The sequence below is a fragment of the Cocleimonas flava genome, from assembly GCF_004339015.1.
GTDB classification, from domain to species: Bacteria; Pseudomonadota; Gammaproteobacteria; order Thiotrichales; family Thiotrichaceae; genus Cocleimonas; species Cocleimonas flava.
Map to the genome: position 1 here is coordinate 230,687 of NZ_SMFQ01000002.1, position 922,746 is coordinate 1,153,432.

The 922,746-nt window shown below is 40.8% G+C and carries 816 protein-coding genes, 14 tRNA genes, 1 other RNA gene, 2 pseudogenes and 2 riboswitches (2 of these 835 only partly in view); of the genes and pseudogenes, 411 read left to right on the top strand and 422 right to left on the bottom strand.

Translation table 11 applies throughout. The features are described from left to right. On the top strand, positions 1-134 hold the 3' end of the coding sequence (locus EV695_RS01080) for a YhbY family RNA-binding protein (RefSeq protein WP_131904074.1). It extends 157 nt beyond the left edge of the window; 134 of the gene's 291 nt are visible here — the last part of the coding sequence; its start codon lies off the left edge, out of view; the stop codon is at positions 132-134. 43 nt (positions 135-177) lie between these two features. Here EV695_RS01080 and EV695_RS01085 read toward each other — a convergent pair whose 3' ends face one another. From EV695_RS01085 to EV695_RS01115, 7 genes are all read right to left on the bottom strand, one after another. Next, entirely contained in the window at positions 178-426 is a 249-nt protein-coding gene (locus EV695_RS01085; protein ID WP_131904075.1) for a CDGSH iron-sulfur domain-containing protein, read from the bottom strand. An 82-nt stretch (positions 427-508) separates the two neighbouring features. Then, positions 509-2,719, bottom strand: coding sequence for a pentapeptide repeat-containing protein (locus tag EV695_RS01090; RefSeq protein WP_131904076.1), 2,211 nt, complete (start codon positions 2,717-2,719; stop codon positions 509-511). A gap of 362 nt (positions 2,720-3,081) precedes the next feature. Further along, the gene (locus tag EV695_RS01095) at positions 3,082-3,330 is read right to left on the bottom strand and encodes a hypothetical protein (protein ID WP_131904077.1); all 249 of its coding nucleotides are present in this window, start codon (positions 3,328-3,330) and stop codon (positions 3,082-3,084) included. Between the two features lie 121 nt (positions 3,331-3,451). Continuing rightward, positions 3,452-4,165 carry a Ni/Fe-hydrogenase, b-type cytochrome subunit gene (gene cybH / locus EV695_RS01100; RefSeq protein WP_131904078.1) on the bottom strand — a complete coding sequence of 238 codons (714 nt, stop codon included), beginning with the start codon at positions 4,163-4,165 and terminating at the stop codon, positions 3,452-3,454. Between the two features lie 13 nt (positions 4,166-4,178). After that, the gene (locus EV695_RS01105) at positions 4,179-4,436 is read right to left on the bottom strand and encodes a hypothetical protein (protein ID WP_131904079.1); all 258 of its coding nucleotides are present in this window, start codon (positions 4,434-4,436) and stop codon (positions 4,179-4,181) included. Between the two features lie 17 nt (positions 4,437-4,453). After that, the gene (locus tag EV695_RS01110; protein ID WP_131904080.1) at positions 4,454-6,268 is read right to left on the bottom strand and encodes a nickel-dependent hydrogenase large subunit; all 1,815 of its coding nucleotides are present in this window, start codon (positions 6,266-6,268) and stop codon (positions 4,454-4,456) included. Continuing rightward, on the bottom strand, positions 6,268-7,338 hold the full coding sequence (locus EV695_RS01115) for a hydrogenase small subunit (protein WP_131904081.1): 1,071 nt from the start codon (positions 7,336-7,338) through the stop codon (positions 6,268-6,270). The genes EV695_RS01110 and EV695_RS01115 overlap by 1 nt, the downstream gene beginning before the upstream one ends. A 329-nt stretch (positions 7,339-7,667) precedes the next feature. Here EV695_RS01115 and EV695_RS01120 point away from each other — a divergent pair, with 329 nt between their 5' ends. From EV695_RS01120 to hypE, 19 genes are all read left to right on the top strand, one after another. Further along, complete coding sequence (locus EV695_RS01120) at positions 7,668-7,985, top strand: DUF3144 domain-containing protein (RefSeq protein WP_131904082.1); 318 nt, start codon at positions 7,668-7,670, stop codon at positions 7,983-7,985. A gap of 512 nt (positions 7,986-8,497) precedes the next feature. Continuing rightward, positions 8,498-9,193: a HyaD/HybD family hydrogenase maturation endopeptidase gene (locus EV695_RS01125; protein ID WP_131904083.1), complete on the top strand. Its 696-nt coding sequence runs from the start codon at positions 8,498-8,500 to the stop codon at positions 9,191-9,193. Continuing rightward, entirely contained in the window at positions 9,193-9,528 is a 336-nt protein-coding gene (locus EV695_RS01130) for a HypC/HybG/HupF family hydrogenase formation chaperone (protein WP_131904084.1), read from the top strand. Before EV695_RS01125 ends, EV695_RS01130 begins: the two co-directional genes overlap by 1 nt. A 17-nt stretch (positions 9,529-9,545) precedes the next feature. Further along, complete coding sequence (locus EV695_RS01135; RefSeq protein ID WP_131904085.1) at positions 9,546-9,968, top strand: thioredoxin domain-containing protein; 423 nt, start codon at positions 9,546-9,548, stop codon at positions 9,966-9,968. An 11-nt stretch (positions 9,969-9,979) separates the two neighbouring features. Continuing rightward, complete coding sequence (locus EV695_RS01140) at positions 9,980-10,864, top strand: hydrogenase expression/formation protein (RefSeq protein WP_131904086.1); 885 nt, start codon at positions 9,980-9,982, stop codon at positions 10,862-10,864. Positions 10,865-10,868: 4 nt separating this feature from the next. Beyond that, complete coding sequence (locus EV695_RS01145) at positions 10,869-11,117, top strand: rubredoxin (RefSeq protein ID WP_131904087.1); 249 nt, start codon at positions 10,869-10,871, stop codon at positions 11,115-11,117. Next, on the top strand, positions 11,117-11,764 hold the full coding sequence (hybE, locus tag EV695_RS01150; protein ID WP_131904088.1) for a [NiFe]-hydrogenase assembly chaperone HybE: 648 nt from the start codon (positions 11,117-11,119) through the stop codon (positions 11,762-11,764). Before EV695_RS01145 ends, hybE begins: the two co-directional genes overlap by 1 nt. Next, the gene (locus EV695_RS01155; RefSeq protein ID WP_131904089.1) at positions 11,764-12,909 is read left to right on the top strand and encodes a nickel-dependent hydrogenase large subunit; all 1,146 of its coding nucleotides are present in this window, start codon (positions 11,764-11,766) and stop codon (positions 12,907-12,909) included. Before hybE ends, EV695_RS01155 begins: the two co-directional genes overlap by 1 nt. A gap of 8 nt (positions 12,910-12,917) precedes the next feature. Next, entirely contained in the window at positions 12,918-13,259 is a 342-nt protein-coding gene (gene hypA, locus EV695_RS01160; protein ID WP_131904090.1) for a hydrogenase maturation nickel metallochaperone HypA, read from the top strand. A 20-nt stretch (positions 13,260-13,279) separates the two neighbouring features. Further along, on the top strand, positions 13,280-14,203 hold the full coding sequence (gene hypB, locus EV695_RS01165; protein ID WP_131904091.1) for a hydrogenase nickel incorporation protein HypB: 924 nt from the start codon (positions 13,280-13,282) through the stop codon (positions 14,201-14,203). Beyond that, the gene (locus EV695_RS01170; protein ID WP_131904092.1) at positions 14,200-15,711 is read left to right on the top strand and encodes a sigma-54-dependent transcriptional regulator; all 1,512 of its coding nucleotides are present in this window, start codon (positions 14,200-14,202) and stop codon (positions 15,709-15,711) included. Before hypB ends, EV695_RS01170 begins: the two co-directional genes overlap by 4 nt. A gap of 62 nt (positions 15,712-15,773) precedes the next feature. Continuing rightward, on the top strand, positions 15,774-17,165 hold the full coding sequence (locus EV695_RS01175) for an ATP-binding protein (protein WP_131904093.1): 1,392 nt from the start codon (positions 15,774-15,776) through the stop codon (positions 17,163-17,165). Then, positions 17,158-18,147 carry an NADH-quinone oxidoreductase subunit B family protein gene (locus EV695_RS01180; protein WP_131904094.1) on the top strand — a complete coding sequence of 330 codons (990 nt, stop codon included), beginning with the start codon at positions 17,158-17,160 and terminating at the stop codon, positions 18,145-18,147. Before EV695_RS01175 ends, EV695_RS01180 begins: the two co-directional genes overlap by 8 nt. Continuing rightward, entirely contained in the window at positions 18,144-19,589 is a 1,446-nt protein-coding gene (locus EV695_RS01185; RefSeq protein WP_131904095.1) for a nickel-dependent hydrogenase large subunit, read from the top strand. Before EV695_RS01180 ends, EV695_RS01185 begins: the two co-directional genes overlap by 4 nt. A 131-nt stretch (positions 19,590-19,720) precedes the next feature. Then, complete coding sequence (gene hypF / locus EV695_RS01190; protein WP_131904096.1) at positions 19,721-22,243, top strand: carbamoyltransferase HypF; 2,523 nt, start codon at positions 19,721-19,723, stop codon at positions 22,241-22,243. Beyond that, positions 22,234-22,509: a HypC/HybG/HupF family hydrogenase formation chaperone gene (locus tag EV695_RS01195; RefSeq protein ID WP_131904097.1), complete on the top strand. Its 276-nt coding sequence runs from the start codon at positions 22,234-22,236 to the stop codon at positions 22,507-22,509. The genes hypF and EV695_RS01195 overlap by 10 nt, the downstream gene beginning before the upstream one ends. Before the next feature lie 116 nt (positions 22,510-22,625). After that, positions 22,626-23,327: a D-sedoheptulose-7-phosphate isomerase gene (locus EV695_RS01200; protein ID WP_131904098.1), complete on the top strand. Its 702-nt coding sequence runs from the start codon at positions 22,626-22,628 to the stop codon at positions 23,325-23,327. Next, entirely contained in the window at positions 23,324-24,457 is a 1,134-nt protein-coding gene (gene hypD, locus EV695_RS01205) for a hydrogenase formation protein HypD (protein WP_131904099.1), read from the top strand. The genes EV695_RS01200 and hypD overlap by 4 nt, the downstream gene beginning before the upstream one ends. After that, the gene (gene hypE, locus EV695_RS01210) at positions 24,454-25,512 is read left to right on the top strand and encodes a hydrogenase expression/formation protein HypE (RefSeq protein ID WP_131904100.1); all 1,059 of its coding nucleotides are present in this window, start codon (positions 24,454-24,456) and stop codon (positions 25,510-25,512) included. Before hypD ends, hypE begins: the two co-directional genes overlap by 4 nt. 504 nt (positions 25,513-26,016) lie before the next feature. On the opposite strand, the gene EV695_RS01215 is transcribed toward hypE, so the two are convergent. Then, positions 26,017-26,093, bottom strand: a tRNA-Arg gene (locus EV695_RS01215). 113 nt (positions 26,094-26,206) lie between these two features. Further along, positions 26,207-26,298 (bottom strand) — tRNA-Ser (locus tag EV695_RS01220). Positions 26,299-26,615: 317 nt separating this feature from the next. Here EV695_RS01220 and EV695_RS01225 point away from each other — a divergent pair. Then, entirely contained in the window at positions 26,616-26,897 is a 282-nt protein-coding gene (locus tag EV695_RS01225) for a peptidylprolyl isomerase (protein ID WP_131904101.1), read from the top strand. 60 nt (positions 26,898-26,957) lie between these two features. On the opposite strand, the gene EV695_RS01230 is transcribed toward EV695_RS01225, so the two are convergent. The 6 genes from EV695_RS01230 to rpsU form a co-directional block, all read right to left on the bottom strand. Next, positions 26,958-27,968: a hypothetical protein gene (locus EV695_RS01230; RefSeq protein ID WP_131904102.1), complete on the bottom strand. Its 1,011-nt coding sequence runs from the start codon at positions 27,966-27,968 to the stop codon at positions 26,958-26,960. A gap of 185 nt (positions 27,969-28,153) precedes the next feature. After that, entirely contained in the window at positions 28,154-28,747 is a 594-nt protein-coding gene (locus tag EV695_RS01235; RefSeq protein ID WP_131904103.1) for a protein-methionine-sulfoxide reductase heme-binding subunit MsrQ, read from the bottom strand. An 80-nt stretch (positions 28,748-28,827) separates the two neighbouring features. Continuing rightward, positions 28,828-29,751 (bottom strand): protein-methionine-sulfoxide reductase catalytic subunit MsrP, encoded by a 924-nt coding sequence (gene msrP, locus EV695_RS01240; protein ID WP_131904104.1) that lies wholly within the window; start codon positions 29,749-29,751, stop codon positions 28,828-28,830. A gap of 307 nt (positions 29,752-30,058) precedes the next feature. Next, positions 30,059-31,114: a uroporphyrinogen decarboxylase gene (gene hemE / locus EV695_RS01245; protein WP_131904105.1), complete on the bottom strand. Its 1,056-nt coding sequence runs from the start codon at positions 31,112-31,114 to the stop codon at positions 30,059-30,061. A 151-nt stretch (positions 31,115-31,265) separates the two neighbouring features. Then, on the bottom strand, positions 31,266-31,715 hold the full coding sequence (locus EV695_RS01250) for a GatB/YqeY domain-containing protein (RefSeq protein ID WP_131904106.1): 450 nt from the start codon (positions 31,713-31,715) through the stop codon (positions 31,266-31,268). A 96-nt stretch (positions 31,716-31,811) separates the two neighbouring features. Next, the gene (gene rpsU, locus EV695_RS01255; RefSeq protein ID WP_131904107.1) at positions 31,812-32,027 is read right to left on the bottom strand and encodes a 30S ribosomal protein S21; all 216 of its coding nucleotides are present in this window, start codon (positions 32,025-32,027) and stop codon (positions 31,812-31,814) included. Positions 32,028-32,279: 252 nt separating this feature from the next. Between rpsU and EV695_RS01260 the strand changes: the two genes are divergently transcribed. Continuing rightward, a complete protein-coding gene (locus tag EV695_RS01260) occupies positions 32,280-32,597 on the top strand; it encodes an outer membrane protein assembly factor BamE (protein ID WP_131904108.1) in 318 nt (105 codons plus the stop codon). Positions 32,598-32,610: 13 nt separating this feature from the next. Here the strand turns inward: EV695_RS01260 and EV695_RS01265 are convergent, their stop codons facing one another. From EV695_RS01265 to EV695_RS01275, 3 genes are read right to left on the bottom strand one after another with little or no spacing between them, the layout of a single operon-like run. Then, positions 32,611-32,850, bottom strand: coding sequence for a hypothetical protein (locus EV695_RS01265; RefSeq protein ID WP_131904109.1), 240 nt, complete (start codon positions 32,848-32,850; stop codon positions 32,611-32,613). Further along, complete coding sequence (locus EV695_RS01270) at positions 32,851-33,183, bottom strand: RnfH family protein (protein ID WP_131904110.1); 333 nt, start codon at positions 33,181-33,183, stop codon at positions 32,851-32,853. It lies immediately after the preceding gene. Next, entirely contained in the window at positions 33,176-33,607 is a 432-nt protein-coding gene (locus EV695_RS01275; protein WP_131904111.1) for a type II toxin-antitoxin system RatA family toxin, read from the bottom strand. Before EV695_RS01275 ends, EV695_RS01270 begins: the two co-directional genes overlap by 8 nt. A 116-nt stretch (positions 33,608-33,723) precedes the next feature. Between EV695_RS01275 and smpB the strand changes: the two genes are divergently transcribed. After that, the gene (gene smpB, locus EV695_RS01280; protein ID WP_131904112.1) at positions 33,724-34,206 is read left to right on the top strand and encodes an SsrA-binding protein SmpB; all 483 of its coding nucleotides are present in this window, start codon (positions 33,724-33,726) and stop codon (positions 34,204-34,206) included. 110 nt (positions 34,207-34,316) lie between these two features. Here smpB and dnaQ read toward each other — a convergent pair whose 3' ends face one another. The 3 genes from dnaQ to EV695_RS01295 are packed head-to-tail and all read right to left on the bottom strand — an operon-like array spanning position 34,317 to position 36,333. Further along, positions 34,317-35,036 carry a DNA polymerase III subunit epsilon gene (gene dnaQ / locus EV695_RS01285; protein ID WP_207906917.1) on the bottom strand — a complete coding sequence of 240 codons (720 nt, stop codon included), beginning with the start codon at positions 35,034-35,036 and terminating at the stop codon, positions 34,317-34,319. Positions 35,037-35,050: 14 nt separating this feature from the next. Next, on the bottom strand, positions 35,051-35,500 hold the full coding sequence (gene rnhA / locus EV695_RS01290; RefSeq protein ID WP_131904113.1) for a ribonuclease HI: 450 nt from the start codon (positions 35,498-35,500) through the stop codon (positions 35,051-35,053). Further along, positions 35,497-36,333, bottom strand: coding sequence for a class I SAM-dependent methyltransferase (locus tag EV695_RS01295; protein WP_131904114.1), 837 nt, complete (start codon positions 36,331-36,333; stop codon positions 35,497-35,499). The genes rnhA and EV695_RS01295 overlap by 4 nt, the downstream gene beginning before the upstream one ends. Positions 36,334-36,545: 212 nt before the next feature. On the opposite strand from EV695_RS01295, the gene EV695_RS01300 reads away from it, so the two are divergent. Continuing rightward, on the top strand, positions 36,546-37,955 hold the full coding sequence (locus tag EV695_RS01300; protein ID WP_131904115.1) for a transglycosylase SLT domain-containing protein: 1,410 nt from the start codon (positions 36,546-36,548) through the stop codon (positions 37,953-37,955). Positions 37,956-38,026: 71 nt separating this feature from the next. Next, the gene (locus tag EV695_RS01305) at positions 38,027-38,611 is read left to right on the top strand and encodes a 5-formyltetrahydrofolate cyclo-ligase (RefSeq protein WP_131904116.1); all 585 of its coding nucleotides are present in this window, start codon (positions 38,027-38,029) and stop codon (positions 38,609-38,611) included. On the opposite strand, the gene EV695_RS01310 is transcribed toward EV695_RS01305, so the two are convergent. From EV695_RS01310 to EV695_RS01385, 16 genes are all read right to left on the bottom strand, one after another. Beyond that, on the bottom strand, positions 38,608-39,216 hold the full coding sequence (locus tag EV695_RS01310) for a hypothetical protein (protein WP_131904117.1): 609 nt from the start codon (positions 39,214-39,216) through the stop codon (positions 38,608-38,610). The two genes, EV695_RS01305 and EV695_RS01310, sit on opposite strands and share 4 nt — an antisense overlap. Positions 39,217-39,218: 2 nt before the next feature. Next, positions 39,219-40,508, bottom strand: coding sequence for a tRNA (N(6)-L-threonylcarbamoyladenosine(37)-C(2))-methylthiotransferase MtaB (gene mtaB / locus EV695_RS01315; RefSeq protein WP_131904118.1), 1,290 nt, complete (start codon positions 40,506-40,508; stop codon positions 39,219-39,221). A 191-nt stretch (positions 40,509-40,699) separates the two neighbouring features. Further along, positions 40,700-42,607, bottom strand: a complete 1,908-nt coding sequence (locus tag EV695_RS01320) for a SurA N-terminal domain-containing protein (RefSeq protein ID WP_131904119.1) — start codon at positions 42,605-42,607, stop codon at positions 40,700-40,702. 332 nt (positions 42,608-42,939) lie between these two features. Continuing rightward, a tRNA-Asp gene (locus EV695_RS01325) sits at positions 42,940-43,016 on the bottom strand. 30 nt (positions 43,017-43,046) lie between these two features. Then, positions 43,047-43,122 (bottom strand) — tRNA-Val (locus EV695_RS01330). 176 nt (positions 43,123-43,298) lie between these two features. Further along, a tRNA-Asp gene (locus tag EV695_RS01335) sits at positions 43,299-43,375 on the bottom strand. 35 nt (positions 43,376-43,410) lie between these two features. Beyond that, a tRNA-Val gene (locus EV695_RS01340) sits at positions 43,411-43,486 on the bottom strand. Positions 43,487-43,524: 38 nt separating this feature from the next. Continuing rightward, complete coding sequence (locus EV695_RS01345; protein ID WP_131904120.1) at positions 43,525-43,797, bottom strand: HU family DNA-binding protein; 273 nt, start codon at positions 43,795-43,797, stop codon at positions 43,525-43,527. Positions 43,798-44,099: 302 nt separating this feature from the next. Beyond that, entirely contained in the window at positions 44,100-46,550 is a 2,451-nt protein-coding gene (gene lon, locus EV695_RS01350; protein WP_131904121.1) for an endopeptidase La, read from the bottom strand. Between the two features lie 161 nt (positions 46,551-46,711). Then, positions 46,712-48,001, bottom strand: a complete 1,290-nt coding sequence (gene clpX / locus EV695_RS01355; protein WP_131904122.1) for an ATP-dependent Clp protease ATP-binding subunit ClpX — start codon at positions 47,999-48,001, stop codon at positions 46,712-46,714. Positions 48,002-48,187: 186 nt separating this feature from the next. After that, a complete protein-coding gene (gene clpP / locus EV695_RS01360) occupies positions 48,188-48,793 on the bottom strand; it encodes an ATP-dependent Clp endopeptidase proteolytic subunit ClpP (protein ID WP_424273794.1) in 606 nt (201 codons plus the stop codon). Between the two features lie 74 nt (positions 48,794-48,867). Then, a complete protein-coding gene (tig, locus tag EV695_RS01365) occupies positions 48,868-50,160 on the bottom strand; it encodes a trigger factor (RefSeq protein WP_131904124.1) in 1,293 nt (430 codons plus the stop codon). Between the two features lie 104 nt (positions 50,161-50,264). Continuing rightward, positions 50,265-50,349 (bottom strand) — tRNA-Leu (locus tag EV695_RS01370). A gap of 105 nt (positions 50,350-50,454) precedes the next feature. Further along, a tRNA-His gene (locus tag EV695_RS01375) sits at positions 50,455-50,530 on the bottom strand. Between the two features lie 25 nt (positions 50,531-50,555). Further along, a tRNA-Arg gene (locus EV695_RS01380) sits at positions 50,556-50,632 on the bottom strand. A gap of 42 nt (positions 50,633-50,674) precedes the next feature. After that, positions 50,675-50,751, bottom strand: a tRNA-Pro gene (locus EV695_RS01385). 422 nt (positions 50,752-51,173) lie between these two features. On the opposite strand from EV695_RS01385, the gene folD reads away from it, so the two are divergent. Then, positions 51,174-52,028, top strand: a complete 855-nt coding sequence (gene folD / locus EV695_RS01390) for a bifunctional methylenetetrahydrofolate dehydrogenase/methenyltetrahydrofolate cyclohydrolase FolD (RefSeq protein WP_131904125.1) — start codon at positions 51,174-51,176, stop codon at positions 52,026-52,028. A gap of 115 nt (positions 52,029-52,143) precedes the next feature. On the opposite strand, the gene EV695_RS01395 is transcribed toward folD, so the two are convergent. Beyond that, on the bottom strand, positions 52,144-53,496 hold the full coding sequence (locus EV695_RS01395) for an OmpP1/FadL family transporter (RefSeq protein WP_131904126.1): 1,353 nt from the start codon (positions 53,494-53,496) through the stop codon (positions 52,144-52,146). A 417-nt stretch (positions 53,497-53,913) separates the two neighbouring features. Between EV695_RS01395 and tgt the strand changes: the two genes are divergently transcribed. After that, complete coding sequence (tgt, locus tag EV695_RS01400) at positions 53,914-55,035, top strand: tRNA guanosine(34) transglycosylase Tgt (RefSeq protein ID WP_131904127.1); 1,122 nt, start codon at positions 53,914-53,916, stop codon at positions 55,033-55,035. Between the two features lie 133 nt (positions 55,036-55,168). On the opposite strand, the gene EV695_RS01405 is transcribed toward tgt, so the two are convergent. From EV695_RS01405 to EV695_RS01415, 3 genes are all read right to left on the bottom strand, one after another. Continuing rightward, positions 55,169-56,581 carry a peptidoglycan-binding domain-containing protein gene (locus EV695_RS01405; protein ID WP_131904128.1) on the bottom strand — a complete coding sequence of 471 codons (1,413 nt, stop codon included), beginning with the start codon at positions 56,579-56,581 and terminating at the stop codon, positions 55,169-55,171. Positions 56,582-57,306: 725 nt separating this feature from the next. After that, on the bottom strand, positions 57,307-59,769 hold the full coding sequence (locus tag EV695_RS01410) for an ABC transporter permease (protein ID WP_131904129.1): 2,463 nt from the start codon (positions 59,767-59,769) through the stop codon (positions 57,307-57,309). Between the two features lie 120 nt (positions 59,770-59,889). Continuing rightward, positions 59,890-60,585, bottom strand: a complete 696-nt coding sequence (locus tag EV695_RS01415; RefSeq protein ID WP_131904130.1) for an ABC transporter ATP-binding protein — start codon at positions 60,583-60,585, stop codon at positions 59,890-59,892. 39 nt (positions 60,586-60,624) lie between these two features. Between EV695_RS01415 and EV695_RS01420 the strand changes: the two genes are divergently transcribed. Beyond that, positions 60,625-61,269: an arylesterase gene (locus EV695_RS01420; protein ID WP_131904131.1), complete on the top strand. Its 645-nt coding sequence runs from the start codon at positions 60,625-60,627 to the stop codon at positions 61,267-61,269. Positions 61,270-61,395: 126 nt separating this feature from the next. Here the strand turns inward: EV695_RS01420 and EV695_RS01425 are convergent, their stop codons facing one another. The 3 genes from EV695_RS01425 to EV695_RS01435 form a co-directional block, all read right to left on the bottom strand. Beyond that, positions 61,396-62,073 (bottom strand): rhodanese-like domain-containing protein, encoded by a 678-nt coding sequence (locus EV695_RS01425; protein ID WP_131904132.1) that lies wholly within the window; start codon positions 62,071-62,073, stop codon positions 61,396-61,398. 171 nt (positions 62,074-62,244) lie between these two features. Beyond that, positions 62,245-63,132, bottom strand: a complete 888-nt coding sequence (locus EV695_RS01430; RefSeq protein WP_131904133.1) for an RluA family pseudouridine synthase — start codon at positions 63,130-63,132, stop codon at positions 62,245-62,247. Between the two features lie 183 nt (positions 63,133-63,315). Further along, entirely contained in the window at positions 63,316-63,627 is a 312-nt protein-coding gene (locus EV695_RS01435) for a putative signal transducing protein (RefSeq protein WP_165874589.1), read from the bottom strand. Positions 63,628-63,879: 252 nt separating this feature from the next. Between EV695_RS01435 and EV695_RS01440 the strand changes: the two genes are divergently transcribed. Next, positions 63,880-64,407: an ACT domain-containing protein gene (locus EV695_RS01440; RefSeq protein WP_131904135.1), complete on the top strand. Its 528-nt coding sequence runs from the start codon at positions 63,880-63,882 to the stop codon at positions 64,405-64,407. 144 nt (positions 64,408-64,551) lie between these two features. Here EV695_RS01440 and EV695_RS01445 read toward each other — a convergent pair whose 3' ends face one another. The 3 genes from EV695_RS01445 to EV695_RS01455 form a co-directional block, all read right to left on the bottom strand. Then, positions 64,552-65,136 carry a YceI family protein gene (locus tag EV695_RS01445; RefSeq protein ID WP_131904136.1) on the bottom strand — a complete coding sequence of 195 codons (585 nt, stop codon included), beginning with the start codon at positions 65,134-65,136 and terminating at the stop codon, positions 64,552-64,554. Between the two features lie 108 nt (positions 65,137-65,244). Further along, positions 65,245-65,799 carry a cytochrome b gene (locus tag EV695_RS01450; protein ID WP_131904137.1) on the bottom strand — a complete coding sequence of 185 codons (555 nt, stop codon included), beginning with the start codon at positions 65,797-65,799 and terminating at the stop codon, positions 65,245-65,247. Between the two features lie 46 nt (positions 65,800-65,845). After that, positions 65,846-66,739, bottom strand: a complete 894-nt coding sequence (locus tag EV695_RS01455) for a pirin family protein (RefSeq protein WP_243651421.1) — start codon at positions 66,737-66,739, stop codon at positions 65,846-65,848. 353 nt (positions 66,740-67,092) lie between these two features. Between EV695_RS01455 and tmpT the strand changes: the two genes are divergently transcribed. Beyond that, positions 67,093-67,740 (top strand): thiopurine S-methyltransferase, encoded by a 648-nt coding sequence (gene tmpT, locus EV695_RS01460; RefSeq protein WP_131904138.1) that lies wholly within the window; start codon positions 67,093-67,095, stop codon positions 67,738-67,740. 146 nt (positions 67,741-67,886) lie between these two features. Here tmpT and EV695_RS01465 read toward each other — a convergent pair whose 3' ends face one another. Continuing rightward, positions 67,887-69,020 carry a hypothetical protein gene (locus tag EV695_RS01465; protein WP_131904139.1) on the bottom strand — a complete coding sequence of 378 codons (1,134 nt, stop codon included), beginning with the start codon at positions 69,018-69,020 and terminating at the stop codon, positions 67,887-67,889. A 365-nt stretch (positions 69,021-69,385) separates the two neighbouring features. On the opposite strand from EV695_RS01465, the gene EV695_RS01470 reads away from it, so the two are divergent. The 5 genes from EV695_RS01470 to EV695_RS01490 all read left to right on the top strand — a co-directional run bounded on the left by EV695_RS01470 (position 69,386) and on the right by EV695_RS01490 (position 75,466). Next, the gene (locus EV695_RS01470) at positions 69,386-70,498 is read left to right on the top strand and encodes an acyltransferase family protein (RefSeq protein WP_131904140.1); all 1,113 of its coding nucleotides are present in this window, start codon (positions 69,386-69,388) and stop codon (positions 70,496-70,498) included. Positions 70,499-70,684: 186 nt separating this feature from the next. Further along, positions 70,685-71,182, top strand: coding sequence for a TspO/MBR family protein (locus tag EV695_RS01475; RefSeq protein ID WP_131904141.1), 498 nt, complete (start codon positions 70,685-70,687; stop codon positions 71,180-71,182). A gap of 123 nt (positions 71,183-71,305) precedes the next feature. Next, positions 71,306-73,273 carry an EAL domain-containing protein gene (locus EV695_RS01480; RefSeq protein ID WP_131904142.1) on the top strand — a complete coding sequence of 656 codons (1,968 nt, stop codon included), beginning with the start codon at positions 71,306-71,308 and terminating at the stop codon, positions 73,271-73,273. A 494-nt stretch (positions 73,274-73,767) separates the two neighbouring features. After that, complete coding sequence (locus EV695_RS01485; RefSeq protein WP_131904143.1) at positions 73,768-75,159, top strand: mechanosensitive ion channel family protein; 1,392 nt, start codon at positions 73,768-73,770, stop codon at positions 75,157-75,159. Positions 75,160-75,172: 13 nt separating this feature from the next. Next, positions 75,173-75,466, top strand: a complete 294-nt coding sequence (locus EV695_RS01490) for a putative quinol monooxygenase (protein WP_131904144.1) — start codon at positions 75,173-75,175, stop codon at positions 75,464-75,466. Between the two features lie 105 nt (positions 75,467-75,571). Here EV695_RS01490 and EV695_RS01495 read toward each other — a convergent pair whose 3' ends face one another. The 3 genes from EV695_RS01495 to EV695_RS01505 form a co-directional block, all read right to left on the bottom strand. Beyond that, complete coding sequence (locus EV695_RS01495) at positions 75,572-75,967, bottom strand: hypothetical protein (protein WP_131904145.1); 396 nt, start codon at positions 75,965-75,967, stop codon at positions 75,572-75,574. A gap of 47 nt (positions 75,968-76,014) precedes the next feature. After that, on the bottom strand, positions 76,015-77,049 hold the full coding sequence (locus EV695_RS01500; RefSeq protein WP_131904146.1) for a D-alanine--D-alanine ligase family protein: 1,035 nt from the start codon (positions 77,047-77,049) through the stop codon (positions 76,015-76,017). 438 nt (positions 77,050-77,487) lie between these two features. Continuing rightward, on the bottom strand, positions 77,488-78,732 hold the full coding sequence (locus tag EV695_RS01505) for a glycoside hydrolase family 26 protein (protein WP_131904147.1): 1,245 nt from the start codon (positions 78,730-78,732) through the stop codon (positions 77,488-77,490). A 528-nt stretch (positions 78,733-79,260) separates the two neighbouring features. Here EV695_RS01505 and EV695_RS01510 point away from each other — a divergent pair. Continuing rightward, entirely contained in the window at positions 79,261-79,791 is a 531-nt protein-coding gene (locus EV695_RS01510) for a hypothetical protein (RefSeq protein ID WP_131904148.1), read from the top strand. Between the two features lie 241 nt (positions 79,792-80,032). On the opposite strand, the gene EV695_RS01515 is transcribed toward EV695_RS01510, so the two are convergent. After that, complete coding sequence (locus EV695_RS01515; protein ID WP_131904149.1) at positions 80,033-81,814, bottom strand: N-acetylglutaminylglutamine amidotransferase; 1,782 nt, start codon at positions 81,812-81,814, stop codon at positions 80,033-80,035. Between the two features lie 415 nt (positions 81,815-82,229). Between EV695_RS01515 and EV695_RS01520 the strand changes: the two genes are divergently transcribed. The 4 genes from EV695_RS01520 to EV695_RS01535 all read left to right on the top strand — a co-directional run bounded on the left by EV695_RS01520 (position 82,230) and on the right by EV695_RS01535 (position 86,785). Further along, positions 82,230-82,808: a superoxide dismutase gene (locus EV695_RS01520; protein WP_131904150.1), complete on the top strand. Its 579-nt coding sequence runs from the start codon at positions 82,230-82,232 to the stop codon at positions 82,806-82,808. A 187-nt stretch (positions 82,809-82,995) separates the two neighbouring features. Continuing rightward, entirely contained in the window at positions 82,996-84,165 is a 1,170-nt protein-coding gene (locus tag EV695_RS01525; protein ID WP_131904151.1) for an aspartate aminotransferase family protein, read from the top strand. A 71-nt stretch (positions 84,166-84,236) separates the two neighbouring features. Continuing rightward, positions 84,237-85,169, top strand: coding sequence for an ornithine carbamoyltransferase (gene argF / locus EV695_RS01530; protein ID WP_131904152.1), 933 nt, complete (start codon positions 84,237-84,239; stop codon positions 85,167-85,169). After that, positions 85,169-86,785, top strand: a complete 1,617-nt coding sequence (locus tag EV695_RS01535) for a peptide chain release factor 3 (protein ID WP_131904153.1) — start codon at positions 85,169-85,171, stop codon at positions 86,783-86,785. The genes argF and EV695_RS01535 overlap by 1 nt, the downstream gene beginning before the upstream one ends. A gap of 104 nt (positions 86,786-86,889) precedes the next feature. Here EV695_RS01535 and EV695_RS01540 read toward each other — a convergent pair whose 3' ends face one another. The 4 genes from EV695_RS01540 to EV695_RS01555 all read right to left on the bottom strand — a co-directional run bounded on the left by EV695_RS01540 (position 86,890) and on the right by EV695_RS01555 (position 95,192). Further along, positions 86,890-89,691: an immunoglobulin-like domain-containing protein gene (locus EV695_RS01540; protein ID WP_131904154.1), complete on the bottom strand. Its 2,802-nt coding sequence runs from the start codon at positions 89,689-89,691 to the stop codon at positions 86,890-86,892. 240 nt (positions 89,692-89,931) lie between these two features. Beyond that, positions 89,932-90,363 carry a hypothetical protein gene (locus EV695_RS01545; RefSeq protein ID WP_131904155.1) on the bottom strand — a complete coding sequence of 144 codons (432 nt, stop codon included), beginning with the start codon at positions 90,361-90,363 and terminating at the stop codon, positions 89,932-89,934. Between the two features lie 75 nt (positions 90,364-90,438). After that, positions 90,439-92,619 (bottom strand): reprolysin-like metallopeptidase, encoded by a 2,181-nt coding sequence (locus tag EV695_RS01550; RefSeq protein WP_165874590.1) that lies wholly within the window; start codon positions 92,617-92,619, stop codon positions 90,439-90,441. Positions 92,620-92,918: 299 nt separating this feature from the next. Next, entirely contained in the window at positions 92,919-95,192 is a 2,274-nt protein-coding gene (locus EV695_RS01555; protein ID WP_131904157.1) for a reprolysin-like metallopeptidase, read from the bottom strand. Positions 95,193-95,418: 226 nt separating this feature from the next. On the opposite strand from EV695_RS01555, the gene EV695_RS01560 reads away from it, so the two are divergent. Beyond that, complete coding sequence (locus EV695_RS01560) at positions 95,419-95,982, top strand: hypothetical protein (RefSeq protein WP_131904158.1); 564 nt, start codon at positions 95,419-95,421, stop codon at positions 95,980-95,982. A gap of 33 nt (positions 95,983-96,015) precedes the next feature. On the opposite strand, the gene EV695_RS01565 is transcribed toward EV695_RS01560, so the two are convergent. From EV695_RS01565 to hfq, 4 genes are all read right to left on the bottom strand, one after another. Beyond that, the gene (locus EV695_RS01565; protein ID WP_131904159.1) at positions 96,016-96,450 is read right to left on the bottom strand and encodes an HIT family protein; all 435 of its coding nucleotides are present in this window, start codon (positions 96,448-96,450) and stop codon (positions 96,016-96,018) included. Between the two features lie 18 nt (positions 96,451-96,468). Continuing rightward, entirely contained in the window at positions 96,469-96,918 is a 450-nt protein-coding gene (locus EV695_RS01570; RefSeq protein WP_131904160.1) for a nuclear transport factor 2 family protein, read from the bottom strand. 156 nt (positions 96,919-97,074) lie between these two features. After that, positions 97,075-98,397: a ribosome rescue GTPase HflX gene (gene hflX, locus EV695_RS01575; RefSeq protein ID WP_131904161.1), complete on the bottom strand. Its 1,323-nt coding sequence runs from the start codon at positions 98,395-98,397 to the stop codon at positions 97,075-97,077. A 44-nt stretch (positions 98,398-98,441) separates the two neighbouring features. Then, on the bottom strand, positions 98,442-98,672 hold the full coding sequence (hfq, locus tag EV695_RS01580) for an RNA chaperone Hfq (protein ID WP_131904162.1): 231 nt from the start codon (positions 98,670-98,672) through the stop codon (positions 98,442-98,444). A 321-nt stretch (positions 98,673-98,993) separates the two neighbouring features. On the opposite strand from hfq, the gene EV695_RS01585 reads away from it, so the two are divergent. The 4 genes from EV695_RS01585 to EV695_RS01600 all read left to right on the top strand — a co-directional run bounded on the left by EV695_RS01585 (position 98,994) and on the right by EV695_RS01600 (position 102,862). Then, a complete protein-coding gene (locus tag EV695_RS01585) occupies positions 98,994-99,554 on the top strand; it encodes a thioredoxin family protein (RefSeq protein WP_131904163.1) in 561 nt (186 codons plus the stop codon). A gap of 84 nt (positions 99,555-99,638) precedes the next feature. Beyond that, positions 99,639-100,640, top strand: a complete 1,002-nt coding sequence (locus EV695_RS01590; protein WP_207906918.1) for a TolC family protein — start codon at positions 99,639-99,641, stop codon at positions 100,638-100,640. After that, a complete protein-coding gene (locus EV695_RS01595; RefSeq protein WP_131904165.1) occupies positions 100,637-101,437 on the top strand; it encodes an efflux RND transporter periplasmic adaptor subunit in 801 nt (266 codons plus the stop codon). Before EV695_RS01590 ends, EV695_RS01595 begins: the two co-directional genes overlap by 4 nt. 243 nt (positions 101,438-101,680) lie before the next feature. Beyond that, positions 101,681-102,862, top strand: a complete 1,182-nt coding sequence (locus EV695_RS01600) for a DUF481 domain-containing protein (protein ID WP_131904166.1) — start codon at positions 101,681-101,683, stop codon at positions 102,860-102,862. A 167-nt stretch (positions 102,863-103,029) separates the two neighbouring features. On the opposite strand, the gene miaA is transcribed toward EV695_RS01600, so the two are convergent. From miaA to EV695_RS01630, 6 genes are all read right to left on the bottom strand, one after another. Beyond that, on the bottom strand, positions 103,030-103,965 hold the full coding sequence (miaA, locus tag EV695_RS01605) for a tRNA (adenosine(37)-N6)-dimethylallyltransferase MiaA (RefSeq protein WP_131904167.1): 936 nt from the start codon (positions 103,963-103,965) through the stop codon (positions 103,030-103,032). Positions 103,966-104,183: 218 nt separating this feature from the next. Beyond that, on the bottom strand, positions 104,184-105,392 hold the full coding sequence (locus EV695_RS20450) for a GGDEF domain-containing protein (protein WP_131904168.1): 1,209 nt from the start codon (positions 105,390-105,392) through the stop codon (positions 104,184-104,186). 107 nt (positions 105,393-105,499) lie between these two features. After that, positions 105,500-107,464, bottom strand: coding sequence for a DNA mismatch repair endonuclease MutL (mutL, locus tag EV695_RS01615; RefSeq protein ID WP_131904169.1), 1,965 nt, complete (start codon positions 107,462-107,464; stop codon positions 105,500-105,502). Positions 107,465-107,602: 138 nt separating this feature from the next. Continuing rightward, entirely contained in the window at positions 107,603-107,896 is a 294-nt protein-coding gene (locus tag EV695_RS01620) for a type II toxin-antitoxin system RelE/ParE family toxin (protein ID WP_131904170.1), read from the bottom strand. Continuing rightward, entirely contained in the window at positions 107,893-108,114 is a 222-nt protein-coding gene (locus EV695_RS01625) for an addiction module protein (RefSeq protein ID WP_131904171.1), read from the bottom strand. Before EV695_RS01625 ends, EV695_RS01620 begins: the two co-directional genes overlap by 4 nt. A gap of 153 nt (positions 108,115-108,267) precedes the next feature. Next, the gene (locus tag EV695_RS01630; protein ID WP_131904172.1) at positions 108,268-108,648 is read right to left on the bottom strand and encodes a ComEA family DNA-binding protein; all 381 of its coding nucleotides are present in this window, start codon (positions 108,646-108,648) and stop codon (positions 108,268-108,270) included. Between the two features lie 370 nt (positions 108,649-109,018). On the opposite strand from EV695_RS01630, the gene EV695_RS01635 reads away from it, so the two are divergent. The 14 genes from EV695_RS01635 (at position 109,019) to EV695_RS01700 (ending at position 131,560) form a co-directional block, all read left to right on the top strand. Beyond that, entirely contained in the window at positions 109,019-109,645 is a 627-nt protein-coding gene (locus tag EV695_RS01635) for an OB-fold-containig protein (protein ID WP_131904173.1), read from the top strand. Between the two features lie 91 nt (positions 109,646-109,736). After that, positions 109,737-111,593: a flotillin family protein gene (locus EV695_RS01640; RefSeq protein ID WP_207906919.1), complete on the top strand. Its 1,857-nt coding sequence runs from the start codon at positions 109,737-109,739 to the stop codon at positions 111,591-111,593. Between the two features lie 33 nt (positions 111,594-111,626). Beyond that, the gene (locus tag EV695_RS01645; protein WP_131904174.1) at positions 111,627-117,083 is read left to right on the top strand and encodes a DNA repair ATPase; all 5,457 of its coding nucleotides are present in this window, start codon (positions 111,627-111,629) and stop codon (positions 117,081-117,083) included. A 269-nt stretch (positions 117,084-117,352) separates the two neighbouring features. Continuing rightward, positions 117,353-117,532, top strand: a complete 180-nt coding sequence (locus EV695_RS01650) for a hypothetical protein (protein WP_131904175.1) — start codon at positions 117,353-117,355, stop codon at positions 117,530-117,532. Positions 117,533-117,827: 295 nt separating this feature from the next. Continuing rightward, positions 117,828-118,382: a TFIIB-type zinc ribbon-containing protein gene (locus EV695_RS01655; protein WP_131904176.1), complete on the top strand. Its 555-nt coding sequence runs from the start codon at positions 117,828-117,830 to the stop codon at positions 118,380-118,382. 283 nt (positions 118,383-118,665) lie between these two features. Then, positions 118,666-118,736, top strand: a tRNA-Cys gene (locus tag EV695_RS01660). Between the two features lie 74 nt (positions 118,737-118,810). After that, a tRNA-Leu gene (locus EV695_RS01665) sits at positions 118,811-118,897 on the top strand. A 42-nt stretch (positions 118,898-118,939) separates the two neighbouring features. After that, positions 118,940-119,977 (top strand): DNA cytosine methyltransferase, encoded by a 1,038-nt coding sequence (locus tag EV695_RS01670; protein ID WP_243651423.1) that lies wholly within the window; start codon positions 118,940-118,942, stop codon positions 119,975-119,977. 4 nt (positions 119,978-119,981) lie between these two features. Beyond that, entirely contained in the window at positions 119,982-121,400 is a 1,419-nt protein-coding gene (locus EV695_RS01675) for a protein NO VEIN domain-containing protein (RefSeq protein WP_131904178.1), read from the top strand. Next, the gene (locus EV695_RS01680; RefSeq protein WP_131904179.1) at positions 121,400-122,449 is read left to right on the top strand and encodes a DNA cytosine methyltransferase; all 1,050 of its coding nucleotides are present in this window, start codon (positions 121,400-121,402) and stop codon (positions 122,447-122,449) included. Before EV695_RS01675 ends, EV695_RS01680 begins: the two co-directional genes overlap by 1 nt. Before the next feature lie 301 nt (positions 122,450-122,750). Continuing rightward, positions 122,751-124,616: a DEAD/DEAH box helicase gene (locus EV695_RS01685; protein WP_131904180.1), complete on the top strand. Its 1,866-nt coding sequence runs from the start codon at positions 122,751-122,753 to the stop codon at positions 124,614-124,616. A 554-nt stretch (positions 124,617-125,170) separates the two neighbouring features. Beyond that, positions 125,171-125,962: a phosphate/phosphite/phosphonate ABC transporter substrate-binding protein gene (locus EV695_RS01690; protein ID WP_131904181.1), complete on the top strand. Its 792-nt coding sequence runs from the start codon at positions 125,171-125,173 to the stop codon at positions 125,960-125,962. A gap of 21 nt (positions 125,963-125,983) precedes the next feature. Beyond that, positions 125,984-128,140 (top strand): diguanylate cyclase, encoded by a 2,157-nt coding sequence (locus EV695_RS01695; RefSeq protein ID WP_131904182.1) that lies wholly within the window; start codon positions 125,984-125,986, stop codon positions 128,138-128,140. A gap of 327 nt (positions 128,141-128,467) precedes the next feature. Beyond that, positions 128,468-131,560, top strand: a complete 3,093-nt coding sequence (locus EV695_RS01700) for an AsmA family protein (RefSeq protein WP_131904183.1) — start codon at positions 128,468-128,470, stop codon at positions 131,558-131,560. A 197-nt stretch (positions 131,561-131,757) separates the two neighbouring features. Here EV695_RS01700 and EV695_RS01705 read toward each other — a convergent pair whose 3' ends face one another. The 11 genes from EV695_RS01705 to tyrS form a co-directional block, all read right to left on the bottom strand. Then, positions 131,758-132,363 carry a hypothetical protein gene (locus EV695_RS01705; protein WP_131904184.1) on the bottom strand — a complete coding sequence of 202 codons (606 nt, stop codon included), beginning with the start codon at positions 132,361-132,363 and terminating at the stop codon, positions 131,758-131,760. Positions 132,364-132,406: 43 nt separating this feature from the next. Next, complete coding sequence (locus EV695_RS01710) at positions 132,407-132,895, bottom strand: Lcl C-terminal domain-containing protein (RefSeq protein WP_165874591.1); 489 nt, start codon at positions 132,893-132,895, stop codon at positions 132,407-132,409. Positions 132,896-133,572: 677 nt separating this feature from the next. Then, positions 133,573-133,977, bottom strand: a complete 405-nt coding sequence (locus tag EV695_RS01715) for a CBS domain-containing protein (RefSeq protein WP_131904186.1) — start codon at positions 133,975-133,977, stop codon at positions 133,573-133,575. Between the two features lie 78 nt (positions 133,978-134,055). Further along, complete coding sequence (gene nqrM, locus EV695_RS01720) at positions 134,056-134,349, bottom strand: (Na+)-NQR maturation NqrM (RefSeq protein WP_131904187.1); 294 nt, start codon at positions 134,347-134,349, stop codon at positions 134,056-134,058. Between the two features lie 89 nt (positions 134,350-134,438). After that, positions 134,439-135,662, bottom strand: a complete 1,224-nt coding sequence (gene nqrF / locus EV695_RS01725) for an NADH:ubiquinone reductase (Na(+)-transporting) subunit F (protein ID WP_131904188.1) — start codon at positions 135,660-135,662, stop codon at positions 134,439-134,441. Positions 135,663-135,700: 38 nt separating this feature from the next. Then, positions 135,701-136,297: an NADH:ubiquinone reductase (Na(+)-transporting) subunit E gene (gene nqrE, locus EV695_RS01730; RefSeq protein WP_131904189.1), complete on the bottom strand. Its 597-nt coding sequence runs from the start codon at positions 136,295-136,297 to the stop codon at positions 135,701-135,703. Further along, positions 136,297-136,968 carry an NADH:ubiquinone reductase (Na(+)-transporting) subunit D gene (locus EV695_RS01735; RefSeq protein ID WP_131904190.1) on the bottom strand — a complete coding sequence of 224 codons (672 nt, stop codon included), beginning with the start codon at positions 136,966-136,968 and terminating at the stop codon, positions 136,297-136,299. Before EV695_RS01735 ends, nqrE begins: the two co-directional genes overlap by 1 nt. Beyond that, the gene (locus EV695_RS01740; RefSeq protein ID WP_131904191.1) at positions 136,968-137,771 is read right to left on the bottom strand and encodes a Na(+)-translocating NADH-quinone reductase subunit C; all 804 of its coding nucleotides are present in this window, start codon (positions 137,769-137,771) and stop codon (positions 136,968-136,970) included. Before EV695_RS01740 ends, EV695_RS01735 begins: the two co-directional genes overlap by 1 nt. A 2-nt stretch (positions 137,772-137,773) precedes the next feature. After that, a complete protein-coding gene (locus EV695_RS01745) occupies positions 137,774-139,033 on the bottom strand; it encodes an NADH:ubiquinone reductase (Na(+)-transporting) subunit B (protein ID WP_131904192.1) in 1,260 nt (419 codons plus the stop codon). Positions 139,034-139,035: 2 nt separating this feature from the next. Further along, on the bottom strand, positions 139,036-140,397 hold the full coding sequence (locus EV695_RS01750; protein WP_131904193.1) for a Na(+)-translocating NADH-quinone reductase subunit A: 1,362 nt from the start codon (positions 140,395-140,397) through the stop codon (positions 139,036-139,038). Between the two features lie 330 nt (positions 140,398-140,727). Continuing rightward, the gene (tyrS, locus tag EV695_RS01755; RefSeq protein WP_131904194.1) at positions 140,728-142,035 is read right to left on the bottom strand and encodes a tyrosine--tRNA ligase; all 1,308 of its coding nucleotides are present in this window, start codon (positions 142,033-142,035) and stop codon (positions 140,728-140,730) included. 250 nt (positions 142,036-142,285) lie between these two features. Here tyrS and EV695_RS01760 point away from each other — a divergent pair, with 250 nt between their 5' ends. Both EV695_RS01760 and EV695_RS01765 read left to right on the top strand, forming a co-directional pair. After that, entirely contained in the window at positions 142,286-142,768 is a 483-nt protein-coding gene (locus EV695_RS01760; RefSeq protein ID WP_131904195.1) for a DUF2057 family protein, read from the top strand. Between the two features lie 43 nt (positions 142,769-142,811). Further along, positions 142,812-143,129 carry a YciI family protein gene (locus EV695_RS01765; protein ID WP_131904196.1) on the top strand — a complete coding sequence of 106 codons (318 nt, stop codon included), beginning with the start codon at positions 142,812-142,814 and terminating at the stop codon, positions 143,127-143,129. Positions 143,130-143,208: 79 nt separating this feature from the next. Here EV695_RS01765 and EV695_RS01770 read toward each other — a convergent pair whose 3' ends face one another. Continuing rightward, positions 143,209-147,066, bottom strand: a complete 3,858-nt coding sequence (locus EV695_RS01770; protein ID WP_131904197.1) for a DUF3683 domain-containing protein — start codon at positions 147,064-147,066, stop codon at positions 143,209-143,211. 117 nt (positions 147,067-147,183) lie between these two features. Between EV695_RS01770 and EV695_RS01775 the strand changes: the two genes are divergently transcribed. Beyond that, positions 147,184-147,918 (top strand): glycerophosphodiester phosphodiesterase family protein, encoded by a 735-nt coding sequence (locus tag EV695_RS01775; protein WP_131904198.1) that lies wholly within the window; start codon positions 147,184-147,186, stop codon positions 147,916-147,918. A gap of 83 nt (positions 147,919-148,001) precedes the next feature. Here EV695_RS01775 and mreD read toward each other — a convergent pair whose 3' ends face one another. The 3 genes from mreD to EV695_RS01790 form a co-directional block, all read right to left on the bottom strand. Next, a complete protein-coding gene (gene mreD / locus EV695_RS01780; RefSeq protein ID WP_131904199.1) occupies positions 148,002-148,490 on the bottom strand; it encodes a rod shape-determining protein MreD in 489 nt (162 codons plus the stop codon). 4 nt (positions 148,491-148,494) lie between these two features. Continuing rightward, positions 148,495-149,346, bottom strand: coding sequence for a rod shape-determining protein MreC (gene mreC, locus EV695_RS01785; protein WP_131904200.1), 852 nt, complete (start codon positions 149,344-149,346; stop codon positions 148,495-148,497). 82 nt (positions 149,347-149,428) lie between these two features. Then, positions 149,429-150,475, bottom strand: a complete 1,047-nt coding sequence (locus EV695_RS01790) for a rod shape-determining protein (protein WP_131904201.1) — start codon at positions 150,473-150,475, stop codon at positions 149,429-149,431. Positions 150,476-150,694: 219 nt separating this feature from the next. On the opposite strand from EV695_RS01790, the gene EV695_RS01795 reads away from it, so the two are divergent. From EV695_RS01795 to EV695_RS01810, 4 genes are all read left to right on the top strand, one after another. Next, entirely contained in the window at positions 150,695-151,273 is a 579-nt protein-coding gene (locus EV695_RS01795) for an NAD(P)H-dependent oxidoreductase (protein ID WP_131904202.1), read from the top strand. Positions 151,274-151,305: 32 nt separating this feature from the next. Beyond that, entirely contained in the window at positions 151,306-152,145 is an 840-nt protein-coding gene (locus tag EV695_RS01800) for an alpha/beta fold hydrolase (protein ID WP_131904203.1), read from the top strand. Between the two features lie 122 nt (positions 152,146-152,267). Then, positions 152,268-152,849 carry a hypothetical protein gene (locus tag EV695_RS20240; protein ID WP_207906920.1) on the top strand — a complete coding sequence of 194 codons (582 nt, stop codon included), beginning with the start codon at positions 152,268-152,270 and terminating at the stop codon, positions 152,847-152,849. Positions 152,850-152,995: 146 nt separating this feature from the next. Further along, a complete protein-coding gene (locus EV695_RS01810) occupies positions 152,996-153,397 on the top strand; it encodes an acyl-CoA thioesterase (protein WP_131904204.1) in 402 nt (133 codons plus the stop codon). Here EV695_RS01810 and EV695_RS01815 read toward each other — a convergent pair. The 6 genes from EV695_RS01815 to EV695_RS01840 all read right to left on the bottom strand — a co-directional run bounded on the left by EV695_RS01815 (position 153,394) and on the right by EV695_RS01840 (position 157,989). Beyond that, positions 153,394-154,608: a glycerate kinase type-2 family protein gene (locus tag EV695_RS01815; RefSeq protein ID WP_131904205.1), complete on the bottom strand. Its 1,215-nt coding sequence runs from the start codon at positions 154,606-154,608 to the stop codon at positions 153,394-153,396. The two genes, EV695_RS01810 and EV695_RS01815, sit on opposite strands and share 4 nt — an antisense overlap. 59 nt (positions 154,609-154,667) lie before the next feature. Then, positions 154,668-155,861 carry an O-succinylhomoserine sulfhydrylase gene (locus EV695_RS01820; protein ID WP_131904206.1) on the bottom strand — a complete coding sequence of 398 codons (1,194 nt, stop codon included), beginning with the start codon at positions 155,859-155,861 and terminating at the stop codon, positions 154,668-154,670. 182 nt (positions 155,862-156,043) lie between these two features. Next, a complete protein-coding gene (locus tag EV695_RS01825) occupies positions 156,044-156,415 on the bottom strand; it encodes a His/Gly/Thr/Pro-type tRNA ligase C-terminal domain-containing protein (RefSeq protein ID WP_131904207.1) in 372 nt (123 codons plus the stop codon). A 15-nt stretch (positions 156,416-156,430) separates the two neighbouring features. Next, on the bottom strand, positions 156,431-156,820 hold the full coding sequence (locus tag EV695_RS01830; protein ID WP_131904208.1) for an RNA-binding S4 domain-containing protein: 390 nt from the start codon (positions 156,818-156,820) through the stop codon (positions 156,431-156,433). Then, positions 156,805-157,272 carry a YcgN family cysteine cluster protein gene (locus EV695_RS01835; protein WP_131904209.1) on the bottom strand — a complete coding sequence of 156 codons (468 nt, stop codon included), beginning with the start codon at positions 157,270-157,272 and terminating at the stop codon, positions 156,805-156,807. The genes EV695_RS01830 and EV695_RS01835 overlap by 16 nt, the downstream gene beginning before the upstream one ends. A gap of 45 nt (positions 157,273-157,317) precedes the next feature. Next, a complete protein-coding gene (locus EV695_RS01840) occupies positions 157,318-157,989 on the bottom strand; it encodes a hypothetical protein (RefSeq protein WP_131904210.1) in 672 nt (223 codons plus the stop codon). Positions 157,990-158,129: 140 nt separating this feature from the next. Between EV695_RS01840 and EV695_RS01845 the strand changes: the two genes are divergently transcribed. The 4 genes from EV695_RS01845 to murU all read left to right on the top strand — a co-directional run bounded on the left by EV695_RS01845 (position 158,130) and on the right by murU (position 161,656). Then, the gene (locus EV695_RS01845; RefSeq protein WP_131904211.1) at positions 158,130-159,440 is read left to right on the top strand and encodes a citrate synthase; all 1,311 of its coding nucleotides are present in this window, start codon (positions 158,130-158,132) and stop codon (positions 159,438-159,440) included. Between the two features lie 165 nt (positions 159,441-159,605). Continuing rightward, positions 159,606-159,797, top strand: a complete 192-nt coding sequence (locus tag EV695_RS01850) for a YgaP family membrane protein (RefSeq protein WP_131904212.1) — start codon at positions 159,606-159,608, stop codon at positions 159,795-159,797. Positions 159,798-159,965: 168 nt separating this feature from the next. Continuing rightward, positions 159,966-160,976, top strand: coding sequence for an aminoglycoside phosphotransferase family protein (locus EV695_RS01855; protein WP_131904213.1), 1,011 nt, complete (start codon positions 159,966-159,968; stop codon positions 160,974-160,976). Continuing rightward, on the top strand, positions 160,976-161,656 hold the full coding sequence (gene murU, locus EV695_RS01860; RefSeq protein WP_131904214.1) for an N-acetylmuramate alpha-1-phosphate uridylyltransferase MurU: 681 nt from the start codon (positions 160,976-160,978) through the stop codon (positions 161,654-161,656). The genes EV695_RS01855 and murU overlap by 1 nt, the downstream gene beginning before the upstream one ends. 45 nt (positions 161,657-161,701) lie before the next feature. On the opposite strand, the gene EV695_RS01865 is transcribed toward murU, so the two are convergent. Then, entirely contained in the window at positions 161,702-162,238 is a 537-nt protein-coding gene (locus tag EV695_RS01865; protein ID WP_131904215.1) for an NADPH-dependent FMN reductase, read from the bottom strand. Between the two features lie 147 nt (positions 162,239-162,385). On the opposite strand from EV695_RS01865, the gene EV695_RS01870 reads away from it, so the two are divergent. The 4 genes from EV695_RS01870 (at position 162,386) to EV695_RS01885 (ending at position 169,470) form a co-directional block, all read left to right on the top strand. Next, a complete protein-coding gene (locus tag EV695_RS01870) occupies positions 162,386-163,258 on the top strand; it encodes a LysR family transcriptional regulator (RefSeq protein WP_131904216.1) in 873 nt (290 codons plus the stop codon). Positions 163,259-163,378: 120 nt separating this feature from the next. Next, positions 163,379-164,728, top strand: a complete 1,350-nt coding sequence (locus EV695_RS01875; RefSeq protein ID WP_131904217.1) for an MATE family efflux transporter — start codon at positions 163,379-163,381, stop codon at positions 164,726-164,728. A gap of 249 nt (positions 164,729-164,977) precedes the next feature. Continuing rightward, positions 164,978-166,345 (top strand): efflux RND transporter periplasmic adaptor subunit, encoded by a 1,368-nt coding sequence (locus EV695_RS01880; RefSeq protein ID WP_131904218.1) that lies wholly within the window; start codon positions 164,978-164,980, stop codon positions 166,343-166,345. After that, the gene (locus EV695_RS01885; RefSeq protein WP_131904219.1) at positions 166,342-169,470 is read left to right on the top strand and encodes an efflux RND transporter permease subunit; all 3,129 of its coding nucleotides are present in this window, start codon (positions 166,342-166,344) and stop codon (positions 169,468-169,470) included. Before EV695_RS01880 ends, EV695_RS01885 begins: the two co-directional genes overlap by 4 nt. Before the next feature lie 64 nt (positions 169,471-169,534). On the opposite strand, the gene EV695_RS01890 is transcribed toward EV695_RS01885, so the two are convergent. Continuing rightward, entirely contained in the window at positions 169,535-171,100 is a 1,566-nt protein-coding gene (locus EV695_RS01890) for an ATP-binding protein (RefSeq protein ID WP_131904220.1), read from the bottom strand. Between the two features lie 289 nt (positions 171,101-171,389). On the opposite strand from EV695_RS01890, the gene EV695_RS01895 reads away from it, so the two are divergent. Next, positions 171,390-172,133, top strand: coding sequence for a hypothetical protein (locus EV695_RS01895; protein ID WP_131904221.1), 744 nt, complete (start codon positions 171,390-171,392; stop codon positions 172,131-172,133). 113 nt (positions 172,134-172,246) lie between these two features. Here the strand turns inward: EV695_RS01895 and EV695_RS01900 are convergent, their stop codons facing one another. The 3 genes from EV695_RS01900 to EV695_RS01910 all read right to left on the bottom strand — a co-directional run bounded on the left by EV695_RS01900 (position 172,247) and on the right by EV695_RS01910 (position 177,676). After that, positions 172,247-175,366: an efflux RND transporter permease subunit gene (locus EV695_RS01900; protein WP_131904222.1), complete on the bottom strand. Its 3,120-nt coding sequence runs from the start codon at positions 175,364-175,366 to the stop codon at positions 172,247-172,249. 3 nt (positions 175,367-175,369) lie between these two features. Next, positions 175,370-176,866, bottom strand: coding sequence for an efflux RND transporter periplasmic adaptor subunit (locus EV695_RS01905; protein WP_131904223.1), 1,497 nt, complete (start codon positions 176,864-176,866; stop codon positions 175,370-175,372). 309 nt (positions 176,867-177,175) lie between these two features. After that, the gene (locus EV695_RS01910) at positions 177,176-177,676 is read right to left on the bottom strand and encodes a lactoylglutathione lyase family protein (RefSeq protein WP_131904224.1); all 501 of its coding nucleotides are present in this window, start codon (positions 177,674-177,676) and stop codon (positions 177,176-177,178) included. Between the two features lie 98 nt (positions 177,677-177,774). Here EV695_RS01910 and EV695_RS01915 point away from each other — a divergent pair, with 98 nt between their 5' ends. Then, on the top strand, positions 177,775-178,680 hold the full coding sequence (locus EV695_RS01915) for a LysR family transcriptional regulator (protein ID WP_131904225.1): 906 nt from the start codon (positions 177,775-177,777) through the stop codon (positions 178,678-178,680). Between the two features lie 137 nt (positions 178,681-178,817). On the opposite strand, the gene EV695_RS01920 is transcribed toward EV695_RS01915, so the two are convergent. From EV695_RS01920 to EV695_RS01930, 3 genes are read right to left on the bottom strand one after another with little or no spacing between them, the layout of a single operon-like run. Continuing rightward, positions 178,818-179,870 (bottom strand): NADP-dependent oxidoreductase, encoded by a 1,053-nt coding sequence (locus EV695_RS01920; protein ID WP_131905030.1) that lies wholly within the window; start codon positions 179,868-179,870, stop codon positions 178,818-178,820. 28 nt (positions 179,871-179,898) lie between these two features. Beyond that, on the bottom strand, positions 179,899-181,056 hold the full coding sequence (locus EV695_RS01925; RefSeq protein WP_131904226.1) for an iron-containing alcohol dehydrogenase: 1,158 nt from the start codon (positions 181,054-181,056) through the stop codon (positions 179,899-179,901). A gap of 30 nt (positions 181,057-181,086) precedes the next feature. Further along, positions 181,087-181,782 carry a type 1 glutamine amidotransferase domain-containing protein gene (locus EV695_RS01930; protein WP_131904227.1) on the bottom strand — a complete coding sequence of 232 codons (696 nt, stop codon included), beginning with the start codon at positions 181,780-181,782 and terminating at the stop codon, positions 181,087-181,089. Between the two features lie 154 nt (positions 181,783-181,936). Between EV695_RS01930 and EV695_RS01935 the strand changes: the two genes are divergently transcribed. Further along, the gene (locus tag EV695_RS01935) at positions 181,937-182,872 is read left to right on the top strand and encodes a LysR family transcriptional regulator (protein ID WP_131904228.1); all 936 of its coding nucleotides are present in this window, start codon (positions 181,937-181,939) and stop codon (positions 182,870-182,872) included. Between the two features lie 39 nt (positions 182,873-182,911). Here EV695_RS01935 and EV695_RS01940 read toward each other — a convergent pair whose 3' ends face one another. The 3 genes from EV695_RS01940 to EV695_RS01950 all read right to left on the bottom strand — a co-directional run bounded on the left by EV695_RS01940 (position 182,912) and on the right by EV695_RS01950 (position 186,875). Then, positions 182,912-183,889: a DMT family transporter gene (locus EV695_RS01940; RefSeq protein WP_131904229.1), complete on the bottom strand. Its 978-nt coding sequence runs from the start codon at positions 183,887-183,889 to the stop codon at positions 182,912-182,914. A 209-nt stretch (positions 183,890-184,098) separates the two neighbouring features. Continuing rightward, positions 184,099-185,391 (bottom strand): aminotransferase class V-fold PLP-dependent enzyme, encoded by a 1,293-nt coding sequence (locus EV695_RS01945; RefSeq protein ID WP_207906921.1) that lies wholly within the window; start codon positions 185,389-185,391, stop codon positions 184,099-184,101. A 239-nt stretch (positions 185,392-185,630) separates the two neighbouring features. Next, positions 185,631-186,875 carry a PDC sensor domain-containing protein gene (locus EV695_RS01950; protein ID WP_207906922.1) on the bottom strand — a complete coding sequence of 415 codons (1,245 nt, stop codon included), beginning with the start codon at positions 186,873-186,875 and terminating at the stop codon, positions 185,631-185,633. Positions 186,876-187,072: 197 nt separating this feature from the next. Between EV695_RS01950 and EV695_RS01955 the strand changes: the two genes are divergently transcribed. Next, positions 187,073-188,122: a S1C family serine protease gene (locus tag EV695_RS01955; RefSeq protein WP_131904230.1), complete on the top strand. Its 1,050-nt coding sequence runs from the start codon at positions 187,073-187,075 to the stop codon at positions 188,120-188,122. A 161-nt stretch (positions 188,123-188,283) separates the two neighbouring features. After that, a complete protein-coding gene (locus tag EV695_RS01960; RefSeq protein WP_131904231.1) occupies positions 188,284-188,712 on the top strand; it encodes a hypothetical protein in 429 nt (142 codons plus the stop codon). Here EV695_RS01960 and EV695_RS01965 read toward each other — a convergent pair whose 3' ends face one another. From EV695_RS01965 to EV695_RS01980, 4 genes are all read right to left on the bottom strand, one after another. Then, positions 188,713-189,234 (bottom strand): hypothetical protein, encoded by a 522-nt coding sequence (locus EV695_RS01965; RefSeq protein WP_131904232.1) that lies wholly within the window; start codon positions 189,232-189,234, stop codon positions 188,713-188,715. Between the two features lie 188 nt (positions 189,235-189,422). Beyond that, complete coding sequence (locus EV695_RS01970; protein WP_207906923.1) at positions 189,423-190,427, bottom strand: acyl-CoA desaturase; 1,005 nt, start codon at positions 190,425-190,427, stop codon at positions 189,423-189,425. Positions 190,428-190,440: 13 nt separating this feature from the next. After that, entirely contained in the window at positions 190,441-191,238 is a 798-nt protein-coding gene (locus EV695_RS01975) for a fatty acid desaturase (RefSeq protein ID WP_131904233.1), read from the bottom strand. Beyond that, positions 191,235-191,612: a thiol-disulfide oxidoreductase DCC family protein gene (locus EV695_RS01980; protein WP_131904234.1), complete on the bottom strand. Its 378-nt coding sequence runs from the start codon at positions 191,610-191,612 to the stop codon at positions 191,235-191,237. The genes EV695_RS01975 and EV695_RS01980 overlap by 4 nt, the downstream gene beginning before the upstream one ends. A 369-nt stretch (positions 191,613-191,981) precedes the next feature. On the opposite strand from EV695_RS01980, the gene EV695_RS01985 reads away from it, so the two are divergent. After that, the gene (locus EV695_RS01985) at positions 191,982-192,299 is read left to right on the top strand and encodes a DUF5665 domain-containing protein (protein WP_131904235.1); all 318 of its coding nucleotides are present in this window, start codon (positions 191,982-191,984) and stop codon (positions 192,297-192,299) included. Positions 192,300-192,313: 14 nt separating this feature from the next. Here EV695_RS01985 and EV695_RS01990 read toward each other — a convergent pair whose 3' ends face one another. Further along, positions 192,314-192,643, bottom strand: coding sequence for a DUF1127 domain-containing protein (locus EV695_RS01990; RefSeq protein WP_131904236.1), 330 nt, complete (start codon positions 192,641-192,643; stop codon positions 192,314-192,316). A 262-nt stretch (positions 192,644-192,905) separates the two neighbouring features. On the opposite strand from EV695_RS01990, the gene EV695_RS01995 reads away from it, so the two are divergent. Next, positions 192,906-194,321, top strand: a complete 1,416-nt coding sequence (locus tag EV695_RS01995) for an aminotransferase-like domain-containing protein (protein ID WP_131904237.1) — start codon at positions 192,906-192,908, stop codon at positions 194,319-194,321. A gap of 238 nt (positions 194,322-194,559) precedes the next feature. Next, on the top strand, positions 194,560-195,453 hold the full coding sequence (locus EV695_RS02000; protein WP_131904238.1) for an META domain-containing protein: 894 nt from the start codon (positions 194,560-194,562) through the stop codon (positions 195,451-195,453). Positions 195,454-195,696: 243 nt separating this feature from the next. Here EV695_RS02000 and EV695_RS02005 read toward each other — a convergent pair whose 3' ends face one another. From EV695_RS02005 to cobO, 19 genes are all read right to left on the bottom strand, one after another. Beyond that, the gene (locus EV695_RS02005; protein ID WP_131904239.1) at positions 195,697-196,050 is read right to left on the bottom strand and encodes a DUF1428 domain-containing protein; all 354 of its coding nucleotides are present in this window, start codon (positions 196,048-196,050) and stop codon (positions 195,697-195,699) included. Positions 196,051-196,078: 28 nt separating this feature from the next. After that, on the bottom strand, positions 196,079-196,465 hold the full coding sequence (locus EV695_RS02010; protein ID WP_131904240.1) for a VOC family protein: 387 nt from the start codon (positions 196,463-196,465) through the stop codon (positions 196,079-196,081). Between the two features lie 102 nt (positions 196,466-196,567). Further along, positions 196,568-197,575, bottom strand: coding sequence for a helix-turn-helix domain-containing protein (locus EV695_RS02015; RefSeq protein WP_165874592.1), 1,008 nt, complete (start codon positions 197,573-197,575; stop codon positions 196,568-196,570). A gap of 209 nt (positions 197,576-197,784) precedes the next feature. Continuing rightward, positions 197,785-199,149 (bottom strand): TRAP transporter large permease, encoded by a 1,365-nt coding sequence (locus EV695_RS02020; RefSeq protein ID WP_131904242.1) that lies wholly within the window; start codon positions 199,147-199,149, stop codon positions 197,785-197,787. Further along, positions 199,149-199,778 (bottom strand): TRAP transporter small permease, encoded by a 630-nt coding sequence (locus tag EV695_RS02025; RefSeq protein WP_131904243.1) that lies wholly within the window; start codon positions 199,776-199,778, stop codon positions 199,149-199,151. The genes EV695_RS02020 and EV695_RS02025 overlap by 1 nt, the downstream gene beginning before the upstream one ends. Before the next feature lie 137 nt (positions 199,779-199,915). Continuing rightward, positions 199,916-200,917, bottom strand: a complete 1,002-nt coding sequence (locus EV695_RS02030) for a TRAP transporter substrate-binding protein (RefSeq protein WP_131904244.1) — start codon at positions 200,915-200,917, stop codon at positions 199,916-199,918. Between the two features lie 290 nt (positions 200,918-201,207). Next, positions 201,208-202,563: a sigma-54-dependent transcriptional regulator gene (locus tag EV695_RS02035; protein WP_131904245.1), complete on the bottom strand. Its 1,356-nt coding sequence runs from the start codon at positions 202,561-202,563 to the stop codon at positions 201,208-201,210. A 2-nt stretch (positions 202,564-202,565) separates the two neighbouring features. Then, positions 202,566-204,347 carry a sensor histidine kinase gene (locus EV695_RS02040; protein ID WP_131904246.1) on the bottom strand — a complete coding sequence of 594 codons (1,782 nt, stop codon included), beginning with the start codon at positions 204,345-204,347 and terminating at the stop codon, positions 202,566-202,568. Positions 204,348-204,581: 234 nt separating this feature from the next. Next, on the bottom strand, positions 204,582-205,712 hold the full coding sequence (locus EV695_RS02045; protein WP_131904247.1) for a GGDEF domain-containing protein: 1,131 nt from the start codon (positions 205,710-205,712) through the stop codon (positions 204,582-204,584). A gap of 207 nt (positions 205,713-205,919) precedes the next feature. Further along, on the bottom strand, positions 205,920-207,005 hold the full coding sequence (dinB, locus tag EV695_RS02050; protein WP_243651424.1) for a DNA polymerase IV: 1,086 nt from the start codon (positions 207,003-207,005) through the stop codon (positions 205,920-205,922). Then, positions 206,995-207,894 carry an Hsp33 family molecular chaperone HslO gene (gene hslO, locus EV695_RS02055; protein WP_131904248.1) on the bottom strand — a complete coding sequence of 300 codons (900 nt, stop codon included), beginning with the start codon at positions 207,892-207,894 and terminating at the stop codon, positions 206,995-206,997. The genes dinB and hslO overlap by 11 nt, the downstream gene beginning before the upstream one ends. 138 nt (positions 207,895-208,032) lie before the next feature. Next, positions 208,033-209,214, bottom strand: a complete 1,182-nt coding sequence (locus EV695_RS02060) for a GGDEF domain-containing protein (RefSeq protein ID WP_131904249.1) — start codon at positions 209,212-209,214, stop codon at positions 208,033-208,035. A 129-nt stretch (positions 209,215-209,343) separates the two neighbouring features. Beyond that, positions 209,344-210,225 (bottom strand): class I SAM-dependent methyltransferase, encoded by an 882-nt coding sequence (locus EV695_RS02065; protein ID WP_131904250.1) that lies wholly within the window; start codon positions 210,223-210,225, stop codon positions 209,344-209,346. 257 nt (positions 210,226-210,482) lie between these two features. Continuing rightward, on the bottom strand, positions 210,483-211,928 hold the full coding sequence (gene gatB / locus EV695_RS02070) for an Asp-tRNA(Asn)/Glu-tRNA(Gln) amidotransferase subunit GatB (protein ID WP_131904251.1): 1,446 nt from the start codon (positions 211,926-211,928) through the stop codon (positions 210,483-210,485). Between the two features lies 1 nt (position 211,929). Then, positions 211,930-213,402 carry an Asp-tRNA(Asn)/Glu-tRNA(Gln) amidotransferase subunit GatA gene (gene gatA, locus EV695_RS02075; RefSeq protein ID WP_131904252.1) on the bottom strand — a complete coding sequence of 491 codons (1,473 nt, stop codon included), beginning with the start codon at positions 213,400-213,402 and terminating at the stop codon, positions 211,930-211,932. 25 nt (positions 213,403-213,427) lie between these two features. Then, positions 213,428-213,715 (bottom strand): Asp-tRNA(Asn)/Glu-tRNA(Gln) amidotransferase subunit GatC, encoded by a 288-nt coding sequence (gene gatC / locus EV695_RS02080; protein WP_131904253.1) that lies wholly within the window; start codon positions 213,713-213,715, stop codon positions 213,428-213,430. Between the two features lie 257 nt (positions 213,716-213,972). Next, positions 213,973-214,494 carry a SixA phosphatase family protein gene (locus EV695_RS02085; protein WP_131904254.1) on the bottom strand — a complete coding sequence of 174 codons (522 nt, stop codon included), beginning with the start codon at positions 214,492-214,494 and terminating at the stop codon, positions 213,973-213,975. Between the two features lie 163 nt (positions 214,495-214,657). Then, positions 214,658-215,248, bottom strand: a complete 591-nt coding sequence (locus EV695_RS02090) for a hypothetical protein (RefSeq protein ID WP_131904255.1) — start codon at positions 215,246-215,248, stop codon at positions 214,658-214,660. Positions 215,249-215,344: 96 nt separating this feature from the next. Beyond that, entirely contained in the window at positions 215,345-215,983 is a 639-nt protein-coding gene (gene cobO, locus EV695_RS02095) for a cob(I)yrinic acid a,c-diamide adenosyltransferase (RefSeq protein WP_131904256.1), read from the bottom strand. Positions 215,984-216,156: 173 nt separating this feature from the next. Between cobO and cobU the strand changes: the two genes are divergently transcribed. Genes cobU through cobD form a run of 6 tightly spaced genes read left to right on the top strand, consistent with a single transcriptional unit; the run spans position 216,157 to position 221,230 of the window. Further along, on the top strand, positions 216,157-216,735 hold the full coding sequence (gene cobU / locus EV695_RS02100; protein ID WP_243651427.1) for a bifunctional adenosylcobinamide kinase/adenosylcobinamide-phosphate guanylyltransferase: 579 nt from the start codon (positions 216,157-216,159) through the stop codon (positions 216,733-216,735). 21 nt (positions 216,736-216,756) lie between these two features. Further along, positions 216,757-217,803, top strand: coding sequence for a nicotinate-nucleotide--dimethylbenzimidazole phosphoribosyltransferase (gene cobT / locus EV695_RS02105; protein ID WP_131904257.1), 1,047 nt, complete (start codon positions 216,757-216,759; stop codon positions 217,801-217,803). Further along, entirely contained in the window at positions 217,803-218,429 is a 627-nt protein-coding gene (locus EV695_RS02110; protein WP_131904258.1) for a histidine phosphatase family protein, read from the top strand. The genes cobT and EV695_RS02110 overlap by 1 nt, the downstream gene beginning before the upstream one ends. Continuing rightward, entirely contained in the window at positions 218,429-219,169 is a 741-nt protein-coding gene (gene cobS, locus EV695_RS02115; RefSeq protein WP_131904259.1) for an adenosylcobinamide-GDP ribazoletransferase, read from the top strand. Before EV695_RS02110 ends, cobS begins: the two co-directional genes overlap by 1 nt. After that, entirely contained in the window at positions 219,166-220,092 is a 927-nt protein-coding gene (gene cbiB / locus EV695_RS02120; RefSeq protein WP_131904260.1) for an adenosylcobinamide-phosphate synthase CbiB, read from the top strand. Before cobS ends, cbiB begins: the two co-directional genes overlap by 4 nt. Then, positions 220,082-221,230: a threonine-phosphate decarboxylase CobD gene (gene cobD / locus EV695_RS02125; protein WP_207906924.1), complete on the top strand. Its 1,149-nt coding sequence runs from the start codon at positions 220,082-220,084 to the stop codon at positions 221,228-221,230. Before cbiB ends, cobD begins: the two co-directional genes overlap by 11 nt. A gap of 38 nt (positions 221,231-221,268) precedes the next feature. Here cobD and EV695_RS02130 read toward each other — a convergent pair whose 3' ends face one another. From EV695_RS02130 to EV695_RS02145, 4 genes are all read right to left on the bottom strand, one after another. Further along, positions 221,269-222,753, bottom strand: coding sequence for a cobyric acid synthase (locus EV695_RS02130; protein WP_207906925.1), 1,485 nt, complete (start codon positions 222,751-222,753; stop codon positions 221,269-221,271). Positions 222,754-222,812: 59 nt separating this feature from the next. After that, positions 222,813-223,394, bottom strand: coding sequence for a hypothetical protein (locus tag EV695_RS02135; protein WP_131904261.1), 582 nt, complete (start codon positions 223,392-223,394; stop codon positions 222,813-222,815). 115 nt (positions 223,395-223,509) lie between these two features. Continuing rightward, positions 223,510-225,363, bottom strand: a complete 1,854-nt coding sequence (locus EV695_RS02140; RefSeq protein WP_131904262.1) for a TonB-dependent receptor domain-containing protein — start codon at positions 225,361-225,363, stop codon at positions 223,510-223,512. 72 nt (positions 225,364-225,435) lie between these two features. Next, positions 225,436-225,742, bottom strand: a riboswitch (cobalamin riboswitch). Positions 225,743-225,803: 61 nt separating this feature from the next. Then, a complete protein-coding gene (locus tag EV695_RS02145) occupies positions 225,804-227,573 on the bottom strand; it encodes a chloride channel protein (RefSeq protein WP_207906926.1) in 1,770 nt (589 codons plus the stop codon). A 117-nt stretch (positions 227,574-227,690) separates the two neighbouring features. On the opposite strand from EV695_RS02145, the gene EV695_RS02150 reads away from it, so the two are divergent. From EV695_RS02150 to EV695_RS02175, 6 genes are all read left to right on the top strand, one after another. Further along, on the top strand, positions 227,691-228,326 hold the full coding sequence (locus EV695_RS02150; RefSeq protein ID WP_131904264.1) for a paraquat-inducible protein A: 636 nt from the start codon (positions 227,691-227,693) through the stop codon (positions 228,324-228,326). After that, a complete protein-coding gene (locus EV695_RS02155) occupies positions 228,323-229,045 on the top strand; it encodes a paraquat-inducible protein A (protein ID WP_131904265.1) in 723 nt (240 codons plus the stop codon). The genes EV695_RS02150 and EV695_RS02155 overlap by 4 nt, the downstream gene beginning before the upstream one ends. 2 nt (positions 229,046-229,047) lie before the next feature. Beyond that, positions 229,048-230,883 carry a PqiB family protein gene (locus EV695_RS02160; protein WP_131904266.1) on the top strand — a complete coding sequence of 612 codons (1,836 nt, stop codon included), beginning with the start codon at positions 229,048-229,050 and terminating at the stop codon, positions 230,881-230,883. A gap of 68 nt (positions 230,884-230,951) precedes the next feature. Next, positions 230,952-231,560: a PqiC family protein gene (locus EV695_RS02165; RefSeq protein ID WP_131904267.1), complete on the top strand. Its 609-nt coding sequence runs from the start codon at positions 230,952-230,954 to the stop codon at positions 231,558-231,560. A gap of 94 nt (positions 231,561-231,654) precedes the next feature. Next, on the top strand, positions 231,655-232,125 hold the full coding sequence (locus EV695_RS02170) for a 2-thiouracil desulfurase family protein (protein ID WP_279388028.1): 471 nt from the start codon (positions 231,655-231,657) through the stop codon (positions 232,123-232,125). Positions 232,126-232,239: 114 nt separating this feature from the next. Next, the gene (locus tag EV695_RS02175) at positions 232,240-233,367 is read left to right on the top strand and encodes a hypothetical protein (RefSeq protein ID WP_131904269.1); all 1,128 of its coding nucleotides are present in this window, start codon (positions 232,240-232,242) and stop codon (positions 233,365-233,367) included. Positions 233,368-233,491: 124 nt separating this feature from the next. Here the strand turns inward: EV695_RS02175 and EV695_RS02180 are convergent, their stop codons facing one another. From EV695_RS02180 to EV695_RS02190, 3 genes are read right to left on the bottom strand one after another with little or no spacing between them, the layout of a single operon-like run. Next, complete coding sequence (locus tag EV695_RS02180; protein ID WP_131904270.1) at positions 233,492-235,033, bottom strand: FecR family protein; 1,542 nt, start codon at positions 235,031-235,033, stop codon at positions 233,492-233,494. Next, positions 235,020-236,342 carry a tetratricopeptide repeat protein gene (locus EV695_RS02185; protein WP_131904271.1) on the bottom strand — a complete coding sequence of 441 codons (1,323 nt, stop codon included), beginning with the start codon at positions 236,340-236,342 and terminating at the stop codon, positions 235,020-235,022. The genes EV695_RS02180 and EV695_RS02185 overlap by 14 nt, the downstream gene beginning before the upstream one ends. A gap of 13 nt (positions 236,343-236,355) precedes the next feature. Beyond that, positions 236,356-240,285 (bottom strand): Ig-like domain-containing protein, encoded by a 3,930-nt coding sequence (locus EV695_RS02190; protein WP_131904272.1) that lies wholly within the window; start codon positions 240,283-240,285, stop codon positions 236,356-236,358. A 349-nt stretch (positions 240,286-240,634) separates the two neighbouring features. Here EV695_RS02190 and EV695_RS02195 point away from each other — a divergent pair, with 349 nt between their 5' ends. Further along, positions 240,635-242,764, top strand: a complete 2,130-nt coding sequence (locus EV695_RS02195; protein WP_131904273.1) for a CHASE2 domain-containing protein — start codon at positions 240,635-240,637, stop codon at positions 242,762-242,764. Between the two features lie 105 nt (positions 242,765-242,869). On the opposite strand, the gene EV695_RS02200 is transcribed toward EV695_RS02195, so the two are convergent. Next, positions 242,870-243,958 carry a PQQ-dependent sugar dehydrogenase gene (locus EV695_RS02200; RefSeq protein WP_131904274.1) on the bottom strand — a complete coding sequence of 363 codons (1,089 nt, stop codon included), beginning with the start codon at positions 243,956-243,958 and terminating at the stop codon, positions 242,870-242,872. 351 nt (positions 243,959-244,309) lie between these two features. On the opposite strand from EV695_RS02200, the gene hisB reads away from it, so the two are divergent. From hisB to EV695_RS02245, 9 genes are all read left to right on the top strand, one after another. Beyond that, positions 244,310-244,903, top strand: coding sequence for an imidazoleglycerol-phosphate dehydratase HisB (gene hisB, locus EV695_RS02205; protein WP_131904275.1), 594 nt, complete (start codon positions 244,310-244,312; stop codon positions 244,901-244,903). A gap of 157 nt (positions 244,904-245,060) precedes the next feature. Further along, positions 245,061-245,702: an imidazole glycerol phosphate synthase subunit HisH gene (hisH, locus tag EV695_RS02210; RefSeq protein WP_131904276.1), complete on the top strand. Its 642-nt coding sequence runs from the start codon at positions 245,061-245,063 to the stop codon at positions 245,700-245,702. Continuing rightward, complete coding sequence (hisA, locus tag EV695_RS02215; RefSeq protein WP_131904277.1) at positions 245,703-246,449, top strand: 1-(5-phosphoribosyl)-5-[(5-phosphoribosylamino)methylideneamino]imidazole-4-carboxamide isomerase; 747 nt, start codon at positions 245,703-245,705, stop codon at positions 246,447-246,449. Position 246,450: 1 nt separating this feature from the next. Continuing rightward, positions 246,451-247,224, top strand: a complete 774-nt coding sequence (gene hisF / locus EV695_RS02220; RefSeq protein WP_131904278.1) for an imidazole glycerol phosphate synthase subunit HisF — start codon at positions 246,451-246,453, stop codon at positions 247,222-247,224. A gap of 9 nt (positions 247,225-247,233) precedes the next feature. Beyond that, on the top strand, positions 247,234-247,575 hold the full coding sequence (locus EV695_RS02225) for a phosphoribosyl-ATP diphosphatase (RefSeq protein WP_243651430.1): 342 nt from the start codon (positions 247,234-247,236) through the stop codon (positions 247,573-247,575). A gap of 86 nt (positions 247,576-247,661) precedes the next feature. After that, a complete protein-coding gene (gene tatA / locus EV695_RS02230; protein ID WP_131904279.1) occupies positions 247,662-247,913 on the top strand; it encodes a Sec-independent protein translocase subunit TatA in 252 nt (83 codons plus the stop codon). Between the two features lie 42 nt (positions 247,914-247,955). Beyond that, positions 247,956-248,291, top strand: a complete 336-nt coding sequence (gene tatB, locus EV695_RS02235; protein ID WP_131904280.1) for a Sec-independent protein translocase protein TatB — start codon at positions 247,956-247,958, stop codon at positions 248,289-248,291. 5 nt (positions 248,292-248,296) lie between these two features. Next, positions 248,297-249,610, top strand: coding sequence for a twin-arginine translocase subunit TatC (gene tatC, locus EV695_RS02240; protein ID WP_131904281.1), 1,314 nt, complete (start codon positions 248,297-248,299; stop codon positions 249,608-249,610). A gap of 662 nt (positions 249,611-250,272) precedes the next feature. Then, the gene (locus EV695_RS02245) at positions 250,273-250,893 is read left to right on the top strand and encodes a LysE/ArgO family amino acid transporter (RefSeq protein ID WP_131904282.1); all 621 of its coding nucleotides are present in this window, start codon (positions 250,273-250,275) and stop codon (positions 250,891-250,893) included. Between the two features lie 118 nt (positions 250,894-251,011). Here the strand turns inward: EV695_RS02245 and EV695_RS02250 are convergent, their stop codons facing one another. The 10 genes from EV695_RS02250 to EV695_RS02295 form a co-directional block, all read right to left on the bottom strand. After that, positions 251,012-252,058, bottom strand: coding sequence for a substrate-binding domain-containing protein (locus tag EV695_RS02250; RefSeq protein ID WP_131904283.1), 1,047 nt, complete (start codon positions 252,056-252,058; stop codon positions 251,012-251,014). A gap of 204 nt (positions 252,059-252,262) precedes the next feature. Further along, positions 252,263-252,955 (bottom strand): phosphate regulon transcriptional regulator PhoB, encoded by a 693-nt coding sequence (gene phoB, locus EV695_RS02255; RefSeq protein WP_131904284.1) that lies wholly within the window; start codon positions 252,953-252,955, stop codon positions 252,263-252,265. Positions 252,956-253,142: 187 nt separating this feature from the next. After that, positions 253,143-255,158 carry a PhoX family protein gene (locus EV695_RS02260; RefSeq protein ID WP_131904285.1) on the bottom strand — a complete coding sequence of 672 codons (2,016 nt, stop codon included), beginning with the start codon at positions 255,156-255,158 and terminating at the stop codon, positions 253,143-253,145. Between the two features lie 285 nt (positions 255,159-255,443). After that, a complete protein-coding gene (gene phoR / locus EV695_RS02265) occupies positions 255,444-256,754 on the bottom strand; it encodes a phosphate regulon sensor histidine kinase PhoR (protein ID WP_131904286.1) in 1,311 nt (436 codons plus the stop codon). Then, complete coding sequence (locus EV695_RS02270; RefSeq protein ID WP_131904287.1) at positions 256,747-257,451, bottom strand: response regulator; 705 nt, start codon at positions 257,449-257,451, stop codon at positions 256,747-256,749. The genes phoR and EV695_RS02270 overlap by 8 nt, the downstream gene beginning before the upstream one ends. A 15-nt stretch (positions 257,452-257,466) precedes the next feature. Then, positions 257,467-258,195, bottom strand: a complete 729-nt coding sequence (gene phoU, locus EV695_RS02275) for a phosphate signaling complex protein PhoU (RefSeq protein WP_131904288.1) — start codon at positions 258,193-258,195, stop codon at positions 257,467-257,469. 76 nt (positions 258,196-258,271) lie between these two features. Further along, positions 258,272-259,183 (bottom strand): phosphate ABC transporter ATP-binding protein PstB, encoded by a 912-nt coding sequence (gene pstB, locus EV695_RS02280; protein ID WP_442784325.1) that lies wholly within the window; start codon positions 259,181-259,183, stop codon positions 258,272-258,274. 80 nt (positions 259,184-259,263) lie between these two features. Further along, positions 259,264-260,550 (bottom strand): phosphate ABC transporter permease PstA, encoded by a 1,287-nt coding sequence (gene pstA / locus EV695_RS02285; protein WP_131904289.1) that lies wholly within the window; start codon positions 260,548-260,550, stop codon positions 259,264-259,266. Next, a complete protein-coding gene (gene pstC / locus EV695_RS02290; protein ID WP_131904290.1) occupies positions 260,543-261,931 on the bottom strand; it encodes a phosphate ABC transporter permease subunit PstC in 1,389 nt (462 codons plus the stop codon). The genes pstA and pstC overlap by 8 nt, the downstream gene beginning before the upstream one ends. Positions 261,932-262,188: 257 nt before the next feature. Then, the gene (locus tag EV695_RS02295; RefSeq protein ID WP_131904291.1) at positions 262,189-263,235 is read right to left on the bottom strand and encodes a substrate-binding domain-containing protein; all 1,047 of its coding nucleotides are present in this window, start codon (positions 263,233-263,235) and stop codon (positions 262,189-262,191) included. A gap of 245 nt (positions 263,236-263,480) precedes the next feature. Here EV695_RS02295 and gpmI point away from each other — a divergent pair, with 245 nt between their 5' ends. The 3 genes from gpmI (at position 263,481) to EV695_RS02310 (ending at position 266,404) form a co-directional block, all read left to right on the top strand. Further along, positions 263,481-265,043, top strand: coding sequence for a 2,3-bisphosphoglycerate-independent phosphoglycerate mutase (gpmI, locus tag EV695_RS02300; RefSeq protein ID WP_243651432.1), 1,563 nt, complete (start codon positions 263,481-263,483; stop codon positions 265,041-265,043). 148 nt (positions 265,044-265,191) lie between these two features. After that, positions 265,192-265,740 (top strand): CAP domain-containing protein, encoded by a 549-nt coding sequence (locus EV695_RS02305; protein ID WP_131904292.1) that lies wholly within the window; start codon positions 265,192-265,194, stop codon positions 265,738-265,740. A 145-nt stretch (positions 265,741-265,885) separates the two neighbouring features. Further along, positions 265,886-266,404 (top strand): DUF5362 family protein, encoded by a 519-nt coding sequence (locus EV695_RS02310; RefSeq protein ID WP_131904293.1) that lies wholly within the window; start codon positions 265,886-265,888, stop codon positions 266,402-266,404. A 181-nt stretch (positions 266,405-266,585) separates the two neighbouring features. Here the strand turns inward: EV695_RS02310 and EV695_RS02315 are convergent, their stop codons facing one another. From EV695_RS02315 to EV695_RS02345, 7 genes are all read right to left on the bottom strand, one after another. Continuing rightward, positions 266,586-267,827, bottom strand: coding sequence for a cation:proton antiporter (locus tag EV695_RS02315; RefSeq protein WP_131904294.1), 1,242 nt, complete (start codon positions 267,825-267,827; stop codon positions 266,586-266,588). Positions 267,828-267,995: 168 nt separating this feature from the next. Beyond that, positions 267,996-269,183: a UbiH/UbiF/VisC/COQ6 family ubiquinone biosynthesis hydroxylase gene (locus EV695_RS02320; RefSeq protein ID WP_131904295.1), complete on the bottom strand. Its 1,188-nt coding sequence runs from the start codon at positions 269,181-269,183 to the stop codon at positions 267,996-267,998. Continuing rightward, a complete protein-coding gene (gene ubiH / locus EV695_RS02325; RefSeq protein ID WP_131904296.1) occupies positions 269,180-270,481 on the bottom strand; it encodes a 2-octaprenyl-6-methoxyphenyl hydroxylase in 1,302 nt (433 codons plus the stop codon). Before ubiH ends, EV695_RS02320 begins: the two co-directional genes overlap by 4 nt. 23 nt (positions 270,482-270,504) lie before the next feature. Next, the gene (pepP, locus tag EV695_RS02330; RefSeq protein WP_131904297.1) at positions 270,505-271,815 is read right to left on the bottom strand and encodes a Xaa-Pro aminopeptidase; all 1,311 of its coding nucleotides are present in this window, start codon (positions 271,813-271,815) and stop codon (positions 270,505-270,507) included. A gap of 66 nt (positions 271,816-271,881) precedes the next feature. Further along, a complete protein-coding gene (locus EV695_RS02335) occupies positions 271,882-272,427 on the bottom strand; it encodes a UPF0149 family protein (RefSeq protein WP_131904298.1) in 546 nt (181 codons plus the stop codon). Between the two features lie 95 nt (positions 272,428-272,522). Next, the gene (locus EV695_RS02340; RefSeq protein ID WP_131904299.1) at positions 272,523-273,596 is read right to left on the bottom strand and encodes a capsular polysaccharide export protein, LipB/KpsS family; all 1,074 of its coding nucleotides are present in this window, start codon (positions 273,594-273,596) and stop codon (positions 272,523-272,525) included. Further along, the gene (locus EV695_RS02345; protein WP_131904300.1) at positions 273,597-274,451 is read right to left on the bottom strand and encodes a glycosyltransferase family 2 protein; all 855 of its coding nucleotides are present in this window, start codon (positions 274,449-274,451) and stop codon (positions 273,597-273,599) included. Positions 274,452-274,744: 293 nt separating this feature from the next. Between EV695_RS02345 and EV695_RS02350 the strand changes: the two genes are divergently transcribed. Continuing rightward, the gene (locus tag EV695_RS02350; protein ID WP_131904301.1) at positions 274,745-275,746 is read left to right on the top strand and encodes a hypothetical protein; all 1,002 of its coding nucleotides are present in this window, start codon (positions 274,745-274,747) and stop codon (positions 275,744-275,746) included. 54 nt (positions 275,747-275,800) lie between these two features. Here EV695_RS02350 and EV695_RS02355 read toward each other — a convergent pair whose 3' ends face one another. The 3 genes from EV695_RS02355 to EV695_RS02365 are packed head-to-tail and all read right to left on the bottom strand — an operon-like array spanning position 275,801 to position 282,561. Beyond that, positions 275,801-277,456, bottom strand: a complete 1,656-nt coding sequence (locus tag EV695_RS02355) for a glycosyltransferase family protein (RefSeq protein WP_131904302.1) — start codon at positions 277,454-277,456, stop codon at positions 275,801-275,803. Between the two features lie 21 nt (positions 277,457-277,477). Next, complete coding sequence (locus EV695_RS02360) at positions 277,478-278,320, bottom strand: class I SAM-dependent methyltransferase (protein ID WP_131904303.1); 843 nt, start codon at positions 278,318-278,320, stop codon at positions 277,478-277,480. 50 nt (positions 278,321-278,370) lie between these two features. Next, the gene (locus EV695_RS02365) at positions 278,371-282,561 is read right to left on the bottom strand and encodes a hypothetical protein (protein ID WP_131904304.1); all 4,191 of its coding nucleotides are present in this window, start codon (positions 282,559-282,561) and stop codon (positions 278,371-278,373) included. 154 nt (positions 282,562-282,715) lie between these two features. On the opposite strand from EV695_RS02365, the gene EV695_RS02370 reads away from it, so the two are divergent. Together EV695_RS02370 and EV695_RS02375 are read left to right on the top strand one after the other, a co-directional pair. Continuing rightward, a complete protein-coding gene (locus EV695_RS02370) occupies positions 282,716-283,564 on the top strand; it encodes a sulfotransferase (protein WP_131904305.1) in 849 nt (282 codons plus the stop codon). A 7-nt stretch (positions 283,565-283,571) separates the two neighbouring features. Continuing rightward, entirely contained in the window at positions 283,572-284,252 is a 681-nt protein-coding gene (locus EV695_RS02375) for a hypothetical protein (RefSeq protein WP_131904306.1), read from the top strand. A 2-nt stretch (positions 284,253-284,254) separates the two neighbouring features. Here the strand turns inward: EV695_RS02375 and EV695_RS02380 are convergent, their stop codons facing one another. The 3 genes from EV695_RS02380 to EV695_RS02390 all read right to left on the bottom strand — a co-directional run bounded on the left by EV695_RS02380 (position 284,255) and on the right by EV695_RS02390 (position 287,377). Beyond that, positions 284,255-285,196, bottom strand: a complete 942-nt coding sequence (locus EV695_RS02380) for a foldase protein PrsA (protein WP_165874593.1) — start codon at positions 285,194-285,196, stop codon at positions 284,255-284,257. Between the two features lie 328 nt (positions 285,197-285,524). Then, on the bottom strand, positions 285,525-286,952 hold the full coding sequence (locus EV695_RS02385) for a hypothetical protein (RefSeq protein WP_131904308.1): 1,428 nt from the start codon (positions 286,950-286,952) through the stop codon (positions 285,525-285,527). A gap of 98 nt (positions 286,953-287,050) precedes the next feature. Beyond that, positions 287,051-287,377 carry a hypothetical protein gene (locus EV695_RS02390; RefSeq protein WP_131904309.1) on the bottom strand — a complete coding sequence of 109 codons (327 nt, stop codon included), beginning with the start codon at positions 287,375-287,377 and terminating at the stop codon, positions 287,051-287,053. A gap of 672 nt (positions 287,378-288,049) precedes the next feature. Between EV695_RS02390 and cysC (EV695_RS02395) the strand changes: the two genes are divergently transcribed. From cysC (EV695_RS02395) to EV695_RS02490, 20 genes are all read left to right on the top strand, one after another. Further along, positions 288,050-288,652 carry an adenylyl-sulfate kinase gene (gene cysC, locus EV695_RS02395; protein WP_131904310.1) on the top strand — a complete coding sequence of 201 codons (603 nt, stop codon included), beginning with the start codon at positions 288,050-288,052 and terminating at the stop codon, positions 288,650-288,652. Positions 288,653-288,787: 135 nt separating this feature from the next. After that, on the top strand, positions 288,788-289,972 hold the full coding sequence (locus EV695_RS02400; protein WP_131904311.1) for a nucleotide sugar dehydrogenase: 1,185 nt from the start codon (positions 288,788-288,790) through the stop codon (positions 289,970-289,972). Positions 289,973-290,009: 37 nt separating this feature from the next. Continuing rightward, on the top strand, positions 290,010-290,981 hold the full coding sequence (locus EV695_RS02405; protein WP_131904312.1) for a DHH family phosphoesterase: 972 nt from the start codon (positions 290,010-290,012) through the stop codon (positions 290,979-290,981). A 46-nt stretch (positions 290,982-291,027) separates the two neighbouring features. Next, positions 291,028-291,639, top strand: coding sequence for an adenylyl-sulfate kinase (cysC, locus tag EV695_RS02410; protein WP_131904313.1), 612 nt, complete (start codon positions 291,028-291,030; stop codon positions 291,637-291,639). Then, positions 291,632-292,729, top strand: a complete 1,098-nt coding sequence (locus EV695_RS02415) for a polysaccharide biosynthesis protein (RefSeq protein WP_131904314.1) — start codon at positions 291,632-291,634, stop codon at positions 292,727-292,729. The genes cysC (EV695_RS02410) and EV695_RS02415 overlap by 8 nt, the downstream gene beginning before the upstream one ends. Continuing rightward, on the top strand, positions 292,729-293,919 hold the full coding sequence (locus EV695_RS02420) for an NAD-dependent epimerase/dehydratase family protein (RefSeq protein ID WP_165874594.1): 1,191 nt from the start codon (positions 292,729-292,731) through the stop codon (positions 293,917-293,919). The genes EV695_RS02415 and EV695_RS02420 overlap by 1 nt, the downstream gene beginning before the upstream one ends. Continuing rightward, complete coding sequence (locus EV695_RS02425) at positions 293,916-294,893, top strand: NAD-dependent epimerase/dehydratase family protein (RefSeq protein WP_131904316.1); 978 nt, start codon at positions 293,916-293,918, stop codon at positions 294,891-294,893. The genes EV695_RS02420 and EV695_RS02425 overlap by 4 nt, the downstream gene beginning before the upstream one ends. Next, the gene (locus EV695_RS02430; RefSeq protein WP_131904317.1) at positions 294,890-296,032 is read left to right on the top strand and encodes a glycosyltransferase family 4 protein; all 1,143 of its coding nucleotides are present in this window, start codon (positions 294,890-294,892) and stop codon (positions 296,030-296,032) included. Before EV695_RS02425 ends, EV695_RS02430 begins: the two co-directional genes overlap by 4 nt. A 51-nt stretch (positions 296,033-296,083) precedes the next feature. After that, positions 296,084-297,328 carry an MATE family efflux transporter gene (locus EV695_RS02435; protein ID WP_131904318.1) on the top strand — a complete coding sequence of 415 codons (1,245 nt, stop codon included), beginning with the start codon at positions 296,084-296,086 and terminating at the stop codon, positions 297,326-297,328. A 180-nt stretch (positions 297,329-297,508) separates the two neighbouring features. Continuing rightward, complete coding sequence (locus EV695_RS02440) at positions 297,509-298,171, top strand: class I SAM-dependent methyltransferase (protein WP_131904319.1); 663 nt, start codon at positions 297,509-297,511, stop codon at positions 298,169-298,171. Between the two features lie 69 nt (positions 298,172-298,240). Continuing rightward, positions 298,241-299,401 carry a hypothetical protein gene (locus tag EV695_RS02445; RefSeq protein WP_131904320.1) on the top strand — a complete coding sequence of 387 codons (1,161 nt, stop codon included), beginning with the start codon at positions 298,241-298,243 and terminating at the stop codon, positions 299,399-299,401. Positions 299,402-299,704: 303 nt separating this feature from the next. Beyond that, the gene (locus tag EV695_RS02450) at positions 299,705-300,499 is read left to right on the top strand and encodes a sulfotransferase domain-containing protein (RefSeq protein WP_131904321.1); all 795 of its coding nucleotides are present in this window, start codon (positions 299,705-299,707) and stop codon (positions 300,497-300,499) included. After that, on the top strand, positions 300,496-301,455 hold the full coding sequence (locus EV695_RS02455) for a polysaccharide deacetylase family protein (RefSeq protein WP_131904322.1): 960 nt from the start codon (positions 300,496-300,498) through the stop codon (positions 301,453-301,455). Before EV695_RS02450 ends, EV695_RS02455 begins: the two co-directional genes overlap by 4 nt. A gap of 25 nt (positions 301,456-301,480) precedes the next feature. Beyond that, positions 301,481-302,746, top strand: coding sequence for a hypothetical protein (locus EV695_RS02460; RefSeq protein ID WP_131904323.1), 1,266 nt, complete (start codon positions 301,481-301,483; stop codon positions 302,744-302,746). A 120-nt stretch (positions 302,747-302,866) separates the two neighbouring features. Next, positions 302,867-303,739 (top strand): sulfotransferase family protein, encoded by an 873-nt coding sequence (locus EV695_RS02465; protein WP_131904324.1) that lies wholly within the window; start codon positions 302,867-302,869, stop codon positions 303,737-303,739. A 52-nt stretch (positions 303,740-303,791) separates the two neighbouring features. Beyond that, on the top strand, positions 303,792-304,946 hold the full coding sequence (locus tag EV695_RS02470; RefSeq protein WP_131904325.1) for a DegT/DnrJ/EryC1/StrS family aminotransferase: 1,155 nt from the start codon (positions 303,792-303,794) through the stop codon (positions 304,944-304,946). A gap of 458 nt (positions 304,947-305,404) precedes the next feature. Then, on the top strand, positions 305,405-307,135 hold the full coding sequence (locus tag EV695_RS02475) for a polysaccharide biosynthesis protein (protein ID WP_207906927.1): 1,731 nt from the start codon (positions 305,405-305,407) through the stop codon (positions 307,133-307,135). Between the two features lie 189 nt (positions 307,136-307,324). Beyond that, the gene (locus EV695_RS02480; RefSeq protein ID WP_131904327.1) at positions 307,325-308,686 is read left to right on the top strand and encodes a polysaccharide biosynthesis/export family protein; all 1,362 of its coding nucleotides are present in this window, start codon (positions 307,325-307,327) and stop codon (positions 308,684-308,686) included. Positions 308,687-308,712: 26 nt separating this feature from the next. Continuing rightward, positions 308,713-309,126 (top strand): low molecular weight protein-tyrosine-phosphatase, encoded by a 414-nt coding sequence (locus tag EV695_RS02485; RefSeq protein ID WP_279388029.1) that lies wholly within the window; start codon positions 308,713-308,715, stop codon positions 309,124-309,126. Between the two features lie 55 nt (positions 309,127-309,181). Next, positions 309,182-311,386, top strand: a complete 2,205-nt coding sequence (locus EV695_RS02490) for a polysaccharide biosynthesis tyrosine autokinase (protein ID WP_131904329.1) — start codon at positions 309,182-309,184, stop codon at positions 311,384-311,386. Between the two features lie 158 nt (positions 311,387-311,544). On the opposite strand, the gene EV695_RS02495 is transcribed toward EV695_RS02490, so the two are convergent. From EV695_RS02495 to zapB, 3 genes are read right to left on the bottom strand one after another with little or no spacing between them, the layout of a single operon-like run. Then, a complete protein-coding gene (locus EV695_RS02495; RefSeq protein WP_131904330.1) occupies positions 311,545-313,053 on the bottom strand; it encodes a capsule assembly Wzi family protein in 1,509 nt (502 codons plus the stop codon). Between the two features lie 57 nt (positions 313,054-313,110). After that, entirely contained in the window at positions 313,111-313,413 is a 303-nt protein-coding gene (locus EV695_RS02500) for a cell division protein ZapA (protein ID WP_131904331.1), read from the bottom strand. Between the two features lie 29 nt (positions 313,414-313,442). Further along, positions 313,443-313,682, bottom strand: a complete 240-nt coding sequence (gene zapB, locus EV695_RS02505; RefSeq protein WP_131904332.1) for a cell division protein ZapB — start codon at positions 313,680-313,682, stop codon at positions 313,443-313,445. A gap of 410 nt (positions 313,683-314,092) precedes the next feature. Between zapB and EV695_RS02510 the strand changes: the two genes are divergently transcribed. The 4 genes from EV695_RS02510 (at position 314,093) to EV695_RS02525 (ending at position 318,358) form a co-directional block, all read left to right on the top strand. Next, positions 314,093-315,103 carry an amino acid ABC transporter substrate-binding protein gene (locus EV695_RS02510; RefSeq protein ID WP_131904333.1) on the top strand — a complete coding sequence of 337 codons (1,011 nt, stop codon included), beginning with the start codon at positions 314,093-314,095 and terminating at the stop codon, positions 315,101-315,103. 123 nt (positions 315,104-315,226) lie between these two features. Next, positions 315,227-316,420, top strand: a complete 1,194-nt coding sequence (locus EV695_RS02515) for an amino acid ABC transporter permease (protein ID WP_131904334.1) — start codon at positions 315,227-315,229, stop codon at positions 316,418-316,420. 12 nt (positions 316,421-316,432) lie between these two features. Next, positions 316,433-317,536, top strand: a complete 1,104-nt coding sequence (locus EV695_RS02520) for an amino acid ABC transporter permease (RefSeq protein ID WP_131904335.1) — start codon at positions 316,433-316,435, stop codon at positions 317,534-317,536. 21 nt (positions 317,537-317,557) lie between these two features. Then, entirely contained in the window at positions 317,558-318,358 is an 801-nt protein-coding gene (locus EV695_RS02525; protein WP_131904336.1) for an amino acid ABC transporter ATP-binding protein, read from the top strand. A 204-nt stretch (positions 318,359-318,562) separates the two neighbouring features. Here the strand turns inward: EV695_RS02525 and EV695_RS02530 are convergent, their stop codons facing one another. From EV695_RS02530 to gspG, 17 genes are all read right to left on the bottom strand, one after another. Next, a complete protein-coding gene (locus EV695_RS02530) occupies positions 318,563-319,453 on the bottom strand; it encodes a DMT family transporter (RefSeq protein WP_131904337.1) in 891 nt (296 codons plus the stop codon). A gap of 149 nt (positions 319,454-319,602) precedes the next feature. Continuing rightward, positions 319,603-321,474: a 1-deoxy-D-xylulose-5-phosphate synthase gene (gene dxs, locus EV695_RS02535; RefSeq protein ID WP_131904338.1), complete on the bottom strand. Its 1,872-nt coding sequence runs from the start codon at positions 321,472-321,474 to the stop codon at positions 319,603-319,605. Positions 321,475-321,587: 113 nt separating this feature from the next. Continuing rightward, positions 321,588-322,490, bottom strand: coding sequence for a polyprenyl synthetase family protein (locus EV695_RS02540; protein WP_131904339.1), 903 nt, complete (start codon positions 322,488-322,490; stop codon positions 321,588-321,590). A gap of 40 nt (positions 322,491-322,530) precedes the next feature. Continuing rightward, the gene (locus EV695_RS02545) at positions 322,531-322,785 is read right to left on the bottom strand and encodes an exodeoxyribonuclease VII small subunit (RefSeq protein ID WP_131904340.1); all 255 of its coding nucleotides are present in this window, start codon (positions 322,783-322,785) and stop codon (positions 322,531-322,533) included. A gap of 358 nt (positions 322,786-323,143) precedes the next feature. Then, the gene (rpoH, locus tag EV695_RS02550; RefSeq protein ID WP_131904341.1) at positions 323,144-324,028 is read right to left on the bottom strand and encodes an RNA polymerase sigma factor RpoH; all 885 of its coding nucleotides are present in this window, start codon (positions 324,026-324,028) and stop codon (positions 323,144-323,146) included. A gap of 108 nt (positions 324,029-324,136) precedes the next feature. Further along, positions 324,137-325,417 carry a glutamate-1-semialdehyde 2,1-aminomutase gene (hemL, locus tag EV695_RS02555; protein ID WP_131904342.1) on the bottom strand — a complete coding sequence of 427 codons (1,281 nt, stop codon included), beginning with the start codon at positions 325,415-325,417 and terminating at the stop codon, positions 324,137-324,139. Between the two features lie 243 nt (positions 325,418-325,660). After that, positions 325,661-327,094 (bottom strand): dynamin family protein, encoded by a 1,434-nt coding sequence (locus EV695_RS02560; protein WP_131904343.1) that lies wholly within the window; start codon positions 327,092-327,094, stop codon positions 325,661-325,663. 71 nt (positions 327,095-327,165) lie between these two features. Continuing rightward, positions 327,166-327,897 (bottom strand): hypothetical protein, encoded by a 732-nt coding sequence (locus tag EV695_RS02565; protein ID WP_131904344.1) that lies wholly within the window; start codon positions 327,895-327,897, stop codon positions 327,166-327,168. 17 nt (positions 327,898-327,914) lie between these two features. Further along, the gene (locus tag EV695_RS02570) at positions 327,915-328,856 is read right to left on the bottom strand and encodes a hypothetical protein (protein WP_131904345.1); all 942 of its coding nucleotides are present in this window, start codon (positions 328,854-328,856) and stop codon (positions 327,915-327,917) included. A gap of 71 nt (positions 328,857-328,927) precedes the next feature. Beyond that, positions 328,928-329,548 (bottom strand): nucleotide-binding protein, encoded by a 621-nt coding sequence (locus EV695_RS02575; RefSeq protein WP_131904346.1) that lies wholly within the window; start codon positions 329,546-329,548, stop codon positions 328,928-328,930. Continuing rightward, positions 329,545-330,462, bottom strand: coding sequence for a hypothetical protein (locus EV695_RS02580; protein WP_131904347.1), 918 nt, complete (start codon positions 330,460-330,462; stop codon positions 329,545-329,547). The genes EV695_RS02575 and EV695_RS02580 overlap by 4 nt, the downstream gene beginning before the upstream one ends. 18 nt (positions 330,463-330,480) lie before the next feature. Next, on the bottom strand, positions 330,481-334,371 hold the full coding sequence (locus EV695_RS02585) for an efflux RND transporter permease subunit (protein ID WP_131904348.1): 3,891 nt from the start codon (positions 334,369-334,371) through the stop codon (positions 330,481-330,483). Between the two features lie 63 nt (positions 334,372-334,434). Continuing rightward, positions 334,435-335,610, bottom strand: a complete 1,176-nt coding sequence (locus EV695_RS02590; RefSeq protein WP_243651434.1) for an efflux RND transporter periplasmic adaptor subunit — start codon at positions 335,608-335,610, stop codon at positions 334,435-334,437. A gap of 385 nt (positions 335,611-335,995) precedes the next feature. After that, positions 335,996-336,589, bottom strand: a complete 594-nt coding sequence (gene gspJ, locus EV695_RS02595; protein WP_131904349.1) for a type II secretion system minor pseudopilin GspJ — start codon at positions 336,587-336,589, stop codon at positions 335,996-335,998. Then, the gene (gene gspI / locus EV695_RS02600) at positions 336,586-336,957 is read right to left on the bottom strand and encodes a type II secretion system minor pseudopilin GspI (protein WP_131904350.1); all 372 of its coding nucleotides are present in this window, start codon (positions 336,955-336,957) and stop codon (positions 336,586-336,588) included. Before gspI ends, gspJ begins: the two co-directional genes overlap by 4 nt. Next, positions 336,947-337,444 carry a type II secretion system minor pseudopilin GspH gene (gene gspH / locus EV695_RS02605; RefSeq protein WP_165874596.1) on the bottom strand — a complete coding sequence of 166 codons (498 nt, stop codon included), beginning with the start codon at positions 337,442-337,444 and terminating at the stop codon, positions 336,947-336,949. Before gspH ends, gspI begins: the two co-directional genes overlap by 11 nt. A gap of 18 nt (positions 337,445-337,462) precedes the next feature. Then, the gene (gene gspG / locus EV695_RS02610; protein WP_131904352.1) at positions 337,463-337,909 is read right to left on the bottom strand and encodes a type II secretion system major pseudopilin GspG; all 447 of its coding nucleotides are present in this window, start codon (positions 337,907-337,909) and stop codon (positions 337,463-337,465) included. 182 nt (positions 337,910-338,091) lie between these two features. On the opposite strand from gspG, the gene rrtA reads away from it, so the two are divergent. After that, positions 338,092-338,703, top strand: coding sequence for a rhombosortase (gene rrtA, locus EV695_RS02615; protein WP_131904353.1), 612 nt, complete (start codon positions 338,092-338,094; stop codon positions 338,701-338,703). A 21-nt stretch (positions 338,704-338,724) separates the two neighbouring features. Here rrtA and EV695_RS02620 read toward each other — a convergent pair whose 3' ends face one another. From EV695_RS02620 to purD, 4 genes are all read right to left on the bottom strand, one after another. Next, a complete protein-coding gene (locus EV695_RS02620) occupies positions 338,725-339,498 on the bottom strand; it encodes an HvfC/BufC N-terminal domain-containing protein (RefSeq protein WP_131904354.1) in 774 nt (257 codons plus the stop codon). After that, a complete protein-coding gene (bufB, locus tag EV695_RS02625) occupies positions 339,495-340,328 on the bottom strand; it encodes an MNIO family bufferin maturase (RefSeq protein ID WP_131904355.1) in 834 nt (277 codons plus the stop codon). The genes EV695_RS02620 and bufB overlap by 4 nt, the downstream gene beginning before the upstream one ends. A 78-nt stretch (positions 340,329-340,406) precedes the next feature. Beyond that, positions 340,407-340,697 carry a BufA2 family periplasmic bufferin-type metallophore gene (gene bufA2 / locus EV695_RS02630; RefSeq protein WP_131904356.1) on the bottom strand — a complete coding sequence of 97 codons (291 nt, stop codon included), beginning with the start codon at positions 340,695-340,697 and terminating at the stop codon, positions 340,407-340,409. 185 nt (positions 340,698-340,882) lie between these two features. Further along, positions 340,883-342,169, bottom strand: coding sequence for a phosphoribosylamine--glycine ligase (purD, locus tag EV695_RS02635; RefSeq protein ID WP_131904357.1), 1,287 nt, complete (start codon positions 342,167-342,169; stop codon positions 340,883-340,885). Positions 342,170-342,283: 114 nt separating this feature from the next. Here purD and ispH point away from each other — a divergent pair, with 114 nt between their 5' ends. Further along, the gene (gene ispH, locus EV695_RS02640; protein WP_131904358.1) at positions 342,284-343,228 is read left to right on the top strand and encodes a 4-hydroxy-3-methylbut-2-enyl diphosphate reductase; all 945 of its coding nucleotides are present in this window, start codon (positions 342,284-342,286) and stop codon (positions 343,226-343,228) included. 2 nt (positions 343,229-343,230) lie between these two features. Here the strand turns inward: ispH and EV695_RS20325 are convergent, their stop codons facing one another. From EV695_RS20325 to EV695_RS02660, 4 genes are all read right to left on the bottom strand, one after another. After that, a complete protein-coding gene (locus EV695_RS20325) occupies positions 343,231-343,779 on the bottom strand; it encodes a GspH/FimT family pseudopilin (RefSeq protein ID WP_131904359.1) in 549 nt (182 codons plus the stop codon). A gap of 301 nt (positions 343,780-344,080) precedes the next feature. Beyond that, positions 344,081-345,463 (bottom strand): TolC family outer membrane protein, encoded by a 1,383-nt coding sequence (locus EV695_RS02650; RefSeq protein ID WP_243651436.1) that lies wholly within the window; start codon positions 345,461-345,463, stop codon positions 344,081-344,083. A gap of 161 nt (positions 345,464-345,624) precedes the next feature. Further along, entirely contained in the window at positions 345,625-346,116 is a 492-nt protein-coding gene (locus EV695_RS02655) for a hypothetical protein (protein ID WP_131904360.1), read from the bottom strand. Continuing rightward, complete coding sequence (locus tag EV695_RS02660; RefSeq protein WP_131904361.1) at positions 346,113-346,940, bottom strand: symmetrical bis(5'-nucleosyl)-tetraphosphatase; 828 nt, start codon at positions 346,938-346,940, stop codon at positions 346,113-346,115. Before EV695_RS02660 ends, EV695_RS02655 begins: the two co-directional genes overlap by 4 nt. 161 nt (positions 346,941-347,101) lie before the next feature. On the opposite strand from EV695_RS02660, the gene EV695_RS02665 reads away from it, so the two are divergent. The 3 genes from EV695_RS02665 to EV695_RS02675 all read left to right on the top strand — a co-directional run bounded on the left by EV695_RS02665 (position 347,102) and on the right by EV695_RS02675 (position 349,938). Beyond that, positions 347,102-347,440: a P-II family nitrogen regulator gene (locus EV695_RS02665; RefSeq protein WP_131904362.1), complete on the top strand. Its 339-nt coding sequence runs from the start codon at positions 347,102-347,104 to the stop codon at positions 347,438-347,440. Positions 347,441-347,442: 2 nt separating this feature from the next. Continuing rightward, positions 347,443-348,777, top strand: coding sequence for an ammonium transporter (locus EV695_RS02670; RefSeq protein ID WP_131904363.1), 1,335 nt, complete (start codon positions 347,443-347,445; stop codon positions 348,775-348,777). A 129-nt stretch (positions 348,778-348,906) separates the two neighbouring features. Continuing rightward, complete coding sequence (locus tag EV695_RS02675) at positions 348,907-349,938, top strand: aminopeptidase (RefSeq protein ID WP_131904364.1); 1,032 nt, start codon at positions 348,907-348,909, stop codon at positions 349,936-349,938. A 76-nt stretch (positions 349,939-350,014) separates the two neighbouring features. On the opposite strand, the gene EV695_RS02680 is transcribed toward EV695_RS02675, so the two are convergent. Next, positions 350,015-350,833, bottom strand: coding sequence for an MOSC domain-containing protein (locus EV695_RS02680; RefSeq protein WP_131904365.1), 819 nt, complete (start codon positions 350,831-350,833; stop codon positions 350,015-350,017). A 149-nt stretch (positions 350,834-350,982) separates the two neighbouring features. On the opposite strand from EV695_RS02680, the gene EV695_RS02685 reads away from it, so the two are divergent. From EV695_RS02685 to EV695_RS02695, 3 genes are all read left to right on the top strand, one after another. Further along, the gene (locus EV695_RS02685; RefSeq protein ID WP_131904366.1) at positions 350,983-352,119 is read left to right on the top strand and encodes an NAD(P)/FAD-dependent oxidoreductase; all 1,137 of its coding nucleotides are present in this window, start codon (positions 350,983-350,985) and stop codon (positions 352,117-352,119) included. Between the two features lie 74 nt (positions 352,120-352,193). Beyond that, on the top strand, positions 352,194-352,976 hold the full coding sequence (locus tag EV695_RS02690; RefSeq protein WP_207906928.1) for a fatty acid desaturase family protein: 783 nt from the start codon (positions 352,194-352,196) through the stop codon (positions 352,974-352,976). A gap of 18 nt (positions 352,977-352,994) precedes the next feature. After that, positions 352,995-353,894 carry a radical SAM protein gene (locus EV695_RS02695; RefSeq protein ID WP_131904368.1) on the top strand — a complete coding sequence of 300 codons (900 nt, stop codon included), beginning with the start codon at positions 352,995-352,997 and terminating at the stop codon, positions 353,892-353,894. Here the strand turns inward: EV695_RS02695 and EV695_RS02700 are convergent. Beyond that, the gene (locus EV695_RS02700; RefSeq protein ID WP_131904369.1) at positions 353,884-354,873 is read right to left on the bottom strand and encodes a Rossmann-like and DUF2520 domain-containing protein; all 990 of its coding nucleotides are present in this window, start codon (positions 354,871-354,873) and stop codon (positions 353,884-353,886) included. The two genes, EV695_RS02695 and EV695_RS02700, sit on opposite strands and share 11 nt — an antisense overlap. A gap of 41 nt (positions 354,874-354,914) precedes the next feature. On the opposite strand from EV695_RS02700, the gene acuR reads away from it, so the two are divergent. Together acuR and acuI are read left to right on the top strand one after the other, a co-directional pair. Beyond that, a complete protein-coding gene (acuR, locus tag EV695_RS02705) occupies positions 354,915-355,556 on the top strand; it encodes an acrylate utilization transcriptional regulator AcuR (protein WP_131904370.1) in 642 nt (213 codons plus the stop codon). Between the two features lie 81 nt (positions 355,557-355,637). Then, complete coding sequence (gene acuI / locus EV695_RS02710) at positions 355,638-356,630, top strand: acrylyl-CoA reductase (NADPH) (protein ID WP_131904371.1); 993 nt, start codon at positions 355,638-355,640, stop codon at positions 356,628-356,630. 111 nt (positions 356,631-356,741) lie between these two features. On the opposite strand, the gene EV695_RS02715 is transcribed toward acuI, so the two are convergent. Further along, on the bottom strand, positions 356,742-358,865 hold the full coding sequence (locus tag EV695_RS02715) for a DUF5011 domain-containing protein (protein WP_165874597.1): 2,124 nt from the start codon (positions 358,863-358,865) through the stop codon (positions 356,742-356,744). A gap of 462 nt (positions 358,866-359,327) precedes the next feature. On the opposite strand from EV695_RS02715, the gene EV695_RS02720 reads away from it, so the two are divergent. Further along, on the top strand, positions 359,328-360,527 hold the full coding sequence (locus EV695_RS02720) for a zinc-binding metallopeptidase family protein (protein WP_131904373.1): 1,200 nt from the start codon (positions 359,328-359,330) through the stop codon (positions 360,525-360,527). 108 nt (positions 360,528-360,635) lie between these two features. On the opposite strand, the gene EV695_RS02725 is transcribed toward EV695_RS02720, so the two are convergent. The 4 genes from EV695_RS02725 to EV695_RS02740 form a co-directional block, all read right to left on the bottom strand. After that, positions 360,636-361,316, bottom strand: coding sequence for a Fe2+-dependent dioxygenase (locus EV695_RS02725; RefSeq protein ID WP_131904374.1), 681 nt, complete (start codon positions 361,314-361,316; stop codon positions 360,636-360,638). Positions 361,317-361,339: 23 nt separating this feature from the next. After that, positions 361,340-362,443 (bottom strand): alpha-hydroxy acid oxidase, encoded by a 1,104-nt coding sequence (locus EV695_RS02730; protein WP_243651440.1) that lies wholly within the window; start codon positions 362,441-362,443, stop codon positions 361,340-361,342. Between the two features lie 121 nt (positions 362,444-362,564). Next, positions 362,565-364,892, bottom strand: a complete 2,328-nt coding sequence (locus tag EV695_RS02735) for a TonB-dependent receptor (protein ID WP_131904376.1) — start codon at positions 364,890-364,892, stop codon at positions 362,565-362,567. 223 nt (positions 364,893-365,115) lie between these two features. Next, on the bottom strand, positions 365,116-366,129 hold the full coding sequence (locus EV695_RS02740; RefSeq protein WP_131904377.1) for a Fe(3+) ABC transporter substrate-binding protein: 1,014 nt from the start codon (positions 366,127-366,129) through the stop codon (positions 365,116-365,118). Positions 366,130-366,275: 146 nt separating this feature from the next. Between EV695_RS02740 and exbB the strand changes: the two genes are divergently transcribed. The 3 genes from exbB to EV695_RS02755 are packed head-to-tail and all read left to right on the top strand — an operon-like array spanning position 366,276 to position 368,195. After that, positions 366,276-366,767, top strand: coding sequence for a TonB-system energizer ExbB (gene exbB, locus EV695_RS02745; RefSeq protein ID WP_341539022.1), 492 nt, complete (start codon positions 366,276-366,278; stop codon positions 366,765-366,767). After that, positions 366,754-367,128: an ExbD/TolR family protein gene (locus tag EV695_RS02750; RefSeq protein WP_165874598.1), complete on the top strand. Its 375-nt coding sequence runs from the start codon at positions 366,754-366,756 to the stop codon at positions 367,126-367,128. Before exbB ends, EV695_RS02750 begins: the two co-directional genes overlap by 14 nt. A 38-nt stretch (positions 367,129-367,166) precedes the next feature. Beyond that, a complete protein-coding gene (locus EV695_RS02755; RefSeq protein ID WP_243651441.1) occupies positions 367,167-368,195 on the top strand; it encodes an energy transducer TonB in 1,029 nt (342 codons plus the stop codon). A 232-nt stretch (positions 368,196-368,427) separates the two neighbouring features. Here EV695_RS02755 and arsJ read toward each other — a convergent pair whose 3' ends face one another. After that, positions 368,428-369,654: an organoarsenical effux MFS transporter ArsJ gene (gene arsJ / locus EV695_RS02760; protein ID WP_131904380.1), complete on the bottom strand. Its 1,227-nt coding sequence runs from the start codon at positions 369,652-369,654 to the stop codon at positions 368,428-368,430. 26 nt (positions 369,655-369,680) lie between these two features. Then, positions 369,681-370,682, bottom strand: a complete 1,002-nt coding sequence (locus EV695_RS02765) for an ArsJ-associated glyceraldehyde-3-phosphate dehydrogenase (protein ID WP_131904381.1) — start codon at positions 370,680-370,682, stop codon at positions 369,681-369,683. Between the two features lie 188 nt (positions 370,683-370,870). On the opposite strand from EV695_RS02765, the gene EV695_RS02770 reads away from it, so the two are divergent. Both EV695_RS02770 and EV695_RS02775 read left to right on the top strand, forming a co-directional pair. Then, positions 370,871-371,245 carry a metalloregulator ArsR/SmtB family transcription factor gene (locus tag EV695_RS02770; protein WP_243651443.1) on the top strand — a complete coding sequence of 125 codons (375 nt, stop codon included), beginning with the start codon at positions 370,871-370,873 and terminating at the stop codon, positions 371,243-371,245. Positions 371,246-371,381: 136 nt separating this feature from the next. Further along, a complete protein-coding gene (locus tag EV695_RS02775) occupies positions 371,382-371,912 on the top strand; it encodes an autotransporter (RefSeq protein ID WP_131904382.1) in 531 nt (176 codons plus the stop codon). Positions 371,913-371,920: 8 nt separating this feature from the next. Here EV695_RS02775 and dnaE read toward each other — a convergent pair whose 3' ends face one another. Then, positions 371,921-375,412: a DNA polymerase III subunit alpha gene (gene dnaE, locus EV695_RS02780; RefSeq protein ID WP_131904383.1), complete on the bottom strand. Its 3,492-nt coding sequence runs from the start codon at positions 375,410-375,412 to the stop codon at positions 371,921-371,923. Between the two features lie 197 nt (positions 375,413-375,609). Between dnaE and EV695_RS02785 the strand changes: the two genes are divergently transcribed. After that, a complete protein-coding gene (locus EV695_RS02785; protein ID WP_131904384.1) occupies positions 375,610-376,476 on the top strand; it encodes a M90 family metallopeptidase in 867 nt (288 codons plus the stop codon). A gap of 517 nt (positions 376,477-376,993) precedes the next feature. Then, positions 376,994-378,712 carry a C4-dicarboxylic acid transporter DauA gene (dauA, locus tag EV695_RS02790; RefSeq protein ID WP_131904385.1) on the top strand — a complete coding sequence of 573 codons (1,719 nt, stop codon included), beginning with the start codon at positions 376,994-376,996 and terminating at the stop codon, positions 378,710-378,712. A 239-nt stretch (positions 378,713-378,951) separates the two neighbouring features. Here dauA and EV695_RS02795 read toward each other — a convergent pair whose 3' ends face one another. The 17 genes and pseudogenes from EV695_RS02795 to rpsB all read right to left on the bottom strand — a co-directional run. After that, positions 378,952-379,605 carry a glutathione S-transferase family protein gene (locus EV695_RS02795; protein WP_131904386.1) on the bottom strand — a complete coding sequence of 218 codons (654 nt, stop codon included), beginning with the start codon at positions 379,603-379,605 and terminating at the stop codon, positions 378,952-378,954. Positions 379,606-379,675: 70 nt separating this feature from the next. Further along, positions 379,676-380,257, bottom strand: coding sequence for a ribonuclease HII (gene rnhB, locus EV695_RS02800; protein ID WP_207906972.1), 582 nt, complete (start codon positions 380,255-380,257; stop codon positions 379,676-379,678). Positions 380,258-380,259: 2 nt separating this feature from the next. Further along, positions 380,260-381,426: a lipid-A-disaccharide synthase gene (gene lpxB, locus EV695_RS02805; protein WP_165874599.1), complete on the bottom strand. Its 1,167-nt coding sequence runs from the start codon at positions 381,424-381,426 to the stop codon at positions 380,260-380,262. A gap of 163 nt (positions 381,427-381,589) precedes the next feature. Then, positions 381,590-382,363, bottom strand: coding sequence for an acyl-ACP--UDP-N-acetylglucosamine O-acyltransferase (lpxA, locus tag EV695_RS02810; RefSeq protein ID WP_131904389.1), 774 nt, complete (start codon positions 382,361-382,363; stop codon positions 381,590-381,592). Then, complete coding sequence (gene fabZ / locus EV695_RS02815) at positions 382,363-382,839, bottom strand: 3-hydroxyacyl-ACP dehydratase FabZ (protein ID WP_243651445.1); 477 nt, start codon at positions 382,837-382,839, stop codon at positions 382,363-382,365. The genes lpxA and fabZ overlap by 1 nt, the downstream gene beginning before the upstream one ends. Before the next feature lie 8 nt (positions 382,840-382,847). Continuing rightward, the gene (gene lpxD / locus EV695_RS02820; protein WP_131904390.1) at positions 382,848-383,885 is read right to left on the bottom strand and encodes a UDP-3-O-(3-hydroxymyristoyl)glucosamine N-acyltransferase; all 1,038 of its coding nucleotides are present in this window, start codon (positions 383,883-383,885) and stop codon (positions 382,848-382,850) included. Then, entirely contained in the window at positions 383,882-384,475 is a 594-nt protein-coding gene (locus EV695_RS02825) for an OmpH/Skp family outer membrane protein (protein ID WP_131904391.1), read from the bottom strand. The genes lpxD and EV695_RS02825 overlap by 4 nt, the downstream gene beginning before the upstream one ends. A 119-nt stretch (positions 384,476-384,594) precedes the next feature. Then, positions 384,595-386,880: an outer membrane protein assembly factor BamA gene (gene bamA, locus EV695_RS02830; protein ID WP_131904392.1), complete on the bottom strand. Its 2,286-nt coding sequence runs from the start codon at positions 386,878-386,880 to the stop codon at positions 384,595-384,597. A 52-nt stretch (positions 386,881-386,932) separates the two neighbouring features. Next, positions 386,933-388,303: an RIP metalloprotease RseP gene (rseP, locus tag EV695_RS02835; protein ID WP_131904393.1), complete on the bottom strand. Its 1,371-nt coding sequence runs from the start codon at positions 388,301-388,303 to the stop codon at positions 386,933-386,935. A gap of 101 nt (positions 388,304-388,404) precedes the next feature. After that, on the bottom strand, positions 388,405-389,592 hold the full coding sequence (gene ispC, locus EV695_RS02840; RefSeq protein ID WP_131904394.1) for a 1-deoxy-D-xylulose-5-phosphate reductoisomerase: 1,188 nt from the start codon (positions 389,590-389,592) through the stop codon (positions 388,405-388,407). Then, entirely contained in the window at positions 389,589-390,407 is an 819-nt protein-coding gene (locus tag EV695_RS02845; protein ID WP_131904395.1) for a phosphatidate cytidylyltransferase, read from the bottom strand. Before EV695_RS02845 ends, ispC begins: the two co-directional genes overlap by 4 nt. A 17-nt stretch (positions 390,408-390,424) precedes the next feature. Further along, a complete protein-coding gene (locus EV695_RS02850) occupies positions 390,425-391,195 on the bottom strand; it encodes an isoprenyl transferase (RefSeq protein ID WP_131904396.1) in 771 nt (256 codons plus the stop codon). Between the two features lie 18 nt (positions 391,196-391,213). Continuing rightward, positions 391,214-391,771: a ribosome recycling factor gene (gene frr / locus EV695_RS02855; protein WP_131904397.1), complete on the bottom strand. Its 558-nt coding sequence runs from the start codon at positions 391,769-391,771 to the stop codon at positions 391,214-391,216. A gap of 66 nt (positions 391,772-391,837) precedes the next feature. After that, positions 391,838-392,557: a UMP kinase gene (pyrH, locus tag EV695_RS02860; protein WP_131904398.1), complete on the bottom strand. Its 720-nt coding sequence runs from the start codon at positions 392,555-392,557 to the stop codon at positions 391,838-391,840. Positions 392,558-392,899: 342 nt separating this feature from the next. Beyond that, entirely contained in the window at positions 392,900-393,781 is an 882-nt protein-coding gene (gene tsf, locus EV695_RS02865) for a translation elongation factor Ts (protein WP_131904399.1), read from the bottom strand. 97 nt (positions 393,782-393,878) lie between these two features. Continuing rightward, positions 393,879-394,268, bottom strand: coding sequence for a helix-hairpin-helix domain-containing protein (locus EV695_RS20455; protein ID WP_279388031.1), 390 nt, complete (start codon positions 394,266-394,268; stop codon positions 393,879-393,881). After that, positions 394,251-394,970 (bottom strand): annotated as a pseudogene (rpsB, locus tag EV695_RS20330) (30S ribosomal protein S2); the annotation flags it as partial. The pseudogene rpsB and the gene EV695_RS20455, both read right to left, overlap by 18 nt. Before the next feature lie 295 nt (positions 394,971-395,265). Here rpsB and map point away from each other — a divergent pair. Beyond that, positions 395,266-396,054: a type I methionyl aminopeptidase gene (map, locus tag EV695_RS02875; RefSeq protein WP_131904401.1), complete on the top strand. Its 789-nt coding sequence runs from the start codon at positions 395,266-395,268 to the stop codon at positions 396,052-396,054. A gap of 392 nt (positions 396,055-396,446) precedes the next feature. After that, complete coding sequence (locus EV695_RS02880; protein WP_131904402.1) at positions 396,447-398,192, top strand: DEAD/DEAH box helicase; 1,746 nt, start codon at positions 396,447-396,449, stop codon at positions 398,190-398,192. A 78-nt stretch (positions 398,193-398,270) separates the two neighbouring features. On the opposite strand, the gene EV695_RS02885 is transcribed toward EV695_RS02880, so the two are convergent. Further along, the gene (locus EV695_RS02885) at positions 398,271-399,401 is read right to left on the bottom strand and encodes a phospholipase D-like domain-containing protein (RefSeq protein WP_131904403.1); all 1,131 of its coding nucleotides are present in this window, start codon (positions 399,399-399,401) and stop codon (positions 398,271-398,273) included. Between the two features lie 209 nt (positions 399,402-399,610). On the opposite strand from EV695_RS02885, the gene EV695_RS02890 reads away from it, so the two are divergent. Beyond that, positions 399,611-400,387 (top strand): M90 family metallopeptidase, encoded by a 777-nt coding sequence (locus tag EV695_RS02890; RefSeq protein WP_131904404.1) that lies wholly within the window; start codon positions 399,611-399,613, stop codon positions 400,385-400,387. Between the two features lie 68 nt (positions 400,388-400,455). Here the strand turns inward: EV695_RS02890 and EV695_RS02895 are convergent, their stop codons facing one another. The 9 genes from EV695_RS02895 to EV695_RS02935 all read right to left on the bottom strand — a co-directional run bounded on the left by EV695_RS02895 (position 400,456) and on the right by EV695_RS02935 (position 410,860). After that, entirely contained in the window at positions 400,456-402,018 is a 1,563-nt protein-coding gene (locus EV695_RS02895) for a bifunctional aminoglycoside phosphotransferase/ATP-binding protein (protein ID WP_131904405.1), read from the bottom strand. Between the two features lie 11 nt (positions 402,019-402,029). After that, positions 402,030-402,953 (bottom strand): ribose-phosphate diphosphokinase, encoded by a 924-nt coding sequence (locus EV695_RS02900; RefSeq protein WP_131904406.1) that lies wholly within the window; start codon positions 402,951-402,953, stop codon positions 402,030-402,032. Then, positions 402,950-404,476: a thymidine phosphorylase family protein gene (locus EV695_RS02905; RefSeq protein ID WP_131904407.1), complete on the bottom strand. Its 1,527-nt coding sequence runs from the start codon at positions 404,474-404,476 to the stop codon at positions 402,950-402,952. Before EV695_RS02905 ends, EV695_RS02900 begins: the two co-directional genes overlap by 4 nt. Before the next feature lie 102 nt (positions 404,477-404,578). Then, positions 404,579-405,178 (bottom strand): flavodoxin family protein, encoded by a 600-nt coding sequence (locus EV695_RS02910; RefSeq protein ID WP_131904408.1) that lies wholly within the window; start codon positions 405,176-405,178, stop codon positions 404,579-404,581. 52 nt (positions 405,179-405,230) lie between these two features. Then, positions 405,231-406,622: an MBL fold metallo-hydrolase RNA specificity domain-containing protein gene (locus EV695_RS02915; protein ID WP_131904409.1), complete on the bottom strand. Its 1,392-nt coding sequence runs from the start codon at positions 406,620-406,622 to the stop codon at positions 405,231-405,233. 25 nt (positions 406,623-406,647) lie between these two features. After that, positions 406,648-407,085, bottom strand: coding sequence for a host attachment protein (locus tag EV695_RS02920; RefSeq protein ID WP_131904410.1), 438 nt, complete (start codon positions 407,083-407,085; stop codon positions 406,648-406,650). Between the two features lie 153 nt (positions 407,086-407,238). Beyond that, positions 407,239-408,045: a hypothetical protein gene (locus EV695_RS02925; protein ID WP_131904411.1), complete on the bottom strand. Its 807-nt coding sequence runs from the start codon at positions 408,043-408,045 to the stop codon at positions 407,239-407,241. A 9-nt stretch (positions 408,046-408,054) separates the two neighbouring features. Next, positions 408,055-410,454, bottom strand: a complete 2,400-nt coding sequence (locus EV695_RS02930) for an ATP-binding protein (protein WP_131904412.1) — start codon at positions 410,452-410,454, stop codon at positions 408,055-408,057. A 58-nt stretch (positions 410,455-410,512) separates the two neighbouring features. Continuing rightward, on the bottom strand, positions 410,513-410,860 hold the full coding sequence (locus EV695_RS02935) for a TraR/DksA family transcriptional regulator (RefSeq protein ID WP_131904413.1): 348 nt from the start codon (positions 410,858-410,860) through the stop codon (positions 410,513-410,515). A gap of 207 nt (positions 410,861-411,067) precedes the next feature. On the opposite strand from EV695_RS02935, the gene EV695_RS02940 reads away from it, so the two are divergent. From EV695_RS02940 to EV695_RS02950, 3 genes are all read left to right on the top strand, one after another. Continuing rightward, positions 411,068-411,823, top strand: coding sequence for an endonuclease/exonuclease/phosphatase family protein (locus EV695_RS02940; RefSeq protein WP_131904414.1), 756 nt, complete (start codon positions 411,068-411,070; stop codon positions 411,821-411,823). Between the two features lie 96 nt (positions 411,824-411,919). Then, on the top strand, positions 411,920-412,885 hold the full coding sequence (locus EV695_RS02945; RefSeq protein ID WP_131904415.1) for a DnaJ C-terminal domain-containing protein: 966 nt from the start codon (positions 411,920-411,922) through the stop codon (positions 412,883-412,885). An 87-nt stretch (positions 412,886-412,972) separates the two neighbouring features. After that, on the top strand, positions 412,973-413,317 hold the full coding sequence (locus EV695_RS02950; RefSeq protein WP_131904416.1) for a chaperone modulator CbpM: 345 nt from the start codon (positions 412,973-412,975) through the stop codon (positions 413,315-413,317). 326 nt (positions 413,318-413,643) lie between these two features. Here EV695_RS02950 and EV695_RS02955 read toward each other — a convergent pair whose 3' ends face one another. The 3 genes from EV695_RS02955 to EV695_RS02965 all read right to left on the bottom strand — a co-directional run bounded on the left by EV695_RS02955 (position 413,644) and on the right by EV695_RS02965 (position 417,061). Further along, entirely contained in the window at positions 413,644-414,210 is a 567-nt protein-coding gene (locus EV695_RS02955) for a hypothetical protein (protein WP_131904417.1), read from the bottom strand. Between the two features lie 74 nt (positions 414,211-414,284). Next, a complete protein-coding gene (locus tag EV695_RS02960; protein WP_131904418.1) occupies positions 414,285-414,896 on the bottom strand; it encodes a response regulator transcription factor in 612 nt (203 codons plus the stop codon). Then, on the bottom strand, positions 414,893-417,061 hold the full coding sequence (locus EV695_RS02965) for a PhnD/SsuA/transferrin family substrate-binding protein (RefSeq protein ID WP_243651493.1): 2,169 nt from the start codon (positions 417,059-417,061) through the stop codon (positions 414,893-414,895). Before EV695_RS02965 ends, EV695_RS02960 begins: the two co-directional genes overlap by 4 nt. 509 nt (positions 417,062-417,570) lie before the next feature. Between EV695_RS02965 and EV695_RS02970 the strand changes: the two genes are divergently transcribed. From EV695_RS02970 to EV695_RS02980, 3 genes are all read left to right on the top strand, one after another. Continuing rightward, positions 417,571-419,490, top strand: coding sequence for a 5'-nucleotidase C-terminal domain-containing protein (locus tag EV695_RS02970; RefSeq protein ID WP_131904419.1), 1,920 nt, complete (start codon positions 417,571-417,573; stop codon positions 419,488-419,490). A gap of 114 nt (positions 419,491-419,604) precedes the next feature. After that, a complete protein-coding gene (locus EV695_RS02975; RefSeq protein WP_131904420.1) occupies positions 419,605-420,330 on the top strand; it encodes a DUF3108 domain-containing protein in 726 nt (241 codons plus the stop codon). 274 nt (positions 420,331-420,604) lie between these two features. After that, positions 420,605-420,856 (top strand): hypothetical protein, encoded by a 252-nt coding sequence (locus tag EV695_RS02980; protein WP_131904421.1) that lies wholly within the window; start codon positions 420,605-420,607, stop codon positions 420,854-420,856. 113 nt (positions 420,857-420,969) lie between these two features. On the opposite strand, the gene dbpA is transcribed toward EV695_RS02980, so the two are convergent. The 4 genes from dbpA to EV695_RS03000 form a co-directional block, all read right to left on the bottom strand. After that, on the bottom strand, positions 420,970-422,352 hold the full coding sequence (gene dbpA / locus EV695_RS02985; protein WP_131904422.1) for an ATP-dependent RNA helicase DbpA: 1,383 nt from the start codon (positions 422,350-422,352) through the stop codon (positions 420,970-420,972). Positions 422,353-422,551: 199 nt separating this feature from the next. Further along, positions 422,552-423,478, bottom strand: a complete 927-nt coding sequence (locus tag EV695_RS02990; RefSeq protein ID WP_131904423.1) for a universal stress protein — start codon at positions 423,476-423,478, stop codon at positions 422,552-422,554. 213 nt (positions 423,479-423,691) lie between these two features. Beyond that, positions 423,692-424,561 (bottom strand): DMT family transporter, encoded by an 870-nt coding sequence (locus EV695_RS02995; RefSeq protein ID WP_131904424.1) that lies wholly within the window; start codon positions 424,559-424,561, stop codon positions 423,692-423,694. Between the two features lie 116 nt (positions 424,562-424,677). Then, positions 424,678-425,298: a DUF2058 domain-containing protein gene (locus EV695_RS03000; RefSeq protein WP_131904425.1), complete on the bottom strand. Its 621-nt coding sequence runs from the start codon at positions 425,296-425,298 to the stop codon at positions 424,678-424,680. A 309-nt stretch (positions 425,299-425,607) separates the two neighbouring features. On the opposite strand from EV695_RS03000, the gene EV695_RS03005 reads away from it, so the two are divergent. The 3 genes from EV695_RS03005 (at position 425,608) to EV695_RS03015 (ending at position 428,724) form a co-directional block, all read left to right on the top strand. Then, complete coding sequence (locus EV695_RS03005; RefSeq protein WP_131904426.1) at positions 425,608-426,672, top strand: TRAP transporter substrate-binding protein; 1,065 nt, start codon at positions 425,608-425,610, stop codon at positions 426,670-426,672. 118 nt (positions 426,673-426,790) lie between these two features. Continuing rightward, positions 426,791-427,354: a TRAP transporter small permease subunit gene (locus tag EV695_RS03010; protein ID WP_131904427.1), complete on the top strand. Its 564-nt coding sequence runs from the start codon at positions 426,791-426,793 to the stop codon at positions 427,352-427,354. Further along, positions 427,354-428,724 (top strand): TRAP transporter large permease, encoded by a 1,371-nt coding sequence (locus tag EV695_RS03015; protein ID WP_131904428.1) that lies wholly within the window; start codon positions 427,354-427,356, stop codon positions 428,722-428,724. Before EV695_RS03010 ends, EV695_RS03015 begins: the two co-directional genes overlap by 1 nt. 10 nt (positions 428,725-428,734) lie before the next feature. Here EV695_RS03015 and EV695_RS03020 read toward each other — a convergent pair whose 3' ends face one another. Next, positions 428,735-429,631 (bottom strand): LysR family transcriptional regulator, encoded by an 897-nt coding sequence (locus EV695_RS03020; protein ID WP_131904429.1) that lies wholly within the window; start codon positions 429,629-429,631, stop codon positions 428,735-428,737. 243 nt (positions 429,632-429,874) lie between these two features. On the opposite strand from EV695_RS03020, the gene EV695_RS03025 reads away from it, so the two are divergent. After that, complete coding sequence (locus EV695_RS03025) at positions 429,875-431,503, top strand: GMC family oxidoreductase (RefSeq protein WP_207906930.1); 1,629 nt, start codon at positions 429,875-429,877, stop codon at positions 431,501-431,503. Between the two features lie 94 nt (positions 431,504-431,597). On the opposite strand, the gene EV695_RS03030 is transcribed toward EV695_RS03025, so the two are convergent. The 4 genes from EV695_RS03030 to EV695_RS03045 all read right to left on the bottom strand — a co-directional run bounded on the left by EV695_RS03030 (position 431,598) and on the right by EV695_RS03045 (position 435,419). Then, positions 431,598-432,032, bottom strand: a complete 435-nt coding sequence (locus EV695_RS03030; RefSeq protein WP_131904430.1) for a VOC family protein — start codon at positions 432,030-432,032, stop codon at positions 431,598-431,600. A 381-nt stretch (positions 432,033-432,413) separates the two neighbouring features. Beyond that, entirely contained in the window at positions 432,414-433,343 is a 930-nt protein-coding gene (locus EV695_RS03035) for a DMT family transporter (protein WP_131904431.1), read from the bottom strand. 116 nt (positions 433,344-433,459) lie between these two features. Next, positions 433,460-434,380: a diacylglycerol kinase catalytic domain-containing protein gene (locus EV695_RS03040; RefSeq protein ID WP_131904432.1), complete on the bottom strand. Its 921-nt coding sequence runs from the start codon at positions 434,378-434,380 to the stop codon at positions 433,460-433,462. A 34-nt stretch (positions 434,381-434,414) separates the two neighbouring features. Beyond that, on the bottom strand, positions 434,415-435,419 hold the full coding sequence (locus tag EV695_RS03045) for an SPFH domain-containing protein (RefSeq protein ID WP_165874600.1): 1,005 nt from the start codon (positions 435,417-435,419) through the stop codon (positions 434,415-434,417). Positions 435,420-435,612: 193 nt separating this feature from the next. Between EV695_RS03045 and EV695_RS03050 the strand changes: the two genes are divergently transcribed. The 17 genes from EV695_RS03050 to EV695_RS03130 all read left to right on the top strand — a co-directional run bounded on the left by EV695_RS03050 (position 435,613) and on the right by EV695_RS03130 (position 453,690). Further along, positions 435,613-436,317 (top strand): NUDIX hydrolase, encoded by a 705-nt coding sequence (locus tag EV695_RS03050; RefSeq protein ID WP_131904434.1) that lies wholly within the window; start codon positions 435,613-435,615, stop codon positions 436,315-436,317. A 312-nt stretch (positions 436,318-436,629) separates the two neighbouring features. Further along, a complete protein-coding gene (locus EV695_RS03055; RefSeq protein ID WP_131904435.1) occupies positions 436,630-437,103 on the top strand; it encodes a Dps family protein in 474 nt (157 codons plus the stop codon). A 53-nt stretch (positions 437,104-437,156) separates the two neighbouring features. Next, positions 437,157-438,497, top strand: coding sequence for a ferredoxin reductase family protein (locus tag EV695_RS03060; protein ID WP_131904436.1), 1,341 nt, complete (start codon positions 437,157-437,159; stop codon positions 438,495-438,497). A 198-nt stretch (positions 438,498-438,695) separates the two neighbouring features. Beyond that, positions 438,696-439,712, top strand: coding sequence for a hypothetical protein (locus EV695_RS03065; RefSeq protein WP_207906931.1), 1,017 nt, complete (start codon positions 438,696-438,698; stop codon positions 439,710-439,712). Positions 439,713-439,735: 23 nt separating this feature from the next. Beyond that, complete coding sequence (locus tag EV695_RS03070; RefSeq protein ID WP_131904437.1) at positions 439,736-440,791, top strand: YHYH protein; 1,056 nt, start codon at positions 439,736-439,738, stop codon at positions 440,789-440,791. A 399-nt stretch (positions 440,792-441,190) separates the two neighbouring features. Beyond that, a complete protein-coding gene (locus EV695_RS03075) occupies positions 441,191-441,715 on the top strand; it encodes a hypothetical protein (RefSeq protein WP_131904438.1) in 525 nt (174 codons plus the stop codon). Between the two features lie 325 nt (positions 441,716-442,040). After that, a complete protein-coding gene (locus EV695_RS03080; RefSeq protein WP_131904439.1) occupies positions 442,041-442,628 on the top strand; it encodes an outer membrane beta-barrel protein in 588 nt (195 codons plus the stop codon). 491 nt (positions 442,629-443,119) lie between these two features. Next, positions 443,120-444,484: an efflux transporter outer membrane subunit gene (locus EV695_RS03085; RefSeq protein ID WP_131904440.1), complete on the top strand. Its 1,365-nt coding sequence runs from the start codon at positions 443,120-443,122 to the stop codon at positions 444,482-444,484. A 12-nt stretch (positions 444,485-444,496) separates the two neighbouring features. Continuing rightward, complete coding sequence (locus EV695_RS03090) at positions 444,497-446,041, top strand: efflux RND transporter periplasmic adaptor subunit (RefSeq protein WP_131904441.1); 1,545 nt, start codon at positions 444,497-444,499, stop codon at positions 446,039-446,041. Further along, positions 446,038-446,817: an ABC transporter ATP-binding protein gene (locus tag EV695_RS03095; protein ID WP_131904442.1), complete on the top strand. Its 780-nt coding sequence runs from the start codon at positions 446,038-446,040 to the stop codon at positions 446,815-446,817. The genes EV695_RS03090 and EV695_RS03095 overlap by 4 nt, the downstream gene beginning before the upstream one ends. Further along, positions 446,804-448,009: an ABC transporter permease gene (locus EV695_RS03100; protein WP_131904443.1), complete on the top strand. Its 1,206-nt coding sequence runs from the start codon at positions 446,804-446,806 to the stop codon at positions 448,007-448,009. Before EV695_RS03095 ends, EV695_RS03100 begins: the two co-directional genes overlap by 14 nt. Before the next feature lie 108 nt (positions 448,010-448,117). Then, complete coding sequence (locus EV695_RS03105) at positions 448,118-448,381, top strand: hypothetical protein (RefSeq protein ID WP_131904444.1); 264 nt, start codon at positions 448,118-448,120, stop codon at positions 448,379-448,381. Positions 448,382-448,535: 154 nt separating this feature from the next. Then, positions 448,536-449,060, top strand: coding sequence for a hypothetical protein (locus tag EV695_RS03110; RefSeq protein WP_131904445.1), 525 nt, complete (start codon positions 448,536-448,538; stop codon positions 449,058-449,060). A gap of 225 nt (positions 449,061-449,285) precedes the next feature. Beyond that, positions 449,286-450,806: a CotH kinase family protein gene (locus EV695_RS03115; protein ID WP_131904446.1), complete on the top strand. Its 1,521-nt coding sequence runs from the start codon at positions 449,286-449,288 to the stop codon at positions 450,804-450,806. A gap of 100 nt (positions 450,807-450,906) precedes the next feature. Further along, positions 450,907-452,205, top strand: coding sequence for a YHYH protein (locus EV695_RS03120; protein ID WP_131904447.1), 1,299 nt, complete (start codon positions 450,907-450,909; stop codon positions 452,203-452,205). Between the two features lie 26 nt (positions 452,206-452,231). Beyond that, positions 452,232-452,846 (top strand): hypothetical protein, encoded by a 615-nt coding sequence (locus EV695_RS03125; RefSeq protein ID WP_131904448.1) that lies wholly within the window; start codon positions 452,232-452,234, stop codon positions 452,844-452,846. Between the two features lie 175 nt (positions 452,847-453,021). After that, positions 453,022-453,690, top strand: coding sequence for a cytochrome b/b6 domain-containing protein (locus tag EV695_RS03130; RefSeq protein WP_131904449.1), 669 nt, complete (start codon positions 453,022-453,024; stop codon positions 453,688-453,690). Positions 453,691-453,814: 124 nt separating this feature from the next. On the opposite strand, the gene EV695_RS03135 is transcribed toward EV695_RS03130, so the two are convergent. Next, entirely contained in the window at positions 453,815-454,288 is a 474-nt protein-coding gene (locus tag EV695_RS03135; RefSeq protein ID WP_131904450.1) for a c-type cytochrome, read from the bottom strand. 370 nt (positions 454,289-454,658) lie between these two features. Between EV695_RS03135 and EV695_RS03140 the strand changes: the two genes are divergently transcribed. The 3 genes from EV695_RS03140 (at position 454,659) to EV695_RS03150 (ending at position 457,769) form a co-directional block, all read left to right on the top strand. Then, complete coding sequence (locus tag EV695_RS03140; RefSeq protein WP_131904451.1) at positions 454,659-455,159, top strand: hypothetical protein; 501 nt, start codon at positions 454,659-454,661, stop codon at positions 455,157-455,159. 332 nt (positions 455,160-455,491) lie between these two features. Beyond that, the gene (locus tag EV695_RS03145) at positions 455,492-457,069 is read left to right on the top strand and encodes an ATP-binding protein (RefSeq protein ID WP_131904452.1); all 1,578 of its coding nucleotides are present in this window, start codon (positions 455,492-455,494) and stop codon (positions 457,067-457,069) included. A gap of 19 nt (positions 457,070-457,088) precedes the next feature. After that, on the top strand, positions 457,089-457,769 hold the full coding sequence (locus EV695_RS03150) for a response regulator (RefSeq protein ID WP_131904453.1): 681 nt from the start codon (positions 457,089-457,091) through the stop codon (positions 457,767-457,769). A gap of 144 nt (positions 457,770-457,913) precedes the next feature. On the opposite strand, the gene katG is transcribed toward EV695_RS03150, so the two are convergent. Next, positions 457,914-460,070 carry a catalase/peroxidase HPI gene (gene katG / locus EV695_RS03155; protein ID WP_131904454.1) on the bottom strand — a complete coding sequence of 719 codons (2,157 nt, stop codon included), beginning with the start codon at positions 460,068-460,070 and terminating at the stop codon, positions 457,914-457,916. A gap of 618 nt (positions 460,071-460,688) precedes the next feature. On the opposite strand from katG, the gene EV695_RS03160 reads away from it, so the two are divergent. After that, complete coding sequence (locus tag EV695_RS03160) at positions 460,689-461,039, top strand: hypothetical protein (protein WP_131904455.1); 351 nt, start codon at positions 460,689-460,691, stop codon at positions 461,037-461,039. A 141-nt stretch (positions 461,040-461,180) separates the two neighbouring features. On the opposite strand, the gene msrB is transcribed toward EV695_RS03160, so the two are convergent. The 5 genes from msrB to EV695_RS03185 all read right to left on the bottom strand — a co-directional run bounded on the left by msrB (position 461,181) and on the right by EV695_RS03185 (position 466,113). Further along, complete coding sequence (gene msrB / locus EV695_RS03165; RefSeq protein WP_131904456.1) at positions 461,181-461,627, bottom strand: peptide-methionine (R)-S-oxide reductase MsrB; 447 nt, start codon at positions 461,625-461,627, stop codon at positions 461,181-461,183. A 102-nt stretch (positions 461,628-461,729) separates the two neighbouring features. Then, the gene (locus EV695_RS03170; RefSeq protein ID WP_131904457.1) at positions 461,730-463,451 is read right to left on the bottom strand and encodes a protein adenylyltransferase SelO; all 1,722 of its coding nucleotides are present in this window, start codon (positions 463,449-463,451) and stop codon (positions 461,730-461,732) included. 251 nt (positions 463,452-463,702) lie between these two features. Next, on the bottom strand, positions 463,703-464,251 hold the full coding sequence (locus EV695_RS03175) for a hypothetical protein (protein ID WP_131904458.1): 549 nt from the start codon (positions 464,249-464,251) through the stop codon (positions 463,703-463,705). Beyond that, positions 464,251-464,604, bottom strand: a complete 354-nt coding sequence (locus EV695_RS03180) for a RidA family protein (RefSeq protein ID WP_131904459.1) — start codon at positions 464,602-464,604, stop codon at positions 464,251-464,253. Before EV695_RS03180 ends, EV695_RS03175 begins: the two co-directional genes overlap by 1 nt. Positions 464,605-464,871: 267 nt before the next feature. Beyond that, on the bottom strand, positions 464,872-466,113 hold the full coding sequence (locus tag EV695_RS03185) for a bifunctional alpha/beta hydrolase/OsmC family protein (RefSeq protein ID WP_131904460.1): 1,242 nt from the start codon (positions 466,111-466,113) through the stop codon (positions 464,872-464,874). A gap of 592 nt (positions 466,114-466,705) precedes the next feature. On the opposite strand from EV695_RS03185, the gene EV695_RS03190 reads away from it, so the two are divergent. The 3 genes from EV695_RS03190 to EV695_RS03200 all read left to right on the top strand — a co-directional run bounded on the left by EV695_RS03190 (position 466,706) and on the right by EV695_RS03200 (position 468,632). After that, positions 466,706-467,101 carry a DoxX family protein gene (locus EV695_RS03190; protein WP_131904461.1) on the top strand — a complete coding sequence of 132 codons (396 nt, stop codon included), beginning with the start codon at positions 466,706-466,708 and terminating at the stop codon, positions 467,099-467,101. A 224-nt stretch (positions 467,102-467,325) separates the two neighbouring features. Beyond that, entirely contained in the window at positions 467,326-467,664 is a 339-nt protein-coding gene (locus EV695_RS03195) for an ArsR/SmtB family transcription factor (RefSeq protein ID WP_131904462.1), read from the top strand. Between the two features lie 107 nt (positions 467,665-467,771). After that, positions 467,772-468,632 (top strand): arsenite methyltransferase, encoded by an 861-nt coding sequence (locus EV695_RS03200; RefSeq protein ID WP_131904463.1) that lies wholly within the window; start codon positions 467,772-467,774, stop codon positions 468,630-468,632. A gap of 213 nt (positions 468,633-468,845) precedes the next feature. Here EV695_RS03200 and EV695_RS03205 read toward each other — a convergent pair whose 3' ends face one another. Continuing rightward, a complete protein-coding gene (locus EV695_RS03205; protein ID WP_131904464.1) occupies positions 468,846-469,637 on the bottom strand; it encodes a hypothetical protein in 792 nt (263 codons plus the stop codon). 293 nt (positions 469,638-469,930) lie between these two features. Here EV695_RS03205 and EV695_RS03210 point away from each other — a divergent pair, with 293 nt between their 5' ends. After that, positions 469,931-470,293 carry a hypothetical protein gene (locus EV695_RS03210; protein WP_131904465.1) on the top strand — a complete coding sequence of 121 codons (363 nt, stop codon included), beginning with the start codon at positions 469,931-469,933 and terminating at the stop codon, positions 470,291-470,293. Between the two features lie 11 nt (positions 470,294-470,304). Here EV695_RS03210 and EV695_RS03215 read toward each other — a convergent pair whose 3' ends face one another. After that, complete coding sequence (locus EV695_RS03215) at positions 470,305-470,643, bottom strand: hypothetical protein (protein ID WP_131904466.1); 339 nt, start codon at positions 470,641-470,643, stop codon at positions 470,305-470,307. 151 nt (positions 470,644-470,794) lie between these two features. Between EV695_RS03215 and gcvA the strand changes: the two genes are divergently transcribed. The 4 genes from gcvA (at position 470,795) to EV695_RS03235 (ending at position 475,176) form a co-directional block, all read left to right on the top strand. Then, the gene (gcvA, locus tag EV695_RS03220) at positions 470,795-471,715 is read left to right on the top strand and encodes a transcriptional regulator GcvA (protein WP_131904467.1); all 921 of its coding nucleotides are present in this window, start codon (positions 470,795-470,797) and stop codon (positions 471,713-471,715) included. A gap of 350 nt (positions 471,716-472,065) precedes the next feature. Beyond that, complete coding sequence (locus tag EV695_RS03225; RefSeq protein ID WP_131904468.1) at positions 472,066-473,616, top strand: alanine/glycine:cation symporter family protein; 1,551 nt, start codon at positions 472,066-472,068, stop codon at positions 473,614-473,616. A 161-nt stretch (positions 473,617-473,777) separates the two neighbouring features. After that, the gene (locus EV695_RS03230; protein WP_131904469.1) at positions 473,778-474,341 is read left to right on the top strand and encodes a hypothetical protein; all 564 of its coding nucleotides are present in this window, start codon (positions 473,778-473,780) and stop codon (positions 474,339-474,341) included. A 109-nt stretch (positions 474,342-474,450) separates the two neighbouring features. Continuing rightward, positions 474,451-475,176: a tetratricopeptide repeat protein gene (locus EV695_RS03235; RefSeq protein WP_131904470.1), complete on the top strand. Its 726-nt coding sequence runs from the start codon at positions 474,451-474,453 to the stop codon at positions 475,174-475,176. 139 nt (positions 475,177-475,315) lie between these two features. Here EV695_RS03235 and EV695_RS03240 read toward each other — a convergent pair whose 3' ends face one another. Together EV695_RS03240 and EV695_RS03245 are read right to left on the bottom strand one after the other, a co-directional pair. Beyond that, the gene (locus tag EV695_RS03240; protein ID WP_165874601.1) at positions 475,316-475,840 is read right to left on the bottom strand and encodes a LysM peptidoglycan-binding domain-containing protein; all 525 of its coding nucleotides are present in this window, start codon (positions 475,838-475,840) and stop codon (positions 475,316-475,318) included. Positions 475,841-476,150: 310 nt separating this feature from the next. Continuing rightward, a complete protein-coding gene (locus EV695_RS03245) occupies positions 476,151-476,510 on the bottom strand; it encodes a DUF7079 family protein (protein WP_131904472.1) in 360 nt (119 codons plus the stop codon). A 195-nt stretch (positions 476,511-476,705) separates the two neighbouring features. On the opposite strand from EV695_RS03245, the gene EV695_RS03250 reads away from it, so the two are divergent. The 4 genes from EV695_RS03250 (at position 476,706) to EV695_RS03265 (ending at position 480,796) form a co-directional block, all read left to right on the top strand. Beyond that, positions 476,706-477,785, top strand: coding sequence for an extracellular solute-binding protein (locus EV695_RS03250; protein ID WP_131904473.1), 1,080 nt, complete (start codon positions 476,706-476,708; stop codon positions 477,783-477,785). A gap of 109 nt (positions 477,786-477,894) precedes the next feature. Further along, complete coding sequence (locus EV695_RS03255; protein ID WP_131904474.1) at positions 477,895-479,055, top strand: ABC transporter ATP-binding protein; 1,161 nt, start codon at positions 477,895-477,897, stop codon at positions 479,053-479,055. Then, positions 479,052-479,909 carry an ABC transporter permease gene (locus EV695_RS03260; protein WP_207906932.1) on the top strand — a complete coding sequence of 286 codons (858 nt, stop codon included), beginning with the start codon at positions 479,052-479,054 and terminating at the stop codon, positions 479,907-479,909. Before EV695_RS03255 ends, EV695_RS03260 begins: the two co-directional genes overlap by 4 nt. A 242-nt stretch (positions 479,910-480,151) precedes the next feature. Next, positions 480,152-480,796 (top strand): ABC transporter permease, encoded by a 645-nt coding sequence (locus EV695_RS03265; protein WP_207906933.1) that lies wholly within the window; start codon positions 480,152-480,154, stop codon positions 480,794-480,796. 50 nt (positions 480,797-480,846) lie between these two features. On the opposite strand, the gene EV695_RS03270 is transcribed toward EV695_RS03265, so the two are convergent. The 4 genes from EV695_RS03270 to EV695_RS03285 all read right to left on the bottom strand — a co-directional run bounded on the left by EV695_RS03270 (position 480,847) and on the right by EV695_RS03285 (position 483,825). Next, the gene (locus EV695_RS03270; protein WP_131904476.1) at positions 480,847-481,497 is read right to left on the bottom strand and encodes an arylesterase; all 651 of its coding nucleotides are present in this window, start codon (positions 481,495-481,497) and stop codon (positions 480,847-480,849) included. A gap of 199 nt (positions 481,498-481,696) precedes the next feature. Next, positions 481,697-482,038: a hypothetical protein gene (locus EV695_RS03275; RefSeq protein WP_131904477.1), complete on the bottom strand. Its 342-nt coding sequence runs from the start codon at positions 482,036-482,038 to the stop codon at positions 481,697-481,699. Positions 482,039-482,249: 211 nt separating this feature from the next. Then, complete coding sequence (locus EV695_RS03280) at positions 482,250-482,765, bottom strand: LysM peptidoglycan-binding domain-containing protein (protein WP_165874602.1); 516 nt, start codon at positions 482,763-482,765, stop codon at positions 482,250-482,252. 436 nt (positions 482,766-483,201) lie between these two features. After that, a complete protein-coding gene (locus EV695_RS03285; protein ID WP_131904479.1) occupies positions 483,202-483,825 on the bottom strand; it encodes a hypothetical protein in 624 nt (207 codons plus the stop codon). 258 nt (positions 483,826-484,083) lie between these two features. Here EV695_RS03285 and EV695_RS03290 point away from each other — a divergent pair, with 258 nt between their 5' ends. Then, positions 484,084-484,932, top strand: coding sequence for a lipase family protein (locus tag EV695_RS03290; protein ID WP_131904480.1), 849 nt, complete (start codon positions 484,084-484,086; stop codon positions 484,930-484,932). Between the two features lie 42 nt (positions 484,933-484,974). Here the strand turns inward: EV695_RS03290 and EV695_RS03295 are convergent, their stop codons facing one another. Next, positions 484,975-485,385, bottom strand: coding sequence for a hypothetical protein (locus tag EV695_RS03295; RefSeq protein ID WP_131904481.1), 411 nt, complete (start codon positions 485,383-485,385; stop codon positions 484,975-484,977). Positions 485,386-485,564: 179 nt separating this feature from the next. Beyond that, positions 485,565-486,605, bottom strand: a complete 1,041-nt coding sequence (locus tag EV695_RS03300; RefSeq protein WP_131904482.1) for a porin — start codon at positions 486,603-486,605, stop codon at positions 485,565-485,567. A 263-nt stretch (positions 486,606-486,868) separates the two neighbouring features. Between EV695_RS03300 and EV695_RS03305 the strand changes: the two genes are divergently transcribed. From EV695_RS03305 to EV695_RS03315, 3 genes are all read left to right on the top strand, one after another. Beyond that, positions 486,869-487,783 carry a LysR family transcriptional regulator gene (locus EV695_RS03305; RefSeq protein WP_131904483.1) on the top strand — a complete coding sequence of 305 codons (915 nt, stop codon included), beginning with the start codon at positions 486,869-486,871 and terminating at the stop codon, positions 487,781-487,783. Positions 487,784-488,034: 251 nt separating this feature from the next. Continuing rightward, a complete protein-coding gene (locus tag EV695_RS03310; protein WP_131904484.1) occupies positions 488,035-488,763 on the top strand; it encodes a HipA family kinase in 729 nt (242 codons plus the stop codon). Beyond that, a complete protein-coding gene (locus tag EV695_RS03315; RefSeq protein ID WP_165874603.1) occupies positions 488,760-489,596 on the top strand; it encodes a DUF3037 domain-containing protein in 837 nt (278 codons plus the stop codon). The genes EV695_RS03310 and EV695_RS03315 overlap by 4 nt, the downstream gene beginning before the upstream one ends. 565 nt (positions 489,597-490,161) lie before the next feature. Here the strand turns inward: EV695_RS03315 and EV695_RS03320 are convergent. Both EV695_RS03320 and EV695_RS03325 read right to left on the bottom strand, forming a co-directional pair. Then, positions 490,162-490,416 carry an SGNH/GDSL hydrolase family protein gene (locus tag EV695_RS03320; RefSeq protein WP_131904486.1) on the bottom strand — a complete coding sequence of 85 codons (255 nt, stop codon included), beginning with the start codon at positions 490,414-490,416 and terminating at the stop codon, positions 490,162-490,164. Between the two features lie 363 nt (positions 490,417-490,779). Continuing rightward, complete coding sequence (locus EV695_RS03325) at positions 490,780-491,310, bottom strand: hypothetical protein (protein WP_131904487.1); 531 nt, start codon at positions 491,308-491,310, stop codon at positions 490,780-490,782. A 335-nt stretch (positions 491,311-491,645) separates the two neighbouring features. On the opposite strand from EV695_RS03325, the gene EV695_RS03330 reads away from it, so the two are divergent. Next, the gene (locus EV695_RS03330; RefSeq protein ID WP_131904488.1) at positions 491,646-491,891 is read left to right on the top strand and encodes a type II toxin-antitoxin system ParD family antitoxin; all 246 of its coding nucleotides are present in this window, start codon (positions 491,646-491,648) and stop codon (positions 491,889-491,891) included. Positions 491,892-491,893: 2 nt separating this feature from the next. Next, positions 491,894-492,190: a type II toxin-antitoxin system RelE/ParE family toxin gene (locus EV695_RS03335; protein WP_131904489.1), complete on the top strand. Its 297-nt coding sequence runs from the start codon at positions 491,894-491,896 to the stop codon at positions 492,188-492,190. A 122-nt stretch (positions 492,191-492,312) separates the two neighbouring features. On the opposite strand, the gene EV695_RS03340 is transcribed toward EV695_RS03335, so the two are convergent. From EV695_RS03340 to EV695_RS03350, 3 genes are all read right to left on the bottom strand, one after another. Continuing rightward, positions 492,313-493,248: a dienelactone hydrolase family protein gene (locus EV695_RS03340; RefSeq protein WP_131904490.1), complete on the bottom strand. Its 936-nt coding sequence runs from the start codon at positions 493,246-493,248 to the stop codon at positions 492,313-492,315. Positions 493,249-493,414: 166 nt separating this feature from the next. After that, positions 493,415-493,693, bottom strand: a complete 279-nt coding sequence (locus tag EV695_RS03345) for a hemerythrin family protein (protein ID WP_131904491.1) — start codon at positions 493,691-493,693, stop codon at positions 493,415-493,417. A gap of 72 nt (positions 493,694-493,765) precedes the next feature. Beyond that, positions 493,766-494,182: a VOC family protein gene (locus tag EV695_RS03350; protein WP_131904492.1), complete on the bottom strand. Its 417-nt coding sequence runs from the start codon at positions 494,180-494,182 to the stop codon at positions 493,766-493,768. A 311-nt stretch (positions 494,183-494,493) separates the two neighbouring features. On the opposite strand from EV695_RS03350, the gene EV695_RS03355 reads away from it, so the two are divergent. The 3 genes from EV695_RS03355 to EV695_RS03365 all read left to right on the top strand — a co-directional run bounded on the left by EV695_RS03355 (position 494,494) and on the right by EV695_RS03365 (position 497,971). Further along, complete coding sequence (locus tag EV695_RS03355; RefSeq protein ID WP_131904493.1) at positions 494,494-496,602, top strand: EAL domain-containing protein; 2,109 nt, start codon at positions 494,494-494,496, stop codon at positions 496,600-496,602. A 111-nt stretch (positions 496,603-496,713) separates the two neighbouring features. Next, on the top strand, positions 496,714-497,403 hold the full coding sequence (locus tag EV695_RS03360; RefSeq protein WP_131904494.1) for an ankyrin repeat domain-containing protein: 690 nt from the start codon (positions 496,714-496,716) through the stop codon (positions 497,401-497,403). Continuing rightward, entirely contained in the window at positions 497,393-497,971 is a 579-nt protein-coding gene (locus tag EV695_RS03365) for a DUF4124 domain-containing protein (protein ID WP_207906934.1), read from the top strand. Before EV695_RS03360 ends, EV695_RS03365 begins: the two co-directional genes overlap by 11 nt. A gap of 212 nt (positions 497,972-498,183) precedes the next feature. On the opposite strand, the gene gorA is transcribed toward EV695_RS03365, so the two are convergent. The 3 genes from gorA to EV695_RS03375 form a co-directional block, all read right to left on the bottom strand. Then, positions 498,184-499,599 (bottom strand): glutathione-disulfide reductase, encoded by a 1,416-nt coding sequence (gene gorA, locus EV695_RS03370; RefSeq protein WP_207906975.1) that lies wholly within the window; start codon positions 499,597-499,599, stop codon positions 498,184-498,186. A gap of 99 nt (positions 499,600-499,698) precedes the next feature. Beyond that, entirely contained in the window at positions 499,699-499,824 is a 126-nt protein-coding gene (locus tag EV695_RS20460; RefSeq protein ID WP_279388020.1) for a hypothetical protein, read from the bottom strand. 127 nt (positions 499,825-499,951) lie between these two features. Continuing rightward, positions 499,952-500,686: a glutathione peroxidase gene (locus EV695_RS03375; RefSeq protein WP_131904497.1), complete on the bottom strand. Its 735-nt coding sequence runs from the start codon at positions 500,684-500,686 to the stop codon at positions 499,952-499,954. A 231-nt stretch (positions 500,687-500,917) separates the two neighbouring features. Here EV695_RS03375 and EV695_RS03380 point away from each other — a divergent pair, with 231 nt between their 5' ends. From EV695_RS03380 to EV695_RS03410, 6 genes are all read left to right on the top strand, one after another. After that, the gene (locus EV695_RS03380) at positions 500,918-501,820 is read left to right on the top strand and encodes a hydrogen peroxide-inducible genes activator (protein WP_131904498.1); all 903 of its coding nucleotides are present in this window, start codon (positions 500,918-500,920) and stop codon (positions 501,818-501,820) included. Positions 501,821-502,002: 182 nt separating this feature from the next. Continuing rightward, positions 502,003-502,710 carry a hypothetical protein gene (locus EV695_RS03385; protein WP_131904499.1) on the top strand — a complete coding sequence of 236 codons (708 nt, stop codon included), beginning with the start codon at positions 502,003-502,005 and terminating at the stop codon, positions 502,708-502,710. 36 nt (positions 502,711-502,746) lie between these two features. Further along, complete coding sequence (locus EV695_RS03395) at positions 502,747-505,704, top strand: hypothetical protein (RefSeq protein ID WP_165874579.1); 2,958 nt, start codon at positions 502,747-502,749, stop codon at positions 505,702-505,704. Positions 505,705-505,720: 16 nt separating this feature from the next. Continuing rightward, the gene (locus EV695_RS03400) at positions 505,721-506,272 is read left to right on the top strand and encodes a GTP-binding protein (RefSeq protein ID WP_243651448.1); all 552 of its coding nucleotides are present in this window, start codon (positions 505,721-505,723) and stop codon (positions 506,270-506,272) included. Further along, entirely contained in the window at positions 506,272-506,910 is a 639-nt protein-coding gene (locus EV695_RS03405; RefSeq protein ID WP_131904502.1) for a hypothetical protein, read from the top strand. Before EV695_RS03400 ends, EV695_RS03405 begins: the two co-directional genes overlap by 1 nt. Before the next feature lie 150 nt (positions 506,911-507,060). After that, the gene (locus EV695_RS03410; protein WP_131904503.1) at positions 507,061-507,426 is read left to right on the top strand and encodes a roadblock/LC7 domain-containing protein; all 366 of its coding nucleotides are present in this window, start codon (positions 507,061-507,063) and stop codon (positions 507,424-507,426) included. A gap of 191 nt (positions 507,427-507,617) precedes the next feature. On the opposite strand, the gene hrpA is transcribed toward EV695_RS03410, so the two are convergent. From hrpA to EV695_RS03455, 9 genes are all read right to left on the bottom strand, one after another. Next, positions 507,618-511,784 (bottom strand): ATP-dependent RNA helicase HrpA, encoded by a 4,167-nt coding sequence (gene hrpA, locus EV695_RS03415; protein WP_131904504.1) that lies wholly within the window; start codon positions 511,782-511,784, stop codon positions 507,618-507,620. 191 nt (positions 511,785-511,975) lie between these two features. Continuing rightward, positions 511,976-513,226: a GGDEF domain-containing protein gene (locus EV695_RS03420; protein WP_131904505.1), complete on the bottom strand. Its 1,251-nt coding sequence runs from the start codon at positions 513,224-513,226 to the stop codon at positions 511,976-511,978. A gap of 14 nt (positions 513,227-513,240) precedes the next feature. After that, a complete protein-coding gene (locus EV695_RS03425) occupies positions 513,241-513,945 on the bottom strand; it encodes an SPOR domain-containing protein (RefSeq protein ID WP_131904506.1) in 705 nt (234 codons plus the stop codon). A gap of 175 nt (positions 513,946-514,120) precedes the next feature. Then, entirely contained in the window at positions 514,121-516,340 is a 2,220-nt protein-coding gene (locus EV695_RS03430) for a primosomal protein N' (RefSeq protein ID WP_131904507.1), read from the bottom strand. Positions 516,341-516,765: 425 nt separating this feature from the next. After that, positions 516,766-518,142 carry an NAD(P)(+) transhydrogenase (Re/Si-specific) subunit beta gene (locus EV695_RS03435; RefSeq protein WP_131904508.1) on the bottom strand — a complete coding sequence of 459 codons (1,377 nt, stop codon included), beginning with the start codon at positions 518,140-518,142 and terminating at the stop codon, positions 516,766-516,768. A gap of 3 nt (positions 518,143-518,145) precedes the next feature. After that, positions 518,146-518,454 (bottom strand): NAD(P) transhydrogenase subunit alpha part 2, encoded by a 309-nt coding sequence (locus tag EV695_RS03440; RefSeq protein ID WP_131904509.1) that lies wholly within the window; start codon positions 518,452-518,454, stop codon positions 518,146-518,148. Then, entirely contained in the window at positions 518,454-519,596 is a 1,143-nt protein-coding gene (locus tag EV695_RS03445; protein ID WP_131904510.1) for an NAD(P) transhydrogenase subunit alpha, read from the bottom strand. The genes EV695_RS03440 and EV695_RS03445 overlap by 1 nt, the downstream gene beginning before the upstream one ends. Positions 519,597-519,819: 223 nt before the next feature. After that, the gene (gene nadC, locus EV695_RS03450; protein ID WP_131904511.1) at positions 519,820-520,650 is read right to left on the bottom strand and encodes a carboxylating nicotinate-nucleotide diphosphorylase; all 831 of its coding nucleotides are present in this window, start codon (positions 520,648-520,650) and stop codon (positions 519,820-519,822) included. A 125-nt stretch (positions 520,651-520,775) separates the two neighbouring features. Beyond that, on the bottom strand, positions 520,776-522,047 hold the full coding sequence (locus EV695_RS03455) for an NAD(P)/FAD-dependent oxidoreductase (RefSeq protein ID WP_131904512.1): 1,272 nt from the start codon (positions 522,045-522,047) through the stop codon (positions 520,776-520,778). Positions 522,048-522,319: 272 nt separating this feature from the next. On the opposite strand from EV695_RS03455, the gene EV695_RS03460 reads away from it, so the two are divergent. The 3 genes from EV695_RS03460 (at position 522,320) to EV695_RS03470 (ending at position 524,851) form a co-directional block, all read left to right on the top strand. Further along, entirely contained in the window at positions 522,320-523,552 is a 1,233-nt protein-coding gene (locus EV695_RS03460; protein ID WP_131904513.1) for a multifunctional CCA addition/repair protein, read from the top strand. A 270-nt stretch (positions 523,553-523,822) separates the two neighbouring features. Then, the gene (hspQ, locus tag EV695_RS03465; RefSeq protein WP_131904514.1) at positions 523,823-524,143 is read left to right on the top strand and encodes a heat shock protein HspQ; all 321 of its coding nucleotides are present in this window, start codon (positions 523,823-523,825) and stop codon (positions 524,141-524,143) included. Between the two features lie 12 nt (positions 524,144-524,155). Then, complete coding sequence (locus EV695_RS03470; protein WP_131904515.1) at positions 524,156-524,851, top strand: sulfite exporter TauE/SafE family protein; 696 nt, start codon at positions 524,156-524,158, stop codon at positions 524,849-524,851. Between the two features lie 121 nt (positions 524,852-524,972). Here the strand turns inward: EV695_RS03470 and EV695_RS03475 are convergent, their stop codons facing one another. From EV695_RS03475 to EV695_RS03500, 6 genes are read right to left on the bottom strand one after another with little or no spacing between them, the layout of a single operon-like run. Then, positions 524,973-526,805: a BatD family protein gene (locus EV695_RS03475; protein ID WP_131904516.1), complete on the bottom strand. Its 1,833-nt coding sequence runs from the start codon at positions 526,803-526,805 to the stop codon at positions 524,973-524,975. After that, the gene (locus tag EV695_RS03480) at positions 526,805-528,838 is read right to left on the bottom strand and encodes a vWA domain-containing protein (protein WP_131904517.1); all 2,034 of its coding nucleotides are present in this window, start codon (positions 528,836-528,838) and stop codon (positions 526,805-526,807) included. Before EV695_RS03480 ends, EV695_RS03475 begins: the two co-directional genes overlap by 1 nt. Further along, positions 528,838-529,863: a vWA domain-containing protein gene (locus tag EV695_RS03485; protein ID WP_131904518.1), complete on the bottom strand. Its 1,026-nt coding sequence runs from the start codon at positions 529,861-529,863 to the stop codon at positions 528,838-528,840. The genes EV695_RS03480 and EV695_RS03485 overlap by 1 nt, the downstream gene beginning before the upstream one ends. A gap of 5 nt (positions 529,864-529,868) precedes the next feature. Beyond that, complete coding sequence (locus tag EV695_RS03490) at positions 529,869-530,363, bottom strand: DUF4381 domain-containing protein (protein ID WP_131904519.1); 495 nt, start codon at positions 530,361-530,363, stop codon at positions 529,869-529,871. Next, entirely contained in the window at positions 530,364-531,491 is a 1,128-nt protein-coding gene (locus tag EV695_RS03495) for a DUF58 domain-containing protein (RefSeq protein ID WP_131904520.1), read from the bottom strand. It lies immediately after the preceding gene. Between the two features lie 2 nt (positions 531,492-531,493). Further along, positions 531,494-532,498, bottom strand: coding sequence for an AAA family ATPase (locus tag EV695_RS03500; RefSeq protein WP_131904521.1), 1,005 nt, complete (start codon positions 532,496-532,498; stop codon positions 531,494-531,496). Between the two features lie 226 nt (positions 532,499-532,724). On the opposite strand from EV695_RS03500, the gene folE2 reads away from it, so the two are divergent. After that, a complete protein-coding gene (gene folE2 / locus EV695_RS03505) occupies positions 532,725-533,699 on the top strand; it encodes a GTP cyclohydrolase FolE2 (RefSeq protein ID WP_131904522.1) in 975 nt (324 codons plus the stop codon). Positions 533,700-533,722: 23 nt separating this feature from the next. On the opposite strand, the gene EV695_RS03510 is transcribed toward folE2, so the two are convergent. Together EV695_RS03510 and EV695_RS03515 are read right to left on the bottom strand one after the other, a co-directional pair. Continuing rightward, the gene (locus EV695_RS03510) at positions 533,723-534,157 is read right to left on the bottom strand and encodes a GFA family protein (protein WP_131904523.1); all 435 of its coding nucleotides are present in this window, start codon (positions 534,155-534,157) and stop codon (positions 533,723-533,725) included. A gap of 134 nt (positions 534,158-534,291) precedes the next feature. Next, positions 534,292-535,194 carry a LysR substrate-binding domain-containing protein gene (locus EV695_RS03515; protein WP_131904524.1) on the bottom strand — a complete coding sequence of 301 codons (903 nt, stop codon included), beginning with the start codon at positions 535,192-535,194 and terminating at the stop codon, positions 534,292-534,294. 156 nt (positions 535,195-535,350) lie between these two features. On the opposite strand from EV695_RS03515, the gene EV695_RS03520 reads away from it, so the two are divergent. The 6 genes from EV695_RS03520 (at position 535,351) to EV695_RS03545 (ending at position 541,475) form a co-directional block, all read left to right on the top strand. Beyond that, positions 535,351-536,703 carry an aspartate aminotransferase family protein gene (locus EV695_RS03520; protein WP_243651449.1) on the top strand — a complete coding sequence of 451 codons (1,353 nt, stop codon included), beginning with the start codon at positions 535,351-535,353 and terminating at the stop codon, positions 536,701-536,703. A gap of 52 nt (positions 536,704-536,755) precedes the next feature. Continuing rightward, positions 536,756-537,571 carry a beta-keto acid cleavage family enzyme gene (locus EV695_RS03525; protein ID WP_131904525.1) on the top strand — a complete coding sequence of 272 codons (816 nt, stop codon included), beginning with the start codon at positions 536,756-536,758 and terminating at the stop codon, positions 537,569-537,571. After that, positions 537,571-539,538, top strand: a complete 1,968-nt coding sequence (locus EV695_RS03530) for an acetoacetate--CoA ligase (RefSeq protein ID WP_131904526.1) — start codon at positions 537,571-537,573, stop codon at positions 539,536-539,538. Before EV695_RS03525 ends, EV695_RS03530 begins: the two co-directional genes overlap by 1 nt. Positions 539,539-539,632: 94 nt before the next feature. Next, positions 539,633-539,956 carry a DUF2853 family protein gene (locus EV695_RS03535; RefSeq protein WP_131904527.1) on the top strand — a complete coding sequence of 108 codons (324 nt, stop codon included), beginning with the start codon at positions 539,633-539,635 and terminating at the stop codon, positions 539,954-539,956. Between the two features lie 30 nt (positions 539,957-539,986). Continuing rightward, complete coding sequence (gene coaE, locus EV695_RS03540; RefSeq protein ID WP_131904528.1) at positions 539,987-540,601, top strand: dephospho-CoA kinase; 615 nt, start codon at positions 539,987-539,989, stop codon at positions 540,599-540,601. A gap of 112 nt (positions 540,602-540,713) precedes the next feature. Beyond that, positions 540,714-541,475, top strand: coding sequence for a cell division protein ZapD (locus tag EV695_RS03545; protein WP_131904529.1), 762 nt, complete (start codon positions 540,714-540,716; stop codon positions 541,473-541,475). Positions 541,476-541,634: 159 nt separating this feature from the next. On the opposite strand, the gene clpB is transcribed toward EV695_RS03545, so the two are convergent. From clpB to ftsE, 4 genes are all read right to left on the bottom strand, one after another. Further along, positions 541,635-544,238, bottom strand: coding sequence for an ATP-dependent chaperone ClpB (gene clpB / locus EV695_RS03550; protein ID WP_131904530.1), 2,604 nt, complete (start codon positions 544,236-544,238; stop codon positions 541,635-541,637). 359 nt (positions 544,239-544,597) lie between these two features. Continuing rightward, on the bottom strand, positions 544,598-545,350 hold the full coding sequence (locus tag EV695_RS03555) for a sulfite exporter TauE/SafE family protein (protein ID WP_131904531.1): 753 nt from the start codon (positions 545,348-545,350) through the stop codon (positions 544,598-544,600). A gap of 13 nt (positions 545,351-545,363) precedes the next feature. Next, positions 545,364-546,320 (bottom strand): permease-like cell division protein FtsX, encoded by a 957-nt coding sequence (gene ftsX, locus EV695_RS03560; protein WP_131904532.1) that lies wholly within the window; start codon positions 546,318-546,320, stop codon positions 545,364-545,366. Then, complete coding sequence (gene ftsE, locus EV695_RS03565; protein WP_131904533.1) at positions 546,310-546,990, bottom strand: cell division ATP-binding protein FtsE; 681 nt, start codon at positions 546,988-546,990, stop codon at positions 546,310-546,312. Before ftsE ends, ftsX begins: the two co-directional genes overlap by 11 nt. A 169-nt stretch (positions 546,991-547,159) precedes the next feature. Here ftsE and EV695_RS03570 point away from each other — a divergent pair, with 169 nt between their 5' ends. Further along, a complete protein-coding gene (locus tag EV695_RS03570) occupies positions 547,160-548,224 on the top strand; it encodes a thioredoxin family protein (protein WP_165874604.1) in 1,065 nt (354 codons plus the stop codon). 284 nt (positions 548,225-548,508) lie between these two features. Further along, positions 548,509-550,131 (top strand): tetratricopeptide repeat protein, encoded by a 1,623-nt coding sequence (locus tag EV695_RS03575; protein WP_131904535.1) that lies wholly within the window; start codon positions 548,509-548,511, stop codon positions 550,129-550,131. A 17-nt stretch (positions 550,132-550,148) separates the two neighbouring features. Here EV695_RS03575 and ftsY read toward each other — a convergent pair whose 3' ends face one another. Then, positions 550,149-551,228, bottom strand: coding sequence for a signal recognition particle-docking protein FtsY (gene ftsY / locus EV695_RS03580; RefSeq protein ID WP_243651494.1), 1,080 nt, complete (start codon positions 551,226-551,228; stop codon positions 550,149-550,151). 361 nt (positions 551,229-551,589) lie between these two features. Between ftsY and EV695_RS03585 the strand changes: the two genes are divergently transcribed. The 3 genes from EV695_RS03585 to rsmD are packed head-to-tail and all read left to right on the top strand — an operon-like array spanning position 551,590 to position 555,184. Next, positions 551,590-552,999 carry a M16 family metallopeptidase gene (locus tag EV695_RS03585; protein WP_131904537.1) on the top strand — a complete coding sequence of 470 codons (1,410 nt, stop codon included), beginning with the start codon at positions 551,590-551,592 and terminating at the stop codon, positions 552,997-552,999. Positions 553,000-553,032: 33 nt separating this feature from the next. After that, complete coding sequence (locus EV695_RS03590) at positions 553,033-554,568, top strand: M16 family metallopeptidase (protein WP_243651451.1); 1,536 nt, start codon at positions 553,033-553,035, stop codon at positions 554,566-554,568. Further along, a complete protein-coding gene (gene rsmD / locus EV695_RS03595) occupies positions 554,546-555,184 on the top strand; it encodes a 16S rRNA (guanine(966)-N(2))-methyltransferase RsmD (RefSeq protein WP_131904538.1) in 639 nt (212 codons plus the stop codon). Before EV695_RS03590 ends, rsmD begins: the two co-directional genes overlap by 23 nt. Before the next feature lie 65 nt (positions 555,185-555,249). Here rsmD and EV695_RS03600 read toward each other — a convergent pair whose 3' ends face one another. The 3 genes from EV695_RS03600 to EV695_RS03610 form a co-directional block, all read right to left on the bottom strand. Beyond that, on the bottom strand, positions 555,250-556,353 hold the full coding sequence (locus EV695_RS03600) for a hypothetical protein (protein WP_131904539.1): 1,104 nt from the start codon (positions 556,351-556,353) through the stop codon (positions 555,250-555,252). Between the two features lie 148 nt (positions 556,354-556,501). Continuing rightward, on the bottom strand, positions 556,502-557,551 hold the full coding sequence (locus EV695_RS03605; protein WP_131904540.1) for a tRNA (5-methylaminomethyl-2-thiouridylate)-methyltransferase: 1,050 nt from the start codon (positions 557,549-557,551) through the stop codon (positions 556,502-556,504). 63 nt (positions 557,552-557,614) lie between these two features. Further along, a complete protein-coding gene (locus EV695_RS03610) occupies positions 557,615-558,208 on the bottom strand; it encodes a YdcF family protein (protein ID WP_165874605.1) in 594 nt (197 codons plus the stop codon). Positions 558,209-558,416: 208 nt separating this feature from the next. Between EV695_RS03610 and EV695_RS03615 the strand changes: the two genes are divergently transcribed. Genes EV695_RS03615 through EV695_RS03625 form a run of 3 tightly spaced genes read left to right on the top strand, consistent with a single transcriptional unit; the run spans position 558,417 to position 559,927 of the window. Next, positions 558,417-558,758 carry an ArsR/SmtB family transcription factor gene (locus tag EV695_RS03615; protein WP_131904542.1) on the top strand — a complete coding sequence of 114 codons (342 nt, stop codon included), beginning with the start codon at positions 558,417-558,419 and terminating at the stop codon, positions 558,756-558,758. A 12-nt stretch (positions 558,759-558,770) separates the two neighbouring features. Then, on the top strand, positions 558,771-559,229 hold the full coding sequence (locus EV695_RS03620) for an SRPBCC family protein (RefSeq protein WP_131904543.1): 459 nt from the start codon (positions 558,771-558,773) through the stop codon (positions 559,227-559,229). 11 nt (positions 559,230-559,240) lie between these two features. After that, positions 559,241-559,927 carry a DUF899 domain-containing protein gene (locus EV695_RS03625; protein ID WP_131904544.1) on the top strand — a complete coding sequence of 229 codons (687 nt, stop codon included), beginning with the start codon at positions 559,241-559,243 and terminating at the stop codon, positions 559,925-559,927. A 98-nt stretch (positions 559,928-560,025) separates the two neighbouring features. Here the strand turns inward: EV695_RS03625 and fadA are convergent, their stop codons facing one another. Together fadA and fadB are read right to left on the bottom strand one after the other, a co-directional pair. Continuing rightward, the gene (fadA, locus tag EV695_RS03630; RefSeq protein WP_131904545.1) at positions 560,026-561,216 is read right to left on the bottom strand and encodes an acetyl-CoA C-acyltransferase FadA; all 1,191 of its coding nucleotides are present in this window, start codon (positions 561,214-561,216) and stop codon (positions 560,026-560,028) included. Further along, positions 561,213-563,381, bottom strand: a complete 2,169-nt coding sequence (gene fadB / locus EV695_RS03635) for a fatty acid oxidation complex subunit alpha FadB (RefSeq protein ID WP_131904546.1) — start codon at positions 563,379-563,381, stop codon at positions 561,213-561,215. The genes fadA and fadB overlap by 4 nt, the downstream gene beginning before the upstream one ends. A gap of 246 nt (positions 563,382-563,627) precedes the next feature. Between fadB and EV695_RS03640 the strand changes: the two genes are divergently transcribed. The 4 genes from EV695_RS03640 to EV695_RS03655 all read left to right on the top strand — a co-directional run bounded on the left by EV695_RS03640 (position 563,628) and on the right by EV695_RS03655 (position 568,245). Beyond that, the gene (locus tag EV695_RS03640; RefSeq protein WP_131904547.1) at positions 563,628-564,095 is read left to right on the top strand and encodes a PaaI family thioesterase; all 468 of its coding nucleotides are present in this window, start codon (positions 563,628-563,630) and stop codon (positions 564,093-564,095) included. A 135-nt stretch (positions 564,096-564,230) separates the two neighbouring features. Next, complete coding sequence (gene glyQ, locus EV695_RS03645; protein WP_131904548.1) at positions 564,231-565,184, top strand: glycine--tRNA ligase subunit alpha; 954 nt, start codon at positions 564,231-564,233, stop codon at positions 565,182-565,184. Further along, positions 565,184-567,259: a glycine--tRNA ligase subunit beta gene (gene glyS, locus EV695_RS03650; protein ID WP_131904549.1), complete on the top strand. Its 2,076-nt coding sequence runs from the start codon at positions 565,184-565,186 to the stop codon at positions 567,257-567,259. Before glyQ ends, glyS begins: the two co-directional genes overlap by 1 nt. An 836-nt stretch (positions 567,260-568,095) precedes the next feature. Continuing rightward, positions 568,096-568,245: an entericidin A/B family lipoprotein gene (locus tag EV695_RS03655; RefSeq protein WP_131904550.1), complete on the top strand. Its 150-nt coding sequence runs from the start codon at positions 568,096-568,098 to the stop codon at positions 568,243-568,245. A gap of 100 nt (positions 568,246-568,345) precedes the next feature. On the opposite strand, the gene EV695_RS03660 is transcribed toward EV695_RS03655, so the two are convergent. Beyond that, on the bottom strand, positions 568,346-569,116 hold the full coding sequence (locus EV695_RS03660) for an enhanced serine sensitivity protein SseB C-terminal domain-containing protein (RefSeq protein ID WP_131904551.1): 771 nt from the start codon (positions 569,114-569,116) through the stop codon (positions 568,346-568,348). Positions 569,117-569,450: 334 nt separating this feature from the next. On the opposite strand from EV695_RS03660, the gene EV695_RS03665 reads away from it, so the two are divergent. Beyond that, positions 569,451-570,332, top strand: a complete 882-nt coding sequence (locus EV695_RS03665) for a Dyp-type peroxidase (protein WP_131904552.1) — start codon at positions 569,451-569,453, stop codon at positions 570,330-570,332. Positions 570,333-570,419: 87 nt separating this feature from the next. On the opposite strand, the gene msrA is transcribed toward EV695_RS03665, so the two are convergent. Continuing rightward, complete coding sequence (gene msrA, locus EV695_RS03670) at positions 570,420-570,911, bottom strand: peptide-methionine (S)-S-oxide reductase MsrA (RefSeq protein ID WP_131904553.1); 492 nt, start codon at positions 570,909-570,911, stop codon at positions 570,420-570,422. A gap of 337 nt (positions 570,912-571,248) precedes the next feature. Between msrA and EV695_RS03675 the strand changes: the two genes are divergently transcribed. From EV695_RS03675 to EV695_RS03700, 6 genes are all read left to right on the top strand, one after another. Beyond that, complete coding sequence (locus EV695_RS03675; RefSeq protein WP_131904554.1) at positions 571,249-571,623, top strand: DUF302 domain-containing protein; 375 nt, start codon at positions 571,249-571,251, stop codon at positions 571,621-571,623. A 63-nt stretch (positions 571,624-571,686) separates the two neighbouring features. Next, the gene (locus tag EV695_RS03680; RefSeq protein WP_131904555.1) at positions 571,687-572,049 is read left to right on the top strand and encodes a TraR/DksA family transcriptional regulator; all 363 of its coding nucleotides are present in this window, start codon (positions 571,687-571,689) and stop codon (positions 572,047-572,049) included. 63 nt (positions 572,050-572,112) lie between these two features. Beyond that, positions 572,113-572,721 (top strand): rhodanese-like domain-containing protein, encoded by a 609-nt coding sequence (locus tag EV695_RS03685; RefSeq protein WP_131904556.1) that lies wholly within the window; start codon positions 572,113-572,115, stop codon positions 572,719-572,721. 299 nt (positions 572,722-573,020) lie between these two features. Then, complete coding sequence (locus tag EV695_RS03690; RefSeq protein WP_131904557.1) at positions 573,021-574,109, top strand: formate dehydrogenase subunit gamma; 1,089 nt, start codon at positions 573,021-573,023, stop codon at positions 574,107-574,109. After that, a complete protein-coding gene (locus EV695_RS03695) occupies positions 574,106-574,747 on the top strand; it encodes a hypothetical protein (protein ID WP_131904558.1) in 642 nt (213 codons plus the stop codon). The genes EV695_RS03690 and EV695_RS03695 overlap by 4 nt, the downstream gene beginning before the upstream one ends. Before the next feature lie 23 nt (positions 574,748-574,770). Beyond that, entirely contained in the window at positions 574,771-576,063 is a 1,293-nt protein-coding gene (locus EV695_RS03700; protein WP_243651453.1) for a (Fe-S)-binding protein, read from the top strand. A 172-nt stretch (positions 576,064-576,235) separates the two neighbouring features. On the opposite strand, the gene EV695_RS03705 is transcribed toward EV695_RS03700, so the two are convergent. The 6 genes from EV695_RS03705 to EV695_RS03730 form a co-directional block, all read right to left on the bottom strand. After that, the gene (locus tag EV695_RS03705) at positions 576,236-576,730 is read right to left on the bottom strand and encodes a Spy/CpxP family protein refolding chaperone (protein WP_165874606.1); all 495 of its coding nucleotides are present in this window, start codon (positions 576,728-576,730) and stop codon (positions 576,236-576,238) included. Positions 576,731-577,013: 283 nt separating this feature from the next. After that, complete coding sequence (locus EV695_RS03710) at positions 577,014-578,327, bottom strand: ATP-binding protein (protein ID WP_165874607.1); 1,314 nt, start codon at positions 578,325-578,327, stop codon at positions 577,014-577,016. Between the two features lie 34 nt (positions 578,328-578,361). Next, positions 578,362-579,039, bottom strand: a complete 678-nt coding sequence (locus EV695_RS03715; protein ID WP_131904561.1) for a response regulator transcription factor — start codon at positions 579,037-579,039, stop codon at positions 578,362-578,364. 223 nt (positions 579,040-579,262) lie between these two features. Next, positions 579,263-580,501: a class I SAM-dependent methyltransferase gene (locus EV695_RS03720; RefSeq protein ID WP_131904562.1), complete on the bottom strand. Its 1,239-nt coding sequence runs from the start codon at positions 580,499-580,501 to the stop codon at positions 579,263-579,265. A gap of 90 nt (positions 580,502-580,591) precedes the next feature. Beyond that, the gene (locus tag EV695_RS03725) at positions 580,592-581,185 is read right to left on the bottom strand and encodes an NUDIX hydrolase (protein WP_131904563.1); all 594 of its coding nucleotides are present in this window, start codon (positions 581,183-581,185) and stop codon (positions 580,592-580,594) included. 206 nt (positions 581,186-581,391) lie between these two features. Then, positions 581,392-582,006: a DUF4124 domain-containing protein gene (locus EV695_RS03730; protein ID WP_165874608.1), complete on the bottom strand. Its 615-nt coding sequence runs from the start codon at positions 582,004-582,006 to the stop codon at positions 581,392-581,394. A gap of 174 nt (positions 582,007-582,180) precedes the next feature. On the opposite strand from EV695_RS03730, the gene EV695_RS03735 reads away from it, so the two are divergent. From EV695_RS03735 to EV695_RS03750, 4 genes are all read left to right on the top strand, one after another. After that, on the top strand, positions 582,181-582,543 hold the full coding sequence (locus tag EV695_RS03735; RefSeq protein WP_131904565.1) for a DUF4870 domain-containing protein: 363 nt from the start codon (positions 582,181-582,183) through the stop codon (positions 582,541-582,543). A 26-nt stretch (positions 582,544-582,569) separates the two neighbouring features. Then, positions 582,570-582,818 (top strand): DUF2164 domain-containing protein, encoded by a 249-nt coding sequence (locus EV695_RS03740; RefSeq protein ID WP_131904566.1) that lies wholly within the window; start codon positions 582,570-582,572, stop codon positions 582,816-582,818. An 80-nt stretch (positions 582,819-582,898) separates the two neighbouring features. Beyond that, positions 582,899-583,294, top strand: coding sequence for a DUF2391 family protein (locus tag EV695_RS03745; protein ID WP_131904567.1), 396 nt, complete (start codon positions 582,899-582,901; stop codon positions 583,292-583,294). A 261-nt stretch (positions 583,295-583,555) separates the two neighbouring features. Further along, positions 583,556-584,044 (top strand): Lrp/AsnC ligand binding domain-containing protein, encoded by a 489-nt coding sequence (locus EV695_RS03750; protein ID WP_131904568.1) that lies wholly within the window; start codon positions 583,556-583,558, stop codon positions 584,042-584,044. Positions 584,045-584,059: 15 nt separating this feature from the next. Here the strand turns inward: EV695_RS03750 and EV695_RS03755 are convergent, their stop codons facing one another. Next, a complete protein-coding gene (locus EV695_RS03755) occupies positions 584,060-584,458 on the bottom strand; it encodes a hypothetical protein (RefSeq protein ID WP_131904569.1) in 399 nt (132 codons plus the stop codon). Between the two features lie 63 nt (positions 584,459-584,521). On the opposite strand from EV695_RS03755, the gene EV695_RS03760 reads away from it, so the two are divergent. Continuing rightward, the gene (locus tag EV695_RS03760; RefSeq protein ID WP_131904570.1) at positions 584,522-585,202 is read left to right on the top strand and encodes a M50 family metallopeptidase; all 681 of its coding nucleotides are present in this window, start codon (positions 584,522-584,524) and stop codon (positions 585,200-585,202) included. Between the two features lie 131 nt (positions 585,203-585,333). Here the strand turns inward: EV695_RS03760 and EV695_RS03765 are convergent, their stop codons facing one another. Then, positions 585,334-586,098, bottom strand: a complete 765-nt coding sequence (locus tag EV695_RS03765; protein WP_131904571.1) for an ATP-binding protein — start codon at positions 586,096-586,098, stop codon at positions 585,334-585,336. 388 nt (positions 586,099-586,486) lie between these two features. On the opposite strand from EV695_RS03765, the gene EV695_RS03770 reads away from it, so the two are divergent. Further along, complete coding sequence (locus tag EV695_RS03770; RefSeq protein WP_131904572.1) at positions 586,487-588,661, top strand: glutamine synthetase III family protein; 2,175 nt, start codon at positions 586,487-586,489, stop codon at positions 588,659-588,661. A 163-nt stretch (positions 588,662-588,824) separates the two neighbouring features. Here EV695_RS03770 and EV695_RS03775 read toward each other — a convergent pair whose 3' ends face one another. Then, entirely contained in the window at positions 588,825-590,966 is a 2,142-nt protein-coding gene (locus tag EV695_RS03775; protein WP_131904573.1) for an immunoglobulin-like domain-containing protein, read from the bottom strand. A 498-nt stretch (positions 590,967-591,464) separates the two neighbouring features. On the opposite strand from EV695_RS03775, the gene rapA reads away from it, so the two are divergent. Beyond that, a complete protein-coding gene (gene rapA / locus EV695_RS03780) occupies positions 591,465-594,326 on the top strand; it encodes an RNA polymerase-associated protein RapA (RefSeq protein WP_131904574.1) in 2,862 nt (953 codons plus the stop codon). Positions 594,327-594,390: 64 nt separating this feature from the next. Here rapA and queF read toward each other — a convergent pair whose 3' ends face one another. Continuing rightward, positions 594,391-594,858 (bottom strand): preQ(1) synthase, encoded by a 468-nt coding sequence (gene queF / locus EV695_RS03785; RefSeq protein WP_131904575.1) that lies wholly within the window; start codon positions 594,856-594,858, stop codon positions 594,391-594,393. Between the two features lie 109 nt (positions 594,859-594,967). Between queF and EV695_RS03790 the strand changes: the two genes are divergently transcribed. The 9 genes from EV695_RS03790 (at position 594,968) to EV695_RS03830 (ending at position 603,088) form a co-directional block, all read left to right on the top strand. Next, on the top strand, positions 594,968-596,350 hold the full coding sequence (locus tag EV695_RS03790; RefSeq protein WP_131904576.1) for a 1-acyl-sn-glycerol-3-phosphate acyltransferase: 1,383 nt from the start codon (positions 594,968-594,970) through the stop codon (positions 596,348-596,350). A gap of 82 nt (positions 596,351-596,432) precedes the next feature. Continuing rightward, positions 596,433-596,945 (top strand): tol-pal system-associated acyl-CoA thioesterase, encoded by a 513-nt coding sequence (locus EV695_RS03795; protein WP_131904577.1) that lies wholly within the window; start codon positions 596,433-596,435, stop codon positions 596,943-596,945. Then, on the top strand, positions 596,935-597,621 hold the full coding sequence (tolQ, locus tag EV695_RS03800; RefSeq protein ID WP_131904578.1) for a protein TolQ: 687 nt from the start codon (positions 596,935-596,937) through the stop codon (positions 597,619-597,621). The genes EV695_RS03795 and tolQ overlap by 11 nt, the downstream gene beginning before the upstream one ends. Continuing rightward, positions 597,621-598,043, top strand: a complete 423-nt coding sequence (locus tag EV695_RS03805) for an ExbD/TolR family protein (RefSeq protein WP_131904579.1) — start codon at positions 597,621-597,623, stop codon at positions 598,041-598,043. The genes tolQ and EV695_RS03805 overlap by 1 nt, the downstream gene beginning before the upstream one ends. Before the next feature lie 32 nt (positions 598,044-598,075). After that, positions 598,076-599,521: a cell envelope integrity protein TolA gene (gene tolA, locus EV695_RS03810; protein WP_131904580.1), complete on the top strand. Its 1,446-nt coding sequence runs from the start codon at positions 598,076-598,078 to the stop codon at positions 599,519-599,521. A gap of 6 nt (positions 599,522-599,527) precedes the next feature. Then, positions 599,528-600,814 (top strand): Tol-Pal system beta propeller repeat protein TolB, encoded by a 1,287-nt coding sequence (tolB, locus tag EV695_RS03815; protein ID WP_131904581.1) that lies wholly within the window; start codon positions 599,528-599,530, stop codon positions 600,812-600,814. Positions 600,815-600,906: 92 nt separating this feature from the next. Beyond that, on the top strand, positions 600,907-601,539 hold the full coding sequence (locus EV695_RS03820) for an OmpA family protein (protein ID WP_131904582.1): 633 nt from the start codon (positions 600,907-600,909) through the stop codon (positions 601,537-601,539). Positions 601,540-601,632: 93 nt separating this feature from the next. Beyond that, entirely contained in the window at positions 601,633-602,550 is a 918-nt protein-coding gene (gene ybgF, locus EV695_RS03825) for a tol-pal system protein YbgF (RefSeq protein WP_131904583.1), read from the top strand. Between the two features lie 76 nt (positions 602,551-602,626). Next, a complete protein-coding gene (locus EV695_RS03830; RefSeq protein ID WP_131904584.1) occupies positions 602,627-603,088 on the top strand; it encodes an OsmC family protein in 462 nt (153 codons plus the stop codon). A 20-nt stretch (positions 603,089-603,108) separates the two neighbouring features. Here the strand turns inward: EV695_RS03830 and EV695_RS03835 are convergent, their stop codons facing one another. Together EV695_RS03835 and EV695_RS03840 are read right to left on the bottom strand one after the other, a co-directional pair. Beyond that, positions 603,109-603,597: an SPOR domain-containing protein gene (locus EV695_RS03835; RefSeq protein ID WP_165874609.1), complete on the bottom strand. Its 489-nt coding sequence runs from the start codon at positions 603,595-603,597 to the stop codon at positions 603,109-603,111. A 129-nt stretch (positions 603,598-603,726) separates the two neighbouring features. Continuing rightward, a complete protein-coding gene (locus EV695_RS03840; RefSeq protein WP_131904586.1) occupies positions 603,727-604,065 on the bottom strand; it encodes a hypothetical protein in 339 nt (112 codons plus the stop codon). A 3-nt stretch (positions 604,066-604,068) separates the two neighbouring features. On the opposite strand from EV695_RS03840, the gene EV695_RS03845 reads away from it, so the two are divergent. Next, positions 604,069-604,704 (top strand): DsbA family protein, encoded by a 636-nt coding sequence (locus tag EV695_RS03845; RefSeq protein ID WP_131904587.1) that lies wholly within the window; start codon positions 604,069-604,071, stop codon positions 604,702-604,704. A gap of 108 nt (positions 604,705-604,812) precedes the next feature. On the opposite strand, the gene cysQ is transcribed toward EV695_RS03845, so the two are convergent. Together cysQ and nudE are read right to left on the bottom strand one after the other, a co-directional pair. Continuing rightward, a complete protein-coding gene (gene cysQ / locus EV695_RS03850; protein ID WP_131904588.1) occupies positions 604,813-605,649 on the bottom strand; it encodes a 3'(2'),5'-bisphosphate nucleotidase CysQ in 837 nt (278 codons plus the stop codon). 18 nt (positions 605,650-605,667) lie between these two features. Next, positions 605,668-606,246, bottom strand: coding sequence for an ADP compounds hydrolase NudE (gene nudE / locus EV695_RS03855; protein WP_131904589.1), 579 nt, complete (start codon positions 606,244-606,246; stop codon positions 605,668-605,670). A 21-nt stretch (positions 606,247-606,267) separates the two neighbouring features. Here nudE and yrfG point away from each other — a divergent pair, with 21 nt between their 5' ends. Then, the gene (yrfG, locus tag EV695_RS03860) at positions 606,268-606,939 is read left to right on the top strand and encodes a GMP/IMP nucleotidase (protein ID WP_131904590.1); all 672 of its coding nucleotides are present in this window, start codon (positions 606,268-606,270) and stop codon (positions 606,937-606,939) included. A 64-nt stretch (positions 606,940-607,003) separates the two neighbouring features. On the opposite strand, the gene ruvB is transcribed toward yrfG, so the two are convergent. The 4 genes from ruvB to EV695_RS03880 form a co-directional block, all read right to left on the bottom strand. Then, on the bottom strand, positions 607,004-608,062 hold the full coding sequence (ruvB, locus tag EV695_RS03865) for a Holliday junction branch migration DNA helicase RuvB (RefSeq protein WP_131904591.1): 1,059 nt from the start codon (positions 608,060-608,062) through the stop codon (positions 607,004-607,006). Then, positions 608,059-608,652, bottom strand: coding sequence for a Holliday junction branch migration protein RuvA (ruvA, locus tag EV695_RS03870; protein WP_131904592.1), 594 nt, complete (start codon positions 608,650-608,652; stop codon positions 608,059-608,061). Before ruvA ends, ruvB begins: the two co-directional genes overlap by 4 nt. Continuing rightward, a complete protein-coding gene (gene ruvC, locus EV695_RS03875) occupies positions 608,649-609,155 on the bottom strand; it encodes a crossover junction endodeoxyribonuclease RuvC (RefSeq protein WP_131904593.1) in 507 nt (168 codons plus the stop codon). The genes ruvA and ruvC overlap by 4 nt, the downstream gene beginning before the upstream one ends. Before the next feature lie 176 nt (positions 609,156-609,331). Next, positions 609,332-609,496, bottom strand: coding sequence for a rubredoxin (locus EV695_RS03880; protein ID WP_131905052.1), 165 nt, complete (start codon positions 609,494-609,496; stop codon positions 609,332-609,334). A gap of 247 nt (positions 609,497-609,743) precedes the next feature. Here EV695_RS03880 and pilB point away from each other — a divergent pair, with 247 nt between their 5' ends. The 6 genes from pilB to EV695_RS03910 all read left to right on the top strand — a co-directional run bounded on the left by pilB (position 609,744) and on the right by EV695_RS03910 (position 618,850). Further along, positions 609,744-611,453: a type IV-A pilus assembly ATPase PilB gene (gene pilB / locus EV695_RS03885; RefSeq protein WP_131904594.1), complete on the top strand. Its 1,710-nt coding sequence runs from the start codon at positions 609,744-609,746 to the stop codon at positions 611,451-611,453. 15 nt (positions 611,454-611,468) lie between these two features. Continuing rightward, positions 611,469-612,701, top strand: a complete 1,233-nt coding sequence (locus EV695_RS03890) for a type II secretion system F family protein (RefSeq protein WP_131904595.1) — start codon at positions 611,469-611,471, stop codon at positions 612,699-612,701. Positions 612,702-612,733: 32 nt separating this feature from the next. Beyond that, positions 612,734-613,618, top strand: a complete 885-nt coding sequence (locus EV695_RS03895) for a prepilin peptidase (protein ID WP_131904596.1) — start codon at positions 612,734-612,736, stop codon at positions 613,616-613,618. 111 nt (positions 613,619-613,729) lie between these two features. Beyond that, a complete protein-coding gene (locus EV695_RS03900; RefSeq protein ID WP_207906935.1) occupies positions 613,730-614,779 on the top strand; it encodes an efflux RND transporter periplasmic adaptor subunit in 1,050 nt (349 codons plus the stop codon). A gap of 25 nt (positions 614,780-614,804) precedes the next feature. Continuing rightward, positions 614,805-618,005: an efflux RND transporter permease subunit gene (locus EV695_RS03905; RefSeq protein WP_131904598.1), complete on the top strand. Its 3,201-nt coding sequence runs from the start codon at positions 614,805-614,807 to the stop codon at positions 618,003-618,005. 155 nt (positions 618,006-618,160) lie between these two features. Next, positions 618,161-618,850: a metal-dependent hydrolase gene (locus tag EV695_RS03910; RefSeq protein WP_131904599.1), complete on the top strand. Its 690-nt coding sequence runs from the start codon at positions 618,161-618,163 to the stop codon at positions 618,848-618,850. A gap of 70 nt (positions 618,851-618,920) precedes the next feature. Here the strand turns inward: EV695_RS03910 and EV695_RS03915 are convergent, their stop codons facing one another. The 5 genes from EV695_RS03915 to EV695_RS03935 all read right to left on the bottom strand — a co-directional run bounded on the left by EV695_RS03915 (position 618,921) and on the right by EV695_RS03935 (position 621,672). Next, positions 618,921-619,541: a DUF4202 domain-containing protein gene (locus EV695_RS03915; RefSeq protein WP_207906936.1), complete on the bottom strand. Its 621-nt coding sequence runs from the start codon at positions 619,539-619,541 to the stop codon at positions 618,921-618,923. 152 nt (positions 619,542-619,693) lie between these two features. After that, a complete protein-coding gene (locus EV695_RS03920; protein WP_131904600.1) occupies positions 619,694-620,149 on the bottom strand; it encodes a CZB domain-containing protein in 456 nt (151 codons plus the stop codon). 117 nt (positions 620,150-620,266) lie between these two features. Next, positions 620,267-620,956 (bottom strand): helix-turn-helix transcriptional regulator, encoded by a 690-nt coding sequence (locus tag EV695_RS03925; RefSeq protein ID WP_131904601.1) that lies wholly within the window; start codon positions 620,954-620,956, stop codon positions 620,267-620,269. Positions 620,957-620,996: 40 nt separating this feature from the next. Further along, the gene (locus EV695_RS03930) at positions 620,997-621,224 is read right to left on the bottom strand and encodes a DUF6500 family protein (RefSeq protein WP_207906937.1); all 228 of its coding nucleotides are present in this window, start codon (positions 621,222-621,224) and stop codon (positions 620,997-620,999) included. Positions 621,225-621,285: 61 nt separating this feature from the next. Next, entirely contained in the window at positions 621,286-621,672 is a 387-nt protein-coding gene (locus EV695_RS03935; protein WP_131904602.1) for a VOC family protein, read from the bottom strand. Between the two features lie 208 nt (positions 621,673-621,880). On the opposite strand from EV695_RS03935, the gene rph reads away from it, so the two are divergent. The 5 genes from rph (at position 621,881) to EV695_RS03960 (ending at position 625,533) form a co-directional block, all read left to right on the top strand. Beyond that, the gene (gene rph / locus EV695_RS03940) at positions 621,881-622,594 is read left to right on the top strand and encodes a ribonuclease PH (protein WP_131904603.1); all 714 of its coding nucleotides are present in this window, start codon (positions 621,881-621,883) and stop codon (positions 622,592-622,594) included. After that, a complete protein-coding gene (gene rdgB / locus EV695_RS03945) occupies positions 622,594-623,283 on the top strand; it encodes an RdgB/HAM1 family non-canonical purine NTP pyrophosphatase (RefSeq protein ID WP_131904604.1) in 690 nt (229 codons plus the stop codon). The genes rph and rdgB overlap by 1 nt, the downstream gene beginning before the upstream one ends. Before the next feature lie 4 nt (positions 623,284-623,287). Then, the gene (locus EV695_RS03950) at positions 623,288-624,022 is read left to right on the top strand and encodes a lysophospholipid acyltransferase family protein (protein WP_243651455.1); all 735 of its coding nucleotides are present in this window, start codon (positions 623,288-623,290) and stop codon (positions 624,020-624,022) included. Between the two features lie 120 nt (positions 624,023-624,142). Next, positions 624,143-624,838 carry a pathogenesis-related family 1 protein gene (locus EV695_RS03955; protein WP_131904605.1) on the top strand — a complete coding sequence of 232 codons (696 nt, stop codon included), beginning with the start codon at positions 624,143-624,145 and terminating at the stop codon, positions 624,836-624,838. A 59-nt stretch (positions 624,839-624,897) separates the two neighbouring features. After that, positions 624,898-625,533 carry a hypothetical protein gene (locus EV695_RS03960; protein ID WP_131904606.1) on the top strand — a complete coding sequence of 212 codons (636 nt, stop codon included), beginning with the start codon at positions 624,898-624,900 and terminating at the stop codon, positions 625,531-625,533. Between the two features lie 41 nt (positions 625,534-625,574). Here the strand turns inward: EV695_RS03960 and pbpC are convergent, their stop codons facing one another. From pbpC to EV695_RS03975, 3 genes are all read right to left on the bottom strand, one after another. Then, entirely contained in the window at positions 625,575-627,971 is a 2,397-nt protein-coding gene (gene pbpC, locus EV695_RS03965) for a penicillin-binding protein 1C (protein ID WP_207906938.1), read from the bottom strand. Positions 627,972-628,154: 183 nt separating this feature from the next. Next, the gene (locus EV695_RS03970) at positions 628,155-634,073 is read right to left on the bottom strand and encodes an alpha-2-macroglobulin family protein (protein ID WP_165874611.1); all 5,919 of its coding nucleotides are present in this window, start codon (positions 634,071-634,073) and stop codon (positions 628,155-628,157) included. A 269-nt stretch (positions 634,074-634,342) separates the two neighbouring features. After that, positions 634,343-635,050, bottom strand: coding sequence for a GNAT family N-acetyltransferase (locus EV695_RS03975; RefSeq protein WP_131904608.1), 708 nt, complete (start codon positions 635,048-635,050; stop codon positions 634,343-634,345). A 143-nt stretch (positions 635,051-635,193) separates the two neighbouring features. Between EV695_RS03975 and pdxR the strand changes: the two genes are divergently transcribed. The 8 genes from pdxR (at position 635,194) to EV695_RS04015 (ending at position 644,287) form a co-directional block, all read left to right on the top strand. After that, complete coding sequence (gene pdxR, locus EV695_RS03980; protein ID WP_131904609.1) at positions 635,194-636,663, top strand: MocR-like pyridoxine biosynthesis transcription factor PdxR; 1,470 nt, start codon at positions 635,194-635,196, stop codon at positions 636,661-636,663. 135 nt (positions 636,664-636,798) lie between these two features. After that, positions 636,799-637,746 carry a hypothetical protein gene (locus tag EV695_RS03985; RefSeq protein WP_131904610.1) on the top strand — a complete coding sequence of 316 codons (948 nt, stop codon included), beginning with the start codon at positions 636,799-636,801 and terminating at the stop codon, positions 637,744-637,746. A 404-nt stretch (positions 637,747-638,150) separates the two neighbouring features. After that, complete coding sequence (locus EV695_RS03990; protein WP_131904611.1) at positions 638,151-639,503, top strand: substrate-binding protein; 1,353 nt, start codon at positions 638,151-638,153, stop codon at positions 639,501-639,503. Between the two features lie 246 nt (positions 639,504-639,749). Beyond that, the gene (locus EV695_RS03995; RefSeq protein ID WP_131904612.1) at positions 639,750-640,766 is read left to right on the top strand and encodes a branched-chain amino acid ABC transporter permease; all 1,017 of its coding nucleotides are present in this window, start codon (positions 639,750-639,752) and stop codon (positions 640,764-640,766) included. Between the two features lie 2 nt (positions 640,767-640,768). After that, positions 640,769-641,917: a branched-chain amino acid ABC transporter permease gene (locus EV695_RS04000; RefSeq protein WP_207906939.1), complete on the top strand. Its 1,149-nt coding sequence runs from the start codon at positions 640,769-640,771 to the stop codon at positions 641,915-641,917. Continuing rightward, the gene (locus EV695_RS04005) at positions 641,914-642,675 is read left to right on the top strand and encodes an ABC transporter ATP-binding protein (RefSeq protein ID WP_131904614.1); all 762 of its coding nucleotides are present in this window, start codon (positions 641,914-641,916) and stop codon (positions 642,673-642,675) included. The genes EV695_RS04000 and EV695_RS04005 overlap by 4 nt, the downstream gene beginning before the upstream one ends. After that, entirely contained in the window at positions 642,668-643,444 is a 777-nt protein-coding gene (locus EV695_RS04010) for an ABC transporter ATP-binding protein (protein WP_131904615.1), read from the top strand. Before EV695_RS04005 ends, EV695_RS04010 begins: the two co-directional genes overlap by 8 nt. 15 nt (positions 643,445-643,459) lie before the next feature. Then, the gene (locus EV695_RS04015; RefSeq protein WP_131904616.1) at positions 643,460-644,287 is read left to right on the top strand and encodes a universal stress protein; all 828 of its coding nucleotides are present in this window, start codon (positions 643,460-643,462) and stop codon (positions 644,285-644,287) included. A gap of 531 nt (positions 644,288-644,818) precedes the next feature. Here EV695_RS04015 and EV695_RS04020 read toward each other — a convergent pair. After that, positions 644,819-644,894, bottom strand: a tRNA-Phe gene (locus EV695_RS04020). 101 nt (positions 644,895-644,995) lie between these two features. On the opposite strand from EV695_RS04020, the gene EV695_RS04025 reads away from it, so the two are divergent. Both EV695_RS04025 and ribF read left to right on the top strand, forming a co-directional pair. Beyond that, positions 644,996-645,460: a tRNA (cytidine(34)-2'-O)-methyltransferase gene (locus EV695_RS04025; protein WP_131904617.1), complete on the top strand. Its 465-nt coding sequence runs from the start codon at positions 644,996-644,998 to the stop codon at positions 645,458-645,460. A gap of 9 nt (positions 645,461-645,469) precedes the next feature. Then, the gene (ribF, locus tag EV695_RS04030) at positions 645,470-646,399 is read left to right on the top strand and encodes a bifunctional riboflavin kinase/FAD synthetase (RefSeq protein ID WP_131904618.1); all 930 of its coding nucleotides are present in this window, start codon (positions 645,470-645,472) and stop codon (positions 646,397-646,399) included. Between the two features lie 27 nt (positions 646,400-646,426). Here the strand turns inward: ribF and EV695_RS04035 are convergent, their stop codons facing one another. Continuing rightward, the gene (locus tag EV695_RS04035) at positions 646,427-646,852 is read right to left on the bottom strand and encodes a hypothetical protein (RefSeq protein WP_131904619.1); all 426 of its coding nucleotides are present in this window, start codon (positions 646,850-646,852) and stop codon (positions 646,427-646,429) included. Between the two features lie 360 nt (positions 646,853-647,212). Here EV695_RS04035 and EV695_RS04040 point away from each other — a divergent pair, with 360 nt between their 5' ends. From EV695_RS04040 to EV695_RS04060, 5 genes are all read left to right on the top strand, one after another. After that, the gene (locus EV695_RS04040) at positions 647,213-647,857 is read left to right on the top strand and encodes an ankyrin repeat domain-containing protein (RefSeq protein WP_131904620.1); all 645 of its coding nucleotides are present in this window, start codon (positions 647,213-647,215) and stop codon (positions 647,855-647,857) included. Between the two features lie 246 nt (positions 647,858-648,103). Further along, entirely contained in the window at positions 648,104-649,273 is a 1,170-nt protein-coding gene (locus tag EV695_RS04045) for an MFS transporter (RefSeq protein WP_131904621.1), read from the top strand. Further along, on the top strand, positions 649,257-650,081 hold the full coding sequence (locus EV695_RS04050; RefSeq protein WP_131904622.1) for a biotin--[acetyl-CoA-carboxylase] ligase: 825 nt from the start codon (positions 649,257-649,259) through the stop codon (positions 650,079-650,081). The genes EV695_RS04045 and EV695_RS04050 overlap by 17 nt, the downstream gene beginning before the upstream one ends. A 3-nt stretch (positions 650,082-650,084) precedes the next feature. After that, a complete protein-coding gene (locus tag EV695_RS04055) occupies positions 650,085-650,909 on the top strand; it encodes a type III pantothenate kinase (RefSeq protein ID WP_131904623.1) in 825 nt (274 codons plus the stop codon). Further along, entirely contained in the window at positions 650,902-651,561 is a 660-nt protein-coding gene (locus EV695_RS04060) for an SPOR domain-containing protein (protein ID WP_131904624.1), read from the top strand. The genes EV695_RS04055 and EV695_RS04060 overlap by 8 nt, the downstream gene beginning before the upstream one ends. Positions 651,562-651,631: 70 nt before the next feature. On the opposite strand, the gene ssrS is transcribed toward EV695_RS04060, so the two are convergent. After that, a non-coding RNA gene (ssrS, locus tag EV695_RS04065) (6S RNA) lies at positions 651,632-651,815 on the bottom strand. Positions 651,816-652,160: 345 nt separating this feature from the next. On the opposite strand from ssrS, the gene lexA reads away from it, so the two are divergent. Both lexA and EV695_RS04075 read left to right on the top strand, forming a co-directional pair. Then, the gene (lexA, locus tag EV695_RS04070) at positions 652,161-652,748 is read left to right on the top strand and encodes a transcriptional repressor LexA (protein ID WP_131904625.1); all 588 of its coding nucleotides are present in this window, start codon (positions 652,161-652,163) and stop codon (positions 652,746-652,748) included. 130 nt (positions 652,749-652,878) lie between these two features. After that, complete coding sequence (locus tag EV695_RS04075) at positions 652,879-653,709, top strand: ankyrin repeat domain-containing protein (RefSeq protein WP_131904626.1); 831 nt, start codon at positions 652,879-652,881, stop codon at positions 653,707-653,709. Between the two features lie 7 nt (positions 653,710-653,716). Here EV695_RS04075 and bioD read toward each other — a convergent pair whose 3' ends face one another. Both bioD and lepB (EV695_RS04085) read right to left on the bottom strand, forming a co-directional pair. Then, positions 653,717-654,373: a dethiobiotin synthase gene (gene bioD, locus EV695_RS04080; protein WP_131904627.1), complete on the bottom strand. Its 657-nt coding sequence runs from the start codon at positions 654,371-654,373 to the stop codon at positions 653,717-653,719. 3 nt (positions 654,374-654,376) lie between these two features. Further along, positions 654,377-654,997: a signal peptidase I gene (lepB, locus tag EV695_RS04085; RefSeq protein WP_131904628.1), complete on the bottom strand. Its 621-nt coding sequence runs from the start codon at positions 654,995-654,997 to the stop codon at positions 654,377-654,379. 50 nt (positions 654,998-655,047) lie between these two features. Between lepB (EV695_RS04085) and hemF the strand changes: the two genes are divergently transcribed. Beyond that, positions 655,048-655,983 (top strand): oxygen-dependent coproporphyrinogen oxidase, encoded by a 936-nt coding sequence (hemF, locus tag EV695_RS04090; protein WP_131904629.1) that lies wholly within the window; start codon positions 655,048-655,050, stop codon positions 655,981-655,983. A gap of 12 nt (positions 655,984-655,995) precedes the next feature. Here hemF and EV695_RS04095 read toward each other — a convergent pair whose 3' ends face one another. The 3 genes from EV695_RS04095 to EV695_RS04105 form a co-directional block, all read right to left on the bottom strand. Then, positions 655,996-657,153: a S8 family serine peptidase gene (locus EV695_RS04095; protein WP_131904630.1), complete on the bottom strand. Its 1,158-nt coding sequence runs from the start codon at positions 657,151-657,153 to the stop codon at positions 655,996-655,998. A gap of 70 nt (positions 657,154-657,223) precedes the next feature. Beyond that, positions 657,224-657,949, bottom strand: a complete 726-nt coding sequence (locus EV695_RS04100; RefSeq protein ID WP_131904631.1) for a hypothetical protein — start codon at positions 657,947-657,949, stop codon at positions 657,224-657,226. After that, positions 657,939-658,550 (bottom strand): RNA polymerase sigma factor, encoded by a 612-nt coding sequence (locus EV695_RS04105; protein WP_131904632.1) that lies wholly within the window; start codon positions 658,548-658,550, stop codon positions 657,939-657,941. Before EV695_RS04105 ends, EV695_RS04100 begins: the two co-directional genes overlap by 11 nt. Positions 658,551-658,878: 328 nt before the next feature. On the opposite strand from EV695_RS04105, the gene gshB reads away from it, so the two are divergent. The 3 genes from gshB to EV695_RS04120 all read left to right on the top strand — a co-directional run bounded on the left by gshB (position 658,879) and on the right by EV695_RS04120 (position 660,949). Further along, a complete protein-coding gene (gene gshB / locus EV695_RS04110; protein ID WP_131904633.1) occupies positions 658,879-659,844 on the top strand; it encodes a glutathione synthase in 966 nt (321 codons plus the stop codon). After that, on the top strand, positions 659,841-660,251 hold the full coding sequence (locus EV695_RS04115) for an OsmC family protein (protein ID WP_131904634.1): 411 nt from the start codon (positions 659,841-659,843) through the stop codon (positions 660,249-660,251). The genes gshB and EV695_RS04115 overlap by 4 nt, the downstream gene beginning before the upstream one ends. 128 nt (positions 660,252-660,379) lie before the next feature. Beyond that, a complete protein-coding gene (locus tag EV695_RS04120) occupies positions 660,380-660,949 on the top strand; it encodes a C40 family peptidase (protein ID WP_131904635.1) in 570 nt (189 codons plus the stop codon). Positions 660,950-660,952: 3 nt separating this feature from the next. Here the strand turns inward: EV695_RS04120 and EV695_RS04125 are convergent, their stop codons facing one another. Next, positions 660,953-661,402 (bottom strand): hypothetical protein, encoded by a 450-nt coding sequence (locus EV695_RS04125; protein WP_131904636.1) that lies wholly within the window; start codon positions 661,400-661,402, stop codon positions 660,953-660,955. 130 nt (positions 661,403-661,532) lie between these two features. Then, positions 661,533-662,513 carry an octaprenyl diphosphate synthase gene (gene ispB / locus EV695_RS04130; protein ID WP_131904637.1) on the bottom strand — a complete coding sequence of 327 codons (981 nt, stop codon included), beginning with the start codon at positions 662,511-662,513 and terminating at the stop codon, positions 661,533-661,535. A gap of 224 nt (positions 662,514-662,737) precedes the next feature. On the opposite strand from ispB, the gene rpmA reads away from it, so the two are divergent. From rpmA to EV695_RS04150, 4 genes are all read left to right on the top strand, one after another. Beyond that, entirely contained in the window at positions 662,738-662,995 is a 258-nt protein-coding gene (gene rpmA, locus EV695_RS04135; protein ID WP_131904638.1) for a 50S ribosomal protein L27, read from the top strand. A gap of 85 nt (positions 662,996-663,080) precedes the next feature. After that, a complete protein-coding gene (gene cgtA / locus EV695_RS04140; protein WP_131904639.1) occupies positions 663,081-664,127 on the top strand; it encodes an Obg family GTPase CgtA in 1,047 nt (348 codons plus the stop codon). Then, on the top strand, positions 664,114-665,238 hold the full coding sequence (gene proB, locus EV695_RS04145) for a glutamate 5-kinase (RefSeq protein ID WP_131904640.1): 1,125 nt from the start codon (positions 664,114-664,116) through the stop codon (positions 665,236-665,238). Before cgtA ends, proB begins: the two co-directional genes overlap by 14 nt. Before the next feature lie 268 nt (positions 665,239-665,506). Continuing rightward, on the top strand, positions 665,507-666,319 hold the full coding sequence (locus EV695_RS04150; RefSeq protein ID WP_131904641.1) for a hypothetical protein: 813 nt from the start codon (positions 665,507-665,509) through the stop codon (positions 666,317-666,319). Between the two features lie 94 nt (positions 666,320-666,413). Here the strand turns inward: EV695_RS04150 and EV695_RS04155 are convergent, their stop codons facing one another. Continuing rightward, positions 666,414-667,070 (bottom strand): precorrin-8X methylmutase, encoded by a 657-nt coding sequence (locus EV695_RS04155; RefSeq protein ID WP_131904642.1) that lies wholly within the window; start codon positions 667,068-667,070, stop codon positions 666,414-666,416. A 172-nt stretch (positions 667,071-667,242) separates the two neighbouring features. On the opposite strand from EV695_RS04155, the gene EV695_RS04160 reads away from it, so the two are divergent. The 3 genes from EV695_RS04160 (at position 667,243) to EV695_RS04170 (ending at position 670,127) form a co-directional block, all read left to right on the top strand. Beyond that, complete coding sequence (locus tag EV695_RS04160; RefSeq protein ID WP_131904643.1) at positions 667,243-668,130, top strand: phosphoribosylaminoimidazolesuccinocarboxamide synthase; 888 nt, start codon at positions 667,243-667,245, stop codon at positions 668,128-668,130. A gap of 83 nt (positions 668,131-668,213) precedes the next feature. Then, the gene (gspC, locus tag EV695_RS04165; protein ID WP_131904644.1) at positions 668,214-669,119 is read left to right on the top strand and encodes a type II secretion system protein GspC; all 906 of its coding nucleotides are present in this window, start codon (positions 668,214-668,216) and stop codon (positions 669,117-669,119) included. A gap of 105 nt (positions 669,120-669,224) precedes the next feature. Then, positions 669,225-670,127, top strand: a complete 903-nt coding sequence (locus EV695_RS04170) for an FAD:protein FMN transferase (RefSeq protein WP_165874613.1) — start codon at positions 669,225-669,227, stop codon at positions 670,125-670,127. Positions 670,128-670,167: 40 nt separating this feature from the next. On the opposite strand, the gene EV695_RS04175 is transcribed toward EV695_RS04170, so the two are convergent. From EV695_RS04175 to EV695_RS04215, 9 genes are all read right to left on the bottom strand, one after another. Continuing rightward, positions 670,168-670,755, bottom strand: coding sequence for a class I SAM-dependent methyltransferase (locus tag EV695_RS04175; RefSeq protein WP_131904646.1), 588 nt, complete (start codon positions 670,753-670,755; stop codon positions 670,168-670,170). A 72-nt stretch (positions 670,756-670,827) separates the two neighbouring features. Then, entirely contained in the window at positions 670,828-671,202 is a 375-nt protein-coding gene (locus EV695_RS04180) for a SirB2 family protein (RefSeq protein WP_131904647.1), read from the bottom strand. Between the two features lie 55 nt (positions 671,203-671,257). Continuing rightward, on the bottom strand, positions 671,258-672,394 hold the full coding sequence (locus EV695_RS04185) for a 5-(carboxyamino)imidazole ribonucleotide synthase (protein ID WP_131904648.1): 1,137 nt from the start codon (positions 672,392-672,394) through the stop codon (positions 671,258-671,260). Next, a complete protein-coding gene (purE, locus tag EV695_RS04190; RefSeq protein ID WP_131904649.1) occupies positions 672,394-672,891 on the bottom strand; it encodes a 5-(carboxyamino)imidazole ribonucleotide mutase in 498 nt (165 codons plus the stop codon). Before purE ends, EV695_RS04185 begins: the two co-directional genes overlap by 1 nt. A gap of 97 nt (positions 672,892-672,988) precedes the next feature. Next, positions 672,989-675,247: a hypothetical protein gene (locus EV695_RS04195; RefSeq protein ID WP_131904650.1), complete on the bottom strand. Its 2,259-nt coding sequence runs from the start codon at positions 675,245-675,247 to the stop codon at positions 672,989-672,991. Positions 675,248-675,457: 210 nt separating this feature from the next. Then, positions 675,458-677,041 carry an AmpG family muropeptide MFS transporter gene (locus EV695_RS04200; protein ID WP_207906940.1) on the bottom strand — a complete coding sequence of 528 codons (1,584 nt, stop codon included), beginning with the start codon at positions 677,039-677,041 and terminating at the stop codon, positions 675,458-675,460. A 98-nt stretch (positions 677,042-677,139) separates the two neighbouring features. Beyond that, positions 677,140-677,490, bottom strand: a complete 351-nt coding sequence (locus EV695_RS04205; RefSeq protein WP_131904651.1) for an MGMT family protein — start codon at positions 677,488-677,490, stop codon at positions 677,140-677,142. A gap of 90 nt (positions 677,491-677,580) precedes the next feature. Further along, complete coding sequence (locus EV695_RS04210; protein WP_131904652.1) at positions 677,581-678,156, bottom strand: thioredoxin family protein; 576 nt, start codon at positions 678,154-678,156, stop codon at positions 677,581-677,583. 152 nt (positions 678,157-678,308) lie between these two features. Beyond that, positions 678,309-679,376 carry a DUF1287 domain-containing protein gene (locus EV695_RS04215; protein WP_207906941.1) on the bottom strand — a complete coding sequence of 356 codons (1,068 nt, stop codon included), beginning with the start codon at positions 679,374-679,376 and terminating at the stop codon, positions 678,309-678,311. A 258-nt stretch (positions 679,377-679,634) separates the two neighbouring features. On the opposite strand from EV695_RS04215, the gene xrtH reads away from it, so the two are divergent. Next, the gene (xrtH, locus tag EV695_RS04220; protein WP_131904653.1) at positions 679,635-680,138 is read left to right on the top strand and encodes an exosortase H; all 504 of its coding nucleotides are present in this window, start codon (positions 679,635-679,637) and stop codon (positions 680,136-680,138) included. Positions 680,139-680,165: 27 nt separating this feature from the next. Next, on the top strand, positions 680,166-680,801 hold the full coding sequence (locus EV695_RS04225; protein ID WP_131904654.1) for an exosortase H-associated membrane protein: 636 nt from the start codon (positions 680,166-680,168) through the stop codon (positions 680,799-680,801). A gap of 9 nt (positions 680,802-680,810) precedes the next feature. Here the strand turns inward: EV695_RS04225 and tcdA are convergent, their stop codons facing one another. After that, the gene (tcdA, locus tag EV695_RS04230; RefSeq protein ID WP_243651463.1) at positions 680,811-681,611 is read right to left on the bottom strand and encodes a tRNA cyclic N6-threonylcarbamoyladenosine(37) synthase TcdA; all 801 of its coding nucleotides are present in this window, start codon (positions 681,609-681,611) and stop codon (positions 680,811-680,813) included. A gap of 197 nt (positions 681,612-681,808) precedes the next feature. Between tcdA and EV695_RS04235 the strand changes: the two genes are divergently transcribed. Then, entirely contained in the window at positions 681,809-682,315 is a 507-nt protein-coding gene (locus EV695_RS04235) for a hypothetical protein (protein WP_131904655.1), read from the top strand. Positions 682,316-682,391: 76 nt separating this feature from the next. Here the strand turns inward: EV695_RS04235 and EV695_RS04240 are convergent, their stop codons facing one another. The 3 genes from EV695_RS04240 to EV695_RS04250 all read right to left on the bottom strand — a co-directional run bounded on the left by EV695_RS04240 (position 682,392) and on the right by EV695_RS04250 (position 684,935). Next, a complete protein-coding gene (locus tag EV695_RS04240) occupies positions 682,392-683,156 on the bottom strand; it encodes a sulfite exporter TauE/SafE family protein (RefSeq protein WP_131904656.1) in 765 nt (254 codons plus the stop codon). Positions 683,157-683,365: 209 nt separating this feature from the next. Next, positions 683,366-684,196: a sterol desaturase family protein gene (locus EV695_RS04245; protein ID WP_131904657.1), complete on the bottom strand. Its 831-nt coding sequence runs from the start codon at positions 684,194-684,196 to the stop codon at positions 683,366-683,368. Positions 684,197-684,329: 133 nt separating this feature from the next. After that, complete coding sequence (locus EV695_RS04250; protein ID WP_131904658.1) at positions 684,330-684,935, bottom strand: midcut-by-XrtH protein; 606 nt, start codon at positions 684,933-684,935, stop codon at positions 684,330-684,332. Between the two features lie 168 nt (positions 684,936-685,103). Between EV695_RS04250 and EV695_RS04255 the strand changes: the two genes are divergently transcribed. The 4 genes from EV695_RS04255 to EV695_RS04270 all read left to right on the top strand — a co-directional run bounded on the left by EV695_RS04255 (position 685,104) and on the right by EV695_RS04270 (position 689,103). After that, a complete protein-coding gene (locus tag EV695_RS04255; RefSeq protein ID WP_131904659.1) occupies positions 685,104-685,922 on the top strand; it encodes an urea carboxylase-associated family protein in 819 nt (272 codons plus the stop codon). Positions 685,923-686,346: 424 nt separating this feature from the next. Further along, a complete protein-coding gene (locus EV695_RS04260) occupies positions 686,347-687,195 on the top strand; it encodes a midcut-by-XrtH protein (protein ID WP_131904660.1) in 849 nt (282 codons plus the stop codon). A gap of 33 nt (positions 687,196-687,228) precedes the next feature. Further along, complete coding sequence (locus EV695_RS04265; RefSeq protein WP_131904661.1) at positions 687,229-688,038, top strand: sterol desaturase family protein; 810 nt, start codon at positions 687,229-687,231, stop codon at positions 688,036-688,038. 171 nt (positions 688,039-688,209) lie between these two features. Beyond that, a complete protein-coding gene (locus EV695_RS04270) occupies positions 688,210-689,103 on the top strand; it encodes a recombination-associated protein RdgC (RefSeq protein WP_131904662.1) in 894 nt (297 codons plus the stop codon). Positions 689,104-689,227: 124 nt separating this feature from the next. Here the strand turns inward: EV695_RS04270 and EV695_RS04275 are convergent, their stop codons facing one another. After that, on the bottom strand, positions 689,228-690,451 hold the full coding sequence (locus EV695_RS04275; protein WP_165874614.1) for a ChaN family lipoprotein: 1,224 nt from the start codon (positions 690,449-690,451) through the stop codon (positions 689,228-689,230). A gap of 149 nt (positions 690,452-690,600) precedes the next feature. Here EV695_RS04275 and EV695_RS04280 point away from each other — a divergent pair, with 149 nt between their 5' ends. From EV695_RS04280 to EV695_RS04290, 3 genes are all read left to right on the top strand, one after another. After that, complete coding sequence (locus EV695_RS04280) at positions 690,601-691,956, top strand: vWA domain-containing protein (RefSeq protein ID WP_131905060.1); 1,356 nt, start codon at positions 690,601-690,603, stop codon at positions 691,954-691,956. 183 nt (positions 691,957-692,139) lie between these two features. Beyond that, positions 692,140-693,969: a sensor histidine kinase gene (locus tag EV695_RS04285; RefSeq protein ID WP_131904664.1), complete on the top strand. Its 1,830-nt coding sequence runs from the start codon at positions 692,140-692,142 to the stop codon at positions 693,967-693,969. A gap of 24 nt (positions 693,970-693,993) precedes the next feature. After that, on the top strand, positions 693,994-694,677 hold the full coding sequence (locus tag EV695_RS04290; RefSeq protein WP_131904665.1) for a response regulator transcription factor: 684 nt from the start codon (positions 693,994-693,996) through the stop codon (positions 694,675-694,677). 19 nt (positions 694,678-694,696) lie between these two features. On the opposite strand, the gene EV695_RS04295 is transcribed toward EV695_RS04290, so the two are convergent. Both EV695_RS04295 and typA read right to left on the bottom strand, forming a co-directional pair. After that, entirely contained in the window at positions 694,697-695,281 is a 585-nt protein-coding gene (locus EV695_RS04295; protein ID WP_131904666.1) for a DUF1007 family protein, read from the bottom strand. Between the two features lie 196 nt (positions 695,282-695,477). After that, positions 695,478-697,295 carry a translational GTPase TypA gene (gene typA, locus EV695_RS04300; RefSeq protein ID WP_131904667.1) on the bottom strand — a complete coding sequence of 606 codons (1,818 nt, stop codon included), beginning with the start codon at positions 697,293-697,295 and terminating at the stop codon, positions 695,478-695,480. Positions 697,296-697,624: 329 nt separating this feature from the next. Here typA and EV695_RS04305 point away from each other — a divergent pair, with 329 nt between their 5' ends. After that, complete coding sequence (locus EV695_RS04305) at positions 697,625-698,224, top strand: response regulator transcription factor (RefSeq protein ID WP_131904668.1); 600 nt, start codon at positions 697,625-697,627, stop codon at positions 698,222-698,224. Positions 698,225-698,236: 12 nt separating this feature from the next. Here the strand turns inward: EV695_RS04305 and EV695_RS04310 are convergent, their stop codons facing one another. Next, the gene (locus EV695_RS04310) at positions 698,237-698,566 is read right to left on the bottom strand and encodes a hypothetical protein (protein ID WP_131904669.1); all 330 of its coding nucleotides are present in this window, start codon (positions 698,564-698,566) and stop codon (positions 698,237-698,239) included. A 188-nt stretch (positions 698,567-698,754) separates the two neighbouring features. Between EV695_RS04310 and EV695_RS04315 the strand changes: the two genes are divergently transcribed. Next, positions 698,755-700,044 carry a DUF1800 domain-containing protein gene (locus EV695_RS04315; RefSeq protein ID WP_131904670.1) on the top strand — a complete coding sequence of 430 codons (1,290 nt, stop codon included), beginning with the start codon at positions 698,755-698,757 and terminating at the stop codon, positions 700,042-700,044. 37 nt (positions 700,045-700,081) lie between these two features. Further along, on the top strand, positions 700,082-701,221 hold the full coding sequence (locus EV695_RS04320; protein ID WP_131904671.1) for a DUF1501 domain-containing protein: 1,140 nt from the start codon (positions 700,082-700,084) through the stop codon (positions 701,219-701,221). Positions 701,222-701,345: 124 nt separating this feature from the next. Here the strand turns inward: EV695_RS04320 and metF are convergent, their stop codons facing one another. The 3 genes from metF to metK form a co-directional block, all read right to left on the bottom strand. Beyond that, positions 701,346-702,188, bottom strand: coding sequence for a methylenetetrahydrofolate reductase [NAD(P)H] (gene metF, locus EV695_RS04325; protein WP_131904672.1), 843 nt, complete (start codon positions 702,186-702,188; stop codon positions 701,346-701,348). Positions 702,189-702,463: 275 nt separating this feature from the next. Continuing rightward, positions 702,464-703,864, bottom strand: coding sequence for an adenosylhomocysteinase (ahcY, locus tag EV695_RS04330; protein WP_131904673.1), 1,401 nt, complete (start codon positions 703,862-703,864; stop codon positions 702,464-702,466). A gap of 130 nt (positions 703,865-703,994) precedes the next feature. Beyond that, positions 703,995-705,149 carry a methionine adenosyltransferase gene (metK, locus tag EV695_RS04335; protein WP_131904674.1) on the bottom strand — a complete coding sequence of 385 codons (1,155 nt, stop codon included), beginning with the start codon at positions 705,147-705,149 and terminating at the stop codon, positions 703,995-703,997. Between the two features lie 18 nt (positions 705,150-705,167). Next, positions 705,168-705,280, bottom strand: a riboswitch (S-adenosyl-L-homocysteine riboswitch). Between the two features lie 585 nt (positions 705,281-705,865). Between metK and tkt the strand changes: the two genes are divergently transcribed. The 6 genes from tkt to EV695_RS04365 all read left to right on the top strand — a co-directional run bounded on the left by tkt (position 705,866) and on the right by EV695_RS04365 (position 714,016). Continuing rightward, positions 705,866-707,866 (top strand): transketolase, encoded by a 2,001-nt coding sequence (gene tkt, locus EV695_RS04340; RefSeq protein WP_131904675.1) that lies wholly within the window; start codon positions 705,866-705,868, stop codon positions 707,864-707,866. A gap of 87 nt (positions 707,867-707,953) precedes the next feature. Continuing rightward, positions 707,954-708,952 carry a type I glyceraldehyde-3-phosphate dehydrogenase gene (gene gap / locus EV695_RS04345; protein WP_131904676.1) on the top strand — a complete coding sequence of 333 codons (999 nt, stop codon included), beginning with the start codon at positions 707,954-707,956 and terminating at the stop codon, positions 708,950-708,952. Positions 708,953-709,114: 162 nt separating this feature from the next. Further along, on the top strand, positions 709,115-710,296 hold the full coding sequence (locus EV695_RS04350) for a phosphoglycerate kinase (protein WP_131904677.1): 1,182 nt from the start codon (positions 709,115-709,117) through the stop codon (positions 710,294-710,296). A gap of 55 nt (positions 710,297-710,351) precedes the next feature. After that, positions 710,352-711,800 carry a pyruvate kinase gene (gene pyk / locus EV695_RS04355; RefSeq protein WP_131904678.1) on the top strand — a complete coding sequence of 483 codons (1,449 nt, stop codon included), beginning with the start codon at positions 710,352-710,354 and terminating at the stop codon, positions 711,798-711,800. 128 nt (positions 711,801-711,928) lie between these two features. Further along, on the top strand, positions 711,929-712,993 hold the full coding sequence (gene fba / locus EV695_RS04360) for a class II fructose-bisphosphate aldolase (protein WP_131904679.1): 1,065 nt from the start codon (positions 711,929-711,931) through the stop codon (positions 712,991-712,993). Positions 712,994-713,206: 213 nt separating this feature from the next. Beyond that, on the top strand, positions 713,207-714,016 hold the full coding sequence (locus EV695_RS04365; protein ID WP_131904680.1) for an ankyrin repeat domain-containing protein: 810 nt from the start codon (positions 713,207-713,209) through the stop codon (positions 714,014-714,016). A gap of 103 nt (positions 714,017-714,119) precedes the next feature. On the opposite strand, the gene EV695_RS04370 is transcribed toward EV695_RS04365, so the two are convergent. The 5 genes from EV695_RS04370 to EV695_RS04390 form a co-directional block, all read right to left on the bottom strand. Further along, the gene (locus EV695_RS04370; protein ID WP_131904681.1) at positions 714,120-715,694 is read right to left on the bottom strand and encodes a SpoVR family protein; all 1,575 of its coding nucleotides are present in this window, start codon (positions 715,692-715,694) and stop codon (positions 714,120-714,122) included. After that, the gene (locus EV695_RS04375) at positions 715,691-716,983 is read right to left on the bottom strand and encodes a YeaH/YhbH family protein (RefSeq protein ID WP_131904682.1); all 1,293 of its coding nucleotides are present in this window, start codon (positions 716,981-716,983) and stop codon (positions 715,691-715,693) included. The genes EV695_RS04370 and EV695_RS04375 overlap by 4 nt, the downstream gene beginning before the upstream one ends. A gap of 54 nt (positions 716,984-717,037) precedes the next feature. Further along, positions 717,038-718,960, bottom strand: coding sequence for a PrkA family serine protein kinase (locus EV695_RS04380; protein WP_131904683.1), 1,923 nt, complete (start codon positions 718,958-718,960; stop codon positions 717,038-717,040). 657 nt (positions 718,961-719,617) lie between these two features. Continuing rightward, the gene (locus EV695_RS04385; protein ID WP_131904684.1) at positions 719,618-720,880 is read right to left on the bottom strand and encodes an inorganic phosphate transporter; all 1,263 of its coding nucleotides are present in this window, start codon (positions 720,878-720,880) and stop codon (positions 719,618-719,620) included. Positions 720,881-720,891: 11 nt separating this feature from the next. Then, entirely contained in the window at positions 720,892-721,572 is a 681-nt protein-coding gene (locus EV695_RS04390) for a TIGR00153 family protein (RefSeq protein WP_131904685.1), read from the bottom strand. Between the two features lie 243 nt (positions 721,573-721,815). On the opposite strand from EV695_RS04390, the gene EV695_RS04395 reads away from it, so the two are divergent. The 7 genes from EV695_RS04395 (at position 721,816) to EV695_RS04425 (ending at position 731,716) form a co-directional block, all read left to right on the top strand. Next, on the top strand, positions 721,816-722,496 hold the full coding sequence (locus tag EV695_RS04395; RefSeq protein WP_131904686.1) for a hypothetical protein: 681 nt from the start codon (positions 721,816-721,818) through the stop codon (positions 722,494-722,496). Positions 722,497-722,498: 2 nt separating this feature from the next. Beyond that, complete coding sequence (locus tag EV695_RS04400; RefSeq protein WP_131904687.1) at positions 722,499-723,677, top strand: copper amine oxidase; 1,179 nt, start codon at positions 722,499-722,501, stop codon at positions 723,675-723,677. A 12-nt stretch (positions 723,678-723,689) separates the two neighbouring features. Further along, positions 723,690-728,042, top strand: coding sequence for an Ig-like domain-containing protein (locus EV695_RS04405; protein ID WP_131904688.1), 4,353 nt, complete (start codon positions 723,690-723,692; stop codon positions 728,040-728,042). Positions 728,043-728,056: 14 nt separating this feature from the next. Then, positions 728,057-729,586: a copper amine oxidase gene (locus tag EV695_RS04410; RefSeq protein ID WP_131904689.1), complete on the top strand. Its 1,530-nt coding sequence runs from the start codon at positions 728,057-728,059 to the stop codon at positions 729,584-729,586. Beyond that, entirely contained in the window at positions 729,579-729,986 is a 408-nt protein-coding gene (locus EV695_RS04415; RefSeq protein WP_165874615.1) for a FixH family protein, read from the top strand. The genes EV695_RS04410 and EV695_RS04415 overlap by 8 nt, the downstream gene beginning before the upstream one ends. A 15-nt stretch (positions 729,987-730,001) precedes the next feature. Beyond that, the gene (locus EV695_RS04420; protein ID WP_131904691.1) at positions 730,002-731,201 is read left to right on the top strand and encodes a cytochrome-c peroxidase; all 1,200 of its coding nucleotides are present in this window, start codon (positions 730,002-730,004) and stop codon (positions 731,199-731,201) included. A 95-nt stretch (positions 731,202-731,296) separates the two neighbouring features. Next, positions 731,297-731,716, top strand: a complete 420-nt coding sequence (locus EV695_RS04425; protein WP_131904692.1) for a hypothetical protein — start codon at positions 731,297-731,299, stop codon at positions 731,714-731,716. A gap of 17 nt (positions 731,717-731,733) precedes the next feature. On the opposite strand, the gene EV695_RS04430 is transcribed toward EV695_RS04425, so the two are convergent. The 6 genes from EV695_RS04430 to dnaA form a co-directional block, all read right to left on the bottom strand. Then, positions 731,734-732,045 carry a Kazal-type serine protease inhibitor family protein gene (locus EV695_RS04430; protein WP_131904693.1) on the bottom strand — a complete coding sequence of 104 codons (312 nt, stop codon included), beginning with the start codon at positions 732,043-732,045 and terminating at the stop codon, positions 731,734-731,736. A gap of 141 nt (positions 732,046-732,186) precedes the next feature. Then, the gene (locus EV695_RS04435) at positions 732,187-732,954 is read right to left on the bottom strand and encodes an exodeoxyribonuclease III (RefSeq protein ID WP_131904694.1); all 768 of its coding nucleotides are present in this window, start codon (positions 732,952-732,954) and stop codon (positions 732,187-732,189) included. Positions 732,955-732,966: 12 nt separating this feature from the next. Next, on the bottom strand, positions 732,967-735,384 hold the full coding sequence (gene gyrB, locus EV695_RS04440) for a DNA topoisomerase (ATP-hydrolyzing) subunit B (RefSeq protein ID WP_131904695.1): 2,418 nt from the start codon (positions 735,382-735,384) through the stop codon (positions 732,967-732,969). A gap of 129 nt (positions 735,385-735,513) precedes the next feature. Then, positions 735,514-736,599 (bottom strand): DNA replication/repair protein RecF, encoded by a 1,086-nt coding sequence (gene recF, locus EV695_RS04445; protein ID WP_131904696.1) that lies wholly within the window; start codon positions 736,597-736,599, stop codon positions 735,514-735,516. Between the two features lie 24 nt (positions 736,600-736,623). After that, entirely contained in the window at positions 736,624-737,730 is a 1,107-nt protein-coding gene (dnaN, locus tag EV695_RS04450) for a DNA polymerase III subunit beta (protein ID WP_131904697.1), read from the bottom strand. 252 nt (positions 737,731-737,982) lie between these two features. Further along, positions 737,983-739,374 (bottom strand): chromosomal replication initiator protein DnaA, encoded by a 1,392-nt coding sequence (dnaA, locus tag EV695_RS04455; RefSeq protein WP_131904698.1) that lies wholly within the window; start codon positions 739,372-739,374, stop codon positions 737,983-737,985. Between the two features lie 415 nt (positions 739,375-739,789). Between dnaA and rpmH the strand changes: the two genes are divergently transcribed. From rpmH to EV695_RS04485, 6 genes are all read left to right on the top strand, one after another. Further along, positions 739,790-739,924 (top strand): 50S ribosomal protein L34, encoded by a 135-nt coding sequence (rpmH, locus tag EV695_RS04460; RefSeq protein ID WP_131904699.1) that lies wholly within the window; start codon positions 739,790-739,792, stop codon positions 739,922-739,924. 39 nt (positions 739,925-739,963) lie between these two features. Continuing rightward, entirely contained in the window at positions 739,964-740,359 is a 396-nt protein-coding gene (rnpA, locus tag EV695_RS04465) for a ribonuclease P protein component (protein WP_243651466.1), read from the top strand. Between the two features lie 13 nt (positions 740,360-740,372). Beyond that, complete coding sequence (yidC, locus tag EV695_RS04470) at positions 740,373-742,079, top strand: membrane protein insertase YidC (RefSeq protein ID WP_131904700.1); 1,707 nt, start codon at positions 740,373-740,375, stop codon at positions 742,077-742,079. Positions 742,080-742,140: 61 nt separating this feature from the next. Continuing rightward, positions 742,141-743,478 (top strand): tRNA uridine-5-carboxymethylaminomethyl(34) synthesis GTPase MnmE, encoded by a 1,338-nt coding sequence (gene mnmE / locus EV695_RS04475; protein WP_131904701.1) that lies wholly within the window; start codon positions 742,141-742,143, stop codon positions 743,476-743,478. An 80-nt stretch (positions 743,479-743,558) separates the two neighbouring features. Beyond that, positions 743,559-744,182, top strand: a complete 624-nt coding sequence (locus EV695_RS04480; RefSeq protein ID WP_131904702.1) for a LysE family translocator — start codon at positions 743,559-743,561, stop codon at positions 744,180-744,182. A 38-nt stretch (positions 744,183-744,220) separates the two neighbouring features. Then, on the top strand, positions 744,221-744,835 hold the full coding sequence (locus tag EV695_RS04485; protein WP_131904703.1) for a LysE family translocator: 615 nt from the start codon (positions 744,221-744,223) through the stop codon (positions 744,833-744,835). A 4-nt stretch (positions 744,836-744,839) separates the two neighbouring features. Here the strand turns inward: EV695_RS04485 and EV695_RS04490 are convergent, their stop codons facing one another. From EV695_RS04490 to EV695_RS04510, 5 genes are all read right to left on the bottom strand, one after another. Then, entirely contained in the window at positions 744,840-745,949 is a 1,110-nt protein-coding gene (locus EV695_RS04490; RefSeq protein WP_165874616.1) for an extracellular solute-binding protein, read from the bottom strand. After that, complete coding sequence (locus EV695_RS04495) at positions 745,936-747,663, bottom strand: chloride channel protein (protein ID WP_131904705.1); 1,728 nt, start codon at positions 747,661-747,663, stop codon at positions 745,936-745,938. The genes EV695_RS04490 and EV695_RS04495 overlap by 14 nt, the downstream gene beginning before the upstream one ends. A gap of 70 nt (positions 747,664-747,733) precedes the next feature. Beyond that, positions 747,734-748,216: a HugZ family pyridoxamine 5'-phosphate oxidase gene (locus EV695_RS04500; protein ID WP_131904706.1), complete on the bottom strand. Its 483-nt coding sequence runs from the start codon at positions 748,214-748,216 to the stop codon at positions 747,734-747,736. Positions 748,217-748,278: 62 nt separating this feature from the next. Continuing rightward, positions 748,279-748,767, bottom strand: coding sequence for a hypothetical protein (locus EV695_RS04505; RefSeq protein WP_131904707.1), 489 nt, complete (start codon positions 748,765-748,767; stop codon positions 748,279-748,281). A 29-nt stretch (positions 748,768-748,796) separates the two neighbouring features. Further along, positions 748,797-749,573: a TatD family hydrolase gene (locus EV695_RS04510; RefSeq protein ID WP_131904708.1), complete on the bottom strand. Its 777-nt coding sequence runs from the start codon at positions 749,571-749,573 to the stop codon at positions 748,797-748,799. 126 nt (positions 749,574-749,699) lie between these two features. On the opposite strand from EV695_RS04510, the gene EV695_RS04515 reads away from it, so the two are divergent. Genes EV695_RS04515 through EV695_RS04525 form a run of 3 tightly spaced genes read left to right on the top strand, consistent with a single transcriptional unit; the run spans position 749,700 to position 752,576 of the window. After that, complete coding sequence (locus EV695_RS04515; protein WP_165874617.1) at positions 749,700-751,427, top strand: mucoidy inhibitor MuiA family protein; 1,728 nt, start codon at positions 749,700-749,702, stop codon at positions 751,425-751,427. 54 nt (positions 751,428-751,481) lie between these two features. Next, positions 751,482-752,198: an aspartate/glutamate racemase family protein gene (locus EV695_RS04520; RefSeq protein ID WP_131904710.1), complete on the top strand. Its 717-nt coding sequence runs from the start codon at positions 751,482-751,484 to the stop codon at positions 752,196-752,198. Positions 752,199-752,219: 21 nt separating this feature from the next. Then, positions 752,220-752,576 carry a DUF1304 domain-containing protein gene (locus EV695_RS04525; protein WP_131904711.1) on the top strand — a complete coding sequence of 119 codons (357 nt, stop codon included), beginning with the start codon at positions 752,220-752,222 and terminating at the stop codon, positions 752,574-752,576. Between the two features lie 36 nt (positions 752,577-752,612). On the opposite strand, the gene EV695_RS04530 is transcribed toward EV695_RS04525, so the two are convergent. After that, entirely contained in the window at positions 752,613-752,993 is a 381-nt protein-coding gene (locus EV695_RS04530; RefSeq protein ID WP_131904712.1) for a YbaN family protein, read from the bottom strand. Positions 752,994-753,043: 50 nt separating this feature from the next. Beyond that, the gene (locus EV695_RS04535) at positions 753,044-753,763 is read right to left on the bottom strand and encodes a glutamine amidotransferase-related protein (RefSeq protein ID WP_131904713.1); all 720 of its coding nucleotides are present in this window, start codon (positions 753,761-753,763) and stop codon (positions 753,044-753,046) included. A gap of 233 nt (positions 753,764-753,996) precedes the next feature. Between EV695_RS04535 and EV695_RS04540 the strand changes: the two genes are divergently transcribed. The 3 genes from EV695_RS04540 to EV695_RS04550 all read left to right on the top strand — a co-directional run bounded on the left by EV695_RS04540 (position 753,997) and on the right by EV695_RS04550 (position 758,738). Beyond that, positions 753,997-754,728, top strand: a complete 732-nt coding sequence (locus EV695_RS04540; RefSeq protein WP_131904714.1) for a fimbrial biogenesis chaperone — start codon at positions 753,997-753,999, stop codon at positions 754,726-754,728. A gap of 66 nt (positions 754,729-754,794) precedes the next feature. Next, a complete protein-coding gene (locus tag EV695_RS04545) occupies positions 754,795-758,052 on the top strand; it encodes a fimbria/pilus outer membrane usher protein (protein ID WP_131904715.1) in 3,258 nt (1,085 codons plus the stop codon). A gap of 197 nt (positions 758,053-758,249) precedes the next feature. Further along, positions 758,250-758,738 (top strand): hypothetical protein, encoded by a 489-nt coding sequence (locus EV695_RS04550; RefSeq protein WP_131904716.1) that lies wholly within the window; start codon positions 758,250-758,252, stop codon positions 758,736-758,738. Between the two features lie 96 nt (positions 758,739-758,834). Here the strand turns inward: EV695_RS04550 and EV695_RS04555 are convergent, their stop codons facing one another. Continuing rightward, a complete protein-coding gene (locus EV695_RS04555) occupies positions 758,835-759,101 on the bottom strand; it encodes a YcgL domain-containing protein (RefSeq protein WP_131904717.1) in 267 nt (88 codons plus the stop codon). Next, the gene (locus tag EV695_RS04560) at positions 759,098-759,733 is read right to left on the bottom strand and encodes a hypothetical protein (protein ID WP_131904718.1); all 636 of its coding nucleotides are present in this window, start codon (positions 759,731-759,733) and stop codon (positions 759,098-759,100) included. The genes EV695_RS04555 and EV695_RS04560 overlap by 4 nt, the downstream gene beginning before the upstream one ends. A gap of 439 nt (positions 759,734-760,172) precedes the next feature. Between EV695_RS04560 and EV695_RS04565 the strand changes: the two genes are divergently transcribed. From EV695_RS04565 to hglS, 12 genes are all read left to right on the top strand, one after another. Next, positions 760,173-760,940: a DeoR/GlpR family DNA-binding transcription regulator gene (locus tag EV695_RS04565; RefSeq protein WP_131904719.1), complete on the top strand. Its 768-nt coding sequence runs from the start codon at positions 760,173-760,175 to the stop codon at positions 760,938-760,940. Between the two features lie 140 nt (positions 760,941-761,080). Further along, entirely contained in the window at positions 761,081-762,577 is a 1,497-nt protein-coding gene (gene glpD, locus EV695_RS04570; RefSeq protein ID WP_131904720.1) for a glycerol-3-phosphate dehydrogenase, read from the top strand. 40 nt (positions 762,578-762,617) lie between these two features. Beyond that, the gene (locus EV695_RS04575) at positions 762,618-763,697 is read left to right on the top strand and encodes an ABC transporter ATP-binding protein (protein WP_131904721.1); all 1,080 of its coding nucleotides are present in this window, start codon (positions 762,618-762,620) and stop codon (positions 763,695-763,697) included. Further along, entirely contained in the window at positions 763,697-764,785 is a 1,089-nt protein-coding gene (locus tag EV695_RS04580) for an ABC transporter ATP-binding protein (protein WP_131904722.1), read from the top strand. The genes EV695_RS04575 and EV695_RS04580 overlap by 1 nt, the downstream gene beginning before the upstream one ends. Before the next feature lie 3 nt (positions 764,786-764,788). Next, positions 764,789-765,670, top strand: coding sequence for a carbohydrate ABC transporter permease (locus EV695_RS04585; protein WP_131904723.1), 882 nt, complete (start codon positions 764,789-764,791; stop codon positions 765,668-765,670). A gap of 2 nt (positions 765,671-765,672) precedes the next feature. Then, positions 765,673-766,545 carry a carbohydrate ABC transporter permease gene (locus tag EV695_RS04590; protein ID WP_279388021.1) on the top strand — a complete coding sequence of 291 codons (873 nt, stop codon included), beginning with the start codon at positions 765,673-765,675 and terminating at the stop codon, positions 766,543-766,545. Between the two features lie 23 nt (positions 766,546-766,568). Beyond that, complete coding sequence (locus EV695_RS04595; RefSeq protein WP_131904724.1) at positions 766,569-766,850, top strand: DUF2160 domain-containing protein; 282 nt, start codon at positions 766,569-766,571, stop codon at positions 766,848-766,850. A 71-nt stretch (positions 766,851-766,921) separates the two neighbouring features. After that, a complete protein-coding gene (locus tag EV695_RS04600) occupies positions 766,922-768,643 on the top strand; it encodes an ABC transporter substrate-binding protein (RefSeq protein ID WP_131904725.1) in 1,722 nt (573 codons plus the stop codon). Positions 768,644-768,772: 129 nt separating this feature from the next. Continuing rightward, positions 768,773-770,287 (top strand): glycerol kinase GlpK, encoded by a 1,515-nt coding sequence (glpK, locus tag EV695_RS04605; RefSeq protein ID WP_131904726.1) that lies wholly within the window; start codon positions 768,773-768,775, stop codon positions 770,285-770,287. A gap of 11 nt (positions 770,288-770,298) precedes the next feature. Continuing rightward, complete coding sequence (locus tag EV695_RS04610) at positions 770,299-771,060, top strand: SDR family NAD(P)-dependent oxidoreductase (RefSeq protein WP_131904727.1); 762 nt, start codon at positions 770,299-770,301, stop codon at positions 771,058-771,060. A 131-nt stretch (positions 771,061-771,191) separates the two neighbouring features. Beyond that, positions 771,192-772,700 carry a YifB family Mg chelatase-like AAA ATPase gene (locus tag EV695_RS04615; protein ID WP_131904728.1) on the top strand — a complete coding sequence of 503 codons (1,509 nt, stop codon included), beginning with the start codon at positions 771,192-771,194 and terminating at the stop codon, positions 772,698-772,700. A gap of 141 nt (positions 772,701-772,841) precedes the next feature. Further along, a complete protein-coding gene (hglS, locus tag EV695_RS04620) occupies positions 772,842-774,182 on the top strand; it encodes a 2-oxoadipate dioxygenase/decarboxylase HglS (RefSeq protein ID WP_131904729.1) in 1,341 nt (446 codons plus the stop codon). Between the two features lie 2 nt (positions 774,183-774,184). Here the strand turns inward: hglS and EV695_RS04625 are convergent, their stop codons facing one another. The 7 genes from EV695_RS04625 to EV695_RS04655 all read right to left on the bottom strand — a co-directional run bounded on the left by EV695_RS04625 (position 774,185) and on the right by EV695_RS04655 (position 786,385). Then, positions 774,185-777,184, bottom strand: coding sequence for a FimV/HubP family polar landmark protein (locus EV695_RS04625; RefSeq protein WP_131904730.1), 3,000 nt, complete (start codon positions 777,182-777,184; stop codon positions 774,185-774,187). 473 nt (positions 777,185-777,657) lie between these two features. Continuing rightward, positions 777,658-778,911, bottom strand: coding sequence for a diaminopimelate decarboxylase (gene lysA / locus EV695_RS04630; RefSeq protein ID WP_131904731.1), 1,254 nt, complete (start codon positions 778,909-778,911; stop codon positions 777,658-777,660). Between the two features lies 1 nt (position 778,912). After that, complete coding sequence (gene lptM, locus EV695_RS04635) at positions 778,913-779,098, bottom strand: LPS translocon maturation chaperone LptM (RefSeq protein ID WP_131904732.1); 186 nt, start codon at positions 779,096-779,098, stop codon at positions 778,913-778,915. Positions 779,099-779,470: 372 nt separating this feature from the next. Next, complete coding sequence (gene nirD, locus EV695_RS04640) at positions 779,471-779,788, bottom strand: nitrite reductase small subunit NirD (RefSeq protein WP_131904733.1); 318 nt, start codon at positions 779,786-779,788, stop codon at positions 779,471-779,473. Between the two features lie 23 nt (positions 779,789-779,811). Continuing rightward, positions 779,812-782,247 (bottom strand): nitrite reductase large subunit NirB, encoded by a 2,436-nt coding sequence (nirB, locus tag EV695_RS04645; RefSeq protein ID WP_131905063.1) that lies wholly within the window; start codon positions 782,245-782,247, stop codon positions 779,812-779,814. A 320-nt stretch (positions 782,248-782,567) separates the two neighbouring features. Continuing rightward, a complete protein-coding gene (locus EV695_RS04650) occupies positions 782,568-783,347 on the bottom strand; it encodes a PP2C family protein-serine/threonine phosphatase (protein WP_243651470.1) in 780 nt (259 codons plus the stop codon). A gap of 338 nt (positions 783,348-783,685) precedes the next feature. Continuing rightward, positions 783,686-786,385, bottom strand: coding sequence for a nitrate reductase (locus tag EV695_RS04655; RefSeq protein ID WP_131904734.1), 2,700 nt, complete (start codon positions 786,383-786,385; stop codon positions 783,686-783,688). A gap of 394 nt (positions 786,386-786,779) precedes the next feature. Between EV695_RS04655 and EV695_RS04660 the strand changes: the two genes are divergently transcribed. From EV695_RS04660 to EV695_RS04680, 5 genes are all read left to right on the top strand, one after another. Next, a complete protein-coding gene (locus tag EV695_RS04660; RefSeq protein ID WP_424273796.1) occupies positions 786,780-788,129 on the top strand; it encodes a CmpA/NrtA family ABC transporter substrate-binding protein in 1,350 nt (449 codons plus the stop codon). A 157-nt stretch (positions 788,130-788,286) separates the two neighbouring features. Continuing rightward, positions 788,287-789,189: an ABC transporter permease gene (locus EV695_RS04665; RefSeq protein WP_424273797.1), complete on the top strand. Its 903-nt coding sequence runs from the start codon at positions 788,287-788,289 to the stop codon at positions 789,187-789,189. Positions 789,190-789,246: 57 nt separating this feature from the next. Next, positions 789,247-790,146: an ABC transporter ATP-binding protein gene (locus EV695_RS04670; protein ID WP_131904735.1), complete on the top strand. Its 900-nt coding sequence runs from the start codon at positions 789,247-789,249 to the stop codon at positions 790,144-790,146. 281 nt (positions 790,147-790,427) lie between these two features. Continuing rightward, positions 790,428-791,372: a PDC sensor domain-containing protein gene (locus tag EV695_RS04675; RefSeq protein WP_131904736.1), complete on the top strand. Its 945-nt coding sequence runs from the start codon at positions 790,428-790,430 to the stop codon at positions 791,370-791,372. 68 nt (positions 791,373-791,440) lie between these two features. Then, the gene (locus EV695_RS04680) at positions 791,441-791,620 is read left to right on the top strand and encodes a hypothetical protein (protein WP_131904737.1); all 180 of its coding nucleotides are present in this window, start codon (positions 791,441-791,443) and stop codon (positions 791,618-791,620) included. A 449-nt stretch (positions 791,621-792,069) separates the two neighbouring features. Here EV695_RS04680 and EV695_RS04685 read toward each other — a convergent pair whose 3' ends face one another. Together EV695_RS04685 and glnK are read right to left on the bottom strand one after the other, a co-directional pair. Then, positions 792,070-793,353, bottom strand: coding sequence for an ammonium transporter (locus EV695_RS04685; RefSeq protein WP_131904738.1), 1,284 nt, complete (start codon positions 793,351-793,353; stop codon positions 792,070-792,072). Positions 793,354-793,421: 68 nt separating this feature from the next. Further along, a complete protein-coding gene (glnK, locus tag EV695_RS04690) occupies positions 793,422-793,760 on the bottom strand; it encodes a P-II family nitrogen regulator (protein WP_131904739.1) in 339 nt (112 codons plus the stop codon). A 332-nt stretch (positions 793,761-794,092) separates the two neighbouring features. On the opposite strand from glnK, the gene glnL reads away from it, so the two are divergent. The 3 genes from glnL to EV695_RS04705 all read left to right on the top strand — a co-directional run bounded on the left by glnL (position 794,093) and on the right by EV695_RS04705 (position 797,479). Continuing rightward, positions 794,093-795,169 carry a nitrogen regulation protein NR(II) gene (glnL, locus tag EV695_RS04695; protein ID WP_207906942.1) on the top strand — a complete coding sequence of 359 codons (1,077 nt, stop codon included), beginning with the start codon at positions 794,093-794,095 and terminating at the stop codon, positions 795,167-795,169. A gap of 64 nt (positions 795,170-795,233) precedes the next feature. After that, a complete protein-coding gene (gene ntrC, locus EV695_RS04700) occupies positions 795,234-796,646 on the top strand; it encodes a nitrogen regulation protein NR(I) (RefSeq protein WP_131904740.1) in 1,413 nt (470 codons plus the stop codon). Between the two features lie 56 nt (positions 796,647-796,702). Then, positions 796,703-797,479, top strand: coding sequence for an alpha/beta hydrolase (locus tag EV695_RS04705; protein WP_207906943.1), 777 nt, complete (start codon positions 796,703-796,705; stop codon positions 797,477-797,479). Positions 797,480-797,593: 114 nt separating this feature from the next. Here the strand turns inward: EV695_RS04705 and EV695_RS04710 are convergent, their stop codons facing one another. The 9 genes from EV695_RS04710 to urtA form a co-directional block, all read right to left on the bottom strand. Further along, a complete protein-coding gene (locus tag EV695_RS04710) occupies positions 797,594-798,742 on the bottom strand; it encodes an AAA family ATPase (RefSeq protein WP_207906944.1) in 1,149 nt (382 codons plus the stop codon). After that, on the bottom strand, positions 798,714-799,760 hold the full coding sequence (locus EV695_RS04715) for an aliphatic amidase (RefSeq protein WP_131904741.1): 1,047 nt from the start codon (positions 799,758-799,760) through the stop codon (positions 798,714-798,716). The genes EV695_RS04710 and EV695_RS04715 overlap by 29 nt, the downstream gene beginning before the upstream one ends. Before the next feature lie 116 nt (positions 799,761-799,876). After that, the gene (locus EV695_RS04720; protein ID WP_131904742.1) at positions 799,877-800,230 is read right to left on the bottom strand and encodes a zinc ribbon domain-containing protein; all 354 of its coding nucleotides are present in this window, start codon (positions 800,228-800,230) and stop codon (positions 799,877-799,879) included. A 19-nt stretch (positions 800,231-800,249) separates the two neighbouring features. Continuing rightward, complete coding sequence (gene fmdA, locus EV695_RS04725; protein ID WP_131904743.1) at positions 800,250-801,482, bottom strand: formamidase; 1,233 nt, start codon at positions 801,480-801,482, stop codon at positions 800,250-800,252. A 74-nt stretch (positions 801,483-801,556) separates the two neighbouring features. Continuing rightward, positions 801,557-802,246, bottom strand: a complete 690-nt coding sequence (gene urtE / locus EV695_RS04730) for an urea ABC transporter ATP-binding subunit UrtE (RefSeq protein WP_131904744.1) — start codon at positions 802,244-802,246, stop codon at positions 801,557-801,559. 54 nt (positions 802,247-802,300) lie between these two features. Further along, complete coding sequence (gene urtD / locus EV695_RS04735) at positions 802,301-803,047, bottom strand: urea ABC transporter ATP-binding protein UrtD (RefSeq protein WP_131904745.1); 747 nt, start codon at positions 803,045-803,047, stop codon at positions 802,301-802,303. Between the two features lie 57 nt (positions 803,048-803,104). Continuing rightward, positions 803,105-804,256 (bottom strand): urea ABC transporter permease subunit UrtC, encoded by a 1,152-nt coding sequence (urtC, locus tag EV695_RS04740; RefSeq protein ID WP_131904746.1) that lies wholly within the window; start codon positions 804,254-804,256, stop codon positions 803,105-803,107. Between the two features lie 50 nt (positions 804,257-804,306). Then, positions 804,307-805,230: an urea ABC transporter permease subunit UrtB gene (gene urtB, locus EV695_RS04745; protein WP_131904747.1), complete on the bottom strand. Its 924-nt coding sequence runs from the start codon at positions 805,228-805,230 to the stop codon at positions 804,307-804,309. Positions 805,231-805,359: 129 nt separating this feature from the next. Further along, complete coding sequence (urtA, locus tag EV695_RS04750; RefSeq protein WP_131904748.1) at positions 805,360-806,622, bottom strand: urea ABC transporter substrate-binding protein; 1,263 nt, start codon at positions 806,620-806,622, stop codon at positions 805,360-805,362. Between the two features lie 235 nt (positions 806,623-806,857). Between urtA and EV695_RS04755 the strand changes: the two genes are divergently transcribed. The 15 genes from EV695_RS04755 to EV695_RS04825 all read left to right on the top strand — a co-directional run bounded on the left by EV695_RS04755 (position 806,858) and on the right by EV695_RS04825 (position 822,707). Next, positions 806,858-810,268, top strand: coding sequence for a hybrid sensor histidine kinase/response regulator (locus tag EV695_RS04755; protein WP_131904749.1), 3,411 nt, complete (start codon positions 806,858-806,860; stop codon positions 810,266-810,268). Further along, positions 810,265-811,173 (top strand): response regulator transcription factor, encoded by a 909-nt coding sequence (locus EV695_RS04760; RefSeq protein WP_131904750.1) that lies wholly within the window; start codon positions 810,265-810,267, stop codon positions 811,171-811,173. The genes EV695_RS04755 and EV695_RS04760 overlap by 4 nt, the downstream gene beginning before the upstream one ends. Positions 811,174-811,437: 264 nt before the next feature. After that, positions 811,438-811,650 carry a hypothetical protein gene (locus EV695_RS04765; RefSeq protein ID WP_131904751.1) on the top strand — a complete coding sequence of 71 codons (213 nt, stop codon included), beginning with the start codon at positions 811,438-811,440 and terminating at the stop codon, positions 811,648-811,650. Positions 811,651-811,653: 3 nt separating this feature from the next. Continuing rightward, complete coding sequence (locus EV695_RS04770; protein ID WP_243651471.1) at positions 811,654-812,541, top strand: urease accessory protein UreD; 888 nt, start codon at positions 811,654-811,656, stop codon at positions 812,539-812,541. A gap of 125 nt (positions 812,542-812,666) precedes the next feature. After that, on the top strand, positions 812,667-812,969 hold the full coding sequence (gene ureA / locus EV695_RS04775) for an urease subunit gamma (protein WP_131904752.1): 303 nt from the start codon (positions 812,667-812,669) through the stop codon (positions 812,967-812,969). Between the two features lie 18 nt (positions 812,970-812,987). Then, the gene (locus EV695_RS04780; protein ID WP_131904753.1) at positions 812,988-813,293 is read left to right on the top strand and encodes an urease subunit beta; all 306 of its coding nucleotides are present in this window, start codon (positions 812,988-812,990) and stop codon (positions 813,291-813,293) included. A 42-nt stretch (positions 813,294-813,335) separates the two neighbouring features. After that, positions 813,336-815,039 (top strand): urease subunit alpha, encoded by a 1,704-nt coding sequence (gene ureC, locus EV695_RS04785; RefSeq protein ID WP_131904754.1) that lies wholly within the window; start codon positions 813,336-813,338, stop codon positions 815,037-815,039. Between the two features lie 25 nt (positions 815,040-815,064). Continuing rightward, positions 815,065-815,592 carry an urease accessory protein UreE gene (gene ureE / locus EV695_RS04790; protein WP_131904755.1) on the top strand — a complete coding sequence of 176 codons (528 nt, stop codon included), beginning with the start codon at positions 815,065-815,067 and terminating at the stop codon, positions 815,590-815,592. Then, positions 815,561-816,262, top strand: coding sequence for an urease accessory protein UreF (locus tag EV695_RS04795; protein ID WP_131904756.1), 702 nt, complete (start codon positions 815,561-815,563; stop codon positions 816,260-816,262). The genes ureE and EV695_RS04795 overlap by 32 nt, the downstream gene beginning before the upstream one ends. Positions 816,263-816,307: 45 nt before the next feature. Next, the gene (gene ureG, locus EV695_RS04800; RefSeq protein ID WP_131904757.1) at positions 816,308-816,931 is read left to right on the top strand and encodes an urease accessory protein UreG; all 624 of its coding nucleotides are present in this window, start codon (positions 816,308-816,310) and stop codon (positions 816,929-816,931) included. Between the two features lie 316 nt (positions 816,932-817,247). Next, a complete protein-coding gene (locus tag EV695_RS04805; protein ID WP_131904758.1) occupies positions 817,248-818,255 on the top strand; it encodes an ABC transporter substrate-binding protein in 1,008 nt (335 codons plus the stop codon). Positions 818,256-818,391: 136 nt separating this feature from the next. Beyond that, entirely contained in the window at positions 818,392-819,420 is a 1,029-nt protein-coding gene (locus tag EV695_RS04810) for an ABC transporter ATP-binding protein (RefSeq protein WP_131904759.1), read from the top strand. Next, positions 819,417-821,078, top strand: a complete 1,662-nt coding sequence (locus tag EV695_RS04815) for an ABC transporter permease subunit (protein WP_131904760.1) — start codon at positions 819,417-819,419, stop codon at positions 821,076-821,078. The genes EV695_RS04810 and EV695_RS04815 overlap by 4 nt, the downstream gene beginning before the upstream one ends. Then, a complete protein-coding gene (locus EV695_RS04820) occupies positions 821,078-821,854 on the top strand; it encodes a DeoR/GlpR family DNA-binding transcription regulator (protein ID WP_131904761.1) in 777 nt (258 codons plus the stop codon). The genes EV695_RS04815 and EV695_RS04820 overlap by 1 nt, the downstream gene beginning before the upstream one ends. A 46-nt stretch (positions 821,855-821,900) precedes the next feature. Further along, positions 821,901-822,707, top strand: a complete 807-nt coding sequence (locus EV695_RS04825) for an inositol monophosphatase family protein (RefSeq protein WP_131904762.1) — start codon at positions 821,901-821,903, stop codon at positions 822,705-822,707. Between the two features lie 16 nt (positions 822,708-822,723). On the opposite strand, the gene EV695_RS04830 is transcribed toward EV695_RS04825, so the two are convergent. The 5 genes from EV695_RS04830 to EV695_RS04850 form a co-directional block, all read right to left on the bottom strand. Beyond that, positions 822,724-822,984: a hypothetical protein gene (locus EV695_RS04830; RefSeq protein ID WP_165874619.1), complete on the bottom strand. Its 261-nt coding sequence runs from the start codon at positions 822,982-822,984 to the stop codon at positions 822,724-822,726. 197 nt (positions 822,985-823,181) lie between these two features. Further along, the gene (lepB, locus tag EV695_RS04835) at positions 823,182-823,868 is read right to left on the bottom strand and encodes a signal peptidase I (protein ID WP_131904764.1); all 687 of its coding nucleotides are present in this window, start codon (positions 823,866-823,868) and stop codon (positions 823,182-823,184) included. Positions 823,869-823,917: 49 nt separating this feature from the next. Beyond that, positions 823,918-825,507 carry a glutamate--cysteine ligase gene (gene gshA / locus EV695_RS04840; protein ID WP_131904765.1) on the bottom strand — a complete coding sequence of 530 codons (1,590 nt, stop codon included), beginning with the start codon at positions 825,505-825,507 and terminating at the stop codon, positions 823,918-823,920. Positions 825,508-825,631: 124 nt separating this feature from the next. Further along, positions 825,632-826,360, bottom strand: a complete 729-nt coding sequence (locus EV695_RS04845; protein WP_131904766.1) for a hypothetical protein — start codon at positions 826,358-826,360, stop codon at positions 825,632-825,634. A gap of 151 nt (positions 826,361-826,511) precedes the next feature. Continuing rightward, positions 826,512-827,084 carry a LemA family protein gene (locus tag EV695_RS04850; protein ID WP_131904767.1) on the bottom strand — a complete coding sequence of 191 codons (573 nt, stop codon included), beginning with the start codon at positions 827,082-827,084 and terminating at the stop codon, positions 826,512-826,514. Positions 827,085-827,381: 297 nt separating this feature from the next. On the opposite strand from EV695_RS04850, the gene EV695_RS04855 reads away from it, so the two are divergent. Continuing rightward, entirely contained in the window at positions 827,382-829,865 is a 2,484-nt protein-coding gene (locus EV695_RS04855) for an immunoglobulin-like domain-containing protein (protein WP_131904768.1), read from the top strand. A 51-nt stretch (positions 829,866-829,916) separates the two neighbouring features. On the opposite strand, the gene EV695_RS04860 is transcribed toward EV695_RS04855, so the two are convergent. After that, positions 829,917-831,701 (bottom strand): thioredoxin domain-containing protein, encoded by a 1,785-nt coding sequence (locus tag EV695_RS04860; protein ID WP_165874620.1) that lies wholly within the window; start codon positions 831,699-831,701, stop codon positions 829,917-829,919. Between the two features lie 156 nt (positions 831,702-831,857). On the opposite strand from EV695_RS04860, the gene aroC reads away from it, so the two are divergent. The 3 genes from aroC to EV695_RS04875 all read left to right on the top strand — a co-directional run bounded on the left by aroC (position 831,858) and on the right by EV695_RS04875 (position 836,121). Beyond that, positions 831,858-832,958, top strand: coding sequence for a chorismate synthase (gene aroC, locus EV695_RS04865; RefSeq protein WP_131904770.1), 1,101 nt, complete (start codon positions 831,858-831,860; stop codon positions 832,956-832,958). Between the two features lie 267 nt (positions 832,959-833,225). Then, positions 833,226-835,238: a sodium-translocating pyrophosphatase gene (locus tag EV695_RS04870; RefSeq protein WP_131904771.1), complete on the top strand. Its 2,013-nt coding sequence runs from the start codon at positions 833,226-833,228 to the stop codon at positions 835,236-835,238. A gap of 295 nt (positions 835,239-835,533) precedes the next feature. After that, positions 835,534-836,121 (top strand): DUF302 domain-containing protein, encoded by a 588-nt coding sequence (locus EV695_RS04875; RefSeq protein WP_131904772.1) that lies wholly within the window; start codon positions 835,534-835,536, stop codon positions 836,119-836,121. Positions 836,122-836,222: 101 nt separating this feature from the next. On the opposite strand, the gene EV695_RS04880 is transcribed toward EV695_RS04875, so the two are convergent. Then, entirely contained in the window at positions 836,223-836,699 is a 477-nt protein-coding gene (locus tag EV695_RS04880; RefSeq protein ID WP_131904773.1) for a hypothetical protein, read from the bottom strand. 174 nt (positions 836,700-836,873) lie between these two features. Between EV695_RS04880 and EV695_RS04885 the strand changes: the two genes are divergently transcribed. Continuing rightward, on the top strand, positions 836,874-838,766 hold the full coding sequence (locus EV695_RS04885) for a sensor domain-containing diguanylate cyclase (RefSeq protein ID WP_131904774.1): 1,893 nt from the start codon (positions 836,874-836,876) through the stop codon (positions 838,764-838,766). Between the two features lie 189 nt (positions 838,767-838,955). Next, on the top strand, positions 838,956-840,584 hold the full coding sequence (locus tag EV695_RS04890; RefSeq protein WP_131904775.1) for an FMN-binding glutamate synthase family protein: 1,629 nt from the start codon (positions 838,956-838,958) through the stop codon (positions 840,582-840,584). Positions 840,585-840,691: 107 nt separating this feature from the next. Here the strand turns inward: EV695_RS04890 and EV695_RS04895 are convergent, their stop codons facing one another. From EV695_RS04895 to EV695_RS04905, 3 genes are all read right to left on the bottom strand, one after another. After that, complete coding sequence (locus tag EV695_RS04895) at positions 840,692-841,576, bottom strand: DMT family transporter (RefSeq protein ID WP_131904776.1); 885 nt, start codon at positions 841,574-841,576, stop codon at positions 840,692-840,694. A gap of 86 nt (positions 841,577-841,662) precedes the next feature. Then, the gene (locus tag EV695_RS04900) at positions 841,663-842,193 is read right to left on the bottom strand and encodes an acyl-CoA thioesterase (RefSeq protein ID WP_131904777.1); all 531 of its coding nucleotides are present in this window, start codon (positions 842,191-842,193) and stop codon (positions 841,663-841,665) included. Between the two features lie 243 nt (positions 842,194-842,436). After that, entirely contained in the window at positions 842,437-844,473 is a 2,037-nt protein-coding gene (locus tag EV695_RS04905) for an NADH:flavin oxidoreductase (RefSeq protein WP_131904778.1), read from the bottom strand. Positions 844,474-844,652: 179 nt separating this feature from the next. On the opposite strand from EV695_RS04905, the gene EV695_RS04910 reads away from it, so the two are divergent. Further along, positions 844,653-845,555, top strand: a complete 903-nt coding sequence (locus EV695_RS04910; RefSeq protein WP_131904779.1) for a LysR substrate-binding domain-containing protein — start codon at positions 844,653-844,655, stop codon at positions 845,553-845,555. A 65-nt stretch (positions 845,556-845,620) separates the two neighbouring features. Here the strand turns inward: EV695_RS04910 and ybaK are convergent, their stop codons facing one another. After that, complete coding sequence (ybaK, locus tag EV695_RS04915; protein ID WP_131904780.1) at positions 845,621-846,091, bottom strand: Cys-tRNA(Pro) deacylase; 471 nt, start codon at positions 846,089-846,091, stop codon at positions 845,621-845,623. A 24-nt stretch (positions 846,092-846,115) separates the two neighbouring features. Beyond that, positions 846,116-847,825, bottom strand: coding sequence for a hypothetical protein (locus EV695_RS04920; RefSeq protein WP_131904781.1), 1,710 nt, complete (start codon positions 847,823-847,825; stop codon positions 846,116-846,118). Between the two features lie 111 nt (positions 847,826-847,936). Between EV695_RS04920 and EV695_RS04925 the strand changes: the two genes are divergently transcribed. From EV695_RS04925 to EV695_RS04950, 6 genes are all read left to right on the top strand, one after another. Continuing rightward, a complete protein-coding gene (locus tag EV695_RS04925; protein WP_207906945.1) occupies positions 847,937-850,345 on the top strand; it encodes a DNA polymerase II in 2,409 nt (802 codons plus the stop codon). A gap of 515 nt (positions 850,346-850,860) precedes the next feature. Next, entirely contained in the window at positions 850,861-852,420 is a 1,560-nt protein-coding gene (mmsA, locus tag EV695_RS04930) for a CoA-acylating methylmalonate-semialdehyde dehydrogenase (protein ID WP_207906946.1), read from the top strand. A 280-nt stretch (positions 852,421-852,700) separates the two neighbouring features. Next, complete coding sequence (locus tag EV695_RS04935; RefSeq protein WP_131904784.1) at positions 852,701-854,008, top strand: TRAP transporter large permease; 1,308 nt, start codon at positions 852,701-852,703, stop codon at positions 854,006-854,008. 57 nt (positions 854,009-854,065) lie between these two features. Then, on the top strand, positions 854,066-854,563 hold the full coding sequence (locus EV695_RS04940) for a TRAP transporter small permease subunit (RefSeq protein ID WP_131904785.1): 498 nt from the start codon (positions 854,066-854,068) through the stop codon (positions 854,561-854,563). Between the two features lie 153 nt (positions 854,564-854,716). Next, the gene (locus EV695_RS04945; protein ID WP_131904786.1) at positions 854,717-855,766 is read left to right on the top strand and encodes a TRAP transporter substrate-binding protein; all 1,050 of its coding nucleotides are present in this window, start codon (positions 854,717-854,719) and stop codon (positions 855,764-855,766) included. 103 nt (positions 855,767-855,869) lie between these two features. Next, the gene (locus tag EV695_RS04950) at positions 855,870-856,271 is read left to right on the top strand and encodes a universal stress protein (RefSeq protein WP_131904787.1); all 402 of its coding nucleotides are present in this window, start codon (positions 855,870-855,872) and stop codon (positions 856,269-856,271) included. A gap of 568 nt (positions 856,272-856,839) precedes the next feature. On the opposite strand, the gene EV695_RS04955 is transcribed toward EV695_RS04950, so the two are convergent. The 5 genes from EV695_RS04955 to EV695_RS04975 form a co-directional block, all read right to left on the bottom strand. Next, entirely contained in the window at positions 856,840-858,771 is a 1,932-nt protein-coding gene (locus tag EV695_RS04955) for an ABC transporter permease subunit (protein WP_131904788.1), read from the bottom strand. A gap of 2 nt (positions 858,772-858,773) precedes the next feature. After that, positions 858,774-859,568 carry an ATP-binding cassette domain-containing protein gene (locus EV695_RS04960; RefSeq protein WP_131904789.1) on the bottom strand — a complete coding sequence of 265 codons (795 nt, stop codon included), beginning with the start codon at positions 859,566-859,568 and terminating at the stop codon, positions 858,774-858,776. Between the two features lie 337 nt (positions 859,569-859,905). Continuing rightward, a complete protein-coding gene (locus EV695_RS04965) occupies positions 859,906-860,880 on the bottom strand; it encodes a taurine ABC transporter substrate-binding protein (RefSeq protein WP_207906947.1) in 975 nt (324 codons plus the stop codon). 480 nt (positions 860,881-861,360) lie between these two features. Continuing rightward, complete coding sequence (locus tag EV695_RS04970) at positions 861,361-861,624, bottom strand: cupin domain-containing protein (protein ID WP_131904790.1); 264 nt, start codon at positions 861,622-861,624, stop codon at positions 861,361-861,363. Positions 861,625-861,686: 62 nt separating this feature from the next. Beyond that, entirely contained in the window at positions 861,687-862,979 is a 1,293-nt protein-coding gene (locus EV695_RS04975; RefSeq protein ID WP_131904791.1) for an NAD(P)/FAD-dependent oxidoreductase, read from the bottom strand. Positions 862,980-863,227: 248 nt separating this feature from the next. On the opposite strand from EV695_RS04975, the gene EV695_RS04980 reads away from it, so the two are divergent. Further along, the gene (locus EV695_RS04980) at positions 863,228-864,067 is read left to right on the top strand and encodes a helix-turn-helix domain-containing protein (protein ID WP_131904792.1); all 840 of its coding nucleotides are present in this window, start codon (positions 863,228-863,230) and stop codon (positions 864,065-864,067) included. A gap of 214 nt (positions 864,068-864,281) precedes the next feature. Further along, positions 864,282-865,907, top strand: a complete 1,626-nt coding sequence (locus tag EV695_RS04985) for a dihydroxyacetone kinase subunit DhaK (RefSeq protein WP_131904793.1) — start codon at positions 864,282-864,284, stop codon at positions 865,905-865,907. Between the two features lie 110 nt (positions 865,908-866,017). On the opposite strand, the gene EV695_RS04990 is transcribed toward EV695_RS04985, so the two are convergent. The 3 genes from EV695_RS04990 to EV695_RS05000 form a co-directional block, all read right to left on the bottom strand. After that, positions 866,018-866,632: a 2-dehydro-3-deoxy-6-phosphogalactonate aldolase gene (locus tag EV695_RS04990; RefSeq protein WP_207906948.1), complete on the bottom strand. Its 615-nt coding sequence runs from the start codon at positions 866,630-866,632 to the stop codon at positions 866,018-866,020. Between the two features lie 8 nt (positions 866,633-866,640). Next, positions 866,641-867,543, bottom strand: coding sequence for a 2-dehydro-3-deoxygalactonokinase (locus EV695_RS04995; RefSeq protein ID WP_131904795.1), 903 nt, complete (start codon positions 867,541-867,543; stop codon positions 866,641-866,643). Between the two features lie 235 nt (positions 867,544-867,778). Further along, positions 867,779-870,217, bottom strand: a complete 2,439-nt coding sequence (locus tag EV695_RS05000) for an FAD-dependent oxidoreductase (RefSeq protein WP_131904796.1) — start codon at positions 870,215-870,217, stop codon at positions 867,779-867,781. Between the two features lie 159 nt (positions 870,218-870,376). Between EV695_RS05000 and EV695_RS05005 the strand changes: the two genes are divergently transcribed. Then, the gene (locus EV695_RS05005; protein WP_131904797.1) at positions 870,377-871,294 is read left to right on the top strand and encodes a LysR family transcriptional regulator; all 918 of its coding nucleotides are present in this window, start codon (positions 870,377-870,379) and stop codon (positions 871,292-871,294) included. Positions 871,295-871,361: 67 nt separating this feature from the next. Continuing rightward, positions 871,362-872,504 (top strand): alpha-hydroxy acid oxidase, encoded by a 1,143-nt coding sequence (locus EV695_RS05010; protein ID WP_131904798.1) that lies wholly within the window; start codon positions 871,362-871,364, stop codon positions 872,502-872,504. Positions 872,505-872,725: 221 nt separating this feature from the next. On the opposite strand, the gene EV695_RS05015 is transcribed toward EV695_RS05010, so the two are convergent. Then, complete coding sequence (locus EV695_RS05015; RefSeq protein ID WP_165874621.1) at positions 872,726-875,182, bottom strand: GcvT family protein; 2,457 nt, start codon at positions 875,180-875,182, stop codon at positions 872,726-872,728. 150 nt (positions 875,183-875,332) lie between these two features. Between EV695_RS05015 and EV695_RS05020 the strand changes: the two genes are divergently transcribed. Then, positions 875,333-876,214, top strand: coding sequence for a LysR family transcriptional regulator (locus EV695_RS05020; RefSeq protein WP_131904800.1), 882 nt, complete (start codon positions 875,333-875,335; stop codon positions 876,212-876,214). A gap of 67 nt (positions 876,215-876,281) precedes the next feature. Here EV695_RS05020 and EV695_RS05025 read toward each other — a convergent pair whose 3' ends face one another. The 4 genes from EV695_RS05025 to EV695_RS05040 all read right to left on the bottom strand — a co-directional run bounded on the left by EV695_RS05025 (position 876,282) and on the right by EV695_RS05040 (position 879,846). Continuing rightward, on the bottom strand, positions 876,282-876,869 hold the full coding sequence (locus EV695_RS05025) for a DUF3501 family protein (protein WP_131904801.1): 588 nt from the start codon (positions 876,867-876,869) through the stop codon (positions 876,282-876,284). 33 nt (positions 876,870-876,902) lie between these two features. Beyond that, on the bottom strand, positions 876,903-878,246 hold the full coding sequence (locus EV695_RS05030) for a heterodisulfide reductase-related iron-sulfur binding cluster (protein WP_131904802.1): 1,344 nt from the start codon (positions 878,244-878,246) through the stop codon (positions 876,903-876,905). 96 nt (positions 878,247-878,342) lie between these two features. Continuing rightward, positions 878,343-878,762 carry a rubrerythrin family protein gene (locus EV695_RS05035; protein ID WP_131904803.1) on the bottom strand — a complete coding sequence of 140 codons (420 nt, stop codon included), beginning with the start codon at positions 878,760-878,762 and terminating at the stop codon, positions 878,343-878,345. Positions 878,763-878,931: 169 nt separating this feature from the next. Beyond that, positions 878,932-879,846, bottom strand: coding sequence for an SDR family oxidoreductase (locus EV695_RS05040; protein WP_131904804.1), 915 nt, complete (start codon positions 879,844-879,846; stop codon positions 878,932-878,934). A gap of 158 nt (positions 879,847-880,004) precedes the next feature. Between EV695_RS05040 and EV695_RS05045 the strand changes: the two genes are divergently transcribed. Further along, positions 880,005-880,931, top strand: a complete 927-nt coding sequence (locus tag EV695_RS05045; RefSeq protein WP_131904805.1) for an SPFH domain-containing protein — start codon at positions 880,005-880,007, stop codon at positions 880,929-880,931. Next, positions 880,931-881,389 (top strand): NfeD family protein, encoded by a 459-nt coding sequence (locus EV695_RS05050; RefSeq protein ID WP_131904806.1) that lies wholly within the window; start codon positions 880,931-880,933, stop codon positions 881,387-881,389. Before EV695_RS05045 ends, EV695_RS05050 begins: the two co-directional genes overlap by 1 nt. Positions 881,390-881,553: 164 nt before the next feature. Here the strand turns inward: EV695_RS05050 and EV695_RS05055 are convergent, their stop codons facing one another. Next, on the bottom strand, positions 881,554-882,288 hold the full coding sequence (locus tag EV695_RS05055; protein ID WP_131904807.1) for an outer membrane protein: 735 nt from the start codon (positions 882,286-882,288) through the stop codon (positions 881,554-881,556). Positions 882,289-882,409: 121 nt separating this feature from the next. On the opposite strand from EV695_RS05055, the gene EV695_RS05060 reads away from it, so the two are divergent. Continuing rightward, entirely contained in the window at positions 882,410-883,342 is a 933-nt protein-coding gene (locus EV695_RS05060) for a LysR family transcriptional regulator (protein WP_207906949.1), read from the top strand. A 101-nt stretch (positions 883,343-883,443) separates the two neighbouring features. On the opposite strand, the gene EV695_RS05065 is transcribed toward EV695_RS05060, so the two are convergent. From EV695_RS05065 to EV695_RS05075, 3 genes are all read right to left on the bottom strand, one after another. Further along, positions 883,444-884,493, bottom strand: coding sequence for an ABC transporter ATP-binding protein (locus tag EV695_RS05065; protein WP_131904808.1), 1,050 nt, complete (start codon positions 884,491-884,493; stop codon positions 883,444-883,446). Further along, positions 884,490-886,175 carry an ABC transporter permease gene (locus EV695_RS05070; RefSeq protein WP_131904809.1) on the bottom strand — a complete coding sequence of 562 codons (1,686 nt, stop codon included), beginning with the start codon at positions 886,173-886,175 and terminating at the stop codon, positions 884,490-884,492. Before EV695_RS05070 ends, EV695_RS05065 begins: the two co-directional genes overlap by 4 nt. A 266-nt stretch (positions 886,176-886,441) precedes the next feature. Continuing rightward, positions 886,442-887,479 carry a DUF2333 family protein gene (locus tag EV695_RS05075; RefSeq protein ID WP_131904810.1) on the bottom strand — a complete coding sequence of 346 codons (1,038 nt, stop codon included), beginning with the start codon at positions 887,477-887,479 and terminating at the stop codon, positions 886,442-886,444. A gap of 109 nt (positions 887,480-887,588) precedes the next feature. On the opposite strand from EV695_RS05075, the gene EV695_RS05080 reads away from it, so the two are divergent. From EV695_RS05080 to EV695_RS05100, 5 genes are all read left to right on the top strand, one after another. Continuing rightward, positions 887,589-889,346: an ABC transporter ATP-binding protein gene (locus EV695_RS05080; protein WP_131904811.1), complete on the top strand. Its 1,758-nt coding sequence runs from the start codon at positions 887,589-887,591 to the stop codon at positions 889,344-889,346. A gap of 62 nt (positions 889,347-889,408) precedes the next feature. Further along, positions 889,409-889,888 carry a GNAT family N-acetyltransferase gene (locus EV695_RS05085; RefSeq protein WP_131904812.1) on the top strand — a complete coding sequence of 160 codons (480 nt, stop codon included), beginning with the start codon at positions 889,409-889,411 and terminating at the stop codon, positions 889,886-889,888. 27 nt (positions 889,889-889,915) lie between these two features. Then, positions 889,916-890,977: an A/G-specific adenine glycosylase gene (gene mutY / locus EV695_RS05090; RefSeq protein ID WP_131904813.1), complete on the top strand. Its 1,062-nt coding sequence runs from the start codon at positions 889,916-889,918 to the stop codon at positions 890,975-890,977. Positions 890,978-891,061: 84 nt separating this feature from the next. Continuing rightward, positions 891,062-891,328 carry an oxidative damage protection protein gene (locus tag EV695_RS05095; protein WP_131904814.1) on the top strand — a complete coding sequence of 89 codons (267 nt, stop codon included), beginning with the start codon at positions 891,062-891,064 and terminating at the stop codon, positions 891,326-891,328. A 97-nt stretch (positions 891,329-891,425) separates the two neighbouring features. Beyond that, a complete protein-coding gene (locus EV695_RS05100; RefSeq protein ID WP_131904815.1) occupies positions 891,426-892,187 on the top strand; it encodes a ferredoxin--NADP reductase in 762 nt (253 codons plus the stop codon). A 1-nt stretch (position 892,188) separates the two neighbouring features. Here the strand turns inward: EV695_RS05100 and EV695_RS05105 are convergent, their stop codons facing one another. The 3 genes from EV695_RS05105 to nadA all read right to left on the bottom strand — a co-directional run bounded on the left by EV695_RS05105 (position 892,189) and on the right by nadA (position 896,303). Continuing rightward, on the bottom strand, positions 892,189-893,871 hold the full coding sequence (locus EV695_RS05105) for an ABC transporter substrate-binding protein (RefSeq protein ID WP_131904816.1): 1,683 nt from the start codon (positions 893,869-893,871) through the stop codon (positions 892,189-892,191). Between the two features lie 331 nt (positions 893,872-894,202). Continuing rightward, on the bottom strand, positions 894,203-895,048 hold the full coding sequence (locus EV695_RS05110; RefSeq protein WP_207906950.1) for an alpha/beta fold hydrolase: 846 nt from the start codon (positions 895,046-895,048) through the stop codon (positions 894,203-894,205). 184 nt (positions 895,049-895,232) lie between these two features. After that, positions 895,233-896,303 carry a quinolinate synthase NadA gene (gene nadA / locus EV695_RS05115; protein ID WP_131904817.1) on the bottom strand — a complete coding sequence of 357 codons (1,071 nt, stop codon included), beginning with the start codon at positions 896,301-896,303 and terminating at the stop codon, positions 895,233-895,235. A gap of 49 nt (positions 896,304-896,352) precedes the next feature. On the opposite strand from nadA, the gene polA reads away from it, so the two are divergent. Further along, positions 896,353-899,166 (top strand): DNA polymerase I, encoded by a 2,814-nt coding sequence (gene polA / locus EV695_RS05120; RefSeq protein ID WP_131904818.1) that lies wholly within the window; start codon positions 896,353-896,355, stop codon positions 899,164-899,166. Positions 899,167-899,334: 168 nt separating this feature from the next. Next, positions 899,335-899,784 (top strand): DUF302 domain-containing protein, encoded by a 450-nt coding sequence (locus EV695_RS05125; protein ID WP_131904819.1) that lies wholly within the window; start codon positions 899,335-899,337, stop codon positions 899,782-899,784. Positions 899,785-899,884: 100 nt separating this feature from the next. Here EV695_RS05125 and EV695_RS05130 read toward each other — a convergent pair whose 3' ends face one another. The 3 genes from EV695_RS05130 to EV695_RS05140 form a co-directional block, all read right to left on the bottom strand. Then, positions 899,885-901,195 carry a citrate synthase gene (locus tag EV695_RS05130; RefSeq protein ID WP_131904820.1) on the bottom strand — a complete coding sequence of 437 codons (1,311 nt, stop codon included), beginning with the start codon at positions 901,193-901,195 and terminating at the stop codon, positions 899,885-899,887. Between the two features lie 334 nt (positions 901,196-901,529). Next, positions 901,530-903,257 carry a sodium:solute symporter family protein gene (locus tag EV695_RS05135; RefSeq protein WP_131904821.1) on the bottom strand — a complete coding sequence of 576 codons (1,728 nt, stop codon included), beginning with the start codon at positions 903,255-903,257 and terminating at the stop codon, positions 901,530-901,532. Between the two features lie 3 nt (positions 903,258-903,260). Further along, entirely contained in the window at positions 903,261-903,527 is a 267-nt protein-coding gene (locus tag EV695_RS05140) for a DUF4212 domain-containing protein (RefSeq protein WP_131904822.1), read from the bottom strand. A 382-nt stretch (positions 903,528-903,909) separates the two neighbouring features. Between EV695_RS05140 and EV695_RS05145 the strand changes: the two genes are divergently transcribed. Genes EV695_RS05145 through EV695_RS05155 form a run of 4 tightly spaced genes read left to right on the top strand, consistent with a single transcriptional unit; the run spans position 903,910 to position 907,419 of the window. Beyond that, positions 903,910-905,754, top strand: coding sequence for a carbamoyltransferase family protein (locus tag EV695_RS05145; RefSeq protein ID WP_131904823.1), 1,845 nt, complete (start codon positions 903,910-903,912; stop codon positions 905,752-905,754). A gap of 35 nt (positions 905,755-905,789) precedes the next feature. Next, positions 905,790-906,212, top strand: a complete 423-nt coding sequence (locus tag EV695_RS05150) for an SxtJ family membrane protein (protein ID WP_131904824.1) — start codon at positions 905,790-905,792, stop codon at positions 906,210-906,212. A 43-nt stretch (positions 906,213-906,255) separates the two neighbouring features. Next, positions 906,256-906,408, top strand: a complete 153-nt coding sequence (locus EV695_RS20120; protein WP_165874622.1) for a DUF5989 family protein — start codon at positions 906,256-906,258, stop codon at positions 906,406-906,408. A 45-nt stretch (positions 906,409-906,453) separates the two neighbouring features. Further along, positions 906,454-907,419, top strand: a complete 966-nt coding sequence (locus EV695_RS05155) for an SGNH/GDSL hydrolase family protein (protein ID WP_131904825.1) — start codon at positions 906,454-906,456, stop codon at positions 907,417-907,419. 75 nt (positions 907,420-907,494) lie between these two features. On the opposite strand, the gene queA is transcribed toward EV695_RS05155, so the two are convergent. The 3 genes from queA to EV695_RS05170 all read right to left on the bottom strand — a co-directional run bounded on the left by queA (position 907,495) and on the right by EV695_RS05170 (position 909,104). After that, positions 907,495-908,538, bottom strand: a complete 1,044-nt coding sequence (gene queA / locus EV695_RS05160; protein WP_131904826.1) for a tRNA preQ1(34) S-adenosylmethionine ribosyltransferase-isomerase QueA — start codon at positions 908,536-908,538, stop codon at positions 907,495-907,497. Between the two features lie 18 nt (positions 908,539-908,556). Then, positions 908,557-908,997 (bottom strand): MaoC family dehydratase, encoded by a 441-nt coding sequence (locus EV695_RS05165; RefSeq protein ID WP_131904827.1) that lies wholly within the window; start codon positions 908,995-908,997, stop codon positions 908,557-908,559. 21 nt (positions 908,998-909,018) lie between these two features. Further along, positions 909,019-909,104 (bottom strand) — tRNA-Leu (locus tag EV695_RS05170). A 127-nt stretch (positions 909,105-909,231) separates the two neighbouring features. Between EV695_RS05170 and EV695_RS05175 the strand changes: the two genes are divergently transcribed. Beyond that, complete coding sequence (locus EV695_RS05175; protein ID WP_131904828.1) at positions 909,232-909,474, top strand: HP1242/YdcH family protein; 243 nt, start codon at positions 909,232-909,234, stop codon at positions 909,472-909,474. A 102-nt stretch (positions 909,475-909,576) separates the two neighbouring features. Here the strand turns inward: EV695_RS05175 and sucD are convergent, their stop codons facing one another. Together sucD and sucC are read right to left on the bottom strand one after the other, a co-directional pair. After that, positions 909,577-910,461, bottom strand: coding sequence for a succinate--CoA ligase subunit alpha (gene sucD / locus EV695_RS05180; RefSeq protein ID WP_131904829.1), 885 nt, complete (start codon positions 910,459-910,461; stop codon positions 909,577-909,579). An 11-nt stretch (positions 910,462-910,472) separates the two neighbouring features. Next, positions 910,473-911,639: pseudogene (gene sucC, locus EV695_RS05185) on the bottom strand (ADP-forming succinate--CoA ligase subunit beta); the annotation flags it as partial. 283 nt (positions 911,640-911,922) lie between these two features. On the opposite strand from sucC, the gene EV695_RS05190 reads away from it, so the two are divergent. The 5 genes from EV695_RS05190 to EV695_RS05210 all read left to right on the top strand — a co-directional run bounded on the left by EV695_RS05190 (position 911,923) and on the right by EV695_RS05210 (position 918,742). Beyond that, positions 911,923-912,159, top strand: a complete 237-nt coding sequence (locus EV695_RS05190; protein ID WP_131904831.1) for a PP0621 family protein — start codon at positions 911,923-911,925, stop codon at positions 912,157-912,159. Further along, the gene (locus EV695_RS05195) at positions 912,126-913,784 is read left to right on the top strand and encodes a two-component system sensor histidine kinase NtrB (protein WP_131904832.1); all 1,659 of its coding nucleotides are present in this window, start codon (positions 912,126-912,128) and stop codon (positions 913,782-913,784) included. The genes EV695_RS05190 and EV695_RS05195 overlap by 34 nt, the downstream gene beginning before the upstream one ends. A 64-nt stretch (positions 913,785-913,848) precedes the next feature. Further along, complete coding sequence (locus EV695_RS05200) at positions 913,849-915,225, top strand: sigma-54-dependent transcriptional regulator (RefSeq protein WP_131904833.1); 1,377 nt, start codon at positions 913,849-913,851, stop codon at positions 915,223-915,225. A gap of 94 nt (positions 915,226-915,319) precedes the next feature. Then, positions 915,320-916,717 (top strand): OmpP1/FadL family transporter, encoded by a 1,398-nt coding sequence (locus tag EV695_RS05205; RefSeq protein WP_131904834.1) that lies wholly within the window; start codon positions 915,320-915,322, stop codon positions 916,715-916,717. 12 nt (positions 916,718-916,729) lie between these two features. After that, positions 916,730-918,742: a lipase gene (locus EV695_RS05210; protein WP_131904835.1), complete on the top strand. Its 2,013-nt coding sequence runs from the start codon at positions 916,730-916,732 to the stop codon at positions 918,740-918,742. A gap of 90 nt (positions 918,743-918,832) precedes the next feature. Here the strand turns inward: EV695_RS05210 and EV695_RS05215 are convergent, their stop codons facing one another. From EV695_RS05215 to EV695_RS05225, 3 genes are read right to left on the bottom strand one after another with little or no spacing between them, the layout of a single operon-like run. After that, a complete protein-coding gene (locus tag EV695_RS05215) occupies positions 918,833-919,522 on the bottom strand; it encodes an exonuclease domain-containing protein (protein ID WP_131904836.1) in 690 nt (229 codons plus the stop codon). Beyond that, on the bottom strand, positions 919,522-921,372 hold the full coding sequence (locus EV695_RS05220) for a DUF294 nucleotidyltransferase-like domain-containing protein (RefSeq protein ID WP_131904837.1): 1,851 nt from the start codon (positions 921,370-921,372) through the stop codon (positions 919,522-919,524). The genes EV695_RS05215 and EV695_RS05220 overlap by 1 nt, the downstream gene beginning before the upstream one ends. A 22-nt stretch (positions 921,373-921,394) precedes the next feature. After that, positions 921,395-921,847 (bottom strand): hypothetical protein, encoded by a 453-nt coding sequence (locus EV695_RS05225; protein ID WP_131904838.1) that lies wholly within the window; start codon positions 921,845-921,847, stop codon positions 921,395-921,397. A 592-nt stretch (positions 921,848-922,439) separates the two neighbouring features. Here EV695_RS05225 and rnd point away from each other — a divergent pair. Further along, positions 922,440-922,746 carry the beginning of a ribonuclease D gene (rnd, locus tag EV695_RS05230; RefSeq protein ID WP_131904839.1) on the top strand. Its footprint extends 833 nt past the window's final position, so the window shows 307 of its 1,140 coding nt (coding positions 1-307); it begins with the start codon at positions 922,440-922,442; its stop codon lies beyond the right edge, outside the window.

Sequence of the window (922,746 nt, forward strand, 5' to 3'; positions counted from 1 at the left end):
ATCGTGATGCCAGAGATGCTTTAGTTGAAGAATTAGCAACAAAGTACAAAGCGGAACTCGTACAGCGCATTGGGAATATTGCTGTCTACTACCGTAGAAACTTCGACAAAGAAAATCTACTTAAAAAATCCTAAGCAACATGCTTTCAAACTTTTAGCTTTATATTATTTAACAAGATTAAAGCTTACTATGCTCACGATCGCAAAAAGGGGCATTTTTAGTGTGCTTACAGCCGCATAAACCATATTTTTTCTGCTCATCAACCTCGAACTTTAACGGTTCGAGGTTTGTATCTTTATGAGAACCATCGCAAAAAGGCTGGTTTTCAGACCTTCCACAAGCACACCAGAAATAGGTCTTACCCTGCTCTAACTCAACAACATAAGGTCCTTTCTTTGCAATAACAGGATTAGATCGATGTGGCACAATAGTTTTCCTTTATATTTTCATAGATATTTATGTACAAGTAACACAAAAATTACTACAGACATAAATTTATTGGAAGCACTTACTTTTCTTTGCGTTTAAAAAATCTACTAAATATTTTTTTCGGAGCATCTTCTTTTTTCGACGCAGACGATTTATTGGCTCTATCCGCACCTGGATTAAACTCAATCAAGCCAAGACTTAATAATGCACTATAAACATCAGCCAGATTCGCTTGCTCAATCCCCAAGTGCTGCTGAATCCCCGACAAGCTATATGAACCCTCATCCAATAAATCAACAATTTCAATCATATTAGGCATAACGGCCAATTGAGTCAAAACAGGCTTATTTTTCAAGCCTATAATCCTAGCTAAATCAGTGCCTTCTGGCATTCTACCTTTAGATGTATATTTACTCGCAGCCCAGACAAACGCTTCTACCGAATGAGAAAGTTCAGGCTTTTCACGCCTAAAACTCTGATGGGTTTTAGCCTCATCATAATTTAACTCGGAGATTGAACAAACTTCTGATTCAATCAACATAGAGCAACGCTCTTCAAACTTTTCGGAATCCAAAGCAGTATTACAGTAAACCGTGTTCAACGTATGATCGATAATTATCAAGATACCTTTACACTTAATTTCAATGAGCTTATAAACCTGCTTCGCTATTTCTAATTGATGTAAAAAGGTAGATAAGAGATATTTTTCAGGAATAAAGTATTCCAGCTCCTCTGGCTCAACCTCTATCTCCCTATCAGCAAATAACTCCACCCCCCCACTTTCAGGGCTTTTTTCTAAATTCTCTTCAAAATCACTTATAACGTCATCATTATTTTGAGGCAACTGATCGAGACTAGAAGCCTTTTCAGTTTCAACAACTTCTAAAGTTTCGACTGCTTCTTCCTCTACGGTTAAAGCTTCAGACTCCTGATTCTTTTGTGCTTTTTTAGATTGCACTTCTAATGCCTGATTAAGCTTCGCCGCCAGATCATTAGGTTCCGAGACTTTATTATTACTATTCTGGTTCTGGGCTTGAATCTTCTGCTGCTTGAGTAGATATTTTTCGTGCTTTAATTTTTCCCGCTCCAATCTTAGCTTTTCTTGCTCGCGACCAATCCTCTCCATGGCGAGGCGTTCTTTTTCTAAAGCGGCATTCTCTCTTTTTTCTATTTCAAGCCTTTCTTGCTCTATTCTGGCTAACTCAAGATTTTCCCGAGCCTTCTGTTCTTTTTCGGTTTTCTCTTTCTCTAACCGCTCTGCTTCAAGACGTTCTGCCTCGAGTCGTTCCGCTTCAAGTCGTTCCGCTTCAATTCGTTCCGCTTCAATTCGTTCCGCTTCAATTCGTTCCGCTTCAATTCGTTCCGCTTCAATTCGTTCCGCTTCGATTCGTTCGGCTTCAATTCGTTCCGCTTCAATTCGTTCCGCTTCAATTCGTTCCGCTTTGAGTCGTTCTGCTTCGAGTCGTTCTGCTTCGATTCGTTCTGCTTCGAGTCGTTCTGCTTCGAGTCGTTCTGCTTCGAGACGTTCTGCTTCGAATCGTTCGGCCTCGATTCGTTCTTCTTCGAGTCGTTCTGCTTCGAGTCGTTCTGCTTCGAGTCGTTCTGCTTCGAGTCGTTCTGCTTCGAGTCGTTCTTCTTCGAGTCGTTCTGCTTCGAGACGTTCTCGCTCGAGTCTTATCTTTTCTAGCTTTGCTTGCTTGAGCCTTGCTTTCTCTAACTTTGCCTTCTCGAGCCTTGCTTTCTCAAGCTTTGCTTTTTCTAGTCTCGCTTTTTCGATCTTAGCTTTCTCAAGTTTTGCTTTCTCAAGTTTTGCTTTCTCGAGTCTCGCTTTTTCTAATTTCGCCTGTTCTAACTTAGCTTTCTCTAACTGTTCTTGTTTTATTCGTTCTTTTTCAAGCTTTTCTTGCTCCAGTCTTTGCTGATGAGAATGATCAACATCATCTTCCGTTGATTTATGAACATGCAGAGTTGAACGGAGTTTTTCAAAAACACTCGGCTTGGTTTTTACTGTTAAAGCAGGAGGCTTCGGAGGCACGACAGGCTGATCCTTATTTTTAGCTTGCTGTGGTTCTCGTTGCTTTTCGGGAGTTTCTGTTTTTTCAGGCGCTTGTACTTGATCTTCTTCAGCCAGAGAGGCCAAGATCATATCTAACTCATCCTCTGAACTAATGATTTCCATAGGATCGATAGCGCTATCATTCTGTTTTTCAGATGCACATAATTCTTCAGATACCAGCTTTTCACCCAGCTCTGATAAAGACGATTTTAATGGAGTCCTATCCACAGACATTTCAACAACCTATACATTCTTTTTTATTATTTTTGCCCAGTATATTCTGGAGACTTTATCTTTTAGCAACCAAAAGAGCGCATAAAGACATAACAATTATTTTTTTGTTTGTACTTTTTTACTATAAGTTATTTTATAAATTCAGTCACTCTCTACCAGATAGAGGGACTTACTTTTTGTAATTTTTCATAACTTTTATGATTATTTTTCCTTTGGAGAAACCTCTAATGAAAATAACAGACATAAAAAAACCAGCTAAAAACTGGCTTTAAATATTTGGCGTACTGAGGACAACTCGACCCCTGACACTCTAATTCATGGAAAAATAAAAACACCCACATTATAAAAAATTGAAGTATCAATTAATCAGATTTAGATTCAGTTGATTGCTGCCCTTCAATTACTCGTTCAACCTTTTCAACAGATACTTCTTTTTCTTTTTTCCACTCAGACAAAACAAAAGCCACACCTCCACCATACCAAGTTCTTGATGAAGAACCGGTATAAACATTCGCTGCAGACGTATAACCATTATTAGAGCCAGCAACAGAAAGACTGGAGCTTGCCAAAAAAAGTAGAGCGACTAATAACTTAATTAAACTATATTTCATAAAGCCTCCTTAATTTATCTTTAAAAAAAAAATCGACTATTTGATGCGTCATACCGCTAACTTAAAGGAAAAGAATCAGCATCAAACAGTCGAAATTATTAGGCATTGAAAACAAGGCTATTTAGCGCCCATCATCAATTTTTCCGTCGTCTTTAAAGTTACGCCAACCACTAATCATTGAACTAACAATAGATTGCCTGGACATAATATCTTCACGAATCGCCACGTAAATATGTACTATCGCAAAAATAATAATCCACCACATTCCAAAATGATGCCATGTATGAACATCCATACTTTGTCCCATCAGTGGAATAATCCATGAAGAAAACAAGTTATGCGACCATGAACCAGGCCCTGTGCCTTCTCCATACAGCGCAAAACCGGTAAAGATCATAAATATCATTCCCCATACAAACATGAAATGCATTGTAAGTAAGGCCAATGGATTATGACCAGTATATTTGCGTGGCTCTTTTGCCATGAATAAATACCATTTCAATTCATGCTTTACGCCACTCCAAAAACCCGGGCTAAAAAAAGGAGGAAAGAAAATTTCTCGTGAGTGAGAATTACCTACCAACATCCAATAAATACGACCTAGAAAACCAACTAATAAAATATATCCTGCCGCAAAGTGCGCAAATCGAATATATCCCATTAAATAATGGTCACTTGCCTCTCCAGACATTGTGGGCAAAGGGCTACCCACAAAATACCCTGAAATACCTAATACCAGAATGGCAAAGGCATTAACCCAATGCCATAATCTGATAGGAGCCTCATAGACATAAACGGAAGGTTCACTACGCGTAATGTGAGCTTCTGAACTCATAACTTCCTCCTTATTATTTGTTAGTATCCTTCGACTTAGCTCTTTTTATTGCTTTATGTTTAGCGCCTTTCTTGAGAAGAAGGGCGGTTATCAAAACCCCACTTGCAATAATTCCAACATGAAATGGGCTAGCAAATACGTGACTGATTATTTGAGACATCGAAAATTCCATATGACCACCGGGGTGGGCATTTGCTTCAAATACTACTAACAAAGCAGGTATAGCAAGCGATACACGTGTTAATGAATTTTTTAACTTAGTTTTAAACATTCTCATACTCCCTTTGATTAGCGTACTTTTACGTTTGCAAGCTCTTCACCATCTTCACTCATCACATGCGTGGAACACGCAAGACATGGATCGAAGCTATGAAGATTACGCAAAATCTCTACAGGCTCATCTGCACGCTCAACAGGTGTCCCCATCAAACTAGCTTCAAATGCACCAATATTACCTGCCGGGTCACGAGGCGAACCATTCCAGGTTGTTGGAACAACGCATTGATAATTTTCTATCTTCCCATCTTTGATTCGAATCCAGTGCCCCAATGCACCACGAGGCGCTGCAGTTGTTCCTACTCCTTTTGCTTCTTTAGGCCAGGTAGAAGGATCCCACTTATCCATATTTGCTGTAGAAGTATCGCCATTCTTGATATTACTGATTAACTCATTCCAATCATCAACCATCATGTCTCCACAATATTCCGACTCCAAAGCACGAGCCAAAGTACGGCCTATCGTTGAATTAAGCGCTGTTTTTGCATCAAGATTTGTACCTGCTAATTGATTAAATCCTGCAAGACTCCGGTTAACTTGCTCTACTACATAGTCAACTCCATGCGCATAAGCCAATGTATATCGAGATAATGGCCCGACTTCAACAGCATGACCTTTCCAGCGCGGCGCTTTGATCCACGAGTATTTCGCTTCTTCATCCAACTCTTCTATATTGGTGCTTGTGCCTTTGGCATTTGGGCCAAGCTTGTAGTTGGGTTCAGTAATTCCATCCCAGGGATGCAAACCTTTTGTTTCATCAGGGTAGCTATACCAGGCATGATCAACAAATTCCTGAACCTGCTCAGGATCACGTGGGTCTACGGGGTAAATCTCATCCCAATTTCCATTGAGTATCACGCCACCAGGAAGCTGATCAGTTGATTTGTCGTAATTAACCTTTGGATACGCACCGTAATCCATCACACTCAAGGCGCCCAGACCGCCACCCCACAGTTGCTTCTTGTAGAAACTTGCAATCGCTATAACATCAGGAACATATACATTCTTATTGAAATCCACCATCTCTTGAATACGGGCAAAAACAAAATTTAAGCGTTCCATATTAAGCGGAGCGCCAGCAGACATATCTCCATCCATGTTTATGGCACAAGGCACACCACCTACAAGATAATTCGGGTGTGGATTTTTACCGCCAAATACAGTGTGTAACTTTACAAATTCTTTTTGCAGATCTAGTGCTTCAAGGTAATGAGCGACCGCCATTAAATCCGCTTCTGGTGACAATTTATAAGCAGGATTATCCCAATAGCCATTCTTAAAGGGCCCTAATTGTCCGGACTCTATAAATCGTTTAATACGAGTTTGTACATCTCGAAAATATCCAGGACTAGACATTGGATGATGAGGAGAAACGACAGCTTGCAAGCTAGAAGTCGCTTTAGGGTCGGCTTTCAGCGCATTAACTGGATTAACCCAATCTAAAGCATGCAAATGATAAAAATGAACAACATGATCATGAACCTGAAGGGTTTTAGCCATCATTTCGCGAATCAAATGAGCATTGGGTGGAATTTTTATATCCAAAGCATCTTCTACAGCTCGAACCGAGGTCAGCGCATGACAACCCGTACACACACCACAAATACGCTCTACAAATGCCCAGGCATCCCGCGGGTCGCGCCCTCTTAATATTACCTCGAGGCCGCGCCACATTGTTCCTGTAGAAACTGCATTTACAATTACGTTATTTTCATCCAGATTAACTTCACACCGCATGTGACCTTCAATGCGTGTAACCGGATCTACAACAACTCGCTTACCAGAATTATCTAACCTATATCCATTGGGAGTATTTATAACACTCATTATGCATTCTCCTTCTTCTGTGCACGTTTAACAGCGGATATCGCCGCATGTGCTGCCACCGCTGTCCCAACTACAGCAGCTGCTGTGCCACCCACTTTATCTGCGTTACCTTCTATTCCAAACTGATGCACATCAGTAAGGCGGGCATACCAGGAACCTTTATCCCAGAAACCATCTTCTGAACAACCAATACAACCATGACCAGCCTGAATTGGAAAAGAGGTACCTTCATTCCAGCGAATCGTAGAACAGGCGTTATAGGTCGTAGGTCCTTTGCAACCTACCTTGTATAAGCAATAGCCTTTTCGCGCACCTTCATCGTCAAATTTCTCAACAAACTGCCCAGCATCAAAATGAGGACGGCGATAACATTTATCGTGAATACGCTGGCTATAAAACATTTTAGGGCGACCTTGACGATCAAGCTCCGGAAACCTCTCAAAGGTTAAAATATAAGTAACAACTGCGGTCATTACTTCTGCAATAGGTGGGCACCCCGGAACCTTTATAATTGGCTTATTTGTTTTTATCGCTTTATGTGTAGGTGTTGCTTTAGTTGGATTAGGGTGAGCTGCCTGAACACAGCCATACGAAGCACAAGACCCCCAAGATATTATCGCCTTACAGTGCTCTGCAACATGATTTAATTGCTCTAAAAAAGGCTTGCCAGCGATGATACAGGACATCCCTTCTTGATTTAGCGGTGCATTACCTTCAACCGCCAGTATGAAATTTCCGTCATACTTTTTGATAGTCTCTTCAATTATTGCCTCTGCCTGAGTACCCGCCGCTGCCATGATCGTATCATCGTAATCCAGAGATACCATTGATAAGACAACATCTTTAGCTAAAGGGTGAGCAGAACGAATAAACGATTCAGAGCAACAAGTACACTCTAATCCATGCAACCAGAGAATAGGTATTCGAGGTTTGGTTTCCATAGCATGTGCTATCTTTCCCGCAAACTCTGGGGCAAGCCCTAATGCCGCTGCGGTTAAACTGCAATATTTCAAGAAACTTCTACGAGATATTCCTTGCCTACGCATTACTTCATAAAATGTTTCGGTCATTTATGACTCCTCCTATTTAATCGATAGCCATGCTTTATCCAAAATGCACTTAGAATATTTAATTTATTTTTTCTAAATCGAAGCGGCTATATCGTGGAGATAGCAAAACCTGTGCCAACTTTGAGAAACGTTGCCACACCAAGCTCGAACACAAAATTCGATCACTTATACAAAAAAACCTAGACAGAAAACTCTCGACTTACCTTAGCTATCGGAAAGTAGCTTTCCACCAAAAGCAGATCCAGTTTCAGAATTATTTAAAATACAGGCTCGTAATTATTTTTTTTATTCCATAATATGCATGTAAAATACCTAAAAGGGATCCCCTAATGAGCCAAAATGAGAAAGACAAGCAGCTAGAAGCAGACAAAAAATTTATCAAAATAGCTGATCAATTTATCAATCACGCCAATCAGCAATGCAATGAAAATGATCATCAGCTAGTTAATGCATCTTTACTTTATGCATCAGCTAGATTCAGCGCATTCATCACTGCATCGTTATCAGAATCGAAAGAAGCATTTGAAGATGGAACCGATGAAGCGGTTGAATTCTACGTAGAAGAATTTGAGAAAATGCTGAGAGAGCACATGAAACAATACAAATCTACATTTGATAAAAAAGTTAGTCCCCCTTATCCTCATTAATGTTAAATAGATATATAATTCATTTAATTCAATTAGTTATAAATTTTATTATTTTTATAAATTGTTAATAACTTTTTACAATCTAGTTATTTTTTTCCAATACGACTCTTCGGACAGAACATTTAATTAAAAAAAAACCTCAAAAAAAACCATCTCAAACTTATTCACAATGTTTTTATTTAGACAAACCTTCCTGCCCTCCTTCGCACAATATTCTTCAATACATTTGGCAGACTTATCTTTTAACTCTATTTCCTGATGCTTAAATACCAGACACTAATCGAACATTTAAGAGATAAAAGTCTTAATCAATCGTGATTAAGATCTGCGTACCAGCTACAAAAAAAACAACTAAGTAAACTTCTCTGTATCAAAATGAGATCTACCCCTTGATGAGTGACATGAAAAAAGACATCAAACACAAGATCTTTTTAAAATATCGGAAAGTATTATTGCACTTTAATACAAAAATGTAATAGTATATTACAGCAAATAACTATTTAACCTACCTAATGACAAGCAAAAAAACCTTAATTCTAGGCATTGGAAATGTACTTTGGGCCGACGAGGGATTTGGAGTTCGATGCGTGGAAGCCATCAATCGAAAATATGAATTTTCGGAAAACGTTGAGTTAATGGATGGTGGAACTCAAGGCATTTACCTTGTTCAGCACGTACAAGCTTGCGACTACCTTATTGTCTTTGATGCGATTGATTACAACCTTGAAGGTGGCACCATGAAAATCATTCAAGATAAGGATGTACCAAATTTCATGGGCGCAAAAAAGATGAGCTTACATCAAACTGGGTTCCAAGAAGTTCTATCTACAGCGGAATTACTCGACGACTATCCTGAAAAAATCCTGCTCATTGGCGTTCAACCCGTTGAACTAGAAGACTTTGGAGGGAGTTTACGCCCAGCCGTCAAATCACAAATTGAACCAGCCATTAATATCGCCATTAATTATTTAAAAGATTTAGGTATTGAGTGTAAAAAACGCACTAAACCCTTAGCAGAAACCGAAGCATTATCTCCCTCTGAGTTAGCTTTAGAACAATACGAAAATGGACGACCTTCAGCCGAAAAAGCCTGCAGAACAGGCGATGAACGCATACTATCGAATAAAAAAATGAAGTTTGACCCTAAAGCCCCCACTCTTGAGAACCCTCTTGCTGTCGATGTAGATTACCGGGGCCAATACGACTAATGTGCATAGGAATCCCCATGCAAGTCATCGAAATGCGTGAATCTCACGCACTTTGCGAAGCCGACGGAAAGCAAGAACTCATAGACATGTTATTGGTAGGCGATCAACCAAAAGGCACATGGATTCTCAATTTTTTAGGTGCCGCACGTGAAGTTATGTCCAATGAATTTGCAGAGCAAACACGCCAGGCATTGAAAGCATTAGACAATGTGATTAATGGTGAAACAGATGATTGCCAACAGTTTGACCATCTGTTTCCTGACTTAATAAACCAAGAACCTAAATTACCAGAACACCTAAAAGCACTTGTGCCACCGAACACTATCAAGCAATAAATTATTAAGGATACAAAATGCAAAAAGAGACTACTCCTGCTCCATTAATCGATAGGCTCACTGCTGAGTTAAAATACCCTGTCCTTGATCTAACAAATATTGATGAGTTTTTAGAAAACAATGAGTTTTCAGTTTTATTCTTTACAGAAGATATAAAACGTTTTCCAGAAACAAATGATGTTGCGGTTGTATTACCCGAATTACTCAGCGTATTTCCAGATTTAAGTCCGGCAATAATTGCTCGCAATGATGAGAAAAAATTACAAAACCTGTATGGATTTCGCGCATGGCCAGCATTGGTTTTTATGCGCCGAGATCAATATCTGGATGCAATCACAGGAATACAAGATTGGGGGGACTACCTTACCCAAATCAAATCCATACTAACATCAGAACCCAAGCGCCCTCTTTCGATTGGCGTCCCTGTAGTTAGCAGCTAAAGGAAAATAATATGCCAGATAAACCCTATTACGGAAGACCAATAGATATTCCTGTCATTGGAGAAGGCTCACAACCAGGTATTGATGGAGACGAAAACTTTAACTTCACTCAGTCACCAGGGGCGATGCACACCTATGACATGCCGCTCATTCCTGAGCCAGAAGAGGTAAAAAACCTTACTATAGCAAAATCTATACTGGCCCAGCTTTTAAAGACAATCGACGCCCACAAAGCAGGCGATCCTGCAGTAGGGTTTGATATAAGTGATATAGATGCAGCCAATACCGATCTGATTAATCAGGTTTTTAACGAAGGTGAAGTTAGTGTCCTTTACCAATCTGATACCTCCGTACAAATACAGGAATCAGTACTAACAGGCATTTGGCGTATTCGAGTAACTAATGAATCAGGAGAGCCTATCAGCGATAAAATCGAGATAGGTGACATTCCTTCCATCGTCAGGGAAAAGACTTTTTTAAACTCAACACCTATTGACACCAACCTAGAAAAAACACCTGAAAATGTATTAAACGCTCCACCATTAGTGATCGAACTTTCCGAAAAAATGGAAGCATGGAAAAAAGGAGATATGCACCATGTGATTAATCTAACCTTGCTCCCACTTTCTACCGAAGATTTACATTTTCTTGGTGAGCGTCTAGGCGTAGGACCCATTACTATACTTTCACGAGGTTACGGCAATTGCCGTATTGGCAGCACCTCCAAGAAAAATATATGGTGGGTAAAATACTTTAATTCTGAAGACAAATTAATACTGAATACGATTGAAGTCATTGATATCCCAGAGGTAGCAACTGCCGCACCTGAAGACTTGCGAGATAGTGCTGAACGCCTCAGGGAAATTTTAGAAGTTTATGATGTTGATATTGGATAAAACCATGAAAGAAACAAACATAAAAAACGAATTTGGAAGCGGGTCATTTGAGGGTTCTTATGGCGGAGATGATGCTCGAATCTCTGATGATGACAAAATGGAGTGTAAAATTTGCTGGAAAGTATACGACCCCACTGAAGGCGATGATTACTGGCAAATTCCTGCCGGCACACCGTTTTCGCAATTACCCGATCATTGGCGATGCCCCGAGTGTGACGGCACAAAAGATCAGTTTATGGTAATACTGAGCTAATGCCCTTTTCTACCACAAACCTGGAAGAGACATTTCGCAAAATTCAAAACACGCGAATGAAGGGAGTGCCTGTTATCAATAAACATCTAAATGTTAAAACCGTTGATTTTCAAGAATGGAATAATTACCACCTAGGTATATTAATCACCCCATGGTTTATGAATTTAATGCTCTTTCAAAAAAGCGGCGATGCAAACACCACTTCTTTAAAAACAGGCTCTGTCACTCAGCACACTTTCCCCTCTGGGTCTTATGAATTTGTATCAGGTTTTGAAGAGGAAATTGGCCACTACCAAAGCTGTTCTCTATTTTCTCCTATGCTTGAATTTGAAAACCAGGAAGCAGCCGAAATAGTAGCAAGTGAAGCCTTAAAAGCGATTATGGATGAAGAAAATATAGACACTTCATCACAAAATCCTGCTGATGAAATTGAACAAATCTGGAAAGGTGAAAAGCCGCAACCCAAAATCACCCATAATTTTGATGGTTCAGAAATACCTAATGCGTCAAAAGAAGAAATTAGCAAACCAGGAAGCACAATATCAGAAAGATTAGCAGAGCCAACATCTAGAAGGGATTTTTTACGAGGAAAAGCATTCAAGAAGGAATCACTCAATAATAACAATTTGAGTGAGCATAAATCCTAATGACGAGCATAGCTGGCGAATTGAATATTTCAATATCCTATACAGATACAAACATTGATAGCCGAATTGAATCAAGCCGCCCTTTGCACGCGTCAAAAATTTTTACAGGAAAATCGATTACACATACACTAACTACAATTCCTTTATTATTTAATATCTGCGCTAAAGCACAAACTGTTACGGCAGTCCGCGCAATTGAAAGTGCCACAGAAAAACCTTCATACAAACAAACAGAATCTTTTCGAGAAGCATTAATAACTCTTGAAAACCTGCGAGAACAATCTTTACGTGTGGTAATGGATTGGCCGAAATACAGAAACGAACAAGCTGAAGTTGAATGCATATCTCATATATCCTTAGGCATAGCAAAGCTCATGCATGCCCTGGAACCTGTCAAAGTATTAGACTACCAAGGCCAACCTTCACCGAATTACTCTTTTAAAACCAGCGTAGAATTATGGATGATCTTTAGCGAAAAACTATCACAAACTATTTTCGGATCATCAGCGAATGATTGGCTCGAAAACACATACAAAAAAGAACAGCTGGACATCTGGGCAGGCAAAGAACAATCTCAAGCAGCAAAATTCATTCACTGGTTAAATCAGAAAAAATGGAAGCATTCGGGTAAATCAAACATTACACATATCCCCGATATAAATGACATTGAGGTGCGAGAACTACTAAAAACACAAGGACATGAGTTTACAGGACACCCTAAATGGGATGACCAATGCTATGAATTAAGCTGGTTTAGTCGCAAACAATGCCAACCACATCAGGATAATGGCATTTATAGCCGTATGATTGGTCGACTTAAGGAAATCGCCGATTTAATTTTAAAACTGGATACGTTTTATATTAAAGGCACCCAACTCGAATCAGGCAAAAGCTCTGTTAGCGGCATAGCACATAGTGAAGCTGCTCGTGGTCGTTTAACGCATTTTGTAGAAATTGAAAATGAAACGATTAAAAAACTAGTCATACTTGCGCCTACAGAATGGAATTTCCACCCAGAAGGGGTCGCCGTTAAAAGCCTAAATAATTTAGATGCAAAATCCCCCCATGAATTGCATCAACAAGCCGAACTATTGATTCATGCAATTGACCCTTGTGTGGGTTTTAACTTAAGCATCGAAGGATAAAATAGCACATGCATGAAATGTCTCTTTGCGAGGGTGTATTACAAATAATTGAAACAGAAGCCAGGAATCAGGATTTCGACAAGGTTAAACGAGTCATACTTGATGTTGGTGTATTATCAGGAGTAGAGATTCCCGCATTAGAATTTGCTTTTGAGGTAGTAATGCGGGGATCGATCGCAGAAAACGCTACACTTGAAATCAATGAATTAGAAGCACAGGCATGGTGTATGCAATGTGCTGAAACAGTTACGGTAAAACAGCGCTATGACGCTTGCCCGAAATGTGAAAGTTACCAACTACAGATCAGTAGTGGTGATGAAATGCGTATTAAAGAACTAGAAGTAGATTAAATTCAAAAGAGGATAAAAGAATGTGCACAGTATGCGGATGCGGTAGCGATGAAGTTAAGGTTGAAGGACATTCTCACAATCATAGCCACGATCATGATCACAGTCACAATAATCATAGCCATGAGCACTCTCATGCCAATGGTCACACGCATAGTCATGAACATCACAATCATGAACACAACCAAGACACCCACTATGGCTTAGGTCCAGCTCATGCTCACGTCCCAGGACTTAGCCAATCGAGAATGATAGAAATCGAACAAAATATTCTCGGAAAAAATCATGAATACGCAAATGAAAATCGACGCTTTTTTACCGAACAAGGCGTACTCAGTTTAAATCTAGTATCAAGCCCAGGCTCAGGCAAAACAACACTACTAACTCAAACGATAACTGACCTAAAAGATGATTTATCACTATCCGTTATCGAAGGGGATCAACAAACCGCAAATGATGCCGAACGCATCCGTGCGACAGGCGTTCCCGCATTACAAATCAACACAGGCAAAGGCTGCCATCTTGATGCGCACATGGTCGGACACGCAATGGAAAAAATGACACCAGAAGAAGGTGGAGTCTTATTTATTGAAAATGTTGGAAATCTGGTTTGCCCTGCTGCATTTGATTTAGGTGAAGCACATAAAGTGGCCATACTTTCGGTAACAGAAGGTGAGGATAAACCACTAAAATACCCTGATATGTTTAATGCTGCAGATATCATGCTTTTGAATAAAATTGATCTATTACCTTACCTACAATTTGATGTAGACAAATGTATCGAATATGCTCGACGAGTTAACCCAAGCATTCAAGTATTACAAGTTTCCGCCACATCAGGCGAAGGCATGGAAAACTGGTATCATTGGATTAAATCAACACGTCAAATGAAACTCATTGGACACCCTAGTTTTAATACGACTACAGCAACCGAAAACCATTTATGAGTGATACCTCTGCCAATTTATTACCCAGTATTCTAATCGTTGATGATGAGGCCCGCTCTATAGAAACGTTAGAGCGCATCCTTGATGAATACTTTGATGTTCACACCGCTAGCAATGCAAAAGAAGCGCTCGACATTCTCGAACAAGAGTGGATACAAGTAGTGCTATGCGACCAGAGAATGCCTGATGTTACAGGCGTAGAATTATGCGGACAGATTCGTGAAACCTGGCCTGAAGTTATACGCATGATTATCTCAGGCTACACTGACTCAGAAGATATTATAAACGCGATCAACGAAGGCGGAATTTACCAATACATTAGCAAACCCTGGCACCCGGAAGACGTAATTTTAAAACTTAAAAATGCCGTGGAGTTATCCGAACTCCATCGAAAAAATGAAAGACTAGCTATCGAATTAAAGCTACACCCTAAAACACTAAAAGAAGCGATAGAAGTACAACGAAAAGCCCTGCAATCACATTATAGCTGGGAAGGTATCGTAAGAAGCCCCGACAGCATCATGAACGCGACCTGCGACACAGTAAAGCAAGTCTCTCCTTTTGATGTCAGCGTGTTAATAACCGGCGAATCAGGAACTGGCAAGGAGCTTTGCTCTCGTGCTTTGCATTACAACAGCCTGCGCCAGAATGAGCCATTCGTTGCAGAAAATTGCGGCGCACTACCTGACGAATTATTAGAAAGTGAATTATTCGGCCACAAAAAAGGAGCTTTTACAGGTGCAGTTGAAGATCGGATAGGTCTCTTCGAATCAGCGAATGGCGGCACTATTTTTCTCGATGAAATCGGTGACATCTCCCCCGCTTTTCAACTGAAACTCTTACGAGTCTTGCAAGAAAAAGAAGTTCGCCCGCTGGGTAGCAACAAACGCCGCCCGGTAGATGTTCGCATTGTTGCAGCTACCAATAAAAACCTTGAAGATGAAGTACGAGAAGGTCGATTTCGCCAAGACCTATATTATCGCCTTGCGACATTTACCATCCAATTGCCTCCTCTGCGTGACAGACTCGAAGACATCCCTTACCTCACCACTTTCCTACTTGATGAAATAATGAATGAATTAGGAAAACGTGTAGACGGCATCACAACCGAGACCATGGATTGCTTTCAAAAATACCAATGGCCAGGCAATGTTCGCGAACTACAAAACGAACTAAAACGGATGCTGGTATTGACCCAAACAAACAAACTAGAAGCCAACACAATATCCCCACATATTTTACGCGCTACTCCCGATCATATGCGAAAAGACATGTCTCTTGTGACAGGTAACACAAACGGCACCTTAAAAGACCGGATCGAACAGCTAGAGTCGCGCGTTCTAAAAGAAACCCTAGTAAGGCACAGCTGGAACAAAACACGTGCAGCAGAAGAACTCGGACTATCCAGAGTCGGCCTGCGCAGCAAACTAGAACGCTACGGTTTAGAGCAAGCTGATCAGGATGTGGTACAGTTACCAAGCAAAAAGAAAATAAGTAATAGCAGTTAAATTTAAATACACCCCCCTACTTATAGGCACTTTTTAAGAGAATTAGGAACCATAAAACGACTATGGCATCACAAATAATTCCCCACCACTCTCTAACAGAACAGGTTCCTGATGCACAACAACTAAGCCCAGCGATGGCAGATGATGCATGGATAGAAGTCATCCAGCGAATGGATGCTATCTATGCCGACCTTGTAAATTCTCAAGTTGCACTAGAAGAAAAAAATTCAGAACTAGAACAAACCCAACAATTTATTGAAAGCGTTCTATCATCCATGCACGATGTATTAGTGGTTACTGATATCAATGGAAACATTCAACGCGCCAATCTTGCCCTTGAAAAACTGACAGGAAAAAATAGCCAACAGCTCTGCAATAAACCTTTGAATATTCTTTTCCCCGAATCTGCGATCACGCAAGTTGATGAATTCCCAGAAAAGATTCGTTCAGGTAATCTGGTTGATTGTGAAATCGACATGCTCAATGCCAATAAAAAATCTGTGCCAATGGCCGTCATCTGTAAAGCACATTATGACAACGAAGGTAGACTACTCGGCTCAGTATTAACCGGCAGGCCTTTATATGAAATTCGTAAAGCATACCGCGAACTGAAAGAGACCCATGAAGCTTTAAAAGCAACCCAGCAACAATTGATTCAGTCTGAAAAAATGGCATCCTTAGGTAGACTGGTTGCAGGCGTAGCACATGAACTAAACAACCCAATTAGTTTTGTATTTGGCAACATGTACGCCTTACAAAATTACGAAGTACGCTTTAGTAAATACCTCAAGGCGGTTCACAAAAACATCAGCATCGAGGAGCGCGACAAGTTACGAGCCGAACTTAAAATTGACCGCATTCTGGATGATGTAAAACCACTTTTAGAGGGCTCGCTCGAAGGCTCTACCAGAGTAAAAACAATTGTTCAGGAACTACGTCGCTTCTCAACACCTAAGCTAAACACCTTAGAACGTTTCGACCTGGTAGATCTTATAAAAAGTTCTATTCACTGGGTAACTCATTCCGCGCGCACCAAACCAAAACTCATTACAGAACTACCAGAAACCTTAGAAATCACCGCTAACGAAGGCTATATACATCAAATATTAATAAACCTTTTACAAAATGCATTAGATGCTCTCGAAGAATGCTCGAACCCGACTCTAGAAATCACTCTTATCGAGAAAAAGAATGAGGTAGACATTATCTGCCGAGACAATGGCAAAGGCATTTCTGATAAACACCTATTAAGTATTTTTGACCCTTTCTTCACTACCAAACCTGTTGGCAAAGGAACCGGGCTTGGTTTATATATTAGCTATGGACTTGCAACCGAACAGTGCAATGGAAGCTTAAAGGTCGACAACCACCCTGATGGAGGTGCCATGTTCACCTTATCTCTTCCGTTAAATCATGAACCTTTATCCACAACAACACATACTACCAATGTTTAATGTCTTATGGTTACAATCAGGAGGGTGCGGAGGCTGTAGCCTATCATTGCTCAACGCCGAATCACCCAACTTAATCACTCGATTTAAAAGCGCTCAAATCAATATGCTTTGGCATCCATCTTTAAGCGAAGCCTCGGCTGATGAGTTTATTAATATGCTTGACGATATACTTTCAGACAAAATCCAACTCGACGCACTCTGCCTTGAAGGTTCTGTCATGCAGGGTCCAAATGGCACCGGCAAATTCCACATGCTAGCCGGCACTGGCAAACCCATGATGACATGGCTGGAAGAGCTAGCAGAAAAAGCACATTACACATTAGCGATTGGCTCATGCGCTGCTTTTGGCGGTATCACGGCTGCCGGAAATAACCCTGGGGAAGCTTGCGGATTACAATATGACGGCAAAAAAGCCGGCGGTTTACTTGGAGCCGAATGGCGAACAGCAAGCCAGTTTCCTGTCATTAATGTGGCAGGTTGCCCCACTCACCCCGACTGGGTGACAGATGTTCTGAGCCAATTAGCTATGGGTGACTTAAAACTCAATCATCTCGATGAACTCAATCGTCCACGCGCTTACACCGATCACCTTGTACACCATGGTTGTGGTCGTAGCGAGTATTATGAATACAAAGCAAGCGCGGAAGAACTCGGTGACATAGGTTGCTTTATGGAACACAAGGGCTGCTTAGGCACGCAAGCTCGTGCCGATTGTAATATCCGTCCATGGAATGGAAAAGGCTCTTGCCTTAATGGTGGCTACCCATGCATCAATTGCACCGCCCCAGAATTTGAAGAACCAAGACTAAACTTTACCGAAACACCTAAAATCGCAGGCATCCCCATCGGCCTACCTACCGATATGCCAAAAGCATGGTTTGTTGCACTTTCTTCTCTTTCAAAAGCAGCCACTCCCAAACGCCTAAAAGATAATGCCACAGCCAGTAAAATTATTACCCCACCAGGAAATAAGACACCATGACGCGCAAAATCTTAGGACCTTTCAACCGTGTTGAAGGTGACCTTGAAGTCGAAGTAGAAATCGCTGATGGCATCGTGACCAAGGCATGGGTGAACTCTCCACTTTATCGTGGCTTCGAACAAATCCTGCAAGGCAAACCACCAATGGATGCGCTCACCTATACACCGCGCATCTGTGGCATCTGTTCTGTCTCGCAATCCATTGCTTGCGCAAGCGCCCTCGCACAAATACAAAACATCACACCACCTAGTAATGGCCAATTAGTTTCAAACCTTATTCTTGCCTGTGAAAATATTGCTGATCATTTGACGCACTTTTATCTGTTTTTTATGCCCGACTTCGCCAGAGACAGCTATCAAAATAAATCGTGGCATAAAAACATCTCTAACCGCTTTCGCGCTCAAACAGGCACCGCAACACCCACCATGCTAAAAGCCCGCGCTGAATTTATGCACATCACAGGAATACTTGCAGGCAAATGGCCGCACACACTTAGCATTCAACCCGGCGGAACAACCACCTCTGTCAGCGCATCAGATAAAATACAACTTTTGGGAATATTAACCAGTTTCCGTGAGTTTCTGGAAACTCAACTTTTTGCAGACACTCTAGAAAACATTATCCAACTTGAAACGGATGACTCACTCAAGTCATGGATGGAAAACCACCCACAAGCGGACTTTGCTGAGTTTTTACAGATAGCCGAAGATTTAGATCTGCACAAACTCGGAAAAATCGATGCAAAGTTTATGAGTTATGGCGTTTATACGCATGAAGACAACTCATTCTTACCACAGGGACTCTGGGCGAATGGTGAGCTCAGTGAGCTGGATACCAACCTAATCAAAGAAGATATATCCAGCAGCTGGATGCTCTCTCAAAATGGAGCTAAACACCCCTATCAAGGCAATACATTGCCTGACCCAGATCAAGCTGATGGCTATAGCTGGTGCAAAGCTCCAAGATACAATGAGCAAGTTATCGAAGTCGGCGCACACGCCCGACAAACTATCGCACAGAACCCGTTAGCACTCGACTTGGCAAAAAACAGTCAAAGCAATGTTCGAAACCGGGTTATTGCAAGGCTTCTAGAACTTGCGAGAATTGTCCCAGAAATGGAAAAATGGGTAAGACAAATTAACCCTGAAGAACCATTTCAAATTATTAGCAAACTGCCAGATGAAGCGGAAGGACAAGGCATCATCGAAGCCGCACGCGGAAGTTTAGGGCATTGGATAAGAGTTCGAAACGGCAGAATTTTAAATTATCAGATCATAGCCCCCACAACGTGGAATTTCTCACCAAGAGATAAAGATGATATTGCAGGAGCTTTAGAACAGGCTCTGATTGGAACAGAAGTTGATAATGAAGGAAATGGAAGCGTTGCCATTCAACACGTAGTCAGATCATTCGATCCCTGCATGGTATGCACGGTTCACTGATTGACTTGTATATTCACGACCTAATCCGCTTCTTATTTGCACAAAACTAAAATATCGGATAGTTTTATTACACTTTATAATTAAAACGTAATATTATATTACATAAATACAGATACGAGAAAAATGTAAAAGTGACTCTCCTCCCCAAAACCTCAACCAAACATGCTGAAACGATACGTGTTCGCGGCATTGTTCAGGGTGTAGGTTTTCGCCCTACGGTTTGGAAGATAGCACAGCAATTAGGGCTTTGCGGATGTGTCAGTAATGATGGTGATGGCGTACTAATTGAACTACAAGGTCAGTCTTTATCTATTGATGCATTTATTAATTGTTTAAGCAAAGAAAAGCCAACACTGGCTCGCATTGACAGCATTGAACGGGAACGCAATGAATATATTGACGATACTAGTCAAAATACGGCTTCTAGCTTTAAAATCATTGAGTCTAACCAGTCTAATGCGAACACAGGCATTACCGCAGATGCGGCGACTTGCGATGCTTGTCTGAGCGATATCTTTGATATCAATTTTAATAACACCCCTAATAACAAAACCAAAGAAAACCATCGCAAAGGATATCCTTTTACTAACTGCACTCATTGCGGCCCTAGACTAAGCATTATTCTCGGGATTCCTTATGATCGCGCTCAAACAAGTATGGATGAATTTGAGATGTGCCCATCCTGTTTGCACGAATATAACTCTCCTGCAGATCGCCGATTTCATGCCCAACCTAACGCCTGCCCAAATTGTGGCCCACACGTCTGGCTTGAAGACAATAATGGAAAGTTAGTTTCCGGCTCATACAAAAAAGAGCATTTCAAAGACCCCATCAATGACATACCTATCACCAAAGCAGCTTTATGCATAAGCAATAAAGCAATAGTTGCAATCAAAGGGATTGGAGGCATTCACTTAGCCGCTTGCGCCTGTGATGACGGAAATGGAGAAAGCGCAATACAAAAGCTCCGAATTAGAAAAAAACGCCCACACAAACCTTTCGCCATCATGGCAAAAGACATATCAATGATTGAGCAGTATTGCTACGTAAGTGAGAAAGAGAGAAATTTACTAACTAGCCCTGCTGCCCCTATTGTTATATTAAAGAGGCGCAGCGATAGCATAAAAAACACATCACAACTCTCTAATGATCTGGCGCCTGGACAAAAAACACTTGGCGTAATGTTGCCATACAGCCCTATACATCATTTATTGCTTAATGCATTGAACACACCGATTGTTTTAACCTCTGCTAATGCCAGTCACGAACCACAGTGCATTGATAACAACCACGCACACAAAACACTGAGCAATATTGCAGATTACTATTTACTGCATAACCGCAAGATTGAAAATCGGGTTGATGACTCAGTCGTTCGCATAATGGCAGGCAAGCCTCAATTTTATCGCCGCGCCAGAGGTTATGCCCCTGAATCTTTGCCGTTACCAAAAGATTTTGAAAAAGCTGATGACATTCTAGCGATGGGGGGCGAGTTAAAAAATACTTTCTGTCTGATTAAAAACGGACAGGCAATTTTATCCCAACACATGGGAGATTTAGAAAACTACAAAACTTATGAAGACTATCGCCACAATCTGTCTTTATATGAGAACCTATTCCAACACAATGCCAAACATATCGCGGTAGATTCACACCCTGAATACATCTCCAATAAAGCAGGACATGAGCTTGCTGAAGAGAGAAATCTGACACTCCATCGTATTCAGCATCACCATGCACATATCGCTTCTTGTCTTGCGGACAATCAATACCCACTAAATGGACCACCAGTTTTAGGCATTGTACTGGATGGATTAGGTTATGGCAGCGATGACAAAAATGGAGCACCACTCTGGGGTGGTGAATTCTTATTAGCTGATTACCAGCAAAGCCAGCGCCTTGCACACTTTAAACCCGTTGCTTTACTAGGCGGCTCAATCGCAATGAAACAACCTTGGCGGAATACCTATGCTCATTTACAAACTTGCCTAAATAATGGGAATGGCTGGGATTGGGTAGTAAAAAACCACCCTGATTTAGATCTGGTAAAAAACTTGTCAACCAAGCCACTTGCTACTTTTGATGCCATGATGAATCAAGGTATGAATTGCCCACAAGCTTCATCCGCAGGTCGTCTATTTGATGCCGTCGCTGGCGCAATAGGCATCTGTCAGGAGAAAATTCAATACGAAGGACAAGCCGCGATAGAGCTTGTAAGCTCTATTACAGAGAAGGCTTGGTTAGACTCTCAAACATCAGCTTACAGATTCGATACCAAAAACGAACTAGACCCAACACCCATGTGGAAAGGACTATTACACGACTTATCCTTATCAACTCCTACAGGATTAATATCTGCTCGATTCCACAAAGGCTTATCTAATGCGATTCAAAAAGTGGCAATTAGATTAGCCGCAGACAACAATATACAAACTATCGCTCTATCGGGTGGCGTTTTTCAAAATAAAACTCTGTTTGAAGATGTAAAACAGGGGTTAGAAAAACAAGGTTTTACTGTTTTAGTACACCGCCATGTGCCCGCCAATGATGGTGGCATTGCATTAGGACAGGCAGTAATCACCGCAGCAAGAATACTATCTGAAAAGAATACCAACAAACAAACAGGCAACGCGAGGTCAAATCTATGTGCTTAGGTATACCGGGCCAAATAACAGAAATTACCGATAGCGAAAAATTGCTCGCTAAAGTTGATGTTTCTGGCATCAAAAGAGAAATCAATATCGCCTGTATTATTGATGATGCACACCCACCTGAAAAATGTGTAGGAGACTGGGTACTGGTGCATGTGGGTTTTGCTATGAGCCGTATTGATGAAGACGAAGCAGCTCGAACCTTGCAAATATTAGAGGAGCTTGGTGAAGTTGAAGAAGAACTTAGCGCCATGAAAAACAGCGCTTAAAATGACCACAAGAAAACTCACAAACAAACAAAACGATAACGAAAGCGCCCAATATACACAAAAAAAGGCTCATAAGTGGGGGGGTGTACTTTTAAGTCTATCTCTAGGTACTTTCAATGCCTGAGAATGACAATAAACAACATTTAACGGACCTCTACCCTTTTTTACACAATAAAGAGAAAAATGCTGAACAAGATACTGCAGGCTTATTAGAATCCATCAAACAAAAATCAGAAGAAAGCATTGAAGCCAAACAGCAGTTTTTTTCAACAAATGCAGAGTCATTACTTGAAGCAGCGCGAGCCATAGCAACGGTATATCAAAATGGTGGTCGTATGTATGCAGCTGGCAATGGTGGCTCGAGCTGTGATGCGGCTCACTTTTGCGTTGAGTTTCAACACCCTGTAACAGCGGGTCGCCCTGCTTTGCCAGCAATGAATTTACTCGCCGATACTGCCATGAATTCTGCCGTGGCCAACGATGTGGGTTACTCACATATTTTTGTTCGTCAATTAGATGCCCATGCACGCGAAGGCGATGGTTTTATCGGGTTTTCTACCAGTGGCTGTTCTGAGAATTTACTGTCGGCCTATCATAAAGCGAAAGAAATGAAGCTAGTCACATTAGGCTTGGCAGGTGGCGATGGAGGCGACATGAAAAGCAGCGGTCAAGTCGATCATTGTCTAGTCGTGGAAAGTGACTCAATTCATCGCACCCAAGAAGTTCATGTCGCCTGTTATCACATTGTTTGGGATTTAGTGCACACCTTATTAGCAGATAGCCGCGGACTAGTTTCTCAAGAAGAGGATTTAAAATGAAATTTGTAGATGAATTCCGTGATACGGAAAAAGCAAAAACATTAACCAAAGAAATCCATCGACTAGCAAAAAAACTGGAAAATAAACAGGGAATAAACCAATCCAGACCACTGCAGATCATGGAGTTTTGCGGCGGTCACACCCATACCATTTTTCGTTATGGCATCGAACAAATGCTGCCAGATAATATCGAAATGGTGCATGGCCCAGGTTGCCCTGTATGCGTCCTCCCCATGGGACGTGTTGACGATTGTGTGACATTAGCCGAACGACCAGAGGTTATTTTTACCACCTTCGGTGATGCGATGCGCGTACCGGGATCAAAGAAAAGCTTACTACAAGCAAAGGCAGATGGCGCAGATATAAGGATGACATACTCACCTATGGATGCACTTAATCTTGCACGTACAAATCCTGATCGTGAGGTTATTTTCTTTGGACTAGGCTTCGAAACCACCATGCCAAGCACCGCACTCACAGTATTACAGGCAGAGCGTGAAGGTATTAATAACTTCTCATTATTCTGCAACCACATCACAACAGTTCCCACCATAAAAGCAGTGCTCGATTCACCAGACATGCAACTGGATGGTTTTTTAGCACCTGGTCATGTGGCGATGGTGATTGGCGAACGCCCCTTTGATTTCATTGCCAAGGATTATCACAAACCTCTAGTCATAACAGGTTTTGAGCCTTTGGATATTTTGCATTCAATGTGGATGCTACTCAAACAGATAAATGAAGATCGCAGTGAAGTTGAAAACCAATACACACGCATCGTACCAACAGAAGGCAACACCCCAGCACTTGAAGCGATAAGCAAAGTATTTGAAGTTCGCGAATTCTTTGAATGGCGCGGCTTAGGTTCGATCGATCATTCAGGGGTTCGAATGAAAAAAGAATATACCGCTTATGATGCAGAACAGAAATTCTCTGTGCCTAATTTAAAAATTGCTGATCCTAAATCGTGTCAATGCGGTGAAGTAGTCAAAGGGGTTATTAAACCTTGGGACTGTAAAATTTTCGGCACAAAGTGCAACCCTGAGAACCCTATGGGCGCATTGATGGTCTCATCCGAGGGAGCATGTGCGGCTTATTATAATAATGGCTACGAGAAGAAAATCGCATGATTGATTTAGAAAACTTACCTAAAACAAAGTTTAGAGGCAAAAATATAACACTGGCCCACGGCGCTGGCGGAAAAGCCATGCGCGATCTTATCGATGAAATATTTGTAGCAGGCTTTGATAGCCCAGAATTAACTCTATTAGAAGATCAGGCACGCTTTGATCTAAGCAATCTAAACAAACTCGGCAATCGTTTGGCAATGACCACTGACTGCTATGTAGTTGACCCACTATTTTTCCCCGGGGGAGACATTGGTAAGCTCGCGGTAACCGGTACGGTCAATGATCTAGCCGTTGGTGGAGCAACCCCGCTATACCTCACCTGTGGCATGATTATCGAAGAAGGCTTCCCTATAGATGACCTACAACGCATCGTGGCATCCATGAAATCTACCGCAGATTCTGCAGGTGTTCGCATCGTTACAGGCGACACAAAAGTCGTCCCCAGAGGTGCCGCAGATAAGTTATTCATCAATACTGCAGGTGTTGGTGTAATACCTGAAACCAGCAACATTCAGGCTAACCGTGCACAAGCCGGTGACGTCGTCGTCATAAACGGTTACGTCGGTGATCACGGTGCGGCTATCGTCGACGCACGTGGCGAGTTAGCTTTAGAAATTAGTACCGTAACCGACTGCCAGCCACTCAACGACCTAATCACCGAAATGTTAAAAGTGTGCCCCGACATCCACTGCATGCGTGATGCTACACGAGGCGGATTAGCCACCGTGCTCAATGAATTTGCCAGTAGCAGTGAGGTTGCGATACAACTAGATAACACCAAAATCCCTGTCAGAGAAGAAGTACGCGGTGTTTGTGAAATTTTAGGACTAGACCCACTCTATTTAGCCAACGAAGGAAAGCTTATTGCAATAGTCTCAAAAGAGGATTCGGAATCTTTATTAGCTGCCATGCAAAAACACCCTATTGGGAAAGACAGCTGTATTATTGGCGCTGTGGAAGAATCTCCTCAAGGGAAAGTCATTCTAGAAACAGGCTTTGGAGGAAATCGAATTATTGATATGTTAATTGGAGAACAATTGCCCAGAATTTGCTAGCTAATTACAGACAATTAATTAAAAAACTGGACAGACACCCAATCAGTTCAATCTAAAACGAAGATGAGAATCCGCAACAAACAAATATAATGCATTTGTTATACCTGATTCCACAATGAAAAGCCATAATAAGCCTAGATTAGCTTGAATAGCGTCTCTCAGAGTACTTTAGAGACGTTTACAATTTTACACCCCACATCTTTATCCTTTGACATAGAAAATCCCGTCAAGACCTTAATAATGCCGCACGAGGCAAAATCCAAAAACAAACAGAGCTTCCCATATTCGTCAAATTCACAAAACTAGAAGATAACTTTCTAAGCACAAAATAGAGTCATCGCTAATCACTTCTCTCAAAACGAGACAGAGGATAGCTAATGCATTTAAATTACTGGTGATCCAGAAGAAGCAAGCTCAGATCTAAAGCCTACAGGGAAAAATGTCGGACATAAAAAAGCAGCTAGAGGTTATGTAAACCTAAATAGCTGCTTTATATACGTAATATGGCGCGCTGGGGAGGATTCGAACCCCCGACCCTCTGGTTCGTAGCCAGATACTCTATCCAACTGAGCTACCAGCGCAGGTCTTGATAAATCAAGGATGCGTATTCTGCTTTTTTAAACTTTACAAGTCAAGCGATAGATAATCTCTTGTCATAAAGTTTGCAAATTAATACGACTTTACGCAATTAAAATGGCGGAGAAGGAGGGATTCGAACCCTCGATCCGGGATAAACCAGATACTCCCTTAGCAGGGGAGCGCCTTCGGCCACTCGGCCACTTCTCCAATTTCAATCGTGTTTTTTTACGAAGCGCAAGAATACCTGTGCTAGAGACTAAGGTAAAGTCTGAATTTCAAAAAAACACATACAATTTTAGGTTTATTCAAAAAACAGCCCCAAAGTCGGGAGGTGGCTTATTTTTTATATAAAAACAGACTAAATTTTTCTTCTTTTTCATTATTATTAATCACAATATCTAACGCTACTTTTCTCTCCAACGCTTCAAAAAATTGTGATAACCACACGAAAAGTAGATTTTTACCCTCAAGAAACCTTTTCTTATATATAATCCATTCCGAATTTATTCTATTAGGAGAATACCATGGCACAAGCCAGCGCTCGTCATTTACTCGTTGATACTGAAGAAAAGTGTAACGAATTGAAAAAACAAATTGAAGAAGGTGCCGATTTCGGTGCAATCGCTCAACAACATTCGAGCTGCCCTTCAAAAGCACAGGGTGGTGATTTAGGTTCTTTTGGCCCAGGCCAGATGGTTCCTGAGTTTGATAAAGTTGTATTCAGCGCGCCAGTTAACACGGTACAAGGCCCTGTTAAAACACAGTTTGGATATCATCTACTTGAAGTAACAAGTCGCACAGACTAATTACAAAAGCACATAAAAAAAGCCCTGATGATCAGGGCTTTTTTTATATCTAAATTTTGTCTAGATCGGATTGCGATATGTATTCGTTCTGTTTCTCCAACCAGGCAACCACTTCTTTTCATTTCTACTTGGATTAGAATTTCTTACTCTACGTTCTAACACTCTCATCGAGGCATCTGCAAATTCATTAAGCGCTTGCTGTCCTGGGTTAACTGGACGCATTTCTTCAAGCACTTGCAATAATCCCCAGTTTTGGCCTTTATAGCCGCCACTTCTGTTTAGGCCTTCACCTTTGAAATTTACATAATCAACAAGCACATACCTTCCACCTCTCGAATTTGCTACAGCGTTCAAGTTATTCGCAACTTGTCCTCGTAAATGTTGAGGTGTATTTTTAACGAGCTTAGGCATGGCACGCATAGCACGATCCATAATATATTTGGCTTGCAAGTGGCGCGTGTTGTATAAAAGTTGTGAAAATTGTTTGATTTCAGGACTGTTTTTAGCAGCCATTAATTGCTCTCTATTTCTCCAAGGAGCTCCTTCAAATCGTGCTCTTTGCACCCATGCCGGAAGTTGCACACCGTTTTTCTGCAAATAATCTAGCAATCCCGGAAATGTATTACCAAACCTTTGGCTTCGACCCGATGGATACCAGGTGAAATGACCTATCCCCATTGCGGCGAAATCTTCCCTTAAATTCCAATGCACGAGCTGATCGATACGTCCGCCTGTTTCATTCTTGAATATTTGGTCACCAATACCATAGAGTTCTGATAACTCTGCTTGCTGACGCGCATCTGGCGAAGGTTGAGCAGGTCTTACAACAACTCTTGGCTGTTGCACAACAGGACGCCTTACTTGTTGCTGAGATACGCTCTGCTTGTAGGTAGGCGCTCTTCTCTGTTGTTGAAAAACTACCTGTTGAGGTTTCGGTGTTTGTTTGGGGGTTTGGACATAATATGTCTTTGAAGAATTAGCTGTGTTCTGGGGTGCTGCAGATTGCTGACTACAAGCTGACAATCCCAATAGGGACGCCGCAGCTACTGCACTAAAGGCTTTAACTTTCATAGAGTTACCATGTTTTATTATTATTATTTTTGGAGCTACTTTTACAGCCAATGTAATTATGGCTAGTAAAGTGGTTCACTGGTCTAACTATGGTACATAATATACGAATGAAAAACCCAGTCGAGAAAGTCACGACGAATGGACATATTTATTTACAATATCAGATATAAAAACAATGACTTAGCTTATTTACTAAATTTATTGAATAGCCTTTCACCTAATAAAATAGCCAGTATGACTGCATAAATAACAGGCTCCGTAATATCCAGCTTTACCATCCACCAAAAATGCAGAACACCCAACATAGAAATAGGGTAAATCAGCATGTGCAACTTCTTCCATTTCTTCCCTAGTCGCTTAATCATTCCGTTAGTCGATGTAACCGCTAAAGGTGTAAGCAATATAACGGCAACCATACCCACCGTTATAAAAGGACGCTCCAGGATATCAAACCAGATCTCTTCCCAGTCAAAAAAATGATCAAACCAAAGATACCCAAATAAATGCAGTACCACATAGAAATAGGCGTATAAACCCACCATGCGGCGCAAACGGAGTAATTGAGGCCAATTGAATAAACGCCTTAGAGGAGATATCGCCAGCGTAAGCAACAGAACTCTTAAACCCCAGTCACCTAAACCTCTGATAACAGCCTCTAAGGGATTAGCACCTAGCGAATCCTGCCAGACTCCCCAAGCATAATAGATAGCTGGGAGTAACAATAATGCGAATAGTGATGGCCTAAGAATGCGCGAAAACTTATTTTCAGAGATTTTCATTATTTAGCAGCCCTCAATGAAATGACTTATTTTTATTAGATGAGTCAATCTTCAGATAATTAATGCGTGACGCTTCGCACTTAGAAATTTTTCTTTAAGTCCATTCCCGCATACAGTGATGCTACTTGTTCGCCATAGCCATTAAACAGCTGGGTTTTAATTTTACGGAATTCACCGATACGTCTCTCTCTGCGTTGACTCCACCGTGGATGCGAGACATCAGGATTCACATTTGAGAAAAAACCATATTCATTTTCATTCGCTTTTTGCCAGGAATTTACTGGCTGCGTTTCAGAAAATCGTATTTTAGCAATACTCTTAATGCTCTTAAATCCGTATTTCCAGGGAACGACCAATCGCAACGGCGCGCCATTTTGATTCAATAAATCTTTGCCGTAGATTCCCGTACCCATGAGGGTTAATGGATTCATTGCCTCATCCATTCTTAATCCTTCCACATAAGGCCAATCGAGCACTGCACGTCTCTGACCTGGCATTTGCTTAGGGTCATGCAATGTTTCAAAGTACACATATTTTGCTTTGGATGTTGGCTGCATACGCTTGATGAGATCCGCTAGGGGAAAGCCCATCCAGGGAATTACCATTGACCAGCCCTCTACACAACGAAAGCGATATATTCTTTCTTCTACAGAAACAGGTTTTAACAAATCTTCAAGGTTATATTTACCCGGCTTTTCGCATTCTCCTTCTACGATTACATCCCACGGAGAAGTGACTAAAGTATGCGCATTTTTCGCTGGGTCTTCTTTCCCCGTACCAAATTCATAAAAGTTACAGTAAGTGGTTATGTCTTTGTAGTCAGTCAGCTTTTCGTCGGTTGAATAAGGAGATACTGTTTTGGCTGAAGCCTCGATAATAGGCATACCACTGACCGCTGCAATACCGATTCCTGCAGCCGTCTTCATAAATTTACGTCGATTATGATAGACCGAAAAGTCTGTCACTTCATTTTCGCTAAGTTCGTTATTTTTTTTAATTAACATCTATAAGCTCCGTTATAACATTCAAAATCGAATATATCATAAGGCATACATGAAACCTTTTGACTGCACTCTAACAAAAGTAATACTCGATAGAGAATTCACACTTGGATTTTAATACGAAGTTAAATAGTTTTTGTACGCAAAATAAGAAAGGATTTTGCGAAAAAAGGAAGGCAATACTTAGGGCTAGCCTGATGACAGAAAGGAGGAATGCTTAGTACACCCCCCTACTTTGAGGCGTTTTTTTTAGATAAATATTAGATGGATGTTAGACCCATCTAATATTTAATTTATAACTTATTAAGAGTTACTGTTTACCGTATTCGTGAACAGCATCAACCAGAACAGTGACATTATCAGGGTCAATATGCTGATGTATTCCGTGGCCTAGGTTAAATACATGTCCTGTGCCTTTTCCAAAGCCAGTGATGACTTTTTTCACTTCATCTTTAATTGTATCAGCAGACGCATACAAAACACTAGGATCCATATTACCCTGCAAAGTCACCTTATCACCAACTCGTTGACGAGCACTTGCGATATCTTGTGTCCAATCCAGACCAAGCGCATCACAACCAGTCTCAGCCATGATTTCTAACCATTGACCTCCGCCTTTAGTAAATAACGTGACGGGTACTCGACGACCATCCGCTTCGTGCGTTAATCCAGATACGATTTTTTGCATATACGCCAAAGAAAATTCTTTGTATTTTTCTGGCGAAAGCACACCACCCCAGGTATCAAAAACCATCACCGCTTGAGCCCCAGCAGCAATCTGTGCATTTAGATAAGACGTTACACTGGAGGCTAACTTATCCAGCAAAAGATGCATTGCCTGAGGATTCTCAAACATCATTCCTTTTACTTTACCAAAATCTTTAGTCGTTCCACCTTCAACCATATAAGTTGCCAGTGTCCACGGACTGCCAGAGAAACCAATTAACGGCACTCGGCCATTTAACTCTCGTCGAATGGTACGAACGGCATTCATCACATACTGCAATTCATTCTCTGGATCAGGATCGGGAAGTTGCTGAATATCAGACAGAGTCTTTAAGGGACGTTCGAACTTCGGCCCTTCTCCTTCTGCAAAATATAGACCTAAGCCCATCGCATCTGGAATTGTTAAAATATCAGAGAAAAGTATCGCAGCATCAAGATCATAGCGCTCTAAAGGCTGAAGCGTCACTTCACAAGCTAAATCTGCATTCTCACACAAATCCATAAAACTTCCGGCTTTTGCACGAGTTGCCCGATACTCAGGTAAATAACGACCTGCTTGGCGCATAATCCATACTGGCGTTGTATCAACGGGCTGCTTGAGTAAAGCTCTTAGAAATCTATCGTTTTTCAATTCTGACATGGATGGAATTGTCCTGAACTAATTACATCAAAACAGAAAGTTTTAGATGTATTAAATTTATATAAAGAAGGTGTCATATTGTTATATGACAAATGATGACAGAATTTACTATGACATATCGTTGATGAACATACGATATGAAACAATTCTTTTAACCGGCTAAAGCGCTTTTGATGATACCGCTGATCTTACCCATATCAGCACGACCTTGCATCTGAGGCTTAAGAATAGCCATAACTTTTCCCATGTCCTTCATGCTTTCAGCACCAGAACTTGCGATTGCTTCTGTTACAAGACTCTGGACTTCATCATCGCTTAGCGGCTCAGGCAAATAGCGCTGAATGAAACCGAGTTCCATTTCTTCCTGCGCAACCAGATCGTCACGACCAGCATCTTTAAACTGACTGATAGATTCACGACGCTGTTTACTCAATTTGTCGAGTATAGCGAGTACATCAGTATCATTGAGATCTTCACGGGTATCGACTTCTTGCTGCTTGATAGCAGCTAAGATAGTACGAACTGTCATTAGGAGGTCTTTCTCTTTGGCGCGCATTGCCGCTTTCATATCATCGGAAAGGCGTTGTTTTAAGTCTGACATACTAGTGATCTTTGATTTGCTTGTAATAGTTAAATTGGATTAGCGTAAAACGCTAAGACACCCAATCAACTATAGTTAGCGATAAGAATGTATTGATTAATACATTCTTACGCGACGATTAATTTCGCGCTTTAAATTCTTGATGTTGCGCTTTACTGCAGCAGCCTTCTCTCTCTTACGGATTGAAGTTGGCTTTTCATAAAATTCGCGACTACGAACTTCAGCTACTACACCAGCTTTTTCACAGGTACGCTTGAAACGACGTAATGCAATTTCAAAAGGCTCGTTTTCTCTAACTTTTACACTTGGCATATTGTTGCTCTGTTTTATATTACTAATAGATAGTAAGTTAAATGAATATAGGTTTTAAAAGAACGGGATATTATACGCCTCACTAGAGCAAATGCAAAATCGAATTTACAATTATTTGTAATTAATACTCAATTGTTTCTTTGCCTAGCACCAAATAATCATAGTTATTCACCTTTTAACCTAAAAAACTAATAGCTCTCGATAAAATATTGTAGAATAATTAACCAATTACAAAATAAGCCTATAAAAATTATGTTTAAGACAACACCCAACTCAATGCTAAAAGTAATTCTTACTCTGACATTCACATTACTGGTATCAGGTTGCTCTATCTATAAAATGGAAGTTCAACAGGGTAATGCACTAAACAATGAGACCGTCTCTCAACTCCAAAAGGGTATGAGCAAGGCAGAAGTTGCTTCTTTACTGGGAAATCCATTACTTCAGGATAATTTCAGAAGTAACCGCTGGGACTATATCTACTTTAAGCGCAGTGGCAATAAATTAGGCAACAAACAGAACCTGACGTTATTTTTTGAGAACGACCAGCTGATTCAAGTTAGAAAGTAATTGAGCGATTAGCCTAGAGCCATTCGCTTAAGTAGTAAATATATTGTCCTTCCGATGATTTTGAAGGACCCACCACAATAGCAGCAAACTTTTTCTTTTCTTCGGCTGCGTTAGATACAGCTAATTCTTTAGTCTCAAAAATTTCAACGCAATTCGCAGGAAAGCGCTTTCTGTTTCTTTTAGGCACATACACGACAGCGAACCTTGGCAGTGAAACCTCAGTTTGAGGATCTGGCGGCACCATTCCTCTCATTTACTTTTCGACCTTATCAGCTTTAGCCTCACCACCACCTTTCTTAAGCGCTTTACCTTCAGCGGCGCGTTTTTTACGTACTTCTTTCGGGTCTGCAATTAACGGGCGATAAATCTCTATCCGGTCTTTATCCCTCACTTTTTGCTTCATGGTTGTTACTTTGCCAAAGAGTCCGACTTTCATCGTATCCAAATCGAGTTCTGGGTATTGCTCCAACACTCCCGACTGTTGAATAACCTGTCGCACCTCTTCGCCCTCTTCGACTTCTGTAACTAGCAGGTTTTGCTCTTCGGGTAACGCATAAATGACTTCTACATGGATTCGATTAGCCATAAACCACCTTAGCTTGCTTTACAAAAGAATCAACCATGGTGTTGGCAACTTGATTGAAGACCGGACCAACGACCACACTGAGAATCTTACTCGAAAACTCATACTCTAAATCAAGCGACACCTTACAAGCGCCAGGCTTTAATTCTTTAAAAGTCCAAAAACCATGCAGTTTTTTAAACGGACCATCCACCAGCGTCATTTCTATTTGTTGATTTTCAGTGAGTATATTTTTGGTAGTAAAGGATTTTTTAACCGAGCCTTTTGATATGGTAACCGAACCCACCACAGTATTTCCTTCTCGTGAAATTTCTTCTGAGGACCCGCACCAAGGCAGAAATTGCTGATACGATGACACATCATCAACGAGTTTATACATCTGTTCTGCACTATATGGTACTAATGCGCTTTTATTTACTTGAGACATAAAAAAAAACCACTACAATCCTTCTACCTAACTTACATGATATTCTAACAGCGAATATTTAGATTCGTCAGGTTATAATCCCTTTTTACTCAATATAGCAACAGGCTAGTATTTAGATGGCAAAGAAAAACAAAAAGAAAAAAGGTCATGGTGGCCAAACCATAGCGCGCAATAAGGTTGCGTTTCATGACTATTTTATTGAAGACACGTTTGAAGCTGGCATGGTTCTGGAAGGCTGGGAAGTTAAAAGTCTACGCGATGGTCGTGCCCAGCTAAAAGAAGGTTATGTGTTCATTAAGAATGGAGAAGCGTGGATATCTGGCGCTCAAATTACACCACTATTAACCGCATCTACTCACATTCATCCTAATGCAACTCGCGTAAGAAAACTTTTATTGCACGATTACGAAATTGTAAAACTAAAAGCAGAAGTTGATCGTAAAGGTTACTCAATATTGCCACTCTCTCTTTATTGGAAAAACAATCGAGTTAAGTTAGAAATTGGTGTTGGTAAAGGTAAAAAGCAACACGACAAACGTGCAACTGAAAAAGAAAAGGATTGGAACAGAGACAAACAGAGAGTGTTAAAAGGGAGATAAGACCAAAGAAACACTCATTTATAAGTTATTCATCAAATAGGCACCCCCCTACTTATAACGAGTTTTTTTTGTTTTATTACCTTACCGCACAGCCCCTGGATAGTTTCTAATTAGCTCTTCCAGAGGGTCTTACCAGCCTCTTCTTGAATTTTTTGCAAATATTCCTGATGACTATCTAATTCTGTAGCGTCGGCTTTTATTACTGCAAATGGCTTTCGTTCTGTATCCAGGCGAGTGAATGTCATTACACCAACCTCTGTCTCACTAGATCCTTCTGCTCCTAACGATAACGCTGTTTGCCCACCTGTCATCGCTAGATAAACATCAGCAAGTATCTCGGAGTCTAATAGCGCCCCATGTAATTGACGATGATCATTGCTGATCATATAGCGCTTACACAACGCATCCAGAGAATTACGCTGCCCTGGATGAAGTTCTCTAGCTTGTACCAAGCTGTCACTGATTTCGCAGATTGTGGCAAGGTCATTTATTCCGCCGGCAACATCGGCAGACAATAAAGAGAGCTCGTAATTTAGGAAACCAATATCAAAAGGTGCATTGTGAATGATTAACTCTGCACCTTTCACATAATCTAAAAAGTCGACAGCAATCTCATTAAACCTGGGCTTGTCTGCCAGAAATTCAGAAGTAATACCATGAACTGCCAAAGCCTCTTCATCACTTTCACGATCTGGCTTGATGTATTGATGATAGTTATTATTGGTCAACTTTCTATCGACCATCTCCACACAACCGATTTCAATGATTCGGTGTCCATCGCGCGTTTCTAAACCAGTGGTTTCAGTATCAAGAAAAATCTGTCTAATCATTTAAATATATTACCTTAGGTATTCCCTTTCTTTTCATCCATGGCGCGATTCGCCAAATCATCCGCCCGTTCATTACCCGGATGACCACTATGACCTTTAATCCAATGCCAATTAATATTGTGAGTTTGTACCGCAGCATCTAATCGCTGCCATAAATCTTTATTTTTTACAGGTTTCTTTGCGGCGGTTTTCCAGCCACGTTTTTTCCAGCCATCCATCCATTCCAGAATACCTTTTCGGACGTATTGAGAATCCGTAGTCAGTTCTATTTCACAAGAACGAGATAGCATCTCCAAAGCACTGATTGCAGCCATTAATTCCATGCGGTTATTCGTGGTTTCAGCCTCATAACCATAGATTTCTTTCTCGTGCTCACCAAACTTCAATACCGCACCCCAACCACCTGGACCAGGATTTCCCCTGCATCCACCGTCTGTATAGACGATTACTTTCTGTTCACTCATAAATTCGAATAATTATCTTGTCTTATTTTTTTTGCGGTTCTGTTTAATGCGACTTTACCGCCACTTAACACAGCCGGCGCCTGCCAGACCTTCTTATCTGGCCGCATTGCTATGACACGTTTTTTAGCGTGTATCACATACATATTTCCTAAAATAGGCCCTGTATATTCACCCCAACTTTCCAACCAACGTAAACTTTCGAAAAGTTTTTTATTTTTTACGCCAGGTCTATAACCCAGATAGTTAACATCCAGTACTTTAAATCCCAAGAGTGAAAACCAGTCTTTCACTCTATTGACGCTACGCATTTTATAGGGACTCTGGCGCTTTTGACGAAAGTGCCTCATTTGACGCCCAAGATTAGAAAGTGAATGAGGATTAAACCCAATTAAAATACAATGACCCTCGGGCACCAGTATTCTATCAATTTCTCGTAGCACCTGATGAGGATTTTTTGAAGACTCTAATATGTGGCTTGCAACAACAAGATCGACATTATCAGTAGATATCGGCAGCTGTTCGTTTGCCGCTATCAAAGAATAATTTTTATTCAGTTGCGACGCTAACGGCCCATTTTTTTCAATAGCATTCTTAGCTATACCTTCCCTAAACTTTAGCGCTTCGTCATTAACCAAAGAGAAGTCTGCGGTAATCCTGGAATGCTTTAATAAATCAGTCTGACCACTCAAAACACCCATTTGTATTGCATAATAACCAAATATTTCTGACATTAAATCAGAAAAAAAACCATCTAATTCGTCTAAGGTTGCGGCTCCAGAATGAGAGCTATACCAATTAGAACAATGCTTTAGTACTTCTTCGTTGTTTCTCATTTACTATTTAATCACCTCGTATAAGCGACACAGAACAAACCCAAAACCAATATATCCCTTGAGATTAAGCCCATATCATACTATATTTGATAGTAATATCGGGGGATACCATAGAGTTACCTTTAGATGAAAATATCTTAAATATATAATTATTTTTATCTCTAAAAGTATACTCTATTTTTTTATAGCATTTAAAATTTAAGGGCGCGGGGATGAAAACCAACCACTCACCAATCAGGGTGACTATTACTTTTATTATATCAATTTTATCGATATATGGACTTCCAACCTTAGTTTCTGCTCAAAATCCAACCGATGACCAAAGCATTCTAAATGCGGCTCGAGCGCTAGGAGTTGTAAACAACGCAGCGAGAACACCTCAACAACAAACATACATCCCCAGAACACAAGCTACGAATAACCCTGCTGCAAATAGAGTTAAACATGACCCTTATGCTGCTAAACGTCAGCAAATTCTTAGACAAAATGCAGCAAGAAGAAAGGCGCACCAACAACGCATACAACAACTTCAAAGACAGCAATACCAAAAAGCGAACCTACAGAGAACTCAACAACAGAATTCGCAACATAACCTTTGGAATCGCGTTTACCAAGGCTTTAGATTCCGTGATTACAGACACCAACCGCTGGTAAAAAAATATACGCGCGAATTTTCCCGTAGCCCTCAAAGAATTCAACAACTAGCTGATCGTTCTTCTGATTACCTGTTTATGGTAGTAAACGAATTAAACCGTCGCAGAATGCCAACTGAATTAGCTTTACTCCCTTTTGTAGAAAGCGCATACAAGAATGTTGCCTTTTCACACGCGGGTGCTGCTGGCATGTGGCAATTCATACCTGCTACAGGTCGTAGGTATGGCTTAAAACAAACACGAAGCTATGATGCTAGATTAGACTCTCATCAGGCAACACGCGCTGCCCTGGACTATTTACAGCAATTAAATCGCGAATTTAAAGGCGACTGGCTTCTATCTCTGGCTGCCTATAACTGTGGTGAATACAGAGTTCACAGAGAGATCGCGAAAAACAGAAGCAGAGGCAAAAGAACAGATTACTGGAGCCTTGACCTTCCAAGAGAAACAAAGCAATACGTACCGCGTTTACTTGCATTTAAAGAGATATATCGCAACCCGAGCGCTTACCAGGTTCGCCTTAGAGGTATTCCAAACAGCCCTGCTCTAGCACGCATCAATGTAAACAAACCCGTAAATCTCAGAAAAGCAGCTGCTCGCGCAGGTGTTCCTGCAGACAAATTACTGGCTCTTAATTCTGGCTATCTGCACGGCATTACTACACCAAGATACTCAAACAAAATAACACTTCCTCGCAGATACGCTGGTCGTTTACACAAAGCGATACAATCACTACCTCCTGCGAAAGATGTACATAATATTACTGCTAGAAAATATGCCAAATCGCGTGGGAAACGCAGTAAGTTTCGCTACCATAAGGTTAGACGAGGCGATAACTTATTCCGTATTGCACGTAAACATGGAACAACAGTTAAACGCATAAAACGCCTCAACAAAATGAGAGGCAATAAAATCTGGCCAGGCAAGCGACTCATCATTGCCAAGAGCTCACGAAGAAGCTACTCTTAGTTATCAAAACCACCTTTTAGGTGGTTTTTTTATGTCCTTTTAATCTTCATTATTTTTAGCAATTCTTAATTATGGAACATCAACTCAGAGACTCTTTAAAGATAAAAAGATCATCGCTATCAAAGCAATCTCAAGCTAAAAAATCCAGAAAGATAGTTGAAACCGTTATATCCTCTGATGCTTACCAACACGCTAAAAAAATTGGCACTTACTATTCTGTCAAAGGAGAGGCCGACCCTGCTGATCTCATCAAGCTAAGCCAAAAAGAGGCTACAAATAAAACTTTCTATCTACCCGTACTTTCCTCAGACAAACAGCAAGGTTTGTTATTTGGCGAGTTAACGCCTAATACAAAATTTGAGAACAATAGATTTTCTATCCCCGAACCCATATTTGAAGAAAGCGACTTAATCAGTGGAGAACAATTAGACTTTGTATTAGTTCCACTTCTTGGCTTTGACAAAAATGGAAACAGACTTGGGATGGGCGGTGGCTTTTATGATCGATGCTTTGCTTTTAAAAAAAGCACACAAAATAAAACACTGCTAATGGGTTTTGCCTATGACTTTCAGGAAATAGATGAGCTTACCCCAGAAAACTGGGATGTAAGGCTCGATTTAATCGCAACTGAAACCCAGCTGATAGATTTGCGCTAGATTTGTTTTCCAGAATGTTTCTTCTCATCCTGAGGGATTGGATCACTTGGCATCATCAACGGCTTAGAGAGCTCTCTCTTTAATTCTTGCGTACCTTCTTCAATAACACGACCCAATTCATTCATCGACTCAGATAATGACTCATCCAGTCCTTTTACGCCTTCCTGCATCAAGCCATTCAACTGATCAAAAATATTATTTGCTGTGTATTTGACTACCGATGTCATCGATTTTTTAACATTCACGCGCCAACCGTGATTTGTTTTCACAAGAACAGTGACACCAGGCATTTTAATCCCTGACTCGCCCATTTCACTTGTATAGAGGACAGTTGAAACTTCCGACCGTGTCTCCCCTATCATTTGCTCGCCCAGTTCAAATCTTTCTGGATGTAGCTTATCGGTGTTCAAATACTTCAAATAATCAACCGTATCCCACGTTGCCATGATCTTGGCCGATTCCATATCCCTATCTTGAATCGCTTGCCAAAAAGCCTGACTCACTTGTTTTGGTGACTCTGCTTTATTCGCATTGCATGCAACCAGAGAAAATATAATGACCAGCATAGGCAACACACATACAAATTTTTTGAATGTGTTTTTCATTGTTACAATACCTTTCCCATTAATACGCTTTTAGTCGATGAGTAATCCAGAATCTGAGTTCGTTTTACCCTACCTTCTAATAAGACATCATTTTGCCCAATAGATTCAACACGACAGAAGTTTGGTGCGTAACCACTATAGACTAACTTACCCTCTTCATTGTTTTTCTGACCTTCCCACAAGACATCCACTTGTTGATTAATCTGCTGTTGATGAAAGTCTTTCTTTAACTCATCTGCTAACAAGTGAAGCTCGTGACTTCTTTGTTTTTTTATTTCATCAGCAATCTGATTTTGCAAACCCGCTGCTTTAGTTCCTTCTCTGGGAGAAAAAGCAAATATATGCATGTGACCGAAACCTATCGACTCAACATTTTTCAATGTAGAAGCCCATTCTTCATCTGTCTCACCGGGGAACCCAACAATAATATCTGTTGTTACATTAAACTCAGGGATTGCAGTTCTTGCCTGTTGAATAAGCGTCGAAAAATCTTCAACCTTGCAACGTCTAGACATGCGGCGCAAAACCGAATTTGCGCCACTTTGCAAAGGCAAATGCATATGCGGCATCAAACGCTTATTTTCAAACAAAGTAAAAAAGTCTTCAGGTAAATCCCAAGGCTCAACAGATGCAAAACGAATTCTAGGTATATCAGTATCTATCAAGAGAACTTTCACCAAATCAGTCAGCGAGCTATCAATATCACTACCATAACCGCCCACATGCACGCCTGTCAGCACAATCTCTTGAATACCTTGCTGATGCAAATGATTAACCTCATCAACGATATCGGCCATTGTACGGCTTTTTTCTTCGCCTCTGGCTACCGTAACAATGCAATAGGTACAGCGATAACGACAACCATCCTGAATTTTTATAAATGCGCGATGCTTACCCCTTAAAAACAAAGAAGACTCATCTGGCTCCATTGCATTTAATGGCATAGTATTCGCTGAAAACTCATCCATTACTTTTCTAGGCAACAGATCTTTATCCTGATTATTGACGACTAAATCCACACCAATTCGTGTTGCAACTTCCTTTTCTTCAAGTGTCGCGTAACAACCACTCACCACCAATTTAGATTGAGGGTTTTCACGATGCAAACGATTCATGAGTTTACGAGATTTCTTCGTAGCTTCGGTTGTTACAGCACAGGTATTAACTACCACCACATCGGCAACTTCGGCATCCTTGACTATCCTATGCCCTTCTCCTGTGAACTCTCTGGACCACTGCTCAAGCTCTGCTTCGTTGAGTCTGCAACCTAGTGCTTTTAAATGTATTTTCATGGCAAGTTTTGATCTTGGAATTAAAATAAAAAAGGAATAAATTGTAATCAGATTAACATTACATCAAACACAGAATCAATTAAGCCAATGCTCTTGCGAGTCATTGGCTTAAAAACCCCATATAAGTAGGGGGGTGTATTTAGCTTTAAAGAGCGATGAAACCAACTCTTCAAACAGTAAAAAGTGTTAATTTACTGAATGTTTTCTGGAAATAGCTCAACTTCAGCACTTTCACGCAATGACTTTAAAACAGCAGCCTGTTCACGAGATGACACCATCTGAGTAAAGCTATTTTTAAGATTATCATCTAGCTCTGTTGCTCCGTCTTTAACGCCAGTCAAAGCAATTAACACATAATCACCATCAGGAAGAATCGTATTCCCAAAGGTTTTCTTACCTGACTCAGGCTTATCCATGCTAAACAGTTTATCGATAATCGTATTATTTAAGCGCGTATCCGTACGCTTAACATCAGCAGTATTCTCAACCTTATCAGCACCAGCGCCGATAGACTCAAGCGCAGACCAATCTCCTGTTTCTTTTAGAGAAGCCAGCACAGACTCACCTTTTTCAATCAGCAGCTTACGCAATTTTTGACCTAATAAACTAGCCTTAATTTGCTCTTCCACTTCTGCCAAAGGTTTTTGCTCTGGAACTTTATGCTCCTGCAAACGAAGTACTGCTACTTTGGTAGGGTCAATTTCTATTAACTCTGAATTTTTCCCTTCATTTAATACTTCATCACTGTATGCACTTTGAATAAATGCTGATGAAGAATATTTCTTTTCAGGATTCGGTGTTTCACCGCGCTGAATCCAGTCAGAGGTTTCAACTTTTGCACCGATTGCATCAGCTGCACCGTCTAGACTGCTGTCATTTTCGAAAGCAAGAGTTTGCAATTGATCTGATTGTTCCAGGAATAATTTTTCAGCCTGCTCTCTTCTGTAGAGCTCTTCCACTTCAGTCTTAACTTCGTCGAATGATTTTTGTTTTGTTTCAACAATTTCGTTAAGCTTCAATATTTCAAAACCAGCTTCGGTTTTCACAACGTCTGACATCGCACCTTTTTCCAAAGCAAATGTTGCAGCTTCGAACAAAGGACCCATCTCGCCTCTTGCGATCAAACCCAGGTCTCCGCTTTTTTCAGCGGCTAACTTATCATCAGAATCCGTCTTTGCCGCATCTTCAAAAGTTTTAGTTCCTGCCTTAATTTCTTCATACAATGCTTTCGCTTTTTCTTCAGCCTTTGCTTCTGCACCATCTTCTTCACCAACTTTAATGAGGATATGAGAGACTTGGCGCTGCTCTGGGTCTGTGTAGCGACTCAAATTATCATCGTAAAAAAGCTTTAACGCATCATCATCAACAGGTATTGTTTTTGCTATTTCAGATTGTTCTAACAACACATAACTTACTTTAACTTTATCATTTGTCATGTAATTTGATAGATTCGCATCGTAATGCGCTTTAATTTCATCAGCAGTTACATCAACCTGAGATTCAAAATCAGCTTTTTTCAAAGTGTATGTTTCTGCATTTCTTTGTTGATTCTGCAACGCCTGATAGCGTGCTACTTCCTCAACAGGAAGAAAAGCAGCTTTGCTAATCGCCTGAGAGAATTGTTGATTAGAAATACTCGTTCTTATTTCTGTCTCAAAGCTATTTTTACTACGTCTTTGTGACTCCAGTAAAAGCTCATAGGTTTTAGGGTCAAACTGACCTTCTTTTTGAAACGCAGGAATATTTGCGATTGTGTCGTAAACTTCCTGGTTACTTGCTCGGTATCCATTATTCGCAGCTTCTTGTCTTAACAGCGCCTGATTAACAACCTGATCTAAAGCTTGTTGCTTTATAACATCTTCATTGAAACCTGGTGGCAGCGTTCCACCAAAGATTTGAGCCATTCTTTGGCGTTGTTGCAATACAAGATTTTGAACTTCTTGGACCTGAATCTCTTCACCGTTTACTGTTGCAGCAACCAAAGACCCACTTCCACCCAAATATGAACTGATACCAAATAGCGCAAAAGGAACTGCAATAAATCCTACGATTAAATATGCAACCCAACCTTTAGCTTTGTCATGAATATTTTGTAACATAATTTCTCTTTTGTGTTATCAAGTTAGATTACTGAAAAGCCCTATCTCAGTAATATAGTGTTATAAATTAAGCGCGTAATGATACCTTATGCGCCCGTAGTTACCAAGAAAGACAAGCTTTGCAAACGATAATATTTACAGTTAAACACCTTAAGACCTCGATTAAGAATAATAGAAAGATCAATTCAGTAAAAAAAGGCCTGTAAGTGGGGAGGTGGCTATTAAAATACTCGATTTTATGCGCGATCCTTTCCATCAATAAAGCCCACCTCAAATCAAAATCACTTTATTTTAAACAAAAAAAAGGATGCCCTAAGGCATCCTTTCTAATATGGCGGAGCGGACGGGACTCGAACCCGCGACCCCCGGCGTGACAGGCCGGTATTCTAACCAGCTGAACTACCGCTCCGGATCACATTTTTCTAAAAAAATGTAAAAATGGTGGGTGATGAGAGATTCGAACTCCCGACATTCGCCTTGTAAGGGCGACGCTCTACCAACTGAGCTAATCACCCACTAATCTGAAATCTACTGATTTCAAAATTACTAAAAATTGTCACCTTTTTAGTAAGTGGGAAAAACTTTAAAACTATTTTAAAACCATGTTGAAAATACAATTCTAACGAATGATAAAAACAACAAGATACTACTTTTTATTAAAAAAGGATGCCCAAGGGCACCCTTCTTAATATGGCGGAGCGGACGGGACTCGAACCCGCGACCCCCGGCGTGACAGGCCGGTATTCTAACCAGCTGAACTACCGCTCCGCATTACATTTTTTCTAAAAAAATGTGAAAAAAAATGGTGGGTGATGAGAGATTCGAACTCCCGACATTCGCCTTGTAAGGGCGACGCTCTACCAACTGAGCTAATCACCCACTGGATCGAGACCAACCATCTGGCCTCAGAAAGCGCGCTAGTTTACTGCATCTTTTAGAGCTTTACCAGCCTTAAATGCAGGATTATTTGCAGCTTTAATTTGGATAGTTTCACCAGTGCGTGGGTTACGTCCAGTACGTGCTTTACGCTCACGAACTAGAAATGTTCCGAAACCAATCATAGTAACTTGGTCGCCCTTTTGAAGAGCTTCAGTGATACTTTCTACAAAGCCTTTAAATGCTCTTTCAGTATCAGCTTTAGTTAGCCCTGACTTAGCAGCAACAGCATCAATTAGTTCTGATTTGTTCATAAAATTCTTCCTTTATGTAAATAGTGGCAATATTAATTTCATATTATAATTATTTATGACAATAATTATAATCGATAATAACAATGTAAATTAAAATCTCAATGTATTTCTTGAGTTATTAGTATATAAGCTATGTGGCATAAGCTCTGCCACATCTCACAAGCCGCACATTTATACCAGCGCGCATAGCAAGTTTCAACTCAAACTATCAAAAAATATAAATTAAATAGATTGATTTACGAATACCTGCCCAAAAACACGATAATATGCTTTCAGACAGGTATAAAACAGTGATTTACACGCTAGTGAGCGCGCGACTCTTCTTCCTGATCAGGATTATTTTGAGACTGGGTAGACTGATCTACATCGTCTTCAAGATCATCTTCTTCGTCAATTTCTTCTGGCATCGACTCTAATGCGATCTCTAAAACTTCATCTATCCACTTTACTGGCTTAATGCTCAAACCTTTTTTGACATTATCCGGAACATCAGCCAAATCTTTTTCATTTTCAGCAGGGATTAAAACAGTCGTTATACCACCACGATGCGCAGCTAATAACTTCTCTTTTAAACCACCAATAGGAAGCACTTCTCCACGCAAAGTAATTTCACCTGTCATCGCTACTTCTGCTTTTACCGGAATTCCTGTCATAGAAGAAACAATGGCAGTTACCATACCGACACCAGCACTTGGACCATCCTTAGGTGTTGCCCCTTCCGGAACATGTATATGCACATTCTTTTTCTTCAAGAACTTTTGTGTAATACCTAAATGACGAGAGCGACTTTTTACAACTGTCTCAGCTGCCTGGATAGATTCCTGCATTACTTTACCAAGACTACCCGTGCTCTTGACATGACCATTACCCGAAACAACCACAGATTCAATAGTGAGTAACTCACCACCAACAGAAGTCCATGCAAGTCCAGTTACCTGACCCACCTGATTCTTCTTATCTGCTTTACCGTAATCGAAGCGTTGCACACCTAAGTATTTAGAGATATTTCTTCCCGTAACAGATGTTTTCGTTTTCTTACCAAGTAAATGCTCACGAATAACTTTGCGACAGATTTTAGATACTTCTCTTTCCAGGCTACGAACACCAGCCTCACGAGTATAATGACGAATGATAGATAAAATTGCTGAGTCACTTATTGTAACCTCACCTTTTTCAACACCATTATCTTTAAATTGCTTAGGCACAAGGTAATTCTTGGCAATATTCAATTTTTCGTCTTCCGTGTAACCTGGAATACGAATTATCTCCATTCTATCAAGCAACGGACCTGGAATATTCATACTGTTAGACGTAGCAACAAACATTACGTCAGAGAGATCAAAGTCCACTTCAAGATAATGATCGGCAAAAGAATTATTTTGCTCAGGATCAAGCACCTCTAACATGGCAGACGCAGGGTCACCACGAAAATCGGTAGCCATCTTGTCAATTTCATCCAATAAGAACAGTGGATTACGTGTTTTAACTCGCGATAAATTCTGAATGATTTTACCTGGCAACGCACCTATATAAGTACGTCTATGACCACGTATTTCAGCCTCATCTCTCACGCCACCTAACGCCATACGCGTATAGTTACGACCTGTAGCTTTAGCCAAAGACTTGCCAAGAGATGTTTTACCAACACCAGGAGGACCAACCAAACACATGATAGGACCTTTTAGCTTCTTAACTCTTTGCTGTACCGCAAGGTATTCAACGATTCTTTCTTTAACTTCGTCTAAACCATAGTGGTCTTCATCAAGCACTTTCTGCGCCTTAGCAAGGTCTTTACAAATTTTAGACTTTTTACTCCATGGCAAACCAACCATCCAATCGATATAGTTTCTTACCACTGTCGCTTCTGCTGACATTGGAGACATCATCTTCAATTTTTTCAGTTCTTCTTCAGCTTTTTCTTTAGCTTCTTTAGGCATCTTCGCTTTTTCAAGCTTTTCTGCCAACTGCTCTAGCTCATTTGATGGTGCATCATCCAAGTCACCCAATTCTTTCTGGATAGCTTTCATTTGCTCATTAAGATAATACTCGCGCTGACTGCGATCCATCTGTTGCTTTACGCGACCACGAATTCGCTTTTCAACCTGAAGAAGATCAATCTCCCCTTCTACCAAACTAACCAGATGCTCTAAACGTTCTTTAACTGACGTAATCTCAAGAATCTTCTGCTTATCTGTAACCTTTAATCCAAGATGCGCAGCAATAGCATCAGACAAGCGATCTGGCTCATCAATACCGGACAAAGATGACAATATTTCAGGCGGAACTTTCTTATTTAAATTTACGTATTTGTCGAACAAATTAACAAGAGCTCGACTTAATAATTCTGTTTTTCTTTTATCAAAACTATCGTCTACAGGAATAACATCAATATCTGCAGTAAAGTATTCACCTTCGATATCCATAGACGCAATTTTTACACGCTCCACACCCTCTACGAGAACCTTCAAAGTGCCATCAGGCAACTTTAGAAGCTGCAAGATTGTAGCCAAAGTTCCTACTTCGAAAATATCATCTGGGCCGGGCTCGTCTACTTCTGCACTTTTCTGCGCAACAAGTAAAATTTGTTTATTGTTTTCCATTGCCTCATCAAGAGAACGAATAGACTTCTCTCTTCCAACAAATAATGGAATAACCATATGTGGGTAAACAACTACGTCTCTTAGAGTGAGAACAGGTATACCCTTAATATTCTTTTCAGCATTCGCTGTATTATTTTCTTTTTCAGTAGCCATTTTAGCCTCTTTTTTAAGCACCTCTGTATAATCACAGAAGTCTAATAGTTAGATTGGGACGCTTTAGAAAAAAATCAATACTTATATAAAATAAAGCCCCGCTAGTTTTCACTGCGAGGCTTTATTGAACATCTAATAAACAACTAACAGCTGTTGCTACTTCATTTAGATGATGATGCTTTCTTTTTGACGTCTTTACTTTCGTAAATAAGATACGGCTGAGATTCCCCGTTTACAACCGATTCATCAATAACAACTTTTGTCACATCTTTTTCTGAAGGAAGATCATACATAGTATCCAATAATATTTTTTCCATTATTGAACGCAATCCACGAGCGCCTGTCTTTCTTTCCATTGCCTTTTTAGCAATAGCATGTAGCGCATCGTCACGGAAATCTATCTCTGCCCCTTCCATATCGAATAGCTTTGTATACTGCTTAGTTAAAGCATTTTTTGGCTCAGTCAATATTCTCACAAGAGCATCTTCATTTAGCTCTTCAAGAGTAGCAATTACTGGCAAACGACCAACAAACTCAGGTATCAAACCATAGCGAACCAAGTCTTCTGCTTCAATTTCCTTGATTACATCACCAAAAGCTCGATCATCATCAGGCGCTTTAACTTCAGCCGAGAAACCAATACCACCTTTAGATGTTCTATCAAGAACCACTTTATCCAAACCAGAGAAAGCACCACCACATATAAATAAAATATTCTTAGTATCTACCTGCAAAAATTCTTGCTGTGGATGCTTACGACCACCTTGCGGAGGAACAGAAGCAACAGTACCTTCAATAAGTTTCAAAAGCGCTTGCTGAACACCTTCACCCGAAACATCACGAGTAATCGATGGATTATCAGATTTACGTGAAATCTTATCAATTTCATCAATGTAGACTATGCCTGTTTCTGCTTTAGCCACATCATAATCACACTTCTGTAAAAGCTTCTGAATGATATTTTCAACATCTTCGCCCACATAACCCGCTTCGGTTAATGTAGTAGCATCAGCCATAGTAAATGGAACATTCAACATTCTAGCCAACGTTTCAGCTAATAATGTCTTACCACTACCTGTTGGGCCAATTAATAGGATATTACTTTTAGACAACTCGATATCATCTTTCGATGAATTACTTTCCAGTCGTTTATAGTGATTGTATACCGCAACAGACAATACGCGCTTTGCAGCATTTTGATCGATGACATAATCATTTAAGAAATCATTAATTTCTTTAGGGATTGGAAGACTTCTCTTCTCACCTTCATCTTTTTCTTGCAACTCTTCAGTGATAATGTCGTTACATAAATCTACACATTCATCACAGATAAATACTGAAGGACCAGCAATTAATTTTCTAACTTCATGCTGACTCTTTCCACAAAAAGAACAATAAAGTAACTTGCCGTCACCTTTGCCATTTTGCCCATCTTTCTTATCTTTGCTCATTGACGAAAAACCTCAATTTTACTTTTCCCCTAATACCAACCCTAAAGTTAATCCTTATCTACTCAAATGTACAGTAAGAACAGATAAAGTCGGTTAATTATTTTATAGGCGAATAGTTGATATTCAACAATAAAAAAAGCCTGATGATTCAGGCTTTTAATAAAATTCTAGTCTATTTGAATAGCTTTACTTGCTTCTGCTATCTAATACATCATCAATCAGACCGTAAGCTTTAGCCGCTTGCGAATCCATAAAATTATCTCGATCTGTATCTTTCTCAATAGTCTTCAAACTTTGACCTGTATGATGAGCCAAAACAGAATTTAACTCTTTACGGATCTTAAGAATTTCTTTTGCATGGATATCGATATCAGAAGCCTGACCTTGAAAACCACCTAAAGGCTGATGAATCATCACTCTAGAATGAGGCAAAGCAAAACGCTTACCTTTTGCGCCACCGGCTAACAATACAGCACCCATACTAGCAGCTTGACCAACACACAATGTACTCACATCAGGCTTGATAAATTGCATGGTATCGTAAATCGCCATTCCAGCAGTAACAACTCCGCCCGGCGAATTTATATACATATGGATGTCTTTTTCAGAATTATCAGCTTCAAGAAAAAGAAGCTGAGCCATTACTGAAGTTGACATGTAATCTTCAACCTGACCAACAACAAAAATCACTCTTTCTTTCAGCATGCGCGAAAGAATATCTGAACCTCTTTCCTGACCACGCACGGTTTCAGTAACACCCGGCATTGGCAAGATACCATTTACACCGAGCATTTCATCTTGAAAACGAGTATTTGACATATTATTTCCTTTAAACATTGATTATATTATTTTTAAAGTAAAAACAATTAAGCCTGAGCATTCATAAGATCTGTAAATTTAACAGTCTCTTCTTCTACCTTAGCCTTATCTAACACCCAATCTACGATCATTTCTTCCATAACCGCAGCTTCGATAGTTTGCATTGCCTGCTGATCACTTCGATAGTATTCGATTAATGCCTGTGGATCTTCATAGCTTGCAGCTAAAGAATTCAACATATCATCAACACGCGCCTGATCTTTTTCTAGTTTGTTCTTAGTGATAACTTCACCAACAATCAAACCTAGCTTTACACGGCGCGCAGCCTGATCTTTAAACATATCATCAGGTAAAGATGACATATCAGCACCTTGAGAATTCTGTTCCATCTCGCTACGTACTTGCTTGATTTCATCTTCAACTAAAGATGTAGGCAGATCAATTTCATGCAAGTCGTGCAAACCTTCCATTACGGACTGTTTGATTCGACTTTTAATACGCTGCTCAACTTCACGCTGCATATTAGATTTGATTTCAGCCTTGAAGCTCTTGCTTGTTCCATCTTCTACGCCAAACTTTTTGATGAAGTCCTCATCAACTTTTGGTAACGAAGGAGCACTTACTGTCTTAACGTTCAATGTAAACTGCGCAGTCTTGCCTTTAAGGTTTTCTGCTGGATACTCTTCAGGGAATGTAACATCAGCTTCTTTTTCAGAACCTGGCTTCATTCCGGTTAGTGCATCTTCAAAGTCTTGAAGCATACGGCCCGCGCCAAGCTCAACAGAGAAGTCTTGAGCAGCTCCGCCCTCAAACTCTTCACCATCAATTTTTCCGTTAAAGTCGACAACCAGAAGATCACCTTCTTTAGCAGCGCGTTTAACTTCTTTCCAGTCTTGCTGTTGTTTACGCAATGTTTCGATCATTTCATCAACATCAGCAGCAGCTAATTTTACAACTGGCTTAGTCACAGTCATTTTTGAAATATCGCCGATTTCGAATTCAGGATAGATATCAAAAGTTGCAGTGTACTCGAGGTCTTTACCAGGCTCTAAAGTAGTCGCATCAATTTTAGGCATTCCAGCTACTCTTAGCTTTTCCTGCTCTGCGGCTTCATAAAAAGTAGACTGAAAAATCTCACCAACAACTTCTTGATAAACAGAATCACCGTATTGTTGACTAACAACACTCATTGGCACTTTTCCAGGACGGAAGCCATCGATCTTGACTCTACCGCGCATAGACTTTAGACGCTTATCTACTTCCCCGTCAACGCGCTCTGCTGGCACAGTTATTGATAATTTACGTTCGATATTTCCGGTAGTCTCGACTGAAACCTGCATGCAATAAACCTCATCTCAAGCCACACGAAATGCCCTGAGTTCTTCTTATGGTTGAATAAAAGTTTAATAAAAGCCTGTTATAAAAACAGGCTTATTATAAATAATGGTGCGAAAGGAGAGACTCGAACTCTCACATCCTAAGATACTGGTACCTAAAACCAGCGCGTCTACCAATTCCGCCACTCTCGCAAAAAGAAAGCGATTATACAGTGCATTTCAATGCTTGTATAACCTGAATAAAGAAAAAAGCGTGATTAAAACAAAACTACTTCTTTTCTTTAATTTAAAAAAATCTGGGGTGGGTAATGGGACTCGAACCCACGACGACCGGCATCACAAGCCGGGGCTCTACCAACTGAGCTATACCCACCATAAATCCATGGCTAACCACTTAATGGCGCGCCTGGCAGGACTCGAACCTGCAACCTACGGCTTAGAAGGCTGTTGCTCTATCCAGTTGAGCTACAGGCGCAATATTAAAGTCCACCACGTACATCTATTCAATGCTGTAAATTGGTCGGGGTAGAGAGATTCGAACTCCCGACATCCTGCACCCAAAGCAGGCGCGCTACCAGACTGCGCTATACCCCGACACATCGCTATTAAACATAAATAATAGCTACTACCAAAACAGCAGAGCGCGAATGATACGCATCAATATAACCCTCGTCAACCCAATATTTGCAGATATTTTAAGTTTAAATCTTTCTGACATAATTTAATGAGAAAAAAACCTGTTTTCATTCTATTTTCTATTTTAAATATTTTACCTAGATCCCTGCAAACACTCGCTAGAAGCGGCCATCTTAAGATAAGCCTGACTTATTGGTTCATAAGCTATATATCATTTGTTTCATCCTGAATTTCTACATACGATACTTTCCAACAGCCAACAAGGTTTTATTATCGGCATTAAAGCTAATAAACTTCTCGTTTGGCTCTTGTAATGTCGTAAAAAAACACGCTTAATTTACAACTAATAGCAACGTTTAAACATTTATTGGATATCTAGTATGTCGGCTAAAATCATTGACGGAAAAAAAGTTTCTGCAGAAGTAAGAAACGAACTAAAAACAGCAATTGATGCGAGAAACGCTCAAGGTAAACGCCCACCAGGGCTTGCTGTAATTCTTGTAGGTAATGACCCTGCCTCTGAAGTATACGTAGGCCATAAACGCAGAGCATGTAACGAAGTTGGTATTTATTCTCGATCTTACGATTTACCAGAAGAAACCACTCACAACGAACTTGTTTCTCTGATCGACCAACTTAATAAAGACCATTTTATCGATGGCATACTGGTTCAACTCCCATTACCCGAACATTTAGACGCGTCGTTAATTATTGAACGCATTGACCCAAGCAAAGATGTTGATGGCTTTCACCCAGTAAATGTAGGGCGTTTAACCTTACGCATACCCGGCCTTCGACCATGCACCCCTTATGGAATAATGAGATTACTCGAATCTATCGACGTAAACCCCAAAGGATTAAATGCTGTTATTGTCGGCGCATCAAACATTGTTGGTAGACCAATGATGTTAGAGCTATTGCTTCAAGGTGCTACTGTCACCGTATGTCACCGCTTTACTAAAAATACACCAGAACTAGTATCTCAAGCTGATCTTGTTGTGGTTGCTGTCGGTAAAGCCGGCCTTGTAAAAGGCGATTGGATAAAACCAGGCGCTGTTGTTATTGATGTTGGTGTTAACCGACTAGAAGATGGAACATTAGCAGGAGACGTAGAATTTGACGTTGCGGCAGAGAAAGCCTCATGGATTACACCTGTTCCCGGTGGTGTTGGCCCTATGACTGTTGCCATGCTAATGAAAAACACATTAACAGCCTGTGAAAAGCACCAGTTTTAAGCATTAAACATAATTAAGTCACCCCCCTACTTTTAGGCACTTTTTTGCCAAAAGCAGGGGGAGTGTGAATCACTCAATCTCTATAAATTACTCAATACTTTTCCAAAACAAAAACCTAAAAGTTTTTAGTGTAAGCAATACCAAATGAATTCTGACTCATACTAATATCTGCCGCAGTAACATCAGTCATTGGATTTGGTCCGACCTGAATAACCGACCCCGGAGAAGCCGGCCCCTGAGCCGTTAAGGTACCATCTCCTTTGATTTTATTCTCAAAAGCATGCATATACTGGAACGTTAAATTAGATGTTTTTGATAACTTATAATCCATACCTAAGGTTATATGATCTTCAACGGTGGCAGGAGCTAAGACATTAAACGCTGTTTCTGTTTCAGGTATCGGAGATTTACCATGGTTATATCCCGCTAAAAGCGTCAATCGGTTATTCAACTGATGCTTAACACCCAATTTGATAATATTCTGATCTTTCCAACCAAAGCCCGCACCGTCGTCATCACCTAGTTTTGGACCTTGCAAATCAGCTGGAGCAACTCCTTGTAATAACTGCCCTTGTAACTGCGCGGTATTATTCTTATTAGAAATAGAAGCAACGTCGGTATAATTGATATGCGCAAAGTCTAAAGCTATCGTTGTTTTAGGTGTAGCTTTAAACGAAAGACCTGCGGTAATCATACTTGGTATATCAAAGCGACCTTGCTCTGCCAATAGACCACTGTAATTATCAAATTTACTCATCTTGGTCTTACCACGATAGGCCAAACCAAGGGTTAATTTATCGTTTACCTGACCTTGCCACCCAAGCGAAATACCTGCACCCGTAGAGCCATCGTAGCCATTATTGGAAAGATTATTTGCATCACTACTGAACGGCGCAAAAGAATCTACACCACCTATTTTGATTCGCTGATAAACAAGGTTAAGAGAAGCACCAATACTATTCTTTTCTCCCAGCTTCATTGACACACTAGGTGCGACAAATAACTGAGAAAAATCGATACCGGTATTATTAGTCTGACTAAAAATGGGACGATCATAAGTCGCATTCATACCACCATTTCCGTAAGCCGCAATTCCTACCGAAAACTTATCGTTTAAATGCTTTTGAAAAGCCACTTCCGGGATGGGGAAATTGCTATCATCATTACCATCGAGACTGGCACCTGAAATGGATGGATTAAACTCAGGCGAATCATAACTCGTACCTCTATCAGGAACAAAAATATCCAAACCAGCCGTCCAGTTATTCGCACCGAATGATAATGCTGCTGGATTTGTCGCCATATTCATCGCGTTATCACTACCTGCAACTGCGGTTCCACCCATCGCTTTTTGTATAATTCCGAAACCATGCGATGCATAACCATTAGTTGCATTCGCTGAGGTAGACAATAAACATGCCACAGCGACTGAGGTCGCTAGTATTGATTTTTTTAACTGATGCTCCATCGATTCTCTCCTGTTTGTTTTTTATATTTCATCTTTTTTCATTCCCTTACAAAGAGTGTCAGAATTAACCAATACCAACAATACACATTTGTGGATAGGTTTTTTATAGCTAGGCTATTGATTTAAATAATATTATTAAATAATAATATACTTCTATTCCACATATACATAGACGGTAGCCTTACCCAACCACCTTTTTTACTTTTTTTACACCCCCCTACTTTGGGGCACTTTTTTATAACAATTATTCTTTTTAATTATTTCAAGTATCAATGAGACCTCTGCCCTAGATGACCCATGAAGAATTATTTACGAATATTTAATCAATAAGCCAGCGATTGCCCAACAAAGTTGTGCATCTATACAAAAGAACAATTAACATACGCCATTTGTACAATTTAACCTAAAGTGCCACTCATGGATTTCACACTCAAACATTCAGATAAATCGAACAACAACCTTGCCAGAAGAGGAGAACTAAACTTCCCTAGAGGAACCGTTCAAACCCCTGCTTTTATGCCCGTAGGAACTTACGGCACAGTAAAATCAATGAAACCCGAAGAGATTAAAGACCTCGGCGCCGAGATAATACTTGGAAATACGTTTCACTTAATGCTTAGGCCAGGTACTGACATTATCGAAAAGCATGGAGATCTGCACGACTTCATGAACTGGGATAAACCCATCCTTACGGACTCGGGCGGATTTCAAGTATTTTCTCTGGCAAAAATGCGCAAGATTACTGAAGAAGGCGTTCACTTTAGATCACCTGTGAATGGCGACAAGGTATTACTGTCACCAGAAGTATCCATGGACATCCAACGCAAGCTGGGATCCGATATCGTGATGATATTTGACGAATGTACGCCTTATCCAGCGGGCTTGTCTGAAGCACGCGAATCTATGGAGTTATCCTTACGCTGGGCTAAACGCAGCAAAGAAGCGCACGCAGACAATCCTTCAGCGTTATTTGGCATAGTGCAAGGCGGCATGCACGCAGAACTCAGAACGACTTCTGCACAAGGTTTACAGGAAATAGGATTCGATGGTTACGCTATAGGAGGACTGTCTGTTGGCGAACCGAAAGATGAAAGAGACCACGTATTAGAGGTAACCACCCCCCTACTTCCAGCCGATAAACCCAGATATTTAATGGGCGTTGGCAAACCTGAGGATATTGTAGAATCAGTTAGGCGTGGTGTAGATATGTTTGATTGCGTGATTCCAACCAGAAATGCGAGAAATGGATTTTTGTTTACACGCTTTGGCGAATTAAAACTTCGCAATAGCAAACATCAAGCTGACACAGGGCCTATCGATCCTGAATGTGGTTGCTACACCTGTCAGAACTATTCTCGTTCTTACCTACGTCATCTGGACAAATGCAGCGAAATGCTCGGTGCGCACCTGAATACGGTTCACAACCTGTATTACTATCAGGAACTGATGAGAGGAATACGCGCCGCCATCGAAAACGATAGTTTTGATGCATTCGCTGATGATTTTTATGCACAAAGAGAAAATAAAGAGAACGTCTAATTCTCAGCAGCAACCTCTAATATCACCAAAGTCACCCCCCTACTTTGGGGGCTTTTTTTAATATAAAAAAAGCAGACACAAAAAAGCCGCGAATTTCGCGGCTTTTTTAATACTTACTAAAACGAAGTGTTGTTTACATTACACCAAGCTTTTCAAGTGTATCGATAGTCAAACCGCCAGTAGCAAGTCCGTTATCTTTCTGGAATCTTTCAACAGCAGACATTGTGCCACGTCCAACATTACCATCTACAGCACCGGTATAAACACCAGCGTCTTTAAGCGCTTGTTGGATTCTTTTGTTGATATCAGGACCCATGTTCGTCTTACAAAGAACACGACGCCATTCTAAACGCTCGCTAGAAACTTTCGCACGCTTTTCAACAGTGTTGTATTCCGCAGGAATAGTTGTACGAATTTCTTCTGCTTCTGTAGCAACATTACTTACTTTGATTAGCTTGGCAACTGGCTCAACTTTCTCTTCTTCAATTGCAGCAGGTGTATCGATCACTAACTTCTTAACTTTAGTGAACTGAGCTGGAATTTCTTTAAGACAAATCTGGTTTCCAGTATAAGTACCCTCACCATCAACTGCCGCGCCTCTCCATGTGAAGCTTGCATCAGATACTTTGTTCGTTAGAGTAATTTTCTTGTACTCAGCAGGTATCTTAACTTTATCGATGGTTGCATCGCTAACTAGCTTAGATACTTTAACGCCTTTAGCTTCTTCAGGTACTTCAACTAGATCAATTGTTGAAGGAGTCTTAAGAACAGTCTTCTTGATGATCTTGTATTTAGCAGGAACCTGGATCAAACACATGATCTCACCAGTAGAGTTATCAATCTTAGTGATTGGGCCGTCACCCTTCTTCCATACCGCTTTAGCTGGCTCGATTTCGATTTTTTCTTCGATAGTCTCGTATTCAGCAGGCTTGTAAACCTTCTTCTTGCTTGCTTGCTTAACAACTACAGTCTCTTCAGTTTCTTCGAACTGTGCTGCAGCTACTTTGATTTCTTCTGACTCTTCCTTAACAAGTACTTCTTTTTCAGTCTTTTCGTACTTTGCAGGAACATAGTATTCTTTGAAACACTCACCGATTGCTGCACTAGAAATATCAATACTGTTTGTTTTAGCTGCTGCTAGTAACGCAGGGCTTGCAGGAATACCTTTTTTACCAAGACTTGTAACCCACTCTGTGCTTGCTTTAGCCACTTCAACTTCTTCAAATTCTTCGCGGAATTTAGCAGGAATGACTTTAACTTTAGTGAAACCTTCTTTAGCAATGATTGATTTTTCTGCTTCATCAAAAACAGCTGGCTTAACTTCAACTTTTTCAGATTCTGGCTTGATTAGTACTTGTTCAGTTTTTGTTTCATATTCTGCTGGTACAATTACTTTCGCATAACACTCACCAGGTTTAGCGTCAGGTAAAGTATCTGTAGCATCAATTCTATCTTTTTCTTCTTCGCTATGAGAAGCAGCCATTGTCTGTGTAGCAGGTAGCAAAAGCGCCAATACGGCTGCTGAAGCAAAAGTTTTAGTGAACATTTGAAACTCCTTAATTTTTTTTAACTTTGATGGTTACAAGTTATTCTTGGCTTTAAGCCCACAATATTTTTTCCGAGCCGAATAACAGATTTTGCAAGGATAATCCATTAGTCACTAATGAGCAACCGTCTATCGCCTTATACGCAAAGGTATTGCTCTTAATTCAAGTCGATTTTACAGAGTGTTTTACTTGAAAATGACATTAACAAGATTAAAGCAATAATAAAAACAGACGACGCTTAACGATGAAAACTCAGTTTATTTTACGGACGTTATTATTCCGCTAGAATTTTAAAGGCAACACCAACAAGAATGTTGAAATTTACAATCGATAAGCTAAAGAATTTTTCCCCTAATGGATGAATCACATCTACAAAACTGTAGCTTTGGGCAATATTAAACCCTAAGAAGTTCCGTAAAAAAATAATTTTTTTACACTCCTTCTCTTTTTAAGATAAATCACAGCAACTGAAATATTTCACAGAGGTGTCACGCTTACTTTGATTAAATGCTCACTTCACGAATAAACCAAGAAAAATGCGTTAAGCATTATTTGATAACTTAAGAAAACAAAATATTTATTCCAGCTTCAATAATAGGACTAAATAAAGCCTTAAAAACCCAAGGTTATTTATTCTGTAATTTATACATCGCTAACCTAACAGGTGATTTCTGCTGATACTTCACAACAGAAATCTAAGCAAACGCATCTAATCCAGGATTAATTAACGAAACAAAGAAACCGGTACAACCGACAATAATCCTCTGACATTTAAATAGCCTGCAATACTTACAAGTACAGCCCCTAAAGCAGTCCCGAGAATGATCAATCCTAAATTGAACTGCGGCGTTAATTCAAATAATTGATAGGCCGCTACGTTACCAGCAATCAATGCTAGTACAGCAGCGAGAAAACCTGCCAAACCGCCAATCATGGCAAACTCAAGAATAAGGTTGCGACGTAAATACGCTCTATTAGCACCCAGTGATTTCAGTATTGCCAGCTCTTTTCTTCTTAGTGCTTTTTGTGACTGTAAGGCTGCGAATAAAACCACTACACCTGCGACTAACGTAAATAGAAATATTCCCTGCACAGCGAAAGCAGCTTTATTAATCAAATCACGAACCTGAGTAAGAATTGCGCTGATATCAATATCCGTCACACTAGGGAATTTCTTGATTAGATTCGGTAATACTTCAGGTTTACTTTCATCGAGGTAAATACTGGTGATAAATGTTTTCGGGTAATTATCAAAAGCCTGTGGAGCCGCTAATACGAAAAAATTCGGCTTCATGCTATCCCATTGAACGGTTCGCATACTGGTAATGGTTTCGACAATGCGCTGACCTGCGATATCAAAGGTCAGTTTATCCCCCATTTTCACACCTAGATTATCAGCGATACCTTGCTCCATAGAAAAACCGGACTGCGCGCCTTTCTCGAACCATTTACCCGCAGTTATCATATTACCCTCGGGCATTTCCGCGCTTGCCGATAAATTAAATTCACGGGTTAATAAACGTTGCGCACGTTGGTTCTCTGCATATTTTGCATCATATGGCGATATTGCTTTGTCGTTCACTTCCACTAAACGGCCGCGCACCATTGGATATATAGGTGCTTCGGTATTATCTTTAGCGAGCAATTCTTTTAAGGGCTGAACTTCATTCGGTTGAATATTAATCAGAAAATGATTAGGCGCACCCTCAGGAAGACTCGCTTGCCAACGATCAATCAGATCACTACGTAAGGTGGTTAATAATAATAAACTAAATAAACCCACACCAAAAACGACCACCATCAACGCCATGCGACGATTGGCTTTGGGCAGATGCCAGCGTTCACCTAGTTTACGAATCAGTTTTAGCAACAATAAAGCACACACCCAAAAAACGGCTAACGCAATCATCACTGCTACCAGCAAGTACAAACTCAATTTAATATCTGCCGTTTGTAACCACATCAAACCGAGCACTGATAAAGACAAGCTTATAAAAGGCAACAATAATGGCGCTTTTGACGCGCTACTCGCACGTTGAAGTATTTGCACAGGCGCTGTTTTAACCAGTTGTAAAAGATGAGGCGCAGAAAAACCAATAACCAACACTTGTGCGGTCAGCAACCCTACCCAAACCGGCATCCAGCCTGTACTGGGCAATTCCTGACCGATAAAGTCCTGTAAATAACTGGCAAGAAAGAACTGGATAAAGAAGCCCAGTATGGATCCAACAATTCCGGCAATGAGTGCCACAATCAATAACTGAGATAAATAGTGTTTTGTCACCTGCCAGCGAGATGCACCCATTGTTTTAAGCACCGCAACTGCTGATGTTTCGTGTCTGGTCAGGCTGTAACTGCTTAGCGCAATACCAGCACCGGCTAAAATCACAGCCAGTAATGCCGCCATTTTCAGAAAACGTTGCCCACGTTGTAGGGCTTGCTGGATGGCTGGCATGCCGTCTTCTAGTGTTCGAATTTTCTCACTTCGCGTTAATCGTGGTTTCAACCAACTACGAAAAGAATCTATTTGCGCTTCATTACCAGCAAATAAGAAACTGTAATTTGCACGACTTGCCGCGGTTAAAAGCCCTGTTTCAGGAAGTTGTGCCAAAGGCATGATCAATGTAGGTGCAAACTGAAAGGCATTACTCGCCTGATCCGGCATCTTATTAATGATTTTCGCCAGTACCTTCTGGCTTTTGCCTAGCTGTACTGAATCTCCTGCACCGGTTCCCAATGAAACAAACAATTTATTATCCGCAATGATTTCATTATCAGCCAAGGTATCAATGCGAGTTGCTTTAGTCACCCCCCCACTTACAGCGCTTGTTTCTATTTCTCCGTGTAACGGATATTTATCCGATACGGCTTTAACCTGGGCTAATTGAAATTTCTCACCGCGCGACACCATGCTACGAAAAGAAACCGTACTGGCTGTACTCAAGCCTCTTTTTTCGGCTTCTTCCATATAAGAATCATCAATCGGACGTGTCGATACGATCACCATGTCGCCACCCAGTAATTGCGTAGCCTGAACATTCATCGCACGATCTGCACGATCTGTAAAAAAACCGACAGATGTAACAGCAACAACCGCTACCAGTAATGCCAAAAATAATAAGCGAGTTTCTGCGAGACGCCAGAAACGTTTAGTCTGAATCAAAAACTGTTGAAGTAGAGAAATCATTTCTGTGTTGTTATCCGCTATTATTTTTTGTCATGACAGCTGTCATAACGATGTATTTTTGAGTGATGTTGTAATTGATAAGTGTTTAGTTGCAAATTTTCATTTTACAAAGATACAAGACTATAAAGCCAAAACACCGTTCACCAATTTGTAATGTGTCTGGCATTTTTCAGCCAAATCATCATCATGTGTAACCAGCACGAGTGTTGTATTGCTTTCTTTTTGCATCGCAAACAGCAGCTCGATAATTTCATCACCCGTATTGCTGTCTAGGTTCCCCGTTGGTTCATCGGCAAATAACACCGAAGGCTTGGTGACAAATGCTCTTGCAAGTGCGACGCGTTGTTGCTCACCACCCGATAACTGAGTAGGCAAATGGGTAAGACGCTCACCCAAACCAACTTGATTCAAAGCCTCGCTTGCACGTTGTCGAATCTCGGGGAGTTTCAAACCAGATTGTCTATCCAGCTCTAGTGGCAGCATGACATTTTCAAGCGCGGTTAAATTATCCATCAAGTGAAAGGATTGAAACACAAAGCCCACTTTACTTAAGCGCAACGCTGCTCGTTGATCTTCATCCAGCTCGGTTAATTCCTTTTTTAACAAACTCACCTTTCCTTCAGAAGGAACATCCAACCCTGCCAACAAGCCCAAAAGTGTCGTTTTTCCCGACCCGGAAGTTCCCGTAATCGCGACCGATTCGCCCTGTTCTACAACTAACGAAATGTTGTTTAAGATGTGTAATTTTTCACCCGTTGAAACCGGTAAGCTTTTACTTAAATTTTGTGATTCAATTACAATAGAATTATTTGACATTAATATGGTCATAAGGATTGGATAATAAGAGTATTAACTATGGGTTTCACATTGAAAGTTTTCAAGCTAGCACGACGTTCTTTTCTATTAATGACTATTATGCTTTTCAGCAGTGCCTTTAGCAGCACTGCTTTGGCTGATCAAAAAATTCTTGTTTGGGGGGATAGCCTCAGTGCGGCTTATGGAATACCTCGAGAACAAGGCTGGGTAAATCTCATGAGAAATGAGCTCGGCGAAAAAATAGAAGTCATCAATGGCAGTATTAGTGGTGAGACCACTCAGGGTGGAAGAACGCGATTACCCAAAGCGTTAGAAGATCATCAACCTAACTATGTGGTTCTCGAATTGGGGGCCAACGACGGTTTAAGGGGCATTCCTCCTGATGTCACTAAAACTAATTTAGACACAATGATTCAAGAAGCGCAAAAGGCGAATGCAAAGGTGATTTTATTCGGGATGAAGATTCCACCTAATTATGGTGTTGCCTATTCAGAAAAGTTTGAGGCGGTTTTTGCAGATTTAGCTGAAAAATATGATCTTCCCTTTATTCCCTTTTTTATGGAAGACATTGCGCAGAATTTTGATTATTTACAGGCAGATGAATTGCACCCTACCGCTTCAGCTCAACCTTTATTGCTGAAAAAAATACTACCGACCATCAAAAAAGAACTCTCCTCAAGTTAATAGCCTTAACACTTCAGAGCAACAACTAGAGCAACAAACTAAAGAAATAAGTAACACAAGTAAAAACGCTCAGGCATAAAAAAACCCACTCAAAAAATCTGAGTGGGTTTTGTACGCTTCAGATTTTTACTGAGGTGGTACAGTAGTTAAACCCAAAGTTACCCAGGATTGCATACCACCGCGATACCACTTAATTTTTTCCGCAGGGTAGCCTTTCTTAACCAGTGATCTGATGTTCACCGTTGATTGATGACACCATGAGCCGTTACAGAACATGACTAATGTTTTAGCATCACTGAAATCCAGTTTATCGTCATCACCTTTTACGCCAAAACGATCTCTCATCACATCATTTGCTGAAGGCGCATCTTCTGAATCTTCCCATGCGCCGTTGCCAGCAACACTTAACTTTGTCCATGGAATATTGACAGAACCGGGGATAGTGCCACGCGCTACCCAGTCGTTAGTTCTAGAATCAATAACAATAACTGAGTTATCGGTAGACGCTTGCTTTAAATAATCCAGCATTTCCAATTCAGCAATTGTTTCAACACCGGGCGCCGCAACACTTGGCTGAATGCAAAATGGAGGACAAGAACGTGAAGTTTTAGCATAAAGCTTAGGGATCGTATGTCCCTTGTCCTGATCTCTTTGAATGGTAATTCTATCGCCCATGTGAACTACATTTACTGAATCTAGTGTTGGCGAGATTTTTACATTCATAGAATCATCAGCTACTGCTGAAACTGAGATTAGAGAAGCCATGAGACCTCCCACTAATAGTGAAACTGCTTTGATTTTCATGTCGAACCACCTATGTATTTAATTAATTATATTACTATGTACTAATATATAATAACGAGAGCATGAAATAATTGATGGAGATCAAGTAACTAAATTTAATCTAGCTGATCAAATAAGTGAGAATGCAAGCCTTCATATTCAAGCAAAAATCATCTGTGATCAGAGGCAACATTAGAGTTCGAAAGTTTTCTCTGCTTGGCTAATGGGACAAATGAATGATAACCGAACTGCGCTCAACTGAAGATCTTCAGGCTCTTTGTCATTGCTATTGAGAATGTCAGTATCACTATCAGATTTAGACGCCGGATTGGTTGCCGATCCATATAATCTGTCTCCGACCACGGGAAATCCCAAACCTGAAAGGTGTTTTCTTATTTGATGTTTTCGTCCTGTTTCGATATTCACCGCTAATAAAGTTCGGTTAGCGTTTTCATCAAAGGACAAAACCGTGACATGAGAAATTGATTTTTTACCATCCAGCTCATTATCGATGGTGATAGAACCATTTTCAGCCATATCTGCAAAGCGTCCTTCAACCAATACCTGATACACCTTGGTAATTTGTCTTTGCTCGAACATACGGCCAAATTGAGCGGCTACTTTCTTTTTATGCGCGAGAATAATAAGGCCATTGGCGGCACGGTCGAGACGATGAACAACAAATGCGACACGCTCAGGAACCAGTGTCTTTTCTGCCCAGCGTTGAATCGTGCAGTGATCACCCCATTTGGAACCTTGTGAGAACATTCCAGACGGTTTATTCCAAACGCTGTAATCACCCTCATCACTTATCAGTGAGGCTGATTGAGGACTTTGTTGAAGAATAGTTTCATCGTAATAAAAATGCAGCACATTCCCTATCGTTACTCTTTTTTTGGCGCGGCGAAGTCGTGATACAGGTTGATTTTTTTGCTCTAACCATACACAGCCCTGTTGCATCACAGCCTTGATTTTTTGGCGAGAAAGACCTGATGCATCAGCAAGGTAATCCACTGCTGTTTTATCGTCAGTAGTAATCTCAATATGAAATTCTTGTTTTTGATTATCGGTTTGGGTCATTTGAGATCTAATCTGTATTTTATGAGTCTTTTATTAATCTTTATCTGAAGAGGGTCGCTTTCATAAGCATCATAATACACCCCCCTACTTTGGGGCGTTTTTTTATTGATAACTATTTATTAAAAACCCTTTTGTTGATTTCACTGTCTAAGCACATCAATTATCGCGACAAATAAGATCGAATTAAAAAGCTTTAATACTCTGACAATTCCAGCAATCAGTAAATTGTGAGCTATGTTGCTCGCCGCAATTTTCACAAACCCAATTTTCATCTGGATTTGCAGGTTTCAACGCTTCTTGAACGAGCTCTTTTGCCCAGTCTTCTTTTAGGGAATCTTTTACCCAGAGTTCAGGCCAACATACTGTTAAAGGCACTTCACCCGCGAGCGAAGAAAGACGATCATTTTTTATTACACAGTCTATTCCCGCTGCATCCAGTATGTTTTTTAGATGATACAGAAAAACCACATTTTCAGACGTATGTACAAGTTTCAAATCATTAACCTTTATAGATGCGTTTTTGTAATCATTTTAACGCATTGTTTCGGATATTATCGTAGATCTTTCTTATCTCTCTGACGATAAAATCTACGCACTTGATCGCAAAATTTTGTTTATTTAAATTTATTAATCTCACATTCAGACAAGCTGGCTTATAGTTTGCACATAAACTATTTAACAGTCACATAAGATAGTTTGATAAATGATAACTCTCATAATACTAACGATAAGGAGTAAAAATACATAATGGATGGCCAAAGGTATCGCATCGTCGCGATCGGTGATAAATCACCCAAAATGCTATCCGAATTCTGCAATGAGTTATTAGGATGCAACTGCGAAATCCAGAGTATTTCATCTCTGAGATTAGGGCACAGTTTTGTTGTCGTGGTTATGGTTGATGCGTATATCGGTGAATCTGAAATTGAAAAATGTCTCTTAGGCGTTGTCGAAAACTACGACCTTAAATTAAACATAGATACTTGCACACGCAAGACCTATAAATTTCAAAAATCAGATGTATTTATGCGCGTTAAAGGAATCAATACAACCGGTATTAAAGAAGCCGTTATTTCAAAACTAACAGCCGGTGGATTGGATATCCACGGATTAGAATCCGATATCTATCGAAAAGATGAAAAGAATATTTTTGTTATCAATGTTAAGGGTCACGCATCGTCTGAAGGCTTTGATAACTTAACGAAGCTTGCTGCAGAACTGCAGGAAGAAAATCTGGAAGTGGCCATTTCAAATGAATGGAAACTACTGATTTAAGATTTACAGCTCCCCTCCCCCGACGTAACGATTTCTAATCGTTATTTTTAGAAAGATAATAACTGCCAGGTTAACCTATTTCCCGGCAGTTATTATCAATCTTTAAACGCTTAAAAAAGCGCTTAAAAAATCGAATCAGTAACCTTATTTCTTAACGTCACCCTTCAATCTGATGCCTTCAACAGAAAGAATCATTTCTACATCCGCTGATTTAGGACCTAGATTTTTTTCGATACCAAAATCAGCCATTTTGAAAGTAGTACGACCTTCAAAACCAGCGCGGTAACCACCCCATGGATCTTCACCTTCGCCGATTTTCTCAACAGCAATTGAAACTGGCTTAGTCACACCGTGAAGGGTTAAATCACCTTTCAAAGTCTTGCCGTCAAAACTGGTGCTTTCAAACGTCGCTTCTGGAAATTTATCTACATCAAGGAAATCATCACCACGAAGGTGCTTATCACGCTCTGCATGATTAGTATCCACACTGCTGGTATCAATTTTAACAGACACTTTTGCTTTTTCTGGTTCTGCTGCATCGTAGCTAAACGTGCCATCAAAATCATTGAAACGACCGTATAACCAGCTATAACCTAAATGCTGCACTCTGAATTGTACAAACTGATGTGCGCCTTTTTTATCGAATGCATAATCAGCAGCTTGCCCAGATAGAGTGCCTGCCAGTAAACCCAGTGCTAAAAATGATGTTGCCATTGTTTTTAATTTCATACTTTCTTCCTTCCTTTCTTTGTAAATAAATAATGATTAAATTTTCTACTTCTGTCTCTAATAAAACGGAGGTAAATTAATTTGTTGTTTTTAGGTGTGTTTCAATTATTAAGCTTTGAGACCTAACATTCTCTTTAACGTTCGATCCTTCATAAAATAATGATGAACCAGTGCGGCGAAGGCATGAACCCCCACTAATATAATAAATGCTAAACCTAAGTATTCATGTACTGTGCCGGCCAATTCTCCACGATCTTTACTGTCTGCCAACAGTGCAGGCACATTAAATAGACCAAAAACTTCGACCCCCTGACCTTTAGCGGTTGAAATTAAATAGCCACTGACCACCAGCACAAATACCATTAAATAGAAAAAGTAATGTGTCAGCGAAGCCAGCATATTCATCATGGTACTTTTGACATCTAGATACCGTGGTTTGGCTTGAACCACATTCCAAAGCAAACGCGCCAACATTAATAGACCAATGATGACGCCAACACTTTTGTGAATATACGGTGCATCCTTATACCACTTGTCGTAATAGTCCAAATCGACCATCCAGTCTCCGACAAAATACATAGCGATAAGCGCTATAGCCATGAGCCAGTGAAGAGTGATCGATACCCAACCAAAACTTTCTTTGGTATTTGTTATTCCTGCCATTTATTTAATCGCCTGCTGTTTGTATACGTGTTTGTTTAGTGTTTATTTAAAATCGGTTATTTCTAAAGTCATCAAACGCTTGCCTGACTTCGTCCTGAGTATTCATTACAAAAGGACCACCTCGCGCGACTTTTTCATTCAACGGTCTGGCTGAAATAACAAGAAATCTGGCCGATTCAGTTTTGGCTTTGACCATAATCTTTTCACCTGGTTCTAATATTCCCAATGTTTTTGCAGGCAAAAGCTGTTGCTGCAAACCGACCTCGATTTCACCGTCGATAACATACACCAGGGTATTATCCTGCGTATCTACTATTTGCTGATAATTATCGTAATTTACTAACGACACATCCATAAATAGCGGACTGACATAATCGTTTTTAACCGGGCCTGTCGTACCTTTTTCTGTGGTACCTGCAACAACGCGAATGGTAGTGCCATCTTCCCAGGTTTCCAACGGTACTTCTGACGCTGTAAACTCCTGATAGGCAGGCGATGTCATTTTATCTTCTGCCGGCAAGTTCACCCAAAGCTGAAAGCCTTGCAGCATGCCGTTCTCCTGCTCTGGCATTTCTGAATGAACAATACCTTTGCCCGCAGTCATCCATTGCACACCACCAGATTCGATCACACCTTCATTACCGGCGTTATCTTTATGGCGCATTTTGCCTTCCAGTAAATACGTGACTGTTTCAAAACCACGATGTGGGTGCGGGGGAAATCCGCCGATATAATCATTCGGTTCATCAGAGCCAAAGGCATCCAGCAGTAAGAATGGATCAACCATATCAAGTTCAGCTGTGCCGACGAGTCTAACCATCGACACACCATCACCATCGGTTGTTTTGAATCCTGCACTAGAACTTACTAATTCTTTTACAGAATTTTTATTACTCACAATAGTCATATTCAATTCCTCAAAATATTCAGTTTTCGACATGCAGTGTTCCAACCACATAAACATCATATATATTCATTAAAAAAGAATAAATATCGAATACCGCAAAACATTGTTCACATTATTAGATCAATTGGGGTTTTTATGATTAATCTCTTCGATAATTAGAACTATGCCACCCCCCTACTTATAGCGACTTTTTAAAATGCTTATTGCATGCTTATTTATTGTTATCCAATTATCGCTTACCCATTTATCACTTATCCATTTATCGCTCAGCTGGTAATGAAAAAAGTCTTGACCTCAAGTTAACTTGAGCTTGTATCATAATCATATAAACACCAGATTAATCCAATAAAAGCGATGACAGCGTCATCTAACTGAAGGAGTTTCAAATGGAAGCAGATTTTTGGCACGAAAGATGGAGTAAGAACGAAATTGGATTTCATGAGAATGAAGTAAATCCACTCTTAGTGAAACACATCAAGGATTTGAATCTACCAGAAGGCAGTCGTATTTTTTTGCCATTGTGCGGAAAAACCAGAGACATCGCCTGGTTACACAGCAAAGGATACAAAGTAGTTGGCATCGAACTAAGCGAGCATGCCGTCAAACAACTGTTCACAGAATTATTAGGCGATGAAAAACTGCAACCTGAAGTGACACAAATAGATCAGCACACGTTATATACGTTTGAAAATATCGAAGTATACGTCGGTGACTTTTTCAAGTTAAGCAAACAGCAACTGGGAAAAATTGATGCTGTTTACGATCGCGCCTCTCTGGTTGCACTGCCCGACACTATGCGCACGCAATATGCTCAGCATCTATTAGAAATCACCCAAGGCGTGCCACAACTCTTGATTACCCTTGAATATGATCAAAGCGTGATTAAAGGTCCTCCGTTTTCCATCTCTGATGCGATGATTAAAAACTATTACCAGAATGATTTTAATATCACTGAATTAGAAAGGATCTCAGAGAAACTGAAAGGAAAAGTCGACGCCGACAATGTGGTTTGGCAATTGCTTCCTAAAAGATAACGATTGTAGAAACATTGTAGATACTATCGTTATTTCAGAAAAGCCCGGCATAGATTTGCCGGGCTTTTTGTTAATCATCTCAGCTAAAACTTAGCGTAAAGCCATCACGACCAATATTTCATTGCTTATAAACAACGTATCTATTTTTAAGGATTTTTCTTCTCATAAAAAACTTTCTGTTCTTCGTAGATCGGCTCCTTATTTAGCTGATAAAAACCCAAGCCTCCGTTACGTATTTCGAATTCTTTTATAGCCCCAACCTCAAACTGCGCCCAATATTCTGAGGATGCCAAATCAAACTTTAGTGTTGGAACTTGTTCATCACTGGGAAGATTTTTCCGTTGTGGCTGCCACATCACGGTATCTGCCTTGGTATAAGAAAACCGTTGCAATCCTTCTGTATCAGACCATTCATTGACTCTTAGCAATAAGGGATACATCACTGCCGCGGTTGAAAGCCCCATGAACACAGCAAAGATCACTTTTTCAGCCAGCGTGAACTTTGTTTTACTTAGCAGTAGATAACTCAAAATCACAGCTATGACACCAGCTACTATCATGTATAGATAAGGAGGAGCACCAGCGTAAAACTCAGATAAGGTAAAATAAACCTCTGTGATGAAATAAAATAAAGCGAAGAAAACAAAGCCTGCCATCGCTATGGAAACCGGACTCGAATTGATATCAGTTCCGAGCGAATTCTCCGTTAAACCGGATTGATATTTACCATCAGCAGATCTTTTTACTTTTAACAAACCCTTAGCTTCAAATACCTTAACTAAGGCGCTTTCTTCGTACATATCCGCAATATCATGACCGAATTTGAATAACGGCTTTTTGACTTGCTGTGTGGGATCTACCCATTGCGAAGGTAACACTTTGATTGTTTTATTTAGTAACTTTACATTCAATGGCAGTAGTATCGTATTTTTTGCGATGACCGATTGCACTGGCTCTACAACCTGAATTTCTGTCCATGAGATTCGCCAATCTGGATGAAAACGTTTCAACATATCAGGCAAACCGCTTTGATGTGATAAACCAAACTCGTCAATTTCGAGCGTTGATTTATTCATAAACTGTTGATGAAAATAAAAGAATATCGACCAAATGACAGGGATGTAGACGAATGAATGGGTAAAGAAGTCATCCGTTTTTATGAAAGTGTAAAGAACGCCAAGTGATACAAAGGTAGATAAAATAAGAAACAGTTGAAGCCAGAATTGCCAGCCCTGAAAAGCCTGAAATCCGCGACGCCTTAAGATAAGTAGATTATTCATTCTATCATTTTTATTTTTAATGATGCCTAAGCTTATATCAACTTATTTGTCTGATCACTCATAAGCCGATAATAGGAGTTCTCATTTAATCTTGTTTTATTGGCACCCCCCAACTTACAGGCACTTTTTTTACATAAAGTCGTCACTTACAAATCTCCAGATTCGAACTGACAAAGTCGCGTTATCCCTTGTCTTTCTCCCAAGCTTTGACCAAATGACAATTTTCACAGATCAACGCAAAAAATTTACAAAAATTGACAATAAGTTACATTTTTGTTCCCAAGTTGAGGCGTATCATATTTTCAACGACGTGCATCTATTGTGCTTTCGTCGTTAAAACCTCCGTCACCACACGTATTAAAACCATGAAATGGCACACTCTCAGTTCTAATGAAACGTTGATAATGAAGGGTATCGCGATCCTTATGATAGCGATGCATAACTTTATGCACTTGTTTCCTTTTCCCAAAGAAAACGAATTTGATTTTTCATTCGAGCGCACGTCCAGTATGTTGAATTTGTTATGGACAGAGCCTGAAAACAGCATACGCGTGTTGGCATCATTCTTCGGTCATTTTGGGGTTGAGGTTTTTGTCTTGCTCAGCGCTTATGGATTAACCAAAAAATACCTAAAACACCCACTGATCTACTGGCAGTTTATTGGCGAACGAATCTTCAAAATATTCCCTGCTTTTATTATCGCCATTGTTATCTGGTTGGCTCTGGAAGGTTTTTACTCGCATGGAATTTTCGGCCCTTTTAAAATGCTCTCGATGCATTATCAAGAGATTCTGTTAAAGCTCACATTACTGTCGAATTTCATTCCCGATAAAGCACTGGAACCGATTGGCCCATGGTGGTTCATCCCTTTTATATTTCAGTTTTACTTTGTCTTTCCATTTTTATTAAAACTTCATGAACGCTGGCAAGAGACAGGACTAATTGCGCTTTCAGCATTTTGTCTGGTGTTTACCGACACCGTTGAAGGGCATCTATACGGTGTTAACTTGTACTACACAATCGTGCCCTATATACCGGTATTCGCGCTGGGTCTCTGTCTGGCTAAAAAAGACACATTGATCAGCGAAATACACATTCCAAAATCATTTGTCGCTCTCGCTTTGGTCATTTTTATACTGGGAAATATCTATCAGCACTTATGGGTGTTGAGTAATATTAGTTTTATCCTGCTATTTCTGGTGTTGATGAATATTGTCATCCCTAAAATAAAAGGGAGTCTCCACCGCCTGTTAATTTTCACCGGCCAGATTTCTATGGGACTGTTTCTCGTCAACGGCTTTTTACGCTTTCCCATGGTGCGATGGGCAATTGAAAAGGATAACTGGTTGTATACCTTAGTCTTATGTTTTGTATTCCTCGCAATATCTTACATCATGGCAGTCGTAGTTATTCGTTTAGAACGCTTACTGACCTCTACATTAAAAGCAAACCAATATAAACAAAAGCACAGTATATAAATTGCCACCCCCCTACTTTGGGGGCTTTTTTTATTAACGTATATTTGAGAATTCTTTTTAACTTGTACACTCAGGGTTATAGTTAAACGCACTCTGTTTAAAACCATTTCATTCTGAAACAGTCTGTGTTTTTATTAAGCCTATTAAACATAATTATTTTAAATAAACACTTTAGAGAAAAATGTGATGAACGCACCAACAAAACAAAAACAAGTGATTGGATTGATCGGCTGGATACTTTTATCCTTTGCTGCCTCAGCCGCTGGCGCGATAGCATCGATACAGGCCAAAACATTCTACGGAAAACTCACCCAACCCGAATGGGCGCCACCAGGCTGGTTGTTTGGCCCCGTCTGGAGCGCACTATTCCTGATGATGGCAATTGCCGCGTGGCTAGTCTGGCGCGATGGTAGTTTTAGTAAACACCGGGGCGCACTCACCTTATTTATTTTACAGTTGATACCCAATGTACTCTGGAGTTGGTTATTCTTCGCCTGGAATCGCGGCGCAATGGCTTTCGCTGACATCATATTGTTGTGGATAATGATTGCCGCTACCGTCATCAGCTTCTGGAGAATCAATCGTATCGCGGGAGCATTGTTGATGCCGTATTTACTCTGGGTAAGTTTCGCGGCATTTCTTAACTATTCGGTTTGGCAGTTGAATCCGGCCATATTAGGCTAGCTTGTCACAAGCGTTTAATTTTAATAAAAAGAAGGAATACCACCTCTTATCGAAAAAAACATAAAACACCGACATCTCTGCTAGTATTAACAAGATAAATAGTTTGCACATAAAATAAAAATAATGACTTTAATATCCACGTTATTACATAGATATATTCTATCTTTGGGTTTTGCCGTTATCATTATCTTAATGATATGCACTACTTTATTTACTTCTTCGCTTATCGGAAAAACCCGCGCCACGATTTTACAAAACCAGAGTCAGATAAATGAAAGAAATAAAGTGCTTGATGTTATGGCAAGTGCAAATCTGGAACGTTCCCACACTATTTTTAAATTAGCGCAAAGTAGAGACCCTGCGGACATCAACGTTTATATCAAAGAACTCTATAAACAGTCTGTGAGATTCAATGAAGCGAGGAAAGAATATAACTCTCTAAAACCTTCTGAAGCAGAAAGAGAATTACTGTCCTTACAGGCGGTTATGACCATCCAGAATATTTTAAAAATCAATGAAGTTATCGATAACCTCATGATTAAAGACTTTAAAAAAGCAACCGATCTTGTTAATGAGGAGGTATTACCTAGAAACAAGCATGTAATATCACTGATTGAAAAATTACATACCGCTTCAAATAATAATGCGCACGCTAATTTAGAACAGTCCAAGTTTCTGACTAAAAGTACATACCAGAAAATTTTAGCCGTTCAATTTTTCAGTATTATCTTAATCTTTATATTTTTATTTTATCTAGGTAGAAAACAACGAAAAAGTGATGAGAATTTATCGACTTTAGCCAATACCGATACCTTAACGGCATTGCCTAATCGCGCCAGTTTTATAAAAAATATAAACCAGACAATCTCTGAATCTGACCATTTAGGCGCCACATTTTCAATTGTCTTTTTGGACATTGATTACTTTAAAAGCATCAATGATATTTACGGCCATGAAGTCGGCGATGAAGTCCTGAAACTATTCTCTGCGACGATTAAAAACCAGATTGCACCTGATGATGTTATAGCGCGTTTTGGTGGCGATGAATTCGTATTAATACTAAAAAATACAGCCAATGAGAATCATGCCAGTGATCTGATTAAAAACTTATCGAATGCGCTAGATACCTCTTTTCACATTAATAGCAATGAAGTGTTTATCAGTGCCAGTATTGGCGCCAGCGCTTACCCGAAAGATGGATCCAACGCCAAACAGCTGCTAAAAAATGCGGATATAGCGATGTATACGGCTAAAAATGCCGGACGCAACTGCTATCAATTCTACTCGCTAAAAAATAGCCAGAAACTAGAATACGAACATGCACTCAGCCATGCTTTACAAACGATCTTAAAAAACAACAACCGTGATAAAAATTTCCAGCTGGTTTACCAACCACTCGTGAACATTGATGATAATGACTTTAATGAGTGTGAAGCGTTGATTCGCTGGAAAGATAAAAACGGTAACAATGTTAACACCTCTGAATTCATTCAAATTGCAGAAAAAAGTAACCTGATTGAAAAAGTAAATTTATTTGTGATTGAAGAAGCCTGCCGACAACAAGCGGAATGGCAAAAACAAGGCATCAAAAATATTCGAATTAATATTAACCTTTCTGGCAATAAACGAATTTTTGAAAATCTCTTTGAAAGCCTTGCTGAAAATGTATCTCGTTACAATCTAGACCCTAAGCTTTTCGGTATAGAGTTAACAGAAAGAACCATGTACGAGATCTCAGAAAAAAGCATTGTGAATCTCACCCACTTCCGTGATCTTGGAATGAAAATAGCGATAGATGATTTTGGTACCGGATATTCATCCTTGAGTTATTTAAAAGATTTGCCCATAACCTCCTTAAAGATCGATCGCAAATTTACCGCTGGCTTACCGACAGAGAAGGTAGACATTGCACTGGTAAAATCGATTATTACTCTGGCGCACTCGCTAGACTATGATGTCATCGCCGAAGGTGTTGAAACACAAGCACAGTTTGATTTCTTGAAAAGCTATAAATGTAATATTGCCCAAGGCTATCTGTTACATCGCCCGCTGAGTTCCGAAGCAATATCAGAACTCAAATTAGCGGCTTAACCCAATTATTATCATCGTATTTAGCTATTTTAGTTACTGATAGATTCAAACAATCTTTAAAGCCACCCCCCTACTTTGGAGGCTTTTTTTAAATAGTGATTAAATGAATCATCACTCCCAAAATAAATCCATGTTCTAATCTTCCAGGCTTGCCTGGGTTTTACCTATTTCCTATGATCCCACAAACATCAGCATTCAAAGCGTCAACTTTTTCTTTCCTAGATGAAACCGATTTGATGCTAAGTCGCGTATACCAAAGTGACGTATAAGGCTTCTTTAGATGCTCCGTAATTTGATATATCGTCCAGCAATTAAACACAAATAAACAATGACCTTATGGGAGGGTTAGTAATATCAACATTCATACATTAGTCAGTAAGTGGCTACTTGCTTCTATTTTTTTCTTCATCGTTCTATCGACGAATACTCACGCCGCTGAGTGCGCTAAAGACATTAAAGCGGTCACCACAGAAGACCCTGCTATTCCTGTTGAAGTGTTGGCGCTGCGTGTTGACCCACTAACCAAATGTGAACTTGAAGTTGAGGCTAAAGAATGGGTTTCATTGCTTCGCGAAAAGATCAAAGAGATCAGTAATGCGAAAGTCGCTGCCTTTTATAAAAAGCAGGAAATAAAAAAGTCTAAAGTCGTTGATGCCAGTTTAGAAAAAATCAAAACCGCGAAAGAAGCCAATGACAGTGAAAAAATCAAAGCAGCTGACAAGGTTGTAGAAGAAGCCCAGAAAGAAGCTGAAGAGATTGAAAAAATCTCGACCGAAGATAGCTCCGTGCAAGAAGCAATTGCAGTAGCGACCGACAAAGCAATCGATGAAGGCAAAACAATCGCGCCAGAAGAAAACACCACAGCAGCGAAAACCGACACAAAAATCGCACTGGATAAATACGCCAGCAGCCTTACCACACAAAGAACCGCGCTATTAGATCGCTTAAAAGTGGTACTCACCGAATACGCAGCCAAAGGCGGCGACATCAAAGAATACAATACCTATATCGAGGCCGTTTCGGGCATTACGCTCGATGTTACTGATTTCAGCGCAACCTGGACAACCATCTCAGGCTGGCTCTCATCTGCTGAAGGCGGTTTACGCTGGTTGGTTAATTTCATCAAATTCATCGTTATTATTACCGTGTTCTACATACTCTCGCTACTTGCGGGTAAAGCCGCGAGGAGAGTACTTTCAAAATCTAGTCACACCACCACGTTACTGCGCAACTTTTTGATAATGACGGCGCGCCGCCTCACTCTGATTATTGGTTTCTTTATTGGCCTGTCAGCGTTAGAAATTAATATCGGTCCAGTGTTAGCGATTATTGGTGCCGCCGGATTTGTCATCGCCCTAGCCTTACAAAACTCATTGAGTAACTTCGCCAGCGGCATTCTGATGTTGATTTACCGACCGTTTGATATTGGTGACTTTGTGAATGTAGCCAGCACGCCGGGAACCGTAGAATCGATGAATCTACTGTCGACCCAGTTAAGAACCTCCGATAACCAACTCGTAGTCGTGCCAAACAACTCGGTTTGGGGTGATGTGATTATCAACGTGACCGGCATCACAGAACGTCGTATCGACCTTGTTTTCGGCATTGGTTACAGCGATGACGTCGATAAAGCGCATCAAATTCTAGAAGACATCGTCAATGAAAATGAGTTAGTACTAAAAGAGCCTGAAGCAAAAATTAGGCTACACGAACTGGCAGACTCGTCGGTTAACTTTATCTGTCGGCCCTGGGTGAAGCCCGAAGATTACTGGGATGTATACTGGGGAATTACACGGGAAGTGAAACGTCGATTTGATGCAGAAGGCATCTCGATACCTTTCCCACAACAAGATATCCATATCATTCAGGATCAGACTGAAAAATAAAAAGGAGAGATTTATGTCAGAAGAATTATCAGTGGTAGTACTCATCGAAGTCTTACCAGGAAAAAGAGAAGAGCAAATAAAAGCATTTAAAAAAGTAGAACCGCTGGTATTGGCTGAAGATGGCTGCTTACAATATGAAATGAAAGCAGATCAGGATAATGAGAACCGATTTATCATGATAGAACGATGGTCATCAGCAGCAGCGCTAGCTGCACACGCGGTATCACCACACATGGTAGAAGCAGGTAAAAGCAATCATTTATTTAGAGCCAAACCTGCGGAAATTATAAAACTCTCAGATATCTGATTTAACAGGTTTAGCGCAAACTTATTTGGCAGCCCTTTCTTTTAAATGACATTACGTTTTAGTTTTCAAAAACGTCAATAGAACTTATGCAGAGCTATGGCTTTTTTAAGTCAGTAAACTCGCGCCCAATTTACTCGCAATTGCATCAATCATGGGTTCGGGCGGGTATTCGACTGGGTTGCTCAAACGATAGCTTTGCCACTCATTAAATTCATTCGCCACACACGCGTTAGTTCCGTGACACGCCAATACCTTAATCACGTGCCCAGAAATTTTCCACGGACCTTCACCTTCTAACCAGCCTTTGATTAATTGTATGCCTGATTGATCGTCTTGCAGATGCCAGTACGGCTCGAAAAACAATAACCCTTTGGGGTGTTTGTAGAATTCAGCCATCAGCAATTCATCACCATTAGGTTTGGTGATAGTCAGTGGAGCGGTAACTGTAAATAAATCGGCCATTACAGCATTATAACGATAAGTCGTTATTAGAAAAGCCACCCCCCTACTTTAAGGGGGTTTTTTAGTAATCAGATTCTGATGTGCGCTTATAGAGAAGTAAGCAACTGATCATCTGATCCAGAAATACTATTAGGCGGCACTGTTGAAGAAGCCCTAGCCAAACCAGCTTCAATCATTAATCCAACCACCTTGTCATAAGCAAACTCATGCGCTAAGCCACACGCTTCTGGAAAGTAACTAGAACCGAAAGTCATTCCCGGCACCAGATTCGCTTCCATGAAATAGCAGTCACCGTTTTTATTGGATTTAATATCTATACGACCAAAGTCCCTGACATTAAGCGCATTAAATGCATCGAGTGCCAGATTGGTGACTCTAGCTCTTACTTCGTCATCCGTAATTTTCAGAAGGGTTTCCGAATCATCTTTTTTAGCCTGCGAACCTAAAATCTTAAGTCCATTGCTTGATGTTGGTGGTATCACCTCAACCGCAGAGACGAGTAACTTCTCGTCATTGGTTTTGATCACCGCAACTGTAAACTCGCTGCCATCCAGATATTCTTCTGCCAAAATGGGTTGTTCGAATGTGCTGTATAAGGATGCTACTTTGCTTTCGTAATCGGCAAAATTGGTGACAAATGATAAGTCATCGATGCCGTTGCCATTTGCCGCATCCAGAGGTTTTAAAAACAGTGGGAATTTAACGGGTAATTGATGATGATTTTTATACTGCCCCGGCGTTGCAATAAAATATTCAGCCGTCTTAATCCCTTTGTTAGTTAAGTGGATTTTGGCGCGTACTTTATTCGAATCAAATTTCAAGACTTCTCGTGATGAACCCGTGTAATTGATTTTATGTTGCGCGAAAAATTTAGACAGCCAGATATCACTCTGACCTTTTTCCAGACCATCACTAACCGGAATGTACTTTACTGCCAACACAACCAGTTCGGGCATTCTTGCGACTACTTCCAGTAAATCTTCTTTGGTTTCACAAACATTTAATGTGACGCTATGCCCCATTTCCTGAATGACTTGTAGAACACTGTTACATGCCTTTAAGCTACCAAAACCGCTTTCTTTTAAAGCCTCATTGGGTGTGGTAATTATTTCAATATGCATAGCGGGACTCCAGAGTCAGCTTAATTTAAGGGACAGTAAAACGCCTGATCATTAAGTTCAGGAGTGCGCTATATTCGAGAAAATGTGGAAATACGAAAAAGCCACACCGCGAAGAAGGTGTAGAAATATAGATGCTTTTTCTGAGATCGATTAGCCTGAAAAGCCTAGCTAAATTAACAAACAGTTAAGAGAAGGCTAAAGAGCGACTAAGAGATGGACTTATGAAAACAGCGATGCTCAGTTCGCTGACGCGCGCAGTTTAACATAAATCGAGCCATATTGATCTCTTTATAATTAATCACGCGATGAGATGTCGTTGGTTTCAAGTTGAGAATCTATCATTGATTTTATACACCCCCCTACTTTGGGGCTGTTTTTTTGAACAGCGAGATTACTTTATGAGATTTGCTTAAAGTCTTACTTCTAGCTGATAACTCGCTAGTAGAAATTGAGACGTTGTTGACGAAGTTTTGTTAAAATATCAGCAGGAAGATTTCTCATACCTTCTGCTTGTTTTTGACGAGACTCCAAACCGACGACGGCAGGCAACTTACTCGACGCAATTTCACAATATGAAGCAGTAGAACGTTTTGCTGACATGACTGGTGGAGGCGAATCAAGCGGAACAAATTCACTCAAAAAGTGCGAATCCAAAATGCTCTGGTTGTATGCACTCAACCCCGTATTGGCTAGACCATTTCTGGCGGTTTCATTCAAAGACCAACTCAGCTCTTTATTCACATTAAACCAGGAAACCGCGCGTATAGCCGGATAGCTTTCTTTGATTCTGATTAGCATATTACGAATCCAGACTTCTTTGCTTTCTACCGAATCTGAATCATCACCATATTGACCCCATGCAGGATCAGGCAGATCACTGGGTTCAGTGCTAGCCACTTCTGCAATTAAGATAGGTTTGTGTGGATAGTTTTCTACCAGCGTCACATAAGCCGCACTAAAAACCTCGTCGAAGGTTCTCCAACTAGACCATGTGTAATTACTCCCCCAGTTGTAGCCATCGAGACTGGTCCAGTCGACCACATCATCCCCAGGGTAATAAACGGTTATGTCGTTATAGTCATCAGTGTCCGTAGCACTTGCAGACCAAATCCACTCCACACTGTTATTCACCCCAGCGGTTTCGAACAAACCATGAATATGACGCCAAGCCGCCTTGTATGCCTCAGGCTGGTTTCCCCATGCATACCAATTCCCATTAAATTCGTGACCAAAACGCAGCAAAATCGTTGGTCGACTTTCTTCAGGATAACTATCGCGCCATGCTTTAAAATCTTCGATCCATCTATTGATATAACTGTCCTTCTCACCCGTTGCGATCATGCTTAACAAATCTTCATAACCTGAGTTAAAAGGCATTAAGGTAATCAAAGGTGTCGAACCACTGGCAACAATATTCGACGTTTGAGTCGTTAAAAAACTCCAATCCATTTCGAAGTTAGTATAGAGCGTAATAATGGACGTTTGTTTGTGGGTATCAGCCTTAAATTTCTCCAGAATATCTACCGACCAACCATCATTTTTCAGATAAGCACCCAGCATGATTTTAGAATTAGGCACATTAGGGCTTTTAGTCTCAGTAGAATCAGACGACGCCCCACAAGAGACGATAAATAGGCAGGTAATTAAAAAGAGAATGAGGTTTTTCTTATTGGATAAAGGCATAACTTTTCTAACTTTTCCGTTTTTATTAAAATTAATTATCAGAGCGAAACGAGCAACTCGAATAATCGATAGAGGTACTTAACAAGAATAAAATCGGGAAAAGAAAACCTTGTAGACAAAATAAATTAAATAGAAAATGAGTGCAAGTTTTAGGAAGCTAATTACGGTGTTTTTGGGAGGTATTCGATGAGTGGTAGAGGGATTATATGGTTAAGTAATAATTGGAAAGTCACCCCCCTACTTTAAGGTGCTTTTTTCAGTAGGTTTTAAAGAATAAAAACCTAAGTTAGATCGTATTCATTCGCACACAAATGTCAGATGGTTTTCCTATACAACCTATCGTTGAGATTGTTTTAACGATATATATTTATACCGTACATCCGACAAATTCGTAGTTAGTTCATCTTTGCGCTAATGTCTTACGACTATTTTAAGAAATCGTGCTGCATTTAAATATAAAAATTATAAATATGCACAACGAAAATATTAAAAAACCGATCCAGAAAAAATTTAATTTCCCTAAAAACAATGAAAAAGCAGTGGCTTAAAAAACTCAAAGTACTGTTGCTACTATCCTTTGCGATAACGGCACCTTTATCTTTGCATGCAGCAGAAGATTCTACAGAAATAGAGTTGAGTTATACATACGTTGAGTATTTGAACTTTGTAGGTACCGCAGCTGGGGCTACACGCTATTTTGGTCATGATGAAGTTATGCCCTTATCCAATAAGGGAAATCCTGCAAATAGAGTAGGCCAAACGGTTAATTTAGGAACGCTAGGCTTAAACTCAAACATAACGGGTGACTGTACTCTGGATTTTTCTACTCAAAATGATTTTCAGTTAGAACATACAACATCAGGAAAAGTACTAACATCTTATCGACTTGAATACAGAAATACTGAGATTACTAGCGGTAGTAACCTACAAATGTTACTACCTTGTAGTTCTCCTGTTAGTAACATTGATTTCACCACAACGGGAAAATACCAAAATAGCAATAAACCCAAAGCTGGGGTCTATCAAGATATCGTCAATATCACGGTTACTTCTCAATAAAGAACACTATTTGAAATAGAGTTATTTATTAAACGGAAATAGCATTAAGAAGCTCCACCCTATTTAATATCCTTTTCTCTTGACCAAGCCAAAGCCAAAACCAAAACCAAGCACTCAGATTTTGTTTCAGATCAAGGCGCACCGTCTTGCAGGGAAGGAGCATATAATTATATGTGACTGACTGACTGAGAAACGGAGCAACGCCGAGCTGGAGCAAAAGCTGAGTGCGAACTACGAAGCCCTAAATCCCGTTGTCTTGTAACCAGTATTCTAGCAACGCCATATGCCACAATTTATTGCCTTGTATACGCGTATGATGCTCATCCGGCGCAGCCAATAACTTCTCCACATAGGACCTTTGATAAATCCCACGATCCTTACATTTCTGTGAGTTCAACACATCTTGCATGAATTCTAAAAACTCTCCGCGTACGTATTTAAGCGCGGGTACAGGGAAGTAACCTTTTTTACGATCGATGACGCTATCCGGAATCATCCCGCGTGATATTTGCTGGAGCACGTGTTTGCCGCCGCTTTGAAGTTTCATGTGCGGTGGCATTTTCGCGGCAAGTTCAACCAGTTCGTGATCGAGGAATGGAACACGCGCTTCGAGTCCATGCGCCATGGTCATATTATCAACACGTTTGACCGGATCATCGACGATCAGCATGGTGGTGTCGGCTCTGAATACGGCATCGATAAAGGTGTCGGCATTCGGTGCTTCTAAAATGCTGGTCATGGTTTCAGCGGTGAAGTCTCTGTCGATAAAGTTTGGCGTGAGCATTTCTGCCATTTCATCGTGATCTCTATCGAAATAGAATTGGCGGAAGCGTTCTAAATGTGTGCCTTTCGCCTTGTTCATTTTGTCGTACCAGAAATAACCACCGAATACTTCGTCGGCGCCCTGTCCTGATTGCACTACTTTTACGTCTTTTGCGACTTGCTCTGATAGCAAGTAGAAACCAATCGCGTCCTGACCGAACATAGGCTCGGACATATTCGCAATTGCTTCGGGCAAACGGCTGAGTGTTTGTTCGTTTGGGATATGTATTTTGTGGTGATTGGTATTGAAACGTTCTACGACAGCATCGGAGAATTCAAACTCACTGCCTTTTTCTTCTGGCTGATCGTCAAAACCGATACTGTATGTTGGAATATCTTTGATGCCGATTTCATCGAGCAGGCCAACCAGTAGACTTGAGTCTAAGCCGCCTGAAAGCAATACGCCTACGGGTACGTCGGACACGTCGTTACGGCGTCTTACTGCGACACGCAAGGATTCGTGAATCGCTTCGGTCCATTCTTCGTCAGTTTTTTCTTCTTTCGGGCGGGTTGCATCTAGTGTCCAGTAACGGTTGAGTTGTTGCTCGCCATTTGCTTTGATCAATAAAGAATGTGCGGGCTCTAGTTTGCGAATGCCTTTGATGACGGTCATCGGTGCTGGCACAACCGCATGTAGAGTGAATTGGTGGTGCAATGCAACTGGGTCGATTGAAGTATCGATATCATTACCATCATTAGATGCAAGTAACGCCTGTGTGTTGGATGCGAAGCGAAAACCTTTGCCAGTGTTGGCGTAGTATAAAGGTTTGATGCCCATGCGATCACGCGCGAGAAATAAGGTTTTTTCCTTCAAGTCCCAGATGGCGATGGCGAACATACCAAGGAAATGTTTAACGCAATCAACACCCCATTCTGCATAGGCTTTTAAAATAACTTCGGTATCGCCGGTAGAGAAAAAGGTATGGCCTTTGGCGCCAAGCTCTTCGCGCAATTCCGGGTGATTATAGATGGTACCGTTAAAGACTAATGCGAGGCTGAGCTGTGAGTCAATCATCGGCTGATTGCCTTTCTCGGACAAATCGAGAATAGATAAACGTCTGTGACCAAACGCCAAAGCACCGTCGGAGAATGTACCCGCGTGATCTGGCCCACGCTTTTCTAACTTCTCCATCATCGATTGGATATGATCTAAATTTGGCAAAGAGCCATCTAATCGATATTCACCACAAATTCCGCACATATTTCTCTATTCCTGATTATTTAGGTATACGAATACGCATTATAGGTAAGATTGGATATTTAGAAAGCCCTGAATAATCAAGATAGATTCTGTTGTTGATTTTTATCCACCCCCCTACTTACGGGCACTTTTTTTAGTCGCTATTATTACGATCCATCAGTAACAAGCCATTGCGGGCACTAGCGCTCTTTGTATAGATATTTTTTAAGATTTAGTTAACATTAATAATACTAAGAGCTATTGCTTTTCAGGGGTGATTTACATAGTCTTACGCTGTTATAAGAAACCCCTGATCAAGTCCGCTAATTTACTTATTACACATAAGTTAAGTTGTAATCGACTTAAGGCAGGGCTTTCCTAAAAAAACGCGCTAGTTTTAACACAATCAATCTGATTACAATCAAAGGAATCTATCATGACACATGAATTACCAGATTTACCATACGAAAAGAATGCTCTTGAGCCATACATTTCTGCTGAGACTTTAGACTATCATCACGATAAGCATCACCAGGCTTATGTGACTAACCTAAACAATTTGATTGAAGGCACTGAGTTTGCTGATAAGTCATTAGAAGAGATCGTTACTTCTGCACCTGCTGGCGGCGTTTTTAACAATGCTGCTCAAGTTTGGAACCACACGTTCTACTTTAACTGCATGGGTCCTAATGCTGGTGGCGAGCCTACTGGTGCGGTTGCAGATGCAATCAACGCTGCATTCGGTTCTTTCGCAGACTTCAAAGAGAAGTTCTCTGCATCTGCTGTTGGTAACTTCGGTTCTGGCTGGACCTGGTTAGTAAAGAATGCTGACGGTTCTGTTGAAATCGTTAACACGACTGCTGCTGGCTGCCCACTAACTGATGGCAAGACACCTGTACTAACTATCGACGTTTGGGAACATGCTTACTACGTTGATAAGCGTAATGCACGTCCTGCTTATGTTGCTGATTTCTGGAACCTGGTTAACTGGGATTTCGTTAATAGCAATATGTAAGACAACTGTCATAAACCTATAACAAGCCATATCAGGCTTGATATATTGACAAAAAAGCGAAAAGCGAGCAATATTGCTCGTTTTTCTGCAAAAGGGCAGCTTTAAGCTGCCCTTTTTCATTCCCTTTGTAGCGCGCTTTAATAGAAATATTGAGTGCGTTTTTGGGTAGTAATATAGGAATATTATTGTGTCAGATTCATTAATGTCTACTTACGCACGTCTTCCGGTTTCTTTTGAGAAAGGCGAAGGTGTGTATCTTTATGATACAGAAGGTAATAAATACCTAGATGCGCTTGCGGGTATCGCAGTGTGCAGTCTTGGGCATGCGCATCCACGCGTTGCGGAAGCTATTGCTGATCAGGCACGAACCCTTATTCATACATCCAATGTTTATAATATTCCTCATCAGACTGAGCTAGGGGATAAGCTTTGCGGCTTATCTGGTATGAGTCGCGTGTTCTTTGGTAACTCAGGCGCTGAAGCGAATGAAGCGGCGATCAAAATCGCACGTCTATTTGGTAAAAAACAAGGCATCGACCGCCCTAAGATTATTGTCGCTAGCGGTAGTTTTCATGGCCGTACTTTAGCAACCCTTTCTGCAACTGGCAGCCGCAAGGTTCAAGCAGGCTTTTCACCATTGGTTGAAGGCTTTGTTCGCGTTGATTACAACGATCTCGAAGCGATTGAAAAAATTGCTGAGAACAGTTCCGAAGTTGCTGCAATTTTAGTTGAGCCTGTTCAGGGTGAAGGCGGAATTATAGTTCCTGACGAAGGTTACCTAAGCAGTATCAGAAAAATCTGTGATGACAATAACTGGTTGATGATGCTCGATGAGATTCAAACAGGCATGGGCAGAACAGGCAAGATGTTCGCTTTCCAACACGAAGGCATAACCCCTGATGTGATGACGTTAGCCAAAGCACTTGGTAATGGCGTTCCTATTGGTGCGTGTTTAGCAGCGGGCAAAGCTGAAGAAATCTTCACACCCGGAACGCATGGTTCTACCTTTGGTGGCAATCCATTAGTAACGCGTACTGCCTTAGAAGTACTCAGCATTATGGAAGAGCAGGATATCCCTGCTAAAGCCGCAGAAATGGGTAGCTATATGCTGACTCAATTCAAACAAGCATTAGCCGATGTGGATGGCGTTATTGAAATACGTGGCCACGGCTTGATGATCGGAATCAACCTCAATACTGATTGTGGTGAGCTGGTTTCGCAAGCCCTTGAAAAGAAACTCTTGATCAATGTCACTGCGGGTAAAACGGTTCGATTGTTACCACCATTGATCATTACTAAAGAGCAAGCAGACGAGGTAATTTCAACACTCGTTGCTCTGATCAAAGATTTTCTTTAGACGCTTTCACATATAGCCCTATATAACGCCACAGCAAATGCTCTGGCGTTCCCAATTAAAAGGTATTTACTATGTCTAAACCGAGACATTTTCTTACATTAATGGATTTTAGCCAGGAAGAGCTTCAGCAGTTAATCGCTAGAGCCTTAGAGCTAAAAAACATGCAAAAGAATGGCGAAATCTACGAGCCATTAAAAAACATGACACTGGCGATGATTTTTGAAAAGTCATCGACACGTACACGTGTTTCATTTGAAACAGGCATGGTCCAGTTAGGCGGTCATGGCATGTTTTTATCATCACGCGATACGCAGTTAGGCCGTGGTGAGCCAATCGAAGATAGCGCACGCGTTATTTCGAGCATGGTAGATATCGTTATGATCCGTACCTTTGGACACGATATAGTTGAAAACTTTGCGAAGTATTCTAGCGTACCCGTCATCAATGCATTGACTGATGATTTCCACCCTTGTCAGTTATTAGCTGACATGATGACGTATGTTGAACATCGTGGTTCTATCAAAGGGAAAACAGCAACGTATGTGGGGGATGGCAACAATATGTGTCACTCATGGATGAATGCTGCGAAACAGTTCGGCTTTCATCTAAATATTGCCAGCCCTAAAGGCTATGAGCCAAATGCTGAGCTTTTGGCGAAACTTTCTGATCATGTAACTTTGTTTAATGATATTGATAAGGCTGTGGCGAATAGCGACCTGATCACAACGGACGTTTGGGCCAGCATGGGACAGGAAGAAGAGCAAAAAATTCGCGAGAAATCTTTCAAGTCTTTCATGGTGAATTCTGCCGTTATGGCGAAAGCCAACGACGATGCGATATTTATGCATTGTTTGCCTGCACATCGTGAAGAAGAAGTCAGCACAAACGTCATCGATGGCCCGCAAAGTGTGGTTTGGGATGAGGCAGAAAATCGTCTTCATGCTCAAAAAGCCTTACTTGAAGCGTTAGTCATTGGTTTACCAAACTCAAAAGACCCGTCTTAATGTCTAAACACACAGAAGAAGTTTCTTTACGCCGCACCTTTGCGATTATTTCGCATCCGGATGCGGGTAAAACAACCATCACCGAAAAACTGTTGTTATTCGGGGGTGCGATTCAGCTTGCGGGATCGGTAAAAGGCAGAAAAGCTGCACGCCATGCGACATCTGACTGGATGGCGATGGAAAAGGAACGTGGAATCTCGGTGACTTCATCGGTGATGCAGTTTCCTTACAAATTGAACAAGAAACACCCTTCTGATCCTGATCCAATTATCAATCTATTGGATACACCGGGTCATGAGGACTTCTCGGAAGATACTTATCGTACCTTGACTGCTGTTGACTCTGCGTTAATGGTAATCGACGTCGCCAAAGGTGTTGAGGATAGAACCATTAAGTTGATGGAAGTGTGTCGTTTGCGTGATACACCGATAATGACCTTCATCAACAAGCTTGACCGTGAAGGTCGTGACCCGATTGATTTACTCGATGAAGTCGAAAGCGTTCTTAAAATTAAATGCGCGCCTGTTACCTGGCCGATTGGCATGGGTAAACGCTTAAAGGGTGTTTACCATATCCATAATGATGCGGTGCATTTATACGACCCGAATCATGACGGTAAAATCCTGGAAGGCGAAACCATTCAGGGGATAGATAATCCACGCCTCGATGAGCTATTAGGCACACAAGCCGAAGAGCTTCGTGATGAGATTGAATTGGTTCAAGGTGCAAGTAACGCGTTTGATAAAGAGGCTTACCTTGCAGGTAAACTCACTCCTGTATTCTTTGGCTCGGCAGTAAACAACTTTGGTGTGGCTGAACTTTTGGCTGACTTTGTTGAGTATGCTCCGGCGCCGCAACCGCGCGCGACCAATACCCGTGATGTATCGCCAAATGAAGAGAAATTCAGTGGCTTCATTTTTAAAATTCAGGCAAATATGGACCCACAACATCGTGACCGTATCGCCTTTATGCGTATTTGTTCGGGTAGCTTCAAGAAAGGCATGAAACTCAATCATGTTCGTATCAAGAAAGATGTGAAGATACCTGATGCATTGACGTTTCTGGCGGCTGATCGCGGCCATGTTGATGCGGCATACCCTGGTGATATCATCGGTATTCACAATCACGGTACGATTCGTATTGGTGATACTTTCTCGGAAGGCGAAGAGTTGTTTTTCACAGGCATTCCAAGCTTTGCACCGGAACTGTTCCGTCGTGCTCAGCTGAAAGATCCTCTGAAGATGAAGCAGCTACAAAAAGGCCTGGATCAGTTATGTGAAGAAGGCGCGACACAATTATTTCGCCCATTCAAAAACAATGATCTTATTCTTGGCGCGGTTGGTGTGCTGCAGTTTGATGTGGTTGCCCAACGACTCAAAGATGAATACAAGGTCGATTGTCAATTTGAAGGGGTTAGCGTTCAAACAGCACGCTGGATTCATTGTGAAGATGAGGCGATGTTGAACCAGTTTAAGATCAAAGCAGAATCTAATCTATCTTTGGATCATTCTGGTGAATTGGTTTATATCGCACCTACGCGAGTGAATTTACAAATGGCGATTGAGAAGTGGCCTGAAATTGAATTCTTATCTACCCGCGAACACGGTACGTATTAACTAAAACTGAGACTCATAAAAAACTCGCTGTAAGTAGGGGGGTGGCTTTAAGAAAGCCTATAAAACACACACCCCCCTGCTAATAACGAGTGATAACAGGTTTTTTATAACTTAAATCGACGTAATCTTACCAGCGCCAATAACGGAATCAGCAAGAACCCAAAACTACCACCACCGCTTGAACTTGACCCTGTCGCACTACTTGCATCTGTACTAGTCGCGTCATCATCATGAGCTTCCACCGCTTCTACAATAATGGTTCTACTTTCTACTACCGTATTGCCTGCTGTATCTACTGCAGTATAAGTAATCACATATTCACCCGCTTTCGATGTATCAACAGCACCAATGCCAGTCACTGTTACTGTCACCGTTCCATCAAGATTATCTATTGCTGACGCACCTGCATCTTCATAAATAGAACCTAGCTCGAGAATAACGGTACTTGATCCATTAAGCGTAATAACAGGAGCAGTGGTATCTGTGCTTCCCACTACTGGATCAGGAGTCTCCTCTGTTGTATCTGGTGTCGTTGTGTCAGGAGTAGAGGTATCAGGAGATGTTGTTTCGTCAGAACCAGCATCACCAGAAGAAGAAACCGCCGTGACATTCACTACACGTGTTTTGGACGTTGAATTTCCAGAGCTATCTTCTGCGTTATAGGTAATTGTATAGCTTCCCAAAACTGCTGTATTGACAGTGCCCGAAGTGGACACCGTCACAGCGCCATCGATATCATCGATAGCAGTTGCGCCTTCGTCAGCATAAACAGACCCCTGAGGAATACTGACGGGGCTAACACCATTCAAAGTAATTGCTGGCGGGGTCAAATCCCCTGCTCCACCAACACCTTTCTGAATTTCGATATTACCTTTTGATATATTAAAAAATGAATCATCACTACAAGATACCATTATTCTTGCACCTGACATCTCAGGTGTAGCTGCCGGAATGATTAACGCCTGGTTGCCATCGTTATCGGTATCAGACAATAATAAATTCTTCACTCCATTGGAACGAATCAGTTGAATATCAACCGTTGCGCAATTGACTGGCGCGACATTGGTACTCGCTGTGTTCCATAATACTTCTATGCTCTCTCCCGTTGAAAAAGTTTCAGCAGATGACTGTGACACCACGGAGAAAGTACTGCGGGTATCCGTTACATTGATTTTCTTATCATCCGTACCAATTCCGCCACTACCGTCGCGAACCACGTAGGTGAAATTTAACTCACGCGTTGTTTGCGGTAATTTTTCACCTAGAGTACTTGTGCCCGCAAATAAGTCGCTCAGGCTTGGGATATAACGATCTTCTTCCGAGCTTGGAAGATAACTACGAATTATCGCATTATTACCCATATCAACATCGACTGCAGATGCGCTACCGGTGTCTGTTTGATCCCATGTATAACTTGAACCGCCCGTTGACGAGCCATCCAAGAAGAATGGTGTGTTAGCCGGAATATTAAGATCATTTCCTGCATTGGCTGATGGATTTGTATTACCTGTAGATGTATTTGAGCCACAACTACTACCTAAATCACTTCGGGTGTAATCATTGATTTGAGTGATACTGGCAAAATGGAAGTAAGCTTCTGAATTGTATTGCAGGTCATCAGATCCACATAAACCACTGTAAGACATTACGGTGCTTCCACTTCCCGGCTCAACTGCTGTTTCCGCGGTTCTATTTCCACCACCACAGCCATTTTGTGTACTGTTAAACGTATGACTAGCACCTAATTGATGACCAACCTCATGCGCAACATATTCGACACTAAAGATTTCACCTTGTGGGTTAATGGTACCTGTCGCGCCTCCGGCTTTTATGCCAGAAGTTAATCCACTGGAGGTATTTGCCGTATCAATACAGGCTACTCCAATATAAGCAAGGCCGCCTAATGACCCTTGCGCGAAAACATGTCCTAAATCGAAATTAGAAAGCCCCAGGGTCGAGGACATATTTGCCATATTCTCATCCACGAGTGAGGCTGCATTATCATTTGTATAAGGATCTGTAGCTGCATTGGTGTAGAGCATCTCCTCACCACTGACCAACTGTAAACGGATACCCAAATCACTCTGATAAATTTGATTTACGCGATTAACCGTTGTCACCATAGAATCATACGCTAATGCCGTAGTTCCACCCTGACTTGCGGTGTATTCTGCTGTGCCTGCCACTGCAAAACGATAGGTTTTAAGATCTAAAGCTGGCGAACTGGCTAATACTTTCTGCGACAGTTTTTGTGCAGATTCTGATATTTTTGCGAATGAATTTACAGGGTGATGGTCATGAATCTGACAGTTAAATTCAGTATGAAAAAGACTCGCGTTTTCACGCTTGCTCAGCGTGTTATATACATTGCCAGAACTTTCTGTATCAGGATCGATGTAAACCGTATCTCCATCTCCCATGACTAACATGCCATGAAAGCCTTTACTGGTGAAATCTATTCGACCTGTAATCGAAGAGTCATCGACACCTACGACACGCCAGGTTTTTATGTCTGGGTATTTTTCAGAAAGCTCATCGGATAAAATCGAAGATTCAAAAGCATTTACCTTTACAAAACTTCCATCTGGCAATGGTAGGTCTATCTCGACAGAGGTTTCGCTAGCACTACCTTCAACTGGCTTGAGTGATAAAAACGTTTGAGAATTTAGTTTATTTTGTAACTGAACTTCATCGAGTAACAACGATTGTTTTTTTACCCAATTGTTTGATGAAATCTTATTCGCGAGTTCTTTTGTACTGGTTACATTATTGCCACTATTAGAGCTAGATAAAGACTGATTTTGAGATTCTGTAGCTGAATATGGTTGCCAAATGGAAGAGTATTGAGATTGTGCAAAAGCACCTGCAGTCGTTAATACACCTAGGGCAAAAATGATTTTTTTCATGTGATTATTTTTATAGTTTATTTGCCCTCATTTTAAAAATCACATCCGTATTTTCTACGTTTTAATCAATCAAAAGATGCGCGTAATAACGAGAACTTAATTATCAAAGGGAGTTTGATTATCACACGAGAAAGCTGAACCGCAGCTAAATGAAGCACGCAGTTCATCTGAATTAGCGGTTTTAACTGAACGAAAAGTACACAAAATTGGAGACCATTAAACGATCCCCCTAAAGAAGAATTAACGACAATAAGTCATCATGCTTGCATTGAAAGAACTGGCATATTCTCGAAGAGCAATTCGGTATTTAAGATGATTCTCGCCGTAAATTACGTCACCCATTCCATCCAGCTGTAACACTCTGCAATTTACCGAGACGGGTTGGGGCTCAAGTAATCCGGGAATTTTTCGCTCCCCTCCTCTACCAGAGTTATAAGCAAGCAAATAAATACTGTTATTTTTAACCGCTTTTGCAACTTCTTCTGCAGGATTCATTTTCTTTAAATCAGCATATTTCTTAGCATATTCTTCTTCTTTCTTTTTTTTGATATTTTCTATAGAAAAGCGTTTGCTAGGGTTTGAAGAAGCACTTTTTGAAGATGAGTCATTAGGAACAGCAACGCATGCCTGCATCAATAAACTGATTCCACTTATTAGTAACATCTTTTTCATTTGATCACCTCATTTCTGAATTTCAACGCTGGCGAGTGTCGCTAACAAACGTCATTAACAGCATACACAATAAACTTAACTGATAGATTGTCTACTTAAGAGTCTACGCGTCAATAATGGCAACAAAAGGAGAGCCATGTATCCGAAAGAACCTCCACCTCCGCTGCTACTTGAACTGCTCAACGTAGAAGTGTCATCTTCACCTGTACCTAGCGTATCAAGAATAGTTAGATTAGCTTGCGACACACTGAAGAACTGACTTGTTGCGCAAGAAACGATAAATCTCGCGTTAGTTAATGCGGGTGCATTTTCCGGTATCGTGATTGTTTCTGACCCATCATTAGCCGTTGTGGTGATATCTATCCCCGTTCCATCAAGGGTGATCAACCCGATATCAACAGACGTACAAGATATAGGTGATGAATTAGTACCTGCCACATCCCAGCTAACGGTTGTCTGGTCTGTCTGGGCATAAGTTCTGGAAGAGGTGTGCGAAGTTACTTCAAAGGTTGAGCCAGTATCATGTACAGTCATCGTTAGCGCATCATATTGAACGCCACCGTTTCCATCTCTTACCGTTACTCTTAGATCCATATCTCTATTGGTTACGGGTAAATGCTCACCTACGGCAGCTTCGTTATTGAAGATATCGCTTAGCTGGGGAATAAAACGTAAATTAGAAGTCGTTAATGATCGGCTTCTAAACAAAGCATTGTCACCAGCGTCTACATCAACATCAGTAGCGGTACCAGAGTCTGCTTGCTCCCAAGAATAACTGAGCTGATCTCCATCCGAGTCAAAACCATCTGCGATGAGAACGATTGGGGTTCTTGCTGGTACGGTAAAATCCTCTCCCGCACTAACGATCGGATTTTCATTGGTTACTGCAGTGCTACTGCCACAACTATTTCCATCACCATTTCGACTAAAATCTATGATTTCCTCAATGCTTACAACATGAAACTGTGCATCGACTTCATTTTGTATGTTATTGGTACCACACAATCCTGCATAAGACATGATTGTTGACCCACTACCTGGCTCTACCGCTGTGCCTACCCCGCGTTCGCCACATTCACTGTTAAAAGTATGCTGAGCTCCCATTTGATGACCGATTTCATGAGCGACGTAATCCAGTGCAAAAGCATCACCAATCGGGTTCGTTGCACCCGTAGCGCCACCCGCTTTAAAAGTAGAGTTACAGGTACTACCAACAAACGCCAAACCACCGACATTGCCGGAACCAAATACATGACCAATATCGTAATTTGCCGAACCTAGAACATTGGTATCATTCAAATTTGCGATATTTTGTTCAAGCAAGGCATTGATGTCCGTATTCGAATAAGGATCATTTGATGAGTCTGTGTACATCAAATCAAGTTGCTCTGGCACGAGTTGAAAAGTGATGCTCGAATCTCGCTCGTAGATTTCATTGACTCTATTGATTGTTGTGATGACAGCACTTAACGCTGATGTTTTGGTGCCACCGTGATACTGCGTGTATTCACCGGTCGTAGCTACCGCTAAACGATAGGTAATTAAATTGAATGCAGGTCTGGCTAAGACCTCTTTTGCGCTCGACTGGAGCACATTGCCCTCTGAAAAGCTTTTCACAACACTATTATGATCAACACCGCATTTAAACTCGGTTTGAAAGTGGTCGTGGTTTTCTTGCTTGCTGAAACTTATGTATTTTGCCGAGCTGGAAGTGACTCTATCTGCATCTTTATTATCATCTGGTTCGATAAAAACCGAATCACCATTTGGCATCACCAACATCGCATGAAAACCCAAAGTAGTGCTGTCTATTCGACCCGATATCTTCTGATTAACACCAGAAACTTTCCATGTTTTCAGCCCAGGAAATTGCGCGGCAAGTTCTGGAGCAAGCACAGAAGTTTCTGTTGCAACGACCTCTACTTCAGTCCCGTCTGGTAAAGGCAAAACTAGCGAAAGTCCTGCTGCTGAGTTGTCTTGTTGATCATCAGCTGGCTTGGATGAGGTGTTTTTTTGTAACAGCGATTTCCAGGCAAACTCATCAAGTTCGAGGCTACGGTATTTAAGCGATTCTAGCGACTGCGATTCTTCGCCTTGTGGTTTTGCTGACTGACTAAGTTGTGCCTGTGTTACAGAATCTGAAATAAAATCTGAATCTTTCCAGGGGGATGAAAATACGGAAGTGCTTAACAGCAATGAAGATAAAACAGTGATGACCAAACCTGATCTAGAAATACGTTGAGACTTTATCCTCATTATCATTACCCTTTATTATTTTATAAGCTAATTTCACATTTAAACGTTTTCGTAACTATCAAACGATAGCTCTAGCTAACAACAGCACTAGCTAAGAATAGTGTAAGCACTATGCATTCTATAACATTTATTTTTATAAACACATGAATACACTTTTAAATCAGCCAATTGTTTAAACCAACCCCTTAATACAATGCAACTAAGCCATTAAAAAAAAGCCCCTGTAAGTAGGGGGGTGTCATTTTTAATCTGCTTTAATCAGCTCAATTCTACAGAGCTTCTAGACTAATTCGACAGCATTATTGTAATAAGTTCAAACGCCTTTTCATTAACAATACGCAACTTAAGAGTAAAAACCAGTAATTTATTAGTCCACCACCAGATGAACCCTGGCTTGTGCTAGTGCTGTCATTTGAAGATACTGCACTTACTTCATTGTTTGTAACTACTGCGTTTAAATCAGTATCTTTCAGATTTGCTTCTGACTGATCTTCGTCAGCGTGTTTAAAGGTAACCTGCGTTGTTTTATCAGTAAGCACAAAGTTTCGCTGGGACACAGCAAAAAAAACGTTATCACTACACTTTAATTTAAACCTGGATTCATTCGTTTTCTGCACGGTTGCAGGAATCAGCACCCATGCATCACCCTTATTTGGTAGATTTTTTTCAATAACTGTCGGAAAGGTCTGACCACCATTAGTCGATAAATACAGATCTACATTTTGACAGCTAACGGGTGACTTATCGGTAGCCGCGACATTCCAGAAAATCTGGTAAGACTCGCCAAGCGTGTATTGAGACTTTGGCAGGTTTAAAGCAAATCGACTGCCTGTTCTGGCCACATTGATTTTCATTTCATCACTTTGTGCAACATTCATCCCATCCTGCGCAACAAAACTAAAATTCATCACTCGCTCATGCTCTGGAAGCTTTTCTCCTCGGCTGGTGCTGTTGCTTAGAATATCCTGCAATTGAGGGAACACTCTGACGCTACTAATATTCGGAACATTAACTCGAAATAATGCATTGTCACCCTTATCGTCATACTCAAGTGATGTTTCACCGGAATCTATTTGCTCCCAGGCATAGATAAGAGGATCTCCATCAACATCCTGAGCAGTACCTTTTAATTCAAAAGGGGTGCGAGATGGAATGGTAAAATCATTACCCGCATCCGCTATTGGTGGCTTGTTATCAAACGAACGCTGAGTCCCACACACATTACCTCGACCATTACTGGTGAAATCTGAAATCTGTTCGATGCTTCCGATGTGGTACATCGCATCAGCATTTGATTGTAAATTATCTAAACCACAATACCCTGCGTAGGACATTATTGAAGAGCCGCTACCTGGCTCAAATGCTGTTTGCGCTGATCGCGTATTTCCAGAGCATAATCCTTGCGAACTATTAAACGTATGCGTTGCGCCAAGCTGATGTCCAATTTCATGCGCCACGAAATCCAGATCAAAACTATCGTTTATAGGGTTGCTTGTGCCCGATACTCCCTGAGCTTTTCGATATTGATTACAAATACTGGCAACGGCAGCGATTCCACCACCACTACCCGCGAATAAATGCCCAATATCGTAATTATCTGTGCCAATCACGGAATCAATATATTCCTGATTCTGACTCAGCAGATCTGAGATATCATCTTTCGTAAAGGGGTCTGAATTTGCATCGGTATTAATAAGCAAATCATTATTCTCTACCAGATCAAGATGGATACCCAAATCACGTTCCAGTATTTGGTTGACTCTGCTTAGAGTTGTTGTAATCGCAGACATCACACCTGTCACGGTGCCACCATGCTTTGCTGCATATTCACCGGTAGTGGCAATAGCGATTCGATAATGCAATAAGCTTTCTGTAGTCCTTCCTGCGATTGCACGGGACGCGATACCATGGGAGATGTTTTCTCTTCCCGAAAACTTTTGCATTAATCTATTTTGTTGCTCGGTAACGCCACAAGAAAAAGATCGATCAGACGTCTGCTTTTGTGCGCTTTTCTTATAACTAATGTATTTCTCTGCCGCAAAATCTACCGGATCAATAAATATAATTTCACCATCGAGCATTTGTAGCATTGCGTGAAAGCCAGATGAAGTAAGATCAACTTTTCCCGAGAAAACGTTATCGTTTGCGATGACCTTGAAAGTTTGAATTTCAGGATACTTTTCGGCGAGGCTAGTTGTTAATACTTGATCTTCGATTAAATCAAGGTCGATGATTGAACCATCAGGTAAAGGAATGGATATTTGGCTGATATTAGATTCAGTGTTCTCTGCTGAAGGTTTCGCAGATTTCTTGCTACCAAGAATCGATCGCATTTTTTCTGTGTTCAAAACCAGACTTAGACCGTTCTCATAGTGTTTTGAATCCGAATGAGTCTCTGTAACTTTTTCTGCTGCGTCATTATCTATAGAAACTATTTTATTCGAAGAGTCTGTAATTTGGTCAACTGACCACAAGCCTAAAACATCCATGCTTTCTGCAGTAGCCGAAGATTGCACCACTAAGAAAGACAGTAAAAAACTCAGTAAAAACCCAAAGTGCATCCTGCTCTTCATACTTCACTTCCATCATTCCTTGATCGATGGTGACAGTGTATCCAGAAGGTTCATTGATTGAATTCTGAATGGAGTCAGTAGTAGTAATTTTAAGACAACAACACTAGATCAGGCGTTAGTCCTGTAATCTCAACCTTTAGTCATTCGTTAAATGAGCTTTATTTGGTTTTAATGTGTGTTGCTTAGTTATAATTAAGGCTGAACAATCAAGAATAGTAGGTTAGACGTGTGGCATTCACCTTATAAGTTATACCTTTATCCAGAAACCATAAAACAGAGCACAGATGAGAATGAAAAAGCTATCGGAGACTTTTCAAGCATTTCGAAAACACTAAAGGAACTGGATTTTATTGGGACAAAACAAGGAGAGAGAAGATATACAACCGGAAAAAACTTTGTTTCTCTGCTGACCTTTATGGGATGCTCTCCCAATATCGAGTTAGAACCACAAGAGAATAAACCATACTGCTACATCGAAATCATTATCGAAAAAGAAGCGAAATTCTTTTCAGGTATAAATATCAAAGCGGCTACCTGCCCGGAATGCAAGGCTAAAATCACCGATATTGCTAACCCTGCCGTTGAAAATTCGGTTTGTACTAATTGTAAAAAAACGTTTAAAACAAATAGATTAAACTGGCGAAAGACTGCTTTTATCGCGCAATATTGCATAGTCATTGGCAATATTTACGAATCAGAAGCGATTCCAAATGATCAACTCCTGGATGCTTTAAAAGCGACAAGCCTAACCGAGTGGAGATATGCCTACATTAGAGAAGATGGAAATTAATACGCTTGTAAAAACAAGGTTTAAAACTATTCCTTATTTGGTCTTATTTTTAGCCTGATATTGAGAGTTTTTTGGAATCACCCATCGCACTCCGCCTTTTGGATTCTCTACATCCCCGGTATAACGGGGAATAATATGAATATGCAGATGGAAAACACTCTGGCCCGCAGCAAGTTCGTTGTTACAACCGATATTGTAACCATCGGGCGAACCCGAGTTATCAATGTTTTGCGCTTCGGCGTACTGCTTACCTTTAAGAATTAATTCTCGAAAATCTCTATTTTCTTCTTCCGTGCATTCAAAGTACGTTTTGATATGACGCTTGGGTATAACCAAACAATGACCCACACTTACAGGATAGGTATCTGTAATTAATAAGGCGTGTTCATTTTCAGCAATAATTTCCTCAGCTTTGGGGTGACAAAACAGACAGGGATTATTGGGGTCAAAAGCATTTTCTTCAGTCATTAGCTTACTCGATCGATCTTATTTATCTTTATCCAACATAGAGACATCCACCACATTCATCAATCCGACATGGCGAATTTCATCGCCTGTCATTACTCTTTCTTGAATCACTCTCCAGACACCATCTTCCTCAAGCTCTAACAGAATTTCGACACCGTGTGTTTTTTTCGAACCATCATTAACGAATATTGTTTCAAGGGTTTTAAACATGATTTGAGTGTCGTTATGTGCCGACATTTTTAAGCCTTCATAACTCACACCTTGCAAGGTACCGTCTTTGAAATCTTTTTCCGCAGCTCGGGCCCAGTCATCATAGCTAATACTTTCAAATCCAGGAACACCGGTCACGCGGACCTTTTTAGAGATAAGATTAAAATGCGCATCAAAATCATTATTGCTCGCGGTCAATGCAGAAGCATCCATCCATTTTTGCGCAATTTCTTGATGTTTTTTAATAGCTTCCGACATAATTTAACCCGACTAATTTGAAAAATGCATTTGTTTGAACAGAATAAGGGAGCTTATTTTAACGATATAGAATCAAATTCTACAATAGTGATTGGTGGGCATTTAAACAAAGACTTAGGCACCCCCCTACTTTGGGGCACTTTTTTGAAGAGATTATTATTGCACTTGCTCTAGTGTCAATTCTTCTTTGCCTAGCATCGTATCAAACCTTCTTTGCTGGATCACAACATCAAGCAGGTATTCGCCTTTATCAGATATCGATTCACTCACAACCGCCTCATCCTCATACAACTGAGCACGTAAACGCGCCAGAGCAGGATGTAAACGTAGCTTGCCCCTGAAGGTATTCTTAGCGAATATGGCTGCTATTGTCTCACTTAGTGCTTCCAGTCCTTCGCCCGTCAGTGACGACAACCAGACCCTTGCAGGCAAGCCATTATGACCTTCTTCAACATGGGGTTCTTGTTCAGTCAGATCGATTTTATTCATAACCTCGACCTGTTGCACATCTTCAGCACCAAGTTCCTGAATCACGTTATTCACTTGCTCACGGAAGAAATCACGATTTTCGTCGCTGCTATCGATGACATGCAAAATCAAATCTGCTTCGATCGTTTCTTGAAGTGTCGCCCTGAAGGCTGCAACCAAATCATGCGGAAGATCACGAATGAAGCCTACCGTGTCGGCTAAAACAATCGATTGCTGATCGGGTAAATTTACTCTGCGTAAGGTGGGGTCTAAAGTCGCAAACAGCTGATCTGCCGCATAAACTCCAGAACCAGTAATTTTATTGAATAAAGTTGATTTACCCGCATTGGTATAGCCGACTAATGAAACCGTTGGTATTTCGGTTTTCTGCCTGAGTTGTCGACCTTGTTCGCGCTGTTTATTCACTTTATCCAAACGCTTATTGATCTGTTTGATACGAATACTCAGCAAGCGACGGTCAGTTTCTAACTGGGTTTCACCCGGGCCACGCATACCGATACCACCTTTTTGTCTCTCAAGGTGAGTCCAGCCGCGAACTAGTCGCGTCGACATGTGTTTTAACTGCGCCAGTTCAACCTGCAATTTACCTTCGTGTGATTGAGCACGTTGCGCAAATATATCGAGTATCAATGCGGTACGATCAAGCACCCGACATTCGAACAGGCGTTCCAGGTTACGTTCTTGCGCGGGAGAAAGAGAGTGGTCAAAAATAACGACATCCGCATCGTGCTGTTTAACGGCGGTTTTAATTTCGTCTGCTTTACCCGTACCCACAAAATAACGTGAATCAGGCGATGCGCGTGATCCAGTGATTAGCGTGGAAGTAATTGCTCCGGCAGAACGAACCAGTTCTTTGAACTCGTGTTCGTCTTGAGTTGAGCTTGCACCTGAAGAATGCTGGGAACGATTATTTGATCCAAAGTTAATCTGTACCAATATGGCACTCTCAATCAGAGCTTCACCCTGACTGAGCTTATCAAATAATTCCAACTTAATGCCCCCCTAAGATACTAGGGAAACAGAATTGTGTAATTTTATTCTTCGTCTTCAACCGTTAACTTAATAGGTCTAGAAGGCACGATTGTAGATACAGCGTGTTTGTACACAAGCTGGCTTACAGTACTGCCTAGTAATATAACAAATTGATCAAACGACTCTACGTGACCTTGTAATTTAATTCCATTTACAAGATAAATCGCAACGGGGATGCGCTCTTTTCTTAAAGCATTTAGGAAGGGTTCTTGTAGCATATGCCCTTTTGACATGGGTAACTCCTGATTTCTTATTAGGTTATGTTATTAATATTTTATTGTTTGCTGCTCAATATATAGCTTTTTATATTTAGCTTTAGAATACTCAAATTGTCGTTCTGTCTCTTTTTAAAGTACCTAAATCCGTTATTTTCAAAGTTTGGGGGTAACAGCACTCTGCATCCTTACAGATTCAAGCATAATAACAGGTTTAGATAAAAAGTAAAAAATCAATACCTATTTTTGATCATTTAACGACAGATGGCTCAAGTTGCTCGCTTGCAAGCCCGTGAAATTCGGAATAATATGAAATAAACCCGCTACCGGAGACACTTTATGAACTCCCTCAAAACGCTTATAGCCCTAGTGTTTATCACTATTTTACCAATCTCTACGTTTGCTGATGACACTTCGCAGGGCAGTCAAACAGAAATAAGAGATTACAGTACTTTTTTTGACGAAAGTCTTGGCGATATGCAGGAAGAAAAAGAAATTGCTGCCGAGGAAGGGAAAAAAGGGATTTTATTGATGTTCGAAATGGATGAATGTCCGTTTTGTGCGCGTATGAAAAAAACGGTATTGAATCGGAGCAAAGTACAAGACTATTATCGTAAGCATTTTCGAATCATAACGGTAGATATCGAGGGCGATTTAGAACTTACCGATTTTGCTGGCAAAGACACCACGCAAAAGGTCTTTTCATTAGAACAGTTTAGGGTAAGAGCCACACCCGTCTTTCAGTTTTTAGATTTAGAAGGCAAGCCAATCAAAAATGGCCGTCTAACGGGCGCATCAAAAGACGCTGATGAATTTATGATGCTAGGAAAATACATCGTTGAAGGTGCAAACGAAGAAATGCCTTTTATCCGTTACAAGCGCAAACAAAAGAAAGGATAACGTTGAACCTGAATTTTACCTATTACATGAGTGCTGCTATATGAGTGTTACGCCATAACTATGTGGAGTCTATTGAATCGAAAAGTGATACAAGTAATCTTGCACTCTGTTTGCCTGATCAGTTTGGTTTTCACTCATTCAGTTCTTTATGCAGATACTAATAAACTTCCACCCATACTGGATTTGAAAACAGCCCTGAGTTTTGCCAGTGACCACCCACGCACACGTTTAAACCCAGAACAACAATCGATAATACCACTCCAGCAACCGTTGTTTCTTGGTTGTCACAATCTCACATTTAATAACACAACGGTTAGTGATGCAAAACGCAATACCGCCTCAACCTTACTGGTAGAACCAGTAATCCAGCAAGAATTACTAATTCTAAACGCTTTTTTGGATGTTCTACTATCTGATTCCAGCCTTATCGGGATTAATGAGGATATGGCAGGAACGTTTATTTCGTGGGATAGAGCGAAAATTCGTCAAGAATTAAAACAGAATTCAGAACTCGTAGTGGCCAAGTTAGAAGCGGAATATCAGGAAGTTAGACAAAAATACTTTTCTGCCCAAGCTACTCAACGCCTCACCCGATCAATACTGGCGCAAGCTATCAATCGCCCTGACGAATTATCCAGTGATCTCGCCCCGCCGCTATTACTTACCTCTCCTAAAAAGCTACCTGAATTTTCAGATTTATATGCAGAGGCATTAAAAAATAACAGCTGGATAAAAACGCTCGCAGAAAAATACAATGATGATCAAATGTCGTTGATCAAGATGGATTTACGCCAGCAAATTCTTGAACTCCTCCTACGCATAACCGTTTTAAAATCAGCTGCCGATCGAGCAGAAGCTGAACTCTATAGCCGTGATCTCGATTTAGAAATGAGTAGAACCCTCTATGAGATGGAAGTACGCGCAAGAATCGGTAAATCCATGACATTACAAAGCATGGCGAGAATGGAGGAAGAGCGCGTTAAATACTGTACTACTCTGGCATGGGCTCAACTCAATGCATTAATAGGCAAACCAATCATGACTCAAGCAATTGAAACCAAAAAAGCCGAGGAAACGGCACAATGAATATCACTCTGAAATGTATAAACAATAATTTACTCATCAAACTTGCCTTAACTTTTTTTATTGTTATCACGAGTTTAGGGGCAAGCGCACAACAGCTTAGTGGCAGACTTGAATGGGTCGATAAAATTGAAATGAGGGTGCTTGAAGACGGCTTCATAGAAAAGATGAATATAAAAATTGGCCAATATGTAAAGAAAGGTTCGACCTTGCTAGTCATGGATCAACGCAAAGCCAAAGCAGAGTTATTAAAGGCAAAAGCCATGATTGCCCGCTCCAAAGTAGAAATGGATGATGCCGACGATGAACTAAAACGTGCAGAAGAACTTTATGATCGTGGATTAATTGCAGATGAAGAACTTAAAGATGCAAAAATTAAAGTCGCCGCAGTACAAGCTGAAAGCGAGTCTGCCAATGCGGCGTTGGCACTCGCAGAAGTGACACTGGAAAGAAATATTTTACGCGCACCTATTAACGGCATCATTATTACCAAAAACAACCACGAAGGTGGCGTCATATATAAAACTCAACAACGGGAACCTTTGTTTACAATAGCGCCCAGCGGCAAAATGCTCGCCAGAATACTTGTATCATCTCAGGTTTTAAAACGTTACAAGCCTGGACAAAAAGCACGCGTTACAGTGAATGGAAAACACTACAACGGTTTTGTTTATTCTCAAGGTGTCGAAGCCGTAAGAATCGAACCCAAAGGTGCAATTTATGAGCTGGATATTATTTTCAACCATAACCCTCAGGACTTATTAAGGCCTTCTGAGATTGCAAAAGTCACTATTCATTGAGCATTTTTCAACAACTCAAAAACCAATACATAGCATTGCTTTTCAATACAATTTAAAAATATAGCAAACATCTATTTTTCCAATGATTTCAATTGATTAAATAAAGAGATTTATTTGATTTTTCTTTGAACCAAAGCACTTTGTAAACACTCTCACCCCAGTCAAAATATTTTAATAAATATTTTAGTCACAACTTTTTTACCTATCTATTAGATAGGTTGTTTTTTGGGGTAAATTTTAAAAATGAATAAATTAAATATACTAGGCAGTGCAATTGCACTTGGTCTAACAGGCGCATTCACATCTGCTCATGCAGAACCATTAATTACAGACTACAAAGAAGCAACATCAGCTTATGAAGATGCTTATGTATCTGGTAACTTTAACTCGAACGATGGTAATCAGGATCAGGCTAGCTATAACCTGGACCTAACACTGGACTACGAGAAAGTATTCAGTTCACCAAACCGTAACACTAAAATCGACTTTTTAGGCACAGGCTCTTCTGCTAAAGGCGGAAATGAAGGTGATAAGAGTTCAAGTACTTACCAGGCACTTGGTTCAGCAACAGTAGATAACTACTTCACACCGAATAGCAATGCAGCATTCTGGTACGGCAAAGGTGAAGTTGGTATTCAGAAAGATCAGGAAGACCCATTCACAAAAGCTACAGCAGGTATCGGTTATGGCCGTGTTGTTAACGTAACACCAATGGCTTATGCAATCAGAATCATGCAAAAGCTTCGTGAAGAAGGCTTTTTGAAAGCTGATCCTAGCAATGATATTTACCAGCAAGTAGCAGTAATTGTAGATAAAGAGTCTGAGTACAAGTCTAAGTACGGACTTGATGACTACAAGCAATACTGGTTACAGGATATTCAGAAAGTTATTGAGACTTCTGGCATGGTACAGGGTGACTTCAACGCTAGAGCGGTTGTTCAAACTTATGACGTATTAGAAAACGAGCGTGTTTCTACACGTAAAAACGGTTGGTTAGTGCGTGCAGGTGTTGGTGCAGTATTAAGCAACTACGACGGTTCAGACGGTAAGCCAGCACTAGAAGTTGGAGCGGAATACCACAGACCAATCAATAACAAGACTCAGTTCTCTAACGAAGCGATTGCAACTGCTACATTAGACGATGATGACAATGGTTATAACTTCAATAACGCAATGAGTTTGACTTACGAATTGTCTGACCTGATTGACTGGGAAAACAAGTGGACTCTAGCGTATGCAACGTCTGACGATACAGATGATGTTACAACTAACACATTAAGTTCTGCGTTCTACTACAGCCTAACTAACCAGCTTGATTTTGGTGTTGAAGGCAAGTTAACTAAACTTGATGACAGCATTTCTAACAATGGTAATGACGAAGTTGATAAGAGCTTAACAATGGGCGTTAAATACCGTTTGAAGTAATCGAACCCCGAAAATAGAGCTTATTTTGTTAGATTCTGCTCTATATCTTAATACCAAATCTAACGACTAGAGGGGCTTTTAGCCCCTCTTTTTATTGGTATAAACCTTGTCCGATTTCTTAATTAGAATATTTGTTACTGTATATCTTTGCAGATAAATTTCTATTTCTATTCTTTAGCTAAAAAGCTTTCAATATCCGCTTTAACCTTTTCCAGCTTGTAGCCTTTTGCACCATACTCGGTAATGTTTTGCTCAGAGCGTAAATAGGTCATTTGGCGTTTGGCTAATTGACGGGTTGCGATTACCGCACGCTCTTTCATTTCTTCGAAATCCAGCTCACCCTCCAAATATTGCCATGCTTGACGATAACCCACACAGCGCATTGATGGAAAATTCAAATCCAGATCACCACGCTCACGTAACGCTTTCACCTCATCGATAAAACCAGCTTCTAACATTTGATCAAAACGAATAGCTGCCAATTCACGAATCCATTCACGCTCCTCCGGAATTAATGCAATTTTCATTAAGCGATAAGGAATCGGTTCTACAACCTGATCTTGTTGATGTTTCGTCAGCGTCTTTCCTGTTAGTTCAAAGACTTCAAGCGCACGCTGAATGCGCTGCTGATCATTAGGATGAATACGCTCGCCAGCGACTGGATCAACTTCCAACAAACGTTGATGCAAGCCATCCCAGCCAATTTGCTCTGCTTCTTTAGTCAGCTTTTCACGAACATCCTGGTCAGCTTGTGGCATTTCAGCGATACCGTTTTCTAGCGCACGGTAATACAGCATTGTTCCACCAACCAACACCGGAATTTTACCTTTAGCGGTAATTTCGGCCATTTCCCGTAAAGCGTCCGTTCTAAAATCAGCTGCAGAATAGGACTCAGACGGATCTAAAAAGTTAATTAACCGATGTGGAGCAGCTTCCAGTTCCTCTGCCGTTGGTTTTGCCGTACCAATATCCATATCTTTATAAACGAGTGCAGAATCCACACTGATTAACTCGATAGGAAAGTGTTCCATCAACTTAATCGCAAGGCCTGTTTTACCTGAAGCGGTTGGACCGATAATAAAAATGGCAGGAGGTAAACTCATAGTTGGCTAAGGTGTGAATTGGGAAGTAAATGATACATCAAAGCAATGAATATCTCATTGACGTATTATTATAGAGTATTGAATAAAGCGTATAGGCACCCCCCTACTTTGAATGATATTACGTTTTTGTTTTTTGAAAACGTAAATAGAATTTATGCAGAGCCGGGCACTTTCTCTTCAAACAGATCTTTCAACAGATGTGAAAGAAGCTAAAGAAACTAATGTCGAGCTAATGATTTAGCTGATGGCTTCACCGGAGAATTGGTAGGCAACTTCCTTTTAACAGCTCCCGCTTTGAAGGACTTATTCTTACGGGGATTATCTTTTAATAAACTAGAATGTGTATTCTTGTATGGGCATATAAGATAGTTTGCTTTTTTTCGCAGTGGTTTTATATTTTGATAATTGCTCAATGCCTTAAACGAAACCTTCGTATCATCGCCTGTTTCGGCTATACGTACAGTATCTCTGCCAGCTGATTTGGATTCGTATAATGCAAGATCTGCTCGGCGAAACCAGCTCTCCGCATCATCAAAGGGCATAATTTCAGAAACACCTACGGAAACAGTTACTTGATGTTTAGATAACTCAGCGCTTTCTTTTATAAATTTACGAATTGAATCTGCGAGATTCCCAGAATCTTCCAAGGAAGAGTTTTTAGCTAAAACAACAAATTCTTCACCACCAAAACGATAGATAAAATCCGTTGTGCGGATCTTCGATTTGACCAATTTTGCGAAATCAACCAAGACCTGATCGCCCGCATTATGACCCTTAGTGTCATTTATTTTTTTGAATTGATCCAAATCCAGCAACAACATCGACACAGGGGTTCGATAGCGCCTGTAATTTCTGATTATCTCATCGACTTTCTCATCAAAAGATCGTCTGTTTTTAATGCCCGTAAGCGTATCTTCAGAAACCAATTTCTGTAATTTATTATTATTGTACTCAGCACGCATACTTAGAATAAATCCAAATAATCCTACTAGAGCCAAGCTAGGATAAATGCTCATAGCCTCGGCATTTGTCAGCTTGCCATGAAATAATAACGTAGTTAAACCAATAAAGATGATGTTGGCAATCAATGCGGGGACTGACTTTAATAGAAAGTAGGTTGCGCCCATTGCAGGGAATGCCCAAAAAACAGTTTCTGCCCCTTTCAGGTACATAACACTTAAAATGCCAAGCATAAACATGAGGACTGAAAATCTATTCAGGTATTTAATTTTCTTTGATTGCCAGGCTTGCGTAAAGATCAAAACCATCAACAACGCCATTACCATGTCTATTGCGGCTAGCGTCAAATCGCCAGTGAAGAACCGGTATATGGAAAAGGGAACGAGAAAAATAAAAGTTAAGCCAGCGCCGTAAAGCACAAACTGCTCTTCTAAACTTCTTGATCCGCACTTGAATGATTTAAACATCGCTTGTTTTTATTATAAATAGTGCTTTACTTTAAAACATTGAGCCTTAACTTAGTCTTAACATAGTTGTTATCTAGTGCAGTTTTAGATAAATATTATGGGAGTTGTTATTGACCACGCATGAATAGCTTATCGAGCTGATCTACCGACATTTGCGTCCACGTTGGACGTCCGTGATTACACTGACCACTGCGCTCTGTGCGCTCCATATCACGCAACAAGGCATTCATCTCTGGAATCGTTAAACGGTGGTTCGCACGAACAGAACCATGACAAGCCATAGTTGAGAGTATTTCATTCATTTCCTGCTGAATGCGTTCACTGCTGCCATGCTCCAGTAAATCAGACAGTACATCGCGCACTAACTGTTCCACATTCGAATCTTTTAGCAAGCTAGGCACCGCACGAATGGCTAATTTTTCTGGCGCGAGTCTGTTCAACTCAAAACCCAGTTGCTCAAACGTTTCAGCAAATTCTTCGGCGCAATCACCTTCTTTTTTACTCACAGATAATGAGCTAGGAACCAGCATCGGTTGAGAGCGTACATTGTCTTCCGCCATACTTTTCTTTAAGTATTCGTAGGTGATACGTTCGTGTGCCGCATGCATATCAACCACAACTAAACCTTCGGCATTTTCTGCCAGAATATAAATACCATGCAATTGTGCCACGGCAAAACCTAACGGCGGCACTTCACCAGTATTTTGATTTTCGCTAACAGGCATTGATGATGTGACATGCGTCGAAAGTTTTTCAGAAAACTTGTCTGAAAGTGGGGGGGTGTAATTAGATGAGCCACTGCGTTGATTTACCGATGGAATAAAGCTCGTATTCAAGCTGCTAGTAACATTTTCAACATTATTTTCAGAGTTATCGCCGGCACTGTCATGCATGCGCTGATAAGCCGCCATTTGCTCTGCTACTTGCCCAGGCTGAATATTATTAACTGGTATATTCAACCGTTGCTGTGACCTAATCGCTTCGCGGTTGTACTCCGCCATACTCATTTTTTCTGTCCCATTATTTGGGATAGCAGGGGCAGACTCAGCAGCCTCATTAGGTCGTACATCTGCTAACGCCTGATGCAGTGTTCGATACAGAAAATCATGCACCAAACGTGCATCACGAAAACGCACTTCGTGTTTGGTTGGGTGTGCATTGACATCCACTTTTTCTGGTGCAAGCTCAAGAAATAATGCATACGCAGGGTGTCGGCCGTGGAATAACACATCGCTGTACGCTTGACGTACCGCGTGAGTGACGACGCGGTCTTTAATGATTCTACCATTTACATAAAAATATTGAAGATCAGCTTGTGATCGTGAAAACGTCGGCAACCCAACCCAACCCCAAAGCTTTAAACCAGCTGCTTCATAATCCAGATACAGTGACTGCTCCATAAAAGCAGGACCACAAATTTCTGATACGCGTCGATCTGCTCCGACTCGCTCTAATGCGGGCTGTAATGTCAGTAAATTGCGTTGACCGTGGCGTAAGGTGATCCCGATTTGAAAATTGCTTAGGGATATCTTCTTTACCACTTCCTGCAGGTGTTTGAATTCGGTATTTTCAGTTTTTAAAAACTTGCGTCGTGCAGGTACATTATAAAATAAATCACGCACTTCAATGGTTGTACCTTTAGCGTGTGCAGTGGGCTCTGGATCATCAAACGCTTCTGCACCATCATCGCGATGTTGCGGCGAAACCGTCCAGCCCTGTTCGTTATCTTCCGTACGCGAGCTAATCGTCATCCGCGATACAGAAGCGATACTCGGCAACGCCTCACCACGAAAACCCAAGGAAGCGACATGTTCCAAGTCATCCAGTGAAGCAATCTTACTGGTCGCATGACGACTCAACGCCAGCGCTAATTCTTCTTTGGGAATGCCCTTACCATCATCGCGGATACGAATGCGCTTTAAACCACCCTGCTCGATATCAATCTCGATTTTTTTCGAACCTGCATCAATGGAGTTTTCTAGCAATTCTTTAACCACAGATGCTGGGCGCTCTACCACCTCGCCTGCGGCAATCTGGTTAACTAAATGTGGGGGTAGTTGTTTGATGCTCATGGATTTATATTTTTACTTGATAAAGTATTTAGCAGGAAAAACAGAAGATCATATTGTAAAGCATATAAGAATGAATCGTAGGGCTGTTTTTGATATTACCTATCAACCGAAGCCCCAACTCTCTATAACCGTTATTTATTAACGAGTAACCCAATAATCAGGTTTTCTATGCAAATGAGAAACTGCCACAACTAAAATTTCTTTCTTATCTTCGATATATTGATAAATTAAAGAGTAAGGAAAACTTTGGATCAAACACCTTCGTGTGAATTGACCTATTTGGACATAGGATTTTGGAAACTTAATAATTCTAAGTTTTGAATTATTTAATTCATCCAGAAATCGAAAACCTAAGCCTTCTTGAATAGACTCGTAATACTCAAATGCCTCATCAAGTTCAGCCTGAGCAACTTCAAGAAACCTTACTTTCATTTCTTCATATATTTTGAAAACACCTGCTCATCTGATACTGACTTTAATTCACCTTTCTTATGGGCTTCTACTCGGGAATCAGCTTCCTTTGCCCATAATTCATCTATTCTAGGGTCAGGACTATCGAGGCTAGAAAGTAATTTTTCAGCCACATCTGCACGCTCATTCGCACTCAGTTCGAGTGCTTTATCTAATATAGAACTTGCTGAATTTGACATACATCGCTCTCTTATTAATTTTGAACTATTCAATATTATATCCACATTTTAATGGAATACCGAATAACATCATTTTAGTTCTGAAACTGTCGTAAAAAAACCAGGATAAACCTGGTTCTTTTATTCACATATTAATAAACCTGAACTACTGGCTTAATCGTCTTCCTTCTTTTTAAGCTTTGTTTTCTTTTTCGATTTAACTTTCTGCTCAGCCTTCTTCACGACTTTCTTTTTGGATTTGGCTTTTGCCTTACTTGGAGCAGAGACAACACCCTTAGTTAAAGATAGGCTCGACTTAATCTTTTTATACAGCTTTTCACCAATGCCTTTAACTTCCTTGATTTCTTCTATCTTCTCAAACTTCTTATGTTGTTTTCGGTATTTTACAATATTTAGCGCTTTTTTCTCTCCGACACCCTTTAGATAATGCTGTAACGCACTTGCATCGGCTTTATTCAAGTTAACAATTTCCGCTGATGCAGAAAACGAGACAAAAGAAAGAAATACAGCAAAGAAAAGTGATTTTAATTTCATATTAATTACCTGTTTTTATTGAAGTTATGTAAATGCTTTTTTTCAAAAGCACAACGATATAAACACAAGTTATATTTTGCATGCAATTATTTATTGATAAACGGCAGTAATAAGACCTAACAAATTAAATGATGTCAAAATCAAACATAAAAATCTATCAACCCCTTCTCATTCATACTTAGCATTAAGGTTGCGTTAAATTATTTGCTGATAAAATAATGTAATAAGAAATTTAAACTCAAATCATTTTTGTTGGTGAAATTTTGATCTGAATGGAGTCCAAAGAATTATCATGGAATGATGGGGCAAACAAAACCGCTATAACCGTCTATTCTTTTTTACTAAGACATACTAAAAAAAATAAACATTTATGACTGATTTTCTCAACAATGCATTCGCCTTCCCTACGCTTTTCTATACAGGCTTGCTGATTTTAACCGTACTTTACTGGCTTGCATCCAGCCTTGGTTTTGCAGACCTTGATCTTTCAGAAGGCGTAGAAATTGAAGTTCCAGATGTTGCCGATACTTCTGGCTGGTTAAGCAAATTCAAACTTGATGGGATTCCACTGACCATCAGTATTTCTTTAGTTATCTTTTTTTCATGGGTAATTTGTTTTATTGCCGTACATTACTATCAGGATCAAATATCAAATAATCTTGTCGAAATATTCGTAGGCATCTGGATCATTATTCTAGCGCCCTTTATCTCAGCACCCATTGTTGGAACATTACTTACACCACTAAAGCCATTCTTTCAAAAGCTAAAAGATAGTGCAGAAGGTCGACATGCAGATTCGCTGATTGGTCACCTCGCTATTGTAAGAACCAATAAAGTAACAATGAATTTCGGGGATGCAGAAATAAATGACGAAGGCGCAAACCTTATTTTAAAAATACGCGCTGAAGAACCGAATGACTTTAAACGTGGTGATAGCGTCATCATCACTGAATATATCGCAGACGAAAATACATACCGGGTTAGAGCAACGGCATAACCCATTGGTACAAAACAGCTTCAATAAAATTAATAAAAATAGATTTAAAAAACTTAAAAATAAACGCTAAAACAAAAAAGGGTACATAAAAATGGGTGGTTCACTGACTGTTTTCACAATGATCGCGATTGCAGTAATCGCACTACTGGTGCTGATTATATTAATCTCCTTCGCGCGCTTTTATATCAAAGTGCCTCAGGGTTGGGCATTAATTATTAATGATATGTCGAGTACACCTAAGGTTAAATTTACCGGTGGCATCGTGTGGCCTGTAATCAACAAAAAAGAATTGATGAAAATTTCATTAATTACCCTGGAAGTCGATAGAAAGAATAAAGACGGATTGATCTGTAAAGACAATATCCGTGCCGATATCGTCGTTGCCTTCTACATGCGCGTTAACGAAACGCAACAAGACGTGCTTAAAGTGGCAAAATCGATTGGCGTAGAAAGAGCCTCTGATAGAGATGCGGTACATGAGCTCTTCAATGCAAAATTCTCAGAAGCGTTGAAAACGGTTGGTAAGAATATGGATTTCGTTACCCTATTCGAAAATCGTATTGCATTTCGTGACAGCATCATCGAGGTTATTGGTAACGATCTAAATGGTTATGTTCTTGAAGACGTCGCGATTGATTACCTCGAACAAACACCAATGACGCATCTTGATCCACAAAATATTCTGGATGCTGAAGGTATTCGTAAAATCACTCAATTAACCGCTATTCAAAGCGTCAGCACCAATGAACTATCACGTAATGAAGAACTAGCAATTACCAAAAAGAATGTAGAAACAAAAGAAGCAATGCTGGAGCTAGAACGTCAGGAAGCCGACGCAACTGCCAGACAAAAGCGTGAAGTAGAAACGATTCAGGCACGCGAAGAAGCAGAAACCATCAAAGTTCAGGAGGAACAGCGCTTACTATCTGAACGCTCTCGTATAAAAACTGAAGAAGAACTTCAGGTGATGGAACAAAACAAAATGCGCGAAGTGGAAGTTTCTGAAAACAACCGTTTACGTGCTGTAGCGATTGAAGAAGAGAAAGTAGGACGCGCACGCGAACTAGAAATCGTCTCCAAAGAACGCGAAGTAGAACTACAAGTCATCGAGAAAGAAAAAGCACTCGAAGTCGAAAGAAAAGAAATTGCCAATGTCATTCGTGAACGTGTAATCGTTGATAAAAGCGTTGCCGAACAAGAAGAAAAAATCAAAGAAGTCCGTGTAGTTGCCGAAGCAGACAGACTCAAGCAAGCAACAATTATCGCCGCAGAAGCACAAGCGGAAGAAGAGCTAGTGAAGCAGGTTAAACAAGCGCAGGCAGATGAAGTACAAGCGACGCACAAAGCGAAAGAAATCAACATTCTTGCGCAAGCTAACCTAGAAGCAGCGGCCAAAGAAGCGGACTCGAAGAAGCAATTGGCCGAAGGTACACAAGCAGAACAAGCCGCACCAGGTCTTGCTGACGCTCAAGTAAAAGAAGTGATGGCAGAAGCATTGCAAAAAGAAGGACTTGCTGAAGCGAAAGTCATGGAAGAGAAAATGGATGTCGAAGCAACAGGTAATGAGAAAATTGGTCTCGCTGCTGCGCTCGTTCAGAAAGAAAAATTCAAAGCAGAAGCTGAAGGCTTAATCGAGAAATTCAAAGCGATGAATGATATGAGCCCTGATTCGCGCCAGCATGAAGAATTCCGCATGCAACTCGAAAAAGACTTCGAGCAAGCACTCGCTGAGATCGAAGCGAATAAAGAGATCTCAGACGATCAAGCCAAGGTACTCGCTACTGCACTAGAAAGTGCAAATATCGATATCGTTGGTGGCGGAGATTATCTGCAATCATTCACAAAAGGATTAGGCTTAGGTAAAACCGTAGAAGGTGTTCTTGAGAAAAGCCCTGCACTTGAATCAGTACTGGGAACATTACTCGCCTCAAAAGCTGCCTCTAAATAAAATCTGCTTTTAAATAATAGATAACCTTATCCTATGTCCGATAATATTAACAAAGGCAATAACGGCGAAAAATCGGCTGTAGATACTACAGTTGATACAAATAGCGACGCTGTAGATCAAGCTGTATCTGAAAGTAGCGCTTACGAGATTATTCGTAAGCGCCTCGAACAGCAAGCAAACGATCTAGAAGCCCACACTAAAACCTTAAACGAAGCGCGTTTAGAGGAATTTGGTAGCTCAGAAATGAGCGTGCTTGGGCGTTTGCGTGTTCGTACAGAAAACAATTGTGTCGCCAGAGATATTGCCCAAGTCGGCGATACCTTAATTTTTGGCTACAACGTTTTTATCGGGCTCAAAAAAGAAACGCATATTGAAGACGTTTTCATGCTCTACAAGCTTGTCGAAAAAGACGGGCAATATGAGTTTGAAACACTTCCCGTAAATGAAAGCTTTCTCGGTGAAGCATCGTTTGTCGCAGACTTTAACGAGCTTTATACCTATTACAAAAATGCGCGATTAATTCAGCTCCTTGTTAAAGATAATAAGCTCTTAGCCTCTTTCCAGATCGGCGCGCAAATCACCGATATCCGTGTTTTTCGCTGGAGCATAGATAACCAGAACAAACTCACCTACATTGATAATCGTGGTGAATACGATATTGCACTGCCCTCACCTTATGATTTCGAATGGGTAAACACCACGCGTGAAGATTCAGTAAACGGCAGACATCCACACATCAACATCCTTGATACGGTATTTGTCGAAACCATTGGTGGCGACCTTACCGTAAAAGTCGAAAACAATACAGAAACGGGCAAAGGTATTTACGCCGAACCGGTCGATGAAAAAAATCAATCGATTGACGATGCAGCGATTGCTTATGCCGATTTAGGCAAATTTGTACTGCTACAGATTACTCCCTACAAAGAACAAGTCACACGCTACTTGGTGTTTAACAAACAAAACAACCAGGTAAATCGTATTGATGAAATCGGACAATCCTGCCAACAGCTTCCAGAAGATCACGGCATTATTTTCCCCGGTGGTATTTACCTGCAAAACGGTGAGATAAAAACCTTCGCCGAAAAAACCAAAGGCATGCGCTTCAAACGTAGTATCCGCTCACCCAATGGTGAAGATATTCTGTATGTATTTTATGAAGCAGAAGAAGGCAGAATCGCGCTGTTCTCATACAATATGATCGAAAAAGATCTCGCCAATCCCTTATTCGGACATGGCTACAGTATTTATGATGACGGCAAAATGGTGATCTTCAGCTCAGAAAGCGAAGAACCTACGCGCATTCATCCGATGCAAGTGTGGCAAACCGCCTTCACCTCAGAAGAATTCGCCACTAGCAGCAACACTAACGCCTCCTTCTATACCAATATCGGTAATGCCGAACTGGTTCGTGGTATTTCAGAGCTGTACAGCATCTCTCGTACCATTGATAAACAATCCGCTTCTGCCAGTGTGTATAACGAACTATCACAAGCCTCAGAGCGTTTACAGAGCGCTTACTACTGGTTAGATAAACCCGAACTCTCTGATGTCAAAAGCACCTTACAAAAAATAAGTAAAACCTCAGAACTGGTTCTCGATGAGTTCGAAAAAGTAGAAAATATTCGCCAACGCGCTGATCAGGCAATGCAGGAAGCAGAGCAAACTCAGGCGGATATATTTTCAAAATTATTGTCTGATAGCTGGGATAAAGTTGAAGAATTTGTCGATGCTTTAGACAGTATCCGCAAACAACGCGGCCACTTACTCACAATCAAAGAATACCGTTATATCGACCAGGCCCGCATCAAAGATATGGATGTAGCGCTAGTTGAAAAGCAAGAAGCGCTGGGTGAAGAGACGCTTAAGTTTTTATCGGAAGAGAAATCCTTAATCCCCTATCAGCAAAAGCTCGATAAGCTGGATAAAGAAGCAGAACAAGCCAAAACTCGCGCCGAAATTAAAACCGTCATCGAAAACTATGAAAAGATGGCAGGCGACCTCGATCTAATCTCCGAATTAGTTTCCACGCTGCACGTTGAAGATGCCACGATTCGCACACGCATTATCGAAAGCATCTCCAGCATTTATGCCAAATTAAATCAGAGTAAAGCACGCGCACGCCATAAATATAAGGACTTAGGTTCAGCCGAAGCGGTTGCCCAGTTTAGCGTTCAATTCAAACTGTTTAGCCAAAGCATCGCCAACGCCGTCGGACTAGCAACATCGCCTGATAAAGCAGACGAACAACTCAACCGTTTACTGGTACAGCTGGAAGAACTGGAAGGTCAGTTCAGCGAACACGATGAATTCCTCGCAGACATAATTTCAAAACGCGATGAAGTTTATGAAACCTTTGAAACGCACAAACAATCACTAATAGCAGAACGCCAGAGGCGAGCGCAAAACCTGCTTGATGCGGCAGAACGCATCCTCACCTCATTAAACAGACGCACGCAAAAACTCAGCGATATTGATGCCTTAAACACCTTATTCGCCTCTGATCCGCTCGTTATTAAAATCCGCGATATTGCAGAAAAGCTACGTGAGATTGATGACAGCGTAAAAGCAGACGACATAGAAAGCCGACTCAAAAATAGCAAAGACCAGGCCTTACGCTCACAGCGTGACAAGTCAGAAATCTATGAAGAAGGCGGCAAGGTCATCAAATTAGGCCCACGCCATCGCTTTAGTGTGACAACGCAGGAACTTGATTTAAGCATTCTGTTTAAAGACGACCAGTTAAACCTACACTTGAATGGCACCGACTATGTAGAGCCGATTGACAACGCAGAACTGAATGCACAAAAAGCCTTTTGGCATGTGGATATCGAATCCGAATCAGCGGTGCTTTATCGCGCAGAATATTTGGCGGGATTGATTTTAGAAAAAGCCACATTAAAGCAAGATAATCTCGATTTAGTCATGCTTGAAATTGCAGCGAAGGACGAAGCCGAACTGGTTAAAATCGTACACGACTTTGCCACACCGCGTTATAAAGAAGCGTATGAGAAAGGTATTCACGATCACGACGCGAGCAAAATTCTACAACAATTATTGCCGATTCAAACAACCAGTGGCTTACTGCGTTTTCCACCGTTAGAAAGAGGCTTAGCCGCACTATTCTGGTCAGTCACACAAACACAAGCACCGCAAAATAGCTGGCAAAAACGTGCCTTAAGCGCTAAACAACTGGTCGATGTATTCAATCATCACGATGCCAGCACAAGATTACAGGAAGAAATCCAGCAGCAATTTAATCTCTTCCTTGAAAGCTATCCAATCACGATTGATGAAGCGACCGCACAACGCAGTTGCGAATACTTAAGTCAGGAACTGGCACAGGAAAAAATCAACTTTGTCTCCAGCCAATACGCGCAAAAATTACTCGATGAGTTACGTCGTAATCTGCAAGTTGCCAAAGCATGGAAAACCTTTGAAAGCAGTTTAGAACAGCTCAACAACCAACATCACGAGCGCTGGGCGCTCGCAAGCTCGTGGCTAACTGCGATGTTAGCGGCGCAACAAAACAAAGATGAAAACAGCCAGGCAAATCAAACACTGGCGCATTACGTACCAGAAGCGGTTGCTTTACTGTTATGTGAATCGATTACGTGGAAAGAAAATAATACTGCTCTGGAAATCACCATCAGCGATTTAATGGGCGACCATCCACGCATTCACAAACAACAATTACACCTGAGTTTAGATGACTTCTTAAGTCGCTATCATCAGCACAGAAATCACGTACTTCCCGGTTATCACGACTACTTGAGCATTCGCAGCCGTATCATGAAAGAATCGGCAGAATCTTTACGTCTGGATGAATTCAAACCCAGGCCGTTATCCTCGTTTGTTAGAAACCGTCTTATCAATGAGCTCTACCTGTCATTAATCGGCGACAACCTGGCAAAACAAATGGGAACCGTCGGTGAAGATAAACGCACCGACTTGATGGGCTTGTTGATGATGATTTCGCCGCCCGGTTACGGTAAAACCACTTTAATGGAATACGTAGCCAGCCGTCTGGGATTGATTTTCATGAAGATCAACTGTCCGTCATTAGGACACGATGTATTATCGCTCGATCCAGAACAAGCACCGAATGCGACCGCCGCTCAAGAGTTAAACAAACTCAATCTCGCCTTAGAGATGAGCAACAACGTGATGCTATATCTGGATGATATTCAACACACCCATCCAGAATTCTTACAGAAATTTATCTCATTAAGTGACGGCACCCGTCGCGTAGATGGCATCTGGAAAGGCAAAACCAAAACCTATGATATGCGCGGCAAACGCTTCTGCATCATCATGGCAGGTAACCCATACACCGAATCCGGCGATGTATTCCAGATACCCGACATGCTCGCCAACCGTGCCGATATTTACAACCTCGGCGACATGCTAGGCGATCACGAAGAAGCCTTCTCACTCAGTTATATCGAAAACAGCTTAACCGCCAATCCCGTGCTTGCACCATTGGCAACGCGTGAAATGTCAGACACTTATTTATTGATTGATATGGCAAAAGGCAAACAAGTCGCCTCCACCGATCTCAAACACAATTACAGCGGCGCAGAGCTAAACGAAATCGTCGAAGTGTTAAAGAAAATGTTCGTAATTCAGGAAGTCATCCTGAAAGTAAACCAGCAATACATCGCCTCTGCCGCGCAAAACGATGCCTACCGAAAAGAGCCACCGTTCAAGCTGCAAGGCAGTTACCGTAATATGAATAAAATGGCAGAAAAGCTATCAGCGGTAATGAATGAAGAAGAAATGATGCAAATGATCGAAGATCATTACCTGGGTGAAGCGCAACTACTCACCAACGGCGCAGAAGAAAACCTGTTAAAACTCGCCGAACTGCGCGGCAATATGACCAAAGAACAAAAAGCGCGCTGGACAGCAATCAAAAAAGATTTCATGAAAAACAAAATGACCGGCAATGAAGAAGCCACCATCGGCTTAGACATTAGTGAAAAACTCGGCTTCCTGGTCGACAATATCGAAGCAGTGAATCAATCACTCAAACAAAACGACAGCAGTGAAAAACTCGTTACGCAGTTATCTGATATTTCAAGCACCCTGAAAAGCTCGTTACAAGCGATGCAGCAGGCATCAGAAAAATCCGCTGAAAACGACACGGCAGACACCGAATTAAAAGCCGACAAAGCCTCGATTCTGCTCGCCACCTCACTCAGCAATATGTCTCACAGCATCGAGAATGTGCAGAAGTCACTGGCAGAACCAAAAGCCACAGACACCTTATTAGCCGAATCACTAAAAGCGCTATCGGAAAACCTAAGCAATAAAAACAGCTCACAAAAAACCACCAGCGAAGAAATCGTAGTACAGCTCTCTAAAATCGTAGAAGGCATGACAGCAATGAATCGCGAACTGGAAGAAGTCTCAGAAGCCTCGCAAGAAAAAGCGAAATGGTTTTCGAGATTGACTCGAAAAGAGAAAGAGAAGGAAAAAGGGTTGTAGGTTTTTATTTTATATAGTTTAAATAAATTCAGTGGTTTATCGCACAATGTACGTCGACGATTCCTTATTGAATCTACGACGGACTTTCTTGGCTCTTGGTGAGCCTAGGAAAGCCACCCCCCTACTTTGGGGCGTTTTTTATTAAAAAAAGCACTGGCTCGCCTTTGAGGCGATACTAGAACTTAGCGTGTAACGGGCACTTTTTCTTAATTTAAAAATACACAAGAACCTGATAAGTTAACAATAATTGTTGTTAAAGGAAAAGTCTCATGAATGTATCACTGCCACTTGAAGAATACATAAATGAAAAAGAGAACAGAAGAAACGAAAAGCTAGATGCTTTGCTCATAGAAAGGCTTGAAAGCTTAAACAATGGTAAAAAAACCATACCAGCAGAAGAAGTTAAAAACAGTATATTAAAGAGCCTCAAACAAAATAGTCAAAAATAATCATGGGCATCTCAATACTATTCACTGAGAGTACTCAAACCACTTGAAGCTCGAAATATAGAATTATAATTGATGCTGACGGCTGATCATTTAGGTTGTTTAAAGAGATTAAATAATAGAGTTTAGAGTCACCCCCTACTTTTATGTGTTTTTTGTCCATATTAAATGAAAAACACACCCTACGGGTCGTCGTCACTGTATTCCGACGTTGTCTTCGCTGCGCTTCGGCTAGGCACTTTTTTATTAAGTTAAGTCACCCCCCACCTTTGGGGCACTTTTTCAAAGGATATAAATCATGAATTGTACGAGTTGCAACAACGGTTTTTTAAAGCCCAGTAGTATTGAAGGACAGTTTCCCGCTCATACCTGCACAGACTGTGGTGGAAACTGGATTCTCATAGAAGATTACGCGGCATGGTTAACGCTCAATCCAGACTATCAATTTTCTGAAAATATAAAAATCGAACCAGAAGCCGAAGATACCAAGAAGGCATTAATCTGCCCTGCATCGGGTGCCATCATGAGAAAATTCCGTATCTCAGCATCTAATCAACATCGAGTAGATCACAGTTCCGCTGTCGGTGGAATTTGGTTAGATCGAGGGGAGTGGGAATTACTTAAAGCAGAAGGCTTGGCAGGTTCGTTAAATGCAATCGTAACAAACCAATGGCAAAGCAAAATCAGAGAAAACAGTGCAGAACAAACCTTTAGCAATCTCTATAAAGACAAATTTGGAATTGATAGCTACGAAAAAGTAAAAGAGTTCAGGGCTTGGCTAAATGAACAACCACAACAGGCAGAATTAAAAGCTTATTTACTTGCTGAAGATCCGTATTCGGCAGAGGTATAATTAAGGTCACCCCCCTGGTTTTGAATGACAACTCGTTTTTGTATTTTAAAAACGACCTTGGAATTTATGCAAAGCTAAGTACTAGTATCGCCTTTAAGGCGATACTAGTACTTAGCGTGTAGTGGCAGTTTTTAATTTGTTAAGCCCCCCCCATGTTTTTATAAAATAATTTTATGGTGAATAAATTGACAGTGAAAATTACTGAACGATTTTTTTCATTCAAAGTAAATATTGATGCTATCATATTTGATCGTTATCATATCCCATACATTATGATAATAATGGTTGAGTAGCAAAATGGTTATGCAGCGGTTTGCAAAACCGCCTATCCCGGTTCGATTCCGGGCTCAACCTTCATTCTCATAAAAGTCATATTTACAGTGTTAACCAAACACTAAAATAATAGATTAGTTATAGTAAGACCATCTGCCCAGGTGGCGAAATTGGTAGACGCAAGGGACTTAAAATCCCTCGATGGTAACATCGTGCCGGTTCGATTCCGGCCCTGGGCACCATTCTCTATAGACTAAAATGTATTAATTAAAATGGTGAAAAATTTGTCATATAAAGTATTAGATATTTTTTCTGGATGTGGTGGTTTATCTCTTGGCCTGGAGCAAGCTGGTTTTGAAATTGTATTAGGCATAGATAATTGGCAAGATGCTCTTAACACTTTTAAAAAAAATCATATAAATTCAGAAACCTATTGTCATGATCTATCTAAAATTGATTACAATCATATCGAAAAAAATTATTTAAAAGATGGTATAGATGTCATCGTAGGTGGCCCACCATGTCAAGGTTTCTCCATTTCTGGAAAAAGAGACCCAAGTGACCCAAGAAATAAACTATATACATCTTTTGTAAAATCCGTAAAACATTTCAAACCAAAAGCTTTTGTGATGGAAAACGTACCTAATTTAGCATCGATGCAACAAGGTAGAATCAAAGATATTATTACTTCCGAGTTTGAATCTCTAGGTTACTCAATAAAATCGGAGCGATTGCTTACTTCAGACTATGGCGTCCCACAAAATAGAAAAAGATTCATAATGGTTGGCTTATTAAATGACACTGAATTTTCATTTCCGGCCAAAACCCACTTTGAAAATAAAATTACTACAGAGCAAGCTATAAGCGACTTGCCTGAAAACTCAGTGGTTTGTGGCGCCGGATACCTTAGCAAACCTCTTTCGAACTATCAAAAACACATTAGAGGAAAGTCAAAAGGTATTTTCAATCATGTAATAACAAATCATACTGAAAAAACTACTTCCATAATATCCCTAGTACCTGATGGGGGAAATTATAAAGACCTTCCTAATAAATACAAAAACACTCGTAACGTGAACATAGCTTGGACCAGATTTAATAGCAAAAAACCTAGTCTTACTATAGATACCGGACACAGACATCACTTTCATTATAAATATAATAGGGTGCCAACAGTTAGAGAATCAGCACGCTTGCAGTCTTTTCCAGATGATTTCATATTTTTAGGTTCAAAAACAAGTCAATATAAACAAGTTGGTAATGCTGTCCCCCCCATCCTGTCAAAATCTTTAGGTTTAGCGTTATTGAACAACCTAGGTTAAACCTATGTATACAGTCCCAGAACAATACTCAGTAAGACTTCATCATTGCAGACCAAGATTTAAAAATGATAGGGAAGATGTGTTGCTTTATATGGCGAGTGAAATCTGCTTAATCGGAAAGAAAACTAAAAAGGAATTTGCATCTGAGCTTCTAATTGCAATTAAGAATTTTCGAGGCAATGGTACAAAAGCAGTTAAAACTTTAAACAATTGGCGTACTGAAATCACTACGTTATTAGGATTGGTAGAATTCACTAATGACGGATATTGCAAACCCAGCAGAATGGCTGAGTTGTTATCAGAAAAACAAGATTTAATAGAATTCTTTCGTTTTTTCTGTTTTAAATTCCAATATCCGGGGGGGCACCTAAAACCTGATCGAACTTTATATTTAATTGCAAAAGGAGTTAAATTCAAACCTGTTAAGTATATTTTGAAACTATTACTAGAAGGCAATAAAATTACAAAAAAGAATTTTGGTTTATCTAAAGCTGAAGCTACTCATTGCATTTTTAATGACCTAAGAGTAGTTAGAGATCAACAAGCCCCAACTAAAACGCTTGATTTAATTATGAAAAATAGAGCCCAGGGTGTTGAATATGACTGCAATGGTGACGTCATAAGATATGCTGGGGATATATTAGATTATATGGAGCTTGCAAATCTAGTCTCATACAAACTAAATGGAAGATATTACATCAAGACAAATGAAGTTGAAGTTATTAATTCATTTATAGATAGTAATGAGTACTTCCCCCTTTACGAACCTCTTTATAACTTAGATACAGTTTCACTTGAAGATATAAAACATACTCAAAATGAGTGGTTTACTTATGTAAATGAGAATCTAAATGAAACTTTATTTAAGAGTGACATAATGCAAGTACTACAAGAAGCAAATGACTCTGTAGATCAAGCTGATTCAGAGTTCATTGAAAGCTTATTGATTAGTATTAGAAAAAAGCAAGAAATAAAAGGAAAAGTTAAAACTAAAGAAATAGGTGACGTTGGAGAATCTATTGCAATATTGCATGAGCAAATCAGACTCACAAATTTAAACAGGGAAGATTTAGCTAAAAAAGTAGTAAAGTTACCTGAAATGTTTTCAGCTGGATACGATATAAATTCTTTTGAGGGTATAAGTGAAATAAAAAGATTAATTGAAGTTAAAACAACAATAAGTAAAAATAAAATAAATATTAATAGATTTCACATGACCCCTAATGAATGGGGTGCGGCCGAAACTTTTAAAGACGCATATTATATTTATCGTTTAATGATTTCCTCTAGTGGTGTGAATTTATTCGTAATTAAAAACCCGGTGGGACAGTATAAGACTGATAATCTATCAATGACTCCTAGAAATGGGGTCGATATTACTTACTCTAATGACTCAGGAAAATTAAAGGAATTATTAATCTAATGAAATTAAAAGTAGCATCCTTATTTACTGGTCTAGGAGGCATGGACCTTGGTATCACTGGAGGTTTTAAATATTTAGATAAAGAATACCAAAAATACAACTTTGAAATCGCTTATGCTATGGATTTTGATAAACCAACATGTAAAATCTACAACGATAATTTCAATCACACTTGCTACCACCAAGACATTACAAAGTTATCAGCAAACGATGTTCCAGAACATGATATTTTATTAGGAGGATTTCCTTGTCAGTCTTTTTCCGTATTGGCACAAAATCCTCCTCGACTTGGATATAAAGATATTAAAGGCCAACTTTTTTTTGAGATGTGCCGTATCTTACAGCACCACAGACCACGTTTTTTTGTCGCAGAAAACGTAAAAGGAATCTTGTCCGCAAACAAAAAAAAAGCATTTCCTCTAATTGTAAAAGAATTTGAAAAGTCTGGTTATTTTGTAAAATATCAAGTACTAAATTCCGCACATTATGGAGTGCCACAGAAAAGAGAACGTGTATTTATAGTCGGCTTTAAATACATTCAAGACTATAATAACTTTGAATTTCCAAAGCCTATAATGACTGAGAACTTTACTCCTTTGAATAAGGTTTTAGAACCTGAAAATACAATTGATGATAAATATTACTTTAGTGAAAAAGCAGTTGCTGGTTTAAAAGCAACAAAAAATTTAAAAACCATGAATAAAGGCAGAGCGCAGGACATTAATGGACCTAGCAATACTGTAAGTGCACATCTAGCAAAGGTAAGTTTGAATAGCACTGATCCAGTATTAAGAATTAATAACAAATACAGAATGTACACGCCTCGCGAAGTGGCACGAATACAGTCATTCCCAGAAAGCTTTCAACTAACAGGCTCTAAAACACTAAATTACAAGGCACTTGGCAACGCTGTAGCTCCTGTAATGATGTGGTACTTAACACAAGAAATACAAAAGACAATTGAAAAAAGCATCTTCGAAAAGTCGAAGTCGCAAGGGTCCATAGCAAACAATTATATAAGCCACGAACAACTTAATTTATCGCTTTAATACCCCCTTAATCTTTTGTCGTCATTAAAAGTATATATATTAAAATTGACCTTATTCGATACTTGATACTCAGTGTTAACCAAAATAACAAAAGTTTACTGAAGACCATATTTCAAAATAACTTTCACATTATTATCAATCAAAACCTCAATTAATTTAAATCATACTCTAACATCTATTTTTAGTGTGGTAAGAAAAATGATTATTTATGAATAAACAAATACTCGTTTATCTGAAATATTTTTTACCTTATTAAGAATAAAGTAGTATTGCCTTAATACAACTAATAACAAGAATGACAATGGCTAAGCTGATTCCATCCCTGAATAGCTGCCTTCGTAGAATGCAGGCGGGCGAAAAACGATTCGCAAGGCGTATCGAACAATTACTTGAAGATGACTATTTGTGCTGGTTTGAAATGCCGGTTGGCAAAAGACAGCGCTACACTGATTTTATAATTCTTCATCCATTAAGAGGCCTGCTTTTATTGGAAGTTAAAGATTGGAAAATTGACACCATCCAGTCAATCAATAAAAAAACATTCACAATTAATACTAACTCGGGACAAAAAACTGTCACAAATCCATTGGAGCAAGCTAGACAGTGCTCTTATCAACTCGTAAATGAATTAGCCAAAGATCCTCAATTAATCAATAAAGATGGTGATAATAAAGGCAAGTTAATTACACCTTATGGTTATGGCGTAGTTCTGAGTAATATTACTCTCAAACAATTTAATGATACTAATCTAGGTGATGTTCTTCCATCTCACCAAGTCATTTGTAAGGATGAAATGACAGAAAACAGTGATGCTGAAGAATTCCAAAAACTGCTTTGGAACATGTTTATCTATCAATTCAAAAAACCATTAACAGTACCCCAAATTGATAGAATTCGTTGGCATATATTCCCAGAAATTAGAATCAATACTGGAATTCAAGATGACTTATTTGCGAATACAATTTCCAATAAACCTTCTAAAAAAGAAAAAATCATTCCTGAAATAATTAAAGTTATGGATATGCAGCAAGAACAGCTTGCTCGTAGTATTGGCAACGGTCATCGCGTTATCCATGGTGTGGCTGGTTCTGGCAAAACACTTATCCTTGGGTATCGAAGTTTATATTTAGCACAAACGATCGAAAAACCAATTTTGGTGCTGTGCTTTAACATCACTTTATCTGCACAACTCAGGCAAATAATGGTTTCACATGATATTGCTGATAAAGTGAATGTTTATCATTTTCATGATTGGTGTGGTGAGCAATTAACCAGATATCATATTGATAAACCATCTGTAGGACCTAATTACGTAAATGGCTTAGTAGAAAAGGTTATTCAAGCAACAGAAGCAGGTAGTATTCCAAAAGATCAGTATGGCGCGATAATGATTGATGAGGGTCACGACTTTCAGCCAGAGTGGCTAAAGCTGATATCAAGCATGGTAAATCCAGATACTGATTCATTACTACTTTTATATGATGATGCTCAATCAATTTATAAAAAGAAAAATTTAGATTTCAGCCTTTCTAGTGTTGATATTCAAGCTCGTGGAAGAACCACAATTCTTCGAGTTAATTATCGAAATACAGACGAGATCATCAAATTTGCATATCGATTTGCAAGCTACCATTTTAAGGCTGAAGAAAGTGATGAGGATCATGTTCCATTAATTGAGCCAACGTCTGCGGGACGTAAAGGCAAAGAACCTGCAGTCATGGTTCTTGAGGATCACGATCAAGAAATTAGATATATCATCCATGCTTTCAAAATACTTAATAGCAAATATTCAATTCCTTGGATGGATATGTGTGTAACTTGCCATAGTAAATGGATAGGGCAAAAATTGCAGTTAGCTTTTGTTAATGCTGGTATTCCTAGTAAATGGCTGGGAACTAAAAAGATGAAGAAAGCATATAATCCGAATGATGATAGCGTCACAATCATGACAATTTATAGTAGCAAAGGATTAGAATTCCCTGTTGTCGCCGTATCTGGTGTTGGGTTTATGCCAAGAAAGAATCACAATAAAATTTCTGAGGCAAAATTACTGTACGTGGCGCTAACACGCTCTACAGAAAAGCTATTGGTTACAAGTCATGTCGAAAATGAATTTACTAAAGAACTCGGCTATAAATCCAAAGAAGTTGAAAATACAGAAATATAATCAAACACACCCCCCTACTTTGAGGCACTTTTTTATTATTTCTAATAAAGCTTCCCCTGATTCAAAATCAACCCCTATCTCAAGAAATAATGGGCTAGGATGAAGGGTGTTTGAGCAAAGAATGAGCGAGTTTCCTTCAGCCCCATTGTTTCCCCTCTGAATTTAAAACTATGATGTCGTAAAATAAACGGCATTTATTATTCGACTGCGTCTCACCCTAAAGGGTCGTCGTCACTGCGTTCCAACGTTGTCTCGGCTATCGCCTCGGCTGGGTTACGTTTTTTTTGCTGTAGACAAAAAGGTAACTCGTAGCTTCGCTACGAAATAATAAAAGCCACCTCCCCACTTTGGGGCACTTTTTTAAATCCCAATTCCCCCCAAATGCCGTATATCGGATCGATTACGCAAAATTATATTTATGGGTTAATCTGGCTGATAACAGCAAATATCAATTATAAAAATAATTTGCATAATAAATTTTGCCTTAAAGAGGCAAATTGAAAGGTAAATAAATGAATAAAAATAACCTTCTCACCATTTTTATGATGGTCATTATGAGCGTCGGCTTACTACCCACTCAGTCATTTGCCGAATCCAGTTACACCGTTGGCGTGGTTCCGCAGTTTGATGCGCGTCGCACTCAACAGGTTTGGACACCTATTCTTAAGCGCCTTGAAGCTGAAACAGGTAAAACATTTAAGCTAGTGGGTTCGCCGGATATTCCTGAATTTGAGAAGGCTTTTAATGCGGGTGAGTACGATTTCGCTTATATGAATCCGTATCATTTGATTGTGGCTAACAAGAGTCAGGGCTATCAGCCGATTGTGCGTGATATTGGGCGTAAATTGTATGGCGTTATCGTGGTGAAGAAGGACAGCCCGATTACTGATGTGAAGCAACTGGATGGTAAAGTTGTAGCGCTTCCTGCGCCGAATGCATTGGGTGCCGCGCTTATTCCGCGTACTGAATTTGCGACCAAGTTTATGATTAAGCCCGAATACAAATATGTGAAGAGTCATTCTTCTGTGTACCTGAATGTGTTGCTGGGTCAGGCTGAAGCTGGCGGCGGCGTGCAGAAAACGTTTTCTCAACAAAAACCTGAGGTTAAGGATAATTTACGCATTTTGTATGAGACGACTAAGGTTGCTCCGCATCCGGTTGCAGTCCATCCGCGAGTATCTGCTGAGGTGAGTCAACAGGTTCAGGATGCGTTTTTGAAAATGGCAGCATCTGAAAAGGACACGAAGCTATTGCAGAAGATTCCGATGAAGCAACTTGGTGTTGCTGAGCTCAAGGATTATGACGAGTTACTTGAGATGGGGTTGGAGTCCTTTTACGTTAAGTAATCTGCGGATTACTTTTATTTTATGAAATTCCTTAAATACTACTTCCCCTTTTTATTTGTGATGATCGGTTTGGCCGCCATCTTGCATTTTGTGTGGCTGCCTTATTACGTTGATACAGAAATAGAAAGCATTCTGACTCATGAGAAAGAGAAGACTCGTCTGTTATCAGATACTGTCATCCCTGCGATGTTGTCGGGCGATTTGGCGGAAATTCATACCACGCTTGATAATGTGGTAGAAAAGAACCCGGCCTGGAGTGCTGTGGTTTTGCAAAAGCTGGATGGCACGCAGTTATATCCATTATCTAAAATAGAATTATCACAATCTGACGCCTCTAATATCGTCAAACATTCTCTGATCTATCAAGAACAGGAGTTGGGCAATATTCAAGTACAGACAGACCTTGAGTCACTGATTGCGCCCAAAGTGGAGAAGCTGCAACATCTGGAACTGTTGGTGCTGGTTTCGAGTTTCCTGATCGTTATGGTCGGTGTGTTTCTACAGAACAGATTTATCCATCTGCCCTTGAAAAAATTGAGTATCGCTACCTCGCGCATTGCCGAGGGGGATTTTCTTACGCCCCTGCCGCAATCATCGAATACGGTGCTTTCAAAGTTTGTTGAAAACTTTAACCACATGCGCAATGACCTGGAAAGCCGTGATGTTCAGCTGATGCGGCAACAGACCATTCAAGATGCTGTGCATAATATGCAGTCAAAATTTCTGACGGTACAAGATACTGGCGCGGTTTACTGTGACATGCTGGATACCCTGTTAGAGTTGAGCCAGAGTGAGTTTGGTCTTATCGGTGAAGTGAAATACGATGTTGATAATCAACTCTGCATGAAAGTGCTGGTTGTAACGAATATCGCCTGGGATTTACCGAGCCGCAATATGTTTGAAGCGGTGATTAAAGGCGACTTGACGTTTACTGATATTGATAATCTATTTTGTCGGGCGCTGATAACGGGCAAAGTTGAAATTAATAATAACCCTGAGTCTGAATTATTGAAAATGGACCTGCCTGCGGGCCATCCTGAAATTAGAAATTATGTTGGAATCCCCCAGTACAATGGTAAGCAACAGCTAACAGGCATGGTGGCACTGGCCAATACGAAAAAAGCGTATTCAGATGCCTCTATCAGCGAGCTCAATATTATCTGGAATGCGATCGGCAATTTGATTGATGCGTTTCACCGCAAGGAATTGTTAAGCGAAAGCGAAGCGCATTTAAGAGCCATTGTGGATAACGCGGTTGATGGCATTATCGTGATAGACAGCAATGGCACGGTGCTGACTTTCAACCCCGCTGCCGAAGATATTTTCGGTTATAACGAAAACGAAGTCATCAATGAAAGCATCAAGATTTTGATGCCGCCCATGTACGCCGAACATTATGGTGCGAATCTTTCGAGTTATTTAAGCACGGTTAAATCCCAACTGATTGGCAGCAGCAGAGAGATGGTTGGACAGCGCAAAAATGGCGAAGAGTTCTTTATGGAAGTGTCAGTGGCCGAGGTAAGAACCGGCACTATTCGTCACTTCACAGGAATTGTCAGAGACATTACAGAACGCAAAGAGCAAGAATCTCAACTGATTGCGGTGCAGGAAATACTGTCTGAAAACAACGAACAGTTGCTTGGCTTATCGATTAAGGATGGTTTAACTGGAATCGCTAATCGCCGTTGTTTCGATGAGACCTTGGAAGCTGAGATTAAACGCGCTATTCGTCATCAGTCTTCTATTTCATTAATTCTTTTTGATATTGATCACTTCAAACTCTATAACGACCATTATGGCCACGTGGAAGGTGACGAATGCTTGACCAAACTGGCGAACCTTGTGTCTGAGATTTTTAATCGCGACGGTGATCTGGTTGCGCGTTATGGTGGCGAAGAGTTTGCCGTCATTCTGCCATTAACCAATGAAAGCATCGCGATTAAGTTTGCTGAAGTCATTCGGGAAAAAATCGTGGAAGCGGCAATCCCCCACGAGAAATCACCAACAGCGTCGTATGTCTCTGTTAGTCTGGGTGTGGCGACTCTTGACGTAGGCGAGTTTTCAACCGGATCGGAGCTGGTTGATTTAGCGGATAAGGCCTTATACCGGGCGAAATCAGAAGGTCGCAATCAGGTTTATTCGAAAGAAATGTCGCTGATGACGGCGAAACTTCATTAGTTATAACATCACAGGGATAGCAAAACACTAGCGTTACATCGCCATAACTTTGCATAAATCTTAAACGCGTCATATCTAGCTTTTCATCCAAAATAACGTTGATTCAAGCTTATAGCTAAACCTCTAAAATAAGTCGTGCTGGTTAACGGCTTTTATACGTTCCCCTCTATCTTTTCAGTCTTTATCCATTACAGACAAATTTACCATTCATTCCAATAAATTAACAAAAAACAATGACCCGTAGTTTATGAACTATTAGACTAAGAACCAGTCCCAACTAGGGATACTGCGATACTTTAATAATCTTTCAAAGCGGAACTCTCTTTTATGTTTAAAAAACTCATTTTAGCCTTTTTTATTCTCATTGCCGTTGTGATTGGCGCGCTGGTTATATTTGTTGCCACGTTTGATGCCAATAACTACAAAGATCAAATTACTGGTCTGGTAAAGAAACAAACAGGACGAGATTTGCAGATAGATGGCGAGTTGAATCTTGCGGTTTATCCTGATCTGGCGATTGAAATGGGCAAGACTTCTCTGGCGAATGCAGAAGGGTTTGCTGGCGAACAGTTTGCGACGATTGATTCGGGCAAAGTTTCTGTGAAGTTAATGCCGCTGATTAGCAAAAAAATTGAAGCAGATGCTGTGATGCTGGATGGACTGAAGTTAAATCTTCACCGTAAAGCAGATGGTTCGAGTAACTGGGATAGCCTTGTAAAATCTGGCGCCAAAGATGAAAGCACCGAACAGGTAGAAAAAGAGCCGTCAAAAGCAGTTGAAGAAATGTTGCAGAACCTTTCGATTGCAGGCGTTAGCCTTAATGATGCGGTAATCCGCTGGCGTGATGATCTGGCGAAGCAGGATATAACACTTTCTCCACTTAATCTGAAAACGGGTAAATTCAGTCCGGGTAAACCCTTACCTGTCGAACTGTCTGTCGTGATGACGCAAAAGAACCCGGCAATGACAGTAACTGCTGATGGCAGTACTACGATTAACCTAACCAATAACAACAAAGACTTCAGCCTGAGCAAGCTTAAATTAAAAACCAAGGTAACGGGTGCGCAAATACCTAATGGCGCCTTAGAAGCGAATATCAGCGGTAGCATTCAGGGCAATCCACAGAAAATTAGCGTGTCTGATTTGGTTCTGCAATCGACGTTAACGGGTGATTTGGTTCAGCAAGGTACGGCAAAAGCGGACGTATCTGGCAATGTGGATTTTGATGTTAACGCACAGCAATTAACGATTGCCGGAATGAAGCTTAATGGTAATGTGAATGGCAAGCCTTTGGCTGGCGGCACTTTGCAGGCGTTGGTTACAGGCGATACAAAATTCAATCTGAAATCACAGCAGTTATTGATTCCTAATCTTGCGTTAGATGCAAAACTTGCTGACGGCTACGTTAAAGGCGGCGCGGCAAACGCCAAAATTAACGGTAATATGCAGCTAGATCTGGCGAAGCAACTACTCAACATCACTGGTATGAAAGCCGTTACTGATGCCAGTGGCGAAGTTTTGCAGGGCGGTAAAGCGAATGCCAACGTAAATGGCGATTTGCAACTTAACCTTGGTACGCAAAAGCTATCTATACCTAATCTTTCATTAACCACCCAGTTAACGGGCGGTTATGTCAAAGGTGGCGTGGCGAATGCACAGGTAAACGGCAATACACAGTTTGATCTGGCTAAGCAATTGTTATCAATGACCGGATTAAAACTGACGGCGGATGCGAATGGCGAGTTGTTAAAAGGCGGCAAGGCGAACACTAATATTGCAGGCGATCTTCAACTTGATCTTAAGAACTCGCAAGTTACCTCACCCAAAATCACGCTTAACAGTCAGGTAGAAGGTGGTTTGGTACCTGGTGGTAAATTGACACAAACAGGTAGCGGCAACCTTGACCTGAACTGGGCAAACAACAAAGGCGCGGTGAATTTATCCAATCTACTGGTTAATCTGGCGGGTCTTGAGGTAAAAGGCAGTGGCGTGCAGTTACAACCTTTGGCGGCGAAACCGGGCGTTTCTGGTCAATTCAGCACCAATACCTTTAACCTAAAAACGGTGATGAAAACCTTTGGTATCGAACCACCGGTGACGAAGAACCCGACTGCACTTTCACAAGTACAGGCTCAGTTTGCACTTAAGGCAGATACCGATAGCGTAGACTTACAAAGCCTAAAGGCAACGCTTGATAAGAGTCAGCTTTCGGGCAATCTGGCAATCGCGAATTTCGCATCGCCGAGTATACGTACCAAGTTAACCATTAACACGATCAACCTCGACGATTATTTAGCGCCTGAAGCAAAAGGTGCAACTACTGCTGCGCCAGCGAGTGCTGGAGGCAATAAAGAATTATTACCGCTGGATACCTTGCGCAAATTGAATATTGATGGTGATTTTAATATCGGCAAGATGCTGGTGAATAAAATCAATATGAGTAACATCAGAGCGAAAGTAAATGCAAAACAGGGGCTGATTATTATCGACCCTGCGAATGCGCAATTGTACTCGGGTAATTACAAAGGCCGCATCACACTGGATGCGAAACAGGCTGTACCAACCATGAAAATGCGCCACGAGCTAACAGGCGTTCGTTCGGAAGGTTTGTTGTTTGATTTATTCCAGGATAAGTATGTATCTGGTGGCACCAAGTTGATTACCGACTTGAGTTCGCGCGGTAATAGCATCGATGCTTTGTTAAAGAACCTTAATGGTACAACTACTCTGGGGCTTAGCGACGGTACGATTCGTGATTCGAACCTTGCAGAAAAAGTATCTTTAGCAGTTAAAGCGTTTGAAAAGAAGGAAGTAGAAGACGGCAAATCGGTAGTGAAATTCACCGGATTGAGTGGCGACTTCAAAGCTACAAATGGCGAATTCAAGACCGATAATTTGAGTCTGGAATCACCCTATTTCAATATCAAAGGTTCTGGTACGGCGAATGTCGCCAGTCAGGAATTGAATATGAGTTTGCGTATTGGTCCAAACAATCAAGACCCGAAACGACCTTTGTTTGCTCCGTTGAGAGTGACGGGTACTTTTTCTAATCCTAAATTTTCTCTGGATTTAGCAGACTTACTCAAAGCTGTTGCCGCGCAAGATGTGGAAAAGCTCAAACTTCAGGCAAAAGAAAAGCTCGAGGAAGAAAAGAAGGCGCTTAAACTCAAATTCGAAAAAGAAAAGGCGGAGCAAGAACAAAAAATCAAACAGAAACTTGAAGATGCCAAAGCCGACGCTGTTCAAAAACTGAAGAAACAAACAGGCGATAAACTGGGTGATGCGATTATCAATCAGTTAGGCGGTAAAAAATCTGAGACTCCTGCTAATCAAGATCCAAATGCACCTGCGGAGAAACCAAAGAGTGTTGAAGATCAGGTTAAAGATAAGTTAAAGGATAAACTGAAAGGACTGTTCTAAAGCTGTCATTAGAACTTCTGTTACTGGGGACTTAGAAATAAGTAACCGGGATACTGTGACCGAGATGCTGTTATCACAGTTATCTCTATCACAGATTTAGTCACCCCCCTACTTTGGAGCCATTTTTTAGTACTTAAATAAAGACCTCAAAAAAAGGCTTATAAGTAGGGGGGTGGCTTATCAATTATTCAAAGAGATTACTCAGCCGCTAATTTCTTTTCTATTTGAGATAAGGTCACACAGGCCTGATTGACATTCGTTGTCGACTGCTGACCAAACCTTGTCATCAAGGACATATAAGCGCCATTTTCCTGTTTGGTTATTCTTCCCTGTTTCGACAGTGCACTTTGTTTTTTAATAGCTACGCCGTAACGATCCCAGATATTTTTTGCGTTACATCCAGAAGCGTTCGATTTCTGACCTTTTGTTGTTAGCATTCCCGCACGATTGATCGGTGCCTTCTTATAACCAGCTGGCGCATATTTTTTCATTATCCCATCGTATTTGGCACAAATAGCAGGGTTTACTTTCGTCCCGTATTGAATATTTGGATTCTTCTCGCTCTCTTTGCTCAGCAGGATTCCCGCGGCAGCTGATTCGGTTGCCAATCCTTGTCGAACACGCTCATCTGCCGGATTTGGCTCTTGTCCTTTCTGGATGGATGCCGCAAATTTCCGGTTATGAATCTGCATCATATTGTTTACTTCCATCATCTTGGTTTGTGCTTGTTTATAATTACAAGCACTCGCTGGGACTGAAATAGCCGAAAGTGCTACTGCTGTGATTAAAAGGAGTTTTTTCATTTAAGATTCCATAGTGATTTTAAAAAAGTGTAATGCGTTGATGCTATTTCGATCTGACACAGCGGATGTGATAGCCATCAGAGGTATATAAAGCGACATCTAGACTATTACCGTGATAGAAGTCTACCGTCCAATGTGATTCGGGATCGTCTTCATATTCTGTGGTTGTGTGATAGGTATCTTCGGTGGCGACTACTTTAAATGCGCTTTGAATAGCAGGCTGATTTTTAGCGACTCGAGTTGTATCGACGATACTTAGTAGCTCTACTCTTGTGGGTAGACGCCAGTCTTGCTTGGCCGCTAACGCGAGGCTTGAACAGTATTTCATGGCTTGAATAAAACTACCGGATTTTACTTTACCGTTATTATTTTTATAGGAATCCTGCCATTGCAGTTTTGTCGTTGAGTCAGTGATTGTTCCCTGATCATGACTGAACCTTGGGGCAGCGTTTACTGTTTGAATTGAGAAGATAAATAGACTGAGACTTAAACCCAGAGCTATATTTTTACAAGTTAACGCATTGATTTCCAAAATACTTTCCACACCCAATTAATTTAAATGATAGAAAGTATAAAGTATTTATAGTGAGACAAACTATTTTTATAACATATATTAATAGTCAGATTAGAATATAAAAAACGCCCTGTAAGGTGGGGGGGGTGGCTTTTCCAGGCTTACCAAAAGCCAGAAAAGTCCGTCGTAGATTCCGCAAGGAATCGTCGACGTACAATGATCGATAAACCACTGAACCCATTAAGTCTCAAATTGTTTGAAATTAATCGCTTACCAAAAGCCGGAAATGGCAAGCCAAATAATTATTCGGCTGAAGCCTCACCCTAAAGGGCCAGCTAAAGCTGTTGTCTCGCTTTGCTCGGCTGAATTAGTCGTTTCAACAAAACGTAACGGTAAGTTCGCTAAAGTCCGTCATAGATTCCGCAAGGAATCGTTGACGTACAATGATCGACAAACCACTGAACCCATTAAGTCTCAAATTGTTTGAAACTAATCGCTTATCAAAAGCTATCTACGACAAGCAAAATACTTATTCAGCTAAGTTATTTTTAGAAACTCAATGTTAAAAAACATGAGAGTGCCATAACTTCTGACGGAAGCTACGACATTAAGAAAGGGATTTTAAGTTGTTTAGCTAGATCGTGATGATCTAAGCTCAGACAAAAGCAAAGTAGCGTGTTAAGCACACTAAGTACTTAGCAGAGGTACATTTCCAAAGCTTTAAGAACATCTGTACGACCGATCATGCCAATGACGTTGCCATTTTCAACAACTGGGTAACGTCTGTAATGATCTTTCAGAAACATTTCAGCAACATACAAACAACTGTAATCAGCTTCTACCGTTCTTACGTCAGGTGTCATGAAGTCTTGAACCTGACCTCTGAAAGAGGAGTCGAAATTAGATTTAAGCGCAGCTTTAATACAATCAGTACCAGATATCATACCGACCAGGTTGCCAAGATCATCAACTACAGGTGCGCCGAAAATACGGTGTTTATTGAAAAGCTTAATTGCTTCGCCTATTTCCTGATCAGGTTTGAACTTGATAAAATTAGGATTTAGGTGATAACGCACATGAAGTTCATCAGACTTTGACATATATAAAACTCCTATTTGTAACCTTAAGGTTAAGGTTTAATTAGCGGGGTAGTACTAGCGGGCAAGCCTAGCATACTATTACTTTATGCCTGTTCTCAACTGATCAATGTTAATCTGGGCGTAGTCTTTTGTTATATTTTGTTGTTCGTTACTGTTTGTATCGCAGTTTTCCGCACTATCTTTTTCTTCTTGAGCCATACGTGCTTTACGTTTTTCACATGGGTTAGAACAACTACAATCCCCTTTAACACCGGGAATATTAGATAAACCACCGCAGCTACCTTTAAGCTCACGGTTGTTCAGCAACACACCTGCAGCCATTCCTAAGAATGCTAATAACAATACCATAAATGTGAATAAAAATATTTGCATAAAAATTTCCTGAAATACTAGTAAACGACTTTGTTTACTATGCGTTGCCTACTAGTATTTCTATATTATCAAGTGAGCTAAAAATCTGCTTAGCCACCAAAGTCATCCAGCATAATGTTCTCTTCTTCAACGCCCATTTCTTCAAGCATATCGATAACAGCTGTGTTCATCATTGGTGGACCACACATGTAAAACTCACAGTCTTCAGGAGCAGCATGCTCTTTCAGATAGTTGTTGTAAAGAATGTCATGGATGTAGCCTGTATAGCCTTCCCAGTTATCTTCTGGCTGTGGTTCTGATAGACCTAGGTGCCATTCAAAGTTATCGTGTTCTTTGGCTAGCTTATCAAACTCTTCTACGTAAAAAGCTTCGCGCAAACTTCTTGCTCCATACCAGAAACTGATTTTACGTTTACTTGCCAATCTACCAAGTTGATCGAATATATGAGAGCGCATTGGAGCCATTCCAGCACCACCACCGACAAATACCATTTCAGCATCGGTATCTTTCGCGAAGAATTCTCCAAATGGTCCAGAGATAGTGACTTCATCTCCGGGCTTAAGATCAAAAATGTACGACGACATAACGCCTGCAGGGATATTATTTTCACCTGGAGGAGGTGTAGCAATACGAACATTCAGCATTATCAACCCTTTTTCTTCAGGGTAGTTTGCCATCGAGTATGCACGGAGCGCTGGTTCTGGCACGTGAGATTCGATATCCCAAAGTTTGAAGTGATCCCAATCTGCGCGGTATTCTTCCTGAATATCAAATTCAGAATACTTCAGATCATACGGTGGACATTCGATTTGAATATAACCACCTGCACGGAAGTTAACATCTTCGCCTTCAGGTAATTCAAGCACTAATTCTTTGATAAAAGTCGCTACGTTTTCATTAGACTTAACTTTACATTGCCACTTCTTAACACCAAATACCTCTTCAGGTACTTCGATTACCATGTCTTGCTTTACGTTTACCTGACAGGCTAAACGATCACCATGTCGAGCTTCGCGCTTATTGATGTGAGATTCTTCAGCAGGGAGCAAACTTCCGCCACCGTCAAAGATTCTTACTTTACATTGAGCGCAAGTTCCACCGCCACCACAAGCCGACGCGATAAATAAACCGCTGTCTGCCAGTGAGTTTAATAGTTTTCCGCCTACGGGTACTTCTATATCACGTTCTTTATTGATATGTAACGTTACATTACCGCTAGCCACTAATTTTGAGCGCGCAAAAAGAATTATGAACACAAGACTGATTACGATGCTTGTGAATAGGAGTATTCCTAATAGAATTTGAATAGTCATATTATTGTATCTTCACCTAAATACTTAAACTGAGAGTTCTAAAGTTGAATGCCAGAGAAGGCCATAAAGCCCATAGACATTAAACCTACGGTGATAAAGGTAATACCTAAACCCTGTAGTCCTTTTGGAACATCGCTATATTTCAACTTCTCACGCACTCCAGCCAAAGCAACTATCGCAAGCGCCCAGCCTAGTCCACTAGAAATACCGTATACCGCACTTTCGGCAAATGAGTAATCACGTTCAACCATGAACAATGAACCACCCAGAATTGCGCAGTTAACCGTAATCAATGGCAAGAAAACACCCAATGCGTTGTATAGGCTTGGTAAATATTTATCCAATACCATTTCTAGTATCTGTACCATCGCCGCGATAACGCCGATATAACTGATTAAGCCTAAAAAGGTAAGATCAACACCTTGTAGTAAGGCGTTTTCTTTAAGCAAATAGTTAAGAATCAAGTTATTAACTGGAACTGTGATTGCCTGTACAACTGCTACTGCAATACCTAGACCTATGGCTGTTTCAATTTTTTTCGAAAGAGCAAGGAAGGTACACATTCCCAGGAAGAATGCGAGTGCCAGGTTTTCAACAAATATCGCCTTTATAGCAAGACTTAGTAGATCTTCCATTAGTGAACCTCCGCCGAGCCGTGCACATGTGACTCATGTATTTTAAAATCAGGCTCTTCATTCTGTTCGGGCTTCCATGTTCTAACTGCCCAGATTAGCAAGCCAATAATGAAGAAAGCACTAGGAGGAAGAAGCATCATGCCATTAGATTGATACCAGCCGCCATCAGTAGTTAATGGGAAAATCTTGTAACCTAACAATGAACCAGCACCAAGAAGCTCCCTGAAGACCGCAACGATGATAAGAATTAAGCTGTAACCCATACCATTGCCTAGACCATCAATAAAGCTGTCTTTAACGCCGTTTTTCATGGCGTATGCTTCTGCACGTCCCATTACGATACAGTTGGTGATAATCAATCCAACAAATACCGATAGTTGCTTAGACGTATCATAAGCAAATGCTTTCAATAACTGATCTACCACAATTACCAAAGAAGCGATAATCGTCATTTGCACGATGATACGAATGCTGCCCGGAATATGATGACGAACCGAACTGATTGAAGCACTTGAAAAAGCGGTTACAACCGTTAAAGCCACAGACATCAATAATGCAGTTTTAACCGAAGTTGTTACAGCAAGTGCCGAACAGATACCTAATATCTGTAACGTAATCGGGTTTTGGTCTACTAACGGTTCGACCAGTGTTTTTTTAGTTTCAGGGTTCATTATTTAGCTCCCTCTTTACGAATGTTTTCCAAGTATTTGTCATAGCCTTGTTTGCCCAGCCAGTAATGCAGCATGTTTTCTACACCACGAGAAGTTAGGGTTGCGCCTGATAAGCCATCAACCTTATATTCCGCATCTGGTGTACCGCTGTTCACGCTTCCTTTAATGACCTGAATCATGACTTCTCCAGAATCGTTATAAACCTGTTTGCCAATCCACTTTTTACGCCACTCCGGATTATCAACTTCACCACCCAGACCTGGTGTTTCAGCGTGCTCGTAAAAGCCTAAACCAACGACGGTTTTCGCATCATTTTTCAAAGCCAAAAAGCCATATAAGGTAGACCACAAGCCGTAACCATGAACGGGCAAGATGATGGATTTAATCTTCTCGCCATCTTTAACCAGATAAACAGACGTATATTTAGCACGACGTTTGATTCCAGCAATATCGTTTTCTTTCTTTAACTGGATATTCTGCTTGGGATCGTTAGAAGCTTTACGCTGATCGTAAGTTACCGGATCAACATCTGTTACATATTCACCAGTTGTCATATCAATAACGCGAGGTTCAATTTGAGAGAACAACTCATCGATAGACTTGCCTTCTTCCATCAAACCAGCGATTTCAAGAATGTTCTTCTTCTTATCTAGCGCTTTGTTTTGATCTTGCATAGGTTTTAATACAACCGCTGCACCTGATACCAAAACCGAACACACTAAACAAAGTGCTACCGCAACTGCGAGCGTTTTTTTAACGCTATCGTTTGGTAAATCTAGAATTTTTTGAATTGGAGCAAACATGATTATTCTCCCCCCTTTTCGTCAAACGAAGAAAAAGCAGCTTCGCGCTTGAGGCGACGCTTCACGTTTGCCTGAACTACGAAATGATCTATTAATGGAGCGAAGATATTAGAGAACAGAATAGCTAACATGATGCCTTCCGGGAAAGCCGGGTTTACAACACGTATTAACACCGTCATAAAACCAATCAACGCACCGTAATACCAACGACCAAGATTAGTCATCGATGCTGATACTGGATCAGTCGCCATGAAGATCATACCGAAAGCGAAACCACCCGTTACCATGTGCCAGTACCAAGGCATAGAGAACATCGGATTGCTGTCACTACCAATAAGGTTGAACAATATACTTGTTGCAACCATGCCGATCATTACACCAGCAACAATGCGCCACGATGCGATCTTGGTGAATAATAAAATTGCACCACCGATAAAGATTGCAAGTGTTGAGGTTTCACCCAGCGACCCAGGAACCATTCCGAGGAATGAGTCGAACCAGGTAATCTGACTTTTAACGATCAGATCAACACCACCTTCTGCTGCCATACCAAGTGCTGTTGCACCAGTATAACCATCAACCGCTGTCCAGACTGCATTACCTGACATCGCTGCCGGATAAGCAAAGTATAGGAACGCACGACCTACCAAAGCAGGATTCAAGAAGTTTTTACCCGTACCACCAAATACTTCCTTACCGACAATGATGCCGAAAAGTATACCTAAACCAACCATCCACAACGGTGTATCAGGCGGTAGTGTTAATGTGTAAAGAATAGATGTAACGAAGAAGCCTTCGTTGATTTCATGCCCACGTACGAGTGCAAACGCTGCCTCAGCAATACCACCCACGATAAACGTGGTCATATAGATAGGCAGGAAGTATGTCAGTCCATGTAAGAAATTGGCAAAGAAACTACCAGGATCATACCCAAAAGGATTCAGGAACCAGCCACGAAGACCATCGATAGTTTCCAGACCCAAGCTAGCCATAGCAACATTGGCTTGATAACCCGTGTTGAAACAAGCCATAAACATAACAGGGAAAGTAGCCATCCACACATAACCCATAACGCGTTTTAAATCTAACGCATCGCGGATATGAGGAGCACCAACCGTGGTGTTTGGTGGGCTATAAAACAGTGTATCCACCATTTCATAAAGCACATAAAGTCTTTCTAGTTTGCCACCACGGGTAAAATGCGGTTCAGCATCATCTAGTACTTTTCTTAGTAAACCAGTTTTTTTCTTTTCAGAAGTCATGACTAGCCCTCCCTTTCAATAATTTCAAGACAAGCGCGTAGTGCAGGACCGTATTCGTATTTGCTGTGACAAACAAACGTACACAAGGCGAGATCTTCTTCATCTAGCTCAAGACAACCTAGTTTTTGTGCAGTTTCAGTATCGCGTACCAATAACGCACGTAATAATTGTGTAGGCAAAATATCTAACGGCATTACTCTTTCATAACTTCCGAGAGGCACCATTGCTCTGGCACTACCATTTTGCGAACTACTAAATGAAAATTCCTGTTTATCCTTATTCAATGCATTGGTAAATACATTCATCACAGAGAATTGTTTTAAGAAAGGATTCACCCAGTGTAGGAATTGTCGTTTTTGTCCTTCAGGCACAACACTTACCTGAAGATTAAAGCGACCCACATAAGATCGATTGCCTACTGCGTGTAAACCACTCAGTACAGAACCAGAAATTACACGCGCATTGCCTTCTTTTAATTGTCCAGCAACCAATTCATTAGTTGATGCACCCATGCGAGAAGAAATTAAACGCGGTTCTTTAACCATTGGGCCTGCAAGAGAGAAGATACGATCTACATTGCGCTTTCCAGTGGTTAGCAATTTACCAATTGCAATCACATCCTGATAATGCAAATGCCAAACAGTACGTTTATCGCTCGCCGGTAAAATATTATGTATGTGTGTACCTACCAGACCAGCTGGGTGCTTACCCGAGAACTTTTTAGTAACTACGTTGCTTTCAGGAGACTCAGGCAGCGTTGCATTATCATGCTGACAAACATAAACCTCGCCTTTTGTGAGTTTTGAAATTGCTTTCAAACCGTCTAGATAGGCTTCCGACTTATAATTAATGATGAGCTCAGGATTCGCGCTTAATGGATCAGTATCTATAGAACGCACAAAAATCCCAGCAGGCACGCTATCTACCTGAGGTGTTTTGCTGTAAGGACGGGTTCGAAACGCAGTCCAGGAACCACTGTCTTGTAGTATTTTGCGAATATCTTCAGCGGAGGCTGTATCTAGCTCTTCAGAAGAAAACTTAGGGAATTCAATGAATTCCTCTTCTTCATCGAGTTTAATGATTACCGATTGTAAAGCACGCTTCGCACCACGCGGAATCGCAGTAATCACACCCGCACCTGGCGATGTATAATTAAACCCTGGATTACGCTTATCGGTGAAGAGTGCTTGACCACCCTTTACGTGATCACCCACTGCGACCAGCATAGATGGTCTTAGTAAATGGTAATCGGTACCGATAACTGCGACTGTTGTGATAGTCGGGGAGTTAGTCTCAATATCTTCGCTAATAGCTTGTACTGGCTCACCTGTTATGGAGATGTCCAGACCTTTCAAAATTTTCATTTAGGTTGCAGTTCCGACTCTTAATTAGCTAGAGCCTATCAATAGTTAAAATTAAGATAATATAGCGGTGCAAATTAACATCATCAGCATTAAAATTCATGTACTTAAATGTATAAACACTATTTAAATTTTTATACTTTACATAAAAAGGCTTAAATATCCTTATGGGGCATAGTTTTGATCAATCGAAATTATTTATACCTATATTATTATCTAATTGCGAAATATCAAAAGGCTTACATTTTGTATGAAAATATCCCCTGTTTTAGAGGATTTTTGTACCGATTCATTCCAGTAAACTACGCTATACCCTTTTCAAGAAGACCCGCCTTACTCTGCACACAACACAAAGTAATTCTTTTTGCCACGCTGCAATAACACGAACTTGTCATTAATCAGATCAGCATTGGTGATTTGATAGCCATCTTCCACCTTCTCTTTATTAACAGAGATAGAATTTTCTTTAAGTGCTCGACGCGCTTCGCCATTTGACTTTAAGAAACCTGTATCCGTGGCTAATGCAGCAACAATATCCAAACCATCCACGATCGCAGAAGCTGGCACTGTGGCTTTAGGCACGCCATCAAACACATCAAGGAAGGTTTGCTCATCAAGCTTTTTCAAATCTTCACTGGTCGACTTCCCAAACAAGATACCACTCGCCTGAATTGCTTTTTCCAGCTCTTCTTCGGAATGCACCATTGCTGTAATTTCATTCGCCAGACGCTTTTGCAGCAAACGCAAATGCGGTGCTTCATTATGCTCTGCAATAAGGGCTTCAATCTCATCTTTACCCAAAAAAGTAAAAATACGAATAAAGTTTTCACTATCGACATCTGTTGAATTCAACCAGTACTGGTAGAACTTATAAGGAGAGGTATATTTAGCAGATAACCAGACATTACCACCTTCACTCTTACCAAACTTGGAACCATCGGCTTTCGTAATTAATGGCGTGGTAATAGCGTATGCTTTGCCTCGTCCCATTCTGCGAACAAGCTCAGTACCCGTAGTAATATTACCCCACTGGTCGCTGCCACCCATTTGCAATGTGCAGTTTTTTTCTTGAAATAGATGAAAGAAATCATAACCTTGCACAAGCTGGTAAGTGAATTCGGTAAAACTCATTCCTTCAGTACCACCGGCATCTTCGGTTTCTGGCTTGATACGGTTTTTTACTGAATCCTTAGCCATCATATAATTGACGGTTATGTGTTTTCCCACATCACGAATGAAGTCTAAAAACGAAAACTCTTTCATCCAGTCGTAGTTATTGACTAATTCTGCACCATTTTCGGTATCCGAATTAAAATCAAGAAAATGCGCAAGCTGCTTTTTAATTGATTCTTGATTATGACGCAGCGTTTTTTCATCCAGCAAATTGCGTTCTGCAGATTTCCCCGAAGGGTCACCTATCATACCTGTAGCGCCTCCCACCAATGCAATAGGCTTGTGCCCACAACGCTGGAAATGCGCAAGCAGCATGATCGGAACCAAATTTCCTATATGTAAAGAATCTGCTGTAGGATCAAAGCCAACGTAGGCACTGCGAACCGCTTCCATCAAATGTTCTTCAGCTCCTGGCATCACATCATGAATCATGTTGCGCCAGCGTAATTCTTCAATAAAATTTTTCATATTAGATTCTTAATTTTTAGTCTGATATCTCGAGGTGCGTATTATAGGCGAGATTCGAGATAAGAAAAGACACCCCCCTACTTTTATAGCTTTTTCCAGCATATTTAAATTTAAAAGCATCAGCTTCCGCAGATTGAAGTATTCATACATACTTATCATAGATAGTAATTTATTGAATTTAATAGATATGACTTATTGATTAATTTAGAATCCTTGCTTCTATTTATTAAGGTTTGAAGATCAAAGAAGCATGATAAGAAAATATACAAAACTATTGAGTGTAATAGCAATCATTACTATCTTTCTGACTAACATATCAGGCTGCTCTTCTCCATTGAAAGAAAAAAGAAACTTCGGAGAAGGAGAAGTCACTCTTATAGCTCCTGCTGAGTTAATGATTAGAATAATCGATAATAAAAAGATCAAAATGGCTGACTTCAGAGACGGGACTTACACGATCAGGCTCCCTAAAGGACAACATTCGATTGTTTTTGAATACATTGATAACTGGAATAGAAAAACAGATATGGCAAACATCATGCGATCCCCTCCAGTTGTGCTAACTTATAATTATAATTCCTCTCACTCTTATATACTTAATTATAAGAGACCCGAGAGCGCCGAAGAAGCAAGAAAATTAGCTAAACGCCCCAAGTTCTGGCTCGAACAAAAAGGAAAAATTCTCAAAGAAGGCGTTGTAAATAAATCAATCTTTCTGCGCAATCAATATTGAGAATATTTTTAACCGATATCAATAACAAACTACAGGAATTCAAATGGCTAAATTTATGTTGGTGTATTTAGGTGGCAACCAACCTTCTAATCCAGAAGAAGGAAAAAAACATTTCGAGGAATACCGTAACTGGCTAGTTGGCTTAGGCGATGCGATCGTTAGCGCTGCGAACCCTTTAAAAGACACGCACGTGATTCACCCTGACGGACAAACTGAAGCTGGAAGCACAACAGCAATGTCAGGTTTCACTGTGATTGAAGCAGAATCAATCGAAGAAGCAGTGAAAATTTCTCAGACTTGCCCGTTTCAGAAAATTGGTGGAACGCTTGAGGTTTCTGAGTTAGTACAAATGAATGGCTAGAAATACGCCTACAAGGTGGGGGATGTCATATTAAATGACACCCCCCACCTTTTAGGCCTTTTTTCTATATTTTTAGATATTAAAGAAGAACTTTTTCAATCCCGCCTTTAGTTACTCTCTCGACAAACTGATTCTGCCACGTTTCACCGTGCATATGCTTCATCATTTCAACGACAATATAGTCCGTATCCATTCCCGTATCATCTGCATAGCGTGATAAACCTTGTTGACATGCTGGGCAGTTGGTAAGAATTTTCACATTGCCGTTTTTAGCCGTATCTTCACCCGTTTGTTTGACGATACCTTCACGCAGACTTTCTTCTTTTCTAAAACGTAACTGACTTGCGATATCAGGACGACTTACCGCAAAGGTTCCTGCTTCACCACAACAACGATCAGACAATGCGACTTCTTGCCCCATAAGTTCAGAGGTTAGCTTGGTTGGATCGTAATTCTTAATCGGCGTATGACATGGATCATGATAAACATACTTGATACCATCAACGGCTTCTAACTTAACGTCTTTTTCCAGCAGATACTCATGGATATCTAGCAAGCGGCAACCTGGGAAAATTCGCTCAAATTCATATTTGAGCAACTGATCCATGCAGGTACCACAAGAAACGATGACTGTATTGATTTCCAGATAAGTTAGCGCCTGCGCAATACGATGAAATAACACGCGATTCTCTGTAGATATCTGAGTACCTTTATCGATATCGCCACTTGAGGTTTGCGGATAACCACAACACAAATACCCTGGAGGCAGCACAGTGGTTGCACCCGTATCATAGAGCATCGCTATTGTAGCCATACCAATCTGCGAGAACAGACGCTCCGACCCACAACCAGGGAAATAGAATACAGAATCCCCACGCTCAGCTTTACTCAAAGCGGGGTTACGGATGATTGGTACCGTTTTATCATCCTCTAAGCCCAACACTGCTCGAGTGGTTCGCATCGGCACATGCGCTGGCATCGGTTTTTTAACGAACTGAATAACATGCTCTGTTAAACCTGCATTACCAGTGGTCCCAGAAGGCCTTTGATTAGACTTTAACAGACCCAAACGCTTGAAAATCGTATGTCCGAAGCGTTGAGATTTATACCCAAGCTGAACTAAACCGGCACGCATTAACTTAATGGTCGTTGGATCTTTGACGTTAAGGAATGCCATTGACGCCCAAGTCACAATATTGGTTTTCTTTTGCTTACGTTCGCGCAAGATATGGCGCATACGAACAGTAACATCACCGAAATCGATATTAACCGGACACGGACTCAAACATTTGTGACAAATCGTACAATGGTCAGCCACATCGTTCATTTCCTCAAAGTGGCGCATTGAAATACCACGGCGAGTTTGCTCTTCATACAAAAACGCTTCGAGCATCAAACCTGTAGCCAGAATTTTATTTCGCGGCGAATAAAGCAAATTCGCTCGTGGCACATGAGTCGTACACACTGGCTTACATTTACCGCAACGCAAACAATCCTTGATATCATCATTCAACGCGCCAAGTTCGTTATGCTCAAGCAATAACGCTTCTCTTTCTACCAAACGCAATGAAGGCGTATAAGCATCCTGCAAACCCGAACCCGGCATTAATTTACCACGGTTAAAATGACCATTAGGATCTACTTCATTTTTATAAGTAGCAAACTCATTGATGACCGCATCTGGCAGATAATGCATTTTTGTCAGACCGATACCGTGCTCACCAGAAATAACACCGTCCAGAGACAGCGCTAATTCCATTACCTGATCAACGATATGATCTGCTTCTTGCATCATTTCGTAATCATTTGAGTTTACTGGAATGTTACTGTGCACATTACCGTCACCAGCATGCATGTGAAGCGCAACGAATAATCGCTTGGAAAGCACTTGTTCGTGTACTTTATGCACCTCATCACGCAATGGTTTTAAATCCTGACCGACGAAAATATCTTCTAGTGGTCTTTTGATTTCTCGCTTATAAGAAATACGCAGATCACGCCTTAAAAGCAGATTAATGATCTTATCATCGTCCTTACATTTCTCCTGCGCTTGAACAGAGAGCAACTCAGGGTGCGCCTTAGCACTTTCTTCAGACTTATCTAAAATTGCCTGCCAGCGCTTGCGGACACTCGACAAATGATTGATCGCCAGATCTTTCTTGGCCTGCAAGATCGCCAGATTATCTTCGCTATCGGTTGCCTGGCTTAATTTTTTATCCAGCTCTGGATTTTCGCCAGTAAAAACATCTAATGCAGTATCAATCAACTCAAGCTTATTTGAAATTGATTGATGCACATTGATGCGCTCGATACCTTCGCTGTATTTATCAAGATTATGGAGCGGTATTACCACGTCTTCGTTGATCTTAAAGGCATTCGTATGCGCAGCAATCGCTGCCGTTCGAGAACGATCTGCCCAGAACTTTTTACGTGCTTCAGGACTTATTGCAACAAAACCTTCAGCATTTCGCGCATTAGCTAGTTCTACAACTCGTGAAGCGGCTTTTGCCACTTGCTGTTCATCATCACCAACGATATCGGCAATCAAAACCATTTTAGGAAATGAACCACGCGCTGCTTTTGGCGTATATTTAACAGCTTTTACATAGCGTTCATCAAGATGCTCCAAACCAGCCAATAATACGTGCTCGTTGCCATCCAGATAATCTTTTACTTCTACAATGGCGGGAACAGCTTCTTGTAAATCAGTGCCATAAAATTCCATACACACGGTTCGTGTGTGATCAGGCATACGATGCAAGATAAATTCAGCGGAGGTAATTAAACCATCACAGCCTTCTTTTTGAATTCCTGGTAATCCACCCAGAAATTTATTGGTAACATCCTTACCCAAACCCACTTTACGGAAGAACTGACCAGGCAAGGTAAGAATTTCAACATCGCCTTTTTGCGTTTTTGCATCTTGCTCGAATCGGGTAATTTGAAAACTAACTTCTTGCTGATCGTGAATTTTACCCAGATTATGATTGAGTCGAACGACTTCAAGCCATTCCGCATCCGGTGTTACCATTCTCCAGGATAATAAGTTATCCAGCGCAGTTCCCCACATGACAGCTTTTTTACCGCCCGCATTCATGGAAACATTGCCACCAATCGTAGATGCATCTTGTGACGTTGGATCTACTGCAAACACCAAACCAGTACTTGCCGCCAAGTCGGACACACGACGTGTAACAACACCCGCATCCGCTCTGACAACCGCTACTTCCTGATCAACACCCGGTAAATCCGTGCGTTTTCTCACTTCACTTAAAGTTTCAAGCTTTTCTGTGTTGATCACAGCACTCATTGCATCCAGAGGAATTGCACCGCCGGTATACCCTGTTCCACCACCTCTTGGGATTACGGTGAGACCAAGCTTAATGCTTGTTTGAACCAGTTGAGCAATTTCTTCTTCAGTATCTGGCGTCAAAACCACAAAGGGGTATTCAACACGCCAGTCAGTCGCATCAGTTACATGAGAGACACGCGCCAACCCATCAAACTGGATATTGTCTTTGCGAGTAATCGCACGGAATTTACGTTTTGCTCGCTTACGCAGCGCAAAATAATCAGCAAACCAGATTGCAAATTCATCCACTGCTTTATCAGCAATATCAATTAGCTCTAAAGTAAGTTCATTACCTTCCGCTCTGTCTCTAATTCGCTTTAAACGTGAACGCTTGGTCTCAATTAAAGAAAAACGACGCTTCTCATTTTCTAGTAAATCATCCTGGATATAGGGGTTACGCTTTACTATCCACATATCCCCCAGCACTTCCAGCAACATGTGCGCAGAAAGCCCTGTCGTTCTTCTTTCACGAAGTGTTTCCAGAATTTCCCAGGCACGCTTACCGAGTAAGCGTAAAATAATCTCTTTATCTGAGAAAGACGTATAATTGTAGGGGATTTCCCTATATGGCTTTTTAGTATTCATGTGGGTGCGAATTCTAACGCGTATAACTATGAGTGTGAACAAACCCTAAAAAAATACCGTAAAAAATATCAATATTGACTATAACTAGAGCATTAACCTTAGGTCTCGAAGAAAACCATGAATCACATTTTAGATAAAAACAAGCTTATTGCGCATCGCGGCGATAACACTAACCACCCAGAAAACAGCTACGCAGCGATAGAATCAGCGTTATTAGCTGGCGCGCAATTCATTGAGTTCGATATACAAATGAACGCTGACAAGACCATCATTGTTTTTCATGATGAAGACTTCAAAAGAATGTCGGACAAAGATATATCCGTTTTTGATGTTACTAACGAGACATTGAAAAGTCTGAGCATCCACGAACCCAATCAATTCTCAGATAAACACTACCCGACCTACACATCGTCTCTGGATGAAATTTTAGCTTTGCTGAAAAGCTACCCCAACGTGACTTATTTAATAGAAGTAAAACTCAAAAGCCTAAAACACTGGGGATTAAAAACCGTTATGAAAAAACTTTTAACTCAACTAAAACCTTATAGTCATAATATTACGGTGATTAGTTACAGCGTGGCCGCGCTTGAATACATCAGACAATTTAGCGATATAAAAATTGGCCTCGTTTTTAATAATTACATTGCCAAACACAAAGACATCGCAAATAAACTAAAGCCCGATTACATGCTTTGCCCTTATGAATCATTTCCTGAATCCGGATATTGGCAAGGAACATGGGAATGGATGGTGTATTCCATCAATGACATTGAAACTGCGAAGATATGGCTAGAAAAAGATGGCATAGACTACATCGAAACCGATGACATCACTCTTTTACTCAATAAATAATGACTCTGTAGATTACAATCAAGAAGACAGAAACAGCATTAACATGAAAGTCACCCCCCTACTTTGGGGCGTTTATTTCTCAATTAAAATGACTTCTTTTGCGCATGATATAAACGCATATAGTAGTGATACAAAGGCCAGATCAATAGACTACTGAATACGGTATACCAGTAACCCCAACCTTCTGGCGTATTTCCTGTAATCCCCAGAATCCAGAGATTGATCAGCAAATAAGTACCCAACACCAAAAACAATAGGAAGAGTTGCTGAAAAAAACTATCCATCAAAAGACGCGAACGCATTCTCAACGTTAAAAACAAGACAATGGTAAAGCCCAAAGCATGCTGTCCCATAATAGTGCCGTACAGAGAATCAATCAGTAAACCAACAAACCAGGCAAATACCAGACTAGATTTATTTGGCGAAACCAAGCCCCAATGAATAAAGGTCAGTGCCAACCATTCTGGTCTAAACAAAATCCATTCGTCATTAACAGGCAGAATGGTCAAAGCAAATGCAACAACGACAGACAATAAAATCGCACCCGTAAATCTTGGACTTATCTCTTCCATTAATTTATTTACTTGCCCCGTTTGTTTGCTCTGGCATGTTATTAGTAGACTCTAATTCAGAAGAATAGTCAGCACGCCAGATCATTAAAATCTCGCGGGTTTTACTAAAATCAGTGAATGGTGTGGCATGTACTTTCATGAACGAATCACCCGGGTTATAAGCAACACTATCAACTATAGCAACAGGAAAGTCTGGTGGAAACAACTGACCTAAACCAGAACTAACAAATTTATCTCCTGTCTGGATATCCATACTCGTTTCAACATGCTTTAGTTCTAAACGATTTATCTTACCCGTACCAACAGCCAACGCTCCTTGACCCGTTCTTACATTGCGCACATGAATCGCATGTTTTGCATCAGTAAGCTGCATAATGACAGCCGAATTAGGTGTAACACTCTCGGTCTGACCGTAAATATTATTTCCCGCCAAGGCTACTTGCCCAACGAAAATTCCATCATCCGTACCTTTATTGATCACCACATTTTTACTAAATGGATTTGAAGATACAGAGAGGATTTCGGTTAAGGTAAATTTTTCGCGAACAGCTGGGGTTGCACTCAATTGACTTCTTAAGCGCTGATTTTCTCGAGCGATTGAATGGTACTTTTGGTCTCTTGCTGCATAAACACCCACCAAAGCGCGCAACTCACGATTCGCTTTAGACAGTTCATCATGATCAGAGAAAAACTCTCGAGTAAAACTTGCTAAACGATAAGGCAAATCAACCGTATATTGAACGGGATAGATAAGAAACTTGGTTAATCCGGTACGAACAGGCAAAAGCCTATTTTTTCGGTAATCCAAAGTCATAAAGGCCATAGAGATCAAAGCCAAAATCACGAACTTAATCATGTAGCCTTGCTGCTTACTATCGTCTCTGTCTAGATTATAAATAACAGACTCCCTCGGAATCCCTGATTTTTATAGATATTTATTATTCAGAAGCCCAAAAATCAAAACCATCATCATCAAGCATATCCAGAATGCGTCCACCGCCTCTAGCTACACACGTTAATGGATCATCGGCAACAACTACTGGTATACCGGTTTCTTCCATAAGCAGGCGATCTAAATCGCGCAACAATGCACCACCACCGGTTAACACAATTCCTCTGTCCGCAACATCAGCACCTAATTCTGGCGGCGTTTGTTCCAAAGCTGTTTTAACTGCACTTACGATACCGAATAAAGGCTCTTGCAAGGCTTCTAAAATTTCATTACTGGTTAATGTAAAGCTTCGTGGAACACCTTCAGAAAGGTTACGACCTTTTACTTCAAGCTCCATTAATTCTTTACCCGGGTAGGCAGAACCAATTTTGCATTTGATATTTTCTGCGGTTGCTTCACCAATAAGCATGCCGTAGTTTCTACGAACATAACTGATAATGGCATCATCAAGACGGTCACCACCAATACGCACAGAAGCTGAATACACAATGCCACGTAATGACATGATCGCAACTTCTGAAGTACCACCACCTATATCCAAAACCATTGAACCGACAGCTTCATCGATTGGGATACCTGCGCCGATTGCAGCAGCCATTGGCTCTTCAACCAAATAGACTTTACGGGCACCTGCGCCCATTGCAGAATCTTTGATTGCGCGTCGTTCAACCTGAGTTGCACCACAAGGCACACAGATAACCACACGAGGACGAGGGCCAAATATTCTTCTTGGTGCTACTTTTCCAATAAAATGCTGTAACATTTTCTCGGTATAAGTGAAATCTGCAATCACTCCGTCCTTCATCGGACGGATAGCCTGAATATTTTCCGGGGTTCTACCCAGCATCTTTTTTGCTTCAACACCGACAGCTTCAATTTTTTTCGGGCCACCTGGGCCGCGCTCTTGTCGAATAGCTACGACCGAAGGTTCATCAAGGACGATACCCTTACCACGCATATAAATCAGTGTATTCGCTGTTCCTAAATCGATAGATATATCGTTAGAGAACATGCTAAAGAATGCTTTAAACATAGAAAATTTTTCCAATTCTTGAGAGTATCAAGACCCCAATATGAAGGACGTGGATCGCCCGTATTTATTTGTGTATAAGCTTATACTATTTTACTTCTAAAAAAGAGCATAAAATACAAACCGCGTAATGTATCAATCACAGCTAAATAGAGCAAGAATTTGCTCAATTAAGTACACTGATTTAGAATGCGCCACCCTATTAGACTATACCTTATTATAATGAATGTACTGATTGTTTTCACCCATCCAAATCCAGCAAGCTTTAATCACGCGTTATTGGATAAAGTTTCTGCCGGCCTAAAAGAAGCCGGACACTCAATTAAAGTAAAGGATTTGTACCAGGAAAACTTCGATCCTATTCTTAGTGCTAGTGATCTTGATCAGCTACATAAAGGAGAAATACCGTCCAAAATAGCGAAAGAACAAGAGCAGCTATTATGGGCAGATTCTTTAATATTCATATATCCCCTTTGGTGGTTTGGCCGTCCAGCCATGCTAAAAGGCTGGTTTGATCTGGTTTTAACTAATGGCTTAGCGTTTGAATACTCAAGCGATGGTGTGAAAGGTCTATTAAAGCATAAACGTGCTCTGGTACTGATTACGGCAGGTGGATCAAGAAAATATTTTGAAGATACTGACGCATTGCAATTAATACACAGACCAACCACTGATGGAACGTTATCATTCTGTGGCATCAAGGATGTTTCACACGAGATCTACTACGATATCGCCAACATCAGTAATGAAGAGCGCCTTGAAATACTCGATAACGTCGAAGAAATGGGAAGAACGTTTTAACTTTTTAGTCAAAACAAATATTACAAAAGATTATGCAAACTCCAGAAACCGAAATTCTCAATTATAAAATCTATCCAGGAGAAACTCCTCAAGCGGAAAAGCAATTCCCTTTGATTATTCTTCATGGCTTATTCGGCTCCATGGACAACTGGCGCTCTCAGGCTCAACGCCTCTCCGCTAAAAGACCTGTGATTATTCTTGATTTGCGTAACCATGGTAATTCCCCTCATATAAAAGGAATGAGTTATCGTGAGATGTATGAAGATGTCATCAAACTCGCAAAACACCTTAATATTCCCAAGTTCGATCTACTCGGGCATTCAATGGGCGGCAAAGTTGCGATGCAAATGGCATTAGCTCAGGATGAATTGGGATTAGACCTGATTAATCGACTCATTGTGGTCGACATCGCTCCACGTCCCTACCCTTTATGGCATCAAACAACCTTAAAAGCAGTCTTAGGTGCTCCTGTAGAAACGTTTAATTCTCGTCAGGAAATCGACGATCATCTTAAATTATCCATTGATGATGCAGTTGAACGTGCCTTTATGATTAAAAATCTGAGGCGTGCAAAACAGGATGTCGATGGATCGGATAACGGTTTCCGCTGGAAAAGTGATGTACAGGAGATTGCTAAAGGCTATCTGAAAATTGCAGGATTCACGACTTCTGGGCAAACATTTTCTCATGAAACACTCTTTATAGATGGTGACGATTCACGTTATATGCGCGAACAAGACCACACAATTATCAAAGCATTATTCCCAAAATCTACTATTTCTACTGTAAAAAACAGCGATCATTTACCCCATATTCAGCAAGCTGACGAATTTTTCTCACTCTGCGACACCTTCTTAACCCCTGCACAATAGGCATTTAAACAAGGTTTGAAAATTACTTGTAAAAAAAGTTGCACGACTCTAAAGAAGTATATTAGTATATACTCATATTCGAACTTAGTTGAATACTTAATTACTCACACAAGGAGATCGTCATGAAATTACAAGCTATCACATTAACAACATTATTAGCATTAGCTGGAACTGCATCAGCTGACTGGTTTGATGGATTCAATAACGGCAACGGTGCTGGAAACGGATACGGTAACGCTGCGGGTAATGGCTCGACTGCAGGAAATGCTGCTGGTAACGGCACTGCAAACGGAAATGGTTGGGGCACAGCTAAAGGCGACGCTGATGGCGAAGTAGATTTCTCTATCACTTTTAAAGGCAAAGGCCGTACAGATATGGACACAGCAGGTAACCTAAGTGGAAATGGCGAGGGTTCTGGAAACACAGCAGCAAACGGCAATGGTTACGGCAACATGGCAGGAAACGGTTACGGCAACGGCTACAACTCATCTAACACTAACGGCTATGGCAACGGTTTTAACAACTATGGTTACGCTCCTGCGGGATCATTCGCACCAGCGGGTTACAACCCTGCTATGGCAACAGCACCTGCGCAAACTCAAGACTACACACAGCTTAAAGCAATGTGGGAAGCACAAGCTAAGCAAGCTGAAGAAATGCTTAAGCGCATTGAAGCTGCACAACAAAACGCTGCTAAATCATAATCAACTGATATAAATAAAACGTTAGAAGGCTCGCATTTGCGGGCCTTTTTTTATGATTTTTTATACCTTAAATTTCTGTATATTTGAATGCGCAACAATCCAATATAAAGTAAAGTGCGTAACTCCTAGATTTAGCAGAAATAAAGATGATCACAAAAAACCCGTATCAAGACAATAGACATACCTCGCTAAGAACCTTGGCAATGCCTGCGGACTCTAATCCGAGCGGTGATATTTTTGGTGGCTGGTTAATGTCACAAATGGATATTGCTGGAGGCTTTTACGCACGCCAACTTTCAAAATCCCGTGTTGTGACCGTAGCTGTAGAAGCCATGACTTTCCATTTACCCGTATTTGTCGGCGATGAAGTAAGCTGTTATTGCGAAACCGAAAGACTCGGCAGAACTTCAATTGCAGTGCATGTCGAAACATGGGTAAGACGCGATCAATTATCAGATGACAGCATTAAAGTCACTGAAGCGGTTTACACTTATGTTGCAATCGATGAAGACCGAAAGCCTATCCCTATCAAGAAACCAGAGTCTTAAACAGGGCAGATTCCAATAACTAAATCCATCACATTCGTACCACTTGCTCCCGTTGTTATGAGTCCTTCGGTTTGTTTGAAGTACGAGTGAGAATCTGCTCTGTCGAGATAATCTGCGACATCAAGGTTCTTCGACAAGCCTAATTCTGTAGTGTGATTATCGACTATCGCTCCAGTGGCAGTGGTCAAACCGTCAGTTCCATCGGTACCTGCCGCGAGTAGGTAGCATTCATCGGGCCCCGCCATGTACTTTGCGGCCGTCAGTGCAAGGTGCTGATTTCTTCCGCCTAAACCTGGATTGCTGGGTAAATTGACCGTTGTCTCGCCGCCCCAGATTAACAACTTACCCGCTTCATTTTTTAAAGCATCTACGCAGTTAATCGCAGCCACTGAAGCATCATCTTCAAGAAATTCAGGAATTACCTGGCACGAATAACCTAGTGACTTTGCTTTTACCGCCGCTGCTTCTTTGGCAATCTCTAAAGAAGCTATTATCTTCCAATTAAAGTCACCCCCCCACATTGGGGCCTTTATTTTATTCAACTTATCTTTCCACCGCTCAGGAAGATCAGGCAATTCTTTCTCATCTACAAGAAATAGCAAACCAGAACCTATAACTTCAGGGTTATCTTCTGGCACATCAGAAATCATCAGGCAATTTACTGGCCTTCCGTTAAGGTAGCGCCAAAGTCCGCCCCCTTTAATTGCAGATAAACGACGTCGAATCGAATTAATTTGATCGATAGGATAGGCATTAGCCAGCAAGTAATCCGTCAGCTCCTGCAGTTGAGATAAATCCCAGCCTTCGTTTAAAACCTCAACTAATGCAGATGCACCACCTGATATTAAAAATAAACAAGGTTCTCCTTCTGGTAATTCACGAAGATAATCCAATAAGACTTCTCCGGCTTTAATACTATTTTCTTTTGGTACAGGGTGATCAGATTCAACGCAAATTACTTTCTCATTCTGTTCGACTTCTGCGCTGATATGTCCATGTTTAGAAATAACTAAAGCAGATTTAACCCGATCATCAGGCACTCCCTGATACATTGAATCTGCGGCTTTCCCAATAGCGATTACATGAAACTCATCAGGGTATGGATAAGGGTCATTGTCAGCTTCCAGCTCTTTACTCACCACAGCCTTACCTTCAACAGAGGATAAAGCGGCGTGAAATATAGCTAATAGATTTTCTTTGTGGTTATTCATACCAAATGACTTCCTTAAAAAGTGCCTATAAGTAGGGGGGGGTGTCTTTACGAAGAAAACTAAATCAGGCCTCTAGCCAAATCATTCTGTATATCCTGAATATCTTCAAGACCTACAGAGACTCTTATCAAACCATCTGATATTTGCGTTTCATCGCGTAATTCTTGAGACAAACGTCCATGTGTCGTCGATGCAGGATGCGTAATAGTACTTTTAGTATCGCCCAAATTAGCCGTTATCGACAATAGCTGAGTATTATTAATGACCTTCCACGCATTTTCTTTACCGCCTTTTACAACAAAAGAAACAATACCACCAAAACCAGATTGTTGTTTCTTTGCTAGCTCATGCTGAGGATGATCTTTCAGCCCCGGATAATAAACATGCTCTACGGCATCTTGCTCGTTTAACCACTCAGCCAGCTTTATCGCATTTTCACAATGTGCTTTCATCCGAAGGTTGAGCGTTTCCAAACCTTTGGTAAATACCCAGGCATTGAATGGACTCATCGCCACTCCGCCAGTGCGTAAAACACCCGCAATGTCTTCACCAACGATTTTACTATTCCCGACAACCGCACCACCTAAACATCGCCCTTGGCCATCGAGGTATTTAGTCGCCGAATGAATAACAATATCAGCCCCCATTTTTAATGGTTTTTGCAGCGCTGGCGTGCAAAAACAGTTATCAATGACCAATAAACAATTATTACTGTGGGCGATATTCGCCAGCTCAGGAATATCAACTAACTCAGTAATTGGATTGGAAGGCGTTTCAGCAAAAAGAATACGTGTATTAGGCTTTATCGCTTGTTTCCATGCATTTAAATCAGACAGTTCGACAAAGTCAAAACCGATACCAAATTTTTCCATGTATTTGGTGAATAAAACCGTGCTGGTACCAAATATAGAACGTGAGCTAACCACATGATCACCTGCTTTAAGCACACCAAGCATAGTCGCTAAAATTGCCGCCATACCCGAAGCGGTAGCCACACAAGCCTCGCCCTCTTCTAGCGCTGCTAATCGATCCTGAAAACATTTGATGGTTGGGTTTGAAACGCGAGAATAGAAAAAGCCATCTTCATCACCACCAAAACGCGCTGCGGCTTCTTCTGCACTTTTAAATACAAAACTTGATGTGGTAAAAATCGCCTCAGTGTTTTCCTGATAATCGCTGCGGTGATGACCTGCTCTAATCGCTAAAGTATCAAATTCAAATTCATTATTTTGTTTATCTATTTTCTTGTCCATCTGCTCATCTAATCCATTTATTATTTATCAGCTTTAGCAAAATTCGAATTTACAACAGGCACAAAAAAACCTGCGTAGAAATCACTAAAGCAGGTTCTTAATATTCATTGACCGCGCTTTAGCAAAATTTATTATGCGCCTGCAAGCTGATAATCAAATCGGCGCTTTTAAATACTATAAACCTAATTATTATGAGCGTCAAACACCCTTTTTTTTAGAAATTCAACTACAGAAGTTTGCGGTATTTTCTCAAACTCATCAGTTTTCAAATCTTTATATTCGTAAACTTTAGCAGAAATACTTCGACTGGAAATAACCACGCGATGATGTATTTTCAAAAATGCTATTACCTCAAACTTATTCTGCGGTTTTTGCTTTCGATCATCGACAAGAACAGTGAGACCTTCATTGATCAAATCCTGATAAAGCTGATCTGTCGCCAACTTTACATTCAGAAAGGTTTCTGATTGCATCGGCACAAGCGCTATTTGAAACCCGCCACCATGTTCTACTTTCTCTCGCAATTCATCGATATTGGATTGGCTAAGGTACACTTTAGAAAGTCTTGATTACTGGCTGCGCCACTTATCCATTTGACGGCGTTCTTTTTTATTTGGTTTCTTATCAGGCCTGGTCACACTGGCATTATTCAAACGACGTATTTCTCGTTCACTTTCTCTGGCTTTGATGCTTGCTTCACCTTCTTCATAAAGCAGTTGCGCTTCTTTCGCAGGACGGCGTTTATCATTCAGCCCTAAAACAGTCACCTGATACTTTTCATTGTTACGGGTAATCTCTAAGGTATCGTTGATTTGTACATTACGAGATGGCTTAACCCGCGCACCATTCAGGTGTACTTTTCCGCCACTAATGGCTTCTACTGCATCTTTGCGTGTTTTAAAAAAACGCGATGCCCACAGCCATTTATCCAGTCTTACAGAAGTTAATTCAGCGGCCATTCGACTATATGCTCCTCTAATTCATCCTCATCCACATCCTTTTCAAAAACAACTCGACCAATGGCAGAGTTGCCCGTTTCATGAATGGTGTTTTTATCGCCAGAAATCAAGTGGTGCCAATCTTCCAGACCACGACCTTCCAATATTCGTCGATAGGCACAGCTCGGGGGCAACCATTCAATATCATCAAGATTGTCCTGAGTAAGCTTGATACAGGTCGGCACCAGTACTTCACGGTTCCAGTAATCTGTACAGTGACCATCATTTTTATCGAACAGGTCGCACACAACATCAGTGTAATAAACCGATTCCGCTTCATCATTCTCGTCATCTTCATCTTGAAGTTTTAACAGACAGCACTTACCACAATGATCGCAGAGGCTTTCCCACTCATCGCGATTCATTTCTGTTAACGTCTTTTCTTCCCAGAATGGATTCTGTTGTTTAGTCATTTAATGCTGCTCAGAGAATTTATTTTGATTAATGGTACTCGCAACTTAGTAACGCTGTACTTGCGCTTCCATAGGCAGTGATTTCTTTAACCTATCAAAGTCTTTATTGGCGACATAATAGAAGATTTCTTTACCATCAGTATCCCACAACAACACCATACCGCGATTTGGATATAACCAGTATTGCGCCGTCTCACTTACCTGAATCTTTTCATCGGGCTCACCAAAAAACTTCATTTGAGCTGGCTCGTAGTCGGTGATGGGTAAGTAGATTAATCGCCAAACACGCAGATCATTAGCCAGTTTAGTATTTTCTACGCTTAAACCATATTTCCAGTGATTACTTGGCGTAGAGTCTTTGTCTATTTGCTCTTTCAGCATCTTCTTCAACAAAACTTCATCGGCGTCCAATTCAACCACTAAACGTGCTTCTAATACCCCAAATTTCTTCTTTCCAAAATAAGCTTCGAGCGTTAAGTCGCCATCTGGGCCTTCAAACAGCGCTGGCTCTGCTAAAAGTTTAAGCTTAAACATTAATTCTTTGAATGTTGTATCACCAATATCGACACCCAGAATGTGCGTTGTGCCATCTGCTTTGGTGCTTACTTGCCACGGCAATGCCGCCTTATACTTGACTTCAACCCCGCTAAACATGAGTTTCAGAGCACCAAAACCCAAAAGCGCAAAAAACAAGCTTCCTATTATTAACCGTTTCATATCCACATCATTTAACATCCTAATCGTTAATGATAACGTATATATCTTATGATGAGACCACCTACATCAATATTTTCAGCTATAATTCATCCGAAAAAATAATCATTCTATTAACTCAATTAAGGCCAATTTGTAAACACATGGACAAAAAAGAAACAGTTACCGTTACAGATAATTCAACTGGCAAGACAATCGAATTACCGATTCTTAGACCTAGTAATGGCACCCCGACTATTGATGTTAGAGGCCTTTACAGTAATCTAGGCTATTTCACTTATGACCCTGGTTTCCTATCTACTGCCAGCTGTCGTAGCTCTATCACTTTCCTCGATGGAGAGAAAGGCATCCTGCAATACGGCGGATACCCTATTGAAGAGCTTGCTGATAAGAGTACGTTCTTGGAAACATGTTATCTATTAATGCATGGTGAGCTTCCAAACACTGAAGAGTTAATGGAATTTACCCACGTAATTACTTACCACACGATGTTGAACGAGGCTGTAAAACGCTTCTACAGTGGCTTTAGACGCCGTTCTCATCCTATGGCGATCATGGTAGGCGTGGTTGGTGCTTTATCTTCTTTCTATCATGAAGGAATAGATATCCGTAATGCAAAAAGTCGTATGATTGCGGCACACCAGCTTATTGCGAAAATGCCAACAATTGCAGCCTGGAGTTATCGTTACGCGAGTGGTTTACCATTCACCTACCCTCAAAATCATTTAGGCTATGCAGAAAACTTCTTATACATGATGTTTAGTATGCCGACTGAGGAGTATACCCCAGACCCATATTTCGCTAAAGCGCTTGATTTAATTATGATTCTGCATGCAGATCACGAGCAAAACGCATCGACATCTACCGTAAGACTTACAGGTAGTTCTGAAGCGAATCCATTCGCAGCAGTTTGTGCCGGTATTGCTTCACTTTGGGGGCCTGCTCATGGTGGTGCAAACGAAGCTGTAATTAAAATGCTACTTGATATTGTCGAATCTGATAACGATGTTGCATATTATATTGACCGTGCGAAAGATAAGGATGATCAATTCCGTTTAATGGGATTTGGCCATCGTGTGTACAAAAACCATGATCCTCGTGCAACTATTATCCGTGAAACGTGCCATGAACTAATCGAACACCTTGGCGAAGGCAATGAATACGAAGAGCTCTTCGAAACAGCCATGGAACTTGAGCGTATAGCTCTTGAGGATGACTACTTTGTATCTCGAAATCTATATCCCAATGTAGACTTCTATTCGGGTATTATATTGCTCGCAATGGGTATTCCTTTAAACATGTTCACTGTTATCTTTGCTATGTCGCGTACAGTTGGCTGGATATCACACTGGAATGAAATGATTCAAGACCCTGAGTCTAGAATTGGACGCCCAAGACAGCTTTATGATGGTGCATTGCCGCGTGAATACATTGACGTGGAAAAACGTACTTAATATCAAACAAATGTAGATACTGATCTAATTGGTCCTGTATTTTTAGTAAATCATTTACACCGTATTTACACCATAAAAGCTGTTTAGACACTTATATTTAGCGAGACCTTCAACGAAAAAGGTCTCGCTATTGATTTATCATCTAAATAGTTCTGGAGAGATACGATGACTATTAATAATGCAGTTACCGCTTTTGCTGGTGTTATGGTTTTAATCAGCGTTGCATTGACTTATTTTGTTCACCCTAACTTCATTTGGTTTACCGTATTTATTGGTGCCAATATGATCCAGTCAGCATTTACAGGGTTTTGTCCTCCCGCAATCGTTTTCAAAAAGCTTGGCATGAAGCAATCTTAAATTCGATGTAATGCAGGGTATTGATACAGGGTTTCGTAGAACAATCTTTCTCTATTTTTTTACTGTATTCATGCGAAAATAGAAACAGGGAAAGTGACTTTTTAAGCCAAAGCCACCCCCCTACTTATAGCCCTTTTTTTTAACGTTCTTTAGGTAATCACCTTATTCATGAATACCGATACACGCCTGCAACTACTCACTGACTGGATCAAGAAAGACTGGCCAAATGCCACGATTGAAGTTGCGTCTGCTGATGCCAGCTTCCGTAGATATTTTAGAGTCTCTAACATTGATGCAATGGAGAATGGAACAACCTACATTGCAATGGATGCGCCTCCTGAACAGGAAGATTGCACCCCGTTTATTGATGTTACAACGCGTCTTCGCAATGCCGCAGTTCACGCACCAGAAATTATCAAACAGGATCTAGAACAAGGCTTTTTATTACTCGAAGATTTTGGCAATACCCCTTATCTCGATAAGTTAAATGATGACACGGCCGATCAGCTTTATGGCGATGCGCTCAAGTGTCTGATCAACATTCAGCAAGCGAATACAGATGGCTTACCCGAGTACGATGACGCGCTATTACTTCAAGAAATGCAGTTAATGCCAGAATGGTTTTTAAGCAGACATTTAGACATTACGCCGACAGACGAACAACAAAAAATCATCGACAGAACACTCCACTCGATCACCGCTGTCGTGTTACAGCAACCGCAGGTATTCGTACACCGTGATTACCACTCGCGGAATCTGATGATTACCGAAAACGATAACCCTGGAGTGATTGATTATCAGGATGCGGTGCTCGGCCCTATCACTTACGACCTCGTTTCTATTTTGCGTGATTGCTACATAAAATGGCCAATAGAGAAAGTCAGCAAATGGGCATTAGCATTCAAAAAAGATGCGATTAACATTGGTTTGAGTCACGATGTGAGTGATGAGACATTCAGCCAATGGTTCGATTACATGGGCATGCAACGTCATATAAAAGTGTTGGGTATTTTCGCCAGATTGAATCATCGTGATGGTAAAGCTAATTACCTCAATGATTTACCGCTGACGCTTGAGTACTTTATGAATGTCGCGAATAAATACCCTATGACGCGTCCACTCGCTAATCTATTTACGGAATGGAAGATTCCCGAAAAAATTGGGACTGCAAAAAAATAATGAGAGCGATGATACTAGCGGCTGGCCATGGAACCCGCATGCGCCCTTTGACTGATCACACGCCAAAACCGTTGCTACACGTTGGCGGCAAACCTCTGATTGTTTGGCACATTGAAAATCTGCAACGTGCCGGATTTAAAGATATCGTCATCAATATCGCTTGGCTTGGTGACTTAATTCCAGAAGCTCTTGGTGATGGTGCTGAATATGGTGTGTCTTTGCATTATTCAGACGAGCAACAAGAAGGCGCTCTGGAAACCGCTGGCGGTATTCTAAAAGCATTACCGTTACTCGGTGATGAGACTTTTCTGGTAGTGAATGGCGATGTCTGGTGTGACTTTCCTTATTCAACTGAAAATCCACTTAAAGATGACACACTTGCTCATCTCGTTTTAGTCAATAATCCGCCACAACATCCCGAAGGAGACTTCTCTCTTACAGAAAATATCGTTGCGGATGGCGGTGACAATGCTTTTACCTTTAGTGGCATCGGATATTATCACCCTGATTTATTTAAAGATTTAGTGCCAGGCAAACATCCGCTTGCGCCTTTGTTACGCAACGCGATGACAACTCAGCAAGTGACTGGCGAACACTTTGATGGTGATTGGCAAGATATTGGAACGCCTGAAAGACTCGACCGATTAAACCAACAATTAATAAAATCTGCTCTTAGCTAACGGCGTTGCCTGATCTTAATCAGTTAGTCATTCATAAAAGCCAAACTAAAGCTTGGCTAGTGATTCACGTAATGTGTTACTCAACTCCGCATCAGCCAACTGCCCTGTCTCACTATCAAACACATCGTAGTAAGAAGCGACTGAAAAACTCGCTTTGATATCTGCGCCAAAAAACGGAGCAGACTCTTTCGCTGTTTTCAAAACACTTGCAGCGCCACCAGGCCCAGGAGATGCAGACATTATTACCATCGGCTTGCCTTGGAAGACTTTAGAATCTATGCGCGAAGCCCAATCAAAAATATTTTTATAAGCGGCTGTGTAGGTGCCGTTGTGCTCAGCGAATGAAATGATTAATGCCTCAGCCTCACCAATTTTAGTAAAGAATTGTTTAGCTAACTCGGGAATACCACCTTCATTCTCGCGGTCGATACTGTAGATCGGCATTTCAAAATCATTCAGATCAAGTAATTCACTTTCGATATTTTCCTTGATCTCCTTTTCTAAAACAGTGACAGCATGAGTCACCAATTGTTTATTGATTGATTGGCGACTGCTTGATGCAGCAAAAGCTAAAACTTTCATTGGGTTTTCCTATTCGGTAATAAAATGTATTTTAATAAAAACAACCTTAATATGTTGCACAAATATGCTCAATGAGCAATATTGCTCCCAATCTGCGCATTTTTGCAACTTATTAAATTATCGAAGAGCTTTTACAATAGTGGTGAAATGAATAAATGGAATGAAATAAAAACAGCCTATCAAGTGGCGCGTTTAGGGACCATCAGTGCCGCGGCCGAAGCACTGGGTGTTCACAGAGCAACCGTGCTGCGACATATTGATGCGCTTGAAGAAGAGTTAGGTGAAAAGCTTTTTCAAAGACACACACGTGGTTATATTCCAACAGAATCTGGTTTAGATTTAATGCGAGTGGCACAAGCAACTGATGACCAGTTCAATCAATTTGTAGGTCGGAGTAAAGGACGTTCAACAGAGCTCACCGGAGAATTAATCGTCACCTCGTTAAACATTGTCGCACCGTTATTGATGCCAGCTATTGGCATTTTTCAGGCACAAAATCCTAAAACAACTGTGCGCTATTTAACCAGTGACAAACTATTTAAACTCGAATATGGCGAAGCCCACATTGCGGTTAGAACAGGCCCTGAGCCCAATCAGCCAGATAATGTTGTTCAAGCCTTTGCCACACATCCTGTCGGCATGTATGCGCATGCAGATTATGTCTCGCGAAAAGGTAAACCTAACTCAATCGAGGATATTGCAGGGCACTCCTTTCTTGGTTTTGAAAATATAGACAGCAAAAAAGGTAAACCGCAATTTCAGGTATGGATAGAAAACAATGTTCCAAGTAAGAATATTGTGTTTCGCTGTACTGATACAAATCTACTCGAGCTTGCTCTAGCATCAGGGATTGGAATAGGCTTCATGACAGAACAAAGAGCGAAACTGAACCCAGATCTGGTAGAAATATTTCCTCCCAATGATGAATGGAGTGTCAGGCATTGGCTTGTTACACATGGTGATTTACACCGATCTGCAAAAGTGCAGGCATTTCTAAAGATATTGAAAAGCAAAGACTAATTACAAATACGATTAGTCACCCCCCTACTTATGAGCGTTTTTTTAAACTATAACGCCTGAGAACACAGGTTATACTCAAATTGTATCAACCTACACTACAATCAGGAAAAACCACTGCTTATGCAAACTTCTGACCTCACCGAAGGTAATGTACCCCGACTTTTATTAGGTCAGGCATTGCCCATGATTTGGGGCATTTTTGCTGTGATCAGCATGAATCTTGCAGATACCTATTTCGTCGGCCAACTCGGCACCGACGAATTAGCAGCGATGGGTTTTACTTTTCCCATCGTGATGATTATGAGTAGCGTTGCCTTCGGCATCGGCATTGGCGCGTCGTCACTGGTTTCGCGAGCGATAGGTAGCAAAAAGCTCGACGAAGTTCGCGGATACACCACCTCATCTATTTTGATCGCACTAGGTATAGCGATTATTCTCGCTATCATTGGAATTTCGACGATCGACCCAGTGTTTCGTTTGCTTGGGGCACCTGATTCTGTTTTGCCGTTAATTCATGATTATATGAATATCTGGTATCTGGGCAGCTTCCTGATAGTTGTTCCGATGGTAGGCAATTCAGCGATACGTGCCGCCGGTAACACCAAATTACCGAGTTACATTATGATTGGTATCGCAATCGTCAATGTAATCCTAGACCCCATTCTTATCTTTGGCTGGTTTGGATTTCCAGCAATGGCATTGAAAGGTGCAGCGCTAGCGACGATTATCTCGTTTTCCGTGGCGTTTATGGCCAGCATCTATGTATTACGCTTTAAACTGGACTTTCTTGCCTTGGAGCATTGCTACCATCGCATCTGGCCTCGGTGGAAAGCGATTCTACGCTTAGCAATCCCTGCCGCCGCGAGTAATATTATTTCTCCACTATCGATTGCGGTTACCACCTGGCTGGTTGCAAGCTATAGCAGTGATGCGGTCGCAGGCTATGGTATTGCTGCACGGGTAGAAAGTTTTATGCTAATTATGCTTATGGCGTTATCTGCCGTACTCGCCCCTTTTTCAGGTCAAAACTGGGGCGCAAATAAGCTTGATCGCCTACAAGAAGCCATCAAGTTTGGTTATCGTTTTTCCTGGGTATGGGGAATTGGCGTGGCCGCTTTACTCTGGCTCACCTCTGATTATTTATTGAGTGCATTTACGGATAACGAAGCTGCGATAAACTCAGCGAAAAGCTATTTAATGATCGTATCGTTAACCTTCTGCTTTCTGGGCATGGTGATGATGACGAACAGCGTCGCGAACGGCATTGGCAACCCAATTCCTGCCTTGGTATTCACCTTTTCAAGACTGCTGGTGCTTTATTTGCCGCTGGTTTATGTGTTGTCGAACGCCTTTGGTTTGCGGGGTATTTATGTGGCAACTGCTGCGTCTAATATGTTGGTTGGTATTGCTGCCTGGTACTGGTCATCCAAGAAATGTCGTGCAGAAGCTATCTCGGAAAGTGTCTCATGATTCGTTTATAGATAACTTTATTGGTAACTATATTGATAACTTAATTAATAGTTTTATAAACACAGCATTTAAAACACTTCTATGCCACCCCCCACCTTTGGGGCATTTTTTAATTGCCATTTATACTTATAATGAATTTAACTTATTTACATGATATTACGATTTGATCAATTTAATGGTTACAATTGTAAGTTATCATCCGACGCAACAAGCTTTACACCCCTATTAAACCATTGCAGACAATGAACAATGAAAAAAATACTAAAGAACTTCATCTTCCTCCCTCTTATCATTGCTGCTGCAGTTGCCTTTGTGGTGATGCAGGTTAAATCCAAGCAGGCAGTCGAACATCAGGAAGTGCAATTCCCGGTTAAAACCGTTGAAGTACTCACTGTTGAAAAGATCCCATTTCGGACTCGCGCTGTCGGCTACGGCAATGTAGAACCTGCAACCGTTCTACAGGCCAAGTCTGAAGTGAATGGTAAAATTAGTTATATACATCCCGATCTTAAACAAGGCGGTAGTTTGCCCAAAGGCACAACAGTCCTGCGCATAGAAACAACTACGTTTGAAATTTCGCTAGATTCCAGTAAAGCAGGTTTAGCCAGCAGCAAATCTTCTTTAAAACAGATCGAGGCAGAAGAGCAAAGTGCAAAACGCTCATTAGCCATTGCGCAAAAGAATTTGAATCTGGGATTAGCAGAACTCAAAAGAGTTCAGGTGTTGGTAAACAAACGCACGCTTGCGCGTAATCAACTGGATATAGAAGAGCAAAAAGTGCTGCAGCTTCGTTCTGCCGTGCAGGATTTACAAGGTAATCTGGATACTTATGCCAGCAGAAAAGCATCGATACGCGCTCAAATAAAGCAATCTGAAAGTCAGGTAGACCAAAGCCAGGACACTTTAGTCCGCACAGAAATAGTCTTACCGTTTGACGCCAGAATTGGCGAAGTATCAGTCGACACGGGTGAATTCATCTCTGCCGGAGGGCAATTATTTGAAGCCCTCGGGGTAGAAGCGATAGAAATAAATGCGCAACTACCGGTTAATCATCTTCGCCCGTTGGCCAGCACGATGAGCGCCGTACCGAACCCTGATAATTTAAAACAGTTAGGAAATCTACAAAAAATAATTACGGACTGGGACCTTGATGCAAAAGTACGCATCGTCGGCAGCGAATCAAATTCAATATGGGAAGGGAAATTAATTCGCCTGAGTGAATCTGTCGACCCAACCAGAGATACTGTAGGCATGGTGGTATCTGTGGAGAAACCTTATGAAGGCGTAATTCCGGGGCAACGCCCACCGCTGCTTAAAGGCATGTATACCTCGGTGGAATTTCTATCAAAACCCAAAAATATGTTGGTGATTCCACGTAAGGCACTGCACCAAAATCGAGTATATGTCGTCAGCGAAGAGAACACGCTGTCAATACGCCCGATTAAGCTTGATTTTTCACAAGGTCAATTAGTCGTGATAAAAGATGGACTTAAAGAAGGCGATAAAATCATTACCAGTGATCTGGTGCCGGTTATCGAAGGCATTAAACTAGAGCTGATTGAATCTGAAGATATCCAGAATGAGATCAAAGCAATGGCTTTGGGTAACGAGTCATGATTCGTTATTTCGCGACTCACCCGACCGCTGCCAATATTTTAATGTTGGCAATTATTGCGATTGGCCTGGTTGCTCTTCCCGGATTAAACAAAGAGACTTTTCCTAAAATAGAACTAAATCAGGTACAAGTGTCTGTGGCTTATCCTGGCGCTTCTCCTTCTGATGTTGAAGAAGGTATCTGTAATCCTCTGGAAGACGCTACAGATGGCATTAGTTTCACCAAAGAGCAACGTTGTGAAGCGCGTGACAATATCGGCATGCTCACTATGGAAATGCAGGAAAGCGGCGAAATCCGCCAGTTCATTGATGACATCAAATCTGCCGTCGATGGTATTACTGACTTCCCTGATAACACCGAAGACCCAGTCATTACCGAACTTGGCCGTACCGAGCCTGTTGTAACCGTGGCGATTACTGCAGATAAACTGTCTTCACCCGAACTCAAAACATTGGCAGAATATTACCGCGATAAACTGTTATCAATCCCTCAGGTACCGATTGTTACTGTATCGGGGTTTTCTACCCATCAATTGAATGTACTGGTTAAACCAGAGGCGATGCTTAAATACGATCTAAGCATTCAAAACATTGCCGATTTAATTAAATCACAATCATTAGAGTTACCGGCAGGGGTTCTCGAAGCTAAGCACACTTCTTATCAGATTCGTTTTGATAATGCGCGCAAGACAGCGGCTGAGCTGGCTTCTCTGGTCATCATAAATACCAGTAAAGGCGGAGAAATACGCTTAGGTGATATTGCCACCATCGAAGACCAATTTGAAAACCAGGAAGAGCGCGTAGAACTGGACGGTAAACAGGCAGCATTGCTCAAGATCAACAAAAACTCCAGCGATGACACCATCACCATTTACGACGCTATTAAAGGTTTTGTTGATGAAGAAAACCAGCGTCTCCCCGAAGGCACCAAACTTACCCTCACACAAGATGCCGCGAGCATTGTAAAAGACCGTTTACAGCTATTATTAAAAAATGGTTGGCAAGGTCTGTTGCTGGCGACACTAGCTCTATTCCTATTCTTCAATTTTCGATATACCTTCTGGGTAGCGCTGGGGTTACCCATCTCGTTCCTCGGTGGTTTAGCGGTGATGAGCACCTTGGGCGTGAGCATCAATATGATTTCGATGGTTGCCCTATTAATGGCAATCGGTATTTTGATGGACGATGCCATCGTGCTCTCTGAGAGTATTTCTCACGAATACAATCACGGCAAAAGCCCCAAAGATGCCGCAATTATAGGCACGCAAAAAGTCGCTCGCGGGGTATTTTCATCCTTCATAACATCGGCATTACTATTTGGTAGTTTGTTATTTATGAAAGGAGATATCGGTCAGGTGATGGGGGTTCTGCCTGTGGTGTTACTCTCGGTGCTGACCTTTAGCTTGCTCGAAGCCTTTCTCGTATTGCCCCATCATTTGAAACATTCCCTAGAGCACAGCCATAACAAAGAGAAACCGAGATGGCGTCAGGTTTTTGAGGCAAACTTCTTAAAACTTCGTGACCTTTTCACCTCACTTGCGAAAACAGCTATTACTTATCGTTATATTACCGTTGGTATTGCTTTTGCAATGTTGATTTTATCGATTGGCATGCTCGTGACAGGCACCATTAAATTTAAATCTTTTCCGGATTTAGAAGGCAATAGATTAGAAGCCAGAATTTTATATCCGCAAGGAACACCTTTAGCTAAGACCGAAGCGCTGGTTGAAAAAATCATATCTGCTGCGCGAAAAACACAGGATCAATTCCAGCAAAATGAGTCTGCGCCATTAATCAAAAATATTCAGGTCGCTTACAGCGAAAACAGCGACTCCAGTGAATCGGGTGCACATTTAGCCACGGTCAATCTGGACATTCTTGATACCGAATCACGCAATACCTCATTAAAAGATTTTGAGCCCGCGTGGCGTAAGAATACTGGTCATATACCCGGAATCATTAGTCTACAGTTTAAAGAACCTTCTCTAGGTCCTGCTGGTAGAGCGATTGAAATACAATTGAGTGGAAACGATCTTGATGAATTATCCAAAGCCTCTTACGAAATTCAAAACTGGTTAATTGGTTATGACGGCGTATCCAATATCCTTGATGATTTGCGCCCTGGAAAACCACAGTACAAAGTAAAACTGTTACCCGGAGCCTTAGCCGCTGGAGTGGATGCACAAACCATTTCCTCGCAATTACGTGCGGCTTATCAAGGCGCAAAAGTGAATGACATTTACAAGGGGCGAGAAGCGTATGAAATTAACGTCAAACTCGACAGCAGTCTGGACCAGGCATTAGCCGATTTTGACGATTTATATATCTTCTCAAAAACGGGCGAAAGCATTCCGCTGGTGAGTGTTGCGACGATTGAAGAGTATCGTGATTATGCGCGTATCGGGCATGTTAATCACAAACGTGTGGTCAATATCTTCGGCACGATCGACTCGGCCAAAGCAAATACCTCTGAAGTGTTGAATGATACCAAAGCGCGTCTATTTCCCGATTTACGAAAACGCTACCCTGATTTAAACATTGCCCTAAAAGGGGAAGTTGAGAGTGGCGCGGAAACGAATAATTCGATCCTTTCCGGGTTCTTCCTTGCACTTACGGGCGTATTCTTACTCCTTAGTTTGCAATTCAAGAATTATCGCGAGCCATTGGTTGTTATGCTGAATATCCCTCTCGCCTTAATTGGTGCGATCTGGGGACACTACATTATGGGAATCGATTTCACCATGCCGAGCATGATTGGCTTCGTCTCACTTGCCGGTGTCGTGGTGAATGATTCCATCCTACTGGTTGAGTTTGTAAAATATCGCGTCAAAGAAGGCATGGTCTTACACGATGCAGCGAGTCAGGCGGTACACGATCGCTTCAGAGCCATTTTCCTCACGTCGATAACCACCGTTGCCGGAATGGCACCACTGTTGTTAGAAACCAGCCTACAAGCGCAGATATTGATCCCTCTGGTCACCAGTATTGTGTTTGGTATGCTGACCTCGACTTTACTCGTTTTACTGGTATTGCCAGCGGCTTACGGCATTATGGAAGACATTGGTTTTATCGAATTAACCGACGAGGATGATGTTAACGAACGCGATGCTGTTGCACACTTAGGATAAGTAAACCTAACCGGCTATTAGAAATACCCCCTGTAAGTAGGGGGTGGCTTTTAATATTTTCTGATCAGCTCAATACGCTCTGTAATACCCTTTTCAACCTATCCACGGAATACGGCTTCTCTAATACGCCTTTAAAACCATACTTCAGTGGGTCAGACATTACTGGGTCGTTGGAATAGCCACTGGATACAATAGCTACAACATCAGGATCTATTTCTTTTATTTTTTGTACCGTTTCAATGCCATCCATACTGTCAGGAATAGTGAGATCGCTAATCACCACATCAAAAGGCCTGCCTTCTTTAGCACCTCTCAAATAGCTTTCCACAGCTTTATCACCATCGACTACGGTTTCCACTTCGAAATTAATCGTTCTTAACAGCAAGGTAATGGCACGTAGAATTTGTTCATTGTCATCTAAGACAAGAACACGTCCACCACTCACCTTAGGCTCAGGTGCCGTTTTCGGTACATCTTTAACTGCCGAACATGAGCCAGGCAGACTAATATTGACGGTAGTGCCTTTGTCTAATTCAGAATCTACGCGCACACGACCTGAGTGCCTTTCAATAATGGAATGCACCAAGGCCAGACCTAAGCCACTTCCGCGTTTTTTCGTTGAATAATAGGGGTCGAACAAATGTTCCAGCGTTTCTTCACTCATGCCGATCCCCGAATCGCTAATCTTTATTAGCACTTCACCTTCAGAGGATGACTCAGGTTTTACACGTTTATTCTTATTAAATAAAATCTCTACTTTTACTTCACCGTCTGTGGCCATTGCCTCAACAGCATTCAATACGACATTATGAACCGCTTGTGATATTTGCCCAGCATCAACCTCTATCTGAGGTATGTTTTCTGCCACCTCGAAAAAAGTAGAAACTTCCGTTCCAGAAACACCCAGCGCAACAGCATCTTTTACCGTTTCAATAATATTAGTGAGCTCACAGATAGGCGCTCCACCCTTAGCAAAGGTAAGCAGTTGTTGAGTTAGATCTTTTGCCCGTGTGCCTGCTTTCTGAGCATCCATAACGCAGCCATCCAACTCTCCATCGTTTTGTATGATTGGTTTACTGCCCATATAGGACAAATTGCTTAATACAACAGTGAGCAGATTATTAAAATCATGGGCAATACCAGCTGCCAATAAACCGACAGATTCCAGACGTTGTGTTCTTCTGATTTCATCATCCAGCAATCGCTTAGTGGTGACATCAGTCAGTGTCCCTGTAATCCCCGTCACTTCACCTTTTTCATCATAGGTACGACCGGCATACACTTCTATCCAGACAATTTCACCAGACTTTTTTGTATAACGAACTTCATGCGTACACGAATCTTTGTCTTGATTTATGAGAGGGATAAATTTGCTATGGTTATCAGCCCGGTCATTGATATGAACAAAATTCAAATATTTCTTACCCAGGCTTTCCGCAACTGAAAACCCGGTAATAGTCTCCCAGGCTGGGTTTAAAAATGTCCAACGACCCTCGATATCAGCCTGAAAAACAACTTCTTTTAAATTGTTTATTACGCCTTCGTACTGTCTGGCTAAAAGTTCCAACTCATTGCTAGTTTCACTTATAGTTTTGTTTTCTGAAAGATTCTGATCAAGACTACTGATCATGATTACTCCTAGTTAATTGAGTGAGATTTAACGCTTAATAGTAGACTAATTTTTGATTAAATACCGACATATTACAAAGCATGCAAATATTGCTTGCGTAAACTAAAAAACAGATCTTATTTAAGTACCTATTTTTACTCAAATAAACGGCAAGATACCAAGCAATGACCATTGGAATATACAGTCAGAAAGTTTGCGCAATCGTACATTTGGGTAATTGTTCGCTTTAGATTATTCAGCTATACAGAACTATTGCGTGAGAGAAGTAACGCTTTCAGGAGAGTCGGAGATGCACGGAATAATAAAATTCCCGGGGAATCCATGGCCCGAAGGTCATCCGTTGAAAGACTTCCGACTGGGTGTTTTACTACATGGATCAAGAGGCGACATACCCGCCAAAGCCACCTTAGATTTAAGATTTCGCTCAGAAGATTATTGTCCTCCCGATCATTTCGAAAAGATGCTAGCCGTATCAGAGGCGCAGCGAGAAGAAACGTCTAATTGGGAATCCATTAGTTCATGGCTCAATTATGGTGCTGCCTACGCAACCTCAATTGCCAGCCACGAAGACATGGTTATCGCCGACGAAGAGACAGGATTTGATATCGAATGTTTAAATGATTTTGCGCGGGTTATTGATCCAATACCTGAAACCATCTCTGACGACGATAATAACTATGAAATTCCGGCATTTCATTCGCACATCCTTTCTTGGGATGACATGGCAGATCACCACATGCATATTAAACGCAACCCGAAATCCGGATTGTATGATATTTACTGGAAAGGCAAATGTGGTAGAAGCGATATCGGCAATTACAGATATCAACACGAATTTGAGTTAGAAGTTTCAGATGTGCCCTTCGGAGGCTACTCCGGTCATAAACTAAGCTGGCAGAAACAAGCAAAAGTATCACTGGAAGAACGCGATTTAGAATTACGTTCACTGCTTAAATCACTGGTCAACAATCCCGGGAAAATGCAATTTAAGACAGGGCATTTTCCCGGGAGAGATCAATTATTACCAGATTAAAAAATCTGACACCCAGCAAACAAAACAAAGTCACCCCCCTACTTTAAGCGACTTTTTCATTTTGCTGTTTAAATGACTTAAGGAATTTATGCAAAGCTAAGCCTTTTTTTAAGCTAGTCTTCCTTTTTTTCAAAATCAGCAGGATTGGTTTTTAAATTACGATCCATCAGTAACTTAAAGAAAAAAGGCAAAAAGAATACCGCAAGGAAAGTCGCTGCCAGCATTCCGCCCATTACACCTGTACCTACTGATTGACGCGCTCCCGCACCCGCACCACTAGAGAATGCCAAAGGCACTACGCCTAAAATAAACGCCAGCGATGTCATGATAATCGGACGGAACCGCAAACGTGCTGCTTCCATCGCACCAGCCGTGGCACTCATTCCATCTTCAACCTTGTATAAGGCATATTCAACGATCAAAATGGCGTTCTTGGCAGCTAGTCCTAACAATGTCACCAGTCCAATCTGGAAATAAACATCGTTGGTGAAATCACGCAGATAAACTGCCGCTAACGCGCCGAAAGTACCAAATGGTAATGCCAGCAATACAGACAACGGCAATGACCAACGCTCGTAAAGTGCGGCTAGAATCAAGAACACCATGATTACCGCTAAGCCTAATGCCATTGCAGAGCTACCACTGGATTGTTTTTCCTGAAAAGATGAGCCGGTCCAATCGTAGGTAAAATCAGACGATAATGACTTCTTGGCAATATCTTCAACCGCATCCAAGGCCTGCCCCGAACTGACACCCGGAGCACCTTCACCCATCAATTTAACCGCGGGTAAGTTGTTAAAACGATCGATCGTATCAGGGCCCGAACTATATTCCACTTTTGCGAAGGCCGATAAAGGCACCATTTCACCTTTATTGCTGCGAACATACATGCGACCAACATCATCTGGTGTCTTTCGATATTCTGCATCGGCCGACAGCAATACTTGCCATGCGCGCCCAAATTTATTGAAGTCATTCACATAGTAAGAACCTAAACCTGCCGCCAGTGTATTAAACGCACTATCCAGTGAGATACCTAAAGACTTGGCACGCTCACGATCTACATTGATAAAAAGCTGAGGCGTTGCAGGACGCCATAAACTATTTACCCTGCCTAGACGTGGATCTTGTTGTGCCGCGCCTTTGAATTTATCCATGGCAGCGGCAAGCGCTTTCGAACCGCCCTCGCCTTTATTCTGTAAATAAAACTCAAAGCCACCGGTGCTACCTAAACCAAAAATGGCAGGGGGATTAAATGCCAGAACCAAGGCCTCTTTAATATGAGCCGTTTTTGCAAAGAGCTCACCCACCAACGCTTTGGTCGGAACATCTCTATCGTCCCAATGTTTTTGTGTAACAAACATCGTTGCAGCACTGTTTTTATAACCACCACCGAGGAAATCAAAACCGGTAAATGCCACAACATTTTCGTTATTGGGATTGGATTTGATCGCTTTTAATACTTCAGAAACCACCTTGTCAGTACGATCCAGTGAAGCGCCATCAGGCAAGAAAACAGCAGCGATGTAGTACCCCTGATCTTCATCTGGCACTAAGGAATTCGGTGTGATTTTCCACAAACCAACTGTTGCGGCAACCATCACCATGAATAACAGAATAGTGATAAACGAATGACGAATCATAAACCCTACTGTGCCCACATAACGGCGAGTCACCCAGGTAAAAAAGGTGTTAAAACCACGGAAGAAAAAGTTCGTTCCTTTGTGTTCATGTTTAAGAATCAACACACATAAGGCGGGCGTCATCGTCAATGCGACCACTCCAGACAAGGTCACCGATATCGAAATGGTAATCGCAAACTGGCGATATAATTCACCGGAAAGCCCACCTAAAAAGGCAATTGGCACAAATACCGAAACCAGTACCAGCACGATTGCTACAATAGGCCCGCTCACTTCCTTCATTGCTTTGAATGCGGCTTCGCGTGCTTTAAGCCCTTCTTCGTGCATGATTCGTTCGACATTTTCCAGCACCACGATGGCATCATCGACCACGATACCTATGGAAAGCACCATGCCAAATAGGGTTAGGGTATTGATTGAGTAGCCAAGCAATTGTAAACCAGCAAATGTACCCAGCAATGAAACAGGAACCGCCAGCGTCGGTATCAAGGTAGCGCGCCAGTTTTGTAGGAATAGATACACAACGAGAAACACCAGCAACATCGCTTCGCCAAGGGTTTTCAGTACCTCTCGAATAGAAACTTCAACAAAGCGCGTGGTGTCGTAGGGTGTTGAATAAACCAAACCATCCGGAAAACTTTCAGCCAGTGTTTTGACTGTGCCTTGTACTTCATCTGCGACACTCAATGCATTGGCACCGGGCTGTAAGAACACACCTATCAAAGTAGAAGGATTGCCGTTAATTCGCCCTCGAAATTCATAATCTTTAGCGCCCAATTGGACTCTTGCGACATCTTTTAAGCGCAGCAAACTGCCGTCATCATTGGCTCGCAGAATAATATCTTCAAATTCTTCAACGGTTGAAAGTCGACCTTTGGTAGTAATACTGTAAACCATTTCCTGATTGGTTTTGGTTGGCGACTGACCAATTTTACCCGCAGCAAATTGCGCATTCTGTTCGGTTAGCGCAACACCCACATCAGTAATGGTTAAGCCTAGTTTTGTCAGTTGATCGGGCTTTACCCAGATTCTCATGGCGTAATCTTTTGCACCAAAAATCTGCACATTAGTGGTACCGGGAATACGCTTGAGCTTATCCAGTACATTCAAGGTGATGTAGTTGGAGATAAACAAATCATCATAGCGTTCTTCGGGAGAATAAAACGCCAGTACCTGCAAGAATGCCGATGAGCCTTTGGAAACGGTAACGCCATTACGCCTCACTTCCAGCGGTAAGCGAGCATCTACCTGTTTTACGCGGTTATTTACATTCAGTGCTGCCTTATCAACATCAGCACCGATTTGAAAGGTAATAGTGATCGTACTTACGCCATTCGATGTTGAGGTTGAAGACATATACAACATATCTTCAACACCATTTATGGCATTTTCTAACGGTGTGGCAACGGTTTGCGCGGCTATTTCAGCGGAGGCTCCAGGGTATACAGCAACCACCTGAACAGTCGGCGGTGCGATTTCCGGATATTGCGCCACAGGCAAGGTTCGCATCGCGGCAAGACCGGCAATCATGATGAAGATCGAAATTACGAAGGCAAATATCGGCCGATTTATAAAGTATTGAGAAAACATCGATTATTGCTCTGAAGATTTTTTATTATTGTTCATTTGGGCAGTCTCGTTACTGGTAGATTTCTTGGTGCCATTTTCTACCGAGTTCTGCATTTCATTTTCTAATTCACTCTTTAATTCAGAGCTCATTAGATTTGAAGAATCAGTGCTTTTTTCCTTCTTTTGCACATCAGCTTGTTGCTGATTCGCTTCTGAATTATTCTTAGTCACCCCCCCACTTTGGGGCGTTTTTTCTGTAGCATCTTCGGTTTTTACTGGCGCAGATGGTTTAGATTTAGATGCCGCTTTTTCCGCTGCCGCAGCAGTCATAATCGGCATACCCGGGAAGAAGATACGCGCGCTTCCTTCCGTAACAACTTCATCACTTGCATTCAGACCAGATTTAATAATCCAGCCGTTTTCCAAATCACCATCGAGTTGCACCCATTCACCGACTTCAACCGGTCGCTGTTGAGCAACGGTCATTTCGTTACCGTCTTTACCCTTCATCTTGCCAACGACATACACATACTTGCCTTGTGGATTATCCAGCACGGCACGTTGTGGCACTACAATCGCTTGTGGGCGAATAGCACCGAGCAGGTTAACTCGAACAAATTGTCCTGGCGATAAAAGTCTTTGTGGATTATCAACCGTTGCTCGCACAGCAAAGTTACCGGTATTAGGATCGGTTTTATAATCTTCAAAACTCACCATCCCTGTTTGCGGGAGCTGTTGCCCATTACTGGAAGTTAGCGCCACCTTGAAACCCGACGCAGGGATTTTCAGTAAACCCGAGCTAATCTCTTGTTGCTGACTGATCTGTTTTGGTTCAGGAATACCGAAGTTCACATAAGCAGGATTGGTTTGAGAGATCGTCGTTAATAAACTGTCGCTTCCTGCTTGAACCAAACTGCCTTGTAATTTCATCGCGCGTCCGGCAATACCAGAAATCGATGCTTTTACATTGGTGTAATCAAGACTGATTTGAACGGTCTTTATCGCTGTCTCCGCCTGCAAAATGGTTGCTTCGGTTTGTAAGATTGCTGCTTTTGCAATTTCCAGCGCTGATTCCGCATCGTCTTTATCACTTTGGCTTAATAATTTTTTATTTGCCAAAGGAATCACGCGCGCATAATCACGTTGTGCTTTCTTTAACTGTGCCTGAGCACTACTTTTAGCCGCTTTAGCACTCACTAACGCTGCTTTGGCTTCCGCCATGGCTGCATTCAGCGGTGCGCGATCGATCGTAAATAACAGGTCGCCTTCTTTGACAAAACGACCTTCTTCATACAATCTTTTTTCGATGATTCCAGATGTTCTGGCGCGTACTTCTACCTCATGCGAAGCAGCTACCTGCCCCGTATAAGAAAAGCTCACAGGCACATCCATTGGCTTAACCACGGTGCTAATCACCTGGGCTGGAGGCATTCCACCAGGGGCAGCATTAGCCTCTGGTTTTTCACAAGCAGCTAGCGTAACTGCCAAACATATAATTAATAGTCTATTTAGTGTTTTCATGATTCTTAAGTATTTTGTACCGATCGGTATGATCGCGCATTCTTTAACGTTTGATATAGATAGTCAAGACTTATCTGGAAATAAGCGATGAAGAGGGGACTTTATCGAGCTTAAACAGCCTTTTCTAACAAGACCATGAGTATAGTAATAAACTAGTATTAATTTATGATGAAATTAGCAGAAACACAGCGCTATAAATAACGACATTGAATAATGGCTTCATTTTTCTCCTTAGGCGGATGAAATTCATTCGGGATTCAAGAATGAATTTCATCCGTTTTCAGCGGTATTGTCTCTATTGAAAAGAGCTTAATAAGCGCCTTCGCTGTAAACCAGTTCGTAGCTATGGCTGTAAATTTCCAGAATGTTTCCAAACGGGTCTTCCATGTAAATCATGCGATAAGGCTTTTTACCCGGGTAGTAATAACGCGGTTTTTCCATGCGTTTTTTACCGCCAGCAGCAACAATGCGTTCTGCCAATTCTTCGACATTCGGATCCTGTACGCAGAAATGAAACACGCCTGTTTTCCAGTATTCAAAGTTATCTTCGGGATTTTTCTGGTTTTCAAATTGAAACAACTCAACCCCGATACGATCACCTGTCGAAAGATGGGCTATTCTAAAACTCCCCCAATCTGCACCAAATACATCCGTGCACATTTCACCAATGGGACTGTCGTCCTCGACAATATCGGTTGGCTTCATGATTAAATACCAGCCCATCACTTCCGTATAAAATTTAACAGCTTCTTCCAAATTTGGTACTGAAATACCAATGTGAGAAAAGTTTCTCGGATATACGTTTTCCATCTTTTTTTCCTCTGTTTATGTTTAAGATGGCGTGATAGTACAAAGCAAAAATGATTATGTATAATTATCATTAATTATAATTTTAAGTATATATCGTAATGATAAATCCAGTTTACCTACGTAGTTTTTGTACGCTTGTGGAAGTAGAGCATTTCACGCGTACCGCCGAACGTCTGCACATGACACAGTCGGGCGTCAGCCAGCATATACATAAACTTGAAGAGCAATTAGGTCGACCACTTCTGATTCGACAAGGTAAACGGTTCACCCTCACCGATGCCGGCGAACTTTTGTATAAAGAGGCTAGGGAAATTATTTTATCGCTCTCCAACCTTGAGCAACGAGTCAAAGAAGACCACGCCTTTGAAGGAGTTGTCAGGATAATGTTGCCGGGAAGCGTGGGGCTCAAACTGTACCCTCACCTACTCTATTTACAACAGCAGCACCCTAAACTGGTGATTGATTATCGCTTTGCTCCCAATTCCGATATTGAAAAAGCCATATCCAATAATGACATTGATATCGGTTTTATGACGAGCCCTTCAAACCATGCTGACGTCAATATCAATGCGGTTGCTGAAGAAGAATTGTTGCTGGTAACACCGGGGAATTTTTTAACGCCAGACTGGGAACAGTTACTCGAACTGGGCTTTATTGATCACCCTGATGGCGCATATCATGCTGGCTTGCTGTTGGGTGCAAACTATCCGGAATTTCAACACAGCAACCAGTTTAAAAAGAAAGGGTTTTCTAATCAGATCAGCCTGATTCTGGAGCCCGTGAGCAGAGGGTTTGGCTTTACCGTATTACCGGCATTTGCGGTAGAAAATTTTCAAAACACATTACAAAATTCATTAAAAAATACGATACAGAAATCACAACTGATTAAAACCCACCGCCTTTCCAACCCGATCAGTGAGACCTTATATCTCGGTACCAATCGCAGTAAGTCTTTGCCTAACAGAGTGAATACGGTTATTGAAGAAGCAAAAAAGTGGCTATAAGTAGGGGGGTGTCAATTTAATGAAGGCATTACGTTTTAAAAGAGCCATAAAAAAGCCCGAAGACGATGCTTCGGGCTTTGTACTATCCTAAACGGATAGTGATAAAAATAGCGATAAAATAGTCTACTACCGAACAGTTAAAGCGCTTCTGGCCCAACCTGCATTACTAACTTGCCGAAGTTTTTGCCTTCTAACAAACCAATAAATGACTCTACGGTATTTTCTAAGCCGTCAATTAGATGCTCGCGGTAGTTAATTTTACCTTCTTGCAACCACTTAGACATGGCTTGGCTAAATTCATCATAACGGTCGCCATAATCATCAAATACGATGAAGCCTTGCATTTTGATTCGTTTGGTTAACAAGGTACCCATAAGCATTGATAAACGATCAGGACCTTCTGGCAAGCTAGTCGCATTGTATTGTGAAATCAAACCACATAATGGCACACGAGCTTTAGGGTTTAATAACGGTAGAACTGCATCAAATACTTTGCCACCGACATTTTCATAATACACATCGATACCAGCATCACAGGCTTTGGCTAATTGCTCAGCAAAATCTGGTGCTTTGTGATCGATACACGCATCAAAACCGAGATCTTCAACTGCTGAGCGACATTTCTTTTCGCCACCAGCAATACCAATTACATTACAGCCTTGTATTTTGGCGATTTGACCAACCATGCTGCCTACGGCTCCAGTTGCAGCGGCTACGACTACGGTTTCACCCGCTTTAGGTTGTCCGATATCCAGCAAGCCCATATAAGCAGTCATGCCCGGCATACCCATTACGCCTAAAGCGTAAGAAGGTTTTGTAGGCTCTTTGCCTAATTTCAATAAGCCAGCGCCATTAGAAATCGAATAATCCTGCCAGCCAGAATACGAAAGTATCCATTCACCGACTTCATAATCCGGGTGATTAGATTCTGCTACGCGACATACTGTTCCGCCTACCATCACTTCATCAATTGCTACCGGTTCTGCGTATGATTTCGCATCATTCATACGGCCACGCATATAAGGGTCTAGGGATAAGTACACGGTACGCAGTAGCATTTCGCCTTCTTTTGGCGTTGGTATATCTGTTTCTACAAAATTAAAATCGCTTAATTTTGGCGCCCCTTGTGGGCGAGCTGCCAATAGCCATTGACGGTTATTTTCAGCGTTTTGTTTATTTGAAATTGTCATCATTCTTTCCTCTTTTAAAGACTGCTGTTTATAGTGCAGTCACTAAGATTTTACGGCTAACTTCAGGCGTAATATCGCCGTGTTCACCTAATTTCACCATGCCGTGTTGTGTTAGCTTCTCAATCAAGCCATCAATGTCGGCTTCGCCTAAATCAACATCAGACAAACGCGTTGGCACTTGCATGGTTTTAAAGAATTCTTCAGTCAATTCAATCGCACGACTCACGCGTGAATCTTCATCACCTTCAGTAAGGTTCCAGACACGATCAGCATACTGTAATAGTTTCTCTCGCTTAGCTTCGGTACATACTTTCATTACCGCAGGTAATACGATCGACAGAGTACGCGCGTGGTCAATGCCATAAGCACCGGTTAATTCATGTCCGATCATGTGAGTCGACCAATCTTGTGGAACGCCTGCACCAATTAGGCCATTCAATGCCATGGTTGCCGCCCACATAATGTTGCCGCGAACTTCTAAATCATTCTTAGTTTCAGCGACTAATGCTTTCGGCCCTTCTTCGATAAGTGTTTGCAATAAACCTTCTGCAAAACGATCTTGTACTTTGCCATTAACGCTGTAAGTCAGGTATTGCTCCATGGTATGTACGAACGCATCGACGACTCCATTGCTGATTTGACGATCAGATAACGACAGTGTTACTGAAGGATCAAGTACCGCAAATTGAGGCTGCACAAAAGGACTCATAAATGGCAGTTTGTTGCCATCACGAGTAACTACCGAACCACTATTTGACTCAGAACCCGTTGCTGGCAGTGTTAGTACACATGCAAGTGGCAACGCCTTGGTTACCGCTGCGCCTTTAGCGACGAAGTCCCACGGATCATCACCTTCAAATAGTGCTGCAGCTGCAATGAACTTAGTGCCATCGATAACTGAACCACCACCAACTGCTAATAAAAAGTCGATATCATGTTCTTTGATTAAATCCTGCGCTTTCATCAAAATGTCGTATTTCGGGTTTGGCTCGATGCCAGAAAACTCGAACCAGGTATGCTCACTTAATGCAGCAGCAACCTGATCGTAAACACCGTTCCCTTTGATAGAACCGCCACCATAGGTCACTAATACTTTTGATGTTTTTGGAATTGCGTCGCTCAGTACTTTAATCTGGCCTTCGCCAAAATGAATTTGAGTGGTATTTTGAAAACTAAAATTTAACATTTTTTTCTCCGTATCTTTTTATGGCTATACTTAAGAAAGTGCAGCTAATAATTTTTCTGCTGCGAGCTCTGAGCTTGCAGGGTTTTGGCCACTAATCAGTAAACCGTCCTGAATTGCAAAAGCATTCCAGTCAGACACTTTTTGATAATCGCCACCACGTTTCACAAGTTCATCTTCTAATAAGAAAGGCACAACATCAGTCAATTCCACGGCTTCTTCTTCGGTATTTGTGAAACCAGTAACTGCTTTGCCTTTAACAAAAAATTCGCCATCAGCATCTTTAATATTCAGGAAGGCAGCTGGCGCATGACATACCGCAGCGATCGGCTTATTGTCGGCGAGGAAACTTTCGATGAGTGCAATAGAATCAGCATTTTCCGTTAAATCCCATAATGGACCGTGACCGCCCGGGTAGAACACAGCGTCAAAATCTGAAGATTTCATTTCTGCTAGTTTGTGCGTATTTGCCACTAATGCTTGTGCTTCTTTATCTTCATCAAAGCGTTTAGTCGAAGCTGTTTGAAAATCTTCCATTTCACTTTTTGGATCGATTGGAGGTTGTCCACCTGCTGGTGACGCTAGGGTTATCTGAACACCAGCATCTACAAATGTGTAATAAGGTGCAGCAAATTCCTCAACCCAAAAACCTGTCTTTTCTCCGGTGTCTCCTAGCTCTGCATGAGAGGTAAGTACCATTAATATTTTTTTACTTTTTAAATCAGTCATTGTTCTATCTCTTCTTTTATTTGTTAAAACTACTTTCAAAGTTAATAAGGTTCGTCTGTTATTTCGACGTTGAGTGCATTCTATTCCTCACTGATGTATTGAACAATACGGAGAAATTCAACAACACTGTTAGAATTATTGATACAATCCATGCATGGATGTGCAATTTGAACAACTTAAAAGCATGGTTGTGTTTGCTCAGGTGGTGGAGCAAGGCAACCTGACCGCTGCTGCCAAACATATTGGCTTATCCCGAGCCGTTGTGAGTTACCACATAAAAAAGCTGGAATCACAGCTTGGCGTAAAACTACTGAATCGTTCCACACGATCGATCGCATTAACCGAAGCGGGAATGGAGTATTACCAATCCTGCCGGATCATTTCTGAACAAGCTGCTACAGCGAATCAGCAAATGGAAAACCTTAAAAACGAACCCGTCGGCTTATTAAAAATCACTTGCCCGGTTAACGTCGGTTTACAGATTCTAGTGCCAGCACTCAACGACTTTCGTCGCCTCTATCCAAAAATAGAATTAGACGTGATGCTCACAGACGAGGTGGTGAATATCATGCAGGAAGGTATTGATCTGGCTATTCGTGGGGCGCCGTTAATTGATTCAGGCTTACAGGCGAGCAAGCTATCTACCTTACCTACCTGCTTATGTGGTTCACCGGCCTATTTAAAAAAGCACGGTCGCCCATCGACACCTTCAGAATTATCACAACATGCATGGGTAATTTATAAGCTCACCTCGGGGGCGATTACCTTAAGCAAAGGCGGACGCTCATACAGTGTTGCTGTCAAAGGTAGCATTAGCACCAATAATGCGGCGGCTCGTACCGCCTTTGTTGAAGGCGGGCATGGTTTAGGGCGAATACCTCTTTACGATGCCTGGCCCAAAATTAAAGCCGGTTTATTAGAAAGGGTATTAGAAGATTATCATCTCGATAATATCGATGTTTACGGTGTGTTTCCGCCGGGCAGTGCCGGATCAAAAAAGCTTCGCTTGCTGATCGATTATCTTAAAGATTACTTTATCAAAACCGACAAGCAATCCTCGCAAAATACACTGTTATCCAGTAACGGATAGGTCTATCTCATAGATAAAACGACGTTGTTAAAAAAACGCCTATAAGTGGGGGGGTGACTTTTTTATCCAGCTGATTAATTTACCGGGGCTTTTTTTAGCCCTGAGTAAGCCCACACCTATCATTACCATCAATAAACCGATTGCATGAGTCCAGCCGAACGCTTCGTCCAGCAACCATACCGCCAACAGAATAGTTACCACCGGACCGATGCTGCCAGTAATACTCATGCGGGTGGCACCAATACGACTGATCGCCTCGCTAGTAAAAAAGCTGGGAATCAGGGTACAAAAAATGGCCAATAAAAAACCTAATAGCCAAAGTTTAGGGGAAACATTTAAATCACTTAAGTCGCGGGTGCTGAAGAATTGAATCACAATCCAGATGGTTGCAGTGGACATCGCGATACTGGTAAAAATAAGACTACCTAGGCGCGTAATAAACGATTTGCTGAATATCACATATAGGGAAAAACTCAACGCAGCGCCACCGACTAAAAGCGTTCCAAGCCCAGTATTACTATTCTCCCCTGATGATTCGTTCATAAACAGAAAAGTAACGCCGAGATAACTAATAATCAGCGATGCAAACACCCGACCGGTGATTTTCTCGCCAAAGAATATCCAGCTCAGCAAAGCCACCATCACCGGATAGGTGAATAAGGTTAAGCGTTCCAGTTGAGCGGTTATGTATTCAAGCCCGAGAAAATCGAGATAAGACGCGAGGTAATAGCCCATAAAGCCCAAACCGACGATTAGAAAGAAATCGCTGGTTCTTAATTCGGCGGCTTTTTGAGGACGGGTTTTGATCGCATAAGCGAGAACCATCAAATAAAACGGCATGGCGATCATCATTCGGATCATTAAAAGCGTGGTGGCATCGATACCTTCGTTAAAGGCCATTTTTATCAATACCGACTTTAATGAAAATAAGGTGGTGCCCGCGATAGCAAAAGCTAAACCGGTTGCTATATTCCTTTTTTCAATTTGATCTAGAGTATTTTCCTGAACCTGTTCCATGTGACACCTTGTTGCTTTGCATTGATTGCAATGTACTTTCTGGATAGCTGAAATAAGCCTGAGCAAATGGAACTTGTAGGGAGAACCCGAGCATTTACACTCTGATAATTGCTGTTTTATGAAGTCTAGCAGTCACCCCCCTACTTATAGGGGGTTTTTCTAATCCTTATTTTTATATGGCATATAACCATATAGCGCGTTCAAAACGCTTATGCGTTTGCCATTTTCTGAGTAATCGCTAAAAACTTATCAACATCTTCGATTGAATGACAATGCAAAGGCGAAACTCTGATTGCGCCTTCGAGATCAAATGATTCGAGCATACGTTTTGAATACAGGCTGGTGTTCACTCTTTCAAACACTGTCACGCCTTGTTTATCGTATTCTTTAACGGCAGATGCTGGGTCTATCTTTTTAAAGTTAATCGCTAGAATCAAATCGCGTTTTGTTAGATCATCGTGATCTAAATAGACGTCGAGATTCTCCATCTCGCGCAAACCTGTAACGCCTTCTGCACCGTTCAACATTCTTGATAATAAGGCTCGCTCGTGCAGTGCAATCATTTGCATGCCTGCTGTAAATTGATTGCGTCTTGTTGCTTCTTTATGCTCTTGATCTTCTCTGGTTGCAAGACTGCAAACATAATCAATGACTTCAGTGAACATGCCGTACTGCGCTGGATCAGAACTGCCTAAGTCCCAGATATGGCTTTTCTTGCCGCTGAGTTTGTCATGTGGCAATTCTGCTGCTCGCTCAGATAGCCATGCTAACCCCATGCCGCGACAACCAAAGAATTTATACGGTGCGATATTGATGCCATCGATTGGAATATTTTTCAAATCGATGATTTCATGCGGTGCATGCTGGACAGCATCAACAATGATATACAAATCGGGTTTGATTGCTCTGGCAGCAGCTACAATGGATTCGATATCGAGTTTAGCGCCCGAAATATTCGAGGCGTAGATCACGCTTAAAAGTGCAGTATTTTCATCGACTAAACTTATGATCTCATCAACATCAACACCGCCAGTCACTGGGTTGCTTTTCGCGACACGCAGCTCTCGATTGGTACGGCTAGCGTTTAACTCCATCGCATCAAAGGACGAAGGATGCTCCAGAATAGTAGTCACTATATTTGTACCAGCAACATTTTCTGTAATGACTCGCACCATATCGAACATCACTTTGGATGCGGTGAGTGCTGTATAAACCGTGCCGCCTTCGACATTTAGCAACATCCGGAAGTCTTTCTGACCTTTATTCTGTATCCCCTGAAGGTGGACTGCCGTGTCATGCATTCGATCGAGACAATCTGGGCTAGCCGAAATTTCTGCGTATCGTTCTACCGCTTTTTTCAAACGGAAAGAGCCGCCAGCATTATCAAAAAACAAACGGCTACGACCGTTTAAATCGACATCAACATGATAAAAAGAATCTTTTACATATTGCATCGTCTCATCTGAAAACAACTCACCCGAATTTTTATTTGAATTTCCCACCAAAACACCCTCTAAACCGTTACTTTAATCATGAATACATTATTTAACACACCCCCCTACTTTTAGCCGTTTTTTTGAAAAAGGCAAATAATTAAATATTGTGTATAGATGAAGTAATCATTGTTTTGATGGTTATCTGGATATTTATATTCATTTTGAACAACCAAACAGAGAAATAGATAGGAAATATTTCAGAATAGAACGAGCTATTTCAGCAAGCGTTTAACCAAGGATAATTTCTAGATAGAGCAGACTTCACCTTCGTAGATATCCATCACCGACTTGAGTTCATCGTAGATATACTGGCGTTCCTGATCATTTAATTCAGCCAGAAACTCTGGGGGTGTTTCTGATGAAAGTTGCATTAGAATCTGATTTATTTCGAGGCAACCACGAAGTGCAATCTCTTCGATTAATTTATCCATATCAGCTTTGATAACTTCACTGCCAGACTCACTGTCTGCATTTTTTTCGTCAGCGATTTCTTTCGTCTTTGCTTCAATATGCGCATCGATACCAAATATCTCATCTGTCGAGCCGAACCAGAATTCCAGTCCTTTCTCTAAAAAGTCATCGAAGGTTAGATAATGCGTGCCATCACAAGAGAAATTCAGTCCGACAAAACCATTAACCAGATTCAAAGAACCAGAGCGCAAATACACCGTATCATCTGCAAATCGCAAGGCGAAAAACTGCTTAAAGGTATTACACACATCGGGCTTGGGAACGATATTGCGTTCAAAATAAGGGCGTTTAGGATAGGCCAGACACACTTCAGAATCGGATAGCTCATCCATGGTCAATATGCGGTAGGTATAGGGGTCATCAACGTGCCAGATTGTTACTCGACTGCTGGAATAATGAATCTGACAATGGTAAACCCCGTGCTCGGTCATTAACTCTTCGAGTATTGTCATTACTTCCTCGAGGCGTTTATCCATCTGGCTTTCGACACGGGATTGCATGAACAAACCGCCGCGAATCGCAGGATCACCCTTGATCTGACGCCATTTACGTGGCTCTTCGTAAATTTTGTCGTTGCGTGGCAATTCGCGCAGGTCGTAATCTACGCCAAGAAAACCAAGACGTTCGCCTTCCTCATTACGAATGATTTGTACGGCGGTCAATGAGGGGCGTTTCTGGTTTTTACTGATATAAGCACTGGAGAGTTCAAAATCGTCGCCGTCTCTGACAGAGAACAGGTTTACCAGATAAGGTCGTTGTGATCTATCGCGCCCTAGGTGCTCTGTAATTTCACCTTCGTGTTTAACGGTGTTACTTATCTGAATCCCATCTTTATCGAGGACATAGATGTATTTACAATAAGGCAGACTTTTCTTTGCCAAGGTCAAAAAGTCATTCAATCGCTCTGGCTTACCCATGTAAGGCACAAGATCACTCGCAAGATCAGATAGCAATCCCCCGATTAATTTACTCAGATGTTTACGCTGTTCTTTTACTGATTTCTGAACGATAGAATCCATCTAGTTGAGTCCTATTTTGCTTATTCTTGTTAGTGAGAATAGCACTTCATAGTCACTCCTCATAATTTCCTGTTAAAGATTCCTGCTAAAGATTCCTGTTACAAACTCCCATTAAAAAATTCTGATAAAAATCAGGGAACAATTTGTGAATTCAATGTGTCTTAATTCCACATTATTAATCTATTTGGGAGAAAGTCATGAATCAATCCATGAGTAAAAATATTTCACTCATATTATTAAGTAGCATCAGTATTCTTGCTGCCACGTCATTAACCGCCAAAGGCAATGAAACTGCTCAGGGCAATCAACTTTCATACAATCAGCCAAACACGGTAACGAATCCCGCTCAGATAAAATGGCTGGGCGTTTCATTAGGGCAGTTATCCCCAGCGATGCAAAGCCAGTTAGCAACACAACTTAAAAATGGCGCGGGTGTCATGATAACCGGTGTACAAGCACACTCCCCTGCGGAGAAAGCAGGACTTAGAGCGTTTGATGTTCTGACGCGTTTTAATAAAACACCTGTGACAAATAGTCAGCAAGTTTATAGTCTGGTACAGCAGAGCAATACTGGAGATGCTATCAACATTGAATATATCCGTGCGGGAAAAAAACACACCACCAATGCAAAAATAGGATCGCGCGAGATTAGTCCACAACAAAACTGGAGCCAACCATTTATGGGCTGGCCGAATGGCAATCAATTTGGTGGCTGGCCTAACTTTGGCAATGATCCATTCTGGAATTCACCACCCCGTTGGAATCATCCATTTTTTCAAAACTTTGACAGAAGCTTTGACAGAGGTTTTAACAGAGACTTCTACTCTGGTTTTGACAGGAATTTTGCAACACCGTTTTATAACTTCCCTGCTATGCCGAGCTTCCCTGATTTCCCTAAAGATTTCGGGAAACAGTTTACTGACAAAAACGACAACAACGTCCAGAGCTTTTCTCAGTCAGAATCGTTGAGCATGGAAACACTCAAAGATGGAAAAATTCATATCGAATTAAAGTCTAAAGATACGAATAACGATGAGAAAAAGTTCGTGTTTGAGGGCAAACGCGACCAAATCATCAAAGACATTCAACAACAGAAGGACCTTCCTGAAGTGCAAAAACAGAAGTTGATAAGTGCCATTCAGGGAAGTTTCTCAACGTTCTTTAATAGTTCTGATTTCACCTCTAGCCTTGATCCCGACCTGCAAAATAGTACGCAGAACAAGGAAAAGAAAAGGTTGAGCTACTGAAATATGAGCATTTAGGCTACTATTTAACGCAAGTTTATTCGAGTTAGATTTAAGTGAATAAAATCGAAAGAAAATAGCCGTCGGAGAAAATAGCTGTTCTATTTCTCCGACGGTTATTCAGTTGAAATGTAAAAACACGAGTATTTAACGAAAAGGAAATCATGAAAATAAAACAGTTAATCAAAACACTTATCTTGCCCGTATTATTGGTTTCAACTGCAGTAACGCATGCTAATGAAGTAGAAATTGTCGATGTAAAAGTCCATCAGGCAGCAAATAAAACATGGACCTTTGCGGTAACGCTTAAACATGAAGATGCAGGTTGGGATCATTACGCCAACGAATGGCAAGTGATTGCACCTGACGATAAAATTTTAGCAACCCGCACGCTCTATCACCCACATGTGAATGAACAGCCATTTACACGTAACACCTCTGGCGTAGAAATCCCCGCAGATATAACAACAGTGCGCATTATTGCCCGCGATACTGTCCATGGGCATTCTAAAACAGCGATGCAGGTAAACCTGAAAACCAAAGAAGTTAAACCAGTGATGCTGGCGCTTAAAAAGACCAAAAAGAAGAGCTGATTACAGCTTTTCTGAAGACGTTTTAATCACAGCTTCTGGCAGCATGACATCTACAAATTTATTAGTTTGATAATCAACATAGACCTTCCTCACCAGCAAATAGAGTTGGAACGCAACGACCGCAAGGCTTATCGCAATATAAAAGCTATGTAACAGCCATGGCGAATTCCAGTTTGTTCCAAATGACAAAATGAGTACTGCAACAAACGTATAAGACACGGCACCGTGCAGAAACAACAATAGGCTAGTTAGATTGATGCGATTTATCAAAATCATTATTCCTCCTAGCAAGCCCGATGCGCCGCCAGAGAACAATAGAAACTGAACCACCACTTGACTGAATGTTGTATGCTGAAAGCCACTCGTGACCAACGAGCCAAATCCATAAAATAATAAGACCGTTGCGAACAGGCCCAGCGGCAAAATAGGGTAAATAAACACAATAATCATTAGAGTCTTAAAAGACTTAATGTTGATGTTTTTTATCATAATTTTTTCGGGTATCTTTAATTTTTCAGACATTTCTAATTCCTCATTTCTGATCAAAATTTTGTGATTCGGTGACCGCATCATAAAGAACAAAAATGCAGTCAAACTGATACTTATGTGGCGATACTGTGCCGTTGACTTACTTTACAAACCAAATATGGAAGCTAAGTATTTAGCTATGTGTTTAACGATGTGTTTAAGCTAACTACTTACAAAAAACGCTAACTCGATGCCTGTTGAAAATGACTGAGTAATGGGCATTTCTGTGGAAGTTTCACTGCTCCTCTTACCTGGCTTCTCTGATCAATAGGCATTAATTCTTCTCTATAATCTAAATCAGCAGGAAGCTTCACATTCCACACTAATCCTAAATTCATGAGCCTATTCAAAACCCACCAGCCAGGGTCAGATTGGTTTTGATAAAGACCCAGCATCGCAGACCCGGGAAACGCGTGGTGATTGTTGTGCCATGACTCACCCATCGTAAGTAAACCAGCAAAGCGAACATTGTGACCTTGAACAGCGGCACCATTGACATGCCAATCTCTTTCGCCTTCATTGTGCGCGAAATAGCCGACTAGCCAGTGACCTGTTATGGAAACGACGATACGTGCTGAAATCCCCCACACGACCCAAGACACGCCACCAAAGTAGAATAAGACGATTGCCCAAGGGAGTTGCTGGAGCATCCAGGTGCTTTCCATGAAGCGATAAATACGATCTTGCTTTAAATCATCTTCTGGCAAAAACTCAGGTGCATGATCCAATTTCAAATCGCAATGCAATTGCCACCACGCATCTTTGATGATGCCGCTGCCATGACGTAAATAAGCATGACAACGCGGTTTACGTTGCGCCCAATCTCTGAGATCATGCTGATGAGTCATTCCCAACGGGCCTGCCATACCCACCAACACGCCGAGATGAACAAAGAAATACTCGAGCCATTTCGGGCATTCGTAGCTGCTGTGAATGAGGCGACGATGCATCCCTAATGAATGACCTAGGCAAACTGTGGTAGCCGTGAATACTATAAAAACAGCTAAAGCGGAGAGGGAAAAAAAGTATGCGCCACCCACAACCGCTATGAACAAATGCGAGGTATACCAGAGTGATTTTGCAGGCGCCCAAAGTACTTGCCCAAACTCGCCATTCGTCAATCTGTTTTCAGCCATGCGTGGGCTTTCTTTATGCGTTTTCATTTGTAGTTTTGTTTGATCTTTCATTGGTTTTCCTCAGTTAAATGACCGTTTTGTAATTGATTAAACCCGCGTCATCTAAACGCTCGGCAAGCTGGGGTAAATGACAAGTAGGTATCGCGGGGTAGTTGTGATGCTCAAGATGAAACAACATGTTGTAAGCAAGTGGGCTCAACCAGCGTGATCGAAGTGTTCTTGAGTCGTAATCAGAAGTGTTATCTTCGCAATCATGGTGCACACTCCATACGGTAAACATCGGTGATATCGCATGCGATAACAGCATCAACACGGTATGAATTTTTAGCGCATCAATGTCCCACCAAAACCACACGGCAGTCATCCAGAAAACGTTTAGTGCAATTTCAAATTTGATCCAGAAGTTTTGTTTAAGGCTTTTTTTAGCGCTTCGGCTTAATGCTTCTTTATGCAATTTAAGGGTAAATAAAGGCGCTTGTAACAACATGTTCCAAAAGCCTAATTTAGCGATATAACCTTCTACATCGTTTTCTTCCAAACAATGGCGATGGTGTTGCATGTGTGTGACTTGCGTGGCGCGCATTGATGTCATCATGAAAACACTCAGCAATAACATCACGACATCTGTCGCGGTTCTGGAAAGCCCCAGACAATAATGAAACGCATTATGCGAAACGCGTAAACAGGTCAGAAAAAAATAGGCGGCAGCAAATAACATCAACACCTTGTGCTGGTTAGCCGCTGCCCACATTTCTAAAATAAACCAGGGCAATGGCAATGAAATTTCTTTGGCAACTTCCCAAGGCTTGTATTTGACGAGATCTTGCCACTCATTCGTTTTTAATATTCTGTTAGTGCTCATTTGCGCCTCCCAGAAAAAGTCATGCGATGCTTGGCGAGAAACTCATAGAATTTTGCTAATAGTGGGTGCGTCTTGGGCAACTTACTAATCAATCCCGAAACTACTCGGTAATACGGTATTTTGTCCCACAGGGTGAGCATCGCTTCCAACCCGACTTGATGCACACCGCTGCCGTCTTTAATGTGGATGAGCCGCATCGCATCGTCATAATTGATGCATTCTTCCTTAAGTGCATCCGCATCATTACTGATATCAACCCAGTCGATCTCTTCGTTTTGCGGAGACATCAGCATTTGATAGCGCTGTACTTCGCGCTGGCATAATGGACATGCGCCATCGTAAAAAACACGAATGGTTGAACTGCTTATTGTCATCTCTATCACCTGTTTTATTTCGCTTAATCGTTGAATGACTCAAACAATAATCAAAAGGTTAAGGCGATACTTCTGTTCGGATAATTCAGGAACACAAAATTATATTTACATTTAAAAATCAGCCAGTTAGAAAATTCCAGAATGATAATATGGGATAAGTAAAACGAGGAGATCAGAGAAAAAAGAAAGGAAAAGACGACGAAGATAACAACAAAATAAGCTATGCAAGGTTCTTAATATTTTATCAGTGCATACAGCCTCTAGTTTTAACCATCAGCTCAGAAATTTTGGCGAACAAGCTAATGGAAAGGTAAACTACTGAAAAATGAAAGCTCTGATCAAAGCATTCGACATTTATAAGGAAAGAAAATGGATAAAAACGAAGAACGCGCCAATCATGCACTCAAGGAATTTATTCGCTATTCATCTAGCCCCTGGCGCATTGTCTGGACCAATTTTGTCGCGGGTGTTTTTAGAGGCTTAGGCGCAATCATTGGCGCGTCGGTATTTATCGCATTTTTAATTTGGTTGCTGACGTTATTTGTCGACGCGCCATTGATTGGGGAATACGCACAGAACGTAAAAGATGCCGTGATGGGTTATGTAAACGATACTAATTACAATGACGAGTTTAGTCGTCTTGGAGATACCCTAGATAGAATAGAGGGTGAACTTAAAGATAAATAAAGGCACCCCCCTACTTATAGCGAGTTTTTTATAACTTTATTACTGCACTCGTTTAATGAGAAATGACTATGCGTTTCTACGTTATTCTGCTCCAGGTTTTTCTCTAGGCTATTCTGCTGTTTGTTGTTCATATCACGACCTCTCCAGAAAGGTTTATTAGCTTCTTCCTCTGCCTGCTGTTTGCTGATGCCGATATCTCTCAAGCGGTTTTCATCGAGTTTGAGCAATGCTTTCCTACTGCTGTAGCGATCTTTATATAGAGCTAGTTGCTTTAAGTACTGATCCAAACATTCATTTAAGTTCCGCAGGCTTAAATGGTTAAGTAAGCCTAATTGTGTCTTCATGCTGTGCTCCTTTACTAATTACGTTATTACTGTCTTCATTTAGACAGTTGCTGCTATCTGTGTATTGCTACTGTTTAGATACAATAAGCGTAAGTCGAAGAGCCTTACAGATTCAAAAATCACAAAATTAATACAAGACAGATGAAAAAAACCTGATCTGTCATGTTGTTTAAAAAACAATCTGTACTGCTTAAAATCTTATAATTGTAAATCTGTCATGCTTATGTAATATTTTAGAATCAGTAAAACCAGACCATTTTCCATGAAGCTATACGAACAGTTTTCGACAGAAATTAAAGATCAAATTGAGCATGGCTATTATCAGCCAGGACAAAAGCTGCCATCGATCCGCGACATGAGCACAACCCGCGGCGTGAGCATTTCAACTGTTCAAGAGGCTTATCACTTGCTTGAAGATACGGGTATGGTGATTAGCAAACCGAAATCTGGCTATTATGTTCAGCAGCAACAGAATACCGATTTACTCCCAGATATTAGTCGCCCTGAACAAAAGCCTGTTGATGTTGCGCATTGGGATGAGGTGCTCACCCTGACGACCACCGAAAGTCATCATAACTTTGTTGCATTTGGTGGTGGCGCACCTGATATCACATTAAAAACACTCAAACCCTTGCAACGTATTCATGCTGAGCTGTCTCGTCAGCAACCCCGCTGTTTATTTGAGAATGCCAAAGGCAATGGGCTCGAAGAATTGAGAGAACAGATAGTTCGGTTGATGCAAAATTCGGGCTGCTTTCTTCACCCTGATGACATTGTTATTACCACTGGTTGCCAGGAAGCGTTGTCGCTGAGTTTAAAAGCGATTAGCAAACCCGGTGACATTATTGCGATTGATTCACCGAGTTTTTATGGCTCGATGCAAGCAATTCAGTCAAACGGTTTAAAAGTCATAGAAATACCGACGCATCCTGAAACGGGTATTAGTATGACGGCCTTAGAGTTGGCGTTAGAGCAATGGCCAATTAAAGCCATTCAACTGATACCCACGTCTAATAACCCGCTGGGTTACATCATGCCGGAAAAGAACAAACGAAAATTATTAGCGTTAGCAGAACGTTATGATTTTGCCATTATCGAAGATGATATTTTTGGCGACCTTGTTTATCAAACGCCGCGACCTAAATCGATAAAGTCTTTCGACACCGAAGGTCGTGTATTGATGTGCTCCTCTTTTTCGAAAACCGTTGCGCCAGGTTTACGCATTGGCTGGGTGGCTGCTGGGCGTTATGGCGAATTGCTTACCCATTTGAAATTTATAACCTCGTTGGGTTCTACTGCTTTACCACAGCTTGCACTCGCGAAATTTATTCAACAAGGTTATTTCGAAAAGCATTTGAGAACAGCCAGAACTCAATACCAGCGCGGTCGAGATTGCATGATCCATTGGGTCCAGCAGTATTTTCCTGAAGGCACTAAAATGACTTACCCTCAAGGCGGTGTGGGCTTATGGGTAGAATTACCGGGTGATATTGATACCTTGGAACTGAATAAGGAATTATTAAAATATGATACCGCTATCGCGCCCGGCACCTTATTTTCAGCATCGGATAAATACCGAAACTGCTTGCGATTGAATTATGCAACCGTACCTAACGATAGAATAAAAGCAGCAGTTAAAACGATTGGAGAGCAAGCAAGCTTAATGCTAAAAAAGTAGAGTCCGTTTTTCCCACGCATAAGCGCATAAGCCGGCTGATTACTAATTAGCTAAGACCCCCCCCCCTACTTTGGGGGCTTTTTTTTGCATTTACCTTAGTGCAATTTATCCAAACTTTATCCAAAATTTAATCGAACGAAAAAAATATTAAAAAATGTTTTCGATTTATTGAAACTATTTTAAGCTCGCATTGTTATATAAAGGTCAATACATAAAATCATTTCAAAGGATTGAATGAATGAATCAAGCTAAAAACTCACTGTTACTTTCACTTCTATTTATAGCGGCATTGCTGATCAGCGCTTGTTCGGATAACGATAAGAAGTCAGATGAAAGCGCGACGCCAAAAGAAAGCGCAATGCCAAAAGAAGACTCGACGCAAAATGAAAGTGCGACACAAAAAGAAAGCACTCCGAAAAAAGAAAGCGTAGCCAAAGTAGAAAACGCCACCATTAGCGGCAGCGTCAATTACAGTGAAAGTGCGACACCACCGGCAGAATCTAAACTGTATGTGCGGTTAAATAATGTCTCACTTGCCGATGCTTCTTCAGTCAATATGGAAGAGCTTGTTTTCGATCTTTCGGATCTTAGCATTCCCGTTAACTATGAATTTAGTTTGCCAAAAGACCAATTGAAGGCGAATGAGCAATATGCCGTTCGTGCTGAAATTCGTGGAAAAGATGATGGCTTGCTGTGGACAACCGATACCAATAACCCAGTTGATGCAGCAAAGACCTCACAAACCCTTGATGAAATCATGATGATAGAAGTAAAACCAGTCACTGCAGGAGATAGCATTCTGGACCTCATCAGTGTCGTCTGGGAAGTCAACAACATCAACGGCACAGGCGTCATTGCCAACTCGAAAACTAATCTAACGTTTGCTGCGGACGGCAAAATAAGTGGGCTTTCTGGCTGTAATAACTACTCGGGAGATTACAAAATACACAATGGAAAGTTAAGCATAGGCAAATTAGCGGTAACCAAAAAAGCCTGTCAGCCAGAAGTAAACGGTCAGGAAATACAGTTCTTGAATGCGATCGCTTCAGTGGATGATTTTTCTTTCAACTCAGAAGGCTTTTTAGTATTGAAAGGCAACAACGACAAAACGATAACGGCACAACGCCCTTGATATCGCGTTTATTAATTTGGTGTAGCTTAATTGATGTGACTGAATTGATGTAACTGAATTTGATAGAACAAAAAACGAATCGATAGATCAATAAAGAAAAAAGTGCCTCAAAGGGGGGGGGTGTAAATAATTTGACACCCCCTGGCTTGGCTTTGGGGCACTTTTTTATTCCAATGAAATGCACTGGTCTTTAAGCTTATCTCACAGCGGTTAAACAACTGCTACTTCGCGGCTATACCAGAACTATTCGTTAACCACCCGTTGAAACCCACCAAAGATAAGGCGGCTACCATCAAACGGTATTGAGCCTTCCTGCATATCCATACGTGGGTCTTTCATGACTTTTTCCATACCTGCATCCCTGACGTCTTTGGATGGCCAGACAATCCAGGAAAAGACCACGGTCTCGTCTTCTTTACATTGAACCGCCATCGGAAAAGAGGTGAGTTCACCAGAAGAAACGTCGTCACCCCAGCATTCCACGACGTTTAACGCGCCATATTCTCTAAATAGAGCCGCTGCTTCGGTGGCGTGTTGTATATAGGCGTCTTTATTTTTATTCGGGACTGCCACGACAAATCCATCTACATAGTCCATATCACTATCCTCAAATCAATCATCGAAATTAACTCATCGAATGCAAACCTATGATATTACCTTCGGTATCCACAATCAGTGAAATAAACCCAAATTCTCCAATAGACATTTTCGGCTGTTGGATTTTTCCACCAGCACCAACCACGCGTGACTCTTCGACACTGCAATCATCACAGGCAAAATACACGATGGTGCTATTGCCACCAGCAGGGAAGCCATCCATTTTCACCAACGCACCCGACGCACCATAACTTTCCATATCAGCCGGAAAGGCCATCATTTGCATATCGTCTTCAGAATTTGTTGGGTCTTCAAGATTCTCGAGCTTTACCGCGAAGACTGTCTGATAAAACTGTGTTGCTCTGGCGATATCATCGACATAAATCTCAAACCAGCTAATTGGATTCATCGGCATAGTTATTTTCTCCTTAATATAGAATGCATTACGGTGTGTTTTTTAAAAGCTACCCCCCTACTTATAGCAGGTTTTTTAACACTACTTAGGATTGAGCAAAGATCAATGATGCTTTTTTTGCGTCTTGCGATAGTTACCAGGCGCCATTCCTGTGATCTCTTTGAAGGCGGTATAGAAATTTGATTGTGAAGTGAAGCCCGTTGATAAGCCGATGGATAACACCGACGCGTTAGGCTCATCAATGAGTAATCGCTTTGCTTCAGTAATTCGATATTCCCTCAACAGTTGAGAAAAACTCTTTTTGAATCGTGTGTTAATTAATTCGGACAATTGATGGTTGCTGATACCCATTTTTTCAGCAAGCGAAGCTAGACTCAAACCATCTTCTACGTAGAGCTTTTCTACTTCTAGCAGTTGGCGTAATTTAAGCACCAGCGCTTCGCTATCCAGATTATTCAGCGTACTGGTAGCGTATGCCGCTTCCGCTGCTTCGGCGACTTCCTGGGTAATGTCGGGAAAACGTAATAAGGTGAAAATAATCACCACAAAACTCAGGCCAAGCAAACATGCATAACTCGTGTAGAAAACGTAATCGCTGATAAGGGGCATTAACACACCAATGATTAATACCAGAATAGCGAGCAAGCCAATTGCGAATAGCGCCAGTAATTCTAATTTAAAGCGTGAGCGTTGTGCTCTTAAAGAATAAATACTGTAAGCCAGCCACAACACATAACCTGTACCAAATACAAAGGCGAAAAGTTGGGCAGTACTTGAAGGTATCAATAGCGAAATGAGCGCGGGCAACAAATGCAATAACTGTATCGGTTGGTAGCTGTTTTCTACCCGTAAAACATCTCGGATAAAAAAGTAAAAAGCGGGCGACACGATAAACAGTAAAAAGACATAAAACCGGGAATTCACCATATTCCCCTGATTCGCCAGAAAATCATAATGAATCAATTGCATCGACGCTAAACCCAATAGCAACACAACGCCTGCAGCTTTGGATAGCCACTTACCTTGATAGTGATTGGTGTTGGTATCCAAATGCGTGAATATCAACACCAGCGCGCTGATTACTGAGAAACCGCAAAGTAGAAAGGTCATTGTATTGATCATGGTAAACATGAGGATAGTTTACAGTAAAAGCTTCTGCAAACTCAGTGAGTTAGCCTAACGGTTATTAATCGTTTAGTGCAAAAACTCTTCTCATAAACGTATGGATAAAAAAAGGGGCGTGACTAATAAAAATCACACCCCCCTACTTTTAAGCACTTTTTTTATCTTTATTTAGATCATCAAATAAAGATATCAACCTACTTGGTAATGATTTCAGGCCCCATAAACATCGTTGGCAACCATGTTGAAACAGATGGAACGTAAGTTACGATGATCAGGAAGATGAACATAATCAACAACCAAGGTGCTGCCGCTTTAACCACGTTGAGCATCGACATGCCTGCAACTCCGGCGGTTACGAATAGATTAAGCCCCACTGGCGGCGTGATCATACCGATTTCCATATTCACCACCATGATAATTCCGAGGTGAATCGGGTCTATACCCAACTCTATCGCAATCGGGAAAACCAACGGAGCAACAATGATAAGAAGCCCTGATGGCTCCATGAACTGACCACCGATAAGCAATAAGATATTTACAATAACCAAAAACATAATCGGACCGAAACCGGCAGATAACATGGCTTCGGTAATCATTTGTGGAACACGTTCTTCGGTAAGTACGTGCTTTAATATCAATGCATTCGCAATGATAAACAGCAACATGATCGTCAATTTGCCCGCTTCTAACAGACTCGTCTTGGTATCTTTATGCCAGAAAACCGAAAGACCACGCCATAACAACATGACTCCGCCTTTACCTTTAGATTTAAAAGGTCCCATGTCTTTATAGACAAAGTTAGCAATCAAGAATGCATAAATAGCTGCAACTGCTGCAGCTTCTGTCGGCGTAAAGATGCCTCCGTAGATACCACCAAGGATGATAACGATCAGCATTAATCCCCAGATTGCATCTTTCGCGGCAGAAACTATTTCGCCCCAACCAGCCCATGGCTGTGAAGGTAGGTTTTTCCAGCGAGCGACAATATAAATACCAATCATCAACATTCCGCCAGCCATCAAGCCGGGAATAACACCAGCGAGGAACATTCTTCCCACCGATACGTCAGTCGCAGCGGCGTATACCACCATCACGATTGAAGGCGGAATAAGAATACCCAAAGTACCCGCATTACAGATAACGCCCGCAGCGAATTCTTTGGTGTAGCCTACCTGCACCATGCCTGCGATAACAATAGAACCTATTGCCACAACCGTCGCTGGTGAGGATCCTGAAAGTGCAGCAAACATCATACAGGCAAAAACAGATGCCATTGCCAAACCACCGCGGAAGTGACCCACCACAGCAATCGCAAAACGAATAATTCTATGCGCCACACCACCGGTGGACATAAACACCGAGGCTAAGATAAAGAAAGGTATCGCGAGCAACGTATAGTGCCCTTCGAAAGCCGAAAATAAGGTCTGCGCAACCGATCCTAAAGATGCATCGGAATGAATGAGTAAAAATATGATACTGGAGAGACCCAGTGAAATAGCAATCGGTACACCGATTAGCATGAAGCCGATTACCATCAGGAAAAGTATTAAAATATCCATTAGTCTTTTCCTCCAGCTGCTTCGTTCTCAAGTTCTTTTATATCGTCTTCAACTTCGTGAGCGGCTATCAATTTATTGACATCTCCCTGATAAATTTTCCAACCCACCTGCAAATAGCGGAAGGTAATTAAAGCCATGCCCAAAGGCAGAGCCATATAAGGAATAAAGCGAGGTATCTTCTCGTACTTCTCTCCTTCATTAAGCCAATCAGCCAAAAACATAAACATTTCCGGCATCGGAATGTCCTGGGTTTCTAACCAGGCTCGTTCAGTAATAAATGGATACCAATAATCCCAGGAGCCAATTAATAACAAAATGGAAAATGCCATACAAGAAGCCCAAGCCAGTAATGCCAGTACTTTACGAGCACCCGGTGAAACCGCATTGATGACGACATCTACGCCTATATGTATATGTTTTTTAACGGCGTATGAAGCGCCCATAAGGACCAACCAGGCAAATAAGAATACGGTTATTTCCAAGGCCCATAAAATATTGCCATTAAAAATATACCGCGCGATAACATTCGCAAAAGTGATTAGTGTCATCAAACCCAAACATATTGCTATGCTGGTTTCTTCGATACTATCCACTATTTGTCCGATCTTTGAAGTCGGCTCAGGAGTCATAATTGGACCTATGATTTTGAGAGTGAGAGAAACTAACTTTTTATAAATAGTTTTATAAAAAGGTTGATTAAAATTTGATAAAACAACGGCCAGATATACTGACCGTTGAGTAACTACATTTATCTACAAAACAAACCTTACTTTTGGTTTGCTTTTAAAGCAGCGTTCATTAAGTCTTCGCCTATGTCGCCTTCAAACTTCTTCCATACTGGCTTCATTGCATCAACCCAAGCCTGACGTTGCTCAGGGGTTAAAGTACGAACTTCACCACCTGCTTTGATCACGTTAGCTTTATTTTCGTTATTCACTTTCGTTGATTCAGCGTTACGTGCTTCTGTTACTTCTTTTATGATAGTTGCCAGTTGAGTACGTACATCATCAGGAAGTCCATCCCACCACTTGCTTGAAGTTACTAATAAATAATCAAGAATACCGTGATTGGTTTCGGTTGTACCATCTTGTACTTCGAAGAATTTCTTACCGTAAATATTCGACCAGGTATTTGATTGTCCATCGATTACTTTGGTTTGTAGTCCACCGTACACCTCTTTAAAAGACATTTTTTGTGGTGATGCGCCTAGCTGCTCAATCTGTGCAACTAATACATCAGAAGCCTGTACACGGAACTTTAGACCTTTCGCATCTTCCGGCTTAATTAAAGGCTTATTAGCAGAAAACTGCTTCATACCGTTATGCCAAAAAGCCAAACCTTTAAGACCACGACGAGTCATTGAATTCTTTAGCTTCTCACCATCTTCAGAGTTTTGAAAACGATCAACTGCATCAACATCTTCAAATACAAACGGTAAATCAAAAATACGGAATTTCTTCGTGAATTTTTCAAATTTTGATAATGACGGCGCTGCTAATTGAACATCACCATTGAGCATCGCTTCTAATACTTTATTATCATCATAAAGCGTTGAGTTTGGGAAAACCTCCATACATGCTTTGCCATTCATCTCTTCATTGACGCGTTTTTCAAGAAGGGTTGCTGCTATGCCTTTAGGGTGCTTATCAGTATTGGTAACGTGACTGAATTTGATTACCATCTCGCCTGGATCACATTTTGCCTGTGCTACTGAAGTTGTAAGCACCATCGCTGATGCAACGGCTAAACCTAATAATGCTTTTTGCATGTTTTTCTCCTATTGAATAAAATTATTTTTCTCTGAACAAAAAAATGAGTTCAGGTTTTATATAGCACAGAGTGTGCCAACTTTCGCTACTGGAAAGTGCTACTTGTGTTTGATAGATAACTGCCTGATTCGTAAGAATTTAGTTTTTACGAAATCTCAATTTATCCCTATGTGGTATAAATTATAGTAGTAAAACTGGCGAATGTTCGCCATCCACAGAAAAAAATAGGCGGAAAACCGCCTATTTCAACCTGTATATCAGAATGATTATTTTGTGATAGCGCTTTTAGTTAATTTAAATAACTTTTTCGCTCTAAATCGAACTTTACTAATTTATCGGACAAAGTTCTTCTGGGTAGCTGCAGCGCTTCCATGACTTTAGCAAGGTTACCTTTATGCTCTATGAGCGTTTGCTCAATCACACTTTTCTCAAACCCAGCCACCTGTTCTGCGAGGCTTAAACCTTCCTCTGAAGCATTCGATTGCATGATTTCCTGAAGCTCAAACCCAACACTCTCACCCAATAACACATAGCGCTCGGCAATATTTCTTAATTCTCTGATATTACCCGGCCAGTCATGCTCTAACAGTACTTTCACCGCTTTAGAGTCGAGTATAGGCATTTCTCTTTTGGTTCTCGCCGTTGCCACTAATACAAAGTGTTGAAATAGCATCGGTATATCTTCGCGTCTTTCGCGTAACGGTGGCAGCTCTAGTGTGACCACATTCAAACGGTAATAAAGATCTTGTCGAAATTCATTTTTTTCGGCGGCAGTTTTCAAATCAACTTTTGTGGCTGCTAACACACGAATATCCAGAGGTAAGGATTTGTTTGAACCTAAGCGCTCGATACTTCTTTCTTGCAATACTCTGAGTAAGGGCACCTGAGTTGTAAGCGCCATGCTTTCAATCTCATCCAGAAATAAGGTTCCGCCATTTGAATGCTCAAATTTACCAATGCGTTTCTGTTTTGCGTCGGTAAACGCCCCTGCTTCGTGGCCAAATAATTCACTGTTGAGCAATTGCTCCTGAATCGCACCACAATTAATGGCGACAAAGTGATTATCACGACGCTTACTTTGCTCGTGCAATGAACGGGCCACTAATTCTTTGCCGGTTCCGGTTTCACCCATGATCAATACATCGGTATCTGCATCGGCAATTCTTGTAATCATTTTGCGCAGTTTTAGTATCTTGGGTGCTTTGCCAATAATTCTAGGTCCAAGATGGTTCTGACTGGCTAACTCTTCTTTTAACAAGCGGTTTTCTAAGCTTAATTCGCGTTGATTAAGCGCTCGATTGATCTTATCCACCAATAAAATATTAGAGAAAGGCTTCTCAATTAAATCATACGCACCTTTACGAATAGCATTTACCGCGGTGGAAACATCGGCATGACCGCTGATGAGGATAACGGGAAGTTTGGGGTCTATCGCCAAACTATGGTCTAAAAACTCCAAACCATCCATTTCGGGCATACGGATATCACTTAAGACCACCCCGTTAAAACTTGTCGATAACAACGGCAAGACCTCTTTAGCAGAACTAAAGGCTTCCACTTTTATATCAGCAAGCTGTAATGTCTGCGAGATTGACTGCCTGACAGTCTCTTCGTCATCGATAAGTAATACGGTAGGTGAATTCATAGTTAAAAATCGCTTTCAGTCTGCGTATCAACCGCAGGTAAACAAAGTGTAAATAATGCACCACCACCTTTACGATTACGAGCATCAAGTGAACCATTCATATCTTTTACCAGATTAAATGATATAGACAAACCAAGACCCAGCCCCTTGGAGGTGTGCTTTGTGGTGAAAAAGGGTTCGAATATTCGAGATAAATTACTTTCTTCTATACCAGTGCCGTTATCACTAATTTCAATACAATATTCGTGATTACATGCCTCACCGTTGTCTTTCAAAACCTTATCCGCTGAGCCCTTTTCTGTCACATCAATCCATACATTTCTCTCGGATTTCTCGCTGGTGGCAGAAATAGCATTACTGATGAGATTAACCAATATCTGGCTCAACCAAACCTCATCCGCCAACACCATTTTCTTGGGGTCATGAGTGTTGATTTTGTAATTTATATTGGTGCCACTGCTGACAATTTTAGAGTTTACGATAGCGATCGCTCTGTCAATTGAGGCATCTATATTCACTGGCTTTAATTGGCCTTTGCTTTTACGCGCAAACGATTTTAGCTGACCTGTAATCGCCGCCATATTCTCAGTAAGTTTGGTGATTTCAGTGAGATTTTGACCGACCATATCCAGTCGATCTTTTTGTAGAAACTGACTGGCATTATCAGCATAAGCCCTTATCGCAGAGAGCGGATTATTGATCTCATGCGTAATGCCTGTAGAAAGCTCTCCTAGTGCAGCCATTTTTGCGGCCTGGATTAAATCTTCCTGAGACTTTTTTAACGCCTGCGTTCTCTCTGCCACTTTGTTTTCTAATTCTTCAGTCGCCCGCTGTTGAAAATCTTTTCGCTGGTTTTGTATTTTCATTAGCAGGCCAGCAAGTGCTGTTACCAATAAAATCAAAATGGCACTGATCAGCATTTTTCTGGAAATTGCTTTTTCCGCTATCGAATAATCTGACAACACCCTGACATCCCAGCCAGCCATATCCATGTTTTTAGTTAACATTTGGTATTTTTTATCGAGCAGTTTTACGATTTGAAAGCCTTCGTCTTTCAAATCGAAACTCTCTTTATTCAGCGTTTTGATATCTTTTTTATACTGGTAGCGTTTATTTCTTTTAACGACACTCAAGTTAACATCGGATATCGCATTTAAATCCCATTCACTTTTGCTGCTTAAAAATATGATGCCGTTATTGTCTGTCACAACAAAGTCGACATTAGCCGCGGTCCAGTTAAAAGCAAGGTCACTCAGCGGCACTTGCACAACCACAATTCCAATTACTTTTTTATTCACTTGAATAGACCGGGCGAAGAAATAATAACGCTCGTTATTTTCAGTCTGCGAGGTAAAGTAACGCCCTAGAATATTGTGCTTTGCCTGAGCAAAATAAGGCCAATCTGAATAATCTTTATCGATGAGTGAATTTTTATCAGCCCAATTACTTGACGACACCACCTTACCCACAGAATTCATCAAAAATATCGTCGTTGTCCCTGATATATTATTGATATGCTCCAATGAGAGATTGATGCTTTCCTGACCACGTTTAAATGGTTCAGTAGACTCAGTGGTTTTCAAAAAATCTATTATTTCATTATTACTAGAAAGCAAAGAAGGCAGATATAAATGTCTTCCAAGCGTAATTTGAAGTTTATTAACGATCAGCAGAAGTTGTCTTTGAAGCGTTGTTTGCAGTTCCGTCTCAGCGCTTTTTTTGGCGTAACTATAGGCTGTCATCAACGCCAAAGAGGCGAGGATAATTCCAAATAATATAAGCAATCGGGGAGATTTAACGGACGATGATTTAATGTTTGATTAATCCTAAAATACTATTAGTCGATATCTGCAATAAAAATCAAGCATACAATAGCATATATAATGATGCTTATTTAACCGAGTAACAAACCCCAATAATAAAAAAAACGCCTCAAAGTGGGGGGGTGTATTTTAGCCTTTAAAAATAGTGTTTATAGATGCTGAAGATTACAAACCTGCTTAAGCAACTTTTCCTAATCAGGCTTTATAGGAATTCAAGCTAACTATTTTTTCATCCTTATTTTCAAGTGACGATTCAAGATTGAAATACTTTGCGTATTCCTGATAGCTATCCGTATGGCTAGTCTCATCGTGTAATGCTAGATATACTTTATTTCTTCCGCGTTTTTTCGACAGATACAGCGCTTCGTCTGCCCTGTCTAACCAGCTCGTTGCGTTTTCATCTTTTGCGGGAATTTCAGTCACACCGATGGATACCGTCAAATCGTATTTTGCCAGAGATGGAAAAGCAGCTACCTTCTCTCGAATAGACTCAGCCAGTTTTGCAGCACTGTCTAAATTTGAGTTGTACGCAAGAACGACAAACTCTTCGCCACCATAACGGTACACAGAATCAGAGCTTCGAATACTCGCTTTAATCAGCTTGGCAAAGACGGCTAATACTTCGTCACCTTCTGCATGGCCAAAGGTATCGTTGATTTTTTTGAAGTGATCAATATCCAGAATCATAATAGAAACCGTTTGATTACTTCTGCTGAGACTGGCACTTAAATCATCTAATTTTTCATTAAATGCCAAGCGGTTTTTAACCCGCGTTAAGCTATCAATAGTTGCCAATTCAAACAATAGACTCTGCTGGTTTTCTGATTTAGACGCACCAAGATATAGCAAGATATTCAACAAGATAAGCGCCGGGTAATAACTAACAAGAAACTCGGTCGTTATCTGGTCTATGACAATCAGCGTAGAAGCTAAAGACAATAAGATACTAGAGGCTAATGCGACGGTTTTATTTATGGTGTAGTAACCTATTCCCACAAACGCAAAAATCCACATAAAACTATTGATGCCTTTTACCGAAACGATAATCAACATAAAAATGGAGCTAATACCAAACACGACATAGTTTACATACTGAACTTTTTTACGGCGCCAAATGCTAATACTTAAAGAAAGCAGTAATAAAGATATAGCGAGGTCAAACATACCTATGACGAAATCATTCGTATAAAACCGATACATCGACATTGGGAATATAATGAAAAAAGCAACCGAAATACCATAGAAATAGTATCGCGAGTCTAGATTTTGTATCTGGTTTTGACCCAGAAACATCTCTAGATTTGTTTTTTTTGTTTCTAATGGCATAGCATTCAATTATTTTTAAAATAGTTATCTATTAAATACAATGCAATTTTTGTGCCATGCAATATATTGGCGATAAAAGCACATCTAGCTATGCATTTGAGACACACGTGACAACTTTATGTGGACATTTTTTGACATTGTAGAAAATAAGCAATTTATGTACACATCGTTAGATTGGCCAATCTAATGATACAAATAACTCAAAATCTAAATTAAACGCAATTGTTCTGGCATATCAGGGGGATTAAATTGCAAACCCAACCCGATCAAACGAACGGGTCGTTGACCTCTTCGCCACGCATCTGCACACAACCTCATATAGGCGTGTTTATCGGGCTTATTTCCAACCATCTGAATCGTAGTTGTTTCAAAATCATCAAATCGCAATTTAACAAAAAGTGCTTTGGGGATAAGTCGCTGTTTTTTTTGAGCCCTTTCTAGCCTAACCAACAATTCAGCATAGATTTTAGCAAGCTCTAGCAAACAACTTTCCAGATCAGGTAAATCCTGGGCAAAGGTATCTTCAACACTTAAAGATTTACGCACCCAGTGGGTTTGCACAGGACGAGTATCGATACCCTGACTGTATTTATAAAGTTGTTCGCCAAAACTTCCAAAGTATTGATTAAGCTTATCCAGCCCCATCTTGTTTAAATCTTCGCAGGTTTCGATATTCAATTCCGACATCCGTTTTGCAGTGACTTTACCGACGCCGGAAATGGCTTTAACAGGTAACGCTTTAACAAACTCTTGAACATCATCCGGTGTTATCACTTTTTGACCGTTGGGCTTATTCCAGTCACTCGCTACTTTTGCCAAAAATTTATTTGGAGCAACTCCGGCTGATGCGGTTAAGCGTTGAGTATCGAAAATACGCTCGCGAATCTGTTGCGCAATCAAGGTAGCGCTGCCGCCACAATGGCTTGATTCACTGACATCAAGATAAGCTTCATCTAACGATAATGGTTCGATTTGATCAGTGTAATCTTGAAATATCTGATGTATTTCGCCGGAGATCTGTTTATAAAGATCCATGTGCACAGGGGTGGTAATCAAATTCGGGCATTGTTGAAATGCCCGCGACATCGGCATCGCTGAATGTACCCCGAACTTTCGTGCCTCGTAATTACAGGCTGCAACCACCCCCCTACTTTGAGGGCTTCCCCCAACAGCGACCGGTTTTCCCTGTAACTGAGGATTTTCACGGACCTCTACCGCTGCGTAAAAACAATCCATATCAACATGAATGATTTTACGCATCATAGAACGATTTAAACCGTCTTCAGTGGACACTTCCTGTTCCAGAAATATCGGTGACGTCAGCATCCACAAATAAACGCTTAACATCGATGCTATCGAGTGTGTATTGCGTATTACAGAATTCGCAATCAATCGTTATTTGCCCTTGCTCCTCAATGATTGAGTTTGCTTCCTGCTCACCTATAGAGCGAATTGTATTATCAATTTTTTCATTAGAGCAGGTGCATTCGAAGCGTAGAATCTTATCTTCGTAAATCCTAAGATCTTCCTCGTGATAAAGCCTATGCAGCAAGGTTTGTGAGCTTAAATTTAGCAACTCTTCCTTGGTAATCGTATCTGCTAAAATAGTGGCGTGATTCCAGCCTTCGTCTTGAATTTCTGATGACTCTGAAGGCAAACATTGCAACATCAAACCCGCTGCACGGGTGTCATCGACAGCTAGCCACAAACGGGTTTTAAGCTGTTCCGATTGAGCAAAATATTCACTAAAAGACTCGGCAAGAGACTCACCTTCCAACGCGACAAGACTTTGATAGCGCTCGCCTTGTGACGCATTAGGCTCAACACTAATAACCATCGTCGCCAAGCCCTGATCTTCTGCTACAAATAAATCCTGAAATTTAGCATCATCGGCAATCTCACCATGCCAGTTTGCCATGCCACGGATTGCACCATCGGATGTGGCTTGTACGACAAGCGTGGAAACAGGCATCGCTCCCCGAATTTGTAATATCAGTGAACCATCAAATTTCAACGATTCTGCCAATAAGCTGATAGCAACAAGTGCCTCGCCTAATACCTGTTTTACAGGTTCGGGGTATTCAGCATTATTTAAGATTTCTCGCCAGGAAGAATCAAGTGATACCCACTCGCCGCGAACGTGTAAATTTTCTAATTGAAAACGATGAAGTGAATCCGACATGAATCCGTACCTTTTTTGCAAAGGACAATTCTAACGCAGATAGAAGAAATGGAGAACAATAATGATACAAAAAATAATAAAAACGAAATATAGGCTTCGAAACTCAACGCCCAAAAATCTTAGATAGATTTGATTAAATTAAACTTTTTTACCTGGGAAAACCGCTACTTTATTATCTTTTTGTTGATAACTTGATCCGACAGAAATTGGAGGTCTGCCTTTCTTCGCGGCATACATTCTCTTATCAGCAATATCCAGTAGCACACTGATTTGATTACCATGAATAGGATATGCCGATAGACCGATACTAGAACCCACTCGCACGCGGATGCCTTCAATATTCATCGGTTGAGCAATAATGGCTGCAAATTTTTCAGTCATATTTTCCGCTTCACCAAGGTGATCTTTATCCATCATCAAACCGATAAGGTATTCATCACCACCTAAACGGGCAATGTGATCTCCTCTTCGGATAGCCAACTCTAAGCGCTTTGCTACAACCTTTAAAACCTTATCTCCAGCGGCATGACCATAAATATCATTCACTTGTTTAAAGCCATTAAGGTCCAGGAACATAATCACTAGAACTTTGTCTTTCTCTTCGGCCTCTTTCATTGATGCTTCAAGCAACTCAGTCATATAACGACGGTTGGGTAGGCCCGTCAAAGGGTCATGATTTGCTAGATATTCATTGTCTTTTGCTTCTTCGGTTTTCTTTTCTAAGGCATGAGTCAATGCTTCTTGTAAGAGATAATTTTCTCTTATAAATTTGTCTCTCATTAACCTCGCTACAATACCAATAACTACAGCTGAAGTTACAAAAAAGAGGTTAGTTATTAACTCGAATATTGTTAATGAAAACTCTGGTGCACGAGTATAATTTTCAATATAGAAATAACCACCCATTACAATAAAAGTTACAACTAAAGAAGCACTAAATTTTATATAGGTCCAAGAATAAAGAGTCATGATGATTAAAACTAAACCAACAAAATATACAGAATAAGCATGCTCATGGGGCAATGCTTTATAGACCATGTACTCAATCCCTAATGAAGTAGTCAGAAATATAAAAGAAAGAACGTAATCTTTATACTTATAAAACGAAGGATGATATGTAGAAAAGTAAGTAAACACTAAAGCTACCAGAACTAATAATCTGGTACTCACTACTTCATTGAAGGCAGAAGGTATCGCCCAAATATCGACAAAAACAAACACAATAAAAAGCAATGCGCTTAATATTGATAGAGTCTTTGTTGAATCAATTACTTCATTTTCAGAGTAAAACTGAAACTGAGTTTTGGGTTTCTTAAACATTGAATGCTCGTATTTTTATTATTTTATAGCTTTATATTAAAAACTATTGTTTATATTTAGTCCCAAGAATAATTGAAAACCCATACAAATCATAACTTTTCTGACTAACGGCTTTTCAATAAAGCTATTTTATTTTCTTAAATGTAAAAACAAATTAACTCCTGTTGCTTCACTGTTTACAGAAATCTTATCCCTATCTATCATCGCTTTTAGTGCAAGCTCAATTAACATCTCTTCATTTCTATGATTGAGATACCAATTTCCATAGACTTCCATTTCATTTTTTCCAGGATTGCTAGTAGAGAAATTTCCAATAACCATTTCACCACCTTCCTCTATAAATTCATACATTCTGTGAATTAATCGTACAAACAATTTATCAGAAAAGTAATCAAAAAGGCCTGAAGACCAGATTAAACTATATTGCCTGTCTGGCTTTAATCTAAACGCATTACGATTTATAAAGTTAATGTTTTGATAGAAATTGTCGCAAACAGCAGAAGCATAATCTATCGCTGCGGCATCCATATCAACACAATCTATATAAACACCTGTTTTATCGTTATTCAGGAAAAACTCATTAACATCTCTACAAGGACCACTGCCAAGGTTTAAAATATGTGTGTTTTTACTAGGTTTATTTAGATTTCTTTTTTCGTTTATTAGGTCAATGAAGTAATCTTTTCTATTTCTAACAGCAGTAGACGAATCTGCTTCGTGATAATAGCAGTCCCATTTCTGAAGAAATGGGTCATCAGAAACATGCTTTAGGTGAATTTTATCTATTAGTTCATAGTCCCCAGCATACCCGTGGGGCTTCATAAAGGTGTGACCAATAATTGAATTTAAATCTAATATTGGTTTAAAAATATTATAAAGCTTAGCTTCTTCAACTAATGTAATGTTTTTTAAATTAGAGGCGATCGTCTTTAATTTTTGATAATCGTTTTTTTCAGGACCACCTTTTTTAACAATACACTCTAACTCACTTATGTATTTCGCAACTTCCATGTTCCAACCTTAATTATAAATCTATTATGGTCTGAATGTATCCAAGTCAGACGCTGATTAAATTTACACAACGATAAAGGGTATGCCTGAATCGATGATTAGCAATTAAGCTAGTTAGAAACACCTTGGTTATTGTTGTTGTAAAATCCTTTTACGAACAAGGCATTTGCTACCTATATAGTGGCAACAATGCACGAGTTTGTTCAAACCTTTAAAATCATTATTTTTATAGGTCTGATCAAGGATTTTAACCGTTGCTAAGCACTCAACTTATCTTTCAACATTTGATTCACTTGTGCAGGGTTTGCTTTGCCTTGTGAAGCTTTCATTACCTGCCCTACAAAGAAGCCAAAGACTTTATCTTTACCGCTCTGGAATTGCTCAACCTGAGCAGGATTATTGGCGATAATCTCATCAATGATAGATTCGATCGCTCCCGAGTCAGTGATCTGCTTAAGACCTTTTGCATCGATGACTTTATCAGCGGTAGATTCGTCTTTACCGCCTTCATCATTCCACATCGCTTCGAAAACTTGTTTGGCTATTTTGCCAGAGATTGTTTTGTCTTCGATGCGTTTGATTAATCCCGTTAGCATTGCTGCGTTCACTGGAGAATCATTAATACTAAGGTCTTCTTTATTTAAATGGCTAGATAGTTCGCCAGTAATCCAGTTAGCCGCGAGTTTGGCATCCGCACTTTTTGCGACAGATTCAAAATAGTCTGCCGTTGCAATATTGGCTGTTAAAACACCCGCGTCGTATTCACTGAGATCGTATTCTTCTACGAAACGCTTGAATTTAACATCGGGTAATTCTGGTAGTGTTTTTCTCACTTCTTCTAAAAACTCATCCGTGATTTCTATTGGCAATAAATCAGGATCAGGGAAGTAGCGATAATCGTTCGCTTCTTCTTTAGAACGCATTGAGCGTGTTTCGTTTTTATCAGGATCGTATAAACGTGTTTCCTGTACGACTTCACCACCCTCTTCGATTAGATCGATTTGGCGCTCTACTTCGATATTAATCGCACGTTCAACAAACTTGAACGAGTTGATGTTTTTAAGCTCGGCACGTGTTCCAAATTCTTCCTGACCTTTTGGGCGTACTGATACATTAGCATCGCAACGGAAAGAACCTTCCTGCAAGTTACCGTCGTTAATACCCAGATATTGCACAAGCTCATGAATCTTCTTCATGTAGGCAACGGCTTCTTTTGCAGAACGCATATCCGGCTCGGATACGATTTCCAGTAATGGCGTACCCGAACGGTTTAAATCGATACCTGTCATGCCTGCAAAATCTTCGTGCAACGATTTACCCGCGTCTTGCTCTAAATGTGCACGCGTAACGCCCACACGTTTAGTTTCACCGTCTTCTAAGGTGATATCGATATGACCGAGTTCTACGATTGGCTTGTCGAACTGGCTGATTTGATAGCCTTGTGGCAAATCCGGGTAGAAATAGTTTTTACGCGCAAAGACATTGCCTCTACCGATTGGCGCACCAATTGCCAGACCAAACATTGCAGCCATACGCACTGCTTCTGCATTCAAAACTGGCAACACACCCGGCATGGCGAGATCGACGACATTCGCTTGTGTGTTTGGCTCTTGTCCGTATTCTATGGATGAACCAGAGAATAATTTGGATTTAGTCGAAAGTTGGGCGTGTATTTCCAGCCCGATTACTGTTTCCCATTCCATGTTATTTCTCCCCTTCACTAACAGCGTATTTTGAAGGCGTTTGCTTGTGCCAATCTGTTGCTTGTTGGTATTGATGTGCGACGTTTAACATTTTGCCTTCAGTGAAAGCATTACCGATAATTTGTAAACCTACCGGCATATTGTTAGCAAAACCAGCCGGTACTGACATACCCGGTAAGCCTGCTAGATTAAGCGCAATGGTGTAAATATCAGATAAGTACATGCTAATTGGATCATCCGATTTTTCACCAATTTTGAATGCTGTTTCTGGTGCCACTGGCCCCATAATTACATCCACTTTTTCAAAGACTTTTTGGAAATCTTCGCTGATTAAACGACGAATTTTCTGTGCTTTTAAGTAGTAAGCATCGTAATAACCGGCTGAAAGTGCATAGGTGCCCGTCATGATTCTACGTTTTACTTCGCGACCGAATGCATCACCACGCGAACGCATATACATATCCGTAAGATCAACAGGATCTTCACAGCGATAGCCGTAACGCACGCCATCAAAACGTGAAAGGTTTGATGATGCTTCTGCTGGTGCAATCACGTAGTAAGCAGGAATAGCTAAATGCGTATTCGGCAAGCTAACTTCGACGATTTCAGCGCCAAGTTTCTTGTATTCTTCGATAGCCGCCTCGATCACTTTTGCGACTTCGCTGTTTAAGCCTTCTTCGAAGTATTCTTTAGGTAAACCAATCTTTAAGCCCTTTAACGAATCATTCAGCGTCGTTGAAAAATCTGGCACGGGAATATCAACCGAGGTTGAATCTTTCGCATCGAAACCTGACATGGCTTCTAATAACAATGCACTGTCTGCAGCCGATGATGCAAATACGCCACCTTGATCAAGACTTGATGCATAAGCGATCATGCCGAAACGAGATACACGACCGTAGGTCGGCTTAATGCCTGTAATGCCTGTGAGTGATGCGGGCTGGCGAATAGAACCGCCTGTATCTGTACCTGTCGCGATAGGTGCAAGTTTTGCGGCAACCGCAGCGGCACTTCCACCTGATGATCCACCAGGAACACGATCTAAATCCCACGGATTTTTGACTGCACCGTAGTAGGAGTTTTCATTAGATGAACCCATCGCGAATTCATCCATATTGGTTTTACCCAACATAGGCATGCTGATTGATTTAAGCTTTTCTACCACTGTCGCGTTATAAGGTGCGATGAAGTTATCCAGCATTTTAGAACCTGCAGAGGTTTTGACACCATCGGTACAGAAAATATCTTTATGCGCTAGCGGTATACCTGTTAAACCAGACGCAGAGCCGCTGGCAATTTTTTCATCTGCGGTTTTTGCTGTCGCTAGTGCTTGTTCTGCAGTCACTGTGATAAATGCATTAAGTTCGCTATCGTGGCTCGCAATACGATCAAGATAGAATTGCGTTAATTCAACACTTGAAAATTTGCCGCTTTGTAAACCGACACTGAGTTCAGCTAGAGATTTATTAATCATTTGATTATCCATACTAATGTGTCCCTCAATCCAGTACTTTCGGTACTAAAAACAAACCGTTTTCAGTCGCTGGTGCATTTTCCATGAGCTTTTCACGTTGATTGATTTCAGTCACTTCATCTTTACGCAAACGCTGCATCGCATCCTGAGGATGAGCCATTGGCTCGATATCTTCGACATTGGCCGCGTCCATCTGATCCACTAGATGAAGGATTCCGGATAGATCTTCAGAGTATTGTTCGATGCTTTCTTCTTTGATGGCGAGTCGCGCCAGAAAGGCTATTTTTTTGACTTCTTCAGGTGTCAGAGACATGTTATTACCGTGTAAATGTTGTAAGGATTCTGCTGGATTGCAGAAGCACTATTTAGTGTGGAGAAATTTAACATATAGATACGCGAATAGAAACGCGCTAAGAAAGGTTTTCTAGCTTGTTAACTGTTTAAATCAATTATGTTGATTTCCATACCACTGAAATACAAACCCTTTCCTAAGCTGAAGTTCATAGGCTGTTAATACCTATTAAAAAAAACGACCTGTAAGTAGGGGGGTGCCTTTTTGAATATCTGCAATTAGCTATCTAATTCTTTGGGTCTTAGCATCGCTGTCAGATCAGCATGGTGCATCATCAAATTCTTCCAGCTTACATCGGCATTTATTTTTACCACATTTGCGGTAGTAAATAACTTACCGTTACTTTGTTTGTATTGATGCGTTTCTGCAAAGCCACAAAGGTGTACCAATAAATCTTCCATCGCGGGGTTATGCCCCAGCAACATAACGCTGTCTATTGTCTCGTCTATATTCGTCAGAACATGCAATAGGGTTACGGTGTAGGCAGAGTAGATTTCAGAATTCCATTGTATGGATTCAATCGGGTAATTCAGCTCACTACAGAGTATTTTACTGGTCTGCTTTGCTCTGATTGCTGGCGATGAAATGGCCTTTTGTGGCAACCAACCGCGGTTAAGCATTTCTTCGCCGACACGCTTCGCATCGGCTTCACCTCGTGAACTCAACGGACGATCGAAGTCCGTTTCGGCATTACTATTCCAGGATGATTTTGCGTGCCTTGCGAGGTAGATTGTTTTCATAGTTAAATTATAGGTGGTTTACTTCTAATCTAAAAAAAAGCCCTATAAGTAGGGGGGTGTGTTTTTGACAAAAAAAATCCAGACACAGAGTCTGGATTTTTCTTTATTTGATTCGGATACTCAAAAACTATCGCATAGTCGTTAAGAATATCTTTAGCCAATATTATGAATGCGCTTCTTCTTTATTCGCAGCAGGGCTGTGAGTAATAAGCAAGTGAACTAATGCGACAAAACCAAGGTAGATTGAAGTAGTTTTCAAATAACCCGGTAAGTATTGCGCCACACTTGAAGCATATTGTGCAACACTCATCTCTTCGAACTTACCTGCGAACAGGTAAAAACCAGCATTAGAGATTAAGAAACATACCGCAACGCCTGCTACAGCTGAGGCGACAAAAGTCGCTAGGCCACGTGCATTTTCCTGATATTTATTCGCAAACCAACGACCTGCGAACCACATTGCTGCGTAAGCAGGAATCAAGAATGGATATGCTGGAGTGAAGCAATAATGTACGCCACCTTGCGCATCAATCACGATTAAATCGATCACAAACGCTGCCAGGAAGAATAAAGGAAACGCTAATTTTTTGAGTGAATCACCACGTAGATAAAAACCTACCATGAAGAAGATCGCCCAGGATGCATCAGCCATGTGACTGAATAAATTTCCGCGAGTTGCAATCATCAGCGCGAGTAAAGCACCACCAATGATTAATTGTGTTTTGGTCGTAATGTTATTTTTTACTGTATTCATATTTATTCTCAAATAAACGGACATATTTTTTCGTATCTATCATTGTAGTATAACTGATTAGCCTCAAACAATGCTAGATACGACCAAAATAGTGTTTTAAAGATCAATCCCGGACTGTGCTTTAAAACCGGCACGATACGCATGTTTTACATCTGCGATTTCCGAAACAGTATCGGCCAAATCAACCAGATATTCGTCTGCGCCTCTACCAGTGACCACAACATGCTGATCAAAGGGTCTATTCTGGATATCATCTAACACGCTATCCTGATCTAAATAGTTATAGTTTAAAAGATAAGTCAGCTCATCCAGCACTACCAAATCATAGCTTGGATCTTGCAACATGCTTTGTGCGACCTTCCAGCCATTTTCCGAGGTTTCTATATCCTGTGTTCTGTCTTGCGTATTCCAGGTAAACCCATCTCCCAACACATGCCAGTCCATTTTTTCATGCGATGAGAAGAACGCCTCTTCGCCGGTATCGGTTCGGCTCTTAATAAACTGACACACGCCTACTTTCATACCATGTCCCAATGAACGCGCCACCATGCCAAATGCCGAGCTGGATTTTCCTTTGCCATTTCCTGTTAAAACAAGCATGAGGCCTTTTGATTTATCAGACTTCTCAATTGCGCTATCGATGATTTTTTTCTTACGCTCCATACGAACTTTATGGCGTTTATTCCTCTCTGCTTCTTTTTGTACAGATTCTTTTGTTACCTTATCTTGTGCCATGTTTGTTCCTTAGAATTTAAATTTTGGGGCAGATTACGGGAGTATAATTCATCTTTGTGTATAACAAAGATAGAAACGAGACATATTCTTTAGCCTACCTGCCTACAGATCACTTTTACAAATGACTTTTACCGCTATACTACTGACGACTTACTTTTTCTTGCGATAATGTTGTGACTCAAAAAATACCCTCCACCCCATCTAGCAGCTTAATACTTGGCGGCGCACGCTCTGGCAAAAGCAGTTTCGCGGAGAATCTTGCCAAAGAATCTGGGCTGGACGTTATTTATCTGGCGACAGCAAATGCGTGGGATGAAGAGACCAAACAACGTGTTGAAAAACACAAATCTGATCGACCAAGTTCATGGAAAACCATTGAAGAGCCGATTCATTTAGCATCGTGTTTATTGCGGCATTCCAGACCTGAGAAAATCATCATCGTTGACTGCCTGACGATGTGGCTTAACAATTTATTGATGTTAGAGAATCCTGCGCAATTAAGACAAGAGCTTGATGATTTCCTCGACTGTGTTTCTAAACTTCAAGGCAGGGTCATCTTTGTTAGCAACGAAGTTGGCATGGGCATAATCCCCTTAGGCGAACTGACCAGAAATTTTGTTGATGAATCTGGTCGCCTACATCAAAAATTAGGCCATTTGGTGGAGAATGTCACCCTGATTGTGGCGGGCATCCCTTTAGTTGTTAAACCTCAACGTCATCAAACCACAACAATAATTAACGATAATTACTAAGATATTCAAATAGAGACACTTATGAACTGGATAACCACTCCCTGCCTTAATCGTGATTCACAATACAAAGAATATGCGATCGAAAGACAGTCGCAGCTCACCAAGCCACCAGGATCATTAGGGGAGTTAGAAAATATTGCAATTCGCTTAGCTGATTTACAGCAAACCAAAATCCCTTCAGCCAGCGATATTAGTATTGCAGTATTTGCCGCGGACCATGGTATTGCCAAGGAAGGAGTTTCTGCTTTCCCACAGGAAGTGACTGCACAAATGGTGATGAACTTCCTCAGTGGCGGTGCTGCAATCAGTGTATTGGCCAAACAATTAAATGCTAATCTGGAAATTGTTGATGTGGGTATTTTGACACCACTCCCAGAACAATCAGGTCTGATTATTGAACGCGCTGGCGCTGGTACAGAAAACGCTATCAATGGACCCGCGATGACAGAAGATCAGCTGGAAATAGCACTAACAGCGGGACATCATGTTATCGAAAGAGCCACCGAACGCGATGCGAAAATATTTATTGGTGGCGAAATGGGTATCGCCAATACCACCAGTGCTTCTGCATTGTATTGTGCGTTATTAGGGTTAACGCCCGAGGAAACAACAGGTGCAGGCACAGGGCTGGATGACGCGGGCATCCAACACAAAACCAAAGTCGTGGAGCAAATAATAAAAACCCATCATAAGTGGGGGGGTGACACTAAAGCCTTATTGCAACACATGGGTGGATTTGAGATAGCTGCTCTCACGGGCGCTTATATTCATGCCGCTCAAAATGGTTTAGCAATTATCGTAGATGGATTTATCAGTTCAGTTGCTGCTTTATGCTCAGTCAAAATCAATCCTTCTGTGAATGATTACTTATTCTTCTCGCACCTCTCGGCAGAGCACGGTCATCAAATAGTTTTAGAATCATTAAAGCAGAAACCTTTACTGGATTTGGGCATGCGTCTTGGTGAAGGAAGTGGCGCTGCGGTTGCTGCTAATTTGCTGATATCAGCCTGCACATTGCACAATCAAATGGCGACGTTTGCTGAAGCTGCGGTTGCAACTCAAATATAATGGCTCATTCATCAACGACTAAATCAACCGTGACATCGAACATCACAACACTGGATTTGTTACGCCATGGCAAGTTAGACACGCCTGGCATATTTTGCGCAGAGGCTTCTACGCCGGTAAGCGCTGAAGGCATGCAGGATTTAATCAATACGACCAAGGATGGCAGTTGGGATATCATTATTAGCTCACCCCAGCAACGCTGTGTCGTGTTTGCACAGAAACTTTCAAAAGACAAAAACTGTCCATTAGTGATTGATGATCGCTTCAAAGAGATGAACTTCGGTGACTGGGTGGGTAAAAAGTCGGATGAGTTATGGCAGCAATATCCTGAACAATACCAGCAACTATGGCAAACTCCAGACGACTTTGTCGCGATCAACGGCGAATCAATGCAGCAGTTTGCTGAGCGTATTCACTCGGGTTTACAAGACATTTTAAGCAGCTATCAAAATCAATCGATTCTGGTGATCACTCATGGTGGCGTTATTCGTCAGGTGCTATCTAAAGCCTTAGACCTTGATACCCTAGCGATGTTGAAGTTTTCAATTCATTACGCGCAACTCAATCGCCTTTTTTGTTATGAAGATGGCAATTTCTCTTTAGAGTTTTTAGGCAGAAAAAACTAATGAAACTTCAGGATTACAAAACACCCTTCCTGCTGGCTTTATCGTTGTTAACACGAATCCCGGCAGGTTCATTTACTGAAATCACGGATAAAGACTCTGGAAAATCAGCCCTGTTATACCCCTTGGTTGGTTTGATTATAGGGGCAATCATCTATTTACCTGTTTTGTTATTCCCCAATGCTCCTTCCTTGGTGCTCGCTGCAATCATTGTCACTATATGGGCGATAATCACAGGCGGTCTTCACTTGGATGGTTTGACAGACAGCGCCGATGGTTGGCTAGGCGGTTTGGGTGATCAGGAAAGAACCTTAAAAATAATGAAAGATCCTGTGGTAGGTGCGGCAGGTGCTATCGCCCTAGTCTGTTTTCTCCTACTAAAATTTGTATCCGTTACAGCGCTGATTGAAAGTGATTTAGCCTGGTTGATCATGGTTGCCCCTTTACTAGGCAGAACAATGATCTTGCTGACGTTTAAAACGACGCCTTACGCAAACAAGCAAGGCATGGCAAATACTGTTGTGGAAAACCTGCCTGAAAACACAAGCTGGGCGGTTCTGATCGCAGGTGCTGTGATCGGGTTTTTCGTTTCATTCTGGGGTGTTTTACTGGTTCTTATTGGCTTCTATTTTCTACGTCGATTAATGCTCAAACGCTTGGGCGGTTGCACAGGTGATACGGTAGGAGCAACCGTTGAAATCAGTGAAATGCTATTCATGCTGGGCGCTGTTTTAGTCGTATGATGTATTGCCTTTTTGTTGCTCCTTTAGCGTTATTATTAGATTTTCTATTAGGCGAGCCCTCAAGGTTTCATCCACTAATAGGATTTGGTCACCTTGCCAATTGGCTCGAGCAAAAGCTGAATCGAAAAAACGCGGGGTCTCAATTGCTCTGGGGAATACTTGCCTGGGGCCTAGCTGTGATACCGCTCGTGCTAATTACAGCGTTTATAAGCAATTCATTAGACTTGATTTTTCAAATACTGTTTGCAGCAATTTACGGCTGGCTAGCAATAGGCTGGAAAAGTTTGCTTCAACATGGTCAGGCCGTTTTTGATGCCTTATCGCAAAATGATTTAGCGCAGGCACGTATCAAAACCTCTTATATAGTAAGCCGGGATACCAGTGAATCTGACGAAACAGCCTTGAGCAAAGCAAGCATCGAATCACTTCTGGAAAATGGCTCTGATGCGATTTTTGCGCCACTCTTTTGGCTGGTCATTTTAGGCGCACCGGGCGTTATTCTTTATCGGTTAAGCAATACGCTAGATGCCATGTGGGGTTACCACAATGAGCGATTTGAATATTTTGGCAAATTCACAGCACGCATTGATGATGTAATGAATTATATTCCTGCACGTCTCTGCGCCCTACTCTATAGCATTTGTGGAGATACGAAACAGGCTCTTCATGCATGGAAAACACAAGCCAGTTCCTGGTATAGCCCAAATGCTGGAGTAGTGATGGCAACAGGTGCGGGAGCATTGAATATCAGCTTGGGAGGTTCGGCAATTTATCACGGACATTACAAAGAACGCCCTACTCTAGGCACGGCTACAGAACCATCATTTACAGATATTCAACGTGCAATGTCACTGATTGATAACGGCGTTTATTTGATCGCTACTGTTTTGGTTTTTATGGGAGTTCTTTACTATGCCTTCTAAAAAAGAACCTTCTAAAAAAATGCCTTCTGACAACTTTTCTAAAAACTCTACTAGTAACACACCTGTTAACACTCCCATTTACCAAGCAGCAAAAAACAACCACGGCGGCCAGTTAAAGCAAGCCAGTGAACAATACAAGATCCCCGAAGATCAATGGCTAGACCTATCTACTGGTATTAGCCCCTTTGTATACCCTCTGCCCGAGGTGCCGAATGAATGCTGGCAACGCTTACCAGAAACCAACGATGGTTTAGAAGAAGCTGCAAGCAATTATTATGGCAGCCCTTTTTTACTGCCAGTTGCAGGTTCGCAAGAAGCGATCCAAGGCTTACCCAAACTATTTAAGCAAAAATTGAGCGTAGGCATTATCAAACCTGCTTACCACAGTCACCAAAAAGCATGGGAAGATGCCGGGCATGAGATTGTGCTAATTGATCACGAGATGATTACATCAAGTCCAGATTCGGCTTCAAACAAAGACGTAATAGCATCAATCGATATATTGATTATCGTTAATCCAACGAATCCAGCAACACACCTCTACACCAAAGAAACACTTTCGAGCTTGCATCAACAGTTAAGCAAAAAAGGGGGCTGCCTAATCATTGACGAAGCCTTCATCGATGCCACACCCGAGTACAGTTTAATAGAACAAACCCCGTTACAAGGACTGATTGTGTTGCGCTCAATCGGAAAATTCTTTGGCCTTGCAGGAATTAGGTTGGGATTTGTCTGGGCTGAGGAGAATATTTTACAAGCGCTTGCTAAACAGCAAGACGATTGGTCTGTTAGCCACCCTGCGCGCTGGGCAGGCAAAGTGGCGCTTGCAGATAAAACTTGGCAACAACTACAAAGAGAGCGATTAATACCTGCCGCATTACGTTTAAAGGAATTGCTGTCTAAATCATTTAGCAAAAAAGTCCCTGTAAGTAGGGGGGTGGCTTTAAATACAGCGTTATTTGCTTATTTAGAAATAGAAACCGCCGCAGAGATTTATCAACTCCTTGCAGCACAAGGCGTGCTGGTGAGGTTGTTTAACGAATCAAATTATCAAAACAATGCGCTTCGTTTTGGGTTACCGGCCACTGAATTCGAGTGGACTCATTTGGAACAAGCCCTTGCAACGTTAAACAGCTAATAACGAATAAATTTAAGCACTGAATAAACCAGCGAATATCACTGTTTTTGCGTGATGCTGATGATATCGTCCATTGCTAAGCTGTCTTCAATCGCATCTGCCAAACGCTCTAATTGAGATTCTCGCTGAGTATTGATGTCGAACTGTTCGATGGTTGTAGCCCCCGCCCAATCCAGTATTGCTTGCAGACTATCCGGCGTATCGAAAAATCCATGCAAATAGGTACAAAGGATTTGATCATCTGTAGATATCGCGCCGTCAGGCTTAGCATCCTCATGATTGCTATCCAGTAAAACTGCTGGATTTTCCAATGCCTTGCCGTGCGTAATACCTGCGTGGATTTCATAGCCTGTAATTGGCGCGTCAGTAAAAGCGAGTTTTCCACCGACGTTTGTCAGTTGTTTTTCTGCCTGAAGCGTTGTGTGGAAATCCATCAAGGCCAGACCTATGTGGTCAGTGATTTCACCCTCTATACCCAGTGGGTCAGATATTGTTTTGCCTAGCATCTGGAGTCCACCACAAATACCGATAAGCTTACCGCCATATCGTAGGTGTTTATTAATCGCTTCTTCCCAGCCTTGAGATTTTAGCCATTGCAGATCAAAACCGACATTTTTACTGCCGGGTAAAATAATTAAGTCGGCGGGCGGTATCGTTTCTAGATGAGAAATATATTCAACGTCTAATTCGGGATGCAATCGTAACGGCTCAAAATCGGTGTGATTGCTGATATGCGGCAATCGCGGAATGATGATTTTAAATTGCTGATTATCGTCAGCTTTTACATTCTCGGGGACGGCATCTTCCGCATCCAAATGTAAACCATGCAAATAAGGCAATACGCCTAAAACAGGTTTACCGGTCTTTTCTTCTAGCCAATCCAGACCGCCTTGTAATAAAGCAATATCGCCACGAAAACGATTGATGACAAAGCCTTTGACCAAGGCTTGCTCTTCTTCACTCAGTAATTCTAATGTGCCTACCAAATGTGCAAACACACCACCTTTATCAATATCCGCAATTATAATGACAGGACAATTAGCTTTCAGAGCAAACCCCATATTAGCAATATCACCTTTACGCAGATTAATTTCTGCTGGGCTTCCTGCGCCTTCTACAAGGATATGTTGGTATTGCTCACTGAGCATATTGAACGAGTCAAACACAGCTTCCGCTGCTTTAGGCTTATATTCGTGGTAATCCAGCGCTTCCAGATTACCAATCGAGTGGCCTTGCAGGATAACCTGCGCTCCCGTATCGGTATTCGGCTTTAACAACACAGGATTCATATGCACGCTAAGTGGCACATTAGCGGCTTGCGCCTGTAGTGCTTGGGCACGCCCTATTTCGCCACCATCGGGAGTAACCGCGCTATTTAGCGCCATGTTTTGGGGTTTAAACGGCGCGACAGACATGCCACGCCGATAAAAGACTCGACACAAGCCAGCAACCAGAATGCTCTTTCCAGCATCGGAGGTTGTGCCTTGCACCATTAGTGCACCAGTGAGTTCTTGTTTAGCCATTTTCGGGATAGCTTCTAAAACTCTAATATCGGAATAAGAATATTAAGTACAAAAATGACTTATGAAGTACGAGCTTCTTGACTAAATTTGCTAGCTTGAATAAATGCCCAATGAACGACTGCAGCCATTGCCAGGTACATCACGGTTGTCTTCATAAACATCGGTAAGAATCTGGCAATACGACCGGCAAACTCAGCCATGCTTGTTTCTGCAAAGCGACCCGAGAAGAAGTAGAAGCCGCCGCTCGAAATAATATTACAGACCGTTATTCCAACAACTGCAGCACCGATAAAGTAAAGCAATCCACGTAGATTTTCGCTGTAATGATTAGAGAACCATCGCCCAGCCAACCATAAAGAGCCATAAGCTGGCGCTAAGAATGGATATGATATGGTAAAGCAGAAACTTTCTCCGCCCTTTGATTCAATCACAATCAGATCGACAATAAACGCAGCGAGTAAAAAAATCGGTAAACCTATCGCAGAGCGCAGATAAAAACCAAGGATAAAGAAAATTGCCCAGGAAGCATCTTGAATATGGTGAAAAAAATGACTGCGGGTAGTGATCAAAATCAGCATTAACAAACCACCAATCAAAAACGTTTGGTTTTTAGTTAAGGAACTCGCTTTAAATTCAGACATGTTGGACTCCACTTTAATAGGGTTGTACATACAACACCTCTCTGCTTTCTTTGGTACTTATAAAAGCCCTGATTAAATCAGGCAGAGAGGTTATCAACTAACAAATTTGAGACGCTTATTTAGGTGCGTATTTAACAGTGACCAATCCGTTTATGCCGTCCTGGTTATAACCAGAAGCCAGAGAGTAGTCTTTGTCTAGGGCATTAGCAATCTTTGCACCTACGCTCCAGTCTTTAGAAACTGCGTAGTTAGTACGAAGATCTAACGTTGTAAAGCCGCCTAATTTTACTGAATTATCCACATTTGCGTATCGTTCAGACTCGGCATGCACAGTTGCACCAATAGTGAATTTACCAAACTTACGATCCACATCGATATTTAAGATTTGCTCAGAACGATTTCTTAGTATTTTGCCTTTATTGTCCCCAGTGCGATTTTCTGGCTTTTGCAAAGTCACATTAGCAGCCACATCAAAACCCGCAAGTTTTGTTGCAAAAACGGCTTCTATTCCACGAATACGCGCTTCATCAATATTACTAACAGGGAAACCAGCGATTAAATTATCGATATCATTCTGGAACACGTTAACTTCCCAGGAACCGTTGCTGAACTTACCATCAAGACCCAATTCATAGTTTTCACTTTTTTCAGGCAACAAATCAGTGCTACCAAAACCAGGATAATAAAGCTGATTAAATGTAGGTGCTTTAAAAGCAGTCCCATATGAAGCCTTCAAGCGCATTGAATCGGTTAATTCCTGACCAAATGCGATGCCACCTGTGGTTTCTGAACCAAACTGCTCGTTATCGTCGTAACGTAAAGACGTATCGATATGTGTCTTATTCAGTTGTGTTGCATAACTAGCGAATACGCCGGTGTTATCGCGTGAAGTAACATCATATTCTGTATTGCTATCTACCTTTGCATCAACCCAGTCAGTACCCAACAATAGGTTGTTATTATTGTTGATAGCATAATTTGCGATTAAAGAGGCTGTATTTTGCTTGGTAGCGAAGTCACCGGTGAATGTGCCATCTTTAAAGTTATCGTTTTCATCTTTTGATTGACCAACGGTAAAACGTAAGTTCAGCTTATCTGTTACGTCAGCACTGAGGTTTGCACTAATAACTTCTTGTACAAAGTCAGACTCATTCTGAAAACCACCATCAAAATCAGTACTACCTTCCGCTCTTAAAATACTTACTCCACCTTTTACAGCGTCTGAGAATTTATGCCCCACATTCAGAGAAACACTCTCTCTTTCGTAGCCATCTCTATCCGGCTCATCGGCGAAACAGCCTGATGATGTTGAGTTACATGCATCAATACCATCTGTTTCTTCTTTAGAAACATTCAATTGGTATGTGGTTTTGTTGTTACCACCGGAAAGATTTACATTGCCTTTGTAGGTACTGTTGCTGCCTGCTGATAATGAAATCGATGGGCTAAAACCCTTCTGACCTTTTTTAGTGAATATCTGAATAACACCACCAATCGCTTCTGATCCGTAAAGACTAGAACGTGGGCCTCTAACAACTTCTATGCGATCGATTTGATCTACTGGAATATGTTGAAATGATGTTGAACCCAATGTTGCAGAACCTAGTCGAACGCCATCAACCAAAACCAATACATGACCTGAGTTTGTGCCACGTAAGAAAACAGAGGTGTTCTTACCTAAGCCACCCGTGTTTGAAATATTCAAACCTGGTACACGTGTAAGCGCCTGCTCAACGCTTAGATCCTGATGGAGACTGATATCTTCTTGAGTGATAACAGTAACTGGAGCCAAGGTTTTATTTGCAGTTACAGGACGACGATTTGCCGTAACGGTTAATTCGAGACTGCCATCATCACTAAGTGAAATGTTGTCAGACTCATCTGCAAAAACTGGAGATTGAAACGACGCAAGCATAATCGCAAGCACAGAAAAAGGAGCTACTTTTGTAGCTACAGGGGAGTATTTCATTGTATGACCTATTGTTTCAGCACCCGCCGTGCTGTTTAAAAAGTGAGCAACGAATCAGCATAACGCTTTCCCGTTGTCGTTTTCGCTAAGGCCGGTCTCCGGGCTTATGAATAGTGGCGAATGCCGATTAATACGTTTCTCCTTCCCACGCTATAAAAATTGCACAGTGGATATGAAACGACTAATTAGAATCAAAAAACAATCCCTACAAAAAGCCTCGTAAGTAGGGGGGTGCCTTTAAGATTCTGTATTCAATTACCGTTGCGGGGGCAGCTCTGGAATTATGTTTAAGTAGCAAAATCACTAACTAAATCATTCACCAGCTTCCCGTTTAATCCATTTGCTAATGCATCTGGACACCTAAAGCAGAGCGAAAGAATAGTGTGTTTAATGCAGGGTGTCTAGTGAAAGACCTTGAAACAGAAAGATTTAGCTTAAAATTAGAGCTTATATGAATCTTCTACCATCGATTTTGTGATTATTCCGTAGACTCGAGAGTTTTTATCCGCCTCTTCCTCATTAAACACGACATACAGCGCTTCAGCGCCCTGCACAAACTTCTCATGCGCCTGCTGCAAGTTAGCCTGTAAGGATATTGGGCTGAGTTGAAGACGGTTTGCGGGGATTTCAAACAGATTGATTTCTAATTCTTCAAGGTTTTCGATATCCGTCGTTTCGAGCGCTTCGTCCCCTACTTTTTCCGATTGCTGGGTTTGAATGTATTTGGCTAATTCAGTGATCGGCAACAAGGTTTTCAATTCGCCATCGCCATTATTAAGGAGTATCCAGTTCACATTGGCATCGGTGGTGATGAGTTTTTTAGCGGTTGCTGCATCGGTCAACGCAGACCTTCTGGAAAATTTATTATCCAGCACACTGGCAACACCGATTCCCCTTAACACTTGCAAAACGGGGTTGATATCGTAATCCAGACCATTGTTTCTCATCATGCTGATAAACAGTGATTGTTTATTAAACACTTCGCTCGCAGTGAGCTGGGCAATAACGATGGTAAGCATGCCCGGCATAATAATTCCGGGGTTATAAGTAAGCTCCATAATCGCGGTGAGTGCCGCCAAAGGCGCTTGCAAGCTAGCGCCAACCATTGCTCCCATTCCTAGAATGGCATAAAAGCCGATATCAGATGCATCATAGCCAAAGAAGTAAGAGGCTAAATATCCCACCATCCCACCGAGTGCTGCCCCAATAAAAAAGGCAGGGCCAATCATGCCGCCAGGCACACCTAAACCGACACAAAGGCTGGTCGCCAATAACTTGGCAAAGAACAAACCAAATAATACAGTGACAGTGTAACCACCTAATAATGCGGTATTGACCGTGTCATAACCAATACCAAACACTTCCGGATATACTAAACCAATGAGCGCAACAAATACTCCAGCAGCAATCACCTTCCACCAGATTTCGATGTGCTTGGTTTTGACGGAGATAACCTCAATCAAATGATTATAAAACGTCGCCCCAGCGCCAACCAGCAGTCCCAATAAAATAATTAATGGTAATTCAGCGAAAGACGAGAAATTAAAATCAGGGATACTAAATGCGGGTTCGCTACCCAGAATAAAGTTTGAAAGCCCGGTAGCAGTGACCGCCGCAAGCATAATCGGAATAAAACTCACCAAGGTGTATTCCATCATGATCACTTCAAGGGCAAAAATCACCCCTGCCAATGGCGTATTAAACGAAGCCGCTATTGCCGCCGCCGAACCGCTGGCTACCAATGTTCGAATACTATTATTCGGTAGATTTAAACTTTGCCCAAATAAACTACCCGACGCTGCACCAAGATAAATATGCGGACCTTCGCGGCCTACCGAATGACCACCGATGATAGCTATAGCTGCACCCACAAATTGCAGGATAAAACCCCTAACGGTCAAATACCCTTGATGATATGCCATGCGTTCCATGACGCGCGCCACACCTAATACCCGAAGGCCATTTGAAGCCTTGTAAAACAACAACGCTAATAACAAACCACTCACTATGGGAAATAACAAGCGCAAGCCAACGCTTAATGCTTCGTAATTTTCTGGTCCATCACCCGGCAATAAATAATCCTGAGTCTCTTCTACCAGCAAGCGAAAAACCACGATCACGGCACCGGTAATTAATCCGGAAATGAGACCAAGTAATGCAAGTTGCAGCAAAGCATCGGGACGCGCCAGCCTAAAATGAAAGGACTCCATCCACTGAGATTTTTTCTTTTTTATAATTTGTAGAAGTGGCGGCATATAAAAACTAGAATAATTATAAAGGCTTAATCTCTAAAGATTTTAACATTAATATCTGTCAAGATATCGCTCATGGAACAGTCAAATCAAACATCGGTAAATATCTCCCAGATTGCCTGTCACGACTGTGATTTATTGCAGAAAGTACCACAATTACGCGTTGGGCAAACGGCTAATTGTCTTCGATGCAATGCATTCTTATTCAAAAACCAGAAAAACTCAGTCGATAGAAGTCTGGCTTTTGCGATCACTGGATTAATTCTCTACATAATATCGAATATGTTTCCGTTATTGTCATTGCGAGCACTCGGCACTACGCAGGATGAAACCTTAATATCGACTTCAATATCGCTGTTTAAAGCTGATATGCCCTTACTCAGTATTGTCGTTCTGTTTACTACCGTCATTTTTCCCGCAACCACCTTACTCGGCACCATTTTTATACTTATACAGGTAAAAAGGGATACGTTTAACGATTATACCGCACCGTTATTTCGTTTTTTAAGAAGTACCGACACCTGGGGCATGCTGGAAATTTTCATGCTGGCATTGCTGGTTGCCATGGTAAAACTCGGTGACGTTGCTGAAGTGATATTTGGCACTTCCCTATATGCGTTTTGTTTGTTGATATTATCATTAACCATGTTGAGTCATTCGCTTAACCCGCATGATGTCTGGAGTAAATTAAGAAGGGACATAACGCAATGACACCCGCCATCACCGCGAAAGCCATCACCGCACGCGATGCCGGGTTTATATCCTGTCACTTTTGCAGTACATTGAGCAAAGTGCCTAAAGGCACAAACCTGAAAAAATCAGAACTGATTTGCCCCTGTTGTAAATCAACCATTCACTCGCGCAAACCCAATAGCATTAATCGAACATGGGCATTATTGATCGCTGCGATCATTTTATACATCCCTGCCAATACACTTCCCATAATGACCTTTACGCTGTGGGGTGACGGCCAACCAGACACCATTATCAGTGGCGTTATTCATTTAATGGATGGAGGCATGTGGCCCTTGGCATTATTGATATTTGTTGCAAGTATCTTTATACCCGTTCTAAAGTTAATTATACTCATGTTGCTAATGATCAGCGTCCAGACCAAAGCCCGCTGGAAGCCACAGGACAGAACTGCTTTGTACCGCGTTACCGAGTTTGTCGGCAGGTGGTCGATGGTTGATGTCTTTGTGATTGGGATTTTGGTCTCACTGGTTCAATTTGGAAACAGTGCGAATGTAACGCCGGGCCTGGGCTCGCTCTCATTTGCAGCAGTGGTCATTTTAACCATGTTTGCAGCACGCGCATTTGACCCTCGTTTGATATGGGATGTTTTAGAAACCGAAACAAACGTGGATAATACAGCGAATACTAAAACAGCATTAAGCAATGAAGATGATAAGCAGATGGTAAAACCATAACAATGGCTCACACCGAACCGAACCTTGACAACGGAATCAATCCAGACGAACTTCCTTTCGCTCAAGTAAATCCCAAAGCACGTTTTTCTTTAATATGGATCATTCCATTAACTGCAGCCTTAATTGGAGGCTGGTTAATTTACAAATATTACAGCGAACGTGGCACCATAATTAACATCACCTTCGATGAAGCTGCTGGCATTGAAGAAAAGAAGACACCGATACGCTATAAAGATGTAGTTGTTGGCAAAGTGAGAAGACTCCGCTTAACAGAAGACCTTAACAAGGTAAGAGTCACAGCCGAAATTTACCCTGAAATGGCTGAAAATCTTGGCACCAACACACGATTCTGGGTTAAAAAACCCCGCATTACACTTCAGGGTGTAAGCGGCCTCGATACTCTATTATCAGGTGTTTATATCGGGCTTGATCCCGGCGCCAAAAGTGAGCCATTAGATAATTACCTAGGACTTTCAACCGCTCCCTTTATCACAAATGATGCAAGCGGCACACGCATTGCAATGCGTACTGAAAATCTTGGCTCGTTAGATATTGGCTCTCCTGTTTATTACAACAAAATTAATGTCGGTGAAGTCACAAGTTACCGATTAAATTCAGACACCGAAAGTATTGATGTATTCATCTACGTGCATGAGCCGTATGACAAACTAATCAAGAGCAATACACGCTTCTGGAATGCCAGCGGTATAGAAGTGGATATTACAGCGACTGGCATATCTACCAGAATGGAATCGATGACTTCCCTTCTTATTGGGGGCATCGCTTTCGAAACACCTAAAGACGGTGTCAGCAAAGAGATTAGTGGCGAGAACGCTTTCACGCTGTATGATTCCTATAAAGTCGCTCAGGAAAATACCGAGCTTTATAATAAGCTGTTTTACACGATGTATTTTGATGATTCGCTACATGGCCTCACAGAAGATTCAAGCATTGAATACAGCGGCGTCAAAGTCGGCAGAGTCGAAAAAATATCACTTCAGCACGATGCCGCAAATGACAACATCAAGGCGGCAGTAAAAGTCTCTTTACGTATTGATAAATTTTCGAACAAAGCAGACGCAAAAGAAGCTGAAGAAAAACTCCAAAGCCTCGTCGAAGAAGGCCTTCAAGCACAATTAGTAGTCGACAGCTTACTAACAGGCTCACAATATATTTCACTTCATGTTCCACCCAGCAGATTGATAACCGGTGAAAAAGGGAGAAATGAATTTGCCCTGATGCCTACCAGCATTAAAAAAGCATCAAGATTCCCCACTACCGCAGCACAGTCAACGTTGATGAATTTCGATGCTACGGAAATATCAGAGGCTTTAACCGATACACTATCTAGCGTGAAAGCCTTGATCAATTCGGATGACATCAAAAAGACGCTCAATGGACTTGCCAATACCACTGCGAACCTAGACCGAATTACGAGTCAGTTAGACAAAGAAGGCTTCTCTAAAGAACTGGTGAATACTTTGGCGAGTGCTAAAAAGACCACTGAATCTATCAACCGATTAATGCTCGATGCACAGAAGGCTGTCGTTACGATTACATCGGCAACCGATAAGCTGCAAAAAGACGCAGGGCATACCTTACAAACCTTCAGCAATGTCGGAAATAAGCTTGAGCAAAACGCTGCTAAAACCATGCAAAGCATCAATAGAACCAGTAACACGCTGGATGCAGGCTTAAAATCAACCTTGAGTGAAGATTCAGCATTGCAACATCGCTTACAGGTTTTGATTAATGAATTAACTGAAGCATCCAGGTCTTTTTCTGTTCTGGCTGATACGCTTCAACGCAAACCTGATTCGCTTATTTTTGGTAAATAAACCGAAAATAGCGAGTCGCTTATACTAGTAAAAAAGCAGTAAATATCTTACAAAAAAAGTAAAACAACATGATTAAAATTAAAGCCTTACCTGTTTTTATTCTTATTTTGAGCGCTGTTGCTGGTTGTAGCAGTACCCCTTCATCATCAAATCTGGGCGGCACTCACTTTTATTCGCTGTCATCCATGAAACCCAGTTCAGCAGTAACGGCTAACAAAATCAGCATTGGCATTGGTCCAGTTGAGATACCGCGATTACTTAATCGACCACAAATAGTAAGCCGCAAGAACAAGTCTGAAATCATCATGTCGGAAAAGCATCAATGGGGTGGTTCTTACAAAGAAGAACTTAACAAAGCCATCACCGATAACCTTTCGATATTACTCAAAACCGAGCGCATAGAACAATATCCGTGGAAATCTACCTTTAAACCAGATTATCAGGTGCGTATCAATATCGAGAGCTTTGACGGTGATATAAATAGCCCAACGCAAAGAGACGTTACGCTTAATGCCCGTTGGCGATTAATCAAAAATGATAAAGAATTACTGGTAAAACGTGCGTTAATAACAGTCCCACTTAAGAATTCAGGGTATGCTGCTTATGTAAACGCCCAGAGCGAAGCCATCAATCGTTTTAGTCACGACATTGTGGCGCAGATTCGCAAACAACCCTAGTTCATTGATTATTAATAAATTGGTTTTAAAAAAATGACACAAGGGAGAAGAGCCACCTAAAAGGAATGTATACATCATACAGGGAAAGATTTTAATCAGTGCATGCCTCATCGGCAATCCGGTTCGCTACAATGGCTCAGATTTGCTGTTGGACCACCCTCTATTGACTAAATGGAGGGATGAGGAACGTTTAGTCCCAATTTGTCCAGAAGTTGCTGGCGGATTACCTGTTCCGCGCCTGCCCGCTGAGATTCAATTTGGCGATGCTGAAAAAGTCCTTGATGGGAAAGCACAAGTACTACAAATAGATCAGTCAGATGTTACAAAAGCGTTTATAGATGGCGCCAACAAAGCATTAGAACTTGCTTTAGCGACTCACTGCAAAGTTGCAATACTCACAGAAAGAAGCCCCTCATGTGGTAGCAGTATGATTTTTGATGGCACCTTCACCAATGAGAAAATTCTCGGTATCGGCGTGACTACCGCCTTATTAGAAAGAAACAATATCCGGGTCTTTAATCAAAACCAGTTAGATGAACTCGACTACTATTTACAAAATAATTAGAATAGTCGAATGGTTTCAAGTTATTACATATAGTCACCCCCCTACTTACAGGCAGTTTTTTAGAAAATAATTCACGATTAAATCAATAAAGATAATTACCATCAGGACCAGAATATGTACGGAGAAATAAACACCAGCAAAAGCCTTCTGGCTTCATTTAAAATGTCAGAAGTCGCTATGCGATATAACCAGTTTGTTTCCCGGGCTTATAACTTATCCAAATCTCTAGGTTTTACACCTGGCAAAATCATGCCGTCACGCGCTTTTTGTTCGGATGAAAGTCAGGGGTATCCAATTATTCTGATAGCGAAAAATTTTGGTGTTTTTCCGTTTGATCATGGTCAGGTTGGCGCTGTTATTTCTACTGACCGACATGGTCCACACGCCCACCATGGTAAAGATTTAGTCATTATCCATGCCAGCCATGTTGGCTATGATCCAGAATCAGGGACCTTTGGGGTCTATCGTCGCCTTCAAACCGACAACCATGAAGAATCTACGAGCTGCGGAAAAGTATGCGCATCATTAGACTGGTATTCTAAAGAGTTTGAATTTGCCAGCACCAACATCTTATTGTCAAAAGAAGGGGATGAAAACCTCATCACTATCGACAACCGACTTTTGAACAGTGAACGCGAACAAGGCTTGATGTTAAAACTGGATACACTTATCGAAAAATCTGAATCTGGGCAAATTAATGCCATAAAAAGCCTCAGCACGTCCAAAGTCTTTCCTGCATCCGCACAGCTAATAGAATCTATTGGCAATGACTTTTGCCCAAATAATAAACCGATGGAAATTGGTAAGTATTTAAGCCCTGACTCATTTAGTTTCAGAAGACAATCGAATGACCATTTGGAAAATAACCTGATTAATGCGATGCCTTATATCGTTACGTCTAAGTGGCCTGCACTGAAAGCCGCCCAGGTAAATACCCAAGTCGAATTCGATAATGCCTTTCGTAGCGTAGTGCAGGAGCCAGAGTATCAGGGTAAACGCTTATTATTTATTTCTGGTTTGAATGTGGATATTTCTCCACAAAAGGGACAGCTGTTTCCGTTAACTAAATTCATACCTTGGGCTGCCTACCATCAAACTACTGATGGCAAACATGAAACATGGGAACAGGCTGAACTATATGATCGTTTGAAGTCACAATCGACCGAAAACCCCGATGAGGTTGACCTTGAAGAGGCAATCAAGATCATGGGATCTGTTGAAGAAATAAAACTGCCATTTTAAAAATGGTTTTTACACCCCCCTACTTTGGGGCAGTTTTTTAACATAGCGCTTTATTAATTATTCTTTTATTAGTGCTCTTCACTTATAGCTCATTAGTTACTGTTCAATATTTACTGTTCATTATTTACTGATCGTCTACAGTAAATAACCCTTGGATATTATTACTGGGATCAGCATCTTCTGATAAGCCAAAAGCACCGAGAATAGCTTCGGCATTGTCACCAATAAAGTCACCAGCAATAAAGCCACTCGCATCTCGCGGAGGGCTCGCTGTGTTAGGGTCCGAATCTATGACACTGGCGCCATTCATTTGAAGGTCAAGATCACCCGAAGTAATCTGCCCTTCGAATACAGCGACCCACGTCTCATTCGGTGTATTGGCAGATAATGCGCCATTGCTTACCGCGCCTGACTCGAAATTCACATCCATTTGCACTTGCAGATTACTAGCGGCTCCCGCTGTGGCACTTAATAGACTATTCGAGACATTATCATAGCGATTAAAAGCTCCTGTTCTGGCGCTGACAACATCGGGATCAGTCGCTTCATAGGTCGCCCAAAGGAGGCCTCTATTACTTGAATCATCGACATTTCTACTTGCCAACGTAGAATTAAACTCGCCCCAATATCCCCAGCTCACCGCATAACCACCGACGGATTGTTCGTAATTTTGTACGGCACTTCCTGCTGCATTATCGAGCACATTCAAACCCACATTAAAAGTTGGTGTTGCCGTGTTTAATTCTGATGCCGAAACATCCAGCTCTGTTGAAGGTCGCGTTTGGTCAATCGCAAAAGCACTTACCTCGTAAGTCACTTCAGGGGGAGGAACAACTGGTGGCGTGGTTGGCGGCGTTACTGGAGGCTCAACGGGTGGTGTTACAGGCGGAGTAGCCGGAGGTGTAACTGGCGGTTGACTATTGCTTATCACTTCAATGCTAGGATCCAATAGAACAGGTCTAGCCAACAGCTCCTTACCCGTCACGTAATTCGCATCTAATACATTATTAGCCGCAGGTATTTTAATGTTTGAGCTGTGTCCATCTCTAAATACATCGGGAACTTCATCTAAGCCGGTACATTTTCCCAAGCGATCAATAAAGATAAACATGAAAGGCTTGGAACGCCCTAATAATATATTGCAACCACTACGTAAACGCGCACGCAAATGGATGACGCCTTCCCAGACCGCAACATACATACCATTAGAGACAATTTCTACCTCGTAATCCGTGCCGCGAATACCAATGGTCGCCAGAGGTGTTCTGAGTTCATAGGCTTTTTTATTACCTTTACCAATGGCTCCGGTGATTGTTCTTAAACCACCCGACAACAGTTCCAGTAACGCAGAGTTGCTAGTCTCACCTTCAACAAACTGGTATTTTTTAATTTGTAATACTGAGTTTTCCTGGAGAGAAATTAACGCCTGATCAATCATTCTAAACTGCGCGCGACCGTCTTTACCCACTCGAATTTCATCTTTCTCATAAATATTCGAACGACGTTTTAACGTAATGTTTTTCCCATCGCGTTGCCCGATGACTTCTCCACGGGTCAAGAGCGTTTTACCCGCTTCTTTTTCTGCCGCCAAGACCTTGGTATTTGCGAATGCCGATAAAACAATCAGACAAACAGAAAATACAATTGTTTTATTAATCCCAGTCATAGCGAATACCTACTTTTACTTCGTTTCTTTTTGCATCGTATAGATCCAGATTACTTTGATTATTGATGTGTCTTGCCTGCGCAACAAACGCGAGCTCATCATTAAAGCGATGCTCATGACCCACTTTAAAGATGAATCGATCATCGCTGCGTTTATTATCGTAAATCGCATAAGCTTGCTGATGTTTGTAATGGCGATAATCGAGCCCCAGGTAGGTTCTATCTTTCTTATTCCACTCTTTGACTGCCCAATACCCTATTCCACTAATATTTCGGCTGTATTGTTTACCTTCGGACTTGTCTGGCCACTCCTTACCCAAATAAAGATTCAACTGATGTTGCGTGTCACCAACTTGTTTATCAATCCGGCCTGAAACTATTGCTCTACTTCTATCGCTGAGCGTAACCTTTTTGTTGTCATACTTTTCGATACTCAGTTTAAGGCTCCCTACCTGAGAGGAGCCTATGGATTTTCGAGCAATAGCATCAACACCAATAGTATTTGAATACAACTCCCCACCTAGCATCACAGGGCGCGTTCTGCCCACTAATTGATATTGTTTTTTCGCATGGTTAAAGGTGATACCCGTGCGCAAATCCAAATCAGTTACATTGAAATCAGAATTTTTAAAATACTCTCGGTGAGTTGCATTCGCCGTAAAAAACGTACTTTTCACTTTATTCTTCAAGGTGCGATGTTTGAATTGGAACTTTCCCTCCGCAAAACCACTGCCCTGCTTCACCGAAGAATCATTCAACGTCACCACCCCAAAATCAGGAAGATCAATCTCAGCATTATCGTAGCCAAAATTGATATTATCATCGTAACCAAATGACAATGACGCGAGGCTCTTAGTGACAGAACGCTGTGTGATTCTATCTCCTTTTTTCTCTAATTCTGCCAGATAAGCCTGTACTTTTTTTCTCACAACAGGCGGGGGATTTAAATTCAAAACATCATTGAATTCTTTTTTTGCGGCGAATGAGTTATTAAGGCTTAAGTATGCGCGAGCAAGCTCTAAGCGAGGACGAATAACATTTGGACTATTGACTGTTACACGATCCAAAGCAAAAACAGCTTCGTTATAATTCCCTGATTGCAAGGCGGAGAACCCGTAAAGATAATCAAAACGTGGGTCGCCTTCGTTTTGTGAACGGATTTTTGAAGCATACTGAAACGCAAGTGAATACTTTTTCTCCTTAACGAGTTTTTCTAGTTTTGGATAATCATTAGCACTTGCAAATGTAATTGATGCCATCAGCAAACTTACATAAAGAAGAAGAGTCCATTGTGAAACTAATTTGATCATCAATACTTCCTAATTAATTATCAGTAACGGTAAAGGTCGCAATCTCAGATTCATTCCCATGTTCATCTACAACTATATATCTTAAGGTTCCCGAAGATGTTGCAGATCCACTGGGATTGCTAATATAAATTGACCAACCGGACGAAGTACTTCTTGCAAAACTAAATGTTAATCCACTCAAGGTTTCATCGACTTTCCGTAGCTCATAATAATCATCTTCTGGGTCTGTAATAGTAAAACCATTATCTTCTAAATTGAACGCTTCAAAGGTCCTCAGAGAATTCCAGGAAATTTCGCTATTTTTAATACTAAAAGTCAAAGGATCAATTGAGGGCTTTTCATTTCCGCTTGGTATTGGGGCAGGTTTAAGTACGACTTCAACTGGATCAGATTCTGCACCGTAGTGATCAATAGCGATAAATTTAAATGAATACGTTTCATTTGAAACAGGATATTTAGGGGTATACACCACGTATCCTGATCCTGGCATATAGCTTTCAACATCACTTAAAACCCCTACATCCACATCAACTGGTTTCTCAACAATCCTGTATGTTAACGCTTTAATATCTCCATCAGGATCTTCAGCATAAAAATCTATGGTTTCACTGTATCCTAAACGACTGACTTCAATTTCAAGGTTATTCGTTTTTGCGATTGGTTTTTGATTAGGGATTGTTGTTCCGATGGGCACTATATCAATCTTAACTATGTCAGATTCATTTGCAGTATTGTCATAACCAGAGTCCGTCACCTGAAGTTTAAAGTATAAAGACAACACCCCACTACTAACCTGTGGCGCCACAAAAGAAGGTTGATCAGTGGTTGGGTTGATTAGATTTACTTTATCAGGATTACTTGTACTTACTGGATTCCCTGAAGAGTCCACTTGCTCCCAACTGTATTCTGTATATGGGAAGAACTCTTGGCAATTACCGCCTGGGTCTTCAGAACCATATAATTTTACAGAATCCGTACCTGAGAGTTCTTGCCTATCAACACCAGCATTTGCAATCAAATAACAAGCATGAACAACTGTAAATACCACAGTATCTTCGAGCGAATCATAACCATCGTTGTCTTGAACGATCAATCCAAATTTGAGCTCTTTCTTTTCATCTTTGGCAACTGTTGGAGCATCAAAATTTATACTTCTACCATTAGTGGAAGTAACATTAATTAGTACCGGCTCTCCCTCTAACTGTCTCCAAACATACTTTACAACATCTCCATCAATATCATACCCACTGCCAGATGTGTAGTGGGTTTCCCCACCATTTATCATCGTATCACCTCGAGCATCTGCAACAGGAACCTTTGGATCTGGAAGATTTAATGTCACCGTTGCAATTTCAGAAACAGCCCCATGAATATCTGTAACTCGATATTCAAATTGGTCGATAGCACCTATATCACTCGGTATTGACCAACCATTGGCATAATAATCAGCAAATTTCTCATCAGATTGTGCCCCATACAAGTCTAATTCACCCTTACTTGGCGCTGATACAATCTCATAAATGAGCGAGTCAGTCTCTCCGGTATCTGCATCAAAACCTCTAAGCTCTATATCATTATAATTACCAGGTATTATAATTATTTCGAAAGACTCCGCTGTCGGTTTGGTATTAATAGAGGCTGGCTCAACAGTTACAACCACTGAAGAAACTTTAGAAGCAAATGATTTTTTATCTCTAACGATTAAGTTAAAAGTGAATGTTTCGGTTGTAGAAATTCCTGTTGGAGCGTCAAAAGTGGGATCTTCTGAGCTAGCATCATCCAATACAATGCCCACAGGACTAGTCCAGCTATAAGTCACATCAGCGCCATCTTCAGTATCAGACCCGGTTCCGTTTAATCGTACCTGTGAGCCGGCATTGACTGTTTGAGCGCTTCCTGCATCAGCTACAGGACGATCATTCACGTTAATTGTTACTGTCGCTGGTAGTGAGTTATCTTTGCCATCAAATACTTTATACGTAAAAGTATCCACGCCAAAAAAGTCATCGTCAGATGTATATTCATAAGTAGCGGTACTTCCTACACCTGTAACATCAATAACTCCACCAGCTGGGTTTGTTCGTTCAACAATTGTCAAAGTATCACCCACATCATCATCCGTACCGCCCATTCCATCAAGAAGTATTGTTTCTCCCTGATTGACATCAACGCCAAATGAATTGGCAACGGGTATTTTATTGAGCGCACCAACGTTAATTGAGACAAGTGCTGGATCTGAATATAATAAACCATCATTGACTGTAAAGTTAAATTCATCATATCCTGTAAATGATGAATTTGGTGTATAAATTATATCGGGAGGCGTACCTGATAAAGAGCCATTTTCAGGATCTATTGAGTCATAACTATAGTTTAAAGAAGTATCATCATTATCAACATCACTGCCGGTTAACGTAATATTGATCGGCTCTCCTTCCTGAGTCGAGATTGATTGTGGATCAGCAATCGGAGCATCATTGATTGCTGTTACTTCGATATCTATTGTTGCAACATTAGAGCTTTCAAACCCATCATTAACCAAAAATGTAAAACTATCAGAACCAAAATAATCTGTGGTTGGTGTATACACCACATTAGGCAAGGCAGAACCTAAATCTGGGTCTAGTTCTATTATTCCATTGGTAGTAGAAAGTGGTGTATTTAAATTAAATACGATTGGATCACCATCCTCATCACTTCCCGTTAATGTGATTTTTAACGGCACATCTTCATCTGTTGTTAATTGCTGAGGCTCTACAAGTGGGGGAGTGTTATCTATCGGCGGTTTTTTAACAATAACTTTCACGACGCCTGTATGCGTCAGTTTTGCCTCATCGGTCACGACTAAAGCATAAAGCAATGCGATCTCTTGATTCGGCGCGGCTAAAACTTCTGCCTCGCTTGGGACTGTAATGGTGGGACTTGAGTCAAATCTATCACTGACAGGAACAGGGTATTGCGTTTGCTGATCGACTCGAAACCAGGTGAAATTGATTATGTTACCGCTATCGTGACTACCGCTACCATCAAGAACAATTGTCTCGCCGGGTGATGCAAATAATTCGGCAGGCACATTCGCTACAGGACGCGAAGCCAATGGAAAGTCGCGAGGCAAGCTACTAACAGATACAACATCGATAGCCTGCTTTTCCTGTAAACGCTTTGCGTATTTTTTCGCATGCGCGATGGGGTTATCTCTAATTACCGCTTGCATGCGCAAGAACCACTGATCACCGTCAGCAGACAAGTTTCCGTCATTGGAAAAATCATCGCCTATCTCATCAATCATCGATTGTGGGTCAACGTCATGTGTACGGGCAACTTCCATTAGTGCACCTGACAATAAAAGCAACATGGCACTATTGCTTTCGTCATCAGAACTAGAAAAATCCAAAGAATGAATTTGCTCTATTCCGAATACCTTCACAAGCTCGTCATTCGCCTGCTTGTGTGATTGGTTAAAACTTTTACCTTCTGCCATTAACTTCTGAGTTCTCTGGGCTTGCCAGTGTGTAAGCATATTGACTGAATTTAAGTTTGATTCATTATCGGTACTTTGAGTGATTGCTGTTAATGAAATCGGAGTTTCTGACTCTGTCCCTGAAGATTCATCAAAGACTTTTCCTTTGGCCTGCAAATAAAGGTTTACAGGCGAAGTAGTATCCCACTCAGCCGGAAGTTCGAAGGTGAACTCACCATTATTAGCGCTTACCTTTGCAGAGATCGTATCACCTGTCGGCTGACCGACAGAATCCAGTCTGGATATTTCAACTGGCGTATTGATCGAGAATGGACCTTTTTGGGCGACCCCCGTTGCTATCTTTGTCGCCTGTTGAATAGTGTTTGAAGAGGAAGAGGAAGAGGAAGAGGAAGACGTTGAAGAGCCGCCACCGCAAGATGACAATAGCGATAGAACAAACGATAGCATTAGCAGCTTAATCATTTTTGAGCAGCTAATACAGATTCCTTTCACAACTCCCTCTCAATACGTTTGTTATATTCCATCACAATAAACTATAGTCCAAATTATAATTGTTGGTAATTTCAGTGTTTTCCATCACACTGGCAGCATAAAAACGCAACTGCTTTCCACACTGACTTACTGATGCTAACCTGTTGATAATAGAAAAAAGGGTAATTTTTCACATTTTAGGGTTAATTCACTATTATTTAGTTAACTACTTCTTTGTCATATAATTTTCGAGGGTAATAAGCTGTTTAGTAAACATAAACAATCTCTACTACCCATCATTACAGGTATCGTTTTAACCATACTTGCTGCTCTTTTTTATTTGAGCGACGATCCAACAAGTATAGATATACAACAAAGACTCGAAGCGATTCCCTACGACATCCGCCTAAAGCTCAGCACTCCTATTGAAATAACAGAACTTCCGCCGATAATCATTATCGACATTGACGAAGCGAGCATAAAAAAAGACGGGCGTTGGCCCTGGGAAAGAAAAAAAATAGGCACACTGGTCAATAAACTGCATGAGAACAATGTTGCAGTTATCGCAATGGATGTCGTGCAATCAGAGAAAGAACAAAACCCTCTAGAGAAAGTAAAGATTGCATTAAATCAAACAGGTGAAGAACTACCTGACTGGTATTTAAAGATAGAAAACAACCTCAACGGGGATAGCTTTTTTGCCGACAGCATTAAAGATAAAGAAGTCGTTTTAGGCTATCCATTTCACAGAAAACTGGTGACTCAATCGGGAAAACTGGCTAGTTCTGCCATAGTAAGCGACATTGAAAATACGGAAAAACTCACGGCGATTCACATGCTCGGGTATACCGCAAACCTGAATGAGTTTACTAACAATTCTGCCGGAAGTGGTTTTTTCAGCATTGCCCCTGATAGAGATGGAACCATTCGAAGAGCCCCGGTAGTGGCTGTCTACAACAACCAGATTTACCCTTCTTTAGCGCTGGAAACGGCGCGCATTTATTTACTGGAAGATGAAATAAAACTGCATACTGATTTTGTAGGAAGCGCGCAAACGATCACCCATTTAAGCATGGGAAAAATGGTTATCAAAACGGATGCTCAAGGACAGATACTCATCCCTTACCTAGGCAAACAAAAACATTTCCCCTATATCCCTGCAAGCGAGATCTTGCATAGCAAAAAAACATTTCCCGAGTTAGAAAATGCAATCGCTTTAGTAGGTACATCTGCTGTTGGTTTGTCAGATCTGCGCCCTACTCCAGTTCAAGCTAGCTTCCCAGGTGTGGAAATTCAGGCAAATATTCTTCATGGTTTATTACATCCGGAAAACATTGCTTATGTGCCAGATTGGGCTGCTGGGGCAACGGTTATGACGCTTGCTGTCTTGAGTTTATTCATGGCGCTGTTTTATCCATTGCTACAACCCATGGGCTTAGTTATTTCAGGCACAACACTCGTCTTCGTCATGTTTGGGTTTAATTACTGGATGTGGTCTTCTCATCACATCAATTTACCGTTGATTATTCCCCTACTCACCGTAATGGCGGTTTCATCGATTCATGTTATCTACGATTTGATCAAAGAAAACAAAGGTCGGCGACGTATTCACGATATGTTTGGTCAATATGTACCGCTTGAACACATCAACAAGTTGATCGAGTTCCCGCACGCGGTAAATACCGATGGCGAAAAAAGAGAAATGACCGTGCTTTTTTCTGATATCAGAGACTTCACAGCACTGTCAGAACCGTTAACAACACGACAATTGAAAACTTTTCTCAATCAATACCTGACACCTATTACTGAAATCATCTTTAATAACCAGGGCACGATTGATAAATACGTGGGTGACATGGTGATGGCATTTTGGGGGGCCCCTATTTACCACCCTCAGCATGCTACCAAAGCGGTTATTGCGGCTATGGAAATGCAACAGAAAATCAAGAAAATGCAGAAAACATTTAAGGACATGGGAATCAATAATATTGCTGCAGGCATTGGTATTCACACGGGCGAGATGAATGTGGGAGACATGGGGTCCGACTATCGAAGGGCTTATACCGTGTTAGGAGATGCGGTTAATTTAGGATCACGCCTTGAAGGATTAACCAAATACTATGGCGTTGGGATTTTAGTCAGCGAAGAGACTAAACTACAATGCCCTGATATTGTTTTCCGCTATATCGATAACGTTAGGGTAAAAGGCAAACAGGATTCTATTAAAATCTACGAACCTCTGAAAACGCTAAACCAGTTAACTGAGTTACAGAAAACCCAACTAGAAAATCATGAGCAAACCTTTGCTGAGTATTTATCAGGAAAGTGGGAAATAGCCCATGCTGGCTTTCGCCAATTATATGAAACCTCAAACGATCCGCTTTATCGGGTTTATCTAGAAAGAACCGAAACCATCCTGAAAGAACAACCTACTGACTGGGACCCTATTCATAATCACACTGAAAAGTAATATAAGAAAGTGCCTATAAGTAGGGGGGTGCCTTAGTTGATTCAGTTAGATCAGGAAGCTTAAGCATTTCAATCAAGCACCCCGTATAAACTACAAATCATAAACTCATTGAGCGTATGAAACACGATATATAGCGCCAGCCCTATCATCAGATATCAGTATTGAACCATCTTTGAGAACAAGCACATAAGCTGGTCTGCCCCAGGCTTTTTGACCCTGTAACCAACCCGTTACAAATGGCTCATATTTGGTCACTTTCTCATCTTCGTCACTACCTGTAATCGTTGCCATCATGACTTTATAGCCAGATTTTTTACTGCGATTCCATGAACCATGCTCTGCGACAAACAACCTGTTTTTATAAGCTTTTGGAAATTGTTTGCCTGTATAAAAAGCAATACCCAATGGCGCTACATGTGCACCCAATGCCTGAATAGGTGGCGTAAACGCTCGACACGATAAATCATTGAATTCAGGATCTGCGATGGTTCCACCGTGACAATAAGGGAAACCAAAATGCTCCTGAAATTCATCAACACGATTGATCTCATCAGGGGGAATATCATCGCCCATCATGTCTCTGCCGTTATCACTCAACCATAATTTTTTTGATACGGGGTGCCAGGTAAAACCTACGGTATTACGAATACCTCTCGCCTCTACGCGTTCATCCGTACCATCGGCTTTCATACTGCGAATCACGGCGTAATCTTTCTTCAAGCACACATTACACGGCGCACCGATGGCCATATATAAGCGGCCATCCGGACCGAAATCCATATATCGCCAACCGTGGTGTGTTTCAGAAGGTAAATCATCTCGAATTAAAGTAGGAATCGGCGGGTTATCTAATCGAGCCTCAATATCATCCATTCGAAATAGTTTATCTACAGCGCCTATGTAGAGTGCTTTGTCTCGAAACGCTAAACCGTTCGGCATGTTTAGATCTTCAGCAATAATATAGCGTTTATTATGCTTAATCGCGTAAACGACACCTTCGCTTCTTGTGCCCACAAACAAGGTGCCATTAGTACCCAAAACCATGGTTCTCGCATTAGGCACATCACTTTCAAATAACTCTATCTTGAAACCAGCAGGGACTTTTAACAAATCAAGATTGGATTTTGCCGCAGCAAATTGATGGATCAAAAGAGCCATTGCAAACAACACAGATTTAACGATTAAACTATTCATAGTTTTACACCCCCCTACTTATAGGGCTTTTTTTAATTGTTTGATTCGAAAACATCGTTATTAATATTCAAACTGCATAGGAAAAAGCAAAAACAATACAAACACTTAAACACGCCATGGATAATTGCATTATTAAAAAATATCCCCAGTATCTATTTAGCGCCAATATTAACGTGAAAGTTCAGTTTTATGTGAACAAACCGCATTAAACGAGCAAGTAGAACATTGACTGTTTAAACTATTTTATAGGGCACCCCCCTACTTTGGGGCCTATTTCTTTTCTATTTCTACAGGTTACATCGCGTCACAATATGGTATTATCCGCCACCTAAACAACCGAAAATGATAAACATGACCGAACGTACAGCCACTATCACACGTGATACTTTTGAAACACAGATTACCGTCAATATAAATTTAGACGGCACGGGAAAAGCGCGCTTCAAAACCGAAGTACCTTTCCTTGAACACATGATGCACCAGATAGCGTTGCACGGCATGATCGATATTGAAATCGAAGCCAACGGTGATCTGCACATAGATGCGCATCACACGGTTGAAGATATCGGTATCTCACTGGGTCAGGCATTTGCAAAAGCGATTGGCGATAAAAAAGGCATCCGTCGTTACGGTCACGCTTATGTACCACTTGATGAGTCACTATCTCGCGTAGTGATTGATTTTTCTGGTCGTCCACATTTGGAAGATACCGTCGATTACAAACGCCCAATGCTAGGAAATTTCGATACCGATCTATTCCACGAGTTTTTCCAAGGCTTTGTAAACCACGCTTTAGTCAGCTTACACCTGGATAATATCCGCGGTCGTAACGCACACCATATTGCTGAGACTATATTCAAAGCATTTGGACGCGCATTGCGCATGGCTGTTGAAAGAGATGAGCGTTCTGCGAACGCAATACCATCAACGAAAGGTTCTCTATAAACTTTTTCAAATGTTGTCTTATTTAAAACTAAATTGCCCAAATTGCTCTTTATATTCACTCAAGAGCAAGGCGAAGACGCGGAGTTTGCAAGCGCAAACGAGCATCGACAACGCAGTTATTGGGTGGATAGAAAGAGCAAGGTGGGTGATTTAAAAGATGATTGCGGTTATAGATTACAGCATGGGCAACTTACACTCCGTGCACAAAGCCCTTCAACACGTTACCAATGAAACGGTTGAGATAACATCTTCTCCTGATGTCATCAACAAAGCGGATCACATCGTATTCCCTGGTCAGGGTGCTGCTCGTGATTGCATGAGTGAATTACACAAGCGTGAACTCGTCGATGTGGTTAAACAAGTCGCTATTAGCAAACCTTTTCTAGGCGTTTGCATGGGCATGCAAGTGCTGATGGAGCATAGTTCAGAAGGCGGTGGGGTCGACTGTATCGGTCTTTATGAAGGCAAAGTTTTGTACTTTCAAGACCACATTGGCGCGACAGACGAGAATGGTGAGCGACTAAAAATCCCACAAATGGGCTGGAATAAAGTCTCGCATACTCAACAACATCCACTGTGGAATGGCATCAAAGAAAACTCTCGTTTTTACTTTGTGCATAGCTACTTTATTGCACCAGAAGATAAATCAATTATCGCTGGTGAGACTGATTACGGTATTACCTATCCATCTGCTATTGCAAAAGATAATGTCTTTGCGATTCAGGCACACCCTGAAAAAAGTGCGGATGATGGCTTACAACTTTTGAAAAACTTTACCCAATGGGATGGAAACGTTTAGATGTTATTACTACCTGCGATTGATCTTAAAGACGGGCAATGCGTACGCCTAAAACAAGGCCGCATGGAAGATACCACCGTATTCTCTGATAGCCCTGTTGATACAGCTACACGTTGGGTTGAAGCTGGCGCAAAACGTTTACACTTGGTTGATCTGAATGGTGCATTTGATGGCGTACCGGTAAACAATTCTGCTGTCGAAGCAATTGCGAAGAAATTCCCTGATTTGCCGATTCAAATCGGTGGTGGCATACGTGACGCTAAAACGGTTCAGGCTTATCTTGATGCCGGAGTAACTTACTGCATTATTGGTACTAAAGCGGTTGAAGACCCTGAGTTTGTAAAAGACCTTTGCAAGCAATTCCCTGGGCATATTATTGTCGGTATCGATGCTAAAAATGGCATGGTAGCAACAGATGGTTGGGATAAAGTTTCTACCGTTTCAGCGATTGATCTTGCAAAACAGTTCGAAGAAGCTGGTGTAGTCGCGATTGTTTATACCGACATTTCACGCGATGGCATGATGACTGGCGTCAACGTCGAAGCCACGAAAGAACTCGCTGAAAGCATCAATATTCCTGTTATCGCTTCTGGTGGCGTTACCAATATGGACGATATTATCGCACTGTGTAATGTCGAAGCTTCAGGAATCACCGGTACAATTCTTGGTCGTTCGATTTACGAAGGTACGATCGACCTTGCCAAAGCGCATGAGTTCGTAGACACATTTGCTGAGAGAATGGCATAACATGGGATTAGCAAAACGCATTATCCCTTGTCTCGACGTTGATAATGGACGCGTCGTGAAAGGTGTTAACTTCGTCGATATCCGCGATGCAGGCGATCCAGTTGAAGTTGCCGCACGCTATAATCGTGAAGGCGCAGATGAAATTACTTTTCTGGACATAACTGCAAGCTCTGATGACCGTGAAACAACTGTCCACATGGTTGAAGCGATTGCATCCGAAGTGTTTATACCTCTGACTGTTGGCGGCGGTATTCGCAAGGTAGAAGATGTTCGCACGATGCTAAACGCAGGCGCGGATAAAGTAGCAATTAACACCGCTGCTATTCACAACCCAGAATTAGTTAGACAAGCCGCAGAATATTACGGCTCTCAATGCATTGTTGTTGCTATTGATGCAAAAAAAGTCAGCAAAGAAGGCGAACCTGATAAGTGGGATATATTCACTCACGGTGGCCGCAACGACACAGGTATCGATGCCGTTGAATGGGCAAAAAAAATGGCAGACTATGGTGCTGGCGAACTGCTTGTCACCAGCATGGATAAAGATGGCACAAAATCAGGTTTTAACCTACCTTTAACAAAAGCGATTGTAGATGCTGTTAATATCCCTGTTATCGCTTCTGGCGGTGTAGGTAATCTTCAGCATTTAGCCGATGGCGTGACCATCGCTGGCGCTGATGCAGTTTTAGCGGCAAGTATTTTTCACTTTAATGAATACACCGTTGGTGAAGCCAAACAATTTATGCAGGATCAAGGCATTGAAATGCGCATTTAAGGACATATTATGAATAAGAGTATGAGTAATAATACGCTTAGAGACGTTGCAGATGTTCTTGAGGCTCGCAAATCGGCTGAACCTGACAGTTCATACGTAGCAAAATTGTATGACAAAGGACTGGATGCGATTCTTAAAAAGGTAGGCGAAGAAGCGACTGAAGTCGTGATGGCTGCTAAAGATACTGAAAACGGAAAAAGCCCAGATAAAATAGTCTACGAAGTTGCTGACTTATGGTTTCATACCCTAGTATTATTAGCACAACAAAATCTACATCCAGATGATGTTTTAAAAGAATTAGAACGTCGATTTGGAACATCTGGTCTAGTCGAAAAAGCAAGTCGACAGTAAACGCACCAGATAAAAGCATTAAATTAAAAGTCTCTAACTTAGAGATGTTAGCGGTACATTAAAGAATCACAGAAGAGAGGAATAGTATGTTATACGGATTTGGATTAGGCGGAATAAGCCCATGGTCACTATTAATTATCTTAGTAATCGTAGTGGTTATATTCGGCACAAAGCGCCTACGCAATGCGGGTGGTGATTTAGGCGGAGCGGTTAAAAACTTTAAAGACTCTATGAAAAGTGGCGCAGATAGCGTGAATGCCAAGAAAGAATCGATTGAAGATGCTGCTGACGATGTTATCGACGCGACTTCAAAAGTTAAAGACACCACTAAGTCATAAGTTTTTCACAATTTTAGACTAACCCCTTTCGAGTAGTTTTTAATGTTTGATTCTGGCTTTCTGGAAATGCTTGTCATTGGCGTGATTGCACTGCTAGTGGTAGGCCCTGAACGATTACCTGGCCTTGCTTCAAAGGTAGGTAAATTTGTTGGTAAAATGAAGGCATTTATTGCGAATACACGCGAAGATATCGAAAAAGAAATTCGCGCAGATGAAATGCAATCCATGCTTGCCCAACAGAAAGAAGAAATCAGTGAATTACGTGACATGATGAAAAACACCGGCAACGAAGTTTCTAGTGAAGTTAATGAGGCTGCGGAAATGCTCGGTGATAGCATCAATGAAGCCGAAAAAGCTTCCTCAGCAAGTAGTAAATAGACAGTATGAGCGATAGTAAAACTTCGGCCAGTGAACTGCCAACAACCGCTACGGGTGGTTTTCTTTCTCATCTTATCGAAATGCGAGACCGCCTACTAAGAGCGGTTATCGTTATCTTTGTTGCCTTTGTTTGTCTATTTCCCTTCGCTAAAAATATCTATAACTGGCTAGCAGCTCCACTGGTTGATCAAGGCCAGGAAATGTTAATCATTGGCCCTGTCGCGCCATTTCTTATTCCCATGAAGCTAACCTTGATGGTGGCTTTTTTAATTGCCCTGCCTTACCTGTTTTACCAGCTATGGTCGTTTGTTGCGCCAGGCTTGTATAAGCACGAGAAACGCTTAATTTATCCACTAATTGCTTCGAGTATTTTCCTCTTCTATCTCGGCATAGCTTTTGTATATTACATTCTGCTACCGATGATGTTTAAGATCATTCCGCAATTTGCACCTGAAGTGGCCGTCTTTAGCCCGGATATCGCGCAGTATCTCGATTTTACCATCATGATGTTTATGGCATTTGGCTTTGGTTTTGAAATGCCAATCGCCACGATATTACTGATCAGCACAGGTATGACAACCGCTGAAGATTTAAAGAAAAAGCGCCCGTATGTCATCGTTGGTGCTTTTGTTGTAGGCATGTTGTTAACGCCTCCTGATGTAATCTCGCAAATTATGTTAGCCATTCCAATGTGGTTATTGTTTGAATTGGGCATCATTTTTAGCGGCTTCTTTAAAACACGAATCGAAGAAGCGAGCGAAGCCAAAGATAACATCAATGCTGAAAAAGAGGCTGCCGAGAAAACTGCCGCTTCTGCAGCAGCAGGCACCGCCGCGATTAGTGCGGATAAACTCTGGGAAGATGATGATAATTATTATTATGAAGAGTTTGATGAAGACGATTCTGACAACACTATTCATAATGATGAAAATAATGAGACAGGGCTTAACGAATATACTGATGATGATGCTTTCGATATGTCCAGCCCATCTGATGCTGTAGACGAGTCTAAAGATACTGATAATAAAGATAACGAAGATTCTCTGCCTGAAGGTAGTGGCGAAATAAGTGAGTCAGAAGAAGCTGAAAAATTCTATGGCACTGACGTGGTAGAAGATTTTGAAGAGCTTACCGACGACGAAATGGAAGCTGAACTGGATCGTATTGAAGCAGACGAAGAAGACATTACTGATCAAAGCAGTGATGAGACTAATGATGATAAGACTGAAGATAATTCAGATACTGACATCGACGATACTGCTAAAGATGATACAAAAGAAAACGCTCCTACTAAAAAGAATGAAGACTCAAAAGATTAAGAATAATCTTTTGAGTGCTAAATAAATCTAATAAAAACAAAGCTTTGATAAATATCAAACCTCATCTTTAGACTGAATTACAATGAACTATTCAGTTTTTTCATGCTACTATTATTATACCTATGAATATTTAATGATAGTTTCATGAGTCGTGGAATAGCGGCCACAGCTCTCATCTATCCCTCTAAATATTTATAGTTTATTGTTTTTAAAGAATCACGAAGGGGAGCATCCTATGGCGTGTTTAATTAAAAACTTATTAGGGCTAACATCATTAAAAAACGATGATAATTGCGAAGTTCTACCGCCAATTGTTAGATCATTAGTTGGCAGTACGCTTTTTATCATTTTAATGGCAATAGCAAGTCACCTAATAAGAGTGTAATTGATAGACCACTAAAAAAGCCTGCAAATACTATGTTGTTTGTGGGCTTTTTTTCTTCCTGAGATAAAACTTTTCCAGGCCCCTCATCACTCTCATTTTTAGATAAGTCACCCCCCTACTTTGAGCCATATTTTTGAGGGCACGTTTTTCTAAAGAGCATCCTTTAAAATAACATTGTTATCTCACCACGCCCGTAAGTTAAACTACGAGGCTGTTTTACATACCTTGCTTAGCTCATCGAAAGATCTGCTCCCAGCCCACAAACACGATTTCAAATATGAGTATATTTTTTACAGGCTTGATCTTAGGTGCCAGCCTGATCATAGCTATAGGCGCCCAAAATGCTTACGTCCTTAAACAAGGGCTGATTAAGCGACACATATTTATCATCTGCCTAATTTGCGCCTTATCGGATGCTATATTAATAGTGATCGGTACAAGTGGATTAGGAAAGTTTGTGCATAACCACCCAGACTGGCTAAAGATCATTACCTGGTTGGGTGCGACCTATCTTATTATTTTTGGATTAATGAGCCTTCGCTCTGCATTTAAAAGTGAAACACTTGAAATCGCGGCAGCAGATGGTAACTCACAAAACTTACGAAAAGTTGTAACTACCGTTTTAGCACTGACCTTTTTAAACCCGCACGTCTATCTTGATACTGTGTTGCTCATTGGCAGCATTGCCTCACCTTATTCAAGCGAACAACGACTGTATTTTACGGTTGGCGCAGTGTGCGCATCATTCATTTGGTTCTTTTCATTAGGGTATGGAGCACGCTTACTAGCGCCAGTATTTGCTAAACCGAATGCATGGAAGTTTCTTAATATTCTTATCGGGCTAGTGATGTTCAGTATTGCCTACCAGTTAATCACCACCGACTTCGCCGTTATTTAAAAAAACGGCCCCTAAGTAGGGGGGTGGGTTTTGATATTTACTGTTTTACAAACAAAAAAAGAGCCCGCTAAGCGGGCTCTTTGATGTAACAAATACTACATTTTTGCATTTTAAAAGCTTACATTGATAATGCTTTTAAAGAAGTTGCAGCTGAAGAAAAAGATTTGCGCTCATCATCAGGCATTGGAATCATACCCTTTTCAGCCAAGTAGCCATCTTCACCCCAAGTGTTATCTGAAACGAATTCAGCAACAAACTCTTTGATACCCGGTACTTTACCCACATGGTCATTTTTGATGTACATGTAAAGTGGACGAGATACTGGGTATTCACCCGAAGCAATCGTGTCAAAGTTTAGTTCTTTACCGTCGATGCTTGAGCCTTGTACCTTGTCAGAGTTTTGATCAAGGAAGCTAAATCCAAATACACCCAACATATCAGGGCTAGCAACAAGCTTTTGTACGATTAAGTTATCGTTTTCACCAGCTTCAACATACACACCATCTTCACGCACTGTGTGACAAATGTTCTTGTATTGTTTTTTGTCTGTCTTCTTAAGCGCTTTGATCCATGGAACAGTCTTACAACCACCTTCCATTGCAAGCTCAGCAAATGCATCGCGAGTTCCTGATGTTGGTGGTGGACCCATTACTTTAATATCAGTTGCTGGTAATGATGGGAAAATCTGATTCCATTTAGTGTAAGTATTAGGGATCAATTTACCTGTGTAACCACCTTTTCCGTCAGTTTCAGGTACCTGCTTTGCTACTGCGAAGAAGATAGCCTGACGCGTTAACGCATACTTTGGAGAAGCTTTCGAATTAGCGATAGCAATACCATCGTACCCTACTTTAACTTCTGTTAGTTTAATGCCGTTATCTGCACATTTTTTGAATTCTGATTCTTTAATTCTTCTTGAAGCATTAGTGATATCTGGTGTATCGATACCGTTACCCTCACAGAAAAGCTTCATTCCGCCACCAGATCCTGTAGATTCGATTTTAGGTGTCTTGAATTTAGTCTTCTTACCAAACGTCTCTGCAACTACTGTAGAGAAAGGATAAACCGTAGAAGAACCTACGATTTCGATATGGTCACGTGCCATTGCATTTGAGAATGAAAGGGTTGCTATTGCCGTTGCAACAACCAAGCTTACTTTTTTCATTTATTTTTGCTCCAAAGTTTTTATATAAAATCATTAATACAAGATTGGTAACAACGTAATTCATTGCTCACCAAAGCTGCGCAAATAATAGTTTTGGAATGTGACCGCTTTATTACAGAATTGTTAAGGTTTTATGACAATGCATCCAGCGCTTGTTAATTCTGGCTTAGCTCTGGCTCATCTCATCTCTGGCTAAGTTCTGATTCAGCGCTTATCACAGTGAAAACGATACCCAATGCCACGAACGGTTTGTATGGCGTTGTCATAACCTTCTATCGCCAGGGCTCGGCGTAATCTTAAAATATGGACATCCACAGTGCGCTCTTCAACATAAGGACTGCGACTCCAAACCTGATTCAATAGATTTTCCCGACTAAAAACACGATCTGGGTGTTCGATTAAAAATAACAACAGCCTGTATTCAGTTGGGCCTAAATCTAATGCCTCTCCCACTAACGAGACACGGTGTGACAATCTATCAATTTCCAGCTGGCCGACACGAATAACATCCTGCTCTTCAGCCTCTTGATTACTGCGTCTTAAAACGGCTTGAATTCTTGCTATCAGCTCTTTGGGAGAAAAAGGCTTGGTCACATAGTCATCAGCGCCCGCATTCAAGCCCGAAACTTTGTTCGCTTCCTCTGATTTTGCGGTAAGCATGATAATAGGAATTTGACAGGTTGAAACCTGACCTTTTAACGATCTGACTATATCGACACCCGATGCATCAGGCAGCATCCAGTCCATCAAGATCAGATCTGGATCATTGTTCTTTAACAGTAACCGTGTCTGAGAAGCGTCTTCTGCTTCTAATGTTTGAAAGCCTGCTTTTTTTAAAGCGAAGTCAAGCATCGATCGGATTGGCTTCTCATCTTCGACTAATAATATTGTATTCATAGCCCTGCTGTTTTTATTCATTGACCTTGCTATTCAAGCACATCAATATTTCAGAACGATGACAAACAACATTTTGTGTAGAAATATCTGCAAAAAAATGGATAAAAAAAAGCCCCATTAATACGATCATTAATGAGGCTTAAATTCGCTGTTATTACAGCTTTAACATTTAGTGCTTGCCACTAATCTATACACCAATCTCGCCATTATCATCTTTCATAATAACGACTGTTGAGGCACGAGGACGAACGCTAGTTCCCGCAGGTGTTTCCTCTGCCGCGTTTGTGCTATACGGCCAATTACCCGGATGCTGAATATTCACAAAGAAATTCTTTTGATCAGGCGTCAAAGAAAGCCCTGTGACTTCACAATTATTCGGCCCAACAAAGAAACGTCTCAACTCTGCTTGATTGCTCGCAGATAATACTTCCTGATTACCGTCCGCATCGACCAGTTTAGAGGGAACAACTGCTAGCATTTGATCGTTGGTATAACTTGTCACTTCGTCAGCACCGTTATCGGTTTGTACCCACATGATTCCGCGAGCATCAAAAGCCATACCATCTGGACTCGCAAACTGATTGAACTCATCCAGCCCCGAAAGATTTGTTTCAGCATCTGCGTCTTCAGGTGACCCAAAGACAAAGATATCCCAATCAAACTCATTGCTGCCTTCGACTTCATCCCAACGAATAATATGTCCGAACGCATTATTCAAACGCGGGTTTGCCGGGTTAGTCGTATCAGTTCGCTGCGTATTGTTGGTGAGTGTCAGATAAACCGTGCCCGTTACTGGGTCCACTGCTGTCCACTCAGGACGATCCATTGGGGTTGCCCCAACTATATCTGCCGCACCAGCGGTATTAAGAATAATATCAGCCTGGCTGCTAAAGCTATTTGCCAATGTTTCGCTACCGTCGGCAGATGGAGTAGTTAATACCAAAGGTAACCACATTCCTTTTCCATCATCATCAAAACGCGCTACGTATAAAGTGCCAGAATCCATGTACTTAGCACCAACGTCCAAACGATCTGTTCTGTCAGCATCTGCAGGATCCCACATTGCAGTTGATTCAAATTTATACAGATACTCAAAACGTGAATCATGCCCGGAATAAAACACAATCGGCTTGCCAGCTTCTAACTTACCGTAGGCACAGCCTTCATGACGAAAACGTCCTAATGCTGTTCTTTTAACCGCTGTAGAATCTGGGTTATAAGGATCAATTTCTACGATATACCCGTAGCCATTTGCCTCATTTCTATAGTCTTCCAAGGCATTTGCGCCAGTTGGTGTTAGGTTAAATCGACTAAATTCACCTTGAACTTCATCTGCACTACCCGCTTGATCATGCCAGTTGTATCTGCCACTGGTTAAACTTGAAATACCAATTCGCTTCTGGTCTTCAGTCATGGTTGCTTCATCGGCAACAAAATAACCTGGCCAGTTTTCTTCACACGTTAAGTAAGTTCCCCAAGGTGTAGAACCGTTTCCACAGTTATTCAAAGTACCGCGAGTTTTGTTACCCGCCGTTGAAAAAGGTGTGATTAATGCTGCTGTCATCGCTAATGGACCAGAGATATCCATTTCAGTTGCTGCAGTAAAACGACGATTATGAGCGTCATCTTTAACCACTTGCCAGCCGTTATCCGTTAATTGAACACGCACTACCGTAACGCCATGAGCATTTATTTCTTTACGTACAAATTCCGAATCTCTAATTGCTCCGTCATAGTGCAGCGCATTGCTATCAATATATTCATGGTTGATACATAAAAGACCGTCTGTTGAACTGCCATCCAGAGGAAAGAATTGCATACCATCATGATGCATACCGAGTGAATTTGCCTGATCTAAGGCGGTGTTAGTACCGTCACTCTTCCACTCAGAAGCGATGCTGTTTAGCGGCGTTCCCCATGGTGCTAACACCTGAGCGCTATAACCTACTGGCACCACAACAGCGTCTGTTTTAGATCCTGCGATAGATTTAAAACCTAATGAAAGAGATTCTGATGCTTCATCATCACTACTGCTGCTGCTGTTACAACCCGCTAATCCAAAACTACTGAACAGACCTAAAGCAGCAAATGCAGCACCACCTTTAAGTACGTCACGTCTTGATAGCTTTTTTTCTAGCACGGATGAAAATGGCTCATTAGCGCTATGGTTATAACGCGTTGGGTCAAATGTTTCTTTACTCACAATTATTCCTTTTTGGTTTGATTTATAAAATGCCGTAGCAAGCCAGGGAATAGTAAGAAGGTAATATGAAGGTTAAATTACAAAATGGTTAAGGTTTTATGAAATGCAGGTTTTAATCGGATCTATATAAAACTAGAGAGAGAGAGAGAGAGAGAGAGAGAAATAAACAAGAAAGTCTGATGTATTAAACGAAAGGCAACGTTTATACATTTGCACCTCCCTAAATAGGCATTAAAAAAAACGCCTATAAGTAGGGGGGTGCCTAATCAAAAAATTAACAAGGAATTAGTCGTCTACAACTCGACTGGCAGGGAAACACACAGAAAACGTTGAGCCTCTGCCCACTTCACTTTTGATGTCCAGCTTGGCGCCATGTCGTTGGGCAATATGCTGAACAATTGCCAGACCCAAACCCGTGCCGCCTTTATCGCGGGAACGCCCTTTATCAACACGATAAAAACGCTCCGTTAAATGCATTAAATGCTCAGCCGGAATGCCTTGACCATCATCGACAACAGAGAGGCAGCCTTCGCCTTTTGCAGATTTCTTCCAAATCACTTTTACTTTGGTGCCATCCTGAGTATGACGGACTGAATTGTGGACGAGATTACTGCACACACTGATAATTTCCGCATCAGAGCCTTTTATCTTCAAGCTCTCATCAATGTCTTTTTCTATAATATGCGTATCACCGGTAATCAAGGTCGCTTCATCATGGCAGATTCTATTCAGGACTGAAGGTACGTCGATGATGCTGCTAGAGTTATCGCTCAGCTCGGAATTTTCCAGACGCGACAAGGTGAGTAGATCTTCGATAATGCGCTGCATTCTAATAGATTGATCAGAGGCTGCTAACACCGCAGGTTGCAAGCTATCAGGTAGATTATCATCTTCCTGCATAATCTCGAGATAACCTGCTATTACCGTCAACGGCGTACGTAGTTCGTGTGATGCATTGGCGATGAAGTTTTTACGCATTCTATAGATGGTAGCGCGTTCACTCACATCTCTTGCGACTAGAAGCTTCAAATCTCCCTGAACCGGAATAATCTGAATCGCGACTTGTCTTTCAAGGCCGTAATCGCCTGTAGGCAAGCTTACTTCTATTTCTTTGGTGGATTTTGTTTCCAGCAGTTTATTCACTTGCGGTAAGCGAATAATGTTATCGATACGTTGGCCTCTGTCTTTTTTGATATCGACATTTAAGTAGACCTGAGAAATGCCGTTTGCCCAATCGATTTCATTATTGCCGTTAAGCACGACTGTTGCATAAGGTAGCGCGGTGATAATACCTTGCAAGCGCTTGAGTAAATTCACCATGCGGTCTTTGCGTCGGTCACTCTTTTTATGCGTATTCTGGATTTGCTGGGTAATCCGTTCCCAAATGCCGTTACTGTCGGGTAATAACGAGGGGCTTGCCCCTTTAATTAACCAGATATGTAGTTGTTTGAGTTTGTACAGCAACCAAGCGATATAAGTGACGAGCGAAAGAATCAGGGACAAGGACCAATAGCCCGTGAGCATGCCTCCCACAAAGGCGACAAACAGGACTAACGCGATGCGCCAGCGTTCGGTACTCCAGTCATTACTATCCATCTAATTTTTCAGTAAAGCGATAACCTGCGCCCCTCACCGTCTTTAACATGTCATCAAGCTCATAAGGTTTGAGCACTTTACGCAAACGCAGAATATGGACATCGACGGTACGCTCATCAATAAACGTGCTTTGTCCCCAGACTTGATCTAACAGTTGCGCTCTGCTGTGTATTCTTTCTGGCTTTCGCATAAAGTAATGCAATAAACGAAACTCTGTTTGACCAATATCCACAGTGGCATCATTGATCAAAAGCGAATTATTTTCCAGGTTAATCACCAACGAACCTTTATCTGACTTACGCGTGATTGTTTTATCCACACTTAAACCTTGCGATCGTCTGATTAATGCTTTGATTCTTGCATCTAGCTCTTTTAATGACACGGGTTTCGTCATGTAGTCATCCGCACCAACTTCAAGACCTTTTACCTTGTCCATTTCTTCGGCGCGCGCTGTAAGCATCAAGATAGGAATATCTCGTTGAATTTTATTTTTTCGTATTTGCTTGATAATCTCGGGACCACTGATATCCGGCAACATCCAATCCAGCAAAATAAGGTCTGGGTTCTTCTCGGCAAGCATATCAAATGCCCCCCCCCCACTTTCAGCGGCTTTTACCTTATAGCTCTTGCCCAGCAGAAACCCTTGTAACATTTCTCTTATGGCATGATCGTCTTCAACTAATAAAATTTCAAACATCTAATTTCATCGACCTTATTCTTCGCCGTCTTCAATGTCATACGGAAAGTATTTCGAACGGATATGCTCCAAAGACGTATGTCGTACATCTTTACCCTTCACCAGGTAAATAACATATTCACAGATATTCTGCGCATGATCAGCGATTCGTTCTAATGAACGCGCACACCAGCTTACTCTCAAAGCGCTCTTTATATGACGCGGATCTTCCATCATGAAGGTAATCAATAATCTCGACAAATTATCCAGCTCAACATTCACTTGTTGGTCTTTACCGAGAATTCTTACTGCGCCATCAGCATCAAGTCGTGCAAATGCATCTAATGAGTCATGCAGCATGGTCAAGACTAATTGACTCATGTGTGAAAGCTCGGAGTGCATTCTTGTGATATTTTGTTTTTTCGCAAGCTTTTTAGAATAACGAGCAATTTTTTCTGCTTCATCGCCTATTCTTTCGAGGTCTGTAATGACTTTTACAACGGCTACAACCAAACGTAAATCAGAAGCGGTAGGTTGCCTTCTCGCGATCACGCGAGTGCATTCCTCATCGATATCCACTTCCATCTGGTTAACTGCTTCATCGCCATTCGCAACGGCTTTCGCCAGCTCAAAATCAGACTCTAATAATGCCTTTACCGCTTGCTCTGCCTGGGATTCTACTAAACCACCCATTTTCAGCACTTGGTTTCGAATATCTTCCAGCTCTTCATTATAGCGCTGTGAAATATGCTGCCCTATTTCCATTTTTTTACCTTTTAACGTTACTTTAAGCGTGTACTTTTAACGATGCACATTTCGCTTAGGTTTATTCACCAATGTATTAACCAAAGCGCCCAGTAATATAGTTTTCTGTTAATTGATGCTCAGGGTTAGTAAATACCTTATCGGTATCATTCACTTCAACCAGCTTACCCATGTGGAAGTAAGCAGTGCGTTGCGAAACGCGCGCAGCTTGCTGCATTGAGTGAGTCACAATAGCAATGGTATAGTTTGATTTCAGTTCATCCATTAACTCTTCAATGGTTGCTGTAGCGATAGGATCAAGTGCCGAGGTTGGCTCATCCATTAAAATCACTTCAGGATCTACCGCAATCGCACGCGCAATACATAAACGCTGTTGCTGTCCGCCTGATAAACCTGTACCTGGTTTCTGCAAATCGTCTTTAACTTCTTTGAACAAGCCGGCTTTAATCAAACTCGCTTCTACCAAGTCATCAAGCTCAGAACGATTAGATGCCAAACCATGCAAACGCGCACCATAAGCCACATTATCGTAAATCGACTTAGGGAAAGGGTTTGGCTTCTGAAACACCATGCCGACTCTGGCACGCAGTAAAACTGGGTCTGTTTTCTTGCCGTAAATATCTTCACCATCCAGAGTGTGCTCACCGGTAACACGACAAATTGAAATAGTGTCATTCATGCGGTTTAACACGCGCAAAAAGGTCGATTTACCACAACCAGAAGGACCGATCATGGCAATAATTTCATTGTTGCCGATATCTAAATCGACACCAAATATTGCCTGCTTATCGCCATAAAACACATCACAGTTTCGTGAACTCATTTTAGCGTTGTCGACTAATGGCTTACCCACCGTGCCATTGATTTCTACATCAAATTCACTACGGTGCTTTTCACCGGTAATTGCATCAACAGCAGGTTTTGGCGTTTCTGATTCTAACGGAGCCGCTCTTGGCATTCCTGGCATTGTATTGATAACGTCAGTCATAGTTTTTACTCAATTAATAAATTTGGTCTATCTCGTTGCTAGTACTTTATACCTGATGATCATATCTCAGGGAATAAAGCTTACCAGCGTCTCTCGAATTTCTTTCTAAGCATTATGGCGATTAAGTTCATCGCTACCAAGAACCCTAATAACACCATAATAGCGGCAGAGGTTCTTTCAGTAAACGCTCTCTCTGGGCTGTCAGACCACAGGTAAATCTGCACTGGCATAACCGTTGAGGGATCTAATACTCCGGTTGGCACTTCCGCCACGAACGCTATCATTCCAATCATTAACAGCGGTGCTGTTTCGCCCAGTGCTTGCGCCATACCGATAATCGTACCAGTTAAAATACCCGGCATTGCTAAAGGCAATGTGTGCTGAAATAAGGTTTGGACGCGTGATGCACCCAAGCCAATTGCCGCCTCTTTAATGGAAGGTGGCACTGATTTAATTGCCGCACGACTCGCAATAATTATGGTAGGCAATGTCATCAAGGTTAAAACCAAACCACCTATCAACGGTGTAGAGCGCGGAACACCAAAATAATTGATATAGACCGCCAGACCCAATAGACCAAATACGATCGAAGGCACAGCCGCCAGGTTGTTGATATTAATTTCGATGATATCAACCCACTTATTATTCTGTGGTGCAAACTCTTCGAGGTAAGCTGCTGCCGCTACTGCAATCGGGAAAGATAACATCAAGGTTACCAGCATGGTGAATAAAGAACCCATAATGGCTCCTTTCATACCCGCCTGCTCTGGCTCTCGCGAATCACCGTTTGAAAACAGCACTGTGTTAAAACGTTTTTCCAGCCTGTCTTCTTCTATCAGCTTATCGATCCACTCAAATTGATAATCTTTAAGACGGCGCTCATCTTCAGGAAGGTTTCGATCTATCTTACCCTTCATAAAAACATCAATATCATCTTTCGCTAAAAACCAGTAAGTCTGCTTGGTACCGAGTAATTTCGGTTCAGCCAACACATCATCACGAATGGTATATGCTGCCGAGTTACTTACTATATTTCTCAAGTCGCGTTTTTTCTTGCGCCCCGAAACACCCGGAAACATTTTATTCAGACTCGCTCTAACTACTTTTTGGTAGTTTGCCGAATACAAGGCATCTTCATCGGAGTTACTGTTTACTTTTAACACAGACTCATCCAACTCGATATCAAGTTTCACGTAGGTTTGCTGAAAAGCAGGCCAGCCCTTACTTACGATGGTGAAAAGCAATACCAATAAAAAGGCAAAACTAATCATCAATGAAGCAATACCAAACAGACGGAAGCGCTTTTCTCTAGCGTAACGCTTCTTTAAACCCGCTCTTATAATTTCAGTGGAATTTGAATTACTCATACTGCTCTCTATACTTTCGAATAATTTGCAACGCAACAAAGTTGAGCAACAAGGTGATAACGAATAAACCAAGACCTAGCGCAAATGCAGCTAAAGTTTTAGGACTATCAAACTCTTGATCGCCTGTTAACAAGGTGACTATTTGTACCGTAACGGTGGTCACTGCTTCTAATGGATTGACGGTTAAATTCGCGGATAAACCAGCCGCCATCACCACAATCATGGTTTCACCAATTGCACGAGATGCCGCAAGTAACACACCACCAACTATACCCGGGAGTGCCGCAGGAATAACAACCTGACGAATAGTTTCTGACTTGGTTGCGCCCATACCGTACGAACCATCTCGCATCGCTTGAGGCACAGCGGAAATAACGTCATCAGACAATGAAGACACGAATGGGATAATCATAATTCCCATTACCACACCTGCGGCCAACGCACTTTCTGATGCCACAGATAAACCAATGCTTTCACCTAAGTCTCTAAGAAAAGGAGCCACCGTAAGTGCCGCGAAAAAACCATACACAACCGTTGGAATACCCGCCAGAATTTCTAGCGTTGGCTTGGCAAATGAACGCACTCTTCTGCTTGAATATTCAGAAAGATAAATCGCTGACATCAACCCTAACGGTACAGCAATTACCAATGCGATCACTGAGATCAATAAAGTACCAACAAATAAGGGAATAGCACCGAACGAACCTGAGCTCCCCACCTGGTCAGTTCTAATCGAGGTTTGCGGACTCCACTTTGTACCAAAGAGGAAATCACTCGCTGGCACAGATTCAAAGAATCGTATCGACTCGAAAAGCACCGAAAACACGATACCTACCGTTGTTAAAATCGCGATAGAGGCGCAGATGATCATTCCCCAGCGCACTACAGTTTCTACTTTGTTTCTTGCTCTGAGTTCTGGGTTAATTAATCGCCAGGCAAACAACATACCGAGTAAAGCCGCGACAAAAACCACAACCGTTTTCGCCAAAGTACTGATGCTTTGGAGACGTTGGTAATTATAAGCAGCATCGCGTTTTACAGCATCTGTTTCCTCGGCAATCTGACCAGAAACAGCGAGATTTTTTACTTCGTTAATGATTAGACCAAGCGTGTCTTTGGATTCAGCTTGAAGCGTATCTGGCAAACCAGAAACCGTTAATGAAGTAATAATGCTTGAGTTGAAAGCAGACCAAAGCATCAATATCAGTAGCGCGGGGATACCTGCCCAGATTGCTACCATGTAACCGTAATAGTGCGGTCTTGAATGTAAATTACGTCTACCCTTATCTAAACTAGATACTGCGATAGATCTTTTATGCCCAATAAAATAGCTAAAAATAAGCAATGCTATCAGGGTAATAAGAATGGTCTGTGTAGGCATGTTTATCTCAAAAAAATTTAATTACAATCTTAAAAGTACAATAAAAAAGAACTTATTCTTTCTGGTCTGAATCGTCGAAGTTAATACGGGTTCGCAGTGTAAGATAAAATCTTTTGCGCTGTATTAACTATGCAGTCATCTATGCATCTAGCATGTATCAACGACTCAGGCCGGAAAAAACAAAATGTTGCCAAACCCCATAACTAGGAGAAGAAGAGGGTTCGGCAACTACTTAATTATTTTTATATTACCTATATTTAACTCGCATCCAGACTGAGTACTTTTAACTCTCTTGCAGCACTACCCACTTCTTCACGCTTTTCTTCGCTGAGTGGAATTAAACCTTTTTCAGTTAAATACCCATCATCACCCCAAGCATCTTCAGATGTAAATTCAGTAAGGAACTCAGCAATACCTGGCACTTTACCGACGTGATCACCTTTCACATAAAAATATAATGGACGAGAAACTGCATATTTACCGTCAGCAATATTTTCGAAAGAAATCTCTACACCATCGACAATCGCGCCTTTAACCTTGTCTGAGTTTTGATCCAGAAAGCTGTAACCAAATACACCCAAAGCATCTTTATTACTCACTAATTTTTGAACGATTAGGTTATCGTTCTCGCCAGCTTCGATGAAAGCACCGTCTTCTCGAACGGTATGGCAAACTTCTTTGTACTTATTCTTGTCGGTCTTTTTCATTGCCTTGATCCAATCGATCTTCTTACAACCGCCTTCAAGTGCTAGCTCTGCAAACGCGTCACGAGTACCCGACGTTGGTGGAGGACCTAATACTTCAATCTTTGTATCTGGCAAACTTGAGTTAACATCTTTCCATGTTTTGTATGGGTTTGCGATGAACTCACCTTCTTTCTCGCCTGGTACTTCTTTCGCTAACGCCAAAAACACATCTTTTAGACTAAGATCAAACGTTGGACCTTTCTTTGAATTCGCGATCGCGATGCCATCAAAACCAACCTGAACTTCAGTTATATTGCTTACGCCATTTTTCTCACAAAGATCAACCTCGCTCTGTTTGATACGTCGCGATGAATTTGTAATATCTGGAGTATCAATGCCATTACCCGAACAAAATAGCTTTAAGCCACCACCTGAACCAGTAGATTCAATTTTTGGCGTTTTGAATTTTGTTTTCTTACCGAAGGTCTCAGCCACAACAGTAGCAAAAGGATATACCGTAGAAGAACCAACAATCTCTATGTAATCTCTACCCGCCGCAAAATTGCTCGTAGATAGAAGTGACAATGTTGCACCCAATAGGATAGGTAGTTTTTTCATGAAGATGACTCCAAATAAATATTATTTAATATGGTGCGCATCATAATTAGCCAATATGACAGGTTTATGACAAAGACAATTTAATTCCATTTAGTTTGTCATAATTAAAGTCACCCCCCCTACTTTGGGACACTTTTTTAGCTTGAATTTGGTATAAACAGCGCTACAGACTTGTAATAGTGAATATTTAACACAATACAGTTATTATAGCCCGCTTATATAAAGCACAACCTTAGGGAAATAAAGTGACTACAAAATCAGCCCCACGTCGTAAAACAATGCTTGTCATCATGGATGGCTTTGGCGTAAACCCAAGTAAGAAAAACAATGCGGTTTATGAAGCGAATACCCCAAATTTAGACGAATATTTTGGTAAATACCCCCACACTACGTTAGAAGCATCCGGAAATGCAGTGGGTTTACCCGATGGACAAATGGGTAACTCTGAAGTGGGGCATTTAACGATTGGCTGTGGAATCATTATCAAACAGAATTTGGTTCGTGTGGATGATGCTATCGAAGATGGCAGCCTTGCGCAGAATCCAACATTACTCGAAACCATTGCTTCTGCCAAAGCCAGAAACAGACCTCTGCATCTTATCGGTTTAGTCTCTGATGGTGGTGTGCACAGTCATGTGAGTCACCTTTGTGCCTTAATCAAAATCTGTAATGACAATCAGGTTAAACCTGTAATACACGCCATTACAGATGGACGCGATACATCTCCCAAATCGGCAAAGAAATACTTACAGCAAATGGTAGATACTCTGGAGGAATTCGGTGGAAGTGTTGCAACCGTTTCCGGACGTTATTACGCGATGGATAGAGACAACCGCTGGGATCGCACGCAAATTGCCTGGGAAGCGATGGTTAATGGTAAAGGTGAAAGTGCCAGCGACGTATTACAAGCCATCGACGATGCATACGCTAACGGTGAAAATGACGAATTCGTTATTCCGCGCGTTATGCCGAATGCAGAAAAGATTGAAGCAGATGATGCCGTGTTGTTTTTCAACTTCCGTAATGATCGCCCGAGACAAATGACTGCAGCTTTAAGCATGACTGACTTTGATGGATTTGATCGTGGTGATTATTCACCTGTTGTCGTAACAACCATGACGGAGTATGAAAAGAAATTTAATGCGCCGGTTATTTTCCCACCAGAAAGACCTGCAACAAATTTAGCCGACACCATTAGTCAGGCTGGACTGAAACAACTGCATTGTTCAGAAACAGAGAAATACGCTCACGTCACCTTCTTTTTAAACGGCGGCAAAGAACAACCTTATGAAGGCGAAGATCGTATTTTAATAGAATCGCCAAAAGTGAACACCTACGACGAATGCCCAGAGATGAGCGCTAAAGAAGTGGCTGATGAAATTATTAAAGCAGCCAATGCTGGTGAGCATGATTTCATCGTGGTTAACTTTGCCAATGGCGATATGGTCGGGCACACTGCAATTCCTGAGCCCATTATTCGAGCTGTAGAAGCCTTGGATCGTGAAGTCGGACGCGTGCTTGATGCTGCCGTTGCCAATGACTATTCAGTGATAGTGACTGCTGATCACGGCAACTGTGATGAGTATATCGACCCATACTCGGGAGAACCGAATACTCAACATACGGTTTACCCAGTACCCTGCTTGGTGATCGACAAGTCTTTCTGGAAATTAAGCACAGGAGCTGGCTTAAGCAATATTGCACCTACGGTGATGCAGTTAATGGGAATCGAACAACCAAAAGAGATTATGAGTAAATCTATTTTACTAGAAGAAATGACGGAAGACTCAAAACCAGCAGCGTACTGATTTAAGTCGTTTACTCCAGAAATTCTTCCGTTTATTCCTAACACCGTTAATCTGTCGGAGGGTAAAAACCACCAATACCGACGAATGGTGACATCCTGAATAGATACAGTAGGCTTGGCAATATCAAAAATTACCAAGCCTATTTTGTATGAAAAGAACACTTCCTTTGTTTGTATTAGCAGCCCTACTGTTGCTGAATACTTCCAGTTTTGCATCGGAGCCAGCACAATTTTCAGGAATCCTCTCCTCGCACAACCAAGTGCGCGCGCAATATAACCAACAGCCACTCAGTTGGTCCAACGAGCTATCAAAATATGCCCAACAATGGGTCGACCATTTAGCACAAACACAGAACTGCGAAATGATTCATCGCCCCAATCAAAATGGCGGACAATTCCAGCAAATACATGGAGAAAACCTGTTTTGGGCAAGCCCTGAAGAATTTAGTGGCGGCGTGAAAAAAATACAGAGATTTCACCCCACAGAGATTGTAAAAGCATGGGCTGAGGAAGCTAACTTTTATGATTATCAAAACAATAGATGTCAACCAGGTCAAGACTGCGGTCACTTCACTCAAATGGTCTGGCACGAATCACAACAAGTAGGGTGTGCCAAAGCGATTTGCCCTGACAAATCTCAAATTTGGGCCTGCAATTATCACCCGCGTGGCAACTACATTGGGGAATGGCCATACTAAATCCAGACAAAACCAGTCCCATACTACTAAAAGTACCGCCAATTCATTCGCTATTAATACTGTTAATGGTAAAGTCCTAGCTGCTCATTAATCAAGCAATGAGTAAATCAAATAGGAAACCACTTACTTTTATTCGGGGAATGATATGAGCAGCAACGTAAATGATGCTTTTGCTACGCCTAAATCAGACGTAGCAGGCACAACAATAGGAAATAACAATAGCGGCAATGCCATTACAACGGGCATTGTTGACCAACTAAAGCGCACTAGACCTTGGGTATTATTAATATCCATCGTGGGTTTTATCTTTACCGCATTAATGGCTATTGGCACCGTTGGAATATTTTTCGGTGGCGGCGCTGCAATGATGGGCGGGCCTGGTATGCCACGTGGTATAGGCGGTGGAGGCCTTATTATAGGTATGGGCGTCATGTACTTGATCATGACCATTTTGTATTTTGTGATATCGCTGTTCTTACTAAAATACGCAGGAGCAATTAAACGCTTTGTGGCGTCTGGCACAGCGCAAGATATGGAAGCGGCTTTAAAGCATCAGGCAAGCTTCTGGAAGCTCATAGGTATCCTGACACTGCTTACCATCGTTATTATGATCGTTATGATGGTTGTTGGTATAGGTGGCGCACTGATGGGTGGAGCGTTCTAAAGTCAGTTATCTTTACCAACTTTATATCTCTTAAATTTAAAGCTTGGTAACAATAAATATACCTAAGAGCTCGCTTGATATTATTCAGCGAGCTTTTTTATTGCTATTTCTCACCTGTGCTATCAGGCAGTTTAGTCGGGTCTTACTAAGTTCTAAATAGGCTCCGAATAAGTTAAAGCGATTACCTGCTTTTAACCAGTTTGCCTATTGTCATGCCCTGCACCAAAATTGAGAATACAACGATTACATAAGTAACCATCAGCAAAGCTTCTCTATATTCACCTGCTGGAAGTGTTAAAACTAATGCGATTGAAATACCACCACGCAAACCGCCCCACGTAAGTATTCTGATTATTTTGGGTGTAAACGTCTGACGTACCTTCATGATTGATACAGGTACTCCGACAGAGAAAAAGCGAATAGCCAACACTACAGGTATCATGATTAAACCAGCAATTACAGCGGTAGTATCAAAAGTTAATACCAATACCTCTAAACCAATCAACACAAACAGAACGGCATTGAGTATTTCATCGATCAATTCCCAGAAATTATCCAGATGCTCACGAGTCTTGTCAGACATCGCAAATTTTCGCCCACTATTACCGATCAACAATCCTGCAATAACGATCGCTATTGGGCCGGATAAATGCAATGCGCTCGCTAACGCGTGACCACCGAAAACTAAACCGAGTGTGATTAGAATTTCAACCTGATAATTATCGATTGAAGACAGCATTCGATAGGCAATATAACCAATCACAAAACCAAAAATGGCACCACCAACTGCTTCCTGAGCAAACAAGGCAGCAATACTGGCAGCGTTTATTTCTTCATGATCTCCATGACCACCAACGCCGGCTATGCCTAACAATACCAGGAACACAACCACAGCTACGCCATCGTTAAACAATGATTCACCCGCAATTTTAGTCTCTAAAGACTTCGGCGCACCGACTGTTTTTAAGATTCCCAGTACTGCAATAGGGTCTGTGGGAGATATTAAAGAACCGAACAATAGACAGTAGATAAAGGGAATATCTAAACCCAGCCAGCCAAAGATATAGTAAGAGGCAAAACCAACCAGAAAGGTAGAAGTCATGACGCCGACACTAGCTAGAATAGCGACTATCCAGCGCTGTTTAATCAACTCTTCAAGATGTACATGTAATGCCCCTGCAAATAACAAGGCACTAAGCATTCCCTGCATAAGTGTCTCATTAAAGTCGATGCCTTTTAGGAGTGCTATTGCCTGATCTTCAATCGGCAAACCCATTTTCCCGAGTAATACTATGCCTAATGACATGATCAACGCGATCGCTAATAAGCCGATGGTGGTTGGGATTTTAAGGTATTTATGATTGAGGTAACTGAAGATAGCAGCGAGGCTAATGAGTATCGCTATGGTGTTTATTATGCTCATTGAATACCTATTTATTGTTTAAATTATATATTTAACTTAATTACTTCAAATATCAGCCACCCCCCTACTTAGAGGCACTTTTTTAAAAAAGTGCCTCTAAGTAGGGGGGTGGCTTTCTAAATTAATCTATTCTGTTTATCACTACCAAAACGCAACTTTAACAGATACTTACAAACCAAGCGCTTTTCTAATCACTTCATTCTTTACAAGTGGCAATTGGTTAAACATATTCATACCAAAGTTTCGAATCGACTTTACTGAATTTGCAGAGTGTCCAAAGAGCAAACGAAAACCTTCCATGGCTCGCATTGTTATGACGTTATCACCGCGTCTGGCGCGCTCGTAACGCCTTAATGCTTTTATTTTGCCAACATCGACAACACCATCGAGTTGTTTTGCTAACTCAACCACATCTTTGATACCGAGATTTACACCCTGCCCCGCTAATGGATGAATCGTGTGAGCCGCATCACCCACCAAGGCAATTCGCTCCATGACATAAGGCTTCGCTTGTGAACCCCGAAGTGGAAATGCTGCACGTTTTCCAACCTTGGTGATATTCCCCAACTTATGATCAAACGCTTCTGCCAATGCTTTTTTAAAATCATTCTTGCTCAACGATAAAAAGTAATCTGCTCTATCGGACGGCAGTGTCCAGACTATCGAACAACTCCCATCGGATAATGGCAAAAAGGCTAATGGACCTGTCTTCTGAAAACGTTGCCATGCCGTATATTGGTGATGAAGTTCAGTATTCACCACAGTGACTAAACCGCTCTGCGCATAGTCATCAAACTCAATATCAATACCGGCAAGTTCACGGACACTAGAATTTGCGCCATCAGCACCCACTAACAGATTGGCTGTTATCACCCCCCCACTTTGGAGGCATATTTCAACAGAATCATCATTAACAGTAAAACTATCCAACGAATCTGGCTGAAACAAGGTGACCTTATCCAGCTTCTTCAATGCATCAGACACTGCTTTCTGGATCACTTGATTTTCAATGATATGGCCAATATCTGGCTCGCCCAGTTCAGCAGCATCAAAGCGCACGCTGCCATTACCCTCGGCATCCCAGACTTCCATGCTTTCGTAAGGAGAAGCGCGCATTTCATGCATCACTTGCCACGCACCGATTTCTGTAAATGCCTTTTGTGAGGCACGGCTAATTGCTGATACACGAAGGTCATAAGGTGAGTCAGCTGAAAATTCGGTAGCTTTAGCAAATTCAATAACCGCTATTGTACGACCTGCTTTAGCCAACAAACACGCCAGAGTAGCGCCAACCATACCGCCACCATTGATGACAACGTCAAAATGCTTTCTTTCCGTGCTTAATTTATCAGTCATGATGCGACTCTCAGTGCCAAGCCTCTAGCGAGACGCGATTGACGATAGTTGATACCCATGCTTTTTCGCGTTAACCAATTTCTAAGGGGAGGCAATCGATCAAATGCCAATAGCCCTCCTGCACGCGCATGACCTAATAAAGCCTGATCGTTCGAGAATAAACGCACCAGGGAATCGGTGTATTGAATTGTGCCTTTCAAATCGCCCTTACGCGTCTCTTCATAAGCGCTTAACAGTGATGCTATGTTATTGATTGTAGATTCAGTTTGATTGCTACCCATCAAATCTGCCACCAAGTCCGTTAGCACAGCAACATCACGAAGGGCTAAATTTAATCCCTGACCAGCAACAGGGTGCAAAGTATGCGAAGCATTGCCAATGATTACGGTTCTATTCGCAGTATTCTTATCCGCCGTGACTAGCGATAAAGGAAAAGTAGAACGCTTGCCTACTCTGGTAAAACGCCCCAAACGATAGCCAAATTCTTTGCCAAGCTCGTTTAAAAAATCCTGATCACTCATCGCCATCACTGCATCAAGGCTTTCTATTCCGCCTTCTGTATTATGCGTCCAAACCAGCGAACAACGGTTATCTGACATTGGTAATAACGCAATGGGACCATTATCAGTGAAACGTTCAAAGGCTTCACCGTTATGAGTTTTTTCAGTAGAGACATTACTGACAATCGCAGATTGCTTGTAATCTGAGCGGGTAATATTAATCCCCGATAATTCCCTAATTTTAGACGTGGTGCCATCTGCCGCAACCAGTAAACGAGCACTTATCTGACTTAATTCATTATTATTTTCTAGTTCTAAAGTTACTGCATTATCACTTTCAGAAAGATTTTTAACACTAGCAGGCTGAATTAAATCAACATCAGTATTTTTCAACACTTCATACAACTGCTGCCCAAGCACCTTACTTTCAACCAGGTATCCCAACGACGGAACATTTTCTTTTTCTGCCGATAAACGCGCTGCACCAAAATGCCCTCGATCAGACACGTGGATATTGTTTATTCCAGTGGTTTTCGGTTTTAGCTCATCCCACAAGCCCATGCCTTTAAAAATCAAACTAGAACCATAGGACAATGCAATCGCTCTATCATCATAAGAAGGCTGCGAAGGAGCACCAAATTCAAACTCATCAACCAAAGCTACTTTTAGCTTAAGCGGTAATAACGCTACAGCCAGACTCGCGCCCACCATTCCGCCGCCGACTATGATGATGTCGTAAACATCTTTGCCACCTGGCTGCTTATTTGTTGATTGTTTAGTGATAGATTGCTCATTCATAGTGTGATTGCTGATCTATTTAGTTAAGACGCCATCAAGCTTTCAATGTCATCTATTTCTTTAATCAAAGCACCTGTCAGCACTTCGTTGCCGGTTTCTGTTATTAGCACATCATCTTCAATACGAATGCCGATATTCCACCATCTCTTATCAATGTCATCGCTAGGTGAAACATAGATACCCGGCTCTACTGTCAGCGTCATTCCCGGCTCTAATTCACGCCATTCTTCGCTGATTTTGTAATCACCCACATCATGCACATCCAAGCCCAACCAATGACCCGTTTTATGCATGTAAAACGGGAAGTATTTGTTTTCCGCAATCAGCTCTTCAAGGTCACCTTTGAGCAAGCCATTTTCCAATAAACCGGCAGTGATCACTCTAACAGCAGCATCATGTGGATCGATCCAGCGATTACCGGGTTTTGACATTTCAATCGCGGCATATTGCGAATCAAGTACGATTTGATAAAGAATGCGTTGCTCTTCACTAAACCTTCCACCGACAGGGAAAGTACGCGTAATATCGCTGGCGTAGCCCTGGTTTTCGGCACCAGCATCAATCAATAGCAAATCGCCATCGTTTAGTTTTTGGTTATTATCAATATAATGAAGAATACAGGCGTTCTCGCCACCGCCAACAATGCTGGTGTAAGCAGGAACCATGCCTGACTTTCTAAACTCATGCATGTATTCAGCATCAATTTCGTATTCCATCATACCCGGCTTACAGGTTTTCATAGCGCGTTGGTGAGCATTTACCGAAACCTTGGCAGCATCTCTCATTAGTGCTTGTTCTTGCGGCGATTTGAATAAACGCATCTCGTGAAGCAGAACATCCAAGGAAATAAACTCATACGGAGCTTGCACGCCATTTCTAACCTTGGCACGCAGAGAATTTACCCAGCTAATAACCTGACTATCAAAGTCTTGATTATGACCAACACTGTAGAAAACCTTATTTCTGTTTTCCATCAAACCAGGCAGGATTTCGTCAATATCTTCAATAGGAAATGCATCATTAGCACCGTAGTTTTCTACTGCGCCAACCAAACCCGACATACGACCGGTCCACTGCTCTGTCTTTGGATCTTTCTCACGACAAAACAAGATGTACTCGCTTTCTTCCCTACCAGGGACTAAAACGGCAACCGCTTCTGGCTCATTAAAACCAGTCAAATAGAGGAAGTCACTATCTTGGCGAAAAACAAATTCAGCATCACGATTACGAATTTGTAACTCAGCAGAAGGGATAATTGCAATTGCATCTTCTCCTATCTGATCCATTAAATCGCTTCGACGTTGAGAGAATTCTTTGATACTAATCTGTTTCATGGCTCGCTCTGTTTTAAAGTTCTATTGCATTATTTGGCTGTGTTTATAGATGATTTATTAATGCTTTTAGTGGATTAAAGAGGATTGTTTTAATGGCTGAAGTTCTTCGTTAATCAACAGAACGCCCATACGAACATATTCACTAATTTCTGCATAAGCTTCTTCAGATTGCTCGACATCTTCAAGATCAAACTCACCCTCAGTGCCGATTTCGGTAATATCCGCCAGTAGCTCACGAGAGTCCTGAGGCAGAGACTTATGATCTTTTACACCCGACATGCCGATACCCAGGATAAATCCAGAACACCATTGCTGAAGCGCTGTCACTCGAGCATAAAGTGATTCATCCTCTTCGGGTAACAGCAGATCAAAGCCCATATTAGAATCTTGTAATTGTTGCTTTGTTTCGTCGAATAACTCGCCCGCTAACTTAATCGCTTTATGTTGTTTCGCATTATCAACATCGACGTCACCAAAGATAAGTTTCACCCAGGCAATCTTGTCAGAAGTAATATTCACCACCAACAATCCACAAGCAATAGCTTGTGCTTCAGCAGCATTGTAATCGGCCTCAGCATCTTGCAGAGAGAGATCTAAATCAAAATTTTCCATTTTTGTACTTTCAATAATAATAGAACGTAATTTTAGCGCTTATTAATCAATAAAAATACACCCCCCCACTTATAGAGGGTTTTTTAAGAAAATAATTACTTAACCAGAAATACTCCGGTTAAATAATTCATCACTTTTCGAGAGAATCGCTTTAAAAATGAAACCTGATTAGATTGTTTGCCCCCTTGTTTTTCTATTTGTTCTTTAAGTTGCTGAACAACAACTTCAGGCGTTGTTAATTGATTGGTTTCCCAATTCATATAACGAGGATAATCGATCAATGTTGCAGCAATGAGTTCATTCAAGACCAGCTTTCGAGAGCGCCGAGGCAGATCATGCATATCAGAGGTTAAGCCCCAATTAGAATAAAAGGGTAAGCCATAACAAACTACCTTTAAATCACGCAGCAACGCCTCGAAACCCACTAGAGAGGTCATTGTATGAACCTCATCCACTACTGCCAGACAATCTGTGATACTGGCATCATACAAAACTAAGTCTGTATGTGCGTCTAAAACCTGCTTATCAACTTTTCCCTTACGATTACCGCTAACAACATCAGGATGTGGTTTATAAATAAGAAAAGCGTTGTTATTGTTATCTCGCACAGATTCAATCAAGGCAGCGTTAGTGTCGATATCAACACAGCCCTTTTTAATCGAAGCATCATCTTCCACCTGACCGGGGATCAATATAATTCTTTGACCGGGTTTTAAAGACAAAGACTCTTTAGTGAATGAAACACCTAAATTATATTTACTTAACTCATTCTCAATTAACGAATTTTTTAAAGCTTCGGCCCTATCAAGCTCTTCCTGAGTAAACTTTTTTAATTGCAGAATAGATTCCAGATCACTTGGCGTATTGGGGTCGTAATAAATCCCGGTTTTATCTAGCACCAATGATGCAGGAGCGGTTAAGTCAGTACCTAAACCTGCCGAACGAATAAAACCATCTTCTATGTACCATGGGGCTATTCCAAATTCCGCAATCAGCTTATCTACTTCGCTATGATCTTTACTTGCCCATGAGATTAATTGGGAATTTCCATTAAACCCTTTTTCAACAGCATTGGAAGCAGAAGAAACGAAAATAGATTCGCCATCTTCTGCCAAAAAAGAGCTAATATAATTGAGCTTCCAGCGAGTAAAGTTAATGCAATAAAGCATTTAAGTTACTCTCCAATAAATGCTGACGATGAGGAAGGTAACAAAGATACTCAACTTATTTTTTTTATAAAACTGAAGAACATAACCACCTTTGTTATAGATGTGTTGTTTACAGGTATACAAATAGAACAATCGAATATGCCGTCCAAATATTGATTTTTTACCCGTGATTTTAGCAAGTTGAAGATGCCCAAGAATTTTCTTTCTTGGATTATGCGAAATGCGATCATCCCCTGTTTTATTGAAAATAAATTTTATGTCAGGCCGACTCACCAATACCTTTGCATGTTTCATTACATCGATATACATTTGCCAGTCTTGGCAAGAGGCGAACGATTTAAACTCGGTTTTTTCTAAAACCTGTCGAGAAAATGTCACGCCTCCTAATGGCCCCATGCAGTTTCGATAAATTAATCTTGATTTGATTTTATTAGGATGAGATGACTTCAGATTGAAGTATTTTTGTACTTTTATTGTGTCTTCGGCCATTTCATGATCAACGCGAGCCGTCATTAAAACATCTAAATTTGAATCTTGTTTAAGTTGCTGTATTACTTTACCGAGCCATCCCTCAGAGATAGTGTCATCCGAGTCATGAAAATGAATAAATTGCCCCTGGGATGATTCAAATCCTATCTTTCGAGAAACTGGCGCACCTAAGTTTATATTATTCCTTATTAATATGACTTCCATTATCTTTTCAGGAAGTGTTATTTGAGGCGATGAAAAATCATCTATTATTATTACTTCAATTGACTTTTTAAATTCATTATTATTTTGTTTAGATATTTCTTCGAGTAAAGAATTTAATGAATCTTGGCGATTAAAAGCAGGAATTACAATTGTTAATAACATTAATTATTCAGTCTTTAAAAAGTATGAGCGTATTGAAATAATATACTATGTATCTAGTTCTTTATTTTCACTAATTTAACCTTAAATACTCACAGCTTTTTCCGCTTCTTTTTTACTTTTATTTTTTTATTCATCTTTTTTTAGTCTTCAACAACAATAATATTAATGACTAATGCTTCACCTTATTAGTTACAAACTAATAATGCTATAACTGTATTCAGTTATTACTAGACAAAAAATACAGCTTTATATTTAATCACTGACTGTATACACATAAGCATAACGGAAATTATATGTGGTTAAAATTATTGTCTAGATTGAGAAACCCTACTAAAGCAATCTATGGCTCAAAAATCTGGGAACCATTTGGAGAGATAGAAAATAGTCAATTTGAGGACTTTATAAGTAAAAACAGTGTAAGAATGTATGAAAAAAAATGGGATGCTATTCATCGATCACACGGAGTTAAAAGTGAAGACCCCGCAAAAATAATTATTAGCTTCATTGATGAAAAAGTTAAATCAAACTCCCCTTTTTCGATAATTCGAGCTAATGACGGAGAAGGCACACTCTTATTTGGAGAGACATTTAAAAAATACGATCGCTCTCCACTAGACACTTATATAACAAAAAGAATTTCGCAAATAATTTTTGGTTCTGATCAGTTAATCCCAGATAATGTTAATGAGTTTAGAAAATTGCTTCAAACGTCAATTGAAAATGCTGACGTCCTTGGGATTCCTGTTCGTTCTTTTATAAGAAGAAAACTTAATAACGAACATATTTCAGATGTTGATATTCGCGCTGTTTTAGGAAGTTATGCACAAGTTTGTTACATTTTTGAAAAGCTCAAATCCAACAAAAATTATTCAACAATAATAATAACAGGGCCTTGGATATCCAAACTATTACTCCCTCACTTTGGAGAAATTTTTCAGAAATTTAGTAATATATCAATTATTACTGGCAACAAAGGCTTAGGCGAAAAAATTAAAAACTCTTTTAAACTAAAACACGTGAATGAAATCAATATCCCAGGCCAACGTTCTATGAGAGATAAATCTGCAGAATTACATTGGCCAGACAGGTACAACTCCGTTTTAAAAGAAATAAATAGCCTCCCTTGTGATAGCCTTGTTTTAGTTGCGGCTGGCGTTCTAGGGAAACCTTATTGTAACTCTGTGAAGGCTTCTGGTAATTGTGCAATTGACATAGGACATGTAGCGGATATTTGGTATGGCAAAGCTACAAGACCAGGTGTTAAAAATGAAGTTATTGAAGAATGGGCGCTATAAAAGTTACTGGAGTACCAACTTACTTAATTCAGGTAGTTATTATGTCGATTTGATTTAAGTTAAATACCTTTCAATTTCTATTTTTCCTATCAGGTTATCTAGTAAATAGTCTCGGGTTTTCTTGCTCTTCATCCAGAAAAACACATAATCCTCAACACCAGTTACATCATCACAAGCTTTACAATTAATGAGAAATACACCAGGGTGAGCCTGAGAGAAATGCTCAATCAAGTCAATTCCATAGTGTCGATAATGCCCATGAAAGTCTTCTTTTGGGTACCCCCAATCCTCTGTTATCTTTTTTCTAATAGGAAGAGGCACGGTCATTTGAAGAAAACCATCGTCTGTCAGCACCCGTAATATTTCATTGAATGCCTTTTTATCATCTGCCACATGCTCGAGTATTTGATTGCAGATAACCACATCGTAAGATGCATCTTCACGATTAATATTTTGTAAATCTATACTATTCCGATGTTCATAAATAGAAATTTCATGCTCTTGAAACCATGCAGAATCAACACTAGGATCTAAGCTAAATTGAAGAACTTTTTTCTGACTTAAAAAATCAGCCGGAATTTTCTCCCATACCGTTCGAATCAAACGATGTCTTTCTAATGAGCCGCATGTTAAGCAGTGCGGCATATCACCTGTTTTAGTTAGGCGACCAAAAGGGCCTGGTTTAAACTCTTTAGAGCCACAAATATTGCATTTTTGAGTTCTTTTTACACATTGATTCTTTAATAAAACCATATTTTCAATGCATACAGAAAACTGCTTAGCTCTATCCTTAAATGTATGATTATTTAATACAAACTCCCTTCCTTCTTGAGATTTCTTCAATCTTTCTTCAGGATGTGCTAAATAATAAGTAATACAATCTAATAGTTCATTTTTAGATTCATAAGTTTGTATAAATTTTTCTAAATCCCCCATCTCCTGCACTTTGTCAGAAACAATAAATGCCTCACTAGCAAGTCCATCATAAATACGATTAGAAATATATCCTTTTACTCTCATATCATCCCAATGATCATTTAAAAGGATATCTGCAGAACCATAGTATTTGTATAACTCAGCGTTCTTAATATATTTTCCTTTTAAATATTTTTTAGGGATTAATTTAGTCCAGTTTTTTCCATAAACAATAAGATTCAGCGTTGTTGGAAGCAAGTCGGCTATTATTTTTCTTAATTCACCTCTTGAATTTCCTACAAACAGTAATTGAGAATTATATTTCTTTTTATCAATATCAGAAGGCTTTTGAAAACGGATTGGGTCAGTGCATTGCAACATAGTTTCTATATTTTCTATGCCTCTATTTGCAATTTTTTTTGCCCAGAATGAAGACGCTATAAAAACTTTGTCATAACTTTCATATTCATCATCAGACACTAAATCTGGATGAGATATATTCCACATAATATTTATTTGATGTGATTGTGGTTCGTATCTGGATAATCCTCTAAAAACAATCGTAATATCATAAGTATTACCTTCATCGTTATACCACTCTGGTAAAATCTGGATTAATACATCATAACCTTCACACTCAAGTTCTTTTTTGAGTAACACAGCCATATGATAATCCCCCCAGTTTTTAGCCCTTCTCCATTTGGTAACTGGGGTCTTAATAACAACTGACAGATTTCCTTCTGATTTAATAGGTCTTTTTTTATGAAAAATGCTTTTTAATAGAGAAACAAACATCTATAACAATAGTCCTATATCCTAATTTATATTTTTTTGAGTAACAAAAGTAAGCAATTTTTTAACATCTACATGTTCATGATCCATGACATCCATATCTACGTTATAACCAATTTTAATTAAATGCGACTCAATATCAGCACCAAAATCAGTGTATACCAAGGATTTCCCACCCACACCATTACCATGATAATAAGGCTCTTCTATATAAACATCGTCATCACCAGATGTATCTACTCTATATGTCGTTTTACTTTTAATAGGAAAATCTATTGGAATTGAAAAAACATGGTAGCCGCCAGGCTTTAAAACCCGATAAATATCTGCAAAAGCAACCCACGGTTGTCTCACGTGTTCCATGATATCTGAAGAGATAATCAGATCTATCTCATTTTCCCCAAAGGTTAACTCTTCTAAAGACTGACACTGAATATCGTCACTATAATCACCTAAATCTACATCATCCCAATAGAATGAATTTCTATATCCCTTATAACCCGAAAACAACTTTCTAAAGGGACCTATAAGACCAGGCTCATAAATAGTTAACTGAGAAAACTCATCATCTTTACTTAAATCTGTGATCGTCTCCTGACCAGGTTTACCAAATATTTTTAAAATTGATGCAGCCTGCCCCCTGTATCGAAGTGAGGAATTGCATTCTGGGCACTGATACCCTTCTCTAAAAGAACGATTATTCTTATGAAATTCACCATAGAAACCACAAACAGAACATCTATCCGTATAAGTATCTTTAGCTGAGCGAAGTTTAGATTCCTCACTGGTTTTTTGTTTAGGTTTCTCTTCAGAGTGTTCAATCGCCTCCTTATTGTTATTGAATAGTTTAGATAAAAATTCAAACATAGGAAAAACGGCCTGTAAGTGGGGGGGTGCCTAATATCATTAATAAATCCCTAAGAAATAAGCTGGTCTATTAATTTGATATACTTATCACCGACATCATCATTTGGATTATCATCATGACGATCAGTCTTGTAACTATGGGTTGCCAGCATCGAATCCAATTTACTAATAAAATCATTACTAGATTCAGCGACTATAATCATCGGATCATCCTCCGGCAGACTGGGCAATTTAGTTGTTAAACTTGTTATCCCCAGTTTTTTATACATTTTTAATTTGATTGGGTCCATAAACTTGGAAATACGATCTTCTTTATGGGGCACCACAGCGAAGTTCACGTGCTGCAACAATCTAAGTAAATTCGTTTCTCCAATCACCCCATGATAGATACAATTTTCATTGCGTAGTAACTTCTTCATTTTGTCGGATTGTCTGATTGCCGAACCCGCAATATGTAAATAGCCAGAGACACCTGATAAGGCTTTACAAATTTTAGCCATCAAATCCCAATCGATTCTATCATTAAGATTACCAGAATAAATCAGATTGATTTCTCCACTATTCACCGCTCGTTTGTATTCAAAATTACTCGGCAAAGAATACCAATTAGCAATAAAGTGCGGTTTCTTACCTTCAAAAAAGTGTAAATCATCAAAGTATTCAAGGTTAGTCGGCGAATTTGCAACGACTTCATCCGCTAATGTAATCAACTCATGGTATTGTTTTAAACCCTGCAATCTAACTTCAGGTTTTTTCATCCATTGCACTTGGTTATCTACAATATCCACAATCACTTTATAAGCGACTAATGACTCGAGTAAAAGACTAAACTGTTGAATTAGAGGAAACAGAACCATAACGGAATTATCCGGATAGATATGCTCTGTCGTTAAAAAGGCATTAAACTTTTTCTCTAATGAGTTTAATCCATCATGATCTGTATACGTCAACAAATGATAATTAATACCATCTACATCATAACGATAAATCTTTTTAGAAAGCACGTTATTAACAATGACAGTAGAATTATCAAAAACAGCACCAGTGTTTTCAAAATCACTCAAATTCGCTTCATCAAGGATTTCAATAACAGTAACATGAGAATCGGGATGCTTCTGTTTATAGTAACGCGCTAAATGATCAACTCTGCGACCATAAATACCAGAATCATGCTGCTTCCAGACTAATACAATATTCGATTTGCCTGCCTTACTTTTATTATTTTTTGAGTAGAAGGGCTCTAGCTCGAAAATATCCCCTGCTTTCGAATCTGTTTTTGCTGATTTCTCAAGAGCTTCGAAAGTTTCAAATGATTTTTCGATCGTAAACGCGTCAGGCAAGTTTATTTCACCATCATGGTTTATAGCCGCCTTAAGTTGGTCATTGAATGTACTTCTATCAAAGACATACAAACCAGAAACATCATGCAAATCCTCCACTGATGGAGAACTGGGAGTAAGCACAGGTCTCCCAATGGTCAACCCATCTCCAATTTTAGACGTAATTTGTAATTTATTTATTTCTGAGTTTTCTGATTTTTTATCTGGATATCCCGTGATAACCACATCATACGCTGCCAGGGTTTCAAACAAATCCTCGTTAGCTACTTCATCTAAAATGATGGTATCTGGCGTATCTAGCGTTTGCCTTAAAGTTGGCGGATTAAAATCACCACCAATAGCCAGCTTTATCTTTTCATCAGTGTTCTGGTTATAACTATGTATAGCATCGACTAACTGTGTAACATTTTTATGCGCACGAATCGTTCCAATAAACACAGCCGTTTTTGTCGTATTTTTAGGTTTATCATTACTGGAATTAGAATACTTCTCTCTCGCATGTCTAACAATCTCTCCACCATATTCCTCCTGAATAGATATACTCGCGACCGATCTGCTTTTAACTCTGCCTAAATAGAAATTGGATTTATTTTTACTAAATATTCCATAAGGTTTCTGCTCTGATCCTTTCGAGCTCACAAAGACATCTTCATTATCATCCATATCAAGAATACAGGCAGAATCATCTTTTGTAATAAAACTCGCCAATTCAAAACTATGCAGCCTATGTTTACAAATCCAAACCGTATCAAAACTAATATTTCGATGTTGAATATAAGCCTGATAATTTTCACGTTCAGCATAGGGAATAAGTACAATATGCATGCCCAAACTTCTCATCGGCATCCAAAGATCTGCACCAAACTCACCAAAAATATATGCGAATAAAACAACCGGACGTTTTGATTTAACAATATCGTAAAGTACTTTTGCTCTCCCGATAGGGTTATGTGCGCCCTCCCACACCGTTATCGCGACCGCTCCTTTCTGTTTTGATATCTCGTATGCTTTATCTAAATCTTGAAATTTATTAGGTTTCAAAAAACTATTTTTGATAGTTTTTTTCTGCACCTGAGTGACCCCATCTTCATTCAGAACAGATAACTCAATTTCTGCTTTTTCTTCTACTGATGAAATAACTCTGCATTTAAAACCACCACCGTGTTGGCTAATACCATTTTCATCAAGCACATCTTGATCTAAAGCTTCGGTTAAAGTTGGAATACCATTAACTTTAATAATTGGAGTGCAACCTTTACTTTGCGTCAACAGCCATCCAGAAATTACACCATCGCAGAATCCATCGATTCTACCTTTTGTAGGGCCATGATATTTTGCATGATTAGATTCAGCAGCAAACCCTCCAACAACTGGAGAAGCCTGTTGATTCTGGTCGCGGGGAAGCATCGGAAAGCGTCCTTCCTTCCTACCATAACGGATATAGTGAAGTAATGGATTAACCCCCATTTGCGCCACATCTTCATACATTGAGAGATATTCTCTAGTATTAAAATGTGGTCCCGGGTTATGCCCTGCTTTCCAACCATGTTTATTATAAAAATTTAACGGATCAACATTATTTTTCCAAGCCTGCGGATGGTTAGTTAAATAATAAAAACTAGAAAATAAACCAGACTCAATTATTTCAATTTTATCTTGCAGAAAAGTCTTATTTTTACTTTTGGCAAAAGGCAATAATGCTTTCTTTATCTTAAAATATTTGCTTTCTTTAAAAATTCTAGCAAATTTTTTCTGCCATGCTTTATCCTGATAACTTGAAATAAATAACTCATTACCTAAATCAAGTTGTTGCTTTTTCTGCTTACTTAGCAAGTCTTTAGCTTGCTTCTCTTTATTCAGAGCATCTTTTGACTCTTGCAATAAACTCACCAGCTTATTACAGTCTTCCACTTTTCTTATAATTTCTGCTTCTTTTTGTTTTAACGCTTCTTGTTTTTCAGTTTGTAATTCCTTGTATGCCTTTTCTGAACTACTTTTAAGTTCCTCTAAATCTATTTTCTTCGATTGTAAATTACTTTCCGCTTCTGATAACTCTGACTCTAAAAACTCTATTTTTTGGTTTAGATTAATATCATTATATAAATATAAGCTTTGAGAGAGATAAAACTCAGACTCAATCGCATCAAATTGCTTAAAGTCAGTTAACTTACCTTTGGCTAATATTTTTATTAAATCTATCAAATATGATGGAACTGCCTCGCTTAAATTATCTTCAAGAGATTTATGATGTGTCAATCTGGGCGTATACAGTTGCTTCGATCGCTCTAAAATCTCATCTATAACCTCTACCTGTAAAAACTCACCCAGCTTATAGACAAAAGCCTCTAAATCCTGAAAATCTGCACTGTAGTGCACTAATAAACGTTCGTAAGGACGACTGCTTATTTCTGCCTGAAAAAAGTAATGAGACCACATGAGAAGACTTTTTTCCAAAGCCATTTCATTTCTTACTTTGAGAGAATGCCCCACTTCCATTGGGCTGCGGTAAGCGAGAATAACCTTTATTGTGTAACCTGAATCAAGCAATGCCTTTTCCCACAAAGGGAACAGTAAACACATCCTCGGATCTTTAATAAAAATCCTTTTTGCAGGACCAAATTCTTCTTTTAAAATAGCTTTGGCGGAAGCAAGGTACTCATGGAAGTCATTCGGCTTGATTTTATCTACCGTAAAAAAATAATCATCCCACGAAGTTTTGTAGTCCTCTAAGATAGATTGATTTAAACGATAGACTTTCATATTCTCGAAGAATCCCTTGGGATTATCTTCTCGAACAGGCATTTCATCAGACCCCAAATAGAAGCCTTGAGCAGCGACTAAACCAGATAAAACAGATGTACCTGAGCGGTGCATCCCCAATACAACAATACATTCTTTCATTTATTAAATTTAGCCCATTCTCAGTTCATACTCTAAGCCATGTGAGTATTCATATAGGTAAATACAAAAAAACCATATATTCACTTTACATGCACACAGGCTTCACGAATAATTTCACGAGTATATCGCAAATATTCTATAGTTGAGAAAGATAATGGATGTTTTAAAAAGACTGGAAAATGAAATCTCACCTATAGCCATAGGAGGAGTTGGAGGCAGCGGCACGAGGCTTCTAGCTAGCTGCCTGGAAGAGTTAAATTATTACATTGGCTCAGACCTCAATAAAGCAAAAGACAATTTATGGTTCACTTTACTTTTTAAACACATAGATGTGCTTAAATACAGTAACGAGCAGATACATGATTTGCTAAATATTTTCTTACAAGGAATGCTTACAAAAGAACCTCTAACACAAGAACAACAAAATATTGTAAAAGCGCTAATACATGAGCATCGACACTTACCCGTAGAGTTTTTTCAAGAAAGAGCCAATAGCTTATTCTCTAGTCACGAAGAGACTCCAATCACCCGTAACTGGGCTTGGAAAGAACCTAATACCCATATTATTCTTGATCGACTCGTCAACCTCATGCCAAATATGAAGTATATCCATGTGATGAGAAATGGATTAGATATGGCTCACAGCGCAAATCAAAACCAGCAGTTTCTATGGGGGGAAAAGTTTATTGGAAAAAACTTCAAACAAACACCTCATTATTCTTTAAAGTATTGGTGCATAGTCCATAAGAGACTGTTAGAAATAACAAAATCTATGGGAAGTAACTTCTTGTTAATAAATTATGATAATTTCTGCATAAATCCTGGAACAGAAATACCAAAACTACTTGATTTCCTCAACGTTCCTATTAAAGAAAGAAACATTGATAAACTAAAATCTTTTATAAAACCTCCAGTATCTATAGGAAGGTACAAACAATTCAGTAAGACTATTTTCGACCAAGAAGATATAGACTTTGTTGAGACCTTAGGCTTTAACACATAATTACCCTATGTTAATTTCAGTACACTTACCAAAAACAGCTGGCTCAAGCTTTGCTAACTCCTTATCTGATTGCTTTGGACAAAAGCTTCTAAAAGATTATGCCGATTTACCTCTTCACCATTCTAATATTAGACGCAATAAACATGCTGCAATAGAATCCTCTCGTAATTACTTTAAAAATTTTGACGAAATCCAATGCATTCATGGTCATTTTTTACCATTAAAATATCGTTTTCATAAATCTAAAATTAATTTCAAATATGTAACATGGATGAGAGAACCCGCTGAACGACTAGCTTCACAGTATTATTATATGAAGCGTCACTACTCGGACGAGAAGGCAAAAAATCAACCATTACTCAAGAAGCTTAGTGACGAGAACTGGTCATTAGAAAGGTTTTGTTTAGGGCCCGAACTCCAAAATACCTATTCTAAATTCTTATGGGGATTCCCACTGGATCTTTTCGATTTCATTGGAATAGTGGAACACTATAATTCAGATCTTTCTTACTTTGCAAACCATATATTAAAGGAACCATTATCCACATATAAAGAAAATGTGAATAAACATATAGATCAAAATAAATATAATTTAAGCGAGTCTTTAAAATCAGAAATCCTGAGACACCATAGCAAAGATTATTCTTTATACCATAGAGCACTTACATTAAGAGACAAGAACAGGTAATTCTATTGACTTGGCCTTATAAATTGCTTAATTGTAACAGGCCTTCTTTTCTCTTTGACTTCTTTCCTAACCACATATTGCTTAAGAATCTCAGTTAGTTTGTCATCATTTATATATGCGCTATCTGACAAGATGAACTTACTCGTAAACGCAGCTTCAGACAATGCGCGGTATTGATTTTCTAAGTCCTCTACGATACCAGGCAAGATCTTTTCTTCAGACATATAAGACGACTCTTTTAATTCATCTAAGCGGATTATATGAAAACCAAATTGGGTCTCAACTAAATCTGAGTAATCTTTTTCTTTTTTTATAGAATAAAGTCCCTCCACGAAGTATTTATCCATTTTTGGCTGCCCAGCTATTATCCAAGGCAATAACTTGCCTTTTCTTGCTTTAGAACCAGGATCATCAGAATATTTTGCAACCAGCTTTTCAAAGCTCTCACCACTTCTCAAGTCTTTAAGAATTTTTTCAGCAAGAGGTCGCTTTTCATCTCTATCACATTCCCCTGCTCGACACATTATTAGAATATGAGATGCCTTCCGTCTTTCTGGTGTTTTAGCGTATTTATCTTTATTGACTACCGCCAGCTCTTTTGCAAGCTCATCCATATTGGGTACTACAATATTATCTTTGTAATGCTTCAAAAAGATTTTTGTTTGCAAGTTTCTAACCGCAAATTCTCTTTGCCAATATAACTCGGGATCACTTTCCTTTGTGATTTTTTCCATTTCTTTAGCAATTTTTAGATTCTGCACAAAACGGCTGAGAAGATTATACTTTAATGCATCATCATCCATAGCCTGCAATCTATCCTTCTCCGGCCAGTATTTAATTGCATTTTCTATTTCCTGGTAGCTAACATCAAATCCAGAATCACTGATAATGACATCTTCTTTACTAGCCTTCTCCACTTCATCCGCATAAACAGAATGAAACATAAAGAACCATATCAAAACCATGATTTTTATTAAATAGTTTGTTTTCAACATAAGAATTAAAGATTAATTAGATGGAGGAATCGTATTCTATTTAACAAGAAAATCAAGTCTTTTAAAAAACGATTCTTTAAAGGGCTTATTCATTTTTAGACCTTAATGATTCTGCTTTATAACAGTAATTTTATATAGAGACTAAAGAATAACAATCAAGCAAGGAGTTGCAAATAAAGACATCTGAATGATGTCCAAGACAAATAAAACACACACAAAAAAGCCGATACATAAGGTATCGGCTTTTTGTTAACTTAAAATGTATTTACAAATTAAATTAAGGAGTTGGATTTATACGGCTATGACCAACAATACGACCATAGTTCTTAGAAGCGTCTGTAAATGTACGCTGCCAAGCTGTAAAACCTATAACTGGGATACCATTAATAGGAGCCGCAGAAGTACCACCAGTAACATCTGTTTGATCATAGATTAAAGGGGCAACTGTGTTACTAGAGATAGACAATGCAGCCCAACCAGTTGAATTAGCAAGACCTGGATCAACTTTAGTCGGTGCAACAGTATTAAAGACTTTATTGCCGCCCCACTCAATTACGTTAGTCTCTCTCTCAAACTCAGTTGTTGGAACTTCAACTTCTGGAGATGGAGATATAACTAATCCGCCTTCTTCTTCAGTTGGAGTCGCTTCTTCACGGTCATATACAGCAAAAGCAGCAGTCACAGGTAAATCTCTGTGGTTTGTAACATCGCTAGTACCATCTACGATTACAGAACCATTATCCGAAGGATCATCCATTAGATACTGACCAGGAATTGTAACAACCCAATCTGTAGAAACGCCATTAGTAGCATTGAAAGACCAATCGTTCATGATAGCGTCTGCGCCTAGTGAAAGACGGATCGACGAATCATAAAGACCACGCTGACCAGCAATACCACCATCTAGATCAGGGAAATCAAACCCAGTAAGCAAACCATTATTCAAACCACCCTGCTGGTGAGTCATCATTGCCTCATCAGAGAAATCAACGATATGCGTCGCATTATCACCCATTTCCATACCAGTAGCAGCATCACGGATAAAGTAAGATACTTTCAATACATTACCAGTTTCCTCATAAACACTGTCACCCTGAGTTGCAGCTGGACCCGCAGTAGAAGTAGTAGCAGCTGGACCAGACTGGTTAGCTATGAAGAAGTTACTACGTGCAGACAAACAGCTACGTGGAGTTCCATCAGAACCGTGAAGTGCAGCAACAGAGATCGGCTGATCTTCATCAGCTGCCGCCATACCGATTACTTCTAGGTAACCTTCATCAGCCGCACCATTTGCAGCGAAAACATCTGGAGCTTCCCACTTTGGCTTACCGTTTGAATCTGTACCTGTCGCTTGAGGAGCAGTACAAGTGTTATCACTTGAACTAATACCTAAAACACCATCATCATCATTAATAGTACCAACCCAAACATCGAAAGGAGACATGATTAAGTTAAAATCAAGTGCATCCGCAGAATCTGAACCACGACGTAAACGTAGTTTAACTACCTGAGTCTGGTCAGAAGTATTTGTAATATGTACGCCAGTTACGAAATTATCGCGAACTGTGTAGTATGGAACAAGCGCCAAATCACCAAGTGCGTTAGCATCTGTAGCAGCACTAGCGTTTGTATAAACAGCCATTCCACCCATTGCTAAGGTAGCCGCTACCGCCAACCCCAAAGGCTTCTTTAAAAATTGTTTCATTATTGAACTCTCCATTTTTTTATAAAAAAATTACTATATTAACGGCATTACTACCTGGATAATAGAAATAACAACAGACTGTATCTGGTGTTACCCCCCTATTCGCTGGAACTATGCCACCATTGGCCCTTAATGTGAAGCCATTTCTCACGAATCTCAACACTGGCAACAGTTGCCTCGGCGCTAAGCCCCTTCGAATTTCTAGGCTTAGTTTCTACTAAAACTTCGACCGTAGCCACACTAGTAGCCGGATCATATTTTATGTCCGCTATTTTTGTCAAGTTCCAATCAACACCGTGACTGAACTGACTCACATAGAGGTCTTTAGTAAAAACTGCCCTATAAGTAGGCGTTGCATATTTATAAGCATCGCCAAACTTATGATCAACAAATGCCCCCCAACGCTCACTTACGCGAGATTCCAATTTCTCCCTATCTACTACATCAGCTTCTGCCGCAACGATCGAATGAAATTGAAAAAAAACTAAAAAAAAACTAAAAATGTACTTCACTTATTCAAACCATTTAAATCTAAAAGCATCGTAGTAAACATACGCTTAATACTCGCTTAATATTGAATCTTTACCAACATATTTACACGTGAAGATAAAAACCTTAAATTAAACATCGCTAATCTTACTTCTTATTAGCTCGTGTTGCAGTTACGCAACATCATGATGTTTTCGAACACGTTGTTGCTATTATACAACACTAAGATCAAAAAAAAACCTTTTTTTTTCTTGATCTGGCGAATGATACCTTTTATGTAAAGATTTCTTCAGCACAAAGCCTTTCAAACTAATTAACTAGCCTTTGATAGCAACTCTTGTGAACACCCGCAACACAGAGAAAATCTTTTCAAGCACGTCTTTTCATGAGCTACCAATGCTCAACAATACAATTGGCAAAATTCCTTGCACATATTTTAAACAAACTTTAAACAAACAAAGCTACAAGCCACCGGTACTTTATATCGTAAATTTGAGATATCATTAAACTTTCGAATAATTAGTCGATAACAAATTTTCACTTTTGTTCGCAGCGCCAAAGAAGCTATTGGTTCATAATTTTATTTTTTGGGGGGGAATGCATTTAATATGACACAGGACGTTTACTGGCACGACAACTACATAACCAGACAACACCGCCAGGAAAGAAACAATCACAAGAGCTTTGTTTTATGGTTTACCGGACTCTCTGGCTCTGGCAAATCTTCTTTAGCCAACGCGGTTGAAAAGCATTTATTTGAAAGCGGACATAATGTCATCGTGCTTGATGGCGACAATGTTCGTCACGGGCTTTGTTCTGATCTTCACTTTTCTGCAGAAGATCGTCACGAAAACATGAGACGAGTAGGCGAAGTATCAAAACTATTTGTTGAGGCTGGCACAATTGTACTAGCTGCATTTGTATCGCCTTACAGAGAAGACAGAGAAAGAGTGAGAAGCCGACTGCCACATGGCGACTTCCACGAAGTCTATTGCAAATGCGATCTGGAAGTTTGCGAAGAGCGAGACCCCAAAGACTTATATGCGCGCGCACGAAAAGGCGAGATTGAGAACTTCACCGGAATATCAGCCCCTTATGAAGAACCTATCAAACCGGATATTGTAATCAACACATCCACACTAACAATAGAAGCAGAGGTGAATGTTATTATTGAGCGACTTAAAGCAAAAAGACTCATCGCGAACCAATAACAAAATTGCTTAGGCACCTCCCCACTTACAAGCCTTTTTTTGAGCGACATCATGTGTCGTTAAAATAAAACTACAACCCATTCATGATTAAGTTTAGAATGCGCCGCACAAAAGGACTTACCAAAAAGACTTATCATGAACAAAAAGCGTTTCAAAATTGCTATTGCGGGAACAGGCTATGTAGGACTATCTAACGGAGTTTTACTGGCACAACACAATGATGTAATTGCGCTCGATATTGACGCCGCAAAAGTCGATCAAATCAACAATGGCATATCACCAATATCAGACGTAGAAATCGAAGATTTCTTAAAAAACAAAACGCTCAGCCTAAAAGCTACGCTTGATAAACACGAAGCCTATCAAAACGCTGATTACGTCATCATCGCGACGCCAACCGATTACGACACAGAAACCAACTACTTCGATACCTCGACAGTAGAAACTGTCATCAAAGACGTCAAAACGATAAACCCAGAAGCAATCATGGTTATAAAGTCCACTGTACCTGTGGGGTATACAAAAAGAATAAAAGAAGAACTAGGCACAGACAATATTCTATTTTCGCCAGAATTCTTAAGAGAAGGCCAGGCACTTTACGACAATCTATACCCCTCTCGTATCATAGTTGGCGAACAATCAGACCGCGCCCAGCAATTTGCAGATTTACTTCTCGAAGGCGCCATAAAAAAAGACACCCCCCTACTTTTAAGCGATTCTACAGAAGCTGAAGCAATAAAGTTATTCTCAAATACCTACTTAGCGATGCGAGTTGCATATTTTAATGAACTAGATACCTACGCACAGATACACAGCCTAGACACGAAACAGATTATAGAAGGTGTAGGCTTGGACCCACGGATAGGAAATCACTACAACAACCCATCATTTGGCTATGGCGGATACTGCTTACCCAAAGATACGAAACAACTAAGAGCAAACTATCAGGACGTCCCGAGCAACCTGATTAATGCCATCGTTGAATCAAACAGCACCCGCAAAGACTTTATTGCCGAACTAGTTCTGCAAAGAAAACCTAAAGTGGTTGGCATCTATCGATTAATCATGAAAAGCGGATCTGATAATTTTAGAGCTTCTTCTATTCAAGGAATAATGAAGCGCTTAAAGGCTCAAGGGGTTGAAGTGATTATTTATGAGCCGGAGTTGCATGAAAAGGAATTTTCAGGTTCGACCGTTATACAAGATTTGAACTCCTTTAAAGAAAAATCTGACGTAATCGTTGCAAACCGCTTATCTGACGACATTCAAGACACTGCCGAAAAAGTAGTCACGCGCGACCTATTTGGCAATGATTCTTAAGCAGAGCATAACGTAATCTTGAATTAGCGAATTAAAAATGAACGATTCAAACAATATAGATGTATTCAATGGCGATGCAGATGGCATTTGTGCGCTAATACAATTTCGCCTCGCCCATCCGGCAGAATCAACACTTGTTACAGGTGTAAAGCGCGACATAAAACTGCTTGATCGCGTTTCAGCTAACAAAGAAGATAAAATCAATGTATTCGACATCTCAATGGAGAAGAATAGTAGCGATGTAAAACGCCTATTATCCGAAGGCGCTTCTATTTTTTATGTCGATCACCACATGGCTGGCGAAATACCAAACCACACCAACTTAAATACCATTATCGATACTTCCCCAAAAACATGCACCAGTTTACTGGTCGATGATTACTTAAAAGGGGAATATACGGAATGGGCAGCAGTTGCGGCTTTCGGAGACAATCTAAACCAAAGTGCAGAAAAAACCGCACAAAGCTTATCCATAAATTCAGATCAACTTAGTCAGCTAAAACGACTAGGAATCAGCATTAATTACAATGGATACGGCAGCTCACTTGACGATTTACATTTCAAGCCTGATGACCTTTACCAAAAAATGGTTTCTTACACCTCACCTTTGGATTTTATTGAAGACACAAGCTCAGTCTATTTAGAGCTTCAAGCAGGTTATGATAACGACATTGCACAAACAACCAACCTGAAAGCTGAAATTGCCACCCCTAATATTGCAGTTTACAAACTACCCGATGAAATATGGGCAAGAAGAGTAAGCGGCGTGTTTGGAAACCAGTTAGCCAATCAATACCCAGAAAGAGCGCACGCCATATTAAGCAACAATCCAAAAGGCGGTTATGTTGTTAGTGTACGTGCTCCACTAAATAACCTAGAGCACGCGAGTGAACTATGCAAACAATTCCCAAGCGGCGGAGGCAGAAAAGGCGCGGCAGGAATAAATCAGCTTCCAGAAGGTGAATTGAATAACTTCATAGATCTATTGAAGAAAACCTACACACATTAATTAGCATTTTCTACAATCTAGCTCAAACAACAGAACAGAATAAATTATGACCAAAGACGTATACTGGCACAACAACCACATAAGCAGACAACAACGCCAAGAAAGAAATAAACACAAGAGCTTTGTACTCTGGTTTACCGGGTTGTCAGGCTCTGGGAAATCAACACTAGCAAACGCCGTCGAAAAAGAATTATTTGATAGTGGCCATAATGTTACTGTTTTAGATGGGGATAATGTACGTCACGGACTTTGCTCCGACCTAGGCTTCACCGAAGAAGATCGTAATGAAAACATGCGTCGAATAGGCGAAGTCGCAAAACTATTCGTAGAGAGCGGAACAATCGTACTTGCAGCATTTGTATCACCCTACAGAACAGACAGAGAAAAAGTACGGAGCCGCTTACCACACGGTGAATTTTATGAAGTGTATTGTCAATGTGATTTAGATGTTTGCGAAGACCGCGACCCAAAAGGCCTTTACGCTAAAGCAAGAAAAGGCGAAATACCTAATTTTACTGGTATTTCAGCACCCTATGAGGAACCTATTAAACCGGATATGGTAGTAAATACTAACAACCTCTCTATTGGAGAAGAAGTAAAGTTAATAATAGACAATCTTCAAAAGAAAAACTTAGTCACTCAAGGAAATCATGAATAGTATACAAAACAAAAACATACTTATTACAGGTGCATGTGGAACCGTTGGTTCAGAACTAGTAAAAGCACTTTTATGCAATGAAGAATATAAACCAAAATCTGTAGTTGGCTTAGATAATAACGAATCCGAACTATTTTTTATCGATCAATTATATCTCGACGACCAAAGAGCAAGCTTTCACCTAGCAGATATTCGTGATAGAGATGTTTTAACCCGAGAAATGCAAGGTATTGATATTGTTTTTCATGCGGCAGCTTTAAAGCATGTAATTCTTTGCGAAAGATCTCCGTATGAAGCTGTCCAAACAAATATTACTGGCTGCCAAAATATTATTTATGCCGCAGAAGCAAATAATGTTGAGAAAGTAATATTTACAAGCTCAGACAAAGCGGTAAACCCGACTAATGTTATGGGAACATCGAAACTAATGGGCGAAAGACTTATGACTGCTGCAAATGGCAGCTCTAAAAAGTCTAACACAATATTTGCATCCACAAGGTTTGGAAATGTATTAGGTTCAAACGGGTCTGTAATCCCTATATTTAAAAAACAAATACAAAATGGAGGCCCAATAACATTAACTGATATTGAAATGACGAGATTTGTCATGACAGTAGAAGAATCTGTTCGCCTGGTTATTGATTCAGCCCAACAAGCAAAGGGAGGTGAGGTTTTCATCACCAAGATGCCAGTACTGCGGATCGCGGATATGGCCAAAGTAATGATCGAACTATTGGCAAAGCATTATGGGCATAAGCCTGAAGATCTAAAAGTTAACATAATAGGCTCAAAGCCTGGTGAGAAACTATATGAAGAACTAATGAGTGATGAAGAAACTCGCCGAGCTGTTGAGTTAGAACAATATTTCTCTGTACTTCCTGCATTTAGAGGCTTCCAACAAGATATCGATTATAAATATAAAAACGTTGTTAATGAAATAGTCGACGATCCTTATATCTCATCAGAAGCTCAGATGATGACGCCAGAAGAAATAAAAGATTTTCTAATTTCTAATAATTTATTAGGCATTGAAGAGGATAAATTTGGTGAACGATACTGGCCAGGAGACAAAGAGGAGAAGCAAAAATAATGAACATACTTATATTAGGTGGAGATGGCTACTTAGGCTGGCCAACAGCAATGCATTTTTCCAGTCGTGGACACGACGTAACAGTTGTAGATAATTACTTCAGACGCAATGCCTGCACAACTTTAGACACAGGCATGCTTTACCCTGTGCCCACACTAATCGAACGAGCTAAAATTTGGCACGAAAAAACAGGCAAAGAGATAAAGGTTGTTATCGACGATTTATCTGAACCCGAAGTAATGCGTTCATTATTCACTGGAAATAATTTAAGTTACCAGTGGGCAATCAATAATAAATTTTCTGGCAAACCAGAGACAGTTATACATTACGCGGAACAGCCTTCGGCGCCTTATTCAGTGGCAAATTACAAACAAGCAGACTTTACACTGATAAATAACCTTCGAGTAACAAACAATTTAATTTGGGCGGTACGTGACTTTTCACCAGATACTCACATAATCAAACTAGGCACTATGGGAGTATATGGAACTCCAAACATTGATATTGAAGAAGGATGGCTTGAAGTAGAGCACAAAGGAAGAAAAGATAAGTTCCTCTTTCCCAGACAAGCCAGCTCTCTGTATCACACAACCAAAATCATGGATACCGATTTGGAATGGTTTGGTGTTCGCATGTGGGGCTTACGCATAACAGACTTAATGCAAGGCCCTGTTTATGGAATTGAAACCGAAGAATCGAACATTGACGATCGTTTGAAAACTATTTTTAATTATGACGAGGTATTCGGCACCATAGTTAACAGATTCATAGTTCAATCAATCGTAGGATATCCTCTAACAGTATATGGAAAAGGAGGACAGACAAGAGGTTACCTAAACATCAAAGATACATTACAGTGCATAGAAATGGCTGTAAAAACCCCCGCCGAAGCCAATGAACTACGAATTTTCAATCAGATCATGGAAACCTTCTCAGCAAATGAGCTTGCTGATTTAGCCCAAAAAGTTGGCAATAAATTAGGGTACGATGTAAAAATAGATCATATAGAAAACCCAAGAAAGGAAGCAGAAGAACATTATTACAACCCCACATATCAAGGTCTTCAAGACATAGGGGTAACACCCCACTACCTTGACGAACAGGTAATGGAAAAAATGTTTAAAATAATCGAAAAACATAAAAAAAATATTCGTAAAGACGTAATATTTAAAGGGGTAAAGTGGGCATGAGATGGCTAATTACAGGTGGTTGCGGGTTTCTTGGAACTAGTGTTATTAAAGAACTAGCTAAGGACAAAGAAAATTCTTTTAGAGTATTGGATAATTTAACAGTCGGAACACGTAAAGACTTGGCTGGAGCCATCGACTTTGACGAAATAGACCATTCAATTGAGATCCCCTCCCTTCACAAAGGAGAATGTCAATTAATCATAGGCGATATACGAGATTCTTTTCTAACAAACACTGCCTGCAAAAATATAGATGCAATAATTCATTTCGCCGCAAATACAGGTGTACCTAATTCAGTTGAAGATCCTCGCTTAGATATGGAATGCAACGTAATTGGTACATTCAATATGCTAGAAGCTGCCCGTCTTCATAATGTAAAAAGATTTGTATTTGCCTCCAGTGGCGCCCCAGCAGGAGAAGTAGAACCTCCAATTCATGAAGAATTACCGCCTCATCCTGTTTCCCCTTATGGAGCGAGTAAACTAGCAGGAGAAGGTTATTGTTCCTCATACCATAAAACATTTGGAATAGATACTATTGCTTTACGTTTTGGGAATGTTTATGGCCCAGGCTCAAAACACAAGTCAAGTGTCGTAGCAAAATTTATAAGCCTTGCAATGACAGGAAAAAGAGTTGAAATTTATGGAGATGGCTCACAAACACGTGATTTTATTTACATAGATGATTTAGTAGATGCAGTCATAAAAGCGGGCACCATTGAGGGTATTGGAGGTGAGACTTTCCAGATAGCTACTGCGAGAGAAACAACACTTAATGAATTAATGGACATTCTTAAATCAGCCTTGAAAAAACATCAAATCGAGCTTGATATCAAGTATGGAGAGAAACGACTTGGAGATGTAATGAGAAATTTTTCAGACACATCAAAAGCAAGAGACCTTCTTCAATGGCAGATAAATAGCACGCTTAACAACGGCATTGAACAGACTATAAATTACTTTAAAAAACTATGAACGATAAGAAAATACTCCTTTTGACTGGTCGTTCATTTAATGGAGCGAGATCACGCAAGCCTGTTATAGAACTACTATTGAAAAAAGGATACCAAGTCATCATTGGTGCAAACTCAGAGGCAGTCTATGACGATGAAATTCGACAAAGTGGTGCAAAGTTTATAGATATATCTTTTTATCGGCATGGAATTAAAATATTTCAGGATATACAGACAATTCTGAAAGTAAAAAAACTAATTCGCACACAGAAACCGAAACTGGTTCACGCATTTAATCCTAAGCCCATTTTTATAGCTGGTTTTGTAGCTTATTTGACCAAGGTCGATAAGTTTTGTGTCACGATAACTGGATTAGGAGCCATAGGAAACAAGGGATTATCATCAATTATTATCAAGCTCGCTTATAAATTAGCATTACATAAAGCCGACTTAGTAATACTTGAAAATAAACATGATTTAGATTTTGTTTTACAAAACAAAATAACTCAAAAAAATAAATGTAGAGTTCAAATTGCATCTGGGGTAGATGTCGCTGCATACAATGAAGTATTAACAGAAAAAAACAATGACGTAATAATATTTGCGTTTGCTTCGCGACTAGTATGGAACAAGGGGATTAAAGAACTTTTATCTACGGCTAAACGCCTACACTCTGAGTATGGAAAACAGGTCGAATTTATAATTGCGGGTGATCTTGAAGAAGAGCACCCTAATGGAGTTCCCCGAGACTACATAGAAAATGCTCACAAAGAAGGATATATTAATTATTTAGGTAGAATATCCTCTAAAGAAATCCCCTCTTTTCTCCAACAATCAGACGTTGTGGTTTTACCATCATATCGAGAAGGTTTTTCAAAAATACTCATGGAAGGGGCTGCCGCAGGTAAGGCACTAATCAGTGCAGATATACCTGGCTGTCGTGAAATTGTTAACCATGAGATTACAGGACTTCTTGTACCTCCTCGTGATGAGACCGCTCTCTATAACGCCTGTAAAACACTAATAAATAATCCATCAAGAATCATTAGCTACGGCAAAGCATCCCGCAAACATGCTATTCAGGATTTTGATATTTCTGTCACTGCACCTAAAACACTGACCTGTTATCGAGAAATCGGCTTGCAAATTTCCGATACCTAATATTAACTTATTCCTAGCCTAACCATGCATATTGAATGAAAGAATCTGTCCGTGAATAAGTATATAAGATCTACAAAAGCCCCCAAATTAATACTTTCCGTTTTCTTACGGGCAGTTAGTGCTGGAGGCTCTATTTTATTAGCATTAGTTGCTGGAGCAGCACTTGGACTTGAGCAATTTGGTATTTTAACTTCTATATTATCTATTTCTACGCTTGTTTCACTAATCTTGCGATTTGGTGGTGATAAACTTTCTATCAGACACTATTTAGAAGACAAGTATGACGAATCTAAAAAACTAGTCATTAATCAATTTATCATTTCAATTGTTGCTCTTTGTATCTCAATACCAATTTTTCTTTTCTGGCCCTCAGATAGCCTTCCTTCTCAGTATGTCTATATGATGCCGATTGCCGTGTTACTTGTGCTTGGTAGCAACCTCACTTCGGTTGGTGTCGGCACAGGGAAAACACACTATGCAAGTATCACACAAATAGGATTTGTACAATTTGTACTTGCCTCGAGCATATGGTTGTTAGCATCCTACATTGATACATCTTTGACTAGTCTACTCAAATTAACCCTTTCTATACTCATTTCTCTTATCGTCATTTCAATTTTCCTGCAAAAAGAAACGATTTATAAACTATTTAATTCTGAAATTAAAAAAAAGTCTCGCACTGGAATTAATAAAGAAAGGTTAAATATATTCATTGCCGGACTTGGAGGGACATTTCAGACAGTTTCTCTCTATGCTTTATTGAGCTTTATTATTAACCCTGAGCAACTGGGTGAATTTCGTTATCTTGAAAGGGTTGCAGCAATAATATCGCTTGTAACAATATTCCAAAACATCATTATGCCAAAGTTTGTATTTCCAGATGGTATAGCGATATTAAACAAAACTTCCGTAAAAAGAATTAAAATTGCTCAAATATTTTCTTTTGGTTTTATAGCGCTAATTATGAGTATTGGAGCACTGATTTTTTTAGTTTTTCCAAATAATGACCTACTTAAAGATTTATCAAACATGCATTGGATGCTATTAGCACTTTCACATGCAGCAATATCATCAGTTGGAGCCATAAATGTTGCTTTTTTGTTTGCAAGAGAAGAAAGGTTTTTGATGAAAATGCAGGTGATTTTTTTGACACTTAGTTTAGTATTATACCCTTTCCAGTTTTATTGGTTGGGTATGGATGGCATTTATATAACATTTTTTATCATGGCTTTAGCAAAAGGGTTCGTCATGCATCTACGTTATCTGCAAATAATTAGAAAGATCGAAGCAGCATAATGGAATATAAACCGTTGAAGTTCGAGATGGAGTTAATTTCACAAAATGACACCAAGTTTAAACTGACCTCGTTTTTATTAGAAGAGCATTAAATAAATACTTCGAATTACAAGCCTCACGATAAACATTAGAATCCTATATACTCACAATTTTACATAAAATAATTAGCGGACACATTTAATGAAAGATAACTCCTACATTGCTGGAAATAAAATACCTGCACAAGCCAAGCACAAGGAAAAAACTGAATATAATGATTTTAAAATCAAATACTACATGGATAGATGTAAGGATAAAAAAGTATTAGATATTGGATGTGTTCAGCATAATCAAGACAATTGGAAAAGTAAATTTTGGCTACATAAAGCAATAAAAGAAGTTGCAAGTGAGATTCAAGGAATTGATATATTTCAAGAAGGAATAAATAATTTAAAAGAAAGAGGGTATACAGTTACTTGTGCGGACGCTCAAGACTTTGATTTAGAAGAAAAATTTGACGTGATCGTCGCAGGTGATATCATCGAACACTTAGATAACGTTGGTGGATTTGTATCAAGCTGTAAACGCCATATGCATAAAGACTCCCACTTGCTTATATCTACACCAAATATTTTTTCAGCAAGAAAACTATTTAAATTCTTAACCAGTAAAAACGGTGAAATTAATGTAAACCCTGAACATGTTCATTGGTACTGCCCAACCACTATTAGGCAATTAATGCAGAGACATGACTTGAAGTTATCATCAATAACCTATGGTTCACGAACTTTTGACAGATATATTCCCCTCCCAAAAAAGATTCGACATTCTACTTGCTTTTATGACATAGAGTTTTTCGAATAGTAATGTAATCTTCTTTCGTGCGAGTGTGTAAGCAATTTACACACTATCAATTAAAAATGGAAAACAGCTTTGCCAATTAAAAAAAGATCAGCTTATTTTTTACCAATTGTATATATGCTTGTTTTCTTCATCTATGAGATTGTAGGCTTTATAAACTCATATGTAATAAACCTTAAGGGAGCAACTAAAGACGCTGAAGTCTTCCATCAGTCTGCAACAGAATGGGCATTGAATGGAACTATTGAATTTGCTGTAAATGCACAGTTTTACACACAGACACTTGGGATTCTTTATAGAGCTTTTGGAGCAGATGAATACCTCGCGGTTCAACTCAATATTTTTGCGATATTAGGAACCATGTATTTCATGAATAAAGTCATGATTATATTGGAGGTTGAGGGTAGATATCGGATTTTTGTCATTCTAGTCATTGCTCTGTGGCCGTCATATATCACTAGGGCTAGCACTTCAATGAGAGAACCCCTGATGATATTTATGTATTCGGGCTTTATTTATACTTATTTGCGTCTAAGAATACGTTCAACACCTAGCTTATGGTTAAAATTATTATTTTTCTCGTTTTTCATGTTTAGTTTACATAAGGCTTTTGCTGTATTAATTTTTGTTGCAGGTCTTATAATCATTTACGACCGCTTAAAAAGTACAAAAATAAATTCTGCAAAGGGAATGATAGTGCTCTTTTTTATTTCAGGAGGATTGATTTCTGGCGCTCTTTTATTAACCTACCTTTCCAGTCTAAATGTAGCGGGACTACGTGAGTTAAATTCCTTAGTAAATAATGATCAAGAACAAATAAATACAATTCTCGAGTATAAAGCTGGAATCGATGAACGAGCATCATATGGAACAAGAGTTGAGTTCAATAGCCCACTTGCTTTTTTAAAATCGTACCCAGTTGCCATTATCAACTATTTATTTCAACCTTTTCCAACACGTATTTCAAACATGTATGACTTATACGCTTTTTTAGAAGCTATTTGGCGTGCCTATGCACTTTTTATTGTATGGAAATTCAGAAAAAATATTGATGGAGCAACACTATTCCTTGTTGGGATGTATTTTGCTACAACAATGCTTTGGGCTGCCGGCACGACCAACTATGGAACATCATCCAGACATCATCTAACGCACAATTGGCTTCTTGTTATTATTTTCGCTAAACTTTTTTTGAATAAAACGTCCCCACCCAATAAAAATATTAGATACTAAAATACTTAATACTTATTTATACATCTAGATAAATAAGTTTATTGCTAACAGTTGAAAACTGTTTGCCTTATCTTCATTAACTAATTTTCAAGGTTAAACTTAATTTTTATTTAATTAGTGCCTATGGGAAAAATCAATATTTTCATTGGAACTTTTGAAATGGTTTATAAGAAGTGCAAAGCTCAAAAAATTTCGTTACCATATCCGAGGCACTAACATAGCAATACATAGCTAATTTTTCACATTGTAAATAAGCATATAAACTTGAACTAAGTAACATTTAATTAGGTAACATAAAAAGAAGTGAATAACAAAAATATAGTTAGTGGTTTAGTCATTGGAATGCGTAAATCTGGAACCACTTGGGTATATGAGAATCTTAAGAAATCATCACTTGTAGTAGTATCCGATAAGGTGAAAGAGTCTGGATTTTTCTCGAAAAACAACAAATTAAAGGTCGAAGGCTATCACGACTTATTTCCTGATGATGATAGTAAAATAATGCTGGAAGTAGACACCAGTATTATCTACGACCTGTCTGCTGCTAAAAAAATATTTGATTACAACCCAGATATGAAAATATTAGCAATTAAAAGAGAACCAAAAGAATATGTTGTGTCTCGTTATATTCATGCTAAGCGAAGAGGTCTTTTGACAGAAGATACAATTTACGAAGCTCTTTCAAATCAGGAGTGGTTTCGAGAAGAATTAAAATTTAATAAAAACATCAATAGGTTTTACTCAATTTTTCCTAAAGAAAATATTTGTGTTCTAGACTTTGAAGAGCTCAATAGCTCTCCCAATACATTCTTTCAAAATGGTTTTAGGCATCTAACCTCTAAAAATTCTGACTGTGACCCAGATTTGGAAATAATTAACCCAGCTAAAGTTTCATCATTCCCAGTAATTACTCATTTTATCTCTGGTGCCGCTCGCTTTTTTCGTAGATTAGGGATGTATTCTTTCGTAAACTTTTTTAAAAATTTAGGGTTACATAAAAACCTTGAAAACTCAGTAAAGCCAATGGAACTGAACGATGAAGAAATTGATCTAATTCAAAAAATCGTAAATGAAGATGAGGCTAAATACCAAATATGAGTAACTTTATAATATCATTTGATTACGAGTTGTTATGGGGGTTATACGGCCGGAAAAATTACGGTTATATCCAAAGCAATGTAACTAACTCTAATTTAGTAGCAGACAAAATACTTGATATCCATGACGAATTTTCTTTTCCTGCAACTTGGGCTATTGTAGGGTTAGCTGCAGATAAAAAAAACAGATCAGAAAACTTATCTTTCTTTTTTGATAATATTTTTAAAAATTCTGAAATAGAAAATAAGGGGATTTTTAAGAAACTAAGCTCTAATACAAAGCTATCATATTACGGTGACATCATCGATAAAATTATAGCAACTGAAGATCAAGAGCTAGCTTCCCACACCTATTTTCATATATTTTTAGATGACTATAAGACTGATAGTATCCCAGTTAAAACTGATTTTGAAAAGTTTTCAGAACTCTCCCAGTCTTTAGATAAAAATGTAGTCTCCATGATTATGCCTAAAAACGTTTATGAAGCACGCTATGCAAAAAGCATAAGTGATAGCGGGATAAAGTGTGTGCGCATTAACCCCAATAATTTTTTATATAGTGGATTTGCATACAAGAAGCCTAACAAAGTAATTAGATTACTAAGAGCACTTGATTATTACTTACCAGTAAATGAAATCATAGATTTATTGCCACAGTCCCGCTCCACCTCAGGATCGGAATCTGATTTACTACATTTTACGGAAGCTACATTATTTTTAAGAGGATCAACAAAAAACGAAATCATCAACTGGATTGCTTATTTCCGCTTTATATTTGCCGTACGCTATCGCATTTTTAGAAAAGAAGACATCCATATATGGACACACCCTCACAATTTCGGCAAAGATATCAAACAATCTTTACGCTGGTATAAAAAAATGATCATGTACGCTAAAAAATTAGAGAAGAAAGGACTGATTAATACCAAAAGCATGAAAGACCTGATAGCTAGTTAATAGTTGTCATACAGAAAAGCTAATCATGAAATATAATCGACCACCCAATTGCCTAATTTCTCGAAGGACATTTATTTTTTGCTCTGCGTCTGTTTTGTTTTCAACTCCTGCTTTATCATCTATTCGTACCAAAGTTTTCACACCAGAGATGTGCGGAGCTATTGGAAATGGCATTACACCTGATGGCAACGCCTTTCATAAATTGATAAATTTAGTCAATAAACAACCTGGTTCTGAAAAAATTATTATTGAATGCCGTGGGAAATACATCCTGACAGGTGGACCTCTACTCTCTTATCCATTTAAGCCTCCCAGACTAAAAGGAATCGTTAAAGGAATCCCACCCCTCACACGAGATAACATTTTTATAGATGCCCGTGGAGCAGATTTTATTATCCCGAAAGAATTTCACTGGGAAAGAACAAAACGTGGAGGTAATAATAAAGACCATTTTGCAGTAGGCTGGCATTTTAAAGGAGATAATTGCCAAATGCTGGGGGGAAGAATGATTGGCAACCTTGATAAAAGAAATACTATTCGAGGCCCGAGACCTTCCAACTTTGGTGGTCAGGAGTTTGGGCTAGTTATGCAAGGTAGGAACTGGAAATTAATTGATGTCTATGCAGAAAATTGGGGGACCGATTGCTTAAATGCAGGAGCATCAGGTGAAGCTATTAACTGTACATTTAAAGGTGCGAGAAGAAATTGTGTATCAATAGTCCCTCGTTTACGATTTACTAAGAACAGTTTTGTGTTACTCGATAGATGTAGCATCAGTAATGCAGGTAATTGGCCAGAACATATTCGCAATAACCCTGGGGCAGGTATTGATATTGAAGGAATAAAAAATGATCTTCATGCTACCGTTGAGATTAAAAATACAGTATTTATTAAAAATAAAATGAAAGATTTACAAATTTCTAGAGGTGCTAGGGACTGTATTATACAAGGGTGTACCTTCTCCCACGATGTCAAGCTACAACCTGAACAAAAAGGAGGACACACGTTTATTAATAATAAATTTTTAGGTGAAGCTAGAATTAAAACGATATATGGGATGCATGATAACCCACCAATCATATTTAGAAGCAACGAGTTTAACTGTAAAAATTTCCCGCCATTTAAACATAGAGTCATCAAGGGCATAAACAGAAAGTTTCAAGGGCAACGCTTGATTTTTACTGATAATAAAGCATTGAATTGGAATGGGAAATTTTCTTCTTTACCGTTTTTTACAAAGGGCAATGTATTTGCCAACAATGAAACCCGCACTAATAAAAAGTTGAAATAATATTCTTATGCTTCCAGATGCTAAATTTAACTTTACTTTTTTCATTTGTCATAGGTTGTTTAAGAATAATAATTACCTTTGTATAATGTTATTAATTATTTTTTTAAGTTGTGATTTATTATGACGAAGTACAACCCCATTATAATTATCGGCGCTCCTAGATCTGGCACAAATATGCTGCGAGATATTCTTTGTTCTATTGAGAATATCAGTACTTGGCCATGCGATGAAATTAATTATATCTGGAGACACGGCAATATAAGATCTAAAACGGATGAATTTCCTAAGTCGTTCGCAACACAGCCCATTAAAACTTATATACGCAAGCAATTTAACAAACTCGCTGATAAAGAAAATTCAAGTTACATAGTTGAAAAAACCTGTGCCAATTCATTGCGTGTTGGGTTCTTGGATCAAATTATTCCCGATGCTCACTATATCTACATCACAAGAAATGGGTTAGATGTAATAGCTTCAGCAAATCTAAGATGGACCGCAAAACTGGACATCCCTTACCTGCTAAAAAAAGTGCGATATGTCCCTATTTTTGATTTACCTTATTATGGAGCCAGATACGTCTGGAGCAGGATATATCGTGCATTTTCTCAAGAAAAGAGGCTTGCCTTTTGGGGCCCTCAATTAAAAGAAATGAAGCGCCTTTTAGAAAAGCACACCTTAGATGAAATATGCGCAATTCAATGGAAACAATGCGTAGAGAAGTCGGAAGATGACTTTAAAAGCATACCAAAAGAAAGAATAACCAGAGTCAGTTATGAAGATTTTGTTTATAAACCTGAAACCGAACTTAAAAAAATACTAGAAGAAATTGGTATCGAGTTTGACAAAGCAGATCTAAAAGAGCTCGTCTCCAGAGTATCAAAGAAAAGCGTTGGAAAGTGGAAACAATCATTAAACAATGAGACATTAGATCGTATAAACCCTCTAATTGAAGATACCATGATAAAATTAGGTTATAGAAAAGAAAACCTATAACATCAACATATAGAATATAGGGAGCCTCAAACAATTAAATTAGAGTTATGCAATGCCGTTAGATAAGTTTAAAAATAATATTAGAGAGTACTTGCAGGACTATGATGGTAAGTTATTCTTTTATTGGAAAGCGCGAGTAGGTCTCTACACTATATTAAAAGCAATGGGCATAAAAGAGGGGGATGAAGTTATCCTCCCTGCTTTCACTTGTGTAGTGGTGCCCAATGCAATCCTATATTTGGGTGCGACACCTATCTATGTTGATGTATCTTCCGATACCTATAATTTTGATATTCCGCATATAGAAAAAGTAATAACAAATCGTACCAAGGTGATTATTTGCCAAAATACTTATGGACTTTCTTCTGATCTGGAAGAATTGACTAATCTAGCTAAGAAACATGATTTATTTACTGTTGAAGATTGCACCCATGGTTTCGGAGGAACTTATAATGGCATCCCGAATGGCTTGTCCTGTGATGCTGCTATATATTCCACCCAATGGAATAAACCCTTTTCTACGGGTATTGGTGGTTTATTAGTCACTAATAATAAAGAGCTTGCTGATAAAGTGACTGACTTATGTTCGAAACTCATGCCACCAACCTGGAAAGAACTTTTAAACCTAAAGCTACTCTTCTTTGTAAAAAGGTATTTAATTAATAATTACACCTACTGGCCTCTAGTTAATTTTTACCGCTGGCTTAGCCACAATACAAATATTGTTGGCTCATCAACCTCTGAAGAAATAACTTCTTTAGAAATACCTGAGGATTACTTTAAAGCATTCAGTGACGTGCAGGCTAAGGAAGGTTTAAGAAACATTTCTAAGCTTGGGGATGATATAAAAAAACGTAAAGAAAATGCCCTACTCTATACTAAGTTTTTGAAGGAGAAAAAGAAAAACCATGTTCCTGAAGATTTATTTTCAAACCATTCATTTTTAAAATATCCTCTTTTAGTAAAGAATAGAGAAGAATTTATGAAACTTGCAACTACCGCCCGAATCGCATTAGGTGAATGGTTTGTTTCACCCTTACATCCGGTAGAAGGCGATTTATCTCTATGGAAGTTTAATAGCAATGATTTCCCAATGGCAAAATATTTATCTAAGCATGTCGTTAACTTACCAACAACACCATCCAATATTGACCGAGTGTTCCACTTTCTCGAAAAGCATTCTGATTTTATTATCGACTCTCCATGAGATTGGCTTATTTGTATTCAATAAATATTTATACGTCAATATGATTTGCTTCTTTAAATCTTGAAATGAACTATTCTCTTTAGTAATTTACTAATCAAGACGACTTATTCACTTTATTTAAGGTATCTTATACAAAAAGGCTTCTCGTTATTGAAGATAATGTAGTCTTGCTAATAAATAACTTTGCGCGAGATACATTAATAGATATTACGGTATTTACCTATAACATTTTTTCTTTTGCAAAAAAACATATGTCTCTTATGAAATCAAACCTAAAAAAACATATCTTAAACAGATCCCGGTCTGAAAAGCGCCTTTTTCTCATAGCTTTAGATATTTTTCTTATTCCTCTGATTTTATTTATTAGCTTTTATAGCACTGAAAAACAGACTTTTCTTCAAAATAGTTATAACTGGCTAGTCTTTCCCTTATCCATATTGGTCGCTATTCCTATTTACATGAAGATGGGACTTTACCGAGCAATTTTAAAGTATTTCCGTAGTCATGCTATTGGTTCGATTTTGATAGCTACTTTAATAGCTGCGGTAGTTTGGGTGGGTGCACTCGTACTCCTAAACTTTCAACATATACCTTCTTCTGTTGTACTTCTCTATTGGCTTGGCACCTTCATGGTTATTACAGTAACCAGATTAAGCGCACAACAATGGCTTTATGGTGAAATTTCAAAAAATGCGTCAGCAAAAAAAGTATTAATTTATGGCGCTGGTTCTGCTGGCTCTCAATTAGCGATGGTTCTTAAGCCTGACCCATCATATTCGCTTATTGGGTTCATTGATGATGATAAAAGCTTAGAGGGCTGGAATGTATTGGGATTGAAGGTTTTCTCTCCATTACAGTTACCCGCGTCTATTGAAAAATATTGTGTGGATGAAGTTATATTAGCTTTGCCATCTGCGAATAGAAGCAATCGTCAATTAATTCTAGAACAATTAGAAAAGTTACCAGTTCACGTCCGTAGCATCCCTGCTTTTGCAGATTTAGTCAGTGGCAAATTACAAACCGCGGATATCAATGATATCGATATTGATGATTTATTAGGAAGAAACATTGTTGAGCCTGATAGCTCTTTATTACCCATCAATATCACCAATAAAGTGATTATGGTTACCGGCGCAGGTGGATCTATAGGTTCAGAACTTTGCCGACAGATAATTAGCTTAGCGCCAAAAAAATTAATTTTATTAGAGCAAAGTGAGTTTGCTTTATACAAAATAGAACAGGAGCTGGATGCGCTTATTAAAAAAAGTGAAAACCATATTGAATTAAATCGTGTACTTGGTTCCGTCACTAATGAAGTATTGTTAAAGCGTTTATTTCAAAACAAAACTATTCAAACTATTTATCATGCCGCTGCTTACAAGCATGTACCTCTCGTTGAAGAAAACCCTGTTGCTGGATTAGCTAATAATGTTTTTGGCACACAATTGCTAGCCGAAACTGCGATGAACGCTAATGCCGAATCATTCATTCTTATTTCCACCGACAAAGCTGTTCGACCAACAAATGTTATGGGTTGCTCTAAACGTATTGCTGAGCTAATACTTCAAGCGCTTGCCGAAAAGCCAGAAAGCAAAACAGTCTTTACCATGGTCCGATTTGGCAATGTATTAGGCTCATCTGGGTCAGTTGTTCCTAAGTTCAGACAACAGATAAAAGAAGGTGGACCAATAACGGTCACACATAAAGATATCACTCGCTTCTTTATGTCTATTCCAGAAGCGGTACAGCTCGTCATTCAAGCGGGCGCCATGGCAAAAGGTGGAGATGTTTTTGTATTAGATATGGGTGAATCTGTCAAAATAGCCGACCTTGCAGAAAAAATGATTAAACTATCTGGCTTATCCGTTAAAAACGATAAAAACCCGGATGGTGACATAGCCATTCAATTTAATGGTTTACGACCTGGCGAAAAGCTTTATGAAGAGCTATTGATTGGTGAAAATGTGAGTGGTACGAAACATCAGCGTATTATGCGTGCAAATGAAGAGTTTATGACCTGGAGTACTCTTGAGCAAAAATTAGATAAACTAGAAAAAATAATGCAGGTTGATAATATCTTAGAAATTAAATCACAATTAACTAATATTGTTGATGGATATAAACCATGGCTCGAAAAACCGATCATGAGTGATAATAAAAATGTTATACCTATCACTAAAAGTTACTAATTTAACACCCCCCTACTTATAAGCACTTTTTTATTTTTAATACGCAAAAACTTTATACGATAGTTTAATCTAAATACATCGATTAAATGAAATGAGGTTTTTAACGTGATCTTTGTAATTACTGATTATTACCTATAAAATCCCCCATGTTTTGCATCTCCTTCTTTTAATATTCTAGTAAACCTATTTATGAAAAAACTTTGCCGAGCACTTTTAACATTTACTGCTGTCATCTCTCTTGTTGGTTGTTCATTTAGCCCTGGCGTTCCAGGCTTAAGCTCGAAATCTAGCCGATACGAGAAAGCCCAAAAAGAAGGAGTTGATTATAAACTGGTTGTTATCGACAGAAAAATGATTCAAAGCCAAAAACCTTTTAATTATGCAAACTATATAACTAATAAGAAAAAACGCTACCAGAGCTATGCTTCTGATACTGAAAAAAGTTCAAGCCCAATAAGAAAGCCTCATCGTAATAACCATACCAGTCCTACCAAAACAACAGGTGCTGTTAGCTTTGCGGGGGTTTCTGCTGATGACGTGAAATCAAATTATCAATACTTTATCGGTGATCGCGATATTTTGAGTATTACTGTATGGGATCATCCTGAACTCACTATTCCCGCTGGCGATGCTCCTGCCACTCACGACGTAGGTAATGATGGTAAGTTTTACTTTCCTTATGCTGGCAAAATTCAAGCTACAGGCAGAACGGTAGAGGATGTCAGAAAAGATCTTGAGAAAAAATTACAAACGTTTATCGCTAAACCACAAGTAAGTGTAAGAGTAGCTAGCTTTCGCAGCCAAAAAGCCTATATTTCTGGCGCAGTACAGCAGCCAAACACCCTTGCAATTTCTGATACACCACTAACGGTTAGAGACCTTATATCTAGAAGTGGCGGTGTTATTTCTAGAAAATATACCGGTCAAGCTTCTTTGCAGCGTGGTAATAATACGATATCGATCGATTTAAATCGTATGCTAAAGTTTAATGACAATAGACAGAATTTTATTCTACGAAATGGCGATAGACTACATGTGGTTGAAATTGATGAATTGGACGAGTGGAAAAAAGAGCTAGATCAAGCAATAAACAAGGAACTAATCCTTAATCCTATTCGATTGCAATTCGAACTAGAAAAAGAAAAGGCCATAGCAAGACAAAAGAAAGAACTTGAAAGAGAGCTGAAGTCTGAACAGGCAAAAGTTTTTGTCATGGGAGAAATAAACAAACCAGGGACTGTCAAATATCAAATTGAAGACGGCATGACATTAGCCGAAGCCATTAACGATGCAGGCAGCCTAAATGAAGATACGGTAAACCCCAAGGGCATTTTTGTTATACGCCAAGAGTCATCGAATGATTCCATACCAACGGTTTATCAGCTTCCTATCGCCTCTGTTCATTCCATGTTATTAGCCGAACAGTTTGATATTAGACCGAGAGACATTGTCTATGTTACTGCTACACCTTCAATCAGATGGAATAGAGTCCTAGGTTTACTATTACCTTCTCTCACTATTTTGAATACCTTTGAAAACCTTACGAACTAAAATAAATTATGTTTAATAATGTAATGATGGTGTGCATAGGTAATATATGCCGCAGCCCCATGGCAGAAGCTATTTTGCAACATAACAGACCTGAGTTAAAAGTATATTCATCAGGCTTGGGGGCTCTGTCAGGCAAGCCGGCAGACCCCAGCACGATGAAAATTCTGTCGGAAATAAATATCGATTTTGATCATGTAGCACAACAAATTAACAGCGTTCTGGTAAAAAACGCTGACATTATTCTGACCATGGAAGACAAACATATTCAAAGCATCATCTCTCAGTTTCCTGAGTCGCGCGGCAAAGTTCACTTGATTGGGAAGTGGCAGAATAATGAACAAATTCCTGATCCTTACAAAAAAGATTTTGAAGCATTTCAGGAATCTTATCGTTTAATAAATAAAGGCCTAAAAACCTGGCAAGAAAAACTGTGGGATTAGATTTAAAAGTATTTATTAATTCCAATTTAAAGATGACTGAGAACATACACATTAAATGAGCACTACAAATCAACAATATTCAGATAATGACGAAATTGATCTAAGAGAATTATTAACTACTTTATTAGATGGTAAGTGGTTAATTCTTTCTTTAATAATTGCATCATTATTGTTAGCTTTAATTTATGCTTTTGGTGCAACACCTATCTACAGAGCAGACACACTTCTACAAATAGAAGCAGAAAAAGCCGGAATTCCTGGTCTTGAAGAAATTACGGGGCTTGGCAGTGACAACGCTTCAGCCAGTACCGAATTACAAATCTTAAAATCTAGAAAGATTATAGGAAAAGCCGTTCATGATTTAAAGCTGGACATTATTGCCACCCCAAAAAAAATCCCGCTATTTAGCAATTTGAGCAAGCGCTTCCTGAAAGAAAGTGATATCAATTTTGTACCATTTAATATTTCATGGCTGAGCAGTTATTCCTGGGCTTATGAAAGCATAAAAATCAATCGCCTTGAAGTTGGAAAAAACTATATTAATGAGCCATTGACATTAATCAGCCATGAGTTCGGGGAATATAGTCTGTACCATGATGACAAGCTTCTTTTAACAGGAAAAGTTGGCAAACTAGAATCTAGTTCTGATGGCTTATTAGAAATAAATATACAGGAACTGAATGCTAGCGATGGTAAAGAGTTTTCAATTAATAAACTAAGTAATTACCAAGCCATCGTAGAATTACAGAAAAAAATTGGAGCATCTGAACAAGGTAAAAACACAGGAATTATCAACCTTGCACTAGAAGGTGAAAATCAAGAGCAAATTTTAGATATTTTGGACAATGTTTCTAATTCTTATTTATTACAAAACAAATCACGCAGCTCTGAAGAAGCCAGCAATGCGCTTAATTTTCTTAATGAGCAAATTAAACCCGTCAAAGAACGATCAGAAATAGCTGAAGCAGCCTTAAAAGAATATAGAACGAATAATCGTACTGCCGATATGTCAATGGAAACTCAGACTATATTAAAAGTAGTCGCTGATATAGATACTCAACTCCAACAATTATCCTTAAGAAGAGATCAGTTAAACTTAAAATACACGGCTAATCACCCGACCTTGACATCACTCGCATCGCAAGAAACCAAGTTAAATAAAAGACGAAATGAAACGCTTTCTAAGATAACTGAACTTCCTGAAACACAACAGCAACTTCTAAAATTAGAGGGCGATTACACAGTTGCCAATACGATCTATGTTGATTTATTGAATAAAATTCAAGAGTTCAAAATAGCTAAAGCCAGTAATGTTGGTAATGTTTATATTCTTGATACAGCTGCTGTAAACGAAGAACCAGTAAAACCTAAGAAAGCATTAATCTTAGCACTGGGTTCATTACTGGGTCTCATGCTAGGGATACTAATCATATTCCTCAAAAAAGCACTATACTATAAAGTCAACAATCCTGAAATACTTGAAGAACAAATTGGCTTACCAGTCTACGCAACCATACCTTTATCTAAAGGTGTTAAATTAACTGGCGGCCTTAAAAAGAAGAAACAAAAACAAAAAACTTTGCTAGCGATTGAAGATAATAACGACCCTGCTATTGAAAGCTTAAGAAGTCTGAGAACAAGCCTTCACTTCGCATTATTAGAAGCCAAAAATAATATTGTGATGATCACAGGCCCTTCTCCCGGAATTGGAAAGTCTTTTATCTCGTCTAACTTAGCCGCCGTCATATCAGGAAGCGATCAACGTGTTTTGCTTATTGATGCGGATATGAGAAAAGGATATTTACACAATCTAGTCAATGTTCCTATAACACCAGGCTTATCCGATTTAATCAGCGAGAAAAGCACAATTGAAGACTCCATACATACTTATAAATGCAACGGAAATAGCTTCGACGTATTAACTCGAGGTCAAACGCCTCCCAACCCATCAGAGTTATTGATGCATCAAAACTTTGAGAAGTTACTTACTGAGTTATCTGGTAACTATGACTTAATTTTAATTGATACCCCACCAATCCATGCGGTAACTGACCCGACTATAGTGGGTCGTTTATCGGGTGTGGTGTTCATGGTAGTTCGTCAAGATATGCATGCGATGAAAGAGATTGAACATGCCGTGAAGCGATTAAGTAATACAGGTATTGAAACCAAAGGATTTATCTTTAATGGCTATGATGCCAAGAAGAATAGAAATGCTTATGGCTACCAATCTTATTATGGAGAGTATCAATCAGATTAGATTGATCTTGCTGAAACTAGATCCTTTGTATTATTTACTCAATGTTAAGTGATTGATAGAGTAAAAACAAAAGGATCTAGTTTTATTTAGCGACAATGCTTGCTTGTTATCACTTAGAGCAAAAAACCAAACAATAGCACTTATAAACGATTTAGTTCCTAGAAGGACTTGGTAAAACCAAGTGATATACCAACATCATTTTCTCTTTTACTTGAGTAATCTCTCTCGGAAATTAACTGAACCCCCAGGTTTATTTTTGTATCTATATTAAGCGGCTTTTCCAAACTTAATCCTACTGCTGACCACTCTTTTCCGTTTGGAGCTATAGGGTTTTTACCTACCCCATCTTCATTAAGCTTTGCATGCTTAACCCAGCCACGCCAAAAATTACCATTATTCTGATTAAGAATTAACCCTGCACTGACCATTTGGCTATCTGAATCAATTCCATGCCCCATTGATACATCTAGATAGCGATAACCATCGGTATAGCTACCGTGATTATAAACAATATTATTTCTGTCTCTACCTTTATAACTGCCAGCGCTAGTATCAGTTGCTTCGAGGTAAGCTCTCCATGAACCTTGCAGTTTTTTAGAATAACCTGCTACCGAGCCACCTAACATAAAGACTTCATCGCCAAGCAATATTGAACCATCAACACGATCCTCTCCGATATATTGCCCATACAATGAATAATGGTTACTAGTGCCACCCACAGGAAGCTTCCATCTAAAATCCAATCCTGCTATTTGATTTCCTCTTACCGTTCCAAGTGCCCCATCTTGCTCTTCAACTCTTACACTAAAGAACGTTTTAGTAAAATCAGAAAAACTCTCATCTTGACCTTCTCCGCCCCACTGAATAGTTCTATGCAAACCTATTTCAAGCGACTTAAAAGGCCTAAAGGTAAAACGCGTACCGATGAGTTTCGCATCTGGGATTCCTCTATCAGATTCGAGCTGCCCCACGAAAGCGTGAAGTTTGCTAGTACCCAGCCACCTTAATAGGAAAAAATCATCCTCATCAGGTTTTGATAATACATTCTCGACAGAAATACTGGGTATCGGTCGAGCATTATTTGAAAGAATCAGAGACCCATCCCAACCTGGCCCCCAATATCTAGATTGTTTTCCTACTGTGATTTTCCAATTACCTAAATCACTTGCTATATATGACTCATCCAATCTAAATGCGCTATCGTCTGGATGATCTGTTTCATCTGCTACTGTTGCTTTTAAACGCAAATCAATGAAAGGGTTACCCCACTCACCATCGTAAGATACTGAGTATTTTTCTCTGCCTTCTCCAGAAAAGTCTCTTATCAACAGTTCTTGAGAACGAGCATCGGCAGTTATTTTAAAACTGGAGTTATAGTCTTCTTCTTTTAAACGTTGTTTAACATTTGCATAAGCCTGCCTTAATGCAGGTAACATCGGAGAATCTTTAACAGGCTCTTTTAGGTTTTCATGTATATCTTTTGCAGCTAACGGCCATGTTGTTAACGGCGAATCTAATAAACGTGCATCAGATAGTAGCTGTAACTCATGCCTTAATTTCATATCTCCCGCGTCTAACCATGGCTTTGCCAGAACTTGGCTTGATACAAAGAGCATTGGTAACGTTGCAAACAACGAGCATATTTTTATATTTGTTTTCTTAGACATGTAGAACCCAGTTTGGAGAGTGATATTTGAAGTGGTTTTATCTGCTTAGATACAGAGTTAAAACTTTGATGATTTTAACATTAGATCGATAGATTGCTGCATATCATCAATTCTATCTGAAATATCAGAATCAACTTTAGGCTCTCTATTTGATTTAATTAAATCATGGGCGATATTAATTGCTGCCATCACCGCAACTCTATCAGCACTCAAGGCTTTTCCACCTTCTCTGACTTTGTGCATATTTTCATTGACGTTTCTAGCTGACACTAATAAAGATTCATGCTCACCTTCAGGACAAGAAATTTTGTATTCTTTTTCCATGATCCTTACTGTTACAGGTATTGTTTCTCTGCTCATCTTTGATTCCCCTAATTCCTTGGCATCTTTTAGGATGCTTTGTCCATTGCTTTCAATCTTTCCATCATTGCTTCTACCTGACCACGCACTTTGTCGTTCTTAGCCTGTAGCTCTGATCTTTCCAGCATTAATTGCTGATTACTAAATTTAAAGGCATCGTTCTCTTCAGAGAGTTTTTTACAATATGCCAGCAACTCTTTTACTGAGCTTTCTAATTTATCTATTTTCATGGTGATAGAAAGCTGCTCATCATTGGATGTCTTATTCATAATTACATTAAATCCCGAATGAAAGTTGGCTTCAAAAATGCCTAAGAAATGGAAGAGTTTCAGTATACGTAATTTAAACTTCAAAAACAAAAATTCAACTCTCGTCAAATGATAAGAGTTATTTTATCGACGAAGTGTTCAATTTTTATTATCACTGGCCAGTTTTAACAATTTTATTAAGTAATATTACCTAGAAACTTTGATTAACTTATAAGCGTTATAAGAACATAGTAATATACTGTTTTTAAAGAAATAAAAATAAACCTGACAAAGCTTGAAAAATGGTCTTTACTCTGTGTAAGATGCGCTCGTGCGAATACTTAATACTAGGTATTGGAATTTCTGTTTTAGAATTCCCAAACTAGATTTGCGCGGCATTTTAACCCCCTACACAATTAAAGAGGTATACCATGAAGAAGAGCGTTTTATTCGGTCTTGTAACTGCTGCTATTTTTAGCTCAAACGTACAAGCTGACACACTAGATGATGTTAAAAAAGCAGGAATGCTTAAGTGTGGCGTTAGTACTGGCCTTGCTGGCTTTTCACAAAAAGATGAAAAAGGTAACTGGAGCGGACTAGACGTAGACGTTTGTCGCAGCGTTGCTGCTGCTGTACTAGGTGATGCTTCAAAAGTTAGTTACAAGCCACTTACTGCTAAAGAGCGTTTCACAGCATTACAATCTGGTGAAATCGACATTTTGTCTCGTAACACAACCTGGACTGCTACTCGTGATACATCACTCGGTCTAAACTTTGCTGGCGTGGTTTATTATGATGGTGCTGGCTTCATGGTTAACAAGAAGTTAGGCGTTGATAGCGCACTTAAGCTTGATGGTGCTGCGGCATGTATCCAGGCTGGTACTTCTACAGAATTAGCGATTGCTGATTATTTCCGTGAAAACAACATGAAGTACAAAGTTGTAACATTTGAAACGTCTGATCAAACTCGTTCTGGTTTTGAATCTGGTCGTTGTGACTTCTTAGTATCTGACCAATCACAGCTTTACTCTTTACGTATCGGTCTTAAAGATCCTGATGGAGCTGTTGTATTACCTGAAGTTATCTCTAAAGAGCCACTAGGACCTGTTGTACGCCAAGGCGATGACAAATGGTTCAACATCGTAAAGTGGTCACTTAATGCAATGATCGAAGGTGAATTCCAGGGCGTTACATCTGCAAATGCAGACGAAATGGCTAAATCTGGCAAGCCTGGTCAAAAGCGTCTTTTAGGTGCTGAAGGCGATCTAGGTGAGAAACTAGGCCTCAGCGCAGACTGGGCTCATCAAATCATCAAGCAAGTAGGTAACTACTCTGAGTCTTTCGAGCGTAATGTTGGTATGGACTCAGCACTTAAAATTTCACGCGGCTTAAACGCTCAGTGGAACAAAGGCGGAATCCTTTACTCTCCAGCAATGCGTTAATAGCATAGCTATATTAAGGGGCCTTTGGCCCCTTAATTTTAACCCTTATTCTTTCCTTTAAGCTTGTTCGCTTAAATCTATTCAGAAGCGTGCAATTGAGTTACTCAACGATAGTTTTAATATATGCAAACTAACAAATCCAAAAACTCATCCGCCACTCCCAAAGCAGCATTTTATAACCGCGCCGAAGTACGATCCGTCGTATTCCAAGCGATCGTGTTTCTGGGACTCGCGTATTTTTTCTACACCATTTACAACAATACCTTAACGAATATGGAGGCTAGAGGCATCCGTACTGGTTTTGGTTTTATGAGCCAGCCTGCCGGCTTTGATATCTTATTATCACTGATCCCTTTTGAAGCCACAGACTCTTATGGCAGAACCTTTTTTGTCGGCTTATTAAATACACTATTAGTCTCAGCTATCAGTATTGTATTTGCCACTCTCTTAGGTTTTTTAGTGGGTGTTTCTCGTTTATCTTCAAACTGGTTAGTATCGAAAGTCGCTACAGTGTTTGTTGAAACGTTTCGTAACATTCCTCTACTACTACAAATTTTCTTCTGGTATTTTGCGGTACTCGCAACGTTGCCAGGTGTTCGAGATAGTATCTCCCTTGCAGATTCAATATTTGTCAATGTCCGTGGATTGTCAGTACCAAAGATAGTTTGGTCCGATGGTGCAAGCATTGTCTTTTATGCATTGATCGCTGCCATTGCAGGTGCTTTCTTTTTAAGCCGCTGGGCAAGAAAACGCCAGGAAAGCACTGGTCAACCTTTCCCAACTCTTTGGGCTAATTTAGGATTAATCATCGGCTTACCATTTATTGCTTTCCTACTCATGGGCTTACCAGCTTCTATCGAAGTGCCTAAATTAGAAGGCTTTGGATTTAAAGGCGGAATGACGCTGATTCCTGAACTGGTCGCATTGACCGTTGCGTTATCAGTATATACCGCGGCATTTATTGCAGAAGCGGTTAGAGCCGGCGTTCAATCAGTATCACATGGACAGGTTGAAGCCGCTGCCGCTTTAGGCTTACCTAGTGCAAAGGTATTGCGCTTTGTTACGATTCCTCAAGCACTACGCGTTATCGTACCTCCACTGAACAGTCAGTATCAAAACCTAATCAAGAACTCGTCCTTGGCAATGGCTATTGGCTATCCGGACTTAGTCGCTGTATTTATGGGCTCCACGCTTAATCAGGTAGGACAGGCCGTAGAAATTGTCTTTATGACGATGATGGTCTATCTCATTATTAACTTAACGTTATCCATGTTTATGAACTGGTATAACGCTCGTATTAAACTCGTTGAGCGCTAGGAGGCTATTGCTATGGATAATACTTTTACACCAATAGAAGCAAGAAAACCGCCTTCAAGTGCAATTGGTCCAATTGCATGGATGAAGGAAAGTTTATTTTCATCACCAGTAAATACTTTATTAACCGTATTTTTTGGATATTTGATCATTCGATTTGTACCTCCCGTTATTGATTGGGCTTTTATTAGCGCTAACTGGGTCGGAACAACACAGGATGAATGTACAAAATCGGGCGCATGCTGGATTTTTATCAAACAGTGGTTTAGCCAGTTACTTTATGGTTCTTATCCTGAAAATCTTCATTGGCGCGTAAACCTGGCTCTAATCGGATTAGTTGCAGTTGTTGTATTGCAGTTCTTCCTACCTCAGCACCTACGTCGTCGTGTTGGCTGGGTTAGCCTATTAGTTTACCCACTAGTATCACTATGGTTAATGTACGGTGGTTTTGGTCTAGAAACAGTAAGCACTGATAAGTGGGGCGGTTTCTCACTTAACATCCTACTCGCATTTGCTGGCATTTTGATGTCTTTACCGATAGGTATTATTTGGGCACTAGGTCGCCAATCTAAAATGCCTTTTGTTAGAGTTGTCTGTATCTCATCGATCGAGCTGTTTCGCGGTGTTCCACTAATTACGATACTCTTTATGGGTTCTGTAATGTTGCCACTATTCTTCCCTGCGGGTGTCCAGCTGGATAAGTTAATGCGAGCATTTATCGCTATTACCTTATTCCAATCGGCATATATGGCTGAGGTAATTCGTGGTGGTTTACAAGCAATCCCTAAAGGACAAGTAGAAGCGGCTAATTCACTTGGTTTAGGTTACTGGAAAACTATGCGTCTGATTGTGTTACCACAAGCGCTTAAGATTTCGATACCTAATATCGTGAATACCTTTATCGCTCTATTCAAAGACACCACCCTTGTATTGATCATAGGTCTGTTTGAAGTACTGAGTACTATTCAGGCAGCACTACAAAATTCAAATTGGCTCGGCGGTCATCACATAGAAGGTTATGTGTTTGTTGCGTTTGTGTTCTGGGTTTTCTGTTACACCATGTCACGCATTAGTGTACACATAGAAAATAAACTCAACACCGGCCACTCAAGAAGCTAATTAGAAATTCGGAGATATTTAATGTCTATTACAGAAAAAACGTCTGACAATAATTCGTCAACAACTGAAACAAGAACAAGTAATGCAGATTCAATTATTCAAATAGAGAATCTGAACAAATGGTACGGCGCGTTCCATGTACTTAAAGATATCAACCTGGACGTCGCTAAAGGTGAGCGTATCGTTGTCTGTGGTCCATCAGGATCTGGTAAGTCAACATTGATTCGCTGTATTAATCGCCTTGAAGAATTCCAGGAAGGTAGCCTGACAGTAGATGGTGTCGCACTGAATGAAGATATCAAGAATATCGAAGCAGTTCGTCGTGAAGTAGGTATGGTGTTTCAACACTTTAACCTATTCCCGCACCTTACAATTTTAGAAAACCTTACTTTAGCGCCACTATGGGTACGCAAAATACCGAAGAAAGAAGCTGAAGCTACGGCGATGGAATACTTAGAGCGTGTAAAGATTCCTGATCAAGCTTTGAAATTCCCTGGTCAGTTATCGGGTGGTCAGCAGCAACGTGTTGCGATTGCACGTTCATTATGCATGAACCCTAAAATCATGTTATTTGATGAGCCTACCTCGGCACTTGATCCAGAGATGATCTCTGAAGTATTAGATGTAATGGTAGAACTTGCTGAAGAAGGCATGACTATGCTTTGTGTAACGCATGAAATGGGTTTTGCGAAGAAAGTTGCGGATCGCGTTATCTTCATGGATGCCGGACAAATTGTTGAGCAGAACAATCCACACGAGTTCTTCGACAATCCACAAAACGAAAGAACACAAGCCTTCCTAAGCCAGATTATTGGCCATTAAGGTTTTATTTAAGACTTAATAAAAAAACCACCTTCAAGGTGGTTTTTTTATGCAAGACAAAAAAGTATTATTCAAATTTTTTTACTTTGCCACCCCCCTACTTTGGGGCAGTTTTTTTTACTTCAATTTTAATAAGCAACTCAAATAATTGAAGTTATATAAGATCTCGATTCTTTAGTTATTTCCATCCAGATAAAAAATACACTACTTACTATCTTGAGGCTTTCTATTCACCAGATAGATTCCTGAAATAATTAAAGCAGCACCAGTCAACAAAACCATTGACAGCTTCTCATCAAGAACAAAGAAAGCAATAAAGACGGCGCTCACAGGCATAAAATAAATGAACACAGCTGCCCTTGCTGCGCCTAGCACCTTCACACCTTCCTGGAACCATACAAACCCTACTACGGTTGCTAATATTGCGAGATAAAGCAAGTGCATGGAAATGGTAACGTTAAGCGTAGTAAGCGCAGAGAATATTGCTGCAGGCTTAGTCACCAAGGCAAGCACCAATAAAAATACCGTACCAAAACAACTTGCATAAGTTATCGCGACCAATGAAGATAATTCATTACTAATAAAACGGCCGATCAATGTATAAATTGCCCAGCTAAATGCGCAGCCAATAAATGCCATTTCCCCAAGACCAATGCCTTTTTCAAACAGAATTCCCAAATCACCTTTAGAAATAATTAAGAAGGCACCAAACACGCACAACACGAGTCCAAACAACCTTACTGTGGTAAGCCTTTCTTTAAACAAAACAATCGATGCAACGGCAGTTAATACAGGATTTGAAGCAGTTATTAAGCTCCCTCTGCTGGCTTCAGCATGTAATAAACCATAAAAGAATAATAAGTTATAAGCGGCAATACCTGTTGCCCCCATTCCGAGTAATGCGAAAAACTGTTTTTGAGAAATTTTAGGTAGTTTGCCTTCTTTTATAAAGACCAGTAACAACAATGCAGAAGAAGCCAGCATAAAACGAAATAATGCCGAAATCATGGGATCCATTTCAGCACCCAGCATTTTCGCTGACGTGAAAGTTCCTCCCCATATCATCATGGCGAAGAGTAATTTAAGGTAGATCATGATTTAAAGTCTCGAATAATCAATTAGGGGATAATTGAATACAAATTGCATATTTATCCAATAGACCATGAATTATAAGGTCACCCCCCTACTTTGGGGGACTTTTTTCAGAAGTGTTTTATTTAAGAAGGACTCTTAAGATTTTACAACTAAGCGGTTTTAAGATGCTCAGAGTATTTACCCTGATTGAATTCGCCAATCTGTTTAACAATACCAGCACCATCGAGACCTATTTCTTCCAGCTGTTCTTCACGAGTGGCATGTTCTATATATTTATCGGGAATACCGCAATTCAAGACAGGCATCGAAATATCCTGCTCAAGCAAGAATTCATTAACCGCACTACCTGCCCCGCCCTTAATAGCATTGTCTTCAAGGGTTACAAATAATTCATGAGATTCGGATAAGCTTCTTATTAAATCTTCATCGATAGGCTTCACGAAACGCATATTAACCAGCGTGGCACCGAACGCTTTGGCTGCAATTGTTGCCTCTTCTAACAAAGAACCAAACATTAAGATTGCAATACTATTGCCTTTGCGTAGCACTTCTCCCTTTCCTACAGCCAGCTCTTTCATTTCTTCCTGAGGTTCTACACCCGTGCCTTTACCACGTGGGTAACGAACTGCTGTAGGGCCATTTTGCTGGTAGGCTGTGTAGAGCATTTGTCGGCATTCATCTTCGTTAGATGGAGCCATTACGATCATATTTGGGATACAGCGCAGGTAAGAAAAATCATAATTGCCCGAATGCGTTGGACCATCTGAACCAACTAAACCAGCTCGGTCGATTGCAAATACAACAGGCAAATTCTGTAGCGCGACATCGTGTATTAACTGATCATAAGCGCGCTGTAAAAATGTTGAATATATAGCAACAATTGGCTTTAAACCATCGCATGCCATTCCGGCTGCAAGTGTTACTGCATGCTGTTCGGCAATCGCGACATCGTAGTAACGATCAGGGAATTCTTTAGAAAACTCAACCAACCCGGAGCCTTCACGCATTGCCGGAGTGATACCGACAAGCTTTTCATCTTTCGCAGCCATATCGCACAACCAGCGACCAAACACTTGTGTGTATGTCGGCGTACTGGGTTTATTTGATTTTTGCACTCCGGCTTTAAGATCAAAAACAGAGACCGCGTGATATCCAATCGGATCTTTTTCAGCGGGCTCGTAACCTTTGCCTTTTTGAGTGACAACATGTAAAAACTTAGGCTCGTTGATGTCTTTGATGTTCTCAAGAATCTTAACCAATTCAATCACATCATGACCATCGACTGGGCCGTAATATACGAAGCCCATTTCTTCGAATAGCGTTGCAGAGGGCATAATCATGCCTTTGGTATGCTCTTCGGCGCGTCTGGCAAAACGCTTCATGACTGGCGTATTCGCAAGTATTTTCTTGCTATTTTCACGCATCGTTGAATAAAAATTACCCGACAATAAACGCGCTAGATACTTACTTAAACCACCCACATTGGGTGAAATAGACATATCATTATCGTTTAAAACAACCAGCATCTCAGTATCAATGTCGCCAGCATGATTCAAAGCCTCATAGGCTAAACCCGCTGTTAATGCGCCATCACCGATAACGGCGATTGAATGTCGATCAATACCTTGTTGTTTTGCTGCAAGCGCCATACCTAACGCAGCACTGATAGATGTACTGGAATGGCCTACGCCAAAGTCATCATATTTACTTTCTTCACGACGCGGAAAACCACACAAACCATCTTTCTTTTTAATGGTACGAAGCTGATCTCTTCGGCCTGTTAAAAGCTTATGTACATAGGCTTGATGACCGACATCCCAAATCAATCGATCATTTGGCGTGTCGTAGACGTAATGTAGCGCAACGGTTAATTCAAGCGCACCTAAACCAGATGCTAAATGGCCTCCGGAGTCTGATACTGATTGCAATAAATACTTACGCACCTCATCACACAGCGCTGGCAATTCTTCAATTGTCAGGCTCTTTAAGTCTGCGGGTGTATTTATATTGTCAAATAACATGTATCTTAAATTATAGCCTTGATGGTTATTCTAGATAACAACTCTAGATAGTAAGCCTAGGTAGCGGGTCTATGTATTGTAACTATGATAATGAAAAGACGTACTGCTTTAAATCAAGCAATGCGCTTAACAATAAAACTTGCGATTTCTCTTAGTGAATCGGCTTCTTCTCCAAAATCTATGAGAGAGTCTAACGCTTTTTTGTTCAAATTAAACAATTTTTCTTTAGTTGCTGACATTCCCATGATGGACGGATAGGTTGGTTTTCCTGCCGCAATATCGGATCCCTGTTGTTTTCCCAGCGTTTCTGTATCGCTTTGAATATCAAGAATGTCGTCTCTAACCTGAAAAGCCAAACCAATTGCTTGAGAGTATTCTGTCAAACTTCTACGTTTTTTTACAATCTCTTCGCTATTCGCTTGTTCTTTTGTTTCCATACAATACGTCGCCATTTCAACACTTGCTGTAATTAATGCGCCAGTTTTATGGTTATGCATGATTTCTAATTCATCTTCAGTTAACTGCTTTCCCACTGCCGCTAAATCTATACTCTGTCCCTTCACCATACCATCTGGGCCTGAGGCAATTGCCAGGATATTGAGTATTTTTAGCTGATTTTCTGCGCAGATTCCTTGCACTGGGTTTGATAGCAACTGGAATGCCAAGGTCTGCAGAGCATCTCCCGCAAGAATGGCTGTCGCTTCATCGAAAGCGATATGAGTGGTTGGTTTGCCTCGTCTAAGCGCATCATCATCCATACTCGGCAAATCATCATGAATCAGAGAGTAGGCATGTATCAATTCGATAGCGGCCGCAGGTAAATCGAGCAAATCGACATTTATCTTTAATGCTTCTCCGGTGGCATATACCAGTAAGGGACGCACACGCTTACCGCCACCCAAAGCTGAATAGCGCATCGCTTCATGCAATTGTGAAGATGAAATGAAAGATGAGCTTGATAGAGGTACCGAGTCTAAAAACTGTTCGATACGATGCTGATAGTCTTCGCGTGTCATAATATTTTAAAAATTAACCTTGGTGTTTGTCGAAAATAGCCTATACAGAACTATCATCAAAATCACTCTCTTCGTCATCTTCACTGAGAATTTTCACACGATGCTCGGCATCTTTTAGCGCTGCCTGACATGCTCTACTCAGCTTCACGCCATTCTCAAATTCTTTTAGTGACTCTTCTAAAGATAAATCGCCAGATTCAATTTTCGATACCAATGCTTCCAAATCAGCCATGGCAGTTTCAAAATCTGGTTTTGTTTCATCTGCAGATTCATTTTTCAGAGACTTTTTATTCATCTAAGCTGTGTATCCAATACGTATGCTGGGCTGTTGATTATAATGGCTTAATCCTGAAAGGATAGTGGTGTTTAACAATGCCAGCACGGTTTTATGGATAAATAAGTGTAACTTGCAGAGCGCATTAGAATAACCTAACATATGCCCCTAGTTTTATAGGAGTGGAAATTCTCATGTTCGATTTTAGTTTTGGTGTACCACTGTTGATCGTTACAGCACTGATCATTTTTGCATGGCTGAGTTTTTTCTCAGTAGTGTTTGGAATGTAAATTTGCTGAGTATTAATTACAGACAATAAAAAGGTCGCTTTAAAGCGACCTTTTTATTGTTTTGAATTTACAGCTTGTTAACTGTCGTATTAAGCAGCTTCTACTGAACTCTTTAGCTTTTCAATCGCGTTACTCTCAATCTGACGAATACGCTCAGCCGACACTTCATATTTTGCAGCCAAGTCCTGCAGCGTCGCTTTTTCTTCTACTAACCAGCGAGAAGCTAGAATATCCTTACTACGATCATCTAAGGTAGACATCGCGTTTTTGAATAAGACCTGAGTATGAGACTCCCAGTCTGCAGTTTCGATAGCATCAGAAGGATCTTCGACATCGGATTGCAAGTACTGATTCGGAGAATACGCACTATCATCATCGTCATCTGTCGATAAATCAAAACCGATATCCTGACCAGACATGCGCTTTTCCATTTCCAACACGTCTTTGCTTGTAACACCTAAATCATTCGCGATATCTTTAACTTCTGCATCGTTCATCCACGCTAATCTTTTCTTTTTACTTCTAAGATTAAAGAATAATTTGCGCTGTGCTTTAGTTGTCGCAACTTTAACAATTTTCCAGTTCTTTAAAATAAACTCGTGAATTTCTGCACGAATCCAATGAACTGCAAAAGATACCAAACGCACATTTACCGTCGGATCAAAGCGTTTTACTGCTTTCATTAATCCTACATTACCTTCTTGCACTAAATCAGCTAAAGGTAAACCGTAACCGCTGTAACCGCGCGCAACTTTAATTACAAAACGTAAGTTATGCATAATCAGTTGGCGAGCTGCTTCAAGATCGTCGTTATCGCGTAGCTTAACTGCCAGTTCGCGCTCTTCAGACTTCTTTAAAACTGGAATTTCACGTACAGACTGAATGTAACTCTCGAGACTTCCTGAAAGAACCGGCATAGTCATCGCTGTACTTGTCGCTGCTGTGTTTCCTACTACTAATGTATTGTTTGTCATATCTTTTCCCCTGAAACTTCCTCAGATTGTTATGCTATTTTAGCACTCAAAGACTTAGAGTGCTAATACCACAAAAAGTTTCGGACAATCCGTAATTATTTTTAATAATTAAAGATTTGCGAAGACTTTTTCAGCGGCGCCTAATGTTGCATTTATGTCCTCAACAGTATGTGCATTAGACATAAAACCAGCTTCATAAGCAGAAGGAGCCAGATTAACGCCCTCATCCAACATACTATGGAAGAAACGATTAAATCGCTCTATATTGCACTTTGATACTTGTGCAAAATTTTCTATTTTATCTTCATCACTGAAGAATAAACCAAACATTCCACCCACTTGATTACTGCTTAATGGAATGTCGCTCTGTCGCGCACGCTCTAACATTCCATTAACGAATAATTCGGTTTTCTCTGTTAGCTCAGGATAAAAACCATCACGAGAGATGATTTCCAGTGTCTTCAAACCAGCAGTCATTGCCAACGGATTACCCGATAAAGTACCTGCTTGATAGACAGGACCTAAAGGAGAAAGTTTCTCCATAATATCTTTACGCCCACCAAATGCGGCAGCTGGCATACCGCCACCGATAACTTTGCCCAAGGTAGTCAAATCTGGCTTTATGCCGTAATGTGCTTGTGCACCACCCAGTGCAACGCGGAACCCGGTCATGACCTCATCAAAAATCAATACGGATCCATGCTCATCACACACTTCTCGGAGTGTTTCCAGGAAACCTTCCGAAGGTGGAATACAGTTCATATTCCCTGCTACTGGCTCAACAATAATACAGGCGATCTTATCTCCCATTTTTGCAAATAAGTCTTTTACTTGCTGCGGATTATTGTAATCCAGCGTTAAGGTGTGCTTTGCCAAATCAGCGGGAACACCAGGAGAGTTTGGCTCACCAAAAGTCAAAGCGCCTGAACCCGCTTTTACTAACAACGAATCACCATGTCCATGATAGCCACCCTCAAACTTCACAATATCATCACGACCTGTGAATCCGCGCGCCAATCGAATAGCTGACATGGTTGCTTCAGTTCCAGAGCTCACCATTCTCAACATTTCTATGGAAGGCAGGATTTCACAAATTTTCTTCGATATTGTTACTTCTATTTCTGTTGGCGCACCAAAGCTTAAGCCGTTTTCACTGGCAGTTTTAACCGCTTCGATGACTTCTGGATGCGCATGACCCGCGATCATTGGCCCCCAAGAACCCACATAATCGATATATTTGTTGCCATCTACGTCAAATAAATAAGCGCCTTTTGCTCTTTCTATAAATAACGGGGTACCACCGACGCTTTTAAATGCACGTACGGGAGAATTTACTCCACCAGGGATTGTAAGTTGAGCCTGCTCAAATAAAGATTGAGATTTAGTCATAATAATTCCGAATTTTCTAATTAATATATCGTGTGGTTATTTGTCGTTGTTTTTACGTTTCAATGTAAAACATTACATTGAAAAAAAGTGCCTATAAGTAGGGGGGTGCATTAAATTAAATACACCCCCCTACTTATAAGCACTTTTTTATTTTATTCCAAGTTAGAATTAACTCAAGCAAGACATCCGTCAATTTTTTGAATGACTATTTATCTATTTGCCTTGTTCTCGGTGAATATGCTTTTATGAGTCTTCTTTACCGGATGGACTGGTATATCGATCATTCAAGGTTTGGACGAATTTGTCGATATCACTGCGTATACCGTCTAATCTTTTACGTACACCTGTACCCCAACCGACTGGATTCTTTCTGAAAATACTGCGCCACCAGCGTGTATTTTTTCTAAACGCATTGGCGATATTTCCATAAGGCTCGTCAGTGCTTAATTTTTTTGCAACGCCATTCACTAATTTTGAACGGACCATCTGATGAATCAGATAGAAGATCACAACTATCGCAGCTAACACCCCGACACCTAATATTTTGTTTTGTTTCAAAGCATCCAGCCATGGAGGATTAAAGACCATTCCCTGCCAGTAACCCGCAATCACTGAAAGTGTTATCAAGCCTAAAATGATAGGAACAAAAACCACCACATCGGTGATTAACACTCTTTTCTTCCAACGTTGCATAGCCAATTTTACTTGAGGCACTGCTTGTTGCTCTATTTGATTAGAGAGTGACTCCATGCTTCCGATAATTCGATACACTCTTTCCACATCAATATCTTCCATACGTTTAGATATTTCTGCGTAGTCATTATTTCGCTTGTTTAAATATCGCTCCCAAACGGCTTTATTCTCAACAGGAGCTGCTAAGTCAGTATTAAAAATAACGTAGAAACGGCCGGCATTTAAACCACTTTGCACCAACGCTTTTTGCCATGACGCCACAATATCTTCCATATTGTCGTCATTTGCCGATGTATCAATCTGATTCAAGATAAACATGAATTTGCTGTTATCACTGCGCTTTTGTGAACCTTGCACAAGATGCTCCAGAGTATCTTGCATTGCTCCTGGCTCTGGATGTCTTGCATCAAATAGCACCAACACCAAGTCCGAAAGATCAATAATATGATCAGTCAGTTTTAAGGTTTCTTTTCGTTGCTCATCCGCGTCAAAACCTGGAGAGTCGATAACTATCTTTCCGCGAAGTTTTTCGCTTGGCGTTGCTTTCATTTGCAAATAGTTATCAATTCGAGAGCCTTCGCCCTGCGTAACAGATTCAATGTCTTCGCTGATTTGATAAAATGGAAAACGAGGATCACCATCTAAAGCGATGCCCGGCAATGTACGGACTTTCGAATCTCTACTGTAAGTGAGAACCGTAAATTTATCATCGACTGCCTGATTTCCAGAGTCTTGAACATTAAGCCCCAGATACGAATTGATGAAACTTGATTTACCAGCGGAGAACGTTCCTAAAATTGAAACCAGTGGCCACCACGATATCTGGGTAGCATACGATTGATCTGCAGCTAACAACCCCATTTTTTGAGAAATTTTATCGAGCTTTCTATAACGATCTACGACTGATACTAATACAGGGTTTTCGGTCTCAAGGTGTTTTTGCAAAAGCTCTAGTCGGTCTTGCATTCTCTTTGCGGGTGTCATGAAATTTCCTTCCGAGTCACTTTAGACATCTGGTTTTACTGGTTAAAACGGGTGCAACCAAGCATTTAGGCTTAGTTCATAGAAATCGCAGGCATAGCCAAGTAAGGGCTATTTATTCGTGCAGGACCTTGATCATTAGACATGGATTGCTGGAAAAGAGCTGGCTGCACTTGATAACTCGAACCTGCTGGTGATACTGGAACAGGCATTGGAATATCCTGCTGATAATTTGAAACAGGTTGTTCTGCAGGATAGGCGAAATATGATTGTGGCAAAGGCGCTCTAGAACCCGGGAAAGGCATGCTCTGACTGTTCTTCCAAGGCAAAAAGTTATTCATAAAGCTTAATGGAGTAGAAATATTCTTATTCATACTCCACATATCTCTTTGCATATTGTTAGTAGATGCCGCCATGTCGTAAGTAGCTGTTCGCATTCCACCAATACTCGTTACCATTTCATCGGTATTCTGCGTCATATTGGTCAAGTTACTCGACATGCTATTGGTAGAATCTACCAGACTATCCATTTTTACAGACATCTGATTCATGTCACCAGATATTGAGCTCATATTATTGTCTAGTGAACCGCTCATGTGCGCGATTGTATCAGCCATTCTGTTTACGTCAGATGTTAACGAGAATATAAGAAAAAAGCCAAAAATAGAAAGCACAAAGAAAGCAAACATAGATGGATAGACCAACATCTGCATACGTTTATGAGTTGCTGCAGCCTTCATTTCAAATTCTTGAAGTTCGTTTTCCATTTCAAGAATGTAATCTCTATGTAGTTCGCTCTTAGCCATATTTTCCTAATATTTGATTATTGTTTTACAGCTTGTAATTTCTTGTGTATTTCTGCTGCGCGATCAGGGTAAAACAGACCGATAAAACCTATCATATTTGCGACTCTTTCAGCATTACCTTGCTCAATCATTGGTATCGCGATCTCTGAATATAATTGTGCAGCTTTTTTAGGGTAGCCTTGTCGCCAATATACGTTACCTAATTCGCCACGATACTCGATCACATTTGGTTCTAATTCGATTAACTGCGAATATATTTGAGAAGCCTCTTCCAAGCCGTTATTCCAATAAGCTTCGCGGGCCATTAACAACATTTCTTCAGTACTTGATTGCCCTAAATCTTCAATGCTTTTAGCATCTGCCGTAGCTTCTTCGGGTTTAGGTGTTTCTTCGATTGTAGATGCAGCTGCGACTGCAACATCAGCTTGAGTACCTGTTTTACCCGCTGTTGTTTCTACAACTGCTTGAGGAGCTTCTGCTTCAGTTGCTTCAGCTTCGGCGATTTTCTTCTTAGTCGATGAGCTACTATACCCACCAACAACCAAACCATCAGGGTATGATCTACTCGTTACTGTTGTTGAATCTATTGTTGCCTTTTTAACAATTTCTTCACTTACTGGAGCAGTTTTGTTATCTACCACAGCAGATTGCTCTTCAGTTTGCGTAGATTTTGTATTTTCTGTTTGAGTGCTTGCGGCTACTTCAGTTTCGACCTCAACTATCTCTTCTACAACTACTTTCTTTTTATCTGATTCGATTAAAGCAGAAGTCACTGCAGAAGGTGTTTCTAGTGTCTTAGTCGTGTGAGTAGTTTCAACTTGCTGTTGTTTATTAGCATGATCATCTACATGAACATCCTCTTTAGCACCGTGATTACCAATAGATAAAAGGATTGCTATCGCACCCACGAACCATGTCGCAAGGATAGGATGCCCCATTAACCAACGAACAATATACATTTAATAAATCTCCTTAAAATAATATGTGTCTATTACACGAGTTTATACTAGAAATACTATTCTAGTATAAACTAATACAATAGCTCTCCTAATTCTTCTATTTCTGCAGCGGCCTTTGATTTTGCGTCCATTTCGAACACTGCCATGCCCTCACTAAACGAGCGCCTATATGCTGTTCTTTGATAAAGTCTAGGCTCTATCATTTTAATTCCTGACAAACTGTTTAATGCGTCAAAAGCATCATCTGTTTCCCTCACTGCAGTATGCGTATCTGAGCGATTCATGAAACCAATAATTTCTGGAACTACACCAGTTTTTCTAACGTTACTTATTAATTTTAAAAAACGTTGAGTTGACCATACATCTGCCTGACTTGGTGCAACTGGAATCACGATTCTATCTGCGCGCTGAAGACCTGTATTCATCGCTTCATTATCTGATATACCGATATCTACGATGACTTCAGTATGTTTACCTTCACTACCTAGCTCATTCGCATTATGAATAGGTTCCAGAGTAGGCATATGACCATCTTCGGTTCTTATTTCCAGAGCATCCGTAATTGTTGCTTGCGGATCTAAATCATAAACAGACACATGTACATTTCTTCGTGTGGCAACCCAAATAGATAAATTAAAGGCGACAGTACTTTTACCTGTACCACCTTTTAAGTTACCTATAACCGTTATCATTTACTTTGACCTTCCAACTCTTTATTTTCTAATTCTGAATGATCTTTCTTCATAGCCTTGTTTTGTGAAGGTAACTTCATACCTTGTTGCCCCCATTGATTGGGAATTGGCGCAAAGTAGTAACTACCATTTAACTGCGGCTGTTGAGGAAAATGATAATTCGGATAAACAGGCATAGGAACATATCTATATTGCTGCATATACCTGACACCATTTGGGTTACCAGGCATCTGCATCCAAATTGGTTGACCATTAAGTTGCGTTTTAGGGCTTTCTTTCTTTAAGTTATGACCCTCAGGAGCAACTGGCATTTCCGGCTTTTGCGGTTTAGCTGTTAATTTATTGCTTGGTAGTTGTGGCGTCTTTTTTAGTTCAGGTTTTAAACGACGAATTTCAGGAGCAAAAGGCTTAACTGGTTTTTTGGCCGTTACTTCGGCAGTACTTTTAACAGGAGCCTTTATTTCTGGCTTCTTCATAGAGGAATTATCAAGCTTAGGAGCAACTGGTGCTTTTTCTGTTTGCACTGGTTTTTCTATCAAACTCTCCGGTGCTTTTGGCGCTTCAAGCTGAGGTGATAATTGAGGTGCTTGCGGTTTATTTAATGTTCCTGCAGTACTTTTCGAAAAAGGCCCAGGAGGAGGAAGCACAGAAGACTTTAATGTAGACTTGGCATCAGAAGTAGCAGTAGCAACACTAGCTTCAATGCTTTCTGTTAATTCTATAGTTACTTCATCTTTAGGCGAATCCTCTTTGACGAGGATTTCTACAGTCGTTTCATTAACACTTATTGATTGGTTTTTTTCCAAAGTCGACTGTTTATTATCCGCGCTACCCGTTCCAGTCATTAATATCATTACAGAAGTTACTACTGTTGCAACGACAGCAGTGAGTGCTCCTTTTTTTGCATCATTCATATTCTTACTATACCTACTCTATATATCATTTTTTAAACGTATTCCTCTACGTTTTGGTTTTGAACTAGCCGCACTCTTCTTTGTTTCTGTTGGCTTCGTTGATGTTTTTGGTTTGGTTTTTGGTTTGGCTGTTGTTTTTGCTTCAGTCTTCGTCTTTGGCTTCGTCTTTGACTTAGTTTTCGACGATGCCTTATTCTTGGCATTTTTTGTTGATTTAGTTGCAGTTTTAGATTTTGCTCTCGAAGTGACTTTCATTACCTGAGAAGGCTCATCACCTTTCTTTTGCTCATCGATCCTTGCTCCGGCGCCAACAACACTTGTCTGATCTCCAGTATTTTCTTTAGCCACAACAACTGAATCATCTGATTTCAAAGGTGCTTTTTCTACTGCATGAGAGCTTATATCTCGTTTAAGCTTATATGATTGGTATAAACCTATTAACAAAGAAAGCAGTTTCTTTACTAAGGAGAAAATCACCCTACCTAGCACCAAAACAATAGCTACAAATATCGATACGACTTTCTTAACACCAGAAAAGAATTTGCCTTCTTTGGCAGATGAGGTGTTCTCAAATTGATTAGATTCATTCTTCGAAAAATCGGCCTCAAAGTCGGGGGGTGTGATCACTTCTCCATCAGGCCCTACACATAATGCCTTTCCTGCGCTTATACATCCTAACGGAATCACCAAAAGTGTTAATAAGGTTGATACCAAACCACCGAAAACTAATGATACCGCCATGCCTTTAAAAATAGGGTCTGTAATAATTACCAAAGAACCGCCGATTAAAGCAAATGCTGTAATCGCTATAGGTCGCGTCCTTGCTTCACAAGAATGTATTACTGCATCTACCACGCTCATGCCTTCGTTAATCACAGCATTTCTAGAAAAATCGACGAGCAAAATCGAGTTTCTAACGACAATTCCTGCTAGTGCAATAAAACCTATCATAGAAGTTGCGGTGAAATCCGCACCCCAAAGCCAGTGTCCGGGAATAATGCCAATTAATGTCAGTGGTATCGGAGCAATAACTATCGCTGGCAAGATGAAGTTTCCGAATAGACCAACAATTAACATATAGATCAATACAAGTGCTGCCACAAAGGCAATACCCATATCTCTGAATGTCTCAAATGTTACTGTCCATTCGCCGCCCCATTCGAAATTAGTTTTATCCGCAGTGTCTTCTCGACCAAACCAGCTACCACCAGTCACTAATGTGCCATCAGGAGATTTATAGCCCTCACCATCATTTGCTTCTGCCAATAAATCTTGCACTTGAAACATGCCATATACGGGTGCCGCTAAGTCACCGACTGTCTCTGCAGTGACAAACTCCACTGCCCGCAAGTCTTTGTGATAGATTGGCTGGTCAGCTTTTTCAGTTACAAACCTGCCAAGCTCAGACAAAGGCATTGTTTTACCCATTTGATTACTTACAGGTAATTGTATGAGTCGGTTGATTTGTGACCTTGCCGCTAACGGTATTTGCATAACAATGGGAGTTGGATCAATCAGTGCATTCTTTTTAATATCACCCAGAACAAACCCACCCATAGCCATTTCTAGAGTCACATTGATATCTTCAACGGAAATCCCATTGCGCTGGGCTTTAGCTGCATCAACCTTAAAGCGCAAAATATCGTGAGGTTCTTCTAGGAAATTATCTACATCACCTAAATTTGGTGCTTTTTCAAATATTTCCGTAATATCCCTTGCGACCTGTCTGCGTGTTTCAGCACTTGGACCATATATCTCAGCCACAACCGATTGTAGCACTGGCGGCCCTGGGGGCATTTCTACTACTTGTATTCTTGCGCCAGCTTCTTTAGCAAGTGGAGTAAGCACTGACCTGGCTTCTTCTGCTATTTCATGGCTTGATCTATCCCTGTCATGTTTATCCGTTAACTGGATTTGAACATCCCCTTGCCAGGGTTTATCGCGTAAATAATAGTGCCTCACAAGACCATTAAAATTAAAGGGAGAGGCTGTTCCTGCATAAGTTTGAACCGCAGTTACTTCTTTAACTGCTTGCATTTTTTCTGCTATCTGGCTGACCAGATTCGCAGTTACTGGTAGTGCTGTTCCTTCAGGAAAATTCACAACAATATTAAATTCAGGCTTATTATCCAGCGGCAGCATTTTCACCTTCACACCTTTAGTGTAAAAGAGAAGTGTACAGAGGAAGAAAACACCGATTATTCCAAATAAGAGTAACCTTCCTTTTCTCTTATCTTGAATGATTGGAACAATTAACCCACGAAAAAACCTTTCTAGAGCAGCGGCCTGACGATGCTCTTTCTGTTCCATGACTTTCAGTTTTTTAAGGCTAGGCTTAAATTTATTCGTTAACCAAGGGGTAAAAGCAAAGGCAGCAAATAATGAGAAAAGCATTGCTACGGAGCCAAGGATTGGGATGGGAGACATATAAGGCCCCATCATCCCACTCACAAACCCCATAGGCAATAATGCAGCAATTACCGTAAATGTCGCTAAGATTGTTGGATTTCCGACCTCACGCACCGCATCAACTGCCACATCAACATCCAGGCTCTCTGAGAGTAGCCAGCGGCGGTAAATATTTTCCACCACAACAATAGCATCATCGACCAAAATGCCGATTGAAAAGATCAAAGCAAACAAGCTAACTCGATCTATAGTCAGCCCTAAAATCCAAGCTGATAAAACCGTCACTGTTATAACTACGGGAATGATTATGAAGGTAACTAATGACGCTCTCCAACCTAGAAACAGCAATACTAAAACTGTCACCATCAGCGTTGCTTCACCTAACTTAAATAATAATTCATTAACCTTAGATTTTGCTGACTCACCATAATTTCTGGTAATAGCAACGTTCACATTATCCGGAATTAATCGACCTTTTAAATACTCAAGTTTTTCCAATACACGCTCTGCAACTTCAACACCGTTTGCACCGTGTTTTTTGGCAATAGCAATAGTTACCGCAGGAGCACCATGAGCCACCTCATTACCGGAGTCATTACTTGCAGCGCCAGTATAATAACCTACAATTTTTGTTGCTTCGCTTGGCCCTTCTTTTACTGTAGCTACGTCACGAACATACACTGGTCGCCCATCAACTACCCCGACCATCAGACGCTTTATATCAGCAGAAGACTTTAAAAAAGAGCCCGTTACTACTTGTACAAACTTGTCATTTGGCTCAACTGACCCAGCATTTCTCTCTGAGTTTGCCATCCTGATTGTATTCGCAACCTGAGTTAAGGAAACACCGTAAGTCGCAAGCCGCTCTGGTAATATTTCAACAAGTAGTTGATCCGTTCTGCCATCAACGATAAAACTCTGACTAGCATTAGGGACTTCGCGTAAGGTCTGCAACAAATCCAATGCAACGAGCTTCAAAGAAGCATCATCGACGTTATTTGACCAAAGTGTTATTGAAACGACAGGGACATCATCAACCCCAACTGGCTTTACTAGAAAACCTGCGATTCCTTGCGGCATTTTATTTTTATTGGATTCAATTTTATCGTGTAATTTTACGATAGACGCTTCAAAGTTTTCACCCACTTTAAACTGAACAGTTATAAGAGCCTGACCACGAGATGACGCTGAATAAACGTGTTTTACGCCGGTAATTTCCGACATGATTCCTTCAAGAGGTCTTGCCACCTGGCTAACAACCTCAGATGAAGTTGCCCCCGGATAGCTGACAAAAATATCAACCATCGGCACTGATATCTGAGGGTCTTCCTGCCTGGGTGTCATCTGCATTCCCAAAATACCTAAGGCGAGGAAAGCAATCAATAAAAGCAACGCAAGTGGCGAAGTGATAAACGCTTTTGCCATACCACCGGCAAGGCCTAAAGAATGTTTAGGTATTTCTACTTTCTTTGTTCCTTGACCAGTTACGTTATCATTCATATTTATTTGTTCAGTCTATTTAGAGTTATATTTGTTTCGTTTCATAGTTGAGTCATGAATGAATCAAAGTACTGCTGAATCTTTGGGATACCATCCTGAAGATGCTCCTGGAGGGGGATTATTTATAACCCGTTCTCCTACCTTCAAACCTGAAACCACAGAAACTAAACCATCACTTTGAGTTACTCCCACTCTAATTAAACGCAATGATGAGGTTTTAGTTTCTTCATCTGCCACCAACACCGTTGGCAAGCTTCGACCCGGGATTAAGGCTGTCTTGGGAATTGTAATAACAGAATTGCCACCTGGGGTGGTATCGGGTAAAAAGATCTCCGCATACATACCGGGTGCGGCAGATACGCCTATAGGCAAATCGAATTTAACCACCACTGTATGTCTTGAGGGGTCTGCAATAGGATATATTTGAGACACTTTTGCAATGGTGCTGTTTTTATTGCTGATTCTTACGGGAACACTCATACCTTTGACTAAGCTTGAAACCAGCATTGAAGGAACATCTGCCTGCAAACGCAAATATTTAATAAAACCAAACTTCATTAAAGGTTGTCCCGGCTGGACAGCGTCTCCCACCTCGACCATTTTACTCATGATGATACCTTCGAATGGCGCGACTGAAACGGTATCTTTTATTTTAGTATTTAATTCATTGAGCTGAGACCAAGCCATCATAACCTGACTTTCAGCCTGAGAAACACCCGTAGCACTGTTCACCAAGTCTGAGTAACGATTATATCCTTGATCAGAGTTACCCATCATGTCATACAGAGGACGTGTCATGAAAATATCCATCATTGATGGCAGCCCCATTCCAGGCATACCATTAATACTTTTACTTTTTGGGGAAATTATTTCGCGTTGGTGCTGTGCTTGTGAATTTTTAAGTGCAGCTTGAGCCGAAGTAATTTGTGCCCATAACGTATTTCTTTTAGCCAATAACTGAGCATCATCAACCTTTGCAAGCATTGCTCCCTTGGTAAAGCCTGTCCCTACTTCACCGCCTATCGCAGTGATTTTTCCTGGCGTTTGCGCGGTTACCGTAATTTCCCTGTAAGGAACTACCGTGCTACCTAGAATCGTTTGAGAACTTGAAATTGAGCGATTAACTGTAACAATTTCCGTTACATTTTCAGCATGGGTGAATGAAGAAAAAAAGAAAACCGGGGCAATAAAAAAACAAAGACTAGCAACAAGCATTTTATGATGTTTGCACTTCAACATTATTAGTTTTCCTATTATTAATTCCACGTCGGCTCCTATACTGGGCAATTAGCTATTTGAAATCCCCATGAAATTTCACAACACTAAGCTACAGGAGTACCACCCGACTGTTAAAGCAAAACTGATAGAGCCCTTTAAAAGATAGACAACAGTCAGTTGTTTTCTGCCATTAACCCTTTCATTTGGAGGATACAAGGGTTAACCGCACAAATATTGCTGTTTTTACTATAGCTTCTAAATAAGCATATTTCCAGCACAAATCTAGTTCCATAAGGGATAGAAGAGATGAGTTTTATTCTTATTTTTAGGTATTTAGGTATTTAGGTATTTAGGTATTTAGGTATTTAGGTATTTAGGTATTTAGGTATTTAGGTATTCTGAAAAATTAGCGAATTGGAAATAATCTAATTATCTTACCCCAGTACTTGTGCTCCAGCGTAACCTCAACAGCAACTGGAAGCGCTTTGAGGTCACTCCAGTTTGATTGCCATTGGTCTTTATCGTCCAGCAACCTCAATTCTAATGACTCCACACCCGTCAACAAAGTCATTTCAACAGGTTCAAGATCAATATGATCTATGTATGCCCAGCTGTTTCTTGTTAGTACATCTTCTTCAAGATCATAACGTACCCGCTCTAAAGAACTCTTGGCTAAAGCCAACGGGTTCGAAACACCTGCTTTGGTAAATTCTAAAATGCCTTCAGAGTCATCTGAGTCTAAACCATAAGAAAAAGCAGGCTTAACTTCATCCGCATCATAACCAGTCTTTCTCGGTCGACTTACAACCTGACGTATATCTTTTTCTAAAAACAGCATGGTTCGCTGCAATTCTTTTAGTTTCTGTTCTTGCTCAGTGATAGCCTGATTACTTGTCAGCATATTAGACAATCCAGCATATGCAGTAATTGCCATAAAAGAAAAAATACTCATGGCAACCAAAAGCTCAAGAAGCGTAAAACCTTTTGCTGCTGATTTCATGGCTTAGTTAAAAAGCCCACAACGGTTACAAATGGATCTAGATCATCTTTACTCTCGCCCCACACTGACAACTCAACTCGCTTCACCTTCTCATCATCAGTTTCTATGGTATTTTGCTCCCAATTCCACTTTCTATCAGACATTTCAGATTCACCTTTAACTTTTCCTGTTTTAGGCCATTCAGAACTAAGTCGTAATTCTGTTATCTTGTTCATCGCAACCCAGCCAGCAAATGTTTTATCTGTCATTCTCGAGGTGTTTTGCGCAGCATTTTCAATGACTTTGATTGCTCCCCCCATTGCTACCGCAACAACAAACAGCGCAACCATAACCTCTAAAAGCGTAAAACCAGCGTTATTATTTTTCATTTTTGGTATAGCTCTGCTCTATCTCACCCGTAGCACTGACTACCATTTTAGAAGAATCTTTTTTTTCAAAGAAAAGTTCATAGGTAAACGGAGTCATCTCACCACTGGATAAAAATACGATTTGAGGATTTTCGTTTTCGCGCTCTTCTAGATTTGTAGAAATGCCATCCAAATACAACTTAGAGGTAATTGACGAAGGAAATTCTCGTTTATTGAAAGGTGCTTCTGACAGAGCAGTCCAACTATTATTTTCATTCCTGTAAAAACCATAGCCTTTATCATCGATTTCCAAAGCTATTTCGGCAGATTGTAAAATCGATTCATCTTGGGCAAGAGAAATCAACGCACTAAATCGTTCGGTGTTTTCTTTCAGTAATTTATCACCCGCAGGAGGAAAAGATAAAGTCACAGCTCCCATAAGAACTGCAACAATAACGATTACCACCATTATCTCTATTAAGGTAAAACCCTTGTGCGAGATCTTCATCATTTATCTAGGATAGACTTAATTATCTAGTTGCCAGTTACCAATATCATCATCGCTTTGGACACCGTCAGGGCCAAAAGAATAAATATCAACGTCTCCCTTTGCACCTGGGCTTAAATAGTTATAGGGATTTCCCCAAGGATCAATTGGCGTCTTTTTAGTATAACGTCTCCAGTTTTTAGCTTCAGGATCACCTGACGGCTTGCTTACCAAAGCTTCTAAGCCTTGATCAGTACTTGGGTAGTTATAATTTTCAGCTCTGTAGATCTCAAGCATTGAAGAAATGCTTTTTATGTCTGTCCCTGCTCTTGTCACATTTGCCTTATTCAAATTATCGAAAATAGCCGGACCTACTGCGGCAGCCATTACAGCAATAATTACGACAACAACCATCACTTCAAGCAAGGTAAAACCTAGGCTTTGCGCACGAGACAATGATTGAATGTTATTTCTACTTCTTTTCATTTACTTTCCCTACAATCTTTTGAATGAATCTAATAAATTAAGTTTTCAGGCAAGTTACCGTCATAAACTTATCAAAACTTTTACTTCAAAGGCTCAAAGAATTTATACTATTCACTTTCTCTGAAAGTCTAATTCTTTAAAATGACGGCATTTTGCCATATTTTATACAAGGTTGTTTAAAAATGATCAAATTGAAACAACCGCTTTTCTTGGCAATAATTTCACTTACCGTAGTATTTTTTATTGCCCAACTCCTTCAAAATGAGTTCGTTTTTAATCGTGGGCAAATTGAATCTGGGCAATGGTGGAGAGTTATTGGCGGTAATTTAACGCACTCAAACTACCCACACTTATTTTTAAACCTCAGCGGGCTTTGGATCTTAGCCTTATTATTCATAGACACCCTGAAGGCAAAAACATTCATTTTCTGCAGTGTTTTTCTTTGTCTAATTGTGGGACTTGGTCTTTATTATTTCACCCCTGAACTACATATTTATTATGGTTTTTCTGGCGCTCTTTATGGATTATTTTTTATCGGCGGTGTAAACGCGGCTTTGAATAAAGATGTTTTTACTGGTATATCAGTAGCTACACTCATCCTAGGCAAAATCACCTGGGATTTTTTTCAGGGAGGAAGCAGTTCTAGCGAGGAACTCATAGGCATTCCTGTCGCAACTGACGCGCATCAATATGGCTTGATTGGAGCAATCATAATCAGCATTTTATTGTTTATTTTGCACCTTAAAAGAAATAACAATCCATCTAAAGACCAAAAGTCACCCCCCCACTTATAGGCACTTTTTTCATATTCCATTTTAATAGGTTAATCCTGTAAGCAACCCATCTTCTATCCATTGCGATAAAAAACCCGCTATTCGTGCAGGAGCATGTTCAGCATCTACCCACTCACACACACCCTCGCACAAGCCTTCGAAGTTTCCTGATTGCATAGCAGAATCTAAAGCCCATGCTTCATCGACATCTAACGATCGATAATAGTTGAGCAATTCTTTTCTCCAGACTACCCAGCCTAATGGATAGTCTAATTTTTCTGGAGGAATTGGGTCTAACTGTTCATCAATCGCCGCCCAAAGCTGCGGAGTGTTCCATTCAAAATTTATTCGTGACACCGATGGATGAAAGTCAAATTGTAGTTGCCCCCAGTTTTCAATCGGTATTTGCTGCAGTGATTCCATTGAGATCGGTGCAGTATTATTACTGTCAAAAGCTTTTCTTTGTGCCCACTCGAATCTCGCCATTTCTGCCAGCACAGGAACATCGGAATATTTCTTTGCTAAAAATTCCTCAAGATGGCTACCAAAATAACGAAGAGAAAAGTGATGCGATGGATGAGCCTTCATATACGCGTAACTCATCGTATAAAAATCATCATCGCCTAGTAAAGTATGCACAGATGGGTAATTTTCGGATAACGCATCAATTAAACGATAGCCATAGCCTGCGCCATAGATATCCAAACGAACTTTAGCGCTCACTTCTGCCGTTGACACAATGTCAGTTTGAATAGCATCATCCTTTTCTAGCAGAAAAGACATCATGCTTTTTTGCAGTCTATATAGCTCGCTCATTGAGCAGATCTCTTGTTGGCTGCAGATATTTCTTTCGCCATTTTCAATTCTTTCATCAAATAAGGCAATTCGGGAATATTATCATCACGCTCGATCATCGTTGAAACACCATCGAAACGTTTAACCGCCTCTGCGTATAAATCCCAAACGCCTTCAACTACATCGTTATCGTGAGTATCAATAATGTACCCATCATATTGACTATGCCCAGCAAGATGATGCTGCTGAACACGCTCAGGGGGAACGCCATCAAGATAATCCAATGGATCAAAGCCGTGATTGAATGCGCTAACGAATATATTATTAATATCCAGGAGCATTAGACTGTCTGATTCTTCAGCAATAGCGGTAATAAATTCCCACTCGGTCATGCCCTCAGATTGTTTGTAGCTTATATAGCTTGATACATTTTCTATCAAAATACGCCTTTCAAGATAATCCTGAGTCTGGCGAATTTTTTCAGACACAAATTTAACCGTTTCTTCTGTATAGGGTAATGGCAATAAATCATGAGCATTGACACCATCCAAGCCGGTAAAGCACAGGTGATCAGAAATCCAGTGCGCTTTGGTACGATCCGCCAACGACTTTACCTGACTCAAATATTTCAAATCTATAGGGTCACTGCTGCCGATTGACATGGATACTCCGTGCATGACAACCGGATAACGCTCACAAATCTGATCCAGGAAATAAAGTGGCTTCCCACCCTCGACCAAATAGTTTTCAGTGAGAATTTCGAACCAATCAACGTCAGGAGAGGTATCGAGTATCGCATTATAGTGTTCTTTACGTAGGCCTAAGCCAAAGCCAAGAGATGGATATTTCATAGTGAAACCTTAAGGCAAAAAAATACCCGATACAACATAATTGATCGGGCACTTCATAAATCTACTTACTTTTTACGATTAAGCCTGACCTAGCACTTTTCCGCCTTTATCAGCACAATCAGTAGCTGATGCTTTTACCCAGCCCTGACCTTTACAGCTATTAAGACCTTTACATGCACTTGTAGCTGTTGCGCACGCGCTGGTTCCTTTACAAGAGTTTATCCCGGCACACTTTACGTCAGCCATTTTCTTATCTTTCGACATCGATGCTGATTTTGCGCTATCACCACCAGTAGAACAGCCTGCTAACAATAATGCTGCCGCTGCTGAAGCCAATGTAAATCCTGTTACTTTAGATGCTGTTTTCATTTTGTATCTTTCTCCTTGGTATAATTAAATGACCATGCTTTGATATCTTGAAACATGGTCGATAACCTGCAAGATGCAAATCATCCAAATACCTTACGTATCTAATATTTTTTAGATGCATAGCAGCTTGGTTTATATCCAGGCTTTAGAGAAAGTTTTTTCACGTAGTAGCTAAATCAGCACAATTAACTTAACTTTTGCTCACGAGAAACTGCGCGATGTCCGATATCTCTTCGAACATATACATTATCCCAGCTAATTTTATCAACTACAGCATAAGCTACCTGTTGAGCCTCGCTGACACTGTCTCCTAAACCTACTGCGCATAAAACTCTTCCGCCGTTTGTTTTGAGCTCGCCATCATCAACCGTTCCGGCGTGAAAAACTTTACTGTTTTCAGTCTCTTCAGGAATACCTGTAATAACATCGCCTTTGTTGTATTTATCAGGGTAACCACCAGCCGCTAAAACAACACCTAATGAAGATCGTTGATCCCATTCAATTTGCGCTTCATCTAACTTTTCATCTAAAGCAGCTTCAATTAAATCGACCATGCTAGACTTTAGACGCATCATAATAGGCTGTGTTTCCGGATCACCAAAACGCACATTATATTCAAGTACTTTTGAATTCCCCTTATCATCGACCATTACACCCGCGTACAAAAATCCTGTAAACGGATGCCCTTCATCAGCCATGCCTTTAAGCGTTGGTTCGATTACATCTTTCATTATTTTCTGGCTAATTTCATCAGTCACCACTGGTGCAGGAGAATAAGCACCCATACCGCCTGTATTTGGACCAAGATCGCCTTCATCTCTCGCTTTATGATCTTGAGAAGACGCCATTGGCAAATAATTCTTTCCATCCGCAATCACAATAATGCTAGCTTCTTCGCCCACTAAAAACTCTTCTATGACGACACGATGCCCTGCATCACCAAATGCATTACCCGCCAACATATCTTTAACCGCGGCGATTGCTTCATCTTCGGTTTCCGCCAATATCACGCCTTTACCCGCAGCGAGCCCATCCGCTTTGACTACGATTGGAGCACCTTGCTCTTTTATGTAAGCAATAGCTTCATCAATATCAGTGAAATTCCCATAAGCAGCAGTAGGAATATTATGTCTGGCAAAAAAGTCTTTAGAAAAAGCCTTAGAGCCTTCTAATTGAGCTGCACCTTTTGAAGGACCAAAACATCTGAGTCCGTTCTCAGCAAAAAGGTCAACGACTCCCTTAACCAATGGCGCTTCTGGGCCAACGACAGTTAGATCAACATTATTCTCTTGAGCAAACGCCAATAAACCCTCGATATCTTCTGCGCCGATATCTACATTTTCAACTTTTTCTTCTAAAGCCGTTCCTGCATTACCTGGGGCTACAATGACTTTCTCTACTCGCTTTGATTGAGCTATTTTCCATGCCAATGCATGCTCTCTTCCACCACTACCGATGAGTAGTACTTTCATAGTAATTCCTATTTATAAACTGTTTTTAAATTTAACCAGCGCGAATTTTAACAAAACTATGCTTTCAGTTGTTACAATAAATTTTTTATGTGAATCTTTTACGAGACTAAAGCAATGAAAGTTACCTTAGCAAACCCTCGAGGCTTCTGTGCCGGCGTAGATAGAGCTATCGAAATAGTAGATCGTGCCATTGAATTACTCGGCGCTCCCATTTATGTGCGCCATGAAGTGGTGCATAACCGTTTTGTAGTAAGTAATCTACGTGACAAAGGCGCAATCTTCGTCAATGAATTAGATGAAGTCCCTGATGATGCTACCGTAATTTTTAGCGCCCACGGTGTTTCACGCGCTGTTCAAGACAAAGCCAAGTCAAGAGGCCTAAATGTTTTTGACGCGACTTGTCCGTTAGTTACCAAAGTTCACATGGAAGTTTTACGGTACAGCAAAGAAGGAAGAGAAACGGTTCTGATCGGCCATAAAGGTCACCCAGAAGTAGAAGGCACTATGGGTCAGTACAACAAGAGCTTTGGTGGGGATATATATCGCGTCGACTCACCCGAGGAAGTGGAGCTATTAGAGGTTAAAAACCCAGACAAGCTTGGATTTGTTACGCAAACCACCCTATCTATGGACGATACTGCAATTATAATCGAGTCTTTGAGGAGTCGATTTCCCAGCATTAAAGGCCCGAAAAAAGATGATATTTGTTATGCGACTCAAAATCGTCAGGATGCTTTAAAGAAACTTGCCGATAAAAGCGACATTATTCTTGTCGTTGGTTCTCCCAATAGCTCGAATTCAAATCGTTTAAAAGAACTCGCTGAGAAAAGAGGCACTCCATCCTATTTAATTGATGGGGCTGAAGACATAGAAGAAAGCTGGTTTACAGATAAAACCTTAAGGGTAGGTGTAACTGCAGGAGCTTCTGCGCCTGAGATTTTGGTGGAGCAGGTTAATAAGAGACTAGAAGAACTTGGTGCTGAAATAATGCCTGATGATCAGGGAATCATAGAAAACGTATCTTTTGTATTACCCAAAGAGCTTCGTTTAAAACCATAGTTTTATGGGTCTTCTGACTTGATTCTTCCAACTCTATTTACTGTTACTTCTTTTTTAGTGACAGTAGGTTCTGACTCATGACCAACATCAAACGTTGTATTGCCTGCCACTCTACCTGAAAACAAGAAGGTAATATTATTAGCGGTACCATTGATAAACATTCTATCAAAACCGTTGTGCACTTTGATAATCTCCTGCTCTTCTTCAAGATTATCATCATTACAATCAACAGCTACTGCAGTAGGTGAACCATCACCATTACAGTCATCATAGACGATCCAGCCACCAGAATAATCAGTCCCACCATTACAGCTAAGCTGATCAGTACTGGCACAAACAATTACATCTCGGCTTCTTTTCAACGCTTCACTTCGAGCCAAAACCATTGAAGAAATAAATTCGTTTGTTGTTGTCGGTATTTTATTATTTCTAATTAATTGAGAAAAACTAGGCACAGCAATTGAAGCGAAAATTGCCACAATAGTTACTGTTACAATCATTTCAATAAGTGTAAACCCGGAATTATTTCTAATTTTAGATCTGTTTTTCATATCAATCAGTCCACAAACCCTAATGAGGCCAAGGATTGGTCATCGGTTTGTTTTAATTTAAGCCTTTATAATTATTAATATTATTAAACTCAGCCAGAATTTTGATTCTGTACCTATTACTAATGCAGTTGTTTTAACAACTTTTGACTACCCGATATTAAACCATATTTTGATATTTGAAGAGAGACTCTCAGATAAGCGGCCATTTACCACTTGAACGTATAAAATCAAATGATAAATGGCTACAAATCAGAGATGAGTTCAGCAACAAAGTTATTAAGACTTTATTGCTAAAACATATTTAGGTCTTTTTCAGCAATATTTTGCTAAGTGCTGCCAAATCAGCCTCTGTCAGCGTACCTGAAGCCTGTTTCAGCTTTAAAGTATTTAGTAAGAAATCATATCGTGCAGAAGTATAATCACGTCTTGCAGAGAACGTATTTCGCAATGCAAGTAACACATCAACCGCTGTACGTGTTCCCGCTTCAAAACCAGCTTGCGTTGCACTTGCAGCAGTTTGTGATGAATTCAAAGCCTGTTTCAAAGCTTTAACTTGAGCTAATCCTGACACTATTGTTAAATAAGCTGCTCGAGACTGCTGAGTCGCCAAACGTTTTTGTAACTCTACAGTTTGTTGCGCCTGATGTAATTTATGACGAGCTTCACGCACACGCGAAGAAATATTGCCGCCATCCAGAAGGTTCAGGCTATATTGCACACCCACTGTGGCATCAAATTTGTCAGAATCATAAATATCCTCACCTGCAACAGAATTCACACCCTGATTTGCAACCAGGTTAAGCGTACCTTTTTTTGCCGCTCTTTCATATTCTATGGTTTTTTGCGCGACTTCAACTGCATGCTTTGCAGCGATTAAATCTTTACTATTTTCAACCGCGGCTTTAGACCACGCTTCTATATTAGTAGGCTTAGGAACAAGTAGAGGCACATTATCAGCAGCACCATTCAAGTGTTTATAAGCACGTGTAGTAATCGCTCTTAACGACTCTCTAGCAACATCTATTTGTTGATTAGCGATTTCAATCTGCGCCACAGAAAGGTCATATGAAGCTTGTGCTTCTTTTACATCTGTTATGGCTGATCGACCTGCATCAAAAAAGGCTTTAACCTGATTTAGCTGCTTACCGATTGCATTTTTTTCCGCTTTTCTAAACACCAATGTGTCATTAGCATTCAAATAAGCGAAATAAGCATCCGCCACTCTGATAATTAGGTCTTGTCGATCCGATTCTAGCAACGCTTTTGATTGAAGAATCGATGCATCAACTTGATCAATTTGCGCATCTAACTGCTTATTAATAATGACTTTAGTTAAATTTAAATCATAACCAATGTTTGCGTATCCGCCAGCATCTTCTCCACCGTAGGATCTTTTACCCGTATATTGCGCAGTATAATTCGCGCCAGCAGTGACCGTGAGTTGTGGTTTCAGGCCTGATAAAACTTGTGGTTTAGCCTCAAGCGCAGCAAGAAAACCCATTTCGCTGACTTTCAGCTGGGCATCATTTTTCTTCGCATCCTCATACACTTGTAATAAGGTTTCTGCATTAACAGGAGCAGAAACAGTCGCCATGATTATTGCACTTAATAAGAACGGTCGCTTCAACAAAGCACCTTGAAACAACTTGATATTTAACGATTTTTTAGCTATCTGAAAATTCATCAGAACAGACCCCGAAAGGAAATAAATTTAAAAACGATCAGCATAATGACTCTCTAATATTTAATCAATCTAAAACTATGTAATCTTGTGTAAACAATGTGTGCCAATCAAGCCCATAAAGGGATATACACCCCCCTACTTACGAGGCTTTTTTTAGCACATTAAAAAAACACCAACAGTATTGCAGTTGCCAAAGCCAAAACCAGCATAATTAAAAAGAAACCACCGATACGTGACTTTGTTTCTTCTTCCCTGACATTGCTTTCTGCTTTGTTGCGTAGTTTTTCGATGTGCTTCTCTAAAGGCAGACCTTCCAGCTTCCCTTTATAGGCTGCAACTCCACCTTTCACATTAATCAATGGGATCAGCATGTCTATATTCGCTCTCGCGACCAAAGCATTTTGTGTGGGTGAAAAATAATCCACATGCTTCTTCTCTACACGCTTTAAAATATCATCTCGACATGTCTCGTGCATGGCCTCATAACTTTCTTTGAGCATTTCCCGATTGCGCTTTAAGGATAGCTGTAACTCGTTTAAAGAAGCAGCTGATGCAGGCTTCATCACCCTTACCAGATAGTCATCTCCTTTGATATTAAGTTTAAAGCTCCCTGCTGGCGTTATGCTGGATTCATAATCATGCTCATCACTCATGAAAGATTCCCACAGGTTTCACTAATTAAAGGATAAGCATCGCCGTCGAGTCTCACTGCTGTCAATTGCCGACCCCAGACACACCCTGTATCCAAAGAGGTAACATTATCATCATGGTAATATCCTAAACTTGACCAATGTCCGAAAATTATACGTAAAGGAATCTGTTTTCTACCTTTCCATAAGAACCACGGAACTTGCTTGGTGGAACCAGGTTTTGTCATTTTAGGGACACCATTCAGTTTTAAATCCAGAGAACCATCTTTCACATTGCAATATCTCATTCGCATAAAGGCATTCAGAATATATCTGTGACGCTCATACGATTGTAGATCTTCACTCCACAAATTGGGTTTATTGCCATAAACCTGCCTGAGCCACTCCTTGGTGTCATCCCCACGCAACGGCACTTGAATCTCTTTGGCATATTTTTTGGCTTCTTTTAGTGTCCATTGAGGCGATATTCCGGCATGCGCCATGCAAACGCCCAGTTTTTTATCCACATGAAACACTTTTTGATGCCTTAACCACTCAATCAATTCTTCACGATGCTTAGATTTTAGGAATTTTTTTAAGCTAGGACTTTTAGGAAGAACCCCATAGTGCATAGCAATAAGGCTAATGTCATGGTTTCCTAAAACAGTCAGTGAAGCATCTCCCAGACCTTTAATGAATCTCACGGTTTTTAATGATTTTGTGCCGCGATTAACCAAATCGCCGACAAACCAGAGTTGGTCGTTTTCAGGAGAAAACTGTATTTTTTCTAGTAGGCGTTGCAATGAATCATAACAGCCTTGCACATCCCCAATTGCGTAAATCGCCATCTTTTCATCAACACTACAGTTAAAGTTTAATTTTACCTTTTTTATTTCAAAAATCACACCCAGCAAACGAAAACCTTTACTGAAATTGGGCGGCTCTCCCTTTCAAATCAATTATAGGTTATTATTCTGCGCTCTAAAAAAAGCTAAACAATGAGGAAACCATGAAACTGATAACCGCTATTATCAAACCCTTCAAACTAGACGATGTTCGAGAAGCCCTGTCAGAAATTGGCATTCACGGCTTAACCGTCACAGAAGTCAAAGGTTTTGGCCGCCAAAAAGGTCATACAGAACTTTACCGTGGTGCAGAATACGTTGTCGATTTTTTACCCAAAGTAAAAATTGAGACTGCCGTTCCTGCAAACTTATTAGATCAAGCCATAGAAGCAATCATCAAGGCCGCAAACACGGGTAAAATTGGCGATGGCAAAATTTTCATACAAAACATAGAACAAGCAATACGAATCAGAACGGGTGAAACTGGCCCAGAGGCACTTTAACTATGGGCTGTCATTCGAAAAGCGTAAACGCACCTCTATCTATCAAATTTTTTTTTAAACTCCTTTCTTTACTCCTCCTCAGTTTTCCTTTTTTAGCTCAGGCTGATGAATTAAACGGATCCAACACAGCATGGATTCTCACCGCTACAGCACTGGTTTTATTTATGACACTGCCAGGACTAGCTTTGTTTTACGGAGGCCTGGTTGGCAAGAAAAATGTGCTATCAATACTCATGCAATGTTTCGCCATTGCGGGTATCGCCAGTATCCTTTGGCTAATCGTTGGTTACAGTATTGCTTTTGATGAAGGTAATCCGTACTTCGGCGGTATGGGCAAATTCTTATTCAATGGCATCACCGAAAGCTCATTAGCTGGAGATATTCCTGAGTCATTATTCGCATTGTTTCAGATGACTTTCGCCATTATCACTCCGGCTTTAATCATCGGTGGATTTGCAGAACGTACTAAGTTCTCGGCTGTTCTATTATTTTCTGCACTGTGGATTGTCTTGGTTTACGCACCAGTAACGCATTGGGTTTGGGGCGGTGGATGGCTTCAGCAAATGGGTCTTCTCGATTTTGCTGGTGGTACCGTGGTTCACGTTACAGCAGGTGTTGCCGCATTGGTCGCAGCCATTATGATAGGCCCCCGAAGACAATTTGGTAAATCAGCCACAACACCACACAATATGACAATGACCGTTACCGGCGCAGGCATGTTATGGGTTGGATGGTTTGGTTTTAACGGTGGTAGTGCATTAGCTGCTAATGGTGACGCCGCAATGGCAATGCTAGTGACGCATATCTCTGCCGCTACCGGAGCAATCACCTGGATGTTTTACGAGTGGATCAAGTTCGGGAAACCAACAGCTCTAGGTACCGTTACAGGAATGGTCGCAGGCTTGGGAACGATTACACCCGCTTCTGGATACGTTGGCCCTGCTGGCGCTTTAGTGATGGGTTTTGTTGCTGGCGTCGTCTGTTTCAACGCGGTTATTATCATCAAACAAAAATGGAAAATTGATGATTCACTAGACGTTTTCCCAGTTCACGGTGTCGGCGGAATTATCGGCACGCTAATGGCTGCTGTTTTTGCCTCGACTGAAATAGGTATTTTCAGTGGTCAGGGTTTCAGCAAAGAGAGCATTACTTCAATCGGTGAGCAATTTGGTGTTCAAGCGATTGGTGTCGCTTCTACCTTTATCTACACAGCGATCGTTACCTACATACTATTCAAAATCGTTAGTTTGATGACCAATGGTTTACGCGTCGATCAAGATCAGGAAACACAAGGTCTGGATATCATCGATCATGAAGAACGTGGCTACGAACTTTAATCGTTATGCTTAGAGCAGCATAAAAAACCGCTGTAAGTAGGGGGGTGGCTTTATAAAGTCCCCCCCCTACTTATAGGCACTTTTTCTAGTATCATGGGATTAACCAAACCCATAACTTAAGGATTTTTAATGAGTCAAACGATGAAATCTGCATTCAACAGAATCCTTCTCATCGTCCTTATCACTTTCCTCTCTCAATTATCATCAGCCTGCAGCACAGTTCAGTATTACGCTCAGGGCGCAAAAGGCCATTTAGCGTTAATGAGTCAACGCAAACCCGTCAAACAAGTGCTTGTCGATAAAAACGTCTCTGACAAACGCAAGCAACAACTTAAAGAAGTTCTGGAGATTCGTCAGTTCGCATACGACCGACTGAAACTCCCACAAAATAACAGCTACACAAGTTATGTCGAACTTAAGAGAAAAGCGGTTAGCTGGAATGTCATCGCAAACCCTAAATATTCGATGAGCCCAGTACAGACATGCTTTCCTTTTGTGGGTTGTGTGAGTTATCTGGTTTATTTCTCCCCCGAAGCCGCCAAGCGAGAAGCAGAAAAACAAAAGAAACTCGGACGCGATACTCACATTATCGAATCACCTGCTTATTCGACGCTGGGTGTTTTCGATGACCCGATCCTAAGTACCATGCTCAGCAGAAGTAGCAGCTCGACTGCGGAAGTGATATTCCACGAATTAGCACATCAACGCCTGTATCGAAAAAATAATTCCGCATTTAACGAAGCCTTTGCCAGCGCGGTTGGACAGGAAGGAACGCGATTGTGGCTAAAGGAAAAACACCCGGAGAAACTGGAACGATACGAGCAACATCTTAAAAAACGCTGGGCATTTTTCAATTTGCTGATTAACACCAGTAGCGAGTTGAAGGCGTGGTATTCGCACAACTATGAAGAGACAGTTACCGAGAAAGGCAAACGGCGAATCTATCAACAACTCAATGAAAAATATGCGCGCTTAAAACAAAGCTGGGGAGGCGATAAACGCTTCGACAAATGGTTTACACAATCACCTGTCAATAATGCCAAACTCTCAGCAATTGGGGTTTACTACAAACAAGTACCAGAATTTTCACGGCAGTTAAAAGCATTAAATTACGACTTCGGAAAATTCTACAGATACTATGAGAAACAAGAAGAGCATTAAAAAGTATCGGTAAAAAGCACCAGTAAAAAACCGCCTGTAAGTAGGGGGGTGGCTTAATTAAAAACCACGATTCAAACTAGGACGTTTGCTCCAAACGATCCCCCACACGAATCACTCCCTGTTGCTGGTGAATCACGTTCATCCCAAAAAACACCTTATTATTCCACTTACGGTATTTTGATAATGTCGCAATCGGCTCCTGCCCTACCCGCTTACCAAGATCAGGATCGACCATAGGCATTGGGCAACGGCTGCAAGGTTTTACGCCCTTCATCGGCACGCCAGCAATTGAAAAACTGCTTAAATCGTCTTCGGCATAAGCGTCACAACCGGCGATAACGACATTGGGGCGAAAGCGGCGCATATCCACGTCTTTATCCAGCCTTTGATTTAAATCGGATAATGATTCTTCAGAGATAAACAACATGGGAAAGCCATCTGCGAAACCTGTTTGTTCGCCCTCTTCTGCAAACTCCAGATCACATTGGCGCATCACGTCATCGGCAATATAGACAAGATGGCAATCGACGCCCAAACAATCGCTTAACCATGCATCGGCTTCAGCACCGACTTTCTGCACTTGAAGTTCATCACCCCAGATAAGCACATCCATTTTTTCTGAATCATCATCTGTGTTTGCAACAATATGAGAACCTTTGCCTTCCATGCTTAAGGTTAATTGAGCATTCTCCTGACTGGCATCTATATCCGTTTTAATCAATGCCATTTGCGGAATGGTTCTTTGTGAGAGAAATTTACCGTCAGGCGATACCAGCATCCAGCGTCGATCATATTTCAAGCCCATATTATCTATTTTAGATTCTTTCAGCTCTATACCAGCTAATGATTTAACCGGGTAAATTATTAAACGGGTTACCTTCACTTCACTTGTCATTTGTTGTTTACGCCATGATTGTTTTCACATAAATTCAGAGTGAGTTACCGATTGAATATTAGAATTTACTAATATATAATTTATCGAGTATTTACTCACGTTGGTCTTCTCAGCAAGACTTAACTCCATAATAGCAACTGGAAGAAATCATGGCTCAGGAAATTACTATTATTGGTGCTGGTTTTGCCGCACTTACTGCAATCAGAGAAATTCGTAAAAGCGATAAAGACATCAAGATTACGCTGATCGCACCCAAAGCCGAGTTTATTTTCTTACCCAGCCTGATCTGGATTCCTTCCGGGCAAAGAACTGGCGATGATTTACGCATTAATCTTGATGCTTTTTTCAAGAAGCACAACATCCACTTTTTTGCGGGAAGCGTTACGGCTATTCAAGATGTCGGACGCACTGTAATTACCGATAACGGTGAGATTAAAAACGATGCCTTGATCATTGCAAGCGGTGGGCGTTTTATCAAAAAACTACCGGGTATCGAGCACGCAATAACCATTTGCGAAGGCATTGAAGCCGCAGAAAAAATGCGCGATAAAATCAAAGCCATGGATGGCGGCACCATTACACTTGGTTTTGGTGGCAACCCTAAAGAGCCCTCTGCGATGCGTGGCGGTCCCATGTTTGAATTGCTATTTGGGTTAGACACACAATTACGTCAGGAAGATCGTCGCGATAAATTCAAGTTGATATTTTTCAGTCCTGCGCCTAAACCCGGCGCACGTTTAGGCGAAAATGCAGTAAAAGGCATTCTCAAGCAAATGAAAACCCGCGGAATCGAAACGCATCTTGGGCATAAAATGAAACACTTTACTGAAAATAAAGTCACCACGGAAGGGGGTGAAATTGATACTGATCTGATTATTTTCATGCCGGGCATGACAGGACCTTCGTTTGCCGCCAATACGGAAATGCCGTTAAGCCCAGGCGGTTTAATCCAATCGAATATGAATTGTGAAGTGGAAGGTTTCGAACATTGTTATGTGGCTGGAGACGCAGGTAGCTTCCCGGGCCCAGACTGGAAACCAAAGCAGGCGCACATGGCTGATTTACAAGCAGAAGCTGCCGCTAAAAACTTATTAGATGGCCTCAAGGGTAAAGCAGCAACTCACACATTCAAATACGAACTGGCTTGCATCATCGACTCCAATGACAAAGGCACACTGGCGTTTCGAAATGAAAAACGCACTATCACAATTCCTCCCTGCCGTTTGTTACACTACGTTAAGAAAGGCTTCGAGTGGAATTATCTGCGCGCATACCGCAACCCATAAGTCTTAAATTAGATTAGAAAATCTCTCGGTGATTATGCTATGTTATCCACGGATTTTTGAGGAGATATAATAGTTTGTTTAAATTCGCTGCTGACCGCATACCCATTACCGTCATTCTTTTATTGACCCTATTAGACTTTGTTGTTTTCCTCAATACGGAAAGTATCTGGATCTTCTCTATTTATCTTGCGGTTATGATTCTTCCTAAAGCCTGTATTAGCGCGTGGAACCATCACCATCAGCATGCTCAGGTTTTTAAGCACAAAGCGCTGAATAGAATTCTCGAAATTTTCTATGCCCTACATACTGGCATAACCACTAATTTATGGGTGCTGCACCACAATATGGGGCACCACCGCAATTTTCTTGACCAAACAAAAGACCAAAGTCGCTGGAAAAGAAAAGACGGTAGCACCATGAATCGTTTGGAGTACACTTTAAGCGTTGCACTAACCGCGTACCCACGCGGTTATAAGGTCGGCAAACAGTACCCAAAAATGCAAAAAGAATTCTTAGTCTACACTGGCGTAACCATCGCGATACTGATCGGATTAACCATCTACAGCCCGTTAAGTGCTCTATTTGTGTTTATTTTCCCGATGGTGATCAGCCTGCTTTACACGGCTTATGCGACCTCAAAGCATCACCGTGGATTAGATACTTCTGATCAATTTGCAGCGTCTTACAATAATACCTCTAAGCTCTATAACTGGCTCACTGGAAATCTTGGTTACCATACCGCGCACCATTATAAGCACGGAATTCACTGGTCTAAATTACCTGAATTACACGAGCAAATTAAAGCGAAGATTCCTGACTACTGCTACGAAAAGCCGTTTTGGAAAAAAAGCAGTTAACTGGAATAGATACTCCCTATGTTTAGCCAACCACCCGTAACCTATATCGAACCGGTTTTTCGCCCGCCCAGCGAAGGGCTCTCACTGATCTTACAAGTGACGAATGGTTGTAGCTGGAATAACTGTACATTTTGTGAAATGTACACCGCGCCACAAAAGAAATTTGCACCCAAATCCGAAGACAAAGTCTTAGAAGAAATCAAACGCTGTGGCCAACAACTTGGGCAGATTCGCCGTGTTTTTCTTGGTGATGGTGATGCTATGGCATTATCGGTTCGCCGCCTTAAAACCATACTGGAAGCAATCAAAGAACACTTACCTTCGGTAACTCGTGTATCGGCCTATTGCCTGCCTAGAAACATAAAACGAAAGACCGTTGAAGAACTCCAGGAACTACGCGACCTAGGCTTATCGCTGATTTATATCGGCGCCGAATCTGGCGATGACGAAGTGCTTGAAAAGATCAATAAGGGCGAAACATTCGAATCGACTAAAGATGCCATACTCAAAGCCAAAGCGGCGAATATCAAATCATCAGTAATGATCATCAATGGCATGGGTGGTAAAGAATATTCGAAGCAACATGCGATTAGATCAGCAGAATTGGTCAATGCGACACAGCCCGATTATGTAGCAACGCTGGTGCTCTTTTTCAGCCATGGTAAAGAAAAAGTAGAAGCGGGTTTTGGCGGTACATTTACTCCACTCAATACCGCAGAGCTGTGCGAAGAAATGCGTACTTTTATCGAGCATACGAAGCTAGAAAAATCTATTTTCCGCAGTGACCATGTTTCGAATCATCTGGTTTTAAAAGGCGTTCTTGGTAAAGACAAACAGAACATGCTGGATGATATCGATGATGCTATTCAACACTTTAAAGCACACCCTGAAATCCAGCATCAAGTGACTAGCTTTTAGCGTTTAAAATATCCCTTATTTTCTGCAGATTTTCTTTACCAGCAGAACCTTGCTTTTCTGATAAATCAGCGCTTATTTCCCCAAGTAATTTATAGATTTCACCTGCCGAGGTATTCCAGTCATTGACTGCCTGTAACTGCTTTGAAACAACTTGATAATCGCCACGAGCAATCGGTCCCGTTAAAGCATTGGCAGTCCCCATCGCAAAAATATTATCGGCCGTGCCTTTGACAATCGGCTCGAGAATTTTCATCGCCATTTCTCGGTCGACACCACTTTGAGCAAACGCATGGATGCTTAACTCCTGCAATGCGACCAGATAATTACAAGCGATCACACTCGCTGCGTGATAAATGAGTTTATTCTTGCCGTCCTCTCCTGCGTCGATATCAAAGCAAACGCCATCAATGACCTCGACCCATTTTTTTAAAACCGTAACTGCTTGCTCATCCCCTTCAAACCCACAATACGTGTTTGCAAAGCTTTTAATCGCTTCTTTTGGGCTAGAAAAGCTTTTCACAGGGTGAAGGCTAGCGGTAACTACACCCCCCCACTTTGGGGCACTTTTTTCAGCGTTAATTATCGAAGCGGGTTTCGAGCCGCTGCAATGGAAGACAATATTTCCAGCTTTAACCACTCCGGTTTCTGCGAGCTGATTGATACAGTGTTCCAATTGATCATCGCCACAGCCGATTAAAAACACATCCGCTGCTTGCAAGCCAGACAACGAATCTAGCGGATTCCCTGCGCCAATGAATGCCACCGAGTCATGTGCACTTTGTTGAGATTGATTAACCACATCACACATTTCAACCACCGCGGCGTTATGCCACAGATAGCCCAGTGTTTTAGCCACATTGCCACAGCCGATAATACTCAGTTTCAGTTTTGTCATGCGATCAACCATTGATAGAAATTGTCCGAGACCAGAAGTATCACATACTCGATCTAAACTCAGCATATTTTCTCTAATTTTCATGCATATTTGACTTTACTAGACGGTCGGTCTATAAATACAACATGACTACTAAATCTGACTCAAAAGTAAGCACCAAAAAGCGCGGAAGACCAGCCAAAGGCGGACTTGGCTTTGACGACACTCGTGAAGCATTGATTCGTTGTGGCATGGAATTACTCACCGAACAAGGTTTTAACAGTACCGGATTAGATCAAATCCTGAAGAAAGTTAATGTGCCCAAAGGCTCCTTTTATCACTACTTTGAAAACAAAGAAGCTTATGGCTATGTGGTGCTTGAAGAATATTCGCAATTCTTTATCCACAAACTCAAGAAGCATTTGCTGAATGAAGAGCTACCTGCGCTAGAACGTCTAAAAGCGTTTGTCGACGATGCGATAAAAGGTGTTGAACGTTACGATTTTAAGCGTGGCTGTCTGGTGGGTAACCTCACTCTGGAACTGGGATCATCACACGAGCAATTCAGAGAGAAACTCAACAAGGCATTCAATAACTGGAAGTCACTGATTGCCGATTGCCTCGAACTGGCAAAAACCGAAGGCACACTGGCAAAGACAGCGGATAGCGATGAATTAGCGGATTTCTTCTGGATCAGCTGGGAAGGTGCAGTCATGCGCGCCAAACTCACTCAAGACAAACAACCGATGGAGCTGTTTTCACAGCAATTCTTTAAGCTCCTTCCGTAGCCAAAGCAACTAAGCAACTAAGCAAGAAAAAAGAAGCTAAGAAACAAACAAGTAAATTACTATTTATATTGGAGAACAAAGATGTCCTTTAACGCCCTATTAATCAACAGAAGCGAAGATAAGAAAGTTAGCGCTAGCTTAGAAACAATCGATGAATCACAACTACCTGAAGATGGTGATGTGATTGTTGATATCGATTACTCAACACTCAACTACAAAGATGGATTAGCAATTACTGGCGCAGCCCCTGTTGTCAGAAAATACCCAATGGTTCCTGGTATCGATTTCGCTGGTACCGTTTCTGAAAGCTCAAACCCCAACTGGCAAACAGGCGACAAAGTTATTCTTAATGGCTGGGGCGTTGGCGAAGGACATTGGGGCGGACTCGCTCAAAAAGCCAAGGTAAAAGGTGAATGGCTCATCGCCAAGCCAGAACGTTTAAATTCGTATCAGGCAATGGCAATCGGCACCGCAGGTTATACGGCAATGCTATGTGTTATGGCACTGCAAAAACATGACGTGAAGCCAGAAGACGGCGAGATCCTAGTGACTGGAGCAAATGGTGGAGTGGGCAGTTTTGCCATCGCGATTCTTTCTGCTTATGGCTATGATGTTGTTGCTTCAACAGGCCGCCCAGAAGAAATGGATTACCTCACTGAATTAGGTGCAAAATCAAGCATCAATCGCTCTGAGTTATCAGAGCCAGGCAAACCACTGGATAAAGAACGCTGGGCAGGTGTTGTCGATGCAGTCGGCAGTCACACACTAGCTAACGCGTGTGCTCAAACCAAATACGGCGGAACTGTAGCGGCTTGCGGACTTGCCCAAGGCTTTGATTTACCGGCAACAGTCATGCCATTTATTTTGCGTGGCGTCACGCTTGCTGGTGTTGATAGCGTAAATGCACCGCTTGCAAAACGTCAGGAAGCCTGGGATAAAATCGCGGAAATACTCTCGCCGGAAGTTTATGAGAAAGTCGTGAAAAAAATCGCTCTATCTGAAGCAATCGATGTTGCTGGTCAGTTGCTGGAAGGAAAAGTACGTGGACGTGTGGTTGTTGATGTGAACGCATAAAACATCCATTCGGTATTTAAAAAGCCCATCTTATTAGATGGGCTTTTTTGTTACTGGAGATGAATCACACTAAAAAAGTGCCTGTAAGTGGGGAGGTGGCTTTGCCCAATACTAGTCGCAACTACCTAGAATGGTTTTTAAACCATTGGTATCTTCAATCCATAATTCAGTGGCATTGCTTCCAATAATATGTGCCGGAATACGAGGTGAGCTCGGGTCGAAAGTGGTCACTTGAGTGCCTGCTGCCGTTCCATCTGTTTGATAAAATCTTGTGGCATCTGTTTTATCAAGGAAGTAAGCAATATTCCCATCGTTTAATAAATTATCGACATAACTCGGCGCTAGAAAACCTAGTCTTGAATTATCTATCAATAACTCATGTTTACCTGTTGATGGCTTGTAAGACCAATTAAGACCAAGCACTCGATAAATGATGTAATCATTTGTACTTGCCAATTCCGTCAAACCATAACTAAATCTTTTAATCAAAACAGGGCTGGTATTTTCCTGATTGAGAGCAACTTTCCATATCCCACTATCATCGATGTAATATAAATCGTTTTTGTAAAAGGTCATTGATCGAGAAGCAACTTCACCAGCCGGTGAGCCGTAAAAATCAATATCATCTAATAACACACGAGTCGACTGCCCATCGTATTTTAGAACCGTAAATTTAGGGTCAGTCGGGGTTGAGAATTTGTTTTTGTAAAGTGTGTACCAGTTGCCTTTGTATTCCCTTGCGTCGATAGAACCTGCATTTATATTTGCTAAATGGGCAATGTATTCATCATTCGCTTCAAATAACTCAGTTGTACCTACTGCGCTGCCATCCGTACCCCATAGGCTGCCACAAAACGAAATAATACTGACTTCATTCACCTGCACCTGAGGTTCGCCAGGAGTATTATTGATCAAGATATATTGACTTAAATTACTCTCGGGAATAACCGAAGTCGTATTCCAGTCTGCATCACGATACACAAAACCTAAATTAATTGAATCACCCAGATTTTCCAGCGAACTTTTTGGGATCGCCATTTCTATGATGGTATTTTGTCGAGAAAAGATAATATCGGCAACGTGATAATCCCATGACCAATAACTATCGTTGGATTTTGATTTACTCAGGTCTCTATTTTCAACCATATAATCCGCACCACCCTGATTCCAAACAGACCCGGAGAACTGGAAACCAGTTGCAGAGTTATTATCAACATCGAGAAATAGCTGTGTATATCGATCCGACGCACTGCCATCAATCATCACATACAGGTTTTCATAACTATCAGTAACTTTGATCGTGCCATTGCTAGTTTCAGCGAATACATTGATATCCTGCCAATCGCTTATCGAACCATCAATCGCAATACCGCTCGCTGTTTCTAGTAACACAATAACCGTTCTGGACACTTCTGCCTGATTGCCTGCCTGATCAGTCACTTTATAGACAATGCTATAGGTGCCAGTTTGTGAGGTATCAACATTTGACGTGGCAAAAATACTGTACGTTAAATTGCCATCAATATTGTCCGTAGCGGTTGCACCCGGATCATTGAAAACAGTGTCTTTCTGTACTTTAAAGGTACTCGCACCATTTAATGAAATCACTGGCGCTGTGGTATCGACTGGTGGCGTTACGTCGATACTGTACTGAGCCATAAGGCTTGAACCCGGCCATATAGAAAGCACGTTCCAATTTTCATCTCTAATCACAAAACCGACTCTAATTTGAGGAGTTAACCCTGTTAACAGGTTCTGATTGATAACTGCCGAGATTGATGAAGAGGTTTTTGTATATTCAATATCACCTACGTCGACATTCCATGTCCAGGCACTATCAAACTGGCCATTTTTTTCAAACAAGAGTCCGTCTTCTATGACATAGTCAGCGCCGGTATCATCCCAAAGCGTCGAATCAAATCGAAAGCCTGTATCGGGATCATTGTCCGTATTCAGAAAGAATTGAAAATGCTTATCATCTGAAATTTCATCACTCGTATGTGTAATAGTCAGAAAGCCATTACTACTCGTTACCGTAGGTGCAGAGAAGTCTGACCTAGCCAGCATATCAACCGTCAGGAGGTTGCTCTGGGTAATGACTCTAGGTTGAGATACAACCGTTGAATTATTCGTGTTTGAGCTTTGATTAGTCGAACCCCCACCCCCACAAGCGGAGAGAGACAGCCCCGCGATTAGAATAAGAAAAAGTGTAACGTTAGGCATGGGTTTGATCATTTGTTTCATCCTTAAGGATTTATATAAAGGTACTTGATGGATGCTAACCATTACTTACGTTGAATACATGCATGAGGTGAATGAATGGTAGAGGGTGTCATATCAATGGAAATACGCTCTTTCTAAACTACTTATAGAAACACGAGCCCAGATCGACTAGATAAACAATCTCTAAAAAAGTGCCAGTAAGTGAAGGCGTGCCTTTATATTTAGATAGATAACTTCTGATTGAGGAAAATCTGGTAATACATAGCCCACTCAAAATGAGTTCAAATTCGTACCATTTAATGAACTGAAACTAGGATAAACTGCACACAGAATTTCTAGTCGATTCTTTATTCTTGCCTCTGTTTTATAGGTTTATTAAAAAGGCTTAGCATTAAAGGCTTGAGAATCCACTAATAGACCAGATAATTGATCCACCACATTTGTATCCATTCTCAAAATTAAAATAGAATAATTATGAAAACATTTAATTGTAGCTGCAAAGATAACCAGATTTTATTTTTTGAAAGCAGTAGTTGTATCGCCTGTCACAGAACAGTTGGCATTGATGACAATTTTGAGAAAGTTGAGCCTTTTAATCTAAACAAGGAAACAGGCTTTTACTACAAGGATGGAAAGCCTGAGGTTCGCTATCAAAAATGCGATAACCACGCTGAATACAAAGTGTGTAATGGCATGGTTAATATGGAAACCTTTGAACCCGATGAAGAAAACGAAGACGAAGTGCTATGTTTCGCCTGTCGCTTTAATGAAACCATTCCGGATTTAACCGTTGTTGAGCACATTCCGCTGTGGAAGAAAATGGAAACAGCTAAACGCCGCGCCTTGTATACGCTTAAAGAGTTTTGCCTGCCTTTGCACAATACTCATGAAGACCCAGATAATGGCTTAAGTTTTGACTTTACCACTGACCGCGATGTAAAAGATCATTTTGCGACCAAATTAGAAGATTCAGAAACGGTATTTACCGGCCATGATTGCGGCCATATTACGATCAATCTTGCTGAAGCGAATGAGGTTGCACGATCTCACACCAAACTGGCTATGGGCGAACAATATCGCACTTTGCTAGGGCATTTCCGCCATGAACTAGGGCATTACTACTTCAATATATTGATTTTAGGGTTCCCTAAAAAACACGCTTTGTGTAAAGAATATTTTGGTGACGATGAGCTGGATTATCAGGCAGCGCTAGATAGACATTACAAAGAAGGCTCGCCAAAAGACTGGAGCAAAGAATTCATCAGCGAATATGCCACGATGCACCCCTATGAAGATTGGGCGGAAACCTGGGCGCACTATATGCATATTATGGATACCCTGGAGACGGCGAAAAACTTTTCCATCACTGGCTCAACATCAGCAAATAAAGAAGAGACCGAAGAGGTTGAAGATTTAAACCTACCTCAGGACGAATACTTCTTTTCTGCACAAACATCGATTAAGAGTATTCTGGATACATGGATAGATTTTTCGGTGATTCTCAATTCATTGAATCGCAGCATGGGGATGAATGACGCTTATCCGTTTGTGCTAACAGAGCCAGTCCGCACAAAATTATCCTTTATTCATCACGCTATTCACGATCGATTGGATCAAATGCCGTCAAAACCGAAATATAAAGCAAAAAATAAGCATAAGAAGTGTAAGCACTAAATCCGCTAGGTTTCGCTTTATTTACGCTTTATTTCCGCTTGATTGCAGATTTGACAAAAAAGTGCCCCAAAGGTGGGGGGTGGCTTTTTATAGCCTGATCAGTATCTGCTAACACTCAGACCATTGTCGAATCGAGTTATGATATACGCCGCTGAGCCTACGCACCTCAGCATCGTCAGCCCCTCTATCCATGGTTAATACCTGAATAGACTGATCCAATTCAAACAAAATCTCACGTTGCTGACTGTTTTTGACTAAACTCTGCACCCATAAAAAAGCGCTTATGCGACTGCCTTTTGTAACAGGTTTCACTTCGTGCAAACTGGTTGAAGGGTAGACAATTAGATCACCTGCATTCAGCTTAACTTCCTGAGCACCATATTGCGTTTCAATCATCAGCTCCCCGCCTTCGTATTCATCGGGGTCAGTCAGAAAAAGCGTGGCAGAAATATCTGTTCGAATCGTTTCCTGACTTGGTGTTGTCATGATCGAGCTATCAACATGCAGACCATAGCTTCCATTGTTTTGATAACGATTAAATTTAGGCGGATAAAACTTAAACGGCAGGGTTGCAGAAACAAAGGTCGAATGAGTTTGCAGTCGATGTAATAGCGTATTGCTTAAGGATTGGGTGATCTCGTTGCTATCATCCAGTTGTTGATTCGACTTTACAAAAGACGCCTGACTGCCAGCGCTTAATTTGCCATCTTGCCAAGGCGCGTTATCGATATGTGCTCGAAACTGTTTTACTTCTTTCTGAGTTAGCACTTCTGCAATAGGTAATAACATCGTGTATGACTTTTAAGTTTAGTTTATATAGATTGTTTTGAATAAAGAGTATCTTGCGTGATCTGATCGATCGTCGCACACCCCATCAACGCCATGGTAACTTCAAATTCTTCAATTAACAGTTTGAGAATATGCGCCACACCCAATGCGCCAGCAATTGATAAGCCATATAACTGCGGGCGACCAATTAAGACGCTGTCTGCGCCCAAGGCCAATGCTTTGAAAATATCTGAACCACGTCGAATTCCACTGTCAAATAACAGCGTTAAATCATCTCCAACCGTCGCTCGAATATCGGCAAGCACATCAATTGCTGCAGGCACACTATCAAGCGTTCGACCACCATGGTTAGAAACCACAATGCCTGCAACACCCAGCTCTTTTGCTATTTTGGCGTCTTCACAATTCGTGATGCCTTTTAAGATAACGGGTAAACTCGTTTGAGATTGTATCCACTGAATATCTCGCCAGGTCGGTGAATCCCGCATTATTCCATTTAAGATTATGCTCTGATCTGCTTCAATACTCTTAAGCGGTGGACACTGATAGTTAACCAGATTCGCTTCCATGCCAGCAGGTAAAGTAAACCCCGCACGCTGCACCCTATTTCTAAGTCCATTTATTGCGGCATCTACTGTCACAACGATGGCACTATAACCTGCATTTTCAGCACGCTGAATTAGTGACAAAGTGGCGTCTCGGGACTCCTGAAAGTACAGTTGAAACCACTTTTCACCTTGCAAAGCATCAGCGACATCTTCCATTGGAACCGACGATAAAGTGCTGCCGATAAAGCCAAGGTCTAAAACATTAGCGGCTTCGGCAGTGGCAATCTCTCCTTTAGGATGTACTAACTTTTGATGCGCTACCGGCGCGAGCATAATCGGGTATTTAACCGTTTTACCCAATACTTCGGTACGTGTAGAAGCGGCAGAAAAATCAGCAAGCACGCGCCTGTTTAACAAAATGCTATCGAAAGCATTTCGATTGTTCTTAAGGCTAATATCATCCGCCGAGCCACCTGCAATATATTCATAGACAGGATGCGGAATAAAATCCGCAAACAAGCTTTCGTAGTCTTGAACGCTGACGAGAGTAGCTGGGATGGATTCTAATTTTTTCTTCACTTTAATTTTTTATTTCATGTTGGTTTAAAAGGTCATTATCCCACATACCAAAAAACAGAAGACCAGTTAAAAAACCAGCCTTCTGTTCGGGGTTAAACTTTTTAAAAAATAAAACTAGCGATTAAAATTCATAATCGAAAGTCAGTGTTGCATTACGCGCATCGCCTTTATACAACAAAGCGCCACTTCGGTAACCGGCAGTGTAGTAATCTTCATCAAGAAGGTTATTCACATTCAAACGCAGACCCATGTTCTTATTGATGTTGTATCGAGCAAAAGCATTTACAACTGTTGAACTAGGTATTACATAAGATGAGTTGGTTCCTGTATCTGGCTGACCAGCTATCATTTTACCCGTGTATTTAACGCCACCACCCAAGGTTAGCTTTGGTGTTGTCTTATGCGCCACTTGTAAAAATAAGCTTTTTTCAGCAAAGTTAGCCAATGCCAAGCCCTCACTGTCTGGGTTAACGCCAGATTTCAGCACTTCTGAATTCATCACTGCCGCACCAAATTGCGTGCTTAATTTTTCAGTAATGTTTCCTACGGCAGATACTTCAATACCTGTCACTCGGTTTTCGCCATCATTGAATAAGCTCTCACCTGCGTCATAGTCAGATTCACTCGCACTTTCCATAACATTTGTTTTGGTTATTTCAAATGCTGAGGCTGTGAGTAACAATTTGTCATCCATCACATTCCATTTAGTGCCCAGCTCTATGTTGCGGGTGTTTTCTGGCTCACTGTTTTTGATAGAGTTGATAGAACTACAAACACCACCATAACCACAACCTGATGTATCTGACTCACCACCGTTGATGTTACTAGAGGTACTAAAGGTTAAGTAAGCATTGCCCTTATCGTTAAAATTATAGACCGCACCAATGTGCCCATTGAATAAGGTATCTGAATACGAATAACGATCTGGATCTGTTGCGCCACGACCTAGCAAATCATTTCGATAATCAAAGTCATCAACACGAGCGCCTAAGAATATTGACCATTTGTCATTAAAGGTAATGGTGTCCATCAATGACAGTGACAATGTTTCTACCGAATAATCAGTGTCGTATGAGCCTTTTGTAACGTCTCTATCTAAAAATCCACCAATATTATCAACAACACTACCATCTGCGTTGGTTAAACAATAACTGTCAGAAGCTCCGCCTCTGCCATTGGTTACACAATTGCTGACGCCATTGTTAGTCAGATTGTACGTACCATTTTTTACATTCATGTCTGAATATTCAAAACCAACGACAAATTGATGTTTTGTGTTACCTAATTCTTTATCAATATACAAATTGGTTTGATTCACCAAGTAATCAACATCCTGCCAACCCTGATGTGAACTTAGTGTAATTGTGTCTGCGCCTGGCGCTGCTGGATCAGAATCGGCACGGTTTGTTCCACGGGCACTGGTTGTTACATAGCCATTATCTGTCTCACCGTAACGCAGAGTGTTTTTAAGACGTACATCGGCGGTAAAGTCATAGCTGGTACCAAACGTCAATGTCTTAACTTCAGAATTTAAGAAATCACTGTCTTGAACATAAACGGGGATATCATCATTAGGCTTGCCAGTCACAGAATCTAAATAGCTACCCATATCTGGCGTATCTTCTGCCTTGAGGTAGTAGAAATCTGTGGTGAAATTAAGCTTTTTAGTGGCACGGAAAGCACCAGATAAAGCAACACCTGTACGCTCTTTATCTGCAGGCGAACGATCTGGGATATCTTTACCCGAATATAATAGATTAGCGCGAACAGCGACATCATCATTCACCTTTTTATTACTGTCTAAGGTGATACGTTTATAAGCATCGGTACCAAGACCTACCTGAAGCTCGTTGAAGTTATATTCTGTGCTTGCCTGCTTGGTTACGCTGTTAATAGCGCCACCGGTTGAACCACGACCCGCAAATGTAGAGCTTGGGCCTTTGGTGATTTCAATTTGCTCTGTGGCAAAGCTTTCACGAGTTGTCATGCCAGGATCACGCACACCATCAACAAACACATCACTGCGTGCTTCATGACCACGAATAATATATCGGTCACCGAATGCATTACCGTTTTCACCCGTACCTAGCGTGATTCCAGGCTGAGCTTCTAAAATATCTCTTAAGTCGGAAAGTCCAGAATCTTCGATTTGTGTTTGCGTAAGTACCGTAATATTTTGTGGTGTATCAGCCAAGTCTTTTACATGACGGTCATCACCAGAAATTCTTGCTTTGTAAGGCGCGCCAACTTCTTCATAAGGATTTTCACGCTGATCTTTTTCTTCAACCTGAATCACTTCTAATTCGTCAACACTCTCTGCAGCTGTTGCAGATGAAGCGCTCATTAAAACAGCCGCTGCTGTTGCAGTTAGCATAATGGCGCTATTAGAAGGAGTAATGATAGGACTTCTCAGACTTAAGACAGTCTGCTTTTTGATATTTTTTTTCATAGTTACGGGGCTCTAAAACAATAGTCAAAATATTAGTAAAAATGTTTGCCTAATAATTTCTTGCCCGTTATGAAAAGCGTTTAGAAACGTTGGGTAATACATGGTAATGACAATCATTATCATTTGAATAATGATCTAAGTCAACTATTGATCTTCAAAAAGATGCTAATAAAAAGTTAACCTTAGAAAATATGAGAATCAGTACATCCACTGAAACAGTGATTTAACGCCAACGGCCTTTATCCATGGCTTGAACAGCTTGCGCATTAAATCTTCCCAGACTGGATAAATTCAACGCATCCGTTTTAAATTTACCCCATTTTTGCAAACGAGTGTCTGCAGGTACACCGGGCTTGACGGGATATTCTCCATTAACCGTTGAATACCAACCTTGAACGACATCCTCGAGCATGTATTCTAAGAGTTTAATGGCATTGGCTTTATGTTTTGCAGCTGCCGTTATACCTGCTCCGCTGATATTGATATGCGCTCCGCGATCATCCTGGTTCGGCCAGAAAATACCCACTTGTTCCGCAGCACCTTTTTGACGCTTATCCCCACCAAATAACATCTGCGCATAATAATAGGTATTGGCTATGGCTATATCACAGGCTCCTGATGCAACTGCTTTAATCTGATCCCGATCGCCACCTTGTGGTTTTCTAGAGAAATTATTCACAAGCCCCTTCACCCATTTTTCTGCAAAAGGCATACCTTTGGCTGCAATCATTGAAGCCACTAAAGATTGATTGTAAATGCTGTCTGATGAACGCACACAAATACGCCCTTTCCATTTAGGATCCGCCAAATCTTCGTAAGTCGATAATTGATTAGGGTTGATGGTGCTCTTTTTATAAAAAATCACACGCGATCTATAGGTCAGACCAAACCAGGTATTTTCAGGGTCGCGTAAATTCGCAGGAATACTTCGAAACAGAATGGAAGACTTGATCGGCTGAAGAATCTTCGCCTGTTTCGCACGTGACAACCTTCCTGCATCGGCAGTAAGCAGTATATCAGCCTGTGTATTTGGACCTTCACGCCTTATTCTTTCAATCAACGCATCATCTTTACCAGTAATCAGATTGACCTTAATCCCTGTGTCTTTAGTAAACGCTTTTAAAACAGGCTGTATCAGTTGAGACTGTCTTGAAGAATAAATATTCACAACATTTTCATTGTTCGCAGAAACCTGACCTGCTGCCAATACAAAAAACAAAATCACCAAAACACGCATACTACTGCCTTTACCTTTTCACCAGATCGATCAGTGTGGCATTGATCACACTACTTCGATAAAATTTAAAAAATTCACCTTAATATATTGCAAATGATAATCATTCTCTTCTAAAATACAAGTTTTTCTTGTTATGGTTTACGAAAATGATCGAGTTTCTTAAAGTTAATCTGGATTATGGTATTTTTGGAATACTAGGTCTGATGAGTGTCATCATTGTATGGTTTGCACTCGAACGCTGGATTTACTACACCCGTGTTAAAACGCACACCTTTGATATCGAAGAAGATCTACAGATATCCTTAACGCGCGGTCTTACCACCATCTCCTCTATTGGCGTAAATGCTCCTTATATCGGCTTGTTAGGAACAGTACTCGGCATTTTAATCACATTTAACGACTTGGGAAAAGGTGGAGAGATCGACACCAGCGCAATCATGCTTGGCTTATCACTCGCGCTAAAAGCGACTGCTGGCGGTTTGTTAGTAGCCATCCCTGCGATCATGATTTACAACGCCTTATTAAGAAAAGTAGATATCATTACCACGCGCTGGAAAAAAGAGAATCACCAACAATCTTCTTTAGTGAATAGCGCCAGAGCAAACATTACTGGAGATGCAAATAATGCGTCGGTTTGAATCCATTAATGTCATTCCATTTATCGATATTATGTTGGTACTTCTTGCTATTGTCCTAACCACCGCAACGTTTGTGGTGTCTAGTAAATTAAATATTGATGTTCCAAAGTCTTCAACAAATGAAGTGGTAAATGACGATAAAGTGATCGAAATAGCCATCGATAAAGATTCGATTATGTATTTTGATGACGTCGAAATACCGTCTGAACAACTTGAAGACAAACTATCTGGCATCGATAAAATGACACCGATCAATCTGCGTGTTGATCACAGTGTTGAGTTTGGCCAGTTTGTTACCGTCATTGATACATTCAAAGAACTTGAGTTAGCCAAGTTTTCCATCATCACAAAACAGAAATAAGTCCCTTGTTTACTTTCCGCTCTATTATTGGCCTTGCCTTGTCACTTCTCGTTCACGGAGCAGCGGCAAGTTATTTCCTGTATCAGAAGACCCCACCGCCTCCTGCGGAGCCTGAAAGCATAAGCATGGAAATGACCATGTTTAAAACAGAGACTCCGACGCCACCTGTCGTTGAACCTGTCGTTGAACCTGTCGTTGAACCTGTTGTTGAACCTGTTGTTGAACCTGTTGTTGAACCTGTTGTTGAACCTGTTGTTGAACCTGTTGTTGAACCTGTTGTTGAGCCTGTTGTTGAGCCTGTCGTTGAGCCTGTCGTTGAGCCTGTCGTTGAGCCTGTCGTTGAGCCTGTCGTTGAGCCTGTCGTTGAGCCTGTCGTTGAGCCTGTTGTTGAGCCCGTTGTTGAGCCCGTTGTTGAAACGGTCAAACCAACCCCTGCTCCCCCAATTAAGAAAAAGATCATTAAAAAGGAAGTTAAGAAGAAGGTAGTTAAGAAAAAGAAGATCGTTAAAAAGAAGGCTATCAAAAAGAAAGTCGTCAAAAAAAGACCGCCGCCAAAAAAGAAGCCCGTTGTTAAAAAGAAACCTGTGGTAAAGAAAAAGGTCGTTGTTCAAAAAAAGCCAGTCGTCCAAAAGAGACCACCAGTTCGACAAGCAGTGAAAAAAGCGCCACCTAAAAAAGTGGTTCGCAAACCAACGCCACCGCGTCCGGCACAACAACAAGCAGTTAAACAGGCTACCAATCAACGCCCATCACAAGCTTCTGCATCAGCGAATCCTAACCTCGAGAAAAGCTATCAGAGAACAATTAGACTTAAGATTGAAAGAAAGAAAATATACCCAAGAAATGCCAAAAGAAGACGCGACGAAGGTGTGGTAAAAGTCTCATTTACGATCAATAAAAATGGCAGTATTTCTAGCTTACGCATACATCAATCTTCGGGCGTGAAAAGTCTTGATGAAGCAGCGTTATCAGCAGTGAAAAAAGTAGGTCGCTTCCCACCTATTCCGGATGCTTTAAGGAAAAACTCTCTGAGCTATATCATACCTATCGCCTATCGACTTAGGTAAATCACTAGCCCATGAAGCAAATATTCAGCACTCATTGACTTAACTAAAATGAATAGAGAAATTTGTTTGAAAATAGCTTCAGCATTCATATCCAGAAATAGTTAAATAAAAAACTGCCTATAAGTAGGGGGGTGCCCAAAGAAGTTTGAAGTACCCCTTATTCAGACGTAAATGATAGATTAGTTGATTCGATCTCAAGCAATTTACTATATGCGTTAATTCAAATATAACTTTATTCCAATTCAGCTTTCGCTGGTAAACCCAGCGATAAAATAGCCGCCATCAGAACAAAAGCAGCGGAAATCCACAAACATCCTACCAGACCATAGCTTTGATAAACCAAGCCCGACAACACTGTCCCTGCAAGGCGACCACCCGCATTGGCCATATAGTAAAAACCTACATTCATTGAAACTTTGTCATTATCTGAATAAGCAAGAATCAGGTACGAGTGTACTGCCGAATTTATCGCAAACGCGACACCGAAAACCAGCAGACCAATAACCACTATCCACGTTACATTGCTGAGATTATCTGCATTAAACGGAGAAAAAGATGAGCTCATCGCCAATGCTATTGCCGCTGGAATTGCGGCAAGCATTAAGGCTAACCATAACGCTGTTCGACCAGTTGGATGATGACCTTTTAGTATCATCGGCGCACTTGCCTGAACAATACCGTATCCAATCACCCACAGCGCCATAAAGCCGCCGATTTTCATAAAGTCCCAATGTAGCACTTCATAAAAAAACACCGGCAAAGCGACAACAAACCAAACATCACGAGAACCAAACAGGAAGAAACGTGCCGCAGACAACCAGTTTATTGCGGCGATATTAGAGAATACCTGAGTAAATTTAGGCTTTGCTTTTGCTTTACCTATTTCATTTGGCAGCATTATCCAGGTGATGACCAAGATGATAAATAATCCACCCGCGAGTATTGCCAAAGCAACACGAAAACCGGCAATTTCAAGCAATAAAGCACCAAGAAAAAAGCCGACGCCTTTGAGCGCGTTTTTAGAGCCCGTTAAAATAGCGACCCATTTAAACAGCTTTGAATTTGTATCTGTACCCGAAGACACGAGTGTTTTCACACTGGCTTTGGCCGACATTTTATTCAAATCTTTGGCGATGCCTGATAACGCTTGCGCTGCCATCACATAAGCTACGGATAACAAAGCGTCGGGCACTGTCAGCATCAGCAACGCTACGACTTGCATTGCCATACCAAGATGCATCGTGACATTTAGCCCTAGGCGAGCCGCCATCCAGCCACCAACCAGATTGGTGACAATGCCAAAGAACTCATAAAACAAAAATAGCATTGCCACTTCAAATGGCGAATAACCGAGCATGTGAAAATACAACACTACCAACATGCGGATTGCGCCATCTGTTAGCGTAAACGCCCAGTACCCTGCCGTAACGACCAGGTAGTTTTTAAGATCAGTATTCATGTTATCTGTAATCTATAAGTACTTTTTTATAAATGACTCGCCACTTTATTCGCTATATCCATCATGCGATTCACATAGCCCCATTCATTGTCATACCAGATTAAAACTTTAAGCTGCCTGCCATCAATAACCATTGTCGAAGGCGCGTCAACAATGCCAGAGCGCGGATCGTTTTTATAATCTACCGATACCAGCGGGCGTACTTCGTAGCCCAAAATACCTTTTAATTCACCTTCTGCCGCTTCTTTGAAATAAGCATTAACTTCTTCTGCGGTAACAGAGCGAGAAGCTTCTATGACAAGATCAGTCAATGATGCGTTTAGCAATGGAACGCGTACCGCCATTCCATTCAATTTGCCTTCAAGTTCGGGGAAAATCTGAATAATGGCTTTTGCAGAACCTGACGTCGTAGGAATAAGAGACTCGCCGCAGGCACGCGCACGACGCAAATCTTTATGGCCTTTATCGATAATGGTCTGCGTATTGGTTATATCGTGAATGGTCGTCATCGAGCCATGAACAATGCCCACTTTTTCATGCAAGACTTTTATCACTGGCGCGAGGCAGTTGGTGGTGCAAGAAGCTGCCGTGATTAAATCATGTTCATTCGGATCATATAAATCATCGTTAACACCATAAACAATATTCAAAGCGCCAGTAACGGGAGCAGCAACAATGACTTTTTTAACACCCTGATCAAAGTAGGCTTGTAATTGCTCTACTGTTTTAAACTTGCCTGTTGCTTCGATGACAATCTCACACCCTGACCAATCGGTATCCGCTATCGCCTGATTGGAGCTATAAGCAATGGTTGATTCATCTATACTGATACTCCCAGCATCGCTACTATCGCATTCTGGCCCCCATATTCCGTGCACCGAATCGAACTTGAGTAAGTGTGCCGAGGTTGCAGCATCACAACTAATTTCGTTGATGTGAACAAAGTTAAAATTTTGATTTTCCCAGCCAGCACGAAGACCAAGACGCCCCATTCTGCCAAAACCATTAATTCCGATGCTTGTTGTCATAGTATTACTCCGTCAATAATGCATATAAAAGTGATACGTAGTATATTCGCCAAAACAGATATATGCATTAACATATATACTATTGTCATAAAAATTTAATAATCGAGACTATTTACGTCAAGAGTTGCAGCTCTTTACACTATTCTTATCTCACTCTTTATTTAACTGAATGTTACACTCTTGCCACTATGATGACTTCACAGATTACTTCACAAATAACTCCGGAAGAATTTACCAAAGCGCTTTCTGATCCTACCCGTCTGCGCGTTTTAATGTTGCTGATTGAAGAAGACGAATTGTGTGTCTGCCAGTTAACAGAGGCACTGAATATGGTGCAACCGAAGATTTCACGACATCTTGCAGTATTACGAGAAAAGAAAATTTTGCTGGATAATCGCAAAGGACTCTGGATTTTTTATCGTTTGCATCCTGAAATGCCGACATGGTGTCATCAAACATTACTCGCCTTGTCTTCAGGCTGTTTTGATAACGAACCCTATAAAGCGGATTTAGCAAAAATCAAAAAGACGCTTTTACCCGATGGCGCTAGTGTTTGCATTTAGAGCTATCGAGAGAAGAAGCACCTGACTCGTCATAAATGTAACTTGTTAGAAAAAACTCGCCCAAAGTAGGGGGGTGGCTTTACCACGTTAATACAGACTAAAACGTACGAATACACAAATATAAGGAGCGGATTTTATGGAGAGTCTGGATGACTTCATCAACGCTAGCGTAGCTGCTGCACATTCTGCAAAACCACTAAAGGCGTTGACAGAATTACTGAAAAAGACAGTAAGTAAGCCAGATTGGTTTGCTGAGATTCTGCCAGTAACAGATGACGATGAAATACTGCTGCATGCGTCAAACGAGCTGACCATCTATTCCATCAAACTAACACCTGGATTACAGTTTCCGCCCCACTCACATGAAATGCCGGTAGTCATTGGTTTTTACGAAGGTTGTGAAACGAATCTGATCTACAAGAAACAGTCAAATGGTGAATTGCTACAAACTGAGCGCATTGATTTTGAAGCACCGTGTGTTGGGCAACTGGATACAGACGTCATTCACTCGATTACCAATTATGGGCAAGCGACTTCACGCGCGATTCACTATTATCTGGGGGATTTGATTAACCAACCCCGAAGCTTATGGAATCCTGAATCTAACGAAAGTATGCTGTTTGATAATTCAAAATATTTTGAATACGCGAAGCCTAATCTGGAATAAATGCCTGATTAGTAGACTAGATTCACCCGATCATCACCCAGGGCTTTTTTCAGTAACTTGATATCTTCGTCTGCCAATGGCGCGCTGACATCAGGCCCAAGGCGCAATTCTGCCTTTTCACTATCCGTTTCGTAGCTAATGAAAACAGGGCACTGACCACCAGCTTCACCATCGTGCGTTTTCGTTGGCAACAACTCATCGAGCTTGTCCAGCAGTCCGTTGGCGGTCTGGCTTTTATCGACACTCAAGGTGAGTCGACGCAAAAAGCTATTTCTCGCACTCTGGATATCGTGCAAGGCCTCGATACGCAAACGTACTGCGCCAGTGGCATAATCGGAATTTAATGAGCCCTCGACAACCAGCACTTCTTCTTTTTTGATCAGATCTTCGTATTGCTCATAGACATTACTGAAGATAAAGATTTCGTAGTAGGAGGTTTTATCATCCAGAGTAACAAAGGCGCGCTTGCCTCTATCTGTAGTTTGAGTACGAATGGCAGAAACCAGACCAACCAGAGTGATTGGTTTTTTTGAATAACGGGTACGCCCGTCGTCTTCCGCCATTTGCTTTAGACTTCGCGAACGAAGCTGCTCAACTTCTTCTTGATACGCATTGATTGGATGACCCGTAATGTACAAACCAATCGCGTCTTTTTCGTAACGAAGTCGAATTTTCTCGTCCCACTCTTCCAGATGCGGCGTCACTTTTTCATCTTGCTCTACGGCTATCGAACCACCAAACAGATCGTTTTGACCGACATCATCATCGCGATGTTGCTGACTGGCGATACGTACGATTTCTGGCAATCCTTCCATCAAACTGCGACGGTTAGTGCCTAATTTGTCAAACGCTCCCGCACGGATCAGAGTTTCTAAAATACGCTTTGAGATCTTTCTTGATTTAACACGCTGGCACATTTCAGCCATCGATTTGAATGGGCCATTTTTATCTCGCTCTTCGATGATCTCAGCGATAGCGCTTTCACCTGCGCCTTTGATAGCACCCAAGCCGAAAATCACATTGCCTTCATCTTCACTGATAAAACGATAATGCGAGCGATTAATATCCGGCGCCACAACATCCAAACCAAATTGCAGACAGTCATCGACGAAAGTCACGACCTTCTCGGTGTTATCCATATCTGCCGACAATACCGCTGCCATAAATGCCGCAGGATAATGCGCTTTAAGCCAAATTGTTTGATACGAAACCAGGGCGTATGCGGCCGAGTGAGATTTGTTGAAACCATACTCGGCGAATAATTCCATCAAGTCGAAAATTTCAGTCGCGTTCGCTGGTTCAACTTCGTTCTTACCCGAACCTTCCATGAAGATTTCGCGCTGTTTCGCCATTTCTTCGGGCTTCTTTTTACCCATCGCACGACGCAGCATGTCGGCACCACCCAGCGAGTAACCAGCCAGTACCTGTGCAATCTGCATTACCTGCTCTTGATATACGATTACACCGTAAGTAGGCTTTAGAATCGGCTCCAGATCAGGGTGTGGGTAAGTAACTTTTTGATCACCCTTTTTACGTGCAACGAAGTCATCTACCATGCCCGATTGCAATGGACCCGGACGATACAACGCCACCAAAGCGATAATATCTTCAAAAACGTCTGGCTGAAGGCGCTTGATAAGCTCCTTCATTCCGTGTGATTCCAGCTGGAATACTGCGGTGGTTTTTGCCGCACGCAATAACTCAAATGAGGCGTGATCGTCGAGTGGAATATCTTCTATGCGAATCGGTGCTTCGCCTTTCTTTTCCTTGAGCGTATTAATACTCTTAACTGCCCAGTCGATGATTGTCAGGTTTCTTAAGCCGAGGAAATCGAACTTAACCAGACCCACCGCTTCAACATCATCTTTATCGAATTGCGAAACAATGCTTCCGCCTTCTTCACAATACAGCGGAGTAAAGTCTACAAGACTGCTAGGCGAGATCAAAACACCACCCGCATGTTTACCCGCGTTTCGGGTTAAACCTTCGAGCTTTAATGCCAGATCCATCAGGGCTTTTACTTCTTCATCCTGTTCGTACAGATCTTTTAAATCTGGCTCTTGATCCATCGCTTTGGTAAGCGTCATCTTCATTTCGAATGGAATCAATTTGGCGATACGATCGACAAAACCATAAGGGTGATTCAGGATTCGACCACAATCACGCACCACCGCTTTTGCTGCCATCGAACCATAGGTGATGATTTGCGATACTTTTTCGCGACCGTATTTTTCGGCCACATATTCAATCGTCTTTTCACGTTTATCCATGCAGAAGTCGATATCGAAATCGGGCATCGAAACACGCTCAGGATTCAAGAAACGTTCGAACAGTAAATCATATAAAAGTGGATCAATATCTGTAATTTTTAATGCATAAGCGACAAGTGAACCCGCACCAGAACCACGACCAGGTCCGACAGGAATATCATTGTCTTTAGACCATTGAATAAAGTCGGCAACGATTAAGAAATAACCGGGGAACCCCATACCATTGATAACGTCTAGCTCAACCTGCAGACGCTCATCATAAGGTTTACGTTTTTCGGCAAACTCTTCGGGGTTATTTAGCACGCTTTCATCAAAGATATGTGGCCAGCGTTCTTCCAGGCCTTTTACTGATTCTTGTGCAAAGAATTCGCCTTCTGTCATTCCCTCAGGAATCGGGAATTCTGGTAAATAGTTTTTACCCAGAGTCAGCTCAACATTACAGCGCTTAGCGATTTCAATGGTGTTTTCCAGCGCTTCGGGAATATCCGAAAACAACTCTTCCATTTCCGCCGCACTACGCAGGTATTGCTGATCGCTATAATGTTTCGGACGCGTCTTGTCGTCCAAGGTATAACCGCTGTTGATACACACACGTGCTTCGTGTGCTTCGAAATCATCCTGAGTCAGAAAACGCGCATCATTGGTCGCGACCACAGGTAGTTCGTTTTCAGCAGCAAGCGCTACGGCAGCATGCAAATACTCATTTTCACCCGCTCTGCCAGTGCGCTGTAATTCCACATAATAGCGATCGGGGAAAACACTTTTCCAATCATTGATAAGCTTCTGCGCCAGCTCTTTATTACCCGCTAGTAGTGCATGCCCCACATCGCCCTGACGACCGCCTGAAAGCATAATAACGCCGTCGCTGGTTTCTTTAATCCAGTCGCGTTGTACACGTGGCACGCCGAGTTTTTGGCCTTCCATATAGGCACGGGAAATCAGCTTCGTAACATTTTTGTAACCCGCATCGTTCTGGCACAGCAGGATCATGTGATAAGTCAAAGTATCGTCTTCTTCATCGACAAGCATCACATCCACGCCGAAGATTGGCTTAATACCAGCCCCACGTGCTGCGCGGTAAAACTTAACCATACCGAACAAGTTATTCTGATCCGTCATCGCCACCGCAGGCATACCGCCCTCTTCCACGACGGGCATCAACTGTTTGATGCGAATGGTACTATCGACTAGTGAATATTCGGTGTGTAAACGAAGATGGACAAAGGACATTAAATAACTATACCAGCAAAAAAAGGGCTATAAGTAGGGGGGTGTGTTTAGGGAGATAGTATATCTAATTTTAAGTAATTTTAGGATATTAAAAATGATACCCCCCTACTTTTAGGCAGTTTTTATTCGAAAAAAACTGAAACAATCAGGGCTTATATGCTTGATAATAATAACAATCATTAGATCAGGTAAGCGCTATGTCCTTGTTGGAAACTGTTAAACAATTTTTTACCCGATTATTTGGCTTAAACGACATCGCGGTTGACTTAAAACCTCTGAGTAATGAGCTGCGAACCTTCCTCTCCCAAAATGTTTCTTTTTACGCTGCCTTGAATGAGACAGAAAAAAGCGTATTTGAACAACGAGCCGGGATGTTTTTACAAACCACTCAAATTATAGGTCACGATGTTGAGGTAACTGAGCAAGATAAGTTACTGGTTGCATCTGCCGCTATCATGCTCGTTTGGCGTTTTCCTGATTGGTATTACGTGAACTTACACACGGTGTCTTTGGTGTCTGGTTCATTTAATGAGCATTCACAATTCGGTCAACCAGATTCGGGTATTCAAGGCATGGTCGGAACTGGTGCAATGAGAGGGCAGATGATTTTAAGCAAGCCCGCTTTGCATTATGGTTTTTCCAACGATCGGGATAAAAAGAATGTGGCGCTGCATGAATTTTCGCATTTACTGGATACTGTCGATGGTGGTCTAGATGGCTTTCCTGAACGCTTATCGGACAATGTGTACTCTGTACCCTGGTTAGATTTAGTTAGAAAAGAAATCGACAAAATTCATCGCAAGCAAAGCAATATCAGAGACTACGGCGGGACAAACCCAATGGAGTTTTTTGCGGTTGCTACAGAATACTTTTTTGAAAGACCCAGTATGTTATGTCGCAAGCACCCTGAGGTTTACGAGACTTTGAAATCTTTCTATCGTCAGGATGTTGCGCCATTGCAAAACAGATTAAACCCAGAAAAAAAGCGCCTTGCCCATGTGGCAGTGGCAAACGCTATAAGCGATGTTGTTACGTTAGCAGTCATTCCTAGTTTGATTGTGTAAGAGCACGGATATCAAAGCGCAAGATTATCTAAATCGATGAGATAACGGAGAGGAGATAAAAAAGTGCCCCAAAGGTGGGGGGTGCCTTTTGAACGTTAATGACTGTTAATTTTCCATGACTTGCCTGAGATAGGCATTTATTGGCGGTTAACTTAATTTTTATTTAACCATACAGTAAATAAAATCAACCAAAACATATTGCAAATCTGTTAAAATATAAAGTCTAAACAAGCATTGTCATGCTTGCTGATACATCGTTTTAAATACTTTTTGAGGATTTTATGGCGATAAAGCCATTAATTTTTAAGTCCCATAACATTGTTCTCTCTATAGACAAAGTTACGCATTTTAACGCCCACATTCTATCGGGTTAGAAATAGATTCATGAATCACAATCGAATCAGCGAGCTTTAAGTACTATTTGAGTACTACCCTAAACGGTTAACATCTTTGAAGAAATTCAATGACTGCTCGCATTTTTACAAAACGAGTATCAAATCTTTGAAGGTAAACTCCATTGTTTTCAGCATTAAGAAAGTCTCTATCTAGCAAGCCCACTTATTCCGATTTTCAATCAAATATACTTGCCGGCTTAACGGTTGGTGTTATTGCGCTGCCGCTTTCTATGGCACTTGCCATAGCCAGTGGTGTACCGCCGCAACATGGTTTGTACACGGCGATTGTTGCCGGTATTGTGATCGCCATTAGTGGTGGCTCTAAGGTTAATATATCTGGTCCTACTGCGGCATTTGTCGTTGTGTTACTTCCTATTGTTCATCAATTTGGTATTGGCGGATTGCTGGTGAGTGGTTTTATGGCGGGTATTATTTTGATACTCATGGGTGTCGGCAAGCTGGGGAAACTGATTGAAATAGTCCCTTATCCCGTTGTCATAGGCTTCACCGCAGGCATTGGTGTCGTAATTGCCACTTTCCAGATCAAAGATTTTTTAGGGCTCGATATAGAAGCGCTGGATGGCGATTATCTGGAAAAGCTTTCTCTCATCATACATGCCTTGCCGAGTGTTGACTGGCAGGAACTATTGATCGGTGGGCTCACTATTACCACCTTATTGTTGTGGCCGCGCTTGCATTCAAAAATTCCGGGGCACTTGGTAGCGTTACTATTAGGGTCTGTGGTTGCTTGGTTACTCAGTCAAATGAGTCAGGATTTTTCAGTAGCGACGATCGGCAGTCGATTTCATTATGATACCAATGGCGTGACTGGCAATGGTATCCCTCCCTTTCTGCCTGCCTTTGACTGGCCCTGGAACTTGGCCGGAGCAGATGGCAAACCAATTGGCATTAGTTTTGAACTGGTTAAGCTACTGCTACCTTCGGCAATCACTATTGCGATTTTAGGGGCGCTTGAATCACTGCTATGCGCCGTTGTGGCGGATGGCATGTCGGGCAAAAAACATAACCCGAATGATGAATTGATTGGTCAGGGTATTGGTAATTTAATTGCACCTTTATTTGGCGGAATTCCTGCCACGGCAGCGATTGCACGTACCACCGCCAATATAAAAGCAGGCGGCACATTGCCCTTATCTTCGGTTGTGCATGGCTTGTTTATTTTAGCTTCGATACTAGCGCTTACACCCTTGCTTGCTTATATCCCAATGGCTTCGATGGCGGCATTATTATTAGTGGTTGCTTGGAACATGAGTGAAGCGAAGCACTTTATTAGAACCATAAAAATCGGCCCTAGAGATGATGTTATCGTGCTGTTGTTATGCTTTATTCTGACCGTGCTGTTTGATATGACGATAGCCGTTGCGGTCGGCATGGGTTTGGCGGCGATGTTATTTATTCGCAGAAGTATTAGCCTGACCAACACTACCCGAGTTGAGAAAAACCATGAAGCGTTTAGAGAACATGGCGAGCTACCAGATAATATTTCAGCCTATGATATTAACGGCCCATTGTTTTTTGGCTCGGCGCAAAAAGCGCTACAGGTTATTTCACAGGTAACGCCGGATGTACGCGTAATTATTCTCGACATGTCCAAAGTCAACTTGCTTGATATGAGCGCCATTATTGCCATGGAATCTATCAAAGACAGTCTTGAGAAGCAGAAAATAGGTTTGGTCATTAATAACTTACAACCGAGAATGATTCTGAAACTACGACGTGCTGGCATCCGATATAAGCCTGGGAGAATTCAATTCTCGAGGACGTTAACGGATGGCGTTTCAATCGCTAAGCAAATGCTTGAGAGCACTGAAGCACACTAACGATCAAAAAGTGCTGATAACGATAAAACCGATGTTTATCGAGACAAAAGTATAGTTATTTAATGCAGCCCCTAAGGGAAGGCATATCCGCATAAATATCATTCATAAGTAGAGGGGTGTCTTTTTTACTTCCAGTAACAGTGTTAACTGTAGTTTGGTGTATTTAAATGTCACCCCCCTACTTTGGGGCATTTATTTTAGGGCATTATTTCTGGGAGATTTATTTATGCCCTTTTTCATTAGTCTTGCGTTAAATAGCTTTCGTTAGCAACCATTCTTTTCTTCAACAGTTCCTCAAAACCATCGACAATTGAATCCTTAACGCTTTGTCTTTCACGCACTAAGGCTGACCACTGTTGCAATACAGGAAAGTCTTTTAGAACATCGACTTGAAAATGCGTTTTGAAAAATTCAGCGCGGATGAAGAAAGGAGCAGAAGCAATATCAACCAATGAAAACGCTTCGCCGTTAAACCAAGGCTCTGCCTGTTTGGCTTTTTGAAACCCTTCTAAATTTTTAATCATTTCTGCAATGACTTTATCCGCATCTTCTTTGGTTTTTGCCATCAATAATTGAAATGTGCCAGAGTAAAGCCCCGAGCTGTATTCTATCCAGGCACGGTTCTTTGCTTTTGTTAATGGGTCCGCAGGGTGAAGCGATGGTGGGTAAACTTCATCAAGGTATTCACTGATGACTGCCGATTCGAATAAAACCTCATCACCAACTTGTAATACAGGCACTTTACCCGTTGGAGAAATTTCTAAAAACCACTCTGGTGGATTATAAACATCAATAAATTCGATATCGTATTCAACGCCTTTTTCCTGCATTAAAATGACACTACGTTGCACAAATGGACATACGTTAAAACTAATAAGACGTGGCTTTGACATAAGTGTGTACCTGTATTTTTAGGTTAAGTATTGATAAGTTAGGAATAATCTGCCGATTATTTTTTCATTGTTAGTTCTGCTGAACCCTGCATTCCAAAGCCTCTTTAACTGGCTTAAAACTTTTGCGGTGTTCGCTTAAAGCGCCATACTTGATCAACGCTTCTCTATGTTGTTTTGTAGGATAACCTTTATGACGAGCAAATCCGTATTCTGGATGCAGAAGATCAAGCTCTGTCATTTCTTTATCACGGGCTACTTTCGCAATAATCGAAGCCGCACTGATAGAGGCAACTTTAGAATCACCTTTGATAATGGTCTCCATCGAGATATCCATATCAATGCCTTTATTGCCATCGATTTTGACGTGGTCAGGCAGAATAGATAGCCCCTCAACAGCGCGTTTCATCGCCAGTAAACTTGCCTGAAGGATATTAATATCATCTATTTCGTCGACTTCTGCTCTGCCTAAAGACCAGCAAAGTGCTTTTTCTCTGATTTCTATATTCAGTTCGTTACGCTTTTTCTCGCTAAGCTTTTTCGAATCGGCGAGGCCTTCTATATGCTTTTTCGGGTCAAGAATAACCGCTGCCGCAACTACTGCTCCGGCTAGAGGACCGCGACCTACTTCATCAACACCTGCTACGAACCTTATACTCAAGAGTTTACTCCTTCGGCTTTTGTGTCTTGCAACAAATTATATATAGCTTGCGCTGCTTTTTTGCTGGCATCTTGTGATAGTTGCTTATGGATTTCATCGAATCGATTCAGCATGTGACTTCTCTGAGCTTCATCTTGCAAAAACTGTTGTTCTACTTCGTGAAAGACCTTATCCGCCGTGATATCTTCCTGTATCAATTCTGGTACCAGAAATTCATTGGCGAGGTTATTTGGCAAAGTATAGTACTTCGACTTAATCATCTTGAATAAACGTATTATTTTAGCCGTAGTAGGCGTAACACGATAAGCCGCCACCATTGGCCTGCCAACCAACATCCCTTCTAATACAGCGGTACCTGAAGCCATTAAAATTTGATCTGCCGCCTGCATCACAAGGCGTGATTGTCCATCGATATAGGTAATCGGCACTTCAGGTGCAATTTCCTGCTTTAAGTTATCGAATTCTTGCTTCACTTTTTCATTGATCAAAGGTGCGACAAATGTCCAATCTGGGTGCTTCTGATAAATCAACTTCAAGCCTTTAAGAAAATCAGGCGCGATTCGTTTTATCTCGCCCATCCTACTCCCGGGGAGAACTGCCAGAATAAATGCATCATTGGCTAAACCTAGTTGCTCTCTGGCAACTATCGGTTCTGCATCAACAGGGATTTCATCAGCCAGTGGATGCCCAGTGAATTCTGCTCTAATACCGTGTTTTTTATAGAAGTCGACTTCGAAAGGGAAAAGGGTGAGCATTAAACTCATCGCATTCACCATTTTCTTTACACGACCCTCACGCCACGCCCAGAAAGATGGGCTTACGTAATGAACCGCTGGAATCCCGGCCTGGTAGAGTTTCTTTTCTATTTTCAGATTGAAGTCTGGCGCGTCGATGCCTACGAATAAATCAGGTGGATTTGCAATCCAGTCCTTTATCAATCCATTGCGTAATTTAGTTAATTCAAGATATCGAGGCAGTACTTCGCTGAATCCCATCAGTGACAATCGATCCATCGCGTACATTGTGGTGCAACCTGCTTGCTGCATTTCCTTACCCGCAATACCTTCGAATGTGGCTTGCGGGTAATGGACTTTGAGTGCTTCTATTAAACGCGCACCTAGAATATCACCGGAAGCCTCGCCGGCTATGATTGCGATCCGCATCAGGACTTAGGATTTAATAATATGCGAAAGTAGACGCTGAACTTTTGTTTCAGCCCGAATAATCGCAAAAGGCGCATAGTTACTCTATACAACGATTTGAGATCATTCGAACTGGAGCAAAAAGACAAGTTATAGTTTTGCATATAATTAATACCCTCAGTCCTTAACGAATAATTCCACGCCCGGCTTGGCTGCGTTGACAAAATTCAGCCATCAACTTGGTGTGAGAATCTTCAGCATTTTCTAACTCGGCAATAGCGTCCGATAATGATAAATTTTTCAGGTAGAGTTTTTTATACGCTTGCTTGAGGTTCGCGCGTTCCTCAGAGCTATAGCCATGACGCTTGAGCCCTTCGTTATTGATTCCACGAGGTATTCCTGGCGCACCTGTTGCCATCACAAAAGGAGGTAAGTCTTTGCCTAACGCTGTTCCCATTCCAGTAAATGAATGCTTACCCACATGACAGAATTGATGTACCAGTGTGAAACCACCCAAAATGGCAAAATCATGAATTGTGACATGACCTGCAAGTGTGGTGTTATTCGCAAAAATAGTGCTATTGCCTACGACGCAATCATGGGCAATATGCACATAGGCCATGATCCAGTTATCATCACCAATCTCGGTATAACCAATATCCTGTGCTGTTCCGCGATTGATGGTACAGCTTTCACGAATCACATTACGATCACCTATGATCAGTGTCGTATTTTCGCCTTTGTATTTTTTATCTTGTGGCTCAGCACCCACAGAAGCAAACTGGAATATTCGATTTTCTTTACCAATGGTCGTAGGGCCTTCGATAACCGCATGCGGACCAATCCATGTGCCACTATCTATTGTAACGCCTGCCCCAATGACGGCGTAAGCGGAAACTTCTACGTCATCGGCTAACTCGGCTGAGGGATCTATTATTGCTGTTGGATGAATGCTCATTACTTTTCTGTTTTCGTTGCTACACATTTAATTTCGGCTGAAGTCACTACAACTCCGTTTACACGTGCTTCTGTTTTATAGATCCACATAGGTCCTTTATGACGGATGATCTCTGCATAAAGTTCCAATTGATCGCCAGGTACAACCTGATGCTTAAATTTGACTTTATCAATGCCTGCCAGAACATACAATAAATCAGGTTGCGGGTCATCACCCATCGTTTTAAAACCTAGCAGACCGGTTGCCTGTGCCATTGCTTCTACAATAAGCACTCCGGGCATTATGGGTTTCTCTGGAAAATGCCCATTAAAAAAGGGTTCGTTAATCGTTACATTTTTAATCGCAGTAATGGATTGCCCAGGTTCAAGTTGCACAACCTTATCGACTAATAGAAAAGGATAACGATGAGCAAGAAACTTTCTAATCTCATTAACATCCATAACGGTTTCTTGTACGCTGCTGTTACTTTCAGTCATGATCAGTTTTACTCGCTTTTTGTCGTTGTTATAGTCAGCTTTTTTTCAAGCTCTTTGATTGTTTTAGCCATCTCATCTAAATGTCTAAATCTGGCAGCATTACGACGCCATTTAGAGTTAGCATCAGATGGTATCCCAGAAGAATACACCCCCCCACTTTTGATCGATTTTATTACCATTGATTTACCAGTGATAACAACATCATCCGCGATTTCTAAATGACCTGATATGGCTGATGCGCCGCCTATTTGACAACGCTTACCAATAGAAGTACTTCCACCTACTACAGTGCCAGCAGCCATAATCGAAAAATCGTCAATGGTAACGTTGTGTCCAATATGTATTTGACAATCTAGTTTGACGCCTTCTCCAATGGTTGTTGCGCCTAACGCAGCTCGGTCGATTGTGCAATTTGCTCCGACTTCTACATCATTTTTAAGGATCACATTTCCAATCTGGGGGATTTTGTACCAGCTTTTACCTTTAGTCGGCGCAAAACCAAATCCATCGGAACCTATGACCGCTCCTGAATGAATGATGCAGTCTCTTCCAATATTAGTATCAGAATACACGGTTACATTGGGATTAATGACTACATTTTCTTGTATATGCGAGCCATCACCGATATAACTACCTGCTCCTATCTGCGTATCTTTTTCTATTGTAACCCCTGACTCTATGATCACATTAGCTGCGATATTCACATCAGCGGCGATTTTAGTATTCTCATGAATGATGGCAGTAGGATGAATAAAGCCTGCTAACTTTTCTTTTGAGTAAATTATTTTGAGTACTTTAGCAAAAGTAAGATACGGATCACTGTTAATGAGCGCATTACCCTCGTATTCTTTTGCCAGTTCTGGCGAAAGAATCACTGCCGATGCATTGCTACTCTCAAGAGCGGATATGTACTTGGGATTACTGACAAAACTAATTTGCCCCTGGCCTGCATCTTGCAAAGATGCAACCGCATTGATTTCAAGAAGTTTATCGCCATTAACCTTTGAGCCTGTCAATTCGGCTAGGCGTTCTAAATTAACCTTCATTTCGGCTTATTTTCCGCAGTACTTCGAGCTTGTGTACCATCCAGTTTATTCTTTAAATACTCTAGTACCAAAGGAGTGATATCGACTGATTGGCTCGCAGAAACATAATCCTGCAACACGATATCTATATTTTGCTGAATTCTGACTTCATCAATAGCTTTGAATACTTCTTTTTGGACATCATCTAAGGCGGAATCACGAGCGAAACGAAGTTCTTCTCTAAAGTCCTGAAGTGACCGGCTACGGATACGTTTTCTAGAGCGGAGTTCTTGTTCTTTTTGACGCTGCAGATTCAGATTTTTTTTGGATTTCTTTATTTTCTCTAGCTCAATTTCTAACTTATTCAATTCATCGAGCTCTAAAGCCAGCTTTTGTTCTTGAGGAGAAAATTTACTTTTCAATTGGGCACTCGCCACTTCTGACTGAGGTGCTTTTTCCATTAAGAAAGTAACATTGACAACGCCTACCGATACAAATTCTTTCGCAAACAAATTGCTACCAACAAACAGTTGCGCACAAAAAACAAAGGCAATAAACGCCAAGCGTTTACTGCCTTTATTGATTCTATATATAAGCTTATCTCTTAACATGAGACGAATTGTACTAGGTGTGCATTGTTTTTTACAGAGTAACTCTCATTATTCGTTACTCTGTAAACCAATATGCATCTTACAATGTTGAAATTGTCCTAGCACATGCTCAAAATTTGTTAGAAGCTTGCACCAATTGAGAATTGAATTTCTTGTTCATCATCTCCGTCTTTTGCATTAAGAGGTTTTGCATAACTTAAAGTAAATGGACCTAGTGGAGACATCCATGTAGCAGCTAAACCAGCAGAATAACGAATATCATCGACTTCAAATGCGTCGTAGTCAGTGTACACATTACCTGCATCAACAAACGCACTCATACGTAAACCTTTCACATCTGAAGCAAAAGGTACTGGAAATTGAAGTTCTGCTCTTGCATCTACAGCAAAAGAACCACCCATTGGGTCATCATTCGAGTCACGTGGTCCTAAACTATTATTTTCGAACCCGCGAACTGTACTGATACCACCTGAGTAGAACCTTTCAAAGAAAGGTAGTTCAGAAGAGTCACCATAACCGTCACCCGTTTGAATACCACCTTTTATTGCAAAAGTAATATTCTCACTCACAGGGAAATACGATGAGCCACGGTATCTTAACTTGTAGTATTCGAGATCACTTCCTGGCAAACCAACTTCAAGCGAAATATTGTGTCTTACACCTGTAGTAGGGAACAAGAAACGATCACGAGTATCATGAATATAGCTCAACTTACCTAGAATATTGTCGTAGCTATCACCGTTTTTCGCAATAAAATCAGTAACGTGATCAGGTGAAGAATCGGTTGTTTCTATCTCTCTATGCTCACCACCGATACTGAAACGTAATGAGTTTTCTTCAGTAAGTGGAATGGTGTAGTTTATATCTGCACCAAAGGTTTTACTGGTGTAGTCTGAGATATCATCTTCGTCTGCATCATCTTCTTCTAGATACACGTTAAAACCACGACCTACACCATCAACTGTATGGTAAGGATTGTTATAACTTAGACGGAAATTCTTGGTTGAGTCACTCTTAGAGCCTGCAACAGAAAGACTCTTGCCGGTACCCATAAAGTTGTTTTGTGATACACCAATATTAAATAGCAAACCATTGCTCTGAGAATAACCCAAACCTGCATTAAATTGATTTGAAGATTGCTCACTGATGATTACATCTAAATCAACCTGATCACTTCTACCAGCAACAGGCGATGTATTGATTTTTACGCTTTCAACATAAGGCAAACGCTGAAGTCGCACTTTTGATCGATCTACTTTTTCTTTAGACAAGAAAGAGCTTTCTAACTGGCGCATCTCACGACGGAAAACTTCATCCTTAGTACGGAAATTACCGCGGATATTAATTCTTCTAACGTATGTGCGCTGACCTTTCTCGGCCTGGAAAACCAGGTTAACACGCTTATTTACTTTATCAACTTGTGGTAAAACACCAATTCTTGAGAAAGCAAAGCCATCTTCACCCATTCTCTTTTTCAGATTATTACGGGTTTCGGCGAGTTTTGTTTGTGAGAATACCTGACCTTCTTTTAATGAGGTCAATTTACTCAATTCTTTGCTACTGATACCTGAGTTACCAGCCACATTGACTTTACCAATTCGATATTGGTCGCCTTCATTGATATTAATATTTACGAAAACTGCGCTTTTATCTTTAGAAAGTGAAACCTGAGTAGATACAATTTCAAAATTCAAATAACCACGGTCACGATAAAAAGACGTTAATGTATCAATATCACCCACTAGCTTTTCTTTAGCGTATTTATCTTTAGAGCTAAATAAGGCGAACTTACTTTTTGGGCCAGATTCTAATAACTTGGTTAAAGTAGCTTCAGAATATGCTTTATTACCGCTGATTTTAATGCGCTTGATTTTAGCGACAGCACCTTCAGTCACTTTTATTTTAACCGCGACTCTGTTTCTCGGTAATTTTTCTATATTCGTTGCAACATCCGCTCCGTAATTTCCACGAGCAAGATATTGTTGCTTTATTTCATGTTGAATGCGATTAAGCGCAGATTTGTCTAAAGGTCTTCCTTTTGCAACTCCGGCTTGCTTTAAAGCAGCTAGTAAGGCGTCATCTTTAATTGCGTTATTGCCTGTTACAGTGATATCACCAACAGCAGGACGCTCATGCACTTTCACTAAAAGCACATTACCTCTTCGACTGACTTTTACATCATCAAAGAAACCTGTTTTATAAAGAGAACGTACAAGATCAGCAGTCATTCTGTCATCGAATTTTTCACCAACCCGGACAGGAACATTACTTAAAACAGTCCCAGCTGCTATTCTTTCTAAGCCACTTACTTGAACATCGTTAAGAACGAAACTATCAGCCCATGCACCATGACTTATTGCAAATAAACAGCCCGCCAATGAGGCTTGAAGTACCTGTTTTTTCATATTATTAACCCTAATCTTATTTTAATCGGTCTATTTATAATTCGTTTTATAATTAGTTTATAAGTCTACCAATATCATTATATATAGCCACTACCATTAGAACACCTACCACACTCATCCCTATGCGCATTCCAATAGCTTCTACCCGTTCTGAAACTGGACTTCCCTTGACCAGTTCGATGATGTAATAAAGCAAGTGACCACCATCTAACATAGGTATAGGCAATAAATTTAGCACCCCAAGACTTAAACTTACAATAGCTAATAGTGTCAGAAAGGCAGAAAATCCGATTAACGCGCTTTTTCCCGCATAATTGGCTATGGTAATCGGACCAGAGATGTTTTTAAGTGACGCTTCACCCGTGATCAGGCGCCCCATCACTTTTAATGTCATTATCGACATATCCCAGGTTTCTACAACCCCGGATTGCAAAGCTTCAAAGAAAGGCGCTTCTCTAATAAAGAACAGGTCGTTTACTTCTTTCTCATCAAATTCTCGAGCAAGACCTACACCAATCAAAGCACGCTGTTGTCCTTCGATTTCTGTTAACTTAGGCGTAAGGACTAGAGTCTTCTGTTCCCCTTGCCTATCTATCAGTAACTCTACTGGTTTATCAGCATGCCCACTAATGTACTTAGAAAAATATTCAGTAGAAACAACTGGATTACCATCAACCGTAATCACTTTGTCTTTTACCATTAAACCAGCCTGCTCTGCAGGCTTACCTGGAACAACCGTATTTATAATGGTTGCGTGCGGAGGCTGCCAAAATCCCATGCCAGTTTTAGCAAAGTAGTCTCCTTCATCCTCTAGCAACAAAATATCACTTAAGTCCAGGTCTCTTGTAGCCGTACTTCCTGACTCTGTTTTTACATGAACCTTTAATTGAGGGTTCTTCAGGTATTCATTCAATAAGGTTAAACGAACCTGACGCATAGAATCAGTTTGTATATCGTTTATTCCTGTGATTAGATCTTTTTTCTCAAACCCAGATTGTGCGGCAGGGGTACTTGCCTGTATATCACCAACATACGGCTTAACAGACTCAATACCCATCATTTGAATTGCAGCAAATGCGGCAATAGCAAAAAAGAAATTAAACATAGGGCCAGCGAGAACGACTAAAAAACGCTTCCAGACAGGCTGAGTGTTAAAAGCGCGATGCTTTTCTTCTTTAGCCACATCACCTTCTCTCTCATCGAGCATTTTCACATAGCCGCCCATGGGTATTGCAGCTAAAACATACTCTGTTTTATCTTTATCTTTGGATTTGTAAGTCCAGATTGGTTTACCAAAGCCGATGGCAAAACGAATAATTTTGATTCCTAGTTTTCGTGCAACCCAGAAATGTCCGAATTCATGTATCCCTACAAGGATAGCGATAGCAACAAGGAAAGATAAAGCCGAAATTAATATTGTCATAGTTTGTAAACTTAATTCTGTAGAAAAATTATGTAAGGTTAGTCAGTAAAAAAATAGGATAAGTTTCAAGAAAAACATAACTAAAAGGTTTAATTATTTTTTTATTGCAACCCTTTGATGTAGCTCTTTGCATGTTTTCGACTGACTAAATCTTGATCAAGTATATCATTTAAATTAGTTGGTGTCCCCGATGAAGCCTGTTCCAGTGCGTTTTCTATGATGGGCGGTATATCTGTGAATCTGACTTTATTATCCAGAAAAGCCTCAACCGCAATTTCATTCGCTGCATTTAAAGCGATTGTCGCATAGCCACCTGCATGATGTGCATCATAAGCCAATTGCAAACAACGATATCGTTCAAAATCAGGTTTTTCAAAATTCAACTGAGCAACATCGAATATATCCAACTGCTCTACGCCCGATTCAATTCTCTCTGGATAACCCAGTGCATAGGCAATGGGGGTGCGCATATCTGGATTTCCAAGCTGGGCAATCACAGACCCATCATTGTATGAAACCATGGAATGTATCGTGCTTTCTGGATGAATAACCACTTGAATTTGATCTTCTTTAACATCAAACAGCCAGCAAGTCTCAATGACTTCCAGACCTTTATTCATCATTGTTGCCGAGTCTACGGATATTTTTCTTCCCATTACCCAGTTAGGGTGAGCAACAGCTTGTTCAGGCGTTACGCTAACCAGAGATTCTAGTGTTTTCTGACGAAACGGCCCCCCAGACCCTGTTAACAATATCTTAGTAACGCCGGATTTTGCGTGCAAACCATTTACCAGAGGAGGCATTGATTGAAAAATAGCATTATGCTCGCTATCTATAGGCAGCAACTCTGCGCCATATTTATGCACAGTATCCATAAACAAAGCGCCTGACATCACTAAAGACTCTTTATTCGCGAGCATAATGCGTTTGCCCGCTTTTGCAGCAGCCAAATTAGGCAATAACCCAGCAGCGCCTACAATTGCTGCCATAACATAATCAACTTCATCTAGCGCTGAAACAACTTCTAAAGAATCTTTACCTGCTAAAACTTTAGTGGAAATACCTGCAGTCGCAAGACGCTTATGCAAGAGCTCAGCTTTCTCTTCATTAACCATGACAGCATAAAGCGGCTGATATTCTATGCACTGTTTCTCTAAATCATCGGTACTTTCGTTAGCAGTAAGAGCAATGACTTGATAATCATCTGAATGTCTTGAGATAACATCTAAAGTATTTACGCCAATAGTTCCTGTAGACCCTAAAATACAAATTCCTTTTTTAGAATTCATACTTGAATTGCGCCCCAGAAAATCCCCATGGCAAATATCGGAAGTGCAGCGAGCAGACCATCGACCCTGTCTAGAATACCGCCGTGCCCCGGAAGAATATTCCCCGAATCTTTTAGCCCCACTTCTCGCTTCATTAGACTTTCAAACAAATCGCCAGCGACCGACATAACTGCCACGACCATTGAGAGCAAGATAAAATATACCCAGTCTTGAACAGGCAATTCAAAATACCATGCACCAAAAATAGATAAAGTTGTAGCACCTAAGAGCCCTCCCAACATACCTTCTCTGGTTTTCCCCGGACTTAGCTCAGGAGCGAGTTTATTTTTACCAAATGCTTTTCCTGCGAAATACGCACCACTATCTGCCATAGCTACCAATGCTATGAGATAGATAACCAAAGATGGATGAAGCTGGTGCAAGCTTATTAATGCGACCCAGGCAGGAATCAGCACAAAGAACGCAGCAACCCTTAATAACCATTTATTTTCTTTGTAGAGAGTCGTTCCTTGCTCATAAATAGCCAGAAGAACCAGCACAAAGGCCCACCAAACAAGACCAAGCACCATGGCTAACCAACGGAAGTCACTCCAGCGATAGAGGAGATAAGACAGTAATAACAACCAAGCCACATACAAACCACGATGAAAATTCTCTAAAGAGACTAAACGCGACCATTCCCAACCACTGATACTGACAAAAACCAACAACCCTACCACTGCAAACCAAACATTTGGTAACAGTAATACACATACAAAAACTGCAGCAATTAATACAAAGGCAGTAATAAGTCGTTGCTTAAGCACTGAATCCATTATTTAACCTCATCAATCTAATCATTTTTTTCAGAGACACTTTTATCAGCACTATTTTTTTCTGCAATCACTTGTTCGCTTGTTTTACCAAAACGTCTCTGTCGAGAGGAATAATCTTCTATCGCTAAATTTAACTCATTTGCATCAAAGTCTGGCCATAAGACATCTGTAAAATAGAGTTCTGTATAAGCCATTTGCCATATCAAAAAATTACTAATGCGTTTTTCACCACCGGTTCTGATAAATAAGTCAGGGTCTGGAATTCCATACGTAGATATATTTTCACAGACATCGTCTTCGGTAATTTCGTCAATCTTTAGATCTTTATCAACAACCTTCTGAGCAATTGATTTAGTCGCCTGAGTCACATCCCAACGACCACCATAATTAGCAGCAACGATCAGTTTCAAGCCATCACTATCAGCAGTGAGTTGCTCGACCTGCTTAATTTTTTTCTGTAATTTTTCAGAAAACTGCTCGAGATCGCCAACAATCTGGAGTTTCACATTATTTCTGGCCAAGGCTTTTGCTTCGCGCTCCAATGCCAGCATAAACAAAGACATTAAATTTGAAATTTCTTCTTCCGGGCGCTTCCAGTTTTCACTACTAAAAGCAAATAAGCTCAGACACTCAACCTTTAATTCAGCACACGCTTTTACAATATCACGAACCGCTTCCACACCTTTTTTATGACCCATAAAACGTGGTCGATGCTTTGCTCTTGCCCAGCGGCCATTACCATCCATGACAATGGCAATGTGGCGAGGAATTGTTAATTGATCAGTCATATCAAGGAAATGAAGGTACTAAACCTTCATCAAGTCTTCTTCTTTGATAGCAACCACATCATCAATTTCTTTAACGTACTTATCTGTCAATTTTTGAATTTCTTCCTGACCTCTTCTTTCTTCATCTTCAGATATTTCTTTTTCTTTTTCTAACATCTTAAAATCAGAATTTGCGTCACGACGAATATTACGAACAGCAATTTTACCGTTTTCACCTTCACCCTTAACAACTTTAACCAAGTCACGACGACGCTCTTCTGTTAGCTGAGGCATAGGAATACGAATTACAGTACCTGCTGAATTCGGGTTCAAACCCAAATCAGAATTCATTATAGCTTTTTCAACAGCCTGTACCATTGGACGCTCCCAAGGCGTTACTGTTAATGTACGCGCATCTTCAACACCAATGCTTGCCACCTGACTTAATGGTGTGTCGCTTCCATAATAATCAACCATGATATGCTCAAGAAGACTTGGATGAGCACGCCCGGTTCTAACCTTCGCCAGCTCGCCTCTTAAAGAATCAATACTCTTTTTCATTCTTGTTTCAGCATCTTTGATAATGTCATTAATCATGTTCAGTCCCTACTTGTTCTTTTATCTTCTAATATTTACGATATTTTCTTTTATATTTAAACGCCGTTATTCAGGTATTACAAGTGTGCCAGAGACTTTATCTCCATTCACAATCTTATCCAACGCACCTGTTTCAAACATATTAAACACACATAACGGCATTTTATTCTCTCTACATAATACCATTGCGGTTAGATCCATTACACCTAACTCTTTAGCGATTGCTTCATCAAAACCCAGTTGATCATAGCGTTTCGCATCTGGATTCTTCATCGGATCAGAATCGTAGATACCATCAACCTTAGTCGCTTTTAGCAACAAATCAGCTTCAATCTCAATTGCGCGTAAGCTCGCAGCAGTATCCGTAGTGAAATATGGATTACCCGTTCCTGCAGCGAAAATTACCACTTCACCTTCAGATAAAAACTCACGCGCTTTAAGCGCAGAATACTCTTCACCCAGCTGATCTATCTTTAGCGCAGACATAACACGGCAATTTACACCCTGCTTTTTGATTGCATCCTGCATAGCCAGAGCATTCATTACTGTAGCCAGCATTCCCATCTGATCAGCACTTACACGATCTATTCCACCTTGTGCAAGACCTGCGCCTCTAAAAATGTTACCACCGCCGATAACTAACGCTACCTGTGTACCAGATTGCTGCTGTTTCACAACTTCTGTAGCCGTTTGAGCCAGCACATCGGAATCTATTCCGAATTCATATTGACCCATAAGAGCTTCGCCACTCAGCTTTAGTAAGATTCTTTTATAGTTTTGGTTCATAGTAGCTCAGCTCCTTTTAATTTTTGCATAGACTACACAATTATATGAATAGTTACCATGATGTATTTCTGCACAATTTGTGCAAAAAACGCCTGATAAAATTAGTTTAGTATTTAAGACTTATTTATTAACAATCACTTTCGTATTAGAAAAACAGACGACACCAACTAAACAGGGACTCAAACCTTAAAGACTCGACAAAAAAATCCCTAGTCACCCCCCCTACTTTGAGGCACTTTTTCTAATAATTAACCATAATCAGAAAAAAGCTGTTTAAATACATAAATCTTAGGCAAAAAAAAGGAGCGTAAACGCTCCTTTTCCAACTAATGAAACATTAGTTTAGCTTCCTTTCACCTGCGCCATAACTTCTGCCGCAAAATCTTCCTGTTTTTTCTCTATGCCTTCGCCCACTTCGTAGCGAACAAATGCAGTAACTTCTGCGCCGGCAGCTTTTAATAATTGACCAACTGTTTGATCTGGGTCTTTTACAAATGGCTGACCAACTAAAGTTATTTCAGCCAGATACTTACGCATACGACCTTCAACCATCTTCTCGATGATTTCCATTGGCTTACCACTTCCTTCTGCTTGAGCGATAAGAATCTCTTTCTCTTTCTCAAGCGTTTCAGCAGGAACTTCTTTCTCTGAAACACAAACTGGACGACTTGCTGCGATATGCATAGCAACGTCTTTACCAAGCGCTTCGTCACCACCAGTCATTGCTACTGCAACACCGATACGAACACCGTGGCTGTATGCATATACCTGGCCAGCGTCTGAAGTAAGTACTTCAAAACGACGAACTTGCATATTCTCGCCAATTTTAGCAACTAGGTTTGCACGTACTTCTTCAACAGTCTCGCCTGAATCCAATGGCATTGCAGACAATGCTTCAATATCAGCTGGCTTATCAGCAAGTACACGCGCACCAACTGCATTAGAGAAGTTTACAAAATTCTCATCTTTAGCAACAAAATCAGTTTCACAGTTAACTTCTACGATAGAGCCTTCTTTACCATCTTCAGATACTGTTATTACAACCGTACCATCAGCAGCAACGCGACCTGCTTTTTTGTCAGCTTTAGCCGCACCTGATTTACGCATCAAGTCGATTGCAGCTTCCATATCGCCACCTGTTTCGGTAAGCATTTTCTTGCACTCCATCATGCCAGCGCCAGTGCGCTCACGGAGTTCTTTAACCATTGTAGCTGTAATAGCCATGTCTATTTCCTCAGAAATTAAATAGGGGAAATGCATTCACTTCTGAAACATTCCCCCTAAAATCTAAATTTAAACGTATTGAATGTTATCGAGGGGCTTAAAGGCCACCCATAAGCTCATCTTGTAAAGTCTTAAGCTCGTCCCACTTACCGTCAGCAGCTAATTGTGCTTGTTGAGGCCAAGTTTTAGGCTCTTTAGACTTTAATGTAGCTACAGTATCAAGGATCGCTTTAATTGCATCGCGTTCCATACCTGCTAATTGAGCATAAGTAGTAACACCTGCTTCGCCTAGAACTTCAGCAATCTTTGGACCGATTCCTTCAATTTTCTTTAGGTCATCTGCTTCAGCAGCAGCTTTAGGTGCTTCTTCTTTAGCTGGCGCTTCTTCTTTCGCAGCAGCAGGAGCTTCTTTCTTTGTAACTTTTGCAGCAGGAGCAGCTGGCTTATCAGCAGCTTTAGCTTTAGGAGCTGGCGCAGCAGCTGCCATTTCTTCAGCATTAGTTGCAGCAGCTAAATGACCTTCAACAACTGAATCAGCAATAGCAGAAGTGTAAAGCTGGATTGCGCGAATCGCGTCATCATTTCCAGGGATTACATAATCAATGTTAGCAGCAGTATTATTAGTATCAACAACACCGATCACTGGAATTCCAAGTGTCTTTGCTTCTTTAACAGCGATGCTTTCATGACCTACGTCGATAATGAAAAGCGCATCAGGCAATGAACGCATGTCTTTAATTCCACCAAGACCTTTGTTTAACTTCTCGTATTCACGAGAAAGCATTAATGCTTCTTTTTTACCACCGCGATTGATTGTTCCGTCAGCTTCCATCTTTTCGATTTCTTGCATACGACGAACAGATTGCTTAACAGTCTTGTAGTTTGTAAGCATTCCGCCTAACCAACGTTGGTCAACGAAAGGCATTTTACAACGAGTTGCTTCTTCACGAATTGCAGTTTGTGCTGCACGCTTAGTACCAACGAACATTACCTTGCCACCTTTTGCAGCGATATTGCCAGCAAAGTTCAACGCGTCGTTAAATAACGGCAACGTCTTTTCAAGGTTAATGATATGAATTTTATTTCGGTCACCAAAAATATAAGGTGCCATTTTAGGGTTCCAGTAGCGGGTTTGATGTCCGAAATGAACACCAGCTTCCAGCATTTGGCGCATAGTAACTTTAGCCATAATAATATCCTCTTGGGTTAGGCCTCCACATATCCAATATAACAACCTGAAGACTTAAACATTTAAGCCACAAGCACCCTGCTATATCTTGGTGATATGTGTGTGAATTTGAAATAAAAAGGCACTACCCTCGATATTCCATTGAATTTCGCGAAAATCTACTCATAAATCTAGCAAATTCTGCGCGGCGCACTTTATATCATAAACAGATACTTCTCACAACTGTTTCACTCTCATTAAAAAAGTAGCATAATCCGCGTTTACCTCACTTACTAGATTATTACTAAAGGTTATTATGGCAATTCAGATCAAATCACCCGAGCAAATAGAAAAAATGCGTGTTGCCGGTCGTCTCGCGGCTGACGTATTAGATATGATTGGGCCTTACGTTGTACCGGGCGTAACTACTGAAGAGCTAGACAGGATCTGCCATGACTATATCGTTAACGAGCAGCAGGCCATCCCAGCACCTTTAAATTATCATGGCTTTCCAAAATCAATCTGTACGTCTGTCAATTATCAAGTGTGCCATGGAATCCCTAGTGACAAAAAACTAAAGAAAGGCGATATCATTAATATAGATATCACTGTTATAAAAGATGGCTTCCACGGTGATACCAGCAAGATGTTTTATGCAGGAGAACCTAATGTTGCAACCAAACGTCTTTGTGACGTTGCTCAAAAAGCACTTTATATCGGTATCGACATGGTTAGACCAGGTATTAAACTAGGTGACATTGGCCACGCTATCCAAACCTATTCAGAAGCACAGCATTATTCTATCGTGCGCGAATACTGCGGACATGGCATTGGCGAAGTGTTTCATGAAGAACCTCAGGTACTTCACTACGGCAAACCAGACACAGGCGTGACCTTGGAAGAAGGCATGACTTTCACCATCGAACCGATGGTTAACCAAGGTAAGCGTCATATAAAAACACTGCCTGATAACTGGACAGTAATAACCAAAGACCACAAACTATCTGCACAGTGGGAGCACACGCTTAACGTAACATCAGACGGCGTAGAAATACTCACTTTACGTGACGAAGAAAAAAACTGGCGCGATCTTTTACCGCGCTAGTTGAACACCAATAGCCACAAAACGACCGTTCAGACCGTAAAATAGCCCTCAAAGCCGCTATACTTGACTAAAAACCTTATTTGTTATAAGTTAATATTTGAGTGCAATGTATTTTTCAAGAAACCACTTAAATAAATAAAATTTAAGTGCGTAAACCTCATGAAACATTGCTTATGCTTACACCCGTTAGGGGTGTCGTGATGCCTTCAATTAAGTCATTTTAAAAATGATGTTAATGCAAGAACAATGGGGACTGGCATCCAATAATTTCTAATGTAAATTTCCAGAGCGAAATAATCATTCAAACTAACTAAGCCGTTATTTTTATTAACAAATACCATATAACATCAGCTATAGAGTAATACCTGCATTTCAAGCAGGGGGGACAAAACTTGTCATTTTCAGACTTTAATTTAAATAAAGACTTCATAAAATCGATTGAAGAGTCGGGCTATAAATCGCCGACAGAACTTCAAACACAACTGATTCCTTTAGTTGCAGAACGAAAAAGTGCGCTCATCTGGAGCCAATCCGCATCAGGTAAAACAGGTGCTTTCTTGATTCCTGCAATGAATTATATTCTTGAAAATCCAGCTCCTGAAAAACGTGGCGCGCGTGTATTGATTTTAACTTCACGCCGTGATCGCGTAAGCCAAATCAATTACACCATTAAACGTTTGAGCAATGACCTTGTGATGCGCTTTGGCTTTATCGTCAGCGGTCGTCCTTATCAAACGCAAATGCGTCTAATGCGACGTCCTTTGGATATCATGATTGCCACACCAGGTCGTCTAAATGATTTAATGAACAATGGTAAAGCTGACTTTTCTCAACTTGAAATGTTAATCATTGATGATCTATCCAGTATTTATAAGAAAAATCTTCAAGGTCTGGTAGAAAATATACTACAACAAGCTGGTCCAGACTGCTCCTCAATTACCTTTGTAAGAGGTGATGAAGAAATCACCCCTTACGCCACCGGCCTTTTCCCCGACGCGGTTCAAATTACTGTCGATGAGGAAGAAGAAGAGGAAGAACAAGACTCAACGAATGAGGTTGCGCAACAAGCAAAACACCCTCAACAAAAAACCGAAACAAACACTTCAGAAGATAACAACAAGAATACAAATAAAAACGTGAATAATAATACTAATACAAACAACAACACTGAAAACGTCAAAAAAGTAGACATAAAATCCGTCATGCCGCAAAAAGTCCATATTGCAGACGACTACACGCATAAAATTGCGATGATGGATTATCTCATGGACGAATTTTCAGGTGAGTCGACACTCATATACACAGCAACCAATAAAGCAGCTAAAACCTTACAAGAAAATTTAGCAAATCATGGACATACTGCCGAGTTAATCAATGAACTTAATGCAGAAGAGTTCGATGAGTGCGACATCCTGATTTATAGTGATCAGGACAATAACTCATTCAGCAATGAAGAACTTCAAACTGCAGACACTAACATCATCAATTTTGACCTGCCACACAAGACTGAGAACTACCTGAAAAGGCTAGAACATCACAATCAAGACAGAGAAAAACCAACATTACTGATTATTGATGGTTACAACTTTAACGAATTAAAACATCTTGAAAAGACCTTCGGAGAAAAGCTTCCACAAGCGAACATTCCGGGATTGGAACCGCTAAAACCATTTGTAAATTTGAGCAAACCAAAGCCAAAAGCGAAAGCAAATAATCGACCAAACCAGCCTAAAAGGAATCAAAACGGCAAAAAGAACATCAAGGCTAAAAACCCAAAGAATAATACGAGACCTGCTAAGCCAGGCGCAAAACCAAAAGCCAATAACAATAACAATAACAATAACAATAACAACAATACGCAAAAGGCCGCAGATGGCGCATCACGCCGCCAACACAAAGGTCCATTTGGCAGATTAAATGGTGGAACGCACAGAAAAAACAACGGTAAAAAAGTGGGTGTTAGCAGAGTCGGCACCGATGCACCTAAAGATAGTGGTAGAGGCTGGCAATCCGACTTTGCGGAACCAAAGGAAAGATCAGCCGACAAAGACAAGCCAGCTGTAGCTATTCGCTATAGTAAAAAACGCTCATTGAGTGTTAAGAGACCAAAAGAAATCGAATCACCTGATCCCGATTAAGCTCAAAGCTCTAAACAACAAAGCTCCAATCCACTATCAAACATCACAAAAAAGTCCCCCTAAGTAGGGGGGTGGCTTTTAAAGATTCCGCGTCATCCACAGATCCACTTTGCCCCACAACCACTCTTTAAATCGTTGAATTTTAGAGCGATTCACCCAAAGCTTATAATGTATTTCTTCACAATTCTCGAAGTCGTCTTCCAGAACTTTACGTGCAATCTCTGCACTTTGTTTACTCCGAACTTCCAGATTAGCTTCCAGATTCCAACGAAAATTCCAGCGATCCACATTTGAAGAACCGATCGTATACCAATCATCGACTAACACCATTTTAGTATGCGTAAAACGTCCCTGGTATTCGTAAATTCGCACTCCAAAGCGTAGCAATCTCGCATAATATCGTCTGCTGGCGTAACGCACAGATGGATGATCTGTAACAGGTCCCGGCAGCAATAAACGCACGTCATTGCCTCTTAGTGCAGCACGTCGCAGTGCTTTCCTGACTTTTCTCGAGGGGATAAAATAGGCGGAAGCAAACCAGACGCGGCTCTGGCATTTATTCATGCGGTTAAGTAGCACACGTTTAATTTCTAATTTTTCACCACCGCTGGTATAGGACAAACGTCCCAAAATGTCATTATCAATCGAGCCTGGTTCTATTGCTGCCGGGACAGGCTGGCCCGACCATTGACTAAACATATCGAGAAACAAGGTATGCCAATCAGAAATCACCTTTCCTTTAATATCAACAACGGTTTCACGCCAGGCGTTATCGCCATAAAAATGATCTGTAATACCTGCGCCACCGACAAACACACTCTCGCCATCGATAATCAGATACTTTCGATGGGTTCGTTTTAAATTATTTTTTAGTCCTTTGAGCGTTTTGAAACTGAGCGGATTATAAAAAGCCAACTGCACACCAGAAGATGTAAGTCGCTCTCTATCCTTCGAAGACAATGCCTTAGCGCCATAACCATCAACAAGCAACTGTACACAGACGCCTCTTAGTGCCGCGTTAGAAAAAGCGTTGATGAATTTATTTGCCACTTCCCCTGATTCAAATAAATACATCTCCATCAACACATAGTTTTCTGCCTTTTCTATGGCTTTCAACATAGCAGGAAAAAACTGCTCACCATCGATGAGGAATTCAATAGAATGTCCTTCACGCCATGGAAAAGTCTCTTGTGAGTGCTTGTGCTTCATTAACTTAAGCTGACATATTCATGAAAAAATGCTCTGATCTTAACCTGTATTGAATGCGACTCATATAGATACCTATTGAATAACTGTAGTCCAGCCCAACTATAGTTTAAAAGCCACAATAACAATTTAAGCGCATTCTAGAAAATAACCTTTACAAACTGGCCAACTTTTTCAATAACAGAGTTTACGCACTACACGGTAACAATTTCATGTTCGATTTGATTAGAAAATTTAAAGAAGAATTTATCCTGCGAAAACATTTAGTTGATGATGCTTTGTGGCTTAAGGCAATCAATAAAATTCAAATTTTAAAATCATTAAAACCCAGAGAGTTAGCGCGATTAAAAAGGCTCAGCAGTCTATTTATTTACGAAAAAACCTTCACTGGCATTCGTGGGTTTGTCGTCGATGATGAAAAAAAGCTGATGATCGCTGCACAGGCCTGCCTTCCTATTTTAAACCTCAATATGAGCTATTATGATGGCTGGATAGAAATCGTCGTCTACCCTGATAACTTTGTGGTATATCGAAACGTCACCGATAATTTCGGGCTAGTTCACGAAACCAGTTCTGCGTTAAGTGGCGAAGCCTGGTCCAGAGGGCCAGTAATACTGGCATGGACTGACGTCGAACGCGACAGCTTACATAATCACCCCGGGCATAATGTTGTGATTCATGAATTTACGCACAAACTGGATATGCTCAATGGTCGTGCCAATGGTATGCCACCATTGCATCCGAAAATGCACCGCAAGCAATGGACCGATTCACTCAGCCACGCTTACGATATTCTGGTGAATCAAATAGAAAATTTCGAGCCAACAACAATCAACGAATACGCTGCGACCAATCCCGCTGAGTTTTTTGCCGTGATCAGTGAATACTTTTTTACTGCGCCTGAAATTCTCTTTGAATATTGTGCAGAGGTCTATAAGCAATTGGTGCTGTTTTATAAGCAGGATTATTTAAAATTAGATAAGTACTAAAAAGTGCCCATAAGTGGCGGGGTGACCTATAACTGAGACTATATCTAACCCTACAACAATAATTGGGATTAGTCAGTCAACGTTTTAATCTCATCAAGCAGGCATTTCAACTGCAACGGCTTTTCAGTATTCACGGTAACAGCAAACTCAAGCTCCTCTTCATTCAACGCTTTCCATTGAGCTATTTGATGCTCAAGCACCGCAAGATCCGCATCAGACACGTCATTTTTTCTCGCAATGATTCGTTCTCGCAACACATCATTGGAAGCACTGACTTCGACAATAATAAATGACACCCCCCTACTTTTAGCCAGTTTTTTAAAAGGCTCTCTTTGCTGTTGCTTTAAAAATGCGGCATCGACCAACACGGTATTGCCAGCATTTATGATTGTCGATGCTAGCTCAAGAAGCTTTTCATAAGTTTGTTCAGATGATTCAGGCGTGTAAATGCCTTCATCAACAGCATTAGACGTTTTCGCTGTAACATCAAGAGACACATCAAACAGTCGCTTGCGCTCGACATCGGAACGTATTCTTATCGCGCCAGTGTTCTCCAGTATTTGCTGGGATACCGTACTTTTACCCGATGCAGATAAACCCCGCATAATGATTAATGCAGGTGATCGTTCTTTAGCGTAACGTAAAGCCAAAGCGATGTACGAATCAAACTCTGCCAGCGCTGTGTTTTTCGAATCATCTGTTATTTGCTGAATACGCAAGGCATCGACTTTAGCTCGCACCATCGCACGATAACTGAGATAAAAAGGCAGGATTGATAGCCCTTCGTAGTCGCCAGTAATCTCCAGATACGCATTTAAAAAACGATACGCCAGCTGATCTTGCTTGCGGTCTTGTAAATCCATAATCAAAAAAGCGATTTCGCTGATGACATCAATCCAACGTAAGTTATCATTAAACTCTATACAATCGAAAGCCAATGCTTTGTTATTCAACCACACGAGATTGCGTAAGTGCATGTCACCATGACATTCTTTGATGAAACCATCGCGTTTGCGCTGGGAGAAAACCGGTTGTAACCGGGCAAATTCAGATTCACTCCATTTTTTTAACGCACTCAACTTTTCGTCATAAGCAGATACTTTCAACGCTTCGCTTATGTGCTCAAAATTTTCTTTGACTGGTTGGGAAATTTTTTCAGGCTTACCATAATCCGTGTTAGCGCCTGCTGCCGCTGTATTTTCATGAAACGTTGCAACCATCTGCGCAATGCTATCGATGTGCTTATTCCCGAGTTTACCTGCATGAAGCATATTATCGAGTTGTGCCGATTGTGGAAATTGGCGCATTTTCACCGCGTATTCAACTACATATTCAACTGTATTGTTATCATTTGAAATAACAGGATTTTCAGCAGTACCTGAAATAGAAACAACATCCAGGTAGATATCAGGCGCTAATCTGCGATTAAGATTTAACTCCTGTTCACAGTATTTCTTTCTTTTTTCCAAGGTAGAAAAATCCAGAAAACCAAAATTCACCGGTTTCTTGATTTTATAGGCATAGTCACCGGTTAACACAACCCAGGAAATATGGGTTTCTATTAACTCTATGTTTTTAACAGGATGATCATAAACATCAGGATTTAACAGCTTCTTAATGTTAAAACTCATTTTCAGAACCTTTAAGTATTTTCACCAGTTAAATGCAGAATTTCTTTTAATTCCCTTGCTATTAAACCCGTCAAAGAGACCTGATTCGTTGGATGTTTGATGCTGTTACAACTCCAGATATTGATTACACCTTGCTCTTTTAGCGCTTCGATAGAACCTTCCATAAATAAAGCATGCGTCACCAATACCGATATAGAAGCAGGTTGATATTGCTGAAGTTGTTTTGCCGTCTGAATCAGTGTTTGACCGGAACTCGCCACATCATCAACCAGAACCATATTCCGCCCTTGATAATCTCCATCGGGCAAATTGATCTCTACGTTTTTGTCACCACGACGTACTTTAGTAGCGACACTGCTGTCCATTTTATTCGGTAAGGCAATAGCCTCGACCCATTGCCGTGATTCTCCATCAGGGCCAAGCAAAAAAGGACTATCAACATGTTGTTTTAGAAATTCTCCCATGGGCTCAGTCGCGGTTAAATTAATCGCATATTCAACCGGGATGGCTTCAGACAGTTTACTTATGCGATGCAAATGTGAATCTACGGTAATCACGCCCTCAAAGCTTTCTGACAATAGTTTGCCAATCACTTTCTGACTGACGACCTCACCCGGATTAAACGCTATGTCCTGGCGCATATAAGCCAGATAAGGGGCAACCAGTATAATCTTCTTAATCCCGAGTTGCCTTGCGCCTTGTGCCGCCATAATGAGCTCTAAGAGTTTATTATTGGGGTGATCGAGACTGCGATATATGACTATCTGAGTTGTAGATTTCAACGCTTCTGCTGGCAAAGTGATTTTGCTTTCACCATCAGGAAAGACATGGATATCAATGTCCGCATACGAAATCCCTGTGAGTTTCGCCAACTCTTGGGCTTGTCCTTTTGACTCAGGAAAACCTAGCAATAAATACCTTGAGGACGATGTCATGTCTGGCACGATGTCTGATTCGAAGACTCGATTCGATAACCATTATTTTTATCGCTAGAGTCTTTGGCAAAATTAAAGTCGGCATTAATTTCAGCGTAAATAGTATATAAAGGATCGCCCTGGCTAACTTGATCGCCTATTTTTTTATGCAAATCAACGCCCGCTCCTTTATCCATTGGCGAGCCTGCTAATCTTGCTATCTTCGCCATTTGTAAATTATCTATCGCCTCTACAGTTCCATTCTCCAGCGCTGTCACGGTATGTTTTAATTTTCCCAGCAAAGCCGGCTCAGTATTTTCACCCTGTGCTTTGATAATCGATTGCATTTTATCCAGCGCACGCCCTGATTCGAGTATATTGCAGGCTAATTTATAACCTTCACCGCCTCTAACATCAGGATCAAACTCGAGTATACGACCCGCTAATTGCAATGACTTTTCGCGTAAATCACGAGGCGCTTCAGGATCATTCTGCAGTATTTGCATCACATCGCGAACCTCGAGTACGGGCCCAATTCCTCTGCCTACGGGTTGTTTGCCATCAGTGATCACCACATCTATTTCAAGCCCCATTCGGTCACCGACATATTCAAACATTTTACGAAGTTTTAAGGCATGAGATTGTGACTTCACTTTTGCACTGGGGCCGATAGGAATATCAATGAGTAAATGCGTCGAGCCAGCAGCAACCTTTTTCGACAAAATAGACGCGATCATTTGGCTCGATGAATCCAGTGAAAGCGGACGCGACACGGAGATAAAAAAGTCATCAGCAGGTGCGAGTTTAGCGGTGCCGCCCCATGCGATAAATGCGCGCTGGTGGCGTAAAATTGAATGCAGTTTATCTAGCGGCAAATCAACATTAGCCAAAACCTCCATCGTATCTGCGGTTCCTGCGGGTGATGTAATTGCCCGACTGGATGTCTTTGGCATCAGCATTCCATGCGCAGCAATAATAGGGGTGACAATCATGGTGGTTCGGTTTCCGGGAATGCCGCCAATACAATGCTTATCAACAACCAGAGATTCTTCCCAATCGAGCGTTTCACCAGTGGCAACCATAGCCTGCGTTAAATAGAGAATTTCTTCGCGCTCCAAACCTGATTCTGCGGTTCCCACTAAAAATGCAGCAATTTCAATTTTAGAATAACGATTCGCTACGATGTCTTTACAAATATTCAAATAATCATCGGCGCTTAAACTGTTACCCGCAATTTTACTGTGTACCGCAAGAATAGAAGCAGGAGGTGTCGCGTGATTGATGCTGACAGACTCCCCTTCGGTTACGCCAAACTGGCGAAACGTTCGTTCGCACAATCCTAACTCGTCAGGAGCAACGATATTTTCATCATCAACGATATTTAGTACCGCAATGACTGGGGCTCTTCCATCGCCATCCCAAATCTCGATTTTATTCAGCGCCTGAAAACCTTCCGTGTGATAAAGGGGACAATCGCGATGCAGATACGCGACATTTTCCTTGTAGGTATCGATGGCAATTTTACGTAATTTTAAAGTGGTCATATTGAGTCCATAAGCAGCTGAAAAACCAGTTCATTGCATAAATAATAGAGGATAAATCTTACAATTTATTTTTAACCCACCCCCCACCTTTGGCGCGTTTTTTTAAACCAATTTTTCAGCCATCTGTTGTATATCCATTATTTTTGTTTCGGTTAATTCCTGATCTGGTTTACTTGCTGCCATACCCGTAAACAAAACCGCTACAGGTTTAGCGCCCACCGTTTCTGCTGATTTTTTTAGTTGCCCAATGGTTCCGAACAACCACCGCCCCATCAAACCGGGAGCCGCACTCGAAGACACTAAAATGGCTTTCTTTTTTGGGTGAATCTTAGCTTTTCGAAACAGAGGAAACTTCTCACCCCACGGCCAATAACCATAAACGACTAATCTTTCCATGAAGCGTTTGTATAACGCGGTAACAGAGCCAAAATTCGTCGGTGAAGCGAAAATGTAAGCATCTGCGCTTTCTATTTTTTCTACCAGCTCATTCAATCCATCATCGATGACACATTTGCCAGGCTTCTCTCCAGCTTGTTGTGTGCACTCTCGACAATTTAGGCAGAATTCAATGGGATGATCACGCAGATGGATATACTCGACTTCAATTCCCTGATTCAAGAGCGTTTGAATGAGTATATCTACCGCTTTATCTGTTACACCATCATCCCGATAAGAACCATTCACTGCTAATACTTTAGTCATGATGTTATTCCTATTTTCGACAATAGTTGAAGGTAAACCTGTCTAATCAGAACTAAAGCTCATACTCCTGACCGCGCTTACCTATACGCACCTCTGTATCTTCTAGAAGCCCTGCAAATACTTCCATTGCATCCACTTCACCATGCACGAGATAGGTGATTTGAGGTTTATTGATCGCTTTATGCCACGCGAGTAACTCACCTTGCCCGGCATGCGCAGAGAAACCGCCAATGGTATAAATTTGTGCATTGACTGCGATTTCTTCACCAAAAATTGAAACGGTTTTAGCACCATCAACAATTCGACGCGCCAGTGTTCCTCTGGCAGCAAAACCAACAAAGATAACGCTACACTCTTTTCGCCAGATATTCTTTTTCAGATGGTGGCGCACTCGTCCACCCGTACACATGCCAGAACCTGCAAGAATCAACGCGCCGCTATGAATATTATTCAGCGCCATTGAATCTGATGCTTCATGAGAAAAATGCAGCGATGGAAAATCAAATGGATCATGACCACTGGCAAATAACTTTTTGGTTTCGCTGTCATAGCATTCAGGATGGCGCGCAAAAATATTTGTTGCTGAGATCGCCATAGGAGAATCAAGAAACACTTGCAAACCTCTGGGTAGCTGCTTTTCTTTCCAGCCCTCGTGCAAGTAATATAAAAGCTCTTGCGCTCTTTCTAGCGCAAATGTTGGAACAATGATATTTCCACCACGTGATACGGTGTGATTAATCGCTTCAAAAAACTCATCAATAGACGGCTCAAGTTCTTTGTGCGCTCTATCACCATAAGTCGTTTCCATAACCACAACATCAGCATGCGGAGGGGTATCAGGATCTCGAAGGATAGCTCTACCGTTAGTACCCAAATCTCCAGAAAACAATACGGTGCGTTTACGACCTTCCTCTTCCAGTTCAAGAAAAATACAGGCCGAACCGAGAATATGCCCGGCATCTATAAAGGTTGCTTTGATGCCTTTTGCTACTTGAATGGGCTTGTTATAGCTTGCTCTACGACCGAAGTAATTTAGCGCATAAAGTGCATCTTCTGTTGTGTACAAAGGCTCAATCAGTGCTTTAACATGTCTTTTACGCTTCAGCTTACGATTTTTACGGCGTACGTCTTCTTCATTTAGATGAGCAGAATCCAGCATTACGACACGGGCTAATTCCTGAGTCGCCATGGTCGTAATTATTTCCCCTTCAAAGCCTTGCTTAGCGAGTAAAGGGATACGACCGCAATGATCCAGATGCGCATGAGTCAATAAAAGGAAGTCTATAGCGGCGGGATCAAAGCCGAAAGGTTTGGCGTTGTCTTCCTCAACCTCTCTGGAACCCTGAAACAGACCGCAGTCTATCAATAGCTTTTTACCCGCTACTTGAATAAGGTGACAAGAACCTGTCACACCTTCTGCCGCACCGTGAAAACTTATCTTCATCGACTTGATTCCTTGTGTTTTTGTTTTATAGATATTTAGGCAAGTGTTCCCTAATTTCTTCAGGCTCCATCATGGTTAGGTCTTTATCGAGTTCTAGCGAAACGACGTTCTCAACGTTTTTACTGAGTTCTTTACGCAGTAGACCAAGAAAGTGAGGAGATGCGATTAAATGCAATTTTCCAAATGCCTTCGTGCGTAGGTTTTCATCTAAATAATCGCTGATTTCTTTTGCAAACTGAACGGCGTATTGCTCTTTATGAGTAGAATTCACCTCGAAAGCATGCTTGTTCTGGCCTGAACCGCTAACGCCCCTGCCGGGCTTATCAGTCACTAAATCTTGCTCTAATAAGTTCGCTTCTGATGAGGTCATTGTCTGAATTTCTACAATCGGATCTACCGGTTTTTCTGCAGCAAAAATTCTAGCCTTTGCTTCATCTGCAACTACAATCCATATCTTGGACATATCAATACTCCTGGTTAGGTTTATGACGAGTCTTTTATAGAATGACTTGTTTATGATACTTACATAAGTGCTCACTAAGCGTCTTGATATCCATCAGTATTCGTCCTGATAAATCCTTCAAATAATCATCTGAGTTTCCCTCAAACAAGTATCCTATTTCACCAAGACAACCGGACATAACAGCTGATGTAGCAGTTTAACAAGAGGCTCTTGGCCCTGATCCAAGGCAAAATCAGCAGGTGCGATTAACATCTTGATTGGCTTTCTGCGTAATGTACTCGCGATATGCTGTTTCGATATTGATTCCACTGTTACTGCAATATCCGCATGATTTTTTAATAGTGTATTTAACTGATTTCTCTGAAATTCTTCAGCAGAAAAATCATCAGCAAGCAGCAAAATCTGTACAGATGACTTATCTTTTTTGGCGATTTTCAATGCAATCTTTAATGCATTTTCTGATGCTACCGACCCATTAAAAAGGGCTATAAGTGGGGGGGTGGCTTTAGTGCAATATTTAAACGCTTCAAACGATGTTTCTTTTAACTGATAACCGCCAATAAACAGAATATCGGATGAACGAATATTCTCTTTAATCCAGTTATCTTTTTCACCGCGAATAACAACAAACGAGTATTCGATGTTTTTCTGCGCAGCCACTTTCTCCAGTTCTTTCTTTTGATGACGCGCATGAGCACGCATTGTCCGATGAATACTTTCGCTATTTATATGCCTTTCTTCCGCCGACCATAGTGACACTTCACAAGATAGGGATAAATCTGCAGCGCGAATCAGGTTCTCTTCTTCGATCAACAATCCTTGCAATTGGACGTTTAAATTTTTTGCCAACGATGCTGCCGATAACAGCGATTCAATCTGATTCTTCTGGTTTTCTAACAGAATTTTCACCCCAATATCTGGACTGTTCTGTATATTCTGATTAGCGCTTTTTTCAGACATCACAACGACCTAGCTTTTATCTGTCATGGCGTATTTGCCGTGCAGTTGATGCAGCTCTTCCAGACGCTTCATTACCAGATGATTTATCGTGCCCCTGCGGTAATTGCCTTTGCGATTGGCAACGCCCACTTTCTTTCCCATAAGTAATTCAAGCGCATCATTAACGTCATCAATCGTGTGTACGTGAAACTGTTTTTTCTTCACCGCTGTAACAACATCATGCCTTAACATCAAGTGCTTTAGATTAGCGCGAGGTATAATCACCCCCTGATTTCCGCTGAGACCTCTGGCATTACATATATCGAAAAATCCTTCTATTTTATGGTTAACACCACCGATTGCTTGCGCTGCACCATGCTGATTAATGGAACCTGTCACCGCAAAGCTTTGATTGATGGGTAGTCCAGATAAAGCTGAAATCAGCGCACAGAACTCGGCAATGGATGCGCTATCGCCATCAACACCCCCATAATTTTGTTCAAACACTAATGTTGCAGAAAGTGAAAGTGGCCGATCTTTAGCATAACGATTCGCCAGACACGACGATAAAATCATCACCCCTTTGGAATGAATCGGTCCGCCTAGTTTTATTTCACGCTCGATATCCAATACATTGCCATGTCCCAAACGCGCCGTTGCCGTTATCCGTGAAGGTTGACCAAAACTGTCTTCGCCCAATTGATAGACTGATAAGCCATTGATTTGACCGACGCATTCGCCTTCGGTATCGATGAGAATGATGTCGCGTAAAATCTGTTCTCGAACTTGTTCCTGAATCTGGTCGGCTCGACGAATACGCGAATCAATCGCGCTTTGTACATGAGCTACTTCGACTTCATCTTTACCATTTTTGCCTGCCCAGTAATCTGATTCAACAATCAAATCTTTGAGCTTTCCCCGATGCAAAGAGAGCTTTTCAGCATCGCCCGTTTCTCTGGAGCAATGCTCAATAATTCTGGCAACACCCTCGCGTTTTATTGGGCGTGTTTTTTCTATGTTGGTAACGATAGAGATAATCTGCGCCAGTTGATTGACGGAATCCGCATCTCGATCAAACGATTCTGAAAAATCAGCGGTCGCTTTGAACAACTCATTGAATTCAGGATCGTAGGTTTTTAATAAATAATAAAGATATCGATCCCCGACCAACACGACTTTGACGTTTAAAGGAATCGCTTCTGGCTCTAAAGTCACCGTGCTTACGGTACTGAGCATTCTTTCTAGCGATTGCATGCGAATTTCTTTGGCGTATAAGGTCCGTTTTAAACCGTCCCATGCGAATGGATTCATTAAAAGATTCTGCATATCAAGAATCAAATAACCACCGTTGGCTTTGTGTAATGCTCCGGGTTTGATCAACGTAAAATCGGTAATCAAAGCACCATCTTGTGCGATGTGTTCTATCCTGCCGATGAGGTTGTTATAGGTAGGATTATTCTCGTATACGATGGGCGTACCCTGGAGCTCGGCATTATTAACCAGCACATTGATTTCATAACGCCTAAGTTCTGCAGATGGTGGTGCTCCCTGCCCTTCAAGTAAGCCAGAGTTCGAGTTTACCGGCAGAAAAAACTGCATATTCTGCACGATATCTTTACTGACAATATCAAGATATTTCTTAACTTCTGGTGTTTTCGAATACTTATCCATTAACGCTTTCAGAAAGGGTTTAACGGATGATTTAGCAAAGCTGGTATTGAGCTCTTTGAATTGCTCTCTGGTTTCTTTTTCCCAAACGGGTACTTCCATCACCAGATCTTTTAGTTTTTCCTTTATCTCGTCTATTTTTTCCTGTTTTGTGTTTTGCTCAATCTCATCCAGTTTTTTGAAATCTTCCTGAGACATTGGCTTGCCGTCACTAACAGGGACAATGGTATAGCCGGTCGGCGTATTGATCATGGTGATGCCTTCTGCATCAGCTTCTTCGGCAAGTTCTGCAAACGCTTTTTCTCTGCGCTCTTCGAAGGCACTTTCTATTTCTTGTATACGAGTGCGGTACTCGTCATTCTCGTAAGCAGCTGGCACTGCCAGTAATAAGTCACTCACTAACTGCGCCATGTCGGTGCGCAATTTAGAGCCAACTCCCGCTGGCAACTCAAGCGCTATTGGCTTGTAAAACTCTTCGTAATTGTCGACATAGCACCAGTCCGATGGCGGACTCTCATCTTTGGCATGCTGTTCCAACACTTTTTGCATAACCGCATGCTTACCCAGCCCCTTGGAGCCAGCTAGATAAATATTGTAGTTTTCACGGCGCATGCCAACGCCAAATTCAATTGCCTCTAACGCGCGTGATTGGCCTATGGCACCGTATTTTGAGTGATCGATTTCAGCAGTCGTGTCATATTTTATGTCTGCCGGATTCGTTACTCTATAAAGTTCTTCGGGCTTTAGTTTGATACTACTCATCTTACCCTCGTCTCATTTTTATTTAATGTTTATAGAATTTATATTAGCGGTTAAAACCTTAGGCGTCCGCGCAATGAATACAAAGCGTTGCATACGGTATTGCTTGTAAACGTTGCGGCGAAATTTCTTCTTCGCATTTGGCACAAATCCCATAAGTACCATTCTCGATGCGTTTTATTGCACTTTGCACTTGCACTAACTCTTCTCTGGTATCATTTTCTAACTGGTCGACGACTTCATCATTTTCTCGCTCTACCGCTTGTTCGGATGAGTCAATACTGTGACTACTTGATCTGTCAGCTGATAAATTTTCCAAGCGCTGCGTCAGCTCCTCTTGTAACTGTGTAAGGTGCTGTAGAGCTTTCTTATATTCACCGTTACTGTTGTTATTAGTTTGATTATTCATATTCCTATCTCCAAAATTAAAGCTATGCTCAATAAACAGGATGCTCACCCGAAAAAACGCCCTAAAGTAGGGGGGTGGCTTTTCTATTTAGAATAGACCCCCTTAAGCACCAAAGACTTGATGAGTGTCATATTATTCTCAGAACTTATGCTAAATAATAGAAACTAAATGTGATTAATGATAAACAAGAATAAAAAGGATCGATAATTGAAAATTCGTGTTCTCAGTTACAATATTCACCGTGCCATAGGGTTTGACAGGCGCTTTGCCCCTGAGCGGATTGTTGAAATTTTAAGCGAACACGATGCCGATATCGTTCTGCTCCAAGAGGTTGATGAAGGCGTACCCCGCTCTCGTGAATTAGAGCTGGCCAAGGAATTATCTGAAGCGCTGGGCTATCCCCATTACGTTATGGGACACAACGTCAGTGTAAAAAAAGGCTGGTATGGCAATGCCACACTAAGCCGTTTTCCTATTTTACGCGAACGCAATATCGACCTAACCATCGGTCAGCGCAAACGCAGGGGTTGCCAGCACTCCACCATTGAAGTCGAAAGCAGTAGCGGCAAAACCTATCCTTTGGAAGTATTCAATTTACACTTGGGACTGTCTGCGAAAGAACGCCAAAAGCAAGCGGGTGTTTTATGTCGATCAAAAGAATATGAGGATTTAGACAAGGATGCCGCATGCCTTATCGGCGGTGACTTTAACGACTGGCGATCCCTGTTACGCTCATTATTTATTGAAGGTTTAGAATTCCAGTGTGCCACCGATAAAGAAAGCAAAAAGGGTTCACCCAAGGCGATTAAAACCTACCCTTCATTCTCGCCCAAAGGTGGATTAGACCGCATCTATTATCGCGGCGGATTGCGACTACTTTCAGCGAAACGCTGTCGTTATAAGCTATCAAAAATAGCCAGCGACCATTTGCCGATTATTACCGAATTTGAGTTATTTGACTGATCGTTACCGATATTTATTAATCATTTTCAACAGCGCATTGCTCACTTATTTCACTGAAAATGCTTCACTGTTGTTACAGCTTTAAAGTAGAAAATTATGGAATATAAAGACTATTACGAAATTCTCGGGCTGAAAAAAGATGCCCCTCAAGATGAAATCAAGCGTGCTTACCGCAAACTTGCGCGCAAATATCATCCGGATGTCAGCAAAGAATCAGATGCCGAAAAGAAGTTCAAAGAAGTCGGCGAGGCCTATGAAGTCCTTAAAGACCCGGAAAAGCGCGAAGCTTACGACCAATTAGGTGCGAACTGGAAAGCAGGTCAGGACGGATTTCAACCGCCACCCGATTGGGAACAGAATTTTGATTTTGGCGGCGGTGGCTATACACAAGGTAACGCTGAAGATTACAGTAGTTTCTTTGAAGACTTATTTGGTGGCGATCGTGCCAGCAGTGGTCGTTACTATCGTTCGGGCGGCGCAACAGGTGGTTTTCAGGCTAAAGGTGAAAACGTACGCGCCAAGATCATGGTCGATTTAGAAGACTCATTAAATGGCACCAAACAATCCGTAAAAATGGCGATTCCCGAAGTCAATGAACAAGGGCAAGTCGTCAGCAAACATAGAACCTTGAGCATAAAAATCCCCAAGGGAATCAAAGAAGGTCAAACCATTCGCCTTAGCAAACAAGGTAACCCCGGACATGGCGGCGGTGAGCCAGGAGATTTGCTGATTGAAGTCGCCTTCAACCCGCATAAACTCTATAACATCAACGAAAAAGATATTTCCTTGAATGTACCCGTCGCCCCGTGGGAAGCCACTCTAGGCGCAAAGATAAAAGTACCTACGCCGGACGGCAAAAAAGTGGATATGAAAATTCCACCAGATTCTCAACAGGGGCGTAAGCTCAGATTGAAAGGCAAAGGTCTCCCGGGTAAAAATGCTGGTGATTTTTATGTAGTACTACAAATTACACTACCACCTTCTTCAAACCCTAAAGTGAAGGAATTCAATGAAAAAATGCGCGACGAGATCGACTTTAATCCGCGCAGTTATTTATTCTAAAATCGGTAAAAGCCAATTATTGAAAACCTTATTTATTACTTAAAAATCTAATAAATAAGCGACAAACAAGAACATAGAGAAAATACGATGAGTACAAATGTGATGAATATTATATCTGGAAGCATACTCGAAGAAGAACCAACCTTAAATCTTGCAGAGCTATGCCAGTGCTGTCAAACCCCTGCCGAATTTATCATTCGGCTGGTTGATCAAGGTGTTATTGCACCGCTTGAAGGCGAATCCACCCGTCAATGGCGCTTCCATCAAAGCGCGCAAATACGCACGCATAAAGCACTACGCTTAAGACAAGATTTAGGTATTAACCTATCCGGAGTGGCATTATCTTTGGAGCTAATGGATGAAATTGATAAGCTGAAAAGAGAACTAAATCATCTCAAACACATTGCAGAACACGAATTATTTGACGCTTGAAATTGAAGTTATACTTACCCCTCTGCTTTGTTGATTTACAGAAAAAATGCCTATAAGTAGGGGGGTGTCAAAATCATGCACGAAGGACAGGTAACAATCACTTCCCGTTCATGGAAAGAAATCCTTTCAGATAGAGCCTAAAGTTATACCCTTTGGAAGTATTTAAAGACGTACCTGATCATTCTTGTTGCTGCAGCTTCTGGGATGATATCAGTGTACATTTTGAATAAAGGTAAAACGCTACTTGAGCTTATCTATGACTGTATCGGGGTTTGGTTTCCTTAATGGCTACTTATATGATTAGTTCAAGCTAGGCGTTTTCTCAATCAAGGCCGATAAACCTCATTTGCTACCCGCGTTAATAAAGTCAAAAAAAACGCAACATCATCTGATTTCAAATCTTGATGGGATTGAAGAAAGTCTCCCGTTTTCGAATCATCTTTGTTGCTATGAAGCTCGCCATCTTTTAACACCAGAGATGTGCGAACAAATTCCGCTGCTCTGTTATGGCAGGAGCTACATTCATCTTTAAAACGAGGCGGGGTTTCTGTTTCTGCGAGTAGCATGTCGTATATGGCACTTTCCTGATTTTTTACCAGATAATGGTTATGCAGAAATAGCTGAAAGCTTTCTTTATGCAGCGGTCCTTGTAACTTGCCATCAACCACTTTTAGAAAGGTTCGTGCGAAATCACCTGAGTGACTGTGACATTCTGAGCAATTTCTATCCCAGAATTTATGCAGATCAGGGCCTGTTGGTTTCTTTTCTGTCGCAGCAAGCATTTGCGGCAACAGCAACGAGAATACAAACAGCAGAAGCAATAAACGTGCAATATTAAAGCTCACAAGCACGTCGAAAAAGGAACGGAAATTCTGATTCATTGTGTTTTTCATATTTATACCTGTTTAAAGTCTGATTAATGCAACTTTGTTTACACCCCCCCACTTATAAACACTTTTTTGCCATATCACATTGGCCGTAATGAAATTATCATTCGCATCAAGTCAGATAGTGTTCGTGCCTGCATTTTGTCCATGACTTTGGAACGATGTGCTTCTACTGTCGATTGGCTAATATGCAGTTCACTAGCGATATTTTTATTCTGCATGCCGGTGACTATCAGCTCCATGACTTCCTTTTCGCGATCGGTGAGGTTATCTACTTTGGCTTGAATTTCGGCAAGTCGTGAGGCTCTGCCTCGCTGCTCAGCATCTTTTTCGATGGCTACATGAATACTGTCCAATAGCTCTTGTTCGTTAAATGGCTTTTCAAGAAACTCAGAAGCGCCGGCTTTTACTGCCCTGACCGCCATTTGTACATCACCATGACCAGTGATTATGATGATCGGTGGGCAGATAGGTTCTTTGCTCAGCTGCTCTTGCAAGGTGAGGCCACTCATTCCTTTCATGCGAACATCAAGGATCAGACAACCAGCTCTTGATCGATCAAAACTATCCAGGTAGCTTTGCGCAGAATCAAAGGTTTCTGTTTCCAAGCCAACGGATTCTATTAATAGTTTTAAAGAATCACGAACTTCTTCATCATCATCTACAATAAAAACAGTTATTTGCTCACTCATGCGACTTCCTTGTTTTTGGTTTTTCTTATGTTGTTTTCTTTCTCTATTTTAGGGCTTTTGACAATAGGTAGTTTAAAACTAAAGCAAACGCCACCCTCGACGTTATCTTCAATAATTATCTTGTCATCGTGTGTTTCGATAATACCCTGACTGATCGATAAACCTAAACCCATACCCTGCTCTTTGGTAGTAATAAATGGGTCGAAAAGCTGCTCTACTACCTCCTTATCAATCCCTGAGCCGGAGTCTGAAATGCTGATTTTTAACTTACCGTCTTGCTGGTTTTCGGTTTTGATAATGAGGTTTCTTTGGCCTTCTGGTGTATCTTCCATCGCCTCGACAGCATTTCTAACCAGATTAATAATAACCTGTTCTATTTGAGTATCTTGCGCTAAAACCCATTCTACTGAATCATCAATATCCAGCTGAAGCGTGACCATCTTGCGCTCGATTTCCATGTGCGTTAGCTCTAACACCACATCTAACATTTCAGACACTTTAACGGGCTTTTTATCTGGCAGGTCTTTATTCACGAAGTGCCTGATTTGCTTGATTACAGCACCTGCTCTTTCTGCCTGTTTAGATATTTTTTCCATGACTTCAGAACATTGATCTTGCATCGATTCATCTGTTGAATCTTTAGAGCCCAACATGCGGATACAAGCACGAGAATAGTTATTTATCACGGTTAATGGCTGGTTTAACTCATGCGCAATTCCCGATGCCATTTCACCCAAGGTACTCAAGCGCGCAACATGGAACAGCTGCAATTGATGTTCGATGGTTTTCTTTTTTACCAGCTCGCGTTGTGTGATATCGCGAAACACAACCGCGCTGCCGATAGTTGTATTTCTAGGACCTTTTATGGGTGTACAGCTGTATTCCACTGAAATCGTTGAGCCATCAGCCTTCCAAAATATATCGTCATCTATAAAACGCGGCAAACTATCATTGGTTGTTTTATAAACGGGACATTCTTCCACTGGATAATGCGTACCATCGGCATGCGAATGATGCAAAATAGTGTGCTGATTATTACCGACCAATTGAGCGGTTTTCCAGCCTGTTATATTTTCTGTCGCTTTGTTTGCGAAGGTGCAATTGCCGTTAAGGTCGACGCCATAAATTCCATCGCCGACCGAATCAAGCAATCTTTCATAGTGCCGCTCCATACGCAGTTGAATGCGTTTTAAACGCTTATTTCTACGAACCACCGCTGACGTTATAACGCCCATTCCTAGCAAAACGATTGCAGCGGCGACTCCCCAATACCAGTATTTTTTAACGACATCTTTGACCGTGAACTTACCAATCTGGTCGTAAGGCGGCAGCCTCAACTCCTGAAATAACTCGTGTACTTGCTGATAATCTAAAGGTAAATCCCAAACTGCATATTTGCCTGCTAATGCAGCAGGGTGTTCTTTCGGCATGGCAAATAAAGCCAAGGCTACTTTTTTCGCTAACTCGTCAGAGGTTTTTTGCAATTTGCTAAATGGCCACTCGGGATATAAGCGGGTACTTAATCTAAAAGGAAAGTTGCTGTCAGTTTGTGGATTGATTATTCGGACCTGAGTTAAATCTAAGCCAGCGGTATTCGACATACGTTCTAAAATATCAGTACGTACCGTTCCAGCATCTATTTCACCATTGATGACAGAGCGCACCACATGATCGTGAATGCCACCAAATTCTAGCTTCGAGAAATCTTCATAAGGATTGATACCTTTCGCTTGCAGCTCTCTCCATGCCATTTGAAAACCACCTAAAGAGGTCGCATCAACCGCCATAAACGATTTACCATGGAGGTCTTCCAACGTTTGAATATCTTCGCGATCTTTTCGGGTAAAAATTACCCCGCCAAAAACTTTATACGCATCGTCACCACGCAGGTTGTACATAGTCCCCAGTCGGGAGACACGATATTTGTATTCCAGATTTACATAGATACCCGGATTAACCAGAATGAAATCAACTTCGTCATTTTTAACCGCGCTATCGACTTCATCAAAATCCAGAGGAATAATTTCAAAATCATAATCAGGAAGTTTGTTTGTTAAATAACGAGCAGTGGGTCCCCATGAATTCAGCGTGAAGGTATCACCACGATGACTCAACACCCCAATTTTTATAAATGGGTCTTCAGCATAGGCCAAACTATTTGTCATCGACAAAAGCAGTAACCACAGTAAAGAAACAATTCGAATCATAAGTAAAAATTAGCGGGGTCAGTAGACACAGTCTATCCTATTTCTGACATTTGAGGGACTGTACAATCGTTTTAGCTGTCTTTCAAACCGCTCTTTTTCAAAGTTTTTTTCAATACATCAATGAAATATTCTGGTATTCCACAATAACGATCAAGGTAAACACTAGTCCACTGCATACAAACTCGCCTAGTGAGTGTGGAACTGCGGTATTGCCCATAATACAGTTTATTAGATTTAATAATGAGCTAGACTTTCTTTACCCATTTCAGTAAATTCCAAGGAAGACTATTCAAGTCAATAACAATGAAAAGGCACGTAGAAGTGCCAGAAAAGTTCAAGAGGAGAGCTTTTAAGCCACATCCAATCGTGGTGGTTTTAGTGCATTCCCCAATTTTTTTTGAGCTTAAGTTTATAGCACTTGAACAGGCTTCCTTTACGTATCCTCATACTAAAAACAGGAGTCCTCCATGCCTACTATGGATAAACGAACCTTTCTTAAAATACTTGCTGCAGGCACCGCTAGTGCCGGATCTTTACCGTGGATTATGCATCAGGCACAGGCTGAAAATATCAAACAGGCGTCGATGCCAGAAGGTTATTATTCGATACCCAAGAAAGGTCAGGCACGCATCCTACATACGACTGATGTGCATGGTCAGTTACTCCCCGTTTATTTTCGTGAGCCCAATGTCAATTTAGGTGTTGGACCTGCATTAGGTAGACCGCCACATATTGTCGGCAAAAAGCTCCTGGAAAAAATGGAGCTCCCTTTAGATGGTCCAGAGGCTTACGCCTACACCTACCTCGACTTTTATAATGCGGCAAAAAAATACGGTAAAACCGGGGGCTATTCACACCTTAAAACGCTGCTCGATTCCTTACGCAAAGATGCCGGCGGCAAAGATAACACCATCACACTGGATGGCGGCGACTTATGGCAAGGCTCTGGTACATCCTTATGGACTCGCGGCGTTGACATGGTTGAAGCGTCTAACATCCTGGGTGTAGATGTGATGATCGGCCATTGGGAGTTCACTTATAACGAAGCCGAAGTACTCAGCAATGTGGCTTTATTCAAGGGTGATTTCATCGGGCAGAATGTTCGCGTTAAAGAAGACTCTTTGATGGATGATGCCTATGCAGAACTCGTAGAAGAAAATGATGGTCGCGGACTGTATGACGAAGATGAAGGCTATGCTTTCCAGCCTTACGTTATGAAAGAAGTTGGCGGCAAACGCATTGCGGTAGTCGGACAAGCATTTCCGAGAACAGCGAATGCTAATCCTCCAGAGTTTTTCCCTGACTGGTCATTTGGTCTGCGTGAAGAAGACATGGCAAATCTGGTCAAGAAAATTCGTAGCGAAGAAAAACCTGATGCCGTCGTAATGCTATCTCACAACGGCATGGATGTAGATATCAAGATGGCTGAAAACGTCGGTGGCATTGATGCGATCTTCGGTGGTCATACGCATGACGGCATGCCAAAACCAATCGAAGTAACGAGCAAAGGGGGTAACAAGACCTTAGTCACCAATGCCGGTTCTAATGGCAAATTCGTTGGCGTGATGGATTTTGACATATCCGATGGCAAGACCAATATGCATTATCACATGAAGCCTGTAATCACGAACTGGTTGCCTGCCGACAAAGAAATGGAAGCCTATCTGTCACAAATGCGTAACACCAAATATGATGAAAATATTGTTGAAGCGCGTAATGAAAATTTCAAAGTAAACAAAGACCGCCTGGGTAAAACCTACGATGAGATTCTCACTGAAAAATTAGCCATTGCCGATCGCACGTTGTACCGACGTGGTAACTTTATGGGTACCTGGGATCAGGTGTTGTGTAACGCGCTTCGTCACGAATACAAAGCAGACATTTCATTCTCTGCTGGCGTTCGCTGGGGAACATCTACTCTAAAAGGCGATTGGATCACCATGGAAGATGTCATGACGCAATGCTCCATGACCTACGCAGAAACCTACAGTAATGAAATCACAGGCAAAGCGTTACTAGAAACGCTTGAGCAAATTGCGGACAACCTATTCGACCCCGACCCTTACCTTCAATCTGGTGGCGATATGGTGCGCGTTGGTGGATTGGATTACACCATCGACCCAAGCAAAAAGCTTTACGAGCGCATTACTGATGCGCGTCTGGATAACGGTGAAAAAATCGAACCGGACAAAAGCTACAAACTCGCCGGCTGGGCAACGGTTAATCGCACGCCAGAAGGGCGTTTAATGTGGGATGTTGTGCGCGATTATATTCTGGCTGCAAAAGGTAAAGACGATAGGCTCAACTTGCCTAAAATGAATCGCCCGAAGATCGTTGGGATGAACGACAATCCTGGTTTAGCTGACTATGCAGGCGAAACAGGTTAATGGCGAAAGCGTCAATACAGTGACCGCTGTAACCACAACATCCGTTAAGTAGAAACAATCTGAACTTTTAAATTCTGTGCTAGTCTTTATAGTAATCCCTTTTGAGTTTACATAATGAGACTAGCTACAGTTTTTAATACCAAAAAGAATGCGCTCTATACGTTTCTACTGAGTTTGATATTACTTTCAACTCAGGCTGCTCAGGCTTTACCTAAAGCATTTGAAGCTGACTATTCAGTTGCCAAAGGCAGCATGAGTCTGGGTAATCTGAATGCGTCACTCCAGTATTCTGGCAATCGTTATATCTATTCAAAATCGACAAAAGCCACTGGTATTGCCGCTATGTTGACAGGAATTACGATCACCGAAAAAACAGATGGCCTATTTTCTGGGCAAACCATCGTGCCCCAAAATTATCTGTTCAATCAATCGCGTCGCAGTAAATCACGGATTGACAAAATACACTTCAATGGCAAAAGTGCCGTTGGTAGTTACAAAGATAATAAATTCAATCTGGCAGTACAACCGGGCATTCAAGATAGGGCTTCGTTGGAGTTAGTGTTAGCGAATGATATTGGCAGCAATAAGCAGCAGCTAAACTATACCGTTGTCGAACGTGGAAAAGTGAAGCAATACAACTTTCAGAAACTAGGCAATGAGCAAGTTCAAACTCCAGCCGGAACCTTTAACACGGTTAAAGTAAAAGTGGTTAGAACCGGCAATAAACGAGAAACAGTTTTTTGGCTTGCAAAAGAAATCGATTTCGTACCGGTAAAAATACGCCATCGCGAGAAAGATGATGTCATCACTACCGTTATCAGAAGCTACAAAAAGATCTGATCGAGTGACTAGGCACTTAATTTTTTAAGGCCTAGCCGACCTAAAATCATTTAAAAACAAGAATCTTCAAACTTCCGTTATTTCTCTTTGGGCGCTTGTTTTTCGCTATATTTGCCTACTTTCTATACAAAGTCCTAACAATTCTGTGACATTAGACACAGAATGCTTCATTTTCATATGACAAACTGTCTTTAAGCTTTCGCATTTAAAGAACAAAAAAGCACGGGGTTAATATTAAGGGAATTTCAAGGTCCCATTAACTATGGTGAGTAAAATGAAGAAACTTGCAGCAGCAGTATTATCCATTTCTTTCATGATCGCATCACAAGGCGCAATAGCCTGCGATGACAAAGCTTGTGAAAGAGCGTATCTATCATCAACGTCTCAATACATCTCAAACCATGGTCGACAGGCAAACACCGCACGCACCGAACGTGAAGCACATGCGTTAAATCGTGAGCGTCGTGATTATGCCGTACAAAGCCATTTGCATAGAGCGAAACAGTTCTTATCAAGCTCTAAATAAGCCGTTTGAAAAGAGCAAGTGATTAATCACTTTACTCAAAGTGTCTATGTAGAGCACTTGAGAAAAACCGCCCCAAAGTGGGGGGGTGTATTTTGCGTTTAACGCATTAATACCTATCGGATTTCGCGGGCTCTAATATTGCGGCCTTTCACTTTGCCATTTCTGAAGTGTTGCAATGCTTTTGCCGCCACACTTTTTTCAATAGCGACGTAACTCATCATATCAAAGATATTGATCTTACCGATCTGAGAGCCGTCTAAGCCCGCATCTTTGGTCAATGCACCCAGTAGATCACCAGGTCTGAGTTTGTTCTTTTTACCTGAGTCTAATTGCAAGGTAGTCATGGGTGCTACCAGACTAAAACTGATGTTGCGATTGAGCGATTCAACCTCTTCATTGACACATTCTGTTTCCAAGAAATCTTCAATCGCAATAATGCGCGATACTTCATCTTCAAGATAAATACTCAACGCCAAACCATTTTCGCCAGCGCGACCGGTACGACCGATACGATGCACGTAAATTTCAGGATCGTGTGGTAATTCATAATTGATAACTGCCCCGAGTGATTTAATATCCAGACCACGAGCTGCAACATCCGTCGCGACCAATACCGAACAACTGTTATTCGAAAAACGCACTAAGACTTGATCACGTTCACGTTGCTCTAAATCACCGTGTAAAGCCAGCGCATCAATATCGTGTTCTTGCAGGAATAATTCGATCTCTGCACATTGAATTTTGGTATGACAGAAAACCACTGTGTTTTGCGGAGCGTAGTGCTCCAATATTCCCAATAACGTATCTTTGCGCTGATATGGATTCGTTTTATAAAACACCTGTTGGATAACATCTGCTTCATGCTCAGCATCTACTTTTACCGTAATTGAATCCTTTTGGATCGAGCGGCACATCTTTTTAATCGAATCGGGGAATGTTGCTGAGAACAACAGGGTTTGTCGACTCTCTGGGGTTTCTCTAACAATGTGATTGATCTCATCCTGAAAACCCATATCCAGCATTCGGTCGGCTTCATCCAGTACCAGAGTTTCCAGCTGGGAAATATCCAGCGTTTGGCGGCTCAGGTGATCTTGAATTCGCCCTGGTGTGCCAACCACAATATGTGCGCCATGCTCTAAGGAATCAGCCTGTGGTCTTAATTTGGTGCCACCGCACAGGGTAACAATTTTAATATTGGGAATACAACGCGCTAACGAACGTAACTCTTTCGCCACCTGATCAGCGAGCTCTCGCGTTGGGCAAAGCACCATAGATTGAACACCGAAAAAGCGCGGATTGATTTTATCCAGCAAGCCCAAACCAAATGCAGCGGTTTTACCGCTACCGGTTTTCGCCTGAACGATTAAATCTTTCTCATCCAGAATTTGCGGCAAGCTCGCCGCTTGCACTGGTGTCATGCCGACGTAACCTAGTGAATCCAGATTATCGAGTTGTGCCTGAGGGAGTTTGAGCGTTGCGAAGCTATTATCTGACATGGTATTTCTAATTCAAATCTTAAAAGAGCTATTAAAACACACCCCCCCACTTATACGAGGTTTTTTGATTAAAATCTTGTGACTTAATTCTCGTAAAAACAGGGGTATTTACTCGAGTACATCTCTCTACCTTCCTGTGTTGATAACTAAACGGTTCCTTTTTGCTAAACATTTCCTCTATCAGGAAAGCGTGATTCCCTTAGAGAGTTACTGGAGTAACAAAACCTTCAGGTTTTAGCGTCAGCACAGAACAGTTGACCTGGTCGAATACTACTTCAGCCGTGTTACCAATCAGAAAACCGGTAATTCCCGTTCGGCACACTGTACCCATGACCAGCAAGTCAATGTCGTCCGAGACTACTAACTCTGGTATACGTTCAACAGGATTTCCATCGACTAGGTGCATTTGAGGATTTAGACCTGCGAAATCAACCTGTTTTAGCAAGTTATCAATGCGTTGATCATATTCACTTTCAAGGCGAGATATCAGCTCTTTTACATCTTCTTTTGTCATTCTGCGAACATAGCGCCTATCCATAGAATCCTTCACACCGATAATATGTAACTCAGCATTTTCTTTACGGGCCATATCGGCCGCCAATTGCAGGATTAGAGGATTAAGTGAGTCTTTCTTTACATCACTCTCTGTAGGATCAACCGCTGCGAGAATGCGTTTATACGGCTGCGGTTGATTGCGTTTAACCACCCACACAGGACAGGGACATTGGCGCATCAAATTCATAGAGGTCGTACCGAATAAACGCGTACGAATACCCTTATTTTCTTCTGTTGAGGTAATCACCAGATCATGCTGTTCACGCAATACCTGACGAATAATCTCCAGATATCGTATGCCTTCTATGACATGGATCGTAACGTCGATATCGTCATATTTAACCATTAAACCTTGTAGCCATTCACGACGTTCTTCAATAGCTGAAGCAAGTAATTGGGGTGCTAATGTTTCATTACGAAACAAACCCAAAGGTTCTTTCAATACCGAAAAAAGTGTCAATTTTGACCCGTTTTTCTTAGCCAGAGTTATCGCTTTATCCAAAGCCACTGATCCCTTTACTTCCGAGTCTTCAGGCTGAATATCCAGAAGGATATTGTTAAATTGTTGCATGATATCGAACTCCTCTGTTTAAAGTATCCCAATCAATATTAGCACCAATAAAAAATGTTCTGCAGGCAAGTTCAGGCGTCTTCTGTTTATTCATAGGAAAGCTTGATAAACATCAACTCAGTGGATATTGAGCAGATAATTCTGAAAATACCCCTCTTCCTTTTTGGCGATATCCATGAGGGTTTACTTGAGGGAAGTGTCTTAACTCCACCGCTAAAAAAGCCTTAAAAGCACCAAACCAGCCATAGCAAAACCGATACCTAATAACTCCAAAAATCGAAACGGTATGTGCAAGAAAAAGCGCGTATAGAGTAAAACAACAACCAGGTTAAGCGCCGATAGTGCCGAAACCATACCAGTGGGACCAGTTGCAAATGCCGTTAAAATAGCCACCATTCCGGCAATATTGGTTATTCCAACCAACATTCCGAGATTAAACGTTCGAACCGAAGACCAGGATAATTCCTCAGTATTCTGGTTACGGCTATGTCTATTGGCGAGCCAACTTAGTAAAAACAGTAAACTCCCCACGCCAAACATTAATAACAAGGTGACAAACATATCCGCCTCAACCCGTGTAGATTGTTTACCCATAATATCGTTTAAGCCAAAAAACAAGGCTGCAAGCAAGCCCCATTGAGCGCCTTTTAAGTCTGTTAGGCTTAAGTCATTTGAATAACGAATCAGATAAATGCCAACAAAGATAATGAAGAAAGACCATAGCTGAATGGTCGTGAGGGTTTCATTCCACAGCAGGAAAGCCAATATAACCACAATTAACGGCGGCAGACCTGCTAACACACTCACAAGCGAAGCCTTGCCAACGGCATAACCTTTATATAATGAGGCATTTGCCGAAAATGATAGAACTCCCATGCTGGCACCCACAAGAATATGACTAGTAGATATATCTAATGGCGCTTTTTGAAAAAGTAAAATAAAGATACTCACCAAAAAGCCCGTAAAAAACACACCGCATAACATCAAATTGCGGTTCATGGTCTTTTGCGAGGTCCATTGATATAAAACACCACGCAAACCAAAGCACAACGCCGATAATAGCGCGTAAAAAATCCAACTCATTGAAAATCTCCAGATCCGATCTATTCGCTACAAGCAATGATAAGAAATCTACCAAGGATTATCCCATGATCTATTTTTAATATGAGTGATCAGCTCGGGAATCCTTTACGACAGAACTACCACATCAAATCATCGGGCACTTCAAAGTCTGCGTACGGATCGTCTTCATCTTTTGTATCACTCTGATCTTTTGCCTTATCTTTAGAGGCATATTCATTCAGTAACACGATTGATTCATTGTCACGTTCGCTGATTTTTCTCGCAGCTTCAGCAGGGATCAAAAAGTAGTCTGCTTGCTCCTGATCATTATCATCAGTATTTGCAGCCTTCGCTATTTTAGCTATGGCGATAATTCCTCGTGAGATCAAAGTATGGTTTTCGGCAGAAACCAGCATGGTTTTAATTTTATTATTATCGGTAAAGTTATAAGTGAGTTCGCTATCTTCAGGTGCTTTTTTATCTAGCTTAGTAATCGCATTCATTTGAATCATTTGACGAATCTGTGCCTGCACTTCTTTCTGTTGTGCTTCCTGCTTGCGTTGTTCGTTTAATGCCTGGCTCTTTTTCTGCTCTTCAAGACGTGCTTTCTCCGCTAACTCAGCAGCCTCGTTTTTAAGCTCTGTGTTAGTTGCCTGACTTTGTTTCTTTGCTTTTTTCTTGGCAGTCTGGATATTCTTGGCTTCCTGCTTTTTGATTAAACCTGCGCCTAGAAGCTGATCTTGAAGTGAACCTTTCATGTTATTCCTGCAGTAATTGTTTATCCTAACGAATTTAGATTATGCCATTCTATAACGCGCCCGACAGCTATTTAGTTAATATTTCTCGACGTCTTAACCTAACAGCTGAGTAAAACCTTACATAAAAGTCTCTGCTAGCAGATATGAGAAAATCTCATAAAGAATACAATATTAAATCATTGGATAAAAAACTTATGGGAAGGCTTAATCATAAGAAAACTCATAATCTGAGTTTTTATATAAATCATCTACTATCATCAGTAGGCACAATTATTACTAATTAAAATACCACTATAAGGAAAATGTAATATGTTAAATATAAAACATCTACTCCTAGCTGTTTGTGTCACAAGCAGTTTTGCCGCTACGACAATCTCTCACGCTAAAGATTTACGCTGGAAAATGCCAACCGCTTTTGCTACCAAGTTACCTGGACTAGGTTCGCCAGCGGCGTGGGTCACTGAAAAAATCAATGTGGCAAGTGATGGTTCACTTAAAATAAAATTATATGAGCCAAAAACACTCGTTCCACCTTTTGAGATTCTTCAGTCTGTTTCTGATGGTAAAGTAGGCGCAGGTTACACCTGGATTGGTTACGACCAAGGTAAAATTCCAGCTGTTCCTTTATTTGCTGCAGTTCCATTTGGCCTAAAGCCACCAGCATTTACAGGTTGGTACTACTATGGTGGTGGTCATGAAATGCTTCAGGAAATATACGCAAACAAGGGATTTAAAGTTTACGCACAATTGTGTGGAATCGTCGGTCCAGAAACAGCGGGCTGGTATAAAAAACCCATTGAGACTCTTGAAGACTATGATGGTATGAAAATTCGCTTTGCTGGTTTAGGCGGTAAAGTTCTCGAGAAACTAGGTGCGTCAGTTACCATGCTTCCTGCTGGTGAACTATTCCAGGCTTTAGAGAAAGGCACTATCGATGCTACTGAGTTTTCGATGCCTGCAATCGATCAGATTTTAGGCTTCAATAAAATCGTTAAAAACAACCTATTCCCAGGTTGGCATCAACCATTTACTGCGCAATACATGTTAATCAACTTAGACGAGTGGAATAAAACAACTCCAGCTCAAAAAGCATTAATTGAATCAACTTGTACTGCTGGTGTTATGAGAGGCTTAGCTGAAGGCGAATACAAAAATGGTGCCGTATTAGCTAAATTACAAGAAGAAGGTATCAACATAGGACAAATTCCTGATGATATCCTGAAAGAGTTGAAGAAAATTTCAGACTCGGTTTTAGCTGAGCAATCAGCTATAGATGCTGACTTCAAACGTGTTAATGATTCACAAAAAGCATTCCAGAAAGAATACATTCTTTGGGATGAGCGTGCATACCTTAACAATGAAATCTTGAAGTAACTTAGTAGTCTTAAGTAAAAGAAAAGTGAGTGCCATGTGCACTCACTTTTTCGTAAAAGAAACCCAAATTCATACCTATTAACTATTTTTAACGCTTGAATTTTGAAGAGAGTGAAGCATGTCTATTCCAGCTCAAAATAATGAGAGTATCCCTTCCAGAGGCGACTTACCTCATACAAAAACATCAGCCCGTCTTGATAAGTTTGTAACCAAAATAGGAGAGTACAGCTCTTGGTTATGGGTCATAACGATTGGCTTTATTTTGTATTCTGTAATTTCGCGATACTTATTTGGCCAAGGCTCGGTTATGTTGGAGGAAATCCAATGGCACCTGGCAGGCGCAGCATGGCTTATAGGCTTATCTTATACACTCGTCGACAATGAACATGTACGTGTTGATGTTTTACATGAACGACTTTCACGCAGAACTCAGGCATGGATCGAAGTTTTTGGCATAACATTGTTGCTACTCCCTTTTTTATTCATCTCTCTAAATGAGATGATTCCTTATGTTTACAGCTCATACGAGCAGGGTGAGGTGTCAATCTCCCCCAATGGTCTGCCTTATCGCTGGCTAATTAAGCTGTTCTTACCATTAGCTATTGTCCTTTTGATAATCGCTTCATTCTCTAGATTACTAAGAGTTATAGCTCTTCTATCCAATAAAAAAGGTAAGAACTAATGGAAATCGATACTCTATTCGTCATTGGTATGTTTTCTACCTTTGGCCTACTACTGGCGACAGGCTTTCCTGTTGCGTGGGTACTGGCGGGCACGTCTGTAATCTGGACCATAATAGGCATCTATGCTGTAGAATCTTTTGGTGTGGATCTTTGGTTTGACTGGGGAAGCTCCCTTGGTCTTGTACCAGAACGATTATGGTCCCTAGTGGGAAGTGAAACACTGGTCGCTCTGCCCATGTTTATATTTATGGGGATTATGCTGGACCAATCAGGTGTTGCCGAAAAGCTCATGAAAAATATGGTGAAGCTGTTTGGTAATGTAAGAGGTGGCTATGCAGTTACCGTAATTCTTATCGGGGTATTACTGGCTGCTACTACGGGAATTATTGGTGCATCTGTTGTTTTATTAGGAATGCTATCTCTTCCCGTTATGCTTGAAAATGGCTACTCAAAAGAGTTAGCAGTTGGAACATGCTGTGCGACAGGCACACTGGGAATTTTAATTCCTCCATCAATTATGCTGGTTCTTATGGCTGATCGTTTGGCTACGCCTGACGCATCTGTTGGCAACCTGTTTATGGGCGCATTTTTCCCAGGAGTTATGCTGGGAGCCATGTATATAGCTTACGTGCTAATTATCTCTGCATTAAAGCCTGAAATTGCACCACTCCCCAAAAATCAGGAAAAAGTAAGTTTTAAAATTGTATGGGATGTGATCAAGGCAGTTTTACCTACTTTAGCTTTGATTCTATCGGTTTTAGGTTCAATCTTTGCCGGAATAGCGACACCTACTGAAGCATCAGGCGTAGGCGCATTTGGTGCAATGTTATTAGCGCTCTTTAACGGACGTCTAAGCCTTAAAGTACTAAAAGAAACGGCCTATCAAACCACAAAAACCACCTCATTTATATTCGCTATATTTGTTGGTGCAACTGCCTTTTCGATTGTCTTACGTGGTTTAGGTGGTGACGAAGTAATCACTCGCACACTAACCGGACTTCCATTCGGCCCGGATGGCGTTTTGATCGTGATATTACTCACTGTTTTCATGCTTGGTTTCTTCCTCGACTGGGTAGAAATTACATTAATCGTGTTGCCGCTTGTTGCTCCTGTGGTTCAGGCACTAGGGTTTGACTTGGTCTGGTTCACTATATTATTTGCTGTGTGTCTGCAAACGTCATTCCTTACTCCGCCGGTTGGATTCGCACTATTTTATATAAAAGGTGTTTGCCCACCGAATATCAGAGTAACCGATATTTATCGAGGTGTTGCGCCATTTATTCTTTTGCAACTTACTGGATTAGCCCTTATTTATTACTTCCCCGCAATTGTTACCTGGTTGCCAGAAGTTACTTACGGGGCAAAGTAAAAACATCTATCTATTTATTATTTAGCCAAACATCTTCTACAGCTGTCATAGCGGCCTCAATCGAGGGGTTGCTATGACAATCTTTACGGCAGATAAAGCATAGCCCTGCATCCAGAGAGACTTTGTCTGCAATAACAACTCCGTGGGCATGCGATGCGTCCAAAGCATTACTATGACGCGCCAAAGACAAACCAACCCCTGATAATACCAAGTTCATCATAGATTGCTCCAAGTCAACGCTCGCCACGATGTTTTGCCTTGCATCGATTGATGCAAACTTCTTGGATAATAGCTGATGATGTACGGAGTTCGGTGGCGTTCCAATCCAGGGGAGTTTTGCCAACTCTTCCCAATTCATTCCTTCTACACGACTCCGCCAACCGAGTGGTGCAATCACTCGATATGAAAACTCACGTAGCTTAATTAGGTGATACTTATCACTCAAGTCAGCCAAGTCTGGAGGACCTAGTGTAAATGCCACATCCAATTGATCATTTTTAACCAACTCAGCAACTGTTCCTGACATACCATGCGTAAGTTCCAGCATCAAAGCAGGATGTCGTTTAGTCAAAAGACTTAAATAATCCCCTAAACGAAGAAACTCAGGATCAAGAATAGTACCAAGACGTAGCCGCCCACTTACAGCATTATCAAGTCCAGCAGCCTCATTACTAAAATCATTTTCAGCCTGTAACGCACGCTCGGCAGCAGGCAATAATCGTTGACCTGCTTCAGTTAATCTCATCCCGTGAGGCGTCCGCTCGAACAACACCAGATTTAATTGTTCCTGTAATTTTTTTATCTGCAAGCTCAAAGCTGACTGAGTTAAAAACAAACGCTTTGCTGCGCGAGTTAAATTTCCCTCACGAGCTACATATACGAATGCTTTAAAATTGTAAGTTTTCATTTAGATATAATCTTTCCTCATAACTTAAACAAGATTAAGTCATTAGACCTCATACAGCAAGTCACGTCTAATAAGGAAATAGAATATTAAATAACTAAAATCTTAATCTGGATATAAGCAATACTTAAATCAAAATACGATTTATAGGCTATCCAATTATTAGCATTTTTTAATAGCAATAAACTTTTTATACCCTGTTTACGGGGTAATTTTACTATTTACGCATGAGCTGGATTAGAACCTATGACGAATATTGGCAAGTTTGATTATATTATTGCGGGCGGTGGAGCAGCAGGCTGCGTTCTGGCAAACCGTCTTTCAGCTGATCCTGACATCACTGTATTATTGTTAGAAGCAGGCAATGACGAAAAATGGATTTGGACCAAAATTCCTGTCGGATATCTATACTGCATAAATAATCCTCGTACGGATTGGTGTTTTAAAACCGAACCTGAAGCCGGATTAAATGGCCGCTCTATCATCTATGCACGCGGAAAAGGCTTAGGCGGTAGTACGCTGATTAATGCGATGTTGTACATACGTGGACAAGAACGTGATTACAATGAATGGGCGACTTTAACAGGGGATAGCAGTTGGTCGTGGGAACATTGCCTCCCTGTCTTTAAAGAAGTAGAAGATCATTGGCAAGGTGACAGCAAAAAACACAGTAAAGGTGGCGAGTGGCGAGTTGAACAGCAACGCTTATCGTGGGAAGTTCTGGATCATTACACAACCGCAGCTCAACAGGCTGGCATTCCTTTAAGCAGTGACTTTAATGGTGGAGACAATCTGGGTGTCAGCCAATTTGAAGTTAACCAAAAGAAAGGAACCCGCTGGAGTTCGGTACGCGGATTTCTTGACCCAATACGCTCTCGCCCTAACCTTAAAATCGTTACTGGGGCACTATCAGACAAACTTATTCTCGATGGAAAGCATGTAACCGGGATCGAATACACTCAAGGCGGGGAGCAGTTCTCGGCTAGCTCACGTATTGAAACGATCCTATCTTCAGGTTCAATCGGTTCTCCTACGATTTTACAACGCTCAGGCATTGGCGACCCGAAAACGCTAACCGAACTTGGTATTCCCGTTGTTCATGAATTACCTGGCGTAGGTAGCAATTTACAAGATCATCTACAACTTCGAACTGTATTTAAAGTAGAAGGAATTAAGACCCTCAACCAGACAGCTAATAGCTTATGGGGCAAAGCAATGATGGGATTAGAATACGCCTTATATCGACGTGGACCTTTAACCATGGCTCCAAGCCAACTAGGTTTATTTGCCTACTCAGACGAAAGCGTAGAGACACCCGACCTAGAGTTTCATGTACAACCGTTATCTCTGGATAAGTTTGGCGATCCGTTACACAAATTCCCTGCGATTACTGCCAGCGTCCTCGATTTAAGACCCAAGTCTCGTGGCACTGTAACCATTTCAGATAGAAACCCAAACAGTGCGCCCAAAATTGCCCCAAATTACCTTTCTCATGAAGAAGACCAAATTAAAGCAACCAAGGCATTACGATTAGCGAGAAAAATTTCAGAACAACCTGCATTAGCGCCTTATAAACCTAAGGAATACGTGCCGGGCGTAAGTTTTCAAACGGATGAAGAATTGGTACATGCAGCAGGTGATGTTGGCACCACAATTTTTCACCCTGTTGGAACCTGTAAAATGGGGAAAAAAGATGATCCAACCGCTGTAACAGATAGTCGTTTACGTGTTCTTGGAATGACCGGATTACGCGTGGTGGATGCATCTATTATGCCGACGATTACTTCAGGAAATACCAGCTCACCGACAATTATGATTGCTGAAAAAGGATCACGAATAATTCTGGAAGATAGAAAGAAAGGTCTAAAAGACTGATATTTTTTAGATAATGAAGCTTTCAGGTTGCTATATATGCAACCTGAAAGCTCGCTAAAATATGATACGAAATGAGATAACTGTTTAAGATAGATTATTTAGCAAACAACTCAGATTCAATATTCTTAAACGCTTTAAATTCTAATGAATTACCCGAAGGGTCGGCAAAGAACATCGTACCTTGCTCCCCTACTTCTCCTTCGAAACGGATATAAGGTTCGATAATAAACCCATCGATAAACCCCTTAACCTTTTCAGCCAGCGCATGCCATTCATCAAACTCTAATACGACACCAAAATGCGGCACCGGCACACCGTGACCATCTACAGCATTATTCAATGCATTCACTTTTCCTTCTGGCCCTAATTCCTTATTGCAATGAACAACCAGCTGATGACCAAACATATTAAAATCAATCCAGTCTGCTGTGCTTCTGCCTTCTGGAAAGCCCATTTTTTTCCCGTAAAAATCACGTGCTTCTTCAATATCACGTACTTGAATGGCTAAATGAAAGGGCGTTAATGTCATGGTTAATCCTTACTAAATGTTGAATAACGATATTATAGAATAATCCCTTATTCTGTTTCCGACCAGACAAGAATTAAACTAAATAATGCGAACGTTTAAATGTAAATAAATGTTGCTGGAGTAATCACATACGTGAAATAAAACTACTGATGACTGTCACAATAATTAAGACACTTCCCGATACGCGAAGCACTTGATTCTTTTTACCTGTTAGCAAAAAAATAATTATCAAGAGTACTCCCAAAGTTCCACTAATCAGGGTTATCCAATTAAACAATGTAAGATTCATCAAACTTTCTCCATATTATATTTTAAGTGCTTCATTACAAAATAGGCTAAAAGGAGCAGGTGTAAAACATACAGATCCCATCTGTAAGTAATTTACCCAGTCTTAAGTCTAGTATCTCCCTTAACCTTTTCTAACGATGAAGGCTTGGCTTTATAAAACACAATGACATTCCCCAAAAGTGCTAGCACCAAGCCGATGATTGCAATTGGCGTAAAAGTATAACCTTCAACAAAGGCAGAAATTGTCAGTGCAACTATGGGAAATAATACCGTGGTATAGGCCGTTTTGTTTGCACCTATTCGTGCAATCAAGCTTAGGTAAACAGCAAACGCAAGAATACTACCCAGCAAGACTAAAAACGCAAAGGACCATAAATATTCGGGACTAAAATCAAAGCTAAATCCTCCTACGCGCACCAGGCTAATCACAAACATGATAATTGAACCGTACAACATTCCCCACGCCGTCGTAGTAGACATTGCCAGTTTATGTTTATTGTGGCGTACCGTTATCATGTTTCCTGAGGAGAATAAAAAGGTACCAGTAACAGCAAATGCGACACCTAGTAATCTAGAATGCGACTCATTGGATTGCATGCTTACGAAGTCAGGATAAAACAGTAAGGTTATCCCTAAAACGCCTATAATCGCACCGATTACTGTATTTCTACTTGGCTTGAATTTGTGCCACATAAGGTTGTTTAACACATTGAAAATTGTCGCCATGGAAAAGATCACCGACAACAAGCCACTTTCGACATCCAAAGTGCTGGCAATATAGAAAAAGTAGAAATTAAGACAAAATAAACAGGCACCTTGAAGCATGCAAAAAAAGTGATCAGCAAGTTTCAAAGGCTGTAAACGCTTAGTCAGTAGCAAGAAAACAAACATGATTACAGCTGCCGTAAAAAAACGATAGAACACCGAATTTTCAACGGGTACAACACCTGTCTGAAACGTAATGGCGATCCAGGTTGTACCCCAAACGACTACGATAAGTACGTAAAATAGTGCGGTGATCATAACTTCTATCTCATTTCATCTTCTATTAAATCAGCATTTACAGAAGCGCCAAAGAAACGAAGTATAGGAGCCTTAAATTGATCTGGCATTATTTATTTGGCTGAAACCAATATTCTTTAAACGACCAGTACTCCCTGAGTTTTACTTACAGATATTGACGCGCTGACACCTGCACTAAAATCAAGATAATCATTTTCAAGGCCATCTGAAAAGATCACACCATTCTCCGCCATCTTAGAGGTGAGAACTAACGGCTTCTTCTGATCCACTCTACCGAATACCAAATCTGTTTGAGATTGCTGACTAGGGAATGGCTCCCGAACGGTGTAATACAAATACTCACTATCCCATTGAAAACCATTGGCGATCTTTTTTTGCACTGGTCTACCCGCAATTCCTGAAGCGCCTGCGATTAAACTTTTAAACCAACCCGTCGAACCTAGACCAGTGCTGATGATAACTCCACTGGAACTTTGGCTTTCTTTTTTGCCATTCCATTCCACATCATAACGTGCTGAAGTGTGCGATTTAGGGCCAACAAACAAATCATTAACCGCTAATAAACTGTCGCCCAAATTTGTTGTTGCTTCAGCCATAGTGATAGTTTTGAAATTCATCTTCTTTGCTAAAACATCTGCTAAAACTAACGGTAAATCCCCAGCAGTAAATGGCAATAACACACCATCAAAGCTCTGCGGAGAGGGGTTGATAGCTATCACTGATTGACCTGTAAGGTATTTTAACGTGTTTGCTACCAATCCATCTTGGCCAAGTACAACCACAATGTCATCTCGAGAAAATTTATAGGTTGGTAAGTACGAACGATCTAACTGCTGCACCCTGCCCGATGCTTTTAAAAAACTAAGCACTTGTTTATGCACGGTATGAAACAAACCATCTTCCACCTCATACTGCTCAAAGGATTCGCCTAAATGCTCAATGTAAAACTTGGCTTGTCCTAAGGTGCCGTACTTCTGTTTTAACTCGTGCAAACGAGTGTGACGGGTTACCAATATTAATTTTCTGTCAGTTTCCATTGTGATCACCTCTTTCTATTAAATAAGCTATTTGCTATTTGATGAGTGACTGCAACAATTCTGGCGAAATATTCAAGTTGCCCACCTTATTGCCTTCCTGAGTTAAGTTTTCAAACGATTGAGCGATTAACTGGGCTGGCGCCATCTTGCTCATTGCCAATGCTTTCAACACTTCAGCAGGAACCGAATCATAAGCTTTAAGCTGCTTTTCGATGCTGTAGGCAGACGTATCAGCCTTCGCTTTCTCATTGCCCGTTTCAAGCTCTATCAAACTTTGACGCTGCTCTTCTTCGGCGATGGCGGCTTGCATGTTTTCTTCATTTAACACATTACGTTTTTTCATCACCGCACGCTCAGCTTCGATTTTCGTTTCCTGAATCTCCTGCTCTTTGCGCTGCATCGCGACTTCTGTTTCAAGCTCCGATTCCTTTACTCGCTTTTCCTGGTCAATACTGGCTAAGCGACGTTCGTAAATTGCGTCATCGGCTTCTTTCAATAGTTGCTCACGAATCTCTGCTTCTAACGCTTTTTCAGTTTCAGGTGTCGGCGAAATGGCGACGATCGATACATCGACAATGGTCACGCCTAAATCAGCTAGTGCTTTATTGCTTTGTAACGCCGTATCAAGCTCTTTCACCAACTTCGGTGCCATGCTTAATGACGCTTTCAATTGTTGCTGCTGGATATTATCCCTAAGCAATACCTGTACGCTTCTCAACACACGCTCATCCAGTTTTTGCGGATCTTCTGATAAGTATTTACCTTTCTTATCGATAGTGAAGTTAAGCATTTTCGATACCGCTTCGGCGTCAGAAATACGATAAGTCACCTGCCCTTGCACCGTTACTCTCTGAAAATCTTCCGATTGCAAACGAAACGCAAACGGCAATTCCTTGCTAGTAACAGGGACGGCAACCAGTGATGTTTTTGGGCCGAAGTAATAAAAGCTCATACCGACACCCTGTTTAACTGCTCGACCTTTTTGATACTGAATCAAGTGAGTTGAAGGGTCTGATTTTATGTAGTTAATTCCAAACATGATTGACCTCCTGTTAAATGAAAAATAGATTAATTGTCCCAGAGACATTCAATGCTTAGATAGATAATTGTCCTTGAGACACTATTTGTCAAACGTTTTTTGTGAATTTTTAATTATTTGCTTTTTAAACAATGACTTGCTATTTTGTCTTTACGACAAATAAACTCGTTTTTATAAGATTTATCCAAAATCTATGACACAAGAAAACTTCAAATCCCCCTTACTCACCGTTGATAGTGTGCTATTCACCATCAAAGATAACTCGCTGAAAATTCTATTGTTAAAGCGGAAGAATTCACCGTTTCAAAATAGCTGGGCACTACCGGGTGGGTTTATCGATGTGAATAGAGATGATTCCGCAGAAAACACGGCAAGTCGTAAATTAACAGACAAAACAGGCGTGACACCCCCCTACTTAGAGCAGTTAAATACGTTTTCATCCAAGAGTAGAGACCCGCGAGGCTGGAGTGCTTCAATCGCCTATTTTGCGTTGATCGCACATGAAGAAACCAATCTAAAAGTAACACCTAGAAATGATGAAAGTGCGCAATGGGTGGATGTAGAAAGCCTTATGGATGAAACCGCTAATTACCAGCCATTAGCTTTTGATCACCAACAGATCTTTCAATTCGCATTGGAACGCTTAAAGCAAAAGGCGCTGTATTCGATGCTACCCGTGTTTTGTTTACCCAAGGAATTCACGCTTGGTGAATATCACACATTGATTGAAATAATTCTGGGAAAGTCTATTCAGAAAAAAACCTTATATCGCCGCTTTGAAGCTTCAAATATGTTCGAAGAAACCGGAGAAACAGTAGCAACAGGCGCAAGAGCAGCAATGTTATACCGATTAAAAGAAGATGCGGAACTGGTGAATTTCGAAAGGAATCTAGGTTAATCGATTGTACATTTTTATCTAACGCATCAAACAGAAACAAACTGAAAAAACAATTCACTCTATAATTATTTCATACCCACCCCCCTACTTTGGAGGGCTTTTTTTAAGCGATCATTTACACTAAAAACTGATTGCCTAAATATTCACTAAACACCTCATATATTGATTCTGCTATTTTCTAATATGCAGCTCAAATAGTATTTTCACACTACGTATTTGTAACAATTCAACTACGTTTATCTACGGATTATCTAAACAACTGAATCCGAGTATCTTCATATCTCGATAAAACGAACAATGAGGAAATTGAAAATGACTAGTATAAATATCGGAATTAATGAAGAAGGCAGATTGAAAATAGCCGAGGGCTTAAAAAAACTTTTAGCTGATTCATACACCCTTTATTTACAAACCCATAACTTCCATTGGAATGTAACAGGCATGCAGTTTCGCGAATTACATTTGATGTTTGAAGAGCAATATACTGAATTAGCGACTGCGGTCGATGATGTTGCAGAGCGTATTCGTACTCTGGATGTTCCTGCTCCCGGAACTTATATTGAGTTCTCAAGATTAAGTTCTATTGCCGAAGTTGAAGGCGTGCCAAGCTCTATGGAAATGGTTGAATTATTAACCAAAGGTCACGAACAAGTGATCAAAACCTGTCGGGAAGTATTGAAGATTGCTCAAGAGTTTGAAGATGAATCTACAGCGTCTTTAGTTTCTGATCGCATGGTCATTCATGAAAAAACAGCATGGATGCTAAGAGCAACGACTAAAAATTAATCAACAAACCAAGATAATTTAGGACAATGCAGGACGGGTGAGAGGCAAATAAAATGCTTAGAAATATCAAACTGAGTCTATGGGGTTTTCTCATTGGATTGAGCGGTTTGTGGATACTGGCAAATTTGTCTCTCCCGGAAACGCTGAACTTCAAATCCATCCGCGATCTGTTTATTCAGTACTCTGGTGTAATCGCAATGGGCACTATGAGTATCGCGATGGTATTAGCGCTTCGTCCGGTTTGGCTAGAACCCTGGCTAGGTGGTCTGGATAAATCCTATCGCTTACACAAGTGGCTGGGTATTTCCGCACTCACCGGTTCAGTTTTACATTGGCTTGCCAAAAATGTGCCTCACTGGGCGATTGATCTGGGTTTGATGGAACGAGGCGCACGTGGACCACGACCAGATCCCGCTACATTAAGCGCAGCTCAGCAATTCTTTAATGAGCTGCGCAAACCCGCTGAATTTGTTGGTGAGTGGATATTCTATGCAGTGGTGCTTCTGATCGCGCTCGCTTTAATTAAACGTTTTCCTTATCGACTCTTTGCCAAAACACATAAGTTGCTTGCAGTTGCTTATTTAGCGCTAGTATTCCACACAATCGTGCTATTGGACTTTGCCGCATGGACCAAGCCGCTAGGCATTTTTATGGGACTTTTATTATTGGCAGGTACGGTGTCGGCGGTTTTAGTTCTGACAAATCAAATAGGCAAGAAGCGACAGGCAGAAGGGACAATAGAAACGCAACATCATTTCCCTGAAATGAAAGTACTTGAAACCTCAATTCTGCTGAAAGACGGTTGGAAAGGTCACAAAAGTGGTCAATTCGCTTTTGTAAATTTTGATGCCAAGGAAGGACAACACCCTTTTACCATTGCCTCTGCATGGAACGCTAAAGATCCTCATATTACTTTCATTACCAAAGGATTGGGTGATTACACTGATTTACTTCCTGAACAATTACACAGCGGTAACAAGGTAAACGTGGAAGGCCCTTATGGTTGTTTTACATTCGACGATAATAAAAAACGCCAGATCTGGATAGGCGGTGGTATTGGTATCACGCCCTTTATCGCTCGTATGAAACAACTCGCTCAACATCAAGGCGGCCAAGCCATCGATCTTTTCCACAGCGCGACAGAATTAGCACCCGAGGCGCTGGAAAAGCTAACCGCAGATGCCGCGGCGGCGAATGTAACATTGCATGTGATGATCGACAGTCGTGACGGTTTTCTAACCGGAGAAAAAATACGAAATGCTGTTCCCGAATGGCAGTCAGCTAGCTTCTGGTTCTGCGGTCCTGCGGGATTCGGCTCAGTATTACGTAAAGATATGTCGGCTAATGGTTTGCCCAAAGGTGCTTTCCATCAAGAATTATTCAATATGCGTTAGGTAGACGCACATCGCCAACAACGGAAAAAATGATAGCGGCTAAAACCGCTATTGTTGCGCTATCAAGCAATGTTTAGAGAATTCTCTGCCCTCACTACTTTTACACAATTTTACATAACAGCCATATTTTCTTTTACTTTAGTCTTCTAAACTCATTGTATAAAAACTGAAAAGTCTTTCAAAGGCAATAGACACACTATGAAATCACATATTATGACAAAGCACTCATCTACTGATGCAATCAGATTCGCGACAACGGTAGCGATGATGACAGCAATTACAGCCACAATGTTTTTATCCGCACCAGCAAAAGCAGAGCAACCAAGCTTTACAACTGGTGTTGCCACTCAAACCAATGCGGGTCTGATCGATTGTGGTGATAGGTCTCGAGTTAGTGCCGTAGGCGAAATAAAATCTGAAGATGGAAAAACCTGGACTGTTCCTGCTGACACCCAATTTACAACGGCAACAAAAGCCACAGACCTATACAATGAATGTGGTGGCAAAAAATTAGACTCTCTTGCAGATTTGGACTTATCAACAGTACCCGTAGTTGATGCAAGTGGGAATGGCGCTGGTAAGGAAATATTCACCGCCTACATATTTCCCGACAACTATTTTGAGCTATACATCAATGGCGTTTTAATTGCAGTCGATCCCGTTCCATTTACACCGTTCAATGCCAATGTAGTGAGATTCAAAACCGACTACCCATTCAACATCTCCGTAAAAATGGTGGATTGGGAAGAGACGCTTGGACTAGGCATGGAAAGTAATCGTGGCACAAAATTTCACGCAGGAGATGGAGGTTTCGTCGCACACTTTCAAGATGCTGATGGTAAAACGGTTGCACTTACTGACAGTAGCTGGAAAGCACAAACCTATTACACCGCTCCTATTGTAAATAGAAAATGTTTAGTGATAAACGGTGGAGTAAGAGATAGTTCTGCATGTAATCAACAATCGGTTACCAGCTTTGAAACTGCTTCGGCAGCGCATTGGGCTATTCCTGAAAACTGGATGAAAACAGACTTTGACGACAGTGCATGGCCTGCCGCTTCAACCTTTAGCAACGACACAGTGGGTGTAGATAATAAAAAATCCTATACCAATTTCACTGAAATTTTTGACACAAAAGGTGCTGATGCAGAATTTATATGGTCATCAAACCTGGTGCTGGATAATCTGGTATTGCTTCGAAAAACAGTAAAATAAATTCAATAGAAGAGACCAAAATCATGCGCAATAATATTTTATTCTCAGTGACTATTCTCATTCTAATGGTTAACACTGGTATTTCTGCACAGGACAATTCAACCCATGAAAACCCAATCAAAACCAAAGAAAATGACAAACAACGCCCGCCTAAAAAGCCTGATGTCCAACTAAACGTTCCTAGCGAAAGTGAGAGCATAAACAGCGAAGCTTGTTCACGCATTAAAGCATCAGTGGCGACTGCTGGTTTTAAAGATGTCACGGTAACGTGTGATAAAACTTACGCCTATGTGCAATCAGACACTTATCCCGATCATAGTTTGATGAATGGAATCACCGGAACCAATGAACAAATTCCTGTTCCAGCGCTAAATTATGCAGCCCCAATTCTATTACACCCTGAAATATCTGATACTAAAACAAGTATTGATGCTGCCTTAGGCGTGGCAATTAACGGTGTGCCAATCTACGATTATTCGGCTCAAGGTGAGATTGATTTACACGGTTACGATGCGACTAAAGATACAACAAAACTTGGTCAGCTTGATGAATGTGGTGGCCATGCCGGTCGCGGTGATGATTATCACTATCACGCAAAACCCACTTGCATGATTGATTCAATGGAGAATGTCACCGACGCAACAATCATCGGCTGGGGTTACGATGGCTTCCCATTATATGGTGATGCAAACCCAGACGGTTCAGCCATTACAAAAGGTGACCTGGACGTATGCAATGGCCAAGCAGATAAGCAATTCGGCTATCGCTATCACACCTCAGTTGAAGCGCCTTATATTATCCAATGTTTAGTGGGAAAAGTAGATACCAGCATTTTACCCAGAGTCGCGCCATTAAAAGGTGCTGCAGCGCGAGCAGATTTAAGACCACCTAGAGAAGGTGTCGAAAATCTTAAGCATGTAAAAAAAGAAGACGGTACTCGCACGCTCAATTACACCTACAAAGGTACTGAGTATTACACGCGCTTCAAACCTTCAGAAACCAAGGCGAATTGTTATGATTTTGAGCAAAAAACGATTAGTAATAACGGTGCAGTTGAATCAGGTACCTACTGTCGTTAATGGGTAAATTATTAGAAAGTTAAATAAGTCCTGGGGGGATTCGTAATGCCACCCCCCTACTTACAACCGTTTTTTCATATTTTTTGCACATTTGATGCTTACTATTCGATTATTATTAAACAGCCTTTATTACGAGTTTGGCTGTAAACATATATTAATTAACAGTGTTTAAATTACAGAATATTGACTATTGCAGGTCGTTGATTGGTAGCTTCCAAGTTAAAAATTAAAATAAGGGAACGGTTAGAAATAAGATTTACTCTCAAAAAAAACTTACTAAATGATTTTTAGAATAAACTCAGGGCACTTTTCTTGTACAATCCTGTCTCATCCTATAATTTCATTTATCATTTATTCATCATTAACCGGATTAAACTAGATTTAAGTAAGAACTATATTATGTCGAATATACTAAACACAGAATTTCAACAAGTAAGCACTGGAAACTCCAACTGCTTACGCACATTAATCAGCCGTACATTGACGATTGCTTTTCTCGCGGTGTTTTTACAGGGCTGCGAACTTGATGATGGTACTGATAGCGATGATGATGAGCAGACCGTTGTTTATAGCACTGACGGTGGAACAGATACTCTGGATAATGACGACAAATATGAATTGATTTTAAGAGCTGATAGCACTTATTTGATTCTGGAAGATAATCTCACCGAAATTAGTATTCAAGGTGATGACAACTACCTTGTGATAGACAGTGATACCAGCATTGCTTCAATAAGCATAAACGGTGATGACAACATCATTACTGTCGAAGATGACGTCAACTTAACCGTGGATCAACTGACTATTCAAGGCAATGGTAATTCTGTGACCGTTTACGATATCGGTACTTATACCGAAACAAGCGATACCGATGAAGCTGATAATCTGGCATGTGAAGTAAGCCAGAATGGCGCTTGTTTGTAAGTCATTACACTCACATTTAATATAAAAAAACCGAGCGTGTCTCGGTTTTTTATTGCCTGTAAATTATACAGAAACAACTATCTCCACATAAAGTTACGTAACTTTACATTCGCTACAAACCTTTCACATTACTTCCATAATGCTTCCATTTTCTGGTTTTAAAGTACCTTCCATGTTTCGAAGAGAAGCAATTTATTAAATTTTATACGTAAGCATTCTTTTCAATATTTTAACTTTTGATAGCAAGGTATTGATAACGAAAAAATGATTACGTAACGCTAATTAAATAACAAGGGTTACAAAAAAGTAACCATAGGAAAACAAGATGAAAATGAAAACCAAAATTATATATTCACTCTCAACCGTGGTTTTAGCAGGTATGGTTTTTAATGCTCAAGCTACTGATTTTAATTACAACTTCATAGAAGGTTCTTACGAAAATTACGACCTGGATGGTACTGATGCCGATGCAGGCAAACTTTCTGGATCTTATGAATTAACGCCAAACATTAATATCATTGGTGATTACGCTGCGGGCAACATTGATAGTTCTAACAACTCTGCCGATGACTCTGAGCTCGACTTTCAGAACTCAGCCATTGGTTTTGAATACCATGCCCCAATTGCTCCGAAAACGGATATCACTACCAACATTAAATACATCAATCAGGACATTGATACGCTAGACGATGACGATGGTTACGGCGTTGGTGTGGGTGTCAGACATAAGGTTACTGACAAAGTAGAACTCGATGCAAATCTGGACTACTACGACATAGATAATAGCGATGACACCAGATTGAAAGTCGGTGCACGTTACTACTTCAACAAATCGATTTCTGCTGGCATAGGTTATTCCGCGTCACAAGAAGATACAGACACTATCTCCGGCAATATTCGTTGGGGTTTTTAAACAGATAAATAAAAAATCTCTCTCCTTACGGTTCATAGGCCTTCCTTCCTATTGGACCCTTCCACACCTACTGATTTATCAGTAGGTGTTTTTTTTCATTAAACAAACACCACTTTATTTCTATTCTTAAAAAAGTGCCTGTAAGTGGGGAGGTGCCTTTTATTTTTTGATGACCTTAGTCACATTCTTCTCTTTTGCCTAACAAACATAGAGCAACCATAAAACAAGAATAACACAGCATTCAACGATCACTTTTTTAGCTGTTTGGCGTCTTTATTTGCATAAAACCATACGCACATCAATAACCCTAACGTCAACTATTGATATAGTTAGTTTTCCTTATCAAACAGGTAAAACAAAGCATCACTTTTTACATAATTTTACATTTTGCTGAAACATATTTGCATAGTTCGAGAATAAAATTTGCTTATGCAATACAGGAAAACAACCCAGCATAAAATTACCGTAAAAAAATCGTAAGTAGGTAGGAAATGAATCTAAGAAAATCTACATCGATGATAGCCGTCATCATTACAATTCTATCATTGAGCGCATGTTCTTCTGAGCGTTTACTCAATGCCAATAATAAAAATTCGGCATCAGGCAGCAACGTACACACACCTGAGCAAAAACCTTCACCTGTGCTATCAATTTGGTGGCAAAAATTTAACGACCCGTTAATGACTTCTTTGATTGAAGAAGCCTTGCAAGCTAACCCCGATATTAAAACTGCACAAGCCAGTTTGCGTTCAGCACGAGCTCAAACCGTTATCGCCAGATCGAGTCTATTACCGACCTTATCAGCCAGTGGTTCTGCAGGCCGGGCTAGCAGCGAACAAAGTTATGGCGCAGGTCTTGATGCCAGTTGGGAGTTAGATTTTTTTGGTAGCAACCGCTTTGCCAGCAATGCGGCAGAAGCAAACTTGAAAGCCTCTCAGGCAAGCCTTGAGGATGTAAAAACATCACTAGTAGCAGAAGTTGCCAGTGCTTATGTAAATTTACGCCTAGCGCAGGCGCAGCTTAAGGTATCAAAACAAAGTCTGGCGTCACGCGCTGAAACGTCGCATTTAATTACGCTAAAGCAACAGTCTGGTCTTGCCAGCGGCTTGGAAGAAGAACAGGCCAAACTCAGCCTCGGTCAGGTGAAAGCAGAAATCCCTGCTTTGGAAAATAGCATCATAAGTTCTCAGCATGCCTTAGCACTGTTGCTTGGCAAAGAACCTGAGGCGATTAAATCTCGCCTCAGAAATATTAAGCCGATTCCATCAGCAAACATTAAACTTGCAACTAAAATACCAGCGAATACGATTCGTCAGCGCCCTGATGTGCGCGCTGCTGAATACCTGGTTACCGCCGCAGAGTTACATGTTGACGAAGCAAAAGCTAACCTTTACCCAAGCTTCAACCTGACAGGTTCGTTCAACTACAGCAGTAGTAAACTGTCAGATTTATTCGACCCTTCAAATATTGCCAGATCGCTTCTGGCTTCGATTAGCGCTCCGTTGTTTAACGGAGGCAGCTTAAAACAACAGGTCGTAGTGCAAAATGCAGAGCGTGAACAAGCTGTCGCCACTTATCAAAAAACACTATTAACCGCCCTGCAAGATGTTGCTAATGCCTTTGCCAGTTTGCAATCACTCGCCAAACAAACCCCGATTTTGCAAAGTAATATAAAACTGGCGCGTAACACAGAGCGTTTGTCGAACTTAAGTTATAACGCCGGTACCGATGACTTTCAGAATGTACTGGAAGCACAACGAACCGTATTAACTTCACAGCAGAGCCTACTTACTGCTCAGGCAGAGCAAAGCTTATCCCTAATTAGTCTTTACAAAGCCGTTGGCGGCGCATGGTAGGAGATACCAAAAATGAAAAACAGAGAAACAATAACAACTCCTTCTATAACTGATATCGTGAATCAGAACACGAGCAATAAACACTCTTCCTGGAAAAAATGGCTGCTTACACTGGTAGTACTCACAGTAGTCGGCGCATTGACGTGGAACTATGTGAATCAAAGCAGCTCTCCTAAACAAGCGGTTTATCAAACGGTGAGTGTTAACCGAGGTGATCTGACGGTAAGTGTTACAGCAACCGGAAATCTGGAACCCGTCAATCAGGTTGATATCGGTACGGAATTATCGGGTACCGTAGAAAAGGTTTTTGTCGATAATAATGACGTGGTTAAAAAAGGTCAGGAGCTGGCGCGCTTAGATACAGATCAACTCGAAGACACCATTGCCAAGAATCAAGCAGCGCTTAAGTCTGCAGAATCTAAAGTCGCTCAGGCAAAAGCACAAATAACGCAAGCTGCGGCTAATGTTCTGCAAGCGAACGCAAGCGTAAGCCAAACCGAGGCTAATGCCTTGCAGGCCAATGCGCTCGTCGAACAAGCCAAAGCTACGACACTGGAAGCTCGCACCCACCTCAATCGATTGCAACAACTGAATAAAAGCAGTAACGGCAAACTCCCTGCAAAAGGCGATCTTGATACTGCCATAGCGAGCTGGAAACGCGCACTCGCAGCAGAGAATGCGGCAAAAGCCAGTGCGGAATCTGCCAAAGCCAATATAAGCGGCACTAAAGCCAGTGCAGAATCCATAAAAGCCGAACAATTAAATGCTCAAGCTAATTTAGAATCCGCAGAAGCGGGCGTATTAGAAGCCAAAGCAACATTACGCTCATCACAGACCAATCTTCAAAAAGCGATTATTACCTCACCTATTGATGGCGTGGTATTAGATCGCGCGGTTGAGCCCGGGCAAACTGTTGCTGCATCGCTCTCAGCACCGACGTTATTCACGCTGGCTGAAGATCTATCAAAAATGGAACTGGAAGTCAGTGTCGATGAAGCGGATGTGGGTCAGGTAAAAGAAGGACAAGTTGCCGATTTCACGGTTGATGCATGGCCCGGACGAAATTATCCAGCAGAGATTACCCGTGTCAGTCTAGGTTCAACCCTTACCGATAATGTCGTGTCTTACCTTACCGAATTAGCAGTGACCAATACCGACTTAACCTTAAGACCTGGCATGACTGCAACGGCAACCATTATTACCCAATCACGTAAAAATGCGATGCTAATCCCTAATACTGCTTTGCGTTTCAAACCAGACACACAGACTAACGGCTCAGCAAGTGAAAAAAGAGGGGCAAAATCTTCTTCCGATGGTGGCATTCTCTCCAAACTAATGCCCGGTCCACGCTTTCCTCGTCAACAGAAGAGAAAAGGCACTGAAGAAACAACAGCGCTGCAAAAGTCTGAACAAACCATCTGGATTCTGGAAGGCGGAGCGCCTAAACCGATTAAGATTAAAACCGGTATTACTGACGGCAAAAATACCGAAGTTGTTGCAGGTGACTTAACCCCAGATATGCAAATAATCACAGCCAGTAGCGAGGCGAGCAAATGAGTGCTTTGATTGAACTGAGCAATGTCACCAAAACCTTTGGCCATGGGCAAGCGAGTTTTCAGGCGCTACGTGGGGTCGATTTACAAGTCGAGGAAGGTGACTTTATTGCCATTATGGGACCGAGTGGTTCGGGCAAATCTACCGCGATGAATATAATCGGCTGTCTGGATGTACCAACCAGTGGCGAATACCTGTTTCAAGGCGCTCACGTTGAATTGCTCGACCGCAATCAGCGTGCATTGCTCAGACGACACTATCTCGGTTTTGTTTTTCAGGGGTTCAATCTACTTGCCCGAACCTCAGCAAAAGAAAACATCGAACTGCCTCTATTGTACCGTGGTGAATCCGCCGCTGTACGCCATAAAATGTCCACGGCTGCATTGGAGCAAGTTGGTCTAACAGGCTGGGGACATCATACGTCAGGAGAATTATCTGGCGGTCAACAGCAACGCGTTGCGATCGCGCGTGCCATCGTCACCAACCCGACCTTGTTACTCGCCGATGAACCAACGGGTAATCTGGATACCACCCGCAGTCACGAAATTATGCAATTACTGCGATCACTCAATGAAGACAAAGGGATCACAGTCCTCATGGTGACTCATGAGCCAGATATGGCAGAGTATGCAAAACGCTCGATTGAATTTGTAGATGGCAAGGTAGAAAGCGACACAAAAAATCCAGCACTTGATCGCACTGGAATAACAACGAAGTCAAAGGATGACCAAATAGATCAAACAGGTGTAATACAAGGAGACTTCAATGCTATGGAGTAGCTTCTTATTAGCCATCAAAGGAATTCGTCGTAATCTGATGCGATCATTCCTCACCATTCTAGGTATTGTGATTGGTGTCGCCGCAGTAATTACCATGGTAACGCTGGGTAATGGAGCGACTCAGGCGGTCAAAGATCAGGTTTCCAGTCTTGGTAGCAATCTATTGATGATTCGACCCGGAACACGCATGAGAGGTCCCCGTGGAGATGGTACTCCTGACTTCAAACTCGATGACGTAAAAGCTATACGCGAACAGATTTCCAGACTAGCTGCTGTGGCTCCCCAAGTGAATAAATCAGAAACAGTAGTCGCGATGGCAAACAACTGGTCAACCTCCGTAACAGGCAGCAATAATGACTTTTTTACTGCTGGGAGCTGGAGTATTGCCGAAGGGAGAAAGTTTACCGATGCCGAAGAAACAGCAGGACAAGCAGTCTGTGTGATTGGCAGTACTATTCGCCGAGAGCTTTTTGGAACATCAGAAGTTTTGGGCGAAAACATAAGGGTTAAGAATTTTTCCTGTCAAATCATCGGTGTCCTGAAAAGCAAAGGTACATCGAATATGGGTCAGGATAATGATGACATTGTCCTAATGCCAATCAGCACCGTGCAAAGACGTATAGCAGGTAACCGCGACGTATCAGGCATTCTGGTATCTGTTGAAAATGAAAGTGACATAACTCGGGTACAAACCCAGTTGACTCAACTGATGCGTGAGCGCCGCCATCTCACCGATAAAGAAGATGATAATTTCAACATACTGGATACGCGGATGATTGCGGAAACGCTGTCCGGCACTACTCAGGTGATGACAATGCTTTTAAGTGCAGTGGCTTCAGTGAGCTTACTCGTCGGCGGCATTGGCATCATGAATATCATGCTGGTCTCAGTTACCGAACGTACTCGTGAGATTGGTATTCGACTTGCAATCGGCGCGCTGGAAAAAGAAGTCTTGCTGCAATTCTTGATAGAGGCTGTGGTACTCGCAGGGCTTGGCGGTATTATCGGCATTATTCTTGCGACGATTACATCAATAATATTATCTCAGGTTATGGGGGTTCCCTATACCTTCAATGTGATGATCAATCTGGTTTCATTTATATTTTCTGCAGGCATAGGCGTATTGTTTGGTTTTGTTCCGGCGCGTAAAGCAGCGCGCCTTAATCCTATCGATGCATTACGTCACGAATAAATACAGCTTTCACATTTATTCCTTTATTCATCCCTATTTCTGCCTCAATTGTTTTTCATAATTTGTCCTCTCTAACAATGATCCAGAAAATATTTTGAGGAAGCAAATATGTATAAAAAAATAGCCGCATCATCGCTATTAACGATTCTAGGAACGGTAGCATTATCAACTGCCAATGCTGCCGAACGACAAGGCCCTCCAGGTGGTGGAAAACCACCTGCAGAAGCATTTGAAGCTTGTGCAGATAAAAGTGCTTCTGATAGCTGTTCTTTTAGTGGAAAAAAAGGTGATGTCACTGGCACCTGCATAACGCCACCACGTAGTGAAGAGGAATTAGTCTGCGCACCTGAAGGCGGACGCCCCCCACAATAAAAACTGATATGCCTAGCTAGAATAAAAAAACCTTCAAGGACTCTCTCCTTCTTGAAGGTTTTTTTATGAGCGATGTAAAGTGGCCCAATCCTTCTCGTCCTCTCACGCTAGTGCTATCACGCTAGCCCTGGAAAACTTGCTATCAACTGACACTATGAGCGATAAAAACATGCAAAACACAATCATCAGAAAAGCACATTTCACTAAATCTGCGGCAACGCTTATTAGTCGAACTCTGGCAATCACTTTCCTCGCTTTGTTTTTACAAGCCTGCGAGTTAGATGACGGCACTGACAGTTATGATGATGACGTAACCATCGTTTATAGCACCGATGATGGCACCGAAACACTCGACAATGATGACGTTTATGAATTGTTGTTAAGAGCAGATGGAGCCTATCTAATTCTAGAAGATAACCTTTCCACGATTACGATTCAGGGCGATGGTAATTATCTGGTCATAGATAGTGATACCAGTATTGATGAAATCAGTATTACAGGCGATGACAATATTATTACCACTGAGGACGATGTTGACTTAACCATTGACCTGTTAAATATCATCGGTAATGGCAACTCGGTGACTGCATTTGAAATAACCACCTACAACCAGACCAGTGATGCCGATGACTCTGAAAACCTTGCCTGTGAAGTCAGCGATAATGGCTTTTGTTTATAAGGCACGCTAAGCAGGTTTATAAAAAAACAGCCCATAAGTAGGGGGGTGCCTTAAGCATTCATCGGTATTCAAAAAGATACTCTAATCTTTACAAATCCCCCTTATTTCTTGCACATTCATCGCCTAAACTGCTTGTACAAAGAATAATTGCATGTTTCATATTGTTTGCACATTCCTGACTTATATTGCCGTTTCAAATGACAATAACAGTAAAAAGGAAACAATATGCGCTACCTATCTATTCTAGCAATAGTGATCGCACTTTTTTTAAGTGCTTGCGGAGGATCTTCTTCCGAGAGCTCTGTTAGCACTGATTCTACAGATACAACCGAAATATCCGATACTTCTGATACTTCTGATACTTCCGATACTTCTGATACTTCCGATACTTCTGATACTTCCGATACTTCCGATACTTCCGATACTTCCGATACTTCCGATACTTCCGATACTTCCGATACTTCCGATTTTGTAGCAACAGACTGGACTGAAGCAACACATAGCAATGATGTTGACCCAAATTTTGATGAGGTTTTTGAAGACAACACGGTGAAGAGACTCGATATCGTTATCACAGAAGATTATTGGCAAGATATGTTAGACGACATGACCAGCCTTTATGGTGCTTTCGGGCAACGTGGCAATACCGAATTCTCTGACGAAGACCCTATATTCGTACCTGCTGAAGTTTTCTATCAAGGCACTGAATGGTATAAAGTGGGAGTGCGATTCAAAGGTAATTCTAGTTTGGCATCAAGCTGGCAAGCCGGCATTCTAAAATTATCATTCAAACTCGATTTTGATGAATTTGAAGACGATTATCCTCAAATAAAAAACCAGCGCTTTTACGGCTTTAAAAAACTAAGCGTTAAAAATAATTATGATGATGACTCTATGTTACGCGAAAAAGTGGCTACCGATGTTTTTAGAGGCTCGGGCCTAGTTGCTTCTCATACCGCTTTTTACACAGTCTATGTAGACCATGGAGACGGTCCTGAATATTTTGGCGTTTATACTCTGGTAGAAGAAGTGGATGGTAGCGTTCTGGACACTCAATTCTCAAGCGATGACGGCAATCTATATAAACCGGATGGGACAGCAGCAAGCTTTGCTTCTGGCACATACAATGAAGACGAATATGTAAAGAAAAACAACGAAGATGAAGCAGATTTCTCTGATGTTGCAAGCTTACTCTCTATCTTGCACGATGATACAAGAACCACGGATGCCGCAAGTTGGAGAGAAAACCTCGACGCTGTTTTTGATACCGATGTCTTTTTAAAATATCTGGCGGTAAATACTGTAATTCAAAACTGGGATACTTATGGTCGCATGACGCATAACTATTACTTGTACAACAACCCAGATACTAACAAATTGACCTGGATCCCTTGGGATAACAACGAAGCATTACAAGATGGAAAACAGGGCGGATCAGTAGCTTTGGATTTCTCCGACGTCACAAGCTCTGAATGGCCACTGATTGGTTATCTATATCAAGATGAAGTGTATAAAGCCAAATACGATGCTTTTGTTCAGGATGTGGTTGATAACGCTTTCAATACAAGCAAAATGCAGGCTTTGTACAGCGCATACTCTGACCTAGTCGAACCTTATGCCACCACTGAAGTAAATGGCTATACGTTTTTAAGCAATAGCTCAGATTTCACCAGAGCAATAACTGAATTAAATTCACACGTTGAATCAAGGGCAGCAGCTGTAAGTAACTACCTCAGCGGGCAATAGTCTTTTTTATCACTTAATTTAATTTAACTTAACTTAACTTAATTTTTATCACTGATTATAACTTTCATCATTCAATACAACCAAAAATAAAGGAAACAATATGCGCTACTTATCTATTCTAGCGATCGCACTTTTTTTAAGTGCTTGCGGAGGATCTTCCTCCAGCAGTTCAGATGCAACTGACAGCACGGATACGACCGACTCATCCGATACCACAGAAACCAGCGAAACCACGAACACAGCACCCGAAGCTAATGCTGGCGTTGACCAGAGTGTCAATACAGGCACTACAGTAAGCCTGGATGGCAGCGCTAGTTCTGATGCCGACGGTGATACATTGACATACAACTGGGCGATTATTACTTACCCCGTAAACAGTGCCGTTGCACTCGATTCTTTCACTAGTGAGAATCCTACATTCACTGCTGATACTGATGGCAGCTACACCTTTGAGCTTGCGGTTAGTGACGGCTCTGAAACAAGCACGGACCAGGTTATAATCACAGCGAGCACCGTGGATGTATCGGGTACCAGTTCTACAAATGGCATCGAGTGTGCTTATAGTTACAGCGAATTTAATGATTCAGCGTCTGTAAACACCACCAGCACATCAGATTGGACATGTTCTGATACCACCCGAGATTTAGTCGCTAACGGTATTCCCGATCATGAAGTAGGTACATTCCCGAATACTGGCAATCCCAATACAATCTCAGAACAAGATGTATCTGCTAGCTTCACGTTAACACCCATTGAGACCGACACTGTTACCGAACTTGGCGGTCCATCTGGCCCTCAAGGTTATGTCCTTAATGGCGTTAAAATAGATTCGAGCACTGCAGGTTCTTGTGATGATTCGGGCGATTCGTGTAGCTTAATCGACAATAGTGGTAATTGGAGCATTGAAGCATTAGGTCAAGATAGCTTTGACTTCGGAACGGACGATAACAACGCCCACGTCCAGCCAGATGGCGCTTATCACTATCACGGCATGCCAGAAGGATTCATCGAGCTACAAGGTGGCGATGCAAGCAAAATGACATTGATTGCCTGGGCATCTGATGGCTTTCCGATTTATGCGCGATACGGTTATAGCGTTGCCACTGACACGAGCTCTGCGTTGACGAATATGACAGGCAGTTATCAGTTATCAACCACAGTAAGCGATTCTAGACCATCTACAGATACCTATGCCTTAGGCACATTTAGACAGGACTGGGAATATGTTGAAGGTTCAGGTGATCTGGATGAGTGTAACGGACGCTTTGGCGTGACTCCTGAGTTTCCTAACGGCATCTACCATTACTATGCGACAGATACCTATCCTTACTTTCAACGTTGTGTGAAAGGCGAAATTGAAAGCGCTGGTGGCCCTCCTGCTGGCGGACCTCCTCAGTAATTGTTACCGAGGAAAGCGAACTTAAAATGACTCAGCAACGTTTATATAAAAGCCTAATGCATTGGGCAAAAACTCTGCTTTCAAGTCTCGTGATAAGTGCGGCCATTGTGCCGCACGTATCTGCACACTTGATGGTGGCTCAGCGAGGCACTTTGAATTTTAAAGGCAATAGCGCCTTTATGGTGCTTTCACTGCCCGTTTCCGGCTTTAGTAATGCCGACGATGATGGTGATGGAAAAATGTCAGCCGCAGAATTCAGCAAACATCGCCTTGATATTATTGAGACTGTGAATAAAAACGTAATGATGTCAGATAACGAAGGTCAGAAACCTCTTCGAGGTTTGATGCTTACGCCTGTTGAATCGCATACAGACGCGAATGCACCAAGCGATCAATTAATTATTATGGGGCGTTTTGCGCTATCGAAAAACACCGACAAGCAACAAGCTATGATGACACCGAATCTCAATGAGCTTAAATTTTTGGTGAATATATTCGGCAAAAAAGAGAGCGAAAAAATCTTCACCATATCTACCAAAAGAAAGTTAAAAACGGACGAAAAGGTCCAACAATACAAGATCGAATTAACACCTGAAACCCCTGAGAAAAAGTTATTTGCTGACCCTTTAAACAATAAGTAAAACCCTCATAAATTACGCAATAATAAAAAAACTGCCTGTAAGTAGGGGGGTGCCATTAAACTGGATCAAAAAGCTCTATCAATGAGCTCTATCAAAAACCTGCCTGAATAACGTTTCTAGATTCTCAATGTTGCAGATATAATTCGCACTTCAAAAAAACAGAACAATTTTCAAAATGAAAAACTTAGTCAAAATCTGGGATTCTCCTACACGCCTTTTCCATTGGTTACTGGTGATTCTTTTTGGATTTATGTGGTATAGCGGCGAAACGGGTAACTATCTCGACCTTCACATGAAATCAGGCATGCTGATTTTGTCGTTGATTTTATTTCGACTCATTTGGGGTTTTATCGGCAGTACTAGTTCTCGCTTTAGTAATTTCATCTCCCCTGTTGGCGCAATTAAGCATGCGCTAACGCTGTTCAAACGAGACCCTGAAGTCAATGCAGGGCATAACCCGCTGGGTGGATTAATGGTGATTGCGATGCTGGTAATGTTGGCCTTACAAGCCGGAGTTGGCCTATTCAGCAGTGATCTGGTCCTTACTGAAGGTCCATTATTCAATTTAGTTGATGAAGAAACCGCCGAAGAAATGACAGATTATCATTACCTGGGTTTTGAAATTTTATTGTATTTAACGGGACTTCACGTTGCCGCTATTGTGTTTTATCGAATAGTTAAGCGCACCAATTTAGTAAAACCCATGATCACCGGAAAAGCTGACTGGCCACAAGATCAGGCTAAACCAAAGCTCATGTTTAAGAACCCTTTTATCGCACTGCTTGTATTGATAGTGTCGATTGCCACTGTCTTTGGCGGTGTTACTTACTTGAGTGGTCTTTAATTTATCGCTTGTTTGTCATTAGGCATATATACATCATCAGGTAAGCGATCAGATACAAAAAAGCCTGACAGCAACACTATCAGGCTCTTCTAAACGCATGACTTAATCAACTACTTAAGCGATGTTATTTTTTCTTTGCGCGGTAGCTTTTATGGCACTGCTTGCAGTCATCAGCGACTTTAAGAAAAGCTGGCTTGATAGCCGCCATATCGCCTGACTTAGCTTGTGTCGCTAGTGCAGCGGTATTATCAGCAAACATCTTGATGCCTGCATCGAACTTATCTTTTTCTTCCCAGATTTTCTTCTTCGCACGCGATCCTTTTACCGTACCTTCAACTTCGAAACCATTTTGAGCAAGCACTGCAAGTGATGCTAGAGCATCTGCATTTTTTGAGAATGTATCTTTATTGTAATCAGACTTTCCCTTGATCATGTCGCCCATTGGGCCGAAATGATAACCAATCATACCGAATACATTATGGCGGTATTTTGCTGCTTGTCCTTCTGGTGATTTATCTTTTTTATCACCGTGAGCAGTTGCTGTAAAAGCGACAGCGGAGGTTAAAGCGATAGTTAGCAATATTCTTGATAGTTTCATTGGATGCCCTCTTATTTAATTAAAAATGAGTTTATTATTTAATTTATCTATCACTTAATTCAAGAGAATAATTGTAAATTTTTGTAATAAAGTAAAATACAGAAACATATCTTGCTTATTTAATCTAAAAAAACGCCCCTAAGTAGGGGGGTGCCTTACAGAATATTGACCTTTATTTTGTCTGTAACATTACAATTTTTTTGTAACTTTCATATTTCTTGCACATTACCCGATTACAATTTTTGTAAAACTATAAGCACAACCAGATTTTACGGGGACACCAGGCATCAACGCTGAATAGATTTGCGGCGATTCATTTGCCGCCGCTTTTATAAAGCAATTTCATTCACTCAGAGGAGTAACAAGAAAGATGAATACTAAAGTAGTTATAGCATCATTATTTTTAACAGCATTTAGCAGTAACGTTTTTGCATTTGAAGCAAAATTTGCGGATGCTACATGGGACGGGGTTAAAGTTCCTGACGGTCAACAATGCCAGAAGTTTGGCGGTAAGAGCCCGGCAACACCAAAATTGATTATCAGTAAAATACCTGCTGACACTAGCTCTATCGTTTTAGAGTACAGCGATCGTGATTCTGAAAAGATGAATAATGGTGGTCATGGAAGAATGAGTTACACACTCTCTACTGCTGTTACAGAAGTGGAGATTCCTTCCATTCCGGGTCACTCGTTTGATATTCCATCTACCTTTAAAGTGATTGAAGCGCAACGTAGTCCAGGTTGGGATACCGCGGGTGCTTATATGCCACCATGTTCTGGCGGAAAAGGGCATGCTTATTATGTCACCATTAAAGCGATTACTGATGATCAGGTGACTGCGACTACAACGTTAGAAATGGGCAAGTATTAAGCCAAATCCAACAACGACTTATGCACTAACTAAATACGCACTAACAATATCTCACTAAAGAATAATTAACTTGTTTTAGGGGCCTCCTGTTTATATCTAGATACAACTAGAAAAAGCGGACAGGTCCCTAGACAACAATTCAAGTAAACCTCTTGATCCAAAACGCACTTATCGTGCTTTGTAAAACAACAATAAACCGTAACATGCTACTCTTAACCAATGCTAATCTTAACCAATGACACTCTCGCCACACATCACACGCTCTTCTACCCAGTTACTTTTACCGATAGCTTTTCTGCCAAGATTCCAGCAAACAACGTGGACGAATTAGCGTGACTTTTAAGCTGTGGCATAAATTGGTATTAACGATCGTCTGTATTACCGGGATAGTGTTAATTCTGGCGATTTTCCTTTCCAATCAAAGTGTCAAATCCGGCTTTTTGGCGTATTTAAACGATGTTGAGGAACGTCGATCAGATAGCTTCTCCGTAGTCTTATTGAGGCAATACCATAAACACAGAAACTGGGATTTTATAAAAGGAAACAGGAGACTTTGGGAACGTTCTTTTTATCAATCGCGTGATATCAATGTTCGTAAAGAAGAAGCACAACCGGTACTTGATGTTAACATCATAGGAAAAAGGGCAGAAGAAAGTGAAGGTCCTGCAGAACGCCCCGAAGGTAGGCGCCCCCCTCCGGGGAAATTTCCTCCTCCTCCGCGGAAAAAACATCTTGAAGCCATTGGTAATCCTCCTCCATTGTTCATCGAGGACAATGAGTTTCGCTCAGAACAACCTAGATCAGTGAGCAGAGGAGCAACGAAGCCACCGCCAAAGTCGATGGCTCTATTGGATGCCAATAAATCATTCCTGGTGGGTGGAACACAGGCATCGGAAAACGCTACCTTAAAACCACTAAAATTTAGTGGCAAAGTGGTGGGATATATTCGCTCTGAACCATTTAATGAAATTACTGATGAATTAGATCAACAGTTTGTACAACACCAAAATCAAGCCTTCATTAAAATTTCGCTATGGGCATTGGCTATTGTATTAATCGGAGCCGGTTTATTTGCCGCCTACTTGCGTTCGCGTATCAATAAAATCGGCGATCAGGCTGGTTTATTAACATCTGGCGACTACCGTTGCCAAAGCGTAGATAAAAGCCAGGACGAATTAGGTCAGCTGAGTAAAAAACTGAATATTCTGGGCGAGACACTCGAAGAAAACCGTTCTTCCAGAAGACGCTGGATATCGGATATTTCACACGAATTAAGAACACCAGTCACCGTGTTAAAGGGCGAAATAGAAGCGATACAGGATAAGGTTCGTGAACTAACGCCATCATCCATCGATTCTTTGCATCAGGAAGTGTTGCGCCTAAGCCGGTTGATCAGCGATTTGAATGAGCTATCGTTATCAGACCTTGGTGCATTGAGCTACCACAAAGAAACCTTGAACATTGTAGAACTGGTGGAAGATATTATTACCCAGCATCAACACCAGTTTGATGAAAAGAACATCACTGTTACTTTTAACAGTTCAAATGAAAATATCGAGATTGATGGTGATGGCCAAAGACTGGAGCAGCTATTTGCGAATCTGGCAAACAACAGCCAGCACTATACCTGTACGTCTGGACAGCTAGAAATTAACATTAAAAAACAAGCCGACAGTGTCATAATAGAATGGTCCGATTCTGAGCCAGGTGTCAGCGATGAAGAACTAGGCCGATTATTCGAACGTCTTTATCGTGTTGAAGCTTCCCGAAACAGAAATGCAGGCGGCTCTGGTTTAGGCTTATCAATTGCCCAGAACATTGTGGCGGCTCACGATGGTAACATCGAAGCGAAACACTCTCCGCTAGGTGGCATTTCGTTTGTAATAACATTCCCTATAAATCGTCATTAACTTTTCAAGAAGATCAAACATGTCTGAAAAACTGCCAATTTTAATCGTTGAAGATGAAATAAAAATCGCTGAATTACTCAGAGATTATTGTACCGAGGCGGGTTTTGAAACCAAAATGATTCATAACGGCCGCGAAGCGCAAGAGTGGCTTGAAAATAATGAGCCCAGAATGATTCTGTTAGATTTAATGCTGCCAGAAGTTGATGGCATCAGCATTTGTCGCGACTTCCGACGACAGTCTAATAACCCGATTATTATGATCACCGCGAAGGTTGAAGAGATTGATCGCTTAATCGGCTTGGAACTGGGTGCGGATGATTATATTTGCAAGCCGTTTAGCCCGCGAGAAGTAGTTGCCCGCATTAAATCTGTGTTCAGACGAACCGATACTCTGGAGCACAATACGAAAGGCCAATTAACACTCAATGACAAAAGCTATCAGATTATTTATGAAAACCTTAAAGTTGATTTAACCGCTGTTGAATTCAAATTATTTCAGGTGATGTATCAGCATCCGGGACAAATCTTTTCGCGCGATCAATTAATGTCTAAAGCCTATAACGATGACAGAATAGTCACTGATAGAACGGTTGATAGCCATATTAAAAAGCTACGAAAAAAACTCACTGCGTTAGCGATTGAAGAAGAAATTATTCATTCCGTTTATGGCGTGGGTTACCGTTATCAAAAGCCACATTAATCTCTGATCACAATCTTAGCCACCCCCCTACTTATAGCGACATTTTTTAAGATACGGCTACAAGCTGATAGAAATCAATTTATTTTTGACAAAAAAAATCCCCACACCACGATGAACATAGTGTGGGGATTTCTGAAGCTAAAATCAGGCTAGATCATAACGATCCGCATTCATTACCTTGGTCCATGCTGCAACAAAGTCATTCACAAACTTTTCTTTGTTGTCATCTTGCGCATAAACTTCAGCGTACGAACGAAGGATTGAATTAGAACCGAACACAAGATCTACACGTGTTGCCGTCCACTTCGCTGTATCAGTGGCACGATCGCGAATCTCATACGAGTTGCTACCTGTAGGAATCCATGAGTAATTCATATCCGTGAGGTTAACGAAGAAATCATTGGTCAACGCGCCTTCACGATCTGTAAACACACCGTGCTTGCTATCACCATGGTTGGTACCGATAACGCGCATGCCGCCGACAAGTACAGTCATTTCAGGAGCAGTTAAGCCCATCAACTGAGTGCGATCGAGCATCAGCTCTTCAGCGTTAACCACATAATCGGCTTTCAACCAGTTACGGTAACCATCGTGGATAGGTTCTAATACATCAAACGCATCGACATCGGTCATTTCAGCTGTCGCATCACCACGCCCAGCAGCGAAAGGTACGGTTACATCAACACCCGCCGCTTTGGCAGACTGTTCAACACCTACGTTACCAGCAAGCACGATCACATCAGCAATACTTGCGCCACTTTCTGCCGCAATACCTTCTAATACAGACAGTACCTTGTCTAAACGTGCTGGCTCATTACCTTCCCAGTCTTTTTGTGGATCAAGCCTGATACGAGCACCGTTAGCACCACCACGGTTGTCTGAGCCACGGAAAGTTCTCGCGCTATCCCATGCGGTCGAAACCATTTCGCTAACACTCAAACCACTAGCTGCGATTTTCGCTTTAACCGCTTCAATATCGTAGTTAGTGTTGCCTGCAGGAACAGGGTCTTGCCAAATCAATTCTTCCTGAGGTACATCAGGACCGATGTAACGGTCTTTTGGCCCTAAGTCACGATGAGTTAATTTAAACCAGGCGCGGGCAAACACTTCTGAGAAATAAGCAGGGTCGTTGTAGAATTTTTCTGAGATTTTACGATACTCAGGGTCCATCTTCATCGCCATGTCAGCATCAGTCATGATTGGGTTATGACGTGTCGTCATATCTTCAACATCAACCGGCTTATCTTCTTCTTTAATATTGATCGGTTCCCACTGCCATGCACCTGCCGGGCTTTTCTTTAGTTCCCATTCGTAATTAAGTAATAGTTGGAAGTAGCCGTTATCCCACTGCGTAGGATTTGTCGTCCATGCACCTTCGATACCGCTAGAGACTGTGTCACGACCAATACCGCGCTTGGTTTTATTCAACCAACCAAAGCCCTGATCTTCCAGTTCTGCACCTTCTGGTGACTCTCCTAGTATCTCAGCATCACCATTACCGTGACATTTACCGACAGTGTGACCACCGGCTGTTAACGCGACCGTTTCTTCATCATTCATTGCCATGCGTTCGAATGTAACCCGTACATCGTGAGCCGTTTTTAATGGATCTGGGTTACCATCTACACCTTCAGGATTTACATAGATGAGCCCCATCATTACTGCCGCCAATGGATTCTCTAAATCACGTTCACCAGAATAACGAGAACCTTCACTGCCGCTTGGCGCTAACCATTCTTTTTCAGAACCCCAGTAAATATCTTTTTCCGGGTGCCAGATATCTTCACGTCCAAAAGCAAAACCAAAGGTCTTCAAGCCCATAGACTCATAAGCGATAGTGCCCGCGTAAGCGATTAAATCTGCCCAGCTCAATTTATTGCCGTATTTCTTTTTGATAGGCCAAAGGATACGACGTGCTTTATCCAGATTTACATTGTCAGGCCAGGAGTTTAATGGTGCGAAACGTTGATTGCCCGTTGAAGCTCCACCACGACCGTCAGAAATACGATAAGTACCTGCCGCATGCCAGGACATACGAATCATTAGTCCACCATAGTGACCCCAATCTGCTGGCCACCAAGCCTGACTATCAGTCATTAGTGCATGCATATCTTTCTTCAGTGCTTCGACATCAAGACTTTTCACTGCTTCGCGGTAATCGAAATCAGCACCCATTGGATTCGTCTTTTTATCGTGCTGGTGTAGGATGTCCAGGTTTAGGGCTTTTGGCCACCATTCCATAATAGAATTACTTGTTTCTGTTGCGCCACCGTGCATTACGGGACATTTACCTTGTGACATTTTACGTCTCCTGTTCCTTGAATTAAAAAGTTGTTTTATTAACAACGTGGGTTACATAGTTGAATATTTAATACGCACTGTAAAACAGTATTTCTGCATGGTAACGATAGTTTTTAGCTATCGATGTATAAATATAATTATAAAAAATAGATTAACACATCACTAAAACAACGTATTTAGAGCCTTTAATTCGCACTAAAAAAACGTGCTGGATACAGTGTCGATCGAGCCATCAACACAACAAGAAATAACCACCAAACCACTGATTAATAATCTATTTATTATTTTAAAAAGGAACTAAGAAGCTTTTGAAACGTAGTTGTCATAGACCTCATTTTCATGAATAAATGAGCAGATAATTAGCATTCTATTTTTTGTGTTGATAAGAGAGTCTTTTATTTCTAGAAAAAGGGATTAAGCACAAATTAAATCACCAATAAAAATAAATGGTTTACGACTTAACAGGCAATTAAAGGGGCAGATACTTGGAGATAAGTTGTGGAAGCGAGTTATTTTTCAGTAAAAGCGTATTTCTTTTTCCTTATTATTTTCACATTTATTACTCATTTATCGGTCAATATCTTTTCTCAACATCAAATAAATATAAGGAGTAGAAACATGAAGCCCATCATATCCATGTGTTTAATCGCGTTACTCGCGACAACCTCTGTTTATGCCGATATATCGGATGGAACAGAAAACAAAAAAGGCCCCAGACAACCCGATATTGATCAAGTTGTTTCTAGTTTGCAATTAGAAGATTCCAAGGCGCAACAGTTAAAAATGTTACTGGAAAGCCATCAGCAAGAAATGAAAACATTGCGTGAGCAGAGCGAACAAATTCGTGAGATTCACCGAAATATTAGAGAACAGCATCAGAAGGCATTGCTGGCTTTATTAGGTTATGAAAACCTGTATAAATTTGAAGAGACAATGAGTGAATATCGCCCTATGCGCGGAAAGAGATAACCGTTAAATGTAAATACTCTTGTTTAGCTAAGCATCAAGCTGACAACTGAAAAAAACCCCGAAAAGTGGGGGGGTGTATTTCGCCCTCCCCCCTGCTTCCGTAAAAGTCGGTTTACAACGTTTACCTTTATTCTATTTTTTTTATGCTGATTGCTTTTTAAGTGCTACAGCATTCATGCAATAGCGTAAACCACTCGGCTTTGGTCCATCTGGAAAAACATGACCGAGATGCGCATCACAGGTACTACACGTGGTTTCTACACGACTCATTCCATGCGAATTATCTTCGATATAATTTATCACATTGTCTTCTAATGGCAGTGTAAATGAAGGCCATCCGGTACCAGATTCAAACTTTTCACTCGCATCGAATAATAAAGTGCCACAGCAAACACAGCCGTAAAGGCCCTCTTCAAAAAGGCTACACATATCAGAACTGTTTGGCATTTCAGTACCGTGTTTACGCGTGATACGAAACTCTTCATCGCTAAGCACTGATTTCCATTCTTCTTCAGTTTTTTCGACTCGTTTGGCCGGCTTTAAATTACCCTCACGGGCATATTTCAAAACATCATTCCAGTTCAACATATTGATTTCCTCTTAACTTTTTCTGTTTGTGATAGATTAGAAATTCATCTGATCCAACCTAAGCTTATACGCTAAACACGCCTGCTAATATGACCTTAAACATTAAGTACCGCAGAACGTTTGCAGCACAACCTCTTCAGGTTTCGGCGGCAACATATACTTTTCTTTGCCTTCCTGAAACTCAAAAGGATGTTGTAACACCTCGTGCAATTCATTAAACACGCTGAAATCATTATTATCTTCAGCGGCTCTTATCGCTGCTTCGACTTGATGATTACGTGGAATATAAACAGGATTGACACTTTGCATCAGCGCTTGTTGCTCTGCGGCTGTTGTGTCTTCCTGCTTTAGGCGATACAACCACTTCTTTGCCCACGCATCAAAATCATCTGGGTTTTCGAACAAGTCTCGTGCATTTTCCAAATTTTCAAGGTCTTGAGAGAGATGATAAAAAGTCAGCGTAAAATCAGCTTTACCGGTTTGCATAACGTCCAGCAGTCGTGCAATTAAGGCATGATCGTCTGCATTCGTTTGTTGTGCTTTAGCTATTTCAACAAGGTTTTCTTCGATCTCTTCTTGTGTAGGAGTTTGTGCGGGCTTATCTGAAGCACTTTGAGGAGAGCCTTCAGCAGCAACTTTTGCAGCGCCTTCAGCTGAAGCTTTCTTGAGTTTTTGTTCCATGATTTTTTCAGGGGTTAACAAAAACTCTGTGGTCTGCAAACCCAGCTTTTGACGCATTTCATTTAGCCAATAATGTTTGTAGATAGCTTCATACTCATTCAAAACTTCCTGTGCGAACAGCACCACCACTTCTTCTGGTTTACCTTGTTCTGGGGTGACATATTCGGCAAATAACGGCAGCAACGTTTCGGCAAATCGAATTAAATTCCATTGACCAATTTGTGGCTGGTTTTTATACGCATAACGACCTTGCTGATCTATGGAACTGTATACGCGACTATGCGAAAACTCATCCATAAATGCGCATGGTCCATAATCAATGGTTTCGCCCGCAATCGACATATTATCGGTATTCATCACGCCGTGAATAAAACCGAGTGACATCCATTTAGCGATTAATTTAGCCTGCGCATTCACAACCTCTTTCAAGAAAGCAACATAAGGCTTTTTCACTTCTTGCTCAGAGCCATCAGCTGCAGAAGAGCCATCAGCCGGAGAAAACCCTCTCTTAGCTTGCGGGTAGTGACGTCCAATCTCATACGCTGCGAGTTTTTTCAAATCATCAATATTGCCTTGGCTTGCAAAATACTGGAACGTACCGACGCGCACATAACCGGTGGCAACACGAGTCAGGATTCCTCCAGGCTTCGGCATCTCACGCATCACTTTTTCACCGGTGGTTACAACCGCGAGTGCACGTGTCGTCGGCACACCGAGTTTATGCATGGCTTCGCAGAGCAAGTATTCGCGTATCACAGGGCCCAGTGCCGAACGACCATCGCCACCGCGCGACCAAGGTGTTTTTCCCGAACCTTTCAGTTGAATGTCGTGACGAATTCCGTCTTTGTCTTTAACTTCACCCAGTAAAATCGCGCGGCCATCTCCAAGTTGCGGAGAAAAACCACCAAATTGATGCCCTGAATAGGCCATTGCAATGGGCTCTGCCCCTTCTGGAATCTTATTACCGGAAAAGAATTCAACCGCTTCTGCTTCATCAGCAAACAAGCCAGCCACACCAAGTTGTTCTGCCAGTTCGTGATTAAATTTTATCAAGCCTGGTTGTTCAACAGGGTCTGGTTGTGTGTTGCTGTAAAAGCTCTGTGGTAGCTTGGCGTAGCTATTATTAAAATCGACTTTCGACATTCTTTACCTTTGTTCGTATGTAATAAAAAGACCGTTGCTCGAAAGTATGGCCTCAATTGATGATTGAATATAGAGCAATGCTGTCATCCTGAAAAAAGCCCTGAAAGTGGGGGGGTGTATTTTCCAGTTAGCTTTATCTGATGACCCGCTCTTATAACGGGAAGTTCGCTTCCCGTTTTTGAATGATAGGATCTTTTTGTTTGTTAAATGCAAAAAGAATTAATACAGTACTAGCGGTTTTGTATCGGGTATCACTTAACTTCGATATAGACTTCTTTTCGATCCCAGTTTTCAGTACCGTGAACTTTTATACGGATGATATAAGCTCCAGCAGGCAAACGATTATCGGTCGCGTAGTTTTTTGAAGACACAACACCCGAGCCATCAACAAATACATCTTTTGATTTTGACAATCGCGCAACGGTAGATTTTCTCTGACCTTCCAGTGCGATGAAAGAGACTTGAGGTTTGCCTTTAATGGTACCGATGGTATTTGCTGAGCGTGCATTTTCTCTCACACGAACGACTATTCCACCGTCTACTTTACCCGTCAGTTGCCAGCGAACATTGTCATAACGAATGTAGTTTTTCATCTTTGGCTTTGATGCTTTATTCTTTAACGGAACAACATTCAATCCGCTGATTGCCGCATCGAAGAAATAGCCAGAATAATAATTGGCAACCGACTCTTTTTTAACAGATGCGTTATTTGTACCGTCGCCTTTGGTCTCGACGCTTCCACAAGCGACAAGACCCAAAGACAATGCAAGACCTAGCGTTAAGTTTATCGCCGCTTTCATTATTTAACCGCAGCTGTCACACAAATTTCTACAAGGATTTCTTCGCGCGCCATTAAAGCCTGAACACACGCTCTTGCTGGCTTCTCTCCATCAGCAACCCATGCATCCCAGATTTCATTCATCGCTGCAAAATCTTTCATGTCTTTGATGAAAATGGTCGTTGATAAAATGTGATTCTTATCGCTACCTGCTTCTGCAAGTAATGCATCAATTTTGTTTAAGCAACTTGTTGTTTGCTCTTGAATGCCTACCGTTACATCATCTGCAACCTGGCCTGAAAGATAGATATTGCTGTTATTGTTAATAACGATTTTGCTCATTCTATCGGTAGATTGTTTACGTACTATGCTCATTCTTTTTCATGCTCCATGATTATTCATTGCGGCGTGTTGTAGACGACAACACAAACGCAAGTCAGATAAAAAAGTAAGGGTAGCGCAATCTCGAGATATTTGCTGATTTAAAACCGACAAATTATGAATCGTAGAAAGTCGGTTTAGTGCAATTGTTAACTATATTTTGACGTAGGGGAGTTTAAACTAAAAGTCACCCCCCTACTTTGGGGGCTTTTTTTGTGATACCACTATAAACAGTGAATATCTAACTCACTGAAATTGATATTAATCTTCAACCATCTGCGTCAAAACAATCGGATCGTTCTCCAGCGTTCTATGCACTGGGCACTTGTCTGCAATTTCGATCATCTTCTGTTTTTGTTCGTCTGTTAAATCACCTTTAAAACTGATAAAACGCGTGATGCGATCGACTTTACCCTTACGGCCTTCGCATTCCTCGCATTCTTCCGCGTTGATTTTTTCATGCTTTAAACGAACCGTGATGTCATCCAGCGGTAGTTTTTTGAAATTAGCGTACATGCGAATCGTCATAGAGGTACATGAACCTAAACTCATGAGTAACAAATCATACGGTGCAGGACCTTGATTGGTGCCACCGACGCTGATTGGTTCATCACTCAAGAATTGATGACTATCGCTGTATAAACCACGTAAGAATTTCTTATTCTTCTCGGTTACAACTACTTCGCCATGTTCTACTTTTGGTGCAGTTCCTTGTGATGCTTCAAACTCGGCTGAATCTATTTCCAGATAGCGACTCGCCCAGGCAGCTAGGGTCAAACCTACGTATTCAGAATCGTGGCGATTACTCAATAAGTGATCCGCATTATCCAGCGAGATAAAACTCTTTGGATGTTTAGCCGCGCGATAGATCTTTGCTGCTTCGTCAATGGACACGATAGTATCAACAGGCGAATGAAAAATTAGCAAAGGTCGTTTCAAATTAGCAATATGATCGGAAGAGGCATTCTCGTTTAAATCATCGAGTAATTGCTTTTTGATATTAAATTCTTGTACACCGATTTTTACGCGCGCTTCACCTTTTGCTTCCAGTTCTGGCACGGCATTTAAAAACAGATGCTGTACATGATCTGCCGTGGCAGGTGATCCAATGGTTGCAATCGCTTTAACCAGCGGTAATTGATGTGCTGCACTAAGTACGGCTGCACCACCTAAACTATGCCCTATCAATAAACTAGGTGCCTGGTATTCGTCTTCCAGCATTTTTGCGGCTGCCAGCAAATCATCGACATTAGACGAAAAATTGGTATTGGCAAAATCACCATCACTATTTCCCAGTCCGGTGAAATCGAAACGAAACACCGCAATGCCTTTGGCCGCTAATGAGCGACTAATTCGCGATGCGGCGGCGACATCTTTGCTACACGTAAAACAATGGGCGAATATCGCATAACGCAGCGCTTGTTGATTTGAATCTGGCGTTTCTAATAATCCAGCAAGGGTTTCACCCTGCTTATTTTTAAATTCTACTTTTGTACGTGCCATTGGTTTTTCCTGTTGTGTTTTATTGTGCTTTAACTACGTCTGACTTTTGTTAATAGAGGCATGTTGCAGAGGCATGATTGAGAATAAACGAAATAACTTCTTATTTACCTCTTTTCCAGGTTCTTTTTTTAGTCTCTTTGTTAGCTCTGGCCACCCCCCTACTTTGGGGGCATTTTTCTTCATTTTAAATGTTAGGGGATTAATTACCCCGAATCGCCACTCTATGAATAGATCATCGATGCTTTCTCCCTCATTTTCCACTAGCAGGAATTAATTAGGGTTTTTACTGTCGTTTTTAACCTAAATTACCACTTTATTGTTTTTTGCAGGATTCATTTCCCACCTGAAGATTGAAAATAATCTTCTATTTATAATATTTCCTCAGCAATCTTTTTTACCATTATTTTGAATATAACATTATTTCATCATGCCTGCGTTTATCGCCGTTTCAAGCCTGTTCTTACAGATACTCGTGCGGTTAATATCTTGCTCTAATCTCTCTACCGCTCGTCATCAAACATTCAGATTTGCATCTACTCACAATACTTCTGCGTTAATTAGGACAACTAAAATTTAAATAGGAAACAACATAATGAACACATTTGCACACTGGTTTATCCGCATACCATTTGCGGCTACTTTTATTTTTCATGGCGCTGGTAAATTTGCCAACCTATCAGGTTCTGCCGAAATGATGGGCATGCCCGTTTTTCTTCTAGCGTTAGTTGCTATTGCAGAAGTTTTAGCAGGTGTAGGCGCCATTGTAGGAGGCGTAGCAAGTTTTCCAAAGAAAGATTTAGTAACACGTCTGGCTGGTTTAGCAGCGGCTCCTGTGATGCTTGGCGCAATCTTCATGTTCCATTTCCCACGCTTCTCTTTTGTCGCGACGGAAGAGTTTCCTATGGGTGGCTTTGAATTCCAGTTATTACTGTTAGGTGTTGCAATTAACTTTATCCTTACGGGCAATAAAGAAAGTGCAGATAAATAAATCTGCACTTGATCAAATGATTGATTACTTCATTGATTAAATGAAATAACAGAAATCTCCATTTCCATGTTTTGGGCCAGTTTTTACTGGCTCTTTTTTTGCTTAAAAAATCAAAACGTCGACTCACTTTTTACCAAAAAATAACTTCATAACGGTTTTCAAAAAGACTCTTTCATTAATATTTAATTTGACAAATACAATACTTCATTACTATAGTTCGATATATGTCGAACTATAGTAATGATATTCATAAACGCGCCGAAATGTTTAAAGCTTTGGGCAATCCACATCGTCTGGCGATTTTTCAACGCCTGTCGACCTGCTGTGTTCCGGGAACAATTTGCTCGGTCGAAGATGCGATTCGTTTTACCGTGGGAGAACTGGGCGAAGATTTAGAAATAGCGCCTTCGACCGTCTCTCATCATCTCAAAGAATTGCTCCGGGCAGGCTTAATCCAGTCACGACGCAATGGTAAAAACATCGAATGCTGGATTGAACCGCAACTGCTTGATCAGCTCTCCGATTTTTTTAAAGTGAATAGTGATATTAAACAGATGACTTGAAGCGCCCTGATAAAAACTGTCCCGCTTGAAGAACAACATTACTGAATAGTGTTTTGAATAGCATCTCGAATAATGTCTCGAACAAACGAACAACAAAAGGTGAAACCATGAGTGAAAATGAAAATTGCTGTGCTCCAAGCTGTTGTGATGAAACACAGCCTGACACTGCGGCAAAAAATAATACTTTCCGCGAAAATGTCCGTGAAAAATACGCAAAGGTTGCCAACGCAGTCACCGAAGATGATTGCGATGCACCAGCAGCGAGTTGCTGTGGAACCTCCGATGATGAAGCCATAAACACCCTAATCTCAACCCGTTTAGGTTATTCACAGGCTGAACTTAATGCCGTTCCTTCTGGTGCTGATATGGGATTAGGTTGTGGTAATCCGCAGGCGATTGCCGCACTGAAAGCTGGCGAGACGGTTGTCGACCTTGGTTCTGGCGGTGGTTTCGACTGTTTTCTGGCATCACCCGCTGTAAGCGAGACGGGGCACGTGATCGGCATCGATATGACTCCGGATATGATTAGCAAGGCACGCAATAATGCCAACACGGGTAAATTCAGCAATGTTGAATTTCGCCTGGGAGAAATCGAACACCTGCCAGTCGCCGATAATAGTGTTGATGTGATTATCTCTAACTGCGTGATCAATCTCTCACCCGACAAAGGTCAGGTATTCAAAGAAGCGTATCGTATTTTAAAAACAGGCGGCAGACTTGCCATATCTGATGTTGTCGCAACGATTGAACTACCAGAAGAAATGCGTAACGACCCACTACTAATAGCAGGCTGTATGGGCAATGCCGCACTTATTGATGATCTAACGAATGATCTGGAAGCAGCAGGCTTTAGGGATATTGCGATACAACCAAAAGATTCCTCTAAGGAATTTATTCAGGACTGGGCACCGGGAATTGGTGTGGAAAATTATGTGGTTGCGGCAACCATTGAGGCGGTTAAAGTTTAAAGTCACCCCTACTTAAATGAGTTTTCGCTTTGTTTTTTTTAAAGCGCTATAACGAATTTATGCCAGAGCTTAGTTATAGCTCGACTGAAAGGAGACCCTAGAATATAGCGTGTATAAGGGCACTTTTTTCAATGTTTATTCCTATAATAAAAAGAGGCAGACTTGCTAACTGCCTCTTTTTTATTGTTCTCTTATAAACTGAGTAAGGATCAATTACTGAACCCAAGCAGGCAATACTGGCATATCGTCTTGGTCTGGTGGGTTTTCAGCACCATTGGCTTTCAAGTTATTGGAAAGCTTTGTTAATAACCCAGCTTCACTCGCGGCAGCTGCTATTTCATTAAACGTAGCTTCGCCCACACCATTAAATCTTCCATCATCAGCAAAGTCATCTGCCAATAATAAGAGCTTGGTAGCATCGCCATCAATGGCTAGAAAGGCACCTGAAAATAACAACAAGTTTGCATTATCTTCGCTAAAGCCTCCTTCGCCACCTAAAACGCTTAGTTCTTCAGCACCGCGATCGATATCATCGGTTACTCGTTTTAAACCGAACACTTCTCTCAGGTCAGTTTGCGCTCTACTCCATGCGTTATACATACTTCTGCCGTCTCGAAGCCTTTCGAAGATTCGCGCTGCGGCCAAATGTGTGAATAGATTGATATTCGCTTTATCGTTAAAACTATCTTTTTCTGTTATCGCATCTAAAGCTAGCGCTTCATCGCTATGGCTACCTGTATATTCGTTAAAGTAGCGACCCGAAACTCTCAGTTCAATCCAGCCATTTGATACATTTTTAAACGAAAACCTTCCTTGATCATCGGAAACTTGTCTATCATCTTCATCGTAACCATCACGATACCCTTCATAATCAAGGCTGTATAAATAAACCGTCGCCCCTTCTTTGAACGGACCTTTTTGCGCCGACCCTGCCATTCTATCGGTTAAATTACAGGCTGAAATCGAAACAGCTAAACCGAGAATACAGAGTGTTCGAATAAACATAGTCATATCCCTTATCTAAAATGATGTGAGTAAAAGTGAGCTGGCTTAAATCAATCGACAATAGCCTATATTTAAAAACAACTATTCAAAATAACGTCTGCCAAAAATAGCTTCTATAAAAACTTCACTCTAACAAATATTAGATGGAAAACTACCAACAGTCTAGGAAAGGGCTTCAATGAGCGTAGTAGAATCAGGCAGATGCAAGCTTCAAAAAGCTGATCAACACACTTAAAAATCAGCGAAAATCATATATTATTATGATTCTTAACTCATCCTAAACGGGCAAACCAATGAAGTGTTACAACCACCATAATCATGATGCCGTTGGCGTATGCAAAAGCTGTCTTAAAGGCATTTGCACAGAGTGCGCCACCGATATTGGTGGCGGCATTACTTGCTCTGATGAATGCGCGACCAATGCAAAAGATTCGATAGCCTTACTCAAGAGCACCGTTGCATCGCAAAAAGATTTTAAAAAGGGAGGTGGCTATGTCGCCCCTATTTTCTTTTTACTCATGGGTCTTGGTTTTATTGGCTTCTCATTATACAAAGAAGGCTTTGGTGAGTTTGGGTACCTGTTTGGAGGTCTATTCACCTTATTCGGCATCGCTATCGCTTTTCTGAATTATCGTCACGTCAAAAGGCAACGATAATATTCGCACACTTAATGGCAACAGACCGAACCATTTCTAACTAGCTCTTTTGACTTTCGTTTTTTTTCAACAGCCTTGTCACTCTTTGTGCTAATTGTGTTTATTGCCTTAACCGTATGACTAGAGGCATTTGTGGTTGTTGCCGTAAGCTTTGCAAACACTCTCTGTAGCAGGCTGTTTTTTCTGGGTTCGACACCTTTAGCTTGCTGCTCCAAAATCTGCCTATCGTTCTCGCGTATTTCTGAAAGCGTTGGCTGACGTCCACTCCGTATCGGCATTCCAACAAAGCCGGATAAGTGATTCACTTGTCTTTCAAACTTTCTCTGATATTGTTGATTATTGTTTTTCATTTTAGATATTCTCCTCATTGTGCCTTACTTAATGTTTGGCTTTTCGTTGCCATGTGAGAATAATCAAGGAATACAGTGCGCTTAACAAACGATTAGATCTAAGCTATGCTTTAGAAATTCTATTGCGAAAAGGATTGAGAACACCCAAATCATGCGTCGTCTTCCGCCACTCAATTCAATTCGAGCCTTTGAAGCCACCGCGCGTCACTTAAGTTTTTCAAAAGCGGCTGAGGAGCTCAACGTCACCCCTGGCGCGGTTAGCCAGCAAGTTAAAGTGCTGGAAGATTATCTAAATATCAAACTTTTCAAACGCAGAAATCGACTGATACTGTTGACCGATGAAGCGCAAATCTGCCTGCCTTTACTGACACAAGGCTTAGATAATATGGCGCACGCCATCGATTTAATTCGTAAACAAAACGACGATAAGCCGCTAACTATTACGGCATCTCCGACATTTACTTCGCGCTGGTTAATGCCGCGCCTGAGTAGCTTTCAGCACGAATTTCCCGATATAGATGTGAGAATTGATGCCAGTAATGATCTTGCTGATTTGATTAATGACGATATTGATGTTGGGATTCGTTTTGGCACTGGAGAATACCCGGGACTAGAAGCAGACTATCTGTTCTCCCAGAGCGTAATCGCTGTCTGCAACCCTGAACTCCTAAAAAGAAAAGACAAACTGGAAACCCCTGAGGATCTTAAAAACCATACACTGCTGCATGCGCATGGCGATTATTTCTTCATCGACAACACGCATGTAGATTGGGAAATGTGGTTTGCTACCGTTGGTGCCAAAGGAATAGACGGCCGTCATGGCCTGCATTTTTCACAACATAATCTCTTAGCGGAAGCTGCTATCCGCGGACAAGGCGTTGCTCTGGTTGGTGATGTGGTGGTCAATGACGAGCTAAAAACCGGGCAATTAGTAAAACTTTTTGAAGATACCGACATCCCACTTAAATTTTCTTATTATCTGATTTACCCCAACGTTAAATCTAATTTGCCGCGTGTAAAAATATTTAGGCAATGGCTGTTAGATGAAGTAAAAAAAGTAAGGCGCAAATAACGCTTTTGTAAATCCTCTAGCAACTGTTTTTCCATCAATAAAAGTGATTAGCAACATACTACGCTACTTTCCTTACGCCAGAGGCGCCTTACACAGCACAATCTATTGCAAAAAGTATTATTATTTAATTTTAATCCTAATAAACTCAATATATACGGTTTTTTATACTTATTTTTAAAATTCTTACAGAGTTTTAGAAAATCTTTACTATAGTTTTATTCAATGTACTGTCTTGCGCATTTTAATAGATAGTATTTTCGACTAATTTAAAAACCACAGTGATTACTTCTGTATTAATTCTACAGTTGTATTCGTTTTCACCCTACACAAAAAACTAAAGGCTGTTATTTATGAAAACACTCAATCGATATCTCATAGGGATATTTTTAACAATACTATCATTCGGAGCATTTGCTGCTGAAGAAGAACCAAGCTCATTCAGTGCATTGCTTACTGGAGTCAGTAGTGGGGTTGATACATTTTTTAACGATTATTTAGGTTGGTTTGTTAATCTTATTTTCTATAGTTTACCTGTCGCAGGCACCAAGTTCCCATTAATCGTTGGCTGGTTATTTATCGCAGCGATCATTTTCACCTTCTATTTCGGTTTTGTTCAATTTAGACGCTCTGGTTTAGCGCTAGGGATTGTAAGCGGCAAGTATTCTGACCCTAACGCAAAAGAAGATGGTGAGGTTTCTCACTTTCAGGCCTTAACAACGGCACTATCTGGTACGGTTGGTCTGGGTAACATCGCTGGTGTTGGTGTCGCGGTCGCTATTGGTGGACCTGGCGCAACTTTCTGGATGATTATGTGTGGCCTGTTAGGAATGGCTTCTAAATTCTTTGAATGTACTTTGGGGGTTAAATACAGAACCATCTTACCGTCAGGCGCAGTATCTGGTGGACCCATGTACTACTTACGCGACGCCATGGCTGAAAGAGGCTTCGGCGGCTTGGGTAAAGTACTGGCAATCGGCTTTGCGCTGATGTGTATCCTTGGTTCGTTTGGTGGCGGTAACATGTTCCAGGCTAATCAGGCACACGCAATGTTAACCTATGCGTTTGATGTTCCACCTGAGTACGGAATTATCACAGGTGTGGTACTTGCTGCATTAGTATTCTCTGTAATCGTGGGTGGTATGCCTTCAATTGCATCAGTGACTGAGAAAGTAGTTCCTTACATGGCTGCGCTTTATCTTGGTATGGGTATCATCGTCATTCTAATGAACCTTGATCAAATCGGTGCGGCATTCTCTGCAATATTCGAAGGCGCATTTACCGGTGCTGGTGTTGTCGGTGGTGTTCTTGGTGCGTTAATTCAAGGTTTGAAACGTGCTACATTCTCTAACGAAGCAGGTATTGGTTCTGCGGCAATTGCTCACTCTGCGGTTAAGACAAAAGAGCCAATTACAGAAGGCTTGGTTGCGACGCTTGAGCCTTTCATCGATACCGTTGTAATTTGTACAATGACGGCATTAGTCATCACAATCGCAGGCTTAAACGTTGCACCATTTGATGGAGCTGGTTTAACCGGTGTTCAATTAACAGCAGCTTCGTTCTCAGACTCGGTTGGTATCTTTAAATACTTCCTTGCTCTTGCAGTAATCATGTTTGCATTCTCAACAATGATTTCATGGTCTTACTATGGTCTTAAAGCCTGGACTTACCTATTTGGTGAAGGCAAATCAATGGAAATGATTTTCAAACTAATCTTCTGTATGTTTGTAATCGTTGGTGCAACTATCCAGTTTGGTGCAGTAATCGACTTCTCTGATGCGGCAATATTTGCAATGTCTATCTTCAACATCATCGGTCTTTACTTCTTAATGCCGATTGTTAAAGAAGAATTAGCGTCTTTTGTAGCACGTGTAAAATCAGGTGAAATCAAGAAGTACAAGTAATCGATACTTATTAATAAGCATTAATAAATATTGATTCATGTAAAATTAAAGCCCACTTCGGTGGGCTTTTTTTTGAGCTTAAATTGATCTTTAACTGAGCTTTAACTGGGTTTCAATATACAAACGAATCAAGAATTAGCTAATTAGGAGGAGTAACTAAAATGAAGATAAAAGATACGCCTATAGACCTGAATAAAGCCATCTTACAGAAAGGCCCAAAATTCAGGTCTCACACCGTTATATTTCAAAACAATGTTGCTGACCTTAAGCCGACGATGAGTTCATTGGCGTTTTGTCTTGTGTATATTGTGGTTGGCTTGTTTTTATTAGCCCTAGCTGCCATCGTTTACCACAACAAAAAACAACTCGACTTTACGCTTTTCCTCGGGGGTGTGGGAATAGCTATTTTGACGTTTGGCATCACCTTAGTCATGCCGTTTGTGAAACAGGTTACTTTTGATAAGAACACAGGCTCTTACAAAAATAATATCGACCGTAAGGTAAAACTTGAAAATATAATCTCACTTCAGATACTGAATAAAATGGTTACAAGTAAGCATGGCTTAAGTTACCCATGCTATGAACTCAATATGCTAACCAAAAATGGACGTCGAATTAATGTACTTAACCACAACGATATAGACCAGTTATTAAGTGACGCTGAAAAACTGGCTGAATTCTTATCCGTGGAACTCATCGACTTACGTCATGAAATAATTCTGTAACCTACTAAAAAATGCACTGGGAGAATGTGCACCATATTCTATGAATATCTAAGGTAAAAATGCATACTCCCAAGGTATCAGATTAAATCTAAATAACATCAGGAATTAAATGACAAACCGTCAATCGAACATCATTTTTTATAGCATTATCTCGATAATAATTTACGCAATAATCATCAGCTATACCAATCCGGAATTTTTCGATAACTTCTCAAAAAGCAAAGAAGAAATTGCAATCAATGAGGCGATGAAAAATGGAGAGCATAAAAAAGCGCTGACCATCTACCAGCAATTAGTCGATGAAAAAATAAATGATGGCGAAGAAAACACCGCTGAAACAGCTAGCATGTATGAAGATATGGCAGACCTTTACTACAAACTAGGAAACGCCGCGGAAGAAAAAAATTATTATCTGAAATCTTTAGCGATCAAAAAGAAGCTAAAGAAAAATGACCTATTTGGCTTTGCCAAAACCTATTTTAAATTGGGGCTGATTGCTGAAGAGGAAAAGCAATACGACCAGGCGCAACAATATTTCGAGCTATCTTTATCAACAAGACTCGGAAAAAAAGACAATGAAGAAGCACAGGATGAGCGTGAAGACAAAGGCATGATTAACGGCATGCATGAATCCCGCCTCAGCTATATCAGGCTGAATAACGAAGTGACTATCGATACATTTAAAAAATTAGGCGCGATACATAACGTTAAAAAAGAATACGCTCTGGCTAAGCAATATTATGAAAAAGCCTTAGCCGCCAGCAAAATAACGCATGGGGAAGATGCACCTGAAACTGCAGAAATAATGGATCTGTTAAATAAGATAGAACAGTAACTAAAAAAACAAAGTCACCCCCCTACCTACAGGGCTTTTTTAAAAAGTGCCTGTAAGTAGGGGGGTGACTTTATGGTTACTAGTGGCTACTAGTGCTTATTAACCGAGATTTACATTTAACTCAATGATCATCCAGCATCTAGATTAAACGTAATACCTGCCCAACCACCAAGCGGTTTAAATTTCTATTGTTAATACGATTCAATCTTGCAAGTCTTTGAACACTCACACCTGTTTTATACGAAATTTGAATCAATGTATCACCAGGGCGAACCGAATAGGCAATCTGCTTACTCACACGTTTCTGGTTATAGCGCTTGTTACGGTTGTCATAACGAACACGCTGCTGGTAACGATTGTACTGCTTATTAAATCTTTTAACGTGCTGAAAACGTTTGGTTTTCACATGTTTATTGGCAACAGGCTGTCTAAAGCTCGTTTTGGTAACAACCACTTTTCTAGTCGGTGTGTTTTTTACGACCACTCTTTTCGTTATCGTTTTGTTATGTGCATATTTCTTATGCTTAACCTTTTGGACTTTGCTTTTATTAACCTGACGTTCGAAACTATTATGATTTCTATCGCCATCTGCAAATGCATTACCGGTGAAGGCTAAAGCCATAACTGAAAGTGTGGTTGCTAATGTTAATTTAATGTTTTTCATGATCCTCATCCTTAAAATAGTTATTAAAATAATTAAAACAGTAACCGTTTGAAGTTGTTTTCAATCGATGAGTAAAGTTTGCAACAGGCAAATGAAAATTTGGGTAGCGACCACGTAAAGAAATGTAAATGAATGTCTACTTTTGTTGAAGCTGAATGGCAAAGTCGTCGAAAAAATATTGAAGCGCAGCAAATCTAAAGACGCATCATGTCTTCGTTTCTACATGATAAAAAAAGTGCCCCAAAGGTGGGGGGTTGCTTTGGTCTTTGAAATTTGGGATTTGTAATCATTAATAGTGATTAACCCTTATTTAGAGTTTTTCATAACATTCCAGAACGGCTTCCCACTCGTTCTTTATCATCCAGAAGCTGCGACGATTCATCCAGCGTCGAAAACGATTGGGTCGCTTCGCTGACAAAATTGCATTAACCACCCATTTCTCATCAAAACCAGCCCACTCTCCCGCCACTGAATGCAAGTTTGCAATACAGACGGGAAACACTTCGAACATCAGGATATCGTTTATTTCTTCCAGCGAATAGCCAGACTCATGCATTCTCCGTGCGATAAAGGCCAAATCATGTTGTTGCAGTTCTGTATCCAGAAATAAATCAGACAGTGCCACCCACAGTGGCTTTCTAATCGTTAATGTAGCGCTATCGAATGTCATAGTAATACGAATTATACATGGGTAAATTTCCCCTAAAACTAATCCCGAACCAGGCTCAAAATAAGCCCGAGTTTTCAATGATTTCTAATTTAGCCTAAGACTTTCATGTTTCTGTAATATTTTTTTCCTATAATCCCTATGTTACGCAATAACTTTTATCTTTAAATTAAGACCTAACAAATAAAAAGGAAATTTATGAAAAGCCTAAAACTAAAAAAGATACTTCTTACATTACCCCTTATCAGTGCAACATTATTTGCAGGAACTTCTACCTACGCAGAAGAATTAAGACTTCTAACATGGGGCGGATACGCGCCAGATGAAGTGATCAAACTGTTTAAAGAAGAAACAGGCATCGATGTAAAAGTTACCAAATCAAACAACGAAGACATGATCTCAAAGCTTCGTGCTACTGGCGGTTCTGGATTCGACCTAGCGCAACCAAGTCAGGACCGTGTAACAGGCGCACAAGAAAATCATGATATTTACAAGCCAATGGATTTATCAAAGATAAACGGTGGTTTATTCATCACATCAATGTTAGATGCAACCAAGGCAAACACCACGTTTAAAGACAACGTTTACAGTGTGCCGCATATTTGGGGCACTAGTGGATTAGTGGTAAACACTAAAACGGCAGGCATGGTTAAAGATTACACCGACCTATGTAGCAAAGACTTAATGGGCAAAGTGTCTTACCGTTTAAAGCGTCCAACGCTAATCGGTTTTGCATTCGCAATGGGCTTAGACCCTTTCGCTGCCTATGCTGACAAAGAAAAATACACAGAACTCATGTCAAAAGTTGAAGCGAAACTGGTTGAGTGTAAGCCAGTCGTTAAAACGTACTGGACAGGTGGCGACGCACTCTTAAACCTACTGCGTTCTGGTGAAGTAACTGCTGCAATGGCTTGGGATACAGGCGGATGGAAGCTAAACAAAGAAAACAAAGACATCACTTTTGTTGCACCTAAATCTGGCGCACTAGGCTGGATTGATACCTTCACACTTCCACGTAAAGGCAAGAATGATGAAGCGGCTTACAAATGGATCAACTTTGTAATGAAGCCAGAAATCGCGGCTAAAATCACTGCAGTTGCAGGTAACTTCACTGCATCTAAAGGTGCTGATGAATTTGCTGATGATGTACTAAAAGCACAATTCCAGGATAGCTTCCCACAAGCAGCACTGGATAATGTTAAATGGTACCCACCAGTTCCAGCAGGCCTTGAAGAAATCGAAGGTAAAGTTCTGGATCGCGTTAAAGCGGCAAAGTAACAGCTAAAAAAACGTCAGAAATAATTCTCTAAATTATTTCTTTATACAGGACGAATCGCCTCTCTCAGGTTTATACTGAGAGGGGTATTTTTTATTTCTGAGCCAATCGATGACACAAAACGTAACTGCGAAAAATTCAAACAATAGCACCATAATTGACCTGGAAACCCGCAATGTAAATAAGCATTACGGTGACTTTACAGCTGTCGATGACGTTAGCCTAAAAATCGAAAAAGGCTCCTTCTTCTCTATTCTTGGTCCATCAGGTTGCGGCAAAACCACCCTGCTTCGGATGATTGCCGGATTTGACGAGCCAGATTCTGGCGACATACTTATTCAAGGCAGTTCGGTACTCGGCGTTCCAGCGAATAAACGACCTGCCAATATGGTGTTTCAACACCTTGCACTATTCCCGATGATGTCCGTGGCGGATAACGTCGCATACGGCTTAAAACAGCGTAAGGTTGCCTCTGCCGAAATCAATAAACGCGTCAAAAATGCACTCGAAAGTGTGGATCTTGGCGACTCAGGAAAAAAGAAAATCTCACAGCTATCAGGTGGCCAAAAGCAACGTATCGCCATCGCTCGCTGTCTGGTTCTCGAACCCAAATTACTCTTGCTTGATGAGCCACTCGGTGCGCTCGACCTGAAACTGCGCGAGCACATGAAAGTCGAACTCAAGCAAATGCAAAGCCGTGTCGGCACTACCTTTATCTATATTACCCACGACCAGTCAGAGGCGTTGGTGATGTCGAATAAAGTCGCGGTGATGAATAACGGCGCCTTCGAACAAGTCGGCACGCCCTCTGATTTGTACTATCACCCAGAAACCTCCTTTGTTGCAGGCTTTGTTGGCGATGCGAATAAATGGCAAGCCAAAGTCACCCAAGTCGATAACGTCAGTTGTACCACCCAGGTTGCTAATGGCCCTGCGCTACGTGGGAAGATCAACGGCACCGCACCTATAGCAGTGGGCGAAAAAGTTGATGTATTTGTACGCCCCGAAGCTATCAAAATCGTCCAGAGTGGACAAACAGCCGATCAAAACGAAAACAGCCTGCAATGCACAGTCGTCGACCTACTCTTTAACGGCGCAAATAGCACGGCACTGCTCGTCGATGTTGCTTCTGGTAAAGAACTGCACGTCGCTTTACCTCAAACCGGTGAATTTATAGGTTTACAGAAGGGAGAAGCCCTCACGATTTCCTGGTCTCAAGACCAGACACATTGCTTTTCGAGCAAATTTTTACATCCCAGGGCTGATACGTGAAGCAACACACTTCCATATTCTTCTGGCTGTTATTAGCGCCTTTTGCGTTATGGCTAATACTGCTAGTGATCATTCCGCACATCGATATGCTTGGCATCGCGCTGCGTGAGCAAACTGCGCCCAGAGAATACGCTTTCAGCTTTAAAAACTTTATCGAATTCTTTACCGAACCGCTGTATTGGCGCACCTTTATGCGCACCGCGGTTATGTCGATACTGGCAACCGCACTCACGCTATTAATCGCATTTCCCGTCTCCTACTACATCGCTAAAATGTTACGTGGCAGATCAAAATCATTTCTGTTTTTACTCTGCCTGATTCCATTCTGGGTGAGCGAATTAGTACGTACTTACGGCTGGATGATTCTACTGCGCGAAACCGGTGTTATCAGTAATGCGCTGCAGTGGGCAGGCTTGGTGTCTGGCCCTGTTGAATTACTCTATAACGACGCCGCGATTATGGTTGGGCTGGTTTATACCTCGATGCTGTTTATGGTGGTGCCGCTAGTAACTGTTTTGGAAAGTCTAGACGATGACATCATCGAAGCCAGTTACGACCTTGGCGGCAATATGTGGACGACCATGCGCCAGATAGTTATCCCGCACGCGATGCCTGGTATCGTTTCTGGTTGTATTATTGTATTTATGATGACCTTGGGTAACTACCTTACGCCGAATCTGCTTGGTGGCAAGGATAGCCTGTGGTTTACCGAACAAATTTACACCCAGTTTATTACTCGCTTTAATTGGGAGCTTGGCTCAGCCTTCGGTATTTTGCTGTTATTGCTGTCCTCATTGATTGTCTGGCTTGGACTTAAACTCAGCAGACAAACGCTAACGAGTACCATGACATGAGGGTATTAGGACATGAGGACCGTTAGGACATGATACCGTCAATCTCACAGCCCGCCTCGCTTCGCTGGACGTATCGCGCGTATATATTGCTGTTCTATATATTCCTGATTGCGCCGTTAGCTGTGGTCGCTACCTTTGCCTTCAATGACTCGCTATTCCCATCGCTACCGTGGAATGGTTTTACTCTTGACTGGTTTACCAGCGATACGCCCCAACGTTTGGGTGTGTTTAGCGATTCGGCGATGCTCGAAAGCGTCGGCGTTTCTGCCTTTATCGCCTTCTGGGTAACAGCGTTGTCGATCTTTGTCGCCACCACCAATGCCTTTCTGTTTGAACGCTACGACTTCCGTTTCAAAGAATTTCTCTACATGCTGATGCTATTACCGCTGGTTATTCCGGGCGTAATTTTAGGCATCTCGATACTTATCTCATCCAACTCCATGGCGAATTATATGGATGAAGTATTTAATCTCGAGGTTGAATTCTTAAGGCCGGGCTTAGTGCTGGTAATACTCGGACAATTCGCTTTCATTACTACCATTGCCACGATGGTAATCGGCGCTCGTTTACGCAAAATGGATCGTTCATTAGAAGAAGCTGCTTACAACCTTGGCGCGACTAAAACGTCGGTGTTACGAACCATCACACTGCCCTATTTAAGACCGGCAATGATCGGCGCAGGCATCGTTGCCTTTCTCATGAGTTTTGAAAATTTCAATACCACGCTGATGCTGACAAGCTCCGACTCGCCACTCACTATCACCATGTTCGATCGGTTACGCGAAGGCTCTACACCTGAGCTGAATGCGGTCTCATTATTGTTAATGATCGTTTCCGGAGTGCTGGCACTGATTAGTGTGTTTGTGCAGAAGAAGGAAGATAGTTAGCTATTTTCAAATAACAGCTAAAAAAAGTGCCTCAAAGGTGGGGGGTGCCTTTACAAAGCGCCATGATCTTTTAGCAACTGCTGAATCTCTTCGGCCATCTTCGAATAGCCTGCTTCATTGAAGTGGACGCTGTCTGATTTAAATTTGGGTTTGCGAATTAATGACGAGATGATTTCAGCTTCGAGCGGTACCCGATGCTCTTCTGCCAGCTCGGAATATAATGGCGCAGCATCTGAGAATAATTGCTTTTTCGGCACGCCGACTAATACCACTTGAATCCCTTCTGCTTTGGCTAAATTGATCATCGCAGACAGGTTTTTCTTGGTTTCTGAAAGGCTCTTATTGCGTAAAATATCATTGCCACCTTCCAGCAGAATCATCAGTTCTGGATTGGTTTTTTCGATTACTGTTGCCAAACGCGCCAAGCCATCTGCGGTTACTTCGCCGGATATTCCGGCATTGACTACCTGCCTACCGGTAAGTCTGGCTAAAACGCTAGGATAGCTATTCTCGGGTTTTACGCCAACACCCGAAGTTAGGCTATCGCCGAAAGCGAGAATAACGCCCGACTCTGACACCCTGCTGAGCAATTTTTCACTGCCACATGCCTGCAATAGTAACGTTACAAACAATAACGCAAAGATACTGATCCATGATCTTTTCAGATCGACGCTTTTTGAAATGAGAATTCTGTTTACCATCGTTCAAGTATGAAACATCGTCGGTTTAAAAGAAAACCGAACCGACAAACGCAGCGAGGCATTTACCCGTTTTTCACCCGTTTTTTTACTCGCCTTTCACCCTCTTATCACTCAATATTTACTTTCGTAATCACACATAAATAACAGGCAAAAAAAACACCCCCAAAGTGTGGGGGTGCCTTATAAAACGCTGATGAAATTATTGTAATTCCAGATTCAGTTTTTGGGTCTTCTCAAGTGTATTTTTAACGGCTGTTTTATCAACCGTCGTCTCAGCCACATTAACGTTAGCTTTTTTTGCGCTCATTGACAGACTGCTACCCACTGAAGTTTGACTTGCCTGATTCGTCGTAGTCCTGTTACCAGGACCAAAGTCAACACGATCACTATACTGGCTAGCTTTATCAGTCTCTGTCGTTTTGCTCACGCCATTCTGCAGGAGCTCACTATATTGAGTACTCTTATCCGCAAATGCTACGCCAGCAAAAGACAAAGCCAATACCGATAGTGTTCTCGCTAATTTTAATTTTACGTTTTTCATAGTCATTATCCTCTATTTAACATGATGGCTTTAAGCCGTTTTAAAGTCTCTGTTGAGACCATGAAAATAGTTTGACGAAGTAACATGCAAAAAATAAGCATCAAATGAGTAAAGAACAGGATGTGCTAACACGCAAAAAAACACCCCCAAAGTGTGGGGGTGCCTTTTAGCTAATAATACGTCAGCTATTGATAATTAAGCATCTTGTAAATTATGAAAGTCTTAAAATCTGGCCGATACGAATATTATTGATATTCCAGTTCGTAATACGGTTCAGTTGTGCCAGTTTATTCACGCTAACGCCTGTTTTTAAAGAGATTCGGTACAAGGTATCACCTGAGCGAACTTTGTAAGAATGCGTCTTTACCGTTCTATTTACGTTTCTGTGCACATTAGTTTTAACAACTTTTTTAGTATTGTAGCGATTCTTCGACACATACTGCGATTTTGCGGGCTTCTTCACGATATTCTTGGTGACGACTACCTTCTTCGGCGTTGCTTTTTTCACCGTCACTTTTTTTACTGTGACTTTTTTAGCCGCCATATTTTTAGCATGAAAAGTTTTATTGGTGACTTTTTTATTACTGCTCTGCTTTTTATTAAAAGACACTTTATCTTGTTGCTTCTGATTGTTGTATCGCTTGCCATTATCAGCAGATGCTGCACTAGCAAATGTTAAAGCCAATACCGAAAGTGTTGTCGCTAATGTTAGTTTTACGTTTTTCATGATATCCATCCTTTAGTTAATTATTAGGTGTTAATCCGTTTGCTGTGTTTGTTCAAACGATGGATGTAGTTTGCATCAGCTAAATGCAAACTTGGGTATAGACAAAGTAAAGAAGTGTAAAGTGGTGTAGCGCTAGTGTTGCAGGCACACTGAAATGTGCAAATCTAACCCTATTCTGCTGAATTTGCTTACACTGTTGATAATTATTGCTGAATGATGCTGATTGATATTAATTGATACTAGAGAGACGTAAGCGCTAAAAAAGTGCTTATAAGTAGGGGGGTGTGTTTGCAATGTTTAAATAACACGTTTGACTCACCATACAAGCGATCAAGGCAGTGAATAATTATTGCGTTATTATCCACTGCTTTAAAAGTACGAGCGTAACCGCCAATGAATGACGGTTACGCTGCACCATCTCCCAATCGCAACCTAGTTATAGCAACGCGTCTTTCAACTTGGCAAAATCTAATTGCTCTAGGTATTCCTTTAGCACAGCATCGTCTTCTAGCTGTCTTCCCTTCAGGGTTATGAGTATTTGACCGGCAAGCACTAAGGTAATTTCTGATCTATTCTTTTCCGTTTTAATCATGCCTTTGGCTTTTTTATAACGAAACGGTTTGGTATTTTGTTGGCCAGCCATCATTGCAGGATTTTTAAGCATCATCGTCATCATGCCCATCATGGGTGAATTCGCCATGACCTCGACAATCACGTTTTCTCTATTGCGCGTAAACTCACTTTTCATGCCGGTGCCGCCGCCCATTCCGCCCAGCATCGTCATCGCCGCTGCGTTATTATTTTTTTGTTCTCTCTCCTTCCAGCCGTCCAGAGGTTTTGGCATCAGCTGTTGAATTTCCGCCTGATATAATTGCTGCACTTGAGCCGTGACAAATTTTAACTCCTCAACTGCCGACTTATAATCTTTCTCGTTATAGGCTTCCAGAGCCACCGTTATTTGATCCGAAACTTCATCCGCAACAACAGGCGCACTCAGCATTGACAGGGTTGATGCCAATGACACCAATGCGGAAACTTTCAATAACTTTATGAATTTCATTTCGACTCCTAACGTTTCAGTAAGCAGATATTATTGAAACATTTAAAGCCGTCAAAATCTGTGAAGAAAATCACATTTATCAAATATCGATGAGAAAGCTCATGATAGAAAGTCCAATTAATAGAAAGACGCGTCATAGAAACGCACAGCATATAAAAACCGCTGATCGAAAGTGAACGAAAGTGAACAATGTAGCGCTGACACTCAAGACATTAATCTATAAAATGCAGTAAATTCTCTATCACACCACTCAAAAGTATGGACCAACAAACACCCGTTATTGCCGATCAGCAGGCTTATGAAATCAACTTGCGTTCGACGCCATGTGACCCTGAAAAAGGACACGACATAAGCGCAAAGGATTTGATCAACAAAGCCTTATTGTTTGCAGAACTTTCCATGATTGCTTATCTAAAGCCTGAAGAGACCGAAAAAGCAGCGTTGCGTCTTGGGTTTACCCGAACCACTTTCTACAATAACGACGGCTCCCAAGCCTACTCATTTGCCAACGATCAGGATATCGTGATCGCCTTTCGTGGCACCGAACCAAACGAATGGAATGATATAAAAGCCGATATAGATGCGACCAAAGCATTGGCGGAAACCGTTGGGCACGTACACCGTGGCTTTAAAAAAGAAGTGGATGATGTGTGGCCGCTATTAGAAAAAATGCTGATCTCACACAAACAAAATCTGGATAAAAAACTCTGGTTTACCGGCCATTCACTGGGTGGCGCAATGGCATCCATTTGCGCGGGTCGTTGCCTGTTATCGCATATTGATACACGACCAGAACAAGTGCATACCTTCGGTAGCCCGAGAGTCGGCACAAAACGCTATATCAATCACGCTAAAGTCGATTACTACCGCTGGGTAAACAACAACGACATCGTGACGCGCACGCCACCTGTGTGGCTCGGTTATCGTCATGCGGGCAAAGAAATGTATCTTGATGCACAGGGAAAGCTAAAAGAATTAAACGCGGTACAGCGCAAAGCTGACCTGTGGAAAGGTTTTGTGACAGGTTTAAAGAATAAACAGATTGATCACTTCAGCGATCACCTGATAGATAACTACGTTGACTATATTTACCAAGAGACCTTATAAGCAAATAAAGTCTGGTTTACACAGCATGCTTAAATAAACGTATTAATTCGCACGAAGCTTTTCGTCTACCTGACGTTTTAACAAATCCAGTTCAATTGTATTGCGCTGCGATTGTTTTATTTTCTCTTCGAGTAATGCTGAGGTTTGCTGCAAGTCTTTACCGGCTAATAAAGATGGCATTGTAGAAGTAGAAGAAGACCTAGCTTCAACGACCGAACTTGGTTTTTTCGCCTCCAATGCATCGTATGAACCCTTATTACCACTAAATAAACCCGGACCCTGCATCATTGAATCTGCTGGTAATAATTCGGGAGAATCAAAACTAGAAGACGAACTCGAACAAGCAATCGTCAATATTGATAGTGACGCAATGCTAAGCAACTTCATCGACAGAGTCAGAGTAGAAGTCTTGAACGATCTATCTTTCGCGCCAGCATAATGTTTTACATTCATTTCGAATCCTTGTGAATAAATAAGGGAGGCTCTTGCCTATTGTCTTTGTAAACTACTGTAATTAAGGATGTTGACTAACAGAGAGTTAATTTTCGGGGTTAACTCAGGTATTTATAAACCATGCAACGTTCAGTAATTTATACTATGGACAAAAGCCTCGCAGCTTTTATAAGCTCTACTTAGAACTTAACTCGTGAACCAATAGAGAACAGGTTCTTGTCTTCTACGCCATCAGCATCAATCTGAGCATTTTCATAATCAGCAAATAACTCAACACCTTGTTTCAGATGATAAACGTACGCAAGGTTAATACGTTCAGCTTCCACATTGGATGCAACTTGATCTTCAGTAAGGGTGTAAGACACAGACAGGTTATGTGCGCCAAGCTTTTGCCCAATTTTGATGTAAGCACTCGTAGGATCTAACGGAGAATCATTAAGATATTGCTCACCATAGGCACCGGTAATGTTAAAACCGTTAGATGCAAGGTAAGAGGCAGACAAACCCAATTGCTGGAAATCATCAGCATCATCAGTAACATAACCGATTGCCGCGCCCACTTTAGAACCACCCGCTAGTTTCTGGCTATAACGAGCCGCAATTTCGCCTTTATCTGTTCCCGCACTCACTGCAAAACCAACAGGACCAAAGTTTAAAGAATCATAGCGAATACGATCGTTACGGCTTAAACCGTCAAAGTTATCAAATGCCTGACCGTTAGAAACAACCGCGTTACCTGATGAATCAACAAAGCTGATGCCATCGTACAAATCCTGACCCGAGTAATCAGCAATCGTAGTACCAGAGAAATCGACCTCAGAAGTACCGTTTGCCGCGCCATCGCCCTGACCAAGGCTCAACTTACCAAAACCACCCTGGAAATATAATTCACGCTTACGTGATCTGAACGCAGAACTAGAATCGGAATCATTAATATCAACCTGATCAGAAGCATTGTCCTGATATTGCGTTTCAATGTTGAAACCAACCGTAATACCAGCAACCGCATCGGTCTCACCCGTTATACGAAAACGTGTTCCGCTGTTCGTGTTATCTGTGAATAAAACATCATCATCGACGCCGTTATCAGCAAAGGTTAACGCACGACTCACTTGACCAGAAATCTTCACTTCTGACTTAGCAAAAGCATGAGGAGCAATTGCAAAAGAACCAATGAGCAATGCGCCCGTTGTCATTTTTATACTTTGTTTGATTACCATAATATTTATCCTTAATTTCAGGCCTACCCCGCTGGAATCCTGATTTTATTTAATCCAAAAACCGCTTTTGAACGTAAAGAACAGATATTCAATACACAGCGCTTTAAGAAATTTGATACGCACGAATACTTCTCGAAAACAACACTTGCCAAAGGAGTTCAGCGGCAAATTGAGTATTTGCGATCTACGATAAATATAATAATCACTACGTTTTTTTTGATAAGTAGGCGAAAAGGGAACACGATGTTCGGAGTTACAGACCAATGAAAAATGATCACTTATCTTCATTAAAAAACCTGGCAATGTTTGCCTTGGTTGTTGATGAAGGTAATTTTAGTCGTGCCGCTAAATCCCTAGGGATCAGCCGATCACGCGTGAGTGAGCAGGTAGCATCACTAGAAGAAAGTTTAAACAGACGATTATTTCACCGAACGACACGCAGCTTAACCTTGACGGAAGATGGCAAATCTCTCTATCCGCACGCCGCCAACCTACTCAAAGAACTGGGCGATATTGATGAGCTACTCAATCAGGATCAGCTATCCGGATTAATTCGGGTTACAGCCACGGTAGATTTTGCGGGTCAATGGTTGCTACCTGCCTTGCAGGAATTCAATGTGATTTATCCAGAGATTAAATTCGATATCATAATTTCGAACAAAAGCCTGGATTTGATAGAAGATCAGATAGATCTAGCGCTAAGAATAGGCAAACTAAAAGATGAATCGTTTATTGCCAGACAGCTATTCGAACAAGAATTAATCGTTGCCGCCAACCCGGAATATATAGAAAAATACGGTCCATTTAATTCAATTGACGACCTCAAAAAAGCCACCTGGTTATTACTGCCGCAACTCCATGAAAAAAACCAAGTCACCTTAATCAATGGCGATAAAAACATCACCTTCAAACCCGATAATTACCACATCACAGACTCACCCGACCTATGCCGAAAAATGGTTGAAAACGGAATGGGTATAGGAATCGTATTGCCGATAATGGTAAAAAACGAATCAAAGCAATACTTTCAACGCTTATGTCCTGAATGGCACAGCGGCAATATGAATTTTTCATTGATATACCCATCTCGTCGACAGGTTTCATTACGTACTCGAACTCTGATAGATTATCTTATGAAAAGACCTGTTGGGTGCTTGAATAGTTTTGCTGGGTGTTGAATAGAGTTTGTCAATAATTGAATTAATACTTAGTTATAACAAGCAATCGAAGCGTAGCCAAGAAAACTTCGGAACGAAGTGGCGACTAGCCAAAGGGTAAGTTTAGCAATTTGTTAAAATTAAAAAATAATAAAAGGTGTATAGAGGGGGGGGACTTAATTGTAACGTTGCCACTAATTATTATAGATTTATTCAACTTAAATTAAGTTGTAGTATGTATAATAAAATTCTAATACTCAAATACTCTGTATATGACTAAAAGTATAATTGAAATACTTGGCCGCTCAACACAAGGAGCTACAAGACCTTACATTTGTCGTGCGGATGATGATGACTTATATTTTGTAAAAGGTAATGGGGCTGGTCGACAGAGTCAGGTATACGAATGGGTTTGTGGGCATCTTGCTATCAAACTTGGTTTGCCAATTGCCCCATTTAGACAAGTTCTTATTCCTGAAGAGTTGGTGGAAGGTAATTCAGATTATTCTGAGCTTAAGAGTGGATTAGCTTTTGGTTCACAAAAACAAATATTAATGGAATTAAACTACGCAGGTATAAAGCAAGTACCTATCGACTTACAAAGAACTGTTTTAGCATTTGATTGGTGGATTAAAAACGAAGACAGGACTCTGAGTGAGCTTGGAGGTAATCCAAATTTATTCTGGGACCCAGATGAAAAAAGTTTAATTGTGATTGATCATAATCAAGCTTTTGACCCTACTTTTTCAGTTCATAGCTTTAAGAGCGAGCATGTATTTAGACAGCAAAACAACAGTCTTTTCAATCACGCCCTCTATCGGTCTGAATATAGGGATAAGTTTCAGATGGCACTACGTAGTTGGAATGAAATTACTGATGGACTTCCTGAAGAGTGGTACTATTCGGATCCAGAGAAGACCGTCAAGGCTAATTTTGACTTGAACTCTATGTTTAATATTTTAAATCGTTGTAACGATGATTCACTATGGGAGGAAACATGAATAAAATAGCTTGCCAATATGCGATTGTTCGATTTACTCCATTCATTGAGACTGGTGAGTTCGCGAACATCGGTATCGTGCTTATCTCTCCTAAACTCCGCTTTTTTGGATTCAACCTTGCAAGTAAACGTTACGGAAGGATTACTCAATTTTTTAAGGAAATTAATACAAGTGTTTATAAAAACACCATAAATAACTTAAAGGATGAATTAGAAAGAGTATCTTTCAGTTTAGAAAGTAATCCTTTAGCAAACAATGACATAGACTACCCAATCAATCTTTTTCACGAGTTGACCCGAAATAGAGAAACAATAATAAAATTTAGCAAAATTAGAACTGTATTGACAGATAACCCAGAAAAGGAATTGAAAAAGTTATTTGAATATTATGTAGAACGAAACTTCATCACTAAAAAATATGAAGAGGAATTACTTGAAAACAAGGTCCGTCAATTATTAAATGAAGCTGAACTTGGAGATTATTTTAAAAATGAAAGAATTGGCGATGAAACTTATCACGTTCCATTCCCTTTCGTGAGACATAGTAACAATAATCCCCAAAAAATAATTAAGCCTCTTCATTTAGCTCATGATGATTCAACCAAAATATTTAATCATGGAGCAGCTTGGATTTATAAAATAAATAAATTAAAAGAGAAACGCTTATTGGTTGCTAATAATGTGCTCTTTGCCATATCTTCTCCTCAAAGAGATACTGAAAATAGATTTGGAGCATATGAAGAAATTAAACAAGAACTTATTGAAACAGGAGTTCAGGTTGTGCCTTATCAAGATGAGAGCAATGATAAAATTTTAGACTTTGCATTGAGATAAACCTAAGCTAAACAGTACCAAAATCTTACATATTAAGGAACTCCATTAGATTACTAATGAAAGCCCCTAAATGGCAGAGAAAGAGAGAAGCTTAAAACAACACAAGCACCCATTGGGTGCTTTTTTTTTAATCTGGAATCATTGCGCTACCCTATTTTTAATAACAGTGCTCTATTCATCAATGCATGAGTAGCTAAAGGGTCGGTTTCGGCAACTGTTTACTCTGCCTAATTCTTCACCATTTTTTTAATACTAACAAGGTTGATCGGCGTGGAATTATGCGCAATTTACTTACTGCTAAACTTATACCTATCAACTGGGATAAACGTCATATTTTTTGTTGGAATAATTGAGTCAGAGTTACATTTAACATATCTGAAAAAACAGCCTAATAGTAGTGAGGGTCATTTTCGTAATTTTTAGATATCAAAACTATCTAGAGTGCTTAGCTTTTGCTTCAGATCAAGGCGCAGCCGCTCGCAGAAAGTCTGAGCATACAATTTGTATGTGATGCCTTCGAGAACAGCTGCAACGCAGAGCTGGTACAAAAGATGAGTGCTCTAGGCTATAAGGCACCATTATCAATTAAGAGCTGATAAATCTCTTCGGCCATTTTCTGGTAGCCGGTTTTATTGAAATGCACCATATCGGATTTATACGATCGTGTGCGGAGCAAGCTGGAGATTAATTTGCCATCAAAAACCAGTTTATGTTCTTCTGTCAGCTCTTTATAGAAAGGCGCAACATCGGAGAAAAGTTGTTTTTGTGGTACACCGATCAATAACAGCTGTACGCACTGCGTTTTTGCCAATTCAATCATTGCCGCTAGCTTCTGCTTGGTTTACTTTAAGTTGCGATTACTTAAAAGACCATTACCGCTTTGCAGCAATATCATTAGATCAGGATTGGTTTCTCCAATCACATCGCCAAGCCTTGCCAGACTTAGTTCAGTGACTTCCATCGATATCCCTATATTCACTATTTTAAAGTCACTAAGCAGGGCTAATCCAACGGATAGCTGTGTTGTTTAGTCGTTCTGGATAGTGGTTGGTGATTGATTCTCATGCGTTCAATTATGTAAGAAAATATCCTAGACAATAATTGAGCTGATGAACCGTTCTTGAGCTGATAATGAATGCTGAAAAAGTGGCTATAATTAAGGAGGTGTCTTTTTATAACGCTTTTACGCTTTTTTAAGCGAGTGTGCAGGTGACTCGCTTGACGGCTCAGCATAACTTATCGATTTGACGATTTCTCGCATCAGCGGATATACAACAACGACGGATACCAAGAGTGCAAATGCCAGTATCGCTAAATAGATGATCATATAGTGTTCGTAGTCCATGATTGGGGCGACTACTCGCGCAGCGCCTACTAAGGCGGCATAAATCCACGAGCTTGTATTGATTGCGGTGAAAAGGCACGAGACGATGACAATGCGTTGTGCTTTCTGGCGTGATTTAAAGCTCGGGAAGACTAATAGATGCAATAACAATCCATTGATCGTTAGCACGCTGACGACTGTTATTTTTGCTGCTAATTTGGAGTTGGCAAAGATGAGCTCTATATCCAGTCCTGGTTTAATCGCTAACAGCGCTATTCCGGTAAGCCATAGTAGAACGAGCAATGTGGTGATTTTTTTACCAAGCTGATGCACTTCTGTTACATCTAGTTTTCTTGATGTGATTATTTTCACATCTGTGCTGACGATCATTACGATAGCAATGCAAAGGCGAATAAATGTACGAAAATGAGGAGTTGCTGACCCACAGATGTGATTTCATGTAGGTACAAACTTATAAAACTTTGCATATCTAATATGAACAGGGCTTGTTAATTATTCAGTCGCGTCCATTCTACATTAGAACTACAAATTCTAAGTTGTTTTATGATGTTAGGGGGGAATTTATGGCTGAGTTGCGGTGAATAAAAAGTGCCTATAAGTAGGGGGGGAGGTGACCCTTTTAAACTATTTATTTGAATTGTAAGACTATGTCTTATATATTCTTTGTAAGAATATTTCTTACATTTACTAAATAGGATGTAATCATGTCACGAACAATTACTGTCGATACAGGTAAAGAGCTACTTGGTTTCATTGATAATCTTGTTGAATCCGGCAGTTATAAAACCAAGAGCGAAGTAGTGCGAGAAGGTTTACGTTTACTTAAAGAGCAACAGGCCAGTTCAAAGCTTGAAGCTTTACGTCAACTTATTGATGATGGAGAAAATAGCGGGAATTTAACAGAGTGGAATGTTGATACCTTCCTTGATCGTATGAAAGCAAAAACTTAAGAATGGCAAACAGAGAAATTCTTCTTCGACCGCTAGCCGAGAAAGATTTAGAAGCTATTTATGACTACAGTTATCAAGAGTTTGGTGAAAAACGTGCCGTTGAATATATTCATAATTTGAACAAGGCCTTTATCAAAATTGCCGATAATCCTAACTTAGGCAGCCAATGTAATTATGTAAAATCAGGCTTGTTGAGTTTTCACGTTATTTCTCATATTGTTTTCTTTAGAGCAACTAAGACCCAAATTTCCATAATACGAGTACTGCATAAATCTATGGATTATCCGCGTCACTTTTAATTATTTTTTAAAAATATGCCTAGCTCTATATAAATATCACTCAAAAGTAGGGAGGTGACCTAAAATGATTCTTATCTCAAGCCCCCCTTCCCTATTCATGTGTATTTTTTTAACACCACTTTTTATGCGTCCAGATGTTCTTCAAAAAACGCTATAGTCCTCGACCAGGCTAGTTCTGCGGCTTTTTCGTCATAACGCCCTGTTGAGTCATTGTGGAAACCGTGGTTTACGCCTTCGTAGATGAATACCTGATAGTTGGCTTTGATCGCTTTGAGCGCTTTTTCGTAATCGGGCCATGTGGCGTTGACGCGTTTGTCTAATTCGCCCAGCTGTATCATTAGTGGTGCTTTGATATTTGGGATGATATCGGCGCTTGCGGGTGTGCCGTAAAACGGAACCGCGGCATCGACCACATCAGGAATTCTGGCAGCGAGCATATTGGAGATGTAGCCACCAAAACAGAAGCCAACGACACCAAGTTTGCCATTACCTTTTTCGTGACCTTTGATGAATTTGGCGGCGGCGATAAAGTCTTGTTCGATTTTGCCTTTATCCAGCGATTTTTGCATCGCTCGGCCTTCGTCATCATTGCCCGGATAACCGCCTAAGGTATGCAATGCATCGGGGGCGAATGCGATAAAGCCTGCTTTTGCGACGCGTCGTGCAACGTCTTTTACATAAGGGTTTAAACCACGGTTTTCGTGAACGACTAGTACCGTAGGTGCTTTGTCATCGATGACTGTAGGGACGACTAAATACCCTTTGCCTTTGCCGTGTCCTTCGGGTGAATCGAATTCCTGATAGGTGGCTTTTATTGATTCATCGTTGAAGGAGACTTGTTCGGCGAGTGCGTAATTTGGCAGTAATGCACTTGAAACCATACTCATGGTCAAGCCTGCGACACCGAGTTTACCGAGGCGAGCTAGAAATGTGCGACGATCAATAAAACCGTGGGCGTATTCGTCGTACCAGTCGAACGCTTCTTGTGGGATTTGTAGCTCTTTGCTGTTTGTATTTTGGCTTTCTGTGGTCAGATTTGGTGTTACTGGATTTTGCATTTTTAACTCCTGTGCTTATTTTTAAAGTCGTGGGGCCTGGAGTTAAGTATAGAATATTGAAATTCGTTTTGAGCTTATAGGGAGTCGTTTGCGTGTAAAAGTATGTAAAGATAAAGCAAGAAAAGTGGCGATATGCCTGAGATTCAACACATCATTCGCAATTAGATCAGTCTTTGCCTACTTTAAAACTGGGGATGTTGGTTGTGCCGATAACGATTAAAACCAACGCGACAAACATAAAGAAAAAAGTAGATGCTAACAGACTGGCGCTGATTGGGTTTTGCCAACCGAGCGTATCAATTTCTATAGACAGATAAATCACACTGGCGATCGCCAAAATAATACTGCCCGCGGCAAAGTACAGTGCTGACTTCTGGAATGCACTCTTAGTGGTTTTCTTTACGGGAGGATATTGTGGCTCTACAGTGTCTTTGGATGGATTCATCAGGCTAGGATACCCTGTCTTGGCATGAAAGTAAGAAAAACCGCCTCAAAGTAGGGGGGTGGCTTTTATTATTCACAATTCCATTTGTTTAATAAGAGGCTGCTTGAGATGCACCACTGCCCCATTCGGATCGGCTATTACCGCAATCCATCCTTCATCTGGTACATGCTGTGGTGGCACCATTACTTTGCCGCCTAGCGCTACGGTTTGTGTGACGCTTTCTTCTATGTCGTCAACCGCGATATAGGGATGCCAGTAAGAGTTTTCATTTTTATCATTGCTTGTACTGCTATTACCTACGGTATCTAAATTTACATCCATCATGCCGGCGATGCTTACCCCGTCTTTTTTAAATATCGTGTAGCTGCCATAGTCGCCCGCATCGACCTGTTTTATCGTCCAACCAAACAGCTTGCTATAGAAATCTCCGCTGGTTTTCTGATTTGGGGTGATCAGCTCTTGCCAAATAAAAGGGTTTTGCTTTGCCATAAATCTTCCTTGCTGGGTAAACGGGAATGAGCGTTGTGTCATTCATATTTGTTGTTATGAATATACGTTGTTTTGGAAAAACGATGTTAAAAAAACATTGTTTGTCTTTGTCTTTGTCTTTGTCTTTAATTAGCTTTTGATTAGATCTTTGTTTAGGTATTGGATTGAATATTGAGTCGTAAATCACCAAATAAAAATAGGAGAGTTTTGTAGGACTTGCCTTTGGTCTTAGGCTTTTGACAGTTACGGCATAGGTCATTACTATCATGAGTTAAACAATAATTTATAAAAATAATAATAGTTGCAAATAAATGCCCCTATCTAAACTATATGCTCCCAGTTTTAGCCAGACTACTAAAATAGTATTCTTGGTCGGATTACTGTTGCTGGTCGTTGGCGTTTCCGGGTATTTCGTGATGATTAAATCCGAGAACACAATCATTGAAAATCAATCAGTTAGCGTTGCCGAGATTGTTGCTCGACAAGCGTCAGCTGCTCGTTCCGTTTACACCTCCCAGATTCTGGATAAAATCAAAAAAGACGAGATTGGTTTTTCCGATAGGGATTATCACAATAAGCATGGCGCACTCCCCATACCTGCGCAATTTCTGAAAAATATGGCGACTAAAGCGTCTGAAGATGCCGAAGGCCTATATAAATATCGGGCGGTGAGTAAGTGGAATCTGGATGATCATCAGGATTTAAACAATGATTTTCTTAAAGATGCCTGGTCGAAACTGGAACAGCAGGATCAAGCAAACCCGGCTAAAGCGATAGACTGGAAACCCATATATCGTGTGGAAGAATTCGAAGGCAAGCAAACCTTGCTTTACCTGAAAGCAGACCCTGCGACACAAGTATCCTGTGTGGAATGCCACAACGATTATGAGAAGACCGAAGAGATTCTAGAAAGACGCGCCTCGCAGAATATTGTCGGTGGTAAAGTCTGGAAGCAACATCAATTACTCGGTGCTATCTTCGTGCAGATTCCTGTGGACAAAATGCATGCAATTGCGTCTAAAAACAGCAAATTTACCATTTTATGGATACTAAGTTCTTTGATCATCGGTTTGAGCGGTTTGGCTTATTTCTTTTCCCGAGACCTCGTCAAAGCCAGAGGGGTGACAAAACTACTGTTCTGGCAAGCTAAGCATGACAACTTAACCAAGCTACCAAACCGTATTAGTTTTGAAGAAAGATCGCGTGAATTAATTAGCGAATCCAGAAAGAAGAATTCTACCCATGCCATGTGTTTTCTCGACCTTGATCAATTCAAGCTAGTCAACGATACCTGCGGTCACGCAACGGGTGACGACTTACTGTGTCAGATCAGCGAGGAGTTACTAAAAGAGCTGATTAAACCCGATATGTTGGCGCGCCTTGGTGGCGATGAGTTTGGTATTTTATTAACCAATTGCAGTCTGGAAGAAGCGAAAGTAACCGCGAAAAGACTGTGTGAGAACGTTAAAAACTATCATTTCGTTAAAGACGAACATGCGTTTGATATTGGCGCAAGTATAGGCGTTGTCGCGATTAATAAAGATTCGCAGAGTGTCGATCAGCTGATGAGAGCTGCTGATTTAGCCTGTTATATGGCTAAAGATAATGGCAGAAATCGCGTTCAGATCTACCGCGAGAATGATGAAGTATTGAACCTTAGAAAGGTTGAAATGAAGTGGGTTTCCGGCATTTCAAGAGCCTTGAAAGAAAATAGAATCATTATCTACAGCCAAAAAATCGTCGCTATTGAAATAGGCAGTAATTACACGCATCACGAAATATTAGTGCGCCTGATTGGTGATGATGGAGAAATTGTCCCACCGAACGAATTTATCCCTGCTGCGGAAAGATACAACCTGATGCCGAAACTGGATCTGGCCATTATTGATCGATCTTTTTCTGCCTTGAGTAATAAGTATTTCAAAGATTTAAGCAATGATGGCTTCATCTCAATCAACCTTTCCGGTCAATCGCTGAGTGAAGCAGACTTTTTGGTGAAAGTTAAACAGCTGATGATGAAACACCGTATTAATCCTGCACAGGTATGTTTTGAAATAACCGAATCAGCGGCGATTGCGAATCAGGATTTGGTGAAGCGCTTCATGAAAGAAATGAAAAGTCTCAACGTTAAATTCGCGCTGGATGATTTCGGAACAGGCTTAAGTTCATTGACCTATTTGAAGGAATTCCCTGTCGATTATTTGAAAATAGACGGCAGTTTTATCAAAGATATTTTAACGGATTCTGTGGATAGAACATTGGTGGAAGCGATTAATGATATGGCGCATACCATGGGTTTGAAGACGGTTGCGGAGTATGTTGAATCTAAGGAAATTTTGAATTTACTCAGTATATTGAATATCGATTATGCACAAGGGTACTTCATACAAAAACCTACCGAAGTCACACAAAAGTTTTAACAGATTTTTAACAAATTATGAGGCGATAAGGTTTCGCCACTAATCTGAATTATTTTAGTTTCGCGTTAAATACAATTAGGATCGAACCATTAATAACAATAATCCAATCGCATGATAGCCAAAACTCTTCTCACAAAAACGCTCTTTTCCCGAGCGTTGCTATACGCAGGACTGAGTCTTTTGGTGTTCTCCCCGTTATCGCTGAGTGCGGCTTCGGCTGATACTTCTGTTGCTACCAATCTATCCGAAAAAATAATCGGAAACTGGTGCCTGAATGAAGAGAAGTTTATGGATGATTCAAGCTTCAGTGGCGAAATATGGGAATTTACCGAAGATGGCAAATACACCTTCAACAAGCTAGGCGATGACGCTTACACGGTTACAGATGACACGGTAAAACTAGATAATTTTGGCACCTTGAAAGTGTTAACAATTAGCGATACCGAAATGGTTGCGAAGGTTTATTCGACGTATTACTTCTCTAAAGACAGATGTGCTGACGAGACCTTGCAAGCGCTTAAATTAACGCAGTTAAATAATGCCATCATCATGAATAATTTAGGACGTGTTGAAGCGTTAATAAAAGAAGGCATTGATGTCAGTAAACCAGACACACGTGGTGGAATGCATTCAACACCATTAATGGTCGCAATCCGTCAGGAAAATGAAGCAGCGATTGAGCTTATTCTTAAACAAAAACCCGATTTGACGGTAACCAATTTTCTAGGCAAAACCGCGCTTGATATCGCGATGAAATCAAAATCAATCAAAATAAAAAATAGGATAAATGATGCATACTAAAAAAACACTTTTCATGCTGATATTAGGATTAGCGATAAGCACCTCTGGTTATGCCAAAATCTATAAATGGACAGACGCTAACGGAAAAACGCACTACACTGCCACGCCACCACCTGCGCAGAAAAAAGTAATTTCCAATGAAGAGTTTAAAGTGCACAAAACGCCAAAATCATCATTGAGACCTTCTTCAAGTTACGCTAAATCGAGTAATTCAAACAGTAGTGATACTAGTAAAAGCTCAAAAAAGACGAAAGCCAAGAAAAAGCCTATTACCAAAATACATGCACGCGCTCAATGTGGCAAAGCGATAAACAAAGCCCCTGCTCTTATGTCGAAAATAAGAAGCCAACTAAGACAGGCGATCAGCGCTGGAAAAGTACCGGCATCGAAGATGGAAGAATTTGAAAAACAGGAACGAGCTGGAAAATTCAAAGCGCCCTCAATGGATAAATGTGTAAAAGACTATATGGCTGGTGGCGGTAGACAAACCGATACTATCGCCGACAATAGCGCATCGGACGCCATTGCGTGGATACAGTTAGATGCCGCTTTTGGACAATTCAAATAAATAAAAACCCCCTCGTAAGTGGGGGGGGGTGTCATTAAGATATAAAAAAGCCCCTGAATCAGGGGCTTTTTTATAATCAATACTACTTGTAGAGCGTTTAGGTTTTGGTTCAAATCAAGGCGCGACCGCACGGAGAATGTTTGAGCGTACAATAAGTACGTGATTCATTCGAGTACGGTCGCAACGCCGAGTTGGGCCGAAAGATGAATGCCCTACTTCATTGTGACTAATTCTTCTGCTGAAACTGGATGTATCGCGATCGTATCATCAAAGTCCGCCTTCGTTGCTCCCATGCGAATCGCTACCGCAAAGCCTTGTAGCATTTCATCTGCCCCTAGGCCGATGATGTGACAACCAACGATTTTCTCGTTTTCGCCCTGCACGATTAGTTTCATGTGTGTTTTTACTTTGTGACGTGTCATAGTGTGGTACATCGGTACGAAGTCTGTTTTGTAGACTTTAATTCCACCATTGGCAACGTCATCGCCGTAGACTTCTAATGCTTTTTCTTCACTCATTCCAATTGTGCCAATCGGTGGATGTGTGAACATTACTGTAGCGATATCATCGTATGACATTTTACGTTCTGGCTTACCACCGTATAGGCGATCACCTAAACGACGACCTGCTGCGATTGCAACTGGCGTTAGTGGCGCTTTACCGATGATGTCACCGATTGCGTAAATACCGTCTACGGTGGTTTTTTCGTAGTCATCTACAACGACTGTTCCGCGTGGAGATACTTCTACATCGGTATTTTCCAAACCAATATTGTCTGTGTTTGGACGGCGTCCGATTGCCCAGATAAGTGAATCTACATCTGTAATTTTTGTGCCGTCTTCAAATTCGATTGTGACTTGCTTGAGACCGTCTGGTCCTTCGCCCTGATCAACCACTTTGCTGATGATTTCATCGTGATAGCGTTTTAGGCCATCATCCTTCATTTGCTGTGATAGCGCCGCTTGAATAGTGCTGTCGAAACCTTCGAGTACTGGCCAGCCCTGATGTAATACAGATACGTCTGAACCGAGCCCATCCATTAGCATCGCTAGTTCTAGCGCGATATAACCGCCACCAACGACAACGACTTTTTTAGGTTGAATATCGTGTAGTTCCTGGAAGAAACCATCTGAATTTAGACCAAGTTCCGAACCTTCGATATTTGCCGGAATAATTGGACGACCACCTGAAGCGATAACGATGTTATCTGCTGTGTAGGTGATTTTTTCACCGTCGACATCAACTTCGATTGTTTTGTTGTCGAGGAATTTTGCTCCGCCCTCAATCACTTCAACGCCAGCACCACCTAGGTAGCCATCGTACCAATCGAGGATTCCGCCGATGTAGTTTTCACGCTTATCGACTAATTTTTTCCAGTTTAATTTGCCTGCGTCACCTTCTAGGTCGACGTCAAAACCGTAATCCTGAGCATCCATTAAGCCTTGTGCGACACCTGCGGCATACCACATTACTTTTTTTGGTACACAACCAACATTGACACAGGTTCCGCCAAGTTCTTTATTTTCAATGACTGCAACTTTTGCGCCGTATGATGCCGCACGCTCTGCGATTGATAATCCGCCGCTGCCTGCACCGATTGAAATTAGATCGTAATGGTTGCTCATAATTCTTTCCTTTATCAACTGCTTGTGAATGACTATCAGCAGTTATTTTTTGTTTGTTAATGGAGTTTTTATACACCCCCCCACTTATAGGCATTTTTTGAGTTATTTCTTTGAATCATTCTTTTGATTCAATGCACGAGGATGAAAGTCATCCAACAACTGCACAGATAGATATAACGCATCACTGTTTAAAACAGATGCTGACCATCTAGAAAGAATGGTCAGCATGTTAGCAAAACCTTTGAGGCTCTGCTTCTTAACTATTTTTTCGAACTCTGATTCCGAGCTATGTAAATTCCCCTGCCAGTAACCTATTGATTAGCTGACAGGGAGAAATACATGGATCAAATAATAATTAAGCTTTTAACCAAGCTTCAAGCTCAGATGCACCACCGATGTGATCACCGTCGATGAATACTTGTGGAACGCTTGATGTACCAACCATAGCACGCAAGCTGCGGTCTGTGTAATCACGGCCCATTACAAGCTCTTCGTACTCGTAACCTGATTCTGTAAGCATTTCTTTTGCTTTTGCACAGAAAGGACAACCTTTACGAGACATTACTGTCACGCTAGATGGTACTTTTGCATCAGATGCGATGTAAGTAAGCATTGTGTCTGCGTCAGAAACGTCAAACGGATCGCCATCAACATCTGCTTCGATGAACATTTTCTGAACTACGCCGTCTTTAACAAGCATAGAGTAGCGCCATGAACGCTTGCCGAAACCTAGTTGCTCTTTGTCTACTAGCATACCCATGCCTTCTGAGAACTCACCGTTTCCGTCAGGGATGAATTTAATGTCTGCAGCATCCTGGTTTTCTTGCCACTCGTTCATTACGAATGTGTCGTTTACTGATACACATAATACGTCGTCAACACCGTGCTCTTTGAATGCAGGGATCAACTGGTTGTAACGTGGAACGTGAGCTGATGAACATGTAGGTGTAAATGCACCTGGTAGTGAGAATACAACGACTGTTTTACCAGCGAATAATTCATCAGTAGTTACGTCTACCCACTCGTTGTCTTTACGTGTGTGGAATGTAACGTTTGGGACGCGTTGTCCTTCTTTGTTTTCAAATGGCATTTTTGTTTCCTTTTGTTAAATAAATCAATAATGGTTAAAGAATAATGTTTACTAAAATTGATCAGTTAATGATATGGGATGAATATGACAAAACAATGATTAAAAGATCAATTTCCTAAGAACTTGACGCGCATCATATAGAGACATATTCAATCCGTAAATTATATTGTTTTAATCGTTGTATTCTATAAAATAGATCGTAGTAATAAACGTAACAACGGAGCGGCATTCATGACCTTACCAACCATAAAACAACTTCGATATTTTGTTGCATTGGAAAAACACCAGCACTTTGGCAATGCGGCAAAAGCCTGTTTTGTCTCTCAATCGGCTTTTAGTGTGGCAATCAAAGAGCTGGAATCTCATCTGGGTGCGCAACTGGTAGACCGCACCAATAAAAGCGTAACGATCACCCGCACAGGCCGAGAGATCGCGAACCATGCAAGACTGTGTTTGAGAGATCTGGAATATCTTGCAGAAGTTGCTCATAGCGATCAAAAACCACTCACAGGACGTTTAAATCTCGGCGTAATTCCCACTATTGCGCCATTTATACTGCCGGACTTGTTGCCTAACCTGAGATCATCTTTTCCTGATTTAAGGTTGTATTTACGTGAAGACACCACGCGTTCCTCGCATGACTTACTGATAGAGGGTGAGTTAGATTTAATTATGATCGCTTTACCTTATAAACTCAGCAATGTTGAAATCATGCCGCTATTTAAAGATCACTTCTCTTTGGCTTGTCATAAAAATAGTAAAATTATCGATCCCAATAATTATTCCTTAAACAATTTACCCAAAGAGAGTGTGTTGCTATTAGAGGATGGGCATTGCCTGCGTGATCATGCGTTGTCAGCGTGTAAAATTCGAAATCAGGATACGGTTAGTCGTTTTGCTGCGAGTAGCTTATTGACTCTAGTGAGCATGGTAGATTCTGACATTGGTATCACCTATCTGACTGAAATGGCTAAAAACTCATCACTGCTTCAAAATACTGATATTGAAACCTATCCTCTGGATGAAAAAAGCTACCGCGAGATTGGATTAGCCTGGAGAAAAGGCAGCGCAAGAGAGGAAGAGTTTAAACTTTTAGGTGAATGCATTAAAACGATGCATGCCTCACAAGACTAGCCAAGTTAAGCCCAGCGAACTCACTTAAGGGTACGTTAAGGATGATTATCATAATATCGAGACTATAAAATAGTGATGTTTTGTACTTGAAGATTCGTTTTTAGAAATGAATCTTCACGCTAGAGTTTCGATTCATCAAATAAAAAATAACAGACAAAGAAGAAGAATAAAAAGGAATCTATATGTCTTCAGCTGAGGCTAACTCTCGCAATTCAACGATGCATCCGGCATTACCGTTGATTTTCCCCTTGCAAGATTTATCTAAATCGGATGCTCAAGCGGCAATAAAAAAAGTCGATCCTGATACTGCCTGGCATTTTTATTCTCATTCTATTCGAAGAAATCCAAATGATTTAGCACTCCATACCCATCGTGTGTTTTTCGCTATGCAACATAAAGATGCGGAGTTATTGGCGGGATCTTTGCACGACCTCTTCTACGTTTTAAAAGACGCTGGCACCCAATTACGCATTCGCCTGTTAAAAGCATCGATGCCCTATCTCGATAAAAAAGACACCTTGTATTTTGCGATGTGGATTAAAACCGGCATCAAAAAAGGTATGGGATACAAATGGGTTCCGGGCTCGGTACTTTCCGATGGTTTACACGGACCTGATCACACTTTGATACATATTGAGAAAGACGATTCTGAGGATGCAAAACTTTCTCCGCTTGAAGAAGCGAGATCATGTATGGAATTTGGACAGCTAGATGTCGCCAAGAAAATTCTGCAAGAAGCATTAGCTGAAGATAGCGACAATAAGCAACTACTGGAAGAACTCGACTATTTAGAACAATACAGTAAAAGCAGAGAAATACAGCCCGAAGTTGAGCCAAAAAAACCATTTGGCAGTGCCTTAAAAAAGTTAAAAGAACAAATATTTAGCTAGGACGGACCCACAAGAACTAATAAGAATAAAAAGACTATGTTCAATAAAAATACCGATAAAATTCGTATCGCTATCCTTGAAATTAGCGACCAGAATGATGCAATTCTGGATTATTATTTCAGTACGGCAGGCAAGTCGCTCTATACACTTGTGGATAAAAATGAGGCCGATGCGTTTATTACTGATTATGATTATCCAGGCGCAGTAGATCACTGGGAGGAATTAAGAAAAACCAGTAAGAACCCAGTGATAGTGCTTTCTATCAGTGAAAAGAATCTCCCTAATTCCGTTTGGTTAGCAAAACCATTATCGTCAAAAGCGATTACGGATGCCGCAGTTGAAATAAGAAAATTACTTGAGTCTGTTGAGTCTGTTGAGTCTGTTGAGTCTGTTGAGTCTGTTGAGTCTGTTGAGTCTGTTGAGTCTGTTGAGTCTGTTGAGTCTGTTGAGTCTGTTCAAGATGAAACCCTTGAAAGTCACATCGCACAAGAGCAAGTACCTGAGATACAAATACTTGAAAATACGACATCAGAGAATATCGAAGAAGAATCTGCCGAAGATTTGCTTATCCAGTCACTGAAGTTTGAAGATGAGTCAGAATCTATTCAATCAGAATCACAGCAAACATTGTATGCACAATCATCAAAACCTGCTGAGGAAAAAGCTGAAAGCAGTAAGACTAGCTCCATACCTGTCAAAGAACTTGCCATGTCTGGCAGCGCACTTAGCTTTGATTTCGATGATTTCTTCGAGACTGAGACCGAAGAACAGCTTGAAAAAGGTGGAGAATCAGTAAAACACGATGACGTTGAAAAAATAGAATCCGATTTCGATATTTTCAACGAAGTTATCGAAGCAGGAGAAAGGCCTTTTGCTACTACTGATTCGTCTGGTGATGATATTTCTATCGAAGACAACTCTGTTGCAGATGACAGCCTTGTTGCAGAGAAAAGCCTTGTTGCAGATGACGACCTTGTTTCCCTTGAAGAGCCTGTGGCTGAAGAATCTGTAGCTGAAAACCCAGTCATTGAAGATAAACCCGAAATTCAAGATGCATCTCATGAAAATATTGAAGTCTTAGAAATGACGGATGCTGATGAGGTTGATGCACTATTAGCATCACTCATACAAGGCGAAGGCACTAAGAAACACGAAGAAGAATTCACTGATGAGCTCGATATCACAAGCTTTGAAGATACCAAAGCAAATGACATTGCTGCTAATTTAGAAGAAAGCATTGAGCTCATCAATCCGGAAACTCCCATTGATGAAGACTTAATAGAGTTAGATGATGAGAAAGAGCAGAAGAAAGCTAATCAAACCAATCTAAGCAAAGAAGAAACTCTGGAAGAGAGTTTATTAACTGTAGAAGAATCGCTGACTCTGGCTGAAATATCACTTGAAGAAGCTGAGGTAGAGGCATTAGCTGAAGATTCTTTATCTGTCGAAAACTCGTTACCTATTGAAGACTCTTTGACTGTTGAAGGCTCTTTGACTGTTGAAGGCTCTTTACTTACCGAGGACTCTTTAACAGAAGAACTTTCTCTTAGCCTAGAGAAACCTTCAGAAGAACCGGCCCCTAAAGCTGAAAAACCGGCAGTAGAAGTTAAAGATTTTCTAGCACATGATGATTCAATGGATTTTGAGGAGCCTTTTGTTATCGAGGAATCTCTGGATGCTGTTGAGCCAAAAGAATCGTTAATCATTGAAGATGTTGTGATGCAGGAAGCTCCTGTACTTGACCCTGACGAAAACACGTTTGTCGATACACTCGAGATAGAAACAAAAGACATTTCTGCTGATATACATACCATCGAGACAGAGACTCAACCTCCCAGCGAAGAAGAAATGGAGGCGAAACTCGAAGAGGATTTATTTAATTTTGATCTTGATTCATTACAACTGGATGAATCATCTAAAAGAGTTTCAGTAGAAGAAGATGGCTCTTCAATCAATCTTATGGATGTTCATGTCGATGAGCTGGACGAAGAAGATTTGCCAGATAACTTAGATATTAATATCGATAACACGATTAAAAAATCGACGGCTAAAGCAGAGAAAGCACTTATTGATATTCAAATGGGTGAGATTACTGATATTGGTTTGAGTACAGATGCACTTATCCCTGACACTGAAATTTCCAGTGAGGATAAATCAAACGCTGCTGAGATCGAGCTGCAATCTTTATTAAATGAGATAAGAAAAGAAGCTGATAAATCATCAGCACCAGCATCTTCGTCGACCCAAGAAACCAAAATTGAATACGATAAAACAGTCGCCGAGAAGCGCTGGGCACTGCTATGTGGCGATAAAGATAACAAGGACTCAAAAGACAACTACTACAGACTGAATCAACACATGTTGGCAGTATTACTCGATCAAATTGAAGTTGCGAAGGAAGACAGCAAAAAAGTACTAAGACTTAAGCATAATGACATTATCATTGTGATAAATGCTGGTAGTGAATCAATTTACTGTAATTACTCTGTTGATACAGAAGAGTTTGTTAATTTTTGTTTCAATACGGTTAATCCGGATAACTTTAAAATTCATGATCTGGATTACAGCGAAGTTAAACTCTACCAGACTAAATCTGTAGAAAACCCGGAAAATGCACACTCGTTTGAATCGTTTATCTGGACGGTTAGTTTACTTACTTCTCGCGGTAGGCTTTTAGAACACACGGATCTTAATAAAAAAATAGGTTTAAAAACCTGGCCAAATATCACGCGTATAGAATCCTTCCCGCACCTTATGAACATCGCTGCAGTATTCAGCAAACACCCTGGAAGCCTTAAAGATGTTCCGCAATGGTTAAACATTCCAGAATGCTATGTCTATGCTTTTTACAATGCTGCCATGGCATTGAATATGATCGAGTTTAATAGCAATAACCTTAAGCCTTCAAAATTTGCTTTCAAATTAAATGCTTCAACAGAGAAGAAAAAAGAACGCGGTTTCTTTGGAAGATTAATTCAGAAATTGAAGTCCTAATCAGGAAAACACTGACATGTCTAAAACAGAGATGATTAACAAAAAGATAATTTTTACCGGGCCTGTCGGTGCAGGTAAAACCACGGCTATTCAAACGATGAGCGATATACCTATCATCTGTACCAATGAAGAAGCAAGTGATATGACTAAGGATCGCAAACCGCAAACGACGGTAGCGATGGATTATGGTCGCATCAATATTGGTAACAAAGAGAAGATTCATCTCTATGGTACGCCAGGACAGGAACGCTTTAGCTTCATGTGGGATATTCTGACTAAAGGAGCGCTCGGTTTAATTTTATTATTAGATAACTCCAGGGATAACCCGCAGCAAGATCTACGATTTTACCTTCAATCTTTCAGTAAATTTATTCAGGAAGGTGACTTAATTATCGGTGTTACCCGTATGGATGAACAGCAAACACCCAATATCAATGACTATAGAAAATGGCTGAAAGAGTTTTCTGTAGCAGCACCTGTTTTTACTGTTGATGCGCGAGAACGTCAGGATGTTTCATCATTAGTACAGGCTTTACTTTATTCACTTGACCCAGGGATAGCGGCTTAATGAGTAGTTTTTCACTTAATAGTAATTTATACATCAACATAACACCGCGTGGTGCTTATTACGCAGTTCAAGATAATGCTGAAGATGTCACACGTCATATTTTAATCAAACTGCTTAAAATGGACGATAGCCCAGAACTTACTGATAGGTTAGTGATTGAACTCTGCGAGATGGAACTTGAGGATGCTTCAAATCTGATTCATAGAATGCAGACCTTAGGATTAATTTCTGGCCAACAAGAAATTGAAACAGCACCAGAGCAAAACCTTGAAGATATTCTGGAAGAATTACTGGGCTCATTATCGGACTCCAAAAAAGTATTGCTCGCAGAAAATAGCGGACTTTACCTTGGGGCATCAGGATTTCCACACGAAGCTGCAGAAGAATTAGCCGCTATCAGTGCCAATCTTTCTGAAGTTTACCAAAGACATAAACGATTACTACACGGCAATTTACGCTTCAATCAACGCGCCTGGGGATTAATAGACGCGGCAGGTAATAGTGAGGTAGGTTTTTGGCCTTTGTACATTGGTTTAAATCAGTTTGCTTTGGTGATTCATGGAATGCCGCAACTCAATAGACCTGCTTTTAAACAACTGATGTGGTCACTGATGAGACGGTATGGGGCGACTTCTTAGCACCACAAAAAACAGAAAAAGAGAGGCAGTCCATGCATAGCAGTCTATCGGACTAAGCAGATTTTTTTCATTAACTAATTTATAGTGTGTATTCAAAAAGAACGATGACACACATAATAACAAATAAAATTTTTACGAGGGATACACAACATGCGTTCTGAAATGCTTAGCTCAATTTTGAGCGACCTAAACGGTTCAAGTGCTGATATTGAAGCATCTGCAGTTTTATCGACAGATGGGTTAATGATGGATTCTCTGCTTCCCGCAGGAATGGATGAAGATCGTGTTGGCGCGATGAGTGCTGCAATGCTTTCACTCGGTGATAGAACCGCTGAAGAATTGGCTCGTGGCAAGTTAGAGCAAGTGCTGATTAAAGGCGATCACGGTTATATTTTAATGACTTACGCAGGGCCTGAGGCAGTGGTTACTGTTTTAACCAAACCAGAAGCACGTCTGGGTTTGATCTTCCTTGATGTGAAACGCGCAGCAGATGCTATCCAAAAAATAGTTATGTAATCACACCCGCAAAACAAATTGTTTACGAAAAGCAGACCTTCCCTCGTCTGCTTTTCGTGTGTCTGACGTATTCATAAATACGTTTTACTATTCTTAAAACAACAAAGTCACCCCCCTACTTTGGAGCACTTTTTTCGATTAACTTTTTAGTAGTTAGTACTTTTTTGATAGTACTCAGTTAATAGTACGAATTAAGAATACTGGCTCTTGATTTCATTGAAGCGTTTTCTAAGCCTTTTCTCAGATACCGGATACGCTGTTCCCAGATCTTGAGCAAATAAAGATACCCTGAACTCTTCCAGCATCCATCTAAATTCAACCAAGTCCTGACTTGATCCATGCTTTTTCAACAGCGCCTTATAATCATCCCACAACGATTGAATCTGTAAGCGCAAGCCGCGATCTTTATGTGCATCACCAGCGAGCTTATCCAAACGTTTTACAATGGCTTTAAGATAGCGAGGATATTGACGAATCTCTTCAATAGTTAAACTATCGATAAAGCCAGGGTAAACCAATGCATTAAGCTGATCGGTGACGTCATTTAAGGTTTCTAGCAAACTTAAATCGATCTTTCCTTTCAACTGTTTTCGGATATCGTGGTTTAACGACAAGACAGTCAGCAATTGCTGGCAAAGCTCTTCAAGGTTTTGCTTAAGCGTGGGCTCCTGTTTTTTTAATTGCTCAGAAAATTGTTGCTGAGAAAGCTCACTGCCGTGCTTTTTGTCCAATAATTCATCAGTCACAAAAGTTAAGCGAAACGTATTTTCGATAATGCTTTGGGTTAATTCGTCACATTTGCCTGTCGATGCATAGTACAAACACATTTTCTGGATATCCGGTATTTGCTTCGACAATTCTCTTTGTTTGTCTTTGTATTCCAACAAAATCAAACGCAATAAACCGCTTTGCTGCTGGGCTTTTTGTGGTGAATCGAACAACTTTATTTCGACTGAATCACCTTTATCCACAAGTGCTGGCCAGGCTTTGATCTTCATTCCCGACACATCCATTACGACGCTTTCTGGCAAGGTGTCAAAATCCCATGTTTCTATGCCTTTTCGCTCTAGCTTACTCGATGCGCCTTTGGATTTATGCGCAACTTTTCCTGAGCCTTTATAAGAAACTGTCTTTTTCAGTTTTTCTATATTACGCCCAGAGCCAATGACTTTTCCTGACTCGTCCATCACTTCAAAGCGCATTAGCATGTGATCACTAAATTCATAGTTTTCGAGTAAATCTTCGCTGATTCGATGACCTGTGATTCTATGAAGCGCTGTGCTTATCGCTTTTACGATAGACTGTTTTTCCTGGTTCTTCCCAGCTTGAGTTTGTTGCTTAGTCTTTTCTTGATTTGCGCTTGCGTTTAATGACTCTAAACAGGCTTTGGCGTATTCAGGAGCTGGCACAAATTGCTTCCTGACCTGCTTCGGCAAGCTACGAATAAATTCGGTGATTTTCTCTTCGAGCATTCCTGGCACTAAATAATCAAAATCTGAGCTAGAGAGTTGATTAAGCGCTGCAGCGGGTATTTTCACGGTCACACCATCGTCGCTAGCACCAGGCTCAAAGTGATAACTGAGTGGCAAAATCATATCCGCCACATCCAGATGATCTGGGTACAACTCGCCCTGAACATGTGAATCATCACGCTTCATCAAATAGTCGCGTGTCAGTTTTAGGGCATCGGCATTACCTTTTTCATAGCTTTTACGCCACTTTTCAAAGGCTGGGCCGTTGTAGATGTTCTCTGGAATAATCTGATCGTAAAAATCGAAGAGTATTTCTTCATCCACCAGAATATCTCGACGACGTGATTTCGCTTCCAGATTTTCAACTTCTTCTATGAGTTGTCGATTGTGCTGGAAGAACTCGGCATTACTCGCATATTCACCGTAAACCAGTGCATGACGAATAAATAACTGCCTAGAAACAACGGCATCAATAGGACCATAACTGACACGCTTTTTAGGTGTAATTGTTAGTCCGTACAATGAGCTTTTTTGATCAGCCACAACCTGCGCCGCTTTTTTCTCCCAGCGCGGCTCTGTGTAATGATGCTTGAGTAAATGCTTGGCAGAATACTCCACCCATTCTGGCTGGATTTTGGCAACCGTTCTGGCAAATAAGCGTGAAGTATCAACAATTTCAGCGGACATAATCCACTTCGGCGGCTTTTTATAAAGTGCAGAACCGGGGAAGACGAAAAACTTCCGATTATTAACGCCCTGGAACTCATTATTTTCTTCTTTAAAACCAATATTGCTCAGTAACCCGGTGAGTAAGCTTTGGTGGATAACGTTATAACTAGCGCTGTATTTGTCGTCTTCGTTAACGCTATCATTTTTCTTTTTCTGTTGATTATTTTTACCGGTCTTCTTGCTTAGCTGTTGCAGTTTCGCTTTTTTGGCTCTATCCGGTTTTGGAATATTTAAGTCTGTTTCTTTAAGACTCATTTTCAGCTGTCGATACGTCTCATTCCATTCACGTAATCGCATGAAGGACAAAAACTCTTTGCGGCATAACTTTCGTAATTGCCCCTGAGAAAGCTCGCCGTTTTTATCGTGATAATAATCCCAGAGTTTCAGCAAACTGATGAAGTCTGAACTTTCATCTTTGAAACGACTATGTTTTTGATCGGATGCCTGTTGCTTGTCTAGTGGACGTTCGCGTACATCTTGTATCGACAACGCACTGACTATTACCAACACTTCCTGAAGTACACCAAGCTCCTGGGCGGCAACTAACATTCTCCCCAGCCTTGGGTCAGTCGGAAGACGCGCAAGCTGTCGACCCACAGGAGTGATTTTTATATTGTCACCTTTGGGTTTATTGACTGCACCTAATTCGAAAAGTAACTTATAGCCATCCCGAATCATGCCTGTATCTGGCGCTTCTAAATAAGGGAAATCGTAAACATCGCCCAGATTGAGTGACGTCAATTGCAAGATGACCGAAGCCAGGTTGGTACGCTGAATTTCTGGCAGAGTAAACTCTGCCCTGGACTCATAGTCTTCTTCTGAATACAGTCGAATAGCAATACCACTACTGGTACGTCCACAACGCCCTGAGCGCTGATTTGCGGATGCTTGGGATACTTTCTCTATGGGAAGACGTTGAACCCGTGAGCGCCACGAATAACGCGATATACGCGCCATTCCCGCATCGATCACATATTTGATTCCCGGAACGGTCAATGACGTCTCTGCTACATTAGTCGCGAGCACTATTCTTCGTGCACCTGTCGGATGAAAAATTTTATTTTGCTCAGCCGCTGACAACCTCGCAAACAACGGAAGTATTTCAACACTGGCTTTGTGGTGCTTGGTCAACGCCTCGGTTGCTTGACGAATTTCTCTCTCGCCAGACAGGAAGATTAAAATTCCGCCGGGCTTTTCTAGCATTAATTCATCAGTCGCATCCACAATCGCCTGCAACATGTTTTTTTCTTTCGCTTCTTCCTGATTTCCTTCTGTATTTTTTGCATCAATACCCTTTGTATCAGGAATTAAAGGATTGTAGCGAATTTCAACCGGAAAGGTTCTTCCAGAGACATTGATGATTGGCGCGTTGCCATCTTCTTTACCGGTAAAATTGAAGTGCTTGGCAAATCGCTCTGGGTCTATCGTTGCGGAGGTAATGATGACTTTCAAATCTTTACGGCGCGGTAATAACCAGCGCAAATAACCGAGTAAAAAGTCGATATTAAGACTACGTTCGTGCGCCTCATCAATGATCAGCGTATCGTATTGATTGAGATAGCGATCGTTACGAATTTCAGCCAGCAAAATACCGTCAGTCATCAGCTTTACATAACTATCGTCTTTAAGCTGATCGTGAAAACGAACTTTATAACCAACCACTGAACCCAGCTCTGTTTTAAGCTCTTCGGCGATACGCGCTGCCACACTTCTAGCCGCTATTCGACGGGGTTGAGTATGACCGATAATGCCATCCACTCCGCGTCCAAGCTCCAAACACATTTTGGGTAACTGAGTCGTTTTACCCGAGCCTGTTTCACCACAAATAATAGTGACCTGGTTCTCGCTGATGGTTTTTATGATTTCTTCGCGACGTTCTGCAACCGGTAATTCTTCTGGGTAATCAGGCTTAGGCAGGTGCCTTAATCGACTCTCTCTTTTTTCTATGGAAGCATTGATATCCGCTTCTAATTTTTTTAAACGGGAATCAAAGGATTGATCAGCATTTTTTAATCTGGATAACTGCCTGATTTTATTTGATAGAAAAAAGCGCTGGGAACCCCTGCACTTGCTTAGCAAATCATAAAGGTATTTTTGCTTAGCACGACTCAAACCACTGTTACTGTGACTTGGCTTGCTCTGTTCTGAGGATTTCATAACTGTTTTTGAGCACTACTTTTGGCACGACACTTTACGAGAGCTTGCTTATGGAATGGTAAAATTCTGCTCTCAAAAAAAAGGGCTGTAAGTGGGGGGGTGGCTTTAAGATTAAACATTGCCGCGATTTTAACAAAAACTTGTCGTTTTCGTTAGCGAAGATGCAAAAAAGGGATCTCTAATTCAATCCCTTATGCGATAGGTATATTTTCTTCTTTCTGCTTCTGTAGCACTTTAGACATTTTTTGATCGCCACAGCCCTGCTCTGAAATCTGGTTGCGCCCCTGCTCTTTAGAAACGTATAGCGCATTATCAGAAGCAGTTAACAGCATGGCTGGGAAGGTTACTTTCTGTTCTTCATCTGGGGTATTTCCGGTGAAGTCCCACACTGGTTTACAACACGACACACCAACACTGATGGTGACAATGCCGAATTCAGATTTGGAGTGTTCAATTTTCAGCGACTCTATTTTCTTACGTAAACGCTCAGCGAGCATTGCCGCATTTTCCTGAGACGTTACCGGCAGTAGCACGGCAAATTCTTCACCACCATAACGAGAAGCTAAATCAGCAGGACGATGCGAAACAGATTCCAATGCTTTAGCAATCTGCTGTAAACATCGGTCTCCCGCTTGATGCCCATAGGTATCGTTATATTTTTTGAAATGATCAACATCAATTAACAATAATGAAATCGGCGTTTGCTCACGCATTGCTCTGCGCCATTCGACTTTAAACTTTCTATCGAAATGTCTGCGGTTGGCAATACCCGTTAACTGATCTGTATCTGCCAGCGCCTGCAACGCAATTTGCGCATTCTGTAGTTCAAATAATAAACTGTAAATATAACCAGACACCAAAACCAAGGTACCGGCCATGACGATAACAGATAGTGCAAATAAGTCGTGCCCCATATCTTTACTTAAGAAAAGCAACAGGGTGGTTGGAACCAAAGTGACGATTATCTGAAAATAGTAAGCAATTCTAGATGCTGCCAAGGTAGGAATGGCAGATAGAAGCACACTGAAAAGTATGAAAATCAATAAGCCTAAATGAGCTAAATCGTTAGGGAAAAAGACAATCCCTGTCAGCCCCCAGATGGTGCTTAATAGTGTAGTAAAAAATACGTGCCTATTGGCCCAGCTGGTTAATTCTTGTTGAGTATACTGACGCTTCGGTTTGAAACTTTTGCCCATCAAATATCTGACAAGACTGAGTGTTACAACCAAGCCAAACCATATTAATAGAGATACTTTTTTTGCGGGGAAATGTAACCAGAAAAACACGATGAGCACACCGGCAAGTAATATATTACTCCAGATGCCGAGTGTTTTATTTTTATACAGGTACTCGATTTGTCCCTGCATCAAACTTTGCGCGTCAGCTTTCTCCTGACTAGAGTCTAAAGGTGTGTTTTCAAAAACTGATTCAACCTTTGCCAAAACTCACTCCAAAATTATCTAACTGAAATAACCAGAGGTTTATGCCCTAGTTTTTCTGCAGTATGTTTCCAGTTATCAACACTTATCTGATCAACAGGACCAGCAACCACACGATACCAAAATCTGCCTTTAACTTTTTTCTTTTGAACGTAGGCATCAATCCCTTGGTTATTTAAACGACCGCGAGTTTTATCTGCCATGCTTTCTTTTTTGAATGAAGCAACTTGAAGCAGATAATCCCCGATATTGTTCTGTTCTACCTGAGTTTCTTCATTTGATGTATCTGCGGCTGCTATCGGTTCAGCTTGTTGTTGTGAGTTTACATTTTCTACGTTATTTGCTGCAGTCGGTACAACCTGTTGGCGCGTGTCAATCGGGCGAGAAGAGTTAACAGGTACATCTAATGTCGGTAATACCGCATAGTAACTAAATTTACTTTCGTTGCTTTGCTTGGCTGGCTCAATTCTTTTAGCAGGAGGCAACGTACGTTGAGAGTAATTATTCAGTGATGGTGCTGATTTTTGTGCTGATTGAGTACTTTCAATTTTCTTTTGCAAAGAATCAACTATACGAATTCTTGAGCTCTTGTCGTTTGAAAAGTAGTACATCCCCATGCCTACCAATAAACCAAGAACAATTCCTGAGAACATCCAGATGATACCGCTACCGCCCACGAATCCTGTGTCCAGTGATTCGCTTTGCTTAAAATCCTTATACATTTAATTCACTCTTTAGCTTTTAAAAGCCAGCTATAATTATTTAAATTCTTTTTAGAGCAAGAAATCCCCGTTCGCAATAATGCCATTGATTTCGTACACTTACAAGAACCTTCTCATGAAACTTAGCAATAGCAAGCCTATGTTTGCTACGTTTTTATCTGTTTTTTAACCAATTTTATAAAAAATCTACCGGGTCAACATCTATCACCCAGCGTACGCCACCCGTTTTTCTAATTTTGCTAATAATACTCAAAACACTGTGCAAAAAACCATGTAAATCTCCCCTTTTTTCAGCAGAAATTAATAGTTGAAAACGGTATCTTTTTGCCCTTCTCGCTAAGGGAGAAGGCATAGGTCCTAGCAGCATGACTTTTTCGCTATTAATCGCTGCTAAGTCAGCCCCTAAGGTACTAATAAAGTTGTGCGCGAGCTGTAAATCCAGAGCATTAACACGCACTAAAGCCTGACACCCTAGGGGTGGGTAGTTCCATAACTTTCTTTCGTTCAAAATTTGTTGGGCAGTATTGGCGTATCCTTGCGACAATAAACTCAACAACATTGGGTGTTGAGGCTGAGATGTTTGTAGTATTACTTTGCCTTTTGCTGCTCCTCTACCCGCACGTCCAGCAACTTGTAACACTTGCTGGGCTAAACGCTCATGAGCGCGATAGTCCATGCTAAATAAAGCCTGATCTACATCTAAAATGCCAACCAAGGTCAGTTTTGGAAAATCATGCCCTTTAGTGAGCATTTGTGTGCCGATCAGAATTACGGGTTCGCCACTGTTTACCAATTCTAATTTTTCTTCCAGAGAACCTTTTCGTGAAGTGCTATCGCGATCAATTCTAATCACCGGAGTTTCTGGAAAATGCGTATTGAGAACTTCTTCGATGCGCTCTGTGCCTTGACCTTGTGTTGTTAATTTCGTGCTATTGCAATCAGGGCAAGTGGATTTAACCCGCTCTTCATAGCCACAATGATGGCAAATAACCTTACCCATCGATGCATGGTAAGTCATACCCATATCGCAATGGGAACAAACGGCATGCCAACCGCAATCCTGACACATCAAAACCGGAGCAAAGCCACGCCGATTTAAAAACAACATGACCTGATTGTTATTATCCAGGTGCTGTCTTATATCAGTCATCATCAAACTGCTGATACCAGCATCTAACGGTAAAGTACGAATATCTTGTAATGCGATATCTGGTGGGTTACTTGCGCCAGGTCGATTGTTTAGGCGTAAATAGTGGTAGCGTTCTTTTTCGACATTATATAAAGACTCTAACGAGGGAGTGGCACTACCCAGTAAGATGGGTATTCCCAGATCATGAGCGCGCTTAATCGCCATATCACGACCTTGATACAGAAACCCTTCTTGCTGTTTAAAAGAAGCATCATGCTCTTCATCGATCAATATCATTCCCGGATTCAGCAAAGGGGTAAATACTGCAGAACGAGTACCTATTACAATATCAATGCTACCCGTTTTCGCTCCTAACCACACTCGAGTGCGTTCCCCATCAGCAAGACCCGAATGCAAACAATCAATATTACTATCAGGAAAATATTGTCTAAATCTAGAGAGCAATTGAGGAGTCAAACCAATCTCGGGAATCAGCACGAGAACCTGTTTTTTAGCCTTCAAGATTGGAGCAATGACACTCAGGTAAACTTCTGTTTTTCCGCTGCCAGTAATACCATGAAGTAAAATTGGACGCAGTTTAGGCTCATTAAAGTGTGCATCAATATCTGTTAAACACTGCTGTTGCTCTTCGGTTAACTGGTGTGGAGGGTTAACTGAAAAAACATGGGTAGCAGGAGCTGTTAATTTTTGCGGGTCAATTTCTTCAATCGCAATCAATTCTTTTTTGATGAGTTCCCGCGACGTGTTTCTCCAGTTATCCCCCAATAATTGTTTAAGGTTATTTGCGTCCGCCCCATCCTTTTGAATCACATAATCAAGCATCGCCTGCTGTTTAGGCGCTCTTTTCAATTCATCCTTGGGTAGTTCCAAACCTGCGCTTGTAGCATTCCAGATTTCGACCTTGGGAACACTTTTACCTTTTCTCAGATCTACTGGTAGCGCATGAAATAACACTTCGCCCAAGGGATGAAAATAATAACTGCTAGACCAATGTAGCAACCCCATGAGCTTTTCATCTATCACTGGGCTTTCGTCAATTAATTCAATAATTGGTTTTAGCGTTGCAAATTCACTTTCAACGTCTGTTTCTACAATTATCCCCGTGATCACAGAATTACCAAGAGAGACTTTAACTCTGCAACCTGGTTTAGGCTGAATATCAACATCACAGGCATAATCCAGAAGCTTATATAAAGGCCTTTGAATTGCTACACGGACAGCTTTTGTAGGGTGTTCTTTTGACACACATGGATCCTGATTTGATGTTGACTAGCCTGATTTTCTTTTATCTTGCAAAACAAGAAAAATGTAAGAGAGACTGACATAGATGGGTATTCACTAAACGGTATTGTAGCTGTTCTTTAAAGTGATCATAAGCGTCAATTTAAAAAAACGTACTGCCTGTGGATAACTTGGTGGATAAACTTCTTTTTTTGCTAGTTAAAGAGGCATTAAATTTGCTATCTAAGTTTGCTAACACAAAAAGAAGAAACTAATTGATATCTATTTTCAACAAGTTAGATAGGCAACATTTGGTTCAAATTTTATATGGGAAATTCTTAATCACTCAGAATCCAGACTGTTAATAACATGCAAAATAAAAGCCTCATTTCAAGAGGCTTTTATACTTTTTATTCCCTAATATTTTAATGTTAGAGATAAGAAAATAACTACAATTCTTTTATATTTGATACCAATTCACTGGCTACTGCCTGACCATCGCCGTATAGCATGCGCGTATTATCAGCAAAGAACAGATGATTCTCTATACCTGAGAAACCAGCACCTTTACCACGTTTCACTACGATAACATTTTTAGCGTAATCTGCATTTAATATCGGCATGCCATAAATCGGGCTGTTAGCGTCAGTTCTCGCTGCAGGATTTACGACATCGTTAGCGCCAATAACCAATACAACATCAGTTGTGGCAAACTCATCATTTATCTCATCTAAGTCATAGATAATATCGTAAGGCACACCGGCTTCTGCCAATAGTACATTCATGTGTCCTGGCATGCGTCCGGCAACAGGGTGAATTGCAAATTTCACATTTACTCCGCGCTCTTGAAGTTGCTTTGTCAACTCCCAAACTTTGTGCTGAGCTTGTGCCACTGCCATCCCATAACCCGGAATCACTATCACTTTTTCCGCAAATGCCATCATAACCGCGACATCAGTACTATCGATTTCTTTCATGCTACCAGAGACTTCAGCCGCTTCGCCGTCTCCACCATCACCAAAGTTACTAAATAACACATTAGTGATTGGACGATTCATTGCTTTAGCCATTAACTGAGTAAGTAAAGTACCCGCAGAACCTACCACGATACCCGCAATCATCATCGCCGGATTTTCCAGCACAAAGCCCTCAAAACCAACAGCCAGACCTGTTAGTGCATTATATAAAGAAATAACCACCGGCATATCTGCGCCACCGATGGGCACCGTCATCAATACACCAAATACTAGTGCCAGAACGAAAAAGATTGCGAGCGAGCTCATTTCATACTGAGTACCACTGAGTATAATTGCCAAACCAAAGGTTAATGTAATGACAAATACCAACGCATTTATCCATTGCTGCATAGGGAAACGAATAACACCCTTCAAAATCCCCTGAAGCTTGAAGAAAGCAATGAGAGAACCAGAAAATGCCACCGTACCGATCAATGCGCCAACAACTGCCAAAGTCTGTACGGTCATACTCATGGGTTGCTGCTGAATTAAAACAACGGCAGCTATGGCTGCTGCTGCACCACCGCCCATGCCATTGTAAAGAGCAATCATTTGCGGCATATCAGTCATCGCAACTTTCTTACCACTGACAAAGGCAATGATTCCGCCAATCGCAATCGCCACCGTCATTAGAATATAGTTATGATTTATTTCATGGTGAAAATAGGTAATAAGTGTGGCCAAAACCATACCTACACCAGCCCAGACTATTCCTCTTCTGGCGGTAACAGGTGAACTCATCTGCTTCAAACCAAGGATAAAGAGCAAAGCACCAAGGAAATAAGTAGCTTGGATAATGAAATCAGGCATGACTTAACCCTCCTTCTTATCGTTATTTTTATTATCGTTGCTAGATTTAAACATCTCTAACATACGTTCAGTAACCACATAACCTCCGACAGCATTGCCAGCCGCCAAGAGCACAGCGATAAAGCCAATAACCGTTTGTGTTGTAGTTTCTGCATGGCCCATTGCAACCATGGCACCAACCAGAACAATACCGTGGATGAAGTTAGAACCAGACATTAGTGGCGTGTGTAGAATTACTGGGACTTTTGAAATAATTTCATATCCAGTAACAGCTGCCAGCATAAAAATATAAAGTGCAACAAACCCTTCCATTATCTTTCCCCTAAGGTTTTATTCAATAACTCTACTGTTCCTTCGTGCATCACTTCACCATCTTTCGTTAGTAATGCCCCAATCACGATTTCATCTTCATAGTTCGGCACATAATTGCCACTCTCATCGATGAGTAATTGCGTAAAGTTAAATAAGTTTTTAGCGAACATTTCACTCGCATGTATTGGGACTTGGCTAGCCACATCAAGTGGGCCATGAATCACAACACTGCCGTGTTTGATGGTTTCACCGGGTTTAGTTAATGCGCAGTTACCACCACCTTCGGCTGCCAAATCAATGATTACCGCGCCTTCCTTCATTCCTTCAACCGTGCTTTGAGGAATAATTTTTGGTGCTGGCTTACCAGGAACTTGAGCCGTTGTAATGAGCACATCTGCCTGCGCAATATAGGTAGCTAGCTCTTGCTGTTGTTGCTCACGCTCTTCAGCCGAAAGCTCTCTCGCATAACCGCCTTTACCGACTGCTGAAATTTTAAGCTCAATTGCTTTGGCTCCCAAAGATTCGATTTGCTCTTTCGTTTCTGGGCGGACATCGTAAGCTTCTACAACAGCTCCAAGTCTTTTAGCTGTGGCAATTGCCTGAAGTCCTGCAACCCCGACACCAATAACGATCACTTTTGAAGGCCTGATTGTGCCTGCTGCGGTAGTTAACATGGGGAAAAAGCGAGGAGCAATGTCTGCACCCATAATAGCGGCCTTGTATCCTGCAATAGCTGCTTGAGACGACAATACATCCATCGATTGCGCACGCGAAATGCGAGGAATTAGCTCCATGCCATAGCTGGTGATTTTCTTGTCCTGCAGGCTTTTTAGCATGGCAATATTATTATGAGCCATTAAATTGCTGATCAAAACCGTCCCTTCACGCATCATCTTTACTTCATCAGATGTTGGTGCTTGAACACGCCAGATAATATCTGAGCTTGCGCAGAGTTCTTCAAAGTTAGAAACTAAAATAGCTCCTTTAAACTGTGAATCTGGAATTAATGCAGATTCTCCCGCTCCCTGTTCCACATAAACCTCGACACCTAACTTGGTTAGTTTCGAAATAACAGTGGGATCGATAGCCACACGACGTTCGCCTTTCGCTGTCTCGCGTGGTACCCCTAATTTCAGTGGCATTGAATTTTCCCCTTTACTATTAAATGCTTGAGCCAGTTAAAACAAGCTCTAAACATAAAATCAAAATGATGCGCTACTTTACCAGAGCTAAACATAAAATTCTTTATCCTATAAGCACTAAAGATAGCTATCGATACAGAAGCTTAATTGCATTCATTAGTTAAATGATGAATTAAATTGGCACCCCCCTACTTTGAGGGGCTTTTTTATGATTTATTAGTGATTAGTTTTCGAATCTCATTGACAGGTCAACCGCTGCGATATCTTTGGTAATCTGACCTACAGAGATAAAATCGACACCTGTCTCAGCAATGCCTCGGACAGTATCAAGATTCACCCCACCTGATGCTTCTAAAGAGATACGCCCATCGTTTTCAACAACGGCTTCTCGCATCGTTTTAAGATCAAAGTTATCCAGCATAATGACATCCGCACCAGCTGAAGTAGCCTCTCTAAACTCTTCTAAACTTTCAGTTTCAACCTCAACTCTTATCTCTGGGTGAAGCTGTTTGGCTTGTTTAACGGCTTCGGTAATTGAACCCGCAGCCATAATATGATTCTCTTTAATCAGAATCATGTCATATAAGCCAATACGATGATTCTTTCCGCCACCACATAATACTGCGTATTTTTGAGCATCACGCAAGTTGGGAATGGTTTTACGCGTATCTAAAATTCGAGCATTTGTGCCTTTTATTTTTGAAACGAATTTTTGTGTTTGTGTTGCCGTCGCCGACAATGTTTGTAAAAAATTTAATGCTGCGCGTTCGCCACTTAAGATTGATCTGGAGTTACCTGATAGGGTGCAAATAATCTCATTTGCTTCAACTCTTTCACCATCCTGAAAATGCCATGTGATTTCAACATCGGGATCTATCTGTTGAAAAACTTCATTAAACCAATGGATTCCTGAAAGCGTCGCATCATCGCGGCAAACGACATTAGCCTTGGATTGATTCTCTTTTGGAATTAAGTCAGCAGTCACATCACCACTGCCTATATCTTCTTGTAACGCGAGTTTCACATGGGCAGAAATATTTTCAGGAAGTTTCATTTAAGTCCTTATTACATTAATCAAAAGATTTTCATAAAAAAACGGGAAGCAAAGCCTCCCGTCTATTCTATCAAATTACTTTTCCTATTAACTAGGTTAAGTTTTATGCATTTAACAACTTTTACTTACTTTAAACGAGTAACTCCCATCATTTTAAGCACAGATTTCTCATAAAACGGCTCTGAGCTACCCTTCTTCATTTTACGTATAAAGTATTTTTCGAATGCTATCTTAGCAAGATGCACCCATTTTCCTTTCTTGAACCAAGCCACGTTGCGAGGTGGTATTTGCGGAATTGCTAGGAAAGCTGCGCCAGTGTCACCCATATCTGCCAAACATAATGCTGTCCAGGTTCCCTTCGCATAAGGCTCTTTGCCTTCTAGAGAAGCCTTTATATTATGCACCGCTGAAGTCACCATAGATTCGATCATATAACCTGTTTTAGGTGCACCAGTTGGAACAGGCGTAGTCTCAACAGGAGGAATTGCAATACATACACCCACTGAATATATATTCTGATAGGTTGGGTTACGATGAAAATCATCGACCACAACAAAACCACGTGGATTACAAAGACCTTCTACCGCAGCGACAGCATCAACACCAAAGAATGCAGGAAGCATCATGGCGATATCAAATTCAATTTCATGGTTATCGTAAATTTCGCCTTTAGCATCAAGCTCTTCAACGAAAAGTTTACCTTCTTCGACTTTCGTTGTTTTAGCGTTTACAACCCATTTAATGTGTTTGCTTCTTAATTCTGACTCGAGCATGCCTTTTGAGTCACCAACACCACCAAGACCAAGGTGACCGATATAAGGCTCTGAAGAAACTAATGTGATATCGAACTTATCTCGAATTTTACGTTTACGTAAGTCAGAATCGACAATTAATGCGAATTCGTATGCAGGACCGAAACAACTCGCAAATGGCATCGCGCCAACGACAATGTGGCCACTTCCTTTTTCAATCTGTTTTTGATAATCCGCATAAAATGCTTCCGCATGATCGACTGTACAAACAGAATGAGTAAATCCTTTAGGACCGCTACCTTCAACTTCATCGAAGTATAATTTAGGGCCTGTTGCGATAATTACGTAGTCATAATTCAACGTATCGCCGTTTTCCATTGTTATAGCATTGTTTGCAGGATCAATTTTATCGACGCGGCCTGCGATGAATTTAATGCCTTTTTTGCTGACATATTTATCAATTGAAAAAGTAATATCATTTCGCGAACGCCAACCGACTCCTACCCAGGGATTTGATGGAGTAAATTGAAAATAATCTCGCTCGTTAATGAGCGTTATTTCATGGCCTTCGCCTAACTCATCTTTTAATTCATACGCGGCTGGCATTCCACCCGTTCCAGCTCCTACTACCACGATATGTGCCATAACTTTTTACTCCTTATTATTTTTCAATAGACAATGAATCTAAGAATTCTGGTAATTAACAATGGGTTAATTTGACTTGAAGTACCGTTTTCCATTGAAATGGAGATTACCTACAAATCCTAGGGGATTTATTAATAGAATCACATTAATCAACATCAGTCAATTTAAAACAACCTGACCACTACTTAATGGGTATTAGTGTTTTGGCAGGCTAAAACTGATCTTTACAAACACTTATTAAGTACGAAATTATTTTCGGGTATAATTTCATTATGAATACATATTTAGTCGGCGGTGCCGTAAGAGACAAATTACTAGGACTTCCTGTCAAAGATCGAGACTGGGTTGTGGTTGGCTCGAACCCTGAAGAAATGATAGAGAAAGGCTTTACTCCCGTGGGTAAGGATTTTCCGGTTTTTTTACACCCCAAAACAGCTGAAGAATACGCACTCGCACGCACTGAGCGCAAAACTGCTGCAGGCTACACCGGATTTCAATTTCATGCTGATAGTGATGTCACCTTAAAAGAAGATATTTTAAGAAGAGACTTAACCATCAACGCCTTAGTTGAAGATGAAAATGGCAAAGTCATTGATTACGTCAATGGACTGTCTGATATCGAAAATAAGATTCTCAGGCATGTGTCTCCGGCATTTAAAGAAGATCCAGTCAGAATTCTTCGCATAGCTCGCTTTGCTGCACGCTTTGCAACTTTGGGGTTTACGGTTGCTGATGAAACCATGAAACTGATGAGTGAAATGGTAGAAGAAGGTGAGGTAGATTCATTGGTTGCCGAACGTGTCTGGCAAGAAACTGTTAGAGCCTTAGCTGAACCCTCTCCGGATATATTTATTGAAGTGTTGAGAGAATGTGGCGCACTTAAAGTTTTGTTCCCAGAAATTGATCGTTTGTTTGGTGTACCTCAACCTGTAGAGCATCATCCGGAAATTGATACTGGCGTTCATACTATGATGGTGCTTCAACAAGCATGTATTCTAAGTGAAGAACCTGTAGTTCGCTTTGCCGCGTTGACACATGACCTTGGCAAAGGCACAACGCCTAAAGATATATTACCGCACCATTATGATCATGAAGAAAGAGGGCTTCATTTAGTCAAAGCATTATGTGAGCGTTATCGTATTCCCAACCAATTCAGGCAGTTGGCAGAAATCACTTCAAGATATCACACACACGTCCACAGGGCTTTTGAAGTAAAAGCCAATACATTACTGAAAGTCTTGAACAATACCGATGCTTTTCGCAAACCGGAACGCTTTGAGCAATTTTTACTTGCGTGTATCGCAGACAGTCATGGTCGACCAGGTTATGAAAACTATGATTATCAGCAAGCGCCTTTTTTCAGTCTGGCGCGTAAAACTGCCGCAGATGTCGATGTACAAAATATAATCAAAGATGGCTTTAGCGGTGAAAAAATCAAGGAAGAGCTTTATAAACGTAGGCTAAATGCGCTAAAATGTTTAAAAGAGAGTGTTACACAACCGTAACTTTCAACACTTTATAGACAAAGAACTCTCTATAATAATTACAATTAGTTGATAGAAAATTTACAAGAAAAGGTTCCTTAGGTGTTTATAAAGCACCGACTTGAAACCAAATAATAAAGCCATACGTTAGTATATATAAATAGCGACATTAGTAGTTGTGAGATTAGAGTTAGAACAACAATACAAAGTAACGATTTAAAACAACCTTTTAAAACACAATAGTTACACACAAACGCTAGAGCAAAAACACATCAACGAAAGGGGCATGACATGAGCATATTAACAACAGCAGGATTCAATATTGGTGATGTAATCATTCATAGAAACCAGAAATTCCGTGGAGTCATCGTAGACGTCGATGCCGATTTCCAGGGTTCTGATGATTGGTACGATCAATACACAACCAACCAACCTTCAAAAGATGCGCCTTGGTATCATGTACTTGTAGACGAAGAAGGATCCATGGCATACGTTTCAGAACAGAATATCTATACTGATTCTTCTAATATGGAAGTTGAACACCCGATGGTAGACGATATTTTTGAAAACTATGAAGCTGGGCATTACATGCCGCGCCAAACCATCAATTAATTACGGCTGCACATGCCAGAATGGCTAAACCACTCCCAGTACCTGGTTGCTTTTATTACTGGGTTACTGGGTGGCGTTCACTGTTTTGGCATGTGCGGGGGTATTGTCGGCGCTCTCAGCCTCGGCAATATCAACAATAAGAACACCTCACAAAAATCCGCATTTATCATTTCACTCGGCTACAATTTTGGCCGCATCACAAGTTACACTATTGCCGGAGCGATTGTCGCTTTTATCGGCTCTTCCCTTATTGAATTAACCGGCTTACAAACAACTCAAAAAGTACTCGCCACCATCGCTGCTATTTTTATGGTTGCGCTAGGATTTTATCTGGCAGGATTCTGGAGCGGACTCGCAAAAATTGAAATCATTGGGCAAAAATTCTGGAAGTATCTGCAACCGATTGGCAAACGCTTTCTCCCTGTCACGAACTTTCAACAAGCAGTGCCACTGGGATTCATCTGGGGATGGCTACCTTGTGGCTTAGTCTATACAGCTCTGATATGGACATTATCTGCAGGAAGTGCATTAGAAGGCGCGCTGATTATGCTATTTTTCGGATTAGGCACATTACCCAATTTGCTCGCAATGGGGGTAATTGCTGCTCGACTATCCAAATGGGTAAAACTACCCGCCGTTAGAGTCAGCGCAGGCTTATTGGTCATCGCGATGGGACTGTATACACTGCAAAGAGCTTTAGTGTTTTAACAACATTTATCGAGCAATTATTAAGCCACCCCCCTACTTTGGGGCACTTTTATTGAGTTATCTCTACTCTGCAAGTTTTAACGCTAAAAGCTTGGTGTTTGATTATTTAACAATCACACCATCAAGCAGGATATAAAGGCTTGAGTCCATTTTGTTTCTGAGGCAGAGGAACAGGCTTTCGATAAAGTCCTTCAATCACTAACTTATCCAATTCACTGCCATCCCAATCGCTTGAATCAGCTGAGTACAAACTCTTTTCAAGCGCTTCTATTACTTCGCGCCCTTTTCCTAGTGCTTGCGCAAGAATACCCAGATTTTGAATGGATTGATCATTCCATTGCGCTCTAACCAATTTGAGCAAGAGCCGTGCAGCCATATGCTTATCGTTTGATCTGCATGCTTCTGTAAGCGATGTTTTTAGTGCCTCCACATCTACCAGTTGAACAGCCTTTTTCGGTTCCGCTTCTAAACTTTTTGCCTTACTTGTGCGCTTTTTAAAGCCAAACACCACAAACAAAATTGCCATCAAAGCCAACAACAATAGCACTAGTGTTTTCCAACCCCAAATTTCAGGAGTCTCAGTAGCATCTGTCTGCCCGGTTATATTTTGCTCGGTTTCGTTTTCTGTGGTTTCAGCATTTATACCTGCTGATGTTTCTGCGCTATTGCTATTTTCACTTACTGCTGCTGGATTGCCCGCAACCGTTAAATCCCATTCTGGTAGGGTAAAAGTCTTCTTTACTTTATTTTTAACATCCCACCAATCCACATTTATCTCAGGAATGGTGACTTTGCCTGCTTTGCCTGGAATATAGTTGATGTCAATCTGTCGAATACCATAAATGGTGTTTCCATCATTTGGCGTTTCTGATTTTGCCTGATCGGTATAAACCTTCATCCCAACAGGTTTAGATATATTGATATCCGGGATTTGCGAGCTTGCCAAACCTTTGACTTGAAGAATAAGCTTTCTGGTAACGGGCTCACCCACTTTGAGTTCAGGTGGAGACTCTGCCCAGCTATCAGTCATCAACAACTCTTCAGCAGGCAACCAGGCATCTCCTTTGAAACTGCTTGGCACTGGGAGCACATTAACGTCGATAGCTTCACCACTGATACTAAATGGACGGCTTGGTCCTAATGAACGACGACCAAAAAATTCATCAAAAGGCGTATTGAAAAATGGATTTCTATTTTGCCCCCCAAAAAACTGATTGAGCATATCTGTCTCATCCATACGTTTTCTAAGGTTTGGCGAGTCTCCGCCCGATAACGCAATTCGTCCTCGAACAATCGTCGGTGGAATATGCAACACACCACTTTTCTCAGGAGATATCACAAAGCGTTTTTCTACCACGACATACTTTTTACCTGCACGAACTACCTGATATTTTTTATCATTGCCTAACGCACGAATATTGGCATTTTCAATCTGTGGCGAGAATACCTCTCCGGTTTGCATCGCCGAGTCGTAATAAAGCTTAACCGTATAGGGTATCTGCTGTTGCACATAGGTCTCTTTATTATCCAGATCAACCGATGATTCGACGAAAATATGTTTACTGGTTTCAGCCGCAACCTCTGGTGGAAGGTTGGCAATCGTCACTGTTAAAGGATCTGTTTTATCTGCGCCAACGGTAATTTCCGGAATAGTCAGTTTGCCTACCGCTTTCGGCATCAACTCAATCGTCCAGGTTTTTCTGAAACTGCGATTTCCATTGATGATATTAATCTGCGAACTGGTACTACTACCCTGCACTTCAAAATCTTTTTGCAGTATCGATAAATCAGGCTGCGCATCATTATTCTGGTCACTCTGAATACTCAGTGTAATCTGATCACCTTCGAAGACGCTCGATTGATTCAACGACGCTTTTACTGCTGCTTGCGCAGGCAGATTAACTAACATCATTAAAGCTAGTAACAGTGACGTTATTGATATCTGGAATTTCATTACCAAGGTTGCTCCGAATTATCTATATTTCCGTTACGTTGTTGATACTGACTTCTAAATTTCCTTCTGAGTAAGCCGCCCGGATCATCGGGTATACGTCTTAACCATTGTTCCGCAGCCATTTTCTCTTCTTCTGTCAGATCATCGGCTGTTTCGTTACTTCCTTGTTTTGCAGCTTTTTGTTTTGCTTGCTCGTCGAGCTCTTGCTGGCTTTTTTCCTGCCCTTTTTCTGCTGAAGCATCGTCTTGTTGCTGATCTTCTGGCTGTCCTTCTTTTTCTCCTTTCTGGTCTGCGTTTTGATCGTTTTGATTTTGCTGATCAGCTTGTTTACTGTCAGGGTCAGAAGCTTCGTCTTTCTGCTGCTCTTCATCTAATGCTTTATTCGCATCAGAAAACTGGTTTTTGTCACTTTTTTTCTGCTGATCGTCTTCACCCGATTTTTCAGACTTTTCTTTGCTGTCTTGTTGTTGCTGATCTTCCCCACTCTGGCTTTTTTCAGATGATTCCTGTCCTTGTTCAGATTTTTTCTGACCTTCCTCACCCTCTGAGTTCTGCTGGTCTTTTTGATCTTTCGACTCAGAATCACTCTGCGAATTATCTTCCGAGCTTTCCGTTGAATCCTCTTTGGATTCGTTTCCAGACTGTTTTTGCTCTTGTTGTTTCTTCAGCAATTCTTCAATCGCTTTTTTGTTTTGTTCAGCATCCGTCATATCAGGATTTAAAGAGAGCGCTTTTTCGTAAGATTTAATCGCCTCTTCGTACTTTTTTAACTTAGCCAGTGAATTGCCTTCGTTATAGCGCGCATCTGCACCTTTAGATTCTTTAAAGTTCTGCAATGCTTCTTCGTAATTACCTTGCTTATATTCGGCGGCTCCACGGCGCAATGGCTCTTTACTGAGATCTCTGGCTTTTTCGTATTGTTGACTTTTAAGAGCCTTGTCCGCTCGCTGCTCTTTATTTTGCGATAGGGTTGTCCAAAGCTCGTCTAAGCTAAATGCCATGACTGGTTGAGGTTGTAATAGCACCCCCCCACTTACAGCCACAAATGCAATATTCAATAACCAGCCACGCCTAAAGGCCAACGATGCCAAAGGTAGCAGTAACAGCACGATAAGTGGACCGGTTGAATACCATTCTTCATTATTGATATCCTGTTCTTGCAAGGCGTTTTCAGTCGTATCATTTACCATCTTATGTTCGATTAACACTTGAGACAGGTCTTCATTATTGGCGCTAATTAAATGGTATTTACCACCGCCCTGCATGGCTAATTCAGTGAGTTTATCCGCTTCTAGCTTCACCAGAACATTATCGTTATTTCTAAACCTAAGCTCACCGCCCGCTTCTGTTCCAACGCCTAGAACGGATACGGCATGACCCGCATTTTTCAACTCTTTAACGGCTTCTATGGCGGCTGCGCTTTTGCTAACACCATCAGCAATCAGCAACACCTGACCCTTCATAATGCCCGACTGCTTGAATAATTCGTGCGCCTTTAATAAGCCTAAATCAGCTCGACTTCCCTGCGCTGGCATCAGTTGAGGCGTTAAAACTTTTAACATGGATCGAATCGTTTCGGCATCTCGTGTCAGTGGCGAGGCAATAAATGCATCTCCGGCAAACACCACCAAACCTGTCTGGCCCTCTTCATCCATAGAGAGAATGTCTTCAATTTTAAACTTTGCTCTAGCTAGGCGACTGGGTTTTAAATCGTCCACCAGCATAGAGTTTGATAAATCTAATACCAATACTCTGGCGGCATTGGTTTGAAAAATTGGGCGAGGGATTTTTTCCCACACAGGATCAGCCAGAGCAATGACAGCAATTAACCAGCCCATGGCGATCAATGATTTAGCAAACCGGTCTGAACCAGATTGCTTACCCTGAAGTAACACGGGCAATAAATTGGGATCAATAATTTTATCCCAGGCTTTTGATGATGAAGCCGATCGAAACCCTAAACCCAACATCAGCAAGAGAGGAATAAGTGCTAACAACCAAAGCGGCTGAGTAAAGTGAAATTGCTCTAACATCAGATCACTTCCTTGGGCTGAACAGGTTTTTTCTTTCTGAACCCTGGTAACAAAGACAGAAGTGGCGACAATAAACTGTTCATTAGGCTGCTACTAAACAACACAATTAAGCTGCTTAAGCCTAAGGCAATAGCCAGTGGATAATAAAAAAGCTCTTCTACTGGGCGATAACTCAACTCATCCTTTGAAACGGCTTCTATCTCGTCCAATGCCTTGTAAATTTTCAATAAACCTTCAACGTCGTGAGCACGAAAATATTTGCCACCTGTCTTTTCTGCTATGGCTTGAAGCGTTGGCTCATCCAGATCTCGACTTCTCATAGAGCCTACACCAATGGTGTAAATTTTCACTTTTTCCTGAGCTGCCAAATCAGCAGCTTTTAGTGGTTCGACATTACCCGCCGTATTTGCACCATCCGTAAGAAGGATCAGTACCCGGTTCTTCTCATCTTCATTTCTTAATCGTTTGACCGCGAGGCCTATCGCATCACCAATCGCAGTAGCTCTTCCTGCAAGACCTAAAAAAGATTCTTCGAGGAGTGTTGAAACGGTCTTTCTATCAAAGGTTAACGGGGCTTGTAAATATGCCTGACTGCCAAACAAAATGAGGCCAATTCGGTCACCTTCACGATTCTGAATAAAATCGCTGGCAACCGCTTTTACTGCAGAAATTCGCGTCATTCGTCTGCCAGAAATGATCATATCTGGCTCGTCCATCGACATCGAAATATCAACAGACATCATCAGGCTACGACCTGTCACTGGTTGACGTACTGTATCGCCAACCAACTGTGGTCGTGCTGCCGCAGTCACTAAAAGTATCCAGCAAATAACCGCCAGCAATACTCGCGCCCAGGATGGACCTTTTTTGCTCTGTTGCAGACTGGGTGATAACTGCTTATAAAACGGGACTCTCAAAGCAGCACTGCTATTTACTGGCGCTGCTGGTAGAAAGTACCATGCGATCAACGGCAAAGGTAATATCCAGAAGACCCACAGCGAGGCAAATTCAATACTTGATAGCATATTAATCAAACCACACCCCCCCCACTTTGAGCCGTTTTTTTGACCCAATGCCTTACCAGAGGAATAAATTCATCGATATTGAAATTCTGCACTTTTCCAGTCTGATAAGGCGCTTCGATGAGTATTCGACCTGCCCCCCGACTAAATCCATGCGTGTCTCCAGACTCATCCAGAAAGTGCAACCAATCCCCACCCGTGAGGCTTGCTATCTCTGAGCGTGGATAATAATTTACCGCCAATTGGCGCAATAATATATTCACTTCGGCCAGCGTTTCGCTACTTGGATCTTTTCTTAACTTATTCTCTAGATCACTTAAGGTCTTGAGCAGTTCTCTTCTTCTTTTTCTTAATCGTTTACGTTTTCTTAATACGATAAACAGCCAGAATAAGGCTAAAAATATCAGAGTAAATAATAACCACCACCCCATAGCCAGAGGCCACAAATCGGGGCTTCCGGGAAGATGTATGTCTTTCAGTTGTAAGGCTTCTTGCGGATCCATTTACGCAACCTTGCTGTTATTTGATGTGCGGCTTGCGTTGGTAGATTTAGTGGAAGTCACCCCCCCACTTATAGGCGTTTTTTCCTGTGTACTTTCTTGCGCCTTTCCTTCTGAATGAACATCCAGCGACGAACTCATCGGCTTTCTTCTTTTGCTATTGCCAAAGTTACGTTGCAGTTCTAGCAAGACATCATCCGCGGTTGATAGCTGTATCAACGAAAGATTATATTTACGGGCAAGTTGTTGAATATCCTGATGATGCTGGCTAATAAACTCACGAAAATCCTCTCGGCCTTTTTTAGATCGGGTATTTAACATTCCTGTGTCTTCTCCATTAGTGATTGCATAACGCGCTGGTGGCGGAGGAACCATTTCCAGAGGATCAACAACTTGTATCAACTGTATATCACTATGACGCGAAATAAACTGAATGTGGTTTGCGGTATCCTGATCGATATCGTAGAAATCGCTTATCAAGAAAACCAGCGACCCGGGGCGAGCAATACGTCTTAAGCGTTTAAGCTCATCATTCAAACTGGTGTGGCTTTGCTCTGTGGATAAACCTTGCACTGGATCACTGTGTTTAACCAATTCACGGATTAGCTGTAGCACACCACGTTTACCGGTTTTGGGCGGTAATTCGTGATGGCTGGAATTGATAATTAACGCGCCGATTCTATCGCCACGAGAGGCCACCGACCAGGCAATTAGAGTTGCAGCTTTGGCGGCAACGACTGACTTCAATGATTTAATTGAGCCAAAAAACATACCGGGATTGAAATCGACCAACAACACCACTGGGCGTTCTCGTTCTTCTTGATACAATTTTGTATGCGGCTGGCCAGCACGGGCTGTGACACGCCAGTCCATATTGCGGATATCATCGCCCGCCTGATAAATTCTTGATTCTTGATAATCCATTCCACGACCGCGAAATGAAGAATGATGGGTTCCGGTAGTCGATGATCGCGCGTAGCTACGACGGCTCATATCCAGTTTATGTGCTTGTTGCTGTAAGCTAATCAATTCTTTGGCAGTAATGTGCGTTCCTGTACCTACAAGCGCACTTTCAACCTGTTCTGCTTCAGAACGTTTGAGACCTTGAAACCAGCGGTTAAGCAAACTCATAGTTATGAGACCGGTACTTGTTGAATCAGTTCCTCAATAACGTTGTCAGCGGAAATGCCTTCGGCCTCTGCTTCGTATGAAATAAGTAAGCGATGACGCAAAACATCGTAAGCCACTGCCTGAACATCCTCTGGTGAAACATAGTCTCGACCTTGTAACCATGCATGCGCACGCGCACAACGATCTAAGGATATTGTCGCACGTGGGCTTCCGCCGTAACTAATCCAGCGCGCTAATTCCTGACTGTAAGCGGCTGGTTTACGACTCGCCAGAATCAGTTGAACCAGATACTCTTGAACAGGCTCTGCCATATGGATTGAGAGCACTTCTTGCTGGGCTTGTTCTACATCAGCTTTACTCAAATTAAATGATGTTTTAGTAACATCCTTGTACTCTTCCCGTGCTTGTTGGCGCGCGAGTTCTAGAATCAATTTTTCTGATTTGGCATCAGGATAATCGATGAAAACATGCATCAAGAAACGGTCCAATTGTGCTTCAGGCAACGGATATGTTCCTTCTTGCTCTATTGGGTTTTGTGTCGCCATGACCAAAAATGGTCGCGGCAACTTATAAGTAGTTCCACCAACGGTGATTTGATGTTCACCCATCGCTTCAAGTAATGCTGACTGCACTTTTGCAGGTGCACGATTGATTTCATCGGCTAAAACCAAATTATGAAATAAAGGCCCTTTCTGAAAAACAAATTCGCCTGTTTCTGGTCGATACACATCACTACCGGTTAAATCACCCGGTAAAAGATCTGGGGTAAATTGCAAACGATGGAAATCGCCTTCTAAAACAGCGGACAATTCTTTAATTGCTGTCGTTTTGGCTAAACCGGGCGCGCCTTCAACTAGCAGGTGCCCATCTGCCAGTAGTGAAATCAACAAACGGTCTACTAGCAATGCTTGTCCGATGATTTTAGTTTGCAGATGCTTGCGCACTTTACTAAAAGCATCATAGCTACTAATATTTTTTACTTCTTCTGGCAGGGTGTCTACGCTCATAATTTACTTTTGATAGGATTTATTTATTAGTAATAATTTAGGTATATTTTACACCTATACGCTACCAAGAAAAAATTAATTATAGTTAATCTAATTATATCAACTCCCTATACATGGCTATATAGGGGGATTTCCGCATTCTAACAACACTAATAGGGTATCTATTCTATTGTGCGTAGGTTTCTGTATAATCGCGCGTCTGTTTGATTATTTATATGGATTTGCCATGAGTGCAAGTGAAAGCTGTAACGATAACAGCTGCAATTTACCAGATGTTACGAATGAACCACATTCTGGACCGAATGCCACGTTAAATTGGGTAGGCATGAGTGAGATCGAATTGCCAGTGCACATGCTGACAGGAAAAGGCAAAGAAATCCAAACGGTTGCCAGTGTGCAAGCGTATGTAAACCTGATCGACCCAGAGAGCAAAGGCATTCACATGTCACGTTTATATTTGGCGGTAGATCAGATATTAAGTGACAACACAATCACTCCTGATCTTCTACACACCGTTGTAGAACAGTTTGCCAACTCTCAAGATGGCAAGAGTGATAGTGCTTATCTCGAATGTCGTTTTAACTTCTTTGAACGTAGAGATTCACTCATCAGTGACAATACGGGTTGGAAGAGTTACCCAGTGAGAGCTATTTCTTCTTTGCGCCAAGGTGAATTAACCACCGAATTAAGTATTGAAGTCCCTTATTCATCGACTTGCCCATGTTCGGCGGCACTCGCGCGAGATATTATTCAGCAGGGCTTCCAGACTAAATTTGGAGATAGCGGCCAAATTGATGCAAGCCTAGTTCACCAATGGCTGGGCACAACAGAAGGCATTTCTGCAACGCCTCACAGCCAAAGAAGCATTGCCCAAGTCAGAGTAAAACTGACAGATCAAGTTAAGGACATGCCTATTTCACGTTTGATTGATCAGATCGAAGATGCGCTTTCTACCCCTGTACAAGCAGCAGTAAAACGTGAAGACGAGCAGGAATTCGCGCGTTTAAATGCAGCTAATCTAATGTTTTGTGAAGATGCGGCAAGACGTGTACAGGCAGCATTAGAATCTGACAATACCCTTGAAGACTTCTGGATTCGTGTGAATCATATGGAAAGCTTACACCCACACGATGCGGTTGCAATTGTAACTAAAGGCCTGAAAGACGGTTACCGTGATGATCCACGTGAATTTCCGCATTAAATTTTTGCAAAGATGAAACTAAACTAGCCCTTTTTCTTTAAGGGCAGCTCGTCATAGCGAATGAGATCACTGGCATCTTCGTACCAGTCGGCTCTGGATCCATAATATATATTCTGGAATGGTCTTAATTCAGGATCTCCATCTAAGGTACCTGCGGGTATGACTACTGCTTTCTCACTATTTGTTTTCCACGGTAACGATGAGCCGCAGCAGGTACAAAAGGATGTGGCAAAATGTCTTGCCTCGGGAAATTCAAAACGACCTAATAACTCCTCACCAGATATCCACTTAAACTGGTCTGGTGCAACGATGATATTGGCTGCATGAGCACTGCCAGTGAATTTTCTGCAACGCGAGCAGTGACAATATTGAAATACACCTAAACTTCCTGCGATTTCATATTTCACTTCCCCACACAGACAACTACCCTTAGTTTTCTTTACTTTGGTTTTAGACATCAATCACTCCTCAGCTAAAAACTTAGTACATATCAATGAATAAAGCTGAGAAAAAAATTTGATTCGATATTAAACCGTCAGTATGTTTCTAAAAATAATTCCAGCCTGGTATTTCAGAGCAGGCTAATCAATTTTTACAGATTTTCATTTTTTGTTTCATGCATCAACCAATCTCTGAGCGCTATTACTGATTTATTTTGCCTCTTAAGTTGCGGCGTAACGAATCTATATTTTTTCCCGGATAGTAAAGTTTGAGGAACAGGTTGCACTAAACTCCCATCTGTCAGCTCTTGCCTGACCAAAAATGAGGGCACAAGCGCAATTCCGTTACCTGATATACAGGCAGCGATCGATATATAAAAATCCTGAAAATTTAATCCGGCAAATGATCCATGAGTATTGTCTACCTCATATTCAGTACACCACTCTTTCCATAATTCTATTCGTGTTTTGGTGTGAATTAAGGGGAAAGCTTTTATATCAGCCGGGTCTTTGAATATTTGCCCACTCAAAATACTCGGCGAAGCCACTACAATGAGCTGTTCCGAAAAAAGCATATCGTCACCTTCTTCAAATAAAGGCGATACTTCAGAAACGATTGCACAATCAATTTGGGTATATTCAAAATCCGGACGATCGTCGGATATAGACAAATCAAGAATAATGCCAGGATGAGCCTCTTGAAACTGTTTCAAACGAGGCACTAACCACTTCAACGCAAAGCTCGATAGAGAGCTTACTTTTATAATATTGACACCAGATTGCGTGGCACGGATTTTATTTGTCGCTTCCAGAATACTATTCAACGCAGGGCTAATGTGAATATAAAACTCTTTGCCCGCTTCAGTAGGCACGCTTCCTGACTTGCCTCGTTTAAACAGCCTGCAATCTAAAAAGGCTTCCAGCTTGGCAATATGGCGGCTCACTGCACTCTGACTAACGAACAACACTCTAGCCGCTTCACTGATAGAACCTTCTCTTACGACTGTCTCAAAGGCTTTGACAGAATTTAATGGCGGCAATTGGTGATAAATCATATATGACTTTTAGGCATGGATAGCGTAGAAAATTATATTATCCACCCAATAGAAATCGGTGTAAATTTAATCTAGACAAATTCATCAATGCAAAAACAATGTAATAGTCAAAAACTCTCTACTGATAATAACTGATGTATTAACCAGGAAATCACCATGAACAAGCATTCCAACATCATGCAACGAACCAGCAACCCTCAACTGCCGACTATTGCAAAAGGTGAAGGGGTTTATCTAATCGATAAACAAAATAATCGCTACCTTGATGCTTGCGGTGGTGCTGCTGTTTCTTGCCTCGGACACTCCAACCAACGCGTCAAACAAGCAATAATCGATCAGATCAATGCTGTGCCTTATGCACACACCAGTTTTTTCACCAATGATTCTCAAGAATTACTCGCCGAACACTTGATTGCACATTCTGAAGGTGATTTTTCTCAGGTGTATTTTGTTTCTGGTGGGTCTGAAGCTGTGGAAACCTCATTGAAGCTCGCCAGACAATATTTTCTGGAAAAAGGCAAAACCGATAAAAAATATTTTATAGCCAGAAAGCAAAGCTATCATGGTAATACGCTAGGCGCATTAGCAATTGGCGGCAATCTATGGCGGCGTAAACCTTTTGATCCATTACTTGCTGAAGGGCATCATATTTCAGCCTGTTATGAATATCGTGAGCAACGAGAATCAGAAACGAATTTTGAATATGGCCAACGCATTGCTAATGAATTAGAAACCATGATCCTCGACCTTGGTGAAGAGAATGTAGCAGCCTTTGTCGCAGAGACAGTCGTAGGTGCAACAGCTGGGGCATTGACCCCACCCGAAGGTTACTTTAAACGTATTCGAGAAATCTGCGATCAATATGATGTGCTTTTAATACTTGATGAGGTTATGTGTGGTATGGGCAGGACAGGCACCTTGCATGCCTGCGAACAAGAAGGTGTACAAGGCGACTTACAAACTATAGCGAAAGGTATTGCCGCAGGTTATCAGGCACTTGGGGCTGTGCTCATCAGCAAAAAAATTGTTGATGCAATTGATAATGGTACTGGCTTCTTCCAGCATGGTCACACCTATATTGGCCACCCTACTGGGTGTGCCGCAGGCTACGCCACGCAATTAGAAATTCAAAAGCAAAATTTACTGAATAATGTCAAACGACAAGGGTCTAATCTGAAAAAAGCACTTAAAGAAAGCTTTGATGCAGATGTCTTAGTGAGTGAGCATATTGGAGACATCCGTGGTCGAGGTCTCTTTTTAGGCGTTGAATTAGTTGCTGACAAAGCCTCGAAACAACCTTTTGACCCAGCGCTTAAGCTACATAAACACATTAAAAAGAAAGCCATGGAAAATTTATTAATGGTTTATCCAATGGGCGGAACACTAGACGGTGTCAATGGAGACCATATCCTCATCGCACCTCCTTTTATTATCGATGAAGAAAACGTGGCTCAAATTGCCGAACGCTTAAATAAGTCCATTAGAGAAGCAATTCTCTCTGTGAAATAGCCTAAACTTAAGCACTAACGGACAAAACATCTCAATAATTAGAACCCATAAAATGAAAGACACCCTCCTACTTATAGCGGTTGCTCCGAATGGCGCAAGAAAACTAAAAACAGATCATCCGCAGATTCCGTTAAATGCAGAAGAGCTATCAGAAACAGCATTGAATTGTGCTGCGGCTGGCGCTTCGATGATTCATTTACACGTAAGAGATGAAAACAATCGACACAGCCTATCTGTCGATGCCTACAAAGAAGCGATACAAGAAATACAAAAAGCAGAACCTAATATCTTCATACAAGTAACTTCAGAAGCGGTTGGCATTTACTCTGCCGAACAGCAATTTGAAATGATTCACGCACTCAAACCCAATGCGGTATCGATTGGACTCAGGGAGATACGAGATTTAGACGAACACATCATTACTGATCACTTTCACAAAATGCGAGAGGCAGAGACATTTCCCCAGTTGATTCTCTATAACGACCATGATTTAAACATGTATTACGATTGGGTAAAAAGAAAAGTCATTCCTGGAAAGGCTTACCCTATTCTTTTAGTGATCGGAAAAGAAACCCCTGAAGGATCTTTTGACAACAGCGTTCTTACCGCTGAAATCACCGACAAGCTACCTGCAGCAAGCTGGATGATTTGCGCATTTGGTCCTAATGAATACCCTGCAGGACAATTAGCGACTAAGTTAGGAGGTCACATAAGACTCGGTTTTGAGAACAATTGCGAATTAGCTAACGGAAGTATTGCAAAAAACAATGCTGAACTGATCTCACAAATGGTAAATTACTTGGCTTCTGAAAACATCGCTGTTGCCAACTATCAACAAGCGATAGAAATAATGAGGCCAGATTGGTAATGACAACAAGTAAAAAAGCACTATGGACACCTAGTCAAGACACTGTAGATTCCGCTAATGTGACAGAATTCATCGGGCTAGTGAATAAAAACTATCAGGCATCCGTTACCAATTTTGCAGAATTGCATGCCTGGTCGATAAAACACCCGGAAAATTTCTGGTCACAAATTTGGGATTACTCACACGTCATCGCAGACCGTGGTGAGTCTGTTCTTGAAAATAAAGACAAAATGCCAGGTGCTGTCTGGTTCTCTGATTCTTCGTTAAATTTTGCTGAAAATCTTCTTAATAATTTTGAACGAAGCAATAACAACGACCCTGATCAAACCGCGATTGTTTTCTGGGGCGAAGATCAAGTCAAAAGAAGCTTGAGTTTCTCTGATCTAAAGTCTCAAGTTGCCAGCATGGCAGCATACCTGAAAAGCATCGGTCTTAAACAAGGTGATGTAGTTGCTGGCTTTATGCCAAACGTACCAGAAACGGTGATTTGCATGCTGGCGACAACCAGCATCGGTGGTGTGTGGACGTCTTGCTCTCCTGATTTTGGCGTTCAAGGTGTAGTAGACCGCTTCGGACAAGTAGAACCTAAGATATTTATTGCCGCTAATGCTTATTTCTATAATGGGAAAACGCATAACTGCCTGGACAAGGTAAAAGAGATTTCAGAAAAGCTAACCTCTGTTGAGCAGTTAATCACAGTTCCCTATGCGGATTCCACGACACTAGAAAATGCTGTTAATTACCCTGATATTCTAGAAACACATGCGAATGCAGAGCTTGAATACACTCGCGTTGGTTTTAACGAACCCCTTTACATTATGTACTCTTCAGGCACGACAGGTGTTCCAAAATGTATTGTACATGGCGTTGGCGGAACTTTACTCCAGCATTTAAAAGAACATTTATTGCACGTTAACCTGAAGCCAAAAGATAAGATCTTCTACTTCACTACTTGTGGCTGGATGATGTGGAACTGGCTAGTAAGCGCCCTATCTACGGGTGCGACTCTCATGCTATATGACGGTTCTCCATTCTATCCTAATGAAAATATTCTATGGGATTATGTTGATCAGGAAGAGATCAATGTATTTGGCACATCTGCTAAATATATCGATGTATTACGCAAAGATGATGTCGATTTAAAAAGCACTCATTCACTTAAAAGCCTGAATAGCATTTTATCGACTGGCTCTGTATTAGCCCCTGAAAGTTATGACTATATTTATGAAAAAGTGAAAACTGACGTGTGCTTATCATCCATATCAGGTGGCACTGACATTGTGTCCTGTTTTGCACTAGGTTGCGCTGTATTACCTGTTTATCGTGGAGAACTTCAGTGCAAGGGCCTCGGCATGCAGGTAGAAATCTGGGATGACAAAGGCCAACCTGTTATTAACGATAAAGGTGAACTGGTTTGTGCCAAGCCTTTCCCTTGTATGCCTATAGGCTTCTGGAATGATCCGGATGGCAAAAAATACTTCGATGCTTATTTTGCTACTTATGAAAACACTTGGTGTCATGGCGATTACGTGACCGAGACCGAAAACGGCGGATTAATTTTCTACGGTCGCTCAGATACGGTATTAAACCCAGGCGGTGTCAGAATAGGAACGGCTGAAATCTATCGTCAGGTTGAAAAGCTGGATGAAGTTCAGGAATCAATCGTTATAGGGCAAAACTGGCAAGATGATGTTCGTGTTGTACTGTTCGTGAAACTTACGGGCGACCTAAGTTTAAACGACGAGTTAATCGACAAAATTAAGAAACAAATCCGTAGCAATACCACGCCTCGTCATGTGCCGGCGAAAGTGCTTCAAGTAGCAGATATTCCACGCACCAAAAGTGGAAAAATTGTTGAACTCGCAGTACGAAATATAGTCCATGGAGATAGTGTTAAAAATATCGAATCTTTAGCGAACCCAGAAGCTCTTGAGCTCTACAAATCAAGGGAAGAGCTGCAAAGCTAAGTGCCTTGATTAATGATTTTCACCCATTTAAAATCAAGGCGTTGACTCGATTTTAATCGTTCGGATTTTCCGGGCATACCTAAGGAGATACAAAATGGCAGATGTAGAAAGCGCTATCGTAAACGTAAAAAAGTTCGACAAAGGTGCTGATGATAAATTAATAACTGCAGTTTTTAAGGGATTGGGCCCATCTGTTCACAACAAAGACTCAAGCTCAGTGGCTTGTTCAGACCCAAAAGAATTAGCGACCGTTAAGAAAAACTACTTAATGAAAAAGCTAGGACTTGAAGACGGACCAGAGCTTGATGCAGCAATCAAAGAAGTGTGCGAAACCATGAAAGAAGACCGCATCAAATCGCGCGTTACTTTCTACTACCTTCTTTGCAAAAAGTTTAAAAAAGAATCTGTATACGCATAATTTAAGATAATTAACGTTTAGATTTTCAAGATGCTAATAGTTGGTCTTACAGGAGGCATCGGCAGTGGTAAAAGTACCGCTGTCGATGCCTTTCGTGTTTTGGGCATTCCCATAATCGATGCAGACAAAATCGCCAAAGACATGGTAGAAATTGGCAGCAAAGCACTCGACGAGCTAGCAGAACATTTTGGTGACGATGTGCTAACCCAACACGGAGCACTGGATCGTCAACAACTCAAAAGCCTCATTTTTAAAGACGAAAGCGCACTACAAAAAGTGGAAGATATCCTTCATCCACGTATAAAAAAAGAAATTGAAGATCAAATTGCCGAAGCTACAGATACCTCTGACGCAGACTACTTAATCGTAGATATCCCTTTACTGGTTGAGAAAAACTATCAGGAAATGTTCGACAAAATAATTGTTGTGGATATCTTGCCAGAACAACAAATAGAAAGAGTGAAGCAACGCGATAATCTCAGCACGGCTCAGATAGAAAACATACTTAAAGCGCAAGCCAGCAGGGAAGAGCGCATTGAACACGCGACACATATACTGGATAATTCCGAGTCGCCAGACTTTTTACAAGAACAAATAATATCACTGCATAAAAATTTTCTCGGTTTATCCAGACCTCAGCTCTGATATACTAAAACGATACTTGATTTAGAAAGCTTTAAACATCTAGATCAAAACTGAGATGTCCTATTGCAACAATTCTAAAATTAAATCGAGTGGGTTTTAATTACTAATAACTATGGCCGTTTACCAACAACCTTTAAATGAAAAAATCCGCCTGTTCATGAGATTAAGTTACCTCATCAAGCGATTTAATAAACATTTAGAAGACCCTACCCCCGTAAATTGCCAGGCAGCCATCATGGTGCTGTTAGAACTGTATAATTTATCATCGCGTTTAGATGTTAAAAATGCCGCACTTCATGTGTTAGATATTCAAACACAAGCCGTTAGACAAGTGGAAGGCATGCAGGGCGTCGATAGCACACGAGCCAATAGAATACTCGAGAAACTCGATGAAAAGAGTAAACGCCTTTACAGCTTTCGTGGGCAATTGGGCCAACAGTTAAAATCACACAACTTTCTGAATATATTAAAGCAACGTGCATCTATTGCTGGTGGTATCAATGATATTGACGTTCCGCTGTTCAATTACTGGCTCAACAAAGATGAAGAAGAAAGAGTCAGAGATTTAAAAGGCTGGGGCAGACCCTATGAGATTGCATTTGAGGCAATCGAGTTATTGATGGAATTAATCTATCAAGGCAAAGAAGAAAGCGAAGCCGTTGCAAAGGGTGGTTTCTTTCAAGCGACGCTAAACCCAAACACTGACTATCAAATTCTCAGTCTCGAACTGGATGAAAGTGCTGAGCTATACCCAGAAATTAGCGCAGGCAAACAACGTTTTTCCGTTCGCTTTGTTGATGCCAGTACCCTTGAAGAAAAAGGGAAACAAATCATTGAAGATGTGAACTTCAAATTAACGCTATATAGCTTCTAAAAAGCGTTAACGCTTTTTATTACTTACGTTATAGATACAAAAATATAGATACAAAAAAGGCCGATTTAGAAAACTAAACCGGCCTTTTTTTATTAAAGCCACCCCCCTACTTTAGAGGGCTTTTTTTACAGGGTGACTAAATCGCTTATCACTCAAAACTTAGTGCAGCGTTTGGCTTCCAAATACGAGCTTTCCATCTTTAGCATCTACAAAAATAGTATCTCCGGCAACAAACTCACCTGCCAATAATTTTTGCGCTAATGGATTCTCAAGCTCACTTTGAATCGCACGTTTAAGAGGACGAGCACCATAAACCGGATCAAATCCTTCTTCGCCGAGTAAATCAAGCGCGCTATCAGTAAACTCAATATGTAATTCGTTTTCTTCCAAACGCTTGTTCAAAATACCAAGTTGTAGCGTTGCGATTTGACGAATCTCAGCTTTACCTAGTGGTCTGAATACGACGCTATCATCGATACGGTTGATAAACTCAGGACGGAAGTGTGTTCCAACGACTTCCATCACGGCACTTTTCATCTCGTCGTAATTTTCCGCGTAACCTTCTTCACCCGCCATTCTCTGAATAACGTCAGAACCCATGTTAGATGTCATGACAATAACGGTATTTTTAAAGTCTACAGTACGTCCTTGACCATCTGTCAATCGACCATCATCCAACACTTGAAGCAGGATATTGAACACATCAGGGTGCGCCTTCTCAACCTCATCCAGCAATACAACTGAGTATGGCTTACGACGAACGAGCTCCGTTAAGTAACCACCTTCTTCATAGCCAACGTAACCTGGAGGCGCACCGATCAAACGAGCCACAGAATGCTTCTCCATGAACTCAGACATATCAATACGAACCATCGCATCTGGCGTATCAAACAAGAATGTTGCCAACGCTTTAGTTAACTCAGTCTTACCGACACCCGTTGGGCCGAGGAATAAGAAAGAGCCATTCGGACGATTCGGATCTGAAAGTCCAGCACGTGAACGTCTTATCGCATTCGATACCGCAATCACCGCTTCTTCCTGACCGATAACCTGTTTACGCAACTCATCTTCCATACGGAGTAATTTATCGCGCTCACCTTCGAGCATTTTAGACACAGGAATTCCTGTCCAATGCGCCACGATCTCAGCAATTTCTTCTTCTGTTACTTTGTTTCTAAGTAACTGGAATTCTTTTGTGACATCTGAATCGCCGGCTTCTTGTATCTGCTTTTCTAACTCAGGAATACGTCCATACTGCAACTCAGACATACGCTGCAAATCACCCGCACGATGTGCTGTCTCGAGCTCAATACGCGCCTGATCGAGTGCTTCTTTGATGTGCGCGGTTCCCTGAACTGCTGCCTTTTCAGACTTCCAGATTTCTTCCAGATCAGAAAATTCTTTTTCCTGATCATCAATCTTCTCTTGCAACTCATCGAGGCGTTTTTTCGATGCATCGTCAGATTCTTTCTTCAATGCTTCCCTTTCGATCTTATATTGAATCAGCTTACGCTCAAGCTTATCCATTGCCTCTGGTTTAGAGTCAATTTCAAGACGAATACGTGATGCTGCTTCATCGATCAAGTCGATTGCCTTATCCGGTAGTTGACGATCCGCAATATAACGATGTGACAGTACCGCAGCACTCACAATCGCTGGGTCGGTAATTTCTACACCATGATGCGCTTCGTACTTTTCTTTCAAACCACGAAGAATTGCAATCGTGTCTTCAACGGTTGGTTCATCAACAATAATTTTCTGGAAACGACGTTCAAGAGCCGCATCTTTTTCAATGTATTTACGGTACTCATCCAGCGTTGTAGCACCCACACAGTGAAGTTCTCCGCGCGCTAGAGCAGGCTTCAACATATTACCGGCATCCATAGAGCCTTCCGACGCACCTGCGCCAACCATAGTATGAAGCTCATCGATAAACAGAATGACATTGCCTTCTGATTTTGCGATATCGCTAAGCACTGCTTTTAATCGTTCCTCGAAGTCACCACGGAATTTTGCACCCGCTAATAACGCAGCTAAATCCAATGACAATAAGCGCTTATTCTTGACGCTATCAGGTACTTCGCCATTCACAATACGTTGTGCCAGACCTTCAACCAAGGCTGTTTTACCAACACCTGGCTCACCGATTATTACGGGATTGTTTTTAGTTCGACGCTGTAATATTTGCACCATGCGACGAATCTCTTCATCGCGGCCGATAATAGGATCTATCTTGCCTTGTTCCGCACGTTCGGTAAGATCGATAGTGTATTTTTTGAGTGCCTCACGCTGATCTTCTGCATTTGGATCATCCACAGACTGACCGCCACGCATTGCATCAATGGCTTGTTCTATAGCTGCTTTGGTTGCGCCATTGTTCTTTAATATTGTGCCAAGCTCACCCTTATCTTCTAGCGCCGCTAGAATAAAAAGTTCAGATGAAATGTATTGATCATTTCTTTTCTGTGCCAGCTTGTCCGTCACATTTAATACGCGCGAAAGATCGTTTGATATATGCACTTCACCAGCGTCTCCGCCAGACACACTCGGCATGCGATCAATCGCTTCGCCTAATTGTGAACGTAGTAAATTTACATTCACACCAGCTTGCATTAATAATCCGCGTGCACTGCCTCCTTCCTGGTCGAGCAATGCCAGCATTAAATGATTGGGTTCTATAAACTGATGATCGCGCCCTAATGCTAGAGACTGAGCATCTTGTAGTGCCAGTTGAAATTTACTGGTTAATTTATCTGTTCTCATAGTCGTACCTACTTTAATTTTATGTGGGCATTAATTTCTTTAAATTACTCACTTGATGCAAACATCATGTGGACTACATTAGTTATATTCAAGATTCTTATACTAGTTAGTGACATATATCAAGTCAGGATATAACTCCTGAAAAAAGCCTTGTAAGTAGGGGGGTGGCTTAAGCGAAATTGACTTTAAAAAAGATTTGAATAAATTAAGAAAAAAGATGCATCCATTTATTTTAAACACACGTAGTTGATAATTAGATGTCTGCAGGTCGTCATATACCCAAGCATTTGATTGATTTGAATGCTTGGGTTTTTATTTGAATTTTTGGATGAGGCTTATATCCATAAAACTATTTAGCATTAAATCAAAAATAGTTTAGTCGCGATAATCAACAGTGAAACACCCAAAATAAGACGAACAAATTTCTCGCCCTTTTTCAAAGAAACTTTCACCGCAACAAAAGTACCCAGAACCATTCCCACAGATAGCGCCACCGCGGCAAACCAATCCACATTTCCCGTTACAATAAAAACAATCACTGCTGGTACAGTAAACACCATGACGATAAATACCTTGTGCATATTGACCTTTATTAGATCCATGCCATACAAGTGCAATAAAGCCGACATAATGATGAAACCCACACCGGCCTGAATGAATCCACCATAAAAACCTACGGCGAACATCACTGGCCATGCGAGCCATTTTTTCCACTTATGATTTTTAGCGTGAGCTATGACTTCTGATTTGGGAAACATTAAGGTGAAAATGATTAACACCATCACGACACCGAGCACTTTGGTGAATAATGCATCATCAATTTTTACTGCATAAAATGCACCCAGAATACCACCCGGGAGTGTCATCAAAGCTAGTTTTAAACTTAAGGGGAAATCGGAATGCTTATTCTTTTTATAGGCAGCCACTGCCGTTAAAGCTTCGACCTGAATAGCGATCCTATTAGAACCATTCGCAACGGTTGCGTCGTATCCTAAAAAGATCATTAAAGGAATCGTTAGCGCAGAACCACCACCAGCCAGAACATTTAAAAAGCCAGCCACGGCACCTACGACAGCTAAAATAATAAAGCTTACAGGATCAGAAAATGTCATCAGAAAGACTGCTTTATTCTTCTAGCTTAGTACTTCTAAGATGACTACCTACAGCAATCCAGGCACCAACAAGTCCGAGTAAACTACTGGCGAATAAAATAAAGAACGTTGTAGCGACACTTAAGCCGCTGATAACAAAGGTACTTCCGTATAAGCGAGCCAATTCATTCACGGGCCCAACAAACCATAACAGCGCGAGATGAACCAGAACCAAACTCATGACTCCGCCAAACAAGCCGTACCAAACACCCGTATACAAAAAAGGCCGTCGAATATAAGCCGCTGTTGCACCGATTAATTTAGAGACCTTAATCTCTTCTTTTCGGTTTTCAATATTCAACCGTATGGTGTTACCGATTACCAAAAGAACAGTTAGAGCCAATAACGCCGAAATTACAAATATAGCCCTTTCCGCAATACGCAAAATACTGCGCAAACGCCTTACCCATTCGATATCCATCTGGACTAAATCGATTTCAGGATAAGTGTTTAGCTTAGCGGCGAGCTTTTCCATATCCTCTTCAGGATTGCCGATAAGATTAATATGGGGAGTTACTACCAGCACATGTGGTAAAGGGTTTTCGTCGAGTGTCTCTAAAGTTTCAGCAAAGCCTGTTATCTTGCGAAAATCTTTTAGCGCTTCATCGCGCGGCACTAATACGACTTTATCAATTTGCGATAATTCTTCTAAGAGTTCGCCACGATCACGCGCACGCTGTTCTGAAATATCCTGTTTGATAAACAATGAAATCGTCGGCACTTCACGTTTATCGTCGGTCAATGACTTTAGATTTTGCAGTAACAGATGCAGACTCGCTGGCAAACATAACGCAATTGCAATCGCTGCTAAGGTTATCCAGGTCGATAGATTAGATTGCCAGAGTTTTGCAAGGCTATATACAATCGCCTCTTTATGGTGACCCATTAGGCTTCCCAAGAATGAGCCTGATTGATGGTATTTAGCGCCCATTTTTTAATCCAGCTTTTGTATTTGTTGTTTTCACTTTACGTAAAACAATGATTCGCTTTTTCATTTCTTTAATCAGTTCATGATCATGACTTGCGATCAGTACGGTAGAACCATATTCATTGAACTGCTTAAACGTATGCATGATATCGCTTGCCAAGTCTGGGTCTAAATTACCTGTTGGCTCATCAGCCAGGATAATCGCCGGCTTATTCACTACCGCTCTCGCGATACCGACACGCTGCTTTTCACCCGCCGACAACATCATCGGAAACTGATCTTCTTTAGACAATAGATTTACTTTATCCAAAGCCGCTCGGACTCTGCGTTTGATATCCTGATGGCGCATACCTTCTATTTTTAAAGGCAGGGCGATATTGTCGAAAACACTTCGATCGAGCAGTAAGTGATGGTCCTGAAAGATCATTCCGATATTACGTCTGAAAGCAGGCGTCTTACGTTGCTTAATCGTTTTCGTATTTTGACCTGCTACAATGACTTCACCGGACGAAGGCTCATCTAACAAAGCAATTAGCTTTAACAAGGTACTTTTACCCGCACCTGAATGCCCAGTTAGAAATGCCATTTCTCCCTGATTGAGTTTCAAATTGACGTTATAAAGCGCCAACTGCCCAGTAGGGTATTGTTTACTTACCGCGTTAAATTCAATCATTGAATATAGTTTTTATTAGATTAGAGGCCCGTTTCAGGAAGTTTCGAATAACCTTGTCAAATTATACTAGATTGTTCAGAATTTCCTTTAACGATACAGTGTACCTATTTTAGTGATGAACGCAATTGGTGCTTTTTCAAATCAGCACAATTTATTGGTGAGAAATACTATGAATAAATCGATAAAACTGATGTCATATATACTGCTATGTGGTGCTTTCCTCATGTTTTCCACCCACGCAGAAGATAAAAAGATGGGTGAATATTTCGGCGCAAAAACAGCAACTCATCCGGAATGGTTTAAAGAGAGTTTTCTCGATTTTGAAGAAGATATTGAGGAAGCTACAGAGAACAATAAACGACTGGTCTTATACTTTTGGCAACCCGGATGTCCTTATTGCAATCAACTTTGGGAAGAGAACTTTTCTAGTGAAGATGTCGTAAAAACATTCAGAGATAATTTCGATATTATCGCGATGAATATGTGGGGGGATCGCGAAGTAATCAGTGTTGCTGGTAAAAACTTCACAGAAAAATCATTCGCCGCCGCATTAAATATCAAGTACACCCCAACCCTCTTGTTCTTCAATGAAAACAAGAAAGTCGTGCACCGCTTAAACGGCTATATTCCCGTTGAAGAATTCCAGCAAAGTATGCGTTATGTTGCTGATAAAATGGAAAAATCCCAGACATTTGGGGAGTATGCCTCTGCAACTAAACCTCCTAAAAAAGCTGCTAGTAGCGATGATCGAAAAGCGCTTATTCCAGAAGATTTCTTCGATAAGACAGGCTCGGACTTGACTCAGAAAGCCAAAGAAATAGATGAATATCTTGCCGTGTATTTTGAAAAAGCGGATTGCCCTAATTGTGAGCTATTACACAACAAAACACTAAAAGATGAAGCAACCCGGGAATTAGCCAAAAAATTTATTTCAATTCAACTGGATAGGTTTTCTGAAGCCCCAATAACAACGCCGTCAAATGTAAAACTCTCATCAAAGGACTGGGCAGACCAACTCGGAATATCCTATTTACCTGCCATTCTCTTCTTTAATCATGAAGGAAAAGAGGTGATGCGTGTGGATGCCCAACTGAGAACTTTTCATATTCAGTCTGTTTTTGATTATGTCATTTCCGGAGCGTATAAAACAGAAGAAAATTTTCAACGGTATATATCAGCCCGAGCAGAAAGAATCAGAGAAGAAGGAAAGGATGTTGATATCTTTGCTTACTAAAGTGCTTTCAATGCAACCATAAAATCTAAAGGCACCCCCTACTTACAATGAGATTATTATTTCGTTTTTAGAAATGGCCTACTCATGTATGCGAAAGCTAAATACTAGCTCGCCTTTAGCCGAAACTAGAACTAAGCGTGTATAAGGGGACTTTTTTATTTAATTTATTGAATTCATTTAATTTCTAATAGCCAAGACAACCGCTCATCATAAAACTTTCTGATTATTCAAAGCTTACTTTATAGTAAATAATGCCCAAAAAATTAAACAAGGTAACATCAGCCATGGTTAGTGATCCCCCAATCACACCATTAACTTTCACAAAAGAACACGCTCAATTGGTAAAAGACCAATTAAAACGTATTCTGGAAAGCAAACATTTTAGTTCCGCAAAACAAATGCAGAACTTTTTATCCTATGTTGTAAAAAAAGTATTGGCTGGCGAAGGAAACTCCCTTAAACAATTCACAATTGCGATCGAGGCACTTGAATTTCCAGATGACTTTGATCCAAACCAAAGCCCTGTCGTCAGAATTTTAGGTGGTCGAGTAAGAACCCGTTTAAAGAAATACTATGACCAGGATGGAAGTAACGACGAAATAATCATCAACATTCCTACGGGCTCCTATTCACCAGAATTTCTTGGTGTAGAAGACATACCCGTTATTACTAAAAAGAAGCAGGGAAAATCCGGTAACAAGCAAAAGAAAATCATCGTGGAATCCACAGGACCATTGCTTACATTGGCCTGCTTCTCGGATAAGACACAAAGCAATGAGGTGAATAAATCACTTTATTTAATCAGCGATAACATTGCCACAAAGCTCAGTCATTTTGTCTTTTCCAAACTGATTGTATCGATTCCTTTTGCGGATAAAAGCAACTCGGAAGGATCACTGAAAAAGATTAAAAAGAAGCACCAGTCGGATTATTCTTTAACGTTATTGCTACAGGAATTACCAGACAAAAGAAACAATCTGATTTACAGACTTTATGATTCTAATTCAAAAGAGGTTTTGTGGTCGGAAGATTATATTATTGATGCAAAATTCTCATCAGAAGAACTATGCAAAATCAGCGGCAAGATCACTGCAGAAATAGCAGATATTTATAAAGGGGTTATGCAAGCTCATTGGACTAGAAATCTGCTTATAAACCCGGAACAGATTCCCGCAGAAAATCAGGCGCTGGCATATTATCGATATTATTCAAGCCATCTAAATAAAAGATCCATGCTCAAAGCCGTAAGAGTGTGTGAAAACATTCTGCAGCAAAACCCCAATGATTTGATCGCCAATATTATAATGGCAGAGTATTGCCGCCGAGACTATGTGTACGGCTACCGATTAATTGAGCAACCTTTACAAACAGGTAAACTGTGCGCAGAAAAAGCGATACGTATCAGACCAAATTCGCATGAGGCACATTCTGCCTTGGCACAAATCTTATTTTGTTTGAATGAGTGGTCGCACGCTAATGAAGAATTCTCTTTAGCTCGTAGAATTTGCAAACATCATCCTGTGATTGAATATGTCGCGGGTTTCCATCTTTGCATGATGGGAAAATGGGAAGAAGGTATGTCACTAGTCAATGCAGTGCTGGAATTGCCTTATATTCCATCGTGGTATCACACCACGCCTTTCCTTAACTTTTTTAGACAAGAAAAGTACCAGGACGCATTAACGGAAGCCAAAAAAATCACTTCTCCAGGCATCATTCATGGTCCTTTAGCGCGAGCTGTATGCTTTGCCAAGTTAGGCTTAATCAAAGAAGCAAAACTTGAACTTGACGAAGTAATTGCCAGACACACTCATTTTTTAAAATTCGGCAAACTAGGTCTGGTTCGCTTTTTAGGCTCGGAAGAATTAGCAGATAAAATCTGGAACGCTGTAAAACTTATAAAATAATTCGGGAAAGACTTAAACTACTCGTCTTCAGCCAGTAAAGCACCAGCGAATTCGTAAGCATCAAATTCTTGTAAGTCATCAATCGACTCACCCACACCGATAAATCTGACAGGAATTCCTGTTTTTTCTGCCATCGCGAACAAGATACCGCCTTTCGCTGTACCATCCAGTTTAGTAACCGTTATTCCTGTAACGCCCAATGCCGCATTAAACTCAGTGGCTTGTGCCAAAGCATTTTGACCAATACTTGCATCAACGATTAACATAACTTCATGAGGTGCATTTGTATCGATTTTTTGCATCACGCGTTTAACTTTCTTCAGCTCTTCCATCAAGTTAGTTTGCGTATGTAAACGACCAGCAGTATCTGCAAGCAGCACATCAATCTTTTTCGCTTTAGCCGATTCCATCGCATCATAAATAACCGAAGCACTGTCCGCTCCCGTACCTTGTGCAACCACAGGAATATCGTTTCTTTCTCCCCAAACCTGCAATTGCTCAACGGCTGCTGCTCTGAAGGTATCACCCGCAGCAAGCATCACAGATTTCCCTTCATTCTGGAATTGTTTAGCCATTTTACCAATGGTAGTGGTTTTGCCCGCGCCATTAATACCCACAAGCAAAATCACTGCTGGGCCATCAATATCTTCTAAATCCAATGGTTTAGCCACAGGGCGTAATATTTTAACCATCTCCTCGTATAATGCCGTCATCAAGGCATCGTAATCGCTTAATTCATTACGAGAGGTTCGCTTGGTCAAATCATCAATGATCCGCTGGGTTGCTTCGATGCCCACATCCGACATTAAAAGTCGGGTTTCTAACTCTTCAAGAACATCGTCATCGATTTTCTTCTTGCCTAAGACAAGCGCACCCATTCCTTCTGTTAAGGTACTGCCTGTTTTTGATAAACCGGATTTCAGGCGATCAAATAAGCCCTCTTTTTTAGGTTTTTCTTTTGGAATAGCAATGGCTGCTTCAGGTAGTTTGGGAGCTGCTGCTTCAGGGGCTGGGGCAACTTCTTGTTCGATATTAACTTCCTGAGTTTTTTCTTCGTTTTTTTGCTGATCTGTTAGCGCATTATTTGCCTCGGCAATTTCTGCGTTAACATGTTGTTGTTCAGGAACTTTTTCAGCCAAAACTTGTTCTAAGCTATCTGTTTCTGGTTGACTCTGATTAGCCGTTTCTGCAGCTTCATCTAATACAGTTGAAGAGTTTGGATCCTTACTGGCATCTTCTGCGTTAAAACTAGAGTCATCCTTGGATTCTGTGAGAGAATCCGTAGTTTGAGTGTCTATTGATTGCTGAATTGATTGCTGAGCTTCTTGTTCTACCGAAGCTTCTATCTGCTCATCTTTAGTCTCTTCAATTACTTTAGTTTCTTCAACTGGCTTTTTTTTCTTAAATAGTCGGAACATTGTTATACTTTAACTTTTTTGGGTTTATATGCGAAAAATAATGAATAGAAGTTTATCACCTGAGACACCAGCTCGTATTAGTTTTTTATCTATCCTATTGTTGTCACTTTTAAGTCTTACTCAACCAGCATTAGCCGAAAATGAAAACCCGGTTCACGAGTATGAACTCGATAACGGTTTAAAGGTTTTAGTTAAGCAAGATAAACGCGCCCCTGTTGCCGTTATCCAGGTCTGGTACAGAATTGGCACAAGCTATGAATACGAAGGTATCACGGGCTTATCTCATGCTCTTGAGCACATGATGTTTAAAGGCACAAAAAAGTATAAATCCGGCGAATTCGAAAAAATGGTATCTGCCATCGGTGCTCGGAACAACGCATTTACTTCCCAGGATTACACTGCATATTACGAAGTTCTGGCTAGCGACAAACTCGAAGATGCGATGGAAATTGAAGCAGATCGTATGAGAAACCTGGTTTTTGATCCAGCAGAATTCAAAAAAGAGATCGAAGTGGTTAAAGAAGAACGTCGTTGGAGAACCGATGACAAACCCAGCTCTCTGACTCGCGAACAGTTTAACGCAGTCGCATTCCTGAACAGCCCTTACCGTGCTCCTGTAATAGGTTGGATGGTGGACCTTGAAGGCATGAAACTGAAAGATGCCAAAGAATGGTACAAAAAATGGTACACACCCAATAACGCAACACTAGTCGTTGTAGGTGATGTTGAACCTGAGAAAGTATTCGATATGGCGAAGAAGTATTTCAGCGTTTACGCCAGTAACGATTTACCTGAAGTTAAAGCCAGAACGGAAGTTGCACAGAAAGGTAAGAGAAACATCGAATTAAAGCTACCGGCGAAATTAGCAAATTTACGCATGGGCTTTAAAACACCCGGAATGATCAGCGCCAAAAAAGGCAAAGTCCCAGCCTGGGAGCCTTATGCACTCGAAGTACTTGCTAACATTCTTGACGGTGGCGACAGCGCAAGATTTGCCAAAAACCTGATTCGTGGTAAAGAAATTGCTGCTTCTGCAGGCGCGGGATACTACGGCTACGGTAGATTAGATAACCTTTTGGTAATTTCAGGCGTTCCTGCCAATGGCGTCAAAACTAGCGATCTGAAAAAATCACTGCTGGATGAAATAAACATCTTAAAAACTGAATTAGTTAGCGATGCAGAACTTAAGCGCGTAAAAGCTCAAGTAATTGCAGGTGAAGTTTTTGAACGCGATTCAATTCAGCACATGGCAACCTTATTGGGTTCTTTAGAATCAGTCGGGCTTGGTCATAAATACATCGACCAATACGTACCTGGTGTTCTTGCCGTTACCGCTAAACAGATTCAGGAAGTGGCAAATAAATACCTCATCGAAGACACATTGACTGTTGCAGAGCTTATTCCACTCCCCTTAAATGCGGGTAAAAAACCTGCATTTAAAGCCAACTAACAAGTGAGAAATATTAAAGAGAGCAATAAGCTAATGACAACAAAGCTAACGACAATAAAAATCATGACTAAAATTCTTTTCACTGGGCTGGCACTGTTATTCGTACAGTTGAGTTTTGCTGCACCAAAAATTGAAAACTGGACAACAGATTCTGGATTACGTGTCTATTACGTCAACGTACCTGAATTGCCAATGCTGGATTTACGCCTAACCTTCGCGGCTGGTAGTGCCTACGATGGCGAGAAAATGGGAATCTCAGGCATGACCACCAGCATGCTAAGCAAAGGAGCGGCAGGTTTAAATGCTGACCAGATTGCAGAAGCATTTGAAACCGTAGGTGCTGAATTCTCAACCGGTACTGGCTTAGATTCTGCATGGATAAACTTACGTTCTTTAACCTTTGAAGAACAATTAGAACCTGCCTTACAAAACTGGTTAAAAGTCATCCAGAAACCTAATTTCCCAGAAGCCGATTTCGCACGCTTAAAGAAACAGGCGCTGGTAGGTTTAGAGGCCGAGAAACAAGACCCTGGCTCCATCGCTAGCAAAGCGTTTTACGCTAATCTGTACGCGGGACACCCGTACTCGCAACCTCAAAATGGTAATGAGAAAACTATTGATGCTTTAACCATCGATGAACTCAAAGCATTTTTTAAACAGTACTATGTAAATAAAAACGCGCAACTGGCACTAGTAGGCTCGATCAGTAAAGAGCAAGCCAAGAAGATCGCACTACAAGTGTCTAACGCACTCCTGGATGGTGACAGAGGCGTTGGCGAAAAAGCCGCTGATATCCCACCAGTTAAACCATTAACAGAAGCGAAAGTCGTGCATATTCCTTTCCCTTCATCACAGGCACACGTAATGATTGGCCAACCAGGCAATAAGCGTGGTGACAAAGATTACTTTTCGCTTTATTTAGGTAATCACGGTTTAGGTGGCAGTGGCTTTACCTCTCGTTTAATGAAAGAAATTCGCGTTAAACGCGGCCTTTCATACAGCGTATACAGTTACTTCATCCCGATGAAAGAGAATGGTCCATTCATGCTAGGGCTACAGACAAAACTTTCTCAAACAGATGAAGCCATTAAAGTCGCAAGAGACGTACTAAACACCTTCCAGAAAGATGGTCCATCTGAAGAAGATCTTGCCGCCTCTAAGCTGAATATTACAGGTGGATTTCCTCTACGTACCGCAAGCAATAGCGACATCATTGGCTATATTGACATGATTGGTTTCTATGGTTTACCGCTTGATTACTTGGATACGTTTACTAAAACCATCAACGCTATCACTAGAGATCAGGTTGTAGATGCATTTAAACGCAGGTTAGATACCGATAAGCTACTTACGATTATTGTTGGTGGCGAAGCGAAAGACGAAGAATCGTCAGCAAGCAAAGATACCGCAGAAAAAGCACCTGAACTGACAAAAGCCCCATTACTACTTGCGGCAAATGAAGCAACCGCTAAGGCAGGCAACGAAACAGCAACTGATGAAGCCGCAGAAGATGATGCGTCTGAAGACGAAACTGCAGAAGACGAAGATGAAGAACCGGACTGCGACTAAAAAATCGGCTAACAATCATTCTGCCAGCCGCAATAATTCTTCCAGCAGCGGAAAAAAAGGGTCAAATACCCTAAGAATAATTGGTGGTGAATGGCGCAGTAGAAAACTTCAATTTCTGGATGCGCCGGGTTTACGCCCTACTCCTGACCGTATCCGAGAGACTTTATTCAACTGGTTACAAGGCTCGATCCATGGTTCTCACTGTCTCGATTTATTTGCAGGCAGTGGTGCGATTGGATTAGAGGCGCTTTCTCGTGGCGCTAAATCCGTGGACTTCGTAGAAAAGAACGCAGCTGCCAGCAAACACTTAAACTCAAATCTCAGCCTTCTCAAAAGTGATTTAACCGTGTTTCAAGTTGACGCTCTTCGTTTTCTGGAACAGCACGGAGCCAACCAACCCTACGATATTATTTTTCTCGACCCGCCATATCGACAAGGTTTGCTGGATAAGTCCTTAGAATTGTTAATCTCCAAAGCATTAATCAATGAACACTCGTTGATTTATTTAGAACATGAATCAGAGGAAGTATTCGATTTTACTAAGTTTGACCTAGAAGAAATTAAACAAGCATCGGCAGGTCAAGTACAAAGCTACCTGTTACAAGCTATTAAATAAAAAAACGCCCCAAAGTAGGGGGGTGCCTAAGCGCTCTTAAATAGTCTTTTTATTATGTTTATGGGTCAATCAGTAGTTCGATTTATGCGATAACTCTGATCAATCACTATACGTTGCTTCAGCCCTTTTCCAACAATGGCGGGGATATTATTGTATAAACTTTTATGCATTGCCTTTATCGCGGGGCTTTCAATTGATAAGCCTAATTTTACCGCAACATACTCAGCCTCTATCGCAAACAGAATCTGTTCGAGACTGTCATTGCTCGAATCTTCCAGAGCTTTCCAGTCGCTGATAATTTTAGTCAGTGGTTTCTCAAGATCACGGTTTTTATATAAATGATCCCTTAAAATTGCTGCTTGCTGGGCAGATAATCGAATCAGTTCCTGTAGCGTTTCTACTTCGTTTTTAAGACGCTCATCCAGACTCGCCAAAAACCTCAATAACTCACCAATCGCAAAATTATTAAACGGTATTATGCTTTCACGTAAGGCTTCATTCAAAGCCATCTGTTTTTTGGATTTCGACGGATTTCTATTCGCATCTAATAACTTTCGCGACTGATCGAGACTTTTAACCATCACATCCTGCACGCTATAAATATGCGCCTGATAGTCTTTCTCTGCTTTTTTTAACTGGGATTCTATCTGCACCGCCTGCTGGGAAAACTTAGCCAAAACATCCTGGCTGTCCATCGTATTGTGCGCAATCCACGCGCGCCTCACTTCCTTGTCGGCTTCAAGATAGGCCTTATGCAGATTTTTATAGGCAACGCCCCATTGGTCTTTAACATGCCTGATAACATCCGCATGATTGGGGTGTTCCATCTCCATATTTTCTACGTTACGAATCAAACCATTCATGGAAGAAAGGTTCTTCAGTAAAGAATGTCGGGATTGGGTCAGCGGTTCATAGACACTACTAACAAAGGATTCTAATTTGATTTGATTATTTTCTTGCTGAATTTCAGCACGCCAGTTTGAAATGCCTTTAAAAATCAGCGCAAAAATGATGATACTGGGGATAAACAAAACCCCAGCCAGCGTTGACATTTTTTCCGGAGGGAGGCGTCCATCTTTTTTGATTTGACGCATCAGTAACACTAAAACGGCAAAAACCAACAGTGATAACAGCAGAAAAATAACTAAAATGAAATTAGCAAATGTCAAAAATCACACCCATATTTGTCGAATTACTAACGTGATAAATTACTAGCTGGATAAACGCCAAGAAAAATTGATCATAAGGCTATTTTTTAAATAACTCAAAGTTTATATGCGAACGGTAGGTTAGATGCTTTGTAGATAATTTTTATAGTTAAAGCATCCACTCTTTATTGATTTCTGAATCTTTTAGCGGCTTCACTTTAAATTCTCTTTCTTCTTCGCCAAGCAAGCCAACACCAAATGTCACTTCGTCGGCATCTCTGCCCTGTCCATAACGTGCCGTAATACTCGCGGCCAAATGAATATCTTCCGCAGAAATATCACTACCATCCAGTAGTGTTAACGGACCGCCATGACTTAAAGTAGAAAGATAGGTGAATTGTTTTTTATATCCCTGCAAAAAGCGCGACTCGCCTTCTTCACGCGCAATAATCATTTTAAAATTATCACGAGGACGGAAATGGCGACCGATTTTTAATAACATGACATCATCAAGTTCGTAGGTTTTACCTTCCGCACGATGGCCTAATAAATCCTTCATTTTATCGGAGTAATTAGGATCGGTAAGGAAGCAACAACCACCTGCTGGCTGTGCATATTCATCAAAATTCCATTTTTCAGCTAAGGCAATTTGAGGTTTACGATTTCGACCAGAGAAGTCGAATAGTTTTTCACGATCTACCCAGCCTTCTTTTTCTGGTTTCGTCAGTGGCAAATTTTTGGCACAAAGGGGACGCAGCAATAAATCATCCGCACCAGATTCACTCGCGATAATCGGCATGGTTTGTTTGCGCTGTGACATAGGTCGCTGCCCCATCACTTCGCCAGTCACGATAAAATCGAAGTCATTTTCGGCAATCCATTCATGGGCTTTTTTAACCATGAAGATTTTACAATCCAGACAAGGGTTAATATTAGTCCCGTAACCATGTTTAGGATTAATCACCACATCTTTGTATTCTTCAACAATATCGACGATATGCAGTTTTATACCTAATTGTTCTGCAACCCATAAGGCATTGTTTCTTTTTGGCTTCGAAGACTTCTTCTTGCGAATAGCGTGAGTATGCCCTTCCACGCAAAAGCCCGTGAAAAAGTTAACCCCTTCAACATGAATACCTTGCTCAATCATTGCTTTGGTTGCTAATAAAGAATCTAAACCACCAGAAATGAGTGATACTGCTTTGCGTTGTTCTGACATATCGATAAAAATTTAAGTGCGTTAAAAGCGGGATTATTACAGCGTTACCTCTATTTGTCACATTTACCCATTAAAAACCAAGTAATGCAGGTAAAAATACACTTCTCGCAGCAAAAATGGGGCTTTGGTTTTCACACTTTGATAACGAGTGGTCGGTGTTGCTGAAGCTTTGACAGCAACCAGACCAATATCTTCTGCCATCATCATTGCGCGTTTGCTATGCAACGGATCGCTGACGACCAAGGTACTGGTTAAGCCTTTTGTTATGACTAATTTTTGCGCCTGAAGTAGATTACCTCTGGTGGTCTGAGATTCAATTTCCGTCAAAATATCTGTTTCTGGAACACCCAGAGTCACCGCCAGATTTTTAGCAACAATAGATTCGGCATGCGTTTCGCCATCACCCAAACCACCGGTGAAAATGATTGTTTGGATATTCCCTGCTTTGTATAAATTAACCGCGTGATTAATCCGCTCTCTAAAAACTGGGGAAGGTTTATCGTCATATACCGCAGCACCAAGCACGATAGCCACATCAGCCTTGTCCGTTAATTGTCCGACAGGAAATGTAGCTATCTGATAAGCAAGAAACAGTATCCATAAAAGGAAGACGACGACTAACCACTTGCTAGCTTTGAATAGACGAGGAAAAAACATAAGCACTAGTTTATACGAATTATTTAGCCAGAGAAAAAGTGCCTCGCAAAGCATAAGTTCTTTGAGTTATATCAGGCAACAAAATAAAAAACCCTTTATAAGTAGGGGGGTGCCTTAAATAACAACTAGGCAGTTACAACTAAGCGCTATTGACAAGATACCAAAAGGTATCATATATTATAGTACCATTTGGTATCACATTGACTATATGACTGACAAGCTGCAACAATCCTTCAAAGCCCTCGCCGACCCATCCCGACGTGAGATCTTATTGCATTTGAGCAAACAGGATATGACCATCAAAGAAGTCTCTGAACACTTTGATATGACACGTGCCGCAGTAAAAAAACACTTAACGATATTGCAACAAGGCAACCTTATCTCTATTGAAAAAAGCGGCAGAGAACGCATCAATAGTTTAAAGCCTGAAGGCCTAAAAACTGTTACTAACTGGATGGCGTATTTTGATTCATTCTGGGATCAGAAACTGAATAACTTACAACAAGCAATGACAAACTACACGCAAGAGAAAGATCAAATAAAGAAATAAAGGGAGAAACAAATGAATAACAGCACGATTCACAAGACAGCCTTTTTTAACGCCCCACAAGAAACACTCTGGGCATTCCTGACCGAAGCTGACAAGCTCGGCCTTTGGTATCACCCCGCACGCCATGATCTGGAAGAAAACCAGGATTATGCCTTATATGATGCCGATGAAGATGACGGCGAAACTGCATTAATCTGGGGCAGCGTTCTCGAATGGCAACCCGTTTCAAAACTCGTCTATACCTTCAATATTTTTCCACTAGAAGGCGTTAGCACCACTGTAACCTGGCAACTGGAAGAAGCCTATGGCGGCACATTACTTACCCTCACTCATGAAGGTGTCGGTGACATTAATGAAAACCCACTAAACTTATTAATGGCACTCGACGATGGCTGGGATGAGCATCTCGGTAAACTAAGAGCACAATTGAAAAACAAAGAGCATCAGACCCCGAGTTGCTCGGATCATTAAAGGATTCGATCATGAATAAAATTAACAGTGTTTCTCGTGAAGAATGGCTAAAAGCCCGAAAAGACTTCCTGATTAAGGAAAAAGAATTCACTTACGCCCGCGAAAAGTTAAGCGAAGAGCGCCGCAATCTACCTATGGTGAAAATCGAAAAAGATTATCAATTTAACGCTGAAAGTGGCAGACAGACTTTGAGTGAGTTATTCGGCGATCACCAGCAACTCATTATTTACCATTTTATGTATGGTACTGACTGGGAACAGGGTTGCCCGAGCTGTTCTTTCTGGGCAGATAATTTCAACGGTATAGACACACATCTTGCCGCCAGAAACACATCTTTTGCAGTAACATCGAATGCGCCACTAGACGTATTACTTAAATATAAAAAACGCCTTGGCTGGAACTTCAACTGGGTATCAGCGAGTAATCTTGAATTCGGCACCGATTTTGGGGTGAGCTTCTATGATGAGGAAAATGATGGAGGTTATAACTATAGCGACTGGACACCAGAAGGAGAAATGCCGGGCATAAGTGTTTTCATTAAGCAAGACGGCGATATCTATCATAGTTATTCCACGTATGGGCGAGGACTAGACATGTTAAATGGTGCTTATCATTACCTAGATTTGACACCCATTGGGCGAAATGAAAAAGACCTTGAATATACTCAGGCGTGGGTCAAACGACATGATGAGTACTAGGAAAAACCATGAAATATAAGACACCCCCCTACTTTAGGACACTTTTTTAAAAAAGTGCCCTAAAGTAGGGGGGTGTCAAATTAATGCTAAATGATTAACTAAACCCTTTCAAAGACCGTTGCAATACCCTGTCCATGACCAATACACATTGTCGCTAAGCCAAAGGTTGCGTCTTTCTGTTGCATAATATTCATTAAGGTTGTGGAAATTCTTGAACCAGAACAACCCAATGGATGCCCGAGTGCAATTGCGCCACCGTGGAGATTCACCTTCTCGTCCATTACATCCATAATGCCTAAGTCTTTCAGGACGGGCAGTGATTGCGCGGCGAATGCTTCATTGAGTTCGAATACGTCAATATCAGCTACCGTTAAACCTGCTCTTTTCAGTGCTTTGAGCGAGGCGGGTACTGGGCCGTAACCCATAATAGCTGGATCAACACCTGCTAATCCCATTGAAACAACTCGTGCGATTGGCGTTAGCCCAGCCGCTTGTGCTGCTTCTGCCGACATAATCACCATTGCTGATGCGCCATCGGATAATGCAGAAGATGTTCCCGCCGTTACCGTTCCACCTTTGGGATTAAACACTGGGCGTAATGCAGAGAGTGTTTCTACAGTGGTTTCTGGACGAATGACTTCATCAGTATTAGCCATCATCGGGACGCCTAGCGCATCGTGGCCTGGTGTTGGGACGATCTCATTGGTGAATTTTCCATCTAGCGTTGCTTGCTGTGCGAGCCTGTGGGATCTTGCGCCAAACTCATCTTGTGCTTCGCGCGTGATGCCGTGTTGTACTGCCAGCATTTCAGCGGTCATTCCCATCATATTAGACGCCATTGCCGCATGCTTTGCAAAACCGGGATTAATATCGATACCGTGATCCATCGGTACATGCCCCATGTGTTCAACGCCGCCTATAATGTAACAATCACCCTGCCCTGACATAATGCTTTGAGCCGCTGTTTGTAATGCCTGCATCGAAGATCCACACAGGCGATTGACTGTTTGCGCCGGTACTTCATGAGGCAAACGTGTTAGTAAAGCCATTGTTCTGGCAATATTCAAACCTTGTTCCATGGTTTGATAAACACAACCCCAGATCACATCATCCACCTTTGCAGGATTAAGGTTTTCATTGCGATCGAATAAGGCTTCAACCAAATGCGCAGATAGCGTTTCGGCGCGTGTGACTTTATATATACCGTTTTTAGATTTGCCCATTGGCGTTCTAACGCAATCGACGATTACGGCATCTCTCGGATTACATTTATTACTCAAAGTACTCATGCTTCACCCCCAAAGAACTGGACATTATTTACAGCCATATCGGCCAATAGTTTTGGTACTTCGTAAGCCGCACCCAAATCAGAATATTTATTTGCCATCGCGACAAACTCTGCGGTGCCGATGGAATCGATATAGCGCAACGCACCTCCTCTAAAGGGTGGGAAGCCGATACCCCAGATCAAGCTCATGTCTGCCGCTTCTGGTGAATCAACAATCTTATCTTCAAGACAACGAACCACTTCTAAACACAATGACAGCATCATGCGTTCGGTGATTTCTTCATCGCTGAAGTCATCTGCGGCACGTTTGTTGGTGGAAGACTTTGCTACCAGCGCAATCGCCTCTTTATCCACTTTCTTTTTCGGTTTGCCGCGTTTATCTGGCTCGTATTGATAGTAACCACTGCCAGATTTTTGACCTAAGCGACCTAATTTATACATTTCTTCTGTGGCAGCTTCAAAATCGATTTTCATGCGATCGGGGAAACCTTCTGCCATTACCGCAGAACCATGACAGGCAACATCAAGCCCCACAACATCCAGCAAATACGCAGGGCCCATTGGCCAACCGAAGCGCTCCATGACTTTATCGATGTGCATAAAGTCTGCACCATCGCTAACCAGTTTTTCGAAGGCATTCAAATACGGGAATAATACGCGGTTTACCATGAAGCCCGGACAATCATTAACTACAATCGGCTTTTTACCAATCGCTAACGCATACGCAACTGTTGTAGCGATGGTTTCTTCAGAGGTTTTTTCACCACGGATGATTTCAACCAATGGCATTAATGGCACAGGGTTGAAAAAGTGCATGCCACAAACACGTTCTGGTTTTTTCGTGGCTGTTGCAAGTTCTGTAATGGAGATCGTTGAGGTGTTTGATGCGAGAACGGTATCTTCGTCTACGATATCTTCCAGCTCTGCGAGTACCATTTTCTTGATCTTTACGTTTTCGACAACGGCTTCAACGACGATATCCGTATTTGCCACATCACCATAAGTCAGCGTGGTATTGATGCGAGCTAGCGTATCTGCCATCACGTCAGTCGTCATAATGCCGCGACCCACACGTTTAGCCAGAAGCTTTTTCGCTTCTTTCATGCCTAATTCCAGGGCTTCGCTGTTGATGTCTTTCATGATAATCGGCGTGCCTTTCAGCGCACTTTGGTAAGCGATGCCGCCACCCATAACGCCTGCACCCAGAACAGCTGCGGATTCAATTTTTGCCGCTGTTTTTGTGAGTTTTCTCGCCTGGCGATTCAACGCCTGATCGTTTAAGAACAAACCAACCAGATTGGCAGCAACTTCAGTTTTGGCTGCTTTTACAAAGCCTTTAACCTCAACAACCATCGCTTCATCACGATGCATATTAGCGTGAGTTTGCATCGCATCGAGTGCAATTTTTGGTGCAGGATAATGGGGTCCTGCTTTTGCCAGAATCATGCCTCTGGCTGTTTCGAATGACATTAACTGTTCGATTTTATTCAGCTTGAGGCCATTACGCTTTTCTTCACGGCGCGCTTCGTAATCCATCGAACCGTCGATACAACGTTTCAATAAGGTCATCGCTGCATCGTATAACTGATCTGGTTCTACAACCGCATCAACCGCACCTTTTTTCAGGGCTTCTTCCGGGCGTTGTTGCTTACCCGTTGCAATCCACTCCAGTGCGTTATCCAGACCGATCAAACGTGGCAGACGGAAACTTCCACCCCATCCCGGGAATATGCCCAGACTGATTTCTGGCAGCCCAACTTTGGATTTTGTGGTGATTACGCGGTAATCGGTTGATAACGGCAGCTCGAAACCACCGCCTAATGCCACACCATTGATGGCGCAGACTGTTGGGAACGGTAAATCTTCGATCTCCGCGAATGCTTTTTGAATGTCGAGCAAGCGCTGTTCAAATTCTTCATCGGGCAGTGCGAACCAACCCAGAAATTCAAAGATATCTGCACCAACGATAAAATCACGCTTACTGCTGGTGAACAGTAACCCTTTGATCTCGGAAACTTTCTCTTTGATTGACGAAACAGCCTCAATCACCTCTGAAATAGTGGCGAGATTGAGTTTATTCACCGACGAATCTTGCAGATCGAAATTTAGCTCTGCTATACCGTCTGAATTAAGTTTGACGGTTAGGCATTTGCCTTGATACATCATGCTTGCTCCTTTTTGTTATTACTAGCATTGTTATTACTTGTATTCTTATTGATTTATTAGTCACCCCCCCTACTTACAGCCGTTTTTTTGGACAGAAGGAGCCGTGATATTGAATTTAATTACAAACTTTAGTGTAGATCATTTGAACAAATAGTTATGTAAGATAAATCAAAATTAATGTTAGGCTTTAAAACTATAAAAATAAAATTAACACATAAATTAATACATATATGACGAGGTGAGAAAATGACAGATAGCGCTTTTCAGGATGCATACCCGGAAGCACTCAGCCATTGCTATGGTTGCGGCAGTAATAACGATCACGGTTTACAACTAAAAAGTTACTGGGACGGCGATGAAACTATTGCCAGATACAATCCACGCCCTGAACACACGGCTATTCCCAATTTTGTTTATGGTGGTTTGTTGGCATCAATTATCGATTGTCATGGAACCGGCTCTGCATCGGCTGCGGCAACCAAAGAATACGGCGTAGAAGGTGAACCTGCTTTGCGTTTTGTGACGGCTAATTTGAATGTGGATTTCCTTGCACCGACACCAATGGGGGTTGAATTAGAAGCACGCGGAACTATTCGTGAACTCAAGGAAAAGAAAGTGATTGTAGATATCGTGGTTTCTGCAGATGGCAAACCTTGCGCAAAGGGATCTGTGATTGCGGTGAGAATGCCAGATTCAATGATGCCGAATGATTAGAAAAAAGCCCTCCTAAGTAGGGGGGTGTGTTTCATTCAATCTGATTAAATCCTTGTTTTGGTAGTGCAAGTCCTTGCGCTATTACAGTATACTTTCCGCCTTTAAATAATCACTACTTATAGGCGTTCGTAGAACATGTCGCAGCAAAATATACAACAGTACGACACATCAACATTCCAAGGTTTAATTTTTGCCCTACAGGATTACTGGGCAAAGCAAGGCTGTGCGATTTTACAGCCTTACGATATGCCGATGGGTGCGGGCACTGATAACCCAAATACATTCTTACGCGCGATTGGCCCAGAGCCATGGAATGCAGCGTTCGTTCAACCTTCGCGACGCCCTACTGATGGCCGATACGGTGAAAACCCAAACCGCCTGCAACGTTATTATCAGTTTCAGGTATTGATGAAGCCATCACCATTAGAGATTCAGGATTTATATCTGGGTTCCTTGAAAGCTCTAGGCTTCGATCCGCTAGAACACGATATCCGTTTCGTTGAAGATAACTGGGAATCTCCCACGCTTGGTGCATGGGGTCTCGGCTGGGAAGTTTGGCTAAATGGTATGGAGGTTACTCAGTTCACCTACTTCCAGCAACTGGGCGGCTTGGATTGTAAGCCAGTTACGGGCGAGATTGCTTACGGTTTAGAACGCCTTGCGATGTATTTGCAGGATGTTGAAGTGGTTTACGACCTGGTTTGGACGATTGATCCTTCAGGTAACAAAGTTACTTATGGCGATGTTTATCATCGTAATGAAGTTGAGCAATCAACCTACAACTTTGAAGTGGCAAATGTTGAAGAATTATTCCATCACTTTGACGCGGCAGAAAAAGAAAGTCAGGTACTTATCGAGAAAGGATTGCCATTACCGGCATACGAACAAATGCTAACGGCTTCGCACGCGTTTAATCTACTGGATTCTCGTAATGCGATTTCGGTAACAGAGCGTCAGCGTTATATGTTGCGCGTTAGATCATTATCACGTGCTATTGCAGAAGCTTATTATGCGTCTCGTGAGGCATTAGGTTTCCCTCTGGTGAAAGATAAACCTGAGTCAGATGCTGCCAAGAAGGAGGACGTATAATGTCAGATACAGCAAACGCAAACCTACTGATTGAAATCGGTACTGAAGAACTTCCTCCAAAAGCACTGAAAAAATTATCAGAAGCATTCACTTCTGGCGTGGTTGCTGGTTTAAAAGAAGCCTCTTTAGAAGCTGAGGAAGTGATTTCTTATGCTGCGCCTAGACGTCTAGCGGTATTACTCAAGAACATTCCGGTAAAACAGGAAGATCAATCGGTTGAACGCAAAGGTCCGGCGAAAAAAGCAGCATTCGATGCGGATGGCAATCCAACAAAAGCGGTTGAAGGTTTCGCACGTTCTTGTGGTGTTACTGCATTTGATCTAGAAGAAATTGAAACTCCAAAAGGTATCTGGTTAGTTTTTCGTCAAGATGTTGCGGGCAAAGCGACTAGCGAATTAGTGCCAGAAATCGTCAATAAAACACTGGCAAAACTACCAATACCAAAGCGTATGCGTTGGGGTAGTAGCGATATCGAATTTGTTCGTCCGGTACACTGGATTGTGATGATGCTCGGTAGCGATGTTATCGACGGTGAAGTGCTTGGCATTCAATCAGGCAAGCAAACCTTCGGCCATCGTTTCCATCACCCTGAAGCTATTACGATTAATTCTGCCGAAAGCTACGCGCAACAGTTACACGATGAAGGTCATGTAATTGCATCGTTCGAAGATCGTCGCGCTGAAGTGCGTAAACAAGCCGAAGAAAGTGCCCAAAAGTTGGGGGGTGTCGCGCATATTGAAGATGGATTACTCGACGAAGTCACGGCTTTGATCGAATTACCTATTGCAGTCAGCGGTAGCTTTGGTGAAGAGTTCCTGGAAGTGCCTCAGGAATGTTTGATCACCAGTATGCAAGACCATCAGAAATACTTCCCCGTGGTTGATAGCAACGGCACATTGATGCCTTACTTTATTACCACCAGTAATATCAAAAGCTCGAATCCAGCTGCGGTTAGTCAGGGAAATGAGCGTGTAATCCGCCCTCGTTTTGCGGATGCTAAATTCTTCTGGGATCAGGACTTAAAAGTAAAACTTGAATCACGCAGAGATGCGACCAAGAAAATCGTGTTCCAGCAAAAACTGGGAACGCTCTATGAAAAAACTGATCGTGTCTCTAAACTTGCGGGTTATATTGCCGGAGAAATTGGTGCAGATCAGCAATTAGCTATGCGCGCCGCTGAATTATCTAAATGTGACCTACTCAGCAATATGGTTCAGGAATTCGCTGAACTTCAAGGCATTATGGGCAGCTACTATGCGAAGCACGATGGTGAAGATGCTGGCGTTGCTGCGGCAATGCAAGAGCAATATCAACCCGGTTTTGCGGGAGATGTGATTCCGGCAGGCGAAGTCGGCAAAGTGCTGTCACTGGCCGATAGAACGGATACATTGATGGGTATATTCGCTATCGACATGAAGCCAACGGGCAGTAAAGATCCGTTCTCTTTGCGTCGTGCGGCTCTGGGTTTACTTAGAATCATTATCGAAGGTGATCTAAATCTAGACCTGAAATCGATGTTGACTGAAGCGGCTAAAGGCCTGTCGGATAAAGTCGATGCAACACCAGCAATTGACGATACCTTTGCCTTCATCATGGAGCGTCTAAAAGCGTATTATCAGGATCAGGGTATTAGCGCCGATACAGTAAACGCGGTTGCCAGCTTGAGCCCAAGTCATCCATTAGATTTTGATCAACGTGTTAAAGCGGTTGCCGAGTTCGCAAAAATGCCAGAATCAGAATCGTTAGCTGCAGCAAACAAACGTATCAGCAACATCTTGAAGAAAGTTGAAACTGAGATACCTGCTGAGGTCGACCAGTCATTACTCAACGAGCCACAAGAAAAAGCGTTGTTTGATGCAATTAGCGCACAGCAAATGATCGTACAGCCATTATTTGCCAATGGTGATTACTCAGAAGCACTGTCATCGCTTGCAGTATTGCGCGAAGACGTCGATAACTTCTTCGACAACATTATGGTTATGGATGATAACGAAGCGCTAAAGAACAATCGATTAGCGTTGTTATCACAATTACGTAATTTGTTTTTAGACGTTGCCGATCTGTCTAGACTTTAATTAGAGAAGAAATTTCTAACGCTGTTTTGAAGAATCTACATAAGTCATAATCATTACTTATGTAGATTCTGATTTATTCGGTCGATGATTTTTGACCGTTCATTTCAAATCGACACTTTATAGCCTAGATCGCACGCACTATCTTTTTGGTGTTGGCAAATTTCTGATTGAGTTGCTATTATCCTTCCAAGTTAAGATAATAATTAAAAATAAGACAGATACTCTACACCTCAGGATTACCTTGCTAAGTTAACTGAACTAGCGTCTTATAAATTAATTAAGTTTTTTTAAATATCTTACTGAAATGTTTGTCAGGTTTTGTACGTTTGGGGAAATGTATTTTGACTGGATGAACGCTTATGCAGAAAAACGCATAGGCCAAATAAAGTTGTACCCCTCTGCCGGGGAAAGCAGAGAGGTACGGGGTAGAGACTGGTAGTTATTTTATTTTTATTTATTAACTAAACTACTCTTCGCCTCAGGGGCTTGCTAAAAAATTCCATTCGAGCTTTATTAAGCTTCTTTGTCTTCTGTTTGAATTATTATTAATCCATTTTGTTATGCCTAATATAATGCAAACACGATGCCAACTTTCCCAAAAAACACCTAAGACATTGTTTTAAATGAATATAATAAATTCTATTTTGTGCGCAAAATTAAATTTTAGGTGCCAAAACACTGTCACTTGCTGACAATTTAACGGCATAAATGTCACTAATGTCAGGTTTAAACGTGTCATTTAATTTAGATGACACAATTAAATAATATCGATTTGCAATTCACCCTAAACTGATTTAAAACGCAGTTGTCTAAACGAGAAACAGAGGGCTAAAAATATGAAGAAATTATTAGTAGTGACGCTTATCACAGCATTTGGTTTATTTACCTTAAATGGCTGCAGCACCATTGCCGGAGCTGGCAAAGATATTCAGGATGTGGGCGGAGCAATCACAGATAAAGCTGAGAGAGCGAAGAAGAAAGAATAAGGTTTATCTCACGCATAAAAAAAGCCCTTCAATAGAGGGCTTTTTTTATGCGTGTAAATTGCATTTACACGATTTAATCGGGTAGCTAGTTATCACATCGTTAATGCATAACGCGCGATTCTGCGGTGTAAAATGGCACAATGTTCTCAACCATAAACTGACTGATATCCGGATCGTCCTGGTCTACCACATAGAAGTCGACCGTCTCATACATCATGTCATCTTCGAGTAATGAGATCTTTTGAATCGCGGTATCGATAATTTTCTCGAATTTACCCTTACCTTGAATACCCACCATCAAATGCTCTTTGTCATCATCTGCTGGTATTTGAATGGTGCCTAAATATGCGGCTTCAACTTCTTTTTGACGTGAGAAGTATTCTGTCAAAACTCCGGTGAAAGTTTCAGAGACATTCTCCGGCATACCAAGAAGTACTTCGGTATGTTCATCCAGTGTGAGTTCGTTATTTTCCATTAAATCGGTATCCAGCAGGATAGCAATATCTTCCGGGTCAAACTCCATACCAAATTCAGAATTCGGGTTTAATACCAAAGGCGCGCCCATGGTTAGTTGAAACAAATCAACCGTGGTTAACTCAAGATAAGGCTCATCGCTAGCAATTGCCTGTTGTAGCATCTGTAACGAAGTAAAGAAGGGTACGACTGGGCTTTGGTCGGTCTCGCGTTCCCAGTGCTGAATAATAACGGCTTGTTCTTCTTCTAAAGTGAAGTTACCCGTATCTTCCTCTTCTGGTTTACCCAAAACGAATATTTTAGATTCCATTAATGCTTCATAAAATGCGGGAGCTTCATTGTGATCTGCAGCTGCTTTATGGAGTGCTTTTTCAAGATCGTTTGTTGGAAGTAACATCTATTTTCTCTTTTATTAGTCGTGTTTCAGTCAAAATTATACAGTTAAATAGCAAGAGTCAACCGATTCAAGATAAATGCTCAGAGCAATCTGATCATAGTCATGAGCGGCCTATTAATTGCATGCAAAGCTTATTCTGTAGGGCTTTTTGAGAACTCTGCTTATTTATTATACACCCCCCTACTTAGAGGCACTTTTTTTAATCACAGTAACGGAAAGTAAATTTTTTAAATGATCAGACTTTTACTATCTATCTCTTTTTAGCAATTGATCATAAATGCTTTAATTTTTACCTTTTGATATGATCTAGTTTTAAAGCGCTATGGATCAATGCATGACTTATCAAACCGGTATTATCGATGAAATTCCCTTACTTGCCCGTTATCAATACTATCGTTTGAAACCAGGCGCAAACGCCAAAGCGGTTTTGCAGGAACTTGCCGATATAGCGGTAGAAAAGAATATTGTCGTTGGTTTAGGCCAGTCATTAATTTTGGCGATGGATGCTGAAGTCCCTAATATGAGAAAAATGCCTGAGTTTAGTGGCAAGGGCATCGAAATCCCAACCACGCCTCACGCACTATGGTGCTGGATTCGTGGAGAAGACCGTGGAGATCTATTACACAAGGCACGCTTGATAAGAAACACGCTTGCACCTGCTTTTGTACTCGATAAAGTGACCGATGCATTCCGCTACGATAAATTCCGTGATTTATCAGGCTATGAAGATGGCACAGAAAACCCGACCGGTGATGATGCGCTGGAAGCGGCTATCAGCCAATCTTCTGAAAAAGGACTAAATGGCTCTAGCTTCGTTGCTGTTCAGCAGTGGACACATGATCTAGACACATTCCAGTCGATGTCTCGCCAGCAACAGAATCATACTTTTGGTAGAGATCAGGTAAGCAACGAAGAACTCGATGATGCCCCAGAATCAGCGCATGTAAAACGCACCGCACAGGAAGATTTCGAGCCAGAAGCATTTGTCATCAGACGTTCTATGCCGTGGGCAAATGAAACCGAGGAAGGCTTGGTATTTGTTGCCTTCGGAAAATCATTCGATGCGTTTGAAGCCCTGATGCACCGCATGATTGGTAATGACGACGGCATTATCGATGGCTTATTCAGTTTTACCCGACCCACCACAGGCAGCTACTTTTGGTGCCCACCCATCACGGATGGAAAACTTGATTTAAGCGCCGTGTTAATCAAGTAAACGAAACAAGTAAAAAAAACTCTCTGAAGCCTCAGTTAAGCAATGCTAACTGAGGCTTTATCCAACGGAATTACTCGTCAGAACTAACTAAGATAATGTCCAGTCTGGTCTTATCGCATGGCAAGTGTAGCCAGTAGGATAACGTTCCAGGTAGTCCTGATGTTCTGGCTCAGCCTCCCAGAAATCGCCTGCAGGCCTAAGCTCGGTCACTACTTTCCCCGGCCACTTACCTGATTTATTCACATCTTCGATGGTCTGCTCTGCCACTGCTTTTTGTTCATCGCTGGTGTAGTAAATACCCGAACGATACGACGTGCCGCGATCATTACCCTGTTGATTCAAAGTAGATGGATCGTGAATCTGAAAGAAGAATTCCAACAATGTGCGATAACTCACCACTTCGGGATCAAATTCAATTTCAATGCCTTCTGCATGCGTTCCATGATTGCGGTAAGTCGCGTTCTCTACATCACCACCGGTATAACCAACGCGTGTAGCGATAACGCCTGGACGTTTACGGATAAGGTCCTGCATTCCCCAAAAACATCCGCCTGCTAGTATTGCTAATTCTGTACTCATGGTTCACTCCTGTTATTTCTAATATGTATTTCCAAGAACCAATTCTAAGAAATAATAGTATGCTTAAGTCACCCCCCTACTTATAGGCTGTTTTTTCTATATCAATGACGCTGGGGGTTATTGATAATTACAAACACAATATATCCAATTGACTCATTGAAGCGTAATACAGTTGATACGCAGCTCGCTTACAAAACGGATGAAATAAATTTGATAAACAATAGTGCTAATATAAAACACCTCTGTAAAACGTTAAATACATTTACACTAAGCCTTACTTAACGGTATACGGCGCTTTACTGTAATACGATATTTAACTCATTCTGGATATATAACGATGAAAAAAACAACCATTAAGCACAGCGTAGCAGATGCTGCAGACCTCGTAGTAAACTCCTTAAAAGAAAAAGGTTTTACCATTTTTGCGGATATTGACCATCAAGCGAATGCAAAATCTGTTGATCTTGAAATGCCTGCATCACGCGCTATTATTTTCGGTAACCCACTGTCTGGCACAAAGTTGATGCAGACCGATATTATGATGAGTCTGGATTTACCTTTACGTCTGGCAATCATCGAGAACGAGGGTGAAACACAACTGATTCATCAAACGCTGGATGATTATACGCCGAATTATCAAGTCAAAGATCATCCGGTTCTGATTAAAATTAAAGGCTTATTCGCCACGCTAGCCGCCGAATTAAATGTGTAAGCATCATTTCTAGGCGCTATTAATGTGGTTAACATTAGTAGTAAACATAATCAGCTAACTTTTATGGCAATCGATAAAGCGAAACAAATTCCGGATACGAAAATAGCGCTTGAGCAAAAACTGCAAGAGCAACAGGCGATTCTACAAACTGCACAAGCGGATGCGGAATTTATACGTCGTCCACATTGTAGAGATGCAGGCGAAATTGCCGAAGAAAGAGATCGTGCGGTGATTATTGATAACACCTTGCAACAAGCCCAGCAAAGTATCCGCCAGATTAAGATTGCTCTGGGTAAAATCGCAACCGATGAATATGGTTATTGCGATCGTTGCGGTGATGAGATTTCCCCGCAACGATTAAGTATTACCCCCGAAGTGGCGTTTTGTCTGAATTGTCAGGAAAAAATCGATAACCGATCTATCTAAAATCAAACAAAGCCACCCCCCTACTTTGAGGCATTTTTTTACTAACTAAGGTGTTGATATAGCATGAACAAATACTTTTTCATTTTATTATTGATCACCATTAGCATGCCTTCTGCTGCTTACGATAAAAGTAAACTCACAAAGAAATGGCAGCACACACCGTATGATTTATATCTGAGTGCAAAAGAAGCTTATGAGATGAAAACCAGTAATCCTGAAACGGTATTGTTGCTGGATGTCAGAAATGAAGCAGAAATTCACTACACCGGAATCCCCGATACCGTTGATGCCAACATTCCCTATCGCTTCGATTCCAATGAATGGAAGATGAAGAAAAAAGGTAAATTTGGCACCTTTAAAATGCCTAAAAACAAACACTTTATTGCCGCCATTAAAAATGTATTAAAGGCGAAAAACATGAGCACCGATAATCCTGTGATTATTATGTGTGCAACCGGTAATCGTGCCCCCTTTGCAGTGAAAGCATTGCATGAAGCTGGCTTCAAAAAAGTCTATTCTCAGGTTGAAGGCTTTGAAGGTATTAGAGCAAAAGAGGGAAAAGATAAAGGAAAACGCACCGTCAGCGGCTGGAAAGTCAGCGGATTACCCTGGTCTTATGATCTTGTACCCGAGAAAATGTATTTCAATTTTGCGCCCAAGCAAAGTAAATAAAAAAATCCTCTTTAATTGCTTTTCATATTAACGATTTGAATCTTAGAAATGCGAAGTTAACCTAAACGGGTATACCCTATCTGCTGAATGCTGCGGCTATTTAATGCCAAACCTACCTAACGCTGCACCTATCCAATTAGGATATTTAAATTCTACAGCAAACCTCATAACATGAATCTCCCCCCTTTATCTCAGTCATTTGATGATAAATATCACCTTTTAGGGTTTAAGCACCCCCTTCAAATTTAAAAGTAAGTAAGATAATTAATGACATAGAAATAATTATTGAGCATTCGAATATGACAAAACTAAAACACTTCTGGTTTCTGGGCATTATGATGATGCTATTCAGCTTTAATATTAACTCGGTATCTGCGACAGAGAATCTTAAAGATGCTAATTCTGGTTTGGCCGATGCCGTTTCCTTGCAACAAGAACGCGTGCAAAGCCCGGGTAGTGATTTGTGGCGAAATGTGCGTCAAAGAGATGCAACCATCTCAGGTAGAACACAAGTCAAAGGCCTGAAATCAGGGACGCTGATTGATACCAAAAACAACCAATGGCGCAAGGTACGTAGAGAACTACTATTACCTTATGGAGGCTATTTTCTGATGGGTGCTTTGGGAATAATTGCTCTTTTATTTCTTTTTATAAAGCGTCAGAGAATACCCAATGGAAAGAGTGGTCAAACGGTCACCCGAATGTCTACCATGCAAATGATCACCCATTGGTTTCTGGTCGTCATCGTGGGTTTCATGTCGATTACCGGCTTACTGTTATTGTTTGGGCGCTTCGTCATTATCCCTTTAATGGGTGCCAGTGCCTTTTCCCCCATTGCCTCAGCAAGTAAGGAAGGCCATAACCTGATGGGTCCATTGCTGGTAGTTGCACTGTTAATGATGTTGATTTATTACGTGCGACATAATTTTCCTGCAAAAGGAGACCTCAAGTGGCTGTTAACAGTCGGAGGCTTGTTTAGCAAAAAGCATTTAGAGGTTGGCTACTTTAATGCCGGCGAAAAAATATTGTATTGGGCGACTATCGTGCTTTGTACGGTGTTATCCATTACCGGCTTATTGCTACTTTTCCCTTATTACGAACCCACTATTGACCGCACGCAACTTGCCTTATTGATTCATGCGATTGCCGCACTGGCACTGATTGCGATGGTCTTCGGTCATATCTGGATGGTGTATACCGTTGAAGGCACATTCGATGCGATGGATACGGGCGAGGTCGACGAAAACTGGGCTAAGTCACATCATTCACGCTGGTACAAAGAAAAAACCCAGACAAACGAAGATGATGAGGGTGAATTGAGCGCCTCAAGCGAAGGCACAATAAGCAAAGACCCGTCCAGTGAAAAAGAACAAGGAGCATACTCATGATAGACAGCTTTATTGATGGGCCTTTATGGTACTTCTCGTTATTCATTTTCTTTGCTGGTGTTATTTTACGCTTGGGTAGCATCATATTCAGCAAACACAAAGTCGACTTATCCGTGGCTAAAGGACCTGAAACCCCTGGCGCGTTGCGAACCCTTTTCAGCCGCTTTATTCCTGACAAGGGTTTGTTTAAACACATAAAGTTTCAGGTGATTGCGGGGTATGTGTTCCACTTAGGCTTGTTTGCAGTCATATTTTTTGCTGCACCCCATATCAAATTTTTAGACAAACACTTTCTTGGATTTTCCTGGCCTGCACTGCCGCACTGGGGATTTCTGGTTGCTGCTCAACTCGCTTTCTTAGGCTTAATTTTATTATGGCTTCACCGCATAATGAGCCCAGTTAGCCGCCTTTTATCAACAAAAGGGGATCACATCTCATCTATTCTGACCTTTGTTGTGTTACTCACAGGTTGCTTGGCATTACTGGAATCGTTTAGCTCTTTACGATTACTGCACCGATTTAGCGTTGAATTATTTCTGATTTATTTTCCGTTTAGCAGCTTGATGCATGCGTTCACTTTTGTACCGAGTCGTATCTTTACTGGTGCATGGTTTGGACGTCGTGGAATTAAATCCTAGTGTCAGGTAAACAGGAGAACATTATGAGCGAAACAATGAGCGAAAGACTAGAAAAAGGAATAACAGCATTACGTGGACAAATGGATTCTAAAGTAGAAACCTATTTTTCCAGTTGTGTGAATTGTGGCATCTGCGCAGAATCCTGCCTGTTTTATACCGAGACCAAAGATCCTCGTTATACGCCTATTTATAAAACCGAACCTCTGCGCAAACTGTGGAAGCAGGAGTATTCCTTCTGGGGCAAATTCGCAAGTAAACTGGGATTATCGAAACCACTTACAGAAGCTGATTTTGCCGACTGGGAAGAGTTAGTCTACGACGGCTGTTCCATGTGTGGGCGCTGTAGCATGGTGTGCCCAATGGGCATCGATGTGGCGGATATTATTGCCAGAGTCAAACAAGGCTTGTCAGCAGCTGGTTATACGCCAGAAGGTCTGGTTGGCGCGGCCCAGAGAACGCTCGAATTTGGTAGCCCAATGGGTAATATTTTGCCCGCACTTCAAGCACATATTAAACATATCGAGGCAGATACCGGCCTAACTGTGCCATTTGATGTGCAAGATGCAGATTATATGGTCACGATTTCTGCCAATGAGGTCGTTACCTTTCCCGAGTATATTGCTTCACTAACGCGTATTTTCCATCATGCTGGTGTGAACTGGACGATTTCAACTGAAGCCTTTGAAGCCACTAACTCTGGTTTGCAGATGGGTAACAATACGATTGCCACAGAATTAGTCGGCAGGATTGTGACAGCCGCAGAAAAGCTCAACGTAAAATACGTAGTAAGTCCCGAGTGCGGTCACGCTTACGCCGCAATTCGCTGGAATGGCCCGAACTATCTGGGTAAAAAGTTTAGCTTTGGCGTGGTGCATATTCTTGAATTACTCGATGAGCTTTACCGCAGTGGTCGCATCAAAACCTCTGGAATGGAAACCTCGAGAATGACTTTCCACGACCCTTGCCAAATTGTTCGTCGTGGCGGTGTTGAAGCGCAACCGCGAGAACTGCTTGCGAGCGTTGCGTCTGACATTACCGAAATGAAAGATCATGGACGTATGAATTGGTGCTGCGGAGGCGGTGGCGGTGTCAGCGCGAATGAGCGTGCCGAAGAACTTAGACTTAAGGTTTTCAATCGCAAGAAATCACAGCTAGAAGAAATAAAAGTAGAGACCATGGTTACTGCGTGTTCGAATTGCCGAACAGTGCTGGAGGATGGTCTTGATGAAAACGAAATGGATATGGAAGTATTGGGTTTGACTGAGTTAATTGCAGAGCATTTAGTCGAAGACGAAGCAGCACTTAAAGCTTCTTAGCTTCGCGAGTTAATACAATCATAGCAATCAGAACTCATTAGCCACCCCCCTACTTTGGGGCACTTTTTTCTATTTATTTTCGACAGATGATTGTTCAGACAAAGCGCAGATAATAAAAAGGCGGATCAAATGATCCGCCTTTTTATTAGGGTTAAAACGATTAGATTACTGCTTATTCCGCATACTTTCTTTTCTTGCCGTGTCTAGATTTACGGTTTTCATGCATCGCTTTTTTCGCAGCTTGCTGTTCTGGAGTTAGAATTCTAGCCATTTGCTTACGTTTATTTGCTTGTGCAATGGTAGTTTGTCGAACGATTGCAGACTCTCTGTTTGCAATGTCTTCAACCTTTGCATCAAAATCAGAAGCCGATGGATCAAGATTCATCATCTCAGTGCGTAATGCGCGCTTTTCATCTCTGAGCGGCTTCATCACATTTCTGTGGTTTTGCATCAGTTCCTGAACTTTAGTCTTCTGCTCATCAGTTAAGCCTAATTTCGTAGACATGCGGTCAAAACGCTTCTGCATAAATTCTGATTTATCCATGCCTTTCTTGCCGTGTTTTCCACCTTTATTGCACATGGAATCAGCACTCGCCATAGTACCCATCGCTAAAGCACCAGCAACCATAGAGCTTAAGAATAGTCTTTTTGTCATTTTATTTTTCATGATTTTCTCCATTTTAATAACGCTGAGCTTTTTAATATTCATCTGCTACTTAAGAGAGCACCAGTGAGTAAATTATTTGCCAGCTTGTATTTTTCATTCATTGTTTCGATGAATTAATTATGAGCTTAAACGGTGTAAATAAGGGTTTACTCTATGTAAATTTGTGTAAATTAATTTTATTCTTATTGCTGGTCTTTACTTTTTAATTCACTTTTTTCGTTATTTTATTACTTTAGCGATTAATAGCTGGTGAACCGTTTATTAATCTCTAGATCAAATTCAATTATTCTTCTACAGGTAAAATAATATCAATGCACAATCCGCCTTGATCTCTATTTCTGGCAACAATTTCACCCTGATGGAAAACGATTGAACGCTGCGCTATCGCCAAACCTAGGCCATAGCCACCGCTATCTCTATCTCTGGCTTCTGAAAGCCTGACAAAAGGTTCGAACAAGCGTTTCAGTTTATCTTCTGGAACACCAGGGCCACGATCGCAAATAGAAATCTGAATATGTGATTTATCCTTAATGGTAATCGCTACTGTAACTTCTGTGCCTTCTTTGGTATATCGAATCGCATTTCGAATAATATTTTCTAAGGCGCGATGTAACAGTTCGACATTGGCGTTTAATGTCCATGATTGCGAATGCTGTAAAATGACTTTTTTATTTTTGCTGCTCGCTTCAAAATCACAATCTGCAATAATTGCCTCTAACAATTCTGCAATATCGATAAAATCATCTTTTGGATAAAGCGCACCAGCATCTAATCTTGAAAGCGTTAGTGATAAACCAACGAGCTCATTAAGACGTTCTGTTTCGTACTCGATTCTTTGCATTTCGGTGTCTACTTCAGCACCCGTTTTCTTCCGGGCCAAAGCGATTGCCACATGCATGCGTGCCAAAGGTGAGCGCAACTCGTGAGAAATATCACTCAACAATTGTTTTTGATTGGTGATCAGGCCCTGCAGCTGGGTTGCCATTTGATCAAAGTCTCTGCCAAGATCAGCAATTTCATCTCGACGACCACCCATTTCTTTTGCGACTCGGGTATCTAACTTGCCTTGCGAGAATTCTTTTGCAGCAGATTGCAGTTTCTTAATCGGTTTCGTTAAGTACCAGGCCAACCAAAAACATACTAGACTACTTAATAAAATGGCGATGGCAAACCACAGGAAGAACACTCCCTCCGAACCTCGGAAAGGTCGATACATTTGCGAAACAGTGCTTATGTTTTTTGCTCTTTTGGGTGCTGCGGTGAATATTCTGTAGGTGACGCCATCTATTGACTCAACAGACTCAAACTCATTTAAATCGGGTGCATCTACTGAAAATGGGCGGCCTAAAACATCATTGCCAAAACCATCGACAACAAAAAAGTCCAGGCGGCGCGAAGTGAGTTTTTTATTTTCGAGAAATTCTATCGCCGCTTCTTCACCACCGTAATACAGAATCTGTCTCAACGACTCAACACGGTTATCAATAAAACGGGAACGATATTCCTGTTGCGTATTATCATCAGAATTCTTGATGTAAATGGCGGTGCCCCACGAAGCACCTACACCTATCAAAATAAGTGTGATCCAAAACCACAAAAAGATTTTCCAGAATAAACGACCCATTACTGGCTTACGATTGAACCGTTAATTGATATCCAATGCCGCGAACGGTTTGAATCAAATCCTGATTTTCATCACCCAATTTCTGGCGTAATTTACTCATGTGCATATCGATACTACGATCGTAAGCAGTCAGTTTTTTGCCTAAGGCTTGCTCTGAAAGTGTTTCTTTATCAACTACTTGACCGACTTGACGAGCCAGTGCTTCTAGTAAGTTATATTCACTGCTGGTTAGCGGTAAAGGCTCTGATTTGTAATACGCTTTGCGCGATTTTGGCTGTACTTCCAAATCACCTGTTTTGATTTCTTCTTGTACTTCAGGCGCAAATTGCGTTCTTCGTAAAACAGCTTTTAATCGGGCGACAAGTTCTCTTGGGTTACACGGCTTGGGTAAATAATCATCGGCACCCATTTCAAGACCGACGATTCTATCGATGTCTTCGCCCTTTGCGGTTAACATTATTACCGGTGTTGACTGGCTTTGACGTAATTCACGCAATACTGAAAATCCATCCATTTCAGGCATCATCACATCTAACACAATAGCATCATAATTTTTGCTACGCGCTTGATTCAAACCCGCTAAACCATCATTAGCCTGATCGACATTAAACGATTCAGAAGTAAGGTATTCACCTAACATACTCGTTAGTTCTGTATCGTCATCTACAAGTAATATATCAGCCATAATTATTATCTAATTTTAATAAGAAGTTGTATTTTGCCATAGCTTGCTGCTTTTGCTGTTTCTTTTACACAAAATTACAACGAATTACATATTTAGTCGTTATAGCAGTGAGTAATCCAGATATAGCAATGTACATCGACGATTTCTGACGAAATCTGCGATGGGTTTACTTATTCTTGAGTAGACTAAAAGTCACCCCCCTACTTTGGGGCACTTTTTTCTATTAATCTAACTCAGGCGATTCTACTGTGCCCCAAATGGCGTATACAGGATCTGAGGTTTTTATCTCGTCAAAATACTGATCATCCGCTGGCCTTGGCATGCCACGTTTAGAATAGGTATTTAAGTCGCTAAATAATCCTGAGTCTCTAAAGTATTCCAGTACCAGTTGCATTCTTTCGAATGGGTGAAGTTGTGACCACAGCGTGATTGCTTTGCTGGGAAAACAGCGCTCGGAAAATGTCACCACAAACTTTCCACCGGGTTTAATTACCCGCGCTACTTCTGTCATGATTTTTAATGGATAGGTTAAGTACTCTATTGACGCCGTACAGATTGCCGCATCGAACTGGCCATCGGCATAAGGCAAAATCTGCTGAAGGTTTAGATCCTGAACAGTGAAATCATTCAGTCGTTTATTTGCTTTCAACTCTTCCTGATTCATCCCCAAACCCGTGACGTGAGTCAATGATAATTCATCACTAAGGGGAGAGCTCCAACTGCTCATTAAATCGAGCACTCTGGAATGCTTGTTGAGTAAAGTATTGTGCAGCTGAGTAATTTCAGCAATGGCTGTAGCATCCAGATGATGATCCATGCGTGGCTCTTTATAAAACGCTGCATCATCCGTTTCATCTAAGCGTTTAAACGGATATTCATCAAAGTAGGAAGGCTCGCCATACTCAAAAGGTACTTGCATGCCGGGACCTCTGTTACAGACCAGTTTGCCGATATGTTTTTTTCTTTTTATTTCCTGATCAGCGGCCGTTACCGATGATGTTTCAGGCTCAAGCCATTCGACGATAGTAGCGGATAAGGTTAAAAAGTATTTCGCTAAGGGATGATTGTAATCACCCGTCATATTCTCGCCTTCCATAGACATTATACGGAAGGGGTTTAAATCTCTTGGGTCAGTACCGAGTCCTTTGCAAGCTACCGCACTTGGGAAATAGCGGTATAACTTGGGCACAATATTCTGACCACGAAAGGTCGAGTCAAAATCCTTAACGTTAAAGGTTTTAACTTTGTCAGGGTCGAATCCAGTGCTTAGCAAGCCATTAGCCGGAAAGGTTTCCGTATTGCTCTCGCCTACTGCTAATGCTTTCAGTTTATCAGCGAAACCTTCAGGAAAAACATCCTTGGTTAAATCGATATCTTCCGCATGAAAGACATCACAATGCTGGGCTGTGGCGCTGACCCAACTCAATGAGAAATCTATTTTTGCCCGGGTATTTTTTATCATTTGAAATGGTCTTTGAAATTACTGGGAAGTGCTTTTAGCCTGAAATTACTGATGCTGCCAACACAATCAATACAATCAATACAACCGATACTAGGTTTTATCGGTATTGAGGTATTTTTTCGGCACCTGGTAAACCAGGTTGTGTACCTGATAATCAGTTAGTTGACTGCGGTGTTGTTTTTTTCGATCGTCAAAATAGCATTGTAAGGTTTGGGTGATGACGTTAAATGCCATCTCTGACCATGGAATATCTTCTTCATCAAACAACTGCGTCTCAAGGCTTTCGATACCGGGTGAAAAGCTATTACCCACGATATCACCCTTGAAAATCATATACACCTGATTGATTTGGGGCATGCTCATCACTGAATATAGTTTGAGGTTATCAAGCTCTACGTTTGCTTCTTCCTGCGATTCTCTTAGGGCTGCTGCTTCTACCGTTTCACCGTTTTCCATAAAGCCTGCAGGTAACGTCCATAAGCCATAACGAGGCTCAATCGCACGCTTGCACAGCAATACTTTTTCTCTGCCATCATCGCCCATGATTAAGGGCAGAGTGCCAGCAACAATATTGGGATTTTGATAGTGAATTGTCTCGCAGGAAACGCAGACATAGCGCAGGCGATTATCATTTTCAGGAATTGCCTGGTCTACTTTTTCACCACATTGATTGCAGTACTTCATCCGCCAATTAGCCTCAAAGAAATGTTACAACAGGATAACGAGACACAACGTGATATTGCAAATACCCCTGTTAACTCTTTACTGTTTTTTTGATTGTAGCACAGCGAATTGAGCTTCTTATCTTTGACGTTATTCTTAGTAGTAGAATCACTCGCAAACACTAAAAAATAACGACCAAAGCCACCCCCCTACTTTGGGGCGTTTTTTTATTGGTTAGGTGTTGAACTCGCTACGTTATTGTTCGTTGCAGGTTTTACCGCTGAGTTTTTCTTGAATAACTTAGAGAAACGAAGAACGGTGAAGGTCACAGACTGACTCTTTAACACTTTGCCCGACTCGTTGATTATGTTGACGTTAATGGTGTGATCACCACGTGCCAGATTAGTGAAATTATTCGTACGAGAACTACCTTTCGCGACTTCTTTGCCATCGATAGAGAACGTGATCGCATGACCCGGCTTTAGTTTTGGCTTAAGGCTAATTATCGCAGAGACATCACCATCATTTGCACGAATAGGTTGATTCGCCTTTGGCGCGATAAAGGATAAGGTTGTGTAAGCGCCAGCGGTTGCCTTCGCTTTTTCTTCTTGTTGATAAGGATCAGATTCTTTCGGAAAATTCACAGGCTTCCACTGCTCACCGTAATTCTCTATCACCGTAAGTTTTGGCATATTCATACGTTCCGCTTTTGCATTCGCGGGAGGTTGGTCACCATATTGAGTATTACCGTGTGCATCTTTCCACTTATAAAAACCTTCTGCCATTGCCGCAGTTGCGAAAGTGCATGAAAGAATAAGTAACCAATGTGTTATGGTTTTCATCTGATTTACCTTGAAAAACATGAATATGGCATGATTATAACAAAATAGAGCGCCGTGCTAGATAAATTCCGATAACCGCGACATTATCAATGCATTATAGCCACTTAAACGCCCTATTAGACGTATAGCTTACACACATAGCCTGTTAGAAATAAATATACCAAAGGAACAACAATGAGTAATGATTTACTACCGCAAACCCCAGAAGAACGTAAATGGGCTAGCGCTATGCATGCGGCAGCTTTAATCGGATTATTATTAGCCCCCGGATTAGTACTCGGCCCTTTAATTGTGTGGTTTCTTAAAAGAGGGGACAGCCCGTATCTTAACGAACAAGGCAAAAAAGCGATTAATTTTCAGCTGACTATATTACTTATTGTGTTTGTCTTCGCATTATTGTCGGTGATTATTAAACCACTGCTCGCGATCGCTTTTATGACTGGCATTGGTGGCATTATTTTTGCGGGAATGGCAGCATTTTCTGTGTATAAAATTGGAGATTTCCAGTATCCATTTTCCCTTTCAATCATAAAATAAGTCCTACAGATTGAGGAAGCACCAACATGAGTGAGATTACCTTTGCAACCGAAGAAAAAACTGAAATCGTTCACAAGGTGCAAAAATACTTTAGCGATGAGCTCGATCAAGACATCGGCAGTTTTGATGCTGAATTCTTAATTGATTTTTTCGCCAAAGAAATCGGTGCACACTTTTACAACCGTGGTTTATTAGATGCGCAACAACTGATGACAGAGAGAATGGATGAGACTGGGTATTCGATTCAAGAGTTAGAAAAACCAATAAGCCGTTGATAACTGCTATGCTAAACAATAAATAACTCAAACAATGAATAACGCCACCAATACGTCCGTTTAAAACCCAAGGAACCACTATGAATCTAAGCTTTAACTTAGAAGATGCCAGTCAGGTTGCGATTGGATCGTTTGCTTTAGCCGTTCCCATTTCATTCTCGGAAGAAGCGTGGAGAATCGGAGAAAAGCTGCCCTTATCAAATCTGTTTCTGGTCTTCATCTTATCTGTGACTTTTCTTAGCTTTTTCGCTTATGGTAGCGTGTTCCAGTCAAACATCAAATATAGAGTTCCCGTATTTGTGGTACGCATTATTATTGCCTATTTGATTGCTGCATTTGTTGTCGCGCTGGTGCTGTCTTCGCTGGATAAATTCCCATTACTGACGGAGCCAGATATCGCATTAAGACGGCTTATTGTGATTACAATGCCTGCTTCCATGGGCGCTATTATTGTGGATAGCTTCGATAAAGAGTAAGTTTTCAATAAATTGAAACAATCTTTAAAAAAGTGCCCGTAAGTAGGGGGGTGGCTTAATAAATTTACTACTGATGCTTAAAATTCTTCCCCATTAGATTTGTTTTAAAAATGCCAATTGAATGACATAGTTACGCTTGGTCACTCTCTACTGTTACGCACTAGTCTCGATTTATTATGGCAATCATCGAAAAATTATTTTGCTGAATTTGCATAAACTTCCTAAAATATACTCGTAGATAATAAAAATACAGTAAATATTATGGCAATAGAAACAGATGAAATAAAAAATCTCGATAGAATCGATCGCCGCATTCTGCAAGAAATGCAAAACAATGGGCGAATTTCGTATGTTGATTTAGGGAAGTTAGTAGGCTTAAGTACGTCACCTTGCCTGGAACGCGTTAGACGATTGGAAAAGCAAGGCTATATCAAAAGTTACACCGCAAACCTGAATGCCGATTTACTGGGCTCTGGTCTATTAGTATTTGTTGAAATCAACCTCACTTATCGTAAAGCTGATGTGTTTTCTGAATTCAAACAAGCGGTAGCCAAATGGCCTCAAATTCAGGAATGCCATCTGGTTTCTGGCGACTTTGATTATCTATTAAAAATCCGCATTGAGAATATCGCGATATATAGACAATTACTCGGTGATATCTTACATACTTTGCCAGATGTTAGAGAATCAAAAACCATGGTTGTGATGGAAACAGCGGCGGAAACGAGCAAGATAGATTTGCAGGCATAAAGCCGAACTCGTCGCTTATATCACCCTTCCAAAACCCCAGGAAAATGCCAGATTAAGCTGACCCATGCCGCCAACTCTTACGCCATGAAACATCGTTTCCGCCATTTTGGTTGAGCCTCTTAAGCGAGCGACATCAATCATTAATTCGGCATCAGCAACCAACCTTTCAACATCTTCACCGGGATAGCCTGCCCAATATTTTAAGTCGTGTAAGAAACATGCCTGATAGATACTTTTGCCGCCAGTCACATTTGGCCACATGGTACAACCATCACTAACAAACACCAGCGCAGGTGGATCATTTTTTATTTTCAGCCACAAGTCAGGCAGATTAAAATGTTCGCAAATCTCTTTTATTCTCGGCAAAGGGACTTCTTCATTGATCTCAGGTAGCTTGAAAGGTTTTTCTGACATGATTTAATCCACTTATGATCCACTGGTATAATGAGCCTGATTATAGACTTAAATGTAAACCTTATGCATATTGACGAAAGAGCCAAAGACAAAGAACCCGCATCGAAGGCAGAAAAGTATTTTGTGATTATTCTGAGCCTCGCTTTTCTATTTATGATGAGCATGGAAATACTCAGTAATTACGAACCTAAAAAATTAGGCGCATTGTTGTTTGTGGTGTTCTGGATTCCATTATTATTTATTCATGAATTCGGGCACGCCATTATGGCGAAGATGCTTGGTTGGCGTATTGACAGAACCGTTATTGGCTTTGGTCGCATTCTAGCGCAAACGCGCTTACTTGGTGCTCCCATGGAAATACGCACGATTCCGCTTGAAGGTTTTGTGCAGATTGCACCCAAAACAACCCATTTAGCACGTTATAAACATGCACTGATTTACTTCGCTGGCCCTGGCATAGAGCTCCTTCTATTCTTTCTCATTTTTATCTATCTCGGCGGGGCTGAAGGATTCTTTTCCATTAGCAATGACTATATGCGCATTGCTCTACAAAGCTTTGCTTTTGCCGCACTTGCTGGCGCGGTCATCAATTTAATTCCCATCGGTATAATCACTAAAGACGGCAGCACACCAAACGATGGAATGGGAATCCTATTGTGTTTGTTTTCAACGGGAATGGATTACGAGCTGTGGATACGTGAATCTGAAGAAGAGCGAAAAAAGGACAATAGCGCCCCATTTTAGTGATTTTAAATGGGTGAGTTGCTTATGAGTGAATGATTTGAGTACTTTTGGAAACTAAAGCAGGAGGGTAAGTCACCCCCCTACTTTGAGGCCTTTTTTTAAATCTGTCTGTTAAAGATTCTATAACCCTATTAAGACTTCCATGAGTTAAAGAACTGCTGGGCGATACGCCCTGAACGACTGCCTCTTTCTCGCGCGAATCTGTCCGCCAGAACATGCATCTGCGCAATATCGTCTACCTCAATCTCGGCGAACAACATATCAACAATCGAAAAGTATTCATCTTGAGTCATCGGGTAAAACGAAAGTGCTAAGCCGAAACGATCTACCAATGACATTTTTTCTTGTATGGTATCCGAATGATGAATCTCACCCTCTACCAGTGCTGACTGCTCATTGTCTTTCATCTGCTCAGGAATAAGATGACGACGGTTCGATGTAGCGACAATCAATACATTTTTGGGCGGCTTTTCTATCGAACCTTGCAAGGTACTTTTTAGTTCTTTGTAGGTTGTTTCCCCCTCTTCAAAAGAGAGGTCGTCACAAAACACAATAAAACGATAATCCAGATGTCGGATCTCGTCAGTAATATCGACTAAAAAATGCAAATCATCTTTTGATATTTCTATGACTCGTAAGCCTTTCTCATGATAAGAATTTAAAGCAGCTTTTACTAACGATGATTTTCCCGTGCCGCGCGCACCCCATAATAAAACATGATTATTTGGCTCAGATGCCATAAACCGTTCCAGATTTTCAGTAAAGGCATTTTTCTGCCTATCGATACACAGTAAGCGGTCCATATCCTGTAAATCGATATCCAACACTGGTTTTAATTGTTCTTTTCTAGATCGCCAGCTTGCAGCCAGTGTCTTACCCCAATCTATTCCTTCCATTCCTATCCCTCTTTTGAAAAATGATTCATCTTGGTGCATTTTATGAAATACGCGCACCATTATTGTGCTTCTGTTATTTTTCAGAGCTCGCTTTTATGCTTAAGTTTAAGCATTCCTTATAGAATACCCCTATTTTTCCAAGACTTAGAGAAGAATAATTCTAAACACTACTGTATGATGGTTTGGCACAATAATTGCTAACCTTTATAGTGTTTAACTCTAAGTATATTAGCGAAAGAATAGAACATTTTATTCAAGTGCCATACCCCTGATTTTCTGGTGCTTTACTTAGCTTTACACAACACAAAATACACAGATTATTGATGAGTTTTAGGTTGTTAGAATTTATCGATAGTTTTTAAGCATTTAGATAAATAGGAGTATTGAAATGAGTGGAAATGAGTCCCGCGCCCAAGCGGTTTTTCAAGTTACAAACAGCGAGCCGCTAAAGGTTAAGCCACCAAAGTCGCTAGATAAAATTTGGGCAACTGATGTTTTTACTTTAGTAAAGATGGAAGAAGCTTTATCTAAAAAAGCATTTAAGTCGATGAAGAAGACTGTCGAAACTGGCGGTGCTTTAGATCCAGGAACTGCTGATGTTGTTGCTGCAGCAATGAAAGACTGGGCAATGTCTAAAGGCGCAAAATTCTATTCGCACATTTTCTACCCAATGACTGGTGCATCAGCTGAGAAGCACGATGGATTCATTCTTTCTGATGCTAGCGGTAAAGCGATTACTGATTTCACAGGTAGTTTGTTAATCAAAGGCGAGCCAGACGGATCATCATTCCCGAATGGCAGCATCCGTATGACTAACGCTGCACGTGGTTATACTGCTTGGGATCCAACCAGCCCTGCATACATTATGCATACTGATAATGGCGCAACTCTGATGATTCCATGTATCTTCATCTCATGGACAGGTGAAGCACTGGATAAGAAAGTACCTTTACTACGTTCTAACTCAGCGATGAACGACGCTGCACAGAAAGTACTTAAGTTAATGGGCGAAAAAGAAGTTGCTACATTAAACTCAAGCTGTGGTGCAGAGCAGGAATACTTCCTGGTTGATTCGAACTTCGCTAACCTACGTCCAGATTTACTACTTGCTGGTCGTACTTTATTCGGTGCTCCATCGGCTAAAGGCCAGGAGTTTGACGATCACTACTTTGGTGCTATTCCACAACGTGTACAAAACTTCATGCAAGACACTGAAGATCAATTGTACCGTTTAGGTATCCCAGCAAAAACGCATCATAACGAAGTGGCACCTGGACAGTTTGAAATTGCTCCTTATTACGAAGCAGCAAACGTTGCGGCGGATCATCAGCAATTATTAATGACAATCTTCAAAAACACGGCGAAAAAGCACGGTTTTGATTGTTTATTCCACGAGAAGCCTTTCGCGGGTATCAATGGTTCTGGTAAACACGTTAACTGGTCTGTAGGTAACTCTACACAAGGTAACTTACTTGACCCAGGCAAAACACCTCATGAGAACCTAAACTTCTTATTATTCTGTGGTGCTGTTATTCGTGGCGTTCACAAATTTGGTCCACTACTACGTGCTGTTATTGCATCTGCAGGTAATGATCACCGTTTAGGCGCTAATGAAGCACCTCCAGCAATTCTTTCTGTTTACCTTGGTTCTCAAATCGAAGAAATTTTTGAGCAAATCAGAGAAGGTAATCTAGATGGTACGGACGAAGGTGGCATCATGGATATGGGTCTGTCTCAAATCGTTCCATTTGCTAAAGATGCTGGCGATCGTAACCGTACGTCTCCATTCGCATTCACTGGTAACCGCTTTGAATTCCGCGCGGTAGGATCAGAGCAATCAGTTTCTGGCCCATTAATCGCAATGAATACCATGCTTGCTGATTCTTTGAACTGGATTGCTGATGAGCTTGAAACAGAACTAAAGTCTGCTTCTAACAATACTGCGGCTGTTATTGCAGTACTGAAGAAGCTTGTGACTGAGCATGGTGTAGCAATATTTGGTGGTGACGGTTACTCTTCAGAGTGGCATGAAGCTGCAGTTAAAGAACGTGGCCTGAAAAACCTACCTACAACTGCTGATGCGCTTCCTTACCTTAAAGACGAAGCAATCAAAGAGCTATTCGCAAGCACAGGCGTATTGTCTGAAACTGAACTAGCAAGTCGCTTTGAAGTTTATGCAGAGCAGTACATCTTGTCGATTGAAGTTGAAGCTAAGCTAGTAATCAACATGGCTACAACCAGCATCTACCCAGCAGCTACTCGTTACTTGTCTGACGTATCACTAGCATCATCATCTGCTTCTGAGTTAGGTATTGATCTGGATAAGACTGTTGCTACAAGCATTGCTGCTAACATTAATGGCATGATGGCATCTGTTGATAAGCTTTCTGAAGCACTTGCGAAAGAAGACCATGCATCTGAAGAAGAGCACATGCAATTCTGTGCAAACACTATCAGAGGCCTTATGGATGAAGTTCGTGGATATGCTGATGCACTTGAAAGTGAAGTTGCTGATGATCTATGGCCACTTCCAACCTATCAGGAAATGCTATTCATTAAGTAATAGTTAACTGATATTAAAAAAGGTCGCCTAGTGCGGCCTTTTTTGTACCTGTTAGTTTTTGCTTTAATAAACACAAGTAGGCACTACTCTAGAAATAATTTAGTAATAAGCAGGCATAAAAAAAGACCGCAACTGCGGTCCTTTTTATCATTCAAGTTTAGGGCTAAGGTCGTCCAAAGTTCTGAGTCCAATAATGGGTATATGTTGTTCCCGATTTACTGGATAAAGCCATTCCAACTTGAGTAACGTTTGCATCCATGACGTTTTTACAGTGGCCATCACTGTCCAACCAGGATTGAACAGCCTCTTCTGGTGTATCTCTTCCTGTTCCAGCTGAAACATTCTCAGATAATCTAGACCAGCTATATCCGTAAGTCGCAACTCTATCAGTCATGGTACTTTGCTTACTTAATGGATACCCGCTCCAGTCCGATACCGTGCCTGACCCATCATGAGAGAATGTATTGGTCTCCGTTAAATCCTGACTATGCTCATAAGCCGCTTTATAAAGTTTATCACTCCAGCTTACCGCAGGCGCAGCAGGGAAGCTTCCATACTCGCCACAAGATCTTGCTTGCGCTCTCGCTTCGTTAATTACCGCAAGATAGTTTTGCTGGGTTGATGCGGATAAAACAGGAATCTGATTATCCGAGCTTTCGATGATTGAAACACTGCGTGTTACCTCAATTGCTGAATTTCCAGCGGCATCAGAAACATTATAAGTAATCGTAAACGTCGTTCCTGGCGATGCACTGGTATTCACAGTATCACCAGCAATTAGAATTTTTGTCGTGATATTTCCATCGCGGTCATCGTTCGCAGTCGCACCAGATTCAACATAGTTAGCACCCTGAATAACTTCAACGGTTGAAGGTCCGCTTAAGGTTATTACCGGATTTGTAGTATCAACCGCTGAAACCACATTTACCGTGCGAGTCACCTGAGAGGCTGCATTTCCAGTGGCATCCGTAACGTTATAAGTAATCGTAAACGATGTACCAGCGGCAGAATTGGTATTAACCGTATCACCCGCCACAATAATATTGGCTGTAATAGAACCGTCGGCATTATCAGACGCGGTTGCTCCCGCATCATTATAAGATGCCCCCTGATCCACACTGACTGGATTTTCACCCAATAGCGATATCACCGGAGGTGTCGTATCAGACGTTGGTGCTGCGATGACTTGCACGTCCATTTCATCAATAGAACTGTCACCATCATTATCAGTCACTTTTAAGGTTAAGGTGTCCGTTCCTGTATCCGTCGGTGTATAGGTGAATGAAGCTGATGTCGCCAAGATAGTTGGCCCTTTGCTCCATTCATAGCTACTTATTGTTCCATCACTATCAGCACCACTTCCTGCGATTAATATACCTTTATTTACCTGGGTAACTTTATCTGCACCGGCATTCGCTGTAGGAGCTTTATTCGGTGTAAACGTGGCTTCGGTTACGACAATTTTGACCGTATCAGTCGCTTCACTTCCATCATTATCCAACACTGACAATGTTAAAGTATCCGTACCAATTTCAGATGGCGTATAGAGAAACGTTGAAACGCTAGATAAAACGGTTCCATCGATTGACCATTCATACGCTGATATCGAGCCATCACTATCTGTTCCACTTCCTACCATTTGAATCGATTGACCTACTTCTACTGTTTTATTACTACCTGCATTAGCGGTAGGTGCTTTATTCGGAACAGTCTGAACAGCGGTAACAACTAAAGAGATTGAATCACTGGCTTTAGCTCCATCGTTATCGGTCACAGTCAAGATTAATGAATCAGTACCTACTATGGTTGGGGTATAAACAAAAGTTGCGGTCGTTGCCAAAACTTGATCATCTTTTTGCCATGAATATGAAACAATTTTTCCATCACTGTCAGTAGCAGTGCCGGTAATTTCTATGCTCTTGTTTACTTCTACCGTTTGATTTCCGCCAGCGCTAACTTCAGGAGAAATATTGACACCTAGCTGCGTAGTTAGGGCCTCTAATTCACTGGTAGAGTCGACTTCTTCAGGAGATAGCTCTTTTACAACGTTGTTTAGCTCTGAAAGTGTTTCATTTGTTACACCTAAAACACCGGCTGCAACATAATCATTTATAGTAGGAGCAGTATTACTTTCACCATTTGAATACGCTTTGATTTTCTCAATAGCAGACTCTTTTTCACTGTAGCCTCCGGATGGATCACTATCAGCGCTACTGCTGCTTCCTCCTCCACCGCAAGCGGATAATGCGATTGTTATTAAAATAGATAGACTAGCCTGTAGAACATTCAACTTATTAAAATGCACGATGTACCTCGGGGTTTATTTTTATTGCTAAAATAATTTGAAGAGATGTTTTGAAAACCAATAAATATATTTTTATTATGTTGGTTTCCCACACAGAGAGGGTCTAACGACTCTTTCAGGCTTATTTTTGAGCCTTATCCGATTCATACTAGCAATTAAAAACACCCTCATCAAAACCATCCGACAAACGAAACATTAGCTGCTAAAGCACGAATAATCTTTTTTCTAAACTCGCTTCAAGTAACATGGTGTTACTCACGATAATCAAATTCGATGTTTAGTTATTATTGTCAAAGCCACCCCCCCACCTTTCGGGCGTTTTTTCATCCCTTTTCTAAATGGCAAAACGTGCTGATGCGTGGCGAAATGGCAACTCATTTTTGTTTTTTAAAAATGATATTGCGATTTATGCTCTGTAAGGCACTTTCTATAGATTTAAGCTTGACCTGCTGGTATTTTTATTCAGAATAGCCACCCTGATTTTTAGGACTAAAACGCATGATTAAAGAATTTCATCCCGGCCAACGTTGGGTTAGTAATACGGAAGCAGCGCTCGGCATAGGCTTTATCGAAAAGGTTGAAGGTCGCCATCTGACTATTATCTTTCCTGCTGTTGATGAAACTCGCGTTTATGCGACTGACAATGCTCCTTTGAATCGCGTTAAATACCCTGTTGGTGAAGTGATCAGTACCGAAGGTGAAGGCAGTAAAATTAATATCACGGGTCATTCAGAGCATAATCATTGCATTGTCTATAAAGGCATTGATGAAAACGGTGAAGAAGTACAGATTCATGAGTTGGAACTGGATAGTTTTTCTCAATTCAGTCAGCCACAAGATCGTTTATTTGCCGGCCAAGTAGATAAAACCACGCACTTTGAACTTCGTGTGGCTACACAAGAGCATCTGCATCGCCAGCAACAGTCTGATAGCTACGGACTTGCTGGTCCACGTATTCAACCTTTGTCGCATCAGCTTTATATCGCTCACCAAGTGGCTCGTCGTCATGCTCCACGTGTGTTACTGGCCGATGAGGTTGGATTGGGTAAAACCATCGAAGCGGGTTTGATTCTGCATCAACAAATTCTTACGGAACGCGTTAAACGCGCACTGATTGTTGTGCCCGAAACACTCACTCATCAATGGCTTGTTGAAATGCTACGCCGCTTTAATCTGCACTTCACCGTGCTGGATGAAGAGCGATGTTTTGCGATTGAAGACGAAGGTGACGAAGAAACTCACATCAATCCCTTCGAAAGCGCCCAATTAGTCCTGTGCAGTTTATCTTTCCTTACTGAAAATCCAATGCGTCACCAGCAAGCGGCTGATGCTGGCTGGGACATGATGATTGTCGATGAGGCACATCACTTAAACTGGAGTGAAAAACACACCAGTAATGAATACCTGTGCATTGAGTCACTCGCTTCAAAAATTCCTAGCTTATTATTGCTTACAGCAACTCCTGAACAATTAGGTGTTGAGGGTCATTTCGCTCGATTACGCCTGTTAGACCCTGATCGTTTTTACGATTTACACAAATACGTCGAAGAAGAGAAAAACTACAAACCAGTCAATGATCTGGTGCAATGGCTGCAAGATGAAAACAGCGAACCTAACGATACGAAAATGCTCGCTGAACTAGAAAAATACCTCGGTAAAGAAGCTGTTGCCAGCTACCAAAAAGACTACGAAACCGATCACCTCATTCAAGATCTGCTAGATCGACACGGCACTGGCAGAGTACTTTACCGAAACACACGTGATTCAGTAGGTGGATTTCCAGAGCGCGAACTGCATAGCTATGTCTTGGAAGCACCTGAGATTTACGCCGCTGACTCTAATGACCTTGAGCAACAACTACACCCTGAAAATGGTCATGATGCTGACAACTGGTTAGCTGAAGACCCTCGTGTCGAGTGGTTAGAAGACTGGCTCATTGAAAATCCAAAAGACAAAGTACTGTTAATTTGTGCTCACGCTGAAACGGCTCTAGCGCTTGAAGAGCACTTACGTTTAAGAACATCAATCAATGCGACCGCGTTCCATGAAGGCTTGAACATTATCGAGCGTGATAGAGCGGCTGCTTACTTTGCGGCACAAGCAAAAGATGGTGAAATCGGCGCGCAGATTCTTTTGTGTTCTGAAATTGGCAGTGAAGGACGTAACTTCCAGTTTGCACATCACCTGATCTTATTCGATTTACCGTTAAACCCTGATTTGTTAGAGCAACGCATTGGTCGTCTTGATCGTATTGGACAAACCAGCACGATTAAAATTCACGCACCTTTTTTCAAAGATACAGCGCAAGAAAAATTGCTCAACTGGTATCACCAAGGCTTAAACGCTTTTCAGCATGTTTGCCCAGTGGGCCACAGCATTTTCGAAGTGTTCGAGAATGAATTACGCCGTGAATTGATTACTACTGACAATGATAACTTCGATGATCTCATTACTCGAAGCAAAGCATTAGCAGATGAAACACTCGAGCAAATGCAGCAAGGTCGAGATCGTTTATTAGAATTAAATTCGTGCAATAAAGAGCATGCTGAAGAAGTCATCGACGAATTAATCACCACCATGAATACGGCTGAATTAAGTGGCTATATGGATGCGGTTTTTGATGAGTACGGTGTAGATCAGCAAGGTCATGGTATTGATAGCTTTATCCTTAAGCCAACCGATCACATGATCAATTCCGACTTTCCGGGCTTAAGCGATGAGGGCTTAACCGCCACTTATCAACGTGATTTAGCGCTATCACGCGAAGACATGCACTTCATTAGTTGGGAACACCCGATGGTGACTGGCGCAATCGATATGATTTTAACCAGTGAATTTGGTAACGCGACGTTCTGCTCAATCGCATTGAAAAAAGCGCAAGTCCCTGCTGGAACACTGATTTTAGAGTCAATTTATACGATTAACTGTCCTGCACCAAGCTTCTTACAAGTGCATCGTTATCTGCCTGTATCCAGCGTTAGAGTTGCGGTTGATAACCACAATCGTGATTTGAGTAAATTCCTTAAGCATCAACAGATTAATCAATTGGCAGAGCGTGTTAACAAACGCACTACGCAAGACTTAATCCAGCATGCACGCCCTCAAATTCAAACATTAATCGATACTGCGAATAAATTAGCGAAGCCTCAACAAGCAAAAATCATCGAGGAAGCACAACAAAGATTTGCAGTGACAGCGAAAGATGATTTAGAAAGACTGCAGGCTTTGGCTAAAGTGAATCCTAATATTCGTGCTGAAGAAATTACGCAACTGGAAGAAAACCAGAAAGCTTTGGCTGGTTATTTAGCCAATGCGCAATTAAAACTGGATGCGATTCGAGTGGCGCTGGTTACAGAATAACTCTGTATTACTATTACAACTTCTATAAAAACCCCCTTAAAGTAGGGGGGTGACTTATTCTATTTTAACCTCTGCCTCTATAAGGCGGAACGCCCTGCTCTGGCACCCAGACACCTTTCGGGATTTCGCCTTGTGCAAAAAACACGTCTATCGGTATGCCACCACGTGGATACCAGTAACCGCCAATACGTAACCACTTCGGAGCAATCTCATCGATAATGCGGCGCGCGATACTTACCGTACAATCTTCATGAAATGCGCCGTGATTTCTGAATGCACCGAGAAATAGCTTTAGTGATTTACTCTCTACCAATTTCTGATCTGGAATATAATCAATCATTAGATGGGCGAAATCGGGTTGAGCCGTCATTGGGCATAATGATGTAAATTCTGGCGCGGTAAAACGCACCACATAATCAACGTCTGACTGTGGATTTTCTACACTTTCTAAAATCGCAGTCTCTGGAGAATCAGGCAGTTTTGTATCCCCACCTAATTGTTGCAGGTTTTCGTAGATGTTTTTATCGCTCATGCTATATCTCAAATTCAATTTAGCGAGATTATATCTAATTCCATCTCTCTATCTATAGCTACTTTTTTAGACTGTAGGTAGTCAGACAAAGGTTTGCTATTATCCTTTCATGCAAGCACCTGATAAAAAACCACAAAAACAATCAAGAGTTAGACGTGGTTTTTTATCGGCGTGGAAACGATTCGGGCGTTTTGTCATCAACACCTTCTACAGTCGTTTTGAAGTCAGCGGAGAAGAGACGATTCCGAATGATGCCGGCGTGATCTTGTGCGCTAATCATGTAAATGCATTGATTGACGGTGTTGTATTGCAAGCATCAACCAAAAGAAATATTCGACCCTTAGCCCGCAGTGGCTTATTCAAAAACCCCATTCTCAGGCCTATTTTACAAACCATTGGCGCAGTGCCGATTTATCGACGCAATACCGAAACCAGCGATACCTCTAAAAACGAAGACAGCTTTTCTCAAGTTTATAAACTGTTGGCTGAAAAAGAGACGATTGTTATTTTCCCTGAAGGGCAAAGCCACGCCAACCCTTATGTTCAGGAAATCAAAACAGGTGCAGCGCGTATGACGCTTGGGGCAATCAAAGCCAATGGCGTAGCACCTGTTGTTATTCCTGTAGGCATGACTTTTACACGAAAGAAGCGTGCTAGAACCGAAGTTTTAGTGCGTTATGGTAAAGCCATTGATCTATCTGTAGATGAAGCAATGAGCGAGCAAGATGCCGTTCGCTTGATTACTTTACGCGTTAAACAAGGCATTGAGTCGGTTACCTTAAATACTAAATCCTGGAAAGACATGGCATTGGTTCATCGACTAGAACGCTTTTTTGCGTTGCGCGGTGGCAAACGACGAAAAACCAGTCTCACCCAACGTTTTACCGCACTTCAACGACTCATAGAAGCACAGGATTTATTACAACAGCACGAGCCAGACAAAGTACGCAGTCTGATGAGCAAAATGCGCATGTTCGAACGCCTCTGTAATGCCTGCGGCATAGATCATTATCACCTCGCGGTTAATTACAAACCGCTATTTTTGATCCTATACACCTTAAGAACTCTGGGTATCGTATTGATCGGTTTCCCAATTGCGCTATGGGGAATTCTAAACAGCATTATCCCGTTTAAGCTTACAGAATATTTAACCCGAAAATTATCAAAAGACGTAGATCAGTACGACACAGCGCGTGTTCTGATTGGGATGTCTGCCTTTAGTTTATTCTGGGGAATCCAGAGCTATCTGATATACGATAACTTCAGTTTGCACTGGGCGATTATCTATCTCACCAGTCTTTTTATCAGCGCGGTGGTCGCGATATCATTACAAGGAGAATACCGCTGCACACTGGTTAATCTGAAAGTGTTTTTCCTGTTTATGCGCAAGCAAGACCTCAAGGCTTACTTAGAAACGAAAAGAGATGAATTAGAAGTGGAATTGGCTCAAATGGTTCGTATAGCGAAACGTTTATCTAAAACTGAAAAGTAGATAATAAATGAAAGCCACCCCCCTACTTTGGAGACCTTTTTTCATTTAATCACTTCTAAGAAGTATGTGATAGGATTGCGCCATGACAGATATAAATAGATCAAAAAACAAGCAAGCAATCGCTAAACCCATTCATTCAGACACATTTACTTTCCCGGTTCGTGTCTACTACGAAGACACCGATGCAGGTGGTGTAGTGTATCATTCGAATTACATCAGTTTCTTCGAAAGAGCCCGTACTGAGTGGCTTAGACACCTAGGTTATGAATTGGATGTGCTCTCTGAAGAGCAGCATGTAATCTTCGTGGTAAAAGCACTCAATTGTGATTATTTACGTCCTGCGCTATTTAATGACGAACTTTTTGTCTCCGCTGAAATCTTAAAGCTGGGAAACACCAGTATCACCTTTGAACAAAAGATACTTCGTGAAGTAAAAGATGACACTGAAAGAGAGAATACAGAAGAAAAAACGTCAGAAAAACTTTACGAAACCTTAGCAATTGGAAATGTCACCGTAGTCAGTGTCGATACCATTAAGTTTAAACCGAAACGCGTACCAAAAAATATTTTAGAGAGAATACAAAATGTCATTTGACCAAACTATTTTAAAACTCATTATGGACGCCAGCCTTATCGTTAAGGTGGTGATGGCCATTTTAGTTTTAGCTTCACTCGCATCATGGACATTGATGTTGATAAAAAGCAGTCAATTGAGCAAAGCACAGAAAAAACTCGAAATATTTGAAGACCGCTTCTGGAGTGGAATCTCCCTTAATAAACTCTATAGCGATCTGGCTAATCGTAGCGATAAAGATGGCATGGCGGCGATCTTTTTTAATGGATATCACGAATATGCGCGCTTAAACAAAGGTGCAACACCTAGGCACTTACCACCAACTGATACAGCTCACCGTGCCATGCGAGTTGCAGAAACCCGCGAAATGGATAAGCTTGAACAAAACCTGTCTTTCTTAGCAACCGTCGGTTCTACCAGTCCGTATATTGGTCTGTTCGGAACGGTATGGGGCATCATGAATTCATTCATTTCTTTAAGTGAAATGAAACAGGCCACTCTGGCAGTTGTCGCGCCAGGTATTGCTGAAGCGTTGATTGCCACAGCAATTGGTTTATTTGCGGCGATTCCTGCGGTAATTGCCTACAACCGATTCAGCGATAAAGTGGATCGTATAGCCGTTCGTTATGAAAACTTCCGTGAAGAATTTACCACCTTGTTAGAGCGCCAGGCGCACATCAAGAAGGATGCTCAGTAATGTCTCGTCGTTTTAAAAAACGCCGCGCTATGGCAGAGATGAACGTCGTACCTTATATCGACGTCATGCTCGTGCTATTGGTTATCTTTATGGTAACGGCTCCAATGATGCAATCTGGCGTTAATGTGAATATGCCAGACGCCGATGCAGCGATGTTAGAGAGCGACAGCAAGCAACCGCCGCTGTATATATCAATCAGGGAAAATGGGGAAATAAGCCTTGGGGAGTCAGATGAGGTGATTAGTACCACTGAACTAACCGAACAAATGAAAGGTCAATTAGGTGAGACAGGAACACGTCCTGTATACATACGCGCAGATGGTAACGCGATACATACTTATGTAACACGAGCCATGATTGCAGCGCAAAAAGCAGGCGCAAAAAAGATCAGCTGGATGACAGATCCAGAATCTAATAATTAATACATTATCTACAAGATAAGCAATAAAAAGACATGTTAAAAGTACTATTAAGACACCCGGGGGCAGTACTAGGCGCAATTATTTTGCACCTGTTATTGGGTGGATTATTCTTTTTCAGTTTTGATTGGTCCGAGAAGCCAGATCTTCATGATGCCGGAATTCCCATTGCGATTATCACTGAAGGTTCTTTAGAAACTCAGGCAAATAATGTTGCCGAGGAAGAATCAGCAAAACCGTCTGAAAAACAAATTATCAAAGAGAAGCAAGAAGCGGCGGATGCCAAGGAAAAGGCAGAGAAACTAGAACAACAAAAAATCGCTGAAGCGCAGAAAAAAGCCACTGCGGAAAAAAAGGAGATAGCAAAAAAACAAGCCGAAGCACAAAAGAAAGCTGAGGCTGAAAAACAAAAAGCGGCACTAGCAGCAGCTCAAGCATTAAAACTGAAAAAAGAATCCGACAACAAAAAACGTCTTCAGTTAGAAGCTAAACAGGAAGAAGAACGTCTGGAACGCGAAGCCGCAGAACGAGAAGCCCAAAGAAAAGCAGATGAGGCAGAAAAAGCTCAAGCTGAAAAGGCACAGGCTGAAGCGGAAGCTAAGGAACAAGAGAAAAAAGAACAGGCGGCAAAATTAGAAGCTGAACAAATAGAAAAAGAGAAAGCTCGCGAAAAAGCGGAAAAATTAGCTGCTAAAAAAGCGGCGGAAAAAAAGGCAGAAGAAAAAGCCGAAAAAGAAGCTGAACGCAAAGCTCAAAAACTTGCTGAAAAGAAAGCTAAAGACAAAGCCGTGAAAGAAGCGGCAAAGAAGGAAGCCGCGAAGAAAAGAGCAGAAGAAAAGAAACAGGAACGGCTAGCCAAAGAAAAAGCTGAGAAAAAAGCCGCAGCACTCGCAGCCGAGCGCAAAAAAGAGAAAGAGGCTGAAGAAGCTGCCGAACGCAAACTCGCAGAAAAGAGAAAAGCAGAGGAAGCAGAACGTGCTAAGGCTGCGAAAGAAAAAGCGGAAAAAGAAGCGGTAGCCAAAGCTGCAGCAGAAAAGGCTGAACGTGAAAAAGCTGAAGCATTAGCGGCAAAGAAAGCGGAATATCATCGTAAATGGCAAGAAGCTCAAGCGAAGAAAAAAGCAGAAGCCGCCGCCGCAGATGCCAAAAGAAAATCTGATGCAGAAGCAGCAGCTAGAAACAAATCGTTAGAAAAAGCTAAATACGGTGCTTTGGTTTCATGGGGTGGAAAAATACAGCAACACGTAAAAAGGCGTTGGCATCCACCTCCAGGAACAAAGGGGGAACAAGCAAAAGTTAGAATCACCATTTCTAATAGTGGCTTTATTTCAAGCGGGATACAGATAAAATCCTGTAGTGGCAATCCTGAGTTTTGCGCATCGGTGAAAGAAGCGTTCGAACGCTCAGAACCGTTACCCAGACCGCCGAGCAAATATAATTTAAGCAAATCAGATCGAACTATTACGTTTAAAATGGACTAATCAATTATGATTAAAAAATTTCTATCGCTTTTTCTATCCCCTTCTCTATCCCGTTTGCTATTGCAACCCGTAGCGCTTGTCGTTTTACTTGCAAGCAGCGTTCCTGCGCTTGCAGAGCTAGAATTAACCATTTCTAAAACCAGCGACGACGGTATTCCTATATATATCGCGAATATACCCGGTGGCGCGACAGGTGTGATTGAAGGTGATCTAAAACGTAGTGGTCGTTTCACTATCATTGAGCGTCCAAAAATAACTAACTTAAGCGCTTTTGGTGGAGAATTAAACGGCGGTGAATATAACGATATTACGGATTATATTGTTCGTGGCAAAGAGCATGAAGGCGGTCTTCAAGTTGAATTAATCAGCACTTCTGATAATGCTAAAACAACCTATACCATCTCTAAAAATACCAATCCTCGACGTGTTTTCCATAAAGCGGCTGACAAAATTTACGAAAAAATCACTCGTGAAAAAGGGGCATTTGATACGCGTTTGGCTTATGTAACGGTTACCAATAAAACCAGCGACAATCGTCAATTTAGATTATATGTTTCTGATTCTGATGGGCATAAACCACAGGTTATTTTAACCTCCAAGCAACCCATTATGTCTCCGGCGTGGTCACCCGATGGTAAGAAACTAGCTTATGTCTCTTTTGAAGATAATAGTTCTGCTATTTATGTTCAGGATATTTTCACCGGTGAAAAATTTATGCTTTCTTCTCGCGAAGGAAGCAATAGCGCGCCGGCATGGTCTCCTGATGGCACTAAAGTAGCCATGAGTCTTTCATTTAATGGAAGCCCCGATATTTACATAGTTGATGCCAAAAGTGGCGATTTTACCCGCGTAACAACCTCATCGGCGATTGATACCGAACCGAGCTGGAGTGGCACAAATTCGATCGTTTTTACCTCTGACCGAGGTGGCAGCCCGCAGCTGTATCAAATTGCGGCAACAGGTGGCAAGGCAAAAAGACTGACTTTTGATGGCAAGTACAACAGTGCTGCAGATATCGCCAACAAGAAACTGGCATTTATCACAGGAAATCGTGGTGCGTACAATGTAGCTATTAAATCCCTGAGCGGAGAGGGCAAAGACTTCCTGTCAAATGGAACTTTAGACGAATCGCCCACTCTGTCTCCTAATGGCGCTATGGTTGCATACACAACCATGAAAAACGGGGAAAACTCGCTAGCGGTTGTCAGTGATAACTCAAAAGCGAGACAATTTCTAACCTCTCCAGTTGGTGATATTAGAGAGCCTGCATGGTCTCCTTATTTAAATCACTAATTTTACTGAAAAAATTAAAGTCACTAAGCTTAAGTCACCAACCTTATGTGATTAATATATAATCAAATTCACACGCAAGAAAGGAATCAAATATGAGAAGTATCAGAACAAAGTTAGTTGTTTTACCTATTCTACTATCGGCATTAACCATTGTTGGTTGTAGTAGTCAGAATGTAGATAAAGATACTACCGCTGATGGTTCTATCACCAGCTCAACTACCACTGAAGATGGCACTAAAACCGGAACAGTAGGCGCTGGTGGCGCTTCAGGTGTTAATTCTAAAGATAGTCAGGGTGATCGTTCTAACTTTAATTATTTACCCGGTGAAAATAACGGTAATAATACAAATGATATTACGTTAGCTGGGTTAAACAACCCTGATAACTTGCTTTCACAACGAATCATTTACTTCGATTATGATAAAGCCGCTATTCGCCCAGAGTACATGGTGCTAATCAATACGCACGCTAAACTACTGGCAAAATACCCTAGCCTTAAAATGCGTCTGGAAGGCCACGCTGATGAACGTGGATCACGTGCATATAATGTGGCATTATCCGAATCACGTGCGCAATCGGTAAAGAATATTATGGGCGTTCAAGGGGCACTTAGTTCGCAAATAAAAACAATTGGTTACGGTGAGGAAATCCCGATAGTACGTGGACAATCTCAAGAGTCTTGGCAGAAAAACCGTCGTGTTGAAATCAAATACGATGACTATTGATTATCAATAGAAGACAAGCCATAGAACTAAATGGGCTAGATCGAAACAAACAGATCGAAAATAATAGACGAATAAAATAATGAAAGGAATCCTATGAAAAACTTAAGCTTAGGGCTAATCCTGGGTTTATTTGTATTTTTTACTCCGAGTTTTGCTGAAGTAAACACGGAGTCAATCATCCAAATTTTTCAGCGCTTAGAAACGTTAGAGCAGAAAACCAGAGAGCTTCACGGTGAAAATGAAGTACTCACCAATCAAATCGAACAATTAAAGAAAACCCAGAAACAGGGTTTTCTTAATGTTGACGAACGTATTGATGAGCTTTCTAACACCATTAAAGCCAGTAGTAGTCAGGGCGCAGACAGCTCAGAAACAAAACCTGAGCCGACGGTGAAAGTGGTTGATCCCAAACCTGCCGTTGCTACTCCTGCAGCAACACCTGAGAAAAAAGAAACTCCTGTAGCAAAACCTGAAGTGGCGAAACCTTCTATACAAACACCTCCTGCGGCCAAAACACCAGCTGCTGAGAAACCTGCAGCGGCAAAAACAGAGGAAGCTAAACCCGAGCCAACTGCGAGCACCACAGCATCAGGATCTAGTCAGTCAAGCCCTAGAGCACCGACAGATTACGAGAAAGAAACCTATCAAGCTGCGTTTAATAAGATGGGTTCTTCACCTACTGCTGCAACCAAAGCATTTCAAGAATACATAAAAATGCAGCCAAATAGTCCACTTGCAGCTAATGCGCAGTACTGGATTGGTGAGATCATGTACTCGCACAATAACTACAAAGGTGCGGTGGATGAATTTATCAAGGTTTTACAAAAGTATAAGAACAGTAACAAAGCCCCTGATGCTGCAATCAAACTCGGCTATAGCTTTTATGCACTAAAAAACTGGCCTTATGCTCGAAGAACCTTTGAAGATGTTTTGAAATACTTCCCTAAAAATGAGAATGCAGTGAAACTGGCAACTCAACGCCTAGAGAAGATGAAGGCGGCGGGCCATTAATAGTTATCAGTTAATATTGACCTGAAAAATGCCCCCAAAGTAGGGGGGTGGCTTATGATATTACGAGGCCTTCAATATGACTAACGCTTCACACTATAACGCCACTGTCGTCTGGCAACGTGGCTCTCAAACCTTTTCCGATAATAAATATAGCCGTGCCCATCAATGGGTATTCGATAGCGGCACGAGTATCGCCGCGTCCTCATCGCCACATATTGTTCCCCTGCCCTATTCTGTGGACGAGAATATCGACCCTGAAGAAGCTTTCGTCGCTTCGCTATCCAGTTGCCATATGTTGTTCTTTTTATCCTTCGCAGCGAAAAATAAATGGATCATTGATCGTTATGAAGATAGCGCAAGTGGTACTTTAGAGAAAAACGAAGAAGGTAAGTTAGCGATGACGAAAGTCGTGCTAAACCCTGAAATCAAGTATTCAGGGGAAACACCCTCGAAAGAGCAAGAGGCGGAAATCCACCACCTTGCTCACGAAGCATGCTTTATTGCTAATTCTGTAAAAACAGTCGTTGAAATCAAATAATCTCAAGCTGTTTCCATCACTTAGTTTGGCTTGTAAATAACCAGACTTGTTTTAACAAACGGATTCTGCGGATAACGACGCACTACTTTATCTTTTACCGCAACTGCTTCTGGTTTATGGCTATAAGGTCCAAGGCGGACTTTATAAATCGTCCGGCCTTTTGACTGACTTGCCAAAACAAATGCCGAATAACCGTCGCGCGCAAAATCATTCATAACCGTTTCTGCTTGTTCCAGCTGCTTCGTTGCCATTAGCTGTACACCATACCCTTTGAAGCTATCAGAACCTGAGAACTTATTGGAAATAGTGCTTTTTAATGAGGTAAATTTTTTCGCGTTGATCAAGCCTTTATCATTTGCAATATAAGCCCCATAACCAATACCCCCAATGACGATCATTAGCATCAATTTACTTAAAATCGAACCGGTCTGTTTAGTTAAAGGCTTACGCCCACAATAGGCTTTTTTACCTTGTAGTGCCGAAATATTCGGCGAGGTTTTCTTATTCATTTTTATATCCCCTAATGGATTTACCATTAAGAGTTATATTACTAGAGAGAACATTTATGCAAGATTAACGATAGTTAAGACACTCGTATCCGTAAAATATGCCCTAAAGTAGGGGGGTGGCTTTTGCTCTTATTTAGGGCTTTCAAAGAAAACATAAGAAGTAGAGTAGTCACTAAATTCAAAATAGATTTTTTTCTTTTCATCTGCATCAACAATATCATTCAGGTTTTTATCTAGATACCCGTATCCATATCGATAAGGTCGATGCTCCTCATTACCAGTTCCACCTGCTGTACTTAGCTTATCTATTTTAATAAAGCGTCTGACTAACTTCTCTCCTGCGTATACTTCAAGGATTCCATTGGTTCCTGTCCAGTTATTTAAGGCTCTACCGAGCTGGTTTTGGGTTTCCTGAGTACAGCCTGCCAGTGCGACTAAAATTGCGATAATAAAAAGTTTTTGTTTCATAAAATGTCTCCTATACTTGTCTTCATGATACTTTACTATGTGCATGACCCAATGTGTAGCTGGTGCTGGGGCTTTAGCCCTACCTGGTCTAAAATTCGAACGCAACTTCCTGACAATATTGAAGTGAAATACTTGTTGGGTGGACTCGCTCCTGACTCTGACGAGCCGATGCCAGAGCAAATGCAGGAAGCGATTGCGGGCTACTGGAAACGAATCCAGCAACATATTCCCGGAACTGAATTCAACTTTGATTTTTGGCAAGAATGCGAACCGAGAAGATCGACCTACCCTTCTTGCAGAGCGGTAATTGCAGCACGAAAGCAAAAACCAGAAATCGAGCGCGAGATGATCGATGCTATTCAAAAAGCCTATTATCTGAACGCAAAAAACCCCTCTAATGATGAAACATTAATCGATATTGCAGAATCATTAGGCTTAGACAAAGAAGCTTTCTCAGCCGACCTTAATTCAGCTAAAACCCAGCAACAACTTGAAGAAGAAATGACCTTTGCCAGACAAATTGGCGCGCAGGGATTTCCGAGCATGATGCTGGAGATAGAGGGTAGATATGAATATCTACCACTGGATTATAATGACTCGAGTAAGACACTCGAACTGCTAAACCAAATTAATACCTAGAAGAAAAACCTTTAGGTCACCCCACTACTTACGAATGCTATTTACGTTTTTGTTCTTTAAAACGTAAATAGCATTTATGCTCCGCTAGTGGGGGCGTTACATTTTCTATTACGAATCAATCAAAGACTTGGGAAGGTACTTATTCCAGGCGACTGAGTTATTACCTATGGCAAAGAAATATGGGTTTAATAATGAATCTTTAGTGTTATAGAGTAACGGCGACATATCGATATTTACGATTTTTCCACCCGCTTCATTCAATATACAGTGAGCTGCAGCCGTGTCCCATTCTGATGTTAGCCATAATCGTGGATACAAATCAGCATTGCCTTCAGCCACCATACACATTTTTAGTGAACTACCCATGCTCTGCAGATCATACTGGCCATTATCTGCTTCATAATTTTCCAGAAACTTAACCATATCTTCGCCCGTATGCGAACGACTGCCGACGAAAATAGCAGTATCCGGCACATCACGAGAATGAATCGCTTCTGGTTCAGTCGAGCTTTCATCGCTAGTCTTAAAACTCCCAAGACCTTTACCGGCAAAATAACTTAAACCCAAAGCAGGCGCATAAACAACACCCAGAATAGGTTTATGTTGATCAATTAAAGCAATGTTTACGGTAAAGCTATCCCTTCGATTGATAAACTCTTTAGTTCCATCCAAGGGGTCGACCAGCCAGTAGGTGTCTCTTGAAGCTCTCTCTTCAAAAGGCAGATGAGCTGACTCTTCTGAGAGGATTGGAAATTGCAGGTCTAATTTTTTTAATTCTTCGTCGATGAATTTATTTGCGGCAAGGTCTGCCGATGTTACAGGGGAATCATCAGATTTAGTTTCTGTGTCGAAACCACTCTTATAAATCTCCATTATTTTTTCACCCGCACCTACTGCGATACGACGAATTTCTGGCAATAATATTGATAGCTGTTCTTGATTCATTTCTTCGGCTCTTATCGTTTATGGATTTTTAGCTAAGTGTTGTTTTAATAAATACACAGCCGCCACACTTCTACCTTCTGCAAAATCATCTCTTTCTATGAGCTGATCTATTTCACTTAACTTCCACGGAACCACTTCAATTTCTTCAGGTTCGTCACCTTCTTCACGACGTTCAGATAAATCTTCAGCCAAAATAATATTAGTTACATGTCCCAAATAGCCAGGAGCTAAACTCAATGCTTTTAACAAGGTTAGTTTGCCTGATTGATAACCAACTTCTTCCATAATTTCGCGATTAGCTGCATGCAGGGTTTCTTCGCCAACTTCCACTTTGCCCTTAGGAAAAGCTAATTCATAGCGTTCTGTACCCGCTGCGTATTCACGAATCAATAGCACTGTGTCTTCTTGACCCTCTTTTCGCAGGATAGGGACAATAAGCACTGCGCCAACGCCACGGCTGACTAATCGTTCATATTCTCGTTTTTCGCCGTTTGAAAACTCGAGATCCAAAGCTTCTATTTCAAATAAACGGCTACTGGCAACTTTTCTGGTTTGATGTATGGTGGGTAACTTATTTTTCAATTTTTGATCGCTCATGGCTGAGGAGTTTACAGGCAGATGAAAGCAATTCCTATTGATTGGCAAAACATATCTACCGTTTTTCTCGATATGGACGGCACCCTTTTGGATTTACATTATGACAACCACTTCTGGCTAGAACATATCCCTAAACGTTATGCAGAAAAGCACGGTTTAAGTATTAGCAAAGCGAGTGAGCTTTTAGAGAAAAAGACATCTGCAATTGCTGGCACTCTAGACTGGTATTGTCTTGATTATTGGCAAGATAATCTGGATATGGATATTGTGAGTCTAAAACATGAAGTGGCAGAGAAAATTGCTATTCGTGAAAATGTAGTGGAATTTCTTGAACATCTTCAAGCGTTGAATAAAAAAATTGTGTTGCTTACAAATGCGCACAAAAAAACCATTGAGGTAAAGTTTTCATACGTTTCTATAGAACAATATTTTGATCGTATTATCACTTCGCACGATATTGGAATCGCCAAGGAAGAAGATGGTTTTTGGGATGAACTCGAGAAGACTGAAGCTTTTTCGCGAGAACAAAGTTTATTTATTGATGATAATTTAGATGTTTTAAAAGCAGCGCAAAAATCTGGAGTAAAACATTTACTATCAATTTCTAGACCAGATTCTAATCAAGCCGCTAAAGACACTGAACATTTTATAGCTGTGGATTGCTATTCCCAATTATTAACGAGTAATAATTAATTAAAAAAGTGCCCTAAAGGTGGGGGGTGGCTTTCTTGATTTAACTTTTAGTTACAAAAGGTCGTTATAGTAGATCGCCACTCTCTTGAGAGCTTTTAGGAGCATTTAAACCAAAATGCTGCCAAGCATGGCGTGTTGCAACACGGCCTCTTGGAGTACGCATTAAAAATCCTTGCTGAATTAAGAATGGCTCAATCACATCTTCTATAGTGCCGCGCTCTTCACCAATTGCGGCCGCAATACTTTCAACGCCTACTGGGCCACCATCAAATTTTTCCATAATAGCAAGCAAGACGCGTCGATCCATATGATCGAAACCTAAATTATCGACATTGAGCATATTCAGTGCCAGATCTGATATTTCCTTGGTGATTTTCCCATCTGACTTTACCTGAGCGTAATCACGAACACGTCGGAGAAGTCTATTCGCTATACGAGGTGTGCCTCGTGATCGGCAGGCAATCTCTGCGGCACCATCGTCGTTAATTTCTACATTAATGATTCCTGCAGCTCTTTTAACAATATGCGTTAGGTCTTTAACATTGTAGAACTCAAGTCGCTGCACAATACCAAAGCGGTCTCTTAACGGAGAGGTCAATAACCCTGCTCGTGTCGTAGCACCGACCAATGTAAATGGAGGGAGGTCTAATTTTATGGACCTTGCTGCAGGTCCTTCTCCAATCATGATGTCCAGCTGAAAGTCTTCCATAGCTGGATATAAAATCTCTTCAATCACTGGACTTAAACGATGAATTTCGTCAACAAACAACACATCATTCTCTTCAAGATTGGTTAATAGCGCAGCCAAATCACCCGCTTTTTCTAAAACGGGTCCAGAGGTTTGTCGCAAGTTTGCGTTCAATTCATTCGCAATAATGTGTGAGAGCGTCGTTTTACCTAAACCCGGAGGCCCAAAAATAAGCACATGATCCAGCGCTTCGCCACGTGCTTTTGCTGCTGGAATAAATATTTCCATCTGCTCACGAACGGTTGGCTGCCCTACATAATCTTTCAGGTATTTTGGGCGTATCTTTTCTTCAATATCATTGGTCGCATCATCTAGACCGGCAACAGGTGAGATTATACGATCACTACCGAAGTCGTTGAATGGATCGTCACTCACGATAGGCTTGCCTTAAGTGCTTTTCGTACGATTTCTTCTACAGACAATCCTTCACTTGAATATTTTGAGACCATTTGGCTCGCTTGAGTTGGTTTGTAGCCTAAAGCTAGAAGTGCTGCGGTAGCTTCATCTTCCATGTTTCTTGCAGAAACAGGAATTGAAACGTCGGCTTCTAATTGCGCGGATGGCTCTGGTAAACGATCTCGCATTTCTATAATCAATCTTTCTGCGGTCTTTTTACCAACCCCGGGTAATTTGGTTAAACCTGCAACATCATTAGCATGAACACGCTGAGAGAATTCGTTTGCAGTCATCCCTGAAACAATAGCAAGCGCCATCTTAGGGCCGACACCATTAACTTTTAATAAGGTTCGGAAAAGTGCGCGTTCTTCTACCGAACTAAAAGCATAGAGCGTGTGCGCATCTTCTCTAACAATCAGGTGGGTATACAAGGTAACTTCATTATCTATCTCTGGAAGATCGATAAACGTTGTCAGTGAAGCAAGTAGTTCATAACCAACACCACCCACATCTAATAATAATTCTGGTGCTTGCTTTTGCAAGATATTACCGCGTAATAAACCAATCATTTCGACGTTGTTTCCATAGCTTGTTGTAATCGTATTTTAGTTGAGCCGACATGCGCGTGACTCAGAGCTATTGCTAAACCATCTGCTGTATCTGATTGCAGTTTACCTGAAAGATTTAGCAGTAATTTAACCATGTGTTGTACTTGTGATTTATCTGCGTTTCCTTTCCCCACAACTGCTTGTTTTATTTCGCGGGCACTGTATTCGTAGACGGGAATATCCTGCATCACAGTTGCGCAGATTGCTGCTCCTCGAGCCTGCCCCAGTTTTAATGCAGAGGAGGGGTTGTTCGATAAGAACACATCTTCAATTGCCATTTGTGTTGGCTTGAATTCTCTAATGATTAATTCAATTTCTTTATATATTTTACCCAAACGCAAAGGAAATGCATCATTGCCTAAACGAATACAGGTACTGTAAACATGCTGACTGTAACGCCCATCACTATCAATAATCCCGATACCTGTAATTCTTGAGCCTGGATCTATTCCGAGAATTCTCATAATAAAACCAGTTTAATATTTAGAGGAAGTGATGCAGAAACATGTTAAAGAGATCTTTGTAGTGCAGCTTCTCTCTTTCTTTTTTTTATTAATCATTCTTTCCCCTAATTATCATTTTGATTCAAATAATAACATAGAAGGGGAAAAGTGAGATAATTGAGCGCTATCCTTGAAGATTAAATTTCAATCATTTCAAATTCTGACTTACCGACACCGCAATCAGGGCATTCCCAGTTTTCCGGAACATCTTCCCACTTCGTTCCTGGCGCTATCCCATCCTCTGGCCACCCTTGTTCTTCCTCATAAACTAGCCCGCAAACAATACACATATATGACTTCATGGTTTTAATCTCATCAATTTCTTTTGAATAATTCTTAAGCATGGAGGTGGAAACCACAATTTCAAATATTCTCTATTTTAACTAGGGTTATCAATGAATTTTCCATAACGACAATTCAATAATTAAAATGAAAACTACCGATTATCTTGAGAATCTTCCAAATCTTCTTGAGTAACTTTAGAATGCTTAATGTGTCTACCTAAATAAATCTAATAATAAATAATAGAGACAGAGTCCTTAAATAATAATGACAACGGTTCAAAACAAAAATCTTCCCAGCCTACTAAAGAAATTAGTTGCTGATAAGAAACTAGCCCAAGACGTCGCAGAAAAAGCTGTTGCTGATTCGACTGAAAGGGGTGTTTCTATCACGACGCATTTGGCTCAGCGGAAATTAGTCGATGAAAACGATCTTGCTGTTTATAACAGTAAAGAGTTCGGCCTGAGTCTGGTAGATATTGACACCATAGAAATAGCTATGGATGTTGAAAATTTACTCCCGAAAGAAATGATGCGGAAAACTCAGCTTTATCCGCTATTCAGAATGGGCAAAGCTATTACTATTGCTGTAGCTGATCCTTTCTTTCTCTCTCACTTAAGTGATGTCAGATTTGCTACAGAGTTAATGCCAGAGCCTGTCATCGTTGAATACTCTAAATTACAAAAACTTCTGAATCCTGACTACAGTGATTCTGCCGTTAGTTCAGGAATGACCATTTCTTCTGATACAGCGGCCCAAGATCTTGTAATTGAGACCAATGAACTAGAATCAGAAGAGGAAGAAGATGATTCTGGTGTGGATGTTACTGAGTTCTTAAATGAACTTTTATCACATGCTATTAAAAAGAAGGTTTCGGATATTCATATCGAACCTTATGAGAAAATTTTACGCGTAAGGTTCCGCTTGGATGGAATGTTACAAGTGGTAAGTATGCCTCCAAAAGCTCTGGCGAGAAAAATGACATCTCGTATTAAAGTCATGGCTCAGCTAAATACTTCTGAAAGACGTATACCGCAAGATGGTCGTATTCACTTCAGAATGGGTGAAGATAAATATATCGATTTTCGTGTAAATACATTACCGACTTTATACGGTGAAAAGATCGTAATGCGTATCCTCGATTCTGATACCGCAGCTCTAGGCATCGACGTGCTTGGCTTTGATGACAAGCAAAAAGCTGATCTTTTAGAAGCTTTAGGCAAACCAGATGGAATGATTCTGGTAACAGGGCCTACCGGTAGTGGTAAAACAGTAACCTTATATGCAGGTCTAAATATTCTCAATACTTCAGAGAGAAATATCTCTACTGCTGAAGATCCTGCGGAAATTCAAGTGCCTGGCATTAATCAGGTCAACGTAAATAATAAAGTCGGCCTTACCTTTGCAAGTGCACTAAGGGCTTTCTTACGTCAAGATCCAGATATTATAATGGTTGGTGAGATTCGAGACCTTGAAACTGCAGAAATTTCTGTAAAAGCAGCGCAAACAGGTCACTTGCTGTTATCAACCCTGCATACGAATAGTGCCCCAGAAACACTGACTCGTTTAATCAATATGGGTGTTCCGGCATTTAATATTGCATCCTCAGTTCATTTAATCGTTGCTCAACGCCTTGCTCGAAGATTATGTAAGGAATGTAAGGTTTTAGTTGAAGATGTTCCAAAACAGGCCCTCATTCAGCTTGGGTTCGATGAACAAGAGATAGAATCTATTGAAATATATGAGCCCAATGGATGTGGTGAGTGTGCAAATGGCTATAAAGGCCGTGTAGGTATCTATCAAGTGATGCCAATTTCTACAAAGATGGAAACCATGATTATGGATGGCGCTAATTCACTAGAGTTAGCAGCACAAGCGAAATTAGAAGGGATCAACGATTTAAGACAATCAGCATTAAACAAAGTAAAAGAAGGTGTCACCTCTTTAGCTGAATTAGAACGTGTCACGAAAGATTAATATCAGGAAATTATTATGGCCACAGCAGTAGCAAAAAAAACTAATAAATTAGATCAGCCTACTTTTGTATGGGAAGGGATTAATAAAAGTGGTGTAAAGATTCGTGGTGAGAACCAAGCTACGAATGAAAACTTCCTTAGAGCTGAACTAAGAAGACAGGGCATTAGTCCAAAATCTATCAAAAAGAAAAGTAATAGACTTACAGGTGGTAAAATTAAGCCTGTTGATATTGCTCAATTTGCACGTCAGTTAACAACGATGATGCGTGCCGGTGTGCCTATGGTTCAATCTTTAGAATTGATCAGTAACGGTCACGAAAAACCTGCAATGCGAGAATTGATAAAGAAAATCACCAAGGATATTGAAGGCGGTGAAGATTTAGCAGGCGCACTATCACATCATCCACTTTACTTCGACAGCCTATTTGTCAATTTAATACGGGCAGGTGAACAGGCAGGTACTTTAGAAGATATGATAGATAAAGTAGCGACCTATAAAGAAAAAACAGAAAGAATGAAGGCCAAAGTAAAAAAAGCAATGATGTACCCTGTTATTGTTATAATTGCGGCAGTGGTAGTATCTGTGATAATGCTTGTTTGGGTAATACCAACCTTTAAAGATATATTTGCAGGTTTCGGCGCTGATTTACCCGCCTTTACACTCTGGGTTATAGGATTATCAGAGTGGCTACAGGCAAATTGGTGGTTACCTCTTATTATTACAATAGGCAGTATTGCTGGATTTACTCAGGCGAGAAGGAGATCCAAAAAATTTCATCGTTTTATAGACAGACTATCTTTAAAAATCCCACTTATGGGTGTAATCATCAACAAGTCTGCGGTAGCAAGATTCTCACGTACGTTGTCGACAATGTTTGCTGCAGGAGTTCCAATGGTTGAAGCTATGGATGCTGTTGCAGGAGCAACAGGCAATGTGGTTTATGAAGAAGCAACAATGCAGATTAAAGAAGACACATCTAAAGGCGTACAACTTCATGTAGCGATGACAACGACACAGGAATTCCCTAGTATGGTTGTTCAAATGACAAAAATAGGTGAAGAATCTGGACGACTTGAAGAGATGCTAGATAAAGTTGCTGACTATTTTGAAGAACAAGTTGATGATTTAGTAGATACATTATCAAAACAAATGGAACCAATGATCATGGCTGTCTTAGGCGTTCTGGTTGGTGGCCTAGTTGTAGCGATGTATTTACCAATCTTTAAATTAGGAGCAGCAATAGGTTAAACTCATTGATCTAAAGGGCTTAGGGGAAATAAATGGAATTGATTACACTATTAAGGGAGAACACATTGTTTTTCCTTACGGTTGTAGGGTTGTTTTCACTACTTGTGGGAAGCTTCTTAAACGCCGCTATATACCGCATTCCAATTATGTTACAGCAAGGATGGAGGGAAGAATGCGAAGAATTATTTGGCGGGGATCACTCAGACACTAACCATGACTCTTCCAAAAAATTCAATTTATTCATTCCAAGATCACAATGCCCTCACTGCGGACATATGATTACTGCCATTGAAAATATTCCTGTTATCAGTTATCTCTTTTTAAAAGGTAAATGTTCCTCTTGTAAAACAGGCATTTCCATTCAATACCCTCTGGTAGAGCTAGCAACAGCTGCAATATCAGTTTTTGTTGCCTGGAAAGTTGGTTTTGGTTGGCAAACTCTCGCCGCTTTAATCTTCACTTGGACGTTAATTACTTTATCATTAATTGATGCTAAAACCATGCTGCTCCCGGACAATCTCACGATTCCATTAATGTGGTTAGGGATTGTAGTTAATTACCAAGAAATCTTTATTGACCTAAGAAGCAGTGTTCTAGGGGCAATGATAGGCTATATGTCTTTATGGAGTCTTTTCCATCTATTCAAGTTAATCACTGGCAAAGAAGGTATGGGTTATGGAGACTTCAAAATATTAGCAGCTATCGGGGCATGGGCTGGCTGGCAAATATTACCTTTTACAATTTTTGCAGCTTCACTGGTTGGGGCAGTCGCAGGAATTTTGATGATCGTTTTAAAAGGTCAAAAAGAGAGTCAACCAATACCATTTGGTCCATGGCTAGCGCTTGCAGGTTTTGTTGGATTCATATGGAGAGAGCCCATCATAAGTTATATGACAAATTATTTTGGTTTAATTTAAAAGACAACTTATCAAGAGGAGTTTCCTCTTTAAACCAGTACGCTAAGACATCTCGTATGAGTAATAACCAGTGAAATTGACATACCAATAGGTATGCTGGAGACTACCTATATGGACGCTAGTACAATCAAGATTATTATATCTAAATATGTATTGTTAATACTCTGCATATTAATGCCATATAAAATATATGGCGAAAACAAGTTATTAAACGTAAGCATAGTGCCGCTTTCTTCCGTCCTCATTTCTACCAAAAATAGCGCACCTGCAAATATTATTAGCACAAATCACTCTACACTGAGTGCGGAAATTACAGGCAGAGTAAATTCTATAAATACTGAAGCTGGCTCTTTTGTTCGAAAAGGGGAAAAACTCGCTTCATTAGATTGTAGAAGTTACCTTTTAGCCAAGAAACAAGCAGAAGCCGCACTGAAAGTAGCGGAAACCCAATTCAACTTAGCGAAAAAACAGCTTGTTCGAAATCAACGATTAATCAAAAACGGCACAATACCTCGAGAACTATTCGAGAGAACAGAAGCCACTCAACAGACTTCGCTAGCGGATATAGAACTAAAGAAAGCGTCCATAGAGAACACAGAACTGACTATTGAACGCTGTACAATCAAAGCACCTTTTTCAGGGCAAATCACCCAAAAAATCGTACAACAAGGGCAACTTGTTTTACCAGGAACTGCCCTTTTTCAATTAATGGAAGATGCGGCATTAGAAGTTAAAGCGAACATACCAGTTACATCTATCAATGAGGTTAAAGGCGCAAAACTGATTGAGTTTGTTTCTGGCGAAGAAAGAATCAAAACATCTATTCGAAGTATTATTCAAAACGTTGACGTGACAAGCAGAACCCAGGAAGTTCGCTTATCCTTACCTGACTCTACTCACCTTGCTGCGGGATTATCCGGAAGAATTGAATGGAGTAACGGCAACTTGCAAATACCAACCGAATATATTCAAAGAAAAGGCCAAAACCTCGGCATTATGATTGCTGAAGATATCGTGGATGGCACTGGTAAAGCAAAGTTTATCGCGCTAAAAAATGCCATAGAAGGTCAACCAGCAAATATCGATTTACCCCAACAAACAGCAATCATCAACAAAAATCAATTCAGGGTTAGTGATGGACAACTTATTAGTATTCAGTAGCTAATAAGAATAATCCCAGACATTTATGTATTCACGCCTCATCCAAAATCATGTACTTGCAAATCTAACATTTGTATTAGTGCTGATTATTGGATTCTTATCCTACAAAGAAATGCCTCGTCAGCAAGATCCGACCATAAATTTTAATTGGATAACTATCATCACCGCCTTACCCGGCGCTTCTGCATCAGATGTAGAAAAAAGAGTAACAGATGTGCTGGAAGATTCTATCAATGGCATCTCAGACATGAACTTCGTCTCCAGTAATAGCCGTGAAAATATTTCAAGCATTCTGGTTCGTTTCGAAGATATTCCTGAAAGGCGCTATGATAAAAGACTCGCTGATTTACGCCGTGAATTACAAAATGTACAAAACGAATTACCTGAAGAAGCGTTAGATTCTCAAATATTGGAGATTACCTCGGGTAATGCATTCCCTGCAGCACTAGTTGCCGTAGTTTCAGATGCTGATGATGAGCGTTTACGAAAACGCGCCCAGACTGTTAGTGACTCGATAGAACAAATGACAGGCGTTGATCGTGTAGACTCTGTCGCACTTGATGACCCTGAACTGCAAATCAATTTTATTCCTGAAGCGCTTGAATCGTTACAACTCACTCCCGGAAAACTCGCTGATTCACTCAAACTTTGGTTTCAAGACGTATCTGCCGGAACCACAAGCATCGGCAAACAAAGTTGGCTAGTAAGAATAGTGGGAAAAAATAGTGACCCATCTGAAGTGGCTCAATTTCCTATTCCTGGTTTAAATGGCGAAGTACCCCTTTCTCGTGTTGCCGTTGTGCAACGAGCACGTAAAAAAGCCTCTCAAGAAGTCAGTATCGATGGTAAGCCCGCGGTTTTACTATCCGTAATGAAGCAGGATAACACCAACGTTATTCAACTCGTTGACCAGTTAAATCAGTGGGTTGACGAACAAAATAACATTACAGAAAACACCGGCATTCAATTACAAATGGTCGATGACCAAACCTTACCGACAAAACAAGCGATTAACATCATGCAAAGTAATGCACTGATTGGCTTGTTACTGGTATTGATTGTGGCATGGCTATTTTTAGGTACTCGAATCGCCCTACTAACCGCCATCGGCATTCCTTTTATCTTGGCAGCCACATTCTGGGTATTGGCAGCGAACGGAGAAACCCTGAATATCACAGTATTGCTAGGTGTTGTGATTGTATTAGGAATGCTGGTTGATGACGCCGTGGTTGTGGTTGAATCGATTTATTATCGACTTCAAAGAGGCATGAATTCTCTAGATGCCGCAACGGGCGCTATGAAAGAAGTTGCTCTTCCGGTTACTACAGCGGTTTTAACCACCATTGCCGCTTTTCTACCTTTGATGTTATTGCCCGGGATTTTGGGTAAATTCATGCGTGTGATACCGATGGTAGTGACCATTGCTTTAATTATTAGCCTGATAGAAGCCTTTTGGATGCTCCCATCTCACGTTCATGGCGCTAGAATTAACTTTGCTAAACCCTCAAGAATTCAACGATGGCGTGAATCCTTTATTCACTGGATTCAGCTCAAATACTCTAAAGTTCTAATCCGTGCATTGCGTTGGCCGAAAATGACGCTTCTCACAATTTTCCTAGCGTTTGCCACAGCCATTGGTGCACTTAGCGCAGGTATGATTCGAGTAGATTTTTTCGCATCAGATACCTTAAGAATTTTCTATGTAAATGTTGAAATGCCAACATCAACTCCTTTGGATGAAACATTAAGTACCACCTTGAAAGTAGAGGCCGCCATTAAAAAACACCTTAAAGGCGCTACAAAAGATATCAAGGAAAATCCAGATACTGTCAGAGATGCCCGATCAGTTGCTAGCTATGCGGGTCTTATGTTTACCGAAACAGAACCGATGTACGGCGATCAATACGGACAGATTGTTGTAAGCCTATTGCCGATGGATCAAGGCTCGCGCGATGTAGATACTATTATCAATGAAATGCGAGAGGACGTCACAAGTGTCGTTGGGGCAAACAATATCTCATTCTTGAAGCTCCAGGGTGGTCCACCTTCCAGTAAGCCAATCAGTGTGAAAGTTCGAGGCGATGACTACCAGACTATCAAACAAGCCAGCGACAAACTTCGTGAAATTTTAGAAGGCATCAAAGGCATAAAAGACATCAATGATGATGCCAGTCGTGGTCGTATGGAACTCACCTTGAAGATGAATCACGATGCGGTTCGCCGTTCAGGTATAAACCCTATGGATATCACAAGAACCGTTCGTTTGCTCGTTGACGGTGAAGTCGTAGCAGAGATGCAAGACAAAGGTGAAAAACTACAAATCCGCGTGAAAGCAGACTCAACTAAAAGCAATGATATTGGCGAATTACTAAGATTCAGAATGCCCACACCTAGTGGTTCGAACATTCCACTAAACCAGTTAATGACTCAGGAACGTGGCGTATCTTTGGGTAATATTCGTCACTACAATTTCAGAAGAGCGATTACATTAGAGGCAGATATTGATAAGCCCAAAGGAAAAGAAGACTTTATGGCTTGCCGTTTACGTCCCGCACTTTATGGGGAAGAGCGTGACTACAGTCAATGTGAATTAGATACGGTGACCGCCAATAAATTGATGCTGGATGGTTGGGAAAAGTATCGTAAGGATTTCCCCAGTATTGACCTCGATTTTTCAGGACAACTGGATGATATCAAAGACAGTATAAACTCAATAGCCAAGCTATTCTTGATTGGAATCGGTTTGATGTATCTGATATTAGGCACTCAGTTCAAAAGTTATTTTCAGCCTTTTATTATTCTTGCAACCGTTCCACTTGCTTTTACCGGTGTTATTTTAGGGTTATTAGTCACGCAAAACCCGCTAAGTTTATATACCTTATATGGTGTTGTTGCTTTAGCTGGAATTGCAGTAAATGCAGCGATTGTACTGATATCTGCTGCCAATGACCGAATTTATGCCGGTATGTCGGCTGTTCACGCAACCATCTATGCATCACGACGACGTGTCATTCCTATAATGATTACAACATTAACCACTATTGCCGGATTAATGTCATTGGCAGTTGGGTTAGGCGGTCAATCGCTAATCTGGGGGCCTGTTGCCACTTCGATAGTTTGGGGAGTAGGCTTCTCATCTCTACTCACTCTATTTGCTATTCCTACCCTGTATCTTGCTGGCATGAGAAGAAAAGAACGAAAACGTAGAAAGCAATTGAAGGACTAGGCACACCTTAAGAATAAACAAGCCTTAGTAAATTTCTAGATAAATTAATCATCACCACGACAACATATTGATATTTAAGTCGTTGATTTATATTAAGCCTAGTCTATGATTCCACCTTCAATATTTAAGCTTTTTAAAAGAGATTCTAATAATAAATGGCAAATTTCAATACACATTTAGGTGTAGCAGCCGTTGGCTCTGGCATGCTCGCGACGCTCTGTTTACAAGTAGGTTTAGTCGACGCAAAAGACGCAATACTGCTTGCAAGTATGGGGGTGGTTGGCGGAATTTTACCTGATATCGATTTACACTATTCTTACCCTAGTCGTATTTTGTTTTCGTTATTGGGCATAGTGGCGGCATTTCTTTGGGTGTTTGCTGCTGAAAATGATCTGCCCATCATCTATCTGTGGGGAGCAGGTTTAGGTGTGTATTTGATCGTTCGTTATCCCATCTGGAGCGTGTTTCAAAAAATGACCGTTCACCGCGGAGCGATTCATTCTATTGGTGTCGCTATTCTATTCGCCTTTGCAACAGCAGCAATCAGTTATCACTTTTTTGCCAGACCGGCGTTTATCTCATGGTTGGTTGCGTTTTTTATCTTCTCAGGATTTATTCTGCATCTGTTACTCGATGAGATATATAGCGTAGATTTTATGGGGCAACGACTCAAAAGGTCTTTCGGTACAGCGCTCAAACTTATAGATTACAAAGATAAAACCAGCAGTGCAGTCATCATCTTAGGTATTGTTGGACTCTGGTTTGTGACCCCCGATACTCGGATTTTTATCGATACAATCACAAGCCCTGAAACCTATCGTGTTATCTCTGAACGCTTACTTTAGTAAATAGATTTATCCAGAGATTCAAATGACACCCCCCTACTTACAGGGGGTTTTTCATTAAACTGAAGTTTTAAGCAGCTGCTTTCGCTAGCGCTTTTTGAATCACCGGCACTAAACCTTCAGGTAATTTCACACTGCCAGAAAGCGCAAAATCGTGCGCAGCTGGTGACATTTTTTTCCAGGTACGAATAATGATATCGATCCATTTATCTTCATCATACTCGGTAAATTTTTCATACATCGCGGTCATATAATGTTCGATAAACGTTAGTGCTGCGATATCTTCAACGACTTGTGTATCGGTATTTGTTTTTAAGTTTTTCTTACCGATGGCTAATTTAACTCGCTCTATCGTTTCTTCATCATATCCAACCTTTTCTAATAACGCAGCGGCAGTATCCGCGTGAAATTTATACAGATTGGTTCGCCAAAGATGATAGCCCTTGCGATTCATTGGATAGTCGCTACGAGGAGATTTCCAGCGTTCAATATGCTGTGCCGCAACGGAAAGTTTAGCAACATCCTCAGCATCGGGAATAAAACGTGACAGCATATCTAGCATACGCTTCGAATAAAGTAGTTCCTTTGGAACCTCTTTCCCTTCATCCATTTCGATATTAGGATCTTTGCTATTCGCTGCATCATAAAGCGCTAGTGCGTCTTCTAGCATCTGTGGGTTTGATGAACTCATAGTAACTCCATTAGTGTTTGCTTATTTAGATTAGCTATTCTAACGGAAAAAAGATCTTTTAAAAATGAGAATTATATTTACGCGGTTATTCTAAGACCTTTGATTACACAGTCATTGAGTAATTAGCCATGAAATAACTATCGATGTATTAACTAATTCAACCAGCCATTATCAAAATCTTGATCCTGCATTGCATCGACTTTCTTCTCGATGGTATTCAGTGCCCGAATCATAGTGACTGTTTTCTTCTCCAAGTCTTTAAGCTTTTTCATACGGAATGGTGTTTCATCGACTGGCACTTCAACCTCATCTGCTGTAATCAAGGTAGAGCGAGCTTTCTTACGTCGATCGAATGTAATGTAATACAAAGACGTATAGGCCTTATGAATTTCTTCATGCAGTGTATCAATTTCTTTTAACTGAGGGATATTAACCAGCTTAAACCCTTCTTCTTGATACCACTTACCAAAAGCACAGGCTTTACAATCTACTGGTTTTTTTACCTGATCTTCAGGCACACCTTTAACCAGTTTGTAACCTTGTTTGATCCATTCGATATGGTCTGGTTTAGCCTGCTGTAGGCTTTTAATAATATGCTCTTTATTCATGATGGTTTGATTATTTTTAATATTTTAAGCACTGGTAGTAACTGTTTGATTTAGTTGAATCAATTACCCTATCTAACAATCATAAACGGCTCGGCAACAATTTCAATAATATTCAGATTAACTGCAATACTGTTTCTTTTCGTGTTCAATCATATCTTCCAGAGTTTTACCCTTTTCGTGGGGATAACTGTCAGCAAGAACCATCAATACCTGAATTCTATCCAAACGAAAAACTCGAAACTCCTGACGTAATTCACACCATGCACCAATGGTCCAAATCGATCCCCAGAAAAACAGCCCTAATGGCCAGATTGTTCTTTCCGATGCTGTGCCGTCAGCACGTGTATATTGCATACTCAATTTAAAACGGTTATCAGCTGCCTTGCGCACTTCCGTCATCATAGATGCTACCTTGGGATGAATCCGCATATAGGGTGAGAACATTTTGGTTTCATCAAGGCTGGATTTTAAATCAGCGGGTAATACCGTTTCGATTTTACTCAGTACTGATTGAGCGGCGGTCGCTAGTTCAGGGTCTGCCCAACTATCTACTAATCGTGCCCCTAATGTTAGAGCACTAATTTCCTCTTTTGTGAACATCAGTGGCGGTAGATCAAATCCGCGCCTAACGACATATCCTATGCCCGCTTCACCTTCAATATTCACACCCGAAAGCATTAAATCTTTGATGTCTCGATAAATTGTGCGCTCAGATACCTCTAGTCTTTCAGCTAACCATGCTGCTGTCGTTACACGTCGAGTACGAAGAAATTGTACTATTTGAAAGAGTCTGTCAGCACGCCTCATAGATCCATTTATCCTTAATTATTGGTAGTCACCCCCATACTTACAGGCCCTTTTCTATCATATCCCTAATCTTAAGAGCCTTCTCAAAATGATCTAATTGATGCGTTTGAATCCACCAGGTCGCAACTTCCATCAAACCCTCAGGGTCAGTGTTTTTATTCGCAAAAAATGCGTAGAAAGACACCCCCACCGATTGCCCTTTTTCCGATATTTTCTTATCGCATATCTGAATCATTTGAGTTTTTAACTCTGCTCTCAGTTCTGTCATAAGTGATCCGCTTTAAAAAAGTGCCTATAAGTAGGGGGGTGACTTAATAAATCGATTCGAATTATTCCTGATCGAAATAGCTGATAATAGTTAGAGCAGCACCTTGAGGGTCACTAATGACACACATGCGCCCTACCGTAGGTATATCTCTAGGTTCTAATAATATCTTACCACCCAGTGCTTCGGCCTGTTTCGCGCTGGCTTCGACGTCATCCACTGTAACATAAGCGCCCCAGTATGGAGGCATCTCACCACATTCTGGAGTTAATGGCATTAAGCCTGCTTTCATTTCATCGTCAATCTTTGCCAGTGTATATGGCTGATCCATTTCCATGTCTTCCATCTGCCAGTTGAACATTTTTCCGTAGAAGGCTTTTGCGCCTGCCACATCTGTTGTCATTAATTCATTCCAGCTAAATGCACCGTGTTGTTTCATTGGGTTACTCATTTCTATCTCCTTTCTTTTGTGTCTATTACGTGATTTAAAAGCTTGTTAACTTCTACTGGTATTTGCTCTGTGTTTGCCTACTCACAAACAAACTATACGACAGCCCTGCTGACAGCATTGTGTCAGTAGTCTTAAAATAATCGTATTTAAATGAAATTTTTACAAAGCTCCGTATAATCTGCGTTTTTCAAATTCAAGAGATACGTCTATGAGACCTAGTGGTCGCGCCAACGATGAAATGCGCCAAGTTAAATTTACCCGTAATTACACCATGCATGCTGAAGGCTCAGTTTTAGTTGAATTTGGAAACACCAAAGTGTTATGTACGGCGACGATTGATGAACGCACACCACCCTGGTTACGCGGTAAAGGCCAAGGCTGGGTAACGGCTGAATATGGCATGCTGCCACGTTCGACAAATTCACGTATGGGTCGTGAAGCGGCACGCGGCAAGCAAGGTGGTCGCACCATGGAAATTCAGCGATTAATTGGGCGTTCTTTACGTGCGATTGTTAATCTTGAAGCATTGGGCGAACGCCAAATCATCGTCGATTGTGATGTTATTCAGGCAGATGGCGGCACCCGAACAGCTTCTATCAGTGGTGCTTACGTTGCTTTGTGCGATGCGGTTCAAACTCTACTAGACTCTAAGAAAATCAAGAGAGATCCACTCATGGGTCAACTTGCTTCTGTTTCAGTCGGTATTTATAAGGGAAACCCAGTACTCGATCTTGATTATGCGGAAGACTCTAACGCAGAAACAGATATGAATGTCGTGATGAACAACGCAGGACATTTCATAGAAGTGCAAGGTACTGCAGAAGGCCATGCTTACAGCCGCGATGAAATGAATGCTATGCTTGATTTAGCGGAGAAAGGCATCAACGAAATCATTGAAATACAGGATGAAACACTAAAATAGTGAATACAGACGCTACAACACCAAAACAGAAAGTCGTACTTGCCAGCGGTAATGCAGGCAAGTTGCGCGAATTCTTTGAAATTCTCGGTAACGCGGGTTTCGAAGTTGTGGCGCAGTCTGATTACGATGTAACAGACGTGCCTGAAACAGGTCTTACATTTGTTGAAAACGCAATTATCAAAGCACGAAATGCAGCACAACAAACAGGTTTACCTGCCCTAGCGGATGACTCAGGAATAGAGGTTGACGCACTGAACGGTCAGCCCGGTATTTACTCCGCGCGTTATTCCGGCGAAGGTAATGCGGCAAACAATCAAAAACTGCTAGAAGAAATGAAAGATGTACCAGATGAGAAGCGCACGGCGCGTTTTCGCTGTTGCATCGTCTTCATGCGCCATGCAGAAGACCCATCACCATTGATCGCCGATGCGAGTTGGGAAGGCACAATTCTTAAAGAATTATCCGGTAAGAATGGTTTCGGATATGATCCTCTTTTCTATGTCCCTCTTTTTGGTAAAAGTGCTGCAGAACTCAATGCTGACGAAAAAAACAGCGTTAGTCATCGCGGTAAAGCGCTAGCAATCATGTTGCAGCTGATGAAAGATAACGTTTCATTATCTGTTGAAGACTCTTTGTCCGTTAAAGACTCTCTAACCGCTGAAGACTCTCTAAACGTTGAAGACTCATAATCCATTGAATACGCCTCTACTTTACATTCGCGCTACTTTATATTGGATTGGATTACTCACCAGCACCGTATTCTACGGTTTATTTTCACCCCTTTTGTTGATGCTAGGGCCAAAGCTGAGTTATCGAACAGTATTGCCATGGACACACTTTAATATCTGGTGGTTAAAAGTAACCTGTGGGGTCAATTACAACATTATCGGCAAAGAGAATATCGACCTGAATAATCGTGGCATTATTCTCGCCAATCATCAGTCAACGTGGGAAACCATGTTAATACCGACGCTGTTACCGACAACATCGTGGGTGTTGAAAAAAGAACTCACCTGGATTCCTTTTTTTGGTTGGGCGCTCATAACCACCAAACCTATTGCAATAGACAGAAAGTCTGGTGCTTCTGCGGTTGAGCAAGTAAAAAAACGTGGCAAGGAACGTCTCGATGAAGGCAACTGGATTTGCATGTTTCCAGAGGGAACCCGTGTTCTACCAGGACAAAAGAAAGCCTATCGAATGGGTGCTGCATTACTTGCTGAATACAGTGGCTACCCTGTTTACCCACTTGCACACAATGCCGGCGAATGTTGGCCAAGGCATAGTTACATCAAATTGCCCGGTACAATCACCGTGAGTATCGGAAAACCGTTTAGCGTAGAAGGTTTAACAGCAGAACAGATCAATGATATGGTAAGAAACTGGATCGAGGCAGAGATTGAAAAAATGCCGCCAGCAGTAAAAAAGTAAATTTAATAACGAACTTAAGCCGCACCCCGAACTCTTTAAGAAATAACAATAATTAGAGTCATCCCCCTACTTTTAGCGGGTTTTTCAGGGCCATTAGAGAAAATATCTATACACTGACTTATGCATACACGTATCAAACCCATTCAAAGAAGCATGCTCTTCTTTATAAGTAGCTTATTACTAATCTCCTGTTCTGTTGAACAAAAAGAATCTCCCCCGCTTGAAATTATCGAACCTACAGAAGAATTAGTAGAGGGATTTACACATGACCCTAAAAATATTGAATTGCCTCCTGAAGATCCTATCGAGCAGCAAATCATTGAAGTGCGTCCACCCGCTAAACCACCTTTATCAAAATCTCAGCTTTTTTCAGGAGTGCTAAAATCTCATAATAGGGTAAGAGCCAAACATCGTCTTAAGCCACTAAAGTGGTCAAATAAACTGGCAAGATATTCAAAAGAATGGGCTAATCATTTAGGTTCAGGATCAAGCTGTACAATGCGTCATAGAAGCGGGCAACCTCCTTATGGTGAGAATCTATACTGGTCAAGCGCAGTAGTGTGGAGTGATGGATTTCGCGAAACCAATCGAGTGACTATTAAAGATGTAGTGAAAGCGTGGACGGATGAAGAGCGCTGGTATGATTACCAAAGCAATAGCTGTAAACCTGGACAAAAATGCGGTCACTATACGCAAGTCGTTTGGAAGAATACAACCGAAGTTGGTTGTGCAGTAAAAGTCTGCAACGACAAATCACAAACATGGGTTTGTAGTTATAATCCTCCCGGTAATTATACTGGCATGCGACCTTACTAAGCGTCTTCTTAGCTCGTTTACCAAGAACATAAAAAAGCTGTGCTATATTTATTAGCACGATGCTTAAAAAATCACACATTCAATATGCCCTTCAAATTGACCTTAAAGGGCAACCTTTAACGCCGCTGGATATTGAAACTTCTCAAAAGCAATTACGCTCTACCTATCGCAGCCACCTAAGTTTTGTCATCGCTATTTTTGCTCTCGGTCTCGGTGTAAGTTATCGCGCGTTGACTTTAAATTACGATACCGAATTCGAATTATTCAATCTAAGTCTTTATGTTGGCATGTGGTTTGGCTTATTCGCTGGAGTTATGATTGATGGTAATACTCAACGAAAATTACAGTTAATTGTCGTTGGCATTATCCTTTGTAGTTCCGCCAGTTTATTCGCATCTATGTTAATGACTCTATTTATTGGTCATATAACCGTGTGGATCAGCAGCATCAATATACTCGCCAGCGCATTATCCAGTATGTGGTTAATGACCTATTATGACGAGATTTTAAAAGGTATAGAGTCGGTAAAAACAGTTGATGAAAAAGGGCTCTGTTACATCAAAAAAGCATCGTCACATTTTGAAGAACTGAATCAGTTTAGTGAACAAATTCGTGAACAAGGCCGAATGCCTTTAGTTGCCGAATACTGGGCCTATCGAGAATGGATAAAGGTGAAAGTCAAATCAAATGGCTAGACTAGATTCATAAGTTAGGTTCATGAATTAAACACCTAGAATCACTGACTCAATACCTGAAAACTCTGTTCAACACGATTCCCTTTCTCGTCCACCAAAGTAAGTCGATGTTTGCCAGCAGCGAGCCATATTGCTTGCTCATGATAAGTTTGTGTTGTTCCCAAAAAATCATCATTCAGATGCCAGAATAGTTGTGCTTCTGGATTTCCGTGAATTGCCTGAAAAACCGTTTTACCTTTCTCTCCCGTTAATTCTTTAGGGATATAAATCTGCGTGTTTCGTCTGGGATAAATCAATGAAATCGGACTGTCTTTTGACGCGACAGTTTCCACTTTTTGGCAATCTTCTCGCCACTCAGGCATGACTTTGTAATTAGCATGAAACTGTTGATAGTAATAAGCTTCATCAGGCGGCAATACAAACCAGTCTTTATGCTCCATTGCAGCCACTGATTCACAACCGCTATGCACGCGAAGCTGGGTTAACTTATCCAGATGAATACGCTGATGATTGGGTGAAACACGATCGAAATGGCTACTTGCAGGAATATAATAATCTTTCGCTTCACAATTTTGATTAGCCAAAAAACCATCGTCTTTGCATATCGATACCAATTTCATTTGCTCGATAGGCTTTCTAAACCATTTTGAATCCAGTGAAAGCCGGTTAAATACATCGAACAAAATGGGGGCAGCGACTTTCACTCCGGTCATGCCTTGACGTCCTTCTCCGGCGGCATTTCCGACCCAGACTCCTACGGTATATTTTGGTGTGGTGCCCAATGCCCACGCATCACGGTGACCAAAGCTGGTACCTGTTTTCCAGGCTATTTTGTGCGTACTGTTAAATCGTTTCCAATACGCTTCACTTCCCGGTCGGCCAACTTCTAGCAACGCTTGTAAGGTCATCCATGCGCTTGCAGGGCTGAGTTGATTTTGTTTGGATGTTTGCGCTTTTTGTTCCTGTAAAATAATCGGCTTTAGCATTTGTCCTTGCTGAGCATCCGAATCATGATCAGAATCTAAACCTTGCTGAGCCCGATTAGCTAAATTGGCGTACATCCCGGTTAAATCCCAGAGCGTCCCTTCTGCGCCACCAAGTATCAGCGGCAAACCGTATTCACGAGAACGTCTATGCAGCGTACTCATGCCCATATTCTTTAGCGTTGCTAAAAAGCGTTCGACACCGTGATAACTCAGCATATTCACCGCTGGAATATTTAATGAGCTGGCTAATGCCTGTTTTGCCCGCACAGCACCCCGGTACTTACGATCGAAGTTTTTAGGGCGATATCCTGTATAACGAATCGGTGCATCAGCCACTAGCATTTCAGGCAACAATTCACCCTGTTCAATCATGCTTGCAAACAGAAACGGCTTGAGTGTACTTCCGGTACTTCTAGGACGTTGGATCAAATCAATCGCCTGACCATGCTCAGTTTTTTCTTTTAGTGGTGGCGCATTGCCCACATACGCCTTTACTTCAAAGCTGTCATTGTCGATCACGACAATTGCGAGATTATGGATATCCTTTAACGCGTTTAATTGACCGTAGTGTTTGGCGATTTGATTGACTTGAGACTGCAAAACAAAATCAATGGTGGTATTAAAACGCTTTTGATTTTCGGTAGAATTTGCCTTCGCTTTAGCAATTAATGTATCTAATAAATGCGGTGCCATTCTTGGCAATAAATTGGGTTTCTCAGGCAATGGTTCGGCAATCGCTAATTGATAATCAAGCTTGCTGAGTTTCTCTTGCTGGAATAATTTGAGTAATAAACGATCGCGCTTAGCTTTTAAGGTATCGCGCTTTCTACCGGGATGAATCAGTGCAGGGCTGTTGGGTAAAACGGCTAACATCGCACTTTCAGCCCAGGATAATTGTTGCGGATTACGCCCAAAATAACGCCACGATGCCGCTTCCAGACCAACCACATTTCCACCAAACGGCGCGTGGCTGGCATAATAATTCATGATTTGATCTTTGCTGTAACGAGTTTCCAAACGTAGTGCTCGAAACGCTTCGATGGCTTTCTCAGTCAATGAGCGTTCCGGATTTTGTGAGGCAAGTCGAATCACTTGCATCGAAATGGTACTTCCACCACTAACAATGCGCCCCGCCTTCAGGTTTAAATTAAGCGCACGCGCAATGGCTAAAGGGTCCACGCCAAAATGCTTATAGAAACGTTTGTCTTCAAAAGCGACGAGGCTGGTTTTGAATTTATCGGGGATCTGTTGTAGCGGGGGAAAACGCCACTGCCCATCTTTTGAAATATGTGCACCTAGCAACTTACCTTCTTTACTCAGCAAGATACTTGATACGGGTGACTTAAATAGCGGCTCAGGCAGGCAAAAGTAGAAGGCGGTGATTCCCATCAAGACAAAGATAAACAGTAATGATCTGCCTTTGCTTTTTGTTAGTGACTTGAATGGTTTCACGGTTCTTATATAAAAAAGTGGCTAAAAGGTGGGGGGTGACCTTTCTAGGCTCTCCAAGAGCCAGAAATGTTCATCGTAGATTCCATAAGGAATCGTCGATGTACAATGTTTATGCTGGGTTAGCTGTAGTTAAATAACAAAAGCCACCCCCCACCTTTGAGGCGTTTTTTTAACTCCTCATTTCTACTTGATAATATTAATAAAGCGACCTTTCTCAATGGCCTTTAAATTACCATCGTACATTGCTTCAACAGTTATCGCAGGTTGGTAATAACGCCCTTGATAGGAAGCATTCGCCAATAATTCAAAGTTTTTGACTTCACCTTTCTTTAATGAGAAATAGTAATAAATGCGATCATCACGCAAATCTCGATAATCATATTTACTCTTGGTCGCGGCTTGTTCTGATGCTGACAGTATTTCCATACCTGCTGCTACTGGAATCGTAAGTGCTATATTTTCAGCGTCATAATTACCGTTATTTTGAATGCTCACAGATAACTTCGCATCAGTGCCCTGAGCAACTTTCCAGTCGCTATAATCCGCAAGATCATTCCACAGCTTTTTGTTTTCAGCATCGCGCACGCTAAACTCAGTATCAATGGTTAAGCCTTTTGATTGACTGATTTCATCACCTGCTACAGGTACACCCTTAGTCACTAGGTTCGCGAATAATCTCACTCCAGATGTATTTTCTACACTGATGTTAGAGCCTGCTTTTACCAGCATGGTGCTGGATATAGGTTTGCTGCTATTGATGGTTTTTGGCGTGCCATCTTGCGACAGATTTGCGCTGAAGCTGCTGGTATCTCCGCCCAAATAACGGGAAACACCCATTAATGCCCAGGATATACCTTGAGTACTCTGGAATCCATCTCCACTCATTTGCTCTGCAATTTTTTCTAATAACTTATTCGCATCCTGCTTTTTGTTCAAGGCAACCAGATTATCTAACTGCAATCCAAGATCTCCCAACGTCGAGCTGAAGGTTTTATCAGGCGTAGTAACGTTATTCACTGCAGTAGCATCGGAATCCATACCCTGAATCAATGCTGTTGCCGCTTCAGGTTGTGATGCCGTTTGGTATGACGCAGCGAGTAACCAGCGACCTTTATTGTTCAATCGACTGTTGTTTCCACCTGTTTCAGTACTCGCCGTATTAGCCGCCTCACGAAGACGATTCATCGCGCCTAATTGCGGTTGACCTGCTAACGCTAAAACATAAAGGCGATAAGCTTGAGTATGTGAATATTTATTGCTCGCTACAATATAGCCTTGCGCTGCTCCGACCTGATAATTCAGCCAGTTATTGAGTAGGTTCGCTGGCAATTTATAGCCCAGTTTCTTTGCCTCTAATAAAAAGTGACCGGCATAAACACTTGCCCAATCGTTTTGATAATTACCGCCCGGCCAATAACTAAAATCACCGGTTCCGGTTTGGAAGCGTCTTAACTTATCAATCGCTTTTTGAACGTGTAGCTGAGTATCCTGCTTTTGCTTATCGGTTAAATCCATCACCTTCGACAAGAATAATTGTGGGAAAGCCGATGACGAGGTTTGTTCTAAACAACCATGTGGATACCGAATTAAGAAATTTAGTCTTTTCTCAATATTCAACGGTGGCACAGCTGATAATTCTAGTACCGATTGGTTAGTGCCTTCCAGACCAAAGGCCACTGCTTTGTTATCCCAGCTTTTGCCCGGCTCGATAACCTGAGTAATAGTGCGTGTGGTTTCCTGATTGGCTCGGCGAATATCCAGATAAACTACTTTTTCAGATTTAAATTCACCATTACGTCCATCCTTATCAGAAGACGTTGAAGTGCTGTTGGCAGAAGCAGTCGCCGTAAAGCGTAAACGCGTCTTGCCGATTTTATTGGCCGTTTTAACTTTGATAAAGGCAATTTTCTCACCCATCTTGTTAAAGCTAATGTGTTGAGTGGGTTCTCCAATAACGTTGACTAAATCATCTGTTTCGACCCATACGGTCACATCTTTAATTCTGTCGTCCATCGAGAATAAAGTCACAGGAATAGACACTTCTTCCTGAGGTCCAAGCACACGAGGCAAACTGCTTTGCAGCATTAATGGTTGACGCACAAAAATGGATTGCTGGGATTTACCGTAAGCCCCTTTTTCGCCCGCAACCAACATCACACGAACTGCGCCTAAGTAAGGAGGCAATTCTATTTCATGCTTTCTGGTTTCGCCTTGAGCTAAAGTAAAGGGACCGAGGTATTTAACCACAGGTGGGAAGCGACGCTTCTTGCTATCGTCATCATCCGTTTCTTCATCATCGCCACCACCGAGTGCAAGCATGCGTTCTAACTTGCCACCATATGCACCGACAACATGATCAAACAAATCCCAGGTTTGAATGCCGAGTGCTTCTTTGCTGTAGAAATGACGATGTAAATTTGGCGTCTTAAATGAGGTTAAACCCAACAAGCCTTCATCAACAACTGCCAAGGTATAATTCATGCTTCTACCATTGCCTTCGCTAACCATTACGGTCTGCTTAGATTCTGGTTTCCATTCTTTTTCAGCCTGAATTTTAGGTAGTAGATAGCTTTCAGCATCTTTTACATCTAATGGAATAATGCCATACAGGCGAATCGGCCTATCGTTTGATTTACCTTCATGAGGCTGCAATAGAGTAATATGCACATAAGCATTCGGCGCCATTTCTGCGGTAATAGGCACTTCAAACTGCAATCGCTTCTCGGAGCTATTGACGCCTGCAGCAGCTGCCGTTGATGCTTCTGTAAATTTAACCCAGCGCTGCTCCAGAATTCGGCTACCGGTTTCAATGCTCAGTAATGCTCTGCCCTGAGAGGTTGCAGGTAATTGAATCGTTGCTACATCGCCCACGCTATACGCTGTTTTATCAGAGAACAGATTTAGACGGCTAGCAGCACCACTGCCTTCTTCTTGTGCGCGTCCAGCCCATCCCGGCCAATCGATATAAACTGTTTTACCCGTACAGTGTGTGCCTTCTAAATCACACACCCGAATTAGATAACGACCCCAGCTAGGGTATTTAACTTCAAAGTTCCATTCGCCCACGCCATCTGTTGTGCTGACGATATCCTTTTGTAAAAGTCGTTGATAACGGCTATCTGCATACTCCGCGAGAGATTCGCTGGATTTATCCCACCACCACTTCCACTTGATTTTATACAAGCTGACTTGGACTTTATTTAATGATACTTCTTCGCCCTTAGCACTCAAACTGGCAATGCTTACCTTATGTTTAACATCGGTGAGCAACATACCACGAGTGGCATCTCCTTTAGGTAACTTGATACCAACATAATTAGTGTATGGATGGTAATCGATATTGCTACGGCTAATACTGAATGCTCCACCTTCTTCAAACACTCTCGAAGTAAATTTAGCTTTGAGCATGCCAGCTGGCTTACCTTTCACTTTGAAGTCTTTGCTAAATTTTAAGTAGCCTTCATCATCTAAACGACCTTCCAAAAGCATTGTGTCCTGACTTCTTAATGAGCGCGCTGGATCATCAAACACATAGTCAGTGAATTTGCCGAATTGTGTTTTCTTTTGGGTGAATTTAACGGAAACATCTGCTTTTAATTTACTTGCTGTGGCGCCGTGTAACCATTGCGAGAATAACGTCCCTTCTGGTGTTCCTTCACTGCTGTAAATAACCTCAGCAGGTTTATTGCTGGCATTTTCACCTTGCGCTTTAAAATTGAGTTCTAGTTTTAGGCGATTTGGACGGACGGTTTCAATCATCAAAGACTTGCTAAAAGAACTTCCACCAACAAAGGCTTTTACCATCCAGTTACCTGACTGCGCCTTTTCTTCCGTTTTAAATTTAAACGCGTAAAAGCCACCAACCGAATTAACGCTGGTTTTCGTATCAACCACTCTGCCTCTCGGATCGATGAGCTTCATTGTTACTGGATGGCTGTCTGGAATCTTCTTGGCATCTTTTTCATTTAATGCCTGATTTTGCAGTACAAAAGTCAAAAAGATATCATCACCGGGGCGCCAGACACCGCGCTCACCATAAATGAATCCTTTAATTCCTTTTTTGATTTTCTTACCGCCAACATCAAAATGACTGACTGCCAAGGCTGTTTTGGTATTGAGTTTTAAATAAGCCGTATCTTCAAACTTTTTAGCAACCAATAAAAAAGGCGTTTCTGACAATTGTACTTTTGCAAAACCCTCTCCATCAGACGTTGCCTTTGAAAGTAACTGACCCTGATAATTCCTGATCTCAAATTCCGTACCCGTTAACGGTTTAGCCGTTCTGATATCGGTTGAAATAATACTTAAATCACCATTTGCTTCGCGTTTCGTAATTAAGCCGATATTACTCGCAATGAAGTTTTGACTAGCACTTGTCTTGTCGCTGTTATATCGATAGTACGAATCGGTACAAGGATCGTTTCTGCTATCCCAGCCAGAATTGTCATTGTTATAACCTTCTACATAATCGCTGATTCCATCCCAGCCACTATTCTCTAACACACCGTAATCTTCCATATCTTTAAGCGGTGCGTCTTTGCTATCAGCAACTGGAGTATCTGCAGCACATCGGTACGTTGAGTGACGGCGTTTTATCGATAACGTAAGGCGAATCATTCCGCCAGAATATTTCTTCATTAACTCCGTTGCGTTAAAGGTATAGCGATTCCATTTATTTGGATCAGCAGATTTCAGTGGAATCACTTTACGCCAGAGATGACGCCCGCTGCGGCCCAACTCATTTGAACCCGATAAGTTCCCAACCTGCAAAAACTGCTTCATATTGTCTGAATAAATACGAAATGCAGTGACTTCTACCGCATTGACACCGACCGCTTCAAACGGAATTTCCAAGGTAGAATTTTCTGGCAGAATGGAGCCTTTGCTGACAAATTTAACTTTTGGCTTGGCATCATCAAAGGCTACTTTTTGTTCTATTTTCTTAGATAAAACCTTATTACCTTCTTTGGATTTAATCCCACCGTAAAGTCTTACCAAAAAGCTTCCTGCGAGATTTCGGTTTGGGTAGATATTGATTCGATTTCCATCGATACTGACTTTGTATTTATTTTTTGCAAGCTCCACCAGCCCTTTCAGGTTTTGATTCGGGTCCAGGTCATCTGAAAAACGCACTTCGACAAAAGGAGAGCTATCTGCTTTGTGGATCACGGCGATTTTAGTGACTTCAAATTTATCAGATCCCGGAACCGTTATACTTTTTCTGCCTTTGGTTTTGATATCGATGGCTGAACCATCCCATGACAAATGCAAATCAGCATCAAAGGTTTCTTTGACGATGTCTCTCACAACGAATTTATGACTCTTACCATTGGTGTTGTGTGTCCACTCTATGGGTAATGTTTTGTCCTGAAATTTCGCAGAGACTACTTTTTCGACAAGTTTCGAGGGCACACGATCAGACACCAGCAATTGCCCTTCCAGCATCATTCCATTACTGACCGCTGGATCGGTTGTTAAACCAACAGTTTTGATTTCATAGTCGAGAGGAATGACTTGAAACGTGTATTGAAAAGGCGCCGCTTTATTAGGAATATCAAAAAGCCCAACGGGTTTAATGCTGACCTTGTAAACGGTGCTCGGTTTTAAATGCTCGAGAGGTTTCCACACTATGCTGGACTTACTGGCAAATACCGGCTTGCCTTTAACTTCGGGTGAAATGAACATGATCTTACTGGCGTCTTTGCCCACCATCGATTCATCAACAACATCACGATTAAAATCAATATGGATAGGAGTGTCACGCGAAACAATCCCCTGCGTGTGCCAGCCACCGAGTTGCTCCCAGCTAAATGCAGATAAATCATCCTTTTTTTCTAACGGGGGTTCTGCTTCGGTAGTATCTTGAATAATTGCAGTTGCTTGATCAACGCTACTCGAAGGGCTTGCTGCCTGACTATTATTGTCAGTAGCATTGCCTGCAGGCGCAGATTCCGAGGCAGTCTTGATGGCCTCTGTCTTGCTTGAATTGTCAGTACTGTTCGTATTACCTTTATCACCGCCACATGCATTTAGCATAAGCGCAAGAATAATTGTTAGGGGTAGTGAGCGTTTTAGATCGCCAGCAAAACCTTTAAATAGCACTGATTTATCCCTCATAGAATGTAAGTTAATTTATCAAACTATAGCAGGTTAGTTCCACTGTTATGCGTAACTTTAGCAAATTTTATATGGAGATTTTGTGCAGTTCAAATGAGTATCGATGTCTAACCAATCAATAAAAAAGTGCCTAGCTCTGCATAAATTCTATTTACGTTTTAAAAAAACAAAAACGTAATATCATTCAAAGTAGGGGGGTGGCTTTTCCTTCTAATCAGCTAGTCTTTTTTAATGAATGAATCCCCTGAATTAAATCATGTTCTAAAACTTGCGAGGCTCGAGCGTTGCTTCCCAGTTTCATCAAAGTTTTCCGGGTCTAACCAACTTTTAAATGTCGCTTCTAGTTTCGGCCATTCTTTATCCAGAATAGAAAACCAGGCTGTGTCACGATTTCTGGCTTTGTACATGGTCAGTTGACGGAAAATCCCTTCAAACTGAAAACCCAGTCGTAAAGCCGCAGCTCTTGATGGGCCATTTAGTGAATCGCACTTCCACTCATAACGACGATACCCCAATTCGTTGAATACACGTCGCATCATTAAATACATGGCTTCTGTAGAAATGGGGGTCTGCTGCATAAGTGGTGAAAAATGAATATGTCCTACTTCAATAACGCCATCTTTAGGGTTAATACGCAAATAAGTCGCCACTCCAACGGCCTGATTTGTTTTTAAATCTATCACCGTATAAAACAGCGGATCATCTCCGAGGCTTGTTGCTTCTAACCACGTGACAAAGTCTGCTTTATTCTCGAAAGGTCCATAGGGTAGGTACGTCCAGTTGCTCTGATCCTGGTCTTTGCCATAGGCTTGATATAGATCGTCTGCGTGTAATTGTATATCTATCGGTTCAAGCCGACAGTATTGCCCTACCATTTCAGAACGGGAGGGAAATTCGCAGCCGGTCCAATCTTGCATCGGAAAACCAATTGGCTGCCCCAGGCTGTTTTTATGTTCGCTCATTGATCTTTTCTCCGTGCTGATTGTTTTCGCTACTGATACTTAAATTTATAAAAACATCTTTAATTTATAGTCTATTATCGAAGAATATTGGTTTATTTAAAGCGCCAATTACACACAATATTTAGGAACCACTTCGACCAATAATGATTAAATTAAGCGGCCAAGGCTCTCTGTATAGACAACTCTACGAAAGCCTTAAAAATACGATTTTAGCTGGGGAATACAAAGCAGGTGAAAAGCTACCGTCTAGTCGTGAGTTAGCCAAATCATTACATGTTTCTCGCAATACTGTGATTAATTGTTATGAACAACTGTTAGCAGAAGGCTATATCGAGACACGGTTTGGCTCTGGCAGTTTTGTCACGGATAATGATTTAAGCAAGCAACAACAGTTACCAAAACAACACTATCGACCGCCCAAACTCAGCGACTCAGCACAATATTCATTGAAACAATGGCAAGCTTATGACCTGAATCATCTTGATAGGGCGGCGCTTGATGTCAATTTTCAATATGGCCCCGTTGATATCAATGAGTATTTATTAAAAGACATCAATCAGATTGCTCGTCGCTTTAGCCAAACCCTGGACTCAAATTACCAAAGACCCGAAGGGCTTTTAAAATTGCGTGAAAGCATTGCACGCTATGCGCAACAAAACAGGGGATGCCAATGTAATGCCGATAATATTGTAATCACTAATGGGTCACAGCAGGCTTTAGATTTAATCGCACGCTTGTTGATTCAAAAAGGTGAAAAAGTCATTATCGAAGAACCGGGATATCGTGGCGCGGCACAGGCGTTTTCAAATGCCGGCGCTAAATTGATCAGATGCGATGTCGATAATGAAGGCATTGATCTTGATAAAATCGATCCAGATAATAAATCAAATTCGACAGGAAATAACAACGTACGCTTGGTTTACACCACTCCCTCTCATCAATTCCCTACTGGTGCTGTTCTGCCATTATCGAGGCGTATTAAATTACTCGAATGGGCGAATGCAAATAATGCCTTTATCGTAGAAGACGATTATGACAGTGAATTCCGCTATCAAGGTCCTCCAATCGAAGCCATTCAAGGATTAGATCAATCAGGTCAGACGATTTATATAGGCACCTTCTCGAAAGTACTTTCCCCTGTTTTACGCATTGGCTATGTCATTTTACCGACGCCTTTAGTTGAGCCCTTTACCGCTTTAAAGTGGTGTAGCGATCGACACAGCCCGTTGCTCAATCAGCAAATACTGGCTGAATTCATTAACTCTCCGCTTTATGCTCGACACTTAAAACGCATGCGTAAGATCTATTCCAGACGACGTGAAATCTTGATATCCAAGCTTGAAGAATATTTTGGTAATGAGATATCTGTTGAAGGGACCAATGCAGGTATTCATTTATTAGTTTGGTTCAAACAGCTTGATGCGGCCAAAGAAAAAGACTTTATTCAACTCGCTAAAAATAAATCCGTGGGCATATATTCCGCAAATAAGCTTTATCAGAAACCGCCTAAAAACCTCGGTTTATTAATTGGTTATGGTAACTCGAGTTGTGACCAAATAGAGCTTGGAATAGAGCGATTAGCTGAGTGTTATTCATCAAATACTCGTGTTTAACTACTCATAAATATACTAAGACACCCCCCTACTTATAGGCACTTTTTTACAAGGTACTTATCCTGATTTTAATTTCCTGCCTCTAACGACCAATACTAAACGTATCGCTTAGAGTATCTTACAAGAGGGTTATCCATGATACTCCGACCAGTTAGAGTCTATGTTTGTTATTTGTTGTTACTGTTAACCATTCTTAGTGGCAGCTTTAGCAGTGCAAACGCTAATGCCAATTCAGAGTATCATTTGACTATTAAAGGCAGCTCAATAAACCTGAGATTTTCGCCTGAAATGTCAGATAAGCACCTTGCACTGGATCAACAAACCATCGTTAACTGGATAGAAAAATCTGCAATCGCCGTTGCCGATTACTTTGAGCAATTTCCCGTGAAAAATCTAAAAATTGCAATCACCCCGGGCTCTGGCTCAAGAATTGGCGGCAATGCTTATTACCGGGCTACTCCCTTAATTGTATTAAGAATTCAACCTGACATCACAGAACAACAATTACAACAAGATTGGGTATTGGTACATGAAATGGTTCACTTGGCATTTCCCCTGATGGAGGATGATCATGGCTGGGCTCAAGAAGGTCTTGCCACCTATGTTGAGCCCTTAGTTAGACTCAAAGCTGGCATAGTTAAAGAGAAAGATGTCTGGCTCTGGTTATTAAAAGGGACACCCAACGGTATCCCTAAAGAGGGTGAAAGAGGATTAGATAACACCCGCAGCTGGGGAATGAAATACTGGGGTGGTGCCATATATTTCCTACTAGCCGATATTGAAATACGTGAACAGACCAATAATAAGTTAGGGCTGGAAGATGCGCTAAGGGCGATCAATCATTCTGGTGCAAGTATGGCTGCTGATGGAACATGGCCAATAAGCGAGGTATTTTCAATCGGAGATAAAGCTGTTGGCACTCAAACACTTATGAATTTATATAACAAAATGAAAAGCAAGGCTTTTGATCCTGAGCTCGAAAATATATGGAAAAAATTTGGGATTAGCTTAAAAAATGATCAAATTAAATTCGATCAATCCAAATCTTTAGCACGGCAAAAATTCATTTTTGGTGTGAAATAGTTTCAAAAAACAAAAATAATCAGACTTATGTGAAATCCTCTAAGCCTTTGATAGCGCTTTCATAATTGATATTTCTCCAGTATTAAATTTAAGTTTTGAAAACCTTAATATTAAATTTACTAATATTAAGTTTTGAAATAATTTACATAAATTCTACCAATAGTCTTAGAAAAAACAAAAACATAGCTTATACTCGGCGATCTATTTTGACCAACATCACTGATGTACACACATGGTGCAATAGAAAAAAACGACTGTTTAGGTTTAATCTTTATTGATGATAGCCTGTATTTAGAGCTCTCTTAAAGAGCCATTTTCTAGTAAATGTGCAAATTGCATTATTAGATCGCTAACAATAATAATATTTTTACCCGCAGTCTTGTTAAACCCCAAGGAGAGAAACAATGAAAAAAAATGAAAATACGCCACATCTAAACAGACGTGGTTTCCTCAAAGTTGCGAGTGCTACAGGCGTAGCCGCTTCTGCACCAATGATTTTTATGAAAGACGCGTACGCGGCAAAGGACTTTAGAAATGACCCTAAAGATTCTAAAACAGTAACCCTAGGATTCAACGTACCACAGTCTGGTCCTTATGCCGATGAAGGTGCTGACGAATTACGCGCTTACAAATTAGCGGTTAAGCACCTTAACGGCGAAGGCGATGGTGGAATGATGAAAACCATGAAGCCTAGCATGTTGAAAGGCAATGGTATTCTCGGTAAGAAAGTTGTCTTCTCAACAGGTGATACTCAAACCAAATCAGATGCTGCACGTGCATCTGCTAAGCGTATGATCGAAAAAGATGGCGCATTAATGATCACAGGTGGCTCTTCATCTGGTGTTGCAATAGCAGTACAGGGTCTATGTCAGGAAATGGGTACCATTTTCATGGCTGGTTTGACTCACTCAAACGATACAACAGGTAAAGACAAGCGTCGTTACGGTTTCCGTCATTTCTTCAATACTGAAATGTCTGGAGCTGCACTTGGTCCAGTACTTGAGAAAGAGTATGGTAAAGATCGTACTGCTTATCACCTAACGGCTGACTATACTTGGGGTTGGTCTCAAGAAGGTTCAATCAAAAAGTACACAGAAGCCATGGGTTGGAAAACCAAAGCAGCAGTTAAAACTCCTGTTGGCGCAGGTGACTTCTCACAATTTATTACACCGGTACTAAACTCTGGAGCTGACGTACTTGTTCTTAACCATTACGGTAAAGACATGGTTAATTCACTCACCCAGGCAGTACAGTTTGGTTTACGTGATAAGCAAGTTAATGGTAAAGATTTCCAGATAGTTGTTCCTTTATTCTCTCGTTTAATGGCACAGGGTGCTGGTGAAAACATCAAAGGTATCTTAGGTTCTACTAACTGGAACTGGGCACTTAAAGACGAAGGTTCAGCAGCTTTTGTTAAGTCATTTGGTGCTGAGTATGGTAACCCACCATCAATGGCTGCTCATACGTGTTATGTTCAGACTCTTTTATATGCAAATGCATGTGAAATGGCTGGTACTTTCTATCCACCAGAAGTTATTAAAGCACTTGAAGGCTTTGAGTTTGACGGTATGGGTAACGGTAAAACTGAATATCGTGCTGAAGATCATCAGTGTTTCAAAGATGTATTGGTTGTACGTGGTAATCAAAACCCAACTAGTCAATTCGATCTGCTTGAAGTTGTACAAGAAGTTCCTCGTGCACAAGTTGAATACAAGCCAGAACTACTTGGTGGCGAATTAGGTCCATACGAAGTATAAGTAGTCGTAAAATTAACCCCATCGGAATACTTCTGATGGGGTTTTAAATTTTAAATACTTAATCGTTATAAATAATAGTTTCAATATTTATAAACGGTTACCTACACGCTTGAATCAAAAAATTTCATTTTTACTAATAATTTGAAATATACGCAAACAGTGTTTATTTTTAAATGCTCGCTATCTTTTTATATAAATTCTAAATTGATTCAAATACTTTAGCTCACAAAAAGAGAAGATAAAATCATGGATGCGATTCTGATCCAACTACTCAATGGCCTTGATAAAGGTGCAGCTTATGCATTAATTGCATTAGGTCTGACTCTAGCATTTGGCACCTTGGGTATTGTTAACTTTGCACACGGTGCATTATTCATGCTTGGTGCTTTTTGCGCCGTCAGCTTTCAAAAAATTCTTACGATATCTAAAAAAGTAAAAGATGAAAGTATTACTTTTTTCGATGCATATAAGGAGCAACCCTATTTAGAAATATGGTGGGGTGACACAGGAACCGCGATCATTGATTATGCCGTCCCACTATCAATAATAATGGCAATTCCAGTGATGCTATTGATTGGTTTTATAATGGAACGTGGCCTAATCAGACATTTTTACAAACGTTCACATGCAGAACAAATTCTCGTGACCTTTGGTTTGGCAATTATTATACAAGAGGTCATTCGTCATTTTTTTGGAGCAAATCCAATTCCAACACCTGCACCAGATGTAGTTTCTGGTAGTGCGGCGGTTGGAGCATTCTTTGGACTCAACGAAAATTTAGTTTACCCATGGTGGCGATTAATTTACTTAGTCTTCTCTGCAGCAATAATCCTTGCCGTATTTGCCTTCTTGAAATTTACGACCTTCGGAATGGTAGTTAGGGCGGGTATGGCAGACCGTGAGACTGTCGGTTTATTGGGTATCAATATTCAAAAGCGCTTCACTATCGTATTCGCTATTGCTGCATTAGTAGCAGGTCTAGCAGGTGTTATGTATGCACCAATATTACCACCTGACTATCACATGGGCATGGACTTCTTAGTACTGTCCTTTGTTGTAGTGGTTGTTGGTGGCATGGGCTCTTTACCAGGCGCTGTTGCAGCTGGATTCTTATTGGGGGTTTTACAATCATTCGCTTCGATGACTGAAGTGTCATCGTTATTCCCTGGTATTGATCAAATTATTATTTACTTAGTGGCAGTAGTGATACTTCTAGTAAGACCGCGTGGATTAATGGGACGCGAAGGCGTATTTGAGGATTAATGATGAAAAATTTAATTAAAAGTAATACCGTCATCATGCTGATATTTGCAGCTGTTGTTTTAACTGCGCCAATGTGGACTGCGCCAATTGGTGCCAACTATCCTGACTTACTTCAGAAATTTGCAATATTTGGAATATTTGCAGTTGGTTATAATATTCTATTTGGTCTAACGGGTTATTTATCCTTTGGTCATGCAGCCTTTTTAGGAATAGGTTCATATACCGCCGTTTGGTCTTTTAAATTACTGACGATGAATGTCGTGCCTGCAATAATTCTCGCAGTCATTGTGTCAGGCATATTCGCTTTGATTATTGGCTACTTGAGTCTGAGACGTTCTGGCATTTACTTCTCAATATTAACCTTAGCTTTTGCACAAATGGCATATAGTCTTGCTTATTCTGTACTGACACCTATAACTAACGGTGAAACTGGCTTGCAGCTGGAGCAACAAGACCCACGCATCATTGATTCAATGTTTGGCGTTGTTGTAACGGATGGCCTCCCATCTACCAATTTATTCGGCACTTTGATGAGTGGGTATTCTGGTTTCTATGTTGCTGCAGCTTTTTTGATTTTCGCATTTTATATTTCATTAAAGATTTTCCGATCACCTTTTGGGATGAAGTTGTTAGCAATAAAGTCTAATCAAACCCGAATGAAATACACAGGCTTCAACACCAAACCTTACCTATTAACAGCTTTCATTATATCTGGTATGTATGCAGGTTTAGCTGGTGGACTTTTGGCGTCAATCGATCCTCTTGCGGGTGCTGAAAGAATGCAATGGACGGCTTCTGGTGAAGTAGTATTGATGACAATCATGGGTGGTGTTGGTACTTTAATCGGCCCATTACTAGGCGCTGGAATCATTAAGTATCTTGAAAATATATTCTCTGCGTTAAATAAATCCGAATTAACAGAAATATTCAGCTTTATGCCAGAGTGGTTACAAACCATTGTGGTAAATATTTCGAATGTTTTTGTTGGGGAAGGCTGGCATTTGACACTAGGTGCGTTATTCATGCTGATAGTTATATTCTTACCAGGTGGTGTTATGGAAGGTGTAACCAAAATTAAAGACTTTATTTTAGGTATTTTTGGAAAGGGCGAAGACAATAGAACTGCTGAAATCGAAGGAGAGGCAAAATGAGTAATATCCTTGAGATTAAAGGCGTAAATAAAACCTTTGGTGGCTTGCACGCTCTACAAGATGTGAATCTACAAATTGAGGAAGGTGAGACACACGCGATTATCGGCCCCAATGGTGCGGGTAAATCTACACTTCTTAACTGTTGTATTGGACGATTAATTCCAGATAACGGAAGTGTGACGTTCAACGGAAAGAATATGATTGGAATGGAAGCGCATGATATTAATCATGCAGGAATGGTTCGTGTATTCCAAACACCAGAAATCTTTCCTGAACTCACTCTTCTTGAGAACGTGATGATTCCAGCACTTGCAAAACGTGATGGAACATTCAAATTCAATCCATTTAAAAGTCTCCTTAAAGAAACTGCTATACATGAAGAGGCGATGGCAACACTAGCCGACTTTAATTTAGATAGGTTTCATGACCATCACGCTGGCAGTATGTCTCGTGGTGATAAGCGTCGTCTCGAGCTTGCAATGGGATTGATTCAACACCCTACTTTACTGTTGTTAGATGAACCAACTGCTGGTATGGCGAGACACGATACTAATGCCACAATTGATCTATTAAAAAGTGGCAAGATGGGTGAAATGACAAAAGTCATTATCGAGCACGATATGCATGTAGTGTTCAGCCTTGCCGATAGAATCAGTGTACTTGCTCGTGGTCATATCATTGCCACAGGCACACCCGAAGAAATTAAAAATGATCCAAAAGTAAAAGAAGCATACCTGGGAGAACAAGAAGATGAGTGATCGAATAGTCGATAATATAAAGGTCAAAGACAGAGTCGCCCCAGTTCAGAGTCAAGGATCTGATCCTGCTTTTTTCTCATGTTGGGATATTCACTCATACTACGGTGAGAGTTATATCGTTCAAGGTGTAAATTTTGATATCCGTGAAGGCGAAGTTGTCGCACTTCTTGGTAGAAACGGTGCGGGTAAAACATCAACGCTACGTTCTATTGCACGTGTTGATGATCCTCAAGTAACTCACGGTGAAATTTGGCTAGACCATAAACCTTTGCATAAAATGTCTTCTTACGAAGCGGCTCAAAGTGGTGTTGCTCTAGTACCAGAAGATCGCCGTATTATTGCCGGCTTAACCGTTCATGAGAATTTAGAGCTCGCACAAATTGCTCCGCCTGTAGGCTGGAGCATAGAGCGACTTTACGAGCATTTTCCACGCCTTGCAGAACGTCGCAATCAGATGGGTACTACTCTATCGGGTGGTGAGCAGCAAATGCTGGCTGTTGCAAGAGCGCTAGCTCGTGATATCAAATTATTACTGCTCGATGAGCCTTATGAAGGCTTGGCGCCTGTTATCGTACAAGAGATAGCCAGCATCGTTGATAGCATTAAGAAACAAGGTATTACAACCATTATCGTTGAACAAAATGCGGTTGCTGCCCTTCGTTTAGCTGATCGTGCATTAATTCTTGATATGGGTAATATCGTGTTTGACGGTACTGCCAAAGAAGTCCTAGATAACGAAGAACTTCGTCATGAATACCTCGCGATATAGTAAGTAAAATTACATTTGAGCATTAAAGACATACTTGTTTTTCTCGATGATAGTGCCGGACACGAAGATCGAGTTAATGCTGCATTTGATATTTCCAAAGCACATGGGGCCCATTTAACAGGGGCCTCATTGGCTTCTATGAAGCCAATTCACGCAAAGTCCGATAATGAGGAAGTCCTCATACGCATATCGGATAAACAAGCCCACAAAATAGCTGATGAATTCGCCGAAAATGCTGTGGCTGAAGGCATTAATGTCGAATCACTAGTCATTAACGGTGGCGCATCTAAAAGTGCCCTCAAGATGGCACAATACGCTCGTAATGCAGACCTTGTAATACTCGGGCAACCTGACCCATCAAGAGATAATTTCTCAAGGCTAGAGGACTTCTCACAAGAAGTCATTCTACATAGTGGTAGACCAATTTTATTCATGCCATACATTGGCACTAGAAGAATAGGTTTTAAAAAAGCGATGATTGCATGGGATGGCACTCCTGCTGCAAGTCGTGCAATCCATGATTCAATTCCTTTATTAGCCAAAACCAAAGAAGTCTTCATTCTGATTGTTGAAAGTAAAAAACAAAAAGAGCAAAAGAATAATTTAATGGAGGAAAGACTAATTAGGCATTTATCGCATCATGAGATTAACGTCAAGCTGATGCGCGTCAATCCTGGCTCGAATAATGTACCCACAACAATTCTTAATAAAATTTCAGAATATGATGTCGATTTGCTAGTGATTGGCGGTTACGGTACGCCTACGTTAAAACAGAAAATATTCGGCAGCGTCTCTACAATATTATTGAAGTCTATGATCGTTCCAGTATTAATGTCTCATTAAAGACTAGCTACAATGAAGTTAATTAGCCCTTAGCACGTTTCAAAACCCACCCCCCACCTTTGGGGCAGTTTTTATTGCTTAGTTGCTCTATTCGACTTTAACATCTCATAAGTCATTCAAATGAACTACCCACTATATCCTCACGGCTTAAATTGATAGAAGTGCTGCTATGCTTATTAAAACTGCATTTTTTCTACATTTATCAGTAGATTTCATCTTGTTATTTGCGCAAGATAGCGCACCTGATATTACTCGTACTAATTCCTTAACAAGACCGTATAAACACGCTCATATCAAAGCTAATGAGAGCTATGAATCAATAATGCAGGTATCTCTAAAATATCGTTGTGATGGATTATATGCTTAAAAATGTCTTCAAAAGGAATTTCGTATTGGAAATATGGATGAGTTTGGATCCAAGCATCAGTAAAAAACGCTACGCGGTTTGAAAATTTTAAACACGAGTTATTTGTGTATGGAAAAGCTAGAGTGTTAGGAGATAAAACAAGAAGTGGAGCTAGAAGCTTAAAATGGTGGCCCGAGGTGGAATCGAACCACCGACACGAGGATTTTCAATCCTCTGCTCTACCGACTGAGCTATCGGGCCTTAAGCGAGGGCGCTATTAGAGCGTTTTCGTATTTAGTTGTCAAGAGATAAGTTAACAAGTTTTTGATTGAATTTAAATTTTATAAGAAGTAATTATTAATATGATTGATATAGCGCTCTTTGAGCCTGAAATACCGCCAAATACAGGCAACATTATGCGCCTTTGTGCGAACACCGGATCACGCTTGCATTTAATCCATCCACTGGGTTTTGATCTTGATGAAAAAAAATTAAGACGTGCGGGTATGGATTACCGCGATATGGCGACAATTCAAGAACATGAAAACTATCAAAGCTTTTTAGACTTTATTGGTGATCGACCTGTTTTTGCATTGACCACAAAAGGTAAAACAACTTATACAGATGCGAAACTCGTGGCAGATTCAATCCTGCTATTTGGGCCGGAAACACGCGGTTTACCTGATGAAGTATTAAAGACCTTCACAGAAGAAAATAAATTACGTCTACCAATGCTAAAAGAGAGCCGTAGCTTGAATCTTTCTAATACCGTAGCGATTGTCACTTATGAAGCACTTAGACAAAACAATTTCGAATCTTTGGGTTAAACTTTACGGATGAAATTTATCCGCCATATTAGTTCACCGAAGAAGAATGATTCTGCGTGTGTCGCCACCATCGGTAACTTTGATGGACTCCACCTAGGCCATCAAAAAATCATCGGTAAGCTAAAACAAAAAGCCAAAGAATTACAGCTACCACTAACAGTCGTTAGTTTTGAGCCACTACCCGCTGAATATTTTAGCCCTTATCCTCCAACTCGAATCTACCCACTGCGCGACAAGATTCGTTTATTAGAGCAATTAGGCGTTAATAATTTTCTTTGCTTAAAGTTTGATGAAGCACTAGCCAATATGGCGCCTAAAGTATTTGTAAAAGATATCCTTGAAGATTATCTGAATGTTAAACACCTCGCCGTTGGCGATGATTTTAAATTCGGCTATAACCGGGGGGGTGACTTTGCTTTATTAAAAACCCTAGGCAAGCATTCTGGTATGACGGTTGTTGACACCCCAACGCTAGAAAAAGAATCTCAGCGTGTTAGCAGCACCAGAATTAGAAAAGCGCTGGAGCACGGTGATATTTCTCTGGCAAATAGCTTACTCGGAAAAAATTATCAGCTCAGCGGAAGAATTCGCCATGGAGAGAAACGTGGTCGAACCATTAATTTCCCTACATTAAACTTAAAACTTCCGGAAAATATTTCCCCCAAGCGAGGAGTTTATGCCGTTCGCGTTTATGGCTTAAATAATTCCAGTTACACCGGCGTCGCAAATCTAGGCAATCGCCCAACGGTGTCTGGCAGTCAGAATCGTTTAGAAGTGCATCTATTTGGTTTTTCAGATTCAGTCTATGGGCAATATATTTGCGTAGAATTGCTGGAATATATTCGCGAAGAAAAGCGTTTTGATAATTTTGAAGAGCTAAAAGCCCAAATTTTACTTGATGCTGAAAAAGCCAAAGAGTTAATTGCTAAAGTCGTTTAAATTTCCCATTGAATTGATATCAAGATACTAGAATGAATTGATAAGCTCTTCTGGCAATTCATCCTTGTATTTAGTCACATAGTTTTGCACCGTGTTTCGATACTCTTCCACATACTGCTTAAAGCTCTTGGTGTTCTCATCAAATACGCCAATTTTATTATCAAATTTAACGATCTGATTGATCTCTATAAAAAATGCATCGCTTAATACATCGTGCTTACTTTGATGAGACATTGCCCTTGGGTAAGACTGGTCGACAAAAGCTTTACTAAAATCAGCGAGTTGCTGACACGAAGAAATCAACGACTCGGTATCCTCATCATCTGTTTTTAATTTCCTGATCGCTATATCGTAAGTGTTGATTATATTTCTGGAGGTTACGTGATCGAACTCTTTAGTTTGCTCATAAGAGTCAGAAAACTTATCAGGATTGAAGTAATGAAATAACTTCACATAATTTGCTCGCGCATAAACGATCGATTCTGTTCCTAATACGGTGCATTTTTTTAATGCAGATATCCTATCCTCGCTATTACATCCAGCTGTAAATAACAAAGCGTAGGTAAGCAAAAAGAGCAAAAACAAATACTTCATGTATACCGTTGTGTGGTTGGGCTTATTCAAGAAACTAAAATAGTAGACCAGTTTCAAGAAAATTCAACATTCTTTACATTCATGCGCTTTCCTACAAAACATTGTGCATTACAGTCATCTTTATTTTATGCGCCTTTATCTGGTTCCAGAATGGATTTAGCACCTTACTCTCTATACTAATTCATTAGATTACGGTTAAGCACTTCTTCGGGGAATACCATGCAAAATACCATTCAAAATACAATGCGCAAGCTACTTTTATCTTTGATCACTCTGCTAATAGTGGGATTGAGTTTTGTTTCAGTAAGTCATGCACAAGATTATAATAATGGTCAAACCAGCCTCGAACAACAGAGAATTCGAGAAATGCGTCTTCTTGAATGGTATGCGCAACAACAGCAGGCAGAACAAGGTGTACCGCAATCTGCAACTCAGAATGTGAGTGGCAACCAGCCTTACAACGCACCTAGAGCACCGGCACCTGTTGCGACTCCGGAAGCCGATGATTTATTTGCCGCAGCAAATGCCGGTAACGTAAACCAGCTAAGAACACTTCTATCTCAAGGATTGGATATCAATGTATCCAATCGAGAAAGAGAAACTGCACTACATATGGCTGCTGCACGAGGTCATTATTCTGCCGTAATTTTTCTAGTTAACAAGGGGGCTTATGTGAATGCTCCAACTGTAAAAAACTGGATACCACTGCATCATGCGGTTCGTTTTCGTCATCCGAATATTGTTAATTTTCTGATTAATCATGGCTCTTCTCCGCAATCCAGAACCTCGGATGGTTTAACTGCGGTTGATATGGCAAGAAATGTGAATGATTACCGTTTACTCTCCATTTTAGGCGCACGCTAGATTAATACTGACTCTCTAGCCACCCCCCTACTTTAAGGGGCTTTTTTATTTTGCTATTTAAGTGACCTCAGGAATTTATGTTTTTCGGAATGATTTTTATTGGTGAAAACATTTACTGAATTTGCACAAAACTAGTCGCTTTTAAACTATCAAATAAATAGTCAGCTGAAGTTACAAGTCATATACTTTGTCTTTTGTAACTTCGCGATTTTAAGGTCTTGTCCGAAATCGTAAACAGACTTTTAAATGCGAAAAACACAATACTCTCGACTTTCAGCGTTCTACTTTTTTTATTTTGCCGCGCTTGGGGCTTTCCTTCCGTATTGGGCGCTGTATCTTAAATCCTTAAATTTTAATGCGAATGAAATCGGTGAGCTTCTTGCTATTGTGATGGTGAGCAAAGTAGCATCACCTTACCTGTTTAGCTGGATTTCAGATCACATACAAAAACGCCTTGTGATTATTCAAGCCTCCATGTTTGTATCCGTGGTTGTGTTTGCCGGCGTCATTCCATTTCAAAGTTACTGGTGGTTTGCCTTTGTAATGGCAGCTTTTGGCTTTTTCTGGAATGCAGCACTCCCTTTATATGAAGCACTCACCCTTAATCACCTAGAGCACGACACAAGCCTCTATAGCAGCATAAGATTATGGGGCTCTGTAGGTTTTATTGTAGTAGCGTTGGTTTTACCCTTGATTATCGGCGGCAGTCATATTTCTCTGCTTCCTTTAATAATTCTGGCGCTACTTATCGCAAACACCGTTACCACATTTTTAGTTGACGATAGAACTCCAAAATCCAGCCATCAGAGCAGTCAGACACATATAATTGAAACACTGAAAAAACCAATCGTCCTCGCATTTTTATTCGCTTGCTTCTTTCAATCTTTAAGCCATGGAGCGTATTACACGTTCTTCACTATTTATTTGGAAGACCATGGTTATTCGCGAGGTTTTTCGGGTGCTATGTGGGCGTTAGGTGTGCTCGCAGAAGTAGGGCTATTTATTGTCATGAAACGTTTGTTAACAAAATTTAGTGTTTGTCACTTGTTCGCTATGGCGCTGTTTATCACAGCTATCAGGTGGGTTATGCTGGCACTTTATGTCGATAGCATCGTTTTGTTATTTATCTCTCAACTATTTCATGCCGCCAGTTTTGGTTTATTCCATGCCTGCTCTATTTATCTTGCTCATTCACTATTCCCCGGTCGACTTCAAGGGCGGGGACAGGCACTTTATGCTGGGGTGAGTTTTGGACTTGGAGGAACTTTGGGACACTTATTAAGTGGCTATGCCTGGGACTCTCAGGGAGCAATCTGGACATTTTTATCATCTGCAATTATTGCGCTGATTGGTGCTATTATAGCCAGCAAATATATTACCAAAGAGCGCTTATCTGGTTATGCCAACAACACATAAACCGTATAATATTGAGCAGATTTTACACGAAGCTGGTTCAAAGATACCTGGCAAAATTCATTACCTTGAAGAGGTGGCTTCCACTAACACCTGGCTAAAGGAAAACGGTCAATGTGGGGATGTTTGTCTTAGTGAGAAACAATTCAATGGACGTGGAAGACGAGGCAATAACTGGGTATCTCCCGACAATGGTAATATTTATTTATCATTCTGTTTTTGTCTGACGGAAAATACACAACACCGTTCTTTGTTAGGTTTGGTTACGGGTATAGCTATTGCCGAAGCACTAAAAGATATTGGCCTAAAAGATCATGGGGTTAAATGGCCCAATGATATTTACTGGCAAGGTAAAAAGATGGGCGGTATTTTGATCGAAACATCAAATTACTCGGATCAATTTATTATCGGCATTGGCTTAAATATCTCTTTAACAGGCATTGAAGCAGATAATATCAATCAGGGAATAACCTCGGTAAACGATGCCATGGTAGGTGATGAATTTTCCCGTGATGAACTTTTAATCAGAATAATCCACAGACTATCTATTCACCTTGATGGGTTTGCTTCCATGGACTTTCAGTCGTTTAAGCATTTATGGAGAGAGTGGGATATTTTACGGGGCGAAAGCGTAAATTTTCAGCATCAGGGGGAAGTTATCTCAGGTACAGTAAATGATATCGATAAGCATGGAAGACTAAGCATTTTACACACATCGGGTGAAACGCAATTTTATTCTTCTGCTGATATAAGACTCGATAAAAAATCCATACAAAAGTTTATAAAAGCTAATAATCAAAGACTCAACTAATCAATGAAAACACTGTTAATAGACGCTGGAAACTCACAACTAAAATGGGCTATTTTAGATGACGATAGTCTATTGTCGGAGCAACATTCTCAATCTCATCAGTACGAATTACCGATAGAAGTTTTCGAAAAAATTGTAAGCGCAAATACAGACTGTGATAGCGTCATTATGGTTTCAGTGCTCGGTGGAACTTTCTCCCGCGCAGCTAATAAAATCACGCTTGAATTACAAATGAAGTTTATTGAAATTACTTCTACAAACAAACTCGGAAAGATAGAAAATGGGTATAAGGACCCTACTAAATTAGGTGCTGATAGATTTGTTGGAATCTTATCCGCTTATTACTTAAATAATAATTCCGAATCTAATAAAACCGCTTGTATCGTTATTGATTCCGGCACTGCTACGACTATTGACGCCATTGATGGAAATGGAAAACATTTAGGTGGAGTTATTCTTCCAGGTCTAAAGTTGAGCTCTGAAAGCTTATTACAGAACACAGAATTACTTGGCCTTTGGGGAAATGAGTCAAACGAATTTACTCCCGAATGTTTTTCTAAAGAAACCACTCAGGCAATTGCGAGCGGTTGCTTATTAGGCCAAGCAGGCTCTATTGAACATATTTGTAATTTGATGGAAAAACGAATTATTGAGCAGGACGAAAACTCCCAAGAGAAGAAACAAGAAAACGTTGAAATAAAGAGAGTCATTTGTGGAGGCGCTGCTGAAAGCTTATTGCCGTATATGCAGGGTGAATACGATTTACATCAAGATCTTCTAATGTTTGGACTTAAAGTAATCAAGGAAGAACTATCAAATAATGTCTAATTCCCTAATTAAAAACCTTATAGTCGTTTTACTAGGCCTTAATGTCTTTTACTTGATATGGACATTAACCATAGGTAAGGGTCATGGCACCCCCCCACTTACAGAGGAAAAAGGCGTACCAAGTTTAACTTTACTTCCTATTCAAAACAGTGATATCTACCAAAGCAACACTTCAACGAGACAAAGTAGCTGTTATACATTTGGACCATTTAACAGTGAAAAAACTGCACAAATAATTGCAAAAAATATTAATAATTTTGGTTTGGCGACAGAAACACACAAACAGAAAACCATGCAAACTCTTAATTTTTTAGTGTACCTGGAACCACTGAAAAATCGTTCTGAAGCTTTAAAAGTAATCAATGACATCAAAAAACAAGAAGTCACAGAATATAAAATTATCGAGACAGGACCTTATAAAAACGCGATCGCACTGGGTTCTTTTGATTCTCTTGACGAAGCACGCAGGCATTCAGAGTACATTCGATTTCTTGGGTATGATGCAAAATATACAACACAGAAAAAACAAAAAGAAGTTTACTGGATAGACTATGACGAACCGTTTGGCAGTAATGCACCCGTATTGGATTGGGCAAATGATATCGACCCTAGAAACAGCGCTCAAAAAATTCCTAAAGCCTGTGCTTTTTAGAAGCAAGATCGCTTAGCTAACCTAAACAATTCACCTAAGACCCTTAATAATGTTTCGGGCACAAAAAAGGGTGCCTACCAAGATATCGCAAAGTGTACATTGACCTTGAACCAGTAAGGTTCAAGTGGGAGTCTTTAAAAGCTTATTAGGCTTACCGCCGTAGCAGTCATGCTCACAAAACTTTCTCTAACCCCCGGAGTTTGTAATTAGGCTCAAGGGACTACCCGCACACTTTCCGAATACCACAGAGGACACCCGTAACTAAATACTAATATAAATACCAAAGGTTGTTAAGTGAAATTGGATTAGCACAATAGATGCTCCGTACTTTTTACGAATTTAAAAATTTATTTACTGTTTTAAAATCTCTCAAAATAAGAATATTTCTTTTAGTTATCAGTCTCTTAACTATTCCCTAAAACCTATAGCACTCTAAGTTTTTAATTTAAAAAGATTTATTTATCTGCACATTGTTTTTTTCGATGCTTAACCTTATTACTCTGGCTGTATTTCAATACAATCGCAAGTAATTGAAATTTATCTTGTAAGTTTCTTTTTTGTTCGCTATAAAGAATCCTGAGAAACAAAGGGAGAACGGCATGTTGACATCTAAACAATCACTGGTTTTAAATACCATTCAGGAAATGGCTCAGGAAATGGGCTACTTACCTACATTAGAAGAAATTGGACAGCATATTGGTATCGGGCGCAGCACCATTCACAAACACATCCGAACTTTAATAAATAACAACTATCTGAAAGAAGCTGAGGGCAAAGCCGCCTATCAGCTAGTAGAACCTTTCGAAGAAGAAGGCAGCCTCCCTTACATGGGAAGAATCGCAGCTGGTTTCCCCATTGAAGCTATTCCAGATCAACAAAATATTAACCTTGCACAACTCTTTTGTGGCCCTGGTCGCTATGTATTAAAGATTGCAGGTGATTCAATGATAGAGGCAGGTATCTGGGACGAAGATTATGTCGTGATACAGAAGAAAAATTCAGCAAGAGAAGGTGAAATTGTTGTTGCCCTGGTAGATCGTTACGAGGCGACGTTAAAATACTATTATCCAAAAGATACAGGGGTCGTCGAGCTTAGACCTGCAAACAGCCAATTACAATCTATGTTCTACCCTGCAGACCAAGTAGAAATACAAGGTGTAATGATTGGAGTATTTAGAAGTTACTAGAAGTTACTAAAACTTATTAATTAAAATACAAGAGAAAGCATGGCCTCCGGCTTTTAAGTGATTTTAGAATTATCGATTAAATATTCTGTTAGAATATAATCAATAATAATTCTCGAGTTCAGGAAGGGCCATGAATAAGCACAACACCTTATCCACTATGTTTCATGGTGCGCTTTTACTATTTAGCGGGCTTATATTTAGTTCTAACGTTACTGCAAAACAAACTGCATTACTTGATGCTAATGGTCAGCCTTTGTCAGAAGAAGTGTTGATGCTATTAAGTTCAGGATCGGAAAAATTCAATTCATCTAAATCATCCAAAACCTCTAAAAAAAGTGATGATAAAGAAAAAAAAGAACTAACAAAGTCACCTAAAAAACCTAAGAGTAACAAACCACCCTCAAATCCTGTTCTAGAAATGGAGTTACTTGATGCGCTGAAAGCAGGTAAAACTCAACGCGCTGATCAACTTCTTAGAGCGGGCACATCGCCCACCTACAAGAATTTAAAAGGTGAAACTCCACTAGGGATTGCTGTCTCTAGAGGCTGGGCATCAATGGTCATTAAACTCATTGATAACGGTGCAGATGTTAATGAAAAAGGAGCAAGAGGAGTTACTCTTCTTCATATAGCAAGCGCAAATGGACTCATTGATGTAGCCAAAGTACTGGTTAAAAAAGGTCTTAACCCAGGCCAAAAAACAGATAAAAACTGGACACCTTTACATGTTGCTGCCCGCTATGGACACTGGCAATTAGTACAATACTTTCTTTCCGTCGGTGTAGATCCAGATATCAGAAATTCAGATGGCAAAACTGCATTAGGACTTGCTCGTCACCTTAAACATCAGGGAATTATCAAAATACTGGCGCGTGTAACTACGGTGAGATCGTTAGATTTTGCTTCTGTGAAAACAAGTAAAAAGAAAAGAAAAAAAAGACGTAAATCTAAACGAAATTAATTATCAATTAGTGGTCAAACCAACTACAAATATTGTTGGCAAATGTAGAAGAATCATTCGTCGAAATAATTGGATAATTTATTTTTTCTGACAAGTCTTCAAAATTATTCATGTTTTGGGTATCAGTGTTTTGACTATCTATCTGGTTTAAAACGACACCCATTAGATTTAATCCACACCTCTCAATAGCTTCAATGCTGAGTAATGTATGATTAATACATCCCAATTTATCTGCTGCGATCAGAATAATCGGTAAATTCAACGCTTTTGCTAAATCGGCATTTAATCCATCTGAACAGATAGGAGAATAAAATCCTCCTGCACCTTCAACATATAAAAAATCTTCTTCAGAATTACAGCTCCCAATACATTCTTCAGATAACTGCTGAATCGTAATTAACTTATGCTCTATTTTGGCTGCTCTATCAGGAGATATAGCGGCTAAGAATCTATTAGGACAAACAACATCTAATTTTTCTTCCTGGTTTGCAGCATACGCCAGTTTCCATGCATCACTCTTCGTAATATCTGTAGGCCAACCAGATTCTATTGGCTTTCTAGGTTCTACGGATATTCCATTCTTACATAACTGTTGAATAATCTTTTGTCCAACCCAGGTTTTACCTACATCGGTATCAGTACCTGTTACAAAAACACCTTTCATTTATTATTTTTTCCCTAGATTGCCTTTAACGCCTTCTGCACTATAAAGTATATCTGTTGCTTTGCCGACTACGTCTGATATGGAAATTGGTCCAAATATTCTACTATCGTTACTATTGTCTCGATTATCGCCGAGTACAAATAAGTGACCTTTTGGTATGCTTATTTCAGACAATCGAGTTGAATAAGGCTTGAGTCTATTTGAATCTTTTATATAAGACTCGGAAATTTTCTTACCATTAACGAACGTATTACCTTTTTCTATTTTTAATAGATCACCTGAAATAGCGATTACTCGTTTAATAAACGGTAACGTCTTTTTAGAGTTTTTATTCTGGATTTTATTAAACACTATTATCTCATTTCTTTTAATGTCTGCCTCTAGGTAAGCTTTGTTTGAAACTACTATTATATCTCCGGGATTCAATAACGGTTGCATAGATCGACTCGGTATTCGATAGATATCCAATCCAAAAATTCGGGGTCTAATATTTTTAGATTTAACATCGTATGGATTAATAACATAAAGTAAAACCATTACCGTTAAAGCACACACGAGCATTCCAATTAATATAAAATGTACGCGTTGAAAAAGTAACTTTAAAAATCTTCGTAATAAATCCATCGTTGATATAGTAACAACAAAATTAAACAGATACAGCTAAGGTACTAACAATGCAAACCCCGGATATTCAAGCGGTTAAAGACTATCTACTGACATTACAAGATTCTATCTGTGATCAACTCGCTGATGAAGATAGCCAAAAAGTCTTTGAAGAAGATTCCTGGACTCGTGCTAAAAACCCTGATTCCACTGCCATGCAAGGTGGTGGCAGAACACGACTTCTTGTTGATGGGGGTGTCATTGAACAAGGCGGTGTGAATTTCTCTGATGTGCAGGGCAGTAAAATGCCTGCTTCAGCAACCGCTCATAGACCTGAATTAGCAGGCAGAAGCTTTCAAGCTATGGGGGTATCTTTAGTCATTCACCCCAAAAACCCATACGTTCCTACTTCACACGCAAATGTCCGTTTTTTTATCGCCGAAAAAGAAGGTGAAGATCCTGTTTGGTGGTTTGGGGGAGGATATGACTTAACGCCATATTACGGGTTTGATGAAGATTGTAAGTCTTGGCACAAAACAGCTAAACAAGCATGCGAGCCATTTGGAGACGCTGTTTACAATGAGTATAAACAATGGTGTGATGATTATTTCTATCTAAAACATCGCGATGAGCAACGTGGTATCGGTGGTATCTTTTTTGATGATTTAAATAAATGGAGCTTTGAAGAGTCTTTTAATTTCATGAAAGCGATAGGCGATAGTTATATCGAAGCGTATAGACCTATAGTCAATCTTAGGAAAAATCTTGAGTACAGTGAAAAAGAAAGGGACTTCCAGCTTTATAGACGCGGTAGGTACGTGGAATATAATCTGGTCTATGACCGTGGTACGCTCTTCGGATTACAATCTGGCGGGAGAACAGAATCGATTCTTATGTCGATGCCTCCACTCGTTAAATGGAAATATAATTGGCAACCTGAAGAAGGTACTGAAGAAGCTAGATTGTATAACCACTTTCTAAAACCCAGAGACTGGGTAAATTATTAATGTACAGAAATATTAAGGCTTACTATCTTTAAAAACGGCTAAAGCTTTGCTCGCATTAATAAGTCCTTCGCCAAACTCTTCATCTCTACCTGGTTTGCCTAAATCAACAGCGGTTTTAGTCAATGCTGAATTAAGATTATTATTTCCTTTCTGAGAAAGCAGAAGAGCAACAATGCCACTAACATGGGCAGAGGAAATTGACGTACCTGTAGCTAGTTTATATTTGCCATCAGGTGCGATCGTTAAAATATTAACCCCAGGAGCAGAGTAATCAATAAAACGACCCTTATCAGCCATATTGAATAGTTTCTTATTCTCATCGATGGCTGTTGCGCCTATTACGCCAGGGATTAGAGCAGGGTAAATCGTACTTCCCCAATTTCCACCATTTCCAGCCGCAGCAACAACAACTATACCTTTAGCGACGGCTTTTCTGACCATTTTCTCTACAATGGAATCTTTCCCACCAGTAAAGCTCAGGTTGATAACATCTACATCATGCTGGATACAGGTATCTATTGCTTTAGCAACATCAGCAGATGAACCTTTTAACACTGATGGATGATTTTTCTCTGCCTTGAAAGCACCTATCGAATATAGCTTTGCTCTAGGTGCTATACCTATATGCGGGTTTTGACTTACCAAAACGCCAGCAACAGATGTTCCATGAAGTAAGGCTTCTTTATTAGTTATATCAACTTCAAATAAATCTTTAGTTTCAATGTGTGCATCAGATAAAGACGGGTGAAAAATATCAATAGGAGTATCTACCATGCATATAGTAGTTCCTTTTCCTTTGGTAGTTTCATGTACATAACTAACACCAGTTTCATACATTGAATACGCATTTTTATAGGAAGCTGAAGCCGTTTTAAATATATTATTAGTTTCAGCATTTACACTTTTTTCTTTTTTATTGATTGCAGCGCTGAGATCTAAAGGGTCTTGACCATTCGTTTTAGCAACAACCATCCCTGTTTTTACTGACGCAAGAACCGTAGTGCTTGCAGGGTTTAGATTGTATTTTTCTGTAATATTTTTAACTTTTGAAATATTCTCAGTGGAATACAGTAGCACTACTTCATCTTTAATATAATTTGATCTTCTAGGCTTTACTTTTGGCTCGTAGACAAAATCAAAGTACAAAGGCTCAGCACCTTCATTATCCAAAGCATACTCGTCTGCATGAACCCCGCTAATAGCGAGGCTGCAGAATACAGCGCTACTTAAAAAAGTTAATTTAATATGCTTCACCGGCAAACCATATCAATTCTTTGTTAGAAGATAATGATGACAGAACTTCTTTTATCTGTGCTTCATTCATTTTTTGATTGAAGGTAATTTGATACATACCTTCTTTACCAGGTACAGACTCAACTTTCTTAAGCTTACCTTTAAGTTCAGGGTGTGTGTGTAAAGAGTCCATTGGACCATTTATCCCAACAAGTAATGTCGTGCTAGATTGATCACTAACAACTTCAGCAGATTTCGCTGCTGCTGGAGTAAACTCGCTTTTGTCTGAAAACAAAGGAGCAACAAAAGCCATTAGCACCGATAATGATACAACCAATAAAGCCACGCTCGCAAATCGAGCATACTCAGTGGCACCAAATGTAGATGGCACCCAAGAAGAAAGAGCGTTTTTAAGTTTAGTTACAAAACTTTGACTATCGTTTGTCGTATTGTTTACTGGTGTTTCTATCGATAAGTTATCAATCTGCTTGAAAACATTTTCCAGTCTGGATTCCGGCGAAGGGAGGTTAGATAAACCTATCAAGGTTTTATCTTCTGCAACTAAATTAAAGAAGTTACGCTCCTCATCTACGAGAGACTCTAGAGCAGCATTATCTTCTAAGACTTCTTTAAAGTAGGCTTCATCATCAGAAGAAAGCTCTCCAGTTACAAACCAAGGTAGTAACTCTAGTGCCCTTTCCGGGATTTCATTATTCTTAGTATCAATATTCATTGCTAGTATCTAAAAGATCTGTATTAGAAAGAAGTGATTTAAGGTGCTTTCTTGCATAAAACATTCGAGTCTTGACTGTATTTTCAGATATATCCAACATAACTGAAATATCTTTTATAGATAGTTCACGGTAGTAAACCAACTCTATAACTTCTCTATGTTTTTCGCTAAGTTTAGCTAAATTATCGACTATTTCTTGATCTCTCTCTGAAATAATCACTTCTTGTTCTGGTAATAGATCTGTGTCCTCTATATTTAATTGCTCAAAATCATCATCCTGCAGTAGCTCCTTATTCTTCCTAAGATAACCGATCATTCTAAAACGTGCGATCGAGTGTATCCAGGTTGATGGCTGTGAAAGTCCAGAAAAGCTGCCAGCTGATCGCCATACTTCTATAAGTGCTTCATCGGCTATATCAGCAGCCAATGCAACATCATATTTCAACATGCGACTACAAAATTTAATAAGCCTTGGTTGGTAGCTTATATATAACTCTGTAAATGCGTCACGATCACCTTCAGATATCTTTTTTAATAACTCGGTATCTCGTTTCGTCTTTTCTTCAACTGTTTGCTTATTGTTCTTCACAACTGCGTCCATTGATTCTGTAGTTTCGACTAAATAAAATGTTCAAAATATTTTATTTTATCCAATATTGATAAAAAAATGACAATTTAACACAAATAAATGAACCTTTATGAAATGAATTGCCACTGAGCATATGTGAGACGGTTAAGTTGGGCTTGATCAAAGGGGATTTGTAGACCAACCACATTCACGAGCAAAATCTAGCGGTTTGCTCTGTACCGACTCCCTCGCAACTTTAGGCGGACTTCGTGTCCGCCTTTTTTTTTGCTTATTTCTAATCCCTCATATTCTTTTTAGCATACAATAATGATGTCTTTCATTATTTCATCATTGTTTATTTATGCAAAATCAAATCAGCTTAGGGGTCGTTATGGACCCTATACATCTAATAAACATCAAAAAAGATAGTTCATTCGCAATGATGCTTGAAGCTCAGCGAAGAGACTATTCAGTTTATTACATAACCCAAAAAGACATGTATGTTAAAGAAGGCGTTGCATATGCCAACATGACAAAAGTAAAAGTCACTGATAATCCTGATTCCTGGTATGAATTAGAAGAATCTAGCGACAGGCCTTTACATGAGCTTTCCTGCATCATTATGAGAAAAGACCCTCCATTCGATATGGAGTACATTTATTCTACCTACATTTTAGAACTCGCTGAGCAACATGGGTGTCTGGTTGTCAATAAACCATCAAGCATCCGCACAGCCAATGAAAAATTATTTACCGCATGGTTTCCTGAATTTTCACCTGAAACACTTGTTACCAGAGATATGGATCGTATCAAAGCGTTCCACGAAGCACTTAAACGAATTGTTGTAAAGCCACTAGATGGGATGGGTGGCTCAATGGTGTTCCAAATCCAGGAAGGCGATGCTAATAGAAGTGTCATTCTTGAAACAATCACTAATAATGGTACTCAAACTGTCATGGCTCAACGTTTTCTTCCAGAATTTAAAAATGGAGACAAGAGAATATTGGTCATCAACGGTAAACCTTTCCCTCATGGTTTAGCCAGAATTCCAGCTAAAGGGGAAAGTAGAGGAAACTTGGCGGCTGGAGCAAGTTATAAAGGTGTAGACCTTACCGAGAGAGAATTTGAAATCTGTAACGCCGTCGGCCCGAAACTGAAAGAAATGGGACTGATGTTCGTTGGCCTCGATGTAATCGGAGATTATGTGACTGAAATCAATGTCACCAGCCCCACTTGCATACGTGAGTTAGATACCATCTATTCGGCAAATATATCTGGCTTACTAATGGATGAAATTGAAAATAGTTTAAAAGAGAATTTACAATGAATACAAGAGTGAAATGGCTCGATAATATGAGCTTTATTGGAGAATCAGGCAGTGGTCATTCAGTCGTTATGGATGGACCTCCTGAACACGGCGGCAGAAATCTTGGCGTCCGCCCAATGGAAATGCTTTTATTAGGTTTAGGTGGCTGTGCTTCTTTTGATGTTGTTTCCATGCTCAAAAAAAGCAAACAAGACATCCAGGATTGCGAAGTTGAAATAACTGCAGAACGCGCAGAAACTGAGCCAAAAGTATTCACTAAAATCCATCTGCACTTTGTTATATCTGGAAATGATATATCAGAAAAAAGAGTAGCCAGAGCAATAGAGCTTTCAGCAGACAAGTATTGCTCAGCTTCTATTATGCTTGGTGAGCTAGCGAAGATTACTCATGATTATGAAATAAAGTAGTCAAATAAGCCCCAATTATCAGGTGTATTTGCTGAATGTTGTTATTTAACCTACAATCCCCGCGGATTTTAAAATCTAACCATAAAAATAATAATACTTAGATAAATAAGTACACCAAAGGGATAATTATGAAACGCTTGAAAGCAGTTTCTATGGGGTTATTTGTAGTGAGCTTGTTCTGTATTCAAGGAACAAGTTTTGCTAATAGTCCTAAAAAGAAAGTCGATGTTGATTTAAACCACGCATACAATGTATTAGTAAAAGGTAACTCTAAACCCGCAACTAATAAACATAGCAATCGAAAAGCGACGGTAAAAAAGACTACTCCACACAAATATAAAGCACTTCAAATTGCAAAGAAGCAAATAAATAAGCGCTATAAGTGGGGGGGTGCCAATCCTAATAAGGGATTCGATTGTAGCGGCCTAATCCAGTACGCTTACAAGATGATAAAGGTAAATGTTCCCAGATCTGCCGCCGCTCAATACAAACACGCTAAAAGAGTCGCTTTAAAACACTTGGAAGTAGGTGATTTAGTTTTTTTTCATACGAGAAGAACACGCGCCAAGGTTAATCACGTTGGTATCTATCTAGGTGGGAATAAATTCATTCATGCCCCCAGAAGGGGCAAGAATGTTTCTGTTGCCAGTTTCAATAGCTACTGGCGGAAGAAATTTGTAGGCGCAGGTCGCGTCTAGCAATTAATCTGTTGTTGATGTCTCAGCAGCAGGTGTTTCGCCAGCATTATCTGTATTAGTTGCTTCATCCTGTGCGTTTTCCACAACAGGAGCAACTTCTTCAGCTACTGGAGCCTCTTCGCTCACTGGTGCGCTTTCCGTAGTAGGCTGACTATCTGTTGCAGGTGCATTTTCTTCAACAGGGGCTGTTTCTGGCTCTGCATTCTCTTCAGGTTCAGCTTTAACTTCAGGAGTTTCTACAGCATCAGTTTCTACTGCTTCAGATTTTGCAGCTTCTTCAACTTTGGGAGTAACGTCTTCTGTAGATGGTGTCGAGCTGGCTTGAGATGAGATTGGCACACCAAAATTCAATGCATTTCCTTCAACAGCTGGACGCTTAGCCATAAAAAAGAAAACAGCCGCAGCTAGAATTGTAAAAATCAATATACCGATTGAGTTGTTAGATAGTTTCATTACTTCGATCCATGGTTTAATTAAATAGAATCATATCATTGATTTAGCCGATACAAACCTTACGATTTTATTTACTGAACGTAAGCAAATAAAATGTGAAGACGAATCTACAAGATTTAAGAAGTTCCAGCTATGTGGTTCTACTCAATGAATAATTTGCCAAATTAGATAACGCAGATTTAAATTCTGAATCTGGCAATACTTTTAAGCAATCCGTTGCCAAGGTGGTTTCTTTTTTAGCAACTTCAATTGTATATTCTAAGGACTTGGTCTTTTTAATGATGCTCGTTATCTCTTCAATCAAATCAAGACCACCTTCTTCAATCGCTTTTCTGATCATGTCGGCATCTTCTGTATTGCCGTTCTTTTCGCTTTCACTCAAAGCATAAATTAGCGGCAATGTCGGCTTCCCTTCTGCAAGATCATCTCCAACATTTTTACCCATTTCATCACTGTCTGCACTGTAATCCAAAATATCGTCAACTAATTGAAATGCTGTACCCAAGTGTGTACCAAACTTTGCAACAACAACTTCATCTTCCTCAGACAGGCCTGATAGAACAGCACCTAGCTGACAAGCAGCTTCGAAAAGTTTCGCTGTTTTTGAATAAATAACCTCTAAATAGCGTTCTTCACTGGTTTCAGCATCATTGATATTAAGAAGTTGCAATACTTCACCTTCAGCAATGATGTTGGTAGTGCTTGCCATGATATTCATAACGCGCATTTCATTGACATCTACCATCATTTCAAAAGCACGAGAATAAAGAAAATCTCCAACTAATACAGCAGCTTGATTTCCCCAAACGTTATTAGCCGTATCTTTACCGCGTCGCATGTCAGATTCATCAACAACGTCATCGTGTAATAACGTAGCGGTATGAATAAATTCAACGATAGCCGCAATATCTACGTGTTTATTTCCTTCATATCCGCACGCACGCGCCATTAGCAGAGCCAACATAGGTCTTAACCTTTTGCCTCCGCTATTGATGATGTAGTGACTCAATTGATTAACGAGTACAACATCTGATTGAAGTCGTTGTTGAATTAAGGCATCAACGGCCTTCATATCTGATTCAACCAGATTCTGTATTGTTTTATAATCCACGCAAATTTTGACTTAATATTATTGAATTAGGGAATGCTAGGTAGATGCAAGGTAAGTGTCAAGGCGGATGTCGAAATTCACCAAGTTTTATTGATTAAAATAGCAAATATAATATTTGACTAACTATATAAGTGCTTGTAGACTTTCGCGGCTTAAAACAAATTATATATTTACTGGAATTTAACCTTGGTTGAATATCTGGTTGAATTACAGAGGTTAACAAAATGGCTCATAAAAAAGCAGCGGGTAGTACACGAAACGGTCGTGATTCTAATTCAAATCGCCTAGGTGTTAAGCGCTTTGGTGGCCAGGCAGTTTCTGCTGGAAGCATTATCGTTCGTCAACGTGGAACTCACTTTCACCCAGGCACAAACGTAGGTTGTGGCAAAGACCACACTTTATTTGCAAAAACTGACGGCGTTGTAGTTTTTGAAGTAAAAGGCCCGAAAAACAGAAAGTTCGTAAGTATTCAAGCGGCATAAGCTACTTACAGCTTTAATAAAAAGCCCCGCTTGTCGGGGTTTTTTATTGCCTGTTATTTTTATTAGATTCAGATAAACTCAAACCATGAAATTTGTAGATGAAGTTGTAATTATTGTTAAAGCCGGTGACGGAGGAAATGGTTGCGTCAGTTTTCGTCGTGAAAAATACATTGAGTATGGTGGCCCCGATGGTGGCGACGGCGGTGATGGTGGCAGCGTTTATCTACAAGCCAATAAAGGACTAAATACACTAGCCGATTTCAGACACGTGCGTTTCTATGAAGCCGGTCGTGGAGAAAATGGTGCGAGTCGCAATATGACTGGCGCTAAAGGTGAAGATAAAATCGTTCAGGTTCCTATTGGAACAATGATTTATGTTGAAGAAACTGGCGAACTCATTGGCGATTTGACCAAAGACGAAGAAATGATCAAAGTTGTTCAAGGTGGTTTTCATGGCTTGGGCAATCTACGTTATAAAAGCTCAGTCAATAGAGCACCTCGCCAATCTAAACCAGGTTCTGAAGGCGAAACCCGTTCACTTAGATTAGAAATGAAGGTACTTGCTGATGTTGGTCTTCTTGGCCTTCCTAATGCGGGTAAATCAACCTTGATTAGTACTGTCTCTTCTGCAAGACCAAAAGTCGCAAACTATCCTTTTACTACCCTCTATCCAAACCTAGGTGTTGTTAAAGTCGATGCATATCAAAGCTTTGTTATTGCCGATATACCCGGATTGATTGAGGGTGCTGCTGAAGGCGCAGGCTTAGGCATTCAATTTTTAAAACACTTATCCAGAACGAGCCTGCTCCTTCATTTAGTTGATGTTGCTCCAATGGATGAGAGAGAGGACCCTGTTGAATCAATTCGGGTTATTGAAAACGAATTACAAAAATTCAGCAGTGAATTAGAAGAACGTGAACGCTGGTTAGTGCTCAATAAAGTCGACCTGCTTCCACCCGATGAGCAACAACAGCATTGTGATGACATAGTGAAACGTCTCGACTGGAAAGGTAAAGTGTTTATGATTTCGGCGGCTACTGGCCTGAATACTAAAGCGTTAACAAACCAGATTATGCAATCACTCGATGACAAAGCTTACTTAGAAACTCAAAATAAAAATGAGCAGGATTAAATATACGCAAAAGGCAAAGCGCTGGGTTATCAAGATTGGAAGTGCGCTTTTAACCAAAGATGGTAAAGGCTTAGATTACGATGCCATTAACAACTGGACCGAAGAAATGGTTCAGTTACGCCAACAAGGTATTGAAATAATTTTAGTATCATCAGGTTCTGTTGCTGAAGGCATGAGCCGCATGGGATGGACTAAACGACCAACAGAACTGGCTGAACTTCAAGCTGCTGCTGCAATTGGACAAACAGGTCTAATTGAAGCTTATGAAACTCAATTCAAAAAACACCATATCCAAGCAGCTCAAATTTTATTAACTCATGATGATGTTAGTAATCGAAAGCGCTATCTCAATGCGAGAAACACCTTACGCGCCTTATTAAAATTCAAAGCCTTACCCATCATTAATGAAAACGATACGGTTGCCTTGGAAGAAATGCGATTGGGCGATAACGATACCCTAGCAGCATTAGTGGCAAATATAACTGAAGCTGAATTACTGGTAATTCTTACTGACCAACAAGGTCTTTTTGATAAAGACCCTCGGCATAACAGTGACGCAAAGCTAATTACCGAAGAAAGAGCAGGCAATAAAAAATTACACGAGTATGTGGGTGAAATTAAAACATCACTCGGTAGCGGTGGCATGTCAACCAAGCTAACAGCTGCTCAAAGAGCCGCCCGTTCGGGTTGTGCGACTATTATTGCATCAGGTAGAGAAGAAAAAGTTTTGGGACGAATTGCCAACGGAGAAATCATTGGCACATTATTAACACCCGATGATTCTCATTTCTCAGCAAAAAAACAATGGATTGCGGGACAGGTACAGGCAAGTGGTGCTGTATATCTTGACGCCGGCGCGAGTAAAGCAATTCAAACTCAGGGCACAAGTCTATTACCAATTGGCGTTATTAAGTCTGAAGGTGATTTTAAACGTGGAGACGTGGTTGATTGTAAAAATCAGAGCGATCAGGTTATTGCCCGTGGATTAATCAACTATTCAGACAAGGAAGTATCCCTTCTAGCCCAGAAACCTAGCAATAAAATTGGTAGTATCTTGGGATATACAGGTGAATCAGAACTGATTCATCGTGATAACTTAGTCGTTTTATAATCTATTAATCTCGGCTTTCGTATTAACTAGACTAAGCCACCCCCCTACTTATAAGCCTTTTTTTACTATTTCTTATATCATTGATCACCGATAAAGCAGCTTTATCCTCCCTGCTAAACCGTTTAACGTCTATTTCTCATGAATTATCCCGCTAAGACGCGCGCTTATCGGAGTTTCATTGAATACTAGAGCACAAAAGCGTTAAAGTTTAACCAATGAAGTAGAGCTAGGGCTCTATCTAAAATATAAAAATTATAAGGTTACAGTCATGATTTTAGTCGGATCACTCATTTTTGCGTTTCTCATCACCCTTTTCTTGGTTAGCAAGATAGCGAGTATGCTACATGCAAAGAAGCCAGATATGGGTAGAATTTTCTTAGCTTCCATTGTTGGTAGCATTGCAGCTGCAATTACCTTAATTCCTTTAGGAATATTTTTGGGCGGTATAGACCCAAACATCATGTTGATTTTATCAATTGCGATAGTGTTTATCGTTTCTAGCATGGCTTTCAAATACATCAATGTAATGACCTGGAGTGGCGCAATAACAACGAATATTGCCAATATCGTATTAAGCTTAGTCGCGTTAACAGCTTCAGTTGTTTTGAATGGTGAATCCATTGATGAGACCCTTTCAAAAATTAGTGGTGTCGCCAAAGAAAATGCGAATATGGTTCAGAGCGTCGCTAAAGGTGATTTAGACGCAGTGATGTCAAAAGACACTAGTATGGAACAGGAAAGCAATGAACAAGCAGCTATGGAAGAAGAAGTTGCTTTAGATGATGATATAGAGCCTACATTTAAAGAAAGTGACTTACTTCCAGCCGGAACAATTAGAGAACTGAAAGCGAAAGAAAAGAAAGTATATATCGAGCCAAAGTTTAGAGTGGTAAGCATTTCAAGCATCAACTCTGCCGTTGGTAAAAATATCAGAATTTTAAACAGTAATGACGCTAGCATTACAGGCTTACTAAGAAGAGTAAGTGGAAACAATGCTGTTATTGAACAACATATTGGTGGTGGTATAGCTACAACCCCTATATCTTTAGCTAAAATTCGTAAGCTAGAAGTTTATAGATAATTTATCAGAAGTTTATAGTTAAATAATTTGGAAAGTCCCATAAAAAAAGCCCGCTAAACCGGGCTTTTTTTATGGGACTTTCCTGGCTGAAATTTCAACCATCGTCTGTTTCTTTTCTTATCTTTAATAATGTATTAATTGCCGCTGAGGCAACATCACTACCTCCTTGAGACCCTAAAACAGTAATACAGGGAATATCGAGTTGCTCATGGTTATCCCATAAATAATTTTTGGACTCTACCGCTCCTGTAAATCCAGAAGGCGTAGCAATAATTAGACTTGGCTTTTTAAAGTTATCTTCGTCTTTTAACTCTTCTAAAACCTCTAACAAACGATAAAGTGCAGTAGCTTCTTTACCTATTACAATTATGCTATCAGAGAGATAAGGCTTCCAGAGATCGACCGCTTCCATACTACGTGTATGTTTATTCGACTTTGCCTGTGAGATCACACTGGCTTTGTTTATCAGGCAAATAGGTTCATCTTTTAGATATTTTTGCTTCATTGCACAAGCGACATTATCCGTATCGCAAAGAAGATCAAAATCTTCTTTCAGTGCTTCTAAAGCAATATCAATCGCATCTTTGCTGAATCTGATATTTTCAAGAAGAGATACATCCCCTGCCGCTGCAATCATTTGCAGTGCAACTGCTTTCTCATTGTTATTAAAGTGGGATAACTCAGCGCTTTCTTGAATAGTTTTTAGTGAACGCTTTTGTATATTTCTAGGGTTTTTTTCATATTTAATCATAAACAGACATCGTCATATATATGACTGTCCTAAGTGAATTGCTAGAGATTATAGAAGAACTTTAGAAAAAAGGAGAAAAATAAGAGTTTATTTTCAAGCATTACATAGCGCTTGTGGTTTTGGTTAGATAAAATACAGTGATTAATTATCCAGCTATTTCTGAAGTGAAGCGATGTCAACTCCTGTATTTGAAACCAATCTAGAGCACTTACCTTTATTTACTCGCGGTAAAGTGCGCGATATTTATGACGTAGATGATAATCACATGCTGATAATCACGACGGATAGACTGTCTGCATTTGATGTTGTGCTTCCCCAGCCTATTCCAAATAAAGGAATTGTTTTGACCCAGGTTTCAAACTTCTGGTTCGATAAGTTATCGCACATAGTGCCTAATCACTTTAGTGATCTCACTCTTAATGATTTGAAACTCACCAAATCTGAACGAGAAATGCTCGAAGGCAGAAGTGTTATCGTTAAGAAACTAAAACCTTTACCCGTAGAAGCAATCGTGCGTGGATATATCATCGGTTCTGGCTGGAAAGATTATCAGGAAACAGGAAAAGTCTGTGGAATAGACTTACCTGAAGGCTTAAAACAAGCAGAAAAGTTACCCGAAGTAATCTTCACCCCTTCCACAAAAGCTGAAGTGGGTGGTCATGACGTCAATATCACGTTTAAACAAATGCATGCTCAAATCGGTGGATTTCTAGCGGAAGAGGTTCGCCGCATTAGTATCCAACTTTATACAGAAGCATCTGAATTTGCTTTATCTAAAGGGATTATCATTGCTGACACCAAATTTGAGTTCGGGCTTGATGATCATGGCAGATTGATATTAATCGATGAAATTCTGTCACCCGATTCATCTCGATTTTGGCCAGCAGACCAGTACTCAGAAGGCACTAGCCCGCCATCGTTCGACAAGCAATTTATTAGAGATTATCTAGAAACTCTAGACTGGGATAAAACACCACCTGGACCACATTTACCCGCAGAGATTTTAGAAAAGAGCGCACAAAAATATCAGGAAGTTGCCGACTTATTATTACAATCTTAGAACCAAAAACTAAGTAGGGAGTCCAAGCTACATTCCGGTCTCCTTCTATAGTATTATGGCGACAAATAAATTAGAGCAGTATAATGAGCGCAACCATACAAACAAAAACAAAACTTCCCGGCTTTATAAGCCTGCTACTCGTTATTGCCTTAGGTTTTTCTCTAGCTAAGTTAATGTGGTTAGTGTTAACGCCAGCCCCAAAAATAGGCACTTTTACATCTAGTGACGCTGGTAACCTGATTACACCTCAGACTCAGATTAATTACGGTAAACGCATTGCAGACCAGCATATTTTTGGTGAAGTTAAAGTTAAACCAGTAGCAGCCCCAGTCACTAAACAAACAACAACTAAAAAGGCCGTTGTTGCCCCTACTAAATTAAATTTAAAACTTCATGGCATCGTTGCCTATAAGTCTAAAGAAGGTTTTGCGCTAATCTCAGCCGCTAATGGACCTCAAAAAGTCTATGGCAAAGGCGAAAAAATACAGGAGGGCGTTACTGTCAGTGATATCTTCCCAGAAAAAGTCGTATTAGATAACCGCGGGAAAACAGAAGAACTATTACTACCGGTTAATAAAGCGTCAACCAAATCAAGAAGACAAACCAGCAGCGTTCCTTTACCTGGTAGCGAAACCCAAAAAAAACCTAAGCGCTCTCCTATAGCTGCCCCAAATTCAACACCACCTGACCTTACTCAATTAAGGCAGGATATAATTACTAATCCAACAAAACTGATGGATATAGTGAGACCATCTCCTGCAATTGTAGATGGTCAGTTTATTGGGTTTCGAATTAGACCCGGCAAACAACGAAAAATGTTTAATCAGCTGAACTTCCGTTCAAACGATATCATCACTGAAGTAAATGGTATTGTGTTGGATGATCAAAACAAGGGCGCAATGGTTTTAAATGAATTATCACAAGCATCAAGCATTTCTGTAAAAGTAAAACGTGGCTCACAAGAAATATTAATCGATCACGCATTCTAAATTTAAACGATGTCTCGCTTTATTTCTCTTTGTTTCTTATTAGTATTATTGGTTTCATGTTCTGATAATAACACTCCCAGAAAAGTCGTTTTACAAGGTAAAACCATGGGGACGAGTTATCATATAACTCTGATAACCACACAGAAAAATCAAGATAAGCAATCTGCTTTACAATTGGATATTGATAATCTGTTAAAAGACATCAACCACAAGATGTCGACGTATCAATCCGACTCCGAAATCAGTCAATTTAATGCGAATCCTTCATTAGAGTGGATACCTATATCGCAAGATTTTTATGATGTGGTTGATAGTGCGTTATTAATTTCAAACTTATCTAGAGGCTATTTCGATATAACGATTTCACCTTTGGTAAATCTATGGGGGTTTGGCCCTAAAATAAAAATTAATACGCCTAAGAATGACGATATTAAAGAAGCAATGTCACACATAGGCTACCAAAAACTGGGCACTCAAAAGGAAACCAACTCGCTTAAAAAAACAGACCCACTTCTCACTATAGATTTATCATCAATCGCCAAAGGCTATGCAGTAGATAAAGTAAGTGACTACTTAAGCAGTAAATCCATTGCTAATCATTTAGTGGAAATCGGAGGCGAGGTTAAAGCGAAAGGTAAAAACCTGTCTAATAAGAAATGGCGAATTGCCATAGAGAATCCGGACGCGGATTCAAGAGCGGTCAATAGTTTACTTGAATTAGACAATACTGCTGTAGCCACATCCGGCGACTACCGAAACTATTATGTTGAAAATAATGAAAGACAATCACACATTATTGATCCTAAAACAGGTTACCCGATAAAGCATAAACTGGCGTCAGTCACAGTCGTAAATCCGTCTACAATGCTTGCAGATGCCTGGGCAACCACTCTAATGGTATTAGGTGAAGCAAAAGGAAAAGAACTAGTAATAGAACAAGGCCTGAGCGTTCAAATGATTATTAGAAACGGTAATGGGTTTACAACCTGGAAAAATAAAATGCACTAAAGTAGGGGGGTGCCTTTTCTTCCTTTTAGATTAAGATTTTTCATTTTTTAGCCAAATGAATGGTATACGCTTTACCCTGTTTTACCTTTTTATAGTTACCAAAAATCTCTTTCAGATTTCTTTTCATATACTGGCGTAAACCATTAACTGTAACCAGATATAAACTTCCGTCTTTTTCTAAATGATGATAAGCGTCATGCAACATCAAAGACATCATTTCTTTTCCAACTTTAGCCGGTACATTAGAAGCAATAACATTAAATCGCTTTGACCTTTCAATGTGTTGAAAGCCATTACTTAGCTGCGCAGTAGCATTGGATAACTTATTCAACGCAGCGTTTTTATTCGCATATTCAACAGCCATGAAATCTTTATCAACCAATACTGTTTCACCATTAGGGGCAAGTTTTGCCATTGTTAAACCTATCGGTCCGTAGCCACAACCTAGATCAAAACAATTGTCATCCGAATTAATCTTAATGTAATTCATCAACAGTTTAGTACCATCATCCAATTCTCGTGGAGAGAAAATACCCCAGGTACTTTTGTAATTTAATGTGGTGTCACAAAGTGTGCCGCTAAATGAAATATCTTTACGATACTCATCTAATTGTTTTTTATCTAACATGATTTCTTAGTCTTATGATTATTGCTTAAAAAGCAGAAAATATTTAATGAGGAGTTTTGTGTTTATAGATGCTCAGAACAAAGGAGCGAGTTTATGCGTAGCGATAAGGGAAGCGTAAATAAAAGCAACCAGTCCTAATAGCCACAACCCACTAGCTACAGCTTTTGATAGGCCTTTCTTAAGTGCGATTGTGCCAAACGCAACAAATAACAATAAACTGATAATTTTAGTTAATATAAAACCATCTGCAAAAGAAAGATTTTGTGCAAAGCCAATATAAACGCCTAGACCAAAAAGCAATAAGGTAAAAATCGAAGCGATAGATAACACTGTTGCTGAATTAGTCTTAGGTGAATTTGCAAGCATCAAAGCACCACGAACGATATAGATTATCAATACGGCAATAGCGATGCCAGAATGCGCTTTTATTAATAGCGATAAATCCATAGCTACTCCTTAACTCGACATTTACATTTAATAGAGAATAAACAACTCTATTAAATTAAGCCGGCAGTTGATTAAAGATCTTATCGGCTTGCTGTTGAGCACTCGTTAAGTCATCTGCAAGTGTGCAGTAATGTCCCATCTTTCGACCTGCTCGGGCTTCTTTTTTTCCGTAAAGATGTAACTTGGTTGATGGGTTTTCAAGTAACTTATCCCAATGCGGTTGTGTGTTTGCTCCAGAACCCCAAAGATCGCCAAGCATGTTTGTCATAACCACAGGACTCAACAAACGCGAATCACCAAAGGGTAAACCACATACCATACGTACTTGTTGTTCAAACTGCGAAGTCACACAGGCGTCAAGCGTGAAATGACCGCTATTGTGTGTTCTTGGTGCCATTTCATTGACAAGTAATTCGCCTTTTTTGGTAACGAAGAACTCAACAGCCATTACACCAACATAATCAAGTTTATCAGCCATTCGCTGAGCAGCAGCTTGTGCAGCATTAGCAATATTGTCATCCACTCTGGCAGGAGCCAGTGTTTGATAAAGAATACCATCTCGATGGATATTTTCTGCAACAGGGAAACACTGAGTTTCTCCTTGCTCATTTCTACCGAGGATGACTGAGACTTCACAATCCAGATCAATGCGTTGTTCTAAAACACAGGATACCTGGCCGGTTTCTTTAAATGCGGCTTCTACTTCATCCACACTATTTATTGTTTGTTGGCCTTTACCATCATAACCAAAACGCGCTGTTTTCAAGATTGCGGGAAAAGTAATACCCTTAACCGCGTTAGCGATATCTGAATTTGTATTAATTACCCCATAAGGAACAGGTAACAACCCGCAAGATAAAATAAATTCTTTTTCAACAATACGATCTTGCGCTTTTTCCACAGCACTAGCCGATGGAAAAACAGGGCAATATTCTGTTAGTTTATTAAGTACTTCAGCGGGAATATTTTCAAATTCTGTGGTTATGACATCACATTGATTTCCAAGCTTTACTAAGGCTTCGGCATCGTCATAAGCAGCGATAATATGTTCGTCGGCGAGTTGACCAGCAGGACTACCAGTATCCGGTTCAAGAACAATAACCTTGTAGCCGAGATTTCTTGCTGCAATAGTAAACATACGGCCTAATTGGCCACCGCCTAACATACCGAGTGTTGCGCCTGGTAATAACATTATTTTGTCTCTGGTGGGAGTTGCATATTCAAGGCTTTTTGCTTTTGCTTTTCACGGAACTCAGTGAGTTTTTTAGCAATTGACTCATCCGTATTTGCCAGTAAAGAAATAGCAAATAATGCCGCATTAGTCGCACCAGCTTCACCAATAGCAAACGTGGCAACAGGCACTCCAGCAGGCATTTGTACAATAGAATGCAGTGAATCAACACCTTTTAGATAACGTGAAGGAACAGGGACACCAAGAACCGGTATTTCTGTTTTGGCTGCAATCATGCCAGGTAAGTGCGCTGCACCACCCGCGCCTGCAATTATCGCAGTTAAGCCACGTTCTTTAGCTGAACTTGCATATTCAAACAGCAGGTCAGGTGTGCGATGAGCTGACACGACTTTGTATTCATGTGGAATACCAAATGCTTCTAATTGCTCAACAGCTTTGGACATTATATTCCAATCGCTATTGCTACCCATTACAACACCAACAAGGATTTGAGACATTATTACGTTCCTTAAATCTCACGAAACGGCGCATTATAACCGAATAACACTGTTGTTGTATGGTTATTCCATCATTGTTGAAATTGGCATCGCTAACTTAATAAGTTAGCTTTTCGATAACCGTATTTAAGCCAGGACTTGTTTCAATCATCAACCTGATAGGAGGTCCTACATAACGACTGACATCTTCCTCAAATAACTGATCAAAATTACCAATTTCTGCAATATCTGCCGCTGGTTGTTCCAACAACAATTTTCTTCCACCCCTGCTATCCATCGCATACAAACGAAAGAACTGATTACCTGCACGCGTTGCATTGGTGTAATGCCACAAAAGCGACAGTCTGTTTCTGGCGCCACGTTGTAATGTGATTGGCGGAGAAATAGTTGAATTACCCGTTCTCGCCCAACCCTGAATGCCAGCACCACTAAGTGGGGAGCCCGCTTGTGCTCTTACAACAGGTGCTGGTTGTCTTGCCGCTTGTCGAGGCGCAGGTTCAAGAAATTTATCCCAGTTATTTTGAGCAGGCGCCTGTCTCTGAACTTGCGGAGGCGGAGCTTGTCTTTGCACTTGTGGCTGAGGAGCAGGGGCACGAGGTGCTTGCTGTCTTTCTACGACAGGAGCAACGTAAGCTTTTCTTGGCGCGACATAGGTCGAACTAGTCCCTAAATAGTCCATTAATGCTAAATACTTAGGTGTAGAAGGCTGATGTAAATGATCAAGCATACTGAAGAAGTTTTTAGGTTCTGGTTCACCAATACCGTAATAATGCAGTATCAATCCGCCACCACCTTGTTGCCAGGCATTTAAGTACTGCTGATATGCCGTTCTCATGCGAGGATCTTTTTGTGCAGTCATAAATAAATTAAGCACTGCAGGATCCTTTACGGTATGTGGTGGGTCAAAACGAATCAAATGCTGTCCAGCTTCATACGCTACTAATTGAAGATTGTATTTATCCGCAAGCGCTTTATTTTGAGCAATTTGAGTACGTAGGAGGCTCATTGCACCACCTTCAGGACTGTTCTTTACCATGCCGCCGTGAAGGATTTCCTGGAACAGACGAGATTTTCCGCCATCACCATCTCTCGTCCAGCTTTTAACGGTTTCACGATTCTCTTTACGTGCGATGTAATCGCCAAAGTAAGGACCAATACCGTAGGCATCAATGTGTCTTCCACAGCCGTTAGCCGCTTTCCATAGTGGGCAATCTAAAATTTCTTTACCCACCCAAGGTACTGAATTCAATGATCCAACTGCACAAATTACACGATTACGTTGACCGCCAAATTCTTGTTTGAAAATCTGACACATTTGAACACTGCGCATTGCATACCAGTTAGCTGCGAGTAATACACGGCGTTTTCCTTGCGGAACTTTTGGATAAGGGAACTTCCACAATTTATCTGCTTTTCGGGCGGCGTAAGTTGCAGCAGGGAAGATGGTATTCCACACTTCATTAGAAAACTCGACGTAGACTTTTTGATCTTTACGCAATCGATTTTTAACCATACGTGCGTATTGCGCCATGTAATCATCGCTTGCTTTATAAGGGATACTCAACCATGGAGTCGCATTAATCGCATTGGCTAAATCCACCATACGTTCTGCAGGTACACCATTATCACCGGTATAGTGAGAAGTGCCGATAGTTGCACGTTGATTCCACTCTTCTGCCATATTACCTCTTGGGTTTGTCCAAGGCATAAAGCGTAAGGCATGCATTTCTCTGATTCTGGCGATGTAATCAGGATTAAATACCTGACGCTGATAGGTTTTTTCGTAAGCTTTAGGAACAATACGAATATTACGAATATAGTCACCCGTTCTACGTGGGTCAGTTCTGGTAATTTGCAGTTTTAAATTACGTTTTGGCGATAGCAAATCGAATTCGATGTGCCCAGGTCGTTGATAACCCATACGCAAATCACCGGTGATTTTCATCACACCTTCACCATCATAAAGAACCACATAACGGCCAGTAGGGAAATGCTTTGACAGCTTCCAGGTACTCGTTACACTGGTGAATATAGGAGATTCATTAGGTGCAGGAAGAGACCTTACCCAACCATTGCCATCTAACTGTAATAGATCTTGTTCTTGTGAATTTAACGATTTCTTTTTGGTGCAACCAGGGTCTATAGGGACACCAGCACGCCAGTCAAATTCACATGACGTAAACCAACCACGAGAGCTCTTAAAAATATCAGTAAAAGGAATAGAAGTGGTCATTTTACCGACACCACCGACATTAATTCCGAGTTTTGGATTGGTGCTGTAGCGAGCGCTACTAGTTTGAGTTAGTCCTATTGTTAATGTAAAAAGAATCATTAACTTAATAAATCGGGATAACATCAATTTCTCTCCTTGAAATAGATTTCGCGTCTGTGACTTTAACGGCTGAGCTTAACGATAAAAAACATATATGGCAAACCGCCACATAGCTGAATTCACTATTCTAACTGACAAGTGGCAAAATCACCTAAACACTTAGTTAATATGATAAAAATACCGTGTAAAAGCTGGTTTCAAAAAAATGACACCCCCCTACTTTCAGAGGGTTTTTCATGCCTCGCTGTTTTGTTTTAACTCTAACTTTTTACCTGCGATAAAAATTAAGACTAAAACCGGTATTCCCATAATCGCCGTAATCAGGAAAAAGTTAGGGTAACCAACCTCATCCACCATCGAACCTGAATAACCGCCTAGTATTTTTGGCAATAACGTCATTAATGAACTAAAGATGGCGAACTGCACAGCAGTAAAAGAAATATTCGTCAAACTAGATAAAAAGGCAATAAACGCAGCACTGGCTAATCCAGCGGATAAATTATCAGCCGAGATTACAAGGTAAAGCATAAGCATATTGTAACCTGCCCCTGCCAAAGCCATAAAAAGCAGGTTTGTTAACGCGGAAAGTAACGCACCTAAGAATAGAATTCTCATTACACCAAAACGAACGGATAATAACCCACCCAGAAAACCGCCAACGATCGTCATCAGCAAACCAAAGGTCTTCACCACACTCGCAATTTCAGGTTTTGAAAACCCTAAATCCTGATAGAAAACATTCGAGATTACGCCAAGTACAATATCTGCAATTCGATAAAGACCTATTAACGCAAGAAGAAGAAAAGCGAGCGAGTAACCATAACGTAAAAAGAAATCCTGTACGGGCGCTACATACGTTTCCTTTACCATTGCCTTATTCACGAGTCGCGCTTTAACTAAAACAAAAGCAACAAGTCCAGCGAACGCTATCGCTGTGATCAAGCGAATGAGGGCAACGATGAAATTCGCCAAGTGTTTATTATCTAACGTTACTTTGAGTGAGCTTTTAAGTTCTTTTGAAATATCACTGCTGAAGTAAAACGTTAAAATAAATGCGGTAACAATCGCAATGAATAAGAATAAGAACCTTAAATAATCATCGGCCGAATATTGGGTGGATTTGTCTTTGCTTTGGGCGGGTTCAGGAATAAGTAACGTGGTAATCACACCAACTAACATGACCCCAGCCATGATCATATAGCTGTATTCCCATGCATGATAATTGTAAGCCCCTTTTTCAGAACCAAAAAAACTGGCAAGGTAGAGCGCACCTGCTCCGGCGACCAACATACCTATTCTGTAACCTGCGATATAAGTCGAGGACATTAAGGCCTGTAAATCCGTTTCTGCAGATTCAATGCGATAAGCATCGATTACGACATCCTGAGTTGCTGATGAGAACCCCAATAAAACGGCAGCAATGGCCATTAGCGTGAGACTTTCGTCATTACTTGGATCCGTCTGTGACATCCACAAAATAGCTAAAATAATTGCAAATTGCGACAGCAATATCCAGCTTCGTCTGCGACCTAATAGTCTGGTTAGTATCGGTAATGGTAATTTATCTACCAAGGGCGCCCAGACGAATTTAAAGGAATAACCCAGAGCTGCCCAACTGAAGAAAGTAACGGCGGAGCGTTCAACCCCCGCTTCTCGTAACCACAAACCCAAGGAAGAGAAAATCAGCAGAATAGGGATACCTGCAGAAAACCCAAGAAATAACATCGTTAAAACACTTGGATTCAAGAATAATTTTAGTGTGTCTCCCCATGATTCTTTTTTATTAATCGTTTTAGAATCAGTGATTGAATCAGACATATTTAGCCCATAGTCGATTTAGTTTGTTGCCAATCATACCTGAAAAGTCACCCCCCTACTTACAAGGCGTTTTTCTTATTTTATTAGCCTAAGTAGTATTAAGTATCGTCGCCTGGTCCCCACAATACTTCATCAAGCGCTCTATTCTTATCTGAGGCAACAGGTACAACTTTACCCTGTTTGATTTTTACGCCTTCTTCTAATAACAAAGCTTGTTGTTTTTTATACGGTTCGCTGCCTTTTTCAAACGCAATGGTACGATCGGATTTTACCACCCGATGCCAGGGAAGCTGTTCTTCTGATCGACTCATCGCACGCGCCACCATTCGAGCGTGTCTGGGATACCCCGCAGCACGAGCGACCTCGCCATAACTCATGACGCGCCCTACCGTTATTTGAGAAACGACTTCCCAGATAGATTTATCGAAAGTTTTTTGAAAAGCAGTCATCTTTATCTAATATTTATACATTTTTATTTAAACAGAAAAAAGTAAAGGTCACCTCTTACTTATAAGCTGTTTTTTTATCGTTTGTTTTTTCTAGGTATATTGAGGCTCGTTACCTGCTTTCCATTTAATATTACAACCCATTGATGGTTTTTGGACTACCGGTTGCGGTTCACCTGCGAGCAATGATTCAGCAGCTTTAATCATATCTTCGCCCGTAACCGGAATTTCGGAATTGGGACGCGCACCATCGAATTGACCGCGATAATACAATTTATGATTCGCATCGAATAAAAAGAAATCTGGTGTGCATGACGCTTGATAAGCAGTAGCAGTTTGCTGCGATTCGTCAAATAAATAGGGGAAGGTGTAATCATACTTTTCCACATCTTCAACCATTTTTTCTGGGCTATCATCAGGATAATTTTCTACATCGTTAGCATTGATTGCGATGACTTTTAGACCTCTATCTTGATAATCTCTGGCAAATTGCGCCAACGCATCTTTAATTAGAATGACATAAGGACAGTGGTTACTAATGAAAGCGACCAAAACAGCTTCATTCTTAAAATCAGATAAAGAAATCATGTTGCCCGATGCAGGCTCAATTAACGAAAAATCAGGCGCTTGAGTACCAAGCTCCAGCATTGTAGAGGGGGTTGCAGCCATAGTATTTTTTCCAGACAAGTTAATTTACAAGAAATAAGATAATACAGTCTAGACCGCTTTGCACGTAATTGATGATAGGAAAAATCTTAAAAAAACATAAAAAAAGCCCGAGGTCTAATCGACACTCGGGCTTTTATGATATGTAAACGATGCTATTTAATTAATAACGCATTGATTTCATCATTTGTTAACGTCGCTAGTTTTACGGAGTTATTTTTCGACGTTACCACAGGCCCAGCTGTATTATTTAACCGAACTACATTATTCATGAGTTCAGCATTTGATAATGCGCTTGGTGCTGCAGCCACCGTAAGAGGTGCTGCTTGAGCAGTGCGTGATTGCGTTCCAGCACCTAATAAATTAGCCGCTTGAACCAGTTGAGCATGACTCATTTCATTTCTACGTGACTGTGCTTGATTAGACGCATAATACGTTTGTGTAGAGTTTCCAACATGAGCCGATGTATAACGATAGTGACCAGTAATTGGGAATCTAAATAAAATATCTTCCATCTGCGGACCTTGCGCGATGTTATGCACAATCATCATGCGATTTGGATCAGCACGACTTGGTCTATCAACAACGACACCGATATGTGGTAAATCAGGTCCTACCATCCAGGTTACTAGGTCACCTGGTTTATAATCACGCGCATTGCGAGTGATAGGTAATGCAGCGCCTTTACGCTGGAAAAACTTTCTTAAATTGTAAACACGACGATGATCAATATTGGTATCAGGACGTGATAAACCCCATTTACGTGGATTCGGGTAAGAATTGAAAGCAGTGGTCATATCTTTATGCACTTCTTTCTGTAAATCGATGCCTAATTTACGGTAAGAACGGATGACAACGTCCGTACATACTCCAATATTGGCAGGTACATCACCCCAAGGGTATGCAATCTTTACATATTTACCATCGTATCTAACACGAGATTGTAAACGCTGTAATGCCGCATTAGATAACTTACGCGAGAAAGCACTCACATTATTATTGTATCTAGGTGGATTTATTGCTTTACGTATATTGCGTTTCGGAGAACGTTTTTCATATACAACCGGTTCTACTTCAACGTCATTATCGGCAACAGTAGGCACCTTAGCTATTTGTTTTGAAGCCACTGAGTTGCTAGCTTGTTGTGGTTTTGTGCCCGAACAACCGGTAATGCCAGCAGATATGAGTACAATCGGCATTAATACCGTGAATTTTTTTAACATGGAAAAGACCCCTTTTTATTGTTCTTTTTTTACAGGATATATCAAGATTACTGAGCATAGGCTTAACCATAGAAAATAGTTAAAACAATTTGATATCAATTTCTTATCGAAAGAACGGACTAAAAGTAGCACGTTATTACGAGATCTCATAATAAAGTTGATTTACACCCTTAAATTTAAAGCAATTTCCGTAACTTTTTCACAAAAAACATACGAAAGTTATGCCATACTTTAACTATCTACATTGTCGGAAAGCTTATGCGTATCTCGTGGTTTGTGTTGGTCTTGGTTGTTTTATTTGCCCTGGAATTGCTCGGTCCTGTTCGTGAATACGTTATCTTGCCTTTCACTGGCTTAATCGCATCAGTCAGCGCAGCAGTTACGCAACTATTTGATAGCTCGGTTCAATCTCACGGCATCATTCTTCAAAATATAAATAATGGCACCGCTGTCTCTATTCAGCCCGGTTGTAATGGCGTTGAAGCGATGATCTGTCTGACCGCTGCCATTGTCGCATTCCCTGCCAGCTGGAAGCATAAACTGTATGGCTTATTGTTCGGCTTTATTGCCATTCAGGCACTGAATATCGTTAGAATTATCAGCCTCTTTTACCTATTGCAATGGGATAAAGATTGGTTTGAATGGGCACATTTATACTTGTGGCAAGCACTTATCATTCTTGACGCATTGATCGTATTTATTGTTTGGGTACGCATGCTACCTGAGCCAGAAGATGACCAAACAGAGCCTCAAGCAGCTTAAAACTAACATAGTACTGATTATCAAAATATGACAAAAGAATCGGAACAAATAATCTCAGTTAAAGGATTTTTGCTTAAAATTCTTATTTGGTTGCCAATTACTTTTGTAGTCTGGTATTTCTTAACACCCGTTATTCTCTTTGTACTTTCATTTTTAGCGAAAGCGACATTAACCTTAGTAGCTGGTCAAGCAGTGGTTGATGTTAATGTTTATGAGCACGTGTTACATATTGTTACTCCATTCGCGGCTGAAAAAACCAATGATGTGAATCAGGGGCAATTAGTATTCGCCATTAATGCCATGAAGTACGGTTATGGTATCGCTTTATTTATCGCGATGTTGTTAGCCACTCCCGACAAACTAGGCAATAAGCTGCAGAATTTATACATAGGTATTCTGATTTTACTCATCGTGCAGGTTTGGGGCATAACCTTCGACACACTGCAAACGTTAGTATTTAAATTGGGAATGGGTATTGCAGAAACACTCAACACTACCGCATTTACTCGAGAATTGATCGCGCTTGGCTATCAAATGGGCTATTTAATCTTGCCTGCGGTAACACCAGTTTTGATGTGGTTTGTGATGTATCAAAATCATCTCGAAAAAATGGCGCCTAAATTCGCAAAGATTAAAAAGCCTAAAAAGAAACCTTCTAATTAAAACGATTGCTTAAGTTTTCGCTGCTATTTTTTCCAACACATAAGCCACCGCTACAAACCCAAATGTCGCCGTAACCATTACAGATGAGCCTATTCCTCCGGCACAACTTAAATCCGTCAATGCCGCTTCCCCTGTGGGTTTATCGTTGGACATTTCACCAGAGCTGAGTGGGTATTTCAACTGCTCGGAGGAAAACACACAGGGAATTGAAAAACGACGTTTCGCATTTTTTGTAAAGCCATAATCCTGACGTAATAATTTTCGTGTTTTAGATAATAAAGGATCATGTATCGTTTTACTTAAATCAGAGACTTCTATCAAACCAGGATTTGTCTGACCGCCCGCTCCACCAAGAGTGATGATTTTTATTTTATTGCGTTTGCACCAGGCAATCATGGCTGACTTAACCCGTGAGTCATCGATACAGTCGACAACAAAATCAGTATCGATCGATATCATCGCTTCCATATTATCTTGCGTAACAAAGTCATCAATCGTGACAGTCTCACAATTAGGATTAATATCTTTGATTCTATCCGCCATTACATCGATTTTATTTCGGCCCAAAGTGCTTGATAAAGCAGGGAGCTGGCGATTGATATTTGATTCTGCAACGACATCCATATCGATCAATGTAATTTTTGCTATTGCGTTTCTGGCGAGGGCTTCAGCAACCCAGGAACCAACACCACCCACACCAACCACAATCACATGTGCTTGTTGAAATTTTTCTAAGGCAGCCTTTCCATATAAGCGTTGTACGCCACCAAAGCGTCGATTCATATCGACATGTTGATCTGTTTTAGTCACTTGAAATAGCTTAAATTATCAAAAATAGAAGCTTAGCCTAGTCACCATCAATAAAAAAGCATTTGCTGTGTCAAAAGTACTTTGAAAACCCCTGTAAAAAATGCACCAAAAAGTTGCATACAATACTATTTTCTATAAAATAACGACCATACAGTTAATAACTGGGAAGCAATTCATAGCAAAAAGGGGAAGCTTTGATGAATACTCACACAATTAACCACAATGCACTAACTCACTTAATAGAAGCCGGAGCTGTTGCTAAAGCAAAAGCAAATGCAGAAGGTGATACCTGGACATTAACCATTACTGCTGGTGAAACAGATAAAATCGTAATGGCTAAAAACAGTGGTAAAGCACGTGTCTGGAGAAAGCTCGATACGCTCGCTAAATACCTACTGGATATCGGCTTAGGGAATTTTGAAATTAATTTATCCGATTACGACCCGACAAAGAAAAGCCTGAGACGTCCTGATAGCGCGAACACGCTGAAAAAAACCCATGAAGCGCATAAATCTTTCCAAAAACAGAAGGAAGATAAATTAGTAGAAACTACGTCCAGGCTTTCTCCATCTTTAGCGATCAAAACCCAAACACCCACTCCTGAGTTTACCAACAATACGGACAGAGCTATTCAAACGGCAAAAGAAAGGTGGGAAGAAAGACGTGCCAAAATTCTTCAGAAAGAAGATCCTAGAGCTAAATAGAACGACTTAACATTTAAGATAGTTTATAAAATTAACCAAACCCACCCCCCTACTTACAGGGAGTTTTTTAGGCTAATTACATAAACATCTTGATTACATTCGCCGTTAACATAACGGTTAGTACGATAATTAATAGACGGCGGATAAATTTATCTCCTCCTTTAATGGCAGAATGACCTCCTATCCAGCCACCTAAAGAACTTGCGGCAATCATCGGAAGAGCGATTGCCCAAATAACCTTTCCCGCCAGTAAAAATGCAACAGCCGCCCCTATATTGGTAAATAGGTTTAAGGGTTTGATGGTTGCGGTTGCTTTAAGTAAATCAAATTTCAGAATTTTTCTTACGGCAATTGCCATATAAGTTCCGGTTCCCGGGCCTAAAATTCCATCATAGAAACCAATCGGCGCAAGCGCTGCTATTGCTTTAACCGGTCGATCTTCCGGAGTGCCCAAGTGTGCTTCTGGTTTGTCTCTTAGTACAATAATCAGCGCTATCGGTATACAAATTATAATAGCCCAGGCCAAAAAGGTAGCAGAGAGTTTTAGCGCAAACATCCCACCAACATAAGAAGCCAATAGACAAGGAATCGCTGCATAAACCACTATTTTCCATTGCACTCTTTTACCTAAAGCATATTTGGCAACTGCAAGTGTAGTACCAGCAATGGCAGTCACTTTGCTCACAGCTAATGAAGAAATTGGTGGAACACCTGCGAATAATAAAGCGGGAAGGTTAAGCATTCCGCCACCGCCCGCAACAGCATCAACATAACCCGCACAAAAAGCGACAAGGCTCAAGGCTAACACCCAGTAGATACTGAGCTCAAAAATAGGATCCATACTTAAAACTGGGTTGAGATAAAGAAGCAAGAGTATAGGTTATCTATTTGAGAAAACCCTGTAACTTAAATAAAAATACTTAGCGCTCAATATTCTGCTTAAAACAGTTCTGAGTCATTGGCTAATAAACATTAAAGGATATTGACCACGAATATTACATAGAGGCTTTTCAAGTATTATAAAAAACCTCATGAAAGTAGGGGGGTGGGTTAGCTTTTTGGTTTGTAAATAAATGGTGTAATGAACAACCTGTCTAGGCGACTATCTTGATTATCGCGCAATGTTTCTAGACCAACTTCCATTGACGCAATCTCTTCATAAGGCTTTTGCGTGTACGTCCTAAAAAAATAATCAAACCACGGAATCATGTCGCTGTAATTGCTGTTGGTGAATTTTTTATCGCTGGAATGATGCATACGGTGAAAATCTGGCGTCACAATAAACAGTCTTAATACCTTATCGAGCTTTTTAGGCAACACTATATTGCTGTGGGTAAATAAACTAAATGCAGTGTGGGTTAGGTTATAAAGCGCAATAACAATAAAAGGAGCACCTAGAGATAAAATAACAGGGGTCAAAATAATGACATTAATCATCGGCTCAAAAGGATGATGCCGATGGCTTGTCGTCACATCAATTTCGGTATCTGTATGGTGTACTGCATGTATTTGCCAGAGAAATGGAACCTTGTGAAAAAGACGATGAATCCAGTAGACCAAAAACTCCATCACAAACAGCAACAGAATAAATACAGGAAGATCAGAAATTTTAAAATGTGATAGAAGCGGAGATTCCGGGACAAAACCAGATATTAACCCATACACGACAATCGAGAAAAACAAGACAAAGAAGTGATTAAATAACGCTAATCCAATATTACCCAGCCAACGATTGGTCTCGTTCTCATTCGATTTTCGCCGAGGAATAAACCCCTCAATTAAAAAGAAAAGGACCATGCCGCCAAAAATGGCAGCAAATTGAATTTCAGTAAAATGCGTCTGAAACCAGCTTTGGCTTAAATCTAATACTTGGGTTTCCATCGGTTTATGGATGCTCTGTTATATATCTATCATTCACTTGATCACATCATAATCAACGATAATAAGTATGATTGCAATTAAGATTAATGGATAAAGGAGGCTCGAAGAACTTTTACCTATCTGGTACCCAAAATTATTTTACGGGTTTTATTGCTTGCACTTCGTCAATAATAACTTCATCAACTTCTAACCTGCAATCCACATGGCAACTCATGTCATCTGAAAGCGGCAGATTTATGGCACATTCTGGTATTCCCTCGATCATTCCAGCACCAGGAAAATTCCCACAAGAGTTACCTTCAAAATTTAAAATTATGTCTTTTACTTGTTGTGTGACGCCAGAACCATTTTTAATGATAGTAAAAGCTCCTTCATTAAAAATGACATCTCCACCTGCGGGGTTATCCATCGTTTTGGTTGTACCTACAGCAGCCTGTAAATCAGAAACCGTTTTAAAACCACCAGCCGCCATTAAAACAGAAGCGCCAATAAGCGCTATGAAGAACTTACCAGCTCCATTTTTTGAATTTTTCGATACTCGGAAAGCAACTACCATTAAGAGTAAACTTAATAGGATAAGCATTGTTCCACTAAGCGTAGGAACTGCCGTTGTAGCAGTCGGCGACAATGTCACTGTACCACCAGGAACAGCAATTCCCGCAAAAGCCGCTGAAGAAGAGAAAACCATTAAGGTAAAAATCGAGATGCATTTTGCTGTTAAATTTTTAATAGCAGTCATGGTAGAAATCCTTTTGAGTGTAACAAGCTTTAAATAAAACAAAGCCAGGCAATTCACCGCAAAAACTAACACACACTCTCTATTAAAAGTATTACCCAAATATACTATTGATTAGGTCATCAACTGTATAAGATATACCCAGCCTCTTTAGCAAAAAGGAAATATCTGATGAGTAGAAAACCAATCATTTGTTATAGCGTCGATCAACTTCCACCAGTCGATACTGATTTTTATAACAAGGTCCGCACCAATATGACTAAAGTCGACGAAGTGCTAATACCACCTAGAGATGCGAAGACATTTGAAGTACCCGCTGGTCATGTGTTTAGACTCGTCAGTGTTGAAGGGCCGCAAGTTGGCGATTTAAACTTATGGAATCAACACGATTTAAGCGAACGCTTTTTCAGCGGTAAAACCCGTCAGCTACACGCCAGTCATGTGACCACAGGTGATCGTTTATGGAGTAGCTTGCCCGGTTTACGCCCACTGGCAACTATCACTCACGATACGCTGGAATGGTACGGTTGGGATGAAGATGGCGCAGGCATTCATGATGTGATTGGTACGCGCTGCGATCCATACACAAATTACATGTTAAATGGTGTAGATTATCATTATTGCTGTCATTCAAACCTAACAAGATCGTTGGTAGAAGGTAGAAATTTACCGCTTGAAGAAGCCGAGCTGCACGTACACGATGTGTTGAATGTATTCATGTGTACTGGTTTCACCAAAGATACCCATCAATATTTTATGAAAGCCAGCCCCGTAAAACCCGGCGACTTTATTGAATTTTTTGCAGAGATTGATTTACTCGGTTCAATGTCAACCTGCCCGGGTGGTGATTGTGGCAGTAGCCATTCAGATGATGATGCCGCCTGTTTTCCGCTTCTGGTAGAAATATACAAACCGGATGAAGGAGTTTTGGGAGATTGGAAGCCGGCAGAACGAAATGCTTATTCTGGGACTCATGGCTTAGAAAAGTAAAGTCACCCCCCCACTTTGAGCCGTTTTTTTAGAATGTTTTAAATTTAAGGAGTCAGCTTTCGATATATATTCACCAAAGCTGATTCTATCAATAACAGAACAAAGAAAACGAGCCCACTAAACAGTTTAACTTTGTCGTCTTGCTCCTGAGTGGGATATAACTCTTGAGAGCCATAAAAATAGTAGGATAAGTTTAAAATCATTGCGACAGCGATCATGATAATTAGCGCAAGTAATATGTTTTTTTGGTGTTTTTTCCAGAACATTCTCAATAAATACCTATGTTAATTGAAGGTGCGCTTCTTTTTTATAGTAAATCGTTTGTGCTAGACTGTATTCAGGATAATTAAACAATATAAAAATAATCACTCCATTATCTGTCTCTGATTCAGTAATTTTAACCAATACTTAAGGAAGATACAGGATGAAAAAGCGAGAAATTTTTTTTACTAAAGTTGGGTTTAGCATAGCACTTTCTTTTATTTTAACCTCAAACGTATTTGCAGGTGCACCTAACCCAATAGGTACTATGACCTATAGTATCCCAGGAGCTACAGCAGTCCCTACGTTAAGCGGCACGATGCTTATTGCACTTAGTTTATTGTTATTTGCGGTTGCTTTTAGGGTTGCCAAGCAGAAAGGCTCTGGAAAGATGTTTATTACGCTGATTGGTGTTAGTGCATTATCTATTGGTGGTAGTGGGATTAAATTGGTATCTGATGCCAAAGCTTTAATGGGAGCTTCTTTACCTTTGAATACTGGTCCTACAACAGGCGAAGTTGATTTATATTCTGGTTATAATATCTTCGAAAATACAAATTCTCAAACCGTAACAATTAAAAGTATAACAACTGATGCAGGTTATTCTTGTGGCGCATTAGCGGGAAAACCACAAGCTTTAGCATTACCTGCAGTGTCAACTTGCAGCGAATCTCTTGAAATATCAAATGGAAATATTTGTGACTTTCAATGTGATGCAATTGTTGAAGTTTCAGATATACGCCTCAAACAAAATATCAAATATCTCCGTACTCTTGAAAATGGTTTAAAGATCTATTCTTTTAAATACCTTACGAATGTGTCTAATTCTAAAGAGACACAAGTTGGTGTTATGGCCCAAGATCTTCTGAATGATTCTAGATACAAAGATGCAGTAATCAGAATGAAAGATAATCATTTCGCAGTGAATTACCGATCAATCGGTTTAAAAATGATTACTTTAGATCAATGGAAGGCCTCTCCAGATAACGTCTTTTATGAACAGAAACTTTAAACAATAGGATTTACTTATGGTTAGCTAGTGACAATGGCTGATTACATTCAAAATAATTATTACGAACTTCAATTTGCCATCATTTTTGGTGGCATGTTTGTTTTTTTTATACTTGAAGGTTTTATTCCTCGTCGAAACCCCAGTCAAAATCAAACTGGGAGATGGTTTAACAATATTGGTCTAGCTTTTTTTAATCATTTCATTGTTCTATTCTATTCAATCGGACTAGGTTTTGTTATTCAAAAGCTACACTCTGACACAACACTTGTTCGCCATTTTCAAATATCAGATATTAACATTTTCATATTTCTTGTTTTTTTGATGGAGTTCATTACCTATTGGTTACATCGTGCTTTTCATAAATTCCCATTACTTTGGAAAATCCATGCGGTTCATCATTCTGACATAGAGATAGATGTAACCACAGGTCATCGCCATCATCCACTTGAGCCTATGATTAACGGGCTTATCGCGACACCACTTATTATCTTTCTAGGTGCCCCGGTGATAGTCATTGCAATGGTTAATATTCTCCATGCCGCAATCGCACACTTTAGCCATAGCAATATTGTTTTACCAAAACGACTTGATTCTTACTTACGAAAATTTATAGCAACTCCTGATTTTCATCGTATGCATCATTCGAGTCAGAGAAAATATACTGATAGTAATTTTTGCGTCATGTTTCCCATTTTCGATTATGTTTTTGGCACAGCAACTCGTTTACCTTATAACGAATTGCCTGAAATGGAGATTGGTCTTGAGTACTTTCGAGAACCTAAAAATAATCGACTAGATCAACTACTTCTAATGCCACTATTATCTGAAAAGTCTATTAATTAACTTAGGTAAGGAAAAAAGTTGATCTTAATATATAATTAGATGTTTCCTATTTAATGATTTCTTTTGTGAAAAATTAGAGAGATTTCTATTATAGACTTGTCATTTATTGCATAATCCTCCGCCTAAAAATTACCATTTTTAAAAACAAAAAAGGGCTAACAAGGACAAATTATGTGGTTTAAAAATCTCTATCTTTACAACTTTGAAAAAGAATTTCCCTTAGATGCAGAGCAGTTACATGAAGAATTGGCGAAGAAGCCTTTTGTTCCGTGTTCTGCTACTCAACGTGAAAGTGCAGGTTGGATTCCTCCTTTAGGTAAGAACGCAACTTCATTCACGCATGGATCAAATGGCTATATTTTATTAAGCATGGCACGTCAGGAACGTATTCTTCCTGCGTCTGTGATTAAAGAAACCTTAGATGAAAAAGTAGAAGCGATTGAGCTTAAAGAAAACCGTAAAGTGAGTTCTCGTGAGAAAAAAGATTTGCGCGAAGATATCGAGCACGAATTGTTGCCAAGAGCATTCAAACGCACTCAAAAAATGGATGCCTGGATAGATCCTAAAAATGGTTGGTTAATTATAAATACGCCTTCCGGACCACGTGCTGAAGCTTTCACAAAATTATTGCGTAGCACATTGGGTACGTTACCAGTGACATTGCCAGAATCTGAAACTTCTCCAGCCGTTGCTATGACTGAATGGTTAAGCAGTTCTAAAACCCCTGAGCCTTTTGATTTAGGTTTTGAGTGTGAGTTAAAAAATCAGGGTGATGACAAAGGCAGTGCAACATTCAAACAGCATGATTTAACCTTAGATGAAGTGCAGAAAAGTTTAGAAGCGGGTAAGTATGCAGCGAAGCTTGCATTAGAGTGGGATGAAAAAATTAGCTTTGTGTTAAGTGAAGACTTACAGATCAAAAAGCTTAAATTCCTTGATGTGCTTGAAGAAGAATTAAACGATAACGACCCAGAATCACACGAAGAGCATATGGATATTCAGTTTTCCTTGATGACGGGTGAAGTTTCTTTAATGCTTAAAGATTTGATGCGTGTGCTTAACTAAATAACGTATTAAATCAGTTAAACGATAATCAAATAAGCCACCCCCCTACTTTAGGGCACTTTTTTAGTTTCCATCATAAAAAGGCTTCTAAAGTAGGGGGGTGGCTTTATTTATTTACACTAATCTATTTTTTATGAATCCTGCTGAAATCGAATGCGCCATGTTTCTTCGGCTTACCAAGCACTAAGGTTTTAATCAGCGTTTTATTATTTCTTAGTAATTTCACCATCGCTTTATCCCCCGGCTTTTTATCTAAACGCCATAAACTCACATCACTGGTTTCTTTTATTGTTTGATTGTCGATCGCGATAATGACATCTTTTGCTTGGATCCCTGCTTTTGTAGCTGCACCTTTGTCGATGACCGAATTCACGATTACACCCCGATCAGCTTCACCCATCATGATGCCGATAAGTCCTGCCGGTGGTAATTTTGCCTCTGGTGAATAAAGCAAATAATCTGCATTTTTAGAAGATGGATTCGATTGAATGCTGCTACTACTTAAAATCACCAAAGAATGTTTTTTATTATTTAGCTGTCGATCAAGACGGCTTGGAATACCTTCTCGATTTATCAGATGACCACTGCCAGTAATCACAACCATTTTTCTTTTTGGGTATTTTTTTAAATAATTAGCAGCCGCAAAAGCCATACCTTCATCCCAGGCTAATTGCGCATCATAGAAGTTATCAAACGCCTTGCTATTGTTTTTCACCCCATGGGAATGCATCGAGTACACAGTTTTTAAACGTGCCTCATAGTCTTTATTCGATCGATCGAGCGTTTTGGGTAATAAGGCGCGGTCTTTCGATGAAAGACCCTTAATGCCTACTTTTGCAACCCGCTTAGTTACTTCCTGGGGAATATTCAATGCAATTAGTGGAATTTTATTCGCTTTTGCATAATCAAAAATAGGTCTATAGAGACGGAAATCGTACTTCCAGCGTTTATACCATTCTACTTTTCTTAACATCTCGCGTTCATTAATTCGACCTGCGATATAATCATCCAGTGCAGATTGAAACGGTTGTTGAACCATCTCTAATCCAATACTTAGCCCACCCCCCCACTTATAGTGAGTTTTTTTAATCACTGCTAATTGATTAAGATGGTGTCCGTAATCGGTGTGTGATTCGCCGACAAACACGACGCGATATTGGTCTAGCTCATTCGATAATGTATCCAGCGGTTGGATTGCTTTCAGATCTAAAACACTGATCTGCTGATCATGTTCAGTTTGTGCGTCATGATTGGCAGATTTACTGTTTGATGATTTGCTCACTGAATGTTGTGAACAGGCACTTACACTCATCAAAACAAGTAGCATTAAAGGAAGTGTGTATTTCATTGTCGTAGATTTCATCCCTTCATTGTACGAGCTTTTACAAACTTTTTACAAAGTCCTTACATCGTTTTCACGTATGATTGTTCTTGTTCACTTAAAGTCATTCTTCCACAAACAAGAAATAAAGGTATGACGAGATGACAGGGAAAAACATGCAACCATTTTGGAAAAAATTATTAGGTGCCGTTGGTATCGCTTCGTTTAGCTTATTGGGAAGTACGCTGGCGATGACATCAGCCCAAGCGAAACAAGTTGAATTACGCGCAGAACTAGGCAGCCCAGTAATAGAAGCAGGCAAAAAACAAACCACGTTTTTAAAAATAGCCTTAACCGGTTTTAAACTGGATGACGAGTCAGATCGTACACCTGCGAATATTGCCATTGTGTTAGATAAATCAGGTTCAATGGGAGGAGATAAACTGCAAAGCGCAAAACAAGCTGCACGCATGGCGGTGAATCTGTTAAATGACAATGACATCATTTCAATCATCAGCTACGACTCAACCGTGAATGTACTGGTTCCGGCAACAAAGGTAAGCGATAAGAAAGCGATTCATCGTGCAATTGATAGAATGCGTTCCAACGGTAAAACAGCGTTGTTTGCAGGTGTCAGCAAAGGAGCAGCAGAAATTCGCAAGTTTTTAGATAAGGATCGTGTTAATCGCGTGATTTTATTATCCGATGGACAGGCTAATGTGGGTCCAAGCTCTCCCAGTCAACTAGGTGACTTAGGTGCGTCACTAAGCAAAGACGGCATCACAGTCACTACCATAGGTTTAGGCACAGGATACAACGAAGACCTCATGGCAAATCTGGCTGGGTATAGCGACGGTAATCACGCATTTGTTAAAGACGCAGAAGACCTGGCTAAGATTTTCAAATACGAGTTTGGTGATGTTCTATCCGTTGTTGCACAAGATGTTGAAATAAAAATTCAATGTAAAAATGGCATCAAGCCAATTCGAATTTTAGGCCGTGACGGAACGATTTTAGGTCAAACTGTGAAGACGAATATGAGTCAGCTGTATAGTGAACAGGAGAAGTTTGTATTAATCGAAGTGGAAGTGCCAGCAGGCAGAGCAAAACAACAAGTGTCTTTAGCTGACGTAAGTGTGGCTTATCAAAATATGCAGAGTAACCAACAGGATAAACTCGCTGATAATATGACCATTGCTTACAGCGCATCTCAAGCGGATGTGAGACGCGCTTTAAATCGTAGCGTTGAAGTAACTGCAACTAAGCAGGTAGCAAATGAAGCAAGTAAAGAAGCACTTCGTTTACGCGACCAAGGCCAGTTAAAAGAAGCGCAGGAAGTATTGAAAGGCAGTGCGCGAGTTATCAAACGCAAAGCAGAGCAACTTGGTGGGTCTGAAGCGGGCTTATTGAATTCGTTTAGCTCATCAATCAGTGAAGATGCGAATACGATCATGGAAGAAAAAGACTGGAACCAAAACAGAAAGTCTCTTAAAGCCAGACAATATAAATTAGATAAGCAGCAGTCTTATTAATTGGTAATTTATCGACTGGATATATATACGAGGCCCAGAAAATATGGGTCTCGTATTTTTCTATATAATGAATTTACTGATAAGCTTTGCTCCATTAATACAACTGAGAACACAACTGAGTTTCAACTAGGCTAACGTTTAGTTTAGCCTCGACTGAATAACCACAACGGAATAAATTTTTTAATGCCTCAAAGCACTAAACATAAAAAACTAATTATCATATTGATATTGATTGTAGTGCTGCCATTGCTATTACTTGCATGGCAAGGCTGGAAGATTAATCAGGATAATAAACAACTTAATAGTGCGCGTTTTGATAGTTTGGTGAGTGCCAGACTAAACCAAGTCGATACGGTGATTCAAAGCTATTTCGAAGAGATGCAAATCCAGTGGGGTTTACAAATTCAACAATGGAATCTGGGCAATGACCAGATTCGAAAACGCATCGATGATAACGGCAATATCCGCCAGATTTTTGTTATTGATGCTCAGAACAAGCGTCAATTTCCACCAACGAACGAAGCGGTCACACAAGCAGAACAAACCTTCGTCGATCGCCTCGAACTGATATGGCGCGATCCGCAAATGTTGATTACAAACCAAAGTAATCAGCTAGAACTTGGGGAGTCAAAAGGTCAGCAGATAGCCGCTAATACGAAGAAGAATTCACGCGCTTTGATAAAAATAGATTCAGCGTCTTCTTTTTCTTCGACATTTTCTAACTCAACTAAACCATCTAGTGCTCCTCAGTCTATGCAAAATGCCGATGCAATTGCACAACTTGATAAGCAGGAAAAAATTCAGGCAGAAATATCCTCCATGTCTGCACCCGTTACAAAATCAGCCTCTTATGAATCATCCAAAATAGCTAAAAGCAAAACAACACCTAGGAGCAGCACCAATAAAGCAAAACGACAAGGCTGGTATATGTGGCATTGGGGAAGCGATTCTAATTTGATTTTTTGGCAACAGAAAGACAATGGCATCATCGTTGGCGTAGAAATGGAACCCGTCCGCGTAAAAGCCGATTTAATAAGTCGTTTACCCGATACCGTTCCTGGTGATGAAAGCAGTGATTTTCGATTACGCTTACTCGATACCGCTGGACAAGTGGTTTATCAATGGGGTAATTATCAACTCACAAGTGCTAAAGATGTACCGCAGCAAAAACGTCCTTTGAGTTATCCACTTTCAAGCTGGGCGCTGGAATATCATGGCGAACCGTTTAATCAATCTGCCTTATCCCGATATACCTTGTTACTGACCTTTTTCGGTTTTGCTTTTTTGATCTCGGCGTTGGCATGGTTTTTATACCGGGAACAAACGCGTGAGATGCGTTTGGCCGAGCAACGTGTGCAATTTGTAAGTCAGGTATCTCACGAGCTTAAAACACCCCTAACAAATATCAGAATGTATGCAGAATTGTTAGAAGATCAACTGGAGCAGCAAATCTCGGAAGAACAACCTAAGCGTTATGTTCAGGTAATAACCGATGAAAGTAAGCGTTTATCCCGTCTTATTTCTAATGTGTTGAATTTCTCAAGGGCGCCCAGAGTTCACAAGCGCGAGATATATCCCGATGATATTGTTAAACAATCCATAGAACATTTTTCACCCAGTCTGGAAGCAAAGCAAATTGCTTTGGAATTAGCTTTAAATGCAGATGAAGAAATCATAAGCGACCCCGATATTTTAGAACAAGTGCTAAACAATCTATTAAGCAACGTTGAAAAATACGCTGCCAATGGAAAGCGCTTGGATATCAAAAGTGAGATTAAAGATGATGAATATCGCCTGTCTGTTAGAGATTATGGCGATGGTATTTCAAAAAGTGAACGCAAGCATATCTTCAAGCCCTTCTACCGAATCCATGACAAGCTAACTGAAGGTGTTAGTGGCACTGGTATTGGTCTAACAATTGCTCGACAACAAGCGCAACACTTGGGTGGCTCATTAGAATATATTGATGTTGACCAAGGAGCTTGCTTTGAATTACGCATACCTACGAAGTAAATAACACCTTAAGAGTCAGCTAACATGAAAATATTAATTGCAGAAGATGACCATAATATTCGACAAGGGCTGGATGACTTGTTGTCACAAGAAGGCTATGAAATTGATGCAGCGGAGAACGGTAAAATCGCTCTCGAACGCTTTAAACAACATAAACCACAATTTGTGATTCTGGATATTATGATGCCAGAAATGGATGGTTACGCTGCGTGTCGTGAGATTAGAAGTCTAGATACTGATATTCCTATTATTTTCTTAAGCGCAAAATCAGAAGAAATTGATCGGGTCATAGGATTGGAATTAGGTGCCGATGATTACATTAGCAAGCCTTTCGGAACCCGGGAAGTTGTCGCTAGAATACGAGCGATTACCCGTCGTTATCTAAAAACGAATAACACCCCGAGTGAGCAAACAAGTTTCAGTTTTGGTGATTTAGAAGTCTATCCGAGTGAATTAAGGGCTAAAAAAGATGATAGCTTCATAGACTTAAGTTTACGCGAGATAAAAGTACTTCAAACGCTGTCAAATCATCAAGGTGAAGTGGTTACCCGTGATCAATTGTTCAATGAATGCTGGGGCTATGATCATATGCCGAATAGCAGAACGCTGGATCAGCATATTTCTAAATTACGTAAGTTGATTGAAACAAACCCTACAGAACCCGTTTTAATCAAAACGGTGCATGGTATGGGTTATCGTTACGAGTAAGGTAAAACGTTAACGCAAATCAGGAACAGATAATGGTCACGATCTGAGGAAACTCACCTTCTTTAAAACTGGGTTTTTCTTCAAGGCTCGTTTTACATTTTTCTTTCAGGCCAAAGCCTAGGCTTACATCAGCAGGATTTTCATAATACAAAATCGCTGTTGCAGTTGGGTCCGAATAATCGAATGTTAATTTTTTCACACTGCCAAGCGCTGGTGGCGAGGTAAACGGCAAAGTAAAACTAATTTGTAGATTTGTTTCTTTGTCGTATTTAACTTCTTCTAGTTTAAAATTTTGCGCTTTTCCGATGCTTAACGTTTTGTCTTCTAATTTAATTTTAGTGAAAAACTTAAAGCGCTCAAGATTGTTATTGATTGATTTACCGAGCTTTGTCAGATCGGGCTCATCTTTCAACATATCGCCACTAACTATCGGGTCGTAAACCCAAACCATGCCTACGCCACTAATCTGGCCATCAGTATTCGCTTGAAGCTCACTTTTCAGCTGAACCTCGTAATGCATTCCGTGCGAAAAAGCTGGCTGGCTGGAAAATACAAAAAGAACAAATAAGAAGGTTAAAAATGAAGAGGATAGGATCTTAAACATAGACGAAAGCCCAAAAGGTTAGATCATAGAATGAATACAAATTTACACAAATAGTATTTTTGTAAATGGATATTGTTAATACGAAAACCCCACTTAAAGGCAATAAAAAAGGCCTGTAAGTGGGGAGGTGTATATTCTTTCAATATTTAATCTTTCGTATTCTATTTAGTCAAACATGAAAGATTTGACGAAACATTTACTTTGAAGAACGAGTCGCCGCTTTACGCAAACTTTCGTTAAGAATTTTCTTACGAATACGAATGCTATCTGGTGTGATTTCTACAAGCTCATCATCATCAACAAACTCTAACGCTTGCTCAAGTGTGAATTTAATCGGCTTAACCAGAATCAAGTTTTCATCAGTTCCTGCAGCACGGATATTGTTTAACTGTTTTGCCTTAAGAGGGTTAACAACCAAATCGTTATCGCGACTGTGAATACCCACTACCTGACCTTCGTAAACTTCTTGTGCGTGATCGATAAACATCTTACCGCGTTCTTGAAGGTTGAAGATAGCAAATGCTAGTGCTTTACCTGTAGCGTTAGAAACCAATACACCACTACTACGCTGACCAATCTCTTCTTTGATGAATGGGCCGTAATGATCAAATGAGTGATACATCAAACCTGTTCCAGAAGTCAACGTCATGAATTCAGTCTGGAAACCAATCAAGCCACGTGATGGAATTACATATTCAAGACGAATACGTCCTTTACCATCAGTTTCCATGTTTTGAAGAGCGCCTTTACGTTCGCCCATCTTTTCCATGATGCTACCCTGATGATTCTCTTCGATATCGATCGTCAAGTTCTCATAAGGTTCTTCACGGCTGTCACCTTCACCACGTACAACTACTTCTGGACGAGATACAGCAACTTCGAAGCCTTCACGACGCATATTTTCAATCAATATACCAAGGTGTAATTCACCACGACCCGATACTCTGAACTTATCAATGTCGTCACCTGGCTCAACACGCAAAGCAACGTTGTGTAAAAGCTCTTCATCTAGACGTTCTTGAATGTTTCTTGATGTTACGTATTTACCTTCTTTACCAGCGAACGGTGAATTGTTTACCTGGAAAGTCATGCTTACTGTTGGCTCATCAACCGTCATTGCAGGAAGAGCGACTACGTTATCAGGATCACATAACGTGTCTGAAATGTGTAATTTATCCATACCTGTAAACGCGATGATGTCACCAGCTTGTGCGTGATCTACATCGATACGATCAAGTCCGTGGAAACCCATTGGCTGAAGGATACGACCGTTACGAATCTTGCCTTCTGCATCAATAACTTTAACAGCAGAGTTCTTTTTGATCTTACCCTGTTTGATACGACCAATACCGATCAAACCTGTGTAAGAGTTATAATCTAACTGACTTACCTGCATCTGGAATGGTGCATCTGGGTCTACATCTGGATGGTTTACGCTATCTACGATAGTTTGAAATAGCGGTGTCATGTCGCCACTATCAACCGTATCTTCCATGCCTGCATAGCCATTGATTGCTGATGCATAAACTACTGGGAAGTCTAACTGCTCGTCAGTTGCACCAAGCTTATCGAATAGTTCGAAAGTTTGGTCAAGTGCCCAATCAGGACGTGCACCCGGACGGTCAATTTTATTAATAACAACAATCGGCTTGAAGCCCATTGCGAAAGCTTTTGATGTTACAAAGCGTGTTTGTGGCATTGGGCCATCAACAGCATCAACAAGTAGTAATACCGAATCAACCATCGACAATACACGTTCAACCTCACCACCAAAGTCGGCATGACCCGGTGTGTCTACGATGTTGATGCGGTAATCATTCCATTTGATAGCCGTATTTTTTGCAAGGATAGTAATACCACGTTCTTGTTCAATGGCATTCGAGTCCATCATACGTTCAGAGACATTAGCGCGATCACCAAGGGTGCCAGACTGCTCCAACATTTTATCTACCAAAGTAGTTTTACCATGATCTACGTGGGCAATAATGGCAATATTTCTTAAATTTTCAATCACGACAAAAGTCTCTATTTATATAAGGAGGGTTAATTTCATTCACTATTAACCGAGGCGCGCGATTATACAAGGTGTTATGCATTAATAATACCCCTTATTCATCACTATATTTGGAACTACGCTCAGTTAATATAACAAATTATTACAGATAGATTTTTAATTTGTGACTTTTGTCACATAACTTTGATCATCCGCTATGTATATTACTTTCAAGACAGTTTAGATAAACAACAAAAAATCGGGCCAAAAACTGCAAAAAGGAGAGTTGTGGAGTTTAATTAGATCAAATAAAAGCATGGGGGTGCTTAAGGAAGATCGAGGGAGCGCAGATGAAAATCTTAATAATAGATGATCAGATTCTTTTTGCTGAAGGACTAAAGAATCTTATAGAAAGTTATGATGAATCAAACCAGGTAGAATGTGTAGATAATGTAGACAACGGTTACACCTATATTGAAGATAAGGGTAAACCAGACTTAATATTGCTCGACATAAACATCGATGGAGTCAGAGGTTTTCGACTCTTTGAATATTTAAATAGGCTGGATAGTAAAATTCCAGTATTAATTATATCGGCCAATGATTCTCCAACCATTGCAACAATGGCTATGGAAAAAGGTGCATTAGGCTTTATTTCTAAATGCAGTCAAATTGAAGTGATGTTGGAAGCAGTCCAAAAATTGCTAAGTGGCGAATCCTACTTATGTAAGCCTTTGTCTGAAAATACAGAGATACATGGTCAGGTAACCACGAGACAACAAGAGGTGCTTTACCTACTGTCCCAGGGATTACTGAATAAGCAGATTGCCAGTGAGTTAAATATCTCAGCCAATACCGTAAAGGCTCACTTACATGATTTGTTTAAGCACTTAAAAGTATCCAACCGGACAGCAGCGGTGAAAAGTGCGCAACGATACGGCCTGATATAAACTGAGTTTTATTCACCTATCCGAAAACGGTGAAGTCTCGAAATTACGCAACAGCTTAACCAGTTTAAGCTGTTGCTGATGTTCTGTAATTTGTGAACTTGTTTTGGCGTTTTGCCTTAACATGGCGAATAGTGATCCGGCAAAATAACCGATAACAAAGATGCCACACCACCAGAACGATGGCACTAAAAGTGAGACAATTAAAGCGCCAATAAAACAAATAGCAAAATACTTACGCCATGTCTGTGAGCGTTTGTTTTGTATCTCTTCCCACTCTTGTTTGAAATCATTGAGTGTTTCCTCTAGCTTAGCAACTTCCGTGTGATCTACATCAATGTTCATACCTTGATTCCAAAATAAGTGTAGGTATACTGTCGGCCTTATAGTACCGCTTGTCAGAGAGGGTTATGATTGAAAAAATCGTTCATAATCTCTTAATCAAGCAAAGCGTATATTGGGCACAAGTCTCGAATAATAATAACTAAGTGGTACTTATAAATACTGCGGGGTAGTTTAGGTAGGGTATTGGAATGGGAAGGCTGAGTTTCTCAGACACACGGCATCTAGTCACACGGACTGCTTTAGGGCAAGAGTGGGGTGGCGTAAAAGCATTGGAAGGTAAAACCCGAGCGGAAGCTATTAGCATTCTGCTGTCTCCGTCTGCCATAAAAACACCGCCAGCACCAAGATTAACTCCATGGGCTAATGTCAACCGCATGCGAATGCGCAATGGCGCAGGGAAAAAACAAGCCCGTAAGATGATGATGCGCGAAGGCGAAAGACTAAAGCGCTGGTGGATGCTGCATCTCTTACAAACTGACACCCCCGTCAACGAACACATGACCTTGTTCTGGCACAACCATTTCACTTCATCACTAGAAAAAGTAGAGCAACCGAATCTGATGCTAAATCAGAATAAGCTACTGCGTGATAATGCCATGGGTAACTTTCGAACGCTGTTACACAAAGTAGCACGAGATCCTGCCATGCTGATTTACCTTGATGGCTCGGAGAATGTGAAAGGCAGCCCAAATGAAAATTTTGCCAGAGAATTACTCGAGTTATTTACCTTAGGCAGAGGTCATTATACCGAGAATGATATCAAAGCTGCAGCCATCGCTTTTACCGGCTGGGGTGTAAATCGTAATAATGGCACCTATGTTTATGACGCCAGACAGCACGATACCCGACCTGTAACTTTTATGGGACGACGAGGCTCTTTTTCTGGCGATCAAATCATCGATATTATTTTAGAAAAACCAAGAACTGCCGAATACATTGCGGAAAAATTCTGGAAAGAATTTGTGAGTGATATACAACCCGATCATCGCTACATCAGGAACTGGGGAGCAGCGTTTAGAAAATCAAATTACAATATCAGAACACTATTCTCAGAAGTACTCAACAGCGAACCATTTTGGTCTCCGCGTTACAAAGGGACTTTAACCAAGTCACCCATCGATTTACTGGTAGGTACATTACGCGCGTTACCTTTCCCTAAATTACCCGATACGGAACTTGTGCACATTTCACAACTCTTAGGTCAGGACTTGTTTGATCCTCCCACTGTAAAAGGTTGGGCAGGAGGCAATGACTGGATAGATACGCAAACATTATTGGTACGTACATCTTTACTCAATAAATTGACGCGCCACAGTCAGGCATCGGCAAAAGTACAGTCGTATTTACCGAAGACAACAGGATCTGAAGTTGTTCAATGGTTGTTACCATTGGCACCTGTTTTACCTTTACCTACTACGCCGGGAAAGCGACGCATGGTACGTGCGTTAATTTTAGATCCGGTATTTCAGCTTAAATAGGGCTGCTTACCTTTGATAAAAACAAAGATAACAAATAATGAATAGACGTGATTTTTTACAATACGCCAGCTTAGTTCCGCTTGCTGGCATGGCTCCCGGCGCATTTGCCGCAGGCCAAGGCAATCGACCCGATCAAATTCTTTTGATGATTGAGTTAAAAGGCGGTAACGACGGCCTTAACACACTCATCCCTTTTAGAGATGCAGATTATCATCGCGCCAGACCCACGCTCCGCGTAAAAAATGGCATTCCATTGCGAGATAATATGGCAATGAATCCTTACCTGAAAAACTTATTGCCGCTCTGGAAAGAAGGCCATATGGCATGGATTCAGGGTGTAGGTTACAGCAATCCGAGTCGTTCTCATTTTCATTCTATCGATATATGGGAAACAGCTTCTACCAAAAATAATGAATCACGCGGTTGGTTATCAAGAGTTTTGCCGCCACGTAACAACGCCGTTAATGGTATTGTATTAGGAGATAACAATCTTGGTCCAATGTCGGGAGCAAACAGTTCTGCCGTTGCTATGGAAGACCCAAAAACCTTTTTACGTCAGACAAAGTATTTAAACAAAAAAGGGTTTAAACCGGCCAATTCTTCATTGGCGCATATGCTGAATGTGCAAAATCAAATCAATACTGCAGCACAAGAATTAGGACGAATTCACAAAGGCAAACGCTCTCCGGTTAGATTTCCGCCCAGTCGTTTTGGTCGCAAACTTGAACAAGTCACTCAAATGATCATTAACGGTATGGATACGCCAGTTTACAAAGTTTCACTGGAAGGTTTTGATACGCATGCATCACAGGTAGATCAGCATAATAATCTGATGAATCACTTAGGTGGTGGCTTGCAGGCATTTTCTCAAGCAATGAAACGTGCAGGACTGTGGAACAATGTGATGGTTATTACGTATTCTGAATTTGGTCGTCGCGTTGCCGAAAACAACAGTGGCGGAACAGATCATGGTTCAGCAGCACCACATTTTGCTATTGGTGGACGAGTGCGTGGTGGTATGTATGGAAAACAGCCGAGCTTATCGCCAGATAAATTACACGACGGAGATTTGATTCACACGGTAGATTTCCGTGAAGTGTATGCGACGTTAGCGCAGCGCTGGTGGAGAAGACCCAACCCCTGGGAAAAACAATTCAGACCAATTCCGTTTGTTTAAATACTGAAATAGTTAGATAGAAAACACATAAAATAGGGGGTGGCTTTAGGTGTTTTTAAAACAACTAAAGCCACCCCCCTACTTATAAGCATATTTTTTATCTATGTTTTTAAGTAAATGAAATTTAAGCCTCAGAAAGCCCTAAGTTATTCCAGATAGCTAAACTTGGCTCGACTCTATTCATCGAATAGAAATGCAAACCCGGTACACCTTGTTCCAGTAAACGCTCACACATTCCAGTGACAAACTCATTGCCCAGTTTCTGTATCGATTCAACATCGTCACCGTATGATTCAAAACGCATACGTAACCAACGAGGAATTTCAGCACCAATTGCATCAGAAAAACGCGCCATCTGTGAAAAATTAGTAATTGGCATAATTCCAGGCATCACCGGAATATCAATCTGTGCTTTTTCTAAACTATCCATAAAATGGAAGTAAGCATCAGCATTGAAAAAGTATTGTGTAATTGCACGGTCTGCGCCCGCTTTTGCTTTACGACCAAAATTTTCGATATCTGCATCAAAGTTTTTAGCTTGCGGATGTTTTTCAGGATAAGCAGCGATTTCAATTTGAAAGTGATCGCCAGTTTCTGCACGAATAAATTCAACTAGCTCATTGGCATAGTGAAAATCACCAATTTCAAACATACCTGATGGCAAATCACCGCGTAATGCCACGATGCGATTGATTCCGTTGTCTTTATAATCGTTCAGCATTTGACGAATCTGTTCTTTCTCAGAACCGATACAGGAAAGATGTGGTGCTGTTGCAATTCCCGTCTCTTTCTGAATACTGAGAACCGTTCCTTTTGTCGCATCTTGTGTTGTTCCGCCTGCACCGTAAGTAACAGAATAGAACGCTGGATTATAGTGAGATAATTCTTTGCTAACTTGTGAGAGTTTTTCAACACCAACTTCAGTTTTAGGAGGGAAGAACTCAAAGCTATATGAATGGTCTTTCATGGTTATTACTCCTAGTTAAGTTGAAATCTTTGCGCAACATAATGACTGTAAAAAATACGATGAAAATCTTCATCTTTTTCATAAAACTCAGACAATATCCGAGATTGTTTTATCATTAATATGAAAAACTGGGAAATGAAATGTATTTAGATTCGCCGGGTGATGACGAAAAGATCTCTGAAATATAAAGTACTACTAATGACACCCCCCCACTTTAGGGCAGTTTTTTAAAAATATGCCTGTAAGTGGGGGGGTGTACTTTATAAAACTAACTATTAGTAACGGTAATGCTCAACTTTGTAAGGACCCGCTTTATCAACACTGATGTAATCAGCCTGAACTGACGTTAATTCAGTTAAGTTTGCACCAATTTTTTCAAGGTGAAGACGAGCAACTTCTTCGTCTAATGCTTTTGGTAGCATGTAAACGTCGTTCTCGTACTTTTCGCCATGACAGAAAATTTCGATCTGCGCTAACACCTGGTTAGTGAAAGAAGCTGACATTACGAAACTTGGGTGTCCAGTTGCACAACCCAGGTTTACTAAACGACCTTGAGCAAGAAGAATGATGCGGTTGCCGCTAGGTAAAATGATGTGGTCAACTTGTGGTTTGATGTTTTCCCACTCGTATTTTTCCATATCTGCAACAGCGATTTCGTTATCGAAGTGACCGATGTTACAAACGATAGTCTCATGCTTCATCTGTAGCATGTGCTCTTCAGTAATTACATTGAAGTTACCAGTCGCTGTTACAACGATATCAACTTGTGCTGCTACGTCATCCATATTTACAACGCGGTAGCCTTCCATTGCTGCTTGAAGTGCACAAATTGGATCGATTTCAGTAACCCAAACAGTAGCGCCTAAACCACGTAGTGATTGTGCACAACCTTTACCAACGTCACCGTAACCAAGTACAACAGCAATTTTACCTGCGATCATTACGTCAGTAGCACGCTTGATACCGTCAACCAAAGACTCGCGACAACCGTATAGGTTATCAAACTTAGACTTAGTGACAGAATCGTTTACGTTGATTGCTGGGTAAGCTAGCTCGCCCTTTTTAACCATTTCGTATAAACGATGTACACCCGTAGTTGTTTCTTCCGTAACACCTTGAATGTTAGGACGAATGTTTGAGTACCATGTTGGATCTGTCTTCAATTTCTCTTTGATAGAGTTGAACATGCAGATTTCTTCTTCACTGCCTGGGTTATCCAGTACAGAGATATCTTTTTCAGCTTTAACACCTAACTCGATTAAACCAGTAGCGTCGCCACCATCATCAAGAATCATGTTTGGAGTACCGCCATCATGCCATTCAAAAATTCTGTGGCAGTAATCCCAGTACTCGTCCAGTGTTTCGCCTTTAACCGCGAATACAGGAACACCCGATGCAGCGATTGCAGCAGCAGCGTGATCTTGAGTAGAGAAGATGTTACACGTTGCCCAACGAACTTCTGCACCTAATGCAGTTAACGTTTCGATAAGAACAGCTGTCTGAATAGTCATGTGTAAAGAGCCAGCAATACGAGCACCTTTTAAAGGCTTGTCTGTACCGTGCTTTTCACGTAATGCCATTAAACCAGGCATTTCATTTTCTGCGATATTGAGTTCTTTACGACCCCAATCTGCGAGTGTTATATCAGCGATAATATAATCTTGTGCTTTAGTCATGATATTTTCCTATTAAATTTAAAGTAAAAATTTAGGAACGCAGTTGAAAGTTTTAGCTACTTTTCTGAGCCTCCCATGATTACTGATTAAGCAATCCGGTGCAGCGTTCCTCAGAAAAGTAGCAAATAGATTAAACGCTAGCTTTTAGTGCTTCAGCTCGGTCAGTCTTTTCCCAAGGTAAACCGATGTTCTCACGACCGAAGTGACCGTAAGCAGCAGTTTGCTTGTAGATAGGCTTGAGTAAATCCAGCATTGTCATAATGCCGTAAGGACGTAGGTCGAAGTTTTCACGAACCAGTGCTTCGATTTTCTCATCAGAAATAGTGCCAGTACCGAATGTTTCGATAGAGATTGACGTTGGCTCAGCAACACCGATTGCGTAAGAAACCTGAATTTCACAACGCTCAGCAAGACCAGCAGCAACAATATTTTTAGCGACATAACGACCAGCGTATGCAGCAGAACGGTCAACTTTTGATGGGTCTTTACCAGAGAATGCACCGCCACCGTGACGCGCCATTCCACCGTAAGTATCAACGATGATTTTACGACCTGTAAGACCACAATCGCCCACTGGACCACCGATAACGAAGTTACCTGTTGGGTTGATGTGGTAAAGCGTATCTGCATTTAACCATTCAGCAGGTAAAACCGGCTTAACGATTTCTTCCATAACCGCTTCTTGAAGATCAGCAAGACTGATGTCTGGGCTGTGTTGCGTTGAAAGTACAACCGCATCGATAGCAACTGGCTTGTCGCCTTCGTAACGGAAAGTTACCTGGCTCTTAGCATCTGGGCGCAAGAAAGGAAGCGTGCCGTTTTTCATTAGCTCAGCTTGTTTTGCAACCAAAAGATGTGAATAGGTGATTGGAGCAGGCATCAAAACATCAGTTTCGTTACTTGCGTAACCGAACATTAAGCCTTGATCTCCAGCGCCTTGTGATTCTTTGTCTTCGCGGTCTACACCCATTGCGATATCAGGTGATTGTTGACCTAGTGCGTTTATAACGGCACATGAATCGCCGTCAAAACCAATTTCTGAACTGGTGTAACCGATTTCTTTAACTGTATCACGTACGATTTTTTCATAATCGACAACAGCGCTAGTAGTTACTTCACCAGCAAGAATGATCATGCCCGTCTTAGCCATAGTCTCGCAGGCTACACGTGCATCTGTATCTTGTTCTAGAATTGCATCAAGGACAGCATCAGAAATTTGATCTGCCAACTTGTCGGGGTGACCCCCAGAAACCGACTCGGATGTGAATAAATGATTCCCAGCCATATTAAGTTCTCCTTAAATATTAGCTGAGCGTCGTTGCATATTCATTAAACAGCCGTCACGGTCTGTCTAATTAGCTTGAGCCTAGTCTAATATTTTGAAAAAAATATCGGATTGCAACGCTCCTCAAGCAAGGGGGCAACATTCTATACCAAAAGAAATTTAATTTCTAGTACCCTTAGTGACAAAGGATGTACCGCTTAAACTTCCTTAGAATACCTCTGATTAGAGGTTGCTCAGTAAGGCTAAGTCCAGCACAATATGGCCTCTAAATAATCCACCCCCCTACTTTGACGAACGTTTTAAGGTAAGGCTTATTTGGATATTTAAGTGTTGATGGTCTTTGTTTATAACGACAGGAATGGTTACTCGTTGATGATAATTACGTTATCTATTTTTCGAGCATAGGAGTCTAAGTTTATTTTCAAAAATACCGATATACATAAGCAACCCTTATATAATAAGCAGGTAATATTTAGTTTCGTTAAACGTTGAATTGCAACAGAATGTGCCATCTGTCCCTTTCAACTATAGTAAACATCAGATTTTATAACGTGTTTTATCTTATATGATTAAAGTATAACTCCAGTTAAATAATAGATTTCTATGTGGCTTATGCACCTAATGAAAGGTTTAGGCTATACAGAAATATATTATCGATACTATTTTTAAACCTGATTAATACTGATTTAAAGCTAACACAATCTAAGGAGAGCTTAATGTCTAATCGCGCAACTCTGGCTAACGCCATCCGTGCCCTTACCATGGACGCCATACAAATTCCTAACTCTGGCCATCCTGGTGCACCGATGGGAATGGCAGATATCGCCGAAGTACTTTATAACGACTTTATGAAGCACAATCCAACTAACCCAAACTGGGCTGACCGCGATCGCTTTATTATGTCTAATGGACATGGCTCTATGTTGCCGTATTCCGTTCTTCATTTAACGGGTTATGATTTATCTATTGATGATCTTAAATCTTTCCGTAAATTACATTCTAAAACACCGGGTCATCCAGAATATGGATATGCGCCAGGTATAGAAACAACAACTGGTCCATTGGGTCAAGGCATCACTAATGCTGTTGGTTTTGCATTGGCAGAAAAAGTCATGGCAGCGCAATTCAACAAAGACGGTCATGAAATTGTTGATCACAATACTTATGTATTCCTGGGTGATGGTTGTTTAATGGAAGGCATTTCTCATGAAGCGTGTTCATTAGCGGGTTCATTTGGTTTAGGTAAAATGATTTGCTTCTACGATGATAACGACATCTCTATCGATGGAAATGTTGATGGTTGGTTTATCGATGATACGCCAAAGCGTTTTGAAGCATACGGCTGGCATGTACAATCTATTGATGGACATGATCCAGAAGCAATCAAAGCAGCAACACAAGCAGCGATTGATGCATCTGATAGACCGTCACTTATTTGTTGTAAAACCATCATAGGTAAAGGCGCACCTAATAAAGAAGGTGGACACCATGTGCATGGTGAAGCGTTAGGAGCAGAAGAAATTGCTGCTACCCGTAAGAACCTGGGTTGGGATTATCCTCCGTTTGAGATTCCAGCAGAAGTTTACGCAGGGTGGGATGCAAAAGAAGCCGGTACTGTGGCTGAAAACGAATGGAATGCTAAATTCGCTGCATACAGTGAAGCATATCCTGAAGAAGCATCAGAATTTGAACGCCGCATGGCTGGTGAACTTCCAATTGGTTGGGATGAATTTGCGGCAAAGGCGATTGCTGACATTAATGAAGCTGCACCAACTCAAGCAACACGTATCTCATCAAAAATGTCATTAAATGCATTCTCTCCGATGCTACCTGAGCTACTCGGCGGTTCTGCCGATTTAACACCATCAAATAACACCTTTAGCGAAACCAGCGTTAAGATTAACGATAACAATGGTTCTAAAGAGATGAATTTCGCTGGAAACTATATCTCTTACGGTGTGCGTGAATTTGGTATGTCAGCGATTATGAACGGCGTTACATTACACGGCGGATTGGTACCTTACGGTGCAACCTTCCTGATGTTCTCAGAATATGCACGTAATGCATTACGCATGGCAGCATTAATGAAGATTCAAAGTATCTTTGTGTACACCCATGACTCAATTGGATTAGGTGAAGATGGTCCGACTCACCAAGCTGTTGAGCAAATTCCTACACTACGTATGATTCCTAATATGTCAGTTTGGCGTACCTGTGATGCTGTCGAAACTGCTGTTTCATGGAAACATGCAATCGAGAGAAACAATGGACCTACCACATTAATCTATTCTAGACAGAACCTTGCACACCAACCTCGTTCAGCAGAACAAATTGCTAATATCGAAAAAGGTGGCTATATTCTGGTGGATACTGATGGAACGCCTGATGCCATTGTCATCGCAACAGGTTCTGAAGTAGATCTAGCCGTAAAAGCAGCTGAAGCCTCTGATAAAAAAGTACGTGTTGTATCAATGCCTTCAGTTGATATGTATGAAGCGCAAGATGATGCTTATAAAGAGTCAGTATTACCCGCTGCTGTAACCGCTCGCGTAGCAGTAGAAGCAGCGATTATGGACGGATGGTGGAAGTACGTTGGCACCAACGGTAAGGTCATAGGCATGACCACTTTTGGTGAATCTGCTCCAGCACCTGACTTATTTGAATATTTTGGCTTTACGGTAGACAATGTAGTTAACGCTATTAACGAAGTAGCCTAAACAAATTATCCAATACGCCCCGATTAAACCGGGGCGCTATTGTTTTTATCTTTTATCAATTTTTTATATTTTTCTGAGGAGAAACCCATGACAACAAAAGTCGGCATTAACGGTTTTGGACGTATCGGACGTATGGTATTTCGTGCGATCAAAAAAGACTTTCCTAGCCTTGAAGTAGTTGGAATCAATGACTTGCTTGATAACGATTACCTCGCATACATGCTTAAGTATGATACGGCTCATGGACGTTTTGATGGTGAAGTAACAGATGTAGATGATAGTTCTTTCACGGTTGATGGTAACAAAATCCGTTTAACAGCTGAACGCAATCCTGCGGACCTTAAGTGGGCCGATGTTGACGTAGACGTAGTTCTTGATTGTACTGGATTCTTCCTTACTGAAGAAAGCTGTCAGGCACATATCGATGCTGGCGCAAAGAAGGTTGTTCAATCTGCGCCTTCTAAAGACGGTACACCAATGTTTGTATACGGTGTTAACCATGACGAATATGACGGACAAGCGATTATTTCTGCCGCTTCATGTACCACTAACTGCCTTGCGCCAGTGGCTAAAGTTATCAACGATAACTGGGGTCTTAAGCGTGGTTTGATGACAACTGTGCATGCTGCAACAGCTTCACAGAAAACCGTTGATGGTCCTTCAACAAAAGATTGGCGTGGTGGCCGTTCTGTATTTGAAAATATTATCCCATCTTCAACAGGTGCTGCTAAAGCAGTAGGTGTTGTACTTCCTGAACTTAACGGCAAACTGACTGGTATGGCTTTCCGTATCCCATCTGTTGACGTTTCTGTGGTTGACCTTACTTGTGAGTTAGACAAGCCAGCAAGCTACGAAGAAATTTGTGCGGCAATCAAAGAAGCATCTGAAGGTTCTATGAAAGGCACGTTACAGTACACAGAAGAGAAAGTTGTATCATCAGACTTCCGTGGTATTAGCGCTTCTTCTATCTTTGACGCTGGCGCTGGTATTGCACTAGACGACACATTCGTTAAAGTCGTTTCATGGTACGACAACGAGTATGGTTACACTTGTAACATGCTTCGTTTAGTTGATCATATCGCTTAACAGCATCGTTTATTTGTGGGTATGCCTGGCATACCCACAGATTGCTTAAATAAGTAGGCTGGTCTGCCTTTCCTAAAAAAGCCCTTGTAAGTAGGGGGGTGGCTTTAGATACCTTGCTAGTTTCTTTATTTAATCAATCTAAAAATTAATAGGAGATTCTCTGTGTCTGTAATCAAAATGACTGACCTAGACCTTGCTGGCAAGCGTGTTCTTATTCGCCAAGATCTCAATGTCCCCGTTAAAGATGGCAAAGTAACATCTGACAAACGTATTCGTGCATCGTTACCAACCATTCAAAAGGCACTTGCAGCAGGTGCCAAAGTCATGATCATGTCACATTTGGGTCGCCCTACAGAAGGCTCTCCTGAAGAAGAATTTTCACTAGCACCCGTTGCTAATCATTTAGGTGAACTGCTCAGCACCGATGTTCGATTAATCACTGATTATCTAGAAACAACACCAGAAGTCGCTGACGGCGAAGTCGTTTTATTAGAAAACGTACGTTTCAATAAAGGCGAAAAAGCCAATGATGAAACACTATCAAAACAATATGCAGCACTTTGCGATATCTACGTAATGGATGCATTCGGTACTGCACATCGCGCTCAGGCTTCAACGCACGGTGCTGGTCAATTTGCACCTACTGCGGCTGCGGGACCTTTGCTTGCTGGCGAATTAGAAGCCTTAGGCAAAGCACTGGATAATCCAGCTCGTCCAATGGTGGCACTGGTTGGTGGTTCTAAAGTTTCGACAAAATTAACCGTTTTAGAATCTCTATCAAAAGTTGTAGATCAATTAATCGTTGGCGGTGGAATCGCGAATACCTTTATTGCAGCTGAAGGTCACAATGTTGGAAAATCACTGTACGAAGAAGATTTGGTAGAAACTGCCAAAAACCTAAAAGCTGCGGCACAGGCAAACGGTGGTGACATTCCGGTACCTGTCGATGTGGTTTGCGGTAAAGAGTTTTCTGAAACGGCAGAAGCTACCGTCAAAGACGTTAGCGATGTCTCTGATGACGATATGATTTTTGATATCGGTCCAAAATCAGCGGCAGAACTTGCTGAAGTCATTAAAAATGCTGGCACAATCGTTTGGAATGGTCCTGTGGGCGTTTTCGAATTTGATCAATTTGGTGAAGGCACCAAAGCGATTGCAATGGCGATAGCTGAGTCAAAAGGCTTCTCCGTCGCTGGCGGTGGTGACACACTGGCAGCAGTTGATAAATATGATATAGCAGATAAAGTTTCATATATTTCTACTGGTGGCGGTTCATTCCTTGAGTTTTTGGAAGGCAAAAAACTACCTGTGGTTGCAATGCTAGAAGAACGAGCGAAGGGTTAATATTTTAGTAATGAAGTCACTTTATAATCTGATTTTTTACTAGCATATATTAATCATGAGACGAACTAAGATAGTAGCAACAATGGGTCCGGCAACGGACACTCCAGAATCTGTTGAGGCAATGATACGTGCAGGCGTAGACGTTGTACGAATGAATTTTTCTCACGGCGAGGTCGAAGACCATATCCGTCGTGTAAAAATGGTCCGGGATATTGCTGATAAACTGGGTTGGTCTGTTGGCATTTTAGGTGACTTACAAGGGCCTAAAATTCGTATCGATCGTTTTGTAAACGATAAGGTTACCATTATCGCAGGTGACTCTTTTATTCTCGATGCGACACTGGATAAGTCATCAGGAACTACAGAGCGTGTAGGCATTGCTTATAAAGATCTGCCTAATGACGTTTACAAGGGTGATGAACTGTTACTCGATGATGGCAGAATTGTTCTAGCCGTCACGGATGTAATCGGAGAAGAAATTCACACCAAGGTCTTGGTTGGTGGTGACCTTTCTAATAATAAAGGCATCAATAAACGCGGTGGTGGTATCTCAGCTGAAGCGTTAACGGAAAAAGACAAAGAAGATATAAAAACAGCTGCCAAAATAGGCGTTGATTTTTTAGCGGTATCATTTCCAAGAAGTGCAGCAGATATAGAGTATGCTCGATTATTAATGCAAGATGCTGGTGGAGATGCCGCACTTGTCGCAAAAATTGAACGAGCAGAAGCGGTAGAACAACCTACTTTAGACGACATTATTAGTGCATCTGATGTGATTATGGTTGCCAGAGGCGATTTGGGTGTCGAGATTGGTGACGCTAATTTGCCTTTGATGCAGAAAAAGCTGATCAAACGTGCGAGAAACCTCAACTGTGCGGTGATTACAGCGACACAGATGATGGAGACCATGATTGATAATACAATTCCGACAAGAGCGGAGGTATTTGACGTCGCTAATGCCGTAATGGATGGCACTGATGCAGTGATGCTATCTGGCGAAACAGCTGTTGGTAAACACCCGGCAAAAGTTGTTTCTGCGATGGCCAATATTTGTATCGAAGCAGAGCAATCTACTTCACAGAAGAAATCCAGGCATCGTATTGGCAAGCGTTTCCAGCGAATTGATGAAGCCATCGCCATGTCGACAATGTATGCCGCAAATCATATGGGTGTGAAAGGTATTGGTGCCTTAACTGAATCTGGTTCGACAGCACTATGGATGTCTCGTATCAGCTCGGGAATTCCAATATATGCCATGACTACGCATAAGAAAACCTGTCGTAAAGTGAGTATGTATCGTGGTGTTTATCCTGTTTGGGTACATGAACCTTTGAGTGATCCATTGCAGGCTAATCGCATAGTAGTTGAACACTTGGTGGTAGAAAAAATAGTTAAAGATGGTGATTTGGTGATTGTCACAAAAGGCGATTTACTAGGAACAGGATCCGATGGCGGCACCAATCAAATGAAAGTAATTCGAGTTGGAGAACATCACAACGGTTAACCCACTTGAAGGTTGTTTTTGCTATTTATATAACAAACGCACCAAACTGTTAAAGCCAGTTAAAAAGACATTATTCTGATTAACTGATTCGTAATTTTATAAGTGATTAAATAGTAAAGGAGATTTCAATGGCCCTGATTTCGATGAGACAACTGCTAGATCATGCAGCAGAAAATGGCTACGGTATGCCAGCGTTCAACGTGAATAACATGGAGCAAGTACATGCGATCATGCAAGCAGCGGATGAAACAAATTCACCGGTTATATTACAAGGTTCTGCAGGTGCGCGCGCTTATGCAGGCGAACCTTTCTTACGCCATTTGATAACTGCAGCGACTGAAATGTATCCGCATATACCTGTTGCTATGCACCAGGATCATGGCTCTGAACCTGCAGTATGTTTGCGTTCTATTCAGTCTGGTTTCACCTCGGTGATGATGGATGGATCGCTAGAAGCAGATATGAAGACTCCAGCGAGTTTTGAATACAATGTCGGTGTTACCAAAGAAGTGGTAAAAATGGCGCATGCTGGTGGTGTATCTGTAGAAGGCGAATTAGGTTGTTTGGGTTCTCTAGAAACCGGTGAAATGGGCGAAGAAGATGGTCATGGCGCTGAAGGCAAACTCGACATGGACATGCTACTCACTTCGGCTGAAGAAGCAGCTGATTTTGTTAAAGCGACCAATGTTGATGCATTAGCAATCGCTATCGGAACCTCACACGGTGCTTACAAATTTACCAAAGAGCCTGATGGAGATATTTTACGAATAGATCGTATTAAAGAAATCCACGAGCGTCTTCCTAACACGCACTTGGTAATGCACGGTTCTTCATCAGTACCTCAGGATTGGTTAGAGATCATCAATAACTATGGCGGCGATATGGGCCAGACTTATGGTGTTCCTGTTGAGGAAATCGTTGAAGGTATCAAAAACGGTGTTGCAAAAGTTAACATCGATACAGATTTACGCATGGCGTCTACGGGTTCTATCCGTAAGTTCATGGCAGAAAATCCATCTGTATTTGATCCACGTAAATTCTTGAAAGAGTCTACCAATGCGATGCGACAGATCTGTAAAGCACGTTTCGAGTCATTCGGTTGTGAAGGTAATGCGTCAAAGATTACACCGATTTCATTAGATGTAATGTCACAGCGTTATGCATCTGGAGAGTTAGACCAGAAAGTGACTTAATTTCTTAAGTTTCACAAGTCTATAAAAAGGGTGCTTTTAGCACCCTTTTTTAATGACATAAAAAAGTGCCTTAAGTAGGGGGGTGAACTATTTAAATCAATGTACACCCTTAGTAAGCGTATTTAAAAAGATAACTGCCTAATCATCAAGCAACTGATTTTTACTATTTATCTTATAATCAATAGATAAGACGTGCTTACAAAGGAACTTAAAATGAAATGCTCTAACATCGCTTTATACACAGTGGTCACCACTACTTTCCTGGTAAGTAATCTATCAGCAAGCGCAAACTCTGAATATGCCTACGATATGTCTGATATTGGGGCCCTGCAAAGCGAGTATCAAAAGCAACTCAAAAAACCAAAAGCAGCTCCAGCCAAAAGAATGGTAAAGAAACCACCATCGAGACCCGTGACAAAATCATCACAGTCGAACCAGAGTTTCAATGAGCAGGTGCGTCTGTTAAATGCCCAACAGCAATCACGAAAACAACAGCAATTAGCAACGCGTAAAAAGCAATTACAGCAGCAAACTAAAAAGCGTCAAATGCAGCAGCTACAACAGAAAAAAACAAATTTCCAACAAAGACCTGTGCAAGCGTCTCAAAATCGACTTGCGCCAAGAGCACCAGCAGCAACCCAAGCACCTGCACCGACATCCAATGAATTATTTGATGCGGCTAGTAGAGGCGATGTGCGAACTATTGGTCAATTGATAAATCGTGGAGTGAATGTAAATTCAGGAAATGCGGAGAGAGAAACTGCGCTGCACATGGCGGCTGCAAAAGGACATTATTCCGCAGTCATCTACTTAATCAATCATGGGGCAAACATTAATGCCCGAACAGTTAATAACTGGTTACCGATTCATCATGCTACACGCTTTCGCCACGCTCAGATTGCAAATTATCTAAAGCAGCGTGGATCGTCTCCTTATGCTAAAACATCAGATGGATTGAGTGCAATTGATATGGCTAAAGCGACCAATGACAGACGAATTCTTGGCGCATTCGGTGTTCGTTAGAATAAGCGATTACGACTAATTCTATTGCCACCCCCCCACTTTGGGGCATATTTTTTAAACAATAATAGATCAGTTAACGTTAGTCATTATTACTCAAGTAATGCTAAGCATAAGTCGAATAGCTCGTCACTGTCTCTCCATTTTCATCCACTGAATTTAGTTTGACGTCGTAGCCCCATAACTGACGAATATGTTTTACAACTTCAGTCGTTGCAGGGCCTAATGGTCTGCGGTTATTCATATAGTGATTTAGGGTTAGGGTTCTATTCCCAAGAATATCAACATCAAAAACCTGAATATCTGGTTCTCTATAACTCAGGTTATATTGTTGTGATAATTGATCACGGATTTGTTTGTAACCTTGCTCATTATGAATCGCTTCTACACCAATCGTCTCTTGCGAATCGTCATCATTCAGATGGAATAATTTAAAATCACGCATGACTTTTGGAGATAGAAATTGCAGTACAAAACTTTCATCTCGATAATTGCGCATTGCATTATGTAATGTTTCTAACCAGTCGCTGCCTGCAATATCCGGGAACCATTCATAATCTTCTTCTGTCGGGTCTTCACATATCCTTCGAATATCTTGCATCATCGCAAAACCCAAAGCATAAGGATTAATACCTGAATAATACGGGCTATCAAAATCTGGTTGCGCCACAACACTCGTATGCGACACCAAAAATTCCATGATGAAGCCTTCAGAGACTAATCCTTCATCATATAGCTCATGCAAAATGGTGTAATGCCAGAACGTCGCCCAGCCTTCATTCATCACTTGTGTTTGTCGTTGTGGGTAAAAGTACTGTGATATTTTTCTTACGATACGGACTATTTCGCGCTGCCAGTTTTCAAGTTTTGGCGATGTTTTCTCAATAAAGTACAAAAGGTTTTCTTGTGGGTCTTCTGGAAAACGTTTTTTCTTTGCCACTTTATCCTTCTCTTCAGGCAATGTGCGCCAAAGATCATTAATATGTTTCTGGATATATTCTTCGCGTTCTTTCTGACGTTTTTGTTCTTCAACCACAGAAATTGGAGTAGGGCGCTTGTAACGATCGACTCCGTAATTCATCAGCGCATGGCAAGAATCCAGAATCTTTTCTACCTCTTCTACTCCGTATCGCTCTTCGCATTTTGCGATATAACCTTTGGCAAATAACAGGTAATCAATGATTGCTTCGGCATCTGTCCATTCTCTAAAAAGATAATTTCCTTTGAAAAAAGAGTTATGGCCATAACAGGCATGCGCTATCACTAACGCCTGCATTGTCAGCGTGTTTTCTTCCATCAAATAAGCGATACATGGGCTGGAGTTAATCACGATTTCATAGGCTAATCCCATACGTCCGCGTTGATAATCCTGTTGCGTACTTAGAAACGATTTGCCGTAAGACCAATGATTATAGTTAATCGGCATACCGACTGATGCATAGGCATCCATCATTTGATCTGAACGAATCACTTCTATCTGATTCGGATAAGTGTCTAACTTGAATTTCTCCTTAGCGATACGACTGATTTCTTTGTCGTATTTTTCTAGTAATTCAAAAGTCCACTCAGAACTTGTCGAAATATAGTTCTTTTCGTTATGAGGTCCATGAGGTTGTGCGGGTTCTGATCGCCCATCTACATCAAATTTGGAAAACGGTGTTTGTTTGTTGGTTTTACTCATGTCCGAAGCCCCTCTTTTTTAAACAGCTCACGGAACACTGGAAAAATTTCACTGTTATTTCTTACTTTGCTCAACGCAAAACTATCGCTAAAGCTCTCTTTTAAATCTGTGTATAGACGCCACAATTCTTGCGGGTCTTGCTCCCCAATTTCTATATAAGTGAAGTATTGAACAGCGGGTAAAATTTGCTGTGTCATTAATTCATGGCACTTTGCGGTATCATTTTGCCAGTTATCACCATCAGATGCCTGAGCACCATAGATATTCCATTGATCAGCAGGATAACGTTCTTTGATAATTTCATTCATCAGTTCCAGAGCACTCGATACCACCGTTCCACCTGTTTCACGAGAATAGAAAAAATCCTCTTCGCTCACTTCTTCCGCTTTAGTGTGGTGACGGATAAACACGACGTCTATTTTTTCGTAACTGCGGTGTAAAAACAGATACAGCAAATAGAAAAAACGTTTGGCGGTGTCTTTGATTTCCTGAGTCATAGAACCGGATACGTCCAACACACAAAACATCACTGCCTTTGGCGAAGGCTGTGGAATCTTCACGCGTAGATTGAATTTCAGGTCGAATTCATCGATATAGGGCAGCGCATCCAGGCGGGCTGTTAATGAAGCAATTTCATCTTCCAGCAATAACTTTTTCTTTTTTTGCTCTTCATCATACGGCTTGGGTGTGGCTTCCAGAAATTCAGCAAGCTCCTCTCGCAACTCTCTGCGCTTCCTTCTTTTTTTACCTCCCAATGCTATTCGACGAGCTTGTGCGCTGCGCAATGAACGCACCACATTCACTTGATTGGGGCTACCTACTTCGCTAATTCCTGCGCGTTTATAACTGAATGAATCATCCGTACTCAATTGCAGTTTGATCATATTCGGCAAGGCCAGATCTTCAAACATGAACTCTAAGAATTCTTCCTGAGAGATCTGAAAAACGAACTCATCTTCACCTTCGCCAGAATCTGATGCTTCCCCTTCACCAGACCCTCCTTCACCGCCTTCTGGTCGTTTGAATCGATCACCCACGACAAAATCTTTATTGCCCGGATGAACAATATTTTGGTTGCCACCTTTACCATGGCTAAATACTGGCTCAGATAAATCCTTCTTGGGGATGCTGATGCTATCCCCATTTTCCATATCTTCCAACTTACGCTCATTTACTGCGTCGGAAACAGCTTTGCGTATTTGCTTTCGATAGCGCTTTAAAAAGCGCTGACGATTAACCGTGCTTTTATTTTTACTGTTGAGCCGGCGATCTACGATGTAAGATGACATTTTGTCTCCGTTAGTTTGCTTCAGTTTCCTTAGCTTTTCATGGTAATTACTAGTTTATTGAGATTTTCTGACTCTTAAATACCATTCAGCAAGTAATCTCACTTGCTTCTCGGTATAGCCACGTTCAACCATCCTTGAAACGAAATTATCATGCTTCTGTTGCTCTTCACTTGAAGACTTGGTGCTGAACGATATAACTGGCAATAGGTCTTCTGTGCTTGAGAACATTTTCTTTTCGATCACATGACGTAGTTTTTCATAACTGGTCCAAACCGGGTTTTGACCATCGTTATGTGCTTTTGCACGTAATACAAAATTAACAACTTCATTTCTAAAGTCTTTTGGATTACTGATTCCCGCTGGTTTTTCAATTTTCTCCAAATCGTTATTCAAAGCCGCGCGATCTAAAATCTGGCCAGTTTCAGGATCACGATATTCCTGATCCTGAATCCAGAAGTCAGCATAGGTTACATAACGATCGAACAGGTTTTGTCCGTATTCTGAATAGGATTCTAGATAAGCTGTCTGGATTTCTTTACCAATAAAATCGACATAACGAGGGCTGAGATATTCTTTGATAAATCCAATATAACGATCTTGCGTTTCTTGTGGGAATTGCTCTCGTTCGATCTGTTTTTCCAGGATATACATCAGATGTACCGGATTTGCTGCAATCTCTTGGGCATCGAAATTAAACACTTGAGAGAGTATCTTGAATGCAAAACGCGTTGATAATCCGTTCATACCCTCATCTACACCGGCAACATCTCGGTACTCTTGGTAGGTTTTTGCTTTAGGATCAATATCCTTTAAGTTTTCGCCGTTATACACGCTCATTTTAGAGAATGTATTGGAGTTTTCTGGTTCTTTAATTCGAGAAAGCACAGAGAGTTGCGCTAGCATTTTTAGCGTATCAGGCGCGCACGGTGCTTTATTGAGAGAGCTTGCCTCCAACAATTTGTTATAGATTTGAATCTCTTCATTGACGCTCAAGCAGTACGGTACTTTTACAATAGAAATACGGTCGATGAATGCTTCGTTATTACGATCATTCTTGAATGACTGCCACTCTGATTCATTTGAGTGAGCCAGTATCATCCCATCAAAAGGTATGGCTCCAATATTCTCAGTGCCGTTGTAATTCTTTTCCTGTGTTGCGGTTAATAATGGATGTAATACTTTGATTGGGGCTTTGAACATCTCAACGAATTCAAGCAGGCCTTGATTCGCCATACACAAACCACCCGAATAACTATAAGCATCAGTATCGTTTTGTGAAAAGTCTTCGAGTTTTCTGATATCAACTTTTCCGACTAAAGCTGAAATATCCTGATTGTTTTCATCACCCGGTTCTGTTTTAGAGATTGCTATCTGATTCAGCTGAGACGGGTATCTTTTTACTACTTTGAATTGAGTAACATCGCCTCCAAATTCATTTAAGCGTTTTACCGCCCAAGGAGACATGATATTGCCCAAATAGCGCTTATCAATTCCGTAGTCTTCTTTGAGTATTGCGCCATCCTCTCCTGAGTCGAATAACCCAAGTGGAGATTCATTGATAGGAGAATCCTTAATGCAGTAAATCGGCATCTTTTCCATCAGCACTTTTAAACGCTCAGCTAATGATGACTTACCACCTCCAACCGGACCTAGTAAATAAAGTACTTGTTTACTTTCTTCCAGGCCTTGAGAAGCATGGCGTAAGAATGAAACGATCTGTTCTATGGCATCTTCCATTCCAAAGAACTGTGAAAATGCAGGATATCGTTTAATTACCTTATTAGAGAATAATCGACTCAAACGCTCGTCATTGGCAGTGTCTATCAGCTCTGGCTCTCCGATAGCCATTAACATTCTTTCGGCTGCTGTTGCGTATACAGAGGGATCCTCCTTACACAAATTAAGGTATTCTTGAAGTGAGTATTCCTCCTCGAGAAATGACTCGTAACGTGACTGATAACTGTCAAAGATGCTCATAATGTACCCCAGGTTATTTTGAATATTGTCTTATCAACAATAATCTAAACTGCTTTTGGTACTTATTTTTTGCGAACTACTTCTATTTTTTGAATCTTAAACAGCAATATGCTTTGTAAAGTTATATCCGCATCTTGCCTTGAAATTCACAAAAAATACGTAACTTTGTAGCTTAGAATGATTCAAATTAACACTCATCTATTTGTTTAGACGTGTGTTTATTCATTTAGTTCGACAGAACAGATTAGTGATTTTTAAAACTGCCCTAAAATTCGCTTTGCTTATATTATTACTTATATTTTATTAATCGAATTCGAATTGCAATGCGTAATTTTGTGTTTCGTATGCATTAGATTTTGCATTAAAAACTAGTCTAATACACTATATACAAGCTGCCAAACACATTCCCCAAAGCCTTATAAAAAGACCGAGCTACAACCAATTAAATTATTGAAGCTGACTTAATATTAGCTGATATTGAAGCGCTCGTAAATTGAAAGTTAATGATTACCCTCTATTGTTTTAATTATTTTAATGGAATGATTCTCATTTCCGTATGAAAAGAGAATCAAATAGTTACGTATGAAAGGTGCCTTGAAACATTAATTAAATAAGGCACCTCCCCACTTACGGGCACTTTTTTAGAGTATTATGCTTCTAACCAAATATTCCTTTCAGCATATAAAAGAACAATATCGAGAGAATAGCGCCAGCCGGTAAGGTAATTACCCAAGACATGAATATATTACCCACAACGCGTAAGTCTATTGCTGCGATACCTCTGGCTAAACCAACACCTAAAATAGCACCCACTAAAGTTTGCGTAGTTGAAATTGGTAGACCAGTATAAGAGGCTAGTACTACTGTCGAAGCCGCCCCAATTTCTGCAGAAAAACCACGAGTTGGTGTTAACTCAGTTATATTTTTACCTACTGTCGCCATTACTTTGTAACCTAAGGTAGCAAGGCCTATAACAATACCAATAGCACCTACTAGCAATACCCAGCTTGGCAACTCTGATTTTGAAGCTAGCTCGCCAGATTGAGCAACACTAATAACAGCCGCCATAGGACCAACTGCATTTGCTACGTCATTTGAGCCATGAGCAAAAGCCATAGCCGCAGCGGTAAATACCATTAATACAGCAAATATTTTTTCAACATTAGCAAAGTGAAAGCGTTTTTCAGCTTTTTCATCAAACTTTACTTTTTTGATTAAATACACACCTAGTAGCGCTACTAACAAGCCTAAGATAATCGCGTAAACAAATTCCATGCCGCCATTAACATCCAGGCCTATGTGCTTCAAACCCTTTTTGATTGTCACCAAAGCAATAATGAAACCGACCATAAATAAATAAAACGGCCCATATTTTTTTGCATTTTCTAAAGGATTGCTCGTATTAATAACCAGGTTTTGGATACTTTTGAACACCGCAAATGCTATGCCCCCTGCAAGTACCGGAGAAACCACCCAGCTCATTACTATGGTACCCACTTTGCCCCAGCTAACAGCGTCAACACTAACGCCGACTGCAGCAAATCCGATAACCGCACCGACAATACTATGCGTGGTAGAAACCGGCCAACCCTTCATGGATGCAATTAATAGCCATGTACCTGCAGCTAATAATGAGGCGAGCATGCCCCAGATCAATAAATCCGGATTACCATCAAAAGCATTGAGATCGACGATACCTTTTCTGATGGTTTTAGTAACTTGCCCTCCAGCAAGGTAGGCACCTAAAAATTCAAATATTGCTGCAATTATAATCGCTTGTTTTATGGTTATCGCTTTTGAGCCTACCGACGTCGCCATTGCATTAGCAACATCATTTGCGCCAATACCCCATGCCATGAAAATGCCAAAAACGGCCGCAAGAGTAATATAGATAAACGTTGTATCTGTTAAAAATTCCATGATTTATATACCTATCGTGCTAGCATCAAAGATAAACGACTACCAACACGCTCGGCATTGTCGGCCACATTTCCAACCCAATCTATCAACCTGTAGGTGAAAATTACATCTACTGGGCTTAGGTCATCCTCTAATTTAAAGAGTGTGGCTCTTAAATCATCTTGCATCGTATCTGTTTCACTTTCGATGGCACCCAAATCAGAAAGCATGCCTTCTACACGTTCGACCTCAAGTCCTCTGAACCCTGTCTCTACTAATTCATCCAGTTCATTAATGGTATGTAACGCCTGTTTTACCGAATCGATACAACGTTTGGTGAAAACTAAAAATGGCTCGTTCATTTCTGCCGGCAATTGCATTTTTCGTCCGACAATCAGAGCAGCAATATCTTTCGCCTGATTCGCAATAATGTCTTGGCGAAGTAATACATCAAGTACATCACGCCTATCGACAGGCATGAAGAGCCCTTTCGGAAGATGTGTGCGTAATTCACGCTTCATCTTATCCGCATCATGCTCTCCTTTTGCAATTGCTTTTTGTGCATTTAGAACCTTTTTCTCATCAGACTCCACCATACCTTCTATAAGTGGCGATAAATGTCTTACGCACCGATAAACACGGTACATATGTTCTTGCAAAGGGGTTATGGGAGATCTACCAAACAGGCCAGACATATAGTTTTTTGTAACCATAGCTATTCACCAAGTAAAGGAAGGGGGGTAGTTAAAATTTAGGCGGAGTTTATTGTGTGTATGACTGCTTGTAAAGTAATCTACCAATACCAATAAAAACCTTAGCTTATGTATATTTATCGCCTGTATTTACAGTAAATATCAGACAAGTGGCAGTAACTGTTTGACTAATATCAAATTAATGTAGTCAATCTGGTTTATACTTTGTCGGATATAATAAAAATTTATTTTGGTGAGTTGATAATGATTTTTTCTAGACCATCCTGCATGAAAATGCATCCATCAATAATTATTAGCATTGGTATCCTAAGTTTTCTTAGTTTTAGCAATGCTTATGCACACAATAATGACCCTTTAACCGTTGATGAAATATCCCGAGTAGGAAACTTAGTCACCCCTCAAACCTTAGCTGCTAAATCTGAAGGTGGTGTAACGGTTAATGATAATCAGGAACTGTTATTGATTGAGCGTAACGAAGAAAAAGGTGCACCTAAGGATCAACGTCGCGCGGATGTCTATATCTACAACTACTCAACAGATGAATTAGAACAATCTCTGGTTGATTTAAACACATCAGAAATTATAAGCACCGTTACTAAACAGGGTGTGCAACTTCCTTTAACAGTAAATGAGCTTAAGCGAGCTAAAGAAATAGTGTTTGAGGATGAAGACGAGCGTCAGATTCTTGAACATGAATACAATAGAATCACGTCACGTACACTTAATGATACATCTGAGCTAAATATTAAAGCATTTACTTTCACTGCAGACAGTTTGCCTAATAGAGTAAACGAAGCGAGTAAACAATGCGGTATTCATCGTTGCGCACAGCTAATGCTGTATACCGATGAAAATATTGTATTTGAAATTTCACCGATCGTTAATCTATCTGCTGGTGTTGTAACCCAAAGAATTGGTTTTTAAGTATGAGTAATAAAATAATCAAAGCCGGTTTCGCGCTTTTCACTTTATCTTCGTTGTTATTTGCCAGTTCAAGTTTTGCGCGACCAAACACCTTCTCTTGCGCTGCTGGTAATACAATTTCCAAAACTTTTTCTTCAGGAGCCGCTTGGGATCTTTGCTGGGAAGTGAGAGATGAAGAGGGCGTGGTGTTAAGTGATATTCACTATAAAGCAGCTAATTCAACCAGAAGAAAAGTTATAGGTGAAATGAGTCTCTCTCAAATTCAAACAGAATATGATGATGATTCAGCTGATCAATTCCTGGTTACAGACTTCGGCTTAGGCGGTAATAGTTTGCAAACACTTAATACTTCTATGTGTGAGGGAGGTCAATTACACGAATATGCAGGTAGAAATGTATTGTGTGAAGTCTCTAGTGCCAACGGTTATATTTATCGATATAGAGACAATATCCGCAGACAAGGTAGCAAACTAGAAATACTAAGTGCATCAAACATAAACTCAAGAGAGTTTATCATTCGTTCGACTTTTCTCGAAAACGGCACGATAGAAACGGGTGTTGGTATTACCGGTCAATTCACGAAAACAACGACAGATTCAAATGCAGGTTGGCCTGTAACGTCGCAAAATAAACTCTCTACCAGCTTCACCGATCATTTCTTTTGGCGACTCGATTTTGATATAGGATCCAGTAATAGTAACGATGTTGTTGAACAAATTAAAAGTGTTCCATCTTCTGATCGATTAACTAAAACTAAACAGACTCAAACCATATCGTCAGAACTTGCAGCATCATTTACGCCAGCTGATAAAAAATTCTGGCGCATTAAAGACCAAAGCGAAACAAATAATGCAAACCAGCCCGTGTCTTATGAAATGGTATTACTCAACTATGCACAACAGAGTAAAGGCAACAGTAGCTCACCATGGTTAAAAAATGATGTTTATATCACTGCTTATAATGCCTGTGAAAGATTCGCTGTTAACAATACAGCAAGTAGTTGCGGCAGCAACGTTTCTGAGTTTGTAAATTCACAAAATACAAACGCTAAAGATATTGTTGTCTGGTACCGCATGGCTCATCACACACTTCCAAGAGATGAAGACTTTTCTCCTGTCGCTGTTCAGTGGAGTAACTTTATTCTACTGCCTCGAGACTGGACATCGATTAATCGACTGTAATGAAAATATAAAATGATTATTCAGTTAGAAAATAGTTTCAGCCGCATACTGCTTAGTATTCTACTCGCATTAACAGTTCTGTCTTTGCCCACAAAAAATGCAGAAGCGGCCGAACATTGTAGCGATGATTATTTTATTAATGAGACTCTCCCTAATGGGTCGAAATGGGATATGTGTTGGGAACACCGACAACGCGAAGGCATTATTTTCCATCATGTCTACTACACGCCTAAAAATGGGCAACGCCGTCTTATATTAAACCATGCCGCTGTAGCCCAAATACACGTTCCTTATGACGATAATGGAGCGCGTTATCACGATATTTCCGATTATGGTATTGGTGGAAATAATATTATTAGCTTAAATAGCGATGAATGTCCGGCAGGTGATTTACTCAATTTTTCTGGTAAAAACGTTTTATGTAAGCAGATTGAATCTAGACCATTAGCGCATAAAAGCGGCAACAATGTTGTTAATGCTAAAAATCTAAGTCTTTTTAGTGTTTCGCCTGTTGGTGCTTATTACTATATTCCTACCTGGCGTTTTATGGACGACGGTACAATTGAACCATGGATAGGCGCAACAGGAGCATTACAACGTTATGGATCTAATCAGAGCCGTGGTTGGAAACTAGGTGATAACCGTGTTGGTATCGCTCATCTACATAATTTTTTCTGGAAACTCGATTTCGATTTAAACGGATCACACCTTGATGATGTTGTTGAGGAGATTAACTTCCCATTAGTCAGTGGTAAAAGACAAAGAACCATTACAACTTTTAATACGGAAGCAGCACGCAAAGTTAATCCAGATACGATGCGTCATTGGCGAATAAAAGATAAAACACTTAAAAATATTAATAATCATAGTGCTTCATACGATATTTTAATCAATGAAGCTGGCCATCAGGATATAGGTCCAGCGAGTGAACCCTTCACGCACAATGACTTTTATGTCACTAAACAAAAAAATGAAGAGAAGTTTGCTTCTCATAATCCAACTGGTGCAAGTAACCTGGCAGAATTTGCCAATGGTGAATCAATTACTAATAACGATATCGTGGTCTGGGCTGGCGTTACTTTCTATCACATGCCACGTTCAGAAGATGCGCCACATATGGATGCGCATTGGAGCCACATAAAAATAGTGCCGCGTGACTGGCACGCATCGAATCCTTTAGGCAGTATTCCTGTCAATACACCACCCACTGTCACTTCACTAAGTAATCAAAATACACAACAAGGTAGCTCTGTTAGTTTAGCTATTCAGGCGACTGATGTTGATGGTGATTCTTTAAGTTATTCAGCGGCGGGACTCCCAAATGGTCTTCAGATAAATAGTAGCTCAGGATTAATTTCAGGGACTGCTTCAATTGCTGGTAACTATGGTACGACCATAACTGTAAGCGATGGGAGTGACAGCAGTTCAATACTATTCAACTGGCTTGTATCTGCTAATACAAATACTGCACCTACAATTTCCTCTCCTGGGAATCAAACAGGTTTGGTCGGTAACAGCATAGATCTTGCTATTCAGGCAAATGATTCAGATGGTGATAGCCTGAGTTATAGTGCCACTGGGCTTCCCAATGGTTTGCAAATCAATGCAAATTCTGGGCGTATAACAGGTACCTTAAGTACTACAGGAAATTTTTCTACAACGGTTACTGTTAGCGATTCTTCGACATCCGCTAACACATCTTTTAATTGGGTTATATCTTCCCCTACAAATTCAACGTCGAATGAAGTCTCTACTACGTCAATTACTATTAATGGCGCAGTCTCAGATTGGAGCAGTTTAGAATACTTCAGTAATGATGCTGATGACATTAGTGGTCAAAATAATCAAATAGATTGGCTAAAAGTTGCTATTGCTCATAGCCCGCAAAATGTCTTTATGACTTATCAGAATAGACAAAATGTAGACCCTAGTAATACTTCAGGTTCCTATATTCCTTGGGGTTGGCAAGCTTTTCTAGATACAGATAACAATGTAAATACCGGTTATCAACAAGGCTCTATAGGTGCTGATTACGTCATTAATGGCAATGTAATAGAACGTTATATAGGTACTGGTACCAGCTGGAGTTGGGATGTTGTAACTTCTTCAACGTTAATGTATTCAGGTGCTAATGTTGAAATGAGCTTTCCTCGTTCGAGTATTGGGAATCCTCAGAGCATGAAAGTGATATTTCTGGGAGATAATGCTGCATTTAATGGTGATAGTACTGACCGATACCCAGATACTGGATTCTTTAGCTACACCTTTACGGGTTCTGGTTCACCTAATTCAGCACCTATCGCTAATAATCAACAGCTTTCCGTTGGTAGTGGTGCCTCTATAAGTTTAATACTCACAGCATCTGATGCTGATAATGACAGTTTAAGTTATACCGTTAACCAACAACCTCAACACGGTTCTTTAAGTGGCTCTGCTCCTAATCTGGTTTATACCGCAGATGAGAATTACACGGGGTCAGACAATTTCCGTTTTCAAGCTAATGATGGTTTATTAAACAGTCAATCTGCCACTGTATCTATTACCGTAACAAACGGACAAACCAATGGGGCTATTGCTAACTATGTAAGCTCCCCCATATCGGTTAATGGAGATGATTCTGATTGGTCGACATTAATTCGTTTTGAAGACGATGCAGATGATGCTTCAGGAAATATTGATTGGCAGAATGCGGCACTTGCGCATGACAGTTCTAAACTTTATTTGCTCTACAATAACAGAGGCAATATCGATCCAAACAACAGTTCTGGTTCTTATCTAGCATGGGGATGGCAGACATTTATAGATACCGATAAGAACGCTTCTACCGGCTATCAGGCTGGTGCTATCGGTGCTGATTACGTTTTAGAAGGTAATCAAATTCAGCGTTACGACGGAAGCGGCAGTAATTGGAGCTGGGCTCACTTGGGTTCAGTTGAATCTCAATATCAAGGTAATATAGCTGAATTAGCATTGCCTCTCAGCCAATTAGGCAACCCTGATTCAATTAGAGTGAGTTTTTCAGGCGATAGTAGTTCTTATGCTGGTTCTGGTGCAGACTTATATCCCAACGGACAAAATAATGCTCAATCCAGTATTCGCTTTTTCGAATACGACATTACCGGCGGAGATTCAGGCTCTAATGAGCGACCCATCGCTTATACACAGTCTGTCTCTGTAAATTCAAATTCTACTGTTAACATTACATTAGTAGCATCCGATCCAAATGACGATAATCTTACTTACAGTATTGTATCTAACCCGTCTAATGGATCTTTATCCGGTGTTGCCCCTAATCTGACTTATGTTCCAAATAGTAATTTTATAGGGCAAGACAGTTTCACGTTTAATGTAAATGACGGTAATGCCATTAGTTCTAATGCTACCGTCAGCATAAATGTTTCTGGAGCTGAAGGTGGGTCTTACTCCAACCCTGTAAGTAGCATATCCATCGATGGCAATAACGAGGAGTGGGCTAGTCTCTCTGCTTATACACAAGATGGTAATGACATCGGCGGCATCAATAACGTTATTGATTGGCAACGTGCTGCGACTGCTCATAACGGATCAGATATTTATTTCATGTACCAAAGTTACAATGCTATCAATGCCGATGCTAATAATGGCAGCTTTATCAATTGGGGTTGGCAAACATTTATAGATACCGATTCTAATCCTGATAGCGGCTATAAAATAGGCACTGTCGGCGCTGAATATGTTATCGAAGGTACTCAAATTCAGAGCTACACTGGTGATGGAAGTAGTTGGAGTTGGAACAATTTCGCAACAGCCACAGTTAGCTATAATGCCAACACCGTGGAATTAGGCTTTGCCAGAAGTCTTATTGGAAATCCGGATAAGATGCGAGTAATTTTTGTAGGAGACAATGATGCGTTTGGCGGTAGCAGTATAGATACTTACCCTAACGCACTGGATTATTTTGAGTACCAACTTTCAGGCGGTACTTCAAGTTCATCAAGTCGACCAGTTGCATCTTCTATATCATTTAGTGTCAGGAGCAATACGACTAGTGAGATTACTTTATCCGCATCTGACCTTGATGGCGATACACTTACTTACCAACTATTAGACCAACCTAACAACGGCATTCTTTCGGGTAGTGGTCAAAACTATATTTATACACCTAATTTAGATTATGTAGGTGAAGATAGCTTTAGATATATAGCCAATGATGGCACTTTTGATAGTTCTGTTGAAACAGTTGTATTAAATGTAGCTGAAAATGGAACAAATAGTGGTACAAATACGAATACAGACACTGATAATTCTAGTGGAGGGGGTTCAGTCCCACTTGAATGGCTAATATTACTTAGCTTTATTGGATTGTTAAGATTTAGAATAAAATAATAAGAGCAAACATTTTGAATAAATTACTCATAAAAATAGTTTTACTATTTACTCTTTCCTTACTCGGGTTTAGTCACGCTAATGCCGCTGAAAATTGTGGTGATGAATTTTATGTGAATGAAATATTTCCCAATGGAGCACGTTGGGATATGTGCTGGGAACATAAAGATAGAGAAGGCATCATATTCAAAAGTATCTATTTTACGCCGAAAAATGGCACACGCAGAATGGTTTTAAACCAGGTTGCTATTGCCCAAATACATGTACCTTATGACGATAATGGTACTCGTTTCCATGATTTATCTGATCTCGGGATCGGTGGTTTGAATATGTTAGAACTTCAATCTGATGAATGTCCGGATGGAAGTCTGATTCCTTTCAGTGGAAAAAACGTACTCTGCAAACAAACCACAAAACAGGACATTTCATTTAAATCAGGCACTAATACCGAAAATGGTTATTATTTAAGTTTATTCAGTGTTTCACCGGTTGGCGCTTATTACTATATACCTACCTGGAAATTTTTTGATAATGGTAAAATTGAACCCTGGATGGGAGCCACTGGTGCGTTGCAACGTTTTGGTACAGACGATAGTACAGGCTGGTTATTAGCTGATAACAGAGTAGGTATCGCACATTTACATAATTTCTTTTGGAAATTAGACTTCGATCTTAATAAAACTTATCTAGATGATGCTGTAGAAGAAATTAATTTTAATCTCGTAAATGGAAAAAGAGAACGCAGTATTATCCCTTTTTCTACGGAAGCAGCTCGTAAAGTTAACCCCGAAACCATGCGTCATTGGCGAGTCCGTGATAAATCAGCTAAAAATGAAAATGGTCACAGCATCTCTTATGATGTCATTCTTAGTGAAATGGGTCATCAGGATATAGGCCCAGCCAGTGAACCATTTACTCATAATGACTTTTTCGTTACCACTCAGAATGATAACGAACGCTTCGCCTCACACAATACGAGTGGCGGTACAAACCTGGATGAATTTGTAAATGGTGAAAGCATCGTCGATAACGATATTGTTGTCTGGGCTGGTGTCACCTTTTACCATATGCCGCGCTCAGAAGATTCACCCCACATGGATGCGCACTGGAGTCATTTAAAAATAGTTCCGCGTGACTGGAATGCAAGCAATACCTTAAGTGATGATGTGACTAATAACGCACCAACCATTGCAACTGTAGCCAATCTAAATAGTCAAACCTCCGACTCTATCACTCTCAACATTCAAGCTAGTGATTCAGATGGTGATAGCTTGATTTATAATGTTTCTAATTTACCTACTGGCTTATCTATAAACACCAGTTCAGGTGTAATTAGCGGTGTTATTTCAACAGCAGGAACCTATCTTGTGCAAATTACTGTGTCCGATGGACAGCAAAGTGCTTCTACTCAGTTTAATTGGGTGGTATCTGCAGCATCTACTGGTTCAAGTTCTGGTGGTGGATCACTTTCAATAATGCTGTTATTCAGTCTACTGGGATTAATTTTATTCAATGTATTTTTCAGATTTAAGAACAATGATTAAATCTATTTTAATTTTCGGCCTGCTTTTATATTTCCAATTTCTTTACGCCAACAACACTGCTAGCTGGAAAAAATCACAAGTATCTGAAAACGAACACTACTCTGTTGATTTACTGTGTAAGCACCCCCCCACTTTGGGCGGTTTTCTTCCATGTAGTTTGGTTCTTAGTGATAATTCTAATCCTATATCTAATGCTATTATTAAAATAGAGGGTGGTATGCCAGAACATCATCATGGCTTACCTACCTCTCCAACTATAAGTTGGGATAGTGAGAAAAAAGCATATATTATCAAAGGCTTAAAGTTCAGTATGCCTGGTGCTTGGCAACTTAAATTTCTGATTGAAAAAACTAAAAAGCTGCCACGTGATATTGTCACTATTAATTTTGTCATTGATTAATTTTCAAAAAATCCAATGATTAAGTATTCTTTTAATCTAATTTTTACCTTATTTTCGATACTAATTGTTTCTTCAATTAGTGCTAATAGCTGGTCAGATAAAGACATTCAACAGATCTCGGCGTTCACCCTTAAAAAACTACAACCCGTAAAAGACCCGTCAAACAAATATTTATTAGATAAAAACGTTATTTCATTAGGTGAAAAACTATTTTCTGATACACGTTTAAGTAGTAATAAAAAGATATCCTGTGCTTCTTGTCATATAAAAGAAAAATCTTTTACAGACAATCATAACCTTGCTGTTGGCTTACAAAAAGGATTTAGAAACACACCAACGCTTTTGAATTCAGCACACCATAACTGGTTTTTTGCTGATGGAAGTAAAGACAGCCTTTGGGCACAAGTATTAAGTTCTATTGAAAACCCCGCTGAACAAAACTTCACCAGAGTAGAGTTATTTAATTTATTCATTAATGATAATACTTATAAAACTCTGTACGAATCTGTATTTAAACAATCTCTAACTAAAACCTCTATAGCTACAAATCTACCTGCTAAGGCTGGCCCTAATGCAGATTTACAAGGTTTAATAGAATGGAAAAAACTTAATAGCAATCAAAGAGATAGAATAAATTTATTTTTTACTAATATTGGCAAATCGATTGCTTCTTATGTCACCACACTTGAATCTAAAGAATCACGTTTTGATAAATTTGCGTATGAGTTATCGGTCACAGGACGTTCTTCACTTCTTAATAAATCTGAAATAAACGGCTATAAACTTTTTATAGATCAAAAATCAGGTTGTTCAAATTGTCATAGCGGTCCACTTTTTACTAATAAAGAGTTTCACAATATAGGAACCGGGATTCTTGCGCACGATAACGGTAGATCAGAAGTTATAAATGCTGTTATTCATGATGAGTTTAATTGTTTAAGCAAATACAGTGATGCAAAAAAAGAAGAGTGTGTTGAATTAAATTACATCAATAGAAACAAGCATGGTCTTTCTGGTGCTTTTAAAACACCGTCTCTAAGAAACCTATCTAAAACTGCACCTTATATCCATGATGGCAGGTTTAATAATTTAGAAGAAGTTTTAAGATATTACAATAGTATTGATGAAAAAAGGGCGCTAGAAGTTGATCTTCCACCTATTTCTTTAACTGTTAAAGAACAACAAGATATTGTTAATTTCTTACTTACTTTATAACCCTATTTGTCTGGGCTAAACACTTTTTTATCTCTTAACATTATGTAACAATGCGTAACAATATTCACTCTAATGGGCTAAATGGATTTTTTCTGATGAAAGTTATACCGCTAATATTATTGTCTGTTCTTTTTACGGGTTGCAGCAATTTTAATACTGCTACTAATACTATGTCATCACATCCGCTTAAATCTCAAAAAGACGTCAATATTGAAAAAACACTAACAAGTGGGACCTGGAAATACGAACGCCAAGCTGATGATTGTAGAGATACATCGTGGTCACAAACGTTTTATAAAAACAGATATTACAAGTCTGTAGGAGATGCGTGTTTAATACCCGATGCATTTTCTGTAGATGCTGAAAATTGGCATATCAAACGTCAGATTTTATATGTTACAAATCTTTCACCTATCAACGGTGACGATATAATTCTTAAGTACGGAATTGATTTCTTAGACAAGAATAAACTCATCTTAAGCAGTGGAAATTATAAATATACTTTTGTTAAGTAACTGATAATAAAAAGAAATTACTTACAAACACCTAAACTATATTCATAGACATTTTTATCACTACAGGCCGTACAGCTATTCGAATAGGTCTTTTTGATAGTTGAAGGAAAGGGTGCTTTTACGCATCTAACCTTAGTATCTACAACTGCACAAACTGGCTTATATTCTCTCGTACACATTTCAGGTCTTGGATTTGAACACACCTGAGCTTGTGTATTATTTTTATTTTCTAAATTAGAAGAATAATTTTTATCTGCTTTAGTTTGACATGCGACAACAGCAAATATAGCTAAAGTAATAATAAAAATTTTCTTAGCTATTCTTGGCATGCTAATCACCAACCTTGTTAACAGGGAATGAATATATAGCCTTAAAGTAGGGGGGTGCCTTTTTAATTCTTTATAAGGCACCCCCCTACTTTAGAGCACTTTTTTATCTTGATTTCCTGATTCATCAATAGCGCTAATCAATTAAATGTCATAGTCATAATCGATTATCAGAGGCGCATGATCTGAGAATTTCTCATCCTTATAGATTTCTGTTTTCTTAACAGTTCCTTTGAGTGAAGGACTCAGTACATGGTAATCAATGCGCCAACCAGTATTGTTAGCATAAGCCTGACCTCGATTTGACCACCAGGTATAGCTATGTTCTTCCTGTTCTAATTCTCTGAACGCATCTACAAAGCCAACATCATCAAAAAGGGTATCTAACCAGGCACGCTCTTCCGGAAGGAAGCCAGAGTTCTTTTTATTGCCTTTCCAGTTCCTGATATCTTCATTCTTGTGGGCAATATTCCAATCGCCACAAATAATATAATCTCTACCAGAAGATTTCATTTCTTCCATAAGATTCATGAAGAAATCCATACACTCATATTTAATAAGCTGTCTTTCATCTTTCGCCGAACCCGAAGGCATGTACAAAGAGATAACGCTTAAGTTGCCAAATTTAGCTTCTAGATAACGTCCTTCTGAATCAAATGTCTCGTAGCCTGTCCCGCTTATCAAATCATCGGGCTCTCTTTTACAATAAAGAGCGGTTCCGCTATAACCTTTTTTAACGGCATCATTGTAATAACTAAACCCAGGATGAAATATAGGATCTTCAAGTTGATGGACTTGAGCCTTGGTTTCCTGAATACAGGTAACATCAGCATCCTGTTTTTCTAGCCAGTCAAAAAAACCTTTTTTTGCAGCAGCACGAATACCATTTGTATTTGCTGTAATTATCTTCATAACTGTACTTTTCTATACGTCTAGATTGGCAACATTCAATGCATTATTTTCTATGAACTCACGTCTAGGTTCTACTAAATCACCCATTAACGTAGAGAAAATTTCATCTGCCTGATACGCATCCTGAATATTTACACGAAGCATTCTCCGGGTTTCAGGATCCATTGTTGTATCCCAAAGTTGCTCAGGATTCATTTCACCCAGACCCTTATAGCGTTGAATATTCAGTCCTCTTTGACCTTCCTTCATTAACCAGGCTATAACATTATCAAAGCGAGAAACATATTCTCGTCTATCTGAACGTTGTATATAACTTTTCTCATTCAGCAAGCCATCTAGTTTTCTGTTCAATTCAACTAATAAGGTCATTTCAGGGCTAGCAAAGAAATCTTTATTAAAGAAATATTCTGTATCTACTCCATGCATACGGCGAGTGATTTGGATACTCCAATCATCACCTTCTAGTTCTTTTAACTGAGCTTTATAATTACGAGTGCCATTAAACTTCTCATTCGCCGTTTCTACCGCTCCATTTAACCAGTCGGTGCCCGTAGTACTATCTATGTCTTTAGTCCCAGCAGACGTAAACAGCATTGCTTCTAATACATCTTGATCATAACGACGTGATAGACGTTTAATTATATTATTGATAACAAGGAATTCATTCGCTAGTTTTTCAAGCGCTTCGCCTTTAATCGCAGGAGATCCTTCTTCAGTAAACAGACCAGCATCTTCTAGTGCTAATTGTAATAAACGTTCGTTTAACTCATCATCGTCTTTTACGTACTGTTCTTGTTTACCTTTCTTTATTTTATAAAGCGGAGGTTGAGCAATATAAATATGGCCTCTTTCTACTAGTTCATGCATTTGTCGATAGAAGAACGTTAAGAGTAACGTTCTGATATGAGATCCATCGACGTCCGCATCGGTCATGATAATAATACGGTGATAACGTAATTTATCGGGATCAAATTCTTCTTTACCGATACCACAACCTAATGCAGTTATTAAAGTTCCTACTTCTGCAGAACCTAGCATTTTGTCAAAGCGAGCTTTCTCTACATTCAGAATTTTACCTTTGAGTGGCAAAATTGCTTGAGTTCGACGATCTCTTCCTTGTTTTGCAGAACCTCCCGCAGAATCACCCTCCACCAAGTATATTTCAGAAAGCGCCGGGTCCTTTTCCTGACAGTCTGCAAGTTTACCTGGTAGACCAGCTATATCTAACGCGCCCTTACGACGAGTCATTTCTCTTGCTCGACGTGCAGCTTCTCTAGCTCTTCCTGCTTCAACCATCTTAGCGCAGATGATTTTTGCTTCTTTCGGATTCTCTATTAAAAACTCTGACAAGCTTTCGCCCATCGCAGATTCAACAATACCTTTCACTTCTGAAGAGACTAATTTATCTTTTGTTTGAGATGAGAACTTAGGATCTGGTACTTTCACAGATAACACAGCGGTTAAACCTTCGCGCGCATCATCACCCGTTAAAGAAACTTTATCGTTCTTTTTAGTCGATAAAACACCTTCTCTCTCTATGTATTGATTTAACGTTCTTGTCAGTGCTGTTCGGAAACCGGAGAGATGAGTACCACCATCACGCTGTGGAATATTATTAGTAAAACAGAAAATATTTTCCTGATACGAGTCATTCCATTGTAAAGACACTTCAACACCAACATCATCTTTCATCGTATCGAAGCTAATAACTTTTTCATGTATCGGTGTTTTCTTATCATTCAGATGACTAACAAAAGCGCTAATACCACCTTCATATTCGAAAACTATATCTTCGCCTTCACCACGTTCATCGATAAGATGAATTCTTACACCTGAATTCAGGAAAGATAATTCTCTTAATCTTTTCGCTAAAATATCAAAACTAAATTCGTGAATTGCAAAGATTTCTTTGCTCGGTAAAAAGCGAACTTTCGTACCTGTCTTTTCAGCTTTACCAACCACTTCCATTTCTGTGGTTGGATCTCCCATACTGTATTCTTGTCTGTAAACTTCACCGTTACGCTGAATCGTTAACGTCAACTTTTCAGATAAAGCATTTACAACAGAAACACCAACACCATGAAGTCCGCCAGAGACTTTATATGAATTATCATCGAACTTACCACCGGCATGAAGTACCGTCATGATAATTTGAGCAGCTGACCCACCATCTTCGTGTTCATCAACAGGTATGCCACGACCATCATCAGAAACAGTCACAGAACCGTCTGTATTCAACTTTACAGTAATTTGGGTACAGTGACCTGCTAAGGCCTCATCTATCGAGTTATCGACGACCTCAAACACCATATGATGAAGACCAGTTCCATCGTCTGTGTCACCGATATACATACCGGGTCTTTTTCTAACAGCTTCAAGTCCTTTTAAGACCGTAATACTCGAAGAATCGTAATCATTTTTTTCAGACATTCTTTACAACCTATCTATAAGATTTTAGGCACTTAAAATTGCTTGAGAATTTTATTTTTGTGCAGGCAAATATAACCGACAAATTATATACCATTTAGCAGGAAATGTATTTAGATTAGCTAGACTTCTTCAACCTTGATATTCAGAAAATGACCCGTGTTTCACGTGAAACATCTTTGCTTGGTCCAAATCATAAGTTAAAGGTTTGGTAGTGGTGATGATGGATTGTAATTTCAAATCTGAAATGAATTTTAAAAGCTTATTCTGGTTTATAACATCTAACTCTGAAGATAAGTCATCAATTAACAAAATACCTTTACTGGATTTCGTTTCAAGAATAATTTCACTTCGAGCTAAAAGTAAAGATATTGCAATTAGTTTAAGTTGTCCTCTCGACGCAGACTGAGAAGCAGATGTATCGCCTAGGTTAATTTTTAGATCAGCCTTGTGAGCACCAGTTACCGTTCGCTTAAATTTAATATCAATATCAGATTTTGATTTGTAGAAATCCAGTAAGGATTTCGAATCCGTTTGAATATCATTTGGAAAGCCCGAATATAATTCAATATTGATATCAAGTTCGGGTAATAACACAGATGTAATTTTTTGAAGTATCGGTTTAATTAACTCAACCGTTTGATGTCGGTATTTAATAATTTCAGGCTGGTTAATAACGAGTTCGCTTGTCCATTTATCTAAGGCATAAAAATGTTTAGGTGACTTTAAACAGATATTCCTTTGTTTTAAAACATGCTGATAGGTTTTCCACTTTGAATAAAAATCAGGAAAAATATAGAAAGCCAACCAATCGATATATGCTCTTCGTAACGATGGAGCTCCAGTAATCAGTTCTAAAGAATTTGGATGAATTATCGTTATAGGTAAATGAGAACTAAGTTCAGCTTGAGAAAAAATATCTTTCTGATTAATACGAATTGACGTTTTACTCTGGCTTTTATCAATACCCATTTTTATTGAAGAATTATTATTATTGAGTGTAGCATTCACCAAAGCTGATGGTTGTTGATATTTGATTACTTCAGAAATATGGGAAGACCTGAATGATCTACCACTAGATAATAAACTTAAAGATTCGAGTAAGCTTGTTTTACCAGAAGCATTATCACCAATGATGATATTGAATCCAGGACAAAAGTCTAAACTTTCATCCTGAATTGAGCGTACATTTTTAATGTTGAGTTTCTGAATCCACATAAGATCAGAAGATATGAAATATAATTACAAACGGATTGGCATAACAACATAACGTGTTTGCAAATCATCCGATGAATGTAATAGGGCACTGCTATCAGGTGTAGATAATTCAAGATGAACAATTTTACCTTCTAGATGATTTACTGCTTCAAGCAAATAAGTCACATTAAAACCGATTTCAAATAGTTCACCAGAATAATTGATATCAATTTCTTCTTCGGCACTTTCATTTTCTGGATTGTTACTGTGAAGAACCATTACACCGTTCTGAAGCTTTAGACGTATTCCACGAAATTTTTCATTAGACAAAATAGCAACACGAGACAAAGTATCTCTGAATTGTTCTCGATCAAGTTCGATATTGTGTTGGCAGTTAGATGGTATTGCTGCTTGATAATCTGGATATTTTCCATCAATAAGTTTTGATGTAAATCTAATATTATCTTTGTGAACGCGAATATGGTTATCGCTGATTTGTAAGGCAACGGGAATTTCACTGGTAGAATCAAGTAAACGAGTTAATTCTAGAATCCCTTTACGTGGCACAATGATTTTCAAAGGAGAATCTAATTTAAGATCTTCAACTGTAAATTCAGAAACTGCTAGACGATGTCCATCAGTAGAAACTGCCAAAAGTTTATTATCAGATAGTTCTAACAACAAACCATTTAGATAATATCTGACATCCTGATTCGCCATTGAGAATGAGACTTTTTCCATCAAAAGTTTTAAATCTTTTTCTGGAATAGTGATTTCGTTTTGTATCGGAATATCATCAAGCAGTGGATATTCTTCTGCAGGTAACGTTGCTAATTCAAATTTACTTCTAAGTCCTTTGATGTGAAGTCTTTCACCTTCCGTTTCAAATAAAATAAAACAGTCAGCAGGCAAAGCTTTGCAAATATCAAAAAGCTTTCTTGCAGGTGCAGTAATTTGACCAGGTTCTTCTGCTTGAATATCAAGTTTAGAAGACATTTCAATTTCAAGGTCTGTACCAACAAGGCTTAATTGATTTTCTGAGACTTGAATTAATATATTTTCAAGAATTTTGCTAGTGTGTTTTTTTTCTACAGCACCGACAACATGAGTGAGTTGATCGAGCAATGTTTCTTTGGAAATAGTTAATTTCATATTTATATTATATATATATTTAAAAGATAATAGTAGTAATAGGGGTAATGCTTTACTGTTAACAAAGTTAATAAATACAATTAAATCATATATTTAAAGATACAAATGGGTGTTGATATTGTATCTGATAAAAATGATTATATGTGTGTAAGAACTGTGGATAAGTCTGGTTCTAAAATTAAACAGTTTTTTATCCACAGCTTGTTATTAGTTTTACATAGCATTTAATAACGTCTTATCCTTTTACAAATATTACCTTGTTAAGGTTCTTTCTAGTATACGATAGCTTTCGTCTAAAGTTGTGTCTTCTGTTCTTAATTCTTTAATTTTTTTACATGCGTGTAATACAGTAGTGTGATCTCTATTACCAAAGAAGGTACCTATCTCAGGTAAACTATGATTAGTCAGTTCTTTAGACAAGCTCATGGCTACTTGCCTTGGTCTTGCTATAGATCTAGTACGTCTTTTAGAATCAAGATCAGAAGTCTTTATATTATAATGTTGGGCAACGGTCTTTTTAATGTTATCAACCGTAACCATTTTATCCTGGCTTGCTAACTGATCGCGTAAGGCGTCGTGAACAAAATCAAGGGTAATGTCAGTACGTTGATGCAAACGTAAACTAGCAAGGACTCTTTGCAAGGCTCCTTCTAGATCTCTGACATTCGAACGAAAACGTTTTGCAATAAAAAATGCTGCATCTTTTGGTAAATCAAGATGAAACTCTTCTACCTTCTTAGTTAGTATAGCTACGCGTGTTTCAAGCTCTGGTGGCTCGATTTCGACGGTTAGACCCCAATTTAGTCGTGACCTTAATCGGTCATCGATGCCTTCTACATCTCTGGGGTATTTATCACTAGTGAGGATTATTTGTTTTTGGCCTTCTAACAGTGCATTAAACGTATGAAAGAATTCTTCCACAGAGCTTTTTTTGCCAGCGAAAAACTGTATATCATCGATGAGTAATGCATCAACAGTTCGGTAATATAATTTGAATTGATCAATGCTGTTAGTTCGTAAAGCAGTAATCATGTCGTTTACAAAACGTTCTGAATGAAGGTATACCACCTTGGCATTCGGATTGTTTTCTCTTATTTGATTCCCGACTGCATGCATTAGATGCGTTTTACCTAGACCAACTCCCCCATAAATAAATAGAGGATTATACGATTGACCAGGGTTGTCTCCCACCTGTTTGGCTGAAGCTACAGCTAAACGATTAGATTTACCTTCAACGAAATTGTCGAAAGTCATTGTAGGGTTTAAATTATTGGTAAAACTTTTCTGATTGATAATAGGTTGTGGCTGTGGATTAGAAACATTTTGAGTATTATTGTTTAAAACAGGCGGCGCACTCGGTGCTGTGATAGAAGCTTCAGCAGGCACAGGTTCTGAGTACGAAAGCGTATCACCAGCACCAATCTGCAGAATCACTTGAATATTATTGCCATTAGAGATTTTCTTAACTTCATCTTTAATGGTTTCCAAGTGTTGATCTTTAACGTACTGAAAGACGAATGTGTTTGGGGCTAGAAGTACTAAAACATCATCATGCTGTGTACCATGTAGAGTACGTAACCAGGTATTAATTTCCTGGTCTGATAATTTTGACTCTAGTTTATTCAGGCATTGTTGCCAGAGCATAGATGATACTCCTACGAAATTTATGACAATTTAAGGATTAAACCGTTAAACCAATAATTGATTAGTGGGTTGAAAATATTAGTATTTTAATTGAATGGCTATAGAGGTAATTTGTTAGGGGACAAACTACTATTTATACACATTCTATTCTTATTATTAGTACTGTCATAAAGCTATAATTTGTAAATGCTTTGTATCGTACTTAAGAAGGTCAAATACTACTCTCTATGATAAGTTATCCACAAGCAGTTTTTGGTTCAAAAAAATAATATATTATTTGACATTGAGACAATCATAGCGTATTTTTTCCGCCCTTTGCGTTCCTACAGTAATTTGATTATAGCAATATGATCAATTGTAGAATGCAATCTTCATAACGAAGTTATAAATAACAGATTTTAATAGGTTTTTAGTCATGAAAAGAACATTTCAACCAAGTAATTTAAAGCGTAAACGTACACACGGTTTTCGCGCACGTATGAGCACTGTTGGTGGACGTAAAGTTTTAGCATCTCGTCGTGCAAAAGGTCGTGCATCACTCTGCTGTTAAGTTTTAAGTTTTTTAAACAACTTAAGATTTCAGTTTAAAGTGAACGCAATAGATGTGGCTGACAGTAATATTAAGCTTCATCTTCATCGTGACTTGAAATTGTTGAATGCTGAAAACTATAAATTTGTTTTCAGTGATTCACAGCGTTTTGGTAATCGTTGTTTAACTGTATTAGCCAGAACAAATAATTTAGATCATCCTAGATTAGGATTAGCTATATCTAAAAAATGCGCAAAAAGAGCTGTAGATAGAAACCGCATTAAAAGATTATTCCGTGAAAGCTTCAGGTTAAATCAACATTCATTACCTAATGTTGATATCGTCGCTATGTGTAAGCCAGGCATTCTTTCTTTAGATAATGCGGAGATGCAAAGGCAAATAGAAACACAATGGCGTTTCATGCGTAAAAAATTCCCTGCATTATCAAACGAATAGAGTCTTTTTAGTCATGGATCAACAACGCCCTTTTCTATATTTAAGTTTAGTATTTTTAGGTTTCTTAATTTGGTCTACTTGGCAACAAGAACATGCACCAAAGCCTATCCCTTCAGCGAACACGTCTGTTCAACAATCTGCTAATGGAAATAATTCAGTGCCTTCGGGTTCTAGTGTTTCGGTAAATGGTTCAGATGTCATTCCTTCGGCAAATAATGCTGCTACAAATGCACAAGCTAAACAAATTCACATTAAAACTGATGTACTCGATATGTATATCAGCACAGTGGGTGGAACCATAGTTCAAGCTGATTTACCGACACATCCAGTTAGTTTAGAAGAACAGGATAAAGCAACACGTATTATTGATAGAGAAATGAAGTACGCTGCACAAGCTGGTCTTATCTATCGTGGAAGCAATGGTGAAAGTTCTGCACCTAATCATTACACTAACTTTGACACTGAGAGTACCGAATATTCTCTACAAGATGGTCAAGACACACTTCAAGTGCCTCTAACCTGGAGCAATGGACAAGGTATCACTGTTACTAAAACGTTTATATTTGAACGTGGCTCTTTTTTGGTTAAACAAATTCAGACCGTTGATAATAAAACAGATCAAGTATGGTCTGGTAATGAGTATTTAGAACTGACTCATAAAGAACATGAGAGATCAGGCAGTCTACTTGGTGGCGCTATCGCCTACGTTGGTCCTGCTTATTACAATAATAAGTACGACAAAATTGATTTCGATGAAATAAAAGATGGTGAGTTAAAAGATCTTAATAGTTCTGAAATTAACGCATTACCAGAAGAAGAAAAAGCCAGCCGATTAATTCAAGGCGGTTGGGTAGCCATGTTGAAGCACTATTTTGTAAGTGCCTGGATACCTTCTAAAGAAGAAACAAACACCTATTACACCCGTTATAACAAATCTAGTGATAACTACATTATCGGTGTTAAATCTCCTGTTAAAGATATTCAACCAGGTACATCGGGTAGTTTCGACAGTCAACTATACGTAGGGCCAACTGATCAGGCGACATTGGCTGAAATCTCTGAGGGTCTGGATTTGACAGTTGATTACGGGATATTTGCGTTTGTTTCTAAACCAATATTCTGGGTAATGAGCTTCATTAACAGACATATTGTGAGCAACTGGGGTTGGACAATTATCCTATTAACCATGTTCATAAAGCTTATTTTCTTCTACCCATCAGCGGTTAGTTATCGTTCTATGGCGAAGATGAAAAAGCTTGGTCCAAAGATAAAAGAAATTAGCGAAAAATATAAGAACGATCCACAAGCTAAGCAAAAAGAAACCATGGCGTTTTATCGTAAAGAGAAGATAAACCCATTAGGTGGTTGTTTGCCAATGCTAATCCAAATGCCGGTATTTATGGGTTTATATTGGGTACTTCAGGAGAGTGTAGAGTTACGTCAGGCACCGTGGATTCTTTGGTATAAAGATTTGTCGATCAAAGACCCGTTCTTTGTATTACCGATCATAATGGGCGCAAGTATGTTTATTCAGCAAAAGCTGAATCCACCTGCTGTTCAAGATCCGATGCAGCAAAAGATATTTACCTATCTACCGGTTATCTTCACTGTGATGTTCTTATTCTTCCCTGCTGGTCTTGTACTTTACTGGGTTGTTAATAACATTCTTTCTATTTTCCAGCAGTGGTTTATCAATAAAAAGATAATAGGCGACGGATAGTTAACTATTCCTTTGCAATAAAGGTTTATCAACGTTGATTAACATGTAGTGGTATTAGTAAATGATGAATGCCATCGATACAATTGCCGCAATAGCTACACCATCCGGTAGAGGTGGTGTAGGTATCATTCGTATTTCAGGGCCATACGTTCGCGATATGGCCGTTGATATACTAGGTTCCTTACCACTTCCTTTTAAAGCGTCACATCGTCTATTCAAAGATGCTAATCAAGAAACTCTTGATGATGGCGTTGCCATATTTTTCCCCTCTCCCAATTCGTTTACTGGCGAAGATGTTTTAGAACTCCAGGGTCATGGCGGTCAAATTGTTTTGGATATGGTTCTAAAACGATGTCTTGAATTGGGATCACGAATAGCAAAACCTGGTGAGTTTTCGGAAAGAGCATTCCTCAACGATAAACTCGATCTTACACAGGCAGAAGCTATTGCTGATTTGATAGATTCAGGTTCTGAGCAAGCAGCAAGATCTGCGTTACGTTCTTTACAAGGTGAATTCTCTTCTTCGATAGATTCCCTGTTGATTAAGATGATTGAGATGCGTGTTTATGTCGAAGCGGCATTAGATTTCCCAGAAGAAGAAATTGATTTTTTAGCGGATAAAAAAGTCTTAGAACGTTTGCAGGCTATTAAAGATCAACTCACTGAAATCACCTACAAAGCAAAACAGGGAAGCTTGTTAAGAAGCGGTTTAAACCTCGTTATTATCGGTGAACCTAATGCAGGTAAATCCAGTTTACTGAATGCTTTATCGGGTAACGATACTGCTATAGTTACTGATATAGCTGGCACTACACGTGACGTATTGCATGAGTCTATCAACCTTGATGGTATGCCATTACATTTAGTGGATACTGCTGGTCTTAGAGACAGTGACGATCCTGTTGAAAAGATCGGAATCGAGCGTGCCTGGAAAGCAGTTGAAAAAGCAGATATTGCGCTTTTGCTGTTAGGCGATACCCACTTATCTACAAAAAGTGATGAGATAGTCAAAAAACTACCACAATCATTGCCTCTAATTGTTGTGCAAAACAAAATTGACTTGAATGCCAAAGATGCCGGAAAAGAAAAAGATATTATAAATATCTCAGCTAAATACAATCTTGGTATAGATATTCTTAAAGAAGAACTCAAACAAAGAATGGGATATCAGAATAATAATGAAGGGATTTTTATAGCAAGAAGAAGACATCTTCAAGCGTTAGAAAGAACTCAGGAATTTGTCGATAATGCAGAAATGCAATTAACTGAATTCAATGCCGGAGAATTAATGGCAGAAGAGTTAAGACTGGCGCAGGATGAGCTTAGTCAAATCACCGGAAAATTTACCTCAGATGATTTATTAGGTGAGATCTTTAGTAGTTTTTGTATCGGTAAATAAAGCTTTTATTTCGATTAAAACAGGCTTAGTCTACAGCGAAAAGCCACCCCCCCACTTATAAGCAGTTTTTTAGGTTAGCCATGTCTTTAGAAGCAGCGATTACATTTACTCTCGCAATATTCATTTTTGGTATTACTCCTGGTCCAGGCATCTTTGCAATACTGGCACGTGCTTTAAATTCAGGTGCAAAATCATGTATTCCATTATCTTTGGGAATGTCTGTTAGCGATGTTATTTATTTGATCTTGGCAACATTTGGTCTTGCAGCAATTGCAGAAAATTATGGTGGTTTATTTACAACGATACGGTTTATAGGCGCAGCTTACCTGATGTACTTAGGTTGGAAAATGTGGACAACTAAAGTCGATGTAGAAATACAAAAAAATAAAGTAAGCCGATCTTCCTGGTTAAGTAGTTTTGTTCAAGGCTTTTTAATTTCTGCATCAAATCCTAAAGTGATACTTTTTTATATCGCGTTTTTACCAACGTTTATGGACTTAACCAAACTGTCTACTTCGGATATTGTGTTAGTCAGCGGGTTAACCCTGCTAGCTTTAATGGTTGGTTTGATGCTAGTGGCTGTAATGGCATCTTCGGTTAGAAAATATTTAAAGTCGCAAAAGGCTTTAAAACGATTAAACAAAACTGCAGGCAGTATTATGATTGGTGCTGGCTTGTTTTTAGTCAGCAGAGGAACAAGTTAGATTACTTATTTGTTGAGCAAGTAAGCTGATTATCTCTTATGCAAAACCTATCACTTTTCATCACTGCAACATTGATATTAGCCATGACACCCGGGCAAGATTTTATCTATGTTATGGTTCGCAGTATTTCTCAAGGTATTCGCGCCGGTTTCATTTCTATCGCCGGTTTATTTATCGGGGTTATGTTTCACACCTTAGCAGCAGCCACAGGAGCTGCGGCAATTTTATTAACTTCAGCGTATGCATTTACCGTTATTAAAATTGTTGGCGCACTCTATTTGATTTATCTGGGTATTCAAGCATTTAGACAAAAAGGGCGTTTAGAAATAAAGAAAACTAAAGACAAAGCATCTGATTTTAAATTATTAAAAGAAGGCATGCTTTCAAGCACGCTTAATCCAAAACTAGCGTTATTTTTTATGGCTTTTTTGCCTCAGTTTGTAAAACCGGATTCAGATGCTTTTACCAATATGATTTTGCTGGGTTTACTGTTTCTTGTTTTATCATTGCCCATACTTATCTCTGTGGTTTTATTCTCTTCCAAATTTGGTGAAGTACTCAGTAATAACGAAAAAGTGAGCACACTAATTGGCAAGGCGACAGGTGTTATTTTGATTGGTTTAGGTATTAGATTAGGGTTTGTAGAAAGCTAGATCATTAATTGTCTTCTTTAGCATCACCCATTTTATTTTGATTTAACCAATCCCAGAATCGTGTTTTCCTTAAATTCTGAGTATTGGCATACCAATTTGCATCTCTGAATAAGGCCCTATCTAAATGATGGGTGGCTGTTGGCAATTGATCACGCATAGAAAAGCCTTGTTCAGCATGTAGACCAATTCTGCGTAAGGCACTTTTTCTACTAGGTCCGTAAGGAATAATCTCTGCCAGTTTAGCCATGTTTTCGGCTTTTATAACAAAACGGATAAAGTTATTTTTCAAGACAGTTTTAGAATTACTATCCTTTTGTTTGGGGATGACCCATACATTCCAGTCAATAATCTGAGCATCCCAGATCATGGTTATGGGCGCGCCATCGAGTTGTGCACTAAAGAACCTTCCGTTATATCCTGAAGCCATTACAGCTTTACCAGTTGATAATAATGATGCTGCTTGCCTTGGATTATCCCACCATATAATTTCATCCCGAATACTATCCAGGCGGCGAAAAGCAATACGCATACCACGTTCTGTACTGAGTAAATCGTAAATTTGATCTATGGGCACTCCTTCGGCAATCAGCGCCCACTCCAGAATATCAGAGGGTGATTTATTCAGTGCTCTCTTCCCCGGAAAACGTTTGATATCGAAGAAATCAGATATTGTTTGAGGCTTTTCTCCCGTGAATTCTCTTTCATCATAAGCAATCAAAGTTGAGTATGAGAGATGTGCTATTCCACACGGTAAAATCGAATGTTTAACAAAGTCGCTTTTAGGATTTTCGTGTTTTTTATCCTTAATAAGAATCTGTTTATAATCCAACTTATGAATCAGTTTTTTATCACAGGCGATAAGTGCATCGCCTAATGTCATGTCGATAATATCAGGGAGTAAATCACTGTTTAAAATTGCCAGATCGCCAGAGTATTTCTGGGTATTTACTAAGGTACCAGTGGCAACTTCAAAAGGTTGAAATAAAGCAGTTTGCTGTGCATTTTCATAACTGCCGCCCCATGTGGCTATGGTTAATTCTGATTGGCCGTAGAGTAACGTTGTAGAAAAATAACTACAGAGCAGGAAGATAAAAAAATGATTAAATGCCTTCATTTTCTTCATCCCTAATATCATTGGCAATCTTCTGATAGGCAGTAATCAATTCACTTTCAGGTACCATGCCAATCAATTCACCATTACTAGAATCGACGATTGGAACAGCTTCGCCAGTAAATCCCTCGAGTGCAGACATGGCTTGCCAAAGTGATGTTTTCTCATTGAGTACTGGCATATCCTTTCTGATGAGGTTGGTAATTGCTTGGGATTCTTCACCAATTAAATCAATGGTTCGTACAACACCTAAATATATATTGTTATGATTAGTGATTGCTCCGGCAGAACGACCAACCTGCTTAAGCTGAATCAGAGATTCTTCAATACTGTATGTGTCTTTTAAGTTAGCAAAATCGGTATTATCCAAGGTTAATATATTGATGTTTTCAAGCATCGCTCTATCTCTTCCAGACGATAAGTCGACACCTTTACTGGCGAGAACGACATCGAAAATGGAGCGACCGTGTAATCTATAGGCGAGTAAATTTGCAAATACGACGCTGACCATGGCAGCGATGGTTAAATCGTAATTATGGGTTAATTCAAAAACAATAAGAATTGTGGTTAAAGGCGCTCCTATGATTGGGCTGGTCAAGGCCATCATCGCGCAGATGGCGTAAACCACGACACCAGAATTGGGTATGCTGATAAAGTCTAATAAGGTCCAACATAGCGTGCCAAACAAAATACCAATCAGTAGCGATGGGCTGAAAACGCCCCCAGCAAAACCAAAGCCTAAGCAGAGTGCAGTCAGCACCATTTTAGCAATTAGTAATAGAATCAGTTCTCCACTACTAAATGCGCCTTCTATGGTTGCAAAGCGCAATGCTTCTTTACCTATTCCAAGTACATCAGGAAGTTGTAAAGCGATGATTCCCACAGCTAATCCAGCAATAGCAGGCTTAAAAATAGTGGGTAATGATAACTTCTCCGAAAACGCACTAGTAGAAGCTAACAGTCGCATAAATATAACAGCTAAGAACGCACAGACTAGTCCCAAAATTGCAAACAGCAAAAACTCGTAACCAAAAGCCACGCCATCAAAATGAACAAGAAACAGTGGAGGACTATCAAAAATAATATTGGCAAAAACGTAACCGGTTGCAGAAGCGACAGTAGTTGGCGCGAATGCTTGCAATGAGTAATGACGCAAAATCACTTCATGGGCAAAAACCAAACCGGCAATAGGCGCATTAAATGCGGTGGAGATGGCAGCAGCCACACCACAGGCAATTGCAATTGTTTGGATATTGGGTATATCGAGTTTTAGACGACTGGCAAAATTACCCGCTATGGCACCCATGTAAACCATAGGACCGTATTGGCCCACTGAAGCACCACTGCCAAGCGAAACCAGCGAAGCCAAGGTTGAAACAAAACCAGATCGTGTATCTGGTAAAAATGTTCTAAGTTGTACCGCTTTAATTGCATCGGCAGGCCCCAAAGGTCTCTTTTCAATGGTTAATTTTTGTATAAGAAAACCAACAATCAGGCCACCAATAGTGGGCACTAATACTGTAGCTGCAGTCAGTAAAAATGGATTGTTTAGCTGAATGCGAGAGCGAGGTGAAATAAGTAATACATCATTCATCCAGTCTACTGCTTCAATAAATGCTATTGCAGCGAGCGAAGCGATACTGCCAAGCGTTAATGCGAGAAGGGTTAAAACGATAATTCGATAGCTAATCCGAATAAAAGTGACATCAGAAGTCATACTAAAGACTAGTAAACAACTCTATGTTTAGCAAATGTAACTACGTTCGTGTTACTTCGCTATGATGTGCTTAGGCACTGACATGTTCCAGTTCAGTTAAACTTCCACCAGTTAGTTGATAGGCTTTACCAAAGCCTTGAACATAACGTCCTTCAGTTGGTGTTAGTTTAAATAGAATAAAATCTGGCAGGCTTCTCAGTAATGGAATGATGCTACCAAAAGACTGCTCAAATTTATCCAATCTATCGCTATAACAGGCTTCATCAGATTGAACGATACTGACATCGCAATCATAGCTAATACGTTGTCTGGCAAATAGCTGTCGAGCATCCTGTTCATCCTCTATCAGCAAAATACTCGCCATTGGTTGATTAAGAAGGTCTTGTGTATGGCTGGCCAACTGGCTTAGGAACAAATAAAAGCAGCCGTTTTCATCTTCTATGAAAGGTGCATAGCTGATGTTGGGTCGACCTGTTGCGGTCAGCGTTGATAGAGACAGTGTTTTTATCTTTGCTTTGAAGGTAACAAAGTCTTGTTCGGGTGAGTTGCTCATGAACCTACTTTAAACAGTAATACTTTAAATATAAAGCCACCCCCCTACTTTGAGGCACTTTTTTAATTAAGCTTTTTAGTGCTGGTTACCAACACACCACGTTTAGTATCAGGGTTATATATTAAAGCCACAGAACGTCCCTGATCAGTGCCAGAAAAATAGGTTTCCTGATTCACAGCAGTGGGATGCCACCAACTGGCTGGTGGGTTATTTGTAGAGAAAGTGGATTCTAAAATTTCTGGCGTCAGCGTATTTTGAGATAATTTTTTATTGATAATGTACTTTTCAACTGGGCGACGACCAACACTAAATGAAAACCAGGATGATGAAGCTTCATTGCCCGACTTGTTAATGGCTTGTACATCCGTGATCAAGGCATCGGGTGATTGAAACCATTGCTGAAGCGCCATTACAGCTGCTTCTGGTTTTGCTACACGTGTAGCATTCTCAGGCACGGGGAAAAACTTATCAGCAACGAATGGTGTTACCGCGAGTATCAATCCAGCTAAAATAACGATACCCATAATTATGGTGGAGAGTGTTTTCATCATAAGGTCACATCTAATAATCTGACGCAGGATTATAACGCAAACAACCTCTTCGCATTAGTCGTTGTTACACTCGCTACCTGATTGATGTCTATACCGCGAATCTCTGCAATGGTATTTGCCACTGTAGGTAAATAAGCTGGTTCGTTACGTTGTTGGTGATGAGATGAGTCAGGTTGATCCGGAGAGTCGGTCTCTATCAACATATTGTCCAGGGGCAGTTTTTTTACAAGCTGTTGTAATCGAGTTGCCCGTGTGTAAGTAATAGGTCCGCCGAATCCTAAATAAAAACCCAGATCTATCAGCTGTTTTGCTTGTTGTTCACTACCCGAAAAACTGTGAATAGATCCAGTTAAAGAAGGAAATTGTCTGAGGTGTTTTAGTACTATATCGAGTGATTTACGCGCGTGAATAATAACCGGCAACTGAAACTCATCAGCAATGGCTAATTGCCCGACGAATATATCTATTTGCTTTTGTTTGTTCTGTTGTTGATGACTTTCGGGGATAAAAAAATCCAGACCAATCTCCCCTATTGCGACGGCTTTATGCTCTTGTAAATACTGTTTTAATTTATCCAGATCATCATTGTTTACATCATCCATAAACATCGGATGTAAACCATAAGCTGCATGACATATTGATGGTGTAGCTTCAACGATGTTTGTAATCAATTGCCAACGATCTGCAATTGTCGATGAAACGATAATATGAGAAACATCTGCGTCTTTAGCACGCAGGATAGCGTCAGTGCGATCATGATCAAACTCTGCAAAATCAATATGTGAATGGCTATCTATGAGTTCCATGGTTTCTTATTTTAGGTTTTTACATTCTTTTTACAAAGTTGTTACACTTGATTAACGAATTAAAAGTCTCGTTCTTTATAGTGATGTCATATTCACATGAACATGAACACAACAAAAGGTATAAAAATGTCTAAGAATACTTCTGGCTTAATATTCAAGTCATCTTCACCATTAAAACTAGTGAGTAGTACTGCATTATTTGGCTTACTACTCTCTGCTCAATTTTCATCACTGGCATTTGCAGATGACATCGTTGCAGAATCTAGCATTGAAGCGGTCACTGTATATCCGGGTAGCGCCAAAGTAACGCGAGTTAGCAAGATTTCATTAAATCCGGGCAATAATGAAGTGGTTATAGAAAATTTGCCTTTAAACTTAAATGAGGCATCTTTGCGTGTTTCTGGTGAAAGTCAGGCAGATGTATCACTTGGTAGCATTGAGCTATTCAAGAATATTAAAAGAGATGTAGTGCAACAACAGGAAAAAGAATTACGTCAAAAAATTGAAGATGTTCAGTTAGAACAAAAACGTATTCGAGATGATATAAGTCGTAATAAGACACAACTTCAATTTATTCGTCAGATGGTTTTAGGTAGTAATAATACGAAGCAAAAAAATGAAGAAGTTAAAAGTGGAAGTTACACGAATCTACCTTTAGAGCAGTGGAAGCAGGCATGGGATACATTAGACTCTGCAACTGCTGAAGTGCAAGAAAAAATCAGACAGTCTGAAATTGCGCTTTCAGAGAAAGATCAGACATTAAATCAATTGAAACGTGAGCTTCAGCTGGTTGCTACGAATCAAAAAGAAACCAGAAGTGCAAAACTACAAGTCGAATCTAATGGAGCGACGGAGTTAACCTTAAATCTTACTTATCAAATAAACGGGGCCCGCTGGGAGCCAGTTTACGATGCTGATTTAGATACAGAAACTGGCGACATTAAATTAAAAACCTTAGCCCAAATTAGTCAACGAACCGGTGAAGACTGGACGGGTGTTGATGTAACGTTATCTACCCTGCGTCCTAGCGCAGGCTCTCAATTACCTGTACTTCAACCCTGGGCTTTAGATTTTATGCCAGAAGCTATGCCTATGGTACAAGCAGAAAGCGCTGGCATGATGATGAAGAAAAGCAATATGGCAGATATGGCACTGGCAGCTCCTATGCCTTCACCCGTCAAAAGAGCGCCAAAGAAAAGTATGCAGCAACAACAAAGCCGTTTGATCAGTGCAGATTTTTCTGCGGAATATAAAGTTCCGGGAAATATCAGTTTAGGTTCTGGCAGTAATAAGCGACGTTTCGCGCTGACATCACAAGATTTACAATCAACGATTAATCTTGCTAGCGCACCTCGAATGGATCCTAGAGTGATGATTCTTGCTACTACAAAATACCAGGATGAAACACCATTACTGGCCGGCAGTATGTCGCTTTATCGAAACGGTAGTTTTGTCGGCAGTACTTTCTTATCTCAAAAACAATCAGGCGAAGAAATAAAACTATCATTTGGTGAAGACGATAAAGTGAAAATCAAATTTTTACCTGACCCAGATCAGAAACGAAAAGACGGTTTATTATTTGGTAAAAAGAAGGTTGTTGAAAGACATTACAAAGTCAGCGTAAACAGTAACCACAATAAAGCTTATCCATTAGTGATACAGGATGTATTGCCTGTTTCATCTAACGAAGAACTTAAAATTAAAATACTGGGAGACCTTCCTACCAATACAGATGTAGATGGTAAGAAAGGAGTGTCGAGTTGGGACATTAACTTATTACCAAAACAGTCAGTGAATATTAAGTATGGTTACTCCGTGAGCTATCCTGAAGATCGTATAGTTCCAGGACTATAAAAGTCTTACTTCGTTATAGATTGGCTCCCGAATAGTTAATAAAGGTTATGAAAGATGAAAACAATAGGTTTGTTAGGCGGAATGAGCTGGGAGTCTACAGAGCTTTATTACCGTTGGATAAATGAAGGGATAAAACAAAATCTTGGCGGATTACATTCTGCCAAGATTGTTTTGCACAGCGTAGATTTTTCAGAAATTGAAAAACTTCAGCATCAGGGAAAATGGGATGAAACAGCTGAAATACTAAAAGCTGCTGCTCAGGGATTAGAAAAAGCAGGTGCTGATTTTATACTGATATGTACCAACACTATGCACCTTGTTGCGCCGCAAATACAACAAGGCATTTCTATTCCGCTTTTACATATTGCTGATGCGACGGCAGAAGAAATTGTAAAACAAGGCCTTAATAAAGTTGCTCTCTTAGGCACTGGTTTTACCATGGAGCAGGATTTTTACAAAGGCCGTTTGATTAGGGAGTATGGCTTGGATGTGATGGTTCCAAACGAGCAAGATCAACAAATCATTCATCAAATTATTTACGATGAGTTATGTTTGGGAAATATCGCAGATTCATCAAGACAGGAATATTTGCGGATTATTGATTCCTTAGTGGAACAGGGTGCTGAAGCGATTATTCTTGGGTGTACTGAAATTACATTGCTGGTTAAACCGGAACATACAACTGCCCTACTTTTTGATACAACAAAAATTCATGCACTTAAAGCTGTTGAAAAGGCTTTGTTAGGCTATTGTAAGACTGACGTTAAATAAATTTTTCTCTGAGTAGTCTTTATGCAAATGCTAGCCATAGGTTTTACCGCACTGGTAATCGTTCTACACATCTATTTTTTAGTCCTGGAAATGTTTCTATGGGATAAACCAATGGGACGAAGAGTATTTGGTTTAACTCAGGAATTTGCCACCCAATCAAAAGCAATGGCGGCCAACCAGGGTTTATATAATGGTTTTTTAGCAGCTGGACTAATCTGGGGTTTAAGCCTCGGTGAAAGTGGGCGCTCTATTGTTATATTCTTTCTTACTTGCGTGATAGTTGCGGGAATATTTGGCGCACTGACAGTGAGTAAGAAGATTGTTGTGTTTCAGGCACTACCTGCGTTTATTGCTTTGGTATTTACTTTGTTGTTATAAAAAACTGCTTCAAAGTAGGGGGGTGGCTTAAGTAAATTAATGATCTTGTTTTGGTTGTTCAGGTCTTGTGACTAACCAGATAGCAATTACACTTAAGACAATAGCTACCCCTGCTCCGGCCATAAAGGCTGGCTTTGCAAAAAACTGAAACAAGATATAACTAATAGACATGCTAACAACGGCCGCTATTTTACCCTTTCTTGAAACCACGCCATGCAGCATGAAAGCTTCTATCTGAGAGCCATACTTAGCGTTGTCATACACTTTTTGCATGAGCTCAGGCGCACCGCGAGACCAGAGCCAAACGGCAATAATCCAAAATACGACTGTTGGAAGTAATGGCACAAACATCCCAAGAAAGCCGATAGCAAAGCTTAGCCAACCCAAAACTATATAGGTGTATTTTCTCAGTTTCATGTAGTTAGCGGATTTATCCTGTTGAAAGAAGATAGATAGTAGTTTGTAAATTATGCACGAGAGTTCTTAATAAAATCCACCATCCAGGAACCAACGGTTTTACCATCGACCTCTTTCTTTAATGACTCAATAGCGGCATTAGTAGTGTTTTCACCAATGCGATCTAATCGATTTGTAATTAAAGTTTCTAAATATTCTTTTGAAAATTCAGGGTGTCCTTGAAACGTAACAACAGAATTTAACTGAAACCCTGCAATGGGACAGAAGTCACTACCAGCAATTAATGTGGCGTCTTTCGGCATTTCCACTACTTGATCTTGATGACTAGCGCGCATAGATATTGATTCCAAAGGATTCTTCTTCATCCATTCTTGTTGGTTTTTAATTTGCCATTGGTGTACACCAACACCCCAACCTTTATCTGTCGCTCTTTCTACTTTACCGCCCAATGCTTCGGCAATGAGTTGATGACCGAAGCAAATACCAACTGTGGGTATTTGAGCCTGATATAGATCTTTCACCAAATCTTTGGCTTTATGAATCCAGGGAATGTCTTCAAACGCACTAAACTTACTACCAGTAATTATGTAGCCGTCACACGCATTCAAATCTATAGGAAACTGATCAGCCGTTAAATCGTATACGCTGATTTCAATCTCATCATCTTGAGATAGAACTAAATCAGTAAACATATCCTGATAGTCACCATGATCTTTGATTAAATCATCTGCAACGTGATCGCATTGAAGTATTCCGATTCTGATTTCCATGTTTTATAACCTAGAGCAAGATTGAATTTTAAGGTCTAACGCCTCTCAAGCGTATCATAGAGTTAAACGAGAAATGAGTACAAGCCAACTAAGCTATTAAACAAAAGAAAAATTAGAAAAAATAAATATGGTTAAGCCTAGGTAAAGAAAACGCGTTGTATATTGATTTCAGTAACGTTTAGGATTGAGCGTGCTTAAGAAAAAATAACAATAATACAAGCCGGATGTAAACAATGAACAATATGGACAACAAAAATAACACCTTCCTGATTAAAACTATTATTAGTGTTTTCTTTTTACTCATGACTTTAAGTAGTCATGCACTACAGATGAATCCTTTATCGTTGGTGCTTAAGCCATCTGGCGGTGGCGCAAAACAATCTGTTAGAGTTTCTAACGAAAGTAACAAGCCAATCGCGGTTCAATTTAGTGTTACCACTAGACAACAAATCAATAATAAAGAAGTCAGAAAGCCTGCCGATAAGGATTTCATGATTTATCCTCCGCAAACAATTATTCCTGCTAACTCCACTCAAAGAGTCAGAGTTGAATGGTTGGGTCCAGGACAATTACCACGTGAACAAGCATATCGATTAATTGCAGAACAGGTTTATGTGTCACTCGAAGAGAAAAATACAACGGGTGTAAAGATGTTGATGACACTCGTAGGTGCTTTGTATGTTCAGCCAAATGGAACAAAAAGTAACTTAGTAGTTAAAGGTGTTCAGCGTCAGGGAAATAAGTTGGCGATTACTGTTGCAAACACAGGCAATAAGCACCAGCTGATGCGTTACGCTACATTGATTTTACGCAATGGTGGACAAACGATCCAACTCAAAGGCAATCAGATTTTGGGGCTGGAAGGCAATAATGTTCTAGGAGGAGCGACAAAGCGCTTTTTCATACCATTACCGAAGAATTTCAGGGATGGAGCGTGGAAAGCTGAAATTAAGTACCCTAAATAACAATTCATTAACTGATTCACCGCTATACAACGGCTCCTTATCGATAAACGCGTGAATTAATTAACAATGAACCAGCAAATCACCCATTGTAGCGTTATCAAAGTTACTTCATGGGTTGCTGGTTTTTTATTGTTTGTTTTCCCGGTTTTTTTACCATTTTTAACTGTATCAGCCGATGAAATATCAGATGCTGAAATTGCTGCCTTTTATCATCGTCTGACTTCTGCCGAGAAATCTTCAACTCAAGCAAAAACAAAAGCGTCTCAGCAACAAGTTACTGTTACTCAAAAAAGTAAGCTTCTTTTAAATAAAGAGATGCCATCGAAAAAGCGTAAACAAACACGTACTGCAGGTCCAAAAATCACTGATGATTTAAATAAAAATGACCCTGCTTTAATTGCTTTCTTTGAAAGTCTAAATATCGAAGAAGCTATTCCTGTAACAGAGACAGATGAACCAATAACACCTACTGTTATAAAGAAAACCGAATCAGTTTACGAAAAAACCATAAATAATCAGGCAGATAATCTTTATGTCGATATAGATGATAAAGGTAAAGCCACCCCCCCACTTATAGCCAATAAAATTATTAAAACTCCAGCTAGAGTTGAAGTACTCAGTAGTACCAGGGAAGAGACCGTAACCACTAAAGCAGAAAGTACGCTTCCATCCTCTCAAAATACAAATACAACAGCCCTTTCAAGTCAGGGAGTAAGTGATGATAAACAAGAAAGTTCTCCAAAATCTGCTAAAGCAAATGATTTAAATGCATTATTTGCAAAAGCATTCGGAAAAAAGACAGTCAGCACACCTAAAGAAGTCACAGCAGAATTGAGAGTGAATAATTCTACTAAGGGTGAATTAAAGCTATTTAGTAATGATCAAGGCGTGTTGGATAAAGTAGAAACAGAGCCATTACTTGTTTTACTCAAAGATGTATTGAAAGAGCATGTCTATTTTCGAGTAAACGAAAAACTGAAGACACAGAAGAAAACCCAGTTTGCTGTTTTAAGTGAAATGGGAATTGATGCCGAATATAACCCCACTAATTTAAGTCTCGATTTAAACATCAAGAATGAATTAAGAAGGCCCAATATTCTGTCCATGATCAGTAAAAAGAAAGCATCAGTCAGAAGCGAAAATAAAATTAAGGCGAATGAGATCAGTTCTTTTATTAATGCTTACACAACTGTCGGCTTCAATTCTCAAAACGAAAGTGACACTGACTTCAAAATGAAACTGGAAGGTAGCTTGAATATTGGAGATAAAGTATTAGAAACAACAGTCGATGTACGTGATGAAGAATACACCTTTAGCAATACTACGCTGACGTTTGACCAACCTGAAAAATTAAAACGTTTCACCTTAGGCAATATATCTTCCGGTAATAGAAACTTTCAGGAAAACCTTTCGCTCAATGGCATCAGAGTCAGCAAAGAGTTCTTTATGGATCCTGAGTTGCAGATAAGACCACAAGCGAATGAATCACTGGTTCTTGATTCAGACTCGGAAGTTGAAGTATTCATAAACAATCAATTAATCCGTCGTTTTTACTTAAAAGAAGGGGTTTATTCTTTAGAAGATATTGGTCTATATAACGGTGCAAATAATATACGGGTTCGTATAAAAGATGAGTTTGGAAAAATCACAGTTAAAAGTAGTGAGCAGTTTTATGATTCTCATTTACTAAAATCGGGCCTGTCTCTGTATGCTTTCAGTGTCGGTTATTTGAGTAATGAAGAAGGTTACACTAACGATAGTTTAGAAGACGAATTGATCCTAAGTGGCTACTATCAAAAAGGTTTAACAAAAGACCTTACATTGAGCGTAGACGCTCAAATCACCCCTAATAGTTACTTATTGGGAACTGAAGTTTTAACATCTGTGGCTTTAGGCTCAATAAAGAACAGTTTTGCCGTCAGTGGCGGTGCTGATAATCAGGATACAGGTTATGCGACAAGCTTCGAGTTTAGACCCAATAGGAAAAGAGAATATATTAGTCTAGATACCTTACGCGAAGATATGCTCGGACTTGAACCACCGATAAATGACTTTCTGAATGGTTGGACAATTACGGGCGAATATCGAAGTGAAAACTTTTCACAAATTAATGAAGTGCAATTAGATACGGTTGATGAATTAGGCAATATCGTAGAAGTAAGCAATCAACGTCTAAAGTCGAATTTGCAAACGAACTTCAGTTTGAACTTAAGTGAAAAGTGGAATGGTTATTTAAACCTTGGAATATCCGATTACTATGATGCCGATGAAAATATCTATGCAAGCCTGAATACCACCAGGCGATTTGATAATGGTGTGTCTCTCAGTTTAGGTGCGCGATATGACAGTGAAGATGATTTTTCAATGAGCATGCAGCTCTCTGTTCCTTTATCACATAAATCAAGCCGTCGAAAAAAGAGTCTCGATGTATTAGTGAATACCAAAGACAGCACTCTAGAATCGAAATTAAGTGTAAAACCAACAAGTTTAGTGGGCACAAACAGTTTGGCAGGGTCTTTAGAACATTATCAAGATGATGATACAAGACAGCAGAATCTTAACGTTCAATACAGACACAACAGATTTGAATCTACATTCGCTGCACATAATAGATACAGTATGTCTGATAGTGATAACACGCAGCAATTAACTGTTGGCTTTAATACCAGTTTAGCCTGTGTGGGTGGAAACTGCGCAACGTCTTATCCTATCAATGATAGTTTTGCATTGGTTACGGGGCCATCTAACCAGGAAGCCCCTATAGCAATAAATAACGGCAATAATCGTTTTAGATACTCTGAAGATAATGATACTGGTTTGCCCGATAACTATACGGCTTTAATACCTGGTAAAGGTGATAGCGCAATTGTGCGTTTAGATTCTTATCGATATCAAAATATTAATATCGATGAAAGCACCCTACCTAATGGTTACGATACTGAGAAAACAGAATTTGAAGTATTACCAAAGTATCACCAAGGATTCTTGATTAAAGCAGGCGGAGAACCACAGACTATATTAGATGGGATGTTAGTTGATACTGCTAATAAACCTCTAGGCTTTAAAGGTGGTCAATGGATACCTGTTAGTTCTGCTGTAAACAGTGAAGCAAATGATGCTGGGACAATCGATGCAAAGAATAAAGAAGCGAAGACTATTGCCTTCTTCTCTAATAAGGCAGGTAGATTTAGAGTCATCTCGATGCCCGCTGGAACATATAAGTTAGAATTATTCGATTATCCTGATATGAATGACATTCAGATTAGCGTTCCTGATTTGAAAGGAAAAGTTCATCAAGTCGGTAACTTAATTATAGATGAATAACCAAAACCCCATTGTATAGCCATTTTAACATTATGTTATAGACATACGGTAGAAAACTGAATGATATGTTCAGGAAACGTTCAGCTAAAAATGCATAAGATATATCCAAGGTCACAATATAAAAATTACTAGTTACCTTTTACAAACTAAAGCAACAAACCAAAACAAACCCTTTACAATAAAAAATAGGAAAAACAATGAAATTCACTAAGTCTATTCTTGCGTCTGCTGTTCTTTTAGCAACTAGCTCATTCGCTATTGCGGCATCAGATACTACAGAAATTGAAATTAATGTAACTAAAGATGCGTATGTAAACCTAACAGGCAGCCTTTCTGGAACTACCGCGGTAAGTCTTGCTGAAGCTGATGTAAATGGTGCGACAACTAATCTTGGTACACTAGGAACAGAAGCAAATACAACGGGTGGTTGTGTGGTAACTGTTACTTCAGATAATGATTTTAGATTACAGCATAATACAGATGCTGCTTTGTACTTACATGGTTCTGATAACTACTCTGTAAACTGGGCAGGTACTACTTATACGTCAGGTGCTACTAACACTGCAACATTAACCACATGTAATAATGCTGCAAGCGCATTTAACATGATTTCACCGGCAATTACTGGAGTTGTATTGGCTGGTACTTATTCTGATACTTTAACTTTAGAAGTTGTAACTCAGTAGTACAGATAAGTTATAAGTTGAAGCAATAATTGCTTCAATGAAAAAAGCCGCATCGAAAGATAGCGGCTTTTTTTATGGAACAAAATTATGTCTAGATCAGTTTAGAGATTCATTGTTTCCAAAAAGCTCACTTTTGGCAGGGGGCATCTGTAAAAAATAGCCATTTTCTTTTAGTATTCTTAATACTTCTTCTGATTCCGCTTTTACTAGTTTACGGTCTTTGCTTAGGTCAAACTCAAAAGAGAATACGAGTTCACCTAATAATTTCATTAAAGACTCAGGCACATCATCGAAATTGTCTTTTTCAACGAGGTAGAGGTACATACCTTGTTTTTTATTACTGCGGTATACATAACAATTCATCGGTTTGCTTTCTTCACCATAAGCAATACTTGTTTAATTGTGGCAATCGGAATTTCATTTTCATACTCTCCTTCAACCACCACACTACTCGCACTTACTGTTTTAATTCGACCTTCAATCTCTTCATTTTGTTGATTGGTTATTTTGACTATACGGCCTTGTAATGTACTTATTTGATTAACGGGTACTGGGTCAAAATGCATCGAATATAACGCTTTGCTAGGTAGGCCAAGCATCTTGGATTCATCAATAGGGTTGTATTGTGTTCTTGAAGAAGTGAGGTTGTTTGAGGCATTACCGTTGTTTGTAACAATGCGCTGCGTATTATCTGCACTGCGTATTACAGTTTCTGCAGAAATATTATTTCTTTGAGCAAGGTAATTATTAACAGTTTTATTGGCCCCCAGGATCCATGATCCACCCGCAAGAACTAATCCTACTAGACCCATCAGGAACTTTCCTCTTCCTTTATCCCAAAGTGAAGGCAGTGTAACTACGTTGAGCACAGGTAATGCTGCGATTACTCCCGTCACAAAATGGTGTTTAAAGCCGGTAACTATATAAGTGAGATAACTCACTAAAAATAGTAAAACGCCAATGCCTAAAATAATGGTAAGTACTAGTTCGATCAAAAGATGTTCCCCTTTTGGGCATTATTGTACATGTTCGAGATTAATGTTGCATATCGAATACCCTTAAAAAACGCTTATAAGTGGGGGGGTGCCTTTAAATTTTAATAAGGTCCTGAAAAACAAAGCATTTAGGTTTTCATTAAATACATTTTGCATAATTTTCTTAAAAGAAAACTATGTTTTGGAAATGTTAAAGGGTTATTTAATATTTTGTTTGGTAGTTTTTATGATTATGATCCCCATAAAATATCTTCGTTTTACTTTCTCTTTTTAGCTTTAAAGATTAAATGTTTTTCAAAACTTTAATGTGTTTAGTCATTATATATTGTAAATCAATATCTTAAGACTGTTTTGACAAAGAGTGAAAATTTGCGTAATTTGTACAATTACAAAAAATCGAAAAGTAGAGTAAAAATAATATAAAGGGACATGTGGATTTATGTTTATTAGTAAAAGGCAAAATAAAATTCTCGATATGCTAAAAAAGCTGGATCAGGTTTCTGTTGAAGATCTGGTCGCTGAATTTAATGTGACTCCGCAAACTATTCGAAACGACCTTAACGAACTCGACAAAGCAAAAAAACTGGTGAGGGTTCATGGTGGAGCGAGACTGCTTAATAGTCGCGGCAATGTCGAGTATGAAGCAAGAAGACAGATCGCAGCATCACAGAAAGTACTGATTGGCAAAGCAGCGGCTGAAATGATTCCTGATAATGCCTCCCTCTTCATCAATATAGGAACCACTACTGAAGCATTCAGCGATGCGCTTGTTGATCATAAAGGCTTAATGGTCATAACCAATAATATCAATGTTGCCAGTAGGTTAAGACTGTATTTAGAAAATGAAGTGATAATTACTGGCGGTGTAGTAAGGTCATCAGATGGCGGAATTGTGGGTGAAGCTGCGGTTGATTTTATTGAGAACTTTAAAGTGGATTACGCCATTATTGGCTCTTCAGCAATAGACTCTGATGGTTCACTATTAGACTTTGATTTTCGAGAAGTAAAAGTAGCTCAAGCCATTATCAAAAATGCACGTCACGTTATATTGGTTGCAGATTCAACTAAACTTAAACGTAGCGCACCAGTGAGAATTGGTCACATCTCTCAAATAGATACATTCATCACGGATATCATTGACGATAATGAGTTTAGGGAAATTTGTGAGGAGTCCGAAGTAAAGGTTATCGAAGTAGAGGCGACCTAACGAGATTAGATAGCTTTCACAGTACTCAACAAGTCTTTTCTCATAGCTTTCGTTTGACATTCGTTTTGTTTTCAAATATCTTTCCTATTCGTTGTTTCTGAAGCAATTTCAGAAAAAGTAAAAATACATAGGAGAATGTATTGTCTGACATAGATGATATTTTCGTCATTGGTGGCGGAATAAATGGATGTGGTATAGCTCGCGATGCAGTTGGCCGTGGTTATTCTGTGCGTCTAGCTGAAATGAACGATCTGGCAAGTGGTACATCTTCCTGGTCATCAAAACTCATTCATGGTGGTTTGCGTTATCTGGAGTATTACGAATTCAGATTGGTGCGAGAATCCTTAGGTGAACGTGAAGTGCTTTTGAAAATGGCACCACATATCATTTGGCCGATGCGTTTCGTTTTACCCCATCACAGTGATATGCGCCCAGCCTGGTTATTGCGACTAGGTTTATTTCTTTATGATCACATCGGTAAGCGCAAGTTATTGCCCGGCACTTCTCAAGTTAATTTAAAAACGTCTGTTATAGGAAAACCGTTAAAAAAAATATTTTCAAAAGGATTTGAGTACTCAGATTGTTGGGTAAATGATGCTCGTCTTGTCGTTTTGAATGCACAAGACGCCCAAGATCGTGGTGCAAAAATAGAAACTCGCTCTAAAGTTGTCTATGCTTGTAGAGAGAAAGACTATTGGAACATTACGACAGAAGATGTTCGTACCGGGGATAGGAAACAGCATAAAGCTCGTTTGATAGTGAATGCTGCAGGACCCTGGGTAGATAAAGTGCTCGATGAAACGATGAGCAGCAACAACGCTAAAAATGTTCGACTGGTACAAGGAAGTCATATCGTTGTCCCAAAACTTCATAATCATGATAGAGCATATATATTTCAAAATAGCGACAATCGCATTATTTTTGCATTGCCTTACGAGAATGATTACACCCTGATAGGAACCACGGATCATGATTTCAAAGGTGATCCGATAAACGCCAAAATCACTGATTCTGAAGTTTCGTATTTATGTTCAGCAGCCAGTGAGTATTTCGAAAAACCGATCAAAATTGAAGATATCGTTTGGTCATATTCAGGTGTTCGCCCTCTTTATGATGATGGTGCAACAGAGGCACAAGAGGCGACACGAGATTATGTGTTACGTGTTGATGGCAAGGGTGATGAACCAAAAGTAGTGAATGTTTTTGGTGGAAAAATTACAACCTACCGCAGATTGGCAGAATCAATGCTCGAGAAAATTGAGGATTTGATCGGAAGTCGAAAAGAATCATGGACTGCTGATTCTTCACTACCCGGCGGTGATTTCGCAGTTTCTGACTATGATTTATTAGTAACAAAGCTAAAGGCTGAATTTCCTTTTATAGAAGAATCTTTGGCTCAAAGGTTGATTCGTTCTTATGGCACCAAAGCCTGGGTACTGATGGATGGTGCAGTAAAGCTTGAAGATATGGGACGAGACTTTGGTGGTTCGCTCACAGAACGAGAAGTCATGTATTTGATACAACACGAGTGGGCAGAAACCGCAGAAGATATTGTTTGGCGAAGATCCAAACTTGGTATTCGTCTAAGCGGTCAGGAAGTAAAAGAATTAGATAGTTGGCTACAACAACACCAATAAAACAAGCTAATTAATAAGCAATAAAGTAGAGGAGCTGGAATTGTTAGAATTGCGTAATGTGAGTAAAAAGGTAGGAAATACCTTTCACATAAATGATGTGTCTTTGAAATTAGAGAAAGGCTCTTTGAATGTCCTTTTGGGTCCGACGTTGTCTGGCAAAACGTCATTGATGAGATTAATGGCGGGCCTCGATAAACCTACATCAGGCGATATTCTCATGGATGGCGTTAGCGTGGTTAAAACGCCTGTGCAAAAACGTAATATTGCAATGGTGTACCAGCAGTTTATTAACTATCCAGCGTTTAGTGTGTATGAAAATATTGCCTCACCTTTGCGTGTTGCAGGTATTGATAAAGTAACCATAGATAAAAAGGTTCGTGAAGCAGCGGAATTGATGAAACTGACCCCTTATCTTGATCGTGGTGTTTTGTATTTATCAGGTGGGCAGCAACAACGAACAGCACTAGCGAGAGCCTTGGTCAAAGATGCAGAGCTTGTCTTGCTTGATGAGCCTTTAGCTAATCTGGACTATAAACTTCGTGAAGAACTGCGAATAGAACTGCCTCGAATATTTGCTGAAACAGGCGCTATTTTTGTATACGCGACTACAGAGCCACAAGAAGCTTTATTATTGGGTGGCGATACTGCAACGTTACATGAAGGCCATATTACACAGTTTGGTCAGACTATTGATGTGCACAATAAACCATCAGATTTAGTCACTGCTCAAACCTTTTCTGATCCACCCATGAATGTGATTCCGATGCAAAAGCAAGGCGCACAATTCGTCTTTTCTCAAGGTAATATTGACTGCCCTGAAGATCTATCTGGATTATCAGACGGTTCTTATAGTATTGGTATCCGCCCTCATCACTTATTGCTCAGTGAGCCTAAACAACCATCAGTGAAAGTTGTGGCACCCGTTTCTACTTCAGAAATTGCGGGGTCAGAGACGTTTGTACATGTGGCTTTTGATGACATTAAACTGGTGATTCTCACACACGGTGTTCATCGAGTAGATATCGGTGACCAAGTTCCGGTTTATATGGATCCAGCGAAATTTTTTATATTTGATGGAGAGAATAAACTTGTATCTGCTCCAAAGACGGGAGCAGCATAATGGCTCAAATTACACTTGATAAACTGGCGCACTCTTACTTGCCGAACCCAAAAACTGATCATGATTTTGCATTAAAAGAGCTTGATTATGCATGGGATGATGGTGGTGCTTATGCTCTTTTAGGACCTTCGGGGTGTGGTAAAACAACGCTCCTCAATATTATTTCAGGGCTTCTGGTTCCATCCAAAGGACAGATACTTTTTGATGGAAAAGATGTGACAAATCTACAGCCTGAGCAACGCAATATTGCTCAAGTTTTTCAGTTTCCAGTGATCTATGACACGATGACTGTACGTCAAAATCTAGAGTTCCCATTAAAGAATCGTAATGTGCCAAATGATGAAATATCAAAGCGCGTTGCTGAGATGATAGACATTCTGGATTTAAGTGATAAAGCAGATAGAAAAGCACGTGGTCTTACTGCTGACGAAAAACAAAAGATTTCACTGGGTCGAGGTTTAGTACGTTATGACGTGAACGCTATTTTGTTTGATGAGCCTTTGACGGTTATCGATCCGCACATGAAATGGCAACTTAGAACTAAGTTAAAAGATTTACATCGTCAGTTAGGTCATACCATGATTTACGTCACACACGATCAGACCGAAGCGTTGACCTTCGCTGATAAAGTTGTGGTTATGTATGAAGGTGATGTTGTTCAAATAGGAACCCCAGAAGAACTGTTTGATGAACCGAAGCATACCTTTGTTGGTTATTTTATTGGTTCACCAGGGATGAATATTTTACCTGTTGAGGTCAGTGGTAATCAGGCTAAATTAGGCAGTCATACTGTTACTCTTAAAGGCGCTTACCCAGATTTAACAGGGAAAATTGAGCTTGGCATTCGCCCTGAATTTTTATCCCTGACAAATTCAGAATCGGGAATTCCTGCACAAATTAATGGTGTTGAAGACATAGGCCGTTTCAAGATTGTACGAGCAAGCATTGAAGGCGTTGAATTAAATGTTGTACTAAATGAAGGGGAAAGTATTCCTGCTGAGCCTAAATTAATTTTCGAATCATCACGAATAAATATTTACCAAGATGATCATTTGGTTCGTTCTCTAGAAAATGGAAAAGGTATTTAGATCATGGATAAGACATATAACAACAAGGCCTGGTTACTAGTAATACCGGTATTCTTGCTGGTTGCCTTATCGGCAATTATTCCAATAATGACCGTGGTTAACTATTCTGTGCAAGATACCTTCGGCGGCAATAAGTTTTTCTGGGTAGGTACAGAATGGTTTACCGATGTCCTTAGATCAGAACGTTTTCACGATGCTTTAGGTCGAAACCTCTTATTCTCATTCATTATTTTATGCATAGAGATTCCCTTAGGTATTTTGATTGCATTATCGATGCCTAAAAAAGGTATTTGGGTGCCTGTTTGTTTAGTTTTGATGGCCCTTCCATTACTTATCCCATGGAATGTAGTGGGAACAATCTGGCAAATTTTCGGGCGAGCAGACATCGGTTTACTTGGTCATACGATGGCGACATTAGGCATCGATTATAACTATTCAAGTAATGTAATCGATGCATGGGTAACCATTATCGTTATGGATGTATGGCACTGGACAAGTTTGGTTGTATTACTTTGCTATGCTGGCTTAGTTTCAATTCCAGAAGCTTATTATCAAGCAGCAAGAATTGATGGTGCTTCTAAGTGGTCTGTATTTCGTTACATTCAATTACCCAAAATGCAGGGCGTATTAATCATTGCTTTTTTACTTCGATTTATGGATTCGTTCATGATCTATACCGAGCCTTTCGTTCTTACGGGCGGTGGTCCGGGTAACTCTACAACCTTTATGTCGATAGACCTTGTAAAACAAGCTATTGGTCAGTTTGATCTTGGGCCCGCTGCGGCAATGTCGCTTGTTTATCAATTAATCGTGTTGCTGGTTTGTTATGTCTTTTTCACTGTAATGAGCAATGTAGGAACGGATAAACCAGAGGTGGAGGAATAATCATGGAATCGACTACCAAAGAAACAACACTTTTGGTTGAAGGTGCGCTGCGTCAGACCAATCAAATGAAAAAGCCAAGAAATTTTAGGTGGTTTACTCCTTCGCTTTATATTTTCTTTTTGATGTTGCCGATTTATTGGCTGGTCAATATGAGTTTTAAAACGAATCAGGAAATTCTCTCAAAATTTACTTTGATTCCGGAAAATCCGACATTGAGTAATTATGTGGTAATTTTCAGCGATCCTTCTTGGTATAACGGCTACATAAATTCGATCATTTATGTGGTGATGAATACTGTAATTTCTATATCAGTCGCCTTGCCAGCTGCCTATGCATTTTCCAGATATCGTTTTCTAGGTGATAAGCACATGTTCTTCTGGCTGTTATCGAATCGAATGGCTCCGGCAGCAGTTTTTGTACTTCCATTTTTTCAGCTTTATTCCTCTTTTGGTTTGATTGACACTCATATCGCTGTGGCTCTAGCTCATTGTCTTTTCAACGTTCCACTAGCTGTTTGGATTCTAGAAGGGTTCATGTCTGGTATACCAAAAGAAATTGATGAAACAGCCTATATTGATGGTTATTCATTTCCAAAATTCTTTATAAAAGTATTCACCCCATTAATTGCTTCTGGCATAGGCGTGGCTGCATTCTTCTGTTTCATGTTTTCATGGGTTGAGCTATTAATTGCAAGAACACTAACCACGGTCGATGCAAAACCAATCGCTGCCATTATGACAAGAACGGTTGGTGCTTCAGGGGTTGATTGGGGAGTTTTAGCAGCGGCAGGAGTACTAACCATTATTCCTGGTGCATTGGTTATTTACTTCGTTCGAAATTACATCGCCAAGGGCTTTGCCCTAGGCCGCGTTTAAACAATTAAAAGGAGTATCAAATAATGGATCTCTCTTGGATGGCATGGACCGGCCCGACAGCACTTTTCTGGTTAGGAATTGTGAGTTGCCTGGTCATCATGATGGTATGGGAATATTTTTCACCGGGAGGAAATCCACGGGTAGGAATATTACGATTTGAAACAACAAGAGGCGATCGTCTGTTCATATCGCTTCTTGGTAGTGCTTTTATCCACCTCGCTTGGCTAGGCTTTATCGGTCCTGGTTTGTGGTGGGCTCTCGGAATTTCATTTGTTTATGCCATTGGCGTATTTAAAACAGTATGAAGTCAAAATGGGAACGTACTCTATAAGTATGTCCCTTCAATCTACATAAAATCTTAAAGGAGGATTTTATTATGCGAAAACATTTACTAATATCTACGGCAGTAGCTGGTTTGATGTTAGGGATGAGTTCTGCACAAGCCGATATGGCTGCTGCAGATAAGTTTCTAACAGACGAAATCGCTGGCGTCTCAGTCTTGAATGCTGATGATCAGAAAGCAGAAATGAAATGGTTTATTGATGCTGCAAAACCGTTCAAAGACTTGGAGATCAAAGTTGTATCAGAAACTATTGCAACACATGAATATGAGTCGAAAGTTTTAGCACCTGCATTTACAGCAATTACAGGAATAAAAGTCACTCATGATTTAATCGGTGAAGGGGATGTAGTTGAGAAGCTTCAAACTCAAATGCAATCAGGCGAGAATATTTACGATGCTTATGTAAATGACTCTGATTTGATTGGTACACACTGGCGTTATAAACAAGTACGTAACCTAACTGACTGGATGTCAGGTGATGGTAAGAGCGTTACTAGCCCAACACTTGATATTGCAGACTTCATCGGTACTTCTTTCACAACCGCCCCAGATGGAAAACTTTATCAACTTCCTACACAACAGTTCGCAAACCTTTACTGGTTCAGAGCTGACTGGTTTGACGATGAAAAGAACAAAGGCGATTTCAAAGCTAAATATGGCTACGATCTAGGTGTTCCAGTGAACTGGTCAGCGTATGAAGATATTGCTGAGTTTTTTACAGGACGTGACCTATCGCGTTTAGGCGTTGAAGGTAAAGTGTATGGCAATATGGACTACGGAAAGAAAGATCCATCACTTGGCTGGCGCTATACTGATGCTTGGATGTCAATGGCGGGTATGGGCGATGTAGGAGAGCCAAACGGACTTCCAGTTGATGAGTGGGGTATTCGTGTAAACGATAAGTCACAACCAACAGGTTCTTGTGTTGCACGTGGTGGCGCGACTAATTCACCTGCTGCTGTTTACGCAGTAACAAAAGCGATTGAATGGTTAAAGAAATACTCTCCGCCTGAGGCTGCTGGTATGACATTTGGTGAAGCTGGTCCAGTTCCCGCTCAAGGAAATGTTGCTCAACAAATGTTCTGGTATACAGCGTTTACAGCAGCGACTGTAAAACCTGATCTTCCTGTGATGAATGAAGATGGTACACCGAAATGGCGTATGGCACCTTCACCACATGGAGCCTACTGGAAAGAAGGCACTAAGATTGGTTATCAGGATGCTGGTTCATGGACACTAATGGAATCTACTCCGGTTGATCGCGCTAAAGCTGCTTGGTTATATGCTCAGTTCGTGACATCTAAGACAGTTGACTTAAAGAAATCTGATGTTGGTTTAACGTTTATTCGTAACTCAACAATTAACTCAGATCACTTTACAAAACGTGCTGATAAATTAGGTGGTTTGGTTGAATTTTACCGCTCACCAGCGCGTGTACAATGGTCTCCGACTGGTACTAACGTTCCTGATTACCCTAAGCTAGCTCAGCTTTGGTGGCAGAATATCGGTGATGCAATGTCTGGATCTAAAACAGCGCAAGGTGCATTAGATGGATTATGTGCTGCTCAGGAAAAAGTATTGTCTCGTCTAGAACGTGCAGGTGTTCAGGGTGAACTTGGTCCTAAGTTAAATGAGGAAAAAGGTGCTGAATACTGGCTTGCTCAACCTGGTGCTCCAAAGCCTAAATTAGCTAATGAGAAACCTCAAGGCGTTACCGTCTCTTATGCTGAACTTGTTAAGAGCTGGACACAATAGATGCTTTGCATATCTAGAAAGTTAGATTTGCACTCCTCCAGCATCGCTTTATAAAGGATGCAATTTGGACTTGGGGAAACCCAAGTCCTTTTTTATTATCTAGAATAATTATCTGGAAAAGGAGCTGTTATGACTTCTTATATTTTGGCTATAGACCAAGGTACAACATCCTCAAGAGCCATACTTTTTGATGAACAGTTTGATATTGTTTCGTCATCACAACAAGAATTTGCACAACACTTTCCATCCTCTGGAATGGTAGAACATGACGCCGAGGAAATTTGGCATAGTGTTGTCGCCACTTGTAGAAAAGCAATTGCTGATGCGGGAATTAACGCTTCACAAATTGCAGGTATCGGAATCACTAACCAACGTGAAACCACCGTTATCTGGGATAAGTCTACGGGTAAACCCATACATCATGCGATTGTATGGCAAGACAGACGAACCTCTAATTACTGTAATGAACTAAAAGCCAGTGGTCACGAAGAAACGGTTCGAGATAAAACAGGACTTCTTCTTGATCCTTATTTTTCTGCGACAAAAATTAACTGGTTGCTCGATCACGTAGATCGGGCAAGAAAAAAGGCAGAAGACGGCAAACTACTTTTCGGCACCATAGACACCTATTTATTATGGCGCCTTACTGATGGTGCCTCACATAAAACAGATGCGACAAATGCTTCCCGTACCATGCTTTTTAATACGGCAAAAAATGAATGGGATGACGCATTACTTAAAATATTTAATGTTCCGCGCCAGATACTTCCGGCTGTGGAAGATTGCGCTGCGGAATTTGGCAACACCGTAACCGATTTATTTGGTGCATCTATTCCAGTGTTAGGGATAGCAGGTGATCAACACGCTGCAGTTTTGGGTCAGGCTTGTTTCAGCCCGGGAATGATTAAATCGACCTATGGAACGGGTTGTTTCGTCATGTTAAATACCGGTGAACAACGTGCAGAATCCAAAAATCGACTACTTTCAACTATCGCATATAGAATTAACGGTAAAACAACCTATGCATTAGAAGGTTCGATCTTCATCGCGGGTGCTGCTGTCCAGTGGCTGCGTGATGGTCTGAAAATTATCGATGATGCGAGTCAAACGGGTGGTCTAGCCGCCGAGGCCGACAGAAGCCAGGATGTGATTATGGTTCCTGCTTTTGCGGGTTTGGGTGCACCCTATTGGGAGCCTGATGTAAGAGGTGCAATATTCGGATTAACACGCAACACAGGGCCAAGAGAATTATCACGCGCTGCCTTAGAAGCGGTATGTTACCAAACACGTGATTTGGTAGATGCCATGAAAAAGGATTGGCAAGGGCAAAAGGAAGAAAGTGTACTCAGAGTTGATGGCGGTATGGTAGCAAGTGATTGGACGATGCAATACCTCGCAGATACCTTGGCGACGCCCATTGATAGGCCATCCATTTTAGAAACAACGGCGTTAGGCGCAGCATGGCTGGCAGGAATGAAGAGTGGAGTTTGGCCGGATATGGAAGGTTTTTCCAAATCGTGGAAACTCCAGAACCGTTTTGAGCCACGACTAGATGAAGCAAAACGTGCGCACAGATATAACAGCTGGCTAGCAGCTGTAGAGAGTACCATCTCTCAATCCAAAGCCAGTTCAAAAGAGATTTAAAGGACAGTTTGATGAATAATAATGGGTTTAGCAATGATCTTTTAGCGGGAAAAACTGTTGTAATAACAGGTGCAGGTCGTGGTATAGGCTTGGCGATTGCTACGACAATGAAAGAATGTGGTGCAAAAGTCATCGCTCATAGTGGACGTTCAGGGACGGCAAATTCGCTTGTTGATATTACTGATTCTGTATTTGAAGCGGATATGACCGATGAAAATTCAGTGCGAGCTTTTATTGAGTTTGTAAAAGCCGAGACATCAACCATCGATGTATTAATTAATAATGCAGGAACCATGTTAGGTCGTTTTCCAGCAGATGAACTGACAAGCGAGCAATATCAGAACCTTGTTAATTTGAATCAAACTTCAGTGGTGCAAATTACCAGAGCGTTAATACCTTCATTGCGTCAATCCTCTAGTGCTTCAATCATAAATACCGTATCAATTTCTGCAACAACAGGTGGAAGCCCCGGTTCTTCTATATACAGTGCAACCAAGGCATTTGTCAGTACTTACACAAAAGCACTGGCACGCGAACTCGCTCCCGATAACATTAGAGCAAATGCGGTTTCTCCCGGAACCATCACTACAGATTTCCATAAGCGTTATTCTAGCGAGGAAAAGTTAGAAGCGACTAGATTATCGATACCACTTCAGCGTCTGGGTTTGCCAGAAGATTGTGCTCCTGCCTATGTGTTCTTATCTTCTGAAAAGTTATCAGGTTATATTACCGGTCAAGTGCTGGAAATTAACGGTGGTCAGTTGATTGCCTGATTCATGAGGCCTTATTTATTAAGGCAATGGATTTATCGTTTCACTGATTGCCTCTTATCAGGGAGAAATAGAGGGCAGGGTTATATTTAGCTATAATTATCTTTCATAAAAAATAATAATGCTAAATTGCTATGAATCTTGCTGTAGTTTTTAGTCGTACTAATGATGGTATCGACGCTCCTTTGGTAACTGTAGAAGTCCATCTTAGTAATGGTCTTCCAGGCTTTGCGATCGTAGGGCTCCCAGAGCTGGCAGTCAAAGAGAGTAAGGATCGCGTCCGTGCAGCCATTATTAATTCCCGTTTCGAATTTCCCGCAAAAAGAATTACGGTCAATTTAGCGCCTGCAGATTTGCCAAAAGATGGGGGGCGTTTTGACTTGCCTATCGCTTTGGGGATTTTAGCGGCATCAGGGCAAATATCAGAGAGCGCCTTGGCAGATTATGAGTTTATCGGTGAACTAGCCTTGGGTGGTCAACTGCGCTCGGTAAAGGGCGTATTACCAACAGCCTATGCTGCCAGCGAAGCAGATAGAAAACTCTTTCTTCCTCAGGAAAATGCGAACGAAGCCAGTTTAATTAAAGACTTAGAAGTCTTTCCAGCCACTCATTTATTACAAATCTGCGCTCACTTGACCGATACTGAAAGATTATTGGTTCATGAAAACACCGAAATAAACAATGAAGTAAAATACGCTAGTGATTTAAGCGAAGTAAAAGGTCAGTTTCAAGCGAAACGGGCTTTAGAAATAGCCGCAGCTGGCAATCATAATCTACTGATGATTGGCCCGCCCGGAACAGGAAAAACGATGCTTGCTTCAAGGTTAGCAACCATACTTCCACCGATGTCAGAAAAGGAATCCTTAGAGTCAGCGGCAATCGCATCAATCAGCGATCAGGGTTTTGATTCTAGTCAGTGGGGGCTACGACCCATAAGAGATCCGCATCATACTTCTTCGGGTGTTGCATTGGTTGGTGGTGGAGCAAAAGTTCGCCCAGGAGAAATCTCATTAGCGCATAACGGCGTGTTGTTTCTTGATGAATTGGTGGAGTTTGATCGCAAGGTGCTTGATGTGTTGCGTGAGCCTTTAGAGACAGGCTGTATAACCATCTCAAGGGCAGCAAGGCAAGCTACCTACCCTGCCCGTTTTCAGTTAATCACCGCGATGAATCCGTGTCCACAAGGTCGAGATTGTGATTTTAAAAGTAATTGCCATTGTTCCTTAGAGCAACAGCGAAAACATCGCTCAAAGTTATCTGCACCATTCTTAGACAGGATAGATTTGCAGATTGAAGTGTTGCGTTTGCCGCGTGAAGATTTGCAAAGTCCGAGCACCGGTGAAACCAGCGCAAGCGTTCGTGCGAGAGTTATCGCCGCGAGAAACAGACAGCTTCAACGACAACAAAAAGCCAATCACTTTCTAAGCAATAAAGAAATCGAGAAGTACTGTAAATTAAGCGAAGCAGATGAAAATTTACTGGCTCAGGTTATGGAAAAATTTAAACTTTCGGCCCGTGCTTATCATCGTATTCTAAAAGTTGCACGAACCATTGCGGACATAGAAGGCAGTGAACATATTCAAACAACGCACCTAAGCGAAACCATTAGTTATCGAGCTATGGATCGCATGAACGGTGTTTAAGTTTTAATAAGAAATTAATATTTAAGCCACCCCCCTACTTTTAGGCACTTTTTTAAGATAAATCAAAAAAGTGCTTAAAAGTAGGGGGGTGGTATTAGATTTATACTAGACTCATATTCCGATTACAAAACGTTCGAGATTATGACTTCTTCTACTGTTCTATCTAAAGATAAAATTCGCCAGAGTTTTGCTGCTGCCATGTCTGATATGTACCAGCAGGAGGTGCCTGAATATGGCCGATTGTTATCGTTAGTGAAGCAATCCAATAATAAATTCATCCAGCAAAACTCAATCACATTATCGTCCGATGAAGACGCTTTATTAGCCAAAGAACATCATGGCGCAATTCGTGTTGGAACAGCTGAAGAACTATCGGCGCTAAGACGTGTTTTCAATGTTATGGGTATGTTCCCTGTAGATTATTATGATTTGAGTGTGGCCGGAATTCCTGTTCATTCCACAGCTTTCAGGGCTTTGGAGCCCGAGCAGTTACTAATCAGTCCATTTCGTGTTTTTACTTCGCTACTGCGATTAGATTTAATTGCTGATGAAGCACTGCGTGAAGAAGCTCAACAGATACTTTCTACCAGAAATATAGTCACTGATGAATTAGTCGCCTTACTGGATAAATCAGAAAGTCAGGGTGGCTTAAACGAACAAGATGCTGCTGTGTTTGTTGCCGAGGCACTCGAAATATTTCGCTGGCATCAACAGGCAAATGTAAAGAAAGAACAATACGATGCATTGAATAATACACACCGACTCGTTGCTGATGTGGTGTCTTTCAAAGGTCCACATATCAATCATTTGACACCCAAGGTGTTGGATATTGATGAGATTCAAAGTGAGTTTAAGAAACAGGGTTTCAAAGCAAAAGCCGTTGTTGAAGGACCGCCGAATAGAGACTGTGATATTTTATTACGCCAAACGAGTTTTATCGCACTTGATGAAGCAGTCTCATTTACGGATGGAGAAACAGGCACACATACAGCAAGATTCGGAGAGGTAGAACAAAGAGGTATAGCATTAACACCGAAAGGGCGTGCGCTTTACGATGAGCTACTAAATCTTGCGCGTAGCAATAAAAGCGACAAGGAAGACCATGCAACAACTTTGCAAAATGCCTTCGCTGATTTTCCCGATAGTTATGAGGAATTAAGAAAGCAGGAGCTGGCATATTTCAACTACTTTGATACCAAGCAACCTTGCTGCCTGGATAAGCAAAAACGTTCCTTGGAAGCGCTTATCGAAAGCGGAAATATTGATTTCAAGCCGATTAGATATGAAGACTTTTTGCCAGTGAGTGCAGCAGGAATTTTTACGTCTAACCTAGCGCAAGATAATGAGGCTGAAAATAAGATTCAACAAAGTCCAAATCAGGATAGTTTTGAAAAAGCATTGGGTACTCAAGTAGTCAATGCTTTTGATCTATACCAGAGTCAGCAACAAGCTTCTATTGAACGCGCATTAGCTGAATACTGATTTTATGTGGACTTTTCCGTGGGATCGGCCTTCAAGTCTTTAACTTTTCGTTTTAGTGAAGAGTTGATGTTGATGGATTTTTCCACACCATCCAGGCTTTTTAGTAAATCTGACATCATTTCATCAAAATCAGTCACATCAGATTCGGTGGCTGGTTTTACGTCTTTGAAGTCAATTACATCATTTTTATCTAAGTCACTGTGCTTCGGTGCTGTGACTTTTTGTTCAGAGGCATTAAGTTCTGCAACTTTAGGTGTATCAACGTCTAGAGTATCATCAGCTAGAGAATCGACGGTAAGCGTATCAACAACGACTTTTGTGTCTTCTTCGTTTTTACTTTCGATGTAGTCATCACAGATTTTTTCAATACTGAGCCACTCATTATCACCAATAGAAACTTCTGTTTTGGAGCTAGAGCTGGAATTAAGATCGCTAAAGAGTTCTGTGACTAAATGCTCACAGTGCTCAATCTCTTTTGTTTCCTTGGAGATTGATTCCTCTTTATGCACTTCATTTTCAGACACTTCAGTCTTAGTCACTTCATTTTCAATGATATCTAATTCAATTTCTTCTACAGTTTCTTTAACCGTTTCTTCCACAGTTTCTTGATCTGTAAATTCTTGAACCGGGTCGCTATATAACTCAGCGATAGAATTGTTTTCGATATCTTCTACATATTCTTTTATAGGATCTATTTCGGTTATCGGGTCTTGATGGGTAATATTACGTTCTTTCAATACATAATCATCAATGCCTGGCGCAGGATAATATTTTGGCTCATCTAAATTAATCGCAGTGTAAGAATAAATTTCGCGGCGATACCTAATCAGTAACCAACCTAAAATCAACGCCATTGATAAATAAGCGAGATTTTTCGGTGAAGTTTTACCGGAGTAATCCTGTATTAAATTACTTAACATTTGATTAAAACCATCATCAGTTTCTGCAATAGATGATGGTTTTAACATACTTAATGCTGCCGCTTCCGCGGAAGACGAAGTAGTTTCTGGGTAAAGTTCATCTTCTATGATGATGTCTTCGGGGGCTAATTCCTGACTTTCTAGTATCCCTTGATTTTGCTCATTGCTGATTTTAAGTTTAATCAACGATGACTTTAAATCTACTAGCTGGCTGTCCTTTTCAAAAATGATGGCATCCTTTGTAGATAGCTCCGTCTTCATTTTTGATAAACCAGATTGAGCCTGATCAAGTTCTGATCTAAGTTCACGGATACGCTTTTCTAAATTTGATGTATCTAGACTTGTAATAGGTGAGACAACAGTTTCAGCATTATTATTAATACTCGTTGTTGCCAGCTTTTCTGTAACAGATTCGCTATTGACGGCAATTTTACCCGCTAGCTTAGTCTGCATATTGATGACATTTGATTTAGCACTGCTTTTGCTGTCATCAGTTTTCTCAGGAGCATCGTTAACGGATGTACTAGCAATAGAACTGTCAGATAATTTCTGAGTGTTTGTTACTTCATCTTTTGCTTGTATATCAACGTTAGCTTTAGCATCTGGCGTTGATGTGACTCCTTCGATAACGCTTAGTTCTGGTAACACTAATACAGAACCAACTTTCAGTTTTGTTATATTATTTTCTTCAAAAGACTGAGGGTTTTCTGTATAAATCGCCTTCATCATTTTGGTGAAAGATACATTCTTGTAACCAATATCTTTTACGATTTTTGTTAATGTGTCGCCTTCTTTAATTCGGTATTCATTTTCTTCAAGTACCCTTGTTTTAACAATACTTGTTGAATTTTGATTCGAGGTACTCAGAGATAGTTGATCAAGCGGCAGGTCTATTTTGGACTTTGTTTCAGCAGTATTTTCGGTAGACGCCGTCTTTTCTGGTTCTATTTTGCTGGGTTTAACCTGTGTAGATTCTGAGCTGATTGCCACAGTAGTCACAGCAGGCGTTTCAACTTTTGGATTTTCCTCTGCTGGTGCAGATGTTACTTCGTTAAAAGAAGGAATTTTCAGTGTGGCACCTGCTTTTAACTGACTCTTGTTATTCTGGGAGAAAGCCTCGGGGTTAGCCGTAAATATAGCATTCATCATTTTGGTAAAAGATGTGTCTTTATCGACAAATTTTTGTGTGATTTTAGACAGACTATCGCCCTTAACAACTTTGTAGGTATCCTTAGAAAGCGTTACTTCTGAAACTTTAGGAGTTTTACCTTTAAATTCGATTTTCTTTGCAATGTTATTCAAACCAGTTAACTCTTTGTGTGAAGGCAAAGTTAAAACAACGCCTCTTTTAATCTTGTCGATATCCCCACGAATGAATGCCTTCGGGTTTTTATCAAAAATTGCACGCATCATTTTATTCAGCGAAATATCATTGGGTTTGTATTGTTTAGCAATTCGAGATAATGAATCACCTGACTTTATTTTGTGATTTTTTGCCTTATTGGTAACAACACTTGTCGATGAATAGGTGACAGGTAAGTCGTTATTGCTAATTTCACTTTCATTGCTTTGGTAGGTAGCGTCATTTATTGCTTCTGAGGATGAATCATTAGAAAATTCAAACAGCGTGGGTTGGCCCTGCGTTATTTGTGATTCAGCCTGGTAGCCCTGAGGATCAAGCAGAACGGTGTAATCCTGATAGAGAACACCTTCTGGTCCTTCTATTTCCAATACAAAATTTAAAAAGGGGAGCTGGATTGGAGAATTTGAGCTTATTTGAATAACAGGTTTATTCGATTGGTTGACGATGTGAAATTGTAAATTATTAAGAATGGGTAGCTTTTCAGCACCAATCTGATCAAATACATGCTGTGGAGCTAGCCGTACAGATAATTGACGAGTGCTTTCTACACTAGTAAATAAAAAAGGTATAGAGCCCTTAAATGGTTGATTAAGGTATGACGTCGCATTTATGTCTCCCAGATTTAAGCCGACCGAATTATTCGGCATGGCCTGGGCAATGCTAATTGTTGGCGTCGCAAATGCTACACAGCTTGCTAGCACAAGAGCTTTCTTCTTCACGCATTTTCCTTTTATTTTTTTTTATTATTACGTAAGGTATTTCTCGTACGCATCTTATATCTTTCTCGCACGATCTAATTTATTTCATCTGACGATATAAGGCGATTATTACGTGACAAACGGTATATGAGTTTTTTTATGGGGGTAATAAGTTAACTTAGTTAAGTTATCTATTTAATCACGAACGTGATAATGAAAAGAGTGACGCTAACAAAAAATAACTAATTAAATTAATAGCTTAAAATTTTAATTTTATTATTAGGTTTACGTTAAAGACCATGTTTGTAGCAATTAGAGCTTGGTCTGTTTAACAAGAAGGCCCTATAAAAGCCGTTATAAATCAGCACTTTTTTATAACCCCCCTACTCACAAAGGATAAATTCTATTGAGTTTTAACAGAATAAAAAAGATATATCCTTCATAAGTAGGGGGGTGACAATGTTTAATTACTAGAATAATGCTCCAATAAACGATTATTCCTTGGGTAGCATGATTTCATTTTCAAACAGGCTTTCAATCGTTTCACGTTTTCTAATGACCGTGGATTGTTCGCCATCGACTAAAACTTCAGCAGCACGTGGTCGTGTATTGTAGTTTGAAGCCATGGTAAAACCGTAAGCACCAGCAGAACGTATTGCCAATAAATCTTCTTGTTCTAATGCCAAGTCACGATCTTTACCGAGAAAGTCGCCGGTTTCACAAATAGGGCCAACAATATCGTAGGTTCTGGTTTCTGCAGAGCTATCTTCATTCACAGGAATAATTGCTTGCCATGCTTGATACAGAGAAGGTCGGATCAAGTCATTCATCGCGGCATCAACGATGGCAAAGTTCTTTTCTTCACCGTGTTTTAGGTATTCGACTTTAGTCAGTAATACAGCTGTATTTGCTGCAATCGCCCTACCCGGCTCGATAACGATTTCGTATTCTTTTAGTTTTTCATTGGTGAATAATTTTTCGGTATATTCAGACGGCAATGGTGGCGTTTCATCTTTATAGCGCACACCCAAACCACCCCCTAAATCGAGATGTTTGATATCAATACCTTGTGCTTTTAAACGATCTGCTAAATCCAGCAAACGTTCAAGTGCATCCATAAATGGCGTAACATCAGTGAGTTGTGAACCGATATGGCAATCAATGCCAGTGACATTAATATTTTCCATCGCCGCAGCGCGAAGGTAAACTGCTTCAACAAGGCTGATATCGATACCAAACTTATTTTCTTTTAAGCCCGTTGAGATATAAGGGTGAGTTTTTGCATCGACATCAGGATTCACACGAATCGAGATGCTAGCGATTTTATCCATGCTCGCAGCAACATCGTTAAGTCGTACCAATTCACCTTCTGATTCGACATTAAAACAGCGAATGCCGACTTCCAATGCGCGTTGCATTTCATCCGCACGTTTACCAACACCAGAAAATACTATTTTCTTAGGGTCTCCACCGGCTTTCAAAACGCGTTCTAATTCACCCACAGAAACAATGTCAAAGCCAGAACCCAAGCGCGCCAATAAATTTAAAATAGCAATATTTGAATTAGCTTTTACCGAATAGCAGATTAAATGTGGTTGCTCACCGAAAGCATCATTGAATGCATGATAATGTCGTTCTAAGGTTGCTCTTGAATATACATAGCAAGGGGTTCCGTATTGTTTTGCAATATCGTCTAGTGCTACATCTTCGGCAAATAGTTGCCCATTTTTATAATTAAAAAAGTCCATATCAATGCTTCTTTGGTGATTGTTTTGAGTTAGGTGTTTTTGATTTAGCAGCAGAACTTTTGCTATCAGGTAAATACAAATCACCTTTGTTGCCACAGCCAGTGACTAAGCTGGAAACACTCAAGATGAATAATGCGAAAACCATTAGCGCGAATAGTTTTTGAGCCCAGCAGAAATTTTTTAGCATGGTAGTTCTGTTTCTAAATGTGTGAAAACGACGAAGTATACCAATTCTTTACATAAACGTTTTACAAAAACGTGTATTTACCCATTTACAAAAATATAAGAAAAAATGCCCGAAAGTGGGGGGATGCCTTTGTTCTTTTGTTGTTGCTGTGGATGGACAATGGGCATGAGATCATTGTCTCTGTTATTAAACAGGTTTTTAATAACAGTGATCTCAGGCAAGTGAATATTATTAGGATTTGCTAAGCCATTAACTTTAATGACTTAGCAAATCGAATAGAGGTAATTAACACTGTTTAATCTTATTTTTACTTTATTGCTAATAAAGCTATCCCAAAAAGTAACTAAATAGGATATTTAGCTAACTGAAATATTAGCTGGAAGGACTCTTTAAAAATACTTTACCGTCTTCGACTTTCGTTTCATAAACATTAGTACAACCTTCATCCGCACCTAAAGCTTCACCAGAAACCAAGCTTATTTTCCAGTTGTGTAACGGGCAGGTGACTGAATCGCCATGCATAATACCTTGTGAAAGAGGCCCTTGTTTATGAGGGCATTGATCTTTTATGGCAAACACGGTGTCTTCTTTGCCTCTGAATACAGCGATATTGACGGTGTCTGTTTCTACCACTCGCGAACCTAAAACAGGAATTTCTTCAAGGGCGACTATTTCTAACCAATTGTTCATATTTTTATCCTATGTCCCGTCGCTTACGCCGCTGTAATTTTAATTGATTTAAACTGATTTTCATCCACGCCATCTGCATGTTTCTTCCAAGGGTCAATCTGCGCAGGTTTTTGTGAAATGATGAAACGCTCATAAAGTTCTTTTCGGTTCGCTTCATCATCCAGAACAGCAGCTTTAATTTTGTCCAGACCAACACGTTCTATCCAGGGTGCTGTTCTCTCTAAGTAGTGTGCATCTTCACGATAGTATTGGCTGAAGGCGGCACAGTATTCGAGCACTTCTTCTTCGGTATCTAGTTTGATTAAGAAGTCCGTTACGCGAACTTTAATTCCACCATTACCACCGACATGAATTTCATAACCAGAATCAACACAGACCACACCAAAATCTTTGATGGTTGCTTCAGCACAATTACGTGGACAACCTGATACTGCCAGTTTGTATTTATGTGGCATCCAGGAACCCCAAGTGAGCTCTTCTAGTTTTACCCCTAAACCGGTTGAATCCTGAGTACCCATTCTGCACCAGGAATCTCCAACACAGGTTTTACAGGTTCGCATTGCTTTACCGTAAGCATGCCCGGAAACAAAACCAGCTTCGCTGAGATCTTTCCATACCAATGGTAAATCTTCTTTTTTGATGCCGAACATATCAATACGCTGACCACCTGTCACTTTCATTTCAGGGACTTTGAATTTTTCTGCCACATCAGCTATTGCGTGAAGGTCTTTTGGCGTACACATACCGCCAAACATACGTGGAACCACAGAATACGTTCCGTCCTTCTGGATATTTCCATGTGCCCGTTCATTTATAAAGCGAGACTCAGGATCGTTGTATTCAGGGTTTTCGCACAGTAGATAATAGTTGGTTGCCTGTCTACAAACCGCGCAACCATCTTCTGTTTTCCAGTTTAGTGTTTTGCGCACATCTTCATGATCTTTTAAGTGCATTTCTCGAATACCAGCACGAACTTCTTCATGGGTTAACTCGGTGCAACCACACAATGATTTCTTGCTGGGTGCTTGTGAATAATCACCACCCAAAGTATGAGCCAGCAAAGATTCAACCAAACCCGTACAAGAACCACATGATGCAGAAGCTTTGGTATGTGCGCGGACGTCATCTAGGGTAAATAATTTCTTTTCTGTGATGGCATTAACGATTTCACTTTTACAAACGCCGTTACAACCACAAATTTCAGCATTATCTGCCATTGCTGCTACACGGGTTTCATCGCCGTGACCTGCATCACCTAAGTGCGCTTGTCCGAATAAAATAGAATCACGGAAATCGGAAATATTGGTCCCGTCTTTCATCATCTGGAAGTACCAGGTGCCGTCCATGGTATCGCCGTATAAACAGGCGCCAATAATAATGTTGTCACGTAGTATTAATTTTTTGTAGGTGCCGCTGGCTACATCGCGAAATAATAATTCTTCGGTATCGTCGTCACCGATAAAGTCACCGGCTGAGAACAATGAAATGCCCGTTACTTTAAGCATCGTAGAAGTAACAGTGCCTTCGTAGCGACCATAACCTAATTCAGCAAGGTGATTAGCTGCAACTTTAGCTTGCTCAAATAATGGTGCAACCAAACCGTAGACTTGTCCACGATGCTGAACACACTCACCAATCGCGTAAATATTGGGGTCGAAAGTTTGCATCGTGTCGCTGACTACTATGCCGCGCTCACAGTGCAAGCCAGTCGATTTGGCAAGTTCGAAATTAGGTTTGATACCTACCGCCATAACTAGCAAATCAGCATCAACTTCTGAGCCATCACTGAAACGTAACCCTGTAACTCGTCCATCACCTAAAATTTCTTCAGAAGCATGAGACATTAAAAACTTCATGCCTTTTTCTTCGAGCGATGTTTTGAGCATTGTCGCCGCGTCTTTATCAAGCTGGCGATCCATAAGGCTGTCACCGATATGAACAACGGTAACATCCATGCCTTGTTTCATTAATCCGTTAGCCGCTTCAAGTCCTAATAAACCACCGCCTATTACGACAGCTTTCTTGTAATTGAGGGCGGCATCGACCATCGCATCGACATCTTTAACATCACGGAAACCAATTACGCCTTCTTTATCTGCACCTGGTAGAGGCAGCATGAATGACGTGGAACCCGTCGCTATTAATAATTTATCGTAGGATAATTCTGTGCCATCTTCAGCAATAACCTTTTTAGCAACTCGGTCAATATCAGTAACTCTTTTACCTTTTTCGAAACGGATATTGTTTTCCTGATACCAATTGTCATCGTTAAGCATGACCTCTTCGAGTGTTTTTTCATTCGCTAAAACAGGAGATAACATGATGCGGTTGTAGTTACCGTAAGGCTCATCACCAAATACAGTAATATTGTATTTTTCAGGTTCTAGCTTTAAGAGCTCCTCAATCGTGCGCATGCCGGCCATTCCGTTGCCGACTAATATAAGGTTTTGTTTAGCAATATCACTCACAGGAAAAACTCCATTTAATGGTTGTTAGTCTAATAACAGCAAATAATGTGCCAAAGTGAATTTTTTAAAAAAGCCGTTATAAGTGGGGAGGTGGGTATTAATTATTTATAATCATTAATGCGTTGCCCATAATCAGTGCATACGTCCTCAAAATGGGCATTAACGCCTTGTATTTGTGCAATTTGATGGATTAGGCTATTTCCATCACGCTTTATTTTGTTATTAAAGAATGTTCACTGTTCGGCACGGGATGATTCTACTAACTGTTTTTATATTGAGTTAGAGATTTCAGTGTGTTTAAGACTGTCTTTTTAAGGCAACTCATCAATTTTCACTAATTGCGCAGTAAGGCTATCCGAGCTTCCTACTTGATAAGCTTGTTCCACTAACAATTCTGCTGCCAAATCAAGATCATCGATATGCTCTTCGATAGTATCGATAATAAAATCATTACTGACATGTTCGTAAACACCGTCTGTTGTCATGAAAAACACGTCGTCTAGTTTCATGGGGGTGGTTTGATAATCGATATCCAGAATTGAATAAATGCCAAGCCCTCTATTGAGATAACTGATTTCATCCGATACTCGCAAGCAATGATCCGTCGTTAATTGTTCTAGTTTTCCTGCCCTAAATCGATAAATACGCGTATCACCGATATGTAGAATATGGGCGGTGGTAGATTTGAGAATTAGCGAGCTAAAGGTACACACATAGTCTTTGTCATTATCAGGGTGTCCATGAGTTTTCTGTGACTGTGCGTGCAACCATGAGTTAGTTGCTATAAGGACTTGTTCGGCAGAACGTTTTACTGCTGAGGATTTAGACGTGTCGTAATAATCATCTAAAAAACCAGCAACGCTTGTTTCACTGGCGATCTGGCTTATGTAACTGTTATTAATACCGTCGGCTATAGCCAAAGCGATTCCTTTGGATGACAGTAAAGGTTCTTCGGGATAGTAAGATCCATGAAAATCCTGATTGATTTCTTTACGACCTTTATCTGAATATTCGCCTATTGATACAGTTAGTTTACCCGGCATTTTTGTATCCCATTTTTTATTTTCTGGTTTCTCTAATATTTGATTCATGGTTATTTTCTGCCAATTTTAAATTTACTTAAGATTTTGCAAAATGCATGCCAAGTTAATAAAAGTTAAGACCTGTTATTTTCAATACGAGTTATTTGTTTTGATTAAGTTACTGATTAATATGAATTTAATGGGTCGTGAACTGCCGTTTACAGTTTATGTTGAAGTCTTTATTTAGGTTTAATGATGGGGTTCAGCAAAAGAATCAGAGTGCTTGAGCGTAAAAGCCTATGTATTTGAAGATTCAAATAAAAAAAGGCCTGTAAGTAGGGGGGTGACAATTTTTAAAAGCGCATGACAGGGGTATTATGGTGCAATAGTGTTTTCTATCGCACCAGTTAGGCGCTAGCGAATGTGTTGCTCGCTAAAATACCGCGTAATTCTGGTAAACATGAGCCACAGTTAGTGCCTGCCTGTAAACATTCACCTATTTGTTCTGGCGTGGTTAGCCCTTTTTCATTTATCGCCTTTAGAATGGTTTTCTCTCCCACATTAAAGCAGGCGCAGACTGTCTTGCCCGCATCTTCCTGATCAGCGGGTGGTTTGCCACTGAGCAAACTCATACGCTCACTTATCGATATCTCTTCTTTTTGAAAAAGGCTGATTAGCCAGTCACGTGGCGGTAGTTTTTCATTGGGGCCGATAAAGATGATATTGATTAATTTCGACCCTCTAAACTGGGCTGCTCTATACGTATGGTTAGATTTATCGAAGTATTCAATCCATTCATCTTCACTGATTGTGCCGAGCAGTTCTTTAGAGAACGCTGCCCAATTTGGGCCACAGTGATACCCTGCCATTTCATAACGCCAGAAACCACGTCCACGAGATTTAACCCAGTATTTGGCAAAACCAAGATCAAGATTGGTTGAGTTGTTGGATAGGATAAAGCCATGCCAGTTTCCCACATAGGGTTCTATATTGACGATACCGTGTTTAGATTCTGGTTGACCGGAAATAGGATCAACCACTGACGGGATTAAAGCGCCTACATTCGCGCGACTACTAAATTGGCCGTTCCAATGTATGGGCAGGAATATACTGCCGCGTTGCTGTTTGTCAGAATATTGAACTCTGACAATCACGGATTTTTCCAGCGGTCCGTTTATCCGTGCAAGGCTGCGATCCGTTAATCCATATTGTGCCGCATCAAGCGGATTTACTTCCACAAAAGGCTCATGGATATGTGCAGATAAACGGGGCGATACACCTGTGCGTGTCATGGTATGCCAGTGATCACGAACTCGGCCTGTATTGAGTACCAGGTCAAATTCTTTGGTGGTGCTGAATGCGGGTGCCCTGGGTGTTACGCTAATAAAACGTGCTTTACCATCGGGCGTATTAAATTTTCCATTCGAAAAAAGTCGCTTAGTCCCTGCTGGTGATTCTGCTGTTATTGGCCAAGGCTTGATAGGAAACGTTTCGTATTCCTGATTAGTGATATTCTGTAATTCACTAATGTTAAAAAAGCGATGAGCGTTTGCCTTATCGTCGTTTTCAAATGCTGATAATGCCGCATGTTCACGAAAGATATCCGCCGCTGATGCATAAGGAAAGTGTTCTGCAAAACCCATACGATGGGCAACTTCAGTAATAATGTCCCAATCTGCTTTAGCTTGACCGGGAGCAGTTAAAAAAGAACGGCGACGAGAAATATGGCGATCCGAATTGGTGACAGTGCCATCATTTTCGCCCCATGTTAGAGCAGGTAACAAAATATCCGCAACTTTAGCGGTGTCTGTTTCTCTGACACAATCCGAAACAATGACTAACTCGCACTTTTTTAGCGCTGCTTTTACTTTTTCAGCATCAGGCATGCTGACAACAGGGTTCGTTGCCATTATCCAAACCGCTTTAACTTTGCCTTGATCGATGGCTTCGAATAAATCGACAGCTTTTAAGCCTTGTTTATTAGCGATAGTGGGCGAATTCCAGAAGCGTTGTACACGGTCACAATGCTCTGGGTTTTCAAGATCCATGTGAGCGGCGAGTTGATTGGCTAAACCGCCAACTTCTCTGCCACCCATGGCATTGGGTTGTCCGGTAAATGAAAAGGGTCCCATGCCTGGTCGGCCAATTCTTCCTGTGAAAAGGTGGCAGTTAATGATTGCATTACCTTTATCAACACCACTGGATGATTGATTAATACCTTGTGAAAAAACAGTGACAACTTTTTCGGTATTGGCAAACAGGTTATAAAATTCACTGACATCTTCTTCTGAAAGAGCGCATTGTTCAGCAACACTCGCAATACTGGGGGCTGATTCCTTTGCCGCCTGCAAAGCACCATCTATTCCACTGGTACAGTTTTCAGTAAAGAAGTTGTTTTCTATATCGAGTTCTTTTAAATAATTAAGTAATCCATTGAATAGAACCGCATCGGTTCCTGGTTTTAAAGAAAGTTGAATATCTGCAGCGCTAGTAGTTTGTGTTTCACGCGGATCAATATTGATGACTTTTAATTTAGGGTTGGCTTTTTTAGCACGCACTATTTGCTGAAATAAAATAGGGTGGCACCACGCGGCATTGCTGCCTGTTAATACAATTAAGTTGGCTTTATCTAAATCTTCAAAGCTACAAGGTACGCAATCTTCACCAAATGCGCGTTTATAGGCAGCAACCGCTGATGACATGCACAGTCGTGAATTGGTATCGATATTCGCAGAGCCAATGAAGCCCTTCATCAATTTATTGGCAACGTAGTAATCTTCGGTTAACAATTGCCCTGATACGTAAAAAGCGACAGCATCTGCACCATGTTCGTCAATTATTTCAGAAAAGCGCCCTGAAATAGTGCTAAGTGCTTGATCCCAGCTAACTTGTTCTCCTTTTATTTCAGGGTATAGCAATCTATCCTGTAGATAGGCCGTCTCCCCAAGCGCTGTTCCCTTAGAGCATAAGCGTCCGTAATTCGCAGGATGATCAGGATCTCCCTTAACTGATACCACACCTTGCTCATCCATTGAGGCTAATACACCACAACCTACACCACAGTAGGGGCAAGTAGTTTTAATACTTCCAGTTTGTAATACATTCATACAGATCGTTAAACCATTAAGTGTTTCATACTTTGTAATTGCAACTTATATGCCAAAGGTATTTATGGCTGTAAGTAGGGGGGGGGCTTTGATGAAAATAAGAAATGCACTTGTATGATGCAATTCTAATGTTTGATGCCTTATTTTGAAGAAGAATATTCTACTGATAATAAGTACTGATAGAAATTCGAGAACTTTTAATTTGAATAATAGTGTTATTTATCAGTAAGTTAATAGTTAATTTAGTTAGTCTTTGTTTATTTTTGGCATGGGCTTTGCAAAGGCTCTAATAATTATAGAAAAATAGTTATTGGAGTTTTAAGTGAAAATTAGCAGTAGCAAAAGTAAACCAAAACATAAATCAACATACAAAAGCATTCTTAAGAAGGTGACTTTGTCTATCAGTGTCGCTTTCACAATAAGTGCTGCACTAATTACACTTCCTGCTCATGCAGAAATAGGCGAACCTGAAAAAGAAGATTTGAAGTTCGGTTTCATCAAACTAACCGATATGGCTCCATTAGCGATTGCATACGAAAAAGGGTATTTCGAAGACGAAGGACTGTACGTAAAGCTAGAAGCACAGGCGAACTGGAAAGTACTTTTAGATGGCGTTATCGATGGTCAATTAGATGGTGCGCACATGTTGGCTGGTCAGCCGCTTGCAGCAACCATAGGTTTTGGTACTAAAGCACATATTGTTACACCTTTTTCCATGGACTTGAATGGTAACGGTATTACGGTATCGAATGCTGTTTGGGAAGAAATGAAAAAGCACGTTGAGTACAAAGACGAAAAGCCAGTTCATCCAATCAGTGCAGCTGCGTTAAAACCCGTTGTTGAATCTTACAAAGATAAAGGTAAGGCATTCAAAATGGGTATGGTATTTCCTGTATCTACACATAACTACGAACTACGTTACTGGCTAGCGGCGGGTGGTTTAAGCCCTGGTTATTACGCACCTTCTAAGGGCGATATCAAAGGTCAACTACAAGCAGATGTTCAACTTTCAGTAACACCACCACCACAAATGCCAGCAACCATGGAAGCAGGCACAATCGATGGTTATTGCGTCGGTGAGCCATGGAACCAGCAAGCAGTATTTAAAGGCATTGGTGTGCCAGTTATAACTGACTACGAAATCTGGAAAGATAACCCGGAAAAAGTATTTGGTATGACGGATGAATTTACTAAAAAATACCCAAATACCACGGCAAGAATTGTTAAAGCAATGATTCGTGCGGCTAAATGGTTAGATGAAGACAACAACAAAAATAGAATGGAAGCAGTAAAGATTCTTGCTAAGCCAAACTATGTTGGTGCAGATGTTGACGTTATCGCTAACTCAATGACAGGTACATTTGAATACGAGAAAGGCGATAAGCGTGAAGTGCCTGATTTCAATGTGTTCTTCCGTTATAACGCAACTTACCCTTATTACTCAGATGCTATCTGGTACCTCACGCAAATGCGTCGCTGGGGACAGATTGATGAGAAAAAGCCAGACAGTTGGTATACCGATATGGCGAAGAAAGTGTACAAGCCAGAGTTATACAAAGTTGCTGCATTAGAATTAATTGCAGAAGGAAAAATTTCGAAAGAAGAGTTTCCTGATTTTGCGACTGAAACCGGATTTAAACCAGCTCAAAATGAATTTATCGATGGTCTTACTTACGACGGTAGCAAGCCAAATGACTATATTGAGTCATTTAAAATCGGCCTAAAAGGCGATGACAAAGGCTAACAAGTTCCTAGCGGTTCCCGCCCACTTTCTTTAGAGATTGTGTGGCGGGCTTTTTAGGCCAGGAAACAAGGAAGAGGATAAAGCAGTGAGTACGCAAAGCATAGAATCCAGAACATTTAGTAAAGCAGACTTTAAAGCATTTTTTGTCAGTTTTGCTGTGCCTATTTTAGGTGTTCTAATCTTTTTGATGCTATGGAGTTTATTAGCGCCAAAAGTAGTGACATCTTTGGGTGCAGTGCCAGGTCCAAAACAGGTTTACTCACAATTTGAAGCGTTAGTTGTTGAGCATAAAGATGAGCGCCAAAAGCAGGTCGATTTTTATGAAAGACAAGAAACACGTAATGCAAAGAAGTTAGCAAAAGACCCAGAAGCAACCATTAAGGTTCGTAAATACGCAGGTAATCCGACGTTTTTTGATCAGATCATTACCAGCGTAGTGACTGTAATGGCAGGGTTTTTATTGGCCTCTTTGATCGCAATTCCCATTGGAATAGTCGCAGGCTTAAGTAAAACGGTTTATGCCGCTTTAAATCCATTGGTGCAAATATTTAAACCGGTTTCTCCACTCGCATGGTTGCCAATTGTAACCATGATCGTGAGTGCGACCTACGTTACATCCGATGATGCATGGTTTGATAAATCATTTTTAAACTCTGCAATTACGGTTCTACTTTGCTGCTTGTGGCCAACCATTATCAGTACTGCAGTTGGCGTTACCAATGTGAGTAAAGATTTGCAAAATGTCAGCCATGTATTGCGCTTAAGCTGGTGGACGCATGTAAGAAAAATTGTTTTACCTTCAGCCATTCCAATGATTTTTACAGGTTTACGTTTGTCATTGGGTATTGCGTGGATGGTATTAATTGCGGCAGAAATGCTGTCGCAGAACCCTGGTTTAGGAAAGTTTGTTTGGGATGAATTCCAGAACGGCAGTTCTAATTCACTGGGTAGAATCATGGTAGCGGTTGTTGTGATAGGCCTGATAGGCTTTTTACTGGATCGAATCATGCTGTTTCTACAGAAAAAAGTGTCTTGGGATAAGTCGGTTGCATTACGTTAATAGAAGACGCCATGCGTGCATTAGTACGCTGATAAAAGTCTGATAGGAGGTTTGATCATGGAAAAAATTCATCTTGAATTAACAGGCGTAAATATGGATTTTCCTACGCCTAATGGTTCGTTTAGAGCGTTAGAAAACGTCAATCTTAAGATCCAAAAAGGTGAGTTCGTCTCAATCATTGGTCATTCGGGTTGTGGTAAATCGACCGTTTTAAATGTCATCGCTGGGCTTTATCAAGCAACCGCTGGTGGCGTGATTTTAAACGGTAAAGAAGTGACTGTTCCAGGGCCTGAGCGTGCGATGGTTTTTCAGAATCATTCATTATTACCCTGGTTAACAGCCTACGAAAATGTTGAGCTTGCCGTTAAAACTATTTTTAAAGGCAAAAAAAGCAAATCAGAAATGCGCGAATGGATTGAACACAATATGCAACTGGTGCATATGGAACATGCTCTGGATAAGCGTCCCGATGAAATATCAGGCGGCATGAAGCAGCGCGTCGGTATCGCAAGAGCTTTAGCAATGGAACCTGAAGTTCTATTGCTGGATGAACCTTTTGGTGCCTTAGACGCCTTAACACGCGCGCACTTACAAGATTCAGTGATGGAAATACAGGCCGATCTTGGTAACACCATGATGATGGTTACTCATGATGTTGATGAGGCAGTACTTTTGTCTGATCGTATAGTGATGATGACAAATGGACCTGCAGCAACCGTTGGCGAAATACTCGAGGTTAATTTACCGCAGCCACGTGACAGAATTAAGGTGTCTGAGAGTACGCAGTACAACCATTGTCGTCATGAAGTATTGCGTTTCTTGTATGAGAGGCATGGAAAAAAAGCAGAAGAATTAACAGAAGATGAAACTATTGACGAGACTGTTGTCGATAGTTCAGAAAAATCGCCCGTTGTTGATTTCAAAGAAAGTCAGCAACCAAAGAATAAAGTAGCTTAGCAACCAACTAGCTACAAAATAATAATTACAATAAAGTGGACCGTCAGACTCTAGCGGGATCTGACTTGATGATCAGGAACGGAAGGTATTTATATTGGTTTGGTTTCTCCTCCTATGTAGCTTTTACCAAAATACCTTTTGTTCCTGATTTCTTTTTTGTAAAAAATGTAGAGCAAGCCCTTCTTGAAAGATAACGAAACATAAAAAACACTAAAAAAACGCGTCAAAGTAGGGGGGTGGCTTTTATTTAAACCGTAACTGAAGCGAAGGGGATTAATGCAATGCATGCTCAACTCTTGGAAATAAACACTAAACGCAAAGATCGTTTAGGGGCGCAGTTAAAATTTAAATTGCTGGCAATCGCTATGGATTGCGCAAAGTTCTGGGAATACCCGGAAGAAATCGACCAATATCTGATTCAGGCTGTGAGTAGAATTCCTCAATCAAAATTATTTTACGTGATTGATTTTCAAGGCTTACAGATAAGCTCTAATATTTTCCCAGACGGATCAACAAAACGACATGCTCGCGGTCAGGATTTATCGAAGCGACCCTATACGCATAATATCCACAGTGAAAAAGGCTTTGCATTATCGCCAGTGTATTTAAGTAGTGTTGATCATAAGCCCAGCATCACTGCGACCCACCCTGTGTTTCATGAAAACGGAAATTTATTAGGTTTTGTGGTCGCTGATTTTGACATTGATGACTTCCCTGATAATGACCTTAAAGTGAATCAAGAACAGTCCTGGCGGCAAATAAAAGGTGATCCTGCTATTCGCAAGAACCTGTTTCAGCAAGAGCGTGTTATCAGTGCAATGGACCAGAACCTGGATCAGGTGCATAAAATCATTACCAACTTAGTCTGCAATCGCGGGATTTTTCACGCGAAGCTGCATTATGGTAGTTCACGAGCAACATTGTGGGCTTATGAGCGGCCTTACGAATATCAGTTACACGTTCTGGATGAGATTATTAATCCCGATGTGTGTCTTGCTTATCCGTCGCATCCATATCCTACGGAATCTACCGTACCTGAGCACCAGGTAAAAATGGTATTGGATAGGCTAAAGGATCTTAGAAATGCCGATGAAACGGTCTATTTACGCTCAGGATCCATAAATGTGATCAATGGCATGGTAGGGCTCACGTTTTCTTGTGATGGCTCTCACTACATGACTGTTAAAGAGTTTCTAAGCAAAGCGGATAGTTTTTGGTTCGGCTAGCCTAAATTAATCTATTTCACCCTTTTGCCGTTTTTTAAATTGGCACCCCCCTACTTATAGGCAGTTTTTTGGTAACCCTTAAAACTGCTTTTTTATGCGTGCTTTCGGCTGGTTTTCTGTTTTTCCTCTATTGCTTCTCTGTCATCTCTTCATTTGATGGTGAATCAGTTTATCGCCGTATCTTCGGGGTAAAGTTAGCAGATGATCTTGATGATCTTGATGATTTTAGTGATGTTGAGTTGAGATAAACAAAACATCCACCGCAAAATAAAGAAAAAAGTTGTTCAATCTAACAAGTGGAGGGATCGTTTTTTTAGGAAAATGGTGACTGTTTCACATTAATTTAAAATTTTTTAAAAAAAAATATCAGCACTAAGATATTGATTATCCGATAAATCTATTTTTAATCTTTCTATACAAGATAATTTTCTTATTTTATTTGGAACTAATCAGAAATGTTACCGTCAAATGTTTATATGGAGGGACTTTCCTTACCTTCATATTGGTTTCAGAGAGGCCATGGTTGATACACTTCAGCTGCGCATATCTTCTCCCCATGGCTAATCTGGGACCGTTTTTTTTACAATATTTTTATTTATAATAATTTCTTGTATAAAAATAACCCTCATAAAAAAAGAGAGCCTAGGCTCTCTTTTTTTTTGTCTAATTAAAGACTGTTTTACTATTAAGTACGTTCTTATTTACCAGTGAATTCTGGGTAAGCTTCCATACCACACTCACCAATATCAACACCTTCGTACTCTTCTTCTTCAGATACTCGAATACCCATAATCATCTTGATAACCATCCAGACGATGAATGAAGTAACAAATACCCAGACAAAGATAGTGATAGCACCCATGATCTGACCAAAGAAGCTAGCGCCATCATTCGTTAGAGGTACAGCAAGTAGTCCCCAAAGACCAACAACACCGTGAACAGAAATCGCACCAACTGGATCATCTATCTTCATTTTATCAAGCGTGATGATTGAGAATACAACGATAAGACCACCGATACCGCCGATGATAGTAGCCATTAAAGGTGTAGGAGTAGAAGGCTCAGCAGTGATTGCTACAAGACCTGCTAATGCGCCGTTAAGTGCCATTGTTAAGTCAGCTTTACCGAACATTAAGCGTGCAACGATAAGTGCAACAATAACGCCACCAGCAGCAGCTGCATTTGTATTTAGGAATACCATTGCAACAGAGTTAGCATTTGCAACATCACCTAGCTTAAGTACAGAACCACCGTTAAATCCGAACCAACCCATCCAAAGAATGAATGTACCTAGTGTTGCTAAAGGTAAGTTAGAACCAGGGATTGGCGTGATCTTTCCGTCTTTACCGTATTTGCCTTTTCTTGCGCCGAGTAGAATAACACCCGATAACGCAGCAGCAGCACCAGCCATGTGAACGATACCAGAACCAGCGAAGTCAGAGAATCCGAAGTCATCGCCTAGGCTATACATACCGAATACTGATTTTCCGCCCCAAGTCCAAGAACCTTCCATTGGGTAGATGAAAGCAGTCATTACTACAGCGAATAGTAGGAAAGACCATAACTTCATACGCTCAGCAACTGCACCAGAAACGATAGACATTGCAGTTGCAACGAAAACTACCTGGAAGAAGAAGTCAGATGCGTTTGAGTAAACAGATCCGCCATCAAATTTAGCTTCTGCAGATTCAGCTAATACCGCAGCCGTTAAACCTTCAGCTGTTTTAGCGCCATCTAAAGCAATATCTTTAAGGAACATACCGCCGTCATACATAATCTCGTAACCAACTACTAAGTATGCAGTACAAGCGATAGCAAAAAGTGCGACGTTCTTGGTTAAAATTTCGGTTGTACTTTTCGATCGTACCAAACCTGCTTCTAGCATGGCAAAACCCGCTGCCATCCACATTACTAATGCGCCACATACCAAGAAGTAAAAGGTATCTAACGCATACTGTAATTCAAATATATTATTTTCCATTGTGAAATACTCCTGTTTCGTATTCTAAATAATTTAATTAAAAGGACTCTTTATTAAGAGGCTTTTGTTTAAAGTGCTTCGGGTCCAGTTTCACCCGTGCGAATACGAATGGTTTGTTCTATATCAGTGACGAAAATTTTGCCGTCTCCGATCTTTCCCGTATTTGCTGCTTTAGTGACTGATTCAATGACTTGATCAACGATGTCATCAGAAACAGCGGCTTCTATTTTTACCTTAGGTAGAAAATCAACAACGTATTCAGCACCACGATAAAGTTCTGTGTGGCCTTTCTGTCTGCCGAATCCTTTTACTTCTGTAACAGTGATTCCGGATATGCCAATTTCTGATAATGCTTCACGTACATCATCTAACTTGAAGGGTTTAACTATTGCAGTGATCAATTTCATTGCGTTCTTTCTCCATATTGATATTAAAAAGCAGTGTGCTTATGCGTACTTCGCAAAATACGTGCCAACTTTAAAAAAGGCGCTATGGGTGTTATTCAGTGGGGCTTAGGGCAAGTAGAAGGAGGAAATTCGAGATAAAAGCACCAATAAGGTGCATTAGTATGATAAAAAGCACCATAATAGTTTCAGGGAGATAAATAACTGCGAGTTTTGTTTATTTAAGCCCTTTTAGAAGTTGGCTCAAAGATTGCATTGTTAATTTAAATTCAAGATTTTTGTTAATTACATTAATAACTCTCAGATACATTACCTTTTAGTTTCAGGATAAAAAGTTGGCTAAAGATATACAGACTCAATTCTCACCAAATGAAATTAGCGACACTATTAGTATTGCGATAATCGTATTAGATGAGTCATTGCGGGTTCGCCAAATGAATGCTGCTGCTGAAAATTTATTTGGTCAGTCTAGAGAGCGTATTATCGATAAATCATTTTCCGTGATATTGCATGAAGACATCATGCGGGATCACCTTGATTTTGTGATTGAAAATGAAGAGCCACAAGCGGTTCGTGGTCGCTATTTAAAAGGTCAGCAAAAGAAAGATATTATTGTTGATTGTGTTGCTACCCCGTTTATCAAAAATTCCAAGTTAAAAGGAATTGTACTCGAGCTGTATCGAACCGATTTTCAATTAAGAATCGCGCGTGAAGAGCAGTTATTAAGTCAGCAAGAAGCTACTCAAAGTTTAGTCAGGGGAATGGCACACGAAATTAAAAATCCTTTAGGGGGATTGCGTGGTGCTGCACAGCTACTCGATTCTGAGTTAGACAGTGAAGAGTTAAAAGAATACACCCGAATTATCATTTCTGAAGCAGACCGTTTGCAGAAATTAGTAGATCGACTATTGGGCTCAAGACAGCCAACCAAAAATCAATGGATCAACATTCACGAAGTTTTGGAGCGGGTTCGCCGATTAGTTAAAGCGGATATACCTAAGGGTGTAAATTTACAATTTGATTACGACCCGAGTATTCCCGAGTTACAAGCAGATTTGGATAATTTGATTCAAATTGTTTTTAACATTGTAGGTAATGCCTTAAAAGCGGTCGGTGATTCAGGCAACATTTTATTTAGAACACGAATTCTCAGAAATTACGTCATCAATAACAAACAGTATCGGTTAGCCCTAAAACTGGAAGTCATTGATGATGGTGGTGGCGTTCCGGAAAATATCCGTAACAAGCTATTCTTTCCCATGATCAGCGGTTCAGCCAATGGCACTGGGCTTGGTTTATCCATCGCCCAATCATTAGCGAATCGACATCATGGGGTGATTGAGTTTACATCGGAACCCGGCGAAACCTGTTTTACGCTGTTATTACCAATAGATAATTCAAAAGCAGATTAATCCACAGTAGCAATACGTAGTTACATTGAAATAAAACTGAAATTTTTAAAAGAGGCGAGACAAAGTGCCAACAAGAAAACCAGAAAAATTATGGATAGTAGATGACGACCAGTCCATTCGTTGGGTTTTACAAAAGGCGTTAGAAAAAGCGGGTATGGACGTTCGTGCTTACGAATTTGCCAGTGATTTAATCCGCGACTTAAACGATGCTGATGTGGAAAATCCTGAAGCCGTTATTTCAGATATACGCATGCCTGGCATGAGCGGTTTTGAGTTGATTAAAGAAATTCACAGCCTTTATCCAGATTTGCCTGTGATTATAATGACGGCGCATTCGGATATGGATAGTGCAATGTCCGCATACGAAAGTGGTGCTTTTGAATACTTGCCAAAGCCTTTTGATATCAACGAGGCCACTGAACTCGCCAGACGTGCTTGCTCGATCAACAAAGTTAAAAGTGGGCAAGTTGCAGAAAATGCACCGTTAGATTCACCACAGGAAATTATTGGTCAGTCAGTAGCAATGCAGGAATTGTTCCGCTCGATAGGGCGACTCAGTAAAACCAGTATTTCAGTTTTGATCACGGGTGAGTCTGGAACCGGTAAAGAATTGGTGGCTAAAGCCTTGCATACCCACAGCCCCAGAGCGAATAGAACGTTTATCGCGATAAACACGGCTGCAATTCCTAAAGAGTTACTTGAATCAGAATTATTTGGGCATGAAAAAGGCTCATTCACCGGCGCACAAACACAGCGAATTGGGCGATTTGAACAGGCCGATGGCGGCACGTTATTTCTCGATGAAATAGGGGATATGCCAGCAGAATTACAAACACGTTTACTTCGTGTTTTAGCGGATGGCGAATTTTATCGAGTCGGTGGCACTAAAGCGATTAAAGTTGATGTGCGTGTAGTGGCGGCAACCCATCAAAACTTAGAAGAGCACGTAAAAAATGGCACATTTCGTGAGGATTTATTCCATCGTCTAAACGTTATTCGATTGCAGATACCAGCATTAAGAGAGCGAGATGAAGATATCATCGTTCTATTGAATCACTTCCTGGCACAAGCCGCGATTGAACTGAACGCAGAGCAAAAGCGATTGAGCAATGAAGTCAGTGATTACCTGCAAACCTTAGAATGGCCGGGTAATGTTCGTCAGCTAGAAAATGTCAGTCGCTGGTTAACCGTAATGGCAACGGGCAGTGAAATTACCATGGAGGATTTACCGCAAGAATTAAAGCAAAGCGATGAGCAAAAGGCGAGCAACTGGGAAGCGTTGTTATTTCAAAATTTATTGCAAAGACTCAATCGTGGCGACACTCGAATTCTTGATGATGTTACCCCTAAATTTGAAACCATCGCATTGAATGCGGCATTACAAAAAACCGGTGGTAGAAAAAAAGATGCGGCTGAATTACTGGGTTGGGGTAGAAATACATTAACCAGAAAGTTAAAAGAACTGGATGCTTCTTAATTCTGTGAAAAATGATAAATTTTGATATTATGCAGCGCTTATTTTTAACATCTTTAATGAGTCATTTAGTTAAAAAAGCCACCCCCCCACTTATAGCGCTATTTTTTGCACAAGTTCTATTTAGTACGTTATTGGGTTATTCAGGACATATAGGAAGCGTAGAAGCCATGGAAAAATTACCAGCAGAAATCGTAAAAACCGCAGAAGAAACTGAATTCACAGTCATCTGGATGCACGGCTTAGGCGCAGACGGAAATGATTTTGTGCCAGTGATTCCTGAATTACGTTTACCGGCTTCGCTAAAAGTTAAATTTATTTTCCCACACGCGCCATCACGACCAGTAACATTAAATAATGGCATGTCGATGCCAGCGTGGTATGACTTGCTGTCATTAGACAGAAGTAAAAATGCCAATGAAGATGATATCTTAACCACGGTCACATGGATCAATAAAATGATTGATGATGAAATTGAAAGTGGCACACCTTCAGAAAAAATTCTGCTAGCTGGCTTCTCGCAAGGTGGCGTAATAGCACTTCACACTGGTTTGCGTTATCCGAAGAAACTGGGTGGAATCATGGCACTTTCTACTTACATTCCGTTTGCCGACAACTTGCTGGGTGAAGTCCCAGACGTGCAAAAGGGCATGGCTATTTTTGCTGCTCACGGTCAACAAGATCCGGTGATTCCATTCGCTAGCTGGCAAGATTATGTGCCGCAATTAGAAGCCAAAGGTTTTGATGTTGAAGCACACTCCTATCAAATGGAGCATTCCGTGAATATGGAAGAAATTAACGATATTTCTGCCTGGTTACAAAAAACACTCAAATAAACGAAGTGGTTGTTTTTCTAACTGGTAACAAAATAAGGAATAAAAAGTGCCCCAAAGGTGGGGGGTGGCTTTTTCATCGAATAGAACCTTGATTTACTGTTATTAGACAAGTGATCAAGTGTTGATATCCGGCGAAATACTAAATTTGTCATCTACATACTTGATGATGAATTGTGTTGATTGATCATCTTTGAGTATTTCTCTCGCCACTAACGGTTCCAGTTTCACTCTGATATGTTGTGCGAGATTGCGTGCTCCGTACTCTTCATCGTAATAAGTGTATAGCTGCTGTCTCGCGGTTTCATCTAATTCAAGAGTGGCGTTTTTGGCTTTTAGTCGTAGATTTAGTTTTTCAAGTTCCACATCCAGTATCTTATCTAGAAACTCATCGCTTAAATAATCATACGATAAAATTCGATCGATTCTGTTTAAAAACTCAGGATCAAATTTTTTCTGTAAGGCTTGCTTAAGATGGCTTTTTTCATCGATGGTATTGCCCCCAAGCCACTTTTTTATCCCTTTGTTTTGTGCGGCGCGATGTGCATTTAATTCTTTAACGCCAATATTGCTGGTCATGAATATTAGGCAGTTACTAAAATCAATCTCATGCGTACCGGATGACAACACGAGATGACCGGTATCCAGCACATTCAATAGCGCGCGGATTACTTCTGTACTGGCTTTTTCAAGCTCATCGAATAACACAATGCCGGGTTTGCTAAAGCTACCTTTAATAGCATCGCTATCAAATAAAGAATGCCCTTCTTTACTGCCAACATAACCCGGAGGAGCGCCCGTTAAAGAGGCGGCATAATGTTCTTGAGCGAGCGTATTCATATCTATTCGGCAAAAGTTGTCGGTACTGCCCAAGATACTTTTTGCAATGATTTTGACGGTTTCGGTTTTGCCGACACCTGTGGGGCCAAGAAATAGGTTAACCGCCAATGGACGATGTTTTATGCCGAAGTCTGCTTTCACCAGATATAACATTTCCTCTACTGAGGACAAAACATCATCTTGACCGATGATGTTTGTCCGTAGAGCATTCATAACGTCTTCAGGTTTGAAATGAAAGCGTGATTGTCGGGCTACAGTATTATCCGTAGTAGGCTTTTCATATCTAGCCTTATCGATACTGGTCTGATTTGCTGACAATCTTTCGTTTATGAATGGCATGATCGACTCGGTTTTTTTGCTCGAATATCTTTGTTCGAATGTCTTAATAACGTAAGCGTTATTCGCCGGCTGTTTTTTCTTTGCCATCAACGGGCAAATCACCGACAGGGCATTCTGCAACACCGATAGTTTTACGAGTCAGTGCTTCCACATCTTCTCGGGTTTTTTCGGCATCCAAAACCCAGCTTCGGTAAAAATCAAATGGGCAATCAGCAACGCCTTTGTCGCCGTCGCCAGAGTTGTAAACACCGGTATAACCACGATGCAATAATTTAAAGAGGTGGTTTTGAGATTGATCGTTTGCACGAGCATCGCGAATCTGGCTAACAGATAACTGAGCGTATTGAACACCCATATCTTCTTCGCCACATTCACCTAATGTTCTTCCATCAAAGCCAATAAGTGCTGAGTGTCCAAAGTAAGAATAAACACCATCAAAACCAGTCGCGTTAGCAACGGCAACGTAACTATTATTTGCCCACGCCATAGACTTCGCCATCATCACTTGCTGTTCTTTAGCAGGGTACATATAGCCCTGACATCGAATGATTAATTCTGCGCCTTTCATGGCACAGTCACGCCAAATCTCTGGATAGTTGCCATCATCACAGATAATTAAGCTTATTTTCATGCCCTTAGGGCCTTCACTGACATACGTGGTATCGCCTGGATACCAACCTTCAATAGGACACCATGGAATACATTTGCGGTATTTCTGAACTATTTCACCTTGATCATTAATCAACACTAAAGTGTTGTATGGCGCTTTATTAGGGTGATCTTCGTGTCTTTCTCCTGTTAGAGAAAATACGCCCCATGTATTTGCTTCTTTACATGCGGCACTGAATATTGCTGTTTCATCGCCCGGAATAGTGGCCGCTGTAGCCATCATTTCGTCTTTGTCGTACATGATGCCCATGGTGCTGTATTCAGGAAATATAACTAAATCCATTCCTGGAAGGCCTTGTTTCATGCCTTTGATCATTTCCGCAATATTGTGTGCATTCTCTAACACTTCTTCACGAGTATGTAATCTTGGCATTTTGTAATTTACTACAGCAACACCCACTGTATCTGCACTGCTGGAAACGTCACCGTGTCTCATGCGTATTCTCCGATATAAATATGATTAAAAAGCGTCGAAAAAGCTGGTTGGAAGTCTGTATAAACGTATATGTATTCCAACCAGCCCTAATCGATTATTGAGTTCTGACTACTGCTTTAATGACTGATCATCCAAGGTCGCATAGAAGGAAACATCTTGTTACCTTCAGCCGTATACATAAGGTTGCTCGCTCGTTTTTTGTGTTCGCAACCGCAACCACTTTTAAGCATTTCGGCATTTTCTGCGCGTGAATCAACCGTTGAATGTTGAGGCTCATGTTGAGCCTTCTCATTCTTTTCCATCGCTTGTTTTTTCTCTTTAGGCATTTCAAAAAGTGCAGGCGACATGATAATCACGCGTGGTGATAACGTTTGACACTCAGGACAACAAGCTGGCTTTGCATGGTCTTCCATACTTGCAAGCTCATAGAACAAACCGTGTTCAGAACATTTATAATCGTAAACTGGCATTGTTATTCTCCTTTAGCTGTTAGTCTTCATCCGGTGCAATAGGCATATCAATACTGCCATCAAGGTATTTTGTTGGGCCATCTGCACTTGGATTAATGTCGAAATCAAAGATGTCGGTAGGCAACCACAGAGTGGCACAGGAGTTGGGCACATCGACCACACCACTGATATGGCCCTGCACTGGTGCAGTTCCCAGAAGTGAGTATGCTTGTGCGCCTGAGTAACCAAACTTTTTCAGGTATTCGATAGCATTCAAACAAGCCTGTCTGTAGGCAACCTGCACATCTAGGTAATGCTGTTCGCCTTCTTCATCGACAGAGATGCCTTCAAAGATTAGGTAATCTTCATATTTTGGAGCAATAGGACTTGGTTTGAAAATAGGGTTTTTAATACCGTAAGCTTCCATACCGTTTTTAACCAGATTTACACGCATGTGAATCCAGCCCGCCATTTCGATTGCACCACAGAATGTGATTTCGCCATCACCCTGACTGAAATGAAGGTCGCCTACTGAAAGTCCGCCGCCTTTTACATAAACCGGGAAGTAAACTTTTGAGCCACGAGATAAATCTTTAATATCACAGTTACCGCCATGTTCACGTGGAGGTACGGTTCTAGCCGCTTCTGCAGCCGCTGCTTTAGCGTCGTCTTTAGACATACGTCCCATGTGTGCTGTATCTACATAAGGAAGTGTAGCGAGTGGCGGTACTCTGTCTGGGTCTGTCGCCACTAATGCTGATTCACGCTTATTCCACTCATCAAGTAGTTCCTGTGATGGCAGACAACCAATTAAGCCAGGGTGTATAAGACCTGCAAATTCTACGCCTGGGATATGACGTGAGCTGGTGAACATACCTTTAAAATCCCAGATAGATTTTTGTGCGTCTGGGTAATGCTCTGTTAAGAAGCCACCGCCATTTTGTTTAGAGAAGAAACCGTTAAAGCCCCATTGGCTATCATCAAAAGTACCGATATCAAGTATATCTACAACTAGCAAATCACCAGGTTCTGCACCTTCAACACCGACAGGACCAGATAGGAAATGTACTTGCGTTAAATCGACGTCTCTAACATCGGCAGCATCATCGTCATTTTTTATTTGTCCGCCAGTCCAGTCGATACATTCGATAATGAAATCATCGCCTGGTTTCACCGTTTCGACCATCGGAATATCTGGATGCCAACGATTATGAAGTTTGTCATTATCGTAAGCAGACTCGTTTAGGTTTACTTTAATAATTGTGTCTGTCATTTTAAACTCCTACTGTAATTACAGTGTTTGAAAATTTGTGGTTGTTGATAACGTTTAAATCTATCCAAATGGCTCTATACGGATAAATATTTCTTGATTTGCTCGGTGTTTACTTCATCTCTAAGATCCTCGTGTATAAAATTACCCTTATCGATAACGATGATGCGATCTGCGATTGCCATAGTGAAACTAAGCACCTGTTCTGAAACGATAATTGTGATATCACGCATCTTTTTAATTTCATTAAGAACGTTTGCGATATCTTTAATAATGGAAGGTTGAATACCTTCGGTTGGCTCATCTAGTAATAAGACTTTAGGGTTTGTGACAAGTGCTCTCGCAATAGCTAATTGTTGCTGCTGTCCACCAGAAAGGTTTCCACCTTTACGTTTTCGCATATCTTGTAATACAGGGAATAGGGCATAGATATCATCTGGGATTCTCTTTAATTTCGAGACTTCCATTCCTGTTTCTATATTTTCTTGAACGGTCAGTGAAGGAAAAATCATTCTGCCTTGAGGGACGTAGGCAATACCGTTTTCGACTCTTTTGTAACTGTCTGTATTCGTAACATTTATACCATCGATACTAATTTGACCGTCGGTGGAATCAAGAATGCCAATCAAGGATTTAAACAGCGTGGTTTTACCCATTCCATTGCGGCCCATAATTGCTAATGTTTCATTTTTTGGGACAGTAAAATCCAGGCCATGTATGACCTCACTTTGACCGTAGCTAACTTTTAAGTTTGAGACGTCTAGCATCTGAATACCTTCGTTATTTGGTTAATAGTTGTTTGATTAATAGTTATTTAGGTCTTAGTGACCAAGATATACTTCAATAACTTTTGGATCGTTTTGTACTTCTTCCATATTTCCGGCCGCTAGTATTTTGCCTTGGTGTAAAACGGTTACCTTATGCGCTATACGCTCAACAAACTCCATGTCGTGTTCTATAACGAGAACAGAACGACCTTTACTAATTTTGTTCAAAAGTTCTGCGGTTTGTTCTCTCTCTTTTACACTCATGCCGGCTACAGGCTCATCGAGCATTAATAATTGAGGGTCCTGAATAAGTAACATGCCGATTTCAAGCCATTGCTTTTGGCCATGACTTAATAATCCAGCTTCAGTATCTAAGTCATCTTGCAGCATGATTTCACTGGCTGTTTGATTGATCTTTTCAAGAACTTCGGAGGATCGTTTAAACATCAATGAGCCAGCAACAGTTCGACCATAAGGGTAAGAAATTTCGAGGTTTTCCAGGACGGTTAAATTTTCATATATCGATGGTGTTTGAAATTTACGTCCAACCCCCGCCCTTACAATTTCATGTTCAGACATTTTAGTAAGCTCCTCATTTAGGAACTTAATACTGCCCGAGGTTGATTTGGTTTTACCGCAAATCAAATCTAGAACGGTAGTCTTACCTGCCCCATTGGGTCCAATGACTACGTGGAGCTCATTTTGATCAAGATAAAAATTCAAGCTATCTACCGCTTTGAAACCATCAAATGAAACGGTGAGATCTTCTATTGCTAAAGTAAAATCAGTATTTGAATTCATTTATTACTCCAGAAAGTAATGTATAAAAAGTAATGTCAATCAGGGTGTACATGAGATTTAAGCTGCACTCTCATCAGACTTCTTTTCAACAATTTCGGGTGAGTCTTCTTTTGTTTTTTTAGATTTTGAAAATCTATCGGTAATGTAGTGTCCGTAGTCATCCCAAAGCCCTGCTAAACCATTCGGGAAGAACATAACGACAGAGATGAATAAGCCACCCATCAAAAACAGCCATAATTCAGGAAATGATTCAGAGAAGGCGGTCTTACCGAAGTTAATTAATAAGGTTCCGTAGACTGCACCTATGAGTGACATTCTGCCACCAACTGCGGCAAAGATGACCATCTCAATCGAAGGAACGATGCCAACAAAAGAAGGGGACATGAAGCCCACCTGCAGTGTGAACATCGCGCCGCCGATCGATGAAATTAAGGCAGAAAAACAGAAAATGAATATTTTAAAATTGGAAACGTCGTAGCCAGAGAAACGCACACGATCTTCCTTATCTCTAATGGCTAACAGCAAGCTACCAAACTTACTCGTTAGAATAAGTCTTGAGAGTAAAATAACTCCTAACAGCAACGCTACATTGATGAAGTAGAAGATGTACTTTGCACTATCAGTCGTGATGTCCCAGCCGTTTAAGGTACGTAAATCTGTAATACCATTAATACCGCCTGTATATCCTTGCTGACCCACAATTAATATTGTCAAAATTACTGCTATAACTTGCGTAATTATCGCAAAATAAACCCCACCAACACGGCGTTTAAACATTGCTGCACCGATAATGTAAGCAAAAGCGGCAGGTAATATCAGGATGGCTAAAATGGTTAATGTAAGACTGTTGAAAGGCTCCCAAAACCAAGGTAGTGAAGTTAACTGGTTCCAATCCATGAAATCAGGAATACCAGGGGTAGATTGGATTTTAGTGTTCTCTACAGATGAAGCTTCAAGCTTCAAAAACATGGCCATGCCATAGCCACCTAAGCCAAAGAAAACACCTTGTCCTAAGCTTAATATTCCACCGTAACCCCAAAGAAGAACAAGGCTGACTGCAGGGAATGCATAAGTAAGGTATTTGCCCACTAAATTAAGACGAAAAATATCTAAAAATAAAGGGAAGATAACAAGTATCAAGGTCGCTAAGATCAGAAACCCTGTGAGACCTTTTTTGCCTCCCATCATTTTTTCATATACAAAGTTCATACTATCTCCAGAATAAATATAAGTTTTTCTATGGTTTATAGTTAATAGTTTTAACGACGAACCTTGCTCGCGAATAAACCTTCAGGCTTAAACATTAAGATCAAGACAAGTGCAAATAAGGTGTATACCTTTGCCATTGATCCACTGATAAAGAATTCTAATATTGATTGTGCTTGAGCGATGCTAAAGGCCGATACGATTGTGCCGATCAAGCTTGCTGCACCACCAAATACAACTACCATAAATGTATCAACGATATACAAAGTGCCGGTTGTTGGGCCTGTTGAAGCTATGGTTGTAAAAGCTGCTCCTGCGATGCCTGCTATTCCACAACCTAACGCAAAGGTATATCTATCTACTTTTTTAGTATTTATACCGACAGCACCACTCATTACTCGATTTTGAGTAGTTGCTCTTACACGTAATCCCCAGCTTGATTTGTACAGTAAGTAGAAAACACCTAAAGTTACAACGGCAGTTAAAGCTAGAACAAACATGCCATTTAAAGGAATATCAATAGTCTCTGTTGGCTGGTAAGAACCTAATAACCAGTCAGGTAAAGTTGGGCTTACTTCTCTTGCTCCGAAAAGAGTTCGGAATGATTGCTGCATAATTAAGCTTAAACCCCAGGTTGCAAGGAGAGTATCTAGAGGTCTTTTGTATAGATGCCGTATCAAGACAAATTCAGCTAAGTAGCCTAAAATTCCTGCAACAAAGAAGGCGACCACGATTGCAAAAATAAAGTAATAAGGCATGAAACTAGGAAAATAAGTTTCTGTAAGTGAAGACATAAAATAGGTCGTATATGCGCCAACAGCCATGAATTCACCATGAGCCATGTTAATAACGCCCATTTGACCAAATATAATTGCCAGGCCAAGTGCCATTAATAGAAGTACGCTGAATAAACTAATACCAGCAAATCCTTGCATTGCGAATATAGAAACCAACTCGCTAGATGTGTAATCGCCCATTTGATAATCTCCGTATTAAATAGAACTTTTTTGTGTTGCAAATAATGCTTACTTGTAAATGGTCTATCGACTTTCTAAGAAGTGAGTAATGCGGGTTTATACCCACATTACTCTGTTTCAACTTAAAGCTTATTGATAACCAGCTGGGAATGGATCTGGTTCAATTAACTCAGATGTGTAAACAACTGTTGCTTGACCGTCTTTCTTCCATTGGCCAACACGAGCTTTACTCCATAAGTGATGGTTCTTATGTAACTTCACATAACCTTCTGGTGCAGTCGTTAATTCAATATCGCCTTTTTCAGATTCTGCTACGACTTTATCAACATCAAATGATCCCGCTCTTTCAACCGCAGCTTTCCATAACCAAGGACCTAAGTAAGCAGCTTGAGTTACATCACCTATTACACTATCGTCACCCCACATTTCCTTAAACGCAGCAACAAATTTCTTGTTGTTTTCGTTATCCTGACTTTGGAAATACTTCATGATTGAGTAGAAACCTTCAAGGTTTTCACCACCGATACCCAATACTTCATCTTCTGTAACTGAGATTGTTAACAGTGTTTGTTTCTTAGAGGTGATACCTGCAGCTTTTAGCTGTTTGAACCATGCAACGTTACTTCCGCCAACGACAGCAGCGTAGATAACGTCAGGCTTTTTCAAACGGATTTTGTTGATTACAGAACCGAATTGAGTATCGCCAAGAGGCTTGTATTCTTCACCAACAACCTTTCCACCTAATACTTTTTCAATGTGCTTACGCGCTATTTTCATTGAGGTTCTTGGCCAGATATAGTCAGAACCGATCAGGTAGAACGTTTTTGCTTTCTTTTCTTTTGCTACCCAGTTAAGTCCATCGAGGATTTGTTGAGTTGCTTCCTGACCTGTGTAGATAACGTTTTTAGACTGTTCCAGACCTTCGTAGAAAGTTGGGTAGTAGAGAAGTCCATTTTCTTTTTCAAATACAGGTAAAACAGCCTTACGAGAAGCCGAAGTCCAGGCGCCAAATACTGCAGCTACTTTATCTTGAACTAATAATTTACGACTTTTTTCAGCAAATGTAGGCCAGTCACTAGCTCCATCTTCCTGAATCACTTCTATTTTGCGGCCTAAAATACCGCCCATATCGTTTATTTGTTTGATCGCAAGTTTTTCAGCTTCCTGAGCACCTGTTTCACTGATAGCCATTGTTCCAGTAAGTGAATGCAGTATTCCTACTGTTACTGTGTCATCCGTTACAGCTAAACCAGTAGTGCTTATTTCTGACGTTGGTGGTGTTGCCGCAATACAAGATGTAGATAAGAAAATAGCGGCAGGTAATGCCATAAATCCTTTTAATATATGTCGGCGCAATTCATTGTGCCTTTTGGAGAAACCTGAATACTTCATGTTTTTACCTCTTTAATAAAATGGAAGTTGCTTGACTGTCATTGTCCAGCGAAAGTATCCGTATCTAGAGGGTTTCTGTGAATTCGCCATTCGCACCAGTGAGGTACGTCATTTGACGCATATCCTTTGGCATGAAACTTGTATACCGATAGTAGAGGCTGTCTTTATATGATCCGAACTGGATTAAATAGGGATGTTAATCCTGATTAAATAGTTTGGTTTGAGTGACATTGGTATGAATGAACAGCATGTTTCAAAATTCAGAAGAAAATACAATCGTTTGGCTGCCAACCAGACGATGGAAGATTATGCGTTACGTTTTACCGCAAAAAGCGGACGTTTATGGTCGGTGTCACGTGTCTCTAACACTGCTTTGGGGGCTATCTCTTTTCTGGCGTTAGAAGCCATTGGTGGTGCGATTACTCTACGTTATGGTTTTGACAATACCGTGATCGCGGTGATGGTCGTTTCACTTATTATATTTCTTACAAGTTTGCCAATTAGCTATTATGCGGCGCGCTATGGTGTAGACATTGATTTACTTACCAGAGGGGCAGGTTTTGGCTATATTGGTTCAACCATAACCTCGCTAATTTATGCCTCTTTTACCTTTATTTTCTTTGCCATAGAAGCCGCAATAATGTCGCTGGCACTGGAAATGCTATTCGATATACCGCTTAGCATTGCTTATCTGCTGAGCTCATTAATGGTCATACCGCTAGCGACTCACGGAATAACCTTTATCAGTCGTTTTCAATTATGGAGTCAGCCACTTTGGTTGGTATTACAAATACTCCCATTTGTTTTTATTCTTTATTATGAATGGTCTGCTGTTGAAGACTGGACAAACTATAAAGGAACCCTGGAACAGCAACAGAATACTACCGGCTTTAATCTGATCTTTTTTGGTGCGGCATCAGGCGTCATATTCTCGTTAATCGCACAAATAGGAGAACAAGTTGATTTTTTACGTTTTTTACCTGAGAAGAATGCATCGAATAGTCGCCGTTGGTGGTTAGCTCTTATCTCTGCTGGACCTGGGTGGATTATAGTCGGAGCGATTAAAATCCTAGCTGGTTCATTTCTGGTGGTGCTTGCTATAAACCATGGAATACCGGAGGAACTTGCTGATAATCCAACTCAAATGTACTTAATTGCGTTTAGTTTTTTAACAGACTCCCCAAACGTGGTTTTAGCACTAACCGGTATCTTCGTTATTATCAGCCAATTAAAAATTAACGTAACAAATGCTTATGCAGGGTCTATTGCCTGGTCAAACTTCTTCTCTCGTTTAACTCACAGTCATCCTGGGCGAGTTGTCTGGCTGGTTTTCAACGTAACAATAGCTTTGCTACTGATGGAGCTGGGTATATATGAAGCGCTAGAGCATATACTCGGCGTTTACGCCAATGTGGCGGTAGCGTGGGTAGGAGCACTAGTCGCAGATTTAGTCATTAACAAACCACTTGGTTATAGCCCGAAGCACATAGAATTCAAGCGTGCACATTTATACGATATTAATCCGGTTGGTTTTGGTGCAATGCTTATTGCTTCAGTTGCTGGTATCGTCTCTTATACTGGGGTATTTGGTGAATTAGCTCATGCTTTGTCACCTTATATTTCTTTGGTAACAGCATTTATAGTGTCTCCGATCATTGCAATCTATACCAAAGGGAAATACTACATAGCGCGTAAATCAAATCTACAAAAAACATCAACAAGAATCTTGACCTGTACTGTTTGTCAAAATGATTTTGAGACAGAGGATATGACCTCATGCCCAGCTTACGGAGGAGCTATTTGTTCTTTATGCTGCTCATTAGACGGGCGCTGTCATGATCAATGTAAGGCTGGTGCTAGATTTAATGATCAACTGAAATTATTTATCAATAGCATTTTGCCGCATAATATTGCCGCTAAAATTGATAATAGATTGCTGCAATTTGTATTCTTGCTTAGTTTGATTTCTTCTTTGATAGCAACGGTTTTCTGGCTTGTTTATCAACAGGTTCCTAATGAGAATATAGAGGCAAACGAATTAATTACATCAGCGATGAAGAATGTATTTGTTCTGCTAATGATCATTGTGGGTGTATTAGTTTGGTTATTTGTATTAGCGACAGAAAGCCGACAATTTGCACTAGAAGAATCGCAACGCCAAACGCATTTGCTGAGCAAAGAGATAAAAGCTCACGGACAGACAGGACAAGCACTGCAAGAGGCAATGAAAACGGCAGATTCAGCCAATCTGGCCAAAAGCAGATACCTTATCGGTATCAGTCATGAATTAAGAAGCCCTTTAAATACAATACTAGGTTACACGCAGTTATTAGAGAAAGATCAACGCTTGCTCGAAGATCAGGAAGCCAAGCTGACATTGATTCATCGTAGTGGCGAGCATCTAAACGATTTGATCGAAGGTATGCTGGATATATCCCGAATTGAAGCAGGTCGAATCGAATTGCGACGCGATCAACTGCCGTTAAAAATGTTAGTAGATGATTTGGCAGAGATGTTTAGCATGCAGGCGGATGCTAAAGATTTGACGTTTGAATATGACGTCACGAATCAGATCCCTGATGTTGTCATTGGGGATGAAAAGCGCTTGAGACAGATACTCATCAACCTGCTTTCGAACGCAATAAAATACACCCAAAGTGGGGGGGTGACTTTTTCGGTTATCTATCGCAATCAAGTGGCTAAATTTATAATTTCAGATACCGGGGTGGGAATTGGAACGGAAGATAAAGAACTTATTTTTCAACCTTTTGAAAGAATCCGCACTCTTGATTCTCCACAAATTCCAGGTGTCGGTTTAGGGCTAACGATTAGCAAATTTTTTGCCGAAATAATGGGGGGCGAAATCACCCTGCAAAGCGAACACGGCAAAGGCAGTAGTTTTCAATTATCCCTGATGTTGCCGAATGTTTCAGAGCCTACTTTACGCACCGAAGTTATCAGGCGCATAGCGTCTTATGAAGGTAGTAAAAAAACCATCATGGTGGTCGATGATGAACCTTCACATCGTGGTCTAATCAGTGAAATTCTATTACCGCTTAATTTTGACGTTTTAGAGGCTTCTGACGCTTATAACTGTTTAGAAGGTTTGGAGGATAAAAACGTCGATTTGTTTCTGCTCGACATCTCTATGCCAGGCATGAATGGGTGGCAATTAGTGAAAGTTCTGCGAAATAGAGGCATAAAAACCCCCATTATTATGGTATCTGCTGATGCTTTTGAAAGCCCTGAAAACAATCCTAAAAATCAGGATGTTGATGCTGATAAGAGGCTGCACAATGATTATTTAACCAAACCTATTAATGATAATTTGCTGCTGGATAAAATCGCCAATGTGTTGGGTTTAAGGTGGACTTATGAAACCGAGAAAGGACTGCTTAAAAACAAAAAAACAGAACCTAAAGATAAACCAGACTTAACAACTCTATTCAGCGGGATTAAAAAAAGTGATTGTCATGAACTTATCTCAATGGCGGAAATAGGGTATATACAAGGTATCGAAAAAATATTAACACGCATGGATAAATTAGAAAGTAATCAAGAACTTGTTAAACGGATTCGCAAATATGTGAAATGTTGTAAGTTTGCAAAAATTATTTCATTGGCTGAAAAAGGCTTAGATTCATGATTGAAAAAGAAACAAAAGGCATCGTATTAGTTGCCGATGATTCCGCGGAAGCGCTGGGTATGATCAATGAAGCATTGATCAATGAAGGTTATACAGTGCTGGTCGCAATGAATGGTGAACAAGCTATTTCAATAGCTAACCGCATGGTGCCCGACATTATTTTAATGGACATTATCATGCCGATAATGGATGGCGTAGAAGCCTGCAAAGAGCTAAAGAAAAATAGTGATTTAACGGATATACCCGTTATTTTTATGACGGGCTTAAGTGACAAAGATTATCTGTTTCAAAGCTTGGATGCGGGTGGGGTTGATTACATTAATAAACCCGTACAGTTCGATGAGTTATTGGCAAGAATCAAAGTACATTTAAGGAATTCAAAGTCGACACGAAGTGCTCACAAAGCATTGAATCAGATTGGTCAACTAGCATTTACCTGTGACGCAAACGCCAAAATAATATGGGCCACAAATACGGCGCAAAAGCTATTGGAAAGTGCCGGTATTAATACTGAAGAAAATTCTGAATTGATGTCTGAGCAAATCCGGTTTTGGCTATCCTCAAATCCAGAGAAGCATGGAAGCCTGTGGCTCAAAGATTTTGATAAACCGATTCAGGTGTGTTTTCTAGGAAGACCAGCACCCGGTGAATACTTACTCAGGCTGACTAATGATGATGAAATCAGTACACGCGAATTATTTTGCGAGCGCTTCTCCGTCACAGAGAGAGAATCAGAAGTATTGTTTTGGCTGGTACGGGGGAAAACCAATCGAGAAATTGGTCAAATATTATCAATGAGTCCAAGAACGGTTAATAAGCATCTAGAACCGATATTTAGAAAATTAGGTGTAGAAAACAGAACCTCGGCGACAGCCGTGTGTTTACGTTTTTTGAGCCATCATTAATATCATCTAACAATATTTGCACCACCAAGGTGCTAAAACTGCGGTTATTGCACCAAAACGATTAAATGTGACGCCGTTCTAACTCACCTAACTACCAAATTAGCTAATATTATTAGATCAACATTGGCATATAAACTGCATTAGGTGTTTAGAGTATTTCGTTCTGTCATGGTGTGTTGAATTTTGCACCATAAAAAGCTGACATTTTCGGCAAACAGTACGTTAACTTTTAAGAGCCATTTAAAATGCGTGAGGATATATGCTATGACTAAATTATTTCTAACAGTAATTACTGTGTTTTTAAGCCTGGGCTTTTCAGTCACAGCATCTGCTCATTCAGGGCACGAAAACGTTTCAGTAATGCATTTGATGTTTCATGCTGTAGTCACAGTAAGTATTTACCTGTCGCTAATGGCAGCTGGATTTTACGTAATTAAACGTTTACCTAAAGCGATAAAGCAACGAGTTAAGAAATAACAAGTGCCTGCAATTCAGCCATTAACAGAACAATCATCAAAGCCCTCAATTAAGCCCCAGACAAAACAGACGGATTCACAGGGCTGGAAGGCGCATTTGACTCTAGGGTTTGAGAAACGCTCTGGTAAATCTGTATTAGCGAGTCGAACGCAATGCGGACCTTTGACGGTACAACGCCCTTTCTATCCGGAAGGTGATGTTTGCCACTTGTACTTATTGCATCCACCGGGTGGTGTTGTTGGTGGGGATGAGCTGCATATCAATGTAGAAGCAGCTAAACAGGCTAATGCATTAATAACCACACCGGGTGCAACCAAGTTTTATCGTAATACAGGAAAATTGGCAAAACAGATTCAAATACTCACTGTTTTGAATGACTCATCACTGGAGTGGTTTCCTCAGGAAAATATATTTTTTGATGGAACCCACACGCAATTAACCACACGGATAGAACTAGAAGAATCAGCGCGTTTCATGGGGTGGGAAATTAATTGCTACGGAAGACCTGCATCAAAAGAATTGTTCAATAGTGGCAAGGTTGACACCAAACTTGAAATCACCAGAAATGGAGAACCGTTGTTACTTGATCGCTTAAAAATTATTAACAATGACGCATTACAAAGCCCTGCCAGTTTGGCCGGGTATCCTTGTTTCGGTACTTTTATTGCGACGCATGTTACGCCTCAATTACTCGAAAAAGCACGTGAGGCAATAACAGGCATCGGTGGCAATCAACAAGTCGGCATTACATTGCTCGATGATATTTTAGTAGCGCGTTGCCTTGGGCAATATGCAGAACAGATTTCGACAATACTTAAATTAATCTGGATGGCTCTTCGACCTGAAGTGATGGGAAGAGATGCCTGCCATCCAAGGATATGGGCTACATAAATGCTTTTCCTATTTATCAATAGTGTTCCTTCAACGTTAAGAAAAAGTGCTCAAAAGTGGGGGGGTGACTTTAATTCTAAAATTAAACACCTGTCCCAGTTACAGATTAAAAAGGTGGATTTAGAATGGATTTAACACCCAGAGAAAAAGACAAACTGCTTATTTTTACTGCGGCTTTACTTGCAGAAAGACGCAAAGATCGTGGCGTAAAACTCAACTACCCAGAAGCGATTGCTTTTATCAGCGCTGCCATTATGGAAGGCGCTCGTGATGGCAGAACGGTTGCTGAATTAATGAGTTTTGGGCAAACGCTTCTTACGCGTGATGATGTCATGGAAGGGATTCCAGAAATGATTCATGACGTGCAGGTAGAAGCGACTTTTCCTGATGGCACCAAGCTGGTGACCGTGCATAACCCAATCGTATAGGACTAGAGGAGCTTTAGAATGATTCCCGGAGAAATGATTGTAGCTGCTGGTGACATTGAATTAAATGTCGGTAGAAATTCGGTAACGGTAGAAGTTGCTAATAGTGGAGATCGTCCTATTCAAGTGGGCTCGCATTATCACTTTTACGAAACAAACCATGCACTGCTCTTTGACCGTGAAAAAACCAGAGGTTTTAGACTGGATATTGCTGCAGGTACAGCAGTTCGTTTTGAGCCTGGGCAAACACGTTCGGTAACGCTTGTTGAATATGCGGGTGACCGCAAGATTTATGGTTTCAATGCCGAAGTTATGGGAGCGCTTTGATGATTAAAAACAGTGGACGACTAAATACAGTTGAGGACTCTAATGAGTAAGATAAGCCGACAAGCCTACGCAGAAATGTACGGACCTACGACGGGTGATCGTTTACGTTTAGGTGATACAGAACTCTGGCTGGAGGTCGAAAAAGATCTCACAACCTATGGTGATGAAGTGAAATTTGGTGGCGGAAAAGTTATCCGCGACGGCATGGGTCAAAGCCAGCGAGTATCAGCAGAAGTTGCCGATACAGTAATAACTAATGCCCTGATAGTAGATCATTGGGGAATAATAAAAGCAGATATAGGTATCAAGAACGGTCGAATCTCAGGAATCGGCAAAGCAGGTAATCCTGATGTACAGCCCAATGTTGATATTATTGTAGGTCCGGGAACAGAAGCGATCGCAGGAGAAGGTTCAATAATCACTGCGGGTGGCATCGATGCACACATCCATTTCATTTGTCCGCAACAAATTGAAGAAGCACTAACGTCTGGCGTTACAACGATGCTGGGTGGAGGAACAGGACCAGCGACCGGAACCAACGCCACTACGTGTACCCCAGGCCCATGGAATATTCACCGCATGTTAGAAGCTGCGGAAGAATTCCCGATGAACTTAGGATTCATGGGTAAAGGGAATGCGAGTTTACCAGAAGCATTGGATGAGCAAGTTGAAGCTGGTGTGATGGGTCTAAAACTGCATGAAGATTGGGGAACAACACCTGCTTCAATCGATACCTGTTTATCTGTTGCAGAACGTCACGATATTCAAGTGGCGATACATACCGATACGCTCAATGAATCTGGATTTGTTGAAGACACGATTGCCGCTTTTAAAGAACGCACCATTCATACGTTTCATACGGAAGGTGCAGGCGGAGGTCACGCCCCTGATATCATCAAAGCATGTGGTGAACTAAATGTTTTACCATCATCAACAAATCCAACGCGTCCTTACACCATAAACACGGTTGATGAACATCTTGATATGCTGATGGTTTGTCATCACCTTGATCCAAGCATCGCTGAAGACGTGGCATTTGCTGAATCACGTATTCGTAGAGAAACAATTGCTGCTGAGGATATATTGCATGACTTGGGTGCGTTTTCGATGATTGCGTCTGATTCGCAAGCGATGGGGCGCGTCGGAGAAGTCATAAGCCGCACATGGCAAACTGCACATAAAATGAAAGTACAACGCGGAAGTCTCGACGGTGATCCCGCACAAAATGACAATAATCGTATTAAGCGCTATATCGCTAAATATACGATTAACCCTGCACTTTCTCATGGAATGTCCCATGAAATAGGTTCGATTGAAGTCGGTAAACTTGCTGATATCGTTTTGTGGAAACCAGCTTTTTTTGCCACTAAACCCAGCATGATTATCAAAGGCGGAATGATTGCATCAGCACCGATGGGTGATCCAAACGCTTCTATACCAACGCCCCAACCTGTGCATTATCGTCCCATGTTTGGTGCTTATGGTGGTGCGCGTTTAGCCACAAGAATGACCTTCCTTTCTAAAGCGAGCATCGATGCAGGTATAACCGACCAGCTCAATTTAAAGAGTTTGATTGGTGAGACCAAAGGCTGCCGTACGGTGAAGAAAACCGACATGATCCACAACAGCTATATGCCAAAAATCGAAGTCGATTCACAAACCTATGAAGTACGTGCCGATGGCAATTTATTAACTTGCGAGCCAGCTGATGTGTTGCCGCTTGCGCAGCGTTACTTCTTGTTTTAATGACTCGTTTGAGTATAAAAAGTAAATGATTAAATTCGAAAAAAAGATAGATAAAACAGACGCTACAGCTGAAACGACCTTAACGCTGGGAAAAGATCAGCGTGAAAAAAGCAGACTGAAAGTCACTCTGGATGATGGTCGCGATGGTGGTTTGTTTTTTGCCAAGGGCACCAGTTTTCAAGATGGAGATTTAATCATCAGCACCGATGGTGAAACCGTAGTAGAAATTAAAGCGGCGGCAGAAACAGTATCTACCGTGCATTGTGATGATCCATTGTTATTAGCAAAGGCGTGCTATCACCTTGGAAATCGACACATTCCGTTGCAGATTGATGCGACCGAATTGCGCTATCAGCATGATCATGTATTAGATGAAATGGTCAGAGGTTTAGGCTTGGAGGTGACCACTGAGCAGGCACCTTTCGAACCAGAATCTGGCGCATACAGTGGCGGCGGGCATCACCATCATGCGGATGATCACGCGCATGATCATAGCCATAAGCATGATCAAAGCCACGATCATGACCATAACCACAGTCATTCTCATGACTGATTCACATCTAAGCCTGCTTAAGCTGTTACAACTCAGCAGTCCAACGCTTCCTGTAGGTGCATTTGCATACTCGCAAGGCCTGGAATCAGCGATTGATTCAGGGATCATTAAAGACAGTAAAGCACTTCGCGTGTGGTTAACAGATTCGCTTGAGTTGAGTCTGAAACATGTCGATCTGCCGATTTTTTTTCGTCTATACCATGCTTGGCAAAATGAAGATTTGAATGTTGTGATGCAGTGGAATCAAATACTGCGTGCGCAAAGAGAAACAAACGAATTGCGCAGTGAGGATCATCACTTGGGACTTGCACTAGCAAGATTGCTAAAAGATCTGGATGTTACCGAAGCCAAAGCACTGCATAAAAGAAATGATCTTTGTTTCATCACATTATTCACCCTGGCGGCGAACAAATGGAACATAGATATCCAACAGGCGGCCAATGGTTTTGTCTGGTCGTGGCTGGATAATCAGATCGCTGCAGCGATTAAACTAGTGCCACTTGGTCAAACAGATGGACAGAAAGTGCTTTCTGATTTGCTGCCTAAGATCCCTAATATCGTTGAGCAGAGCACATTGATTGAAGATGATGATATTGGCGCATCGTTACCGATGATGGCAATTCTTAGTGCGCAGCATGAAACACAGTATTCAAGATTGTTCAGATCTTGAGTTATAAATTTTCTTGAAAGAATGAATAAATAAGGAAGAGTTTAAATGAGCAATGATCAAGTATTACGCGTTGGTGTTGGCGGCCCAGTAGGGTCAGGAAAAACAGCATTACTGCGTCAACTATGCAAAAGAATGCAGGACGATTACGACCTTGCCGTCGTCACTAATGATATTTACACCAAAGAAGATGCAGAGTTTTTACTTCGCCATAATGCGCTTGATGCCGATCGTATCATGGGCGTTGAAACAGGTGGTTGTCCACATACTGCGATTCGTGAGGATGCATCGATCAACTTGTCTGCTGTGGATACTATGTGTGATCGTTTCCCAGATCTTGATTTTGTGATTATCGAAAGCGGTGGAGATAACCTGAGTGCCACATTCAGCCCTGAATTGTCTGATCTAACAATCTATGTGATTGATGTTGCCGCCGGCGATAAGATTCCACGAAAAGGTGGTCCTGGCATAACCAAGTCTGATCTATTAATTATCAATAAAACCGATTTAGCGCCGATGGTGGGTGCTTCTCTGGAAGTCATGGATCAAGATACCAAACGTATGCGTGGCGATAAACCTTATCTTTTTACCAACTTGAAAGATGGTGAAAATGTTGAGGCAGTTATCGACTTTATTGTTGATAAAGGGATGTTAAAGCCTGTTAGTGACTGATGTTCTTTTGATAACTACTTAGATCTGATAATAAAAAAAACGGCCTATAAGTAGGGGGGTGGCTATGGTGTTAGCTATCCCTATATCTCGTTAATTCTTAATGGTATTCCTTGTTTTTAAAGCCCTTGTAATTATTTTTAAAATCCAATAATATGTATTAAATACACAAAATAACACAAAAGCACATAATTACCCAATCATCCAACAATGAGTCTCTCTTGATTGGGTCATATTGGAGGAGATAAACGAGTTTAGTTTGAAATCTGCGAATTTCACTGGCTTACATGCACCTCAACAATGGAAATAGGGAAAAGATATGAAAAACATTCTGCTTAAACTTACTGCTTCGATGGTCTTATTTAGTGCTTCAACCGCTGCCTTATCTGAATCTCTTACGGTGTATAGTGCGCTCGAGGAAGAAGAAATTGCGGTTTATATGAAAGCTGCCAAGAAAGCGATGCCAGATGTAGATATAAACGTACTGCGCTTATCTACCGGTAAACTGGGGGCACGCTTACTCGCTGAAGCTGATAATCCACAAGCTGATGTGATCTGGGGTTGGGCTGTGACAGCCATGATGGATCCACAAGTTTTAAAATTACTCGAACCCGTTAAAGTTGCTGGTGTCGAAAAACTCGCCCCGGAGTTTCGCGATGCTGACAGCAAATGGTTTGCTCAAATGGGGTATATGGGAGCGTTTTGTGTAAATAAAGAACGCCTTGAAAAGAAAGGCTTGAAAATGCCAGAAAGCTGGGCAGATCTGGCTGACCCTAAATTTAAAGGTGAAGTGTTGATGCCTGATCCTAATTCATCAGGTACTGGCTATTTACACGTGAATGCAGTTTTGCAGTCACTAGGCCTGGAAAAAGGTTGGGCGCAACTTGAAGCGGTTGATCCAAACATGGCGCAATATACGTCATCAGGTTCAAAGCCTTGTAAAGCTGCAAGAACAGGTGAATATACCGTCGGTATTTCGTTAGCCTTTACAGCCATGAAATCAATCGAAGACGGCTATCCGCTAGCAATGGTATTTCCTAAAGGCGGCGTTGGTTATGAACTAGAAGCATCAGGGCTTTTAGCGAGCAGCGATAACAAAAAAGATGCAAAACGTTTTCTAGATTGGAGCATGTCAGATAGCGCAATCACTATGTTTGGCCAGTATAAAGCATTAATCACTATGCCAGGTGTTACACAGTCAGAAGCTGCAAAAGCATCTGGTCTTCCTGCAGATTTAAGCACCATCCTTGCACCGGTTAATTTCGTTGAGTCAGCTGGTCGACAGACTGCAATCAAAGCGGAATGGCGAGAAAAGTTCGCACGCTAATCTAAAGAGCCTGCGAATAGATGCTTGTTATAGCTATCTGTTCGTAGGCTACTTCTATTCGTATCATATTAATGATGTTTAGTATGGTATTCATGTAAATCACGTAAGTGACAATATTTCATGGAATGAATCATTCATGTATTTAACTGTGCGTAACGCAACCAAACTTTATGGGTCATTCACCGCTTTAGATGATGTATCTATATCCATTGAACAAGGTGAATTCGTCTGCCTTTTAGGCCCAAGCGGGTGTGGCAAAACCACATTGTTACGACTCATCGCTGGCTTAACTGATATCGATAGTGGTGAAGTGACATTAGAGGGTGAGTCTTTGTCTGGACTTCCTGCACGCAAACGCGGATTTGGCATCGTTTTTCAGTCCTATTCTTTATTTCCTAATATGACGATTGCCGAAAATATCGGTTATGGATTAAAAATCAGGGACACTCCTGTTAATCAAATAAATACACGAGTTACTGAATTATTAGATTTGATAAAATTGCCACAGATTGCAGACAAATTTCCTGGTCAGCTTTCAGGCGGTCAGCAACAACGTGTTGCACTGGCGCGAGCGATTGCCGTTGATCCACGAGTTCTTTTACTCGATGAGCCACTTTCAGCACTGGACGCAAAAGTACGCGGAGATTTGCGCGATGAAATTTTACAATTGCAACGTGCATTAGGAATTCCCACGTTAATGGTGACTCACGATCAAGAGGAAGCACTAGCGCTGGCCGACAAAATCATTTGTATGAATCAAGGTGCAGTAGTGCAGGCTGGAACACCGAAAGAACTGTATCAAAAACCAGCAACACGATTTGTTGCTGATTTCATGGGAACAAGTAACCTCATCAAGACTGAAGTTATTAGAAGTTTTATGCCGGAATTACTCGGTATGCGACCCGAAGGCGATGATGAGCTTTATGATGCCTGTATTCGCCCAGAAGCAATCAAGATTGAACCTAACGTAAATGGCGATGCGCTAGTCAAATCCATCGGTTTTCTAGGTAACTTAAGTAAGATCAAACTAGAAAGTACGCTGGGTGATTTGATTGTAGAAGTACACGGCGCAATAGATCTCGAAGAAAATCAGAATGTATCGCTGCAGATAAATCCCGCTGATTGTAACTGGGTTCTCAATGATGCTGTAGAGACAGCCTCATGAAAGCAGTATCCAGTAGAGGTTTTGATGGAGATAAGCTCTTAACAATAACCTGTGTGGTTATTCCGCTGGTAGCGTTGGCACTATTTTTTCTTTATCCGATGTACATTGTTTTTATTCGTTCGATCACTTTGCCTGACGGTGGATTGGGCTTACAAAACTATATAGAAACACTTTCATCAACAGGTTTCTGGCGTGCCACTCGACACTCGATGTTAATGGGTTTGACGACCATGGTATTTAGTGTTCTTTTTGGGTTTATCATTGCGCTAGGGCTGCATCGTTGTTCATTCAAAGGTAAGTGGTTAATACGCGCGGTCATTATTTTGCCGTTACTCGCACCCTCGCTGGTTCAGGCGCTTGGGTTGATATTTCTGTTGGGTCGTAATGGTGTGATTAATCGCTTTTTTGGTCTAGAGCTAGACATCTATGGGTTCTGGGGCTTAACCATTGCAAATACCTTATATGCCCTCCCTCAGGTCGTTATGATTATTAGCGCATCGTTAGTGTTATTGGATCAGCGTTTATATGAAGCGGCAGAGATTATGGGAGCAAAACCATTACGACAGTTCCGAGATCTAACACTGCCTGCTATTTATTATGCTGTGCTCAACGCTGCTTTTGTCGTATTCATCATAACGATCACAGACTTTGGTAATGCGGCAGTTATTGGTGGCGACTATTCCGTACTTGCGACTGAAATATATACACAAGTCATAGGGTTACGTAATTTCAATATGGGTGCTGTGGTGGGTATTATGCTGCTGTTGCCCACGGTCATCTCCTATTATATTGAGCGCAAAGCAATGCAGCGCCAGCAAGGAAAAACCAGTACTAATATCCAGCCCTTTGTTCCTAAATTCATGCCTTATAGAGATATCCCGATGGCGATTGCATGCTACTTAATCATCGGGGCTATACTTGCGGTGATTGGTATTGTGGTTTATGCGAGTTTTGTAAAACTTTGGCCTTACAATTTTGATTTTACGTTTAAACATTTTGATATAACGTTGGCGGGTGGATACTCCTCTTTGTGGATAACGATTGCAATTTCATTAGGTGCAGCAATCGGTGGCACATTCTTAATATTCATTCTGGCTTTTGGGTTGCTTCGGTTACCACAAAAATTATCTCAGGCACTTCAAGTGTTAGCGGCAATGCCAGCGGCAGTTCCAGGGATAGTGTTAGGTCTTGCCTATATTCTGACTTTCAACTCTACGTCAACTCCGCTTCATGTTTTGTATGGAACGGCCATATTGATTGCTGCAATTAATTTTTATCACTATCATACGCAAGCTTTTTTAACGGTGATGACAGGTTTTAGACAGTTCCCTGCAGCACTTGAAGAAGCATCGAGTACTTTAGGCGCGGGTTTGGGAAGAACCGCAATAAGCGTCATCGTCCCTTTTATTGCTCCCATGTTGGTGTCAGTTTTTTTCTTTCTCTTTATGCGTTCTATGGTGACTTTATCTGCGGTTATCTTTTTGACAACTCCGCAGCTTGATGTGGCTGCTGTAACAATAATGCGACTCGATGATGCAGGGTTAACCTCTCAAGCAGCGGCTTTTTCTACCTGTGTCATGGCGGTTGTTTGTCTTTCTCTGGGTATTATGAAATTAATTTTATCGATGCAATCAAAAAATAAAGTCGGGGCAGCATAATGTGGCCTAAAGAACGACATCAACGCATCCTCTCACTGCTTAATAACAAGTCATTAGTGAGTGCGAATGATCTTGCAGAGTTTTTATCCGTTTCCCGGGAGACAGTTCGACGAGATCTGCTTGAGCTTGAGAATAGCGGCTTAATTGACCGGGTGCATGGTGGCGCTGTCTTAGCAAACAAAGGCGATGAAGCCCCGTTTGAAAAACGCAAAAATGTGCAGACTCGAGCAAAACAGGATATAGCACGCAAGGCGGTATCACTCATTAAGCCCGGTGAATCAATCATGGTTGATGCGGGTACTACGACCTCTGCTTTTGGGCATTATCTGGCAAAGCTAGCAGGAATTATGGTTGTTACAAATTCAATCGATATTGCACAAACGATCAAGGCTAGTGGTGCTGATATTGATCTTATTCTATTGGGTGGGCAGTTGACCTCAGACGTACCGGCAACCTATGGCGAACTAACATTATCTGAAATCCAACGCTTTAATGTTAACTTGGCTTTTATTTCGCCCGTAGCCATCGATGCTGATAAAGGTGTTTTTTCTTATGCCTTAAAAGAGGCCGAAGTCGCTAAAGCCATGATATCTAAAGCCAGTAAAAGCGTGATTTTAAGCGACCATTCCAAGATTGGTGAAACGAACCGCGTGCGCTTCGCAGAAACGAATGAAATTAATTATTTGATAACAGATAGTAGAGTAAAACCGGAGCAGTTAAAACCGTTTGAAAAAACCGGTGTTGAGATAATTTCTGAAAAATCGAATAAAGATTAAATTAAGTATTTTCTAAATGCTTAATTCAAAAAATTGGAGTGAGACTATGATTATGACAAGTTCAGATGATTACGACTACACACAAGTTCTAAGTGATTGTGAGACATGGGCTGAGGAAGCAGCAGTCTTGGCTCGCCAGTATTTTCGACAGCCAACCAAGGTCGATTTCAAAGAAGATGAAAGCCCGGTTACTGTCATTGATCAGCTCATTGAAAATGAAATTAAAAACGCAATCAGTTTAAAGTATCCAGACGATGGAATACTGGGCGAAGAAAGCGGAATAAAGGGGGAGATTGATGATAACTTATGGGTTATCGATCCAATCGATGGAACGCGCTCTTTCGTTTCAGGTAACCCTCTATTTGGATTTTTACTCGCTTTTGTGAAATCTGGAGTACCAGTTGCTGGTGTTATTTCTATGCCGATGTTAAATGAAATATACAGTGGGGCTGTTGGCTTATCTGCTACTTGCAATGGCAAACCCATAAAAGTTTCGAATCAAACAAGTCTCGACGAGTGCGTGCTTTATATTAACGAAGGAGAAAAGCTGGTTGCTGGTCATCCGGAAAAGCTCTCACGTTTATTGAAAGTCGGAAAGGTCAGACGGTTTTCTTATGATTGCTACCCTCACGCATTACTTGCTCAGGGGCAAATTGATGCTGTTATCGATTACGATCTAAAGCCTTATGATTACTTTTCTTTGTCTGCGGTTATAGAAGCTGCGGGAGGTATTGTGACTGATTGGAAAGGGAAAAAACTGGATATGAATTCAAAAGGAGATGTTGTTTCAGCCGCAACTCCCGAACTGCATAAAGCACTGATAGATTTGCTAGATATATTAAAATTTAATTAATAGTCTAAAACGGTGATCACTGAACAACCATAACGATTCTGGCAAATTCATTAGTACTGGATTCAATGTGTTGCTGATAATTTATATTGTTTAAATGCTTTTTTAAATTATCTGCTTGAATTACGCAGTTTGAAGATGATTCATTGTAGAGGGCAGCATTCCCATCAGTGCTTATATGAAAATCGCATTTCGTTGGCTCTTTGACAACCACACTGATTCCAATTTTGATTGTGTTTGACGCACCCGCAAATACAAGTTGTGGGAAAGTGCCAATCATTAGACATAATAAAATCTTAGCATGAAGCATATTTCAAACCAGTGTGATAATTAGTGTTAATTATCCTGATTTGAAGTCAATCGTGATTGTTTGCTGATCAGCGATTGTATGACAGTTAGTCAGTAAATCGCCTTCTGTCGTTGATAATAACCAACGCTGAATTAAAAAAAGTGCCCCAAAGTAGGGGGGTGCCTTTTCTATTTAAGCATTTCCAAAAAGCGCTCAAAACGTGGTTTATAGCTGTCTTTAGTGTTTAGTGATAGAAGTATGCGCGTTGCATGTCCTCGAAGTTCAGAACGTGGAACAAATCCGTAATAACGTGAATCAGCACTATTGTCACGATTGTCGCCCATAAAGAAATAATGATCTTCAGGGATGGTGATTTTTTCGAAGTTCTTAAGAGGGTTGTATTCTGTAGGTTTTACCTGAACTACATGAGGCTCTAAATCACTGAGTGACTCAAGCGCATAAACACCTTCTTCTTTATCGATATCTCGTTGTGGCTCTAGTTTTTCGTCTCTTAAATTAGTGTATTGAGCAGCTTCATCATTAATGAAAAGTTGGTTATTTCGAACTTCAATGGTATCGCCTGGTAATCCCATTAAACGTTTTATCATGCGTTTGTCTGCTGCCGCTGAGGTAAATACAATAATTTCACCGCGCTTCGGTTCGCCAGTTCTCATTAGGGAAATATCCGTGAATGGGATTTGTAAATCGTAAGCCAGTTTATTTTCCCAAACCACATCACCTTCTAAGATCGTTGGCTTCATGGAGCCCGTTGGTACTGGATGCCAATCAGCAACCGCACCTCTGAATACAAACAGAAATATGATAAAAAATATGAAACCCTTGTTGTTTCTAATAATGGAAAATAGTTTATTCATAGTATGTGTTTAGTATTAATTTATGGGTGTAATGTAAGAAAGCTGCGAACTAGAGTTCATTGGCAAAGTATTTCTGTAAGAATGTATCAAAATCCAAGGTATCTTGCGATTCTAATTTCTTCTGCTCTTTGATTGATTTTTCTGCCATTAGTTCAATTTCAGACTGTGTTTCAGGCGTTAACTGTCTTTTAATAAAATAGTCACGATGCTCTTCCGATTGGCGTTTTGCAAAGTGATAGTAGCTTCCATCCCGATTCAGTACTTCATCAAGTACTTTGGCTGAAGGCGTTAAGCTGGGATCTTTAACCAGCTCCATTTGTTCTGATATTGCTTTGGCGTAACAAGACTCATCATGTGTACTATTGAGTAAGTTGGCAACACCAGACATTTCATCGAGTAATTGCGTTGCCCACTCTTTAAGTGTGATTTCTTCACCTTTATTACTTAAGGTTAATCCGGGTTTGCGACCTTGATGTGCAACAGTATGTTGATTGCTGTCAATTTCTTCAGCTTCTTTGGTACAGATTTCAGGACTTTCCTGCAATAGGCAAAACAGCATGAAAATCTCTAGAAAATAGAGCTGAGTATGCGTCAGTCCTGCTGGTTTGAATACATTGATATCAACAGAACGAAGTTCTACGTATTGAATACCTCTGCTTTCAAGCGCATCGGTAGGTTTTTCAAATCCCTTGAGTACTCTTTTAGGACGAACACTGCTGTAATATTCGTTTTCGATTTGCAGGATATTGGTATTTAACTGTAAATACTTATCCCCATCTTTGAGGCCAATTCTTTCGTAATCCTCAAAAGGTGTATTGATTGCACAACGAAGACTGGCAATGTAATTTTCGAGCGAGTTGTAATTTGCTTTGATGCCACTTTTGTCTTCTTTGCTGTTGGTGTAACCAACATCACCCATTCTTAATGAAGTACCCCATTTTTCATAATAGGTGTTTCCATTAAATTCGATCATGGATTCTGGTTTGGGTTGACCCGCAAGGAATGATTTACAGATTGCTGGTGAGGCACCAAATAAATAGGGAATGATCCAGCCGTAACGTTGAATGTTTCGCGTCATCCCCATATATCTTTCATTGATAAATGCTTGCGGTTCTTGCTCCGAAGCACCTTCAATTTCTTGAAATGCAGGCCAGAAATCTACAGCAACTGAATAATTGAAGTGAATGCCGGCAATCACTTGCATAATTTTACCGTAGCGTTCAGCCAGACCTTGGCGGTAAATAGACTTCATCTTACCGGCATTACTCGAGCCATATTGTGCAATGTCGATATCTTGCTCGCCCCGAATCACGCAAGGCATACTGCTGGTCCAGAGTAATTCGTTATCAGACAAATGCTGATAAACAAATATTTCTATATTTAATAGAAAGTCGAGTGACTTGTAAGCCCTATCACATGGTGGCGTGATCAGCTCTAACATCGCTTCGCCGTAATCTGTCGTGATCCACGGGTTGGTTAAAGCAGAGCCAAGCACTTCAGGGTGGGGAGTCGTCGAGATGGTTCCCTCAGGATTAACACGAAGGCTCTCTTTTTCTAATCCTGTCAGGGATTTTTTGAGTAATTTAGTTGCGCAAGTTGATTCGATCTTTTCTAAGCGCTGATTCAGTGTTTGGTACAAACCAATTCCTTATGATTCATGTGAGTGTTTTTAATAGCAGGATGTTAACAGGTTTTAACGAACTGTTATTAGATTTGGATGTAGATAATGGATGTTGATATTAGTACAACAATAACAATTATGTTTAATAAACTTGCATGGCTAATACATATATAGACAAAATCACCCATGTACATAAGTGAAAAACCAATGCACGTTTATAACGAACAACAAGTTCATCGGGGTGGATGCTACTTATAATGTAGGGACGTCCATCCTCTGGATTAGAAACTACGTGAGTGGCGGGATTTTGGTAGGTTTCTTCTAGGGCTAAATCTACCATTCTACTGGCTGCCTGCTTGGCAGTTTCTAGTTCACCATCGTCGATTTTACTGTCTTTGTTTTTATCAAAATACTCTAGGAAACTAAAGTGATTGCGTTTCCACTCTGCAAGTTTGGATAGCATCAAATTGTTAATTTCAAAATCGTTGCGTTGTTTTTTTAAGGTATGTAATTGGCCGAGAACGTATATTTTTTCACCGGGATAAATTGCATTGTACGTGTGGTGGTTGTAGGTATATAGCGGGGTAATGATTTCAGCACCGCGAGGATCAACTGTACACCTGCCCTTTTCATCTCCTAAGATGAAACCCGCCCAGCTATCTATGGAATAGTTTCTAAACCATAGCATGGGAGGGAGTTCTGGATGAGGTCCTCTGACTACCTCTCCATCATATAAAGAGGCTTTACCTTCAAGCTCTACATAACCTTGTGCAGCTGAATTCAAAACGGTTTGCGAGGTGTCTTCTATTAGACGAATGCGTCTGTATAAAAGCAGAGAAAAAATCAGGCTCATTACTGAAAAAGCAGTCATTAGCACTGCTTTTTCGTATCGTTGAGTTTCGTCAAAAAGCAATAAACTTAAAAACACTAATGGATAAATGAACGAGCTAATTAGTACGAACAGCCGTCCTTTAAAGCGAGAAATCATTCTTTCTAAACTTTAATTTAAATGTGAATAAGAGTTAAATAAAGTTTGCAGCTATGTCTACATCTTGCAACTCGCTCATGTGGAACTCAAGTAAATCAAATTCTTTGAAGCTAAACATGTTAGCCACAATGTTATCTGGAAATTGTTGAATTCTTGTATTGCTTAATGCAGCAGTATCGTTATAAAACTCACGGCGGTCTGAGATGCTTTCTTCAAGCGTACTGATACGCGTTTGTAAACGTAAAAACGCATCGCTCGCTTTTAATTCAGGATAATCTTCCGCAACTGCAAATAATCCGTTTAGGCTGGCTTCTAGTTTCATTTCAGCAGGACCAAGTTGAGGAATATTCTTAGACTGCATCGCAGACTCGACCAGGTTACGTGCCTTGATAACTTTCTCTAAGGTTTCCTGTTCGTATTTCATGTGTTGCTTACATGTATCTATGAGTTTTGGTAACTCACTATTACGTTGTTTGAGCAATACGTCGATATTACTCCAGGATTTCTTCGTATTATTTTTAAGCGTAACCAGTTGATTAAAGATAGCGACACCCCAAAACAAAGGAGCTGCAAATAAACCAAGAAATATAATAAGACCGAGACTCATAACATTTACCTTTTATTTTTAGTATTAAAGCAATATTAGCAGAAACATAAAAAGACGATGTTTTTTTAGATAAGTGGCTATTTAAGAAAAGCTTCTAAAAAAGTGCCTATAAGTAGGGGGGTGTAATTGTTTATTAAGAAACTTACTTATACAAGGTAATACCACTAGTCTGAATATAGGTGGTGTTTCTTGACAGAATTACGGTATAAAAACTAAACTAATCGTAATAAAAATAAGAAAACACCTGCTACAACAATAAAATAACTAACAACAAGAATTATAAAAAGGGTCCTTCTCATGTCAAAGTCAGTTAAATTCGTAAAAATTGTATCGCCTATTGCATTAGCAATCGCTCTTACTGCTTGTGGTGGCGGAGGCTCATCGTTTGGGGATGGCGACACTAGTTCATCAGGAGACGATTCTGCAGTAGTAATTGCAGATTCTATTGAGTTGAGTGTGAGTTCTAGACAACTTGCATCAGATGGTTCTTCTCCGATTACGATTACAGCTATCGCAAAAGATTCTAATAATACTGCAATAGATGACGCGGACATTACTTTCGCCGTTGATAAAGATGCAACCATAATTAAAAATGCAACAGTAACCACTACGACTGACTCTGTTGATGCAACTGATGATACAGAAACGACGGTCGTAACAGCTGGTTCGATTCAAACAGCGACATTAACACCAGGTTCTGCTACGAACCAGACATTAACTGTAACGGTATCGTCTGGTAATACATCAAAATCGATTACTGTAGAGGTGATTGGTACAGAGGTAACGATCGACGGACCTCAGGCTATTACTTTGAATAAAGACAATCCTTTTGTACTGAAGTTGAAAGATAGTTCCAACAAAGCTATAGCTTATGAAGTGGTCGAACTTACTTCATCAGCAGGTAATACGATTAAAACGGATAGTAATTTCGAAACTGATTCAGCCGGTGAAATTGCATTTACTGTTACTGGTGACGCAAGTGGAACAGATACTATAACGGCTAATGTACTAGGTGCTAGCTTTGAAAAGCATATTGAAGTATCGAGTGATGAATTTGCATTATCGTCAGCTTCATCTGAAGAAATAAATATAAACACAAATGCTTCCATTGATTTTATCTGGACAACAAATGGTGTTGCTCAATCAGGCAAAACAATAACGTTAAGTGCTACACGCGGTGATATCACTAGTCAAACCGCAGTTACAGATGCAGATGGTAAAGCTAAATTTTCAATTTCATCGTCTACTGCTGGTCAAACCGTTATTACTGCTACTACAGCTGACGGTTTATCTACAACATTAAACAGGGAGTTTGTTGCCACAACACCTGCTTATTTGAATACACAAGCAGACCCAACTTTGGTATCTCCTAATGGAACTAGTACCATTACAGCTAAAATACGCGATACTAATGATAATCCTGTAAAAAATAAGATAATCGATTTCCGCTTAACCGATACCGTTGATGGTGTATTGAGTGGTTCAACTGCAATTACCGATTCTCTTGGACGTGCATCGGTATCTTATACGGCAGGAAATTCGTCAAGTGCAAAAGACGGGGTTGTTATTAAAACCTTTATTCAAGGTTACCCAGCTGTTGCTGAAGACGAGATTAAACTGACTGTTGGTGGTAATGCGCTTCGCATAGTGTTAGGAGATGATCATTTACTGGAAGCAGAAGATATTTTCTATAATAAACAGTTTGGCGTTATCGTGACAGATAGTGCTGGTAATCCTGTTGTAGGACAGGATGTATCATTCAAAATCGTTCCTAAATCTTATTACAAGGGAAGCTTGTGGGATACGGGTGATGGATGGAGTGGCGCATCTGTTTATGATCCAACTAACACTGTTATTATTCAAGGTGTAACAGCGAGTTGTGTATCAGAAGACTTTGACAATGATGGTAATTTAGATAGTGGTGAAGATATAAACTTTAATGGAACACTTGAGCCAACTCATGATGCGGCAGTCACTGGATCTGGTGTTACTGATGAAAACGGTAAAATAGTTGTTGAAGTAATTTATGCAAAGAATACTGCCTGGTGGTCTGAACAAAGAATCGAAGCGACAGTAACAGTTGATGGAACTGAGTTTATTGAATACACAGACTTTAGACTTCCTGTACTTGCTGCGGATGTAAATAGTAGTGATACGACACCACCGAATTTAAATAGCCCTTATGGTACATGGGGTGGTTGTACTGATGATCCAGATGGAATTGCTCCACCACTACCTTCAGGAAATCTCACATTAGTTGTAGTAAATCCAATAACTGGCGCAGAGGTTAGCGAATTAGAAAACGACGTTTGGTACTCAATTAGCGGAGATGGAGAAATCCTTGATGCAAGTACTTACAGTCTAAATTCTAGTGTTGTGACTATCGAAACTGGTCCAAATAACTCATTCAGACTAATAGATAATAACACCGCTGTTGATAATAATGGGTACTACATTAATTTAACAATTAATGGTGTTGAGAAGATTTTCTTCTACAGAGATGATGCGGCGATAGTTCCAGAGCCTGTAGTTTCTACAGATACAACGGGGCCTGTTATCTACATTACAGGTGTTAACCCTGAGACTGTAGCGCAAAACGGTACTTATACAGATGCTGGTGCCACAGCGGTTGATGATGTTGATGGTGCTGTCACTGCAACTGCAATCTCTGGGTTACCAGTAGATACAAGTATACTTGGTTCTCATACGATTATATATAGAGCGGTGGATGCTGCAGGCAATGCTACTACTAGCACTAGAACGGTAACTGTAACGCCATAGATATTGTTCTTACATGTTAATATTAAAGCCCTCTATTTGAGGGCTTTTTTTTTAATTCAAATGTGCTAATGCTAATAAAGATGCGTAAGAAAAAATATCAACTTCTAATGATCGAGTGACCATTTTTAGAGTGTGTTTAATTTTTTTGTCTAACTCTTTATTTTTACTTAGGAGGCTCGCCTCCAATAACAGTGCTTCTGCAGAAATAATGGCACTATCAGGTAGATGTGCTTGGTTGGTCCCTTCAGGTAAAAGACTATCTGGATCTTCAATCCATAAATTATTAATGTAAAACTTTTCCCAAGCTACGTTTGCTATCTCTAGTCCTATTTTTTTAGCTTCATCATCCTTATTAGCCATTCCCCATTTCATTAAACCCCAAGAGACAGCGGCATAATCATAGAAAGTTCCTGTCATGTTATTCGCGGCAGAACGACGAAGCTCTTTACCATCCCATAAACTGATAAGAAATTCGGATAAATCTTTTCCACTACTCTTTATTGAGGTGTCATATTGAGATCCTCGGGCAAATGCAGCCAGTGTTAGCCCATTCATTCCTGACAGTAGTTTTATATCACGTGGAATTTCTCTGGTTTTATTTCGGTGTTGTTTTAGTTTAAACTTAAGGTTCTTGAGCTTTTTAGAGGTTTCGCTATAACTGAGGCCAAGTTTGCTGGCTAATTCATTAACACTCATTTTTTGTCTGGGTAAGTTGCCTGCTGGTAGTTCTGCTGCTCGATTTAGACCCCAGAAATGAGTCGTTACTAATAGCTCTTCGGGCGTTAATATTTTCTTCAGTTCTTCTTGCTGCCATAAGTAATAACCTCCTTCTTCATTTTTTGAATCTACTGCTGAAAGACTTGCTATATAGGCATTTTTTTCACCTCGCATCTCGTTTTGTAAAAAATACAACGTCTCTAGTGCAATATCTCTGTAGTTAGAATTTAGATAATAATCTGCCGCATCAAAATACAGTAGAGTCATTAATGCATTGGTATAGAGCATCTTTTCAAAATGTGGTGTTTCCCAATCTGGATCAATTGTGTAACGGTAAAAGCCACCTGCTACTTCATCATGAAGACCTAGCTGTGACATCTTTTGAAGTGTTAAATTTAAAAACTCGTCTGCTTCTTTATCTTTTTGTTTTTTATTCAGTTTTAGCAAAGCCCATAGTTGAGGTATTTGAGGAAACTTTCTGTCTTGTCCAAAGCCCCCTTGCAATGTGTCAGCGTATTCCATAGCTTCATCAACGTATTTATCTGCCAATTGTGAAATATCTCCGCTAACAGTTCTCTCTTGCTTTTCTAGCATTGACACTAAAGTCTGGCTCATTTCTTTGGCTTTTTTGGAAAGAGCAGGCTGTTCTGTTTTCCATTTTTTATCCAATTGATTAAGCACATTAGAGAAATGATTTCTTGGAAGATAAGTTGCTCCAACGAGAGGGTAACCATCTGGTGTAATGAATACATTAAGTGGCCAACCAGCCGTCCCATTAGTGACTTGAACAAATTCGATTAAGCGCTTATCCAGAACAGGATTTAATTCGCGATCAACTTTTACCGAGATATAGTTTTTATTGAGTTTTGAGGCAATACCTTTATCTGAATAACTTTCGCGTTGCATCACATGGCACCAGTGACAGGCAAAATATCCAACGGATACAAGCAATAGCTTGTTTTCCTTTTTTGCTTTATCCAAGGCAGGCTTGCCCCATTCCATCCAGTTAACGGGATCGTTTCCATGAAGGGCTAGATAAGGGGAGGAGTGGTTTTTTAATTGATTCGCACTCGTAGTAAATGCAGAAATGATAAAAAGTAGTGTTAGCAACTGCTTCATGTTTTCGTCCTTGAAATCATAAAAAGTAAACTCGATCATATCATTACGTATAGCATGCGTTTCTAGTTGCATTGTCTGATATATATAGCCACCAAGCCCCTTACAAACGTATAATATGTAGAAACTCATCAAAAAATATCGGATATAATCGCAAGCATGTCAGGAAATACTTACGGAAAATTATTTACAGTGACCTCATTTGGTGAGAGTCATGGCCCAGCGATCGGCTGTATCGTTGACGGATGCCCTCCAGGAATGGAGCTTTCAGAAGCCGACTTGCAAGATGATTTAGATCGTCGCAAACCGGGCACTAGTCGTCACACAACACAGCGCCGTGAATCGGATGAAGTGCAAATTTTATCTGGTGTCTTTGAGGGTAAAACCACGGGGGTACCGATTGCATTATTGATCAACAATACCGATCAACGCTCTAAAGATTATTCTAATATCATGGATCAGTTTCGTCCTGGTCATGCTGATTACACCTACTATAAAAAGTATGGCTTACGTGATTATCGTGGTGGTGGTCGATCATCGGCGCGTGAAACTGCCATGCGAGTGGCAGCAGGCGGAATCGCTAAAAAATATTTGAGAGAAAGATACGGTATCGAAATTAAAGGTTATCTGTCTCAGTTAGGCCCTATCAAAATAGAATCTGTAGACTGGAATGAAATAGCAAATAATCCATTCTTCTCGCCGGATGCTAGTAAAGTCCCTGAAATGGAAGCCTATATGGATGCGCTTCGTAAAGAAGGCGAATCTATTGGTGCCAAAATAACGACAGTTGCTACTGGCGTTCCACCAGGATTAGGCGAACCCATTTTTGATCGTTTAGATGCTGAAATCGCTCATTCTATGATGAGCATTAACGCCTCTAAAGGCGTAGAAATAGGTGCCGGTTTTGATTCAATCACTCAAAAAGGCACAGAGCATCGCGATGAAATCATGATAGATGGCTTTGATGGTAACAGTGCCGGTGGAACCTTAGGTGGTATTTCTTCTGGACAGGACATTGTCGTTCATACTGCGTTTAAACCGACATCGAGTATTCGTTTGCCAGGTAAAAGTGTGAATATTAAAGGTGAGCCAATCGAAGTCGTCACGAAAGGGCGCCATGATCCTTGCGTAGGTATTCGTGCTACACCTATTTGTGAAGCGCAACTTGCAATGACATTGATGGATCACGTGTTAAGACACCGTGCACAAAATTTAGACGTTAAGACAGACTTCGCGGATATCCCTGCCTCAAATAAATAAAGTTTTATCGTTATCTAAGACTCTGATTAATTCAAAACACACCCCCCTACTTTGAAGGGCTTTTTATAAAAAGTCCCTCAAAGTAGGGGGGTGTATCTCTTATTTTTCCAACTTATTTCCTATTCAGTACAGCAGTGAATTTCTTATTATTAAGGAATTTATGTGTTTGTAATCAGCAAAAAAGCACTTTTCAAACTAAGATATAACTTATCCATCTATTAATTTTTGTTATTTCACTGTGTGTCATTGCTGAAAATAGGAGGCAAAATGAGTTTAAGCGCGTTATTTCCCATGTTCTTGGGTGTGTTTGGTCTAGGTGGGGCTTTTTATTTATATAAAGAAGTAAAAAAATACCCCGGTGGCGAAGATAAAATAGCAAGAATAGCTGAGCAAATTCATCTTGGTGCTATGGTCTTTATGCGACGAGAGTACAAGATCCTTGGTATTTTTTGTGCTGTTGTTTTATTTCTGATTTTAATTTCAGATTTGGGTTGGAAGACCGCACTTTCTTTTTTGATTGGTGCCTTCACATCTGCTTTAGCAGGTTATATAGGGATGTACACCGCTACCCAGGCTAATGTCAGGACAGCGGTGGCAGCTTCAACAGAAGGCGTCAGTAGTGCTCTGACTGTTGCATTCTTTGGTGGTTCTATCATGGGACTCACTGTTGCTTCTATGGGCTTGCTGGGGCTTGGTTTCCTGTATTTGATCTTTGGTGGTAATCCGGAAACTGCGCATGTTATTCATGGCTTTGGAATGGGTGCTTCCAGTGTTGCTTTGTTCTCACGTGTCGGTGGTGGAATATTTACAAAAAGCGCTGATGTAGGTGCAGACTTGGTAGGCAAAATAGAAGCAGGAATACCAGAAGATGATCCAAGAAATCCAGGTGTAATAGCCGATAACGTTGGTGACAACGTAGGCGATGTTGCAGGTATGGGATCAGATATATTCGAATCTTATTGTGGCTCAATTATCGCAACCATTGCCCTAGCTTCTACGATGGCGGCAACAACCTTAACCCAATTGAATGCATCGCAGGATCAACTAATGTTCTTACCGTTAGTGCTCGCTTCATTTGGTTTGATTTGTTCTATGATCGGAATATTTATCGTAAAACAATCTGCCAATAAATCTCCTGAAGTGGCGTTGCGGGCCGGTACGATAGGATCTTCAGTCCTTTTTATTTTTATCGCTTTACTATTAATCGCTGTGATGGGTATCAGTTTAAAGGTTTGGGGTTCTGTGCTCGTGGGAGCAGTCGGTGGAATTATTATTGGTTTGGTGACCGAATACTATACATCAGGGGCGCCTGTCCTGAAAGTTGCAAAAGCAGGTGAAACGGGACCTGCAACCGTTATGATTGCCGGGTTATCTGTAGGGATGCAGTCCGTGGTCATCCCTGTGTTAACTATTTGCGGAATTATTTTAATTTCTAGTAACTTATCCGGACTTTATGGTGTCGCAATATCGGCTGTCGGCATGTTAGCTACAGTAGGTATTACCATGGCAATTGATGCTTATGGACCGGTTGCAGATAATGCAGGCGGTATTGCTGAAATGGGCGGTATGGGTAAAGAAACTCGTGAAATTACAGATTCCTTGGATGAATTGGGTAATACTACAGCAGCCATCGGTAAAGGTTTTGCCATAGGCGCTGCAGCACTAGCAGCATTGGCTATTATTTCTGCATTTATTGAAACCATTTCACATCATCAACAAGACTTTTCCTTACAAATAAATGATCCTTTGGTGTTAGCAGGCATGTTTCTTGGTGGAATTTTTCCTTTCTTGATTAGCGCGATCACCATGAATGCGGTGGGTGAAGCGGCCTTTGATATGATCAAAGAGATTCGACGTCAATTTCGTGATATCCCGGGTTTACTGGAAGGCACGGCAGAGCCGGATACTGAGCGATGTGTTGATATTGCAACGACAGCCGCCTTGAAACGAATGGTTCTCCCCGGGATTTTGGCAGTGTTTTCTCCCGTGGTAGTAGGGTTTTTACTTGGTCCAGAAGCACTCGGCGGCATGTTAGGTGGTGCTTTAATTTGCTGCGTTTTATTGGCCTTAACAATGGCCAATGCAGGCGGTGTTTGGGACAATGCGAAAAAACATGTGGAGAAAGGAAATTTAGGCGGTAAAGGTTCTGAAACTCATAAGGCAGTGGTAGTTGGGGATACAGTTGGCGACCCGTTTAAAGACACATCAGGTCCCGCAATGAATATCCTGATCAATGTCATGGCTATCGTTTCTTTGGTAATTGCGCCTTTATTGGTCTAATTTTTTATTACTTCGCTTCATTTATCTACATTTAGTATCCAATGGGTAATATTACCCATTGGTGCTATTTTCATTACACTATCACTCATCAAATGCTTCTGAGATTATTAGAATAATGCTATGTAAAATGACTGGCCAATTGTTAAAACGTTAGTCTAATGAAGTTAAGATAAACAGTGACATTGAGTGCCTAATGTTTAAGCATTTGCCTCTCATAACAAATAATAATTTATAATTTCCTTTCCCTATATTTAATCACTATAGGAAATGGGTGGTAGAAACTAGGAGAATTAAAATGGGATTTATAAGAAATATATTAGCAATCATTGGGCTAGTCGCTTTGATTGGTGGTGGCTATGCATACAGTAAATTTGGCGGGGAAATTAATGAGCTAAACAAACTCACACCCGAAGCTAAAACCCTTTATATGAACATGTGGCAGAAGCTTAAGAAATCAGGCAACTCAGCTGAGTCCACAGTATGGAAGAGACAGCTAGATGAGGGTGTGACGCCAGAAGATGCTGCTGAAGCAATGAGCTCTGTCGCAACTGAAGTCAATATCAAAGCAGTGGGAGTTCTTCCATTATCCAAAGAAGTTGAAGCTAAAACAGGCGAGAAGCAACGATTGTTAACGATTTACCAGTATTGTAACCCGCTTACCGCAGTAAAAATGATTGAGTATTCTGATGCCTTTTCAGCTTATTTGCCTTGTCGTATCGCAATGGTTGAAGATAAAGAAGGTAAGTTCTGGTTGTATTCACTCGATATGGATTTAATGATTCATGGAGGAAAAACATTGCCAGACGAGCTTTTGCAGGAAGCGAATAAAGTTAAAGACGTCATGTTAAAATTAATGGAAGCAGGCGCAACCGGTGATTTTTAATCATTAGAAAAAATGATAAATTCAGTGGTGACTATTTAGCTCCAAAAGTGATCGAACGAATAGTCAAACGATCTTATAAGCAGATGAACGAATAAAGGCAGTTATGAATTGCCTTTATTCGTTGCGAGATACTTACTGAATAAAGCAAATAAAAATAATATTTGAGATAAATACCAACTGTAAAAACCTAATCCAAATTCTTTAATGAAAGTCTTTTCAGAATGATTTCCGGTAAATAGGCCAGTAGGTATTTCTGAGAATGTAAATGTTTCAGAAGCTATAACCAAAGCGAGTAAACTCAGTAAGATAGCTAGTCGAGGGCGGGCTTCAAACAAAAGTAATGCCAGAATATTTAATGGATTCGCATACCAGGCAAATTGAAATACTACTATGCCTATCCATCCCAAAATAAAAACCCATGCGCCTATAACATTTCCATCAGACGTAAAAAAGGTAGATAAAAACAAAGAAACAACAAAACTGAGCCCACTAAGAAATAAGAACAGTTTCGGTAATAGTTCTGAAATACTTATATTTATCTGAGAGTTATAAGAATTTAAGGTATGTTTATGAGTCATTGACTAACAATATTCTATTGCTTATCAAATAACCTGTTTATTACTCTAAATGGCGCTTTAAAGCCGATAGTTAACAGTAATACATGAACCTTTTGTCTGCTTACTTTTGTTTAGTTAGTGACAATAATTTACAATGTCACTATATAAAAATAAGAAAAAACATCAATTAGTTATATGCATCAGTTCTTAACTCGTTCAATAAATCGATTGGTAATGGGAAGCTTTGTGTTCGTCCTGTTGTTACCTCTAGGGTTTATTATTTCCAGCCTCAGTCAGCACTCGTGGGATAGTGCTCAGAATGAGTTGAAGGAAAAACATTTGCTGATCGCAAAGAATATGACGCTACCCGTGAGTCAATATTTCTCGTCTTACCAAAAGAATTTAAATACCTTTGTAAACTCAACTAACCTTTCAACGAAAAATATTAATGGGATAAAAGCTCTGACAGATAAGTATGTCAATACTTTAGATAACTTCGTCGCAATATCATTTCTATCTATAGAAGATGGTTCATCCGTTGTTTCTGTTAAAGACGAATACAAAATTAGATCAACTGGATCGCTTAACTCTTTTCCATATCACCAGACAGAAAATAAATACAGAAAATATGACACCGTAAATTCTATATCTTCTGTTCTTAATAGTTCGGTATCCAACAAGCCAGTAGTGTTGATGAAGCATCATATTATCGGCAAAGACTTAAATAAAATAGGAACAATCTTCGTAGAACTTGATTTGGCACCTGTACGTGAAATGTGTAACAAGATTCAGTTTGGTGAAAAAGGTCATTGCGTCATTGTAGACCAGCTAGGTCAAGTAGTAGCTCATCCTAGCAAAGAGTTAGAGCAACAAATTCGTGATATTTCATCTATCGGCATTATGGATAAGATGAAAGATTCTATGAATGGGCTTTGGACATTCCATTCTCCTTATCTTAATGAAGATGTTGTGGTTGGATACAGCACGATAGAAAAACTAGGTTGGGGTGTAATGATACTTCAGCCGGAATCAGAGTTGGTCTCTCCGTTTAAAGAAGTCATAAATACCGTATTAACGTGGTTAGCAGTGGGTATTATTATTTCGTTGTTAGTGGCTTATATACTGGCTCAACAGATCACTAAACCATTGAACTCTCTGGTTGTTAAATCTAAAGAAATTGGCACAAGGTCAGATAACTTTAACTTGGGTAAGATTCCCAAAAACAGCCCTATTGAAGTATCAGAACTCTGGAATGCATTGTCTGCATTAGTAAGTAGATTGCATAAATCAAATAGAGAAGTGCGAAAGCTTAACTACTCATTGAGTAAGGATATCGAGAAAGCTACGGCTAAACTTCGCGCAACCAATAGATATTTGTATAAGATGAGCAGTAATGATCACTTAACCAAGATTGCAAATAGACGTTTCTTCGAAGATTCAGTAAATAAAATCATTGCACGTAAAGGCAAAGAGAATGTGGGCATTATCGTTATTGACGTTGATAAATTTAAGTTTATCAATGATGAATACGGTCACGAAGCGGGCGATTTAGCATTAAAACACATTGCTACGATCATGAAAGAAAGCACGCGCAGTAAAGATATTCCTGCAAGACTGGGTGGTGATGAATTCGTCGTCTATATCAATAACTGTACTGACGATGTAATGCTTAAAATTGCAGAAAACTTGCGTAAGAATGTACAAGACCAACCTATTCTATGGGAAGGCACAAGTATTCCATTATCACTCTCTGTAGGTACAGTAAATTGCCCTGCTATGGTTGCTAAATCGCTCGATCAACTCCTCAAATTTGCCGATGAAGCAATGTATGAATCTAAAGAAGCGGGCAGAAATCATGTTTCCAGCTATGTTTTCCCTGGGAATGCATTTAAACCAAAAGAAGTTAATAAAAAACCGCTTCCTGTGAACAAAACCTTAGACAAAGAAGCAGAGTTACAAAAGAAAGAATTAGAAGCGTTGCTGGACGACTTACCTCATAAGCCAGAAGACCTCACAGACGAGATCTTATCCGTTGGCGCAGAAAAGAAGAAAGAGAAACCTAAAAACATCTGGATAACTGCAAAATAAATAAAAGTGAGTTAAATCTTCTGTTTCATTGCTCAAGTTTTATAAAGAAATTAATTAAAGGCTGTTTATATAACAGCCTTTTTTATGCGTAGTGAATTCTAAACTAAACGCTAAAAGTAAAGACACTTTAAAATTCAACTACTAATATAAGGATGATATTCTTTATATATTTTTCTTAAGGTTTTTAATATGACAGTCCGTACAGGATTCATAATAAGCTCAATTGTAGTCTCCCTTTTCATTCTCCTGTTTTCATTTATTTGGAAACCTATTCTTTGGCTTTTTCTCATTGTTTTGCCAATTATTTTAGTAGGCATTAGGGATATGAGTCAGAAGACTTCTACGTTATTAAGAATATATCCTTTCATAGGGCACCTCCGATACTTTATGGAATATATCCGCCCTGAGATTCAGCAATACTTTATTGAAGATGAAACTAACGGAAAACCAATAAGTAGAGAATTCCGAGCTTTAGTTTATCAACGCGCAAAAGGGGTTAGAGATACTCGTGCATTCGGTACTGTGTTTGATGTTTATGAGCAAGGTTATGAATGGATCAACCACTCTCTTCAGCCACACGTAATAGAAGATAAAAACCCACGAGTGATCTTTGGTGCAAAAAATTGCAGCAAGCCATATTCAGCATCGCCCTTAAATATATCAGCGATGAGCTACGGCGCTTTGAGCAAGAATGCAATCATGGCGCTGAACAAAGGCGCGAAGATAGATAATTTTGCACATAATACTGGCGAGGGTGGCGTTAGCCCTTATCACCTTAAACATGGGGGTGATTTAATCTGGCAAATAGGTACTGGTTATTTTGGTTGCAGAAATAATGCCACTGGTGGTTTTGATGAGGAAAAATTTATCAAAATGGCCTCTCGTGAAGAAATTAAAATGATTGAGATAAAGTTATCTCAAGGGGCAAAACCTGGTCATGGCGGCATATTGCCAGCGGCAAAATTAACCCAGGAAATTGTGGATATTCGCGGTGTTGAAATGGGTAAAGACGTTGTTTCTCCTCCTGCACATACCGCTTTTTCATCACCTGAAGGCTTACTCGAATTTGTTGCAAACTTACGCGAAAAAAGCGGCGGGAAACCCGTTGGCTTTAAGTTATGCATCGGACATAAAGCTGAATTTCTGGCTATCTGTAAAGCGATGAAAAAGACCGGACTAACACCTGATTTCGTAACTGTAGACGGTTCTGAAGGTGGTACCGGCGCAGCGCCAATAGAAATGGCAAACTCTGTCGGAATGCCCTTAAGGGACGCCCTTAGTTTTGTTCATAATGCCTTAATCGGCACTGGAGTCAGGGATGACATTAGAATCATAGCGGCAGGCAAAGTGATTTCAGCATTCCACATGATGCGGGTATTAGCGTTAGGGGCAGATACCATAAACTCAGCTCGTGGCATGATGTTCGCCCTAGGTTGTATTCAATCCAGACATTGTAATACCGACAAATGCCCAACCGGTATTGCAACCCAAGAGCCCGTTCGTTATGAAGCCCTAGATGTTACTGATAAAGGCCAGAGAGTAGCCAATTACCACCATTCGATGGTGAAACACATCGTGGAGTTACTTGAAGTCGCTGGAATTAATCACACTGAAGAAGTGATGCCCTGGCATATTAATCGACGTGCGAGTGCCACTGAAATTAAAAGTTATTACGATATTTATGAAACACTGGAAGAAGGGTGTTTATTATCTAAGAAGACTATTCCTGAAAAATGGCAAAGAAGTTGGGATATGGCGAATGCCGATACCTGGGAGTTAAATCCGGTCGTCAAAAAGAAGCCTGCATTAGCTGATTAACGCTGTTGAATGATATTTTAATGCAGATCAAGATGCTGCTTTTAAGATTAGCCACCCCCCTACTTTGAGGGGGATTTTCTGCCGTTATAAATTAACCGTTCTGTGTATCAAGCAGTTTCCTTTACTAGGTTTTTAGACGTACCCTGTTTACTACGAAGCAGGGTATAAAGACCACTGCTAACAACCACCGCACTGCCTACTAAAGTCATGAAGCTGGGCTGTTCAGAGAACACCAGCATTCCCAGAATCAAAGCAAAGACTAAACGGATATAACGAAAGGGCGTGACTACCGATACTTCGCCAGTACGCATGGCAATGGTTAACGAATAGTATGCAATCACCCCGAAGACTATCGCACCTAAAATTTGTAATGCGGGGAATAGGCTTGGTATTACTGCCCCACCGCTAATGCTTAACATCACTATGCCGATAGGAATTAATACTAAAAAACCATAAATCCCTAGTTGAGTATTTGACAGTCCCTTAGGTGCTGCGCGTGTTGTCAGGTCTCGCCCTGCAAATCCCAATGTGCCTAGAACGGCTAGAATAGATGCGGTTTCAAAGCCTTCCAGTCCGGGTTGTAAAATCATCAACACGCCAATGAAACCCACTATGATTGCAGTCCAGCGTCGCCAGCCTACTTTTTCTCCAAAGAAAATGGCAGCGCCTGTCACAACCACTAAAGGCGTCGCTTGCAGGATGGCCGAGGCACTAGAAAGTGGTGTTAAAACAATCGCTAAGGTATAAAAGACGCGTCCAGAAACTTCGAAGAAGGTTCTTAGTAAGATAGGTTTAGATTTAATCGCGGGATTGATGATGACTTCTTTGCGGCGTAGCGTTAAAGCGATAAACGCAAAGGTACCGCCAATACCAAAAAAGATTAGAATTTCACCAACAGGCACAGATTCCGAAGCCACCTTGATAAACATGTCTTCAAAGGTGAAACACGCCATCGCGAGCACCATGAAGAGGCTTCCTCTTAAATTATCCAAAATAGACTCTAATTAATACAAACTGTGAGTATAGTCATTGGCTAAATAAAATAAGCTAAATAAGCTATTAATTTTTGTAGCTATGGCTATTGCGACGAAGGCCAGGGGCGCTGGCTTTCAGCTTCTATCCATGCCGCAACCCAATCAGGCACATCAGCAAATGTATCTTCCGTACCCAATGCCGCAAGAACCTCTGGGGCAGGAACCAGTCCATCTTTAGAGGTCACACAGACTTTCATCAATGCAGAAGAGCAGATCTGATCTTTGCGATGCGTTTCCTGCAAAAAGTAAATCCATCGGCCATCATGACAAATCATTTTGGAAGTCATGGTAAATTTGTGCATAAATGGAATTCGTCGACGGTAACGAATACTCGCACCGCCCACCGCTACTCCCCAGCCTTGTTTTTTCATCAGGCCAACGAAACCAACGCGCTGTGAATAATCCCAGCGACCTAATTCCATATAATTGAAATAACGTGCGTTATTTAATTCACCAAACATATCAACATCCAGAAATCCTGCACGAAGGTGCAACACACTCTCATCTTCAAGTGCTAGTTTCGGACGGTATTTAGCTTTAACAACGGTAATAATGAGTTTAATAAAAGGATACATATTGGATATTAGATTTGTTATTTAGTGCTTGAATATAGCAGTCATTGATTAAAATGCATGATATATATCGAGTTAAATACCTAATGTTAATACACAAAATGACACCCCCCTACTTTGAATGATATTACGTTTTTGTTTTTTTAAAAACGTAAATAGAATTTATGCAGAGCTAAGGCTTTTTTTTAGCAGAGCCTGATAAGTAAGGGGCAGATGTTCTCATCCTTCTCGTTAACAAAACGCCAATTAAATGTCTTTCATCAAACGCAATGCATCGTAAATTGCTGCGTGCGTATTACGTGCAGATACCGCATCACCAATTCTAAATAATTGAAACGATCCTTCAGGGTTCTCTTTGAAATCCTGCTGTTTACCTTCGATCAACGCATCATAATTAACAGCACCAAGATTGGAAGAAAGAGGCTTGAGATCAAAATACAAATCTTCCATCGGCAGTGTTCCATGATTTATGATCACTTGGTCGTAGAATTTATCTTCTCTAAGGTCGCTATAATCGGTGCCAATAATGGCTTTTAGTTGATCCCCTTCCTGCATAACATCCATCAGTCTTCGGGTAACGGTGAAGGTCACGTCTTTATCTTGAAGGCTACGCATATAAGGCACTAGATTCATTGCCATGACTTCGGGTGCAAAACTTCTGTCAGGGGTCATGATTTCAACTTTTGCGCCAGTCTTAGCGATAACTTCGGCAGCTTGCAAACCAGGGTGATCACCCGCGTCGTCAAAGATAAGCACATTCTTCCCTGGAGCTTCATGCCCAGAAATAATATCCCAGCTGGATGAAACCAAATGGTTACCTGTTTCTAATACTTCAGTATCTGGCCAACCGCCTGTCGCGATGATGACTACATCGGGGTTTTCTGCATTTACCTCGTCGGCTTCCGCATAGGTATTGAATTTAAACTCGACACCTAAGTCCTTACACTGTTGCATGCGCCAGTCGATGATACCGATCATATCCTGACGACGTTTAGATAACGCTGTGAGAAGCACTTGCCCACCCGCTTCAGCGGCCGCTTCGAGAACAGTCACTGTATGTCCGCGTTCGCCAGCAACGCGTGCCGCTTCCAGACCTGCTGGGCCAGCGCCAATAATAACCACTTTCTTTTGCGTGGTGGCTTTGGGAATATCATGCGGCATGGTTAGCTCACGACCCGTCGCCGCGTTATGCATACACAATGCATCACCTGCCTGATAGATGCGGTCTAGGCAGTAATTAGCGCCAACACAGGGGCGAATATCGTGTTCGCGTCCCTGCGTAATCTTACGCACAATATGCGGATCAGCGATATGAGCGCGTGTCATGCCTACCATATCTAACAGACTTTCCGATATAGCATGTCGGGCTGTTGCAATATCGGGAATTTTCGCAGCGTGAAACGTTGGCATGCCTGTTTCTTTTCTGACTTGCCCTGCAAAATCTAAATGCGGTGAACTAGGCATCCCCTGAATCGGAATGAGATCGGTCAAGCCAGCATCATGGTTGATACGTCCACGCACTACATTGAGAAAATCCACCATGCCACTGTCACGGAATAGTTTAGATATTTCAATGCCATCTTCGGGTGTTAAGCCTTGTTTGTGAACTTCATCAGCGGTGTAACGCATACCGACTAAAAAGTCTGGTCCCACGCGCTCACGGATTGCTTCCAGCACTTCCATGGTAAAGCGAACCCGATTGTTTAAATCACCACCATAAGGTGCGTCCAAAGAGTTAGTAATCGGGGACCAGAACTGATCCATCAAGTGTCCATAAGCTTGCAGTTCGATGCCATCCATACCACCCGCTTTCATGCGTTCTGCGGCATCTGCGTAATCTTTAATCAGGCGCGTAATATCCCAACCTTCAATTCTTTTGGGAAAGGCTCTATGTGATGGTTCGCGGCGGTGTGATGATGATATCGCTGGCAACCAGTCACCTTTGCCCCAACCGGTGCGACGTCCTAAATGGGTTAACTGAATCATTACTGCACAATCGTGTTCATGGCAGGCATCTGTTAGTTGTTGAATCCAAGGTACGACTTCATCTTTATACGCCAGAATATTATTAAACACCGGCGGGCTGTCTTTGGATACTGCAGCCGATCCCGCTGTCATGGTTAATGCAACACCAGCTTTGGCGCGCTCAGCATGATAGGCCGCATAACGTTCTTTGGGCATGCCATCTTCAGGATAAGCAGGCTCATGGCTGGTAATCATGATGCGATTTTTTAAGGTTAAATGTTTTAACTGATAAGGCTGTAAAAGTGGATCGTTAGTCAAAGGTTTATCCTCGGTGTAGTCGGTTGTTTACTTAATTATCAAAAAATGGCCTAAAAGTAGGGGGGTGTGTTTTGGTTTCTTCATTAGTTAAAGTCATGTCAAAAATTTCTACTAGAATAGTGAGATGAATATACCAGCTACTAATATGATGGAGAACGTCTCTCGTTTTCATAAATGACATGAAAAAAATTAATATCAATCTGCTCAACAATAAGTCTTTACTGGCATTTCATATTGCAGCTAAAACCAGCAGCTTTACCCGTGCTGCAGAAACGCTTAATGTCGGCCAGCCTGCGATAAGCCATGCGGTTAGGCAATTAGAGTCCATTCTCGATACCACCTTGTTCAAGCGCCAGCATGACGGTGTAAAGCTGACCAGTGAAGGTGAAGTGCTCGCTCATTATTTGAGTAAAGGGTTTGGTTCTATACAACAAGGGCTGGAAGCTTTGATGGTTGAAAACCAGTATGAGATTACGCTGCATATCTCAACTTCATTAGCGAGCCACTGGTTGATGCCACGTATTGCTAAATTTAAACAGAGCCATCCGAATATCCAGTTACGCTGTATTACGCAAGATACCGATAACGAAGTACAGAACGGTGGTTTTGATTTATGTTTTCCACTGGGACAAGTTAGCTGGGACGGTTTCGAACGCTACAAGTTTGTCGATGAAGTGATAACGCCTGTTTGTAGCCCTGCGTATTTAAAAACTTCGCCACCATTAAGCAAAATCGAACACTTGGCAGACCATGCTTTAATCCACCTTGAGGAGCGTTATACACATCGCTTTGATTGGCAGGATTTATTTGAAGATGCAAACCTGAACTACAGTAATTCCAAAGCAGAAGAGAGCTTCAATGATTACTCGGTTGTGGTGCAAGCGGTTTTAGAAGGGCAAGGTATAGCACTGGGGTGGAAGCATTTAATAGACCCACTCATTCAGCAGGGAAAGTTGATTGCGCCATTGGATCTTGAAATCAAAACGTATCACCCTTTCTATATAATTATCCCTAAGAATAAAGCAAAAAATCAGGCAGTTATGCTGTTGAGAGATTGGTTGTTGGCAGAAATAGCGAGTTAGAAAGTATGAAATATAGCCAGTTCTGAAAAATACCGTCCAAAGTAGGGGGGTGCCTTTTGAATAATTTAGGCTTTTATATTTGCTGTTTTGGCATTGCAAAGCTTAATTAAATCTCCTGGGGCTAACTCTATCTCCAGGCCTCGTTTGCCTGCGCTGACATAAATCGTTTCAAAGCCAGTAGCAGATTCATCTAAAACAAAAGGCAAACGTTTTTTCTGCCCGAGCGGGCTGATGCCACCCAGAATATAACCTGTCGCTTTTTCAGCTTCTGCCGGATCAGCCATTGATGCTTTCTTAAAGCCCAATGCTTTAGCCGCAGATTTTAAATTGAGTTGATTACTAACGGGGACAATCGCAACCGCAAGTTGATTCGAATCAGTAGCTGCAATGAGCAATGTTTTGAAAACCCGATTGGGGGAAATATCGAGTAAAGTCGCGGCTTCCTCCCCATAGGAAGAAGCCTGCGAATCATGCGAGTATTCATGCAATGTATACCGAATACCTGCTTTCTTGGCTGCATCGACTGCTGGAGTCATTTGCAGTGATCTCTCTTTACAGCCTTATTTGTCATACATAAGGTGGTAGTTAATCACTAAGCCACGTTTATCTGCACTGGTTTCAGATAAGAATTTGCCAGACATTCCGCCGACTGATTCCATCATTTCCACATCTTTGTTATCCGGCATCGCTTTTTTCATGATGCTGGCAATTTTTTCCATATAACGTTTGCCATCGATACCCGAGAAAGAGATTTGTGGTTTGTCATTTTTATATTCAACCAAAGAAGGCTTATCGTTGCCGACCATAATGTTTAATGACTTGTCACTCTTGCTTAAGTAGATATCCGGAACCGGTTGACCTCGACTAGGAATAAGTCCATCAGGCAGTTTAACCGCAGATCCATCTTCAGGAATTTTTAAAGACATTAGTGGCGGAGCCATCATGCCAACCATAGAAAGCAAGCCTTTAGGGTCGTCTGTTCCTAATGAAATATAAGCATCAATCTTTTTAGGTTGCATGCTGTCATCCAGCTCAACATCAGAGACTGAAGCATAAATAGATTTGAATTGAGACAGTCCCATATTCATTACCATCGCCATGCCACCCATGCCTTTACGGATTTCTTGTGGTTTGATTGAAGTACATTTATTTGCTTCGCCTGCTGCGATCAAGAAGCTTGAGTAATCCGTAAGTGCATCACGTAGCTTTTTGAAGTCGATATTCACACCGAATTCGAAGATGGAACCATCAGCACGTTGCGGAATATTGCTTGGGTTCGCTAGCGTTTGCAGGCTGGTGCTCACTGCCGGAGACGTCTTCATCAATAATTCGTACTTCATTGATGCCGCTTTTAATTCTTTAGTACCCAGTAGAATTTCAGGCATATTGTCTACGTGTTGCTCGACAACCGCTAAACAACCTTCTAGTTCTTTATCATCAACTTCACCTTTCATGCTTTCCGCAATCAATGGTTTCGATTTGTTGAAAACACTCTTTAAGTTGACGAAGCCGTCGCCATAACCTTTGTAGTCATTGTCTTTTAAGAAAGTATCCCACTTAGCAACGCTGTAAGATTCTTTAGGATCCGCTTTGCCAGTAAGATGAGAAATCATCGCTTCTTTCTTATCAGGTGTAAATGCAGATACTGCAATCTGGTTTTCCAGGAAGACTAAAGCCATTGCCATCTCACCCGTTGGGTTCGTTGACGTAAAGCAGTCTAGATCGCCACATTTAGTGAATTCTACTTTGTAGCCGGATTTTTCTTCAGCACGTTTGATCATAGCCATTAGCTTTTCTTTGCTGGCGTAGCTAATGCGCATCACAGGCATCATGTCATAACCATAAACCATGCTGTTGGCTTTCTTCGAAAGACCTGTTTCTTCAAACTTATCTTTAGCGAGTAAGTCACTGTAGTCCGCCATTAGTGCATTGAAGAACTTCTCAGCATCAGGACTCTCTTTTTCTCCGCCCTCGGCTTTATCATCAGCATCTGATTTAGCCTGCGCTTTTGAGAACATGGCAAGCATGTCTTTACCACGCTTTAAATGGTATTCCATGACTTCTTCAGGGATAGCATTTTTATTCGCCAGTAAATAAGACGTATTAGCGGGAACATGTGCCAACATGCTTTCAAAGCCAGCTCCACTTTTTGATCCACCGAATAAGTTTGAGAAAAAACCATCAGCGTGTACAGCCGTTGTAGAAACAGCCGCCAGTGAAACTGCCAGGGCAAGTGTAGAGCCTGAGAGTGCTTTGTTAAATAATTTCAATGTGAGTACCTTCGCGTTTATAGTTGTGAATATGCTTTGTTATATTTTTACTGATTAAAACAGTTAATAACAGCGCAGTTTATCAAAGTTTATTACGTTAAAATGTGGAATATGTACAAAAAACAAAAATTATTGGGCTTCATTTTAAGCAGGCAATGGCGCGACACTGCGGATGGAATCAACCTAAGTTTTTGGGTGAGTACTGAACAGGGCCCTGTACATATCTTGATAGATAGACAGCAAGCCGTTTGTTTTGTTCGACGTTCTAATGAGTTAAAAGTTGATGCTTCGGTTCAACGCAAACCACTTGAGTTGAGAACTTTCGATCACGAAGCGGTAGATGGTCTATATTTCCCGCAGCAACGCCAGCTGAATACATTGCGTGAGCATCTCGCTTACAATAAGCAGCAATTACTAGAGTCTGAAATTAAACCCACCGAACGCTATCTGATGGAGCGCTTTATCACCGCTTCTGTTGAAATTAGTGGTGACGCGATTCAGCGCGAAGGGTATCTCGAATTCATAAACCCAGTGATGAAACCCGCAGAATATGAGCCTGAATTCAACGTGGTTTCACTGGATATCGAAACAGAAGACCTCAGAGGAAAACTGTATTCCATTGCCGTAACGAGCAACGATGTTGAAGTAGTCTTTATGAATAAAGACGAGCCAGAAAGGCACAAGGGTAATGGAAATATTCACTGGTGTTACAGCGAAAGAGATGTGCTGCAACAATTTTTCCAATGGATGAAACAGCACGACCCTGATGTCATCATCGGCTGGAATGTTGTGGCTTTTGATCTGGATTTTCTGCAATGGAAATGTAAGCAATTGCACTTGCCATTTGATATTGGCAGAGGGAATAAAAGAGACAGCAAAAATGCTGGCGGAGCATCGAGCTATCAAAATTCAGCCATACTCACGCCACAAGTCAGCGGCCAACTGTACATTGCCCGAATCCCCGGTAGAGTTGTCCTAGATGGAATCACCTGTTTACGAGGTGCATTTTATTCGTTTGAAAGCTTTGCTCTGGATCATGTCGCCGAACAGCTATTGGGTCGTAAAAAGCTGATTAGTGAAGATAAAAATAACGCTCAAAGTGGGGGGGTGCCATTAGATAAATTAAACGAGATACGTCGTCAATATCAAGAAGACCCCGTCGCTTTGGCTGAATACAATCTGGAAGATTGCCGATTAGTTGCCGATATTTTTGAGAAAACTGACATGCTGAGCTTTTCCATCCAGCGCGCAAAAATGACCGGACTAGCGATCGACCGACAGGGAGGTTCGACGGCGGCGTTCGATAATCTCTATTTACCGAGATTACACCGACAAGGCTATGTGGCACCAGATATCGGGAGCCAACTTAATACCAAGACTAGTCCCGGTGGCTATGTGATGGATTCATTGCCGGGTTTGTATGAGAACGTGCTGGTGCTGGATTTTAAAAGCCTGTACCCCAGTATTATCAGAACCTTCAAGATAGATCCGATGGGACTCGCTGAAGGGCTTTCTCAACATCACTTAGATGACACTATCCCCGGTTTTTTAGAGGCAGAATTCTCTCGCGAAAAACACATATTGCCGGATATTGTTACCCGACTTTGGCAGCAACGTGACGAGGCAAAAAAAGAAAATAATAAGCCCTTATCCTATGCGATTAAAATCATCATGAATTCCTTTTACGGTGTTCTTGGCTCATCTGGCTGCCGTTTTTTTAATCCACAACTCGCCAGTAGTATCACCATGCGAGGTCATGAAATTATTCAAACCAGCAAAGAGCTCATTGAGCAGCAAGGCTATTCTGTCATTTATGGGGATACCGATTCCGTCTTTGTATTACTGGGTGAAGGGAAAGAGAGGAGTGAATGCCAGAGTATCGGAGAGCAATTACAAACAATCTTGAATGTCTGGTGGAAACAGCATTTGCTGGATGAGTTTGACATCGAGTCTAATTTGGAAATTGAATTCGAAACACATTACTTACGCTTCTTAATGCCCACTATTCGAGGTGCTGAAACGGGCAGTAAAAAACGCTACGCCGGAATGATTCAAACTGGAGCGGATGAAAATTCAGAGAAGTTAATGGTCTTTAAAGGCTTAGAAACAGTGCGTACAGACTGGACGCCTTTGGCACGAGAATTTCAACAGGAACTATATAAACGCATCTTCAATAATCAGCCCTATGAAGAGTATATTTCAGAAACACACGATGCTTTGATTAATGGTGAATTAGATCATAAATTAACTTATACCAAGCGTTTGCGCAGACCACTGGAAAGTTATACGAGTACTCAGCCACCACAGGTTAAAGCGGCGCGAAAAATGAAAAACCCGGGTAGAAAAATCCAATATGTCATCACTTTGAACGGCCCAGAACCGATCGAAAGTTTAGATTCTATTCCGGATTATCAACACTATGTGGATAAACAATTGGCGCCTGTAGCAGATAGTATTTTGTATTTTTTAGGTACAACATTCGAAAAAATCACAGCCCGCCAGCTTGACGTATTTGGTTAAAAAAACGCCTCTAAGTAGGGGGGTGGCTTAAATAAATTGCTGCTAATTGACCTTTTCTTATAAGCAGAAAGTCTCATTTTTGAAGTGAATTTCAGGATTATGTAAGCGATTTCATGCTTTTTTAGGTCAATTATTCGTCTAATTTATCTAATTACGATGATGTTTATCAAAGCAGTCATCATTATTTTTTTCAGTATTTCTTTTTAGATTTTACTTTGTTTATTTCCAAAAAATTACCCTATACCCCGCGTTATTGCTGACTCTAGTCTTAGGTGAACACACTCGGAGGCCGCTATCTAGCTCACTTTTTTCCACTGGCACTATAAGTTTCTTGCAACTGGCTTCAAGTAAACTCTGAATCTTGTCTATAGTTATTACTAGGACACAAATTTATTACTAAAATATTAAGGAAATGCCTCTCTGGTCCATTTGGTAAAGAAAATTGGTTCTACTGCTCAGTGTTTTCAAGCTTTAGAATTTTTGTTTCTAAAAACAACGATGCGAGAGAGAGGATGATGATGGTTGATACAATTCGAATTAAAAACTTTATTGATGGCGAATGGGTAACGGATGAGAATGAAAAAATCCTGCCACTTTATAATCCATCGACAGGTGAACAGATCGGAGAGGTTCCTGTTGCGAGTCAGGCGACTGTTGAAGCAACCGTCAAATCATCCCACGAAGCTTTTTTGACGTGGCGAAAAGTGCCTATCGGAAAACGCGTGGGATATCTTTTTGCACTTCGTGAGGCAATGAAGAACAACCACGAAGCATTGGCTGAATCGATTGCTATAGACCAGGCTAAACATATCAGTGAAGCACGTGGTGAAGTGCAGAGGGTAATCGAGATAGTTGAAATGTCTTGCAACGCACCTTCGCTTTTGCAGGGAGAGATGCTGGATCAGATTGCAGATGGCATCAACGGACGTGTAACCCGTCAGCCACTAGGTGTTTTTTGTGGCATCGCGCCTTTTAATTTTCCAGCGTTAGTGTTTGGCTGGTTTATTCCTTTTGCGATTGCTGCAGGTAACACATTTGTGTTTAAACCTTCGATGGAATCGCCGCTGTTCATGCAGAAAATGGCGCAGTTATTGAACGATATTGGCCTACCAAAAGGTGTTGTGAATATTGTTTATGGCGAAAGAGAAGTTGCTGAAACCTGGTATCAGATGCCCGAGGTCGTTGGTGTATGTCTGGTTGGTTCTTCCCCAACCGCTAAGAGTATTGCAGAAGCATGTGGTCGAGTTGGCAAGAAAACCATGCTACTCGGCGGAGCTAAAAATTATCTGGTAGCGTTGGAAGATGCGCAGATCGACTTATTGATCAACAATATTGTGCAATCTGGATATGGTTCAGCAGGACAGCGATGTCTAGCCAGTTCGATTATTGCGATTATGCCTGATCTCTACGACAAAGTGATCGAACGTTTGACCGAAGCTACCAAGAAGATTGTTGTGGGTGATGCCATGAATGAAGATGTTTTCATGGGGCCCGTTATTTCAGCACAGGCGAAGCAAAGAATCGAGAATTTCATTCAAAGCGGCATTGATGCTGGTGCAAGGTTAGTCCTTGATGGTCGCAATCCTGATTTGCCGGAGGCCAATAAAGACGGTTATTTTGTTGGGCCAACGATTTTTGCTGATGTTACGCCTTGTATGGAAATCGTACAGGAAGAGATCTTCGGGCCAGTATTGTCGGTGATGAAGATTCAGGATATGGATGATGCGCTTGATCTTATCCGCAAGCAATCAACAGGCAATGGCGCCTGTCTGTTTACCCAGAATATGTATCTGGCTGAAAAATTCATGAATGAAGCCGATGTCGGCATGGTCGGCATCAATGTGGGTGTTTGTGCGCCTCATCCTTATATGCCCTTTGGTGGCATCAAGGATTCACTGATTGGAAATAACAAGGTACAAGGAAAAGACGGCTTTGATTTCTTTACCCAGAACAAAGTGTCAACTATCAGGGTAGCTCCACCACAGAATCTGTCTGCAGAACAGTCGTCAGGTGGGGAGCAAAAAGTTACGGAGTCAGCTGGCAAAGGCAACGTCAGAAGTTGTATCGCCTCATAAAAAGAGACTCTGACTATATAACTGAAAATTACGTCGTTAACAGTTAAGTGCAAAAAATTAAGTGTCTGTAGTTTTCGCATTGGGAAAATTACAGACACCTTTAACAAGTTTAACGTTAGTGAAAGTAATCAGAAATATATAAAGCAGCGAGAAAAGATGTAGAGCAGAAGTAGTTGATGTAGCGATGAAACACTTAGCTTAAGTGTGCAGCTCAGCATTAGGATATTTAAATTAATAGAGCGGGAGAAGTCTTCATGATTATAAAAATGGATGGGTTGTTATGAGTATAGAAATTATCACCTTACTTTATTTCTTATGTTTATTTGTAGCGCTATTTCTTGGCTTGCCTGTGGCGCTTGGCCTAGGTGGTACGGCGGTTATTTTTGCTGCTATCTTTGTCCCACGATCATTGTTAACCATCCCCAGTGCTTTCTACTCCACACCGTGGAATAACGTCTTGGTGACTGTCCCGCTGTTTCTGTTTATGGGGAGTCTGATACGATTTTCGGGGATAGCCGAAGCGGCCTATGATGCGGTTTATAAATTAATAGGTCATGTCGCAGGTGGTTTAGCCATGGGAACCGTGCAGGTCTGTACAATATTTGCGGCGATTACCGGTATTACTCCTCCAGCAACCATCACGATGGGGCAAATAGCCTATCCATCGATGATCAAATATAACTACAGCAGAGATATAGCCATCGGTTCGATTGGCGCGGGTGGTGCATTGGGTGCTCTGATCCCGCCAAGTGTTCCTTTTATTTTCTATGGTCTGCTGGCTAAGGTTTCCATTGGTGCATTGTTTCTTGGCGGAATAATACCGGGCTTAATGCTCGCATTGTTTTATATGACCTACATTGGCATTCGCTGTCGTTTACAGCCACATATGGGGCCACCAACACCTGCGGATGAACAATTTACCCGAGGCGAGAAACTACAGTCATTAGTCAGCATTTGGCCTTTCATGTTATTGATTGTCATTGTGCTGGGAGCAATTTGGGGTGGAATAGCAACCCCTTCTGAAGCTGCTGCTTTTGGTGCCACAGGCGCATTCGTTATCAACCTGATTTACGGAAAATTAACCTGGGAAGTATTGAGAGAGTCCTTAACAGCGACCGTGAAACTAAGCGGTATGGGGTTATGGATTTTGATTGCCTCCAATATCTATCTAAATGTTTTCAATTCACTTGGCAGTCAGGACCTTGTAACAGAGTTAGTTTTGAGTATGCCGGGTGGGGAAAACGGCGTTTTGCTGATGATGATGGCAATTATCCTGATACTTGGAATGGTAATGGATGACTGGGCAATAATCATGCTGTGTACACCATTATTCATCCCGATTATTGACTCTTTGGGCATCGATAAGCTTTGGTTTGGTGTTCTGTTCATCGTGAATATCCAGATTGCATACCTCACTCCACCCTTTGGATTTGTTCTGTTCTGGTTAAAAAGTGTTTTGCCCGCCGATGTCAGTATGGGCGATGTATACAGGTCGGTGTGGCCATTTATAGCGCTGCAATTTCTTGGATTGATGCTGATTTTCTTCTTCCCTGCTATTGCTACATGGCTACCGGAACTTTTGAAATAGGCAGAAGCTAGAGAAACATTTTTTATAAATTAAATAAATTACGATCAAGAGGCTAGTATGAAATTGTGGAACACAATAGAAAAGGCGATTGACTTCATTGCTGAAATGATGGGACGCATTGGTTGGTTACTGATTATTTATCTGATGGTATTTGGTGTTACTGACGTATTTCTACGATATGTTTTAAACGCTCCCTCCCTATGGATTTCGACCTCGTTGCAAATTGCGATGGTGCTATTGGCCTGTGTGGGGGGTATCTATGCATTAAATGATAATGCCTTCGTAAAGCTGGATCTTTTTTATGCCAACTTTTCACCCAAGAAAAAAGCAGTGTGCGACATTATCACCGTCGTTTTCACAATATTGTTTCTCGGGGTACTTATATGGAAAGGCTATCAGGCGGCGAAGATGTCTGTAATGCTAAACCAACACACTCCAACCAGTATTCCGCTCCCTATTTATCCCCTGAAAATATTCTTTCCAATTACAGGAATAATTATGCTTCTCGTTGTCATTAAAAAATTGGTAAACGATATACGAACTCTGAGGTCATAAGGAGTGGGAGACTTAATTCGTCGTAAGCCTTTTTGAGGTAAGCGTCTGAATGTGGCCCCTGCATACTCAGGGGCGTAATTGAGTTCAATTAGTAAGTTGGAAGATACGTATTGAGCGAATGTAATTTTTTTAACACTACAGAGGTGCAGAACTATGAAAAAAGTCATAACGATGATATCCGCTGCCTTATATGCTACGGGTTTACTCGCAGTATCAGGAGCGGCAATAGCAGACAGTGGAAAACCAGACAAGGTAACTAAATGGGTTTTTCAGCCCTGTTTTGATTCATCCGATGCCGGATGGGGAAGCGGTGTTATTCCTTGGGTTAAAGCAGTAGAGGAAGCAACCGAAGGTACTGTTAAAATCAAGGTGGAGCCATCTGGCGCTATCACCAGTGGGTCTGAGTCATTCGGTGGAACTGCTGCAGGTTTAATCGACGGAACTGCTTGTTGGGGTTCTGTCTACAGTGGAGACATGCCAGAAGGTATGTTGGCGTTTGGCTTGGCAATGGGTGCTAGCAGTACGGAGCAAGCGTGGGAAGTGACGTTTGGCGATCCTAAGTACAAAATTGGCGATATCATTCAAGAAGCGGCAAAAAAGCGTAACCTAAGATGGGTTGGTTGGACAAACCAGGGACCTAATGCCATGTTTACTAAAACTCCCGTTAGAAAAATGGAAGATTTAAAAGGCATGAAGATGCGTGCTGGTGGTCCTCAGGCAATATTCCACACAGCTATGGGTGGCTCACCTGTTTCAATGGGTGGCGGTGAAATATATACCGCAATTAAACTAGGTACCATCGACGGCACTTACTGGGATACGGGCGGAATTGATGATATGTCATTCCACGAAGTGATCAAATATGCAGCTCAGCCAGGTTGGGCTCCCGCTCAGCATCAGGAAATATTCTTGAACTTGGATAGATATAACGAGTTGAATGATTGGCAGAGAGAGAAAATCGACGGAATCTTCAAAAGCACTTACTTTGAGACCAGCAAACTCCATGCAGATGGCGTGGCTGGAGCATTGAAGGTTCTTGAAGATGCAGGCGGTGAAGTCATTAATTTCTCTCCTGATGAAGTTAAGAGAATGCGTGACAAGTCAATTGCTGAAGTTTGGCCTAAAGTTGCAGAAAGATCAGAAGGTAATGCAAAAGGCGTTGAAATCATGAAGCAATACCTTAAGGATAAGGGCGAGCTTTAATTTCTTTTCAAACTTGTCCATAAGTTTGCAGGCCTGAGTTAAATCAGGCCTGTTTCCTTAGACTCAAATTGAGTAATGTTGGAGTTAAAATGTTGGAGTTAATATGTACAACAAAATATTGATTGCGAGTGCCTTGAATCAAGGCTTTAGTGATAGGGCCTTAGCAGCAGCTAAATTATTGGTTTCTGAAAACGGTAAAATTATCGTTGCGCATGTTATAGAGCCTGTAAATAACGTTGTTCAATCGTTTGTTTCTAAAGATGTCGAATCCAAAGCATACGAAAAGATTAAGGATTTGATGGCAGAGCGCTGTCATGATGAAGCGGTTGAGTCCGAGATACTACACGGTCAGGCAGGACGTGAAATTTCAAAATATGCCAATAAAATTGAAGCGGATTGCATCATTATCGGATCTCATAAACCTGGATTGGAAGATTTCTTTCTGGGCTCCACATCCGCACGCGTGGTTCGCTACTCTAAGTGTTCGGTACACGTATTACGTTAAGACGTTCTTAGCTCGCAATTCTTGCCGGCTAATGTTTATAAGCTATTGTTAGGTTTAGTACCTAATTAGTCATAGCTTAAAATCCAATCATTCTTAGATGTGATTCTCCATAAAGTGGGAATCACATCTATCTATTTCTTATATCTATCCATTTATTTAACGCCTTAAAACAAATCTTACTTTTACAGGTTTTTATTTCAGTAGAAGTAAAAAATAAACGATAGACTCAATTAAAAAAACACGTATAAAAAAATGCCTATAAGTAGGGGGGTGACTTAAAATAAATTAGCTTACAACACACATCTATGGGTCCAGAGCCGATTGAAGTAAGGATTTTATTCTAGGCATAACAACATGATCTGTCCGATTAAAAATATGGCTAGCTCTGCATAAATTCTATTTACGTTTTTAAAAAACAAAAACGTAATATCATTCAAAGTGGGGAGGTGGCTTTTAGTAAATCACCCAGATTCAGTCACAGAATATGTAGACATAAAAAAGGCGAACCTTAAAGTTCGCCTTTTTTATTCGTAAAATTACAGTGACTAAATACTGTAATGGTTATCGTCTACCCTTTACCTCTCCATGGGATGAATTTATCAATCACCCAACGCATCATGAGATCGAATAACAATCCGAGTAATCCAAGGATGATAATCGTGGTCCAGATGATCTCATAGTCAGATTGCTTACGTGCCACATTCTCTACGAAACCAATACCGGTTGTACCTGCCAACATTTCGGCAGCAACCAAAGTACCCCAACAAACACCGATCGCAATTCGAATACCTGTAAGAATTTCTGGTAGCGAATTAGGCAATATTACTTTGCGTAAGATCTGTCGGTTTGTTGCCCCTAATGAATGAGCTGCATGAATCTTGGAAAGGTGTGTACCTGTCGCCCCTGTTCTAGCTGAGATAACCATAATTGCGAAAGCAACCATGAATAATAGGAAAATCTTACCGTCATCTCCAATTCCGAAAATGGTTAAGATCAAAGGTGCCCACGCAAGTGGTGGTACAGGACGATAAAGCTCGATTAATGGATCGAAGAAACCCTTCGAGAATCGCGACAGCCCCATAAATAATCCCAAAGGTACACCGAGAATAATACCGAAGAATAAACCTGCTAACACTCTCAGTAATGAATCCCAAACGTGGCCGGATGGCATCGGCACTTTAAACGACTCAAAATTACCTGTCGCAAAGTCTCTTACCTTGCTTTTAAAGTTTGGTGTGACGATTCCGTTGGTGTCATGTCTAGGGTAATCACCAGGGACTAATGAAGCGATGAAATCTGGAATAATAAAATCAACCATTTCACCAAATGGCTTCATTTTGTACCACAACAGTGGGTAACCCTTATAGCCGATTTCCGGGTTAGAGATTCGAGCAAACGTACGTAGCGTGTCAGATGGTTTTGGTAACCAACGACCTGAACCTTGTTCACTACATGAGCTGCTACCTGCTCGGATTTCTCCGCCAGGCATCATCAAAATATCGTAGTATCTCAATCCGCCTTGCTGGCTTTTTTGCTCGTTATCAAGTTTAACCAGTGCATTTTGTATATTGTTTAACGCATCAGGTGGGAAAATATTACCATCGTCTACTCGTCTTAGAACTCGTGTTAAACCTTTTACAAAATCAGCACGATTAGCGATTAATAGTTCGTCGGTACCCGGTGATGCTTTCACCAATGTATCTAGTGAAGCAATTTGTCCCTTTAGTTTTTCGACTTGTGCGAGGAAATTACTATTATTATTTCTAATTTTAGAAAAATCAGAAGTAATGGTTTTCATTTCTTTTGCAGCAGCATCAAATTTATAACCACGAGGACTTGCAGGTGCGGCAGGAATTTCATTGCCAGAATCACCCCATCGTGGATTCTTTTCTGCGGCGGCTATCTGCTCAGCCGTTGGATCACCAGGGTAATTTTGATCAGCCAGTTTTGCCGTTAAACCGTCAATTCTACTTACAATTTCTTTAAACTTGGCATCAGTGGCAGAGTCAAGATATTCAGGAGAGGTCATCCCTATGATGGCTTTGCGCATTAAATCTATGGTTTCTTTCGCTTGAGACTTTTCAGCATCAGAGAAGCCCAGTCTTTCGACTTGATCAGCTAATTCGTTTAATTGCTTATTTTCACGAACTAAGAGACTTGTCCCCTTAAGGAAACCATCATCCAAAGGGAAGGTAGAACGAATAGGATTGATCGCAGAAGACAGCTTACCCACCTGACACAGCTCATTTGCTGCTTTTGGATTAAACGCCCTTGCTGCATCCCAGGAGAAGTAAATCCACACAATCAAAATAGCACTTACACCGGTCATAACCCAATGCCAGCCACCTAGTGCGCGCTCTGGATTACCAAACACAGCATCTGACTTTTCGGTGCGAATTAAATTACGCCCGTATAAAATCGCCCATATAACCGTCGCAATCAAAGCAATAAAAATGGTGCCTACAATGAAACCCCGGTATTCAAATAAGAACTCAAACATAATTACACCTGCCCCATTATTTCTTCTTCCATATCCCAGATCATGGTAAGAATCTCTTCGCGAGTTTCTATAAATTCCTCACTGTTTTTGATATCTCTGGTGTCTTCAGTGACTCCCCTTTCAGCAAACGGTAAGTTGTATTCTTTATGCAATCTTCCTGGCCTTGGTGCCATTACAAATAACCTCTCACCTAGTAGCAGTGCCTCCTCTACTGAGTGAGTAATAATCATGATTGTCTTGCCTGTTTCTTTCCAGATTTTCAAAACCAGTGATTGCATCTTTTCACGTGTCAACGCATCCAGTGCGCCTAGTGGCTCATCCATCAGGATTAAATCAGGGTCATTGATAAGACAGCGTGCTAATGCAATTCGTTGTTGCATACCACCTGATAATTGATAGGTAGGAATATCTCCGAAGCCTGCCAGGCCAACAATGTCTAACCATTCATCGACCATCTTTTTGCTTTTTTTAGGGTCTGTGCCTTTCATACGAAGACCGAAGTCGACATTTTCTGAAACGGTTAACCATTCAAACAATGCACCCTGTTGGAAAACCATGCCTCTGTTAACACCGGGGCCTTTTATCTCTTCATCACCAAGATATACCGCGCCACCCGTTGGGTGGTTGAATCCTGCAATTATGTTTAATAGAGTCGTTTTACCACAGCCTGATGGGCCTAGTACCGATAGAAGTTCTCCGCTTTTTAACGTGAAGTTGACGTTGTTAAGTGCATGTACTTGGCCTCCAGTATCAACATCAAAAACCATACTCAGGTCTTTTGCTACAAGATCACTCATATTCCTTCCTTAGTTTATTTATTTCGCTTCACGATTAATTGTTGATTTAATTTAATCGCTACTCATTATTGTCTCAATTAATAGTAGCCTAGCTTTAAAAATCATATTTCCTGTAAAAATGAAAATTTCCTTATATCTTTTTGTTAAGTGTTATTTTGCAGGAAATATTATTGTTTCAATTTTTACCATAAGAATATAAATTTTTATGTAAAAGCATAGCTAATGCATCATGTTTGCTATCTTTTGATGCTTGTTCTGATTTTGTTCTAAATTTTGTTACAAAAAAAACGGTAGATAAATTTATCTACCGTTTTTAGTAATATCTTAAAAATCCATATTACTTAAGGAAAGATGTGTCTACTACTGTAGAGTAATCTTCTTTAGCTGGAGCAGCTTCTGTAGCAAACATTTTTCCCATGAAAGGAAGAACACTAGCAACTTTGCCATCTTTGCTGAAGTACTCAGACATTTGCTCTTCTACACTAGGAAAACTGAATCCTGCCATCTGCTTTTTAGTTTTCTCTACAGATAAACCAGCATCACCAGCAATAATCGCTAGCTTAGATTGGTCTTTAGCAAAGTCTGCGTTCGCTTGTGCTGTTACTTCCATAAACGTTTTTACAGCTTCTGGGTTTTCCTGAGCAAATTTCTCTGTAACAGATACGATATCAAAACTCGTGATTCCTGCTTCAGTCTTCTCAGGGATGGTTAGCATAGACTTACCCACTTCTTTCATCTTGGATAATGAGTTCTCACCGAAGCCACATGCCATTGCAACGGCACCATCAACTAAAGATACTGCAGCATCAGCTGGTTCCTGATCGACTAGTGTTACTTTTTTGATGTCAACACCCAGAGTACTCAGTGTCAAACGCATTTCATAGTCAGACATTGTGTTTAATGGTACTGCTATTGATTTGCCTTCTAGCTCTGTTGCGTTTTCTTTTGAAATACCAGACTTGGTACTTACAACACAGTCACCACCAGCGCCGTAAGCAACAGCGACACCAATCAGTTTGATAGGTGCATTTGCATTAACAGCATTTACAAATGGAGTTAAGCCTTGGCTAAATGCGATATCGATATCACCAGATAACATAGCTTCTGTCATTGCTGTACCTGTGGCGAAGTTAACCCAGTTTACTTTTTCGCCTAATGCTTTGTCGTATGTTTTCTCAACCTTCGCTATTTGATTGGGTGTTGCCCACTCTAGAAAGTAAGCGACATTCACATCAGCGCTTGCGGATGTTGCCATTGATGCAGACAATGCAACAATCGATAAAGAACCCAGGATTTTTTTCATTGATTTCATTTTATAACCTCAAATTTAGACTTCACAATATATTAATATTAGCCATACGCTCTTAATCAAAAAGCATCCGACATCAAACGTTAAACTCTAACTCCTCCAAGTATAGAACTTACTTTTTTCTACATTTAGTAGTGTTAAATACAAAATGCATCAATTGAGTATAGTTAAAAATTTTTAAAAATCTTTTCTTTTTAATGACTTAAGTAGTACTTATCAATAGCTTAAGCACTGCTTATTAATTACATTAGTATTACTCATATTTGTTTAAAATATTCACATCTATTGTATTTTTGTAGAATCTAAGTACCACCCTTTACTTAATACACCCCCCTACTTATAGGGGTTTTTTTGATCATTTTTTAGGGCTTATCAAATGGTTAAGTGTGGATAATTCTTTGTTTTTAATAAAAATAGTATGTTTAATTTTATCTTCTCTCTTTCTCCTCTCTTTCTCCTCACTTATGATTTTTTAATGATCAATTAATCGTAAAATCTAAAATGTTTTTTAATCGTTTCATGCACGTGCCAGTGAACAATTTGCCCTGACTCGACAGTCACAAGATTTCCTGCAGAAATATCTACATTGATGCCTGTATCGGTAGATAAACTAGCCTTTCCTTCAATTATGTAAAAAGACTCTGTTTTTTGTTGATCATGATCAAAGGTACAGGGTTCCTTTTCCCATACTTCCCATTGTTTTATTTCTTCTAATTTTTTTGGGTCTGGTTTTTCTATTTTAATCATATTAATAATCTGTCTAGTCTGATGAGTTAATGTCAATTTAGCTGGTTTTAATAATTACGCGATTATGAAAATTTCACTTCTAACGCGTCTCTCATTTCAAAATACTTGGTGGTTACACTGACTCCGACTTCATGGAATCGGTGAAACGCAAAAGATTTATAAGGCGTGGTCGGCATCGCTAAATCCTGCTGTTCTTTACCTAATACTCGTTCAGATAAAATTCTACCGATAACTGTCCCCATTGCTACACCTCGACCATTACAGCCTAAGCCAGCGAGTATACCTGGCGCAGGTTCGTGCAAATGAGGCAACAGGTCTTTCGTATGTGCAATACGCCCGCCCCAATAAAATTCTATATCTTCAGGTTTAAATTGGGGGAAGACTGTTTTAAAAGCATTGTGGATTCGATCTCTATCTGTACCTACACAGAGTTCTGACGACCCTAAACTGCCTAGTAGAATGCGATTACGATTATCCTTGCGGCCGTAGTAAATCACCCTGCGAGTATCAGCAATGGTATGTCCTTCAGGCAATACTTGAGCGTATTCTTCATCCGTTAATTCACGCGTAGCAGCTTGTACACTGATTAGTGGGATAATGGTTTGCTTCAAACCTTTCAAGGTATCGTCAGTATAACCATTGGTACAAAAGACCACCCATTCGCTATCAATCGTTGCGGTATCGGTCGTTAATTGCCATTTATCACCCTTACGTTCTACCTTGGATACTTTGCTGTCAGAGTAGATTTGCGCACCATGTTCCATGGCTACACGTGCTAATTCACGCGTATAAGAAAGGGGGTGAATAGAGCCGCCAGATTCAACACGTGTGGCATAAGAATAGGCTGTAGATCCGGAAAGCTGGTTTAGTTGTTCCCCTTCCACACTATCTATATCTAAACCCATGTCAGACCAGTTTTTAGCCATTTTTTCCAGTTCAGGAATTGATGAGCGACTGTGTGCGGCCCTTAGCCAGCCCTTTCTCACGGAGTCACATTTCAAATCATGTTTGTCGATAAGGTCAAATACTTCATCTGCTGAATGAATATAATTGTTTAGTACTCTATTGCCGAAAACATCACCTAGTTGCTCGATGATTTCACTGGGTTGAGCATGTGCTAGTGGGTTAACTTGTCCGCCCGATCTACCTGAAGCACCCCAGCCTGGTTCATGCATATCTAATACGATCACATTGACACCTTTCTGAGCGAGTTCTAATGCTGTGCGTAACCCTGTAAAACCAGCACCTACAATAGTAACGTCTGCTTTTACAGCGCCCTTTAATGGTTCCGGTCTAGTGAGTTTTACTGCTGTATGTTGCCAAAGGCTTTGATCAGCATCTTTAAATTTAAGCATTATTTCATGTACATCTTGAGTAATTGATATTCAGTGTAGCAGTAACAAAAGCGTTTGGCGGTTGTTTGATTTGGTCTGTTTGTCGCTACTAAGCGTAAAAAATGAAGCTACCACGATGCATTGATCTATTTACTGTTGTGATCACCTCAAATACGTTGAATTTAAAGGGTATAGCTGAATTTAGTGTAGTTATTTTTAAATTAATAACCTATGCTTAAACGCGATTTAAAGGTGGTTAATGCGTATATATGAGCAATCAAACTGATTCAGAAAATTTTGCAGTAAACTTAAAATTCCTATGTGGCTTCTACAGTTCGATATCAGAAGTATGCCGCAGGCTTGAAATAAACAGACAACAATTCAATCGATACCTTAGTGGTAAATCGTTTCCTTCTTATAAAAATTATAAAAAGATCTGTGACTTCTTTGGTGTTGAAAGCGAAGAGATTGTTATCGACCCTATCGAATTTCAAAAAATAGCAGGCTTACCCAGCGCTACCGAAAAGAAAGGCGCAGTTCCAGAGCAGTTTGCAAACATCGTTATGCCGTTAATGAAGAATTCGAGTCAGTCTTTAAGTCGTTATGAAGGCTACTATTACCGTTATTTTTATTCATTTAGTTTTCCCGGATATATCTTCCGCTCATTCTTTAAACTCTATCAATTAGGTGATTATTACTACATTAAACACATAGAGCTTTCGAGTAAAAATGATGACTTATCCATACCTCGTTTGGTAATAAAATATCATGGCGTTGCGTTTTTTCTGGCCGAAAGAATATTCATCGTTGAATCGGAACCAGCATTGAATTCAACAATATCCGAAGCGATTTTAACGCCAAACTATCGACCGAATAGTCCTTATATGTCTGGCTTGGTAATTTGTGCATCTTCAGGCAGTTCTCATCAGCCCAGCGCAGGTAGAACAGTCTTCGAATTTTTAGGAAAAAACATCAATATCAGAGCAGCGATGAAGCAATGTGATTTATTTCACCATACAGATGAGCGTATCCCAGAAAATATTAAAAAATTAATTAAGAATGAAATTACTGACGCTCAATTTACATTCCATCCTCAGGATTTTTTGTAATCCATAAAAAAGACAGGTTTTGTAAGAAACAGAGGGAAGTTTTCTTTTTTCTCTTCACCAAAATGCATGTTAGTAGCGTCAAATGTGACGCTACTTTGCTCCTACTAGCGTCTTCTCGGCTAAGGTGAGTCCCCGCTTTTATTGTTACTCTCTTAGCCTATCAGTAAATATAGTTATATACGGTTTTGCACTGTAGTTATTCAAAGGAGAGAGAATGTCCCAATTTATAAATAATAAAGAAAATATTGTCACGGAAGCTGTAGATGGATTGATCTCCACGTCAGGAGGGGCACTCGCAAGACTCGATGGTTATCCACATATCAAAGTCGTTGTCCGAAACGATTGGGATAAGTCCAAAGTTGCGCTTATTTCTGGCGGCGGTTCAGGGCATGAGCCCGCACATGCTGGCTTAGTTGGTGAGGGTATGCTTACGGCAGCAGTTTGTGGAGAAGTGTTTGCTTCGCCATCGGTAGATGCTGTTTTGTCAGCAATACTGGCAGTGACAGGTTCTGAAGGTTGCCTGCTGATCATCAAAAATTATACGGGAGACCGTTTGAACTTTGGCTTAGCCGCAGCAAGAGCGATCGAAATGGGCTTTAAGGTAAATATGGTTATCGTTGATGATGATATTGCTTTACCCGATCTAGCGAAACCGAGAGGTATTGCCGGAACAGTCTTAGTTCATAAAATCGCTGGGGCGCTTGCAAATGACGGTGGATCTTTAGACGAGGTAACCAAAGTTGCCGAGAATATTATCGCCGGTACTAAAACCATTGGCATGTCTTTGGACACCTGCACTGTTCCGGGCTCACCAAAAGACCAGCGCATTGAAGACGGTAAAGTTGAATTAGGTCTGGGCATTCATGGCGAGCCAGGTTTTGAAAAATTAGATTATATTGATGCCAAACAGTCGATTGCAGCAATGGTGAATAAACTAGAGCCTTTGATGAGTAATGAGTCACATGTTGTTTTGCTAAATAATTTGGGTGGTGTTTCTATTTTGGAAATGTCGATACTTGCGAATGAGTTAGTTAATTCTTCTATCGGTAAAAAACTCAAGTTAATTATCGGTCCGGCATCACTTATGACAGCCATTGATATGAGAGGTTTTTCAATCTCGGTATGTCCGCTTACCGCACAACAAGAGGCGTTATTAAAATCACCCTGTGCGCTTTCTGTGTGGCCAGATTGTAAAGAAATAACGCCTATTGCGATCGTCGATTTACCCGATGGATTAACACCCGTTAGGCATAATCCATCAAAGCATGATGAGACTGCAACGTTAATTACACAATGTTGTGAAATCATGATCGCAGCAGAGGCTGACTTGAATGCACTTGATGCCAAATCAGGTGATGGCGATACAGGTTCTACCGTAGCAGGTGCAGGACGATCTATAATTGCTGCGCTTGAGGGCCTGCCGTTAGCAGATCATCCAAAACTATTTAGCGCTATCGGTCAGGAATTGAGCCAAGTCATGGGTGGTTCTTCCGGGGTATTGTTGGCAATATTCTTTACCGCGGTAGGTGATGCTTCCTCCAACGGTGCTTCAGTTATTGATGCCTTCAAATCAGGTTTAAATAGAATGCAAGCGATCGGTGGAGCAAATCTCGGTGATCGAACCATGGTTGATGCACTAAGCCCAGCTTTAGATGCTTTGGATAATGGCTTAGAGGCTGCGGCTATAGCGGCTCGTGAAGGAGCAAATCATACTTCAACGATATTAGTTGCTAAGGCAGGCCGCTCTACTTATGTGAATGAGGAGCAACTGAAAGGAAATATTGATCCCGGGGCTGAGGCTGTTGCAAGGTTGTTTGAAGGGCTTTCTGAAAACAGATAATCAACCTCATAAAAAAAGGCACCAAAGTAGGGGGGTGTGATTTTAATCCCCCTCTATTTCATCAAAAAGTAAAATTAGACCTTTCTCGTTTCCAATTGTTTACCATAACTTTAAACGTGTTTATCAAAGGCTTCGACAAATGCTTCTGCCGATTTGGCAATTTCTGCGACTGATTTCCCGGGCTTATAGAGCGCAGAACCGATGCCAAAACCATCAACACCATAGGATAACCATTCACCCAGATTTTCAGGGTTACAACCACCCACTGCGTACAAATCAGTTGCTTCTGGCAACACTGCGCGCATTGCTTGAATATTTACCCCGCCGATTGCTGTCGCCGGAAATAATTTCAAAGCATCAGCACCCGCTTTTAAAGCGGCAAAACATTCCGAGGGTGTCAGTACGCCGGGGTATGAACCCATATTCAATTTCTTGGTTTGCTGCACAACATCAATATCAAAGTTAGGTGAAACAATAAAAGTACCGCCAGCCTCTTTGATGCGAATGATGTCATCTTCATTCAACACTGTGCCTGCACCGATATGTGCACGTTCACCTAAATGTTTAGCCATACGTTCAATCGAATCAAAGGCATTCGGTGAATTTAAAGGGACTTCAATCCAGTCAAAGCCTTTTTCAACCAGCATTTCAGATACGCTTTTTGCCTCATCGGGAGTGATGCCTCTCAGAATTGCAATTAATTTACGTGACGGTCTAGGTGACATAGTATTTCTCATTGATTGAATAGATTTTTATACACTTGAATCAAACCTTGTAAGGTCATGTCTTGAGCACTGAATATTTCGCTGTTACCACCGATATGGGTTAAAGCCTCTGCATAGAGGGTGACTAAACGATCATCACCAATTAATGCTGTATTCTGATTGTTCCAGTAGGATTTTGCACCTGCAAGTTCTGCTCCTATCAATAATCCAGATAATCTGGCACGTGCAGAAGCCGAATCGGGTTTACCTAACAAACCTTGTGCACGAATACGAAAGCAGTCACTTAATAGCTGTTGCGGGTTTTTTAGAGATTCCTCAACGGCTTCTAAAAATGCGGATTGGTTCCAGCCTTCTGAAGTTAGCTCATGACGCAGAATGGATTGCTGGCTGAGCAATTCGAAAGTCTCACCCGTCATATAGGTGTTAAAACGGTGTATCTGATTATCTTGTAGTTGTACCCACTTACTGTGCGTTCCCGGTAGGCACACTGTGTTGAATTTTGCACCTGTATCAGCGATTAGACCCGCAAGTTGCGTTTCTTCTCCTCTCATCACATCTGCGGGAGATTGTTGGCAGACGCCGGGCAGATTGGATACTTTAAGGCGGGAATCTTTCGTTTCAACAGCTTTTAATCCATCGGATGAAGAAGGCAGACACGGAGTTTGCAGGTAAGGTGCTTCTGCCCATCCCTGTTTGGCACCTGCCATTCCACAAACCAGAACGCTGGTTATTCTATCGGGCACTAGCCAATCATCAATTAGTTTTAGCAAAGCATCTTCAAATTCGTCGGGTGAAAGTTTGCCCGCACCATCATGAGATTGCGCATCACTTAAGACCTGATGCTCGCTGGACATTGCATACGCCCTAAGGTTTGTTGTGCCCCAATCTACTGCAATCCAGTGTGTTTCCATATTCAGTCTCTATCTACGTTTTTTCTAAAGCTATCCTCGTCAGACAATATAACGGTGCTTTACTCAATGAGTATAGGATTAAATTCGAACGATGGATCAGAACGATAGAAAAGAAAGCTGTGAGTGCATATTTAAAAGAAAAAAGGCCTCTAAAGTAGGGGGGTGTCAATTCAACACTCCTTCCTGCTTTGAGGCCACATTTAGATCTGTTTAGTTAGTTTTTACTAGTTTTTTATTAGCCTCTGACTAACTCATTTTTAGGATCATACAAACCAGCTTCAGTCACAACAGCAGGGTACTTCTCGCCTAGTATTTCTACTTTTACTTCAGTACCTACCTCGGAGAGTTGAGGTTCTACAAACGCATAGGCAATGTTTTTATTAACGCGATGACCATAGGCGCCAGAGGTGACAGTGCCTGATAATGTCTCACCGTGGTAAATTGAATCACCACTGTGTGCAGGGGCCAAATCACAGTCAATAACAAGCGTGACGAGCTGCTTTTGATTACCTTTTTCTAATTGTGCTTGCAGCGCTTTTTTACCGATAAAGTCCGGCTTATCCATTTTCACGAAAAAGTCTAGGCCAGTTTCCATAGGGTTACGTTCGTAAATAAGGTCTGCTTTCCAATGCAGATAGCCCTTTTCCATACGCATTGATTCTGTAGCGTAAAGACCGAAGTGTGACAAGTTAAACGCTGTACCTGCCTCATTTAACAGCTTCCAGACTAAATATAATTGCTCATTAGGCACATGCAATTCATAGGCGAGCTCACCGGAGAAACTTACCGTCATTGCCATTACTTTCGCATGACCTAGTGTCATTTCTTTAACATTCAACCAGGGGAATCCCGCTTTAGACCAATCACATCGCGGTGAAAGCGACTGCAATAAATCGCGTGATTTAGGACCTGCAACCACAAGTATTGTATGTGATGCTGCCATTTCGGTAATAGTTACGGAATCAGGTTTGTGCGTGTTCAACCAATCCAGATCATGCCATTCAGCAGCAGCGGCAGAACCATACCAGTAATGCTCTTCGTCTAACTTGGCAAGGGTCGCTTCTGTTAGTACATGACCATGTTCATTGAGCAAATAACACAGGCTAATTTTGCCGACTTTTTTCGGAATATTGCTACAGGTGATGCTGTCTAAAAACTCCGTTGCGCCTTCACCTTGAATAGAGAAACGATTGAAACCAGACACTTCCATCAAACCAACATTTGTCGTTAAGGCTTCAATTTCTTTAGCCACAACATCTTTTGTCGAGGTGAAGCGATATGAATGCTCATCTTCAAAATCAGGGGTAGGTTTGAAGAATAAAGAGCGCTCCCAACCATTAACCACTCCCCAGGCAACATCTAGCTGATCAAGGACTGGATAAAGAGGCGTTGTACGTGCTAATCGAGATGCTGGGCGATGCTCGTGCGGTAAGTGATAGTGGAATTCGTTCTGGTAATCTTCAATCGCTTTCAAGCAGGTATGTTCGGTATTTGCGTATTGGGTAAAACGTCGCGGATCAAGACACCATGCATCCCACTCACATTCACCGTGAACGATTAAGTCAGCTAAGATCTTTCCGTGTCCACCACCTTCGCCGATTCCCGCTCGCAAGCCGATCGCACAGTAAGCGTTTTCTATTCCAGGTATTTTTCCAATCAACGGCATGCCGTCAATGGTGTAGGTAATAGGTCCATTGATGGTGGTATGAATTCCTGCGTTTTGAAGAGCGGGTAAGCGTTCAAAAATACCTTCCATATTTTCAAGGCAGCGATCTAAATCGGGTGGGCATAAATCTTTAGTGAATGCTGGGTCAATGCCATCCATGCCGAAGGTTTTACACGCTTGTTCGTAAACACCAACCAGCAGGCCATTTTTTTCCTGACGGCTGTAAAAATCATCTAATGGATCACGAATAATCGGTACCTGAAAATCCAGTGCTTCTAATTCGGGAATATTATCGGTAAGGAAATACATGTGTTCCATCGATGTCACAGGGTGCTCAACACCTAACATATTGCCCACTTCATTGACGCGGTAGCCGGTTGCGTTGACAACTTTTTCACAGGTGATGTCGCCATTTTTGGTGTGAACGATAAATTCACCCGTGCCGTAACGAGAGCCTTTTTTCGTAATACCTTCAACGGGATTACTTCTATACACAGAAGCTCCTGCGAGGCGTGCTTTTCGTGCCAATGCCAGAGTAATGCCGGATGGATCAATATAGCCATCTAATGGATCCCACCACGCGCCCAGCATTTTGTCTGTGGTTAATAATGGATGACGTTCTTTGATTTCTTTTGGGCTGATGTATTCCATCTCAACACCCATGCTTTTCGCCATGCCAATATAATGTTGATAGGTATCGATATGATCCTGAGTGTAAGCGGTTCGCATGCCGCCGGTGATATCGTAATAGAAGGGAAAATCCTCATCTGCCGCGAGTTCTCGGTACAGGTCGATACTGTGACGTTTCAAACCAATCATGGTTTGATTGCCGCCAAACTGAGTGACTTGCGCCGCTGCATGCCATGTCGAACCTGAAGTCAGTTCATCTCTTTCTACCAGTGCTACGTCTGTCCAGCCAAGCTGGGTAAGATGATACAAGGTAGAGCAACCTGCAATACCTCCGCCGATGACAACCACGCGAGCATGGGATTTAACAGAATTCGACATTTTCTACTCCAGATATAAATAGTTAAAATTTAAGCCTTCTAAATTTAAGTCATCAATAATGCACAACAAAGTAAGCGTCTGACAATCGAAACGTTATGATCTATAGTTCAGTTAATTTAAACCATAAATGCTTTACTGTATTTCTAGGCTGGACCAACAATGAAACATTCTTTACCCTCGCTCGATAGCCTTAAAGTCTTTGAATCTGCGGCCAGGCACCTGAGTTTTAGTATCGCAGCGAATGAGTTATGCGTAACCAAAGGCGCAGTCAGTTATCAAATACGTAAACTCGAAGAAGAGTTACAAAGCAGTTTGTTCAAACGCTCCGTGCGCCAAGTCTATCTAACAGATACAGGGCAGGCCTTATATCTGACCACGAAAAAGATTTTCGAAGATCTTGAAAATAGCCTCTCGCGTATTCAGGAAGGCAAGCAGGAAGCAAACGTATCGATTGCCGCAACGACCTATGTCGCTGCGCGCTGGTTGTCAGCGCGTATCGGTCGTTTTAACGATGAATACCCTGATATCAATTTTTTGTTACAACACTCGGTAAATTCGGTTGATTTCAAGCTTGATGAAGTCGATCTCGCAATCTTGTGGGGGCCGTGCAAAGGAAAGCTGGATAGAAATCGCTTCGCTGAAATACCGATGTCTTTGTTTCCTGTGATTAGTCCAAAATTATTAGACACACATAAGTTAAGCCAGCAAACCGAGATAAGTATGGATGCCATCGTGCAAGGAGCGCTAAGTAATATCCCCTTGCTATGTGAAGACAGCAAACAGGATCAGTGGCAGGAGTGGTTAAAAGCCAATAACACGGCTGGTCCTGATCTTAAGCTAAACAACCCTCGCAGAGTGATTAGTGATGCCAATGTGCGCGTGCAGGCAGCAGTCGACGGACAGGGATTGATTTTAGCCGATGATTTAATGTTAAATGAGCTCAATAATAGATTATTGGTAGCGCCTTTTAAGGAGCAATTAACGGGTTATGGTTATGCTTTTTATTCCTCCCCAACACGCATATATGGTGACAATACCATTACCTTTAAACACTGGATGATGCAGCGCATTCAATAATACTATAAATGGCACCCCCCTACTTTGAGGCTGTTTTTTTAGCTTCAAATAAAGAGAAATAATTAACATGAGTAAAATTACCTGTGTAGAAGACTTTAGGCAACTCTACAAACGACGTGTTCCGAAAATGTTCTATGACTATGTGGAAGCCGGTTCGTATACTGAATCGACATTCCATAGAAATGAGAATGAGTTAAAGGATGTTTGTATTCGTCAACGGGTAGGCGTGGATATTTCTAATGTCGACACGTCAACCACTATGGTTGGAGCGGATGCAAAAATACCCATCGCGTTTGCGCCCGTTGGTATGCTGGGTATCCAGAATGCAGGTGGCGAAATTAAAGTGGCAACTGCAGCTCGTGATTATGGTGTGCCTTTCATTTTATCTACCATGTCTATTTGCTCAATCGAGCAGATTCAGGAAGCGACCGGTGCTCCTTTCTGGTTTCAACTTTATGTAGTTAAAGATCGTGAGTTTGTACGAGATTTAATTCATCGCGCCAAGGCCGCTAATTGTTCAGCATTAGTTGTTACCATGGATTTACCCATGCTGGGTCAACGCCATAAAGATGTGAAGAACGAATTATCGATTCGCCCTAACTTCCGCAATATGTTGAATATTATGACCAAGCCAAAATGGGCGTTGGAAATGGCAACCACTCCTTATAAAGGCTTTGGCAATGTGATGGGGCATGCCAAAGGGGTAGATGATTTGAGTAGTCTACTTGTCTGGGCAAAAGAAATGGTCGATCCAGCGCTTGATTGGGAATACGTCGAATGGATTCGACAGGAATGGGGTGGCAAAATTATACTCAAAGGCATCCTCGATGTTGAAGATGCCAAAATTGCTGCCAGCATGGGGATCGATTCCATTATTGTTTCTAATCATGGTGGACGCCAGTTAGATGGTGCAGGCAGTTCAATCTACTGGCTTCCTCGTATCGCTGATGCGGTGGGCGATAAAATGGAGCTACTTTTTGATTCTGGTGTGCGTACTGGCATGGATATTTTTCGTGCTAAAGCATTAGGTGCCAGCGGCGTATTACTCGGGCGTTCTATGGTCTATGCATTAGGTGCAATGGGAAGGCCAGGCATCGACCAATTGCTGCAGATTTATGAGAATGAACTCAAGACAACCATGGGTTTGGCGGGAAAAACAAAGATAAGTGATATTCAATCTGGTGATGTGTATTCGGTATGGGATCAGTAATTAAGTTTTACTATTGTTAAGAAACCTAGGGAAAAAGTGCTTAAATACACGCTAAGTTATAGGGTCTCCTTACAGTCGAGCTATAACTAAACTTTGGCATAAATTCGTTCTAACGTTTTTAAAACACAAAACGAGAACTCATTTAAGTAGGAGGGGTGATATAAAAAAAGGACGTACTTAAGTACGCCCTTCGAATGAGTTCATATACTATTTGTTAGCATTTAGTCATCGGCCTTAATTCTTTCATTTTTCGGATCGTAGTTGCACATTGGAACGATCTTGGCAGGGTAATGCTTACCAAGAATCTGAACGGTTAAACCAGCATTTTCTGCTTTCTTATCAATCTTTTTAGTCTTGATAAAGGCAAACGCTAAACTCTTCTGGATACGATTGCCGTAACCGCCTGAACTACACTGTCCTACGATTTCACCGTCTAAGTAAAGTGGTTCAAATCCGTTTTGTGCATCTGTTTTGTTTGCATTAGCCATATCTGAATCAACTTCAATCATCACCATGTCATTTTCAAAGCCAGCTTCTTTTTGCTTAAGCAATATGTCTTTACCTTCGAAGTCTTTATCCATTTTTATGAACCAGCTAAGGCCTGACTCAAGCGCTGTAAATTCTGTATTCATGTCTGGGCCCCAAACTGGGTAACCTTTTTCGAATCGCATTGAATCCATTGCACGTAAGCCGAAGTTTTTGATGTCAAACTCTGCGCCTGCTTCGTGTAATGCATCATATAGCTTCTGTGTGTACTCGACTGGGTGATGAAGCTCCCAACCTAATTCGCCCACGAAACTCATGCGTAAAGCACGTGTTGGAACACCTGCGACATCAATTTCCTGACCTGTAAACCAAGGGAAGTCTGCATTGCTTAAGCTTACATCTGTTACCTTACTCAAAACCTTACGCGCATTAGGACCTGTAATTAAAAGGCACCCCCCGGCTTTGGTGGTGTTTTTCAAGGTGACTGAGCCATCTTTTGGTAAACGACTGAATAGCCAATCATCTACAACAATCTCAAGTGCCGCAGGCGACATCATGTAATATCTGCCGTCTTGTAGCATGGTGATTGAAACTTCCCAGGCAACACCGCCTGAAGGACTAAGCGGATGGGCTAGAACTATTTGGCCCGGTTCAGTAGGGACATGGTTGGGCATGATATTACTTAAATAGTCATATGCACCTTCACCTGATACTTCGAACTTTGTGAACGGTGATAAATCCAAAAGACCTACATTCTCTTGAACGTTTTTACACTCTGCGGCGACAGGATCAAACCAGTTACCTCGGCGGAAGCTATGCTGCTCAACAGGCTCCATACCTTCAGGAGCGAACCAGCTAGGACGCTCCCAGCCAAAGTAAGCACCAAATACAGCGTTGTCTGCTTTGTGAGATTCGTAAATAGGCGTTTTCTTTTGGCCGCGAACCGCAGGGCGCATCGCGTATTCATTGGCATAACCCAATTGATATTCGTTGGCATAAACTTCAGTGCCTTTCGCCACTGTGTATTTGATGTCTGCATAATCACCAAAACGACGCGGATCTAATTCGAACAGATCGAGTTCTGGTTCGCCATCAACAATCCATTGCGCCATAAAGTGACCAGCACCACCACCTTGTGCAATACCGAAGTTGAAGCCAGTAATAACAAAATAGTTGTCGATGCCATGCACCGGCCCAACTAATGGATGCCCATCTGGTGAGTAAGTGATAGGGCCATTAACAACCGTTTTGATGCCGCCTTCAGCAACCAGCTCAACCTGAGTCATCGCTGTCATCATAATGTCTTCGATTCGGTCAAGATCTGGTGCTAATAATTCCTGACCAAATTCTTTAGGAACGCCATCAGTTGCCCAAGGAATTCCGTCTGGCTCGTATGGGCCTAAGATGAAACCTTTACCTTCCTGACGTAAGTAGTATGAAACATCTGGATCACGAAGCATTGGCAGCATTTCGTCACGACCTTCTAATTCAGGGATTGAATCGGTTACAAGGAACTGGTGTTCCATGGAACACATCGGCAATTCGTGGCCAACCATTTTGGCTAATTCGTTGGCGCGGAAACCACCTGCATTAACGATAATGCCAGCGTCAATAATGCCTTTAGGCGTAGTCACTTCCCAGCGGCCATCTTCTTTCTGTACGATTTTTTCTACAGGGTTTTGACGAACAATCGTTGCGCCCGCATCTTTCGCGCCTTTTGCCATCGCGTTAGTCGCACTAGTTGGGTCGATGTGACCGTCGGCTGGGTCCCATAATCCACCCAAAACTCCTTCTGGGTTTAAATAAGGGTAGAGCTCGACCAAGCGCTCAACACTGATCATTTCGAGATCCAGTCCAGCGAGTTTTGACATTGCAACCACGCGCTCAAATTCATTCATGCGCTCTTCGGTATGCGCTAATCGAACCGCACCGGTAGGGTGATGATCAACGGGATGACCGGTTTCTTCTTCTAAACGTGCATAAAGCGCAATACTGTGCTGCTGCATTTTCATCACATTAAAGCTATTGCTGAAATGAGGCAGGTTTCCCGCTGCGTGCCAAGTAGAACCAGATGTTAAATCCAGCTTTTCTGTCAGCATGACATCCGTCCAGCCAAGTTTTGTCAGGTGATATAAAGTACTAACGCCAGCAATGCCGCCGCCCATAATTAATACATCTGTCTTATTTTTCATCATTATTCCTTTGGTCTCTGATAGGGATGACTGCTACTTTTTATGTTTTATGAGGGGCGCGCAGTGATTGTGTCCTTCTAGTAAATATGATATTAAGTTATTCGACCAGCAACAAATGATATATAAACCACAAATGTATAAGTTAAACTTATGAAAAGGCTACTCACAAATTCTATACAACTCAACTGGCTAAGAACATTTTCTGTTGCGGGTGAGCATTTAAGCTTTACCTTGGCAGCTGAAGATCTGGCAATGAGCCAATCAGCTGTGAGTCAACAAATCCAGCTACTAGAACATCACTTGAATCAAAAACTGTTCTATCGGGCTAACAGAAGTATACGTCTCACAGACGCAGGACGGGCATTTTTACCCCTGGTGGAAAGTACCTTGAAACAGCTCAACCAGGGCGCGGCTAAAATATTTTCTCCATCAGATGAAGCGGTTGTTGAGTTTGGTGTGAATACAACCTTCGCCGAGTTATGGCTGGCACCTCGATTGCAACAGTTTAATTTGATTCATCCGCATATATCGATTCGTCAACATGGCACTAACTGGGCTTCTGATTACCCAATATCAACTTCAGAATTAGAAATCCGTTATGGCAAGGGTGATTGGGATGGCTTTGAATCTATCCCGCTGATTTCACAAAAGATAAGGCCTTATTGCAGCCCTGAAAATGCAAAACAATTGCGTGAGCTCGATGATGTTAATAAGCTGACATTGCTCGATGTTTTGGGCGTGCCTAAAGGCTGGAATAGCTGGTTAGAAATGACTGAGTTGAATGATAGACCCAGACAACCGATGCAATATATGGATAGCTATGTGATGGCCGCTTCACTCGCAGCAAATGGTATGGGAATCTGTTTGATGTATGACGATTTCATGCAGGAAGGCTTTTTAGCGAAGCAATTGGTCGCCCCATTTTTTGAAAGTCTGGATACTGAAAGCGGCTATTTTGTTTGTTATAAAAGTGAAAAGAACTTATCGGAAGCAACTCGATTGTTTAAGGATTGGTTGCTGAGTTACACCTGAGACTGTTAATAGTAGGGGGCTATTTATAAGGCACCCCCACACTTTTAGGCACTTTTTCTATTTTTATCTAAGCCAGATCATTTACCATCGCCTGACGATAATTCTCAGGAACTGGCGTTACCGCATGCGTGTAGTTTTCGTGATCTATACCGACATTAATCGCTGCGCCATCTTTAACCGCAGCAATCATCTCTGGGGATAATTCAAAACGCATGAAGTGCACCGCAGAGGTTTTGTCTTCGGTTTCGCGCTCTAAGTCTTCATTGCTAATCGCGAATACTTTGTCGAATCCTTCAACCTGTACCCAGGTTTTACGATCAATGCCGATTAATTGTGACAGTGCTTTAACTCTTTCGGCTACATCGATGTATTCGATCATCATCGTTGCTTTCCAATTAGTACCAGTAGGTAGCATGGCGTTATAGACTTCTAATTCTTCATTGATACCAGCGGCATCAAATACTTTTTCAGCACGTAGAATTTCCTGAATTTGATATTTTAAGGTAGTGGCATCTTCAAAATACAGAGTAACATTTGGACCAACTGGAAGGTTGCGGCTCTTTTTATGCAGCATGGTTGCCGCTCGAATTTCTGGTCGCTGTTCATGATACTGCTCTAAAGAAAGTAAGTCATCTCTGGTTAGTTTTTGTGTCATTGTACTTTTTATCCGTAATTCTTCCGTTAGTGTTTATAGCCCGTAAGCCATGCGTAACAAAGTAAGTGGGTGTTGTGGTTCAGAATCATCCTTCATACCATTCGCTATCTGATGTCCTGCCATAGGACAGTCACTACTGTAAAAGTCTGATTCCGACTTTTGGACTTTAGTAATAACCGGGCGACAGATTTTCATCGATTTCTCATGAAATTCTTCTTTGACTGCGTAAGTACCGTCATGACCAGAGCAACGCTCAATCGTTTCTATCGTAGTATCTTGAACCAGTTGTAAAAGGTCTCTGGTTTTCAAGCCCATGTTTTGTACACGTAAGTGACAGGCTGCATGGTAGGCAATTTTGCCCAGTGATTTTTTGAAATCTATATTGAGTAGTTCTTCCTTGTGACGCAGCATCAAATATTCAAAGGGATCAAAGATATGCGCTTTAACTTTCTGTACATCCGCATCATCAGGGAACATTAACGGTAATTCTTGTTTGAACATCAAAACACAAGATGGTACGGGAGCGATAATGTCCCAGCCTGCATCAATCTTTTTCACCATCTCAGGGATGTTGATGTTTTTAGCGTGTTCAACAGATTTTAAGTCGCCTAGTTCTAGTTTCGGCATGCCACAGCAGACTTCTTTATCGACTAAGGAAACTGCTATTTGATTGTGATGCAGCACTTTGCCCAAATCTTCTAATAGATGTGGTTCATTGCGATTGCCATAACAGGTCGCGAAGATGGCTACTTTGCCTGTAGTTCGGCCCGCTTGTTTAGCATCTGCGTGCGTGCTTTTGCTTTCTTCTACTGTTGATGCCAGTAACTTTCTACCGGTTTTACTGTGATATTTAGGAACAGTAGCATCAGGATGAATACCTAGCACTTTCTGTAGCGCCTTTCTGGCTAAGCCATTTTCATTCGCAGCATTAACGATAGTCGAAACAACTGGAATACCAGCGATGTTTCCGACTTTATCAGTTGCCGATAAAATCTTATCACGGGTTTTAAAGTCCCCTTTCTTATGCTTAATCGCTTTTGCGCGAAGCATCAGGTGAGGGAAGTCGACATTCCATTCGTGCGGTGGTGTGTAAGGACACTTTGTCATATAACAAAGATCACACAGGTAACATTGATCGACGACTTTTACGAAATCTTTCTTATCGACACCATCGACTTCAAAGGTGTCAGATTCATCGACCAAATCAAATAAAGTGGGGAATGCATCGCATAAGCTGACACAACGGCGACAGCCATGGCAGATATCATAAACCCGCTCAAGTTCTTCATTGAGTAAATCTTCGTTGTAAAAATCTGGATTTTTCCAGTCTAAGGGATGTCGTGTGGGTGCTTCTAAATTGCCTTCACGTGCTGCCATAGTGATTAAATTCCGTTTCTTAATCCAACTTCATACTGAATGTGCTCCCCCTCTTAAGGAATAAGAGAGGGAGAAATCTTCAAAATTAAATGAAGATTAATCGTCTAGATTGTCTAGCGCTTTCTGGAAACGATTAGCGTGTGAACGCTCCGCTTTTCCTAGCGTTTCAAACCAGTCAGCGATTTCGTCAAAGCCTTCTTCACGAGCTTGCTTGGTCATTCCTGGGTACATATCTGTGTACTCATGAGTTTCACCAGCAACCGCTGTTCTTAGGTTGTCAGCAGTAGGACCAAATGGAAGGCCTGTTGCTGGATCGCCCGTTTCTTCTAAATATTCAAGATGACCATGAGCATGTCCTGTTTCACCTTCAGCAGTTGAACGGAAAACAGTAGCGACATCGTTGTAACCTTCAACGTCAGCTTTTGCTGCAAAGTATAAGTAACGACGGTTTGCCTGAGATTCACCTGCGAAAGCATCTTTCAGGTTTTGCTCAGTCTTGGTTCCTTTAAGAGACATAATTTTTTCTCCTTTGTTGTTATAGAAATTTATAAAAAAAATTTGGTAAGATTTTTTATGAAAGTCGCAGACGCAACTAACTTCTATAATATAGGAAGGATACTAAGATAGGTCTAATTGAATAATTAGAACGTTTTGATTCATGAAAGCGAAGATCAGACAAACTTAGCTATACCGAGCGCTGCAAGGTAGTTTTTAAATCCGGATAGCGTAATTTAATTTTTAATGATCCAAGCATTTTATCGTTTCTTATCCGTCGAGACTCTTTCATATACGAAACCATCCCTGCGCTTAAGGTTTTTTCTGCCGCTTCCAGACTGATTTGTGGCGGGCGCGGTAAACCAGCAAAATCAGCTACGTTATTAAAATAATCCGTCATGGTGCTAGGGTTGCCATCGGTGACATTGATTATTTCATTGCTAAATTCACAATTCATGGCCGCAACACACGCTTGCGCAAGGTCATCAGCATGGATGCGATTAGTGTAACCTGCTTCATCTGCATTAATCACCGGTAAGCCTTTTTTAAGGCGCTCAAGCGGCAATCTTTCCTTGGCGTAAATTCCGGGTACCCTTAAAATCATGAATTCAGAGTCTGTTTTTTCAGACCATGTTTGCAATGTTTGTTCGGCGGATAAGCGTCTTATTGCTCTCTCTGCTTTAGGGTTTACTGCTGTATTTTCATCAATCCATTCACCTGCACTATCGCCATAAACACCTGTGGTACTTATCAAAACGATACGTCGAGGTTTAGCACTGCCTAGGTTTTGGAGAAATTGCTTTAATCGAAGGTCTTCAGTACCCGATGGCGTTGGTGGTGCAAAATAAAAGAGATCGGCTTGATCAAAATTGAAACCATCCAGCGAATAGTGACTATCAAGATCAAGCGCATAAGAATCGATATTGCATTGCCGGCAATGCTCAACAGATTCGGCAGAAGAAACGATCGCTTTTAGGTTTTGAGCTTGCCGTTGATCTTCAGTAGCCAATAATGCCGCAACGCGTTTACCGATATCACCACAACCGACAATCCAGGTATTTGTTTGAGGGTGTTTTTGGTGTTTTGAAGCAATCTCTGAAGTCATGGAAAAAGACTAGCGTTTAATGGCACCTTATACAATATTCATTTTGGTTGCTGCATATCGGAATCTACTTGAAAAACGGGCGTTTTGCCCTCATTATTGATTAAAATATAATCAATTTTAATTGCCCAAATAAATATAAATATTAACTGGAGATTTTCATGGAATTGTTACCCATAGTCATAGTCGTATTCGCCATTATTATGATCATAATGGGCGTCAAGCGTGTTCCTCAAGGGATGGAATATACGGTTGAACGCTTCGGTCGATACACGCGTACCTTGAAGCCAGGCATACAATTTATTATTCCATTTATTGACGGCATCGGTGCCAAAGTCAATATGATGGAACAGGTCGCTGACGTACCTCAGCAAGAAGTTATCACCAAAGATAACGCGATGGTAACAGCAGACGGCGTGGTGTTCTTTCGGGTAATGGATGCGGCTAAATCAGCCTATCGCGTAAATGATATGTATCGTGCGATTTTAAATATCACGATGACAAATATCCGTAGTGTGATGGGCTCGATGGATCTGGATGAGTTGCTATCCAAGCGTGACGAGATTAACTCCAGACTGCTCGTGGTGGTCGATGAAGCGGCAGCAACGTGGGGAATCAAAGTCACACGTATTGAAATTAAAGACATCAACCCACCAATGGACCTTGTCGAGTCGATGGGTCGTCAGATGAAAGCAGAACGTGAAAAACGTGCCTTGATACTAGAAGCCGAAGGTACACGTGCCGCACAAATACTGAATGCAGAAGGCATTAAACAATCTGCAATATTAGCCGCAGAAGGTGAGAAAGAAGCATCATTCAGAGAAGCTGAAGCACGTGAACGTTTAGCCGAAGCAGAAGCCAAAGCAACGACCATGGTATCTCAAGCAATCGCCCAAGGTGATGTGCAAGCTATCAACTACTTTGTTGCGCAAAAATACACTGAGGCACTTAAAGACATAGGTTCTGCAAACAATTCTAAAATCGTAATGATGCCAATGGAAGCAGCTAGTCTGATGGGATCAATCGCCGGCATCGCAGAAATTACCAAAGAAACGTTTGGTAGCAGTGATAAGAGCGGAGAAAAATAATGGAAGGCTTAACCAACGGGCTTTTTGATAATCTTCAATTTTGGCACTGGTGGGTTTTCGCCATTGTACTTGTGATTCTTGAAGTGTTTTCCCCTGCCGCATTTTTTATGTGGATGGGTGCTGCAGCGGGTGTAACTGGCTTAACCTTATTAGCATTGCCGGAAATGAGCTGGCAAATGCAATTTATTATATTTTCAATTGCGAGCATTGCCTCCATTTTAGTGGGACGTACCTTTTTCAGCCGCAAATCAGCAAATACAGACGACCCGACGCTGGGTCAGCTCGAACACGAACTTACTGGTAATGTATACGAAGTTGAAAAAGCCATTATCAATGGTAGTGGGCGCGTAAAAGTCGGCGAATCAACCTGGAAAGCACAGGGGCCTGACACTGCAGAAGGTACTTCGGTTAAGGTAGTTGGCGTTAAAGGGGCTGTGCTTCTGGTAGAGCCTGTTTAAGTTAATTGATTAAGCCACCCCCCACCTTATGAGCACTTTTTTAAAAAACAGCTCAAAAGGTGGGGTGGGGCTTATTGTAAGTATGATGCAACTCATTAAACAACTCATTAAACAACAGGCCTCAGAGAGAGGGCTGTTTTTTTGGGGTTTTAATTGACGTAAATTTAGAAATCTATACGAACGCCCGCTACAAATTCATGTGCCGAAACATCGTCTATTTTAAATCCATCGGTAAAAGAATCCGATCCAGTTTTCACATCACCGAATGAAGCATACTGATATTCGCCGTAGATCGAAGTGCGCTTAGATAACTTATAGTTTCCACCAATACCAACATTCCAAGAGAGTTCTGTTGAATCTCCGTCTGCATAGGCATCGTAGTAACCGTCGGCTGCTCCATCAAAGGCATCGAATGCTGCTACACCTGCGCCACCAAGTCGAGCTGAGTAACTGTTGTCAGATACACCTAATCCCGCTTTAATGTATGGTGTGAATAATGTGCTGTTTGGAAAGTCATAAAAACCTTCTACAGTCAGGGCTGTGCTTTCGATGTTACCGTTGAGGACATATTCTTCACCTGCTCGTGCTCCAGATCCGATATTTTTGTCATTGAAGTCTCCATCGCGGTGAGTAAGACGGCCTTCAATGCGAAACTTTTCACTGAATTTGTAACCGATACCAATGCCAGCAACGCTACTGTCACCAGAATCAAACTTTGCAGGGAAATCTGAATCTGTTGCAATGTTGTTACCTGTCGGTTCAGAATCGCTCGCTTGCTCGCTAACACCAAGCTGTGCCGTTACATAGAATCCTTCTGCTAAAGCGATTGAAGGAGTGGCTAATGCCACTGCGATGGCTAGCGCTAATTGTTTTTTTACCTTGTTCTTTGCTGTGTTCATCAGAGTACCTTTTTATACTGTTTTTTGATCGTTTAATTAAATGTTTCAAGCAGTTGAATTACCACTGCGAGTTGTGGGATTAAATATATCGTTTACTTATTGTTCTGAGTAGATACAATAAATGTATTTCATAATTCTGGTATTCGGAACAATGATAAATTACCTGCGCCACATGAGTGTGTTTGCGAGTGTGGTGGATGAAGGGTCATTTCGTGCTGCAGCGAAAACACTTGGTATAGCACCTTCAAGAGTCAGTGAAACGGTGTCAGACCTTGAGCAATATCTTAACGTTACTCTGATGCATCGAACGACACGCAAACTCTTCCTTACCAATGAGGGTAAGAAGTTTTACGCTTATGCCGCTGAAATCACGAGAAATGCTGAAGCTGGATTAAACGAGCTTAATGTACTTTCTCAGGAGTCTATTGGTTCGTTGAAAATTGCACTTCCAGCTTTTCTAGCCTCTTCAACGATCTCTACCGCGATAGCTGAGTTTGCTCGTCAGCACCCAAAAGTATCTTTAACGTTGACCTATTCAGATCAAGTCATGGATATCTTAGAAGAAGGCCTTGATTTGAGTATTCGGGTAGTTCGAGTAGGCTTATTAGAAGATAGTTCTATGATGTCTCGTAAATTGGGGGAGAGTGGGAGACTTCTTGTTGCTGGTAAGAAATATGCAGAAGGTCGCCAAATACCAAAACACCCATCAGACTTAAAAGACTGGGATTGGTTACGCTTTCAGAGTAGACCTAGTGCTATCGAGTTAATTTCAACTACGGGTGAGTCTGTCACCATTCAAGAAAATGCTTCGATAAGTTTAAACAGTTCTGAAGCTTTAAAGCACTTTACACTCCAAAACCTGGGCGTAACAATTCTACCTGTTCACTTGGTTGAAGATCTTATTGATTCGGGTGAATTAGTCCATGTGCTTCCAGAGTGGAAACTAAGACCACTGGGTTATTATGCTGTATGGCCAGATAAATCACGTCGAGAAAATCTGACATTACTTTTAGTACGATTCCTTGCCAAAGAAGTCAAAGGTCACCCACTTTGATTCACCCATAAAATAATTTTTATGTTTGTGAATGGGTTTAAATATCTAAAAAAAGTGCTCTAAAGTAGGGGGGGGGCCATTAAGATTAGTCTTGTTCGGATTTATTGAGGCTTATCCGGAAAAACCACCAAATGCTCAAATTCCATGATGATTCCCAGCTCTTCTCCGACTTCGTGATTATGATGTGAGTGCACCAGCGATAATAGTTGCGTGCCATCTTCCATTTCCAGGGTGAAAAGGTTATTTGCACCTCTGAAAACTCTGGATACTATTTTCGCTTTACGCGGACTGCAGTCATCATGAACGATGTCATCAGGGCGTACTAATACTTTCACTTTACAACCCGGCTTACATTCGGGGGGGGAGATACCTTCCAAAGAGGCGAGCGATGTTTTGATGACATTGCCTTCCATTACTTCGCCATCGATAAATACTCCAGAGCCGATAAAGTCAGCGACGAATAATGATTCGGGTTCGTGATACAACTCGTAACCACTTCCCCATTGCAGTAACTTGCCCTGATTGATTACACCGATGCTATCTGCCATCGCAAACGCTTCATTTTGATCGTGGGTCACTAATACGGCGGTGATGTTTTCGTGCTTCAGAATGCTGCGGACTTCTCTGGCTAATTCTTCGCGTAGTTCGGCGTCCATGCTGGAGAATGGTTCATCCAGTAATAATAAATCGGGCTTAGGTGCCAAGCCGCGTGCGAGCGCAATACGTTGTTGTTGCCCACCGGATAATTCATGCGGATAACGCGAGCCATAATCTTGCAGATTGATGAGTTCTAGTAATTGTTTAATACGTTCTGATTTATCTTTTTTACTCAAGTGGCGTATGCCAAAGCCAATATTTTCAGCAATAGTCAGATGAGGAAAGAGTGCAAAATCCTGAAACACCATGCCGATATTTCTTTTTTCGGGCGGCATCGTGTAACCGACGTTGCTAACGGTTGTGTCGACTAGTTTTATGCTGCCGTGTGTAATCGGTTCAAAACCAGCTATGGCGCGTAACAAGGTGGTTTTGCCACAACCACTAGGCCCTAGTAGACAGCCAATTTCACCTTTATCTAACTCAAAACTTGCCTGTGTGACAACCTCGTTTTGATCATAAGCAATGGAAACGTTATCAACGTGGAGTATTTTCATTTGTGTTCTCCAGCACGGGAGTGGCTAATGGCGTGGCTTAACAATATCACTGGAATGATTCCAACTAAAACAATCATTAAAGATGGTGCTCCGGCATCGGGTAAACGTTCATCCGCCGCCATTTCATAGGCACGAACCGCTAAGGTATTAAAGTTAAAGGGGCGCATAATCAGCGTTGCGGGTAATTCTTTTAATACATCCACGAATACCAGTAACAAGGCGGTTAATACCGTGCCGCGCATTATCGGCATGTGAATCCGACGAAGCACACCGAAAGGTGTTAAGCCTAGTGAGCGACCAGCGTCGTCCATGGTTGGTTTAATTTTACCTAAACCAGAATCGATGGCTTGAATGGAAACCGCTAAAAAGCGCACGGTGTAGGCAAATAGCAGCGCAAACAGGGTGCCTGAGAATATTAAGCCAGTGGAGATATCGAAGTGCTCACGCATCCACGCATCAATACTATTATCGAGCCAGGCAAAAGGTACCATCACGCCCACTGCGATAACGGTGCCCGGAATGGCGTACCCCATTGAAGCGACATTCACACTGGTGTTGATGACTTTGGTTTTGCGCAATCGCTTGCCGTAACCCAATAACAAGGCAATGCTAACAGCAATCAATGCTGCCAAAGCCGCGAGCATTAAACTATTACCCACCAGCACAAAAAAGGATGCATCGATCACTTCTTCTGCGGTGGTGAATGTCCACACGAATAACTGCAAGGCAGGAATTATAAAGCCCAATAACAGCGGCATAAAACAGGCAAACACGACTAAAGCGGCCATCCAGCCTTTCATTTGATAGCGTTTGATGGTTGAATATTTATTGGTGGAATGATGGAATTTTGCGCGCTTACGTGACCACTTCTCTAGCATTAGCAATGCGAATACAAAGCCTAATAATAACGCCGCTAATTGAGCAGCCGTTCCACCATCGCCCACGCCAAACCAGGTACGAAAAATACCCGTGGTAAACGTTGGGATGCCAAAATATTGAACCGTGCCGTAATCAGCGAGTGTTTCCATCAGCGCCAACGATAAACCCGTCACAATCGCAGGGCGTGCCAGCGGTAAAGCCACACGATAAAATCCTTGTAGTGGTGAATTACCGAGGGTGCGACTTGCTTCAAGTACCGCGATCGATTGATCCAAAAATGCCGCGCGTGCCATCATATAGACATACGGATAAAGCACTAACGACAGCATCAGGATGGCGCCACCGATTGAGCGTACTTCAGGAAACCAGTAATCCCTTGCACTCCAGCCAAACGTTTCACGCAGTAAGGTCTGAAGAGGACCCGCAAAATCCAGCATGCCGGTGTAGGTATAAGCGATGATGTAAGCAGGAATTGCTAATGGCAATAATAAAGCCCAGGAAAAAAAACGCCGTCCGGGGAATTCGCACATGCTGGTCAACCAGGCAGTGGTGATACCGATACTCAACACACCAGCAGAAACGCCGACCATTAGAATTAAAGAATTAGTGATGTAATCCTTTAATAAGTAATCGTATAAATGCGTCCAGTTTTCATTAAAAGGCTGAAATAAAAAGCTTGCGACAACCAGAACGGGTAGCGCCATTAATAACGCGATCGTCACAATAGAAACATTCCAACGATTCAGCTTTGGTAAGCGAAATCCTGCTTTGGAAGATGTTTGATTTGTAGACTGATTATTCATTACAGCGTTAAATATTAAGAGTGGCGAGAGTTTAAATTAAATGAGAATTATTCGCAATTAAACCTTGATGAAAACGAGTGAATAACCGGAAAAAGAGATTAAAGGCACCCCCCTACTTTGAGGGGAGTTTTCGTGATGTTGATTATTCTTTTAAAAGGCGCATCAAGCACTTAGTGTACTCGATACACATATAAAAGGATTTGAAGACTGTCTTTAGAAACTGACACAACGGCAAATGCGCGATCAGTTTAAAAAGACTTAGGGCGTTAACCTTGTTTCAACAACCTCTCAAGATCAATCAAGGCTGCGTTAGCACGTGATATGTATGACGCCATCACCAAAGAGTGATTGGTTACAAAGCCAAAACCTTTACCGTTAAGAATCACAGGACTCCAGATAGCTTGCTGAGTACCTTCCAATTCACGAATAATCTGACGCAAACTAATCAGTGCATTTTTGTCTTTTAGCACGTCGTTAAAATCGACTTCAATCGCACGTAAGATATGAATCAGTGCATAGGTCTGACCACGTGCTTCATAAAACACATCATCGATTTTAAACCAGCCCGTTTTAACATAGTTAGACTCTGCATTCGGCGTCGATTGTTTGGCGTTTTTATCGCCAGCCAGTGACGTATCCAGTTGCTCTCTACCCACACTAGAACTCAATTCTTGCGCTAATGATCCCAGGCGTTTTTTAACTAGGTCTACCCAGTCACCTAAATTGTCAGCACGTGCGTAGAATTGTGCATTGTTTTTTCCTGTGCTGGATAATCTTGCAAGATACTTATCCAGTGTTTTGATGCCATCTCTGTATTGGCTTTCGGCAGGTGGTAAAATCCATAAATTGGTGTCTGTATGAAATTTAGTTGCGGTGTTGATTAAGTCATCATCTTCCTGCGACTGCGATTGTGAACGACTTAAATCATTTCGTAACGCCAATGCCAGATCACGCGCTTGCACCAGTACACCAAATTCCCAATTAGGCATATTGTCCATGAATACGCCGGGAGGCATGCGATCGTTTTCAAGGAATCCACCGGGTTTGTCGAGTAGGGTTTTCATCAGCTGAGATAACGTTGCGGTCGTGGTAAAGCCAGTTACCATTTCAGCGCCCATTTCATCGGCATAGTTTTGCGCATTGGTATTTACATCAAAGCGAGCGGGTTCGCGGCTCCAGTAAAACATCAGTAAAATAGACAGAATGAGCAAGGTGACAATAAACATTCCTATTGTCCACTTAAGGCCTTTTTCTTTCCAGGTTGAGGGTTTGTATAATGAAAATACTTTTCCAACTGCACCCATGTGAAACTCCAAGATTAAATTAGTGTGAGATGAATCAAATATGCGGCTTTAAGCGCGACTTATCAAGTACACTGTGCGAAGTTCTGGTGAAATCTAATAAATACCTCTTATGAAAACCATTTTTAAAGAATATATCAATGTGGCATTGCAAGTGCGATGGGCATTTTTACTGGTAATGATCGGGATTGTCTCTGCGACGTTCCTAGGGATCTATGTGCCTGTTTTTTATAAAAATATAGCGAATGGCTTTGCCGAGCCTTTTAGCGTAGAAACCAGCTCGATGATGTTGCATAACTTCTGGATGATTGTCCTGTTCTATGCCGGTATCTGGTTATCCTGGCGTGTGCTTGAAATCGGTATAGTGCCTGTTGATGGCGGTGGTATGCGCCTCTTGAACAAGCGCTGCTTCAAGGTATTGAAACGTCAGAAATTTCTGTATTTCGAAAATAATTTCTCGGGCAGTTTAATCAAACAGGCAGGACGTTTTTCACGCTCTTATGAAGTGATTGTGGACTGGTTTATTTTCCAGTTTGTACAAAATGTATTAAGCATCTCGATCGCCTTTATTATTTTCTATCAACACTACCCTGAGTTTGCTTACTATTTTCTGGTATGGGTGATTGGATTCATTATCTGGAGCGTGGGTTTCTCCATCTGGAAATTGAAATACGATAAAGCCGTTGCAGAAAGTGACTCAAAGTTGGGGGGTGCCTATTCTGATGCAATCAGCAATATCTTTATTGTTAAAAGCTTCGCCCTAGAAAAAAGCGAACAAAACAACATCGATGAAAAAGCCGATGTGGTTTATCAAAAAACCAAGATCGCCTGGATATTGATGTTTGTTTCATTTGCAGTTCAGGGCTTTTTGACCATGGGCATCGAGCTGGTACTGGTGTACAAAATGATTGGTAAGTGGGAGCTGGGTCTATTTAATGTGGGCGAATTCGTTTTATTCCAATCGATTCTGTTGATTTTGGTGCAGCGTCTATGGGAATTCGGACGAAATTTCAGAAACTTTTTCACAGCCTTAGCCGATGCCGCAGAGATGGCGGATGTCTTTAAAAATGATGATTTCGAGCGAGATTCTGCCGCCGCCAAAGATTTGAAGATCAGTAAGGGTGGCATTCAAATCAAAAACATTAATTTTGCCTATTCAAGCAGTGACAAAAGTCAGGATGGATTGTTCGAAGATTTTTCGCTGGATATAAAACCCGGTGAGAAGATTGCCTTAGTGGGGCATTCTGGTTCAGGAAAAACTTCACTGACTAAATTGCTGTTTCGCTTTTTTGAACCGCAACAAGGCAAGATTTTATTCGATGGGCAGGATGCCAAAGACTTTACTCTGTCATCATTACGCAATCAGATTTCATTAGTGCCACAACAACCCGAGTTGTTTCACCGAACCGTGCGAGAAAATATTTTACTGGGTGATGAAGTCAGTGAAGAGGCGTTGATCAAAGCGGCTAAAAACTCAGGTTGCCTGGACTTTATTCAAAGCCTGCCAGAGCAGTTTGAAACAATGGTGGGTGAACGCGGCGTAAAGCTTTCAGGTGGCGAAAAGCAACGCATCGCTCTCGCCAGAGCGTTTCTTGAAAATGCGCCGATTGTGGTGTTGGATGAAGCCACAAGCGCGCTGGATTCGATCACCGAAAAACAAATTCAATCAGCTATCTTTGAGCTAATTGAAGAGAAAACGGCGATTGTGATTGCACATCGTTTATCCACTATTTTGCGTATGGACCGAATCTTAGTGCTAGATAGCGGTAAAATCATTGAGCAAGGGACGCATCAGGAATTACTTGATAAAGGCGGTAAATATGCAACCATGTGGAAGCACCAAAGCGGCGAGTTTCTTAAGCAGAATTAACGCTAAGCTTTTATTTAAATTCTTCTGAAAAAAATATGCCTTCAAAGTAGGGGGGTGACCAAATGAAAATAGTTGAAGCACAATCTGAAGATATGGGGATAGTCCGTGATTTCTTTCGTGAATATCAGGCTTGGTTAAATGTGGATATTTGTTTTCAGGGGTTCGAAGAGGAATTAGCGAGTTTGCCCGGTCGCTATGCCGCCCCAAAGGGAGCAATTTATTTGGTGTTTGATGACGACGAACCAGTCGCCTGCGCAGCAATTAGACCAAGAATCGATAAAGCAGAAACAGAAGCGGAATTTAAACGTTTGTTTGTGCGGGAATCGCACCGTAAAAAAGGCATAGGCAAAAAGGTGTTTAATGCGGCAATGGAGAGTGCAAAGGCAATGGGTTATGAAACAGTGGTGTTAGAAACCCTACCGATAATGGAATCAGCAAAGCACCTTTATCAACACTATGGTTTTAAACATTGCACCCCTTATTTTGACGATGCTGACCCAAGCGTTGAATTTTTCCGTTATCAATTTGATTCATCCACATGACGGCTTAGCCACCCCCTACAAAAATATATGAGTAAAAATAAATTATCGTTCGCAGATAAATTACTGCACTGGTTTGATGATCACGGTCGTAAAGATTTACCATGGCAACAAGATATCAGCCCCTATCGTGTCTGGGTGTCTGAGATTATGTTGCAGCAAACTCAAGTGAAAACGGTCATCCCTTACTTTCAACGCTTTATGGAATCGTTTCCTACCGTGACTGCTTTGGCAAACTCCGAGCAGGATGAAGTCTTAAAGCACTGGTCAGGTTTAGGTTATTACGCCCGTGCGCGCAATATGCACGCGGCAGCGATAATGGTAAGGGATGAATTTAATGGCGAGTTTCCTCGTGATATTGAGAATATCCAGCACTTAAAAGGCATTGGCCGTTCTACCGGCGCGGCGATTTTATCCATTGCCAGTAATCTGCCAGAACCTATTTTGGACGGTAATGTAAAGCGCGTGCTAAGTCGGGTATTTGCGGTGGAAGGCTGGGCAGGAAAATCTGCGGTGTTAAAAGAACTGTGGACGCTTGCCGAACAAACCACACCCAAAACGCGCAACGCTGATTACACTCAGGCCATTATGGACTTGGGTGCAACGCTGTGTACCCGCAGTAAACCACGTTGTGATGATTGCCCGATGAAAAGCGATTGCATTGCGTTTGCTGATAGTCGACAAGCTGAATTGCCTGCTAAAAAGCCGAAGAAAATCATCCCCGAGAAAAAAACGATTATGCTCATCGTTAAAGATGAAGCAGGTGATGTGTTTATGCAGAAGCGTCCTCCGACAGGAATATGGGGCGGACTCTGGTGTTTTCCTCAGTTCGAAACACAACACGAGGCTGAAAACTGGACACAGGAGTTTCTGGGCGAATGGAGCGAAAAAGTGCAACGACACGATGTGCTTAGCCACACGTTTAGTCACTTCAAATTACACATTCAACCCTTGATAATTCAGCTTAAAGCCCCCATTAAAATGAGTGTGATGGAGAAAACAGACAAGCTCTGGTATAACGTCAACACAGAATTCAATGGTGGTCTTGCAGCCCCTGTAAGCACACTTTTAAACACCTTGGTTAGACAGTGATCTGATCAAAAATTTAGAAAAATCTAGAAAAATTTGAAGACAAAAACTTAATAAATACGTTACTAGAAATTAAAGGACAGAAACATGGCAAGAATGGTTAATTGCATCAAGTTAGGTAAAGAAGCAGAAGGTTTAGACACACTGACTTACCCGGGTGAGTTAGGACAGAAGATTTATGACAATATCTCAAAAGAAGCATGGCAAGGGTGGGTAAACCATCAAACAATGTTACTCAATGAGTATCGTTTATCGCCAATCAATCCTAAAGACCGTAAGTTTCTTGAAGAAGAAATGGAAAAGTTCTTATTAGGGGAAGGTCCATCGTCAGTCGACAATTTCGTCCCTGAATAGATTTATCGCTAATAGACCCGATTAGATCGGGGTTACATTAGACCGGTCATAAAAAACCTCCTGAAAGTGGGGGGGTGACCATAAGAGAATACATAAAATGGCAGCAAACTGGGTTCCAGCAACGGTTATCGAAAACCGAAAATTGACAGATAGGCACTTTGCCCTGATCTTCGACGCTGAGCTATTGCCTTTTAAACCGGGTCAGTTTGCACGCTTGCAAATCGAAGCAGAAAACGATGAAGGTGAATTAGATAAATTTGCTAATCCCTACTCGTTAATCAATACCCCTGATGAAAAATATGCCGAGGTCTATTTCAACACTGTGCCAGAAGGCAAAGTGTCAAATGCCTTGGCAGCTTTAAAACCGGGTGATACTTTAGAAATTGCACAACCTTGCGTTGGCTTTTTTGTATTATCACAAATTCCGGATTGCAAACACCTGTGGATGCTTTCTACAGGCACGGGTGTAGGTCCTTATTTGTCGATGCTGAAAACCGATGAAGCGTGGGAGCGATTTGAAAAAATCACCTTGGTGCATGCGGTTCCTTACGCCAACGAATTGAATTACTCAGAACTCATTGAGCAGTTTGCGGCAGAACACCCCGATCAGTTTCAATTTATTTCTATCGTCAGTCGTGAAGATCATGAAGGATCACTCAAAGGACGCATTCCTGCCTTAATTGAGAACGGTGAACTAGAAGCGAAAGCGGGTTTGGAAATTAACAAGGAAAACTCGCATGTGATGCTGTGTGGGAATAGTGGTTTGTTGAATGATACTAAAGCCGTGTTATTAAAACGTGGTATGGACAGACATTTAAATCACAAACCCGGGCATGTTTCTTCAGAGCAATATTTTTAAGTCAGTTCGGAATTTCCGATTGTTTCGGACACCACGACAACCAGGCTGAAGGAAAAATAAGGCTTTGTGCCGGTGTAAGACCGCAAACATCATTATGTGCCATGAGCTTTAAAGACGGGCGAATAATGGGAATAGCGCTGCTTTTACTCAAATAGAATTCTTCTGCATCTCTAAATTTTTCAAAACGCTTTGTGCCTTTACTATTATTTGCCTCCCGCATTAATGTATCAAAATGACGTTTATCCTCAGCTTGAAAAATTCTAGGCAATTGAGACATGCTGATAAAAAATCCAGAAGGATCGGGCAGAGCAACAAACCATTGGAATATCGATAAATCGTAATTTTCACTCACTCTCATTTTATCAAAACTGGCAGAAGAGGTGGGTTGTTCCAGTTTTAACTTTATGCCAAAGGGAATTAAAATAGGTGTTAAAACCCTCGCCAAGTGACTCGATTTATTATCTGAGGTAACCAATAAGGTCAATGTTTTGGGCGAGAGAGGGTTAATGTCAATTTCCTGAAGAAGCTTCCTTGCCTTGTCATGTCGTTGACTTTTATTGAGCTCATAGTTGGTATTTTTTAACGGCAGATCAGAATAGGCCTTAAGGTTGGGTAACTGTACTAATCTACGTGTTGGTGATCCTTGAACACGACGGGATGCCCGTGAAAAGACCTCTTCGGGCTCTACGATATTCTTAATAGCTTCAACAAGTTTAGGTTCAACACGGTCACGATTTATACTTAATAAATAGACTGCCGTTGAGGGTTGTTCAATCAAGCTGCAATTCTTACTCTCCAAAAAATTACTGATTAATTTGGTATTGCCAGCTGATACGTAAGAAATATGCAGCGCTGTTTTTGGGTCTGTGTAATAACGTAATGCATCTTTTTGTGGTTCGTCTTTTTCTGATACATAGACATAGTGTATTTTGGGTATTTTTAACTGACTACTTTCAGGATGTGCAGTATTTTTCACTAAATGAATTTCTTTTAAATCCAGGTGGTTGTGCCCGCTGGAATGATAAAAAGTATTCAAGATGGGTTTGTACTGACCGTTAAAAGGAATATCTGTTCTGTTACTCCAGTGGTCTCCGTGTTTTTTTACAAAATGTGAAGGCACCGGAAATAGTGCTGCGTTTAGCGTGCGTTGATAAAACAACGGGTCAAACGTATCAAACTCAAGTCGGAGCGTATACGGATCTATAACTTGAATGCCTTTGAGTACCTTTGAGGAGCCTTCACTGTATTCTTTTGCACCTGCTAAATTCATCAGCGCGAAGTACAATGCATTTTGGTTTTTTGATGTTTTCAGGACTGATTGCCAGGCGAGCGCAAAATCATTCGCAACAACCGGAGAGCCATCACTCCAGCGTTTAGATGGGTTTAAATAGAAGACGATGGTTTTATCCAACGCATTAATGTGCCAGCGTTTTGCCGCACCGGGTTCAGGTTCGCCATATTTACCGACTCGAATCAATCCTTCGAAGATATCATTGAGTAATCGATAACACTCTCCGGTTGAGGCGAAAACCGGACTAATGCTTTCACAGCGATGACCTAGTTTGAGCTCTTGTGACTCTTGTGACATAGCTGGCTTAGCCATCATCAACAATGAAAAGCATAGAAGCACAATAAGTTGGTGCAAGGCTCGGGTCACAACTATGGTCGCAATATGTTTATTCAAAAAGACTGTCGCATTAAAAGTGTTATTTATTCGGAGTAAGTAAGGCGTGGGTGCTTCTCAACCCATGTAGATTGGAGAGAAACGGGGAAAAATATTAACATATACTAATTTATAATCAGCATTTATTTGTCAAATAAAGGTTTTCATGCATACGTATTTGTTAAATTTGACTGAATCATTGTTCTAATGCACAAGAAAGTATCAATGTGATTAGTTTATAAGCAGATTGAAAACCCTGTAAACCAAAGCCACCCCCCTACTTAGGGGCGTTTTTTTATTTACCTAAACGCAGGGTTTTAGAATTCAGGCAGACAGGTCTTAAGGTTTTAATTTATAAATTTTCATCGGTTACTGTTTCTATAAGCACCGTTGAAAACTCTGCCGGTTTTTTTCTGTAGACCACATGATTGCCTTTAAAGGTACGGATTGTCCAGCCTCGCTCTTTAGCCCGTTGCCAGGAAACATCTCGTGAACGCTTCTCGACCGACATCCCTTTTGGGACAAAGGCAAGGTAAGTCGTATCTAATCGTTTTGCCGCAGGGTTTATATAAGATACGGGTTCGGTGTAAGTTTTATATGACTGGATAACGTCTCTTGGGTAAGGTTTGTCAAATTTCAACCAGGGGAAGTGAATCATCCCGTTAATCACTTTATAGCTGGGTTTTAATGGTTTTACATCAATCATCGACATACCATCATCAGGCACCATCGCATCGACAAAAGTCACATGACGAATACGCTGTGGGATACGGTTCATAACGCCTGTTAAAACCATTCCCCCATAACTGTGACCTACCAGAACGATATTATTTAAACGCTCGAAAATAATCATATTCACAATGTCATTGATATGTGTGGTGAGGTTGATTTCTGGGCTAGCTAAATGATACTTATCACCCAGGCCTGTGAGGGTAGGTCTATAAACGATGTGTCCTTTTGCGGACAGGTGTTGTGCGACGGTTTTCCAATCCCAGCCGCCACCTGTGGCACCGTGTACGATCACGAACGTGTATTTTTCGTTATTTTCAGGTGCTTTGCTGGAGCTTTCTGTTGCCGGCTGTTGCGCCATTGCGCTGCCAGAAAACAAGCCAATAACTACACAGAAAATAGGAATAGTGATTAACGAAAGAATCACTGAAATGAGTGGAGTGAATAGCTGCTGGCGCGTGATTTTCATATCAACTAACTTAGACAAAGATCTTTAGACATAGATGTCTTTAATTTTAATGAGTTAGTCTGAAAATAGAAAATTGTTTTTGTGCAAATTAAAGCAAATATTAATACACCCCCCTACTTATAGCGACTTTTTAGAAAAAGTCGCTATAAGTAGGGGGGTGTATTAAATATAGGTGGATGATTATTTACGCTGAAACTTTGCTCATTGATTGGCTAGTGGCAAAATCGAGCATGCGTTGTGTCGATCTAAGTGCCTTTACGCGCACTTCTTCATCAACGAAAATTTCATTATTTCCGTTCTTCAACACTTCTAATAAATTGTGCAGGCCGTTCATAGCCATCCATGGGCAATGTGCACAACTCACACAGGTTGCACCATCACCATGAGTTGGTGCAGGAATGAAAACTTTGCCGGGTGCTTCTTGCTGCATTTTGTAGAAAATGCCTTTGTCGGTAGCAACAATGAATTCCTTATTGGGCATTTCTCTCGCGGCATTGATAATTTGGGTGGTTGAACCAACCACGTCAGCCATCGCGATAATTTCTTCGGGAGATTCAGGATGCACCAGAACACCAGCATCGGGGTGCTTTTCGATAAGCTCGCCCAATGATCGGGTTTTGAATTCATCATGCACGATGCAGGCGCCTTGCCAGCGTAACATCTCAACACCTGACACTTTCTGAATGTAATTACCGAGGTGTTTGTCAGGTGCCCATAATACTTTTTTACCTTGTTTGCCGAGCCAGCTGACTAAGTCTAAAGCGATACCCGAAGTAACCACATAATCAGCACGTGCTTTTACATCCGCGCTAGTATTGGCATAAACCACAACGGTATGGTCAGGGTGTGCATCACAAAATGGTGCAAAATCTTCAATTGGACAACTAAGGTCAAGAGAACATTCCGCTTCGAGTGTTGGCATTAACACGCGTTTTTCAGGGGTCAGAATTTTTGCCGTTTCACCCATGAAACGAACGCCAGCAACAATTAATGTTTTGGCAGGGTGTTCGTTACCAAACTTTGCCATGTCGAGTGAATCAGAAACATAACCACCGGTTTCTTCCGCAAGTTCTTGCAGTTCTTGATCAACATAGTAATGCGCAACCAAGACGGCATCCTGTTCTTTCAGGAGTTTTTTAATCTCATCTTTGACGGCTTCTTTTTCTTCAGGCGTGTAATGTGGGCTCAAATTTTCGATTTGTGCCGTTACCGGAACTTTAAATTCAGGAATGATGGGTGCTGTAACAGTAGACATGTTTTATACTTTGGGTCTCGAATCCTAGATTTCAACAGTATATCAATCCATGTCAGATAAAAATACCAGTAAACCTTTAGTTCTCGTAGATGGTTCATCGTACCTATTCCGTGCGTTTTACGCATTACCATCGAGCCTTACCAGCCCAGACGGGATGCAAACCAACGCGATTCACGGCGTGCTGAATATGCTCGATAGGTTGAGAAAAGACTATCAACCAGATCACATGGCGGTAATTTTTGATGCGAAGGGCAAAACATTTCGTAATGACATGTTCCCTGAATATAAAGCCACACGCCCACCGATGCCGGATGAGTTGCGCGATCAAATCGAACCGCTACACAAAATTATCGAAGCACAAGGCTATCCGATGATAGTGATGCCAGGTGTTGAGGCTGATGATGTGATCGGCACCATGTCGAAACTGTATGACGGTGATGTAATCATCTCTACCGGCGATAAAGATATGGCGCAATTGGTGGATGACCAGATCAGTTTGATCAACACCATGTCGAATAGCTTCCACGATCGCGCAGGCGTGATTGAAAAATACGGTGTGCCACCAGAACGCATTCGAGATTATTTAGCGTTGATGGGGGATAAGGTCGACAATATTCCTGGTGTACCAAAAGTGGGGCCGAAGACTGCTGTTAAGTGGTTGACCGAATACGATTCACTCGAAGCCATTATGCAAAACGCGGATAAATTTGGTGGCAAGATTGGTGAAAATTTACGTGAGTCATTGGAGTTTTTACCGTTATCGTATGAATTGGTGACGATTAAATGTGATCTTGAGCTGGATGTGTCGCCAGAATACTTAAGCTTTAACGAAGAAAATAAACAGCTACTGGCCGAGCTTTATCAAAAGTATGGTTTCCGTACGCGTTTAAGCAATTTGCAATCAACCTCAGATACGCCGATTCAGTTAAAACCCGAAGCTGTAGGTTCTAATAGTGATAGCGAAGAAATTGGTATCCCGGAAATAGAAGAAATTAAAGAAGTCGACTATCAAACGATTCTTACTGAAGAACAGTTAGATAGCTGGATTGCAGATTTAAAAGATTCAAAATTATTCGCGTTCGATACTGAAACCACCAGTCTTGCCTATATGGACGCCAGAGTGGTTGGGATGTCATTTTGTATTAAAGCAGGCACAGCGGCTTATTTACCGCTAGCACATGATTATGTGGGAGTGCCTCAGCAACTGAATTTTGATGCTACTTTGGCGAAGTTGAAACCACTGCTAGTAGATCCAACCATTCTTAAAGTCGGTCAAAATCTGAAATATGACCGTTCTGTGTTGCTAAATCACGATATCGAGCTAAAAGGTATCGCGCATGACACTATGCTGGAATCTTATGTTCTGGATTCGGTATCTAATCGGCATGATATGGATACGTTGTGTGAAAAACACCTCGGTCACATCAATGTGAAATTTGAAGATGTTGCGGGTAAAGGTAAAAAACAACTCACGTTTAATCAGATTCAAATCGACGATGTCGTACAAGAAAGTGATGATCCCGATGTTGAGGCGACAGTGACTCGCGGCGCTGCCTATTACGCCGCAGAAGATGCAGATATGACATTGCGCCTGCATAATTTCTTCTGGCCACAATTAAAACCGCGTCAGTCTCAGGAAAAACTGTATCGTGAAATTGAAGTGCCGTTATTAAAAGTGTTGTCCGATATCGAGCGCAACGGTGTATTGGTTAATGCTGAAATGTTGGCTAAGCAAAGCGAAGAATTGACGGTTCGAATGAAAGAGTTGGAACAGGATATTTATGAATCTGCAGGTGGTGAATTCAACTTAGGTTCACCAAAACAAATTCAGGAAATTTTCTTTAATGAAGATAAGCTCAATCTTCCGGTTATTCGTAAAACGCCGAAAGGTCAGCCATCAACCGCTGAAGATGTGTTGCAGGAATTGGCGGAAGAGCACGATGTACCACGTTGGTTATTAGAGCATCGTGGTCTGAGCAAGTTGAAATCGACTTATACCGATAAATTACCACTGGAAATAAACCCTCAAACCGGCAGGGTGCATACCTCTTATCATCAGGCGGTTGCGGCTACAGGTCGTTTGTCATCGAGTAATCCGAACTTGCAGAATATTCCCGTGCGTAATGCGGAAGGTAGACGTATTCGACAGTCGTTTGTGGCACCGGAAGGTTTTAAAATTTTAGCGGCTGATTATTCGCAAATAGAATTACGCATCATGGCGCATTTGTCGGGTGACGATGGTTTGGTAGAGGCGTTCTCGCAAGGTAAAGATATCCACAGAGCGACAGCCGCCGAGATATTTGAAGTAGGGTTGGATGACGTTCAAACCGAGCAACGTCGTGCAGCAAAAGCCGTCAACTTTGGTCTTATTTACGGTATGTCGGCATTTGGTTTGGCGAAGCAGCTCAAGGTTTCTCGTACTGAGGCTGCTGAATACGTGACTAAATATTTCAAGCGTTATCCGGGTGTTAAACATTATATGGAAGACACCCGCGAAAAAGCCAAAGAGGATGGCTACGTAGAGACACTTTTCGGTCGTCGCCTATACCTACCAGAAATTAATGCTAAAAACGCCATGAGGCGTCAATACGCGGAGCGTACGGCAATTAACGCGCCGATGCAGGGCACAGCCGCAGACATTATTAAAGTTGCGATGATTGGGGTGAATGATTGGTTGCGAGAAGGCACCAGCAATACCACCATGATTATGCAGGTGCATGATGAATTGGTGTTTGAAGTTGCTGAAGATGAAATCGAAGCTGTCCAATCAAAGATTATAGAGCGTATGGTGAATGCCGCTAAACTTGATGTGCCGTTAGTTGTAGATACAGGTCTAGGTATTAACTGGGATGAAGCTCATTAGCGTTTATTGTTAATTATTCAACTTTCACTAAACTTTTTTTAAAAAGTTTGATCTGAACTTAAGATTTGTACGTACAGCTTATATGCATAAATTGTGCTGTTATACCGAATAAATACATTTACTTCTAAATCGAAACTTCTTAAATAAAATAAAGGATGGATAATTACAATGAGAATTAATCATTTCAAAAAAATGCTAGTGATCATGGGTCTTGCTGTTTCAGTATCTGCTTCTGCAGACATCATCAAGAAAGCGAGCGCGCATAGTGTCAAAGAAACTATGGATAAATTTGAAGCACTTGCTAAATCTAAAGGTATGGATATTTTTGCACGCGTTGACCACACTAAGAATGCGGCGGGCGTTGACATGAAAATGAATGAAGCAGAAGTATTGATTTTCGGAAACCCAAAAGGTGGCACTGTGATCATGAAGAAAGATCCTGCTGTATCTCTGGATTTACCACTAAAAGTTGCGGTTTATAAAGATGATGCCGGGAAAGTGTGGTTGAGTTACCGTAATCCGCAAGATCTTGCGAAAGATTATGATGTGGCTGACGTGCCAGTATTGGGAAAAGTTGAAACGGGCCTGGATAAATTAACGACTGCTGTAACTAAGTAGAAAATTTGTAAAAAACGCTCAAAAGTAGGGGGGTGGCTTTTGCTGATTCACCAAGAACCAGAAAAGGCACCCCCCTACTTATAAGCAGTTTTTTTAAGATCTAACGCTTGTCTATCTTCACGTAATCTCTTTTATCTTCACCTGTGTATAACTGGCGAGGTCTGCCAATTTTAGAACCAGGGTCACCCATCATTTCATTCCACTGAGAAATCCAGCCTACCGTTCTTCCTAGAGCGAACAATACGGTGAACATGTTTAATGGAATACCCATTCCGAGGAAGATGATGCCTGAGTAGAAATCAACATTTGGATATAAGTTACGCGACACGAAGTATTCATCTTCCAGCGCAATCTTCTCAAGTTCCATCGCAGTTTCAAGTAGCTTCTTGTGCTCTGGGTTGCTGAAGGTGTTTTCTGCAATCATCTCATGACAGGTTTTTCTAATAATTTTGGCGCGCGGATCGTAATTTTTGTAAACACGATGTCCGAAGCCCATTAATCTGAAACGGTCTTTAGGATCTTTCGCTCTATCAATAAAGTCTGAAATTGGTTTGCCAGACTCATTGATTTCAGTAAGCATTTGAATAACAGCTTCGTTAGCACCACCGTGAGAAGGTCCCCATAGAGAAGCGATTCCGGCTGCAATAACAGCAAATGGGTTAGCTTCAGAACTACCCGCTAAACGAACTGTAGAGGTTGAAGCATTTTGTTCGTGGTCGGCGTGTAAGACCAGAATCATATCCAGTGCTTTTTCCATCAATGGATCAACTGTATACGGCTCTGAAGGCATTGAGAACATCATGTGCAAGAAGTTGGCGCTGTAGCTTAAAGAGTTCTTAGGGTATACAAATGGCATTCCCTTAGAGTAGCGATAACTCCAGGCAGCGATAGTTGGCATCTTTGCGATAAGACGATGAGCCGCATCCATACGATCTTCCTGACTATGTACATCTTCATCTTCATGATAGAAAGAGGATAATGCGCCGACAACACCAACCATGGTAGCCATAGGGTGAGCATCACGTCTGAAGCCTAAGAAGAATGTTTTTAATTGCTCCTGAAGCATCGAACGCGTACGTATTGATTCTTCAAATTCTTCTAATTCTTTTTCGTTAGGTAGTTCGCCGTTTAATAACAGGTAACATGTCTCCAGAAAAGAGCTTTCTTCAGCTAATTGCTCGATAGGGTAACCACGGTATTCGAGGATTCCTTTGTCACCATCAAGATAAGTGATTTTACTTTCACAACTTGCCGTAGACATAAAGCCTGGGTCATAAGTGAAGTAGCCTAATTCTTTATAAAGGCTGCGTACATCCACCGTCATAGGGCCACTAGTAGGCTTGTATAAATCTAACTCAATCTGCTTGCCAGTGCGGTTATCAATTAGCGTTACGCTATCTCTCTTGGACATACTCTTACTTCTCCAATCTCTTATTCGTAGGAAATTATTATATAAATTGTGATATTAATTTTTTTTTAGATTACTTGTTATTTAAATACGGCGACTAAATCACTCTGATCGAGGATTCTCTAACATCAAGATTAATCGAATAACAATTTCACCACGTTTGGTGACAAGTAAATTTTTGATGTTATTAACCATCGTTTAAGGGTAGGAAATAAAACACTATTAGGAAAATGAATAGCTTCAATCGTAAGCATTAAAGATGGCTAGATAAGTGTATACATAAAAAAGGCTCCTATGAAGGAGCCTTTTTATTAATCAATGTAATTATCTACATAGATTAGTCTACGTGAGCAGCACCTGCACCCTGAGGTACACGGATATGTTCAACAAGCTCTTGTACATCTTGTGGTACTTCAGCAGTCATTCTAGAAACAATGTGTGCAACTGCAAAGTTAGCTAATGCGCCAACAGCACCAAATGCATTTGGAGATATTCCAAAGAACCAGTTTTGTTCCATGCCACCCATGAAAGATGTACCAGGGATAAACATGATTCCTTTGTGTTGGAATACATATAGCATCGTTACAATGATACCTGTAAGCATACCAAGGATCGCGCCTGTTCTATTTACTCGCTTAGAGAAAATACCCATCATCAGAGCTGGGAATAGAGACGAAGCTGCAAGTCCAAAGGCTATCGCAACCGTACCAGCCGCAAAATCGGGCGGATGCAATCCGAGATAACCGGCTCCTAGGACGGCGAAGGCCATCGCTATTCGACTGGCGAGTAGCTCGCTTTTCTCAGAGATATTGGGGGTTAGAATACCTTTCAATAAATCATGAGAGATGGATGAAGCAATCGCAAGTAACAATCCGGCAGCAGTTGATAGTGCGGCAGCTAGACCACCAGCAGCAACTAATGCAATAACCCAGTTTGGTAGTTTCGCAATTTCTGGATTAGCAAGTACCATGATGTCACGGTCAACTTTAACCATTTCATTGGTTGCTTTATCAGCAGTGTATTGGATCTTGCCATCACCATTCTTATCTTCAAATGCTAGTAGGCCTGTCTTTTCCCAGTTTTTGAACCACTGAGGACGCTCTGCATAAACAAGGTAATCGCCTTTAGTAGGTTCGATAGTCTGCATCAAGTTAAGACGAGCCATCGCACCAACAGCAGGAGCTACTGTGTATAGTAATGAGATAAATACTAATGCCCAAGCCGCAGATCTTCTTGCGCCTGCAACGTTAGGAACTGTGAAGAAACGAGTGATAACGTGTGGAAGACCAGCAGTACCGAACATCAATGTTAGTGTGTAAACAAACATATTGAGTCTGTTGTCCATTCCAGCAGTTGTATATTCTTTAAAGCCTGTGTCTGTAAGAACGGCGTCAAGTTTATCGAGTAGATAAGTGCCATCTGCCATCGTGCCACCCAAACCAAGCTGTGGTAATGGATTGCCAGTTAGCTGCATAGAGATAAATACCGCAGGAACAGTATAAGCAAAGATAAGAACTACGTACTGAGCAATCTGTGTATAAGTGATACCTTTCATTCCACCCAGTGTTGCGTAGAAGAATACGATCGCCATACCTACGTAAAGACCCGTATCATAATCAAGCTCTAAGAAACGAGAGAAAGCTACTCCGATACCCTTCATCTGTCCGATTACATAAGTAACAGAAGCAAGGATCAAACAAATAATAGCTACAAGACGTGCTGTTCTTGAGTAGAAACGATCACCGATGAATTCAGGTACCGTAAACTTACCGTATTTACGAAGGTAAGGAGCTAGAAGCATCGCTAGTAGTACATAACCACCAGTCCAACCCATTAAGAATACAGAAGCGCCGTATCCGTTAAAGGCGATTAAACCAGCCATACCAATGAAAGATGCCGCTGACATCCAGTCGGCAGCAGTAGCCATACCATTCAGGATTGGGTGAATACCTTTACCTGCAACGTAAAACTCGCCAGTTGATGCAGCGCGTGCCCAAACCGCGATACCTAGGTATAACGCAAACGTTAAGCCTACAACGATATATGTTAGTGTTTGTAATTCCATTTATTAATCCTCTTCCACGCCAAATTTGCGATCTAACGCATTCATACGCCAAGCGTAGAAAAAGACTAGAGCTACAAAAGTATATATTGAACCTTGTTGTGCGAACCAGAAACCTAACTTATATCCACCAAGGCGGATTTCATTAAGTGGTTCAACAAGCATGATGCCAAATAAATATGAAACAACGAACCAGATAACTAGACAGATCATCACTAGTCTTAAATTGGCCTTCCAATAGGCCTTCGCATTATTTTCACTTTCTTGCGACATAAACTTCTCCTTATAGTCTACTTAAAATCTTGTTAAAGCAGCAACCAATGCTTTAAAGATTCCGGCGAAGATAGCATAACGACCTGTAAAGGTCTTTTATTGGAGATAGAATTATTTTAATGATTAAGATTAGTACTACTTAGTTTATTAATATTATCCCTTAGTCTTTTCATTGTAGCCATTGATCAATAGTTGGTTATTTTCTATACAGTTTCCTCTATGATGATGTTTTGATTTAATACCATAAATTATTAAAAAATCTAGGTATATAAAGACGTAGAGCAGAAGCTGGAAATAGTGATTACCAATAAATCATTTCGTGTTTTTCTAAAGTCGAATATCGTTAAGAAAGAATAACTAAGAAAGAAATAGAACCACAAATATGAAAACATATATTTTAGGATTATCAGCATATTATCATGACAGTGCAGCGGCACTTGTTTGTGATGGAGAGGTTGTGGCTGCTGCGCAAGAAGAACGTTTCACGCGAAAAAAACACGATCCTGCCTTCCCTGCTCATGCGATTAAATACTGTTTAAAAGAAGCTGGTATCAATCATAACGATATCAGCTCGGTGGTTTTCTACGATAAACCATTGTTAAAGTTTGAAAGACTTTTAGAGACTTATTTGTCTTATGCGCCAAGCGGATTTCGTTCATTTTTAACAGCAATGCCAATCTGGCTAAAAGATAAATTATTTTTGAAAAAAACACTTAAAAGAGAACTGTCTTCTGTATTCTCTATTGGTGAAAATGAAATACCTGAGTTGTTGTTTAATGAGCACCATCAATCTCATGCGGCGTCTGCTTTTTTTCCATCGCCTTATGAGAAAGCGGCGGTTTTATGTCTTGATGGTGTGGGTGAATGGGCCACAACATCCATGTGGATTGGTGATGGAAACGAGTTAACGCCGCAGTGGGAAATCGATTTTCCGCATTCTCTGGGGCTGCTATATTCGGCTTTTACCTATTACACAGGGTTTCGTGTTAACTCTGGTGAATACAAGCTAATGGGTTTGGCGCCTTATGGTGAACCTAAATATGTCGATTTGATTTTAGATAATTTGATCGATCTGAAAGAAGACGGTACGTTTAAATTGAATATGAAATACTTCAATTACGCGACTGGTCTGACGATGACGAATAAAAAGTTCGCTGATTTGTTTGGTGCTCCTGCAAGAGAGCCCGAAGGTGAACTCACTCAAAAAGAAATGGATATCGCGCGTTCTATTCAGTGGGTCACAGAAGAAGTGGTGCTACGTTTGGGTAGAAGTGTGCATAAAGAAACCGGTCTGGATTATTTATGCCTTGCTGGCGGAGTTGCACTTAACTGTGTATCTAATGGAAGGTTGCTTCGAGAAGGTCCGTTTAAAGGTATCTGGATTCAACCCGCTGCTGGAGATGCTGGTGGTGCGGTAGGTGCTGCTTTATCTGCTTATCATCAGTATATGGATAAGCCACGGACCTTGCAGTTGCCTGATGCAACGAAAGGTTCTTATCTCGGGCCAAAATTTAGTAATGAACAGATAACAAGCTATTTAGACAAGATAGGAGCCGATTACACGCATGTCGAAGATGATCAATTAATGCCTAAACTTGCTGAAGTTATGCAGGGTGAGAAAGTTGTTGGTTGGTTTCAGGGACGCATGGAATTTGGTCCGCGTTCTTTAGGTGCGCGCTCTATCATTGGTGATGCAAGAAGTACCAAAATGCAAACCGTGATGAATTTAAAAATCAAATATCGTGAGTCCTTCAGACCTTTTGCTCCGGTTGTTAAGTTCGATAAAGTCTCAGAATGGTTTGAGCATGAGGGCCCAAGCCCTTATATGTTGATCGTAGCGCCTGTAAAAGAAGATAAGCGAAACTTGATGAGCGCAGAACAAGATAAGCTTTTTGGTATCGATAAACTCAATATCCCACGATCTCAAATACCAGCGGTTACCCATGTTGATTACTCTGCGCGTGTGCAAACCGTTCACCCAGAGACCAACCCAAGGTTTTACCATCTATTGGATGCTTTTGAAGAAAAGACAGGTTGCCCTGTTCTGGTTAATACTTCATTCAATGTGCGTGGCGAGCCAATTGTGAATACGCCAGAGGATGCATACAGATGTTTTATGCGGACTGAAATGGATTATTTGGTGATGGAAAATATTTTAATAGATAAGACTACTCAGCCAGAATGGAAAGAAGAAGGCGACTGGCGTAATGAGTTCGCTTTGGATTAAAGCAATATTATCGTAACTAAGAATAGACTATAAATATGACCGCAGATACTCAAACAGTGGAAGTGACAAAATCAGATTTAAGAAAATTTGGTTTTATTATGGGAGGGATGATCGCCTTAATGTTTGGCTTATTCTTTCCCTGGGTTTTTGATAAAACCAGCGAAAATTGGCCGATATGGCCATTCATCGTGATGGTTGTTTTCTTTGCTTTGGCAATCGTGATGCCTGAAATTTTACGCCCGGTTAATCATTACTGGTTAAAGATTGGCAATGTTTTAGGGTTTATAAATAGCCGTATTATTTTGGGAGCAATGTTCTATTTAATGATTTTTCCGATTGGCATGATCTTGAAGGTTTTAGGGAAAGACAGCATGGAAAGAAAGTTAGAAGAGAAAGCTGAAACGTATAGAAAAATAACAAAGGTACGAGAAAAGGATCATCTGAAAAAGCCTTTTTAATCTTTGTAGTAATTAATGAATGAGATAGTGATAGGAATTAGACATGTTAGATTTATTGGGTGACTTATGGTCATTTATGCGTGAGCGCAAAAAGTTTTGGTTGGCACCAATTATTTTGGTCATGGTGTTATTGGGCGCGCTATTAGTGCTTGCTCAAGGTTCGGCAATAGCCCCCTTTATTTATACTTTATTCTAATTAAAGCAAAATGAAAATTAACCTGGAGTTTAATAAAGCAGAACGATGAAAAACGTATTCGGAAACTTGATACTACTGTGTGTGAGTCTCTCTATCATGTTTGTAATAGGTGAGGTGGCTAGCCGATATGTTAGCCCTATATCACCTGGTCCAAGCATTTTGGATATGCAGGGAAATAAACAGCGAATCAGTTATGTATCGCCGAATAAGCAGTTTCGAATAATTACTCCTGATTACGATGCGGTCACAAACATTACACCTGATGGCTATCGAGCTCCTGCGAGTAACGGTAATCCGGAGGTGGTTTTTATCGGGGATTCTTTCACCTATGCTCAAGGGGTGAAAGATCATGAGGCTTTTCCGGCCATTTATTGCAACGCTAAAAACCTTAATTGCGCCAATTTATCGGTGCCTGGTTCCAGTACTTTGTATGAAGTCGATCGACTTGAGTCTTATATAAAGGATAAGGGCTGGCGACCTCAAAAGGTAAATTTCTTCTTTTTTACGGGTAATGATTTTGGTGATAATTTAATCGCTGATGAATTGCGCTCCCAAGGACAAGGCTATGAGCCTGGTGAATTGAATTTAAATCCTGATGCTGAAAACAATAAAGGAACGGTTGAGAAGATTATCGATTTTGGATTAAAGCATTCAAATTTATTACGAGTCGCCTATTACAAAGTATTGCCCATTATTCGAAATGATCCTGAAGAAGCTGAAGCGCAGCTAAACAAGTCACTGAATATTGCTGGTGGGGAGTTTAAACGATTGGATCAACTCAGTAAGGCTTATGGCTTTGAGTATGAGGTTTTTGTGATCTTTCCAGAGCCTGAAATTATTCACAATAAGTATCAGGAATTAGGCAAGAAGTTACAGGATATTTCACCCAAACCTTTAGTCATGTTGGGGGATGTATTTAAAAATAATACTAAAGACTACTTTTTCCCAAGTGATGGTCACTTTAACGTTGAAGGCAATAAAAAGCTTGCGGAGTATTTAATCGCTAGATAATTGGGTATTTTTCGGAAGAAAAAAGTGCCTGTAAGTGGGGAGGTGGCTTTTAAGTTTATTGCTAATTAGTGTTTGCTAAATCTGATTAGCTTTTTCCAAAAACATGGCATCGCCATAACTAAAGAAGCGATATTTTTCTGCTACTGCATGCTCATAGGCAGACATGATATTTTCATAGCCACTGAATGCAGAAACTAGCATGAGCAGCGTGGACTCGGGTACATGGAAGTTTGTCACCATCGCATCTACTACGTTAAATTTAAAACCAGGAGTTATAAAGAGTCGTGTATCGCTCGCAAAAGGCTCGAGCTTACCTGTTTCTTTTGCGGCAGATTCTAAGCTGCGCACACTGGTCGTACCAACAGCAACTACTTTGCTACCTCTGGCTTTGCATGCCGCCACAGCATCACAGGTTTGCTGGGTGACTTCTACCCATTCGGCGTGCATAACATGATCTTCAAGATTGTCGACTCGTACGGGTAAGAAAGTTCCAGCGCCGACGTGAAGCGTAATCTGGGCTGTTTCGACGCCTTTATCTTTTAAAGATTGCAATAATTCATCGGTAAAGTGCAGTCCAGCAGTGGGTGCTGCAACAGCGCCGACTTTATCGGCAAATACTGTTTGGTAGCGTTCTTTGTCTGCTTCTGTGTCTTCTCTTTCAATATAGGGAGGTAGTGGAATATGTCCATATTGATCGAGTAGTTTGAAGATGGATTCTTCGTTCTTAAATTTAATTTCATAGAGTGCATCGTGTCGATCTAGCACTTCTGCATTGATTGCATTTTCTAACAAAAGGCACCCCCCCACTTTAGGGGATTTATTTGCGCGAATATGTGCAAGTGCACGATGATCGTCTAATATTCGTTCAATCAATACTTCTACTTTTCCGCCGCTCTCTTTAAAGCCATTAAGGCGCGCAGGTATTACACGGGTATCGTTGAAGATGAGTAAATCGTTGGGCTGAATCAGGTCAACGATATCTGAAAAGTGTTTGTCATGAACTTCAGCTGGAGTGATACCAGTATTTAAATGAAGTAAGCGACTAGCCGTTCTATCTTCTAAAGCTTCTTGAGCGATAAGCTCTGGAGGAAGCGAATAACTAAAGTCACTCAGCTGCATTAGAACGAGTCGAACTGATTATTCTTGAGGGCGTTTTTTTACAACGACACCTGCATCACCACGAATGATTGCTTTGCCATCGACTAGGCAAGAAACTTTCATTTTAACGCGGCCAGTTTTTTCATTGATTTCAGCAACTTCAGCACGTGCTGTCACTTCTTCATCAATAAAAGCAGGTTTGCGGAAGCGCATGTTTAATTCAACAAATATCGCTCCAGGACCCGGTAGGTCGTTACCTAGAACGGCAGAAATCAGAGAGGCTGATAGAGCTCCATGGGCAATTCGTTTCCCAAACATAGTAGTTGCTGCATACTCAGCATCCATGTGTACTGGATTAAAATCGCCTGAAAGTTCTGCAAAGGCATTGATTTTATCAGCAGAAACGACCATGGTCTTTTCTGCTGCCATCCCGATGGTTAAATCTTCGAGATAGTAGCCTTGTTGATTAGATGTTGTCATAAAGTTTCACTTCTATAAAAGTGGTGCCAGTGGTCGGAATCGAACCGACACTCCCAGAGGGAACAGGATTTTGAATCCAGCGCGTCTACCAATTCCGCCACACTGGCACAGATTCAAGCGCGGAAGTATATCACTTGTTTTAAAAAACAAAAGGGGGAAGTTGAGTTAAATCAACGTGACTTTCCTTTTTCGGATATATCATTCAGTTATAATGTTTAAAAATAGGAGTTAAATATGTTTGGAGAGAATCACGATCTACACCATGAGTTTCCTGAGTACAAAGAAAAAATTCATGAATTAAAAATGAATGATGCGCATTTTCAGCGTTTATTTAAGGAATACGATGAAATTGTTCATCAGATAACACGGGTAGAACAGGAAATCGAAACACCATCAGATGATGTTATCGAAGAAATGAAGAAGCAGCGCCTGCATTTAAAAGATCAATTATTTGCAATGCTCAAAGCTGAAGAATAATTATTTAGAATTGTAAAAATGCAGTAAACAAAAAAGCCGGGCCACTGTTAAGTGACCCGGCTTTTTTATTGCTTAAATTTCTTAATACAGTATTAATGTAGATTAAGAGATTGCTTTAAGCAGTGTAGATCCCATTTCAGAAGGGTTAAGTGTCACGTGCGCACCAGCTTCTTCAAGAGCATCAATTTTTGACTGAGCAGTACCTTGACCACCAGAAATGATAGCGCCAGCATGGCCCATACGTTTTCCTGGAGGAGCAGTAACACCTGCGATGAAGCCAACAACTGGCTTAGTCATGTTTTCTTTCATCCATGCAGCACATTCTTCTTCATCAGTACCACCGATCTCACCACACATAACAACTGCGTGTGTTTCTGGATCATCGTTAAACATCTTCATGACATCAAGGTGCTTCAATCCATTAACTGGATCGCCACCAATACCAACACATGATGACTGGCCAAGGCCAAGTTGTGTTACTTGATGTACTGCTTCATAAGTTAATGTACCAGAACGAGATACGATTCCGATATTACCTTTCTTATGTATGTAACCAGGCATGATTCCGATCTTAACTTCTTCAGGAGTGATAACACCTGGGCAGTTAGGACCAACAAGAATAGTCTTGCTGTTCATTTTGCGCATACGGTCACGAGTTTTGATCATATCCGCAACTGGGATACCTTCTGTGATACAGATAACTAAATCAAGTTCAGCATCTACCGCTTCGTCGATTGCAGCAGCTGCAAATCTAGGTGGTACATAGATAACAGAAGCATTAACGCCGTGTTCTGCTTTAGCATCAGCTACATTGTTGTATACAGGTACGCCTTGAACTTCCTGGCCTTCTTTGCCTGGCGTAACACCAGCAACAAAACAGTCTCTACCAAATGCATAGTCTAAGCATTGCTTGGTATGGAATTCACCTGTTTTACCTGTGATACCTTGAGTAACAATACGTGTATCTTTGTTTATTAAAATAGACATGTGTGAACTCCTTAAGCTTTAACTGCAGCTACGATTTTCTCTGCTGCATCAGCCATAGTGGTAGCTGTTTGTAATTTAACATCAGACTCATCAAGAATCTGGCGACCTTTTTCAACGTTGGTGCCTTCTAGACGAACTACCAATGGAACTTTCATGTCTACTTGTTTTGCAGCAGCTACAATACCTTCTGCAATAACGTCACACTGCATGATACCACCGAAGATATTAACTAGAATGCCTTCAACATTTTCATTACCAAGCATGATTTTGAATGCTTCAGTAACTTGCTCAGCATTCGCTCCGCCACCTACATCAAGGAAGTTTGCTGGATCGCCACCGTATAATTTGATGATGTCCATGGTTGCCATTGCAAGTCCTGCACCGTTAACCAAACAACCGATGTTGCCATCTAGAGAGATGTAAGATAAATCCCATTTAGATGCTTCAATTTCGTTAGCGTCTTCTTCGTCAAGGTCGCGGTAAGCAACGATTTCTGGTTGACGGTAAAGTGCGTTTGAATCGATGTTGAATTTTGCGTCAAGAGCAATAACACGCTTGTCGCCAGTGATAACAAGAGGATTAATCTCTGCAAGTGATGCATCAGATTTAACAAATGCTTCATAAAGACCAGCTAAGAAATCAGCGCCTTCAGAAATTGCTTCAGCAGGCATGCCAATTTTTGCACAAACGTCTTCAGCTTCAGCTCTGTTTAAACCTTCAGTAGGGTCAACGTAAATCTTGATGATTTTCTCAGGAGTTTCTTCTGCAACTTCTTCGATACTCATGCCGCCTTCAGAGCTACACATAAGAACAACTTTTTGTGTCTCGCGGTCAACTAAAGCACCTACATAGAGTTCATCCGCAATATCTGCGCCTTCTTCTATATATAGTCGTTTAACTTCTTTTCCTTCTGGACCAGTTTGGTGAGTTACTAACTGCATGCCTAAGATAGCATCAGCGTATTCACGAACTTGCTCCATAGAAGTAGCAACTTTTACTCCGCCGCCCAAGCCTCGTCCACCTGCGTGAATCTGTGCTTTTACGACCCATACTTTGCCGCCCAATTTTTCCGCCGCTGCAACGGCTTCATCAACTGAGAAGCAAGCTATACCACGTGGAGTAGTAACTCCATATTTTCTCAGGATTTCTTTACCCTGATATTCATGTACGTTCATCTTTTTCTCTGATAAGTGAAATGATTAATGCGTGTTATAGCTAAATTATCAGCTAAACACATGGCTTCTATATAACGGCGGCTATCATACAGATAAATGCCGTGAATCGGTAGCAAGCAAACTAATAGAAGGCATAAAGTGATAATATATAAGGGTTTGCTTGTGTATCAGTACTAATAATATCTAGATATACCATTATTATAGCTTTGTTTGAGGGAGCTTATTATTATTTTGAATAATTGCAGGTATAATCGATTTTACTTAAAATTTTTAGAGATATTTCCGTATGGGACGCATTTTTCTTGTTCTCGTTCTGCTGGCAGTCAGCTTGTATGTTGTAAAATACCTTCGAACAAAGCTGGATGAATCACAAAAGAAGATAAAAAAAGACAGCAATACGACCTCTGATAAAAACAAAATGGTCAAATGTCTTAATTGTGGTTTACATATTCCAGAAAAAGAAGCGATAAAAATAGGGGATAAGGTATTTTGCAGTCTGGAGCACGCACAGGAGAAATTGTAGGAAGTATTGGGGGTGTTAGTTCTTCAGAAATAGTTGTATCTACAGATCCTTGGGCACCGATACAGTTATACAGTGTTTATAGGCTGATTCTAGCTGGGATTCTATTGGTTTTAAGTTTAACCGAGGTTTCTGCGGTTCGGATTGGTGGTTACGATGAAGTCGTGTTCTCACAAGCTGTTAATATCTATCTTGGGGTTGCTGTACTAGGTATTTTCCTTGCTCATTTCAGGCAACCTGGTGCAAATTATCAGGTATATCTAAACTCTGTTTCAGACATAGTTTTTCTGTTAATCGTTGCCTATAGCAGCGGTGGTATTACCTCTGGCCTTGGAATTCTTCTTTTATTACCCGTTATTCTGCCAAGTATTTTAAGCCCCGGGCAAATATCTTTATTACTCTCCGCATCAACAGTTATTGCATTATTGGGGTTAGAGACTTATTTGCACTCTCTAAATGTGGATTCAAGCAATGAAATATTCCACACGGGCGTGCTTTCCCTTTTTATCATGGTTATTTCTTTGGCGGCTGGTAGCTGGTTTGAGAAAGCTTCAAAAACGGCGGAACTGGCTAAACGCCGTGGTATCGATTTAGCGAATCTTTCACAGTTGAATCAATCGATACTCGATCAATTGCAAACCGGAATCATAGTATTAGATCATCAGGCGTGTATAAGGCATTTGAATCCAACAGCGTGGGATATGCTAGGCCAACCCGGGGACTGGAGAGAGAAAACATTAAAGGAATTTGCGCCTGAATTACACTCTCATCTAGATTATTGGCGGCATAATGTTTCTCCCAAAGTCGCGAGTTACGATATAAAGCATTGGAAATCTACGGAATTTACTATGCGGCTTTCCCAGTTGGGGATTAAGAATCAGGGCGTTGTATTGATGTATTTGGAAGATACTAGAATGCAACGTGAAAAGCAGCAAGATGTGAAAATGGCTTCTTTAGGTCAATTAACCGCCAATATTGCACATGAAATCCGAAATCCTTTAGGTGCGATTAGTCATGCGGCACAATTACTTTCAGAGTCTCCTGTTTTAGATAAAGCAGATGAAAGAATGATTCAAATTATTCAAGCGAACTCAAAACGCATGAATGGCACCATAGAAAGCGTATTAAATCTCTCACGTAAAAGTAATCCAAAGCGTGAAAACATCAGATTAAAACTCTGGTTAAATGATTTTATCAACGATTTTGTAATGCAGTCTTCATTACAAAAGAATCAGGTTAGTCTGTTTTTAGATGTTCCTGATGCTGCTATCCAGTTTGATCCAACACATTTGCATCAAGTCATGTGGAACCTCTGCCGTAATGCAGAAAAGTATGCGCGAGATGATGTGTCTGAGTTGCATATAGACATTCAAGGAACGCACCCAAGTCATACCAGAGACATTATGCTGAGCATTATTGATAATGGAAAAGGTGTGCCAGATAAAAATATAGATCGGTTGTTTGAGCCTTTCTTCACTACAAGCTCAAAAGGAGAAGGGACGGGACTAGGTTTATTCATGGCGAGAGAGCTGTGTTTAAGCAATGGCGCCTCGCTCGAATATATTAAGCTACCAGCCGGAGGTAGCTGTTTTAGATTGATTTTTTCACAGTCTAATTTAGAGAACTAATATTTAGATAATTAAAATAAGAATAGATAAAAAGTAAAAATAATAAGTAAAAGAGAAAAATAAGATGACTCAACGTGTACTAGTTATTGATGATGAACCAGATATTCGCGAACTATTAGAACTAACACTGCTTCGAATGGGCTTGGAAACAGCTACTGCCGGAACGGTTAAAGATGGATTATTGGAAATACAGAATTTCCAGCCTGACTTGTGTTTAACTGATATGAAACTTCCTGATGGAACTGGATTTGATATTGTTAGATATATCCAGAGAGAACATTCTCACGTTCCTGTTGCTGTAATCACTGCATTTGGCAGTATGGAAGGCGCGGTTGAGGCGTTAAAAGCAGGAGCCTATGACTTCGTTTCAAAACCTGTGGACCTCGCTAAATTAAGGGATTTAGTGCAAACGGCTTTGAAGCTTTCGCAAAAAGGCGGTCCAGATGCTTCTTCAGGAAACGCTGAATACGATGCTGGTTCGAATCCAATTATTGGAGAATCTCCTGCGATAGAGCTTTTAAAGAAGACAATAGCGAAATTAGCGCGAAGTCAGGCTCCAGTATTTATTCATGGTGCTTCAGGTACAGGTAAAGAATTAGTCGCGAAACAAATACACCTGCAAAGCCCGCGCTCCTCTGGCGCTTTTGTTCCCGTTAACTGTGGTGCGATCCCGGAAAGTTTGATGGAAAGTGAATTTTTCGGTCATAAAAAAGGCAGTTTCACCGGGGCTGTAGAAGATAAGGCTGGATTATTCCAGGCAGCACATCATGGTACTTTATTCCTTGATGAGGTGGCTGATTTACCGCTGAGTATGCAAGTAAAATTACTGCGTGCAATACAGGAAAAAGCCGTAAAGTCAGTAGGTGGTGTGGAAGAAGTATCAATTGACACACGTATTTTAAGTGCGACGCATAAAAATCTCGAAGAAGAAGTCGAAAAAGGTCATTTCAGACAAGATCTGTATTACAGATTAAATGTGATCAAATTAGACGTGCCTTCTTTGGAAGAACGTGGAAACGATATTCTATTACTGGCTGAGCACTTTTTGAATCTGATTGCTGAAAGGTGGCAATTACCTAAAGCCGCTCTTTCCAATGAGTCGATAAAGGTATTATCTAATTATCCTTTCCCTGGCAATGTGCGTGAATTAGAGAATATTTTAGAGCGCGCTTGTACTTTATCTGATGGTGAATTCATAGAACCAGAAGATCTACAACTGTCTTCAATAGCAACAGATGTAAGATCTGTGGTTAAAAACGAGCCCATTTTAGAGCGATCGCTCGAAAAACCGGACTTTTCGTCAGGGAATGAGAAAGAGCAAATATTACATGCACTAAATCAGACGCGATGGAACAGAACCGCTGCTGCAAAGACGTTGGGGATGACTTTTAGACAGTTGAGATACAGAATTAAAAAATACGATTTAGATCAATTACCTTAGCAATTTGATATAAATCAATAAAAATTAGACGTTTTGTCATTTGTTTACTATTCTTATTTGGCAAGAAACCACCCGCTAAATAAGGAATTATTATATGCCAATAAAAATAACGCTTAATAAAGCAGTATTATTTTCGACACTCCCGTTACTATTTGCATCACAAACAGCATACTCCGCTGGCTTTGCATTAATTGAAAATTCCGCAGCTGGAATGGGCAAAGCTTTTGCAGGAGCCGCAGCGGCAGCTGAAGATGCATCAACAGTATGGTTTAACCCAGCAGGCATGGACTATTTGGGCAAAAGTCTGGACGGAAAATCACTGGTTACTCAAGCTGGACATATCGTTTCAGCAAAAACAAAATACACTGACAAGGGCTCAACAGCACCAGCGGCACTGAATGCACAACTTGGCGGAGTAGATGAGAACAAGAGAATCACTAGTTTCATACCTAATTTGTATTATGTGAAGCCAGTAAATGAAAAATTACACTTTGGCCTAGGTATCAATGGTCCGTTTGGTTCTAAAACCGATTACGATAAAGACTGGTATGGTCGATATCAATCTACCTTGACAGATCTTTTGTCTATCAATATTAATCCGGCATTATCATGGAAAGCTAGCGACAAATTAAGCCTTGGGGCTGGAGTTAGTGCGCAATATGTAAAACTTACTTCATTGTCAGCAGCTATTGATTCAGCTGGTTTTTGTCGAAGCGCAGCTATCCAAACAGGAAATTCAGACTTATTTAGTGGTTGTAATGCCGTATATCCGAATGCAGCACAACCGGAAACAGATTCTTACAATGAACTCACTGGGGATAGCATTGCATTTGGTTATAATCTCGGTCTCCTCTATCAACCTACAGATAAAACTCGATTGGGCTTAAGTTACCGTTCTAAAGTTAAGCACGATGTTGATGGTGAAGTTAAATTTGATCTAGATCCCGGCTTAACTGCAGTTTCTCTTAATGGGGTTCCTCAACTTCAAGATAGAGATGTAAAAGCATCTGTTGAGCTACCAGATTCCTTGTCTTTCTCTGTTGCGCATAAAGTGAACGATAAACTCGAATTGCTTGGAGATATCACCTGGACTGGGTGGAGCTCGTTTCAAGAGTTAAAAGTAACTGAAGTTGATGGTGTTACTGAAGTTTCAACGACTCCTGAAGAATGGGAAGATGTTTATCGTATTTCTGTCGGTGCAAATTATAAATATAACGAGAAATTAACACTTCGTACTGGTGTTGCTTATGATGAAGAGCCAATTCCTTCAGCAGAATTACGCACACCAAGAATTCCAGGAAATGATCGTACGTGGATCTCGTTTGGCGCAGGTTATAAGTGGAGTAAAAATCTAGATCTTGATTTTGGTTACTCGCATCTATTCTTAAAAGAAACCGCTATTGATAATCCGGGTGAAAATGGATATGCAGTACGTGGTACTTATAAAAGCAGTGTGGACATTCTTAGTGCACAACTTAACTATAAATTTTAAGGGGAGCGTATAATGAGAATATCTACAAAATTAACAGCAACTTTTGCGTCTGTATTATTTTTAACCGCTTGTGGTGGGGGTTCAAATCACGATTTTGATACGCCTATCGAAACGGTTGAAGCTGCTCCACCTAATGGGCCAATTTTTGACCCGGCAGCTGGTAAGTTACCAACGACAAATGATTTGTTTTTCCAGGGTTCAGCAGACGGTACTCTAAATATACCGAATACAACTGATAGCCCGGTAATTCCGCAAATCAATACATTGGATGGTTTCTCAACCAGTAACCCAATAATTGCTGACTTTGGAATGGCTCTTGATCAATCTAGTTTGACTGTGGGTGATTCAATTAGAATCTTCCAGGTTTCAAAAGATTTATTGACCGGCGCAGTAACAGGAATAGAGCGTGAAGCAACAGCGGCTGAATTTACGGCTGCTGCGATTGGTGATGGATCTACCTTGGCTTTGATTCCAAATGCCCCAATGGCTGAAAGTACTAGTTTTATGGTTGTACTAACCAACAAAATTAAAGGTGCTGATGGTTCAAATGCAGTGAGTGCAAGTGCGTATATCATTGCAAGAAGTACTGTTCCTTTAACAGGTGGTGATTACAACGATTTAGAACCACTTCGACAGTCTGTAAATAACCATGAAACGGTTGCAAGTGCTTTGGGTGGTGTTGATAAAGACAGTATTGTATTGACCTGGTCTTTCACTACTCAATCAATCACTCCTGTGCTTTCTGCTGTTGAAGCGAGTGCAAAAGCTGAATCATTAATTGTTGTACCTACGGGTCAATCTACCAATGATGTAAACAGCAGTTTAATGGGATCAGCAAATGTCTATGTGGGAACTCTGGATGTTCCTTATTACTTAGAAACACCGTCGGCAGAAAATCCTACAGCACCTCTTACGGGTTACTGGATGGGAGCTGGTGGAAGTTCTCTAACGCGTTTTAATCCGGCACCTGTCGCTAATACAATATTGACTATTCCTGTGATGATGACGATGCCTCAAGGCGAAGCTCCGGCTGAAGGTTTCCCGGTTGTTATTTACCAGCATGGTATAACGAGAAATAGAACAGATGTTTTGGTCTATGCCGATGCAATGGCTAATGCTGGATTTGCAGTAATCGCTATTGATCTACCTATGCATGGGGCATCTAAAACGGTCACAGTTGGCGATGTGGAAGTACCTAATCCATTCCACGCAAGTAATACAGACTTCAATGAGACAGAGCTTTCTTTCGATCTGGATTTTGTTAACAACACAACGGGTGAAGCTGGACCAGATGGTATTATCGATGCTTCAGGTACTCACTTTATAAATCTACAAAGTCTTCTGACATCACGAGATAATATAAGACAAGGTGTTGCCAATCTTCTTACCTTACGTAAAAGTTTAGGTAATATTGTGAATGGTATGGATGGTTCTACTATCAAAATAGATACCAGTAAAACAGGCTTTGTAGCGCATTCTCTCGGTGGAGTGGTTGGAACGACTTATCTAGGTGTTGAGACTCAGTCATTACCGAGCTCAGTAGTAACAGCAGGTGCGCCAATCAGTAAGATTCTAATTGATTCTGATTCGTTTGGACCTCGTATCGTTGCTGGCCTTGAAGCTCAGGGTGTGACAGGTGATGATTTGACTGCGTTTTATCAAGCAGCACAGTGGATTGTGGATTCTACAGATCCAGTTAATTTCGCGAGTAAAGCTGTAGCTAACAATGCTATCCACATGATCAAAGTCATCGATGATGGCACCGTACCTAATTCAAGTACGGATGTTCTCTCGAGCTTAATCGGGGCAAGCGCAGTTAGCTCAACAGTTACTGATATTGCGCCGGGTAATGCAGGTATTGTTACTTTCAATATAGGAGCACATAGTTCTCCACTTACGCCAGCAGGCCCGAATGGTGCATTAGAGTATCTTAATGTGTTCACTGAAATGCATACTCAATTGGCTACTTTCCAGGGTTCAGGTGGTACAACAATACTCATTAGCAATCCTGAGATTATTGAATAAAGCGTATTTAGCATTGCTTTAGACTAAAAGTCACCCCCCTACTTTGAGGCCTTTATTTAAAAAAGCCTTCAAAGTAGGGGGGTGACTTTTTTATTTGGATAGAATATCTTTTAAGCGGACTCTTTCTAGTCCATCACCGTTGGCCATTTGTGCCAGAAATAATTCGGCTGTAGCAATCGCATCTTCCAAAGCGCTATGCGCATTATATCTGGGCAGTCCGTAATCAGCTCTTAGATTGAATAAGCGTAAAGAATTAGGCGAGAATCCTTGAGGGCGCTTATCCTGACGTTTTTGCGCTATTGCTAATGTATCAACAATCAGTAACGGTGGCGTATCGCCATAGATTTCTTTGCAAGCCGTGTTAAAGAAATTTCTTTCTATCTTGTCGTAATGCACTAACAAGACCCGCCCTTTCATCTTTTCTAATAACAATGCCAAGACATCATGTAAATGCTCGCCTGTCATCGCTCGATCATCCGTTATTTTATGGATGACGACACTTTCTGGTGGAATTTCGCGATTCACTTGAATGAAGTGATGGCTGTTTTCGCTCAACTTTATTTTGCCGTTTTTGATCAGTGTAGAGCCAATGGAGAGAATGGCTTCTTTACTGGCATCTAATCCCGTCGTTTCAAAATCCAGCGCTAGAAATTCAACTTCCGAAGCTGGTAACTTTAAATCTGGAAATGGCGTGGAAAGGTAATCTTTGAGTATCTCATTTTCCACTTTTTCTAAAAGCGCTTGTCTTTTTTTATCTGGATTAGTGAAGAAAGAAAACATTAGCTGAGTCTTTCCATTGCAGTTTGCAAGGTACTGACAATCTCGAAAGAATCTTTAAGGTGTCTGCGCTCTAAAGAAGAAAGCTCTTCCGGTGGCACATGATTATCAGCAATTTTGCCATTTTCAATTTGCATCGCCTGATGCTTAAGTCGAACCGTTGAAATAAATTCAAATGCATCTTTCAAATCGGCTCTGCCTTCCTGACTCAAAACGCCTGCTATAGCGGCTTCATCTAATCGTTCTTGAGTATTAATAACGTGAGAGCCTGCTTTTAAGGCATAAACACGTGCAAGGTCGATAATAGGAACAACACCTCTTTTCTTCATATTAAGTGCTTTCTGTTCAGCACCCGTTTTTTCCAGTACAAAATGTCTGAATAAACCTAAGGGTGGTCGATAATGCAAAGCGTTATCCACCATGAGATTGATGAAAAGGTCGCTCTTCTTGGTTCGTTTATATACCTTGGTTTGCAATGCTTCGAGTAATTGTTGTTCGCCATGAATGCAGCGTAAATCAAAAAAGATACTGGCATACATAAGTGGTTTTGGTTCGGGTTCATCTATCCACTTTTTGAAGTATGCTAACCAGGTGGAAAAAGGCTGACGCCATTTTTTATTCGTTGCCATGACATCGCCCGGGCAATAAATATAACCGCAGGCATCCAGACCATCAGAAACAAACTTCGCCAGAGCGAGGAAATATTCGTCGTGTTTTTCCTCGACATAATCATCCGATAAGATCAGCGCATTGTCTTGATCAGAATGAGCTGTCTGTTCATTGCGGGCTTGAGACCCTGCAATGATAAATGCGTAAGGTACAGGCGGCGGACCGAGTTTATCTTCGGCCATACGTAATAAACGTTTAGCAATCGATTCGCCTATCGAGCTAATTGAATGTGCGGTATCGTCAGCATTGAGACCGCTATTAACAAGATTTACCAGTGTTGGCGCGAGTTGCTTGCTTAAGCTGGTAAGTTCTTCGACGGATTTTGCTCGATGAATTTCGTTGATCAGGTAAACGGCATTGTTACTTTGCTGGCGAATAATATCTGCCGCAGTAACCATTGATTTGATTATATTGTTTTCTAGTACGGGTATATGGCGAATATTGTTTCTGGCCATTGTTAATAGCGCCTGAGATGCAGTGGCTGTGGAAGGCATGGTTATTAGGTTGCGTGTCATGATGGTATCAACGCTATCTTCCAGATTAAGCCCTTTTGCAACTACCTTGGTACAGAATTCACGGTCTGTAATGATTCCCTGTATGTTGGTCTCACCAGAATTTATCACTAATAACGCACTCACGTGCTCGTTAGTCATTCTATTGGCGGCTTCCCTAATGGTAGTGTTAGATTCTACAATTAACGGCGTAGCGTGCGATAACTCGCTGACACGGGTAGAAATTAGTGAGCTACGCTCATTGTTGCTAATAGTTTTAATAGCACTGCGCAGACGCTCGTGTTTTCTTTCAGAGAAATATTCTCTAATCCCTTCTTCTTCTTTTAATAATTTTTTGAAAACAGGAGCGGCAATGATATATAGCAACGAGTCTTCAATTGCCATCACTTTGCGAGTAACAATACCACTGAGCATGGTGGAGCGATGTCCGGCCCAATCCCCTTCAGAAAGTTGAGCCGCTATATTCCCTTCCGTATCGTAAAGTTCTAATGCACCCGTACGTATCAGGTACAACGATTGATTTTCATCACCAGGGGTCAATAAAGGTTTCCCCCTGCGTAAATAAGTAACTTCGAGTGTTTTGACTATTTCATCAAGGGTCTTAGCTGAAAGTTTATCTAATGGAGAACAGGTCTCCAGATATTCGCGAATTTCTAGTTGCTCTATTTCCATGATTATTTTTGTACAGTTAAAGTTAGTATTTGATAGGGAACTCAGCTAAATGAAGTGCGGCTTTATAGGATACGGCAAGTCGTATTTTCATGTTGTCGGGAGTTACCGTACCTGTAGGCATTAATTCTATGGTCCAGCGTTTTTTATCACCTGAGTCTACCATTTTTACGGGTTGGGCTTCCTCCCCATCAATGATTATTGACATTGCGACATCATCGAGTGATGTTTTTGAGAGTAATTCAATAGGCAATAAGCGTTGATAACTTGGTGGTGCTTGAAACTTGAGGTGCATTTCCATGCCTACACCAAGAATTTCACAACGGTCTTCAACAGGAAGGCAACTATCATCGGTGACCACTAGCATTTTATCTAGATCTTCTGCTTTTTCTTCATCGGAATAGATGCCCGCAAGGAAATAACCTCCTAGCGCTAGAAAAGGTGACATTAGGATGGCGATTAACAAGTGTTTATTCATAAAGTATTCTTTTCTCGGAAGTTTATCAGTTGGCCATTCATCAGAAAGTGGTGAAGTTGGTCGTTTTCACGATGAAGATAATAGTTAATTATGCGATATTACCGTTACACATCAGGAGTTACTATATTTTTAATTCAATGTTTTGCTTAGCTAATAACAATAACAAAGCCCCCGATTTTATCTATGTTGTTAGCCCGGAGTCCTTTGGACTCTCCACTCTTATATAAGCCACCCCTTGCTTATTTAAGAGTTTTTACCAGACTTCGGTCTGGTTTTTATTCAACTGTGAAATCGATAACAATATTTATGAATATTAGAATTCACAGATAAAAAAAAGCCTATTCATTGAATAGGCTTTTTAGTGTGTCGGTAAGGGGGAGCATCCTCCGTTTCCGACGTTACCCCTCCTAGCGGTTGGAGGAATTCTTCTACGCCTCAAGAATGCGCTTTGTTAGCAATACTGTCAATAAACAGAAAAATATTCCAATATTATTAATTACTTATAAAGATTCTACAATCTTGGATAAATAAGTATCAAATTTAAAAACAGTGCTTTATGCTCAAGTATTGATTTTAATACTTTGGTGCAACAGTGTTTGACCTGATTGAGACAACAGAACAACTACAAAACTTTGTAAATAAAATTAGTAACGCAAGCTGGGTTGCAATTGATACCGAATTCCTGCGCGAAAAAACTTACTACGCAAAACTCTGTCTGGTGCAGGTGGAAGCAGAGGGTTTAAGAGCCTGTATCGACCCATTATCTATTGACGATATTTCGTCATTTTCCTCAATCTTGCACAACCCTAATATCGTCAAAGTACTACATGCTGCGCATCAGGATTTAGAGATATTACTCCAATTAACAGGGAAAGTACCCGCGCCAATCTTTGATACAC

Excerpts from the sequence above, each read along its gene's own strand:
- EV695_RS01090 (WP_131904076.1), bottom strand. The coding sequence starts at position 2,719 with ATGTCTGTGGATAGGACTCCATTAAAATCGTCTTTATCAGAGCTGGGT.
- EV695_RS01095 (WP_131904077.1), bottom strand. The coding sequence starts at position 3,330 with ATGAAATATAGTTTAATTAAGTTATTAGTCGCTCTACTTTTTTTGGCA.
- cybH (WP_131904078.1), bottom strand. The coding sequence starts at position 4,165 with ATGAGTTCAGAAGCTCACATTACGCGTAGTGAACCTTCCGTTTATGTC.
- EV695_RS01105 (WP_131904079.1), bottom strand. The coding sequence starts at position 4,436 with ATGTTTAAAACTAAGTTAAAAAATTCATTAACACGTGTATCGCTTGCT.
- EV695_RS01110 (WP_131904080.1), bottom strand. The coding sequence starts at position 6,268 with ATGAGTGTTATAAATACTCCCAATGGATATAGGTTAGATAATTCTGGT.
- EV695_RS01115 (WP_131904081.1), bottom strand. The coding sequence starts at position 7,338 with ATGACCGAAACATTTTATGAAGTAATGCGTAGGCAAGGAATATCTCGT.
- EV695_RS01120 (WP_131904082.1), top strand. The coding sequence starts at position 7,668 with ATGAGCCAAAATGAGAAAGACAAGCAGCTAGAAGCAGACAAAAAATTT.
- EV695_RS01125 (WP_131904083.1), top strand. The coding sequence starts at position 8,498 with ATGACAAGCAAAAAAACCTTAATTCTAGGCATTGGAAATGTACTTTGG.
- EV695_RS01130 (WP_131904084.1), top strand. The coding sequence starts at position 9,193 with ATGTGCATAGGAATCCCCATGCAAGTCATCGAAATGCGTGAATCTCAC.
- EV695_RS01135 (WP_131904085.1), top strand. The coding sequence starts at position 9,546 with ATGCAAAAAGAGACTACTCCTGCTCCATTAATCGATAGGCTCACTGCT.
- EV695_RS01140 (WP_131904086.1), top strand. The coding sequence starts at position 9,980 with ATGCCAGATAAACCCTATTACGGAAGACCAATAGATATTCCTGTCATT.
- EV695_RS01145 (WP_131904087.1), top strand. The coding sequence starts at position 10,869 with ATGAAAGAAACAAACATAAAAAACGAATTTGGAAGCGGGTCATTTGAG.
- hybE (WP_131904088.1), top strand. The coding sequence starts at position 11,117 with ATGCCCTTTTCTACCACAAACCTGGAAGAGACATTTCGCAAAATTCAA.
- EV695_RS01155 (WP_131904089.1), top strand. The coding sequence starts at position 11,764 with ATGACGAGCATAGCTGGCGAATTGAATATTTCAATATCCTATACAGAT.
- hypA (WP_131904090.1), top strand. The coding sequence starts at position 12,918 with ATGCATGAAATGTCTCTTTGCGAGGGTGTATTACAAATAATTGAAACA.
- hypB (WP_131904091.1), top strand. The coding sequence starts at position 13,280 with ATGTGCACAGTATGCGGATGCGGTAGCGATGAAGTTAAGGTTGAAGGA.
- EV695_RS01170 (WP_131904092.1), top strand. The coding sequence starts at position 14,200 with ATGAGTGATACCTCTGCCAATTTATTACCCAGTATTCTAATCGTTGAT.
- EV695_RS01175 (WP_131904093.1), top strand. The coding sequence starts at position 15,774 with ATGGCATCACAAATAATTCCCCACCACTCTCTAACAGAACAGGTTCCT.
- EV695_RS01180 (WP_131904094.1), top strand. The coding sequence starts at position 17,158 with ATGTTTAATGTCTTATGGTTACAATCAGGAGGGTGCGGAGGCTGTAGC.
- EV695_RS01185 (WP_131904095.1), top strand. The coding sequence starts at position 18,144 with ATGACGCGCAAAATCTTAGGACCTTTCAACCGTGTTGAAGGTGACCTT.
- EV695_RS01195 (WP_131904097.1), top strand. The coding sequence starts at position 22,234 with ATGTGCTTAGGTATACCGGGCCAAATAACAGAAATTACCGATAGCGAA.
- EV695_RS01200 (WP_131904098.1), top strand. The coding sequence starts at position 22,626 with ATGCCTGAGAATGACAATAAACAACATTTAACGGACCTCTACCCTTTT.
- hypD (WP_131904099.1), top strand. The coding sequence starts at position 23,324 with ATGAAATTTGTAGATGAATTCCGTGATACGGAAAAAGCAAAAACATTA.
- hypE (WP_131904100.1), top strand. The coding sequence starts at position 24,454 with ATGATTGATTTAGAAAACTTACCTAAAACAAAGTTTAGAGGCAAAAAT.
- EV695_RS01225 (WP_131904101.1), top strand. The coding sequence starts at position 26,616 with ATGGCACAAGCCAGCGCTCGTCATTTACTCGTTGATACTGAAGAAAAG.
- EV695_RS01230 (WP_131904102.1), bottom strand. The coding sequence starts at position 27,968 with ATGAAAGTTAAAGCCTTTAGTGCAGTAGCTGCGGCGTCCCTATTGGGA.
- EV695_RS01235 (WP_131904103.1), bottom strand. The coding sequence starts at position 28,747 with ATGAAAATCTCTGAAAATAAGTTTTCGCGCATTCTTAGGCCATCACTA.
- msrP (WP_131904104.1), bottom strand. The coding sequence starts at position 29,751 with ATGTTAATTAAAAAAAATAACGAACTTAGCGAAAATGAAGTGACAGAC.
- hemE (WP_131904105.1), bottom strand. The coding sequence starts at position 31,114 with ATGTCAGAATTGAAAAACGATAGATTTCTAAGAGCTTTACTCAAGCAG.
- EV695_RS01250 (WP_131904106.1), bottom strand. The coding sequence starts at position 31,715 with ATGTCAGACTTAAAACAACGCCTTTCCGATGATATGAAAGCGGCAATG.
- rpsU (WP_131904107.1), bottom strand. The coding sequence starts at position 32,027 with ATGCCAAGTGTAAAAGTTAGAGAAAACGAGCCTTTTGAAATTGCATTA.
- EV695_RS01260 (WP_131904108.1), top strand. The coding sequence starts at position 32,280 with ATGTTTAAGACAACACCCAACTCAATGCTAAAAGTAATTCTTACTCTG.
- EV695_RS01265 (WP_131904109.1), bottom strand. The coding sequence starts at position 32,850 with ATGAGAGGAATGGTGCCGCCAGATCCTCAAACTGAGGTTTCACTGCCA.
- EV695_RS01270 (WP_131904110.1), bottom strand. The coding sequence starts at position 33,183 with ATGGCTAATCGAATCCATGTAGAAGTCATTTATGCGTTACCCGAAGAG.
- EV695_RS01275 (WP_131904111.1), bottom strand. The coding sequence starts at position 33,607 with ATGTCTCAAGTAAATAAAAGCGCATTAGTACCATATAGTGCAGAACAG.
- smpB (WP_131904112.1), top strand. The coding sequence starts at position 33,724 with ATGGCAAAGAAAAACAAAAAGAAAAAAGGTCATGGTGGCCAAACCATA.
- dnaQ (WP_207906917.1), bottom strand. The coding sequence starts at position 35,036 with ATGATTAGACAGATTTTTCTTGATACTGAAACCACTGGTTTAGAAACG.
- rnhA (WP_131904113.1), bottom strand. The coding sequence starts at position 35,500 with ATGAGTGAACAGAAAGTAATCGTCTATACAGACGGTGGATGCAGGGGA.
- EV695_RS01295 (WP_131904114.1), bottom strand. The coding sequence starts at position 36,333 with ATGAGAAACAACGAAGAAGTACTAAAGCATTGTTCTAATTGGTATAGC.
- EV695_RS01300 (WP_131904115.1), top strand. The coding sequence starts at position 36,546 with ATGAAAACCAACCACTCACCAATCAGGGTGACTATTACTTTTATTATA.
- EV695_RS01305 (WP_131904116.1), top strand. The coding sequence starts at position 38,027 with ATGGAACATCAACTCAGAGACTCTTTAAAGATAAAAAGATCATCGCTA.
- EV695_RS01310 (WP_131904117.1), bottom strand. The coding sequence starts at position 39,216 with ATGAAAAACACATTCAAAAAATTTGTATGTGTGTTGCCTATGCTGGTC.
- mtaB (WP_131904118.1), bottom strand. The coding sequence starts at position 40,508 with ATGAAAATACATTTAAAAGCACTAGGTTGCAGACTCAACGAAGCAGAG.
- EV695_RS01320 (WP_131904119.1), bottom strand. The coding sequence starts at position 42,607 with ATGTTACAAAATATTCATGACAAAGCTAAAGGTTGGGTTGCATATTTA.
- EV695_RS01345 (WP_131904120.1), bottom strand. The coding sequence starts at position 43,797 with ATGAACAAATCAGAACTAATTGATGCTGTTGCTGCTAAGTCAGGGCTA.
- lon (WP_131904121.1), bottom strand. The coding sequence starts at position 46,550 with ATGGCTACTGAAAAAGAAAATAATACAGCGAATGCTGAAAAGAATATT.
- clpX (WP_131904122.1), bottom strand. The coding sequence starts at position 48,001 with ATGAGCAAAGATAAGAAAGATGGGCAAAATGGCAAAGGTGACGGCAAG.
- clpP (WP_424273794.1), bottom strand. The coding sequence starts at position 48,793 with ATGCTCGGTGTAAATGGTATCTTGCCAATGCCGGGTGTTACTGAAACC.
- tig (WP_131904124.1), bottom strand. The coding sequence starts at position 50,160 with ATGCAGGTTTCAGTCGAGACTACCGGAAATATCGAACGTAAATTATCA.
- folD (WP_131904125.1), top strand. The coding sequence starts at position 51,174 with ATGTCGGCTAAAATCATTGACGGAAAAAAAGTTTCTGCAGAAGTAAGA.
- EV695_RS01395 (WP_131904126.1), bottom strand. The coding sequence starts at position 53,496 with ATGGAGCATCAGTTAAAAAAATCAATACTAGCGACCTCAGTCGCTGTG.
- tgt (WP_131904127.1), top strand. The coding sequence starts at position 53,914 with ATGGATTTCACACTCAAACATTCAGATAAATCGAACAACAACCTTGCC.
- EV695_RS01405 (WP_131904128.1), bottom strand. The coding sequence starts at position 56,581 with ATGTTCACTAAAACTTTTGCTTCAGCAGCCGTATTGGCGCTTTTGCTA.
- EV695_RS01410 (WP_131904129.1), bottom strand. The coding sequence starts at position 59,769 with ATGATTTCTCTACTTCAACAGTTTTTGATTCAGACTAAACGTTTCTGG.
- EV695_RS01415 (WP_131904130.1), bottom strand. The coding sequence starts at position 60,585 with ATGTCAAATAATTCTATTGTAATTGAATCACAAAATTTAAGTAAAAGC.
- EV695_RS01420 (WP_131904131.1), top strand. The coding sequence starts at position 60,625 with ATGGGTTTCACATTGAAAGTTTTCAAGCTAGCACGACGTTCTTTTCTA.
- EV695_RS01425 (WP_131904132.1), bottom strand. The coding sequence starts at position 62,073 with ATGAAAATCAAAGCAGTTTCACTATTAGTGGGAGGTCTCATGGCTTCT.
- EV695_RS01430 (WP_131904133.1), bottom strand. The coding sequence starts at position 63,132 with ATGACCCAAACCGATAATCAAAAACAAGAATTTCATATTGAGATTACT.
- EV695_RS01440 (WP_131904135.1), top strand. The coding sequence starts at position 63,880 with ATGGATGGCCAAAGGTATCGCATCGTCGCGATCGGTGATAAATCACCC.
- EV695_RS01445 (WP_131904136.1), bottom strand. The coding sequence starts at position 65,136 with ATGAAATTAAAAACAATGGCAACATCATTTTTAGCACTGGGTTTACTG.
- EV695_RS01450 (WP_131904137.1), bottom strand. The coding sequence starts at position 65,799 with ATGGCAGGAATAACAAATACCAAAGAAAGTTTTGGTTGGGTATCGATC.
- EV695_RS01455 (WP_243651421.1), bottom strand. The coding sequence starts at position 66,739 with ATGTCGAAAACTGAATATTTTGAGGAATTGAATATGACTATTGTGAGT.
- tmpT (WP_131904138.1), top strand. The coding sequence starts at position 67,093 with ATGGAAGCAGATTTTTGGCACGAAAGATGGAGTAAGAACGAAATTGGA.
- EV695_RS01465 (WP_131904139.1), bottom strand. The coding sequence starts at position 69,020 with ATGAATAATCTACTTATCTTAAGGCGTCGCGGATTTCAGGCTTTTCAG.
- EV695_RS01470 (WP_131904140.1), top strand. The coding sequence starts at position 69,386 with ATGAAATGGCACACTCTCAGTTCTAATGAAACGTTGATAATGAAGGGT.
- EV695_RS01475 (WP_131904141.1), top strand. The coding sequence starts at position 70,685 with ATGAACGCACCAACAAAACAAAAACAAGTGATTGGATTGATCGGCTGG.
- EV695_RS01480 (WP_131904142.1), top strand. The coding sequence starts at position 71,306 with ATGACTTTAATATCCACGTTATTACATAGATATATTCTATCTTTGGGT.
- EV695_RS01490 (WP_131904144.1), top strand. The coding sequence starts at position 75,173 with ATGTCAGAAGAATTATCAGTGGTAGTACTCATCGAAGTCTTACCAGGA.
- EV695_RS01500 (WP_131904146.1), bottom strand. The coding sequence starts at position 77,049 with ATGCATATTGAAATAATTACCACACCCAATGAGGCTTTAAAAGAAAGC.
- EV695_RS01505 (WP_131904147.1), bottom strand. The coding sequence starts at position 78,732 with ATGCCTTTATCCAATAAGAAAAACCTCATTCTCTTTTTAATTACCTGC.
- EV695_RS01510 (WP_131904148.1), top strand. The coding sequence starts at position 79,261 with ATGAAAAAGCAGTGGCTTAAAAAACTCAAAGTACTGTTGCTACTATCC.
- EV695_RS01515 (WP_131904149.1), bottom strand. The coding sequence starts at position 81,814 with ATGTGCGGAATTTGTGGTGAATATCGATTAGATGGCTCTTTGCCAAAT.
- EV695_RS01520 (WP_131904150.1), top strand. The coding sequence starts at position 82,230 with ATGACACATGAATTACCAGATTTACCATACGAAAAGAATGCTCTTGAG.
- argF (WP_131904152.1), top strand. The coding sequence starts at position 84,237 with ATGTCTAAACCGAGACATTTTCTTACATTAATGGATTTTAGCCAGGAA.
- EV695_RS01535 (WP_131904153.1), top strand. The coding sequence starts at position 85,169 with ATGTCTAAACACACAGAAGAAGTTTCTTTACGCCGCACCTTTGCGATT.
- EV695_RS01540 (WP_131904154.1), bottom strand. The coding sequence starts at position 89,691 with ATGAAAAAAATCATTTTTGCCCTAGGTGTATTAACGACTGCAGGTGCT.
- EV695_RS01545 (WP_131904155.1), bottom strand. The coding sequence starts at position 90,363 with ATGAAAAAGATGTTACTAATAAGTGGAATCAGTTTATTGATGCAGGCA.
- EV695_RS01550 (WP_165874590.1), bottom strand. The coding sequence starts at position 92,619 with ATGAGGATAAAGTCTCAACGTATTTCTAGATCAGGTTTGGTCATCACT.
- EV695_RS01555 (WP_131904157.1), bottom strand. The coding sequence starts at position 95,192 with ATGAAGAGCAGGATGCACTTTGGGTTTTTACTGAGTTTTTTACTGTCT.
- EV695_RS01565 (WP_131904159.1), bottom strand. The coding sequence starts at position 96,450 with ATGACTGAAGAAAATGCTTTTGACCCCAATAATCCCTGTCTGTTTTGT.
- EV695_RS01570 (WP_131904160.1), bottom strand. The coding sequence starts at position 96,918 with ATGTCGGAAGCTATTAAAAAACATCAAGAAATTGCGCAAAAATGGATG.
- hfq (WP_131904162.1), bottom strand. The coding sequence starts at position 98,672 with ATGTCAAAAGGGCATATGCTACAAGAACCCTTCCTAAATGCTTTAAGA.
- EV695_RS01585 (WP_131904163.1), top strand. The coding sequence starts at position 98,994 with ATGAACTCCCTCAAAACGCTTATAGCCCTAGTGTTTATCACTATTTTA.
- EV695_RS01595 (WP_131904165.1), top strand. The coding sequence starts at position 100,637 with ATGAATATCACTCTGAAATGTATAAACAATAATTTACTCATCAAACTT.
- EV695_RS01600 (WP_131904166.1), top strand. The coding sequence starts at position 101,681 with ATGAATAAATTAAATATACTAGGCAGTGCAATTGCACTTGGTCTAACA.
- miaA (WP_131904167.1), bottom strand. The coding sequence starts at position 103,965 with ATGAGTTTACCTCCTGCCATTTTTATTATCGGTCCAACCGCTTCAGGT.
- EV695_RS20450 (WP_131904168.1), bottom strand. The coding sequence starts at position 105,392 with ATGTTTAAATCATTCAAGTGCGGATCAAGAAGTTTAGAAGAGCAGTTT.
- mutL (WP_131904169.1), bottom strand. The coding sequence starts at position 107,464 with ATGAGCATCAAACAACTACCCCCACATTTAGTTAACCAGATTGCCGCA.
- EV695_RS01620 (WP_131904170.1), bottom strand. The coding sequence starts at position 107,896 with ATGAAAGTAAGGTTTCTTGAAGTTGCTCAGGCTGAACTTGATGAGGCA.
- EV695_RS01625 (WP_131904171.1), bottom strand. The coding sequence starts at position 108,114 with ATGTCAAATTCAGCAAGTTCTATATTAGATAAAGCACTCGAACTGAGT.
- EV695_RS01630 (WP_131904172.1), bottom strand. The coding sequence starts at position 108,648 with ATGAAATTAAAATCACTTTTCTTTGCTGTATTTCTTTCTTTTGTCTCG.
- EV695_RS01635 (WP_131904173.1), top strand. The coding sequence starts at position 109,019 with ATGACTGATTTTCTCAACAATGCATTCGCCTTCCCTACGCTTTTCTAT.
- EV695_RS01640 (WP_207906919.1), top strand. The coding sequence starts at position 109,737 with ATGGGTGGTTCACTGACTGTTTTCACAATGATCGCGATTGCAGTAATC.
- EV695_RS01645 (WP_131904174.1), top strand. The coding sequence starts at position 111,627 with ATGTCCGATAATATTAACAAAGGCAATAACGGCGAAAAATCGGCTGTA.
- EV695_RS01650 (WP_131904175.1), top strand. The coding sequence starts at position 117,353 with ATGAATGTATCACTGCCACTTGAAGAATACATAAATGAAAAAGAGAAC.
- EV695_RS01655 (WP_131904176.1), top strand. The coding sequence starts at position 117,828 with ATGAATTGTACGAGTTGCAACAACGGTTTTTTAAAGCCCAGTAGTATT.
- EV695_RS01675 (WP_131904178.1), top strand. The coding sequence starts at position 119,982 with ATGTATACAGTCCCAGAACAATACTCAGTAAGACTTCATCATTGCAGA.
- EV695_RS01680 (WP_131904179.1), top strand. The coding sequence starts at position 121,400 with ATGAAATTAAAAGTAGCATCCTTATTTACTGGTCTAGGAGGCATGGAC.
- EV695_RS01685 (WP_131904180.1), top strand. The coding sequence starts at position 122,751 with ATGGCTAAGCTGATTCCATCCCTGAATAGCTGCCTTCGTAGAATGCAG.
- EV695_RS01690 (WP_131904181.1), top strand. The coding sequence starts at position 125,171 with ATGAGCGTCGGCTTACTACCCACTCAGTCATTTGCCGAATCCAGTTAC.
- EV695_RS01695 (WP_131904182.1), top strand. The coding sequence starts at position 125,984 with ATGAAATTCCTTAAATACTACTTCCCCTTTTTATTTGTGATGATCGGT.
- EV695_RS01700 (WP_131904183.1), top strand. The coding sequence starts at position 128,468 with ATGTTTAAAAAACTCATTTTAGCCTTTTTTATTCTCATTGCCGTTGTG.
- EV695_RS01705 (WP_131904184.1), bottom strand. The coding sequence starts at position 132,363 with ATGAAAAAACTCCTTTTAATCACAGCAGTAGCACTTTCGGCTATTTCA.
- EV695_RS01715 (WP_131904186.1), bottom strand. The coding sequence starts at position 133,977 with ATGTCAAAGTCTGATGAACTTCATGTGCGTTATCACCTAAATCCTAAT.
- nqrM (WP_131904187.1), bottom strand. The coding sequence starts at position 134,349 with ATGCAAATATTTTTATTCACATTTATGGTATTGTTATTAGCATTCTTA.
- nqrF (WP_131904188.1), bottom strand. The coding sequence starts at position 135,662 with ATGACTATTCAAATTCTATTAGGAATACTCCTATTCACAAGCATCGTA.
- nqrE (WP_131904189.1), bottom strand. The coding sequence starts at position 136,297 with ATGGAAGATCTACTAAGTCTTGCTATAAAGGCGATATTTGTTGAAAAC.
- EV695_RS01735 (WP_131904190.1), bottom strand. The coding sequence starts at position 136,968 with ATGAACCCTGAAACTAAAAAAACACTGGTCGAACCGTTAGTAGACCAA.
- EV695_RS01740 (WP_131904191.1), bottom strand. The coding sequence starts at position 137,771 with ATGTTTGCTCCAATTCAAAAAATTCTAGATTTACCAAACGATAGCGTT.
- EV695_RS01745 (WP_131904192.1), bottom strand. The coding sequence starts at position 139,033 with ATGACTTCTGAAAAGAAAAAAACTGGTTTACTAAGAAAAGTACTAGAT.
- EV695_RS01750 (WP_131904193.1), bottom strand. The coding sequence starts at position 140,397 with ATGAAAATTTTGAAAGGTCTGGACATCTCCATAACAGGTGAGCCAGTA.
- tyrS (WP_131904194.1), bottom strand. The coding sequence starts at position 142,035 with ATGAAAAATTTTATTGAAGAATTACGCTGGCGCAACATGATTCATGAT.
- EV695_RS01760 (WP_131904195.1), top strand. The coding sequence starts at position 142,286 with ATGATAAGAAAATATACAAAACTATTGAGTGTAATAGCAATCATTACT.
- EV695_RS01765 (WP_131904196.1), top strand. The coding sequence starts at position 142,812 with ATGGCTAAATTTATGTTGGTGTATTTAGGTGGCAACCAACCTTCTAAT.
- EV695_RS01770 (WP_131904197.1), bottom strand. The coding sequence starts at position 147,066 with ATGAATACTAAAAAGCCATATAGGGAAATCCCCTACAATTATACGTCT.
- EV695_RS01775 (WP_131904198.1), top strand. The coding sequence starts at position 147,184 with ATGAATCACATTTTAGATAAAAACAAGCTTATTGCGCATCGCGGCGAT.
- mreD (WP_131904199.1), bottom strand. The coding sequence starts at position 148,490 with ATGGAAGAGATAAGTCCAAGATTTACGGGTGCGATTTTATTGTCTGTC.
- mreC (WP_131904200.1), bottom strand. The coding sequence starts at position 149,346 with ATGATTAAGTTCGTGATTTTGGCTTTGATCTCTATGGCCTTTATGACT.
- EV695_RS01790 (WP_131904201.1), bottom strand. The coding sequence starts at position 150,475 with ATGTTTAAAGCATTCTTTAGCATGTTCTCTAACGATATATCTATCGAT.
- EV695_RS01795 (WP_131904202.1), top strand. The coding sequence starts at position 150,695 with ATGAATGTACTGATTGTTTTCACCCATCCAAATCCAGCAAGCTTTAAT.
- EV695_RS01800 (WP_131904203.1), top strand. The coding sequence starts at position 151,306 with ATGCAAACTCCAGAAACCGAAATTCTCAATTATAAAATCTATCCAGGA.
- EV695_RS20240 (WP_207906920.1), top strand. The coding sequence starts at position 152,268 with ATGAAATTACAAGCTATCACATTAACAACATTATTAGCATTAGCTGGA.
- EV695_RS01810 (WP_131904204.1), top strand. The coding sequence starts at position 152,996 with ATGATCACAAAAAACCCGTATCAAGACAATAGACATACCTCGCTAAGA.
- EV695_RS01815 (WP_131904205.1), bottom strand. The coding sequence starts at position 154,608 with ATGAATAACCACAAAGAAAATCTATTAGCTATATTTCACGCCGCTTTA.
- EV695_RS01820 (WP_131904206.1), bottom strand. The coding sequence starts at position 155,861 with ATGGACAAGAAAATAGATAAACAAAATAATGAATTTGAATTTGATACT.
- EV695_RS01830 (WP_131904208.1), bottom strand. The coding sequence starts at position 156,820 with ATGGCCGCTGAATTAACTTCTGTAAGACTGGATAAATGGCTGTGGGCA.
- EV695_RS01835 (WP_131904209.1), bottom strand. The coding sequence starts at position 157,272 with ATGACTAAACAACAGAATCCATTCTGGGAAGAAAAGACGTTAACAGAA.
- EV695_RS01840 (WP_131904210.1), bottom strand. The coding sequence starts at position 157,989 with ATGAAACGGTTAATAATAGGAAGCTTGTTTTTTGCGCTTTTGGGTTTT.
- EV695_RS01845 (WP_131904211.1), top strand. The coding sequence starts at position 158,130 with ATGGACAAAAAAGAAACAGTTACCGTTACAGATAATTCAACTGGCAAG.
- EV695_RS01850 (WP_131904212.1), top strand. The coding sequence starts at position 159,606 with ATGACTATTAATAATGCAGTTACCGCTTTTGCTGGTGTTATGGTTTTA.
- EV695_RS01855 (WP_131904213.1), top strand. The coding sequence starts at position 159,966 with ATGAATACCGATACACGCCTGCAACTACTCACTGACTGGATCAAGAAA.
- murU (WP_131904214.1), top strand. The coding sequence starts at position 160,976 with ATGAGAGCGATGATACTAGCGGCTGGCCATGGAACCCGCATGCGCCCT.
- EV695_RS01865 (WP_131904215.1), bottom strand. The coding sequence starts at position 162,238 with ATGAAAGTTTTAGCTTTTGCTGCATCAAGCAGTCGCCAATCAATCAAT.
- EV695_RS01870 (WP_131904216.1), top strand. The coding sequence starts at position 162,386 with ATGAATAAATGGAATGAAATAAAAACAGCCTATCAAGTGGCGCGTTTA.
- EV695_RS01875 (WP_131904217.1), top strand. The coding sequence starts at position 163,379 with ATGCAAACTTCTGACCTCACCGAAGGTAATGTACCCCGACTTTTATTA.
- EV695_RS01880 (WP_131904218.1), top strand. The coding sequence starts at position 164,978 with ATGAAAAAAATACTAAAGAACTTCATCTTCCTCCCTCTTATCATTGCT.
- EV695_RS01885 (WP_131904219.1), top strand. The coding sequence starts at position 166,342 with ATGATTCGTTATTTCGCGACTCACCCGACCGCTGCCAATATTTTAATG.
- EV695_RS01890 (WP_131904220.1), bottom strand. The coding sequence starts at position 171,100 with ATGATCAGTAGTCTTGATCAGAATCTTTCAGAAAACAAAACTATAAGT.
- EV695_RS01895 (WP_131904221.1), top strand. The coding sequence starts at position 171,390 with ATGCACGGAATAATAAAATTCCCGGGGAATCCATGGCCCGAAGGTCAT.
- EV695_RS01900 (WP_131904222.1), bottom strand. The coding sequence starts at position 175,366 with ATGTTTTCTCAATACTTTATAAATCGGCCGATATTTGCCTTCGTAATT.
- EV695_RS01905 (WP_131904223.1), bottom strand. The coding sequence starts at position 176,866 with ATGAAAACACTAAATAGACTATTAATTATATGTTTGGCAGTTACGCTA.
- EV695_RS01910 (WP_131904224.1), bottom strand. The coding sequence starts at position 177,676 with ATGGAAAACGTATATCCGAGAAACTTTTCTCACATTGGTATTTCAGTA.
- EV695_RS01915 (WP_131904225.1), top strand. The coding sequence starts at position 177,775 with ATGATAAATCCAGTTTACCTACGTAGTTTTTGTACGCTTGTGGAAGTA.
- EV695_RS01920 (WP_131905030.1), bottom strand. The coding sequence starts at position 179,870 with ATGACAATTTCAAATAAACAAAACGCTGAAAATAACCGTCAATGGCTA.
- EV695_RS01925 (WP_131904226.1), bottom strand. The coding sequence starts at position 181,056 with ATGTTAAATTTTAGTTTTCAAAATACCACTCAAATTCATTTTGGCGAA.
- EV695_RS01930 (WP_131904227.1), bottom strand. The coding sequence starts at position 181,782 with ATGACTGATTTAAAAAGTAAAAAAATATTAATGGTACTTACCTCTCAT.
- EV695_RS01935 (WP_131904228.1), top strand. The coding sequence starts at position 181,937 with ATGGATGTGCAATTTGAACAACTTAAAAGCATGGTTGTGTTTGCTCAG.
- EV695_RS01940 (WP_131904229.1), bottom strand. The coding sequence starts at position 183,889 with ATGGAACAGGTTCAGGAAAATACTCTAGATCAAATTGAAAAAAGGAAT.
- EV695_RS01950 (WP_207906922.1), bottom strand. The coding sequence starts at position 186,875 with ATGGATTCTATCGTTCAGAAATCAGTAAAAGAACAGCGTAAACATCTG.
- EV695_RS01955 (WP_131904230.1), top strand. The coding sequence starts at position 187,073 with ATGAATCAATCCATGAGTAAAAATATTTCACTCATATTATTAAGTAGC.
- EV695_RS01960 (WP_131904231.1), top strand. The coding sequence starts at position 188,284 with ATGAAAATAAAACAGTTAATCAAAACACTTATCTTGCCCGTATTATTG.
- EV695_RS01965 (WP_131904232.1), bottom strand. The coding sequence starts at position 189,234 with ATGTCTGAAAAATTAAAGATACCCGAAAAAATTATGATAAAAAACATC.
- EV695_RS01970 (WP_207906923.1), bottom strand. The coding sequence starts at position 190,427 with ATGAAAGATCAAACAAAACTACAAATGAAAACGCATAAAGAAAGCCCA.
- EV695_RS01975 (WP_131904233.1), bottom strand. The coding sequence starts at position 191,238 with ATGAGCACTAACAGAATATTAAAAACGAATGAGTGGCAAGATCTCGTC.
- EV695_RS01980 (WP_131904234.1), bottom strand. The coding sequence starts at position 191,612 with ATGACAATAAGCAGTTCAACCATTCGTGTTTTTTACGATGGCGCATGT.
- EV695_RS01985 (WP_131904235.1), top strand. The coding sequence starts at position 191,982 with ATGGATAAAAACGAAGAACGCGCCAATCATGCACTCAAGGAATTTATT.
- EV695_RS01990 (WP_131904236.1), bottom strand. The coding sequence starts at position 192,643 with ATGAAGACACAATTAGGCTTACTTAACCATTTAAGCCTGCGGAACTTA.
- EV695_RS01995 (WP_131904237.1), top strand. The coding sequence starts at position 192,906 with ATGAAGCTATACGAACAGTTTTCGACAGAAATTAAAGATCAAATTGAG.
- EV695_RS02000 (WP_131904238.1), top strand. The coding sequence starts at position 194,560 with ATGAATCAAGCTAAAAACTCACTGTTACTTTCACTTCTATTTATAGCG.
- EV695_RS02005 (WP_131904239.1), bottom strand. The coding sequence starts at position 196,050 with ATGGACTATGTAGATGGATTTGTCGTGGCAGTCCCGAATAAAAATAAA.
- EV695_RS02010 (WP_131904240.1), bottom strand. The coding sequence starts at position 196,465 with ATGCCGATGAATCCAATTAGCTGGTTTGAGATTTATGTCGATGATATC.
- EV695_RS02015 (WP_165874592.1), bottom strand. The coding sequence starts at position 197,575 with ATGACCTTTCTACTTTGCGGTTTCTCAGTAATCAGCGCGCTGGTGTTG.
- EV695_RS02020 (WP_131904242.1), bottom strand. The coding sequence starts at position 199,149 with ATGGATATTTTAATACTTTTCCTGATGGTAATCGGCTTCATGCTAATC.
- EV695_RS02025 (WP_131904243.1), bottom strand. The coding sequence starts at position 199,778 with ATGACTCCTGAGCCGACTTCAAAGATCGGACAAATAGTGGATAGTATC.
- EV695_RS02030 (WP_131904244.1), bottom strand. The coding sequence starts at position 200,917 with ATGCAAAAAGCATTATTAGGTTTAGCCGTTGCATCAGCGATGGTGCTT.
- EV695_RS02035 (WP_131904245.1), bottom strand. The coding sequence starts at position 202,563 with ATGAATTCACCTACCGTATTACTTATCGATGACGAAGAGACTGTCAGG.
- EV695_RS02045 (WP_131904247.1), bottom strand. The coding sequence starts at position 205,712 with ATGCCATTAGAAACAAAAAAAACAAATCTAGAGATGTTTCTGGGTCAA.
- hslO (WP_131904248.1), bottom strand. The coding sequence starts at position 207,894 with ATGTCGGATTCACTTCATCGTTTTCAATTAGAAAATTTACACGTTCGC.
- EV695_RS02060 (WP_131904249.1), bottom strand. The coding sequence starts at position 209,214 with ATGTTTAAGAAACCCAAAACTCAGTTTCAGTTTTACTCTGAAAATGAA.
- EV695_RS02065 (WP_131904250.1), bottom strand. The coding sequence starts at position 210,225 with ATGGAAGTTGCGAAATACATAAGTGAGTTAGAGTGTATTGTTAAAAAA.
- gatB (WP_131904251.1), bottom strand. The coding sequence starts at position 211,928 with ATGGAATGGGAAACAGTAATCGGGCTGGAAATACACGCCCAACTTTCG.
- gatA (WP_131904252.1), bottom strand. The coding sequence starts at position 213,402 with ATGATTAATAAATCTCTAGCTGAACTCAGTGTCGGTTTACAAAGCGGC.
- gatC (WP_131904253.1), bottom strand. The coding sequence starts at position 213,715 with ATGTCTCTGACACCTGAAGAAGTCAAAAAAATAGCCTTTCTGGCGCGA.
- EV695_RS02085 (WP_131904254.1), bottom strand. The coding sequence starts at position 214,494 with ATGAAAACAATCTACCTCGCAAGGCACGCAAAATCATCCTGGAATAGT.
- EV695_RS02090 (WP_131904255.1), bottom strand. The coding sequence starts at position 215,248 with ATGAATACAGTAAAAAATAACATTACGACCAAAACACAATTAATCATT.
- cobO (WP_131904256.1), bottom strand. The coding sequence starts at position 215,983 with ATGGCACAAGATAAGGTAACAAAAGAATCTGTACAAAAAGAAGCAGAG.
- cobT (WP_131904257.1), top strand. The coding sequence starts at position 216,757 with ATGAACTGGATAACCACTCCCTGCCTTAATCGTGATTCACAATACAAA.
- EV695_RS02110 (WP_131904258.1), top strand. The coding sequence starts at position 217,803 with ATGGCTCATTCATCAACGACTAAATCAACCGTGACATCGAACATCACA.
- cobS (WP_131904259.1), top strand. The coding sequence starts at position 218,429 with ATGAAACTTCAGGATTACAAAACACCCTTCCTGCTGGCTTTATCGTTG.
- cbiB (WP_131904260.1), top strand. The coding sequence starts at position 219,166 with ATGATGTATTGCCTTTTTGTTGCTCCTTTAGCGTTATTATTAGATTTT.
- cobD (WP_207906924.1), top strand. The coding sequence starts at position 220,082 with ATGCCTTCTAAAAAAGAACCTTCTAAAAAAATGCCTTCTGACAACTTT.
- EV695_RS02130 (WP_207906925.1), bottom strand. The coding sequence starts at position 222,753 with ATGGCTAAACAAGAACTCACTGGTGCACTAATGGTGCAAGGCACAACC.
- EV695_RS02135 (WP_131904261.1), bottom strand. The coding sequence starts at position 223,394 with ATGTCTGAATTTAAAGCGAGTTCCTTAACTAAAAACCAAACGTTTTTG.
- EV695_RS02140 (WP_131904262.1), bottom strand. The coding sequence starts at position 225,363 with ATGAAATACTCCCCTGTAGCTACAAAAGTAGCTCCTTTTTCTGTGCTT.
- EV695_RS02145 (WP_207906926.1), bottom strand. The coding sequence starts at position 227,573 with ATGGAGTCCTTTCATTTTAGGCTGGCGCGTCCCGATGCTTTGCTGCAA.
- EV695_RS02150 (WP_131904264.1), top strand. The coding sequence starts at position 227,691 with ATGGAACAGTCAAATCAAACATCGGTAAATATCTCCCAGATTGCCTGT.
- EV695_RS02155 (WP_131904265.1), top strand. The coding sequence starts at position 228,323 with ATGACACCCGCCATCACCGCGAAAGCCATCACCGCACGCGATGCCGGG.
- EV695_RS02160 (WP_131904266.1), top strand. The coding sequence starts at position 229,048 with ATGGCTCACACCGAACCGAACCTTGACAACGGAATCAATCCAGACGAA.
- EV695_RS02165 (WP_131904267.1), top strand. The coding sequence starts at position 230,952 with ATGATTAAAATTAAAGCCTTACCTGTTTTTATTCTTATTTTGAGCGCT.
- EV695_RS02175 (WP_131904269.1), top strand. The coding sequence starts at position 232,240 with ATGTACGGAGAAATAAACACCAGCAAAAGCCTTCTGGCTTCATTTAAA.
- EV695_RS02180 (WP_131904270.1), bottom strand. The coding sequence starts at position 235,033 with ATGACTGGGATTAATAAAACAATTGTATTTTCTGTTTGTCTGATTGTT.
- EV695_RS02185 (WP_131904271.1), bottom strand. The coding sequence starts at position 236,342 with ATGATCAAATTAGTTTCACAATGGACTCTTCTTCTTTATGTAAGTTTG.
- EV695_RS02190 (WP_131904272.1), bottom strand. The coding sequence starts at position 240,285 with ATGATTAAGCTGCTAATGCTATCGTTTGTTCTATCGCTATTGTCATCT.
- EV695_RS02200 (WP_131904274.1), bottom strand. The coding sequence starts at position 243,958 with ATGAATAGTTTAATCGTTAAATCTGTGTTGTTTGCAATGGCTCTTTTG.
- hisB (WP_131904275.1), top strand. The coding sequence starts at position 244,310 with ATGACCGAACGTACAGCCACTATCACACGTGATACTTTTGAAACACAG.
- hisH (WP_131904276.1), top strand. The coding sequence starts at position 245,061 with ATGATTGCGGTTATAGATTACAGCATGGGCAACTTACACTCCGTGCAC.
- hisA (WP_131904277.1), top strand. The coding sequence starts at position 245,703 with ATGTTATTACTACCTGCGATTGATCTTAAAGACGGGCAATGCGTACGC.
- hisF (WP_131904278.1), top strand. The coding sequence starts at position 246,451 with ATGGGATTAGCAAAACGCATTATCCCTTGTCTCGACGTTGATAATGGA.
- EV695_RS02225 (WP_243651430.1), top strand. The coding sequence starts at position 247,234 with ATGAATAAGAGTATGAGTAATAATACGCTTAGAGACGTTGCAGATGTT.
- tatA (WP_131904279.1), top strand. The coding sequence starts at position 247,662 with ATGTTATACGGATTTGGATTAGGCGGAATAAGCCCATGGTCACTATTA.
- tatB (WP_131904280.1), top strand. The coding sequence starts at position 247,956 with ATGTTTGATTCTGGCTTTCTGGAAATGCTTGTCATTGGCGTGATTGCA.
- tatC (WP_131904281.1), top strand. The coding sequence starts at position 248,297 with ATGAGCGATAGTAAAACTTCGGCCAGTGAACTGCCAACAACCGCTACG.
- EV695_RS02245 (WP_131904282.1), top strand. The coding sequence starts at position 250,273 with ATGAGTATATTTTTTACAGGCTTGATCTTAGGTGCCAGCCTGATCATA.
- EV695_RS02250 (WP_131904283.1), bottom strand. The coding sequence starts at position 252,058 with ATGAAAAAAGTAAGCTTGGTTGTTGCAACGGCAATAGCAACCCTTTCA.
- phoB (WP_131904284.1), bottom strand. The coding sequence starts at position 252,955 with ATGAATACAATATTATTAGTCGAAGATGAGAAGCCAATCCGATCGATG.
- phoR (WP_131904286.1), bottom strand. The coding sequence starts at position 256,754 with ATGGATAGTAATGACTGGAGTACCGAACGCTGGCGCATCGCGTTAGTC.
- EV695_RS02270 (WP_131904287.1), bottom strand. The coding sequence starts at position 257,451 with ATGTTTGAAATTTTATTAGTTGAAGACGATCATGCCATAAGAGAAATG.
- phoU (WP_131904288.1), bottom strand. The coding sequence starts at position 258,195 with ATGGAAATAGGGCAGCATATTTCACAGCGCTATAATGAAGAGCTGGAA.
- pstB (WP_442784325.1), bottom strand. The coding sequence starts at position 259,183 with ATGACTGACGTTATCAATACAATGCCAGGAATGCCAAGAGCGGCTCCG.
- pstA (WP_131904289.1), bottom strand. The coding sequence starts at position 260,550 with ATGAGTAATTCAAATTCCACTGAAATTATAAGAGCGGGTTTAAAGAAG.
- pstC (WP_131904290.1), bottom strand. The coding sequence starts at position 261,931 with ATGCCTACACAGACCATTCTTATTACCCTGATAGCATTGCTTATTTTT.
- EV695_RS02295 (WP_131904291.1), bottom strand. The coding sequence starts at position 263,235 with ATGAAAAAACTACCTATCCTATTGGGTGCAACATTGTCACTTCTATCT.
- EV695_RS02305 (WP_131904292.1), top strand. The coding sequence starts at position 265,192 with ATGAAAAGAACACTTCCTTTGTTTGTATTAGCAGCCCTACTGTTGCTG.
- EV695_RS02310 (WP_131904293.1), top strand. The coding sequence starts at position 265,886 with ATGAGCAGCAACGTAAATGATGCTTTTGCTACGCCTAAATCAGACGTA.
- EV695_RS02315 (WP_131904294.1), bottom strand. The coding sequence starts at position 267,827 with ATGAGCATAATAAACACCATAGCGATACTCATTAGCCTCGCTGCTATC.
- EV695_RS02320 (WP_131904295.1), bottom strand. The coding sequence starts at position 269,183 with ATGACTGATAAATTAAGCACGGAAAGAAAGCATTTTGACGTTGTCATC.
- ubiH (WP_131904296.1), bottom strand. The coding sequence starts at position 270,481 with ATGAATGAGCAATCTATCACTAAACAATCAACAAATAAGCAGCCAGGT.
- pepP (WP_131904297.1), bottom strand. The coding sequence starts at position 271,815 with ATGAAACAGATTAGTATCAAAGAATTCTCTCAACGTCGAAGCGATTTA.
- EV695_RS02335 (WP_131904298.1), bottom strand. The coding sequence starts at position 272,427 with ATGGAAAATTTTGATTTAGATCTCTCTCTGCAAGATGCTGAGGCCGAT.
- EV695_RS02340 (WP_131904299.1), bottom strand. The coding sequence starts at position 273,596 with ATGCTTTATTGCATTAACTTTACTCGCTGGAAGCTCAATTATATTAGC.
- EV695_RS02345 (WP_131904300.1), bottom strand. The coding sequence starts at position 274,451 with ATGTTATTAACAATTGTAATTCCTGCTTTTAATCGCCAAGATTCATTA.
- EV695_RS02350 (WP_131904301.1), top strand. The coding sequence starts at position 274,745 with ATGTGGTTAAAATTATTGTCTAGATTGAGAAACCCTACTAAAGCAATC.
- EV695_RS02355 (WP_131904302.1), bottom strand. The coding sequence starts at position 277,456 with ATGTTTGTTTCTCTATTAAAAAGCATTTTTCATAAAAAAAGACCTATT.
- EV695_RS02360 (WP_131904303.1), bottom strand. The coding sequence starts at position 278,320 with ATGTTTGAATTTTTATCTAAACTATTCAATAACAATAAGGAGGCGATT.
- EV695_RS02365 (WP_131904304.1), bottom strand. The coding sequence starts at position 282,561 with ATGAAAGAATGTATTGTTGTATTGGGGATGCACCGCTCAGGTACATCT.
- EV695_RS02370 (WP_131904305.1), top strand. The coding sequence starts at position 282,716 with ATGGATGTTTTAAAAAGACTGGAAAATGAAATCTCACCTATAGCCATA.
- EV695_RS02375 (WP_131904306.1), top strand. The coding sequence starts at position 283,572 with ATGTTAATTTCAGTACACTTACCAAAAACAGCTGGCTCAAGCTTTGCT.
- EV695_RS02380 (WP_165874593.1), bottom strand. The coding sequence starts at position 285,196 with ATGTTTCATTCTGTTTATGCGGATGAAGTGGAGAAGGCTAGTAAAGAA.
- EV695_RS02385 (WP_131904308.1), bottom strand. The coding sequence starts at position 286,952 with ATGAAACAATTTTTAAAGAAGCCTTTGGGGTTGGCGGTAGCGGCTACC.
- cysC (WP_131904310.1), top strand. The coding sequence starts at position 288,050 with ATGACACAGGACGTTTACTGGCACGACAACTACATAACCAGACAACAC.
- EV695_RS02400 (WP_131904311.1), top strand. The coding sequence starts at position 288,788 with ATGAACAAAAAGCGTTTCAAAATTGCTATTGCGGGAACAGGCTATGTA.
- EV695_RS02405 (WP_131904312.1), top strand. The coding sequence starts at position 290,010 with ATGAACGATTCAAACAATATAGATGTATTCAATGGCGATGCAGATGGC.
- cysC (WP_131904313.1), top strand. The coding sequence starts at position 291,028 with ATGACCAAAGACGTATACTGGCACAACAACCACATAAGCAGACAACAA.
- EV695_RS02415 (WP_131904314.1), top strand. The coding sequence starts at position 291,632 with ATGAATAGTATACAAAACAAAAACATACTTATTACAGGTGCATGTGGA.
- EV695_RS02420 (WP_165874594.1), top strand. The coding sequence starts at position 292,729 with ATGAACATACTTATATTAGGTGGAGATGGCTACTTAGGCTGGCCAACA.
- EV695_RS02425 (WP_131904316.1), top strand. The coding sequence starts at position 293,916 with ATGAGATGGCTAATTACAGGTGGTTGCGGGTTTCTTGGAACTAGTGTT.
- EV695_RS02430 (WP_131904317.1), top strand. The coding sequence starts at position 294,890 with ATGAACGATAAGAAAATACTCCTTTTGACTGGTCGTTCATTTAATGGA.
- EV695_RS02440 (WP_131904319.1), top strand. The coding sequence starts at position 297,509 with ATGAAAGATAACTCCTACATTGCTGGAAATAAAATACCTGCACAAGCC.
- EV695_RS02455 (WP_131904322.1), top strand. The coding sequence starts at position 300,496 with ATGAGTAACTTTATAATATCATTTGATTACGAGTTGTTATGGGGGTTA.
- EV695_RS02460 (WP_131904323.1), top strand. The coding sequence starts at position 301,481 with ATGAAATATAATCGACCACCCAATTGCCTAATTTCTCGAAGGACATTT.
- EV695_RS02465 (WP_131904324.1), top strand. The coding sequence starts at position 302,867 with ATGACGAAGTACAACCCCATTATAATTATCGGCGCTCCTAGATCTGGC.
- EV695_RS02470 (WP_131904325.1), top strand. The coding sequence starts at position 303,792 with ATGCCGTTAGATAAGTTTAAAAATAATATTAGAGAGTACTTGCAGGAC.
- EV695_RS02475 (WP_207906927.1), top strand. The coding sequence starts at position 305,405 with ATGAAGATGGGACTTTACCGAGCAATTTTAAAGTATTTCCGTAGTCAT.
- EV695_RS02480 (WP_131904327.1), top strand. The coding sequence starts at position 307,325 with ATGAAAAAACTTTGCCGAGCACTTTTAACATTTACTGCTGTCATCTCT.
- EV695_RS02485 (WP_279388029.1), top strand. The coding sequence starts at position 308,713 with ATGGTGTGCATAGGTAATATATGCCGCAGCCCCATGGCAGAAGCTATT.
- EV695_RS02490 (WP_131904329.1), top strand. The coding sequence starts at position 309,182 with ATGAGCACTACAAATCAACAATATTCAGATAATGACGAAATTGATCTA.
- EV695_RS02495 (WP_131904330.1), bottom strand. The coding sequence starts at position 313,053 with ATGTCTAAGAAAACAAATATAAAAATATGCTCGTTGTTTGCAACGTTA.
- EV695_RS02500 (WP_131904331.1), bottom strand. The coding sequence starts at position 313,413 with ATGAGCAGAGAAACAATACCTGTAACAGTAAGGATCATGGAAAAAGAA.
- zapB (WP_131904332.1), bottom strand. The coding sequence starts at position 313,682 with ATGAATAAGACATCCAATGATGAGCAGCTTTCTATCACCATGAAAATA.
- EV695_RS02510 (WP_131904333.1), top strand. The coding sequence starts at position 314,093 with ATGAAGAAGAGCGTTTTATTCGGTCTTGTAACTGCTGCTATTTTTAGC.
- EV695_RS02515 (WP_131904334.1), top strand. The coding sequence starts at position 315,227 with ATGCAAACTAACAAATCCAAAAACTCATCCGCCACTCCCAAAGCAGCA.
- EV695_RS02520 (WP_131904335.1), top strand. The coding sequence starts at position 316,433 with ATGGATAATACTTTTACACCAATAGAAGCAAGAAAACCGCCTTCAAGT.
- EV695_RS02525 (WP_131904336.1), top strand. The coding sequence starts at position 317,558 with ATGTCTATTACAGAAAAAACGTCTGACAATAATTCGTCAACAACTGAA.
- EV695_RS02530 (WP_131904337.1), bottom strand. The coding sequence starts at position 319,453 with ATGATCTACCTTAAATTACTCTTCGCCATGATGATATGGGGAGGAACT.
- dxs (WP_131904338.1), bottom strand. The coding sequence starts at position 321,474 with ATGTTATTTGACAATATAAATACACCCGCAGACTTAAAGAGCCTGACA.
- EV695_RS02540 (WP_131904339.1), bottom strand. The coding sequence starts at position 322,490 with ATGACACGCGAAGACTATCAGCATCGTATCGAACAGTTTTTAGACTCG.
- EV695_RS02545 (WP_131904340.1), bottom strand. The coding sequence starts at position 322,785 with ATGAATAAAAAGTCTCTGAAAAATGAATCTGCAGATGAAACAAAACCA.
- rpoH (WP_131904341.1), bottom strand. The coding sequence starts at position 324,028 with ATGACAAACAATACATTAGTAGTAGGAAACACAGCAGCGACAAGTACA.
- hemL (WP_131904342.1), bottom strand. The coding sequence starts at position 325,417 with ATGACTAAATCTCAATCTTTATTTGAGCAGGCTCAACTTACAATCCCT.
- EV695_RS02560 (WP_131904343.1), bottom strand. The coding sequence starts at position 327,094 with ATGACACCCGCAAAGAGAATGCAAGACCGACTAGAGCTTTTGCAAAAA.
- EV695_RS02565 (WP_131904344.1), bottom strand. The coding sequence starts at position 327,897 with ATGGCTAAGAGCGAACTACATAGAGATTACATTCTTGAAATGGAAAAC.
- EV695_RS02570 (WP_131904345.1), bottom strand. The coding sequence starts at position 328,856 with ATGTATATTGTTCGTTGGTTAATGGGGCATCCTATCCTTGCGACATGG.
- EV695_RS02575 (WP_131904346.1), bottom strand. The coding sequence starts at position 329,548 with ATGATAACGGTTATAGGTAACTTAAAAGGTGGTACAGGTAAAAGTACT.
- EV695_RS02580 (WP_131904347.1), bottom strand. The coding sequence starts at position 330,462 with ATGAATGATGCAAAAAAAGGAGCACTCACTGCTGTCGTTGCAACAGTA.
- EV695_RS02585 (WP_131904348.1), bottom strand. The coding sequence starts at position 334,371 with ATGAATGATAACGTAACTGGTCAAGGAACAAAGAAAGTAGAAATACCT.
- EV695_RS02590 (WP_243651434.1), bottom strand. The coding sequence starts at position 335,610 with ATGTTGAAGTGCAAACATCATAAAATGCTTGTTGCTAGTCTTTGTTTT.
- gspJ (WP_131904349.1), bottom strand. The coding sequence starts at position 336,589 with ATGAAATCAGCAGCAAAAGGTTTTACGCTTCTTGAGCTTTTGGTTGCC.
- gspI (WP_131904350.1), bottom strand. The coding sequence starts at position 336,957 with ATGAAAAATAATAACGCTGGTTTTACGCTTTTAGAGGTTATGGTTGCG.
- gspH (WP_165874596.1), bottom strand. The coding sequence starts at position 337,444 with ATGAAGATCTCGCACAAGGGTTTTACCTTAATAGAGATAATGGTGGTA.
- gspG (WP_131904352.1), bottom strand. The coding sequence starts at position 337,909 with ATGAAAAGAAGTAGAAATAACATTCAATCATTGTCTCGTGCGCAAAGC.
- rrtA (WP_131904353.1), top strand. The coding sequence starts at position 338,092 with ATGATCAAATTGAAACAACCGCTTTTCTTGGCAATAATTTCACTTACC.
- EV695_RS02620 (WP_131904354.1), bottom strand. The coding sequence starts at position 339,498 with ATGAGCGAGCTATATAGACTGCAAAAAAGCATGATGTCTTTTCTGCTA.
- bufB (WP_131904355.1), bottom strand. The coding sequence starts at position 340,328 with ATGAAATATCCATCTCTTGGCTTTGGCTTAGGCCTACGTAAAGAACAC.
- bufA2 (WP_131904356.1), bottom strand. The coding sequence starts at position 340,697 with ATGAAAACAGCATCTAAAGTAACAGGATTTACATTGGCTTCAGCAGCG.
- purD (WP_131904357.1), bottom strand. The coding sequence starts at position 342,169 with ATGAAAGTACTACTCATCGGTAGTGGTGGAAGAGAGCATGCATTGGCA.
- ispH (WP_131904358.1), top strand. The coding sequence starts at position 342,284 with ATGAAAGTTACCTTAGCAAACCCTCGAGGCTTCTGTGCCGGCGTAGAT.
- EV695_RS20325 (WP_131904359.1), bottom strand. The coding sequence starts at position 343,779 with ATGAAAAACAGATCTAAAATTAGAAATAATTCCGGGTTTACACTTATT.
- EV695_RS02650 (WP_243651436.1), bottom strand. The coding sequence starts at position 345,463 with ATGAATTTTCAGATAGCTAAAAAATCGTTAAATATCAAGTTGTTTCAA.
- EV695_RS02655 (WP_131904360.1), bottom strand. The coding sequence starts at position 346,116 with ATGAGTGATGAGCATGATTATGAATCCAGCATAACGCCAGCAGGGAGC.
- EV695_RS02660 (WP_131904361.1), bottom strand. The coding sequence starts at position 346,940 with ATGGCGATTTACGCAATTGGGGATGTGCAAGGCTGTTATGATTCATTG.
- EV695_RS02665 (WP_131904362.1), top strand. The coding sequence starts at position 347,102 with ATGAAACTGATAACCGCTATTATCAAACCCTTCAAACTAGACGATGTT.
- EV695_RS02670 (WP_131904363.1), top strand. The coding sequence starts at position 347,443 with ATGGGCTGTCATTCGAAAAGCGTAAACGCACCTCTATCTATCAAATTT.
- EV695_RS02675 (WP_131904364.1), top strand. The coding sequence starts at position 348,907 with ATGAGTCAAACGATGAAATCTGCATTCAACAGAATCCTTCTCATCGTC.
- EV695_RS02680 (WP_131904365.1), bottom strand. The coding sequence starts at position 350,833 with ATGACAAGTGAAGTGAAGGTAACCCGTTTAATAATTTACCCGGTTAAA.
- EV695_RS02685 (WP_131904366.1), top strand. The coding sequence starts at position 350,983 with ATGGCTCAGGAAATTACTATTATTGGTGCTGGTTTTGCCGCACTTACT.
- EV695_RS02695 (WP_131904368.1), top strand. The coding sequence starts at position 352,995 with ATGTTTAGCCAACCACCCGTAACCTATATCGAACCGGTTTTTCGCCCG.
- EV695_RS02700 (WP_131904369.1), bottom strand. The coding sequence starts at position 354,873 with ATGAAAATTAGAGAAAATATGCTGAGTTTAGATCGAGTATGTGATACT.
- acuR (WP_131904370.1), top strand. The coding sequence starts at position 354,915 with ATGACTACTAAATCTGACTCAAAAGTAAGCACCAAAAAGCGCGGAAGA.
- acuI (WP_131904371.1), top strand. The coding sequence starts at position 355,638 with ATGTCCTTTAACGCCCTATTAATCAACAGAAGCGAAGATAAGAAAGTT.
- EV695_RS02715 (WP_165874597.1), bottom strand. The coding sequence starts at position 358,865 with ATGATCAAACCCATGCCTAACGTTACACTTTTTCTTATTCTAATCGCG.
- EV695_RS02720 (WP_131904373.1), top strand. The coding sequence starts at position 359,328 with ATGAAAACATTTAATTGTAGCTGCAAAGATAACCAGATTTTATTTTTT.
- EV695_RS02725 (WP_131904374.1), bottom strand. The coding sequence starts at position 361,316 with ATGTTATTACCTATTGCAGAAGTGCTAACTCAGAAAGAAGTAAAACAG.
- EV695_RS02735 (WP_131904376.1), bottom strand. The coding sequence starts at position 364,892 with ATGAAAAAAAATATCAAAAAGCAGACTGTCTTAAGTCTGAGAAGTCCT.
- EV695_RS02740 (WP_131904377.1), bottom strand. The coding sequence starts at position 366,129 with ATGCGTGTTTTGGTGATTTTGTTTTTTGTATTGGCAGCAGGTCAGGTT.
- exbB (WP_341539022.1), top strand. The coding sequence starts at position 366,276 with ATGATCGAGTTTCTTAAAGTTAATCTGGATTATGGTATTTTTGGAATA.
- EV695_RS02750 (WP_165874598.1), top strand. The coding sequence starts at position 366,754 with ATGCGTCGGTTTGAATCCATTAATGTCATTCCATTTATCGATATTATG.
- arsJ (WP_131904380.1), bottom strand. The coding sequence starts at position 369,654 with ATGAATACTGATCTTAAAAACTACCTGGTCGTTACGGCAGGGTACTGG.
- EV695_RS02765 (WP_131904381.1), bottom strand. The coding sequence starts at position 370,682 with ATGACAACAAGCATCGGAATTAATGGTTTTGGCAGAATGGGGCGTCTT.
- EV695_RS02770 (WP_243651443.1), top strand. The coding sequence starts at position 370,871 with ATGATGACTTCACAGATTACTTCACAAATAACTCCGGAAGAATTTACC.
- EV695_RS02775 (WP_131904382.1), top strand. The coding sequence starts at position 371,382 with ATGGAGAGTCTGGATGACTTCATCAACGCTAGCGTAGCTGCTGCACAT.
- dnaE (WP_131904383.1), bottom strand. The coding sequence starts at position 375,412 with ATGTCCTTTGTCCATCTTCGTTTACACACCGAATATTCACTAGTCGAT.
- EV695_RS02785 (WP_131904384.1), top strand. The coding sequence starts at position 375,610 with ATGTCCTTGTTGGAAACTGTTAAACAATTTTTTACCCGATTATTTGGC.
- EV695_RS02795 (WP_131904386.1), bottom strand. The coding sequence starts at position 379,605 with ATGTCAAAGCCACGTCTTATTAGTTTTAACGTATGTCCATTTGTGCAA.
- lpxB (WP_165874599.1), bottom strand. The coding sequence starts at position 381,426 with ATGCGGATCGCAATCATAGCCGGCGAGGCTTCCGGTGATATTCTAGGT.
- lpxA (WP_131904389.1), bottom strand. The coding sequence starts at position 382,363 with ATGAGCATTCATCCAACAGCAATAATAGATCCCTCAGCCGAGTTAGCC.
- fabZ (WP_243651445.1), bottom strand. The coding sequence starts at position 382,839 with ATGACTGAAAGTAACAGCAGCGTACAAGAAACCGTTATGGATGTTAAT.
- lpxD (WP_131904390.1), bottom strand. The coding sequence starts at position 383,885 with ATGAAGGTTAATTTAGAACGCCTAGCCGAATTGACAGGCTCAAAGGTT.
- EV695_RS02825 (WP_131904391.1), bottom strand. The coding sequence starts at position 384,475 with ATGTTAAGAGATAAGCTTATATATAGAATCAATAAAGGCAGTAAACGC.
- bamA (WP_131904392.1), bottom strand. The coding sequence starts at position 386,880 with ATGAAAAAACAGGTACTTCAAGCCTCATTGGCGGGCTGTTTATTTGCA.
- rseP (WP_131904393.1), bottom strand. The coding sequence starts at position 388,303 with ATGACAATATTAATTTCGGCTTTATCTTTCCTTGTTGCTATCGCTATC.
- ispC (WP_131904394.1), bottom strand. The coding sequence starts at position 389,592 with ATGAATTCTAAAAAAGGAATTTGTATTTTAGGGTCTACAGGAACTATT.
- EV695_RS02845 (WP_131904395.1), bottom strand. The coding sequence starts at position 390,407 with ATGGATTCAGTGCTTAAGCAACGACTTATTACTGCCTTTGTATTAATT.
- EV695_RS02850 (WP_131904396.1), bottom strand. The coding sequence starts at position 391,195 with ATGACTGATCAATTAACAATTCCTCGCCACATTGCCATTGTCATGGAT.
- frr (WP_131904397.1), bottom strand. The coding sequence starts at position 391,771 with ATGATTAATGACATTATCAAAGATGCTGAAACAAGAATGAAAAAGAGT.
- pyrH (WP_131904398.1), bottom strand. The coding sequence starts at position 392,557 with ATGAACCAAAACTATAAAAGAATCTTACTAAAGCTGAGTGGCGAAGCT.
- tsf (WP_131904399.1), bottom strand. The coding sequence starts at position 393,781 with ATGGCTATTACAGCTACAATGGTTAAAGAACTCCGTGAGCGCACTGGC.
- EV695_RS20455 (WP_279388031.1), bottom strand. The coding sequence starts at position 394,268 with ATGGCAGCTGCTGCGCCAGCTCCTAAAGCTAAAGCTGCTGATAAGCCA.
- map (WP_131904401.1), top strand. The coding sequence starts at position 395,266 with ATGGCAATTCAGATCAAATCACCCGAGCAAATAGAAAAAATGCGTGTT.
- EV695_RS02885 (WP_131904403.1), bottom strand. The coding sequence starts at position 399,401 with ATGAAGCACAAGCACTCACAAGAGACTTTTCCATGGCGTGAAGGACAT.
- EV695_RS02890 (WP_131904404.1), top strand. The coding sequence starts at position 399,611 with ATGTTCGATTTGATTAGAAAATTTAAAGAAGAATTTATCCTGCGAAAA.
- EV695_RS02895 (WP_131904405.1), bottom strand. The coding sequence starts at position 402,018 with ATGAGTTTTAACATTAAGAAGCTGTTAAATCCTGATGTTTATGATCAT.
- EV695_RS02900 (WP_131904406.1), bottom strand. The coding sequence starts at position 402,953 with ATGACATCGTCCTCAAGGTATTTATTGCTAGGTTTTCCTGAGTCAAAA.
- EV695_RS02905 (WP_131904407.1), bottom strand. The coding sequence starts at position 404,476 with ATGACCACTTTAAAATTACGTAAAATTGCCATCGATACCTACAAGGAA.
- EV695_RS02910 (WP_131904408.1), bottom strand. The coding sequence starts at position 405,178 with ATGACTAAAGTATTAGCAGTGAATGGTTCTTATCGGGATGATGGTGTA.
- EV695_RS02915 (WP_131904409.1), bottom strand. The coding sequence starts at position 406,622 with ATGAAGATAAGTTTTCACGGTGCGGCAGAAGGTGTGACAGGTTCTTGT.
- EV695_RS02920 (WP_131904410.1), bottom strand. The coding sequence starts at position 407,085 with ATGTCCAAGATATGGATTGTAGTTGCAGATGAAGCAAAGGCTAGAATT.
- EV695_RS02925 (WP_131904411.1), bottom strand. The coding sequence starts at position 408,045 with ATGTCTGAAAAAAGCGCTAATCAGAATATACAGAACAGTCCAGATATT.
- EV695_RS02930 (WP_131904412.1), bottom strand. The coding sequence starts at position 410,454 with ATGAGTAGTATCAAACTAAAGCCCGAAGAACTTTATAGAGTAACGAAT.
- EV695_RS02935 (WP_131904413.1), bottom strand. The coding sequence starts at position 410,860 with ATGAATAATCAAACTAATAACAACAGTAACGGTGAATATAAGAAAGCT.
- EV695_RS02945 (WP_131904415.1), top strand. The coding sequence starts at position 411,920 with ATGGAATATAAAGACTATTACGAAATTCTCGGGCTGAAAAAAGATGCC.
- EV695_RS02950 (WP_131904416.1), top strand. The coding sequence starts at position 412,973 with ATGAGTACAAATGTGATGAATATTATATCTGGAAGCATACTCGAAGAA.
- EV695_RS02955 (WP_131904417.1), bottom strand. The coding sequence starts at position 414,210 with ATGAAAAACACAATGAATCAGAATTTCCGTTCCTTTTTCGACGTGCTT.
- EV695_RS02960 (WP_131904418.1), bottom strand. The coding sequence starts at position 414,896 with ATGAGTGAGCAAATAACTGTTTTTATTGTAGATGATGATGAAGAAGTT.
- EV695_RS02965 (WP_243651493.1), bottom strand. The coding sequence starts at position 417,061 with ATGACAAATAGTTTGGCCTATGCTGAAGACCCATTTATAAAAATTGGG.
- EV695_RS02970 (WP_131904419.1), top strand. The coding sequence starts at position 417,571 with ATGCCTACTATGGATAAACGAACCTTTCTTAAAATACTTGCTGCAGGC.
- EV695_RS02975 (WP_131904420.1), top strand. The coding sequence starts at position 419,605 with ATGAGACTAGCTACAGTTTTTAATACCAAAAAGAATGCGCTCTATACG.
- EV695_RS02980 (WP_131904421.1), top strand. The coding sequence starts at position 420,605 with ATGAAGAAACTTGCAGCAGCAGTATTATCCATTTCTTTCATGATCGCA.
- dbpA (WP_131904422.1), bottom strand. The coding sequence starts at position 422,352 with ATGTCAGATAATAGCTTCGCAACGCTCAAACTCCCTCAGGCACAACTC.
- EV695_RS02990 (WP_131904423.1), bottom strand. The coding sequence starts at position 423,478 with ATGCAACAATTTAACAATATCCTTCTGGATATTCAGCCTGAAGACTCG.
- EV695_RS02995 (WP_131904424.1), bottom strand. The coding sequence starts at position 424,561 with ATGAGTTGGATTTTTTACGCGCTATTATCGGCGTTGTGCTTTGGTTTG.
- EV695_RS03000 (WP_131904425.1), bottom strand. The coding sequence starts at position 425,298 with ATGAAAGGTTCACTTCAAGATCAGCTTCTAGGCGCAGGTTTAATCAAA.
- EV695_RS03005 (WP_131904426.1), top strand. The coding sequence starts at position 425,608 with ATGTTAAATATAAAACATCTACTCCTAGCTGTTTGTGTCACAAGCAGT.
- EV695_RS03010 (WP_131904427.1), top strand. The coding sequence starts at position 426,791 with ATGTCTATTCCAGCTCAAAATAATGAGAGTATCCCTTCCAGAGGCGAC.
- EV695_RS03015 (WP_131904428.1), top strand. The coding sequence starts at position 427,354 with ATGGAAATCGATACTCTATTCGTCATTGGTATGTTTTCTACCTTTGGC.
- EV695_RS03020 (WP_131904429.1), bottom strand. The coding sequence starts at position 429,631 with ATGAAAACTTACAATTTTAAAGCATTCGTATATGTAGCTCGTGAGGGA.
- EV695_RS03025 (WP_207906930.1), top strand. The coding sequence starts at position 429,875 with ATGACGAATATTGGCAAGTTTGATTATATTATTGCGGGCGGTGGAGCA.
- EV695_RS03030 (WP_131904430.1), bottom strand. The coding sequence starts at position 432,032 with ATGACATTAACGCCCTTTCATTTAGCCATTCAAGTACGTGATATTGAA.
- EV695_RS03035 (WP_131904431.1), bottom strand. The coding sequence starts at position 433,343 with ATGATCACCGCACTATTTTACGTACTTATCGTAGTCGTTTGGGGTACA.
- EV695_RS03040 (WP_131904432.1), bottom strand. The coding sequence starts at position 434,380 with ATGGAAACTGACAGAAAATTAATATTGGTAACCCGTCACACTCGTTTG.
- EV695_RS03045 (WP_165874600.1), bottom strand. The coding sequence starts at position 435,419 with ATGTTTGGAATTAACTACATAAAATCAGACCCTTCAACTCACTTGATT.
- EV695_RS03050 (WP_131904434.1), top strand. The coding sequence starts at position 435,613 with ATGACACAAGAAAACTTCAAATCCCCCTTACTCACCGTTGATAGTGTG.
- EV695_RS03055 (WP_131904435.1), top strand. The coding sequence starts at position 436,630 with ATGACTAGTATAAATATCGGAATTAATGAAGAAGGCAGATTGAAAATA.
- EV695_RS03060 (WP_131904436.1), top strand. The coding sequence starts at position 437,157 with ATGCTTAGAAATATCAAACTGAGTCTATGGGGTTTTCTCATTGGATTG.
- EV695_RS03065 (WP_207906931.1), top strand. The coding sequence starts at position 438,696 with ATGAAATCACATATTATGACAAAGCACTCATCTACTGATGCAATCAGA.
- EV695_RS03070 (WP_131904437.1), top strand. The coding sequence starts at position 439,736 with ATGCGCAATAATATTTTATTCTCAGTGACTATTCTCATTCTAATGGTT.
- EV695_RS03075 (WP_131904438.1), top strand. The coding sequence starts at position 441,191 with ATGTCGAATATACTAAACACAGAATTTCAACAAGTAAGCACTGGAAAC.
- EV695_RS03080 (WP_131904439.1), top strand. The coding sequence starts at position 442,041 with ATGAAAATGAAAACCAAAATTATATATTCACTCTCAACCGTGGTTTTA.
- EV695_RS03085 (WP_131904440.1), top strand. The coding sequence starts at position 443,120 with ATGAATCTAAGAAAATCTACATCGATGATAGCCGTCATCATTACAATT.
- EV695_RS03090 (WP_131904441.1), top strand. The coding sequence starts at position 444,497 with ATGAAAAACAGAGAAACAATAACAACTCCTTCTATAACTGATATCGTG.
- EV695_RS03095 (WP_131904442.1), top strand. The coding sequence starts at position 446,038 with ATGAGTGCTTTGATTGAACTGAGCAATGTCACCAAAACCTTTGGCCAT.
- EV695_RS03100 (WP_131904443.1), top strand. The coding sequence starts at position 446,804 with ATGCTATGGAGTAGCTTCTTATTAGCCATCAAAGGAATTCGTCGTAAT.
- EV695_RS03105 (WP_131904444.1), top strand. The coding sequence starts at position 448,118 with ATGTATAAAAAAATAGCCGCATCATCGCTATTAACGATTCTAGGAACG.
- EV695_RS03110 (WP_131904445.1), top strand. The coding sequence starts at position 448,536 with ATGAGCGATAAAAACATGCAAAACACAATCATCAGAAAAGCACATTTC.
- EV695_RS03115 (WP_131904446.1), top strand. The coding sequence starts at position 449,286 with ATGCGCTACCTATCTATTCTAGCAATAGTGATCGCACTTTTTTTAAGT.
- EV695_RS03120 (WP_131904447.1), top strand. The coding sequence starts at position 450,907 with ATGCGCTACTTATCTATTCTAGCGATCGCACTTTTTTTAAGTGCTTGC.
- EV695_RS03125 (WP_131904448.1), top strand. The coding sequence starts at position 452,232 with ATGACTCAGCAACGTTTATATAAAAGCCTAATGCATTGGGCAAAAACT.
- EV695_RS03130 (WP_131904449.1), top strand. The coding sequence starts at position 453,022 with ATGAAAAACTTAGTCAAAATCTGGGATTCTCCTACACGCCTTTTCCAT.
- EV695_RS03135 (WP_131904450.1), bottom strand. The coding sequence starts at position 454,288 with ATGAAACTATCAAGAATATTGCTAACTATCGCTTTAACCTCCGCTGTC.
- EV695_RS03140 (WP_131904451.1), top strand. The coding sequence starts at position 454,659 with ATGAATACTAAAGTAGTTATAGCATCATTATTTTTAACAGCATTTAGC.
- EV695_RS03150 (WP_131904453.1), top strand. The coding sequence starts at position 457,089 with ATGTCTGAAAAACTGCCAATTTTAATCGTTGAAGATGAAATAAAAATC.
- katG (WP_131904454.1), bottom strand. The coding sequence starts at position 460,070 with ATGTCACAAGGTAAATGTCCCGTAATGCACGGTGGCGCAACAGAAACA.
- EV695_RS03160 (WP_131904455.1), top strand. The coding sequence starts at position 460,689 with ATGAAGCCCATCATATCCATGTGTTTAATCGCGTTACTCGCGACAACC.
- msrB (WP_131904456.1), bottom strand. The coding sequence starts at position 461,627 with ATGTTGAACTGGAATGATGTTTTGAAATATGCCCGTGAGGGTAATTTA.
- EV695_RS03170 (WP_131904457.1), bottom strand. The coding sequence starts at position 463,451 with ATGTCGAAAGTCGATTTTAATAATAGCTACGCCAAGCTACCACAGAGC.
- EV695_RS03175 (WP_131904458.1), bottom strand. The coding sequence starts at position 464,251 with ATGAAAGCGGCGATAAACTTAACGCTAGGTCTTGCATTGTCTTTGGGT.
- EV695_RS03180 (WP_131904459.1), bottom strand. The coding sequence starts at position 464,604 with ATGAGCATAGTACGTAAACAATCTACCGATAGAATGAGCAAAATCGTT.
- EV695_RS03185 (WP_131904460.1), bottom strand. The coding sequence starts at position 466,113 with ATGGCACGTACAAAAGTAGAATTTAAAAATAAGCAGGGTGAAACCCTT.
- EV695_RS03190 (WP_131904461.1), top strand. The coding sequence starts at position 466,706 with ATGAACACATTTGCACACTGGTTTATCCGCATACCATTTGCGGCTACT.
- EV695_RS03195 (WP_131904462.1), top strand. The coding sequence starts at position 467,326 with ATGTCGAACTATAGTAATGATATTCATAAACGCGCCGAAATGTTTAAA.
- EV695_RS03200 (WP_131904463.1), top strand. The coding sequence starts at position 467,772 with ATGAGTGAAAATGAAAATTGCTGTGCTCCAAGCTGTTGTGATGAAACA.
- EV695_RS03205 (WP_131904464.1), bottom strand. The coding sequence starts at position 469,637 with ATGTTTATTCGAACACTCTGTATTCTCGGTTTAGCTGTTTCGATTTCA.
- EV695_RS03210 (WP_131904465.1), top strand. The coding sequence starts at position 469,931 with ATGAAGTGTTACAACCACCATAATCATGATGCCGTTGGCGTATGCAAA.
- EV695_RS03215 (WP_131904466.1), bottom strand. The coding sequence starts at position 470,643 with ATGAAAAACAATAATCAACAATATCAGAGAAAGTTTGAAAGACAAGTG.
- gcvA (WP_131904467.1), top strand. The coding sequence starts at position 470,795 with ATGCGTCGTCTTCCGCCACTCAATTCAATTCGAGCCTTTGAAGCCACC.
- EV695_RS03225 (WP_131904468.1), top strand. The coding sequence starts at position 472,066 with ATGAAAACACTCAATCGATATCTCATAGGGATATTTTTAACAATACTA.
- EV695_RS03230 (WP_131904469.1), top strand. The coding sequence starts at position 473,778 with ATGAAGATAAAAGATACGCCTATAGACCTGAATAAAGCCATCTTACAG.
- EV695_RS03235 (WP_131904470.1), top strand. The coding sequence starts at position 474,451 with ATGACAAACCGTCAATCGAACATCATTTTTTATAGCATTATCTCGATA.
- EV695_RS03240 (WP_165874601.1), bottom strand. The coding sequence starts at position 475,840 with ATGAAAAACATTAAATTAACATTAGCAACCACACTTTCAGTTATGGCT.
- EV695_RS03245 (WP_131904472.1), bottom strand. The coding sequence starts at position 476,510 with ATGACATTCGATAGCGCTACATTAACGATTAGAAAGCCACTGTGGGTG.
- EV695_RS03250 (WP_131904473.1), top strand. The coding sequence starts at position 476,706 with ATGAAAAGCCTAAAACTAAAAAAGATACTTCTTACATTACCCCTTATC.
- EV695_RS03255 (WP_131904474.1), top strand. The coding sequence starts at position 477,895 with ATGACACAAAACGTAACTGCGAAAAATTCAAACAATAGCACCATAATT.
- EV695_RS03265 (WP_207906933.1), top strand. The coding sequence starts at position 480,152 with ATGCTCGAAAGCGTCGGCGTTTCTGCCTTTATCGCCTTCTGGGTAACA.
- EV695_RS03270 (WP_131904476.1), bottom strand. The coding sequence starts at position 481,497 with ATGGTAAACAGAATTCTCATTTCAAAAAGCGTCGATCTGAAAAGATCA.
- EV695_RS03275 (WP_131904477.1), bottom strand. The coding sequence starts at position 482,038 with ATGAAAAACGTAAAATTAAAATTAGCGAGAACACTATCGGTATTGGCT.
- EV695_RS03280 (WP_165874602.1), bottom strand. The coding sequence starts at position 482,765 with ATGAAAAACGTAAAACTAACATTAGCGACAACACTTTCGGTATTGGCT.
- EV695_RS03285 (WP_131904479.1), bottom strand. The coding sequence starts at position 483,825 with ATGAAATTCATAAAGTTATTGAAAGTTTCCGCATTGGTGTCATTGGCA.
- EV695_RS03290 (WP_131904480.1), top strand. The coding sequence starts at position 484,084 with ATGGACCAACAAACACCCGTTATTGCCGATCAGCAGGCTTATGAAATC.
- EV695_RS03295 (WP_131904481.1), bottom strand. The coding sequence starts at position 485,385 with ATGAATGTAAAACATTATGCTGGCGCGAAAGATAGATCGTTCAAGACT.
- EV695_RS03300 (WP_131904482.1), bottom strand. The coding sequence starts at position 486,605 with ATGGTAATCAAACAAAGTATAAAAATGACAACGGGCGCATTGCTCATT.
- EV695_RS03305 (WP_131904483.1), top strand. The coding sequence starts at position 486,869 with ATGAAAAATGATCACTTATCTTCATTAAAAAACCTGGCAATGTTTGCC.
- EV695_RS03310 (WP_131904484.1), top strand. The coding sequence starts at position 488,035 with ATGACTAAAAGTATAATTGAAATACTTGGCCGCTCAACACAAGGAGCT.
- EV695_RS03315 (WP_165874603.1), top strand. The coding sequence starts at position 488,760 with ATGAATAAAATAGCTTGCCAATATGCGATTGTTCGATTTACTCCATTC.
- EV695_RS03320 (WP_131904486.1), bottom strand. The coding sequence starts at position 490,416 with ATGATTGAATTGGCAAAAACGCAGTGCGTACAGCTGTTATTGATCGGT.
- EV695_RS03325 (WP_131904487.1), bottom strand. The coding sequence starts at position 491,310 with ATGATCGTCAGCACAGATGTGAAAATAATCACATCAAGAAAACTAGAT.
- EV695_RS03330 (WP_131904488.1), top strand. The coding sequence starts at position 491,646 with ATGTCACGAACAATTACTGTCGATACAGGTAAAGAGCTACTTGGTTTC.
- EV695_RS03335 (WP_131904489.1), top strand. The coding sequence starts at position 491,894 with ATGGCAAACAGAGAAATTCTTCTTCGACCGCTAGCCGAGAAAGATTTA.
- EV695_RS03340 (WP_131904490.1), bottom strand. The coding sequence starts at position 493,248 with ATGCAAAATCCAGTAACACCAAATCTGACCACAGAAAGCCAAAATACA.
- EV695_RS03345 (WP_131904491.1), bottom strand. The coding sequence starts at position 493,693 with ATGAATCCATCCAAAGACACTGTAGAGCCACAATATCCTCCCGTAAAG.
- EV695_RS03350 (WP_131904492.1), bottom strand. The coding sequence starts at position 494,182 with ATGGCAAAGCAAAACCCTTTTATTTGGCAAGAGCTGATCACCCCAAAT.
- EV695_RS03355 (WP_131904493.1), top strand. The coding sequence starts at position 494,494 with ATGCCCCTATCTAAACTATATGCTCCCAGTTTTAGCCAGACTACTAAA.
- EV695_RS03360 (WP_131904494.1), top strand. The coding sequence starts at position 496,714 with ATGATAGCCAAAACTCTTCTCACAAAAACGCTCTTTTCCCGAGCGTTG.
- EV695_RS03365 (WP_207906934.1), top strand. The coding sequence starts at position 497,393 with ATGCATACTAAAAAAACACTTTTCATGCTGATATTAGGATTAGCGATA.
- EV695_RS20460 (WP_279388020.1), bottom strand. The coding sequence starts at position 499,824 with ATGCTGACCATTCTTTCTAGATGGTCAGCATCTGTTTTAAACAGTGAT.
- EV695_RS03375 (WP_131904497.1), bottom strand. The coding sequence starts at position 500,686 with ATGCCATTTGAAAACAAAGAAGGACAACGCGTCCCAAACGTTACATTC.
- EV695_RS03380 (WP_131904498.1), top strand. The coding sequence starts at position 500,918 with ATGACCTTACCAACCATAAAACAACTTCGATATTTTGTTGCATTGGAA.
- EV695_RS03385 (WP_131904499.1), top strand. The coding sequence starts at position 502,003 with ATGTCTTCAGCTGAGGCTAACTCTCGCAATTCAACGATGCATCCGGCA.
- EV695_RS03395 (WP_165874579.1), top strand. The coding sequence starts at position 502,747 with ATGTTCAATAAAAATACCGATAAAATTCGTATCGCTATCCTTGAAATT.
- EV695_RS03400 (WP_243651448.1), top strand. The coding sequence starts at position 505,721 with ATGTCTAAAACAGAGATGATTAACAAAAAGATAATTTTTACCGGGCCT.
- EV695_RS03405 (WP_131904502.1), top strand. The coding sequence starts at position 506,272 with ATGAGTAGTTTTTCACTTAATAGTAATTTATACATCAACATAACACCG.
- EV695_RS03410 (WP_131904503.1), top strand. The coding sequence starts at position 507,061 with ATGCGTTCTGAAATGCTTAGCTCAATTTTGAGCGACCTAAACGGTTCA.
- hrpA (WP_131904504.1), bottom strand. The coding sequence starts at position 511,784 with ATGAAATCCTCAGAACAGAGCAAGCCAAGTCACAGTAACAGTGGTTTG.
- EV695_RS03425 (WP_131904506.1), bottom strand. The coding sequence starts at position 513,945 with ATGTATAAGGATTTTAAGCAAAGCGAATCACTGGACACAGGATTCGTG.
- EV695_RS03435 (WP_131904508.1), bottom strand. The coding sequence starts at position 518,142 with ATGCCTGATTTCATTATCCAAGCTACTTATTTCCTTGGTGCTTTGCTC.
- EV695_RS03440 (WP_131904509.1), bottom strand. The coding sequence starts at position 518,454 with ATGGAAGGGTTTGTTGCACTTTATATTTTTATGCTGGCAGCTGTTACT.
- EV695_RS03445 (WP_131904510.1), bottom strand. The coding sequence starts at position 519,596 with ATGCCACTGAAATTAGGGGTACCACGCGAGACAGCGAAAGGCGAACGT.
- nadC (WP_131904511.1), bottom strand. The coding sequence starts at position 520,650 with ATGAAACTTCCTGAAAATATTTCTGCCCATGTGAAACTCGCGTTACAA.
- EV695_RS03455 (WP_131904512.1), bottom strand. The coding sequence starts at position 522,047 with ATGGCACATATCGTGGTAGTAGGAGCTGGAACGGGTGGAATGCCAGCC.
- EV695_RS03460 (WP_131904513.1), top strand. The coding sequence starts at position 522,320 with ATGAATACATATTTAGTCGGCGGTGCCGTAAGAGACAAATTACTAGGA.
- hspQ (WP_131904514.1), top strand. The coding sequence starts at position 523,823 with ATGAGCATATTAACAACAGCAGGATTCAATATTGGTGATGTAATCATT.
- EV695_RS03470 (WP_131904515.1), top strand. The coding sequence starts at position 524,156 with ATGCCAGAATGGCTAAACCACTCCCAGTACCTGGTTGCTTTTATTACT.
- EV695_RS03475 (WP_131904516.1), bottom strand. The coding sequence starts at position 526,805 with ATGAAATTCCAGATATCAATAACGTCACTGTTACTAGCTTTAATGATG.
- EV695_RS03480 (WP_131904517.1), bottom strand. The coding sequence starts at position 528,838 with ATGTTAGAGCAATTTCACTTTACTCAGCCGCTTTGGTTGTTAGCACTT.
- EV695_RS03485 (WP_131904518.1), bottom strand. The coding sequence starts at position 529,863 with ATGCTATCAAGTATTGAATTTGCCTCGCTGTGGGTCTTCTGGATATTA.
- EV695_RS03490 (WP_131904519.1), bottom strand. The coding sequence starts at position 530,363 with ATGGATCCGCAAGAAGCCTTACAACTGAAAGACATACATCTTCCCGGA.
- EV695_RS03495 (WP_131904520.1), bottom strand. The coding sequence starts at position 531,491 with ATGAGTTTGCTTAACCGCTGGTTTCAAGGTCTCAAACGTTCTGAAGCA.
- EV695_RS03500 (WP_131904521.1), bottom strand. The coding sequence starts at position 532,498 with ATGAGCGTAGACACCCTGCCAGAAGAAGTAAAAAATATTAGTAGCTAT.
- folE2 (WP_131904522.1), top strand. The coding sequence starts at position 532,725 with ATGAGTGCAAGTGAAAGCTGTAACGATAACAGCTGCAATTTACCAGAT.
- EV695_RS03510 (WP_131904523.1), bottom strand. The coding sequence starts at position 534,157 with ATGTCTAAAACCAAAGTAAAGAAAACTAAGGGTAGTTGTCTGTGTGGG.
- EV695_RS03515 (WP_131904524.1), bottom strand. The coding sequence starts at position 535,194 with ATGATTTATCACCAATTGCCGCCATTAAATTCTGTCAAAGCCTTTGAG.
- EV695_RS03520 (WP_243651449.1), top strand. The coding sequence starts at position 535,351 with ATGAACAAGCATTCCAACATCATGCAACGAACCAGCAACCCTCAACTG.
- EV695_RS03525 (WP_131904525.1), top strand. The coding sequence starts at position 536,756 with ATGAAAGACACCCTCCTACTTATAGCGGTTGCTCCGAATGGCGCAAGA.
- EV695_RS03530 (WP_131904526.1), top strand. The coding sequence starts at position 537,571 with ATGACAACAAGTAAAAAAGCACTATGGACACCTAGTCAAGACACTGTA.
- EV695_RS03535 (WP_131904527.1), top strand. The coding sequence starts at position 539,633 with ATGGCAGATGTAGAAAGCGCTATCGTAAACGTAAAAAAGTTCGACAAA.
- coaE (WP_131904528.1), top strand. The coding sequence starts at position 539,987 with ATGCTAATAGTTGGTCTTACAGGAGGCATCGGCAGTGGTAAAAGTACC.
- EV695_RS03545 (WP_131904529.1), top strand. The coding sequence starts at position 540,714 with ATGGCCGTTTACCAACAACCTTTAAATGAAAAAATCCGCCTGTTCATG.
- clpB (WP_131904530.1), bottom strand. The coding sequence starts at position 544,238 with ATGAGAACAGATAAATTAACCAGTAAATTTCAACTGGCACTACAAGAT.
- EV695_RS03555 (WP_131904531.1), bottom strand. The coding sequence starts at position 545,350 with ATGACATTTTCTGATCCTGTAAGCTTTATTATTTTAGCTGTCGTAGGT.
- ftsX (WP_131904532.1), bottom strand. The coding sequence starts at position 546,320 with ATGGGCGCTAAATACCATCAATCAGGCTCATTCTTGGGAAGCCTAATG.
- ftsE (WP_131904533.1), bottom strand. The coding sequence starts at position 546,990 with ATGATTGAATTTAACGCGGTAAGTAAACAATACCCTACTGGGCAGTTG.
- EV695_RS03570 (WP_165874604.1), top strand. The coding sequence starts at position 547,160 with ATGAATAAATCGATAAAACTGATGTCATATATACTGCTATGTGGTGCT.
- EV695_RS03575 (WP_131904535.1), top strand. The coding sequence starts at position 548,509 with ATGGTTAGTGATCCCCCAATCACACCATTAACTTTCACAAAAGAACAC.
- EV695_RS03585 (WP_131904537.1), top strand. The coding sequence starts at position 551,590 with ATGAATAGAAGTTTATCACCTGAGACACCAGCTCGTATTAGTTTTTTA.
- EV695_RS03590 (WP_243651451.1), top strand. The coding sequence starts at position 553,033 with ATGACAACAAAGCTAACGACAATAAAAATCATGACTAAAATTCTTTTC.
- rsmD (WP_131904538.1), top strand. The coding sequence starts at position 554,546 with ATGAAGAACCGGACTGCGACTAAAAAATCGGCTAACAATCATTCTGCC.
- EV695_RS03605 (WP_131904540.1), bottom strand. The coding sequence starts at position 557,551 with ATGTCAGAACAACGCAAAGCAGTATCACTCATTTCTGGTGGTTTAGAT.
- EV695_RS03610 (WP_165874605.1), bottom strand. The coding sequence starts at position 558,208 with ATGTTTTTTCCTCGTCTATTCAAAGCTAGCAAGTGGTTAGTCGTCGTC.
- EV695_RS03615 (WP_131904542.1), top strand. The coding sequence starts at position 558,417 with ATGACTGACAAGCTGCAACAATCCTTCAAAGCCCTCGCCGACCCATCC.
- EV695_RS03620 (WP_131904543.1), top strand. The coding sequence starts at position 558,771 with ATGAATAACAGCACGATTCACAAGACAGCCTTTTTTAACGCCCCACAA.
- EV695_RS03625 (WP_131904544.1), top strand. The coding sequence starts at position 559,241 with ATGAATAAAATTAACAGTGTTTCTCGTGAAGAATGGCTAAAAGCCCGA.
- fadA (WP_131904545.1), bottom strand. The coding sequence starts at position 561,216 with ATGAGTACTTTGAGTAATAAATGTAATCCGAGAGATGCCGTAATCGTC.
- fadB (WP_131904546.1), bottom strand. The coding sequence starts at position 563,381 with ATGATGTATCAAGGCAAATGCCTAACCGTCAAACTTAATTCAGACGGT.
- EV695_RS03640 (WP_131904547.1), top strand. The coding sequence starts at position 563,628 with ATGACAGATAGCGCTTTTCAGGATGCATACCCGGAAGCACTCAGCCAT.
- glyQ (WP_131904548.1), top strand. The coding sequence starts at position 564,231 with ATGTCGCAGCAAAATATACAACAGTACGACACATCAACATTCCAAGGT.
- glyS (WP_131904549.1), top strand. The coding sequence starts at position 565,184 with ATGTCAGATACAGCAAACGCAAACCTACTGATTGAAATCGGTACTGAA.
- EV695_RS03655 (WP_131904550.1), top strand. The coding sequence starts at position 568,096 with ATGAAGAAATTATTAGTAGTGACGCTTATCACAGCATTTGGTTTATTT.
- EV695_RS03660 (WP_131904551.1), bottom strand. The coding sequence starts at position 569,116 with ATGTTACTTCCAACAAACGATCTTGAAAAAGCACTCCATAAAGCAGCT.
- EV695_RS03665 (WP_131904552.1), top strand. The coding sequence starts at position 569,451 with ATGACTTATCAAACCGGTATTATCGATGAAATTCCCTTACTTGCCCGT.
- msrA (WP_131904553.1), bottom strand. The coding sequence starts at position 570,911 with ATGAGTACAGAATTAGCAATACTAGCAGGCGGATGTTTTTGGGGAATG.
- EV695_RS03675 (WP_131904554.1), top strand. The coding sequence starts at position 571,249 with ATGAAAAAAACAACCATTAAGCACAGCGTAGCAGATGCTGCAGACCTC.
- EV695_RS03680 (WP_131904555.1), top strand. The coding sequence starts at position 571,687 with ATGGCAATCGATAAAGCGAAACAAATTCCGGATACGAAAATAGCGCTT.
- EV695_RS03685 (WP_131904556.1), top strand. The coding sequence starts at position 572,113 with ATGAACAAATACTTTTTCATTTTATTATTGATCACCATTAGCATGCCT.
- EV695_RS03690 (WP_131904557.1), top strand. The coding sequence starts at position 573,021 with ATGACAAAACTAAAACACTTCTGGTTTCTGGGCATTATGATGATGCTA.
- EV695_RS03695 (WP_131904558.1), top strand. The coding sequence starts at position 574,106 with ATGATAGACAGCTTTATTGATGGGCCTTTATGGTACTTCTCGTTATTC.
- EV695_RS03700 (WP_243651453.1), top strand. The coding sequence starts at position 574,771 with ATGAGCGAAACAATGAGCGAAAGACTAGAAAAAGGAATAACAGCATTA.
- EV695_RS03705 (WP_165874606.1), bottom strand. The coding sequence starts at position 576,730 with ATGAAAAATAAAATGACAAAAAGACTATTCTTAAGCTCTATGGTTGCT.
- EV695_RS03715 (WP_131904561.1), bottom strand. The coding sequence starts at position 579,039 with ATGGCTGATATATTACTTGTAGATGACGATACAGAACTAACGAGTATG.
- EV695_RS03720 (WP_131904562.1), bottom strand. The coding sequence starts at position 580,501 with ATGATAAAAAATACCCGGGCAAAAATAGATTTCTCATTGAGTTGGGTC.
- EV695_RS03725 (WP_131904563.1), bottom strand. The coding sequence starts at position 581,185 with ATGAAGTACTGCAATCAATGTGGTGAAAAAGTAGACCAGGCAATTCCT.
- EV695_RS03730 (WP_165874608.1), bottom strand. The coding sequence starts at position 582,006 with ATGAAAACCATAACACATTGGTTACTTATTCTTTCATGCACTTTCGCA.
- EV695_RS03735 (WP_131904565.1), top strand. The coding sequence starts at position 582,181 with ATGAGTAATGATTTACTACCGCAAACCCCAGAAGAACGTAAATGGGCT.
- EV695_RS03740 (WP_131904566.1), top strand. The coding sequence starts at position 582,570 with ATGAGTGAGATTACCTTTGCAACCGAAGAAAAAACTGAAATCGTTCAC.
- EV695_RS03745 (WP_131904567.1), top strand. The coding sequence starts at position 582,899 with ATGAATCTAAGCTTTAACTTAGAAGATGCCAGTCAGGTTGCGATTGGA.
- EV695_RS03750 (WP_131904568.1), top strand. The coding sequence starts at position 583,556 with ATGGCAATAGAAACAGATGAAATAAAAAATCTCGATAGAATCGATCGC.
- EV695_RS03755 (WP_131904569.1), bottom strand. The coding sequence starts at position 584,458 with ATGTCAGAAAAACCTTTCAAGCTACCTGAGATCAATGAAGAAGTCCCT.
- EV695_RS03760 (WP_131904570.1), top strand. The coding sequence starts at position 584,522 with ATGCATATTGACGAAAGAGCCAAAGACAAAGAACCCGCATCGAAGGCA.
- EV695_RS03765 (WP_131904571.1), bottom strand. The coding sequence starts at position 586,098 with ATGGAAGGAATAGATTGGGGTAAGACACTGGCTGCAAGCTGGCGATCT.
- EV695_RS03770 (WP_131904572.1), top strand. The coding sequence starts at position 586,487 with ATGAGTGGAAATGAGTCCCGCGCCCAAGCGGTTTTTCAAGTTACAAAC.
- rapA (WP_131904574.1), top strand. The coding sequence starts at position 591,465 with ATGATTAAAGAATTTCATCCCGGCCAACGTTGGGTTAGTAATACGGAA.
- queF (WP_131904575.1), bottom strand. The coding sequence starts at position 594,858 with ATGAGCGATAAAAACATCTACGAAAACCTGCAACAATTAGGTGGGGAT.
- EV695_RS03790 (WP_131904576.1), top strand. The coding sequence starts at position 594,968 with ATGCAAGCACCTGATAAAAAACCACAAAAACAATCAAGAGTTAGACGT.
- EV695_RS03795 (WP_131904577.1), top strand. The coding sequence starts at position 596,433 with ATGACAGATATAAATAGATCAAAAAACAAGCAAGCAATCGCTAAACCC.
- tolQ (WP_131904578.1), top strand. The coding sequence starts at position 596,935 with ATGTCATTTGACCAAACTATTTTAAAACTCATTATGGACGCCAGCCTT.
- EV695_RS03805 (WP_131904579.1), top strand. The coding sequence starts at position 597,621 with ATGTCTCGTCGTTTTAAAAAACGCCGCGCTATGGCAGAGATGAACGTC.
- tolA (WP_131904580.1), top strand. The coding sequence starts at position 598,076 with ATGTTAAAAGTACTATTAAGACACCCGGGGGCAGTACTAGGCGCAATT.
- tolB (WP_131904581.1), top strand. The coding sequence starts at position 599,528 with ATGATTAAAAAATTTCTATCGCTTTTTCTATCCCCTTCTCTATCCCGT.
- EV695_RS03820 (WP_131904582.1), top strand. The coding sequence starts at position 600,907 with ATGAGAAGTATCAGAACAAAGTTAGTTGTTTTACCTATTCTACTATCG.
- ybgF (WP_131904583.1), top strand. The coding sequence starts at position 601,633 with ATGAAAAACTTAAGCTTAGGGCTAATCCTGGGTTTATTTGTATTTTTT.
- EV695_RS03830 (WP_131904584.1), top strand. The coding sequence starts at position 602,627 with ATGACTAACGCTTCACACTATAACGCCACTGTCGTCTGGCAACGTGGC.
- EV695_RS03835 (WP_165874609.1), bottom strand. The coding sequence starts at position 603,597 with ATGAATAAGAAAACCTCGCCGAATATTTCGGCACTACAAGGTAAAAAA.
- EV695_RS03840 (WP_131904586.1), bottom strand. The coding sequence starts at position 604,065 with ATGAAACAAAAACTTTTTATTATCGCAATTTTAGTCGCACTGGCAGGC.
- EV695_RS03845 (WP_131904587.1), top strand. The coding sequence starts at position 604,069 with ATGTCTCCTATACTTGTCTTCATGATACTTTACTATGTGCATGACCCA.
- cysQ (WP_131904588.1), bottom strand. The coding sequence starts at position 605,649 with ATGAATCAAGAACAGCTATCAATATTATTGCCAGAAATTCGTCGTATC.
- nudE (WP_131904589.1), bottom strand. The coding sequence starts at position 606,246 with ATGAGCGATCAAAAATTGAAAAATAAGTTACCCACCATACATCAAACC.
- yrfG (WP_131904590.1), top strand. The coding sequence starts at position 606,268 with ATGAAAGCAATTCCTATTGATTGGCAAAACATATCTACCGTTTTTCTC.
- ruvA (WP_131904592.1), bottom strand. The coding sequence starts at position 608,652 with ATGATTGGTTTATTACGCGGTAATATCTTGCAAAAGCAAGCACCAGAA.
- ruvC (WP_131904593.1), bottom strand. The coding sequence starts at position 609,155 with ATGAGAATTCTCGGAATAGATCCAGGCTCAAGAATTACAGGTATCGGG.
- EV695_RS03880 (WP_131905052.1), bottom strand. The coding sequence starts at position 609,496 with ATGAAGTCATATATGTGTATTGTTTGCGGGCTAGTTTATGAGGAAGAA.
- pilB (WP_131904594.1), top strand. The coding sequence starts at position 609,744 with ATGACAACGGTTCAAAACAAAAATCTTCCCAGCCTACTAAAGAAATTA.
- EV695_RS03890 (WP_131904595.1), top strand. The coding sequence starts at position 611,469 with ATGGCCACAGCAGTAGCAAAAAAAACTAATAAATTAGATCAGCCTACT.
- EV695_RS03895 (WP_131904596.1), top strand. The coding sequence starts at position 612,734 with ATGGAATTGATTACACTATTAAGGGAGAACACATTGTTTTTCCTTACG.
- EV695_RS03900 (WP_207906935.1), top strand. The coding sequence starts at position 613,730 with ATGGACGCTAGTACAATCAAGATTATTATATCTAAATATGTATTGTTA.
- EV695_RS03905 (WP_131904598.1), top strand. The coding sequence starts at position 614,805 with ATGTATTCACGCCTCATCCAAAATCATGTACTTGCAAATCTAACATTT.
- EV695_RS03910 (WP_131904599.1), top strand. The coding sequence starts at position 618,161 with ATGGCAAATTTCAATACACATTTAGGTGTAGCAGCCGTTGGCTCTGGC.
- EV695_RS03915 (WP_207906936.1), bottom strand. The coding sequence starts at position 619,541 with ATGAGTTCATCAAACCCACAGATGCTAGAAGACGCACTAGCGCTTTAT.
- EV695_RS03920 (WP_131904600.1), bottom strand. The coding sequence starts at position 620,149 with ATGAATAAAGAGCATATTATTAAAAGCCTACAGCAGGCTAAACCAGAC.
- EV695_RS03925 (WP_131904601.1), bottom strand. The coding sequence starts at position 620,956 with ATGAGGCGTGCTGACAGACTCTTTCAAATAGTACAATTTCTTCGTACT.
- EV695_RS03930 (WP_207906937.1), bottom strand. The coding sequence starts at position 621,224 with ATGACAGAACTGAGAGCAGAGTTAAAAACTCAAATGATTCAGATATGC.
- EV695_RS03935 (WP_131904602.1), bottom strand. The coding sequence starts at position 621,672 with ATGAGTAACCCAATGAAACAACACGGTGCATTTAGCTGGAATGAATTA.
- rph (WP_131904603.1), top strand. The coding sequence starts at position 621,881 with ATGAGACCTAGTGGTCGCGCCAACGATGAAATGCGCCAAGTTAAATTT.
- EV695_RS03955 (WP_131904605.1), top strand. The coding sequence starts at position 624,143 with ATGCATACACGTATCAAACCCATTCAAAGAAGCATGCTCTTCTTTATA.
- EV695_RS03960 (WP_131904606.1), top strand. The coding sequence starts at position 624,898 with ATGCTTAAAAAATCACACATTCAATATGCCCTTCAAATTGACCTTAAA.
- EV695_RS03975 (WP_131904608.1), bottom strand. The coding sequence starts at position 635,050 with ATGAGCGAACATAAAAACAGCCTGGGGCAGCCAATTGGTTTTCCGATG.
- pdxR (WP_131904609.1), top strand. The coding sequence starts at position 635,194 with ATGATTAAATTAAGCGGCCAAGGCTCTCTGTATAGACAACTCTACGAA.
- EV695_RS03985 (WP_131904610.1), top strand. The coding sequence starts at position 636,799 with ATGATACTCCGACCAGTTAGAGTCTATGTTTGTTATTTGTTGTTACTG.
- EV695_RS03990 (WP_131904611.1), top strand. The coding sequence starts at position 638,151 with ATGAAAAAAAATGAAAATACGCCACATCTAAACAGACGTGGTTTCCTC.
- EV695_RS03995 (WP_131904612.1), top strand. The coding sequence starts at position 639,750 with ATGGATGCGATTCTGATCCAACTACTCAATGGCCTTGATAAAGGTGCA.
- EV695_RS04000 (WP_207906939.1), top strand. The coding sequence starts at position 640,769 with ATGAAAAATTTAATTAAAAGTAATACCGTCATCATGCTGATATTTGCA.
- EV695_RS04005 (WP_131904614.1), top strand. The coding sequence starts at position 641,914 with ATGAGTAATATCCTTGAGATTAAAGGCGTAAATAAAACCTTTGGTGGC.
- EV695_RS04010 (WP_131904615.1), top strand. The coding sequence starts at position 642,668 with ATGAGTGATCGAATAGTCGATAATATAAAGGTCAAAGACAGAGTCGCC.
- EV695_RS04025 (WP_131904617.1), top strand. The coding sequence starts at position 644,996 with ATGATTGATATAGCGCTCTTTGAGCCTGAAATACCGCCAAATACAGGC.
- ribF (WP_131904618.1), top strand. The coding sequence starts at position 645,470 with ATGAAATTTATCCGCCATATTAGTTCACCGAAGAAGAATGATTCTGCG.
- EV695_RS04040 (WP_131904620.1), top strand. The coding sequence starts at position 647,213 with ATGCAAAATACCATTCAAAATACAATGCGCAAGCTACTTTTATCTTTG.
- EV695_RS04045 (WP_131904621.1), top strand. The coding sequence starts at position 648,104 with ATGCGAAAAACACAATACTCTCGACTTTCAGCGTTCTACTTTTTTTAT.
- EV695_RS04050 (WP_131904622.1), top strand. The coding sequence starts at position 649,257 with ATGCCAACAACACATAAACCGTATAATATTGAGCAGATTTTACACGAA.
- EV695_RS04055 (WP_131904623.1), top strand. The coding sequence starts at position 650,085 with ATGAAAACACTGTTAATAGACGCTGGAAACTCACAACTAAAATGGGCT.
- EV695_RS04060 (WP_131904624.1), top strand. The coding sequence starts at position 650,902 with ATGTCTAATTCCCTAATTAAAAACCTTATAGTCGTTTTACTAGGCCTT.
- lexA (WP_131904625.1), top strand. The coding sequence starts at position 652,161 with ATGTTGACATCTAAACAATCACTGGTTTTAAATACCATTCAGGAAATG.
- EV695_RS04075 (WP_131904626.1), top strand. The coding sequence starts at position 652,879 with ATGAATAAGCACAACACCTTATCCACTATGTTTCATGGTGCGCTTTTA.
- bioD (WP_131904627.1), bottom strand. The coding sequence starts at position 654,373 with ATGAAAGGTGTTTTTGTAACAGGTACTGATACCGATGTAGGTAAAACC.
- lepB (WP_131904628.1), bottom strand. The coding sequence starts at position 654,997 with ATGGATTTATTACGAAGATTTTTAAAGTTACTTTTTCAACGCGTACAT.
- hemF (WP_131904629.1), top strand. The coding sequence starts at position 655,048 with ATGCAAACCCCGGATATTCAAGCGGTTAAAGACTATCTACTGACATTA.
- EV695_RS04100 (WP_131904631.1), bottom strand. The coding sequence starts at position 657,949 with ATGAATATTGATACTAAGAATAATGAAATCCCGGAAAGGGCACTAGAG.
- EV695_RS04105 (WP_131904632.1), bottom strand. The coding sequence starts at position 658,550 with ATGGACGCAGTTGTGAAGAACAATAAGCAAACAGTTGAAGAAAAGACG.
- gshB (WP_131904633.1), top strand. The coding sequence starts at position 658,879 with ATGCAAAATCAAATCAGCTTAGGGGTCGTTATGGACCCTATACATCTA.
- EV695_RS04115 (WP_131904634.1), top strand. The coding sequence starts at position 659,841 with ATGAATACAAGAGTGAAATGGCTCGATAATATGAGCTTTATTGGAGAA.
- EV695_RS04120 (WP_131904635.1), top strand. The coding sequence starts at position 660,380 with ATGAAACGCTTGAAAGCAGTTTCTATGGGGTTATTTGTAGTGAGCTTG.
- EV695_RS04125 (WP_131904636.1), bottom strand. The coding sequence starts at position 661,402 with ATGAAACTATCTAACAACTCAATCGGTATATTGATTTTTACAATTCTA.
- rpmA (WP_131904638.1), top strand. The coding sequence starts at position 662,738 with ATGGCTCATAAAAAAGCAGCGGGTAGTACACGAAACGGTCGTGATTCT.
- cgtA (WP_131904639.1), top strand. The coding sequence starts at position 663,081 with ATGAAATTTGTAGATGAAGTTGTAATTATTGTTAAAGCCGGTGACGGA.
- proB (WP_131904640.1), top strand. The coding sequence starts at position 664,114 with ATGAGCAGGATTAAATATACGCAAAAGGCAAAGCGCTGGGTTATCAAG.
- EV695_RS04150 (WP_131904641.1), top strand. The coding sequence starts at position 665,507 with ATGATTTTAGTCGGATCACTCATTTTTGCGTTTCTCATCACCCTTTTC.
- EV695_RS04155 (WP_131904642.1), bottom strand. The coding sequence starts at position 667,070 with ATGATTAAATATGAAAAAAACCCTAGAAATATACAAAAGCGTTCACTA.
- EV695_RS04160 (WP_131904643.1), top strand. The coding sequence starts at position 667,243 with ATGTCAACTCCTGTATTTGAAACCAATCTAGAGCACTTACCTTTATTT.
- gspC (WP_131904644.1), top strand. The coding sequence starts at position 668,214 with ATGAGCGCAACCATACAAACAAAAACAAAACTTCCCGGCTTTATAAGC.
- EV695_RS04170 (WP_165874613.1), top strand. The coding sequence starts at position 669,225 with ATGGGGACGAGTTATCATATAACTCTGATAACCACACAGAAAAATCAA.
- EV695_RS04175 (WP_131904646.1), bottom strand. The coding sequence starts at position 670,755 with ATGTTAGATAAAAAACAATTAGATGAGTATCGTAAAGATATTTCATTT.
- EV695_RS04180 (WP_131904647.1), bottom strand. The coding sequence starts at position 671,202 with ATGGATTTATCGCTATTAATAAAAGCGCATTCTGGCATCGCTATTGCC.
- EV695_RS04185 (WP_131904648.1), bottom strand. The coding sequence starts at position 672,394 with ATGTTATTACCAGGCGCAACACTCGGTATGTTAGGCGGTGGCCAATTA.
- purE (WP_131904649.1), bottom strand. The coding sequence starts at position 672,891 with ATGTCTCAAATCCTTGTTGGTGTTGTAATGGGTAGCAATAGCGATTGG.
- EV695_RS04195 (WP_131904650.1), bottom strand. The coding sequence starts at position 675,247 with ATGTTATCCCGATTTATTAAGTTAATGATTCTTTTTACATTAACAATA.
- EV695_RS04200 (WP_207906940.1), bottom strand. The coding sequence starts at position 677,041 with ATGTCTGATTCAATCACTGATTCTAAAACGATTAATAAAAAAGAATCA.
- EV695_RS04205 (WP_131904651.1), bottom strand. The coding sequence starts at position 677,490 with ATGACTGCTTTTCAAAAAACTTTCGATAAATCTATCTGGGAAGTCGTT.
- EV695_RS04210 (WP_131904652.1), bottom strand. The coding sequence starts at position 678,156 with ATGGCTGCAACCCCCTCTACAATGCTGGAGCTTGGTACTCAAGCGCCT.
- EV695_RS04215 (WP_207906941.1), bottom strand. The coding sequence starts at position 679,376 with ATGTTAAAAAAATTCACGGTATTAATGCCGATTGTACTCATATCTGCT.
- xrtH (WP_131904653.1), top strand. The coding sequence starts at position 679,635 with ATGCGTATCTCGTGGTTTGTGTTGGTCTTGGTTGTTTTATTTGCCCTG.
- EV695_RS04225 (WP_131904654.1), top strand. The coding sequence starts at position 680,166 with ATGACAAAAGAATCGGAACAAATAATCTCAGTTAAAGGATTTTTGCTT.
- EV695_RS04235 (WP_131904655.1), top strand. The coding sequence starts at position 681,809 with ATGAATACTCACACAATTAACCACAATGCACTAACTCACTTAATAGAA.
- EV695_RS04240 (WP_131904656.1), bottom strand. The coding sequence starts at position 683,156 with ATGGATCCTATTTTTGAGCTCAGTATCTACTGGGTGTTAGCCTTGAGC.
- EV695_RS04245 (WP_131904657.1), bottom strand. The coding sequence starts at position 684,196 with ATGGAAACCCAAGTATTAGATTTAAGCCAAAGCTGGTTTCAGACGCAT.
- EV695_RS04250 (WP_131904658.1), bottom strand. The coding sequence starts at position 684,935 with ATGACTGCTATTAAAAATTTAACAGCAAAATGCATCTCGATTTTTACC.
- EV695_RS04255 (WP_131904659.1), top strand. The coding sequence starts at position 685,104 with ATGAGTAGAAAACCAATCATTTGTTATAGCGTCGATCAACTTCCACCA.
- EV695_RS04260 (WP_131904660.1), top strand. The coding sequence starts at position 686,347 with ATGAAAAAGCGAGAAATTTTTTTTACTAAAGTTGGGTTTAGCATAGCA.
- EV695_RS04265 (WP_131904661.1), top strand. The coding sequence starts at position 687,229 with ATGGCTGATTACATTCAAAATAATTATTACGAACTTCAATTTGCCATC.
- EV695_RS04270 (WP_131904662.1), top strand. The coding sequence starts at position 688,210 with ATGTGGTTTAAAAATCTCTATCTTTACAACTTTGAAAAAGAATTTCCC.
- EV695_RS04275 (WP_165874614.1), bottom strand. The coding sequence starts at position 690,451 with ATGAAATACACACTTCCTTTAATGCTACTTGTTTTGATGAGTGTAAGT.
- EV695_RS04280 (WP_131905060.1), top strand. The coding sequence starts at position 690,601 with ATGCAACCATTTTGGAAAAAATTATTAGGTGCCGTTGGTATCGCTTCG.
- EV695_RS04285 (WP_131904664.1), top strand. The coding sequence starts at position 692,140 with ATGCCTCAAAGCACTAAACATAAAAAACTAATTATCATATTGATATTG.
- EV695_RS04290 (WP_131904665.1), top strand. The coding sequence starts at position 693,994 with ATGAAAATATTAATTGCAGAAGATGACCATAATATTCGACAAGGGCTG.
- EV695_RS04295 (WP_131904666.1), bottom strand. The coding sequence starts at position 695,281 with ATGTTTAAGATCCTATCCTCTTCATTTTTAACCTTCTTATTTGTTCTT.
- EV695_RS04305 (WP_131904668.1), top strand. The coding sequence starts at position 697,625 with ATGAAAATCTTAATAATAGATGATCAGATTCTTTTTGCTGAAGGACTA.
- EV695_RS04310 (WP_131904669.1), bottom strand. The coding sequence starts at position 698,566 with ATGAACATTGATGTAGATCACACGGAAGTTGCTAAGCTAGAGGAAACA.
- EV695_RS04315 (WP_131904670.1), top strand. The coding sequence starts at position 698,755 with ATGGGAAGGCTGAGTTTCTCAGACACACGGCATCTAGTCACACGGACT.
- EV695_RS04320 (WP_131904671.1), top strand. The coding sequence starts at position 700,082 with ATGAATAGACGTGATTTTTTACAATACGCCAGCTTAGTTCCGCTTGCT.
- metF (WP_131904672.1), bottom strand. The coding sequence starts at position 702,188 with ATGAAAGACCATTCATATAGCTTTGAGTTCTTCCCTCCTAAAACTGAA.
- ahcY (WP_131904673.1), bottom strand. The coding sequence starts at position 703,864 with ATGACTAAAGCACAAGATTATATTATCGCTGATATAACACTCGCAGAT.
- metK (WP_131904674.1), bottom strand. The coding sequence starts at position 705,149 with ATGGCTGGGAATCATTTATTCACATCCGAGTCGGTTTCTGGGGGTCAC.
- tkt (WP_131904675.1), top strand. The coding sequence starts at position 705,866 with ATGTCTAATCGCGCAACTCTGGCTAACGCCATCCGTGCCCTTACCATG.
- gap (WP_131904676.1), top strand. The coding sequence starts at position 707,954 with ATGACAACAAAAGTCGGCATTAACGGTTTTGGACGTATCGGACGTATG.
- pyk (WP_131904678.1), top strand. The coding sequence starts at position 710,352 with ATGAGACGAACTAAGATAGTAGCAACAATGGGTCCGGCAACGGACACT.
- fba (WP_131904679.1), top strand. The coding sequence starts at position 711,929 with ATGGCCCTGATTTCGATGAGACAACTGCTAGATCATGCAGCAGAAAAT.
- EV695_RS04365 (WP_131904680.1), top strand. The coding sequence starts at position 713,207 with ATGAAATGCTCTAACATCGCTTTATACACAGTGGTCACCACTACTTTC.
- EV695_RS04370 (WP_131904681.1), bottom strand. The coding sequence starts at position 715,694 with ATGAGTAAAACCAACAAACAAACACCGTTTTCCAAATTTGATGTAGAT.
- EV695_RS04375 (WP_131904682.1), bottom strand. The coding sequence starts at position 716,983 with ATGTCATCTTACATCGTAGATCGCCGGCTCAACAGTAAAAATAAAAGC.
- EV695_RS04380 (WP_131904683.1), bottom strand. The coding sequence starts at position 718,960 with ATGAGCATCTTTGACAGTTATCAGTCACGTTACGAGTCATTTCTCGAG.
- EV695_RS04385 (WP_131904684.1), bottom strand. The coding sequence starts at position 720,880 with ATGGAATTTTTAACAGATACAACGTTTATCTATATTACTCTTGCGGCC.
- EV695_RS04390 (WP_131904685.1), bottom strand. The coding sequence starts at position 721,572 with ATGGTTACAAAAAACTATATGTCTGGCCTGTTTGGTAGATCTCCCATA.
- EV695_RS04395 (WP_131904686.1), top strand. The coding sequence starts at position 721,816 with ATGATTTTTTCTAGACCATCCTGCATGAAAATGCATCCATCAATAATT.
- EV695_RS04400 (WP_131904687.1), top strand. The coding sequence starts at position 722,499 with ATGAGTAATAAAATAATCAAAGCCGGTTTCGCGCTTTTCACTTTATCT.
- EV695_RS04405 (WP_131904688.1), top strand. The coding sequence starts at position 723,690 with ATGATTATTCAGTTAGAAAATAGTTTCAGCCGCATACTGCTTAGTATT.
- EV695_RS04415 (WP_165874615.1), top strand. The coding sequence starts at position 729,579 with ATGATTAAATCTATTTTAATTTTCGGCCTGCTTTTATATTTCCAATTT.
- EV695_RS04420 (WP_131904691.1), top strand. The coding sequence starts at position 730,002 with ATGATTAAGTATTCTTTTAATCTAATTTTTACCTTATTTTCGATACTA.
- EV695_RS04425 (WP_131904692.1), top strand. The coding sequence starts at position 731,297 with ATGAAAGTTATACCGCTAATATTATTGTCTGTTCTTTTTACGGGTTGC.
- EV695_RS04430 (WP_131904693.1), bottom strand. The coding sequence starts at position 732,045 with ATGCCAAGAATAGCTAAGAAAATTTTTATTATTACTTTAGCTATATTT.
- EV695_RS04435 (WP_131904694.1), bottom strand. The coding sequence starts at position 732,954 with ATGAAGATAATTACAGCAAATACAAATGGTATTCGTGCTGCTGCAAAA.
- gyrB (WP_131904695.1), bottom strand. The coding sequence starts at position 735,384 with ATGTCTGAAAAAAATGATTACGATTCTTCGAGTATTACGGTCTTAAAA.
- recF (WP_131904696.1), bottom strand. The coding sequence starts at position 736,599 with ATGTGGATTCAGAAACTCAACATTAAAAATGTACGCTCAATTCAGGAT.
- dnaN (WP_131904697.1), bottom strand. The coding sequence starts at position 737,730 with ATGAAATTAACTATTTCCAAAGAAACATTGCTCGATCAACTCACTCAT.
- dnaA (WP_131904698.1), bottom strand. The coding sequence starts at position 739,374 with ATGCTCTGGCAACAATGCCTGAATAAACTAGAGTCAAAATTATCAGAC.
- rpmH (WP_131904699.1), top strand. The coding sequence starts at position 739,790 with ATGAAAAGAACATTTCAACCAAGTAATTTAAAGCGTAAACGTACACAC.
- yidC (WP_131904700.1), top strand. The coding sequence starts at position 740,373 with ATGGATCAACAACGCCCTTTTCTATATTTAAGTTTAGTATTTTTAGGT.
- mnmE (WP_131904701.1), top strand. The coding sequence starts at position 742,141 with ATGATGAATGCCATCGATACAATTGCCGCAATAGCTACACCATCCGGT.
- EV695_RS04480 (WP_131904702.1), top strand. The coding sequence starts at position 743,559 with ATGTCTTTAGAAGCAGCGATTACATTTACTCTCGCAATATTCATTTTT.
- EV695_RS04485 (WP_131904703.1), top strand. The coding sequence starts at position 744,221 with ATGCAAAACCTATCACTTTTCATCACTGCAACATTGATATTAGCCATG.
- EV695_RS04490 (WP_165874616.1), bottom strand. The coding sequence starts at position 745,949 with ATGAAGGCATTTAATCATTTTTTTATCTTCCTGCTCTGTAGTTATTTT.
- EV695_RS04495 (WP_131904705.1), bottom strand. The coding sequence starts at position 747,663 with ATGACTTCTGATGTCACTTTTATTCGGATTAGCTATCGAATTATCGTT.
- EV695_RS04500 (WP_131904706.1), bottom strand. The coding sequence starts at position 748,216 with ATGAGCAACTCACCCGAACAAGACTTTGTTACCTTCAAAGCAAAGATA.
- EV695_RS04505 (WP_131904707.1), bottom strand. The coding sequence starts at position 748,767 with ATGATGAAAACACTCTCCACCATAATTATGGGTATCGTTATTTTAGCT.
- EV695_RS04510 (WP_131904708.1), bottom strand. The coding sequence starts at position 749,573 with ATGGAACTCATAGATAGCCATTCACATATTGATTTTGCAGAGTTTGAT.
- EV695_RS04515 (WP_165874617.1), top strand. The coding sequence starts at position 749,700 with ATGTCTAAGAATACTTCTGGCTTAATATTCAAGTCATCTTCACCATTA.
- EV695_RS04520 (WP_131904710.1), top strand. The coding sequence starts at position 751,482 with ATGAAAACAATAGGTTTGTTAGGCGGAATGAGCTGGGAGTCTACAGAG.
- EV695_RS04525 (WP_131904711.1), top strand. The coding sequence starts at position 752,220 with ATGCAAATGCTAGCCATAGGTTTTACCGCACTGGTAATCGTTCTACAC.
- EV695_RS04530 (WP_131904712.1), bottom strand. The coding sequence starts at position 752,993 with ATGAAACTGAGAAAATACACCTATATAGTTTTGGGTTGGCTAAGCTTT.
- EV695_RS04535 (WP_131904713.1), bottom strand. The coding sequence starts at position 753,763 with ATGGAAATCAGAATCGGAATACTTCAATGCGATCACGTTGCAGATGAT.
- EV695_RS04540 (WP_131904714.1), top strand. The coding sequence starts at position 753,997 with ATGAACAATATGGACAACAAAAATAACACCTTCCTGATTAAAACTATT.
- EV695_RS04545 (WP_131904715.1), top strand. The coding sequence starts at position 754,795 with ATGAACCAGCAAATCACCCATTGTAGCGTTATCAAAGTTACTTCATGG.
- EV695_RS04550 (WP_131904716.1), top strand. The coding sequence starts at position 758,250 with ATGAAATTCACTAAGTCTATTCTTGCGTCTGCTGTTCTTTTAGCAACT.
- EV695_RS04555 (WP_131904717.1), bottom strand. The coding sequence starts at position 759,101 with ATGAATTGTTATGTATACCGCAGTAATAAAAAACAAGGTATGTACCTC.
- EV695_RS04565 (WP_131904719.1), top strand. The coding sequence starts at position 760,173 with ATGTTTATTAGTAAAAGGCAAAATAAAATTCTCGATATGCTAAAAAAG.
- EV695_RS04580 (WP_131904722.1), top strand. The coding sequence starts at position 763,697 with ATGGCTCAAATTACACTTGATAAACTGGCGCACTCTTACTTGCCGAAC.
- EV695_RS04585 (WP_131904723.1), top strand. The coding sequence starts at position 764,789 with ATGGATAAGACATATAACAACAAGGCCTGGTTACTAGTAATACCGGTA.
- EV695_RS04590 (WP_279388021.1), top strand. The coding sequence starts at position 765,673 with ATGGAATCGACTACCAAAGAAACAACACTTTTGGTTGAAGGTGCGCTG.
- EV695_RS04595 (WP_131904724.1), top strand. The coding sequence starts at position 766,569 with ATGGATCTCTCTTGGATGGCATGGACCGGCCCGACAGCACTTTTCTGG.
- EV695_RS04600 (WP_131904725.1), top strand. The coding sequence starts at position 766,922 with ATGCGAAAACATTTACTAATATCTACGGCAGTAGCTGGTTTGATGTTA.
- glpK (WP_131904726.1), top strand. The coding sequence starts at position 768,773 with ATGACTTCTTATATTTTGGCTATAGACCAAGGTACAACATCCTCAAGA.
- EV695_RS04610 (WP_131904727.1), top strand. The coding sequence starts at position 770,299 with ATGAATAATAATGGGTTTAGCAATGATCTTTTAGCGGGAAAAACTGTT.
- EV695_RS04615 (WP_131904728.1), top strand. The coding sequence starts at position 771,192 with ATGAATCTTGCTGTAGTTTTTAGTCGTACTAATGATGGTATCGACGCT.
- hglS (WP_131904729.1), top strand. The coding sequence starts at position 772,842 with ATGACTTCTTCTACTGTTCTATCTAAAGATAAAATTCGCCAGAGTTTT.
- lysA (WP_131904731.1), bottom strand. The coding sequence starts at position 778,911 with ATGGACTTTTTTAATTATAAAAATGGGCAACTATTTGCCGAAGATGTA.
- lptM (WP_131904732.1), bottom strand. The coding sequence starts at position 779,098 with ATGCTAAAAAATTTCTGCTGGGCTCAAAAACTATTCGCGCTAATGGTT.
- nirD (WP_131904733.1), bottom strand. The coding sequence starts at position 779,788 with ATGAACAATTGGTTAGAAATAGTCGCCCTTGAAGAAATTCCTGTTTTA.
- EV695_RS04650 (WP_243651470.1), bottom strand. The coding sequence starts at position 783,347 with ATGAATCAAATATTAGAGAAACCAGAAAATAAAAAATGGGATACAAAA.
- EV695_RS04655 (WP_131904734.1), bottom strand. The coding sequence starts at position 786,385 with ATGAATGTATTACAAACTGGAAGTATTAAAACTACTTGCCCCTACTGT.
- EV695_RS04670 (WP_131904735.1), top strand. The coding sequence starts at position 789,247 with ATGGAAAAAATTCATCTTGAATTAACAGGCGTAAATATGGATTTTCCT.
- EV695_RS04675 (WP_131904736.1), top strand. The coding sequence starts at position 790,428 with ATGCATGCTCAACTCTTGGAAATAAACACTAAACGCAAAGATCGTTTA.
- EV695_RS04685 (WP_131904738.1), bottom strand. The coding sequence starts at position 793,353 with ATGGAAAATAATATATTTGAATTACAGTATGCGTTAGATACCTTTTAC.
- glnK (WP_131904739.1), bottom strand. The coding sequence starts at position 793,760 with ATGAAATTGATCACTGCAATAGTTAAACCCTTCAAGTTAGATGATGTA.
- EV695_RS04705 (WP_207906943.1), top strand. The coding sequence starts at position 796,703 with ATGAGTCATTTAGTTAAAAAAGCCACCCCCCCACTTATAGCGCTATTT.
- EV695_RS04710 (WP_207906944.1), bottom strand. The coding sequence starts at position 798,742 with ATGGCAAAGAAAAAACAGCCGGCGAATAACGCTTACGTTATTAAGACA.
- EV695_RS04715 (WP_131904741.1), bottom strand. The coding sequence starts at position 799,760 with ATGAGACACGGTGACGTTTCCAGCAGTGCAGATACAGTGGGTGTTGCT.
- EV695_RS04720 (WP_131904742.1), bottom strand. The coding sequence starts at position 800,230 with ATGCCAGTTTACGATTATAAATGTTCTGAACACGGTTTGTTCTATGAG.
- fmdA (WP_131904743.1), bottom strand. The coding sequence starts at position 801,482 with ATGACAGACACAATTATTAAAGTAAACCTAAACGAGTCTGCTTACGAT.
- urtE (WP_131904744.1), bottom strand. The coding sequence starts at position 802,246 with ATGCTAGACGTCTCAAACTTAAAAGTTAGCTACGGTCAAAGTGAGGTC.
- urtD (WP_131904745.1), bottom strand. The coding sequence starts at position 803,047 with ATGAATTCAAATACTGATTTTACTTTAGCAATAGAAGATCTCACCGTT.
- urtC (WP_131904746.1), bottom strand. The coding sequence starts at position 804,256 with ATGAACTTTGTATATGAAAAAATGATGGGAGGCAAAAAAGGTCTCACA.
- urtB (WP_131904747.1), bottom strand. The coding sequence starts at position 805,230 with ATGGGCGATTACACATCTAGCGAGTTGGTTTCTATATTCGCAATGCAA.
- urtA (WP_131904748.1), bottom strand. The coding sequence starts at position 806,622 with ATGAAGTATTCAGGTTTCTCCAAAAGGCACAATGAATTGCGCCGACAT.
- EV695_RS04755 (WP_131904749.1), top strand. The coding sequence starts at position 806,858 with ATGAATGAACAGCATGTTTCAAAATTCAGAAGAAAATACAATCGTTTG.
- EV695_RS04760 (WP_131904750.1), top strand. The coding sequence starts at position 810,265 with ATGATTGAAAAAGAAACAAAAGGCATCGTATTAGTTGCCGATGATTCC.
- EV695_RS04765 (WP_131904751.1), top strand. The coding sequence starts at position 811,438 with ATGACTAAATTATTTCTAACAGTAATTACTGTGTTTTTAAGCCTGGGC.
- ureA (WP_131904752.1), top strand. The coding sequence starts at position 812,667 with ATGGATTTAACACCCAGAGAAAAAGACAAACTGCTTATTTTTACTGCG.
- EV695_RS04780 (WP_131904753.1), top strand. The coding sequence starts at position 812,988 with ATGATTCCCGGAGAAATGATTGTAGCTGCTGGTGACATTGAATTAAAT.
- ureC (WP_131904754.1), top strand. The coding sequence starts at position 813,336 with ATGAGTAAGATAAGCCGACAAGCCTACGCAGAAATGTACGGACCTACG.
- ureE (WP_131904755.1), top strand. The coding sequence starts at position 815,065 with ATGATTAAATTCGAAAAAAAGATAGATAAAACAGACGCTACAGCTGAA.
- EV695_RS04795 (WP_131904756.1), top strand. The coding sequence starts at position 815,561 with ATGACCATAACCACAGTCATTCTCATGACTGATTCACATCTAAGCCTG.
- ureG (WP_131904757.1), top strand. The coding sequence starts at position 816,308 with ATGAGCAATGATCAAGTATTACGCGTTGGTGTTGGCGGCCCAGTAGGG.
- EV695_RS04805 (WP_131904758.1), top strand. The coding sequence starts at position 817,248 with ATGAAAAACATTCTGCTTAAACTTACTGCTTCGATGGTCTTATTTAGT.
- EV695_RS04810 (WP_131904759.1), top strand. The coding sequence starts at position 818,392 with ATGTATTTAACTGTGCGTAACGCAACCAAACTTTATGGGTCATTCACC.
- EV695_RS04815 (WP_131904760.1), top strand. The coding sequence starts at position 819,417 with ATGAAAGCAGTATCCAGTAGAGGTTTTGATGGAGATAAGCTCTTAACA.
- EV695_RS04820 (WP_131904761.1), top strand. The coding sequence starts at position 821,078 with ATGTGGCCTAAAGAACGACATCAACGCATCCTCTCACTGCTTAATAAC.
- EV695_RS04825 (WP_131904762.1), top strand. The coding sequence starts at position 821,901 with ATGATTATGACAAGTTCAGATGATTACGACTACACACAAGTTCTAAGT.
- EV695_RS04830 (WP_165874619.1), bottom strand. The coding sequence starts at position 822,984 with ATGATTGGCACTTTCCCACAACTTGTATTTGCGGGTGCGTCAAACACA.
- lepB (WP_131904764.1), bottom strand. The coding sequence starts at position 823,868 with ATGAATAAACTATTTTCCATTATTAGAAACAACAAGGGTTTCATATTT.
- EV695_RS04845 (WP_131904766.1), bottom strand. The coding sequence starts at position 826,360 with ATGACTGCTTTTTCAGTAATGAGCCTGATTTTTTCTCTGCTTTTATAC.
- EV695_RS04850 (WP_131904767.1), bottom strand. The coding sequence starts at position 827,084 with ATGAGTCTCGGTCTTATTATATTTCTTGGTTTATTTGCAGCTCCTTTG.
- EV695_RS04855 (WP_131904768.1), top strand. The coding sequence starts at position 827,382 with ATGTCAAAGTCAGTTAAATTCGTAAAAATTGTATCGCCTATTGCATTA.
- EV695_RS04860 (WP_165874620.1), bottom strand. The coding sequence starts at position 831,701 with ATGAAGCAGTTGCTAACACTACTTTTTATCATTTCTGCATTTACTACG.
- aroC (WP_131904770.1), top strand. The coding sequence starts at position 831,858 with ATGTCAGGAAATACTTACGGAAAATTATTTACAGTGACCTCATTTGGT.
- EV695_RS04870 (WP_131904771.1), top strand. The coding sequence starts at position 833,226 with ATGAGTTTAAGCGCGTTATTTCCCATGTTCTTGGGTGTGTTTGGTCTA.
- EV695_RS04875 (WP_131904772.1), top strand. The coding sequence starts at position 835,534 with ATGGGATTTATAAGAAATATATTAGCAATCATTGGGCTAGTCGCTTTG.
- EV695_RS04880 (WP_131904773.1), bottom strand. The coding sequence starts at position 836,699 with ATGACTCATAAACATACCTTAAATTCTTATAACTCTCAGATAAATATA.
- EV695_RS04885 (WP_131904774.1), top strand. The coding sequence starts at position 836,874 with ATGCATCAGTTCTTAACTCGTTCAATAAATCGATTGGTAATGGGAAGC.
- EV695_RS04890 (WP_131904775.1), top strand. The coding sequence starts at position 838,956 with ATGACAGTCCGTACAGGATTCATAATAAGCTCAATTGTAGTCTCCCTT.
- EV695_RS04900 (WP_131904777.1), bottom strand. The coding sequence starts at position 842,193 with ATGTATCCTTTTATTAAACTCATTATTACCGTTGTTAAAGCTAAATAC.
- EV695_RS04910 (WP_131904779.1), top strand. The coding sequence starts at position 844,653 with ATGAAAAAAATTAATATCAATCTGCTCAACAATAAGTCTTTACTGGCA.
- ybaK (WP_131904780.1), bottom strand. The coding sequence starts at position 846,091 with ATGACTCCAGCAGTCGATGCAGCCAAGAAAGCAGGTATTCGGTATACA.
- EV695_RS04925 (WP_207906945.1), top strand. The coding sequence starts at position 847,937 with ATGTACAAAAAACAAAAATTATTGGGCTTCATTTTAAGCAGGCAATGG.
- mmsA (WP_207906946.1), top strand. The coding sequence starts at position 850,861 with ATGATGGTTGATACAATTCGAATTAAAAACTTTATTGATGGCGAATGG.
- EV695_RS04935 (WP_131904784.1), top strand. The coding sequence starts at position 852,701 with ATGAGTATAGAAATTATCACCTTACTTTATTTCTTATGTTTATTTGTA.
- EV695_RS04940 (WP_131904785.1), top strand. The coding sequence starts at position 854,066 with ATGAAATTGTGGAACACAATAGAAAAGGCGATTGACTTCATTGCTGAA.
- EV695_RS04945 (WP_131904786.1), top strand. The coding sequence starts at position 854,717 with ATGAAAAAAGTCATAACGATGATATCCGCTGCCTTATATGCTACGGGT.
- EV695_RS04950 (WP_131904787.1), top strand. The coding sequence starts at position 855,870 with ATGTACAACAAAATATTGATTGCGAGTGCCTTGAATCAAGGCTTTAGT.
- EV695_RS04955 (WP_131904788.1), bottom strand. The coding sequence starts at position 858,771 with ATGTTTGAGTTCTTATTTGAATACCGGGGTTTCATTGTAGGCACCATT.
- EV695_RS04960 (WP_131904789.1), bottom strand. The coding sequence starts at position 859,568 with ATGAGTGATCTTGTAGCAAAAGACCTGAGTATGGTTTTTGATGTTGAT.
- EV695_RS04965 (WP_207906947.1), bottom strand. The coding sequence starts at position 860,880 with ATGAAATCAATGAAAAAAATCCTGGGTTCTTTATCGATTGTTGCATTG.
- EV695_RS04970 (WP_131904790.1), bottom strand. The coding sequence starts at position 861,624 with ATGATTAAAATAGAAAAACCAGACCCAAAAAAATTAGAAGAAATAAAA.
- EV695_RS04975 (WP_131904791.1), bottom strand. The coding sequence starts at position 862,979 with ATGCTTAAATTTAAAGATGCTGATCAAAGCCTTTGGCAACATACAGCA.
- EV695_RS04980 (WP_131904792.1), top strand. The coding sequence starts at position 863,228 with ATGAGCAATCAAACTGATTCAGAAAATTTTGCAGTAAACTTAAAATTC.
- EV695_RS04985 (WP_131904793.1), top strand. The coding sequence starts at position 864,282 with ATGTCCCAATTTATAAATAATAAAGAAAATATTGTCACGGAAGCTGTA.
- EV695_RS04990 (WP_207906948.1), bottom strand. The coding sequence starts at position 866,632 with ATGTCACCTAGACCGTCACGTAAATTAATTGCAATTCTGAGAGGCATC.
- EV695_RS04995 (WP_131904795.1), bottom strand. The coding sequence starts at position 867,543 with ATGGAAACACACTGGATTGCAGTAGATTGGGGCACAACAAACCTTAGG.
- EV695_RS05000 (WP_131904796.1), bottom strand. The coding sequence starts at position 870,217 with ATGTCGAATTCTGTTAAATCCCATGCTCGCGTGGTTGTCATCGGCGGA.
- EV695_RS05005 (WP_131904797.1), top strand. The coding sequence starts at position 870,377 with ATGAAACATTCTTTACCCTCGCTCGATAGCCTTAAAGTCTTTGAATCT.
- EV695_RS05010 (WP_131904798.1), top strand. The coding sequence starts at position 871,362 with ATGAGTAAAATTACCTGTGTAGAAGACTTTAGGCAACTCTACAAACGA.
- EV695_RS05015 (WP_165874621.1), bottom strand. The coding sequence starts at position 875,182 with ATGAAAAATAAGACAGATGTATTAATTATGGGCGGCGGCATTGCTGGC.
- EV695_RS05020 (WP_131904800.1), top strand. The coding sequence starts at position 875,333 with ATGAAAAGGCTACTCACAAATTCTATACAACTCAACTGGCTAAGAACA.
- EV695_RS05025 (WP_131904801.1), bottom strand. The coding sequence starts at position 876,869 with ATGACACAAAAACTAACCAGAGATGACTTACTTTCTTTAGAGCAGTAT.
- EV695_RS05030 (WP_131904802.1), bottom strand. The coding sequence starts at position 878,246 with ATGGCAGCACGTGAAGGCAATTTAGAAGCACCCACACGACATCCCTTA.
- EV695_RS05035 (WP_131904803.1), bottom strand. The coding sequence starts at position 878,762 with ATGTCTCTTAAAGGAACCAAGACTGAGCAAAACCTGAAAGATGCTTTC.
- EV695_RS05040 (WP_131904804.1), bottom strand. The coding sequence starts at position 879,846 with ATGACTTCAGAGATTGCTTCAAAACACCAAAAACACCCTCAAACAAAT.
- EV695_RS05045 (WP_131904805.1), top strand. The coding sequence starts at position 880,005 with ATGGAATTGTTACCCATAGTCATAGTCGTATTCGCCATTATTATGATC.
- EV695_RS05050 (WP_131904806.1), top strand. The coding sequence starts at position 880,931 with ATGGAAGGCTTAACCAACGGGCTTTTTGATAATCTTCAATTTTGGCAC.
- EV695_RS05055 (WP_131904807.1), bottom strand. The coding sequence starts at position 882,288 with ATGAACACAGCAAAGAACAAGGTAAAAAAACAATTAGCGCTAGCCATC.
- EV695_RS05060 (WP_207906949.1), top strand. The coding sequence starts at position 882,410 with ATGTATTTCATAATTCTGGTATTCGGAACAATGATAAATTACCTGCGC.
- EV695_RS05065 (WP_131904808.1), bottom strand. The coding sequence starts at position 884,493 with ATGAAAATACTCCACGTTGATAACGTTTCCATTGCTTATGATCAAAAC.
- EV695_RS05070 (WP_131904809.1), bottom strand. The coding sequence starts at position 886,175 with ATGAATAATCAGTCTACAAATCAAACATCTTCCAAAGCAGGATTTCGC.
- EV695_RS05075 (WP_131904810.1), bottom strand. The coding sequence starts at position 887,479 with ATGGGTGCAGTTGGAAAAGTATTTTCATTATACAAACCCTCAACCTGG.
- EV695_RS05080 (WP_131904811.1), top strand. The coding sequence starts at position 887,589 with ATGAAAACCATTTTTAAAGAATATATCAATGTGGCATTGCAAGTGCGA.
- EV695_RS05085 (WP_131904812.1), top strand. The coding sequence starts at position 889,409 with ATGAAAATAGTTGAAGCACAATCTGAAGATATGGGGATAGTCCGTGAT.
- mutY (WP_131904813.1), top strand. The coding sequence starts at position 889,916 with ATGAGTAAAAATAAATTATCGTTCGCAGATAAATTACTGCACTGGTTT.
- EV695_RS05095 (WP_131904814.1), top strand. The coding sequence starts at position 891,062 with ATGGCAAGAATGGTTAATTGCATCAAGTTAGGTAAAGAAGCAGAAGGT.
- EV695_RS05100 (WP_131904815.1), top strand. The coding sequence starts at position 891,426 with ATGGCAGCAAACTGGGTTCCAGCAACGGTTATCGAAAACCGAAAATTG.
- EV695_RS05110 (WP_207906950.1), bottom strand. The coding sequence starts at position 895,048 with ATGAAAATCACGCGCCAGCAGCTATTCACTCCACTCATTTCAGTGATT.
- nadA (WP_131904817.1), bottom strand. The coding sequence starts at position 896,303 with ATGTCTACTGTTACAGCACCCATCATTCCTGAATTTAAAGTTCCGGTA.
- polA (WP_131904818.1), top strand. The coding sequence starts at position 896,353 with ATGTCAGATAAAAATACCAGTAAACCTTTAGTTCTCGTAGATGGTTCA.
- EV695_RS05125 (WP_131904819.1), top strand. The coding sequence starts at position 899,335 with ATGAGAATTAATCATTTCAAAAAAATGCTAGTGATCATGGGTCTTGCT.
- EV695_RS05130 (WP_131904820.1), bottom strand. The coding sequence starts at position 901,195 with ATGTCCAAGAGAGATAGCGTAACGCTAATTGATAACCGCACTGGCAAG.
- EV695_RS05135 (WP_131904821.1), bottom strand. The coding sequence starts at position 903,257 with ATGGAATTACAAACACTAACATATATCGTTGTAGGCTTAACGTTTGCG.
- EV695_RS05140 (WP_131904822.1), bottom strand. The coding sequence starts at position 903,527 with ATGTCGCAAGAAAGTGAAAATAATGCGAAGGCCTATTGGAAGGCCAAT.
- EV695_RS05145 (WP_131904823.1), top strand. The coding sequence starts at position 903,910 with ATGAAAACATATATTTTAGGATTATCAGCATATTATCATGACAGTGCA.
- EV695_RS05150 (WP_131904824.1), top strand. The coding sequence starts at position 905,790 with ATGACCGCAGATACTCAAACAGTGGAAGTGACAAAATCAGATTTAAGA.
- EV695_RS20120 (WP_165874622.1), top strand. The coding sequence starts at position 906,256 with ATGTTAGATTTATTGGGTGACTTATGGTCATTTATGCGTGAGCGCAAA.
- EV695_RS05155 (WP_131904825.1), top strand. The coding sequence starts at position 906,454 with ATGAAAAACGTATTCGGAAACTTGATACTACTGTGTGTGAGTCTCTCT.
- queA (WP_131904826.1), bottom strand. The coding sequence starts at position 908,538 with ATGCAGCTGAGTGACTTTAGTTATTCGCTTCCTCCAGAGCTTATCGCT.
- EV695_RS05165 (WP_131904827.1), bottom strand. The coding sequence starts at position 908,997 with ATGACAACATCTAATCAACAAGGCTACTATCTCGAAGATTTAACCATC.
- EV695_RS05175 (WP_131904828.1), top strand. The coding sequence starts at position 909,232 with ATGTTTGGAGAGAATCACGATCTACACCATGAGTTTCCTGAGTACAAA.
- sucD (WP_131904829.1), bottom strand. The coding sequence starts at position 910,461 with ATGTCTATTTTAATAAACAAAGATACACGTATTGTTACTCAAGGTATC.
- EV695_RS05190 (WP_131904831.1), top strand. The coding sequence starts at position 911,923 with ATGGGACGCATTTTTCTTGTTCTCGTTCTGCTGGCAGTCAGCTTGTAT.
- EV695_RS05200 (WP_131904833.1), top strand. The coding sequence starts at position 913,849 with ATGACTCAACGTGTACTAGTTATTGATGATGAACCAGATATTCGCGAA.
- EV695_RS05205 (WP_131904834.1), top strand. The coding sequence starts at position 915,320 with ATGCCAATAAAAATAACGCTTAATAAAGCAGTATTATTTTCGACACTC.
- EV695_RS05210 (WP_131904835.1), top strand. The coding sequence starts at position 916,730 with ATGAGAATATCTACAAAATTAACAGCAACTTTTGCGTCTGTATTATTT.
- EV695_RS05215 (WP_131904836.1), bottom strand. The coding sequence starts at position 919,522 with ATGTTTTCTTTCTTCACTAATCCAGATAAAAAAAGACAAGCGCTTTTA.
- EV695_RS05220 (WP_131904837.1), bottom strand. The coding sequence starts at position 921,372 with ATGGAAATAGAGCAACTAGAAATTCGCGAATATCTGGAGACCTGTTCT.
- EV695_RS05225 (WP_131904838.1), bottom strand. The coding sequence starts at position 921,847 with ATGAATAAACACTTGTTAATCGCCATCCTAATGTCACCTTTTCTAGCG.